At 60.4% G+C, this 809,291-nt stretch carries 814 protein-coding genes, 11 tRNA genes, 1 rRNA gene and 6 pseudogenes; 416 read left to right on the top strand and 416 right to left on the bottom strand.

All coding sequences use genetic code 11. The annotated features are described in order from the left end of the window. The 7 genes from rrf to B2G88_RS12535 form a co-directional block, all read left to right on the top strand. A 5S ribosomal RNA gene (gene rrf / locus B2G88_RS12565) occupies positions 1-113 on the top strand; the annotation flags it as partial. A 125-nt stretch (positions 114-238) separates the two neighbouring features. After that, a tRNA-Cys gene (locus tag B2G88_RS12560) sits at positions 239-314 on the top strand. A 493-nt stretch (positions 315-807) separates the two neighbouring features. Next, on the top strand, positions 808-2,109 hold the full coding sequence (locus B2G88_RS12555) for a sugar phosphate nucleotidyltransferase (RefSeq protein ID WP_087714924.1): 1,302 nt from the start codon (positions 808-810) through the stop codon (positions 2,107-2,109). Then, on the top strand, positions 2,109-3,908 hold the full coding sequence (glmS, locus tag B2G88_RS12550; protein WP_087714923.1) for a glutamine--fructose-6-phosphate transaminase (isomerizing): 1,800 nt from the start codon (positions 2,109-2,111) through the stop codon (positions 3,906-3,908). Before B2G88_RS12555 ends, glmS begins: the two co-directional genes overlap by 1 nt. A 12-nt stretch (positions 3,909-3,920) precedes the next feature. Continuing rightward, positions 3,921-4,202 carry a hypothetical protein gene (locus B2G88_RS12545; protein WP_176393232.1) on the top strand — a complete coding sequence of 94 codons (282 nt, stop codon included), beginning with the start codon at positions 3,921-3,923 and terminating at the stop codon, positions 4,200-4,202. Then, positions 4,199-5,353, top strand: a complete 1,155-nt coding sequence (locus tag B2G88_RS12540; RefSeq protein WP_087714921.1) for a DUF4350 domain-containing protein — start codon at positions 4,199-4,201, stop codon at positions 5,351-5,353. The genes B2G88_RS12545 and B2G88_RS12540 overlap by 4 nt, the downstream gene beginning before the upstream one ends. Further along, a complete protein-coding gene (locus tag B2G88_RS12535; RefSeq protein WP_087714920.1) occupies positions 5,350-6,411 on the top strand; it encodes an AAA family ATPase in 1,062 nt (353 codons plus the stop codon). The genes B2G88_RS12540 and B2G88_RS12535 overlap by 4 nt, the downstream gene beginning before the upstream one ends. 81 nt (positions 6,412-6,492) lie before the next feature. Here the strand turns inward: B2G88_RS12535 and B2G88_RS12530 are convergent, their stop codons facing one another. The 3 genes from B2G88_RS12530 to B2G88_RS12520 are packed head-to-tail and all read right to left on the bottom strand — an operon-like array spanning position 6,493 to position 9,517. After that, positions 6,493-7,452, bottom strand: coding sequence for a hypothetical protein (locus tag B2G88_RS12530; protein ID WP_087714919.1), 960 nt, complete (start codon positions 7,450-7,452; stop codon positions 6,493-6,495). Then, positions 7,449-8,015 (bottom strand): hypothetical protein, encoded by a 567-nt coding sequence (locus B2G88_RS12525; protein ID WP_087714918.1) that lies wholly within the window; start codon positions 8,013-8,015, stop codon positions 7,449-7,451. The genes B2G88_RS12530 and B2G88_RS12525 overlap by 4 nt, the downstream gene beginning before the upstream one ends. After that, entirely contained in the window at positions 8,012-9,517 is a 1,506-nt protein-coding gene (locus B2G88_RS12520; protein ID WP_054863504.1) for a DUF58 domain-containing protein, read from the bottom strand. Before B2G88_RS12520 ends, B2G88_RS12525 begins: the two co-directional genes overlap by 4 nt. A 102-nt stretch (positions 9,518-9,619) precedes the next feature. Between B2G88_RS12520 and B2G88_RS12515 the strand changes: the two genes are divergently transcribed. Then, positions 9,620-11,947 carry a hypothetical protein gene (locus tag B2G88_RS12515; RefSeq protein WP_087714916.1) on the top strand — a complete coding sequence of 776 codons (2,328 nt, stop codon included), beginning with the start codon at positions 9,620-9,622 and terminating at the stop codon, positions 11,945-11,947. A 94-nt stretch (positions 11,948-12,041) separates the two neighbouring features. Continuing rightward, complete coding sequence (locus tag B2G88_RS12510; RefSeq protein WP_087714915.1) at positions 12,042-13,145, top strand: DUF1616 domain-containing protein; 1,104 nt, start codon at positions 12,042-12,044, stop codon at positions 13,143-13,145. On the opposite strand, the gene B2G88_RS12505 is transcribed toward B2G88_RS12510, so the two are convergent. Continuing rightward, positions 13,134-13,637 carry a metal-dependent hydrolase gene (locus tag B2G88_RS12505; protein ID WP_054863499.1) on the bottom strand — a complete coding sequence of 168 codons (504 nt, stop codon included), beginning with the start codon at positions 13,635-13,637 and terminating at the stop codon, positions 13,134-13,136. The genes B2G88_RS12510 and B2G88_RS12505 overlap by 12 nt on opposite strands. Then, a complete protein-coding gene (locus B2G88_RS12500) occupies positions 13,630-14,265 on the bottom strand; it encodes a hypothetical protein (RefSeq protein ID WP_054863498.1) in 636 nt (211 codons plus the stop codon). Before B2G88_RS12500 ends, B2G88_RS12505 begins: the two co-directional genes overlap by 8 nt. Positions 14,266-14,368: 103 nt before the next feature. On the opposite strand from B2G88_RS12500, the gene B2G88_RS12495 reads away from it, so the two are divergent. From B2G88_RS12495 to B2G88_RS19165, 5 genes are all read left to right on the top strand, one after another. After that, the gene (locus B2G88_RS12495) at positions 14,369-14,695 is read left to right on the top strand and encodes a PqqD family peptide modification chaperone (RefSeq protein ID WP_245835371.1); all 327 of its coding nucleotides are present in this window, start codon (positions 14,369-14,371) and stop codon (positions 14,693-14,695) included. 8 nt (positions 14,696-14,703) lie between these two features. Then, entirely contained in the window at positions 14,704-15,219 is a 516-nt protein-coding gene (locus tag B2G88_RS12490) for a lasso peptide biosynthesis B2 protein (RefSeq protein WP_087714914.1), read from the top strand. Beyond that, positions 15,216-17,120, top strand: coding sequence for an asparagine synthase-related protein (locus B2G88_RS12485; protein WP_087714913.1), 1,905 nt, complete (start codon positions 15,216-15,218; stop codon positions 17,118-17,120). Before B2G88_RS12490 ends, B2G88_RS12485 begins: the two co-directional genes overlap by 4 nt. 86 nt (positions 17,121-17,206) lie before the next feature. After that, positions 17,207-17,362: a hypothetical protein gene (locus B2G88_RS19615; protein WP_176393231.1), complete on the top strand. Its 156-nt coding sequence runs from the start codon at positions 17,207-17,209 to the stop codon at positions 17,360-17,362. 72 nt (positions 17,363-17,434) lie between these two features. Then, positions 17,435-17,593, top strand: a complete 159-nt coding sequence (locus B2G88_RS19165) for a lasso RiPP family leader peptide-containing protein (protein ID WP_140408863.1) — start codon at positions 17,435-17,437, stop codon at positions 17,591-17,593. 105 nt (positions 17,594-17,698) lie between these two features. Here B2G88_RS19165 and B2G88_RS12480 read toward each other — a convergent pair whose 3' ends face one another. The 5 genes from B2G88_RS12480 to B2G88_RS19160 all read right to left on the bottom strand — a co-directional run bounded on the left by B2G88_RS12480 (position 17,699) and on the right by B2G88_RS19160 (position 23,146). Then, complete coding sequence (locus B2G88_RS12480; RefSeq protein ID WP_087714912.1) at positions 17,699-18,628, bottom strand: hypothetical protein; 930 nt, start codon at positions 18,626-18,628, stop codon at positions 17,699-17,701. An 88-nt stretch (positions 18,629-18,716) separates the two neighbouring features. After that, complete coding sequence (locus B2G88_RS12475) at positions 18,717-20,630, bottom strand: ABC transporter ATP-binding protein (RefSeq protein WP_087714911.1); 1,914 nt, start codon at positions 20,628-20,630, stop codon at positions 18,717-18,719. A 1-nt stretch (position 20,631) separates the two neighbouring features. After that, the gene (locus B2G88_RS12470; protein WP_087714910.1) at positions 20,632-21,957 is read right to left on the bottom strand and encodes a nucleotidyltransferase domain-containing protein; all 1,326 of its coding nucleotides are present in this window, start codon (positions 21,955-21,957) and stop codon (positions 20,632-20,634) included. Between the two features lie 9 nt (positions 21,958-21,966). After that, on the bottom strand, positions 21,967-22,914 hold the full coding sequence (locus tag B2G88_RS12465; RefSeq protein ID WP_054863487.1) for an SDR family oxidoreductase: 948 nt from the start codon (positions 22,912-22,914) through the stop codon (positions 21,967-21,969). Next, positions 22,901-23,146 (bottom strand): hypothetical protein, encoded by a 246-nt coding sequence (locus tag B2G88_RS19160; RefSeq protein WP_140408862.1) that lies wholly within the window; start codon positions 23,144-23,146, stop codon positions 22,901-22,903. The genes B2G88_RS12465 and B2G88_RS19160 overlap by 14 nt, the downstream gene beginning before the upstream one ends. 145 nt (positions 23,147-23,291) lie before the next feature. On the opposite strand from B2G88_RS19160, the gene B2G88_RS12460 reads away from it, so the two are divergent. From B2G88_RS12460 to B2G88_RS12450, 3 genes are all read left to right on the top strand, one after another. Next, the gene (locus tag B2G88_RS12460; RefSeq protein WP_054863486.1) at positions 23,292-24,230 is read left to right on the top strand and encodes an NAD-dependent epimerase/dehydratase family protein; all 939 of its coding nucleotides are present in this window, start codon (positions 23,292-23,294) and stop codon (positions 24,228-24,230) included. Between the two features lie 268 nt (positions 24,231-24,498). Further along, positions 24,499-25,341 (top strand): hypothetical protein, encoded by an 843-nt coding sequence (locus B2G88_RS12455; RefSeq protein WP_087714909.1) that lies wholly within the window; start codon positions 24,499-24,501, stop codon positions 25,339-25,341. Positions 25,342-25,395: 54 nt separating this feature from the next. Further along, positions 25,396-26,859 (top strand): flippase, encoded by a 1,464-nt coding sequence (locus tag B2G88_RS12450; protein ID WP_087714908.1) that lies wholly within the window; start codon positions 25,396-25,398, stop codon positions 26,857-26,859. A gap of 653 nt (positions 26,860-27,512) precedes the next feature. On the opposite strand, the gene B2G88_RS12440 is transcribed toward B2G88_RS12450, so the two are convergent. Both B2G88_RS12440 and B2G88_RS12435 read right to left on the bottom strand, forming a co-directional pair. Beyond that, positions 27,513-28,505, bottom strand: coding sequence for an FkbM family methyltransferase (locus B2G88_RS12440; protein ID WP_054863483.1), 993 nt, complete (start codon positions 28,503-28,505; stop codon positions 27,513-27,515). Continuing rightward, complete coding sequence (locus B2G88_RS12435) at positions 28,502-30,322, bottom strand: hypothetical protein (protein WP_087714907.1); 1,821 nt, start codon at positions 30,320-30,322, stop codon at positions 28,502-28,504. Before B2G88_RS12435 ends, B2G88_RS12440 begins: the two co-directional genes overlap by 4 nt. 341 nt (positions 30,323-30,663) lie before the next feature. On the opposite strand from B2G88_RS12435, the gene B2G88_RS12430 reads away from it, so the two are divergent. Continuing rightward, positions 30,664-31,932: a glycosyltransferase family 2 protein gene (locus B2G88_RS12430; RefSeq protein WP_217895824.1), complete on the top strand. Its 1,269-nt coding sequence runs from the start codon at positions 30,664-30,666 to the stop codon at positions 31,930-31,932. Here B2G88_RS12430 and B2G88_RS12425 read toward each other — a convergent pair. The 6 genes from B2G88_RS12425 to B2G88_RS19610 all read right to left on the bottom strand — a co-directional run bounded on the left by B2G88_RS12425 (position 31,929) and on the right by B2G88_RS19610 (position 36,759). Next, positions 31,929-32,762: a glycosyltransferase gene (locus B2G88_RS12425; RefSeq protein ID WP_087714906.1), complete on the bottom strand. Its 834-nt coding sequence runs from the start codon at positions 32,760-32,762 to the stop codon at positions 31,929-31,931. The genes B2G88_RS12430 and B2G88_RS12425 overlap by 4 nt on opposite strands. Before the next feature lie 122 nt (positions 32,763-32,884). After that, positions 32,885-33,973, bottom strand: a complete 1,089-nt coding sequence (locus tag B2G88_RS12420) for a glycosyltransferase family 4 protein (RefSeq protein WP_087714905.1) — start codon at positions 33,971-33,973, stop codon at positions 32,885-32,887. Beyond that, entirely contained in the window at positions 33,974-35,164 is a 1,191-nt protein-coding gene (locus B2G88_RS12415) for a glycosyltransferase family 4 protein (protein ID WP_054863475.1), read from the bottom strand. A 500-nt stretch (positions 35,165-35,664) separates the two neighbouring features. Further along, positions 35,665-35,738 (bottom strand) — tRNA-Lys (locus B2G88_RS12410). Between the two features lie 68 nt (positions 35,739-35,806). Next, the gene (locus B2G88_RS12405; protein WP_087714904.1) at positions 35,807-36,520 is read right to left on the bottom strand and encodes a DUF7119 family protein; all 714 of its coding nucleotides are present in this window, start codon (positions 36,518-36,520) and stop codon (positions 35,807-35,809) included. A gap of 83 nt (positions 36,521-36,603) precedes the next feature. Beyond that, on the bottom strand, positions 36,604-36,759 hold the full coding sequence (locus B2G88_RS19610) for a hypothetical protein (protein ID WP_176393230.1): 156 nt from the start codon (positions 36,757-36,759) through the stop codon (positions 36,604-36,606). Between the two features lie 489 nt (positions 36,760-37,248). On the opposite strand from B2G88_RS19610, the gene B2G88_RS12400 reads away from it, so the two are divergent. From B2G88_RS12400 to B2G88_RS12370, 7 genes are all read left to right on the top strand, one after another. Next, positions 37,249-37,542, top strand: a complete 294-nt coding sequence (locus B2G88_RS12400) for a DUF6360 family protein (RefSeq protein WP_054863905.1) — start codon at positions 37,249-37,251, stop codon at positions 37,540-37,542. Between the two features lie 94 nt (positions 37,543-37,636). Continuing rightward, positions 37,637-38,131, top strand: a complete 495-nt coding sequence (locus tag B2G88_RS12395; protein WP_054863903.1) for a DUF892 family protein — start codon at positions 37,637-37,639, stop codon at positions 38,129-38,131. Between the two features lie 109 nt (positions 38,132-38,240). Further along, complete coding sequence (gene rimI, locus B2G88_RS12390) at positions 38,241-38,753, top strand: ribosomal protein S18-alanine N-acetyltransferase (RefSeq protein ID WP_245835379.1); 513 nt, start codon at positions 38,241-38,243, stop codon at positions 38,751-38,753. Between the two features lie 34 nt (positions 38,754-38,787). Next, positions 38,788-39,198 carry a DUF5810 domain-containing protein gene (locus tag B2G88_RS12385; RefSeq protein WP_087714902.1) on the top strand — a complete coding sequence of 137 codons (411 nt, stop codon included), beginning with the start codon at positions 38,788-38,790 and terminating at the stop codon, positions 39,196-39,198. A 25-nt stretch (positions 39,199-39,223) separates the two neighbouring features. Further along, the gene (locus B2G88_RS12380; RefSeq protein WP_087714901.1) at positions 39,224-39,637 is read left to right on the top strand and encodes a DUF5809 family protein; all 414 of its coding nucleotides are present in this window, start codon (positions 39,224-39,226) and stop codon (positions 39,635-39,637) included. 74 nt (positions 39,638-39,711) lie between these two features. Beyond that, positions 39,712-40,317 (top strand): NUDIX hydrolase, encoded by a 606-nt coding sequence (locus tag B2G88_RS12375; RefSeq protein ID WP_054863901.1) that lies wholly within the window; start codon positions 39,712-39,714, stop codon positions 40,315-40,317. 411 nt (positions 40,318-40,728) lie between these two features. Continuing rightward, on the top strand, positions 40,729-41,124 hold the full coding sequence (locus B2G88_RS12370) for a rhodanese-like domain-containing protein (protein WP_087714900.1): 396 nt from the start codon (positions 40,729-40,731) through the stop codon (positions 41,122-41,124). Between the two features lie 209 nt (positions 41,125-41,333). Here the strand turns inward: B2G88_RS12370 and yciH are convergent, their stop codons facing one another. From yciH to B2G88_RS12345, 5 genes are all read right to left on the bottom strand, one after another. Continuing rightward, the gene (yciH, locus tag B2G88_RS12365) at positions 41,334-41,627 is read right to left on the bottom strand and encodes a stress response translation initiation inhibitor YciH (protein WP_004217450.1); all 294 of its coding nucleotides are present in this window, start codon (positions 41,625-41,627) and stop codon (positions 41,334-41,336) included. Between the two features lie 145 nt (positions 41,628-41,772). Continuing rightward, entirely contained in the window at positions 41,773-44,178 is a 2,406-nt protein-coding gene (locus B2G88_RS12360; RefSeq protein ID WP_087714899.1) for a transglutaminaseTgpA domain-containing protein, read from the bottom strand. Further along, positions 44,175-45,251, bottom strand: a complete 1,077-nt coding sequence (locus B2G88_RS12355) for a DUF58 domain-containing protein (protein WP_054863899.1) — start codon at positions 45,249-45,251, stop codon at positions 44,175-44,177. Before B2G88_RS12355 ends, B2G88_RS12360 begins: the two co-directional genes overlap by 4 nt. Before the next feature lie 12 nt (positions 45,252-45,263). After that, entirely contained in the window at positions 45,264-46,292 is a 1,029-nt protein-coding gene (locus B2G88_RS12350; RefSeq protein WP_054863898.1) for an AAA family ATPase, read from the bottom strand. A 241-nt stretch (positions 46,293-46,533) separates the two neighbouring features. Then, positions 46,534-46,728 (bottom strand): cold-shock protein, encoded by a 195-nt coding sequence (locus tag B2G88_RS12345; protein WP_054863897.1) that lies wholly within the window; start codon positions 46,726-46,728, stop codon positions 46,534-46,536. A gap of 130 nt (positions 46,729-46,858) precedes the next feature. Between B2G88_RS12345 and B2G88_RS12340 the strand changes: the two genes are divergently transcribed. Further along, complete coding sequence (locus B2G88_RS12340) at positions 46,859-47,401, top strand: D-lyxose/D-mannose family sugar isomerase (RefSeq protein WP_054863896.1); 543 nt, start codon at positions 46,859-46,861, stop codon at positions 47,399-47,401. Positions 47,402-47,435: 34 nt separating this feature from the next. Here the strand turns inward: B2G88_RS12340 and B2G88_RS12335 are convergent, their stop codons facing one another. Further along, positions 47,436-48,521: a PAS domain-containing sensor histidine kinase gene (locus B2G88_RS12335; protein WP_087714898.1), complete on the bottom strand. Its 1,086-nt coding sequence runs from the start codon at positions 48,519-48,521 to the stop codon at positions 47,436-47,438. A gap of 139 nt (positions 48,522-48,660) precedes the next feature. Here B2G88_RS12335 and B2G88_RS12330 point away from each other — a divergent pair, with 139 nt between their 5' ends. After that, the gene (locus B2G88_RS12330; protein WP_087714897.1) at positions 48,661-49,632 is read left to right on the top strand and encodes a mannonate dehydratase; all 972 of its coding nucleotides are present in this window, start codon (positions 48,661-48,663) and stop codon (positions 49,630-49,632) included. 36 nt (positions 49,633-49,668) lie between these two features. On the opposite strand, the gene B2G88_RS12325 is transcribed toward B2G88_RS12330, so the two are convergent. After that, entirely contained in the window at positions 49,669-49,896 is a 228-nt protein-coding gene (locus B2G88_RS12325; RefSeq protein ID WP_054863904.1) for a DUF7573 domain-containing protein, read from the bottom strand. A 138-nt stretch (positions 49,897-50,034) separates the two neighbouring features. Here B2G88_RS12325 and B2G88_RS12320 point away from each other — a divergent pair, with 138 nt between their 5' ends. Next, positions 50,035-50,229 (top strand): hypothetical protein, encoded by a 195-nt coding sequence (locus B2G88_RS12320; protein ID WP_087714896.1) that lies wholly within the window; start codon positions 50,035-50,037, stop codon positions 50,227-50,229. A 17-nt stretch (positions 50,230-50,246) separates the two neighbouring features. Here the strand turns inward: B2G88_RS12320 and B2G88_RS12315 are convergent, their stop codons facing one another. Together B2G88_RS12315 and B2G88_RS12310 are read right to left on the bottom strand one after the other, a co-directional pair. Continuing rightward, the gene (locus B2G88_RS12315) at positions 50,247-51,263 is read right to left on the bottom strand and encodes a 5,10-methylenetetrahydromethanopterin reductase (protein WP_087714895.1); all 1,017 of its coding nucleotides are present in this window, start codon (positions 51,261-51,263) and stop codon (positions 50,247-50,249) included. Further along, complete coding sequence (locus B2G88_RS12310; protein WP_087714894.1) at positions 51,263-52,045, bottom strand: coenzyme F420-0:L-glutamate ligase; 783 nt, start codon at positions 52,043-52,045, stop codon at positions 51,263-51,265. The genes B2G88_RS12315 and B2G88_RS12310 overlap by 1 nt, the downstream gene beginning before the upstream one ends. Before the next feature lie 383 nt (positions 52,046-52,428). On the opposite strand from B2G88_RS12310, the gene B2G88_RS12305 reads away from it, so the two are divergent. Then, on the top strand, positions 52,429-53,886 hold the full coding sequence (locus tag B2G88_RS12305; RefSeq protein WP_087714893.1) for an ATPase domain-containing protein: 1,458 nt from the start codon (positions 52,429-52,431) through the stop codon (positions 53,884-53,886). Positions 53,887-53,993: 107 nt separating this feature from the next. After that, positions 53,994-54,998 (top strand): sensor histidine kinase, encoded by a 1,005-nt coding sequence (locus B2G88_RS12300; protein ID WP_054863895.1) that lies wholly within the window; start codon positions 53,994-53,996, stop codon positions 54,996-54,998. Between the two features lie 199 nt (positions 54,999-55,197). Here the strand turns inward: B2G88_RS12300 and B2G88_RS12295 are convergent, their stop codons facing one another. Together B2G88_RS12295 and B2G88_RS12290 are read right to left on the bottom strand one after the other, a co-directional pair. After that, on the bottom strand, positions 55,198-56,802 hold the full coding sequence (locus B2G88_RS12295) for a hydantoinase B/oxoprolinase family protein (protein ID WP_087714892.1): 1,605 nt from the start codon (positions 56,800-56,802) through the stop codon (positions 55,198-55,200). Then, on the bottom strand, positions 56,799-58,880 hold the full coding sequence (locus B2G88_RS12290) for a hydantoinase/oxoprolinase family protein (RefSeq protein ID WP_087714972.1): 2,082 nt from the start codon (positions 58,878-58,880) through the stop codon (positions 56,799-56,801). Before B2G88_RS12290 ends, B2G88_RS12295 begins: the two co-directional genes overlap by 4 nt. 194 nt (positions 58,881-59,074) lie before the next feature. Between B2G88_RS12290 and B2G88_RS12285 the strand changes: the two genes are divergently transcribed. Then, a complete protein-coding gene (locus tag B2G88_RS12285) occupies positions 59,075-59,266 on the top strand; it encodes a hypothetical protein (protein WP_087714891.1) in 192 nt (63 codons plus the stop codon). A 125-nt stretch (positions 59,267-59,391) separates the two neighbouring features. Then, on the top strand, positions 59,392-60,801 hold the full coding sequence (locus B2G88_RS12280; RefSeq protein ID WP_087714890.1) for an NUDIX domain-containing protein: 1,410 nt from the start codon (positions 59,392-59,394) through the stop codon (positions 60,799-60,801). 273 nt (positions 60,802-61,074) lie between these two features. Here the strand turns inward: B2G88_RS12280 and B2G88_RS12275 are convergent, their stop codons facing one another. Beyond that, entirely contained in the window at positions 61,075-61,545 is a 471-nt protein-coding gene (locus tag B2G88_RS12275; RefSeq protein WP_087714889.1) for a hypothetical protein, read from the bottom strand. Between the two features lie 240 nt (positions 61,546-61,785). Next, positions 61,786-63,096 carry a polysaccharide deacetylase family protein gene (locus B2G88_RS12270; RefSeq protein ID WP_087714888.1) on the bottom strand — a complete coding sequence of 437 codons (1,311 nt, stop codon included), beginning with the start codon at positions 63,094-63,096 and terminating at the stop codon, positions 61,786-61,788. A 384-nt stretch (positions 63,097-63,480) separates the two neighbouring features. Between B2G88_RS12270 and ddh the strand changes: the two genes are divergently transcribed. The 3 genes from ddh to B2G88_RS12255 all read left to right on the top strand — a co-directional run bounded on the left by ddh (position 63,481) and on the right by B2G88_RS12255 (position 65,475). After that, the gene (gene ddh / locus B2G88_RS12265) at positions 63,481-64,410 is read left to right on the top strand and encodes a D-2-hydroxyacid dehydrogenase (protein ID WP_054862591.1); all 930 of its coding nucleotides are present in this window, start codon (positions 63,481-63,483) and stop codon (positions 64,408-64,410) included. Positions 64,411-64,499: 89 nt separating this feature from the next. Continuing rightward, entirely contained in the window at positions 64,500-64,967 is a 468-nt protein-coding gene (locus tag B2G88_RS12260; RefSeq protein ID WP_054862592.1) for an NUDIX hydrolase, read from the top strand. Positions 64,968-65,058: 91 nt separating this feature from the next. Further along, positions 65,059-65,475: a CopG family transcriptional regulator gene (locus B2G88_RS12255; RefSeq protein WP_054862593.1), complete on the top strand. Its 417-nt coding sequence runs from the start codon at positions 65,059-65,061 to the stop codon at positions 65,473-65,475. Positions 65,476-65,508: 33 nt separating this feature from the next. Here B2G88_RS12255 and B2G88_RS12250 read toward each other — a convergent pair whose 3' ends face one another. Beyond that, entirely contained in the window at positions 65,509-65,964 is a 456-nt protein-coding gene (locus B2G88_RS12250) for a DUF5814 domain-containing protein (RefSeq protein WP_087714887.1), read from the bottom strand. 161 nt (positions 65,965-66,125) lie between these two features. Here B2G88_RS12250 and B2G88_RS12245 point away from each other — a divergent pair. The 3 genes and pseudogenes from B2G88_RS12245 (at position 66,126) to B2G88_RS12240 (ending at position 67,734) form a co-directional block, all read left to right on the top strand. Beyond that, positions 66,126-66,197: transfer RNA gene (locus B2G88_RS12245), tRNA-His, on the top strand. 246 nt (positions 66,198-66,443) lie between these two features. Further along, on the top strand, positions 66,444-66,617 hold the full coding sequence (locus B2G88_RS19605) for a hypothetical protein (protein WP_176393229.1): 174 nt from the start codon (positions 66,444-66,446) through the stop codon (positions 66,615-66,617). A 296-nt stretch (positions 66,618-66,913) separates the two neighbouring features. Then, positions 66,914-67,734 (top strand): annotated as a pseudogene (locus tag B2G88_RS12240) (IS5 family transposase). Between the two features lie 44 nt (positions 67,735-67,778). Here the strand turns inward: B2G88_RS12240 and B2G88_RS12235 are convergent. Next, positions 67,779-68,312: a hypothetical protein gene (locus B2G88_RS12235; RefSeq protein WP_140408861.1), complete on the bottom strand. Its 534-nt coding sequence runs from the start codon at positions 68,310-68,312 to the stop codon at positions 67,779-67,781. A 97-nt stretch (positions 68,313-68,409) separates the two neighbouring features. Between B2G88_RS12235 and B2G88_RS12230 the strand changes: the two genes are divergently transcribed. After that, positions 68,410-69,258 (top strand): hypothetical protein, encoded by an 849-nt coding sequence (locus B2G88_RS12230; protein ID WP_087714886.1) that lies wholly within the window; start codon positions 68,410-68,412, stop codon positions 69,256-69,258. Between the two features lie 10 nt (positions 69,259-69,268). Here the strand turns inward: B2G88_RS12230 and B2G88_RS12225 are convergent, their stop codons facing one another. Continuing rightward, the gene (locus B2G88_RS12225) at positions 69,269-70,114 is read right to left on the bottom strand and encodes an aldo/keto reductase (RefSeq protein ID WP_087714885.1); all 846 of its coding nucleotides are present in this window, start codon (positions 70,112-70,114) and stop codon (positions 69,269-69,271) included. Between the two features lie 210 nt (positions 70,115-70,324). Here B2G88_RS12225 and B2G88_RS12220 point away from each other — a divergent pair, with 210 nt between their 5' ends. Both B2G88_RS12220 and B2G88_RS19600 read left to right on the top strand, forming a co-directional pair. Further along, positions 70,325-71,083, top strand: a complete 759-nt coding sequence (locus tag B2G88_RS12220) for a hypothetical protein (RefSeq protein WP_087714884.1) — start codon at positions 70,325-70,327, stop codon at positions 71,081-71,083. Between the two features lie 32 nt (positions 71,084-71,115). Then, positions 71,116-71,262 (top strand): hypothetical protein, encoded by a 147-nt coding sequence (locus tag B2G88_RS19600; RefSeq protein ID WP_176393228.1) that lies wholly within the window; start codon positions 71,116-71,118, stop codon positions 71,260-71,262. Positions 71,263-71,369: 107 nt separating this feature from the next. Here the strand turns inward: B2G88_RS19600 and B2G88_RS12215 are convergent. Beyond that, positions 71,370-71,443 (bottom strand) — tRNA-Phe (locus B2G88_RS12215). Positions 71,444-71,665: 222 nt separating this feature from the next. Between B2G88_RS12215 and B2G88_RS12210 the strand changes: the two genes are divergently transcribed. From B2G88_RS12210 to B2G88_RS12195, 5 genes are all read left to right on the top strand, one after another. After that, complete coding sequence (locus B2G88_RS12210) at positions 71,666-72,112, top strand: DUF7344 domain-containing protein (protein ID WP_054862598.1); 447 nt, start codon at positions 71,666-71,668, stop codon at positions 72,110-72,112. 637 nt (positions 72,113-72,749) lie between these two features. After that, positions 72,750-73,742 (top strand): tyrosine-type recombinase/integrase, encoded by a 993-nt coding sequence (locus B2G88_RS12205; protein ID WP_054862599.1) that lies wholly within the window; start codon positions 72,750-72,752, stop codon positions 73,740-73,742. Positions 73,743-73,856: 114 nt separating this feature from the next. After that, positions 73,857-74,867 carry a hypothetical protein gene (locus B2G88_RS12200; RefSeq protein WP_054862600.1) on the top strand — a complete coding sequence of 337 codons (1,011 nt, stop codon included), beginning with the start codon at positions 73,857-73,859 and terminating at the stop codon, positions 74,865-74,867. A 79-nt stretch (positions 74,868-74,946) separates the two neighbouring features. Further along, positions 74,947-75,159, top strand: a complete 213-nt coding sequence (locus B2G88_RS19155; protein ID WP_140408860.1) for a hypothetical protein — start codon at positions 74,947-74,949, stop codon at positions 75,157-75,159. A gap of 1,855 nt (positions 75,160-77,014) precedes the next feature. Then, positions 77,015-77,983: a hypothetical protein gene (locus tag B2G88_RS12195; protein ID WP_140408859.1), complete on the top strand. Its 969-nt coding sequence runs from the start codon at positions 77,015-77,017 to the stop codon at positions 77,981-77,983. 149 nt (positions 77,984-78,132) lie between these two features. Here B2G88_RS12195 and B2G88_RS19150 read toward each other — a convergent pair whose 3' ends face one another. From B2G88_RS19150 to B2G88_RS12185, 3 genes are all read right to left on the bottom strand, one after another. Beyond that, on the bottom strand, positions 78,133-78,312 hold the full coding sequence (locus B2G88_RS19150) for a hypothetical protein (RefSeq protein ID WP_140408858.1): 180 nt from the start codon (positions 78,310-78,312) through the stop codon (positions 78,133-78,135). Continuing rightward, positions 78,309-78,749, bottom strand: coding sequence for a hypothetical protein (locus B2G88_RS19145; RefSeq protein ID WP_140408857.1), 441 nt, complete (start codon positions 78,747-78,749; stop codon positions 78,309-78,311). The genes B2G88_RS19150 and B2G88_RS19145 overlap by 4 nt, the downstream gene beginning before the upstream one ends. Before the next feature lie 62 nt (positions 78,750-78,811). Further along, positions 78,812-79,048, bottom strand: coding sequence for a MarR family transcriptional regulator (locus tag B2G88_RS12185; RefSeq protein ID WP_087714882.1), 237 nt, complete (start codon positions 79,046-79,048; stop codon positions 78,812-78,814). 321 nt (positions 79,049-79,369) lie between these two features. Between B2G88_RS12185 and B2G88_RS20080 the strand changes: the two genes are divergently transcribed. The 22 genes from B2G88_RS20080 to B2G88_RS12105 all read left to right on the top strand — a co-directional run bounded on the left by B2G88_RS20080 (position 79,370) and on the right by B2G88_RS12105 (position 94,739). Then, positions 79,370-79,498: a hypothetical protein gene (locus tag B2G88_RS20080; RefSeq protein WP_281253864.1), complete on the top strand. Its 129-nt coding sequence runs from the start codon at positions 79,370-79,372 to the stop codon at positions 79,496-79,498. Beyond that, complete coding sequence (locus B2G88_RS12180) at positions 79,464-79,994, top strand: hypothetical protein (protein WP_054862602.1); 531 nt, start codon at positions 79,464-79,466, stop codon at positions 79,992-79,994. Before B2G88_RS20080 ends, B2G88_RS12180 begins: the two co-directional genes overlap by 35 nt. 360 nt (positions 79,995-80,354) lie before the next feature. Beyond that, positions 80,355-80,705, top strand: a complete 351-nt coding sequence (locus B2G88_RS19140) for a hypothetical protein (protein ID WP_140408855.1) — start codon at positions 80,355-80,357, stop codon at positions 80,703-80,705. Between the two features lie 443 nt (positions 80,706-81,148). Then, on the top strand, positions 81,149-81,343 hold the full coding sequence (locus B2G88_RS19135) for a hypothetical protein (protein ID WP_140408854.1): 195 nt from the start codon (positions 81,149-81,151) through the stop codon (positions 81,341-81,343). Positions 81,344-81,356: 13 nt separating this feature from the next. Further along, positions 81,357-82,922: a hypothetical protein gene (locus tag B2G88_RS12175; RefSeq protein ID WP_087714881.1), complete on the top strand. Its 1,566-nt coding sequence runs from the start codon at positions 81,357-81,359 to the stop codon at positions 82,920-82,922. Between the two features lie 91 nt (positions 82,923-83,013). Continuing rightward, positions 83,014-84,039 carry a carboxypeptidase-like regulatory domain-containing protein gene (locus B2G88_RS12170; RefSeq protein ID WP_176393227.1) on the top strand — a complete coding sequence of 342 codons (1,026 nt, stop codon included), beginning with the start codon at positions 83,014-83,016 and terminating at the stop codon, positions 84,037-84,039. 60 nt (positions 84,040-84,099) lie between these two features. Beyond that, entirely contained in the window at positions 84,100-84,657 is a 558-nt protein-coding gene (locus B2G88_RS12165) for a hypothetical protein (protein WP_140408853.1), read from the top strand. A gap of 1 nt (position 84,658) precedes the next feature. Beyond that, positions 84,659-85,552, top strand: a complete 894-nt coding sequence (locus tag B2G88_RS12160; protein ID WP_087714879.1) for a hypothetical protein — start codon at positions 84,659-84,661, stop codon at positions 85,550-85,552. Next, positions 85,549-86,679, top strand: a complete 1,131-nt coding sequence (locus B2G88_RS12155; RefSeq protein WP_087714878.1) for a hypothetical protein — start codon at positions 85,549-85,551, stop codon at positions 86,677-86,679. The genes B2G88_RS12160 and B2G88_RS12155 overlap by 4 nt, the downstream gene beginning before the upstream one ends. A gap of 256 nt (positions 86,680-86,935) precedes the next feature. Continuing rightward, positions 86,936-87,382, top strand: coding sequence for a hypothetical protein (locus tag B2G88_RS19130; protein WP_140408852.1), 447 nt, complete (start codon positions 86,936-86,938; stop codon positions 87,380-87,382). A gap of 755 nt (positions 87,383-88,137) precedes the next feature. Continuing rightward, positions 88,138-89,001, top strand: coding sequence for a hypothetical protein (locus B2G88_RS19125; RefSeq protein WP_140408851.1), 864 nt, complete (start codon positions 88,138-88,140; stop codon positions 88,999-89,001). Between the two features lie 195 nt (positions 89,002-89,196). Further along, positions 89,197-89,637 carry a hypothetical protein gene (locus tag B2G88_RS19120; protein ID WP_140408850.1) on the top strand — a complete coding sequence of 147 codons (441 nt, stop codon included), beginning with the start codon at positions 89,197-89,199 and terminating at the stop codon, positions 89,635-89,637. A gap of 65 nt (positions 89,638-89,702) precedes the next feature. Next, on the top strand, positions 89,703-89,948 hold the full coding sequence (locus B2G88_RS12140; RefSeq protein ID WP_140408849.1) for a hypothetical protein: 246 nt from the start codon (positions 89,703-89,705) through the stop codon (positions 89,946-89,948). A gap of 2 nt (positions 89,949-89,950) precedes the next feature. Beyond that, the gene (locus tag B2G88_RS12135) at positions 89,951-90,160 is read left to right on the top strand and encodes a helix-turn-helix transcriptional regulator (protein WP_054862612.1); all 210 of its coding nucleotides are present in this window, start codon (positions 89,951-89,953) and stop codon (positions 90,158-90,160) included. A gap of 91 nt (positions 90,161-90,251) precedes the next feature. Next, entirely contained in the window at positions 90,252-90,899 is a 648-nt protein-coding gene (locus B2G88_RS19115; RefSeq protein ID WP_140408848.1) for a hypothetical protein, read from the top strand. 206 nt (positions 90,900-91,105) lie between these two features. Continuing rightward, complete coding sequence (locus B2G88_RS19110; protein ID WP_140408847.1) at positions 91,106-91,414, top strand: hypothetical protein; 309 nt, start codon at positions 91,106-91,108, stop codon at positions 91,412-91,414. Between the two features lie 92 nt (positions 91,415-91,506). Continuing rightward, complete coding sequence (locus B2G88_RS19105) at positions 91,507-91,851, top strand: hypothetical protein (RefSeq protein WP_140408846.1); 345 nt, start codon at positions 91,507-91,509, stop codon at positions 91,849-91,851. 353 nt (positions 91,852-92,204) lie between these two features. After that, positions 92,205-92,600 (top strand): hypothetical protein, encoded by a 396-nt coding sequence (locus B2G88_RS12125; RefSeq protein WP_087714876.1) that lies wholly within the window; start codon positions 92,205-92,207, stop codon positions 92,598-92,600. 115 nt (positions 92,601-92,715) lie between these two features. Then, positions 92,716-92,961 (top strand): hypothetical protein, encoded by a 246-nt coding sequence (locus B2G88_RS12120; protein ID WP_054862616.1) that lies wholly within the window; start codon positions 92,716-92,718, stop codon positions 92,959-92,961. Continuing rightward, a complete protein-coding gene (locus tag B2G88_RS12115) occupies positions 92,954-93,148 on the top strand; it encodes a hypothetical protein (RefSeq protein WP_054862617.1) in 195 nt (64 codons plus the stop codon). The genes B2G88_RS12120 and B2G88_RS12115 overlap by 8 nt, the downstream gene beginning before the upstream one ends. After that, positions 93,141-93,761 (top strand): tyrosine-type recombinase/integrase, encoded by a 621-nt coding sequence (locus tag B2G88_RS20185; RefSeq protein ID WP_054862618.1) that lies wholly within the window; start codon positions 93,141-93,143, stop codon positions 93,759-93,761. Before B2G88_RS12115 ends, B2G88_RS20185 begins: the two co-directional genes overlap by 8 nt. Before the next feature lie 45 nt (positions 93,762-93,806). Continuing rightward, on the top strand, positions 93,807-94,739 hold the full coding sequence (locus B2G88_RS12105) for a restriction endonuclease (RefSeq protein ID WP_087714875.1): 933 nt from the start codon (positions 93,807-93,809) through the stop codon (positions 94,737-94,739). Positions 94,740-94,755: 16 nt separating this feature from the next. On the opposite strand, the gene B2G88_RS12100 is transcribed toward B2G88_RS12105, so the two are convergent. The 3 genes from B2G88_RS12100 to B2G88_RS12085 form a co-directional block, all read right to left on the bottom strand. Then, complete coding sequence (locus tag B2G88_RS12100) at positions 94,756-95,148, bottom strand: hypothetical protein (RefSeq protein WP_054862620.1); 393 nt, start codon at positions 95,146-95,148, stop codon at positions 94,756-94,758. 78 nt (positions 95,149-95,226) lie between these two features. Then, on the bottom strand, positions 95,227-95,682 hold the full coding sequence (locus B2G88_RS12095; protein ID WP_054862621.1) for a hypothetical protein: 456 nt from the start codon (positions 95,680-95,682) through the stop codon (positions 95,227-95,229). 597 nt (positions 95,683-96,279) lie between these two features. Beyond that, a tRNA-Val gene (locus B2G88_RS12085) sits at positions 96,280-96,353 on the bottom strand. A gap of 60 nt (positions 96,354-96,413) precedes the next feature. Here B2G88_RS12085 and B2G88_RS12080 point away from each other — a divergent pair. Then, the gene (locus B2G88_RS12080; protein ID WP_054862623.1) at positions 96,414-96,905 is read left to right on the top strand and encodes a DUF192 domain-containing protein; all 492 of its coding nucleotides are present in this window, start codon (positions 96,414-96,416) and stop codon (positions 96,903-96,905) included. A 65-nt stretch (positions 96,906-96,970) separates the two neighbouring features. After that, positions 96,971-98,929, top strand: a complete 1,959-nt coding sequence (locus B2G88_RS12075) for an ABC transporter ATP-binding protein (RefSeq protein WP_054862624.1) — start codon at positions 96,971-96,973, stop codon at positions 98,927-98,929. A 21-nt stretch (positions 98,930-98,950) separates the two neighbouring features. Here the strand turns inward: B2G88_RS12075 and B2G88_RS12070 are convergent, their stop codons facing one another. Next, positions 98,951-99,295 (bottom strand): DUF5789 family protein, encoded by a 345-nt coding sequence (locus tag B2G88_RS12070; protein WP_087714874.1) that lies wholly within the window; start codon positions 99,293-99,295, stop codon positions 98,951-98,953. Positions 99,296-99,415: 120 nt separating this feature from the next. Here B2G88_RS12070 and B2G88_RS12065 point away from each other — a divergent pair, with 120 nt between their 5' ends. Further along, on the top strand, positions 99,416-100,153 hold the full coding sequence (locus tag B2G88_RS12065) for a creatininase family protein (protein ID WP_054862626.1): 738 nt from the start codon (positions 99,416-99,418) through the stop codon (positions 100,151-100,153). Positions 100,154-100,186: 33 nt separating this feature from the next. Here the strand turns inward: B2G88_RS12065 and B2G88_RS12060 are convergent, their stop codons facing one another. Together B2G88_RS12060 and B2G88_RS12055 are read right to left on the bottom strand one after the other, a co-directional pair. Then, positions 100,187-100,636 (bottom strand): DUF5790 family protein, encoded by a 450-nt coding sequence (locus tag B2G88_RS12060; RefSeq protein WP_054862627.1) that lies wholly within the window; start codon positions 100,634-100,636, stop codon positions 100,187-100,189. Between the two features lie 242 nt (positions 100,637-100,878). Next, complete coding sequence (locus B2G88_RS12055; RefSeq protein WP_054862628.1) at positions 100,879-101,256, bottom strand: dihydroneopterin aldolase family protein; 378 nt, start codon at positions 101,254-101,256, stop codon at positions 100,879-100,881. A gap of 149 nt (positions 101,257-101,405) precedes the next feature. Here B2G88_RS12055 and azf point away from each other — a divergent pair, with 149 nt between their 5' ends. Next, positions 101,406-102,149: an NAD-dependent glucose-6-phosphate dehydrogenase Azf gene (gene azf, locus B2G88_RS12050; RefSeq protein ID WP_054862646.1), complete on the top strand. Its 744-nt coding sequence runs from the start codon at positions 101,406-101,408 to the stop codon at positions 102,147-102,149. Between the two features lie 11 nt (positions 102,150-102,160). Here the strand turns inward: azf and B2G88_RS12045 are convergent, their stop codons facing one another. The 3 genes from B2G88_RS12045 to B2G88_RS12035 form a co-directional block, all read right to left on the bottom strand. Next, a complete protein-coding gene (locus tag B2G88_RS12045; RefSeq protein WP_087714971.1) occupies positions 102,161-102,775 on the bottom strand; it encodes a DUF309 domain-containing protein in 615 nt (204 codons plus the stop codon). Between the two features lie 286 nt (positions 102,776-103,061). Further along, positions 103,062-104,162, bottom strand: coding sequence for an aminopeptidase (locus tag B2G88_RS12040; RefSeq protein ID WP_087714873.1), 1,101 nt, complete (start codon positions 104,160-104,162; stop codon positions 103,062-103,064). A gap of 51 nt (positions 104,163-104,213) precedes the next feature. After that, positions 104,214-104,942, bottom strand: coding sequence for a queuosine precursor transporter (locus tag B2G88_RS12035; RefSeq protein ID WP_087714872.1), 729 nt, complete (start codon positions 104,940-104,942; stop codon positions 104,214-104,216). Positions 104,943-105,257: 315 nt separating this feature from the next. On the opposite strand from B2G88_RS12035, the gene B2G88_RS12030 reads away from it, so the two are divergent. Further along, positions 105,258-105,533, top strand: a complete 276-nt coding sequence (locus B2G88_RS12030) for a PadR family transcriptional regulator (RefSeq protein ID WP_054862629.1) — start codon at positions 105,258-105,260, stop codon at positions 105,531-105,533. Positions 105,534-105,804: 271 nt separating this feature from the next. Here the strand turns inward: B2G88_RS12030 and B2G88_RS12025 are convergent, their stop codons facing one another. Then, the gene (locus tag B2G88_RS12025) at positions 105,805-106,263 is read right to left on the bottom strand and encodes a Tfx family DNA-binding protein (protein WP_087714871.1); all 459 of its coding nucleotides are present in this window, start codon (positions 106,261-106,263) and stop codon (positions 105,805-105,807) included. Between the two features lie 263 nt (positions 106,264-106,526). Here B2G88_RS12025 and B2G88_RS12020 point away from each other — a divergent pair, with 263 nt between their 5' ends. Next, entirely contained in the window at positions 106,527-107,762 is a 1,236-nt protein-coding gene (locus B2G88_RS12020) for an RNA-guided endonuclease TnpB family protein (RefSeq protein WP_054862630.1), read from the top strand. Positions 107,763-108,065: 303 nt separating this feature from the next. On the opposite strand, the gene B2G88_RS12015 is transcribed toward B2G88_RS12020, so the two are convergent. Then, positions 108,066-108,551, bottom strand: a complete 486-nt coding sequence (locus tag B2G88_RS12015) for a TRAM domain-containing protein (RefSeq protein WP_087714870.1) — start codon at positions 108,549-108,551, stop codon at positions 108,066-108,068. 187 nt (positions 108,552-108,738) lie between these two features. Between B2G88_RS12015 and B2G88_RS12010 the strand changes: the two genes are divergently transcribed. The 4 genes from B2G88_RS12010 (at position 108,739) to B2G88_RS11995 (ending at position 114,487) form a co-directional block, all read left to right on the top strand. Next, positions 108,739-109,530 (top strand): electron transfer flavoprotein subunit beta/FixA family protein, encoded by a 792-nt coding sequence (locus B2G88_RS12010; protein WP_087714869.1) that lies wholly within the window; start codon positions 108,739-108,741, stop codon positions 109,528-109,530. After that, entirely contained in the window at positions 109,527-110,480 is a 954-nt protein-coding gene (locus B2G88_RS12005) for an electron transfer flavoprotein subunit alpha/FixB family protein (RefSeq protein WP_054862631.1), read from the top strand. The genes B2G88_RS12010 and B2G88_RS12005 overlap by 4 nt, the downstream gene beginning before the upstream one ends. 344 nt (positions 110,481-110,824) lie before the next feature. Continuing rightward, on the top strand, positions 110,825-113,455 hold the full coding sequence (locus B2G88_RS12000; protein WP_245835368.1) for a methyl-accepting chemotaxis protein: 2,631 nt from the start codon (positions 110,825-110,827) through the stop codon (positions 113,453-113,455). A gap of 189 nt (positions 113,456-113,644) precedes the next feature. After that, positions 113,645-114,487 (top strand): polyprenyl synthetase family protein, encoded by an 843-nt coding sequence (locus B2G88_RS11995; protein ID WP_087714868.1) that lies wholly within the window; start codon positions 113,645-113,647, stop codon positions 114,485-114,487. A 55-nt stretch (positions 114,488-114,542) separates the two neighbouring features. Here B2G88_RS11995 and B2G88_RS11990 read toward each other — a convergent pair whose 3' ends face one another. Together B2G88_RS11990 and B2G88_RS11985 are read right to left on the bottom strand one after the other, a co-directional pair. After that, a complete protein-coding gene (locus B2G88_RS11990) occupies positions 114,543-115,679 on the bottom strand; it encodes a DUF373 family protein (RefSeq protein WP_087714867.1) in 1,137 nt (378 codons plus the stop codon). A gap of 158 nt (positions 115,680-115,837) precedes the next feature. Then, positions 115,838-116,455 carry a hypothetical protein gene (locus B2G88_RS11985; RefSeq protein WP_054862635.1) on the bottom strand — a complete coding sequence of 206 codons (618 nt, stop codon included), beginning with the start codon at positions 116,453-116,455 and terminating at the stop codon, positions 115,838-115,840. Positions 116,456-116,638: 183 nt separating this feature from the next. Here B2G88_RS11985 and B2G88_RS11980 point away from each other — a divergent pair, with 183 nt between their 5' ends. Then, on the top strand, positions 116,639-117,634 hold the full coding sequence (locus B2G88_RS11980) for a radical SAM protein (protein ID WP_087714866.1): 996 nt from the start codon (positions 116,639-116,641) through the stop codon (positions 117,632-117,634). Positions 117,635-117,917: 283 nt separating this feature from the next. Here B2G88_RS11980 and B2G88_RS11975 read toward each other — a convergent pair whose 3' ends face one another. Further along, positions 117,918-119,279 carry a helix-turn-helix transcriptional regulator gene (locus B2G88_RS11975; protein ID WP_087714865.1) on the bottom strand — a complete coding sequence of 454 codons (1,362 nt, stop codon included), beginning with the start codon at positions 119,277-119,279 and terminating at the stop codon, positions 117,918-117,920. Between the two features lie 332 nt (positions 119,280-119,611). Here B2G88_RS11975 and B2G88_RS11970 point away from each other — a divergent pair, with 332 nt between their 5' ends. Together B2G88_RS11970 and B2G88_RS11965 are read left to right on the top strand one after the other, a co-directional pair. Continuing rightward, complete coding sequence (locus B2G88_RS11970; RefSeq protein WP_054862636.1) at positions 119,612-120,850, top strand: DUF7096 domain-containing protein; 1,239 nt, start codon at positions 119,612-119,614, stop codon at positions 120,848-120,850. 80 nt (positions 120,851-120,930) lie between these two features. Beyond that, a complete protein-coding gene (locus B2G88_RS11965) occupies positions 120,931-121,449 on the top strand; it encodes a type IV pilin (RefSeq protein WP_245835366.1) in 519 nt (172 codons plus the stop codon). A 5-nt stretch (positions 121,450-121,454) separates the two neighbouring features. On the opposite strand, the gene B2G88_RS11960 is transcribed toward B2G88_RS11965, so the two are convergent. Beyond that, complete coding sequence (locus B2G88_RS11960; RefSeq protein ID WP_054862637.1) at positions 121,455-122,078, bottom strand: methyltransferase domain-containing protein; 624 nt, start codon at positions 122,076-122,078, stop codon at positions 121,455-121,457. Positions 122,079-122,249: 171 nt separating this feature from the next. On the opposite strand from B2G88_RS11960, the gene ahaH reads away from it, so the two are divergent. From ahaH to B2G88_RS11920, 8 genes are read left to right on the top strand one after another with little or no spacing between them, the layout of a single operon-like run. Then, entirely contained in the window at positions 122,250-122,582 is a 333-nt protein-coding gene (gene ahaH / locus B2G88_RS11955) for an ATP synthase archaeal subunit H (RefSeq protein WP_054862638.1), read from the top strand. Next, on the top strand, positions 122,569-124,809 hold the full coding sequence (locus tag B2G88_RS11950; protein WP_087714864.1) for a V-type ATP synthase subunit I: 2,241 nt from the start codon (positions 122,569-122,571) through the stop codon (positions 124,807-124,809). The genes ahaH and B2G88_RS11950 overlap by 14 nt, the downstream gene beginning before the upstream one ends. Before the next feature lie 2 nt (positions 124,810-124,811). Continuing rightward, positions 124,812-125,072 carry a hypothetical protein gene (locus tag B2G88_RS11945; RefSeq protein ID WP_087714863.1) on the top strand — a complete coding sequence of 87 codons (261 nt, stop codon included), beginning with the start codon at positions 124,812-124,814 and terminating at the stop codon, positions 125,070-125,072. A gap of 23 nt (positions 125,073-125,095) precedes the next feature. Further along, a complete protein-coding gene (locus B2G88_RS11940; protein WP_087714862.1) occupies positions 125,096-125,677 on the top strand; it encodes a V-type ATP synthase subunit E in 582 nt (193 codons plus the stop codon). Then, positions 125,674-126,726: a V-type ATP synthase subunit C gene (locus B2G88_RS11935; RefSeq protein ID WP_087714861.1), complete on the top strand. Its 1,053-nt coding sequence runs from the start codon at positions 125,674-125,676 to the stop codon at positions 126,724-126,726. Before B2G88_RS11940 ends, B2G88_RS11935 begins: the two co-directional genes overlap by 4 nt. Then, on the top strand, positions 126,723-127,058 hold the full coding sequence (locus tag B2G88_RS11930) for a V-type ATP synthase subunit F (protein ID WP_054862639.1): 336 nt from the start codon (positions 126,723-126,725) through the stop codon (positions 127,056-127,058). The genes B2G88_RS11935 and B2G88_RS11930 overlap by 4 nt, the downstream gene beginning before the upstream one ends. A gap of 3 nt (positions 127,059-127,061) precedes the next feature. Then, positions 127,062-128,825: an ATP synthase subunit A gene (locus tag B2G88_RS11925; protein WP_087714860.1), complete on the top strand. Its 1,764-nt coding sequence runs from the start codon at positions 127,062-127,064 to the stop codon at positions 128,823-128,825. Between the two features lie 2 nt (positions 128,826-128,827). Further along, positions 128,828-130,255, top strand: coding sequence for an ATP synthase subunit B (locus tag B2G88_RS11920; RefSeq protein WP_054862640.1), 1,428 nt, complete (start codon positions 128,828-128,830; stop codon positions 130,253-130,255). 58 nt (positions 130,256-130,313) lie between these two features. Here B2G88_RS11920 and B2G88_RS11915 read toward each other — a convergent pair whose 3' ends face one another. Beyond that, on the bottom strand, positions 130,314-130,568 hold the full coding sequence (locus B2G88_RS11915) for a hypothetical protein (protein WP_054862641.1): 255 nt from the start codon (positions 130,566-130,568) through the stop codon (positions 130,314-130,316). Between the two features lie 65 nt (positions 130,569-130,633). Here B2G88_RS11915 and B2G88_RS11910 point away from each other — a divergent pair, with 65 nt between their 5' ends. The 3 genes from B2G88_RS11910 (at position 130,634) to B2G88_RS11900 (ending at position 132,360) form a co-directional block, all read left to right on the top strand. Further along, on the top strand, positions 130,634-130,855 hold the full coding sequence (locus B2G88_RS11910) for a zinc ribbon domain-containing protein (protein WP_054862642.1): 222 nt from the start codon (positions 130,634-130,636) through the stop codon (positions 130,853-130,855). A gap of 323 nt (positions 130,856-131,178) precedes the next feature. Continuing rightward, complete coding sequence (locus B2G88_RS11905; protein ID WP_054862643.1) at positions 131,179-131,895, top strand: V-type ATP synthase subunit D; 717 nt, start codon at positions 131,179-131,181, stop codon at positions 131,893-131,895. A 66-nt stretch (positions 131,896-131,961) separates the two neighbouring features. Beyond that, positions 131,962-132,360: a DUF6276 family protein gene (locus tag B2G88_RS11900; protein WP_054862644.1), complete on the top strand. Its 399-nt coding sequence runs from the start codon at positions 131,962-131,964 to the stop codon at positions 132,358-132,360. 56 nt (positions 132,361-132,416) lie between these two features. Here the strand turns inward: B2G88_RS11900 and B2G88_RS11895 are convergent, their stop codons facing one another. From B2G88_RS11895 to B2G88_RS11875, 5 genes are all read right to left on the bottom strand, one after another. Beyond that, positions 132,417-132,836: a DUF5811 family protein gene (locus tag B2G88_RS11895; protein WP_054862645.1), complete on the bottom strand. Its 420-nt coding sequence runs from the start codon at positions 132,834-132,836 to the stop codon at positions 132,417-132,419. 69 nt (positions 132,837-132,905) lie between these two features. After that, positions 132,906-133,397 (bottom strand): pyruvoyl-dependent arginine decarboxylase, encoded by a 492-nt coding sequence (locus tag B2G88_RS11890; RefSeq protein ID WP_176393226.1) that lies wholly within the window; start codon positions 133,395-133,397, stop codon positions 132,906-132,908. Between the two features lie 56 nt (positions 133,398-133,453). After that, positions 133,454-133,696 (bottom strand): hypothetical protein, encoded by a 243-nt coding sequence (locus B2G88_RS11885; protein WP_087714859.1) that lies wholly within the window; start codon positions 133,694-133,696, stop codon positions 133,454-133,456. Positions 133,697-133,757: 61 nt separating this feature from the next. Continuing rightward, positions 133,758-134,618, bottom strand: a complete 861-nt coding sequence (truA, locus tag B2G88_RS11880) for a tRNA pseudouridine(38-40) synthase TruA (RefSeq protein WP_087714858.1) — start codon at positions 134,616-134,618, stop codon at positions 133,758-133,760. A 19-nt stretch (positions 134,619-134,637) separates the two neighbouring features. Continuing rightward, positions 134,638-135,030 (bottom strand): carboxymuconolactone decarboxylase family protein, encoded by a 393-nt coding sequence (locus B2G88_RS11875; protein ID WP_054864218.1) that lies wholly within the window; start codon positions 135,028-135,030, stop codon positions 134,638-134,640. Positions 135,031-135,143: 113 nt separating this feature from the next. Here B2G88_RS11875 and B2G88_RS11870 point away from each other — a divergent pair, with 113 nt between their 5' ends. Both B2G88_RS11870 and B2G88_RS11865 read left to right on the top strand, forming a co-directional pair. Next, positions 135,144-136,103, top strand: a complete 960-nt coding sequence (locus tag B2G88_RS11870; protein WP_087714857.1) for a nucleoside hydrolase — start codon at positions 135,144-135,146, stop codon at positions 136,101-136,103. A 95-nt stretch (positions 136,104-136,198) separates the two neighbouring features. Next, complete coding sequence (locus B2G88_RS11865) at positions 136,199-136,705, top strand: DedA family protein (RefSeq protein WP_087714856.1); 507 nt, start codon at positions 136,199-136,201, stop codon at positions 136,703-136,705. A gap of 17 nt (positions 136,706-136,722) precedes the next feature. On the opposite strand, the gene B2G88_RS11860 is transcribed toward B2G88_RS11865, so the two are convergent. Further along, a complete protein-coding gene (locus tag B2G88_RS11860) occupies positions 136,723-138,075 on the bottom strand; it encodes a sulfatase family protein (RefSeq protein ID WP_087714855.1) in 1,353 nt (450 codons plus the stop codon). A gap of 162 nt (positions 138,076-138,237) precedes the next feature. Here B2G88_RS11860 and B2G88_RS11855 point away from each other — a divergent pair, with 162 nt between their 5' ends. Further along, positions 138,238-139,728, top strand: a complete 1,491-nt coding sequence (locus B2G88_RS11855) for a sulfatase (RefSeq protein ID WP_087714854.1) — start codon at positions 138,238-138,240, stop codon at positions 139,726-139,728. A gap of 82 nt (positions 139,729-139,810) precedes the next feature. Beyond that, the gene (locus B2G88_RS11850) at positions 139,811-141,421 is read left to right on the top strand and encodes a hypothetical protein (protein WP_087714853.1); all 1,611 of its coding nucleotides are present in this window, start codon (positions 139,811-139,813) and stop codon (positions 141,419-141,421) included. 41 nt (positions 141,422-141,462) lie between these two features. Here the strand turns inward: B2G88_RS11850 and B2G88_RS11845 are convergent, their stop codons facing one another. Continuing rightward, entirely contained in the window at positions 141,463-142,038 is a 576-nt protein-coding gene (locus B2G88_RS11845; RefSeq protein WP_140408845.1) for a hypothetical protein, read from the bottom strand. A gap of 151 nt (positions 142,039-142,189) precedes the next feature. Here B2G88_RS11845 and B2G88_RS11840 point away from each other — a divergent pair, with 151 nt between their 5' ends. After that, complete coding sequence (locus tag B2G88_RS11840; protein WP_087714851.1) at positions 142,190-142,981, top strand: HpcH/HpaI aldolase family protein; 792 nt, start codon at positions 142,190-142,192, stop codon at positions 142,979-142,981. A gap of 128 nt (positions 142,982-143,109) precedes the next feature. Beyond that, positions 143,110-143,424, top strand: coding sequence for a YbjQ family protein (locus B2G88_RS11835; RefSeq protein WP_054862651.1), 315 nt, complete (start codon positions 143,110-143,112; stop codon positions 143,422-143,424). Between the two features lie 57 nt (positions 143,425-143,481). Here B2G88_RS11835 and B2G88_RS11830 read toward each other — a convergent pair whose 3' ends face one another. Then, entirely contained in the window at positions 143,482-143,883 is a 402-nt protein-coding gene (locus B2G88_RS11830; protein ID WP_054862652.1) for a DCC1-like thiol-disulfide oxidoreductase family protein, read from the bottom strand. Positions 143,884-143,982: 99 nt separating this feature from the next. On the opposite strand from B2G88_RS11830, the gene B2G88_RS11825 reads away from it, so the two are divergent. Then, on the top strand, positions 143,983-145,224 hold the full coding sequence (locus tag B2G88_RS11825; protein WP_087714850.1) for a hypothetical protein: 1,242 nt from the start codon (positions 143,983-143,985) through the stop codon (positions 145,222-145,224). A gap of 423 nt (positions 145,225-145,647) precedes the next feature. On the opposite strand, the gene B2G88_RS11820 is transcribed toward B2G88_RS11825, so the two are convergent. From B2G88_RS11820 to B2G88_RS11795, 6 genes are all read right to left on the bottom strand, one after another. Continuing rightward, on the bottom strand, positions 145,648-146,874 hold the full coding sequence (locus B2G88_RS11820) for an orc1/cdc6 family replication initiation protein (protein ID WP_087714849.1): 1,227 nt from the start codon (positions 146,872-146,874) through the stop codon (positions 145,648-145,650). 362 nt (positions 146,875-147,236) lie between these two features. After that, positions 147,237-148,136, bottom strand: a complete 900-nt coding sequence (gnd, locus tag B2G88_RS11815) for a phosphogluconate dehydrogenase (NAD(+)-dependent, decarboxylating) (protein WP_087714848.1) — start codon at positions 148,134-148,136, stop codon at positions 147,237-147,239. Between the two features lie 133 nt (positions 148,137-148,269). Further along, positions 148,270-148,707 (bottom strand): hypothetical protein, encoded by a 438-nt coding sequence (locus B2G88_RS11810; RefSeq protein WP_054862653.1) that lies wholly within the window; start codon positions 148,705-148,707, stop codon positions 148,270-148,272. Between the two features lie 254 nt (positions 148,708-148,961). Next, entirely contained in the window at positions 148,962-149,426 is a 465-nt protein-coding gene (locus B2G88_RS11805) for a hypothetical protein (RefSeq protein WP_054862654.1), read from the bottom strand. Positions 149,427-149,501: 75 nt separating this feature from the next. Further along, positions 149,502-150,062, bottom strand: a complete 561-nt coding sequence (locus B2G88_RS11800) for a hypothetical protein (RefSeq protein WP_087714847.1) — start codon at positions 150,060-150,062, stop codon at positions 149,502-149,504. Positions 150,063-150,141: 79 nt separating this feature from the next. Then, positions 150,142-150,624 carry a deoxyuridine 5'-triphosphate nucleotidohydrolase gene (locus B2G88_RS11795; protein WP_087714968.1) on the bottom strand — a complete coding sequence of 161 codons (483 nt, stop codon included), beginning with the start codon at positions 150,622-150,624 and terminating at the stop codon, positions 150,142-150,144. Here B2G88_RS11795 and B2G88_RS19595 point away from each other — a divergent pair. From B2G88_RS19595 to B2G88_RS11780, 4 genes are all read left to right on the top strand, one after another. Next, positions 150,623-150,781, top strand: a complete 159-nt coding sequence (locus B2G88_RS19595; RefSeq protein ID WP_176393225.1) for a hypothetical protein — start codon at positions 150,623-150,625, stop codon at positions 150,779-150,781. The genes B2G88_RS11795 and B2G88_RS19595 overlap by 2 nt on opposite strands. Positions 150,782-150,909: 128 nt before the next feature. Beyond that, positions 150,910-152,883, top strand: a complete 1,974-nt coding sequence (locus B2G88_RS11790; protein ID WP_087714846.1) for an aconitate hydratase — start codon at positions 150,910-150,912, stop codon at positions 152,881-152,883. A gap of 97 nt (positions 152,884-152,980) precedes the next feature. Further along, entirely contained in the window at positions 152,981-154,042 is a 1,062-nt protein-coding gene (locus B2G88_RS11785) for a M20/M25/M40 family metallo-hydrolase (protein WP_054862655.1), read from the top strand. 74 nt (positions 154,043-154,116) lie between these two features. After that, the gene (locus B2G88_RS11780) at positions 154,117-155,031 is read left to right on the top strand and encodes a TIGR03571 family LLM class oxidoreductase (RefSeq protein ID WP_054862656.1); all 915 of its coding nucleotides are present in this window, start codon (positions 154,117-154,119) and stop codon (positions 155,029-155,031) included. A gap of 158 nt (positions 155,032-155,189) precedes the next feature. Here B2G88_RS11780 and B2G88_RS11775 read toward each other — a convergent pair whose 3' ends face one another. Both B2G88_RS11775 and B2G88_RS11770 read right to left on the bottom strand, forming a co-directional pair. Continuing rightward, positions 155,190-156,323 (bottom strand): hypothetical protein, encoded by a 1,134-nt coding sequence (locus B2G88_RS11775; protein WP_087714845.1) that lies wholly within the window; start codon positions 156,321-156,323, stop codon positions 155,190-155,192. 150 nt (positions 156,324-156,473) lie between these two features. Next, positions 156,474-157,130 (bottom strand): DUF7344 domain-containing protein, encoded by a 657-nt coding sequence (locus tag B2G88_RS11770; RefSeq protein WP_054862658.1) that lies wholly within the window; start codon positions 157,128-157,130, stop codon positions 156,474-156,476. Between the two features lie 413 nt (positions 157,131-157,543). Here B2G88_RS11770 and B2G88_RS11765 point away from each other — a divergent pair, with 413 nt between their 5' ends. From B2G88_RS11765 to B2G88_RS11745, 5 genes are all read left to right on the top strand, one after another. Further along, positions 157,544-158,176 (top strand): DUF1102 domain-containing protein, encoded by a 633-nt coding sequence (locus tag B2G88_RS11765; RefSeq protein ID WP_245835364.1) that lies wholly within the window; start codon positions 157,544-157,546, stop codon positions 158,174-158,176. A 15-nt stretch (positions 158,177-158,191) separates the two neighbouring features. Further along, on the top strand, positions 158,192-158,953 hold the full coding sequence (locus B2G88_RS11760; protein WP_245835362.1) for a hypothetical protein: 762 nt from the start codon (positions 158,192-158,194) through the stop codon (positions 158,951-158,953). 330 nt (positions 158,954-159,283) lie between these two features. Then, the gene (locus B2G88_RS11755; protein WP_087714844.1) at positions 159,284-160,456 is read left to right on the top strand and encodes a signal peptidase I; all 1,173 of its coding nucleotides are present in this window, start codon (positions 159,284-159,286) and stop codon (positions 160,454-160,456) included. Between the two features lies 1 nt (position 160,457). Continuing rightward, the gene (locus B2G88_RS11750) at positions 160,458-162,152 is read left to right on the top strand and encodes a DUF5305 domain-containing protein (RefSeq protein WP_054862659.1); all 1,695 of its coding nucleotides are present in this window, start codon (positions 160,458-160,460) and stop codon (positions 162,150-162,152) included. A gap of 178 nt (positions 162,153-162,330) precedes the next feature. Then, the gene (locus B2G88_RS11745) at positions 162,331-163,272 is read left to right on the top strand and encodes a TIGR03560 family F420-dependent LLM class oxidoreductase (protein WP_087714843.1); all 942 of its coding nucleotides are present in this window, start codon (positions 162,331-162,333) and stop codon (positions 163,270-163,272) included. Between the two features lie 42 nt (positions 163,273-163,314). Here B2G88_RS11745 and solA read toward each other — a convergent pair whose 3' ends face one another. Beyond that, positions 163,315-164,487, bottom strand: a complete 1,173-nt coding sequence (gene solA, locus B2G88_RS11740; protein ID WP_087714842.1) for an N-methyl-L-tryptophan oxidase — start codon at positions 164,485-164,487, stop codon at positions 163,315-163,317. 119 nt (positions 164,488-164,606) lie between these two features. Beyond that, positions 164,607-165,038 (bottom strand): annotated as a pseudogene (locus B2G88_RS11735) (hypothetical protein); the annotation flags it as partial. A 165-nt stretch (positions 165,039-165,203) separates the two neighbouring features. Here B2G88_RS11735 and B2G88_RS11730 point away from each other — a divergent pair. After that, positions 165,204-166,565: a restriction endonuclease gene (locus B2G88_RS11730; RefSeq protein ID WP_054862662.1), complete on the top strand. Its 1,362-nt coding sequence runs from the start codon at positions 165,204-165,206 to the stop codon at positions 166,563-166,565. A 26-nt stretch (positions 166,566-166,591) separates the two neighbouring features. Here B2G88_RS11730 and B2G88_RS11725 read toward each other — a convergent pair whose 3' ends face one another. The 7 genes from B2G88_RS11725 to B2G88_RS11695 all read right to left on the bottom strand — a co-directional run bounded on the left by B2G88_RS11725 (position 166,592) and on the right by B2G88_RS11695 (position 171,448). Next, a complete protein-coding gene (locus B2G88_RS11725) occupies positions 166,592-167,131 on the bottom strand; it encodes a flavodoxin domain-containing protein (protein ID WP_087714841.1) in 540 nt (179 codons plus the stop codon). A 148-nt stretch (positions 167,132-167,279) separates the two neighbouring features. Then, positions 167,280-167,708 (bottom strand): hypothetical protein, encoded by a 429-nt coding sequence (locus tag B2G88_RS19945; RefSeq protein WP_054862663.1) that lies wholly within the window; start codon positions 167,706-167,708, stop codon positions 167,280-167,282. Between the two features lie 50 nt (positions 167,709-167,758). Then, positions 167,759-168,997 carry an MBL fold metallo-hydrolase gene (locus B2G88_RS11715; RefSeq protein WP_087714840.1) on the bottom strand — a complete coding sequence of 413 codons (1,239 nt, stop codon included), beginning with the start codon at positions 168,995-168,997 and terminating at the stop codon, positions 167,759-167,761. Positions 168,998-169,048: 51 nt separating this feature from the next. Then, on the bottom strand, positions 169,049-169,387 hold the full coding sequence (locus B2G88_RS11710) for a hypothetical protein (protein ID WP_054862664.1): 339 nt from the start codon (positions 169,385-169,387) through the stop codon (positions 169,049-169,051). 17 nt (positions 169,388-169,404) lie between these two features. Next, positions 169,405-170,415 carry a hypothetical protein gene (locus B2G88_RS11705; protein ID WP_087714839.1) on the bottom strand — a complete coding sequence of 337 codons (1,011 nt, stop codon included), beginning with the start codon at positions 170,413-170,415 and terminating at the stop codon, positions 169,405-169,407. After that, entirely contained in the window at positions 170,412-171,116 is a 705-nt protein-coding gene (locus tag B2G88_RS11700; RefSeq protein WP_054862666.1) for a TetR/AcrR family transcriptional regulator, read from the bottom strand. The genes B2G88_RS11705 and B2G88_RS11700 overlap by 4 nt, the downstream gene beginning before the upstream one ends. Before the next feature lie 53 nt (positions 171,117-171,169). Beyond that, complete coding sequence (locus tag B2G88_RS11695) at positions 171,170-171,448, bottom strand: hypothetical protein (RefSeq protein WP_087714838.1); 279 nt, start codon at positions 171,446-171,448, stop codon at positions 171,170-171,172. Between the two features lie 95 nt (positions 171,449-171,543). Between B2G88_RS11695 and B2G88_RS11690 the strand changes: the two genes are divergently transcribed. Both B2G88_RS11690 and B2G88_RS11685 read left to right on the top strand, forming a co-directional pair. Next, on the top strand, positions 171,544-171,939 hold the full coding sequence (locus B2G88_RS11690) for a 30S ribosomal protein S6e (protein ID WP_087714837.1): 396 nt from the start codon (positions 171,544-171,546) through the stop codon (positions 171,937-171,939). Between the two features lie 25 nt (positions 171,940-171,964). Continuing rightward, complete coding sequence (locus B2G88_RS11685; RefSeq protein ID WP_054862696.1) at positions 171,965-172,405, top strand: DUF7112 family protein; 441 nt, start codon at positions 171,965-171,967, stop codon at positions 172,403-172,405. 83 nt (positions 172,406-172,488) lie between these two features. Here the strand turns inward: B2G88_RS11685 and B2G88_RS11680 are convergent, their stop codons facing one another. Further along, positions 172,489-172,995 carry a PadR family transcriptional regulator gene (locus B2G88_RS11680; RefSeq protein WP_054862667.1) on the bottom strand — a complete coding sequence of 169 codons (507 nt, stop codon included), beginning with the start codon at positions 172,993-172,995 and terminating at the stop codon, positions 172,489-172,491. 470 nt (positions 172,996-173,465) lie between these two features. Between B2G88_RS11680 and B2G88_RS11675 the strand changes: the two genes are divergently transcribed. Then, a complete protein-coding gene (locus B2G88_RS11675) occupies positions 173,466-173,711 on the top strand; it encodes a DUF7385 family protein (protein ID WP_054862668.1) in 246 nt (81 codons plus the stop codon). Between the two features lie 15 nt (positions 173,712-173,726). Here B2G88_RS11675 and B2G88_RS19590 read toward each other — a convergent pair whose 3' ends face one another. Next, complete coding sequence (locus B2G88_RS19590) at positions 173,727-176,480, bottom strand: COG1361 family protein (RefSeq protein WP_176393224.1); 2,754 nt, start codon at positions 176,478-176,480, stop codon at positions 173,727-173,729. A gap of 136 nt (positions 176,481-176,616) precedes the next feature. On the opposite strand from B2G88_RS19590, the gene B2G88_RS11655 reads away from it, so the two are divergent. The 5 genes from B2G88_RS11655 (at position 176,617) to B2G88_RS19810 (ending at position 180,170) form a co-directional block, all read left to right on the top strand. After that, positions 176,617-177,324, top strand: coding sequence for a hypothetical protein (locus tag B2G88_RS11655; RefSeq protein WP_245835358.1), 708 nt, complete (start codon positions 176,617-176,619; stop codon positions 177,322-177,324). Between the two features lie 79 nt (positions 177,325-177,403). Next, positions 177,404-178,675 carry a HEAT repeat domain-containing protein gene (locus tag B2G88_RS11650; RefSeq protein ID WP_087714836.1) on the top strand — a complete coding sequence of 424 codons (1,272 nt, stop codon included), beginning with the start codon at positions 177,404-177,406 and terminating at the stop codon, positions 178,673-178,675. Further along, positions 178,672-179,535 (top strand): CheF family chemotaxis protein, encoded by an 864-nt coding sequence (locus tag B2G88_RS11645; protein ID WP_054862673.1) that lies wholly within the window; start codon positions 178,672-178,674, stop codon positions 179,533-179,535. Before B2G88_RS11650 ends, B2G88_RS11645 begins: the two co-directional genes overlap by 4 nt. Before the next feature lie 82 nt (positions 179,536-179,617). After that, positions 179,618-179,893: a ribbon-helix-helix domain-containing protein gene (locus tag B2G88_RS11640; RefSeq protein WP_054862674.1), complete on the top strand. Its 276-nt coding sequence runs from the start codon at positions 179,618-179,620 to the stop codon at positions 179,891-179,893. Positions 179,894-179,993: 100 nt separating this feature from the next. Next, positions 179,994-180,170, top strand: a complete 177-nt coding sequence (locus B2G88_RS19810) for a type II toxin-antitoxin system RelE family toxin (RefSeq protein ID WP_217895823.1) — start codon at positions 179,994-179,996, stop codon at positions 180,168-180,170. Positions 180,171-180,258: 88 nt separating this feature from the next. Here B2G88_RS19810 and B2G88_RS11630 read toward each other — a convergent pair whose 3' ends face one another. Continuing rightward, positions 180,259-180,453, bottom strand: a complete 195-nt coding sequence (locus tag B2G88_RS11630) for a hypothetical protein (RefSeq protein ID WP_054862675.1) — start codon at positions 180,451-180,453, stop codon at positions 180,259-180,261. Between the two features lie 332 nt (positions 180,454-180,785). On the opposite strand from B2G88_RS11630, the gene B2G88_RS11625 reads away from it, so the two are divergent. The 9 genes from B2G88_RS11625 (at position 180,786) to flaJ (ending at position 190,279) form a co-directional block, all read left to right on the top strand. Then, positions 180,786-181,712 (top strand): archaellin/type IV pilin N-terminal domain-containing protein, encoded by a 927-nt coding sequence (locus tag B2G88_RS11625; protein ID WP_054862676.1) that lies wholly within the window; start codon positions 180,786-180,788, stop codon positions 181,710-181,712. A 287-nt stretch (positions 181,713-181,999) separates the two neighbouring features. Continuing rightward, positions 182,000-182,938 (top strand): archaellin/type IV pilin N-terminal domain-containing protein, encoded by a 939-nt coding sequence (locus B2G88_RS11620; RefSeq protein WP_054862677.1) that lies wholly within the window; start codon positions 182,000-182,002, stop codon positions 182,936-182,938. A 288-nt stretch (positions 182,939-183,226) separates the two neighbouring features. Then, on the top strand, positions 183,227-184,156 hold the full coding sequence (locus B2G88_RS11615; RefSeq protein ID WP_087714835.1) for an archaellin/type IV pilin N-terminal domain-containing protein: 930 nt from the start codon (positions 183,227-183,229) through the stop codon (positions 184,154-184,156). A gap of 287 nt (positions 184,157-184,443) precedes the next feature. Next, positions 184,444-185,400 (top strand): archaellin/type IV pilin N-terminal domain-containing protein, encoded by a 957-nt coding sequence (locus tag B2G88_RS11610; protein WP_054862679.1) that lies wholly within the window; start codon positions 184,444-184,446, stop codon positions 185,398-185,400. A gap of 110 nt (positions 185,401-185,510) precedes the next feature. Next, positions 185,511-185,996 (top strand): flagellin, encoded by a 486-nt coding sequence (locus B2G88_RS11605; RefSeq protein ID WP_245835356.1) that lies wholly within the window; start codon positions 185,511-185,513, stop codon positions 185,994-185,996. Between the two features lie 261 nt (positions 185,997-186,257). Next, complete coding sequence (locus B2G88_RS11600) at positions 186,258-186,812, top strand: flagellin (protein WP_245835354.1); 555 nt, start codon at positions 186,258-186,260, stop codon at positions 186,810-186,812. Beyond that, the gene (locus tag B2G88_RS11595; RefSeq protein ID WP_054862681.1) at positions 186,813-187,316 is read left to right on the top strand and encodes a flagellin; all 504 of its coding nucleotides are present in this window, start codon (positions 186,813-186,815) and stop codon (positions 187,314-187,316) included. 15 nt (positions 187,317-187,331) lie between these two features. Further along, positions 187,332-188,453, top strand: coding sequence for a FlaD/FlaE family flagellar protein (locus B2G88_RS11590; protein WP_054862682.1), 1,122 nt, complete (start codon positions 187,332-187,334; stop codon positions 188,451-188,453). Between the two features lie 98 nt (positions 188,454-188,551). Further along, positions 188,552-190,279: an archaellar assembly protein FlaJ gene (gene flaJ, locus B2G88_RS11585; RefSeq protein WP_054862683.1), complete on the top strand. Its 1,728-nt coding sequence runs from the start codon at positions 188,552-188,554 to the stop codon at positions 190,277-190,279. Between the two features lie 223 nt (positions 190,280-190,502). Here flaJ and B2G88_RS11580 read toward each other — a convergent pair whose 3' ends face one another. Continuing rightward, positions 190,503-191,294, bottom strand: coding sequence for a DUF7500 family protein (locus tag B2G88_RS11580; protein WP_054862684.1), 792 nt, complete (start codon positions 191,292-191,294; stop codon positions 190,503-190,505). Positions 191,295-191,573: 279 nt separating this feature from the next. Between B2G88_RS11580 and B2G88_RS11575 the strand changes: the two genes are divergently transcribed. The 4 genes from B2G88_RS11575 to B2G88_RS11560 all read left to right on the top strand — a co-directional run bounded on the left by B2G88_RS11575 (position 191,574) and on the right by B2G88_RS11560 (position 197,477). Then, the gene (locus B2G88_RS11575) at positions 191,574-194,021 is read left to right on the top strand and encodes a FlaD/FlaE family flagellar protein (protein ID WP_087714833.1); all 2,448 of its coding nucleotides are present in this window, start codon (positions 191,574-191,576) and stop codon (positions 194,019-194,021) included. Positions 194,022-194,027: 6 nt separating this feature from the next. Further along, positions 194,028-194,786, top strand: coding sequence for an ATPase domain-containing protein (locus tag B2G88_RS11570; RefSeq protein ID WP_087714832.1), 759 nt, complete (start codon positions 194,028-194,030; stop codon positions 194,784-194,786). A 15-nt stretch (positions 194,787-194,801) separates the two neighbouring features. Beyond that, a complete protein-coding gene (locus B2G88_RS11565) occupies positions 194,802-196,475 on the top strand; it encodes a type II/IV secretion system ATPase subunit (protein ID WP_087714831.1) in 1,674 nt (557 codons plus the stop codon). Positions 196,476-196,553: 78 nt separating this feature from the next. Next, a complete protein-coding gene (locus B2G88_RS11560; RefSeq protein ID WP_054862685.1) occupies positions 196,554-197,477 on the top strand; it encodes a CheF family chemotaxis protein in 924 nt (307 codons plus the stop codon). A 159-nt stretch (positions 197,478-197,636) separates the two neighbouring features. Here B2G88_RS11560 and B2G88_RS11555 read toward each other — a convergent pair whose 3' ends face one another. The 7 genes from B2G88_RS11555 to B2G88_RS19580 all read right to left on the bottom strand — a co-directional run bounded on the left by B2G88_RS11555 (position 197,637) and on the right by B2G88_RS19580 (position 203,248). After that, positions 197,637-198,851 carry a chemotaxis protein CheC gene (locus tag B2G88_RS11555; RefSeq protein WP_087714830.1) on the bottom strand — a complete coding sequence of 405 codons (1,215 nt, stop codon included), beginning with the start codon at positions 198,849-198,851 and terminating at the stop codon, positions 197,637-197,639. Between the two features lie 6 nt (positions 198,852-198,857). Further along, positions 198,858-199,214, bottom strand: a complete 357-nt coding sequence (gene cheY, locus B2G88_RS11550) for a chemotaxis protein CheY (protein WP_054862687.1) — start codon at positions 199,212-199,214, stop codon at positions 198,858-198,860. Between the two features lie 166 nt (positions 199,215-199,380). Beyond that, positions 199,381-199,707 (bottom strand): hypothetical protein, encoded by a 327-nt coding sequence (locus tag B2G88_RS11545; protein ID WP_087714829.1) that lies wholly within the window; start codon positions 199,705-199,707, stop codon positions 199,381-199,383. A gap of 172 nt (positions 199,708-199,879) precedes the next feature. Next, positions 199,880-201,871, bottom strand: a complete 1,992-nt coding sequence (gene cheA, locus B2G88_RS11540; RefSeq protein ID WP_176393223.1) for a chemotaxis protein CheA — start codon at positions 201,869-201,871, stop codon at positions 199,880-199,882. Continuing rightward, positions 201,868-202,932 carry a chemotaxis-specific protein-glutamate methyltransferase CheB gene (gene cheB, locus B2G88_RS11535; protein WP_054862697.1) on the bottom strand — a complete coding sequence of 355 codons (1,065 nt, stop codon included), beginning with the start codon at positions 202,930-202,932 and terminating at the stop codon, positions 201,868-201,870. Before cheB ends, cheA begins: the two co-directional genes overlap by 4 nt. After that, positions 202,932-203,087, bottom strand: coding sequence for a hypothetical protein (locus B2G88_RS19585; protein WP_176393222.1), 156 nt, complete (start codon positions 203,085-203,087; stop codon positions 202,932-202,934). The genes cheB and B2G88_RS19585 overlap by 1 nt, the downstream gene beginning before the upstream one ends. Continuing rightward, on the bottom strand, positions 203,084-203,248 hold the full coding sequence (locus B2G88_RS19580) for a hypothetical protein (RefSeq protein ID WP_176393221.1): 165 nt from the start codon (positions 203,246-203,248) through the stop codon (positions 203,084-203,086). The genes B2G88_RS19585 and B2G88_RS19580 overlap by 4 nt, the downstream gene beginning before the upstream one ends. A 187-nt stretch (positions 203,249-203,435) precedes the next feature. Here B2G88_RS19580 and B2G88_RS11530 point away from each other — a divergent pair, with 187 nt between their 5' ends. From B2G88_RS11530 to B2G88_RS11520, 3 genes are all read left to right on the top strand, one after another. Next, on the top strand, positions 203,436-204,230 hold the full coding sequence (locus B2G88_RS11530; protein WP_054862689.1) for a ParA family protein: 795 nt from the start codon (positions 203,436-203,438) through the stop codon (positions 204,228-204,230). Next, positions 204,227-205,357 (top strand): chemotaxis protein CheW, encoded by a 1,131-nt coding sequence (locus B2G88_RS11525; protein WP_054862690.1) that lies wholly within the window; start codon positions 204,227-204,229, stop codon positions 205,355-205,357. The genes B2G88_RS11530 and B2G88_RS11525 overlap by 4 nt, the downstream gene beginning before the upstream one ends. Before the next feature lie 80 nt (positions 205,358-205,437). Continuing rightward, the gene (locus tag B2G88_RS11520) at positions 205,438-207,012 is read left to right on the top strand and encodes a methyl-accepting chemotaxis protein (protein WP_087714827.1); all 1,575 of its coding nucleotides are present in this window, start codon (positions 205,438-205,440) and stop codon (positions 207,010-207,012) included. Positions 207,013-207,036: 24 nt separating this feature from the next. Here the strand turns inward: B2G88_RS11520 and B2G88_RS11515 are convergent, their stop codons facing one another. Continuing rightward, positions 207,037-207,501, bottom strand: a complete 465-nt coding sequence (locus B2G88_RS11515) for a chemotaxis protein CheW (RefSeq protein ID WP_054862691.1) — start codon at positions 207,499-207,501, stop codon at positions 207,037-207,039. Between the two features lie 5 nt (positions 207,502-207,506). Then, positions 207,507-209,180, bottom strand: a complete 1,674-nt coding sequence (locus B2G88_RS11510) for a methyl-accepting chemotaxis protein (RefSeq protein WP_087714826.1) — start codon at positions 209,178-209,180, stop codon at positions 207,507-207,509. Between the two features lie 250 nt (positions 209,181-209,430). On the opposite strand from B2G88_RS11510, the gene B2G88_RS11505 reads away from it, so the two are divergent. Genes B2G88_RS11505 through B2G88_RS11490 form a run of 4 tightly spaced genes read left to right on the top strand, consistent with a single transcriptional unit; the run spans position 209,431 to position 211,483 of the window. After that, on the top strand, positions 209,431-209,898 hold the full coding sequence (locus tag B2G88_RS11505; RefSeq protein ID WP_054862694.1) for a hypothetical protein: 468 nt from the start codon (positions 209,431-209,433) through the stop codon (positions 209,896-209,898). 55 nt (positions 209,899-209,953) lie between these two features. Then, a complete protein-coding gene (locus B2G88_RS11500) occupies positions 209,954-210,409 on the top strand; it encodes a DUF5807 family protein (protein ID WP_087714825.1) in 456 nt (151 codons plus the stop codon). Between the two features lie 47 nt (positions 210,410-210,456). Then, positions 210,457-211,155, top strand: a complete 699-nt coding sequence (locus B2G88_RS11495) for a hypothetical protein (protein WP_054862494.1) — start codon at positions 210,457-210,459, stop codon at positions 211,153-211,155. A 58-nt stretch (positions 211,156-211,213) separates the two neighbouring features. Continuing rightward, positions 211,214-211,483 carry a hypothetical protein gene (locus B2G88_RS11490; protein ID WP_054862493.1) on the top strand — a complete coding sequence of 90 codons (270 nt, stop codon included), beginning with the start codon at positions 211,214-211,216 and terminating at the stop codon, positions 211,481-211,483. A gap of 12 nt (positions 211,484-211,495) precedes the next feature. Here B2G88_RS11490 and B2G88_RS11485 read toward each other — a convergent pair whose 3' ends face one another. Then, the gene (locus B2G88_RS11485) at positions 211,496-212,725 is read right to left on the bottom strand and encodes a DHH family phosphoesterase (RefSeq protein ID WP_087714824.1); all 1,230 of its coding nucleotides are present in this window, start codon (positions 212,723-212,725) and stop codon (positions 211,496-211,498) included. Between the two features lie 193 nt (positions 212,726-212,918). On the opposite strand from B2G88_RS11485, the gene B2G88_RS11480 reads away from it, so the two are divergent. Then, the gene (locus tag B2G88_RS11480; RefSeq protein WP_054862492.1) at positions 212,919-213,914 is read left to right on the top strand and encodes an arsenic resistance protein; all 996 of its coding nucleotides are present in this window, start codon (positions 212,919-212,921) and stop codon (positions 213,912-213,914) included. An 89-nt stretch (positions 213,915-214,003) separates the two neighbouring features. Here B2G88_RS11480 and B2G88_RS11475 read toward each other — a convergent pair whose 3' ends face one another. Then, positions 214,004-214,468 carry a universal stress protein gene (locus B2G88_RS11475; protein WP_054862502.1) on the bottom strand — a complete coding sequence of 155 codons (465 nt, stop codon included), beginning with the start codon at positions 214,466-214,468 and terminating at the stop codon, positions 214,004-214,006. A 114-nt stretch (positions 214,469-214,582) separates the two neighbouring features. Here B2G88_RS11475 and B2G88_RS11470 point away from each other — a divergent pair, with 114 nt between their 5' ends. Continuing rightward, positions 214,583-215,044, top strand: coding sequence for a universal stress protein (locus tag B2G88_RS11470; protein ID WP_087714823.1), 462 nt, complete (start codon positions 214,583-214,585; stop codon positions 215,042-215,044). Between the two features lie 189 nt (positions 215,045-215,233). Here B2G88_RS11470 and B2G88_RS11465 read toward each other — a convergent pair whose 3' ends face one another. From B2G88_RS11465 to B2G88_RS11440, 6 genes are all read right to left on the bottom strand, one after another. After that, complete coding sequence (locus B2G88_RS11465; RefSeq protein ID WP_054862491.1) at positions 215,234-216,145, bottom strand: hypothetical protein; 912 nt, start codon at positions 216,143-216,145, stop codon at positions 215,234-215,236. Positions 216,146-216,147: 2 nt separating this feature from the next. Further along, positions 216,148-216,624 (bottom strand): hypothetical protein, encoded by a 477-nt coding sequence (locus tag B2G88_RS11460; protein WP_176393220.1) that lies wholly within the window; start codon positions 216,622-216,624, stop codon positions 216,148-216,150. 15 nt (positions 216,625-216,639) lie between these two features. Next, positions 216,640-217,554, bottom strand: coding sequence for a hypothetical protein (locus B2G88_RS11455; protein WP_054862489.1), 915 nt, complete (start codon positions 217,552-217,554; stop codon positions 216,640-216,642). A 5-nt stretch (positions 217,555-217,559) separates the two neighbouring features. Further along, positions 217,560-218,759, bottom strand: coding sequence for an eCIS core domain-containing protein (locus B2G88_RS11450; RefSeq protein ID WP_087714822.1), 1,200 nt, complete (start codon positions 218,757-218,759; stop codon positions 217,560-217,562). Positions 218,760-218,914: 155 nt separating this feature from the next. Next, on the bottom strand, positions 218,915-219,478 hold the full coding sequence (locus tag B2G88_RS11445; RefSeq protein ID WP_054862488.1) for a GNAT family N-acetyltransferase: 564 nt from the start codon (positions 219,476-219,478) through the stop codon (positions 218,915-218,917). Positions 219,479-219,480: 2 nt separating this feature from the next. Continuing rightward, the gene (locus B2G88_RS11440) at positions 219,481-219,852 is read right to left on the bottom strand and encodes a universal stress protein (protein ID WP_087714821.1); all 372 of its coding nucleotides are present in this window, start codon (positions 219,850-219,852) and stop codon (positions 219,481-219,483) included. 230 nt (positions 219,853-220,082) lie between these two features. Here B2G88_RS11440 and B2G88_RS11435 point away from each other — a divergent pair, with 230 nt between their 5' ends. Continuing rightward, complete coding sequence (locus B2G88_RS11435) at positions 220,083-221,525, top strand: ATP-binding protein (protein WP_087714820.1); 1,443 nt, start codon at positions 220,083-220,085, stop codon at positions 221,523-221,525. Positions 221,526-221,541: 16 nt separating this feature from the next. Here B2G88_RS11435 and B2G88_RS11430 read toward each other — a convergent pair whose 3' ends face one another. Further along, the gene (locus B2G88_RS11430) at positions 221,542-222,234 is read right to left on the bottom strand and encodes a DUF192 domain-containing protein (RefSeq protein WP_087714819.1); all 693 of its coding nucleotides are present in this window, start codon (positions 222,232-222,234) and stop codon (positions 221,542-221,544) included. Positions 222,235-222,362: 128 nt separating this feature from the next. Between B2G88_RS11430 and B2G88_RS11425 the strand changes: the two genes are divergently transcribed. After that, positions 222,363-222,740: a hypothetical protein gene (locus B2G88_RS11425; RefSeq protein WP_054862487.1), complete on the top strand. Its 378-nt coding sequence runs from the start codon at positions 222,363-222,365 to the stop codon at positions 222,738-222,740. Between the two features lie 81 nt (positions 222,741-222,821). Further along, positions 222,822-223,652, top strand: coding sequence for an MBL fold metallo-hydrolase (locus tag B2G88_RS11420; RefSeq protein WP_054862486.1), 831 nt, complete (start codon positions 222,822-222,824; stop codon positions 223,650-223,652). Between the two features lie 17 nt (positions 223,653-223,669). Here B2G88_RS11420 and B2G88_RS11415 read toward each other — a convergent pair whose 3' ends face one another. After that, on the bottom strand, positions 223,670-224,728 hold the full coding sequence (locus tag B2G88_RS11415; RefSeq protein WP_054862485.1) for a DUF5787 family protein: 1,059 nt from the start codon (positions 224,726-224,728) through the stop codon (positions 223,670-223,672). A gap of 38 nt (positions 224,729-224,766) precedes the next feature. Here B2G88_RS11415 and B2G88_RS11410 point away from each other — a divergent pair, with 38 nt between their 5' ends. The 9 genes from B2G88_RS11410 (at position 224,767) to B2G88_RS11370 (ending at position 232,135) form a co-directional block, all read left to right on the top strand. Then, entirely contained in the window at positions 224,767-225,801 is a 1,035-nt protein-coding gene (locus tag B2G88_RS11410) for a beta propeller repeat protein (protein ID WP_176393219.1), read from the top strand. A gap of 456 nt (positions 225,802-226,257) precedes the next feature. Beyond that, positions 226,258-227,487, top strand: coding sequence for a translation initiation factor IF-2 subunit gamma (locus tag B2G88_RS11405; protein WP_054862483.1), 1,230 nt, complete (start codon positions 226,258-226,260; stop codon positions 227,485-227,487). Between the two features lie 21 nt (positions 227,488-227,508). Further along, positions 227,509-227,910, top strand: a complete 402-nt coding sequence (locus B2G88_RS11400) for a PIN domain-containing protein (RefSeq protein ID WP_054862482.1) — start codon at positions 227,509-227,511, stop codon at positions 227,908-227,910. After that, positions 227,911-228,483 carry a DNA-directed RNA polymerase gene (locus B2G88_RS11395; RefSeq protein ID WP_054862481.1) on the top strand — a complete coding sequence of 191 codons (573 nt, stop codon included), beginning with the start codon at positions 227,911-227,913 and terminating at the stop codon, positions 228,481-228,483. It begins immediately after the preceding gene. Positions 228,484-228,485: 2 nt separating this feature from the next. Next, entirely contained in the window at positions 228,486-228,683 is a 198-nt protein-coding gene (spt4, locus tag B2G88_RS11390) for a transcription elongation factor subunit Spt4 (RefSeq protein ID WP_054862480.1), read from the top strand. A gap of 20 nt (positions 228,684-228,703) precedes the next feature. Further along, on the top strand, positions 228,704-229,330 hold the full coding sequence (locus B2G88_RS11385; RefSeq protein WP_054862479.1) for a GTP-dependent dephospho-CoA kinase family protein: 627 nt from the start codon (positions 228,704-228,706) through the stop codon (positions 229,328-229,330). A 50-nt stretch (positions 229,331-229,380) separates the two neighbouring features. Continuing rightward, positions 229,381-230,145 (top strand): pirin family protein, encoded by a 765-nt coding sequence (locus B2G88_RS11380; RefSeq protein WP_087714818.1) that lies wholly within the window; start codon positions 229,381-229,383, stop codon positions 230,143-230,145. Positions 230,146-230,228: 83 nt separating this feature from the next. Beyond that, entirely contained in the window at positions 230,229-231,320 is a 1,092-nt protein-coding gene (locus B2G88_RS11375) for a geranylgeranyl reductase family protein (protein ID WP_054862499.1), read from the top strand. A 104-nt stretch (positions 231,321-231,424) separates the two neighbouring features. Continuing rightward, positions 231,425-232,135: a PGF-CTERM sorting domain-containing protein gene (locus B2G88_RS11370; protein ID WP_140408844.1), complete on the top strand. Its 711-nt coding sequence runs from the start codon at positions 231,425-231,427 to the stop codon at positions 232,133-232,135. A gap of 76 nt (positions 232,136-232,211) precedes the next feature. Here the strand turns inward: B2G88_RS11370 and B2G88_RS11365 are convergent, their stop codons facing one another. Continuing rightward, the gene (locus tag B2G88_RS11365; protein ID WP_176393218.1) at positions 232,212-232,829 is read right to left on the bottom strand and encodes a hypothetical protein; all 618 of its coding nucleotides are present in this window, start codon (positions 232,827-232,829) and stop codon (positions 232,212-232,214) included. Between the two features lie 106 nt (positions 232,830-232,935). On the opposite strand from B2G88_RS11365, the gene B2G88_RS11360 reads away from it, so the two are divergent. Continuing rightward, positions 232,936-234,381, top strand: coding sequence for an MATE family efflux transporter (locus B2G88_RS11360; RefSeq protein ID WP_087714816.1), 1,446 nt, complete (start codon positions 232,936-232,938; stop codon positions 234,379-234,381). On the opposite strand, the gene B2G88_RS11355 is transcribed toward B2G88_RS11360, so the two are convergent. The 5 genes from B2G88_RS11355 to B2G88_RS11335 form a co-directional block, all read right to left on the bottom strand. Next, positions 234,305-234,664 (bottom strand): hypothetical protein, encoded by a 360-nt coding sequence (locus B2G88_RS11355; RefSeq protein WP_394335712.1) that lies wholly within the window; start codon positions 234,662-234,664, stop codon positions 234,305-234,307. The two genes, B2G88_RS11360 and B2G88_RS11355, sit on opposite strands and share 77 nt — an antisense overlap. 85 nt (positions 234,665-234,749) lie before the next feature. Next, positions 234,750-235,382, bottom strand: a complete 633-nt coding sequence (locus B2G88_RS11350) for an HD domain-containing protein (protein ID WP_087714815.1) — start codon at positions 235,380-235,382, stop codon at positions 234,750-234,752. A gap of 113 nt (positions 235,383-235,495) precedes the next feature. Next, positions 235,496-235,888, bottom strand: coding sequence for a hypothetical protein (locus B2G88_RS11345; RefSeq protein WP_054862476.1), 393 nt, complete (start codon positions 235,886-235,888; stop codon positions 235,496-235,498). A gap of 185 nt (positions 235,889-236,073) precedes the next feature. Then, the gene (locus B2G88_RS11340) at positions 236,074-237,318 is read right to left on the bottom strand and encodes an aminotransferase class V-fold PLP-dependent enzyme (RefSeq protein WP_087714814.1); all 1,245 of its coding nucleotides are present in this window, start codon (positions 237,316-237,318) and stop codon (positions 236,074-236,076) included. Between the two features lie 85 nt (positions 237,319-237,403). Continuing rightward, on the bottom strand, positions 237,404-238,480 hold the full coding sequence (locus tag B2G88_RS11335; RefSeq protein ID WP_087714813.1) for an ICP22 family protein: 1,077 nt from the start codon (positions 238,478-238,480) through the stop codon (positions 237,404-237,406). 150 nt (positions 238,481-238,630) lie between these two features. On the opposite strand from B2G88_RS11335, the gene B2G88_RS11330 reads away from it, so the two are divergent. Then, positions 238,631-239,653 (top strand): ABC transporter ATP-binding protein, encoded by a 1,023-nt coding sequence (locus B2G88_RS11330; RefSeq protein WP_087714812.1) that lies wholly within the window; start codon positions 238,631-238,633, stop codon positions 239,651-239,653. Positions 239,654-239,656: 3 nt separating this feature from the next. Next, on the top strand, positions 239,657-240,532 hold the full coding sequence (locus B2G88_RS11325; RefSeq protein ID WP_087714811.1) for an ABC transporter permease subunit: 876 nt from the start codon (positions 239,657-239,659) through the stop codon (positions 240,530-240,532). A 14-nt stretch (positions 240,533-240,546) separates the two neighbouring features. Here the strand turns inward: B2G88_RS11325 and B2G88_RS11320 are convergent, their stop codons facing one another. The 3 genes from B2G88_RS11320 to B2G88_RS11310 all read right to left on the bottom strand — a co-directional run bounded on the left by B2G88_RS11320 (position 240,547) and on the right by B2G88_RS11310 (position 243,480). After that, positions 240,547-240,840 (bottom strand): DUF424 domain-containing protein, encoded by a 294-nt coding sequence (locus B2G88_RS11320; RefSeq protein WP_054862475.1) that lies wholly within the window; start codon positions 240,838-240,840, stop codon positions 240,547-240,549. A gap of 9 nt (positions 240,841-240,849) precedes the next feature. After that, complete coding sequence (locus B2G88_RS11315) at positions 240,850-241,740, bottom strand: tetratricopeptide repeat protein (RefSeq protein WP_054862474.1); 891 nt, start codon at positions 241,738-241,740, stop codon at positions 240,850-240,852. Between the two features lie 87 nt (positions 241,741-241,827). After that, positions 241,828-243,480: a hydroxysqualene dehydroxylase gene (locus B2G88_RS11310; RefSeq protein ID WP_087714810.1), complete on the bottom strand. Its 1,653-nt coding sequence runs from the start codon at positions 243,478-243,480 to the stop codon at positions 241,828-241,830. 113 nt (positions 243,481-243,593) lie between these two features. Here B2G88_RS11310 and thpR point away from each other — a divergent pair, with 113 nt between their 5' ends. From thpR to B2G88_RS11285, 5 genes are all read left to right on the top strand, one after another. After that, positions 243,594-244,157, top strand: a complete 564-nt coding sequence (thpR, locus tag B2G88_RS11305; protein ID WP_087714809.1) for an RNA 2',3'-cyclic phosphodiesterase — start codon at positions 243,594-243,596, stop codon at positions 244,155-244,157. A gap of 127 nt (positions 244,158-244,284) precedes the next feature. Continuing rightward, on the top strand, positions 244,285-245,280 hold the full coding sequence (locus tag B2G88_RS11300) for a hypothetical protein (RefSeq protein ID WP_176393217.1): 996 nt from the start codon (positions 244,285-244,287) through the stop codon (positions 245,278-245,280). A gap of 88 nt (positions 245,281-245,368) precedes the next feature. Continuing rightward, positions 245,369-245,521, top strand: coding sequence for a 50S ribosomal protein L39e (locus tag B2G88_RS11295; protein ID WP_054862497.1), 153 nt, complete (start codon positions 245,369-245,371; stop codon positions 245,519-245,521). A 2-nt stretch (positions 245,522-245,523) separates the two neighbouring features. Then, on the top strand, positions 245,524-245,802 hold the full coding sequence (locus tag B2G88_RS11290; RefSeq protein ID WP_087714808.1) for a 50S ribosomal protein L31e: 279 nt from the start codon (positions 245,524-245,526) through the stop codon (positions 245,800-245,802). A gap of 2 nt (positions 245,803-245,804) precedes the next feature. Then, positions 245,805-246,470, top strand: coding sequence for a translation initiation factor IF-6 (locus B2G88_RS11285; protein WP_054862473.1), 666 nt, complete (start codon positions 245,805-245,807; stop codon positions 246,468-246,470). 91 nt (positions 246,471-246,561) lie between these two features. Here the strand turns inward: B2G88_RS11285 and B2G88_RS11280 are convergent, their stop codons facing one another. Further along, positions 246,562-246,876, bottom strand: a complete 315-nt coding sequence (locus B2G88_RS11280) for an ASCH domain-containing protein (protein WP_054862472.1) — start codon at positions 246,874-246,876, stop codon at positions 246,562-246,564. Between the two features lie 105 nt (positions 246,877-246,981). On the opposite strand from B2G88_RS11280, the gene rpl18a reads away from it, so the two are divergent. The 5 genes from rpl18a (at position 246,982) to B2G88_RS11255 (ending at position 252,813) form a co-directional block, all read left to right on the top strand. Further along, on the top strand, positions 246,982-247,164 hold the full coding sequence (rpl18a, locus tag B2G88_RS11275; protein WP_054862471.1) for a 50S ribosomal protein L18Ae: 183 nt from the start codon (positions 246,982-246,984) through the stop codon (positions 247,162-247,164). After that, positions 247,164-247,622 carry a prefoldin subunit alpha gene (pfdA, locus tag B2G88_RS11270; RefSeq protein WP_087714807.1) on the top strand — a complete coding sequence of 153 codons (459 nt, stop codon included), beginning with the start codon at positions 247,164-247,166 and terminating at the stop codon, positions 247,620-247,622. The genes rpl18a and pfdA overlap by 1 nt, the downstream gene beginning before the upstream one ends. Before the next feature lie 35 nt (positions 247,623-247,657). Continuing rightward, on the top strand, positions 247,658-249,094 hold the full coding sequence (gene ftsY, locus B2G88_RS11265) for a signal recognition particle-docking protein FtsY (RefSeq protein ID WP_054862470.1): 1,437 nt from the start codon (positions 247,658-247,660) through the stop codon (positions 249,092-249,094). A 415-nt stretch (positions 249,095-249,509) separates the two neighbouring features. Further along, a complete protein-coding gene (locus tag B2G88_RS11260; RefSeq protein WP_087714806.1) occupies positions 249,510-251,228 on the top strand; it encodes a nitrite/sulfite reductase in 1,719 nt (572 codons plus the stop codon). Beyond that, a complete protein-coding gene (locus B2G88_RS11255; RefSeq protein ID WP_054862469.1) occupies positions 251,218-252,813 on the top strand; it encodes a Coenzyme F420 hydrogenase/dehydrogenase, beta subunit C-terminal domain in 1,596 nt (531 codons plus the stop codon). The genes B2G88_RS11260 and B2G88_RS11255 overlap by 11 nt, the downstream gene beginning before the upstream one ends. A gap of 53 nt (positions 252,814-252,866) precedes the next feature. Here B2G88_RS11255 and B2G88_RS11250 read toward each other — a convergent pair whose 3' ends face one another. After that, positions 252,867-253,310 carry a hypothetical protein gene (locus B2G88_RS11250; protein ID WP_087714805.1) on the bottom strand — a complete coding sequence of 148 codons (444 nt, stop codon included), beginning with the start codon at positions 253,308-253,310 and terminating at the stop codon, positions 252,867-252,869. A gap of 132 nt (positions 253,311-253,442) precedes the next feature. Between B2G88_RS11250 and B2G88_RS11245 the strand changes: the two genes are divergently transcribed. Together B2G88_RS11245 and B2G88_RS11240 are read left to right on the top strand one after the other, a co-directional pair. Then, positions 253,443-254,516 carry a phosphatase PAP2 family protein gene (locus B2G88_RS11245; protein WP_087714804.1) on the top strand — a complete coding sequence of 358 codons (1,074 nt, stop codon included), beginning with the start codon at positions 253,443-253,445 and terminating at the stop codon, positions 254,514-254,516. Between the two features lie 102 nt (positions 254,517-254,618). Beyond that, positions 254,619-255,230 (top strand): GNAT family N-acetyltransferase, encoded by a 612-nt coding sequence (locus tag B2G88_RS11240; RefSeq protein ID WP_087714964.1) that lies wholly within the window; start codon positions 254,619-254,621, stop codon positions 255,228-255,230. A 21-nt stretch (positions 255,231-255,251) separates the two neighbouring features. Here the strand turns inward: B2G88_RS11240 and B2G88_RS11235 are convergent, their stop codons facing one another. The 3 genes from B2G88_RS11235 to B2G88_RS11225 are packed head-to-tail and all read right to left on the bottom strand — an operon-like array spanning position 255,252 to position 257,162. Continuing rightward, positions 255,252-255,932: an alpha/beta hydrolase gene (locus B2G88_RS11235; protein WP_087714803.1), complete on the bottom strand. Its 681-nt coding sequence runs from the start codon at positions 255,930-255,932 to the stop codon at positions 255,252-255,254. Further along, positions 255,929-256,549, bottom strand: coding sequence for a VOC family protein (locus tag B2G88_RS11230; protein ID WP_087714802.1), 621 nt, complete (start codon positions 256,547-256,549; stop codon positions 255,929-255,931). Before B2G88_RS11230 ends, B2G88_RS11235 begins: the two co-directional genes overlap by 4 nt. Positions 256,550-256,553: 4 nt before the next feature. Next, positions 256,554-257,162, bottom strand: coding sequence for an NAD(P)/FAD-dependent oxidoreductase (locus tag B2G88_RS11225; RefSeq protein ID WP_054862468.1), 609 nt, complete (start codon positions 257,160-257,162; stop codon positions 256,554-256,556). A 373-nt stretch (positions 257,163-257,535) separates the two neighbouring features. On the opposite strand from B2G88_RS11225, the gene B2G88_RS11220 reads away from it, so the two are divergent. After that, on the top strand, positions 257,536-258,621 hold the full coding sequence (locus B2G88_RS11220) for a glutamate-cysteine ligase family protein (RefSeq protein ID WP_054862467.1): 1,086 nt from the start codon (positions 257,536-257,538) through the stop codon (positions 258,619-258,621). A gap of 6 nt (positions 258,622-258,627) precedes the next feature. On the opposite strand, the gene B2G88_RS11215 is transcribed toward B2G88_RS11220, so the two are convergent. The 3 genes from B2G88_RS11215 to B2G88_RS11205 form a co-directional block, all read right to left on the bottom strand. Beyond that, complete coding sequence (locus B2G88_RS11215) at positions 258,628-259,851, bottom strand: C45 family autoproteolytic acyltransferase/hydolase (protein ID WP_087714801.1); 1,224 nt, start codon at positions 259,849-259,851, stop codon at positions 258,628-258,630. A gap of 81 nt (positions 259,852-259,932) precedes the next feature. Continuing rightward, positions 259,933-261,042 carry a CAF17-like 4Fe-4S cluster assembly/insertion protein YgfZ gene (gene ygfZ, locus B2G88_RS11210; protein WP_087714800.1) on the bottom strand — a complete coding sequence of 370 codons (1,110 nt, stop codon included), beginning with the start codon at positions 261,040-261,042 and terminating at the stop codon, positions 259,933-259,935. A 48-nt stretch (positions 261,043-261,090) separates the two neighbouring features. Next, positions 261,091-261,390, bottom strand: coding sequence for a DUF6432 family protein (locus B2G88_RS11205; protein WP_054862466.1), 300 nt, complete (start codon positions 261,388-261,390; stop codon positions 261,091-261,093). A 261-nt stretch (positions 261,391-261,651) separates the two neighbouring features. Between B2G88_RS11205 and B2G88_RS11200 the strand changes: the two genes are divergently transcribed. The 3 genes from B2G88_RS11200 to B2G88_RS11190 all read left to right on the top strand — a co-directional run bounded on the left by B2G88_RS11200 (position 261,652) and on the right by B2G88_RS11190 (position 263,604). Further along, positions 261,652-262,695, top strand: coding sequence for a DUF7093 family protein (locus B2G88_RS11200; protein WP_087714799.1), 1,044 nt, complete (start codon positions 261,652-261,654; stop codon positions 262,693-262,695). A 181-nt stretch (positions 262,696-262,876) separates the two neighbouring features. Then, positions 262,877-263,266 (top strand): DUF5611 family protein, encoded by a 390-nt coding sequence (locus B2G88_RS11195; RefSeq protein ID WP_087714963.1) that lies wholly within the window; start codon positions 262,877-262,879, stop codon positions 263,264-263,266. A 149-nt stretch (positions 263,267-263,415) separates the two neighbouring features. Then, on the top strand, positions 263,416-263,604 hold the full coding sequence (locus B2G88_RS11190; protein ID WP_054862465.1) for a hypothetical protein: 189 nt from the start codon (positions 263,416-263,418) through the stop codon (positions 263,602-263,604). On the opposite strand, the gene B2G88_RS11185 is transcribed toward B2G88_RS11190, so the two are convergent. Then, complete coding sequence (locus B2G88_RS11185) at positions 263,601-265,127, bottom strand: heme-binding protein (RefSeq protein WP_054862464.1); 1,527 nt, start codon at positions 265,125-265,127, stop codon at positions 263,601-263,603. The genes B2G88_RS11190 and B2G88_RS11185 overlap by 4 nt on opposite strands. 174 nt (positions 265,128-265,301) lie before the next feature. Between B2G88_RS11185 and B2G88_RS11180 the strand changes: the two genes are divergently transcribed. Then, the gene (locus B2G88_RS11180) at positions 265,302-265,826 is read left to right on the top strand and encodes a PadR family transcriptional regulator (RefSeq protein WP_054862463.1); all 525 of its coding nucleotides are present in this window, start codon (positions 265,302-265,304) and stop codon (positions 265,824-265,826) included. On the opposite strand, the gene B2G88_RS11175 is transcribed toward B2G88_RS11180, so the two are convergent. The 4 genes from B2G88_RS11175 to B2G88_RS11160 form a co-directional block, all read right to left on the bottom strand. Continuing rightward, positions 265,823-267,664 (bottom strand): site-2 protease family protein, encoded by a 1,842-nt coding sequence (locus tag B2G88_RS11175; protein WP_087714798.1) that lies wholly within the window; start codon positions 267,662-267,664, stop codon positions 265,823-265,825. The genes B2G88_RS11180 and B2G88_RS11175 overlap by 4 nt on opposite strands. A 91-nt stretch (positions 267,665-267,755) precedes the next feature. Continuing rightward, entirely contained in the window at positions 267,756-269,456 is a 1,701-nt protein-coding gene (lysS, locus tag B2G88_RS11170) for a lysine--tRNA ligase (protein WP_087714797.1), read from the bottom strand. Then, the gene (gene pyrH / locus B2G88_RS11165) at positions 269,453-270,184 is read right to left on the bottom strand and encodes a UMP kinase (RefSeq protein ID WP_087714796.1); all 732 of its coding nucleotides are present in this window, start codon (positions 270,182-270,184) and stop codon (positions 269,453-269,455) included. The genes lysS and pyrH overlap by 4 nt, the downstream gene beginning before the upstream one ends. Before the next feature lie 102 nt (positions 270,185-270,286). Continuing rightward, positions 270,287-271,300, bottom strand: a complete 1,014-nt coding sequence (locus B2G88_RS11160; RefSeq protein WP_087714795.1) for a GDSL-type esterase/lipase family protein — start codon at positions 271,298-271,300, stop codon at positions 270,287-270,289. A gap of 120 nt (positions 271,301-271,420) precedes the next feature. Here B2G88_RS11160 and B2G88_RS11155 point away from each other — a divergent pair, with 120 nt between their 5' ends. The 3 genes from B2G88_RS11155 to B2G88_RS11145 all read left to right on the top strand — a co-directional run bounded on the left by B2G88_RS11155 (position 271,421) and on the right by B2G88_RS11145 (position 274,204). Continuing rightward, positions 271,421-272,254, top strand: coding sequence for a molybdopterin synthase (locus B2G88_RS11155; protein WP_054862462.1), 834 nt, complete (start codon positions 271,421-271,423; stop codon positions 272,252-272,254). A gap of 250 nt (positions 272,255-272,504) precedes the next feature. Continuing rightward, positions 272,505-272,750 carry a DUF7123 family protein gene (locus B2G88_RS11150; RefSeq protein ID WP_054862461.1) on the top strand — a complete coding sequence of 82 codons (246 nt, stop codon included), beginning with the start codon at positions 272,505-272,507 and terminating at the stop codon, positions 272,748-272,750. A gap of 296 nt (positions 272,751-273,046) precedes the next feature. Further along, positions 273,047-274,204 (top strand): site-2 protease family protein, encoded by a 1,158-nt coding sequence (locus B2G88_RS11145; RefSeq protein WP_054862460.1) that lies wholly within the window; start codon positions 273,047-273,049, stop codon positions 274,202-274,204. Between the two features lie 12 nt (positions 274,205-274,216). On the opposite strand, the gene thiL is transcribed toward B2G88_RS11145, so the two are convergent. After that, positions 274,217-275,125 carry a thiamine-phosphate kinase gene (thiL, locus tag B2G88_RS11140; protein WP_087714794.1) on the bottom strand — a complete coding sequence of 303 codons (909 nt, stop codon included), beginning with the start codon at positions 275,123-275,125 and terminating at the stop codon, positions 274,217-274,219. A 101-nt stretch (positions 275,126-275,226) separates the two neighbouring features. Here thiL and B2G88_RS11135 point away from each other — a divergent pair, with 101 nt between their 5' ends. The 4 genes from B2G88_RS11135 to hisS all read left to right on the top strand — a co-directional run bounded on the left by B2G88_RS11135 (position 275,227) and on the right by hisS (position 278,092). Continuing rightward, entirely contained in the window at positions 275,227-275,682 is a 456-nt protein-coding gene (locus tag B2G88_RS11135) for a 30S ribosomal protein S19e (protein ID WP_054862459.1), read from the top strand. Between the two features lie 103 nt (positions 275,683-275,785). Continuing rightward, a complete protein-coding gene (locus B2G88_RS11130) occupies positions 275,786-276,133 on the top strand; it encodes a DNA-binding protein (RefSeq protein ID WP_087714793.1) in 348 nt (115 codons plus the stop codon). Further along, positions 276,133-276,723 carry a DUF7411 family protein gene (locus B2G88_RS11125; protein ID WP_054862458.1) on the top strand — a complete coding sequence of 197 codons (591 nt, stop codon included), beginning with the start codon at positions 276,133-276,135 and terminating at the stop codon, positions 276,721-276,723. The genes B2G88_RS11130 and B2G88_RS11125 overlap by 1 nt, the downstream gene beginning before the upstream one ends. A gap of 70 nt (positions 276,724-276,793) precedes the next feature. Beyond that, complete coding sequence (gene hisS / locus B2G88_RS11120) at positions 276,794-278,092, top strand: histidine--tRNA ligase (RefSeq protein ID WP_087714962.1); 1,299 nt, start codon at positions 276,794-276,796, stop codon at positions 278,090-278,092. A gap of 5 nt (positions 278,093-278,097) precedes the next feature. On the opposite strand, the gene B2G88_RS11115 is transcribed toward hisS, so the two are convergent. Next, positions 278,098-278,454 carry an SHOCT domain-containing protein gene (locus B2G88_RS11115; RefSeq protein ID WP_054862457.1) on the bottom strand — a complete coding sequence of 119 codons (357 nt, stop codon included), beginning with the start codon at positions 278,452-278,454 and terminating at the stop codon, positions 278,098-278,100. Positions 278,455-278,570: 116 nt separating this feature from the next. On the opposite strand from B2G88_RS11115, the gene B2G88_RS11110 reads away from it, so the two are divergent. Both B2G88_RS11110 and B2G88_RS11105 read left to right on the top strand, forming a co-directional pair. Beyond that, positions 278,571-280,052, top strand: a complete 1,482-nt coding sequence (locus B2G88_RS11110; protein WP_087714792.1) for a sulfatase-like hydrolase/transferase — start codon at positions 278,571-278,573, stop codon at positions 280,050-280,052. A gap of 72 nt (positions 280,053-280,124) precedes the next feature. Then, on the top strand, positions 280,125-280,586 hold the full coding sequence (locus B2G88_RS11105) for a hypothetical protein (protein ID WP_054862456.1): 462 nt from the start codon (positions 280,125-280,127) through the stop codon (positions 280,584-280,586). A 33-nt stretch (positions 280,587-280,619) separates the two neighbouring features. On the opposite strand, the gene B2G88_RS11100 is transcribed toward B2G88_RS11105, so the two are convergent. The 3 genes from B2G88_RS11100 to B2G88_RS11090 form a co-directional block, all read right to left on the bottom strand. Further along, positions 280,620-281,078, bottom strand: coding sequence for an SHOCT domain-containing protein (locus B2G88_RS11100; RefSeq protein ID WP_054862496.1), 459 nt, complete (start codon positions 281,076-281,078; stop codon positions 280,620-280,622). A 63-nt stretch (positions 281,079-281,141) separates the two neighbouring features. After that, a complete protein-coding gene (locus B2G88_RS11095) occupies positions 281,142-281,582 on the bottom strand; it encodes a desampylase (RefSeq protein WP_087714961.1) in 441 nt (146 codons plus the stop codon). Between the two features lie 59 nt (positions 281,583-281,641). Beyond that, the gene (locus B2G88_RS11090) at positions 281,642-282,631 is read right to left on the bottom strand and encodes a cobalamin-binding protein (RefSeq protein WP_054862455.1); all 990 of its coding nucleotides are present in this window, start codon (positions 282,629-282,631) and stop codon (positions 281,642-281,644) included. A gap of 108 nt (positions 282,632-282,739) precedes the next feature. On the opposite strand from B2G88_RS11090, the gene B2G88_RS11085 reads away from it, so the two are divergent. Both B2G88_RS11085 and B2G88_RS11080 read left to right on the top strand, forming a co-directional pair. Next, entirely contained in the window at positions 282,740-284,425 is a 1,686-nt protein-coding gene (locus B2G88_RS11085) for a DUF255 domain-containing protein (RefSeq protein WP_054862454.1), read from the top strand. Positions 284,426-284,493: 68 nt separating this feature from the next. Then, complete coding sequence (locus B2G88_RS11080) at positions 284,494-285,297, top strand: TrmB family transcriptional regulator (protein ID WP_087714791.1); 804 nt, start codon at positions 284,494-284,496, stop codon at positions 285,295-285,297. Positions 285,298-285,303: 6 nt separating this feature from the next. Here the strand turns inward: B2G88_RS11080 and mptA are convergent, their stop codons facing one another. From mptA to B2G88_RS11065, 3 genes are all read right to left on the bottom strand, one after another. Beyond that, a complete protein-coding gene (mptA, locus tag B2G88_RS11075; RefSeq protein WP_087714790.1) occupies positions 285,304-286,245 on the bottom strand; it encodes a GTP cyclohydrolase MptA in 942 nt (313 codons plus the stop codon). 720 nt (positions 286,246-286,965) lie between these two features. Next, complete coding sequence (locus B2G88_RS11070; protein WP_054862453.1) at positions 286,966-288,849, bottom strand: ABC transporter ATP-binding protein; 1,884 nt, start codon at positions 288,847-288,849, stop codon at positions 286,966-286,968. Then, positions 288,846-290,807, bottom strand: coding sequence for an ABC transporter ATP-binding protein (locus tag B2G88_RS11065; protein ID WP_054862452.1), 1,962 nt, complete (start codon positions 290,805-290,807; stop codon positions 288,846-288,848). The genes B2G88_RS11070 and B2G88_RS11065 overlap by 4 nt, the downstream gene beginning before the upstream one ends. 393 nt (positions 290,808-291,200) lie before the next feature. Here B2G88_RS11065 and B2G88_RS11060 point away from each other — a divergent pair, with 393 nt between their 5' ends. Further along, the gene (locus B2G88_RS11060; RefSeq protein ID WP_054862451.1) at positions 291,201-292,136 is read left to right on the top strand and encodes a nucleotidyltransferase domain-containing protein; all 936 of its coding nucleotides are present in this window, start codon (positions 291,201-291,203) and stop codon (positions 292,134-292,136) included. Positions 292,137-292,505: 369 nt separating this feature from the next. Here B2G88_RS11060 and B2G88_RS11055 read toward each other — a convergent pair whose 3' ends face one another. Further along, positions 292,506-292,754: a hypothetical protein gene (locus B2G88_RS11055; RefSeq protein WP_087714789.1), complete on the bottom strand. Its 249-nt coding sequence runs from the start codon at positions 292,752-292,754 to the stop codon at positions 292,506-292,508. Between the two features lie 377 nt (positions 292,755-293,131). Between B2G88_RS11055 and B2G88_RS11050 the strand changes: the two genes are divergently transcribed. Beyond that, complete coding sequence (locus B2G88_RS11050) at positions 293,132-293,914, top strand: DNA-directed RNA polymerase subunit epsilon (RefSeq protein ID WP_087714788.1); 783 nt, start codon at positions 293,132-293,134, stop codon at positions 293,912-293,914. 30 nt (positions 293,915-293,944) lie between these two features. On the opposite strand, the gene B2G88_RS11045 is transcribed toward B2G88_RS11050, so the two are convergent. After that, positions 293,945-295,357: a M28 family metallopeptidase gene (locus B2G88_RS11045; protein WP_087714787.1), complete on the bottom strand. Its 1,413-nt coding sequence runs from the start codon at positions 295,355-295,357 to the stop codon at positions 293,945-293,947. Positions 295,358-295,453: 96 nt separating this feature from the next. On the opposite strand from B2G88_RS11045, the gene pepF reads away from it, so the two are divergent. Beyond that, positions 295,454-297,274 (top strand): oligoendopeptidase F, encoded by a 1,821-nt coding sequence (pepF, locus tag B2G88_RS11040; protein WP_087714786.1) that lies wholly within the window; start codon positions 295,454-295,456, stop codon positions 297,272-297,274. Positions 297,275-297,330: 56 nt separating this feature from the next. On the opposite strand, the gene B2G88_RS11035 is transcribed toward pepF, so the two are convergent. Together B2G88_RS11035 and B2G88_RS11030 are read right to left on the bottom strand one after the other, a co-directional pair. Beyond that, on the bottom strand, positions 297,331-298,254 hold the full coding sequence (locus B2G88_RS11035; protein ID WP_087714785.1) for a CPBP family intramembrane glutamic endopeptidase: 924 nt from the start codon (positions 298,252-298,254) through the stop codon (positions 297,331-297,333). Beyond that, complete coding sequence (locus tag B2G88_RS11030; RefSeq protein WP_140408842.1) at positions 298,247-298,510, bottom strand: hypothetical protein; 264 nt, start codon at positions 298,508-298,510, stop codon at positions 298,247-298,249. The genes B2G88_RS11035 and B2G88_RS11030 overlap by 8 nt, the downstream gene beginning before the upstream one ends. A 169-nt stretch (positions 298,511-298,679) precedes the next feature. Here B2G88_RS11030 and pan2 point away from each other — a divergent pair, with 169 nt between their 5' ends. Continuing rightward, on the top strand, positions 298,680-299,912 hold the full coding sequence (gene pan2 / locus B2G88_RS11025) for a proteasome-activating nucleotidase Pan2 (RefSeq protein WP_054862580.1): 1,233 nt from the start codon (positions 298,680-298,682) through the stop codon (positions 299,910-299,912). 107 nt (positions 299,913-300,019) lie between these two features. Here the strand turns inward: pan2 and B2G88_RS11020 are convergent, their stop codons facing one another. Beyond that, on the bottom strand, positions 300,020-300,343 hold the full coding sequence (locus B2G88_RS11020; protein WP_140408841.1) for a hypothetical protein: 324 nt from the start codon (positions 300,341-300,343) through the stop codon (positions 300,020-300,022). A gap of 635 nt (positions 300,344-300,978) precedes the next feature. Here B2G88_RS11020 and B2G88_RS11015 point away from each other — a divergent pair. Continuing rightward, positions 300,979-302,241, top strand: coding sequence for a DUF4397 domain-containing protein (locus tag B2G88_RS11015; RefSeq protein ID WP_087714784.1), 1,263 nt, complete (start codon positions 300,979-300,981; stop codon positions 302,239-302,241). A gap of 647 nt (positions 302,242-302,888) precedes the next feature. On the opposite strand, the gene B2G88_RS11010 is transcribed toward B2G88_RS11015, so the two are convergent. After that, positions 302,889-303,164, bottom strand: a complete 276-nt coding sequence (locus B2G88_RS11010; RefSeq protein ID WP_054862577.1) for a PadR family transcriptional regulator — start codon at positions 303,162-303,164, stop codon at positions 302,889-302,891. A gap of 202 nt (positions 303,165-303,366) precedes the next feature. Here B2G88_RS11010 and B2G88_RS11005 point away from each other — a divergent pair, with 202 nt between their 5' ends. Further along, entirely contained in the window at positions 303,367-303,927 is a 561-nt protein-coding gene (locus tag B2G88_RS11005) for an NUDIX hydrolase (RefSeq protein WP_087714783.1), read from the top strand. 77 nt (positions 303,928-304,004) lie between these two features. Here B2G88_RS11005 and B2G88_RS19575 read toward each other — a convergent pair whose 3' ends face one another. Both B2G88_RS19575 and B2G88_RS19095 read right to left on the bottom strand, forming a co-directional pair. Further along, positions 304,005-305,360 (bottom strand): hypothetical protein, encoded by a 1,356-nt coding sequence (locus tag B2G88_RS19575; RefSeq protein ID WP_054862575.1) that lies wholly within the window; start codon positions 305,358-305,360, stop codon positions 304,005-304,007. Between the two features lie 413 nt (positions 305,361-305,773). Then, positions 305,774-307,183 carry a hypothetical protein gene (locus B2G88_RS19095; RefSeq protein ID WP_140408840.1) on the bottom strand — a complete coding sequence of 470 codons (1,410 nt, stop codon included), beginning with the start codon at positions 307,181-307,183 and terminating at the stop codon, positions 305,774-305,776. Between the two features lie 326 nt (positions 307,184-307,509). Between B2G88_RS19095 and tgtA the strand changes: the two genes are divergently transcribed. Further along, positions 307,510-308,985 (top strand): tRNA guanosine(15) transglycosylase TgtA, encoded by a 1,476-nt coding sequence (gene tgtA, locus B2G88_RS10990; RefSeq protein ID WP_087714782.1) that lies wholly within the window; start codon positions 307,510-307,512, stop codon positions 308,983-308,985. Between the two features lie 50 nt (positions 308,986-309,035). Here the strand turns inward: tgtA and B2G88_RS10985 are convergent, their stop codons facing one another. Further along, positions 309,036-309,362 (bottom strand): HalOD1 output domain-containing protein, encoded by a 327-nt coding sequence (locus B2G88_RS10985; protein WP_054862586.1) that lies wholly within the window; start codon positions 309,360-309,362, stop codon positions 309,036-309,038. A 144-nt stretch (positions 309,363-309,506) separates the two neighbouring features. On the opposite strand from B2G88_RS10985, the gene B2G88_RS10980 reads away from it, so the two are divergent. Together B2G88_RS10980 and arcS are read left to right on the top strand one after the other, a co-directional pair. Continuing rightward, a complete protein-coding gene (locus tag B2G88_RS10980; RefSeq protein WP_054862574.1) occupies positions 309,507-309,869 on the top strand; it encodes a TRAM domain-containing protein in 363 nt (120 codons plus the stop codon). 56 nt (positions 309,870-309,925) lie between these two features. Further along, on the top strand, positions 309,926-311,677 hold the full coding sequence (gene arcS, locus B2G88_RS10975; RefSeq protein WP_054862573.1) for an archaeosine synthase subunit alpha: 1,752 nt from the start codon (positions 309,926-309,928) through the stop codon (positions 311,675-311,677). Positions 311,678-312,069: 392 nt separating this feature from the next. Here the strand turns inward: arcS and B2G88_RS10970 are convergent, their stop codons facing one another. Both B2G88_RS10970 and B2G88_RS10965 read right to left on the bottom strand, forming a co-directional pair. Beyond that, a complete protein-coding gene (locus B2G88_RS10970; RefSeq protein WP_087714781.1) occupies positions 312,070-313,812 on the bottom strand; it encodes a bacterio-opsin activator domain-containing protein in 1,743 nt (580 codons plus the stop codon). Next, a complete protein-coding gene (locus B2G88_RS10965) occupies positions 313,812-314,270 on the bottom strand; it encodes a response regulator (protein WP_054862572.1) in 459 nt (152 codons plus the stop codon). Before B2G88_RS10965 ends, B2G88_RS10970 begins: the two co-directional genes overlap by 1 nt. A gap of 467 nt (positions 314,271-314,737) precedes the next feature. Between B2G88_RS10965 and B2G88_RS10960 the strand changes: the two genes are divergently transcribed. Then, the gene (locus B2G88_RS10960; protein ID WP_054862571.1) at positions 314,738-315,124 is read left to right on the top strand and encodes a hypothetical protein; all 387 of its coding nucleotides are present in this window, start codon (positions 314,738-314,740) and stop codon (positions 315,122-315,124) included. Between the two features lie 184 nt (positions 315,125-315,308). After that, positions 315,309-315,710, top strand: coding sequence for a pyridoxamine 5'-phosphate oxidase family protein (locus tag B2G88_RS10955; protein ID WP_087714780.1), 402 nt, complete (start codon positions 315,309-315,311; stop codon positions 315,708-315,710). A 675-nt stretch (positions 315,711-316,385) separates the two neighbouring features. Here B2G88_RS10955 and B2G88_RS10950 read toward each other — a convergent pair. Beyond that, entirely contained in the window at positions 316,386-317,477 is a 1,092-nt protein-coding gene (locus B2G88_RS10950; protein WP_087714779.1) for a Gfo/Idh/MocA family protein, read from the bottom strand. Positions 317,478-317,586: 109 nt separating this feature from the next. Next, the gene (locus B2G88_RS10945; RefSeq protein WP_087714778.1) at positions 317,587-318,552 is read right to left on the bottom strand and encodes a sugar phosphate isomerase/epimerase family protein; all 966 of its coding nucleotides are present in this window, start codon (positions 318,550-318,552) and stop codon (positions 317,587-317,589) included. A gap of 225 nt (positions 318,553-318,777) precedes the next feature. On the opposite strand from B2G88_RS10945, the gene B2G88_RS10940 reads away from it, so the two are divergent. Both B2G88_RS10940 and B2G88_RS10935 read left to right on the top strand, forming a co-directional pair. Beyond that, a complete protein-coding gene (locus B2G88_RS10940; protein ID WP_054862570.1) occupies positions 318,778-319,983 on the top strand; it encodes an ABC transporter ATP-binding protein in 1,206 nt (401 codons plus the stop codon). A 48-nt stretch (positions 319,984-320,031) separates the two neighbouring features. Further along, on the top strand, positions 320,032-320,715 hold the full coding sequence (locus B2G88_RS10935) for a hypothetical protein (protein WP_054862569.1): 684 nt from the start codon (positions 320,032-320,034) through the stop codon (positions 320,713-320,715). Here the strand turns inward: B2G88_RS10935 and B2G88_RS10930 are convergent. Both B2G88_RS10930 and B2G88_RS10925 read right to left on the bottom strand, forming a co-directional pair. Next, complete coding sequence (locus B2G88_RS10930) at positions 320,696-322,357, bottom strand: TCP-1/cpn60 chaperonin family protein (RefSeq protein WP_087714777.1); 1,662 nt, start codon at positions 322,355-322,357, stop codon at positions 320,696-320,698. The genes B2G88_RS10935 and B2G88_RS10930 overlap by 20 nt on opposite strands. A gap of 47 nt (positions 322,358-322,404) precedes the next feature. Then, positions 322,405-322,596: a hypothetical protein gene (locus B2G88_RS10925; RefSeq protein ID WP_054862568.1), complete on the bottom strand. Its 192-nt coding sequence runs from the start codon at positions 322,594-322,596 to the stop codon at positions 322,405-322,407. Positions 322,597-322,805: 209 nt separating this feature from the next. Between B2G88_RS10925 and B2G88_RS10920 the strand changes: the two genes are divergently transcribed. From B2G88_RS10920 to B2G88_RS10910, 3 genes are read left to right on the top strand one after another with little or no spacing between them, the layout of a single operon-like run. Beyond that, positions 322,806-324,377, top strand: a complete 1,572-nt coding sequence (locus B2G88_RS10920) for an ABC transporter substrate-binding protein (RefSeq protein ID WP_087714776.1) — start codon at positions 322,806-322,808, stop codon at positions 324,375-324,377. A 52-nt stretch (positions 324,378-324,429) separates the two neighbouring features. Further along, positions 324,430-325,359: a carbohydrate ABC transporter permease gene (locus B2G88_RS10915; RefSeq protein ID WP_054862567.1), complete on the top strand. Its 930-nt coding sequence runs from the start codon at positions 324,430-324,432 to the stop codon at positions 325,357-325,359. Positions 325,360-325,361: 2 nt separating this feature from the next. Then, the gene (locus B2G88_RS10910) at positions 325,362-326,267 is read left to right on the top strand and encodes a carbohydrate ABC transporter permease (RefSeq protein ID WP_087714775.1); all 906 of its coding nucleotides are present in this window, start codon (positions 325,362-325,364) and stop codon (positions 326,265-326,267) included. A 744-nt stretch (positions 326,268-327,011) separates the two neighbouring features. Here the strand turns inward: B2G88_RS10910 and B2G88_RS10905 are convergent. Beyond that, positions 327,012-327,084, bottom strand: a tRNA-Pro gene (locus B2G88_RS10905). A 73-nt stretch (positions 327,085-327,157) separates the two neighbouring features. Continuing rightward, positions 327,158-327,760 (bottom strand): tRNA (pseudouridine(54)-N(1))-methyltransferase TrmY, encoded by a 603-nt coding sequence (trmY, locus tag B2G88_RS10900; protein WP_054862585.1) that lies wholly within the window; start codon positions 327,758-327,760, stop codon positions 327,158-327,160. Between the two features lie 247 nt (positions 327,761-328,007). On the opposite strand from trmY, the gene B2G88_RS10895 reads away from it, so the two are divergent. Further along, positions 328,008-328,193 carry an HVO_A0556 family zinc finger protein gene (locus B2G88_RS10895; RefSeq protein ID WP_054862566.1) on the top strand — a complete coding sequence of 62 codons (186 nt, stop codon included), beginning with the start codon at positions 328,008-328,010 and terminating at the stop codon, positions 328,191-328,193. Between the two features lie 30 nt (positions 328,194-328,223). Here the strand turns inward: B2G88_RS10895 and B2G88_RS10890 are convergent, their stop codons facing one another. From B2G88_RS10890 to B2G88_RS10880, 3 genes are all read right to left on the bottom strand, one after another. Continuing rightward, entirely contained in the window at positions 328,224-328,427 is a 204-nt protein-coding gene (locus B2G88_RS10890) for a hypothetical protein (RefSeq protein WP_087714774.1), read from the bottom strand. Positions 328,428-328,431: 4 nt separating this feature from the next. Further along, complete coding sequence (locus B2G88_RS10885) at positions 328,432-328,632, bottom strand: DUF7511 domain-containing protein (RefSeq protein WP_087714773.1); 201 nt, start codon at positions 328,630-328,632, stop codon at positions 328,432-328,434. Positions 328,633-328,863: 231 nt separating this feature from the next. Next, positions 328,864-329,973 (bottom strand): S1C family serine protease, encoded by a 1,110-nt coding sequence (locus B2G88_RS10880; protein ID WP_087714772.1) that lies wholly within the window; start codon positions 329,971-329,973, stop codon positions 328,864-328,866. 140 nt (positions 329,974-330,113) lie between these two features. On the opposite strand from B2G88_RS10880, the gene B2G88_RS10875 reads away from it, so the two are divergent. The 3 genes from B2G88_RS10875 (at position 330,114) to B2G88_RS10865 (ending at position 333,291) form a co-directional block, all read left to right on the top strand. Next, positions 330,114-331,469, top strand: a complete 1,356-nt coding sequence (locus tag B2G88_RS10875) for a tRNA pseudouridine(54/55) synthase Pus10 (RefSeq protein ID WP_087714771.1) — start codon at positions 330,114-330,116, stop codon at positions 331,467-331,469. A 72-nt stretch (positions 331,470-331,541) separates the two neighbouring features. Further along, a complete protein-coding gene (gene rnhB, locus B2G88_RS10870) occupies positions 331,542-332,225 on the top strand; it encodes a ribonuclease HII (protein ID WP_054862562.1) in 684 nt (227 codons plus the stop codon). Between the two features lie 61 nt (positions 332,226-332,286). After that, positions 332,287-333,291, top strand: coding sequence for a sodium:calcium antiporter (locus B2G88_RS10865; protein WP_054862561.1), 1,005 nt, complete (start codon positions 332,287-332,289; stop codon positions 333,289-333,291). Between the two features lie 67 nt (positions 333,292-333,358). On the opposite strand, the gene B2G88_RS10860 is transcribed toward B2G88_RS10865, so the two are convergent. Together B2G88_RS10860 and secF are read right to left on the bottom strand one after the other, a co-directional pair. Then, positions 333,359-334,984, bottom strand: a complete 1,626-nt coding sequence (locus tag B2G88_RS10860; RefSeq protein ID WP_087714770.1) for a preprotein translocase subunit SecD — start codon at positions 334,982-334,984, stop codon at positions 333,359-333,361. Further along, a complete protein-coding gene (gene secF, locus B2G88_RS10855) occupies positions 334,984-335,880 on the bottom strand; it encodes a protein translocase subunit SecF (RefSeq protein WP_087714769.1) in 897 nt (298 codons plus the stop codon). The genes B2G88_RS10860 and secF overlap by 1 nt, the downstream gene beginning before the upstream one ends. Positions 335,881-335,997: 117 nt before the next feature. Between secF and B2G88_RS10850 the strand changes: the two genes are divergently transcribed. After that, a complete protein-coding gene (locus B2G88_RS10850) occupies positions 335,998-336,378 on the top strand; it encodes a hypothetical protein (RefSeq protein WP_054862560.1) in 381 nt (126 codons plus the stop codon). Positions 336,379-336,387: 9 nt separating this feature from the next. On the opposite strand, the gene B2G88_RS10845 is transcribed toward B2G88_RS10850, so the two are convergent. Beyond that, positions 336,388-336,861: a DUF5812 family protein gene (locus B2G88_RS10845; protein WP_054862584.1), complete on the bottom strand. Its 474-nt coding sequence runs from the start codon at positions 336,859-336,861 to the stop codon at positions 336,388-336,390. A gap of 127 nt (positions 336,862-336,988) precedes the next feature. On the opposite strand from B2G88_RS10845, the gene B2G88_RS10840 reads away from it, so the two are divergent. Then, complete coding sequence (locus B2G88_RS10840) at positions 336,989-338,290, top strand: glucose-6-phosphate isomerase (RefSeq protein WP_087714767.1); 1,302 nt, start codon at positions 336,989-336,991, stop codon at positions 338,288-338,290. A 42-nt stretch (positions 338,291-338,332) separates the two neighbouring features. Here B2G88_RS10840 and B2G88_RS10835 read toward each other — a convergent pair whose 3' ends face one another. Continuing rightward, on the bottom strand, positions 338,333-339,004 hold the full coding sequence (locus B2G88_RS10835; protein WP_054862559.1) for a DNA methyltransferase: 672 nt from the start codon (positions 339,002-339,004) through the stop codon (positions 338,333-338,335). 156 nt (positions 339,005-339,160) lie between these two features. On the opposite strand from B2G88_RS10835, the gene B2G88_RS10830 reads away from it, so the two are divergent. Beyond that, complete coding sequence (locus B2G88_RS10830; RefSeq protein ID WP_087714766.1) at positions 339,161-340,282, top strand: CPBP family intramembrane glutamic endopeptidase; 1,122 nt, start codon at positions 339,161-339,163, stop codon at positions 340,280-340,282. A 137-nt stretch (positions 340,283-340,419) separates the two neighbouring features. On the opposite strand, the gene B2G88_RS10825 is transcribed toward B2G88_RS10830, so the two are convergent. Both B2G88_RS10825 and B2G88_RS10820 read right to left on the bottom strand, forming a co-directional pair. Then, positions 340,420-340,878, bottom strand: a complete 459-nt coding sequence (locus tag B2G88_RS10825; protein ID WP_087714765.1) for an NOB1 family endonuclease — start codon at positions 340,876-340,878, stop codon at positions 340,420-340,422. Positions 340,879-340,882: 4 nt separating this feature from the next. Then, positions 340,883-341,128, bottom strand: a complete 246-nt coding sequence (locus B2G88_RS10820) for a PRC-barrel domain-containing protein (RefSeq protein WP_087714764.1) — start codon at positions 341,126-341,128, stop codon at positions 340,883-340,885. A gap of 336 nt (positions 341,129-341,464) precedes the next feature. Between B2G88_RS10820 and infB the strand changes: the two genes are divergently transcribed. After that, positions 341,465-343,288, top strand: coding sequence for a translation initiation factor IF-2 (gene infB / locus B2G88_RS10815; protein WP_054862558.1), 1,824 nt, complete (start codon positions 341,465-341,467; stop codon positions 343,286-343,288). A 74-nt stretch (positions 343,289-343,362) separates the two neighbouring features. Here infB and B2G88_RS10810 read toward each other — a convergent pair whose 3' ends face one another. After that, positions 343,363-344,418, bottom strand: coding sequence for a hypothetical protein (locus B2G88_RS10810; protein WP_054862557.1), 1,056 nt, complete (start codon positions 344,416-344,418; stop codon positions 343,363-343,365). 119 nt (positions 344,419-344,537) lie between these two features. Between B2G88_RS10810 and B2G88_RS10805 the strand changes: the two are divergent. The 4 genes and pseudogenes from B2G88_RS10805 to B2G88_RS10790 all read left to right on the top strand — a co-directional run bounded on the left by B2G88_RS10805 (position 344,538) and on the right by B2G88_RS10790 (position 349,747). Further along, positions 344,538-344,892 (top strand): annotated as a pseudogene (locus B2G88_RS10805) (hypothetical protein). A gap of 132 nt (positions 344,893-345,024) precedes the next feature. Continuing rightward, positions 345,025-346,671: a glutamine hydrolyzing CTP synthase gene (gene pyrG / locus B2G88_RS10800; protein ID WP_087714763.1), complete on the top strand. Its 1,647-nt coding sequence runs from the start codon at positions 345,025-345,027 to the stop codon at positions 346,669-346,671. A 300-nt stretch (positions 346,672-346,971) separates the two neighbouring features. Then, positions 346,972-347,994 (top strand): DUF726 domain-containing protein, encoded by a 1,023-nt coding sequence (locus B2G88_RS10795; protein ID WP_087714762.1) that lies wholly within the window; start codon positions 346,972-346,974, stop codon positions 347,992-347,994. 1 nt (position 347,995) lies between these two features. Further along, on the top strand, positions 347,996-349,747 hold the full coding sequence (locus B2G88_RS10790) for a family 43 glycosylhydrolase (protein WP_087714761.1): 1,752 nt from the start codon (positions 347,996-347,998) through the stop codon (positions 349,745-349,747). Between the two features lie 45 nt (positions 349,748-349,792). On the opposite strand, the gene B2G88_RS10785 is transcribed toward B2G88_RS10790, so the two are convergent. Beyond that, positions 349,793-350,116, bottom strand: coding sequence for a hypothetical protein (locus B2G88_RS10785; RefSeq protein ID WP_087714760.1), 324 nt, complete (start codon positions 350,114-350,116; stop codon positions 349,793-349,795). A gap of 231 nt (positions 350,117-350,347) precedes the next feature. Here B2G88_RS10785 and B2G88_RS10780 point away from each other — a divergent pair, with 231 nt between their 5' ends. Beyond that, positions 350,348-350,617 carry an IclR family transcriptional regulator gene (locus B2G88_RS10780; protein WP_087714759.1) on the top strand — a complete coding sequence of 90 codons (270 nt, stop codon included), beginning with the start codon at positions 350,348-350,350 and terminating at the stop codon, positions 350,615-350,617. A 49-nt stretch (positions 350,618-350,666) separates the two neighbouring features. On the opposite strand, the gene B2G88_RS19090 is transcribed toward B2G88_RS10780, so the two are convergent. Further along, a complete protein-coding gene (locus tag B2G88_RS19090; RefSeq protein ID WP_140408839.1) occupies positions 350,667-350,906 on the bottom strand; it encodes a hypothetical protein in 240 nt (79 codons plus the stop codon). Positions 350,907-351,069: 163 nt separating this feature from the next. Then, the gene (locus B2G88_RS10775; RefSeq protein WP_087714758.1) at positions 351,070-352,425 is read right to left on the bottom strand and encodes a hypothetical protein; all 1,356 of its coding nucleotides are present in this window, start codon (positions 352,423-352,425) and stop codon (positions 351,070-351,072) included. A 298-nt stretch (positions 352,426-352,723) separates the two neighbouring features. Between B2G88_RS10775 and guaA the strand changes: the two genes are divergently transcribed. Together guaA and B2G88_RS10765 are read left to right on the top strand one after the other, a co-directional pair. After that, positions 352,724-353,641 carry a glutamine-hydrolyzing GMP synthase gene (gene guaA, locus B2G88_RS10770; RefSeq protein ID WP_087714757.1) on the top strand — a complete coding sequence of 306 codons (918 nt, stop codon included), beginning with the start codon at positions 352,724-352,726 and terminating at the stop codon, positions 353,639-353,641. Further along, positions 353,641-353,970, top strand: coding sequence for a DUF7126 family protein (locus B2G88_RS10765; protein WP_054862552.1), 330 nt, complete (start codon positions 353,641-353,643; stop codon positions 353,968-353,970). Before guaA ends, B2G88_RS10765 begins: the two co-directional genes overlap by 1 nt. 415 nt (positions 353,971-354,385) lie before the next feature. Here B2G88_RS10765 and B2G88_RS10760 read toward each other — a convergent pair whose 3' ends face one another. Further along, complete coding sequence (locus B2G88_RS10760) at positions 354,386-355,087, bottom strand: 5-formyltetrahydrofolate cyclo-ligase (RefSeq protein WP_087714756.1); 702 nt, start codon at positions 355,085-355,087, stop codon at positions 354,386-354,388. Between the two features lie 56 nt (positions 355,088-355,143). Beyond that, positions 355,144-355,860, bottom strand: coding sequence for a MogA/MoaB family molybdenum cofactor biosynthesis protein (locus B2G88_RS10755; RefSeq protein ID WP_054862551.1), 717 nt, complete (start codon positions 355,858-355,860; stop codon positions 355,144-355,146). 129 nt (positions 355,861-355,989) lie between these two features. Between B2G88_RS10755 and B2G88_RS10750 the strand changes: the two genes are divergently transcribed. Continuing rightward, positions 355,990-357,030: a zinc-binding dehydrogenase gene (locus B2G88_RS10750; RefSeq protein ID WP_054862550.1), complete on the top strand. Its 1,041-nt coding sequence runs from the start codon at positions 355,990-355,992 to the stop codon at positions 357,028-357,030. A 96-nt stretch (positions 357,031-357,126) separates the two neighbouring features. Continuing rightward, positions 357,127-357,441 (top strand): hypothetical protein, encoded by a 315-nt coding sequence (locus B2G88_RS10745; protein ID WP_054862549.1) that lies wholly within the window; start codon positions 357,127-357,129, stop codon positions 357,439-357,441. A gap of 52 nt (positions 357,442-357,493) precedes the next feature. Here B2G88_RS10745 and B2G88_RS10740 read toward each other — a convergent pair whose 3' ends face one another. The 3 genes from B2G88_RS10740 to B2G88_RS10730 form a co-directional block, all read right to left on the bottom strand. Then, the gene (locus B2G88_RS10740) at positions 357,494-357,832 is read right to left on the bottom strand and encodes a DUF7853 family protein (RefSeq protein WP_054862548.1); all 339 of its coding nucleotides are present in this window, start codon (positions 357,830-357,832) and stop codon (positions 357,494-357,496) included. Between the two features lie 151 nt (positions 357,833-357,983). Then, positions 357,984-358,547, bottom strand: a complete 564-nt coding sequence (locus B2G88_RS10735) for an NUDIX hydrolase (RefSeq protein ID WP_087714755.1) — start codon at positions 358,545-358,547, stop codon at positions 357,984-357,986. 44 nt (positions 358,548-358,591) lie between these two features. Continuing rightward, entirely contained in the window at positions 358,592-359,545 is a 954-nt protein-coding gene (locus B2G88_RS10730) for a diacylglycerol/lipid kinase family protein (RefSeq protein ID WP_245835351.1), read from the bottom strand. 78 nt (positions 359,546-359,623) lie between these two features. Here B2G88_RS10730 and B2G88_RS10725 point away from each other — a divergent pair, with 78 nt between their 5' ends. Further along, positions 359,624-360,394, top strand: coding sequence for a PHP domain-containing protein (locus B2G88_RS10725; protein ID WP_087714753.1), 771 nt, complete (start codon positions 359,624-359,626; stop codon positions 360,392-360,394). Positions 360,395-360,455: 61 nt separating this feature from the next. Here the strand turns inward: B2G88_RS10725 and B2G88_RS10720 are convergent, their stop codons facing one another. Continuing rightward, on the bottom strand, positions 360,456-360,869 hold the full coding sequence (locus B2G88_RS10720) for an Lrp/AsnC family transcriptional regulator (protein WP_054862547.1): 414 nt from the start codon (positions 360,867-360,869) through the stop codon (positions 360,456-360,458). Positions 360,870-360,971: 102 nt separating this feature from the next. Here B2G88_RS10720 and carA point away from each other — a divergent pair, with 102 nt between their 5' ends. Then, positions 360,972-362,048, top strand: a complete 1,077-nt coding sequence (gene carA, locus B2G88_RS10715; protein ID WP_087714752.1) for a glutamine-hydrolyzing carbamoyl-phosphate synthase small subunit — start codon at positions 360,972-360,974, stop codon at positions 362,046-362,048. A gap of 54 nt (positions 362,049-362,102) precedes the next feature. On the opposite strand, the gene B2G88_RS10710 is transcribed toward carA, so the two are convergent. Both B2G88_RS10710 and purH read right to left on the bottom strand, forming a co-directional pair. Beyond that, on the bottom strand, positions 362,103-362,861 hold the full coding sequence (locus tag B2G88_RS10710; protein ID WP_054862546.1) for an SIMPL domain-containing protein: 759 nt from the start codon (positions 362,859-362,861) through the stop codon (positions 362,103-362,105). 246 nt (positions 362,862-363,107) lie between these two features. Then, positions 363,108-364,742, bottom strand: coding sequence for a bifunctional phosphoribosylaminoimidazolecarboxamide formyltransferase/IMP cyclohydrolase (gene purH / locus B2G88_RS10705; RefSeq protein WP_087714751.1), 1,635 nt, complete (start codon positions 364,740-364,742; stop codon positions 363,108-363,110). A gap of 177 nt (positions 364,743-364,919) precedes the next feature. Here purH and purB point away from each other — a divergent pair, with 177 nt between their 5' ends. Then, the gene (gene purB, locus B2G88_RS10700) at positions 364,920-366,305 is read left to right on the top strand and encodes an adenylosuccinate lyase (protein ID WP_087714750.1); all 1,386 of its coding nucleotides are present in this window, start codon (positions 364,920-364,922) and stop codon (positions 366,303-366,305) included. A 440-nt stretch (positions 366,306-366,745) separates the two neighbouring features. On the opposite strand, the gene B2G88_RS10695 is transcribed toward purB, so the two are convergent. After that, the gene (locus B2G88_RS10695) at positions 366,746-367,834 is read right to left on the bottom strand and encodes a M20 family metallopeptidase (protein WP_087714749.1); all 1,089 of its coding nucleotides are present in this window, start codon (positions 367,832-367,834) and stop codon (positions 366,746-366,748) included. 165 nt (positions 367,835-367,999) lie between these two features. On the opposite strand from B2G88_RS10695, the gene B2G88_RS10690 reads away from it, so the two are divergent. After that, complete coding sequence (locus B2G88_RS10690; protein ID WP_054862545.1) at positions 368,000-368,536, top strand: GNAT family N-acetyltransferase; 537 nt, start codon at positions 368,000-368,002, stop codon at positions 368,534-368,536. An 11-nt stretch (positions 368,537-368,547) separates the two neighbouring features. Here B2G88_RS10690 and B2G88_RS10685 read toward each other — a convergent pair whose 3' ends face one another. Further along, a complete protein-coding gene (locus B2G88_RS10685) occupies positions 368,548-369,846 on the bottom strand; it encodes a hypothetical protein (RefSeq protein WP_054862544.1) in 1,299 nt (432 codons plus the stop codon). Continuing rightward, positions 369,824-371,059, bottom strand: a complete 1,236-nt coding sequence (gene lysA / locus B2G88_RS10680) for a diaminopimelate decarboxylase (protein WP_087714747.1) — start codon at positions 371,057-371,059, stop codon at positions 369,824-369,826. Before lysA ends, B2G88_RS10685 begins: the two co-directional genes overlap by 23 nt. A gap of 170 nt (positions 371,060-371,229) precedes the next feature. Here lysA and B2G88_RS10675 point away from each other — a divergent pair, with 170 nt between their 5' ends. Together B2G88_RS10675 and B2G88_RS10670 are read left to right on the top strand one after the other, a co-directional pair. After that, entirely contained in the window at positions 371,230-371,535 is a 306-nt protein-coding gene (locus B2G88_RS10675; RefSeq protein WP_054862543.1) for an AbrB/MazE/SpoVT family DNA-binding domain-containing protein, read from the top strand. Continuing rightward, on the top strand, positions 371,532-371,945 hold the full coding sequence (locus B2G88_RS10670; RefSeq protein ID WP_054862542.1) for a type II toxin-antitoxin system VapC family toxin: 414 nt from the start codon (positions 371,532-371,534) through the stop codon (positions 371,943-371,945). Before B2G88_RS10675 ends, B2G88_RS10670 begins: the two co-directional genes overlap by 4 nt. A gap of 55 nt (positions 371,946-372,000) precedes the next feature. Here B2G88_RS10670 and B2G88_RS10665 read toward each other — a convergent pair whose 3' ends face one another. Genes B2G88_RS10665 through dapA form a run of 3 tightly spaced genes read right to left on the bottom strand, consistent with a single transcriptional unit; the run spans position 372,001 to position 374,587 of the window. Continuing rightward, positions 372,001-372,837 carry a 2,3,4,5-tetrahydropyridine-2,6-dicarboxylate N-succinyltransferase gene (locus B2G88_RS10665; protein ID WP_054862541.1) on the bottom strand — a complete coding sequence of 279 codons (837 nt, stop codon included), beginning with the start codon at positions 372,835-372,837 and terminating at the stop codon, positions 372,001-372,003. Positions 372,838-372,890: 53 nt separating this feature from the next. After that, on the bottom strand, positions 372,891-373,658 hold the full coding sequence (gene dapB / locus B2G88_RS10660; protein WP_087714746.1) for a 4-hydroxy-tetrahydrodipicolinate reductase: 768 nt from the start codon (positions 373,656-373,658) through the stop codon (positions 372,891-372,893). Then, positions 373,655-374,587, bottom strand: coding sequence for a 4-hydroxy-tetrahydrodipicolinate synthase (gene dapA / locus B2G88_RS10655; protein WP_087714745.1), 933 nt, complete (start codon positions 374,585-374,587; stop codon positions 373,655-373,657). The genes dapB and dapA overlap by 4 nt, the downstream gene beginning before the upstream one ends. A gap of 399 nt (positions 374,588-374,986) precedes the next feature. On the opposite strand from dapA, the gene B2G88_RS10650 reads away from it, so the two are divergent. The 3 genes from B2G88_RS10650 to B2G88_RS10640 all read left to right on the top strand — a co-directional run bounded on the left by B2G88_RS10650 (position 374,987) and on the right by B2G88_RS10640 (position 376,928). Then, on the top strand, positions 374,987-375,421 hold the full coding sequence (locus B2G88_RS10650) for an ester cyclase (protein ID WP_054862992.1): 435 nt from the start codon (positions 374,987-374,989) through the stop codon (positions 375,419-375,421). Positions 375,422-375,527: 106 nt separating this feature from the next. Next, positions 375,528-376,337 carry a M48 family metallopeptidase gene (locus tag B2G88_RS10645; protein WP_087714744.1) on the top strand — a complete coding sequence of 270 codons (810 nt, stop codon included), beginning with the start codon at positions 375,528-375,530 and terminating at the stop codon, positions 376,335-376,337. Between the two features lie 93 nt (positions 376,338-376,430). Further along, on the top strand, positions 376,431-376,928 hold the full coding sequence (locus B2G88_RS10640) for a LabA-like NYN domain-containing protein (protein ID WP_054862994.1): 498 nt from the start codon (positions 376,431-376,433) through the stop codon (positions 376,926-376,928). A 19-nt stretch (positions 376,929-376,947) separates the two neighbouring features. Here the strand turns inward: B2G88_RS10640 and B2G88_RS10635 are convergent, their stop codons facing one another. Beyond that, positions 376,948-377,130 (bottom strand): hypothetical protein, encoded by a 183-nt coding sequence (locus B2G88_RS10635; RefSeq protein WP_054862991.1) that lies wholly within the window; start codon positions 377,128-377,130, stop codon positions 376,948-376,950. A 117-nt stretch (positions 377,131-377,247) separates the two neighbouring features. Between B2G88_RS10635 and B2G88_RS10630 the strand changes: the two genes are divergently transcribed. Continuing rightward, positions 377,248-377,739 (top strand): PUA domain-containing protein, encoded by a 492-nt coding sequence (locus B2G88_RS10630; RefSeq protein WP_087714743.1) that lies wholly within the window; start codon positions 377,248-377,250, stop codon positions 377,737-377,739. Positions 377,740-377,772: 33 nt separating this feature from the next. Here the strand turns inward: B2G88_RS10630 and B2G88_RS10625 are convergent, their stop codons facing one another. Continuing rightward, a complete protein-coding gene (locus B2G88_RS10625; RefSeq protein ID WP_054862990.1) occupies positions 377,773-378,489 on the bottom strand; it encodes a phosphatase PAP2 family protein in 717 nt (238 codons plus the stop codon). 179 nt (positions 378,490-378,668) lie between these two features. On the opposite strand from B2G88_RS10625, the gene B2G88_RS10620 reads away from it, so the two are divergent. The 3 genes from B2G88_RS10620 (at position 378,669) to B2G88_RS10610 (ending at position 380,452) form a co-directional block, all read left to right on the top strand. Continuing rightward, positions 378,669-379,187, top strand: a complete 519-nt coding sequence (locus B2G88_RS10620) for a DedA family protein (protein ID WP_087714742.1) — start codon at positions 378,669-378,671, stop codon at positions 379,185-379,187. Positions 379,188-379,259: 72 nt separating this feature from the next. Continuing rightward, a complete protein-coding gene (locus B2G88_RS10615) occupies positions 379,260-379,643 on the top strand; it encodes a nascent polypeptide-associated complex protein (protein WP_054862989.1) in 384 nt (127 codons plus the stop codon). Between the two features lie 8 nt (positions 379,644-379,651). Next, positions 379,652-380,452, top strand: coding sequence for a methyltransferase domain-containing protein (locus B2G88_RS10610; protein WP_087714741.1), 801 nt, complete (start codon positions 379,652-379,654; stop codon positions 380,450-380,452). Between the two features lie 218 nt (positions 380,453-380,670). Here B2G88_RS10610 and B2G88_RS10605 read toward each other — a convergent pair whose 3' ends face one another. Then, on the bottom strand, positions 380,671-380,979 hold the full coding sequence (locus B2G88_RS10605; protein WP_054862993.1) for a transcription factor S: 309 nt from the start codon (positions 380,977-380,979) through the stop codon (positions 380,671-380,673). Between the two features lie 87 nt (positions 380,980-381,066). After that, positions 381,067-382,452: a hypothetical protein gene (locus tag B2G88_RS10600; protein WP_054862988.1), complete on the bottom strand. Its 1,386-nt coding sequence runs from the start codon at positions 382,450-382,452 to the stop codon at positions 381,067-381,069. A gap of 144 nt (positions 382,453-382,596) precedes the next feature. Here B2G88_RS10600 and B2G88_RS10595 point away from each other — a divergent pair, with 144 nt between their 5' ends. Continuing rightward, a complete protein-coding gene (locus tag B2G88_RS10595; RefSeq protein WP_054862987.1) occupies positions 382,597-383,490 on the top strand; it encodes a carboxypeptidase-like regulatory domain-containing protein in 894 nt (297 codons plus the stop codon). Positions 383,491-383,766: 276 nt separating this feature from the next. After that, positions 383,767-385,083, top strand: a complete 1,317-nt coding sequence (locus B2G88_RS10590; protein WP_087714740.1) for an outer membrane protein assembly factor BamB family protein — start codon at positions 383,767-383,769, stop codon at positions 385,081-385,083. 129 nt (positions 385,084-385,212) lie between these two features. Here B2G88_RS10590 and B2G88_RS10585 read toward each other — a convergent pair whose 3' ends face one another. Beyond that, the gene (locus B2G88_RS10585) at positions 385,213-385,467 is read right to left on the bottom strand and encodes a DUF5789 family protein (RefSeq protein WP_054862984.1); all 255 of its coding nucleotides are present in this window, start codon (positions 385,465-385,467) and stop codon (positions 385,213-385,215) included. Positions 385,468-385,582: 115 nt separating this feature from the next. Here B2G88_RS10585 and B2G88_RS10580 point away from each other — a divergent pair, with 115 nt between their 5' ends. Together B2G88_RS10580 and B2G88_RS10575 are read left to right on the top strand one after the other, a co-directional pair. Beyond that, complete coding sequence (locus B2G88_RS10580) at positions 385,583-386,920, top strand: MFS transporter (protein WP_087714739.1); 1,338 nt, start codon at positions 385,583-385,585, stop codon at positions 386,918-386,920. A gap of 54 nt (positions 386,921-386,974) precedes the next feature. Then, a complete protein-coding gene (locus tag B2G88_RS10575) occupies positions 386,975-387,478 on the top strand; it encodes a DUF5797 family protein (protein WP_054862983.1) in 504 nt (167 codons plus the stop codon). A 65-nt stretch (positions 387,479-387,543) separates the two neighbouring features. On the opposite strand, the gene B2G88_RS10570 is transcribed toward B2G88_RS10575, so the two are convergent. From B2G88_RS10570 to B2G88_RS10550, 5 genes are all read right to left on the bottom strand, one after another. Further along, complete coding sequence (locus B2G88_RS10570) at positions 387,544-388,515, bottom strand: alpha/beta fold hydrolase (protein ID WP_054862982.1); 972 nt, start codon at positions 388,513-388,515, stop codon at positions 387,544-387,546. A 183-nt stretch (positions 388,516-388,698) separates the two neighbouring features. Next, positions 388,699-389,592, bottom strand: coding sequence for a hypothetical protein (locus tag B2G88_RS10565; protein WP_140408838.1), 894 nt, complete (start codon positions 389,590-389,592; stop codon positions 388,699-388,701). Positions 389,593-389,740: 148 nt separating this feature from the next. Beyond that, positions 389,741-390,904 carry a methylmalonyl Co-A mutase-associated GTPase MeaB gene (meaB, locus tag B2G88_RS10560; RefSeq protein ID WP_087714738.1) on the bottom strand — a complete coding sequence of 388 codons (1,164 nt, stop codon included), beginning with the start codon at positions 390,902-390,904 and terminating at the stop codon, positions 389,741-389,743. Continuing rightward, complete coding sequence (locus B2G88_RS10555) at positions 390,901-391,317, bottom strand: cobalamin B12-binding domain-containing protein (RefSeq protein WP_087714737.1); 417 nt, start codon at positions 391,315-391,317, stop codon at positions 390,901-390,903. Before B2G88_RS10555 ends, meaB begins: the two co-directional genes overlap by 4 nt. 98 nt (positions 391,318-391,415) lie before the next feature. Beyond that, positions 391,416-391,841: a hypothetical protein gene (locus tag B2G88_RS10550; protein WP_140408837.1), complete on the bottom strand. Its 426-nt coding sequence runs from the start codon at positions 391,839-391,841 to the stop codon at positions 391,416-391,418. 200 nt (positions 391,842-392,041) lie between these two features. Between B2G88_RS10550 and B2G88_RS10545 the strand changes: the two genes are divergently transcribed. Further along, positions 392,042-392,617: a DUF7342 family protein gene (locus B2G88_RS10545; protein ID WP_054862979.1), complete on the top strand. Its 576-nt coding sequence runs from the start codon at positions 392,042-392,044 to the stop codon at positions 392,615-392,617. Next, entirely contained in the window at positions 392,614-393,060 is a 447-nt protein-coding gene (locus B2G88_RS10540) for a hypothetical protein (protein ID WP_054862978.1), read from the top strand. The genes B2G88_RS10545 and B2G88_RS10540 overlap by 4 nt, the downstream gene beginning before the upstream one ends. A 6-nt stretch (positions 393,061-393,066) precedes the next feature. Here B2G88_RS10540 and gfo6 (B2G88_RS10535) read toward each other — a convergent pair whose 3' ends face one another. After that, complete coding sequence (gene gfo6 / locus B2G88_RS10535) at positions 393,067-394,131, bottom strand: D-xylose 1-dehydrogenase Gfo6 (protein WP_087714735.1); 1,065 nt, start codon at positions 394,129-394,131, stop codon at positions 393,067-393,069. Positions 394,132-394,305: 174 nt separating this feature from the next. Here gfo6 (B2G88_RS10535) and B2G88_RS10530 point away from each other — a divergent pair, with 174 nt between their 5' ends. Both B2G88_RS10530 and B2G88_RS10525 read left to right on the top strand, forming a co-directional pair. Beyond that, positions 394,306-394,977 carry an RraA family protein gene (locus B2G88_RS10530; RefSeq protein ID WP_087714734.1) on the top strand — a complete coding sequence of 224 codons (672 nt, stop codon included), beginning with the start codon at positions 394,306-394,308 and terminating at the stop codon, positions 394,975-394,977. Between the two features lie 132 nt (positions 394,978-395,109). After that, positions 395,110-396,303: a mandelate racemase/muconate lactonizing enzyme family protein gene (locus B2G88_RS10525; protein ID WP_087714733.1), complete on the top strand. Its 1,194-nt coding sequence runs from the start codon at positions 395,110-395,112 to the stop codon at positions 396,301-396,303. Positions 396,304-396,408: 105 nt separating this feature from the next. Here the strand turns inward: B2G88_RS10525 and B2G88_RS10520 are convergent, their stop codons facing one another. Both B2G88_RS10520 and B2G88_RS10515 read right to left on the bottom strand, forming a co-directional pair. Then, complete coding sequence (locus tag B2G88_RS10520; RefSeq protein WP_054862973.1) at positions 396,409-396,735, bottom strand: hypothetical protein; 327 nt, start codon at positions 396,733-396,735, stop codon at positions 396,409-396,411. 133 nt (positions 396,736-396,868) lie between these two features. Then, on the bottom strand, positions 396,869-397,690 hold the full coding sequence (locus tag B2G88_RS10515; protein ID WP_087714960.1) for an SDR family NAD(P)-dependent oxidoreductase: 822 nt from the start codon (positions 397,688-397,690) through the stop codon (positions 396,869-396,871). A 191-nt stretch (positions 397,691-397,881) separates the two neighbouring features. Here B2G88_RS10515 and B2G88_RS10510 point away from each other — a divergent pair, with 191 nt between their 5' ends. Next, a complete protein-coding gene (locus tag B2G88_RS10510) occupies positions 397,882-398,553 on the top strand; it encodes an HD domain-containing protein (RefSeq protein WP_087714732.1) in 672 nt (223 codons plus the stop codon). Between the two features lie 108 nt (positions 398,554-398,661). On the opposite strand, the gene B2G88_RS10505 is transcribed toward B2G88_RS10510, so the two are convergent. Beyond that, positions 398,662-399,345: a LysE family translocator gene (locus B2G88_RS10505; RefSeq protein ID WP_245835349.1), complete on the bottom strand. Its 684-nt coding sequence runs from the start codon at positions 399,343-399,345 to the stop codon at positions 398,662-398,664. 81 nt (positions 399,346-399,426) lie between these two features. Next, a complete protein-coding gene (locus tag B2G88_RS10500; protein WP_054862970.1) occupies positions 399,427-399,756 on the bottom strand; it encodes a hypothetical protein in 330 nt (109 codons plus the stop codon). A 156-nt stretch (positions 399,757-399,912) separates the two neighbouring features. On the opposite strand from B2G88_RS10500, the gene B2G88_RS10495 reads away from it, so the two are divergent. Further along, a complete protein-coding gene (locus B2G88_RS10495; RefSeq protein ID WP_087714730.1) occupies positions 399,913-400,602 on the top strand; it encodes a TlpA family protein disulfide reductase in 690 nt (229 codons plus the stop codon). A gap of 26 nt (positions 400,603-400,628) precedes the next feature. On the opposite strand, the gene B2G88_RS10490 is transcribed toward B2G88_RS10495, so the two are convergent. Together B2G88_RS10490 and B2G88_RS19570 are read right to left on the bottom strand one after the other, a co-directional pair. Beyond that, positions 400,629-403,112 carry a DNA topoisomerase I gene (locus B2G88_RS10490; RefSeq protein ID WP_087714729.1) on the bottom strand — a complete coding sequence of 828 codons (2,484 nt, stop codon included), beginning with the start codon at positions 403,110-403,112 and terminating at the stop codon, positions 400,629-400,631. Positions 403,113-403,118: 6 nt separating this feature from the next. After that, positions 403,119-403,355 carry a hypothetical protein gene (locus tag B2G88_RS19570; protein WP_176393216.1) on the bottom strand — a complete coding sequence of 79 codons (237 nt, stop codon included), beginning with the start codon at positions 403,353-403,355 and terminating at the stop codon, positions 403,119-403,121. Positions 403,356-403,390: 35 nt separating this feature from the next. On the opposite strand from B2G88_RS19570, the gene B2G88_RS10485 reads away from it, so the two are divergent. Then, positions 403,391-405,268, top strand: coding sequence for a methyl-accepting chemotaxis protein (locus tag B2G88_RS10485; protein ID WP_054862967.1), 1,878 nt, complete (start codon positions 403,391-403,393; stop codon positions 405,266-405,268). 7 nt (positions 405,269-405,275) lie between these two features. Here the strand turns inward: B2G88_RS10485 and B2G88_RS10480 are convergent, their stop codons facing one another. Beyond that, positions 405,276-406,787 carry a flippase gene (locus B2G88_RS10480; RefSeq protein WP_054862966.1) on the bottom strand — a complete coding sequence of 504 codons (1,512 nt, stop codon included), beginning with the start codon at positions 406,785-406,787 and terminating at the stop codon, positions 405,276-405,278. A gap of 111 nt (positions 406,788-406,898) precedes the next feature. After that, positions 406,899-407,297 carry an FxLYD domain-containing protein gene (locus tag B2G88_RS10475; RefSeq protein WP_054862965.1) on the bottom strand — a complete coding sequence of 133 codons (399 nt, stop codon included), beginning with the start codon at positions 407,295-407,297 and terminating at the stop codon, positions 406,899-406,901. A gap of 113 nt (positions 407,298-407,410) precedes the next feature. Between B2G88_RS10475 and B2G88_RS10470 the strand changes: the two genes are divergently transcribed. The 7 genes from B2G88_RS10470 (at position 407,411) to B2G88_RS10440 (ending at position 410,492) form a co-directional block, all read left to right on the top strand. Next, complete coding sequence (locus B2G88_RS10470; protein WP_054862964.1) at positions 407,411-408,166, top strand: DUF2103 domain-containing protein; 756 nt, start codon at positions 407,411-407,413, stop codon at positions 408,164-408,166. Between the two features lie 106 nt (positions 408,167-408,272). Next, the gene (locus B2G88_RS10465; protein ID WP_054862963.1) at positions 408,273-408,473 is read left to right on the top strand and encodes a hypothetical protein; all 201 of its coding nucleotides are present in this window, start codon (positions 408,273-408,275) and stop codon (positions 408,471-408,473) included. 77 nt (positions 408,474-408,550) lie between these two features. After that, positions 408,551-408,811, top strand: coding sequence for an eL43 family ribosomal protein (locus B2G88_RS10460; protein WP_054862962.1), 261 nt, complete (start codon positions 408,551-408,553; stop codon positions 408,809-408,811). A gap of 21 nt (positions 408,812-408,832) precedes the next feature. Continuing rightward, entirely contained in the window at positions 408,833-408,967 is a 135-nt protein-coding gene (locus tag B2G88_RS10455) for a DNA-directed RNA polymerase subunit P (RefSeq protein ID WP_054862961.1), read from the top strand. A gap of 1 nt (position 408,968) precedes the next feature. Continuing rightward, complete coding sequence (locus B2G88_RS10450) at positions 408,969-409,223, top strand: KEOPS complex subunit Pcc1 (protein ID WP_054862960.1); 255 nt, start codon at positions 408,969-408,971, stop codon at positions 409,221-409,223. Positions 409,224-409,331: 108 nt separating this feature from the next. Next, positions 409,332-409,997 (top strand): hypothetical protein, encoded by a 666-nt coding sequence (locus tag B2G88_RS10445; RefSeq protein WP_054862959.1) that lies wholly within the window; start codon positions 409,332-409,334, stop codon positions 409,995-409,997. A 141-nt stretch (positions 409,998-410,138) separates the two neighbouring features. Continuing rightward, entirely contained in the window at positions 410,139-410,492 is a 354-nt protein-coding gene (locus B2G88_RS10440; protein WP_087714727.1) for a DsrE family protein, read from the top strand. Between the two features lie 191 nt (positions 410,493-410,683). Here B2G88_RS10440 and B2G88_RS10435 read toward each other — a convergent pair whose 3' ends face one another. Further along, the gene (locus B2G88_RS10435) at positions 410,684-411,448 is read right to left on the bottom strand and encodes a DUF2797 domain-containing protein (protein ID WP_087714726.1); all 765 of its coding nucleotides are present in this window, start codon (positions 411,446-411,448) and stop codon (positions 410,684-410,686) included. 323 nt (positions 411,449-411,771) lie between these two features. On the opposite strand from B2G88_RS10435, the gene B2G88_RS10430 reads away from it, so the two are divergent. The 3 genes from B2G88_RS10430 (at position 411,772) to B2G88_RS10420 (ending at position 414,367) form a co-directional block, all read left to right on the top strand. Continuing rightward, positions 411,772-412,119 (top strand): BsuPI-related putative proteinase inhibitor, encoded by a 348-nt coding sequence (locus tag B2G88_RS10430; RefSeq protein WP_087714725.1) that lies wholly within the window; start codon positions 411,772-411,774, stop codon positions 412,117-412,119. A gap of 179 nt (positions 412,120-412,298) precedes the next feature. Further along, on the top strand, positions 412,299-413,225 hold the full coding sequence (locus B2G88_RS10425; protein WP_087714724.1) for a CbiX/SirB N-terminal domain-containing protein: 927 nt from the start codon (positions 412,299-412,301) through the stop codon (positions 413,223-413,225). Continuing rightward, positions 413,222-414,367, top strand: a complete 1,146-nt coding sequence (locus B2G88_RS10420) for a DR2241 family protein (protein ID WP_087714723.1) — start codon at positions 413,222-413,224, stop codon at positions 414,365-414,367. Before B2G88_RS10425 ends, B2G88_RS10420 begins: the two co-directional genes overlap by 4 nt. Before the next feature lie 3 nt (positions 414,368-414,370). Here the strand turns inward: B2G88_RS10420 and B2G88_RS10415 are convergent, their stop codons facing one another. The 3 genes from B2G88_RS10415 to B2G88_RS10405 all read right to left on the bottom strand — a co-directional run bounded on the left by B2G88_RS10415 (position 414,371) and on the right by B2G88_RS10405 (position 416,660). Continuing rightward, positions 414,371-414,973 (bottom strand): DUF7524 family protein, encoded by a 603-nt coding sequence (locus tag B2G88_RS10415; RefSeq protein ID WP_054862957.1) that lies wholly within the window; start codon positions 414,971-414,973, stop codon positions 414,371-414,373. A 6-nt stretch (positions 414,974-414,979) separates the two neighbouring features. Continuing rightward, entirely contained in the window at positions 414,980-415,180 is a 201-nt protein-coding gene (locus B2G88_RS10410) for a methytransferase partner Trm112 (RefSeq protein WP_054862956.1), read from the bottom strand. A gap of 100 nt (positions 415,181-415,280) precedes the next feature. Next, positions 415,281-416,660 (bottom strand): adenylosuccinate synthase, encoded by a 1,380-nt coding sequence (locus tag B2G88_RS10405; protein WP_087714722.1) that lies wholly within the window; start codon positions 416,658-416,660, stop codon positions 415,281-415,283. Between the two features lie 330 nt (positions 416,661-416,990). Between B2G88_RS10405 and B2G88_RS10400 the strand changes: the two genes are divergently transcribed. Next, a complete protein-coding gene (locus B2G88_RS10400) occupies positions 416,991-417,296 on the top strand; it encodes a hypothetical protein (protein WP_054862955.1) in 306 nt (101 codons plus the stop codon). Positions 417,297-417,516: 220 nt separating this feature from the next. Here B2G88_RS10400 and B2G88_RS10395 read toward each other — a convergent pair whose 3' ends face one another. The 4 genes from B2G88_RS10395 to B2G88_RS10380 form a co-directional block, all read right to left on the bottom strand. Next, positions 417,517-420,141, bottom strand: a complete 2,625-nt coding sequence (locus B2G88_RS10395) for a DUF7527 domain-containing protein (protein ID WP_054862954.1) — start codon at positions 420,139-420,141, stop codon at positions 417,517-417,519. Between the two features lie 126 nt (positions 420,142-420,267). Next, positions 420,268-420,546: a UPF0058 family protein gene (locus B2G88_RS10390; RefSeq protein WP_087714721.1), complete on the bottom strand. Its 279-nt coding sequence runs from the start codon at positions 420,544-420,546 to the stop codon at positions 420,268-420,270. Between the two features lie 154 nt (positions 420,547-420,700). Then, positions 420,701-421,855 carry an ABC transporter ATP-binding protein gene (locus B2G88_RS10385; protein ID WP_054862953.1) on the bottom strand — a complete coding sequence of 385 codons (1,155 nt, stop codon included), beginning with the start codon at positions 421,853-421,855 and terminating at the stop codon, positions 420,701-420,703. Positions 421,856-421,993: 138 nt separating this feature from the next. After that, a complete protein-coding gene (locus B2G88_RS10380; protein ID WP_087714720.1) occupies positions 421,994-422,470 on the bottom strand; it encodes a DUF5793 family protein in 477 nt (158 codons plus the stop codon). Positions 422,471-422,676: 206 nt separating this feature from the next. Between B2G88_RS10380 and B2G88_RS10375 the strand changes: the two genes are divergently transcribed. The 4 genes from B2G88_RS10375 to B2G88_RS10360 all read left to right on the top strand — a co-directional run bounded on the left by B2G88_RS10375 (position 422,677) and on the right by B2G88_RS10360 (position 427,764). Next, the gene (locus tag B2G88_RS10375; protein ID WP_245835348.1) at positions 422,677-424,752 is read left to right on the top strand and encodes a type II/IV secretion system ATPase subunit; all 2,076 of its coding nucleotides are present in this window, start codon (positions 422,677-422,679) and stop codon (positions 424,750-424,752) included. After that, the gene (locus tag B2G88_RS10370) at positions 424,749-426,851 is read left to right on the top strand and encodes a type II secretion system F family protein (protein ID WP_054862951.1); all 2,103 of its coding nucleotides are present in this window, start codon (positions 424,749-424,751) and stop codon (positions 426,849-426,851) included. Before B2G88_RS10375 ends, B2G88_RS10370 begins: the two co-directional genes overlap by 4 nt. Positions 426,852-426,902: 51 nt before the next feature. After that, positions 426,903-427,625, top strand: a complete 723-nt coding sequence (locus B2G88_RS10365; protein WP_087714719.1) for a class I SAM-dependent methyltransferase — start codon at positions 426,903-426,905, stop codon at positions 427,623-427,625. 68 nt (positions 427,626-427,693) lie between these two features. Next, positions 427,694-427,764 (top strand) — tRNA-Gly (locus tag B2G88_RS10360). Between the two features lie 177 nt (positions 427,765-427,941). Here B2G88_RS10360 and B2G88_RS19085 read toward each other — a convergent pair. The 5 genes from B2G88_RS19085 to B2G88_RS10340 form a co-directional block, all read right to left on the bottom strand. Next, a complete protein-coding gene (locus tag B2G88_RS19085; RefSeq protein ID WP_140408836.1) occupies positions 427,942-428,715 on the bottom strand; it encodes a CPBP family intramembrane metalloprotease in 774 nt (257 codons plus the stop codon). A 124-nt stretch (positions 428,716-428,839) separates the two neighbouring features. Continuing rightward, on the bottom strand, positions 428,840-429,550 hold the full coding sequence (locus B2G88_RS10355) for a TOBE domain-containing protein (RefSeq protein ID WP_087714958.1): 711 nt from the start codon (positions 429,548-429,550) through the stop codon (positions 428,840-428,842). A 54-nt stretch (positions 429,551-429,604) separates the two neighbouring features. Further along, on the bottom strand, positions 429,605-430,372 hold the full coding sequence (locus B2G88_RS10350; RefSeq protein WP_054864211.1) for an amino acid ABC transporter ATP-binding protein: 768 nt from the start codon (positions 430,370-430,372) through the stop codon (positions 429,605-429,607). Then, positions 430,369-431,100, bottom strand: coding sequence for an ABC transporter permease (locus tag B2G88_RS10345; protein ID WP_087714718.1), 732 nt, complete (start codon positions 431,098-431,100; stop codon positions 430,369-430,371). Before B2G88_RS10345 ends, B2G88_RS10350 begins: the two co-directional genes overlap by 4 nt. Before the next feature lie 12 nt (positions 431,101-431,112). Beyond that, on the bottom strand, positions 431,113-432,075 hold the full coding sequence (locus B2G88_RS10340; protein ID WP_087714717.1) for a substrate-binding domain-containing protein: 963 nt from the start codon (positions 432,073-432,075) through the stop codon (positions 431,113-431,115). 214 nt (positions 432,076-432,289) lie between these two features. On the opposite strand from B2G88_RS10340, the gene B2G88_RS19565 reads away from it, so the two are divergent. After that, a complete protein-coding gene (locus B2G88_RS19565; RefSeq protein WP_176393215.1) occupies positions 432,290-432,457 on the top strand; it encodes a hypothetical protein in 168 nt (55 codons plus the stop codon). A gap of 13 nt (positions 432,458-432,470) precedes the next feature. On the opposite strand, the gene B2G88_RS10335 is transcribed toward B2G88_RS19565, so the two are convergent. Further along, positions 432,471-432,779 carry an amphi-Trp domain-containing protein gene (locus tag B2G88_RS10335; protein ID WP_054864209.1) on the bottom strand — a complete coding sequence of 103 codons (309 nt, stop codon included), beginning with the start codon at positions 432,777-432,779 and terminating at the stop codon, positions 432,471-432,473. 115 nt (positions 432,780-432,894) lie between these two features. On the opposite strand from B2G88_RS10335, the gene B2G88_RS10330 reads away from it, so the two are divergent. Continuing rightward, positions 432,895-433,527 carry a GNAT family N-acetyltransferase gene (locus tag B2G88_RS10330; RefSeq protein ID WP_054864210.1) on the top strand — a complete coding sequence of 211 codons (633 nt, stop codon included), beginning with the start codon at positions 432,895-432,897 and terminating at the stop codon, positions 433,525-433,527. A gap of 295 nt (positions 433,528-433,822) precedes the next feature. Beyond that, a complete protein-coding gene (gene fen / locus B2G88_RS10325; protein ID WP_087714716.1) occupies positions 433,823-434,800 on the top strand; it encodes a flap endonuclease-1 in 978 nt (325 codons plus the stop codon). A gap of 308 nt (positions 434,801-435,108) precedes the next feature. On the opposite strand, the gene B2G88_RS10320 is transcribed toward fen, so the two are convergent. Continuing rightward, positions 435,109-436,308: an NAD(P)/FAD-dependent oxidoreductase gene (locus tag B2G88_RS10320; RefSeq protein WP_087714715.1), complete on the bottom strand. Its 1,200-nt coding sequence runs from the start codon at positions 436,306-436,308 to the stop codon at positions 435,109-435,111. A 197-nt stretch (positions 436,309-436,505) separates the two neighbouring features. On the opposite strand from B2G88_RS10320, the gene nrdR reads away from it, so the two are divergent. Genes nrdR through B2G88_RS10305 form a run of 3 tightly spaced genes read left to right on the top strand, consistent with a single transcriptional unit; the run spans position 436,506 to position 440,474 of the window. Beyond that, the gene (gene nrdR, locus B2G88_RS10315) at positions 436,506-437,036 is read left to right on the top strand and encodes a transcriptional regulator NrdR (RefSeq protein ID WP_087714714.1); all 531 of its coding nucleotides are present in this window, start codon (positions 436,506-436,508) and stop codon (positions 437,034-437,036) included. Further along, the gene (locus B2G88_RS10310; RefSeq protein WP_087714713.1) at positions 437,005-439,446 is read left to right on the top strand and encodes a ribonucleoside-diphosphate reductase subunit alpha; all 2,442 of its coding nucleotides are present in this window, start codon (positions 437,005-437,007) and stop codon (positions 439,444-439,446) included. The genes nrdR and B2G88_RS10310 overlap by 32 nt, the downstream gene beginning before the upstream one ends. Before the next feature lie 35 nt (positions 439,447-439,481). Continuing rightward, a complete protein-coding gene (locus tag B2G88_RS10305) occupies positions 439,482-440,474 on the top strand; it encodes a ribonucleotide-diphosphate reductase subunit beta (protein ID WP_087714712.1) in 993 nt (330 codons plus the stop codon). 26 nt (positions 440,475-440,500) lie between these two features. Here B2G88_RS10305 and mvaD read toward each other — a convergent pair whose 3' ends face one another. Continuing rightward, a complete protein-coding gene (mvaD, locus tag B2G88_RS10300; RefSeq protein ID WP_054863768.1) occupies positions 440,501-441,487 on the bottom strand; it encodes a phosphomevalonate decarboxylase MvaD in 987 nt (328 codons plus the stop codon). Positions 441,488-441,620: 133 nt separating this feature from the next. Here mvaD and nth point away from each other — a divergent pair, with 133 nt between their 5' ends. Then, positions 441,621-442,304, top strand: a complete 684-nt coding sequence (nth, locus tag B2G88_RS10295; protein WP_054863767.1) for an endonuclease III — start codon at positions 441,621-441,623, stop codon at positions 442,302-442,304. A gap of 79 nt (positions 442,305-442,383) precedes the next feature. Beyond that, positions 442,384-442,638 (top strand): hypothetical protein, encoded by a 255-nt coding sequence (locus B2G88_RS10290; RefSeq protein WP_054863766.1) that lies wholly within the window; start codon positions 442,384-442,386, stop codon positions 442,636-442,638. 89 nt (positions 442,639-442,727) lie between these two features. Here the strand turns inward: B2G88_RS10290 and B2G88_RS10285 are convergent, their stop codons facing one another. Further along, a complete protein-coding gene (locus B2G88_RS10285; RefSeq protein WP_087714711.1) occupies positions 442,728-443,534 on the bottom strand; it encodes an NAD(+)/NADH kinase in 807 nt (268 codons plus the stop codon). Positions 443,535-443,669: 135 nt separating this feature from the next. Here B2G88_RS10285 and B2G88_RS10280 point away from each other — a divergent pair, with 135 nt between their 5' ends. Further along, positions 443,670-444,734 (top strand): polyprenyl synthetase family protein, encoded by a 1,065-nt coding sequence (locus B2G88_RS10280; RefSeq protein WP_054863771.1) that lies wholly within the window; start codon positions 443,670-443,672, stop codon positions 444,732-444,734. A gap of 9 nt (positions 444,735-444,743) precedes the next feature. Continuing rightward, positions 444,744-445,046, top strand: coding sequence for a hypothetical protein (locus B2G88_RS10275; RefSeq protein WP_054863765.1), 303 nt, complete (start codon positions 444,744-444,746; stop codon positions 445,044-445,046). Positions 445,047-445,061: 15 nt separating this feature from the next. On the opposite strand, the gene acs is transcribed toward B2G88_RS10275, so the two are convergent. The 19 genes from acs to B2G88_RS10180 all read right to left on the bottom strand — a co-directional run bounded on the left by acs (position 445,062) and on the right by B2G88_RS10180 (position 467,031). Continuing rightward, a complete protein-coding gene (gene acs, locus B2G88_RS10270) occupies positions 445,062-447,050 on the bottom strand; it encodes an acetate--CoA ligase (protein ID WP_087714710.1) in 1,989 nt (662 codons plus the stop codon). A 94-nt stretch (positions 447,051-447,144) separates the two neighbouring features. Then, the gene (locus B2G88_RS10265) at positions 447,145-447,900 is read right to left on the bottom strand and encodes an NAD(P)-binding oxidoreductase (protein ID WP_054863764.1); all 756 of its coding nucleotides are present in this window, start codon (positions 447,898-447,900) and stop codon (positions 447,145-447,147) included. A gap of 96 nt (positions 447,901-447,996) precedes the next feature. Next, positions 447,997-448,806 carry a CBS pair associated ParBc domain-containing protein gene (locus B2G88_RS10260; RefSeq protein ID WP_054863763.1) on the bottom strand — a complete coding sequence of 270 codons (810 nt, stop codon included), beginning with the start codon at positions 448,804-448,806 and terminating at the stop codon, positions 447,997-447,999. 76 nt (positions 448,807-448,882) lie between these two features. Continuing rightward, complete coding sequence (locus B2G88_RS10255) at positions 448,883-451,360, bottom strand: PAS domain S-box protein (protein WP_087714709.1); 2,478 nt, start codon at positions 451,358-451,360, stop codon at positions 448,883-448,885. A gap of 163 nt (positions 451,361-451,523) precedes the next feature. Continuing rightward, positions 451,524-453,005, bottom strand: a complete 1,482-nt coding sequence (locus B2G88_RS10250; RefSeq protein ID WP_087714708.1) for a DHH family phosphoesterase — start codon at positions 453,003-453,005, stop codon at positions 451,524-451,526. A gap of 123 nt (positions 453,006-453,128) precedes the next feature. Then, entirely contained in the window at positions 453,129-454,670 is a 1,542-nt protein-coding gene (locus tag B2G88_RS10245; RefSeq protein WP_087714707.1) for an NADH-quinone oxidoreductase subunit N, read from the bottom strand. Further along, a complete protein-coding gene (locus B2G88_RS10240; RefSeq protein ID WP_087714706.1) occupies positions 454,670-456,202 on the bottom strand; it encodes a complex I subunit 4 family protein in 1,533 nt (510 codons plus the stop codon). The genes B2G88_RS10245 and B2G88_RS10240 overlap by 1 nt, the downstream gene beginning before the upstream one ends. Beyond that, positions 456,199-458,250 carry an NADH-quinone oxidoreductase subunit L gene (gene nuoL, locus B2G88_RS10235; RefSeq protein WP_087714705.1) on the bottom strand — a complete coding sequence of 684 codons (2,052 nt, stop codon included), beginning with the start codon at positions 458,248-458,250 and terminating at the stop codon, positions 456,199-456,201. The genes B2G88_RS10240 and nuoL overlap by 4 nt, the downstream gene beginning before the upstream one ends. Before the next feature lies 1 nt (position 458,251). Continuing rightward, entirely contained in the window at positions 458,252-458,557 is a 306-nt protein-coding gene (nuoK, locus tag B2G88_RS10230) for an NADH-quinone oxidoreductase subunit NuoK (RefSeq protein ID WP_054863761.1), read from the bottom strand. Then, positions 458,557-458,931 carry a hypothetical protein gene (locus B2G88_RS10225; protein ID WP_054863760.1) on the bottom strand — a complete coding sequence of 125 codons (375 nt, stop codon included), beginning with the start codon at positions 458,929-458,931 and terminating at the stop codon, positions 458,557-458,559. Before B2G88_RS10225 ends, nuoK begins: the two co-directional genes overlap by 1 nt. After that, a complete protein-coding gene (locus B2G88_RS10220) occupies positions 458,928-459,212 on the bottom strand; it encodes an NADH-quinone oxidoreductase subunit J (RefSeq protein ID WP_054863759.1) in 285 nt (94 codons plus the stop codon). The genes B2G88_RS10225 and B2G88_RS10220 overlap by 4 nt, the downstream gene beginning before the upstream one ends. A 49-nt stretch (positions 459,213-459,261) precedes the next feature. Next, entirely contained in the window at positions 459,262-459,723 is a 462-nt protein-coding gene (locus B2G88_RS10215; RefSeq protein WP_054863758.1) for a NuoI/complex I 23 kDa subunit family protein, read from the bottom strand. Then, positions 459,720-460,826, bottom strand: coding sequence for a complex I subunit 1/NuoH family protein (locus B2G88_RS10210; protein WP_054863757.1), 1,107 nt, complete (start codon positions 460,824-460,826; stop codon positions 459,720-459,722). The genes B2G88_RS10215 and B2G88_RS10210 overlap by 4 nt, the downstream gene beginning before the upstream one ends. After that, positions 460,823-462,475, bottom strand: coding sequence for an NADH-quinone oxidoreductase subunit D (locus B2G88_RS10205; RefSeq protein ID WP_087714704.1), 1,653 nt, complete (start codon positions 462,473-462,475; stop codon positions 460,823-460,825). Before B2G88_RS10205 ends, B2G88_RS10210 begins: the two co-directional genes overlap by 4 nt. Next, positions 462,472-463,179 carry an NADH-quinone oxidoreductase subunit B gene (locus B2G88_RS10200; protein ID WP_087714703.1) on the bottom strand — a complete coding sequence of 236 codons (708 nt, stop codon included), beginning with the start codon at positions 463,177-463,179 and terminating at the stop codon, positions 462,472-462,474. Before B2G88_RS10200 ends, B2G88_RS10205 begins: the two co-directional genes overlap by 4 nt. After that, positions 463,176-463,592 (bottom strand): NADH-quinone oxidoreductase subunit A, encoded by a 417-nt coding sequence (locus B2G88_RS10195; RefSeq protein WP_054863770.1) that lies wholly within the window; start codon positions 463,590-463,592, stop codon positions 463,176-463,178. Before B2G88_RS10195 ends, B2G88_RS10200 begins: the two co-directional genes overlap by 4 nt. A 376-nt stretch (positions 463,593-463,968) precedes the next feature. Next, complete coding sequence (locus B2G88_RS10190) at positions 463,969-464,604, bottom strand: AIR carboxylase family protein (RefSeq protein ID WP_087714702.1); 636 nt, start codon at positions 464,602-464,604, stop codon at positions 463,969-463,971. Between the two features lie 63 nt (positions 464,605-464,667). Next, positions 464,668-465,831, bottom strand: a complete 1,164-nt coding sequence (locus B2G88_RS10185; RefSeq protein ID WP_087714701.1) for a 5-(carboxyamino)imidazole ribonucleotide synthase — start codon at positions 465,829-465,831, stop codon at positions 464,668-464,670. A 78-nt stretch (positions 465,832-465,909) separates the two neighbouring features. Beyond that, complete coding sequence (locus B2G88_RS10180; RefSeq protein WP_087714700.1) at positions 465,910-467,031, bottom strand: guanosine monophosphate reductase; 1,122 nt, start codon at positions 467,029-467,031, stop codon at positions 465,910-465,912. 142 nt (positions 467,032-467,173) lie between these two features. Between B2G88_RS10180 and B2G88_RS10175 the strand changes: the two genes are divergently transcribed. Together B2G88_RS10175 and B2G88_RS10170 are read left to right on the top strand one after the other, a co-directional pair. Beyond that, complete coding sequence (locus tag B2G88_RS10175; RefSeq protein WP_054863946.1) at positions 467,174-467,491, top strand: hypothetical protein; 318 nt, start codon at positions 467,174-467,176, stop codon at positions 467,489-467,491. Next, a complete protein-coding gene (locus tag B2G88_RS10170; RefSeq protein ID WP_054863947.1) occupies positions 467,492-468,004 on the top strand; it encodes a hypothetical protein in 513 nt (170 codons plus the stop codon). Between the two features lie 140 nt (positions 468,005-468,144). Here the strand turns inward: B2G88_RS10170 and B2G88_RS10165 are convergent. The 4 genes from B2G88_RS10165 to ribH all read right to left on the bottom strand — a co-directional run bounded on the left by B2G88_RS10165 (position 468,145) and on the right by ribH (position 470,811). Next, positions 468,145-468,248: transfer RNA gene (locus B2G88_RS10165), tRNA-Gln, on the bottom strand. Positions 468,249-468,357: 109 nt separating this feature from the next. Further along, the gene (locus B2G88_RS10160; protein ID WP_087714699.1) at positions 468,358-469,107 is read right to left on the bottom strand and encodes an HNH endonuclease; all 750 of its coding nucleotides are present in this window, start codon (positions 469,105-469,107) and stop codon (positions 468,358-468,360) included. A gap of 115 nt (positions 469,108-469,222) precedes the next feature. After that, positions 469,223-470,371, bottom strand: a complete 1,149-nt coding sequence (locus B2G88_RS10155; RefSeq protein ID WP_087714698.1) for a pyridoxal phosphate-dependent aminotransferase — start codon at positions 470,369-470,371, stop codon at positions 469,223-469,225. Continuing rightward, positions 470,368-470,811, bottom strand: coding sequence for a 6,7-dimethyl-8-ribityllumazine synthase (ribH, locus tag B2G88_RS10150; protein WP_054863948.1), 444 nt, complete (start codon positions 470,809-470,811; stop codon positions 470,368-470,370). Before ribH ends, B2G88_RS10155 begins: the two co-directional genes overlap by 4 nt. Before the next feature lie 202 nt (positions 470,812-471,013). Between ribH and B2G88_RS10145 the strand changes: the two genes are divergently transcribed. The 10 genes from B2G88_RS10145 (at position 471,014) to B2G88_RS19560 (ending at position 477,478) form a co-directional block, all read left to right on the top strand. After that, positions 471,014-471,658 (top strand): hypothetical protein, encoded by a 645-nt coding sequence (locus tag B2G88_RS10145; RefSeq protein ID WP_176393214.1) that lies wholly within the window; start codon positions 471,014-471,016, stop codon positions 471,656-471,658. Between the two features lie 174 nt (positions 471,659-471,832). Next, positions 471,833-472,198 (top strand): NifU family protein, encoded by a 366-nt coding sequence (locus tag B2G88_RS10140; RefSeq protein WP_054863949.1) that lies wholly within the window; start codon positions 471,833-471,835, stop codon positions 472,196-472,198. 166 nt (positions 472,199-472,364) lie between these two features. Next, complete coding sequence (locus B2G88_RS10135; protein WP_054863950.1) at positions 472,365-472,982, top strand: hypothetical protein; 618 nt, start codon at positions 472,365-472,367, stop codon at positions 472,980-472,982. Further along, positions 472,982-473,929 carry a homoserine dehydrogenase gene (locus B2G88_RS10130; RefSeq protein WP_054863951.1) on the top strand — a complete coding sequence of 316 codons (948 nt, stop codon included), beginning with the start codon at positions 472,982-472,984 and terminating at the stop codon, positions 473,927-473,929. The genes B2G88_RS10135 and B2G88_RS10130 overlap by 1 nt, the downstream gene beginning before the upstream one ends. Positions 473,930-474,185: 256 nt before the next feature. Then, complete coding sequence (tuf, locus tag B2G88_RS10125) at positions 474,186-475,448, top strand: translation elongation factor EF-1 subunit alpha (protein ID WP_054863952.1); 1,263 nt, start codon at positions 474,186-474,188, stop codon at positions 475,446-475,448. Further along, a complete protein-coding gene (rpsJ, locus tag B2G88_RS10120) occupies positions 475,449-475,757 on the top strand; it encodes a 30S ribosomal protein S10 (RefSeq protein ID WP_004215311.1) in 309 nt (102 codons plus the stop codon). 132 nt (positions 475,758-475,889) lie between these two features. Continuing rightward, entirely contained in the window at positions 475,890-476,555 is a 666-nt protein-coding gene (locus B2G88_RS10115) for a rhomboid family intramembrane serine protease (RefSeq protein ID WP_087714696.1), read from the top strand. A gap of 77 nt (positions 476,556-476,632) precedes the next feature. Beyond that, a tRNA-Ala gene (locus B2G88_RS10110) sits at positions 476,633-476,704 on the top strand. Positions 476,705-477,090: 386 nt separating this feature from the next. Further along, complete coding sequence (locus B2G88_RS10105; protein WP_054863953.1) at positions 477,091-477,330, top strand: DUF7563 family protein; 240 nt, start codon at positions 477,091-477,093, stop codon at positions 477,328-477,330. Further along, complete coding sequence (locus tag B2G88_RS19560) at positions 477,323-477,478, top strand: hypothetical protein (RefSeq protein ID WP_176393213.1); 156 nt, start codon at positions 477,323-477,325, stop codon at positions 477,476-477,478. The genes B2G88_RS10105 and B2G88_RS19560 overlap by 8 nt, the downstream gene beginning before the upstream one ends. A gap of 15 nt (positions 477,479-477,493) precedes the next feature. Here B2G88_RS19560 and B2G88_RS10100 read toward each other — a convergent pair whose 3' ends face one another. Together B2G88_RS10100 and B2G88_RS19080 are read right to left on the bottom strand one after the other, a co-directional pair. After that, a complete protein-coding gene (locus tag B2G88_RS10100) occupies positions 477,494-477,676 on the bottom strand; it encodes a hypothetical protein (protein WP_054863954.1) in 183 nt (60 codons plus the stop codon). Between the two features lie 58 nt (positions 477,677-477,734). Then, entirely contained in the window at positions 477,735-478,016 is a 282-nt protein-coding gene (locus B2G88_RS19080) for a hypothetical protein (protein WP_140408835.1), read from the bottom strand. A 59-nt stretch (positions 478,017-478,075) separates the two neighbouring features. Between B2G88_RS19080 and B2G88_RS10090 the strand changes: the two genes are divergently transcribed. Together B2G88_RS10090 and B2G88_RS20240 are read left to right on the top strand one after the other, a co-directional pair. Beyond that, the gene (locus B2G88_RS10090; protein ID WP_054863956.1) at positions 478,076-478,309 is read left to right on the top strand and encodes a hypothetical protein; all 234 of its coding nucleotides are present in this window, start codon (positions 478,076-478,078) and stop codon (positions 478,307-478,309) included. Between the two features lie 275 nt (positions 478,310-478,584). Beyond that, positions 478,585-478,698 (top strand): annotated as a pseudogene (locus tag B2G88_RS20240) (DUF7692 domain-containing protein); the annotation flags it as partial. Positions 478,699-478,888: 190 nt separating this feature from the next. Here the strand turns inward: B2G88_RS20240 and B2G88_RS10080 are convergent. Both B2G88_RS10080 and B2G88_RS10075 read right to left on the bottom strand, forming a co-directional pair. Continuing rightward, positions 478,889-479,272, bottom strand: a complete 384-nt coding sequence (locus B2G88_RS10080) for a hypothetical protein (RefSeq protein ID WP_054863958.1) — start codon at positions 479,270-479,272, stop codon at positions 478,889-478,891. Continuing rightward, positions 479,269-479,535: a hypothetical protein gene (locus B2G88_RS10075; protein ID WP_054863959.1), complete on the bottom strand. Its 267-nt coding sequence runs from the start codon at positions 479,533-479,535 to the stop codon at positions 479,269-479,271. The genes B2G88_RS10080 and B2G88_RS10075 overlap by 4 nt, the downstream gene beginning before the upstream one ends. A gap of 175 nt (positions 479,536-479,710) precedes the next feature. Between B2G88_RS10075 and B2G88_RS10070 the strand changes: the two genes are divergently transcribed. Next, entirely contained in the window at positions 479,711-479,944 is a 234-nt protein-coding gene (locus B2G88_RS10070) for a hypothetical protein (protein ID WP_054863960.1), read from the top strand. On the opposite strand, the gene B2G88_RS10065 is transcribed toward B2G88_RS10070, so the two are convergent. Further along, a complete protein-coding gene (locus B2G88_RS10065) occupies positions 479,918-480,727 on the bottom strand; it encodes a hypothetical protein (RefSeq protein ID WP_087714695.1) in 810 nt (269 codons plus the stop codon). The two genes, B2G88_RS10070 and B2G88_RS10065, sit on opposite strands and share 27 nt — an antisense overlap. Before the next feature lie 322 nt (positions 480,728-481,049). On the opposite strand from B2G88_RS10065, the gene B2G88_RS10060 reads away from it, so the two are divergent. The 3 genes from B2G88_RS10060 to B2G88_RS10050 all read left to right on the top strand — a co-directional run bounded on the left by B2G88_RS10060 (position 481,050) and on the right by B2G88_RS10050 (position 482,861). Further along, positions 481,050-481,496, top strand: a complete 447-nt coding sequence (locus B2G88_RS10060) for a type IV pilin (RefSeq protein ID WP_087714694.1) — start codon at positions 481,050-481,052, stop codon at positions 481,494-481,496. After that, entirely contained in the window at positions 481,493-482,026 is a 534-nt protein-coding gene (locus tag B2G88_RS10055; RefSeq protein WP_087714693.1) for a type IV pilin, read from the top strand. The genes B2G88_RS10060 and B2G88_RS10055 overlap by 4 nt, the downstream gene beginning before the upstream one ends. 172 nt (positions 482,027-482,198) lie before the next feature. Next, positions 482,199-482,861 (top strand): Cdc6/Cdc18 family protein, encoded by a 663-nt coding sequence (locus B2G88_RS10050; protein WP_245835347.1) that lies wholly within the window; start codon positions 482,199-482,201, stop codon positions 482,859-482,861. A 93-nt stretch (positions 482,862-482,954) separates the two neighbouring features. Here B2G88_RS10050 and B2G88_RS10045 read toward each other — a convergent pair whose 3' ends face one another. Then, positions 482,955-483,287: a hypothetical protein gene (locus B2G88_RS10045; protein ID WP_140408834.1), complete on the bottom strand. Its 333-nt coding sequence runs from the start codon at positions 483,285-483,287 to the stop codon at positions 482,955-482,957. A gap of 110 nt (positions 483,288-483,397) precedes the next feature. On the opposite strand from B2G88_RS10045, the gene B2G88_RS10040 reads away from it, so the two are divergent. Then, positions 483,398-483,778 carry a hypothetical protein gene (locus B2G88_RS10040; RefSeq protein WP_054863962.1) on the top strand — a complete coding sequence of 127 codons (381 nt, stop codon included), beginning with the start codon at positions 483,398-483,400 and terminating at the stop codon, positions 483,776-483,778. A gap of 49 nt (positions 483,779-483,827) precedes the next feature. On the opposite strand, the gene B2G88_RS10035 is transcribed toward B2G88_RS10040, so the two are convergent. Then, the gene (locus B2G88_RS10035) at positions 483,828-484,232 is read right to left on the bottom strand and encodes a CBS domain-containing protein (protein WP_054863963.1); all 405 of its coding nucleotides are present in this window, start codon (positions 484,230-484,232) and stop codon (positions 483,828-483,830) included. A gap of 112 nt (positions 484,233-484,344) precedes the next feature. On the opposite strand from B2G88_RS10035, the gene B2G88_RS10030 reads away from it, so the two are divergent. The 7 genes from B2G88_RS10030 to B2G88_RS10000 all read left to right on the top strand — a co-directional run bounded on the left by B2G88_RS10030 (position 484,345) and on the right by B2G88_RS10000 (position 500,692). After that, complete coding sequence (locus tag B2G88_RS10030; protein WP_087714692.1) at positions 484,345-486,636, top strand: hypothetical protein; 2,292 nt, start codon at positions 484,345-484,347, stop codon at positions 486,634-486,636. After that, positions 486,629-487,702 (top strand): PD-(D/E)XK nuclease family protein, encoded by a 1,074-nt coding sequence (locus B2G88_RS10025; protein WP_087714691.1) that lies wholly within the window; start codon positions 486,629-486,631, stop codon positions 487,700-487,702. The genes B2G88_RS10030 and B2G88_RS10025 overlap by 8 nt, the downstream gene beginning before the upstream one ends. Next, positions 487,695-491,405 carry an ATP-dependent DNA helicase gene (locus tag B2G88_RS10020; RefSeq protein ID WP_087714690.1) on the top strand — a complete coding sequence of 1,237 codons (3,711 nt, stop codon included), beginning with the start codon at positions 487,695-487,697 and terminating at the stop codon, positions 491,403-491,405. Before B2G88_RS10025 ends, B2G88_RS10020 begins: the two co-directional genes overlap by 8 nt. Positions 491,406-491,719: 314 nt before the next feature. Continuing rightward, the gene (proS, locus tag B2G88_RS10015) at positions 491,720-493,201 is read left to right on the top strand and encodes a proline--tRNA ligase (RefSeq protein WP_087714956.1); all 1,482 of its coding nucleotides are present in this window, start codon (positions 491,720-491,722) and stop codon (positions 493,199-493,201) included. Positions 493,202-493,710: 509 nt separating this feature from the next. After that, positions 493,711-498,276 carry a glutamate synthase large subunit gene (gene gltB / locus B2G88_RS10010; protein WP_087714689.1) on the top strand — a complete coding sequence of 1,522 codons (4,566 nt, stop codon included), beginning with the start codon at positions 493,711-493,713 and terminating at the stop codon, positions 498,274-498,276. Positions 498,277-498,407: 131 nt separating this feature from the next. Then, positions 498,408-499,397: an NAD-dependent epimerase/dehydratase family protein gene (locus tag B2G88_RS10005; RefSeq protein WP_087714688.1), complete on the top strand. Its 990-nt coding sequence runs from the start codon at positions 498,408-498,410 to the stop codon at positions 499,395-499,397. Positions 499,398-499,819: 422 nt separating this feature from the next. Continuing rightward, positions 499,820-500,692: an SMP-30/gluconolactonase/LRE family protein gene (locus B2G88_RS10000; protein WP_054864068.1), complete on the top strand. Its 873-nt coding sequence runs from the start codon at positions 499,820-499,822 to the stop codon at positions 500,690-500,692. Positions 500,693-500,715: 23 nt separating this feature from the next. Here B2G88_RS10000 and melA read toward each other — a convergent pair whose 3' ends face one another. The 4 genes from melA to B2G88_RS09980 all read right to left on the bottom strand — a co-directional run bounded on the left by melA (position 500,716) and on the right by B2G88_RS09980 (position 506,304). Continuing rightward, the gene (melA, locus tag B2G88_RS09995) at positions 500,716-502,050 is read right to left on the bottom strand and encodes an alpha-galactosidase (protein WP_087714687.1); all 1,335 of its coding nucleotides are present in this window, start codon (positions 502,048-502,050) and stop codon (positions 500,716-500,718) included. 249 nt (positions 502,051-502,299) lie between these two features. Further along, a complete protein-coding gene (locus B2G88_RS09990) occupies positions 502,300-503,061 on the bottom strand; it encodes an IclR family transcriptional regulator (protein ID WP_087714686.1) in 762 nt (253 codons plus the stop codon). 167 nt (positions 503,062-503,228) lie between these two features. Beyond that, positions 503,229-504,101 (bottom strand): fumarylacetoacetate hydrolase family protein, encoded by an 873-nt coding sequence (locus tag B2G88_RS09985; protein ID WP_054862946.1) that lies wholly within the window; start codon positions 504,099-504,101, stop codon positions 503,229-503,231. Positions 504,102-504,513: 412 nt separating this feature from the next. Beyond that, positions 504,514-506,304, bottom strand: a complete 1,791-nt coding sequence (locus B2G88_RS09980; protein WP_087714685.1) for an ABC transporter substrate-binding protein — start codon at positions 506,302-506,304, stop codon at positions 504,514-504,516. 349 nt (positions 506,305-506,653) lie between these two features. Between B2G88_RS09980 and xacF (B2G88_RS09975) the strand changes: the two genes are divergently transcribed. Together xacF (B2G88_RS09975) and B2G88_RS09970 are read left to right on the top strand one after the other, a co-directional pair. Beyond that, on the top strand, positions 506,654-508,090 hold the full coding sequence (gene xacF / locus B2G88_RS09975; protein WP_087714684.1) for a 2,5-dioxovalerate dehydrogenase: 1,437 nt from the start codon (positions 506,654-506,656) through the stop codon (positions 508,088-508,090). Between the two features lie 95 nt (positions 508,091-508,185). Continuing rightward, on the top strand, positions 508,186-508,644 hold the full coding sequence (locus B2G88_RS09970; RefSeq protein ID WP_054862944.1) for a universal stress protein: 459 nt from the start codon (positions 508,186-508,188) through the stop codon (positions 508,642-508,644). Between the two features lie 36 nt (positions 508,645-508,680). On the opposite strand, the gene B2G88_RS09965 is transcribed toward B2G88_RS09970, so the two are convergent. Beyond that, the gene (locus B2G88_RS09965; protein WP_087714683.1) at positions 508,681-510,183 is read right to left on the bottom strand and encodes a glycoside hydrolase family 43 protein; all 1,503 of its coding nucleotides are present in this window, start codon (positions 510,181-510,183) and stop codon (positions 508,681-508,683) included. 167 nt (positions 510,184-510,350) lie between these two features. On the opposite strand from B2G88_RS09965, the gene B2G88_RS09960 reads away from it, so the two are divergent. Further along, the gene (locus B2G88_RS09960; RefSeq protein WP_087714682.1) at positions 510,351-511,817 is read left to right on the top strand and encodes a family 4 glycosyl hydrolase; all 1,467 of its coding nucleotides are present in this window, start codon (positions 510,351-510,353) and stop codon (positions 511,815-511,817) included. Positions 511,818-512,003: 186 nt separating this feature from the next. Here B2G88_RS09960 and B2G88_RS20135 read toward each other — a convergent pair whose 3' ends face one another. After that, positions 512,004-514,064, bottom strand: a complete 2,061-nt coding sequence (locus B2G88_RS20135) for an ABC transporter permease subunit (protein WP_176393212.1) — start codon at positions 514,062-514,064, stop codon at positions 512,004-512,006. 807 nt (positions 514,065-514,871) lie between these two features. Between B2G88_RS20135 and B2G88_RS09950 the strand changes: the two genes are divergently transcribed. The 5 genes from B2G88_RS09950 to B2G88_RS20075 all read left to right on the top strand — a co-directional run bounded on the left by B2G88_RS09950 (position 514,872) and on the right by B2G88_RS20075 (position 525,156). After that, entirely contained in the window at positions 514,872-517,115 is a 2,244-nt protein-coding gene (locus B2G88_RS09950) for a glycoside hydrolase family 3 N-terminal domain-containing protein (protein WP_054862949.1), read from the top strand. 278 nt (positions 517,116-517,393) lie between these two features. Then, positions 517,394-518,620, top strand: a complete 1,227-nt coding sequence (locus tag B2G88_RS09945) for a glycoside hydrolase family 11 protein (protein WP_087714681.1) — start codon at positions 517,394-517,396, stop codon at positions 518,618-518,620. Positions 518,621-519,033: 413 nt separating this feature from the next. Further along, positions 519,034-520,077 (top strand): hypothetical protein, encoded by a 1,044-nt coding sequence (locus B2G88_RS09940; protein ID WP_087714680.1) that lies wholly within the window; start codon positions 519,034-519,036, stop codon positions 520,075-520,077. Positions 520,078-520,315: 238 nt separating this feature from the next. Then, positions 520,316-523,321 carry an endo-1,4-beta-xylanase gene (locus B2G88_RS09935; protein ID WP_176393211.1) on the top strand — a complete coding sequence of 1,002 codons (3,006 nt, stop codon included), beginning with the start codon at positions 520,316-520,318 and terminating at the stop codon, positions 523,319-523,321. Positions 523,322-523,461: 140 nt separating this feature from the next. Then, complete coding sequence (locus tag B2G88_RS20075; protein WP_087714678.1) at positions 523,462-525,156, top strand: endo-1,4-beta-xylanase; 1,695 nt, start codon at positions 523,462-523,464, stop codon at positions 525,154-525,156. Between the two features lie 79 nt (positions 525,157-525,235). Here the strand turns inward: B2G88_RS20075 and B2G88_RS09925 are convergent, their stop codons facing one another. The 4 genes from B2G88_RS09925 to B2G88_RS09910 all read right to left on the bottom strand — a co-directional run bounded on the left by B2G88_RS09925 (position 525,236) and on the right by B2G88_RS09910 (position 529,034). After that, on the bottom strand, positions 525,236-526,162 hold the full coding sequence (locus tag B2G88_RS09925; protein ID WP_087714677.1) for a DUF6807 family protein: 927 nt from the start codon (positions 526,160-526,162) through the stop codon (positions 525,236-525,238). A gap of 2 nt (positions 526,163-526,164) precedes the next feature. Then, positions 526,165-527,271, bottom strand: a complete 1,107-nt coding sequence (locus B2G88_RS09920; RefSeq protein ID WP_054862934.1) for a Gfo/Idh/MocA family protein — start codon at positions 527,269-527,271, stop codon at positions 526,165-526,167. Between the two features lie 77 nt (positions 527,272-527,348). Continuing rightward, positions 527,349-528,713 carry a glucuronate isomerase gene (uxaC, locus tag B2G88_RS09915; RefSeq protein ID WP_087714676.1) on the bottom strand — a complete coding sequence of 455 codons (1,365 nt, stop codon included), beginning with the start codon at positions 528,711-528,713 and terminating at the stop codon, positions 527,349-527,351. Positions 528,714-528,791: 78 nt separating this feature from the next. Continuing rightward, positions 528,792-529,034 carry a hypothetical protein gene (locus B2G88_RS09910; RefSeq protein WP_087714675.1) on the bottom strand — a complete coding sequence of 81 codons (243 nt, stop codon included), beginning with the start codon at positions 529,032-529,034 and terminating at the stop codon, positions 528,792-528,794. A gap of 100 nt (positions 529,035-529,134) precedes the next feature. Here B2G88_RS09910 and B2G88_RS09905 point away from each other — a divergent pair, with 100 nt between their 5' ends. Continuing rightward, the gene (locus tag B2G88_RS09905; RefSeq protein ID WP_087714674.1) at positions 529,135-530,109 is read left to right on the top strand and encodes an endo-1,4-beta-xylanase; all 975 of its coding nucleotides are present in this window, start codon (positions 529,135-529,137) and stop codon (positions 530,107-530,109) included. A 78-nt stretch (positions 530,110-530,187) separates the two neighbouring features. Here B2G88_RS09905 and B2G88_RS09900 read toward each other — a convergent pair whose 3' ends face one another. Together B2G88_RS09900 and B2G88_RS09895 are read right to left on the bottom strand one after the other, a co-directional pair. Continuing rightward, positions 530,188-531,696 (bottom strand): endo-1,4-beta-xylanase, encoded by a 1,509-nt coding sequence (locus tag B2G88_RS09900; protein WP_087714673.1) that lies wholly within the window; start codon positions 531,694-531,696, stop codon positions 530,188-530,190. 62 nt (positions 531,697-531,758) lie between these two features. Beyond that, positions 531,759-533,438 carry an endo-1,4-beta-xylanase gene (locus B2G88_RS09895; protein ID WP_054862931.1) on the bottom strand — a complete coding sequence of 560 codons (1,680 nt, stop codon included), beginning with the start codon at positions 533,436-533,438 and terminating at the stop codon, positions 531,759-531,761. A 186-nt stretch (positions 533,439-533,624) separates the two neighbouring features. Between B2G88_RS09895 and B2G88_RS09890 the strand changes: the two genes are divergently transcribed. Continuing rightward, on the top strand, positions 533,625-535,703 hold the full coding sequence (locus B2G88_RS09890; RefSeq protein WP_087714672.1) for an alpha-glucuronidase family glycosyl hydrolase: 2,079 nt from the start codon (positions 533,625-533,627) through the stop codon (positions 535,701-535,703). Positions 535,704-535,829: 126 nt separating this feature from the next. Here the strand turns inward: B2G88_RS09890 and B2G88_RS09885 are convergent, their stop codons facing one another. Next, on the bottom strand, positions 535,830-536,078 hold the full coding sequence (locus tag B2G88_RS09885; RefSeq protein WP_087714671.1) for a hypothetical protein: 249 nt from the start codon (positions 536,076-536,078) through the stop codon (positions 535,830-535,832). A 163-nt stretch (positions 536,079-536,241) separates the two neighbouring features. On the opposite strand from B2G88_RS09885, the gene B2G88_RS09880 reads away from it, so the two are divergent. After that, positions 536,242-536,463: a hypothetical protein gene (locus tag B2G88_RS09880; RefSeq protein ID WP_054862929.1), complete on the top strand. Its 222-nt coding sequence runs from the start codon at positions 536,242-536,244 to the stop codon at positions 536,461-536,463. Positions 536,464-536,519: 56 nt separating this feature from the next. On the opposite strand, the gene B2G88_RS20130 is transcribed toward B2G88_RS09880, so the two are convergent. Both B2G88_RS20130 and B2G88_RS20125 read right to left on the bottom strand, forming a co-directional pair. After that, positions 536,520-537,692, bottom strand: coding sequence for an ABC transporter ATP-binding protein (locus B2G88_RS20130; RefSeq protein ID WP_054862928.1), 1,173 nt, complete (start codon positions 537,690-537,692; stop codon positions 536,520-536,522). After that, positions 537,685-538,656, bottom strand: a complete 972-nt coding sequence (locus B2G88_RS20125; RefSeq protein ID WP_342744115.1) for an ABC transporter ATP-binding protein — start codon at positions 538,654-538,656, stop codon at positions 537,685-537,687. The genes B2G88_RS20130 and B2G88_RS20125 overlap by 8 nt, the downstream gene beginning before the upstream one ends. 453 nt (positions 538,657-539,109) lie before the next feature. Here B2G88_RS20125 and gfo6 (B2G88_RS09865) point away from each other — a divergent pair, with 453 nt between their 5' ends. Together gfo6 (B2G88_RS09865) and B2G88_RS09860 are read left to right on the top strand one after the other, a co-directional pair. Further along, a complete protein-coding gene (gene gfo6, locus B2G88_RS09865; protein ID WP_176393210.1) occupies positions 539,110-540,189 on the top strand; it encodes a D-xylose 1-dehydrogenase Gfo6 in 1,080 nt (359 codons plus the stop codon). 230 nt (positions 540,190-540,419) lie between these two features. Then, positions 540,420-542,246, top strand: coding sequence for an ABC transporter substrate-binding protein (locus tag B2G88_RS09860; protein WP_087714668.1), 1,827 nt, complete (start codon positions 540,420-540,422; stop codon positions 542,244-542,246). Between the two features lie 622 nt (positions 542,247-542,868). On the opposite strand, the gene B2G88_RS09855 is transcribed toward B2G88_RS09860, so the two are convergent. Further along, complete coding sequence (locus B2G88_RS09855; RefSeq protein WP_087714955.1) at positions 542,869-543,738, bottom strand: fumarylacetoacetate hydrolase family protein; 870 nt, start codon at positions 543,736-543,738, stop codon at positions 542,869-542,871. Positions 543,739-543,897: 159 nt separating this feature from the next. Between B2G88_RS09855 and xacF (B2G88_RS09850) the strand changes: the two genes are divergently transcribed. The 3 genes from xacF (B2G88_RS09850) to gfo6 (B2G88_RS09840) all read left to right on the top strand — a co-directional run bounded on the left by xacF (B2G88_RS09850) (position 543,898) and on the right by gfo6 (B2G88_RS09840) (position 548,587). Then, entirely contained in the window at positions 543,898-545,346 is a 1,449-nt protein-coding gene (xacF, locus tag B2G88_RS09850) for a 2,5-dioxovalerate dehydrogenase (RefSeq protein ID WP_087714954.1), read from the top strand. A 170-nt stretch (positions 545,347-545,516) separates the two neighbouring features. Further along, positions 545,517-546,752, top strand: coding sequence for a mandelate racemase/muconate lactonizing enzyme family protein (locus tag B2G88_RS09845; protein ID WP_087714667.1), 1,236 nt, complete (start codon positions 545,517-545,519; stop codon positions 546,750-546,752). Positions 546,753-547,507: 755 nt separating this feature from the next. Continuing rightward, complete coding sequence (gene gfo6 / locus B2G88_RS09840) at positions 547,508-548,587, top strand: D-xylose 1-dehydrogenase Gfo6 (RefSeq protein ID WP_087714666.1); 1,080 nt, start codon at positions 547,508-547,510, stop codon at positions 548,585-548,587. A 376-nt stretch (positions 548,588-548,963) separates the two neighbouring features. On the opposite strand, the gene B2G88_RS09835 is transcribed toward gfo6 (B2G88_RS09840), so the two are convergent. Next, a complete protein-coding gene (locus B2G88_RS09835; RefSeq protein WP_054862948.1) occupies positions 548,964-549,329 on the bottom strand; it encodes a hypothetical protein in 366 nt (121 codons plus the stop codon). 181 nt (positions 549,330-549,510) lie between these two features. Between B2G88_RS09835 and B2G88_RS09830 the strand changes: the two genes are divergently transcribed. The 3 genes from B2G88_RS09830 (at position 549,511) to B2G88_RS09820 (ending at position 553,581) form a co-directional block, all read left to right on the top strand. Continuing rightward, positions 549,511-550,956, top strand: a complete 1,446-nt coding sequence (locus tag B2G88_RS09830) for an MATE family efflux transporter (RefSeq protein WP_054862947.1) — start codon at positions 549,511-549,513, stop codon at positions 550,954-550,956. 94 nt (positions 550,957-551,050) lie between these two features. Further along, complete coding sequence (locus tag B2G88_RS09825) at positions 551,051-552,463, top strand: SLC13 family permease (RefSeq protein WP_087714665.1); 1,413 nt, start codon at positions 551,051-551,053, stop codon at positions 552,461-552,463. 56 nt (positions 552,464-552,519) lie between these two features. Further along, entirely contained in the window at positions 552,520-553,581 is a 1,062-nt protein-coding gene (locus tag B2G88_RS09820; protein WP_087714953.1) for an NAD(P)-dependent glycerol-1-phosphate dehydrogenase, read from the top strand. Positions 553,582-553,626: 45 nt separating this feature from the next. Here B2G88_RS09820 and B2G88_RS09815 read toward each other — a convergent pair whose 3' ends face one another. Both B2G88_RS09815 and B2G88_RS09810 read right to left on the bottom strand, forming a co-directional pair. After that, the gene (locus B2G88_RS09815; protein ID WP_054862926.1) at positions 553,627-554,706 is read right to left on the bottom strand and encodes a M48 family metallopeptidase; all 1,080 of its coding nucleotides are present in this window, start codon (positions 554,704-554,706) and stop codon (positions 553,627-553,629) included. Positions 554,707-554,813: 107 nt separating this feature from the next. Then, a complete protein-coding gene (locus tag B2G88_RS09810) occupies positions 554,814-556,721 on the bottom strand; it encodes a S9 family peptidase (RefSeq protein WP_087714664.1) in 1,908 nt (635 codons plus the stop codon). Positions 556,722-557,036: 315 nt separating this feature from the next. Here B2G88_RS09810 and B2G88_RS09805 point away from each other — a divergent pair, with 315 nt between their 5' ends. The 4 genes from B2G88_RS09805 (at position 557,037) to B2G88_RS09790 (ending at position 561,619) form a co-directional block, all read left to right on the top strand. After that, a complete protein-coding gene (locus tag B2G88_RS09805) occupies positions 557,037-557,921 on the top strand; it encodes a prolipoprotein diacylglyceryl transferase (RefSeq protein ID WP_054862925.1) in 885 nt (294 codons plus the stop codon). A 465-nt stretch (positions 557,922-558,386) separates the two neighbouring features. Further along, complete coding sequence (locus B2G88_RS09800; RefSeq protein ID WP_140408833.1) at positions 558,387-559,943, top strand: hypothetical protein; 1,557 nt, start codon at positions 558,387-558,389, stop codon at positions 559,941-559,943. A gap of 150 nt (positions 559,944-560,093) precedes the next feature. Continuing rightward, positions 560,094-561,155 carry a glycosyltransferase gene (locus B2G88_RS09795; RefSeq protein WP_087714662.1) on the top strand — a complete coding sequence of 354 codons (1,062 nt, stop codon included), beginning with the start codon at positions 560,094-560,096 and terminating at the stop codon, positions 561,153-561,155. A 113-nt stretch (positions 561,156-561,268) separates the two neighbouring features. Beyond that, positions 561,269-561,619 carry a VOC family protein gene (locus tag B2G88_RS09790; protein ID WP_054863159.1) on the top strand — a complete coding sequence of 117 codons (351 nt, stop codon included), beginning with the start codon at positions 561,269-561,271 and terminating at the stop codon, positions 561,617-561,619. A gap of 74 nt (positions 561,620-561,693) precedes the next feature. Here B2G88_RS09790 and B2G88_RS09785 read toward each other — a convergent pair whose 3' ends face one another. Next, positions 561,694-562,998 (bottom strand): RNA-guided endonuclease TnpB family protein, encoded by a 1,305-nt coding sequence (locus B2G88_RS09785; protein ID WP_087714661.1) that lies wholly within the window; start codon positions 562,996-562,998, stop codon positions 561,694-561,696. Positions 562,999-563,042: 44 nt separating this feature from the next. On the opposite strand from B2G88_RS09785, the gene tnpA reads away from it, so the two are divergent. Beyond that, positions 563,043-563,450, top strand: a complete 408-nt coding sequence (gene tnpA, locus B2G88_RS09780) for an IS200/IS605 family transposase (protein ID WP_054863157.1) — start codon at positions 563,043-563,045, stop codon at positions 563,448-563,450. Between the two features lie 101 nt (positions 563,451-563,551). Here tnpA and trpB (B2G88_RS09775) read toward each other — a convergent pair whose 3' ends face one another. The 16 genes from trpB (B2G88_RS09775) to B2G88_RS09705 all read right to left on the bottom strand — a co-directional run bounded on the left by trpB (B2G88_RS09775) (position 563,552) and on the right by B2G88_RS09705 (position 579,194). Continuing rightward, positions 563,552-564,709, bottom strand: a complete 1,158-nt coding sequence (trpB, locus tag B2G88_RS09775; protein ID WP_087714660.1) for a tryptophan synthase subunit beta — start codon at positions 564,707-564,709, stop codon at positions 563,552-563,554. 144 nt (positions 564,710-564,853) lie between these two features. Then, positions 564,854-565,699, bottom strand: coding sequence for a phosphate ABC transporter ATP-binding protein (locus B2G88_RS09770; RefSeq protein WP_054863156.1), 846 nt, complete (start codon positions 565,697-565,699; stop codon positions 564,854-564,856). Further along, positions 565,696-566,556 carry a PstA family ABC transporter permease gene (locus B2G88_RS09765; protein ID WP_054863155.1) on the bottom strand — a complete coding sequence of 287 codons (861 nt, stop codon included), beginning with the start codon at positions 566,554-566,556 and terminating at the stop codon, positions 565,696-565,698. The genes B2G88_RS09770 and B2G88_RS09765 overlap by 4 nt, the downstream gene beginning before the upstream one ends. Then, the gene (gene pstC, locus B2G88_RS09760) at positions 566,556-567,497 is read right to left on the bottom strand and encodes a phosphate ABC transporter permease subunit PstC (protein WP_054863154.1); all 942 of its coding nucleotides are present in this window, start codon (positions 567,495-567,497) and stop codon (positions 566,556-566,558) included. The genes B2G88_RS09765 and pstC overlap by 1 nt, the downstream gene beginning before the upstream one ends. An 8-nt stretch (positions 567,498-567,505) precedes the next feature. Continuing rightward, positions 567,506-568,486: a PstS family phosphate ABC transporter substrate-binding protein gene (locus B2G88_RS09755; protein ID WP_054863153.1), complete on the bottom strand. Its 981-nt coding sequence runs from the start codon at positions 568,484-568,486 to the stop codon at positions 567,506-567,508. A 569-nt stretch (positions 568,487-569,055) separates the two neighbouring features. Then, entirely contained in the window at positions 569,056-570,039 is a 984-nt protein-coding gene (locus B2G88_RS09750) for a YeiH family protein (RefSeq protein ID WP_087714659.1), read from the bottom strand. Further along, a complete protein-coding gene (locus B2G88_RS19550) occupies positions 570,039-570,179 on the bottom strand; it encodes a hypothetical protein (protein ID WP_176393209.1) in 141 nt (46 codons plus the stop codon). The genes B2G88_RS09750 and B2G88_RS19550 overlap by 1 nt, the downstream gene beginning before the upstream one ends. 70 nt (positions 570,180-570,249) lie before the next feature. Further along, a complete protein-coding gene (locus tag B2G88_RS19910) occupies positions 570,250-570,669 on the bottom strand; it encodes a hypothetical protein (RefSeq protein ID WP_245835345.1) in 420 nt (139 codons plus the stop codon). A gap of 394 nt (positions 570,670-571,063) precedes the next feature. Continuing rightward, positions 571,064-571,822 carry a hypothetical protein gene (locus tag B2G88_RS09740; protein ID WP_087714658.1) on the bottom strand — a complete coding sequence of 253 codons (759 nt, stop codon included), beginning with the start codon at positions 571,820-571,822 and terminating at the stop codon, positions 571,064-571,066. A 223-nt stretch (positions 571,823-572,045) separates the two neighbouring features. After that, entirely contained in the window at positions 572,046-575,222 is a 3,177-nt protein-coding gene (gene carB, locus B2G88_RS09735; RefSeq protein WP_087714657.1) for a carbamoyl-phosphate synthase large subunit, read from the bottom strand. Positions 575,223-575,682: 460 nt separating this feature from the next. Further along, a complete protein-coding gene (locus B2G88_RS09730; RefSeq protein WP_087714656.1) occupies positions 575,683-575,883 on the bottom strand; it encodes a hypothetical protein in 201 nt (66 codons plus the stop codon). Positions 575,884-576,113: 230 nt separating this feature from the next. Further along, positions 576,114-576,653 carry a DUF5815 family protein gene (locus tag B2G88_RS09725; protein WP_087714655.1) on the bottom strand — a complete coding sequence of 180 codons (540 nt, stop codon included), beginning with the start codon at positions 576,651-576,653 and terminating at the stop codon, positions 576,114-576,116. 58 nt (positions 576,654-576,711) lie between these two features. After that, positions 576,712-577,449 (bottom strand): class I SAM-dependent methyltransferase, encoded by a 738-nt coding sequence (locus B2G88_RS09720; RefSeq protein ID WP_087714654.1) that lies wholly within the window; start codon positions 577,447-577,449, stop codon positions 576,712-576,714. Between the two features lie 16 nt (positions 577,450-577,465). Beyond that, positions 577,466-578,362, bottom strand: coding sequence for an aldo/keto reductase (locus B2G88_RS09715; RefSeq protein WP_087714653.1), 897 nt, complete (start codon positions 578,360-578,362; stop codon positions 577,466-577,468). Between the two features lie 113 nt (positions 578,363-578,475). Next, entirely contained in the window at positions 578,476-578,886 is a 411-nt protein-coding gene (locus tag B2G88_RS09710) for a DUF7124 domain-containing protein (RefSeq protein ID WP_054863151.1), read from the bottom strand. Positions 578,887-578,957: 71 nt separating this feature from the next. Beyond that, positions 578,958-579,194, bottom strand: coding sequence for a hypothetical protein (locus tag B2G88_RS09705; RefSeq protein WP_342744114.1), 237 nt, complete (start codon positions 579,192-579,194; stop codon positions 578,958-578,960). Between the two features lie 121 nt (positions 579,195-579,315). Here B2G88_RS09705 and artA point away from each other — a divergent pair, with 121 nt between their 5' ends. Then, complete coding sequence (gene artA / locus B2G88_RS09700) at positions 579,316-580,389, top strand: archaeosortase A (RefSeq protein WP_054863149.1); 1,074 nt, start codon at positions 579,316-579,318, stop codon at positions 580,387-580,389. After that, positions 580,386-581,108 carry a metallophosphoesterase gene (locus B2G88_RS09695; protein WP_087714652.1) on the top strand — a complete coding sequence of 241 codons (723 nt, stop codon included), beginning with the start codon at positions 580,386-580,388 and terminating at the stop codon, positions 581,106-581,108. Before artA ends, B2G88_RS09695 begins: the two co-directional genes overlap by 4 nt. Here B2G88_RS09695 and B2G88_RS09690 read toward each other — a convergent pair. After that, entirely contained in the window at positions 581,105-581,860 is a 756-nt protein-coding gene (locus tag B2G88_RS09690) for a CPBP family intramembrane glutamic endopeptidase (protein WP_087714651.1), read from the bottom strand. The genes B2G88_RS09695 and B2G88_RS09690 overlap by 4 nt on opposite strands. Before the next feature lie 108 nt (positions 581,861-581,968). Here B2G88_RS09690 and B2G88_RS09685 point away from each other — a divergent pair, with 108 nt between their 5' ends. Together B2G88_RS09685 and B2G88_RS09680 are read left to right on the top strand one after the other, a co-directional pair. Beyond that, complete coding sequence (locus tag B2G88_RS09685; RefSeq protein WP_087714650.1) at positions 581,969-582,841, top strand: winged helix-turn-helix domain-containing protein; 873 nt, start codon at positions 581,969-581,971, stop codon at positions 582,839-582,841. A 34-nt stretch (positions 582,842-582,875) separates the two neighbouring features. Continuing rightward, positions 582,876-583,283: a hypothetical protein gene (locus B2G88_RS09680; RefSeq protein WP_087714649.1), complete on the top strand. Its 408-nt coding sequence runs from the start codon at positions 582,876-582,878 to the stop codon at positions 583,281-583,283. A gap of 13 nt (positions 583,284-583,296) precedes the next feature. Here the strand turns inward: B2G88_RS09680 and B2G88_RS09675 are convergent, their stop codons facing one another. Together B2G88_RS09675 and B2G88_RS09670 are read right to left on the bottom strand one after the other, a co-directional pair. Beyond that, positions 583,297-584,598 (bottom strand): NAD(P)/FAD-dependent oxidoreductase, encoded by a 1,302-nt coding sequence (locus B2G88_RS09675; protein WP_087714648.1) that lies wholly within the window; start codon positions 584,596-584,598, stop codon positions 583,297-583,299. Positions 584,599-584,678: 80 nt separating this feature from the next. Next, positions 584,679-584,813 carry a hypothetical protein gene (locus B2G88_RS09670; RefSeq protein WP_054863147.1) on the bottom strand — a complete coding sequence of 45 codons (135 nt, stop codon included), beginning with the start codon at positions 584,811-584,813 and terminating at the stop codon, positions 584,679-584,681. A gap of 112 nt (positions 584,814-584,925) precedes the next feature. Here B2G88_RS09670 and B2G88_RS09665 point away from each other — a divergent pair, with 112 nt between their 5' ends. Then, positions 584,926-585,729, top strand: a complete 804-nt coding sequence (locus B2G88_RS09665) for an N-acyl homoserine lactonase family protein (RefSeq protein ID WP_087714647.1) — start codon at positions 584,926-584,928, stop codon at positions 585,727-585,729. 4 nt (positions 585,730-585,733) lie between these two features. Here the strand turns inward: B2G88_RS09665 and B2G88_RS09660 are convergent, their stop codons facing one another. The 3 genes from B2G88_RS09660 to gatB all read right to left on the bottom strand — a co-directional run bounded on the left by B2G88_RS09660 (position 585,734) and on the right by gatB (position 588,962). After that, positions 585,734-586,756, bottom strand: coding sequence for an MBL fold metallo-hydrolase (locus tag B2G88_RS09660; RefSeq protein ID WP_054863146.1), 1,023 nt, complete (start codon positions 586,754-586,756; stop codon positions 585,734-585,736). A gap of 71 nt (positions 586,757-586,827) precedes the next feature. Then, positions 586,828-587,277: an ester cyclase gene (locus tag B2G88_RS09655; RefSeq protein ID WP_087714951.1), complete on the bottom strand. Its 450-nt coding sequence runs from the start codon at positions 587,275-587,277 to the stop codon at positions 586,828-586,830. Positions 587,278-587,471: 194 nt separating this feature from the next. Further along, positions 587,472-588,962, bottom strand: coding sequence for an Asp-tRNA(Asn)/Glu-tRNA(Gln) amidotransferase subunit GatB (gatB, locus tag B2G88_RS09650; protein ID WP_087714646.1), 1,491 nt, complete (start codon positions 588,960-588,962; stop codon positions 587,472-587,474). Positions 588,963-589,290: 328 nt separating this feature from the next. Here gatB and B2G88_RS09645 point away from each other — a divergent pair, with 328 nt between their 5' ends. The 3 genes from B2G88_RS09645 to B2G88_RS09635 all read left to right on the top strand — a co-directional run bounded on the left by B2G88_RS09645 (position 589,291) and on the right by B2G88_RS09635 (position 592,012). Further along, positions 589,291-590,100: a bacteriorhodopsin gene (locus B2G88_RS09645; protein ID WP_394335711.1), complete on the top strand. Its 810-nt coding sequence runs from the start codon at positions 589,291-589,293 to the stop codon at positions 590,098-590,100. 66 nt (positions 590,101-590,166) lie between these two features. Beyond that, positions 590,167-590,958 (top strand): lycopene cyclase domain-containing protein, encoded by a 792-nt coding sequence (locus B2G88_RS09640; protein WP_087714950.1) that lies wholly within the window; start codon positions 590,167-590,169, stop codon positions 590,956-590,958. Next, on the top strand, positions 590,951-592,012 hold the full coding sequence (locus B2G88_RS09635) for a Brp/Blh family beta-carotene 15,15'-dioxygenase (protein ID WP_054863145.1): 1,062 nt from the start codon (positions 590,951-590,953) through the stop codon (positions 592,010-592,012). Before B2G88_RS09640 ends, B2G88_RS09635 begins: the two co-directional genes overlap by 8 nt. Before the next feature lie 68 nt (positions 592,013-592,080). Here B2G88_RS09635 and B2G88_RS09630 read toward each other — a convergent pair whose 3' ends face one another. After that, a complete protein-coding gene (locus tag B2G88_RS09630; protein WP_087714644.1) occupies positions 592,081-594,195 on the bottom strand; it encodes an AMP-binding protein in 2,115 nt (704 codons plus the stop codon). A 187-nt stretch (positions 594,196-594,382) separates the two neighbouring features. On the opposite strand from B2G88_RS09630, the gene B2G88_RS09625 reads away from it, so the two are divergent. The 3 genes from B2G88_RS09625 (at position 594,383) to B2G88_RS09615 (ending at position 599,613) form a co-directional block, all read left to right on the top strand. Beyond that, positions 594,383-594,709, top strand: coding sequence for a DUF7518 family protein (locus tag B2G88_RS09625; RefSeq protein ID WP_054863144.1), 327 nt, complete (start codon positions 594,383-594,385; stop codon positions 594,707-594,709). A gap of 76 nt (positions 594,710-594,785) precedes the next feature. Continuing rightward, positions 594,786-598,358, top strand: a complete 3,573-nt coding sequence (smc, locus tag B2G88_RS09620; RefSeq protein ID WP_087714643.1) for a chromosome segregation protein SMC — start codon at positions 594,786-594,788, stop codon at positions 598,356-598,358. Then, complete coding sequence (locus tag B2G88_RS09615) at positions 598,351-599,613, top strand: segregation and condensation protein A (RefSeq protein WP_087714642.1); 1,263 nt, start codon at positions 598,351-598,353, stop codon at positions 599,611-599,613. The genes smc and B2G88_RS09615 overlap by 8 nt, the downstream gene beginning before the upstream one ends. Positions 599,614-599,649: 36 nt before the next feature. Here the strand turns inward: B2G88_RS09615 and B2G88_RS09610 are convergent, their stop codons facing one another. Next, complete coding sequence (locus tag B2G88_RS09610; RefSeq protein ID WP_087714641.1) at positions 599,650-600,690, bottom strand: hypothetical protein; 1,041 nt, start codon at positions 600,688-600,690, stop codon at positions 599,650-599,652. Positions 600,691-600,830: 140 nt separating this feature from the next. Here B2G88_RS09610 and B2G88_RS09605 point away from each other — a divergent pair, with 140 nt between their 5' ends. After that, entirely contained in the window at positions 600,831-602,279 is a 1,449-nt protein-coding gene (locus B2G88_RS09605; protein WP_087714640.1) for an MATE family efflux transporter, read from the top strand. Positions 602,280-602,347: 68 nt separating this feature from the next. After that, complete coding sequence (locus B2G88_RS09600) at positions 602,348-604,906, top strand: heavy metal translocating P-type ATPase (RefSeq protein WP_176393208.1); 2,559 nt, start codon at positions 602,348-602,350, stop codon at positions 604,904-604,906. Between the two features lie 31 nt (positions 604,907-604,937). Here the strand turns inward: B2G88_RS09600 and B2G88_RS09595 are convergent, their stop codons facing one another. Beyond that, positions 604,938-605,639 carry a phosphoribosyltransferase gene (locus B2G88_RS09595; protein WP_054863141.1) on the bottom strand — a complete coding sequence of 234 codons (702 nt, stop codon included), beginning with the start codon at positions 605,637-605,639 and terminating at the stop codon, positions 604,938-604,940. Positions 605,640-606,059: 420 nt separating this feature from the next. On the opposite strand from B2G88_RS09595, the gene thiC reads away from it, so the two are divergent. Together thiC and B2G88_RS09585 are read left to right on the top strand one after the other, a co-directional pair. Then, positions 606,060-607,499, top strand: a complete 1,440-nt coding sequence (thiC, locus tag B2G88_RS09590; RefSeq protein ID WP_087714639.1) for a phosphomethylpyrimidine synthase ThiC — start codon at positions 606,060-606,062, stop codon at positions 607,497-607,499. Positions 607,500-607,576: 77 nt separating this feature from the next. Then, on the top strand, positions 607,577-608,356 hold the full coding sequence (locus tag B2G88_RS09585; RefSeq protein ID WP_087714638.1) for a DUF7839 domain-containing protein: 780 nt from the start codon (positions 607,577-607,579) through the stop codon (positions 608,354-608,356). A gap of 6 nt (positions 608,357-608,362) precedes the next feature. On the opposite strand, the gene B2G88_RS09580 is transcribed toward B2G88_RS09585, so the two are convergent. From B2G88_RS09580 to B2G88_RS09555, 7 genes and pseudogenes are all read right to left on the bottom strand, one after another. Continuing rightward, a complete protein-coding gene (locus B2G88_RS09580) occupies positions 608,363-608,908 on the bottom strand; it encodes a hypothetical protein (protein ID WP_054862321.1) in 546 nt (181 codons plus the stop codon). Between the two features lie 85 nt (positions 608,909-608,993). Then, a pseudogene (locus tag B2G88_RS09575) lies at positions 608,994-609,650 on the bottom strand (proteasome assembly chaperone family protein); the annotation flags it as partial. 168 nt (positions 609,651-609,818) lie between these two features. Further along, a pseudogene (locus B2G88_RS20180) lies at positions 609,819-609,938 on the bottom strand (PAC2 family protein); the annotation flags it as partial. Between the two features lie 7 nt (positions 609,939-609,945). Further along, complete coding sequence (locus B2G88_RS09570) at positions 609,946-610,125, bottom strand: RNA-protein complex protein Nop10 (RefSeq protein ID WP_087714637.1); 180 nt, start codon at positions 610,123-610,125, stop codon at positions 609,946-609,948. 8 nt (positions 610,126-610,133) lie between these two features. After that, complete coding sequence (locus B2G88_RS09565; protein ID WP_087714636.1) at positions 610,134-610,934, bottom strand: translation initiation factor IF-2 subunit alpha; 801 nt, start codon at positions 610,932-610,934, stop codon at positions 610,134-610,136. Then, positions 610,931-611,104: a 30S ribosomal protein S27e gene (locus tag B2G88_RS09560; protein WP_054862322.1), complete on the bottom strand. Its 174-nt coding sequence runs from the start codon at positions 611,102-611,104 to the stop codon at positions 610,931-610,933. The genes B2G88_RS09565 and B2G88_RS09560 overlap by 4 nt, the downstream gene beginning before the upstream one ends. 5 nt (positions 611,105-611,109) lie before the next feature. Beyond that, the gene (locus B2G88_RS09555) at positions 611,110-611,391 is read right to left on the bottom strand and encodes a 50S ribosomal protein L44e (RefSeq protein WP_054862323.1); all 282 of its coding nucleotides are present in this window, start codon (positions 611,389-611,391) and stop codon (positions 611,110-611,112) included. Positions 611,392-611,551: 160 nt separating this feature from the next. On the opposite strand from B2G88_RS09555, the gene B2G88_RS09550 reads away from it, so the two are divergent. The 3 genes from B2G88_RS09550 (at position 611,552) to B2G88_RS09540 (ending at position 612,509) form a co-directional block, all read left to right on the top strand. Continuing rightward, positions 611,552-611,818 carry an HAH_0734 family protein gene (locus B2G88_RS09550; RefSeq protein ID WP_054862360.1) on the top strand — a complete coding sequence of 89 codons (267 nt, stop codon included), beginning with the start codon at positions 611,552-611,554 and terminating at the stop codon, positions 611,816-611,818. 115 nt (positions 611,819-611,933) lie between these two features. Further along, positions 611,934-612,368 carry a GtrA family protein gene (locus B2G88_RS09545; protein WP_245835341.1) on the top strand — a complete coding sequence of 145 codons (435 nt, stop codon included), beginning with the start codon at positions 611,934-611,936 and terminating at the stop codon, positions 612,366-612,368. A gap of 66 nt (positions 612,369-612,434) precedes the next feature. Then, a tRNA-Met gene (locus tag B2G88_RS09540) sits at positions 612,435-612,509 on the top strand. Between the two features lie 209 nt (positions 612,510-612,718). Here B2G88_RS09540 and B2G88_RS09535 read toward each other — a convergent pair. From B2G88_RS09535 to B2G88_RS09485, 11 genes are all read right to left on the bottom strand, one after another. Continuing rightward, the gene (locus B2G88_RS09535) at positions 612,719-613,225 is read right to left on the bottom strand and encodes a DUF7529 family protein (protein ID WP_054862324.1); all 507 of its coding nucleotides are present in this window, start codon (positions 613,223-613,225) and stop codon (positions 612,719-612,721) included. A 134-nt stretch (positions 613,226-613,359) separates the two neighbouring features. Further along, positions 613,360-613,785, bottom strand: a complete 426-nt coding sequence (locus B2G88_RS09530) for a DUF7555 family protein (protein ID WP_087714635.1) — start codon at positions 613,783-613,785, stop codon at positions 613,360-613,362. 30 nt (positions 613,786-613,815) lie between these two features. Further along, positions 613,816-615,162 (bottom strand): ABC transporter ATP-binding protein, encoded by a 1,347-nt coding sequence (locus B2G88_RS09525; RefSeq protein ID WP_054862325.1) that lies wholly within the window; start codon positions 615,160-615,162, stop codon positions 613,816-613,818. Continuing rightward, positions 615,159-616,532 carry an ABC transporter ATP-binding protein gene (locus B2G88_RS09520; protein WP_054862326.1) on the bottom strand — a complete coding sequence of 458 codons (1,374 nt, stop codon included), beginning with the start codon at positions 616,530-616,532 and terminating at the stop codon, positions 615,159-615,161. Before B2G88_RS09520 ends, B2G88_RS09525 begins: the two co-directional genes overlap by 4 nt. After that, a complete protein-coding gene (locus tag B2G88_RS09515) occupies positions 616,532-618,277 on the bottom strand; it encodes an ABC transporter permease (RefSeq protein WP_087714634.1) in 1,746 nt (581 codons plus the stop codon). Before B2G88_RS09515 ends, B2G88_RS09520 begins: the two co-directional genes overlap by 1 nt. Beyond that, positions 618,274-619,344 (bottom strand): ABC transporter permease, encoded by a 1,071-nt coding sequence (locus B2G88_RS09510; RefSeq protein WP_054862327.1) that lies wholly within the window; start codon positions 619,342-619,344, stop codon positions 618,274-618,276. The genes B2G88_RS09515 and B2G88_RS09510 overlap by 4 nt, the downstream gene beginning before the upstream one ends. A gap of 159 nt (positions 619,345-619,503) precedes the next feature. After that, positions 619,504-621,297: an ABC transporter substrate-binding protein gene (locus B2G88_RS09505; protein WP_087714946.1), complete on the bottom strand. Its 1,794-nt coding sequence runs from the start codon at positions 621,295-621,297 to the stop codon at positions 619,504-619,506. Between the two features lie 525 nt (positions 621,298-621,822). Continuing rightward, complete coding sequence (gene hpt, locus B2G88_RS09500; protein ID WP_054862328.1) at positions 621,823-622,392, bottom strand: hypoxanthine/guanine phosphoribosyltransferase; 570 nt, start codon at positions 622,390-622,392, stop codon at positions 621,823-621,825. 90 nt (positions 622,393-622,482) lie between these two features. Further along, positions 622,483-623,181 carry a DUF7344 domain-containing protein gene (locus tag B2G88_RS09495; protein ID WP_087714633.1) on the bottom strand — a complete coding sequence of 233 codons (699 nt, stop codon included), beginning with the start codon at positions 623,179-623,181 and terminating at the stop codon, positions 622,483-622,485. 118 nt (positions 623,182-623,299) lie between these two features. Further along, on the bottom strand, positions 623,300-624,466 hold the full coding sequence (gene coaBC, locus B2G88_RS09490) for a bifunctional phosphopantothenoylcysteine decarboxylase/phosphopantothenate--cysteine ligase CoaBC (protein WP_087714632.1): 1,167 nt from the start codon (positions 624,464-624,466) through the stop codon (positions 623,300-623,302). 52 nt (positions 624,467-624,518) lie between these two features. Further along, a complete protein-coding gene (locus tag B2G88_RS09485) occupies positions 624,519-625,298 on the bottom strand; it encodes an NAD(P)/FAD-dependent oxidoreductase (protein ID WP_342744113.1) in 780 nt (259 codons plus the stop codon). A gap of 120 nt (positions 625,299-625,418) precedes the next feature. Here B2G88_RS09485 and B2G88_RS09480 point away from each other — a divergent pair, with 120 nt between their 5' ends. Together B2G88_RS09480 and B2G88_RS09475 are read left to right on the top strand one after the other, a co-directional pair. Then, positions 625,419-626,612, top strand: coding sequence for a M48 family metalloprotease (locus B2G88_RS09480; protein ID WP_054862329.1), 1,194 nt, complete (start codon positions 625,419-625,421; stop codon positions 626,610-626,612). Between the two features lie 63 nt (positions 626,613-626,675). Next, complete coding sequence (locus B2G88_RS09475) at positions 626,676-627,203, top strand: SRPBCC family protein (protein ID WP_087714630.1); 528 nt, start codon at positions 626,676-626,678, stop codon at positions 627,201-627,203. Positions 627,204-627,219: 16 nt separating this feature from the next. On the opposite strand, the gene B2G88_RS09470 is transcribed toward B2G88_RS09475, so the two are convergent. Together B2G88_RS09470 and B2G88_RS09465 are read right to left on the bottom strand one after the other, a co-directional pair. Further along, the gene (locus B2G88_RS09470; protein WP_054862330.1) at positions 627,220-628,422 is read right to left on the bottom strand and encodes a hypothetical protein; all 1,203 of its coding nucleotides are present in this window, start codon (positions 628,420-628,422) and stop codon (positions 627,220-627,222) included. A 54-nt stretch (positions 628,423-628,476) separates the two neighbouring features. Next, positions 628,477-629,550: a M42 family metallopeptidase gene (locus tag B2G88_RS09465; RefSeq protein ID WP_054862331.1), complete on the bottom strand. Its 1,074-nt coding sequence runs from the start codon at positions 629,548-629,550 to the stop codon at positions 628,477-628,479. Between the two features lie 170 nt (positions 629,551-629,720). On the opposite strand from B2G88_RS09465, the gene B2G88_RS09460 reads away from it, so the two are divergent. Together B2G88_RS09460 and B2G88_RS09455 are read left to right on the top strand one after the other, a co-directional pair. After that, on the top strand, positions 629,721-630,887 hold the full coding sequence (locus B2G88_RS09460; RefSeq protein WP_087714629.1) for a thiolase C-terminal domain-containing protein: 1,167 nt from the start codon (positions 629,721-629,723) through the stop codon (positions 630,885-630,887). A 114-nt stretch (positions 630,888-631,001) separates the two neighbouring features. Beyond that, on the top strand, positions 631,002-631,412 hold the full coding sequence (locus B2G88_RS09455) for a Zn-ribbon domain-containing OB-fold protein (protein WP_054862332.1): 411 nt from the start codon (positions 631,002-631,004) through the stop codon (positions 631,410-631,412). 33 nt (positions 631,413-631,445) lie between these two features. On the opposite strand, the gene B2G88_RS09450 is transcribed toward B2G88_RS09455, so the two are convergent. From B2G88_RS09450 to B2G88_RS09440, 3 genes are all read right to left on the bottom strand, one after another. Further along, entirely contained in the window at positions 631,446-632,525 is a 1,080-nt protein-coding gene (locus B2G88_RS09450; RefSeq protein WP_087714628.1) for a DUF5787 family protein, read from the bottom strand. An 83-nt stretch (positions 632,526-632,608) separates the two neighbouring features. Further along, the gene (locus B2G88_RS09445; RefSeq protein WP_087714627.1) at positions 632,609-633,376 is read right to left on the bottom strand and encodes a DUF4013 domain-containing protein; all 768 of its coding nucleotides are present in this window, start codon (positions 633,374-633,376) and stop codon (positions 632,609-632,611) included. A gap of 63 nt (positions 633,377-633,439) precedes the next feature. After that, entirely contained in the window at positions 633,440-633,874 is a 435-nt protein-coding gene (locus tag B2G88_RS09440) for a bis(5'-nucleosyl)-tetraphosphatase (RefSeq protein ID WP_054862333.1), read from the bottom strand. A 171-nt stretch (positions 633,875-634,045) separates the two neighbouring features. Here B2G88_RS09440 and B2G88_RS09435 point away from each other — a divergent pair, with 171 nt between their 5' ends. The 3 genes from B2G88_RS09435 (at position 634,046) to B2G88_RS09425 (ending at position 637,127) form a co-directional block, all read left to right on the top strand. Next, positions 634,046-634,381 carry an uS10/mL48 family ribosomal protein gene (locus tag B2G88_RS09435; protein WP_087714626.1) on the top strand — a complete coding sequence of 112 codons (336 nt, stop codon included), beginning with the start codon at positions 634,046-634,048 and terminating at the stop codon, positions 634,379-634,381. Between the two features lie 67 nt (positions 634,382-634,448). Next, complete coding sequence (locus B2G88_RS09430; protein ID WP_087714625.1) at positions 634,449-635,732, top strand: amidohydrolase; 1,284 nt, start codon at positions 634,449-634,451, stop codon at positions 635,730-635,732. 111 nt (positions 635,733-635,843) lie between these two features. Continuing rightward, the gene (locus B2G88_RS09425; protein ID WP_087714624.1) at positions 635,844-637,127 is read left to right on the top strand and encodes a M48 family metalloprotease; all 1,284 of its coding nucleotides are present in this window, start codon (positions 635,844-635,846) and stop codon (positions 637,125-637,127) included. Between the two features lie 39 nt (positions 637,128-637,166). Here the strand turns inward: B2G88_RS09425 and B2G88_RS09420 are convergent, their stop codons facing one another. Together B2G88_RS09420 and B2G88_RS09415 are read right to left on the bottom strand one after the other, a co-directional pair. Further along, positions 637,167-637,994 (bottom strand): DUF4397 domain-containing protein, encoded by an 828-nt coding sequence (locus tag B2G88_RS09420; protein WP_054862334.1) that lies wholly within the window; start codon positions 637,992-637,994, stop codon positions 637,167-637,169. Positions 637,995-638,495: 501 nt separating this feature from the next. Beyond that, positions 638,496-639,908, bottom strand: coding sequence for a geranylgeranyl reductase family protein (locus B2G88_RS09415; protein WP_087714623.1), 1,413 nt, complete (start codon positions 639,906-639,908; stop codon positions 638,496-638,498). A 149-nt stretch (positions 639,909-640,057) separates the two neighbouring features. Here B2G88_RS09415 and B2G88_RS09410 point away from each other — a divergent pair, with 149 nt between their 5' ends. Beyond that, on the top strand, positions 640,058-640,396 hold the full coding sequence (locus tag B2G88_RS09410; RefSeq protein WP_054862335.1) for a 2Fe-2S iron-sulfur cluster-binding protein: 339 nt from the start codon (positions 640,058-640,060) through the stop codon (positions 640,394-640,396). Between the two features lie 186 nt (positions 640,397-640,582). Here B2G88_RS09410 and ftsZ read toward each other — a convergent pair whose 3' ends face one another. From ftsZ to B2G88_RS09395, 3 genes are all read right to left on the bottom strand, one after another. Next, complete coding sequence (gene ftsZ, locus B2G88_RS09405) at positions 640,583-641,785, bottom strand: cell division protein FtsZ (RefSeq protein WP_087714622.1); 1,203 nt, start codon at positions 641,783-641,785, stop codon at positions 640,583-640,585. A gap of 159 nt (positions 641,786-641,944) precedes the next feature. Then, positions 641,945-643,279 carry a D-aminoacyl-tRNA deacylase gene (locus B2G88_RS09400; protein ID WP_087714621.1) on the bottom strand — a complete coding sequence of 445 codons (1,335 nt, stop codon included), beginning with the start codon at positions 643,277-643,279 and terminating at the stop codon, positions 641,945-641,947. A 51-nt stretch (positions 643,280-643,330) separates the two neighbouring features. Further along, positions 643,331-644,284: a calcium/sodium antiporter gene (locus B2G88_RS09395; RefSeq protein ID WP_087714620.1), complete on the bottom strand. Its 954-nt coding sequence runs from the start codon at positions 644,282-644,284 to the stop codon at positions 643,331-643,333. Between the two features lie 139 nt (positions 644,285-644,423). Between B2G88_RS09395 and B2G88_RS09390 the strand changes: the two genes are divergently transcribed. From B2G88_RS09390 to B2G88_RS09375, 4 genes are all read left to right on the top strand, one after another. After that, positions 644,424-645,227: a shikimate dehydrogenase gene (locus B2G88_RS09390; protein ID WP_087714619.1), complete on the top strand. Its 804-nt coding sequence runs from the start codon at positions 644,424-644,426 to the stop codon at positions 645,225-645,227. 126 nt (positions 645,228-645,353) lie between these two features. After that, positions 645,354-646,130: a DUF4332 domain-containing protein gene (locus tag B2G88_RS09385; RefSeq protein ID WP_087714618.1), complete on the top strand. Its 777-nt coding sequence runs from the start codon at positions 645,354-645,356 to the stop codon at positions 646,128-646,130. Between the two features lie 153 nt (positions 646,131-646,283). Continuing rightward, on the top strand, positions 646,284-647,888 hold the full coding sequence (gene pabB, locus B2G88_RS09380; protein WP_087714617.1) for an aminodeoxychorismate synthase, component I: 1,605 nt from the start codon (positions 646,284-646,286) through the stop codon (positions 647,886-647,888). Next, positions 647,881-648,603, top strand: coding sequence for an anthranilate synthase component II (locus B2G88_RS09375; RefSeq protein WP_087714616.1), 723 nt, complete (start codon positions 647,881-647,883; stop codon positions 648,601-648,603). The genes pabB and B2G88_RS09375 overlap by 8 nt, the downstream gene beginning before the upstream one ends. A 584-nt stretch (positions 648,604-649,187) precedes the next feature. Here the strand turns inward: B2G88_RS09375 and B2G88_RS09365 are convergent. Continuing rightward, the gene (locus B2G88_RS09365; RefSeq protein WP_245835339.1) at positions 649,188-650,015 is read right to left on the bottom strand and encodes a hypothetical protein; all 828 of its coding nucleotides are present in this window, start codon (positions 650,013-650,015) and stop codon (positions 649,188-649,190) included. Between the two features lie 428 nt (positions 650,016-650,443). On the opposite strand from B2G88_RS09365, the gene B2G88_RS09360 reads away from it, so the two are divergent. Further along, entirely contained in the window at positions 650,444-651,337 is an 894-nt protein-coding gene (locus B2G88_RS09360) for an aminotransferase class IV (RefSeq protein ID WP_087714615.1), read from the top strand. A gap of 12 nt (positions 651,338-651,349) precedes the next feature. On the opposite strand, the gene B2G88_RS09355 is transcribed toward B2G88_RS09360, so the two are convergent. Together B2G88_RS09355 and B2G88_RS09350 are read right to left on the bottom strand one after the other, a co-directional pair. Next, positions 651,350-651,820, bottom strand: coding sequence for a response regulator (locus B2G88_RS09355; protein WP_176393207.1), 471 nt, complete (start codon positions 651,818-651,820; stop codon positions 651,350-651,352). Between the two features lie 105 nt (positions 651,821-651,925). Next, a complete protein-coding gene (locus tag B2G88_RS09350; protein WP_054862362.1) occupies positions 651,926-652,411 on the bottom strand; it encodes an Lrp/AsnC family transcriptional regulator in 486 nt (161 codons plus the stop codon). A 102-nt stretch (positions 652,412-652,513) separates the two neighbouring features. Here B2G88_RS09350 and B2G88_RS09345 point away from each other — a divergent pair, with 102 nt between their 5' ends. Further along, the gene (locus B2G88_RS09345) at positions 652,514-653,920 is read left to right on the top strand and encodes an MATE family efflux transporter (protein WP_087714613.1); all 1,407 of its coding nucleotides are present in this window, start codon (positions 652,514-652,516) and stop codon (positions 653,918-653,920) included. A gap of 2 nt (positions 653,921-653,922) precedes the next feature. On the opposite strand, the gene B2G88_RS09340 is transcribed toward B2G88_RS09345, so the two are convergent. The 3 genes from B2G88_RS09340 to B2G88_RS09330 all read right to left on the bottom strand — a co-directional run bounded on the left by B2G88_RS09340 (position 653,923) and on the right by B2G88_RS09330 (position 656,127). Next, positions 653,923-655,122: a saccharopine dehydrogenase family protein gene (locus B2G88_RS09340; RefSeq protein ID WP_054862338.1), complete on the bottom strand. Its 1,200-nt coding sequence runs from the start codon at positions 655,120-655,122 to the stop codon at positions 653,923-653,925. Between the two features lie 113 nt (positions 655,123-655,235). Continuing rightward, positions 655,236-655,592 (bottom strand): DUF7344 domain-containing protein, encoded by a 357-nt coding sequence (locus B2G88_RS09335; protein WP_087714612.1) that lies wholly within the window; start codon positions 655,590-655,592, stop codon positions 655,236-655,238. Positions 655,593-655,830: 238 nt separating this feature from the next. Beyond that, the gene (locus tag B2G88_RS09330) at positions 655,831-656,127 is read right to left on the bottom strand and encodes a transcriptional regulator (RefSeq protein ID WP_054862339.1); all 297 of its coding nucleotides are present in this window, start codon (positions 656,125-656,127) and stop codon (positions 655,831-655,833) included. Between the two features lie 245 nt (positions 656,128-656,372). Here B2G88_RS09330 and B2G88_RS09325 point away from each other — a divergent pair, with 245 nt between their 5' ends. The 5 genes from B2G88_RS09325 to B2G88_RS09305 all read left to right on the top strand — a co-directional run bounded on the left by B2G88_RS09325 (position 656,373) and on the right by B2G88_RS09305 (position 661,567). After that, positions 656,373-657,641 carry an RNA-guided endonuclease InsQ/TnpB family protein gene (locus tag B2G88_RS09325; RefSeq protein ID WP_087714611.1) on the top strand — a complete coding sequence of 423 codons (1,269 nt, stop codon included), beginning with the start codon at positions 656,373-656,375 and terminating at the stop codon, positions 657,639-657,641. Between the two features lie 143 nt (positions 657,642-657,784). After that, positions 657,785-658,759, top strand: a complete 975-nt coding sequence (locus B2G88_RS09320) for a sugar phosphate nucleotidyltransferase (protein ID WP_054862340.1) — start codon at positions 657,785-657,787, stop codon at positions 658,757-658,759. Positions 658,760-658,856: 97 nt separating this feature from the next. Beyond that, a complete protein-coding gene (locus tag B2G88_RS09315; RefSeq protein ID WP_087714610.1) occupies positions 658,857-659,438 on the top strand; it encodes an NfeD family protein in 582 nt (193 codons plus the stop codon). 121 nt (positions 659,439-659,559) lie between these two features. Beyond that, positions 659,560-660,729 (top strand): SPFH domain-containing protein, encoded by a 1,170-nt coding sequence (locus B2G88_RS09310; RefSeq protein WP_054862342.1) that lies wholly within the window; start codon positions 659,560-659,562, stop codon positions 660,727-660,729. A gap of 220 nt (positions 660,730-660,949) precedes the next feature. Further along, positions 660,950-661,567, top strand: a complete 618-nt coding sequence (locus B2G88_RS09305; RefSeq protein ID WP_054862363.1) for a winged helix-turn-helix transcriptional regulator — start codon at positions 660,950-660,952, stop codon at positions 661,565-661,567. A 140-nt stretch (positions 661,568-661,707) separates the two neighbouring features. Here B2G88_RS09305 and B2G88_RS09300 read toward each other — a convergent pair whose 3' ends face one another. Continuing rightward, positions 661,708-661,941, bottom strand: coding sequence for a DUF7123 family protein (locus tag B2G88_RS09300; protein ID WP_054862343.1), 234 nt, complete (start codon positions 661,939-661,941; stop codon positions 661,708-661,710). A gap of 200 nt (positions 661,942-662,141) precedes the next feature. After that, positions 662,142-662,669: a DUF84 family protein gene (locus tag B2G88_RS09295; RefSeq protein WP_087714609.1), complete on the bottom strand. Its 528-nt coding sequence runs from the start codon at positions 662,667-662,669 to the stop codon at positions 662,142-662,144. A 218-nt stretch (positions 662,670-662,887) separates the two neighbouring features. On the opposite strand from B2G88_RS09295, the gene B2G88_RS09290 reads away from it, so the two are divergent. The 4 genes from B2G88_RS09290 to B2G88_RS09275 all read left to right on the top strand — a co-directional run bounded on the left by B2G88_RS09290 (position 662,888) and on the right by B2G88_RS09275 (position 665,986). Next, positions 662,888-663,868, top strand: a complete 981-nt coding sequence (locus B2G88_RS09290) for a transcription initiation factor IIB (protein WP_054862344.1) — start codon at positions 662,888-662,890, stop codon at positions 663,866-663,868. A gap of 62 nt (positions 663,869-663,930) precedes the next feature. Beyond that, positions 663,931-664,614: a type I 3-dehydroquinate dehydratase gene (locus B2G88_RS09285; protein WP_054862345.1), complete on the top strand. Its 684-nt coding sequence runs from the start codon at positions 663,931-663,933 to the stop codon at positions 664,612-664,614. 79 nt (positions 664,615-664,693) lie between these two features. After that, the gene (locus B2G88_RS09280; protein ID WP_054862346.1) at positions 664,694-665,431 is read left to right on the top strand and encodes a hypothetical protein; all 738 of its coding nucleotides are present in this window, start codon (positions 664,694-664,696) and stop codon (positions 665,429-665,431) included. Between the two features lie 84 nt (positions 665,432-665,515). After that, entirely contained in the window at positions 665,516-665,986 is a 471-nt protein-coding gene (locus B2G88_RS09275) for a zinc ribbon domain-containing protein (RefSeq protein ID WP_054862347.1), read from the top strand. Between the two features lie 2 nt (positions 665,987-665,988). Here B2G88_RS09275 and B2G88_RS09270 read toward each other — a convergent pair whose 3' ends face one another. After that, positions 665,989-667,188 carry a 3-dehydroquinate synthase II gene (locus B2G88_RS09270; protein WP_087714945.1) on the bottom strand — a complete coding sequence of 400 codons (1,200 nt, stop codon included), beginning with the start codon at positions 667,186-667,188 and terminating at the stop codon, positions 665,989-665,991. A 110-nt stretch (positions 667,189-667,298) separates the two neighbouring features. Here B2G88_RS09270 and B2G88_RS09265 point away from each other — a divergent pair, with 110 nt between their 5' ends. Then, a complete protein-coding gene (locus B2G88_RS09265) occupies positions 667,299-667,988 on the top strand; it encodes an HAD family hydrolase (protein WP_054862348.1) in 690 nt (229 codons plus the stop codon). A gap of 1 nt (position 667,989) precedes the next feature. Here B2G88_RS09265 and B2G88_RS09260 read toward each other — a convergent pair whose 3' ends face one another. The 6 genes from B2G88_RS09260 to trpC all read right to left on the bottom strand — a co-directional run bounded on the left by B2G88_RS09260 (position 667,990) and on the right by trpC (position 673,089). Beyond that, the gene (locus B2G88_RS09260; protein WP_054862349.1) at positions 667,990-668,526 is read right to left on the bottom strand and encodes a hypothetical protein; all 537 of its coding nucleotides are present in this window, start codon (positions 668,524-668,526) and stop codon (positions 667,990-667,992) included. Positions 668,527-668,595: 69 nt separating this feature from the next. Then, entirely contained in the window at positions 668,596-669,183 is a 588-nt protein-coding gene (locus B2G88_RS09255; RefSeq protein WP_054862350.1) for a SprT-like domain-containing protein, read from the bottom strand. 63 nt (positions 669,184-669,246) lie between these two features. Continuing rightward, positions 669,247-670,041, bottom strand: a complete 795-nt coding sequence (locus B2G88_RS09250) for a 2-amino-3,7-dideoxy-D-threo-hept-6-ulosonate synthase (protein WP_087714608.1) — start codon at positions 670,039-670,041, stop codon at positions 669,247-669,249. Between the two features lie 25 nt (positions 670,042-670,066). Then, positions 670,067-671,002, bottom strand: coding sequence for a tryptophan synthase subunit alpha (gene trpA, locus B2G88_RS09245; RefSeq protein WP_087714607.1), 936 nt, complete (start codon positions 671,000-671,002; stop codon positions 670,067-670,069). Beyond that, a complete protein-coding gene (trpB, locus tag B2G88_RS09240; protein WP_054862351.1) occupies positions 670,999-672,276 on the bottom strand; it encodes a tryptophan synthase subunit beta in 1,278 nt (425 codons plus the stop codon). The genes trpA and trpB (B2G88_RS09240) overlap by 4 nt, the downstream gene beginning before the upstream one ends. A 6-nt stretch (positions 672,277-672,282) precedes the next feature. After that, the gene (trpC, locus tag B2G88_RS09235) at positions 672,283-673,089 is read right to left on the bottom strand and encodes an indole-3-glycerol phosphate synthase (RefSeq protein WP_087714606.1); all 807 of its coding nucleotides are present in this window, start codon (positions 673,087-673,089) and stop codon (positions 672,283-672,285) included. A gap of 108 nt (positions 673,090-673,197) precedes the next feature. Here trpC and B2G88_RS09230 point away from each other — a divergent pair, with 108 nt between their 5' ends. From B2G88_RS09230 to B2G88_RS09220, 3 genes are read left to right on the top strand one after another with little or no spacing between them, the layout of a single operon-like run. Next, positions 673,198-673,668 carry an MGMT family protein gene (locus B2G88_RS09230; protein WP_087714605.1) on the top strand — a complete coding sequence of 157 codons (471 nt, stop codon included), beginning with the start codon at positions 673,198-673,200 and terminating at the stop codon, positions 673,666-673,668. A gap of 3 nt (positions 673,669-673,671) precedes the next feature. Beyond that, on the top strand, positions 673,672-673,965 hold the full coding sequence (locus tag B2G88_RS09225; protein ID WP_054862352.1) for a hypothetical protein: 294 nt from the start codon (positions 673,672-673,674) through the stop codon (positions 673,963-673,965). Positions 673,966-674,014: 49 nt separating this feature from the next. Continuing rightward, complete coding sequence (locus B2G88_RS09220; RefSeq protein ID WP_087714604.1) at positions 674,015-674,389, top strand: hypothetical protein; 375 nt, start codon at positions 674,015-674,017, stop codon at positions 674,387-674,389. Positions 674,390-674,410: 21 nt separating this feature from the next. On the opposite strand, the gene B2G88_RS09215 is transcribed toward B2G88_RS09220, so the two are convergent. Then, entirely contained in the window at positions 674,411-675,244 is an 834-nt protein-coding gene (locus tag B2G88_RS09215) for an amidohydrolase family protein (protein WP_087714603.1), read from the bottom strand. A gap of 223 nt (positions 675,245-675,467) precedes the next feature. On the opposite strand from B2G88_RS09215, the gene thsA reads away from it, so the two are divergent. After that, on the top strand, positions 675,468-677,012 hold the full coding sequence (gene thsA, locus B2G88_RS09210; protein WP_087714602.1) for a thermosome subunit alpha: 1,545 nt from the start codon (positions 675,468-675,470) through the stop codon (positions 677,010-677,012). A gap of 99 nt (positions 677,013-677,111) precedes the next feature. Beyond that, positions 677,112-677,474 carry a HalOD1 output domain-containing protein gene (locus B2G88_RS09205; RefSeq protein WP_054862354.1) on the top strand — a complete coding sequence of 121 codons (363 nt, stop codon included), beginning with the start codon at positions 677,112-677,114 and terminating at the stop codon, positions 677,472-677,474. Between the two features lie 49 nt (positions 677,475-677,523). On the opposite strand, the gene B2G88_RS09200 is transcribed toward B2G88_RS09205, so the two are convergent. Together B2G88_RS09200 and B2G88_RS09195 are read right to left on the bottom strand one after the other, a co-directional pair. After that, positions 677,524-678,372: an SAM hydrolase/SAM-dependent halogenase family protein gene (locus B2G88_RS09200; RefSeq protein ID WP_087714601.1), complete on the bottom strand. Its 849-nt coding sequence runs from the start codon at positions 678,370-678,372 to the stop codon at positions 677,524-677,526. A gap of 94 nt (positions 678,373-678,466) precedes the next feature. Further along, positions 678,467-678,985 carry a nicotinamide-nucleotide adenylyltransferase gene (locus B2G88_RS09195; protein WP_054862355.1) on the bottom strand — a complete coding sequence of 173 codons (519 nt, stop codon included), beginning with the start codon at positions 678,983-678,985 and terminating at the stop codon, positions 678,467-678,469. A 269-nt stretch (positions 678,986-679,254) separates the two neighbouring features. Here B2G88_RS09195 and lonB point away from each other — a divergent pair, with 269 nt between their 5' ends. From lonB to B2G88_RS09180, 3 genes are read left to right on the top strand one after another with little or no spacing between them, the layout of a single operon-like run. Beyond that, positions 679,255-681,495 carry an ATP-dependent protease LonB gene (gene lonB, locus B2G88_RS09190; RefSeq protein WP_087714600.1) on the top strand — a complete coding sequence of 747 codons (2,241 nt, stop codon included), beginning with the start codon at positions 679,255-679,257 and terminating at the stop codon, positions 681,493-681,495. A gap of 4 nt (positions 681,496-681,499) precedes the next feature. Next, positions 681,500-682,417 (top strand): CPBP family intramembrane glutamic endopeptidase, encoded by a 918-nt coding sequence (locus B2G88_RS09185; RefSeq protein WP_087714599.1) that lies wholly within the window; start codon positions 681,500-681,502, stop codon positions 682,415-682,417. Beyond that, on the top strand, positions 682,418-682,798 hold the full coding sequence (locus B2G88_RS09180) for a hypothetical protein (RefSeq protein ID WP_054862356.1): 381 nt from the start codon (positions 682,418-682,420) through the stop codon (positions 682,796-682,798). Here B2G88_RS09180 and B2G88_RS09175 read toward each other — a convergent pair. Together B2G88_RS09175 and B2G88_RS09170 are read right to left on the bottom strand one after the other, a co-directional pair. Further along, positions 682,795-683,739 carry a glycosyltransferase family 2 protein gene (locus B2G88_RS09175; protein WP_087714598.1) on the bottom strand — a complete coding sequence of 315 codons (945 nt, stop codon included), beginning with the start codon at positions 683,737-683,739 and terminating at the stop codon, positions 682,795-682,797. The genes B2G88_RS09180 and B2G88_RS09175 overlap by 4 nt on opposite strands. An 89-nt stretch (positions 683,740-683,828) precedes the next feature. Then, on the bottom strand, positions 683,829-684,536 hold the full coding sequence (locus B2G88_RS09170; protein WP_087714597.1) for a class I SAM-dependent methyltransferase: 708 nt from the start codon (positions 684,534-684,536) through the stop codon (positions 683,829-683,831). Positions 684,537-684,830: 294 nt separating this feature from the next. On the opposite strand from B2G88_RS09170, the gene B2G88_RS09165 reads away from it, so the two are divergent. The 5 genes from B2G88_RS09165 (at position 684,831) to B2G88_RS09145 (ending at position 688,543) form a co-directional block, all read left to right on the top strand. Then, a complete protein-coding gene (locus B2G88_RS09165) occupies positions 684,831-685,112 on the top strand; it encodes a MarR family transcriptional regulator (RefSeq protein ID WP_054862364.1) in 282 nt (93 codons plus the stop codon). An 81-nt stretch (positions 685,113-685,193) separates the two neighbouring features. Beyond that, positions 685,194-685,982, top strand: coding sequence for an MBL fold metallo-hydrolase (locus B2G88_RS09160; RefSeq protein WP_087714596.1), 789 nt, complete (start codon positions 685,194-685,196; stop codon positions 685,980-685,982). A 69-nt stretch (positions 685,983-686,051) separates the two neighbouring features. Continuing rightward, positions 686,052-686,840: a class I SAM-dependent methyltransferase gene (locus B2G88_RS09155; protein WP_054862357.1), complete on the top strand. Its 789-nt coding sequence runs from the start codon at positions 686,052-686,054 to the stop codon at positions 686,838-686,840. 51 nt (positions 686,841-686,891) lie between these two features. Then, entirely contained in the window at positions 686,892-687,641 is a 750-nt protein-coding gene (locus B2G88_RS09150) for a YkgJ family cysteine cluster protein (protein ID WP_087714943.1), read from the top strand. Positions 687,642-687,763: 122 nt separating this feature from the next. Further along, positions 687,764-688,543 (top strand): heptaprenylglyceryl phosphate synthase, encoded by a 780-nt coding sequence (locus B2G88_RS09145; RefSeq protein ID WP_087714942.1) that lies wholly within the window; start codon positions 687,764-687,766, stop codon positions 688,541-688,543. A 263-nt stretch (positions 688,544-688,806) separates the two neighbouring features. On the opposite strand, the gene B2G88_RS09140 is transcribed toward B2G88_RS09145, so the two are convergent. Together B2G88_RS09140 and B2G88_RS09135 are read right to left on the bottom strand one after the other, a co-directional pair. Further along, positions 688,807-689,214 (bottom strand): TRAM domain-containing protein, encoded by a 408-nt coding sequence (locus tag B2G88_RS09140; protein WP_087714595.1) that lies wholly within the window; start codon positions 689,212-689,214, stop codon positions 688,807-688,809. A gap of 126 nt (positions 689,215-689,340) precedes the next feature. Beyond that, positions 689,341-691,071, bottom strand: coding sequence for a radical SAM protein (locus tag B2G88_RS09135; RefSeq protein ID WP_087714594.1), 1,731 nt, complete (start codon positions 691,069-691,071; stop codon positions 689,341-689,343). 135 nt (positions 691,072-691,206) lie between these two features. Between B2G88_RS09135 and B2G88_RS19540 the strand changes: the two genes are divergently transcribed. The 3 genes from B2G88_RS19540 (at position 691,207) to B2G88_RS09120 (ending at position 693,214) form a co-directional block, all read left to right on the top strand. Next, complete coding sequence (locus B2G88_RS19540; protein WP_176393206.1) at positions 691,207-691,365, top strand: DUF7559 family protein; 159 nt, start codon at positions 691,207-691,209, stop codon at positions 691,363-691,365. 175 nt (positions 691,366-691,540) lie between these two features. Then, positions 691,541-692,035: an Hsp20/alpha crystallin family protein gene (locus B2G88_RS09130; protein WP_054862358.1), complete on the top strand. Its 495-nt coding sequence runs from the start codon at positions 691,541-691,543 to the stop codon at positions 692,033-692,035. Between the two features lie 834 nt (positions 692,036-692,869). Then, on the top strand, positions 692,870-693,214 hold the full coding sequence (locus B2G88_RS09120) for a hypothetical protein (RefSeq protein WP_054862359.1): 345 nt from the start codon (positions 692,870-692,872) through the stop codon (positions 693,212-693,214). Positions 693,215-693,218: 4 nt separating this feature from the next. Here the strand turns inward: B2G88_RS09120 and B2G88_RS09115 are convergent, their stop codons facing one another. The 5 genes from B2G88_RS09115 to B2G88_RS09095 all read right to left on the bottom strand — a co-directional run bounded on the left by B2G88_RS09115 (position 693,219) and on the right by B2G88_RS09095 (position 697,881). Beyond that, a complete protein-coding gene (locus B2G88_RS09115; RefSeq protein WP_087714592.1) occupies positions 693,219-694,454 on the bottom strand; it encodes an NAD(P)/FAD-dependent oxidoreductase in 1,236 nt (411 codons plus the stop codon). Positions 694,455-694,582: 128 nt separating this feature from the next. Then, complete coding sequence (locus tag B2G88_RS09110) at positions 694,583-695,362, bottom strand: DUF7388 family protein (protein WP_087714591.1); 780 nt, start codon at positions 695,360-695,362, stop codon at positions 694,583-694,585. A 138-nt stretch (positions 695,363-695,500) separates the two neighbouring features. Continuing rightward, the gene (locus tag B2G88_RS09105; protein WP_054864217.1) at positions 695,501-696,097 is read right to left on the bottom strand and encodes an NUDIX hydrolase; all 597 of its coding nucleotides are present in this window, start codon (positions 696,095-696,097) and stop codon (positions 695,501-695,503) included. Between the two features lie 7 nt (positions 696,098-696,104). Beyond that, complete coding sequence (locus B2G88_RS09100) at positions 696,105-696,578, bottom strand: DUF7109 family protein (protein WP_054864216.1); 474 nt, start codon at positions 696,576-696,578, stop codon at positions 696,105-696,107. A 94-nt stretch (positions 696,579-696,672) separates the two neighbouring features. Next, complete coding sequence (locus tag B2G88_RS09095) at positions 696,673-697,881, bottom strand: glycosyltransferase family protein (RefSeq protein WP_087714590.1); 1,209 nt, start codon at positions 697,879-697,881, stop codon at positions 696,673-696,675. Positions 697,882-698,016: 135 nt separating this feature from the next. Between B2G88_RS09095 and B2G88_RS19535 the strand changes: the two genes are divergently transcribed. After that, positions 698,017-698,187, top strand: a complete 171-nt coding sequence (locus B2G88_RS19535) for an HVO_0758 family zinc finger protein (protein ID WP_176393205.1) — start codon at positions 698,017-698,019, stop codon at positions 698,185-698,187. 148 nt (positions 698,188-698,335) lie between these two features. Here B2G88_RS19535 and B2G88_RS09090 read toward each other — a convergent pair whose 3' ends face one another. From B2G88_RS09090 to B2G88_RS09070, 5 genes are all read right to left on the bottom strand, one after another. Beyond that, positions 698,336-699,529: a DHH family phosphoesterase gene (locus tag B2G88_RS09090; RefSeq protein WP_087714589.1), complete on the bottom strand. Its 1,194-nt coding sequence runs from the start codon at positions 699,527-699,529 to the stop codon at positions 698,336-698,338. Between the two features lie 80 nt (positions 699,530-699,609). Beyond that, positions 699,610-700,500: an SDR family oxidoreductase gene (locus B2G88_RS09085; protein ID WP_087714588.1), complete on the bottom strand. Its 891-nt coding sequence runs from the start codon at positions 700,498-700,500 to the stop codon at positions 699,610-699,612. 244 nt (positions 700,501-700,744) lie between these two features. Continuing rightward, complete coding sequence (locus tag B2G88_RS09080; protein ID WP_054864168.1) at positions 700,745-701,185, bottom strand: DUF5791 family protein; 441 nt, start codon at positions 701,183-701,185, stop codon at positions 700,745-700,747. Between the two features lie 102 nt (positions 701,186-701,287). Then, the gene (locus B2G88_RS09075) at positions 701,288-701,659 is read right to left on the bottom strand and encodes a DUF7344 domain-containing protein (RefSeq protein WP_087714587.1); all 372 of its coding nucleotides are present in this window, start codon (positions 701,657-701,659) and stop codon (positions 701,288-701,290) included. 156 nt (positions 701,660-701,815) lie between these two features. Beyond that, entirely contained in the window at positions 701,816-702,781 is a 966-nt protein-coding gene (locus tag B2G88_RS09070) for a carbohydrate kinase family protein (protein ID WP_087714586.1), read from the bottom strand. Positions 702,782-702,913: 132 nt separating this feature from the next. On the opposite strand from B2G88_RS09070, the gene B2G88_RS09065 reads away from it, so the two are divergent. Then, positions 702,914-703,678, top strand: coding sequence for an SDR family NAD(P)-dependent oxidoreductase (locus B2G88_RS09065; protein ID WP_054864163.1), 765 nt, complete (start codon positions 702,914-702,916; stop codon positions 703,676-703,678). Between the two features lie 35 nt (positions 703,679-703,713). Here B2G88_RS09065 and B2G88_RS09060 read toward each other — a convergent pair whose 3' ends face one another. From B2G88_RS09060 to B2G88_RS09050, 3 genes are all read right to left on the bottom strand, one after another. Then, positions 703,714-704,334: a nitroreductase family protein gene (locus B2G88_RS09060; protein ID WP_054864164.1), complete on the bottom strand. Its 621-nt coding sequence runs from the start codon at positions 704,332-704,334 to the stop codon at positions 703,714-703,716. A 219-nt stretch (positions 704,335-704,553) separates the two neighbouring features. Further along, positions 704,554-705,627 carry a methionine synthase gene (locus tag B2G88_RS09055; protein ID WP_054864165.1) on the bottom strand — a complete coding sequence of 358 codons (1,074 nt, stop codon included), beginning with the start codon at positions 705,625-705,627 and terminating at the stop codon, positions 704,554-704,556. Next, complete coding sequence (locus B2G88_RS09050; RefSeq protein WP_087714585.1) at positions 705,624-706,625, bottom strand: 5-methyltetrahydropteroyltriglutamate--homocysteine methyltransferase; 1,002 nt, start codon at positions 706,623-706,625, stop codon at positions 705,624-705,626. Before B2G88_RS09050 ends, B2G88_RS09055 begins: the two co-directional genes overlap by 4 nt. A gap of 326 nt (positions 706,626-706,951) precedes the next feature. Here B2G88_RS09050 and B2G88_RS09045 point away from each other — a divergent pair, with 326 nt between their 5' ends. Together B2G88_RS09045 and B2G88_RS09040 are read left to right on the top strand one after the other, a co-directional pair. Continuing rightward, positions 706,952-707,296, top strand: a complete 345-nt coding sequence (locus B2G88_RS09045; RefSeq protein ID WP_245835337.1) for a hypothetical protein — start codon at positions 706,952-706,954, stop codon at positions 707,294-707,296. A gap of 87 nt (positions 707,297-707,383) precedes the next feature. Next, positions 707,384-708,487 carry a M48 family metallopeptidase gene (locus B2G88_RS09040; RefSeq protein WP_087714584.1) on the top strand — a complete coding sequence of 368 codons (1,104 nt, stop codon included), beginning with the start codon at positions 707,384-707,386 and terminating at the stop codon, positions 708,485-708,487. 22 nt (positions 708,488-708,509) lie between these two features. On the opposite strand, the gene B2G88_RS09035 is transcribed toward B2G88_RS09040, so the two are convergent. The 10 genes from B2G88_RS09035 to B2G88_RS19075 form a co-directional block, all read right to left on the bottom strand. Beyond that, positions 708,510-709,712 carry an outer membrane protein assembly factor BamB family protein gene (locus B2G88_RS09035; protein ID WP_087714583.1) on the bottom strand — a complete coding sequence of 401 codons (1,203 nt, stop codon included), beginning with the start codon at positions 709,710-709,712 and terminating at the stop codon, positions 708,510-708,512. 46 nt (positions 709,713-709,758) lie between these two features. Next, the gene (locus B2G88_RS09030; protein ID WP_054863507.1) at positions 709,759-710,355 is read right to left on the bottom strand and encodes a HemK2/MTQ2 family protein methyltransferase; all 597 of its coding nucleotides are present in this window, start codon (positions 710,353-710,355) and stop codon (positions 709,759-709,761) included. Beyond that, positions 710,356-711,516 carry a mechanosensitive ion channel family protein gene (locus B2G88_RS09025; protein ID WP_054863508.1) on the bottom strand — a complete coding sequence of 387 codons (1,161 nt, stop codon included), beginning with the start codon at positions 711,514-711,516 and terminating at the stop codon, positions 710,356-710,358. It abuts the gene before it with no gap. A gap of 98 nt (positions 711,517-711,614) precedes the next feature. Further along, positions 711,615-712,451, bottom strand: a complete 837-nt coding sequence (locus B2G88_RS09020; protein ID WP_087714582.1) for a 16S ribosomal RNA methyltransferase A — start codon at positions 712,449-712,451, stop codon at positions 711,615-711,617. An 83-nt stretch (positions 712,452-712,534) separates the two neighbouring features. Next, complete coding sequence (locus B2G88_RS09015) at positions 712,535-713,011, bottom strand: universal stress protein (protein ID WP_087714581.1); 477 nt, start codon at positions 713,009-713,011, stop codon at positions 712,535-712,537. 78 nt (positions 713,012-713,089) lie between these two features. After that, the gene (locus B2G88_RS09010) at positions 713,090-713,674 is read right to left on the bottom strand and encodes a DUF655 domain-containing protein (RefSeq protein WP_054863509.1); all 585 of its coding nucleotides are present in this window, start codon (positions 713,672-713,674) and stop codon (positions 713,090-713,092) included. Between the two features lie 70 nt (positions 713,675-713,744). After that, on the bottom strand, positions 713,745-714,101 hold the full coding sequence (locus B2G88_RS09005) for an RNA polymerase Rpb4 family protein (protein WP_054863510.1): 357 nt from the start codon (positions 714,099-714,101) through the stop codon (positions 713,745-713,747). A gap of 12 nt (positions 714,102-714,113) precedes the next feature. Next, complete coding sequence (locus tag B2G88_RS09000; protein WP_054863511.1) at positions 714,114-714,422, bottom strand: 50S ribosomal protein L21e; 309 nt, start codon at positions 714,420-714,422, stop codon at positions 714,114-714,116. A gap of 66 nt (positions 714,423-714,488) precedes the next feature. After that, positions 714,489-714,863, bottom strand: a complete 375-nt coding sequence (locus B2G88_RS08995) for a hypothetical protein (RefSeq protein WP_054863512.1) — start codon at positions 714,861-714,863, stop codon at positions 714,489-714,491. A gap of 187 nt (positions 714,864-715,050) precedes the next feature. Then, complete coding sequence (locus B2G88_RS19075; RefSeq protein WP_140408832.1) at positions 715,051-715,206, bottom strand: rubrerythrin-like domain-containing protein; 156 nt, start codon at positions 715,204-715,206, stop codon at positions 715,051-715,053. Positions 715,207-715,324: 118 nt separating this feature from the next. On the opposite strand from B2G88_RS19075, the gene B2G88_RS08990 reads away from it, so the two are divergent. Together B2G88_RS08990 and B2G88_RS08985 are read left to right on the top strand one after the other, a co-directional pair. Next, positions 715,325-716,521, top strand: a complete 1,197-nt coding sequence (locus B2G88_RS08990; protein WP_087714580.1) for a cystathionine gamma-synthase — start codon at positions 715,325-715,327, stop codon at positions 716,519-716,521. Between the two features lie 34 nt (positions 716,522-716,555). Then, positions 716,556-717,251 (top strand): MBL fold metallo-hydrolase, encoded by a 696-nt coding sequence (locus tag B2G88_RS08985; RefSeq protein WP_087714579.1) that lies wholly within the window; start codon positions 716,556-716,558, stop codon positions 717,249-717,251. 9 nt (positions 717,252-717,260) lie between these two features. Here B2G88_RS08985 and B2G88_RS08980 read toward each other — a convergent pair whose 3' ends face one another. Both B2G88_RS08980 and B2G88_RS08975 read right to left on the bottom strand, forming a co-directional pair. Next, positions 717,261-717,449, bottom strand: a complete 189-nt coding sequence (locus B2G88_RS08980) for a hypothetical protein (RefSeq protein WP_054863513.1) — start codon at positions 717,447-717,449, stop codon at positions 717,261-717,263. A 54-nt stretch (positions 717,450-717,503) separates the two neighbouring features. After that, complete coding sequence (locus B2G88_RS08975) at positions 717,504-718,805, bottom strand: RNA-guided endonuclease InsQ/TnpB family protein (RefSeq protein WP_087714578.1); 1,302 nt, start codon at positions 718,803-718,805, stop codon at positions 717,504-717,506. Between the two features lie 263 nt (positions 718,806-719,068). Between B2G88_RS08975 and B2G88_RS08970 the strand changes: the two genes are divergently transcribed. Beyond that, complete coding sequence (locus B2G88_RS08970) at positions 719,069-719,512, top strand: hypothetical protein (RefSeq protein WP_054863514.1); 444 nt, start codon at positions 719,069-719,071, stop codon at positions 719,510-719,512. A 23-nt stretch (positions 719,513-719,535) separates the two neighbouring features. Here the strand turns inward: B2G88_RS08970 and B2G88_RS08965 are convergent, their stop codons facing one another. The 3 genes from B2G88_RS08965 to B2G88_RS08955 form a co-directional block, all read right to left on the bottom strand. Beyond that, a complete protein-coding gene (locus tag B2G88_RS08965) occupies positions 719,536-720,840 on the bottom strand; it encodes an MFS transporter (protein ID WP_087714577.1) in 1,305 nt (434 codons plus the stop codon). Positions 720,841-720,968: 128 nt separating this feature from the next. After that, positions 720,969-721,235, bottom strand: coding sequence for an elongation factor 1-beta (locus tag B2G88_RS08960; RefSeq protein ID WP_087714576.1), 267 nt, complete (start codon positions 721,233-721,235; stop codon positions 720,969-720,971). Between the two features lie 5 nt (positions 721,236-721,240). After that, positions 721,241-721,420, bottom strand: coding sequence for an HVO_2753 family zinc finger protein (locus B2G88_RS08955; protein WP_054863515.1), 180 nt, complete (start codon positions 721,418-721,420; stop codon positions 721,241-721,243). A gap of 399 nt (positions 721,421-721,819) precedes the next feature. Here B2G88_RS08955 and nreA point away from each other — a divergent pair, with 399 nt between their 5' ends. Both nreA and B2G88_RS08945 read left to right on the top strand, forming a co-directional pair. Further along, entirely contained in the window at positions 721,820-723,130 is a 1,311-nt protein-coding gene (gene nreA, locus B2G88_RS08950; RefSeq protein ID WP_087714575.1) for a DNA repair protein NreA, read from the top strand. A 38-nt stretch (positions 723,131-723,168) separates the two neighbouring features. Next, positions 723,169-723,498, top strand: a complete 330-nt coding sequence (locus B2G88_RS08945; RefSeq protein ID WP_054863516.1) for a hypothetical protein — start codon at positions 723,169-723,171, stop codon at positions 723,496-723,498. Between the two features lie 11 nt (positions 723,499-723,509). Here the strand turns inward: B2G88_RS08945 and B2G88_RS08940 are convergent, their stop codons facing one another. From B2G88_RS08940 to B2G88_RS08925, 4 genes are all read right to left on the bottom strand, one after another. Beyond that, positions 723,510-723,974, bottom strand: a complete 465-nt coding sequence (locus tag B2G88_RS08940) for a DUF302 domain-containing protein (RefSeq protein ID WP_054863517.1) — start codon at positions 723,972-723,974, stop codon at positions 723,510-723,512. Positions 723,975-724,093: 119 nt separating this feature from the next. Beyond that, positions 724,094-724,468, bottom strand: a complete 375-nt coding sequence (locus B2G88_RS08935) for a DUF7312 domain-containing protein (RefSeq protein ID WP_087714574.1) — start codon at positions 724,466-724,468, stop codon at positions 724,094-724,096. A 59-nt stretch (positions 724,469-724,527) separates the two neighbouring features. After that, entirely contained in the window at positions 724,528-726,300 is a 1,773-nt protein-coding gene (gene pyk, locus B2G88_RS08930; RefSeq protein ID WP_087714573.1) for a pyruvate kinase, read from the bottom strand. A 205-nt stretch (positions 726,301-726,505) separates the two neighbouring features. Continuing rightward, on the bottom strand, positions 726,506-726,739 hold the full coding sequence (locus B2G88_RS08925; RefSeq protein ID WP_054863519.1) for a DUF7351 domain-containing protein: 234 nt from the start codon (positions 726,737-726,739) through the stop codon (positions 726,506-726,508). 135 nt (positions 726,740-726,874) lie between these two features. On the opposite strand from B2G88_RS08925, the gene B2G88_RS08920 reads away from it, so the two are divergent. After that, positions 726,875-727,141 (top strand): HalOD1 output domain-containing protein, encoded by a 267-nt coding sequence (locus B2G88_RS08920; RefSeq protein WP_054863520.1) that lies wholly within the window; start codon positions 726,875-726,877, stop codon positions 727,139-727,141. A 59-nt stretch (positions 727,142-727,200) separates the two neighbouring features. Here B2G88_RS08920 and B2G88_RS08915 read toward each other — a convergent pair whose 3' ends face one another. From B2G88_RS08915 to B2G88_RS08875, 9 genes are all read right to left on the bottom strand, one after another. Continuing rightward, complete coding sequence (locus tag B2G88_RS08915; protein WP_054863521.1) at positions 727,201-727,572, bottom strand: response regulator; 372 nt, start codon at positions 727,570-727,572, stop codon at positions 727,201-727,203. Between the two features lie 148 nt (positions 727,573-727,720). Further along, complete coding sequence (locus tag B2G88_RS08910) at positions 727,721-728,380, bottom strand: helix-turn-helix domain-containing protein (RefSeq protein ID WP_054863522.1); 660 nt, start codon at positions 728,378-728,380, stop codon at positions 727,721-727,723. A gap of 131 nt (positions 728,381-728,511) precedes the next feature. Then, positions 728,512-730,632, bottom strand: a complete 2,121-nt coding sequence (gene metG / locus B2G88_RS08905) for a methionine--tRNA ligase (protein ID WP_087714939.1) — start codon at positions 730,630-730,632, stop codon at positions 728,512-728,514. Between the two features lie 306 nt (positions 730,633-730,938). Continuing rightward, complete coding sequence (locus B2G88_RS08900; protein WP_087714571.1) at positions 730,939-731,268, bottom strand: hypothetical protein; 330 nt, start codon at positions 731,266-731,268, stop codon at positions 730,939-730,941. A gap of 59 nt (positions 731,269-731,327) precedes the next feature. Then, positions 731,328-732,413 carry a tyrosine decarboxylase MfnA gene (gene mfnA, locus B2G88_RS08895; protein WP_087714570.1) on the bottom strand — a complete coding sequence of 362 codons (1,086 nt, stop codon included), beginning with the start codon at positions 732,411-732,413 and terminating at the stop codon, positions 731,328-731,330. A 158-nt stretch (positions 732,414-732,571) separates the two neighbouring features. Then, positions 732,572-733,987, bottom strand: coding sequence for a metal ABC transporter substrate-binding protein (locus tag B2G88_RS08890; protein WP_087714569.1), 1,416 nt, complete (start codon positions 733,985-733,987; stop codon positions 732,572-732,574). A gap of 247 nt (positions 733,988-734,234) precedes the next feature. Next, positions 734,235-736,583: a phosphoenolpyruvate synthase gene (gene ppsA / locus B2G88_RS08885; protein WP_054863524.1), complete on the bottom strand. Its 2,349-nt coding sequence runs from the start codon at positions 736,581-736,583 to the stop codon at positions 734,235-734,237. Between the two features lie 261 nt (positions 736,584-736,844). After that, positions 736,845-737,750, bottom strand: a complete 906-nt coding sequence (locus tag B2G88_RS08880) for a PhzF family phenazine biosynthesis protein (protein ID WP_087714568.1) — start codon at positions 737,748-737,750, stop codon at positions 736,845-736,847. Between the two features lie 90 nt (positions 737,751-737,840). Continuing rightward, the gene (locus B2G88_RS08875) at positions 737,841-739,289 is read right to left on the bottom strand and encodes an MATE family efflux transporter (protein WP_087714567.1); all 1,449 of its coding nucleotides are present in this window, start codon (positions 739,287-739,289) and stop codon (positions 737,841-737,843) included. Between the two features lie 300 nt (positions 739,290-739,589). Between B2G88_RS08875 and B2G88_RS08870 the strand changes: the two genes are divergently transcribed. Beyond that, complete coding sequence (locus tag B2G88_RS08870; protein ID WP_054863527.1) at positions 739,590-740,834, top strand: digeranylgeranylglycerophospholipid reductase; 1,245 nt, start codon at positions 739,590-739,592, stop codon at positions 740,832-740,834. A gap of 13 nt (positions 740,835-740,847) precedes the next feature. On the opposite strand, the gene B2G88_RS08865 is transcribed toward B2G88_RS08870, so the two are convergent. From B2G88_RS08865 to B2G88_RS19070, 3 genes are all read right to left on the bottom strand, one after another. After that, the gene (locus B2G88_RS08865; RefSeq protein ID WP_087714566.1) at positions 740,848-741,426 is read right to left on the bottom strand and encodes a cysteine hydrolase family protein; all 579 of its coding nucleotides are present in this window, start codon (positions 741,424-741,426) and stop codon (positions 740,848-740,850) included. Further along, positions 741,423-742,220: a YqcI/YcgG family protein gene (locus B2G88_RS08860; RefSeq protein ID WP_054863525.1), complete on the bottom strand. Its 798-nt coding sequence runs from the start codon at positions 742,218-742,220 to the stop codon at positions 741,423-741,425. The genes B2G88_RS08865 and B2G88_RS08860 overlap by 4 nt, the downstream gene beginning before the upstream one ends. 153 nt (positions 742,221-742,373) lie before the next feature. Beyond that, positions 742,374-743,150, bottom strand: a complete 777-nt coding sequence (locus B2G88_RS19070; protein ID WP_140408831.1) for a hypothetical protein — start codon at positions 743,148-743,150, stop codon at positions 742,374-742,376. A gap of 174 nt (positions 743,151-743,324) precedes the next feature. Here B2G88_RS19070 and B2G88_RS08850 point away from each other — a divergent pair, with 174 nt between their 5' ends. Beyond that, the gene (locus B2G88_RS08850) at positions 743,325-744,557 is read left to right on the top strand and encodes an FAD-dependent oxidoreductase (protein ID WP_087714564.1); all 1,233 of its coding nucleotides are present in this window, start codon (positions 743,325-743,327) and stop codon (positions 744,555-744,557) included. Between the two features lie 14 nt (positions 744,558-744,571). On the opposite strand, the gene B2G88_RS08845 is transcribed toward B2G88_RS08850, so the two are convergent. After that, positions 744,572-745,339, bottom strand: a complete 768-nt coding sequence (locus B2G88_RS08845) for an SDR family NAD(P)-dependent oxidoreductase (RefSeq protein WP_054863806.1) — start codon at positions 745,337-745,339, stop codon at positions 744,572-744,574. Between the two features lie 92 nt (positions 745,340-745,431). Here B2G88_RS08845 and B2G88_RS08840 point away from each other — a divergent pair, with 92 nt between their 5' ends. Next, positions 745,432-745,890 (top strand): universal stress protein, encoded by a 459-nt coding sequence (locus B2G88_RS08840; RefSeq protein WP_054863805.1) that lies wholly within the window; start codon positions 745,432-745,434, stop codon positions 745,888-745,890. Positions 745,891-745,911: 21 nt separating this feature from the next. Here the strand turns inward: B2G88_RS08840 and B2G88_RS08835 are convergent, their stop codons facing one another. Beyond that, positions 745,912-746,295 carry a VOC family protein gene (locus B2G88_RS08835; protein WP_054863804.1) on the bottom strand — a complete coding sequence of 128 codons (384 nt, stop codon included), beginning with the start codon at positions 746,293-746,295 and terminating at the stop codon, positions 745,912-745,914. A gap of 127 nt (positions 746,296-746,422) precedes the next feature. Between B2G88_RS08835 and B2G88_RS08830 the strand changes: the two genes are divergently transcribed. Continuing rightward, on the top strand, positions 746,423-746,560 hold the full coding sequence (locus B2G88_RS08830; RefSeq protein WP_087714563.1) for a DUF7560 family zinc ribbon protein: 138 nt from the start codon (positions 746,423-746,425) through the stop codon (positions 746,558-746,560). Positions 746,561-746,628: 68 nt separating this feature from the next. After that, positions 746,629-747,246, top strand: a complete 618-nt coding sequence (locus B2G88_RS08825) for a universal stress protein (protein WP_054863803.1) — start codon at positions 746,629-746,631, stop codon at positions 747,244-747,246. 46 nt (positions 747,247-747,292) lie between these two features. On the opposite strand, the gene B2G88_RS08820 is transcribed toward B2G88_RS08825, so the two are convergent. Continuing rightward, on the bottom strand, positions 747,293-748,453 hold the full coding sequence (locus B2G88_RS08820; protein ID WP_087714562.1) for a Gfo/Idh/MocA family protein: 1,161 nt from the start codon (positions 748,451-748,453) through the stop codon (positions 747,293-747,295). A gap of 161 nt (positions 748,454-748,614) precedes the next feature. On the opposite strand from B2G88_RS08820, the gene B2G88_RS08815 reads away from it, so the two are divergent. From B2G88_RS08815 to B2G88_RS08795, 5 genes are all read left to right on the top strand, one after another. Beyond that, a complete protein-coding gene (locus tag B2G88_RS08815; protein WP_054863802.1) occupies positions 748,615-749,694 on the top strand; it encodes a tubulin/FtsZ family protein in 1,080 nt (359 codons plus the stop codon). Positions 749,695-750,079: 385 nt separating this feature from the next. After that, a complete protein-coding gene (locus B2G88_RS08810) occupies positions 750,080-750,961 on the top strand; it encodes a coiled-coil protein (RefSeq protein WP_087714561.1) in 882 nt (293 codons plus the stop codon). 308 nt (positions 750,962-751,269) lie between these two features. Then, entirely contained in the window at positions 751,270-752,265 is a 996-nt protein-coding gene (sppA, locus tag B2G88_RS08805) for a signal peptide peptidase SppA (protein ID WP_087714560.1), read from the top strand. A 102-nt stretch (positions 752,266-752,367) separates the two neighbouring features. Further along, positions 752,368-753,648, top strand: coding sequence for a DUF373 family protein (locus B2G88_RS08800; RefSeq protein WP_054863799.1), 1,281 nt, complete (start codon positions 752,368-752,370; stop codon positions 753,646-753,648). 44 nt (positions 753,649-753,692) lie between these two features. Further along, a complete protein-coding gene (locus B2G88_RS08795) occupies positions 753,693-754,418 on the top strand; it encodes a diphthine--ammonia ligase (protein WP_054863798.1) in 726 nt (241 codons plus the stop codon). A 29-nt stretch (positions 754,419-754,447) separates the two neighbouring features. Here the strand turns inward: B2G88_RS08795 and B2G88_RS08790 are convergent, their stop codons facing one another. Together B2G88_RS08790 and B2G88_RS08785 are read right to left on the bottom strand one after the other, a co-directional pair. After that, positions 754,448-755,146: a CPBP family glutamic-type intramembrane protease gene (locus B2G88_RS08790; protein WP_054863797.1), complete on the bottom strand. Its 699-nt coding sequence runs from the start codon at positions 755,144-755,146 to the stop codon at positions 754,448-754,450. A 3-nt stretch (positions 755,147-755,149) separates the two neighbouring features. After that, a complete protein-coding gene (locus B2G88_RS08785) occupies positions 755,150-755,434 on the bottom strand; it encodes a DUF5789 family protein (RefSeq protein ID WP_054863796.1) in 285 nt (94 codons plus the stop codon). 114 nt (positions 755,435-755,548) lie between these two features. Here B2G88_RS08785 and B2G88_RS08780 point away from each other — a divergent pair, with 114 nt between their 5' ends. Then, on the top strand, positions 755,549-756,613 hold the full coding sequence (locus B2G88_RS08780; RefSeq protein WP_087714559.1) for a DUF7139 domain-containing protein: 1,065 nt from the start codon (positions 755,549-755,551) through the stop codon (positions 756,611-756,613). A gap of 54 nt (positions 756,614-756,667) precedes the next feature. Here B2G88_RS08780 and B2G88_RS08775 read toward each other — a convergent pair whose 3' ends face one another. Continuing rightward, entirely contained in the window at positions 756,668-757,150 is a 483-nt protein-coding gene (locus B2G88_RS08775; protein WP_054863795.1) for a metal-dependent hydrolase, read from the bottom strand. 64 nt (positions 757,151-757,214) lie between these two features. Next, the gene (locus B2G88_RS08770; protein ID WP_087714558.1) at positions 757,215-757,727 is read right to left on the bottom strand and encodes a CinA family protein; all 513 of its coding nucleotides are present in this window, start codon (positions 757,725-757,727) and stop codon (positions 757,215-757,217) included. A 458-nt stretch (positions 757,728-758,185) separates the two neighbouring features. Between B2G88_RS08770 and B2G88_RS08765 the strand changes: the two genes are divergently transcribed. The 4 genes from B2G88_RS08765 (at position 758,186) to B2G88_RS08750 (ending at position 763,100) form a co-directional block, all read left to right on the top strand. After that, entirely contained in the window at positions 758,186-759,697 is a 1,512-nt protein-coding gene (locus B2G88_RS08765) for a phosphoenolpyruvate carboxykinase (ATP) (RefSeq protein WP_087714557.1), read from the top strand. 110 nt (positions 759,698-759,807) lie between these two features. Next, the gene (locus B2G88_RS08760; RefSeq protein ID WP_087714556.1) at positions 759,808-760,644 is read left to right on the top strand and encodes a sensor domain-containing protein; all 837 of its coding nucleotides are present in this window, start codon (positions 759,808-759,810) and stop codon (positions 760,642-760,644) included. A gap of 50 nt (positions 760,645-760,694) precedes the next feature. After that, positions 760,695-761,795 (top strand): pyridoxal phosphate-dependent aminotransferase, encoded by a 1,101-nt coding sequence (locus B2G88_RS08755; protein ID WP_054863794.1) that lies wholly within the window; start codon positions 760,695-760,697, stop codon positions 761,793-761,795. 69 nt (positions 761,796-761,864) lie between these two features. Then, positions 761,865-763,100, top strand: a complete 1,236-nt coding sequence (locus B2G88_RS08750; RefSeq protein ID WP_087714555.1) for an ArsA family ATPase — start codon at positions 761,865-761,867, stop codon at positions 763,098-763,100. A 15-nt stretch (positions 763,101-763,115) separates the two neighbouring features. Here the strand turns inward: B2G88_RS08750 and B2G88_RS08745 are convergent, their stop codons facing one another. From B2G88_RS08745 to B2G88_RS08735, 3 genes are all read right to left on the bottom strand, one after another. After that, positions 763,116-763,583 (bottom strand): universal stress protein, encoded by a 468-nt coding sequence (locus tag B2G88_RS08745; protein ID WP_087714554.1) that lies wholly within the window; start codon positions 763,581-763,583, stop codon positions 763,116-763,118. 70 nt (positions 763,584-763,653) lie between these two features. Then, on the bottom strand, positions 763,654-764,850 hold the full coding sequence (locus B2G88_RS08740) for an MFS transporter (protein WP_087714553.1): 1,197 nt from the start codon (positions 764,848-764,850) through the stop codon (positions 763,654-763,656). 113 nt (positions 764,851-764,963) lie between these two features. Continuing rightward, positions 764,964-765,338 carry a tautomerase family protein gene (locus B2G88_RS08735; RefSeq protein WP_054863793.1) on the bottom strand — a complete coding sequence of 125 codons (375 nt, stop codon included), beginning with the start codon at positions 765,336-765,338 and terminating at the stop codon, positions 764,964-764,966. Between the two features lie 173 nt (positions 765,339-765,511). Between B2G88_RS08735 and B2G88_RS08730 the strand changes: the two genes are divergently transcribed. Next, complete coding sequence (locus B2G88_RS08730) at positions 765,512-767,365, top strand: SLC13 family permease (protein ID WP_054863792.1); 1,854 nt, start codon at positions 765,512-765,514, stop codon at positions 767,363-767,365. A gap of 79 nt (positions 767,366-767,444) precedes the next feature. On the opposite strand, the gene B2G88_RS08725 is transcribed toward B2G88_RS08730, so the two are convergent. The 5 genes from B2G88_RS08725 to B2G88_RS08705 all read right to left on the bottom strand — a co-directional run bounded on the left by B2G88_RS08725 (position 767,445) and on the right by B2G88_RS08705 (position 771,811). Further along, positions 767,445-767,999 carry a hypothetical protein gene (locus B2G88_RS08725; RefSeq protein WP_087714552.1) on the bottom strand — a complete coding sequence of 185 codons (555 nt, stop codon included), beginning with the start codon at positions 767,997-767,999 and terminating at the stop codon, positions 767,445-767,447. 79 nt (positions 768,000-768,078) lie between these two features. Continuing rightward, a complete protein-coding gene (locus tag B2G88_RS08720) occupies positions 768,079-769,215 on the bottom strand; it encodes an SDR family oxidoreductase (RefSeq protein WP_245835335.1) in 1,137 nt (378 codons plus the stop codon). A 90-nt stretch (positions 769,216-769,305) separates the two neighbouring features. Continuing rightward, a complete protein-coding gene (locus tag B2G88_RS08715) occupies positions 769,306-770,103 on the bottom strand; it encodes an endonuclease V (RefSeq protein WP_087714551.1) in 798 nt (265 codons plus the stop codon). A 65-nt stretch (positions 770,104-770,168) separates the two neighbouring features. Then, a complete protein-coding gene (locus tag B2G88_RS08710; RefSeq protein WP_087714550.1) occupies positions 770,169-771,125 on the bottom strand; it encodes a rhomboid family intramembrane serine protease in 957 nt (318 codons plus the stop codon). An 83-nt stretch (positions 771,126-771,208) separates the two neighbouring features. Beyond that, complete coding sequence (locus tag B2G88_RS08705; protein ID WP_054862882.1) at positions 771,209-771,811, bottom strand: hypothetical protein; 603 nt, start codon at positions 771,809-771,811, stop codon at positions 771,209-771,211. A gap of 144 nt (positions 771,812-771,955) precedes the next feature. On the opposite strand from B2G88_RS08705, the gene B2G88_RS08700 reads away from it, so the two are divergent. The 3 genes from B2G88_RS08700 to B2G88_RS08690 are packed head-to-tail and all read left to right on the top strand — an operon-like array spanning position 771,956 to position 774,661. Continuing rightward, positions 771,956-772,396 carry a DUF5788 family protein gene (locus B2G88_RS08700; protein ID WP_054862881.1) on the top strand — a complete coding sequence of 147 codons (441 nt, stop codon included), beginning with the start codon at positions 771,956-771,958 and terminating at the stop codon, positions 772,394-772,396. After that, a complete protein-coding gene (gene polX, locus B2G88_RS08695) occupies positions 772,397-774,148 on the top strand; it encodes a DNA polymerase/3'-5' exonuclease PolX (protein WP_087714549.1) in 1,752 nt (583 codons plus the stop codon). It abuts the gene before it with no gap. Between the two features lie 30 nt (positions 774,149-774,178). Beyond that, positions 774,179-774,661, top strand: coding sequence for a DUF5615 family PIN-like protein (locus B2G88_RS08690; RefSeq protein WP_054862880.1), 483 nt, complete (start codon positions 774,179-774,181; stop codon positions 774,659-774,661). On the opposite strand, the gene B2G88_RS08685 is transcribed toward B2G88_RS08690, so the two are convergent. Beyond that, positions 774,658-775,422, bottom strand: coding sequence for a PHP-associated domain-containing protein (locus tag B2G88_RS08685; protein ID WP_087714548.1), 765 nt, complete (start codon positions 775,420-775,422; stop codon positions 774,658-774,660). The genes B2G88_RS08690 and B2G88_RS08685 overlap by 4 nt on opposite strands. Positions 775,423-775,574: 152 nt before the next feature. Between B2G88_RS08685 and B2G88_RS08680 the strand changes: the two genes are divergently transcribed. Beyond that, positions 775,575-775,862 carry a DUF7565 family protein gene (locus B2G88_RS08680; protein WP_054862879.1) on the top strand — a complete coding sequence of 96 codons (288 nt, stop codon included), beginning with the start codon at positions 775,575-775,577 and terminating at the stop codon, positions 775,860-775,862. A gap of 47 nt (positions 775,863-775,909) precedes the next feature. On the opposite strand, the gene B2G88_RS08675 is transcribed toward B2G88_RS08680, so the two are convergent. The 3 genes from B2G88_RS08675 to B2G88_RS08665 form a co-directional block, all read right to left on the bottom strand. Beyond that, the gene (locus tag B2G88_RS08675) at positions 775,910-777,496 is read right to left on the bottom strand and encodes an HTTM domain-containing protein (protein ID WP_087714547.1); all 1,587 of its coding nucleotides are present in this window, start codon (positions 777,494-777,496) and stop codon (positions 775,910-775,912) included. Positions 777,497-777,948: 452 nt separating this feature from the next. Continuing rightward, positions 777,949-778,386: a transcription elongation factor Spt5 gene (locus B2G88_RS08670; protein WP_054862878.1), complete on the bottom strand. Its 438-nt coding sequence runs from the start codon at positions 778,384-778,386 to the stop codon at positions 777,949-777,951. After that, positions 778,386-778,565 carry a protein translocase SEC61 complex subunit gamma gene (locus B2G88_RS08665; protein WP_087714546.1) on the bottom strand — a complete coding sequence of 60 codons (180 nt, stop codon included), beginning with the start codon at positions 778,563-778,565 and terminating at the stop codon, positions 778,386-778,388. Before B2G88_RS08665 ends, B2G88_RS08670 begins: the two co-directional genes overlap by 1 nt. Positions 778,566-778,750: 185 nt before the next feature. On the opposite strand from B2G88_RS08665, the gene B2G88_RS08660 reads away from it, so the two are divergent. Next, positions 778,751-778,960: a hypothetical protein gene (locus tag B2G88_RS08660; protein WP_054862877.1), complete on the top strand. Its 210-nt coding sequence runs from the start codon at positions 778,751-778,753 to the stop codon at positions 778,958-778,960. 9 nt (positions 778,961-778,969) lie between these two features. On the opposite strand, the gene B2G88_RS08655 is transcribed toward B2G88_RS08660, so the two are convergent. From B2G88_RS08655 to B2G88_RS08635, 5 genes are all read right to left on the bottom strand, one after another. Beyond that, entirely contained in the window at positions 778,970-780,088 is a 1,119-nt protein-coding gene (locus B2G88_RS08655) for a S1C family serine protease (RefSeq protein ID WP_087714545.1), read from the bottom strand. Positions 780,089-780,160: 72 nt separating this feature from the next. Next, the gene (locus tag B2G88_RS08650) at positions 780,161-781,399 is read right to left on the bottom strand and encodes a mandelate racemase/muconate lactonizing enzyme family protein (RefSeq protein ID WP_087714544.1); all 1,239 of its coding nucleotides are present in this window, start codon (positions 781,397-781,399) and stop codon (positions 780,161-780,163) included. Between the two features lie 80 nt (positions 781,400-781,479). Beyond that, a complete protein-coding gene (locus B2G88_RS08645) occupies positions 781,480-782,547 on the bottom strand; it encodes a glucose 1-dehydrogenase (protein WP_087714543.1) in 1,068 nt (355 codons plus the stop codon). A 631-nt stretch (positions 782,548-783,178) separates the two neighbouring features. Further along, entirely contained in the window at positions 783,179-784,111 is a 933-nt protein-coding gene (locus B2G88_RS08640; RefSeq protein ID WP_087714542.1) for an alanyl-tRNA editing protein, read from the bottom strand. 77 nt (positions 784,112-784,188) lie between these two features. Further along, entirely contained in the window at positions 784,189-784,737 is a 549-nt protein-coding gene (locus B2G88_RS08635) for a helix-turn-helix domain-containing protein (protein WP_054862874.1), read from the bottom strand. A 140-nt stretch (positions 784,738-784,877) separates the two neighbouring features. Here B2G88_RS08635 and B2G88_RS08630 point away from each other — a divergent pair. Next, a tRNA-Leu gene (locus B2G88_RS08630) sits at positions 784,878-784,962 on the top strand. Between the two features lie 315 nt (positions 784,963-785,277). Further along, positions 785,278-785,841, top strand: a complete 564-nt coding sequence (locus B2G88_RS08625) for a DUF420 domain-containing protein (protein WP_054862873.1) — start codon at positions 785,278-785,280, stop codon at positions 785,839-785,841. A 103-nt stretch (positions 785,842-785,944) separates the two neighbouring features. On the opposite strand, the gene B2G88_RS19530 is transcribed toward B2G88_RS08625, so the two are convergent. Next, a complete protein-coding gene (locus B2G88_RS19530) occupies positions 785,945-786,088 on the bottom strand; it encodes a hypothetical protein (RefSeq protein WP_176393204.1) in 144 nt (47 codons plus the stop codon). 101 nt (positions 786,089-786,189) lie between these two features. After that, on the bottom strand, positions 786,190-787,662 hold the full coding sequence (gene purF, locus B2G88_RS08620; RefSeq protein ID WP_054862872.1) for an amidophosphoribosyltransferase: 1,473 nt from the start codon (positions 787,660-787,662) through the stop codon (positions 786,190-786,192). Between the two features lie 279 nt (positions 787,663-787,941). Between purF and B2G88_RS20175 the strand changes: the two genes are divergently transcribed. Both B2G88_RS20175 and B2G88_RS08610 read left to right on the top strand, forming a co-directional pair. Further along, on the top strand, positions 787,942-789,198 hold the full coding sequence (locus B2G88_RS20175; RefSeq protein ID WP_087714541.1) for a glycoside hydrolase family 11 protein: 1,257 nt from the start codon (positions 787,942-787,944) through the stop codon (positions 789,196-789,198). Between the two features lie 117 nt (positions 789,199-789,315). Next, positions 789,316-791,097, top strand: a complete 1,782-nt coding sequence (locus B2G88_RS08610; RefSeq protein WP_087714540.1) for a MutS-related protein — start codon at positions 789,316-789,318, stop codon at positions 791,095-791,097. Positions 791,098-791,099: 2 nt separating this feature from the next. Here the strand turns inward: B2G88_RS08610 and B2G88_RS08605 are convergent, their stop codons facing one another. Beyond that, positions 791,100-791,687, bottom strand: coding sequence for a DUF6735 family protein (locus B2G88_RS08605; protein ID WP_054862886.1), 588 nt, complete (start codon positions 791,685-791,687; stop codon positions 791,100-791,102). Positions 791,688-792,010: 323 nt separating this feature from the next. Here B2G88_RS08605 and B2G88_RS08600 point away from each other — a divergent pair, with 323 nt between their 5' ends. Next, complete coding sequence (locus B2G88_RS08600; protein WP_087714539.1) at positions 792,011-792,667, top strand: HAD family hydrolase; 657 nt, start codon at positions 792,011-792,013, stop codon at positions 792,665-792,667. Between the two features lie 49 nt (positions 792,668-792,716). Here the strand turns inward: B2G88_RS08600 and B2G88_RS08595 are convergent, their stop codons facing one another. Next, positions 792,717-793,172, bottom strand: a complete 456-nt coding sequence (locus B2G88_RS08595; RefSeq protein WP_054862885.1) for an SRPBCC domain-containing protein — start codon at positions 793,170-793,172, stop codon at positions 792,717-792,719. 76 nt (positions 793,173-793,248) lie between these two features. Next, positions 793,249-794,376, bottom strand: coding sequence for an AI-2E family transporter (locus B2G88_RS08590; protein ID WP_087714538.1), 1,128 nt, complete (start codon positions 794,374-794,376; stop codon positions 793,249-793,251). Between the two features lie 107 nt (positions 794,377-794,483). Between B2G88_RS08590 and B2G88_RS08585 the strand changes: the two genes are divergently transcribed. After that, positions 794,484-795,497, top strand: coding sequence for an alcohol dehydrogenase catalytic domain-containing protein (locus B2G88_RS08585; RefSeq protein ID WP_087714537.1), 1,014 nt, complete (start codon positions 794,484-794,486; stop codon positions 795,495-795,497). Between the two features lie 71 nt (positions 795,498-795,568). On the opposite strand, the gene B2G88_RS08580 is transcribed toward B2G88_RS08585, so the two are convergent. Continuing rightward, complete coding sequence (locus tag B2G88_RS08580) at positions 795,569-796,321, bottom strand: twin-arginine translocation signal domain-containing protein (RefSeq protein WP_087714536.1); 753 nt, start codon at positions 796,319-796,321, stop codon at positions 795,569-795,571. 150 nt (positions 796,322-796,471) lie between these two features. Between B2G88_RS08580 and B2G88_RS08575 the strand changes: the two genes are divergently transcribed. After that, positions 796,472-797,284 carry an NAD-dependent epimerase/dehydratase family protein gene (locus tag B2G88_RS08575; protein WP_054862869.1) on the top strand — a complete coding sequence of 271 codons (813 nt, stop codon included), beginning with the start codon at positions 796,472-796,474 and terminating at the stop codon, positions 797,282-797,284. A gap of 70 nt (positions 797,285-797,354) precedes the next feature. Then, a complete protein-coding gene (locus B2G88_RS08570; RefSeq protein WP_054862868.1) occupies positions 797,355-797,612 on the top strand; it encodes a DUF7535 family protein in 258 nt (85 codons plus the stop codon). A 46-nt stretch (positions 797,613-797,658) separates the two neighbouring features. On the opposite strand, the gene B2G88_RS08565 is transcribed toward B2G88_RS08570, so the two are convergent. Further along, on the bottom strand, positions 797,659-798,684 hold the full coding sequence (locus B2G88_RS08565) for a glutathione S-transferase family protein (RefSeq protein ID WP_087714535.1): 1,026 nt from the start codon (positions 798,682-798,684) through the stop codon (positions 797,659-797,661). A 170-nt stretch (positions 798,685-798,854) separates the two neighbouring features. On the opposite strand from B2G88_RS08565, the gene B2G88_RS08560 reads away from it, so the two are divergent. Further along, positions 798,855-799,961 carry a DNA methyltransferase gene (locus tag B2G88_RS08560; protein WP_087714534.1) on the top strand — a complete coding sequence of 369 codons (1,107 nt, stop codon included), beginning with the start codon at positions 798,855-798,857 and terminating at the stop codon, positions 799,959-799,961. Positions 799,962-800,319: 358 nt separating this feature from the next. After that, positions 800,320-801,537, top strand: a complete 1,218-nt coding sequence (locus tag B2G88_RS08555; RefSeq protein ID WP_087714533.1) for an RNA-guided endonuclease InsQ/TnpB family protein — start codon at positions 800,320-800,322, stop codon at positions 801,535-801,537. A 61-nt stretch (positions 801,538-801,598) separates the two neighbouring features. On the opposite strand, the gene B2G88_RS08550 is transcribed toward B2G88_RS08555, so the two are convergent. Beyond that, positions 801,599-802,261 (bottom strand): potassium channel family protein, encoded by a 663-nt coding sequence (locus B2G88_RS08550; protein WP_054862867.1) that lies wholly within the window; start codon positions 802,259-802,261, stop codon positions 801,599-801,601. A gap of 194 nt (positions 802,262-802,455) precedes the next feature. On the opposite strand from B2G88_RS08550, the gene B2G88_RS08545 reads away from it, so the two are divergent. Then, positions 802,456-803,913, top strand: a complete 1,458-nt coding sequence (locus B2G88_RS08545) for an NCS2 family permease (protein WP_087714532.1) — start codon at positions 802,456-802,458, stop codon at positions 803,911-803,913. A gap of 76 nt (positions 803,914-803,989) precedes the next feature. Further along, positions 803,990-804,235 (top strand): glutaredoxin family protein, encoded by a 246-nt coding sequence (locus B2G88_RS08540; RefSeq protein ID WP_054862866.1) that lies wholly within the window; start codon positions 803,990-803,992, stop codon positions 804,233-804,235. A 42-nt stretch (positions 804,236-804,277) separates the two neighbouring features. Here the strand turns inward: B2G88_RS08540 and B2G88_RS08535 are convergent, their stop codons facing one another. Then, a complete protein-coding gene (locus tag B2G88_RS08535; protein WP_087714531.1) occupies positions 804,278-805,246 on the bottom strand; it encodes a transcriptional regulator in 969 nt (322 codons plus the stop codon). Between the two features lie 194 nt (positions 805,247-805,440). Here B2G88_RS08535 and B2G88_RS08530 point away from each other — a divergent pair, with 194 nt between their 5' ends. Beyond that, positions 805,441-806,769, top strand: coding sequence for a tRNA(Ile)(2)-agmatinylcytidine synthase (locus tag B2G88_RS08530; protein WP_087714530.1), 1,329 nt, complete (start codon positions 805,441-805,443; stop codon positions 806,767-806,769). 46 nt (positions 806,770-806,815) lie between these two features. Here B2G88_RS08530 and B2G88_RS08525 read toward each other — a convergent pair whose 3' ends face one another. Beyond that, complete coding sequence (locus B2G88_RS08525) at positions 806,816-808,828, bottom strand: hypothetical protein (RefSeq protein ID WP_087714529.1); 2,013 nt, start codon at positions 808,826-808,828, stop codon at positions 806,816-806,818. A gap of 169 nt (positions 808,829-808,997) precedes the next feature. Beyond that, positions 808,998-809,201 (bottom strand): VNG_1110C family protein, encoded by a 204-nt coding sequence (locus B2G88_RS08520; protein ID WP_054862865.1) that lies wholly within the window; start codon positions 809,199-809,201, stop codon positions 808,998-809,000. Positions 809,202-809,291: the final 90 nt, after the last annotated feature.

Here is an 809,291-nt window from a genome sequence, read left to right as displayed (position 1 = left end):
CAGAGCGGCGAGGTGCCTCCCGTACCCATCCCGAACACGGAAGATAAGCTCGCCTGCGTATCGGTTAGTACTGGAGTGGGCGACCCTCTGGGAACGCGGATTCGCCGCCCCATTCATACTTTCATATTGCTTCACAGAGCGACGGCAGTGCTCTGTGGAGCTTTTTGTATTTTGGTCAAAACGTCATTCCGACAGACCGCTACGCTTAAACGAACGCAGTAATTACAAACAGTTGCGCGCCAAGGTGGCAGAGTCCGGCCGAACGCAGCGGCCTGCAGAGCCGCCCACCGCCGGTTCAAATCCGGCCCTTGGCTTTTACACATTTCCTTACAACTCGAGACAACAGGTCTTATATAATTTTTTGAGACCAACCCACTGTCAGGTGGATCGACTCCATCGGCTCGTTGTCAGACTCGCTGTTCATTTCGATGATTTCCATCGCTACGTCTTTCGCATGTTGCTGAGAAATTGGCGTTTATTTGCTTTGAACTGGCTCGAGTTGTTCGATCCGTTCGGTGCACTGCTTATGGGATCGATTGAGAGCACGCATGAATCGCGTCTACTCTGTTAGAGTGTCGTACTCACAGCGACTCTGCCATTCGAACAACATATTCAGTTCATCATTCGTGTCCAAACTTGCGGTTTTCAAGTCAAACTCGTTCGGTGGGAGGCGACACCGTGTTCTATCAAAGATGTCTCTGTCACTGGGTTTGCTCCCCAATTTGATTCATCAACTAGTGTATAACTTACACACTATATTTAGTTGTATATAGAGTTAAGTACTGAGAAAAATATGGTGCAGATATCATGAGTGCGTTCTCTGCAGTAGTCCTCGCAGCAGGTGAAGGAAGCCGCCTTCGTCCGCTTACTCGAAATCGACCGAAACCGATGCTTCCTGCGGCAACAAAGCCGATTCTTGCTCGAGTATTTGATCGTCTTATCGATGCTGGCAGTACCGATATCACGGTTGTCGTTGGCTATCAGCGTGAGCGCGTCCAGTCGTATTTCGGTCCCTCATATCGAAATGTGCCGTTGACGTACGTGAGACAACGGACTCAACTTGGGACTGGACATGCGTTGCTCTGTGCTCGAGATGCGGTTTCTGGGCCGATACTTGTTATCAATGGGGACCAACTCGTCGATCAGCGTAGTATCGAGGCAGTCCAGTCAGCACATAGGCGGACGGATGCAGTAGCGACGCTTGGTGTGTTACGCCGACACGATGTGAGTGAGTATGGTGGGGTTTTGCTTGAGCAAGCGTCTGATCCAAGAGCTGACACTGCTGACGCTGAGTCAACAGTGCCAGTCGCTGAGTTGGTCGAACAGCCACGAGATGAACGAGGGTATCGGCTTAATGCGGGCGTCTATGCACTCGAGCCTGCGATATTCGATGCAATTTCTGCAACGGAACCGCAGGCTGGCGAGCACTCGTTGATCGATGCGATTTCGCGGATAATCGATGCTGGGGCCACGGCGGACAGACCGGTTCAGGCCGTCGAGTCTGAGGGACTGTGGGTCGATGCAACATATCCTTGGGACCTGTTGCGTGTTGGATCGAAGTTACTCGACCGAGGCGTTGCTACTGGTCGAGCATCGGTTGATGACACGCCGAGCGCCGATGGTGGGTCTGGGGTATCCAGGGCTGCGTCTCGAGGCGACGGTGTGGGTCCCGAAGCGTCAATTCACGAAACAGCGGTTATCCGGGAGCCAGTTGTTATTGAACCCTGTTGTGAGATCGGTCCGGGCGCGGTGGTTGGGCCATATGCATGTCTCGGTGAGAACGTGACAGTTGAGGCAGACGCAGTCGTGACACACAGTGTATTGGATACGGATACACGTGTCCGGACGAATGCGACCCTCGTCGAGTGCGTGACGGGACAGGGCGCCGAAATCGGTGTCGGGACGACGGTTACTGGCGGGCCAGGTGATGTTCGTGTCGGTGATCGGGTCTTCGAAGCAGTCTCACTGGGGGCGTTGATCGCTGACCGAACTCAAGACGAGGGTGATGTGACGTATGCGCCGGGGACGATTGTTGGTCCGGATGTCCATGTCCAGGCTGGGGCGACCGTCCGTGGGACTGTTGAGGCAGAAACGGAGGTACGATCCTGATGTGTGGCATTATCGGCTATGTTGGAGGGACCAGTGGTGAGGCGGACGTACTCGACGTGCTCATGGATGGGCTTTCTGGCCTCGAGTATCGTGGCTATGACTCGGCTGGCGTCGCTGTTGCAGAGCCTTCGATTGCCGTTCGCAAACGTGAGGGGAATCTGTCGGCACTCGAGGAGGCACTGACGTCGGACAGTCTCGATGGAAGCGCAGGGATTGGTCATACGCGCTGGAGTACACACGGACCGCCATCCGATGTAAACGCACACCCACACACGGATAGTGAAACGCGAGTTGCGGTGGTTCACAACGGCATCATCGAAAATTATCGTGCGCTCCGTGATACTCTCGAGACACGCGGGTACGTGTTTGAAAGCGACACTGATACTGAGGTTGTCCCAAATCTGATCGTCGACGCGCTCGAGGACGGACTCGATTGTGAGGCGGCATTTCGCCACGCAATCGCCCAACTCGAGGGGAGTTATGCGATTGCAGCGGTATTTGCGGGCAGCGAGACGGTGTATGCGGCCCGTCACGAGTCGCCGCTTGTGTTAGGCGTTGGTGAGGATGGCCACTATCTGGCCAGTGATGTGCCGGCGTTTATCGAGTATACGGATCGGGTAATCTATCTCGATGATGGCGAGTTCGCGACGATCACACCGGAGACAATCACAGTTACCGACAACGATGGCACGGTCGTCGACACGTCGGTTGAGACAATCGAGTGGGATGCGGAGGATGCGGGCAAAAGCGGCTACGACCACTATATGCTCAAAGAGATTCACGAGCAGCCAACGGCTGTTCGGCAGTGTCTTCGCGAGCGCGTCGCGGAACTCGAGCGCTCGATTTCGGTCGAGTCACTCGAGTCGCTTGCAGTCCCAGAGCAGGTCCAGTTCGTTGCCTGTGGGACATCCTATCATGCGGCGTTGTATGGGGCACAAATGCTTCGTCAACGGGGGATTTCTGCGACGGCGTTTCTGGCGAGTGAGTACGACACGGATGCAGTGCCTGTCGATTCGGAGACGCTCGTTATCGGTGTGACACAGAGTGGTGAAACTGCGGATACGATGGGGGCGCTTCGGAGTGCAAACAGCGCTGGATCGACGACGCTTGCCGTGACGAATGTCGTCGGTAGTTCGGCGGCTCGAGAGTGCGATCACGTGATGTACGTCCGTGCGGGCCCGGAGATCGGTGTTGCAGCGACGAAGACGTTCGTCTCTCAGCAGATTGCACTCGTACTGGTCGCAAGTGCGCTCACTGGTGAGTACGATAGTCAGTTAGTCTCAGCACTCAGGGATCTGCCTGGAAAGCTCCAGACGGTTCTCGATGAGTCACAGGCTCGAGAAATCGCTGCGGAGTTTTCTGATGCAGGTGCGTATTTCTTCATTGGGCGCGGGCACAACGCCCCGGTTGCCCTCGAGGGGGCGTTGAAGATGAAAGAGATTACGTACAAACACGCCGAGGGCTTTGCAGCCGGTGAGTTGAAACACGGGCCACTGGCGCTCGTGACTGGGGAGACGCCGGTGTTCGCGCTCGTGACGGCTGGCTCGAAACCGACGAAGACGCTTGGCAACGTCAAAGAGGTCCAGACTCGCGGTGCGCCAGTCGTTGCAGTGACCGACGGCTGTTCGGATGTCGAACAGTACGCGGATCACGTTCTCGAGATTCCAGCGTCCCATCCGGCACTGGCCCCGATTTTGGGCAACGTCCAGTTACAGCTGGTCTCATACTGGGTGGCACACGAACTCGAGCGATCAATCGACAAGCCACGGAATCTTGCAAAGAGCGTGACTGTCGAGTGAGGTGGCCGTACGATGGCAACTGAGCGTCGGATGCAGTTCGTCCACTGGCAACTCGTCTGGATGCTTGGGTCGATCCTCGTGTTGGTGGTGTTCGATGCGCTCTCGCTCGAGTCGGTGTTCATCTGCTCGCTGATTGGACTGTTGATCATCACCGAGCTAACCGCACCGTTTGCGGTTGAGCCGAGTTGGCGAAAGCGATTGCCATGGCTGGTTATTGCAGGGCTGGTCGGGTTTGCCGTCGTTATCGGCCGCTGGCTCCTTGCACTTCTCCCACCGGAGATGGTTGGACTATGAGCGGCCCACCAGACCGCGATCACAACGGATCTGCCACGGATGTGCGTACTGACGCCGAGAACGCCGGTTTGGACCTCACAATCGAACTCGAGTGGTCTCGAGTTATCGTGATTGGGCTGGCACTCGCCGTCGTTGCAACGATTGGCGTCGGTGCATCGACCTCGACAGCGGTGTTCGGTCCGTTCAACACCGACTGGGATGGGACGAGTGAACTGCGAACGACAGTGGCAGCCGATTCGGACACTACGTTCGAACTCGTTCGCCAGCCGAGTGCGTACGACGAGTATTCGACGGAAACCGTTGCACTCGTCGCTGCGCCGGAGCGACCGTACGATGAGGCGAGTAGCGACGCACTCGGGCAGTTCGTCGACCGCGGCGGGACACTCGTTGTCCTCGAGAGTGGTACTGCACACGGTGACTCACTGCTTGAGGATATCGGGGCGACGGCACGTATCGACGGCCAACTGGTGCGTGATGAGTACCAGCATGCGGATGGCCCGATGATGCCGATTGCAACGGCTGCGACCGACCACACTCTCACTGGTGAGGCCGAGCAGATAACGCTCAACCATGCGAGTGTCGTCGATATTGATGGGGACGGCCAACACGAGGGCGACGTAAGGGTTTTGTTCGAGACGAGTTCATTTGCCCGCCTCGAGTCTGACTCGGCTAGCGGTCCTGACTCACAACCGGTTGCGACGGTCGAATCGGTCGGTGATGGTCGGGTTGTTGCTGTTAGTGATCCGAGTCTTGTGAGCAATGCGATGGTCGACCGAACGGATACCAACGCGTTCATTCAGGCACTTTCGGCGGATGCAGACCGAGTGGTGTTCGATGTGTCTCACGGTGAGTCGTTGCCACCGGTTGCGAGTGCGCTTATTACGGTTCGAACATCGCCACTGTTGCAGGTCGCTCTCGGGATCGCCGTAATCCTCACGGTGGGGCTATCGACGAGCCAGGGTGTTCGGCGGACGGGGCAGGCGCTTCGAACTCGAGTTCTCGAAGCACTCGCGTCTGCTCGTTTCGACGGGCAGTCCGAACGCCACCGTCTCGAACGGTCATCGACTCGGATGCAGCGGCCACGCTCTCAGGATACTGCTGAGCGAGCCAGTGGAACGACTCAGAACGACACTTCAGGTGGACATCAATGACAAACAACGACATGATCGATGGCGAACAGTCTGCTAACCGAACTGACGATCCAGCCAAACTCTACGAGACGCTGCAAGCGGAAATCGGCCGCGTTCTCGTCGGGAACGACGATATCGTCGAGCAACTGACCGTTGCGCTGTTGACGGGTGGACACGTCCTCATCGAGGGCGTCCCCGGTGTTGCAAAGACGACCGCTGCAACCCTCCTCGCACAGGCGACCGGCCTCGAGTACAGCCGGATCCAACTGACAGCCGACGTCCTTCCTGCAGATATCACCGGGACGACGATCTACCGCGAGGGACGCGGCGAGTTCGAACGGTTGCAGGGACCAATCTTTGCAAACGTTGTCGTCGCAGACGAGATCAACCGGGCAACGCCGAAAGCCCAGTCGGCCCTGCTCGAGGCGATGGAAGAGAAACAAGTGACAATCGAAGGGCGGACGTACTCGCTGCCGACGCCGTTTCTCGTCGTCGCGACGCAAAACCCACTCGAGATGGATGGTGTGTTCGAACTCCCGGAAGCCCAGCGTGATCGGTTCCAGTTCAAACTCGAGATGGGCCTACCGGATCGAGACACTGAACGCACATTGATCGAGCAGTTCGAGTCGAATCCAAATCTTGGCCCTGAGTCAGTCGATCCAGTCGTTGGGGCTGGCGAGTTGTTGCTTGCACGTCAGTCCGTTCACGAGCGCCATGTCGCCCCCGCGATCAAATCGTACGTTCTCGATCTGGTTGCGGCGACGCGGACGCACCCACAGGTCACTCATGGGGCGTCCCCACGGGCAACACTGGCGTTTATGACCTCAATCAAAGCTGCAGCGGCAATTACCGGTCGAGACTACGTCATCCCGGACGATGTCAAGCGGTTCGTCACTCCGATTCTCGCCCATCGGCTCGTCTTGGCTCCCGATGCTGACCTGGCTGGGGTTACCCGGACGGCCGTTATCGAGGATATACTCGAGTCAGTCGAGCCACCGGGAACTGACACACTCGGGGACGCCACGACGGCGGGCAGCGGCTCGGAGTCGACTGCAATCGAGCACTCTACTCTCGAGTAAGGAGTGTCGGTGTCGGTGTGGACGAATCGATTCCCAGACAGTCTCCGCTCCGATAAAACAGGCCGGCCGACTATGAAAGTCCTACTTGTCGTCAGTCTTATCGTTACGCTCCCAGCGACACGTCAACAACCAGTCTGTGCGATTATCGGCGGCAGCAACCTCGAGTGTGATCGGCCGCTCGAGACCGATTGCGAGGCTGACAGCGAGAAATGAGGCGACAGGGTGGTCGAATCGGTCGCAGTCGCCGAACGTACTGTCGGTGATCGCGAACGTCACTTGTTCGGGGCCGACTGCGGGTTCGGCGCGGGCAGCGAGTTCGAACTGCTCGACCAGCGCGCTGGTGAGTTGCGTTGCTAACGCATCTGGAGTCCTCGCGCGTTCGGTGGTGAGTGCGTCATCGAACTCCTCGAAGAGGCCGAGACCGCTTGGCTCGAGGCGGAGTCCCCGGTGGTCGGCGGCAGTGACGATTGGATCGCTGTCGCCGTCGACAGTTTCGGGTGGGTGGTACTGCTGGGAGCGAGGGACGATCAGTCGACACCCGGGACGGTTGCCCTTGGTTGGGACGTAGTGGCGGTTCTCACTCAGGCCGAGTGCATCCGTGAGTCGCGCCTGGTTGGTCGCGAGTGCAGTGTAGATTCGCTCGCCGATATCGGCGGCGACGAACTGTTCTGGGGCGAGATAATAGGTCAGAACCGCCCCGATCAGCCCCGTTCCACCGAGTGCGAGAAGCACGTCCTGTACGTTTGGAAAGGCAACTGCGCCGCCGATTGCACAGAGTCCAATGGCGGCGAGTCCAAGCGCTCGCTTTCGATATCGTGACTGGCGAACCCGGCCGTATTCTGCACGGAGGTGGTGATTTTCGGCCTCGAGTTGCTCGAGGCGGGCACTGAGTGTTGCTCTCGAGGGGCCATCGGGTGTTGTTGAATCGGCTGTGTTGTGTCCGTTTTCGCGGCCGGTTTCGGCTGGCTCGTCACGGTGTTTGGTCGTCTCTTCGATGCCCCGGTGGGTGGCTGTCTCAGTATCGGTGTGCGTGGGAGTCATGAATGCGCAGCTGTCTCGGCGTCATCGGTGGGGTCGGTACCGTGTTCGACCGCGGATCCGTGTTCGCCTTGGTGGTTTGTGCTCTCGAGGGCTTGCTCGAGGCGGTATCGTTCGTATCGGTGACAGAGCAGTGTGAGTCCGACTGTACAGATCAGTACCGTCAATCCAGCGAGCCACAGACTGGCCGGCCGGAGTGTGTAGACGAGACCAGCGAGTGCAACCAGGCACGCGATACTCGCAAGTGCGAGGAAGCGGTGCCGACGCGATGGGGCTGGGCCGCTGTCGCTGGCGAGCAATAGCGCGTATCCCGAAATCGGGAGCCAGTGGGCTGTCTCGATCATCGTTCCCGTTTCGGTTGGTGCACTGGCTGCGAGACCGATGAAGCCAACCGCGACCGCATACGGCGTTCCTAACGCGAGCCAAGTGAGGATGACTCCGATGCTTACACCAAGCCCGATTGGACCGGCACTCACCCAAAGGCCGATGACGATGAGACACAGGGCGATGAGCGGTCCCGGTCCTCTCAAGGAGGGACCGGATGTCGCGCCGATGAGTGGATTCATCGGTGCTCACCTCGAGTGATTGTCTCGTGTTCTGCCTCTGTCGTCGCTTCCGTGTGTGCGGTCGTGATGGAACGGACGGTGATTCCGTTCTGTCGTGCAAGTTGTCGCCGGAACTGGGCATCCTCGAGTGCGTCGGTGTGTGCAATATCGGTCTCGAGTCCAGCGGGAGATCCTGTTTCGGCTGGGGCATGTCTATCGTCGGCAGGAATCTGTGAGGGGCGAGGCTGTGGTGATGACGACGGCGTCGCGAGGCCGACTGTGACGTCACCATGTGTTCGCGCGAGCGAGACTGCCCTGTGGAGATCAGCAGGGTGAGTGCCAGCCGAGAGCAGCGTCGTTCGCTGAGCAGTCACTGGTCCACTTCGACGGAGACGCAGTGCCTCGGTGAGTGACTCGACCGACCGATAGTTGCCGTCGGTGCCACGGACTTGTTCGTCGTAGAACGGACGAAGCATCGAGACGAACGGGTCATCTTCTCGAGTTGTCGTGTCGGTCGTCGGTGGCGGACCAAGATTCGCGAGATGAGCGCGTGCCCGGTCAGCGGTGAGTCGGCAGTTGGCTGTGTTCGCTGTTGTCTGTGTCTCGGGAGCGGCCTCGAGTTCGTACAGCCGATTCTGGACGGTTCGATAGCCGTTGTCGGTTGCGGTCGGGTCGAGACTAGCGGTGAGTCCATCGTCGCCGAGAATGAGCACTCCGATGGGATCGCGGTTTCGTGATGCACGGGAGACGACTGAGAGCGCGGCTGTCTGAAGGGCAGTCCGCGTGTTCGCATCGGCTCCGCGGTGGTCGACGATGAGGTGTTCGGGCTGGCTCGTCGCTGTCTCGAACTCCCTGATGTAGGTCGTCCCAAGCCGTGCCGTTGCTTTCCAGTCGATTTGCTCGAGTGAATCGCCGGGGACGTACTCCCGTGCGTATGCTGGATGACCACGGGTTCCCAGTCGACTGCGGGAAGTGTCGCTGGCGGCTGCAAACTGCGTTCCTGCCGTCTTCGCTTGCGTGGGCGCTGCTGGGCTCGTCTCGACAGTGATTGAGCAGTCCTGTTCGAGTGAAATCGTTTTTCGAAAGAAACCATCTGTCGCCGTGATCGTCACCCCATCGAAATCGTAGTGACCGGCGACTGGCCACGAAAGTGGCTGTGAGACGCGTGCTGCGGACATCCCTGGCGTGAGCGCAAGCGTTGGTACGTCTCCCTCGAGCGTCGCGGTCGGTGGCACAGTGGCTTCGAGTGTGAGCCGCAGTCGACTCGGTGTCGCAAGCGTTGCGGTGACCGAGTGCTGTACGGTCGCGCCAGCGCGGACGGTCGTTCGCTCGAGTTCCTGCTCGACATGGAGGGACTCGAGGGTCCGCTCGAGTTCAGCAGCGAACGCGAGGGAGCGAGCGAGGAGCCAGCCACAGAGTGCGCTTGCACCGAGTAACACGACGACCGAGTCAAACAGTATTGCCAGTCCGACGAGGGCGAGGGCAAGCGCCCCACACGTACGCAGTCGTGTCTCTAGATGCATTGTTGGCTCCCGTTGGGACCACCGGTCGGCCCCTCCGTTGTCTGTACACATACAGCTGATTCAATTGAATAGCTTTTTGATTTTAGGTACGAATGAGTGTATGTGAACGTCGACTGGGCTCGTCTTTGCGTCCTCGTTGCACTCGTCTGCTGTGTCGGCCTCGCCGTCGCTGCTGGCTCGAGCATCGCCACGAGTTCGACCGTGCCAGCGGCGAACGACAGCGATCCTGTCGTCCACCTCGACCCCGCGGAGTATGATGACGATGGCGACTACGATAGCCTGCAAGCGTGGTTCATCGATGATCTTGAGGACCGATTACAGCGCAGTTCGGCCGCGATTGCGGCTGGAACCATCGATGACGCACGCGTGCCGCTCGATGAGACGTACGTCGAGCGCGTCGACCAGTACGAGACACTCGTCGCCGAAACTGGTGCTGCCGGCGAGTTAGACGAAGCGGACCCACTTTCTGAGGCCCAGGCTGGCGGACCCGAGACACCACTCGAGACGCGGTCAGACGACCTCGAGCCAGCAGACGTCGTCGACGCGTTTGAACAGACTCGAGTCGAGCAGCTAGCTCTGATCGAGGCAGTCGACAGCTACGATGACACTGAAACGGCATACGAACAGGCGATTGACGATGGCAACGAGGCTGGGGCCCTCGAGCATGCTCGTGAACTCGATACCCTGGCTGCCGACGTTGATGTGGCAACCGAACGACTCGCAGAGCATCGGTCGGTGATCGACGCTCTCGCGGCAGTCGATGGGCCAGCACTAGCCGAGTCGCTTGCTGATCGTCCCCAGTCCATTCAGGAACGCCAAGAGACTATTCGGGAGGCACAGTTTGCTCCGACAACGCTTACGGCTACGGCGGATGCCGATTCGGTCGGGCCGACGGAGACGGTGACGATAACTGGAACCCTCGAGACTGCGTCCGAACCAGCCGAGTCGTGGACCGAGATTGACTCACTTCCACTCGAGATCAACGGTGAGTCACAGTCGGTAGCCGTCGATGACGGGACGTTCACTGTCTCGTATCAGCCGGACCCGCTGTCTCCTACTGTCGACGAGATTCCAGTCCAGTATCGGCCAGCGCCCGGAATCCCCCATCAGAAGACGGAAACGACGGTTCCGGTCGCAGTCGACGCCGCGCCAGCCACCCTCTCCCTCGATGCTGACACCGATCATGGCTACCAGCCCTCGTCACTCCCAGACGACGACCTCGAGTCGGGTGTCGCCTATGGCGAGCGGATTGGGCTGTCAGGAACGCTGACAGCCAAGAACCGCTCGGTCGATGGGGCACCAGTCACACTGACAATCGGGGACACCACACTCGGCACCCTCGAGACCGAATCGGGGACACTCGAGGGCGATATCGTGCTTCCAGCGTCGGTCCCAGCAGGCGAGCACGAACTGATTGCAACGGTCGACGGCACTGACCGCGCGATTACGTCGGCGAGTGCGACACACGACCTGACCGTCAGAGAGAGCGAGACGGCACTGTACAGTGAGGCTGTCCGAACTGATGACGGCGACCTCGCAGTTGCGGGGACGCTAACGACGCTCGAGGGGACGCCAGTTCCGGGCCAGCCGGTAGCGGTCACACTCGAGGGCACTCCTGTTGGAACGATCTGGACCGATGCTGGCGGCCAGTTTTCCGAGACACTCTCGCCAGGGTCCGTTGCTGTCGACCAGCAGGTGACCGTCAGCTACGACGGCACCAACACGAATCTGAACGAAATTGCCGTGACGACGTCTGTCACCGATGGGCAGTTACCGACGCTCGTTGCGGGTGTCGACGGGTGGCCGAGACTCGCGGTCGTACTGGCCGGTGCCCTTGCCGTCCTCGGTGCTGCCGGGAGTGGTATTTGGTACAGTAGCTCGAGCGTTCGCCGTCGCTTCCGGTCACGCTTCGGTGTGGGACGCAAGTCGAAAAGCCAGTTTGGCTCGAGCGCTGGCGCGGCGACTCACTCGACTGATGAGGGCCACTCCGGTGAGACATCGCTAGCGCAGTCGACACTCTCATCCACTGTCGAGGCAGCCGAACCCGATTCTGGCTCTGGACCTGCACCCACGTCGTCAACAAAAAGTGATGACCTGCTCGAGCAGGCCGACGACCGCCTCTCGAGTGGACGGACGAACGAGGCTGTTGAACTGGCCTATGCAGCGGTTCGGCTGCAACTCCATACAACAGTGGCTGGCGAGACGGCGCAGTCGCTGACTCACTGGGAGTTTTACGAGCGCTATACTGGCCCGCAAACTGACGACCTCGAGTTGCTCACATCGCTGTACGAACGCGCTGCATTCGGGCCAGCGACAGTCACGGTCGAGACGGCCGAAGAGGCACTGCTCACCGCACAGGCACTGCTCAAACTCACGGACGATAAACCAGTTGACCTCGACGCGCTGGATGGACTCGTGATCGAAACCTGAGGCGGTCTCCTGTCAGTCAGTATCGCCGTACTCAGCGGACGTGTTCCAGCTATAACATCACTTAATTTTTGTACCTGAACAGTGATGTCTGTGTATGTCGAACAGGCAGTTACATCGTGACCACCGCTGGTGGCGTTTGCGGGCCGTGCCAGTCGATCTGGTCGGTATCACCGCCCTCACGATTTGTACCGTTGGTCTGTCCCTGTTTCCCGGTCTCCGTGGGACGGCGCTCCACCTCGTTGCCGGAGTGTTGTTCGTCCTGTTCGCTCCCGGATATGCCTTCGTTGCGGCGTTATTTCCAGCGGCTGGCACTTCGCCGACTGCTCAAGATGCGTCTGTTCCGCCGACGACCACCGAAACCGCGGGCACTGACTCGAGTGTGGCCCACCCTGCGGCTGCAGCCTCGAGACGAGACGGGATTGACGGCCTCGAGCGCCTGATTCTGTCGGCGGCACTCAGCGTTGCACTCGTTCCGGTTGTCGGCGTCGGGTTGCACGTCACGCCTTGGGGGATCCAACCCGAGACGGTCACGGTTGCACTTGGGGGCCTCGTACTCGTTGGAACTGGAGTCGCGGCAATTCGGCGGCTTCGACTTCCACCCGAGGATCGATTTCGCGTTCCGTACCGACGATGGCTCGCGGTCGCTCGAGACGGCGTGGTCCACCCACCGACGCGAGTCGATGGGGTGCTCAACATCATCGTCATCATCGCAGTGGTACTGGCTGTAAGCACGATCACCGTCGCTGTCGTTGCCCCGTCAGCGATTCCTGGGGAGGGTTCCAGTCCGGGTGAGCAGTTCTCCGGCATTGCTTTGCTCACTGAGGATGACGACGGCGACCTCGTTGCCGACGGCTATCCAACGACGCTTGCGCCCGGTGACTCCACAACCCTCGTCGTCGGCCTCGACAATCACGAACACCGCCCTGTCGAGTACTCCGTTGTCGTCCTCGAGCAACAGATCGACCGCCACAGCGAGACGAACGTGACGGTCACAGAGCAGCGCGAACTCGAGCGATTCGAGACGGAATTGGCACACAATGAGACGTGGCATCACCGTCACGACGTTCGTCCGACGATGACGGGCGAGGTCCGACTCGTCTGGGCGCTGTATCTCGACGCAGTACCGGACGATCCCTCGACCGACACTGCAGCAGACGATGTCTCGATCTGGGTGGATGTGACTGACTCAGACGGGTGAGGGACTGTTTTCGCGTCGCAGGCGGTACCGCCAGAGACAGAAGGCGGCGATACCAGTGACAGCGGCCGGCCAGCGATCCCAACTGTAAAACAGTCCACCGGCCGGCGGCTGATACGTCGTTAGCGGCCAGAAAACCGGGTAGGAGAGGCCGGTTCGTGAAAGCAAGATGACGTCGAAAACGTGATGCGAGGCAACGCCGACTGCGAGCAGGCACGCCACTCGCCAGCGTTCTTTTGGCTCGAGCAACAGACTCACGAGCAGGACTGTTACGACTGTGCCACCAAGCGTATGTAACGCGAACCAGTCCCAGGGGACGCCAAAGCGACTGACCATCGTTCGCCAGGAGACGACGAGTTCGATCTTCGCGAGGTCAGGCAGCGCTGCCCCGACCATGACCATCGTCACGTGTGCCGGCCGAATCCACGTAACGCGAATCGAGAGTGCTGTGCCGAGACAGTAGCCGACGAGAACGTGTGTCAGGAGATCAGCCATCTGTGTCTCCCTCGTCGCAACCGTCGCTGGCGGCTGGACTCGCGTTAGTGTTCGTAGTCACGTGCGCGCTCATATTCGTCTCTCGAGTCGATGCTCCGCTCGCGTTCTGGTGTGTCGCTACCTGGGTTCGGGTTTGGGTTCGAGGGACCAAGGCGAACTGGTCGCGGTCGAAGCGCCAGCCACGGCCGAGACGAACGACAATCCAGCAAATCGCGAGTATCGAGACGGCGTACATGTAGGTCGCTTCCCAGGGTTCTCTGGCCTCGCTTCCGACGACAGCAATCGTCGACTCATCGCGGAGGGTGCCCGTGACGAGTTCGTACGACCCCACCTCAGCCGGCGCGGTATACCCCTCGAGGACGACCGTTGTCGACTCATCACCGTACTCGACCTCGAGTCTGACGGGATCTGTGTCGACGATTGTGCCGGTTGCGGCGACCCGCTCACCGATGTACTCGTCAGTTGCTGGCCCAAACTCGGACTCGTCTGGTAACTGGGCGCTCGCCGAATCCGGCGGACCGGTTATACCGTACCACACGAATAGGCCGCTGAGAATCCCACCGAGCAAGAGAATCGCGAGGAGTCGTCTGGCCTGTCTGTCCGTCTCTGCTGTTCTCGTGAAATCCATCGGTGTCTCGTCTCAGTTCTCGAGTGTCTGTGTGTCCGCTGCATGAGTGTTTCGGACTTGAAACAACATATATTTATAGTGTGAAGGATGGAATAAATAAGTGATGACTATGGGGGATACTGAATCGATTCCAGTGACGGCGGCAGTTGTCGCAACCGAGGACCATCTAGCGACAACAATCGACGGTGAAACCGTTCTCCTCGAACTCGAGTCGGGGACGTACTACGGCTTCAACGAGGTTGGCTCACATCTCTGGGAACTCGTCCAGGAGCCACGGACTGTCGAGAGCCTCTGTGAGACGATTCATGCGGCGTACGACGACGTCTCGGCCGAACAGTGCCGACGGGACGTTCGCGACATCCTTCATGAGATGATCGATGCCGGACTCATCGAGGTTGAGGCCGACAACAACCCGGCGACACAGGAGTAACGAAGTACATGGGACGGATAGCCGGCTTCCTCGCGGTCCCGCTCGGGGAGAAGTTCCGACTCCTCGTAGCAGCCACCCTATTAGTGCTGGCTCGAGTCGCGTTCGCACTCCTGCCGTTTGCACCGTTTAGACACGGACTGCTGGTGATCGCGCGCCCGGTCGCTCGCGTTGTCCCCGGTTCCCCGTCGCCCGCACACGTCGCCTGGGCGGTCGACACTGCTGACCGGTCGATTCCAGGCCATCGAACCTGTCTAATGCGATCCGTTACTGCCGAGACGATCCACCGACTCTACGATCACGATATCGTTCATCGAATCGGCGTTGCACCTGCCTGCGGTGAGGACTCCGACGACGAACCAGCGTCTGAAACTGGCAGCGACCACGCCAGTCTCGAGGCTGACACACCAGCGGGCTTCGAAGCCCACAGTTGGATCGAGTACGATGAGTCGGTCTTGCTCGGTCATCTCGAGGACCTCTCACGGTTCGAACCGCTTCCACCACTCAATAGGCGTGAACAGCCATGAGTGCACTCCTCGGACTGCTCGACCGCAACGGAGACCCACTCGAGGCTGGCATACTCGAGCGAATGCACGAGCGACTGGCCCATCGGGGACCGGATGGCGGCGACTGCTGGCAGGCGCGTCGAGTGGGACTGGGCCATCAACTGCTTGCAACGACACCACAGGCCCGCGACGAGCAGCCGTATCGCGATGGTGACCTGGTGATTACCGCGGATGCTCGCCTCGACAATCGCGCGAAGTTACTGGCGGCACTTTCGGGGTCGATGTCGTCGCTCTCGCCAGCGGCCCCCGATAGTCACCTGCTACTTGCAGCCTATCGAAAGTGGGGCACTGCGTGTGTCGAGCACCTGATTGGGGCCTTCGCGTTTGCCATCTGGGACGAGCGAGAGTCACGCCTGTTCTGTGCGCGCGACCACGTCGGCGTCAAACCGTTTTATTACCATCAGACCGATGCCACGTTCGCGTTTGCAACCGAACTCAAGGCATTGCTTCCCCTCTCGAGCGTTCCGGGAACTATCGATGAGCGACGGATCGGTGACTTCCTGACGGGCCGACTCGAGGACGAGACGATTTCGTACTACGAACACGTCCAACGGCTTCCACCAGCACATGCGATGGTCGTCACGCCCACCGACTGCGAGTACTGGCAATACTGGAGCCTCGACCCGTCGAAAACGCTTTCGTGCCCATCGGATGCCGCCTACGAACGTCGCTTTCGGGAAACGTTCGAGGAGGCCGTCCGCTGTCGACTCCGTACTGCGGGGGAAATTGGCTCGGAACTCAGTGGCGGTCTCGACTCCTCGTCGGTCACTGTCGTTGCTCGAGATATCCTCCCCGATGACGAGCCACTCCACACGTTCTCGACGGTCTTCGATGAGGCCGACTCGAGTGACGAACGCGAGTATATCGAGGCTGTCACCGACCAGTCCGGGATTGTCCCGCATTTCGTTCGACCAGATGGGATCGGTGTACTCGAGAACGAAGCAGAGATGCTGACGTACTTCGACCGACCGCCACACAACACGCTCTACTTTTCGGTGTGGGAACTGTCACGTCGGACTGACGAAGTTGGCGTCGATATCGCCTTAAATGGCGTTCTCGGCGACTGTACGTCGAACTACGGCCTCGGACTGTTACCGCAACTGTTCCGGACCGCACGCTGGCGACATCTCAGGCGTGAACTGCAGGCAATGGGCGAGCACTTCGGGACACCGGCGAGCCATCTGTTCGTTCGCCATGTCCTCTTTTCGCTCGTTCCAGATTCAGTTCGACGCACGTATCGAACCCATCGTGGCAAGCCCATTCTCGAGGCGCAGGCGAATCCTGCGTTGAATCCCGTATTCGTCGACCGGATCGGCCTCCGCGAGCGCTACCAGTCGCTTGCTGGATCGCACTCACTCCGTGTCGCGACTACCGACCGACTCCGCCAGTATCGTTCGCTCACCTCCGAACGCCACGCCGCCAATCTCGAGGCAATCGACCTGCGCTATGGGGCGTTCGGCGTCGAACCGCGCTATCCCTTTGCGGATAAACGCTTGCTTGAACTCTCACTGGCAATGCCTCCCTCCCAGCAGTTTCGTGATGGTTGGACGAGAGCAATTGTTCGTCGGTCCCTTTCCGACCTCCTGCCGCAGTCGATCCAGGAACGGCCCTGGAAAACGATGATGGACGAAGCGTTCTGGAACGCACTCACAAACGAAAGGGAGGCACTCACCAACCTGCTCGAGAATCCCGGTTCTCTGGCGCGCTATCTCGATATGGATGAACTGCAGGCCGCATCCGACCGTTTTGAAACGTCACCCTCGAGTCGCGATGCTCGGACACTCTGGCGTGCTCGCTCACTTGCGGCCTGGCTCGAGGCATGGCCACACCAAAAGCAGCCGACCGCACTCGAGCAGTCATAAGCGCCCGCAGTTTACCACTTCTCTCCGTTCAAGACCAATTTATTAGGCACTAAATTTTATTGCTATACAGAATAAACTATACGGCGATGTCCGACAATACATCACGATACGACCGTCCGGAATTGACCGAGTATGGTACAGTCGAAACGCTCACGCAGAACGACAAAGTCGGTGACAGCGAAGATGCAGTGACGGAGGCAGCGGCTGACACCGGTGTGTCCATCACTGGATCCATCTTCTAACACCACGCAACCGATTTTATTTTATACTCAAGACAGTTAATATTATAATGGTTGGGGGCCATGTATTAGTTGATGTCAGATAGCACATCACCACGGTACGAACGGCCAGCACTGACCGCATACGGCACAGTCGAAACACTCACCCAGAACGATAAAATCGGTGACAGCGAAGATTCGGTGACGGAGGCGACTGCCGATGCTGGGATGGTCATCACCGGTTCGATTGTCTAACTGCGCCCATAGACACCACGCTGGCCGGAAGCGATGAATCGCCGAACGAATGCAAAACAGTTCGCAGGCTGGCCGTTCCCCCTCCAGTAAGGGGGTGGGGGATCGTCAGTCAATGCTGTTTTTCTGCGCACTTGGTGCCATGTGGTCGACAACTGCATCGATGACTGCAGGCAACTGTGTGTGGTCCTGTGGGCGAGTGAGCGTTGCGAACGACGACGCCGATGCAATCGCTGTACATAACTCGAAGTTGTCCGCAACGGTGTCCGTCTTGGCGAGCAGTCCGCTAGTATACGTCTGTGCAATCACCTGTAGGACTCGATTCTGTGCGGGGACTGGCTCAAACGCGATTTCGGGTCCCGTCTCGAGGAAATAACATCGTGTAAGCGGTTTCGGTTCCTGAACGGTATCGACGGTTTTGTATCGCTTCTCGGCGTCTCCCTCCTGTTCTGGTTGAGTCGTTCCTTCGAGTGCGAGTCCGTCGATTGCATCCGGTAGCAGCCGTACCTGTGGGATGCCGGGGACGACGACGGGCTGTCCTGACTCGTCGAATCGGATTCCAACGAGGTCATCCTCGAGAACCGGGTATCCCTGCTCGTGAAACGCAACGGCGGTTGTGGATTTCCCGGCCCCTTTCGGACCGAGAAAGATCGCTGCCTCGTCGTTGATGGCGACGGCACTCGCATGGAGGACCAACTCTCCGCGCTGATGGACGAGCATACAGATGAGTTCGTTGGCAAAGAGCCGACGGATGAGTTTGCGCGGACTGTCTCCTTCCTTGAGTTCGGCTGCGGCGTCGAAGACGATTCGATCCCCATCTTCGACGAGAAACGAACCGAGTCCATCGTAGCTGAACCGACAGCGGCCAGGTTCGGCCTCGATCCGTCGGCGACCCACGCTGGGAACTGACTCCGGAACTCGTTCGACAGCTCCCTGGCGAAACACCGCGTCGGCCGGCTGAGTGGTCTCGGACCGTGGAAACTCCGGTAACTGAATCGACGACTGAATCTCGAGTCCGTACGCAGCGTACCGATACATAGTCTGTATTCGAATCCACTGTACTTTGTAGTAACGACTTTGTTATGTGAATACTAGTGGCACCGTCTCGAGTGGCTAGCAGCGATGCCTACAGCGACTGGGCCGGTTCGACCTGTGGCTGATACAGTGTTGCATAGTGTGTCTCACCAGCGATCAGTTCGGCGTGTGTCCCTGATTCGACGATTTTGCCGTCAACAACCGTATAAATTCGGTCTGCATCTCTGACGGTCGACAGCCAGTGGCCGATAACAATCGTCGCGTACTCGCGGTCTGTCGCCTCGAGCCCCTCGAGAATGGCCTCCTCGGTCGGCGAGTCGAGTTCGCTCGTCGCTTCGTCGAGGATCAAGATGTCGGCATCAGTGAGCAGTGCTCTTGCAATCGCAATTCGCTGTCGCTGGCCACCTGAGAGGCGAACACCATCGTCGCCGAGTTGGGTGTTTACTCCCTGTGGTAACGTCTCGAGAAAGGCGTTCACTTGACTAATCTCGCAGGCACGGGCAATGGCGTCGTCACTCGCAGTTGGGTCGGCGATTGCAACGTTGTCACGGACAGTCCCGGTAAACAGAAACGGTTGCTGTGGGACGACGGTCACTCGTTCGTACCACGAGTGCCGGTCGAATTGGCTAATCGACGTCCCGTTCGCCCGAATCGTCCCCGCATCCGGCTCGTACAGTCCAGACAGCAGCGACACAATCGTCGATTTGCCGGCCCCAGAGGGACCAGCCAGTGCAATCGTTTCGCCACGCTCGAGGCGCAGTGAGACGTCGGTCACTGCTGTTCCGGCGGCGTCCTGATCGTACTGGAACGTGACATCGTCCATCTCGAGTGTGGTCGTCGGTGTGGGTGCTGGTTCCGACCCACTGGATTCAGCGTGCTGGTCGAACGCCTCGATGAGTCGCTGTGTGCGGACAAGATGTGGCAACGCGCCATCAATCGAGTACAGCGTGTTGTTGAGGCCACTAATCAGCGGCGAGAGTCGGAACATTGCAAACAGAAAGACTCCAAGTGCGGCAAACGACAGCGCCAGGTGAGCAACCGCGAGATAGACGAGCACAAAGATCACGAAGGCATTGAGGAGTTTCGTGATCGCACTTAACGCAACCTGATTCCGCTCGAGTCTGACGAACGTCTCGATGAGACGGTCGTGTGCGCGGTCGTACTCGGTAGTGAGTGTCGGTTGCATGGTGAACAGTTTCACCTCGTATAGCCCGCGCGTCCCGGCGTTGACGAGCGACTGGATCCGTTCGTTCGCTGTGGCGACTCGGTCGCCGATTTCGTAACCGGGTGCGAGGGCGTACCGACTCACTCCGACGACGGTCCCGAGGACGAGTATCGTAAGGACGGTCAACGTCGGCGAGATCACCAGTGCAACCGTCGCGTAGACGACTGCGAACAGTCCCTTTTCGATGACCGAGAGGATATCGCCGATCAAGCGTGCTGACGTTCGAGCCTCGGTGATAATCGTATTGGTAATCTCGTCACCGTCGGCCTGATCGAGGTAGCCGACTTCTGCAGCCAGCAGTGACTCGTAGGCGTCCCGTCTGAGCGAGGCCATATACTGCTGTGTCAGCGCCGCTTGTATCCAGCCAACGAGAAAACTCACGCTATATCGAAGCGTCATGACTGCAGCGAGGCCGAGCAACAGCGTTTCGAACGTGGCCGTAATCCCAAGCAGTTCGTAGCCGTCGACGAAGTACGCAAGCGGTCCCGTCGCCTCCTCACGAAGCGTCCCACCGTCCTGTGCAACCTCGATGATCGGCAGGAGAAACGTCAGCCCAACGCCCTCGAACACCGCTGCAACCGCTTTGAGGGCCAGAATAACGCCAACTGTTACTGGCCGAAAGACGACGACCGTCCACAACGCCTCGAGTTTCTCGCGAAGCGTTGGTTCGCTCGATTCGATGGTCGTCGTCTCTGCACTGGTGTCATCGTCGGTATTGGGGATGTCGCTGCCATCGTCGCCGTCACCGACACGGCCGGTCGCATTCACGCTGTTGGTCATGTCAGGACCATTGGGTCTCCGTGTCCGGGTGAGTCTCCGTTCGGAATCGGTCGAACACGCCGCTTGCGAGTCGGATCGGTCGGACGAGACGATACAGTGGCGTCAGTGGCCACGGAATCGCGACCGCTTCGACGTCTGAGCGATTCGGGCCGAACAGCCACGACAGCCAGAATGAGGCTTTGTCCCGCCGTCGATCTAGCGTCCGCGCCTGATACTGGCGTTCATCGAGCAACCAGTAGGTCGTCTCATCGAACAACCGCTCGTGGACGTGCGTACACAACGCCTCGAGTCCAGGTTCGTCTGCGATCAGACGGTCGATCCAGTCGGGAAGTCCCACTGCAAAGAGAGAGTCGACGACCGCCAGTCCGACCAACAGTTGCCGCTCGCAGGTGTGCGCTCGAGCGCGTCGGACGATTGCGTCCCAGTCGAGACTCTCATTCTCGAGGCAGCGACTGACGTCACACCACCAGTGGAGTCGCTCCCAGCGGTGGCGCGTGCCATGAACACAACTCAGCAAGAGTCGGTCGGTGGGGGATAGTACCGGCATCGAGGTGCCGGCAACGGTCAGTTCCTCGCGTCGGTCCCACACCGACTCGAGGTCGAACCCGGTTGGAAACCGCCGTGCGAGTACACGCCAGTGAAGTTCGACCTCGATTCCGCTCTCCGTGTGTTTGAACGTGTACTCGCGCCCGAGACGGCGGTAACACCGCTCCTGTGAGACGGTTAATTCGTCAGTTGAGTCGAGCACGTATGCCGGTTCGTACCCGCGCTCGAGCAGGATCGATTTGATGACGGGGATGTCCTCGCGGTCGACGAGCAAGTCTAGGTCACCGAACTCTCGCTGGCCGACATCGCCGTAGCCGAGTTGGGCCATCACCGGCCCACGATAGGGAATCGCGCGGATGCCCGTCGCCTGAAACGTCGCCGACAGCGACGCGAGTTCGTGAAACTGCTGGAGGTTTCGTCTGGCAACGAACGCGCTTCGCTCGCGCAGGCGTTCGGACACATGCGCTGGAACGCTGTCTACGACGGCTGTCGAATCCTCGGTTTGTGGTGCTATCGTCGATTCTGTCTTAGTATCTGTCGACTCGGGTGGCGCTGTCGATGCCTCCTGGGTGCCCACGGAGAGCGCCTGTGCGGCCGTCGTCTCACGGAGCGCCGCCGCAACCTGCGGGCCGACGGAATGGCGTCTCGTCAACTCGAGGACCCGGTCCCACTCGAGTGAATCTGTCTCCGGTCTCTCGTCGGCTGGAACGGCTGTCCCGCGGTGCCACGCCTGAAGACAGCGAACGATGAATGCCCCTTCTTTCGAGTATGTGTCCCCCATGGTACTCTGTTAGACCGTTGGTGTCTGCTGGCCTCGATACCACTCGAGTGTCTGCTCGAGGCCGGCATCGAACGAGACCGTTGGCTCGAATCCCAACGCCGATCTGGCGGCCGAGATATCCGCCCTCGAGTGTTCGATATCGCCCGAACGCGGGTCGACGTGGACGATTTCTGCATCCGTTCCTGTCTGTTCCTGTATCCGCTCGGCGACCGCCCGAATTGTGACCGACTCACCAGTGCCGACGTTGAACGCGCGGCCAACGGCGTCAGTCGTCCCCGCGAGGCAGTTTGCCTGCACGATGTCGTCGATGTAGACGAAATCCCGCGTCTGGCTCCCATCGCCTTCGACCGTAATCGGCTCACCCGCCAGTGCCTGCTCGAGAAAGACGCTAATGACGCCGCTGTAGGGGCCAGCAACCTGTCCCGGCCCGAAAACATTGAAGTAGCGCAGTGCCACGACCTCGAGGCCGTACTGTTCGTGATACTGGCGTGCATACTGATCGACGGTGTGTTTGTCGATGCCGTACGGCGAGGTGGGCCTCTTCGGTGCCGTTTCGTCGATTGGGACCGTCTCCGGATGGCCGTACATCGCTGCACTCGAGGCAAGCACGACTCGTGCGTCGTGGTCTCTGGCTTTCTCGAGCAGCGCCAGCGTTGCGTTGACGTTGATCGCGTGGCTAGTCGTTGGCTCGTCGATAGATCGCGTGACGCTGACGAGTGCGGCTTCGTGAAAGATCAGGTCGACGCCGTCGATTGCTCGCTCGAGTGCTGTCTCATCTCGGATATCTCCTTCGATGAACGTGGCTTCCTCAGGGACATTCGAGCGTGATCCCGTTGTGAGCGCATCGAGAACGCGGACGTCGTTTTCGTCGACGAGCGCTCGTGTCAGATGGCTCCCGATAAACCCTGCACCGCCAGTAACGAGGATTTGCTTCCCCGTGATTTCAGTCGTCGTCATGGACCTCTGTTTCCGTTGTTGACGCCGTGGATGGCCGTGGGTTCGTCTCCGATGATGTGGTGACTGCTGACTGTCGTGAACGCTCTGAGAATTCAGCTCCAGTCCCCCATAGCACGATCTGGGGATCTGCAGTCTCTGTACAGACAACCGCATCGTACCCCTTGTACGTCCCATACGCCAGTTCCGGACACGCCGGGCAGTTGATTTGCTCGAGCGGCACTCGTGTACTCATCTAATTTCATATTCTATAGCACTAATATGAATATTTTGGAACCCTACTATATTAAAAGAAATATCTACAACTACTCTATTTGAGATTAATATTGTACATTCATGACCGAAATATATTTTACCTCGACACTGTTCCGTCTGAACTAATGGAACGCGTTCTCGTTACTGGTGGTGCAGGATTCATTGGCTCACAACTGACCGACCGACTCCTCGAGCGCGGTGATGAGGTCGCCGTCGTCGATAACTGCTCGACCGGTCGCCGCGACTGGGTCCCCGACGAGGCGACCGTTTTCGAGCGTGATCTCACCGATTCGGACGCACTCGAGGGTGTCCTGACTGCGGATATCGACCGGGTGTTTCACCTCGCGGCGTCGAAAGCCGTCGATGCCGATGCGCCACACGAACAGTTCCGGCGAAACACGCGGATGACGGCAACCGTCTTACAAGCCATGAACGAGGCTGACGTGACGGAACTGGCCTATACCTCTTCGTCGACCGTCTACGGCGAAGCACCGCGACCGACACCCGAGGACTACTCACCACTCGAGCCGATCAGTCTGTACGGCGCGAGCAAACTCGCCGACGAAGGGTTGCTCTCGACGTATGCGCACTCACACGATTTTACGGTCTGGAACGTCCGATTCGCGAATATCGTCGGCCCACGACTCCGAGGGGCCGTGATTCCGGATTTCATCGAAAAACTCCGTGACGATCCGTCGACGCTGACGATCCTCGGTAACGGTCGGCAGGAAAAATCCTACATGCACATTACAGACTGTCTCGACGCACTTCTCACCGTCGTCGAGACCACTGACGACCCGATGAACACCTACAATCTCGGGACGCAGACGACGACCTCAGTCACCCAGATCGCCGACATCGTCAGCGACGAACTCGGTCTCGAGCCGACCTACGAGTACACTGGCGGTGACCGCGGCTGGGTTGGCGACGTCCCGAAGATGCGCCTCGGAATCGAGAAACTGTCTGAGCTGGGCTGGGAACCACGCTTCGAGAGCGACGGTGCAGTTCGACGTGCAGCCGCGCAACTGCTCGCAGAGTTCGAGCGCCAGCCACAGCCAGCCTGACTCGAGTCGTGTGAGCGGGTCGGTTGGGACGCTTACCACCAATTGCTTGTCGTCCGCCCGCTACGGTCTCGAGCAAAACCACAATATATTCAACAAAATCAGTACATATATTAGTGAATATAACTGCGATACGAACGAGAGACGATATGCCGTACTGCATCGACGAACGTGGATTCACCCACTTGAGAGAGCCAGAATCGCCGTTCGGGGCCACGAACGTCTCGAGGACCGGGAGGACAATGATCTGGTCGCAGATGAGTGAGAACGAATGGCGGGGCTGATCACAACCGCTGCGGCGGTCAGGCGCGAGGAAGGAACCTGGAGTCTCATCAAGAAAGGCATCCACCGAACGACGTTCAACCACGCCTTGCTTGGAATTTCTCCGGGGCTTGCACTAGGAACGTGGGATCGCTGGCACAGCGTCCGAAACCGCTATCACCAACTCCGACGTCGTCGTGCACCCGAACGCTACACTGACGCCGATCCGAACAAACGATTCACTGTTTCGCCCGACGCGATCACCTATCGCTTTGCATCCGACGAAGACACTGTCGTCGACCGCGACCACTACCGTGGACTGGTCAGTGACGGGTCCTGGGACCGAAATCGCGTTCGCATCACTGACCGAACGTTCTACCGGTCCATCGCCGCCGTCTACGATCAGGGCCACGACTGGGCTGAGACTCCCTGGTATCAGGATGCACTCGAGGCTATCGATTCCGGCGGCCGAAAGTGGGGCTGTGGCTCGCGGGCAGAACTCGGTGAGCAGTGTGCTCACGTTGATCGCCTCTATGCGGCCATGGACGACCACGGCTACATCTCACAGCGTGACCTCGTCGCACAGGGTCTCGATCAGTTCCCGCTTCGAGATCCCGTCCTCAGTATCGGACGTGACGGCGAACTGTTGCACTTCAATGACGGCAATCACCGACTTGCGCTCTCGAAACTCCTCGAGGTGGACGAAATCACCGTTCGGATCGGCATTCGACACGCCGAGTGGCAACGCCTTCGCAATACACTCCGTGAAACCGGCCCCGAATCGCTCGATCCCGCCGAGAGAACCCACCTCGAGCATCCCGACCTCGCTGACCTCCTCGAAGACAGCCGATGATCGCTTTCGCCCCCGTTGTCGTCACTCGAGCGGATTTCCACTGAGATAGCTACCATGAGCCTCCAGACAGACCTCGGAAACCGGTTCAGAATCGAACTCGTCAGTCGGATCGCTGCGATTTGTTCCGGCATGATCCTCACCGTCATGCTCGCCCGATTGCTCGAGCCAGACGGCTACGGGTTGCTCTTTTTCGCCCTCTCGATTCTCGGGACGGCAAAAATGGTCAGCAAACTCGGTCTCGGCAAATCGACCGGCCGGTACGTCGCGAAGTACAACACGTCTGCACGCGGGCAACTCCCACATATCCTCGAGTTTGGTTTGCTCGCGAATCTCGTGACAATCGCGATCACCTGCCTCGGACTGTTCGTGTTTGCAGCCGAAATCGCAGCCCTCGCCGGTGAACCCGACCTCGAGCCGTTGTTGCTCGTCGGTGTGTTGTTCGTCCTCTGTGGGACGTTGAAGACGTTCGTCCGAAAGGTTCTGCAGGGATTCGAGGATATCAAAACCGCAGCCCTCGTCAAAATCATTGATGCGAGTTCGAAACTGTTGTTCGTCGTTGCACTGGTTATCCTCGGCTACGAAGCAATCGGGGCGCTGCTTGGCTACGCGCTGAGCCTGGGACTCGCTGCAGCTGTCGGCGGCATCATCATCTACTGGCGCTACTATCGCTCGTCACCTCGAGCGCCACGCGAGTCGGGTCTTCGGCGTCGGATCGGAGAGTATTCGATTCCGATTACGGCGACGAGTACGGCAAACGTCCTCGACAAGCAGGTTGATACGATTTTGATCGGGTTCTTTCTGACGCCTGCCGCTGTTGGCTTCTACACGGTTGCAAAGCAGGTTATCGAGTCCGTCGAAGCGCCAATGGCCTCGCTTGGCTTTACGCTGTCGCCGACCTACGAGGTGCAAAAAGAACAGGGCAACGCGGATACGGCCGCACGACTTTACGAAGCGGCACTAACGAACGGACTACTGGTCTACGTCCCTGCGGCAGCTGGCCTCGTACTGGTCGCCGAGCCGTTCGTCGAACTGGTCTTCGGGGCGGAGTATCTCGAGGCCGTTCCGGTGTTACAGGTGTTTGCACTGTATGCCGTGTTGCTGGCGATTACGAACATTACGAGCAACGGACTCGACTATCTCGGCCGGGCCAGAGCGCGTGCCGTGGCGAAAGGAATCACCGCCGTCGCTAACGTCGTGTTGAATATCATATTGATCCCTCGACATGGCGTCGTCGGGGCTGCCGTTGCAACGGTCATAACCCACTCAGTGTATACGCTTGCGAACCTCTACATCATCAATCAGGAGTTCGATCTCCGGATTCTGTACATCCTCCGCCAGAGCGGTGGGATCGTCTTCATTACGCTCGTGATGTCCGTCGCGGTTGCAACTGTCGCAGGTTCGATTCAGGGCTGGCTGACTCTGTTTTCCGTCATCACGGTTGGCGTTCTCGTCTGGGCCGTGACGGCTGTCCTGACTGGCTTACTCGACATGCAGGCGGTTCGATCCCATCTCGTATGACAATAATTCCATCAGATATCCGTCGCTGTCGACAGTGGGATACACCGTTGCCTCGATCAACGTCCTGTCCAACGTGTGACTGCGAGCAGGGACAGCTATTGACCAATGACACCAGTGACCCTATACCGAACTGTTCAGCTAAATCCTCTCACTCGAGTGGCGACACTTGGATCTCGGACTGGACTGCTCGAGTCGTTGCGTGGGACGGGATCCTCGGTCGCTGAGACACTCCCCGCAGGTCATCTTACCGAGACACGAGTCGGTCCAGTTCGAACGGAACAGCCACTCGATGGCACGGCGCTGTCTGCAACGCTCGAGTGTGACCCCGAGACGTTTCGGCGGGTCCTCTCGACTGGCTTTGAGTGGTTACGCGACTTTCAGGTGGCCTTTGGCAATGCACACCGACGTGTCCTCCCGATGGAACTCGAGCGTGCATTGACGATTCCCTCACTCGATCTGTCACCACCTGCTGGAGTCGTCTCGCAGCCAGTACAGCTGTTTCGACACCAGTACATGGTGATCTCCATCCGGAGAACATCTATAGTAGTCAGTGAAACTATTTACACACTTATCGCAACGCAGTCGTGCGATTAGGTGTATACACAATTTCAGTTGTTACTATAGGCATTCTGGAGTAATCTTCGTGAGCCGACTTATCGGCGTAAAAACAGCCGGTAGCCGTGATCGATCTCTGCGAGGTCGTCGTACGTCACATCCTGGCGCTCCTCGTACTGCAGAATCGAGATACTGCCTTCGATTGAGACGGAGACGATCTCGAGTCCGGCAGCCGCGAATCGCTCAAGGAGGGCCTCTGTCTGTTCGTCCGACAGTAAGTGCGGATGCATTTCCAGAAAGAGCAACAGCGGCGTCTCTGCTGTCAGAAGGGATTCCATCCCCTCGATGATCTCGACTTCATAGCCTTCGACGTCCATCCGAACGACGCTGATCCGTTCGGGTTCGAGCTCTGTCGCTGCCAGATAGGACTCGAGCGACCACATCGAGACGGTTGTCGTCGACTCAACGTCAGCGTGGTGACCCTCAATCGATGACGTCTGAATCTGATTGAGATTCGAGTGCGTTGCCCGCTCGAGGGTCGCGGACCCCTGTTTTGGGCCAACCGCTGCGCGTTCGAGGGTGACCCGGTCCTGATAGCCGTTTCGTGAAATATTCTCCTCGAGCAACTGAATCGTCTCTCCGTCGGGTTCGAACGCGATCACCGACGTCTCCTCGCTCGTCATGGCTAACTCGGTGAGTGCGAAGTAGCCGATGTTTGCGCCGATATCGACGATCTGCATCGGGCCATCGACGTCGCGTTCGACGCGCTCGAGTTCGCGCCGGTAGATCGCTGTCGTGTGTGTCTCGCGGGTTCGAAACAGGTAGAGATCGCGCGAGATGCCACGGTCGGACAGGTCCAGTTTGAGTTCGCCATCGTCGATGTCTACGACGGCGTACTCGCCGCGATTATCGAGCGTTCGATCAACGTAGCGCTCGAGGAGGTCGTATCCCGTGCCGACTTTGAACGCGAGCAAGAGGGCCGTAAGCACGCGCCACTGTCGTAACAGGAGGACGATTTCAGCGCCTTTTCGTCGGAGGTAGTAGCGTGCGCCGGTTGGGTCGGCGTATACGCGGTATAGTTTTCGGATCATTGGTGTCGTGTCTGCCAGATTCGGACCTCGCCGTTCGAGTAGATTCGATTCGCGGTGTGGTCCTGTGCTAACGCATCATAATCGTCGCCAGTAATGCGGACGAGGTCGTCGTGTCGCCACTCGGGTTCGGCTTCGTGCCAGACGAGGTCCGCGGTTCGGATGACAATGTAGCCGTCTGCGGGAAGCCACGACCGAACCGTTGGACTCTCGTGATACCCCAGATGGGGCGACAGATATGTGTGTGCAGAGACGTGTTCGTCCGAGCGGATCAACGCGTCTGCATCGGCGTAGCCGTACTCGTAGTACGCAAAGACGTCCCGGCTCATGTCCGTATACGTCGGCTCTGTCCGGTCTTTGGTCTCGAGATGCCAGCTATACCCTGTTGTACTCGCGGCTGTCAGGTGTGTGTTCTCCGAATAGGCGGTTGTCGTCGAGTAGATGGTTGCACCGCCCAGGGAGGCAACGAGGAGAGCGAGAACGACTGCGGTGACGACTCGACGACGCTGCCCCTGATGGCGACCATGTGTCTCGATGAGTGACCAGAGGAGAACGCCAACGGCGGGGATGGCAAACAGTATCAGATACTGCGCGGATCTGATGATGCTACTGCCATACAGTTGGATGACCAGAAACGCGACCGTGAGTACCCCACCGAGGGCGACCTGGACGGCAACGTGCCCGTCGAATTCTGTTGCTCGCCGCCGGAGCAACCGGTAGCCAATGAGCATCGTCGCGATGCCAGCGAGTGCGAAGTATAAAAACAAGACGCCCCAGTTCGGGATGACGAACGTAAACAGGAGTTGCTCGAGCGTGTAGTTGACTTCGGCTGCACGGGTTGCGGTCTCAGCGCCGCCACCGGCTTCCATCGTTACGAGCGACACGATTGACGAGCGGACGTTTCCGTCAACGGTTCCGTGATGGACGTGCCACCCGAGGAGGCCGGCAAAGCCGCTGCAGACGAGACCGACGCCACGGAGGTCAGGAACCCAGCCTCGAGTAGCGGATCGGTTCGAGAGCGCGACGACGCCGAGGAGTACAGTCGCTGCAGTAAACGTATAAAACGCCGAGATCGGATGGTAGATGATCAGGGCAACGGCGAGCACACTAAAGGGGTACGCTGTGCGTCGAACCGAATCAGCCGCGAATCGGTGAACGATATACAGTGCAACCGGGAGCAACGTTAATCCGAACAGCCAGGGAGCGAGCGAGAATCGGTTGCTCGTAAAGAAGATAGGCATCGCCGCGACGAACGTGAGAAGTGCAAGCGAGTGGTTCTCTGCGTGGGACCGGACAAAGAGTACGATGCCGGCAATCAGCAACACCTTGAACCAGAAGCCAAGCAGTGCAACGGTCGATTCTGGTTGCATGCCGGCGAGAACCGTCAATGCAACACTGAGGAGATGCGTCGCCGGGTACAGTAAATCCGACAGCACACCCGTCTCGAGAATGTCATCGATGAGCCCGAGATGGACGAGCACATCGTAGCTGAAGCGGCCATAGAGGACGTACTCACGGGCGAGTGGGAGTGCAAAGTAGCCGGCGTAGGCGACAATCAGACAGCCGGCACTTCCCAGCCAGTATCTCGGCTGCACATCGACCATCGCTGCACGGACCAGCACGAGTACACCACAGAGGAGTGCCACAACGAACAGTCCACGTGCGACCGGGTGAACGGCATCGAGGAGCGACACCTCATAGCCCGTCGCTGGCGGCAACAGTGCGACGTAACTGAGCCAGAGACTCGTCATGATGAGACAGAGTTTCGTCCCTCTCGAGGCGAGTACATCCGGTTCAGCGGTCGCAGTTCGGTATGCCATCAGTCGGTGTCAGTCGGCGCTCGTCAGTCGCAGGCAGTCACGGACTCGAGCCTGTTATTCGGACGCTGACCCACATTAGTTTTTCTACCAAGATAGCTCTGTTGAAGTAGTTATTTCTCGATAAGAACGTATACGGGTGGTGTAGGAGGTTTCTATGTGCGAGATGTCCCGTTCCTCCCAACAGCAAATACACACTCGCCTACTCAGATAATTTTATTAGACTTCTATAATAATATTACGACGATACAGGGTGCTGGTACGATAGGATGTCGAAAACAACATACGACGAACGAACACGCGAGCAACGAACGGTATCGACGTCGACACCCGCGGTGGGAGTAGTGGCGACACCAGAAAATAGCGACTCGATTCCAGCGGCCGCACTGCAGGCGAAACGACGCGGATTCGAGCCGATTGTCACCGCTGTCGATGAGACGGTCGCCGGCTACCAACTCGCGGACGAAATCGATGTCCGGACGGTAGACCCACTCGAGAGAGAGCGAGAACACGTCGATCCGTGGGATCGGCTGACTACTGAAGCGCGTGCCATCGGCTTTCCGGGGTTGATCGCCCACCGGAATCCCGACGCTGCGGTCGATTACAGCCGAAGCTACCGGCAGGCGATGGACACTGACCGCTATACGATAGATGCGGTGGCCAGCCCAACCGTCGAGACGACACCGCGCGTGCTGGCTGCGATTCCAGCGTACAACGAGGCAGCGACAATCGAGGACGTCGTTGCTGACGCCCTCGAGTACGCCGATGAGGTCCTCGTCGTCGACGATGGCAGCACCGACGACACCGCGACACTCGCTCGAGAGGCCGGTGCAGCCGTCCTCGAGCACGAGGAAAACAGCGGCTACGGCGGCTCACTGAAAACGATTTTCCGCGAGGCAGATCGCGCACACGCGGATCATCTCGTCATCCTCGATGGGGATGGCCAACACGATCCGGAGGACATCCACACACTCGTCGAGACCCAGCGCGAGACCGACGCAGAACTGGTCATCGGGAGTCGGTTCGAACCGGAATCTGACACCACGTTTCCACTGTATCGTCGCGGTGGCCTATTCGTCGTCAACACCCTCACCAACCTCGGGCTTGGAATCGTCCGCCCGAGTAGCTGGATCGGCGATACGCAGAGTGGCTTCCGTGCATACGACCGGACCGCAATCGAGTCACTCGCGGCCGACGACTCCATTGGCAACGAAATGGGTGCAAGCACGGATATCCTCCATCACGCACACCACCAGTCCTTTGCTATCGACGAAGTCGGAACGACGGTCTCCTACGACGTCGACAACGCCAGCAGCCAGAATCCAATCGCCCATGGCATCCACCTCGTCACCAATATCCTCCGGACGGTCGAAGAAGAACGCCCCATCTCGAGTCTCGGGATTCCCGGCCTGCTGAGTGCGACCTGTGGGATCGGCTTTGCCTATCTCACGATGGCAAACTACATCGACAGCGGCACATTCCCACTCGGGCTGGCGCTCGTCTCGATTTTCTTCACGCTGGCCGGGATTTTCGCGTGCTTTACGTCGATCATCCTGCACTCGCTCAACAAACACTCGCAGCGGGTGGCGGAGACGACCCACGCGAAGTACTAGCTCGGAGTTGGCTGTTGGTCGCGCAGGAGCGTCGAAATAATCCGTCCGCGAACGGCGTTCGGTGCCACTTTTGGTGCTGATCGCACGACGAAGTTGGCTGCCGCCCGCGGGCGTGAGACAAAGCCAGTCGCTGCCAGCCGCCGCTGGAGATCGAACTCGCCATAGACGTGTGTGAATCCACCACGTCGCCGGTACATCTGTGGGCCTGCCCGCACTTTCGCCAGCACCCGCGGACTGTTAACGAACGTATAGCCCGCCGCCAGCAGCCGCGTCCAGAGTTCGTAGTCTTCACCCAGCCGCAGTTGCCGATAGTTGCCAACGTCCAGAATCGGCTGCCGGCGCGCCAGAACTGTCGTGTGATTGATCGGGTTGCGAAGTTTCGCACTCTGGCGGATCGCCGCCGGCTCACACGGCACTGTCCGACGGCTGTGTGGCCGCTCGGGATCGGCCTCGAACTCCTCGATATAGCCACCGACGAGATCGGCACCGGTCGCGCGCAACAACTCGAGTGACCACTCGAGGCGCTGTGGAACGGCCAGATCGTCGGCATCCTGAATCGCGACGAGATCGGAGGTGGCTGCCTCGATACCGGTGCGACAGGCTGCCCCGTTGCCCTGATTCTCAGCGTGGGCAACCCGCTCGATGGGAACCACTGCCTCACGCTCGAGTGTTGCCAGCGTCTCCTCGAGTGGCTCCGTTAGCGGGCCGTCTTCGACGACGACGATTTCGTCCGGCAGCCGCGTCTGGGCGAGCAGACTGTCAATCGACGCCGCAAGCCCGTCGGGGTCGTCACCCTTGTATGTTCGGACGAGTACAGATATTTGATCCATACACTAGAATTAGAATAAAGGGATAAATCGATGTTTATTTCGCTCGCGTCGCGGTGAGACGACTGCGGTCAGGAGCCGATGTGACTCCCCTGGCGTCGGGTGTGACGACCAACCGCCTGTCGTTACCCTGTCCTGATCTGGGCCAGTCCGTCCTGCAGTTCGCTGCCGATGACAGACTGTGCGTTCTCGGTTTCGACGCGCTCTCTGGCATTGTTTCCGAGTCGCACTCGTTCATCGTCGTCCTCGAGCAGTTGGCTCACCGCTCGAGGAAGGTGTCCGTCTGCGGTAGGGTCGACCAACAGCCCAGTTTCGCCGTCGGTGATCTGATCGCGCATTCCAAGGTCGTCGTTCGCGACGACTGGGAGTCCACAGCCCTGTGCCTCGAGGACGACGTTGGGATAGCCGTCGAGATACGAGATGTAGACGAGGACGTCTGCGCTTGCATAGAGGCGGTCGATGTCGTCGACGAACCCAGCAACGGTGATTCGGTCGCGAATGTCGGGGGCACAGTGGCGTTCGATGTGCTCTCGAAGCGGGGCAACGAACTGGCCGCCGCCTGCGATGACGTATCGGGCAGACTGGCGGCGCTCGAGGACGGCCTCAACGCCAGCGAGCGCATCACACATCCCGTCGAATTTGCGTTTGAACGCGAGATTTGTGACCGAGAGAATCAGTTCCTCGTCGGACTCGTCCTGCGGTTCGGGCGCTGTAGCGCCGAATACGTCCGGTCGAAACGGGACGGGCACCACGGCGACCTCGTGACCCTCGAAGTGGCCGCGCTCGCAGTAGCGTTCTTTGAGTTCCTGCGAGACGACGACTGCTCCGTCTGCAGCCCCAATGATGCGTCTGTTCATCAGATCCGTCGCTCGGTGGCTCAGTTGTCCTGCATACGACCCGGCGGTTCGGTTACTCGCGACCTGATCGTCGACCACATCGCCGATTTTGTCACCGACGAGTCTGACGACGAGTGGCGTCCCGGATCGCTTCGCAGCGGCCCAGGCGGCCAGCCCAGGAACGTCGTAGACGTCGATCAGGACGGTGTCGACAGGTGCTGTAGCGATTGTGTCTCGGACGCGTCGATACGTGTCGACGAATCGCCGACCGACACCATCGGATGGATCGACCTGCACTGCCGAAAACGAGACTCCGACCGCCTCGAGTGGCTCGAGCACTTCCCAGGGGCGACGTGCGGTTACGACGAGTGGGTGCATCTATCCGTCCTCGAGTGCGGCGCGATGGAGGGTTTCCATGCGTTCGGCGTGAGCTTCCCAGGTCCACCCCTCCGCGTGCAGTCGCTGATGACCGTTTTCGCCCAGTTCGAGCACTCGCTGGCGATCAGCAAGGAGGCGCTCGAGTGATTCCCGGAGGGCGTCGACATCGCCAGGTGGGATGAGAACCCCTGTTTCGCCGTCGACGACCTGCTCGGGGATGCCACCGACCGTTGTCGACAGAACGGCCGTCTCCGCAGCCATCGCCTCGTAGATGACCGTTGGTCGCCCCTCTGCGTGACTCGGGAGCAACAACAGGTCCGCCATCGCGAAGTACTCTCTGAGCGCGTCGGTCGATAGCCCCTGATGGATCTCGACGCGGTCCTCGAGGCCAGCGTCGGCGACGGCCTCCTCGAGTTCTTCTCGAAGCTCGCCCTGATGGCCGACGAACGCGACCTGGGCCGTCTCGTCCTCGAGCGTCGGGAGCACCGCCATGATCTCCTCGAGGCCTTTGCGCTCGATAAACAGGCCACAGAACAGGACGAACGGTTCGTCCGTTGGAATGTTGTTTTCGCGACGCAGTTCTGTCGCACGATCCGTCGGGAAATTCTCCGGGTCCGCTCCAATCGGAAACAACGTCGTCTCGGCATCGGGAACGATCTCCGTCGCTCGCTCCTCGAGTGCGTTGCTTACACACAGTACCTGCTCGGCGTGGCTGATCGTCTCGCGAATTTTCGCTTGGACGCCGCTGGTGAACTCGTCATACTCGTTGAGAATCGAGCCGTGTGCGACGACGAACAGCGGAATATCGTGGTCGCGCGAGTACTCGAGGAAGCCGTAGCCGTCGATGTAGATGTGGCAGGCGTGGATGACATCTGGGACGCCAAAGGTCTGTTCGGCGTAGGTCGGCACGCGTTTGGCAAACGAGTTCCCCGCAGTTCCGTAGAACAGGCGTTTTGGGATGCCATAGAAGAATCGCGGTCGATGGACGTCGTAGCCGTCGAACGACTCCACGCGCGGAATCTGTCGATAGTCGGAGTACGGCCCAACCGGTGGTGCGAACGGTCGCGGTGAGACGACGTTGAAGCCGACATCCCGCTTGCAAAACGCCTCGAACGACCGGGCGTTCCACAGCCCGGAGTACGGGTTGATCTCCTCGGGATGATGTGTCGCCGTCGCGAGTACCGTATACATTTATCCAATCACTTCGTAAGATCACCAATACGATCTATTGAATTTTTTGCTCGAGTGGCGATGAAATGTAGGTGTCCTCGAGTGATACCGTACCGAGCGGTACCGATGGCTCTGGCAGTTGTGGTCCTCGTGAAATTGTTCGTCGCAAAAGCGGGCCGGGCGCAAGTATGAATGACGTCGAGGCGTTCCTGCTCACTTCATTGTGCGGGCCGGGCGCGATTATGAACTACGCCGAGACGTTCCTGCTCACTTCGTTGCGCGGTCGTCGGCGCAGAGCGCCGACTGCTCGAGGGATCGAAGATCCCTCGCTGGCTGCGACTCGTCTACTTCAAATCGCTTTGGCCGCTTTGCTCCTCACGAAATTGTTCGTCGCAAAAGCGGGCCGGGCGCGATTTGAACACACAGTCGGACGTGCTCACTCCGTTGCGCGCGACCTCCCTGCATTCAAATCCCGCCGGTTCCGTTACCTGTTGCTCACGAATTTGTTCGCGACAGGAAAGCGGGCCGGGCGCGATTTGAACACGCGACCGTCTGGTTAAAAGCCAGACGCTCTGCCAGACTGAGCTACCGGCCCTCGAGTGATACTTTCGGTGAGTGGCGGTTAAACGTTTTCTTTCGCTACGCGCGTTGTGACGGTGTGACTTACTCCTCGAAATACTGCTCGAGGGCGTCGGTGACGATAGCACCGGGATCGATATCCTCAATCGAGGCTTGCTGGCGTAGATCGCGATATGTTGCCGGCGAGAGGGTGACAGTGAACTCGCCGAGGACGACGTCGTGCTCGAGGAGTGCCTGCTCGATTGGCGTACCGTCGTTGACTGCACTGGCGACGCTGCGGACTTCGCGGACGGTGAGGTCGCCGTCGAGTGCAGCCCAGGCGAGCAAGAGTCGTGCCTCGCCGGCGACGCGCGCGATGTGTTTCGCAGCAGTGGGTGCAATTTTGCCGGTCGCGACCTGTTTTCGGACGGATCGCGGTAAGTCGTGAACGCGAGCCCACTTGCGGATGAACGACACGGTGGTTTCGTCTCCGGCTCGTTCGGCGGCGGCCTTGTACGAGCCCTCGCCACGGACAAGCGCTGCGCAGGCGGCTGCGCCACGAAGCATGAACAGATGGTCATCACCGGTATCGCCACCGGCGAATTGGCGAACAGTTGTAGCCGCGTCTGCGAGACTATCGGGGTCGTCGGGATCGAACTGGACCGCTTCGCGCGCGCGCCTGCCGGCGACGGATTCGTCGCCCCGGATAACCGGCGCACCGACGGGGGACTCTCGGTCCGTCGGAATTGATTGGTCGCGATCAGCAGCTGGCCCCGAGTCGTCGCGCTCGCGACGGTCTCCGGACCGATTATCAGCCATGTGTGTCGATATGTGCGTGGGTGTTAAAAACCTCGCTCTGAGAGCGATTGAATCGTCCGCTGTGTCGGCGGTCAAGTGGGTCGTCAGCGGCTCTGTGTCTCCGCACGCTTTTCCGAGAGATGCTCCCAAATTTCCGTGCAGCCAGCTCCCTCCTCGATATCCTCGAGGTGGGCATCGTCACGCTCCGATTCATCGTCGTGTGTCTTCGCCTCCGCGGTCCGTTCGGCCACGTCAGTCATGAAACGGCGTTGGAGCGCTAGTATCTTAAGTACCGCTTCGGCTGCAAACAATACCCGTGCTCGGTTATACCGGGGACATGTGCCTCTATCTCGGATGACTGAAATGAGTGCTGTACGGCACGAAACCGTCTTGTGTGGGTTGGTGATCGGCAACGGACCGACTGGGCAAGCGAGTGGTCCGTCTCGAGACGAGCGTCTGGTCTGTTCGATGGGTTCGAACGGAACCACATCGCCCAGCCGACATCTTTGGAGCAGCGAGACTCTGACTGAACCGGCGCGTGAGAGGGGGTGGCGACGTTGTTTGCCGATACCAACAGTTCGTCCTGTGACGCGTGATCTCTCATAGGTCAGTGCTGACTGTCCTGCAGTGATCCGTGTTCGGTTCTCGAGAAGGAGCAATATTTTCCTAAAGAAGGCACGAACAGCGTCATCTCTTGGCGGCTGCCGCATCCATCTCCGTTATATGTCGCCGTTGTGTACGTCGTGGCGATGTCGAATCGATTCATTTCGGTTACCGCTCGGACGACGCTCGAGTACGTCGAAGCGACCGTCACGGGAGAGTCGTTCGACCGCGAATCGATTGCGGTGGTGAACGCAACGACTGCGACGGATGACCCTGACTGCGTTCGACTACAAACTGAACTTGATACCGTCACTGAAACCCACCTGCCACAGCATCTGGATGAGTTCGAACTGACTCCTGACCAGGCCCGAACACTGGCAACAGCCCTCGAGACACACGCTGATCGCGTCGAGAACGCCACAGACTCTACTGACGAGTGACCTGTTCAATGGACCAATCGAGACGTCGCTGACGCCTGCCGTCGCAGGCTGGCGATTTTTTCACATCACTGGCGAACGGGTTCTCGGAGCACCCATGAGCATGGACACCATTCACGACCTGTTCGAGCACGGTCTCGAAGACATCTATCACGCCGAGCACGAGTTGCTCGAGGCGCTTTCCGATCTCGAGGAGAACACCGGACGCGAGGAAATCGCGAGCGCGTTTGCCGAGCACCGCGAGGAGACCAAACAGCAGATCGACCGCCTCGAGGAGGTCTTCGAGATGGTCGGCGAGCCACCGGAGAAAGAAGAGTGTGAGGGAATCAAGGGATTGATCGAGGAGTACGAGGAGTTCGAATCGATGGAGCCGAACCAGGAGGTGATGGACTATCACAACATGGCCGCGGCGGAGAAGACCGAACACTACGAAATCGCTGCCTACGGAAATCTGATTCCGCTGGCTGACCAACTCGGAATGGACGATGCCGCCGACCTTCTTGAAGAGAACCTGCGGGAGGAACAGGATGCACTCGAAGAACTCACGGAGTTGACCGAGGAGTTCGAGATGGACGCGATTCCGGCTGAGTAACGCCGTTTGTGAGTTACTGGCACTCGACTCACTATGGCAGCCCGGCGTCGGTCACGTTTCGGCCGATGGCTGCCCATTGTTTTTAATGTCTGAACGCCAAGTGACTGCTGTGACCACGTCGTTTCCGGGGAGTGATGCGGATGAAGGCGATGAGGTGAGCGACGCAATCGATCCTGCGATCCGCCCGGCGGAGCGCGCCGACTTGCTCGCCGTCGTCCGTATTGAGGATGAATCGTTTTCTCAGCCGTGGCCATACGACGCGTTCGAACGCTTTCTCGGCGAACCTGGATTTCTCGTGGCGACAGCCTCCGACGCCAATGCCAGTATCGTCGGCTACATCATCGCAGACACCTCGATGACCTACGGCCGGACGCTCGGACACATCAAAGACATCGCCGTCCACCCGGATCGACGCGGTGACGGCGTCGGCTCTGCACTCCTTCGTCGGTCAATTGCCGTCCTCGCCGCACGCGGTTCCGATACCATCAAACTCGAGGTTCGTCGGTCGAACGACGGCGCGAAACGGCTGTATCGGTCGTTCGGCTTCGAGCCGCTACGCCGGGTTCCCGGCTATTACGAGGACGGCGAGGATGCGATTATTATGATCAGAAAACTCGAGTGAGTGGGCTTTTACCGACGCGAGGCCTTGTCTGGGTATGGGATATGCCTGCCCGGTTTGTGCTGCCGAACAGGCGGACGCGAAACACCTTGCGAATCACCTTGCGATCACCGCCTCGCTCGGCCGCGAGGAGCATCGGGAATGGCTCGAGGAACACGCACCCAACTGGGGCGACTGCGGGCCGGACGAACTGGGCGAACTCGTCAGCCAGCACGCCGAGGAAATCGAGACGTCGGCGTTCGACGACACCGAACACAATCATGGCCACGACCCCGGTCGTCCCGGCGGGCTCGAGGATGGCATCGCGCGCCAGAGTCGACAGCCGGGGCGCGGTTCGCTAACGGCCGAAGCGGAGGGCGTCTTGCAGGAAGCCCAGGAGTTAACGCGACAGATGCACTCCGACGAAGCCGAGGTCGACTCTGAGGGCGAGCCAAACGAAAACGCGTAACTGCTCGCCGAGTGTGCGTACAGCTATGCACACGGTGGGGATGTTTACGCCAGACTCGGTCGCAGACGCACGACAGCGCTACGAGAGCGTCGGGACGCCAGCCCAGACGGTCGTCCGCGAAGTCGCCCGCGCGATGGAATTCGACCGCGAGGAGTATTCCGACCGCGTCACCGGCGACGTCGTCGAAACCGCCCGCGATGCGCTCTTTGCGAGTTTACTCGAGGTACATGTTGGAACCCGCGAGGAGTACGACCAGTGGTCTGAGGAGTACGACGGCGAGGTCGTCGAAACCGGCCACGAGCGCGTCGACCACGTCGTCTGGCACGCTGGCCCGGACGGAACCGCGGTTGCAGCGACCTTCCAGAACGAGGAGGATGCCGCCGTTGCAACCCTCCGGAGGCAAGCGTTTGGCCGCATCTATCGCGACCTCGTCGCCTAAGCGAACTGTCTTGTCGAGTCTTGAAAGCCCAGCGCAACCACCACGTATTATCCGCTCGAGCCCGACGTTTTCGTATGGCACTTCCCGACGACTGGACACTTCTCGAGGAAGTACCCGAGTACGAAACGTCCTGGTACGACGGCGGCTACGACCGCCTCGAGCAGCCCGATGGGACCGAGAAACGCTACTACTGGGCATCGTTACCGCCCGCTGTTGTCGTCGTTGCCCGACTCGAGGCTGAACAGATCGCGACGGTCTCCTCAGCCGAGGATGAGAGCGGCGAGGCTAGACCCGACTCGGACGAGGATCACCTGCTGTTCGTCGAACAGTTCCGGCCAGCGATTCGCGAGACACATCTCGAACTCCCAGCTGGCATCGTCGAAGACGGCGAGTCCTACACGCAGGCCGCAGCACGCGAACTCGAGGAAGAGACCGGCTTTCGACCCTCGAGTACGGCGTTGCTTCAGGAGTACGCCGTCGCGACTGGCCTGTTGCGACACGACCGCGGGGTCGTCTACGCGGAGGGCCTCGAACTCGGCGAACGCGACCACGACAATAACGAGTTTCTCGAGGTGCAGACTGTGCCGGTCAGTGAAGCCCTCGAGCGTGCTCGTGCCCAGCCAGCGAACGATTCGACAGTGTCTGCGCTCTTGCTCGCGAAGGAAGATGAATTACTCTGAGTACGTGCCGTGAGGTCGATTCCGGCTGGCGATATCACTGACACTTGTTGGCATCCGTTATTACTCATGCGGCCAACAGGTTTAATCCGGTACGAGTGATAGCAACGACTGGCGAGGGATGGGGGTCCGCTGTCGTTGCCCAATCCCGTTCGACACGCGGCCGTATCCTCGCCACAGCGGTGGACAGCCGCTGATACGCTCGGTTGTAACTGTTTACCGGTGCAACCGCAAAGCGGTTCGCGGTTGCCCCGGAAATGACTTACAACCGACCGTATGACACCACCTGCCAACGCCGATCATCTGTCGGGACGACGCCGGCTTTTTACCGGCGTTTCGACGACCAGACACTGTTGCTCTTGACTCCAGTACAGACCCATGGGCTTATTCGCCCCGCGTTCAAATGCGGTCCTAATGGACGGCGAAATCAGTACTGACGAGGTCAATGCCCTTCTCGAGGACAAATCCGACGAGACTGTTCGTATCGTCGATATCCGTAATAAAGCGAGTTTCGCCCATAGTCGCATTCCTGGTAGCGAGAACGTCCCATTTCAGGAACTCACGAGTCGAATCGACGAGTTCGAGGACGCAGACCGAATCGTGACCGTCTGCCCGCACGGCAAAGCGAGTGTCCAGGCGGCTCAGTTGATTGGGTCCTACGAAGGCAGTGCCGATGCCACCGTCGAGAGCATGGCTGGCGGCCTCGAGGAGTACGGCCTCAAGTACGGCCTTGCCAGGCCGGCGGAAACGGATGCGGACGCCGATGGGGATGCTGACGACGCATCGACTGGTCCGGAATCGCCATTCTAGTTCTTGGCTGTCGGGACTCTCACGCTCGTGTGCCTCTCACCACCACAGTCGCCACTCGAGCGTCGGTCTGTTGTGTCGTGAAAACGGAGTAGTTGGTGAGTCGAGACGCGATCTTGGGTTCGGAAGTCGACGTACACCGCCGACCGGACGTACCCGACCGATTCGGACCCGTCGGGCGGTACGTTCGACGGTATCAGATCATCGCGGGCTCATGCGACATTGAAGCCGCGATCCCGAAGGAACTCTTCGATGCGGCCGGTGTGGTTGCCCTGCAGTTCGATCTGACCGTCTTCGACGGTGCCACCACAGGCGAACTTTGATTTGAGATCCGATGAAAGACTGTCTAGATCGACATCTTTCGGGTCGAATCCTTCAACGATCGTTACCTCTTTACCGTATCTGCGCTCGTCAATGCGGATGTTGAGTTGCTGTTGCCCCTTGGCTACGTCTTCGCAGACGCAGAGTTCCTCAGGCAGCCCGCACGTCGAGCAGACTTCCGACATTACGTTCCATGGTACGAAATGGACATATTAAACACTATCGGGAAGATTACGCTGTCGTGTACTCCGTTTTCGGGCGCTCGTGCTGTCGAAATCACGCAGAACGCGTCCGAACGGCAGATGAGCCAGCCGTCTCCGACGAGCCGGCTCACTCGCTATCGGCGTTCGACCGGCCAGCAAATCCGGGGAGGCGTTCGCGGGCGAGTCCATCGACGGCTTCGATTGCGCCGTCCGCCTCAGCACGGTCGACACCACCGCCGTAGACGGCCCGTTCGTACGTCTCGAGGACGCGTTCCGTGCGCGCATCGTCGACGACGGTCGCGTCAGTGGCGCTCTCAGCGGACGCAGACAGCGCCGCCAGATACTGCCGCGGTGATTCGGCCGGCTGGCGCGGGCGATACTCGCGAGCAAGCATCCCTTCGAGTCGCTCGAACGCCCGCGTCGCGTCACGGTCAGGGTCGGTGCGCCGGCCGTGCCAGTACAGTCCGAGCGTGTTCTGCAATCGCGTCGTCGCATCGATGCGGTGGACGCCTGCGACCAGTCCGAACAGCATGACAGCGAGGAGTGTGCCAGTCTCACGCGTCAGTGGAATTCGCTCCGTCAGGTTGCGTTCCGATGCTGCAGTTGTCTCACCACTTGTTTCGCCGGCTCCAGCAGTGCCGGGATCGGTCACCTCACTCGAGGTATTTTCCTCGCTTGCATCTTCCTCGTCGGGTGGCGTTTCCGGCTCGTCTGTCTCCTCAGCAGCGTCTGTGTCGGGATCCGTCGGATCGGATTCGGACTCGTTTTCTGACTGCTCACCCTGTCCGTTGGGCACGTTCGGCTCCTCGAGGATGTCCTCGTCGTCAGTGATGGGGATGTCCTCGCTTTCGTCGGTGTCGATGTCGTCTTCGCCGGTGTTTCGGGCGTCGACGAGTTCGGCGTCGTGGGCGTCATCGCGGTCACTCGGCGGCGTCGGCTCGAACGCAACCCAGCCGTGGTCGGGGAAGTACACCTCGACCCAGGCGTGGGCGTCCAGCCCGCGGACGACGTACTCGTTGTCATCGACCTGTTGGCCGCTCGTATACCCTGAGACGTATCGTGCGGGCACGTCCTCGCTGCGCAGCATCTGTGTCATCGCAGTCGCAAAGTAGACGCAGTAGCCCTCGTCCATCTCGAGGAGGAACTCGTCTGCGACATCGCCATCAGGACGGTCAACCTCGAGTGAGTAGTCTTTCGACGTTCGCAGGTAGGATTCGATTGCGTCGGCTTTCTCGTAGGGCGTCTCGGCATCGGCAGTGATCTCGGCGGTGTAGGTTTCGAACTCCGTCGAGAGGGTTTCTGGCGTCTGGAGATACTGCTCCGTGATCTCATCCGGGTATGCCGTTCCGCCCTCGTTCAGGACTCCGGGAGTCGTATCAACGACTGCACTCGCGGCGACGTAGCTGTCACCCTCGAGTAGTGTCGTCGTTGGATGTGGCTGGCCGTGTTCGGAGAGGTCGGCGTACTGCGCCGCCTCGGACTCGAGGTCGAGCAGTTCCGGTGCGACTGGCATGACGTCCAGTTCCGTCTCTGCAGTCAGTTGATAGGGAACGACATTCGACGTTCCCGGTGGTGGCTCGAGTTCGTCGAACGTCTGTGTCTGCTGGCCCGACCGAACCCATTCGTCGCCGGTGTAGCGGTCATAGATGCCAGTTCGCCAATAGAACTCTTCGGGCGATTCGACTGTAAAGCGGACTTCGGGCGAGAGTTCGACCGAGCCGCTGATCCCTGACCGTTCCGGCGAGGAGTCAATCGTCCCCTCGAGTGTGGTCGCGCCAGTGCCACCACCGCTGCCACCGACCGCTGCTGGCGTCGTGGCTCCGCCGGGGACGAGCGTCACCGACAGCGAGAGGACGATGATTGCAGCGAACAGGACCGCAAGCAGATCTGCCTGTGCGACTGCACCGCCCCGAGACTCGAGTTCGCCGAAGCCGACGGCCCCGAGTGCGGCGAGCACACCGAGCAACGTCACGCCCGTTTCAGCATCTCCAGTCAAGACGAGAAAGAGCAGTGCAGACCCACCTGCAAGCACGCTCAGCCCGTACCGGCTGCGCATGGCGAGATACCACGAGAGAAAGACCGGTCCGGGCGCAAAGCCAAGCGTCCAGAGGCCCGCCTCGAGCATCCGCATGATCTCGAGGCCGGTCGCGAGCAACACCACGTCGCCGATGAGGTCGCCGGTCGCCTCGGTGAGCACACCGACGCCGACGCCACTGGCCTCGAGATAGTAGCCAAAGCCCAGCCCTGCAGCGATGAGCGCCGTCACAATCGCCGTTCGGGGCCGAATCAGACGCGCGAGAATCGTCGCGACGACGAGCATGGCGGCGACGAGTACGAGCAGTGACTGGGTGCCGCCGACGACGCGAGTGACGTCGCGCAGGACGCTCACGTAGGTCGCCGTCAGGATGAGCACGCACCCAAGTGCAAGCAGCCGGAATGTTTCCGTCTCAATGGCACCTTCTGTTCCAATCGTGACCGAGTGCTCGCGTGTTCCGGATCCGGATGAGCCCGTCGGCCCCGATTCGGTACTCATGCGATCACCCCTGATTCGCTGGAGCGGTCTGTCTGTCCCTCGCTCCAGCCGGGAGCACGCGCACGCTCACGCGGATGAATCAGCCGTGGGAACGGAATCGTCCGCTCGTCGGTCACGACCTGCATTTCTCGCCAGTCTCCCGTGATGACAATATCTGCGGCGTTGCGGTCGCGTTCGGTCAGTTCCTCGCCCGTTGCAACGGCGAGAATGCCAAGCAGTTCGCGGCGATGACTGCGGTCTGACCCCGGCTCGAGGTGGTGTCCATCGACCGTCAGCCCGACGCGTCGGTCGCGCTCGAGCAGGTACGTTGCGATGCTGGCGACGGCGCGAGCGAACTGCTCGCTGTTGTCCTCGCATTCGGCAGCGATTGTCACCGAGCCGGCAGCCCCTTCATCTCGATACTCGGTGACGACCAGTTCGTCACCGGGGCGTTTCGCCGCGGATTTCCAGTGGACGTCTCGCAGCGAGTCGCCACGGTGGTACTCCCGCAGGTGGTCGAACTCCTCGCGCTCGGGCGTTCCCGCGGCGTTTTCGATTGCCTGCAGATCGCCGGCTGACTCACTGTGTAGCTCGGAGACGGACGGGTAGACGAGCACCGTCGTCGTCTCCGTGTAGGTAAACGTCCGCGTCATGAGTCCGAACACGTCTGAGACGGTGATCGTGATCGGGCCAACGACGCGCTCGCCCCGTTCCTCGAGTTCGATATCGTAGGCCAGTCGTGCCTCGCCGTCGATTGTCGTCGAGACGGCGACGTCAGTTTCCTGGCTCGTCTCGCCGTCGGCTGTCGACACGCTAAGTCCGTCGCCGACCGTCTCGAGGATATCCGCAGACACTGTCCCACCACACTCGAGACGGCACTCGACCGTCCGCGTCTCGCCGACTGAGCCATCGGACACTCGCTGGCGATGGACCGTGGGGCGGTCGACGCGGGCAGTGAGAATAACGCCGGTTACAAACACCACCACAAGCGGCGTCACGACGGCGTTCAACGCCCGTGGACCGTGTTGCCAGCTCAGTGCAACGGCACCGACGAGGATGACGAGGACGGTCCAACCGCTGTAAGTCAGTCGCATGGTGGGATGTCGTTACTGCTCTGGGGTCTCGACGGCGACGCGCTCGAGGGCCTCGCTGACGATAGCGTCACCGTCGCGGTCGTGATCGTCGACGCGAATCCGGTGGCTCAGGACGGCTGGGGCTTCAGCCTGGATATCGTCAGGGATGACGTACGCTCGGCCGCTCGTGACAGCGCGTGCCTGTGCGCCGCGCAACAGGGCGATTGTGCCGCGCGGACTGACGCCGATTCGGGCGTGCTCGCGCGTGTAGCCGACGAGTCGTGTCGCATAGTCTCTGATCGGCTGAGCAACGCGTGCGTTGGCGACAGTCTCGCGTGCACGAACAATCGTCTCCCGGTCGGTGATCGACTCGAGCGATTCGATTGGGTGGTCGCCGACGGTTCGGCCGAGCAACTCGGCTTCCTCCTCGGGTGTCGGATAGCCGAGGTGGAGCTTCTTCATGAATCGGTCGAGTTCGGCCAGTGGCAACTCGTAGGTCTGGTTCGGCTCGACGGCGTTCTGTGTCGCGATGACGGTGAAGGGGTCCGGAAGTGTGTGCGTCTCGCCGTCGACGGTGACCTGTTGTTCTTCCATGGCCTCGAGCAGGGCAGATTGGGTTTTCGGTGGCGCGCGATTGATCTCGTCGCCAAGCACGATGTTGCCAAAGACGGGGCCGGACTGGAACTCGAACTCGCGGTCTTTCTGGTTGAAGACGTTGACGCCGGTGACGTCGGTCGGCAGGAGGTCCGGCGTAAACTGGATGCGCCGGAACGTACAGTCGATGGAGGTCGCAATTGCGCGCGCAAGCATCGTCTTGCCGACGCCTGGAACGTCATCCAGCAGGACGTGCCCGCGTGCGAGCAATGCGAGACTGACGTGCTCGATAACCGCCTTGTGGCCGACGATGACCTGCGAGACGTTGTCTTCAATCGCCTCGTGGAGCGTCGCGACATCGTCGACCGGCAACGGCTCGGCCGTGTCGCTGTCGGTCTGCAATCCGGCTGTCGCCGCTCCGTCGGTCTCGGCATGCGCCGGCGCAGGTGTCGGGTCAGGATCAGTCATCGTGGCAGTACCAACTCGAGGCGGGGGTCGGCTGCGGGGACGGGCGTCGCATCGGGTGCACTGGTTGTCTGTCTCCGTTTCAGGGGTTGGTAAATATATGCTTTGTGTCAACGTATGAATGGAAGCGTTGCAACCGCCGACCCGCGGTGCTGACAGATCCTCGAGAACACCACTACAAAACCACGAGTGCTGTTGCTCACCGGTCGTAATAATCAGAGAACGATACCTCGACTGAATCAGCTCACAGTCGTTCGACGTTCGTCGCGCGCGGGCCTTTATCGGCCTGCTCGATGTCGAACTCGACTTCTTGTCCTTCCTCGAGATCGGGACCGCCGACGTCTTCCATGTGGAAGAACACGTCGTCGTCTGACTCCTCGCTCTCGATGAACCCGTAGCCGCCAGTGTCGTTGAAGAATTCGACCGTACCTTTCGCCATTGCAGGTTACTAGAGCCGCGACTGAGATATAAATGTTCGGGGCTCAAACGACGGGTTCGACCCAGCACCGCCGAATATGACCCAGAGCAACCCGCTGGCTTTTTTGGATCGTCCGTGTGAGTTTTACTCGATGACCACCGATTCGACACGAGAAGACGTCACACAACGCGCACTCGAGCTCATCGCAGATGCCGGCATCGTCCTGACTGAGGCGGAACAGGCTGACCTCGAGATTGCCGATTTCGGCTTTGATGACCTCGAGACCATCGGCACGCAGATCCATACCTACGTCAACACGGATCGCTACTGTGCGAAAGAACTCGTCCAGTTGCCGGGCCAGACCTGTCCCGAGCACCGCCATCCGCCCTTCGACGGCACGCCGGGCAAACAGGAGACGTTCCGCTGTCGCGCGGGCACCGTCTCGCTGTTCGTTGAAGGCGAACCGACCGACGAGCCGACGGTCGAGCCGCCAACGCGCGAGGAACACTACACTGCTGAAAAGGAAATCGTCCTCGAGGCCGGCGATCAGTACACGATTCCGCCGGATACGAACCACTGGTTCACAGGCCACGACGAGGGCGCTGTCATCTCGGAGTTCTCCTCGACAAGCGTGGACGAAAAGGACGTCTTCACCGATCCGAAAGTCGACCGTCTTTCGGGAATCGACTACTAAGAAGGTACAGTCGCATCGGTCCTTGAGCGAGCGATCACGTGTCCGCTGCTGGGAGCGTAAACGAAAACGTCGAGCCGTCGCCGGGGGCGGACGAAACCCAGATTTCGCCCCCGTGTCGTTCGACGATCCGCTTACAGAGTGCGAGGCCGATCCCCGTCCCGCTGTACTCCTCGTGGCTGTGGAGCCGCTGGAACACCTCGAACACCCGGTCCGTCTCGTCTGGATCGATCCCGATTCCATCGTCACTGACCGAAATGACCCACTCGTCTCCCTCACGCTGTGCGCCAATCGACACCTGCGGCGTCTCCTCGCCGCTGTACGTGATGGCGTTGTCCAACAGGTTCTGGAAGAGTTGACGGAGTTGGCTGGCATCCCCGTCGACGGTCGGCAACGACTCGGCGGTGATCTCGGCACCGGTTTCGTTGATCTGGATCTCGAGATCGGTCAGCACATCCTCTAGCACCGCTTCGAGCGAAACCGACTCGAAGGACTTGCCCTGCGTTTCGACTCTGGAGTACGCAAGCAGGCCCTCGATCATGGCCTCCATCCGCCTGGCACCGTCGACCGCGAACTCGATGAAGTCTTCGGCGTCCTCGTCGAGTTCGTCGCCGTACCGATTCTCGAGTAGTTGCAGGTAGCTGGTGACCATCCGCAGCGGCTCCTGTAAGTCGTGGGAGGCGACGTATGCGAACTGCTGGAGGCGCTCGTTGGACGCCTCTAATTGCTGCTGGTACTGGTAGCGGTCAGTGATGTCGAAGTGTGCGACAGCGACGAATCGCTGCCCATCCTCGGTGAACTGCGCTGCCCGCATGAGAAACCACCGCTTTGTTTCGGGCGAGTGACAGGGATATTCGAACTCGAAGAGTTCTCTCTCCCCCGTTAGAATCTCGGCTAACCCCGCGGCAGCAGTTTGGGCCGTCTCCGTCTCCGCCTGTCTGGTAATCTCGAGGTAGTTGGTTCCGATTGTATCCGGTTGAGCGTCGATGTCGTTGGCCTTGCCGAATGCTTGCCAGGCGTCGTTCGTGTACAGAATCGTCCCATCGGTATCGAGGATCGCAAAATTGATCGGGAGTGTTTCGACGGCCGCTGGAATGAGCGTTTTTGGCTCCCGGAAGTCCATACCGTGTTCAATTGATTGGCGGAAAAAACGTTGTTCCTTACGTGTCTAGAAACTCACAATATTGCGCTGAGACGGCCCGCTTCGCTCGGTGACTCTCCCGCTTGGTAAGATATATACAATCGGCCCCAAATCGCTCGCTATGGTCACACCATCCCTTATTTTGCCGCGCCAGCCCGACGAACGCTGGCAGCAAGCGAAACAACTCGGCGTTGACAGCGTCGTCGTCCACACCCTCGAGATCGGCGATAATCAGAGCCAGTGGACGTATGACGAACTCCGCGCGATGCAAAACTGGTTCGTCGACGCTGGCCTCACCATCGACGTCATCGAGGGCAGCGTCCCGATTCCGGACCGCGTCCGCCTCGGCGAGGAGGGCCGCGACGCCGACATTGCGGAGTTCAAACAGTTCCTGCGGGACTGTGGCGACGTCGGCATCCCGGTCGTCTGCTACGACTGGATGGCCGGCACCCGCTGGGCGCGCACCGAAGCCCACCTCGAGTCCCGCGGCGGTTCCTACGTCACCGGCTTCGACACCGACAAACTCGGCTCGCCCGACCACCGCGAAGCCGCCGACGTCACCGCCGAGCAACTCTGGGAGGCCCTCGAGTACTTCCTCGAGGAAGTCACGCCCGTAGCGGAGGAAGCCGGCGTCAAACTCGGACTGCACCCCGATGACCCGCCCCGCGAATCGCTCGGCGACATGCCCCGGATCATCAACAGTCCCGAGGCCTACCAGCGCGTAGTCGATAGCTACGACAGCGAGTACAACGGGATCACGTTCTGCCAGGGCAACTTCGCCGCGATGGGTGTCGATATCCCCGAGACGATTGAACGCTTCGGCGAGAAGATCAATTTCATTCATTTCCGCGACGTGGAAGGCGACCGGAACCGCTTCGTCGAAACCTGGCACGACAACGGCCCGACGGACATGTTCGCCGCCATGCGAGCTTACGAGAAACACGTCGACGACGACGTGCCGATGCGTCCCGACCACGTCCCGACGATGGCCGGCGAGGACAACTCGAACCCCGGCTACCACATGCTCGGTCGCCTGTTCGCCATCGGCTACATGCGCGGCCTTCGCGAAGGAAGTCAGGCCCTCGAGAACTGAGCCGGAGCGTTTCGATTCTCCCGATTTCGGCGCTGCCTACCACTCCTTGCAGTCCGGACAGACGAACGCGCCATCGTCTCGCCAGACGCGTTCGCTTTCTGCGTCACAGCGAGTGCAGACGTACTCGCCCCAGGCGTACGTCGCGAGTTCGGTGGCCGCTGTCGCTTCGCTCTCGTCCTCCTCGCTGCCACCCGCTCGTTCGCCGTCGACCTCGTCTGCAACCCCCTCACTGCCAAAATCGGAGAGTCTTGTGTCGTCGCTCATACCCCGTTGTACGGTGTGTCTCTGTTTAGGGCCACCGGCTTCACACGAACGGGTGGTGTCCGTTGCGTTTGATCCGACAGCCGTCAGACTCGAGTCGGGACCGGCACCGCCAAGTACCATCGTTTGCAACCTCCACACATGGACACCACCGTTCCACTCAACGTCATCATCGACAACATCATTGAGATGAACGACCACTTCACCGAAGTCGCAATGGGCGATGGCCTCGCGCCCCTGCTCGTCCTCGCCGGGACACTGCTCATTGTCGCTGCACTCGGCGTCTTCGGCGTCCTGACACTCGGTGCCGTCGGTAGCCTCTTTACCTCGAACTAACGCGACACGCACCGATTTTACTGCGACCTCGCACGCTCGAGCGCTTCGCTTGCGCGGCCAATCGCATCCTCGAGATCTGGGCCGAGCGGCGAGCCGACGACGATACCGTCGACGAACTCGAGGGCGGCCTCGAACTGCTCGGCGACCGTCTCAGTTGTGCCCGCGATACAGAAGGCGTCGATCATTGCAGGCGTGACGCAACCGAATGCCTCGCCGAGTTCGCCCTGCTCGAGAGCGTCGCTAACTGTACTCGCCGCCTCGCGGTCGATATCGTGGCGCTCGAGCACCGGTTCGGCCGCTGCACCCGCAATAAAGGCAACTGGTGGGCGAGCCGCTTCGCGCGCCTCGTCTTCGTCGGCGGCGACGCTGACGGAGGCGAACGCCAGCGCCTCGAAGTCGCCCTTTTCATTCGTTCGTTCCTCGAGTCCCTGCTCGAGTTGGCCTGCAGCCCACTCGAGGTCGCGCGGATGCGCCGCGTTGATCAACACGCCGTCGGCGTGTTTCGCGCTCATCCGTAGCATGTGTGGCCCCTGTGCACCGACATAGACGGGGAGGTTGCACTCCTCGAGGTTGAGTGAGGCGTCTTTTGCGGTGAACGTTCCCTCGTGGGTGACCGTCTCGCCGGCCCACAAATCCCGCGCAACATCGAACGTCTCGAGGACGCGCCGGAGCGGCCGGTCGTGCTCGACGCCGAGATTGGATAAGGCGGAGCGGTCGCCGGCCCCGATGCCGAACACGCCGCGCCCGTCGCTGACCTCGTCAATCGTCGCCGCCTGCGCGGCGAGTCGTACGGGATGGGTCTCGTAGGGGTTGACCACGCCCGGTCCAAGCCGAATCTCGTCGGTCGCACTCGCCATCCACGAGAGCGCGACGAACGGATCGCGATTGAAGTAGTGACTGCTCGAGAGCGCCAGATCGAACCCTTCGTCTTCGGCGAGCGCCGCGAGATCGGCGATCTCCTCGAGTGGATGCTCGGGCGTGAGTTCGATCCCCCAGGTCGGCGCGTCGCCGTCTGCTCCGATATCGGCCGGCATCAGGCACCACCCTTCCAGTCCCACTCACGAAGCGCCTGCCGAACGAGGTCGTCTTCAACTGAGCGGAACAGTTCGTTGCTCCCCTCGAGGTCGCCGAATTCCCAGTCGCTGACGACGACCGCCGGCACGCCGTCTGCGCCCTCGCCCGTGACGAGATTCGCCGCCGAGGCGAGTTCGTCGATCACGGACTGGACCGTGACCTCGAGTTCGTCGCCGTCGCGGTCCATCTCGCCGCGCCAATCCCGGCTTGCAGGCATGCCGGCCCAGCCGATGGCGACGCCGCGCTGGCCGTGACGGAACGGGCGGCCGCAGGTATCGGTGACAATGACGGCGATATCGTCGTAGCCGTGTTCCGCGAGTCCCTCGCGGATTCGCTCGGCGCTTTTCGTCGGTCGCTTCGGCAGGAGTAACAGGTCGTGGCCCGGCACGTTCGACTGATCGATCCCCGCGTTGACGTTGATGTGGCCGAATCGGGTTTCCGTGAGCAGGAAGGGACAGTCGATCAGGAGTTCGGTGCTCTCCTCGAGTACCGCCTGGGCGAATCGTGGATCTTTCTCCTCCTCCGTGAGGTCGCCGATTGTGTCGGCGATCTCCTGTGCGCGGGCGCTGACGGGGTACTCCTCGAGATCAGCGACTCGCCCCTCGGCTTTCGAGACGACCGTGCTCGCGACGGTGAGCACGTCGCCTGACTCGAGGTCGTCGCCGGCCCGTTCTGCGATGAGTTCGGCGAGGTCGTCGCCGGGACGGATTTCGGGCAGGTCCGTCACTGGCGTGAGTTCCATACCGGAGGGTGGGCGAGCGATGTGAAAAGGGCACCGTCACCGGACAATGGAACCATCGAGATGGGGAATGCTCGACGCCACCTCGCTGGTTCGGTTCCGCCCAGAGTCACCCTCGCGCTGCGAGCCAGAGTGCCGTCGTTCCCATCACAACGCCCGGCAGCATCACACTCAGTCCGACGATCCGAAACTCACCGTCGGCGACCTACGAAATAAAACGAGCCGCGATATCGTCGGTCTGCTCGCAAAGTTCGGATACTGTCTCGAGAGCGTTCGCCGACGACTGTTGTCTATCCATTGCCATTCGTGGCCACAGCCGACAGGGCTCCTATCAGCCGTTCTTCGTACAAATTTATTTGTGAGCCGTTCTTCCGAATGGATACTCTATGGGAACCACATTACAAACGATCAAGACCGGGGTTGGTGGACTTGATAAAATTCTCAACGGCGGATTGGTGATCGGCCGACTCTATCTCGTCGTCGGCCGTCCCGGGACTGGCAAGACCTTACTCGGGATGAAATTCCTTGAAACCGGTCTCGAGAACGACGAAACCGTGCTCTTCGTCCACGGTGAAGAGTCCGAAGACGAAATTCTCGCGAACGCCTCGAGTTTGGGTCTTGATCTCTCGAACGCCGAATTTCTCGATCTCGGTCCGGACTCCGATTTTTTCGAATCCGATAGCACTTACGACCTCGTAGACACAAAGGTGGTCGAATCCGAACACTTTATTGCGGAGATCAGGGCTGCAATCGAGGGGATCAACCCCGACCGCGTGTTACTCGATCCAATCTCACAGTTGCAATACATCGAGCCATCGGAGTACCAATTTCGCAAGCGCCTGATTTCGTTTATGCGATTTCTGAAAGGGAGGGAAACGACAGTCATCGCGACGAAGACGGACGAACCGTCACGAGCCGACGACGAAGTCCGGTCGTTGAGTGACGGCATCGTCGAACTCGAGCGCGGCGTCGATGGGCGGCGGATCGCCGTCCCCAAACACCGTGGCATCGGCCAACAGGACGGGAGCCACGGCCTCGAGATTCGCTCGAGCGGGTTCGAGGTGTATCCGAGTCTGGTGCCGGAACACAACTATCGCGAGTTCGATCCCGAACAGACGCCCTCGGGGATCGAGGCACTCGATACACTGCTCGGTGGCGGGCTCGAGCGAGGAACGGCGACGTTTATCACCGGGCCGACTGGCGTCGGGAAGACGACGACCGGAACTCAGTTTCTCTCCGCCGCGGCCGAACGCGGTGCCAACCCGGTGGCGTATCTTTTCGAAGAGTCACCGAAGACCTACATGCACCGATCTGACGCACTGGGCGTGCCAATTTCGGCACAACAGGAACGGGGAGCGCTGTCAATCGAAGCCATCGAACCACTCTCGATGTCGGCCGAAGAGTTCGCACAGCGGGTCATGACCCGAATCGATACCGACGACACCGACCTGATCATGATCGATGGCGTTGACGGCTACAAAGTCTCGATGCAGGGCAAAACGGATGAACTCGGCCAGAAACTCCACGCACTAATCCGGTATCTCAAAAACAGGGACGTGGCCGTCCTGCTTCTCGACGCCACGGATCAGGTAAGTGGCATGCCGAGTGCCTCGAGTGCGAACATCAGCTACATTGCGGACACTATCATCTATCTCAACTACGTCGAGATTGATGGGGAACTCCGCAAGGGGATTGGTGTTCTCAAAAAGCGTGCCGGGAATTTCGAGCGGTCGCTTCGGGAGTTTACGATCACACCGAACGGCATCGACGTCGGCGAGCCACTGACTGGGGTTCGTGGGATTCTCGAGGGGATTCCACAGAAATCGGACTCAACGGGCCGATAGGACAAAGTGCAGTTCACGCCGACTATGAGTGTGATCGGTATTGGGACTCGCTGGATCAACACACCGAACGAACCGCTGGCGGTACTGCCAACCATTTCACTGATCCGATGACGACCGAGACGACGAATACGGTTCAGTTGCTCGTCGCCGACGAGGCCAACAGAAACGCACTGGAGGGACTCCTCGAAGACCAGTTTACGGTCAGTACTGTGATGGACGAACTGATCGGTGATCTGTATCTGGTCGACGACCGGGCGTTCTCACAGTACCACGACCGACTCGAGCGATTGGATAGTGGGGCTGACCCGTCGTTTACTCCAATCGTCCTGATTCGACGGACCGAGACGACCGTCGACGAGTCACTGTTGACAGCCCCCGGGGACGACAGACCGCTTATTGATGATGTTGTCGATGCACCGGTTCAACAGCAGATACTCATCCGTCGACTCTCGAATCTGCTCGCGCACCGCTCCCAGTTCAATCAACTTGTCGCTCAGAACAATCGGCTCGATGAATTCGCGTCCGTTGTTTCGCACGACCTGCGAAATCCATTGAACGTGGCCATCGGCTACCTAGAGTCGATCCAAGATGACTACGATGACTCGCGACTTGCCGAAATCGAACACTCTCACGAGCGGATGGAGGCGCTCATTGATGATCTGCTCACAATCGCACGAGATGGGGGCGCTGTCGACGATATCCAGGCTGTTGACCTTGCAGCGCTTGCCGAAACCTGTTGGCGAACGGTCGACTCACCTGAGGCAACACTACGGACAGAGACAACCAGTCATCTTGCGGCCGATCCCAGCCGGCTCAAACAGTTGCTGGAGAATCTTATGAAGAACGCCGTAACCCATGGTGGAGATACTGTCACGGTTACTATCGGCGATCTTGAAGACGGATTCTATGTATCAGATGACGGTGCAGGTATCCCGCAGTCTGAGCGCGATCAGATATTCGATGCTGGCTACTCAGGTACCAGTGATGGGACCGGCCTTGGACTGAATATCGTCAGTAAGGTGATCAACGGCCATGACTGGGAAGTGACAGTGACTGAAAGCAATAGCGGCGGCGCACGTTTCGAAATTTCCACGGACTATAGTAGCCACTGAAAGTCAGTGCACACCCAATCGAACGACGGCTATGCGATTGGTGTGTAAACAGTTTCAGTTGTTACTATAGGTTCCACCCGAGTGAACGGACAGAACCAAGCACGGTAGGGAACGAGGCTTTTTCAGCGAATCAAAGTGTTCTGCCTAGCCAGAGAGAACCTGTCTGTAGCTACACGAGAAACCACATGATAGCAGCGGCTTATTGTGACTTCTCTGGATCGCCGTGCCCGCCCCCGCCCGGCGTCCGCACCGTGACGGTCGTCCCCGCTTCCACGTCAAGCGTTGTCTTCGCGGGCACAGTCTCCCCGTCGATGAGATTCTCGCCGACTGCACCGTTTTCGCCGCCGTCGACGCCCTTTGGCGCGTGACGGCGGCGCTCGGTCAACAGCGAGACCGTCGCATCCGACTCGAGGGTGACGCTGCGCTCGATGCCCATCCCACCCCGGTGCCGGCCGCGGCCGCCGCTTCCCTCCCGAAGCGCGTAGCGCTCGACCCGGAGCGGGTACTCCGCCTCGAGGGATTCGACGGGCGTGTTCAGGGTGTTGGTCATGCCGACCTGGACGCCGTCCATGCCGTCGCGGTCGGATCGGGCACCGAAGCCGCCGCCGATGGTCTCGTAGTAGGTAAACGAGCCGTCGCGGCCGCCGATTGTGAGGTTATTCATCGTTCCCTGGCCCTGTGCGGGCACGCGGTCGGGTGCGGCCTGTGCGAGCGCTGCAAAGACCACGTCCGTCACGCGCTGGCTGGTCTCGACGTTGCCGCCGACGACCGCTGCGGGCGGCTCCGGATTCAACAAGGAACCCTCGGGCGCGTGTACACTGACGGGGTCGTAACAGCCCTCGTTCGGCGGGATTTCGGGGTCCGTGAGACAGCGCACGACGAAGTAGACTGCACTCTGTGCGACCGACAGCGGCGCGTTACAGTTGCCCGCGAGTTGGTCTGCCGTGCCCGCGAAATCGACCTCGAGCGTCGCGCCGTCGACCGTCACGGTGGCACAGATCTCGATATCTTCGTCGGTGACGCCGTCGCCCTCGAGCACGTCGGTCGCCCGATAGGTGCCGTCTGGCAGCGCCTCAAGTTCCGACTCGATTCGCTCGCGCGAGTAGTCGATGACGGCGGAAAAGCCCTCGAGGACGGTGTCGCGGCCGTGTTCGGCGAACAAGCTCTCGAGGCGCTCCGACGCGCGTTCGTTTGCGGCTTGCTGTGCCCGCAGGTCCGCCCGTCGCTCGCGCGGATTGCGGACGTTCGCGAGGATCAGCGAGCGTACGTCCGCGCGCGTCTCGCCGCCTGCGACGAGCCGTGTGGGCGGTATCCGGAGTCCCTCTTGATAGATTTCTTGCGCGCCAGCAGGCATGCTTCCGGGGGTCATCCCGCCAACGTCTGCGTGGTGGGCGCGGGAGACGGCGTAGCCGACGATTTCTGCGCTGTTCTCGCCGTCCTCGTCGCACTCGTTCGCTCGTCCGGCCGTACCAACGGCGAGCGGCGAGACCATCGTCACGTCCGGCAGATGCGTCCCGCCCGCGAAGGGGTCGTTGAGCACGAACACGTCGCCCGGCTCGGGGTCGCACTCGAGGACCGCGTCGACGGCTGCGGGCATCGCGCCCAGATGCACCGGAATGTGTTCGGCCTGGGCGATCATCCGGCCCTCCGCGTCGAACAGCGCTGTCGAGCAGTCCCGGCGTTCCTTGATGTTCGGCGAGTACGCTCCGCGGATGAGCGTCTGTCCCATCTCCTCAGCGACGCTTTCGAGTTGATTTCGCAGGACCTCGAGCGTCACCGGATCGATTGCGGAGTGCTCAGTCATCGGTCACTCACCTCCATCTCGTCCCGCTCGTCCGCACGCGTCAACACGAGCGTCCCGTTAGCCAGCAGTTCGCCCGCCCACGACGGCGGAACGACGGTCGTGCTCTCGGCCTGCTCGAGGATCGCCGGCCCCTCGAGCGTCGCTCCCGCCTCGAGTCGATCACGGTCGTAGACGGCGGTTTCTCGGGGTTCATCGCCGGTTTCCGGGAAGTACGCCTCGCGCGTTCCGACGCGTGCGTCGCCCGCGCCGTCGTGGTGGATCGCTGGATCCGAGCCCGGGACGGTCGCCGTCGCGCGCAGGTTGACGATCTCGATTGTCTCCTCGAGCGCGTAGCCGTAGGCGCGTTCGTGGGCCGCGTGGAAGCGCTCAGCGACGGTCTCGAGGTCGAGCGACTCGTCGACGTCGACGGACAGTTCGAAGCTCTGGCCCGCATACCGACAGTCCGCGCCGCGTTCGACCCGTGCGGCGTCAGGGTCTGAGGCGTCCGCGAGCACGTCCGCAACGAGGTCGTCGTAGACGACCTCGAGTGCCTCTGACTCTGCATCATCCAGTGTTGAACCAACCGTCCGGACGGCGTCGTAGCTCTCGTCGGCCGCCAGCAAGCCGAACGCCGAGAGCACGCCACCCGGTCGCGGGACGACGACGCGCCCGATCTCGAGGGAATCGGCCAGCGCTGCGGCGTGCATCGGCCCCGCGCCGCCGAAGCCCACCAGCGCGAACTCGCGCGGGTCGTGCCCGCGCTCGACCGTCACCGCGCGGATCGTTCGTGTCATCGTCGCGTTCGCAACCCGGTAGACGCCGCGAGCGGCCTCGAGCGGGCCGTCTAAGTCGGCCTCGGCTGCGAGTCGCTCGAGGGCCTCGCGGGCAGCGTCGATGTCGAGGGTCATCTCACCGCCCAGCGCGGTTTCGGGGCCGATGTAGCCCAGCACGACGTTCGCGTCGGTGACTGTCGGCTCGGTGCCGCCGTTGCCGTAGCAGACCGGCCCCGGATCGGCACCGGCAGAGCGGGGGCCGACCCGGAGCGCGCCGCCGGCGTCGACCCAGGCAATCGAGCCGCCGCCCGCGCCGACGGTGTTCACGTCGACCATCGGCGTTCGGATCGGGAGGCCGTCGATTTCGGCGTCCGTGGCCCGTTCGGCCCGTCCGTCGCGGACGAGGCTCACGTCGCTCGAGGTGCCGCCCATATCGAAGGTGACCAGCCCCTCGAGCGGGCCATCGTCGTCACTCTCCGCACCCCGCTCGTCCGCGTCGACTGTTGCTCCTGCACCCACGACGCCTGCTGCGGGGCCGGAGAGAACTGTCGTCACGGCGTGTTCGCGGACGGTTTCGGGGTCCGCGATGCCGCCGTTTGCCTGCATAATTCGCGGGGCTGGCAGTCCGTCCTCGCGTGCGTGCTCGACCAGCCGGCCGACGTAGTCGTCGATTGCCGGTCGCACGTAGGCGTCGACCGCCGTCGTCGACGTGCGCTCGAACTCGCGAAACTCCGCGAGCACCTCGTGGGAGGCCGACACTGGAACTGAAAGCTCTTCGCGAAGAACCTCGGCGACGGCCTGTTCGTTCGCCGGATCAGCGTAGGAGTGCAGCAGACAGACAGCAACGGACTCGACATCGCGCTCGCGGATAAGTTCGGCGAGGTCGCGGACCGCGTCCGGATCGACCGCGCGCTCGAGGCCGTCGGTCGTCGTCCGCTCGTCGAGTTCGAACCGTCGGTCACGGGCCACGAGCGGTTCGGGTTTCTCGGCCTCGAGATCGTACAGATGCGGCCGGTTCTGCCGGCCGATCTCGAGGACGTCTCGAAATCCCTCGGTCGTGATGAGTGCAGTCTTCGCGCCGTCGCGCTCGAGCAGGGCGTTGACCGAGACGGTCATCGCGTGGGCGAACTCGGCGATGTCGGCAGGATCGATATCGGTCTCGGCGCAGGCTTTATCGATCCCCTCGAGGACGCCGCGGTGCTGGGGATCGGTCGTCGGCACTTTCGCGGTGACGAGTCGGTCGCCAACGGAGAGCGCCACGTCGGTGAACGTGCCGCCAACATCGACGCCGATTCGGGCGTCGTCGGCGGTGGTATCGATGGTCATGGTTCGGTCATCGAACGCGACCCGCGTATAGTTCACGCACTGTCGGCCTCGAGTGGCCGACTCGGGTCTCTCATTTTGTCTGTCGCCGTCCGCTCGAGAAGCGATATGTGTCAGCAGTTCTATTGTTCTTCTATGGGTGCGTAACGCTCGTGTTCGAACTAGGGAGAGTACTGGCAGTGCTGACGCTTTGTTTAGTGCCGATTCTCGTCTCACTTCGCGGCGCATCGATCAGCGTCACGATTGCGTCTGGCGCGGCATCTGTCTCTCTGTTACTTGTTCTGTTCGTCTCCGAGTTTCCCGACGACTGGCAACTCCCTGTTGCGTTCGTGGCGCTCCTCCTCGCGCTCCCGAGTTTTCCCTACTGGATTCGAGCCGAGAACGCGTAGACGACGGCCGGTCTTGAACGCTGATCGACGACTGTCTCGAGGACTGATCGACAAAACAAGCCGAGCACCGCCTGGTGCTGTCGAATCCCGAAAGCGATTCCCCCGCGGGTGCCGTCGGTCGGCGTATGAGCGATGCGCACGATTCAGCGGCCGAGGGCGACGAAACGCACGTCGTCACCGCGTTTTGCCGCCACCGCGGGGAGGTACTGCTCTTGCGTCGCAGCGACGCCGTCGGCACCTATCAGGGGCTGTGGGGCGGCGCCTCAGGCTTCGCCGAAGGCGATCCCGGCGAACAGGTTCGCGTCGAGATCAGCGAGGAGACTGGCCTCGAGGACGACGCACTCTCACTCGTCCGCTCCGGGCGGCCGGTCCAATTCGAAGACGAGACGCTCGAGGAAAGCCGCGAGTGGGTGGTTCATCCGTACCTGTTCGATGTCACTGTCGACGACCCCGAAATCGAACTGAGCGACGAGCACGACGAGTTCGAGTGGGTGTCGCCGACGGCGGCGCTCGAGGGCGTTGACCCCGATATTCCGGTCGTCCCCGAACTCTGGACGGCCTACGAGCGCGTCGCGCCGACCGTGCGCTCGATCACCGCAGATGACGATCACGGTGCGGCTTATCTCTCGATTCGCGCACTCGAGGTGCTGCGCGACCGCGCTGGTTTGCTGGTCGCAGAGCGAGAAGAGAGCGAGACGACGGAGTCGCCTCGGAACGGCGACCGGGGGACTCGTGAGTCCAGCGTTGATTCCGACGGCGAACGCGAAGAACTCGCGGAACTCGCGAGCAGATTGCTCGAGGCCCGGCCCTCGATGGCCGTGCTTCGAAACCGGGTGAATCGGGTGCTGGCCGAGGCGTTGGAAAGCGACGACGAGGATGCTGACGATATCGACGCTGGCGCGCCCGCCGTCCTCGAGGCAGCCCACACCGGAATCGAGCGCGCGCTCGCGGCCGACGACGACGCGGCGGCGACGGCGAGCGAGTTAATCGACGGGTCGGTACTGACGCTCTCGCGCTCGGGCACCGTCTTCGAGGCGTTGCGTCAGGGCGAGCCGTCGCGGGTGTTCGTCGCCGAATCCCGGCCGGCACGGGAGGGCGTCGCCGTCGCGGAGGAACTGGCCGCAGACGAGGGACTCGAGTGTCCGGTTTCGGTTCACACCGACGCAGCCGTGGCTCACGTCCTCGCGACCGAGTCCGTCGACCGCGTCGTGGTCGGCGCGGACACCATCCGCGCGGACGGTGCGGTGGTGAACAAGACGGGGACGCGAGCCGCCGCTATCGCCGCCGCTCGCGAAGGAATTCCGGTGACGGTCGTCGCCGCGACGGACAAGGTCTCGACGCGGGAGGAACTCAACCTCGAGTCCGGCGACCGGTTGGCGGTGTACGACGGCGACGCCGCTATCGACGTGCTGAATCCGACGTTCGACGTGACGCCGGCCGACTGCGTGAGCGCGTTCGCGACCGAACGCGGCGCGCTCGAGGCCGACGAGATCAATTCAATCGTCGAGGAGTTGCGCGGACTCGAGGAGAGTTAGATCAAGTACGGCGGTTTCCCGTCCGTGAGCTTTTTGCGTCCGACACTCGAACCCCTGATCGGTGGCGATGACGAAAGTTACCCCCGCTTAGCCCCTTGTGATGATACGTTTCACTGAGCCACCATCGTTCCGCTATACAGAGAGCCATCTACTCGAGTAATTCACGCAGTGGAGAGTTACATAAACGGGCCTGTTGAAACTCTCTATGACTGATACAAACTGTCTGTCCACTCTTCGTGCGAACAGTATGGTCTGCCTTTGATCACTCACAACCTACGGCTTCGTTGCTTCCCTCTCCCCGTGACTCCCGTACTCGAGGGCCGTCACGGTGTCAGGTACTCCGTCGTCGAAGCTAACGCGTACTTGATATGGAGTGGAGGACTCGGGTATCGAACAGTCTTCGCCTGGTTCCTGGTCACGGATGTAGCCTACCCACACGGAGAGCGAGCCATCTTCCGGGTCGTACTCTGTTCGGTCTGGAGAAATTACGAGTTCGTCACAATTTCCAGAGGGATAAATAATGTACCCTTCGACCACGACTGTCGAGTCACCATCGACTGTGATACGCGGGGGTTCATCTGAGGCTGGCACTGCATCCTGAGCGAGATCGCGAGTCGCTTCCCAGTTCGTGATCTCGGTAGGAACGCTATCGCTCATGCCGATTTCGTCCTGGTCAGAGAGACAGTCTGCAACAGCAGCGACTACGAACGAGCACGCTGTTCCAAGGACGTCTCTGCGCTCCATATCGATGTCTGTTCGAAGAATCGGTAAGTATTTTCTCTATAGTGATCGAGCACCGTCTTCGTCCCATCTCGTATCGCATTCGCGTCCTGTATTCAGCACGACTCCTGGAACGGATCATCTATCAAGGAACTCAACAGACCCGCATAAACAGTCGAATGCGAGAAGAGGGTCACTCCCTTTGACCGTCTCGAGACGAACGTTTTTCGCCAAGTTGCGTTCTCGACGCTTCTCGGGCGTCGTCTACTCACGCTCTCGATAGACGAACCCGTCCGCGATTTCAGCTGGTGTGATCAGTTCGATCTCGCCCGCGTCGACGAGGTCCGAGAGGTGTGCAGCCGTTTCCTCGAGCGCGTCGGCGTCCTCGTCGTCCATCTCGTAGATGGTGATCGTCGTGAGCCCGCCGTGAGTCGCCGTCCAATCGATTGCATCGATCATCTGCTCGGCGGTGAGGTTCCGCCGGTCGACGCCGCCCGAGATGCGCGTGATAGTGAGCGGGCTGGTCGCGTACGCCTGGGCCCGGTGGCGACCCGAGAAGCCGAGGTCGTAGTGGTCGCCGACGATGTCGAGCATCTCCTGGTCGAACTGGCCGCCGGGGAACGCGAAGTATCGCGCGTCGTCGTAGCCGCGCTCGTCGAACCACTCGAGGGGCGAGAGAATGTCCGACTCGAGTCGGTCCGAGTCGACATCGCGCAGGTGCTGATGGCGGGCGCCGACGGTGCCGAGCGACCAGCCGGCGTCGACGAGTTCGGCGAGTTGCGCTTCGGTCAGTCGATCACCCTCGGCCGATTCGGTCGGTCGGATCCTGTCGGTGGCGACGAACGTCGACGCCTCGAGGCCGTACTCCTCGAGAATCGGATACGCGAGCGTGTAGTCCGTCTCGAATCCGCCTTGGAACTGGAGCAGTACGCGGCCCTCAGTGATGCGGGGGACGAAGTGGAGGTCGTCGATCCAGACGTCGCGCCCCTGGTCGCCGCTCCAGTCGGACACGGCGATTTCGGTAATCGCACTCAGGTCCGGATCGCCGCTGATCGCCGTGTGTCCGAAGTTCCGCCTAATGAACGGGTAGTAGTCGCGAACGTGCTGTTTGTACTGGAGGGTGTCCCCACTCTCGTCTCGGAGGTGGATCACCGGATTCGCCATGTCGTCGGCCGCGAGCGCGAGCGCGGGGGCGGCCCCGCGGACGTCGATTGGCTCCGCGAGTTCCCGTCTGATCATGACCTGCTCGTCGTCGTCAGACGACCGGAGACGGGCCGACTGCGTGCCCTCGAACGCGCGCTCGGTGTCCGCCTCGAGTTCGCCGACGACCGCGTCCCACTGTCCGAGATCCTCGAAGTCGTCGAAGGTGCCCAGTATCCCCGGCCCGTCGTCCGCACGCTCGTCGTCATCGGAGTCACCTTCGTCGACGGAATCCTCGCCGCCGTCGGCATCGTCTCGGTCGTCGTCATCGACGGTCGCGTCGTCCTGGCTGCGCTGTGCTGAGTCGCCGCCGGTACAGCCTGCGAACGCGGTTACAGTGATTGCTGACGTCGTGAGATAGGAGCGCCGTTTCATATGACTGTGTACCAGTCCTGAACTCACCCGGCATCCTTGTTATTGAGAGACAAGCAACGGACTCCTCGGAGTAGATGCAGAATGACTCTCATCGCCAAAAGTACAGAACGTCTGTCCAGTGTGGATACTCGGCACGAGGCCGACCGCCGGCGCGAGACGGCCATACGAATGCCTCGGTATCAACGAATTACACGCGCGTCCCAACAGAATCGAGTCTCGGCTGGCTGCGTAGCGAGAGGGGAGTCCGGTAGTACGGGTTCCGTACAGCGAGCGGATCACGGCGCGTAGTGTCACGTTATCGATCCCGAACGAACACGGCTCGGCTGACGGCACCGTGGTGAGGGAACGCAAACGTTCAACCGTGGCTCGGCCGTATCGACGGGCATGCAGTTCGATCTCGAGCGAATCGGTGTTCACGAGTCGGTCGAACAGGTGTTTCCACCTGCGGAGTTGCGCGACGAACTCGCAGACTGTCCGGCGACGGTCGACGTGGTCGGTGACGACGAAATCGCCGCCTGCGACGCCGTCATCACGCTCGAGCACCGGGAAGCGTTTCTCGAGGTCGACTGGGTGCACTCGATTCAAGCTGGCGTCGACCGCTTTCCGCTCGAGGCGTTCGACGAGCACGACGTTGTGCTCACCAATAGCACGGGAATCCACGACCGCTCGGTCGGCGAGACGGTCGCGGGCTACCTGCTCGCGTTTGCGCGTCGGCTCCATACACACGTCGCCGCCCAGCAGGAGTGTCGCGGGGGTCGTCCGGCATGGGACGAGGCGTTTACCCTGCCCGGAACGACCGCCTGCGTCGTCGGCACCGGCACGCTCGGCGGCGGCGTCGCCGAGGTACTCGGCGCGCTCGGCGTTCGAATCACTGGCGTTCGGCGCTCTGCCGACTCGCTTCCCGGCTTCGAGGAAATGTACGCGACCGAGGACGTACTCGACGCCGTCGCCGACGCCGAGTTTGTGATCGTGACGCTGCCACTTACCGACGAAACCAACCACCTGATTGCTGCCGACGTGTTCGACGCGATGGACGAGGACGCCTACTTCGTCAATGTCGGCCGCGGGCAGGTCGTCGACGAACCGGCATTGGTCGACGCCCTCGAGTCCGGAGCCATCGCGGGCGCAGCACTCGACGTGTTCGAGGATGAACCACTTCCCAAGGAGTCGCCGCTGTGGACAATGGACGAGGTGATTGTCACGCCCCACTGTGCCGCGTTTACAGAGGATTACTTCCACGATATCGGAGAACTCGTCCGGGAAAACGTCGGTCGACTCGAGTCCGGCGACGCCTTCCACAATCGGGTGGTGTAAGTCACGTATGAAACTGGACGGAACGCGCAGAGTGATCAGTTTCGCTCCGGATGGCTCGGGTTGAAGGGCAGTCCGCGACGTGTACTCGTATGGAGACGACGCGTCACTTCACGACGACGGTCTACATCGTCAACAACGGCGCAACGGCGCTACACGAACACGAACGATTGGGGATTACGATTCCGCCTGGTGGCCACATCGACCGCGACGAACTCCCTCACGAAGCCGCTCTTCGAGAAGTCAAAGAGGAAACTGGCCTCGAGCCCACGTTGCTTGCTGAACCTGAGGCGGTCGACTCGCCGGCCGGCCGAGCGCTCCCGGAGCCACACCACCACATGTTGTACGACGTCAACGTCCACGACGGACAGGTTGGCCACCAGCACATTGATCTCATCTACTACGCGACCGTCTCGAGCCGTGATCTTGCCCCTGCGGACGGCGAGGCCGGTGTCGATGCGTGGGCGTGGTACTCGCGGGCCGATCTCCGTGACAGTGAGCTTGATAGTGATGTTGTGTCGTTCGGCTGTGAGGCGATTCAAGCTGCGAGCGAGCAGTGATTCTACCGGGGTGTGTGCATCCGTCGTGCGGAACACGTAACACGTCGTGAACGATTAAGTACCAGGACCACGGACCAACAGGGAGAGACGAATGGGCAACAAGAACAAGACGATCTCGTTTCGCGTCAGCGAGGAGGCCTTCGAGTCGCTGCAGGACATCGCCGAGGAGCGCGATATCTCGCTCTCTGCGGTGTTTCGAGACTACGTCGACCTGCTCGTCGACCACGACGGCCAGGTAACCGTCGTTCCCGACGACGAACTCACTGGCGGGACCATCGAACCCGACGGCGAGGGCGAAGAAATCGCGTTTCCGCCATCGGTGGAAGTCCCGAAGAGTTTCATCCGCGAACACGAACGCCTCGAACTCGAGGCCGACCACCTCCGTGAACAGTTAGACGAGTACAAATCCTACGTCACCGAGTTACAGGACCGACTCGAGGACGAACAGGACGAAATCCTGTTGCTCGATGATTTAGACGAAGAAGACGAATCCTACCACCTGCGGTAACGTCGTGGACGTGGCTGGTTGCCTCGAGCGGATTTAGCGTGCGAGATTCTGTTTTGTTTGGCGAATTTCGTCCTGTTTCTCGTCTGCGCCGTCGACACCCGCCAGCCCTTCTGCCGCCTCGAGCGTTCGGACGCCATTGTCGAGAAACGAGAGCACGTCGCCGGGATAGGCATACACCAGGTAATCGTCGGACATCACGTCGACGATTGCGTCGGGACCCATCCCCTGTGCGCGCAACTCGAGGAGATACTGGATGAACTTCCGTTCTGGGCAGCCACAGTAGGGGTTGTTGTCACAGCCACAGTCGAGGAAGTCACTCGAGAAGTCGAGGACTCGCTCCTGGGTTGCATCATCGAGTTTCTCGAGGCCTTCGCCCTGAAAGAGGATATCCAGCGTCGCGCCTTTGAACGCGCCTTTCGGAATCGAGGTCTCGAGTTGGGAACTCAGCTGCTGGTGGTTCTTGATGTAGATCTTATCGGTGATGGCCACGCGTTGGTGTGCCTACGAGCGTGGCAGCGAAAAACGTCCCGGTCTACACGTTGGATACCGCATCGACGCGCTCGAGACGCGTGCGACAGTGAGACACGCGAGGCGCCCTCGAGTCGTAACGTATTTTAGGTCGACCGGACCTACGTAAACACGTAAGCGTGTCCGGGTTGGGGTAGTGGTTATCCTTCAGCCTTGTGGAGGCTGAGACGCGGGTTCGATTCTCGCACCCGGACTTCCTGCGGCGAACAAATTCGTGAGCCGCAGGAGTCGTCAGAGAATCGAACCCTGGAAGTCGCAGCACCGAACGAAGTGAGGTGATCGTCTTCCTTCGGTTCGATTCTCGCACCCGGACAACCAGTAACAGTAGATAGTATCACGATTTCTCTATTCAAAGTTATCTGTGAAACTCACGGTAAGTACGGGTGAAATCCGTGGCATTATACCCAAACACTTATATTTATAAAATTCAAGATGGACATATGTCCAAAGAAGCGGGTGATGATAAGATAGATTCAAGTGGAATGGCGGTGGGGATGGGAGTCTGTCTTGGGATAGGAATTGGCCTTGGAGTCGCGCTGGACAATACCGGAATGGGAATCGCTATCGGGATGGGGGTCTGGATTGCTTTCGTTGTAGCTCGGAGTGATGCGTAGGGAGACACCACACTAATTCACATTTTGGTTCGGTGTAAGGCTCGCATACGTAGTGACCGAACTGCTTCGATTCAGTTTCAAGAAAGAGACTGGAGTAAATAAACCTCAATACCCTCTACTGCTACTGAAACCTCTGAATCTAGAAATGTACTCGACGGGTTGTTTCATAGTAAGAACGTGTGATTAGAAATGACTTGAGTTTTACCCCTATAACTGAATAAAGAAACCGCGCTACTATCTACTGGGCTCTGTTGTAATCCTTAGTGAGTCACAGGTTCAGTCGGTAGTTTGAGTAGATGCAGACCCTCCCAAAGTCTCGGTTGCTCCGATTTGTCGAGGAAGCATTTCAGTTAGCGAAACGTGCCGTAGCTCGACACTCCTCGAAGTTCTCGAAACAACGCTATATGCTCCACCAGCACACCGTTCTCCTCTGTCTCAACGTTCGAAAGGACACAACGTATCGAACACTCCTCGACGAACTCATCGAGATGCCCCATATCCGGAACGCGATCAATCTCACTGAACTGCCAGCCCCATCAACACTGTGCAAAGCGTTCGATAGACTCGATATGGCCGTCTGGCGAGTGCTGCTCAATCTCTCTGTTTCACTGCTCCAGACCAACGGCGTTGCGGGGATCGATGCTTCGGGATTCGACCGCAGTCACGCCTCAAAACACTACACGAAACGAGCCAAACTCACGATTCAGCAACTCAAAGTAACACTGCTGGTCGATTCCAAAGTGAACGCAGTCCTTGATTTACACGTGACGACGACACGAAAACACGATAGCCAGATGCTCCGTCGGTGATCACACGCAACCCCGAGACTATCGACATCCCGCTCGGGGGCAAAGGCTACGACGACCAGAAAATCAGACAGCTTGCCCGTCAACACGAGATTCGTCCACTAATCAAGCATCGTGAGTTCACACCGCTCCACAAGGCATAGAACGCACGTTTAGACGCCGACCTCTACGGCCAACGGAGTCAATCAGAGACAGTCAACTCAACGCTCAAGCGGAAGTACGGCGCGTTCGTCCGTTCACGATGCTGGTGGAAGCAGTTCCGTGAACTCGCTCTTGCGTGTCTCGTCCACAATCTTGACAAAGCAATCTAACGACCAGTTCAGGGCGTTGGAGTATCAGGAAGGTAACCGTGCCCTTAGCTGGGTTCGGGTGCCCAGAGGCGATAATAAAGCAGTTGAGTAATGGGCATCGCCCAGATGAACGCGACTGTAAACTGAAGTAACGCCCCGATATGTTGGTGGGGCAAAATCAACCACACAGCGATGGTGGCCCCACAGATACAAACAAGGGTTACAATTGATGCCGTCACGCTGTTGGCATTCTGAAGGTTGATGTCGGCCAGTCCAATGGCTGCCACAATCCCGAGAGATATACCTACTGTAATAGCCGCTAGCGTTGCCTCAAGCGAAACAATCCGACGGGCAGGCTCGATCATCAGTAATACCGGGGTTAGAGCGAGCGAAAGCAGAAACGACCGAAGAATCCGTGTCCGCTCGTCAGCACCCAGTAATGGGTGTGACCCAGTGGAAGCCTGATTCATAAGAAGTGTCACATACTGTGCGCACATATGTTTTCCTACCGCACTGAACGCACCGTTATATTCGAATGTGTAGTGTGCAGTAGATTCACGTAAATACATCTCTAAAGAATAGGATTTCAACAGAGCCATCTACTGGTAACTTACCTCGAGCACCCCCCAACACAATTAAAGCATGGCGTATTTCAGGCCGATAGTTATCTCACTCTAGTCGTACTATCGGGATGAGATGGGGAACCGTTGCCATGGTGACTCCGACGACACATCCTCCCGGCGAGCGGTCCTCAGTTCGGTCGGTGCCCTCAGCAGCGTCTCTCTGCTCGGAACCACGAGCGGCACGGTCACCGGGTGGATGGACGACGATGGCGATGGCATTCCAACCCGGAAGAAACAGTCCACGTCCTTTCAGCGCCACCTCGAGTCGATATACGGCCCGGAGCAGGTCGACCCACTCGAGACTGGGCGGCGTGACTTACTGATCGACGTTCGATACGTCGGCTCGACGGAACTCTTCTCGACGACGAAGCGACTGGTCATCGACCGATTCCGCGACCATGGCATCCACGCACAGTGGCTCGAGTATCCGCATCGATACGATCTCGAGGCTGTCGACGACCGGTATGGATGCTCAGTTGAGGACCTCTTACTGGGGAGGCGGAGTTTTTACAGCGACGAAATTGAATCCGACATCAAAGACACGGCGCTGCAGTTGGTCGTTATTCCCGGAACGACCATCGACCCCGACCGCCGAAAGCGAATCTATAGCCGCTGGCTCGAGACTCTCGGCGCGGGAATCGACGGCTACGTCAATGGGTTTAGCGCCGGCAATCGCGCCGTCGTTGCCGAGCGCCACGACCGATTCGAGGAAGCGCGCCTCGTCTTGCACGAACTCTCTCATCTTGCGCTGCCACACGATAGCGATCCCGAAAATACGGGTGTGATGGGGTCTGGCGACGAGATCGATCTGCTAGAGCACGAGTGGGCACACCTCCGAGCGAACCTCGCAAACGTCCGAGATACGACCGGCTACGATTTCGTTCTCCGACCCTGTCTCTGGCGCGAACACCTCCTCGAGTAACGCGAGTGAGCTACGACTCGAGAGCAGTCAATCGGCTCACTTCGTCATCCGAAAGCGAGAGCTGTGAGGCAGCGATGTTCGACTCGAGATGGTCTGAATCGGACGTACCCGGAATCGGCAGGATAACGTCCGAGCGTTCGAGCAGCCAGGCGAGACCGACCTGCCGGCGCGTTGCATCGTGCTCATCGGCAATCTCGTCGAGCGTCTCGCCGTGTTCGTCGAGGTCGTCGCCGTTGATCGGTGCCCACGGAATAAAGCCGATGCCGTGGTCTTCACAGACCTCGAGGACGTCCGCACTCGAGCGATCCGCCAGATTGTATCGGTTCTGGACCGTCGCGACATCAACGTGTTCGCGCGCGGTCTCGAGTTGCTCGACGGAGACGTTACTCACGCCGACCTGATCGACGAGGCCGTCATCCTGCAGTTCGGCGAATGTCTGAATGGACTCCTCGTAGGGAACGTCGTCGTCGGGCCGATGGAACTGATACAGATCGATGGTGTCAGTTCGGAGCCGGTCGAGCGATGCTAACACCTGATTGCGGATGTAGTCCGGTTCGCCGTGGGCCAGCCACTCGCCCTCGCGATTGCGGAGCAAGCCTGCCTTGGTCGCGACCAACACATCCTCTCGGTCACCCAGCGTTTCTCCGATGAGTCGCTCGCTGACGCCCGGTCCATACGAATCCGCCGTATCGATGAAGTCGACTCCGGACTCGACCGCCTGCTCGAGCACAGCGTGTGCGGCGTCCTCGTCGTCTGGGGAGCCGATGATCTCCTCACCACAGAGACGCATTGCGCCAAAACCGAGTCGATGAATCGTCGTCTCGCCAATCTCGAATGTGTCACTCTCGTTTTCCATTGTGAACACGGACACCTATGGACGGCAGCCGGATAGCTGTTAACCGTTCGTTTGCACCGCGGGCGTTATGTTGAGCGTGCTGAGACCTGCCCCGCGTGCCGACTCCGAGGTTTCCTGTCGACTCACGCTACGCTAACTCCGAACGGTCGCCGTTGCCTACGTGGCGAACAAGAGCGGAACAATCACTAGTCCTGACTCGTGACTGTCAGTATGAATCGACGCACCCTCCTGGTGCTGGCTGGCACCACCGGTCTCACGCTCGCTGGCTGCCTTGAATCGCAGGCAGGCGAACCTGCTGCGACGACCGATGACACCGACTCGAACACCACAACCACCTCGAACGACTCGAGCAACGCAACCGAGGACGATCCGGCGGACTCGAGTGAGCCTCGCTCACCGACAGCGGTCGTCGACACATTTGTGACTGCCGTGACGAACGACGATGTAGACACAGCACGCGACCAGTTACACCCGGACGCACCCATCGCCGAGGACCTCGACCGTGACGCGATTATCGCGGCCAGCATCACCTCACACGAACTGGACGTTCTCGAGGAGGACGAGGATGAAGTCGTTCTCGAGGCTGTCTGGACGGTTACAGTCGACTCGAGCGGCGAGCGCGAGAACGCGGAGGAAGCGACAGTCGAACTCACCTTTCGACAACACGAACAGGCATGGCGACTGTGGGCTCTCGAGGACGAGCAGGACACGACAGTCGCAATGCCACAGGCCGCCCTCTCTGTCGACATCGATTCGGACGCCCAGACGGCGTCGATTACCCTCGTCGCAGTCGACCGCGCAGACGACTTTGCCGTTACTGGCCCGGACACAACTGAGGCATGTGACGGCTCACTCGAGGCTGTCGGTGATTCCTGTACTGTCGAGGGGCCGGGCGAGTATGCCGTGATCGCCTCGTACGCTACTCCTGACAACGAGGCCGTCATCACGACGTTCGAGATCGACGAGTAACCGTTTGGGTTCGTTCTGGTTGGAGTGGTGATTTGCTCGAGGCCTCACACGATGCCCCGGATTTGAACCACGCGAACGCCTCGCTGACGCTCGGCGTCCTCTCCTTCAAATCCGGTCAGAATGCATACCTGCGGCTCGCGAATTGCCTCGCGGAAAAGTATGCCGCCTCCCGGATTTGAACCGGAGGAAGACATGCTCACTCGCTACACTCGTTGCGCGTGACTTCCAGGGTTCAAACCGGTCGGTTGGATACCTTCTGCTCGACGAATTGCCTCGCGGAAAAGTATGCCGCCTCCCGGATTTGAACCGGGGACAGCTCGATCTTCAGTCGAGTGCTCTCCCAGTCTGAGCTAAGGCGGCTTACCCAAACCTCGGTTGATCGTATAAAAAAGGATTTCGAATCTGACCTGCTGTTCGACTGTGTGTCTTAGAGTAGTGCTATCTCTTCACATACTCTGCTCACGTGTTGCGTAACTATGGTGTACTCTCGTATACGGTCCGATTTCTCGTCGGTAGTATGCGCTTGTCGGATTTTCAGATATTCAAGACACCCTTTTCCGCTCTGGGGAGTAACACCATGTTATGGAAGCCCTTACCTCGAGTCAGACAGACCAGGAACTGTCAGCTGACACGATCCTCGAGTTGCTCGCCAATCGTCGGCGGCGGTACCTCCTCTATGCGCTTCGTGGCCGCGAAGACCCAATCGAACTCTCGTCGCTCGCCGAACGCGTCGCTGGCTGGGAGCATGACGTGGATCCAGATGACGTCGAGAAAAACGAGTACAAGAGCGTCTACGTCTCGTCGGTCCAGTGCCACGTCCCGAAACTGGCCGATGCAGGCGTCGTCGACCACGACGAGGATAACCACACCGTCGTCCTCGCCGACGCGTTCGAACAACTCGAGCCGTACCTCCGGATCGTCATCAAAGACGAACCCGAGAACTCGACGCTGCACGCTGCCCTCATGGCCGACGCCGACGATGGGTTCTTCAGTTCCATCCGTGAGAACGTCGCCCGGCTCAAGCACTAACGACCCACGACGAGACCCACATCGACCCCGATAGCGACTGATTAGAACGAACTCGTGGACTCGAGGCCGACCAATAACGGGCAATCAGATGATTCGTGCCGCATACTGTCGCCGTCATCAGTTGTCGTTTCTTCAACCGACAGTGAGTGCGTTTTGCCGCCGGTAGTGGCGGACTATCGGTACGGCACTCCCTGCGCTATCGATGGCGTGTGTCGCTGACACAGCAGTCCCATCGTAGCTGTGTCTCGAGTCGACGATAGCGCTGGTTTCGCCTGTCGAGTCGCTGTGAGCGGTGGGCTCAGTCTCGAGGTGATGGGGGCTCGAGGGCAGCGATTTTGAACTGGTACTTTTGACTGCTCGAGTGAGTGCTAGGGTGGTGGGATCGAGCGGGTTCGAACCTCGCCCAGACGGTCGGCCTCACTTCGTTCGGCCGCTGCGACTGGTCTGGTTCGACCCGCCCTCGCATCACAGTGCTGGCGCTCACGAATTTGTTCGCGCCAGCAATAGTGGGCTCGGGCGGGTTCGAACCACACCTGAGAACCTGAAACAAAGTTTCAGAACCTCAGTTTACCTCGCAGCCCCTCCGGGCCTGCTCGCCACCGACCTCGGACCCAATTGGCGATTCCGGAGTTTCACAATGAGCCGAAACCCGGACCCAGAAGAATGCCAGAGCATGTATCTCGAATCACGAAAAGGCGAAGTCAGAGAATCAACCCTGAAAACTCACAAATATCGGCTAAACCACTTCGTTCGATGGTGTGGCCAGAATAACATAGAAGACCTCAGTGGACTCAAACCGCTTGACGTAGAGCGATACAAAAATTGGAGGCGGAAAGACGGCGACCTCTCGAAATCTGCCCTGAAAGGGCAGTTAGACACCCTCCGTGTGTTCCTTCGCTATCTTGGACGGCTTGGAATCGTGGATTCAGAGTTATGTGAATCAGTACCGAGCGTGAAGATGAAGCGGTCAGACGAAGTGAATAGCCGAAAAATCTCTGAGGACAACGCCAGAGCGATTCTAGAAACACTGGACCGCTATCACTACGCCACAGTCGAACACGTCTGGTTCCTTCTTGCATGGAGAACAAGCGCCCGTGTGGGTGCCCTCCGTTCCCTAGACGTGGACGACTACGATAGTGACGACCAATTCATCCATTTCCGAGAACGGGACGGAACTAATCTGAAAAACGGACCATCCGGAGAACGACCAGTAGCACTCTCAGACGAGACCTGTGCTATCATAGACGACTACCTTGAACATCATAGAATTACCAACACCGACCAACACGGGAGGGAACCACTCTTCTCCAGTAAGCAAGGGCGGGTTCACAGGAACACAATGCGGCGTTGGTGCTACACTCTCACGTGTCCGAGTTTCAGAGGTGACGAGTGCGAGACCGAAGAGTGCAATAGCCAATCAGACGGCAAAACATCCCACAAGTGCGACGACAGCGTAAGTCCGCACGCCGTCCGTCGTGGTTCCATCACACACTTCTTGCGAAAGGACATGCCAGAGAAAATGGTCTCAGACCGAGCGGACGTGAGCGAAGATGTTCTGGAAAAGCACTACGACCGCCGCTCACAGACTGAAAAGATGGAACAACGGAGAGATTACTTAGATAATATCTGACAGACATATTCTGCTGAGATGCTCTGAGAGAGATAACTTCACTTCTCTATTATATATAGAAGAGATTCATCGACAGCATTGAGTTTATATTCTATCACTTCACGTGTATATACGATGTCCTTCACCGAAAGTGTGCTGAGAAAAGATGAAACCCATATTGCCGAGGTACCGGTGGAACACCAACAACAGTTCAATAAGAAACGAATCGGTAGTATCATTGTTAGCGATAAGAGGTGTATTTTATTACACTTGAATGAGGGTTCGTGGGAGATATTTGATGAGCATAAACTATCATCAGAACCATTTGCCCAGTACCGCAAAAACGAACTATACTCTGTTTTCTTTCCAATGCCTGATGGCGAGCGCATCTCGCAACTAAAATCAGAATATATCTCAAACGTGGAAGATATAACAGGGTCATCTTATTTCATGAATGCTTTTGGGGAAATGAACCAAGAACCAGACATTGAACCAGACGACTGTAGATGCGAGCGTATCTCCTCAAACAAGGTTCTGGTAGAGAGCGAAAACTCTGAACTTAGCGAAAGTTTTGGTGAGCAGGAATTCCGGCTCGTCTCGTGCAAAGACTGCCACAAAATTTACGGACGATACCGAGAAGGCAGAAAAGCATCGTTCAATAAACTCTTCTCCGCAGATTGGCTTCTTGGTGGCGACTCCACTTCAGAGTCAATTGTTGAGATAGGAAAGGATGAGGCATTCGCCATTCATCACCCACCTCACGGCTCAACCCGGGTTCAAGACGCTGTGCTCACCGCTTCACAAATTCCCAGATGGTCAGATGATGTTGTCAGCACGTACAAGCATGAATACCAGCACGCCCTCTGTTATATTCAAGATGAGGAGATGGCAGGATACCTTACGTGGGAAGACCACGACAAAGGGCCAATACTGTCACAACTATACGTACGTAATGAGCACAGGGAAGAAGGTATCGCAGCTACACTTGTCTCAGAATGGTCTGAGAAGGTATGTGAATCAGACCACTACTTCGCTGATGACTTAACCACTGGAGGTCGTGCGGTGCTTGAATCCATTGACCATCTCGATACAAGGTCGGGACCTGCTCAGGAGGTTTATAGTCTTATACCAATGGCATTCGGTTGATAAAGACGATATCTATTATATCTAATAATTCTCTTACAGCCAGTGTTACCTACAAGTGACTGCGGATTCACATTTCGATATGGCAAGAAAAGATGCACAAGATATCGAAGTTGGAGATACAATCAACTACAACGATAATGAATGGAAAGTCACACAAATAATTGAATCTACAGTTAAAGGCGGAGAAGAGCCACGCACCACCATTTCGCTACTCTTAGAGAACACTTCTGACTCTGATGATAATATTTCTATTAGTAAACTTCCTGATGATGATGTTGATGTGGTGGGCTGAATAGTTAACTAAACTCAAATAGAGCCTATGGAAATTTCTTAGCTGATTTTATACTTCAGTGATTCAATTACTTGCTTGATGACTAATCTCTCGTTCGACAACCACATTGAAATCGACAAAGAATCAGCCATTGGATACGAAATTACGTTCGCTGCACTTCTTGCAACCGCCCTACTTTTCGTTCCCAATGTAAGTACTCCACTCTATCCTGTTGCTATCTTTTCGGCATTTCTTCTACTAATTATAACACTCGTTCGTAGAATGGCGTCCCTGAATCCCTATTCAAAAGACCTTCTTCGAAGTACAACGCCTCTATTGGTCATATCAACCGCTTTCGGACTACTCTATTTGGTACTCGTACTTGGAAGTGCTACTCAAGCCCATGTACCAATCGTTAATCCTCGACCATCCACACTGAGTCTCTTATATGCGGTCGTCTTTTGCCTTGGTTTTGTCATTTTATACGAAATGATGTTCCGTGATTTCTTCCTGTTGATTTGCATATACTCTTATAAACAGCATCTGGAACACAGAGGAACGATACTGGGACGAATCACCCTTTACATTTCCAAGACATCTCTATCATCGTCGTTACTTCCAAAATCAGAATGGCCGGAAGAAGTACGTGACATTCCAACAGTTCACCGTCAAACACCTTCCGAAGTCAGTTGGGGAGACCGTGTTCTAAGTTTGATTGGAACCTCTTTTGCCGCATTAGGTCTTCTCACAATATTCTCTTTCAGTTTCGTAGGATTTTATCTCCTATCTTCAAGAGTGACAAACCCCGAGATAACATCTATCATAGTAGAAGGAACACTCCTCGCAATCGCCGTTAACTATCTCATTGTCTCACTCCGGTTTCTGTACGGACGATACGGACAAACTCCATTTACAGACATTGCCTCACCCAAGCTTTACATATACTATTCGCTGATTCTCTACGCTCTTTACTTCATTCATGTTGCTTATGAATACGGTATCCTTTGAAAACCATCTAAATGAGGTTCATATTGTGCTTCGCTTGATGCTCATAGAACTCTTGGCGTGAAGCTCGTGTATCCCCGCAATACACTCTCTTCCCGCACTTTTTGCACTCATATTCGTTCCCATGGTGGTCGATATAGTGCGTGTTCAGTATCTGTTCAACCTTAACCTCAATATCTGCTCTATAAGACATATTATGTAATATGTGCTACAAGAATAATGGTTTAGTGCAACAAAGAATTGGAGAAATATATTCGACAGTATATCCTGTTTCAGATTGTTACCTACACATCATGTGCGAGACCCGGGACTGGAACGAGGTCGAACAAGACTGCTTAGATAGCTACTGCGATGGCGCTATGAAGCCAAAAGCAGGAGAAAACAGCCTGATACACCTAGTCTGTCCAGAGTGCGGACAGCTTGTTAGACTGCATTTCGAACCGCTCTATACGGAACATCACTGATAACCACCAGACGGGGACAGCGTAATCTATTCAAGAACAGATTTAATGCCAAATTGGGGGGTCTAGAACCACCCCACCCCTGAACGAAAAAACAAGGTCTCCGAAAAAGAACATAGAAATATTATTTTTGATAAAGCATAGTTGAAGACTGCTTGTTCACCCCACCCCTGAACGAAAAAATACGCTTCACGAAGAGAGTATAAAGAGTGGAAAAGCTTAGTTAGAATTGACCAATCTAACTACGTAATGCGATTAGTAACTGTTGGAGAAAGGTGAAGTAGTAGTTATAGCAGTAGTTGTAGTTGTTGTAGTAGTTAGTTATAGTTAATAAATTAACAATTATTATATAATTTGCATCAAATTGGAGTAAAATATATAGGGTACTAGTTATATTAGTTATATGTAGTATGAATAAAGATAGTAATGAAGTAAGTAAGGAAAAGAAGGGTAAAGACAGAAAAACGCTAAACATGAAGGCTGAAAGTGCAGAATTTATCGAAGATAAAGCTGAAGAATGGTATGGAAGTAGCTATGACCAAGGTAGGGTAGTAGACCGCTTAATTAGTGATTTCAACCGCCAAGAGTCGATAAAAACAGAGATAAGCGAAATCAAAGAAATGCTGGAAGAAAATGAAGAGGCATCTTCGCAAGCATCTTTTTCTGTTCAAGGGGTGGGTGGTTCTGAAGTTGATGAAGAAGAACTAGAAGAGCTTCTCCAACTAGCTAACGAAGGAGAAGCAATCGACACTGCCGAGTATGATATCAGCCTAATTAAAGGAGTCCAAGGTATCGACCGTGACGAAGTGGTCTACGCAGCACTCCGAGGAGAGTCCCAAAACGCATGGACGAAGAAAGAGGTTCGAAACTACATCATGGATGAAGTAGGGTATGCGAAGGGGAGCGCAAACGATATCGCTAACACCATAATTCGCCGTCATATGATTGATTCACCATTCAACAATCATGGTGAATGGTTGGATGATTTGGTCGAAACCGATATTGAGAATAATTTCGCAAAATTAGATGATACGGCGTCGGATAAGGCATACAGACGCAATTATTCGACTCTAGCAGATTACGCTGATATCGATGATGAGTGGTCTAACACAGTGTATCATGTATCTGATGAACAAGCTGCCGAACACATGCTGATGTTAGCGTTAGACGTGCATAAGACCGTCAGAAATGGAGATAACTTAGAACAGAAGAGAGGGTTGAAGGTCATGGATAAAGTAATTAGTCAGTCTGGAGACCTACTCACCGTAGATGTATACAATGGTGAATACGCTTCGTTTGGAGACCATCTATTAGGATATATTGGGCAGGTTGATGCATATCATAGCCAATTCGAAAACTCAATCGAACGTCAGTTGTAGTAACTCTTCGAGGTTCCTTTCTAATACGTTTTTCAAGTTATTCTGATGGAAACCCTTCACCATTGGGTGAAGGTCTGTATATGGACTGAATAGACACGTCTATGTGTCTATTTTGAAGTTGGAGAACAACTGCGGGCGAAAAAAGAGAGTTATTCAGCAACGTCGGTTCCGGGGACAAACTCCAACTGGTGGTCGGCACTTTCTTCGGGGTCGAATCGACCTTGTGCGTCACGACACCGGGACATGGACATTACTTGGTCTACGATTCGGTCGATTTCAGCATCTGTAAGCCCCATACCACGGTAATCGTTTTTATCGTATGACCTCATTCGTCATCACCTCGCTTGAGTATGATTTCTGTCCCATCGATGTTGTCGAATTCAATTATTCGAGATACTGTGTAGCTTTCAAACGCTTTTTCGACCATTTGCATGTGTCGGATTCGAATTACTATCTTATTTTCATCTTCATGGATGACTTCTACATGGTCGTCATCCATCCCATGAAATCGTGTTTTTTCCTCGTCTACTCCGTTTCCGTCTTGCGATTTCTGGAAGTGTTCATAGCTTTCTTTCCAAGATAACGAACCTGTTTGTTCATCGATGTTTCCTTCACAGGACGGACAGTGTGCGTATTCTAACTTCGACTTTGGGATGGTTTCTGGTGTATGTCCATTGCAGTGTTCATTTGTACAGCGGATTGGTACTCGTGTTTCGATGCTACTTTCTTCGTCTATTCTTTCAGCATAGTTCTGTTTCGAACTCATACATGTCTATAAAATAACTGGTGGTATATAAATGATGTGCTAAGGGGAACACAAAAGGTAGGCTATTCACTCATAAACGCACACACTAATTCTAATCTATCCGAAGGATAGAACGTGTGATGTCGGTTTGTTTCTCTCTCTACGTAGCCCATTGCCTCCATCGATTTCAAGACTCTGTTTGCTGTTTTCGTGCTTATATCTGTCTGTCGTGCGATTTCGGTACTTGTGATAGAACCTTCCTTTGCGATTGTGTATAGTGCTGTGTCCCATGCATCGTCTCTGGGTGTTATTTCTTCCATGTTATTTACTAGTACGTGCACGCATAAAAGTGTTCTCTGAACTCACCCTAATACGGTCGTCTTAGGGGTACACCTTTATTCTAATATATCATTCACTATAACATGGTTAAACAAAACCTGAAACCTGTGGTAGAACGGGCGATAGAACAGAATTCGGGCGACTGGGATTCGATTATGATTCCTGAAAATGATGCTGAGGTGGTCTCTAATGTCTGAGTATCAGTATCATGCACGTCGTAGACGTGCGGTCTTGGATAAAGGCGTCTGGCCGTCTGATTCGGACGATTCTAATGATGATGAGGATAACGAGGGTGAAGAAGAATGAGTGCTTCAGAATCACCAGATTCGGGCATCAAGAACCCGGATGAAGTTATCGACCTTTGGGGCGAAGACCCTGCTGAAGAGATTTTAACTGATGATGAACTGCGAGGTGTTGAAAATGAGAATTAGAGTGCCTATCACAGCTGATTTAGAGAAAGAAGCGAAGGAACGAATGGACAGCCCAGACAGGTCTGGAGAACGGGATGATAATGTGGCTGAAATAGATGCATGGCGTGGTAAAATGGTGGAGATAGCGGCTGAAAGAGAGTTTTTCCCGATTTACGAAGACTACTATGACTGGTCCGAGTATGAGGGCTACGAGTATGATTATGAACTTAAAAATGAGTCTCAGCAGCACAAGATAGAAATCAAGGCACGGGATACAGTTCGTCTGTTCTCGAAGGGACTTCTCCCCGACGAAGCGGACTTACCTGTCCGAATGCGGGATGGAGAACTACACGCAGACCGCTACCTTATGGCGATTATTCACATGGAAGATTGTATCGAGTTCATCGGCTTAGCGACGAGAGAACAAGTAGAACAGGCTGACTGGGCTGACTGGACGGAGTACCCGTCCAAAGAAATTCCTCGGAGAGATTTAAAACGGCTTCCTGCACCAGCGTGATTTTTGAAATACTTTTTAAGGCCCTTATTTTTCGATACACTTTGGAAACACCCTTTCATAGACTTCCGAAGACTTCGAATAACAGACTTCGAGATAGACTTTGAAAGTCTACGACTTCTGGAACGACACCGCATATGGAACCCCGGGCTATCTACAATAACATCTGGGGTTCAGTTCATGCAGTTAGAATACTGGGGGTTCAACTCTGGTAGAGACACGAGTGAATAACAGCTCTAGTTCAGTACTGGGGGTTCAGGGGAGCTATAGCCAGACCGACTTTCCACGAGCGGTGGGCAGCGCACAGCAAGTCTGGGGTCCACGAGGAACAAGCCAATAGGATTTGACAACGTAGTTAGTAGTATGGTTGATAGTTATTCAGATGAGTGGACTTCTGAACAGAAAGAACAGGAAGAAGAGTCCCACGAGCTACAAGAACAAGAAGTGGTCAAACATCAAGTCTACACTGATGTAAAGAGAGATAGGGGAAACACGAGGTGGACTGTGGAGTATGTTGAAAGAGAACGGTTTGTAGCAGTGTCTAAGTCTTGTTCGTGTGGTGGGTATGGGTATTACAGCGGCCATGAGGATGAGAATATGTGTGCCCATCGATACCGTCTTGAATATCTAAAGCTTGCGCAGCATCGGGGTCTTCTTCAGAGTGACAGGTTTCCGAATTTCGGTTCAGATTATGATGTCATGTTGTACAGCTAACCCCGTGTGACATAGCTCTGTAGCCTTCCGTGTCCTAGCTCTCTTACCAACACTTCTCCACGAGATTGACTTTCCCGGGAGGTCTCCACGAGGTGGGGTTCCACCCTGTCTAAGCAGGATTTGATTTTCATATCTTAATCGAAATTGCGGTGCGGTCTGTCGGGCGGTGCGGCCCTGTCGTTCAGATTCCCTGTCGTGACAATCCCTTTAGGGATTGAGTGTCTATTATGGCATGGAGGTGATAAGTTAGATAACATATCATATTCAATCTGTTTCGAACATATTGAGTTCTACTCGGTGGGGGCGTATTATTCACGCTAGCCCGCTTTCACGCACGTTCTTTCCATTCTCGATGTTTCCACGAAGTTTCCATACTCGAGTTGTTTTCCTACCCTAATAGTCAGTAAACATTTATTCTTATAATGCGTAGTATAATACGCATTATGAGTGATAATATACTTGATACGGCTGGAAAAGCCATCGGCGGTGTAGGTAGTGCAGCACTTGGTGTCCAACTAAATTTCGGTGTAGATGTTCTTTCACGAATTCCGGAAGGAACCCCAGAACAAGCTATCGGATTTGCGTTTATCGCAGGTGCTGGTGCTGTGGCGTACAGCGTTTATAATCAATTCGCATAAGGTGTAATTATTCATGTTGCAAATATTTAAAAAGAAAACCCCGAGCCTTGCGACCGTCATGGTCGTGTTAGTGGTATCGATGTTAATTATGACCCAGACTGTAGCTGCTATCGCCCCATTAGTGGCAGGTGCTGCTGTAGTAGGTGGTACTGCTGTAGGTGGTGGTGGTGGATATTTAATAGGGTCCATGGGCGAGGACACGGAAGGCATGGGTGCGGGTGAAGTGGAAGAAGAACTGTTCCGTGACGCTCTTTCCTATCAGGATAATGTAGACGAGTCGATGGTGTGGGTGGAGAACGAAATCACAGATGCTGAACAAGTGGCGATTGGACACGGGCAGTATGCTACGTGTCAGGCGCTTCAGGAAGACGCCCCGGAATCTGTGATGATAGCAGACACTGAAGATGGTGTGGATGACCACTATAGCCTGATTCTCGAGAACCACATCAATTCGTGGAACTCAGAGGTCGAGGAGATACACAGTGCCGCACAAGTGGACTTAGCGACGGAAGGGACGGATAACGAAGTATACCACCTAATACACGGTGATATCGTCGGAAATAGCGACTATGAAAACACCGACGAGCGGATTCTCTGGACAGACGACACCGAAGTTGTATATGAAGAGAAACAACTTCCGAATGGAGATACCGTTGAAATGGCGACAGAAATGCAGAACATGGAATCACCGGGGATAGCCGCACACGATATTAGTGTGGATTTGACTGCCCCAGATAATCCTACGGATGCGTCTGTGAATGCACCAGAGGATGACGCATACGCCGTATTTCAGGCACTAGACCCCGAAGTGGCCGAATATAATGTGGGGGAACCTATCACACTGTCTGATACGGAAGACCAGATGGGTATTATCGACCAGATATATGATGATTCAGAGGATGTAGCCAACGAAATGGCCGTCTATGCGTCTGATATTTACGCCGAATATGATGGTTCAGATGTGGATATGATGGAATGTGCTGACCCATCTGTGATGGCGACTATCGGTGATGATACTGATGGTGTAGATTTCGCTGCTATCGCTGCTGCTGCTGCGGGTTATCAGACGGCTGCTGACGCCCCAGCGACGTTCACTGTGACTGAATCTGATGGAACTGAAGTCGAAACATCTGGACTTCTGACGACTCGTGCCGCACCAGAAACGACGACTGACGATGGTATAATCGCATGGTTAGAAGGCGAAACGTATGCCGCTGATGACTATGATGATGACATTATAATTCAAGCCATAGATTCTGATGGAAACGTCGAACAATGGGTTCTTGAATCCGGCGATGAAATGACTATCGATGAGATTGATGACGGAGATTACATCGAATATGAGGAACGGAATTATTCGGAGTACGATTCGTCTGAATATATCGAAGAATTAAGACTTCAGACCGAGAATATCGAAGAATTACTAGAAGAACGACAGGGTGGTAGCGGATTCTTCGAATCGTTTTGGGATGACCTAGTAGATGACTTCGGCGTGTCATATGCTGTAGCTATCGTAGGTGGGGGTCTCGTAGTGGTGATTATCACCGCACGTGTGGTTATTTCGGTCGCCTTCCCATAGCCGTTCTAAACCTAATCGCCCACAGAAGTTTATTCTTTCAGATACTATATAATAATGTATGTTAAATACACGTAAAATAGCAACGTGTTTCATGGCTATCGCCATGGTCACGTCCGTGATTTTCGCAGGTATAGGCACTGTAGCGGCATATGACTCATATGAAGACGCTGAAATAGCCGGTTTCGAGGATGGTGTAGAGGATGGTCAGATGGATGCAGTCGAAGGATTAGAACATAACCCAGACCCTGAACCAGACCCTGACGCAGATGAGTTTATAGATGAGTACGAGAATGCCTATATCGATGGATATGGTGAAGGATATGATATGATTCCATCGATAGATGTGACGGTCACTGATTTAGATGACGACCCAGTATCTGATTTAGATGTCATATATACAGATGTAGACTCGGGCGATAAATTCACAGAAACGACTGATTCTGAAGGTGAGTACACTATAAACTTACTTACAGGCACATACAATATAAATGCGGAACACCCCGATAAGGATGTTTTCGACATTTCAGATTCAGATGAGTATGAAGTAACAGATACCACATCAGGGCAGAGCCATGTCGTGTCGTTCGATGATGATTCTGAGATACAACCGGTTCCACATGATGTCACTATTACGCTAGATTATGTGGATTCTGAACCGCCTGAAATCGATAACACTGAAATCGATAGTACATACGCAGTAGCTATCGATGTGTGGGAAGATTATGACCCTGATGAAGAGTTTAATAATGTCTATGAATCTGAAGTCCTAAAGCAAGTAGTTCCTGACTCTATGTCTGGCGATGATGATTTAGCGCCGTCAGATATAGATTATGATGGTTCAGTGTCTATGACGGTCGATGAAGGCTATTATGCAGAAGTATATACCATGGATGGTGACACTGAATTTATTTCTGGAGAAGATTCAGAAGTCATAATTATGGACGATGGGCACGGGAACGAAGTAACAGCCAGTATCGACGTAGATGATTCTAATGGCGGCGGTGGTGGTGGAGGTGACGTTGATGACGGTCTCAACGATGAACAAATTATGATTGGTGGTGGGATGGTAGCAATGTTATTCGTATTCTTAGCTATCCTAGCTAAAGCTGCCAATTAGGGCATTTTACACCCGTTTCGTCGTTGCATCTTAGTTCTTAGAAACTCTATTTATTATTGTATGTCTAATGCGAAACGAATAGTTCTGATTATGGGAATAAGCCTTGCGCTGCTGGCGTTGTTCGCAAACGTCGCAGTAGCCGATGAAACACCACCACCGCCTATTGATTCCGACGATGACTCCGAGGTCGAGGACGTAGATGAGGGCGCAGAGTACACACATGCGATGACAGATGATGTTCGTATCGTGGATTACTACGAGACCGAAGAGGGGGCGTTAGAGGTAGTTATTGACGCTGATGACGAAGTGTCTGGAACGTACACAGACGACGGTGTGACGGATTCTGGGCCGCTTCCACCTGTCCAGTCCTTGTATCTTGAAGAGGGTCGTAACACGGTTACTATCGACGTTCGAGAGCATCCAGTAGCGACGATTACTGTCGATGGAGAGCGGTATCAGGCGTCCGATTACGATGGCGCTGATATCCAGACTGAGACAGAAGAAGACCGGTCTCTGGCCGGAATCATGATGACTGGAATTGTTATTTTCACTGTAGCTGGAGCAGGTGCATTGGCTATTCGAAAAATCCGCAAAAACTCCGTAACGAGGATGAAATAATATGATGCTGTACATAACTTTCTTCACGGTTGTCGCCATCGTTCTCGGTGTTTTACAACACCGAGGATACCCTGTCGTATCGGCTATGAAATCGATGGGACTGTGGGCTGTTGGTGTTGGTCCATTTATTACATTAATCGTATTCTGGTTAGCTAGTGGACTACAGATAATCGGCTTTGATGTGTTTGACTGGGGTATTTTCGCATGGTTCGGATTAGATGGTCTCCACCCAGATTATCCATTTATATACTTTGTCGCATTTTCTATATTTGGCCCACCAGCTATCGTCTTGGGTGCATATATAGTCAAATCTGCTGGTGAAAAAATAGAAGGTAAAGACCCCGTGACGGGCGAAACTGGGCTTTGGAAATTAGCTGAAGAAACGTGGGCTGACCTAACTGTAATCCACCACGAGACCGGTGAAGAAATCGGTAAAGATGGTCTCCATAGGGTGCCATGGAAGCGTGGACACGGATGGGAAGCGACTGAATATGACCCTGAGACGAATGTAGCTAAATCCGCTTACTTAGCCGATTATAGCCCGTCTCAGATACGTACGTTCAAATTCGCTGTGACCGACATTATATCGACTTTCGGGGAAGAAGTCGATGCAGCATATGAAGACATCTCCACACGTCACAGACGGGCTCAAGAAGACGCTATGCGAGAGAAGAAGCAGTTGGTCAAGGACGCCGAGTATTCAACTAGAGCTGATGGAGAGATGCCTAACAGCCCCCTAGAAGATTATTTAGAAACAACTGCTGGAGACGACGAGTACGATGGAGATGGGTCTGTCTCCGAGGTCTTCGAACAGCAGAACACTGATTCTGACTCTACTGGAGATGGCTCTGACGGCGGAGACAGCTTACCAACAGATGGAGGTGAAGACCAATGAGCGCCGAACAACACGCTCCTGAAGCCGAATTTAAGGAGTTTATCGACGGAAACCTGCCGAATCAAGAGGACGAACCTGAACTCCATCCGTGGACAGGAAAAATCGCTAATCCGAGGGTTCGAGCCCATCTACACGATATGGCCCGTGATTACGACCCGGATGATTACGACATGGATATGCCCGCACGGTTCGAGGACACTGAATACTGCAAGAACATCGTAGCTAAGTGGTCCACAGAGACAGGGACGGAAGCCCTTTTCTCGGGCAATATTAAGACGCTCAATTTCTTCTCTGGCTTGGTGGGCTATCAGAAGGACGTGAGCGGGATGCAGGTCCTGATGGAGCTTATGAAAATGATAGAGAACACCCCCGTGTTTATCGGCTATATCTACGGGGACATGGGCTCCGGGAAGTCAAACTTCGCTATGCTCTTGTTCGAGGTCTTCGAGTCCATCTACGGCGAGGAGAACATCTACAGAGCGGCGAACATTACGTCTGACACGGTTGATGAAGAGATTGAGGAATACAGTCGCCTTGTCGACCTACTGGAAGACCGCCGTGAACGTGTTCAGGCTGGCGAAGACGTGGATGAGATGTTGATGTTGATTGATGAAGCCGCCCAGATTTTTACTGGAACTGGGTCGGACCAATGGAAAGCTAAGGCTCTTGCGAAGGTTCTCAAACTCGCTCGGAAGGCAAAGGCGAATATGATTCTCATAGGGCAGGATGGAAAGGACATAGACGCTTCTCTGCGGGCGCTGTGTACGACTTTCGTGGAGAAGCAGTCCCAGACGACAGCCGTGTTCTGGGGCGACGTGAAAGACCGTCAGGGGATAGGACGGAAGATGAAACTCTCGAAAGTTCCAGAGACAAGCTTAGACTGGGATACATGGGATGAAGGAGACTTCAAATTTGATGAAGGCGACGATGATGAAGACGACTTACCAACATGGGAAGACCTTGAGGAACTGAAAAACCAGCATGAGAGGGAGATGATGGCGATTCTGGATGTTACCACGGACATGACTCAGACCGAGATAGGGGACGTGTACGGGGTTTCCGACAAGACCGTCAGAAGGGCAAAGAACAAGCATGAGAACAAGCTTCAGAACCTTGGTCTTGCCTGATTTCGGATTTTTGTTTCCCTTGCTTCTATACGCACGTACGTAGCGTGTGCGCCCGTCTTTGGTGGGGCTGGTCGCCGCCTGTCCGGTGTCCACATCACTGCTGTCTATCGATTACTAAACCATGTTCGGACACTATGTTTCGAAGAAATCTACGAAACGGACATGCGTGAATTATACGTGCGTAATCGTGCGACGAGAAGAGAATAACCACAGAGATAAAGGTAGTTTGATATGACACTCATGTGTAGGTCAGACTATGAACAGACGAAAGATGCTGTCTATGGTGGGTGGATTCGGTGTTGTCGGTCTCGCTGGCTGCGCTAGTTCCAGTGATGAAGATTATAATCCGGGTGATGGAGAGTATGTTGGAGAATTCGAAGAAGCAGTTTCAGTTATTGATGAAGCATTAGAAGTCACGTCGGTAACAACGACGGATTCAGATGTGGACTTAGTATATGACGACGGTAATCAAGACGATGCTGCGCTAGCTGCATCATCGATATCGATAATATTTGCATCATTGATTGACGACGGGTGGAATGTCCGTCAGTTAAATTCAGATGCAACTGTAAACGGGGATAATGTGTTAGACTGGTACGTAGAGCGAGACTGGGCAGAAACGTACAATGATGACGGACATGTTGGAAATTATGAAGATAAAATATATGGTACAATGGATGGGTATGATGGACCTCCGATTTGATATAGTGGTCTAAGTAACATTCTAAGACCGAAAACCCCCATCTGTTACAGTTCAGAACCGAGAAACCACGCCTGATTTTTACTTGTACACAGGATAGTGTAATATAATCAGCCGTATAAGGTACCGTAGAAGAATATACATGTGCATGCCTGACGACCGTGACGACCTTCGTGAGCTAGTTGACCCGCCACGAGTGACTGAAAAATCAGTGGACTACATCACATCGATAATCTCCACTAATCCAACATGCACTATAGACCACATAAATGAGGACGAGGGCAAGGTTACACTTCGATTTTCGGCAGACCTTGGTTTTCGTATTTCTGGAGATGAGCATCCGCCAATTATTTGGTTAGACACGACTCAGGACGGCGTTCTACTACGATTTGACTTGACTAAGCAAGTCTAAATATATCTATATCGTGTCCGGGAAAACCCTTTACTAGCGGATTGTGTAGTTATGTATACATGATATTAAAATTACTAAAATGGGTAGCTATAGTACTTCTAATTCCGTTTGTCGGTGGCATCGTCGGCATGGTTTTATCCGGTATAATCGGTGCTACTGGATACCTGCCGTTGGAATACGACCCACTATTCACGACAGAGGCGTACGGACTGTGGTCGATAATAGGTACCATAGTAGTCGTGTGCATAATGATTTTAATTAAATTCGGAATCCTCGACTGATTTTCTTCTCCGGACTGCAAGACCTCAGTAGCCCTTATGATGGTTCAATCAAAATTGAGAGACTAATGGTGATTGGTCCTATTGAACAGGAGCAACTGATAGAATTAGTTCTTGGTTCTCTTCTTCTGCCCGCAATAGTGGCGTTCCTAGTTACATCTTGGCAGATGAACCGCCAATCAAAACGAGAAAAACAAGAATGGTATGACAGTGTAGAAGCAGCAGCATCCAGAATAGAAGGGGCGTGGTATCCAGAAGATGAAGTAACACAAGCAAAACTGGAGGACACAATCAATGTTGTTGACTCTAGTTTAGGAGACCTCAAGGACCTCAAAGGCAGTCCCGAAGCAGGAGGGAAACTTGTAGACTCTATTGATTTTTTGAATCGGCGCTGGTTCCATCATAAAGAGAAAATTAGGAAACATTCTGACAAACGATACGAAAGAATTTCTGACGCCACACAACGAGATTGTAGACAAATCAAATACCTTGTTCAGATGGACAGGCCCAAATCTCATCGAGAACGTCTCAAGACAATATTTGCTAATCTAATTGATTGGCTGAGGTATTGTCGTAAGATGGGGTTCACAACGGAAAGAGGGCATCTTTCGAACGAGACTATTGAAGACCTTGAAATGTATTTTTCCTCAGATGATGTTAAACAAGTGATTAGTGGAGAAAAGGTTATAACAATAACAAAACCATTTCAAACTCGGTTGCTCATAAACACTCGTTCTACTGGCACTTACTTCTCGATGAACGCATTCCCACACATATCAAACGATGGCAATTTTCGTTTTAAAAAATCCTTTAGAATATTCCCTATTCCAGAAGATGCGATTCATAGTGAGCTAAGACTAGCTGAAGAATGGGAACTAGAGGATATAGAGGTAACACGAGAGATTGTTTATGAAGAACTTGGCCTAACTTAGACCTTCTTGCCCGACCGAAGTGAGAGCATTATGAACGAGTGTGCGGGCGAAAGAATACACGCTTCTTTTTACTTTATTCAAAATCAAGCAACAGAGAGACGATTTTGTTTTCTCTGAGAGTACTATATTCTAATACTACCCCCTATCCTAAAGGGGGGAACAGCTTTATTCTACCCACTCTTTTGTTAAAATGCGATGATTCAGAACAAGACAGAAACGGACGATGGACTTGAAGAAGGACAGACTATGGACAAACAAGAAATTGAATTTAACGCTCGAAATCATACAGTTGAAGATGCTGATACGGATTTTGTTGCAATAGCTCACGACCAAATCAATAACAATGCATACAACCGCACACTCGTCACAGACGGAGAAAAATGGGGATATGCGAAAATAGCTGACAACCAGTGGACTGTGTTTGACGTTGGAACCATCGAAGTCGAAGATGTGGAAATGGTCGCAGAAGGTTCTGAAGACTGGGAAGAGTGGTTCGAACACGAACCGGAAGCAGTTGAAGACTTCATTGACAATCTTGTTGGAAACGGTCTCCGTTTGCACAAAGTCGGTAGAGGAGCCATCCAAGTACATCCATCTACTGGTGGGTTAGCTGCAATTCATTATCAAATCGAATAATCAGGAGACAGCGACAGCGTGATGCCGGGAATCAAATTCCCCTGTCTCTCCTTGGGCTAACGCCCGTGAAACTACAAATGAGTGTAATAATCGAAATCAGCGACGATGGTAAAGTAGAGGCGACACACAATAGCGGCGAGACCTTGTGGGCGTATGAATTGCCAGATGAAGACGAATTCGATGAAATCGATGCAGCAGATTATTCGTATTTCATCCGAGGGAAAGTAGCTACGCAACTGAATCATCTTGAAATAATGAGTCTTGTTAAGGATGATACTGACTTTGAAAATAAATACACGAGAGAGGTGTAACCATGGGTGGAGAAAAGAACTGGTCGGAACCGGGTTTAACTGAAAAGCAGAAAGAAGCATGGCGATTATACAAAGGAGAAGACCTCTCCGTAGGTGAAGTGGCCGAAGAGTTGGGCATCAAGGAAACATCTGCGAACGGGCGCTTGGAAGCGTGTTATCGCAAGCGGGCTCGGTCACAGGCGACCTTGGAATGGTTAGCACAGTTCGAATAACACTTCTTGTTTCAACCAGTCTAACTCAAATACGATAAATTACTATCTATTAGTAACAAAATTAATATACTTATGTTTCTTACCTACATGTATGGCAAAAGCATATAATACTGCACAAGCCGCAAGCAAAGCTGACGACATAAGAAACAAAGAAGGATTTGGTGGAGGGTCATTAATCAATAAGCCAATCGATGGACACGGACCGTACTGGTATCTCGTAGCTCCTCCAAGCGAAGGTCGAGAGTGGCATTACATCGGTCCCGTTGCCGACGACGGCGATGACTTGCCCACAGATGATGCAAAAAATGAAAGGAAGAACATAGGCGAAGAATATTCGGGGAATTCTGTTTCGATTGAAAAAGAGATGGATGGCTTCAAGCAAATCTACGAAATCTCATGGGCCGGAGAAACAATAAAAGTCACTCCAAAGGGCATGAAAAGAAATGTGATAATAGGTGAAAATGGAGTCAAGACAGATGTCCAAAAAATAGACGAATCAGATATACGTATCTCGTGGCGTAGTGAAGAAAATAATATGCTGAAAATAGATGTTGACTATGAGGATAGGAATTTAATTAAGGAAACAGACTATTCTAACACTGAGTACGAACTCGACGGCGGTTATTGGTATATCGATGACTCCGAAGAGAGCCTAAATGAGTTCCTTGAAGCCGTGACTGAAGAAGGTAGAAAGGTAACAGTCAATCCAAGTGTTATTGAATCATACGGTGATGAATAAAACAATCGCTTGTGGATTTCCCTAACAGACGAACCCACTAACACTTTCACAAATTAGCTCCTCAAGCATCTTACCGCTCGATATTGACGAAATAGTATTCTTCGGTGAGTGATTTTATCCCTATACTACCCCCCACCCTAGAGGGGGTAACACCTTTGTACCACCCACCCATTTATTCAAGTACAATGATGCGAGAAATAGACAAAATGGACGAAGAACCGCACCGGAAAACAGTAGAAGTAGACGAAGAGAACGTGCGAAGAGTTCTGAAGCTTGCATGGAGCGAATCAACTGGAGTCAGTCACGGTTTCGTGATTAACTACGAAGTCGGATGTCACTTTTTAGGTGGTACAGAAGTACACGGGGTAGACCACCGACCAGATGACTTCATACACGTGAACGACGTTGTTGACGCATCAATAACCCAAGATGGAGAGATTGAATTTCTCGAACTGAGAGATAATGCTGTTACACATGAGGGAGAAGTGGTTGATTTTGTTTGGTCAGATTGGTAGATTTTAGTTTTCATATCGTTATTCAAATCAAGTCAAGGGATTAGCTGTAGCATCACTAACTTTTATAATCGCCACAAATAGTTATCAGAACAATGGGACGATATAAGTTAGCGAGTCGAATCATGATGAAAATTGAATCTTGGAAAAAGAAATTAGGTTTATGGTATTGGACTAAGTTCAACAAATATATTCCAGAACCAGTGTATTGGATATACACTTCTATCGACATAGAAATGATTATTGTCACGTATTTATTCTTAGTCATTGGTATTCCCACATATCTATCTTCAAGCGGTCATATTAGTTTATCAATTTGTGTAGCTCTGATTGGATTGATGATTGCCCATATACTCCGTCATGGAGTATGGAAACGCAGGAAAGAAGATATGAAAAGAGAAGTGAAAGAAGAGTTAGAAGAGGAATTCCCACGTATCTGAGTATAGCACTTGTTGATTCTCCTAACAGAAGCCACAACTGAAGTCCTATTTCACCCAAATAGCCCCCTGATTTCGACCTGAAAATAGGTCTTTTTGCAAACTCCCCAAGTGACACAATACATTAGTACTTTTAGATACATATATTATATGTGGTAAAATGTATAAGAAAATAAAATGCAGAATAGAGAACTATAGCCAAACAATGACATGGGGAATATGTAGCATACTAGCAGGCATCCTGTCTGTGTACACATCTTATCACCACGACTACTCAACAGCAGTAATATTAGCGTTCACAGCAGGACTATCGCTGGGTCTCGTAGCTATACTTTATAAAAAAGAGGTGAGCGACGATGAGTAGTGAGAACGATGACGAAAATGATTTCAAACATATCTCTGGAAATGTTATCCAGACTATCGATGTGGATGAGTTAAACGACTACTCTGTAGGATACCTACGACACTTCCAGAAACCGTTACTGGTCGTGGCAACTGATGAAGACTCAGCGAGATTCGATGCACTCAGAACGCTGTCACCTTTCCACACGCCGTCGTACATCTATAATATCGTTTATGAATGTGGTATAGACGCAAACACAACCCCATACGAAGTTGGAGATAACGTTGAATTGGTTGGTCTCGGGGTCAAAAAACAAACCTACAGAGCTATTCCGAAGTCAAAGTTTGAATTGCTTCAAACCCCGCCGACTAAAGTAGAACTTGGTCTTTCGGAGGTGAGCGAGCGATGATGCCCTGCCCTGAATGCGAGGAGACCCCGAATACACAGAAAGGGTATCCGCTAGTTCAATGCACCAACAACGATTGCTTCGTTCTTGAATACGACGCAAATACGGGTGGGATACTATGAGTGAACAACTAACCCTCCAAGTCGAAGACCAGAGAACCGCCCGTAGAGCAATCAAGCGACTAGAAGTCGAAGAGGACGAAATCTTAGACGCCAATAAAGCCGACCTCGGAGACGCTATCATACGATTAGCTGCCGACAATCCAGACCTCTTGGTCCGCAAGCTCCAACAAGTTCAGAATCAGCGAGAGAAGTACTGGAGCGACAAAGATTACCAACAAGCCCGGGGTGAGTCCGATGAGTGACAAACCCTACGGCAGCATCGAACGCTGGGTGGACCTGCATGGGCATCAGTCGTACAACGTGGCCAATCTCATAGTCCAGAATTCGGACGACGAAGAAGAACTGATAAGCTACGTATACATCCTACTGAATCTGCTCACGGAAGATGAAGTCATTAAAATCGTAAATGAGGTGAACCACAATGAGTGACTCCAAGCAAGTCGTACACCGGCACTTCAGTTTAGAACAAATCGAAGACCTCCGAGACGCCGCACACAGTCGTAACACACGGTATGATTCGTCCCTTCGGGACGAAGTGTTCGTCACTATTTCGGCTGATTTAGGGACTCGGCCACGAGAGACCGTCCGCTTGACCCGGCACATGTTTGACCTCAACGCCGAAGAAGTCACGATTCCAGCAGAAATTCAAAAGGACTACCCAATCGAGAACAAGTCTCCCGGCGCAGCTACACTTCGGTTAGACCATTACGGACACTTCGGGACCGTTCGATTGCTTCGCACATACCTGAAAACGTTAGACGACGAAGACTACCTGTTCCCAAGTCGTCAAGGAGGGAGAATCAACACCAACACCGCTCGGAACATCACTGAGCGGTTAGCGGTTGAAGGCAACGTGTGCCCCAAACGAACCGATGGAAAGCCTTCAGAGCCGTCTGAATCCCACCCACATGCCTTCCGTCACTCGGTCGCCAACTACATGCTAGCCGACCCAGACACCCGTCTCGTGGACGTACGTAATCGACTTCGGCATCGTTCGATACTGACGACCGAGAGAGTCTATGAGCACTTCCAACGCCGATAATCCTATTTATCCACAGTCGAATCATTTGCCAATCAAATAGATTTTATGAATTTAGAGAATATTCGGTGGGAAGAGTTTGAAAAGCTAATAGCTGTGTTGTGGGAGAAATTTGGATACAACACTAGGGTCACATCGCCCGGAAAGGATGGTGGAATAGATGTTATTGCTGAACGAAGCGACCCATACCACGAAAAGATAGTCATTCAAGTGAAAAACTATTCGGTAGATAATAAGATTGGAGTTCAATCCATACGAGAATATAGTTCCCTTCTTCATCGTTCGAATGTAGATGGAGTTGTCATTGTTACATCTGGGTATTATACTAAGCAAGCACGGAATGAAGCCGAAGAGATTGGTGTAAAGTTGGTCAATCGAGACAGTGTTGAGCAACTTATTGACGAGCACTTGTATGAAACACAGACATTCAATCCAACTAAAAAATTAAAGCGGAACAAGAACGAAGGAGACTCTGCTGAGCTTGAAACACCTGCGAAGTCGAGTAGGGAAAGTCACAGGTTACAGGATTCAGAAAGTAGGACGACGACAAGGTGTGATGACGACCTTATCCTTCCTGAAATCACAGACGACGACCAGATACCTGATATTTCAGCTTTATCAGCAATACGTGATGGGATGGAAGAATACTTTTCCAGTAATTCTAAAGAATCCCAACATGTGTCTGTAATTCCAGAAAATGATAATAAGCCTATCTACCAGTATGTCGGAACAATTCATCAGATACCAATTAGTGACCGAGTAGACCGGGAGGCTATAATTAAAATCTGTGACGAATACAATCTCAAGTATATAGACAAATCAGAGCAAAATATCGCCGCAAGATGGGAGAAGTATTGGACAGGCTATAGTCATAAAGCGAATATCGAACATGATTCAATAATCGCTACTAAATTCGTTAGTGAAATTCTGGGAGATACGAGCGATATAGAATTAGAACTGGTAGAGGCTGAGCAGGAATAGTAATACTTCAGCGGCGCTAAGCGATTATCACAGCATAGTATCCCTCCCAACCCTCACCTTTTCCACTACGTGACGCCGAAACTGACCCCTCAAACACATCTTCTTCCGGAATTGCGTCCGAAGTCATGGGAATGTTATCCGTGATTATCGTCCGTTCAAGGCCATAGGTGTACTCTCGAAGGAGTCTACGAGGTTCAGGAGCGTCTGGAACCATCAAGAGCAGTCCTTTCTCCACGTGAACGTGACCAACATCAAATCCTGTGAATGTATGCGTATACACGTCCGCATCGTACTCGCCCGGGTCTAAGTTTTGTTTATAAACACCTTCAATAAACTCGTTACCAACAGTTCCTAACTCCAGACCCAACGTCTCAGCAAGACTAAAATCGTCGTCACCAGTCTCTCCCATGCGTCTATAATGAGTGCCCGGGAGACTTGTAGGCACGAATAAATTTCAAAAGAGAGGTAGTGTAAAACACTACGTCATTTATCGATGATTCTGCGGATTGTGGTCATCGAAGCGGGCATCATCAGGGTGCTTGGGTGGTGTCGGAGGTGTCCACTCATAATCCTCGATATCTACATCCATCTGCTGCCGTCCCACACCTAACACCCTCTCTTCGTCGTTTTCACCATAATCCGTCGCAACGGTCAAACTATACTTTTCCTCTGTGTCACGAGTCACGACCTCTCTTACATCACATTCCCACGGCAAGTCGTTTGGTTCCAAACGGAATGTACCCCTTCCAGTGTTATTTTTACAGACGGCCATGTACTGGTCAGGACCATTGTAATCTTCAAATCTAAAATATAGAGTGACTTGCGCTGAATGTTTGTCCCATAATTTGAATATCCCATCGTCCCACCAAACATCTGCATGTCTTTCGCTCTCAATTAAATCCTCTAAACCGATTTCTTCTACCGAATCAATTATTTCTACCATGCAAATTCCGGTATGGTTTTAGTAGTTAAATGCACTTCGACGGGGGTTGTATGAACACAATACAGTAAACAACAGAATCAAACACTTGTCCGCATAGTCACAGTACAGATAATGCCAATAATGGTTACCAATCTAATATTTTCTGAGGGCCTATTGACGATACACTCCGTCATCATCTTGGCGCAAGGTAATCGCATTTTCTTGGACCGAAACCGAATCTGCTGCCAGCGAACTAAACTGCCGATTAGCTATGTCCATCACATCCCCTGTTTCATCCTGACTAGTTCCCGTGACCGAGACCTCGATACCGGAAGGCGTCTGCTTAATCGTGACCTCAGGCTCGTCATCCGCTCCGAATAGTCCAAACATGACACCACACAATAGAACGCTGAGAAACTTATACGGCTGAAAATATTGAACTGGACCTCTCCCCGGAATATATTCGCATCTTTATGGCGCAGTAACACGTCGTATCCAATGGAATCGCCATACGGGTCGGAGGAGGCACTACGGAGTGTAAGAAATCACTGCGATTCAGGCGTGTAATTCAGCCTGAAATCCATGCCCTCATGCGAATCCAGAGCATGGCTGCGGTAGTGGGCTCGGGCGGGTTCGAACCACCGACCTCGGCCTTGTAAAGGCCGCGTCATAACCAGCTAGACCACGAGCCCGTATCCGAACCAAACTCCTGCGTCCGAATAACCTTTACTTTCTCCCCGCGCAGATCGGATATGGTCCTCGAGCGCGTCTGGAAGGTACTTCTCGCCTGTGTCGCGGTTGTTTTCATCGCATTCGCTCTCATGCAGGCCGGTCTCGTCTCACCACCCTGGAGTGCCGATTCTGGCGAAGTCCGCATCCTCGATGCTACCGGGGAGCCCAAAGCCGTCGTCGACGTCGACGTCGCCGACACGTACAGCGAGCGCTACACCGGGCTGAGCGACCACGACTCGCTCGAGGATGGCGAGGGAATGCTGTTCGTCCACGCGAGCGAGAGCGAGCGAACGTACGTCATGCGCGAGATGGACTTCGACATCGATATCATCTTCATCGACGGCGACCGGGAGATCACGACCATCGAGCACGCTCGCGCACCCGAACCCGGCGAAGATGGCGAGGATCTCGAGCACACCGGTCACGGACAGTACGTCCTTGAGGTGCCCCGCGGCTATGCCAACGAGACAGGCATGTCAGTTGGTGATGAGGTCGAACTGGCGTACGATTAGCGACGAACCGGCGTATTTCGATTCGTAGCAAACCCTTATTGTCAATCGTCACGGATTCGCACCTAATGAGCGGGAGTGATATTGACTGGGAGGATGATGATCCGTTCGAGGAGCAGCGCGAGCAGGCTGAGAGCCCGATGCGTCGGCTGATCTTCGACTACGGTCGTCCCTACTGGTTCCCGATGATTGTCGGATTGTTCTCGAGTATTTTTGCGCGGGCGCTGGATCTCCTTCCCGCACTCTTGCTTGCGGTTGCAATCGACGCGGTCTTTGACGAGGCAGTGTTTCACGAGCAGGTCCCGCTTACTGTCCTGCCGGAGGCGTGGCTCCCGACAAGCGATACCGAGCAGTTCGCGTTCGTCGTCATCGTCATCGCTGGCTCGTTCGTCCTCGGGGCGGTCTTTCACTGGCTTCGTAACTGGGGATTCAACTCCTTCTCGCAGGACGTCCAACACGATGTCCGAACCGCGACCTACGACAAGATGCAGCGCCTCGATATGGAGTTCTTCTCGAACAAACAGACTGGCGAGATGATGTCGGTGCTCTCGAACGACGTCAACCAACTCGAGCGATTCTTAAACGAGGGGATGAACTCCGCGACGCGCCTGATCGTGATGGTCGTCGGCATCACCTTCCTGCTGTTCTGGCTCAACCCACAACTCGCGCTGGTCTCGCTCGCGCCCGTGCCGCTGATCGCCATCTTCACCTATCTCTTCGTCCAGAAAATCCAGCCTAAGTATGCGGCCGTTCGCTCCTCGGTCGGGAAAGTCAACTCACGACTCGAGAACAACCTCGGCGGCATCAACGTCATCAAGTCCTCGAACACCGAGGAGTACGAGTCCGACCGCGTCGAGGACGTCTCACAGAACTACTACGACAAGAACTGGGGCGCAATTTGGCTGCGAATCAAGTTCTTCCCCGGTCTGCAGGTCATCTCGGGGATCGGCTTCGTCCTCACCTTCCTCGTCGGTGGGTACTGGGTGCTCATGGACACCGCGCCTGGGCCGTTCACTGGCACACTCGAGACCGGTGTCTTTGTCGCCTTCATCATGTACACCCAGCAACTCGTCTGGCCGATGGCCCAGTTCGGACAGGTCATCAACATGTATCAGCGCGCCGAGGCCTCGAGCGAGCGGATTTTCGGCCTGATGGACGAGGAAGGGCGAATCGAACGCGAAGTTGATTCCGACGCGCTCGAGGTTCGCGACGGAAGCGTCGAGTACGACCACGTGGAGTTCGGCTACGACGACAGCGAGCGCATCATCGACGACGTGTCGTTCGACGTCGACGGCGGGGAGACGGTCGCACTCGTCGGCCCGACAGGCGCAGGCAAGTCAACCGTCCTGAAACTCCTGCTTCGACTCTACGACGTCGATGACGGGTCGATCAGCATCGACGGACAGGATCTCCGCGACGTGTCCTTGCCGAGTTTGCGCCGGTCGATGGGCTACGTCGGGCAGGACTCGTTCCTGTTCTATGGCACCGTCGAGGAGAACATCACCTACGGAACGTTCGACGCCGACCGTGAGGAGATCATCGCGGCCGCGAAAGCCGCCGAAGCCCACGACTTCATTCAGAATCTGCCCGACGGCTACGATACGATGGTCGGCGAACGCGGCGTCAAACTCTCGGGTGGCCAGCGCCAGCGCATCGCCATCGCTCGTGCCGTGCTCAAAGATCCGGATATCCTCATCCTGGATGAGGCGACGAGCGATGTCGACACCGAGACCGAGATGCTCATCCAGCGCTCCATCGACGACCTCACCGAAAATCGGACCACGTTCGCCATCGCCCACCGGCTCTCGACGATCAAGGACGCAGACATGATCCTCGTCTTAGAGGACGGCCAGATCGTCGAACGCGGCTCCCACGAGCAACTGCTCGCAAACGGGGGTCTCTACTCGCACCTCTGGGGCGTCCAGGCCGGCGAAATCGACGAACTGCCACAGGAGTTCATCGAGCGCGCCCAGCGCCGCCAGGCTCGAACGGAAGTCGACCTCGATATCGACGCGGACGACGACTGAGATCGTCGGTCCCGAATTCGCTTAAAACGACTCCTGTTCTCGCTGTCCCTCTTGTTCCGGTGCGCCCTCATCCTGGCGGTCTTCACCCGCCGCGGGCGGCGTTCGGTCGCTGTAGTTCTTCCGTCCGATTGCGGAGTCGCCGACCATGTTCATGATCGCCTGTTCGACCTCGCCGTAGTCTTCGTACTCGTCTTCGTTCAGCGGCTCGAGCAGTTCCCTAAGCGTCGACGTCTCGTCGCCGGCTCCGATCTCGTTGTCTCCGTACTTTTCGAGCAGCTCGTCCTGACTGATCGGGTACTCTTCACCCTCGAGGTCGTCACTGAGGTGGCCGAGTTCGACGCCGAGTTCGCGATTGTCGTCGCTCATAGTGGACCGTACTCGCACGAGCCCCAAACCGGTTGACCCTGCGTTCGCATACGTTCCACGGTCCCCCGTGTTTTCGAGGTCACCGACGGGTTCATGTCCGTTCGCTCGGTGGTCCCGTGCATGCACCTCTCTGCTGCGACGTGGCCCGACGTTCGCGACTGCGAGGCGGAGCTTGCGGTCGTCCCGGTCGGGAGTACGGAACAACACGGCCCCCACGCGCCGCTCGGAACCGACGTGCTCACCGCCGAGGCGATTGCCGACGCCGGCTGTGAGCGCCTCGAGCGCGAGGTGGTCCGCGCACCCGCGATTCCAATCGGTGTCGCCGAGGAACACCGCCAGTTCCCGGGGACGATGTGGGTGTCTGCGGACACGTTCAGAGATTACGTCCGCGAAGCAGTCGCGAGTCTTGCCACGCACGGCTTCGACCGCGTCGTGCTGGTCAACGGCCACGGCGGCAACGTCGACGCACTCCGAGAGGTCGGCGCGCGACTGAGTCGCGACGGCGACGCCTACGCCGTCCCGTTCACCTGGTTCGACGCTGTCGGCGACCACTCGAGTGAGATGGGCCACGGCGGCCCGCTCGAGACCTCGCTCCTGCAGGCGCTCGAACCCGACCTCGTTCGCGAGGACCGACTCGAGGCAGCCAGCGAGGGCGCTGCCGATGGCTGGGGAGAGTGGGTGAGCCACGTCAATCTGGCCTACGATTCGACCGAGTTCGCGGAAAATGGTGTCGTCGGCGATCCGGCAGCCGGCGACGAAAAACGGGGTGAGGAACTGCTCGAGTTGGCTGGCGACGCGCTGGCGCAGCTACTCGAGGCGGTTGCCGAACGGGACGTATCACGGCCCGACCGGCGCTGACGGACTCGAGTGTTGGAAGCGCTGTGAGGTCGGTTACTCGTCGTCTTCGTCGTCCGCGTCGGCCTCGTTTTCGTTATCGTCAGCATCGCTTGGCCCTGCATCCTCGAGCGTGCCACGAAGCGCTGGAATCGTCGAGGTGAGGTCGCCGACCTGCTCGCCGGCCTCCGAAATCGAGCCGATGGCTTCCTCGAGGTCGCCGATTTCCTCCTCGAGGTCGTCGGCGTCCTCGAAGGCGTCAGCGCGTTGGCCCATCGTGAACCACTTTTTGGCGTCGCGGAGGTGGTCTTCGGCGTCGCCGGAATCGAGTGCGGTTTTGAGGCCGTTGAGCACGCCCAGCACGTTGTCGGCGTCGGTCTCCCAGACATCGTCGGCGTCGGGAAGGGCGTCCCAGCCGTCTGCGAGCGAGGATTCGACGTCCTCGCGCATCTCGTTGGCCGCTTCCCCGAACAGTTCCTCGTCGTCGCCGAAGGTCGCTTGGCTCATGTCATCTCCTTTGCGGGGGCTGCGGTTAAAAGGTTGCCCGAAAGTGAAAGTGAAAACGCGTCCGTCAGCGCCAATATGGCGAACATAGCGAGTCGATTTCGAAAGCCTTCTCGAGGGTGTTCCTATACGTCCGGAGTTGCTCACGGGTCACTGCGTTCCCCGTCTGCTCACGGCGCAACGCGCCGTTTGCATGGTATGCGAGACCGCCGGTCTCGCACTATTCGCTTTTCCGCGGTTCTCACTCACTCCGTTCGTTCCGAACCGCGTTCTTCTCGAACCGAGACAACCTCCATCAGCGGGTAGCCATCTTCCATCGCCATCTCCGTCACGACCGCACAGCCTTCGTACTCGACGACGATTTCGACCTCGAGAAAGCGTCCGGTCAGTTCGGTGTACGTCGCACTCGAGTCGGCGAGGTCGGCCTCGAGCGCATCGTGTTGGACTGCGACGGTCACGTCGGTGCAGTGGGGCTGATTTTGAATTGCCTCTTCCATTGCAGTCTCGATGCTGTCGGCGCTCGCGGGCGAGAGTGGCGTGCCGGCGAACTGGTGATACAGCGTGCCGAACTTGATGCCGGCTTCGAAGCAGGCGGCTTCGGCGTCGGTCGGCGCAGTGTCCATACGCGAGTGCTCGAGGGCGTGCGGGAAGGTGGTTCCGGTCCGAGCGGGCGTGTCTGCGGGGGCAATAGGCTGACTCGACTGTGACACCGACGACCGCACCGGTCCGGAACCGCATGGTTCTTATCGGCGCTTTCCCTCACACCGAACGAATGGCACAGTCCGTCCTGTTGACTGGGGCTGCGGGGCGCGTCGGGGACGCGATCCTTGGCGACCTCGCCGCGGAGTACGAGTGGCGGTTGATGGATCGGGATCCGCCGACGGAGGACTATCCGGGCGAGTTCGTCGTCGCGGACATTACTGACGACGACGCCGTCCGCGAGGCGATGGACGGAATCGACGCCGTCATCCACCTTGCTGGGGACCCCCGGAAGACCGCGCCGTGGGACAGCGTCCTGACGAACAACATCGATGGCACGCAGACGATTTTCGAAGCGGCCGTCGACGCCGGCGTCGAGAAGTTCGCCTTCGCCTCCTCGAACCACGCCGTCGGTCACTACGAAACCGAAGATCGGACGCCCGATATGTACCGCGCGGACGACGACTACCTGCTCGATGGGACGGAACTGCCCCGACCGGGCAACCTCTACGGCGTCTCGAAGGCGGCCGGCGAATCGCTCGGGCGCTACTATCACGACGAGTACGGTATCGCCGTCGTTAACGTTCGAATCGGCAACCTCACGAAGGGTCACCCACCAATCGACTACGAACGCGGGCAGGCCATGTGGCTCTCCTATCGCGACTGCGCGCACCTGTTCGACCGCTGTGTGAAAGCCGACTACGACTACGAAATCGTCTACGGCATCTCCGACAACGACCGCAAGTACTACTCACTCGAGCGCGCGAAAGACGTCCTCGGCTACGAGCCACAGGATAATTCGGCACACCACGACTGAGTGGGCTGTCTTCAGAACAGTCCCTGCACGTCTTCTTCACGCGCCTGTCGCCGGTCGACGTGGCCCGTCAATCGCTGGTAAATAATTCCTCGAGCGTCGTCTTCGCGGACGAAATCGAACAGTAACGAAATGAAGCGACTGTCGTCTGCGCCCGCCTCGAGATCAGTCTGGGCGTACGTACACGCCTGCTCGAGCGGCTCCGGATCGTATCCCCACTCATCAGCGAGAATCGGGGCCGCAATCGCGGTCTGGTCGATGTCGAGATCAGCGAGTTGTGGATGCGATCCGTCGTGCTCGAGTCGAACCGGTGCTCGGCGCTCGAGCACTTCGGGATCCGATGCGAGCGTCTCGAGCATCGCCCGCATTGGGGGCAGGTCAACGCCTCGATAGTCGTCGGGAACTCCCGCGAGGTACGACTGGGCGCTGTCTGCCAGTCCGACGGCACCCTCCCAGTTGTGCTCGTGGACGTGAAACACCGCGGCAGTGGCCTGAATCAGCCCGTGGAGCAGTCGCTCGTCGTCCGTTCCGTCCTCGCACTCGAGCCAGCGCGCTTCCCAGGCGTCGTGGGCCGCGTGGTAGTAGCCGTCGTTGTAGATCGCCGCGCCGGCTCGGAGCTGATCGCGCAGGCACATAGTGGACGATTCGGCTTCGAGACTCGAGAGCGTCACGGTCTGGTCGAACTGTCGTGTGGTAGTGACGCCGCTCTCGAGGAGGAGTAGTACGCGAAACGCCGGATATGTACCGCCTCCGGCGGGGCGGGCAGACAACTGTCGAAACGGGTGGGATGCCACGCATCCCGACCGGTTACGTGCCGCCACCGGCCGAGGCGGTACTCGATCCGAGGACGGAGTTCCCCATTAGTATGAACTTGGTTACGGTAGTTGGACCGCCATACACCGCAGTAAGACCAGCTTACTCCGCCTCGAAGCCGTCTTCCCAGCGAAATCGTCCATTACGCTGGACAACCTTGCCGTCAATCTCGAGGCGTGACTCGTCGCTCATATCCGTGATCATGTCGACGTGAATCGCGGAGTCGTTGCCTGACTCGCCCTCTGGCAGACAGGCGTCGTAGGCCCGTCCGAGCGCCAGATGGACGGTGTCGCCCATTTTCTCGTCGAACAAAATCGTGTCCGTATAGCGGTCGATGCCGCGATTCATGCCAATGCCGAGTTCGCCGAGTCGGTTCGCGCCGGCATCGGTCTCGAGGATGTCGGCGATCACGTCTGCGCCCTGTTCAGCATCGTAGTCGACAACCTCGCCGTCTGCGAACTCGAGGCGGACGTTTCGGACGGGGTCGCCGCGAAGTGTCATCGGCACGTCGAAGGTGACCTCGCCCTCGGTGGCGGTGGGTGCGGTAAAGACCTCGCCGCTTGGGAGGTTGTGCGAGTCGTATTCGACCGAAGCGGCGCTGTTGACTGCGGTTCGACCCTCGATGTGCATGGTGAGGTCGGTTCCACTCGAGACGAGGCGAACTTCCGAGCCGTCGTCAAGCAGGGCTTTCATGTTCGCCATCTCGTCGGCCAGCGACTCCCAGTCGCGTAGAATTGCGTCGTAGGCGAAGTCCTGGTACTCCTCGTAGGCCATGTTCGCCTGTTGAGCAAGCGAGCGAGTTGGATGCAGCGTTGACACCCAGCGCGTCTCATAACGTGCCTCGCGAATGTCCTGGCGGGCGCGGCGGTGAGCCGTGTGGGTGTCTCCCGGCACGTCGGCTGTCGCGCTCATGTTCCGGCCGCCGCCGAGTGAGAGATAGACGTCAGCCTCCTCGTAGAGTGCGAGTTCGTGGGCCGGATTCTCGTCGAACTCATCGTCGTGTGCCTGCAGGTACGCACGCGAGAGTTCGCCGGAACTGTAGGTCGACAGCAGGTTTGCGCCACGTTCGCCGAGTTTCTCGGCGACGGCGACGGCGAGTTCGTGGGCCTCAGGCCCCACCGAGAGTACGACGTTATCTCCCGACTCGACGCGAGCGCTCCAGTCGACCAGTACTGCCGCGTGTTCGCGGATACGTTCGTCCATACCCCTGGATACGGCCTGAGACACAAAACGTCCTCCGTCCTCGAGTCGGGGTCAGGCGGCTGACTCGGCCACCTCATCGTCACTGCGCGAGCGGACGAGGCTGACGACGGCGTAGACAAATGGCGTATCGGCGACTGCGATTGCGAGTTTCAGCAGATACTGACCGATAATCAGGCCGATAACGCCCTCGAACCCGGGATAGAACCCAACCCCAAGGGTCAACGGCGCGATGGCGAACGCAATCGAGACGAAGATCACGGTATCAATCGCCTGGCTACTCGCCGTCGAGGCGATGTTTCGCAACCAGAGCTTTTCGCGCCCGGTCCGGTCTCTGATCCAATGAAAGACGATCACGTCCCAGTTCTGACTGACAATGTACGCGAGAAGACTCCCGAGAACGATGTTCGTCGACGCGCCGAGCACGCTCTCGAACTCGCTTGCGACTGCTGGATCCTGTGCTGGTGCGGCAATCGTCGACCAGACGAGTGCGAGCACGACGAAATTCAGCGCGAAACCGACGTTGACGACGATTTGGGCTGCCCGCCGTCCGTACAGTTCGGTGTAGCAATCACTCGCGAAATAGGTCAGCGCGTACGCGAGCGCTGCACCTGGCAAGATAAGTTCTGCGCCCGTAACCGGCAGCGAAAACGGGATTTCGAAGGCGAGCACTTTCGCAGCCGTCACTTGTGCGGTGACGAGTGCTGCGACGAACAGTCCGATCAGTGCAACGTGTGCAACCGTCGGCGCGGCCGACGGCTGGGATCCATGCTGGTGACTCATACCCATCGCGTCTCGAGTGCATCCATGTAAACGGTGCTATCTCAGTCTCCCTCGAGTCCGTCTCACCGACTCTCTCAAGAGGAAGCTACGAACCTCCAGCGATGTGTTCACGAACACTAATTTTTCTGACTGTCCTTGAGTCGTGAATTTCACCGCAGATAGTAGGAAATACCAGTATGTGTTACTTTGTACGATGTCGCCAACTGATGACAATCACCGCAATACGGTATTAGTCCGCTTGAAACCGTCTCACTGCCTCTGATACGCGATAGATAACAAATAGTCGATCTACTGGTGTAATCATATGGGTGAAACATGGACGATCTGACTGGGTTCCAACGGGACCTGCTGTACGTCATTGCAGGAGCCGATCAACCCTCGGGACAGAACGTCAAAGACGAGATCGAATCGTACTACAGCGCCGACATCAATCATGGACGGTTGTACCCCAATCTCGACACGCTCGTCAACAAAGAGCTCGTCGAGAAAGGACAACTCGACCGGCGAACGAACTACTACGAAATTAGCGACAGTGGCCTCCAGCAGATCGAAGAGCGCCGCGAGTGGGAACGCCAATACATCAACGAGTAACGATCAGTTCGCGTCGGCACTCATCTGGCTGAAATGGTCTCCCCAGCGTGGAGAGACCGTCTCCACAGTGCGTTCGGAGCCATCCACACGATCCACCAGGCTGCACGACGCGCCACGATTTTCTTCCCAAGTGAATCACTCAGTAGTGGATTCGCCGTGAGAGCGGAGTCGACGATGAGACACACGCACTCGAGTCCCCCTCTGTTAGCAGTGACTACGGCCTCGTACGCTGTGCGTATCGGCCCTCACAGCGACGGATGACTCGAGTGAGTCACTCCTGATGGCGCACGCGGACCATTCCGTCGGCGGTGACACCGACGATCAGTGGGGTCGAGACATCGCGACCGGTGACGGCCGATCCGGCGGCGTCGCTGACGACTTTCATCAGATCCGGCGCGGTGTGATCGACTTTGACGCCGGCCTCGTCGCAGGCCTCATACACGAGGTCGGGCACGTCATAGAGGTCCGTTCCCTCCGGAATCCGGACCTGAACTGGTGCGCGGAGTGCTTCTGCGAACGTGACCGTCTCGCGTGCCTTCTCGAGGTTGTCCCGGGCGCTCGATTCAATTGAGGAGACGTTCGCGCGCGAGGTGCCGAGTTCGGCGGCGATGTCGGCCTGAGAAATATCGCGCTCGCGTAGTGCGAGGACCTGTGCCTGTCGGTAGGTCAGGATGCTCGCGTCCGAATCGAAGCCGATCTCTGTGAGCAGGGTTTCGACGTCGTCGATCATTTTGCGGTAGCGAGGAAACCCCGCCCCTTGGGGCGGGGAGGAATCGCGTTCGTTCGTGTCTCAACTCGCCCTACAACGGCCCCTCGGTGTCCAACGATCTCGCCCCCTGGAGCAACATTCCCTTCCAGGTGAGGCCGTGCGCGTCCTTGATTTCGCTTAGACGGTCGTACTCTTCTTGATCTACTTCGATGTTCAGGTTGGGCATCTATACACATGGTTACTTTTTCATTAGCTTTAACTATTACGCTCACGTACTCGTAGTTGTGACGACGACCGCCACGAAAACGCTCGAAGCCACGCTCGTTCCGCCCACTACGGGCAAAGAGCAACGCCTTGAGCGTACCGTGGCGACCTACCGCCGTGCTCTCGAGAACGCCTTCGAGAGTGGCGCGGATACACAGTCGGCGGTCAACGATGTCGTTACGCCGTACACGCTCACGTCCTACGCCAAGGACGCGCTCAAGAACTACGTCCCGCAACTCCGTCGGACGTACAACGCCTCGGAACTCGAGGACGACCACCCGGTTCGGTTCACCAACCGGGGCTTCCGAATTGACCATTCCGACGAGCGAGAGCACGAGTTCTGCTGGCGCGTTCCACAGGCCGGACGTGGCAACGCTTTCTGGATTCCGCTTCGGATCAACCCCAAACAGGAATCGCTCTGGTTCGACCTGTTCGACGAGGACGAAACAGTCGGCGAGTTCCGACTGCAACAGCACCGAACGAACTGGGTGCTTCACGTCACCGTCGAGTACGATGTGGCCGAACCAGAGACACTGGACGACCCGACTCGAATTGGCTTCGATATCGGCGAGTCCAAGCTTCTGACGGGCTGTGCCTGTCAGAACGACACCCCGACCCAACCATACATCTGCGACGGCGGACGTGCGCGAGCACTCCGCAAAGAGATGTTCACGACCCTGAAGCGACTTCAAGAGCGTGACGCCGCCGAGTGGCGGATCGACGAACGCTTCGACCACTACCAGAACGCCCTGACGGATATCGTTGAGAAGGCGTCTCGCGAAGCCGTCGAATACGCCAAGTCCTTTGAGGACCCGGTGATCGTACTCGAGGATCTCTCGTACATCCGCGAGAACCTGGATTACGGGAAGTACATGAACCGACGCTTGCACGCGTGGGCGTTCGCCCGACTTACCAAGCGTATCGAGGACAAGGCCCTCGAAGCCGGTGTCCCGGTCGAGTTCGTGAATCCGCGCTACACAAGCCAGACGTGCCACGAGTGCGGACACATCGGTTCTCGTGGGTCGCAAGCCGAGTTCAAGTGTACAAACGCAGAGTGTTGGGTGACGGAGTATCAGGCAGATATCAACGCGGCCGCGAATATCGCCGGTCGCTTTGATCCGTGGGGAGAGAGCGTTCCCTGGAAACCGGAACGCGATGACTCGCCACGGAATGGGTGCCGTTGTGACACGGCCACAGGACACCGCACGCCGAGTCGGCAATCCCGACAAACGACGCTTGCGGTCTTCGAGTCCTGAAACCTCCCTCGACGCGAGGCTTCCCTTGTAGGAAGCCCCGCCGTTTACGGCGGGCGAGGATGTCACACGAACAGTAGTGACCGGGAGAAAGTCAAAGCTTCCCTGTGGGAGGGTCGGTTCGTGTAGCGCCCGAGGCGTTCGCTCGAGAGAACTCATCCCAAACGGATTACTGTACGTCAGCACCGACACAACCGCGAGCCAGGCGGCGGTTGCGCCGCTCAATCAGTACAGCACTCCGTCTCACGCAACTGCGACTGCTGTGGCCGTGACTGTCCAGATGTAAACGGCCGATTGCGAGGGCCGCTATGAGCCCCAGAAGTTATCGCGACTCCCAAGGCGTTCGCGGTCGGTCGCGGAGGACCGGCCGGTTTCGTCGTCGCTGTCTTCGGCGCTGGCGTTGTCACCGTCATCATCGGTGTCGTCGTCGCCGTCTTCGCCCTCATCAAGGTCCTCGTCCATTGGCACCTTCTCGAGCATCTCTGCGCGGGCGTGGTTGCTGTGGACGCGTTCAATTTTGACGCGAGCGCGGGCTTCCGGGAGGACGCCATCGACCATGACGATGAAGCCGTCTTCAGTGCGGCCAACACCGGCACCGCTTTCGTGCATGTCCACGACGTCGACGACGATCTCCTCGCCGGATTTGACCGGTTGGGTTTTCAGATCGTCGATGGGCTGGTTGTAGTGGTTACACCACTCTTTGCCACCCCTGTCTCCGTAGTGGTTACACCCCATCCCCGAGATCCGTTCGGAGAAACTCGGACAGTCGTCGGCGAGTGGACAGTCTGCCATAGTATGTCGTATCAGCGGCGACGTTAAACCGTTTCCGTCTCGGATACGTCTCCGTAGGAGACTGTCCAGGCCCGTCTAGCGCAACTGTCGACTCGAGCGAGTAATTTGCTCTCACGCCGGATAAATGTGAAACGGGTTCTGAATTGTTCCAAAAACGTTTACGGAGAGGACGTGGGATATAGTACCAATGAAAATTCTCGTACCGGTCACGGAAGTCGCGACCGTCGACGACGAGTTCGAAATCGAGGGGACTGCCATCGCCGAGCAGTACCTCGGGGCAGATCTCAACGAGTGGGATGAGTACGCAATCGAGGAGGCAGTCCAACTCCAAGAGGCAGGGGTCGCCGACGAGGTAATCACGGTGACGATTGGCCCCGAAGAGTGCGAACAGACCATCCGCCAGGCGCTCGCGAAGGGTGCCGACCGCGCGGTCCGAATCTGGGACGACGCCCTCGAGGGAATCGACTTACTCGGTGTCGAGGCGAAGGCGGCGCTGCTCAGTGCTGTCGTCGAGGATGAAGACCCAGATCTCGTCTTAACCGGCGTTCAGGCCGGTGACGGCGCCTTCGGTGCAACCGGCGTCTCGCTCGCGTCCACCGTCGGCTACGAGTGGGCGGCCGTCGTCAACCACCTCGAGCACGACCTCGAGGATGGCGTTGCCTCGGTTCGGCGCGAACTCGAGGGTGGCGTCGAGGAACTGACCGACGTCGAACTCCCGGCAGTCCTGACGATTCAGACGGGGATCAACGAACCACGCTATGCGAGCCTACGGGGGATTCGACAGGCCCAGCGCAAGGAACTCGAGGTGCTGGGGCTGGCTGACCTCGGCGTCGATGAGAGCGCGATTGGCGCGGCGATTTCGCTGACCGATATGTACGAACCAGAAAGCGAGAGCGACGCGACGGTCTGGGAGGGCAGTGCCGAGGAAACCGCCGGGCAACTGGCTGAACTGCTTCGCGAGAAGGGGGTGGCACAATGACTGACGTCCTCGCGGTAGCAGAACACCGCCGCGGCGACCTGCGCGATGTCAGCTACGAACTCGTCACTGCCGGCCGACAACTCGCGAACGAAACCGGCGGCGACCTCCACCTCGCCGTCATCAGCGGCACTGTCGAGGACTTCGCCGAGAAACTCAACCGCGACGGCGTCGATACGATCCACACCGTTACCGACGGCGAGGAGTTCAATCACGGCGTCTATACGCAGACTGTCGCCCAACTCGCCGACTCGCTCGACCCGCAGTACGTTCTCATCCCCAACAGCGTCAACGGCCTCGATTACGCGCCCGCCGTTGCCACCGGCCTCGAGCGCCCACTCGTCACGGACACAATCGACCTCGAGACTGACGGGGAGACGCTGACTGCAACCCGCGAAATGTACGGCGGCAAAGTGGAGACGACGACCGAACTCGAGGGGCCGGCGGTCGTGACGACCCGCGGCGGAGAGTGGCCCAAAGCGGAGGGCACTGGCGACGCTGCAATCGAGTCTTTCGAACCCGAGATCGACGAGGCCGCACTCGGCGCGACGGTAACGGGTTTCGAGGAAGTCGGCAGCGGCGACGTGGACATCAGTGATGCCGAGGTACTCGTCTCGGTCGGTCGGGGCATCGACGAAGAAGAGAACCTCGAGATTATCCACGACCTCGCGGATGCACTCGATGCAACGGTGTCATCCTCACGTCCAATCGTTGACAACGGCTGGCTGCCGAAGAACCGGCAGGTCGGCCAGTCCGGGAAGGTCGTCACGCCCGATGTTTACATCGCGATTGGCATTTCGGGCGCCGTCCAGCACGTTGCGGGGATGAAAGGCTCCGAGACAATCGTCGCGATCAACACCGATCCGAACGCGCCGATCATGGACATTGCGGACTATGCGATCACGGACGACCTCTTCGATGTCGTCCCGTCGCTGACAGAAGCGTTCAGATAAGGGGTATACTGCCTGCACTGTGTGGTTGACCGGGCTGTAGGCGTTTTTGCCCGTTTGTCTCCGAAGTCGTTACTTGTTTTCCCACCCCATAGTCCAAATTGAGTTTCACTCTCGCGCGCGACGTGATCACAACTGCATTCGCCGTGGACCTCTCACAGTCATCGGTGCCTTCCAGTTCTCTGACCACTCGAGCAAAAATTACTTTGAATCACTTATAGGCGTGTCTGTGGGTCTGTAACCCTTTTTCAGTGCATACGACCCATTTTATTTACAACCTGAATTAGTTATTCGGCGCACATTTCCGATCAGGAACATTTATTGATCGGTAATAATCTTTATCGATCATGCACGGACTGCTGCGTAAGGTGGTGCCGAACTTCATCCGCCGAAGTTATGCGATGAAGTTCGCGATTGTATTGCTGATCCTCGGCCTCTCGGTGGGGGCAATCGGGCTTGTCGGGACAGCACAACTACAAGAGGGTGTCCAGTCGAACGTCTATACCGATCACGAGACGCTTGCGCTCCAGCAAGCGGAATCGGTCAATGACTTCCACGAGAATAACGAGTACACGGTTGAAGAGTTCGCCCGGAGTAGCGCGATCGCCGTCGAAACCGCTGGGGATCAACCGGACGCTCAGGAGTATGTCGAAGAAACCATGGATGATCGTGGCGGCGGGGATGTCGGTGAAGCGCACCTCCATCTCCTCGAGACAAATGGCCACGTGATTGCCAGTTCAAAAGTTGAACCACAGACCGGCCAAGAGCTGCAAGGTGAGTGGGTCGACCAGATCGACAACGAGTCAGGGACGTACGTCACGAACGCCTACGAGAGCGGTGACGTCGACGAGAACGAACAGCGAATTGCGTACATCACCGCCAGCCACAACATCCTTGATGGGCAGGTGCTTGTCTACACGATTCCACTAGATGAGTACGAAGTGGTGACAGGCGATGACCGCTACGGGATGGTTGTCGACGGCAACGACAGAATCGCGTTCAGCGAACCGGGCGACGAATCGCGGGCGGCGACAACGAACCCGATGTTCGAACTGTACACCGACGCCGGTGATGATGACCCGCTAGTCGATGCACGCAACCCTGAAACAGGCTCACTCGGAGCCATGGAAGCCGGCCCAGGAACGTCGTTCCTCGAGGAGGACTTCTTTGGCTCACAGGAGTACGTTGTTGGCTACGCAACTGTCGGTGACTCGGATTGGGTCACACTCGTTCATACGCCGACCGATATCGCCTACGGCTTCGTCGAAGACGTCCAGCAGTTCGGCCTGATCGCCACGATTGGTGCCGTGTTGTTGATCGGCTCCGTCGGTGCGGTCTTCGGCTGGAACACCTCGCGCTCGATTGACCGCCTGACGCGGAAGGCCTCGCGCATGGAAGAAGGCGATCTTGAGGTGGATCTCGAGTCCAAGCGAATCGACAGCATTGGCCGGCTCTACGATGGGTTCGGCAGTATGCGCGACTCGCTCAAGACCCAAATCGAGGAGACGACGCAGGCACGCGACGAAGCAGAGACGGCCCGCGCTGAGGCCGAACGGCTCAATGACCATCTCGAGGCGAAAGCCGACGAGTACCGCGAGGTCATGCAGGCGACGGCCGACGGTGACCTCACCGCACGGATGGACGCCGACAGCGAGAACGAGGCGATGGAAGACATCGCGACCGAGTTCAACGAGATGATCGCTGAACTCGAGGAGACGACGGCAACGATCAAAACGTTCGCGACGGAAGTCGCAACGGCCTCCGAGGAAGTGACTGCCTCGAGCGAGGAGGTCCAGTCGGCGTCGACGCAGGTTGCTGGATCCACGCAGGAAATCTCCGAGGGTGCCGACCGACAGAACGACAGTCTCCAGTCGATCAACCAGGAGATGAGCGGGCTGTCGACGACAATCGAACAGATCGCTGCCTCCTCGAATCAGGTCGCAGACCTTGCTGCCCGAACCGCAGAAACCGGCGAAGAAGGTCGGGAAGCAGCCCAAGAGGCAATCGAGGGCATGCGAGAAATCGAGACCGAATCCGATGCAGCGGTCGCCGAAATTGAGAAACTCGAAGCAGAGATGGAGCAGGTCGACGAACTGCTCGAGTTCATCACGGAAGTCGCCGAGCAGACGAACATGCTGGCGCTGAACGCCAACATCGAGGCCTCGCGGTCTGAAAGCTCGAACGAAGGCTTCTCCGCAGTCGCAGGCGAGGTCAAGGAACTATCTGCCGAAACCCGCGAAGCCGCTCGCGACATCGAGAACCGACTCGAGGAGATCAAGTCTCAGACCGAACGCGCGGCCGCAGAGGTCCAACAGACGAGCGATCACGTCTCCGAGCACACTGATTCCGTCGAGCGCGCGGCGAACGCACTCGACGAGATTGCAGATTATGCCGTCGAGACCAACACCGGGATGCAGGAAATCTCGAGTGCGAGCGACGAGCAGGCAGCCTCGACGCAGGAAGTTGTCGCGATGGTCGACGAAGTGGCGACGATTGCCGAGCAAACGAGCACCGAGAGCGAAACTGTCGCGGCAGCAGCCGAAGAGCAGACGACCGCGCTGACGGAAGTCTCGCGCAGTGCCAGTGATCTGGCTCAGCGCGCGACACAGCTCTCTGCAACGCTTGACCACTTCGACACCGACGCAGCAACCGATGATGCACTCGAAGTGAACGACAGTGCAGACGCTGAGGTGAACGATGCGCTCTCGTTCGACGAGACTGACGATGGTTTCGGTGGCGAGGGCGGTGACTCCGCGTCCGACGAAACTGAGTCCGAGGACGCTGAGGCGACGGATCCACTTGCAGCGACGCCTGAGAATGACTCCGATAGCACTGACGTGACCGACGCAGACAACGAGTCCGCTGACGGCTGGGGAGAACATGTCGACGAAGACGCAGACGACACGACTGAGGCGTCTGAGAGCGATGGAACGGATCCGCTCGCGGACTCGTTCCAGTTCGACGACGGCGACCAGTAAGCCGATTCGGTGACGCTCTCTCGAGCGTCTGACTTTGTGGATACGACGGGGCATTGGCCGACTGTTGCGGTGTATCTGGCTGATTTTCGGTTGCACCGACACAGTGGGACAACGGACCGTCTCGAGTCGGTGTAGCGACCGGCAACCCAAACCGTCACCTACTTTTTCACCTGCTTCTAAGGCCCGCCAATGGAACTTCTGGAGCGCCGCCGGGCGCTAATCGAGGAGCGTCTCGTCGAGGTCGTCGATGGGGTCGACCCGGAGACGCTCAGCGAGGAAGTTCGACACGTCGCCCTCTCTGGTGGCAAACGCGTCCGACCGATGGTCACGGTACTGGCTTGCGAGACGGTCGGTGGCACCGCAGAAGACGCCGTCGAATTTGGGGTTGGCATCGAACTGGTACACAACGCCTCGCTCGTTATCGACGATATTATTGATCGATCCGAACTCCGCCGTGGGACCGCAAGCGCCTGGGCCGAATTCGGCTACGGGCCGGCAATTATCACGAGTGATGGACTCCTTGGCGAGGCCTTTGGCCTCTTCTCGACGAATCCCCAAGCAACTCGTACTGTCGCCGAAGCGATGGTCGAACTCGGTATCGGTGAAGCGACCGAACTCTCCGCACAGCCGAGCAATGAAGACGAGTACATGGTCCTTGCGCGGCGCAAGACCGGCGCGCTCTTTCGCGCCGCCGCAGAACTCGGCGCGATTGCAGCCGACTCGGACCCCTTTACCGTCGAAGCCCTCGGCGAGTACGCTGAACGTGTCGGCATCGCCTTCCAGATCCGCGACGACGTCCTCGACGCCGTCGCCGACGCGGACGACCTCGGGAAACCAACGGGCCACGACGCCGCCTTAGAGCGCCCCTCGGTCGTCCAAGTTACAGATCTCACACCCGAGGAAGCCAATGCACGCGCCCGAGCAGAAGCCGACCGCGCACTCGATGCACTCGACCGCATCGATGTCGCCGATCCCGAAGCAGAGGGCTACCTCCTCGAGTTAGCCGAGTTCGTCGTTGAACGAGAGCGGTAACTGTTTTTCTTACGCGAGTCGCAACTGACACCGGTACCGACACCCACCACTCGAGTTACGCCCGATCTGGTTGTGGGTGGCTTTCGGTATCAACGTCATCGTCTGGGTCGTCGTCGGACTCCTCGAGGCGAGATTCGACGACGGCGAACGCGAGCGTACTGACGATACCTAACAGCGTGCCGACCGTCAGCGCCGTCGCGAGGTAGCTAATGCCAACCAAATCGAGGAAGAAGGCACTGACCGCATGGAGGACGATTGCAATCGCGACGACGTAAAACGGCGCGTTCAGATAGCGCCACTTGAGATTTCCAGCGATATACTCGTCGGTGATCTGGCCGAGGCTCGTCGTAACGCCGGCCGCAGCCAGCCACTGAACCGAGCCGTAGACGAGCGCAGCGACCATGACTGGCGCGCCGACTTCACCAGTCGTCGCCTCCTGGACGCCCTCGAGTTCGTTCATCCCGCTGACGCCGCCAAGGACGAACAGTGCCGCGGCGACGACGTAGGCAAGGAGCGTGGTTCGACCGGCGTACAGCGAGCGGCGCGCGCTCTCGACTGCCGTATCGAGTCGGTTGCCAAGGCCGAGTCCCCTCGAGATGAGATACAGTCCGAGCAGCGCCGAGGTGGTCCCGAGGACGAATCCCGGCATCTCGAGGGCGCTGCCGATGAGCGCGAGCGGGTAGATCAACAGGAGGATTCCGAGCGGAATCAGAACGGTCCCGCGCGTCTCGGGGTCGTTTAGCACCTGCTTGATCGTGTAGTACATCGACTCGAGATTCTGGGCCTGGCGGACGACCACGCGGCGGACGCCGTCGATGGGGACGCGCGAGCGGATGACGGGGATGACGGATTCGTCCTGTGCGCCGTCGGTGATGACGAGCGCGGTCACGTCCTCGGCGGTCGAGAGGCTCGCGAGGACCGTATCCACTTCATCGCCGACCTCGCGGTTGGCCGCAACGTCGCCGTCTTCGTTGCCCGTCACGACCGCGACTTCGACGCTCTCGTCGCGGCTGTCCAGATCGTCGTAGACGTGCAGTCCCTGGAAGATGACGTTCACATCGGAGTCTTCAGGATCTTCGGTTGCGAGGGCAACGGCGGCCTCTTCGACGGGGTCGCGGCCGATCACCGGCGTCGAGAAGCCGGTCTTGCGACCGAGGTCGTCGTCGAGGTCGACACAGAGGACCAGCAGCATCGTCCTCGAGTTCGCGGGCGTGGTACTTCCGTTTTCTGGGATGTATGCAGTCGGTTTCAAAAGGAGTCGGTCGAAGACGGATACCCGATCAGTAGGATAACAGTAGCAACATGGGCGCGGTGATTCGCGCTCGTTACAGTGGTGGTTGTCGTTCTTCGTTATCGGCTCTCTTCGTCGTCATCTTCTGGTTCTATGATTTCGAACTCCGTCGCGAGCGCGAGTGGATCGCTGTCGGGTCCGTGGGGAAATCCCCAGAAAACGGCCCGATAGTCGCCCGGCGTTGGCATCGTACAGAACTCGTACGTCCCGAGAACGGGTTCGGATACCGAGACGTCGATTTCCCACGCCGTTTCGTCGCCGGGTTCGTGCGTCGTCGTTCGGTCGCTCCACTCGTGATCGTCCGCGACACCAACAGTTGGTCGCCACTCCCCGTCAACGGCGTGCTGGATCGCGATTCGGTCGTCCGCGTACGTCTCGAGGTCGTGGCCGGAGACATTCGTAAGTGTAACCGTAAAATTCCTATGCGCCGCCACGGGGTTCGGTTCGACCTCGAGATCGAACCCGAGAAACGGATCGTCGGAGTCAGGATAGACGACGCTTCGCTCCTCGAGTTCTGCGTCGAGCACACGATAGTCTTCGACGCACATCCGCTCGTCGGTCTCTTCGTCATTGCTGTCGTTGACTAACTCGAGGCTGTCGGTACAGCCGCTGGCGGCCACGAGACCGCTTGTACCGAGGCCGACGAGTAGGTGCCGTCGTTTCAGTTGCGTTTCCATTCTACGTACCGTTACCACTACGAATTATGCGGATTGGTATATGTTTTGTCATCACCGCCAGCGGCAGCAACGCGCCGCCGGTTGCGATAAACAGACGCACACACGCCACGCCGCAGGACACCCACTCACACACCGTTTCGAACCCGGTTCGCTTATTCCGCTGGAACCGTTCGATACGAGTAGATGATTTCCGAGGGCTGCGAGCAGTGCGCGAAAGGCGGCAAGATGGTCATGTTCGTATACGGCTACTGTGACCAGCGCGACTGCTTTTACTGCCCGCTTGGCGAGAACCGCAAGAACGTCACTGACGTCTATGCGAACGAGCGCCAAGTCGAGACTGACGAGGACGTCCTCGAGGAAGCCCACCGGATGGACGCACTGGGTACCTCGATTACCGGCGGCGAACCCCAGGAGGCCCTCGAGCGAACCTGTCACTACCTCGAGCTTCTCAAAGACGAGTTCGGCGAGGACCACCACACCCACCTCTACACGGGGATTCCGGGCGGGCGCGAGAACATGCGGAAACTCTCCGAGGCCGGCCTCGACGAAATTCGGTTCCACCCGCCCCTCGAGCAGTGGGGCGACCTCCATGGCACCGAGTGGGAGGAGATTCTGTACATCGCTCGCGAGGAAGGCCTGACGCCCGCGTTCGAGATCCCGGGCATCCGCGCCGAAACGGAGTTCCTCGAGTTCTTGGACGAGGGCGCAGCGGAGTTCTGTAACATCAACGAGTTCGAGATGTCCGACGGGAACTACCGCCGGATGCAAGAGCAGGGCTACGAACTCAAGGAAGACCACATGAGCGCCGTCGAGGGCTCCCGCGAGGACATCCTCGAGGTCATGGGCGACCACGAGCGCGTGTACTTCTGTACCTCGGTGTTCAAAGACGCCGCCCAGCACCGCCGCCGACTCAAGCGCATGGCCCGAAACATCCGCCGCGAGTTCGACGACGTGACCGACGACGGCACGCTCGTCTACGGCAAGACCCGCGCCGACCCCGACCGCTTCGAAGCGCTTGGCGTCCCCGAAGAGTTCTACACCGTCAAAGCGGACCACGTCGAGGTCGCCTGGTGGCTCTTAGAAGAGATGATCGAGGATGGTGACCTCGAGGATGGAGAAATCGTAGAACAGTATCCAAGTTACGACGGGCAGGTTGTTGAGCGGACGCCACTCGCGTAGAAGTCCGCGAACGAACGCAGTGAGTGAGCGGGTTTTTGATTTCTCGCCGAACGGAGTGAGGCGACGGTCAGCGAGAGTTTTGCTCTCGTCAGACAGATTTTTGCGCGAGCGGTGAGCGACCGGTAGGAGCGAACTCGAGGGGAAAAGGAGAGTAGATCGTAGAACAATATCCAAGTTACGATGGGCAGGTTGTCGAGCGGACGCCACTCACATAACGTTCAGACCGCGAGTGAGTGGTGTGAACAAGCGACTCTTTGGGACTACGTTCTGGTTCTGATCCTGATCAGTTAATTTCGGTTGGGTCTACTTCGGGGAGTGTGATGAGGTTTTCACGTCCAATTCTGAGTTTCTCTATCTCGCCGTCTTCATCCATCTTTGAGAGTAGTTGTGAGACCTTGGCGTTCGACCAACCGGTCTCTGATACAATCGCGGCTTGTTTCATCCGGCCTCCATTTCGGGCCAGCATTCGATGGATCTGTTCCTCGTCGCTCAACAGTTCCGGATCGATGTCGTCTGTTACTTGCTCACTAAACTCTAGTCTCTCCCCGTCGTCAGCGAAGGCATTGTCCCCCGACTCGAGCGAACGCTCGTCGACTTCGGCGTCACCCTCGACATCCGGGCCGGTGGTTGCTTGCTCGGAATTGGTGTTGCCGTTCCCCTTGGGACCCTGCGTGAGCAACGGGACTGTCTTATCCTGAAAGTACCGATACGCGATAGAGCCAGCGACGGCAAGGACTCCAACGGTACCTAGGAGTGCGACGAGTACGGGGACCGAGATATTGGAGAGCAACCCACTAGACTGGGCCCCGCGTAGGAACACGATATCGAACTCGTCTTCGCTGAATTCGTGGTGCCCGTCCCAGGTGAGCTGGGTCGGGGTTTCGAGGCCATAATTTTCGGGCGACTCGATGACGAGTCGTTGGTCGCTTCGGAGCGTCGACCAGGGGTTACCGTTTGTATCCGTTTGGAGGGCGTCACCGAAGTAGAGTCTGTCGTCGTCGGTGCGCGCGAAGTTCGTCCAAGTGAATGAATACGAGATGACACCAATCGATTCGTCCTCATAGGCTCCATCAGGTTCGTTTTGCGTATCAATATCGTCATCGTACGGTGCGAAGTCGTACCCGTCCCATCCTGCATCGGTAACTGACATCTCTCGACCGGTTTCAGCGCTTGCGTCGGCTGCCTGTTGACGGATTTGCTGGATCGGAATGTCAACTGTATCGTCACGTTCGCCGGCGGTAACCGCTTCGGCGTAGTGTGTGAACGTTTCGACTGTGTCATCGTCTTCGAGAACGAACCGGAACTCGAGCGTCCAATGAGCATCGCCGTCGCTGGTAACGTTGATGCGGGTGAGTTGTGCGGTTTCAGCAGGTGTTCCATACGAAAATTCTGTCTGGTTATTTGTATGTGCGTACCGCGTTTCGCCATCATTGTGGCTATCACTGGCAGCCGCTGTGACGGACTCGGTCGGCGAGAGCGTTGCTGACTCTGTGAGTAATATCGATGAGTGGTCAGTCCCGGAGCCGGAATTGGGACCTGGACCATGGTTACCACCAGCAGCTACCGGTATCGCGATAACCGCACCGAGAGCGGCGGTGGCAAGGAGGGCAACGAGGGAGAGTGTAACGGCGGTGGACAACCGCATACCTATCAACTGGTGGTCTCCGGGGGCAAAAAACGCTTTCCATCGATAATTAACTCAGTGCTAGGATTCGTAACTGCTCTCTTCGGATAGTAGCAAGCTATTATCGGGTATTTCTACAAATTGAAAAGATGTGAAACGTATATACAATGAGATTGTTTTGTAAATACATACCTCGTAAATCGATTATTGTTGGATGATACGGTGTCTCCTATCTCTGGACTCTTTACCGCTGAAACCGTGTTTTTCAGCCGATTAATGTGTTTTCCGTTGTGCTGGTCGATCATCTCGTAAGTGCGACCAGTTTTTGTATCAGGAGGTCATACAGCGGCACAATGAACAGCGCGACTCCTGTCCTCCTCGCGTTGCTTCTCGTTTGTTCAGTACCCGCGATTACGGTCGTCGCGGCTTCTCCTGAACGTGGAGTAGTCCACAGTACCGACGAGCGGCACGCTTTCCAGCAAAACACTGCAGCACAGACGACGCCGGTCGAAATCGAGAACACGACGAACCAACTATCGCTTACAGGTGATATACGTGGGTCACATGCTGAGACAGAGACTGACTTCAGTGCTGTACTTGCCGGTGTCACCACCCAGTTGCAGGTCGATCACGAAACGTACGTTCTCTCCGAGCATACGTTTACGCAGGCGGACGATGAGAGACAGACGGCGATGGTTGAGAGTGCATACGACCGCCTCAAAGACCGAATTAATACTCTCGAGGAGCGCGAACGTGAAGCAGTCCAAGACCATGCAGTCGGAGAGATAAGCGATGCAGAATTGATACAGGTACTATTGCAAAATTATCAGGAAGCAACGACAATCGAGGAGACACTCGATGAACTCGACACTCGGGATGATCTACTCACCGAAAGTGCACTGTCTTCCCAACAGTTGCGTGCTGATCGGACGCTTCTCGATTTCCACACGACATCGATCCGAACCAATCTCGATATGGCGACCGGGATGGAAGAATCTAGTGAATCATACGAGTTCCGTATTCAGACCTCACAGGATGGCTATCGACTATCGCAACTCGATGGGAGAACATATACCACTGAGATCGTTCGGTTTGATAATCGAAATGCCGACGCACCGAATCAATACCAGTCAACGGATCAGGCAATGGACCAAGCAACGGGATACTATCCGTGGGCGAATGAGCATGGGACGTCGGACTTCCACGACCGTAGCCAAGAAACGCTCTACTGGCTCGATATTGCTCACGACGAAGGACAATTAAACGCGTACCTCGATGGCGGAACCGGGGACATTTATCGCGAGATGCAGGATATTTCGGCCAACTCGTTGCCAATAACCGAGACAGAGACGAAATCGTATCCTGGACTTGAGCTTACCCTTAATAAGACTCCCGTAACCGGGCCAAGTGAACTGACCGTTGTCGATACTAATACAGGCGAACCTGTACAATCCACAGTTGAAGTCGACGGCGTCGAACTCGGCGAGACCGATGAAGATGGATCAATATCGTATCTGCCGCCCGCTGAAGAGTACAACTTGACCGTGGACAGTGGGTCGGAAAGCGTTAGCACGTCCATCTCGACCGAATAGATGCTGAGTGTCGTCTCTCTTGTTTTCCCTTTCACCCACTGAGCCAGCAGTTTATATAGGAAGACGCAGCCAATGTTGGTGTGTCGGCACGTGCTACTCTGGTTGGACAACTAATCCGAAAACAGCGGGCATACCGGTCGAGTCGAGCGATTAGTCCGGTCGTCGGAGTCGTTACTCTTCTTGCGATTACGGTCTGTCTTGCTGTAACAGTTGCAATCCTTGTTACTGGTTGGACAGTCCCCAATCCAACACCAACTGCAGCGTTCGAACTTCAAGCTGATGGCGACGCCGGAACGCTCACCATCGAACACGTTGCCGGCGAGTCGGTTGACGTGCGGGACCTCTCACTTACCGTGTTGATCAACGATACACCGCTTTCGTCGCAGCCGTCAGTTCCATTTGCCGGGAAAAAGGGCTACTATGGGTTCCCTGCAGGTCCGTTCAACGAACAGGCCGATCCGAACTGGCACGCGGGCGAGCGCGCCGAACTGACGATTGCGAGTACGAACAACCCGACGCTCGAGTCCGGCGATCTCGTCACAGTCACGCTTGTCGTCGGTGAGACTGTGATTGCAACACTCGAGGCGGAAGCGACTTGACCTCGCTACTCGGGTGCGCGCCCGATTGTCGTGATGGCGACTTCGGGTTCGTAGGACGGTCCCTGAAAGAGGTGTTTAACGTCGTCGAAGCCGGCGCGTTTGAACATCGCATCGGCCTCGTACTCGTCGTAAAACAGCATGATCGAGTCTGCGAGGTGCTGTGCGATGACGTTGTCGGGGTAGTTCGGGCCGACCACGAGGACCTGTCCCCCGGGTTTGAGCACGCGGCGGAACTCTCGCAGTGCGAGGATCGGATTCGGCCAGTACTCGATTGAGCCAGAGGACCAGACGATATCGAACGTATCCGTCGCGAACGGGAGCCGTTCAGCATCGCCACGATGGAAATGAACCGGCGGTGCGTGTGTGCCGAACTTCGCACAGGCCTTCTCGAGTTGGTGTTCGCTCTGGTCGAGTGCGTACACTTCATCGACGTGCTCGAGGAGGCCTTCGGTTGCGAAGCCGGTGCCACAGCCGACATCCAGGACGGTCATATCGTCTTCAATCTCGAGCAGGGAGAGCGCTTCAGTGCGCATTTGCTCGTTCCAGATGAAGGGATTGACCTGGTCGTAAACCTTCGAGAGGTACTTGTAGAACAGCCGAGCCCGGGCTTTGTTCTCGAGGATTCCCATTGGTTGGTCTTTCGATGCAAGCGGGATATGTCTGCTGTTCCGACGCTGGCGCGACAGCGCACTCTCGAGTGGGTATGACTCACACACGCCCTGTCCACGATTCGCCCCATGGCCGGGTGGGTTTCGCAACTACCATATACGCGCTCTATCAAAGGTTCGGTTGCTTAGAGTATGCCGAGGCCAGAGGTTCTCGAACGAATACAGTCGGCGGAGGAGGAAGCCGATGAAATCGTCGCAACGGCGGAACAGGAGCGCGACGAGCGAATAGCCGAGGCCCGGGAACGAGCCGAGGAGATTCGTTCGGATGCGCACCAAGAGGCACAGGAACGCAAAGAGCGCCACCTCGAGGAGGCGCGCGATGAAATCGACCAAGAGTGCGAAGCGGTCCTCGAGGAGGGCGAAAGCGAACGGGAGGCGCTTGCGTCACAGGCGCAAGACCAAATCGACGAGGTGACCGACCACGTCGTCGACCTGTTCCAGGAGGACGTCCATGTTCAGACCTGAACAGATGAGCAAGGTCTCGGTGACCGGTTCCAAGGCAGTCATGCCAACGGTCATCGAGACAATTCACGACCTAAACCTGGTTCATCTCTCCGATTACGACGGCTCCTGGGAGGGGTTCGACAACGGTACCCCAATCGAAGGGGCAGACAACATCTCCGAGAAACTGGTGACGGTGCGTGCACTCGAAAGCACGCTCGACCTCTCGGACGGTGACGTCGAACCGGAGTCCGGCCCACTCGCAGACGACTGGGAGTCCCGACTCGAGGAGATTCGAACGCAGATTAACAGTCTCGACGACCAGCGCAGCGACGTCCGTGAGGACCTGCGCCAGGTCGACGAGCGTATCGACCGCGTCGCGCCCTTCGCGGAACTGGGGATCGAACTCGACTTGCTCTCGGGGTATGAGTCCGTCGAGGTCCTCGTCGGTGAAGGATCGACGAACACCGTCGAAACGGCACTCGCCGCAGACGAGAACGTCCGTGCGTTCGAGACGTTCACCGGCGGCGACGTCGTCGCAATCGTCGCTGCACCGGCCGACGGTGCTGGCGAGGGAATCATTGACGACGCACTCGTCGGCGTCGAATTCCAGCGTCACGAGATTCCCGACACCGACCGCGGGCCACGCGCCTACGTCGGCGAACTCGAGGATCAAAAACGCGACCTCGAGAACAGAATCGACGAGATCGACGCCGAACTCGAACAGCTCAAGTACAACGCTGGGCCGTTCTTGCTTCGCGTCGAAGAAGACCTCTCGATTGAGTCCCAGATCACGGATGCGCCCTTGCAGTTCGCGACGAGCGACCGGGCGTTCATCGCGGAGGGCTGGCTGCCCAGCGATGACTACGAGCGACTCAAGACGGCGCTGCGCGATGCCGTCGGCGAGAGCGTCGAGATCGAAGAACTCGAGCGGGCGAGCTACGACCGACACGGCTCGACCCACACCGAGGACGTCGCACAGGGGACCCAGAAGGCAAAAGCCGACGATGACGAAGGTCCCGATGCAGACGAAGACAACCAACAGCAAAAAGCCGTCACCGACGGCGGCTCTGCGGTCACGATGGGCGACGAACCGCCGACGATCCAGAACAACCCGAAGGGCGCAAAGTCCTTCGAGGCGCTGGTCAACGCGGTTAACCGGCCCAAATACACCGAACTCGATCCGACGATTTTCCTGTTCCTGACGTTCCCACTGTTCTTCGGATTCATGATCAGTGACGTTGGGTACGGGCTGCTGTACGTACTGGTCGGATTCTACATGTTCCAGAGCTTCGAGAGCCCTGGCATCTCGAGTCTCGGTGGCGTCGCGATGTGGTGTGGAGCGTTCACGATCTTCTTCGGCATACTGTTCGGAGAGTTCTTCGGCCTCCACGAACTCGGCTACATGCTCTTTGGCGAGGGCGGCGCGCCAATGGGAGACAAGGGTCTCTCGCCAGCGACGTCTGACTTCGTCTACGCATGGCTGATCATCGCCGTCTTGCTCGGTGTGCTCCACCTGAATATGGGGTGGATCATCGACTTCGCGGAGAACATCCTGCACGGTCACGGCCTCTGGGGAGCGATTACCCACAGCGGCTCGTGGCTCCTGATGCTCAACGGGATCTGGATCTGGGTGTTCTCGGCACAGGGCGCTGGCACCAAGCCTGAGTGGATCTATACGACCTTCGACGGCGAGCCGTTCGCGCTCGGATTTAGCGGTTTCCCGTTGATGGACGTTTTCACCATCCCGGCTGGTATCGGCCTCATCGGCGGACTCGATATTACGATTCCGCTGTTGATGATCGTCGCTGGCCTCATCCTGCTCGGTCTCGGTGACCCTGCAGAACTCGCAGAGTTCGTGATGCCGTTCGCACACGTCGTCTCGTATGCACGAATCACGGCTGTATTGCTCGCCAAGGGTGGGATGGCGTTCGTCGTCAACCTGCTCGCCTTCGGTGCCGTCCAGACCGAAGAGGGCTCACGCCCCTTCATCGCCCCATGGACTGGCTACACACCGGCTGACGGAGAGGTCATGTTCGAAGGCCTCTTCCACATGGGCCCAGCTGCCTTCGTCGCCGGTATCCTCGTCCTGATCGTTGGCCACATTGTAGTCTTGCTACTTGGTATCACAAGTGCCGGATTACAGGGTATCAGGCTCGAGTACGTCGAGTTCTTTGGGAAGTTTTATGAAGGCGGTGGCAAGAACTACGAACCGTTCGGAACCGATCAAACCCACAGTGAGGATCAATAACAATGGAACTTGCACTTGCGGAAATGGTAAACGGCGTACTGCAGAATGGTGAAGTGAACGAAGCACCCTTCCTCGAGGGTGACGCTGCGTCGGCACTGGCAGTCGGTCTGGCCGCACTCGCAGCAGGCTATGCAGAGCGAGGTATCGGTGCAGCCGCAATCGGCGCAATCGCCGAGGACGACGATCTGTTCGTTCCAGGCCTCATCATGACCGTCCTTCCTGAGACGATTGTGATCCTGGCACTGGTCGTTGTCTTCGTCTAGACACACTCCCCTTTCTCTCACCAATGAGTTTGGACACAGTCGTCGAAGACATCAGAGAAGAGGCCCACGCGCGTGCGGAGGACATCCGCGACGACGCCGAGTCTCGCGCCACCGAGATCGAATCGGCTGCCGAGGAGGACGCCGAGGAGATTCTCGCCGACGCCGAGCGTGAGGTCGAGCGCGAGGTCGAGCAGTTGCGCGAACAGCGCCTCTCCAGTGCGAAACTGGAGGCGAAACAAAAACGTCTGGAGGCCCGACGGGACGTCCTCAGTGACGTTCGCGAGCAAGTCGAGTCGGCACTTGTCGACCTCGAGGGAGACTCACGCGAGGAACTAACTCGCGACCTTCTCGAGTCTGCAAGCGTCGAGTTCGACGAGGGTGACGACGTCAGTGTCTACGGTCGTACGGACGACCAGGACCTGCTCGAGTCGATCCTCGCCGACTACGACGGCTACGAGTACGCCGGCGAGTACGACTGCCTCGGCGGCGTCGTCGTCGAGAGTGACCAGTCTCGCGTCCGAGTCAACAACACGTTCGACTCGGTGCTCGAGGACGTCTGGGAAGACAACCTTCAGGAGATCAGTAACAGACTCTTCGAGCAATGAGCCTAGGTGCCTCGAACACGGAATACGTCAATGCTCGCGTTCGGTCACGACGAGCCAAGCTGTTCAGTGACGAAGAGTATCGGAAGTTGGTCCGGATGGGGCCAAGCGGCATCGCCCGGTTCATGGAAGAGTCGGAGTACGAACGCGAGATCAACGAGCTCGGGGCACGCTTTTCGGGAGTCGATCTGATCGAGTACGCGTTGAACCGAAACCTCGCGAAGAACTTCCAGGAGCTACTCGAGTGGTCCGAGGGTCGTATTTACGACCTTATCAGTCGCTATCTGCGGAAGTTCGACGTCTGGAACCTGAAGACGATCATCCGCGGGATCTACACCGACACGCCAGCCGAGGAGATCAGGACGGACCTGATCATGGCCGGCGAACTCGAGGATGCAACAATCGACCGCCTGCTTGAGGTCGATGAGATCGAGGATGCAATCGAAGTTCTTGCAGGCACGATCTACTACGAGCCGCTCTCGGCCGAACTCGAGGCGTTCACCGAAACCGGGACGCTTGTTCCGCTCGAGAACGCCCTCGACCGAGAGTTTTACGAGCACTTGCTCGACGATCTTGGCCGGCCTCGAGAGGGGCCACAGGCGAAGTACGTCGAGTTCCTGCAGGCTGAAATCGACTTCCGGAACGCACGGAACGCCCTGCGACTCGCTCGAAGCGGTGCCGACCTCGATCCGGCGAGTTACTACATCGAGGGCGGCGTGTTGTTCGACGGGTCGGAGCTCAGCCAGCTCGTCACCGATTATGACGACCTCGTCGATCACATCGCCGACAACAAACGCTACGGTGACCGACTCTCGGGAGCGCTCCGCCAACTGCGTGAGGCTGACAGCCTTATCCAGTTCGAGCACGCACTAGACGCTGCGTTGCTCGAGTACGCCGATACGCTCTCGAGTATTTATCCGGTCTCGGTCTCGGCCGTGCTGTCGTACATCCTCGCGAAAGAACGCGAGGTCGAGAACATCCGCGCCATCGCGCGGGGTCGCGAGGTCGGACTCTCCGAAAGCGAGATCGAAGAGGAGCTGGTGATCCTATGAGTCAGGAAATCGCAGTCGTTGGCAGTCCCGAGTTTACGACCGGCTTCCGACTCGCGGGCGTTCGCCGCTCCGAGAACGTGCCGGACGACGAGAAGGAGACGAATCTGGACGACGCCGTTACCGAGGTCTTAGAAGACGACGGCGTCGGCATCGTCGTCATGCACGATGACGACCTCGAGTATCTCTCGCGCGGCGTTCGCCAGAACGTCGAGACGAGCGTCGAGCCGGTCGTCGTCACCATCGGCAGCGGAACGGGTGGCGGCGGACTGCGCGACCAGATCAAGCGAGCGATCGGTATCGACCTTATGGACGAAGACGAGGAAGACAGCTAAACTATGAGCCAGGCAGAACAACCTGAGACCGTCGACAAAGACGGTGTAATCGAAAGCGTGAGTGGTCCGGTTGTGACCGCCACGGACCTCGACGCCCGGATGAACGACGTCGTCTACGTCGGCGACGAAGGGCTGATGGGAGAGGTCATCGAGATCGAAGGGAACCTGACCACGATTCAGGTGTACGAAGAGACCTCCGGCGTCGGCCCGGGCGAACCCGTCCAGAACACGGGCGAACCGCTCAGCGTCGACCTCGGACCGGGCATGATGGACTCCATCTACGACGGCGTCCAGCGCCCACTCGACGTCCTCGAGGACAAGATGGGGACCGCATTCCTCGACCGCGGGGTCGACGCCCCCGGTATCGACCTCGAGAAGGAGTGGGAGTTCGAGCCGGAAGTCTCGGAAGGCGATGTCGTCGAACCCGGTGACGTCGTCGGTGTCGTCGAAGAGACGGTCACTATCGACCACAAAGTGATGGTCCCGCCGGATTACGAGGGCGGCGAAGTCACGTCGGTCGAGAGTGGCGCGTTCAACGTCGAGGAGACGGTTGCCGAACTCGACAACGGCGAAGAGATCCAGATGCACCAGGAGTGGCCGGTCCGTCAGGCCCGACCCGCTGGTGACAAGGAGACGCCGACCGAGCCACTCGTCACTGGACAGCGCGTTCAGGACGGCCTCTTCCCACTCGCAAAGGGTGGGACGGCAGCGATTCCTGGTCCGTTCGGATCTGGGAAGACCGTCACCCAGCAGCAACTCGCGAAGTGGTCCGACGCGGACATCGTTGTCTACATCGGCTGTGGTGAGCGTGGCAACGAGATGACCGAGGTCATCGAGGACTTCCCGGAACTGCCGGACCCACAGACCGGGAACCCGCTGATGGCCCGGACCTGCCTCATCGCAAACACGTCGAACATGCCCGTCGCAGCGCGTGAATCCTGTATCTACACGGGAATCACGATTGCAGAGTACTACCGCGACATGGGCTACGACGTTGCACTCATGGCCGACTCCACTTCCCGGTGGGCAGAGGCCATGCGTGAAATCTCGAGTCGACTCGAGGAGATGCCCGGCGAAGAGGGCTATCCCGCATATCTCGCCGCGTCGCTCTCGGAGTTCTACGAGCGCGCCGGCAAGTTCCAGCTGATCAACGGCGGCGAAGGGTCGATTTCGGTCGTCGGCGCAGTCTCGCCACCGGGCGGGGACTTCTCCGAGCCGGTTACCCAGAACACGCTGCGTATCGTCAAGACCTTCTGGGCACTGGATGCAGACCTCGCCGAGCGTCGACACTTCCCATCGATTAACTGGAACGAATCGTACTCGCTGTACAAGGACCAGCTCGACCCGTGGTGGGAGGACAACGTCGAAGACGACTGGTCCGACGTACGACAGTGGGCCGTCGACGTGCTCGACGAAGAGGACGAACTCCAAGAGATCGTCCAGCTCGTCGGTAAGGACGCGCTGCCAGAAGACCAGCAGCTCACGCTCGAGGTCGCTCGCTATCTGCGTGAGGCCTGGCTTCAGCAGAACGCGCTCCACGACGTCGACACCTACTGTGAACCCGAAAAGACCTACCGGATGCTGACCGCGATCAAGACGTTCAACGACGAAGCCTTTGATGCCCTCGAGGCCGGTGTTCCGGTCGAAGAGATTCAGGCTGTCGATGCGGCACCGCGGCTCAACCGGATGGGGACTGCCGAGGAGTACGACGAGTTCATCGACGAAGTTGAAGACGCTCTCGAAGCACAACTGCGAGCACTGTACTAACGATGAAAGAATACCAAACGATTACGGAAATCAGTGGCCCACTGGTGTTCGCCGAAGTCGACGAGCCCGTCGGATACGACGAAATCGTCGAAATCGAGACGCCACAGGGAGATACCCTGCGTGGGCAGGTACTGGAATCGAGCGACGGACTCGTCTCGATCCAGGTGTTCGAAGGGACAAGCGGCATCGACCGCAACGCCTCCGTTCGCTTCCTGGGCGAGACGATGAAGATGCCCGTCACCGAGGACCTGCTCGGACGTGTTCTCGACGGTTCCGGGAACCCAATCGACGGCGGCCCAGAAATCGTCCCCGACGAACGACAGGACATCGTCGGCGAAGCGATCAACCCCTACTCGCGTGAGTACCCCGAGGAGTTCATCCAGACCGGTGTCTCTGCCATCGACGGCATGAACACGCTGGTTCGCGGCCAGAAGCTCCCGATCTTCTCTGGCTCCGGGCTGCCACACAACGAACTCGCACTCCAGATCGCCCGTCAGGCGACTGTTCCAGAAGAGGAAGAAGGCGACGACGAGGACGGCTCCGAGTTCGCTGTTATCTTCGGTGCGATGGGTATCACTGCGGAAGAGGCAAACGAGTTCATGGACGACTTCGAGCGCACCGGCGCACTCGAGCGCTCCGTTGTCTTCATGAACCTCGCGGACGACCCGGCAGTCGAACGCCAGGTCACGCCGCGACTTGCACTGACGACCGCAGAGTACCTCGCCTTCGAGAAGGGCTATCACGTGCTCGTCATCCTGACGGACATGACCAACTACTGTGAGGCACTCCGAGAGATCGGTGCCGCACGTGAGGAGGTCCCGGGCCGACGTGGCTACCCCGGATACATGTACACTGACCTGGCACAGCTCTACGAGCGTGCCGGTCGAATCGAAGGGCGCGAGGGATCCGTTACCCAGGTGCCGATCCTGACGATGCCTGGCGACGACGACACGCACCCAATCCCTGACCTGACTGGCTACATTACGGAAGGCCAAATCATGATGGATCGGGACCTGAACAGCCAGGGTGTCGAGCCACCGATCAACGTCTCCCCAAGCCTCTCGCGGCTGATGGACGACGGGATCGGCGAGGGCCTCACCCGTGAGGACCACGGCGACGTGGCCGACCAGTTGTTCGCCGCCTACGCAGAGGGGAAAGACCTGCGTGACCTCGTGAACATTGTCGGTCGTGAAGCACTCAGCGAACGGGACAACAAGTTCCTCGACTTCGCAGACCGCTTCGAGGCCGAGTTCGTCCAGCAGGGATACAACACCAACCGAACCATCGACGAAACACTCGAGATCGGCTGGGATCTGCTGTCGGCACTGCCGAAAACGGAACTCAACCGTATCGACGAAGAGCTTATCGAAGAGCACTACCGCGAAGACGTTGGCGAGGGCGCAGCCGCCGAACCCGCCCAGGCCGACTGATCGGACGCGACCGTCGCGCAGTTTTCTTTTGGCTCCTCACCTCGAGTGGATGCGCTGTTCAGCGTTCGTCCCAGTAGGACCCCTCTGATTTTGCCCTCGAGTCGGAGTCGTCCTCACGACGTTCGGCTGGGCGCGCGCTCGATGATGACGCTGCGTGCTCGCGAGTACCGCCGCGTGCTTTCGCGTCCCGTTCGGCGTCAGCCCGGTCGACGACCGTTGGATTCGATGTCTCGGATTCGAGTAGTAGATACAGTCCAAGCGTACACGCGAGGCTAACACAGAGAACAAAGAGGATGAGTATCCCACCGGCCATCTGATCGTCTCCTCGCTACACTGGTTGAACATAAAACACTTACTGACTGACACAGACTGGTACATATGGTCGAACACACCCATTCTGATGGGGCTGACGACGGCTGTCCAAAGTGTGGACACACTGAAACGGAAGTCGATGACATCTCGACGACTGGAACCGGTCTCTCAAAGTTCTTCGATATTCAGAACCGCCGCTTCCGTGTCGTCTCCTGTACGAACTGCGGCTACGCCGAACTATATAAGGGCGGGAAGACGAGCGATATGGTCGATCTATTCCTCGGGTAACGTTTCTGCGCGCCGTTGCTCGCTTGGAAACGTCTACGGCGAGGGTGCGTCGACGTTCCTGCTGTCGGACGCGACTGAAAGCGAGACTCGCCGCCGCTTGCTGTTGCGCGGCGTGGGATACGCGCTCGGTGGCCTCCTCGCCGTCGGTCTCGGGATTCCGATCCTCGCTACCGGCTTGCTGCAACGGGCTGGGATTTCTCGTCCGGTCAGCTTGTCGTCACCACTCTTTTGCCCTCGAGTCTCTCCCGCACGAGGACGACTGTCCACGGGCGTGACTGAAACTGTAAACAGTTATCCGACTGGGAGCGCAACCTCCCCTCAAGATGGCCAAGGACGTCAAGCCCACCCGCAAGAACCTAATGGAGATCGAGGATCGGATCGAACTCTCCGAGCGGGGGCACGGGACACTCGAGAAGAAACGGGACGGGCTGATCATGGAGTTCATGGACATCCTGGACAAGGCCCAGGACGTTCGTGGCGACCTCGCAGACGACTATCAGGACGCCCAGAAGAAAATCAACATGGCACGCGCCATGGAGGGTGACGTCGCCGTTCGCGGGGCTGCCGCAGCACTGCAGGAACACCCCGAGATCACCACCGAATCGAAGAACATTATGGGCGTCGTCGTCCCACAGATCGAGTCCTCGCGCGTTTCCAAGAGTCTCGACGAGCGTGGCTACGGTATCATGGGCACCTCGGCTCGGATCGACGAAGCCGCCGAAGCCTACGAGGACTTACTCGAGAGTATCATCCTCGCCGCGGAAGTCGAGACGGCGATGAAGAAGATGCTTCGCGAGATCGAGACCACGAAACGCCGTGTCAACGCACTCGAGTTCAAGGTCCTGCCGGATCTCTACGAAGGCGAGGAGTACATCGAGCAGAAACTCGAGGAGCAGGAACGCGAGGAGACGTTCCGTCTGAAGAAGATCAAAGAGAAGAAAGAACAGGAAGAGAAAGAAGCGCGTCAGGCGGAGGAAGCAGACGACCTCGAGGATGTCCAGCCGGATACGTCGGCTCAGTCACCGGCAGCGAACCAGTAACGCTGCGCACCGAATTCGGAGGACGCGACGCGTATCTTGTTGTCACTGCCGATCTGTACTACTGCTATGACCAGTTCCTGTGCCAGTTGCGACGCACCGACGATTACGTTTGCGCTGCCCGAGGAGTATCGGAGCCACGTTCCTGATGACGCCGCGAGCATCTGTACGCGATGTCTCACGCTCGAGGCTGTAGCCGAGCGCCACGCCTCGGGTGATCCTGACTTTTCGCGCATCAGCGACGCCTTTCCGACGCGCCTCGAGCGGGCGATTCCACTCGCCCTTGCACTCGGGTTGTGTTCCTCGTTGGCGACGAATCGGGAGGCACTCGAGTCACTTCTGCGGGCGGTCGAGCAAAAAGGAACGGACCCGTTACTGGTAATTGACCGCCTCTGTGCCGACCCGACGGTTGAGCCGGCGATTGATCTCGAGCGCCGACAGCACCAACTCGAGCAGTTGCTGTACTGAGTGACTGGTGAGCGAGTGAAAAGCAACCGGACGCGGTGTGGAGCGTTCCGGAGAGATTAGCGGGCAGTCGGGGTGACGTTGTTGCCGATGGCCTGTTTGACCTGCAGGGCGGCGCTTGCGGCGAGGCCACGGGCGACCTCGTCGCGCTCGTCGGGAGCAATAACGCCGTCGGTGAGGTCCGGTGTATCGCTGTCAGCGTCATCGGCGTCCAGATTCGGGGTGAAGCCAGCACTGACGGCGTGACCGATCGGTGGTCGGACGGCGACGGTCACCTGTGGGCCGGTGGCACCGGTCGAGATTTCGGAGTCAACGATGTACTCGTTCGGGAGGAACTCACGTGTCTGTGCAGCGATGCGGGACACGTCTCGATGGAGGAGTCGCTTTTCGTCCTTCGAGAGGTTCGGAACGTCCGCCGCGGCACGCTTCCCAGCAGCTGTCTCACCTGGTATCCCTGCGTACGGCGTATTTCCGTTCATGAGAAATGTGTACCGCTATCAAAGTGCCGACGGGTCAAAAGCGTTCGCCTTCAGTCAATCACCGCAGCGTTAGAGGATCGGATCGCTATCGCCGTACACCGCCAGTACGAGCGCCGTTGTGTAGGTTCCCGAGTCGGCCCGATTGCTTTCGACGCAGACTCGAGGCTCGGTAAACTCCCAGTCTCGAAGCTCTTGGCCGGCGGCCAGTCCCTCACGAACGCGGCGTTCGACGTCCTCACGGTCCATCTCGCCGGCGGTCTCGTAGAACAGCCCGGGACCGTCATCGACGGACTGTGACCAGGCCAGTGCCGCGCTTGCGCGGCCGGGTCCGGCGGTGGTCGCTCGGGCTTCGACGACAGTGAGTCGCTCGCCTGCCGGGCCGAGGTCCGGCGCTGTGCCAACGGCTTCGACGTCGGTGGCGGCCGGAATCACGGAGGAGACCGACACGAGATTGTAGTTTTCCACGCCGGCGTCGGCGAGTGCGGTGTCGTATGATGACATCGCCGTGGGGCCGGAACCGGTTCCCCAGACGACACGGATCATGTCCGAACTCGAGGTCATAGTCGCTCTCGGAGATGCGCGGCGTAAGGCGTTGCGATTCGGGTGTCGATACCGGCTCAGCCGCGCATCTCGGCGTCGACTGCGGTTCTGACGACGCGAGCAACGCCGAGTACCGTGATGAACGATCCTGCAAGCACGAGCGCGACGAGCAAGAACACCCCGAACGCGGTTGCGCCGACGTTCCCGTAGCCAAACAGCGGCGCGGTCGCGGTCTGCCCGATCATGATGACGAGCAGCCCTGCTGCGACCCGAAACGAGGCCCGCCAGTACGCACCGTACTCTTCCGGCGACAGTTCCATGCTCGCTCGTGTGAAGCCTGCCGTAAAAAACGCTTGTACACGGCCGCCTGCAGCGGGTCGCTCACTTGAGGGCGTCTCCGTCTCGCTCGTTCGCATCGCTGTCGGTCCCCATCTCGATATGGCCGGCCACGCGAGCCGCGGTCTGGTGCTCGAGTCGGCGCGTCTCGAACACCGCTCGAGCGCGCTCGGCGGCCTCCGGATCGACAGTGAACTCGAGAGCAGGGTAGTCGACGGCGGTCAGGACGAGTGGCTCCGGTGGCGCGGGGGAGATCCCCTTGTGACCGGGCAAGGGATCGGGATCAAGCGCGCGCTCGAGTGTCTCGAGCGAGGCGTTGCCAGTGCCGACGTCGTGGGCGAGCGAGACCAGTTGACGGACGAGTTCGCGGGCGAAACCACCCGCGGTGACGGTGACGACGAGATAGTGGCCCTCGCGAGTCGCCTCGAGCGTTGGCGCGCGCTCGGTGTTGTGATCGTCCGGCGTGAGGTTGTGGAAATCGTGCGAACCGGAGAGTGCCTCGCAGGCCGCAGCGAATCGGTCGTCGTCGACGGCGGATTCGGGTGCGTGCAGGTAATAGGTGTACGTCCGGCGGGTCGCGTGATGGGTTGCGTGGAAGTCATCGGGCGCGTCCGCGCTCGCCCACGCGCGAACGTCGGCTGGGAGGGTGCTGTTCAGCGCGCGCGGTGTGAGCCAGTCTGGGACCTCGAGCGTGATCGTCTGGGCGAGCGCCGAGACGCCGGCGTCGGTTCGCCCTGCTGCAGCGTAGCCTGCGGGTTTGGACGCGTCGGCTGCGAGCACCTCGAGATCACGGAGCGCGTCAAAAATGGCGTCTTCGACGGTTGGAACGTCCGGCTGGCGCTGGAAGCCGTAGTAGCCGGTGCCGTCGTAGGCGACCCGGAACGCGCGCAGTGAACTGGACGACATCGGTCAGTCTCTGGGCTGACTACGCGAAACACCGTGTTAGGGGCGTCGAACTCGCCCTCGTGCGAGGCGGAGTCCTATCCTCCTCAGTACTATCCGTGATCCAGCTGAGTGCGGCCATTGCCTGCGGAAAGCCGGCCGTCGGAATCGCGAGGATGGCGACCTGTTTCAGCGTCTCGGGTGGGATATCTTCCTCGAGCCCGCGGCGGGTGTGGGAGTGGACGGCCCCTTCGGACTGGGCGGCAACGGCCATCCCGAGTTTGACGAGTCGTTTCGTCTCGTCCGCAATCGGGCCGGACTCGGCACAGGCCTCGCCGAGGTCGACGTAGGCGTCCCAGACGTCGGGATACTCCTCGGCGAGTTCGCCAGCAGTTGCGGGCAGTTCGTTCGCGGGATCCTCGAGTTCGTCTGCCATAGCGTTTGGCGCATCACCACCAAGGCTGGTAATGGTTTGTTCGAACGCGTCCGGCGAGCGCCGTCACTGCCGCCTCCCGGCGTTTTATGCCCACGGCACACCCATGACACCATATGACGCGCCCGGTGTTGATCGATACGGACCCCGGCTGTGACGACGCCGTCGCGCTGGTGCTGGCACTCGAGCATCCCGACCTCGAGGTGGTCGGACTCACGACCGCCCACGGGAACGCGCCCGTTTCCGAGACGACGGCAAACACTCGGGGCATCCTCGAGTTGGTCGACCGGGCCGACGTCCCGGTTGCCGTCGGCGCTGACCGGCCACAGAACGTCGCGCTCGAGACGGCCGAGCACATCCACGGTGAGGGCGGCATCCGCGGCGAGGTGCCAGCGCCGACGGCAGCGACCGACCCAGTCGACATCCACGCCGCGCAGTTCATCGTCGAGCAGGCCCACGAACACGATGGCGACCTCGTACTGGCGGCGATTGCGCCACTCACGAACGTCGCGCTGGCTCACGCCCTCGAGCCCAATCTCCCGGAACTGCTCGACGAACTCATCATCATGGGCGGGGCGGCGTTTACCCAGGGCAACGTGACGCCGCTCGCGGAGGCGAACTTTCACTCCGACCCCCACGCAGCCCAGCGAGTCGTCCGCGATTGCGAGCCGACCATCGTCGGCCTCGACGTGACAGCACAGGCAACGTTTCCGCCGGAGCGCCTCGAGTCGCTCTCGCGGGACGACCCGCTCGGGCTCTCCGTGTTCGAGTGGCTCACCTACTACGACGAGGCTACGCTCGAGCGCTACGGGATCGAGTCGGCGGCGATCCACGATGCCCTCGTGATCGCGGAACTGATCGACGACGATGTCCTCGAGACGGCGTCCTATCCCCTGACTGTGGGCACCGACGGCGATCTCGCCCGCGGCGCGCTCGTCCCGGATGCCCGCGGGAGTACTGACGCGCCAGTCAACGGCCGCGTCGCACTCGAGGCCGACTACGACCGGTTTCGGGCAATTTTGGGCGACTCGCTCGAGCGACTGCTCGAGTCCGGTGACGCCCAACCGCCTCGATAAAATGATTTATATTTGATTTGTTTTCCGAACCGCGACACTCAAATACTCTGGACGGCAACGATATATACGAATTCGACGTCCTGCTACTGCTAATAATGTTCAGCTCGCTTACTGATATTGGCTTCTCGCTGCTGGTCACGTTCGACTTGCCAGCGTTATTTGTCCTGTTCATCCTGAAGGGAGCAATTATCGGGAAGCCGTTTCCAACGTCGGTCTTTCTCCCCGGCTATATCGCGGTTTCGCCCTCCGGGGAGTCAATCTGGCTCGTCATCCTCGTCGCTTCGGTCGGCTACGTTGGCGGCCAGTTGCTCATTTATTGGCTGGCTGCAACCCGCGGCGTCGACGTGATCCACGCGATTCCGCGCGTCTCGATCAGCGAGGAGAAACTCGAGCAGGCAAATGACGTGTTCAAACGCTACAGCGGGGCGGGCATTTTCGTGACGAATCTCCTCCCCTACGTCGGGAGTTTCGTGATGATTCCGGCTGGCATCGCGCGTTACTCGATTCGACGGGCGACAGTCTATGCGTTTACCTCGACGCTGTTGAACTACGTGGTGGTCGTCTGGATCGTCCTCGAATCAGCAGAGTTTCTGTTGCCGTAGCACATCGGTAGCCGGCCTCACTCTTCGTTTCGCAGCCGAATCTCGTCCCAGTCGCCGGGCAGAACTGGTCCCTCGAGCAGCGGATCGTCCGTCGTCTCCATCCACTCGAGCAACTCGTCTCGAAGTCGGTCGCGCGCAGTCTCGGCTGCCGAATCGTCGAGGTCGCCGTCTGCAAGCAGGTTCTCCTTCTCGAGTGGATCCGCCTCGAGATCGTACAGTTCCTCGTAGGGTCGTTGCTCGCCGTAGCTCGTTTTTCGCACCTCGCTGCCGGCGGCGCTGCAGAAGATGTCTCGCGTGAGATAGACATCGGGCAGGTGCCAGAAGTTGCGGACGTACTTCCAGCGGTCCGTTCGAATCGCCCGCATCGGATTGTATCGGTCGTGCCAGGTCATGCCGGCGAAGATCCGTTCTCGAAAGTCCTCGTCGTCGTCGTCCTCGAGAAGCGGGAGGAAACTCTGACCGGCCAGGTCTGTGTCGGGCTGGGGCGCGCCGGCGACCTCGAGCAGCGTTGTGAACACGTCGACGTTGCTCACGAGGTCGTCGACAACGCCTGGCTCGACGGTTCCGGGACGAGACCAAAGCAAGACGCCGCCGATGCCCTGATCCGAGCAACAGCCCTTCGCCCGCGGCATCGCGAGCCCGTGCTCGGTCGTAAAGACGACCAGCGTGTCTTTGGTCAATCCGGCCGACTCGAGTGCGTCGGTCACGGTGCCGACGCCGTCGTCAATCGCGTCGAGCATGCCGTGTATCTCGGCGATATCGGACCGTATCCCGGGTTCATCGGGCAGGAACTCGAGTGGTTCGACCTCCTCGGGGGCGGGCGCGCCGTAGCGCTCGCCCTCGAAGCCGAAGTCGCCGTTTTCCTCGACGCGGTGGGCTTCGAAGAAGCCGACGGAGGCGAAGAACGGATCATCGTGGTCGCCATCCTCGAGCATCGCGGCGAACTCGTCGGCAACGTCTCGCGCGCGGGCAGACTCGTGGACGGACGGCGGTGCGTCGGCCGTCAGCGGCTCTTCAGAATGACTCTCGTCGTAGCCGAGCCGGTTGGGATACTCGGTGATGTGTTGCAGCCCGAAGAGGTGGGTCTCGTAGCCCGCCTCACGCAGCAGCTCCGGGAGCACCTGCTCCTCGTCGTGGAGTTCCCAGTTGCCGTGTGCGAGTCCTAGCATGCCGTTTTGATGGGGGTGACGCCCCGTCATCAGACTCGAGCGACTCGGCGAACACTGCGGTGCGGTCACGAAGTGGCGGTCGAATCGAACGCCGCTGTCGGCAAGGGCATCGACCTGCGGTGTTTCGACTGCGCTGTCGTAACAGCCCAGATATTTGCCGAGGTCGTGGCAGTGGACCAGGACGATGTTCGGGTTGTCCATGGGGTGTCTTCGCGTGACACTCGAGTAAGCGTTAGGACTGATACGGCAAGTAGAGTATCCAGATGGGAGAAATAAGGGATTCTGTGAATGCAGGCATGTAATATGGCCCCGGCATATTCGGGGCTGATGACCTTCCCTCGGAGCGGCGGAGGTACTGTCGTTATGGCCGAGTCTAACGGACGTGAATCACCCTCACATTCGACTGTTCGGAACGTCGTTCTCGTCGTTCTCGATACTGCGCGGGCGAAAAGTGTCGGGCCGGAAACGACGCCCACGCTCACTTCTCTCGCAACGGCGGGGACCACCTTCGAAAACGCCTTCGCGACCGCGCCGTGGACGCTCCCCTCTCATGCCTCGATGTTTACCGGACTCTATCCGTCCGACCATGGAACCCACGGCGACAGCTTCTCGCTGAACCCCGAGCTTCGAACGCTCCCCGAGGCGTTCGCCGCCAACGGCTACCAGACACTCGGCATTTCGAACAACACCTGGATCACCGAGGAGTTCGGCTTCCACCGCGGCTTTGAGGACCTCCGAAAGGGCTGGCAGTACGTCCAGTCCGACGCCGACATGGGCGCGGTCGTCCGCGGCGAAGACCTCCGTGAGAAACTCGAGGCGACCCGAACACATCTGTTCGACGGCAATCCACTCGTCAACGCGGCCAACATCCTCTACAGCGAACTGTTCCAGCCGGCGGGCGACGATGGCTCGGATCGGGCCACATCCTGGATTGACTCTTGGCTCCAGACTCGAGCCGACGAGCGTCCCTTTTTTCTGTTCTGTAACTTCATCGAACCGCACGTCACGTACGATCCGCCACGCGAGTACGCCGAACAGTTCCTGCCCCAGGACGCGAGCTACGAGGACGCAACGGCGATCAGGCAGGACCCACGCGCCTACGACTGTGCAGATTACGATCTCTCAGAGCAAGAGTTCGCCATGCTTCGTGGGCTCTACCGGGCCGAACTCGCCTACGTCGACGACCAGCTCGCGGCGCTCCGGTCGGCGCTCGAGGAAGCGGGCGAGTGGGAGGACACCCTGTTCGTCGTCTGTGGCGACCACGGCGAACACATCGGCGAACACGGCTTTTTCGGCCACCAGTACAACCTCTATGACACGCTGACCAACGTCCCGCTCGTCCTCCACGGCGGGCCGTTCACTGATGGCGGCCACCGCCGTGACCTCGTGCAACTGCTCGACCTTCCCGCGACGCTGCTCGAGACGGTAGGAATCGACGATCCGGCTTTGGGCACCCAGCAGGTGGGCCAGTCGCTACACCCCGACTCGGACGCCGATCCGCGCGAGGCCGTCTTCTCGGAGTACGTCGCGCCACAGCCCTCTATCGACCGCCTCGAGGCTCGCTTCGGTGAGATTCCGGACCGCGTCCGCGAGTACGACCGGCGGTTGCGCGCCGTTCGCACCCACGAGTACAAGTACGTCTGCGGCGACGATGGGTTCGAGCGCCTGCACCACCTCGAGACCGATCCGATGGAACGGACGGACGTAAGCGAGGCCGAACCGGCACAGGTCCAAGCGATGCGCGACCGACTCGAGGAGCGATTCGAGCCGTTCGGAACGTCCGAAGCAACGACAGCGGAGACGCCAATGCGCGATGGAACGAAAGAGCGGCTGGCGGATCTGGGCTATCTTTAGGCTGGCGTCGCGGTCGCCTGCACCAGCCTTTTGATCGCGTATCCGGTAGCACAGCCGATTCCCGCACACTCGAGAGGTGGCTATGGCTACGAACACCGACCCGGACGACAGCGGCTTCGTGCCGTTTTTCCGCCAGTATACGAAGACGTGGATCCACACCGTCTCGACGGTCGGATTGACCGCGTTCGGGATGTTGACGTTCGTCAACAACTGGTTTGCCCTTCTCGCGCTCGCGACGTACGTCCTCCCGCCGATAGTACTCTACTGGCGGAAATTGCGCCGTCACGAGCGCGACGCCGTCTCATCAGCACCGTCCGAGTCGGCGACACAGGACCCTGCTGTCGCACCCACTGACGCAGATGCTATCGATGTCGGCCCGAAAGACGGTGATACCGCCCCGTCGAGAAGCGACGTCGAAAGCGAATCGGCGTCTCAGCCAGACCCAGGATCCACGCCCGCGCCCGAAGCCGAGTCCCCATCGGAACTCGAGCCAGCAGTCGAATCCGAAGCCGAGGCTGAAACCGACTCCGAAGCGGGACCCACAGACGAAGCCGACGTCGACCCCGCAGCCACTCGAGCGGAGGAGTCTGCCGATCAGAGCGCCCGCAAGACCGCCGCTGGACACGCTGTGAGCACAGGCGGTGAGACGCCTGCCAATCAGAGCGACAGGGCTGCAGATCACGGCGACGGGGAAACTCGAGCACAGCCGCAACCAACCCAGGGGGATCGCGAGCACGACGGCAACGATACTGGTCTGCAAAACGACGACACGGACGACGAGCGCAGCGGCTGGCACGCCGTCGACGTGCCGGATGGGACTGCTGAGTCGACACTGCTCGACGGTGTCGTCGCCGGAGCGCAGGCCAGCTACGCGGTCGGTACTGACGGCCTCGTCCTCGCGGATACCGGCGACGGGTGGACCACTGTTCTCGAGGATGGCCCAGCCGCACAGGCCAACACGCTTCACGGCGTCGACGCGACGAGCGATGGCGACGCCGTCTGGGTCGCCGGCGACAACGGCGCGCTCGGCCGCCTCGAGACTGGGAGCGCCCGTCACACGGATTACACGGCCCTCGCAGGTCAGACCGACAATCTCGCCGACATCGCCGTCGGCGGCCCAGCGGGTGCGGAAACCGTTCTGCTGATCAACGGCTCCGGCGAGGTGCTTCGCGGTCAGTATGACAACGGCGCACTCGAGTGGGACGACCCCGTGACACCGGGCAGCGGCTCGAGTCTGGCGGCTGTGGCAGTCGTCGAGTCTGGAGACGACCTGGTCGGCTACTGCTGTGACACCAACGACGGCGTCTTTGAGACTCTCGACGGCGGCCGGTCATTCGACCGTATCGGGCTCGAGGGAGCCGACGGAACGCTCGCGGCCATCGCGACGGCAGGACAGGGCGATTGTCTCATTGGGGCCGACGATGGCGTCGTCCACCGCTACGACGGCCCGGAGACGTGGACTCCAGAGCGCGTTGGTGAGGCGGGTATCTCGGGACTCGTTCGCCGCAGCGATGGGGGACGAACACTCGTCTGTTCCGCTGCTGGAGACGTCTACGAGCGTAGCGGGGACGCAAGCGACTGGGAGCGTGTCGAGCTCGAGACCTCGCGTTCGCTGCACGCGATTTCACTCGGAAGCGACCGAGCGGTTGCCGTCGGCGAGGAGGGACTCATTCTCGAGTCTCTGTCGCCGTGACCCTGCGGATCGTTTGGTCCCGACGCGGCGGCGTTTCGGTTCTAGTGGAGTGAGTCGGTCTGGCCGCTCGAGTCACTCGAGTCTGCGTTCGTACTGGTCGCTGACGGCGAATGACTGCCTGTTACCGCCGGATCGTCGCCATCGGGCGTTGTCTGCTGGAAGTGCGCAATCGCTGCGCCAGCGAGCGCCCCGATTGTCACGAGGAGAGAAATGGAGACGACCACCGATGCGAGCGGGACGAGTGCAACGACGATTTCGACGCCACTATTGCTGGTCAGTACCGGCCTGATGAGCAGCGCCGAACTGATGAGCAACACACCGACCGAACTGCCGACAGCGACGGCTCCGACGAACGCCCGGTACACTCGTGGGATCTCGAGTCGGTTGCCGGCGAAATAGCCACTCCCGACTGCCACGCCGACGGTAACGAGCGGGGCGACGATCCCGACAACGCCGTTGTAGACGACGAGGCTCTGGCCGGTTGTTCCGACCGATGGAAGCATCCCATCAAATCCGTCTTGTGCCGCGTTCTCGAGGAGCAGCGATGGCCCGTGTTGCAGCCCGAACCCGAGACTCCCGATGAGTGCCGCAATGACGCCGAGACGCTTGCTGTTCATACGTGTCTCCATCACATGATGGCACAAAAACATATGCGCTCGGGACACCGTTCAGAAACAGCCCCCTGCCCAGAACAAGACGGACTCGCGTTCACAGAGACGGTGCATACGCCGCTGGAAGATTTATCACCAGTCGCGATGCCCGTCGTCTATGCCGACACACTCACCGCGGGAAAACGATCTCCGGCACACTCTTGAGTCAGACGACGTTGCACTCGGGATCCTCGAGAACACGTACTCGCCGATGCTCGTCGAGTTCTACGGCGAACTCGGGCTGGACTTCGTCTGGATCGACTTAGAGCACGCCGGTCCGAGCCCGTTCGATGGCGAGCGACTCGAGGCGTTGCTGCGGGCTGCAGACGTTTCCGGAACGGAACTGCTCGTTCGACTGCCCGAACCCGATCCCGGGATGGTTCGGAAGGCGCTGGACGCGGGGGCGCGGAACCTGTTCGTCTCGCGTATCGAGTCGGCTGCGGAGGTTCGGCAGGCCGTTCAGGCATCGCGATTCACCTACGACGGCGAACCGGGGACCCGCGGCTTTGCCAGTCCGCGCGCGAGTCGCTGGGGACTGGCTGAGGAATACGCCGCGAGCGAGGATGAGGAAATCGTCCTCGGGGTGACGATAGAGAATCCGACGGCCGTCTCGAATCTCGAGGAGATTCTCGCGGTTCCCGACCTTGGCTTCGTCTTCGCTGGCCCGCTGGATCTCGCCGTCTCGACGGGCAATCCCGGCGAGCCGACACACGAGGCCGTCGAGTCACACGTCGAGACGATCCGCGAGCGGGCGCTCGAGGCCGACGTGCCACTTGGCGGACTCGGCTTCGGAATGGACGATGTCAACGAGAAGGCCGAGGCGGGCTACGGGATGCTCAATATCGGGAGCACAACCGGCGCGTTACAGGGAACGGTCCAGTCGTGGCTCGAGGAGTACAGCGGACCGTAGTGAGGGGTTGATCGAGGAAACTGGGTCTGTACTCTCGAGCGGCTCGTTGGACCGGCATCCTCGAGCACTGATTTCTCACCCAGAAACTGCGCGGAACGCCTATGCGGGCAGCGCGTGCTGTATTTGCCATGTACATCGCAAACACCGAAACTGTCCCGGACGGCGAAATCGTCGAGGTGCTTGGTATCGCCCGCGGCAACACCGTCGAAGCCAAAAACGTCGGGAAGGACATCACGCAGGGCATTCGAAACGTCTTCGGCGGCGAACTCACGGCCTACTCCGATCTGCTCTCGAAAGCCCGCGACGAAGCTGTGATGCGCATGGAAGAAGACGCCGAGCGACTGGGCGCAGACGCCGTCGTCAACGTCCGCCTCGAGACCTCACAGATCACCGATGGGGGCTCCGAAGTGATGGCCTACGGGACTGCCGTTCGGCTCCGGTAGTATCTGCAACACTGTGTGTCGGTCGTCGGGGCTGACTCGAGCGGGCTGGCAGGGGATTCACCGATCTGATTCGGATTCGGACTCTCGGCGCACGGGCGGGGTCTTCGACATGACCTGGCCCCACTTGTCTCGGTTGTCTGCAACCCAGCGGTAGCCGGTTTCACGCAGTCGTTCGTAGTCTTCGAAGTTTCGGAAGAAGTCGACCGAGTTGCGGATCGGCCCGTGGTCATCGACACGAGCGATAGCCTCCTCGATAGAGCGGCCACAGGAGTAGACCTCGTCGTCGGTCACGAGATGCGAACAGGCCTCGTAGTGTTCCGGCAGGCGCTCGCGCAACTCGGGAGAGAGTTCGGAGAAGCCGACGAGTTGGATCGACGAGCGGGCATCGACGTACTCGGCCCACCACGTACAGAAGCCACAGTCGTCGTCGAAGACGAGTACCGTATCGGTGTCGCTCATAGGTGTCGTACGTGGTCGAGATACAAACGTTTGGTCTCGAGCAGGCTGACTCTCTTGCGTGCCGGAACATTATTGGCCGAGCTCGGCCATTCCAGTTCCATGAGCAGCGCGGCCCGGCCGCTGTCGGAACCACAGGTGTTGGCTCACACCAAGCGACGGCTCTTTCCGGACGACAGCGAGCCGTCGTCGTACGTCGTCGCCGATACGCAGTTCTCACAGGACGAATGGCGTCCCGGCCAGCCAATTGAGCCTGCTGTTCGGGATTGCCTCGCGCCGTTTAACCACGTCGAGATCGGCGGTGGCTTTCCCGACCTCGTCGGCGTCTCACCACTCGAGTCCGAATTACTCGCGGTCGAACGCGTCGGGGACGAGTCACCGCTGGTCGCCATCGAGGCGAAAGGGGTGACGAGCGCTGGCGTTGATACGGAACGGGGGATTGTTCAAGCCTATGACCGACTTCACGAAGCCAACGCAGCCTACGTTGCCGCCCCGTCGGAAGCAATCTCCGAAACCGACCGAACGCTCGCACGCGAACTCAACGTCGGCGTTCTGGGTGTCGATTTGGATGGGGAGGTTGCCGTTCTCGAGCCGGCCCGCGTTGTTGGGAACCGTACTTCGAGCGAGGCGACGGCGCTGCGGTTTCAGGCCGGTGCACAGGGTGTTGCGGACAAATCCTTCGGACTGAACCATCCGAAGAACTATCTGGGCTATCCGCTGGCACACTACGCGGATGGCGACACCGCCGAACTCCTGTCGGCGTACAAGGTCGTCGGCGCGGTCGACGACGCCCGACAGGGAGCGGCGTTTCTTGGCTTGATTGAGGACGGCCCGCGCGTCGAACTCACCTCCCTCGGCGCGGAGGTGGTCCGCTTTGGAAAGAGCCGCTACGGGTCTGTCGAGGCCGCCCTCGAGGCGTTCGAAGACTGGTATCGCTCCCGAAAGCGGTTCATCGATCTCGCGCCCGCGTGGGGACAGCTCGCTCGTCGGGTCGTCTTCGCATACCCGGCGACGGAGTGGCTCGTCACGGAACTCCAGACGATGCACGACGACTGGCAGCCCGAGCCGTCGCTCGTTGATCTCGTGGTGCACCTCCATACAGTCCAACCGACGCTGGCGGTCGAGTTGTTCATCCGCGGGACCGACGATGCTCGCCGTCGAGTCCTTACTGAGAACGGAGAGCTTCGACGTGAAGCGCTCGAGGACGGATCGGTCTATCACTCACCGACCGTCTTCCAGTTGAAGGCAATGTTGTACCATACGGGAATCCTGACCGAGCGCGGGGCGGAGCCACACCGACTCGAGCCGACTGCGGACGTGTGGGCGTTGCGAGACCCGCTCTAGGACTGTGTTCGATTTCGTTTGGTGAGTCTGCCTCGAGTCGGATGCGTTGTGAGACAAAACACCGAATTCGTCCAGACCACACCACCGTTTCATGTGAACTGTTCACGGGACACCACCTCTGCATGTGAAGTTCCCACACCACCATTGCACGTGAATGCACCTGGTCGTCGTCGGTGGAGCTTTGTGTGGTTCTGACGATCACAGGTGCCTGCTCGATACCTGTCCCACACCACTCTTGCAAGTGAATATGGCTGCGAGCGTGGTGGTAACGCTTGTCTGTTCACTCGAAATAGTGGTGTGGTGATACGTGACGGACTGTGAGATGTCTCGAGTGAGAGTACTCGCGTTCTCATACTACTGGACAACAGTCAGTACAGAGTTTCGACCCCCGTTTGGTCGAAACTCTACCACTGTCCGGCAGTATCAAGCCACGCCGTTCATCCGGGCGATTTCTCGGATCGTCTCGATTTCGTCGTCGAGATAGAGCACGTCGGCCATCGCGTCGACCGCACTCGAGAACGGCACGTCGAGTTCGTAGCTGTAGTAGTTCCCGCGAGAGCCGCTGCGATTCTCTTTCGCCGAGAGGATGCCGAGCATCCGGAGATCCGAGAGGTGATTATGAACCGACCGCTGGGCGAGCGAGTCCGTTCCCGAGGATTTACAGAGCGTCTCGTACTCCTGATACAGTTCCCGTGTTCGGCAGGGTGTCGACTCTTTGGCGGCTTTCGAGACGACGGCGAGCAAGGCGAGTCGCCCGTGCGTCGTCAACTCGCGCATGCCCTCTTCGACGCGTTCTTGCTCGAGTTTCGAGCGCGCCTGATCGACGTGTGTCTCCGCGATGACCTCCTCGTCGTTGTTCTCTGCGACCTCGCCGGCGAGCCGCAGCAAGTCGAGGGCCTGTCGCGCACTCCCGCTGTCTCGAGCGGCGAGTGCTGCACAGAGATTCAGGACGCCGCTGTCGTAACTGCCGTCAGCGATTGCGACGGTTGCCCGCGACTCGAGGATGTTCGTGAGTTCGGAGGCTTCGTACGGTGGAAACTGCAGTTCGCGTTCACAGAGCGTATCTTGGACCCGCGGATCGAGTTGTTCGCGGAATTTGAAGTCGTTACTGATTCCGATGAGCCCGACTTTTGCCGACTCGAGGTAGCCGTTCGAGCGAGCGCGGGGGAGTTCGTACAGGAGTGCGTCACGGTCACCGATTGAGTCGATTTCGTCGAGGACGATGACAACCGTTCCGCCCAGGGCCTCGAGTTCGCTGTAGAGTTTTTTGAAAACAGTCTGTTGGGGGTAGCCGGTCGTGCTGATCTCTGCGCCGTCGGGGCGAAGCGTGTTGACGAGTTCGATTGCGACCTGATAGGAGGAGTTCAGGGTTTTGCAGTTGACGCTAAGGACGGAGAGATCGATGTCGTCGTACTCGGTGGCGTCTTCCTGGAGCACATCAAGCAGGTAGTCGGTGACGGCGGTCTTTCCGACACCGGTGTTGCCGTAGAGAAAGACGTTGTTCGGCTCCCAGCCGTCGATGATCGGTTGAAGCGCGTCCATGTACGCCTCGATCTCTTCGTCCCGTTCTTCGATCCGTTCCGGTTGGTACGACTCCCCCAGCGCATCCTTGTTTCGGAAGATATTCTGCTTCCGCTCGAACCGCGGCATATCTCTACCAAGAGAGATATACTATTTAAAACCATGTTTTCATCTGATACAAGTGAACTCAGACACACCACTCTTTCATGTGAACCTGTTTGTGAGAACGGACTAGTGAATAACAGTGCAGAATTTCATCTAAAGCGCTGACAAATCTCTCGAAGGGGCCAAACACACAATCTCTGTCTACAGGCCGTTTGCCGACCCGTTCATCTACTTCCGCAGTTCCTCGATGAATTCCTCAACGCTCTCAGTCCTGACCCCCTCCCCCTCTCCTTGCTGCTTCACTTGCAACAGTGGTGTCTCTCACCCAGTGGTGACACGTACTCGAGGGAGAACAGTGAGCAAAACGAGACAGTGAGACAGTTCGGCTACTCGCGTCGTGGAACTTCGTGGCGACCGAAGCCGTACCGCAGCCGGTTCGCCAGCCGCCGCGAGAACCGTCCGTCGTCCGCTCGAGAGCCGAATCGCTCAGACAACGCCGTGTAGATGAGCGGCAGAGGAACCTCTTGCTCGAGAGCTTCCTGAACCGTCCAGGTGCCGGTCGAGCCGCCTTCGATCCGGTCTGCGACATCGCCCAGATCCGAGCCCTCCTCACGGAACGCTTCCTCGCAGAGTTCGAGGAGCCACGAGCGAATTACCGCACCGTTGTTCCAGACTGAGGCGACGTTCTCGAGGTCGAGATCGTAGCGGCCCTCGTGGAGGAGTTCGAAGCCTTCGCCGTAGGTCTGCATCAGGGCGTACTCGACGCCGTTGTGGATCATCTTCACGTAGTGGCCCGAGCCTGCGGGACCCATACGCTCGTGGCCGTCCGGTCCAGTCGCGACGACGTCGAAGACGGGGACACACTCCTCGTAGGCCCACTCGGGACCGCCGACCATGAGCGAGAAGCCAAACTCCGCACTCGCCGGACCGCCGGACGTGCCACAGTCGAGATACGCCGCGGGGCAGGCCTCCGCTCGTCGCACGGAGTCCTCGAAGTAGGAGTTTCCGCCGTCGATGACCACGTCGTCGCTGTCGAGGTGCGGCTCGAGTTCCTCGAGTGTGACGTCGACTGCCTTGCCTGCGGGGACCATTAGCCAGATGCGCTTTTCGTCGCCGAGGCGCTCGAGGAGGTCCTCGAGTGAGTCTGCGGCCGTCGCGCCGGCATCAGCCGCAGTCGCAACGGCTTCTGCATCGAGGTCGAAGGCAACGACGTCGTGGCCTGCCTCGAGAGTTCGGTCGACGACGATCTGTCCCATCCGTCCGAGTCCGATTACGCCCAGTTGCATACGACCCCCTCTGCGGGGCTGGGAGGTAGTGGTTGTGATTCACCGTGGCGGAGAACGGTTGGCTGTGTGCGGGTGAAAGAGAAGGTTCGTCCGCTCGAGGGCGAGAGCGAAATCGACAGAGCGCGACTGGCAGTTACTGCAGTGGCTCCTGCAGATGCGCCCAGCCAATCGCATCGAGTACGACGACCTGGTCACGATACCGAACATAGACGCCGTTGTACTCCGTCCCACTGCCGTCGTAGTACGGCAGCGAACTGCGAACGGCATCGACGACCGACCAGGCACCCTCGCGCTCGAGGGTGACGTGTTCCCACTCCTCTCGAGCGTCGTTTCTGATCGCACGTTTGAGCGCGCGGCGTGCGCCCGGAATGTCGTCGAGTCGCTGGGAGGAGGCCTCGACGACGGTTGCGCCACTGGGGACGTCGTGTGACTCGATGATTCGTGCGCCGAGGTCTGCTTTCGAGTGCGCGGCGGTCGGCTGTGAGTGCTCGGACCGAAGTACGTAGCCCGCGGCGGCGGCCGTGCCAACTGCGAGCAACGAGAGTGCAACGTCTTTTCCCCTGAGCATCATGGGAGTACGTTACAGTAACCCATTAAGTATCTTTCGCAAGAATGTCCGGTTTCTATGGCTGGGTGACAACTATGTGGAAGATCACTTCGTAACTCGAGAACCTCACTCACGTCAGAGTAGTTGACCTATGAGGCCTGTACCTGCTGGACTGACACGGTGACAGTATGGCTCATGCTCGTTTTCGCTGCCAAAACAACGTAGAACCGACACGAGTACTATTCCAGTCACCTCGAGCGTCGTTCGGGTCGATTCGGCTACACCACTGCCGCGAGATTCGTCGTAATCGCTCCGGCAACGACGAGTAGTGCAATTGCGACGACGGCTGCCAGACGGTACAGTCCCAGCGCGTTCGCCGCCGGTTCGCGCAATTTCTTTCCATTGAGGCCCGACTCGAAGCGCTTGGCTCCGACTTCGACGAGTGCGGCGAGGACGAGCCAGAGAACGACCATCAGGATAACGAGTTGGCCGTTCGTCGTCTCGACGAGCCGTTCAGTCGTGTATCTCGTCCCAGCGAGGTGGCCGCCGGAGAGTAACAACACGAGCGCACTCACGCGCGAAATCATCGTTAGTTTTCCAGATATAACCTCGAGCGGTTTCGTCGAGTTGAACTCGCCGTCACGGGCGAGTGGCAGGACGACAAATGCGACGTAAAAGACGCTGCCGGCCCAGATCGCGGCAAACACCAGGTGTGTTGTCTGCGCGAGGAACGTATCGACCATACGAGTGTCTCGGACACTGATGGTATCAGCGTTCCGACTCGCGTCTGTATGTGTCCCTGCGATTGAGGGGTCCAGCTACTCGAGCCAGTCCCACTCGCCGGTCCAGTCGACGACGCGGCGTCGAACCAGCGCGTAGCCCACGGAGATGGCAACGCCACCGAGGACGAGCGCAGTAAGCCAGCCGTCGAAGACCACCAGTGCGGGAACCGCGAGCGCAACCGCCAGCGCGGCGTCTTCGGGCGCGCCGTCGTAGCGAATCCAGCGCCGGGGGCGAATCCAGCGTCCGTGGACGTGATCGTACACCGCGCGCTCGGTCCGACCGTTCCACGGGTCCATCTCTGGTCCGCCGCCGAGTGCGTCGCTTGCGGCGTGGAGCCAGGCTCCGACAGCGAACGCCGCCACGCCGGCGGTGAGACTCGAGGGTGCAATCGCGGCGACTGCAACGGCCAGCGCGGCGGCTGCGAGACCGAGAATCGGGAAGTGAAAGGTGCGCCGATGCTCGAGTGGCAAGTCGAAGTCGGGCGCGAGTCCGCCAAGGAGCGCGCCGACAGCGAGCGGCGTTGCCAACTCGGGGGCGGCGTAGGCGACCGGCGCGACGACGGCAAGGGCAGCGAAAACGTGTGTCGTCGCCATCATGGCCGATCACCAGTCATACCAGTCCATTCGGGCCGAAGGGCAAAAACTCGAGTGCTCGCCCTTGGGGTCACCGGCCACCTTACTCGAGATTCTCGCCCTGATAGCTGCCGTCGTAGACGTCGTCGTGGCTCGCTTCAGCGAATACGATCTGGGCGATTCGCGCGCCGCGTTCGATCTGGATGTCGTGATGAACCTGGAGGAGGCCCTCGCCGCGGCCCTCGTAGCCGGCGTCCCAGACGGCGGTGTTCAGCATACACGAGTTGCGCATCAGCGACGAGCGCGGGTAGACAAAGCCGACGTGGCCCTCCGGAATCTCGATGCGCTCGCCGTAGCGAGCGACGTAGGCACCTTTCGGGAGGTAGTACGTATCTGGGTCTTTCTTCTCGAGTTCCTCGAGTGGGCGGGCAACGCGCTCACCGATGTCTTTGCCGTCGCGGTCGATGCGCCCTGGCTCGAGTTGTTCGAAGACGATATCAAGGGTCAAATCGACCCCATTGGGTTGGACTTGCTCGTCGCTCGTCGGGGAGATGTGGTCCGCGACGAACGCACCGGAACGGAACATGTCCGTAGCCGACGGGATGGATGCTAAAAAAGCGTGTTCGTTCGTCCCTGTGGTCACGCTCGAGGCGTCCCGCCTGTTGTTTCCCTCGATTCCGACGGCAGCAGCGATCATACATCAATCATACAACTGTCCACTCGAGTCTGTTCTCGAGACATAAAATTGGATGAATGTCCACCTCTGGGGCGCGTAACGCGCAGACAATCCCGCCGCGGACGGGTTTGACACGGTCAATCCTCATAGTAACACGCTGGATTTATCACGCCGGAAAGCGCATTTCTGGGTGCTATGGGACAGACTCTCACCGAAAAGGTACTTGACGACCACCTCGTCGAGGGCGAACTCGAAACTGGCGAGGAAATCGGGATCGAGATCGACCAGGTCCTGACTCAGGACACGACTGGGACGATGGTTTGGCTTCAGTTCGAAGCGATGGGACTGGACGAAGTCCAGACTGAGATCGCAGCCCAGTACTGCGACCACCAGACGTATCAATTCGACTTTAAAAACACCGACGACCACCGTTTCCTGCGTTCTGCAGCCGGTACCTACGGGGCACATTTCTCTCGCCCCGGCAACGGTATCTGTCACAACGTTCACCGCGAAAACTTCGCCGCGCCCGGCAAGACGCTGCTCGGCTCGGACAGTCACACGCCAACCCCCGGCGGAATCGGCGAACTCGCCATCGGCTCCGGCGGCATCGACGTCACCGTCGCCATGGGCGGCGCACCGTACTATATTGAGATGCCAGAGATCGTCAGCGTCCGTCTCGAGGGCGAACTCCCCGAGTGGGCCACCGCGAAGGACGTCATCTTGGAGCTGCTGCGACGCCTGAGCGTCAAGGGCGGCGTCGGCAAGATTCTCGAGTACACCGGCCCCGGCGTCGAGTCGCTCACCGCACCTGAGCGGATGACGATCACCAACATGGGAACCGAACTCGGCGCGACGACGTCGATCTTCCCAACCGACCACCAGACCGAAGATTACCTCGAGCGTGTCGGTCGCGGCGACGAGTACGTCGAGCTCCAGCCCGACGACGACGCCGAGTACGACGACGAGATCGTCGTCGACCTCTCGGACCTCGAGCCACTGATTGCACAGCCGTCGATGCCGGACAAGGTCGTTCCCGTCAGCGAAGTCGAAGGCGAATCCGTCGAGCAGGTCATCGTCGGCTCCTGTACGAACGGCGGCTACGAGGACATCCTCCCCGTTGCCAAGATGCTCGAGGGTCGCGAGACTTCGATGGAGACCGAGACGATTGTTGCGCCCGGTTCCAAGCAGGCCTCCGAGATGCTCGCCCGTGAGGGCTGGGTCGCGGAGATGATGGCCGCTGGCGTCAACTTCTCTGAGGCGACGTGCGGTGCCTGTATCGGCATCGGTCACGTTCCGGCTTCGGACTCCGTTTCGCTGCGAACCTTCAACCGTAACTTCGAGGGTCGATCCGGGATCGAAGACGACAACGTCTACCTCTGCTCGCCAGAGGTCGCCGCCGCGGCGTCGCTCAAGGGCGAAATCATCGATCCACGAAATCTGGCAGACGAAGTCGGCGACCTCGAGGCGCCCGGCGTCGAGCTTCCTGACGAGTACGACGGCTCGAAGACGGACCTCATCACGCCTGAGGAGGCCGTCGACGACGAACTCATCAAGGGGCCGAACATCGGCGACGTACCGCTGAAAGACCAACTTGGCACCGATATCGAGGGCGACGCGCTCCTCAAGATGACGGACAACATCACGACCGACCACATCATCCCTGCGACGCAGGACATCCTGATGTACCGGTCGAACATCGACAAACTCTCCGAGTTCACCCTCTCGCGCGTCGACGACACCTTCGCCGAGCGCGCGGCCAACGCCGACGGCGGCTTCCTCGTCGCTGGCGAGAACTACGGACAGGGCTCCTCTCGAGAGCACGCCGCGATGTGTCCGATGTATCTCGGCATCGAGGGCGTCCTCGCACAGAGTTTCGCTCGGATCCACCGCGCGAACCTCTTTAACTTCGGTATCGTCCCGCTGACGATTGACGAAGACACCTACGACGACATCGATCAGGGCGACGAGATCGAAATCGTCGACGACGTCTACGAGGCCGTCACCTCCGGGCAGGAGGAGTTCACGGTCGAAGTCAACGGTGAGGAGTACACCGCAACCCTCGACGCCTCCGAGCGCGAACGCGACATCCTCGCCGCCGGTGGCAAACTCGCCTGGACGAAAGCACAGGCCGAAGAGAGCGGCTCCGGTGCGGCGCCGGCTGACGACTGATCGGCGCTTCCGAACCGACTCGATTTTTTGCACTGACAGTCAGCTACTGCTGTTTTGAACCGTCACGTATTCGACACGCTGTCCGCAAGGATGGACCATGAACGCTTCGTCACGTGACTTCCTCGTCGAACTGCTCGAGACGCCCTCGCCATCAGGGTACGAAACTCGCGGTCAGCGCGTCTGGCTGGACTACGTCGACCAGTTCGCGGACGACGTGCGGACGGACGCGTACGGGAACGCCATCGCCGTCCACGAGGGCGATCCCGACGCACCCGAGGTCGTCCTGACGGGACATGCCGATGAAATCGGCTTTATCGTCCGCTCTATCGATGACGACGGCTTCGTTCGACCGGGCCGCATCGGCGGCAGCGACCCGTCGGTCTCGCAGGGCCAACACGTCACGATTCACGCCGCAGACGGCCCCGTCGAGGGGGTCGTCGGACAGACCGCGATCCACCTTCGTGACGAGAGCGACGACGACCCAGAGATCTCAGACCTCTGGATCGACATCGGCGCCGAAAGTGAGACTGAAGCGAGCGAGCGCCTCGAGATCGGTGACCCCATCACGTTCTCATCGACGGTTTCGTGGCTCTCGGAGACGCGCTTGGCCGCCCGCGGACTCGACAATCGAGTCGGGACGTGGGCCGCTGCCGAGGGCTTTCGAAATGCGGTCGAGAACGATACCGAGGCGACCGTCTACGCCGTCTCAACCGTTCAGGAGGAGGTCGGCCGCGAGGGTGCGAAGATGGTCGGGTTCGATCTCGAGCCGGATGCCGTCGTGGTCGTCGACGTCGGGCACGCAGTCGACTATCCCTCCGCACCGAGTGAGAAGACGAGTCAGATGGAACTCGGCGGTGGACCGGCGCTCGGCCGCGGCAGTTCGAATCATCCCGTGCTCTTCGAGGCATTGCGTTCGGTCGCCGCCGACCGCGAGATCGATGTGCAACTCGAGGCGCTCGGTCTCGGGACGGGCACGGATGCAGATGGCTTCTTCACTGCAGCGGGTGGGATCCCATCGCAGGTCGTCTCCGTTCCGAACCGGTACATGCACACCCCCGTCGAGGTGATCGACACCGACGACCTCGAGGACGTGGCGACACTGCTTGGCGGGTTCGCGAATCGCGCCAGCGAGTTCGCGCCGTTCGCCGTCGATATCTGAGTGATGTCCGACGACTCATAAACGGCGCGAACCGGTAGCGACATTCGTTGCGAGGCGGTAACTCGAGCGAATCCATGTCTCACGAAAACCCTGGCTACCGGCTACTCTTCGAGACCGAGGAGATGACCTTCGGCGCGAGCTTTCCGCTGACGGGGACGAATCGCTCCACGCCCGATATCAGCGACGAACTCCACCTCGCGAAACACGCCGAGGCGGTCGGCTTCGATGGCCTGTGGGCTCGAGACGTGCCGACCTACTGGCCGAAATTCGGCGATGCGGGCCAGACGTTCGATACGTGGCCGTGGCTCTCTCACGTCGCCGCGCACACGGACGAGATCGCACTCGGTACAGCGAGCATCGTCCTCACGCTCCGGCATCCGATCCACGTCACGAAGTCGGCGGCGACCGTCGACCAACTCTCCGACGGGCGACTCGTCCTCGGCGTGGCCTCGGGCGACCGGGACCCCGAGTTTCCTGCCTTCGGCCTCGAGAAAGCCACTCGCGGCGATGCCTTTCGGGAACGCTTCGAGGCGATTCGAACGCTTTGGCGAGAGGATGCGCCCGCACTCGAGGGCGAGTGGGGCTCGCTAAACGGCGACCTCTCGGTCGTGCCAGAGCCGACGACGGAGACGATTCCGATGCTGCCGACGGGGAACGCTCGCCAGTCCCGCGAGTGGATCGCCGAGCACGGCGACGGCTGGCTCTTCTATCACCTTCCGGAGCGGACGCTCGAGGACTACCTCTTCGAGTGGCGCGAAAAAGCGGGCGCAAAGCCCTACGCGATGGCGGTTCGCGTCGAACTGGACGACGATCCCGAGGCACAGCCGGAACAGCTCCATCTCGGCTATCGCGCCGGCGTGGAGTGGTTCCGAGACTACTTCCGCCGACTCGCAGACTACGGCGTCGATCACGTCATCGTCGGACTCGGCAACGACGATAGCGAAGCGGCGCTCTCGCAGTTCGCAGACGAGATTATCGACTCGGTCTGATACTGTCGGACAAAAGTCAGTAACGATTTTCGACCACCCGTTCGGTCGGAAATCTGTGACTCGTTTTGTCCGGCAGTATGAAAGAACACGGCTCAGTCCGAGCGCGCAACTGCTTCGAGGTCGACTTCAGACGGAAATAGAGTGGGTTGATGGCCTGCTCAACGGGTGCCGACTGCGCCATCGGGGTCGACCGGCACCTCGATCACTTCTACTGACTGTGACTCCGACCTCGAGGAACTATCGGATTCAAGTTCGATACTGAAACCCGGTGACGCGCCAGCCGAAGTGGCTGCAGCCCTGGTGTCTCCGTCTGTCTCGGATACCGCACGTGATCGATTCGCTGCTCGAGAGTGTGATGGCGGCTGGACTGTGTCGTCCGACTGTGAGGCGTGTGCTGGCTTCGACCCAGCGTTTTTGGGTCGTGGCTCCCCGTTCGACCCTGCGGGTGCGTTTGGGCTGTGCGTAACGTCAACTCCGGACGCGGTGTACACCTCGGCATCCTCGAGTAGTGTGCGACTCGCGTTGTCCGACTGGGCCGAAGCGGCGTCGGAGTTGGAATTAGGCTTGCTGTCGACATCGGTCACTGCCGGGAACGAGACGTGGAACGTCGGGAACGGGGTGGTCGAGGTCTGGAAAAGTGTCACCGACTGGCCGTCAGCGCAGTCGATCCACTCGATAGCCAGGGTCGGGTCCGTCTCGCCTGCTCGTTTTCTAACAACAACGAGCCCACCAAGCTGGGGACACAGATCAAGGACCGCACAGACGTCTGAGATGACTGTCAACGACCGCTTCGCATCGATCTGCGTTGTTGCTCCTTCGGCTTGGACTGTCAGTGTGGTCGTGAGCGACTCGAGATCTGTTAACTGCTGCTCCGCTACTCTCTGGTCGACCGCAAGCGAGAGCGTGTCACCGGGTGATACCGCAGATTCTGTAAATTCCGACCCGTAATCGGTGTCGATTGCACCCGCTGCATCCAGGCTCACGAACCTGAGTCGGTCGTCTGTGAGTGTGAGTGTCACGGCGATCTGTTCGGTGACCTGATTGGCGACAGCGAACGAGACGGGTGGATATCGTCCGGTATTGGCGGTGTCCTCGAAGAGCACGCCGTTTGTCTCGATGCCGTCCGCAGTCGCATCGTCGTCGACCAGGCCAAGATACGCGGCTTCATCGCCGGTCACGTCAACCGTGACCTCTCGCTCGAGTTGGCCACTCGAGTAGCCAAGCGTATCGATGGCAAGCAGTCCACTCGATCCCGCAAACAGTGCCAGTGCGGCTCGTCTCGTTTGTTTCATACGTTTCTGTGGGTGGTGGTCGCATTCGTTTCGTCTCGAGCGCAGTCGAACCCGACCCCCTGTTCGAGTTCGACTGTACTCGAGCGGCCGAACGTCCCGGACGGGTATCCGAACCCGACGGCACGGGCGACCTGTGCAGTGTGTCCCATTTTACTGGGTTCGACCGGGGCTGTTCGACTCGTGGTACTCGAGTTCGATGTCGGATGCCGGGGGATCGCCGGCGATGCCGAGTCGGTTGCGACGGGCGTAGTAGCGATGAGCAATCGCGGAGACGCCAAACGTGACGATGAGGAAGACGCCCCAGGCGGACGATGGCAGCGCCGCGAACGGCCCGATGTCAAGCGTCGACGCTGCGACCACGAGGCCGGCGATGGCTGTCAAGCCCAGATAGTAGTCACTCCAGGGAATCTCACGGCCTCGGACAACGTCCATGTAAATCTCGATATTCTCGAGTGCGGGCGTGGGTTCGACCGTCCCGCGATCCTGATCGAAGTCGATGACCCCTGCTTTGTCCATCTTCGGGAGGTGGGACTGGTGAAGCGCGGTGTAGACTCGCTTCCGGTCGCTGCTCGAAACTTCCTGCAGGTCGACTTCGTCTTCGCAGGCGGCAATTTCCTGCGAGAGACTTCCAATATCGAGGCGACAATCCGCTCGCATGAGTTCGTGGAGGATATACCGCCGTCGTCGGTTAGACAGTAGTTCGAAGAGTTCGTCTTCGGTCAACGTCTCGCTCGAGAGTGTGTTACCCTCCTGATTCGGGTCGGGTGTATCAGTGCCCCCAGTTGGCTCTGCATGAGTTGCCCCCATAGAGAATACATTTCAATCCGACACCAAAATAGTTTGTATACAAATACTTACCTGCCGGGAAATAGGTCACGACCGGGGTGGAAAATAGTATTTACTTTTCGAGTAAAAAATACTCGTCCGAGGAGAGAGATCCGAGCACAGTATTGATCGGTTACTACCGGCAATCCATGCTGGTTCTGGCCGGGATTGACGCCAGTCAAGTGGTTCGATACTGGTTTTGGGTGTCGATATCCACTGGTTGACCGCGAGTCAATGCCGGCTGTACCTCTGATTTTCCATCCGCCTGCCAGTTGCTGTCGAGTCAACTGCTCGTGTACTCGTGTCTCGACTCGGTCTGTCTCCTGTTGAGTTTGGGTCAATACTTATTGGAATTAACTCCACGTCTGTATTACAATAACCCATACAACCCACCGATGAACTGTGATCCCCGTCGACGGGATCAGCGACGAGACGACGTGCGAATCGACGTGTCGTCGCTCGCGAAAGACAATACGGAGCATCCAATCATGGAACGACGCAAATTCGTCATCGGACTGGGAGCATTGGCATCTGGAACTGCGGCTGCGGTCGGTACCGGCGCATTCTCGAGCGTGACTGCGACTCGAGATATCGACGTTGAGGTTGCCGACGACTCGAGTGCGTACCTGGGACTCCGAGGTGCCGGTGGGGCGAACTCGGATTACGTTACCGAGGACGGCACTGATGAGACGCTCACGATTGACCTCAGCTCGAGCAATGACGATGTTGCAGGTGGGGGTGAGGGTGTGAACCCGAACGCGGTCACGCAGATCGACGACCTGTTCGAAATCTCGAACCAGGGGGCACAGGAGGTTTCAGTCTCTCTCACCAAAGACGGCGACAACGCCGACCTCGTCTCGTTCTACTCGGCGAACGAAGCCTACGACGGCGATTCGCTCAGCGGTGACGGTGTGACGCTCGGTACTGGGGAGACCACGACGGTCTCGCTCGAGATCGACACGAGAGATGCAGATGTCGGCGACGGCGACGAGTTGCTCGATACGGTAACCTTCAACGCGGACGCGTAACTGGAGTGACTGATAATGGATAGACGCAAATTCGTCCTAAGTGTTGGCGCGCTCGCCGGTGGGGGGAGTCTCGCGCTCGGAACCGGCGCGTTCAGCAGCGTCGAGGCTGAGCGAGACGTCGGTGTGACGGTTGCCGACGACGCCAGTGCGTACCTCGGCATTCAGCCCGGGGACGGGCCTAACGGTGACTACGTCGACACGACGGACAACGACGCGCTCGCGGTCAACCTCACTGGGAGCAACGACAACCTCGTCGGTGAGGGAATCAACACGAACGCGGTGACGACGATTGCCGACGTGTTCCAGATCCGAAATCAGGGGACACAGGAGATCGACGGCGCGGTGTCACCACTCGCGTTCGGCGATATCGACGCCGATCTGTTCCCGCCGAACCTCGATGGGGCACTCGCCGTGTTACTGGTTCCACAGAACGCGGACCGACTCGGCGTCGAGATCGACTGGGGAGTCATCTGGCCTGGCATTCCGTATCCGGAGGATATCTCGCTCATCGGGATCAGGGGTCTGAGCCCGGGCGATTCGCTCCGGTTCGGTCTGGTCGCGGTGGCGCTTCCAAGCAGCGCGGTCGGCAGTGTCGAGGTCAACGACGAGTTTGTCGTGACGGGCGATGCTGATGGATACGACTCTGACTCGGCGTGGAGTGGATCGCTCTCGCTCAGTAGCTACGAAAACATGGCAAACATCGAGTTCGATCTGACTGGCCAAGACCTGACCGAGGACACGATCAATCAGGCACTGCAGGACCTGGGTGACTCGTAACCTCGAGCGAGTCGGTTCACCGCCGAATTTCACTGTCGCTGTCTCCGGTATCGCTGTATAATGTGTGGCCTTGTACATCATCGCTGACACCATAACCCGACTTTTCTGCTACCAACTATGTATCCAATTCAGCGTCGAGCGCTCTGTTGTCGGTGGCTGAACAGGAGAGTGGTGGTGATCGGAACGCGCCAGAGGCCTCGCTGACATGCCGTCTCGAATCGTGCGGGCTGTGCTGTATCCGACAGTCCAGCATACAAATTTCAGTAACGAGTAGATATCCTCTTCCCAAATATACAAATAATTCAATTATAATATGCTAGCTAGGAAAGAATGATTCGTCGGGGGATAGCGTGGGGAGTACAGGGAACTGTCCTTGTCGTACTCGGGGCGTTGATCGTCGGACAGCTTCTCGGACAGCCGGTGTTGCTCGGGTTTGTCGAAACTGGAAGCATGGAACCGACTATCGAAACGGGTGATGGGTTCGTCGCGGTGCCAAGTGACCTGACTGGCGACCCGGAACCGGGTGATGTCGTCGTGTTCGATGCCGAGGAACTCGAGGGCGGGGGGTTGACCACACACCGAATCGTCGAGGAGACCGAGCAGGGGTACGTGACACGCGGTGACGCGAACCCATTTACTGATCAGGATAGCGACGAGCCACCCGTCCAAGACGGCCAAATCGTCGCGAGCGCGTGGCAAGTGAACGATGGTGTCGTGACGATTCCACACCTCGGAACCGCCATCATGACGCTCGGCGAGACGCTCGAGCGTGGACAGACCTGGCTTGCAACCACAGTCGGCGTGCAGGCGTTTCTCGGGTCGACGGGGCTGGCGTATCTCCTCCTCGTCCTTTCGGGTGGTCTGTACGCCCTCGAGACGGTTCGAGAACGCCGGCAGACGACTCGACGGTCGTCGGCTGCGGACGATGGCGATGATGCACTCGATCCGCAACTCCTGGCCGGCGGGTTTGCGTTGCTGGTCGTCGTCGCAGCGACGGCGGCGATGGTGGCTCCCGCGGGCACTCAGTCGTACGATCTCATCAGCGCGGAGTTCGAATCCGAGCAGCCACAGATCATCGAACAGGGGACAACCGATGAGATCGTGCATACGATTCCCAACGGTGGCTACGTCCCCGTCGTCTCCTACGTCGAATCCGGCAGTGAGCCGATACGCGCTGAGTCAGGCCCGACGGCGGTCGACGCACGGGCGACCGAGACTGTCTCACTCTCGGTCACGGCACCGGACGAGACCGGCTACTATCCGATCTACGTCACTGAATATCGCTATCTGCACGTGCTCCCGGTGTCGGTTATCGACGCACTCTACGACGTTCATCCGTGGCTTCCCTGGCTCACGATTCTCTCACTGCTCGGCGGCGGATTCTATGGCGTGAGCCGACTGCTGTTGGGGACGGGCGATCAGCGAGCGAAGCGACAGGCTGTTCGACAGCGCGGTGGCGACGGTTGCGGCCGACTGCGGGCGCTTATTCGGAGGTGGTACTAACGTGAACTCGAGACTCGAGACAGACGGCGATTCGACCGGCAAACGGAGACCCGACGAGCAACAACTGGAGCGACGACTCCGTCTCCGCAAGTTGTTTGTAGCGTATCGGAGACACCTGCTCGTCGCTTTTGTGCTGGTGATCCTCCTCGGTGGCTGGCTGAGTTACACCGCCTACGCTGCTCCGGCGACTGAAACCGATGAACAACTCGAGCACCGCTGGACGGCTACAGGCGGATTCTCTCACGAGGCGACAGTCGCGGAGTCAACATCGCTCTACGATGCTGGGGACGTCCTCGAGGACCAACCGCTGTACTACACGTCGATCACACCGGAACTCGAGGGTGAGTTCGTCGGTGGCTATCACGCGGAGACGGGAGATGACGTTGAAGTAACTCTCGAGGTTGATCTCTACTACCGCTCAGTCGACGCCAGCGAGGAGACAGTCTACTGGAGTGAGCGAGAGTCCCTTGCTGCGACCAGCGAAACGGGCGTCGAACCCGGCGAACTGGTCGCGGCGCCGTTTACGCTCAACGTATCAGCGCTCGATGACCGAATCGACGACATCGAGTCGGAACTTGGGGCGAGTCCCGGCGAGACCAAACGCGGACTCGAGGTAACTCGGGAGGTGACCGGGATGATCGACGGCGAACACCGGACGGCAAGCGACCAGTACCAGATCCCGATCACCGACGCTGGATCGGCGTACGACATCGACGATGCGGAGTCGTACGACGAACCCGACGAGACCACCGAGATGGTCACCGTTCCCGCCTCTGAGGGGGACAATCGCTCCACGCTCGGACTCGTCTTCGTGGCACTCGGACTGCTCGGCGCCGTCGGCACCTGGATTGGCGATTCGCGCGTCCAAAAACCGACACCAGATGAAAACGAGTGGCTTACATACCGCTCAGATCGGGCCGAGTTCGAGGATATGATCACGGCCGCTGAACTGCCGCCGTCAGCGCTCGAGGGTGAGCACGCGTACGTCGAGTCGCTCGCGGCGCTCACAGCGCTTGGAATCGACAGTGGCGAACCAGTCAGGTTCGATCAGCGGTCGGGTCAGTATGTCGTCACCCACGACGGCCTGTGCTACATCTTTGAACCACCGGTGTTGACATCTGACTCGGCAGATGAGCCGCTACGCGGGGACGATCCGACGGACGGAATTGTCATCTATGATTCTCCGTCCACGATGGCCCACGACGAGGATGAAGCCGACGGATTGGACGATTCGACTGATTCGGATGCGTCAGCTGACCGATTCACAATGGACCCAATCGAGTCAGGGTCGGCGTCAGCTGAGTCGAGCGCTGCTGACAGTGCGATGGCCGACTCGAGAGCCTCCACCGACGCCGAGGAAACGGCCGAAACCGAGCACACGGACGCAAACGCAGCGGCCGACGTTGATGCGGTCCTCGAGATTCATACCACCAACCCGTCGATTGCCAATCTCGTTTCGGAGCGCACGAACGCGCTCGACGACCGTCCAGCCGTGCTGACGGCCGAGGAGATCGAATCGATGGAGTCCGGATCCGAGGCGGTCACGAGCCCCACAGCGAGCACCGACTATGCTGCGGAACTCGATGCACTCGCCTTCGACGTTCTCGATGAGGTTCTCGAGGAACCTCACCGGGTGACTGACGATAGCGACGCTGCTGCGGTGGCGTCGGATACAAACGCATCTACTCAGGAGTAACGACTGCGACCGCCACGACTCGAGTGTCAGTCACGCTGTCTCGGACCACCATTGATGCTGTCGGACCACCAGACGTGTATTGCACGTACTCGTCGCGACGTTCGAATTCACGCTGTGTTGCCCGCGACGGTCTTGCCCCCTCCCGACCGTATTACTGTCTCGTGGTGGATGACTAACCATGGAGTTTGGCTACCACCACAGTTCGTTCGCGACGCACGACGACCGCTCCCCCGCAGCGGCGCTCGTCGACAGAGCACAGCGACTCGAGGACGACGGTTTCGAGTGGCTCTCGCTGATGGACCACCTCTGGCAACTCCCCTTTCACGGGCATCGGGACGAGGCGTTCGTGGAGTGCTACTCGGGACTCTCGGCGGTCGCGGCCGTGACGGATGAAATCACGCTGAGCGCGCTCGTGACCTGCGTTCACTACCGGAATCCGGTCTATCTCGCGAAGGTCGTCAGTTCGCTTGACGCACTCTCGGAGGGACGCGCGGTGCTGGGAATCGGTGCGGGCTGGTACGAAGACGAGTACGACGCCATGGATATGGAATTCCCGCCGGCCGACGAGCGGATTCGGCAACTTCGGGACGCGATCCAGCTCTGTGAAACCGTCTGGACCGAAGACTCACCGGCGAGTTATGACGGAGAGTACTACGACGTCGATGATCTCTATCTAAACCCGAAACCCGATGACATCCCCGTGCTGGTCGGTGGTGGCGGCGAACAGCTCACCCTCCGGCTGACCGCGGAGTACGCCGACTGGTGGAACCTCCCGGGCGTCACGCCCGAGGAGTACGACCACAAGCTCTCCGTCCTCCGAGAGCACTGCGAAAACGCCGGCCGCGATTACGACGAAATCGAGACGACGGTCACGATTCCGACCATCATCCGCGACGACACTGACGCCGCACACGAGGTCTATGAGGACCTCCTCGAGGAAACTGACGAAGACACGACGCCTCGAGACGAGTTCCGGGGACTCATCGGGACACCGGCGGAGGTCGCTGCTGGCATTGAGGAGTACCAAGCGCTCGATGTCGACCGCTTCCAGATCGGCGTCCCGAAGAACGACCCCGAGACTATCGACCGCTTCGTCGACGACGTGATGGGCGAGTTCTAACGCTCTCTCGAGCGATTCGACGGCCCGATCAACGTGTCTCACCTACTCCTCGAACCGATCTAGCGCGAACATCGAGATATCGTAGTCGGTCTCGCCCTCGAGTGCCAGATCGGCCAGGATCTCGCCGACGACGCTGGCGAACTTGAAGCCATGGCCCGAAAAGCCCGCGCCGACGGCAACCTGTGGGTGCTCGGGGAGGGTATCGAGGACGAAATCCTCGTCGGGCGTGTTCGTAAAGAGGCAGGTTTCCAGTCCCATCGTCGGCCCGGCACCGGCCGGGAAGTACATCTCTGCGAACTTCCGAAGTAATCGTTCGTCGGCTTGCGTCGGTTCGCGCTCGAAGGCGTCGGGGGCGACCGCCTCCTCGCGGTGATGGTACCGGCCGAATTTGAACCCAGGAACGTCGTGGACGGGAAAGCCGTAGTAACGCCCGTCGGGCACCGCCAGATTCCAGACGGGGAACTGCTCGCGGTCGAACTGGTCGGGCTCGGTCGGCTGCAGTCGCGCCGTCACCTGTCGCTCGGGAACCAGCACGTCCTCGAGTGTGTCGACGAAACGGGCGGTCCACGCGCCCGCTGTAATTACGAGTTTGTCGGCCTCGTAGGCGTCGTGGTCGGTCTCGACGCGAACGCCGCCGGTGTCGTTACTGTCGCCGTCCGCGTCGCCACCGTCTTCCTCGAGCGTCCGCCAGTCGACGACGCGTTCGCGGGCACGAATCGTCGCCCCGGCCTCGTGGGCGCGATTGACGTGGGCGACGGTACACTCCTCGGGCGCGAGAAAGCCACCGTCGGGCTGATAGATCGCTTCGTACTCGTCGGGAAGGTCGTAGCCGGGAGCGCGCTCCGTAAGCTCGGCACTCGAGAGGCGTTCGTACTCGAGGCCGTGTTCCTCACAGGACTGTGCCGAGCCCTCGAGGAGGGCCGAGTCTGGCGGGCCCGCGTCGACCGAGCCGGTTCGATGCAGGAGCTGTCGGTCGTGACTCTCCTCGAGGGTGTCCCACAGTTCCTCGGCGCGCTGGAGGAGCGGGACGTAGGCAGGATTCTCGGCGTAGGCGAGTCGGAAGATGCGCGAGTGCCCGTGAGACGACCCGTAGCTGTGGGGTATATCGCGGCGCTCGAGCCCGAGCACGTCGACGCCACGGGCTGCGAGGTGGGCGACGGTTGCACTGCCCATACCGCCGACCCCGATGACGATGACGTCGTACTGGTCGCTCATGGACGGCGATACAACGAGGGCTGCGAAAATACTTCTCACTCACTGCAGCCGGCGAGGCGGCCCGGTCCTGTGGCTTCACGCGCAAAGCGGTGTCTCCGGCGGTCGGTCACGACTCGTCGCTCGCCCTGCATTCGCTCCCGGAGCCGTCGCTGCTGTTTGCGCTCGCTCACGTGATCGATGCCGTCGGCCAGTTCGTCTCTGACCGTGCTCTCGAAGGCGTCGACGTCCTCGAGAAACTCCGCGGAGAACTCCTCGACGAGTTCGTAGGTCCACTGATCGCTGATCGCGCCCGCAGGAAGGTGCTCGTCGCGCAGGCGATTCGCCCACCGCTCGTGGCCGGCCTCGCGCAGTTCGTCCTCGGCGTTTCCCATCCGATCCATCGCGTGGCCGAGTTGGTGGTGAAACTCGAGTAAGGTGCCGTAGGCGCGGTGGACGTGCTCGATGCCGAGTTGCAGGTCGTGTAAGGCAGCCTCTTCGGCCTCGCTCAACTCGAGGGACTCGAGGTCGGGGTCTGTGCTGTCGCCGGGACCGTTATCTGCATCGGGAGACATAGCGCTCGGACCACGACCGGCTCAAAAGACGTTCCAGGGGCGGCAACGGCTGCCGGTTTTGGTTGGCGGCAGGGATGCTACGTAGCGATACTACTCGAGCCCGTCGCCACTCGTTCGTCTGCCCGAACCATTATTTACGAGTGATTGAAAGGTTCCGGTGAACGAATGGCGCTGCTCGACGAGCTTTCGGGGTACGAATTCGAGGATCTGATGGAGGACGTGTTTCGGCATCTGGGCTACGAGAACGTTCGCCAGTCGGCTCGAGGCGCAGACGAGGGACGGGATATTCTGATGGAGGAAGTCGTCGACGGCCGCCGCCGAGCCGTCGTCGTCGAGTGCAAACACACCGAGACGGTCAGCAGACCGGTCGTCCAGAAACTCCACTCGGCGGTCGCGACCTACGACTACGACGGCCCGAAGCGGGGCATGGTCGTCACGACCGGGCGTTTTACCGCCCCAGCGCGGGAGTACGCAGCCGACCTTGGCGGCACGACAGCGGGCGGCATCGAACTGCTTGACGGCACCGACCTCCGCGAGATCGGCGACGAGATCGGGATGGACCTCTACAACGGCCGGATCGAAATCCTCTGTGACGAATCCCTCCGGCCGACTCACCCCACCGCCGACCGGAACGCACCCGTTTTCGAAGCCGTCCAACCCGTCGAAAACCTCGAGCCGGCGACGATTCCGACGCCCGATACGGCGCTCGTCCTCGAGCCGACTGTCACGGTCTCGGCGGACACGAACGCGACGTTCGAGACCTCCGTGGGCGTGATCCACAGCATAGACGAAACGGACGACCTCGTGTTGCTGGCCGATGGCGACTTGCCTCGAGTTCCCGGCGCGACCGTCCAGTCACTCGTGACCGGTGCCGAGAGCCGGAGCGCACGGATTGCACTTGAGGAGCACGACCTCGAGACCCGGTTCGATCTGTGCGAGCGCAAGCGATTCGGCCAGACCGAGACCGAGTACAAGGAGTGGGCGGTCGAGCGACTCCGGCAGGCACACACGACGACGGTCCACTACACGGGTGGGAACAACGTCGACTACGAGAAGACATGCACACCGAAGGTTTCGGACGTTACTGTTCGAGATATTGACCCCGTCTACGTCCCGCACGTCCGCTCACAGCTCGCACTCGGTGAGTACGACTACGAGTTCGCCTACTACGCCGCCGGCCCCTCGAGAGCGACCACGGCGAACGAGTTCCACGAGTGCGTCCACTGCGCCAGTGACGACGGCAGTTACACCTACTGTGCCAACTGCGGGAGCATCAACTGCGACGACCACATCCGGACGGAACGCCTCGAGAACGAGCCGGTCTGTACGGGCTGTGCGGTCACCGAACGCTTCGCGCTGAAGACGAAGTACTTCTACGACGAAGCGAATCTCGAGCGCTTCCGCGAGGAGTACGAGGATATGGCGATTCACGAGAAAGCCGGCGAGAACGTGGCGCTGGCGGCCGGGAGCGTACTCGTGGCGCTTTTGTTCGCGCTGTTCGTGCTCGGATCGGTCGGCCTTCTGTAGCGCGAGGCGGGTACATCCCCAGTAGGTCACCGTACCAACGCCGAGAACTGCCGCGCGAACATCGCCACGTCGTCCCAGTTGGTGTACTCGTAGTCCCGCGAGGTGTCGGTATCACCGCTCTCTTTGCCCGCGATCCGGCGCATGACGACGCGCTTGAGCAGGCCGTACTGGCTGTACCTGAGCGCGCCCGCGACCGGCAGCGTCACGTCTGGGTCCCACTCTGTTTCCTCGAGAAACTCCTCGAGCAGTTCCCTGGCCGTTGCCTGGCTCTCCGGATCGGCTGATGCCGCGGTGAGGCTCACCGAGTAAAACGCAGTGGGCAGTCGGTTCAGCACCGCCCGGTGCTCGCGGACGAACGCGGTCACGTATCGCTGGTGAGTCCCCGCGTGAATCGACGCGCCGATGATTACCCCGTCGTACGACTCGACGTTGAGGTCGGCTGGTGGATGTTTCAGGTGGACGAGCGTCGGCTCGTGGCCCTCCTCGGCGAGCACGTCGCCGATCCGTTCGGCAATCGTCGTCGTCTGGCCCTCGCTCGAGCCGGAGGCGACGAGGACGCGGCTCATGGCGCACCTCGTACGGAGCGGGCGGTCGGTCGAACGCGTCGGTGGAACGAACGTGATGCGTACTCGAGTGGCGACATACGACCCCTTCTCCGCCGAGGGCTATCAAATCCCACCGGCGCCAGGAGTTGACGTCGCACCAGTGTCGCGATCAGGTGCGTCGTTGGGCCAGCGCGATGCCCGCGAACGCGACGACAGCGAGCTGGATGCCAGTGCCGACCGACCCGCCGACAATCGAGAGGGTCACGTGCCACAGGTTCGTATAGTCAACATCGGCCCACCAATCGAGGAAGACGGTCCCGACGAGTGAGGCGAGGGCTGCGACGGCCCCGGTCAGGAGGACCAACGGTTCGATGTCAACATCCTCGAATCGGGTCCCGACAACGTACGCGAAGCCGAATAAGACGCCGTAGACGAACACAAACGTGACGAACCGCCCGCCGAGTGTCACCTGCGTGATTGTCGTCGTATCCGTCGGCATACTCGAGGAAAATTCCATGAAGACGTTGATTACGCGGCCGTTCACTGCGGCGATCAGCGCGACGATGGCACCAACCGCTGGAAGGGCGTACTGATCCATTGGTATTATTCACACTAATACAGGTTAGATGGTTAAACTTTTTGTGCGGATTATATTTCGAGTCGGTCCCCGAGTTCCGGCGCTCGCGCCTCGAAGCCGTCGGCGCGCAGTTCCTCGGCGAACGCGTCACAGCGGTCGCCGTGATTAACCAGCACTTTGCTGTCCCGGTAGGACTCGAGGAACGCGAGCACCCCCTCGCGGTCGGCGTGGGCGGAGAAGTCGTACTGTTCGACCTGCGCGCTGACGCGCATCATGCGCCCGTCGATTTCGGCGCTGCCGGTCTCGAGGAGGCTGCGCCCAGGTGTGCCCTCGACCTGGTAGCCTGTCATGGCAATTTTGTTCGTCGGATGCGAGCGAATTTCTGGAATGTACGTCATTGCGGGGCCGCCGTGGAGCATGCCGCTGGTGGTGACGATGACGGTGTTCTGGTCTGCAATTCGTTTGCGCTGGCCGTCGCGGCCGTCGACGAACCGGGCATTGCCTTTCGCCCGACGTAACAGGTCGGGATCGCGGAGGTACTCCCGATTCCCCTCGCGCAGGAAAATCTCCGTCACGCGTTTTCCCATCCCGTCGACGTAGCACTCGAGGTCGTGTTCCTCGCACAGACAGAGCATCTCCTGGGTTCGCCCGATTGCGAACGCGGGGACGACGACGGTGCCGCCGCTCCAGATCGTCTGCTCGAGGCTGTCGGCGAACTCGGCTTCGATTGTGTCGCGGGGCCGTCGCGTTGTGTCTGCGTACGTACTCTCGCAGATGACGACGTCGGCGTCGGGGCGGGCGGTCGTCCCCGAGAGGAGTTGTTGGTCTTCGGTGTGGAAGTCGCCGGAGTAGAGCAAGCGCGTCTCGCCGTCCGAGATGAGGACGTGTGCGCTGCCGGGGACGTGGCCGGCCTCGAAGAAGGTGATCTCGTACCCTGCAGCCTCGAAGGACTCGCGGTAGCCGTGTGTTTCAGACACTTGCGTCACGCGGGCCAACTCCGCCTCGGTGAAGGGACAGTCGTAGGTGCCGCCGTGGAGTTTGAGCGTATCGCGCGCGAGCGTCATCGTCAGTTCGTATGTCGGCGGTGTCCAGTGGATCGGCGGTCGCGACTCACCGGAAAGCAGCGAGGGAATCGAGCCGACGTGATCGAGGTGGCCGTGACTGACGATGACCGCCTCGGGGTCGACGTCACCGAGTGGGAACGCCGGCGGATTCCCCGAGTCCATCCCGTAATCGAGCAACAGCGTCTCATCAATCAGGATCGCGCTCCGCCCGATCTCACCCGCCCCACCGAGAAACTCGACCTCCATTCACTCATCGTAGCCACTCGAGGGGTTTGGGTCTTCGCGTTCGGCGCGTGCTTACTCGGCGATGGTGCCGCCGTTGCCGTTGGCCGCGAGTTCGCTCCGCCGTGTCAGCCCAATAAGGTAGATATCGAGCACGCAGACGATCATGACTGCAAGCGGGACGGCAACGTCGACGTACTCGACCGACTCGAACTGAAGGGCAGTGATGACGAACGGCTCGCCCGGCTCGAGTGCGCCCGTGAGCGTCCGTGCGCTCAAGAACGCAAGTGCGATGAGATAGAGGCCGAACCAGCTCCCGCCGCGTTTCCACTGGCCGAGATAGCAGTGGCCGAGCCCGGCGGCGAAGACGGTAAGCAGGTACGCGGGCCAGATCGGGCGAGAACTGTCTGTCATGGCGTAAGTCCCTCGTACTAGGGGTTGGCGTGGAACGGGATACGTGTTGCCCGCTCGAGTCGGTGTAGTGCGTCACACTCTGTCGTCGCCTCAAGACGGTCCTCGAGTGTCTGGCAGGCCTCGCGTGCGCGCTCGAGATGCGTTGTGGTGGTTTCACACGGCTCGCTCTCGACCGCATGGGAGACGTTCGTCTCACCAGCGAGGACGTGAACCGTCGTTTCGCGTGGATCTTCCCCTGTCTCGCCTGTCGAGGCAACAGACAGTGCCCCTGTCAACGAGTGGGCGTAGGTCTCGAGTGTCGTCCGAATTTCTGTCGAGGCACCGACAGCGGTCGCACCGAGTGTGGCGGCAGTACCGGCGAGGACTGCCGTAGGTGGGAGTGAACCGGAGGCAGTCGCGGCGGGTGTGGTTTCGGTGTCGGTGCTCTCGTCGGCCGGTGTCTGTGGCGTTGTTCCTGCATTCGAGTTGGCCGCAGTGACTGCCCGCTCTTTCGCTGGCGCTGCGTGCATGAACTGGACTGCAAGCGCACCGGAGCCGGTTGCGAGAATGCGATACAGTTCAGTCGCACGGTGGTCAGGAATGGGAATGTCCGCAATCGGTTCGTAGGCAGCAGCGTGCAGGAAATCACTTGCCAGCACGGCGGCGTCGCGCTGGTCGGCGTCGTTGTATCGGTCGCCAGTCAGCAACTCCGCGCGGATCCGGACATAGCCCTCGAGCAGCGAGACGGCGTCGATAAGGTGCTCGAGACCCTCAACTTCGGAGTCCTCGAGGAACGGCATTTGATCACGGTCGCTCGAGGAGGTGTCTGTGAGTGGTGTCATACTGAGTTCGATTCCGCTGTCGTGGTGGGTGGCGGTTGCACTCGCAAGCGCACAGAGTGCAACGGGGACCGAGTGCTCACGCGGACCCACTGCGTCGACTGCGATTGCTCGAACCGTTGGTGAGAGGCTAGCAAATGACTTCTCGACTGCTGGTGGGTCGCGGGCGTGTTGAGCGTCGGATACTGCTGTTTGGGGGTAGTCAGTCATGATTCGTCAGTGGATTCATCAGTTGATCGCGTCGTCGCCGGAGAGGAGTCGGCGGTGGCCTCAAGACGGGCCTGACTCAACTCATTCGAGAACGGTTCCGTTGGGAACGAACGGTCGCCTGCCAGCAGGTCGTCGATAACGCGGGTCACGATAGCCGAGCGAACGGCACCGAGGTATTCGTCGCGATCCAGTGTGAGCTGTCGCGTCCGTGCGCCATCGATTGCCGCGATAAGCAACGCAGCCGTCTCCTCCGGGTCGTGGTCGGTAAACTCGCCCGTGTCGATCCCATCCCGGAGGATGGCCTCGAGAATGTCTCGAAGGTCGTCGTCCGTTTTCCGGAGCTCCTGTCGGAACTGGTCGTTGTACGGTGCCTGTGTTCGCAACTCGAGCATGGCCGTGTGAAACGACTGGCGTTCGTCGCCGTCGGTCGAGCCGTAGAGGTACCAGTCGACGAACATGGCGAGTCGATCCGATGGCGGGTGGTCGTCGGTTTCGTCGAATCGCTCTTCGAACAACTCACGCAAGAACACCAGGAAGTCCGCGACCAGGTCTTCCTTGGAGTCGTAGTGATAGAACAGCAGCGACTTGCTCTTGTCCGTCCTGTCGGCGATATCCTGTGCCGTCAGGTCTGTGTAGCCGTGTTCACACAGGGCTTCGTAGGTCGCTGTCATAATCGCGTTGCGAACGTCGGGATCGGTCACTAGCTGACTATTTGGTCAGGGACCCATAAAAGTCGTTTCGTTCGTACAGGTTGTCACCTCTGATACTGTCGGACCCCAAACTGGCTGTAGCCGCCATACGCGATCTCGAGTGCACCGATCCACCAGTTCCACCGATCTGCTGGCGTTCCATCGGGGGCGTCCGCAAGTTCTTCGAGAACGATCTCGGCTGTCAGTGGGGTGCCGACAGTCGTCTCATAGTGGCCGGAATCGGCAAGATCGCTCGCCTGCCGGGCAACGACTCGGGCTTCGCCGTCGCTCCCACCAAAGCGGTGGCACAACTGATCTGTCAGTCGCTCGAGATCGAGAGACACGCCCTATGTGAGGGGTTCACAGCACTTGAGTCTTCGAGTCCGACCAGCGACGTTTTATCGATGTTCTTTTGAGCAGTGACCGTCTTCCGTTTCACATGGCAAGTTTCACTGTCGTCGTTGGCGACCCAGAATCCGGGTCGTCCCACCAGCTCGAGGCAGAAGAACAGGATGCAAACCGGTTCATTGGCAAGTCCATCGGCGAGGAAGTCGACGGCTCCGCGGTCGGTCTCGAGGGCTACACGCTCGAGATCACCGGTGGATCGGACGATGCTGGACGCCCGCTCAACCCAGATGCCGCCGGTGCAAACCTGAGCGAAGTGCTGATGACTGGTCGTCAGACTGGCTACAAGCCATCCCGTGATGGCGAGCGTCGCCGTATCACGGTTCGTGGAAAGGAAGTCTCTGACGCCGTTGCACAGATCAACGCCTCGATTGTCGCCCGTGGCAGCACCGACGTCGACGAACTGCTCGGCGACGGCGACGACGAGTAACGACGCCGATTTCGTCACTTTTCCCATGGCAGACCGAATTGCAAGCGACCATCCATCAGTCCAGACCGTCCGTGCAACGTGTACGGAGACAGCAACCGGTGTCCGCATCGAACTGCCTGCCGAAGACCGTGATGCGTTCCCGACTGACGAGGTCGTCCGCGTCGCAGTTGACCGCGACGAGTGCTTTGCTCGCGTCGAACGCCCGCTCACCGGTGACGGGCTGTCGATTCCTGGCATCTACGAGACGCCCGATACCGCCCGCGACCCAAGCGGCGGCATCGACCTGCTCGCCGACTGGACTGCCGACCACGGCATCACACCGGGTGGCTCGATTCTCGTCGACGTGATCGAACCCGACTTTTATTACGGGCTCCGCGAACCCGGCGAGACGAACTACTACGACGCCTACGAGCCACCGAGCAAGAGCCTGAGCGATATCGCGAAGGGACTCGAGAGCGACGAATAAGTCCGGTCGAGTCATTTGGAGTCAGGTCGGGTCCTCTCTCGAGATATCACTCACTGAGTGAGTGAAAGAGAGCGTCGACCGCCCTAGAGTCGGCCAAGAAATGCATACAGCAAGAGGCCAAACGCCAGGTGCTGTACCATTGTTTGCTCGACCGTGTTTCGGACGTGCGCACCGTCGTTGATCGAGTACTCTTTCGTTCGGACTTTGGTGTGCAGCGCCAGCACGTCGTCTTCGTTCAATGCATGCAGTGCGGGATAGACCGTTCCCGGACTGAGCGTCGCATCGAACAACTGCGAGAGATCTGAAAGCAACTCTTTTCCGTGCGCTTCGCCGCGAAACGCGATGAGCAAGAGCAGAATCTCGTCGAGATTCTCCTTGACCATCGCTTCATCGAACTGCACGTCCTCGGTCGAGAGCGTCCCGTTGACCTGCTCCATCAGGCCCTCGAGTTCCTGTTCGACCGTTTCAGTGGTATTTGTTTGTCCCTCGAGTGAGCCGAGGGCGCTTTCGTACGATTCCGATTGAGCGTCTCCTGCCGCATTCGATAGTTCGTCGAACACGGACGATGTATTAGCTGTCTCCTCACGCATTACCGTTCACCATGGGGGTTGTTCGTAGGCGGGCTCACGTCACATGTCGGCCACACACAGCCGAATTGACTCGAGTGCGCAATCCCGCACGACGACTAAATCGGTTAGACTGACAGATATTAAACCACAGGGAAGAGAACGTCATGATTTCCGATAGTTCAAGCCGTCTGTTCGGACATAATAACTCAATTTCTCGGTGAATGTGCGATAGATGCGTAAAATGAGGCCGAAAATAGAAGACATGTCTTATTTAGTGATGTTTTATAATAGAATCAGTGTCTTTTTCGGACTTCTCTTCTGTGTATAATAAGGTTGTGGCCAGACGGTGGGAAAGACGACATGATTTTGGACTCGGGCGCACAGGCGGATCCAGTCATAGTCACGGTCTTTGCATGAGGTGTCGCTGTGACGTCCCCGCGCTATCGGCTCTCGGCCGATGGCTATGAACCACTTCCGCCGAATACGCGTGTATGGCACGGATCGACCTCACCGATGGCTTTAGTATCCACGATTACCGGTCTCGGATGAAACTCCTCACCGACACCGGTGAGACGCGCACACTCGAGAATCGAAAGGACTTGCGCTGTCCCGCCTGCGATCAGGCGTTCGACCGCCTCTTTGTGACCGAGCGCCAGACGGAATCGTTCGAGACGCCGCCGGACCGGCCCTTCTGTCTCGCCAGAACTGCTGAGAAACTGCTTGTACTGACGCACTAACACACTGATGACTGCCTACAGCGCTTTGATCGTAATCCCTTCCGGCCGAAGGATCACGCCGACCTCGCTCGTGTCGCCACCGAAGCGTTCTTCGTGGGCGGCGATATCGTCGACGCCCGAGCCAACCTCGAACTCGGAGCCGGACGGCAAACACTCGAGGCTTCGGCGTTCCTCGGCGGCGAGTTCGAAATCCTCGAGGAACTGAATCTCGTCGTCCGAGCGGACGCGAATTCGAACCAGTGCTTCGCGTGGAAGGTTGTTCTGGACGACGACGGTTCCAGTCCCATCGCTCGAGACGAGGTTCCGAGCAGCATTTTGTAGGCGCTGTGCTGCAGGCTGCAGTGCTGCCATACGACCCTGAAGCCCGTCAGGCAAGTCGGCTGGATCAGCCCGTTGTTTGATCACCGCGCCACCGACGACGAGCGCGCCAAGCACCGAGAGCGCGAGCAACGGCATGAGGAGCGTATCGAGCGAAATCGCACTCAGGATACCACTCGAGTCGCCGGTATCCGGGCTCACGACGTCGGTCGTCTCGCTGACCGAATCGTCCTCGGTTGTGCTGCCGTAGGCGTACGTCTGCTCCTCCGTCACTTCGACATCAGTCGAAATCGTCTGCTCGTCGTCAGGCTCGAGCGAGACTGTTTCCGTGTGAACCGTTTCACCGTCGAAACTGAGCGCGACGTCCTGTGTGCCCGCAACGCCACCAGTGTTCTCGACAGTTGCGCCGACGGTCAGCAGCGTCGCGTTCTCGTCGCCGCCGTCGGCTTCCGTGACGCTCGTGTCTGTAATCTCGAACTCGGGTTCGTTATCGCGCACCTCGACCGTCGTCGTCTCGGTCGTCGTCCCCGTCGTCGCTTCTAACTCGACCTGCGGCGGTGCGTTGTCGCTCAACTCAAATGTAACATCTCTACTTACAGATTCGCCCGGATTCAACACAGCAGTTGACTCGACCGTTGAATCCGAGTAGACAGCCGATGGATTCAGCGCCGAAATCTTGAGCGTTTCTTGGCCTGGGACTTCGCCAGTGTTCTCGAGCGTGACAGTCGCTGAGAGGGTCTCGTTTCGCGCGGCTGGGTCGGTGACGTTCGAGAACGTGAGATCAGTGGTATGATTAAACGAGATTGTCTCGTTTCCACCTGGTGTCTTGATCGTAGCATTACGTATTGGTGGATCGGTCGCTTCTCGATTATGTGTGAACGTTTCGTTGATCGTTGATGTGTCGTCGAGCGTTATGTTTCGCTGCTCTGAAAGCACCTCATCGACGCTGAAGTTTGCACCTACTTGTGTTTCACCGTCAGGGAGATCGCCATCGTAATCGAATGCAACATCGACCTCCAATTGATCAGTTATATTTCCGAACGCGGCATTCGTAATGGTTGGGTCAATGTTGTCCTCATGCTCTGCCCGTGAAATTACTTGGACAGTGGTTTCACTTGAGTCAGTACGGCTTGAAATTTCGATGTCAACCTCGGGGACGTCGTCACTGTCGGTATCGTAAGTAAATACTTGCGTTGTTGACGAACCAGGCGCAAGGGAGAGTACTTCTGTTTGTTCTTCTGTACCGTCGACAAAGAGGCTAATTGGATAGTTCTGTGTTCCTTCAGGTATATTACCGTAACGGTTGATATCGGCGGTTACGGTCAACGTTGACTCCTCAATTGGGACGTTTGTGTCTGTTATCGTGGCAGCCGCTCCCGCTGCACCAATTGAAACACTTGCTGTATCGGCATCTCCATCAATATAGTCGTCATCTTCAATTTCAACTTTAATTTCATCAGCGAGGTAGTCTCCTGTTTTTGTATCATAAGTGAATGTCTGCTCGGTTGACTCTCCACCATCAATGCTGATACTTTGGCTTGTGGTTTCCCCATCATCAAGAAGCGCTCCATCCTCTAAAACCCGAAGATATGCTTCAACATCCGCATCTGAGGCATGTGCCCATCGGAAATTCTTGATTGTTGCAGAAACACTTAGCGTTTCTCCTTCGTTAGCTTCATCAATATCAATAATTTCTATACCAAAATCAAGCGTGTTATGTTCTGGGTAGACCAAAAGGTCGTCACCGACAACCAAATTCTTATTCCCATTGACTGTCTGTACGACCCCGTTCTCACTATTTCGAACTACTTCTAACTCATCGTCAACTGTCTCGTTCCCGAAGACAACAAGATCGGGATCACCAGTAACTCGATGTACTACTGCCCCGTCCTCAGAATCACCGACTCTGACAGGTTCGCCCGCTGTTGTCTGGACAACTGGAAGGTCAAAGTCGTCGTGTTCATCGATAATGATTTTCTCACCTCCTTCTGTTCTAATATGTGGGTCTGGGGGAAGAGTATCTGGAAAACCATCGATAGCAGCGCCAGTGACAACATGGTCATCCTCAAATCGAACGACAACATCGTCTTCACTGGGTTGAGAGGATTGTGTGTTGATCGGGTCTGTGAACGAAATCTGGGGGCCGGAAATGATTGTTTTTTGATTTATATCATCTATCAGTGCTGTCGGTTCTCGTTCAGTTTCGCCGGCTGTTAGTACGTGGTTCGGTTCTGTAGCTCCGGACACAATATCGCTCCCGATGATACTAAATCCAAGCGCCCCAACCAGAATTACAACCCATACTACTGCCAGCATGTTCCTTAGTGAAACCCAATCGATCTGATGATCAGAAATAGTGGTAGGAAAGCAACCAAGAAGTGGTTCCACTATTTGATCTATGAGGATCGAAATCCTGTTGATCAATGAGCGGACACTTGAATTCGCGTTCATGGACGGCACCAGTCTGTCGGAAAGTTTTGTGCGGGTCTGTAATATACTCTCTGGGCAAATAAGTCACAAATCGTGAGAGGAACCCACAGGGACGGCCGACGCGCTTTTCACTGATTGGTGTGACGATATCGTAACGATGCCAACGGGTCCTGTGAATACGCTGGGCAAACGCGACGGTGCAGGGGATGGCGATGGTTCTGGGAACCGATGTGCGCATGGTGACACGTCGAACACCCAAACCACGAACAACGGTGCTGGCCTGAGTCGCCGACACGCACTCGCCGGCGCGGGAACATTTGCACTCGGGGTGACCGCCGGCTGTCTCGACTCGATTGCGTCGGTGACGGGTGGACAAACAAGTGTCGACCCTGAACCAACCGGTGACGAGCCAACCGGGACCCCCGGTGAGTTCTACACGTATCTCGAGCGAAACGATATCGTCGTCGAGGAACTCTATCACAATCCATCCGAGAACACGCTGAGTCTCTTTTATGAGTCCAGCGCAACTGATGCCGTTGAATCTGACGAGGAAATTGGGCTCATCTTTCAGGTCTACATGAGCGGTCTCCTCGAGGGCGGCTCGGATATCGAGGCGCTGTATACGGAAGTCGTTGACGGCTTCGACGGCCAAGTTGTCGGCTGGGGAATCCAGTCTGAGTGGGTTGAACTGTTCCAGGAAGGTGAAATCACCGACCAACAGCTCTGGAGCACGATTGCCGAGACGAAAGCCTACGACGACGAGGACCACGAGGACGGTGCTGGCGCTGATGGTGAAGATACTGTTGCTGGCGACGACAGCGCCATCGCTGAAACTGATGACGAGGAGCACGATGGCGGTGCGTAACCGGTTGGCGGGCCATCCGCACACGCGTTGCCTGGCGACCGGTGTTCGCCACTCCGGTTTGCGCAGGTGATCTCGCAGCATGACGCTATTCGAACTCGAGCGCAACGCTGATTTCGAGCAACTCCTCACCTATCTCGAGGAGAGTCCAACCGACGATATTCGCCAGCGTGCGGCCGAAATCATTGGCAGCCTCGAGTCCAAAACCAGCGATGGTGAGGACTATGGCTATCCTCGTGGGGATATCATCGACGTCCTCGTCGAGGTCTCACAGGAAGACGAGGCTGATGGGGTCCGTGCGGCCGCCATCGACGCGCTCGATCAGTTCGGTCAGGACGCTCTCGAGCAGTTTATCGGCGAGGTATCCGGACAGGATATCGACAACATCGCCGAATGGAAGAAAGCGAAGTTGCTTGCTCGCGGCCTCGATGCTGACCGTCCCGAACTGCGGATGGCGGCAGCGACCGGTCTCGGGCGAATCGGCGAAGACAACGTTTTGAAGGCCCTCGTCGAGCGCCTCTCCGATCCGGACCCACGGGTTCGAAAACGGGTTGCACGCGCACTCGGGCGAATCGAATCCCCCGAATCCGTGCCCGCACTCTCACAGCGACTCCACGAGGATCAGTACGACGTGCGTATCGAGATTGCATACGCACTCGCGGATATCGGCACGAACAACGCCCTCCGCGAACTGATCGACGTCGCAAACGACGAGGACGAAACGGTTCGACGAATCGCTGTTGACGCCCTCGGTCGACTCGGCAGCGTCCGTGCAGTCGAAATCCTCGCCGAAGCGCTGCGAGACGACTCCGACTCCGTTCGACGAACCGCGATGTTCTCGCTCGTACAGTTGCTCTCCGAAGCGCCGGCATCTGCGAGCCACAAAGTCCGCGAAAAGATCGTCGGCGAACTCGAGCAGGCAAACGCCAGCGAGGCAATCGAGCCGCTGATCGACATTCTTGACCGGAGTACCGAAACCGCACAGCGTCGGAATGCGGCCTGGCTGCTCGGCCGAATTGCAAACGAAGAGTACCGATCTGTCGCACAAGACGCACTGATCGAGACGCTCGCAGACGACGACGAGATGACCTCGAAATTCGCCGCGACCAGCCTCTCGTTGCTCGATGGGGACGACCTCGAGAAGCGACTCCTCGAGTTGATCGAAGACGATCATCGCGCCGAGGAGACGCGCGTCAAGGCGCTGTTCGTGCTGGGGAAAATTGGGGGCGAACAGTCTCGCAACCGAATTTCGTCGTTCGTCGACCGAACTGAGAGTGACCGACTGCGAAAGCGTGGCTTTTCCGCGCTGTCGAAACTGGGCGGTGCAGGCGCGATGAGTGGTGACTTCGCATGAGTAAGTCCGAACAGAAACTCGCAGATGTGACGGGGAAGTTCACGCAGGTACTGCGCGATGGCCGGAAGCTGTCGGATACCAACTGGACGAACGGCCGAATCGTCCTCTCGAACAAGCGACTGGTGATCGCGAGCAACGACGGCAAGCAGACGATTCCGCTCTCGGAGATCCTCTCGATCAAGGGCCGCTACGATGTCAACCAGACCGTTGCGAAAGTCTCTGACTACATCAGCATTAACTCCGGAGCAGACGTCCACCTGATCTCGATGGCCGAGGTCAACGAGTTCGAACTCCAGATTCAGAAGGCCTTACTCGACGGCGAAATCGTCCTGCTCAAACACCCTGCCGTCAAAGGCGGCGTCGTCCAGGACACCGACTGGAGCAAAGCCCGCGTCAAAATCGATACTGGCGTTGCGAACTTCGCCGTCGAAAACGGCTCGTTTGTCCAGATCGAAGTCGACGACGTCGGCACCGTCACCAGCGAGGAACGAACCGTTCTCTCGCAAGAGCGGCCCGTCATCGAAGCCGAACACACCGATGACGGCTCGAGTGTCCAAACGTACATCTCCGGGGGCTCACAGAACTGCGCCGTCATGAAGTCCGTGCTGGATCGGGGGGCCGAGAAAAACGCCTCGCAGATCGATCTCTCTGGTAAGGAAGAGGAGGTGCTGATGGCCATCTATTCGGGTGTCTCGCCGTTCGAAGTCCCCGAGTTTCTGGACATCAATACCGACGAAGTCGAGGAGATCTACGAGCGCCTGATCGAGTTGGACGTCTTAGAGGAAGTGCGGGTTCGACGCGAAGTCGCGTTGAAACCACGCGGGCGGAATATCGCGAGCGAAGCGATGAACAGCAAGTGAGCTGGGTTTGAGACTGCAAAGTGCTCGAGAATCGTTTTGCGTGAGACGAACGTTTATGCACACCACGGTGTAATACATATGTATGTCGAGTACAGATACAAACGGTGGCGATGAACCCGAAAAGACGAACATCAACATCCGTCTCACGGAGGCATTTCTCGAGGATATTGACGCAACGTGGGCGGACGAGGGATACAACAGCCGGAGCGAATTTATTCGTGAGGCACTCCGGGATGCCGTTCGCCATCCGGATCTAACCCGTGAAAGCTGGAAGGAAATCGCAGCCGTCGAGCACGCACGGCGGACCGGTGAACCTGAGTCGTTTTCGCGCGAAGAGATTCTGGCCGACGATGAGTAACGAGGAGTGGACATGGCAGTTTTGAAGCCCAGCAAAGCGAACGTACGATAGTCTCGAGGAGCATGCACAGAGTCGTATTACGGACAAACTCGACGAAATCGTGACTGACCGATGGCGTGATCCCAGCGACTACCTCGAGCCGTTGACTGGTGTCCCGCACTCGCAACTCCGTATCGGACAGTTTCGTCTCGGTGCGAACTGCGATCACGACGCGAAAATTTTGGATATTTACACGATTGAGCGCCGCAGCGGAGCGTACAAACCCGGTGACGATTGAACTTGGTCAGTAGTGTTGGTCACCCTCATAGCATCGTCCGCGACGTGATCGAGCAGTGCGAAAACGGCGTCTCGAGAACTGTCCGTCGTTAATTTTCGATGAGATAGCTCACGTCACGCTCGAGTTCGTACCCCTTCGGAACGCCAACCTTCTTGAGACAGCCATCACACAGTGGCTTTGCATAGGAGCGATTGTTGGCCTTCCCGAGGACGTTTGCATCCTCGAGTGAGATCACGTCTTCACAGCGCCCACATTCTACCTTCTCCCCATCGATAATGTTCATGCTGGAGATATGGTCTGAGGAGTGGGATAAGTGTCTCGGCCACTGGGTCCGCGGCGGCTGGCGATTCTCGTAAGCAATCTGTGGGATTCGTGTCCAAATTCTAATCGGAGAGGAAACTTAGGGCGGGGAGAAACGGCAAGAATACCTAAGTAGGGGGACGGAATATCGGCAAGTAGCTTTATCAGTAATGGGTGGTCGGCAAGTGGACTTATATAGTGTCAGGTTGGCGAACAAGTTTAATAACGGGTAGTTAGAAGCGGAGTGTACGCGCCGGCAACGTCTGTACCACGGTGTGGTGGTCGGAAGGGTGTCGGTCGCAGACAATTACAACAATGTTCGAACGACTTACAGATGACGAGGAACGCGGTCAGGTGGGAATCGGTACCCTCATCGTGTTCATCGCTATGGTGCTCGTCGCAGCGATTGCGGCAGGTGTATTACTCAACACGGCAGGACTTCTGCAGTCCCAGGCAGAGGCAACTGGTCAGGAAAGTACAGCGCAGGTCTCGAATGCGATTCAAGTGGATTCCTCGACTGGAGATGTTGCTCAGTTAGGTCAGGAATATGAAGTCGATATTAATTTCAACGATGCTCAGACCAATGTTGATACAATTTATGCGAGTGTACAAGGTGCACTATACCAGGAAGAGATAAACCTAGATGACACAGAAAGTTCCTTGACTGTGGCAAATGGATCTACAGTTACGATTGAAGTTGTCGAATCTGATTCTGATGACTTAGAGGGGCAAGTAGAAACAGTTGATATCGTGTATACCGATGATAATCCAACGTCGGTTGACATCGGTGTCGGTGATGGTGGTTCTGGTGATGACCTTCAACTAACTGTTACTTCTGATGCTGTTGAGTACAGTGGCGAAAACCTCGCTGGCGACTACATCATCGATGAAGCCTCGCTAATGGTCTCGCTCGGCCCAGGTTCCGACCCAGTTGACCTGAGTTCGGCAACCTTCGAGTACGTCGGCGACCGCACCGAGCGCGGTACTGTCGACCAACTCCACAGCCTCTCGATTACGGAACTCGAGAACGGAGCCTCCTACGAGGAGGATCCGAACTTTGACGCAATCCTCCAGTCTGACAATCAGCTCGAAGTCAACCTCGCACTCGGTCAGGGCGAGTTCACGCATCTCGAGCCTGGTGACTCTGCTCAGTTCACGATCACGACCGCCGATGGCGCACAGACGGTTGAGCTCCTGATGGCTCCATCGACGCTCACTGAAGAATCGTCGGTTACGCTCTAATCGTCGGAGCATAACCCGGCTGTCGTTTTTCGGTTTTTCGTTGTGTTTTAGAACCCATCAGATTTCCAGTTAGTTTCATCGTTTATATTTAGTTTCTATACAGCTAGAAAACACTCGAGAGACGCGTAGCAATTCCGTATTACAATTCTCGAGTTGGCAACAACACTTAAATAGTGTCAAAATGGCGAATAGACTTATTATTGGTGAGTTGCAACAGACTGTACGTTTCAGCGACTCGCTAGTCTCCCGTGTCGGGAGGCCACAGTGCTCGCTGGACACAACCAACCATGTTCAACACAACCAGAACCGACGACGAACGCGGTCAGGTGGGTATCGGGACCCTCATCGTGTTCATCGCAATGGTACTCGTCGCTGCGATTGCGGCAGGGGTACTGATCAATACGGCCGGATTGTTGCAGTCCCAAGCTGAAGCAACTGGCCAAGAGAGTACAGCACAGGTATCGAACATCGTCCAGATCGATTCAGCGACAGGTGATGTCTCTCAAACGGGTCAACTTCATGAGGATGTTACGTTTCAACTAGATGATACTAACAATAATATCGACGAGATGTACTTAACTGTTCAAGACAATATATACAATGAACAAATAAGCTCTGGAGATATTGGCACCTTTAGTGAAGACGGCCTTGAACTCCGGAATGGTTCGACCGTTCTCGTCGAAGTCATTGACGCAGATGGAGCAGATATTGAAGGTACAATCGAAACCGTAGACATCGTTATTGATGGCAATCTCAATGACCCGACAGTTGACATCCAATTGGCAGGCGATGGTACCAATCTTGATCTCAATGTACAGCAGGACGCATCGGAACTAGATGGCCACGATCTGAGCGGAGACCACGCAGTCGAAGACGTCTCGATGATGGTCTCGCTCGGTCCTGGCTCTGATCCAGTTGACCTCAGCGCAGCCACGTTCGAATACGTCGGTGACCGCACCGAGCGCGGTACCGTTGACGAACTGAACAACCTCTCGATCACGGAACTCGAGAACGGTGCAGCCTACGGTGAGGACCCAGACGTTGACGGAATCCTCGACTCTGGCAACCAACTCGAGATCAACCTGGAACTTGGCCAGGGTGAATTCTCGACGATTCACTCCGGTGACACTGCGCAGTTCTTGATCACGACCGCGGATGGATCGCAGACGGTGGAGTTGCTGATGGCCCCATCGACGCTGACCGAAGAATCCGCAGTCACGCTGTAACAGCCGACGCAACTAGTGACCGCTTCGCTTGCGGTCACCCACAATATATCTGAATTCTTAGCGTAAATGAGTGGTCTGAGACTCCTGTCTGAAAACGCTCGATACGTACGCTATTACCGTTCGGCAAGTAGATTTATGTGGGAGGCCAAACGGCAAGTAGAGTTAAGTAGTGTCAGAAATGGCGAATAGATTTAATACACGATGGTGAGACCGGTTTCACACGTTCCGGTCCAGCGAACGCTCATTTGAGCGATTCAGCGTGATCGGACGCAATAACCTACACAAACAATGTTCGAACGCGTAACAGATGATGACGAACGCGGTCAGGTGGGTATCGGGACCCTCATCGTGTTCATCGCAATGGTGCTTGTCGCAGCGATTGCAGCCGGTGTGCTGCTCAACACGGCTGGCTTGCTGCAGTCGCAAGCAGAGGCAACGGGACAGGAAAGTACGGCACAGGTTTCGAATGTCGTCCAGATCGATTCCTCGACTGGTGATGTTGGACAGATGGGGCAGGTGAACGAGGATATTGATGTCACCTTTACCGACGGAGGTACCGACTCTGATTTAGAAGTCTTAGTGAGTATTCAAGATACTCTCTATGAGGAAGATATCGAAATAGGAAATGGTGATCATACATTTAACGATCTCGATGTAGCAAACGGATCTACTGTTGTTGTTGAGGTCCTTGATTCAGGCACTGACAGTGATATCGGAGAAGTTGAAAGAGTTGATGTCGTAACTGACACAGCAGATGGTAATATTAATATCAATGTGAATACCAATTCCTTTAGTCTTGATGCTGATACAGGCGATGGTGAAGAATTAGCGGATCACGACCTCAGCGGCGAACATGTCGTTGACCAAGCTTCCGTCATGGTCTCTCTTGGCCCTGGCTCCGATCCAGTTGACCTCAGCGCAGCGACCTTCGAGTACGTTGGCGACCGTACCCAGCGCGGTACCGTTGACGAACTGAACTTCCTCTCGATCAAAGAACTCGAGAATGGCGAAACCTACGAAACTGACGACGAGTTTGACGCAATTCTCCAGTCGGACACGCAGTTAGAGATCGAACTGGAACTCGGTAACGAGGAGTTCTCGACGATCAAATCGGGCGAGGATGCCCAGTTCATGATCACGACCGCGGATGGCGCACAGACGGTTGAGCTCCTGATGGCTCCATCGACGCTCACTGAAGAATCCGCAGTCACGCTGTAACGGGCTATCCGTTCCAGCTTGTGACTGGCGAATCGCGTATGTATTTCTTTTCTGACACACGTTCTTTTTAGTAGTGGACTGTTGGTAGAAATGCTGCTATTCGCCGCCGAGACACGTTGGCAAGTAGATTTATGTAGTAGTTTGATCGGCAAGTAGATTTAAGTAGTGTCAGAAATGGCGAACAGACTTAAGACACGTTAGTTAGAACGAATGTGTACGCGCCAGTCTATCCAGCGAGAGCACGTGTAAGTGCTGTCGTGGTGCTGGTCGCAACGAAATACACAACTATGTTCGAACGAGTAACAGATGAGGAAGAACGCGGTCAGGTGGGTATCGGGACGCTCATCGTGTTCATCGCGATGGTGCTTGTCGCAGCGATTGCGGCAGGGGTACTGATCAACACCGCTGGACTCCTCCAGTCGCAGGCAGAGGCAACGGGGCAGGAAAGTACGGCACAGGTTTCCAACGTCGTCCAAATTGATTCGGCTACTGGGGATGTAACTGACTGGGTAAACGAAGATGACATCGAAGAGTTCACAGATGTCACTGTTGACTTCACAGATAGTCAGGATGATATTACAGAGGCAGAAGTAACTATTGGGGGTGAAGACTACGGTACTATTAGCGGCCTGGAGACGGGGGATGAAGTAAGTGCAGACTTCACCAATGGCTCTACAGTTGAAGTCACTGTAACGGATACGACTGATGGGGATGGAACGACATATAACCATGACGAAACTGCAACACTCGAGATTGGTGTCACTGACACAGATAACGTAGAGATTCAGATTAGTCCTGATTCTGATGACGATCCAGAACTTGCTGCTTCTGGGACCGGTGTTGAAGAATTCGATGAAGACCACTACACCAGCGAACACGCAGTAACCAGCGCGTCGCTGATGGTCTCGCTCGGACCTGGCTCCGATCCTGTTGACCTGAAAGCTGCAACCTTCGAGTACGTCGGTGACAACACCGAGCGCGGAACGGCTGACGAACTCACCGACCTCGAGATCTACGAACTCGAGAACGGTGCGAGCTACGCCGATGATCCGGAGTTCGACGCCATTCTCGAGTCCGACACGCAACTCGAGATCAGACTCGACCTGGAGGGAGATGACGACTTCTCCGTCCTTCAGTCTGGTGAGAACGCTGAGTTCCTGATCACGACTGCAGACGGCTCCCAGACCGTTGAACTGCTGATGGCTCCCTCGACGCTGACGGAGTCCTCCGCAGTTACACTCTAAATAGGTCATTCGACCTTCTATTTCAGTAATCGATGAGAGTGCCGGACACCGACGAGCCACGTGCGACTCGAGCCCAGGTTGGCATTGGAACGCTGATCATATTCATAGCCATGGTGCTCGTCGCGGCACTCGCAGCAGCCGTGCTGCTCAATACCGCCGGTGCGTTGCAGGCACAGGCCGAAGCGACCGGTGCCGAAAGCACCGCCCAGGTCTCCGACAACCTCGACGTCTACACCGCCGTTGGGACCATCGACGAGAACAACAACATCCCAACCATAGAGATCACCGTCGGCCCCGGGGCCGGCTCGAGCGCAATCGATCTCGAGGAGGCGACGATCAACTACGTCGGCTCCGGCGGGCAGGCGTATCTCGTCCTCGATGACGAGGATATTACCGTCGACGGCGCGGATGGCACTGTCCTCGAGCGCGGCTCCGACCGCGCCACGCTGTCGATCAATCTCGAGGAGGCCGCCGGACCGCTCGAGGCCGATGACGACGCGTCGGTGACGATTATGACCGGCCAGGGCGTCCAGACCACGGCGACGATTACCGTCCCCAGCACGCTCGAGTCAGAGGGCTCGAGTGTGCGTCTCTGACGCCTGGCGTGTCGCCAACTAATGGTGTGTCGTGTCTCTTCCCCCAGCGTCTGCGCCAGTGAGTTGCTCGTTCGAACCGATTCGATGGTGACTCGAGGCAGCTGTCACGGGGGTTCGACGAGTGACCTGACGCGATTGCAGACAGGGAGCGAGACTCGAGTATGGCCACTCGAGAACGCGCCACTGGCGTGGACTGGTCGCCGTCAGTGACTGTCACTCCGGCCAGAGCGTTTTTGCACGTGGCTTGCTTCCCCCGACGTAATGGGGTTCAGTACGAGCGGCGCTGCAGCAATTATGCTCATCGCGTTTCTCGTTGCAGCGAGCGTTATTTTCCCCACTATCTTTACCGCCGGTGCTGACACCGGTGATGCGTTTGCCGCCCAGGCGGAGAACACCCGAACGCTGGCGAACAGCGATGTCGGCATTACGACCGCCGAGCAGGCGTCCCACGAAGTGACGGAGGACGGCGAAGATGAGACATACGGAACGGTCACCGTCACCGTCGAAAACACCGGCACGACAACCCTCGATGTTCGACACACCGACCTCCTCCTCGAGGGAACGTTCATCGCACAGACTGACGACAACGTCACGACGACAGTGATCGTCGACCGGGATGGAGACAACGAGGAACCACGCGACGACACGGATATCTGGCCGCCAGGAACCGCCCTCGAGTTCGACGTCGACGAAGAGCTGATCGACGCGGAGTTCGGTGACGACGAGCCACTCGAGCGCGTCAAGGTGGTCACGGAGACCGGGCTGTCGGATGCAACGGACGAGATCGAGACAACCGACGATGAGGGGGCCGAGTAAATGGCGAGCGTTCCGGCCTCCCACATCATCCTGTTCGTCGCCAGCATGATCGTCGCGGCTGGCATCGCGGGCACGGTCATTCTCGAGGTGGACAACCTCAGCGACGCGGTCGAAACGCGTGGCTCGAACGTTGCCGAGGAGATCGAGACGGATATTGAGATTACGAGCGATCAGGGCTACGCCGAGTCGATCTACGATCCGGATGCTGGCGAGGTGACGCTGCTGGTCAAGAATATCGGCTCCTCGAGTTTGGACGCCAGCGACAGCCAACTAGATATCCTTCTCGATGGGCGCTACGTGACGAGCGATGCGACGACTGTCGAACGGGTCGATGTCGAGGGCAGTTCGTGGCGCTCTGGCGGCGTCGTCGAGGTGACGATTGACCTCGAGCAGACGAACGGCTACACGGTCGAGGGCGATACGCGCGTGACGGTCATCGTCACGGGCAACGAGGATACGATTGCGTTCTACGCTGGAGACAACGGCGAGGAAGAGACGGAGTAAGAAGGTGAGCACACAATGAGCGGACTACTCGACGACGACGGCATCGATGACGAGGACAGCGACGGCGACGACCTCTTGGGCGGCGCTGATGACGGTCTGATGGGCGACGACGCGATGTTCGCCGACGATGGCGACGACGAGGACGACGAGGATGAACTTACCTACCGTCTCGATGAGGTCGAAAAAGAGATCGACTCCCTCTCAGGCAAAGTCGAAACCGTCCGCGGGGAAAACGAGAAGATCAGCGACTCGATTCAAACCGTCGAGCGAAACGTCGACCGCCTCGTCGATATGTACGAAATCGTCACGCAGGGGATCAACCCCTTTGTCGGCGACCAGGAGATCGGTAACGCCTTCGAGACGGCAACCGAAGGCGGCGTCTTCGGCGGCGACAACCCGGAAGACGATATCGACGACGATATCATGAACTCCGAGGCAGAGGACTTCCTCGATGACGACCTCGAGGACGGCGAGAGCGACGACTTTGACGACGAGTTTGCCGAGGACGTCGAGGAAGTTGAGTCAGACGATCCGTTCGGTGAGGACCTCGAGGACGAAGACGAACTCAAGGACGAGCCACTGGATGACGAGTTCGCTGCTGACGATCTCGAGGACGATACCGACGAGACTGTCGATGCCGAGCCCGAACCCGAAGACGACGATTTCGAGGCGGCACTCGCCGACGACGACGGTGGCCCCGAACTCGAGGAGACACTTGAGGAGGAACCGACTGCTACTGAGCCAACTCCAGCGGTCGAACTCGGCGAGAACGGCGAGATCGGTGAGCCACCGTATCTGGTTCGTCACCCATCCCGGCCTGACGCCGAAATCGTGACCCTCGAGTGGGTTCGCTACCTGGTCGATACGGCCGGACTCGAGGGGGCGGCACGGACGATTGCGTACTACCGGTCAGTCGAGTGGCTCTCGGACGGTGTTGAGACCTACCTGCTGTCGTTGCTGCATGGGTTCAGTGACCAGGACGATCTGGAGACTGACGACCTCGAGGCGCGATCTGTGCTCACTCCGGCCGAACACAAACGCAGTCTGCAGTATATCGCGTGGATTGCGACGCCGGAGCGAAAGCCAGGGTTGATCGAGGAGGCCGATGATGGACTGGTTGACGCTGTCACGGAGTAACAGTGGGGCCAGAAGTTTTGTATCGGGTGCATAAGAACGTCGGGCTACGGAGTGGTGACTGTTCGACGAGCAGTCACTCGAGACTGGAGCACCTATAGATGGCTACGAGCACGGCGACAGACAGGGCAGGGATCACCGATTTCAGTCGGTCGATTATCCGCGCGTACGACGAGATGGAGCTGCCGGTACGGCTCTACCTCCTGGCAGTGTTGCTCCCGGCGACGCTGTTTTTCATCGGCACAATCGTCGCAGCGATCCTGATCGATGCGCTGTTGTTCGTCAAGTTGCTCATTCCGGTGTTTGGCCTGTTGGCGCTTGGCTCTGCAATCGGCTATCCGCGACTGGCTGTCGACAGCCGCCGGATCGAGATGGAGAATCGCTTCCACCTGTTCGTCATCCACATGACGGTGCTGTCGACGACGAACATCGACCGCATGGAAGTGATTCGCCATCTCGCGCGCGAGGAGGAATACGGTGAACTCGCAGCTGAAATGCAACGCGTCGTCGACTTAGTCGACGTCTGGCACTTGAGCTTAGACGATGCCTGTCGCCGCCGTGCGAAAGAGGTTCCGAGCGATTCGGTCTCTGACCTCTTAGAGCGGATGGCCTACACCCTCAACGCGGGACAGGGCCTCGATGAGTTCCTGCATCAGGAACAGGAAGTCCTCGTCGAACAGTACTCGACGGTCTACAGACAGTCACTGAGCAATCTGGACGTCCTCAAGGACCTCTATCTCGCGCTGGTTATTTCGATGACGTTCGCGCTCGTGTTCGCGGTCGTCCTGCCGCTGCTGACAGGTACCGATCCAACGCTCACCGTGACGCTCGTGATCGTCCTGTTCGTGTTCGTCCAGCTTGGCTTCCTGTTCGTCGTCCGTGCGGTCGTCCCCGACGACCCACTCTGGTATCTCGAGGAGGGGTATCGGACGCGGACGAAGAAGATCATGCTCGGTTCCGTGCTGGCCGGCGTGAGCCTGAGCAGTTTCTTCGTGCTCATCATGACGCTCGTTTCGTTCAACGTCCTGCCCGGCCAGTCGTACATTCACCGGCTGCCGCTGTTGCTTTACTTGCCGCTTGCGACGAGTCCGCTGTTGATTCCCGGTGTCGTCTTCTGGCACGAAGAGCGCAAGACGTTCAACCGAGACCGGGCGTTTCCGAACTTCATCCGGGCGCTTGGGACGAGCGAGAGTGCCCGCCAGAGTACGACCTCGGAGGTCCTCTCGACGCTGCGCTCGAAAGACTTCGGGCCACTGACCGAGAACGTCGACGACCTCTACTGTCGACTGAATATGCGCCTGAGCACCGAGAAGTCCTGGCGGTACTTCACTGGCGATGCGAGTTCGTTCCTGATCCAGAAGTTCAGTGAGATGTACCTCGTTGGCCGTGAGATGGGTGGCGGTCCGAAACGACTGGGCGAACTCATCAGCAACAACATGAGCGAGATCATCAACCTGCGTGAAGAGCGCCAACAGCAGACAATGACGCTTATTGGCGTCCTCTACGGGATTACGGTCGCCTCGGCGTTTGCGTTCTACATCGGGTTGGAACTCGCCGTCATGCTCTCGAGTTTCGATATCGATACCGGCGGGCAGAACATCGGCGGCGGACTCATTCACACGGAACAGTACGATATCCTCGTGTTGCGGTACCTGCTGGTCCTCGTGTTAATTTTCAACGCACTCATCTCCTCGCTCATGCTTCGTGTGGCTGATGGCGGTCACTTCGGCAACTCCTATATCCACTTCACTGCGTTGCTCTGGCTCGGTGCGGTTACCGGCGCTGCGACTGAACGACTCGTCGATGCGCTCATCACGATTGACCTCTAACCGAGTGTGAGCGGGCCACAAGAGCAAACATCCTCGAGGCAAAATCACCGTCTACGATGTCTGTAACTCGGCCACAATTTATGCGCTCGACTCGAGCGATCAGTTCTGCTCACAGTGCTGCATTGCTGTTTGGCTTTGCAATCTTGCTGTCGCTGTTTATGGCAGTCGTGATCTTCCTCAACGGCGCAGCGGCCTGACTCGGGAGAACAGTAGTCTAACCGACCTACTCGAGGGCCTCGAGTAACTCGCCGAGACTGCTCGATTCCTCAAGTCCGTGGGTTCGCATCGCCTGTTCGACCTGCTGTGTCGAGAGTGCGGGTGTAAAATCAGATTTCTCGAGCAACAGCGACGCTGCGCGGTTCGTTGGAGTCTGCCCGGACACGTGTCGGGCGTACCAGAACAGGAGGCTGTTGAACGTGCCGACGACGTCATCAGAGGCCGTTCGGTGGCGTGCCGTCTCGTCGTCGAAGCGCGAGATAATGTCGATTGCATAGCGCGCCTCGGCGTGCTCGAGTTCGCTGGCGAGCAGTGACCGTGCGGCTTCGGGACTCTGTGAAGTCGCCTGTGTCTCGTGGACGCTCTGGGGCGACTGTGACGGGGCTGGCTCGCGCGTCGGGGTCTGCAGTTCCTCGCTCGAGTCGGCGGCTGCTGGCTGTGACTGTGACGGCTCCTCGGGCGTCTGCTCCGCCGTCTCCGTGCTGTCTCGAGCACGTGGAGTTGCGGCACTCTCAGCGGCTGTCTCGCCGGCAGTCGCGTTTGCGTTCGACTCCTGATGTCCGGACGCGGCGCTTCTGGTTTGCTGGGCAGGCGATCCGCTGGATGGCCGTCGATCCGCAGAGACGACGTATCGGCCGTCGTCGATTTCGTCGACATAGGGACTGTCGGTGAAATCGAGATCATCCGGCGAGAGTGCGCCGCGCGACCGCGAGGTCGAGGACGGTTGTTGTTCGTTCGGCAGGACGGGTGGAACGTCCGCGTTCGCCTTTGGGTCCTCGTCCTCGTTATTCTGTGTCATAGCCAGCCACTACTAGACCCGTTGGAGATACAGGAAAAAGAATGCTTTGTCCGTTGCCATCGGTCGATCACGAGTGTGTTCATCTGAATATGCTGACAGCATAGACTGTTCGGTCAAAGGGGTCAAACAGCCATAATTGCTTAATAGGTTCGTTCATATAGCATTCATCGATGACTACTCGTTGCAGTCCGTATCGGGACGTACCTTTCTCCGGTCGAGCGGGAGCCAGCCCGAGCGGGCTGTACGAGACTGCGCTGTGGCGATGGTGGTGAGTGTACCATGTTACTGTCCATAATCGGTAATTTACTCGGCGACGACGGCAACGGGCGAGATAGTGGCTCCGGGTCCGACTCGAGTGGCGGGGATGATGGCCTCATGGGCGGTGACGGTGGCGATCTCGCCGGGGGGACGGGCGATCAGGGATTGATGCCCGGCGCGAACACTGGCGGCGGATCGGGCGGTGGGGACGACCTCCTCGATGGCGGGGGCGGTGGCGGCGACGATGATTTCCTCGGTGACGGCATGGGCGGGATGGACGAGATGGGGGGGATGGACGACATGGGCGGTCAGATGTCCATGGATGAGATGGGAGACGATGGCGGTGCATCGAGTGAACTCCAGTCCCGCGTCGACGAGATCGAAAACGAGGTCGGCTCACTCTCCTCGACGGTCAACACCGTCCAGAGCGAAAACGAGAAGATCAGCGACTCACTCGGCGAAATCGAAGAGGACATCCGCAAACTACTCGAGGTCTACGAGATGGTCACCCAGGGTGTCAACCCGTTCGTGGAAGGTGACTCACTGAGTGACTCGTTCCAGCACGGCAGCGGCGGTGGTGGCGGCGAAGGCGGTGCGCAAGGGTCAGGAAGTTTCGGCGGTGAGAGTCTCTTCGACAGCGATATCGACGATGACGAAGACGAGGATATCGACGAGGACATCGCCGACGCTGAAGCGGAGGACTTCCTCGATGAGAGTATTGCCGACGGAGACGACGACGAGGACGATGACTTCGCGTTTGACGACATGGACGACGACCTCGAGGATGACGACGACTTCGGTGACCTCGAGGACGATGGCGGTACAGACGACAGCGATGCTGGTGGCACAGATGATGGCGATCTGTCGTTCGACGACCTCAAATCGGAGTTTGATTCGGGTGATGCAGAATGGGGTGACGACGCCGACGAGGCCGCAACCGAGTCCGAGGGAGACGCGGGTGAGGACCTGTTCGACGACGACAGTAGCGACGGAAGCGCGGATGCAGCGATGGACGCGGGTGCGCCCGCGGACGATGACACGCTCGAGTTTGACGAGGCTGATGCAGCCGACGACGAACCGCTGTTTGAGGAGGAGTCAGCGGCGACCGAGACGAGCGCACTCGAGTCCGAGCCTGCGATGGACGCCGAGATTCCGTGGGATGATGGCGGCCGGCCGTACCTCGAGTCGATTCCCTCGGAGTACGAGACGCAGTTTGCGGTCATGGACTGGCTCGATTATCTCGTCGGCGAGGCCGGGCTCAACGGCGCGGCACGGACGATTTCGTTTTACGAGTCGATCCAGTGGGTGAGTTCGCCGGTTGCGGCACACCTCCAGACGACGCTGAACGGCTTTGGCGGCGGGCCGGACATCGACGATCCAGAACCGCGATCCGCACTTGGAGTCGACCACAAACGCAGCCTATGGCGAATCAGCCAGATCAAGACGCCAGAGAAAGATCGGCAGTCCTACGAGGAGTGGCTCGAGACCGAAGGCATCGCTGGGATGGCACTCGGTGAGTCCGACGACGATGCAGTTGCGGAGGAGGAAGACGACGACCCCGACGAACGCGACGCTGACGACGTCGCTGTCGAGTATATTGAAGACGCAGAGGCCGACGACACCGACGATGCGAACGCCGAGGACGATACTGGCAATGTGCACGTTGAGGACGACACTGGCGACGAGGCCGCTATCGACGCACTCGAGGCGGCACTCGAGGACACCGTTGACGACGCTGTTGGAGATGCGGACGACGCTGTCGCCGATGGAGACGAGACGACAGACGACGCGGATGCCGAGGACGTCGTGGCAGCCTCGTCCGACGATGCAGATGTAACTGACACGGCAGATGAAACCAACACTGTAACTGACGCTGCTGTCGTCGACGAGTCACAGGAACTCGAGTACACGGCAGTCGAAACGGTCGAGGACGTAACCGACGACGAGGCAACTCAGGCGTCCGACGCAGCGACGACCCCTGACGTTCCAGCTGAGACGGACGCCGCCTCGAGCGATCCTGTGCCCGAGGACGAGACGCACGACGGGTCGCTGGCAGACGGCGACTCGAGTCCACAGACGATTCAGATCGATGACTCCCGTACAGATTCGGATGTGGCCGCGACAGCGGCGACCGAAGCGGTTGCGGACTCGAGCGAGGACCCGACCTGGACGGACAACACAACCGTCCTTCGCGAACGCGGAGAGACTGACGACGCCACCGAGAACGGCCAGATGATCTGGGTCGACTCGGACGTCGTGCTCTCGGAAGCGGGCCTCGAGCGCTACAATACGCGTGAGTTTACGCGCCGGTCGCGTCGCACTGGCAGCGTCGGGTCGACCACGGTCGATACACAAGACTCACGTGAAGACCATCTCAAGCCATTGTTCATCCCGGATGAAAACGGCGAGGTCACACTCGAGTCCGTGCAGTTGTTGCTCGTACACGATGAGGACACAGACCAGCAGTGACCGACTATGAGTAAAGCAAACAACATCTTCTCTATTGGACTGGACGACCGCGACCGCCTGAATAAGGAACTTGGTGGCGGTATTCCGACTGGAAGTATCGTTTTGATGGAAGGCGACTACGGGGCCGGCAAAAGCGCAATTTCACAGCGCTTTGCCTACGGGCTCTGTGAGACCGGCAAGTCCGTCACCGTCCTCTCGACCGAACTCGAGGTTAAGGGATTTATCAATCAGATGGACTCGCTGAACTACAACGTCGAGGAACACCTGTTGTTCGAGAACATGCTCTTTCTCCATGGCGACCTCGACAGTGGCAGCGTGTTATCGTCCTCGAGTGAGGAAGACAATCGTCAGGACTTGCTGACGGATCTGATGGAAGAGGAGACGCTCTGGTCTGCAGATGTCATCGTCATCGATACCTTCGATGCAATCTTGCGAAACGATCCGAAGTTCGAGGCGCTGGTCCGACAGAACGACGAACGACAGGCTGCCCTCGAGATCATTTCGTTCCTCCGGAACATCATCTCACAGGGAAAAGTCGTCGTGCTCACAGTTGACCCATCGACTGTCGGGGAGGAAGCGATTGGCCCGTTCCGGTCGATTGCTGATGTCTTCATCGAACTCGAGATGATCGAGGTTGGAAACGACATTCGCCGGCAGTTGTTCATCAAACGGTTTGCAGGCATGGGTGAACAGGTCGGTGACCGAGTGGGCTATTCGGTCCGCTCGGGAACTGGAATCGTCATCGAGAACCGCAGTGTTGCCTAAGACGGTGAGTCGCGTATGACCGAAATGGGAACGCCGAAGCCGTCCGACGAACTTCAGGAGATCGCTGCCCGCCGCCCGCATCTCCGGGAGCATCTAAAGAAATTTAGACAGATCACCGGCGAGTTTCCGCAGTTAGTCGACGAGCCGTCCTCGGAACATGAAGTCGCCCATCCGAACGTGCTGTATCCGGTTGGCGGACCGATTTTCAGCCACGTCTACGGCGATGTCGGGACGAAAATGCAGTACTTTGCGGTCGAACCGACGCTCTCGGAGGAAGAACAGTCCGTCTTCGAGAACGTCAAAGACTCACTCCTTCGCCGCAGCGCCTCGAAGAAAGCCCCGGAGAAAGATGCCGAGTACGACGACCGCATCGAAGAACTGCTGCGAGAATCGACCCACATCAAGGGCGAAGAAACGAACAACCTTCTCGAGGAGCTGAAAGTCCGCTATCACCCCGGCATCGAGGAGGTTCCACAGGAGACCTACGAGAATATTCGCTACCGGCTGAATCGGGATATCGTCGGTCTCGGACCGCTCGAGCCGGTAATGCGTGACCCGGAGAACGAGGACATTCACGTGATCGGCCCGAGCGAGTGTTACGTCGATCACGGTGTGTTCGGGATGGTCGAGACCTCGATTGATTTCGGCACTCGCGAGCAGTTCGACCGGTGGCTCTCGAATATGGGTGAGCGAATCGGCAATCCGATGACCGATGCTGAGCCGATTGTCGACTCGACGCTGCCGGATGGCTCGCGTCTGAACGTCATCTACAGCGAGGACGTGAGTGTCAAAGGACCCTCGCTAACGATTCGTCAGGGGACCGAGGTGCCACTGTCTATTGCCCAGATTACGAACTGGGGGACGCTGTCGCCCGAACTCGCGGCGTACCTGTGGCTCTGCCTCGAGAACGAGCAGACGGTGTTCGTCGTCGGCGAGACGGCGTCGGGGAAGACGACGACGCTGAACTCGATCATGTCGTTCATCCCGCGAGATTCGAAGATTTACACGGCAGAGGACACCGCCGAGGTGTTGCCACCGCACGACACCTGGCAACAGCTCCTGACCCGTGAGAGCCAGAGCGAAGACAGCGTTGACGTGGACATGTTCAAACTGGTCGAGGCGGCGCTGCGTTCTCGCCCCGAGTACATCGTCGTGGGTGAGGTTCGTGGTGAGGAGGGCCGGATGGCGTTCCAGGCGGCCCAGACCGGCCACCCCGTCATGCTGACGTTCCACGCGAGCGATATCGTCTCGATGATCCAGCGATTCACCGGCGACCCGATTAACGTTCCCGAGACGTTCATGGACAACGCCGACGTGGCGCTGTTCCAGAATCGGGTCAAACAGGGCGACGACGTCCTGCGCCGCGTCACGTCGGTCCAGGAGATCGAAGGCTACTCCGAGCAGATGGACGGCGTCGTCACCCGGCAGGTGTTCTACTGGGACCCCGTCGAGGACGAAATCGTCTTCCAGGGGATGAACAACTCCTACGTCCTCGAGGACCAGATCGCAACGCTGCTGGGCTACGCCGAAACGCGGGACATCTACGACGACCTGCGATTCCGCGCCGACATCATGGAGCGCATGATTCAGGAGAACATCCTCGAGTACCACGAGGTCAACGCGGCGATTGAGGGCTTCCAGCGCGACGGCGTCGAAGGGCTGCCGTTCCACATCACTCGCCCGGACTAATGACCCACCGATGCATGTACCAGTCATCTCGCGGACGGATACCTAACGGCTAAGAGACTTCACTCGAGTACCACACATATGACCGAGGATGTCGTCGCCGATTTCACCGGCCGCTTTTTCTTCACGCGGGGAAGTGACGGCGATGGAACGCCACTTACTGGCCGGGTTATCGCGACGAAAAAACGTCTCGTCCTTGTCGCAGAGGACGCCAAAGAGACCGTTCCACTCTCACGGGTCATCGACATTAACGTCGGCACCGTCCCAACCCACGTCAAGCAGTTCTTCGACGATACACTGACGATTGGGTACAAAACCGACGAGGGAACGCAAAGCGCCGTCATCGAAAGCCGTGGCGAGACCGTCGACGGCTTCGTCGCAATCTTGTTTCGGTGTCTGCTCAACGGGCAAAAAGTCGCCGTCAAACACCCCGCTCGAGTCGGTGGCCGCGTCAAAGACTCGCCGGTCGTTCCGGGCAAGATCCGCCTTGATGACCACCGGATCGAGGTCCGCTCGAAAGGCGGCACATTCGGATTCGACGTCGAAACCGTCATGCAGATCGACCGAACGAACAAAATCGGCAGCAACGACCGCGTGACGCTCGTCGTCAAACACGCCGACCCCGACACGGGCAAGACGACCACCTCGCTGATCGCACCCGCGAAAAGCCAGTACGTCAACCTCCTCGCCAGATTCCTCCGTCTCGAGTACGATGCACTGCGCGAGGAAACCGAAGATATCGAACTTTCCAATCCCGAAAAGCGCGTCCTCGTCGGCGTCCACGCAACCGGCGGCGACATCGACTTTACGAACATGCTCGACGGCGACCCGGCCTACGTGACGAACGTCCTGAACTCCGTCAAGAACAAGGGCCTGATCGTCGAGAACGGCTCGGGCATCTCGCTGACGGCCACCGGCCGGATCATCGTCAGCCAACGCATCGAAGACGTCAACGCCGGCGGCACACTCGAGGCGTTAGAGGAGACTCGAGCGAACAATCGGTAGCCAGCACGGACGAGCCCAGCGTACGCCGTGATGGAGGGGTGGGCGGGTTCGACCCTCCGCTTGGATACAGACCGCTTTTGCTGTACACACTCGAGCGGACTGCCTACGCTGGGGCACCAAATCGCCGTCCAAACGACTGCGAACAGAAGCAGAGCGTGGTTACCGGTCGAACAGTTCTTTCGGATCGACGCGCGTATTCTGTGAGTTCTCGACCAGCAGGTCTTTGAGCGCGTCCTCGAGTTCGTCTCGTCGCGGGAGCGCAAGCATCTGGCAGGTGAACACCTGATCGCTGTTGGTCTGAATGCTCGAGTCGAGCATGAACGCGTGATCGTCGCTTTCGGCGATCTTTGCGGTGATCGGGCTCAGAATCGATTCGCCAGTGTCGGCGACGAACTCCGGTGGCTTGTGCTTGATCTCGGCATCGAGGACGTTCGCCCAGCCGTCGATGAAGCCACTCGTCATGATGTTGCCGAGTTCCTTGAGTGCGCCCTGTTCCGTGCTGCCCCACTCGCCGTCGGTTTCCATCGGGACCAGCGAGTCGACGACGGCCCGGCCCGAGGGCTGATCGAACAGAATCACGAGGTGGCCACTGAGTTTCCCCTCGAACTCCATGACGTTGCCGACGTAGCGTTTGTTGCCGACCTCGCGTGGAATGTCTTCGATCGGCAACAGCGTCATCCGGCTGATGTTGACGTTCGTCTCGATGCCGGTCATCGACGAAATGTTCGTCGCCGCCTTCTCTGCACCCTCTTTGGTCATATCCGTAAAGACCTCGAGTTTCTCGAAGGAGACGCCGCCCTCGGTCCGTGGCTCGAGTGTCTGGCCGAGTGAATCCGCTTCGGGGACGAGCAGAATGCGGAAGTCGACGGGTTCGTTGACATCGCCTTGGGCGGCTTCGACGCGGCTGCGGAAGACGAACAGGTGGGTATCATCTTCGGTCGCCGACGTCGGAAGCACGTCCGTCCCGGTGCCTTCGATGTACGTCGGCGGCGAGTTCTTGATCTTCGCGTTGAGGTAGTTCGCCCAGCCGTCGACGAAGCCACTCGACATGATGTTGCCGACTTCCTCGATGCTGCTGCGTTTCTTTTCGGGGTCATCAGCCGGAACGAGTTCGTCGGTGATCGCGCGTCGGCCCTGCTCGTCGAACGCGAGGACGACCTCACCTTCGATTTCCCCTGAGAGGTCGATGTTGACGCCGGCGAACTCGTCGCCGATAAATTCATACTGCAGATCCGATGAGGACATCAACGAGACGTTCGTCACCTGGACGTTCGTGCTGATTCCCGTTAGCTGTGACAGCGAGTCCGCAGCCGCCTGTGCGCCGTCGTGTGCGAGTTCCTGGTAGGTCTCGAGTTCCCGAATATCGATTTCCATGGCGGATTACCCAGCGACGATGCTGTTGAGTTCCTCGAGCACGCTCTCCTTCTGGAACGGCTTCGTGATATACCCCTCGGCACCGGCTTTGATCGAGTCTTTCATCTGCTCGGCCTGCTCGACACTGGTACACATCACGACTTTCGCGTTCGGGTCCAGATCCGTGATCTCGTCAGTTGCCTCGATGCCGTCTTTGATCGGCATCACGATGTCCATAAAGACAATATCCGGCGATGCTTCCTGATACAGTTCGACCGCTTCAACACCGTTTTCGGCTTCACCAACGATTGTATGATCCTCTTCGAGGATTTCGCGGAGGAGATCCCGCATAAACCCAGAATCATCCGTAATCAGTACGTCCATGAACGGTTCAATACACCCAGATAACTTAACAATGTTGCCCGATTGGCAGTTTTTATTCTGTGAATTTAGACTTCGAAATTACTTCCCGTCAGCACCTGTGTGTGAACCGGACTCGAGTAGCCGACGAACAGTCACTTGTGCGACCGGTTTGAACGGAACTGCGGACTCACTCGCTCGAGGCAACCGGATTGACGACCGCCTCGATTGGGCTAAATTGGCCCGAGTACGCTGTCAATGCCAGTGCCAACTGCTGTGGAATCGGCTCTGTCGCCGGAATTGCCTCGCTCGTCACGCTCTCGGGTGTCGATTTGTCGTAGCTGTCACGACAGACGACGTGTGCGATGCCATCGTCTGAGAGGTCGACCGCCCACTCGATGACTTCCGCTTCGGAGACGACCCATGCCAGCAAGACCGGATCATCGAGGCGATGGCGGGGTTCTCGAGCTTCGATGTCGATATCTGCGGGTGCAAGTTGTTTCGGCACGTCGACCATTAGCACCCTCCTGGATACCGGCGTCCTCGTCGCTCACTCTCACACAGCGGGTGACTACGTCGCATCGCCTCGAACATATACTGCTATCATGCGTGAACCGGTCAAATAGCGGTTGCGCTCAACTCAGATGGTGAGTCGACGCTGTCGGTCGATTTCGTGAAAACGGGTTGATCTATAGCGTTTCGACGTCGAGGATCATCACGACCTCTCCCTCGCCGAGCACTGACGCGCCGCTGATGCCGGGTGCGCCACTCAGGATGCCCTCGAACGGCTTGATGACGACCTCTTCCTGACCGACGACATCGGAACAGCGCAGACAGACCTGTCTGACTGAATCCTTGATTCGGATGACCATGTCATCCTCGCCGGGGTTCATTTCGGGCACATCGAGATGCTCGCCGAGTGAGAGCAGCGGGAAGACGTTGCCGTCGTGGGTGATCGTTGGTCGCCCCTCGACTGATTCGACCGAGACGTCCGAAAACTCCGAAATTTCGTCGATGTTCTTGATCGGAACGCCGTAGGTTTCGTTGCCCACTGTAACGAACAGGACGCGGACAATAGCGACGCTAACCGGTAGCATCAGCGTGATACTCGTCCCCTCGCCGGGCTCGCTCTCGACGTTAATCGAGCCGTCGACGCCGCGGACGACCTGATTCACGACGTCCATGCCGACGCCGCGTCCACTGACCTCAGTCACCTCCTCGGTCGTCGAGAATCCGGGGTGGAAAATGAGGTCATAGACTTCCGAGTCGTCGAGCACGGCGGCTTCCTCTTCCGTTTTGACGCCTTGCTCGACTGCCTTCTCTCGGATCTCTTCGACCTCGAGGCCCTTGCCATCGTCTTCGACGGTGATCGAGACGCGGTCGCGTTCGCGCTCACCGATGAGTTTGATCGTTCCTTCGCGTGACTTGCCGTTTGCCTCACGCTCGTCGGGCGATTCGATCCCGTGATCGACCGCATTCCGAATGAGGTGCATCAGCGGATCGCTCAGTTCGTTCAGGATCGAGCGATCCATCTCGATGTCGACGCCGTCCATCTGGAAGTCGATCTCCTTGCCCTGATCGCGCGAGATATCGCGGACGACTCGAGGGAAGTTGCCGACGATCTTCTTCAGGGGAACCAGGCGAATCTCGAGGACGGTATCCTGGAGACTCGCGGTGATCTTGCCGTGTTCCTCGAGTTCGTCTTCGGCTTCGACGAGGTCGTGTTCCTCGATGATCTTGCGGAGTTTGATCCGGCTGGTAACCATCTCTTCGACCTGGTTGTAGAGTTGATCGACCTGGTCGACGTCGACGCGGATGGATTCGACTTCCTGGGAGCCCTGTGAGGCGGCGGAACTGCTACTGGCGGAACTGTCGTCGTCCGCGTCTTGCTCGTCCGCGTCGTCGCTCTCGTCGGCCGGCCCCTCGAGGACGTCGTCCGTGACGGACTCGACGCTAACGTCGCCGACGTAGCGACTTTCCTCGTAAAAGCCCTCGATATCGCCCGCGGTGACGACCGAATCGGTCAGCAGGTACGCATCGAAGACGCCGCCGAACTCGTCGGACTCGAGGGTGTCGTCCCCGGGGACCGTCCGGACGAGGTCGTACTCGTCGTTAGTCGCGTCGAGGACGAACATCGCGTCAACGTGTGGCGCATCTTCGTTGTCGATGTCGATGACCGCGCGGTACAGTTGCGCCTCGTCCTCGAGGTCGACCTCGTCGGCGAGGGTCTCGAGTGGGACCTCGTGTCCGTCGGCTCCCGATTCGGCCTCATCGTCGGCTTCGGCAACAGCCTCGTCGCCGTCGTCGCCCGCCTCAATCGAGGCACGAATTTCCGAGATCGCCTCTTTGGGGTTCGTCTGGGTCTCGCCGTCCGCCGAAATCTCGTTGACCATCGCCTCGAGATTGTCGACGCCGCGGAAAATGAGGTCCATCCGCTCGCCGGTGACAGCGAGTTCGCCATCTCGGATGCAGTCGAGTAAGTCCTCGATTGCGTGGGCCTGATTGCTCGCTTCCGTATAGCCCATCACGCCGAAGTTGCCCTTCAGGTTGTGTGCAACCCGGAACACCGTCTCGATGGCGTCCGAACTCGAGGGGTCGTCCTCGAGGTCGAGCAAGGCGTTGTTGAGTTTGCGGATATCCTCCTGACTTTCCTGGACGAACGTACTCATGGCGTCGCTCATGCGGACCACCCCCGGAAGGCGTTGACGACGCCCTCGGCGAGACGACTTTTGGGCAGGGTCATATCCACGTCGACGCGCTCGGCGGCGACTTTTGGCATGCCGTAGACACGAGAGGTGGCCTCGTCCTGGACGATGGCCTTGCCGCCGGCGGCTTTGATATCAGCCAACCCGTCGGCACCGTCTGCGCCCATGCCGGTCATGATGACGCCTGCGAGATTGCCGCGGACGGTGTCAGCGGCCGTCTCCATCGTCACGTCGATTGCCGGCTTGACGTTGTGTCGCTGGGGTCCGTCGTCGTGGACCACCGTCAGTTCGCCCCGGGACCAGTCAGTGACGGCCATGTGTGTGCCGCCTTTCGCTAGGAGCGCCTCGCCCGGACCGACTGTCTCGGTCTCGCGGGCCTCTCGGATGTCGTAGGTCGTTCGTTCGTTCAGTCGCTTCGCAAACCGTTCCGTATAATGATCAGCCATATGTTGAACTACCAGAATTCGTAACCCTGCTCGCGCGGGAAGTTCGGACAGCACTTGCTCGACGACCCGCGGGCCGCCGGTCGATGCACCGATGACCAGCGTCGGATCGTTCGGGAACTCGTCCGTGACAGCAATCGTTGTCGACTCGGGACGCTGGGTCTCGTTTTGCGGCTTCGATTGTCGCTCGACCGTCCCGACATCTGCCTGTGCGACCGCTCGCACCTGATCGACGATCTCGTCCTGTTTCGACCAGATATCGACCGAATTGTCCCCAGACGGCTTCGCGATAAAGTCGACCGCGCCCGCCTCGAGCGCGTCGAACGTCGCATCCGCGTTTTTCGTCGTCTGTGAACTGATAACCAGCATCGGCGTCGGCTTCCGGGCCATCACCTGTTCGATCACCTCGTGGCCCGTCAGCCCCGGCATCTGGATGTCGATTGTGGCAACGTCAGGCTCGAGATCGGTGATGAGCGTGACGGCCTCGGTGCCGTTTTTCGCCCGACCGACGACGTCCAGTCCGCCCGCCTCGAGAATCTTCCCGAGCGTTTCGCGCATGACTGCAGAATCGTCAGCGATGACGGCCCGGACCATCAGTGCTGGCCTGTCCAGTGGCGCTCGGTCGCCTCGGTAGCGGACGCCGGGTGTGTAGTTGCCGTCCCGCGCGTGCCGACAGCGGTGCTGTCGGGCGTGGCGACGGGGGTCGGGCGATGCTGTCGTGAGGTGGTGGTGACGACGAGACGTATCATACTGGTCCTCGGTCGATTCCGATCTGGCAGTTGTGTCGATGCCGTCGACGGATCCGGGCGATGCCGGTGCGACCGATTGCACTCGCCAGCGACTGTCGCTGGAAGTGACGCCTGCGCGCGGTCGTCTCGTTTGTGTCGACGGTCGATCCGTTCACTGCCATGGAACTGCGTTGTGATGTTCGCCGCATAAAGAATTCGGCCGACTCGGTTTATTTCTCCGATTTATTTCAGGAATGCAGGAGTCCTCAGATCGCGCACACACGATTTCCCGTATCCGGCAGAAATCCCGCCCGTTCGGCCCAGTTGGCCGTGTGAGTTATGTAGGCAGAGTTGAAACGACCCAAGCGAATGGCGGGATCTGCTCGGCTGTGTGTGACAAATCAGAAAGGAGGTGTCGGCAAGACGACCGTGGCGATCAACCTCGCCGGTGCGTTGAACGAACGCGGACAGGACGTGCTGTTCGTCGACCTGGATCCGCAGGGCAACGCAACCGAGGGACTCGGCTTGCTCGAGGCCTACGACGCCGAGCCACCGACGATCCTCGACGCCCTCGTCGATCCGGGCGCTGTCGACCACGACGACCTCGTCTACGACCATCCCGAGATGGATGTGATCGCGAGTAACGTCGATATGAACGCCGCTCACTCTGCGCTCGTCCCACTGGACGACGCCGAGATGCAACTCGACGCGCTTCTCAGTTCGCTCGAGCAGAGCCGTGGCTACGATACTATCATCGTCGACTGCCCACCACAGCTCGGGCTGATCACGGACAACGCACTCTGTGCGACCGAAAACCTCGTGATCCCCGCACTGGCTGAATCGACGAGCAAGCGCTCGCTCGAGTTGCTGTTCGATTACGTCGGCTCGCTCGAGATGGACCACGACGTACAGATCGAGCCGGTTGCACTCGTCGCGAACCGCGTCGAACACACGAATCAGGCGACAGCGATGCTCGAGTGGTTCGACCAGGCCCTGCCGGACGTGCCACTGTTCGAGATCCGCAAGCGGGTTGCACTGCAGCGGGCGTTCGAGGCCGGCTCGTCGGTGTTTGCGGTCGAAGAAGACGTCGATATGCAAGCGGAGTTCAAAACAATGGCTGATACGATTGAAACACGCGTTCAGAGACACGAGGTGCCGGCATGAGTGACGACAGAGCAGAACGGATTCGAAACATTCGGAATCGAACGAGCGGCGCGGACGATGCTGACGACACGGCCGATGACATCGATGAGGACGGACAGTCCGACACACCGGCCGAATCGGATGTTGACACCGCAGCCGACTCGAGCGGCGACGCTGCGGAACCGGATCGCGAGCCAGCCGCCACTGAGACGACCGACGACGCGGACGCCGTCGCCTCGAGCGAGGATGAGGCCATTGCGGCGGACGCTGACGAGACCGCACAGGACGGTGTCGACGATGGTGACGGCGATGCTAACGCTACTGGCGGCGACAGCGACGATTTGACGGCCGCGGACGAGGCGACCACCGAGTCCGATTCCGCTGCCGACAGCGAGGGCGAGACGGTTTCGTACGACGAACGCAACCTCGAGTCCGCGACAACCACGCAGGAGGCAGACGGTGCCGCAGTCGCGTCACTCGAGGGCGCAATCGCGGGGATGTCCGATACGGTCACCATCGACGAACGGGTTGGTGAGGCGACTGTCGATGCGACGGCAATCGGCCAGGGAGCAAACACCTACGGCGAAGCAGCAGCCGAAGACGAGCAGGTGTTCGACCGTGAGTCTTCGTTAATCGCGTCAGCACACAATGGTGAGGAGACGCTTCAGATGCTCGAGTTTTATCTGAACGAAAACCGCTACGCCATCGAAATCGACCGGATCAGCGCGATTGTCGAGATGAAAGAAATCACGCGCTTCCCGCGCGGGCCGGACGCCATCGACGGCGTGACCGACCTTCGCGGCGAGATTACGGGCGTCCTCGATCCGACGGCGATGCTCGATGTCGAGCGCAACGAGCCATCCGACGATCACTACATCGTCGTCTTAGAGCGTGATGACGACACGCAGAAACTCGGCATTCGCGTCACGGACGTCTCACAGGCTGTGACCTACCGCGAGTCCCAGATCGATGAAACGGGTTCGGTCATGGACGGCGGTACCAGCCACCACGAGTTCGTTGACGGCATCATCAAAAAGGAAGTCGACGGCGAAACGACACTCGTCGCGTGGCTCGCTGTGGACAAACTTATCGAGAATACGAACATGGACCACGGCGTCGGCGAGATCGGTCACGAACAACGCGCGTAGACTGGATTCGTCTGTTTGTCACGCTGTCACGTTGCCATCAGCTTTACTTTGCTCTCCCCGAGTCATGATATTGACTCACAATGTCACAACACCGGGGACGTGATCGGGCTGACGACTCGAGTCATGCGTCTCGAGTGGCAGATTCTGGGGAATCGACAGGCGATGGTGACGGGGACACACAGCCACAGGCGGACAGCGCTTCTGACGCGACTGCACAACCTGAGACGATCCGGCGCGCCGGCTATCAACAACTGTTCGATGGGACCGGCGTCCCAACGTTTATTCTGGACGCTGACGGCGTCATCATCGAGTGGAACAATGCACTCGCCGATCTGACTGGCGTCTCACGCGAGGACGCACTCGGCCACGAACACGCCTCCGAGCACTTCTACCCGGATGGCCGCCGCGCCGACACGCTCGCCGATAAGGTGTTACAGGAACCCGAGCGCGCCCACCTCGAGTTCGGCGTCGAACAGCGTGATCCGTCCTGCAACCGATACGGCGATACCAGCACGATGGTCGACCGCCACGGCGACGAGAAACACATCGACTTTTCGGCGACGCCGCTATACGACGGCGACGAACTGATCGGCGTCATCGAAGTCGTCGTCGACCAGACCGAGATCGTCACCGAGCGCGACAGGACGGCCGACCTCGTCACGGAGATTACGGCAACCGCAGACGAAATCAGCGGCGGCGACCTCACCGCTCGCGCACACCACGATGACGCGTTCGCCGTCCTCGATGACGATCTGCTGGCCGTCATCGACGCCGTCAACGACATGGCCAACAGCCTCGAGACGCTGACCGGCCGCGTCACCGCCCAGACGAGCGAGATGCAAGCGAGCGTCGACGAGACGAGCGCGGCGGCCGACGAAATCGCCGGCAACGTCGCCGAGCAACACGACTTACTTGAGGACGCCGTCGGAGAGATGCAATCGTTTGCGGCCGGGATGGAAGAAGTCGCGGCCCAGGCCGACGAGGTCGACACGGCAGCGAGTGCCGCCCAGACGGCCGTTTCCGAGGGACTCGAGGCGGGTGACGACGCGCGCGAGGCGACCGCCGACGTCGTCGCAATCGGTGATGACCTGCTCGAGCACGTCGAGGCGCTGGGATCGAAGATGGACGAAATCGAGCAGGTCGTCGACGTCATCGCGGATGTCGCCGACGAGACGAACTTGCTTGCGCTCAATGCGAACATCGAAGCCGCACGCGCCGGCGAGAGCGGCGATGGCTTCGCGGTCGTCGCGAACCACGTCAAGGATCTGGCCGACGAAACACAGTCTCACACCGACGACATCACGGCCAGTCTCGAGGCACTGCACGCCCAGTCTGAAACGACGACGGCGACGGTCGAACGCTCACACGAGCGGATCGAACAGGCGGATGCCCGACTCGAGGATGTCCACGGCTCACTCGCCGTGATCGACGACTCCGTCGATGAGGCTGCGTCCGGCATTTCGGAAGTTGCACGCGTCATCGATGATCAGTCCGCGAGCGTCGAAGAACTCACGGCGACTATCGAAACCGTTCGCGACCGCTCGGAAGAGAGCGAGGCTGCTGCCGACCGGATCGTTGGCGCGACCGACCAGCAAGAACAGACCATCGACGGCCTCGTGGCGCGTGTCGAGGAGTTACAGACCGATACTGAATAGAACAGTCACCCGCCGACTCGAGACCTAAACGCGAACGCTTGTCGGATCGATCCAGAAGACGAACTCGTCTTCGCGGCGGATGACGCCGGCGATTCCCTCCCCATCGACCGACGTATCGACGGCGTCCGTTCTGACTTCCTGTACCTGATACACTTCGTCGGCCAGCCAGCCGATTCGCTCGTTCGAGCCGCGTTTTCGCTTGAAGACGATGATGCGACTACCGAGTTCGGCGTCGTCGTCGCTCTCGCCGAAAATCGTTCGCAAGTTGACGATCTTCGTCGTCTCGCCGCGCAGATCCATGACGCCTTCGACGTGATCTGCCGTATTTGGCACTGCCGTCAACTGGTCCGTGTTGACGATCTCCGCGACGTAGCCGATGTCGACGCAGTAGCGGTTCTCGCCTAGCGTAAACTCGAGGACGTGTGCACTCTGTGGGTGTTCGGCTCCCTCAGCCTGCTCCGGGTTGCTTGCGTGTGTTGATGTTGCCATTGGTCTCAGTTTGACGTTGATTCAACCTGCTCGAGGCGGTCGAGTTCGTCGTCAGCGTCTTCGAGGAGGCTACTCAGTTGGTCGGTCGTCTGGACAATGGTATCGGCTTCATCAGCGATTTGCTGTGACCGTTCCATCGCCGTGTCAGTCATGCTGGCGACTTCCTCCGTGCTTGCGGCCTGATCGTCCGTCGCGACGGCCACTTCCTGAATACCCGTACTGGCCTCGCCAATCGACTCTTCGATCCGGCCGAGATTGTTGACTGTCTCCTCGACCAGGTCGACACCGTCATCGATCTCCTCGTTTGCCGCCTCGAGGCTGTCGACGGTCTCTTCGGTGTCGTCCTGAATGCGATCAACCATCCGCTCGATGTTCGCGGCTTCCTCCTGGGACTCCTCGGCGAGGCTCTTGACCTCGTCTGCGACGACAGCGAAGCCGTCACCCGCCTCGCCGGCCGTTGCAGCCTCAATCGATGCGTTGAGCGCCAGTAGATTCGTCTGGTCCGCGATGTTGTTGATGACTTCGACGATCTCGTCGATCCGCTGGACGCCTTCGCGGAGTTCCTCGACATCGTCGGTCACTTCGCCGGCGGCCTCCTGGACGCCCTCCATCTTGTCGATTGCCTCCTCGGCGGTCGCGGTCGTCGTCCCAGCAATCTCTTCGGCCTGCTCACTTGTCGCGCTGACCTCTTCTGCGTTCGAGGCAATCTCCTCGACCGTCGCCGACAGTCCCGACACTTCGCGTGCGACTTCGCTCATCGACTCCGACTGCTCGCTCGAGATCGAATCGACCGTCTGCGCGCCAGAATTGACGCGGTCAGTCGACTCACTGATCGACTCGAGAGTCCGCTGGATGTTCCCGCGAGCGTCCGTGATGTCCGCCCGAACGTCTTCCCGTTCCTCGAGGTCGGCCTCGTAGCTCTCGATTGTCTCTTCGTACTCTTCGAGTTGGGATTCGTACTCCTCGATAGTCGCTTCCTTCTCGGCGAGTTCGGCTTCGTAGGCCTCGAGTTGCTCCTCGCGGGCCTCGTCGTAGGCCTGGAGGCCGACCTGCTGGTCGACCAGCGTCGCCCGCAGTGTCGAAAGCGTTCGACCAGCGACGTCTTCGACTGCCGTTTCGATGGCAGTCCCGTCGCTCGAGGACGCCGCGACACCGCCGTCGGTCAGGCGCTTGAGTCTCGAGCCGGCTCCGGAGCTGTCAGTCTCGGTTGTTGCGTCGTGTTCTGCAATTACGTCCGCGGCGATTGCCTCGAGAAGGTGTTCGTAGAGGACGCCGAACGAGCCAACGTAGGCGTCCGGGCCAGCCTCGAACAGCGCCGGTACAGCGCTCTCCTGGGCCTGCAGTCGTGATTCGACGGCACCGGAATCGATCTCGCCACGCTCGAGGGCGTCGAGATACGCACGGCAGTCTCCCGCAAGGGCCTGGTCGGTCGTCCCGGTTCGCTCGAGTGTCTCAGCGATGGCTGGCTGTGCGCGAAGGGCGTCCGCATACGCTTCGGGGGCGTCCTCGCGAACGGTTTCGACGGCGGTTGCGAGCGACTCGAGTCGCTGCTCGTCGGCAGGGCGCACGCCGGCAAGGTCACTCGCGCGCTCGACGGTATTGCGGTCGACGGCGAGGTTCGCGACGGCAGCACCGTAATCAGCATCCTGGTGAGACGGGTTCCTGTCGGTTCCGGACATAGTCATGAAAGCGAAGGTAACACAGATAACCGTTATGGCAGATTTGGTCGCCACTGCGTCTGAGACGGGCCATTGTCAGTCAGTTGCAGCCACTCGTCGGCTAGCGCCTGCGATACTAGTGTCTGCAGGGTGACTAAACGTCTCATCGGCGTTCCTCACGCGGAGGATTCGACACTCGAGCCAATGTGGATGCTGTTCGACGCCATCAAGCGGCCTGATTTATTTACCCGGAACGTGTCTACGCGAGTATATGATTTCCCGCCGAACGCGTGCGCGCCTCGACTTCGTGGGGAACCTCGCGGTGCTTGCACTCGTCATCGTGCTTCGACACACATCGCTCAGCCAGGATTACGAGCAGCGAGACGATGGCTGTACGGACTGCTCGAGTCCGACAGCGCAGTCTGACTCCGCGATGCAGTCTGGTGGCGCTCCAGCCAACACGCTCGAGTCAGCGCAAACTCCGTCCCTTCGCGGCGACTGGGTGCTCATCGGCGTCGTGAGTGGTGTCTGCTACCGACTGTGTTCCGACCGAGATATCGCTGGCATTCGTCGTTCCCGCACTCGTCGCTGGACACTGGTCCTCGGCATCTGGCTCGGCCAGGCAGTACTCGCACTCGACGATCAAGACACATCCCACAGTTTCGGTCTCGGTTCGTCGGTCGGCGCTGTCTGCTACCGAACGAAATACGGACTCCTGTCTTCGCTTCCCGACCGCTAACGTCCCATCTCCCTGGTTCGCGGCTTTTATCCCCCTCGAGCGTCGATTTCGCTGTATGACTGACCAGCGCGCGGAGTTCTGTGCGGGCGAGCGACCCGACGACGTCGCGCTCTTTCTCGCCGACTCGTACGTCTCCGACGACCGCCTCGAACGCTTTGGCGAGCACGTCGACGGTGGCACACTGATCGTCGTCGACGGCGAGCGCGGCCGCGGCGCGTTTCAGGCCGCGACCGGCACCGGCGCGATGGAGTTTGCGAAATCCGCGATGGATCTCGAGGGACTCATCGACGCCGATCTGACCGATGGGACCTGCCCGGAGGCCGCAGACAGCGACGCGGATGACCACGACCCGCAGTACATCTTCGCCTTCGCGGAGGAACAGAACGAGGACGTCGGCGGCCTCTACGCCGAGGGCGACGTCATCCACGCCTACGCCCAATGTACCTGCGGGACGGCGTACTCGGATCGCTGGAATCCGGCATCCGGCGATGATCTCGAGGGCGACGAATAACGTCCGACAAGGACCATTCTTTTGCGATTCCGACGGGTAGGTCGTGTATGAGTTCGTTCGATACCTCTCACGAGACACAGCGATTCACACTGACTGGGCGCGAAGGGCGCGTCGTCGGCGGTGCAAGCGTTCTGATGGCGATCAACGTGGCGTTGATGTACGCGTTCATCGCGACGCCGCTCGCGGCCGTCAATGACTACCTGTTTGGAATTGCACCGATTGTCGGCCTTATCGTCTACGGGCTGGCGATCATGGGCGGTGAACTGATCGCCGAGCGTGGTGTCAAAGCCGGTGACATGGGCACCGCGTTCGCTGGGATGGTTATTCTCCAGTTCGCTTTCGGCGTCTTTGGTGCGGGCGTTCTCAGGTTCGCTCCGGCAGACACACAGCTGACAATCCTTGGTCTCACGGCAGTCATCACCGCGCTCATGACGGCGCTAATTACAGGCTACGTCTACGCGCGCTCACAGACGTTTGAGCACTGGGGTCGATTCGCCAATTTCGCGTTTCTTGGCGGTGCTGGCGTTGTCCTCGTCGGCTCGTTCGTTCTCCCTGCGCTGTTGTTCGTCGGCTTCGCGCTGATCTTTTTGGGCTTTCTGCTCCGACTTGGCTACGAAGTCTGGCAGGTCCGGGACAATCGTGACGCGTCGACCGCACTGCAGACCATCGGCGTCTACATCGCCGTCGCTGGTGTCTTCGTCCACGTCCTGCAACTCGTGATGCGGTACGTTGCCTCGCAGGAGTAAGGTGATTCGTACAGGACACAACGAAACGCCCAACTCCGTCCTCCACCCCGTCTCTGCTATGGACCGAATACGTCTCTATCACGCCGCGGTGATCCTCGCCGGCACTCTCGTCGGCGTGAATGGCCTCGCGACGGTGCTCGCGGACGGTCTCGGACTCACCGCCGGACTGCTGGCAGTTGGCGGGTTCGGAATGGCCGGCAGTTCCGGCTACCTACTGTTTGTCGCTGACGACCCTGCCGAAACCGTTCCCGACGGCTGGCGGTGGTGGGGTGTCGTTCTCGGCGCAACGCTAGTGATCGTCAGCGCTGTCGCCCAGTTACTGCGATAATCAGTTCGCTGGTTACTCGTCGTCTTCGTTGTCGTCCCCAGCGTCGGCGTCCTCACTCTCGACAACGTCGCGGAAGGCCTCGAGAATAACGCGTTTCGTCACCGCGCCGCGTGAGGTCCAGTGGGTCGCGTAATCGAGCATGTCGTCGTAGATGTCGGGTTTACAGCCAGCGGCTTTCGGGTGGCCGCCGCCGTTGACCTGCCCTGCGACCTCGTGACAGCGGTCGAACTCGTCGGTGCCGCGGATCGAAGCGGAGCCAGCGGGCTTGACGATCACCGAGGCGTCGGCACCGGCTTCACGCATCGCTTCGGCGACCTCGTTTTGCGAACAGCGGCCGTAGGTGACGCCGACGGTGTAGTCGCCGACCTCGCGGTACTCTGCGCGTCCGATTGCCTGCTCGATCAGCGCCTCCTTCTCGACGCGGCGTTCCTCTAAGAAGTCCTGGGCCCACTCGGGGAGGTCGACGCCGTACTCGCGGACGATTTCGACGTACTCGGCGGGGTCGGTCCAGTAGGCGTAATCCGCCAGATCGTCGCTGCGTGGGTCCTCGCGAAGCCAGAGGTCGTGATCGCGCGTGACCGCGGCCAGTTCCTCGTACATCGGCGAGAACTCGTACTCGAGCGAGCGATAGACCACGTCGGCCGAACACTCCTCCTCGGAATCACCAACCTCGAGTTTGGCGCCGGCCTCGCGGACCGACTCGGCGACGTCGTCGCCCCACTGGTGATGGTCGTACCACTCGACGCTCGAGGCGGTCTCGAGTGCGGCCTCGAGTTCCTCGTCGACGTACTCGTATCTGTCCGGACAGAGGTCACAGACGTAGAGATCGATGCCCTCTGTGCCGTACTCGGCGACGCGTTCCAGTGCATCCTCGACATTGTGCGGACTCGCAGGCACGAGCGCGACGTTGTGGGGCGTGGGTTCGGGTTCCTCGAGCGGGGCGTCCGCGTCGCCCTCGAGGTCGGCGGGGACGTCGGTGTCGTCATCGTCATCCCCGTCGCCATCGTCAGGTTTGGGAACGTTCTGGATGTCGCCGTAGGCCTCTCGAATGAGGGCGACGCACGCGAGCCCGTCGGCGTCTGGATCGGCGATGACGGCGACCTCACTCCCCTCGAGTGCGGCTTCCGTCTGCTCGTCTTCGAGGTCCTCCTCGAGCGTATCGGGGAGGAAAAAACCGGTGCCCGGCAGGACCGATTTGCGGGCCAGCGGCAGGTCACCGCTATCGATGAGTTCGTCGTACATACCCTCTCTTGTGGGGTCTGTGCGGAAGTGACTTCCCATTCAGGTAGTCGGACTCGAGGCGAAGCTGTCGTCTGCGCTGGACAGCACACGGTGAGCGCTCTGACCGTCGGCGTCTCGACAAGCGGAACCGCGTCCCAGAGAGTGATTTTGGAAGACACTGTCCATAAGCCGCCAGAGGCGCAACTGTCAGCAGATGGAGTTCGTCGAACGATACCAGACGGTGTTTGTCCTCGTCGCCATCGTTGGCGGGTTGGCGCTCGGACAGGTTGCTGGTATCCCTGCCGTTGCAGATCACCTGATTCTGCCGTTTTTGATGGTTATGCTGTTCGCGGCGTTTGCTGGCATCCCACTCTCTCGGCTTCGGTCGGCGTTCAGAAACCGGCGTGTCGTCGGCTCGAGTCTGCTGATTAACTTCATTTGGAGCCCGTTGCTGGCCGTTGGTCTCGGCGCGATTTTTCTTCGCGACCAGCCGGCACTCTGGGTTGGCCTCATCATGCTGCTGGTCACGCCGTGTACGGACTGGTATCTCATCTTCACCGATATCGCTGATGGAGACGTTCCGCTCGCGACCTCGATTCTGCCGTACAATCTCGTCCTCCAGTTGGTTCTGCTGCCGGTCTATCTGTACGTCTTTGCGGGAGAACTGGTTGCGTTACCGCTGACTGTCTTACTGGAAAGCATCGTCCTCGTCCTCGTCGTCCCGCTCATTTTCGGTGGAATCGCCCGCGTTGGGTTGGTTCGGTCGAAGGGACGGCAGTGGTTCACACAGCGGTTTCTGCCGACGCTGAGTCCGATTCAGATCGTCTTCTTGAGTCTCGCTATCGGGGCGATGTTTGCCTCACAAGGTGAAGTCATCCTCGAGAATCCCGAATTGCTCGCATTGCTTGCCGTCCCCGTGATCGCCTTCTATGCGATTAACCTCGCCATTGGCTTCGGCGTGGGCCGCCTGCTATCGTTCTCCTACGAAGAGATGGTCTGTTTCAACAATACGATTCTCTCACGGAACTCCCCGACAGCGCTTGCGATTGCCGTTGTTGCGTTTCCCCATGAACCGCTCATTCCGCTGGCACTGGTCATTGGCCCGCTGTTAGAACTCCCGCTGTTAGGAATCATTGCCCAGATTCACGTCGCAATCAACAACCGAGATTGGTGGCCGTTTACGCTCGCTGCCCTGTTCCGGAGCGAGTGAGGTCGTCTCTCTCTCTGTTGTCGCCGAAAAACGTCTCGACACAGCGTACAGCGTCCCAGCACGGAATTACTATACGCTGTTACAGCCCACTACGCGTGCTCGGGTGCCGCTCCTCCCTCTGAGTCCCCTGTTGGCTCGAGTTGTCGCACTGTCAGTACCGGCACCGGCGAGGTGCGGACGACGCGCTCGGCGACGCTGCCGAGCAACAGGCGATTCTCGCCGTGTCGGCCGCGGGTGCCGGTCGCGATCAGATCCGCATCGATTTCGCGGACGTACTCACAGATTTTGGCCGCCGGTCGACCCTCGCGGACGACCGTCGTCAGTTCCCGGTCAGTCCGCTCCTCGACCGTTCCGAGGGCAGCATCTGCATGCGTCTCGAGGGCGGTTCGAAGTTCCGAGCGCAGTTGCTCGGGTGAGGCATCGACTTCGCTGGCGTCGACGACCGACAGCGCGTGGACGTCAGCATCGAAGCGCTCAGACACATCGAGCGCGACGTCGATAGCCCGCTTGACGCTCTCGGAGCCGTCTGTCGCAACGACGACGGTATCGAACATGGCCATTAGTTCGCGCTCCGGTGGCTTAAACGTCCCCGCTTCCGTGACACTCGCGGCTCCACTCGAGTGGCATTCGGGGGAGGTTTTTTGCGTGCCCCGAACACACTGGCGCGTATGGACGACAGCACGTCGTTTTCCGTCGATACTGTGCTCGCACCGGTCGACGGCAGCGCCGAATCCGTGACCGCCGTCGAGTACGCCGTTGCCGTTGCTGACCGCTACGATGCGTCCGTTCACGCGCTGTTCGTGCTCGGGCACGGCGTCGTCCGCGGGATGGACGCCGGCACTGTCGAGGAAGCCGCAGTCGCCGAAGACACACAGGGCTTTCTCGAGGATGTCGCTCGAGTTGCCGAGGATGCCGACGTGTCACTGTCGACCTCGGTCGACGACGGCTTTTCGAAGACGCGCAAAACACTGCATCCTGGCAACGTCGTCCTCGATACGGCCGACGACATTGACGCGGACTTCATCGTTCTACCGCGCGAGCCGGTGACTGATGCAGCCTCCGCAGAAGTTCTCGAAAAGGCAGCCGAATACGTGCTGTCGTACGCGAGCCAGCCGGTTCTGTCGGTGTAACCGAACGCGCCGGACCAGTACTCCCAAAAAATGGCGGTCCGATCGCTATCGGACGGTGCAACTATAGATAGCGGTTAGAATCATCATTTGCTGTCAATCGAATCGGCCGCTTTCGCGCTCGTATGGCTACCACGCTCGAGAAGCCAGCACCCACGTGGTCCCTGTAGGCACACCGAAGCGGGCAGACATCTATCGGGTGAAGAGGGTGTTTTTGATTTGGTCGTAGAGTGATCCGGATTGATTCGGGCTAGTCATCCCGCGCAACTCCGCCCAAGTGATCGGGAGGTCAGGTCGGAACTCGTGGGAGTAGCCTGGGATATCGGCCTGGAAATCGTGATACGGTGGGTACAGATCGAAGTTTTCGTACTTACCAGTAAAGCGGTACTGGCCGTGACCAAGCACCCGGTACTGTTCAGGTGGTTCCATGCCTCGCATGAGATAACAGTCCCGAATCTGACAGCGGAGGTTATAGTCGAGATAGTCTCGGAAGGAGACAGGGTCGATGAGCGGTGCTGGGACGACATCGACGGCGGCGTCAGGTTCTCTGTCAGGACTGTCTCCGTGCCAGGTTGTGGTCCGGTCACCTCTGGCGACGTAGTACTCGATTCCGATCCCAGAGACGGCCTCAATCGCGCCAGTGTCGTCGAGATAGAGTTCCTGTTTGTATCGGACTGCGTTATCAGAACCGATCATCTCGGCAGGTAGTTCGTGTGGGCGAGTCGTCTCACCGACATCGACATCTGGGTCGTCCCAATAGTGACTCAGACTCTGCTCGAGGACGTCCCCGAAAAAGTGGTCGATCTCGTCGGTCGAAAGCGCTTGGAGTGCTTGTCGAACGTCCGCAAAGCGGTCGGCGTGGATGTCCCACGGGATGGTGTCGTAGTCAGTTTCCTGAGCAACGTAATACTGTGCATACTTTCGGGCATGGCCGACGTGTTCGCCTTCACTATGTGTTCGTTCGGCTGCCTTGTCGGGGTAGCCGTCTTGTTGGTGGGCCATGATCTTGCCCGACTCGTTCATTTCGATGAGATGTTCGACATCGTTATTATCGATAACACTGAGACCGATTCGTTCAGATTGTCCCGTGATAATTGCATCCATACTTATTCCCTCCTGCTCTGGGCATCACCGATCAAGTCACCGCCAGTATCGTCTTCGAGGTCGAACTCCTGATCGGTCTCGAGACCAAGTTGATCTCGCAGAATCTCTTGTACTTTGCCGGCGACTTGTTCGCCGAATGCCGTACTGAGGATTGCTCCAAGGGGAGCGCCAACGAGACCACCAGCGACTGCCCCGGTCGGGCCAGCCATTGCTCCAGCCATCGTCCCAATTGTCCACCCTCTGCTTGCCCCTTTGACCATACTACTTGTGGAATCCTGCACTCGACTTGCAACATCGACATCGTGGTGCTCAATCCACTGGGCCACCCCTTTCGAGGTCTCGACAGAGTCGACCAAGTCCATTAATTCTTCCTTGCTGAGACGATAGGTTTTGCTCGTGGCATCGTCGACCGTCTCTTCGCCGGTCTCGAGCACTCCGCCAACTTTTTCGACGACAGCTTCCCCGGGACGTCGTTGCACATGCACCTCCGTTTCCTATCTACTGAAGAGTGCACCTTTGATTTGGGAGTAAATTGACTGGCTGTGTTCTGGATCGACAAGTCCGCCCAGTTCCGATTTCGAAATCGGGAGCTCAGGGACGAAATCGTGGTGATAGCCGGGAATATCTGCGTCGTAGTTGTAGTATTTCGGATAGCAGTCGAAATGCTGGTACTTGCCAGTAAATCGGTACTGTCCGGGGCCGAGTACCTTGTATTTCTCAGGTGGTTCTAACCCCATGCCGACGTAACAATCGCGGATCTGACATCGCAAATTGTAGACGAGGAAATCCCGAAACGGTTCCGGCGCGACCAATGGTGCGGGTGAGACCTCAACGCAGGCATCCGGATCGCGCTCGGGAGCATCGCCGTGGCGGACCGTCGTACGCTCGCCTTTCGCGACGTAGTAGGTGAGCAACACACCCGAGACCGCCTCTATTTGATCGGTCTCATCGAGATAGATCTCCTGCTTGTACAGCACCGCGTCCTCCGGACCAATTTTGTCTGCTGGCAGTTCGTGAGGTCGGGAAATATCACCGATATCGACATTGGGTTCATCGTGATAGTGACTTAGGCTCTGAGCCAGCAAGTCGCCGAACAATTCCTCTATCTCCTCACTCGAGAGTGCTGCCAGTGCCTGTCGAACCGTCTCGAACCGATCTGGATTCAGATCCCACGGGAGGGTTTCGTGCGCCGTTTCTTGAGCTACATGGTACTTCGTATATCGACGAGTTTGCGTGAATCGTTCGTTTTCTACGGTAGTTCGATCTGAGGGATCACTCTGATATCCATCGGTAGCGTGATAATCGATTTCTCCGTTAGGGTGCATTTCGATACGATGTTCAATCCCTTGATTATCCGTAGTCCGAACCGCAATCCCTTCTGTACTATCCAGTTCAATAGATGCATCCATAATTATCAGAATACCCCCAAGAACCCACTATCGTCATTGGAGTCGCTTTCGTCTTTCTGTTCAAATTCCTGTTCGGTATTAAGATCCAGGAGACTCCGAATTCGTTCTTGGATCTGGTCAGCAGTCTCATCACCAAAGTATTTCGCGAAGACGTAGCCCACGGGCATCGCCGCGAGTCCACCTGCGACAGTTCCTGTTGGACCGGCAAACGACCCGACCGCTGATCCGACTTGCCAACCGGTCGTTGCTCCCTTGAATTCACTTCCCATCGTATCCTGAAGGCGACTCGAGACACCAACATCGTTTTCGTCGATATAGGCTGGCAGTTGTTCGGGTGTGTCAACTGCTTCGACGAGGTCTACTAACTCTGTTTGGGTCAACCGATAGGTTTTGGTTGTCAGTTCGTCGACTGACCCTTCGACGACTCCCGGACCCTCTCCGGTCGGCAACCGTTCTGCGTTCGATGGGCCGTGGTTCCAATCCTTTCGCTGAATATGGATGTCTGTCCCCATCCGACTCACAACCAGTGGTTCCTCACCAGACAGCGCCTGCTTCGCCGTCTCGTCGGCTTCCCGCTCGAGTCGTGGATCTGGATCGATTTCCAAATCCGCATCCTCCTGAGGCATCATGCTGATCGCTGCCCCAGTTTGTTGTTTGACGTGTGCTAACTCGTGTGCGAGCAGAAACTGACCCTTACCAGACTCCGGATCGTACTCGCCTGAATTGAACACAATATCATTGCCACAGGTGAACGCCTTCGCGTCAATTGCATCCGCGGCTTCGGCGGCTTTCGCGCCCGTGTGAATCCGCACGTTTGAGAAGTCCGCGTCCATGCGTTCCTCGAGCGCGCGCTGAATCGGCTGGTTCAACGACTGACCACCGTCGCCAAGCACGTCAAGCACCGTATCAGGAACCTCGTCCTGACTCGTGTCGGTGCCCGCGAGGGCGCGCTGGATGTTGTGCTCGCTGGGAGAGGGTGCGAGTCCAGGGTGACCGAACTCGTAGGACGGTGTCGGGTCGCCAACGCGGTTCGGGTTCGTCCCGTGGACTGCCGTCTCAGCCGTCGTGCCGAGTCCTTGCGACCCCATCTCGCTGCTTGAGTGGGACGCCGATTCCTGTGTTGATCGCTGGATGGACGACGAGTCTTTCGCTTCGTCCTGCTCTGCCGACTGTTGCTCGCGTGTCCGCGATTTCTTTGGTCCCATCTATTGCCCCTCCGTTCCGGTCAGGTCTGGGGCTAGTTGAGACATGGGCGTCCAGACGTTCATTTTTCTACGATTCTAATAGCACCATCATAATACTTTCTCTTATGCTGACTCTTTATGGGCGGAATCAAGTCGCGAGCAACTGATGTCTATCGCTACTCGAGCAGGATTGCCATCTCCTGTTCGAAGCTCTCGGTCCCAGTCGCCTCGAAGCCGACGCGCTCGTAGAGGGCGATTGCTGGCTTGTTCCAGCGCTCGACGGTGAGCCAGACGCGGTCGATGCCGACGTCGCTGGCGTGGCCCAGCAGATGCTTGAGCAGTTGGGTCCCGATTCCCGCGCGCTGGTACTCCTGGAGGACGAAGATCGCGAGTTCCCACTCAATTTCGCCGCGGGAGTCGATTGCTGAGACGTCGTCGGTATCGGGCACGAGGACGGCATGGCCAATCACCTTGCCGTCGTGGCAGGCGACCACGTTGACGCTGTAGTCTGCAATGGTCTCGAGCCAGTTGCGGATGCGCTGCTCGCCGGTTGGCGGGATCCCCTGGGCTCGGTCTGAGGGGTCGAAGGCGTCGTACATCGTGACGACGTCCTCGAGAACGTCTTCGAACGTGTCGGGTGCCTGAATGTCGATCTGTCGGTTATCGCCGTCTTCGAAGGTAGCAGACGGCGCTGGAAACGGACCGACAGGGTCGTCCGGGTACGGTCGCGTTCCGTGCATCGTTATCGCACCAGTTTGACGGTTGTCGGCGCGTTCAGGAGCACAAACTCCGTGATCGGCCCGAGCTGAATTTTCCCCATCGGCGAGAGCGTCCCGCCGCCGATGACAACCTGGTCGAACTCGCCCTGTTCTGCGTAGTTGACCAGCGAACTTCCCGGATCGCCCTCGAGTTGGATGATCTCAGCGTCGACACCTGCGTCCTCGAGATGCGCTTCGGCGTCGGCTTGCATCTCCGCTTGCGAACGCTTCGACTCGGGTTTCTCGAGGATTGCGACGGTGAGTTCGTCGTCATCCACCTCGAGTGTCCGGTCGATAGTTCGCCGGAGGGCTTTCATCGATTCGTCGCTCCCTCCGAGCCCCAGTAAGATGTTCATATACGTGCTTGTGGCCGCATACACGAAAACCGTTATGGGATGAACAGGTGTACTCGCTCGTCGACGGAGCGGATGTCAGTCGAAGACTGGCAGTTTCGGTGGCACTGACAGTCAGTGTCTGTGTTTGGCAGTTACTGGTGTTGTATCCTCAAGACTCGAGTGCTGGGACTGTCTGACACACGTTTCGCGTGACGACGCTGTTAAGGCCGTGTAGCAAGTACGATGACGGAATGAGTGACGCGGCGCTCGATGTCGTAGAGTTCCTGCTCACGACGAGCGTGTATTCGGATGACAGGACGCTTGATGAGAACGATCTGCCACCATCGTATCGCCGAGTCTTCTGGACCGGCGGAACGGGCAGCAACGAGAGCGAGGACGACAGTGAGGACGAGTCAGACACGTCGGCTGATCGCCGTCAAGGCATCACTCGCCCGCTCTCGGCAACCACCGGCACTGCTCGAGAGGCAACCGGCGTCGACCAGCCCTGGAACGCCGTCTCAGAGCTGATGTTTACCGAGCGAGACGAGTTCTCCGGAAGCATCACTCTCACCCAGACGGAACTCGCCGACCGCTGGTTCGCCGACCGCGTCGACGACGAGCGACTGCTCGAAAACCCGACGCTTGCAAAACACTTCGAAGCGCACGACGACTTCGATGTCACCCACGAGGCTGCCCGCGAGCAAAACCGTCCGATCCACGCGGATCGTGTCTGGATCGATGGCTTGCTCGAGGAGTACTTCAACGAGGACGACGACGAGGAGATGCTGGATCTCGTCGACGTGCGCGCCCCCGAGGAGGTCGATATGTCGCTCGACGACCTCGTGCTCACTGACGATCAGGAGAACGAACTCGATAAGATTTCGAAAGCTATCGAGCACCGTGACTATCTCTCCGCGATTGGCCTGCGCGAGATCGGCAAGTTGCTGTTCGTCGGCCCGCCAGGCACCGGAAAAACGTCAACAGCACAGGCGCTGGCTCAGGATATGGACCTCCCCTTCGTCGAGGTCAAACTCTCGATGATCACGAGCCAGTATCTCGGCGAGACGGCCAAAAACGTCGATAAGACGTTCGAGGTCGCAAAGCGACTCTCGCCGTGTATCCTCTTTATCGACGAGTTCGACTTCGTCGCCAAGACACGTCGCAGCGACGAACACGCCGCGCTCAAACGTGCGGTCAACACCCTGCTCAAAGCCGTCGATAACATTTCGCTTATCGACGACGAGGTGTTGCTAATCGGTGCGACGAACCACCCCGATCAGTTAGACGACGCTGCCTGGCGACGCTTCGACGAGATCATCAACTTCCCGAAGCCGGATTCGGGCATGCGGGCGGATATCCTCTCTGTCATCACCCGCCAGATGCAAATCGAGGAGTTCGATCCGCACCTCATCGCCGACGTCACCTCCGGACTGACCGGCAGTGATCTCCGAATGGTCCTCCGAGAGGCCGTCCTCGAGGCACTGACCGAGGATCGGACCACACTCACCCAGAAGGACCTCCTCAACGCCGTCGAGGAGTTCGAAGAACGTGATAGCCTGAAGAACATGGATATGATCGAGGGCGACCACGACGCGCTCGTCGCCGGCGGCGATATCGGCGGGGCGGCAAGCGATGGTGGCGAACCAGACAGTGGCGGGCACGATCACGACCACAGTCACGACCACGATCACTGACGACCGCGACTCGCTCTTACTCTGACGCCTCGAGATCGAACTCGAGAACATCCCCTTCGCGTACGCCGCGTTCGACCGTCCACTCGAGGCCGACCTCGAGGACGTACTGGCCGCGGCCGGGATAGCGCTGTGTTTCGCCGTCTTCGTCCGGTTCGGGTGCGGGCGCGTGATGAATGTCCGTAATCGTCCCCTCGGCGTCGGCGTAGATGATGTCGATGCCGAAGTCCATGTCACGCATGACGAACGTGCGGTCAGCCACGGAGTCGTAGACGAACAGCATGCCGCGGTCCGTCGGCAGGTCGTCGGTGTCGCTGAGACCGAGATATCGAAGCGCCGGTGTATCGGCGAGTGCGGCGGTCACAGAGCCACGCTCGGTGCCGTTCGGCCCAACGACTTGAATCTCGGTCGTCTCATAGTCGGCGTGAACGGACGTCTCGGTATCCTCGTCCTCGGCAGTGTCGGTGTCATCATCGGCCGTATCGCCGCCGCCGTTTGCGGTGTCTTCTGTTCGCTCGGTGTCTTGCTCGTTGTCGTCGTTTCGTTTGTCGTCTCCGTCGCCCGCAGTCGTCACCGTGGTATCGGCTTCGTCAGTCGCACTCGAGTCGGTGTTGGTTGGCTCGTCATCTCCCGTCTGACAGCCAGCGAGAGCGACCGCGCTGCTCGTCCCGAATACCCCAAGCAGGTCCCGACGCGTCCGCTCGAGCGACATAGTTTCTCGAACGTGGGTGGACAAAGTAAGTATTGTGCCGGTCTCCAACGGAGAAGACAGCGACACAGTCGTCACCGACCTGACAGCGATCAGCATACCCTTTATGCGACGGGTTCTAACAGCCACCAATGAGAGAGAGTTCGCTTCGTGAGGACACGACTCGCGTCGATACTGGCGGCGACTCCAATGGCGATGTTGCCGCTGCCTTTGCCAGTCGCGCCCAGAGTGACCACGACGACGTCATCGACCGACTCGTCGCGTTCGGCGATGCGACCCGTGATGACCGCGGCGTTCATGCCGCCCTTGAATTGCTCGTTGTCCTCGAGACGGAGACAGACGAGACACTCGAGGAACGCGAACGGCAACTCGAGGCGCTCGCAGAGACGGTCGGGATCGAACACGACACCGTCATCGAACTCTACGTCCTCCCGGCCGACCGGGTCGACGAGCAGTCAGATCACCCGTTCATCAGAGAGGCACTCGAGGGCGGCGAAGTGTATGTCTAATCGACTCGCGCGTGTTGCTCGAGGCTGCCACGCACCGAGCGTTTCTCCGGCCGTGGGGACGATCCGTGGAGGGGGACACTGATGCGTGTCACTTTACTCGGCACTGGCGATACCACCGGCACGCCGACTGTTGGCTGTGACTGTGAGACGTGTGTGGCTGCCCGTGAACGTGGCCTCGAGCGCACGCGATTTTCCGTCCACGTCGAGAATGACCGCACCGGCGAGTCACTCTTGGTCGATTTCAGTCCCGATTTTCGATACCAGTTCCTGCGCGATGACGTGGCGCTTCCTGACGCCGGCATCATCACCCACATCCACTTCGATCACCTCGATGGGCTGGGCAACGTCTTTCGTGTTTTCGACTCGCTCGATGTCTACGCCGCCGACGAGACGGACCCCAAAACTGGCTTGAGCGTCGCCGAAACCGTCGCCAGCGACTACGACTATCTCGACACCGTAACGGTCCAGCCGACAACACCGCTCGAGCCGGTTCGAATCTGTGGCTTTGACGTAACGCTCGTGCCGGTCGAGCATCCACCGCTGCTGTGTTACGGACTCGCCATTGAAGACCCAGAGACGGGCGCAAAACTTTCGCTCTCGGGCGATACGAGCTACGGCATTCCGGACCGATCTCGCGAGATTCTCGCCAACCCCGATCTCCTGCTGGCCGATGCCATCGTCCCGGCCCGATTCTGCGACCATCACCCCGTTGGCGGCCGTCACAAGGGACCCGATGGCATCCCGCGGACGTTTGGCACGAAACATATGACTCGAGAAGGTGCGCTCGCACTCGCGTCGGATCTCGAGGCTGAGCAGACTCGACTCGTCCATTTGGCACACTACTACCCACTCGAGGAGGCGTTCGCTGAGCCCCTCGCTGTCGACGGTGAGCAGTATCTCCTTCCTGAGTGAGACGGACTGTCCAGAACTCACTCGAACTGATCTAATCCTGACTGACGTCGTTGGCGACCTGCTGGATTAGCTCGCCAGGGAGTCTGTGTTGTCCGCTCTGCCTCGAGATCGACCGGTTCTCCGTCAGCGTCGTCGTAACCTGGACACGATGGCCCACATCTCGAGCCGGCATCGACGATCTCGCCGGCCCACTGGCAGTACGGAAGTGTCGCCCCAGTCTCGTTCGGATCAGTCGGTGAACAGGCACCACAGGCTGGCAGATCGTACGTTCGCCAGCCCTTGCCGTAGGCTCGCTCGGCGAGTCGACGACGCGCGCGTGCTTTGGCCCCTGCATCGACGACGGCGATCTCAGTTCGGCCGGGATGGGACTCGAGCGGCTCGATACCCGGCTCATCAGTCGGGAGCGGCGTCGGCTCACGAATCACGTCAATGTCGACCTCGAGTGGCTGTGGCGAGTCCGACTCGCCGCGGTGGACACGCCAGACACCGACTTCGTCGGGGATGCGGTTCAGATGCGCACGCGTGACGTAACTTTCCGTCGCGAGGATAACCTCGTCGACCAGCGCGAGACTGACGTCCGTTCGTAGTTGCGCCTCGAGGTCGCCCGGTCGGCCGAGGTCGGGCTTGTTTTCGATGCCGACCAGCCGCCCGTACCAGTCGGGGTAGCGGGCAACCTGACGGACGTACGTTCGGCCGTTGCGTCGTTCGCGTTCGAAAAAGCCAATCTCGCAGGCGCGTTCCATTGCCCGGCGCGCCTGTTTTGGATGGCACTCGTCGGGGAACGCGCGCTTCCAGTACCGAGCGCGGCCGGGACCGACGTTGGACGCGATAGCCGCGTCCGGAATCGTCTCGCTCGTCAGCGCGAGTCGCTTCTCAAATGCCGGGCCGGGGTCGACACAGATCACGTCGAGAATCCGACCGCCGGGATCGGCGACGCTCGCGCCGAGCTGGCGGGCGATGAGTCCCGGTCTGTCGGCCTCGAGATGGGCACACACCTCGAGTTCGAACGCGAATTCCGACACGGTCACAGTCAGGGGCGCACTCGAGAAAAGTTGTTGGATCTGGCGTTCGGTCATAGCGAACTATTTTCACGATTTGGTTATTTGTGAGATATATGCTATTAGTTGGGAGCGACGACGGTGTGTATCGAATTTCCGGAGACAGCGACGGTGATGGCGGTGACGCCCGTGACAATACCGAATTAACGCCGGATAACGCGATGAAGGTCCTTGAGTCCGGACGCGTCATGCGCCTTCGTCGATTCGACGGCATCGACGGTATATTCGCGGCGACGAAGACGGGACTGTATCGCTCGCGGGACGGAACCGGGACCCAGTGGACATTACTAGGCACTCCCCAAGAGAAGGTGTATACGGTCGCCGCAACGCCGTCCGGAAACCGGCTCTTCGTCGGAACGCGGCCGGCACACGTCTACACTGCAACCATCAACGGTGACGAATCGAAGGGCGGGCTCGAGTGGACCGAGTGTGAAGGGCTCCAAACTCTCCCTTCACGCGAGGAGTGGCGGCTCCCCCGTCACGAAGATCTTGCGCAGGTCCGCGACGTTCACGTCGATACTGGAGCGTCGGATCCTGCTCAGATACGAGTGGTCGCTGGGATCGAAGTTGGCGGCGTACACGTCAGCAATGACGGCGGAAAGAAGTGGACGGAGCGGTCCGACAGCGTTCACGACGATATCCACGAGCTCCACGTTGTCGCGTCCGGAGAGTACGTCGCAGCTACTGGCAACGGCCTCTACAGGTCGGCCGATGCTGGTCAGACTTGGAACCGATTAGACCACGACCTTGAGCAGTCGTACTTCCGGTGTGCGTTCTCCATCGACGAGACCATCTATGCGTCCGCAGCACGTTCGAATTCCTCGACATGGGACGATGAGAAGGCTGCTCCCGCTCTTGTCGCGTACTGCGAGTCTACGCTCGAGACGGTCGATCTTCCGCGCGAGGACGAAATAATCACCGGAATGACCGCCGTGGACGGCAATCTTGTCGTCGTGACCCATCGCGGGTCGCTGTTTGTGCGCCGAGCGGACCGCTGGGAGCAAGTGGGGACGGTTTCGGTTCCGGGACCGCTCACGGGTCGGTACACGCCGGTTACGTGGATCGATAGCGGGACGGCACCGAGTAATTGAGATAACAGACCAGAACGTAATTCCCCACGCGGTCGCTGCTCAATTCGTCGGAACTTCGGTGATGTACCTATCACCTTGAACGGTCTTTGGCCTCGTCTGAGCGTTTTCCCACTAGAGCAGGCCAATTTACTGAGATTCTTCCCAATCCTGAAACGCTGTTTTAAGGTTCAATGGCGACTCTATAGTCACAACTGCAACGATTCATACTGATCGCCGATCTGCCGTGTGCGATGACTTGCAGCGGCTACGTGAACCGGGTTCAGCGCTGTCTGGACAGCTACTGGTCTGTTCCGTCCAGTTCGGGCGGTAACGCCTCGAGTGTGTGGTGACGACACTGCTCACGAACCGTAGTTTCGAACCCAACTCTCACCGCGTGGCTGGGACAATTCGGCGGGATAGCTCGCAACCTTTATCAAGCGCACGACGGAAGCCATAGCTAAGATTACTCACCGTCTTATGGCAGGAAATCAACAACCGGAGGTGAACATCGGGCTCGTCGGTCACGTCGACCACGGCAAGACCACGCTGGTTCAGGCCCTGAGCGGCTCGTGGACCGACCAGCACTCAGAGGAGATGAAACGCGGTATCTCCATCAGGCTTGGCTATGCGGACGCGACGTTCCGCTACTGCGACGGCCTTGAGGAACCCGACTGTTACACCGTTTCAGAGGAGTGTCCGGACGGCTCGGAAAGCGAGCCACTTCGGACCGTGTCGTTCGTCGACGCCCCAGGTCACGAGACCTTGATGGCGACGATGCTCTCCGGAGCATCGCTGATGGACGGAGCCGTGTTGGTCGTCAGCGCCAACGAGCCCGTCCCACAGCCCCAGACCGAAGAGCACCTGATGGCGCTCGATATCATCGGCATCGATAACATCGTCATCGCCCAGAACAAGGTCGACCTCGTCAGCACGGACCAAGCCCAGCGCAACTACGAGGAGATCCAGGAGTTCGTCTCCGGAACCGTCGCCGAAGACGCACCGGTCGTTCCCGTCTCTGCTGGCCAGGAAGTCAACATTGACCTCCTCATTCAGGCTATCGAAGACGAGATTCCGACGCCCGAGCGCGACCCCGATGCCGATCCGCGCATGCACGTCGCCCGGAGCTTCGACATCAACAAACCAGGCACCACCGCTTCCGACCTCTCCGGCGGTGTCCTCGGCGGCAGCCTCGTCCAGGGCGAACTCGAGGTCGACGACGAGATCGAGATCAAACCCGGCCGCGAAGTCGAAGAAGGCGGCCAGACCGAGTACGTCCCAATCGAGACGACGATCCGCTCGCTGCAAGCTGGCGGCGAGGGAGTCGACACCGCAACACCCGGCGGCCTGCTGGGTGTCGGGACTGGACTCGATCCATCGTTGACGAAAGGTGACGCCCTCGCTGGCCGACTGGCCGGGCCACGCGGCTCGCTTCCGCCAACCTGGCAGGCGTTCACGATGGATGTTGACCTCCTCGAGCGTGTCGTCGGGACTGACGGCGGCGAAGTCGAGGAGATCAGCACGGGCGAGCCGCTGATGATGACCGTCGGGACGGCAACGACCGTCGGCGCGGTCACTAGCGCACGTGAAGGCGAGTGTGAGGTTAACCTCAAACGGCCCGTCGCGGCCGAACCCGGCGCGAAAATCGCGATCAATCGCCGTATCGGTGCTCGCTGGCGACTGATCGGACTCGGGACGCTCAAGGAGTAACATTACGGGCACTGACGACGAATGAGTACGGGCACAGGACCGGCACAAGTCGCACTGGATACGAGCGCGCTCATGATGCCAGTCGAACTCGACGTGCGATTGTTCGACGAACTCGAGCGCGTCCTCGATGGCTACGAGCCGACTGCGCCACAGGCCGTCATCGAAGAACTTCGTCGCCTCTCTGAGAAGGGTGGGACGGAGGGGACGGCAGCGAACGTCGGCCACGACCTGGCGACTGAACGCTGTCTCATCGTCGACACGGAGGCATCGTACGCCGACGACGCGCTGGTCGAACTCGCCCGTCGGGGCACCGTCGACTACGTCGTCACGAACGACCGCCCATTGGGCGACCGGGTGCTCGAGGCGAGCGTACCGGTAATTGCATTACGCGGGAGAAACAAGTTAGCGATAACTCAACCATAGATGTACAAACGGGTCAGATTGAAAGATACGGTGGAGGTACCGCCTGAGGCACTCGGTGACGTTTCGCCGAACCTCGTGAAGCGACTGCTACAGGACAAACTCGAAGGCCGAATGGACGAAGAAGTCGGCAGCATCGTCTCGGTGACGAACGTCCACGATATCGGCGAGGGGACAGTGCTCCCGAACGAACCTGGCGTCTACTACGAAGCCGATTTCGATGCCCTCACGTTCGATCCACAGATGCAGGAAGTCGTCGACGGGACGGTCGTCGAAGTCGTCGAGTTCGGTGCGTTCGTCGGGATCGGCCCCGTTGACGGCCTGCTCCACGTCTCCCAGATTTCCGATGAGTATCTCGCCTTCGACGGCGAGAACCAGCAACTGGCGTCGAACGATTCCAACCGAACGCTGGGCGTCGAAGACGCCGTCCGCGCACGAATTGTCACCAAGAGCATCGACGAGCGCAACCCACGTGACTCGAAGATCGGGCTCACCGCGAAACAGCCCGGCCTCGGCAAACACGGGTGGCTCAAAGAAGAACACGAGCGCCAGGAAGCCCCTGCAGAGGGTGAATAACCATGGCTTCAGACCGTCTCGTCTGTCGTGAGTGTCATCGGGTCAACGACCCGGACAACGAGACCTGCGACGCCTGTAACTCCTCGTCGCTGACCGAGGACTGGGCTGGCTACGTCGTCATCGCCCATCCCGAGGAGAGCCAGATCGCAACCGAGATGCAGGTCACCGAATCCGGCGCATACGCGCTGAAGGTCCGGTAACCGTTTCTATCTCTGTATCCGTGACTTCTGATGAATCCGACCCAACTCGAGACGGATCGCCAGCGTCTGCGCCCGATAAAGCGGGCGACGGCGACCACAACGATGGCCAGTCCAACGACCAGTTACTCGTCCTCCCCGATGCTCTCCGTGCTGAACTCAAAGAGCCAATCGGGCCAATCGAGACCGATGCCAGCGTACTTCTCGCCGATGTCGATGGGCCACTGATCGCTGTCGGCGACGTCGTCACCTACCACCTTCTCGAGGCCGGCCGGACGCCCGACGTTGCACTCGTCGACGAACGAACCGAACGTGAAGCGGTCGGCGACGAGATTCAGGCGGCTGTCACTGATGACATCCACCTCGAGGCCGTCAATCCGCCCGCCGAAATTTCGGTGGATGTTATCCGTGCGTTACGCGAGGGCCTGGCCCGCGAGGAGCCGACGACGATTCTGGTCGAGGGCGAAGAGGACCTCGTTGCCCTCCCCGCAATCGCTGTCGCTCCCGAGGGCGCACACGTCGTCTACGGCCAGCCCGGCGAGGGAATGGTCCACGTCGACGTGACCGACGACCATCGCCGTGAGATGCGCGACCTGCTCGAGCGCTTCGAAGGCGACACCGAGCGACTGTGGACGCTGCTCGAGGAGTGAGCACTCTCGCCAGCCGGGTTGCTTATCTGGACAGCGACCCGAACCCGACTATGAACCCGGACGCATCCGACGCCTCGAGCGAGCCGATTGCGGGCGAGACGGTTCGCCACGGCACCGGCGTCAATTCGACGCGCGCGTTCCCGACGAACGCCTTTCCCACACATCTTGATCCGTTCGTCCTCTTCGAGCGCTTCTACATCGAGCCCGACGACGGCTTTCCGATGCACCCACATCGCGGCTTCGAGATCGTCTCGTACATGCTCGAGGGCGGGATGGACCACGAGGATTCGCTGGGCGTTTCTCACACGGCGACGCCTGGCGAGGCCATGCATATTACGGCTGGCCAGGGAATTCGCCACTCGGAACTGCCCGCAAACGGCGCGGGCTGTAGCGGCCTCCAGCTGTGGATCAACCTCCCGCGCGAGGAGAAAGACAGCGACCCCAACTACGCGGACGCGGCGGCCGACGACCTGTCGACAGTCGAGGAAGACGGGGCGACGATCACGACCGTCGTCGGTGAGGGATCACCGCTCGAGCCAACGACCGAACTCACCTACCACGACGTGCGTGTGACAGACACCTGGACGTGGACAGTACCGGACGGCTGGACCGGCTTTCTGTACGGTGTTTCCGGTGAGGGGACTGTCGCGGGACACGAGTTCGAGGAGGGTGACGTGTTCCCACTCACAGAATCTCGGTCGGTCGCCCTCGAGAGCAAGGGCAAAAACGAGACCGAAAGCGAACTCCGCGTCGTCGCCGTCGCCGGCCGTCCACACGGCGAGGTGATCCAACAGCAGGGACCGTTCGTGTTGTAGCACACGGGGCGACGCTGACACGACTGCCACTCGAGGTGCAGCCTTCGACAGAATATTTATTCGCCGACGTGAACGTACTGACCATGTATGATTTCGTCGTCGTGGGCGTCGGCCCGGCCGGGGCGCGGTTCTCGCGACGAGCCGCCGAAAAGGGCTACGACGTACTCGCCTTAGAGCAGGGGACCGTTGGGACGCCGCTTGCCTGCTCGGGTCACGTCAGCACCGACATCTGGGAGTACACCGGTCAGGGCGCTCGAGACGACCTCTTTCAGAACGAGATTTACGGCGCGCGATTCCACGTCGGCGGCCCACACAGTGACTCGTATCCGTTCTACAAAGACGAGGTCGCCTCAAACGTCATCGACCGCGTCGGTCTCGACCAACACCTCGCCGACCTCGCTCGAGAGGCTGGCGCAGACGTTCGCGAGCACCACACCGTCACCGAGGTCGACGAACACGCAGACCACGTGACGGTGACCGCCAGCGGTCCCGACGGCGTCGTCACCCACGAGGCCCGCATGGTCGCCGGCTGCGACGGCCCGCGCTCGAGAGTGCGCGAGGAGTGTGACCTTCCACAGCCCGACGAGTTGCTCCACGGCGTGCTGGCCTTTTCGGACGAGGATGACCACGAGAACTTCGTCGACGTCCACCTCACCGCGCCAACCTTCTTCGCCTGGCGCATCCCTCGTGGCGAGGCCGGCGTCGAGTACGGACTGGCTACCCCACCGGGCGTGCACGTGAACAAGCACTTCGAGGAACTGATCGATGGCTACGAAATCGACGTCTCACACCGCTGTTCCGGCGCGATTCCTGTCGGTCCAGCAGATCGCGTCACCTCCCGGCGCGTCTTTCTCATCGGCGATGCGGCCGCCCAGACCAAGCCCTTCACCGGCGGCGGCATCCTCTACGGCATGACCTGTGCCGACCACGCCGCCCGCGAAATCGACCCCCAGCGACCGACGACGCTCGCGGCCTACGAACACGCCTGGCGCGATGATCTGGCTCGAGAACAGCAACTGGCCCACTGGATTCGCCGCGCCTACTCGCTACCAGAGCCGGTCCAGCGAGTCGGTCTCGGCGCGCTCTCGGGCGAAATCGGCGTCCACATGGACCGACCGACCTCGCTGCTATCGCTGGATCATCTGCGCGTGATGCTCTCGAGGCTTCGTGGCTAACCCCCTCGAATGACACGTAACTCGGTCAGACAGAGCACGCTAGCGGTGCAAAATCTGTTTTAGCTTTCCGCTGCTTTATGTGAGATGGAAACAATGATTGGCGTATGAACCGACGGCACATGCTCGCAACGCTCGGCTGTCTCTCTGTGAGCGCGGTCCCGGCGGCCGCAAGCGCACGCACTGACGAAGCGGACTGTGAACTGACTGAGATTGCGACAGCCATGTCGGGTGATGAGGTCATTGCAACTGAAGAGGTTCCCAAAGCGTGGTGGGACCAGGTCGAACGCTCGCGTGATGTCGCGGACGAATTGTCCGCGGAATTGGCGGACAAACCCTGGTTCGAGAGGACCGGGCGCTCACTCGGTGAGGACGAAATCTGCGACCGCAACGCCTTCGTCGTCACGGTATACACCTCGGACGAAGAGGCGGCCCGTTCGGAACTCGAGGACTCTCGAGACGGAGTCCCAATCGACATCGACGAGGTGAGCGACGACGAGGGACCGGAACCACTGGGCGGATCCATGGACGGCGCGGGCGACGAGGACGACGACAACGAGTCTACGGACGACGATAGGCCGGCTGAAAATGAGACTGACGCGTCGGACGACGACCTCAATGGCGAAAGCGACTCCTTGAACGAAACGACGAGTGGCGACGACGGTGCCAACTCGAGCGACGCCAATGCCGTAGACAACGAAACCGACACGGCTGGCGACAGCGATTCGATACCTGGATTCGGCGTCCTCGGCACGCTCGCTGGACTCGGCGGAGTCGGATACGTTCTGGCGAACCGCGACCGCGACGACCACGCCTGATACGCCTGCTGTCGGTCGCTCTGAGTGATCGGCGCTCTCTCGAGGCTTCGTGAGCACCGCCAACTGGCGAGACAATCTACTCGAGGTCTAGTTCTACGCTCGAGTTGATAGAAACGTCTTCTATCTGGATGGATTCTCCTGACTCACAGATCGGATTCGGGCAAAGTACCACCGTCGACTGTGCAACTGCGTCGAACTGGTCGTCGGCCTCGAGTGCAACGCGCGTTGAGGTGATGTTACAATCGAAGACACGGCAGGGGATTCGCAACACCTGCTGCGTGTCGGTGGCTGGAACGACCAGCTCGAGAAGGTACACTGCTGGAGCCCAAACCGTGAACGAATAGATCGAATCGGCCGGTACAGTCTCGGTTTCGTCGAAGACAACCTCGCGTTCCCACATGTCGATAAGCCGAATATCGATATCGCGTTCCGTGATCCTATTCCAGAGGTAGATGTCGTGCGGTTCGAACGAGTCCTCGAGGGCCGCTTCGCTTCCGATTGCTATCGTCTGAGCAGGTTCGCGTTCGTCGAAACGTCTTGGATTCATATCGCGAAAATCGGCTGTGGCGATTGGAAACTCGGCCGCCGAACGCGGGATGTACGACCGATCACGCGAGTCAGACTGGGGTACCGTACAGCCGCCAAGCACCGCACCAGATCCGCACACGCTGGCGAGAAGCGTTCGTCGTCTCATACACCCCGCTCGAAGGCTACGGTAAAGTGTTTTTGTACTCACTCCATCTTCGGGAACGCGGGCGCTCAACGACAGACCGAAGAGGAGCCTCCCGAAAGCACGGGTAATGACAGGACGCGGGAGCGAGCGGGGACGACTCGAGGCCGTCGTTGATCGCCTCGCTCGCACCCTCGAGCGACTCGGGATTATCGACGCCGAACGATTTCGGCCGACGATGGACCTGGCCTGGCCGCGGATCGTCACGGGCTTTGCGATTATGTCCAAGCAGACGGCGGATCTGGCGATGGTCGGCGTCGCAGTTGGTGTCTCGGGGACCGCAGGGCTCGCGTTCGCGCTTGCGTACTGGGAAATCGTCGCGATGCTGGGGCTCGGCCTCGCCGGCGGGACGGTCTCGCTGGTCTCGCAGAATTATGGCGGCGACGAGTCCGAACGCGCGTCGCTGGCGGTTACCCAGAGTATCCTACTGGTCGTCGCCCTCGCGGTACCGATCATGGCCATTTTTCTCCTGTTTTCCGAGAGGCTGATCGGACTCTTTGGAGCCGAGGGTGAGACGCTCGCCCACGGGAGCACGTATCTCGTCTACGTCGCGCCCGCGGCACTGTTCGAGATGCTGAACTTGATCGCCAGTCGCACCTACACGGGCGTCGGCGATACGTTCACTGAGATGGTCGCCCGTGCGGGCGGCGCGGTGCTCAACATCCTTCTCAGCGGCCTCTTTATCTTCGGGTTCGACATGGGCGTCGCCGGCGCAGCCATCGGCACGACGCTCTCGACGGGATTCGTCACGCTCGTGCTGGGCTGGGGGATGACCGGCCGATCCTACGGCCGCCTCGGGATGGAGCCAAGTCCGGTCCCCGTCACCCGCTCAGGGACGTGGATCGATCTCCCACTCGCCCGCCAACTGGTCGAAATCTCTGCCCCCGAGATCGGTCGCCGACTCGCGCAGGGCCTTATCGTCTTCCCGCTGCTGTGGATCGCCGCAACCTTCGGCCCCGCTGTCGTCACCGCCGTCGAAGTCGCCCGCCGCGTCCGCAGCCAGATCAACAGCGTCAACTGGGGACTCGGCCTGGCCTCGAGTTCGCTCGTCGGCCAGCACCTTGGCGCAAACGAAGAAGACGAGGCCGCAGCCTACGGCGCTGCGATCATCCGCATCGCAATCGTGACGTATCTCGTCATGGCTGTCGTCGTCATCGCGCTCGCAGAACCCCTCGCCACGCTGTTCGTCGAGGACGACAATATCGGCCAGACAGCCATTTTCATCGCGGTCAGCGGAGTCAGCGCAATCGGCCTCGGCATCGACGGCACGGCAAGCGGTGCCTTACTCGGCGCTGGCGATACTCGAAAACCGTTCGTCGCCTCGCTGATCGGCCGCTACGTGTTCGCGCTGCCGGCCGCTGCGCTCGGGCTGGTGACGCCACTCGGCGTTGCGGGGCTCTATCTCGCGTTCTTGCTCGAGACGTTCGTTCCCGGCGGGATCACCTACTGGCTGTTCCGTCGCGGCGGCTGGCGTGCCGTGAGCCGGCGCTATCGGCCCTCGTCGGATGCGAGTTGAGCAGTGAGTTCGCGAGAAAACGGTTGCTGTCGATGCTGCGACCGTATCCCTGCTCAAGTGGAGGATTCCGGTAGCAGGCCTCGATGATGACGAGTACGCCAACGAGTGCTGCGCCAGCCAACATCTGAATCTGTGGGACACTCGTCACGGCCGCAGCGATCAGTGCAACCGCGAATGCAACCGGCACGATTGCGAGCAGGAAATCGTACCAGTTGGCCGCGGCAAGAACGCTACTGACCGTCTCGAGCGGCGTCCAATCGATGTGATCGGCACAAACGAACATCAGTTCTCACCTCGGTAGCCCCGTTGTCTGTCCCGCTCTCTGAAAAGTTCTCGGCGCGCTGTGTACTAGGGGTCGTTCTTGACCGCTATCGCTCGCCGTGGATCTCATGGTCGAACTGCTCGAGATACTCGCGGACGAACTGGACGCGCGTCTCGGCGAGTTCTGCACCAGCGTCGGTGTACATCCGCTCTGGCAACTCGAGGATTTTCCTGTGGATGTGGTTGTACTGGGTCTTGCCCGCGGTCGTCTCATCCGCAGCAAGCGGCGTCTCCGGATCGAACATTGCAGAGCCATGTGCACCACCGTGGGCGAACACACGCGCGATACCGACCGCCCCGAGCGCGTCAAGATTGTCCGCATCCGAGACGAGTTTTGCCTCGAGCGTTTCCGGTTCGAGTGCGTTCGAGTATCGATGGGTTCGGATACAGTGGCTGACAGCCTCGATTGTGTCCGCGTCAACTCCGACGTCCTCGAGAATGGGTTCGGCTTCTCGAGCGCCCCACTGGGCGTGATCTGCGATCTCACCACGATCCTCACGCTCCCGACCGATATCGTGGAGTAGGACCGCGAGTTGAACAATTCGTTCGTCGACTGGATCCGGGTGGCGGTCGATGAGCGTCTTTGCGAGTGTTTCGACTCGCTCGACGTGGTGCCAGTCGTGTGCCGGTGGCGCGTCTTCGAAGTACGGCCGCGCGCGGGTTCGAACTGCCTCGAGCATACGGCCGGCTTGGGCGGTCGCGATATAGTCGGTACTGATTCGATCCCGCCGTAATGGACTCCAATCCCCCACTTGTTCGCTCGTCGATCTCGAGTCGCCGACTGCAGCGTCGATTACTGTCCTTGCGTGGAACGCTGTCTGAACAGCTGTGTGTCCCTACATAATCGGTCGGGAATCGCCGATGCGTTCGCGGCGACGCCATCGACGACGGCACGGATTTCGTCGAATCGCGGGCCACGCGACACGCACAGCGGCTCTGGCTGCCAGTTGATGTAGCCTCCTGACTCGAGCAACGGGAGGTGGTGATGGCGCAACTCGAGATCGACTGTTGCTGGATCGACCGTCGTCTCCGGGGCCATCGCAGCCCCTGGAAGCGAAAGTGGCGTCTCAGACTCGTCGATAAGTGCGACCAAGAGCCGTCGTCGCGGCTCTGCAGCCAGTGCGACGAAGACGTGATTCCAGCCACTGCTCGTCTCGACCGGTCCGCCGTGGGGGTGATCGGACATATGTGCGTCTCACGAACCCCATATATAAATTTCAACCGGTGAATTATTGTGAAAAATACTGTCTTTCGGTCTCCCGTCGTTACGCGAACAACTGTCGCGTCTGGCGAGAACGAGTTCTCGCTGACCGTGTCTCGCGTCACTCGACACGAGACGAAAAAAGACCGCGAACGAAGTGAACGGTCAAACTACGCAAACAACTGTCGCGCGTCGTCCAATGCTGCAACCAGCTTGTCGACTTCCTCGCGCGTGTTGTAGACGTAAAAGGACGCTCGAGTCGAGGCCGGAACGCCCAGTTTGTCGTGTAGCGGCTGGGTACAGTGATCGCCCGCTCGCACTGCGACCGTGTGGTCGTTCATAATCGAGGCCAGATCGTGGGCGTGGACGCCCTCGACGTTGAAACTGACGAGGCCGCCGCGGTCGGGGCCGGGTTCGGGGCCGTAGATCTCCACGTCGCCTTCCGCCTCGAGTTGCTCGTAGGCGTAGCGGGCGATCTCCTCCTCGTGGGCCTGAATGCGCTCCATCCCGATCTCCTCGAGCCAGTCAATGGCGGCGACGAGACCGACGGCTTCGGCGATTGGCGGCGTCCCAGGTTCGAACTTCCAGGGGAGGTCCCCCCACGTTGAGTCCTCGAAGGTGACCTTGCGGATCATGCCGCCGCCGTAGAGATAGGGCTGCATCTCCTCGAGCAGCTCCTGTTTGCCGTAGAGGACGCCGATTCCGGTGGGGCCAGCCATCTTGTGGCCCGAAAAGGCGTAGAAGTCGGCGTCGATCTCGGCGACGTCGACGGGGCGGTTCGGGACGGCCTGTGCGCCGTCGATAAACGAGAGTGCACCGTGTTCGTGCGCGAGGTCGGTCAGTTCGGAGACCGGGTTGACCGTACCGAGCGTGTTCGAGACGTGGACCGCCGAGACGAGCGCGGCGTCGTCGTCGATCAGTTCGCGGGCGTGGTCCATATCGAGTCGCCCCTCCTCGTCGACGCGGATATACTCCACGTCGGCACCCGTCTGCTTGGCGACCTGTTGCCACGTTACGAGTGAGGCGTGGTGTTCCATCTCCGTCAGCACGACGCGGTCGCCGGCCTCGAGTTCGTTCAGACCCCACGAGTATGCGACCAGATTCTCGCTTTCGGTCGTGTTCTTCGTGAAGATTACCTCCTCGCGGCCGTCGGCGTTGATAAAGTCGGCGACGCGGTCGTGGGCCTTCTCGTAGGCAATTGAGGCCTCTTGGCTCAGATGGTGGATGCCCCGGTGGACGTTCGAGTTGTACCGGCGGTAGTACTCGCTCATCGCGTCGACGACCGGATCCGGCGTCTGGGTCGTCGCCGCATTATCGAGGTAGACGACCTGCTGGCCGTCGAACTCCCGCTCGAGGATGGGAAACTCCTCGCGGATGGCCTCGACGTCGAGCGACTCGAGATTCTGCTGACTCATTGGCGTCTAGGAGGGAGTCCAGACAAAACACTCCTTCGGTCCCTGCGCCAGTGTGCCCGTCGATTCGGTACAGACTCGCTCGAGACTATTGCGAAACCTCGAGAATCCGTACGTCGCAGTCGTTACAGGTAATCGCGTACACCTGTCGGGACCGACAGCAGGATTCGACGGTCTCTTCGTCCAGCGAGATGTCGCTCTCGCAGGTCGGACACGTCTCGATAAACGCTCGTAGACCGTTTGCAAGCTGGCTGCACTGTTGAATCGTCAGCCGGTCCCACTCGGGCAGGCGCTCGGCGAGGACGCGCTTGGCGGCGATGTCTGCGAGCACCGCGGCCTCGGATTCCCAGCGTGCCGCGAGTCGTCCGTTGACCCGTGCGACCGCGTAGCGGCTGGTCTCGAGTTCGACGGCCTCGGGATCAGTCTCGAGGAACTCCGCGAGTTGTACCTCGCGGTCGCCATCGCGGAGGGCGTCGATTTCGGCCTGCCACGCCGTCTCGATGTCGGATGTGAGACAGAGGTCCGCTTCCTCGTCCAGTTCGTCGGGGTCGCCGACTGCATCGTTTTCGTCTCCGTCCGCGCCACCTCCCTCGGCTGGCCCAACACAGGGAACGAGAATCTCGTGCTCGAGAAACAGCTGTTCCGGATCGACGTGTTCGGGTGGCTCTGGTTCCGTGGCAGTGTCCGTTTCACCGGCCGTCTCGGACGTGACCTGTTCGGCATCTGTCTCCGACGCTGACGCTGTCGCTGTCTCAGCGGGAGTCGTTTCGGCGGCGGTGTCGGACTCGTCGTCCTCGAGCGTGGCTGTCCCCTCATTGTCGAGTGCAGCACCGCCCTCATCTCCGAGCACAGCGTTTTCTTCCCGCTCGAGTGCAGCGGCCTCCTCGAACGTGAGCGGCTCTTTGTCGAACTTTGCGAGCAGCCAGTCGGGGAAGTACCGTTTCGTCAGCGTCGGCGTGCCGGGGACGAGATAGCCCCGGAGATAGATCGTCGCGAGTGACAGTCCGAAAACGACCGCGCCGGCGGGAACGAACGCGACGCCGACGGCGAGTGCGATCACAACGGCGATGATGAGGTTCACTGCGGTACAGGGGACACACCGATTTTCGCCGGTATATTCGTCCTGCCGGAGTTGCTCGACCGGTCCTGGAAGCTCGAGTGGCATATTCATACAGTCGAAGTAGCCCCTCAAAAATCTTCACCTGCTGTGGTCCGGGCAGCGAGCGTCTTTGCACACCTGTTCAATCACGGTACTGCTTTCCCGGAGTGAAACCGCCCCTCCGGCTTATATGCCCCATCGTGGTAGGTCACCGTAATGACAGCAATCGAAACGACCGCCCTGACGAAACAGTACGGCGACGTCACCGCCGTCGACGGCCTCGAGTTGACGGTCCGAGAGGGTGAGGTGTTCGGCTTTCTGGGCCCGAACGGGGCCGGCAAGTCGACGACGATCAACATGCTGCTCGATTTCGTCCGCCCGACGAGTGGCTCCGCGACAGTTCTCGGCTACGACGCCCAGACGGAGGCCGACCAGATCAGCGAGCGGGTCGGCATTCTCCCCGAAGGGTTCGATATCTACCCGCGGCTTACCGGCCGCCGACACGTCGAGTTCGCTATCGAGACGAAACACGCCGACGACGACCCCGAGGAACTCCTCGAGCGGGCTGGCCTCGACCCCGACGCGTGGGACCGCGTCGCTGGCGGGTACTCGACTGGTATGCGCCAGCGACTTGCGATGGCGATGGCGCTGGTCGGCGACCCTGACCTGCTGATTATGGACGAGCCCTCCTCCGGACTCGACCCCCACGGCATCCGCGAACTGCAAGACCTCGTCCGCGCGGAAGCCGACCGCGGCACGACCGTCTTCTTCTCGAGTCACATCTTAGAGCACGTCGACGCGGTCTGTGACCGAATCGGTGTCCTGACGAACGGCACCCTCGTTGCCGTCGATACCATCGACGGCCTCCGAGACTCACTCGGCGGTGATGCGACAGTGACACTGACGCTCGCTGGCGCTCCGGATACCTACCTCGAGACCGCCCAGTCGGTTGCGGGAATCACCGAGGTGACACCAACGGCACGGACCCTCGAGTGTGCCGTCGCGGAGCCAGCGGCGAAAGCGCCGCTGATCACCGCACTCGACCAGGCTGGCGCGACCATCGAGGACGTCCAGATTTCGGACGTCTCGCTCGAGTCGCTGTTCACGCAGTTGACTGACGAGACTGCTGGGACAGAGAGTGAGAAGGCTGACGCGGACGCCGACAATGAGAGCGACGAGCAGACGCCAGCGGAGTCAGACGCCCAGACGGAACCGGTGCAAGCGGAGGCGAGCGAGTAATCGATGGTCTCACACATCGCTACCGTCGCCCGCAAGGACTTCGACGATGCCAGTCGCTCGAAACTCCTCTGGGCGCTGATCGGCTTGCTCGTTGGGATGGTCGTCATCGGCTACGCGGCCATCTGGTACGTCGTCGACGATGCGAGCGCGTCCGAGGTGCTTGGCTTCCTCGGCTTTCCGCTCCAGACGCTCGTCCCGATTGCCGCGCTCATTACGGGCTACATGGCCGTCGTCGGCGAACGACGGTCGGGCAGCATCAAACTCCTGCTCGGGCTGCCGCCGAATCGAGCCGATGTCGTCTTCGGCAAACTCCTCGGTCGAGCGACCGTCATCGGGACAGCAATCGCACTCGCGTTCGTCACCGCGCTCGTGTTGAGTTCGATCTTCTTCGGCGCGGTTCCGCTGTTCGCGCTGGTCGAGTTCGGCCTCCTGACGCTGCTGTTCGGCGTCGCCTTCGTCGGCTTCGCCGTTGGCGTTTCCGCGGCCGTTGCGACTCGAGGCAAGTCCATGGCCATCGTCGTCGGCAGCTACATGCTGTTCGTCGCCCTCTGGGAACTCGTCACCGCCGGCCCCTATCGCCTGCTCTACGGTGAGGGTCCCGGAACGGAGCCGGCGACGTGGTATCTCGTCCTCGAGCAACTGAACCCGCTGACGGCCTACACGACGCTTGCAACCGAGATCGTCGAGGGCACAATCCCGCCGTTTACCTTCCAGTACGGCCTCGAGAGCTTCGAAGCCTCCCAGATGACACCTGCCGAACGCTACGCTGGCGAGGCACCGTTTTACTTACAAGAATGGTTCGGCATCGTCGTCCTGCTCGGCTGGTTGCTCGTGCCCGCGCTGATTGGCTACTATCGGTTCAGCAGAGCAGATCTGTAATTGACAACTGACTGTCAGTACAGCCGCAACAACTGCGCGTGCAGGGTCTCGCCGACCTCGAGGACGTTCGCTTCGTCGACGAAGCCTTCCTCGATGGCGAGTTCGACCGCGCGGGTGCCGACGATGTTGGCCACGTCGGCCCGCGCTAAGCTCTCGACGACCGCCGTCTCGTCGACCTCGTCGCCGCCGTAGAACTCCTCGGTGACGGTCAGCGAGAGGTCGTCGGCTTCGTACGTCTCGCCGACGACGTCGCTATCACAGACCGCGACGAGCAGCCCCTCCTGAGTTTCTCGTTCGTTGACGATCATCGAACAGCCCTACTCGAGTTCCCACTCGCGGTCGTCGTCTTTCGGTGCGGGACCCGGATCGGTCACGTCGACGCTTGGATCCTCTGGGGTGTGTCGCGGCTGGGTGTTGGACTGTTGGTCCTGCTGTGTGCCCGCCCCGCCGACGTTCTGGCCCTGCATTTCTTGGCGCTCTTCCATGACACGCTGTTCGGCGCGTTCACGCATTTCGTTTGCCTCGTCGGCAATCTCTTCGGCCTCGTCGTACTCGCCCAGCTCCTCGAGAATTTCTGCTTTCTCCTCGAGCACTTTGGCGTTTCGAAGCCCCAGCCGAACCGCGTTATCAATGCAGTGCAGCGCCTCCTCGGAGAGGCCGCGCTCCGAGAGGAAGAAGGCCCGATTGAACCAGCCTTCGGCGAAGCGCTCGTCGATCTCGACGGCGCGTTCGGCGTGCTCTAAGGCCTCGGATGTCTCGCCGAACTCCCAGAGCGCGTACGCGAGGTTCGTCTCTGCCGTCGCGGCGTGGTCGCTGTCGCCGTCGATCCGGAGCGCCTCGCGGTAGGCTCCGATTGCCGCGTCGTACTCCTCGAGTTCGGCGTGAGCAACGCCTTTGTTGACCCACGCCTCCTGTTCGAGGCGGTCGTCCTCGGCGAACTGGGCGGTTCGGTCGAAGGCGTCAGTGGCTTGCTCGTAGCGGTTGATCTGCATGTAGTTCAGCCCGACGTCGAGCAGTTCCGTGGCGTCGACTTCGTCGCTCCCGATGTTCTCTGCGTCGAGCGTATCGGAGACGACGCGGGAGTCGACAGGGTCGACCTTTCCGGGATCGACGCCCAGTTCGGGTGGGTCGAGATCGAACTCGTCGTAGAGTTCGTCAAACCCGTCCCCTTCGGAGAACTCGTGGCTATCGTCCTCGCGGTCAGTCATGAACCGATTTTGGCGGCGAGGACTGTTAAGACCTGCGACCCGGCTATCGCGCGGCCTCGCGACTCCCTGCGGACGACTCTTTCGCGCTCACCGCCCTCGAGGCCCCGCGGTGAGTCCTCTTGTCATTGTCCGAAGCGACTGCGTCACCGATGCGGGATGTGGCAACCCGAGTCGGTAGCGAATCCGATCTTGGCGCTTGAACGGTTCGAACACTGCTGGCTCCTCGAGTTCCCAGACCGATGCAAGAGCGCCGCGATACCCTTGTCGCTTGAGGATGGCGTTCGCCGCGCGGCGACCGGCTTCGTTCGCTGACTCCATCGACGCCAGATCGGAGTTCGTCCGCACGTAGTCGCTCGCGAGCGTGAGATTTCGCACACCAACGTCTGCAGGCGGGCGATTCTGGAGCGCGCCGACGGTGTTGATCAACAGGGGTGAACGATTTGTGACGCCGTCGTCGGTTTCGACGATAGCCGGGTCGAGAAACCAGTCGACGAGCATGTCGTCGGTGAGTCTCGCCGCGCTTGCAGAGTCACTGTGGCTGTTTAGGTGCTGTTTCAACTGCGCCCAGATCTCCGTCGCGATCTCCTCCCGCGTACACGATCTTGCCGGCTTTTCGACGACGGTCCCCGGCGTTTCCCAATCCGAGGCGATCACCGAGAGGACGCCCTCGACAGCCTCGGGGCCGCGGCTCTCGAGATCGTAGCCGCTCCAGAACTGACGCTGGGAAATCGAGGTGAGCGCCCACGGCGAGTCGGTGTAGACTTGATGGCCGCGAGACAGCGCGACATCGTCGGTCAGGTAGAACTGAATCCCGTTCATCCAGGCTGTCTCGAGGCGGTCGATTCGGCCGAGTTCGGGCGCGATCCGGGTGAGAGACGGCTCGACGAACTCGGGAGCAACCTCGACCGGCACTGCGAGAACGTACTCGTCGGCCGTGACGCGTTCGCCGGTTTCCAACACGAGCCCAGAGACATCTCTCCCATCCGCCTCGAGTCGCGCGACCGGCGTATCCGGCCGAAGAGCGACGCCGAGGGTCTCGAGGGCGGTGAGCCAGGGGTCGATCCAGGCCTCGTTTGTCGGCGCGTTCAACACCTGTTCGGTCGGCTGCGTCAGATCGAGTCGGCCAAACAGCAACTGCAGGTAGATCGTTCCAATTGTCCGGGCGCTACCGACCTGTGGGCGAAGTGCAACGAGCGCCTGCGTGGCGTATGCGAGTCGGTCCCGAAACGCCTGCGAGCGGTGCTCGGCGTCGATAAATTCCCACCAGGAGATGTCGTCGAGTTCGTTTTCGCGGCGCTCCTCACAGGCGGTCAACAGGTAGAGCAATCGCTCGAGTAGAAAGCGCACGTCCTCGGGCGGCAGGTCCTCGGCAAAGGCCGGCCGGAGTGCCTCGAGCCAGCCCTGGATCGAGGTTGGAGTGGACGTCTCGGCGACTGTCTCGGACTCCGTTGCGCTCGCGATCAGCGTCGCTTCGGTTTCGACGAGATTGTCCGCGACGGTGCCCTCGGTGTCCGGAATGCGGGCCATCGTATCGATGACGTGACGGTAGAACGCTGGAAAGAAGCGAAAACCGTGTTCGCCGTGCAGTGGGGAGGGTCCGTCCGCAACGGGCATCGAGCGTGCTTTCCCGCCGAAGCGGTCGTTGGCCTCGAAGACGGTCACGTCGATCCCGCGCTCAGCGAGTTCATGGGCCGCGGTGAGGCCGCCGATTCCGCCGCCGATGACGGCAACGTCAGTCATGGGTCTTCGTCCGGGTCCGACGGGAATAATCTTCGACCCTAACGACCGAGGCTCCCACTGCGAAGCCACCGCAAGCGCAATTTTCAATGACGGCTGCCGTCGTAGAACGCCGTATGAGCGATCGACTGTTCGTCAGCGTCGACCTGCCGGACGACCTCGCCGACCCAGTTGCCGACTTGCAAGCCGAGTTCGCGAATGCGGGCGGCCTCACGTTCACCGACCCCGAACAGGCCCACCTCACGCTGAAATTCCTCGGCGATGTGGACGAAACCCAACTCCCCGACCTCACACGCGAACTTGCCGCCGCGGTCGCTGACGCCGACATCTCCCCCTTCGAGGCCCGATTCGGCGGCCTGGGCGTCTTTCCAAGCCTCGAGTACATCAGCGTGCTCTGGCTCGGCACCGAAACCGGCGGTGAGGAACTGACGCGGCTTCACGAGGCACTCGAGGAGAGAACGATGGCGATGGGGTTCGAGCCTGAAACCCACGAGTTCACGCCACACGTCACCCTCGCGCGAATGGAACACGCTGGCGGCAAGGAACTGGTCCAAGAACTTGTCACCGAACGCGACCCGACCGTCGGCGAGATGCGCGTCGACGAAATTCGCCTAACCGAGAGCACCCTGACCAACGAAGGACCTGCATACGCGACGGTCGAACGGTTCTCGCTCGAGTAGCCGTCCGATTATCCAACACTCAGGACAGTTGATCGGTCACAGCGGCCAACTATCACGAACGCGCGTTTGTCCGTCTGAGGACGAAAGGGTATGATGCCCGTGATTGGTGTAGGATTCCAGCGTCGCTATGGCTGGCCCCGACCGCGACGGCGATAGGAGTCGACGGCCTCGAGTCGTCAGTCGACGCGAACTGCTGACCGCAGTCGGTGGCGCAGCCGCAGCGTCGACGGTCGTTCCTACGACGACCACTGCAACCGCGAGCGAGTCGCCCGTGACCGTACGCATCTATCCCGGCCCCGTCCCGCTCCACGGCTGGCTTCACGCCGGGGTCACCGGCATGCGCAGCGACTGGCCGGAACCCTACCGCGACGCAATGGCCGCAGTCGAGGAGTCGCTGGATCGCGTCCTCGAATATGCGAACGCGGAGTCGAGACTCGAGGGCCTCGAGATCTCCCTCGAGCGAGGTGCTCCAGTTCGGTTTCCACTCTCGGACGCGCCGCTGTCGTCGGAGGCCGTTGTGCCGTCGCTGTCGACGGTGCTTGCAAACTTTCGCGAGCAGGTGCGCGAGCGCAACGCCCTTTCTGCCCGAACCTCACATGTCCTGTTTTGCTGGTCGCCGCTGAACTTCCGGGTCGGCTACGGCGGAACGCTGACGCCGAACGCGGAACTGGGCTCGAGGGCCGGCGACGGCGACAACGAGGATAACTCCGCCGACAGAGACGAACACGTCGATGGCGCGCTAACGGTCGCGAACCTCGGTGCGACTGAGATTTGGGATTCGCGGCCGATCACGCGAAATATGGCGATCCACGAGACGCTGCATACGTTTCTCTCACCAGAAGTTGCCGACGAAGTCGGTGGCTCTCCCTGTGATCACGATCTGGGCACTGCGGTGCGGACCGGCGAGGACGGCCGCACGATGGAAGTCACGCCCATGGCCACCGCCTACGCCGGCCCGGACGAACTCGGCGGCGGCACTCGTTTCCACGGTCGGGGCTGTCACGACCACGGCGAGTTTCATCGCCACGACGGCCTCGAGAACGTCGATGAGTGGACCTACACCACCGAACCGAGCCAGGCCACACTCGAGGCGGTAACGCGCTATCTCGAGCGAACGGTGTGACGAATCGGGTGGGGGCGCTTAACGGGGCTCACACTCTCGGTCTCCAATGGACAAGATTTTAAGCCACCGTGGGCTACGTTCGGCTACTATGGGTAAGAAATCGAAGGGCAAGAAGAAGCGACTTGCCAAACTCGAGAACCAGAACAGCCGCGTTCCGGCCTGGGTCATGATGAAGACTGACATGGAAGTCCAGCGGAACCCGAAACGACGCAACTGGCGACGTAGCAGCACTGACGAGTAACGATGAGTGCAAGTGATTTCGAGGAACGCGTCGTTACCGTTCCGCTGCGAGACGTCAAGAAGGGAGCAAATCACGAGGCCGCGGATCTCGCCATGCGACTCATCCGCGAGCACCTCGCGCAACACTTCTCCGTCGACGAAGACGCCATCCGCCTCGATCCCTCGATCAACGAGGCAATCTGGTCGAAGGGGCGTGCGAACCCGCCGCGTAAGCTTCGGGTCCGTGCCGCTCGCTTCGACGAGGAAGGCGAGGCCGTCGTCGAGGCCGAGGTCGCCGACTAAACTTGCAACGACTCGCCTTCGCCGGGTCGGCCTACGTCGGTGTCTTCGCTCGCGCGACCGACTCGTGCGTGCTCGTCCGACAGGACCTCGATGACGACCTCGTTGCCGATCTGGAAGACGAACTCGAGGTGCCCGCCATCCAGACGACCGTCGGCGGTTCCTCGACGGTCGGCGCGTTAGCGACGGGCAACGAAAACGGCCTGCTCGTGAGCTCGCGCGTCCTCGAGTACGAACGCGAACGACTTGAGGACGAACTCGGCGTACCCGTCGCGGAACTACCGGGTAACGTCAACGCTGCCGGGAACGTCGTTCTCGCGAACGACTACGGCGCGTACGCCCACCCCGACCTGACGCGAGAGGCGATCCAGATCATCAAAGACACTCTCGAGGTTCCCGTCGAACGCGGCGACCTCGCCGGTGTTCGAACCGTCGGGACGGCCGCCGTCGCGACGAATTCCGGGGTGCTCTGCCATCCGAAGGCAACCGACGAGGAACTCGATTTCCTCGAGGATGCCCTCGACGTGCGAGCCGATGTCGGCACCGTCAACTACGGCGCGCCACTCGTCGGCTCCGGACTGCTCGCGAACGAATCCGGCTATGTCGTCGGCGAAGACACGACTGGACCGGAACTCGGCCGGATCGAAGACGCGCTCGGCTATCTCGAGTAACTCGTTTCTACTCGATGCGACCGCGTCGACACTCTGCGATATCCTCGAGTCACCGACTCAGTCGTTGATCTCTCGAGAAGGTATCCTCTTGCTATTCCTGCGGTTCGAACTCGTGAAGAACGACCTCGCTGTCGTCGTCCCACTCGAAGTTATCGTGGGCGCGCTCGAGCAGGTTCCGATAGGCCTCGAGGTCGTCCATGCCTTCGGCCTGTGCGTCTTCGTCGGTCAGATCGCCGAGCGTGCGCTCGCTCACGGTGGTCACCTCGAACGTTGTCTCCTCGATGGTGAACGTATCACCCTCCTCGGCGTACTGATGGCCGCGATGGATCTGGGTAACCGCGCCCTTGAGGGCCTGTTCTTGCATTCGGTCGCTGGGCAGCAACTCGCTGGGTTCGATTTCGCTCATCACTCACTGGTGGGGTCGCGACAGGCAAATCGTTTGGCCGTACCGTGGCGCGCCAGCCAGGGATAGAAGGGAAGACTCTTCCGACTGCCCGCCGCACGTGTAGCCATGAGTCAGTTCACAGTCACCGGTCAGTTTGAGACCCGCGACGGGTCCTCGAAGTTCGAAACGACAATCGACGCCGAAAACGAAAACCTCGCTCGCGAACACACCTACTCCCAGCTTGGGAGCCAGCACGGACTCAAACGCACGCAGATCGACCTCGAAAGCCTCGAAGAGGGTGACAACTAATGGGTCAGCAGCAACTTCAGCAGCTCTCTCAGGAACTGCAGGAACTCGAAGAGCAGATCAACGCCCTCGAGGGCGAAGTCGAGTCGCTGCGCCAGGAGAAAACCGAAATCGACGAGGCCACCGAGGCGCTCGAGACGCTCGAGTCGGGTTCGACCGTGCAGGTCCCACTCGGCGGTGGCGCGTACCTTCGCGCGACGGTTGAGGATATCGACGAAGCAATCGTCGAACTCGGCGCGAACTACGCAGCGGAGTTCGAACAGGATGGCGCTGTCGACGCCCTCGAGAACAAGAAAGAACTCGTCGACGAGCAGATTTCCGACCTGAACGACGAGGTCACTGAACTCGAAGCCGAGAGCCAGCAACTCGAACAGCAGGCCCAGCAGATGCAACAGCAGGCGATGCAACAGCAGATGCAGCAGATGGGTCAGGGACAGGGCCAGCCTGACGCTGACGAATAACCCCGCGAATCGCTAGATTCGCACCCGCAGATACCATGTTCGATAACCTGAAAGATAAACTCGGGAGCTTCCGGAAAGACGCCGAAGAGGCGGCTGAAGAGAACGTCGAAGAGGTCGAGGACGAAGACGACCTCGAGGAGATAGACGAGACGCAGGTCGAAGCCGACGCCGACCTCGAGGAGATAGACGAGACGCAGGTCGAAGCCGACGCCGACCTCGAGGCGGATGCCGCCGAACCCCCTGCTGAGAGCGACGCGGCGCAATCAGCCGAGCCGGACGCTTCGGAGACCACTGCAGTCGACGATGGCGTTGCCGACCAACAGGGGAGGCCAGCCGAGTCGGCAGCGGCAGGTGAGACGGTTGACCCCGGTACTGAACCGGACTCGGAGCCGGAATCCGAACTCGACGCTGAAAGCGACTCCAGTCTCGACCTCGAGGGACTGATCGAGGACGACGAGGACGTCGCCGACGCTGCAACCGACGAGTCCGCCGCAGCCGACTCGTCCGGCGGCCCCGACATCATCGCCGATCCGGCGTTCAGTGGCGCTGATGACGATGACGAGGAAAACGAGTCTACCGGCTTCGGTCGGAAGGCTAAATCCCTCGTCAAAGGCAAGTTCGTCATCGAAGAAGAAGATCTCGAGGGACCGTTACAGGAACTCGAGTTGGCGCTGCTTGCGGGTGACGTGGAGATGGGCGTCGTCGACGAAATTCTCGACAACCTGCGCGACGAGCTCATCGGCGAGACGCGTGCCTTCACGACGTCGACTGGCGACGTGATCGAGGAAGCGCTTCGCGACGCCATCTACGACGTGATCAGTGTCGGCCAATTCGATTTCGACGAGCGCATTGCCATCGAAGACAAGCCAGTCACCATCGTCTTCACCGGCGTCAACGGCGTCGGCAAGACGACCTCGATTGCGAAGATGAGCCGCTATCTCGAGGAACGGGGCTACTCTTCGGTGATGGCAAACGGCGACACCTACCGGGCCGGTGCGAACGAGCAGATTCAGGAACACGCCGACGCACTCGAGACGAAGTGCATCAGCCACGAACAGGGCGGCGACCCCGCCGCGGTGTTGTACGACGCCGTCGAATACGCTGAGGCCAACGACATCGACGTGGTCCTCGGCGATACGGCAGGCCGACTCCACACCGACGAGGGGTTGATGGACCAACTCGAGAAGATCGACCGCGTCGTCGACCCCGATATGACGCTGTTCGTCGACGAAGCCGTCGCCGGGCAGGACGCAGTCAACCGCGCTCGAGAGTTCAACAACGCTGCTGAAACCGACGGCGCAATCCTGACGAAAGCCGACGCCGACTCCAACGGTGGCGCGGCGATCTCGGTGGCTCACGTCACCGGAAAGCCGATTCTGTTCCTCGGCGTCGGTCAGGGCTACGACCATCTCGAGCGGTTCGATCCCGACGACATGGTGGACCGACTGCTCGAGGACGAGGACGACGGATAGAGACCCGGCGCCGACATGGCACATCGGTCGGTACCCACTTTTGCGGCGCAGTTCGACCGATTGGGCTACCTCGAGTTACCTCGAGTGTGAGTGGCTTCCGCGTTATATGGTGTCAAGGGTTCTGAAACACCAACTCTCGAGTCTGCGACGTACCGGAGTATATTTCCGCTATTGGTGACGGTTTCGTTGGCTTGGTAATCACGGCAGGGTCGTACTGACCTGTGGGTGTGATTTCTGGAAACAGCCGTATTCGGAGTCGGAACGATGAGGCAATATTTACTCGTTCGACTGACCCACGACATGATTCGCCTTGTTGCGGGAGGGTATACGTATCTGGTTCTAGTACCCGTTAAACGATGGTTGTTGAAGGTAGCGTCTGCGATTCACTGGCTCCTATCACTTCTCGGTGGTTCGCATGAATACAGTCGAACAGCACAAACAGGAAAAACATCCCCTTGACGTTATTGAGGATGTCTACGACTACGCGGAGGGCGAACTCACTGACGAGGAAATCGAGGAACGCGCCGGTGGCGGCGAGTGGGAGCGTCTGAAGTGGGCGGGCATGTACTCCCAGAAGCAGGACGACTACTTCATGATCCGGACCAAGGTCCCGGGTGGCTATCTCACCCCCGACCAGGCTGAGGTCATCGGTGAGGTCACGGATGACCTCGCCGTCGCCCCCGAGGAGTACGGAGGCGAGGAACAGAACGAACTGTGGGGCGACGCCTACCTCGACATCACCACCCGACAGGACATCCAGAAACACTGGATCCGCGTCGAGGACGTCCCCGAGATGTGGGAGCGCTACGACGAGGTCGGCCTGACGACGATTCAGGGCTGTGGTGACTCCGCACGGAACGTGCTTGGCTGCCCCGCAGCCGGGCTCGACGACCACGAGTGTTTCAACGCCCAGCCGGTCATCGACGCCGTCTCGGACTACTTCACCGAGAACCGCGAGTACGCCAACCTGCCCCGGAAGTTCAAGATCACGATCACGGGCTGCAAACACGATTGTGCCCAGTCCCAGATCAACGATCTCGGGCTCGTCCCGGCACAGAAAGAGATCGGCGGCGAGCACTACTACGGCTTCCACGCCCGCGTCGGTGGCGGCCTCTCGGATGGTCCCCGCATGGGCTCGGAACTCGATGTCTTCATCCAGCCCGAACATGCCGTCGAGTTCTGTCGCTCTGTCGCCCAGACGTTCAAGGAACTCGGCGACCGGCACAACCGCGGGGTCTGCCGCATGCGCTATCTCGTCGAGCAGATGGGTCCCGAGAAGTTCGAGGAAGCCATCCGCGACCGCTGTACCGTCGATCTGCCCGAACGCGGCGAGGGTCTGACGGAAGGCTACAAGGGCGACCACGTCGGCGTCCACGACCAGAAACAGGACGGCCTGAAATACGTCGGCTTCAACGTCATCGCCGGCCGCATGGGTGGCGACGAGTTCGCCGAGGCCGCCCGTGCCGCGAAGAAGTACGGCACCGAGGACGCCTCCGTGCGCCTCGCAACCGATCAGAACTTCCTCATTAGCCACATCCCCGAGGAAAACGTCGAGGATCTGCTGGCCGAACCGTTCGCCCAGGAGTACCAGCCCGATCCCGGTCCGTTCTCCCGCGGTGCAGTCGGCTGTACGGGCAACGAGTTCTGTAACTACGCGATCATCGAGACCAAGAAACGAACCAAGCGCTGGGCTCGAGAACTCGACAAGCGAATCGACACGCCCGACGATCTCGAGGTCGTCCGGATGCACATGTCCGGCTGTTCCGCGTCGTGTGCACAGCCACAGATCGCGGATATCGGCTTCCGTGGCGAGACAGTCAAACTCGACGCAGACGAGGCCCCGGACGATATTCAGGCACCCAACGAGGAGGGCGACAATCTCGTCGAAGGGATGGACTTCGGTCTCGGCGGCGCGCTCGGAACGGACAACGAGTTCCTCGATTGGGTCCAGACCGCTGTGCCTGCCCACGCCGTTATTCCGGCTCTCGAGAAGCTGTTCGACGCCTATTCCGACGACCGGAACGACGACGAGCGCTTCTACGCGTGGTGTCGTCGGGTCGACAACGAGCGACTGCGGACGATCATGCAAGGAGCTGAGGCCCCGGTTGCTGGAGGTGTTGCGCATGGAGACTAACGGAACCGACGATGAAAAGCGTCCGTTCCCCGGCGTCCCAGAGTCTGAGGACGAGGACGAAGCCGTTATTGTCTCTGATGCAGGATCCACCCCACGCTCTCGAGCAGAATCCGACAACGCTCGAGAAGGCACAGTGCAGGCGTCTGAGGGCGAGAGTTGCTCGCCGGATACCTGTACCTGCGGCGAGCAGACGGCCGACGCCGCCGACACCAGCGACCAGCGCGTCGCTACCGACGGAGCCGGCGTCGCAAACGTCGACGAGAACGGCGAACTCGGCGACCTCGAGTTCACCGAGCCCGCGACGGACGTGAGCCAGGACGTCTACGACGACGCGCCGGACACCCGCGTTGGGATTCCGGACGGCGTCGACCTTGAGACGCCGGAGTACTCGATTCGCTCGCAGATGAACGACATCGAGACGCCGGACGAGAAGACCTGGTTCATGGAACTCGACGAGGCGGTCATCGACGAAGGCCGCTGTATCCAGTGTGGGACGTGTGTCGCCGCCTGTCCGTCTGACTCGATTGGAATCGACGACGACGGACTGCCGGAACTCGTCAAGATGTGTACCGGCTGTTCGCTCTGTTGGGACTTCTGTCCGCGGGGCGGGCTCCGGTACGAGCGCCAGTGGAAGATCACCGGCGGCGAGGACAACGTCAAGGGCGCTGGCGACCCGATCACGGAGTTCTCCGCGAAGGTCGACGACGACTGGACCGACAACGCCCAGGACGGCGGCGTCGTCACCGGGATGCTCGCGACCTTACTCGAGGAAGGAGAGATCGACGGGGCACTCATCGCGACCGAAAGCGAGGAGGACGCCTGGAAAGCAGAAAGCTTCCTTGCGACGACGAAAGAGGAACTCATCGAAAACGCCGGCACCGTCTACAACCAGACGATGGCACTCGGCAACCTCAATCTCGAGCAGTGGGAGGACAAACTCCCCGACAAGGACTGGGAGGACCTCTCGCTGGCCCTCGTCGGCACGCCGTGTGAGATCGAAGGCATCCGCGCCCTGCAGGACTTCGAGTGGGACTACCAGAAACAGGACGAAGGCGTCCGCGCCATCGACTACACCATCGCCCTGATGTGTACGAAGAACTTCAACTACCAGAGTCTCATGGGCGAGATGGTCCAGGAACAGCGCGGCATCGACCCCGAAGACATCGGCAAGATGGACGTCCTCCACGGCAAGATGATGATCTACGGCCACGACGGCGAGATGATCTTAGAGGAGGACATCAAGAACTTCCACGACGCCGCGCTCAAAGGCTGTGACGAGTGTGCTGACTTCACCGGCTTCTGTGCCGACGTGACAGTTGGTTCTGTTGGCTCCTCAGATGAGTACTCGAGCGTCATCCTCCGAACTGAACAGGGTGTCAAGGCATGGGACCTCACCGAGCCGAACCTCGAGTACCACGATCTCGAGGACAAATCTGCCGTCGGGAAACTCCAGGGCTGGGACAAGAAGAAGGCCTTCGAGAGCCTCGAGCGGCCGTTCGATCCCGATGCACCGCGATTCATCGACTACACGGACCACGCCGAGAACTACGGCACGGCGCTGAACCCACACGACCAGGGTCACTAATCGGCCGTAACTGCGTTTTTGTCGTCTACTCGAATGCTGTAGCCACGCGTGTCTTACGCGTCGATCATGTACGACGTCACGTCGTTCGTCTCGGTGACCGTGACCGCAACCTCGAGTGCGTCGCCCTCGGGCTGGTATAGCTCTCGGACTGCTGTTTCCGGCTTCGGTGCGGTTTCAGTTGGGAACAGCAACTCGAGGTCGCCATCGACGGCCTCGCCGCGGCGTTCGCCGGTCACCTGGACGACCGTTTCATCGTCGAAATGGACGGTAATGCCACGCGCGGGTTTGCCGGTCGCGTCTGGGTCTGCCTCGAAGGTCACGGCGCGAACGCCATCGCCGCGTTCGAACGCCCGCGGTTCGTCCGTCGGGACGGTCTCGCCGTACTGCTCGTCAAAATACGACTCGAGGCGGGTGAGTGCTGGGGCCTCGAGCGCCTGCGCGGCGAGCGACTCCACTGCAGGTGCGTCCAGTTCCGTTACTCGCTGGGTGGCGTCCATGTCCGTCGCCACATCGATTGGGCCGAAAAGCGTTGGCGTCGCTCTCGGCTGGTGCGAGTTTATATCGTAGCTGGTTCGAGTGTCAGGTGGTCGACCGGTACCGGTTAATAATTGGTCAGTGTACTGGATAGTATGTCACGTGGTATCGGCGAATTCGGCCCGATTCAAGAAGTCATTCCTGAGTGGGCTGCAGTGCTCGTGGCTCTCCTCACACAACTTGGCGACGTGTGGTTTCTCGCCATGCTCGTCGGCGTGGTCTACTGGTTTCACGCAACCAAACGTGAGGACGCAATCGTCATCGTCGGTCTCACGCTCGGCGGGTTGGCGCTGATCACCTCGCTGAAACACGTCTTTGCACTTCCGCGGCCGGGCCAGCCACTCGTTTCCCTCGAGTCGCTGCCGTGGCTGGTGCAGCCGCTGTACGAAGCGACGGCGATGGCCAGCGGCTACGGCTTCCCGAGCGGTCACGCGTTGATGACGACCGTCGTCTACGTGAGTCTGGCCAGACGGCTCTCGGTCGGGACGGCGCGACAGCGATTCGCCGTCGCAGCAGCGGTTATCGGACTCGTCGGGGTGTCACGAATCGCACTCGGCGTCCACTATCTCGTCGATATCGTCGCTGGGATCGCTGTCGGCCTCGTGTTTCTGGCCGGTACCGAGCGACTGCTCGAGCGCTACTCAAGTGAACAGGGCACTGTTGCACTCGCGCTTGCAATCGTCCTGAGTGCGCTCTGTCTCGGCGCTAGTAGCGTCGATCCTGATTCCGTCTTGCTTTTGGGTGCCGCTCTCGGTGTCTTTGCTGGCTGGCAACTCGTTCGACTCGGCACCGAACTTGCCACACTCGAGCGGCCGTCCCGCGCAGTGCGTCCGATTGCCTTCCGTGGTGGACTCGCTGTAGCTGCGCTTGCGCCACTGGGTGTTGCGCTCGAGTACTTTGCGCTCCTCTCACTTCCGGCGGCAGGCGGCGCGCTCGGACTCGCACTCGCAGTCGTCGTTACGATCCCAGTGCTCCACCATTCCGAGCGGGCGAGTCGCGTCTGGACGGCGACCGTCTTCTGGGCGACAATGGCTTTGCTCGGGCTGAAACACCTCTGTCGGCCATCGACGTGGCGTCGCGGAGTCAGCCGCTGCCGGGCCGGGGTCTCCACCGCTCGAGGATACGTTCGAGACTACCGACGGACAGGTGACGATCACCAGCGGTCCTGACAGGAGCAGTCCATGCGAGCGACCATCGGGTGCATTCGAGACACGCGACTCGAGCGGGCGCGATCAGCGACCTTTTCTCTGCTCATGAGTTCAACACTACCAATGTCAACGGACTCGGGGACTGCAACCATTCGCGTCGCAACGCCGGCCGACGCGGAGCCGGTGCAGGCGATTTATGCACCGTTCTGTGACTCGTCGGCGGTTACGTTCGAGGAATCCGCACCAGCCGTCTCCGACATGGCGGACCGGATCGACTCGACACTCGAGGACTACCCGTGGCTCGTTTGCGAACACGACGGCGAGGTGGTCGGCTACGCCTACGCGAGCCAACTGCGCAAGCGCCGCGCCTACCAGTGGACCGTCGAACTCTCGGTCTACGTGGCCGAGGACGCCCGCGCTGGCGGTGTCGGGCGCGGCCTCTACGAGTCGCTGTTTGCCGTGCTCGAGCGCCAGGGTGTCTGTGACGCGTACGCGGTGACAACGATGCCGAACCCCGAAACAGAAGCGTTTCACGAGCGACTGGGGTTCGAGCGGCTTGTCGACTTTCCGGCGATGGGGTACTCGAACGGCGAGTGGCGCGACGTGGCCTGGTGGCGACGGTCGCTGTCGGTGAAGCCGGCCGAGCCGGAGCCAATTACGCCGTTCGACGAGTTGCGTGAGAACGCGGCGGTCGAGGAGTTACTTGCTGTCGGCGAGGAGACGCTCCACCGGTAATTGCTGGGAACCGCTGCGGGGTTACGCCTCGAGTAGCTCCCCAACCATTCCCGAGACGTACTCGAGTTCGTCCTCGTTGACGCCGTGGCCCATTCCCTCGTAGATGCGCGTCTCGACGTCGGCGCCGAGGGCCTCAAGCACGTCGGCGGTGTCGTGGACGCGCTCTTCGGGAATGTGCGGGTCGACGTCGCTACAGCCGAGGAAGGCGGGCGTGCCCTCGAGAGCACCCTCGACTGCGGTGTACGCTTCGTGGTCGATATCCTGACCGATCAGCCCGCCACTGAAGGCGACGAGACCGCCGTATCGGTCCGGGTTGCGCGCGACGAACTCACTCGAGAGACAGGCCCCCTGCGAGAACCCAAGGATCATAATGCGCTCGAGCGGGATATCCGCGTCAGTCGCCTCGGCGATGGCGTCCTCAATGGCCTGCAGGCCGGAGGTTCGGCCGGGCTCGTTCGACTCGACAGGTTGGAGAAACGAGTTTGGATACCACGTTCGCTGGGCGGCCTGCGGGGCGAACAAGGCGACACCCTCGCGGTGGAGTTCGCTCCCCATCTGGAGGATGCTCTGGGCGGTTGCGCCCCGGCCGTGGACGAGGATGATCGCGGCCTCGGCGTCTGCGAGGTCGGTCCCGGCCGTCGCCAGGTCCTGGCCCTGATGTGGGCTCTCGCCCTCGTGTCCGCCGGGTCCGCGTCGGCTCATTCGACACCACCGACGCCCGCACTGGCGTCGGGCAGATCGTTCTTGACGACCTCGAGGCCGAGTTCCTCGATTGCGCCACGGAGGTGCTCGTCTTTGGCGTACTCCGCGCCGTCAGCCTCGCGCAGTTCCTGTGCTTTCGCGAGGATCTCGCCGTAGCGGTCGTCGGGCATCTCGTACTTGTCGGCGCTCAGTTCGATGACGAGGCCGTTGTTATCTCGCGTGTAGATCGAGTGGAAGATGCCGCGGTCGAAGACGTTGTAGCCGTGGCCGGCCTCCTCTAAGGCGTCCATGATGTCTTCGTACTCGTCGGGGTCGACGCTGAAACAGAGGTGGTGGACGGCCCCGACGCCGGCGCGCTGGCCGCGAGCGGAGGGGCGGTCGTCGCTGACGAAAAAGGTCAGGATGCGCCCGTCGCCGGTGTCGAAGAACAGATGCGTTTGGGAGGGATCGTCGAGATTCGGCTGGCGGAGAACGAGTGGCATCCCAAGCAGGTCCTGATAGAACGCCACCGTGTCCTCCTCGTTGCTTCCCCAGACCGTGATGTGGTCGGTTCCGGTCGTGTGGAAGGCGCTATCCGGCAACTCGGGCGTGACTGGGGTCTCGTGAGTGTCGGTCATAGGCTTACTCCGCGACTTCCTCACCGAAGACGCGCGCTGCGTCTGCGGGGACATCGAAGTCGTGGTAGTGTTCACCACGTACCTTCGAGAGGATGTTAAGTGCAGCGGCAGCACCGTCACCGACCGAAATCGCTGCTTGCCACTCTTCTTTGCGTCCCATCGCCCCCGTCGCGTAGACGTCGTCGACGCTCGTCTCCATCTCGACGCCGACGTCGACGACATCGTCGTCAGTGAACGCACAGCCGAGTTCTTCCGCGAGGTCGCGGTTTGCACCTGTCGCCAGCACGAGATAGTCGGCCTCGTACTCGCCCTCGTCGGTTTCGGCGACGAATCCATCGCCGGACTCGCTCACGCTCGTCACTTCCTCGCCCTGCTTGCGGTCCGCGCCGAAGTCGTCGACCTGCTGGCGCGCAGTGGCCATGAACTCGCTGCCGCCCACCGAACCGATCCCGAGGTAGTTGAACAAGTGGGCCTTGTGCATCCACGTCTCGTCGGTGTCGAACACCGTCGTCTCGAGGCCGTTCTTCTGGGCAAACAGTGCTGCGCTCAGGCCAGCAGGACCGCCACCAACAACAAGTACCGATTCGGCTGCATCGTCAGTCGTCTCAGTCATATACAGTTACATTATGTTACTGCACACGTATGAAGCCACTAGAGACATCATCGCAATCACGTAACACTCGTGTTAGTGGCACTCTCCGTTCTCGAGGGTAAGGGTGTCATACACACGCACAACGGTGTGGTGCTTCCCGACCTGATCGATCTGTACACAGTCTTCTCGGCCAGTGTATGTCGCCGTTACCAGTGTATTGGTTCCCTGCGCTCGCAGGCTCAATCGTTTCGCCCCGAAGCCGTCTACAGTTCATTCCATACCCAGTCCAGACATGTGAGACAGGTCCAAACTCGCGATGCCGTTGGTCTTGTCTCGATAGGTTCCCCGCGTTCGCGTCGGGGTCACTGCACATATCACTTCCACGGATCCATCCATGAAATCCAGTCTCGAGGTAGAGTATTGGGTCGTCGACGAGAGCGGCGATCTGGTTTCATCTGACACACTGCTTGACGTCTCGGCGCAGGTCGATCCCGAGTTCGTCGAGCCGATGATCGAGCTGAAAACGACACCCTGCGAGTCGATGCGAGAACTGCAAAACGAATTTCTTGACCTGCTCGAGCACGTCGTCGCTGCGGCGCGCGAGCAGGGCAAACGACTCGTCCCGCTTGCGACGCCGCTGTCGTCGTCGCCGGCAGAGATTCCGTTCCGCGAGAAACGCGGCACGAATCTCCAGCGCCAGATCGTCGGTCCGACGTTCGACGACGCCCGTGTCTGTGCGGGAACGCACATCCACTTCGAGCAATCGAACGTCGTCGACCAGTTGAATACGCTGACCGCTATCGATCCGGCGTTTGCACTCGTCAACAGTTCCTCACACTACCGCGGCGAGTCGATTGTCTCGTGTGCGCGGCCCTATCTGTATCGACGCTCGTGTTACAACGCCTGCCCCGAGCAGGGTCAGCTCTGGCCCTACGTCAACAGCGTTGAGGAGTGGGAACAGCGGCTTGAATCGGCCTACGAGACGTTTCGGGACCGCGCACTCGAGCACGGCATCGACCCGGCGGCCTTCGATGACGAGTTCGAACCGTACGATGCGGTCTGGACGCCAGTTCGACTCCGGCAGGCGATGCCGACCGTCGAGTGGCGCTCGCCGGACGCAGCGTTACCAAGCCAGGTCTTTCAACTCGCAGAAGAAGTCGGCTCGCTTGTCGCCTATGCAGACGCCCACGGCGCGGTCGTGTCGCCGGATACGATGCTCGACGATACCACCGACGAGCCGCTCTCGCTTCCGGCGTTCGAGACCGTCGAGAACGTCGTCGATGCTGCGATCCACAACGGACTCGCGGATCCGAGCGTCCAGCAGTATCTCACGCAACTCGGCTTCACTCCCTCGTCGTACACGCCGTTTGCCGACCGGCTGCCCGACAGGCGACTCACCGACCGCGAGGCCGCAACGATTCGACTCGAGGCCGCAGCCGAACTCGAGGGTGAACTCACTCAGTCCCGCGCACAGGCCTGAGATCTCCTACGAGCCACTGACTGCGTCAGCTGGCGGTGCTGACTCGTTTTTACGTCGCCACTCGAACCACTGTTGCCCAGTTCGAAGTGCGCCTGGAATTTCCTCGCCGAACGCACAGCGTGTTGGCTCGCCATCACAGGGCGTCCCCAGGGTGACCTCGAGTTTCGGCGATCCGCCCTCGAACAGCGCTGCACTCGCCGTCGTCAGTTGACCGAACGAATGCTTGGTGAGGCCGGGTTCTGGATGGCGACAAATCGAGTCATCGCCAGGCCCATTTTCGTGATCCCGAGCGAGTGCCCAGAGGTCGTCTCGCTCGAGTCGGCCACGACCTGTGAGTAGGCCCTGTGCTCGCTTTCGGCGCATCGTCGAACTCGCTGTCTCCGTCGAGTCTGCGTGTACAAAATGATTTGTCCGCGTACTGATCGGCCCCTCATCGACCGTCATCTGTTCGGTAACCGGATCGATCTCGAGCACGCACGCATCTGTCTCGTCGGCAAGAAACAGCGTCTGGCCCATCAACTGGCGCGTCGGATAGGACTCGAGGAGTGTCCGTGCCTCGGCGACGGTGGCTGTTTCCTCTAATAGCATGCGGATGATTGTTCCGTTTCGCAGTTGGTTCTCAGGATCTATGTCGTCTCGCTCGCTGTCGATGTAGGTGTTTGCCGCGACGAGTCCCTGATCGTTGACGCCCTTGAAGATCGAAATCGTGCCGCAGGTATCGACCGTCAGAAAGCCGTAGTAGCCGTCAATCGGCGGCTGCTCGACGATTGCCTTCGGACGAACGCCACGACCGGCAATGTCTCGATTCTTGAGCACCAGCGGACCGCTTGCACTCTCGAGATCGACGGTCGAGCGCGCGACTAGCGCGTTCGTACAGCCACGAGGGCTTTTCTCCGAACAGCCGTTGTCTGCCAGTTCCTCACAGAGTTCCGAGAACGCGAACACGTAGGCCTCGTAGACCGACGGATCGACGTCGAAGACGTCTGCCATCGCTTCGTACGCGCGGTCGTGTCGGTCGGGGAGACTCTGACGACTGCGCCGAGCGTACTCGAGCAGTGGGTCGAGGTCAACGCCGCGCTCGTCGATCAGGGACTCGAGTTCGTCGATTGCCCACTCGACGACATCGCGCTCGAGCGTGGCACGACAGCGTGCCTGATCAGTGAATCCAGGGTCATCGGCGACCAACTCATCGAGTGCAACCGGGTCAGAATCGACGGCTAACTCGTCCATACGTAGCGGTTGCGCTCGAGACCCGTGTTTTGCTGGCTTGAAATATCTGTGTCAGTGTCAGTACGGTCTGCCTTCCTCCGGCTACAGATACGCCGGCAGTCGATCCGACTGGTCCGACCCCTCATAGAAGGGCAGTTCACTGCATGTTGCGGGCACTTCTTCGCCGTCGACACGAACCGTCAGCGCGTCGCTCTCGAGGCTGTAGTCGACGACCGCCAGTGCGACTCGCTGCTCGAGCAGCGGGCTCTCGCCCGCGCGAGTAACCTCGCCGACTGAGGCATCGCCGTCGAAGACGGCTGCGCCTGACTCAGGGATTGTTCGATCCTTGGAGTCCCCGTCCGACTCGAGGCGGAGTCCAACCAGTCGCCGACTCGGCTGGCCGCGGTTCTCGACGCGGGAGACAACTTCCTGGCCGACGTAACAGCCTTTCTCGAAGTCCAGCGCGTTCCGGAGGCCGAGGACGTTCGGAACCGTCCCCTCGAGTTCGGTTCCAAAGAGGGGTGAGCCGGCCTCGAGCGTGAGTGTGTCCCAGGTCTGGTAGCCAAAGGGGGCGGCGTTGATGCCGTGATTGAGCAGCGTGTCGTAGACGCCGTCGGCGTCGGCGGCGGCACAGATCACCTCGTAGCTTTCCTCGCCGGTGAGTGCGTCCGTTCGAATGACGGTGACGCCCTCGTCGCCCATCGACCCGCGGACGAACGAGTAGCGCTCGTCGGGCGAGCCAGCGCCGGTGAGCACGCTTGCGACTTTCTCGGTTGCCTTCGGACCGTGTATCCCGAAGACGGCGTACTCGTCGGTCGCGACGCTGATCTCGACGTCCTGGATGAACACCTTCTCGGCCCACTCCTCAGCCAGCGGGTCCGCGTTCGTCGGGGGCGTAAAGAGCAGCAGTCGCTCGCCGGCGTTGTAGATGTAGAGGTCCGTCTCGATCCCACCCTGTGGATCGAGCACCAGTGCGTAACAGCCCTGTCCGTCCTCGTTCGGCACGCGATTCGAGACGACGTTATCGACGTACTCGAGGCGGTCCTCGCCTTCGACGACAATAACGCCGTAGGCCATCTCGAGGAGGCCAACACCGTTTCGAACCGCGCGATGCGTTCGCTCTGGACGGCCGAAATGCTCGACGACGGTTCGGTCGTCACGCTTCCCGAACGTCGCACCGTGGGCTTCGTGGACGGACTCGATGACGCTCATGGCTGTCTTCTGGGGATTGACGGGCACAGGCGTTTCGATTACAGATGCTTACAGCCCGAATCGGTCACGAAGACGTTCGACGAGTGACTCGTCTGTCTCCTCGTCGACTGGATCATCCGGGACGACGCGGTCGTTCGGTTTGATTACCGTCTGCTGGCCGTCCTGTTCGACATCGATCAGGCCATCGGATTTGAGCCTCGAGAGCGCCTCCTCCAGCCCGTCGATGTCCGTCTCGACGGCGGCCCGAATCTCGAGGACGGTCATGCCGTCGTCGGCACGGTCGACGAGTTCGTCGAGTACCGCAACCTCCGTTCCGTCTCGATTTCGGAACTCCCGCTTGGCTCTCATTCATCTTCTCCTTCGAGGACCGGGGATTTGACGTTTGTCGTTGCCCAACAATTCTGCAGGGGGATGTCACTGTTTGTGTCATACGGATTGCTGTAACGATTTACCGGTGCAACCGCCGGCCGGGTCGCGGTTGCACCGGAAATGACTTACAGTAAACCGTATCAGTGCTGGCTCCACCGCAAGTTGATGGTCTCGAGATGACAGCCCGGGGAACGGTTCAGGCGGTACGTTTTTTATGGCCTGAGTTGGAACGGTGGAGCAATGGTCCTGCGATGTTCGCTGCTCGGTCACGATTATGGTGACCCCGACATTGAACGCGAACGCGAAGAACGAGGCAGCGAGGTAGTCGTTACTGTCCAGGAGTACGAAGAGTGTACTCGCTGCGGTGATCGTAACGTCATCAGTGAGAACACCGAAGTCACGAGTCTCTCGATGGCTGACGACTCCCTCGAGTCGCCCTCCACAGCCGACCAACCGGCTGAACCCGCGAACGCACGAACCGATTCATCCATCGATTCGACGCCCGACGAGGGTACGGATGCAGTATTTATTGACAACGACGCAGCCGCGCCCGACGACGAAACCAATGGCGGCGAGGCTGGCGAGTCCGACACCTCGGCGGAGACAGCCGAGACGCCAGCAGCCGATGCTGAGGGTGCCGACACGGACGGGGACTACCCAACCGACGAAAACGGTGAGCCGATCACCGACGACGGGGAAATCCTCGAGGATACGCCCGATGACGAGCCCGACTCTCCCCGCGAGCGCAACCGTGAGCGCGGCGAGTGGCCTGACACTGACGACGTCGGCCCGCCAGTCGGTGCTGAAAACGATTCGACTGCCTGGCCGGACTCCGACAACGAGCCAGTCGACGACGATGCCGTTGTCCTTGAGAACGACTCCTCGACGCTCGAGGACGCCGATGCCAGTGAGGCTGACATGGACACGGACGCCGACCCAGCGTCTGCGACTGAGACGGCCACCGACACGGCTGCCGATGACGAGTCGGTGTCAATTAGTGATCTTGCCGCAGGGCGCAAGAGCGCTGCAGTCGCTGGTGGAGACTCAGAGTCCCCAGCACAGTCGGCTCAGTCCGACACAGCGCCCGTGACGGATGTCGGGATCGAACGCGCCACCGACGCGCCTGTTCCTGCTGAAGATACTGGTCCCTCGAGTGACGAGCCGATGGAGTACTACTGTCCGCGATGTGAGTTTGTCGCCGCCGAAACACGGGCGTCCCTGCGTGCGGGCGATATCTGTCCCGACTGTCGTAAGGGCTACCTCGGGGAACGCCCGCATCGGTAGCACACGCTTGTCTTCCGTTTGAGGCCCATCTCGATATGGATTCTAACCGCTTGTCACCTGCGAGGGTGCAGGGAGAGCGCGCTCTTTGTGACCGACAGCTACGGCCGTCTCGTCACTCTGTCGGATCTCCGAAACGTCGGGTATGAAAAGAGGTAAACAGTCCCCCGTGTATCTCAAAGCCATGAAGGAGTACAAGATGCGCCGCGGTGAGTACCTCGAGGAGCGAATCCCTGATATGGAGGCAACTGTTGAGGACTATTTCGGACCGATTACGGAAACACAGGAGTTCAAAGGCAGTGACCTCTTCGTCATTGGCGAACCCGACAACCCCGTCTTCGAGAAAATCGTCGCAGGCACCGTCGAATACTCCGGCAAGAAGGACAAACTCGGCGTCGAGTTCCACGAACGCGATCCAACCGAACTCGGACCCGACGAACTCGAGGCCGCTGGTGAGGCCGTCGACGCGAAAAACGACTTTTTACTCGAGGCGACCGGTCGAGACGCCAAAGCGCGCCGTGACTCGCTGAAGCGATCCGTCGAGGACGACCCGGATCACGACGTCGACGCGTAACTGCGTAGACTGCTTTCTCCTGCGTTTGCACTGCCCACAGCGGTGGGCCTGGAAGTCAGAGCACGGCGTCTGCAGTCGAACACTGTCAGCCAACAGCCCAGCACTCGGGTTCGAAATGGCTATTTGCGCGCCGTTGTATCCTCCCTACAATGGATATTGCAGCGTTCCTGCTCGCGACTGCCGTTGCCCACATCGGCTTTGCGATCTTCGTCGCCGGTCATGCACGATTGACAGATGAGAACGCCGGCAACTGGCCCTACATTACGCTTGCACTCGGCCTCGCAGGCATTGCTGGGTACTTCTTCTACGACGAATCGGACTCGAGGACCCGCTCTTAGTCCTGCCCGCTCGAGAGGAAGACGTGTCGGGGTCGGTCTGCGAGGACGTCACGGCCCCACTCGACGGTTTCGGCGAATTCATCACTGCGGAAGAACTGCATGGCGTCTTCGCGCGAGTCCCAGCGGCTGGCGATGAACATGTCGTTTTCGTCCTCGCGGTTGGCGAGGAGGTCGGTCTTTCGATGGCCGTCCATCTCCGCGAGCAGTTTGCCAGCCTCTTCAAACGTGCCGAGGAAGTCGCCGCGATGTTCGGGTTTGACGGTGTAGAACATCCCCATCGTCCCCCACGAATCGTCCTCGTCGTCGCCGGCCTGGCGGACGACGTCGGGCAGGTCAGCGAGGAAACCCGCTGCGGTGTTGGCCGCGCGTTCGGTCTCCCAGAGACTGACGATCCCGGTTTCGGCATCCTCGCCGTCGCCGGTCGACTCGTAGATCGCCGTTTTCACGTGCGTATCGTAGTGATCGAAGTTGCTTCGCAATCCCTCGATTTCGTCGTACAACTCGTCTGGATCCGCGGCTGAGTACAACACAACGGCGTGGATATCCTCGCCGTGTGGCTGGCCCGCATAGACGCCGAGATCCTCGAGTTCGGTGCGGACGCTGTCGTCGTCGCCGCTCTCATCGTCCCCGCCGTGATGGTGGCCGCTGTCGCCGTCGCTTCCGCCGTGGTGGTGCCCACCCGACTCGCTGTCGCCGTGGTGATGGTCGCCGTGGCCGTGGGCACTCGAGGACCCCTCCTGTGGAACAGGCTCGCCGGCGAGGAACGCGCCGAGGTTTTCGGGTGGGAACCGTCGGGCGGAGATGAACTGGCCGAATTCGGCGTAGCGCGAGGTCGACGGATCGAATCGCATCTCATAGAGGAGGTCTTTGACATCCGTGGGGTCGTTGCCAAAGAGCGTCACGCCCCACTCGTAGTCGTCGAGTCCGATGCTGCCGGAGATGATCTGGGTGACTCGACCCGCGTACTGCTTGCCGATTTCGCCGTGACTCGAGAGGTGCTCGGCGCGCTCGTCGAAGGGCAGATCGTACCAGTTGTCCTCGGCGGTGCGGCGTTTGTCCATCGGGTAGAAACTCATGAACTCGCTGTCCGGAATCGAGGGCTTGATTCGGGTTTCGATATAGCGTTTCATCCCGGTGTCTTCGACCTCCTCGCCCTCCTCGAAGTACTCCTGGGACATGTAGCCCGACACTTCGGTCACCGAGAGATACGAGTCCTCGCGCTCGGTGAACGCGGCAAGCGCCGTGTGCTCGAAACTACGCTCGAGGGCGTCGATATCGGCGAGTGTCGGCCGCAGGTGGAGAACGAGCAGGTCGGCTTTGTGTCCGAGGACGGAGAACGTCGCGGAGTCGCCTTCCTCGGCGTCGTCGACGCGCTCGGCGGCTGTGAGGTAGTCGATTCCCTCGTCAATCGCCTGCGAGCGCCGGTGGTCCGGTGCGTCGCGCCAGGCGTCCCAGTCAATCGACCGGAAGTCGTGCAGGACGTACCAACCCTCTTCAGTCTGTGGTGGCTGCCGTCGTTCCATGGCCGCCAGTAGTGGCGGCGACGCTAAGAAGGACCGGGTTTCGGCCGCGGCGTGCTGGCTGGCACATCTCGAGCGCCCGTCTCCACTCCAGAGCACCTGTTACAGCGGGTTTTTGTCGTCGAAAACTGTACCGACCGAAACCCTTTACGTTCGTCCGTTTAAATACCATCTCGTATGCGGAAAAGTGGGCCGCCGAAAGGACTTATCGCCTATCTCGTCCTCGAGTTGCTCGAGGAAAAGCCACGATACGGCTACGAGATACTCAAGGAAATCCGCGAGATCAGTGGGGGACACTGGGAGCCATCCTACGGGTCGGTGTACCCGATTCTCTACAAGTTCGAGGACAACGGATGGGCAGCACGGATCGACCGCGAAGACGAACCGGATCGGAAATACTTCGAACTGACCGACGACGGCTACGAGGAACTCGAGGAGCGACGCGAACGGGGCACGGAGAAAGCCAAGGACTTCGCCGACGTCATTCTCGGCTTTTTCCACGTCTACGCGGCGTTTTCGACCGACGAACGTTTCGAGATCCCGGAGACAGACGACGAGTGGCGCTTCGACGAGACGTTCAGTCAGTGGATTGTCGAACAGGTCGTTCGCCACCACGAACACTACTTCGAGACCGATTTCGAGCGCATCGAGTCGACGCCCGAGGAGTTTTACGAACGGTACGGCATCGACGAGGACGACTAGCCTGCGAGCAGTCCCGGCGCGAACAGCATCGCCAGGAAGCTAATGAGCATCGTCAGGCCGACGGTCGTCGTGACGATGCGGACCATTCCGCGCGTCGCCTCGAGTGGCAGTCTGGACATGATCGCTTCCGTACTTGTCCGGAGGATGTGCCCGCCATCGAGTGGGAACGCTGGAATGCAGTTAAAGAAGCCGAGTTGGACGTTGATCCAGCCGGTCCAGAACAGCATGTTCGCGATAGCAAACACCGGCCAGTCGCCGAGTGCCGACAGCGGCCCCTGTGTCTCGTAGAAGTTCTCGACGCCGCCGGTAAAGCCCGCGAAGTTGTACGGCAAGACCTCGAGCAGACTGGCGATTGGCAAGAAGAGCGCGACACCGATCTTCCCGAGGAACGAGTCAGTGATCGTGCCGAAGCCTTCGTCGGTGTCGCCGCCGAGGACGCCGAGGTACATCTCAGCAGGGTACAACTCGAGGCCAAGCGTCTCCGCCGAAATCCCGGAGATGCCTGGCACGCCGTAGAACCCGGCCGTGCCGCCGCCGGTTGACTGGCTGCGCTCGCCGAGCGTGACATCGTATTCGACCGCCTCGCCGTTGAGGGTGCCACCGAACGTCACCTCGTCACCGGGGTCGGTCTCGCCGAGCAGGTCCGTCAACTCAGCGTGTGATTGGACCTGCTCGCCGCCGAATTCAGTGACGATCATGTATTCGTCGACCGGCGCACCTGCAGCCTCGAGTGGCCCATCTTCGGCGACCTGAACGAGCGCACCGATTGGGACCTCACGCTCGTCAGTCTCCCCGTCACCATCGACCGGGGAAACCTCGAGCGTTGCCCGCTCGTCGTCGCCGACGGCCGCGAGGAACTCGTCTTCGGTTGCGACTTCCTGGCCGTTGACGGAGACGATGACGTCACCGATCTCGAGGCCGGTCATCTCGGTCTCGATTGCGGCGGTGACGAGCAAGGAGCGATCAACGTCGACGGTCCGTTCCTCGTTGAGTTCGACAGTGACCTGATCGCCCTCGGCCGTTTCGATCATGCCTGCGAGCGCGTCGTTGTCGTCGACTGCGTCGCCGTTGATCGCGGTGATCCGGTCGTTTGGTTCGATACCGGCGTCCGCAGCGGGTGAGTCGGGAGCGACACCGCCGATGGCGGCTCCGGGCGCGACCGCAATCGCGCCGGCAATGGGACCAAACAGCAAGGCGAACACGAGTATCGTGATCGCGAAGTTGTTCGTGACGCCGGCGGCGAACATCCGGGTCTGTCCGCCTCGAGAGGCGTCTTTACTGCTTTCCTGGTCAGGTTCGACGAACGCGCCAATCGGAAGGACCGCGAGCATGACGACGCCCATCGAGTTGATGTCGATGTCTTCGACACGACAGAGCAGGCCGTGGCCGCCCTCGTGGACGACGAGACCGACGAGGAGTCCGAAGACGATGCCGGGCGTCGCAGAGAGCGGCAGAAAGTCGTTGACGCCGGGGATGACGAGGACGTTCCGTGGCTGCTGGACGGTCGTCGGCTGCGGAGAGGTCAGTGCGCCGACGGCGGCAAGCAGGAGGAAACCGAACATTGCGACCATCACGATGACAGCGATGCCGATACCGAGATTCGCCCAGGCTCGCCAGAACCGTTTCGGGCCAGCGGCCCAGTCGAGAAAGTCCCGCCCACGTTTCGTGTGGAACGTCAGAATCGGCCCCTGCGTCCCGACGAATGAGGGGAGAAGATCCGCCTGTCTGAGCGCAATAACCCCGAGCCAGTAGAGTGCCAGTCCGATGACGGCCCAGGTAAGTAACTCGGAGCCGAACAGTTCAGGCACCGAGACGAACGTAAACACGCCGTATTCCATCTATCTTCTCTCAGGGGTGGCGGTCTCAAATGGCTTTTGTCTGTCTCCGACCGGCCCCGCGAGTCGAAACAGTGCGCCTCGAGTCGCCAGTCTACTGTTCGCGCCGAAGCCGTCCGACGACGAACGACTGGTCGACTTTCGCGAGGAACGGGCCGAGTTTCGGCCCTTGCTCTTCGTCGAAAAAGAGCCGGTAGCCGGCGCTGAAGAAATCGCCGACGTCGACGTCGTGACGTCTGGCTGCCTCGTAGATCTCGCCTTGAATCTCCTCGGCGTCGTTGCCAGCCTCGATGAAGTCCGCGAGGTCTGCGAGTGCGGCTTCGGTTGCCTCGTCGAAGTCGTGATCCGGAATCTCGGAGCGCTTGAGTTCGTAGTCGAACTCGTTTTCGGTCCGACGAGCCCAGTTTCTGGCCTGTTCGACCCGCTCGAGCGCACCTTCAACCGCCCATTCGGGGGCGCCCTCAGGAATGTGACCCTCGCGCCGGGCGATTTCTTCGCGCAGATCCGGGTCGTCGGTCATGCCCAGCACGGCGGCAAAGGTGTAGGGGAGTCGAATCCGCTCTGCACGCGGTTCATCCACCACGAATGGGTAGACACGCTCCGCGAACGCCTGTTCGTCCTCACTGCCCTCGATCTCGTCGAAGTAGATCGACTCGAGGCGGTCGAACTCGTCGACCAGTTGATCGAGGCGTTCGATGCTGAAATCCCGTGCCTTCGAGGGGTCTTTCGCGAAGAAGTATCGCAGAACCTCGGGCTCTAACAACTCGAGGACGTCCGAGACGAGGATGACGTTGCCGGCCGACGAGGAGAAGGGCTCGCCATCGAGGGTGAACCACTCGTAGACCATCGGGACGGGTGGCTCGTTCTCGAAGACGTTGCGGGCGATGTCTTGCCCGCTCGGCCAGGAGCCTTCGGCGTGGTCCTTGCCGAAGGGCTCGAAGTCGACGCCGAGTTCCTGCCACTGGGCGGGCCACTCGAAGCGCCACGGAAGTTTTCCCTCGCGTAGCGTCGCGGTGCCCTCGTGGCCACAGCCGCTGATCGTCTGGTCGCCGGCGTCCATGTCAGTACACTCGTAGTCGACCGTCGCGGGTTCGCTCTCGAGGTCGACGCTCGTGACCGTCTCCGTAACCTTCCCACACTCCTCGCAGATCGGGTTGAACGGCACGTACTCGCCGTCAGCGTCGACGGTGTCCTGATACTTCGAGAGGACTTCGCGTGCGCGCTTGCGATTCTCGAGGACGGATCGGGTAACCTCCTCGAGGGCGCACGATTCGTACAGTTCCGTGTTCGAGAGCAGTTCGATTGGCACGTCGACAGCGTCGGCACTGTCCGCGATGATCGTCGAGAAGTGGTCGCCGTAGGAGTCACAGCAGCCGAAGGGATCCGGAATGTCGGTGTACGGCGAGCCGAGGTTGCGCCCGAGCGCGCCCGCATCGACATCGCCCAGATCGACGAGATTGCCCTCGAGATCACAGAGAGTGCGGGGCAGTCCGCGCAGCGGGTCGCGGTCGTCGGCGGTAAAGACCTGGCGGACCTCGTGGCCGCGCTCGCGAAGCACTTCGGCGACAAAGTAGCCGCGCATGATCTCGTTGACGTTGCCCAAGTGGGGAACGCCGGACGGGGAGATGCCGCCTTTGACGACGATTGGCTCGTCGGGGTCGCGCGCTTCGATCTGATCTGCGACCGTATCCGCCCAGAAGGCGTGTTGTTCGTCGCCGTCGTCGTGTTGGAGCGTATACGGGCTGTATTCGTCCGGCACCTCGGGGACCTCGGTGTCTGGCTCGTCCGCGCTCATTGGTCGTCTTCGTGGCTCGCCCAGTAGGTCGGTTCTTCGCCGACGCCGTCCGGAATCACGTCCGTGCCGTCGTGGTCGCCGTAGCGAACCGCTCGAGCGATTCGGTCGGGGTCAGTGCCGTCGAGGACGATTGTACGCATTCCCGAGCGCTCGATGATTTTGGCGGCCAGCAAGTCGACGGGGGCGGAGGCTCCCGCGTTCATCTCGAGGCCGGCAATCACGTCGACGAGGTCGTTCGCCGCGAGGCGGTCGTACTTCGTCGCGTCGTCAGTTTCGTTGGGATCGTCGCTGTAGACGCCGGGAACGCTCGTCGCGTAGACGAGCAAGTCGGCGTCGACGTACTCTGCGAGTGCGGCACCGACGGCGTCGGTCGTCTGGGCCGGCGCGACACCGCCCATGACCGAAATATCGCTTCGGCGGAGTGCTTCACCGGCCTCGTCGTAGGTCGTCGCCGGCGCGGTGACGGCGTCCTCGCCGAGGGCGGCGATGAGCAGTCGGGCGTTCAGTCGCGTCACGTCGATGCCCAACTGGTCGAGTTCGATCTCGTTCGCGCCGAGATCGCGTGCGGCGCTGATGTACTCGCGTGCGACGCCGCCGCCCCCAACGACGGCACCGACGCGACAGCCATCCGCGACCAGTTCCTCGATAACGTCAGCGTGTTCGGCCACCCGCGCGCCACTCGGCTCGGGCACGAGCACGCTGCCACCGATAGAGACGACCACTTTCATACTACCCCGGAGTAACCGGGTTGCTATCTTAAGGGTTGCCAACTGGCGAGCGAGCGCGACTGGCCCACAGGGTGCACGCACCCGCGCATTCGTCTCGAGCCTTCACTCGAGAATCCCATCCAGTTCGCCTGCAAGGGCACGCCCGATGTCGATGAGTCCCTCATCGCCCGGGTGCAACAGATCGGTCGTCAGCCCCGTCGGCTCGAGGAGGTCCGGCCCCTCGAGCAAGACCAGCTCGTCGTGGTCGGTTTCGGCGACGATATCGCGGAGATGCTGGCGAAACGCCGCTGCGCGGTCGCGGTCGTCACCGCGGACGTGGTCTGCGTGGTACGGAAATAGAGTGATGCAGGCGATTGGCGTTTCTGGGTGAGCGTTGGCGACGGTTTCGACCAGATTGTCGGCGCGCTCGCGGAACTGTTCTTGTGTGAAGCCGCGATTGGCCATGTTTACCGACAGCGAGAGCGTGGCAACGTCCCAGTCCTCGCGCGCGGCGAGGTAGTCGGCTATCGCGGGCTCGCAAAACGCGGCCCCCGCCAGCCCGAGATTGATCGGGTCGAGTGCGAGGTGGCGTGCGGCCTGTGCGACGTAGGAGCAGTGTGGCTGTGAGCCGTAACCCGCCGTAATCGAGGTTCCGTAGGCGAGATAGCGCCGGGCGGGCAACTCGCCCGCACGCGGCGGGCGACAGTCGCCAGTCACCGCGTGGATCGCTATCGGCGATTCGGGATCGAACCGCAGCCGACACACCCGCGGATCGAACGCACTCGAGATCGACTCGGTCTCGAGGCGGCGAACCCGGTCGGGAACCGCGAACGTGGCGGTCGTCGGCTCCGGGCCGACCGGAATCGACTCGGTTGACTGGAACGGCCCCCAGTACGGCAGCACTCGTGTTCCGGTCGCCGCTGATAGCGTGACCGTAATCGAACACTCGTCTCGAGACGGGACGAATCGAAGTTCACAGCCAGCTGGATGGCGCGCTCGAGTGCGCGCAGAGACGTTCAGTTGCTCGCGGACGTTACTCGGCAGCCTAAGGAGTTGCTGTCCGTCGTCAGCCCATGGGGCAGTCTCGAGTGCGGCGACGTTGTGGAGTGAGACAGACGGATAGCGCGAAGAGTGCATAATGGGGCCGTTTTTCCCGACTCGAGATATAGCTGTACATCGCTTCGTGTCTTCGCCACCAAAACTGCAAAACGGCTCCTCGCCGACAGCTACAAACCCCAACACACCCATATTCAGACTATGCACGTACTCGGAATCTGTAGCCGTGGGGCACGCGAGGACACACTCGAGCAGGTTGTCGACCGCGTTGTCGACGTTCTCGCGCAGTCGGGCCGCGTCGGCGTTATCAGATACGATGCGACGATTGCCGATGGCACAGCGGTCCACGAGGCCGGTCCCATCGGCGGCGACGTTACGTACGACCTCGGCGCTGATGGGGACTGGACAGCGACCGGGACCGGCCTTTCGGTACAGGACGCCCTCGATAATCTAGCACCGGACTGTGAGTACGCACTCGTCGTCGGACTCTCGAATCTGCGCTATCCGTCGATTCTCGTCGGTGACGCCGCGGAAACCGCCGACGCAGACGGGGCAGTACTCGCCCGCGTCGACGGGCCTGTCGACGTTGACGACGACCTCGTCGCTGCCCTCGAGGCCACCGATCCCTATCACACGCTCGAGTCACTCGTTGCCCGCGTTAAACGCTCCCCGCGAGCGGCGCGCTCGGGCGCAATTGCGACTTTCACCGGCCGCGTCCGGGCGAAAGACAGCGACGACGACGCGCGCACGGAGTACCTCGAGTTCGAGAAGTACGACGGCGTCGCCGACGAGCGCATGCAGACGATTGAAACCGAACTCGAGGCCCGCGAGGGCGTCCTCGAGGTTGAACTCGCGCATCGAACGGGCGTCATCAAAGACGGCGAGGACATCGTTTTCGTCGTCGTGCTCGCTGGCCACCGCGAGGAGGCGTTTCGGGCGGTCGAAGACGGCATCAATCGGCTCAAAGACGAGGTGCCGCTGTTCAAAAAAGAGGTGACGGTTGACGATGAGTTCTGGGTTCATGACCGGCCATAGCAGAAAATATTTAGCCACAGGTTTCAAGCAATGAATGAACGTCTCTATTTCACGATACATTATCCCTCGAGAGTGACTGACCGGAGATAATACGTTAGAACCGGCTTTAAAAATTCTCGAGCAATCTGAAGCCGTTATAAAATGAATTGTAACTGAAGATAAAACGTCTATTACCGGCTGGATTTCTGAAGGCAATCGAAATTTCCCGAAGTAACCTTCCTTTATAACATATTGTCCCGACAAGCAGGAGATGTCGATGAGCACCACAGCACAACCCTCCACGGAAACCAAGGAACGCCGCCTCAAACAGTACCTTCGCGACCGCGCTGAAGAAGGCGAACTGTACTTCAAAGGCAAGTTCATCGCGGACGAAGTCGGTATGTCCCCGAAAGAAATCGGTGCGCTCATGGTCAAACTCTCCGAGTCGGCCACCGAACTCGAGATCGAGAAGTGGTCGTACACGAGCGCAACCACCTGGCGTGTTGAGCCAGCCTAACAGTTCGTGGTTGTTCGCTCCCCCGCACAAACCACTCCCTAAATTGACCCCCTGACCCCCGCTGACGGTCACACGCACACACGACACACACCAACCGTTGTGCACTCACACACTGCACAACACACGACACTGCGCCATCGCAGACACACACGCACACCGTGCCGACGCGTTACAGACGCCATCCGGCACACCCGCCCTGTTCGTGATCGCGCCATCGATCACGGTCCCCTCTTGCTGTCTTCGTCTGTGGAACTGACCACAGGCGATTTATACGTCCCAATAGTGAACCACGGGTAATGGATGACGGCGAGCCGTCCGAATTCGCACCACCGCGTCCCGGCACTCGAGACCTCGAGGTCGGGCCGCCACTCGAGCGCATCGAGTCGGTGTTTGCCGTCTACGAGACGCGAATCGAGGATGAGCGACTCTGTTACTACGGCGAGCCGTTACAACAACCGGAACAGGCCATCCGCGAGCTCTGGCCGGTGTTTCACAAAGAAGGGTACGATCTCGAGTTGACGACGCGCGAGGGGTCGTTCGTCCTCGTCGCGGAACCGACGAACGTTGGGATCGACGGGATTCCATGGACGAATCTCCTGTTGTTTGGGCTGACAGTCCTCTCGACGCTGTTTGCTGGCTCGATGTGGTACCATATCGACCCGATTGCGAATCCCGAAGAAATGTGGCGTGCGTGGCCGTTTACGGTCGCCATTTTGGGCGTTCTCGGGGTTCACGAGATGGGTCACTACGTGCTGAGTCGTTATCACGACGTCGACGCCTCATTGCCTTATTTCATCCCGGTGCCGACGCTGATCGGGACGATGGGCGCGGTCATCAAAATGAACGGTCGAATGCCAAGCCGAAAGGCGCTGTTCGATATCGGTGTCGCTGGGCCACTCGCGGGCCTCATCGCGACGGTTGGAGTGACAATCGTCGGCCTTCATCTGCCGCCAGTGACCGCACCTGACTCGGTCATCCAGGACCCCGGTGCGATACAGATTCAACTCGGTTATCCACCGTTGCTCGAGGGGCTTGCAGCGGCGTTCGACCAGCCGTTGTATCGCGACGATCCCACGATGGCGGTGAACCCGGTCGTTATCGGCGGCTGGGTTGGGATGTTCATCACATTCTTGAATCTGATCCCGGTCGGTCAGCTCGACGGTGGACACATTTTGCGAGCGATGGCTGGCCGCTCTCAGCAACTGATCGCCGCCCTTGTCCCGGGCGCGCTCTTCGGTCTGGGTGCGTACCTCTACTACGTTGGTGGCCACAGCGTAGACTCAGTGTTCATCTGGGGTCTCTGGGGCATCTTCACCGCCGTCCTCGCCTCTGTCGGCCCGGCACAGCCCGTTCAAGATGAGCGACTCGGCGCTGGCCGATTCCTCCTCGGACTCGTAACCTTCGTCCTCGGCGTGCTCTGCTTTATGCCAGTCCCAATCGAGATTATTCAGTAACGCGTTTCTCGATCAGTGCGTAAAGCCGCGATCCTCGAGTGCGTTTCCGTCCATTTTCACGCCCGATTCGGCGGCCGTCACTGAGCCGAGTGGCGTCACAGGGACGTCGACTGCCGCCTGTACTTCCTCGAGTGCGTCTTCAGGAAGCGTCGCGACCAGTTCGAAGTCCTCGCCGAAGGTCGTCGCGCGCTCGAGGGCGTCGGCGTCGTCCGCGGCGAGTTCGACGAGGGCGTCGTCGACCGGCACCGTCGCCGAGTCGATCTCGAACCCGCAGTTGCTGGCCTCCGAAAGCTGGTGGAGCGAGCGGGCGAGGCCATCGCTCGAGTCCATCATTGCGGTCGCCTCGGTCGCAAGCGTGCGCCCGGCGTCGACTCGTGGCTCGAATCGAAAAAGGTCGTTCGCGCGCTCGCGGAGTCGGGCCGCTGCCTGTTCGTCGGCTTCGTCGCTCGCGCGCTCGAATAACTCGAGGCCGGCGGCACTTCGCCCGAGCGTACCCGTCACGCAGACAATTTCGCCGGCGCTCGCGCCGCTGCGCGGGACCGGGTTGTCCGTCCGGCCGATAGCCGTCGTCGAGACGGTAAACTCCTCGTGGCCGTCGAGGTCGCCGCCGACGTACTCCGCGCCGACAGCCTCGCAGACGTCGCTTGCACCGCGCACGAACGCAAGCAGTTCCTCGCGGTCGAATTCGGGGACGGCGTAGGCTGCAACCGCCGCCTGCGCGTCGGCTCCCATTGCAGCTACGTCCGACAGCGACGCGCCGACAGCCCGCCAGCCCGCGGTGTAGCGAGTCGTTCCAGGTGGAAAATCCGTCCGCTCGTGGAGCATATCCGTCGTTATCACGAGATTGTCGACCACGGCTGCATCGTCACCAACAGGCTCGAGTTCGTCCGCAAGCAGCGCCAGTGCCCCGCGTTCGTCCATACGCCACGTTCTGACTCGAGGACGAAAAGCGGTCCGGGACGGCCGTCGCTGACGCAGGCGATACGATGGCCTTAAATGCGGCCGACGGAAACCAAACCCCAATGGCTACGATGTACGACGTTCCGGCGGATGCGCTTATCGAAGCGCTCGCCGAGGACCTCGAGGAACGACTCGATGAACCCGACTGGGCGCAGTTTGCAAAGGCTGGCGTCGACCGCGAACTGCCACCAGAACAGGAAGACTTCTGGGCAGTTCGTGCGGCAAGTCTTCTGCGCAAGGTCGCCGACCGCGGCCCTGTCGGTGTCAAACGACTCGCAACCGAGTACGGCGGCGGCAAGCCGGGTTCGAACCGCTACCGCGTCGCCCCCGACAAACGTGTCGACGGCTCGCGCAACCTGATCCGAACGATCCTCCAGCAACTCGAAGAAGAAGACCTCGTCGAAACCGCCGAGGGTGAAGGCCGACGCATTACCGCTGACGGCCGCAGTCTGCTTGATGACACTGCCGGCTCTGTTCTCGAGGATCTCGACCGTCCGGAACTCGAGCGCTACGCGTAAGCCTTACGCGCAGCTCTCTGTTTATCTCACCAGGAGCGACTGCCCTTCCCCGTAACGGGCATCGTCCGTAATCATTTTCCTTACTGCACCAGAAGTGATACCCATGAGTGAACGCCAAGACGACGAGCGACTCGAGGAACTTCGCGAGCAGAAGATGGAGGAACTGCAGGACCGCACCGAGGGCCAAAGCGGCGAGGCACAGGAGGCTGCCCAGCAGCAGGCCGAAGCCCAGAAAAATGCCGTTCTGCGCCAGCACCTGACCGACGAGGCGCGCAAACGTCTCAACACGGTCAAAATGAGCAAGCCCCAGTTCGGCGAGCAGGTCGAACGCCAGGTCGTGACACTCGCCCGCAGCGGCCGTCTGCAGGGCAAAATTGACGACGAGAAGATGAAACAGCTGCTCCAAGAGCTGAAGCCCGATTCCAAGAGCTTCGATATCCAGCGCCGGTAATGGAGCTCGGACTGCTCTACAGTGCCGGTAAGGACTCCACGCTCGCCGCGTTGCTTCTCGAGGAGTTTTACGACGTGACGCTGGTCACGGCTACCTTCGAGATCACCGACGACTGGGAACACGCCGAGCAAACGGCCGACGCGCTCGAGTTCCCGTTCGAACAGCTGGAGCTCGATTCCGATGTCGCCCACGAGGCTGTCGCCCGTATCCGCGAGGATGGCTTCCCGCGAAACGGCGTCCAACACGTCCACGAGCACGCCCTCGAGCAACTCGCCGCGTCAGGGTTCGACGCAATTGCCGACGGCACGCGCCGGGACGACCGCGTGCCGACTGTCTCGCGCGCACAGGCCCAGAGTCTCGAGGATCGCCACGGGATCGACTACATCTCGCCGCTGTCGGGCTTTGGCCGCGGCGCGGTCGACCGACTCGTCGACGCCCAACTCGAGGTCACTGTCGGACCCAGCGAGGAGATCAACCGCGCCGATTACGAGGGGGAGTTGCGAGCGATTATAGCCGCTGAAGACGGCCACGAGGCGATTCGGGACTACTTTCCGGATCACGAGCAGACGTACGTCACCGACGTGCAGTAGCGTTTGTTGAGACCTTCGCTCGAGCGGCGAAACGAAAGGATAGAAGTTCGGCGTTCTCGAACGGATGGTCATGTACGACCGGATCAAGGGCTTTCGTGACTTCTACCCCGGCGAGATGACCGCGCGTCGGGACACCATCGACACGCTCGAGGACACCGCTCAGCGGTATGGCTTTCGCGAGATAGGCACGCCGGCGCTTGAGCGCGCGGAGCTGTGGACGGACAAGAGCGGCGACGATATCGTCGACGAACTGTACTCTTTCGAGGATCAGGGTGGCCGCCACGTCACGCTGACGCCCGAACTCACGCCGACCGTCGCGCGGATGGTTGTCGCCAAACAACAGGAGCTCTCGAAGCCGATCAAGTGGGTCTCGACGCGACCGTTCTGGCGCTACGAGCAGGTCCAGCAGGGCCGACAGCGCGAGTTTTACCAGACGAACGTCGACATCTTCGGCTCGAGCGACCCCGAAGCCGACGCCGAGATTCTGGCGTGGGCTGGCGACGCACTGACGAACCTCGGACTCACCGACGAGCACTTCGAGTTCCGTATCTCCCACCGCGACATTCTGGGCGGCGTCCTCGAGAGCTACGACGCCGACCTCGAGATCGACGAGGCGATCCGCGCGGTCGACAAATCTGACAAACTCTCGACGCCGGAGTATCACGACGCACTCGTCGAGGCCGGGCTGACCTACGATCAGGCCGCCGAGTTTGACGATCTCATCGCAGGCGGTGACTTGGAGGACGTCGCTGCATTTGCGGACTCCGAACGGGTCGACGACGCCGTTTCGAACCTCCAGAACGTCCTCGAGGCAGCCGAAGACTTCGGCGCGCGCGAGCACTGTACGATCTCGCTCGAGACGGCCCGCGGGCTGGATTACTACACGGGCGTCGTCTTCGAGTGCTTCGATTCGACTGGCGAGGTCTCGCGGTCGATCTTCGGCGGCGGCCGCTACGACGACCTCATCGAGAGCTTCGGCGGCCAGCCGACACCCGCGGTCGGCGTTGCACCCGGCCACGCGACGCTGTCGCTACTCTGTCAGCGCGCCGGCGTCTGGCCCGAGGAAGAAGTCTCGACGGACTACTACGTGCTTCAGATCGGTGATACTCGTCCCGAGGCGGCACGGATCTCACGCGACCTCCGTGAGCGCGGCCACGTCGTCGAAACCGACGTTGCCGGCCGATCTTTCGGTGCGCAACTCAACTACGCCGACTCGATCAACGCCGAGACTGTCGTCATCGCCGGCGAGCAGGATCTGGAAAATGACGAGGTAACGATCAAAAACATGGAATCCGGTGACCAGACGCAGGTTCCGGTTGAGGAATTCCCCGGCGACCTCGAGCGCCCGACGATTTCGGACTTCGAGTAGGCTGTCTACCGTTCTCGATTGAGGTTCGGATTGTGAGCGTGACGCTCTGGGGCTTCGTCCTCGAGGTCGACGAGTCGTTGGAGTTTGTGCTCGAATTCGGACTCAGTGAGTCGACCGGCTGCGTACTCGTGTTTGAGTGTTTCGAGCGGGTCAGCGTGGTCAGTGTCCGATTTCGTTTCGGATTGATCGCTGGATTCGCCGACAACAGTGGGGTACAGAAAGTAAAACAGCGGTGCGCCGACGAACAGCCCGAAGAACATGAGGCTGATACTGAGATTCTCGACGAACGGGTGCAACGCAAACCCGAGCCCGAACGACGAGATCGCAACGATGAGAGTGCCAGTTGCCCGCCTGGATGCCATGTTCCAACTGATAGCGCTCGATCACTTGTAGCTATTGGGTCGAGTACACTTTCCGTCTCGTCGCCGATTCAGCCTCCGGGCCCAGCGTTAATTACGCAGGCGGTGTACGACGGCCGATGGCTGACGACACCCGACCGAACGTCCTGTTCGTCCTCACGGATCAGGAGCGCTACGACTGCACCGCGTCCGATGGGCCACCCGTCGAGACCGAGACGATGGATCGCCTCTCGAGTGAGGGGATGCGTTTCGACCACGCCGTCACGCCGATCAGTATCTGTACGAGCGCGCGTGCCTCGCTCATGACCGGCCGGTATCCCCACGGACACGGGATGCTCAACAACAGCCACGAGGCGGATGCGATTCAGCCGAATCTGCCGGCTGACTTGGAGACGTTCTCCGAACTACTGGCTGATGTTGGCTACGAACTCAGCTACACGGGCAAGTGGCACGTGGGCCGCGATCAGACGCCCGAAGACTTTGGCTTCTCGTACCTCGGCGGCAGCGACGTCCACCACGACGATATCGACGATGCGTTTCGCGAGTACCGCCGGGAGCGCGGTGTCCCAGTCGGCGACGTCGACCTCGAGGACGAACTGTACACCGGTGATGACCCTCGAGACGGCAGCGAGGGGACGTTCGTCGCCGCGACGACGCCGGTCGACGTCGAGGAGACGCGAGCCTGGTTCCTCGCCGAGCGGACTATCGACGCAATCGAGGCCCACGCGGCGGGCGACCAAACCGACCCCTTCTTCCACCGCGCGGATTTCTACGGCCCGCACCACCCCTACGTCGTCCCCGAGCCCTACGCCTCGATGTACGACCCAGACGAGATCGACCCGCCCGCGAGCTACGCCGAAACCTACGCGGGCAAACCGCAGGTCCACGAGAATTATCTGTACTACCGGGGCGCAGACGGCCTCGAGTGGGACCACTGGGCCGACGCGACCGCGAAGTACTGGGGGTTTGTGACGCTGATCGACGACCAATTCGAGCGGGTTCTCGACGCACTCGAGGCGCACGGTCTCGACGAGGAGACGGCCGTCGTCCACGCGTCGGACCACGGCGATTTCGTGGGAAACCACCGCCAGTTCAACAAGGGGCCGTTGATGTACGACGACACGTACCGCATCCCGCTGCAGGTTCGCTGGCCCGGCGTCACCGAGCCGGGTTCGGTCTGCACGGCACCGGTTCACTTGCACGACCTCGCAGCTACCTTCCTCGAGATTGGCGATGTTCCAGTGCCGGACGCGTTCGATGCTCGGAGCCTTGTCCCGTTGCTCGAGGGTGGTGGTGCCGTTCCCGAAGCGTGGCCCGACTCGACGTTCTCCGAGTATCACGGCGACGAGTTCGGCCTCTACACGCAGCGAATGGTTCGGACGGACCGGTACAAGTACGTCTACAACGGCCCCGATATCGACGAATTGTACGACCTCGAGCGCGACCCCGCGGAACTCACCAACCTGATCGACCACCCTGAGTACGGCGACGTTCGCGCCGAGATACGCGAGCGACTCGTCGACTGGATGGCCGAGACGGACGACCCGAATCAGGGGTGGGTGCCTGCCGTCCTCGAGCGGGCCTCGCGCGCGGACGACTGACAACCCCGTCTCCCCACAACCCACCGACGCGGAAGCGTACGTTTACGGTCCTAAAGCGGCTACCGTCACGACATGACCCCACAGCCGGATTCCGGCGGCGATCCAGACCCCGATCCCGCCGACCTGCGTGCGGAGGCCGCCGAATACGAGGAAACCGTCGACGCACTCGAGGAGCTGGTCGTCGAACTTCGCGATGAGTCAGTTCGAGAGTCACGACTCGAGGGGCTGTTCGACGAGGCGACGACAAGCAACCCGAACATCTGGAACATCGTGACGGCATTTATCGATATCGAGGACGGCGAGGCGGTCGTCACCGACGAGTCGAAACTTGCCCAGGGCAAGTGGGCGCCCGAAATCGTCGACGACTGCGACGTGATGGTCACAATCGACGTACAGCGCGGGCTGATGCCAGACGATTTCAAATATCTCGTCGGGAAGAAACTGCAAGACGAGATGGACGAGTTCCGCGAGCGGGCCGCGAAGGCACGCCAGCGCGCGGCCGACCTCGAGTCCGCTGCAGACGACGCCCAATAGAATCGACTCCGAGTGGTGCGCTCGAGCGGACTGCTACTCGAACTCTCGGTCCCGCTCTCGCTCGCGCCGTTGTCTGTCGTCTCTCGGTTCCGTCCGGTTGTTCCGGCTCGTCCTCGACCGGTCTGGCCGCGTCCCGTCCTCGAACGCATCGTCGGCCTCGAGCAGACGGTCCAGTCGGTGTTCGAACTCGGCTTCGCTGATCGTCCCGCTGGCGTACTGGTGTTTGAGTTCCTCGAATGCATCGCGGTCGTGGTCACGGTCTCCGTCTGTCGCTTTTGTGCCAATGGCCGTGTCCTCATCAAACATGAGCGCAGCGGCTTCCTCGCCCCAGAAGAGGAAAATCGGGACCAGGAGGAACCAGCCGATGATCGCGAGTACTCCCGCAAGCATCTCGAGGCCGACGACGCCGGCGAGACTGATCAACACGAACGTTACGAGTCCGATCAGTAGCCACAGATCCTCCGCAACGAACTCCCGCAGATCGACCCCCATATTGTGTTTACCTTTCTCGCCCGACATAATTATACTCACGATGCGGTGGCGCTCTTCTGGGAGTCACTCGAGGACGACCTGCTCGCGTTCAAACTGACCGCCGGTGGACGCCGGCGACTCGTCGCGTCCGTCTCCGGCTCGCCACCGCCACGACCTCACCGCAGGTGGCTCGAGCGAGATGATTAGATACGAGCGGTCGGGCCAGGTCGCCTGTCGGGCGTCCGTCTCGCTCGGCCGATCCGGACCACGAGGATGGGTGTGATAGAAGCCGACGATCTGCTCGCCGCGACCCTCGAGTCGCTCGAACACCTCGAGTTGCTCCTCGGGGTCGATTCGATAACGCGTTCGCGGGCTGTCGGCGACGTTTTCGGCGGGATACTGTGAGCAAACGCGACTCTCGTCGGGAGTGAACTCGCCGCCCAGAATCCCGCAGATTTCGGCGGGGGAGCCGTCTCGAGCGCGCTCGAGGATTGCCTCTCGAACATCGGTTGGGATGACGAGCACTGGCTGTTCGTCCACAGGTGCAGTCGCGTCCGCTCGCGTGCTATCGTCCGGCGCTGGCGTCACGGCCTAGTCTCTACTCGAGTCTCCCCGTCGCCCGAGGCGTGCGTCTCGAGGTCGCTGAATGGAACGGCCATTCGGCCCTCACTCGCGGGCGTCACCGACTGGTCGAACAGGTCCGGTTGGATGATCGGGGCCAGCGTCTCGAGGGTGTCGACCAGCCGTGGGCCGGGTCGGTTCAAGTAGTGATTGCCGTCCATCGCCCAGACGCGGCCCTCCTGGACCGCCGTCAGGTCCGCCCAGCCGTCGCGGCCGGTCAGGTCTGAACGGTTCGCTGCAGTCTGTCCGAGGTCGAACCCGCAGGGGCCGACGACGATGCATTCAGGGTCGTACTCGAGAATCTCGTCCCACTCGCGCGGGCGCGACCGTTCGCCGCGTGCGCCCAGGCCGTACTCGCCGCCGGCCCACTCGACGAGTTCGTTCGTCCAGTGGCCCGCGAGCATGACGGGGTCGGTCCAGTCGAAAACTGTGACTCGCGGGCGGTCCGCACTCGAGAGGTCCGCGGCCCGTGTTCGCTCTCGAATCCGGTCAATGCGCGCCTCGAGGTCAGCCCGGAGTTCACGGGCGCGGTCCTCACGGTCTGCTGCCCGGCCGATGCGCTCGATGTCGTCGAGGACGTCCGCCATGCTGTGTGGGTCCGTCGTCAGCACGTCGGGGTCCGCGTCTATCTCGTCGACCGCGTCCGCGACGATCACCTCGTCGACCGCACAGACGTCACACATCCCCTGCGTGACGATCAGGTCCGGCTCGAGCGCCTCGAGCGTGGCCGTATCGATGTCGTAGACGCCGGTGTCGTCGCTTTCAGCCGTCGTCTCGAGGACTTGGTCGTCGATCTCGCCGCTCGAGGCGTCGGCGTCGATTCGCGAGTGCGTGATCGACGGGATCGACGTGGCTCTGGGCGGGAAGTCACAGCCGTGAGAGACGCCGACCGGATCGCACCCGAGCGCGGCGACGATCTCGGTCGCCGAAGGAAGCGTCGTGACGATTTGCATGGGACGATGTACGAACCAGACTACCAAAAACACCAGCGTCGCATCCTCGAGTCGGCTGGCCTCGTCCGCGAGCGAAGGGCTTACGCCCGCGACTGCCCTCGCTCCGGTATGGTACGAGACGATGGGACGCGCGTCGAGTGGCGCGAGTGGGGAGAAGACGCCTTCGCGGAGGCTGCGGAGGCTGAGATCCCCGTGTTGCTCTCGCTGACGGCGACGTGGTGTGATCACTGTCACGAAATGGATGCAGAAACCTACGCCGAGCCCCGGATCGCGGCGAATATCAACGATAGCTTCGTCCCGGTTCGCGTCGACGTCGACCGCCACCCGCGCGTGCGTGATCGGTACAACATGGGCGGCTTTCCGTCGACGGTGTTTCTCGCGCCCGACGGGACCGTTCTGACGGGTGCGGGCTATCTCGGCGAAGATGGGATGCGCCAGGTGCTCGAGAGCGTCCGGACGATGTGGGAGACGAAAGGCGACGACGCGGCCAGCGTGCCACGGCCGCTGCGCGAAGACAACCCGCCCGCGGGCGAACTCACGTCCGATATCGAGGCCGCCATGCTCGGCCAATTGACCGAAACCTACGACGAGACTGCCGGTGGCTGGGGCACCGAGCCGAAGTTTCCGCTGCCGGACGCCCTCGAGTTCGCGCTGAAACGCGACCGCGAGATGGCGCTGCGCTCGTTCGACGCGGTCGGTGCGAACCTGCTGGATGCCTACGACGGCGGCTTCTATCGCTTCGCCGGCGAGCGAGACTGGTCGAATGTCCAACACGAAAAACTGCTCGATTCGAACGCGGCACTTGTCCGAGCGTTCGCCAACGCCTACCTCCATACGGGCAGCGACGAGTACCGCGAGCCAGCCGAGCGGACAATCGACTATCTGACGACAACGCTCTGGAACGACGAGATCGATGCCTTCGCGAACAGTCAGGCACCCGGCCAGCCTGCTGCCCACAGCATCGACGCAACCGAGCGCGCGGCCGTCGACGACCCGCCGGTCGATGCGGGCGTCTTCGCCGGGCCGAACGCGCTCGCAATCGAGGGCCTGCTCACGTACTCCGCCTACACCGACGACGAACGCGCTCGTCGCTACGCCGAACGCGCACTCGCCGTCCTCCGCGAGGACCTGCTCGCGGACGGCGTTGTGGCTCACCAGTACGAGACTGCGACCGACGACAGCGAGCCGACGCCGCTGCTGATCACGCAGGCCCGCACGCTCGCCGCGCTCACGACGGCCGGAAGCGTCCTCGAGCCAAGCGTTCTCGAGGATGCCGTCGCAGTCGCCGAGGCGACACTCGAGCGACTCCACGACGGCGACTCGTTCGTCGACGGTCCTCGCACCGGCGCAGGCTTGCTCGAGCGCCCACTTCGGCCGCTCGATGCGAACGTCGCGTTCGCGGACGCGCTGATCGATCTCGCGGCACTCGCGGACGCGGACGTTGGCGGTGTCGACATCGACGCCGAGCGATACCGCAATTACGCCCGCGAGACGCTTTCCGCGTTCGCTGGTGCAAGCGACCGTTTCGGCGTCCAGATCGCCCACTACGCGACGGCTGTCTCGAGGCTCCTCGAGGGACCGCTCACGATTGCTGTCGCCGACCAGCCTGGTTCGGACCTCCACCGCGCGGCGCTTCGGATGGCCGATCACGAGAAAGTCGTCGTCCCGAACGCGAGCGCGCTCGAGGCCGGTACGGCCCGCGTCGAACGCGGCGACGACCAGTCCGCCCTCGCTGAAACTCCAGCTGAGTTGAGCGAACGCGTCCAGGCTGTGCTCGAGCGCACACAGGCCTGAACGACGCCGATTGCGTTTTCGGGCAAACCACCACAGCGTTTATGTTTCTCCAGTCGGTTGCTTGGACTATGGCGAGTCTTAGGGACCTCGGGCTCTCGGAGTACGAGGCTCGAGCGTATCGTGCACTGTTGAGTACGGGGCCAACAACGGCCAAGGAGTTGTCGCGAGCGAGCGACGTGCCGATGGGTCGGATCTACGACGTGCTCAACAGCATCGAACAGTACAATCTCGTGCGGAGTCAGACCGCGAGCCGTCCGAAAAAGTACGTCGCGGTTGAGCCATCGACCGCGCTGGATCGGCTGCTCGAGGACAAGAAACGCGAACTCGACGAAAAGGCCGACCAGTACGAGTCAATCGTCGACGACCTCTCGGACGAACTCGACGCGGCCGATCCCGTCGAGGACCAGTTCTGGACCGCCGCCGTCGGCCCCGAGGAGACGACCGATCTCTTGCTCGAGCGACTGGCAGCCGCGGACAACCACATCGTGATGGTCGCTGCCGATCCGGTCCCCGAACGGGACATGCAGGCCGTCAGCGAAGAGGTACTGGCACAACTCGAGGACGCACTCGACCGCGGCGTGTCCGTTGACGTGTTGATGACGCGCGAGATGGTTGCCTCGCTCTCGGAGAAGGTGGGGCGGCGATATCGCGAGACGCTGCAGGCGCGGGACGATTTCGACGTGCGGACGAACGACGACGTAACGGGCTCGTTCAACATCCTCGACGATCTCGAGATCTGTATTCAGGTACCGAATCCGCTTTCTTCGGGCGAGGCCTTCGGCATGATCGACCTGAAAGATCCGGAGTTCGCCGCGAGCGTCAATCAGGAGTTCGTCCCGCGGTGGGAAGAGGCTGAGCCGTTGCAGTTTTGAGCGCCGTTACTCGCCGTCGTTGCCGCCGTTGACTTCCTCGCGCAGCGTCTCCATCTCGACGATACGCTCTGCGTGGGCATTGTGCTGGTGGATCGACTCGTCGTTGGACTGTTTCATCGTAATGACCGCATCATCTGCGAGGTGGTCGAACTCATCGACGACGCCGTCAGCCAGTGCGCGGACACAGTCCTCGACGAACTTCGCGTCCGAGTGCGCATCGAAGGTCATGTGATCCTCGTCCGGGCGCTTTGCGAGGTTGTAAATCCGCGCGCTCATCGAATCCCGCGCGATGTCGATGACGTCGTTCAGATCGACCTCGGGATCACCGCTTGCTTCGACCGTCAGCGTCGCGTGCCCGCGCTGGGAGTGACCCGGCTGTGGGACTTCGTCTAAGAACTCGGTGATCGTCTCCTCCTCGACGCCCAGATCCTCGAGCGTCTGTTTCGCGCGCGCAGCTGACATTCCCTGCGAGCACGGACAGACGGTCATCCCCGTCACTTCCGCGCCAATCTCCTCGCGCGTGCCTTCGTCGGTCGCTGTCGCGGAGGCGATGATATCGACGGTGTGCTGGGTCTCGCGGTCGCTCGCGGGCGTTTTCTCGCGGCGCATGAACTCTGCCTCCATCGAGACCTTCGCCGTGGAAGTGTAGTCGTGTTTCTCGAGGAGCCGTTCGGCGGCGTCGCCACAGACGTCCTCGACGCGGTAGGCTTCCTCGCGGGTCGCATCCTCGAGGATTTCGTCGATGACCTCCATGTTGCGGCTCATGTCCGCGCCTTTGCGCCACGCGGGGAGGTCGACGAAGACCTCGAATTCGGCAGTGAGGACGATTGGGCGGTCGTCCTCGCGGGCGATCTTGACGAGCTTTTCGACGCCGGTCACGCCGACCTGACTCAGGCCAACGGTCACGTCGGGCGACGTTGCCTGCACGTCCGGAAGCTGATGACTCATTGGCGATACTCAGGACAGCGTCCGATTAGGCCTTTCGGAACACACAATTTCGCCCGTGGTCACTGCGGGTTGGGGTCTCGCCTCGAGCGATACGCCCGTCGTTGTCCACTAGTCGAGACGAGTCGCTCCGCACTCGAGGACTGTTCAATCTCTCGTCGTTGTTTAAGTGCCTCTGGTCACAAGGTGAAGCTGTGACGGGAAAACGCCGGTTCTACTGCGTCTCTCTTTCCGAGTAGCGACTGTGTTGGCGACCTCGCTCGCTGTCGTTCGTTGCACTCCCGACCTTCCTTTAAGTGTCTCTGGTCACAAGGTGAAGATATAACAGGAAGACGGATTCTACGGCATTTTTGCTCAGAGCGAGAGCATTGTGGTGCGTTTCAGTCGTCTCTATAATACCAACTGCGACTATTCACACACTGATCGTCGACTCGTCTGCGATCAGGTGGCCATTGACCTGCAGTGGCTACTATCCCTTCCCTGCGTACTCCCTTTAAGTACCTCTCGTCACAAGGAGTAGATACGACGGACATTCTCCGCGACCTGCACTCGACAGCGCTGCGTTTGCGCCCCCACTCGAGAGCGTGACTCCGTTCCTCGAGGGCGGATTCCGCTCATCATTTAAGTGCTTCTGGTCACAAGGTAGAGATATAGTAGGAAGACCGGTTCTATTACGTCTTCACTTTTCTCGAGCGACTGCGCTATTCGTCCGAGTGCTCGCCGTCAGTCGGCCTCGAGTTCGCCAACCTGTACCTTCCAGAGGTCGGCGTAGGTTCCATCGCGCTCGAGCAGTTCGTCGTGCGTGCCGCGTTCGCCGATCTCGCCGTCGTCGAGAACGAGAATCCGATCTGCGTTTCGCACCGTCGAGAGCCGGTGGGCGACGACGAACGTCGTCTTCTCGGCCGTGAGTCGGTCGAGACTCCGCTGAATCAGGACTTCGGTCCGGTTGTCGACGTGGCTGGTCGCCTCGTCGAAGACGAACATCGCGGGGTCAGTCAGCAACACGCGGGCCAGGGCGATGCGCTGGCGCTGGCCGCCCGAGAGTCGAGTGCCACGCTGGCCGACCTCGGTGTCGTAGCCGTCGTCCAGTTCCGTGATGAACGCGTGGGCACCTGCCTCTCGAGCGGCGGCCACGATTTCGTCGTCGGTGACCGTGCTGTCGCCGTCTGCGGGATCATCCAGCCCGTAGGCGATGTTCTCCCGCACCGTCCCCGAAAACAGGAACGGGTCCTGTCGCACGTACCCAATCGACTGGCGTAAGGACGACCGCGAAACGTCCTGCAGGTCGTGACCGTCGACCGTAATTCGCCCTTCGTCAGGCTCGTAGTACGCCAGCAAGAGCTTCAGCAGCGTCGATTTGCCTGCGCCCGTGTGGCCGACCAGCCCGACCGTCTCGCCGGGTTCGACATCGACGGACACGTCTCGGATGACCGGGTCGGTGTCCTCGTCGGCGTCGTACCCGAACGTGACGTCGTCGAATTCGACCGCACCACGCGGATTCTCGAGGACGTGGTCGCCGTCCTCGCGCGGCGGGGAGAGTCGCCGAAGCCCGAGGACGCGCTTTGCGGCGGCCTTTCCGGCCTTGTAGAGGCCGGTCACCCAGGCGAGAAACCGCATCGGCTGCGCGAGTTGCTGCGTGTAGTAGAGAAACGGAATGAGTTCGCCGGCCGTGATCGTGCCGGCGAAGAGCCAGAACCGCTCGTCGAGGACCCACTCGGTGCCGACGAACAGGGTGAGGACGAACGCCGCGCCGGCGAGCAGCCGCATCGACGGCTGGTGGAGGACGCCGACCACGTGGGCGTACCAGGAGGCCTCTCGCTGGGCGTCGGAAGCGTCTCTGACGCGGCCGGTCTCGTATCGCTCCCCACCGAAGGCTTTGACCGTCGAGACGCCGCTGACGTTCGTCTCCAGCAGGGCGTTGACGACGCCGGTCTCCTCGCGGACCTCGTCGTTGCGCTGCTCGTGTTGCCGACTAAACCACCAGTTGACGACGGCGATGATCGGGACGAACCCCAGCGAGAGCAGCGCTAACTGCCAGTTCAGGATCAGCATGTACAGCAGTGAACTGACGACGGTCGTCGTCGCGAAGACCGCGAGGTTCGGCCCCTGCGTCAGCGACTCTTCTAGCGAGTTGACGTCGTTGTTGAGCACGCTCATCACCTCGCCAGTCCGCTGGTCGTCGAAGAAGCCGGCGTCCAGGCGCTGGACGTCATCGTAGACGGCGACTCGGATGCGGTGGATGGTTCGCTGGCCGAACAGGAACAGCGCCCACAGCGAGAAGATGGCCAGGCCCATGTCAATCACCTTTATTCCTGCCAGCAGCGCGACCGTAAACAGGAGCTGTCCGGCCGGGTCGGCCGGAATCCAGGCGTCGGGCACCAGGAACAGCGCGTAGGGCTCGTCGTTGAACATCGCGTCGAACGCCAGCCCGATGATCAGCATGTCGATGTTCGAGAGAAACTGTGAGCCGGCAGAGGTGGCGCTGCCGAGGCCGAGCCACTTCAGGTCGCCCCGACCGTGTTCGCGCAACAGGGCGACCAGCGGCCACCGTTCGTCGGCGGCGGCCGCGATTTCGCCTTCACCCTCGCGGCCGGGGTCGTCGCTCATCGCGACACCTCCTCAGTCGTCTCGATTTCCTCTGTGACACGCCGCTGCGCAGACTCACCAAAGCGGGCACGGGCACGCTCGAGGAACGCCTCTGAGACGGCCTCGAGGTCGCCAACCTGTACCCGCCAGAGATCGGCGTAGAGGCCGTCCTGTTCGACGAGTTCGTCGTGGGTGCCGCGCTCGACGATCTCGCCGTCGTCGACGACGAGGATCTGGTCGGCGTTGCGAACCGTCGACAGTCGATGGGCAATCGCGATTGTCGTCTGTTCGCCCGCCGTCGCGTCGATACTTCGCTGGATCTGGCGTTCGGTCTCGTTGTCGACGTGACTCGTCGCCTCGTCCAGCACGAGGACGTCGGGGTCTTTCAGCAGCGCCCGCGCGATGGCGATTCGCTGGCGCTGGCCGCCCGAGAGGCTTGCACCGCGCTCGCCGACCTGGGTGTCGTACCCATCCTCGAGGTCGGTGATGAACTCGTGGGCACCCGCGAGTTTCGCGGCGGCGACGACGTCTGCGTGGTCGATCTCTGGTGCGTCAGCCCGAGTGTCGAACTCACGGACTCCGTAAACGATGTTCTCCCGCACCGTCCCGTAGAAGAGGAACGGGTCCTGCGAGACGTAGCCGAGGTGCTCGCGCAAGCTCCGGCGGGAGACATCGCTGATGTCGGTGCCGTCGATTCGGATCGCGCCACGGTCCGGCTCGTAGAACCGGAAGAGCAGCTTCGTCAGCGTCGACTTTCCCGCACCCGTCGGACCGACGACGCCGACGAGCGATCCCGGCTCGGCCGCGAAACTCACGTCGGTTAGCGTCTCCTCGTCGGCCCCCTCGTAGGTGAAAGAGACGTCCTCGTACTCGAGGCGACCCTCGAGGACCGTCAGTTCCCGGCCCTCGTTCCGGTCGGGGTGGTCGCCTTCCAGTACCGAGGTGATTCGCTTGCTCGAGGCCAGCGCATCCTCGTAGCTGTCCAGCACGTCGAGCATCAGCTGGCGGATCGGCGCGTAGAACGACTGGCTGTACATCAGGAACGTCAACAGCGCGCCGGCGGTCAGCGAGCCGCCGAACCACGCTGGCGTCCCCTCGAGGACGAGATACGCGCCGAGGGAGAACAGGCCGATGAACGCGCCCGAGACGATCACCCAGCTCGCGAGACTGAAGACAAGCCGCAGCCGGATCACCGACCAGTTGCGATCGAGGTACGACCGCGAGGCGGATTCGAGCCGATCCCGTTCCGCGTCCTCGCGCGCGAAGGCTTTGACCGTCGCGATGCCCTCGATACTGTCCTCGAGTCGCGAGTTCACCCGGCCGACGCTCTCGCGGACTCGCTCGTAGCGGGGCCCGACGCGGGTCGTGTACCACTGACAGAGCCCGATCAGCAGCAGCGGCATGAGCGCCAGTAGCGCGGCCAGCGGGACGTGGATCGTGAGCATGAACGCGAAGGCGACGAGGATCTGCGCCGAGAGCCTGATTCCCTCGTAGGCGTTGCTCCCGAAGCGGTTCATGTTCGAGACGTCGTTGTTCAGGACGCTCATGACGTCGCCAGTCTGGTGGCGGTCGAAGAACGACCGTTCGTGGCCCACGACCGCATCGAAGGCGTCGACTCGAATCTCGTGGAGCGTCTGCAGCCGCGCCGTCCCCTCGAGTCGGCCGGCGAGCCAGGTCATCGTCCCGTCGAGGACGTAGGCCGCGACGAGCAACCCGATAGTGAACTGGACCTGACCGGTCGTTGTCTCGGGAATCCAGCCGTCGGGAAGCAACGGGAGCGCGTACGGCGTGTCCTGCAGGAGGATCGCATCCAGCGCGACGCCGATGACGAGCGCCGGCAGCCGCTGGGGGATCTGGGCGATCAGCGTTCCGATTGCCGCGAGGACGTACCGGAGCGCGTGGGGCCGGGCGTACCGGCGGACCAGCAGCCACAGCGAGTTGTCGACGTGGTCGGGTGGCTCGAACTGGCTCTCCGTCACGTCTCACCCACTCCAAACGGTGTGCGAAATGCTGCGAGCGACCCGGAGGGTGGAACCCCTGTGTCGCTGCCATCGAGACGACCGCGCCGTGAATCGACCCACCGAAGAGAACATACGATTGTGTGGTCTCGAGTCATCAATTAATATACCGGTCGTGTGGTTCGCTGTCCCACAGGCCAGCCGAGATCGGCGTTCGTTTAAGTGCTTCTGGTCACAAGGTGAAGATATAGCAGGAAGACGGGTTCTACCGATATCGCATTCGTGACAGCGGCCGCTGTCTCCAAACTGTTCGCGTGAGTCGACTCGAGGCCCGCCGTTCTTTAAGTCACTCTCGTCACAAGGAGTAGATACGACAGGATTTTCTCGCTGACCGTTTCACTTCGAGCCATCGCCATGCCATCCGTTTCGACTGCCGTTCGGGAACGTATCGACGCCACACTCGCGGATCTCGAGGCGGCACACGAAATCGCAATCCCGCTCGCCGTCGCCCGCGGCAGCCGCGCCTGGAACGGCTCGAGTCCTGACAGCGACTACGACGTTGGGTTCGTCTTCGTCCCCGACGACCTTCGGCAGTACGCCCATCTCGGCGGCACCACCGAGACCATCGACGACAGCCGCGGCGAGATCGAACTACAGGGGCTGAGCGTCCGGACCTTCGCCTCTCTGCTCGCCGACTCGAACGAGAGCGCACTCGATCTCCTTCGCAGCCCCGTCCAGTATCGAACGCAGTTCGATCCGACCGACCTCGAGGCGTACATGACGCGCGCGTACAATCCAATCGACCTGTATCACGACTGGCGCGCCATCGCATCGACCAACTACCGGAAGTACCTCTCGGACCACTTGGTCCGCAGCGACGACGAGATCTTTCCCATCCTCGAGCGCACGGCAGACGGCTATCTCGTCGCCTGCGATGACGACGGAACCGGCGAGGAGACCATGACCATCGCCGCTGACGACGAGCGGTTTTCGGAAACGCAGACGAAGCCAACGGTCAAGCGCAACCTCACGATCACCCGCGCGGCGATGTCCGCGTACTATCTCACGGCAACGGGCGACGATGGCGCACACGAGTTGCCGGTGATCGACTTCGAGATGTTTCTGGACGAACAGGCCCCGGCGGTCTTCGAGGCCGACCGGATCGACCGCGCCCGCGACCTCCTCGAGCGAAAGCGTCGCGGTGAGGGGAGCGCAGTCGCCGGCGATCAGGTCGGCCGCGAGTTCGCACACCCGCCGAAACGGATCGATCCGGCGGTTCACGCACTCGAGGGCCCCGACCCGGAGCGGTTGAACGCGTTCGTCGACGACCTGATCGCTGCTGTGCAGTGACAGCCGGTGGCTATCTTCCTTTAAGTGTCTCTGGTCACAAGGTGAAGATATAGCAGGAAGGCGGGTTCTACTGGATTCACGTTCCCCAGTGGGAACGCTGCACTCGTTTTGGTCTCGAAGCGGTTTTCCTTTAAGTGCCTCTGGTCACAAGGAGTATAGTAGCCACTGCAAGTCAATGCACACCTGATCGCCAGACGGATGCGCGGTTCGGAGTGAACGAAGTGAGCGAGAACCGCGGAAAAGCGAGCGGCGAACGCAGTGAACCGCGAGCAGGATCGGCGATCAGTGTGAAAATAGTTGCAGTTGTTACTATAGATACGACGGGATATTCTCCGGGTAGTGTGCGTGACCAGTCGATACGTTCTCGAGTTACTGCTCTGTCAGTGAGTCGTCGTCGGACTCGAGGTTCTGTGTCGCGGATGAGGGCGCTCCAGTTGTAGAGCCTGATTCGTGTTCGGCCAGTCGCCGGTGGTACTCTGCGCGCAGCACGTGAATCGTCACGAGCACTGGAACGGCCAGCAGCGGCCACGCCCACGGGATCAGGATGATGAACAGGGTGAACTGGATGGCAACGAGCATCGACAGCAGATCTCGCTGGCGTTCCGTCTCGGTCGTCATGTACCTCTCATTCGTGACGCATGAGATACACGTGTTGGTTGTGTGGGCTACATCCCGCAGTTCTTTACGTACCTCTGGTCACAAGATAAAGTTATGACGGGAAATTCTCCGAGAATCCGCGTTCGATAGTCACGACGTTCGCGATTCTGCCCGCTGTTTTCGAGGGTGTCGACTCGAGGTACGGCCGACCGCCAGCGGACTCCTGCCTGACGTTCTTTAAGTGCTTCTGGTCACAAGATGAAGCTACGAAGGGCTTTTTGCGGGTCACCTTACCGTCGAGCGACTGCGCTCATCGACTTCGATTTGCAACACGTCTGACAGATGCCGACAGAAACGAGCGAGCCTTTTTCCGTCTCCCTGTCTGAGCGAGTACCAAGATGCACGACGACGGTCCCGAACCCGGTCCGCGCGGTCCGGGCCGCGAGCACAATCGCGAGCAGCCTCCACGCGGCGAGTACGACGACGGGCGCGAGCGCCGCCTCGAGACCCGGCCCGGCTCCGGGTCGCTCTCCCGGGCGGACGTCCAGCGCGACTCGACGGTCCGCCAGTGGGGGATCGTCACGCCGAGTGCGACCGTCATCGGCCGCGCGGAGTCGCCCGACGCGGACCTCTCCGAGAGCGTCCGCCGCCTCCACGACGAACAGCACGCGGCGACGCCCGGCTACAGCGAGCGCGCCCACCACCTCGACCGACTCCGGACGACGCAAGCACTGTGTAACGCACTCGAGGTGACGCCGTGGCAGCGCGACCTCGCACTCGGCGTCATGGACGAGATCGATCTGACGGAGTTTGGCAGCCAGCGCGCCATCGAGAAGGTCGCGCTCGTCGCGATTCGCCACGTGGTCGATGTCGACCGCCGAGCCTATTTCGGGCTGGACGATATCGACGCGCAGGCGCTGTCTGCCGACCGGATGGAAGACCTCTTCGCGCAGTACCGTGCCCACGACATCACCGACGAGTCACGGTTCAAGCAACTCGCCGCAACGTACGGGCTCGATACGACGAGTCTCAACCGGCTTCGGCGGGTCCTGAAGGAGCAACTCGAGGACGACCTGCCTGCCTATGGTCGGAACCCGTACCGCGATCCGAACCTGCCGAGCGTGACCGAGACCGCCGACGCACAGGACGGAGCGGACGGAGCCGGAAGCGAGCCGGCATAACGTCCGCGGTAGGCACACTGAAACCCGATCTCAGTCCCACCCTGGCGGCCAGATATCGGCTGCCCGCATGCCGGGTTCGTACTCCTGTTCTCGCAACTGGTCGCGCAGCTCGTCCGCATCGGTCCGCGGAATCTCGGCCCGCGTCAGTGCCCGCACTAGCAGCGCCGTCAGCATTGCGTGCTCGCGCAGGTTCCGCGGGTCGACTTTGTCACGCGTGTCGGCTGTAGTGTGGCCCCAGCCACGCCCGCGTTCGCGGCCCTCGGGTGGTTCGCTGTGCAGTTGTAGCGACGGCACCCCGGCCCGAAGGAACGGCCAGTGGTCGCTGAACGGATGTGGATCCGGATCGTGTCCGAGCGGCTGGCCAGCATCGCTCGCCACGTCGGCCGCGAGGTCGGCCAGCGACTCGGAGCCGTGTGACAGCGCCCGGAGATTGCGAAAGCGGCCTGCGCCATCGACGTTGACCACGGCTCGAACCGACTCGAGGTCGGCTCCCTCGGCCAGGGCTTCGGCACCCAACAGACCGATCTCCTCGCAGCCGACGCCGGCGATCCGGACCTGACACGCGAGGTCGTCCGCAATCGACTCGAGGATCGCGCTCGCGGCGACGGCGGTCGCGATGCCACAGCCGTTGTCCAGCGCGGCTTCGGAGATGTCGTGGCCGTCGTAGTGGGCGACGACGAGGACTTCCTCGTCGGTGTCCGGGCCGACAGTTCCGTGGACGTTCTGACTCGAGCCTGCGGTCGTCTCGGCGTCGACCCGAACTCGTGTGCGCGTCCCGCGCTCGGCGTACTCCGTGAGCCAGTCGTGCGTTTCCGCGCTGACGCCGACACCGGGTGCGGCGGCTTCGGTGTTGAACGTCAGCGCGCCCGTCGGCGGTAACTGACCGGGAACGTGGTTGGCGAAGATGAACGCGGTGGAACCGGCCTCGAGGGCGTGACCGAACGTCTCCATGCGGTGGACGAAGCGCTGTTCCGGCGGCGTCGTCGTACTCGCGACGGCGATTGCATCCTGCAGATCGGCCGCAGCAATCTCCTTGGGGGTGCCGTAGCCGACGTCGACGAGCGGTCCCTCGACGCTGGCGGCGGGCGAGTACGGGAGCGCGAGGGCGTCGAATTCGCGCTCGAGGCGGGCCGTGTCCGTTCCGTCCGCTGTCGAGGTGGTGCTGTCAGATCCGTCGCCGCCCAGAACAGTGAGCGTCGTCGACCCGCGCTCCCAGCACTGCATCGGAAACTCGTCAACCTGCACGTCCGCGAGTCCGGCGTCCTCGAGGGCTGCCCGGACGGATTCAGCCGCGCGGCGCTCGCCAGCCGAGCCGCCCATTCGATGCGGGAGTTCGGTCAGGTTCGTCAGCAGGTTCCAGGCACGGTCGTCCGTCCACGCGCGGCCGAGGGCGCGCTCGAGTGTGTCTTCGTTCGCCTGCCCGCCGTTTCCGTGGTCTGCCATACGCGTTCAACGACAGCCGCCGGCAAAAATCGCAGGCTCGGCCACAATGTGTGGGGCTTCGACACGCTTTACCACCTACGTTCCGAAACCGTGTGTATGAGTTCCGTACCCGACCGCTCCGAGATCGACGAGGACTATACCTGGGATCTCGAGAGCATCTACGCGAGCGATGAGGACTGGGAAGCCGCCTACGACGCCGTCGCGGAGCGCGTCGACGAACTCGCCGGCTATGAGGGCCAGGTCACCGACGACGCCGAAACGCTCCTCGAGGTCCTCGAGTTGCGAAACGACATCATGCGCGAAGTCTCGACCGTGGCCGCCTACGCGCGGATGCGCCGCGACGAGGATACGACGAATCAGCAGTATCAGGCGCTGACCGCGCGTGCGCAGTCGCTCGGATCCGATGCCCAGTCCGCGGCGTCGTTCATCGAACCCGAACTACAGGAGTTAACGCGCGAGGAGTTCGACGAGATGGTCGCATCGGAATCCACCCTCGAGACCTACGAGCACTACGTCGACGACGTGTTGCGGATGAAACCGCACACGCGCTCGTCCGAAGTCGAGGAGTTGCTCGCGGATTTGGGCGAGGTCATGGGCGGGACCGGCGAGGTCTACACCATGCTCTCGAACGCGGATATGGAATTTCCGACGGTCGACGCACCCGCAGACGACGAGGAAGACGCAATCGAAATTACCCAGAGCAACTTCACGAACCTCCTGAAACGACCCGACCGAGACTTTCGCCAGCGCGTCTACGAGGGCTACTTCGACGAGTGGTCGGACATGCGAAACACCGTCGCCGCGGCCTACAAGAACAGCGTCAAAGCCGACGTGAAGACGGCGCAGGCGCGCAACTACGACACCGCGCGCGAAGCCGCACTGGATGGCCCGAACGTCCCCGTCTCCGTCTACGACACCCTGGTCGAGACGGTCCACGACAACCTCGACAAACTCCACCACCACGCCGACCTCAAACGCCAGGCGCTCGAGGTCGACGACCTTCAGATGTGGGACCTCTACATGCCACTGACGGGCGATGAGGGTCCCGACGTGGAGTACGACCAAGCGACCGAGTACATCGTCGACGCCCTCGAGCCACTCGGCGAGGAGTACCAATCGCGCGTTGCGGAGGGCCTCGAGTCCCAGTGGGTCGACGTCTACGAAAATCAGGGTAAGCAGTCCGGGGCCTATTCGGGCGGCACCTACGACACGCAGCCGTTTATCCTGATGAACTATCAGGACGACATCTCCTCGATGTACACGCTGGCCCACGAACTGGGCCACTCGATGCACTCCGAACTGACGAAGGAGGAACAGCCCTACGTCTACTCGGGGTACGAGATTTTCGTGGCCGAAGTCGCCAGCACGGTCAACGAGGCCCTGCTGACGAATCACCTGCTCGACACCGTGGAAGATCCCGAGTTCAAAAAACACGTGCTCAACGAGTTCTTAGAGCGCGTGCGCTCGACGCTGTACCGCCAGACCCTCTTTGCGGAGTTCGAGCACAAGGCACACGAACTCGAGGAGGAAGGCGAACCCCTCACCGCTGACCGACTGGACGAACTCTACGGCGACCTCAAGGAGCAGTACTACGAACCGGCCGTCGTCGACGACCGCATTGCCCGCGAGTGGATGCGTATCCCGCACTTCTACCGGGCGTTCTACGTCTACCAGTACTCGACCGGCATCTCGGCTGCACTCGCCATCGTCGACGGCATCCTCCCCGATGGCCCCGGAAGCGACCCCGAGCGTGACGCCGCCGAGGACTACCTCGAGTTCCTCCGGCAGGGCTCGCGGGACTATCCCCTCGAACTCCTGCGGGTCGCCGGCGTCGACATGAGCACGTCCGAGCCAATCGACCGCGCGCTCGCGACCTACGGAGATCGGTTAGACGAACTCGAGGCACTGCTCGAGTAATATCCTCCCCACTGTCGTGAACGCGTACTCGACAATGCGGTGTCCTCGAGGCGGTGTTACGCGTCGGTATCAGTCGGTGGCGTCGTCCGGTTCTGACTGGATCGTGGGGAGTGTGCAAACTCGCGGGTGAGTTCCGGCGGGCCGCAGATTGCGATGATGGTGACGGCTCCGCCGAACGTCACGAGTCCGGCGACGCCGACCGGCTGGAGGATAGTTCCCAACACGAGCTGGTCTGTATAGACGACGGCACCGAACAGCGATGTGGTCGCGTTGAAGACACCGTGAAAGAGCGCTGCAGCCAGCACTGACTTCGCCCGAACGACGACGTACGTATACACTGGTGAGAACACGATACCCGTGAGGAGCCAGGCGAGCAGCGGCCACCCGTCGATCACACCCATTCCCCACGTCGTGAACGCAACCGGTGCGTGCCACAGTCCCCAGACAGTACCAATGACGACCGACGCTCGCCAGAATCCAAGCGGGGCGAGTTCCCACAAGAGATACCCTCGCCAGCCGAATTCCTCACCGAACCCAAATACCGCATGGATGGTAACGCCAGTGACCACGACGATTCCAACAGCAGTACCGACTGTCAGAAGGTCCGGTGGGATCTCTGGCAGCAGAGACGGAAACGGCAACTCATAGTAATAGATCGTCGACTGGAATTCGATTCCCGGGACGGCAACCGCCACCGGAATCATGAGTACGACGAGCGAGAAGGCCACTCCAACAGCGATCCCGAGCCAACGTACACGACCGAGTCGAAGACCGACCGTCGAGAGCGAGATCCCGCTGGCGAAACAGACTACGAGCGCGGCGACCATCGGCGTGAACATATGAATACGTCCAAAAAACGCTGGATGCAGTGTTTCGTCCCACTGATCGATCAGCAGTGGCGTTCCGACGAACCATCCCGCCATGAGGACGGTTACCGTCCCGATGAACAATCCAAGCCGACCACGATCAATGTCACTCATGAGTATCGTGACAGTCGTCACTGCGAGTGATCAACTCGAGCCGAGCGAGTCCGGCTTCAGTCGGCACGACCAGTGACTCTGCCGTTGCACACGGCGGACCGACGAGTTCGGCCGTCGATTGTCTGACCTCGAGATTGCTTGCGTCGTTGGCGACTGCGACAGTTGCGCCGTGTTCTGATCCGCCCAGACAGCCACCGAGACCAACGGTGCAGACTGCCGCCAGAATCATGCGACGAGAGAATGGAGGACAATCCATTTGATATATTGTATTAGAACCGAGATAAAAACATATTCCTACAGTGTCACCTGTTGGAATGGTCTCGTTTAAATGAACGTATACCGGGACAATACTGAGTTTTGGGGTGGAAATCCATCCGGGACCCAAAGGCACATTTATGATCCGGGACTTACCCGTGTACGACAAGATGTCTCGAAGCCCGTCTCTCCCTGACCGACCACATCGCGATATCGACCCCGAGCTTCCCGACGACGAGCGGCTCGAGGCGCTTCGGGGCCACTTCGAAGATATCGTCGACGTCAACGACCAACTGGAAGATCAACTCGACGATGCCGAAGAGCGCCGCAAGCGCCTTCGCGAGAAAGTCGACCGTGTCGAACGCGAGAACGAGTCGCTGAAAAGTTCCTCGCTGTACATCGCGACGGTCGAAGACATCATGGACAACGACGAGGTCGTCGTCAAACAACACGGCAACAACCAGGAGGTGCTCACGGATGTCTCGCCGCGAATCGCCGAGGAAGTCGAACCCGGTGACCGCGTCGCGGTCAACGACTCCTTTGCGATTCAGACCATCCTGAACGCCGAGACCGACGCGCGCGCCCAGTCGATGGAGATCACCGAAAAGCCGGCAGTCGGCTACGAAGACATCGGTGGCATCGACGAGCAGGTCCGCGAGGTCCGCGAAGCCGTCGAACAGCCACTGACCGACCCCGAAATCTTCGACGAGGTTGGGATCGAACCGCCGAGTGGCGTCCTGCTGTACGGCCCACCCGGAACCGGGAAGACGATGCTCGCGAAAGCCGTCGCGAACAAGACCGACGCCACCTTCATCAAGATGGCCGGCTCGGAACTCGTCCGCAAGTTCATCGGCGAGGGCTCGAGACTCGTTCGCGACCTCTTCGAGATGGCCCGCGAGCGCGAACCAGCTATTATCTTCATCGACGAGATCGACGCCATCGCGACCACCCGCTCGGAGTCGAAGACCTCCGGCGACGCCGAGGTCCAGCGGACGATGATGCAACTCCTCTCGGAGATGGACGGCTTCGAGGCCCGCGGCGAAATCCGCATCATCGCCGCCACGAACCGCTTCGACATGCTCGACCGCGCAATCTTGCGCCCCGGTCGCTTCGACCGCCTCATCGAGGTCCCCGAACCCGACCGCGACGGCCGCGAGCAGATCCTCGAGATCCACACGCGCGGGATGAACGTCAACGACGCGGTGGACTTTGCGGATCTGGCCGACGATACGACGGGCTACTCCGGCGCTGAAATCGAGAGCCTGGCGACCGAAGCCGGCATGTTCGCGATCCGCAACGAACGCGAGGAGATCACCCATCAGGACTTCGTCGACGCCATCGAGAAAATCGAGGATGACGACTCGAGCGAAGTGGTCGCGTCGGCGGGCTACTTCTACCAGTAGCGACGTCCAGTCTCTTCTCTTGGACGGAACGGTCGATGGGGAGTCGACGTGAGTGCGGCAGCTGTAGTCTCAGCCCGGAATCAACAACTCTGAGCTAAAAATCCGCCTTACTCGGTTCGTGTAGCCACATAGCCGACAGCGAACGGAACTCCGAGAAGCACGGTGAGAACGGAACTCTCGAGTGCGGACGGAACGGCAGCTGTCCAAGCAATGTCGAACCCGAGGATTGCGGCTGGCACGAGTGCACTTTTGGCGGCACGACGCCAGCCCCGTTGGGCTGCGATTGCACCGATGACGACCATCGAACTAGCAGTAAGCGAGGCAAAATGAGCGGCTCCGAGGTCCATCTGAACGATCATGTGCATCGGCCAGTCGACTGTTCGACTGGCATCTGATCCCCCCGGCTGTGCCTCGACTACCTCGAACGGCATATCGGTCGTCCACTCATACGTGAATCGACCGATTCCGGCAACGAGTCCGAGAACGCTCAGACCCGGTGCAATAAGCGCTCGACGTGGAGTCAATGGGCGGCTTGCTTGGTACCGATATGTGAGTATCCCCCATGTGAGAACCATCGGGCCACCGATCCCGCTGCAATACACAACGAATGGAACAGCCGGTTGAACACCGCCCGGTGGATTTGGCTGGCTACCTGGAACGATTTCAGCAGGTGCAAACGCGTATACGAGCAGTAATCCTGCGCCTAGCACCATTGCGACGAGTCCGAGACCGTCCAGCACGGTTGGTTTGGTCCGTCGTTTCCCAGAATATATGCTTCCCATAGTGGATGGTAATAATCTGTGCTGTACTAAATCTGAGCTGTGTTCGCTCTCAGCTCGTTCTTGTCGCAGTGTCTCCACTCCAGCGGAGTTGGTCTGTAGGAGCTTTCAGTCGTCTCTCGCTCGAGGCAGATTCTGCTGGCGTTCGGTGCCACTACGGGCCTGTAGGATGCTCTTTCGATTTAGTATGGCAACTCTACGCTCTGTCGGACTGAGTAACCAGAGCGACACTCACTGAAACTGACTACCCGGTTTTTCCGGGTAACGGTCTCTCTTCTGAGTGCTGCATGACTCTCTCACGACGCTCAACAATCAAGACAATCGGTATCGTCGGCGCAGGCTCTGCCCTGTCCGGCACAGTACTCGGTGTTAACGAACACGAAGACGATGAACGTGACGCCGAGACGGTCCCCGAAGATGAGGAGACGGGCGCACTTCGCGTGGCCCACTTCTCGCCTGACGCACCGAACGTCGACGTATACGTCAACGATCAGCGTGTCCTCGCTGACGTCGCGTACGATGACGTGTCCCCCTACCTCGAGATTGCGCCCGGGACGTACTCACTGACGATCACGGCGGCTGGTGACCCAGACGCAGTCGTCATCCAGCAGCAGTTCGCTGTCGAGGATGGCTTCTATACAGCCGCTGCAATCGGCGAACTCGGTGCCGTCGAGGAAGACGATGACTACGACGACGCGGCTGCGGACGACGACTACGAGGAGGACACCGACGAGCCCGAACACGAGAACGAAGACGATTACAACGGCGAAGACGACTACGACGACGAAGATGAGGACGAGGGCCTCGAGACGGGGACCTTCGAGATCCTCCTGCTGGCTGACCGAACGCCGGAAGAGGTCGAAGAAGCGGTCGATGGTGAGGATGCAGGACAGATCCGAGTTGTCCACGCCTCACCGGACGCGCCGGCTGTCGACATCGTTGACAGCGACTCGTTGATGCCCATCTTCGACGATCTCGAGTTCACCATCCCATCGGGCTACGCAGCCGCGATGGCCGGACCGGTCACGCTCGATATCTACCCTGCTGGCGAGGCCCCCGAACCACAGGAGGGAACAGATCTCGATCCGGAAGGTGAAGCTGGTGACGACGACATGATCGAACCGGGCGAAGACGATGACAACGACTACGATGACGACGAGGCCGAGCCGGTCGCCTCCGTCGAAGTCGATGTCGAGGCCTGGCAGGCGTACTCCGTCTACGCGATTGGCTACCTCGAGCCGCCGGAAACTGATGTCGACGGCGATGGCGATGTCGACGAGGCCGACGACCGCTCGTTCGACGTTGTCACGCTCCTCGATGGTGTGACCGACGAAGACGACGAACACGAAGACGACGGCGAGTACGATGCGGAAGACGAAGTCGACGAGGAGCCCGTTGAGGATGACCCCGTCGACGATACTGACGACGACTACGATGCAGACGACGACTACGACGAACCCGACGATGACGAGTACGATGATGACTATGACGACAACGGCGATGACTACGATGACGACGACTACGACGATGACGACCACGACGACTACTGATCGGTAAGATCGTCTCAAGTACACGCCGTTGTCCCGTTTCGGTGACCAACCGCTTTTTTTGCGATGTGGGTGTCTCGCTTGCCGTGGGTGTCTCTATGTGGCGCGATACTTGATCGCATAGCACTGTTATCGGCCTCGGTACTGCTTGTGAGAGTGTCTCCCGTCCGAAAAGTGGCTGCCTACAGCGGGCCGTCCCTGATGGTAGGGGCAGACTTCTGTGCTGTTGGCTCTCCTTACAGCGCTCCCGAAACGGTGTGTCTCTGCGTCCTGTCGTAACTTCCACTACCTCTCTCATATCATTGGACCTGCCCAGGATCCTCTGAGTGCTCACTCGTTGTCCGCTGGCCCGAACTCTGACATCGAGGGCACAGCACGGTACGGTTACCGTGTCGGCTCGACGCACAGGACATGCGATTACACTCCTCGACTGGAACAGACCAGCATTTCCCTCAGCTCATCTGCAGGTGGGTCGTCACAGCGGGACAACGCGGACACCGTCACTCGCTGCTCGAGCCAATCGCTGTCTGAGTGCTGCACTGTGAGAAGTGAACTGCCTCGAGTCGGCAGTGGCTTGAGACTGCGATATGACGCACTATGGAGTCTGTGAGTCCGAGATAATTGGTCGGAACTAGCGCCCAGGAGCGACGTTAGACGTCGACGTACTGGTCAACCCACTCCTGGCGCTGCTCGAGAACGCGTCGGCCCTTTGGCGTCAGCGCGTAGTAATTCGTTCGACGGTCGAGTTGTCCTTTTTCGACAAGTTCTGTCTCGACGAGTGTGTCGAGATTCGGATACAGTCGCCCATGTGTAACGGGTTGGTCGATGTACCGATTGATGTCGTCGAGTATTTCCTGTCCGGACGGCCGTTCTTTTCCGGCGATGACGTACAGCAAGTCACGCTGGAATCCAGTTAGTTGATCCATGGATCACCCTCTGAGAACTAACGTTCATCGATTCGTGGCTTTGTTATAGAGCTGGTACGAAAACCCCCAAAATCGGAACGCACCACGTATGGCGACGACAGGCCCTCATATCCACAGTGAGGCACTCGATACCCACCCGGGTTTGCGGTCTTCGACGCCACGTGTCGCGGTATTTTTTAAAAACCCGCCCGTAGGGGCCGCTATGCCAACGGATCCGCTCGCCTGGGAAACGCGAGATCGAGACGTAGCCTACTCCTGTCCCGGCTTCGATGTTATTAACGAGTCCGTTCGACTCCCCGACGGTACCGAGACTGACTTCGATTACGTCTCCGAACCCGCAAGTGTCTGCATCCTCCCGTTTACGCCCGACGGCGACGTCGTCTGCATCGACGAATGGCGTCAGGCCGTTTCTCGAGTCAACCGCGGTCTCCCTGTTGGCGGCACCGAACCCGATGACGACGACCTCGAGGCCGCGGCTCGACGCGAACTCGCCGAAGAGACCGGCCACGAAGCCGACCACCTCGAGGCGCTGGTCACTGTTGAACCGGCAAACGGATTCGCCGACTCCGTGATGCACTTTTTCGTCGCCCATGGCTGTCGCCCGACTGCCGAGCAGGAACTCGATCACAACGAAAGTATCCGCTCACAGACGGTCGGTTTTGACGAGTTGCTCGAGGCACTCAGGGAGGGTGCGATTCGTGATGGACGAACCGTGCTCGCGCTGTCGTACTACCAGTTGTTTGCCGCCGACGCTGGCGAGTGATCTCTGGGGTTGAGTTCGGCTACCCAGTGGCCGTCGAAAAAGGACCGACTCGAGCAGTGAGTGCTCGCTCGTCGTGATTAGCTCAGGATGGCAATCGACTGCTGGTCGTCGTCGTTGTTCGTGTCGTCCATGTCGTCATCGTCCGCATCAGTGTCGTCCTCGTCTTCGTCATCAGTATCGTCGTCAGCGAGATCCTCGAGGTCGCTCGTGTCGCCGAGGGTCACTGTGTCAGCGTTCGCGTCGTCAATCGTGATCGACGTTGCGGAGGCCTGCGAGACGGTCTCGGTCTCGCCGGTGTCTTCCTCGTCGTTCTCGTCAACGCCGTTGTCATCGTTTTCGTCGTCCATCTCATCGTTGTCATCAACACCGGCGTCATCCTCGTCGTCGTTCATCTCATCATCGTTCGCATCGTTCTCGTCAGCGTCGTCGTTGTCGTCGTCCTCGTCAGCTTCCTCGAGTGACTCGATGGTCATCGCGTTGATCGTCACCGTTTCAACGTCGAACTGCTCGATGGTCAGTTCCTCGAGTTCCTGCGTTTCGCCGTTGTCTTCGTCATCGGCGTCTGTGTCATCGTTGTCGTCGTCAGCGACATCGTTGTCGTTGTCGTCAGCGTCGTTCGCATCGTCGTTGTCGTTCGTGTCGTCGTCCTCGTCACCGTTGAACAGGCCATCGAAGAAGTCGCCGATCTGATCGACGATGCCGTCATCGTCTTCGATCTCGAGGTCATCGATGGTCATCTCCTCAACGTCCATCGTCTCGATGGTGAGGTCCTGAACGGTGAGTTCACCAGTGTCTTCCTCTATCAGGTCCTGTCCGGCTGCGTCGTTTTCATCATCGAGGCCGTTGTCCTCGTCGTCAGCCTCGTCACCGTCGTTGTCTTCATCGGTGGCGTCTGCCTCGTCGTTGTCGTCGTCGGCCTCGTCATCGTCCATCTCGTCCTCATTCATCTCCTCGTCGTCCATTTCGTCCTCGTCGAGTTCGAGGTCGTCGATCATCACGTCCTCGAGTTCGAGGTGGTCGACTTCGATATCGGAGATCGACACCTGCTCGCCGTTTGCGTCGACACCGTTGTCGTTGTCATCGACGCCGTTGTCGTTGTCATCGACGCCGTTGTCGTTCTCGTCGGCGTCAGTGTCGTCTGCCGCATCGTTTTCATCGTTGTCGTTGGCGTCGTCGTCATCCGCTTCCTCGAGTTCCTCCTCGAGTTCTTCGTCGTCAACGTCGAAGTTCTCGACGTTCAACTCCTCAATTGTCGCGTTTTCGACCGTGACGTGGTCGAGTTCGAGTGTGTCGACCTGTACGTTCTCGAGTGCTGCGTTCGTGCTCGTGTCTCCGTCGTCTGCTGGCACTGTTGCACCGGCGAGCGCGGGGCTCGAGAGCGCAACCAGCAGTGCAACGAAGACGACGCCGAGTTGCTGGGATCGTGAAACCATGCGCTCAGAGCTACTGCGCTGTTCCGGCTAAAATGAGTAGACTGTTACAGAATTATCACGAGACAAAGTGCAGTTGGCGCGCCAGCACAGTTCGCTAATCAGTGGTTCATTCGCGCCTGAACGCCCCTTGTCTGAGCGTCGATTGTCAGGCTCTTTTCGAGTAGAATCTACGTGTTGCCTGCGAGTGCTACGCAGTTATTGCTCCTCTCAGAGAACATGAGATTACTGTCTGTTGCACCCACAGCGGCCGCAGCGGCTGTCCGTGTCCAGTCGCTGGAGTCCGTGGGACACCAACACGGTCGCTGCTCGAGCATGACGAAAAAGAAACCGAATCGGAACTGGCCCGTTCTCACGTGACCACACGGGGTGAGTGCGGGCTGGTAGTCGAGTGCTGGTGGTGTGGCTACTGGTCGTTAGCCCAGGATGCCGATGGAGAGGATGCCGTTGTCGTCATCGTCCTCATCCTCATCCTCATCGTTGTCGTCATCCATGTCATCATCGTCGTCGTCCATCTCATCGTCATCGTCAGCATCTGCATCGTCGTCAGCGTCGTAGTCCTCGAGGTCGGAGAGGTCGTCAACGCTGATCGATTCTGCGGTTGCGTCAGTGACGGTGATCGACGAGGCGGAGAGTTCGCTGACGGTCTCGCCGTCAGTCATCTCGTCATCGTCCATTTCGTCGTCCTCGTCGTTCATGTCGTTTTCATCGTCGTCGACGCCGTTGTCGTCAGCCTCGTCATCGTCGTCGAGGCCGTTGTCGTCATCGTCAGCAGCGGCATCATCTTCGTCGTCAGCCATCTCGTCGTCGTCGTCAGCCTCCTCGAGTGATTCGATGGTCATCGATTCGACGGTGAGTTCCTCAACATCGAACTGCTCGATGGTGAGTTCGTCGATCTGCTCACCGTCTGCGTCGTCGTGCTCGTCATCGTCGGCGTCGTCAACGCCGTTGTCCTCGTCGTCAGCGTCTGCGTCGTCATCGAGGCCGTTGTCGTCAGCCTCGTCGTCATCGTCGTCGGCCTCGTCAACGTCGTTATCGTCGTCGTCAGCCTCGTCCTCATCGTCGAGGCCGTTGTCGTCATCAGCCTCGTCGTCCTCGACAGTCAGTTCCTCAAGAGTCAGGTGATCGACGTCCATCGTTTCGATGGTGAGCTCTTCGATGGTGAGCTCGTCAGCGTCCTCGTCAATCAGATCGAATTCGTCGTCAGCCTCGTCGTTATCGTCGACGCCGTTATCGTCAGCGTCGTTGTCTTCGTCGTCAGCGTCGTCCTCGTCATCGTCGGCCTCGTCAACGCCGTTGTCTTCGTCAGCGTCGTCCTCGTCATCGAGGCCGTTATCATCATCGTCGGCCTCATCGACGTCGTCACCGTTTACTTCGAGGTCCTCGAGGGAGACATCCTCGAGTTCGAGGTGTTCGATCTCGATGTCCGAGATGGTCACCTCGTCGGCGTCATCTGTATCTTCGACGCCGTTGTCGTCAGCCTCGTCGTCATCGTCGAGGCCATTATCATCGTCGTCAGCCTCGTCGACATCGTTGTCTTCGTCGTCAGCGTCTTCATCGTCGGCGTCATCAGCGCCGTTGTGTGCTTCGAGCGCGTCATCGAGTTCATCCTGGTCGACGTCAAGTTCGTCGACGTTCAGTTCCTCAATGGTCGCGTCTTCGACTGTTACATTCTCGAGTTCGAGCGTCTCTACCTCCGTGTCTTGAAGCGTTGCGCTTGGTCCGTCGGCTGCTGTTTGTGAGGTTGCACCTGCGAGCGCGGGGCTCGAGAGTGCAACGAACAATGCGACAAATACGACACCGAGTTGCTGCGGTCGTGAAGCCATGCGACTTGAGCTATCGCCTGATCCGGACTAAAACGAGCAGACTGTTACGGCGTTACCTCAGAAACAAGCACAGTTAGAACTTCTGGAACGGTCGCTAATCAGTGTTTCATCCCCTTGGATCCCGAGAGTGTCTCGGTGCTCGCATGAGAAACCGCTCCTCGAGTGGGGGTGGCCGTTGTGCTTGCGTTGGCCGCCACGTATTCATGTACCGATAAATCGAGCCATTATTCCGCGCGCTACATCGCAGTCGTGTTGCCACAGCGACGATTCTGGGGCGAAATCACGAATCTTCACTGACTTACGTTCGTGGGCGCAACCACCACCCAATGCGCGAGTGCTTCGAAATTCGGGATCTCGATGCTGGCGGGCGGATCGGCGAGTTGACCGTTCCGCGCGCCGGCGTCACCGTCGAGACGCCCGCTCTCCTGCCGGTGATCAATCCAAATCTGGATACCCTCAGTCCCCGCCGAATGGCCGAGGAGTTCGGTGCTGAAATCCTCATCACGAACTCCTACATCATCCACAGTACCGACGACATCCGCGAACGCGCCCTCGAGAACGGCCTCCACGAGGTCCTCGATTTCCCCGGCGCGATCATGACCGACTCCGGCTCGTTCCAACTCTCCGAGTACGGCGAAATCGACGTCACAAGCGAGGAAATCCTCGAGTTCCAGCACGCAATCGGCTCCGATATCGGGACGCCCGTCGACATTCCGACGCCGCCCGATGTCCACCGCGAGCGCGCCGAAGACGAACTGGCGACGACCCAGGACCGACTCGAGCGCGCCCAAGGCGTCGAGACGGGCGAGATGCTGGTCAACGCGCCGGTACAGGGTTCGACCTACCCCGACCTCCGCGAGGAGGCGGGCCGTCACGCGAACGCGACGGCCCTCGACGTCTTCCCCGTTGGCGCGGTCGTCCCGCTGATGAACGACTATCGCTACGACGACATGGTCGACGCCGTCGCCGGCGCAAAACGCGGACTCGGTGCCGATGCGCCCGTCCACCTCTTCGGTGCCGGCCACCCCATGATGTTCGCGCTGGGCGTCGCGATGGGCTGTGACCTCTTTGATTCCGCCGCCTACGCGCTCTACGCGCGCGATGACCGCTACCTGACCGTTCGCGGCACGCGCCATCTCGAGGACCTCGACTACCTGCCCTGTTCGTGTCCCGTCTGTACCGAGCACTCGCCCGACGACCTGCGCGCGCTGGACGACGACGCGCGGGAAACGGAACTCGCCGCTCACAACCTCCACGTCACGTTCGAGGAAATTCGCCGCATCAAGCAGGCGATTCGCGCCGGCAACCTCCTCGAGTTGGTTGAACAGCGCGCCCGCGCACACCCCACCATGCTCGACGGCTACCGCGCCCTGCTCGACCATGCCGCCCAACTCGAGCAGTCCGATCCCGTCTCGAAGGGTGCCTTCTTCTATACCTCACAGGAGAGCGCCCGCCGACCCGAAGTGGTGCGCCATCAGCAGCGTCTCGAGCGCCTCTCGGTGCCGGAGTCGCTGTTCCTCACGGAGGGCCAACCCACCAGTAGCGACGAGTTCGACGACTCCTGGCGCGTCGAACCACCGTTTGGCCCGTTCCCGCGCGCGCTCTCGAAAAGCTATCCGCTCACTGCTGAAGTGCCCGACAGAACCGACCGAGCTGCACTCGAGGCCGCAGCCGAGGGGGTCGCCCGACTTGTCGAGGCCAACCCCGACACCGACATGACGCTCGGGCATCGTGGCTGGCCCGCAAGTGTGCTCGAGTGTGTTCCTGCTAGTGTGGCGCTGATAGACCTCACTGCAGAGTAAGCGCCTGCACAAACGAATATACCGTCTCACGCCCAGACTGACGCCTATTCTCAGAAGCCGGCCGGCGAATCCGACCCAATCGTTGCCTGTGTTCCACCGACGACGGTCCCGTCGATGATGAGTTGTGTCTGCTCATCGGAGTCGATGACGACTTCGTGACCATCGTATGTAAACGAGAGTCGGCCCTGTCGCGCGCCATCCGCGCGTGTCGAGTCGAAGACTGCATCGAGTGCATCCGGATCGATTGCATCGTACAGTGGTGGTAAGTCGCTCGGATCACATCCCTGACGGTTCGCAACTGCGGTGATAACCGCAACACTGAGTTTTGGTTCGGCAGTTCCCGTGATGGACTCGAGTCCGGTGGCTGTCTGGTTCATGGTCATCACACCCTTCGAGTACATAAAAGGCCATTGGCGATAGTCACCATTTCAGACGTGTTTACTGCGGTATTCGTCCCGCAAGCGCCGTCACGTCGGCGGACCAGAACAGCAAAGACGGCCGCGGCACCTGATTCAAGTCATATGCTCGGGACCACCTCACTTGTACTTGGTACAATCGTGGGCGTCATATTCCTCACGTGGCTGGTTCGACGTTTCCGTGGCGGGGGGACCAGCGCCGCCAAGCGCGAGTCTCAAGCCCGCCACCAGGAAGCCCAACAACGCGATCCGCCCGTGGATATCGGCGACACTCATACCGTTGCCGTCCACGAGTTCACCGAACACCACACCGGCGAGCAACAGGCCGTCTGCAAGATCGAAGGCTTCGTTGTTTTTGTCGAAGACATCCCTGCCGACCTCGAGGCTGGAGACACCCTCGAGGCAAAGATTCTCTCGTTTAACCGTGGCCATACGTCCGCGACCGCGGCGTTTCAGGGTCGTGCCTAAGAGTCGGGCGACCGGCGACCGACAGCCTCTTTCACGCGCCCGCACCCAGTTTTGGTATGACCGACTACTTCGAAGTTCACGAGCGCGACGGGGCCGCGCGCATCGGTGAGTTGCGACTCGCCGACGCCCGGACAACCCCTGCGCTCGTCGACGACATACTCGAGGATGCGGGCTCGCTGTGGGCCACCGACCGCGACGTTCCCGAGGGCGACGAGTCAACGCTTACCGTCCTCCCCCACCGCGGATTCCCCGGTGGTACGGCCGAGGAAGTCCAAGCGTCGTTCGCTGTCGAGCACCCGGACGTCGAGTTCCCGAGTGTCGCCGTCATCTCGAGCGAGACGGCCGAGGACCACGGCACCGATGCGTATGCGGTCTCTGACGTGCAGTCTGCGATGGGCCACGGCGCGGCGCTGGTCGAAACCGTCGTAAACGTCCGCGAATCGATTCCCGCCGACACCGCGCTCTATTTCTCCGGTGTTGCCACCCCGCGAAACGTTGCGTTGCTCGCCTACGCTGGCGTCGACCTGTTCGATGAGACCGCCGCCGTCATCAAGGGCACCGAGGGCCGCTATCTCACCACCGACGAGGCGTACTTCCTCGAGGATCTCGAGGAACTGCCCTGCTCGTGTCCGGCCTGCCAGCAGTCCCGCGAGGAGTTCACTCGCGAGGACTGCGCCGAGCACAACCGAAACGCCCTCCAGGCGGAACTCGGTATCGTCCGCCGGCGCATCCGCGACGGCCGACTCCGAGACTATCTCGAGGGACAGGCCCGCCAGGATCAGTGGCTCACCGCCGCGATGCGCGAACTGGATTCGCAGTGGGGTTATCTCGAGGAGCGAACGCCGATCCTCCGTGATTCGCAGATTTCGGCCGCGACCGAAGACACGCTCCGGCGCGTTGAGATCCAGCGCTACGCCGACCGCGTGACGAGTCGGTACCGAAATCGATTCGATAACCCGCTCGTGCTCGTCCCCTGCTCGGCCGCCAAACCCTACAGCGAGTCCCAGAGCCACCGCCAGTTCCACGATGTTATCCAGTGGCGCGCCCACCTCGTCTCGATGACGAGTCCCATCGGCGTCGTTCCACAGGAACTCGAGACGACCTACCCGGCCCAACACTACGACACCGTCGTCACCGGTCGCTGGTCCGAAGACGAAAAACAGTTCGTGAGTTCGGTGCTTGAGCGCTACCTCGAGCGCAACGAGTACTCGAAGATTATCGCACACGTTCCCGGAGAGGGCTACCGCGACATCGTGGGCCGCGTCGAGGAGTCACTCGACCTCGATATCACCTACACCGTTGCCGAGCATCCGACCGACGACGAGTCACTCGCGAACCTCGGCGAGGCGCTGTCGGGCGAACTCAAATACTCCAAACGCGAGCGCGAGCACAACACCGTCCGCGCCATCGCGGACTACCTGCTCGGCGACGGCGCTGGCGACGACCTCTTTGCAGACATCCAGACCACGAGTCGCTACCCCAAGATTCAGGTCCGCGACCGCGAGGACACCCAACTCGCGACGATGGTTCCCCAGTACGGCACCCTCTCGTTTACGCTCGAGGGCGCAAAACGCTGGCTCGAGAGCGACGCTCCCACGAAGCGCGTCGAAATCGACGGCTTCGTCCCCCACGGCAGCGTGCTCGCGCCGGGTGTCGTCGACGCCGACGAGGACATTCGTGTCGGCGACGAAGTGATCGTCGAAGGGCCGAAGGCGTTCGCCATCGGCCGCGCAGAGATGTTCGGCCGCGAAATGACCGAGAGTACGCGCGGTATCGCCTGCGAGATCCGCCACGTCGAAGAGACGTAATCTGTTTTAGCGCCGCGAGTCACGTTCCCGGACACGCTGTGAGCAGGTGAGTCGGTCGGAGACATCCGTCACACGGTGTATCATCTCCCTACTCGAGTGTATGGTCTCTCTACTGCAGACTCAGAGTGTGGCTTCGGCCTCGAGTTCGCGCTCTATCGCTCGCCGAGATCTATTTCATATAGCACCATACACTTTATTTCTACTGAGTCGTCGAACGGGTGTTCCTCACGTCTTCCCCGTAAACAAGCAACAGAACAGCACAGTCCGTGCCAAACCTGGCAGCAGTTGGCAGCGTCGCAGAGCTATCCCTCGTCCCGCTGTACGCCGCTGCTCTTCGACCGATACCACTGAAAAGTCACTACACACGGTAAATCTGCGATACCCAACAGCGACTACTCGTCGAGCGTCGCGTCGAAAAACTTTCGCTCGGCAGTCCGCAGATGCTGGTTGAACGTTGCAGGCGCAATCCCGAGGCGCTCAGCGATTTCTTCACCGGTACTCTCGCGCGGCCAGTCAAAGTATCCCGCAAAGTACGCCGTCTCGAGGGCTGCTCGTTGCTTTTCGGTGAGTTCGTCCTCGAGGACGCTCGTGGAGTTGCCGTTCGTCGAGTCGCTTCGTTCGGCCGTCCGCTGGGCGAGGTAGGTAACGCCCGAGTGGTCCTCTTTGAGGAGTTCGATCATCTGCCGGGTGTCTCGACCGCGCGGGAGTTCGACGACGAAGCGGAACTCGCCGTCGCTGATCGTTGCGGAGTCGACACGGCCGCCGTGCGTTGCGATTGTTTCGAATAGGGAGACAGCTGCGGGTGCAACGAGTTCGAACTCGAATGCCTCGCGTTTGGCTGCGAGGAATCGAACGTCATCGATGCCGTTGGTGTCTTCGACTGCCTCCGCGAATGCCTCCTGTGAGACGTCCGTCGCCGACCCGTAGGCAAGCAGTGTCTCGTCGCCCCGGACGAGTTGCTCGAGTTTTATCGTACACGATTCGGTTGCCGACAGTGAAACGAGTTCCTCGGCCATCGCCTCGACTCGAAACTCGAGTTCGATGACGGCATCACTGACCAGTGCATCGCGGCGCTCGATTGCCGTGATGGCGTGTGCGATGGTGTCCCCAATTCTGGAGAGAATCGTCGTTTCGGGTCCGTTAAATGCGTCTGCATCCACTGCATAGATGTTTAACGCCCCGTAGACGAGATCTTCGTGTGCAACTGGAATTGAGACTGAGGAGTTATATCCGCGTTCGATTGCCGCCCCACGCCAGGGTTCGTACGCAGGATCGGTCTGGATGTTGTTCGCAACCTGTACGTCACCGGTTCGAATCGCGGTGCCGGTTGGCCCTTGCCCGCTTGGTTCGTCCTCCGAGACGCTGATATCGACTGTCTCGAGATACCCATCTTCGACGCCAGCGGCCGCTTTCGGTACGATCTGGTCGCTTCCGGGATTGACGCCACCGATCCAGGCAAAGCGGTAGGCGTCCGATTCGGCGAGTCGGTCACAGACGCGCTGTTCGAGTTCCGCTCGCGTTTCCGTTGTAATTACCGCCTGCGTAATGTCGTGACCAACCCGATTCAGGCGATTGAGCGACTCGAGTTGCTCGCGCTGGCGTCGTCGCTCGCGTTCCTGGCGAGCGCGCTCGATTGCGTGATGGATCGTCCTCACGAGCAACTCACTCGTCACTTCGTCTTTGACGAGGAAGTCTTGGGCTCCGCGCTGAATCGCCTCCACACCGACCTGTTGGTCTCTTAACCCAGTCAACACGACAATCGGCGTCTCGTCACTCTCGCCATGAACTGATTCGAGTGTCTCGAGGCCACTGCTGTCGGGCAAGTTCAAATCGAGCAAGACGATGTCGATTGCGGTATCTGTGAGGACAGCAAGCCCCTCCTCGAGACGCGACTTGTGTGTCAGCGTTGGGGTTCCACTTGCAGCGTCGTCACCGCGTACTCGCTGGGCAAGCTCTTCGGTATCTTTGAGCATCTCCTCGATGAGTCGCGCATCGCCGGGATTGTCCTCGATCAGGAGGATTCGAAGCGTCTCGCTGGTCTCCGTGGTGTCGTCGGGCTCGAGGTCACTTGTTTCGTTCTCACCGTCTGTACTCTTCTCATCTGCTGAGTGAGAGTCTGTGTCTGTTTTGCTCATTACTTTTCGACCTCTGGGGGTAACCGGACGACAGAAAACCAGAACTCCTCGAACGCACGAACGGTTTCGATGAACTCGTCCGGATCGACCGGTTTCGTGAGGTATGCATTCGCGTGTAGTTCATACGACCGTGCGATGTCCTCTTCGGCACGCGAACTCGTGAGTACGATGACCGGAATCGACCGCAACTCTGGATCTGCCTTTAACTCGAGGAGTACCTCTTCGCCGTCAGTTCGCGGGAGATTGAGATCGAGCAGGATCAGATCCGGCCGTGGGGCATCGCTGTATTCGTGTTCCTGTGTGAGAAATTCGAGCGCCTCAGTCCCATCAGAGACGACATAGAGATCATTTTCGATGCGTCCCTGTTTGAACGCCTCTTTCGTGAGCCGAACATCACCCGGGTTATCCTCAACGAGCAAAATCTGTGCTCCCTCTGCCGTCCCGGATTCTGCATTCATAGTCGTATTAGTCGTCTCCCATCAGTTGGGTATGCTGCCTGCCAGTCACGTTACTCGCTGTTCCCAGTCGACTTGTGGCTCGAGTACGGTGTGGAGCTACCTCGACCGCTCGAGTCCAGTTTACGGGTCTCCCTGTTGGACTCGAGTGCCTGCGCCACGACTGGTTGGTCCCCGCTGGGACTGAGTGGTGACCGCAGTAGACACCTCGAGTCGGACGTAATCGAGGTTGTCCTCCCGGAGCAGCCGTAGCCATGTTCACTGCTATGGACAACTTGATTGTCGGGTATAAATGTGGTGCTCTATACGCTGTCGTTCGGGTTTTCTGTATTTCCGGACTCTCACATATGCTGTCTTATGCTGGTTGCTACTCTGTTCGTCCCCTGTCCAAATAAACTCTATATTGCGATATAAAATTGGATACTCACGGAGCCAGCAGGTTTCTTATCAGTGGCTCCGATACGTGAGGTATGGACGAACTCTCACTTGGTGTTCCAGAACCACTCCTCGAGCGCTTGCCAGACGATGAACCGGGGACGGCAGCGGATATGCAGACTGCTGTTGCTGATTGGGAACGAAAATTGAATCAGGCCGTGGCTGCGGCCGATGACGACCGCGAGGCAGCCAGTCGCGTTCTCGAGGCAATCGACCGTTTCGAGGACCGATACGAGACGTACGACCAACTCGTCCCCGAACTCCGTGCATGGGGACAATCGCCGGTCTATGCCCTGACGTGGCGGACGCTGTACGCCGATATCATCGCCCAGTTGTACGAACACGACGACTTGGCTCCCCATCTCGAGCGGGAGCGAAACGCCCGACTTGTTCAGGATGGGATTCGGTTGCGTGATCTGTGACCACGTGCGCGCGATTTGGGAGACGCGGTTCGGAACGAGTACGCGGTTCGGAGCGAACGTAGTGAGTGAGAACCGCGGAAAAGCGAACGGGCACTCGTGCCCGTGAGCAGACGGTAAACGAAGTGAGCCGTGAGTGAACGCGGTCTCCCCTAGACAAAAGACGACATAGCGCAATGGCTGTAGTATGTCATCGATTCCCGACTCCCTCCACGAGTTGTTCGAGAAAGAAACGTTCGCCCACTTTGGGACGGTAACCCCAAGTGGAGCACCCCATGTGACGCCAGTCTGGATCGACTACGACCCGGAGGCAGATCGACTATTGGTCAACACAGAACGCGGTCGACAGAAAGAGCAAAACGTCCGTTCGACCCCTGCAGTCGGACTGAGTATGGTCGATCCCGAAAACCCCTACGAGTATCTCTCTGTTATCGGTGAAGTAACCGAGATTACGACCGACGGTGCCCGTGATCATATCGACGAACTCGCGAGACGATACACGGGGTCGGCCTACGAGATGCCGATTGAAACCGAGCGAGTGATTCTGCGTATCCGACCAGACAACGTCATTGCACCCCGTACCGACTAACAGACAACGCTCTCGAGACTCCGTTCTGGCACTATCGTACCAACTGAACCGATTTACATACTAATCGCCAATCCGTCTGGCGATCAGATGTGCACTGACTTTCAGTGGCCACTATCACTTGCAGTGGCTCCTATCGTTCCAGTAGCATGTCCTTACTGAGTCGTTGCTTCTCGAGGCGACTCTCAGTGTGCGCTCTTCGTCGAATGGCTTTTTTACCGCAGTGAGCCATCCAGACGGTCTGTGTCGAGCGTTCCCATCACTGTTCTCTCTCGAACCAACTGTGTTCAGTTGTGGATGCGTCCTCTGTGTTGGATCTGACTTACTCGAGAGGGGGTGCTTTTTAACAGAGACATACCTAGTGCATATATTCTATGGACAATGAGACCAAATCACAGATTTCAACAAACGATTGCGAAAAAACAGTACAGTTTTAGTCACTGCATTTACGGAAGTATGCCCGTAATTGTCGAGAACGTGCCTCTCGCCCACCAAAATTGTTGAGTACAATAGTAGTTGCTGATTACATAGTGTACATCCACTATTATTGCCTGAATATTCACAACAATTGTTGTTTTCTTTCAGTCCTGTATCGTCCCTGGCAGCCCTCTTGTACTGTTCTGTCGTCTATAATAAAATCGGCACAAAAAACCGTCTAACACCGGTAGCACCCTCGAATTACTCGAGTGAAACGCGTCGGGTCGTCTCCTCGAGTAGTTCCTGCACGGCCACGGGCTCGCCGGTGGTACTGCTCTGGATTGCGGCCTCGATGAGTGCCATTGACTGCAAATTGTCTTGGACGTTCGTCGCCATCGGCTCGCCACCGTCGAGCCAGTCGACGAACTGCTCGATGAGCCACGTGTTAGCCCATGGCCCATCAGTCGAGAGCGCAATTGAATCGGCTGCACTGTCGTCGGCGCCGTCAGTCAACTGTGGTTCAGCGGCCGGATCGTATTCGTACTGCTCGAGGTCACGTTCGTCGAGGACGAGCGTGGAGTCACGGCATTCGGCGCGGATGTATTCGTTCCCCCAGCCGTTGAGTGCGACGGCGTTCGTCTTTGCGCCTTCGTACACTGCTCGTGTCCCGTTTTCGAACGTCATATTGACGAGCGCCTGTGCGTCGCCAGCGTACTCGCCCCACTCGGGGAGCCATGTCTGGGCGTAGATCGTCTCACAACGTGCGTCTGCGAGGTCGGCAAGAATATCGAGGTGGTGGACACCACCTTCGATCAGGAGCGTATCCTCGATATCGTGCCGGAACGCGCCCCAACTCCCGTACGAGCGGCAATTACACGTAAACCGAAGCATCAGATAGTCAAGTGGACCGTGGTTGCCTGTCCGAAGTTCCCGCCGTAATGTTGTCTTATCGCGGTCGAACCGATGGCTCATCGTCACGCCCATTTTCTTGCCTGCGCGCTCGACCTTTTTTGCGATTCGGACGGCCGCCTCAAGCGTGTCCGCGATGGGTTTCTCCGAGAGAATGTGCAGGTCGTGTGCGAGTGCGGCATCAACGATGTCTTCGTGGAACTGGGGTGGGACGACGATTGCACAGCAGTCGGCATCCTGTTCCTGAAAGGCAGTCTCGGCATCGGTATAACACTGATCGTCGCTCAATCCAAGCCCCGATTTGGCGTTTGCCAGCGCCGATTCGTCCGTATCGACTGCGGCGACGACGTTGAGACGCCCGTTCTCGACGTTCGGCGGGAGATACTCGGTACACCAGCGTCCGCCCTGTCCGCCGGTTCCGACCTGGATAATGTCGTATGTCATCGATTGTCTATGTGGCGATTGCCACACTGCAAATAGATTCCGACTCGTGACTCGAGTCACGAGAATAGAGTGCCGGACTCGAGGCCGGAACGAGGTGGCGTAGACGTCCCTACTCGGCCCAGTAGGCGTCGCCGGGTTCCGTCTCGAAAACGGCTCGAGAGAGCACGTCGACTGCTTTCTCGAGACCTTCGCGGCCGCTGGTCAGCGAGTCTTCGTGTTCGATTGAGAGTGCGCCGTCGTAGCCGACCATTCGGAGCGTGGAAACAACGTCTTTCCAGTGTTCTTCGCCGTGTCCGTAGCCGATAGAGCGGAACAGCCACGAGCGGTCGGCTTCCTCGGTGTACGGTGCGGTGTCGAGAACGCCTTTCGTGCGGGCGTTGGCGTCGTAGACCTTGGTGTCTTTGGCGTGGAAGTGATGAATTGCGTCTTCCTCGCCGAGCATCCGAATTGCCTCGGTCACGTCGATGCCCTGCCAGTACAGGTGTGAGGGATCGAAGTTTGCCCCGATTCGGTCGCCTGCTTCCCGGCGAAGTTTGAGCATTCCGTCAGGCTCGTACACGAGCATGTTTGGATGCATCTCGATCCCGATATCGACGTCGTGTTCCTCGGCGAGATCGTTGATCTCGCTCCAGTAGTCGATACCGACCTCCCACTGATACTCGAGTGCCTCGAGATGCTCGGGCGGCCAGGGGGCGGTGATCCAGTTCGGCGTCTCGTCGTTCGGACTCCCGCCGGGCAGTCCGGAGAAACAGGTGACTGCATCGACATCGAGTTGGCCAGCGAGTGCAATAGCGTCTCGAAGTTGCTGGTCATCTTCGGCAGCTTTCTCGTCGTCGGGGTGAATCGGGTTGTTGTGCGTCGCCAGTGCGCTAATCTCCATGTCGTACTGGTCGACGGCCTCGAGTAGTTCGGCCTGGGTCTCTTCGTCGTCCAGAGCGTCCGTGCTCAGGTGTTCGTCGCCGACGAAGCCACCACAGCCGAGTTCGATGGCGTCGACGCCGATGCTGTCTAAATATTCGATTGCTTCTTCGACTGACTGGTCATACAGGGGCGCCGTAAGTACACCAACGTTCATCGGTACTGTGTGGTGCGGTGTCCTGACACATAAGTGTATACAACAACTGTGACTGACTGTGAGGTCGACGGCGCTTGCTAGCGAAGAAGTGATGCTGTACTGATGAATATGGGATTTCGTCGGTTCTCGGGTTCCAGTCGTTGATCACTGTCGATTTACTCGAGTCAATTACCATCGGAACCCACCCCAAAGAATATTATCTTTTGCTTTCGAACGTGTGTACCAATGAGTTCGATCAATTTCGAGAACGTGACGAAGGTGTACGATGGTGATATTGTCGCTGTCGAGGACTTCAACCTGACAATTCAAAGTGGTGAGTTTCTCACACTGGTCGGACCGAGTGGGTCCGGGAAATCGACGCTCCTTCGGATGGTCGCGGGACTCGAGGACATTTCGGGGGGGACAATTGCAATCGGTGATGAGGTCGTCAACATGCTCCCGCCTCGCCATCGCGACATCGCGATGGTGTTCCAGAGTTACGCGCTGTATCCGCACCTCAGCGTTCGCGAGAACATGGCGTTCGGGCTGAAGCGGTCGACTGACCTGCCCGATGAGGCGATTTACGACCGTGTCGAGGACGCCGCCGAACTGATGGGAATTCCAGAACTGCTCGATGATCGGCCGAAACAGCTCTCGGGCGGCCAACAACAGCGTGTTGCGACCGGTCGGGCAATCGTTCGTGAACCCGCAGTGTTCCTCTTTGACGAGCCACTGTCGAATCTCGACGCCAAACTCCGCAAGCACATGCGGACGGAACTCCAGCGCATCCAGAAGGAACTCGATACGACGACGATCTACGTGACCCACGATCAGGAGGAAGCGATGACGATGTCCGACCGGATCGCGATTCTCAATCACGGTGAACTACAGCAGGTCGGTACACCGCGTGAAGTCTACAACGACCCACACAACCTGTTCGTCGCGCAGTTCATCGGGAGTCCATCGATGAACATCTTCGACGTCACGTACGAAGCGACCGACAACGGCGGTCGACTGACAGGTGACATCAACATTCCAATCGATGCCGAGCGTGCCCAACAGATCGAAGCCGTTGGCGCAACGGATCTCAAACTCGGCATCCGCCCTGAGCACGTCAACGTCAGTCGAACGAGCGGCGAGGACCACGTCAACGCATACATTGACATCATCGAACCGCTTGGCGCACGTGACCTTCTGTACTTCACACTCGAGAGCGAGACAGACGACGACAGCCTCGTCTCGGGTGATGCTGCTGCACTCGAGGACGAGGCCTCGCCGGAGGGTGAAGTCGCCGAACGAAAGGCGTTCATCGATCCCGAGTCGATTTCGGCCGACGCCCACGAAGTGTATCTAGACCTCAGCCTCGAGCAGGCGGACCTCTTCGATGCGAACACTGGCGCAAATATCGAACACGTCGTCAGAGAGGAACAGGAGGAACCGCCGACAGCCTAACTCGCCACTAAACGCCATCTTTTTTGCCGATAGGGCGCAGGTGCGAGTATGAGCCAGCGCGCGAGTTCCAGCACGTCGGACTGGACGATACTTCAGCCATGGCGCGAACTGCTGGGTGCAGACACTATTTCGGCGATGATCGATGTTGTCCGACAGTATGGGTGGCTTCCAGCGCTGTTTGGCGTTGCGTTGCACTCGCTTGCGCGAGGCGTTTTCGAGTACATGAGTGATCCATTTGTCATCACAGAGGGATACTTTTTCACCTGGTGGCCGGCCGCACTCGCGGTGAGTCTGTTCTTTGGGACGTTTATCGTCATTTTCTCGTGGTTCGTCTACTTCGGACTGATCGGCGTCATTGCCGGGTTCTTCTCCTCGAAACACGATTTAGCGTTTGACACGTTCAAGTTCGGGGGCTATCTGACCGCGATTTTCGCTCCGATCTTCCTTCTTGGGTCTGTTATTATTCTGACCGTCACTGCCCCGGCTGAAGGGGCACAGGTGGCTGTCGAAAACGGCGATGACTTCAGCGAGTTCGCGACGACTGCCTACTCGTTCGTCCACGACACACCACAGATGCACGTCGTCCAGATTCTGAAGGCTGCCGGGTGGATCATCACCGGCTTCCTCATGTTGCCAATCGTTCAGCACCTGTACGAAATCGACGAAAAACGAAGTGTTGCGAGCGTGTTGCCTGTCACGCTCGCCGGCGTACTTATCGCATTCCTCGTCTAGGCGTCGGCAGATCTTCAGGATCGAACGGCGGGGCGGTGTTGAAAATGGCTCCATCAATCGTCAACAGTGAGTTCGCAAACTCGATGCTGCGTGTCAGACTACTCGTTCGAACGAGTTGGGCATCGAGTGCATCGCTTTCGGCCACAACGTCGTCAACGAGTCGGCCGTTCGCGTCGATCCCCGCTCGCACGTGCCCAGCGTCGTGACGTGCGCGTAGGTCAGTCAGTGCATCGATTGGGTCATGCGCTGCGTTTCGCGCGAGCGTCCGCGGCAATGACTCGAGAATTTCGGCAAACCGTTCAATGGCGAGTTGCTCGCGGCCATCGAATTTCGGTGCGAGTTCGGAGACCGCACGGGCCGCCTCGAGTTCGGCTGCGCCACCGCCGGGGAGTGCAACCGGCCGCTTAATCGCAGCGCGAACCGCGTTGAGGCCGACTTTGATCCGCCGCCGTGTCTCGGCGGCTGCGCTTTCGGTGCCGCCGCGAACGACCAGCCCGACGCTTCGTGGCTCGGATTCTGGGGGCGCAGTCACCTCGAGCCAGGTTTTGTCGCCTTCGGCGTCGCGGAGTCGGATATTTCCGCGGCCACAGTCGTCGATGGATGCGGGGGCCGTCGGCGTGACAGGACCACGGATCGTTGCGCCAGTCACCCGCGAGAGTCGCTCGAGATCCGACTCCTTGACGTTTCGGAAGCAGACGATTCCGCGGGCGGCGAGTTCAGTCGCGATTGCGTCAGTCACATCATCGGCGACGAAGACGGCGCTGGCGTTCGACTGGGCAAGTGCGTCTGCGATTGCGCTGGCGTCGTCGCCGAGGCCGCCGAGTGAGTTGCTGTAGTCGCCGCTGATCGAGACATTGGCCCGGATCGACCGTGGCTTGAGTGAGCCTTCGATGACGAGGATGCCCCCGTCGACTGGGAGGTGTTGCTCGCCGGCCATTGGCTCGTAGGGGTGGAGCGTGCCAGGGATCAACTCCGAGGCACCGGCATCTCCGCCGGGAATTGCCTCGATTGAGACGTAGCCAAGATGGACCGTTCCGCGCTGTGGCTCCCACGCGCGAAGCACTGCCTCGACGACGTCGCTCGACAGTTCCTCGAGGTGCCATTCGCCAGTCCGTCCGTTGGTCATCCCGCAGTGGGCGATCTGCTCGAGTCGGGATTCATCGAAGGAACTGCGGGTCATCGGCTGATCGGTATCTGCAAGCGGGATGCCAATCTCGTTCCAGACCTCGAGGGTTCGCTGGGCACCGATTGAGAACCCGTCGACGACGGCTGCAGGTGGAACGCCCTCTTCGATGAGGTCGACACCTGCGGTCACGAGTTCGCTTGCGAGCAGGGTCATCGTGGTGGTCCCATCGCCCAGTTCGTCTTCGTGGGCTTCTGCGAGATGGATAAACTGGTTTGCGATTGGGTGGTCAGTCTCGCCTTCGAACTCCTCTAAAATCGCGACCCCATCGTTCGTGACGAACGTGCGCAGTCGGTCGTCGTCCATTCGGCGGACAACCATCTTGTCGACACCGACTGGGCCAAGCGTGCTCCGAACGAGTCCGCCCATCTCCGCGGCGGCTGTTTGGATCCCCTGTCTCGTCTCCTCGGGAGTGAGTCGCTCCCAACTGCCAATCGACGTCGCGTTATGCTCCGGCATCTCTCTGGTGGTGAGTAATGAGTCTCATAAGTCCTTTCGTCTGGCGGCTATCGAATAAATAGTTGGTCAGCGATGATCAAAAAGACAATCAGCAATCCCAGGATGTACGCAAGCTCAAAGACGAGCCCCCAGGCCTGTTCGTAAATGTACCAGATACCAATCGCTGCAAGGGCGACGAACGCGACGAGTAGCCCCCCAGCTATACCCGTTTTCTGTGACGAAAGGTTTTGCACCGCCATGATCGTTCGATAGATTCGGCCGAACCATAATAAAAGATTGCCCTCGACACAGACTTGGCCGGTCAAATCCCGCCTGCTTTCTCGCGGTATTCTTCATCATACCACTGCCAAATCCAGCCGACTTACCCATATAACGGGCCACCTGAGCAAATGAAGGTTATAAATCACAAAGATATTTATACCGTCCTCGGTATCTTGTGAGTAGAACTATGTCAGGAACGAACATGCCCAACGAGAGTGAGACAGATGACTCGGTTGCCCAGTCATCGCCGTCTCAATCCGACGCGGACGCCGAGGACTACTCGAGGCGTGGATTCATGGAGACGGCCGGTGCAATGGGGGCTGCGGGTGCCACTGCAGGACTTGCTGGCTGTCTCGATGGGTTCGGAAGCGACGACACCGAAGGAACTGGTGAAGGTGACTTCCTCTGGTGGACGATGCGAGGGTACATCCCAGAGGAAACGGCTGCAATCGAAGACACCGCAGATGGGTTCGAGGACTACTCCGACGAGGAAGTCAATCTCACGACGAACGTCATTACGTGGGACCAGGTCTTCGAGCAGTGGACGTCCTCAATTCAGGGCCAGAACACGCCAAACGTCAGTGAGATGGCCAACGAGCACGCCGTCGACTACGGTGCAAGCGGCGTCGTGCAACCGAACACCGAACTGTACGAAGACCACGACGACTGGTACGACACGCCATCCTACTGGGGACTGTACGACGACGAGAAGTGGGGCTTCCCGTGGTTCATCGAAGTGCGAAACTTCTATGCGAACATGGACCTCCTCGAGGAGGCTGGCCACGACAGCATCCCCGAGACGTGGGAGGAGATGATCAATTCGGCTATCGACGTCACAGACGAAACCGACGAAAACGGTCTCGTCTCCGGTGCCGCACAGGACACCGGAACCGGGCAAATTCTCTACGGTGCAACCGTTCAGTCCGGCGGCGAGTTCTTCGACCACGACGGCGACGAGTGGTCGGTCGAACTCGACTCGCCAACGTCGCTGTTTAGCCATCTCTGGATGGCAAGCTTCCAGGAAGAGTGGGACATCGCACCCGGCGGCTGGGCTGGCATGGACGGCACTGACGCCGAACAGCTCTACCGCGAAGGAAACGTCGCAATGATGCTAAACGGCGGTGACGCCGCAAACGAGATGGTCAGCCAGGGCGAGGACATCGCCGAGGTGACCGAACTCGCACCGATTCCAGAAGGCCCGATGGGGACAAACACTGCCTTCATGGGCGGCAGTTGTCTCTCGGCGTTCGAATCGGATTACACGCAGTACGACGTCGACGACGAACTCTCCATGGAGTTCATCCAGTACATGACGCTTCCGGACACCATGGAAGGCTACTTCCCCGAAGCCGCACCGAACTTCCTTCCCGTCCGAGAGGCCCAAGAGGAGATCCAACCGTTCACCGAGAACAACACGGAGATCCCCGACGAGTGGATCGACGCCCGCCTCGACCAGGCCGAAGACACCGCCCGCTATGGGATTACCGGCCCTCAACTGAGTGCGCCATTCCTCGGCGACCTCGAGGGCGAGATGGATGCTTATTCCGTTGCTATCTCCGGAATCCTCGGCGCGGACAGCGACCCACAGGAAGCGGTTGTCGATCAGGCAAACCACGTCCGCGATACGATCAGTGGCGAAGTCGACTACGACCTCCCACAGAACGACGAGATGCCTGAACTCGAGGACGCACCGGACGAACTCACCGACTGGATCGAAGGCAACGGCGACACGCCACAGATCTGGAACCCATACGACTAACTCGCTATCTCCGCCCCGTCTTCGGGACCCTCCATAGTCACAGTCACCATACATGGCAACTACGACAGACAAACTCCGAAATTTCGAACTCCCGCGGGAGTACTATCATTGGTTTTCGAAAGAGAGCGTTTGGGGATGGCTATTCTTACTCCCATCGCTGCTTGCGCTTGGGCTGGTAAGTGTCTACCCCCTCTTTCGAGGTATCTACCTCAGCTTCTTCGAGTACGATGGCATCGCTGACCCAGAATTTGTCGGCCTTGAGCATTACGTAACGATTCTCGGCTGGACCGAGTTCTGGGTGGTCATGCGGAACACACTGGTTTGGGCGTTCGCCGCAGTCGTTGTTATGGCCCTGATTGGGCTTGGCTTTGCGGTCTTGCTCAACCGTGATTTCCGCGGCCGGTCAGTTGCGACGACGTTGCTGTTGCTTCCGTGGGCAGTGCCGTTCATTTCGATTGCACTGAACTGGCGCTTGATGTATAACTTCGAGTTGGGGCCGCTGAATGGCTTCCTCAGAATGACCGGAATTACCGAAGGGCTTCCGTGGATCGCGAGCTCACGCTATGCGCTGTTCTCGATCATGCTTGCATGGGTCTGGCGGAACTTCCCGTTCTTCATGCTGACGTTCCTGGCTGGCATGAAGGGGATTCCCGGCGACCTGTATGAAGCCGCACGCGTCGATGGCTCGACGAAACTCGATCAGTTCCGTCACATCACGATGCCGTTCTTGCAGCCGATTGCGGTCGTGATGACGCTGCTGATGAGTCTCTGGACACTCAATCACTTCACGTTGATTTACGTGATGACCGGCGGTGGCCCCGGCAACACCTCGATGGTGTTACCAGTGTACATCTACGAACGAGCGTTCCACCTGAGTGAGATGGGACTGGCCAGCGCAATCGCCGTCGTCATGCTCATCGTCATGATGACGTACGGGCTGATCTACCTACGACTATACCGCGAAGATGTTGGAGGGAAGTAACCATGGCAACAGATACACAGCCCGATTCCATTCCGGACGAGCGAACCAAAGACGGCTTCCTCGCACTGGACTACGAGCAAACACAGCGCGTAAAGGGGATTGGCTTCCACGCACTGTTGTGGTCGCTAATCGCTATCGTGTTGTTCCCAGTGTTCTGGATGCTCGTCGTCTCGCTCAATCAAACCGGCTTCGAGTCGTTCATTGGTGATCCAGTCGGGTGGGTTGCCGGTGTCGATCTCTCCGGGTACAGACAGGTGTGGTACCAGTCTGACTTCCGGTACTGGTTCCGGAACAGTCTGATCGTCAGCGTCGGTGCAACGATCCTGAGCGTTGGCGTCTGTACGTTCGGTGCATACAGCATCGGTCGCCTGCGCTACCGCGGTCGCACAGCCGTCGCAACGTTCTTGCTGATCACGCAGATGTTCCCCGCCATCCTGCTTGCAATCCCGCTGTTCCTGGTCTTCCGGGACTTCGGGCTGTTCAACACGTTGACGGGCCTCGTGATCGCCTACGTCGCGTTCACCCTGCCGTTTGCAATCTGGATGCTCCGTGGGTTCTATGAAAACCTCCCCGAGTCGCTCGAGGAAGCAGCGATGATCGACGGGAGTACTAGGTTCGGTGCTGTCGTTCGGGTCGTGCTTCCGCTGTCGGCACCGGCAATCGCGACGACAGCGATTTTCACGTGGGTGCTCGCGTGGAACGAGTTCGTCTTCGCACTGGTCCTGATCAATGACTCCTCACGCAAGACGCTGCCGCCGGGAATGGCCGAGTGGATCGGCCAGTACGCGCTCAACTGGGATATGCTCATGGCGGGCGCACTCGGCGCGACGATCCCAATGTTGATCGTCTTCTTCTTGCTCCAGAGTTACATCGTCAAGGGGCTTGCAGAAGGCGTCGGGAAGTCATAATCCCATCGGCAGTTTCGTGTGCCGGTGGCCGTTCGATTGGAGACGTATGATAAACGATCTTATTGTTTATTTGCCCTGAAATTCCTAATTTATAGTAATTTGACTGGTCATGCTGTGTGCCACGTCCTCACGTTTCTGAAACGTTGTTAAATCCGATGAAATCTGTTATTGATGGTTGGTATTCGATTTCCCAACAGTAGACGGATGGTGCGCTTCTCATACAACAACTTCTACATAGTACTACGATTCCACCGCTCTTATTGGTCGTAAAACGCAGCCCTACCTCGAACTAACTGATATATTCTGGTTATAGTACTCTATTTTCTCCGATCTGCAAAACTCTCCCTAACTACCAGAGCCATCTTGGATTTCACAACTTACTATACGTTGATTAACTCCCACCCTCGCCTCTAACTCGAGTGGTGATGGCGAGTCCTCGAGTCAGTTGCTGGCCGACAGTCGGGGCGAAACCGTCACGCAAACTACCCCGCAAAGCAGCCACGAACTGTCGGAGAACACTGGACGCGATATTCGTGTCCAATAGCCGGCGTAGATTACGAACCACGCCCAGACGTGCTCGTGGTTCGAGAGAGCGTCGCTCTCTCGTCATCACGGAAGACGCTTCGTGTCTTCCGAACGACTTCGCTGCGCGCGTCTGGTCTACTTCGAATCTGCTTGGATCCATTTCTGCCCGCTCACGAACGCGACTCGCTTCGCTCGTCGGTTAGAATTCGCGGGCAGAAATGGGCCGGCGCAGATTCGAACTGCGGTTACGGCCACCCGAAGGCCGAAGGATACCAAGCTACCCCACCGGCCCGCAACCGAACCAAGAACGTCAATTCGCTTAACGTTTGTGGGGCTGGAACTGAGAACAGACACGCTTTGGGAGCTTAGAGCTGCTCGTAGCCACCAGTATCCAGATAGTGGTGGGCAACGGTGATCGCCTGATCTGCATGTAGCAGTTCGGGACCGAGTCGAAGTCGCTGATCGACGACATCGGCCAGCAGTTGCTCCTCACTCTCGGTGAAATCGTGGTGATCCGACAGAACGAAAATCGAGTCCACGAGCGCATCGGCCTCGAGGTCGACCATCGCAGCGCCGTCTTCGTGGAGTTGGACAATCGGCCCGTCACCCTCGAGTGCCTCGAGGGTGGCCTCGAAGTCGCGCCGATAGAGTTCGACGCCGGGGCTTGGCTCGGCTGGCAGGGAGCCGATGGCTTCCTCGCGGTGTGCGAGTGCGTTCCGGACCAGTGCAGCGGTGGAGCGTTCATCCGGGTTGAGTCGGCGGAGGTCACGGCCGTCGAAGGTGATCGTGAGCGTATCCTGGACGACGAGATGGACGCGGACGTCCTCGCGGATCCCGTGAGAGGTGACGAACGCGGCTGTAATCGAGCGGCAAAGTGCATCGAGTCGGCCGGCACCGCCGGCGAGGTCATCGAGTGCAAAGTCGGCGTTGAGGGGCACGTCGTGTCCGAGTAGAACGAACTGGCGCATACTCGAGCGTTGACGATCACAGGGATAGTCGCCACGGTTTCGTGCGGATGTGCCGACGGTCGGTGAGTCGGTTCTCGGTACACCGCCGACTTCGATGGTCCACACAGATGCGCCGCACTGGGTCGCGACGCGCCGGTCTCGAGGTCAGGGACTGCGTCATCGAGCACCGTCAGCGCGGATATGTTCCCTCGGAATCATTGCATACCCAGGGTCAAGCGTTTCGGGTGAGCCAGTATGCTGTCCCTGTATGGCGAAATCGCAGTCAACAACGGACCAGACAGACAGTCAGCTACTGGCGATACTCGAGGGCAGGACGTGTCCGAGCGGGTCGTGTGATGGCGACCTCGAGCGAGGAACGTACAAGGACAATCAGGCGGTCGTCTGCGAAGACTGTGGCACGCCGCAGGCACAGGTCTGGACGCCGTCGTCGTGACAGCCGACTCGAGACTGTGAGTCGGGCCACTCACACCCGGTTCTGGGTGCGGTCGCAGTCGGGAGAGTAGTCTTGGCCGACTGCGAGTGCGAGGACGTTGACCGTAACGAGGCCGAACAGTAGTCCCAGCCGGGTCAGTGAGTCGATGCCACTGATGAAGACGGGGAGATAAGCGACTGGCAGGAGGGTTCCGAGCCAGAAGCCGACGCCGGTGAGAGTGCTCCCCAGGTGCATTGGCTTAGCGCATCGACTCGAGGGCAACGAACGAGTCGCTCTGCGCGCTGATCCAGTTGGTCATTAGTTCGTCCTCGCTTGCGTCGTCGGGAAAGATCGCACACTCGTCGGGTGCATCGTCGTTTTCGACGGTGACACTCACCAGGTCAGGTGTGGCCGACTCGAGTGTGGTCGATCCATCCGTGGCGTCGGTGTTCGGTGACATAGCAGACAGGCGGGGGTTCGCCATCTGAGTCGATGGCCTAGAGGAGCATAGTTATCGAGATGCTAACCCCTGCTCGCAGCGATTATCATGATTCGTTGCTCTAATTCGGTTCGCATTATTCAGTCAAAAAGAACTCAATCAATACTGACCTGTATCGGCCCGATACGGCCGTTGACTGCTCCGAAGGCGGTGACTAGAGCCCGGTAGGCGCTGCGTGAGTGAGGGATTCGATCAGTTGACCGTTCGCGCATCGAGTGTCAGCGATTCCGTCGTCTCGGTCCCGTCCCGCCAGAGTCGGATGTCGATAGTCTCGCCGGGACTGGTCTCGAGTGCGAGGTGTGTGGCGAGTGCGTGACGGTCCGGAATCGGCTCACCGTCGATTTCGAAGATCACGTCGCCACCGACGGGAATCGGTTCGCCGCGGCGTTCGACAGTGCCCGTTGCACCCTGCAAGACGCCATCCGCTGGCCCGCCCGAGACGATATCGGTCACGGCGATCCCGGTTGCAGCCTCGAGATCGTTTTCTTCGGCGACGATCCGGTCGACCGAGAGGAGGCCGATTCCCAGATAGGAGTGTTTGTACTCGCCGTCTGCGATCAGCCCGGGGATGACACGGTCAGCCAGCGCAGCCGAGATGGCAAAGCCGATGTTGTTGCCGCCGCCCGCGTGGACGACACCGATGACGTTGCCATCGAGGTCGACGAGCGGACCGCCGCTGTTGCCCGGGTTGACCGCGGCATCGGTCTGGACGACATCGGGGAAGGAAAACCGTCGATCCGGCGCGTTGACCGAGCGTTCGATGCCGCTGACGATTCCCTGTGACATCGACCCCTCGAGGCCGTAGGGATTGCCGATGGCGAGCACTTCCTGGCCGACGACGGGGCGCTCGTTGGACAGTGAGAGCGGTGTCGCCGCGTCGGGCACGTGATCGACCTCGAGGACGGCGAGGTCGCTGAAGTGGTCCGTCCCAACGAGTCGGGTGCCGGTCCAATCGCCGTTGATGTACTGGAGGTCGACTTCCTCGCCGCCGGCGACGACGTGGTCGTTCGTGACGATGTGGTTCTCGTCGTAGAGAAAGCCCGATCCCTGGCCGCGGCCCTCAGCATCGGTCAGTGGGTTGCTGATGCCGAAGACGCGGACCTGTGTGACGGAGTCGATAATCGAGTCGTAGACGTCAGTAAATGTCGAGCCATCCGCGAGATTGTCGCGATCAATCTCTCGCGTCGATCCGCCTTCAATCGAACTGGATTCTCGTGGGGCAGAACAGCCCGCAACAGCACTCAGCAGGCCAGCACCGCTGACAGCGAGGAGCCGACGACGGTGCACTCGAGCGTCGTTCATAGCCGACTGGTAGGACCCCACCCATTTGAACACCGGGGAGACCCTGCTGCTCGAGACAGCCTGATGAAAGCTCACACACCGCGGGCGTTGTGGCCGGTGAAGGGAAAACGTGTTACCCCCAGCACCCTGATGCTCGAGGTATGACTACGGACGACGCCCGCGCGCTGCTTGCGACCGGGTCGATCTGTGACTCCTGTCTCGGCCGCCCCTTCGCCGAGCGGAGTTTCGGACTGACGAACGCCGAGCGCGGCCGGGCGCTACGAACGACGATTGCACTCGAGGACGACACCGACTTCGACCCCACGCCACCCGCGGAGTGTTGGGTCTGTGATGGCTACTGTGACACCTACGACGCCATCGCCGACACCATCGTCGATGCTCTCGAGGGCGTCGACTTTGCGACCTACCAGGTCGGGACGCGCGTCCCGCCGCTGGCCGAGGAGAACGAACGCCTCCTGCGCGAGGATGCCGACCTCGAACCCGACGTCGGCGAGTCGTTCAAGCGCGAATTCAACCGTGAGGTCGGCCGCCGCGTCGGCGCAAAGACAGGCACTGACGTCGACTTCGACCGCCCGGACGTCCTCGTCATCATCGATCTCGAGGCGTTCGACCCGCTCGAGGCCGTCGACGACGACTCGGTGACGAGCCACGCGGTCGACGTCCAGATCAATCCGGCGTTCGTCTACGGGCGCTACCGGAAACTCGAGCGCGATATTCCACAGACGGAGTGGCCGTGCCGGGAGTGTGGCGGCAGCGGCGTCCAGTTGGCAGACACCGGTGAAGAGCCCTGTGACTACTGCGGCGGCTCGGGCTACCTATACGACACCAGCGTCGAGCAGGTCGTCCGCCCGCACGTCGTCGAGGCGATGGACGGCGACGAAGGCAAATTCCACGGCGCGGGCCGCGAGGACGTCGACGCCCGCATGCTCGAGACCGGCCGCCCGTTCGTCCTCGAGGTCAAACGCCCAAAGCGACGCGATCCGGACCCCGAAACGCTCGAGGAGGAGATCAACGAGGCCGCCGCTGGGTCGGTCGAAGTCGACGGCCTCCGACTGGCGACCTACGACATGGTCGAACGCGTCAAAGAACACGACGCGAGCAAGCAATACCGCGCCGATGTCGAGTTCGCCGAGCCACTCGACGAGGAGACCTTCGAGGCAGCGCTTTCGGAACTCGAGGGAACAACCGTCGAGCAGGACACCCCACAGCGCGTCGACCACCGGCGGGCGAGTCTCACCCGCACGCGGACGGTCTACGATATCGGTGGTGAATTGCTCGAGCCAACGACAGCCGAGGTTTACGTCCACGGCGAGGGCGGTCTCTACATCAAGGAACTCATCAGCAGCGACGAGGGCCGCACGGAGCCGAGTCTCGCCGGGCTGGTCGAGACCGACGCCGAGGTGACCGCACTCGACGTCACCCGTGTCGAAGGCGAGGACGAACCGTTCGAACTCGAGGCGTACTTCCTCGACGAGCCTCGCGACGGCGACGAGTAAGCCGCCAGCAGTTTCGTTTTCCGCTCGCTCGAGAGTCACAATCGTTATCCCGCCATCCCACAACCTCGAAGTATGCCATTCGGCGTCGACGAAGCCGGAAAGGGGCCAGTCTTCGGGTCGATGTTTGCCGCTGCCGTCTCAGTCGACGAGCCCGCCCAGCTGCCCGAGGGAATCGCGGATTCGAAACGACTCACACCCGCCAGACGCGAGGCACTCGCGGCGGCGATCCGGAAAGACGAGCGCATCCGCGTCGGTGTCACCGAAATCACGCCCGCGCGGATCGACGACCCCGAGACGGACATGAACTCGCTGTCAGTCGCCGCCCACGCGGAAGCAATCGCCGATGTGGTCGCCGGACTCGAGGGAGACACACTCGAGACGCCAGTATCCGGTCTCTGTGACGCCTGCGACACCGACGCCGAGCGATTCGCCCGGCGGGTGAGCGAGGCCTACGACCGAACGCTCGAGGGAGCGTTCGCGGTCGACATCGACGCCCGCCACGGCGCAGACGACGACTCGCCGGTCGTCGGCGCGGCGAGCATCATCGCGAAAGTCGAACGCGACGCCCACGTCGCGGCCATCGCCGAGGAGTACGGCGATGTGGGCAGCGGCTATCCGAGCGACTCGGCCACGCGCGAGTTTCTCGAGCGCTACGTCGACGAGCACGGCTCGTTGCCGCCGTTTGCCCGCACGTCGTGGTCGACCTGCGAAGACGTGCTCGCGACGGCCGAACAGACTGGCCTCGAGCAGTTCTGAGTCGTCTTACTCTTCTGTTGCTCGGCCCGGTTTTATACGCGCTCACGGTGGACTGTGAGCCGTGCTCGAGGTCCTGACGCTGCTCGTCGTCGCCACCGTCGCAACCGGAGTCGTCTGGAAAGGGAGCACCTGGCTCGAGGCTGCAGCCAACGATCTCGCGGCGGGCTACGGCGTCCCGGCGGTGGTCCAGGGCGCGGTCATCGCCGCCGTCGGCTCGAGCATGCCGGAACTGGCGAGTGTCATCATCGCGACGCTGCGCTACGGCGAGTTCGAACTGGGCATTGGTGCCATCGTCGGCTCGGCGGTGTTTAACCTCCTTGTCATCCCCGCTGTGTCGGTCCTCGTCGGCGGCCGCATGGACACGAACCGCGACTTGGTGTACAAGGAGGCGCTGTTCTACATGCTCGCCGTCGCCGTCCTCCTGTTGACGTTCTCGCTCGCCGTTATCTACTATCCGCTCGAGGGCGACCTGCTTGAAGGAGAAATCACCCGCCCACTCGCACTCGTGCCGCTCGGATTGTACGCCCTGTACCTGTTCGTTCAGTATCTCGATGTTAGCGACCACGACGGCGCACGGACCGACATTCCGCTGGCTCGAACCTGGGGTTGGTTCGCGGTCGGACTCGTCGTCATCATCGTCGGCGTCGAGGGGCTGGTCCAAGCGGCGATTGGCCTCGGCGACGCCTTCGGCACGCCGGCGTTCCTCTGGGGGCTGACCGTCGTGGCTGCCGGCTCGAGCGTCCCCGACGCGTTCGTCAGCATCGCCGCTGCCCGCGACGGCAGAGCGAGCGTGAGCCTCGCGAACGTCCTCGGAAGCAATATTTTCGACCTGCTGGTTGCGATCCCCGCGGGGGTCCTCGTCGCCGGTTCGCTCACGATTGCGTTCCCCCACGTCGTCCCGATGATGGCGTTTCTAATCTTCGCGACGGTCGTCTTTTTCGCCATCGCTCGGACAGATATGCTCCTCTCGCGGACTGAAGCCTGGACCTTGCTGGGTCTCTATGGCCTGTTCGTCGTCTGGCTTGCCCTCGAGAGTGTCGGGCTGGTGAGTATTATTCCGCCGTAGCGATGCCGTGGCTGTGTTGGTCCGATCAAACGCAGTGTCGCAGCGAAAAGAGTCTGAACGCTACGAATTACCGATCCGTCAGCAGGCGCTGGAGGATGTCCCCGTACGCCGGACGAGTGATGAGGACGCCGATCAGCACGCCGAGGATCGTGATGATGGCAAAGCCGCGCAGGTCGCCCAGACTGAGGACGGCAAGCGGCGAGAGCGCGATGATCGTCGTCGCCGCCGCCGCGCCGATGATCCAGAACGCCTTCCGGAAGCGGGATTCGAACACCCGCTGGGAACTCACCTCGCCTTCGTCCATCACCTCGTCGGCAATGATGATGAGGTCATCCACCCCCGTCCCGACGACGGCGATAAACCCGGCGACGTGTGAGAGATCTAGCGGCATGCGTATCAGTGCCGCAAAGCCAAGCAGGATCACCACCTCCGCTGAAGCCGTGAGAATCATCGGCACGGCCACCTTCGGGTCCCGGTAGCGCAGGAAGACCATGCCACTGACTGCGAGCACGGAGAGCCCGCCGATCAGCAGCGAGTAGAGCTTGAACTGATCCGCCAGTGCCGGCTGGACCGAGAGGGTCTGTTCCTGACTGAAGTCAAGCGGCGCGGGCAACGAGCCAGCACGGAGGTTCACCGAGAGCAACTGGGCCTGATCGAGTTCCGGCGCACCCATGAAGAAGCTCGGGTCGTTCTCCCAGGTGCCGCTGTACATGTTATCGGCCAGTCGCGGCCCCATGCTGTGGGCGTCGATAGCCTCTCCGTCGACGACGGTGATCAGACAAAACTGCGGGCGGTCGTATTCGCCCTGGAAGTTGACTTCGCCACCAAGCCCACTCAGGTCACACTGTCCCTGCCCGTGGCTGGTAAAACCGAGTTCGTTCAGCCGATTTTGATACCCGGGCGCTGCGCTTCCGTCGACCTCAATGGGCACCTCGTAGCCGCGAGTTTCATCGCTCGAGCGCGGCGCGTCTACGGTATCGATCTCCTCGCCGGTCAGGACTGGTTCCCTCGTGTAGGATCCATCATCTTCCTGATAGTACGCCTGCAGCTCGACGATTCCGCGCTCTTGAAGGAGTTCTCGCAGTTCCTCGGGGTCCATGTCGGGCACTTCGGTGACGATATAGTAGCCCTCGCCGAGCGTGTCTTCCTCGTAGGCGGTGCCGCCGGTTAGTCCGGCTTCGTTGACGCGCTCCTGAATTGTATCGATCATCTGTGCGCGCGTCTGTGCGGAGACGCCGCTTCGAATGTCATCTTCGTCAACGTCGACGCCCTGCGCTTGTAACATCGCGGCGAAGTCCTCCTCACTCACCTCGTCGGTGTAAATCTCGGCCGAAACCGTGCCGTCACTGGCAACGATGACGCTTGCGTTGCCAGGCTCGAGACCCAGTTCCTCGTAGATGGCACCCTCGAGGGCGCTACTTCGGTCGTGATCCACCGACCCGTCTTCGTCAACGATGCCGGCGTCGATATCTTCTGCGACGAGGCCGGTGATGGGCGCGCTAATTCGGGTTCCGCCGTCTAAGTCGATCCCGTACTCGAGGTTGGTCATGGTTTCCTCGATGGCATCGTCTTCGACGACAGCGTCGTCGGCCATGAGCCCACCGGGGTAAAACAGTGCGATGGCTGCAGCAGTGATGAAGACGATGAGCAAGAGGAGCCGCCAGTACTCTTTGATGAACGCTTTTGCTCCCATTATGATCGCACCCCCTCGAATTTGTACCAGCGAAGCAGGCTCAGGTTCAACATGTAGGTGTTCATCAGGTCAGCCGCGAGGCCGACAAAGAGGATGATACCGACCGAAGCCAGGAGTTCAACCCCGAACAGCGTTGCAGCGATGCCCATCACGAGCATTGCTGCCATCGACGTGACGGTCATCGTGACACCCGTTCGGGTCGCCCGGTGGGTACTTTCATAGAAGTCCCCCTGCCGGCGCAGGATGTGGTTGTTCAAGAGGATATCAGAGTCCACTGAGTATCCGATCAGCATTAACAATGCGGCGACCGTCCCCAGCGAGAGCGAAATGTTCGCCAGCGACATGAACGCGAGCGGAATCACGAGATCCGAAAACGCGGAGAGGACGATTGCAATCGACGGCACGAACGTCCGGAACAGCAAGAACGCGATGACGCTCATGCCCAGAAACGCGACGGCAATCCCGAGTAGCGCCGTCTGCTGTGTTTGTTCGGCGAAGGTTGGCGAAACCGTCGACTGCGATTGGACGACCGCTGTGTCACCATCTTGTGCGAGATTCGTCGCCGCCTGGTTGCTCAACGACTGAATCACGTTGTTATCCTCGATACCAGCGAACTGAACGCTGTACTGGTTCTCGACGCCGGGTGCCTGGACAGACTGGATCGAATCAGGCTCGATATCGAACGCGCCCTGAATCTCAGACTCCGAGGACGTCGTCTGAACCGTCAACTCTGCGCCGCCGGCAAAATCCATGCCGAGTGGAACCGGCGTCCCAGTGAGTAAAAACGTCCCACTCAGAACGAGCAACGCGACTGCGAGGACCGCGAGTGGTACCGCCGCGAGCTGGCGGTTGGTGTACCGGGTATAATCAATCTCCGGTACGTCGAAATACCCCATATACCCCACCACAGGGAGTCGGCCGAAGTAAGCCTTCTCAATTCTACCAGCATATTTTCGACTGAATCCTACCCCATCGACCGCAGGTTAAAGCCACTCGAGTTCCTCTCATACCGTATGACGAACGGCTCAGACCAGCACACCGACCCGCGTTCGGCTGCGCCCGATAGTGGCTCGGACGGCACGGACCACGCCGACCGCGTTGTCGTCTCCTATCCCGAAGACCTCTCGGAGTGGGGCCTGTTCCAACTCGAGAAGTCCTCGTTCCGAACCTATCTCCTGAAAGTACACGACGACGTGGCCGTCGGCGACGTCTGGGAGGAGTTCCTCGATGTCGGCTGCTGTGGCAGCGCGATGGACGTCTCGCTGCGAGTCGAACGCCTCGAGGGTGGGACCTGGATCGATCAGGAGACAACGCTCGAGTACGAATCGAGGGACAGCGTCGAGATGGACGGCAGTTGGCAGGCCCAGAGCGAGGGCGGCCCGAAACGCGCCTAAGACGGTCGATCAGTCCGGCAGGTAGCGTACACTCAATACGCCATCGTCGGCCGAGCGCCGAACCTCGACGCGGACGGCCTCGAGTCGTGCGGCACGTGCGACGGTTTCCTCATCCTCGAGCACATCAGTAGCGGCGTCCTCGATGTCATCTCCGGGCACACGGAAAATGTGGATCTCGCCGGTGCCGGCGCGTTCTTCCTGAATCAGGTCGCCGACCTCGGCGTCGGCCGCGAGTTCCTTTTCGTGCGTGGTCGGCTCGAGATCGCTGTCGATCACCTCAACCGTGCGTCGTTCCTCGACGTCGACGACCTCCCAGGTAACCTCGAGTGGCGGCTCCGGTGCGACGGTCGCCTCGAGGACGTCGTGTAACTCGAGGCCAGGGTTCGACGCGAGGGTGTGGACCTGTGCGGTGTCGACATCGCGGACAACAGCCGAGTCGGGTTCGGCGTGGGTGACGAGGAAGGTGCCCGTTGTTTCGCTCATATGCGTTCGTAGGCCAGGCTCGGGTTTTGGGGTTTCGACTTCGACCTGTCGCGACTCCCGTCTCTCGCAGCCGAACCGGCCAGCGGATGACGGAACGCCTTTACTCCGGGCGGTTGCGCACTCTGGCATGAACGTCGATATCGGCAATGCGCTTGCCACCGTTGCGTCGCCGGGCATCTCGAGAGAGCGCCTCGAGCGACTGGACGCACAGGTCGCCGACGCACACGAACGCATCGAAGCGGGAATGGAACACGCAGAACACGGCTACGAGGCGCTGAATCTGCCAGAGAACGTCGATCCAGCCGATATTCGACAGGCGGTCGGGCCAGTCACGGACGCCGACGCGCTCATCACGGTCGGCATCGGCGGCAGCGCACTCGGCGCGGCGACGATCACGGACGCGCTCGCAGACGAGAGCGACACCGAGGCCATCTATCTCGACAACGTCGACCCCGACTGGGTCACAGGCCACCTCGAGCGGATCGATCTCGAGAACGCGGCGATCAACGTCGTCTCGCGCTCTGGAACCACCGCGGAGACGCTCGCGAACTTCCTCGTCGTCCGCGAGGCGTTCGAGGACGCCGGCGTCGACTGGACTGAGCGCACAATCGTCACGACCGGCGAGTCGGGTCCCCTTCGGGACCTCTCGGATCGCCACGACCTGCCGTCGCTGAAGGTCCCCGACGGCGTTCCCGGCCGCTTCTCGGCGCTCTCTGCCGTGGGACTGGTCGCCGCCGAAGTCTGTGGCCACGACATCGACACGCTGCTCGAGGGCGCAGCGGCCGAGCGCAAGACGCTTACGGGCTCGCTGTTCGACTGTCCGGCCTACGCCTACGGCGCGACGAGTTACGCGCTCGACCAGCGCGGCGCAGCGATCAATGCGATGATGCCCTACGCGGAGTCGCTCGAGACCTCCGCGGAGTGGTTCGCCCAGCTGTGGGCCGAGAGCCTCGGCAAGGACGACCTCGGACAGACGCCCGCTCGAGCGCTCGGCGTGACCGACCAGCACTCCCAACTCCAACTCTATCGCGCGGGGCCGCGCGACAAACTCGTCACCTTCGTCGTGCCCCAGGAACAGTCGGATCGAGCGATTCCCGACACCGAGGTCGATGATCTCGCCTATCTCGGCGATTCGACACTCGGCGAACTCCTCGCCGCGGAGTTCGAGGCGACCGAGGCGAGCCTCGCCGCTGCGGGCCGACCGAACGTCCGCATCGAACTCGAGCGCGTCGACGAGTACGAACTCGGCGGCTTTCTGTACGGGATGGAAGCGGCCTGCGTGCTCGCGGGCGAACTGTACGGCGTCAACACGTTCGAGCAGCCGGCCGTCGAGTGGGCGAAGAAGGCGACTCGAGGGTTACTCGGCGGCGGGGACTTCGAAGAGGCCGACGCGGTCGCTGAGAAGACGGAACTGCGTATCGAGCGGTAGGGCCGCTCGTTCGCACTCGAGGCGGTACTTGGCGGGGATACGTTACTCGGCGGCGTTTCGAAAGACCAGACAGTAGGAGTGATCGTAGCCGTAGCCGAAGGTACCGTCGCGGTCGTTGTCGCCGTCATCGTCCCACGTGACGACTGTCTCGCCTTCGAAGTGAAACATGTTCGCCACGCGGTCTGCGATATCCCACGCCAGCGTCGTCACTTCGCCCTCGTGTTTCATGTTTGAAACGTCGATGATAACTGCGCTGTCCGGGTGTAACACCGATTCTAATCGAGTGAACGCCGTTTCAATATCCACGAGATACGCCTCGTACGTGCTCTCGCCGCCGTAGTTTTCGAACGGGTTTCGGTCGTCGGCTTTCCACATGAACGGCGGCGAGGTGAAACAACAGTCACAGGCGGGCATCCACGACGCCTCGAGGTCGAGGACATCGCCGTGACGAACGGCATCTGCGGTCTCGAGTTGGTCCTCAATGTACGCGACGCGGTCGGATTCGTACTCGATTCCGCAGGGCTCTCGATCCAGCCGTTCGGCGACTCGCAGTGTTGTTCCGTACCCCGCGAACGGATCGATGACTCGATCACCGGGTTCGGAATACTCCCGCAGGAAGTGCTCGACGAGCGTCGCCGGCGTTCGCACCTCGTTTGCGTGTCCGGGTGGTAACTTGTCCGGATGCGCGTACTCGAGCGACAGATATGTCTGCATAGCATACTGTTCTGATCTACAATAATTTCGGTTTTCGGCTCCGGTTTCGGTTTCCAGGACGACGACTGTTACCTCGAGGGAAATCGAACCATGCCCCGGTCTGATCGACTCTACCGATTGCGGTGCGCCTATGACGTCCCAGCCGAAAGGCAACGTATGACCGAGACTGCACGGGTCGACGACGCGACCCCGTTCGGACACAGCGCCGTCCCCGGCATCGGGGCCGTACTCTCGGCGGTCACCCTCGCCGCGATGGCCGTCCCGATCCAGCGCGGCCTCGAGGACCCCGTCGTCTGGGGAGCCGCCGCCTTCGCCGTCATCGCCGTTCTCGCCTTTCTTGGCAGTCGCTACAGCGTTCTCGAGCGACGGCTCGCCGCACTGGCCGCACTCGCCTCGAGCGTCGGCGTCGTCCTCCTCTCGGGTTATGCGATGAATCAAGGAGTCGCCGCCTCAGTGACGGTTCCCGGCCTCGAGACGTCGATCTCGCTCGTCTTTGCGGGCTTCGTCACGGCCGGGCTGACCGCCGGCGTGAGTATGGCGACGTTCTACGGACTGACGCCTAGGGCGTTGAAAGAGCGCAGTCTCGAGACGGCGACGCTATCGATTGTGGGGTTTGGTGGGCTGCTGGCTGCACAGGTTGCCACACTGCTGATCGCCCAGCCAGTTTTCATTGTCACTGACTCGCTTTCCCGGTTCGAACTCGTCCTCATCAGTCAGATCGGGATGGCCCTCGGCATGGGTGGGCTCGCGATTGCATACATCGCAGTCATGGACTATGACTGGTCGTTTATCGACCTCAAGGTGCCGACAGCGCGCGACGTTGCCTGGACTGTCGGCGGCCTGTTCGTCCTCTTTGGCGCACTGTTTGCGATTTCGATGCTCTTTCAGACGACGGGCGTCGAGAGCGCAGACCACGGTACGACCCAGCAGGCCCAGGAGAACCCCGAAATCCTGCTCGTGTTGATTCCCGCGGCCATCCTGATCATCGGCCCGTTCGAGGAACTGCTGTACCGTAACGTCATCCAGAAAGCACTGTACGGCACGTTCTCGCGCTACGGTGCCGTCGTCGTCGGGAGCGTCATCTTCTCGATTGTCCACACACAGGCGTACTGGACCGCCGGGCCGGGGCAGGTCGTCGCCAGTCTCGGAACGATTTTCGGCCTCTCAATCGTGCTCGGGACGATCTACGAACGAACGGATAATCTGGTCGTCCCCGCGCTGGTCCACGGCGTCTACAACGCGATTCTCTTCGCGAACCTCTACTTCCTCTACGGATAACCCGACGAGTTCAGTCGGCGCTTGCGTTCACTTGCATCACTTGCATTCGAGGGGTGTGCCTCGAGCGGCGTTGACGCAAGGCTCGAGATGGGGAGTGTCAGTTCGTCAGCGGCGAGAATGTGGCCTGTGAGGATCAGTTACGAGGGATTCTTGCGTGCGAGATCCGAGCCACAGATCGGACAGCGATCCTTCTCTTCGTCGAACTCGCGACCACAGCCCTGACACTGGTAGTGCCACTGGCGCTGTTCTTCGATGCCGTCGCGGGCGATGACTTCGACGTCGACGTGTAGTTTTTCGGAGACGTTTTGCATCGCGTAGTCGTCGGTGACGAGCGTGGCGTCGAGTTCGAAACTCGCGGCGATGAGCCGAATGTCTGTATCCGAGAGCACGCCAAGGTCGCCGGACTCTTTCGCGGCGCGGCGGACCTTCTCGGTCGTGTCATCGTTGGGAATGTGGATGTGCATTCCCGATCCCTCCATCGCATCGTAGCGATAGGCGCTCTCGTCCTCGAGTTCCTCGCGGACGAGTGGGATTGTTGCAGTCTGTTCTGTCGTGTGAAAGTCGTGGATAAAAGCCGAGGAGTCGAGAACGTACATACCGTTAGCGCTGGACGACAATGTAGTCTTTAACCGCCTGAACGCGGCTCACTGGGACGAGAAACCGACCGGCGTCGTTGATATCGAAATCGACGGCGCGGGTCGAAATTGCTTCGTCCGGCTCGATGATGAGATCGTGCAGTTCGCCGGATTTGAGATCCATCGTGATGTTGTAGAGCAGTCCAAGCTCGGTTCCGTCCGAACCCATGACGGACTTCCCCGAGAGGTTTTCAGCGAGTATATCGCTCATGCATACCCGTATTTACTAATCGGTATTAAATACCATGGGGTCACAAACGTGACTGAGACGGTCGATTATGATACAGTCTCTGTGAAACTACACGCCCGCTTGCGATTGGATTGCCACCGACTTCCAGCGGTCCAGTGTAGCGAGTTCCACCACTGCGTGTTCGATGAGTACTGACTCGAGTCGGCGACCGGACCACTGTTATGACTCGAGTCGTGCCTGCGTCGTATCAATTCGAGTAGCGTGAGCGGTTCGATATCGCTTACCAGACATGCGTGACGATGGGTTTAACTACTGCCCTGCGGAGGATCTAGGCAAGACCTTCTCGGGTGGTTCACCATGTCGGATACGGACACTGATACTGATACGGAGTCGAATTCACGGGATCCTACATCCCTGCGAACGCCAATCGTTGCCGTCCTCGGACACGTCGATCACGGAAAGACGAGTCTGCTCGATAAGATCCGCGGCTCGGCCGTCATCGAGGGCGAAGCAGGCGCGATTACCCAGCATATCGGGGCGACAGCCGTCCCGCTCGATATTATCTCTACCATTGCGGGCGACCTCGTCGATCCCGACGATTTCGACCTCCCTGGACTGCTCTTTATCGATACGCCGGGCCACCACTCCTTTACGACGCTTCGCTCGCGCGGCGGCGCGCTTGCGGACATCGCCATCCTCGTCGTCGACGTCAACGACGGCTTCCAGCCACAGACGCTCGAGGCACTGGACATCCTCAAACGCTCCCAGACCCCATTCATCGTCGCGGCGAACAAGATCGACACAGTGCCGGGCTGGAACGTCAACGAGGATATGCCGATCAACGCGACCTACGACGCCCAGTCGGATCGCGTGAGTTCGCGCCTCGATGAGAGTCTCTACAAGATTATCGGGAATCTCTCGGATGAGGGCTTCTCCGCTGACCTCTACTGGCGGGTCCAGAACTTCCAGCGCAACGTCGGTGTCGTCCCCGTTTCTGCGATGACCGGCGAGGGCGTTCCGGACCTGCTCGCGGTCATGATGGGACTCTCCCAGCGCTACATGAAAGAAGAGATGGAAATCGACGTCACCGGCCCGGGCGTCGGCACCGTCCTCGAGGTCAAAGAGGAGAAAGGGTTCGGGAAGACGGTCGATATCGTCCTCTACGACGGGACGATCCGCGCGGATGATACCGTCGTTGTCGGCGGGCAGAACGATCCAATCGTCACCGAAGTCCGCGCCCTGCTCCAGCCTCGCCCGCTCGCTGAAATTCGAACCGAGAGCCGATTCGAAAAAGTTGACGAAGTCGGCGCAGCGGCCGGGATCAAGGTTGCAGCACCTGACCTCGGCGACGCGATGGCCGGCGCACCGGTTCGCGTCGTCCGCAATCGCAGCCTCGACGAAGTCGTCCACGAAGTACGCGCCGAACTCGCAGATATCGCCGTCGACACTGCCGACGAAGGTGTCGTCGTCAAAGCCGACACGCTTGGCAGTCTCGAGGCGATGGCCGACGCGCTCGATGAAGCTGAGGTCCCAATTGTCCGTGCAGAAGTCGGTGATGTCGCACCGCGGGATATTTCTGTGGCCTCAACCGCTGAAGACTCCAAACAGCAGGCGATTCTCGGCTTCAACGTCGACACGCTCTCGGATGCCGAGCGCCGCGCCGAAAGCGACGACGTCAAAATCTTCACCGACCAGGTCATCTATCAGCTCATCGAGGAGTACGAAGAGTACGTCGAAGACCTCGAGAAAGCCCAGCAGGATACGATTCTCGATAATATCGTCCGACCGGCCCGGTTCCGGATTCTGCCCGATCACACCTTCCGACAGAACGACCCCGCAGTCGTCGGCGTCGAGGTGAATTCGGGCACTATTCAGAACAACGCGAACGTCGTCAAATTCGACTCGAACGAGCCAGAACGCGTCGGCCAGATCAAGGGGATTCAAGAACAGGGTGAGGACGTCGACGAAGCCCGCGTGGGCAATCGCGTCTCGGTCGCAATCGACGGCCCGACTGTCGGCCGCCAGATCGAAGAAGACGACGAACTCTGGACCGAAATCCCCGAGAAACACGCGAAGATCTTAGAGCAGGAACTGACCGACGAAATCCCCGCCGACGAACTCGAGGCGCTGAATATGTTCCTCGACAAGCAGCGCAGTCGCGACCCCTTCTGGGGCAAGTAAGACGCGGCTGAAAACTCTCAACAGTGCTCGAGCAGCGCTCGTGGATATACCGGGTATTGGTGTACGGAACTATTTTAGGCGCGTTCGGACGTTCGCTCGCGCGTTGAATCTGTGTCGAATGTCGAGTCAGAGCCAGCCTGCGATGCTGGGTCTGCGCCGTGATCGGACACGTCTCGCTCGCCAGTCCCCGACGTGTCCGCGGGTGACTGGCCCTGTCCATTTCGAGCCTGCTCAATGGCCTCGAGCACCGCGTCGGGGTCGTCGATTGCGTCTCGATGGCAGCGAATGTCGCGGGCGAATCTCTCGCGCTCGATCACGAGTTCCTCGTCGGTCAGGCGGACGTCTGAAATTGCGTCCCACTCGAGGAGTGTTCGATTTTTCAGGACGAGACCGGCGTCGTAGACGGCAATTTCTGGAGGATTCCAGCGTTCGCTCGGATCGGCCCACGACGCTGACTCGTACTGACTCGAGAGTGCGAGAAAGCCGCCATACCCTGCCCAGAACAGCCCAAAGAGGCTTCCGTTCGCCGCGATGGCAAGGCCAGAGATGAGTAAGAATAGCCCGGCAAACATCGAGATGGTGTCACTCGAGTACATTCCTGCTCGTACCCAGTCCCAGCTGGCAATTGGCTCGTCGTCGGTTCGAGAATCGACGTAGCGCGTCCGACTCAGGCGGTTCAACCCGTAGGCGGTGGCAGCAAGGACGAGTCCGGACGTGGCTGTAACGGCCCCGAGACGGGGGGTCGCCTCGAGACCGAACGGGGCAGTCGACGTGAGCGAAAGCCCGCTCGGAACGGCGACCAGGGCCGCCACTGGCAGGTACGACGCCACTCGCCGGGGGAGACTGCCGCCGATTCGTTCAGGGAGGCCGCGGGTACGCCGTGCGATGAAATGGCCGATGATGGTGACGATCAACAGCGTACTGGGGACCAGACCGAACAGCGCGCCAGTCGTGACGTTGGCAAGTATGCCAGCAACCATGACGCCAGCAGTGACGACAAGCCCGAGATAGAAGCCGAAACCGGCCTGAAACGCGATATCGGGCTCTCCGGGAATGCTCTCGCGATTGCCGTTGCTATCGTCATCGCCGATATCAGTATCGTCGACAAGGGCGCCGTCGCGGGAGACCACAGTGGTGGTGTTTCACTCTCGACACGTAATATATTCACGGGGTGAGCGGCGCATACATCTCCATACCCCCTGGCTCCTGCCAGTGGAAGCAGTAACACGCTGCTCGAGGTGGATTGCATATGCTCGTCCATTGTCGACAGTACAAACACGAGGAGGTTCAGTTCGACGACAACCGGACGACCGGCGAGTCCCAGACCGAGGATGCGGTCGACCCAGAGCCGGAGGAATACTTCGGGAAAAGCATTGATGAATTCGACCTCGAGACGTGGGAGACCGTCGAGTACGAAGGCGATCCGATCCAACGGCGCGAGGTGACGATCGATGGCGCGACCGCTGTGTCGGTACAGGAGTCGGGCGAGCCAGACGATCCGGGGCTGCCGGGGCGAACGATACAGGCGACTCTCGGGCGGGATGGAGCAACTCGAGCACGCTGAACTCGTCGAAGTGCAGGATACGGAACCACAGGCCGAATAGGCTCTGTGTGAACGGATACCGACTCGAGGCAAAAAAGGGGCCCAAGAAACGTATCACGAACCCGAATGACAGGGTGTGTCGGACGCGGCGGAGTCCCGAAATCGTTTTCAATTGGTCGCGCGCACACTCGGTATGCCGACGGAATCGGACACTGATTATGACCCCACACTGGGGAACAAGTTTATCTTCGTCACCGGTGGCGTAATGTCGGGATTGGGCAAGGGGATTACGGCCGCGAGTACCGGTCGATTGCTCAAAAACGCTGGCTTCGATGTCACCGCAGTGAAGATCGACCCGTACCTGAATGTCGACGCGGGGACGATGAATCCGTACCAGCACGGTGAAGTCTACGTCCTCAAAGACGGCGGTGAGGTCGACCTCGACCTCGGGAACTACGAACGGTTCCTCGACGTCGATATGACCTCGGACCACAACATCACGACGGGGAAAACGTACCAACACGTCATCGAGAAAGAGCGCGCGGGTGACTACCTCGGGAAGACCGTCCAGATCATCCCACACATCACCAACGACATCAAACGCCGCATCCGCGAGGCCGCCGAGGGAACCGACGTCTGTATCGTCGAAGTCGGCGGCACTGTCGGTGACATCGAAGGGATGCCCTACCTCGAGGCGCTGCGTCAGTTCGCCCACGAGGAAGACGACGAGGACATTCTCTTTACGCACGTCACGCTCGTGCCGTACTCGAAAAACGGCGAGCAAAAGACGAAACCGACCCAACACAGCGTCAAGGAGGTCCGCTCCATTGGACTCCAGCCCGACGTGATCGTCGGCCGTTGCGAGGACAAACTCGAACCCGAGACCAAAGAGAAGATCGCGCTGTTCTGTGACATTCCGACTGACGCGGTGTTCTCGAACCCGGACGTCGAGGACGTCTATCACGTCCCGCTGATGGTCGAAGAGGAAGGTCTCGACCAGTACGTCTTAGAGCGGTTCGGGATGGCCGAGGATGCCCTGCCGGAAGGCGAGCGCACGAACGGCTGGCGCGAGATCGTCACCACCGAGAAAGACGGCGCAATCGACATCGCACTCGTCGGGAAGTACGATCTCGAGGACGCCTACATGTCGATCCACGAGTCGCTGAAACACGCCGGCTTCGAGGTCGGCGTCGACGTGAACGTCCACTGGGTGTCAGCCGACGAGATGGCTGACGGTCACGACGGCCAACTCGAGGGGATGGACGGAATTATCGTTCCCGGCGGCTTCGGGATGCGCGGCACGGAAGGCAAGATCGAGGCAGTTCGATACGCCCGCGAGAACGACGTGCCCTTCCTGGGACTCTGTCTTGGCTTCCAGATGGCCGTCGTCGAGTACGCCCGCAACGTGTTGGGCTACGAGGACGCCCACTCCGCGGAGATGGAAGCAGACACGCCCCATCCGGTCATCGACATCCTGCCCGAGCAGTACGAAGTCGAGAACATGGGCGGCACGATGCGCCTTGGCGAGCACACGACCGTAATCGAACCCGAGACGCTGGCGTACGACCTCTACGAGGACACCTCGTGTACGGAACGTCACCGTCACCGCTACGAAGTCAACCCCGAGTACTTCGAAGACTTCGAGGACGAACCGCTGGTCTTCTCGGGCACCGCCGGAAATCGGATGGAGATTCTCGAACTCGAGGATCATCCGTACTTCTTCGGCACGCAGTACCACCCCGAGTACACGTCCCGACCCGGACAGCCGAGTCCGCCGTTCCTGGGCCTCGTCGAAGCGGTGCTGTCGACGCAAGCCCCTGTGGCCGACGCCGACGACTGAGACTGTCGGACACACCGAGTCACAGCGTTTCGACCGAACGGGGGCCGAGAATTGTTATCGACTGCTGTCCGATAGTATGAGACAGAACGCTGTCAGTCAGTGACAGCGGAAATTCGTGTTTTTGGCGGTACTGTACACAGTTTGGGCCTCGGCTAGATTCACCACGCACCACGGGGCCCGGACAAGTCGCCGTCGATATTGGTGTGACTCGCTCGCGGACCCGCCAACACTCGATGAGCGCTGTGCCTGTCACATGATTTGATCCCAACGTTAATATTCACTATCGTAATTATTGGAATTATGGCGCACAATGAGACGGCGTTACAGACATCCGCTCGGCGCCGAACAGTCCTCCGTGGCCTCGGTGCAAGCATCCTCGCCGCCACCGGTGCCGGAACGGCCAGTTCGGTCGCTGCACAGTCAAACGACATCACTGTCCGTGACATCCGCGAGTCGCCGGATGCGACGCTGCCCGTCGTCGACGAACTGCTCGTCTTCGTACACGGGTGGATGAGCAGCAATGCCGGACCCGATCAGGCCGCAGCCCTCGCTGACGTCCTCGCCGCTGGTGACTACGAGCCCGACGAAACCGTCGCCTTCGTGTACGACGCCAGCACCCCCGACCCCGTCGCAGTACTGGAAGACGCAGCGGACGCCGGCGCTGCACTCGCCGACCTCGTCCAGACTGCCGTCGATGAGGGCGTCGAGTCGATTCGGCTCGTCGGCCACTCACTTGGCGGCCGCGTCGTCCTCGAGGCCCTCGCCACCCTCGAGGAGGGCTACGTCGTCGATACCGTCGCGCCGCTTGGCATCGCTGCGGACGGCTCGATGGTGACCGAGGGCGGCCACTGGTACGACGGCATCGCGAATCGGGCCGACGAGGTCCGGAACTACCACTCCGAGAACGACGACGTCATCGGGCCGGACTTTGGCGGCGCGGACGATACCGCGCTCGGAGCGGAGGGCGCACCGGACTCGGCAGCAACGCCGAACACGTACATGGACGTCGACGTCACCGATGCCGTCGAAAACCATGGCGCATACATGAGTAGTTCGGCGTTGGGCCAGGACCTCGCCGCGGCGATCACCGACGACGAGGGGCCGCCACCGATTGGGGACAGCGCGTCCGCACCGACGGATCCGAACGGCGACGGGCTGTACACCGACATCACCGGCGACGGCGAGACCACCCACGACGATGTCGAGACGCTACTTGCGAATCTCGACGACGACGCCGTCGAGACCAACGCCGAGTACTTCGATTTCGCCGACAACGGCACCGTCGGTTTCAGGGACGTGATCGCTCTCATGAGGGCGATCTAACATGACGGGGCCGACTGGAATCGACGCGCTCGAGCGACGACGGCTGCTGCAAGCAATCGGTGCTGGAACACTCGGTGCGGTCGGCCTGGCCGGCACGAGTGGGTCCGCGTTGGCGACGAGTGACGACGAACTGTCCTACGAGAACCCGTTGTACGGTCCGGACTTTGCGGACCCGGCCGTCCACCGCGACGACGACGGGACGTGGTGGGCGTACGCCTCGAACATGAGCTATACCGACAATGCCGACGAGCGATTGGTCCCGATCCTTTCCTCGACGGACCTCGTCGACTGGACGTACGAGGGCGAGGCGTTCGACTCTCGGCCCGGCTGGCTGTACGGCTCGGTCTGGGCACCGGATATCCACTACCACGACGGCGAGTGGGTGCTGTTCTACGCGCTCTGGCCGCGAGACGATGACGACGAGGAGGTCCCCGGCATCGGCGTTGCCACGTCCGACACGCCCGACGGCCCCTTCACGGACCACGGGGAGATTCTCTCCAACCCGGATCACCCCTATCCCGGCAACACTATCGACCCCTACTTCGTCGAGTACGAGGGACAGCCGTCCCTCTTCTGGGCTAACTTCAGGGGCATCTACGCCGTGGAACTCACCGACGACCTCCGGGACTTCCGGGCCGAGACGTTCCAGCAGGTCGCCGGGGACGCCTACGAGGGGCCGAACATCTTCTACCGAGAGGGCTACTGGTACCTGTTCGCCGCGACCGGGGACTGCTGTGACGGATTCGACAGCACGTACGAGGTCGAGGTTGGACGGGCAGAGAATCCCTTCGGCCCGTACTACGACCGCGAAGGGACGCCACTGCTCGAGCGCGACGAGTGGAACGCGGGCTCGACACACCTCGGAGACAACGAGCGTTTCATTGCACCGGGCCACGGCGACGTGACGGTCGACGACGACGGCACCCACTGGTTCTGCTATCACGCCTACGACACCGAGGGGCCGGAGATCGCGGATGTGTACGGGTGGCCGCCCGCCAGACAGCTGTTCCTGGACCGTATCTACTGGACCGCAGACGATTGGCCGATCATCGGCGGGGACGAAACGCCGAGCCTGTCGGCTCCGGTGCCGAATCTGGGCCAGCAATCTGTACCCGTGGCAGATGGGACCTATCGCATCGTAAGCGCCGACGGGGGGACCCTCGCAGTCGACGGACCCGACGACGGAGCGAGTGCGGTCGTCACGACGACCGGCGACGACTCCGCGGCCGAGTGGCACGTCTCACGCCTGTCTGGCGGCGAGTACCTGCTGGAAAACGCCGCGAGTGAACAGGCACTCGAGGTCGAAACCGCCGATACGGACGAGGGAGCAAACGTCCAGCAGTGGCCGTGGCACCGCCACCCAACCCAGCGCTGGTATCTCCACGTGAACGACGATGGGACGTACCGTCTCGAGAATGCCTGTAGTGGGCACATCGCCGCCCTCGAGGGAGCGAGTGCGAACGTGATCCAGTCGTCCTGGACCGGCGATGACGACCAGCGCTGGACGTTCGAGGCCGTCGATACCGACGGTCCCGAACCGATTGGGAACAGCGCGTCCGCACCGACGGATCCGAACGGTGACGGGCTGTATACCGATATCACCGGTGATGGCGAGACCACCCACGACGACGTGGCCACCCTCTTCGAGCATCTGCAGGACGAGACGGTGCAGGACAACCCCGAGTACTTCGATTTCGCCGGAAACGAGGAGGTCGGTTTTAGTGACGTGACCGAGTTGCTCCGGCAGGTGTAGCCTCGAGTCGTCTGGAATCGCCGTATCGGCGGGGCGGATCACGCGCTACGGGCCGGCGTAGTAGTCGCCCGATCCGCCGGCGTGGTTCTGCAGGTGGACCGCAAGCCTCGAGATGGGTTGGCGACTAGTTTCTCGCCACTTGCTGTCGTCTCGCTCGTGGGTGATCCGCCGCGCGTCGTCCGCGTCCGTGGCTGGAACGTAGGTAACGCGCTGGCGACGGCCATCCATCGTCGTGTACTCGAGGGTGAGTGTGAACGCGGGCGTGGCGGGTGGGTTCTGGCCGCCGTCAGTTCGGAGCGTTGGGAGTGTGTGCGGGCGATACGACTCTCGAGCGGAGGCTTTATTCTCCGCAGTATCGTGCGATTGCATGCGTCCGTAGCCTGAGTACGGAAGCCACGCGGGCCGGTGTTGCAGCACCGGGTCCGCAGTTTTGACGAACACGTAACCCAGACAAGTGGGTCTCTTTGGCTTCCGTTACTCTCACTCACGAACGCATGGAACATAAATTTGATCCCATACAGTATCAGAGCTGATGCCAAGTGATATTGAGTCCGGCTATGCCACCCGTAGTTATGATGGCGAAGTGTGAGACTCTGGCCAATGCGCCCGCTGGTATCGTGGATGACTAAATCAGATCCCGCCATCCTCGAGTTCTTCGAGGAAACAGGGATCGCAATGCCTCCAGCGGTAGTCTCGTACAATATACACGGTGTCTCTCACCCGACTGTGAAACGACGGCTTCCCGTTTTGGTCGAACACGATCTTCTCGAGAAAGTTGATGAAGACCGTGGGTACTATCGGATCACTAACCGCGGGCATGCCTATCTCGACGGAGAACTTGAAGCCGACAAATTAGAGCCTGAAAAATAGAAATTAGATTTTGGACTGGCTCTCACATCACCAAGAATTGGTGCGACAGTTAGAACGATTGTACTTCTGACCATGTCCATGCGAGTATGGCGATTAGGCTAACCAAACCCAATAGTCCGAAAGCCATCATCGCTCCTTCAACAGTTGAAGCCATTAACTCATAAAACGGATCACCGGGCTCCGGAGCCGCACTGGAATTCCATAGATGGGTCATTATTATGATTGTGAACAGACCGCTCACAGAGACTACAATCATATTCCATATTATTCCTATTAGTTGATCACTCATACAATTCATTACGACAGACCCATATATAATATTTGCTCAAAATTGGACGATTGTCCCATTAATAGAGAAGTGAGACAACAGTTCATTATGAAAGAATAGAAGAACGTTCCTCACTTATGAAGACGTATAGAGACAGTCCCTATATAAACGTCAAAAGCCTCGCTTAGTCGTCGATCTCTGTAACGACCGCCATCACATCCGGAATCGCCGTCGCCAACTCTTCAATCTCGAGATACCGAAGCCGAGTCTGTTCGAGTTGGCGAGCCCAGTCGCTCGCCGACTCCTCGTTGATCGCCTCGAGATGGCGCTCGAGTCGCCGGTCTTGTCGCTCGAACCGATCCACAAGCATCGCACACAGGTGCTGAACGAGCTGATCGTCCCCGTCCGCACGAATCCGATCCTCGAGCGCACTCGAGGCACGCGCTTTGGCATCGCGAACGGCGTCACCTGTCGTGTCGAACTCGACGGTCACGTCAGGTTCACTCGTGGACGGGATGTCCTCAAACGCTGGGAGGGAGAGTGCGTACGCGTGGCGTTCGACCGCTCGACGCACTGCGAGTGCGGGCAAGCCCTTCTCGAACGCATCCGTGGGTCCGTCGTGACGCTCGAGGAGGTGGGAAATATAAATACGGTATGCGTGGGCATCGATCTCGTCCCCACCGTCCTCGGTCTCAAACTCGACGTTTTCGATGACCGTCTCCGTTCGCTCTTCGAGTCGTTCGGAGGCGTCCTCGAGGTCCGATTCAAGCGAACCCGCAGACGCCTCCTCCCGTGCGCTCGCTTCCAATGAGTCCTGAAATCGGACGGCATCATCGAGCCGAGCGCGTGCGCTGGCCGCTCGAGCAGCCGAATACTGCGGTTCGACGGTGTCGAGGTTGCCCTCTCCGTGAACGTATCGCTCGGCCATCCGGATCGAACCGCGGGCGGTGTCCAGCCACTCGTCCAACTCACCGTACGCGGTGGCGGCCCACGAGAGGTTGGGTGCCACGTACGACAGGCCCTCGAGGACGGCCTCGTACTCCTCGCGCAGCGCCTCGAGGTCGGCACTGATGTCGTCTCTATCGCGCTCGCCGCGCTGCAGCGCCGCCAGGGTAATTGCCTGCTCCGCCCCACCCAGTGCACCCCGAAGGTCGCCGAGAACGTCGAGCCGTTCCGCCGCCGAGAACTCTCCAAACGAGCCGCGTTGGGCCTCGTACTCCTCGAGCGTCGCGTCCGCCCGTTCGAATTGCCGTCCGGAGTGGGCCATCAGTTCGTCCTCGTCGGCCTCGATCTCCCCGTCCGGCCACCGCTCTCGAGCCGCCTCGACGCGCTCGGCGAGTTCCTCGAGGGCATCGATGAGATGGGATTCCGTCGGACGGAGGGACGTGGCGTCCGAGACGGTGGGATGCTCGATCTCCTGGGCCCCGTGCAATGCGTTGCGGTCGGACCACCGTCCTATGCGGCGGCGCTGGTGGTATCCTCCGAGTCCAACCGCGGCCGTTCCAGCCCCGAGCCACCCGAGAGCGGTCCGCCGATTCATTATCAGAGACGGTCGAAGGTACGTCTCATAATTGTTGGGAAATCGATGCAAACCGCGATCACATCGAGGCCGTCGGGGTTGCTGACAACGGTCGTGTCGGCTTTAGCGACGGTCTCGAGTCAACTGCGACGGGCTCGATTCGGGACGCCATCACGTCACTCGAACGCACCTCGAGACACAGCCGACTACCAATTCAAAATCGTTTTGTCCGTCCCGTTCCGAAAGTCGGCATGGCGAGTACGCTCGATAGCACTATTTTGGACGCAGTTGCGCCGAGACGACAGGAGAGTGACCCCCAATGGTAGAGACAGACACGTTCGTCCCGGAGGCAGTCGCAGAGATCGAAGACGAAATCGGCGATTCGAACGCCGTCATCGCCCTCTCGGGCGGCGTCGACTCGAGTGTGGCCGCCGCACTCGCATACGAGTCCATCGGCGACCAACTCACGCCGGTCTACGTCGACACCGGCCTGATGCGCAAAGGCGAAACCGACCAGATCGCGGAGACGTTCGACTACATGGAGTCGCTGCGCATCGTCGACGCGAAAGATCGCTTCCTCGAGGCGCTCGAGGGCGTCACGGACCCCGAGGAAAAGCGCAAGATCATCGGCGAGCAGTTCATCCGTGAGTTCGAACGCGAAGCCACAGACGCCGACGCGGACTACCTCGTGCAAGGGACGATCTACCCCGACCGCATCGAGAGCGAAGGCGGGATCAAGTCCCACCACAACGTCGGCGGCCTCCCCGATGTCGTCGACTTCGACGGCATCGTCGAACCCGTTCGCGACCTCTACAAGGACGAAGTGCGGGAAGTCGCACGCCACCTCGGTCTCGACGAACTCGTCGCCGAACGGATGCCGTTCCCCGGCCCCGGACTCGCCGTGCGCGTCATCGGCGAAGTCACCGACGAGAAACTCGAGGTCGCCCGCGACGCCTGTCACGTCGTCGAGGAGGAACTCGAGGAGTACGAGCCGTGGCAAGCCCTCGCCGCCGTCATCGGCAAGGCGACGGGTGTCAAAGGCGACAACCGCGTCCACGGCTGGGTCGTCTCCGTGCGCTCGGTTGAATCGCGTGACGGGATGACCGCCCGCGCCCAGGAGATCGACTGGGAGACCCTCCAGCGCATCCAGTCCCGAATCACCGGCCAGAACGACAACGTCGCCCGCGTCGTCTACGACGTGACGCACAAACCGCCAGCAACAATCGAGTACGAATAATGGCGGTCACGAACGCAGTCGTTGCCGGCGCTGACGACAACGGCATCACCGACGCACTCGAGGCCGAAGGCGTCGAGGTCGCTCGACTCGAGGGCGTTATCTCGCGGCCGCAGTTAGAGGAGGCTGGCATCGTCGAGGCGCAGTTGTACGTCCTGACGGACGTCTCTCAGGCGACGACGATTCCAATCGTCTGTGATCTCAGCGACGACATCCGAACCGTTGTCTACTCGAGAGAGTCGAGTCCGGAGTTCGTGAAAGCACAACTCGATTTTGCGGTCGATCCGAAACTGCTCGATCCGGCACTCGTTGCTGAGGAACTGCTCGGCTAAGTAGTCGCGTTCGAACTGTCTGGGAAACAACCACTTTTATTTCCGACGGTAGTTTGTAATGGCTGTATTGGGTTTGTGAACCGTCTCGCTCGCGATATCAGCCAATTAAATCCGAGTTAAATTCGGCAGAATTCGGCGTAAGACCGGTATACCGTCTCCCCTGTTCAAGTGGGTCCCCCGAATAGGGATGGATGGAGGTCGACGGGCAACCGCCACACCGTGGCATATTGCCTGTTCCCGTGACTTCCAGCAATCCCACCACAGCACCCTTCCCCCCACATTGCCATACCGTTCCGACGCGGGCTGCTGCACCGGCCTGCGTCGTTCCTTGCGGTTCTGGCATCCGGGACGTGTTTGCGTCCCGGGCTGTTTTACACTCGAGAGCGAGAGCGTCGCCTACTGATCCGTCTTAGACTCACTCGAGCGTCTCTAAAATCGGAATCTCCGCACGCTGGTCATCGCCCAGTTCGTCCCAGTCGATTCCCGCTGGCCGATCCGCGTCCGGGGTCGTCTCGAGGACGCGCTCGGGCGTGACGATCAGGTCCATGAAGACGTCGTGCGGGGAAAACGAAAGCGTCGCGTCGGTGACTTGCATCTCGTGAACTGTCGTGACCGTCACCGTCTCATCATCGACGAGGTCGAACTCGCTGAGAATCGCATACTCGAGGTCGCTGTAGCCTTCGCCCTTCCCGATGCGGCCACCGGCCGGCGTGACGACAACGCTGCCAGCGACGATCAGGTCGATAGGATCGACTGCGTCTGGATGAACTGGAACACCAACCTCAGCCGAGCCACCGACCGTCGTTGCGTGGTCGATATCGTCGATTTCGGCGGGATCGAGCCGTAGAAAACATTGTTCGTCACGGAGCCGGGGGACTGCCATGTAGACCGTCTTTCCAGCCCGCAGCGCTGCGCGTCGAACCGGCAGCTGTGGGGCATCGGGATTCGCCTTGATGACGTCGGCGCGTTCCCAGGCCGTCGTTTCCGCGAGTCGCTCTGCAGCCGCATCCGCCCCCGCGAAGTTCGGAATGCGACCATGCGGTGGAAACGGAAATCGTGCCTCACCGCTGTCCTCGAGGTCGTCCCAGAGTTGCTCTCGGAGGTGCTGTTTGTCCATATGCGCGCTTGGAACTGGATCCACTAAGCGATGGCTGGTCGCTTTTCGGCCTCGCGCTACGAACTGGTGTCAGTCTCGTCTGCGTCCTCGCTAGTGGTGTCTTCGCTGTCATCGTCGTCCGAGAGCGCTGGCTCGGCAGCCGACTCGGTTTCAGCGTCGTCCGCTCGAGCGAGGTCGATCAAGTGTGTGGCTTCGGGGAGGATGACCTTCTCGGTCGCCAGTTCGGTGGCGTCTGGGTTTCCGGGCAGACAGAAGACCGGTTTTCCGTCGGCAACACCGGCGAGCGTTCGCATTGCAACGACGCGGGTCCCAATTCGGTCGGCAGCGTACATGGTGAACAACTCGCGAAAGGCCGTTAGTTCCTTATCGAGCAGCGGGTCGACGGCTTCGATGACGACGTCGTCGGGTTCGATACTGGTTGCACCGGCAGTGATGACGAGGTCAACATCGTCTCGCTCGATCAGTCGCAAGACAATAGACTGAACCCGGTCGTGCTCGGCGGCGACGTGCTCTCGCGTCGTGAGATTGTGGCCGGCCTCCTCGAGAGCCGTTTCGATTGCCGTCCCCGCGTCGTCGGAGGCGAGCGAGCGATTCGCTGCGATGGTGATGACGCCAACCTCGAGTGACGCTGACTCCGAGTTGCTGTCTGCGTCTGTTTCCGTGTCCGTCTCAGTCGCCGTCGTCTCAGCAGCCTCGGACGCGTCCTCTGTTGCTGTCGGTGACGCAGTCTCGGCGTCCGAGTCACCCTCGTTCGGCGTCTCGTCTCCGGTCATACCTCGCCTTTGACTGCCGAGCGGAAAACAGTGCCCACCTCGGAGACAGCACGAGAGCGGCGCAAAACCGGTCGCGGTGGTTCGCCGAGAGCCCAACTGTTATGGCTCGAGTGACCATCAGTCTCGCCTATGCAGGCAGTCAAGATCACCGAACACGGTGACACCGACGTGATCGAGTACGGCGAGTATCCCGACCCAACCGTCGGCCCCAACGACGTGCTCGTCGACGTCAAAGCCGGCGCGCTCAATCACCTCGATATCTGGGTCCGCCGTGGACTGCCGACGCTCGACCTCGAGATGCCCCATGTTCCCGGGAGTGACGCAGCGGGGATCGTCGAGGCAGTCGGCGACGACGTGACGCAGTTCGAACCCGGTGATCGGGTTGCTGTAACCGCAGGCGTTAGTTGCGGCCACTGTGAGTTCTGTCGCGACGGCGATCCGACGCTCTGTGTCAACTTCCACCTGCTCGGCGAGCACGTCACCGGCGTTCACTCGGAGTACACCGCCGTCCCAGAAGACAACCTGATACCGGTTCCTGACGGTGTTGACTGGGTCACTGCCGGCTCAACGTCGCTCGTCTTCCAGACCGCCTGGCGGCTGTTGATCGACCGCGCCGATATCGAACCCGGCGAGAAGGTCCTCGTCCTCGGCGCGAGTGGCGGTGTCGGCCACGCTGCCGTCCAGATCGCAGACTACGCTGGCGCAGAGGTCTATGCAACCGGCAGCACCGAGGCAAAACTCGAGTACGCCCGCGATCACGGGGCAGACCACGTCGTGAACTACGAGCAACAGAACTTCGCGGAATGGGTCCGCAGCGAGACCGGTGGTCGCGGCGTCGATGTCGTCGTCGACTACATCGGGGCCGGCACGTGGCGCGATTCGATCAAGAGCCTCGCGAAGAACGGCCGACTCGTCACCTGTGGCGGGACCGCAGGCGGCAATCCCGAGACGGATATCCCACGTATTTTCTGGAACCAACTCCAGATCATCGGCTCCACGATGGGCTCCCCCGGACAGGTCGATGACGTGATGGAACTGGTCTGGGACGGCACCTTCGAGCCGTCGATTCGCGAGGTGGTGCCGATGAGCGACACTGCACGCGCACACGATATCGTCGAACAGCGCGAGGGCTTCGGCAAAGTCGTTGTCCGCCCGGATAGCGAACTCTAATCGCCAGCAGACGGGCTGGTTCACCGACCGGACGCAGTCACCCGCCGTCGCAGGCTGAACCGTGAGTGCTATCACCACGGACTCGAAAGTGCAACTGTGACTTCGAACTCGAGTGATGACGGCGGATACGTCCACGATCCGTCAGCGTTCGACGATGACGGAAGCCCTCGAGACGATGATCGTGATAGGGACTCACCAGACGACGGGCCGGTCCATCCCGCTGCCGTCAACCGTGAGTTCGATTGGCGCGGCTGGACGCTGATCGGCGTTATCGTCTTTGCGTTCATTGTTGCGCCGGTGACCATCCTCTTGCTCCCACCCGCAGACTACCTCTTTGCACTGATTATTCTCCCGCTCGCACCGGCTGTGTTGCTCGCGGTGACTGCTGTCTGGGCGACGACGCGGCCCTGAAAACAACTGGGAAGCACTGTCTACGGACGATTTTCCGCGAAAATTGGAGTCGTTACTGCTCGGCCTCGAGGTCGGCACACTCCTCGAGATCGAGGCGGTCTGTCAGCGTCTCGATGACAGCCGATCCATGTGCGGCGTCGTCAGCCGGTGTTCCCTCGCGCTCGATGTAGTCGCTCAGGACGGTCTCGAGTTGGCGTGCCTGATAGCTGGTAAACGTATTTTCCTCATCAAATTCGACGGTCTCGAGGGCTGCAAGCACCCACGAGGATGGTGTGTCGCCGTCATCGATCTGGTCATCGGCGTAGCTGACGAGGGCGTGATGAACGATCCACTGTTCGTCTCGCGAGAGGTCGATGTCGTACGTCTCGGCTTCCGGTGGTTGGGAACTCATTTCGTCACACGGACCGGTTCTGTCGGTCCTCACCCGACGCTACGGATGGGGGTACCATAAGCCTTGTTCCTCGGTAACTGTTGTCATACGAGTTTGTGGACTCGAGCCCGCCCTCAACTGGTATGGAACCGAAACAGACGCGGCAGAACGGCTACTGCTGAACGTCACGTCGCATTGCGATTTCGAACCACGGGCAGAGCCGCAGTTGGCGATACCACTCCGGATTCTCGTGCAGGCGTTCGTACGGTACCCACATGAGACCAGCGACCTCCTCGGGGTCCGGCTCGAGGCTGCGATCCGTCAGCGTCAGTTTCAGGACCGCACAGACTTCGTGTTCGACACCGGCGTTCTCGAAGTAGCGCTTGTACTCGAAGCGATCAGTCAGGCGCACGTCGTCGTACTGATCCGGCGTAATTCCCAGTTCCTCCTCGAGTCGCTGGCGCGTCGCTTCCTCCTGGCTCTGGCCCTCGACGGGGTGGGAGGCAACGGTGCCGTCCCAGTAGCTCCCCCAGAGGCGTTTCTCGGGTGCGCGCTGGGCGAGCAAGATGTTACCCTCGCCGTCGAACACGAGCGAGGTGAACGCCCGATGTCGAATGCCATCGCCCGTATGGGCTTCGAGTCGATTGACGAGTCTCTGTTCGGTGTCGTCGGCATCGACGGCGATGACATCCTGTTTCGCGTTTTCGTGCTCGAGGTCGTCCGGTGGTACGCTCATACCTGCATACTCGGAGAGGGGCCTGAAACCAGTATCGCCTCGGCTCACTGCAGCGGCCACACGGACCCATCGGGAGTCGGCTGATAGCTATCGCCGACAGCGACCGTGAGTGCATTCGGCCGCGTCTCGAGCGACAGCGTCTCTGCCTCGAGCAGTTCACCATCGAGGCTGTACTCGAGGGCACCGTGTCGACTCTCGAGGGTGAGAAACGGCGTCTGGTATCGGACAATCGACGACTGCGGTCGACCGAGCAATTCCTCGAGAGCGACGTTTCCGAGCAGTTCACTCATGGATGCGTCTTCGATGATCGTGACTTCGAACTGCCCGTCTTCGACGTTCGCCTGTGCGGTTCGCCGGCCACCGAATCGCCGACAGTTGCCGACGAGGACGAACATCGCGGTACCCGCCCACGCTGCAGTCCCCTCGTCTGTCTCATCTGTCCGTACCCGAAGCGGGAGTCCGTCGAACGAGCCGAGCGTATCGAGTGTCTCTTTCACGTAGGCGAGGACTCCCAACCTGGCTTTGCTCTCCGAGGACGTCTTCTCACTCGCCTGTGCAGTCACACCACCGACACAGGAGTTGACGAACACACGGTCGTTTGCAACCCCGAGGTCGATCCGACGGCGTCGTCCGTCTTCGATCACCGAAAACGCGTGTTCGAGCCCCTCGAGACCGATGTTCGACGCGAAATTGTTCCCAGTCCCGCTCGGAACGACGGCGAGCGTCGTCGACTCGAGGGCGTCAGCGGCGACGATACCGTTGACGACCTCGTTGACGGTGCCATCACCGCCTGCCGCCGCGATGAGCGCCTCGGATGACGAGTCTGCTGCCTCTCGAGCGAGGCGCATGGCATCGCCTTCGTGCGCAGTGTGGCGAACCGTAAAGCCGTGCTCGGCTGCGCGTCTGGAGATCGTCTCAGCGTGGTCACCGGACCCGCTAACGGGGTTGGAGATGAGAATGCGAGACCGATCAATCGACTGCTCGTCGCCCGCAGACATAGCGAGGCAGACGGCTGGGAAGCAAAAAAGGACGACCCCGGCGTATGCTTCACAACGTGGGGTCACCAAAGGGCTAGTATGTACGCTGTGGATCTGCACGCACACACCCGATTCTTCCACGGGCATCGGCGGTTGGGCGACCGATTCGATCCCATCGGTGCTCGGCTGCTCGCGGCCGCAGCCAGCTATCGCGGCCTCGACGGTGTCGCCACCACGAATCACGACTACTACACGCCGGCGTCGTCTACCGCGGTCTCGGTCATTCCCGGCATCGAAATCTCGACGACACACGGCCACGTCCTCGTGGTCGGTCCCGATCCGCCGACCGAGACCGTCCCGCTCGAGCATACGCCGATGGAAGTCGTCGAGATGGCACACGACCGCGGCTGTGCGGCGATCATCGCGCATCCGTATCGCAACAGCGAGGTGGCAGCGACTCGGTTCGCGGAGCTGCCGTTCGACGCAATCGAAATCAACGGCAAACATCCCCGCACGCAACCCCTGGTCGAACGGATTGCTGAGGCGGCCGGTCTTCCCATTGTTGGCGGCAGTGATGCACACTTCCCGTTCGAAGTTGGACGAGCCTATACCCTGATCGACGCCGACGACTGCACGCCCGAGTCAGTCGTCGATGCGATTCGAGATGGCCGCGTCGAACCACGAGTCGAAACCGGACCAGTTGATGAACTCCTCCGGCGTGGCTACCGTCGCATTCACGGCCGAAAACATCCTGACTCCCCTCTTTCGTGTTCACCGACAGAACTGACACAGATTGCTGCTCGAGAGGACTCCTGGCTCCCGCCACTCAGTGCAGAGCTCATCGAGCGCCTGCGACGTGACGAATTGTGAATATCGAAACGGCGTGTGAGGTGGCGGTGGCGACTCGCGACCCCTGTTCCATCGAGAACCCTCACCCGAGCTGTTTCTCGAGGATCAGCCGCGTTTTCGTGCTGACGACCTCCTCCTGATCGCGGGCTTTCGTAATGAGATCATTTACCCCGCGCGTGTCCGCGGCGTCGACGACGAGGACGATATCCTGTTCGCCCGAGACCATCCAGACGCGGTCGACTTCTTCCCACTCGGCCATTCGCTCGGAGACAGCCTTGGTGTCTACATCGACCGCAACGCCGATCTCGAGCATGGCCTGAACGTTGCCCGTCCGGGTCGAGATGGTAAAGCGTTCGATCACGTTATCGTCCATCATACGTTCGACGCGGTTGCGGACGGTTCCCTCGCTCGTTTCGACTTCGTCTGCGATCTCGGTGTAGGGCGTCCGGGCGTCTCGCCGGAGGATATCGAGGATCTGTCGGTCCAGCTCGTCCATGGAGATGCGACGATACGGAGAGCGGGCACTTACCGATTACGAATTTCGTAATTGAGCTTCGAAGACAACACTTATGTTGGTGGGATCAATACGTAGTTCGTAATGACAGAAGCGTACGTTGCACTGGAAGGCGGCCACGTCATCGAGGGTCGTGGACGTGCTCCGGGCACCGCTCGCGGGGAACTGGTTTTCACCACAGCATATACCGGCTACGAAGAGAGTCTCACCGACCCATCCTACGAGGAGCAGATTCTGACCTTCTCGTACCCGTTGATCGGCAACTACGGCGTCCGAGAAGAACGATTCGAGGACGACCGCATCCACCCACGCGCTGTCCTCGCAAAGGAACTCACCGAAGACGTCGCCGAGTGGCTCGAGGCAGAAGGTGTCCCAGCCGTCGACCACCTCGACACCCGCGAAGTCGTCACTGACATCCGCGACGAGGGGGCGATGAAATGCGGCATCGCCGTCGGCGATGACGTCACCGAAGACGACGCACTCGAGCAACTCGAGCAGTGCAAGGGGATGAGCGAACACACCGACATCGGCGCACAGGTCAGCGTCGACGAACCCGAAGTCTACGGCGCTGACAACGACGGCGAAACCGTCGCCCTCGTCGACTGTGGCGCGAAAGGCTCGATTGTCGACTCGCTGGTCGCCCGCAACGCCGAGGTCCACGTCCTGCCGTACGACGCAAGCGTTGCCGACGTCGAGGCCGTCTCTCCCGACATTCTCTTTATCTCGAACGGCCCCGGCGACCCAACGAACTACCAGCAGGCAATTAGCCTCGTCGAGGAATTCGTCGCGGACACGCCCGTCGCCGGCATCTGTCTCGGCCAGCAGATCGTCGCCGAAGCCCTCGGCGGCACCACCGAGAAGATGACCTTTGGCCACCGCGGCGTCAACCAGCCAGTGCTCGACCTCGAGTCCGGAAAGGTCGTCATGACCACGCAGAACCACGGCTACACCGTCGCCGATCCCGGCGAACACCTCGAGATTACCCAGATCAACGTCAACGACGACACGCCCGAAGGGATCGACGGCGTCGACTACGACGTCATCACCCGCCAGTACCACCCCGAAGCCAACCCCGGCCCAGAGGACACCCTCGACTTCTTTGATGACGTCCTCGCAATGGGCGATACGCGAGCAACGACGGCCGTTCCCGCCGACGACTGAGACCGCACCCGTCCCAATTTTTGTTTCGTTCGTTTTCGAGAGCTGAACCCGGAGTTAGGCGTCCGTAAAGCCGTAACTGACGCTGACGCTCGCAGTCACGCTCACCGGATCGGCGTCGATTTCCGTCCCTGTTGCGGCGGCGTCGTCTGCAGCGAGCATGTCCTGACCGGCATCGTATCGGACGGAGTGAACGCGAACGTCGCTCGTCGTGACGGAGTTCGTGCCCGTTAGTTCGACGCCACGGTTCGTTGCAACGTGTTCGGCTTCGTTGTCTGCACGCTCGAGGGCGGCGTCGATTGCGTCGGTTCGCAAGTCGTCGCGCGTTTCCTCGGCCAACGTGAAGTTGACGCGGCCGATATTGTCAGCGCCCGCTTCGACCGCGGCGTCGATGACCTCGCCGACCCGGTTGGTGTCCTCGAGCGTCACGTCGAAAGAGCGGACGCCGCGGAACTCCTCGACGTCGTCGTCACGGTTGTGTACCGGGGTGACGCGGTACTGGCCCTCCTCGACGTTGTCCTCCGGAATCTCGAGGTCCTCGAGTGCGTCGCGCAGTTGCTCGGCATCGGCGGCGAGTTCGTCAGTCGCCGCTTGGGAACTGTCGCCGCGTGATTCGACGCCGATGGAGAGTTCGGCCTCATCGGGGTCCGTCTCGACGTCGCCCTCCGCGCTGACGGTAATCTCTCGGTCTGTCACGCTGCCGGTTTCAGCACCCGACCCCGGTTCGTCATCCGTGCTGAGTACGTTCCCGGTACAACCCGCTGTCGTCGCTGCGACGCCAACGCCTGCCGCTGCGAGAAACTGTCGTCGGTCCATACAGTACCCTTGGATCGACACACCAAAATCACCTCGGGTAGGTGAAATGAGTCTTTTACTCTCGAGTCGCGTCGCTCGTCTCTCAAGTTTCAAAACGACTTCGCGTTCGCTCAGTCGTGTCTGAACGACCGCTGTCCCGTAAACGCCATCGCTGATCCACCTTTTTCCGCTCGGGTTCACTTCGTTCACCCTCACGCAAAAATCTGGGCCAAAAAGCTGCTCACTCACTTCATTCGTTCGCAGATGCTAATCGTGACGGAACGACCGCTGTCCCGTAAACGCCATCGCGATGTCGTGTTCGTTCGCGGCTTCGATCACGTCGTCGTCGTTGACCGAGCCACCGGGCTGGACGACCGCCTCGATGCCCGCCTCGGCGGCCTCCTCGAGACCATCTGGGAACGGGAAGAAGGCATCTGAAGCCATCACTGCGCCCTCGGCGTCCTTGCCCTCGGCGTGTTCGTCGGCCTTCATCGCCGCGAGGCGGACCGCGTCGACTCGAGAGACCTGTCCCATGCCGATGCCGACCGTCTCCGTCCCGTCTGCAAAGAGGATGCCGTTCGATTTGACGTGTTTGAGCGTCTGCCACGCGAAGGTCATCGACTCGAGTTCCTCCTCGGTGGGTTCGCGGTCGGTAACGACCTCGAGGTCGTCGACCGAAATCGACTGCAGGTCGCGCTCCTGAACGAGTCGACCGCCGACCAGCGGCTTCTCGGTGAACCGTTCGGTGCGCTCGCCCAGTTCACCAACGTCGAGTACACGCAGGTTATCCTTCTCGAAGAGGACCTCGAGGGCGTCCTCGCTGTAGCCAGGGGCGACGACGACCTCTTTGAAGGAGTCGATGATCTGCTCGGCGGTCGCGGCGTCACACTCGCGGTTGAGCGCGACGATGCCGCCGAAGGCGCTCATCGGGTCCGTCGAGAGCGCCTTCTCGTAGGCCTCGGCGAGCGAATCCGCTGTCGCGCAGCCTGCGGGATTGGTGTGTTTGATGACTGCCGCCGCGGGCTCGTCGAACTCTTTGATGAGGTTGAGCGCGCCGTCGGCGTCGTTGTAGTTGTTGTACGAGAGTGCCTTCGCGCCCTCGTTCAGCTGATCGGCGTGGATAACGCTCGCCTCGTCACAGGTGTAGTCGGCGTAGACCGCCGCGTCCTGATGCGGGTTCTCCCCGTAGCGGAGCGTGTCGAGTCGGTCGCTCGAGACGAGTCGACGGGACGGAAGCCCATCATGGTCGTCATCTCCCACGGTAGCGACATCGCTATCGACCGAGACCTCGCCCGCCTCGAGATCCACGTCGACTGCGCCCTCCGCGAACCACTTCACCGCCCGCGGGTACGCGCGGAACTCGCCCTCGTAGAGGACGCGCTCTTTCAGGCTCTCGGCGTCGTCGCCCTCGTAGACCGGAATCGGCTCCTGCGTGACGATTGGGCCGCCGTCAACTTCGTTCTCGAGGACCTCGCCATCCTCGTCAGTCGCGTCCGTCACGACGTGGACTGTACAGCCCGTGACCGAGACATCCGCCTCGAGTGCATCGCCCCAGGCGTCCATGCCGGGGAACGCGGGCAGCAAGGAGGGGTGCACGTTCAGCGTCGTCGGCGCGTCGTCGAGGAACGTCTCCGAGAGAATACGCATGTAGCCGTCCAGACAGACCAGGTCAAACTCGTAGTCCGACAGGGCCTCGAGCACAGCTTCCTCGTGCTCGCTGCGGCTCATGTTGCCCTGTGGGACGACTTCGGTCGGAATCCCGCGGTCGGCTGCGGCCTCGAGTACTGGCGCGTCCTCACTGTTCGTCAGTACGACGGCGAGGTCGGCTCCGCCCGGTTGTCGGTCGGCGATGTTCAACAGATTACGCCCTCGGTTGCCGGCCATCCCGGCGATTCGCGTCATACTAGCATGGCCAGCCGCGAACGGGAAAGCCGTTGCGGTCTTTCGGCCCGAAGTATTCACGTTCGTGTATTACACACTCGAGAATAGTCCACAGGATGCTCGAGATGTGCACGCTCGTGGCCCTTTCGGGAACCGGCTTTCGACACGCTTTTGGACCGCGCTGGAAAGGGTCGCACAATGACCGAAACTGACGCACTGTACGCCGTCTCGCCGCTGGACGGGCGCTACAGTGGCCGGACCGCACCGCTGTCGCCGTACGCGAGCGAAGCCGCGCTTATGCGCGCTCGCGTCCGCGTCGAAGTCGAATATCTGATCGCACTCGCAGACCTCGAGGCCACGCCGCTAGAAATCGGCCTCGAGGAGCGCAAACACCTGCGCGGACTGTACAAACACTTCGCCGAAGAGGACGCCCAATTAGTCAAAAAACTCGAGACGGAGGGCCACGCTGAGTTCGATGCGACAAATCACGACGTGAAGGCAGTCGAGTACTTCATTCGGCACCATCTCGACGAGGATAGCAACGCCTCGGCCTGGATCCACTTCGGGCTGACCAGCGAGGACGTGAACAACCTCGCCCACCGGCTGCTCGTCAGTGACGCCGTCTCGGAGGTGCTCCTGCCGGAACTGTACGACCTGCAGGACACCCTCGCCGAGATGGCCCGCGAGCACCGCGATCTGCCGATGCTCGCGCGAACGCACGGCCAGCCCGCGACACCGACTACCTTCGGCAAAGAGATGGCCGTCTACGCCTCCCGACTTGGGCGTGCAACGGGGCGCATCACGGCAGCAGCCGACGACCTGCGCGGCAAACTCGGCGGCGCATCCGGCACCTACGCCGCCCACGTCGCGGCCTACCCCGATGTCGACTGGCAGGCGTTCGCAAACGAATTCGTCACCGAGGGACTCGGCCTCGAGTTCGAGCCACTCACGACGCAGGTCAACCCGTGTGACGACCTCGCGGCCGTCTTCGACGCCTTCCGCGGCGCGAACGACGTGCTGCTCGACCTCGATCTGGATATGTGGCTCTACGTCTCGGATCGCTACCTCGGTCAGGAAGCCGTCGAAGGCGAAACCGGCTCCTCGACGATGCCTCACAAGGTCAACCCAATCGACTTCGAGAACAGCGAAGGGAACCTCTCGAAGGCCAACTCGGATCTCACGTTCCTCGCCGATTACGTCACCACCTCGAGACTACAGCGTGACCTCTCCGATTCGACCGTCAAACGCAACATCGGCTCGGCCTTCGCTCACTGCCTGATCGGCTACACCAAGGCCGCTGCCGGCCTCTCGAAGGTCGTCCCCAACGAACACGTCATGCGCGACGACCTCGAGTCGACCCCCGAAATCATCGGCGAGGCCGTCCAGACGATCCTCCGCCGTGAGGGGCAGGAAGACGCCTACGAGCAAGTCAAAGCCCTCACGCGCGGGAAATCGGTGACGCTCGAGGACTTCCGAGAGCTGTTCGACGACCTCGAGGTAGACGAGTCGGTTCGCGAGGAACTGCGCGCGCTGACGCCGACCGGCTACACGGGCGTCGCGGACGAACTGGTCGACGACGTATAGAGAAGTTAATACTCTCTATCTCAGATTTTGAGTGCCCCCGAGTGTCGACTCAAGGCTTCAGTGAGTTGGTTGGGAAGGGTGCCGGCTTGATCGCACAGCCACAGTCGCTTCATAACGTGTCCTCCAGTGTCCTTCGTCGGTAGCCGGAGGCAGAGCCAAAAGAACGGTTCGGGGATCACACTGCACGACGAGACGAGCTACCCAGACGCCTCGCAACCCATACTATCATATATTCAACCATCGTCGTATACCAAGACAATGGTTGAAAGGATGTTTCTGCTTCTCTTTTTCGCTGTAGCGCTCATACCGGCGCTAGCTGGACTCTACGGACTGCATGTGTGGAACGCGGATGCTGAAGAAAACGAGGATCAAGAATCGCAGTAGCGTCAGTGTGCGATTGTGAGTGTTCCAGTCGTCCCGACCGAGACGAGCACTCGAGGCTACGATACCAACTCGTCGATGGCGTCTGTGAGGACATTCGCGGCCGTCTCGATATCCGAGAGCCGAACGTACTCTCGCTCGGCGTGGGCAACGCCACCCTCCGCGTCCGAGAGCACGCCCGGGCCGAAGACGACAGTCGGCGCGTGGGTCGCAAAAAAGCCAGCCTCGGTGGCCGCGCCGAACGGGCGGACTTCGCCGCCGCTTTCGTCCGCCAGCGTTCGAACCAGCGGGTCGTCCGAGTCCGTCACGAATGCCTTCGGGAACGGCGTATCGGGGCGAATGAGGTCGATTGACACCTCGAGCGCATCCGGAACGCGCTCTTCGAGAGAGTCCTCGAGATCCACTCGGAACGACTCGCTCGTCTCCGGTGGGACGCTGCGCCGGTCGAACGTGAGCGTCGCAGCGTCGGGCACGCGATTCGGCGCGTCGCCGCCCTCGAGCATCGTCGCCGTCAGTTTCGGTTCGCCGAGCACGTCGTCCGCGCCCGGTCCGGCCGCCTCGTCGTAGCTCCGGAGGGCTTCGAGCACGCTCGAGAGGCCGAAAACGGCGTTTCGGTCGGCAGGCACCTTCGCGGCGTGGCCGCTCTCGCCCTCGATAGTGATCGTCCCCTCGCACTGGCCGCGGGCGGCGATACAGACGTCGAGATCGGTTGGCTCGCCGACGATGAAGCCGTCGGCTGCGGGGGCCAGCGTCTCCTCGAGTTCCGCCGCACCGGTCATCAGCGTCTCTTCGTCGGTGGTGATCGCGAGGGTCAGTGTCCCGGCCTCGGGTTCGATGCGCAAAAACGCGGCGAGAAGGGCGGCAAGCGGTCCCTTCGCGTCGCAGGCCCCGCGCCCGCGGACGATGTCGCCCTCGCGCTCGTAGGGGACGTGCGGAGCGACGGTGTCGATATGGGTGTTCAGGACGATATGCGGACCCGTCGCGTCTGCAGCACCGCGACGCGCGAGGACGTTTCCGAGATCATCGACCTCGGACTCGAGGCCGGCGTCCTCGAGCGTGTCGACCAGTAGCTCGCGCATTTCGGTCACGTCCTCGTGTGAGGGCGTCGAGACGGCGTCGGCGTGGAACTGGGCGATATCGAGCGTCATCTGAATTGGATTAGATGTGTAGTCAACTGCTGACGGACCACACGGGTTGTGTAGTGGTTATAGATGCTATCGATTTAAGCGTCCGCTTTCGTCTCACTGTGGACGGAAGAGTGGATGTGGTTGTCCATCGTATCGATTATAGCCGTCGACTGGCTAGACCAAGCAATGGTCTCGATCAGGTTTGTGGACGCATCAGCACGCGAGCGCGAGCAAGCAGCGATCCGACAGCTACTGGTCGATGCTGATGAGTCGTTCGTCCCGCCGCTGACGGGTGCCAACCGAGCGACTGTCTCTCGCTCAGATGACGAAGGCGGTTCCACCGATATTGACGGCTATGTCGACCGATGTGTCTCTCGACCACTGCTTGGTGCGTTCGACGGCGACGATCTGGTCGGATTCAGTTCGTTTCACGAACTCACGACTGCTGATGCACTCGAGGGATATACTCCTGCGACACACGTCGAAATTCTCATTGTGGACGAGGGGTTTCGAAACCGCGGCATCGCAACGCGACTCTATCGGGCACTCCTCGAGGAGAACGTTCCTGCCAGCCACAGACACCCATACGTCGCAACAAAAACCTGGAGCACGAATCACGCACACATCGCGATTCTCGAGGAGTTATCCTTCGAGTGTGTCGAGCGGCTTCCAGATGATCGGAAACCGGGCGTCGACACGGTCTATTACGCACGTCACGTGTAATGGTTGATTCGTCACTGACAGCGCTGTCGCTCCGGCCAGAGGACAACCCAGATCGACGCAATACTGAGAAGGAGAACAAATCCGATTGCGTGTGGATACCAGGCTGGCGAGACCGTCAAATTGATCGCTTGGAGTCCGCCAACGAAGACACCCAAGAATCCGAACATCGACGGGACAATCTGACGCACGGCGACATGTCTGGTGTTTCGCCGGACCCGAACGACATCATCACAGAGCGCCCCTGCCGCTTCGCGTTCGGTCGCTGGCAACAGAATAACACGATCTTGAACGTCGGTTGGGTCGATATCCTCGTCAGTCTTGATGAGGTGACTTTCCGCTGAGAGTTCATAACACCGCACTGACCGTGTCTCTCCATCGACAATAAGGTCGACCCGATCACCATCGTCGATGCCAAGACTTCGCATCGTCTCACGGTTGACGCGAGCACTGTTGCGCCCTTCATCGGCGTTCAAGCCGAGCATTACGCGCAGTTGAATCTCGTGAAAACCAACTGCAGCGTCGAACACTCGGTGAACACCGTTCCGAAACCGGTTCCGAAGCCCAGAGAAGCGTCCGTGTTCATCATCGGTCGGACCGGTTTCAGTCGGTAAGCGAAGGTGTATCGTTCGAGAGACAGCACCTGTCGCTCGTGATTCGATTTCAGCACGCAGTAACTTCCGTGATCGGGTGCTGAGTGATATCTCTGTCGGATCGAGTTCTGGCTCGGCACGAACAGTCGTTCGTAATCGACCACCGGTTACTGGAGTGTACAGCTCCACATCGTCGCCATCAGTTGCGCCGATTCGCTCGAGGGCAGTTGGATGAACCCGACATTCGCCGTCACGGGTGCTTTCGGTTCGAGTCGAGAAGCGAACAACCGTTAGCGGCCCAGAATCAGGATTTTCGACCGGTTCGAGTTCGAGGACAGAGCCGTCGGCATCCGGGAGCCGATCAATCCGTTCTCGAACGTTGCGGCGCAGATACGCATCCGGAACCTCGGAACTCGTAGTAACCGGGTCGTAGGTGTCGGAAAATGATAACGCGTACAGCGGTACAGCTAACTCGCTCTCAGGTGCTGACACGCGAACGTATCCAGATGTAGCATCCGCTGGGAAGAGTTGGGCGGCCGTGGCTGGCGGGAGGACAAGTACGTCCTTGAACTTGTCCTGACTCAACTCGAAGTCAGCAGGTGTAAATCGGCGTCGTGACCAAACCCGAACGCGGTGTTCTCCCTCATTGCTGTCGGTACCCGCGGTCTCGACGCTAACAGCAGCGCCATTGCGACCGCTACTGCTCGAGTCGCGTGACATCCTCGAGTGTCTCCCGTCGCCGGCCGATGCGAGCCTCGCCGTCCTCGAGGACGACCTCGGCCGGCTTTGGCTGCGAGTGGAACTGATTCGCGAGTTCGTAGCCGTAGGAGCCGGCGTTGCCGATTGCGAGGATATCGTTGCGTTCCGGTCGTGCAATCGGTCGGTCGTGGGCGAAGACATCCGCGCTGGTACAGACCGGACCGCCGACGGTGACCTCGAGCGGCTCGCGGTCGGGCGCACTGACGTTCAGCATCGGGTGGTAAGACCCGAACATCGCCGGCCGGATCAGTGTCGAGAGACTGGCGTCGACGCCGACGACGGTCGTATCGGGGGCTTCCTTGATCGTGTTGACCTCCGTGAGGATCAGCCCCGCGTCGGCGACGATGTAGCGGCCGGGTTCGAGTTTCAGTTGGGCCTCAAGGTCGCCCACTGCGTCGCGGACCATGTCCGAGGTTTTCGCGAGGTCCAGCGGCGCCTCGTCCTCACGATACGGGACGCCGTAGCCGCCGCCGATGTCGACGAATTCCAGTTCGTCGTCGCCGACGCGGCGAGCCATGTCGCCGACGCGCTCGATTGCGCGGCAGTGGTCCTCGAGGTCGTCGGTCAGAACGCCACTCCCGGCGTGGGCGTGGATGCCGACCAACTCGAAGTCTTCGCGCACGCGGTCTGCGACCTCGGGGACGCGCTCGTAGGGGATGCCGAACTTCGCGTCCGCGCCGGTCGCGACCTTCTCGTGGTGGCCCGTCCCGATACCCGGATTGATTCGGATCGCGATGCGGCCGTCGTAGCCGCGCTCGTTGAGGCGCTCGAGTGTGTCGAGTGCACCGATTGTAATCGTGAGTTCCGGATTCTCTGCGCCCAACTCTGTGGCGTAATCGAGGTCGTGCGCCGGCGGGTTCACGGCGGTGTACTGCAGTTCGTTCGGGTCCGCGCCTGCTTCAATCGAGCGCTGGAGTTCCCCCCAGGCCGCACACTCGATGGTACCGCCGGCCTCGAGAACAGCCTCGAGCACCGCCTTCCCGGTGTGGGCCTTCGCGGCGTACATGACGTGTGCGTCCGGAAACGCGTTCGAAAAGCGGGTATAGTTCGCTTTCACCCGGTCGCAGTCCATCACGTACAGTGGCGTCTCGTACTCGGTCGCGAGAGACTCGAGTCGCTCGAGGTCCCAGTCGTCGAGCCGGCGGACAGCCGGTGACTCGGCGTTGTCGGTCATTACCCGCTTCAAGTGACCGCGAGGATTCAAGCGTTTGGGTTCGACGTTGTGTGTCCGCCGTCGCAGAGTGTGTGGAGATGATGTCGTCACCAGTGTCCTCGAGTTTGTCGACATCGCCCGGTTAGCGAACCAGAAACAGAATTAAGTAATTCGGAATAGAAGTATTACTTATGTCGAGTAATACCAATGGCGAAGAGCGCATCGTCTCTGTCACCGAAAAAGGACAGGCGACGATTCCGAAGCAACTCCGGGAGAAACACGGAATTCCTGCACCAGGACGAGTCAAATTCGTTGAGAACGAAGACGGGGAAATCGTCGTTCACCCAGTGGGTTCGATGCGCGAGTTCCGCGGTCTCGAGCGCGATGGCGACGAGGACCGGCCTGCAACAGCAGTTCTTCGCGAGGAACGCGACCGTGATAAACAGCGAGCGGATGATTTCGTCGAGCGCTTTTCCAGCGAGTCGGAGGACCCATGACTGAGACGATTGTCTTCGATACGGAGCCGCTCATCGCCTACTTGGACGACGAACCAGGCAGTGATACTGTCGAAGCGTGGATCGACCGTGTTGCGTCCGGCGAGGTCGAGGGATACGTCAGTCCGGTGACGAAAACGGAGGTCCTCTACGTCGGTTCTCGCGTTGGATTCCGTCCTGGGGCTGTCCGAGCAAGCCTCGAGCGTCTCGAAGAGTTGGGTGTCACAGTCTCCGATCCGCGAGCGTGTTGGGACAGTGCAGCTGCCCTCAAAGAAGCGTACACGATGGCACTCGGCGATGCATATGCGCTTGCAACAGCTGACGCTGTAGGTGGGACACTTCTCGTCGGTGCCGACGACGATTTCGACGAGGTAGACGCCGACATCGTACGGTTCCGCGACGAGCCAGCGTAACGACTCGTCGACTCACCAGCACGGAATATATTGGACCGAAACAAACGTGCGGTCGTTACTCCCGCAGCGCGTCTTCTCGCTCAGTCGCCTCGAGCGTCTCTTCTTCGACATCGGTCGCGACGACGGCGGGCTTGAACGCGCCGCCCTCGAAGAGGTCGTGATCGCTGACGGAGGATTCGACGAAGCGCGTGAACGCACGGCGGTTTGCGGGCAGTTCGCCGTAGATGACCTTTTCCTCGACGAGGTCGTAGACTGGAATTCGAGGCGTCAGCAGGGTGTTCTCGCCGACGATGCTGTTCTCGCCGACGACGAATCCAGAGGTGACGCGACAGCCGGCACCGAGGGAGACGTTGTCTTCAACGATGACCGGCGCGGACTCGACAGGCTCGAGCACGCCGCCGATGAGCGTGTTCGCGCCGAGTTTGACGTTCTCGCCGATCTGGGCGCACGAACCGACCGTGTCACAGGAGTCGACGAGCGTGCCGTCGCCGACGTACGCGCCGATGTTGACGAAGCTCGGGCTCATCATGATGCAATCAGACCCGAGGTACGCGCCGCGGCGGACGGCCGTCCCGTTCGGCGTGTTTCGGGTGCCCCGTTCGCCCAGGTCCTCGGTCTCTCGGAGCGGGAGCACGTCGTAGTGCTCGACGCCGCCGTACTCGAAGGCCCGATTCTCGCGCAGGCCGAAGTTCAGCAAAATGCCCTGCTTGACCCACTCGTTGGCTTCCCACTCGCCACCGCGCTTTTCGGCCGCGCGGATATCGCCGTCCTCGAGCGCGGACAGGAACGCCTCGAGCGTGGCGTGTTCGTCCTCGCCGGCGGACTGGGCGTCGACCTCGCCGTTCTGTTTGCGCTCCCACAGCGTCTCGATGTCGGTCTCGAGCGTACTCATAGCTGTCCGAGGATGGCGGGTGCAGGGCTAAAATTCCATCCATTCGCGCCGACTTATTCGGCGAGGACGTCCGCAAAGTCGTAGCTGCCGGGTTCGCAGTCAGCGAGCCAGACCGCGGCGTCGACCGCGCCGGCGGCGAAGACCCCGCGATCCTCGGCGCGGTGGGTCAGCCGGACCTCCTCGTGGTTGTCCGCGATGACGATTTCGTGCTCGCCGGTGACGTTCCCCGCTCGGAGGACGTGGACGCCGATTTCGTCTTCCTCGCGCGGATCGAAGCCTTCGCGGCCGTGTTTTCGGTCACTAAAGTCTCCGTTGGCTTCGATCTCCTCGAGCAAGCGGTTTGCCGTTCCGCTCGGCGCATCGCGTTTCTGGTTGTGATGGGTCTCGACGAGTTCCACGTCGTAGCCCGCCAGATCTTGGACGGCGTCGCCGACGACGTTGACGAGCGCCTGGACGCCACGGGCGAAGTTCGGCGCGTGAAGGAGCGGGGCGGCTTCGCTCGTCGCCTCGAGTCGCTCGCGCTGGTCGTCGTCGAAGCCGGTCGTGCCGGTGACGAAAGGGACGCTCGCGTTGGCACAGGCCTGGGCGTACTCGAGGGCGGACTCGGGGCCAGTGAAATCGATCACGGCCGTTGGCTCGTATTCGTGGACGAGGTCCGCGAACTCGTCGGCGGGTTCGACGGCGATGCCATCGACCGTCGCGCCGTCGGGGTCGCGATTGACCGCGAACGCGACCTCGCAGTCGTCGTGCGCGGCGACGGCGGCGATCACTTCCTGGCCCATCCGGCCCGTCGCGCCGGTGACGCCGATCCGAATCGTCATCGGTCGTCCTCCGCCGCGTCCACGTCCGCAACCGCAGCCGACGAATTCTCGAGATCCGCGAGCACGGCCTCGAGGTCGTCACGATACGCTTCGGACAGACGGGACAGCGGTTGGCGCATGCGGGCCGGGCCGTAGCCGCGGATCTGCATGGCTTCCTTGACCGGGATCGGGTTGGTCTCGACGAACAGTTCGCGGAACAGTGGGCCGAGTTCGTGGTGCAAATTCTGTGCGCGCGCGTAGTCGCCATCCAGTGCCGCGCCGACCATCGCGCAGGTTCGTTCGGGTTCGATGTTCGCCGCGACGCTGATCGCGCCGGTCGCGCCGACCGAGATCATCGGCAGCGTGAGCGCGTCGTCGCCCGACAGCACTGCAAAGTCCTCGTCGGTCGTCCGCTCGGCAATCTCGCCGATCTGACCGAGGTCGCCGCTTGCGGCCTTGTAGCCCGCGATGTTCTCGTGGCTCGCAAGTTCGACGGCCGTATCGGGTTCGATATTCCGGCCCGTTCTCGAGGGCACGTTGTAGACAATTTGTGGCACGTCGACGGCATCTGCAATCGTTCGGAAGTGCTCGAGCAGGCCGCGCTGTTCGGGCTTGTTGTAGTACGGCGAAATGAGGAGCAAGCCGTCAGCGCCTGCGTCAGCCGCGCGTTCGGACAACTCGAGCGCTTCGCGGGTGTTGTTCGAGCCGGTGCCCGCGATGACGGGCACGTCCTCGACGGCCTCGATGACGGCCTCGACGACGCGGACGTGTTCGTCATGGGTCAGCGTGGCCGATTCGCCGGTCGAGCCGACGGGAACGAGGCCGTCGACGCCGGCGGCCTCGAGTCGCTGGGCATCCGTCTGCAGTGTTTCGAAGTCGATTCGTTCGTCCTCGTCGAAGGGCGTACACATCGCCGGAAAGACGCCCTCGAAGTCGATTGGTGAACTCATGATGGTTGTGGTGGGTGTCGGTGGCCGCCGACCGTTCGTGGGTGGTGTGTCGGTTAGCAGCCTGTAGTAGTTGTTGATCGGTCCTCGCGCCGAATCGCGCCCGGAACGGGGTGCCACGCCCGCACTGAGCACATCAGTTGCTGCGTTTCAGGCGTTTCGAAACGGCGGAAAAACGAGCGGCGTCGCTTACGATGGGGTCGACACGTGGGGAAGCGACGCGACGCATACTCGAGCAACGAACGGCCGGAAACTTAGCCGTTATGACTTGGCGCAGTTGGTGCAAGCGAAACGAGGGGGTGAACTGGGCAACTCGCCTGTCAGTCGCGCTTTCCAGTCGCTCAGAGTATTCGTGAACAACCATTATCTTCTGAGCACGCCTGTAGGACAGCGGTGAGTGAGATGTTGCAAGTAGATCCCAGAGACATTGTTCAGCACGAAATCGAGGCGGTCTGGAACGACGAGGATCTCGAGGAAATCGACGAACTCGTCGCCGAGGAGTTCGTCTATCACAACCCGATGGTCGCCGAGGAGGTGCGCGGACCCGAGGAGTACCGCCAACTCGTCGAGAACTTCCGCGGTGCAGTGTCGGAGTTTCGTATGGAAATCGACGCACAGATCGCAGACGATGACAGCGAACTGGTTGCGACGCGGTTTCGAACGACCGGAATCCACGACCGCGAACTGATGGGCGTCGACCCGACCGGAAACGAGATCGATGTGACCGGCATGCTGTTCGACCGCATCGAAGACGGGATGCTCGTTGAACGGTACGTCAACGACGACGCGTACGGCTTCATGCGCCAGCTCGGGTTGATCGATCAGCACCCGTTCTGACCGCTCCAATCGCCATTTTCTCCACACGTTGGGCGTGTTACTAAGACACACACCGTGTCCGCTTCCCACGAGCTTTATAGGTTTGAATACGAATTACCCACCGCACATGAATAATACCGGCCTTAAGCTTCGGATGGCAGTCGTCGGAACCATCCTTTTTGCGCTGTACTTTGGCGCAGCGCTCGTCTTCAGTGAGATGTTCCAGGTTAGCCTCCTGCCAATACTGGCGATCAGCCTCGTTCTTCTCCCTGCAGCCCAGTACAAAATCGGCAAGTGGATGGCCCTTCGTGGCACCGAAGAGATGCCAGACGAAGGCCAGTATCGCCAGATCCACCAGATGACCGAATCTCTCGCTCGAGACATGGGTATGGACAAGCCCAAACTCGTCGTCCAAGATATGGGCGTTCCGAACGCCTTCGCGACTGGCCGCCGCGGTGCCGGCGTCGTCTGCGTCTCGAACGAACTCATTGGACTCTTAGACCGCGACGAACTCGAGGGTGTCATCGCCCACGAACTCGCCCATCTGGATAACCGTGATACGATCACGATGATTATCGGCCAATCCATCGGGATGATCGTGAGCTACGCGGTCTTCTTCCTGCTTCGCGACGACAACAACTTCCTCGTCGCCTACGCAGGTTCGGTCGTCGCCCAGATGCTGACGATGATCTTCGTGATGGCTATCTCGCGATACCGCGAGTACGTCGCCGACGACGACGCACGCCAGTACATCGGCAGCGGCGAACCACTCGCCCGCGCACTCGAGAAGATTTCCCGTGGCTCCGAAGGCCGCGAGTCCCGCATCGACGACAACGTCAGCGCGCTGTGCATTCTGAACGTTGACCGGAGCTTCCTCCAGCAGATCTTCTCGACGCACCCACCGACCGAAAAGCGCATCGAGAAACTCCGCAGCTAATCGACGCCGCAGATTTTTCACTCGAGTCTGGTGTCGACGAGCGCGTCGACTGAACGATACCCATTTTTACTGCTGGACACACCACATGTGGCTATGACCGAGATTCATTCCGACCAGCGTGTCGCCATGCTCGTGGACGCGCAAAATCTCTATCACACGGCACAGAGCCTCCACAGCCGAAATATCGACTATTCGTCGCTCCTCGAGAAAGGCGTTCAGGATCGAAAACTCACGCGCGCGATTGCCTACGTTATCCGCGCGGACTCGCCCGAAGAGGAGAGTTTCTTCGATGCGCTGGTGGATATCGGCTTCGAGACGAAGATCAAGGACATCAAAACGTTCGCTGACGGCTCGAAAAAGGCGGACTGGGACGTTGGGATGAGTTTAGACGCCGTAACGCTTGCAAACCACATCGATACGCTCGTCCTCTGTACGGGCGACGGTGACTTCTCTCGACTGTGTTCGCACCTGCGCCACGAAGGCGTCCGCGTCGAAGTAATGGCGTTTGAATCCTCGACTGCAGACGAACTCATCGAAGCCGCGGACTCGTTTCTCGATCTAGGTGAGCGTCACGAGACGTTCTTACTGTAGGCTGGTCCCACCCCTGTCGTTACTCTCCTCGAGACCGACACGCGTCTCGAGCCGTCACAGTCAATACGGCACCCGTTCCAACGAGCAGTGCTGCCCCAGTGAGACCGGCAATAAGAGACGGATCGAGCGTCGACGATCCAAGAAACGCCAACCCGCTGATCGCCAGGAGGCCAACTCCGAGGGCGATCTGTGTCAGATCCATTTCATACTCACGTATCCAGTCTGAGTATATAAAGTTCATGATATTTGATTGAACGCGTAAACGGCGTCGCTCGAGCAGGTCGAAGGGCTTTCGACGCCCCATCCCAAAGCGAGACTAATGACTGACGACACCAACGGCAACGCGGGTCTGCCGGCGCTGCGGACCATTGCAGACTATCAGTTTGGCGCAGGTGCAGGTGCCGCACTCTTTCCTCAGGCGGAAACCGACTCGCTTACGGTCAAACGCACCTCTTCAGGCCGACCACGACAAGTTCACGCCGAAGCGGGTCGACTCGTCTCTTTCGGCACTGACGGCCGGTTTACCCTCGGTCTCGAGGGCGGTCGACGCCTCGACGACGCCCTCGAGTATCCTGCCTACCGAGTCGTTATCGACGACGAAAGCGAACCGTTCGTCCGCGACGAGAAGAACGTCTTTTCGAAGTTCGTCCTCGAGGCCGGAAGCGAGATTCGGCCGGGCGATGAGGTGCTCGTTGTCCACGAGCGCGGCGAGTTGATCGCAGTCGGCCGGGCGGAACTGGATGCCGCCGCAATCGGCGAGTTCGAGACCGGCGTGGCAGTCTTCGTTCGCGAAGGCGCACCAGCACAGTAGTGTGGCGACGGGGAACTCGCAGTGTGAGCGCAGTTACGATGAGATCGCGCTGGGAGAGTGCTTCCTCGAGACCGGATAGTACCGCGCGACGAGTCCGGCAGCAACTGCGGCCCCACAGAGGACGAGCGCGTCCTGTGGACGGCCAGTGAGTACGCCACCGAGTGCGAGCGCACTTCCCAGCGCCAGCAGCGTTGGGACCGGTCTCGACACGCGCGTACGGATTACGAGCGTGCCAGCCAGATAGACGCCCCCGAGGGCGATCCCAGCCAGCACGTCACCGGGGTAGTGAACACCAAGTGCGACCCTCGAGAGGCCCACGAGGGCGATAACGCCCAGACAGCCGGCTACTCGCTGTCGGCGGGACCCAATTGAGGAGTCAACCGCGACGAGTCCCCAGAACACGGTCACAGCGATAGCGTGTCCACTCGGAAAACTCGAGGAGGTGAATCCAAGGCCGAGGTCGTACAGTACGGACAGTCCGGCGGGCAACAGTTCGGGACTGAACGGCGGCGTAACGGCGGGTCGAGGAACCGAAAACAACGGTTTGAGCGTCACGAAGAGGCCGTAGCCACCGATGATGATCCCTGGCCAGGTCATCGTTCGTGTCCGATTTCCGAACAGCGAGGCGGCGATAAGTCCTGGAATAATGACGTAGACGCTTCCGAGAAACGAGACAACGAGTAACGCAACCGCTAGCCAGACGGGAATCGCGTTCACGAGCGACTCGACAAGTGCCCCATCGAACAGCATTAGATTCACAAAACGGATCGCCAGCTAAAAGATTTGGAGTGGACTTTCCACCGTGGAAACTTCGCTCGGCGATTTATAAGCCCGCCTGTGATAGTGTCGACTGTATCCCGCCCCGACTGCCCCGCATCTCCGGCCGCGCCGTTCCCACCACGGTGAGCGTCCAGACCACGTAGCCAGCAATGTCGACAGCCACCGCCTTCCTCGAGTCCGCTCTCGCCGTTGTCCACGTCGTCGGATTGCCGGCGCTGTTCGTCGTCTTTGTCCTGAAGGGCGCACTCATCGGGAAGGTGTTTCCGACGAGTGTCTTTCTCTCGGGGTACGTCGCCGTGATGACGCCGACCTACTGGCGGGCTGCGCTTATCGTCGTGCTGGTGACGACGGCCCACGTACTCGGGCAAGGCGTTATCTACGCGGGAAGCAGACGCTACGGCGAAGACATCCTGTCGATGCTGCCGCTCTTGCCGTTCGATCCGGAATCGGAGACGTTCCAGCGGGTCGAACAGTGGTTCCATCAGTACGGTGGCATCGCCGTCTTTACGACGAATGTCATCCCCTGGAGTCGCGGGCTGATTGCGATCCCTGCGGGAGTGAGTGCGTATCCGAGCGGGCGCTACTTCGTCCACGTCGGGACCTCGACGCTCCTGTATCACGCCGTCTACGTCGCCGTCCCGCTTATCGGGATTGCCGTCCTGTTCTGACTGTCTCAACACCCCGAACTGTCTGCGAGCCAGACCGCAGGGTAAAAGGTTGCCGACCCCGACGTGTCGCGTATGTTCGGAGGAGGCGGCGGCGGACTCAACCCGCGCAAGATGGAACAGATGATGGAACAGATGGGCATCGACGTCGAGGATATCGACGCCGAAGAGGTCATCATCCGCACCGACGAGTACGACCTCGTCTTCGATGATGCCGAAGTCACGAAAATGGACGCCCGTGGCCAGGAAACCTACCAGGTTATCGGCTCGCCAGCAGAAGTCGAATCCGGCTCCGCCGGCGGCGCTACAGACAGCGCAGCCGACGACGCTGGCTCCTCGATCCCTGATGAGGATGTCGACCTCGTCGCGACCCGCGCCGGCGTCAACGAGGACGACGCCCGCGCCGCACTCGAGGACAACGACGGCGACCTCGCCGCGGCGGTCGAGGACCTCGAGTAATCCCGCACGTGACGGGACGCGATACTGACGGCGACGACAGCGCTGCTGCGGACCTCGAGAGCGAGAGCGAAAGCGACCGCGTGCCCGTCTTGCTCGTCCGCGGCGACCGCGAGTTTCTCGTCCAACCCGGCGAGGAGATGGGCACCGACCTCGGTGTCCTCGAGGTACCAGAAGACGTCCAGCCCGGCCAAACACTCGAGACGCACCTCGAGGAGGAGTTCCAGGTCCGACGACTCCGCGGCCCGGACCTCTTTCATCACTTCGAGCGCACGGGCGCGCCGATGGTCCCGCGCGATATCGGGCTGGTGATCGGCGAGACCGGCATCGCCCGCGGCGACCGCGTACTCGACGCTGGCACCGGAACTGGCGTCCTCGCGGCCATGATGGCGCGTGCCGGTGCCGAAGTCACCACCTACGAGCGAAAGGGTGACTTCGCGGATGTCGCTCGCGAGAACATGGACCTCGGCGGTGTTTCTGACACTGTCGACGTGCGAACCGGCGACCTCCTCGAGAATGTCGAGGCGCTCGAGTCGTCGTCGTTCGACGTGCTGACGCTCGATACGGGCGACGCCGACGAGGCAATCGCCCACGCACCGGATCTACTGGTCGAGGGCGGCTTCGTCGCGGTCTACAGCCCATTCATCGAGTCGACTCGCGCCGTCGTCGAGACAGCCCGCGAGGTCGGCCTCTCGAATATCCGCACCCGAGAGACCATCCAGCGCGAGATGCAGTTCGATGACCGTGGCTCGAGACCATCGACCGCGCCCGTGGGTCATACGGGCTATCTGACGCTCGCGCGCAACGAGTAGCGATTTACTGTTTTCGTATCGGCCGGGAGCGGACGCCGAGTATCACGAGGCGTCCGCAACTCGGGGAAGGGCAGGCCGTCACACCGTTATCGACCGCGAGCAGCCGCGAGGCTGCTTGCGGGCCGACGACTGACCCGAAGGGGAAGGAGGAGTGCTTTTCATCGAAGTTTTTCCGAGTGTGGTCGCGAAGCGACCGCACGCAGAGAAAAAGTTCGGTTCTAGTTATCGTCTTCGCGCCATTTGTGCTCGCACTCGGTGCAGATAAAGAAGCGCGTCTCGGATTCGTCGGCCGAGCGGATCTGTTGCATGTACCAGTGTGCGCGGTCGTTCCCACACTCAGGACAGAGCGCATCCGTTTCGGGCAGCGACGTTTCACCGGAGGACTCGATGACCTCGCTGGCTTCCTGATCGTCCGTGACGGTGTACTGCTCGGTGTTGCCTTTCGGTTTCGTGTAGCCGCAACTGCCACACTCCCAGGTGCCGTCGTCGGCTTTCATCATCGAACCGCACTCATCGCAAAATTCCATTAGTATCCGGCCTACGTCGGCCGACGGACTTAAGCGACCCGTTTGGTGGCTCCCAGCGAGCCTCGAGTCGCTGCCGTCGCAGCGCCGTCACTCGCTCTCAATCGCCTCGAGAACGGCCGGCAGTTCCGTCACGAACGCCTCGACCTCGAGATAGCCGAGTCGGAGTCGCTCGAGTGCAATCGCCCACTCCTCGTCGCTGTCCTCGTTGATGTCATCGAGGGTGCGCTCGAGTCGCCTGTCGGTCCAGTCGCGATCCTCGACAACGACGGTACAGAGGTGATGAACGAGCGGGTGGTCGCCGTCAGCAGCGAGACTGTTCTCGAGTGCGTCGTCAGCGCGACGGGCAGCCTCGAGGACGTCCTCCCCAGTCGTCTCGAACGAGGAGTACAGCGGGTCGTCAGTGTCGAGGTGACGTGGGGATGGGGTGTCCGCGAATGTCTCGAGCGTGCGTGCGACTGCGTACCGTTCAGCGATGAGGCGGACTGCGAGGGCAAGTCGACCGCGGCGGCGCTCGTCCGAGCCGTCCGATCTGTCAAATTCAAACGGCGTCCACATGTCGCGTGCGTAGGCTGCGTGCCCGTCGCCATAGCTGAAATCAACCTCCTCAGTGAGCGTCTCGATCTCATCCTCGAGTGCCTCGTATCTCGCCTCGAGCGCATCGGCCGCGTCGGTCGTGGTATCGGCGTCATCGTGGAGTTGTGCTTCGAAGCGTTCGATATCCTCACACATGGCGTCGGCGGCGAAGACACGCGAGGACGCCCGTGCCAGACCTTGTAGCCTGCGCCACTCGGACTCTTCGTCGGGATCAGTGTTCGGTCGTTGATTGAGGTGGTTTTGCTCGAGTTCGCGCTGACCCGAACCGATTGCGCGGCGGACGTCCTCGAGTCGCTCGTCGAGTTCGCCATAGGCGGCGACGGCCCATGAAAGGTCGTCCGCGTAGTAGTCGATTGCCCCAGCGACGGCTTCGTACTCGGCTTCGGCGGCCTCGAGTTCGTCGACGACGTCGTCGACGTCTCGCTCACCGCGCTCGAGCTGGGTCAACGCCAGCGCCTGACCTGCACTCCGCAATCCGTTTCGAAACTCATCGAGTAACTGGAGTCGCTCGGGCGGCGTGAGATCGTCACTGTCTGTAAGGCGGTCGTCGGCGTCGGCGAGGTCGTCTTCAGCGGACTCGAGTTGCGACTGTGCTCGCTGAACCTCGCGTGGGAGGGCGTCCAGTTGGTCATCGAAGTCGGGCCACGCGTCTCGAACGTCCTCAACGAGATCCGAAAGATCCGCACGGGCAGCCTCGAGATGGTCGTCGCTAACAGTGAGCGTTGTTGCGGGATCGAGGGTAGGCCGGTCACGGTCGCGAGCAGTCCGGAGGGCGTCCCGGTCGTCCCAGCGGCGGAGGCGACGCCGCTGGTGGTAGCCACCGAGACCGAGGAGACCGCCAACACTGCCGGCGGAAAGCAGGAGGGAACGTCGATCCATTGCCCCAACTGATCAGTAGAACGTCATAAGTTTTGTTGATACTCAGGGTAATCCGTTAATCTCCCGATAACGAGAGTAACACGCTCCGAAACGACTGTTTTCAGAAAGGATATACCGGGGTAGGCAGATGCTTTGACAGCTATCATGCACGCAAATCGTCGCACGTTCATTCGACGTTCAACGGCCGCGACCGCAGGGCTGTTCGCTGTTGCAGGCGCGACAGCAACCGCGACCGCGGACGAGCCAGCCGACGGCATGGCGCTCGTCGAGGGTCGCCTCCGGTACGGCGATATCCCGGCCAGAGACGTCACCCTCGCGTTCGATGAGGAGACGTCGACCGAGACGGCGAGCAACGGGCGCTACGAACAGGAACTCGAGCCCGGCACCTACACCGTCACGGTCGACGAAGGCGGCTACGTCGCCGACAGCGAGGAGATCGAACTCGAGGCGGGCGACACGACCAGCGTCAATTTCGACCTCGAGCGCGAGTGGGGACCCGAGGAGGGCGAAATCGAGGTCGCCATCGTCGAACCCGGCGGGGGCTCGACGCTCGAGTCGCGGGTGACGCTCTTTGGGAACGGTGAAACGCATAGTGCCATTGCACCCGATGGATGGGTTCCGGATGGTGATTACTGGACGCGGGGGTTTGTCGTTCCCGAAGGGTGGTGGGAGGTTCACGCAGAGGGCGTCGATGGGTTCGGAGATGGCTATGAAGAGGTATACGTCGAACCAAATAAGACTGTTCGAGCGGTTGTAGAACTAGGGAGCGAACCGCGGCCGATTTCAAAAAACAGCCTCATTACAGGGACGATCACAGACGAAGATGATGAGCCAATCTCGGACGCGATGGTTCGACTCCGTGATGACACCTCAACGATGATCGAAAGGGTGGATACTGACGGGCAGTTTGAACTGGAACATGATCCCGGCCAGTACACCCTCGAGGTCTTTGCAGACGGCTACGACCGCGCCGAGACGGACGTTGTCGCCCGATTTGGCCGCATGGTCGAGCCGGAGATCACGCTCGAGGCGGATTAACGACGTCTCGAGTCGGGAGGGAAGAGACGGTTCGGGCTTAGAGAATTTCTTTTCGAGGGCGTAGAGCGAAGGGGAGGAGGAGTTCGCAGAGATGGCTGACACAACAGAAGCATGAGTAGTTAGATCGCTGTCGAGAGCGCCGGAGACGACCAGTTAGACTGTTTTAGTGTATAATTATCCAAGTCAAAAGCGGACGATTTTGAATAATTCGGATCAGAATGTGAATGTTGCAGATTTTTGCAAAGCTGTTAAGGTGATACGTGATAAACGGTCTGTATGGTTAGTAACCCGACACGGTCCCCGGGCGAGACCACGACCACGGTTAGTCGACGAACTGCCCTGCAACTAACCGGTGGGCTCGTCGCCCTCTCCCTTGCCGGGTGTCTCGGTTCCGCAGAAACCGAGACGTTCGACCACGAGGATTGGCTCTCACTCGGCCACAACAACGGCAACACCGGCAAAACGAGCGTTCAGGGTCCAAGCGATCCCGATGAACGCTGGAGCGTCGATACCGAGCCGATCACGACCGCACCAGTCGTCGCCGACGATGTCGTCTACGCCGGCTCGGCTGACGGCACGCTGTACGCTCTCGATCTCGAGACCGGCGACGAACTGTGGACGTACTCCGTCGGCGAGGACATCTACTACACGCCGACAATCGCCGAGGACACGATCTACGTCGCCGACACCGACACGGTTCACGCGGTGACGACCGACGGCGACGAGGAATGGACTGCCGACGCCGACGGGCGGATTCACTCCGCCTGTACCGTCAGCGACGGCCGCCTCCACGTCTCGACCGACGTTCGCACCTCGATTCTGACGCTCGAGGCCGATTCCGGTGACGAGCTGTGGCGCGAACCGGGTGCCGGGCTGGGGAGTACGCCCGCTGTCGTAGATGAGACGGTGTACTCGGTGGGACAGATCATCGAATTCGACGAGGACGGCGAGCCGGAAGATAGCTTTCAGGGGGCCGTTGCCCTCGAGGCCGAATCCGGCGAGCGCCAGTGGGTGTACGACGAGTGGGACAGCGATGGCGGCTTGCCGATGAGTTCCCCCGCAGTCGACGACGAGCGCCTCTACGTCGGTACGGGATCGGGGGAACGACCGCTACTCGCGCTCGGTCGGGACTCAGGCGAGGAACAGTGGCGCTTTGACGCTCCCGAACTCGAGGCGGCACACGTGTCGAACGCACCGCCCGTCGTCGACGGCGATACCGTCTACGTCAGCGTTAGCGCTGAAACGAGTTCGGATACCCTCGAGCTTGTCGACGACGAGCAGGATCCAAGCAGTATCGTCGCGCTCGAGGCCGAAACGGGCGAGTCGCGGTGGGTCAGCGGGACTGACGAACTCGGGCCTGCGGTCGCGATGGGAGTTGACGTGCTCTACCGGCACACCTTCGGACAGGTGACGGCGCTTGACCCCGACAACGGGGAACCTATCTGGACCCACGATAGCGAGTTCGGACTCCCGTGGGAGGAGGTCGACGGTGTCGACTCCGTTGAACTGACGAGTGGCACGCAGCCGGCTGTCGTCGACGAAACGGTGATCGCGACGACCCAGTCGGGTGGTGTCTACGCCATCGGCGAGTAGGAAAATCGTCTGGGGAACCAATTTTCCGGCGTTCCCGTCGGACAGACACTGGTCCGTCCCAGTTGGTTCGAGTATGAAGTTGATTCGATCCGGCAATTGCTCATCCTGTCACTCGAATCTGGATCGCCACTAGCCCTCGCCTTCCGACTGGTACGGCTCGCCGACCGCCTCGCGCGGTAAGACGTTATGTAACGCAGTCTTGAGGTCGTCTGTCGACTCGAACTGGTTGGCCTCGCTGCGTTCGACGAGCGTGCCGAGGTTTCGTTCGCCGTCGGCGAGCAACAGGGTTGTATCCGAAAACTCGCTGGCAACTTCGTCGTTCGTTGCGGGGTACTCGAGGTCGGCGAGGACGGTTTCGATGCGGCTCAGTTTGATTTCGGACATGGACGGAGCTACGACAGCGGATGGCTTGTAACTCGTTGACGATGGGAGCGACAGTCCACCAGAGCGACGTTTCGGTTCGAAAGTATAAACGGGTGCGACGATGCAGTAGGGATGGATGCGACGACTGCTCGAGTGGTTCCGAACACCGGTTGGCTGGGCGAGTCGGCTGTTCCGAGTGGCCATCGCGCAGTTTGCTGTCGACCGGCGAGTGCTCGCGCTGGCGTTTGCACGGATGGCCGATGGCATCGGGAACTCGTTTCTGATTATCGTGATCCCGCTGTACGTGACGAGCGGGATCGTCGGCGGGGAAACGTTCGGCCTCTCGGAGTCGATGATCATCGGGATCATCCTTTCGCTGTTTGGATTTCTCAACAGCAGCTTTCAGCCGTTGACGGGCCGACTCTCGGATCGAACAGGGCGGCGAAAACTGTTTATTTTGATCGGGCTGGGCGGGCTGGCAGTGACGAACCTTGCGTACGTCTTCGCCGGAAGCTACCTCTCGCTGGTCGTTATCCGCGGCTTGCAGGGGATCAGCGTCTCGTTTATCATCCCCGCGTCGGTCGCGCTGGTGAACGAACTCGCGACGACGGGCGACCGCGGCGGCAATATGGGCGTCTACAACACGTTCCGGCTGGTCGGCTTCGGGGCCGGCCCGGTCGCCGCCGGCGCAGTGGTCAATCTCGGCCCCTACACGCTTCCCGGCGGATTGGCCATCAGCGGCTTCGACGCCGCCTTCTACATCGCCGTAATCACTGCCAGTCTAAGCTACCTGCTCGTGACCGTCCTCATCACGGACCCCGACACGACGAACGCAACCGCGGGCGCAGACCTCTCGATTGACGTCTGGGACCGCTCAGGGTCGAAGGTCTTCGATCCCATCTTCACGCTCGGACTCGCCTCGCTGTGTATGGCCGCCTCGATTGCCCTGTTTGCGACGATACAGCCACAGGTCAACGAACGTCTTGGGCAGGGGGCGACCTGGTTTGGCCTGCAGTTTGCGGCGTTTATCGTCGCCCAGATCGTCTTACAGACCCCAATCGGACGAGCCTGCGACCGGTTTGGACGCCGGCCGTTCATCGTCACCGGGATGGTCATCTTGGTCCCCTCGACGCTGGTTCAAGGCTTCATCCTGACTCCTGAGTCGATGTTTGTCGCACGGCTTGCTCAGGGGATCGCGGGCGCGATGGTGTTCGCCCCGGCACTCGCGCTTGCCGGCGATCTCGCGCCCGAGGGCGAATCCGGCTCGAAACTCTCCGTGTTGACGATGGCCTTTGGCTTTGGCATCGCCATTGGGCCGTTCTCCTCCGGCGCACTGATCGAGTACGGCTTCCACGTACCGTTTATCTTCGGCACCGTCCTCGCAGCGATGGGGGCCATCCTCGTCTACACGCAGGTCGAAGAGAGCCTCGAGTCGACGGAGCCGATTCCGTTGCCGTTCGTCGGGAGTGACTAATCGGCGACACGCGGGACGCAACGCAAAAGTACCGGATCCACATACGATGCGACGATGACGCTTTCGGAGGAGGCCAAAGGGCGCCTGGCAGACGTGGTGGAGCTACAGCCGACGAAAAATTCCGAGCTACAGGACCGATGGGGGGTCGAAAGCGGCAGTGAGGTCCACCAGTATCTCGAGAACGAACTCGGCGACTACTACTTTCGCGACGACAACAGCCTGATTCGCGCAACCGCGGAGGCCAACGATCTCGTCGATGTCGAACCGGGAATCGAAAGCGATCCAGACTCGGACGGCGCGCCCTCGCGCATTCGCGTCCCCGAACTGCAGGCACAGATCGTCGACGTACTCGCCGGTCCCGAGGAGGAATCGGAGAGCGTCGTCTCCGTGCTCCACAGCCTCCGCGAGGCCTACGATGTCGATCCGTCGGCTGAAGACGTCCGCTCGGGCCTCCAGAGTCTCCGCCGGAAAGACGTCGTCGAGGTCGAGTACCGAACCGTCCCCACGTTCCGACTGGCCGTCGACCGCGACGACCTCGAGGTTGCCGTCGCTGACTGATCGTACTACCGAATCGCGCTGGCTCCGAGCGATGACCGCAAGCGGTGCCTATGCGCAGGAGACGGTTACTCGTCCGAACTCGTGTCCGCACCCGCTGGGCCTGCCTCGAGGAGTTCTGCCGTCAGATACTCGACGAACCGGTCGGGGTGTTCGGCGTGTGGCAACTGCGTCGCGTAGTCGATGACGACCAGGTCGAGATCCGCAGCCGTGGCCAGGTCCCGCCCGTCTCGAAGCGGAACGAGTTCCGAATCACGTCCCCAGACGAGCGTCGTGTCCGTCTCGAGGGCGGCCAGTTCCGTCGCGAGGTCGAACTCGGGGTCGAGCGTGCCGGCGGCAAAGGATGCGGGAGCGTACCGAGCGCCCGGTTGGTGGGCGCTATCCCAGGCGTAGGCGATTTCTTCGGCGTCGATGCGGTCACTCTCGTAGTAGCCATCTCGGTCGTAGAAATAGCGCAGTGACGGTTTGCTCGCGAACAGATTGAACAGCGTCGTGCCGAGAATCGGCGTGCGAACGAGCGTGCGCAGCCACGGGCGTTCATCGCCGGTGTCGCCGGTCGGACAGATCAGGACGAGGTGAGCAAACTCGGACTCGAGTTCGGCGTCGCCTGCAGCGTCGACGGCGAACGCGCCGGTCAGTGAGGAGGCGACGACGAGTGGTGACTCGGTGACGTCGCCCGCGAAGTCACGGATGAACTCCGCATACAGCGTCGGCGAGTAGACAAGCGGCGGGCGATTCGAGCGACCAAACCCGGGTAGGTCGACGGCGAACACGTGATAGTCTTCGGCCAATCGCTCGAACACAGGGCTGAATTCGTTGCTGCTCGCTCCCGCGTGGACGCCATGAAGCAAGAGCATATCCGGATCGTTCGGATCGCCAGCAACGGTGTATCGTGTCTCCATCCCGCGCCAGCGATACGTTCGTTCGACGCCCTCGAGCGGGTTCTCGAGGTCGCCCGCCCGCTTTGTGAGCAGGCGATTGCCGACGACGGCTGCACCAACGCTTCCGAGCGCTGCACCGAGGACTGTTCGGGCGTTCATACGAGTTAGTATGGCCGCGATGGCCTTAGAACTGCGGTCAGTATACACCTCGTGAGCCGTACCGAAAAGTCGATCGTCGAAGGCTGTAGATCGTTCCTCCAGCGTGGAGTGTAGCCGAGGCGGCATCGACTCGTGGTCCGCGTTCTGGTAACCGGGGTTGGATACGTACCAGCGTACCCGCGTTCACTCGAACGGAGCCTCGCCTACGTGGAACATCGTGCCATCAAGCGCGGTACGGTCGGTGTCGACTGTCCCCTCCAGCCATCGGACCGGCCCGTCTTCATCGACGGTCACCGACGAGAGTGCGTCACTGTCGTCGCCGAGCTCTCGGAGTTGGTCAAGAGACATCTCCCCGTTCAGGTGGGCAAACCGCACGGCGGTCGTTTCGCCATCGACCGTATACCCAACACCGGACCCGGTAAACTCGAGGTCGTCCCCAGTCTGGACGTTCAACGAGGCGGTTGTTCCGAACCCGATACAGTCAATGAGCTGTTCGACGCCCTCGGCACGGTCCAACGGCGACTCCGCTCGCTCGGCTACGAGATCACGAACCACGTCTTCAGAAGCGAAACCGACGTTGACCGCTTCACCGTCTTTATAGAGGCCGTATCGGTCCTCGTCGTATGCGACTAGTTCATACCCGTTAACGGACCCGAGCGACTCGGCGTCGTCAACGGAACCCCCGTGGGTTGCCGTCGTTTCTCTGGCAGTGCTCGCATCGAATGAGCCACCGTACGCCTGAACAGACGGCGCGTTTACTAATTGGTCGGCATAAAACATCGCCCACTCGACAGTGGCCATGTCGGGCCCTCTGTTCAGCCACCCATTCACGTACTCCCCTCGCACGCGGTCGTGGAGGTATTCCTCGGCGGCCACCAGTTCTGTCGGCGATTCGAACCACATTTCAGACCGCATCTCCTCATCGATATAGTCGCTGGGGTCGTACAGCCAGTTACGGTAGGCTGCCCCTTCTTCATCGCCACTCCTCGAAGGCATATTGCAGCCAGCGATTGCCCCCAGTGCGAGCGTTGAGAGAGTGCCGAGGACCGTCCGGCGGGACGAGGGAGGGATGGACATGGTATGACGTGTCCGTAGTTGAAGAAAAAACATTCCGGTCAACTTCACAGTCCGCAGGCCTCACTGACTGGCTGTTTCATTCGATGTGTGTCTGAACATGAGTTTCAACGGCGTCACCTCGTGACAGTCCGCGAGTCAGCGTCCTCCCTCACTGCGAGGGGTCGTCACGTCCGAGCGTTGAATTACTGATATCTCTCTCGCTCCCGCCCCCGCCCTCAGTCTCACTACTGCGCTCGAGATTAAGGTCGACCTCCGCCAGACACGCCTCGAGTGGCTCGAGTACGGCATCGGCAATCGAGTACGGGTCGGTCTCGCCCGTTCGAACGGCGTCCGCGAGGGCATCAATCCCACCCGTGCGCTCGAGTTCGGCCTCGAGAAGGCTGTTGACGTCCGCCCGGAGAAGCGTCCGGATCTCCTCGGCGTGGCGCTTGCGTGCCAGTTCCGTGCGGGTCCCCGTCGACTCGAGGAACCCCCGATGGGCCGCGAGTTCCTCGAGAAACGCCTCGATGCCCTCACCGGTCGTCGCAACGGTTTCGACGATTGGCGGTGACCAGTTCCCAGTGTCGGCCGCGTCGGTCGTGGTCTCAGCCGCGGCCATTCCGTCGACGCCGTGATGTCCGGTCCCGCCAGTGCTCGTGCCCTCGCCGAGATGGATCATCTCCTCGAGTTCCTGGACCGTTCGGTCGGCCCCGTCGCGGTCGGCCTTGTTGACCACGAACACGTCCGCGATCTCGAGGATCCCGGCTTTGAGCGTCTGGATGTCGTCGCCCGACCCCGGCGGGACGAGGACGGCGACGGTGTCTGCGGTGCGGACGATATCGATCTCGTTCTGTCCAGCACCGACAGTTTCGATGATTACCTTGTCCTTGCCGAAAGCATCCATCGCCTTGACCGCGTCCGCGGTGGCAGTCGAGAGGCCGCCAAGCGTCCCGCGGGCGCTCATCGACCGCACGAAGACGTCCATATCGCCCACAGTCGAGGCCATTCGAATCCGGTCGCCGAGCACCGCACCGCCAGTAAACGGTGAAGAGGGGTCAATCGCGATGATGCCGACCGTTTCGCCCCGGTCGCGATAGGTTTCTGCGAGTTTGTCCACCAGCGTCGACTTCCCGGCACCGGGGCTGCCCGTGATCCCGATTACGTCCGCCCCGCCCGTGTGCGCGTAGAGGTCGGAAACGAGGTCCCGGTAGCCCGGCGCGCGATCCTCGATCTTCGATATGACGCGGGCCAGTGCGCGGTGTTCGCCCGCAAGCAGGTCCTCGAGTAACTCCTCGTGGCCACCCGCTCCGGCAGCGTCGCTAGCGCCGCTCATCGCTCGGGTGCGTTCTCCCGGACGAACGAAATGGTTTCTTCAATCGACGTTCCGGGGCCGAAAATCTGGGCGACGCCCGCCGACTCGAGCGCCGGACGATCCTCCTCGGGGATGACGCCGCCGACGAGCACGAGCGTGTCCTCCTTTGCGCCGTACTCCGCTAAGCCGTCCATGATCTTCGGGACGAGCGTGTCGTGTGCGCCGGAGAGGATCGAAATGCCGAGCACGTCGACGTCCTCTTGGACCGCGGCCTGGACGATCTCCTCGGGCGCGTTGTGCAGTCCCGAGTAGATGACCTCGAAGCCGGCGTCTCGAAACGCCCTCGAGATGACGTGTGCGCCCCGGTCGTGACCGTCGAGTCCGACTTTGGCGACGAGACACCGGATCGACGCCTCCTCCTGTTCGGTACTCATAGGCCCCTGTTCACCGCCCGACCGTTTCACGTTAACGGACGGCAGTATCTGGGATGATAACTGACCAGTCGTCGCAACGAAACCGATGAGGAACGCGGTTACAGGTCGATAGACTCGGCGTACTCGTCGTCTCGGTTCAAGACCTCAACCTCAGCGTACCGCGACGGATCGAATTCGATCACCGCGGTGTAGGAAACGCTGCCCGCACAGTCGACGCCGTCTTCGGCCCGTTCCCTTGTCTCGATTACACAGAGCAGTGGTCCCTCGTTTGGCTCGTCCTCCTGCGGAGTCAACAGGATCGACCGAAGACCTTCCCCGGCCGCCAGGTTCGTGACGACGCCGTCGGCAACGACCTTGCCCTCGGACTCCCGATGTAGCTCCGTACGGGTTTCGGTCTCGTCACAGAGCGCGTCGGTGATTTCGACCGCCGCATCCAGCGGCGATGGTTCGTCCTCGGACGACGTACAGCCTGCCAGACCGACCGCACCTGCAGTCAGCCCGAGCAGCAATCCGCGTCGTTTCACATTTTCAACTCGATAGTCATCGATAAAACTGTCACTCATTACGACGGCTCGGTATCTCGCAGCCGACGGCTACCGCGGCCGCAACGAAGAAGAGAGGAGAGGAGGCAGGAGGGAGTCACCGGCCCTTTCCGGAGTCTACAGATTCGTACGGAATATTCCATTGGCTAAAGATTTATTCCGTCGCAAGACGACAGCCGACTATGGAAGAACCGGACCCGGAACTGCAAGCGGACGCCGACGAGCGCGAGTCGGCGCCTGATTTCGACGCGCTGACGGACCCACAAAATCTCGTCCGCGGAGAGCGAACGCGCGACGACTTCTTCGACGCCGTCCTCGGACTAGACAGCCCGGCGACGGTCGGTGATATTGCCGACCTCGCCGGTCACGGCGTCGATGCGGCGCGGGAGTACCTGGACTGGTTCGAGCGGATGGGAATCGTGACGCAGGTCACCGAATCGCCGGCGACGTACGAACGAAACGACGGCTATCTTCGCTGGCGTCGCGTCCAGCAACTCCAGACCCAGTACACGGTCGATGAACTCCTGTCTGCGCTCGAAACCGAACGAGCGGCTGACGAAGAGTTCGCCGTAACGTTCGGGGTCGACTCACCGAGCGACATCTCGATTACCGAATACGCCTCAGCGACTGACCAGCCAGTTGCGGATGCCTGGGAAGAACTTTCATCGTGGCAGACGACCCGCCGCCGAATCGATCTCCTCGAGCGCGCGCTCATGGCTGATTCCGGAACATCGACCGACGAACGAACAGCCGTATGACCGAGCGCAGCGACGACACGTGGGGTCGCGACGATAGCGGCGCACCGGTCGATTTCGACCGATTAGAGACGATTGCAGATCGACTCGAGACAAACGAGCGGTTTGAACGCGTCGACAGTCACCCCGCGTTCGCGCCGAATCGTGTGGTCTGTGTCTACGAATCGGCGTTCTACCCGCCCACCGTCGAGACGGCTCGAGTCGAATACATCTGGTTCAAAAACGGCGATTTCACGATCCAGTATCACGAAGAACACACTGCAGGAACGTTCGATCATCGGTGGGATCGCCACCCATCAGACCACAACGCTCGTGAGCACATCCACCCGGGACCCGACGCACCGACCCCGGGGATCGATACGTCCCATCCCGAAGATTGGCGCGATGTCCTTACAGCGGTCCTGCAAGAGATCGAGGAGCGACAGCGAGCGTTCTGGACCGAGTGATCGAACCTACAACTCGACTCGAGTCCCCTCCTCGGCCGACTCGTACACCGCCTCAGCGATCTGGACGTCAGTGAGCCCGTGTCGACCGTCGGGTGCGAGACCCATCTCCGTCAGCACCGCGGTCGCGAAGTAATCGAACTCCTCGCTGACCTCGTGGGGAGCAGCCACGGTGCCCTCGAGGTGGCTCCCATCGACATCAATCGTCAGGTGGCAGGCGTCGTCGACGCCGAAGACGGATTCGACGACGATCCGGCCCTCGGTGCCCGTGATAGCGAATCGACTCGCAACCGATGCGCCGAAACTCGCGGTACACGAGGCCGTGACGGCATCGGGAAACTCGAGTTGCGCGGCGACGTGCTCGTCAACGCCCTCGAAGGCTGGGTCGGGGTTGTGCGTCGTGCCGCGGGCGGCGACGGGGTCGGCGTCGAGCACGTATCGGGCGGTGTTGATCGGATAGATGCCGATATCCATCAGGGCGGCCCCGCCCGAGAGGTCGGGGTCGATCCGCCACTGATTCGGGTCGCCGCCGTTTGCGAGCAGCGGATACGAGAACTCCCCGTGGATCTGTACGGGGTCGCCGATGAGGCCGTCCGCGACCTGCCGGCGAATCCAGCGGATCGAGCGGGCGGCCTGCATCCGGTAGGCAGTCATCAGCGGGACGCCCGCATCTTCACAGACCTCCACCAGGCGCTCGGCGCGGTCGGCATCCGCCTCGAGTGGCTTCTCACAGAGGACGGCCTTCTCGAGGTCGGCGGCAGTCTCGACGTGTGGGAGGTGAAGTGCGTTCGGCGTGACGACGTAGACCGCGTCGTAGTCCTCGCTGCCGACGCCGTCGGCGTACTCCTCGTAGGTGAGCGCGTGCTCGGCGTCGAACTCGCTCGCGACCTCGGCGGCCTTTTCGGGCGAGCCGCTGACGACCGCGGTTGTCTCGCAGTAGTCCGACTCCTCGATACAGGGGAGTGCGGTGTTGCGCGCGAAGCCACCGAGACCGATGACGGCAAATCGCAGCGGGGCGTCCGAAACAGGCCGATCCCAGTCTCGCTCGAATCGCGTCGGGAGCTCGAGTGTCATGGTAGCCACGTCAGCACGCGGCATATAGTAGCCACCGAATGCGGCCGTGTCGGCCGAAACTGTCTGGCTGGAAACTTACTCACATCGTACTCACTCTCGAAGCGAAACCGGCAGAGGTCGGTGCCGGTAGCCGATATTTTATACCCCGCGCACAAGGTGCCACCGAGCACGACAATGGTAACCAGTGAACAGCGTGAAACCTTGACGAATTTCCACAGCGCCCTGCTAAACGATGTCACCGACGAAATGGGGATCAAAGACAACGTGATTCCCTGTACGCGCCTCGAGTCCCTGTGGTCGCGCGAGCCCACAGTCGGCACTGCCCATCCCGCCCAGCGCGTTGAAATTGGCTACGAGAAAGAGGGCGATGACGATGAAGACGAAGGCTCTGAGTTCTTCGACTATCTCGAGGCGACCGATCCCGGCGATTTCATCGTGATGGCCGCGCCCAAAGACACGGAGGTCGGCCTCTGGGGCGAACTCCTGAGTTCGATTGTGCAAGAAAACGGCGCGGAAGGTGCGCTCATCGACGGCCCAACGCGGGATTCGCGACTGATCGAAGAACACGAGTTTCCCGTCTGGGCGGAAGGCCACAGCGCCATCGAGTCGTTCGGTCGCGTCGCCTTCCAGGAGTACGGCGTCCCCGTCGAGGTCCACGACGTAACGATCAACCCCGGCGACGTCGTCTTCGCCGACTACGAATCCATCGTCGTCATCGACCCAGACGACCTCGAGCACGTCATCGACGAGGCTGAAGACGAACTCGAGACGGAGAACAAGGTTCGCTCGGACATCCGCGACGGCGACAGCGTCTACGAGGTCTGGGATCGGTACGGGACGCTCTGATCGGCCTCGAGCGGTAGCCGACAACCCCAGTTCGCATCGGTTCGTGAGCCGTAGGACTGTTCTGTCCCGGAGAAAACGGCGACAGGTGCGGGTATGTGACGATTTATATGTTGGAACCCGACAGAGGGTGACATGGAACACGAGAGTGCGCCCCGCGACGTCGCGATTACAGATATCCAGACGACGACAATCGGCGAGACCTTCGAGTGGACGCTCGTCCGCATCTACACGGACGCAGGCGTCACCGGCACCGGTGAGATGGTCCTCGGCCCGCGGGCGGACGCCTACCTCCACGAGGTCAAACCCATCATCATCGGGAAGAATCCCGTCGATATCGACGCGCGCTGTACGGAACTGTTCGACTACCTCTCTTACCGCGGCGGCATCAACGGTATCGGCGTCACCGCGATTTCGGGGATCGACCTCGCGCTGCACGATCTGGCCGGCAAACTGCTCGAGGTGCCCGCCCATCAACTGCTCGGCGGGAAACACCGCGAAGACGTTCGCGTCTACTGCGACGTCCATGCGGGCGACCACCTCCACGACGCGATGGACGACGAGTCTGACGAGGATCCGTACGATCCCGAAGCCTACGCTGGGGCGGCCGAAGCAGTCGTCGACGAAGGCTGGGACGCGATCAAGTTCGATCTCGACAGTCCTGACAAGCACGTTCAGGACCCGAAAAACAAGCACCTGAACGCTCGAGCAATCGACTTCCGCGCTTCCATCGTCGAGGCCGTCACCGAACGCGTCGGCGACCGCGCGGACATCGCCTTTGACTGTCACTGGAGCTGGACCGGCGACACTGTCCGCCGACTCGCCTCGGCCGTCGAAGACTACGACGTCTGGTGGCTCGAGGACACCGTCCCGCCGGAAAATCACGACGTCCAGGAGTACGTCACCCACAACACGGACACCACCATCGCCGCGGGCGAGAACATCTACCGGGTCGAGGGCGCGCGCCAGTTAGTCGAGAATCAAGGCCTCGATATCATCCACCCCGACGTGCCCAAAAACGGCGGCATGCTCGAGACGAAAAAGATCGCAAACCTCGCGAAAGCCTACTACATCCCGCTCGCGTTGCACAACGTCGCCTCGCCCGTTGGCACGATGGCCAGCGCCCACGTCGGAGCCTCGGCCTCGAACTTCCTCGCGCTCGAGTACCACGCCCGCGACGTGGACTGGTGGAACGACGTGGTCGAGGAGGACATTCTCGAGCCGGGTCGGATCGACGTGCCGGACGAACCCGGCCTCGGCGTGGAAGTTGACCTCGACGTGGTCGCAGCGCATATGAAAGACGGTGAGGAGTTGCTTGACGAGGCGTAAGCCGACGTCAAGCTCACGGAGCTTCGCTCCGGGTTGTTTGACGAAGCTTGACTGGTAGTGGGATGCGCTGGTCAGAACGATGGCTATTGGAAAGCGATTCTGCAACTAAGACGTAAAGAACGAATCGAGCCCCACACCCTCTTCTTTCGGTGGTTCGATACGTACTGGGACCCCATCAATTTCGTCGGGAATCTCTGCTGCAAGATCATCCTCAACGTGAACCACCGGTTGAAAAACGGTGTATCCAGCAATAGCTTGGTCGCCCGTTTCTAGTCCAGACCCAGTAAATCCCGGCTTGTCACCGAATTGATCGCGTAACGTCTGAAGAGCGTGTTTGGCTCGTTGATTGTATTCGTCCCACGCTTTTGGAACGCGCTTGGTGGCACCTCCGTTTGGTCCGTCCTCAGTCGTCACTTCGATCCATTCGGTCATAGACGAATATTGTCACCAATCACACAATAATTTTGCGCTGGACCAGTCTGAAATCGATTTTGAAGGAAATAGAGACCATCTGTACTGCGCGCAGGCTTCTCGGGTGCGCTAGATTACCGACCGTGTACTAGTTCTATGTTTCAGCGTCCCCAAAATTCTCCTCCCACTCGAGGCCCGTTCCAACCGCCGTCGCACCGCCGTCGACAAGGAGGTTCTCGCCGGTAATGAACGACGCCTCGTCGGAAGCCAGAAAGAGAATCGCATCGGCGATTTCTCGAGGTTCGGCCGCGCGTTTCAGTATCCCCGGCCCGTCCGGATTCGGGGTTGTCTCCTCCTCGAGCATGGCCTCGGCCTCCTCGGCGTCGTCAGGGAGGTGATAGTCAGTGACGACCCAGCCCGGCGAGACGGCGTTGACGCGGATACCGTCGCTCGCATGATCGCAGGCCATATCCTTTGTTATCGCGACGATGGCTCCCTTGGTCGAGTCGTACTGCGCCCAGTCGGGCCGAGCGAGCCCCGCGCCGACTGAGGCGATGTTGACGACCGCGCCGCCGTCGTCCATGAGCGGGAGCAGATGCTTGGAGCAAAATGCGACGCCTTTCTGGTTCACCGCGAGGATGCGGTCCCAGCTGTCCTCGTCCGCCTCGGTAACCGGTTTTGGATCGACGCGGATGGCCGCGTTGTTCACGAGGATGTCAACGCGGCCGAACGCCGAGTCAACTGCGTCGGCCATCGATTCGACCGCCGACTCGGAGCCGACGTCAGCCTCGAGTCCCAGTGCTGTCTGGCCTGTCGCGTCGGTAATCTCGTCGGCTACTGTCTGTGCTTCGTCGCCGTCTCGGTCGACGACGACAACCGTTGCGCCTTCCTCGGCGAGGCGGTGACAGGTCGCTTCGCCGATGCCGCGTGCGCCGCCCGTGACGACCGCAACCGACTGTGAGACACGATCCGTCATACCCGTCGGGTTGCGCCCCAGAACCGTCATCCTTGGGGCACCGGCTGATACTGATCGGGCTCTCGAGAGGCCAATTGTTTGATAAGCCGCCACGATCCGTGAGAGAAAGTTCCCTGAACCAAAGGCTAAAGAGCGAAACGACCGAACATTCTCCCAATGACTATCGTTCGTCTATTGCGGAGGGATCTTTCGTGGGCGTTGAGATAAAAGAAACCAGGGTCACCGACGCCGAATACGAGGCGATGAAGCAGTTCGTCTTCGAGTATCTCGCGGCTAGCGTCGAGAAGGAAGAAGAAGGCGGGCGCATGCGCTGGTATCCGTGGCACTCCGCGGAGTACCGGCACAACCACATCCTCAACGTGGTCGAACTCTCTGAGGAGATCGCCCGCGAGGAAGGCGCAGACGTCGACGTCACCCGCGTCGCCGCCCTCTTTCACGACGTCGCAAAACTCGAGACCGACCAAGAACTGCACGCCGAAGCCGGCGCGCGCGTCGCTCGCGAGTACCTTGACTCCCGCGTCGAGTACCCTGAATCGTTCATCACCCAAGTGTGTCGTGCGATTGAACACCACTCCTATCAGGGCGACTTAAACGACGTCGCACTCGAGACGCAGTGTCTCATCGAGGCCGACATGCTCGATAAAGTCGGTGCGAACGGCACCGCGCTCATGCTGTTGCGGATGGGCTATGAAGCCCGGACGCACATGGATTGCAACGAGATGGTCGAGCGCGTCCTCGAACGTGGCTACGACGCCGCCTCGCGCGTCCAGAGTGACACTGCTGAGGGAATCGCCCACCAGCGACTCAAACGCGTCAAGTGGTTCAGCGAGTGGCTCGAGGACGAGATTGCGGGGATGGGCTGAGACGGCCCCGGAGAGTCGTTCTCACACAGCACCCATCCACACAGCGTCGTATTTTTCATCGGACTCGTGAGTAGATATGCAGCAACTAGCCCCAGGAACGTCCGTGCGTTAGAGCAATGAGAGTGCCCCAATGCCAAGAAACACTGCGCCAAAGCCGGCGAGGACGACGGCACTGAGCGCAGCGATCACCGGCGCGAGCGCATCGACGCGGCGGCCGGCAGCGGCCAGTGCAGCCGGGTAGGCGACGATCCAGACCACGATGCCGCCGAAAAAGCCGGCGATCAGCGCGGGTGAGCCCGTCTCGACGACCAGCGTGCCGCTGAGCGAGTCGCCGACCGTGGGAACGTGTGCAAAGACATCGAGCGTCCCCGACTCGAGCAAGCCGACGCCGACGGTGAGCCAGAAACCGATCTGGTAGGGGTTGGTCAGCGAGAGCGCGAACGTTTTGCGAAAGCCCTTCGAGGAGCCGTTGTTCTCGCCGATGAACGAGGAGGCAGACCGCGCATCGTTGATTGCTCCGATAGCGAAATAGAGCATGAGCACACCGCCGACGAGATAGAGCAGCGGGCGAATAACCGGCACGTGATCGATCACGGTGACGACGCCGGCGAGCACCAGGACGAAAAAGAGCACGTCCGCGAGCATCGCGCCGGCACCGGCCCAGAAGCCTGCCAGCCAGCCGCGGATGACGCTCTCCTCGGCGATAATGGCGTTCATCGGCCCTGGTGGAGCCGCGATTGCGAGTCCGAAGACGACCCCCGCAAGGGCTGTTGCGATGAGAGAGGCAGACACGGTTCTCAGCCTCGAGTCCGCACTCAGTGGGCAAAAGGACAGCGACCGCGCGGTCGCGCTCGTCAGCGACAGCGATCCGTCTCAGTTTTCGACCTCGAGATCTGGCTCGAGCTCGAGTCGCCGTCGCTGAGCGCCACGCCACTGCCTGTATCCGTAGTAGCTGATCGAACAGACGATGCCGACGCCGACGACGACCGATAGACACAGGACGGCAACGAGCGGGTCGGCGAGCGCCGCCATCGGCTCCTGTGGGAACCTATCAGCAGCCCGTTGCTGTGCGGGCGAGAGGCCAGTGACGAACACGCGATAGGAAAGATACAGCACGCTTGCGAGCCAGAGGAGGAAGACGCCCTGTGCGAGGAGCCAGCCCACTCGGTGGGTCGGCGGCGTCGGATTCTCGACTTCGGTCATCGACTCACCGTTCGGATCATGTCTCGCGGATGCTCGTCACGACCGGACCGTATGCTTTGTGGATTGCCCGGGGACTCTTTTCGCTGGACGGTGTAGGAGTCGTATGAGCGCGGCCATCCCGTTCCAGAATCACTGTCTGCCTTCGGAGGTGGCGTCGTGAACCGCCGCGAATTGCTCGCTGGCGTCGCAAGCGTCGGCGTCCTCGGCGGGAGCGCCGCCGTGCTCTGGCGCGGACTGTCGTTCGGTGAGGGAGCCGACAGTCCATCCGAGTCAGCGACAGACTCCGCTGAGAACGACAGCGACGGCGACACCACCGACTCGAGCGGCCCGTTCGAACTCGAGACGCTCGAGGCACCCGGAAGCGAGGCGGAGACGCTGACGGTTCCGAACGACGGGCTGACGCTCGCGATGTTCTTTTCGCCCGTCTGTTCGCGCTGTCAGTCGCTCATGCCAAACATGGCCGACGCACAGACACGGCTCAGCGACCAGTACGGCGACGAACTCACCGTCGTCTCGGTCACGGGCCAGCAGTCTCCCGAGCAACTGCGGGAGTGGTGGGTCGACCACGACGGCGACTGGACGCTCGCCTACGATGACGGCCGCGTACTCACGGACCGGTACGACGTTGTCACCCACCCGGTCCTCATGGTTATCGATAGCACCGGCGCCGTCCAGTGGGAATCAGAGGGCGTTCTCGAGGCCGACCGGATCGTCAGCAGCGTCGAGCGCCTGCTCGAGGATGATTCGGCTGCTGACGCTGACGAAGACGCAATCCCGGATGGTAACGACGATGCCGAAGAAACTGACTCAGTGCCCGACGAAAACGAAGACGAGCACGAGCACTGACGACGCCTACAAAAAAGCAGTCCGTCTCAGGCTTCGGCCTGCCAGTTGCGAATCCGGTCCGCGCTGACGCCGTCGACACTCTCGGCGACGGCGTCGGGATCCGCGTCGCTCAGGTCGTTCAGACTCTCGATGCCGGCCGCGACGAGCTTTTCGACAGTTTTCGCGCCGACGCCCTCGAGCGCCTCGAGATCCGAGCCGGAGTCGCTTTCGCGGGCCTGGAACTCCTGGTAGTTACAGATCGGACAGCCAAGTTCCCAGGGCTCGTCGCCGCTGTGGACCAGCAGTTCGGGCAGGTCGTGTTCCTCACACCGGTCGTCGGTGACTTCGATGTCGCCGCGTCGGGGAAGCGGCAGGGAGTACTCGCAGTCGGGATAGCGCGTACAGCCGACGAGTCGGGAGCCGCTCTGGAGCGTTTTGACGGCGAGTTCGCCGTCGTGTTCCTCGCCGCAGTCGGGACAGGAACCCAGAACCGGGCCTTCGCCGGCATCTTCGGCCTTACAGAGCGGACAGCCGTGGACGAACGTCTGGCGGCCCGCGAGCATCTTCACCTCGTTCAGGCCGTGGTCTTCGCACTCGCTCTCGAGAATGAGCGGCTTGCCCGTCGAGGGAAGCGGCAGGGTGTTCTCACAGTCGGGATAGCCATCACAGCCGATGAAGTACGAGCCGTGGCGGCTGTTCCGGACAAGCAGGTCCTCGCCACATTCAGGGCAGGGACCGAGCCGTTTGTCGTCCTTGAGCGACTTGCGGAGGTGGTCGCCGATCTCATCGCGAGAGTCCGCGAGGTTCGCAAAGATTTCTTCTAACATCTCGCGGGACTCGTCGGTCACGTCCTCGAGTCCGGCCTCCCCGCTGGCGATGGCGTCCATGTCGGCCTCGAGTTGGGCCGTCATCCCCTCGCTGACGACGCGGTCCGCGTAGTTCTCGGCGGCGTCGACGACGGCCATCGCGAGCTTGGTCGGCCGCGGCGGATCGCTCTCGATGTAGCCCCGGTCGTACAGTTTCTCGAGGGTGTTGTGTCGCGTCGATTTCGTCCCGATCCCCATGTCCTCCATGGTCTCGATAAGCCGCGACTGGCCGTAGCGCCGCGGCGGCTGGGTCTCTTTGGCCTCGAGTTCGACATCGGTCAACTCAAGTTGCTCACCCTCGTCGACGTCGGGCACGTAGTTCTCGCTGGTGTTGAAGTACGGGTAGACGTCGTGGTAGCCGGCCTCGACGAGGCGCTTGCCGTTTGCCTTGAGCCGGCAGTCCCCGACTTCGGAGACGACTTTGAGGTGTTCCCAGATTGCCGGATCGGCGACAGTCGCGTAGAACCGGCGCACGACCAGTTCGTAGACTTCCCACTCGTCGTCGCTCACGTCGCCGCCGCGTGCGGGGATTTCGCCGGTCGGGTGGATTGGCGGGTGGTCGGTCGTCTCCTCGTCGCCTTCGGTTGGCTCGATTTCCTCGGCCTCGAGGAGGTCCTCGGCTGACTCGCCGAGCGTTGGATGGCCGACGAAGTCGTCGAGCAGTTCCTCGGGGTCGAGATCATCGGGGTAGACGGTGTTGTCGGTTCGCGGGTAGGTGATATAGCCGGCGGTGTAGAGGTCCTCGGCAATCGACATCGCGCGCTGGGCGGAGTAGCCGAGTGAGCTTGCGGCGCGGATGAACTGCGTGGTGTTAAACGGCGTCGGTGGGTCGTCGGTCCGCGTGCGGCGGTTGACGTCGACGACGGTCGCGCAATCGCGCTCGGAGAGCGTCTCGTAGACCGCTTCGGCGGTGGCTTCCTCCCAGACGCGCTCGGCTTCGTTGTCGTCCTCGTCGCGGTAGAAGTACTGGGATTCGAAGCTGGTTTCCTCTTTGTGCAGGTCCGCAAACAGCTCCCAGTAGGATTCGGGATCGAACGCCTGAATCTCGCGCTCGCGGTCGACGATCAGTTTGAGCGTCGGCGACTGCACCCGACCAACGGAGATGAAGTCGTTGCCGAGTTGGCCGGCAGAAAGCGAGAGGAATCGGGTGAGCGCAGCGCCCCAGACGAGGTCGATAATCTGGCGGGCTTCGCCCGCAGCCGCGAGGTCGAAGTCCAGTTCATCGGGATTGTTGAAGGCATCCTGCACCTCGTTTTCCGTGATCGAGGAGAACCGAACTCGGTAGATCGGAACCTCGTCGTTGACCTCGCGGACGATCTCGTAGGCCTCCTTGCCGATGAGTTCGCCCTCGCGGTCGTAGTCTGTCGCAATCGTCGCCGACGTCGCCTTGCGCGCGAGAATCCGCAACGTCGCGACGATGTTCTCTTTGGTCGCTTTTTTCTCGACGCTGGCGTCGATCAGTTCGACCGGTTCGACGTCGCGCCAGTCCGAATACTCGGAGGGGAAATCGACGCCGACGACGTGGCCCGACAGCCCGACGCAGCGCGTGCCACCCCACTCGTAGATGTTGACGCCGTTCTCGCGACTCGAGTCGTACGTCCCACCCGAAAGGATGTCTGCGATCCGTCGTGCGGCGTTTTCCTTCTCGGTGATAATCAGTTCCACGGCGACTCACCCCTGGGAGGGCAGGCCTCCGTCGTCGGTGCTGGCACAGCCGGGACAACCCGACGAGTCAGCGAACGCTTGATTCTCATTGTCGCCGGCTACGGCTGAAATGCTGATAATCCTTTCGCCGAGAAACCGCCCGACAGCGCGGGTGTGCGTGCGCTCGAGCGCGATTGCCCGTCGCGTGCGTCGCGCGATGGTGGCCGCGAATGCGCGATGGTGGCCGCGAATGGCCGAAGTCACAATCACTATACCGACCGGGTAGCGAGGTAGTGCCAATGCCGCCATCCGGCCCGACCCAGTCGCGTCTCGGCCTCCGCCGAGACGTCGACGAGGACGCCTTACTCGAGGGGATCGATCTCGACGCGGACGACATCGCGTGGCGAAAGCAGTTCATCGGCTTCGATGCGGACGACGAAGCCCGACTCGCCGCGCTGACGCCGCTGTTCGACCGCGTCGCCGACGACTTTGCTGGCGAGTTTTACGACCATCTGACTGCGCACGAGGAAACGCAAACTGTCCTCGGCCGCTCTGATCGAACGCTCGTTCAACTCGAGCGCACGCAGGCCGAGTACCTTCGCAGTCTGGGCGAGTACGCCTACGACGAGGGATCAGACCCCGGCTACGGAGTCGACTACGTTCGCCAGCGAGCGGTCATCGGCAAACTCCACAGCATGCTCGACATGCCGGCAAAGCAGTATATCGGCTCGTACATGCAGTATCACGAGCGGCTGCTGTCGGAACTCTTTGCGCAATTTCTCGCGGACATCGAAGACGACCTCGAGCCGGAGACACACGACCGAATCGCAGCGCGGGCCGACGAGACGCTCGAGGATGCCCTGTCCGTGCTTCGCGTGACGAATCTCGATATGCAGGTCGCGATGGATACCTACCTCGAGAGCGAGGCCGAAGCTGTCTGGACGAACGCCTTAGAGGAGATACTCTCGCCCGTCATCGCCATCGATGCGGATGGCGAGATCGTGGTGTTCAACGATGCAATGGCAGAGCTGACTGGCGTCACAGCAGCCGAAGCGACCGAAATGGAACTGTGGGAACTGTTCCGAACCGATGAGAGCCACGGCACGCGAGAAACCGCAATCGAGCGCGCGTTCGCCACTGAAGAACCGATTCGAGAACTCGAACTCGAGGTGCTGACACACGACGGGGAGACCCGGGAAGTGATCTGCTCGAACGCGCCGATGTACGACGATGAGGGAGACCTCATGGGCGCGATTTCGGTCATGCGCGATGTGACCGACCTGCGCCAGACTGAGCGAGAACTTGCTGCCGCCAGACAACAGATATCGACCGAAATCGGCACGCTCGCAACCGAACAGGAGACGACCGCACGGGACATTGCCGAGACGATGGACGACCTCGAGTCGCGAGCGGCGACACAGGTCGAGATGGCAACCGAGATGCAGACAGAACTGCAGGAGTACGGCGCGACGATGGAGGAAGTCGCCGCCAGCGCCGAGGAGGTTGCAAGCGCCGCCGACGAGTCAAAGGAGGTCGCGACGGCAGGCCTCGAGACCAGTGCCGACACCCAGGAGGGCATGGAGGAGGTCGTCAAAACGGTCGACGAACTGATGGAGACCGCGACGACGCTTCGCAACCGGATGAAAGAGATCGACGACATTGTCGACGTGATCAGGGACGTGGCCGATCAGACGAACCTGCTCGCGCTGAACGCGAACATCGAGGCGGCCCACGCGGGCGAGGCGGGCGATGGGTTCGCCGTCGTCGCGAACGAAGTCCAGTCGCTGGCCGAAGAGACCAAAGAACACACCAGCGAGATTACGACTCGAATCGACACGATCCAGAACCAGACCGCACGAACCGTTGCCGCCGCTCAGGAGACCAACGAGCGCGTCAGACGGGCGAATTCGGACATCGAGGACGCCGTCGAGTCCTTCGAAGAGATCGCGTCTGTTGTCGACGAAGCCGCGACAGGCATCGAAGAAATCGCGACGGCGAACGACGAGCAAGTCGACAGCGTCGACGAAATGATCGCCCTCGCCGCGGAGTACGCCGCCCACTCCGAAGCCGCCCTCGAGTCCGCTGAAGAAACGGCGGCTATCGTCGACGACCAACTCGAGACGGCAGCACAGATTCGGGATCGGATCGAGGAGTTCGAGGCGGACCGCGAGCACTAGCGAGCAGTCAGGACCCAATCGGTAACCACTTCTCGAGTGTTGGGCTGAACTCGGCGGCCATGCGTGCGTCATCCTCGGTGAACGCATCCATCGCGATCAGTGAGAGCACGTAGACGCCGATGACGACCACCGGGAGCGCGGCCACGACAAGGAGGTCCGACTCGAGGAGGTAGACGACTGGTGCGCCAGCAACGGTTGCGGGGACGCCACTGACGACGATTTTGGCGAAATCGCGGGTAAAGGGATGGATGCCGTCGAGATAGTATATTTCGGCGAGCGTGAGCAGCCCAACGAGGACGAGTGCGACCGCGGAGCCGATGGCTGCGCCTTCCATGCCGAAGATCGGCACGAGCGTGATCGAGACGATGAAGTTCGCACCGAAGAGGACAATGGTGTTGGCGAAGACAAAGCGGGAGTAGCCCATGCCCTGCAAGAGCGAGCCGTCGGGGCCGCCGAAGGTGACGTTGAACAAGAATGCGCCACACAGGAGGACGACGACGAGGTTGGCTGCGGCGTACTGGGGCGTATAGAGGACGGCGAGGTAGGAACTCGCGCCCAGCGAGAGGATGATGGTAATCGGCAAGGTGATGCCCGCGATCCAGCGGGCCATGATCCGAAACCGCTGTTCGACCAGATCGATATCGTCTCTCGTCTCCGCAATGAGGGGCTTGAACACCGGTGACAGCGAGTTGAAGATGATCATCAACCCGGAGCCGAGCATGTAGCCGACGCGGTAGATGCCCACGTCGTCCGAATCGAGGAAGTACCCGAGCACGAAGTAATCAACATTGCCCATCAGAACGAAGACGACGCTCGTCATCGCCAGCGGCACTGAGTAGGTCACGAGCGGCTTCGGTGCGACCAACTCGAGGTCGGCCGTCAGGAGGGTCCAGGCTTTCGAGACGAAGATGGCTGTGCCGATGGTGATCGCGACGAACAGGCCGATGACGTAGCCGCCGATGAGTCCGAGCAGGCCAAAGCCGGCGAGCAAGAATCCAGCAGTGACGGCGAATCGGACGCTCGGTCGAACCAGATCGCGCATGATGACGCGGTACTGGAGCTTTTTGATGCTGTAGTAAGAGGTGAGCAAGACGTTGTAAATCGCGAGCATCGGAATCGTGACCGACAGCAACAAGAGCGCGATCTGCATCGCGGGCTCCTGAAAGAGATTGCCGATGAAGCCGGAGCCCGCTGCGATGGCGAACGCGACCAGCGAGGACGTCACGAGCACCGTCGCCGTCACCTGGACGATGACGCCCTTTGCCTTCCCGTGTTCGCCCTCGTCGAGGTACTGCGGGACGAAATAGTCGATTGCGAGCGGGAGGCCAAGGTTCGCAAACACTTGCATGAACAGAATAACCGAGGTTGCGAGGACGAACAGCCCGTAGACGGAGGGGCTGACGAACCGCGTCATCAACATGACGATGGCAAAGCCGAAGACGCCGTTGACCACGTTTCCGATAAACGTGATACTGCCCTGGCGTGCAAGCGTCGTCACACCCTCGTCGTGGTCTGTCATGGCCGGATCGTCGTGGTTTCGCCTGTCTCCAGCGACACACGCGTCGTCTCCGTTCGCATCCGCACGTCCCAGCCCACTCGAGTCGGACTACAGAGCCACCACCAGAGCTCGTTAGACACCCGTTGCCGGCTCGAGTTCGTACGTTTCGACCTCGGCCGCTCGCTCACCAAAGTGTGGAAACTCGACTTCGAATGCCCACTCTTCACCCGTCGAGACGTCGTCGTCGACGTTCTCGATGACGCTCTCGAGTTCCTCACCCTCCGCATCGTAGAAGGTCGCCCGGATTTCGACGTAGTACAGCGTTCGCTCGCCGATATTTCTGACGACGCCCCAGACTGTCACTCGCTCGTCGTCGGTTCCGGGATCGTCGCGAACGAGGTCGTCCCAGACGATGTCGACATCACCAGGTTCCGTAATATCCTCGCCGTTATCGTTTGTGACGTACTCGAGACAGCCAGCGCTCGAGACGAGACCCGCTGGCACGAGCGCGAGGAGTCGACGCCGATGCATCGACCATCCGTACGACGGGGCGAGTCTTGAGGGTTCTGGACGACTATGCCGACGGCGGTCACGGCGAGCACCAAAAGCGGGTTTGTTTTACACGCGCGACGAAAACCCCCGCTATGAAGTGTCGCCACTGTGCCTCGCCACTCGAGAAACCCGGAGACTTCTGTCTGGTCTGTCGGGAACGCAACACTGAGGCGGTGGTGCTCGAGGCGGGACGCGACCGGGCGACGCTAACGATGCTTGCAGGTGAGGACGACGAGAACGATCACGGACCACGAGCCGATGCGGACCCTGTCCTCGGTGAGACGACGATCACGACGATGCCGGAAGATGGCGACAACGAGGTTGTCGAACTGCGGAACTTCGCGGGGTTGATCGGCGACGAAATCCGACGCAAGCGACCCGAGGAAGTGTATGCAGGCGGCGAACGAGCAATCATCCGGGCGGTACGAGACGACATTCACCACTCGTTCTATCGCGTCGACGACGAGGAGCCAGTCCAGGCAGTTCTCGAGCGTCGAAGCACGCGCGCACTCGATGTCGTCGAGACGCCACCCGCAGAGAAAATCGGCGGCAGCCACACGACGCTGATCGGGGGGCGCACTGGCATGCGTGCCATCCGTGCCGTCGCTGGCCATCCACACGTCAAGAAGGTTATCCCCGGCCCGATTGACGCGGGCGGGAAGGGTTCACAGTCCGGGATGCGCGCGAAAGTCACCCGCGCAGACAATGGCGGCAACGTTCGCATGCTTTTGCGAGACGGCTCGAGCGTGCAGGAAAATCGCGTCGTGACGACCGCACGCGACCGCGAGATGGGCGAACGCATCCGCGACGATCTCAACGACGTGCTCTCTGAGTCGGACTTTCAGTAGTTCGCTGACGGTGCCGACGCAAGAATTGTCACGAGCCGATGGAAGAGACACTGTCTGCTGGTTGTCCCGCCCTTAGGAGGCTGGCTGTAATGAGATATAATTAGCTATGCTCGAGCGACCAGACGCCGTCCTGGCCGTGATTCCGTTGCTTGCGATCAGTGGAGTCCTCGTTCGCGCAGCCATCACGACGACGGGCATCGCAACGGGACTACTCGCTGCGCCACTTGCGCCAGTTGGCTATCTCGCTGCACTCGCGTTCGTCTTCCGAGAGTTACTGACTGGTCCGGTTGCCAAACAGGCAGCCTAAGCGCCGCTGAGATGGAGCCAGCACCACAGCGACGACTCAACAGGTTTAAGAATCCGCTGACGGTAGATAGCGCTACTATGTCCCAGAAAGGAACTGTTGGGAGCGCAGGCCGCTTTGGCGCACGCTACGGCCGCGTCGCCCGACGCCGTGTCAGCGAGATCGAAGCCGACATGCAGAGCGCAGAAGTCGACGGCGATAGCGTCACACGCGTCGGCACCGGCATCTGGAAGAACGAAGAGACCGGCGAAGTCTTCACCGGCGGTGCCTACCGCCCAGAGACCCCTGCCGGCCGAACCGTCAAGCGCTCGATTCGCGCCGCACTCGGCGAAGACGACTAATTCACGACGCTCTCACTACGCATGAGTTACAAATGCTCCCGCTGTAAACGCGATGTTCAGCTCGATGAGTACGGCGGCGTCCGCTGTCCGTACTGCGGAAACCGCGTCCTCCTGAAAGAACGCAGCCGTGACGTCAAGGAAGTCGGCGTCCAGTAAGGTGTCTTCTCACGACGCGACGCTCGAGTTCGAGTACGAGACTCCTGCTCGCGCCCACCTCGTCGCCGATAGCATCGCCCGCGAAATCGGCGAAATCGACGACGAACGCTCACAGACTACCCTCGAGCGTGCCGACTCGACGATTTGCATTCAGATTACTGCAACTGACGTTATCGCCTTGCGCGCCGCGATGAACACTTGGTCGACCCTGCTCGAGGTCGCAGAGCAGACGGCTGCTATCGGCGAAGCGGTCTGACGCGCCTGTCTTTGCGTCGCGCCAACTCGCTCACTCCTTCTTCCGTAATCGACCCCGGAACACTCAGGCCGAACCCTTCTTTCGAGAGACGCCGGACTGGAACCCGACATGGCTCGAGACGTGACCAGACGCGAGACACTTGCCGGGATCGGCAGCGCCGTCGCAGTTGGTGCCAGCGCTCGCCCCGCGCGCGCTGAAACCGTGACCGAGGCTGACGCGAGTGACATCGTCGAACGCGACCTCGAGACAGAGTATCCGACGTGTGTCTACAAGCGCAACGACGACGGCGAGTGGCGCGTCTCGATGCCGATCAACGTCCACGTTCGCGTGCCCGGGAGCCAGCCGGCGATAGCCGCAATCGAAGCCGAATTTACAGGTCTCACAAATCTCGAGTGGACGCAACTGCTCCCGGATAGTCCAGCGCGAGCGTGGGACGACCGCCGTGAGGAATTGATCGAGCCAGCGCTCTCGGTTCGGCGGCCACGCCTCGGCGACGGCTGGGCACACGTCCACGTCTGGCCCGTCGATGCCGAGCGAGCGGCGATTCATGCCCATCTCGACGTGTTCGACCCCAGTTCGTCGTACCTCCACCGCGGCGACGACTACGACGAGGCCGCTCGAGCGGTGAGCAGGCAGTTCACAGACGAGGCGAGAGCGAGTCTGCAGCCGTCGAATTGGGACCTGCAAACGCCGTACAGTATCGATTATGGTGTCGAGGATGAGCGACTCGAGCAGTGGGGTGAGACGGGTGATCGAAAACTCGAACTCGGCTAACGGTCGTTGGGACTACCCACAGATCGCATATTCAGTACCCCAGTATCGATTGTCAACGGTATTGAGATTCTGTGAACACGTTACCAACGGGACTGTCAATAGGCAACAGACTTATTTAGTATTGGGGCAACTATACAATACATGTCCGACTCAGTAGGCGGTGACGACGTAGAAAAGTTAGGAATCGTACTCGAAACCAGCGACCCCGAACGTGCGTGGAACGCTTTGCGTCTCGGAATCACTGCAGTGGAAGACGGGAAGGATGTCTCTGTGTTTTTGCTTGGTGACGGCGTCGAAGCCGAGGAGATTACGGATGACCAGTTTGATGTGCGAGAGCGAATGGAAGCATTCGCTGAGTCAGGCGGTGAATTGCTGGCGTGTGGAACCTGCTTAGAAATCCGGAATAGTGACGAGAGTGAGATCTGTCCAATCTCAACTATGACTGATCTTCTTGACGTTGTTACGACCGCTGATCAAGTGTTGACTATTGGGTAGAATAGCTACCTGGTCCATCACTACTCATCACAGACCGTCTCTCCCTCCGTCCCACACTTGCACGCTGTATTCCGCGGGGCACTTTCGACATATTTCAGATGCGTATCTGGCGGATTCAGTAACTGCTTCCCCAGCATAAATGCAGTATTTGTACAATATTCTGTCGGATAACAGCATGCTACTCTCCACTGCTACCCGAACGAGCCAAGCGACGACTGCAAACTGCGGTCTGTTGCTCCGTCTGCCAGTTCGTAGCCCACGAGGTCGCGCATATCGACGGCGTAGGTCGTCCCGGCGCGCTCGAGCACAAGCACTCGGCCCTTGACGCCGACGACGGTGCCCGACGCGAGCGTCTCCGCGACCGGCTGTGTCTCGAGGTCGAGTCCATATTCAAATGAGAATCGTTCGAGAACGTCGGTCTCGAGTGACTCGAGCGTTCGCTCCCAGGCCTCGAGATCGACTGGGCTTGCGAGCGAGGCGATTTTCGGGCCGGTTCGCACGCGATCCGTGAGTCGGGTAGCGAGTTCGGCCTCGAGTTCGCGGGCGATACGGCCGTTCGAAACTGTGTGGATGTGGGCCGCGCGGTCGGCTCCCTGCTCGCGGAGACGGGTCTCGAGTCGCCACAGTTTGGTGACGCCGACTTTGAACGTATCGGGGCCGAACGCGGCGATATAGACGGCGTGGTCCTCGTAACAGTCCATCTCGTCTTTCAGGCAAGTGCCGGTACAGCGGGCACAGACCCAAGTACTCGTATGGAATTCACAGTAGGGCGCTGACGGTCTGTCACAGGCGATGTGTTCCTCACCGTCGATGACGCCCGCACAGTGGCGCTCTCCGAGCGTATAGGACAGGCTGGTCCCCGCCTCGAGTGTCTGGCGCTCGAAGCCGTCGTCGTCAGCGGTAGTGAGAACCAGCGCCGACCCGCGACCGCTCGGCTCGTAGCCAACGCATTGCACAGCCGATGTTCGGTCCAGACCGGGATATCGCTACCGGGATACAGTGACGGGTGTAAAAGCGAGCCACGCAAGAATGTGCTCGGCTCCGCCCCGTAGAAATCCATCCAGCGGAGGCGTGGCTCGTCCCTCGAGTGGTTACACGCGATGCGTTGCCCAGCCGTTCACCAGCCTTGCTATCGTCCGGTGACGATTCAGTCTCGGTCAGCTATCTACATAAAATATGTGCATGATAATCTCAGGCATAGATGGCGCGTCTCGAGTACCCGACACACCCGACTGAGCCGCCCCGGAACTGACTTACCGCGGTCCGTTGGACGGATGGTATGACACTCGAGGGAGCACTCGAGACGAGGCGTACGGAAGATGATGGGGCACCCGTCGAGTTTGTGTTCACCATCACGAACACTGGCTCAGAGCCGCTCGAGGTGCAGTTTGCAGATGCCGCGTCGGCCGAGTTTATCGTCTACGATGGGGGGCAGGAGGTCTGGCGTTTTACGGAGGGCCAGGCGTTCATGCAACTGCTCAGTTCGGATCGACTCGAACCCGGAGAATCAGCGACCTACGACGGCGAGTGGCCGGATCCACAGCCAGGCGCATACACTGCCGTTGCACAACTGCGAGCACAAGAAGCCACCTGTGAGGCTCGCGCCGAATTCAGCGTCGAGCACTGACGAAGACGATGAAAACCGTGTCCACGTCTGAACCCGAACCCCAATTTCACTTAGTCTGCAGGCTCAGCAGCCGGCGTTGGCTCGGACTCGAGTGACGGAGGCTCCCCGCTGGTCGCCTCGAGGGCGTCAGATTTGGCGGCGTCAGTGGGTATAAACCGACTGCGTCCGAACGGGGTCGTATGCAGGCGCTGGTCATCGCGGCGCACGGATCGCACCTGAATCCGGATGCTTCGGACCCGACCTATGCTCACGCAGATACCGTCCGCGAGACGGGCGCGTTCGACGAGGTTCGCGAAACGTTCTGGAAGGAAGAACCACACTTTCGCGAGGTCATCCGAACCCTCGAGTCCGAAGAAATCTTTGTCGTCCCGCTGTTTATCAGCGAGGGCTACTTCACCGAGCAGGTGATTCCTCGAGAACTGCGACTCGAGGGCTGGAACCCCGAAAAATGGGATTCAGACGGGACGAGCGCAACGGAGGTAACGCTCGAGGTCGGCGACGCCGAGAAGACGGTCCACTACTGTGGGCCGGTCGGCACCCACGATTCGATGACGGACGTAATCGTCCAGCGCGCTGAGACGGTGACGGGTGATCACGACGTCGGCGAGGGGGTTGGCCTCGCGGTCGTCGGTCACGGGACCGACCGGAACGAAAACTCCGCGAAGGCAATCGAGTACCACACCGAGCGCATCCGCGAGCGCGACCGATTCGACGCGGTCCAGGCACTGTTCATGGACGAGGAGCCCGAGGTCGACGACGTGACGGAGTACTTCGAAACCGACGATATCGTCGTCGTCCCGCTCTTTATCGCCGACGGCTACCATACTCAGGAGGACATTCCCGAAGACATGGGCCTCACTGACGATTACCGACTCGGCTGGGACGTCCCAAGTACGGTCGACGGCCACCGCATCTGGTACGCTGGCGCGGTCGGCACCGAACCCCTCCTCGCGGACGTCCTCCTCGAGCGTGCCTCCGACGCGGGCGCAACGCTTGGTGATGCACTCGAGCGCATTCGGCGGGACACAACGCACAACGACGCCGGAGCGCCCGAGTCCGACTCGAGTCACGCGCGGACAAACGGAAAGCCGGTGACTGACTCATGACTGCCCTCGAAACTGCTGTCGACACACTCCTCGAGCACGCAGACGATGGCCCAGTCGCGTTCGATGGCATTCGACTCGAGTCCGATGGTGAGGAGACCTACACGCTCTCAACGCCGACTATCGAACGCGACGGACTCGAGGCCGCCGTTCTCCGTGACGTACTGACTGGTCTTGACGACCTCGAGCCATACGTTCGCAACTGGTATCACTGGCAGGTACGCACCGGCGGCGAGGGAACTGCTCGCCGTGCGTTCTTGCGGTGGTGTGAGCACGCGCCGCGTTCCACTGATGAGACGCAGGGAGCCGAACCGGGCGATGAGTCGCTCACTCCCCCAGAGCGAGACGCCGCTCTCGAGACTGGCATCGACCGCGAGTGGGGGCAACTGGCGATCACTGCCCGCTTTCTTGACAATGACGACCCGAACGGCGAGCGCGTTTATGACTGCTGGCACGTCGACGACGCCGACACGGCGCTCGAGGAACTCGAGGTGCTCGATGAGCCACGAGACGCGCGCAAGATTGCGACGACCGACGAAGACGGCCGCTATCGCCCGCTCAAGACCGCGCCGACGCTTCGCTCAGGGTGGGCATTCACCGGCCTCTCGGGACAGGAACTGGTCGACACCGTCGGGTTCATCTACCCGGCGACGATTGCCAACTGGCACCGCGAGCAGCGTGGGAATCTGGACGTCGACCACTGGGTCGATACCGCCGCGCGCCAGACCGGCATCTACGACGTGATCGATGAGTTGCCACGCGAGGCACTCAACTGGCTGGCCGAAGCCTGCTGTGTCGACTCACAGTGTCTGCGCCGACGCGAATGGGAGTACGACGCAGGCGACGATCTCGAGCCTGCAGGCGGCGACGGCCCGTTCCCGTGTCGAGAGCCCTGCTCGCTTGTCGTCGCTGCCGCCCGTAAATGGGCGATCCTCGAGTCTGAAACCGAGAAAACGTACGAACTCGAGTTGACGACGAGCGAGTGGAACCAGCTCGCGGATCTCATCGATGCGGTCGCCGACGGCCGGGTTGATGACATCCGCGAAGCCGACGTAAATGACGGCGCAAATCGGTATCGCGCGCGATACCTGCGAGCGAAGCGCTTTGATGACGGCGAACTTGACGCTCGAGAGCGCTCCGAGTAACTCTTAGCTGAGAACCAGTGCCAGCGCCGTGGTCACGCCACCGACGACGACCAGCAAGGCGATCATTGCTGCCGGGCCGCCAATCGTTGCCGCCGTCGAGACGCCGATACCGAGTGCGAGCACACCCAGTGCAGCGAGTGCGAGTGTGCCTGGCTCGAGGCCAACTGCGCTGGCGCGCTCGAGTGCCTGCTCGAGGGGCGACTGCTCAGTCGTTGTCTCGGCTCGCGGCTTCGAAAACGATTCATCGATGTCGACGGTGGCCGGTTTCGGTTTGACGGTCACGTCGATTGTTACTGACTCGGATCCGTAGCCTGTCAGCACCTCGAGTTCGCCCTCGAGTGAGCCGTCGATATCGGTCGCGGCGACCGAGATAGGAACGGTAATCATATCATTGGCCTCGACGTAGTAGTTCGGCCCGTCAATCGAGACGATCTGGGAAAAGCGTCTGTCGCCGTTGAGCCGACAGTGGACGTGTGCAGGGGTGTCATGTCCCTGCAGATGAAGTGCAAACGACCCGCGAGCCTCGAGCGCAGGCATGTCTGTCTCGAGCGTATCGGTGGCCTCGCGGTTGACGTGAACGGTGACCTCGGTCCGAGAGACGGGCACGGTCGATCAGGCCGGGGTTTCCTCGCGCATGTCAGGTGGGAGCAGGTTCGGGATGCCATCCTCGATTGGGTAGCGCTCGCCGCATTCGGTACAGACGAGCGTTCCCGAGACGATTTCCTCATCGTCATCGCCATACTCTGCGTCTTCGAGTTCCAACTCGTGTTTGTCCAGCGGGCAGCGGAGGATCTCCAGCAACGACTCCTTCATACTACGTAGGCTGGCCGCATCCAGCAAAAGGTTTCGGGAACGCGCCGCGTGACGAGTGTGGCGGGCGGCCCGCATGCGGTACTCGGTCGTACTCTTCGCGTTACTCGTATGGATTCTCGACGACGACGGTTTCCTCGCGCCCAGGTCCGACGCCAACCGCATAGATTGGTGCGTCGAGTTCGTCACTGAGGTACTCGAGATACGCGCGTGCGTTCTCGGGGATGGCGTCGTAGCCCTCCGCCGCGACGGCGGCCCAGTCGACTGCCTCCCAGCCGTCGAACGTCCGGAGGTTCGCCTCACAGCGACCCCACTCCTCGGTCGTTGGGGGCATCGCCTCGAGTTCCTCGCCATCGAGGTCGTAGCTGTGGCCGACTTTCACTTCGTCCAGCCCGGCAAGCACGTCGATGTGGTTGACCGCGAGCCCAGTGAAGCCGTTGACGCGCGCGGAGTGGCGCAACATTGGCATGTCGAGCCAGCCGACGCGGCGTGGGCGGCCGGTAACAGTCCCGTACTCGCCGCCTTCCTCGCGGATGTACGTTGCGAGTTCTTCGTTCTCGCCGTCGCCTTGCTCGTCGTAGCCTGGCGTGTCGCCTTCGACGCCGCCGAGTTCGGTCGGGAGCGGGCCGCTGCCGACGCGCGTGAGGTAGGCTTTGACGATACCGATGATTTCGCCATCAGCAATGACGTTCGGGCTCAGGCCCGTGCCGACCGCTGCGCCGCCCGCGGTCGGGTTCGAGGACGTGACGTAGGGATAGTTCCCGTGGTCGATATCGATGATCGTCCCCTGTGCGCCCTCGAACATGACGGTCTTGCCCTCGGCCATCGCCTCCGTGAGGAACGCGCTGGCGTTGACGGTCATGTCCTGCTCGGCGAGACGCTCGCCAATTTCGGCAAACTCCTCGAAGAGTGCATCGACGTCAAACGCCTCCGGATTCTCGAGGTCCGAGACGTCTGCGCCGTAGACATCCTCGATGAGCGCCCGTTTCTGGGGCACGACATACTCGAGACGCTCGCGGAGGACCTCGGGATCGAGCAGGTCGCCCACGCGGACGCCGCGGCGGCCCGCTTTGTCCTCGTAGGTCGGCCCGATGCCCCGCCCAGTCGTCCCGACTTCCTGGTCGTCCTCGCTTTTGACATCCTCCTCGATGCCATCGAGAACGCGGTGGAACGGCAGGATGACGTGGGCGCGTTCGGCGACCCGCACGTCGGGAGAGAGTCCCTTCTCCTCGAGCGTCGAAATTTCGTCGAACAGCGTCCGTGGGTTGATTACACAGCCGTTGCCAAGGACACCGATCTTCCCCCGAACGGCACCCGATGGCACGAGCGAGAGTTTGTACTTTTCGCCATCGTGGACGACGGTATGTCCAGCGTTGTCGCCGCCCTGATAGCGGGCAACGACATCGGCAGCGTCGCCGTAGAGATCGACGACCCCACCCTTACCTTCGTCGCCGAGTTGCGACCCGACGATTGTGACGGTCATAACAGCGGCGGATTCTTGCCGTGTCGATAAACAGATTACGGTATCCCGGCCACTGCAGACATCACCAACACCCACGTAGAGACGGTACACGGTAGCACCACACACTGCAGAGAGACACTCAGTACCGCCCAGATCACACAGTTCTCCCTCGAGCGCGAGTCGATCATCACACAACCCACTCCGAATCGCATGAGGGTACGCCAGTCGTCGGTGCGACCCTCCTCGAACGGAATCGTTAACTACTCGCACAAACGAGCATCATGTTGTTCGTTGATTAGTCCGTTCTCGAGAGTAACCTTTAAAAGGTGGAAAGACAAGTTAACAAATGCCATGATAGACCGACTTGAGAAGGAAGTCGATATGCTGGAACGACATCTGCAGGTCCTGAAGATGGTTATCGAAAACGAACCGATTGGGATCGTCAAGATGTCCAACGAAACAGGCTACCCACACCACAAGGTACGCTACTCACTTCGCGTCCTCGAGGAAGAAAACCTCATCGAGCCCTCGAGCCAGGGTGCGATCAAGACCGAGCGCACCGTCGAATTCGTCGACGAACTCGACGGCAAACTCGACGACATCGTCGACAAACTCGACGGCATGAAGATCGAAGACGTCGCCGAAATCGAAGGCTAATCGCTCGAGAGACACGCGATATTCGCTCATCGCCGCAGTCCGCTGTGAACTCGAGTCGCTCGCGTTCGCCGCGACAGCGGGACAGTAACTTCTCTTTTCGCTTTTTGCTACCGCGGTGAGCGCGCTGACTGGCACTCACGAGCCGACGCCGTCCAGTCGCCACTCTTGGAACACGCAGAAATGAAGCAAAGAATCCATCGACAGCGGGTGTCGCGAGGAGCTACAGCTCGGGCACGTTCATGTGGAACCCTTCCGAGCGCGATTCGACGAGACAGAGGTGGTAGCCGCTCTTCCGAGAGAGGTTGACGTAGCTCAGTTTCGAGCCACGGCTGAGGAATCCACTGCTTGTTGCCTGCTCTGTGACCTCGAGTGCGCCGGGTTCGAAGTAACTCGAGGTGATGGCCATCGAGGCGGCGAGGTCGGGATAATTCGCCTTGACTGCAGAGGCCGCTTCCTCGAGTTCGACGAGCGTGTCCTCGGTGACTGGCTCGCGTGAGTCATTCAGTGTGGCGAGGACGAGCGGGTTGCCCATCTTGTCGAATGCGACGACGTCGAACGTGAGTTCGTCCGGTACGTCGTCGGTCTCGTCATCGGCGAGCGAAATCGTCGCGTTCAGTTCGGCGCGGTCGATTCGGGGGATCGCATCGTAGAGGTCACCGAGACCGCCCGCGTTGCCAGTGTCACGGATTTCGTACAGCGCCATCTCGGTGAGCCAGTCGACGAACTGATAGGCCATCGTCGAAGCGAGGAACTCCTCGTACGGCGTGCCATCGACAGCAACACTGTCGGCCTCGAACTCCGTGTGTTGCTCGAGGCGGAGATTCGTCGCGACCTCGTCGCGGTCGGCCTCGCCGTCGTGAGCCATCTCGAGTGTGGGCTGGCTCTTCGAGGCGTAGCGCACGAAGAGATTCGTGCCAGCGAGTGCCTGGGCTGGCGAGAGAGCGGTTGCGGCGCTGACAGCGTCGTCTCCACTGGCAGCACTCGATTCGAGGTCGTCGATTCGGGCCTCGAGTCGGTTGACCGTGTCTGACAGTTCCTGATTCTGTGTGCGCAGGCGGTTGCGCTCGGAGACGAGTTCCTTGTTCTTCGACTCGAGGGCTTCTCGTTGTTCCTCGAGGCGTTCAATTCGGTCGGTGAGGCGCTCGAGACGGGTGTTTCGCTCGGCTGTGGGCGTCTGTGACGCTGCCGTATCGGTTGCCTCGCTCGTAGTCGTCCGGTCGGAGTCGGTGCTCCTCGAGCGCTGGCCCGTGTTGGAAGTCGTCTCCGTGCGTGTACGCGAGGGCGTCGAGTCTGTCTGGTGTGACTCAGCTGTGTCTGTCTGTGATGACTGGCGGGAGGAGCCAGCCGCATCAGCGCTCGGACTGGAATCGGACTGGGACGCTGACTGACTCGAGTTCGAGTCTGCGCGTCGCGCGCGACGATTTCGGGCGCGGGTCTTCGCTGTCGATTCCGTCGTCACCGAGTTATCCGGATCAATTGACGGGATCTGGCGTGTCTCGCGCCACTGTTCTTCTTCCTCGAAGCGCTCCTCGAGTTGTGAGTCGTCTTCGTCGCCCTCGGCAGTGTCATCGTCTGCGTCGTCGTCCGTGTCGGCCGCGTCAGTCGTCACAGCGGCCCCAGTCGCGTCCGCAGCGTCAGCGGCGGATTGAGACGAAGCGACCGTACTCGAGTCTGCATCGGGTTCGTCCACATCGCCGACGTCTGTCGATGGCTCGGCAGACTCGCTTGTGGCGGGTTCGGCGGCCGTCTCCACGCTGTCATCATCTCCGCTCTTGTCGTCAGTCCAGGAGATATCGTTTTGTTCGAGTTGCTCGGCTGCGGCTTCGACGTCTGCAGGATCAGGGCCAGAGCCGGATTGGGCCTCCGAGTCGGCTTCGGCAGCGCTCGACTCTGACGCCTGCGTGGCGTCTTTTCCTGTCTCGTCGCCAGGAACGTCCGCACCAGCGTTGCCAGCGTCAGAACCGGTCTCGACATCGACGTCGACGTCGGTGATCCCTGATGCGGACTCCGTCGTCGCCGTCTCGTCGTAGGCCGTTGTAATCCCGGCTGCGTCGTCGGCGTCGTTGGACGCGCCATCGGCTGACTCCTCACCCGTTGCGGTGAGGTCCTCGAGTCCCGTTGCATCCGTTTCGACCGATACAGCGTCACCGCTCGAGACGTCGATTGGGTCGACGGCACTCTCGGTCGGGTCGACACTTGGCTCCGGTTCGGGGTCGGTCTCGAGGCCGGCTACACTCGAGGTGGCGTCGCGGTCAGTGCCAGTGGGAGACGGCTCCGAGTCGGGTTCGGTCGCTGTATCCGGGTCGCTCCCGGGGACATCAGTGACGGTGATTTCAACGTCGATTACTTCGTAGATGCCGACTTCGTCGTTGGCCTTTTCGAACGCCTCATCACCGGTCACCAACCGTTCGGCGTTCCCGATATAGGCCGCAGCCATCCGTCGGCCGCCGTAGTAGACGGCGTAGTAGTCGCCACTGAGGACGTTTTCGCTCAGTTCGATATAGCCAGTAAAGGAGCCATCCTGCAGCGTCTGATCCACCTCTGCAAGCGACGTTTCGTTCGTATAGTACTGTGCCCGCGTCTCGCCACCCTGTTCGTCCATCGCATACAGTAGCGGCAGCGATGGATGCGGTGCCTGATACGTTGTCCCGGAGGCGGCCTCGAAGTCGTCGATTGCACCGTCGACGACGCCCACGATACGGCCATTAAGCATAAACAACCACGTGCTTGCTGCCGTAACGGCCCCGGAGAATCCACTATCAGCGAGATCCGAAAGTCCATCGTAACCGCCACTGAACGGGCGAGAATCCCATTGTTCGACGCGCTCCTGCGTGCGCGATTCCATAGTTCAACAAGCGGTAACTGAAACAAATACGTTTCGCCTAGTGTCGATACACCGTGAATGAAAGACAGATCGTCGATATCGGCCTCGAGACCAACGCTACGACGCCCTCGAGAACGAGACAGCCCCTTAAATCTTCGACTCGGCGTCGTCGGCGAGTTCTTTCATCCGCTTGCCGATTCGACCGGCACTCGAGAACTCGTCTTCGCTCATTCCCTTTGCGAGGGCATTACCGAGGACGAACACGGCGTGTTTGTGCTCACTTTTCGATTTGTGGACGTGTGACGGGTCAACGTCGAGCTGGCGATACGGCTCGAACAACTCCGCATCCACCTCCTCGCGGTCAGCGAAATACTCCATGATGATGACGAGTTCTTCGTGGAGCTCGAGGAGTTCGTCTTTATGCATGTCCACGTGTACGAACGGTCGCGGCTTAAGGATTGTGTGCGCATCCATCGCAAATCCGCGGTGTATTGCCAGTCAACGTGTTAGCAGAGGGAATGGACTCGAGTGAGGAACAGTCGCGGCGGTCGATCAGTCGGTAGTCGGGGTCGAGAGCGGATCAGTCAGCAGTCGAAACAGTGCGGTCGCGTTGGCCGGCCGGGAACCACGCCAAATTATGGTCGGCAGTGACGCGGACGGTGACGCGTTCGTCGAGGTCGATCTGATCCGAGTGGTTGTGCATACACTCGATTGTCTCGCCGGAATCGAGTTCGACGCGATAGAGGACGGTCGGGCCGAGATAGCGCCGATAGACGACGCGGCCGTTCGATTCGACATCTGTCGCGGGGACGGCAGTCACGTCGTCCGGACGGACGAGAAGGTCGATATCGGTGCCGTCATACTCGGTGACGAGGCCGTTGACATCATCCCGAAGCACGCGGCCGACAGCGGTTTCGACGTCGTCGCCACGAACGTCACCCGAGAGGAAACTGGCGTGACCAAGGAAACCTGCGACAAAACGGGATTTTGGCTGCTGGAAGACGTGTTCGGGCGTACCGATCTGTTCGATATCGCCGTCGTTCATGACGGCGACGCGATCCGAGATCGAGAGTGCTTCTTCCTGATCGTGCGTGACCGAAATCGCGGTGACACCCGCTTCCTTGATAATTCGACGCACTTCCTCGCGCATCTCAACGCGCAAGTCGACATCCAGATTCGAAAACGGCTCATCGAGCAACAGCATCTCCGGTTCGGGCGCGAGCGACCGCGCGAGCGCCACACGCTGTTGTTGTCCACCAGAGAGTTCCTCGGGGTGGCTGTCGCCCTGATTCTCGAGGCCGACGAGGTCGAGTAACTCCGTCACGCGAGCGTCCTGTTCTGCCTTGGACCACTCTTGCAGCCCAAAAGCGATGTTTTCGCGGGCCGTGAGATGCGGGAACAGTGCAAATTCTTGAAAGACAACGCCGACACCGCGGCGTTCCGGCGGAACGAAACGACCCTCGCCGGCGACCGCCTCGTTATCGAGTCGGACACAGCCACCATTTGGCTGCTCGAGGCCAGCAATCAGTCGTAACGTTGTGGTCTTGCCACAGCCGGATGGGCCAAGGAGTGTCAGAATTTCGCCGTCGTGAACCGACAGCGAGAGATCGGGAATAACCTCCTCGGATCCGTACTGTTTCGAAATGTCCTCGAGTTCGAGGACAGTCTCAGTTGGTGTGGGACGCTCCGGCGTCTGTGCTTCGGCCGTAGGCGATAGTAGTTGTCCGTTCGACATGATCGACCGCCGGCAGCCACCGTACCGGCTTGTATTACTTTAGGCCGTCCTAAAACACTTATAGTTGCCGGTCCGTTCCCGGACGCTGGGAGCATCGGGACGATCAGAAACAGCGTCGGTTGACAGCGAGACAGACAGTCACAGTTCAACGCCGCTTGGAATCAGACTGTGCTGGCGGAGTAGACTGCCTTCATCATCGTAGACGAGAAACGTCCGCTTGTCGTAGGAGACGAACGGCTCGGATTCGTCCTCGAGCGTAATTTCGACGTCGTAGCGGCCGTCGTCTTCGGTTGCGTCCTCACCGTACCCTCGAGCGGCGCGGATGAACGTCAGGACGTCCTCGGCGTCTTCGTTGAGTTCGAGAATAAACTCACCTGTGACTCGGTTCGTGACGCTGACGACGCCTGCAGTCTCGGTTCCGAGTGGCTCTTGGAGTCGGAGTGCAACGTCCGTCTCGTTGGCCTCGAGAACGGTGCCATCGGGGTCAGTAAGACGCTCGCGGAGCAGCGACGACGGGCCGGTAAATTCGATTGTTACGGCGGGTTTGCGTGGCTCCCCATCTGTTTCGACCCAGTCGACATTTTCGACATCTAGCGTGAAGTGCTCGCGCCTCATTCCGTATGCAGCGATTAGCGCTCACACCGTATGAACGTAACGCACAACCACTCAGATGTGATATATGTCCGGGTCCGAACTCCGTCGACAGTTGAGCGGTGTGGCGATGTATCAGCTAAGCAGACATCATCAACCGTCTGATTTAAGATGATTCAGTAAGGATATGCCACGAACATACTGTCGCCTGTTCGCCGACGTTCTTTACGATGGCACACCACACTGACTCAGGCGCGGACGAGCCACATGACGAGACTGGCGACGCTGAAACCGGTGCAGAGAGTTCGTCAGCCGCCGACGGTGAACGCGAGTACACGCGTGACACTGAGACTGAGTCTGCGTCATCGACGGAGACAACAGCAACTGGCGCTGCCCGAGACGAGGCCGAACATCATGAAGGGAACACTGGCGACGACTCAGCCACGACGACCACAACAGCGACCACAGCCACCGACACACCGCCATCCGACCCTTCTCCCCCCAACACCGGCCCACACGCTGACACAGGCAACTCGAGCGAATCCACACTCGAGACTGCCAAACGAACGATCAGACGCGTTCTCGAGACGCTCCGTGGGTCAGCAATCGATGTGTCCGACTACGACCCGAGCGTTCACGAGCCACTGATTGAGTTCGACGGTATCGACGGCCTCGAGGAAGTCGAGCGCTACTGGGTCGATGCGCCGTTTTCGTTCGTCACAATCGGCTACGACCCCGAGCGCAACCACCATCGCTATCACGTCGTCGAACCGCAACTGACTGAGACCGAGCGAGTGCTGCTCGAGACGCTGTTCGAGGACGTTCGCGACCCCCTGTTGTACCGAGACCACGACGACAGGGCCGACGTTGAGGGAATCTTACAGGAGACGGTCCAGGAGTACCTCGAGCGCTATGGTGCGGATATCGAGATGGAAACGTTCTACCGGCTGTTTTACTACATTCATCGGGATTTCCGCGGCTACGGCCGGTTGGATCCGATCATGCACGATCCACGCGTGGAGGATATTTCGTGTGATGGCTACAAGTTGCCGATTTTCGTCTATCACGAGGGGTATACGGACATCGAGACGAACGTTTCCTTCGAGGCTGAAGAACTCGATCAGTTCGTCGTTCGACTCGCCCAGCACTCGGGGCGACACATCTCGATTGGCGATCCGATGGTCGAGACGACACTTCCGGATGGTTCGCGTGCCGAGTTGGCTCTCGGCAGAGAGGTGACGCCACGTGGCTCTGCGTTTACGATCCGAAAGTACGCCGATGAGCCGTTCACGCCGGTCGATCTCATCGAGTACGGGACGTTCAGCGTCGAGCAAATGGCCTACCTCTGGCTCGCCATCGAACACAACAAGAGCCTGCTCTTTGCGGGCGGCACCGCATCGGGGAAGACAACGAGTATGAACGCCATCTCGATGTTCATCCCGCCCCGGTCGAAGGTGTTGACCATCGAGGACACCCGCGAACTGCAACTGTATCACGACAACTGGCTCTCATCCGTCACGCGCGAACGGATTCACGAAGGCACGGACGTGACGATGTACGACCTGCTCCGGTCGGCGCTTCGTCACCGCCCGGAATACATCGTCGTTGGCGAGGTCCGCGGCGAGGAAGCCATCACCCTCTTTCAGGCGATGAACACCGGCCACACGACCTACTCGACGATGCACGCCGACTCCGTCCAGACGGTGATCAATCGCTTAGAGAACGAGCCAATCAACGTTCCACGGCCAATGGTCCAGAGCCTCGACATCCTCTCAGTACAGACGCTCACCCGCCTCAATGACGGCCGAGTCCGGCGAAACAAGGTTCTCGCCGAAATCGAGGGCATCGACCAGCGAACCGGCGAACTCGACTACTCGACGGCATACACCTGGGACAGCGACACCGACGAGTTCCGCTCGAGTGGGAGCCATGTCCTCGAGACGATCCGCGAAGAACGCGGCTGGTCGCGAGCAGAACTCCTGACCGAACTTCAGCGCCGTGAGCGCTTCCTTGAGTATCTCTGTGCGAACGACATCTCGGACTACCGGCGCTTTACCGCGCTGGTCAATGAGTACTACGTCGACCGTGAGAGTGTCCTCGAGACGATTGACACGGCGGACGACGTGGCAGGGAGTAGCGGGACGACGGACGAGGAGGGCCAGAATGAGAGTGGGGCTGAGAGTGAGGGGACGGGTGGGGACGACAGCACCGCAGACGATGACAGCGGCCTCGAGAGCGAGAGTGAACGAGACGTAACTGCTGATGGCGGCATTGACGCTGACGAGGGCGAGTCACTGTATCGATGACACTCGTCAGTGCCGTTCCGCTGGTCGTTGCGCTCTGTTGTCTGTCACTGATCGCTGGCGCGAAACTCCACACGGGCGTTGATCGGGTGCTGACTCGCGTCTCGATTCAGTTGTTTGGAGACACCGTCACTGAGTTCAAACACGAACATCCGGACCGCCAGGCAGCCCTCCATGCTGCACACACTCCGACAACGTACCGTGAGTACGGCGCAACGACGATTCTGTACGCCCTGTTGGTCGCACTCGCTGGCTCGATCCTCGGTATTTACGTAATCTGGGGCCTGTTGCTCGTCCTTGCAATCGACCCCGAAACCATGCGCGAGGCTCTTCCCAGCGCACTCGGGTTCCTCGCAAATCTTGGCGGCGTTCCCACGCTCTCCGTTGGTGAACTGGCCGCCCTGTTGGTCGTCTCCTGTCTTACCATCGGTGCCCTCGTCGGCGCTGGGACCTACTGGCTCCGCTGGTGGTACCCCACCTACGTCGCCGACGGCCGTGCCCGGCGAATCGACACCGCACTCCCCTCGACAGTCGCGTTCATGTACGCCCTCTCGAGAAGCGGCATGGAGTTTCCCAAAATCGTCCGCATTGTCTCCCAGCAGGAAGCGACCTACGGCGAGGCCGCAACCGAGTTCGACGTTGCCGTCCGGAACATGGACGCGTTCGGCATGGACGCCATCACTGCCCTCCAGACCATGGGCCGGCGCTCCGCAAGCTCGAAATTCCAGGAGTTCACCGAGAACCTGGTGAGCGTCCTCCAGAGCGGCCACAGTCTCTCTGAGTTTCTCGAGGGAAAGTATCACGACTTTCAGGAAGAATCCGAATCCCAGCAAGAACAGACTCTGGAGATGCTTGGAACGCTCGCCGAAGCTTACGTGACCGTCCTGGTCGCTGGTCCACTGTTTCTCATCACGATTTTGGTCGTCATCGGTATCAGCGTTGGCGACACGCTCGAGCCACTGCAGGCGTTGATCTACGTGATCCTGCCGTTCGGAAATCTTGCGTTTGTCGTCTACCTGAGTATGGTCACCGATTCGATCACGCCGGGGACGGCCAGTCCCACGGAATCGACGACGAGTGCGTCAGGCGTCGGCATCGACTCGCCGACAGCGGGCATCACCACACAGCCCCGTCCACGGCCGGACGGCGGGATGGCCCACGCTCACGACGGCCAGGCAAACATCGAGCGCGTACAGTACTACCAGCGGTTCAAACACATTCGCAAGCGACTCACCAGCCCAATTTCGACGCTGCTCGAGCGGCCAACGCTGTCGCTCGTCGTCACCATCCCGATTGCACTCGGTGTCATCGCCTGGCGACTCCCGGCGGCGTTTACTGAGAGCGGCTTCGACGTCACCGTCATCGACGACGTCATCGCCATCGCCGCGTTGTTCGTCCTGACCGTCTTTGCGATCTTCTACGAACTTCATCGACGGCGACTCGAGGCCATCGAGGCGGCGGTGCCAGATCTGCTTGATCGCCTCGCAAGCGTCAACGACGCCGGAATGTCAATCGTCTCGTCGATTGATCACGTCCGTGGCTCGGATTTGGGGCCGCTGGACGAGGAACTCGACCGCATCTGGGCCGACGTGCAGTGGGGTGCCGACCTCCAGTCTGCGCTCGGGCGCTTCGAGCGACGCGTTCGAACGCGTGCAACGTCACGGGTCGTGACGCTTCTGACGGAAGCGATGAACGCAAGTGACAATCTCGCGACCGTGTTACGAATTGCCGCCCGACAGGCTGCGGCCGACCGTCGGCTTAAACGCGAGCGCAAGCAGTCGATGGTCGAGTACATGATCGTCGTCTACATCTCGTTTCTCGTCTTCCTGTTTATCATCGCCGTGCTGGCGGCGTATCTGCTCCCGAACCTGCCGACGGATCTCGACATGGGGGACGCTGCCGCTGGCGTCGGCGGACTCGAGGGACTGGGTGGCGAGGGTCTCGACACGTTCACGACGGTGTTCTATCACGCGACGCTCGTCCAAGGCCTGCTGTCCGGGCTCATCGCCGGACAGTTGAGTTCCGGCGACCTGCGAGCCGGTGCGAAACACGCCGCGACGATGATCGGCCTCTCGGTCCTGCTATTTGCCGTTCTCGTCTGAGAGCGACTCGAGGACGAACGCTTTTTGCAGTCAGCCACTCGAGTATCGCTAATGCCCGAGGGCGAGGATGCGAGTGCGAACGAGCGAGCGACAGAGCGAGACGACGCCGCGGCGCTGCCCCGTGACAGCGTCCGCGAGACCTACGACCGAATCGCGACCCACTTCGCATCGACCCGCGAGTACGCCTGGCCCGAAGTCGACGCGTTCGTCGAGGAGTGGCAAGCACAGGCCGAACCGACCGCTGTCGGTCTCGACCTCGGCTGTGGCAACTGCCGCCACGCCGAACTGCTCGCACCCGACTGTGCGACCGTCATCGGCCTCGATGTGAGCCGCGGCCTCCTCGAGACAGCCCGCGAACGATCTGCCGAGCGCGAGTTCCCGGTTGCACTCTGTCAGGGCGACGCCGCCTCGCTCCCGCTCGCGTCGAACACCGTCGACGTCGCCGTCTACGTCGCGACGCTTCACCACCTGCCGACGCGGGCAGCGCGTCGGGCCAGTCTCGACGATCTCGCCCGTGTGCTCGCCCCCGATGGCCGCGCACTCGTCAGTGCGTGGTCGACCGCCCACGACCGCTTCGATGCCGAGGACGGGTTCGACACCACCGTCGAGTGGACGCTCCCCGGCGGCGAGCCAGTCGACCGATTCTACCACATCTACGCGCCCGAGGAGTTCGAGGCCGATCTCGAGGCGAGCGATCTTGAGATTCTTGAGTGGGAGGTCTCGAGTGGGAACTGCTATGCGACGGTTTCTGGCGCTCAGTCGCCGCCAAAATGATAGGTCCTCGAGAAGATCCGACTCGAAAAAGGAAGACCCTTAAACACCGAGCGAAAACGGGAGAGTGCGCGCGGATGGTCTAGTGGTAGGACCTGAGCCTTCCAAGCTCATGGCCCGGGTTCAAATCCCGGTCCGCGCATTCCTGTCGCGAACAACCTCGTGAGCGACAGGAATCGGACGAGGGATTTGAATCAGACCGAGGTTCTGCGAACGCAGTGAGCAGGTTCTCGGGCGTGGTTCATAATCCCGGTCCGCGCTTTCTTATCAAGAACAAACCCCTGAGCCACAGAAATCGTAGTAGTTGATAGCCCGGCACTCATGTCTGAAGGTTACCATTATTTGTGGACGTAGTTTTCGCAGTAGCATAGAGTGCGACACCGGCTATGAGTAGAATACCGACGTACGCAGATGCCTCTTCCCAACCGAACACAACTGAATCAATCGTTCCCTGTGATGAACCAACTGCCCACAATATCGGCCAGAGTACCAAGAGATTCCGATTACATGCGCAAAATAGTATTGCGTGAAAAAGGCCAATTAGTCCCAACATCACAAGCCCAGCCGGTGCAACTGCGCCAATGTGAAACAGTACGAACCCTCCACTTGCAAAGACAATTCCAAGAACGGGACCGAACGCCCGCTCAAACCGAATCTGAAGAAACCCATGGACGAAAAGCGGTTCCCAGAGCATCAATCCAACCGTGAGTATGTGAGGGACTAGTACGACAGCTGACTCATCCACAAACAGCAACCCTGGTGCCAGTACAAGCGCGCCAACGGTTGATACGACGACTGCTCGTTTCCACCCCTCTTTTGTGATTCCAACTTCCGAGAGGGGTTCATTTCGAACATAGCACACGTAGTACAGTGGAAACAGTATCGTCAATGCGAGGTTTCCAACCAGCAAAAACAGAACAATAGATTCGACTGATTCACTTGTTGACTGGAAATAATAAATACCCCACAGGCAAACTACGGACAAAATCGCTACAAATGTATCAGAATCAGGCTCAAACCGAACATCTTGGACAGTAGATAGACCATCACCAATATTGTCACGTATCTCCCGCCAGAAGAGCCTGATTGACATATCAATGAGTGTTCACGCACTCTTTATAAAAATCCGCTATCCATTTCCTACTCAGAAACGCAGAGACCGATCACTTCGCACGTGTCGTGAAACACCATGTAACCGCCTCGAGAGCACCAACACCTCACTCAGAACCCGTTTCACCACCCTCGAGCGCAATTGCCCTCGCTGCGGTCGCTTTAAATGACACTGCAATCTCGCGCCCGGCCTCGAGGCCGAGTCGGTCCACGCTCGCGTTCGTCACCAGAGCCTGAATCGCGGCATTGTCAGCGAGCCGAACGGTAACGCTGGTGATCGACTCGCCAGCTTCGAGGCCGGAAACGGTGCCCGAAAACTGGTTCCGAAGGCTCGTCCCGTCGGCTCGAGGGGCGTCCGCCGGGTCGGTCAAGACGACGGCATCGGAGCGAACGGTAACTTGCACGTCGGTTGCGCTGTCAGGAACGAGCGCAAGGATCGGCCCGATATCGGTGTCGACCGTCGCGAGTTCGCCCTGTCGGTCGCGGACGGGTCCGGTGAAGACGGATTCGGTGACGTGGGCGACGCCGTCGAGTTCGACGGCGTGGCGCTCGAAGCGCCGGCGCAGGTCGTGCGCCGTCTCGGTGAGATCAGTCCCGCCGCCACCGCTGCCGCCGCGACGGCGTTCGGTGATCGAGCCGACGGCGGACTCGATTTCGACGATCCGGTTTTGCAGTCGGGCGTACGACCGCCCGAGTTCGTCGGCGGCTTTGTGCATCGAGCCGAACTCGTCGATTGCGGCGAGCATGTCGATATCGCGTTGCTCGATGGTGACGCTCCCGATGACGAGTCGCGTCGCATACTCCCGTTCGACCTGCACGTTCGCGTTCATTGGAGCTCTGCTCGAGGGGCTGTCGCCCCGCTCGAGTAATACTCAGTATACCAGTTCGCCATCGATAAATTTCCGGGTTCGATCATCAGTTGGATCGTCGAAGACGATCTCTGTGGAGCCAATTTCGATGAGTTCGTTGTCGAGGAGGACGGCGACGCGGTCTGCAATTCGCTCGGCCTGGTGCATGTCGTGAGTTGCGATAGCGACGCCGATACCCCGATTTCGGGCCTGCTGAATGGCGTCTTCGATGACCGCCGTATTCCGCGGGTCGAGATCCGACGTGGGTTCATCGAGCAGGAGAACGTCCGGCTCGTAGGCCAGCGCGCGGGCAAACGCGACGCGTTGCTTTTCGCCGCCGGAGAGCGACGCGGCGTCTTGGTCGGCGTTGTCGGCCAGTCCGACAGTTCGAAGCGCCTCGAGGGCGGCGCTCGTTCCGTTCGGCCGGCTGACGAGGCGTGCCAGTTCATGACGAAGGCGGTCACCCCACGACTGTCGCACGCGAAGGCCGTAGGTGGCGTTTCGGCGAACGCTCGCATCGAACAGACTCGCCTCCTGAAAGACCATCCCGATTCGCCGACGGTACTCGAGTCGGCGCTGTTTCGGAAGTTGCCAGACGGAGTCGCCATCGTACGTGATCGTCCCCTCGTCGGGACGGTCAAACAGCGCGAGCAGTCGAAGCAGGGTCGACTTGCCGACGCCCGAGGGACCAATAATCGCGACGACTTCACCGGGAGAAACCGACAGCGAGAGACTCTCAAAAACGTCCTCACCGCCGTACCCGTGTCCAAGGGAGTGTGCCTCGAGCGTCATCCGTAGCGGCCACCTCCGTTTCCGTTGCCGAGTCGCCCGACGATGGCGTTGACGACCAGCACGAGCACGAGCAGGATGCCACCGAGGATCATCGCCGTCTCGAACCGTCCCTGGCGCGCCTCGAGTTGGATCGCGGTCGTGAGCGTTCGCGTCACCGAGGTTCCGTCAGGACTGGCAATGTTGCCGCCGACGATGAGGACGCCGCCGACCTCGCTGATCGCCCGGCCGAAGCCCGCGAGAACGGCGGTTGCGATTCCGTAGCGCGCCTCTTTGATCGTCACGAGGGCAACGTCCGTACGCGTCCCACCCATCGCGTAGGCTGCATCGCGGACCGACTGTTCGACGCTGCTGACGGCGGCGAGGCTGACGCCGGTGATGACTGGGGTCGCGAGGATGAACTGCGAGATGATCATCGCCTCGGTGGTAAAGACGAGGTCGAACGAGCCGAGTGGTCCCTGATTCGAGACCGCAACGAGGACGACGAGGCCGACGACGACGCTCGGAAAGCCCATCCCCGTGTTGATAATCGCCGTGATCAACGCCTTGCCGGGGAAGTCTTTGAATCCCACGAGGAGCGCGACCGGCAGGCTGAACAGCGTGCTCAATCCGACGGCGACGAGGCTGACGTACAGCGAGACGACGATGATACTCCGAATGTAGTGGCCCTCGTAGGGAAACTCGAGAAACAGCGGCGTCAGCATCGATAGGATCGTCGGTTCACAGAACATCGTTATCTGGCGTTAGTCTCTGTGTGAGCCGCCCCACTCCTCGGGAACGTACTGCTGGAAGTTCGGGTCCTCGGAGAGTGCATCGGCGAAAAAGAGCCGTTCGCCGTTGGACGTGTACTCGTCGATGATGGCCTGTCCCTCGGGACTCGTCAGAAAGCCGATGTAGGCCATCGCGAGGTCGTACGCGACGTGGTCGTGAACGGCCGGGTTGACCGCGACGAGGCCGTAGGGATTTACGAGTTCCTCGGGCCCGTCCTCGACCGGGCCTTCGACGTGGATCTCGAGGTCGAGTTCGGACCGCATATCGAGGAACGTGGCGCGGTCGGCCAGCGTGTAGCCGCCCTGCAGGTTCGTCTGGCTGAGAATTTCGCCCATGCCGCCGCCGCCGTCGACGTACCACTCGCCGAACTCCTCGACGGTCAGTCCCGCCTGCTCCCAGAGGTCGCGCTCTTTCGTGTGCGTGCCGGAGTTGTCGCCACGGGAGACGAACGTCGATTCCGTCTCGGCGAGTGCAGACAGTGCGGCCTCAGTGTCGTCCGCGCCAGCGATATCGGCCGGGTCGTCCGACTCGCCGACGATCACGAAATCGTTGAACATGAGATCACGGCGATTGACGCCGTAGCCGTCCTCCATGAACTCGTCTTCGAGGTCGCGCGCGTGGACCATCACCACGTCCGAATCGCCGTTGCGGGCGTGCTCGAGAGCGGCCCCGGTTCCCTCGGAGACGGTTAACACGGCCACGCCGTAGCGCTCCTCGAAGGCGGCGTTGAGTTCGTCGAGCAGCCCCGTATCGTAGGTGCTGGTCGTCGTCGTCAGCGTGAGTTCCTCGCCGACGATTGCCGGGCTATTCGCCCCGTCGCTCCCGCCGGCGTCGTCGCTGCCAGCACCGTCGTCATCGCCAGCAACGCATCCAGCGAGTCCGGCCGCAAGCCCGCCCGCGGTCGACGCGAGGACTCGGCGGCGTTGTATCGGCATAGATACTACGATAGCTGGCACGACAAAATAGCTTGGGGTGTCGGATAATGGGTTTCAGTTACGACGGCGGGTTTTCGAGTACCTGACGAACCGTCCATAACCAGATCTGGTTTCGGGAGCCGACACTGAAACCAACTGTGGCTACTCCCTCGAGAGAGACAGACTTGCGAGTCATGGGAGCGACACTACCGGCTCTGTGCTCATACGGCCCAGTATGAGCGACACCAGATACGACGAGGGCGAGGTCGTCGCCACGCCGGACGGCCGCGGCGTCGTCGCGGCGGTCCTGACCGACGGCCTCGGCGAGGGCCGCGCGAACGCCCACTGGTCGGCGATGAAAGACGAAATGGTGCGTACCGAGCGGTGGCGAAACCGATTCTGAGCGGGCGCTCGAGCTAGTCGTCCGCGTCGACGCTGTCGGGATCGAGCCACTCGAGTTCGATCTCCAGTTCGAGTTCGTCGCCGTCATCGGACGGTTCGCGCTCGAGTTCGACCTCGAACTCGAGTTCCTCGTCCGGGAGCGAGACGGTCACTGACTCGTCGTCATCGTAGACTGTGAGTTCGCCGCCAGCCTCGAGCGTCTCGGCGAGTTCGCGAAGCCACGTCGCCGCCTGCGCGGGCGAGCCGTCGAACTCTCGCTCGAGGAGTTCGATTTCGTCGTCGGGTTCTGTCTCATCGTCGGCGGTGTCGGAATCGTCGGACATCGCCACTGTCTACGACGAACTGGTGGAAAAAAGCCGACCCGGCACTCCACAGTGTGAAGATCGAAGCGGTGACACCGACCGCCGCGATTATGAGCGTCGACGGCCATCTGCGACCGTGGAGTACGACGTACTCGGCTGGCCACCCGACGGCCCAAAACTGCGACTCGACTACAGGCGTTTTAGCTACGCCGGCAAGTTCGTCATGACGAACACGGGGAAAGCCGTCGCTCGAGAGAAAGCGGCTGCGAGCGATTCGGAACACGACCAGCACACCGGCGAGGCGTACGCGGACGACGTCGTCGCCGCGGTCGCGTTCAACGAGGACCGGACCGACGACAACACGCTGTGGCTGCGGTATGTAACTGTCGCGCGTGATCGCCGTGGCGACGGAATCGGCCCCAAACTCTGCGGACTGGTCCGTGATCGCGCGATAGAGCGCGGCTACGACCGCCTCAAAATCGCGGTCAACAATCCCTTCGCCTACGAGGCGCTGTACCGAACCGGATTTACCTATACCGGCGAGACGACGGGCATCGCCGAACTGGTGCTCGCGTATCCGCCCGAGACGCTCGAGGGCGGCGAAAACGACCCACAGGAACGGTACCAAGCAGGGCTCGAGGAGTTCCGTGAGCGTGAGTTATCGGCGGAGGAAGTGGACTTTCTCGAATCGCGCCAGAACGCCCATCCACCGAAACCAATCTCGAGCGCATACGACGACCCACCTAGCGAGCGACGGAATTCCAACTGACGGCGCGCACGGTCGCGGCGAGCACGCGCGAGTCGCGAGCGGACTCGCGAGGGATGAGCGAGTGTCGTGACACGAGCGAATCGGCTGGGGAGGATGTGGATTCCATTGTGTCCACGGGTTGTGGCTTAGAGTTGTACTGGTGAACGCTCGAGTCGCCGTTAAAACACTGTCTCACAACTCCGAGTCGCGTCTGAATCACTCGAGCGCAACGCGAACTCGAGTGAGCCCTGTACACTGACCGATCCAACCGCGACAAAGCCAATCATAAAATCCCAGCCCTCCCAAGAAGTTTGTAATGGGAAACGCAGCACTTCGCGATATCGCCGTCATCGAAGACGTCCCCTTCGCCGATATCGAGGGCGTCGTCGCCGTCGACGCGCACAACTGGCTCTATCGCTACCTGACAACCACTGTCAAATGGACCTCGAGCGAGAAGTACACCACCGCCGATGGCACCGAGGTCGCAAACCTCATCGGCATCGTCCAGGGATTGCCGAAGTTCTTCGAAAACGACGTGACGCCCGTGATGGTCTTCGACGGCGGCCCCTCCGAACTCAAGGCAGATGAGATCGAATCCCGCCGGGAACAACGTCAAACGTACGAAGACCAACTCGAGGAGGCTCGCGAAGAAGGCGATCAGGTCGCCATCGCCCAACTCGAGTCGCGAACCCAGCGCCTGACGCCGACGATTCAGGAGACCAGCCGCGAACTGCTTCGCTTGCTCGACGTGCCAATCGTCGAAGCGCCCGCGGAAGGGGAAGCCCAAGCGGCCCACATCGTCCGCCGCGGCGACGCCGACTACGTCGGGTCGGAGGACTACGATGCCTTGCTCTTCGGTGCACCCCGAACCCTGCGCCAACTGACGAGCAAGGGCGATCCGGAACTGATGGATCTCGAGGCGACGCTCGCCCATCACGACCTCACGCTCGAGCAACTCATCGACGCCGCCATCCTGATCGGGACGGACTTCAACGAGGGCGTCAGGGGAATCGGCCCGAAGACGGCCATTACGGAGATCACGGAACACGGCGACCTCTGGAGCGTTCTCGAGGCCCGCGGCGACAGCGTGGAGTACGGTGACCGCGTCCGCCAGCTGTTTCGCGACCCGAACGTGACCGACGAGTACGAGTTCGACACGACGCTCGATCCAGACCTTGAAGCCGCCCGCGAGTTCGTCACCGACGAGTGGGCCGTCGACGCTGGCGAAGTCGAACGCGGTTTCGAACGGATCGAGGAAAGCATCACGCAGGTCGGACTGGACCGCTGGACGTGAGTCAGGGTGAGACACAGGCCTTGCACTCGAGTGGCGAGACACCCCATCCCGATACACAGTAGTCCGCCCATACCGGAGAGTGTCTGGAACGTGGGGACAGAGGTGTCTCGAGGTCGAGTCGACAAGTGTGCTGTAAGCGCCGGATAGCAAAACCCGTTGGCGACGGAGTGGTAATACGGTCTGATGTCCCGATTTGCCGGTACAACCGCAGACGGTACATCGGACCGTCTCACTGCCCCGCTGGATCACCCACGTCACCCATCGATTTTCACCCTCAAATTCATTCCACCCACCTCGCAGCGACGCCGTCAGCGCTCGCTCCACTCTCGAACGCGATCCGCGATAAACTCGCGATACGCTCGGCCAGTCGCGTTCTCGAGGCCGCCAATCGCGGAGAGATAGCCCAGTCCGACGGTCGTTTTCAACGCCTTCGCCGTCCGGCCTGTGACGACCGCGGGGCCGAGTTGTGCAACCGCATCGTCGCCGACGCTGACCAACCAGCCGGGCGAGTCGAACGCAAACGACTCGGGCGGGTCTGTCTGCTCCTCGCCATCGTCAGTCACGTGTTCCTCACTGTCGGTCGCAGTCGCCTCCTCGAGTTCGTCTCTCACAACGCGCGCAATCGCTGTCGCAGCCGTTCGCGCCTCGCGGACCGCCGCCTGCGCGCTCGCCGGCACCGGCTCGTCGTCGGCGTCCGTCACGGCGGCCGCATCGCCGAGGGCGAACGTCCGGTCGTCGAGTCGAAGGTCGCTCTCGACTGCGGGTCGCTCGCCCGCGAGCGCGTCCGAGCCGCGGATGCCGCCCGTCCAGACGAACTGTGCTGCCGGAAGGCGCTCGCCCGACTCGAGGACGACTGATTCGGCATCGGCCCGGAGCACGGCAGCCCCCGTTCGAACGTCGATTCCCTGGTCCTCGAGCGCATCCCGAACGGCCCGCTGGAAGTTGTCGGGAAACGCCGGCGCGACGGACTCGAGGGCCTCGAGCAGCGTGATCGTCACGTCTGCGCGCTCCTCGCGGGCGAGTGCGGCCAGTTCACCCGCGGTCTGGACGCCGGAGAGCCCGGCACCGCCAATAACGATGTGGCCGTCCGGCTGGGTGAACACCTCGAGTGCGCGCTGGCGAATCGCCATTGCATCCGCGAGCGATTTGAGCGGGGTGGCGTGTTCGCGGACGCCCTCGAGTCCGTAGTAGGCCGTCTGTGCGCCCAGACAGATCGCGGCCACGTCATATGAGAGTGTGCCACTTGAGAGCGAGACCGTCCGGGCTTCGCGGTCAATTTCGTCGACGTGGGAGACGCGAACCGTGGCGCGCTCGAGGACCGAGGGCAGCGAGACGGTGATCGCGGAAGCGAGTTCCGGCCGGCGAACCACGCGATGGAGTTCGTGCTGGACGAGGTGGTCGGGTTCGTCGTTGACCAGCGTGAGTTCGGCCGTGTCGGGGAGTGTCTCCTCGAGCAAGCGCGTCAGCGTCAGGCCCGCATAGCCCGCGCCGAGGACGACGACGTGCATATTTGACATAGGGACTCGAGCAGTATAGCGGTTCATGTCGCTGAAACGAATAGTCTCTATCAGCCAGCTAATCAAGCTCACTTGTTCTATTACAATTTTATTGGTAACGCTTAAGGAGTGACACCGCACAGTTGGGGGTGAACAGCATCACCCCGATATATGGGGTTGAACGCCTGTGGGCACGAACAGAGACATCTATGGACTGTCCAGATTGCAGCCACGACCGGACACGCGTCGTCGATACGGGCACGACCGACTCGATGACCGTTCGACGCCGACGCGAGTGCCAACGCTGTTCGTTCAGATTCACCACCTACGAGCGACCGGAGTGGGAAACCCTGCAGGTAAAGAAACGAGACGGACGCATCGAATCCTTCACCCAGTCTAAACTCCGGGCCGGCATCGAACGCGCAGTCGAAAAGCGCCCGGTCGACGACGACACCGTCACCGATCTTGTCGACCGAATCGAGACGCGCCTCCGAGACCGAGACACGCGGATCATCTCGGCGACGGCCATCGGCGATCTCACGTCACAGGAACTCCGATCCGTCGATAAAGTCGCCTACATCCGATTCGTCTCGGTCTACCGGGCCTTTTCCGACCCCGAGGAGTTCCTGCGCGAACTCGATGCCGTCCTCGAGGCCGAACACGACGATGCGTCCGGCAGCCAGGAGTCGGACACTACTCGACTAACACATGAGTCACACCGCACAGACGACGCTCAGTAACACGATTCGAACCGTACTGAATCGCGCACGCACCGACCACGAATCGACCCTCGACGACGACACCGTCGACGACCTCGTCACTGAAGCCGAACGCAGCCTCTACGAGGGCGCTGACGACGACGAAATCTACGAGGGAATCCTCCACGTCCTGACCGCCCGCATCGAACGCTACCCCGAATACAAACAGGTCGCCGCCAACGTCTTCCGCCAACAGTACTACCGCGAAGTCATCGGTGAGGACCTCGAGGGCTTCGACCTCGACCGCGCCTATCGCGACACCTTCCGCGAGAACATCGCCCGCGGCGTCGACCTCGGACTCCTCGATGACCGAATGGGCGACCTGTTCGACCTCGAGGAGCTTGCATCCTATCTCGAACCTGAGCGCGACGAGCACTTCGAATACATGGCGCTCGATACGCTGTATCAGCGCTACTTCCTCAAGACGGCCGACGGCGAGCGACTGGAACTCCCACAGGCCATGTGGATGCGCGTCGCGATGGGGCTTGCACTCGAGGAAGACGACCCACAGGCACGCACGAAGGAGTTCTACGACGTCCTCTCCCGCCTCGAGTTTACGCCGTCCTCGCCGACGCTCTTTCACAGCGGCACGGCCCACGCCCAGCTTTCCTCGTGTTATCTGACGACGATTCCGGACGATCTCGAGGGCATTTTCGACGCCTATCAGTCCCACGCCCAGCTCTCGAAGTGGAGCGGCGGCCTCGGCAACGACTGGACGAACGTCCGCGCGTCGGGCTCGCTCATCAGTTCGACCGGCGTCGAATCGACCGGCACGGTGCCGTTCCTTCGAATTTCGAACGATGTCACCGCGGCGATCAACCGCTCGGGCAAGCGCCGCGGGGCCGCCTGTGGCTACCTCGAGTGCTGGCACCTCGATTTCCCGTCGTTTATCGATCTGAAGCGAAACACAGGCGACGAGCGCCGCCGCACGCCGGATATGAACACGGCCGCCTGGATTCCGGACCTATTCATGAAGCGGGTTCGCGAGGGCGGCGAGTGGACGCTGTTCTCGCCCGACGAGGTGCCCGAACTCCACGAAACCTACGGCGCGGCGTTCGCCGAGACCTACCGCGAGTACGAGCAACTGGCCGACGAGGGCGAGTTGCGCCAGTACGAACGCGTCGATGCCCAAGATCTCTGGCGCAAGACGCTCACCCGCCTGTTCGAAACCGGCCACCCCTGGGTCACATTCAAAGACCCGTGTAACGTCCGCTCGCCACAGGACCACGAAGGCGTCGTCCACTCCTCAAATCTCTGTACCGAGATCACGCTCAACACGAGCCAGGACGAACACGCCGTCTGTAACTTAGGCAGCGTCAACCTCGAGACACATATCGACGATGGCCGCCTCGAGCGCGAGTACCTCGCCGACACCATCGAGACGGCGATGCGGATGCTCGACAACGTCATCGACCTCTGTTTCTACCCAACCGAGGAAGCCGCCGCGTCGAACGAACGCCACCGCCCGATAGGACTCGGCGTCCTCGGCTTCCACGAGGCGCTCATGGCCACGGACACGCCGATGGCAAGCGAGGACGCCCTCGAGCGTGCGAACCGCTGGCAGGAGTTCGTCTCCTATCACGCCCTGCTCAACTCCTCGAGACTCGCGAAAGAGCGCGGCGCGTACCCCTCCTACGAGGGCTCGAAGTGGGATCGCGGCCTGCTCCCACAGGACACCGTCGACGTCCTCGAGGAGGAACGCGGCCTCGAGATTCCGACCGACCGAGAGGAAACTCTCGACTGGTACGTTGTCCGCGAGCACATCGAGGAACACGGCATGCGCAATTCGAATACGATGGCGATTGCGCCGACGGCGACGATTTCGACGATCAACGGGACGACGCCCTCTATCGAGCCCCAGTACTCGAATCTCTACGTCAAATCGAACATGAGCGGCGACTTTACCGTGATCAACGACCGCCTCGTCGAAGACCTGCGCGAGCGCGACCGCTGGGACGACGAGATGGTCGACCGCATCAAGTTCCACGACGGCTCGATTCAGGAGATCGACGCCATCCCAGATGATGTTCAGGAACTGTACCGCTCTGCGTTCGAGATCGACCCGCGTCACCAGTTGCACCTGACCGCCGTTCGCCAGACGTGGATCGACCAGTCGATCTCGCACAACGTCTTCTTCCCCAGCACCGACGGCTCGCTGCTCGACGACATCTACCAGACGGCCTGGGAACTCGGCCTCAAAACCACCTACTACCTCCGGACGCTCGGGGCCTCCCAGATCGAGAAATCTACCCTCGACCTTGACGAGTACGGGAAAACGCAGCACCGCTCGAGCGAGGACGAGGTGGAGACGGACGACGCAGTCAAGACTGACGGCGGCGACGACAGCGAACTCTGTCGCGTCGAAGATCCGACCTGCGACGCCTGCCAGTAGCATCACCTGCACACAAACACGCTCTAATCACAGCTATGCCAGTCATCAACAACGACGACCAGCACGACCCGAACAAGATCCTCCCAATCGACTACGACTGGGCACGCGAGTACTACGAAGCCGGCGTTGCGAACAATTGGGTGCCCGAGGAGATTCCGATGCAAGACGACGTTCGCCAGTGGGAAGGCGACGCGCTCACCGCCGACGAGCGCCGCCTCGTCGAGTGGAACCTCGGCTTTTTCTCGACGGCCGAATCCCTGACCGCGAACAACATCGTCCTTGCACTCTACGAGTACGTCACCGCTCCCGAATGCCGACAGTACCTCCTGCGGCAAGCCTACGAGGAGGCGATTCACACAGATACGTTCATCTACTGCTGTGACTCGCTCGGCTTCGACCCCGACTACATGTACGGCATGTACGACCGCATCCCCTCAATCGAAGCGAAAGACGACTACGTCGTCGACCTCACCCGCGTCATCACTGAACCAGACTTTACACTCGAGACCGAGGCAGATCTCCGCGAGTTCCTGCGCGACGTGATCGGCTTCTACGTCATCATGGAGGGCATCTTCTTCTATGCCGGCTTCGCCATGATGCTCGGGCTGAAACGCCAGAACAAGATGGTCGGCATCGGCCAGCAGTTCGAGTACATCCTGCGCGATGAATCGCTCCACGTGGGCTTCGGTGTCGACCTCGTTGAGCAGATCCGCACCGAAAACCCCGACGTCTGGACCGACGAGTTCGGCGAAGACATGGTCGACCTCATCACCGAGGCTGTCGAACTCGAGAAGCGCTACGCCACCGAAGCCTGCCCGGACGAGATGCTCGGGATGGGACCAGCGCAGTTCGCAGAGTACGTCGAACACATCGCGGATCGACGACTCGAGCAACTCGACTTGCCCACACAGTACGAGACGGAGAATCCGTTCCCGTGGATGTCCGAGCAGGTCGACCTGAACAAAGAGAAGAACTTCTTCGAGACACAGGTCACGGAGTACCAGAGCGGCGGATCGCTGGACTGGTAACGAGCAGAAAAACGACCGACTGTCGATTAGAACAGGTGGTCGTCTTCGTCCTCGAGCAGGCGTGCGGGGCCGCCGACGTCCCAGATCGTCGTCGAGACGCCACAGTCCGAAATCTCTTCTTCGACGCGCTCGGCGTGTTCCTCGGTGGTGTTGACGTAGACGCTCGCGCCGGTGTCCGTCGAGAAGTAGACCGGAATGTCCTCTTCTTCGCGCAGTTCGCGCACGCGATTGAAGATGGCAAGCGTCGCTGGCTGCCAGTAGACCCAGCCTTCGGGGCCGGTCATCGTTGTCGCGGCGAGCGAGAGCGAGTCGTGTTCGGCGAGTTCGAACACCGAATCAAATTCGTCGTTCCGAAGCGCATCGCGCATCTTCGCGATCTGGCCGTGGATGTGGGCGTTTCGCGCCTGGAACATGTGGCTGTCGGCGGCCTCGTCGTGGGCATCCTCGGTCTCTTTGTGGTACGGCACGAGCCCGACGATGATCTTCATGTCTTCGTGGAGATTACTCGGCACTCGCCGGGAAACGCAGTCGTCGTCGTTCATCCCCGTATGCAACTGCGAGAACGCACCCGTGACGGAACGGGCCGCAGACGCCGAGCCGACGCGCGCAATCGTCGAAATCTCCTGTTTCGAGGCATCGAGTTCCGCTGCCTCCGCGAGCGCCATCGCCGCGGCCGCAAAGCCCGACGACGACGAGCCAAGCCCGACGTTCGTCGGGAAACTGTTCTCGCTCTCGAGACGCACCGGATACACCGTGTGGGCGGCGTCGGATTTCGAGCGCGCTTTCTCGACGACGGCCTCGACCCGTTCGGCCGCGCGGCCCTCGAGTTCCTCGCCGTCGACGACGAAGGTGTCCTCGTCGTAGTCCATCGAGAACTCGACGGTCGTCCGCGTGTGACTCGGTGCCGTACAGACACTGATGCTGTCGTGGTATGGCAGTCGTTCGATATCGTCGCGCATCCCGTGGTATTTTACGAGACCCTGAATCGGGTGGGCCATCGCCGTCGCTTTCATACCGTGACACGGGTGTGATGATTGTATAAAGCTCACGGCATCTGTTCAGTAACGCGATACTGTACAGCATCTTGACACAAAGAAGAGAGCGTGAATCCGAACGCTGAAACGCCGACCATCCAATGATCCACCTATGGGAACCCCACGCGAGACGCGCGAGGAACAAGCCGAAACGGTCATTGACCGCCTCGAAGAGGCCTATCCCGACTCGACAATTTCGCTTCGCTATTCGAATCGCCTCGAGTTGCTGATCGCGGTGATCCTCTCGGCACAGTGTACCGACGAACGGGTGAACAAAGAGACGGAACACCTCTTCGAGAAGTACGACGGCGCGGAGGACTACGCGAACGCACCGCAGGAGGAACTCGCTGAGGACCTGAGTTCGATCACGTACTACAACAGCAAAGCGGAGTACATCCGCACCTCCTGTGAGTTGATTCTCGAGGAGCACGACGGGGAGGTCCCCGACACGATGGACGAACTGACGGAACTGTCGGGCGTCGGCCGGAAGACGGCCAACGTGGTGCTTCAGCACGGCCACGACGTCGTCGAGGGAATCGTCGTTGACACGCACGTCCAACGCCTCTCGCGTCGACTCGGCCTCACCGAGGAACAGTATCCAGAACAGATCGAACAGGATCTGATGACAATCGTTCCTGAAGGCTACTGGCAGCAGTTTACGCACCTCTGTATCGACCACGGCCGGGCAACCTGCAGCGCGCAAAATCCCGACTGTAGTGATTGCGTGCTCGCCGATATCTGTCCCTCCGAGAAAGGCGATTCGGAGATCGACCTCGCATCCGGCGACGCCTGGTAAAAGCGGTGATACTCGAGTGCCGACCCTCGCAAGCCCAACCCCTTTTGAGCGATCACTGGTACCTCCAGATGGGATCACTATGTCTAACAACACTGATGAGACTGGCAAGGACGAACACGGGCGAGACGTCGAACTCGAGCACGAGAAAACCGACAAGGACGACGACGAGGACGACAACGAGGAACTCACCGAGGAGGAACAAGAAGCACGCGAAGAGCACCAGGAAGAACAGCGCCGACAGGATATCGAACACAAATCCGACGAGCGCGAGAACGACGCCCTCGAGAATACGAACCCGAACCACCACCGGGACGAAGAGCCGTATAACAGCTAACGCCAGAACGTCGGCTGGTCCGTGCGGTGGCCTGTCGTCACGCTGCGCCCATCGCTTTTTGTCAATCGGTTCGAGAGGCACCCACTCACTTATGCGTCCGACTCGAGGGCGTCCTCCGGAACGGCAAGCGTCGAGAGCGCGTCCGTCGCAGAAACGGTAACAGCCCCATCGACAGCAATCGTCGTGCATTCTTGCTCGTCGGCGACGACCTGAATCGGCCCCTCGTCGCGTTCGACGGTAAGCCGGACGCCGTCGTCGGGGAGCACCCACCGACTGGTTTTGGTAACGAAGGGAGCAATCGGTGTCACAGCGACGGCGTCGATAGCCGCAGACAGCTGTGGAGCCTCGAGTGTGCTGGCGTAGCCGTGGCTGCCGGCAGGTGTCGAGACGACGACGCCGTCGGCGCGAAATGAGGCGACGGTATCGCCCCGGCTTCGGACAGCGAACTCCGAGATGCGTGCGGGTTCATCAGTCACGAGCGTCACGTCGAACAGTGCCTGTTCGATTCCGAGAGCGGTCCCATCTCCGTCAACGATTTCAGCCGAAAGCACGGGGTGAGTGACTTCGCGTGCGCCACCGTCAAAAACGACTGGAAGCACGGCGGGGACGTACTCGCGAGCGACGGTTTCGATGCCGGAGACGTCGCCAACTGGCAGGACGGGGCGGGAAAGCGGAGAACGTGCAACCGCCGACAGCGCGCCCTCGCCCTCGGCGATCAGCAGGTCGAGGTCGGCATCCTGCAGGGTCTCGAGGTTCCCACGGATACACTCGAGTCCCTGCGGACAGTCGGTACCGGAAACGAGGGTTGCAACCGCGCTGGCGTGGTCGCTCTCGGGTGCGTCGCAATCGACGACACCGACGGCGAACTCGTCGCGCCCACTCCACGCGGCATCCATAGCCGGTCTTTCACACGGCCCGCTCAAAAGCATACGGTTGTGCGCCGATGCGCACTGGCGACTCGCCGAACATGGCAGGCAAGAATCGACACGACAAACTGAATCTTTTTTACCCCGGTCGCTCTCGGAGGATGTATGCGGGAGACGCTTGCCGAATGGCGGCCGGCCGTCGACGAGGCGATTGCAGACCTCGTCCCACGGGAGATCGACGACGAACACCTCGAGACGTTCTTCGGCGAGCCAACGTACGAGTACGACTCAGCAGGGATACAGCGGGCGCTTTCTGACCCGCTCTGGGAACTGCTCGACCGGGGCGGGAAACGCTGGCGTGCCGTGCTCTTTTTGGTCTTCGTCGAGGGCTTCGGCGAAGATCCCGAAGAGTACCTGCACTACGCCTGTATCCCCGAGGTTTTGCACAACGGAACGATCATCGTCGACGACGTCGAAGACGAGGCGACCAAACGCCGGGGCGAACCAGCATTGCATCACATCTACGATCAGGACGTTGCCTTAAACGCCGGCAACGCGATGTACTTCCTGCCGCTCAAGTTGCTCACCCAGACGCAAGCCGACCTCCCCGCCGAGCAACGCCTCGCCGCCTACGAGATGCTCATGGACGAACTCAACCGCACCCACCTCGGCCAGGGGATGGACATCTACTGGCACAACGAACACGAGGTCGACATTACGACCGACCAGTACCTCGAGATGTGTGCGTGCAAAACCGGCTGTCTCGGCCGGATCGTCGCCCGACTCGCAGCTATCCTGACGGATCAGCCTGCCGATGTCGAGCAGGCACTGGCCACCTACGCCGAACTGACCGCCGTCGCGTTCCAGATCGGCGACGACATCTTAGACGTCGAAAACTCACTTGGCCGCGCCGGCGACTTCGGCAAGGAGTTCGGCAACGACGTTCGCGAGGGCAAAAAGACGCTGCTGGTCATCCACGCGCTGTCCGAAAGCAACCCTGAAACTGCAGACCGGCTTCGGGACATCCTGTCGGCCGACACCAACACCGAGGACGACATTCTCGAGGCACTGGCGATTCTCGAGGAGACTGACAGCGTCGAGTACGCCCGCGAGCGCGCCCTCGATATCGCCGCGACTGCGTGTGCAGAACTCGATACCCTTCCACTTGATGACGAGACGGATCGCAAACTTCGGGAGTTTACCGAGTTCGTGATCGACCGCGACGTCTGAGACAGTCCAATGACTCCCGGAACGTCCACAACGACCGACTCCGATCCCACCTCGAGCGACCAGCGTCGACTGCTTGGGTACGGTCTCGCTGCAATCATCGCCGTCACTGCACTGAGTGCGGGCGCTGGCTACGCGGTGCAGGCGTGGACCGGCCTCGAGGAAACAACGATTCTCGCGATGCCGGTCGCGATCTCACCAGGGTCGTTCGCGCTCTATGGCGCGGTCGTCAGCGCGACCTTTCTTGTCACGCTCGCGCTCGTCTTTTATACCGTCTCAATGCTCGAGCGTTCGGACGAGTTCGAACTCGAGTAAGCCCAAGACGCGAGGTTACTCGTCGTCGACGTGGCCTGCGATTTCGTCGACGACCTCGGGATTGCGAAGCGTCGACGTGTCGCCCAGATCGTTGCCGCTTGCGATATCCTCGAGGAGGCGGCGCATAATCTTACCCGAGCGGGTTTTGGGTAGTTCGGGCGTGAAGACCACGCTCTCGGGGCGAGCAATCGGGCCGATGCCGTCTTCGACTGATTCGACGATTCGCTCGCGCATGGACTCGGTTGCCTCTTGGCCGTCCTCTAAGATGACGTAGGTGTAGACGGCTTCGCCTTTGACGTCGTGGTCGCCGCCGACGACGGCGGCTTCGGCGACGCCGGAGACGCCGACGACGGCCGATTCGATCTCCATGGTTCCGAGGCGGTGCCCGGAGACGTTGATCACGTCGTCGACGCGGCCCAAGATCGTAATGTAGCCGTCGTCGTCGATCTTCGCACCGTCTTCGGGGAAGTAGACCCACTCGTCGCTATCGGGGTCGGAGTACTCCTGCCAGTACTCCTCGAGGAATCGGTCGTCATTGTTGTACAGCGTTCGGAGCATGCCCGGCCACGGCTTATTGACTGTGACGTAGCCCGCTTTGCCGGCCTCGACTTCCTGGCCTGCTGCGTCGACGACCTGTGCGTCGATGCCCGGTAGCGGCGGCCCTGCAGTGCCGGGTTTCATCGTGGTGAGCGCCGGCAGCGTCGTGATCATCATGCCGCCGGTTTCGGTCTGCCACCAGGTGTCGACGATGGGGCACTCCTCGTTGCCGATGTGCGTGTAGTACCACTTCCATGCGCGCGGATTGATTGGCTCGCCGACGGTGCCAAGGAGGCGCAGCGAGGACAGGTCGTGTTCGGCGGGGAACTGCTCGCCCCACTTCATGAACGAGCGGATTGCGGTTGGAGCGGTGTAGAAGATATCGACGCGATTGCGCTCGATGATCTCCCAGAGACGGTCGCGCTCGGGGTAATCCGGCGTGCCCTCGTACATCATCGTCGTTGTTCCCAGCGCGAGCGGCCCGTAGACGATGTAGGAATGGCCAGTGATCCAGCCGATATCGGCCGCACACCAGTAGGTGTCTTCGGGTTTGATGTCGAGAACAGCGTGGCTCGTCCAGGCCGCATAGGAGAGGTACCCGCCCGTGGTGTGTTTGACGCCTTTCGGCTCGCCTGTCGTCCCCGACGTGTACATCAGGAACAGCATGTCTTCTGCGTCACGAGAGACTGGCTCAACAGATGCGCCCGCGTGCTCCTCGACGAGGTCGCCGTAGTCGTGGGCGTTACTGCCGAGGAAGTGCGTGAGTTCGTCGCCAAGCCGGTCGACGACAACGCTCGTCACGTCGTGGTCGACCCCACGCAGACCCTTGTCTGCCTTTTCTTTGTGGTTCAGGGCATCGCCGCGGCGATAGTAGCCGTCGCAGGTAACGAGATACTCACTCTCGGCGGCGTTCATCCGCGTCGCGAGTGCATCCGCGGAGAAGCCCGCAAAGACGACGCTGTGTGGCGCGCCAATTCGCGCACACGCGAGCATCGCAATCGGCAACTCGGGGATCATCGGCATGTACAGCGTCACAACGTCGTCTTCTTCGACGCCAAGGTCCCGAAGACTTGCTGCGAAGGCTTCGACTTCGTTCAGTAACTCGCCGTAGGTGTACGTGCGCGTCTCGCCCAGTTCACCCTCCCACTGGATCGCCGCACGATTTTTCGCGCCATCCTCGACGTGACGATCCAAACAGTTCGCGGACGCATTCAACTCTCCGCCCGTAAACCACTCGTAGAACGGCTCGTCGTCATCCTCGAGGACGGTGTCATACTCACTGTCCCACGACAGCAGGTCGGCTGCCTGTTCCCAGCACTCGGGCCACTCCTCTTCGAACGTCTCGTAGATTTCCTCGTCCCTGACGTTCGCCTGTTCGACGAACGACTCGGGCGGATCGAACGCGTCCTGTTCCTCGAGTCGTGCCTCGAGTTCTCCGTCGGCGTCACTGTCGGGGTCGTCACTCATAACAACTGAAATTATCGACCATTATCGGGATAAACGTTCCCCCGAGAAATTGGAATCGCCTCGAGTACGGCGATTTTCGGACGGGGATGTCGAGTTAGGTGCGTGGGTGCTCGAGGTCGACGTCGACTTTGTCGAATGCCCAGTCGATATCGGCGAGGTTGCGCGGCGTTTCCGAGAGGCCAGCACGGCTGACGGCCTCGAGTGTGCGATTGTGTGCGGCGGGGGTAAACGGCGCAGCGGCCATGATCCGTGCGACGTCGGCCCGTGGGATCGATCCGGCGACGGAGTCGCCGCCCTCGCCGACGACGAGGTCGCCCCGCGGGGGTGCGTCGGTGAGTGTGCCCGGCCGGACGATTGTATACGACAGGCCGGATCGCCGGAGCGCGCTCTCAGCATCCTGTTTCGCTCGCAGTGAGCCCCGGATGAGGAGGCGGGCCGGAAGCGAAAGGCCGCGTTTCGAGCTGCCGACGCCGATTGCGCTCTCGAAGACGAAATGCGAGACGTCGGATGCCAGCGCAGCCGTCACGAGGTTGATGACACCGGTTCGGTCGACCAGTTTGCTGCCGGTAACGTGTCGATAGCTTGGCGGCGTCCCAACTGTACAGTAGACGATATCGCAGTCCTCGACAGCAGTCACGGCATCGCGCGGTTCGAAAAAGTCAGCGACGACCACCTCGTCTGCGCCGTGGCGCTCGAGGGTTTCGACGGTCGCATACGAGCGGGTGGTCCCGCGGACAGTCAGGTCGGTCGGTCGCAAGACAGAGAGGAGTTCGATGCCCGTTCGGCCGCTTGCGCCCGCGAGAAGGACGCGTTTCGACTCCGCAGATGGTCCAGCGCCAGTTTCAGTCATCGAACCGGCTACTTCATCGCGACGGATAACTGTACAGCCAGCACTCTCGGATGCTGGATACGCACCGCCAGACTGCCAGTCGTGGCGGTCTCGAGATTACTCCGGTGATTGCAGTCGCTTCGTCGTCTGGACGAGCGGATGCCGTGCGTAATCGACAACGTCGATATCTGCAATCGACTCGAGACCTTCCTTTTTCGCCGTTCTGGCCATTCCAAGGTCGACCGGCGAGTCGATGACGATCACGTAGGCGTCCATCTCGTCGATTTTGAGGCGATCCGCTGCGAGGACGCGATGGTGGCCATCTGCCAACAGCAACGAGCCAGCGTTGTCGATGACGACGAGCGGTTCGGCCAGTCCACGCTCGAGTTCGTACTGTCTCCCTTCGAGTTCGTCGGCGTAGACGCGCCCCTGTGTCGGCGTCAGTTCAGGCAGTGGCACCGTCCGACGGGACTGCTCGAGTGAAATATCGTGAATCTGCTCGAGCGTGCGCATGAGTTTGCCCACCTTTTCGGGCGTGGCGCGTTCGATCTGGCTGCGGATCACGTCGGCGTTCGAGATGATGCCGACGAGGTTGCCCGCGTCGTCGACGACAGGGAGTTTCTGGATGCCAGACCGGAGAATAACACGTGCTGCTTCGGTCACTTTCATCTCGGGATGGGCAACGAGTAAATCGGTCGTCATCACCCTGAAAATCGGGTCGTTGTCGTCGGCTAACAGGAGATCGCGGGCGCTGACAAAGCCCTCGACGCGGCGGCGCTCACAGACTGGAAAGCCGCTGTGTTTGTCACTCTCGGCGATTCTGGCCGCGACGTCGCCGACGGTCGCATCGGGCGAGACCGTCACCACGTCGCGCGTCATGTACTCTTCTACTCGTGGTTTTCGCCCATCTGATACGACCTCTTCCATACACACCCTAACAGGCCCGGGCGCAAAAGTACTGGTATCGGAGCCACAGACAGTTAGTGGCGACTATCGAGTGAATTCACGGAGTGTCATCGCGTGCAGCGGGGAGCGTAAACGAGAACGTCGACCCCTCGCCCGGTTCGGACTCGACCCAGATATCGCCGCCGACAGACTCGCTTCGCGAGCCTGCCGAGCTCGAGTTCGCTTCGCTCGCTCGACCGCCGTGACGCTCGACAATGCGCTTACAGAGCGCGAGGCCGATCCCCGTCCCCGAGTGTTCGTCTTGGGCGTGTAGGCTCTGGAATAGTTCGAAGACACGGTCTCTGTTATCTGGGTCGATGCCGATTCCATTGTCGGAGACCGAGACGAGTACCTCGGATCCGTTCTGCACACCCGAAATCGCTACCCGTGGCTGGCCGTCGTCGCTGTACTCGATTGCGTTCGACAGCAGGTTCTGGAATACCTGACGCAACTGCCCTGGATCGCCTTCAACACGAGGGAGCGACTCGGCCGTGATTGTGGCATCGCTCTCGTCGATTTTCATCTCGAGGTCCCGGCGAACATCCGCGAGAACGGCGTCCAGATCGACCGGCTCGAAGGGATCACCATGCGTTTCGACCCGCGAATACACGAGCAGTCCTTCGATCATGTTGCGCATCCGGTCGGCACCGTCGATGGCAAACTCGAGGAATTCCTCGCCGTCCTCGTCAAACTCGTCCGCGTAGCGGCGCTCGATCAACTTGAGATAGCTCGTCACCATCCGCAACGGCTCTTGTAAGTCATGTGAGGCGGCGTAGGCGAACTGTTCGAGGCGCTTGTTGGATTCTGCAAGTTGTCGCTCGAAGCGCTTGCGCTCGGTGATATCAGCCAGTGCACCGGGGAACGTGACTGGATTTCCGTCGTCGTCACATTCGACGTGACCGCGCGCGACGACCCACCGAAGTTCGCCGTCAGCGTCCCACACCCGGTACTCTGCTTCGTACTCCTCGCCAGAGTCGATGGCGTCCTCGATCTGCTGTCTGACTCGCTCGCGGTCCTCATCGTGGATAGCCGAGATGAACTCCTCCAGTGAGACTCCCTCGGCAGCCGCGTCGGGATCGATTCCGAACTTCGTGGCGAACGACGCACTCGTGACCATTCGATCATCGGGAATATGCCACTCCCAGGTTCCAACAGCGCCGGCTTCGGCCGCCGCCTCCAGTCGCTCTTTGGCATCCTCGAGATAGCGCTCGCGTTCGACCCGCTCGGTGACGTCGTTCGCCGCACCCAACCATCCAGTGAGTTCGCCATCGGAATCCACGAGCGGTGTGGCACGCAAGACGATCCAGGCGACGGTGCCGTCTTCACGAACGACTCGGTGTTCTAGCTCGAGGCTGCGTTTCGTGCGAATGGCTTCGTCAATGACATCTTGAACCTGTGGCTGGTCTTCGGGTGGAACGTACTGTTCAACCCATGACGGCTCTTGCTCGTCGGTGTCAGCGAGGAAATCCGACCCCTCCAAACTGTGCATCTCGCTCCAATCCGCGTTCGTACTGAATACCACGTCAGACGTGGTGGTAACCAGTGCGCGAAAGCGTTCTTCGCTCTGGCGCAGTTGTTCGTACGCCTCTTGCTTTGCCTCTTGGAGCAACTCCTGGCCACGCAGTACGATGTCAGATGCGAGCCGCGAATCCGCCGTGTCTGGATCCTGTAGCAGTTCCTGCTCGCCCTCCGCCTGGAGCTCTTGGACGATTGGAGTGATGTCCTCAACGCTGTGTACGATATAATCGAGTTCACCAGTCGTATCAAACACCGGCGAATTGATCGGAGTCCACCACCGCTCCTCGAACTCGTTGCTTCCGGACTCGCGGTCAGGGATCGGATAGTGCGTCACCGACATGGTGTCCGCTTCCCCAGTCTCTGCGACCCTATCGAGAGACTCGCGCAGGTTTCCAGTACCCTCGGCCGGATCGTCGGGGTTGTTCGGGAAGATTTCGAACAGGGTCTTCCCTATCATCTCCGCTCGCTCGGTCATCGTCGCGTCCAGATACGCATCGCTTACGGCGACGATTTCGTAGTCGTCAGGTTGGACGATGAGATAGTTGCCGGGCACGTTCTCGAACAGTCGACGAAAGGTCGCTTCAGTGGCGTCCGTTTTCGCCTGTTCGCGGTCATCAACTTCGCGAACGAGTCCGACTGTTTCCTGTGTGGTCTCACCCGTCTCGAGTACGTTCACCCGAACGTCACAACGAATCCGTTCCCCCTCGGCGGTCTCGATGGTGACCTCAAGGACCGTGCTGTCGGCGGCGGCGGTCGCTCGCAGACGGTCGATTTCCTGGCTGATCGTCGCACTGTTGTCTCCGAAAAGCACGGATACGTGCTCTCCGAGCAGTTCCGTACGTGTGTACCCGGTTGTCTCGAGGAGGGTGTCGTTGACCGAGACGAGGCAATTCTCAGCGTCGAGTCGATACATGCCGTCGTCAATCGTATTGATGAGGCTGCGATAGTGCTTGCGGGCCTCGATATCGTCCGTCTCTCCCCAGAAGGACCGTTCAGAAGCCCCGTCCCGTTCACACATATACACGTTGAAGCCTTCTGCCCGGATAAGTACCGTGCTTAGACACTTTCTGTCGTGATCAAAGAGATGAAATTGAGCAACCGATAGTCGCTGTTGAAAGTCACTGCACACCTGATCGCAGGATCGGTTACGATCAGTGTGGAAATCGTTTCAGTTGGTACGATCAGTCCTCGAGCGTGAACAACCACTCGCTGGTCTGGCTATAGGTCCCAACCGGCGTGCCCGGGTGCGTCCGGATTGCCTCGAAAAAGCGGTTCGTGATGACTTCCTCGACGACGCTGACAATCGATTCAACCTCGTCCTCGTCATCAGCACTGGCGAGAATGCCAATCTCGAGTTGTGCGCCGGCCATATCGGCGTGGCCGCCTGCGCTTCCGATTCGGTCGAACGCATCGCGAAGCGTCTCGCCGAGGTCGATATCGGTCGCCCGCGAGCGCGCCGAGCAAAACGCCATCTCGTCGCGAAAGCCAAAGACGAGCGTCGTATCGACGCCGTCCATCGCGAGTAACTGGTCTGCCGCCTGTGGAAGAGCATCCCGGCTACTGAGTTGCCCAACGCTTGCGACAGCAACCGCCCCTCGCTGTTCGCGGTTCTTGATTGCTCGCGCAATCGTCTCGAGTGTGTCGCCTTCGATTGTCGGCTGTTCGATCTGATCGAGCAACGATGTATCCGCATAGGGCCACAGCACCGATGCCGCACGGAAATCCGCCGGGGCGACTTCCCGCGTGAAATCGCTCGTATCGATCCGAATGCCGTACAACAGGGCCGTCGCTGTCGCCCGGTCGAACGGTAGATCGAACTGCTCGAGGTACTCCGTCAAAATCGTACTCGTTGCCCCGACTTGCTCGCGGAGTTCGACGAACGTCCCCGGAACCGGCCCTCTCGGCGGGTGGTGGTCAATGACGACATCCACCTCGAGGTCGGTCGGCAACCCGTCGTTGATCCCCGGCCGCGAGTGGTCAATCAATGCAAACGAGCCATACGCCTCGAGTGAGTCCGCCGGGGACAGGTTACGAAGGGAGAGGTCGAGCAAGTTGACCATCGCCCGGTTCTCCTGATGGGAAATTTCCCCGAAGTAACAGGCCTCGGCCTCGAGACCCATGGATTCGGCAATATCTACGAGTGCAACGGCACTCGCAATCGCATCAGGATCCGGATTGTCGTGCATGACGACCGCGAGCGGGCCGTCAATTGTGCGCAGATGATAGCGAAGTCCGATGGCGGTGTTGGCCTGTGGACTCGCCGTTTCGGCCAGTACCTGTTCGACGAGTGCACCCTCAGCATCGACGACTGCATCAGCATACTCGTCGAACGCCCGCCGGTCGTGACTCGCTGAATTGCCACCCGCGTAGGCGACGATAGACGCCCCCGGGAACGTCGCGCGGGCACGCTCGAGGATCACCCGATTCGTGTCGGTTCGATCACCGCCGACGAAGAGCACATCCGGCGACTCGAGTGCGTCGAGGACGTCGCTCGCGGTGGGATCACCAGACCGTGCGGGAATACTCTCATCGCGAAGCGCCTCAACGACGCTCTCGTCGGTCGTAATGACCAGCAGCCGATCATCACTGTCTGCTGCGGCCTCGAGCCGTTCGACGACCTGGCGACCGACAGTCCCGCACCCGAGTACGAGCCGGAAAACCATGTACCGCCGCTTGCAACGCCGTCGGGTAAAAACTACCGGGTTGCGCTTTCTCGATGCGATGGCTCAGGTGCGAACGCAGAGACACAAAATCAGCAGTGCGAACGAACAACAGGCGACTGGCGATCAGATGATCGCTGCAGCCGCGTCGATTGCGACGTCAACGACCGGTCCGAAGCCGGGCAACAACAAGACCGTCATGACGGCCGCGAAGATGATGGCGGCGTACAGCCCCGTTGGCTGTCCCAGCGAATCACGGTCGACGACTGGGTCTTCGATCCAGACCGCCTTGACCAGCCGCGAGTAGTAGTACAGCGAGAGTGCGCTGTTGACCACCAGTGCGGCGGCGACGACGAGCAATCCTGCCTCGAGTGCGCCGGTAAAGAGGAAGTACTTGCTCCAGAAGCCGCCAAACGGCGGGATTCCGGCCAGACTGAACATGAACACGGCCAGTGCCACACAGGCGAGTGGTGCCTGTCGTGCGAGGCCGTTGTAGTCCTCGAACGTGCGCCCGACGCCCCAGTACTCCGCGAGGGCGACGAACAGGAATGCACCGGTGTTCATGAAGCCATAGACCAGCAGGTGCATCATTGCCGCACCCATGACGAGTTCGCCCCCGTCGGCCGTCAGTCCGGCGAGGCCGATCAGGGCGTAGCCGGCGTGGCCAATCGAGGAGTACGCGAGCATCCGCTTGACGTTTTGCTGGGTTGCCGCAGCGAAGTTCCCGACTGTCATCGTCACAATCGCGAGCACGATAAAGGCGAGCGTCCAGTCGACACCGATGACGTCACCCGTGATCTCGAGTGGGAACGCGGTCGTGAACACGCGGAACGCGATCACGAAGCCGGCTGCCTTCGAGGCCGAGGAGAGGAACGCCGAAATCGGTGCCGGCGCGCCCTCGTAGGCCTCGGGTGCCCAGAAGTGGAACGGAACGCTCGCGGTCTTGAACGCGAAGCCACCGATCAGCATCAGGATACCAAGTCCCAGCAGGCCGCCGTACGGATCAACGTCGCCGCCGGCGAGTTCGTCGGCAATCAAGTCGAGTTGCATGACGCCGGTTGCGCCGTAGACCAGCGAAATTCCGTAGAGGAAAATCGCCGAGGACACCGCGCCGATCAGGAAGTACTTCAAACCACCTTCGACGCTGCCGCGATTGTCCTTCAGAATCGAGACGAGCGCGTACGACGGCAGGCTCGCCAACTCGAGTGCGATGAAGATCGTCACGAGGCTGTTGGCGGCCGCCATCAGCGACATCCCGGTCGCCGCAAGCACCAGCAGTGAGTAGTACTCTGCCTGGTGAGCGTGGCCGTCCATGTAGTCGTAGCTCGCGACGGCCACCAGCGCGGTGACGACCGCGACGATGATCATGAAGAACAGCGCGAGCTGGTCGACGACGAACAGGCCGTCGCCGACGAAGGCGTTCCCGCCGTCGAACAGCGTGATAACGCCGTGTCCGTTCTCCATGCCGGGCGCGCCGACGCCGGCGACGGTAAACCAGACGGCAACGCCGAGCGACGCGAGCGCGCCGGCGGTCGCCGTTCCCGCGAGTATCTCGCGGCTCATCGACCGCCGCGAGAGACTGTCGAGGAGGAACAGGAATATCGCCGTCCCTGCGAGGATCAGTGCCGGTGCGAGGCCGGCCCACGCGGGCAGGTCGAACACCGCCATTACAGTTCACCTCCGGTTGCGCTCTCGAGGAGCGGATCGACTGCGTCGGTAATCATCTCGAAGATCAGATCAGGCGCGACACCCAGGGCGATGATGAGCCCGAGCAAGACGAACATCGGGGCGACATCGTGCAGTGGGGCGCGACTGACTTCGTAGTCGGTTTCTAGGTGATACGGGCCGAAGACGGCGCGCTGGAGTGCAAACAGCAGGTAGCCAGCGACGATGACGATGCCGAACATCGCCAGTGCCGTAAAGATCGGCGCGTAGGTGAGCAGGTCCGAGCCGAACGCGCCGAAGAAGATGAAGTACTCGGCGGCGAACCCGCTCATCAGCGGCAGTCCCATGTAACCGAAGGCGCCGGCGATGAGGATGCCGACGGCGACCGGCATGCGGTCTGCCATCCCGGACATATCGGTGACCATCCGGGTGTGGGTGGCGTTGTAGATCACGCCGACGGCCATGAACATCAGCCCCGAAATGAGGCCGTGTGAGACCATCTGGAACGTTGCGCCGCCGACGCCGAACTGCGTGAACGCGATCAGGCCGAGGATGACGTAGCCCATCGACGACACGGAGGAGTAGGCGACGATCCGTTTGAGGTCCGTCTGTGCGAGTGCGAGCATCGCGCCGTAGATGACGCTGATGACCGCGATTGTGGCAATCGGGATCACGAACGGTTCGATGATCTCCGTTGGGAACATCGTGAAGTTGAATCGGAGCAGTGCGTAGGTCCCCATCTTCAGCAACACACCGGCAAGCAGCACCGACGCGGGCGTCGGTGCCTCGACGTGAGCGTCAGGCAGCCAGGTGTGGAACGGCACGATTGGCACCTTCACGGCGAATCCGAGGAACATCGCGACGAAGACGACCGACGCGAGCGTCGTACCATCAACGCCGAGGAAGCCATCGGGACCGCCGTTGAGCATCGCATCCGTGATCTCCGGCAGCGCAAAGCTCGAGACGTCGAGTCCGAACACGAGCGCGATGAACGCACCGAACATCACGAGCGAGGCGACGTTCGTGTAGACGAAGAACTTGATCGCCGCGTACTTCCGGCGCGGGCCGCCCCAGATCCCGATCAGCAGATACATCGGGATCAGGACTGCCTCCCAGAAGATGAACCAGACGAAGAAGTCAAGCGCCGTGAAGACGCCGATCAGATTCGCCTCGATAAAGAGCACGAGCCCGTAGAACTGGGATTCGCGCTCGTCAATCGGCGTCCACGAACTCATGATCGCAAGCGACGTCAGCACCGTCGTCAGCACGACCAGCGGCAGGCTAATGCCGTCCAGCCCGACGAACCACGAAATCGAGTAGTCCGCGAGTTGGATCCACTCTAACTGGGACTCGAAGGCGAGTTCGCCATCGAGCAAGGCGTTGCCGCTGCCGTCGAACGCCGTGAACATCCACAGGCTGAGTGCAGCAGGCACCAGGCTGATCGCAAACGCTAGTTTCCCCGCGATACGATTCGGCGCGAGGAACGTCACGAGCGCGCCGAGTAGTGCCACTCCAATCAGTGCTTCAATCATCATAGGAACCACCCCCCACTAATGCCGAGGAGAAGCAGTAAGCCGATAAAGCCGGCTACGAGCAGGGCCGCGTAGTTCGTCACGAGTCCGGTCTGCAACCGAGTCATCCGTTCGCTCCCCAGCAGGCTCGCCGTCGACGTCCCGTTGACGACGCCGTCAATTGCCGTCTGGTCGAACCGATCCGCCGCTCGAGCGAGCGGCAACGTCAGGCCCTCTGCGAGCCAGACCTGGTACTCGTCCTGGTAGTAGTTCGACTCGAGCGTTTCGCGAACGCTGCCGAGTCGCTCTTTGTGGCGGACGGGCTCTGGAACGTTGTAGAGTTTCCAGGCCACGCCAGCGCCGGAGAAGGCAAGCAGCAAGGAGAGCCCAGCCGCGACCAGGACCGTGGTCTCTTCCGTGCCGATGTAGTCGGTGTTGTAGACCGGATCGTCACCGCTGAAGAGTGTCTCCGAGTAGGCGGCGTACGTCGCGTCGCCGACGCCACCTTCCAGCCAACTCTGGAGGAACGTAATGTCGACGTTGGCGAGTTTAGCGACCGGCGCGAGGTTTGCCGCACCCGCGACGAGCGCGAGGACGCCAAGTACGATCAGCGGTGCTTTGATCGACCAGCCGACGGGATGTGGGTTCTCGGCCGTCTCGGATCGCGGCTCACCGTGGAAGGTCAAGAAGACCATCCGGAAGGTGTAGAAGCCGGTAAAGAAGACGGCGACGAGACCCATCGCGTAGGCGGCCATAATCACGGGTTCTTCGAGGCCGACGATCAGGGCGTCGTACAGGATTTCGTCCTTGGACCAGAAGCCCGAGAACGGGATGATGCCCGCGAGTGCGAGTGCGCCCGCGAGGAACGTGTAGTAGGTGACGGGCGCTTTGTCCTTGAGCCCGCCCATCTTCCACATGTCCTGTTCGTGGTGCATGATGACGATGACGGCACCGGCACCCAGGAACAGCAAGGCCTTGAAGAAGGCGTGGTTCATGAGGTGGAAGACCCCGGCGACGTAGCCGCCGACGCCGAGACCGAGCATCATGAACCCGTACTGGGAAATCGTCGAGTACGCCAGTACCTGTTTGATGTCGTCTTTGACGACGCCCATCGTGGCGGCGAACAGTGCTGTGAAGCCACCGATGAACGCGATAATCGCGAGGGTTGTCGGGCTGAGTGCGTAGTAGCCGAACATCCGCGCGACGAGGTAGACACCGGCTGCGACCATCGTCGCCGCGTGAATCAGTGCGGAAACGGTGGTTGGACCTTCCATTGCGTCGGGCAGCCAGGTGTGCAGTGGGAACTGAGCGGATTTACCCATCACACCACCCAGTACGAGCAATCCGGTGATCGTCACCCACGTCTGGGCGTCGAAGCCGAACAGTTCATCGCCGCCGTCGATAGCTGTCTGGGCGGCCACGACGAACGAGTCGTCGCCGGCGAACTGGAGCGTGCCGAACGTGGCTGCGATGGCGACGACCCCAACCAGGAAGAAGTAGTCACCGAAGCGGGTGACCAGAAACGCCTTCTTCGCGGCCGACGGGGCCGAGCGCGTGCGGAACCAGAAGCCGATCAGCAGGAACGAACACAGGCCCACGAGTTCGAAGAACATGAAGGCCATCAGCAGGTTGTCCGCGTAGACGAACGCGAGCATGCTGAACGTAAAGAGGCCGAGCCCGGCGTAGTATCGCGGCAGGCCAGTTTCGCCCTCGTCGTTCATGTAGCCGAGGCTGAAGACGTGCACGAGGAACGCAACGAGCGAGACGATGACGAGCATCAACGCCGCCAGCGGGTCGATCAGGATGCCAAAGGTGAACGAAATCCCCTCGGCACCGACCTGACTCGCCGCCTCACCTGCGGTCCACTCGTAGAGCGTTTCGTGATAGTACCCCTCTTCACCAATCGCGACGGCCGCAAGCATCAACACCGACAGTACGAGCGAGCCTGCCGTCGCGATGATGCCCGCCAGCGCGCCCTTCTTTGGCATATGCTTGCCAAAGGCCAGCGCGACGACGAACGCCACGAGCGGGAACAGTGCAATCGCCGGAGCGAAATCAAATACACCTTCCATCTTACCACCTCATCGTCGTCGGAACCGTGACGTCGACGTCACGGAAGTTGCGATACAACACCAGGATGATGCCGAGTCCAACCGCAACCTCCGCGGCAGCAAGCGCCATCGCAAACAGCGCAAACACCTGCCCCGACAGATTGCCGTGATAGAACGCAAAGGCGACCAGATTGATGTTCGCCGCGTTCAGCATGAGCTCGACTGACATCAGGAACAACAGTGCGTTCCGGCGTGTTAGGACGCCAAAGAGGCCAATCGAGAACAGCGCCATCGACAGGAGCACGTAGTACTCGATCCCGACCGTCATCAGTCTGCACCTCCGTCCGTGGCGTCACCTGCGTCGGAGCCACGACTTGCAAGGGCGGCAACCGGCTCGCCCGATTCCTCACGTTTTGCGAGGACGAGCGAGGCATCGAGTGCCGCATCGAGCGTGAGCGCGATCAACAAGAACGCAGCGAGGAACGGCTCGGTGCCGGAGACGCCGTCCGTTTCCTGCAGCGGCCCGAGATCGAACAGCGCGTAGCCGATTGCGGCGGTGATTGAGTCGACCTCGAACGCTGCATCGGGCATCGTACCGAATGGTGTGTTCAAAACGATCAGCGCCATCAGCGCGAACAGTCCCACTGCGAGGATGCCCGGTGCAAGTGTCGAGCCGAGTCGAAGCTTCGGTCGCCGCGTCATGTCTGTACCACCTCATCGGAATCCACGCCGTCGTCCGTCTCATCGCGCTGGGTGAGCATCACGGCGAACGTGATGAGGATGAGAACCCCGCCAACGTAGACGAGAATCTGCATCATGGCGACGAACTCCGCCGCCAGCATCACGAAATGAACCGCGATGCTCATCAGCGCAACGCCGAGCATGAGCGCCGAGTGCCATGGATCCTGTAACAGGACCACACCCAGCGCGCTGGCGAGCGTGACGGACGCAAACAGCGCGAACGCGAGTAGCTCATATGTCATTGTTGACGTGTGCAAAGATGCCCGTTTGACCGTGGGAACGAGCGTCCCATCACTGATAATCGACCTCCCCTTCTCCGTCGCCGATCCACGCTCCCCGGTCAGGTTCGCGTGACTCGAGTGGGTCGATATCTTTGTACCATGGAACCGTCTTCAGTTGCTCTTTGTTGTAGACGAGGTCCTGTTTGGTGTCGCCGGTGAACTCGAAGTTCTGGGTGAGCAGGATGGCATCGGTCGGACAGACTTCCTCACAGAGCCGACAGTAAATGCACTGTCCAATGTGGAGGTTGTACTGTTCGCCGTTTCGCTTGTCGTCCATCACGATCTGAATCGTGTCGTTCGGACAGACGTTCTCACACTGACGACACCAGATGCACCGTTCCTGACTCCACTTGTGGACGCCGCGAAAGCGCGGCGAAACGTCCGGTGCGGTGTCTGGATACTCCACCGTGAAGGTAGAGCCATCCAGTGCGTGTTTCATCGTCGTCGCCATCGATTTGAGGAGTCCAATCATGCAATCACCCCGACGATAGCTGCCGTCAGGAACAGATTCGCGAAGGAAAGAACGAGCAGTCCCTTCCAGCCGATTTCGATCAGGTGGTCGATACGGACGCGGGGAATCGCCGAGCGCATCCACTGGGTCAGGAAGAAGACCGCCCAGATTTTGAGGATGAACCAGACGATTCCAAGCGCCTCAGGACCCGGGCCAGCCGGGCCGCCGAGGAAGATCGTCGTAATGATCGCCCCACCGAGGAAGATATGCAGGAACTCGCCGAGATAGACGAGCACGAAGTACACAGATGAGTACTCCGTCTGATACCCTGCAATGAGTTCCGCCGGTGCTTCGGGCATGTCGAACGGATTCCGGCCGACTTCCGCGAAGTTTGCGATCAGGAACAGCACGAACGCGAACGGATTGACGAGGGCGAACCACGCTGGCACCGCCCACTCGAGGCCGGGAATCGTAAACAGAACCGTCTCGTTCTGGACGGCGACGATCTCGCTCATACGCAGCGAGCCTGCAAAGAGCACGACCGAGAGGCCGGTGACGACCAGCGGAATCTCGTAGGCGATGTTTTGTGCGACCGCGCGCAGGCCACCGAGCATCGAGTACTTGTTCCCGGATGCGTAGCCAGCCATCGCCAGGCCGATTGAGGCGATGCCAGCGACCGCGAAGACAAACGCGAGTCCAACTTCGGGGTCCGCAAGATGAACGCCGCTTCCCATCGGAATCACGGCAAAGCCGAGCAGCGCCGACCCCGCGATGACGATTGGGGCGAGGTCGTAGGCTGGCCGATCTGCATCTTCCGGGATAATGATCTCCTTCGAGAGGAGCCGAACAGCGTCTGCAACGATGATGAAGATCCCGGCCGGACCAAGGTGGTCAACCGCAATTCGGTCCGTAAAGGCGGCCGTAATCTTCCGTTTTGCCCACGGCCCGGCGACGCCGGTCATCGCGAGCATGATATTGCCAACGAGAAAGGCAGCGAGGAACGCTGCAACCAACTCGCCGGCGACGCCGAACTCCGAGAGACCGGTGAGATCACCGAGGCGTTCAGGCAGCAACACCGTGTCGTTTTGCAGTGGAACGACCGGCAGCGCTGTCGCCGCGTTCATCGATCCACCTCTCCGAGCACGATATCCAGGCTGCCGAGCGAGGCGATCAGGTCTGGAATGTACTCTCCAGTCGACATCTCCGCCAGCGACTGGAGGTTCGAGAAGCACGGACTCCGGATCTTGAATCGGCCGGGCTTGTCCGTCCCGTCCGAGCGCATATAGATCCCGAGTTCACCCTTTGCACCCTCGACTGCACGATAGACTTCGGTATCAGCGTCTGGCTTGAGGGTGCGCGGCACGTTCGCCTGCACGTCACGCTCGTCTTCAGGCCACTCCTCGAGCAAGTCGAGACACTGCTCGATGATTTTGGCCGACTCTTCGACCTCTTCCATGCGACAGAGGACGCGAGCGTAGTTGTCACAGCCATCGCGGGTGATAACGTCCCACTCGAGTTCCTCGTAGTAGCCGTAGGGGTCGTCACGGCGGAGGTCGTAGTCGACGCCGGAGCCGCGAGCGACCGGGCCGGTACAGCCGTAGTTTTTGGCGACCTCGGGTTCCAGCACGCCGGTGTCGATACACCGGGTCTGGAAGATCTCGTTCGAGGTGACCATGTCGTTGTACTCCGCGACCTTCGCGGGGAGTTCGTCGAGGAAGTCACGCGTCTTCTCGAAGAACTCCTCGCGGGGTTCTGGCAGGTCCCAGGCGACCCCACCGACGCGGAAGTAGTTGAACATCATCCGCTGGCCGGTGAGATCCTCGAGAATATCCTGGACGACCTCCCGGTCGCGGAACGTGTACTGGAAGACAGCGGTGAACTCGCCGTAGACGTCCAGTGCGAACGTCCCGAGCGCGAGCATGTGCGAGGCGATCCGACACAGTTCAGCACTCAGGGTACGGATGATCTGTGCGTATTCGGGGACCTCGACGTCTGCGAGATCCTCGACCGCGCGTGCGTAGGCCCACTCGTTCAGGATGCCGGCCGAGACGTAGTCCCAGCGGTCCGGGTACGGCATGATCTGGTGACGGTAGGTCCCCTGCTGGCACATCTGCTCCTCACAGCGATGGAGGTAGCCGATGTCCGGCTCGATGTGGGCGATTGTCTCGCCGTCGAGGACGGTTTTGACGTGGAGCACGCCGTGGGTCGCCGGGTGGTGCGGCCCGATGTTCAGGAACATCGTATCCGACTCCTGATCGTGGTGGTCAGCCGCAATCGGGTTCTCGTGTTCCGAGAGCGTAACGACCTGTGGCTTCGTCTGGTCGTAATCGTCAGAAAGCGGGTGTCCCTGCCAGGTTTCAGGCAAGAGGATGCGGCGCAGATCCGGATGGTCGTCGTACTCGATGCCGACCAGATCGTACGCTTCGCGTTCGTGCCAGTCGGCCGTCCGGAACACCGGTTCGGCACTTTGGCTGATCGGATCTGTCTTCGTCGTCGGGACGACGATGCTGACCTCGTCGGTCGGATCGGCGTACTTCTTCAGATGATAGATCGACTCGTACCGATCAGCGTAGTCCTGTGCCGTGACACACGAGAGGTGGTCGTAGCCAGCCTGCTCTTTGAGATCCGAGAGCACGCTCTGGACCTGATCCGGGTTGATGACGAACGCCGGCGCGTTCAGATGGTCGTCACGCCCAATCGCTCGCTCGCCGATCAGCGCCTCGAGTGCGTCTTCGTCGACTGGTCCGGTCTGGCGTTCGATGCCGGTACTCATGGTGAATCAGCCCAGTTGTAGCGCATGACGAGGTCATCCTCGTCGATCTCGCTTGCGAGTTTCTGTATGAGTTCGTCCTCCGGCAAGTCGCCGAACTCCTCGAGTTCGTAGGGTTTGACGACGACGGGGGACGCTTCGCCGTTCTGGATTCGTTCTTGCAGTTTGAGGATGCCGTAGACGAGTGCCTCCGGGCGAGGCGGACAGCCTGGGACGTGGATGTCGATTGGGATGATCTCCTCGGCGCCCTTGACGACGTTGTAGCCTTCCTGGAAGGGGCCACCAGAGATCGTACAGGATCCCATCCCGACGACGAATTTCGGTTCGGGCATCTGGTCGTAGACGCGCTTCATGCGCGGCCCGAACTTCGAGACGATTGTGCCGGGGACGATCATGACGTCGGCCTGTCGCGGCGAGGCGCGAGGGACACCGGCCCCGTAGCGGTCGACGTCGTGTTTGATCGCGTACGTGTGAATCATTTCGATGCTACAGCAGGCGATCCCGAACTGTAGCATGAACATTGAGTTCCCGCGAACCCAGTTCATGAACTCGTCGAACTTGGTGAGGATAAACGGCGACGCGCCGAAGGCCTCCCGAAGTTTCGAGTTGAATCGGTCGTCGACACCCTCGCCGATCCGGGCGTCGCGGGTGTCCGTCGACGGTGCAGTGCTGCCGTGAATTGTTTGCCGTGGTTCGTCGCTATTCATGATCGATTACGTTCGGCGGCGTCCACCTGCTGTTGTGTCTGTGCCCACTGTACTGCGCCGTTGCGCCACGCCCACGCGAGTCCAACGAACAAGATGGCGACGAATCCGACCATCGGCCCGAGGATCTCGAACAGCGAAATGGCATCCGATTCGACTGCATCCAGATACACGACCGCCCACGGGAACAGCAGGACGGTCTCGATATCGAAAACGAGGAACAAAAGCGCAACCATGTAGTACTGGATGTTAACTCGGACACGGGTTCCGCCGGTCGGAACTTCGCCACTCTCGTAGGTGGCACGTTTACTCGTTTCGGGAACACTCGGCCGCAGGAGGTACGATACCGCCATCATTCCAAGCGGTATCAACAGTCCCACAAACGCCAGCGCCCCGATAGCTATCCAGTCGTTCATCTCCGTAACGTTCGGAGGTTCAAACCGCACGCACATAAGGGTTGATTGTTCGATTTCCGGGGTACGACGGGCCACACCGAGGATTCAGCACACACAGAACCTTGTGAATAATCATCCTAATATCATGCATAGGTCTTCAAATACTGGAAAAACAGGTAATTTCGGTTTACTCGAGTCGAAACAATCAGATGAACACGTCTGAGTGGCCTGTGTGGACTGCTCTCGTGCTCGAGAACGTATCGCATACGTCGTCAGCCACGAGCGAAACTGCGACTTTCTCAGAAGCGTCTCAATTTGTTGTAGGGAAGAATATGGCATCGTAACTGGCCATCCAAAAACGCCCCAGACGAGACGTGCTGCTCGAGCAGCGACGAACCTAGTTCTCGTCTCGATACGCCGGTGTTCCGCCGTCGTGAAGTGCTCGAGATACGACACCAACGTCCTCGCGAAGCGCCTCGTGGTAGTCGACCAGTCGTTCCCGAACGGGTTCGTGCTGGCGAGCGAGAATCTGGGCCGCGGATAATGCCGCATTAAAGGATTTGCCAGCGTCGACGGCGACCATCGGCGCGCCCGTTGGCATCCCAATCACGCTATCGACTGACTTCTCCTGAACTGGGACGCCAATTACTGGCAGCGGGTACGCAATCGACGCCGTCATGTTCGGCAGATCTGCGGACTTCCCGCCCGCGCCCGCGATGATAACCTCGAGGCCGCGGTCTTCGGCCGTCTCCGCGTACGCGGTCATCAGATCCGGCGTGCGGTGTGCGGAGGTGACGTAGGTTTCGAACGTAAAGCGCTCTGCGGGCGCGTCCTCGTAGTCGGTCTGCTCAGCAAACCCAAGTTCGTCGACGAACGCGTCGTATGCACCGCGGCGTTTCCCGCCGGTCATCATCGTCTCGAGGTCCGAATCGCTGCCCATCACGATGCCAACATCGGGTGTGTCCGCGTCGGGACGCTCGAGGGCTGCTTCGCGGTGCAGGCGGTCGATCAGATCGCTAATGGTGTCGCTCATACCGAACGCTGTGCGGGCGACAGACTTCAAAGGGTCGTAACAGCCCGAGAACGGAGCAGTCGATCAGGACTGGAAGGTAACGCGCTCCTCGAGGTTGCGCGCGGTCTCGAGTAACTCCTCGACAGTCGTCTCGTCATCACGCGCGCAAACGGTGACGTGACCCATCTTCCGCAGCGGCCGGGCCTCGCGCTTGCCGTACCAGTGCAGGTGTGCGGCGGGCGTCTCGTGAATCTGTTCGACACCGTGGAGTGCCGCGCCCTGTGGCTCGTTGACGTCGCCCAGCAGGTTCACCGAGACGGTCGGATTCCGCAATTGGGTCGCCGCCAGCGGCCAGCCCAGAACGGCGCGGACGTGCTGTTCGAACTGCGAACTGTGAGCCCCCTCGATGGTCCAGTGGCCCGAATTGTGCGGGCGCGGGGCGATCTCGTTCAACAGCATCTCGCCGTCTGTCGTTTCGAACAACTCGATGCCGTACACGCCACGGCCATCCATGACCTCGAGGACGTCCGCCGCGACTTCGCGGGCGCGTTCAGCCGCGGCGTCGCTCGAGCGTGCGGGGACAACTGTCTCCCGCAGAATCTCGTCGACGTGGATGTTCTCCCCAATTGGGAACGACGCGATCTCGTCGTAGCCTTTCACGGCGATCACCGACACCTCGCGCTCGAACTCGACGAACGCCTCGACCATCGCGGGACCGGCAACCGACTCGAGGGCCTCCTCGGCTGCTGCTTTCGACTCGACAGGGACGTTCCCGCGCCCGTCGTAGCCGCCCGTGCGAGCCTTGAGCATCACCGGCGCGCCATAGTCCTCGATGGCATCGCGGATATCGTCGGCGTCATCGACTCCCCGAAACGGCGGCACCGGAACGCCTGCGGCCTCGAGTTCGCGCTTCTGGACGAGTTTGTCGTGGATCGTCTCGAGTGTCGCAGGTTTCGGATGGACCGGTGTCCCCGAGTCCTCGCTGACGCGCTCGAGGACATCCTGATCCGCGAGTTCGATTTCGAACGTGAGTGCATCGGCTCGCTGTGCGAGTTCACGAATCCCCGCTTCGTCGTCGAACTCGGCGACGATCTGGTCTCGTGCAACCGGGGCCGCCGGGCAGTCCGGCGTCGGATCGAGCACGACGACTTCGACGCCGAGCGGCGCGGCCGCCTCGGCGAGCATCCGCCCGAGCTGTCCCCCGCCAACGACGCCCAACGTCGGTCCTGGCGTCTGTAGCGTTGTCATTGCGCGTCCGTTCTCGGCGTCTCTGTTTAAGCATTCCCAATCGGACAGCGAGACTCCAAACCGCCGGACGCCTCGCGTTCAGTCGTCGCCCTCGAGTGCGGCGTCGGCGTCTGTTCCCGCCGATTCGACGTCGACCGACACCGCCTCGCTGTCGACGCTGACGCCCTCCCAGTCCTGGTCGGCGTGATACCCTTCGCGCGCTTTCGCGCTTGGGGCGACGCGGATGAATTCGGCTTTTTGCCGGGCGGCTGGAATCGTGTGCCCGCCGCAGTACGAGAGGCCCGACTGAATCCCGGCACAGAATTCTCCGACCACGTCTGCGACCGGTCCCTTGTACGGCGTCAGCGCCTCGACGCCCTCGTCGGCGCGGACATCCGCCTCCTTGTCGTCTCGCTTTTTCGCCGCCGTCGTCGTCGCCATCCCCCTCGAGCGTTTGTACCGCGTCCCCTCGACCTCGACGACTGCGCCCGGAGCCTCTTCCGTCCCGGCGAAGAGACTGCCGAGCATGACAGTGTCCGCGCCCGCCATCAACGCCTTGACCGCGTCGCCGGAGGTTCGAATGCCGCCGTCGGCACAGATCGTGACCTCGAGGCCCTCGGCCGCGTCCGCACAGTCGTCGACGGCCGTCAACTGCGGCACGCCCGACCCCGCCACCTTCCGCGTCGTGCAGTGCGAACCGGGGCCGATACCGACCTTCACGCAGTCTGCACCCGCCGCCGCGAGATCCTCGACCCCCGCGGGCGTCGCGACGTTGCCCGCGATCAGGTCGGTGTCCGGAAACGCCCCAGCGAGAGTTTCGACGGCCTCGAGCGTCCGCTCTAAGTGCCCGTGTGCTACGTCGATAACGAGCGCGTCTACGCCAGCCTCGACGACGGCCTCGCTGCGAGCCACGTAGTCTTCGTTAATTCCGACCGCAGCAGCCACCTGCTCGCCCGCCGCGCGGACCTGCCCAACTTGCTCGGCTTGCTCCGCAGGCGTGAGAAACCGATGTAACACACCAATCCCGCCCGCCCTCGAGAGTTCGAGTGCAAGTTCAGCTTCGGTCACCGTATCCATCGCCGCCGACACCAGCGGCGTCTCGAGCGAAATCGATGGCGTCAACTGCGTCTCGAGGTCGACATCGCTCCGACTGTCGACCGGCGAGCGATTCGGAACCAGCAACACGTCCCCATAACTCAATCCCGTGCGTAAATCGTTCATACCCCCTTGTACTCCGGTGGCTGGCCGGATAAGTTTCCCGCTCTTTGTTGTCGTTGAACTTCTGTGCGCTCGAGTTCTCTTACGTGACCGACAGGGTAAGCACGTAGAAAGAGTTAACCAACGACACTCACAATGTACACATATGAGTTCCGAAGGCAAAAAGCGGGTTCAGTTCCGTGCTCCCCAGGGGTTAGTCGACCGGGCAGATGCACTCGCAACCGTCCTCGAGACTGACCGCACAGACATCCTTACCAACGCATTGCGTGAGTACCTCCGGGATGCATCTCACGATGACGACAGTAAGCAAGAGATTGCGGAGGCATACTATGGTGACGACATCACGTTTCAAGAAGTAAAAGAACTCGTCGGACACGAAGAAGCTGCAAACTTTCGCGTCCTAAAGAACCAATTACGTGACGAGTTCGTCGACGAGACTGCAGAGGAGTTGGCGAACTCATAGATGGCGCTACTCGTCGCAGACACCTCCGCTCTTGTGAGTCTTGGAACCGTTGAAGCGCATGCACAGACGCCTCTCAGTATTCTTCTTGACACCCACCAGATTTGTATCCCCGAACAGGTGGTCACAGAATTAGAAGAAACTGCAGCGTACGATGACCCTTCGGGAAACGCTTCGCAGGCCGTTCTTGACCGTCTGTCGGCGTTCAACGTACGACCCGTAACGCTCGATGAGGACTTTCCGCTTGACGATGGCGAGAACGCCGCGGTTTCACTGGCCAATAACCTCGAGGCGAGGCAATTTCTCTGTGACGAATTCAACAAACTCGCTCTTATTCACGCCTCTTTAGCAGATACTCGACTCGTAACAACACCGACGCTCTTGACCGCATTAGTTCGCAACGAACACCTTGCTCCAGCAGACGCAACCGCCCTGTTATCGACGATGAGCGACGCCCGAAGTTGGAAAACGAACACGTACGTCGCGCAGGCACGGAGAACTCTTAAACGACAGTAGAGACCTCGTATTCTCTCTCATCTCGAGCAGGTTCGAACTTTACAGACTCGAGTTTACTTGTGTACTGGGGTCGGCTTGTCGAGGACAGTTGCTGCTCGAGGGGAGATCTATCTAGTTCAGAAAATATAAAATATTTTACATAGTCCCGGGCGGATTCGAACCGCCGTCATGGGCTGTCTTCCGTAAACGGCCGAAACCGATTACGTCCAAAGGCCCATATGATTGGCCACTACACCACGGGACTTCTCACTCCGTTTGAAGCCCCGTGTAGTTCGTAAATCCATCGGATTTACTCACCGCCACGGGACTCCGTCGGGCGTCATCGATAGATAGCGCATCCCCGCACAATAGTGTTACTTTTCGTCTCGAGGCGAAACCGCTATCGACCCCGCCTCAGCATGGCGATGACAGCGCCGACAGAGCGTGATGACGTTATCCATCGTGTGCGCATCCGCGGGTTGGTCGAACGACCGAACGGGCTCGAGATGATGCACATCCGGATTCTGCCCCAACTCGTCCGCACCGACGCCACACTGCTGGCACTCGTAGCCGTCGCGCTCGAGTGCCTGTCGCCGGATTCGCCACCAGCGCTGGCCGTAGTCGATGGCGCCGCCTTCCCACTGGTGATGATCGGGACCGACGACGTTCTCCGAGAGCCACTCGCCGTAGCACTCGAGCGTACAGAAACAACCGCGCTCTCGCTGCTCGAGTTTTGCGGGACGAACCTCGAGTTCCGACCCGCAGTGCCCGCACTCGACGGTAACTCGCTCACCTCTCTCCGATGGATTCTCCGGAAGTAACCCGAGTGCCGCCTCGACACAGTCCGAACAGTACACGCCATCCTTGTCCGACGGATAGTACTCGAAATCCGATCCACAGCGGTTGCACGCCGCTGATTCTTTTGCATCCGACCAGTTTCCGTTGTGCTCGCCCGCGTTCGGGTTACAGTCGTCACAGAACTCGAGGCGCGCTTTCGGATCGTAGAACGCCGTCCCACAACCACTACAGGTCCGGTTTGGAAGCGACTCGTCGTGAACTTTCGTATGGTGCTGGCGCATTCCCTGTTCGGTACTGAGTGATTTCCCGCAGGTCGGGCAGTCCATGCGGGCGTTGGCCGCGCTATCGGCTATAAACTCGAGGATGCGAAACTCGAACGCGAACGAATCCGAGATGCATCGCTGAGCGGGTTCGGAACAGAACGAAAACAGCGGAAATGGATTACAGGTAGCCTTCGTCGGCCAGTCGCTCGATGCCTTCCTCGAGTCGCTCTTCGCTTGCAGCATACGAGATTCGCGCGTAGCCGGGCGTTCCGAACGCACTACCCGGGACGGTCGCGACGTGGGCGTCTTCGATTGCGCCTTCACACCAGGCCTGATCGTCGTCGTCGACAGGGAGCATCATGTAGAACGCACCCTCGGGGACGGCAACGTCGACGTCGTGCTCGGCGAGCAGGTCGACGACGAGTTCGCGTCGCTGTGCGAAGGCTTCGGTCATTTCCTCGACGGCGTCGTCGGTGTTCTCGAGGGCTTCGATTCCGGCGTGCTGGACGAAGTTCACTGCAGAGGAGACCGAGTGGCTGTGGAGTTTGCCGGCTTGGTCGATCAGTTCTTCGGGGCCGGCGAAGTAGCCGAGCCGCCAGCCGGTCATCGAGTAGGCTTTCGAGAAGCCGTTGACGGTGATCGTGCGGTCGGCCATGCCGTCGAAGGTGCCGAGGCTGGTCGGCTCGACGCCGTAGGTAATCTCCTTGTAAATCTCGTCGGAGATGACGGTGATGTCGTGTTCGACAGCCAGATCGCGCACGCCCTCGAGTGCGGCGTCGGAGTAGACCGCGCCAGTCGGGTTCGATGGCGAGTTGACGATCAGCAGTTCGGTGTCGTCCGATACTGCGTCGGCGAGGTCGTCGAGTGCGGGCTCGAGCTGGAACTCGTGTTCGGAGAGGTCGACACGAGTGAGGTCGCCGCCGGCCATTTTGACCATCGCCTCGTAGGAGACCCACGCGGGGTCGAGGAGGGCGACCTCGTCGCCGTCGCTGATTAGGGCTTGGATGATCTCATAGAGCGCCTGTTTCGCGCCGGGCGTGACGATGATTTCGTCAGGACCGTGCTCGAGGCCGTCGTCGGCCAGTTTCTCGGAAATCGCTTCGCGCAGGTCGATGATCCCCGCGGAGGTGGTGTAGCCGGTATGGCCGGCGTCCATGGCGTCCTGACCGGCGTCGATGATGTTCTGTGGCGTCGGGAAGTCGGGTTCGCCGACCGAGAGGTCGACGACGTCCGCGCCGTCGTTCTCGAGTTCGGTTGCGAGCGCAGAAATTGCGAGGGTTGCAGACGGTTCAACTCGGGTCAGGCGGTCGGTGAATTCCATCGTCATTGCTGATCTGGATCTGACTCCGTTTCCGGAGTGGAAGCCGGTAGTTCGGTTACAAGGTCAATCGCGCCGGTAACGGCTTTCGCTGCGTTCTCGACGCGTTCACGCGCTTCGGCGGCGGACATACCGGGACCCGTCACGCCGAGCGTGACGGGGGTGTCACGCTCGAGACTGACATCGGAGAGTCGCTGTGCAGCCGCATCGGTGATCACCTGATCGTGGTCAGTGTCGCCGGTGATGACCGTCCCGATGACGACCACCGCGTCGACGCCATCGCGGCGTGCGAGTCGGTCAGCAGCCAGGGGCGCATCGTACGCGCCTGGGACGTGCACCACCTCATACACCTCGACATCGGCGTCGCTGGCAGCCTCGAGGGCAGCCTGCTCCATCTGCTCGGTGATCGGCCGGTTGAATTCAGCGACCACCAGTCCGAGCGTGGTCATACTCCCAGCGTGGAGAGGGGCCCTCAAAGAGCTACCGTTCTGTCTGGACTCGCGACTCCGCAGTGGGGTGATCTCCGCGCAGGCTGTGTGCTGGTCGGCGTTTATACTGCAGATAAGTTCCTAAAACGTCGAAAAACGAAACAAACAGAGTTGAAGGACAGTTGACTTATATGATGGGGGAGGCCCCAGTGGCGAGTACACCATGTCTGCCAATCGATTCACGTTCCCCGATGCGGTCGATACCGATACCGTCCAGTCAGTCGGAAAGCTCGTCCTCGCGACGGTGGCGCTGGTCTGGTTGCTGTGGCTCGTCTCGATGCTTCCCGGTGTTGGTCGGTTCATCCCCGGGACACCGGTGACGTTCGCCGCCCTTGTTGGCGCAATCGCGACTGTACTGGTCGTTGGTCTTCTGTTGTATCTCGCGCCTGCGCTCGCGGGACTCGTTCGCTCGACGGTTGACGGCCCGGAAAACGTCGTCGACGACGTTGCATCGATTACACACCTGTTCATCGTGCTGGTCGCCGTCCTCGTTGCCCACCGCGGACTCGCACAGCTACTCGTCCCGCTACTCGAGAATCCGCTCGGCCTTGGAAACGCTGGCTGGACGTACGATATTGTGTTCCTCGCGCTTGCGCTGCCGCCGCTTGCGATCCTTGCTGCACGGATCTACGTCTCACTGGATCCGATGTCCGAACTCCTCGCAAAGAAGTTGACGAAGGCGGACGACAGCAGCGATGAGTTTCCAACGGCTGACAGTAAGACAAACGCTGACGATGTACCGCTCGAGGCAGACAGCGACACGGATACTGACGGCACCGACCGGACACAGGGCGCGCGTAAGAACTAATATCGAAAGGCAGTGACCTCCTTCGGCCTGTCGTAGCGGTACGTCACGCCCGTTCTGTCCCACACCCAACTCGTTTTCCGTAGGCGTCCACGGTGGGGCGCGTCGGACGATTAATCATCGGAGACGCGAGCGCAGGACCAAACCTATTCGGCGCTCGAGTCCCTAGGCCAGACAATGACTGATTCCGATGACGATGCGTCGCTGCGCGAGCGTGTCGAGGCCTGGCTCAGCCGTGAGATGCCAATCATCCAGATGCACGGCGGGACGAGCGCGGTTCGAGAGGCCGACCCCGAAAGCGGAGAGGTCATCATCGAACTCGGCGGGGGTTGTTCAGGCTGCTCAGTCGGCGACGTCACGACGGGAAATATCGAGTCGGCACTGATTCAGTGGCCCGAAATCGACGAGGTCACTGTCAGGATACCGGACGCTCGAGACAGCCTCGGTGGCCCGGACCAGCCTGAATCGATCATGGGTGTTGACCGAACTGAAGGTGGCCGCGGTGACTGGGGATCCTCAAATCCGGGGAAAGACCACCTCTAGTGTGGGTACAGCCGATTTTGGCGTTGTGTCGAATGACTCGAGAGCCACCGGGTTGCCTGTTGTGAGTCACGTTGACAGGGCCGGTTAGTTTTGGGAACGCCTATATGCTTTTACGCGTCAATTACGGAGTTAGTGACAATGAGGACGTGGAAACACCCACAAGCCGATGCTGGGGGTGACAGTTGTGGTCGATGAGCCAGTCGTCGACGGTGACGCCGAAACTGACGGCGACGCCACCGCAGACGGCGACGCAGAAGCCGAAACCGACGGCGGCGTTCGAACGTACACCGTCCGCCTCGAGTTAGTTGACGAACCCGGCGAGTTACTCCGCGCGCTCTCGCCAATCGCTGACAACGGCGGCAATCTACTGAGTATTCACCACGAGCGTGGTAATATGACCCCGCGCGGGCACATCCCCGTCGAGGTCGACCTCGAGTGCCCACCGGATCGCTTCGAGGGAATCGTCGAGGCGCTTCGTGATGCCGGCGTAAACATCATCCAGGCCGGCGCGAACCGCTACGGTGAAGAGATCAGCGTCGTGCTGGTTGGTCACCTCATCGACACGGATCTTTCGAATACGCTCAATCGCATTCAGGAGGACGCAAGCGCTGCCGTTCTCGATCTCTCGCTGTCCGCGCCGGAAGGCACTGAACCAGTTTCGAGCGCCCGCGTGCGACTCGCCATCGACTCTGCCGACATCGATGATACGCTCGCAACGATTCGCTCGATTGGTGCCGACAAGGACTTTACCGTCGTCGAGCCACTCCCCGGAGGTGAGGCCTAATGCGACTCGCAATCCTCGGCGCTGGCGATGTCGGCCGCTCGGTCGCGGACCTCGCCAGCGAGTACGGTCACGAGGTCGTCGCGCTCGCAGACTCGAGCAGTGCCACGGTCGATTCGTCGGGTATCGACGTCGACAGCGCGCTCGAGGCGAAACTCAGTGGCGGGCAGGTCGGCGAAGACGACCCGGAGACCGTCTTCGACACCGACTACGACGTGCTCGTCGAGGCGACGCCAACCACGCTCGACGACGCCGAACCCGGGTTTTCACACGTCAAGCGCGCACTCGAGGCCGACCGCCACGTCGTCCTCGCGAACAAGGGTCCCGTCGCCGAACGCTACGAAGAACTGCGCGCGCTCGAGGCTGACAGCGCCGGTTCGATCCGCTTCGAAGCGACCGTTGGCGGCGCAATTCCCGTGCTTTCGACGATTGAGGACTCGACGCCACAGGCAGTTACCGCAGTTCGCGGCGTCTTGAACGGCACCGCGAACTTCATTCTCACCCGGATGGCCGCTGAAGGGCTGGATTACGAACACGTCCTCGCGGAGGCCCAGGATCTCGGCGTCGCGGAAGCCGATCCGACCTTCGACGTCGACGGCACCGACGCCGCACTCAAGTTCGTTATCCTCGCGAACGTTCTTTCGGAGGGCGGTTTCGCACTCGAGGATGCCACGGTCGACGGCATCCAGAACGTCCCCGGCAGCGCACTCGACCTCGCGGCCGAAGACGGTCAGACAATCCGACTCATCGGCGAGGCAACCCGCGAGGGCGTCCGCGTCGGGCCGCGTCTGGTTCCAGAAAATAGTGCCCTCGCTGTGACTGGCACGCGAAACATCGTCCAGATCGAGACCAAAAACGCCGGCTCGCTCCACTCGAGCGGGCGTGGTGCTGGCGGTCCTGAGACGGCGACGGCGGTGCTGTCAGACGTCGGTCGGCTGCCCGAGTTGTAGCAATCGACGACTGTTTTCGTTTCGTGTATTTCCCGCCGATGATTCTCGACAACGGCTTTGTCTCTCGAGTCGTTCGTCACGGTACGGTGATCCCATTCGTCTCGAACGACAGCAGGTGGACGTGCGTTCGAAAACCGTGTGGATGTTACACAAACCGCAAGCAAGCGTCGGGATCATCTGAATACGCTTTCGAAATGGTTTTAACCGCAACGGGCGAACAAGACCGATATAAGCGCCTTGCGCGTGAGCTACAACAATGAGCGAACAACACCAGAATCTGGCCGTTATCGGTCACGTTGACCACGGCAAAAGTACGCTCGTGGGCCGACTCCTCTACGAGACGGGGAGCGTTCCCGAGCACGTTATCGAACAGCACCGCGAAGAAGCAGAAGAGAAGGGCAAGGGCGGATTCGAATTCGCCTACGTGATGGACAACCTCGCCGAAGAGCGAGAGCGTGGTGTCACCATCGACATCGCCCACCAGGAGTTCTCGACCGACGAGTACGAGTTTACCATCGTCGACTGTCCTGGTCACCGCGACTTCGTCAAGAACATGATCACGGGCGCATCCCAGGCGGACAACGCCGTCCTCGTCGTCGCTGCTGACGACGGTGTCGCGCCCCAGACCCAGGAGCACGTGTTCCTGGCTCGGACCCTCGGTATCGACGAACTCATCGTTGGCGTCAACAAGATGGACATCGTCGACTACAAAGAGTCGACCTACGATGACGTCGTCGAAGAGGTTACCCAACTGCTCAAACAGGTTCAGTTCAACACCGAGGACGCCTCGTTCATCCCGATCTCGGCGTTCGAAGGCGACAACATCGCCGAAGCCTCCGACGAGACGCCGTGGTACGACGGCGAAACGCTGCTCGAGGCACTCAACAGCCTGCCAGCCCCAGAGCCACCAACGGACGCACCACTCCGACTCCCAATTCAGGACGTCTACACGATCTCCGGTATCGGTACCGTCCCAGTCGGACGTATCGAAACTGGTGTCATGAACATCGGCGACAACGTCTCCTTCCAGCCAAGCGACGTTGGCGGCGAGGTCAAGACAATCGAAATGCACCACGAAGAGGTGCCAAAGGCAGAACCCGGTGACAACGTTGGATTCAACGTCCGTGGCATCGGTAAGGACGACATCCGCCGCGGTGACGTCTGTGGCCCAGCCGACGACCCACCAAGCGTCGCCGAGACGTTCCAGGCACAGGTCGTCGTCATGCAGCACCCATCCGTGATCACGGCCGGCTACACCCCGGTCTTCCACGCACACACCTCGCAGGTCGCCTGTACGATTGAGTCCATCGACAAGAAAATGGACCCAGCAAGCGGCGAAGTCGCCGAGGAGAACCCAGACTTCATCCAGTCTGGTGACGCTGCAGTGGTCACCATCCGACCACAAAAGCCTCTCAGCATCGAGCCATCCAGCGAAATTCCAGAACTCGGGAGCTTCGCAATCCGTGACATGGGTCAGACCATCGCGGCCGGGAAGGTTCTCGAGGTCAACGAGAAATAGATGCAGCAGGCACGCGTTCGACTCGCTGGTACGAGTCCAGACGACCTTGACGACATCTGTGACGACGTCCGCGAGATTGCGAACAACACCGGCGTCAACCTCAGCGGTCCGATTCCGCTCCCGACCAAGACCCTCGAGGTGCCGACCCGGAAGTCGCCTGACGGCGAAGGCACCGCGACGTGGGAGCACTGGGAGATGCGCGTCCACAAGCGCCTGATCGATCTGGACGCCGACGAACGCGCACTCCGCCAGCTCATGCGCATTCAGGTGCCAAACGACGTCTCAATCGAGATCGTTCTCGAGGACTAAGTCCTCACCCCGATTTCGATTCGTTTCGAGAAACACGCCTTTTTGAACCGATCCAAGTCAGTCATACTCGAGTGGCGACACTCACTCCGGTAGTACACTTTTGTAGCTCGTCACCATAGCTAGCGCTATCCTATGTCGGAGCGTGCTCCCAGCCCGGTCTTCGAATTACTGCTCATTTTTGTCGTTGTCTTTATCAGCCAGTGGATTGCCGAAGCTGTCGGGCTCATGGGAACGTTGTTCGTCCTCTCGCCACCGATTGCAGACCGTCCCTGGACGGTCGTGACGAGCGTCTACGCCCATGGCAATGTCGGCCACCTCCTCTCGAACAGTATCGCACTCGTCATCTTCGGCTGGCCCATCGCTCGAGCGACGACGCGTATTCGATTTCACGTGTTTTTCCTCGTCATGGGCGCACTCGCTGGCATCTCCGAAATCGTAGTGTCAGCACTGCTCGCGGTCGTTTCATCCGTCGTTGCAGCGCTGCTACCGGTCGTTGCCATCCCGACGTTTCCGGCAACTGGTGGCGTCCTCGGTGCGAGTGGTGCCGTGTTCGCACTCATGGGCTATCTGCTCGCTGGCAACCGCTTCTCCTCAGGCATCGCCTCCGTAATACAGCTCCCGCAGTGGCTCGCCTGGGTCGTCTTTCTCGGCTTTGCAATCGCAATCACCCTCGCAACTGCAGCACCCGGTGTCGCACTCATCGCACACTTCACTGGCTTCCTGCTCGGACTCCTCGCTGGCCGCGCTCGAGTACTCAACGATGGCACGCAATCTGCACCCAGCCAGCCAACACCCTGAGCCGACGCGAAGCGATTCTCACGCTGTGCTGGCGAAACACAAGCTACAAATAGATACCGCCGGTTAGAATCAGCTGCGGGCTCGTAGATCAGTGGTAGATCGCTTCCTTCGCAAGGAAGAGGCCCTGGGTTCAAATCCCAGCGAGTCCACTATTTTGCGCCGCGAGCACGTTCTCGAGCGGTGCAAATAGTCGTCGAAGTTGGGTTTTGAAGCCCTGGAAGTCGCAGTGCGAGCGAAGCGAGCAACCGTCTTCCCTTGGGTTCAAATCCCAGCGAGTCCACTTCTCTCGGTTCGTTTTGCTCACCTCGATCAGTGAACTCGCCGAACATCGCAAACCCTTCGGGTTTACTCAATCCCAGCGAGTCCATTCGACTTTTGACACGTCTCGAAGTGTCCAGTTAGTCGCGTCTGTCGCGACTGACACTGAATTATGCACCGAACAGACGCGCGTACAAACCCCCTTTGAAAATCGAAGGACAAACGGCTTCGAATCCGGGTGTACGCCGTCCGGCGATTATTTCGAAGGAAAACGGGGGTGGTCGGCGTGAGTACCACCTTCGGTGTGTCACTCACTCTGTCGACGTGTCAGAACTGCGGGAATCACGTCAGCGACCAATTCAGCCGTGTCTACGGTGACAATCAGAACCGGGTTCACCGCTGCCCTGACTGCGATTCCTACCGCCGACTGACTCGAGGATCTGCAGCTGGGAAAGCGCTCGAGATTCCAGACCCAGAGACGGCCAACGGCCACCAAGGGGGTGAGTCCGATGTCTGAGTTCGTCCGGGCCAGTCGCCTGTATCACGTCTGGAGTCGAACGCCCATCGCCCATCCAGCCCACCAAGCGAGCGACGTCGACGTTCGTCGTGCGCTCGAGGAACGGGAAGTTCGGGCAGACGGTGGCCACGCTACAGTACGGTACTGAGCGATCCCTTTTCGATTATTCTGCTGAAAGGCCAATCACAGAAACGAATAGGCCGATTGGAATCAGTATCGACAATTCCGATACCGCGATTCCTATTATTGATAGCTGGAGTCCAAAGAGTAGAAGTTTCACTCCAGTAAGCGGCTCTGGCAATTCTATCGACATTTCGATCTCGTCTTCTGGTGAGGTTGCAGCCATCTTTTGTTACAATCGTTTTTCCCATAGTGATTTCTCTTGTGAAATATATATCCGCTCACTACAGCTGGATACTGATCACGGTTCCGACGACGATAGCGAGATTCGAACCGACGGTGGCACCGACTCGAGCGAGCAGCACGTTCCAGTTCGAATCGATGGTGCTCGAGTCCCTGCGTTCCAGATTGATCGGATCGACGACGATGTGATCGTGCACGTTGAGGTTGCGGCTGCGGTCAGCGAGGGATTCGATTTCACTGGCATCTGGCGGTGCAAGCGTGTGACCGTCGAGACACCTGGGATACAGTTCACAGCGACGATCACCGCGTGTAGTGTCGAGCACGGTATTGCGGCGATTCGGTTGGCCGACCGCGAAACAGTCAAATCGGACGGTGATTCCCGATGAGTCGCAACGGTCGGGACCGAACGGAATCGCCGTGGTACTGCCCACAGTGCGTGATCTGGGTCGGCTGGAAACACGACGAGTGTCTTGAGGGGCACGACTGCCCGCGACTGCCGCTCCGATACGATGATATTGAGACCGATAATTCCTGGCAGGTGACTCGGCGGGACCGTCTTCGCGGAACGTGGCGCTCACTCGCTGATCGGCTTTCCCGAGGTGACGGTGACCGATGACAGTCGCCGAGAACCGCGAACGCGGTCACTTCGTTGAGACAGCCGCCTGCGACCGATGGCCGCTCGAGCGCGTCGACGACGACCGTGCCGAATGGCACGATCTCGAGTTTGTTCAGGACGTGATCGGCGAGCAGGTCGGCGTGATCGCGACGGCTGGCGAGGTCGCCGAAGCCAAATCCTGCTACGAAACGTACGACCGCCGCGCCGGTCGGTGGTGGATTCGGCGCGAGAACCACGAGCGCCTGGTCGACGCGAATGGCTGGTACGTTCTCGTCGTCCTCGAGCGCGACGACCTCACGCACGAGCAGCGCCAGGAGATGGCCGAGACGCTCAGTACTCGAGTGACGAGTTTCGAGGTCGACCAGACGGTGACGGTCGACCGGGAGTAGATCGACGCGAAGGCACCGGACTATGGAACCGTTCAAAACGCAATTGCTGTTCTAATCAAGAACATTTAAAACCACTAATAGAATATGGGTGACAAGATGGGGATTGATGAAGCCACTCCAGAAGACGTCGAGGAAGCAATTTCTGAACTCGAGGAGGATAGCGACGACGAAGACGGCGAAGACGACTGACTCAGAAGACGTCGCCGATTGCGATTTTCGCCTGCTCGGTGTCGCGGTGATCGCCGCCCCCGTGCCACCGGAGCAGCGGGAGATCGCACGCTCGAACCATTTTGTCTTTGACGACAGTCAACCCCGAGCGGCCGTGTGGCCGGTAGACGACGAAACAGTACCAGCCGTCGTTTCGCCGTAGCTTGTCGTGATAGGCCCGATAGACCTTGAAATTCCCCGGCTGACCGTTGCTGTGCTCGAGCATGGTGCTCTTAATCTCGACGGGTGTGCCGTTCTGGAACGTCGCATCGTGCCAGCTGCAGCGGGCGAGTTTGAACCGACGTTTCCGCGCCATGCGCTTCTCGCAGATCGTCCCGAAGTGATTCGCTCGCTTGCTCCGATTCATGGGTCTGGGTGGTGGGCTCGCCAGCGCCGATCTGCTCGAGCGACTGTGTAGGTCATCCAGGCTGCGAGCCCGACCGACACAATCGTCAGCCCAACTGCGCCGGTATAGAGCAAGATCGGGCCACCGGCGAGAAGGCAGCCGACCATCGTGACCGTCTGCCTCGAGAAGACACCGCGCTCGTAATCGCGGCGAAGTTCGTAGGCTACCCTGACGAGACCGAATCGACCGACTCCTGAGAGATAGCGGAGTTGGTCAGCGAGCACGCCGACTCACCCCGAGTGCGTACGCGCCTCGCGCGCCGTTATATCTGGTTGATATTCCCGAACATGTAGTCTCTCGTTGCCATTTGCAACGAGGAAGCGGTCAATCCGCCCCATCTAATATCTCAGCTATTTGGATAGTCGTTAACTACAATAGGTAGTAGGTTGCCCGCCGAATATGGCCATTCGAAAACTGCAACACGTCGGCGGTGGATCGACCGGAGTTACCCTTCCAAAAGACGATCTTCAACTCGAGGAACTCCTGGACGACGACGGGACGCTCGAGGGCGAACATCACGCCCATGTCAAATACGAAGGTGATGGAACGTGGACGCTGAAATTGCTCGATATGTGGCGGCGGGCGAAGAGTCCGGCCCGACGGTGGTCAGTTCCGTGGTCGGATTCCGAGTGACCTGGCGGCATCGGCCGAGATCGTCACCATGCGCTCGCCCGACGTAACTCGTTCTCCGGCGACATCTTGGATAAGTGCCGCTAACTCGTCGCGGTAGGACTGGGGCTGCTCTTCTTGAATTTGGACGGTTCGCTTGGTTGGCTGGTGCAAGGTTCGATTTGCGACGTACGCGAGTACGAACATCTTGCGGGTTTCGTGCGGTGCATCCTCGAGATACCACGGCAGCGAGAAGTCATCGACGTGAGCCTTTGGGCCGACTGGCGCACCGAGAACTGTGAGCACCCGACCGAGAACGGGGTCGTCTTCGGAGGGGCGAACCTCAGTTGCGCGGCCGTCGTCATCACGATGGGCGAGCTGGTAGTCGAGATCGGCGGCGTCCAGGACGTCGATCACGTGCGAGTCTTCGCCGTTGATGTTCAGTGCGAACGACGGCTGGTAGTTCTCGGTAGTGATCGATCCGCCGGAAAAGACGTTCGCGGCGAGCGTATTGAGAACGACGAACTCCGTATCACCGTAGGTGGCCTCGAGCCAGCCGTATTTCTCTGCGGCCTCGAGCGCCCGGACTGCGTCTGGTCGGCTGTCCCCGTCGATCCACGGCCGGATTCGGCTGCGAGGAATTTCCAACGCACTCGAGACGGCGTAGGAGCCTTTGGTTGGGTGTTCGCTGGCGTAGCGCATCACCGCCTGGTAGTCGAGCACGGCGGCCCACCCGTCCTCGTATGCCCCACCGTCGTAGGTGCGCGCCAGCGCGCGCCGATCCACCAGCCCATCCTGGTCGTTCATATCAAATTCTTTTTTCGAAGGGCAATAATAATTTCTCCAGAGACGCCAAACTATGAAATCGCAAGACTGCGCTGCTTCAAGCGGGTGCTGTAGGTGTTCTACCCACGCCTGATTATCATTGGTGAAAGCGTTTTCAGATATCCAGACAGACACGATCCCTTATCTATAAGTATTCCCGGTTGTCTGGTACGTATCAGCACCAAAGGAAACGGAAAGGAAGAGGACGCACAGGGGCTGCGGTTTCAATCCCCCACTGGCGTCACTCTCGGGTTTCAGACCTCGAGAAATAACTCTTCCGACCGTTCAGGGGTGCGTGCATACAATGGATATCGAAAAATACGGTAAGAAACTCATCGGCAACGATGAGGAACGGGCAGTATCGCCAGTTATCGGCGTGATCTTGATGGTCGCGATAACCGTCATTCTCGCGGCTGTGATTGCGGCGTTCGTGCTGGATCTTGGTGGATCTATAGGTGAAGAAGCACAGGCTGGTGTATCGATTGAGGTAGATGAGTCTGATCATAAGATTCAAATCCAGGTCACTTCAATGGGAAACTCCGATGAAATCGACGTACGAGGAGAAAACGTCGATTATAGTGGCGACCATCTAATAGAAGCGGGTGAAACTCTCACATTAGAACCTGATGATGGTCTTGAGAATGAAGCCGATGTTTCTGGTACTGTAACTGCTGTTGCCATTATCACAGATGACGGTACTGAAACGCAGGTTGGAAGTGCCGACTTCGATTTTGAAGGCTATTCGCCATGAACATTGGAAAATATAAGAACATCTTGGTAGGTAGTGAGGAGGAGCGTGCTGTTTCACCGGTGATTGGGGTAATCCTCATGGTCGCGATAACAGTCATTCTCGCGGCCGTGATCGCGGCGTTCGTGTTAGATCTTGGTGGTTCCGTAGGTGAAGAAGCACAAGCGGGTGTCTCGCTTGAAGTTGACGAGACTGAGCATAATGTAGTGGCGTCAGTTACTTCTATGGGCAACGCCGATAGGATTGAGATCAGGAGTGATGTCCCCGGCGATGAGCAGGGAGATGTTCATGAAATTGATGAAGTCGGGAGCTTAATTGAATTCGACTATTCAGAACAGGATGGTGTCAGTAACAGTGATAACGATTTCGTCGCTGGAACCGACGATCCTGATGACAGTGAATTTGTTGACAGTGATGCTGTCTTCAATGGAACAGTAACTGCTGTTGCCATCATTGATGATGATGATACTGAAACTACGGTGACTTCTGAGGACTTCGACTTCTACGACGACTTTGTCGAGATGGCGCCCTAACTCTCTCAACCTCTCTGCCAAATAATTCTATTATTTCCCAAATTTGAGCGTGTCATAGAAAACGTCTCATGCTCTCTTCCTTCTGATTATACAGATAGATTTGTGCATACCAGCCCACAGAACCTTTCTTGACCATCTAGTTTTATTACCTGAGTGTTACTGCAGGCTATGTATGATCACGGACGCTCGAGCCCTCGAGACGACCTATTTACCCCAGGATCTCGAGCACCGAGACGGGCAAATCAGCCAAATCGCTGCAGTGTTGGACCCGATTACGAACGGACATAGCAGCGACCACACGCTGATTTTCGGACCCTCGGGCTCAGGAAAGACCACGCTCGCGAAGTACGTCGTGCGGAAGCTACGACAGGAATCGTTCGGTGTGCGGCGTGCGTACTGGAACTGCATGTCGGGCTCGGCGAAGACTGACGTCTTGCACGGCCTCGCCCAAGACTCGGGGATCGGGAACCACCTCTCGAGAGACGGCACCGGCGCAGGGCGGTTTATCGACGAGTTTCGGAATACCGACGACCACATCGTCGCGATTCTCGACGAGGTCGACGTCCTCGAGGACGAAACCCTGCTGCTCGGGCTGGGTGACCTGCCGAACGTGACGATCATTGCGATTACGATTGACGAAGACGACTTTTTCGCGAATCACCAGCTAAACGGCCGCGTGAAATCTCGCTTCTCGAGTGCGGAGACGCTTCGCTTGTTGAAGTACACGCACGACGAACTCATCGACATCCTCCTGGCACGAATCAGCGCCGGACTCCGACCCGGCGTGATCGCCCTGGACGTCGTCGAATACATCGCCGATCTCGAGTTCGTGTAGAAACTCGAGGATGGAGTTATCAACTTCGTCGCGTCGAGTTCGCTGTGTACAGCCGGTTGCTCCTCGAATTCACTCGAGTACACAAATAGCCACTTATCGGAGCTGCGAGCGAACCCAGCCCTCGAGTCGATTCGCAATGCCGGTCGCAATCGCCTCACTAATCTGTTCAGGCGAGTCAGCGAGGTCCCAGACGTAGTCGCCGGTGTCCGTAATCGCGATCCACTCGACGTAGCCGGCGCGGTCGAGTTCGACTAACACTGTCTCGAGCGTATCGGAGCCGAGCGAGACGGAGAGGTGGGACTCGAGTGCGGCCTCGAGTTGGGTTGTCGTCACGAGCACCTGCTCGTCAGTGTCGGTCGTGGGTTCGCTCGGCATCGCGGGCGACGGTCCGGAGGGGGAGGGCGGGGACGGCGGCTGGTTACTCATAGACTGGCGAGTGCTGGCGACCGAATCGGCATAAGCTTCCTGATGGCCGAGCGCTCATCTTGGGCTAGTGATACGAACAGCCAAGTGAGTGGCTAGCTAGCAGAGAGCATATGGCTGACGATACTGATCAACTCGAGGAGCGGGATCGAGGAGATGGATCACATCTCGAGGGCGTTTCTGATGCCGATGACGACCCGACGGATTCGTTCGACCTCGAGTGGGCGGAGCGAGTTCGGATCGGGGTCAGTCGCGGCGAGGAGGACCTCGAGATCGGCCCGCCCCGAGAGTATCCGAATCGAGCGGATATTGCGGTCAGACCGGTGTCGGCGGACAGTACGCGGATCGGCCTGAGTATCGATGTGATGGCGAGTGACTACGGGGCGGGACACGCCGATGTCGAACTGACGCCGGCCGAGGCGCGGACGCTTCGGGATCGACTGGACGAGACCGTTCGCTGGATGACCGATACCGAGGGCGACGAGATGGAGTGACGCGAGAAGAGCCGTTTGAACGCAACGCTATCGTCCCAGTTGGGCTTCGTTACTCGGGGCTTGGCGACTGAATGCGCGAGACGTACGACGCCAGATCGGTCGTCGTAATCATGCCGATGACTCCCTCGTCCTCGTCGACGACCGGCAGGTGCTTGAAGCCGTGTTCGACCATCAGATCGGCCGCATCACGGATGCTATCCTGTGCCGAAACCGTGACAACGTCTTCGGTCATGTAGCGTTCGACTGTCGTCTCGGCTTTCGGATGACTCTGTGCGACGATATCGACGAAGTCCGTCGTCGTCAGGATTCCCTCGAGTTCGTTGTCTTCGGCGATGACGACGACGGAGCCGATGTCTTTCTCGAGCATTACCTGGCCGGCATCCTCGACGAGGGTGTCGGACGTGACGGTCTCGAGCGAGGCGGACATAACTCGTGCAACGAAGATGTCTTCCATACGTTCACATGGCGCGTAGGAGTACTAAGAATTGGCGAAGATGGCACGGCGGGCCGGTTTCGTCGTGCGGCGCACATTTATGTACGAACTGGCCTAGAAGAGAGTCATACTGATGTCGCCTCCGACTGGCGGTCTCGATGGGACCTGTACCCTCCTCACTGAACCCGTTCCGGGACCAACGCTCCTCGCGGCAGTCGCTCGCCGATACGCGCGACTGGCCGGTGAGTACGGCCCGCGAAATGTCCTGGTGCTCAAGCGCCATCCGTCGGGTCTCGAGTCCCTTCGAGAGGCGCTTGCAGCCGTCGAACTGACCGACGGCACGCCCCAGTCGCCACGTCTCGAGTCGCTGCCCGAACACGCCTCGAAGACGCTCGAGGCGTACGACCCGACGCTCGACCGCCTCGAGTACGAAGAGCGAATCGAACTGATTTCGCTGGTGATCGACGGCGCGAGCCGTGACGTGCCCGCCTATCTCGAGCGGGCGTCGGCCCACGAGAGTTTCGCCCGCGACGTGGGGCAACTGCTGCTCGAGGCGACGCGCCAGCGGCGTCGACTCGCCGGGTTCGAGGACGGTGCGGAGACGGCCCCGCAGACTCCCAGTGAGCCACGCGAGTGTCTCGAGTTTCTGTACGCGATGAACGACCGGTTTCACGCGGAACTCGAAGACCGCGGCTACGTCGAGCGGGCCGACGTGATTCCCCGGGCAGTCGAGTTACTCGAGGACAACGCCGACGGACTCCGGGATCGAGTTACGTCGTCCTACGATGCGGTGCTTGCAGTCGAGTTCGAGGAGTACCGACAGCTCGACCGCTGGTATCTCGCGGCGATTTCCGGTGACGCAGAACTCGTCTGTTTCGGCGAGCACCACGCGAGCGTCGAGCGAACGCGCGTCGAGCCGGGGCGGATCGACGACCACGTCGGTCCCGGACTCGAGGTCGAGGCGCTCGAGCCGGCCGCACTCGAGGACGCCGAGATGAGTGCCGAGCCACCCCATCGCGCGATTACGCGGGTTCTTGCGACGGGGGAGACGCCACCGGCCGATTCGGTGGACGACTCACCGGACTCCGAGCCGGTCGCTCGAGCGCGTCGCATTCGAGCGGGCACGTCCCGCGAACAGGTTCGGGCGGTCGCAACGGAGATCCAGTCGCTCGCGGGTCGCCACGACTGGGGGTTCGACGCGTTCGCGGTTGCAGTCCCCGGAATCGAGCGCGTGCCCGAGACGCGACGCCGGCTTCGCGACGCTGGCGTGCCGACGGCGACGATTGGGACGCCCTCGCTCGCGGAGGATCCGGCAGTGAACGAACTTTACGCGTTCGTCACCGTCCAGCGCGAGCGCGCTCGTGGCGGTCCCGAACCCGCAGAGAGCGAGCAGCGACACGACCACTCGAGTCAGCGCTACACCACCTCGCTCGAGCGCCTTCGCGCTCGCGTGCCCGAGTTTTCACCGACGCTGCTCGAGGACTGTACCGACGCGAGCGTCTCCCAGTCGCTGGCCGAGTGGATCGTCCGCACCGATCTGAAAGGGCGTATCGCCGCAGACGAGGACTGGGTCGACGCCCGCGAGCAGTACGCCAGTGTGCGTCGCGTCCTCGAGATTGCGGCGTTCGTCGAGGAGACCGACCTCGTCGGCCCGGACTGGGATGGGTTGAATCGGATGCTGCGCCGGACGATCCAGTACGACGCGCCCTACGTCCACGCTGTCGAGACACAGCCGCCGACCGGCGGAGTGACGGTCTGTCCAGTCGACGACCTCAAATACGACACCTACGAGACGGTCTTCCTGCTGGATCTGATCGACAACACGTATCCAGGCGAGCAGTTCCTCACACAGCTGTTTCCGAGCGCGTGGCTCCGCGAACTGGAGGCGTACCCGGCGGTCACCGCACCCGATTCGGCGACCATCGAGTCCACGTTCGGCCCGCTCGAGGACGGCCAGCCGACGCCGGTCGCGGACCGAATCGCTGGCGACCCCTTCGAGACGTATCACGCCCAGCGAGCGCGGCGACGACTCGCGCTCGGAACCCGCGCGGCGACGAGCCACCTGTACTGCTGTTCGTACGAACGCGGGGCCGGCGGCCTGCGTCGAACCTACGACGACTCGCGCTATCTCAAACTGCTCGAGTCGGTTCCGAGCCTCGTTCTCGAGGCCGTCGACGCACACACGGGCGCGGCGATTCACGGGAAGACGAACGCCCTCGAGACGCTGCTCGACCAGCCCCGTGCCGAACTCGAGCGCGTCCTTCGGGAGGCGAGTACGGGTGGAAACGCCGATCTGGCCGAAACGGAAGAACTGTTCGAGGAGATCGCCGTCGTCCTCGAGACGGGCGATATCGACGACGACCTCGCGGATGCCGTCCGCTCGCAGTTCGAGTTCGCGGCCGGGGAGGTGGTTCGGAATGACTGAGAACGCAGATTCGGACGAAGACGGAACCACGCCGGCAACGCTGTCGGCCGACGGCCTTCGCACGTATCTCCACTGTCCCCGCCGGTACGAGTTCGCCCACGTCCACGGCTTCGACGACAGCGACGACGACGGCCCCGACGAGCGCGTCGCCCTCCTCCGGCGCGCACTCTGTACGACGCTCGAGCAGACTGCCCAACAAACGGGCGAGATCGACCGGGAGACGCTCGCCGACCGCGCGCTCGAGGCACTCGCCACGCGCTGGGAGCGCCACGACGAGCGATTTCACTCGCGCGCACAGCGTCGCCACGAACGGCAGGTGCTCGAGGCCACGGTCGAGGCCTACGTCGAGGCGGTCGGCCCCACCCACGCCGCCGGCCTGCGTCAGCTGCTCGCCGCGACTGACAAGGAGGCCGACCCGCTCGCGGATCTCGTCGGCCCGGATCTCACGCTCTCGAGTTCGGTCTCTTTCGGCGAGCAATTACAGGAGACGGCCACGCTCGAGGCGACTGTCGATTACGTTTACGGCGACGGCTCGTCGGTCGTCGGCGTCCGGTTCGTGCCCTCGGTTCGGCCGCTTGGCTTCCTGCGGTATCGCGACGACTGGGAGCGCGTCGCCGAATCGTTCGTCGATCACTTCGATCCCGAGATGGAGACGTTCGACCCCGATCCAATCGGCGCGCTGTTCGAAACCAGCGTCGTCCTCGCCGGCCTCCGCTCGCTGTGTGACCGACTCGGCCTCGAGGATCGAACCTGTCGCTACGTCCAGATTCCACTCGCCGACCGCGAACACACGTCGGTCAACTGGGTGCGAGAAACGGTCGAGACGAGCCTCGAGCCGGTCGACCTCACCGACGCCTACGTCGATCATCACACCTTCGGCATGACACTCGAACACCGAAACACAACCGTCGATAGCCGCCTCGAATCGCTCGCGTCCCGGCTCGTCTCGGGCGCGTTCGACCCGTCCGACCGCTGGGATCGCATCGCGAGTGAGTCCTGTCCGGACTGTGCCTACACCGCCTGCTGTCAGGAGTACATCGCCGAGGAGGTACGATTCGATGGGTGAACCGGATGAAACCGGAGGTGGGCGTCTCGAGGACGCCAAGATCCGCGACGACCTCGAGCCGAAAGGAAACCAGCCGGCGGTCATCGAGAGCAACGCGGCCTGTATCTCGGTCGACGCAGGGGCAGGGACCGGCAAAACGACGACGATGCTGTTGCGCATCGAGCACGCCATCGAGTCCGGCGCGGTCGACCCGGATGACATCCTCGTGTTGACGTTCGCGAACGAGGCCGCAGGGAGCATCCGCGACGCCGTCGCCGAGCGACTCGACCCCGAGACCGCGGCGGCTATCGATGTCTACACCTACCACTCGTTCTGCCATCGCCTCGTTCGTGAGTACGCCTACTACCTCGGCTACTCGCCGGAGTTCGACGTCGTCACCGAGCGCAAACGCCGCCGAATCGTCGGCCGACTCCTCGCGACGAACGACTACGACTTCGCGGCCGCAACGGCCCACGACGGCTCGAGGACGGATCTCACGAGCGCCGTCGACGACTTCATCCGGCGGATGAGCCAGGAGGACGTGACGCCGGCCCATCTCGAGGCGGGCCTGCCCGACGTTCGAACAATCGAACTCTGTACCGAGTTCGTCCTCTGGCTCGAGCAGCGGGCCGGCGACCTCTCCTTCGACAACGAAGCGCTCCGATTCTTCTCACAAGAGAGTCACCTCGAGTCGGCCCAGGAGGCACTCGTCGGCTACGGCAAACTCCTCGAGTACTGCCGCGAGAAGGTCGCGGAGTCGCCCGAAGCGTTCCGCGAGGACGCGGTCGTTGACGACGTCGCCCAGTATCTGCGGGTGCTCCAGCAGTGTGTGACGAACACCATCGAGGCGCTCTCGCTCGAGGACCCCACCACGAAACAGCTCCCGCGGGCGCTGTTTGGCAACGAAATCTGGCGACAGCAGACGAATCGCCTCGAGCAGAGCCCGTTCGGGCGGCTGAAACACTACGTCGAGTTCCTTCGGCTCGCTCGCCATTACGCGGCGGTGTATGCGGATTACCACGACGCCCTCGAGGAACAGCGGGCGCTCGATTTCGACGAACTGGTCCGGACGGCGACGACCCTCCTCGAGGACGAGGCGATTGCCGACGAGATCACCGGCCAGTGGACGCAGGTCTACTGCGACGAGTTTCAGGACACCGACGAGACGCAGTTCTCGTTGATCACCGAACTGACGAGCGGCCCGGACCGGCCGAACCTGCTCGCCATCGGTGACAAAGATCAGGCGATCTACGGCTGGCGCGGTACCGACCGCGAGGGACTGGACCGCCTCGAGACGCAGTACGACGATCACGAGGCGATTGCACTCGAACTCAACTTCCGGTCGCGCCAAGAGATTCTCGACTTGACGAATCACTGCGAGTACGGTCCCCAATCCTCGAAGACGCTGCGCGAGGTCGGGCGCGAGACTGGCGAGTACGCAGCCGACGAGACGCTCTCCGACCGCGTCGTCAAAATCGAGAGCGACGAGATTCCGGAATCGACGGCCAGCCAGGTCGGGACGACCGTCTCGAGGCTGCTCAACGGCGCTGCCGAGAACGTCCCACAGCGCAGCCTCGAGGATCTCGCGGTGATCGTCCGCACGAATCGCCACGCACAGGCCATCGCCGAGGAGTTGCGCGAGCGCCAGATCCCCTACGAAATTTCGGGGTCGCCCCGCGGTGAGATTTCGCCCGGGATCCAGACGCTGCTGTCGTATTTGCGCGTGCTCGTCGACCGCGACGCCGACGCCCACCTTCGACGGGTGTTGCTCTATCGCTACCGACTGGGCGAGACCGACCTCCAGACGCTCCAGCGCCGGGACGGATCGCTCTACGATGCGGTCTTCGATGTCGACCCGGAGACCCTCGAGAACCCAGCCCAACTCGAGCAGGCGCGCGAACACCTCGCATCCCTCGAGCGTCTGCGCAACGTCTACCCGCTGTCGGGGTTCATCCGCCGATTCCGCGAACTGACTCGCCTCGAGTGGTTCCTCACGAGTGACGAGCGCGCCCAACTCGACCGGCTCGACCGATTCGTCGAGGCCTACGACCCCGAATCCGTCGTCAGTACGCTCACGGCGGCGTTCGTCGACGCCCTCGAGGGAGCGCTCCGTGGCGGCGGCAGCGAGCGGACCCGCGGCACCCACTCGACCGACTCGGTGGACGTGATGACCGTCCACCAGGCGAAGGGCCTCGAGTTCGATACCGTGCTCGTTCCCTATCTCTCGGACGAGGAGTGGTGTGTCGACGGCGACTACGCCAGACGGGCTCGAGAACGGCTGCTCGCCGCGACGCTCGCGGACGACATCGAGTCGCCGCTGTGTGCCGACCTCGCGAGCGAGACGGTCGCGGAGGAGTGGCGCGTGCTCCACGTCGCGCTGACGCGGGCGGAGAATCACCTGTTCGTCTTCGGCTCGGACTACGAGTACGACGGCGACGAGACGGAACTGGGCGTCTCGAGGGCGGACGCCTGTCTCGCGGACGACATCGAGTGGTCGACCGCCGGCCAACGCATGGACCTGTGGGCGTCGCTGTGCGAGAGCTTCGAGCGAGTTCGAGCGACCTATCCCGAGACCGTCGTCGACCGGACGGACGACCTCGCACACGCCGCCGACGTGACGCCGGGTTCGATCACCTACTACGCCGACTACGACGACCGAACAGTCGAGCCGCTTGAGACCCGTGACGCAATCAATACCGTCCACGAACTCGGGCGACTCCTGCGCTCTGGAACCCTACTCCCGGCGGCCGATGCGGCCAGCTACGGCGACGAACCCGCTCTCGAGAATGCGCTGCCCTATGGCCGCCGAGCCGGCGCGTTGTCGCCTGACACCGTCCGATTCCCGGTCGAGGCGCTCTCGAGTGCGACCGAACTCCCCGTCGCGATGCGCCACAGCTACAGCGCGATGGACACCTACGAGAGCTGCCCGCGAAAGCACTATCTCGACCACGTCGTGCGGGCGCTCGACGACCCGCAGGCGCGTTCGCTGTCCAGTGTCCAGGACTCAGTGACCCACTCGAGCGGCGACTCCAGACTCGTTGGCACCGTCTTCCACGATGTCGCCGAGGAGGCGTTCTATCGCGACTATCACACGCAGTCGGCGTGGACCGACGCCGCAACTCGCCACCTCACCGCACGGGACCTGCTCGAGCATCGCGAGGCCGTCCACGCGTGTATCGAGCGCTACTTCGAGGCGGACGCACCCGGCTTCGAACAGCCGGTCGCGGACTGGGACCACCTCGCGGCGGAGGTGCCGTTCTCGCTGTCGGCGGTCGACGGCGTCGACGGCGACGTCATCGGCTACATCGACTCAATTCGCCGGCTGCCATCCGAGGCGGGCGCGACTGGCGAGCAGGCCACGCAGTGGGCGGGCGGGCTCGCCGTGCTCGATTACAAGGCGACGGCCGACCGAATCGACCCCGCAGACGCGGTCCAGCTCTCGCTGTACGCTCGAGCCTGCGAGCAGCGCTTCGACGAGCCGGTTGCCGCAGTTGGCTACGTCTACGTCGGCGAGACGGACGGGCCGCGCGTGGTGCTGTTCGACCCCGACGAACTGCCCACGTGGACGACCGTCCGCGAGACGCTCACCGCCGTCGACGATCCGAGCCTCGAGACAAATCCTGGCCCACACTGCCAGCACTGCCCGCATCGCTCGCTCGGCTGTGCACCCGACGAGTACGGCGATGTCTCCGGCCTCGAGTCACGAGCGTTGGAGGAGGACTGACGGGGTTGTAGGGGGCACCACCCGGATACTCCACAAACGATAGCGCACCGAACGCTGGCTCTTATTGTCGTCCACTCGAATCACCATACCAGATCGAGGCGACGCTCTGTTTTCCGCTGCGCTCGAGCCCCGATGCTGCTGCCGACTCGGCGGACCCCGACAGCAGAGCCGATGAGGCCCTGTTGATCGAGAAACGCCGCGAGAGTGTGCCGTCCGGGAAGCGCGAGGAAGTCGGCCTTGAGATCGAGCCGGCTGACCTCGAGGCGCGTCGGCCCTTCGTATCGTTTAAGCCCGCGGTGGCAGTGAGTCGATGTATGAGCGACGAGAGTCAGGAACTCGGGATCACCGAGTCGAAATCGCACAAACCCGGCGACTGGTACGCCGAAGTCGTCCAGAAGGCCGACATCGCCGATTACGCGCCAATGGGCGGCTTTATCGTCACGAAGCCGCGCGGCTATGCACTCTGGGAACGCATTCAGGACGCCCTCGACGGCTGGTTCAAGGAAACCGGCGTCGACAACGTCTACTTCCCGATGTTCATCCCCGAGTCCTTCCTCGAGCGCGAGAAGGACATCGTCGAAGGCTTCGATCCCGAAGTCGCCTGGGTGACCCAGGGCGGCCACGACGAACTCGAGGAGCGACTCGCCGTCCGGCCGACGAGTGAGTCGATCATCGCGCCGTTTATGGCCGACTGGACGCGCAGCCACCGCGACCTGCCGCTGCGGCTGAACCAGTGGTGTTCGGTGGTTCGGTGGGAGGCCACCGAGACCAAGCCCTTCTTCCGAACGAAGGAATTCATGTGGCAGGAAGGCCACACTGCCCACGCGAGCGACGAGGGCGCGTGGTCGGAGGTCTGGACCCGTCTCGGCCAGTACGAGAAGGTCTACGAGGAGGTGCTCGCGATCCCGGTCCTGCGCGGCAAGAAGCCAGACCACGACAAGTTCCCCGGCGCGGACACGACGACGACCGTCGAGGCGCTCATGCCTGACGGCAAGTCCGTCCAGGGCGGCACCAGCCACCACCTCGGCCAGAGCTTCGCCGAGGCGTTCGACATCACCTTCGTCGACGAGGACGAGGAGGAGCAGACGGCCTACACTACCTCGTGGGGCCTCTCCTGGCGCGCACTCGGCGCACTCATCATGACCCACTCGGACGATCAGGGACTCGTGCTCCCGCCAACCATCGCGCCCACGCAGGTCGTCATCGTCCCCATCTGGCAGGAAGATACGAAGGAGGACGTCCTCGAGTACTCCCAGTCCATCGCCGACGACCTCGAGGAGGCTGGCTTCCGCGTCGAACTCGACGACCGCGACGAGCGCAACCCCGGCTTCAAGTTCAACGAACACGAGTTGAACGGCGTCCCGTTGCGCCTCGAAATCGGTCCCTACGAGGTCGAAGACGAGGAAGTCACGCTCGTCCACCGGCCTGACAACGACGAATCCGTCGAGGACCGCGACGAAATCGTCGACGCCGTCGACGACCATCTCGCAGAAATCTTCGACAAACTGTACGAGACGGCCGAGACAAATCTCGAGGAGAACATTCGCGAAGCCCACAGCCCCGAGGAGATTCTCGGGACGATTGGCCAGCACGGCGGCTACGTGAAAACGCCGTGGTGCGGTGACGAGGCCTGCGAGGAAGTCATCAAAGAGAAGATTGCCGCCGAAATCGTCATGCAACCACTCGAGGACGAAGGCGGCGAATCATCGGGCGAGGTTCCTGAACCCGACCACGACGAGTGTGGTGTCTGTGGCGATCCAGCAGACGAAATCGCGTACTTCGCGAAAAGTTACTGATCGGACTCTCGGTTCGATTGCAGACAGCGAGTCGGCGGTTCCATTTTGCTATCGCCCGACGCTGTCACCTGATTGAGTGGTTGTCCCACGAGCACGTATGGGCGTCTGAGACCGAAACGGAACGTAGAACCCTCGAGAACCAAGTACCCGTTATCACCAGCGGTCGTGTCGATTGGTGTGACCTAACTCTTTAGCCCGAGATTCCTTACCAATGGAGATGAATGTATAGCTGTGGTGTTCACTTTGGTGGGTGAACACTACGTGCCTCTGACAATACCTTTTCTGAGCGGTAAACGCAGTCGAGTCGCCGAGTTTTGTAGACGTTCGTAGCGACGCCACTCGAGATTGCCCTGTCGTATCCAAGAATGCGCTCGAGTGGTACGCCACTGTAAACGTAATCATCCATGAATATAAATTGTCTGCATATGCATTATATACGTTAATATGTGTCTATAATACACTTAGTCATTATGGGGTAGCCTCATATAGGTGTTCTCGCAAGTGATGGTATGTCACAGCCACACGGAGCGTCATCCACCGAGCGTTCCCCGGGGCTTGCCGACCCCGAGGACGAACGGTCGAACTGCGGCGTCGGCGTCGTCATGGATCTCGATGGGGGATCTGGACACAGCGTCGTCGCTGACGGTCTCGATCTACTCAAGAATCTCGAACACCGCGGAACCACAGGCGCGGAGAAAAACACCGGCGACGGAGCCGGAATCATGCTGCAGACGCCACACGCGTTCTTCGCAGATGTTCTCGAGACGTCCCTGCCGGATACCTACGCCGTCGGATCGCTCTTTTTGCCACAAGACGAGACGGCCCGCACAGAACTCGTCGATCTTGCTGAATCGACCCTCGAGACGTACGATCTCGAAGTCCTCGAGTGGCGAGACGTCCCCACGGAAAACGAGGATCTCGGCGCGACGGCGGTCGACTCCGAACCGGACGTTCGACAGCTTGTCGTCGCACCGGCGGACGGCGACGACCTCTCCGAGGACGATTTCGACCGACGACTGTACGTCGCTCGACGCGCACTCGAGAACGCCGTCGAAGGTGCCGACATCGACAACAAAGAACGGTTCTACGTCGTCTCGCTCGACTCGAAGACGCTCGTCTACAAGGGCCTGCTCAAGGGGGAACAGGTTCCGTCCTACTACCCTGATCTGACCGATGAACGCGTCGAATCGAACTTCGTCATGGTTCACGAGCGCTTCTCGACGAACACGCTCGGAGCCTGGCACCTCGCCCACCCATACCGGAACATCATCCACAACGGCGAGTTCAACACGATTCAGGGCAACATCAACTGGATGCGCGCCCGCGAGACTGACATCGAGAGCGAGGTGCTCTCCGACCTCGAGGCCGTCAAGCCGATCATCGACGATCCGGAGCAATCCGATACCGCAAGCGTCGACAACGCCCTCGAACTCTTGATGCAGGACGGACGGGACCTCGAACACGCGCTGCGAATGCTCGTCCCCGAAGCCTGGCGCGGCAACGATGCGATGGACCCAGACCGAAAGGACTGGTACGACTTTCACGCCTCGCTCGTCGAGCCGTGGGACGGCCCCGCACTCGTCGCGGCAACCGACGGCGAACGCGTCGGTGCTGTTCTCGACCGCAACGGCCTGCGCCCGTGTCGGTACGACGTGACGACCGACAACAAACTCATCATGGCAAGCGAGGCCGGCGCGCTCGAGCCAGATCCAGAAGATATCGAAGAGCGCGGTCGACTCCAGCCCGGTCAACTGTTCCTCGCCGACCCCGAGGAAGGGCGCGTGATTCCGGACGACGAGGTCTTCGACGACCTCACCGACGACCGCTACGGCGAGTGGGTCGCCGAAGAACAGGTCTCACTCGAGGACGTACGGACGACCGACTCGAGTGCCCCCCAGCAGTCGGTTGAGAATCTGCGTGACCAGCAGACGGCGTTTGGCTACACGCACGACGAACTCGAGAACATGATCGAGCCGATGACGACGAAGGGGAAAGACCCCGTCGGCTCGATGGGCGATGACACGCCGCTGTCGGTGCTGACGGAGTTTAACCGACCCCTGTTCTCGTACTTTAGACAGCTGTTCGCGCAGGTGACGAACCCGCCGCTCGACTACATCCGCGAGGAACTCGTCACGTCGATGGAGTCTCGACTCGGCTTCCAGCGCAACCTGCTCACCGAATCGCCCGAGCATGCCCGCCAACTCGTCCTTGACTCACCCATCCTGACCGACGGTGAACTCGAGTCCATTCGGGAGTGCGATGCAAACGGCATCACCGCCGCGACCATCGATATCACCTACGAGCCAACCAGCGAGGAACTCGGCTCGGATCTCGAGGCCGCACTCGAGCGCGTCCGCGAGGACGTCGTCGAGGCTATCGAAGACGGCGGCCATGACGTGATCGTCCTCTCTGACCGCGGCGTCGACGAGGATCGCGCAGCGATCCCGAGTCTGCTCGCGACGGGTGGTATCCATCATCACCTCGTCCGAAACGGCCTGCGAAATCACGTCGGACTGGTCGTCGAATCCGCAGACCCGCGCACGGTCCATCATTTCGCGACCCTCGTTGGCTACGGCGCGGGCGCAGTCAACCCGTACCTGGCGTACCAGACAATCGACGACATCACCGCCGGTCCCGACGGGGCCGAAACCGAGGTCGCTATCGACGCCTATGTCGGCGCTGTCGAAGACGGCCTGTTGAAGATCATGGCCAAGATGGGGATTTCGACCGTCGAGAGCTACCAGGGTGCCCAGATCTTCGAAGCTGTCGGGCTTGACTCGGGTCTCGTCGCAGAATACTTCGAGGGAACCGAGAACCGCACGGAGGGAATCGGCCTCGCTGAGATCGAAGAAGACGTTCGCGAACGTCACCAGCAGGCGTTCGTCGATACCGAAGAGAAACCGACGCTCGACCGCCACGGCGAGTTCGAACACCGCTCTGATGGGATTCACCACCAGTGGAACCCGGACACCGTCGGCACGCTCCAGCAGGCCGTCCGTGCGAACGACTACGAGCGCTATCAGGAGTTCGCCGAACTGATCAACGATCAGCAACAGAATCTCCAGACCCTTCGTGGCCTCCTCGAGTTCGATTCGGACCGCGAGTCGATCCCAGTCGACGATGTCGAGCCGATCAAAGACATCGTCGAGCGCTTCTCGACGGCCGCGATGAGTCTCGGCTCGCTCTCCCCGGAAGCACACGAAAACAACTCGATTGCGATGAACCGCATCGGCGGCAAATCCAACTCGGGCGAGGGTGGCGAGCCACCGGAACGCTTTGGCACCGAAAAGGAGTGTAACGTCAAACAGGTGGCCTCGGGCCGCTTCGGCGTCACGAGTACCTACCTCTCGAGTGCGGACGAACTCCAGATCAAGATGGCCCAAGGAAGCAAGCCCGGCGAAGGTGGCCATCTTCCCGGTGAGAAGGTAAACGAGATGATTGCTCACGTCCGCAAATCGACGCCGGGCGTCGGCCTCATCTCGCCACCGCCACTGCACGACATCTACTCCATCGAGGACCTCAAACAGCTGATCTTCGACCTGAAGGCGGCGAACGAGGAGGCAGACATCAACGTCAAACTCGTCTCCGAGGCCGGCATCGGTACGGTTGCCGCCGGCGTCGCGAAAGCAAACGCCGACGTGGTCCACATTTCGGGTCACTCCGGCGGGACGGGTGCCTCACCCCGAACCTCGATCAAGAGCGCCGGCCTCCCCTGGGAACTCGGCCTCGCCGAAGCGAACCAGATGCTCTGTCAGACCGGGCTTCGCGACCGTATCCGTGTCTCCGCAGACGGTGGCATGAAGACCGGCCGCGACGTCGCCGTCGCCGCACTGCTGGGTGCCGAGGAGTACATCTTCGGGACTGCCTCGCTCGTCACATCGGGTTGTGTGATGGCCCGGCAGTGTCACAAAAACACCTGCCCAGTTGGTGTCGCGACCCAGCGCGAGGACCTCCGGAAACGGTTCCCCGGCGAACCCGAACACGTCATCAACTACATGACGTTTATCGCACAGGAACTGCGCGAGATCATGGCCGAACTCGGCTTCGAAACTATTGACGAGATGATCGGCCACGTCGAAGTGCTGGACCAGCGCGACGATATCGAGCATCCGAAAGCGCGCACGGTCGACCTCTCTGCCGTCATCGCCGACCCCGGCGGTGACGTCCGGCGCAAGATCCGAGACCAGGATCACGAACTCGAGGACCAACTCGACCGCGACCTGATCGAGGCTGCAGCAGACGCCATCGAGACCGAGGAACCGGTCACCCTCGAGACCGAGGTGTCGAACGTTGACCGGACCGTCGGCGCGATGCTCTCGAACCGTATCACCAGCCGCTACGGCGAACCCGGCCTCCCCGAGGACACCATTACGGTCGACCTCGAGGGAACCGCAGGACAGAGCTTTGGCGCGTTCCTCGCAAGCGGTGTCTCGATGCACCTCGAGGGCAGCGCGAACGACTACGTCGGAAAAGGCCTCTCGGGTGGCAAACTCGCGATCCGAACGCCTGAGGCGGCCGCCTACGATCCGACCGAAAACGTCGCCATCGGCAACGTGGCGCTCTACGGCGCGACTGACGGCCAACTGTACGTCAACGGCGTCGCGGGCGAGCGATTCGCCGTTCGGAACTCCGGTGCGAAAGCCGTCATCGAGGGCGTCGGCGACCACGGTTGTGAGTACATGACTGGCGGTGTCGTCGCCGTCCTCGGCGAGACGGGCACGAACTTTGCCGCGGGGATGTCCGGCGGCGTCGCCTACGTCTACGACCCCGAGAACGAACTCGAGGCGAAGGCGAACACGGGAATGGTCTCGCTGCACGACGAACTCGAGGACGCAGACGAAGCAATGCTGCGCCGACTCGTCGAGAACCACGTCGCCTACACGGACTCCGACCGCGGGCAGGAACTGCTCGCAAACTGGGAGCAGGCACTCGAGGCGTTCGTGAAGGTCATGCCGGAAGCGTACTACGAAGCGATCACCGAGCAGGGAAGCGACGACGTTCGCGAGGAACTGCCCGGTGTCCCAGAATCCGTCGTCGAGGCTGACTCGACCAGTTACGCGGCGAGCGACGACTAAGCCACGACAGTCACACGCTCACGCGCTTTTTTGAGTGATCTGAGGTACCTACGAGGAGACTGTTGATTGCGTTCGATCTATTGTGGCAGTGCCATCGTCATCGTTTTCCCCCACAGCGACGACGAGCGAGTATGGACAGCGCACTCGTTATCGGCGGCACGCGCTTTATTGGTCGCCATCTCGTCTCCGAATTACTCGAGGCCGACTACGACGTAACGATCTTCAATCGCGGGAACCACGACAATCCGTTCGCGGACGACGACCGCGTCGGCCATATCGAAGGCGACCGGACGAACGACTCCGCACTCGAGGCCGCGGCGATGACCGCTGACCCGGATGCTGTCTTCGACTGTGTCGCCTACTACCCGCGAGATGTTCGCGCGGCGACGACGATTTTCGCCGACTGCGAGGCCTATGTCTACATCTCGAGCGGCGCGGCCTACGGGCGCGAGGAGATCCCAAAACGCGAAGACGAGACGCCACTCGAGTCCTGTACGACCGAGGAAGCGACCGACGACTCACAGGCGACCTACGGCAAGCGCAAAGCCGAGGGAGACCGCGCAATCGCCGCCGCAGCAGGTGAGGGGGTCAACGCGATGGCCGTTCGCCCGCCAATCGTCTACGGGCCACACGACTACTCCGAACGGCTGGATTTCTGGATCGACCGCGTTAATCGCTTCGACCGCGTTGTCATCCCGGGCGACGGCACGAACGTCTGGCACCGTGTCTACGTCGAGGACGTTGCGAGCGCGCTGCGAATCATTGCCGAACGCGGCGACCCCGGCGAGGTGTACAACACCGGCGACCAGCGACTCGTTACGCTTGAGGAGATGCTCGAACTGATCGCTGCCCAGTTAGACACGAGCGTCGACGTCGTCCACGCTGGCCCACGCGAACTCGAGGCTGGCGGGATCTCGCCCGACGACTACGTTCTCTATCGGGACTACCCGCACATCCTGTCGACAGCCAAACTCGAGGCCCTCGGCTGGGAATCGACTCCGCTCGAGGAGGCGATGGCACGCACCGTCGAGGATCACCTCGAGAGTGATCGTGACGGCCTCGAGAATGGGCCGGATCGAGATGCCGAAGAGCGCGTGCTTGGGATTTTGGACACGCTGTAGTCCCGTCGTCGACGATCACTGACTCGCTCTTTTTGTTCGATAGCTCTCCAGTGATCGTCTCTGTCTAAATAAGAGATTGTGTAGCTATACTTCGAATAGGTAGGAGATAAACTATGATGTTTGACAGAACAGTTGGTGGTTGACATTCGGAGAGAAAAGAATTGGTAAAGGGCGTAATTGCCCCTATTACCCCACTAATTCAAATATATCTACTATATACTCCTATTTGTTTGTATCTGGGTGTCTGGAAGAAGAGACGTTCCCTCTCGAGTTCGTCCTTGAAGACCCAACTATATCACTGAACAAAATACCTGTGAACTCGAGAGGTTACGGATTGATTCCTCCTCGAGTTGTAACAGGGAGTGTCCGCTCGAGACGACAGGAAAACTAGATTCAAGTACGGACGCGCGGAACGATTAGCTATGACACGCTACGAACGCGTCGCGGACACGACCGCTCACACCGGCGAAGGGCCGCTGTGGCATCCCGAGGAAGAACTGGTGTACTGGGTCGACATCCCCAACGGCAAGCTCTTTGCGTACGATCCCGAGACCGACGAGTACGACCTCGTCTACGAAACTGCTGGGGCGCCTCTCGGCGGCTACACCATCGAAGAAGACGGCGCGCTCTTGTTGTTCACCCACGGCACCGTCAGCCGCCTCGAGCCCGGCGCGGACGAGGCCGAACCGGTCGCCGAAGTCGACGACGCCGACACCCGCTTTAACGACGTCATCGCCGACCCCGAAGGCCGCGTTTTCTGCGGGACGATGCCCGGCGAGGACGAACTCGGCGACCTCTATCGCCTCGACCCCGACGGCAGCGTGACGCTCGTCGTCGAAGACGTCGACATCCCCAACGGCATGGGCTTTACCGACGACCTCGAGACGTTCTACTTCACCGAATCCGAGGAACACGTCATCTACGCGTTCGATTACGACCGCGAGACCGGCGAACTGTCGAACCAGCGGTCGTTCGTCGACGTGCCGACCGACGACGGCATTCCGGATGGAATGACCGTCGACGAAACCGGCGATATCTGGTCGGCCCGCTGGGACGGCGGCCGCGTCGTCCGCTACAGCCCCGACGGCGAGGTGCTCGAGGAGATCGATCTCCCAGCACGGAAAGTATCCTCGGCGACCTTCGGCGGACCGGCGTACGAAGACCTGTACCTGACGACTGCACTCACTGACAACGACCGCGAGGCGGAAGGCGACGGCGCAGGTGCTCTGTTCCGCGTCCCTGATGTCGGCCCCAGTGGCGTCCCCGAGTTCCGCTCGCGTATCAGCCTCGAGTAATAGTCGAACTCGATTTTTCGCGTTCACTCAAACGCTGGCAGGTACTCGGCGTTCGCCTCGAGTAGGTCGTCGACCAGGTCGTCGGTTTCCTCGAGCGTACAGACAGCGCTGGTCAGCGGATCGAGTTTGACCGCACGCCGCAGCGCGTCCTCGTCAGCCCCAACAGCGGCGTCGACGGCCAGCGATTGTACGTTGACGTTCGTGCGATTGAGCGCGGCCAACTGCGGCGGGAGATTACCGACGCTGCAGGGGCGAACCCCGGTTCCATCGACGAGACATGGCACCTCGACGAGCGCATCGTCGGGCAGGTTCGTGATCAGTCGGCCGTCGTTCGGCACGTTGAGATTCATCCGGCGCACTTCGTCCGTCTCAATGGAGTGGATAATTCGGGCGGCGTACTCGCCCGAGCGCTCGAGCGAGAGATCGATCTCGTCGAGGTCGAATGCGTCGGCTGGATCCCGTGCGCGCCAGTGCTCGAGGTACTCGCCGGTCGGCATCCAACACACGGGCGAGTATTCGAACTCGGTTTCGTCGGGATCGTAGGCACTCCGCTCGACGAGATGGTCGATCTCGTCCTGTGTATGTCGGAAGTACGGCAAGTACTCGCTCAGGTGGTGACTCGACTCGGTGATGAACGCGCCGAAGTGATCCATCACGTCGAAGCGAACGACGTCTTCGGCGTAGATTTCGTCGTCGTCCATCGCCTCGTAGAGGTCGGGATAGAGGTCTTCTCCCTCGTATTCGAGGTTGAGGAACCAGGCCATGTGGTTGATACCGGCGACCCAGTACTCGAGGTCCTCGACGGGGACGTCGACGTAGTTCGCAATGTCGTGTGCCGTCCCGCGAACACTGTGACAGATTCCGTAGACGTCAATTTCCGTTTCGCGCTCGAGCGCCCAACAGACCATCGCCATCGGGTTGGTGTGCTGTAAGAGCGGTGCGTCGGGGCACAGCTCTTCCATGTCGCGGGCAATCTCGAGCATCGTCGGAATTGTCCGCTGTGCCCGGAAAACGCCGCCGGGGCCGAGCGTGTCGCCGACGGACTGGTTGATGCCGTAGCGCTGTGGGATTTCGACTTCGTGTTCGACCGGTTTGACGCCACCGACCTGAATCGTCGTGATGACGTAGTCTGCATCGGTTAGTGCCTCACGTCGGTCAGTCGTTGCCTCAACCGTTGCAGGGAGGTCATGTTCATCGATCAGCGCGTTCGTCGCAGCCTCGATTCGTTCGAGGCGCTCAGCGTCGATATCCATCAATGCGACCGTCGTTTCCTGTAACTCGGCAAACGAGAGGATATCCCGAACGAGCGTTTGCGTGAATGTGAGACTACCAGCGCCGATAAACGCGACGTTCACCATAGATGCGTGTTATCAACACACACTATAATTGTTCCTTTCATGGAGTGTCTGTCCGGATCTCACTCATAGACTGGCTGGCACCCGACAGGAGAGAACCCGTCTCGAGAGTGATGTACTCGCCCGCCCTCGGTCGAGTATTGCTGTGATCGCGTTCTCGAGTACCGCCTGTCTGGCAAGCAAAATTGAATCGTGTTCCACACCGTCCCCTCACTGGCCAAACTGCCTGCCCACTGAAAACCAGCACTCCGATCAGGAGTAGTTGTGCTCGAGTTCGATGACGTTCGCGGTCCCGAGGACTGCCTCTGGCAGGTCGTCGTAGAACCGTTCGTCACCGACGCGGTGGACGGGACAGGAGACGCTGACGGCAGCGATACTCTCGTCGTTGTCGTCCGTGATCGGTGCCGCGATACATCGCAGTCCGTTGAGTCGTTCCTCGCGGTCGACAGCGTAACGCTGTTGGTGGACCTCCTCAAGTTCGGCGAAGAACTCCTCTCGGTCCGTAATCGTCTTGTTCGTCACCGGTGGCAGTCCGTACTCCTCGACGATTTGCTCGACCTGTTCGTCCGGTCGGAAGCCAAGAATTGCCTTCCCGAGTCCCGTACAGTGAAGCGGGACGCGCTTGCCTTCGTGGGTGTCAAGTTCGACCGCGTTCTCTCCTTTCGCCTGGTAGAGATAGATGCCACGACCGTTTTTCTCGACGAGTAAATTGACGAGTTCGCCGGTTTCATCGGCCAGTTTATCGACTTCCTTCTGGGCCGTATCGTAGATTGGCGTGCGGTTGCGTGCGTACGCGCCAAGCCCCAGAAACGAGAGACCAATGTGGTACTCGTCGCCGTCTTTGTCGACGTACTCGCGATTGGCGAGCGTCGTCAGGTGGTTGTGGACTGCGCTCTTGCCGATATCGACCTGTTCGGCGATCTCGGAGATTCCGGCTCCATCGAGTTCTTGGATAATTTCAAGAATCTCGAAGGTTCTGTCGACCGTCCGGACGGGATGTTTCGGTTCTGGCATACGCGTATGCATGGTTTGAACACACATATAGATTGTTCTGTGCTGGCGAATTGCGTTTCCTTTACAACCACTACGTGGAGATAGCGCAGAACAAGACTACTCGTAGACGAAATTCAGTTGTAGGTCTCGGCGACTGTGTCCTCCCTCAGAGTCCAACAGTGCGTCGCTCAGACCTCAACAACGGTGTTCGAGAGCGTCCCGATATCCTCGAGCCCGATTTCGATTTCGTCGCCTTCCTCGAGTGTAAAGTCCTCGTCGGGAACGAGCGAGGTGCCGGTCAGCAGGACGGAGACATCTGGAACGGCGTTGTGTGCCGTATAGCAGTCAACGAGTTCCTCGACGGATCGGACCATCTTGCCGGTGTTCGTCGAGTCGTCGTACAGCACCTCGCCGTCGCGGCTGATCGTCATCCACATCTCGAGGTCGTGTGGGTCCTCGATAGAGTCAGCCGAACGAATGCCAGGGCCGATTGCACAGCACTTGTCGTAGACTTTCGCCTGTGGGAGATACAGTGGGTTTTCCCCTTCTATCGAGCGACTACTCATGTCGTTCCCGACAGTGTAGCCGACGATGTCTTCGCCAGCAAGCACGACACCGAGTTCCGGCTCTGGGACGTCCCATTCGGAGTCAGCGCGAATCCCGACTGGCGCTTTCGGTCCAACGGTTCGCTCCGGCGTTGCTTTGAAAAAGACTTCCGGGCGGTCGCTCTCGTAGACGTCGATGTACATATCCGGTGTCTCGCTCTCAGCCTGGCGGGCTTCTTCGCTGATTCGATAGGTGACACCCGCAGCCCAAATCTCGCCTGAGGAAATCGGCGCTGTGACGGCTCCGTTCTCGAGGACGTCCATCGAACGAACCGCTGCGTCCTCGAGCAATCCCTCGGTGAGCGTCTCGATGGCGTCATCCGTGATCGCCGCAGTCTCGAGAAGTCCCTCAAATGTCTGGAGTTGTGGTCGCGCAGCTGTGAGATCGTATAGTGTCTCGTCAGTTTCAACAGCGAGATGTGGTGTTCCCTCCTCGCGAAGCTGGTAGTAGCGCATGTTCTGATAGCCTTCTTCTCGATCAATGACCTTAGTTTTATAGTAACATCTGAAGCGGTTTACACATCAATCGCACAGCTCACGGCTCGCTTCGCTCTCCGTCTGCTCACGGCGCGAAGCGCCGTTCGCATGGTATGCGAGACCGCTGGTCTCGCACTATTCGTGTTTCCGCGATTCTCGCGCACTTTGTTCGCTCCGAACCGCGCTCCCGCCGTGTGAATGGGTGTGCACTGACTTTGGTTGGCTACTATAACTGACAGTGAAAATGGAACGCTCGCTTCTCAGCGAGCAGAGAGTGATCCTACCGAACAACAGTCAGTACAGATTTTCGACCAGCCGTTCGGTCGAAAATCTGTCGCTCGTTTTGTCCGGCAGTATGAGACAGCGCTCAGACGACCCAGCCAGTGTGAGATCAGACTCGCTCGAGTCCGTTCTGGAGCAGGTAGTGGGTGAGGCGATTCGAGGTCAGCCAGTCGTCGCTCTCGACGTCGAAGTCCCAGTCTTCGGTGTTGACCCAGTAGTGTCCGCCGCCCCAGGGGAAGCAGACGGCGGCTGGCAGCAACTGATTGTGAACCCAGGCGAGGTTCGTCGCATGCGAGATGACTTCCTCCTCGGAATCGGCCGTCGACATTGCTTCGAGTTCCTCGGGAATGTCGAACGTGACCATGTCGCCGTCGGGGTTTCCAACTTCAGGCACTTCGACTTCCTCCTCGATCATGCCAGTTCGCTCGGTGAACAGACCCATGTTGTTGTCGTTGAACACCGCATCGAAGTCGGCGTATGGGTGGTAGTCACGGGCCATCCCGTAGTTGAGGTGGACGGTCATGTCGTAGTCGTGGTTCTGTTGGGTTTCTGCCTGCCACGTTGGGAATTCCTCGACGTAGAAGTCCATGTCGATGCCGAACTCGGAGAGGTTGTTGGAGATCATCTCCGAGTGAGTATCGAACCAATCACCGACTGGGAAGTTGAGCGTCCACGTGTCGCCGTCAGGAGTCAGCCACTCGTCGCCGTCGTGTTCAAAACCAACATCCTCGAGCAGTTCCGCGGCTCTGTCGGTATCTTCTGGCCCGTAGTTCGACATTGCCTCGAGGGCGTCCGTTTCGACGTAGTCCTCGACGTAGAGGGAGTCGATTCCGGTGGAGTACTCGTCGTACCCTGTCCCTTCCGTGGCGGCGGTCTCAGTGAGGAATGGAATGTCGATGGCATGGGCGATAGCCTGGCGCACTTCGGGATAGTCGCGGATGTACTCGTCTTCGGTCCCGAAGATCAGTGCAAACGACTGTCCGTCGTACGGCAACGGTCCTTCGCCGTACATACTGGGGACGTCGTCGAGGTCCGGACTGTCGTCTCCCCAGTCGACTTCACCGGATTGGATTCCCTCTTCGTCCACGTAGATGCCAATCCGCTGGAAAAACTCCCAGTCTTGTGCGATTGGGTGTTCTGGATTCGGAATCTGATCGGCGAACTCCTCGTTCGCCTCGACGAAGATCCAGGGGCCAGAATACAGGACTTCGTCCCAACTGACGTCGTACTCCAGCAGACTCTGTTGAACGCTTTCGATCTCCTCATCGGTCGTTGCGTCTTCGAACTCCTCGACGAAGTGGCCGTACTGGGCCTCGGAGACCTGCAGGATCATCTCGGCCCATTCGCCGACCCACAACTCCTCTTCCATGTCAGTATACTCGTCTCGAGGTTCAATGACGAGCGTATAGTCGTCCTCGGCATAGACTCCGGTCTCGATATCGACGAAGTTCTCCATTCCGAGACCCATGTATCCATCTATCTTGTACCCCGTGACGAAGTCATGTGCGGTGATGGATTCGCCTGTCGACCAGCCGTAGTCCTCCGAGAGGGTGACTTCGGTTCGGAGCGTGTCAGGGTCAATTGACCAGTCCTCGGCGATTCGTGGCACGTACTCGCCGCGTTCGGTGTGATACACCGCGAGGTATTCGAAACCGAACTCCTGTCCGAGGTCGCCGGCGTTCCACCGCGGATGGTACGGATTGAAAATATAGTCATCATCGACCGGGTTGAGATCTGCCGATGGATACAGGACTTCGAACTCGTCCTCGTAGTCCTCGTTGTAATCGACATCGTCGAGAACCGGTTCCAGACCAGTGCCCTCGAGCAGGTCTTCATCGCTGTCGCCACCCATACAGCCAGCTAATGCAGCGGCACCCACAGCCCCTTGTGCGGCCAGCATTTGTCGCCGCGACATAAACTGAGTGTACTTGTTCTTATCCGTTCCATTCCGAGACGACAGAGTCCGGATTCGATTGTCACTCTTTGACATTCGTCTGTGGAGAAACAATCATGGGTGATAAATTATTCGGATCCCTCGAGTGTGTGTCTCGAAACCGACAGGCGACGGAGGGAACACTACCCTATTACCGCATACGACCGGCCAACAGTCAGCGACGCGTTTCGACCGGACAGGGAGTCGACACGCTGACTGTCGGGCAGCATCAGCCAACTCGCTGCCGTCCGTGGCTGTCGGAACGATATTGGTCCTAATCACAAGAATCGTATACCTACACGCCGATAGTTCAGCTATGGCCGCGGAGTACTACAACTACATTGACGGAGAGTGGACCGAGAGCGACGAAACCTTCGAGACGGCGAATCCGGCAGCACCGTCCGAAACGGTCGCAACGTATCATGAAGCGGATGTCGACGATGCAACTGCCGCCGTCGAGGCCGCTTCGGCCGCCGAAGACGAGTGGGCAAACACGCCAGCGCCACAGCGTGGGGCCATCCTGCGCGAGGCAGCAACGATTCTTGCGGATCGAAAAGACGAGATTACCGACCTGTTGATCGCCGAGGAGGGCAAAACCCAGGCCGAAGCCGGCGGCGAGGTCCAGCGTGCGATTGATATCTTCTACTACTACGCCGAGAAAACCCGCGATATGGGTGGCTCGGTCAAAAGCGCAAGCGGCCCACGAACGAATCTCTACACGAAAAACGAACCAGTCGGTGTCGCCGCACTGATCACGCCGTGGAACTACCCAATCGCGATTCCGGCCTGGAAAGTCGCACCTGCACTTGCGACGGGGAACACGCTCGTCCTCAAGCCCGCAAAGGTCGCACCCGGCGTCGCCCTCGAGATCTTCAAAGCGCTCGACGAGGCCGGCCTCCCTGACGGCGTCGCAAACGTCGTCGTCGGCCCCGGTAGCACGGTCGGGAACGAACTCGTCGTCCACGACGACGTCGATGCCGTGTCCTTTACTGGCTCTGGGCAGGTTGGCCACATGATCTACGACAAAGCGACGGACGACGGCAAGCGCGTCCAGACCGAACTCGGCGGGAAGAACCCAACGGTCGTCAGCGACACCGCAGACGTCGAGGAGGCTGCCGGAATCATCGCCAACGGCGCGTTCGGAACCACCGGCCAGTCCTGTACCGCAACCTCGCGCGCAGTCGTCCATACCGATGTCTACGACGAGTTCGTCGACGCCATCGTCGCAGAAGCCGAATCCATCGAGATCGGCCCCGGCGAGGACTCCGACATGGGCCCACAGGTCAACGAGAGGGAACTCGAGGGCACACTCGACTATATCGAAGTCGCTGAAAACGAAGGCGCAACGCTCGCAACCGGCGGCGGCCAACCCGACGAATTCGACGAGGGCCACTTCGTCGAGCCAACCGTGTTTACTGACGTCGATAACGACTATCGTATCGCCCAAGAGGAAGTCTTCGGGCCAGTGCTCGCCGTCATCGAAGTCGAGGACTTCGAGGAGGCCCTCGAGACGGCAAACGACGTCGATTACGGGCTGTCCTCGAGTATCGTAACGAACGACCACACGGAAGCCGAGCGCTTCGTCGACGAGATCGAAGCCGGTGTCGCGAAGATCAACGACAAGACGACCGGCCTCGAACTCCACGTCCCATTCGGTGGCTTCAAACAGTCCTCGAGTGAGACCTGGCGCGAGCAAGGCGACGCAGGCATCGACTTCTACACCATCGAAAAGACCGTCTACGACAGCTTCTAAGGCACACCCACCGTTTCGGCTGTATCGCAGCAGTTGACGCAACAATCGGTAAGACGCGGGACAATGTTTATTTTGAGTGAGTGAGAGGGTGAGGTATGGATCGCGCACTCGTTGTAGTCGACTCAGCGGATGGTGCCAGACGATTAGTTCGAGAAGCGGGTGAGCTCGCAGCCGGCGTCGACGGCTCGCTCGTCTTGCTCGTGACGATGGATAAAGACGAGTACGAGGCTGACCTCGAGACGATGTCGACGATTGCCGACGTCGAAGGCACGTCGTATCCCGCGATGGATATCAACGAAAGCGGCCGGCAGTTCGCTCGAGATATCGCCAAAGAGGAACTCGATGGACTCGAGGTCGAGTACGAGCCGATCTGTGTCGTTCTCGATGGCGAACCGGAAGCCCAGCGGATCGTCGCTGCAGCAACCGAGTACGACTGTGATCACATCTTCATCGCCGGTCGACAGCGCTCGCCGACCGGGAAGGCGATTTTCGGGGATACCGCACAGGGTGTTATCCTCAACTTCGATGGGATCGTCTCGGTTGTCACCGACTGAAACGCCGGTTTCCGCTATGTGGCTTTTCGTGGCTCGTTATTCCAGTGAGCGATACGCAAACGAGTCGAACCGAGCGCCCCGCTTACATGCAGATCCGTTGCCTGTCGCATACAGTCCGAAATAGACCCCAGTAAAGCCGCCCGCGACCTCTGTCGCGAGGTACTTCGGAACGGTCGTCGCAAGGTGTTCGGTTCCGGACGGCGTCTCGACGGTCCAGCGATACTCGTCCTGTGTGGCCTCGAGGCGGAGGGTCACTGTCCCCTCTGGGACGCGAACGGAACCGAGTTGTTCACTTATGTCACCAACCGTTGCCCGGCAGACAACGACACGCTCGCCATCTCGGCGCGTCAGGCCGATCTCGTGGTGATGGGATTCGTCGTACATCGCTGTGAGGCCGGCTTCGTCGTCTGCGTCCGGGTCAAACACGAGTTCGGTTTCGACCTGACAGTCGAAGTGTTGCTGGCGGCGGCCGACAAACGTCGATTCGCGGTCATCGAGCGATGCGGGACCGCCATGGAGCGTGAGCGATCCGTCTTCGAGGACGTACCGGTCAGTTTCGGGTGCGTAGCGATAGTTCCAGAGCGGGCCGAGTTCGTCGCCGTCGAACGGCGCTGTTGTCTCCCAGGACTGGGTCTCGCCCGTCTCGAGGGCCGTGTCGGGAACGGACATCTCGGCCTCGAGTGGCTCGCCGTCGTTGACGACTGGCCAGCCGTCCTCCCAGGTGACGGGGGCGAGGAACGTTTCGCGCCCGAGGTGGTGCCAGCCGGGGTGGCCGCTGTGTTTGCGGATGCCGAGACAGACGAGCCACCACGAGCCGTCGTGGGCTTCGACGAGGTCGGCGTGGCCGATTGCTTGGATTGGGTTGTACGCACCGCTGACGCTGCGGTGGCTCAGAATCGGATTGTCGGGGCAGGGTTCGAACGGTCCTGTTGGATCGTCAGCGCGGGCCGCACAGACCATGTGCCGGGTGTGGGTGCCACCTTCCGCGACGATCAGGTAGTAGGTGCCATCGACTTCGTAGAGGTGTGGCGCTTCGGTGTAGTCCGAGACGAGACGCCGACAGAGCTGTGTGGACTCGCCGAGTTCGCCCGTCTCGAGGTCGATTTCGGCCTGTTCGATGCCGTCGGGGCCGCTGCGGTACGTGAAGTAGGCGGTGCCGTCGTCGTCCCAGAACAGGTCCGGATCGATTCCCGGCGCATCGATCCAGAGCGGATCGGCCCACTCGCCGGTTGGCTCATCCGCACTGATGACGAAGTGTCCGCCCGCCGAAACGTTCGTCGTCACCACGTAGAAAGTACCCTCGTGATGGCGAATCGTCGGCGCGAAGATACCTTTCGAGGGCGCTGCATCCTCGAGGTCGAGTTGCTCGGCAGTGAGACAGTGACCGATTGGATCCCAGTCGACCAGATTCTCACTGTGATACAGCGGGATGCCGGGTGTGTACTCGAACGAACTCGTCGCGAGGTAGTAGTCAGAGCCAACGCGGCAGATACTCGGGTCTGGGTGAAACCCAGGGAGTACTGGATTCTCGTACTGCATGCGTGACCCTCACAGTCAGTATTCCATAAGCGTACTGATCCACTGCATCCTCGAGTTTCAGATTCCAGATTCGACAAAACAGCAAGAAAACACTCGCTCGCGGGAGTATGGGGCGATGTTACTCGTACCCCGGTATTTATCAGCATGGCTCACGCTCCCTCCGTACGATGTCACAACAAGTGCACGCAGTCACAGCGGAAACGGCAATCGACCCCGACGACATTACGATTGCCTATCTCGGTGGCGGCAGCCGCCAGTGGGCACCGAATCTGATCCGCGACCTCGCGCAGTCCGACCTCAACGGACAGGTCCGACTGTATGACGAATACTACGAAAGCGCACAGCGAAACGCCGAATTCGGCAACTGGGTCCACAGCGATGCCGATGTCGAGCCAACTTCGGAGTGGTCCTACGAGGCCGTCGAGTCACTCGAGGCGGCGCTGACCGGCGCCGATGTTGTAATTCTCTCGACGCAGTACAATCCGGCAGAGACGTTCGTCCACGACCTCGATATTCCCGAGGACTACGGCATCTACGGTGCCGTTGCGGCGACAATCGGTCCCGGCGGCATCTTCCGGGCAATGCGGACGGTCCCACTGTATCGAAAGTTCGCCGCTGCAATCCGCGAGCACTGCCCCGATGCGTGGGTGTTCAACTACACGAACCCAGTTCACTTCGTCACGCGCGCGCTGTACGATGAGTTCCCAGAGATCAACGCGCTCGGTCTCTGTCACGAGGTGCTTGGCACCCGCCATCGTCTCGCGCGCTACGCCCGTGAGGAACTCGATATGGACGCCGAGCGCTCGGATATCTCGGTCAACGTCAAGGGGATCAACCACTTCACCTGGGTCGACGAAGCCCGCTGTAAGGGCGTCGACCTCTGGCCCGTCCTCGAGGACCTGGTTGACGGCGACGAAGGTCACCAGGAGTTTACCTGGGACGATCTCGAGGATGAAAGCGTCTTCGTCGACAACTGGCAGGTAACCTGGGAACTGTTCCGTCGGTTCGACGTCCTCCCCGCCGCGGGAGACCGCCACCTCGTTGAATATGCAACCTCGTTCATCCAGAACGGCCAGGAGGGACTCAACCGCTGGGGCGTCAAACGCACCGGTAGCGACTACCGCGCGAAACACTGGACGCCCGCTGAATCCGACCAGACGACCGACGTCGAAGCCTGGCTCGAGGGCGACAAGGAGTTCGAACTCGAGGAATCCAACGAGGTATTCGTCGATATTCTCCGCGCACTCGTCGGCAGAGACACCTACGTGACGAACATCAACCTCCCGAACGTCGGGCAGGTGTCCGACCTCGAGGAAAACGCCGTCGTCGAGACGAACGCCACGGTGCGAGCGAACGAGGTCAAACCGATGGCCGCTGGCGGCTTCCCCCGGCCCGTACGCGCGCTGATTCAGGGCCACGTCGATACGATTGAGACCATCATTGAAGCCTCCCGCGAGGGCGATATCGACGCCGCATTCGAAGGCTTCCTCATCGACCAACAGATCCGCACGCTCCAGACCGAAGCAGCGCGAGAACTGTTCGCCGAACTCGTCGCTGTGCAGGAAGGATATCTCGAGGACTGGGACCTCTCAGACTCGGCCGTCCTCGAGGAGTCTGAGGCTTATCAGGGCTAAGCGTCGATACTCTCTCGAGAAATCGGCCCGTCGGTTCTTTTTTCGCGGTGAGAACTCACAGGCACGGAGATCGTGGTCTCGAGCAGAGCGTCTTAGAGGAAGTGTTGCTACTGGTTGGAAGACTGTGAGTCTGTAACGAGACCGTCAAAAAATGAATCGAACCGAAGTCGAGAACGCCGTCAGCCGTTATTTGGGTTCGTCGTCGTCGACGGACTTGGCGTGACGGGCGCGGATCCGTGGGTTGCTGATGCGGTCAAGTGCCTGTGCGATGAGGATCAGCCCCATCGAGAACAGGATGATGACGAACATCGGCGCCAGGATGTAGTGGACCTGGCCCAGGGAGTACAGCGCGTTAGACGATTCTGCCTGATCGAGCAGGACACCCCAGTTCTGGGTGCTGCGTGGCAGGAAGCCCAGGTAGTACAGGGCGACGGACGAGAAGATGATGTTCCGTCCGTGGTTGGCGAGGTTGATCAGGATGTATGGCCAGATGTTTGGCAGGATATCCTTGATCACGATTGCAACGGTCCCGACACCCATTGCGCGGGACGCCTCGACGTATTCCTGACTGCGAACTTTCAGCACTTCGGAGCGGATCGCCCGTCCGAGGCCACCCCAGGCGGCAACGGAGAGGACGACACCAATCATTGCTGGATGACGCGGCTCAATGATCGCCGCGATGACAATGATCAGTGGGAGACCTGGGATCGAGACGACGATGTCACAAATCGTCATGAGCGCGCGGTCGAGTGCGCCCCCACGGAATCCGGCTGCCGTCCCGACGGCGACACCGAGTGTCACAGTAACAACTGCACCGACTGCAACCATGATGAGCACTGGCGTCGTTCCGTTGACGATGAGCGAGAGGATGTCAATCCCGGTGTTACTCGTTCCGAGTGGGTGTGCGAGGTTGCCATCCAGTGGTGAAACCCACGAGTCGAAGGTAGCAGTCGGGCTGTGGGTGAACCGCGGCCCGAAGACACCCATGAAGATGAACGACATCGTCAGGATCGTGCCGACGAGTCCACGCCAGTCACTCAGGACGATTTTCACTGGTGCGTACACCGAGCGGTCGAACTTCCGGTACATGACCTCCTTGCGACTCACTTGATCGACCGTATCATCACCGAAGAGCGCGTGGGGGGCCGTGCCACCGTCTGCTCGAGGCTCGTTGCTGCTGTTGGTCAACCGTTTGATGTAGCGTTTGAGCTGGGTCCGAAGTGGGACACCGGCCGAGCTACCGTACACTTCCATGTTGTCCCCGCTGGCTTTCGCACGCGGGTCAATTTTGCTGTACGTGAGGTCAGCGATGAACATCATGATGACGACGGTGAAACAGATGACCATGAACCCGCCGACCATCAGTGGGTAGTCACGGTTGTTGACCCCCTCGAACATATACCACCCCATTCCACGGTAATTGAAGATTTCCTCGAGGACAATCGAACCACCGATCATGAATCCCACGAGCAGGAGAAGCCCCGTGTACAGCGGGAGCAAGGCGTTGCGCATGACGTATCGGAGTGCGATGCGCATTGGTGGGAGTCCGCGCAGGCGGGCAACCCGGATGTGATCGGATCCGAGGACACTGATCGAGTTCCCCCGCATCTCAAGTGAGGCAGCAGCCCCTGTAACGACCATTGATAAGATCGGTAACGTTGCGTGATAGAACGCACCGAGAATGAACTCGGAGTTGAGACCGATAGTAGCTCCACCAGGGTATCGGGCGCTGGTTGGGAACCAGCCAAGCTGGTACGAGAAGCCGAACAACAACAACAGTGCAACGACGTAGTACGGCGTCGAACTTTCGACGACCGCCACGACGGTCATTGCAGTGTCGAACTTCGTGCCCTCGTAGTAGGCCATAATCGCGCCGATACAGATACTCATCACGAACGTGATGGCCATCGCCACGGACATGTAGAAAATCGTCCACGGGACTGCCTCGGCGAGAACCTGATTCACCGAGGTGTTCTCAGCCATCGAGTACCCGAGGTCGCCCTGGAAGAGGGCGCTCATGTAGTCGATGTACTGTATGTACAGTGGGTCTTGCGGGTTGATACTTACATATAGTTCGACGAGCTGGCGTGCTTGTTCCGGATTGTCTGGGTTATCCGCCATCATCTGCGTAAACATCGCCTGTACAGGGTCCGACGGCATAAGCCGAACCAAGACGAATGTCAGATGGAACACCACGACAACCGTCAAGATGCTCTGCCCGATTCGCTTGAGGAGCCAATTACTCATGGTCTATTGATACTGTTGAACTGCTTGCCTACCCTAATAAAATTACTGTTTCGGTGAGTCTGGCAGAACACTGTCGCTGTTGAACCGCAAGCAGCCTTCGGAGTCCCGTCTCTGAGAGTGATTGTCAGTCTATCGCAATTATAATGGGATAGATTCAATCAGATCAACGCTGGATACTAGTTCTGGAAAATGAAATTACAGTCGTCATCACCTACCGAAACATACACACTGCATATATAATTATAATTAGTTGTGTTTCCAATTCGAAATTACTGGGTTTCCTCGAGCCTTCGGTGTTAATCCAGTTGTTTCGCGTGTGCTGTGTGTCTGTCATCCATGTGACGTGGAACCAATGTACGGGTGCGTTCTTTGATGGAGAATAGTTTTCTCCCTATGTTTATCATCGTACTCTGTATATCTTCGATCAATTAGTGATACTATTCCACGTTAATCGGTCCTTCTCGAGAGTTTACCACACCCTCTTTACACAGGTACTCTTGTAATAAAATGGCGTTCTTAGGAGGTCAGTATTACTGTCTAAATCTGAATCTAATTCTCTTATAGAGAACGTAATTGTCCGATATGGAACTCTGTTTACGCCTGGAAGATTGGCGTCTGCATAACAGAACTTGCTTGCTGCCGTGGGTACTCCAGTGAGCAGTGTCCGATCAGTTCCGCGAATCCACTGTCAGAAGTACTAAGATGATCGATCACTTCGGATAGCATGTGACAGACGAACAGCCTACCGCGACGTATCGGGATGAAACAGCGTCCGTTTCGGCTCGAGTCGAGGACCTCCTCGAGCAAATGACGGTCGAAGAGAAAGCCGCACAGTTGGGATCGGTCAACGCAGAGCGTATTCTGACCGACGATGACGAACTCGACGAGGACGCCGTCGAGGAGTGGCTCGGCGACGGGATCGGCCATCTTACGCGGATCGGTGGCGAGGGCGGTCTCGCACCGGCGGATGCCGCACGCATCACGAACGAACTGCAAGAGTACCTCGAGACTGAGACGCGTCTTGGTGTTCCGGCAATTCCTCACGAAGAGTGTCTCAGCGGCTACATGGGGCCAGAAGCGACGACCTTCCCGCAGATGCTCGGGATGGCAAGCACCTGGAACCCGGCACTGCTCCAGACCGTCACCGAGACGATCCGTGGCGAACTCGAGGGGATCGGGACGGTGCATGCGCTGTCGCCGGTGCTCGACGTTGCTCGAGACCTTCGATGGGGTCGCGTCGAGGAAACCTTCGGTGAGGATCCGTACATGGTCGCCGAGATGGCACGCGCGTACGTGGATGGATTGCAGGGCGACGGTCGTGCGGACGGCATCTCTGCGACGCTCAAACACTTCGTCGGCCACGGCGCGACTGACGGTGGGAAGAACCGCTCCTCGTTCAACGTCGGCATGCGGGAACTCCGTGAGACGCACCTGTTCCCCTACGAGGCCGTCATCAGCGAGGCGAACGCCGAGTCGGTGATGAACGCCTACCACGACATCGACGGCATTCCGTGTGTGACCAATGAGTGGCTCCTGACCGACCTGCTGCGTGGTGAGTTCGGCTTCGACGGCACGGTTGTTTCGGACTACTACAGCGTTCGTCACTTGGAGACCGAACACGGCACCATCAACACGAAACAGGAAGGTGCCGTCGCCTCGATTGAGGCCGGTCTCGACGTCGAACTGCCTTACACCGAGTACTACGGCGAACACCTCGTCAGCGCCGTCGAAGACGGTGACCTTTCGGAATCGACGCTCAACGAGGCAGTCCGTCGTGTCCTCCGCGAGAAGTTCCGCAAAGGTGTCTTCGACGACGAGCGAGTCGACCCCGACGCGGCCCCGGACGCATTCCACACCGACGAGGCCCGCGACGTGACTCGAGAAGCAGCCCGTCAGTCCATGACGCTGCTCAAAAACGACGAGGAATTGCTGCCACTCGATGTCGATTCCGTCGCCGTTGTCGGCCCCAAGGCAGACGATCCGAAAGAGCTCATGGGTGACTACGCCTACGCGGCTCACTACCCCGAAGAGGAGTACGAAGCCGACGCCATCACGCCACTTTCCGCACTCGAGGACCGAGACGGGCTTGACGTGACCTACGAGCAGGGCTGTACGATCTCCGGGCCATCGACGGACGAGATCAGTGCCGCAACCGACGCAGCCGAAGATGCTGATGTCGCGCTGGCGTTCGTCGGCGCTCGCTCCGCGGTCGACTTCTCGGACGTCGATGCCGACAAAGAAGAGAAACCAAGCGTCCCAACCAGCGGCGAAGGCTGTGACATGACCCATCTCGGGCTTCCTGGCGTTCAGGAGGATCTCGTTACCGAATTGCTCGAGACGGACACGCCGGTCGTCGTCGTCGTTGTCAGTGGGAGACCACACGCAATCGAGGACATCGCTGAGGACGCCCCGGCGATTCTCTACGCCTGGCTGCCGGGCGACGAGGGTGGACCAGCAATTGCCGAGACGCTGTTCGGCGAGTACAACCCTGCAGGAAAACTGCCTGTCTCGCTGCCGAAATCGGTCGGCCAGCTCCCGGTCTACTACAACCGGAAGGCAAACACGGCGAACAAAGACTACGTCTACACCGACAGCAACCCGGTGTATCCGTTCGGCCACGGGCTGAGCTACACCGAGTTCGAGTACGGCGACCTGTCGCTGTCGGCAGACAGCACTACCCCACTCGAGTCGGTTACTGCGAGCGTCACGGTCACGAACACCGGCGACCGCGCCGGGACCGAGATCGTCCAACTCTACACGCACGCGGCGAACCCGAGTCAGGCCCGTCCGGTGCAGGAACTGCTCGGCTTCGAACGCGTCGATCTCGAGGCTGGCGAATCCAAACGCGTCACCTTCGAGTTCAACACGACCCAACTCGCGTTCCACGATCTCGATATGAACCTCACTGTTGAGGAAGGCCCATACGAGATTCGCGTCGGAAGCTCCGCGACAGATATCGAGGCGACCGAGGACCTCGAGGTCACGGACACGAAGACCGTGCCAAAGACTGCCCGAACGTACTATACGGACTCGGCAGTCGACGCAGAGTAACGCAGCCAACTGCGGTTTGTTTTTTCGACTGGGCGTCTCGAGTGTTCTGATAGCACGTTAGCGTGGGTTGCCAGTCGACTACCCCGATTCTCGTCTCACCGTCCCTAGTTGATGTTATGACAAAACATGTATTATAATTATAGTAAGTAACGTTCAGAAAAGTTTATCATTAATTGCCGTTGGTCATTCTAGTGCGGTGGTTACCCATACCAATCGGTTGGGAGTGCCACCCATGCTGTACCGAATTGAACGAACACGGCGACACGACCACGAGAACAATGACAAACGACGAGACAGACAGCACGACTGCACCGACAGATGAACTGATCGACCGGCGTGAGTATATGAAAGCGGCGGGCGCAACCGCGGTGACTGGTCTCGGAATTGGGGCCATGGCGACCTCAGCTGCCGCTCAGGAAACGCTCACCGAGAACCAACAGACCAGCTACGACGGCTCGTTCGTCTCATTCTGGACCGACACCGACGATACGGTCTCGATGACCCTCGAGGACGGCGGCAGTTACAGCGTTGACTGGCAAAACACCGGCAACTTCGTCGTCGGGATGGGCTGGGATCCCGGTGCAAGCCGGACAATCGAATACGACGCGACGCACAATCCGTCCGAAAACTCCTATCTCTGCATCTACGGGTGGACGACGGATCCGCTCGTGGAGTACTACATCATCGAAAACTACGGGACCTATCGACCCGGCGACGAGGAACATGGTACCCACCAGAGCGACGGCGGCACGTACGACATCGCGACGTCCGAACGCATCGAGGAGCCCTCTATCGAAGGCACGGCGACGTTCACCCAGTACTGGAGCATCCGCCAGAACTCCCGCACCAGCGGCACCGTCAACATTGGCAACCACTTCGATGCCTGGGAAAGCCACGGCCTCGAGTTGGGCAATCACGACTACCAGATTATGGCTGTCGAAGCCTGGGACTACCAGGGGTCCAACAGTGCCTCTGTTTCGTTCAGCGAAACCAGCGGCGGCGGTGGCGGTGGTGGCGGTGGTGGCGGCGATGATGGCGGATCAGGCGGCGATGACGGTGGCTCCGGCGGTTCCTCTGGAGACCTCGCCGATGGCACCTACAGCATCCAGAACGCAAACAGCGGCAAGGGCCTCGACGTCTCCGGACAGTCCACCGACAACGGCGCGAACATCCAGCAGTATGAGTACTGGGGCGGCGACAATCAGCAGTGGCACGTCGAGGACACCGGCGGCGGTGCGTATCGCATCGAGAACGTCAACAGCGGCAACGTCCTCGATGTTGGCGGCGAGTCAGACGGCGCAAACGTCCAGCAGTACGCAGACCACGGTGGCGACAACCAGCGCTTCTACCTGAACGATCAGGGCAGCGGCCAGTACCACATCCAGCCGGTTCACACCGAGAAGGCCCTCGAGGTCGAAAGTTCCTCGACCGATGACGGCGCGAACGTTCAGCAGTACGAGTGGCACGGCGACAATAACCAACTCTGGACGTTCGACAGCGTCTAAGCAGGACTCGAGCAGGGAGCATCGCTCTCGACGTCACTATAGTAACAACTGAAACTGTTTACACACCAATCGCATAGCCGTCATGCGATTGGGTGTGCACTGACTGTCAGTGGCTACTATACGCACCTGATCGCAGGATCATATCGCGATCAGTGCATGATTTGTTTCTGTCGTCCCTATCGCAACTGGATCGTTGCGGGTCCTCGCTGTCGAACCCCGCCTCGAGATGGCTGTGAACGACGTGCTGGCGAACTGTCCGACGGCGAACAGTGACAGACCTATTTAACATTATTAATTTCTTGGTCTCGAGACGAGTGTAGTTTGGTACCAGTTACCTAGTAGAGGCGTAGTCGCGGCCGAATTCGGCAGGCCTGGCCGGAACTGTTTTAGTATCAGAAGATGATGATATTCATATGGTTGAAAAACAGGTGGACGGTGGCAGTGGGGAAACAGGTGCTGTGACGATTCATCGCCGCTCGGTACTGCAGACAGTCGGTGTGGCTGGACTGACGACAGCAGCTATCGGCCACGTGAGTGCCGAAGAGGAGGATGCAGAAGAAACGGACGAAGAGAACGCGGAAGAACCAGCGTCCGAACCCGGCGATGCGTACTACGAGGGGCTTGTCGAGGACCTCTCTGAGATGGGACTCCCATCGGCGGAGTTCGTCTTCGACAACACCGAATCTGGGACGAACGACGAGTTCTGGGGCGAGGCTGGAGACTACGGATCGTTCGAGAGCCTCGACGTAAGCGACGACGACGTTGCGTTCTCGAACGCGAATCGATTCGAGGTCACTATTGATCCCCCGAGCAACTGGGACGTCCAGTATCGAACGGCTGAGTGGGCCAGCGAACCGTACCGCTCGGTTGACGCTGGCGATGTCGCGCTTGGTGTTGCATACCTTCGTGCACCCGAGGGCCAGGGCGAGGTTCAGTTCGTCGTCGAGAACACGGAGTCCGGCCAGTGGAACTCGGTTGTCAGTGACGATCTGCAGACGGTCACTGACGAGTGGGGACGGTACTATTTCCCAATCGAGTTCGAAGAAGCGGCCGACGGCGACGCATACGAGTGGTCGGCACAGTTCCACTTCGGCTTTGACGTCCAGACCATCGACGTCGGTGGGATTGCCCTGTTGCATTTCGGCCAGGACGTCGACACCGACGAGTTGCCATCGGGTCCCGTCAATGATATTGCGGGAGACAGTGAGGACGGCACGGACGACGATGGAGAGAGTACGGATGAGTCTGTGGACCAGGACGAGGAGGACGACCAGTCCGACGCAGACGATCAGGACGACGAGACTGACCAATCCGAAGCGGACGGACAGGACGATGATTCGTCCGGAAGTGACAGTGTTCCCGGCTTTGGTATCGGCGCGACGATAGTTGGCCTCGGTGCTGTTGCCGGTCGCTTGCTGACGAAGTCAACTCGCGGAACCGACGACGCTTCGAAGTAACAGTAGCGCCGGAGTCAGCGGATCGATATACGGACAGCGATTTTTACCATCGGTAGAAGCCTGAGACGCCATCGTACCACTCAGACCGCAGTCTGTGAGCACGAGTTCGTTTCGCTTCTATGTGGCCATATTCACTATTGGAAATACATCAGAAATTTACTCGTGAATGGAATAGATAATGGGATCATATTTTCGTACGATAGAAAATCTTTTACCCATAGTTGTTTTGGGTGCGAGTATGCGTCGTACTATCACGAACGACGATGGAAGTAGGGAATCAGAATCCGACGGCTCGATTCGTCGGCGTCCGCTCCTGGGCACAATTGGAGCGTTCGGGGTAACGGCTGGGCTGGCTGGCCGCGTTGGTGCCGATGATGAGTCAGAATGGCCCGAACCCGGCGATGAGTACTATCAGTTACTCGTCGAGGACCTGTCGGCAATGGGGTTGCCGCCAGCTGAGTTCGTTTTCGGGAACAGCGAATCGGCAACTGCCGACCAGTTCTGGGCCGGAACTGAAGGCTTCGGATCCGCTGACCCCCTCACTGTCACCGGTGACGGAGTCCCATTCTCGGACGCGACTCGGTTCGAGATCACCGAGGAACCCGATGAGAACTGGGACGTCCAGTTGCGAACAGCCGACTGGGCCAGCGATCCGTACCGTTCGGTCGAGGCAGGCGACGTTATGCTCGGTGTTGCGTACCTTCGAGCGCCCGACGGCGACGCCACGGCGCAGTACGTCGCGTCTAACGACCAGTCCGATGCGTGGAATTCGGTCGTCAGTGACGATCATCAGGAGCCACCAGCCCAGTGGCAGCGATACTTCTTCCCCATCGAGTTCGACGCTGCAGCCGAGGGCAGCGACTTCGAGTGGACAATCGAGGTTCACCTCGGCTTCGACGTTCAGACGGTCGACGTCGGTGGTCTCGCACTGTTCGACTTCGGACAAGATATCGATGTGAGCGAACTGCCAAGCGGCGCAATCGGCGACGACTACGACGGCGGCGACGAAGACGAGGGCGAGGAAGTCGTCTACGACGAGTGGCCTGACCCAGATGACGAATACTACGCCGGACTGGTCGATGAACTCTCGGAACTCGAGATCGCCCCTGGACACTTCGTCTATGCAGAAAACGAAGCCGAGACGTTCAGTGCCTACGATCTCGCCGGGGCAAATGAAGAACTCGGCGAACGCGAATCTCTCGCAGTAGCGGACGAGGACGTGCCGTTTTCCGAAGCGACCCGCGTTTCGGTCGGCGAACTCGAGGACGGGTCGCTGGATCCGTGGGGAATCAACTTTCAGGCGACCGTCGAGGACCGTGGTGTCTCAGCCGGCGATACGTTACTCGGCGTCGCATACATCCGCAACCCAGGAACAGGTGGCTCGACCGCAGATATCACGTATAAATCGACCGACGCAGACAATGAATCGGCTAATTACGTCTTGAACGGCGGCATTTCGGCCGGCCAGGAGTGGGAGCGGTATTTCTTCCCAATCGGCTTCCAGAGTGGCGGGGATGCAGGCGAGTGGTGGACCGAGTTCTGGCTTGGTGTCGAAGGCCAGACAGTCGATATCGGCGGTCTTGCACTGCTTGACTTCGCGAACGGCGCAGACCCGAACGAACTTCCATCGTGGGACGAAGAGATCGACCTCGAGGACGGCTGGGAAGACGACGCAGACGCGCGGATTCAGGAGCACCGAACTGCGGATCTCACTGTCTCGGTCACCGACACAAATGGGGACGCTGTCGACGCCGCCGTCGACCTCGAGATGCAAGACCACGAGTTCACGTTCGGGACTGCCGTCGACGCAAATCGGCTCCAGACCGATGACGCCGACGGCGAGCAGTACCGGGAGGTCATTCCGGATCTGTTCAACACGACCGTCCTCGAGAACCACCACAAGTGGCGTTTCTTCGAGGAGAATCAGGAGACCGCAGATGCGGCGACTGAGTGGGTCCTCGAGCAGGACCTCGATATTCGCGGTCACGCCTGTCTGTGGGCCAATCGCGACGCCTACGCGATCCCGGAAGACGTCGAAGACGCGATGGACGAGGGCGACGCCGCCCACGTCGAACAGCGCACGCTCGAGCACATCGAGACGATCATCGAGCACTACGGCGACGATATGGAACACTGGGACGTGGTCAACGAGGCCATCCACGAACCCGAGATGAAAGAACTCATCGACGGCGAGGACGTCGACCCCGTCGAAGCGCCGATACTCGAGGAGTGGTACGAGACGGCAACCGACGTTGCGCCCGAGGGAGTTGCACTCGACGTCAACGACTACAACGTACTCGCTGGTCCCTACGAGGGGACGCGCGACGACTACGAGCGCCAGATCGAGTTCCTCGCAGACGCTGACGGCGTCGACCTCGGCGGGATCGGCCTGCAGAGTCACTTCAGCCGCAGCGAGCAACTCACGCCCGGTGAGATCATGGAGACGCTCGACCGCTACGCCGAGGCCGGCGACGGGGCGGCTCTGCGGATCACCGAGTTCGATATGGCAGATCCGAACTGGCTCGAGGAGGACAAAGCCGACTTCTTCCACTGGTTCCTCAAGACGGTCTACAGCCATCCGGACATGGAGGATTTCGTCATGTGGGGTCTCTGGGACGACGAACACTGGGAGGACGACGCGCCGCTGTTCGACGCCGACTGGAATCCAAAGCCGACCCACGACGTCTACACCGGCCTCGTCTTCGAGGAGTGGTGGACCGACGAAACGGGCGAAACGGACGCCGACGGCGCGTTCGACGTGACCGCGTTCCTCGGCGAGTACGATCTGACCGTCGATGTCGGCGACAACGAAATCGCAACGTCGCTCTCGCTCGAGGAGCCAACCGATGAATCCCTCGAGATTATCCTCGTCGATATCGACGTTCGCGGCTCGGGACAGGGCAACGGACGTGTGCCGGTCCATCTCCATGGCGGCGACGAATTCGACCCTGCCGATGTTGACTACGAGACGGTTCGCTTTGGCGATCCAGACCTGGTCGCCGCAGGCGACGGCAGCGATGTCGTGCATCTGCCAGGTGGTGGCGGCAATGGACGTGGAAACGGCAATGGGCGCGGAAACGGCAACGGACGCGGAAACGGTAACGGACCCGGAAACAGCAACGGACGCGGCAACCGCTCACAGATGGTTCACTTCGACGGTTCTGACAGCGGACTCGAGGACAGTGCACTGCTGACCGGGCGAACCGAGGACGGCAATCTTATCGTCGGTACCGACCGACTGTAGCGCCGTCTCCCGCGTTCTTGATTGCTTTCGGCGATAAATACCGGGACTGTTTTCGGAAAATATTATTCAACAAGATAGCATAATCTGACCTAAATAACATTTATTATAATTGACGATGCGTGTGGTGGTGGGGCATACCAATGACCGATGACGATACCAATCGGCGAGGCGACTCGAGCGACAATCAATCCACTGCGGACAGTATCGGGCGACTCGAACGACGAGACTACCTGCGGTCGGTCGGTATTGCGGGACTGCTCGGTGGGTTAGGCGTCGGTGCCGGCGTCCCCGGGACAGTGGGCGCACAGCAGGCGAACTGGGAAGACGAAGCCGACGACCGAATCGAGGAGTATCGAGCGGGCGATCTCGAGGTTGATGTCGTCAATCCGGACGGTTCGCCGGTCGATGGGGCGACTGTCGAGGTCACACAGCAAGCCCACGAGTACAGTTTCGGGACGATGATCCACGCGGAGTTCCTCATCGATCAGGCCGAGTGGGGCGAGGAAATGCATACGCCCGAGGACCAAGTTGAGTACGAAGAGACCGTCGAGGACTTGTTCAACATGGTCGTCCTCGAGAACCTCCACAAGTGGAACCTCTGGGAGGACAACATCGATATCGCCGACGCGGCGGTCGACTGGGCGGTTGAGCGCGATATGGATGTCCGTGGCCACGTCGCACTGTGGGGCAATATCGACGGCCACGCCGTCCCGCCTCGAGTCGTCGAGGCGATGGGCGATCCGTGGGCCAGCGACTGGGACGAGGCTGGTGAACCGGACTACGATCCGGAGTACGTCGTCTCCGAAGCGATGGATCACATCGAGGAGATCATCAGCCACTACGGCGACGACGTAGCCGAGTGGGAAGTCAAAAACGAAGTTATCCATGAGACGGCGATGATTGAAGCCGTCGAGGGCGAAAACGCAGATCCCGTCGAGGCCGAGATTCTTGGCGACTGGTACGAACATGCTGAAGACGTCGCCAATCAGTACGGCGTCGATATCGCGGTCAACGACTTCAACACGCTCGTCGGTCCGTACCAGGACACGCGAGACGACTACGAACGCCAGATCGACTATCTGGTCAACGACCGCGGGATCGACCTGGACGGCATCGGCTTCCAGTGTCACTTTGCCGCCAACGAAACCCTCGAGCCGGACGCGATTCTGGACGGCCTCGAGCAGTTCGAAGGCTACGGCGCAGGCTTCCGTGCAAGCGAGTTTGACACGTTCCAAGGCAACTGGTCCTCACCCGATGAGCAGGGCGAGTACCTCTATGACTTCATGAAGACGTGGTTCAGCCACCCCAACACGGACGCGTTCCTCGTATGGGGCCACTGGGATGGCGTCCACTGGGGGCCGGAGTACGACGGCTCGGACGCCGACGCACCGTTGTTCGACGAAGACTGGAACGAAAAGCCCGGCTACGATGCCTACACCGACCTCGTCTTCGACGAGTGGTGGACCGACGAGTCCGGAACGAGCGACGACGGCGTCTACGAGACGACGGCGTTCCTCGGCGAGCACGAAATCACGGTTTCGACCGACGCAGAGTCGACAACGGAGACGGTTTCGGTCACCGACGCTGACGGGACGAGGACGGTCGAAATTACCGTCGAGGGCGACGGGAACGGCGACGAAGACCCTGGGAACGGTGATAATGGCGACAACGGCGACGACGACAACGGCGACGGAGACTACCCCGAGTGGGACGCAGACGAGGTCTACACCGAAGGCGACCGCGTAAGCTGGGACGGCACCAACTGGGAAGCACAGTGGTGGACCCAGAATCAAGAACCCGGCACGAACCAGTGGGGGCCCTGGGAAGAAGTGTAGCGCAGTTCGCTGACTGTTGGCATCACGGTACCGCTTTTTTGTCGTGTGCTCGAGCGAGTTACGAGCCGGATTTGAACTGCTACTCGAGAGCCAAAAACCGCTGATACTGCTCGTCGATCTGTGACTCTCCCGGCGTTCCCGCGTGGACCCACAGTCCCCAGCGCCAGGTTCGTGTCTCATCGGCCTCGAGCACCTCGACGCGTTTCCACGTCGGATTCGCGGCGACGAAGCCGAACGGTTCGGTCATGATGAACCACCGCGGCGGGTGGGGCTCGTTGTCTGGATGGTCGAACGTCGTGATCCCGGCTGTCCAGGGCGAACCCGGCCCGCGTTTGCCATCGAGCGGCCCTGAGTAGTCACACCAGTGGCCAGACGGTCCGCTCACGTCTCGTGGCGGTGTCGTCGTTCCCGGGTCGGTCCCGCCGGGCAGAAGCACGCGTCCGTCAGTGAGGCTGCGTGCGAATCGCGTGCTCAGGCCGCTGTAGTGGCCATGAATCGTCTCGCTCGAGAGGTGTCGCGTCTCCTCGAGTGCGGTCAGCGACTGCTCCCAGGTGAGGAGATAGCCTGCATGTTCGGCGGTGGCGTCAGCTGGCGCGTGGACTGTGATTTCGCGGTCGTCCGCGAGCAGTTCCTTACCGGTGGAACTGGTCCAGGTGGCGGTCTGGTCGATGGTGACACGGTCGTCGTCCTCGCGAACACGTGCGTGTTCGTGTGCAGCGTAGCCGTAGAGTTGGTCGCCGGACCCGCCGGCTATTGCTTCAGACTCCCAGCAGTTGATCCCATCAACCAATTTCTGACAGAAGAAGGTCCCCAGATGCCAGGAGTGATCATGCGGGGCCGAGACGATGAGGTTCTGTCCACCCGCGCCGTCGACGCCGGGTGGGACTGCGAGGACGTCGAATCCCGGCTTGCTCGCGTCCGTATCCGCGTTGTAACGCGCGAGCACGTCGTCCTCGAGGCGGATCGAAACGGTTCCATCGACCTGTTCAGCGGTGAGGTCCGGCATGGTCACCACCTCGCCTCCGAGTTAGAGTCAGTGTCTGGGGTAGGCACAGCCAGTACGTCTTCTGTCCGAACCGCTTCGCCGTCCCGTTGTGCGCTGCGGTAGATCGCCGCAACCGTCGCAATAGTCCCGAGGTTATCCCGCCCGCTCGAGATCGGTTCTTCGCCCGCCTCGATGCAGTCGGCGAAGTGTAGTATCTCGTTGGTGAACGCGTTCCCAGTCGGTAAGTCGACCTCGTCCGGATCGATATCCTGGAACTGCTTTCGCAATCCATCGCCGGCGTCGACGCTCTGTTTCGGCGGTGGCGTGCCGACGTAGCCTTCCTCTTGGCCGCCCTCGAGCGGGAGCGAGTGAACGGTACCGGACGCGCCGTAGAGCCAGAGCATCTCGTTGTACGGCGTCGCGGCCGCCGAGGTGGTCGTGAAGAAGTCGGCGACTGTCCCTTCCTCGAACGAAAGGAGGCCAACCGAGAAATCCTCCGCGTCGTCGTAGCGGTCGTCGACTGTTTGCTGCCAGGAAATCGCCCGGTCGATATCCCCCAGCAGGTATCGAAGCAAGTCGAGTTTGTGGATCGCGTAGCCGATGACGGCCCCGCCGCCCGCTTTCTTCCCGTCGTATAGCCAGTGCGACGGGCCGTACATATCGCCTTGATTCGCGACGGCGTCAACCCGCGCGTGGTGAATTTGGCCGAGGTCGCCGTCCTCGAGTCGGTGTTTCAGTTCGCGATAGGCGGGGTGAAACCGCTGCATCTGGCCGACCATCAGCGTCAGTTGCCGGTCCGCTGCGAGCGAGACCAATTCGCGGGCGTCGGCGACCGAGGTCGTAAACGGCTTCTCGACCAGGACGTGTTTTCCGGCCTCGAGTGCGGCCTTCGCGGCGGGATAGTGGAGGTGATGCGGCAGTGTGATATCGACCGCGTCGATGTCGGCTTCGGCGACCATGCTCTCGAAATCCGTCCAGATATCGACGTCGAACTCCTCTGCGACCTCGTTCGCTCGCGTCTCGTCGGCGTCACAGACTGCAGCCAGTTCGATTCGGTCGGAATAGGCACGATACGCCGGCAGGTGCATACTCAATATTCCGCCTGCGCCAATGAGTCCAACTCTCGTCATGCGAGGTATCTTGCCGGGGAGAACGAAAGCACTACCGGCGACGCATCATCCCTATAACAGTACGTCGCAGTGGGTATCTAGAATCCGTACAGTTCGTTGGGTCGGTCGTAGGCCAGTCGTTCAACCAGATCTTGTGCGACGTCCATCGGCACCTGTCCGCGCTCGACCTGTTTCCCGACGACGTTTGCAAGCGTTCGGCGGAACATCTCGAATCGCGAGCCATAGGAGAGGAGTTTCCGCGAGTCGCTGACCATCCCGGCGTGCTGGGAGAGCAATTCGACCGTGCCGACGTACTCGAGTTGCTGTTCCATGCCGAACGGGCTGTCGTTGAACCACCAGGCGGGGCCGATGGTGACGTTCGGGAACACCCGCGCCATGGTTGCCATCGACGGGTAGTGCGTTGGGTCGATGGTATAGAGGATGATGTCCATCTCGTCGTCGAAGCGATTGACGAAGTGCTCGAGCGGTTTGACGATATCGACGTCCTGCGTCGAGATGTCGCCACCGGCCGCGGGGCCGAGTTGTTCGAACAGCGAGTCGCGATAGTTTCTGACGGGGCCGATGTGCAACTGGGTGACCCAGCCTTTCTCGGCGTTTAGCTCGCCGACGAACGCCGTAATATAGGCCATGAAGTCGCCGACTTCGCGTTCGGAGAGCGAGCCGCCCGCCAGTGCTTGCTGATAGACTTCGCGTGCGCGTTCGTCGCTGACGGGGCGCGAAACGGGCTGTTCGAGGCCCAGATCACAGGCCCGACAGCCACGGGCGTCGAAGTAATCGTGGGAGGCCTCGAGTGCGGCCAGAAAGCCATCGAAGTCGTCGGTGCTGATCTCGGTTGCGTCCTCGAGTTCGGCGACGAAGTCGGTCCATTCGGGCTGGTCGATTTTGACGGCGCGGTCGGCGCGCCAGGTCGGGACGAGGTCGATGCCCTCGAGTTCATCGGCGGCGCGTTCGTGGTACGCGAGGTCGTCCGTCGGATCGTCGGTGCTGCCGACGACCTCGACGTCCATCTTCGCAAGGAGTTCCTGGGGACGCATGTCGTCGGTCTCGAGTTGGGCTTTCGTCTCTGTCCAGATGTCGTCGGCCGTCTCGGCGGAGATCTGTTCGTCGATGCCGAATCGGCGCTTCAGATCGAGGTGAACCCACTCGTAGGTCGGGTTGCCCGCAAACTGCGGGAAGACCTCGGCGAGTGCATCCCACTTTTCACGATTCGAGGCGTCGCCGGTGATCAGTTCCTCGTCGATGCCGCAGTTGCGCATCAGCGCCCAGACGTAGTGGTCCGTAGCGGCTTCGACCTCCCAGATGTCGTCCCAGCCGTCGTTGTCGACGATTTCGGCGACGTCGGCATGGGTGTGTGGGTCGACAATAGGTCGGTCTTCGATTGTAGCGTACAACTCGCGTGCGGCATCGGTCTCGAGGAGATAGTCGTCGTCGAGGAAACTCATACGCCATCGGTTCGCCGGGAAGCGACTATAATCCTGCGGATCGGCGTGTTCGAGGGGTGACGATGGCGCGTTGGCCACTCACCGTCGGCGCTCTCGCTCCTCGAAGGGGTCTCTCCCGTTCCCGCCTATCTCAGCCTGCTCGAGGTCGCGAATGCGTCGTTTGTACTCCCAGTAGCCGACCCCACCGAACAACATGCCGACGACGAGGCCGGTTATCATCTCGCCGCGCGTGGTGAAATACATAAATCCGGCAATGCCGATAATCACCGAAATTAGCATTGCCCCGCGAGCGAGTTTTTTCTGTGTTGTTGTCGTGCTCATGGCTCGTCATTTGAAAAGCAGCTATACAACCCTTGTGCCTGTTGGGTGGCCCCTGCCGGGATCCCTACGTTTTATGTGCTCCGTTCCCTCTGTGCGCACAATGTCAGAGCAGGCAACGCTTCGTGACGCTGCTGATGCACAGGAGTTCACCATCGGTGCGGCGCTCGACCCCAACGCGCTCCGCGTCGACCCGAGTTACTGGAAGACCGTCGCAGAGAATTTCAACGCCGTAACGCCCGAAAATGCCCTGAAGATGACGCGACTGCGCCCGTCGCGACATACCTACGACTTCAAGAACGCCGACGCAATCGTCAATTTCGGTGTCGAGAACGACATGTACGTCCGCGGGCACACGCTCGTCTGGCACAACCAGAAACCCGAGTGGTTCCAGGCGTGGGACTACACCGACGAACAGCTTCGAACGTTCCTTCGCGATCACATCCATACCGTCGCCGGGCGTTACCGCGCGAAAATCGACGCCTGGGATGTCGTCAACGAGGCCGTCGACGATGACGGCTCGATGCGTCGCACTGTCTGGTCTGACGGCCTCGGCGAGGACTACATCGCCGACGCGTTCCGCTGGGCAGACGAGGTTACCGATGCAGACCTCTTCTACAACGACTACGGCGCAGACGAGATCAACGAGAAATCCGACGCAATCTACGACCTCGTCGAGGGACTGCTCGAGGATGACGTCCCAATCGACGGTGTTGGTCTCCAACTCCACGCACTGGGCGACTGGCCCGATCCAGAATCCATCGCGGAGAACATCCAGCGCTTCCAGGATCTCGGTCTCGAGGTTCACATCACCGAGATGGACGTTGCCTTCCACGACGGCGAGGAACCCGAAAACCCACTCGAGGAACAAGCCGAATACTACCGCGACGTCGTCGAGACCTGTCTCGACGTTGGCTGTGACAATCTCGTCACGTGGGGTGTCCACGACGGCAGTTCATGGATCCGTGGCTTCAAGGACTTCGGCCAGCGCTACACTGGCGACCCACTGCTGTTCGATGGTCGCTACGGCGAGAAGCCAGCCTACGATGCCGTGAAAGAGGGACTCGAGGAGTACTAACGCCGCCGGTAACAGCCGGTTTGCGGAGTGGAGCGCTGTGTCGAAACCAAAAAGTGAGTCAGCAGTTCGGTATGCTGCTTACGCTGTTTCTGCGTCGCCATCACGAAGCCACGCGTAGCCTGCAAGCCCAGCGAGGCCGGCGAGTGCGGCACTGACGCCGAAGCCGGGAATGCTGTCTTCGCCCGCTTCGTTATCTAACTCGAGTTCGATGGTGTCATCGTCGGTGATTGTGGCGGTCGTCGATGCGTCTTCTCCTTCGTAACTCGCGGTGAGTTCGTACTCGCCGTGGAACGCCTGGGTTTCGTAGACACCGCTGTCGGTCTGGCCGTCTTCGTCGGTCCACCATTCGTCGAAGACGAGATTCGTGTAGTACTCGTAGCCGGGTTTTGGCTCCCAGTCCTCGTAGAACAGGGGCGCGTCGTCGTACCAGTGGCGGCCATCCCAGAAGCCCCACATGACGAAGTCGGTCGTCGCGGGGTGGCTGAAGACGGTTTTGAGGAACATATGGAGATACTCGCCTTTCTCCTCGTCGTCCCACGAGCCGCCTTCGGTGTCGAACTCCGTAATTCGGATGTCCGCATCGTAGTCAGCGTACAGATCGAGGCCGTCCATCACCTGGTCCGGCTCGAGCGTGTTTCCGCGGCTGAAGTGACATTGCAGGCCGACCCCATCGAGGTCGACATCCTCCTCGAGCAGGAACTCGATCTGGTCCTGATAGAACTGGCGCGTGCCGGTGTTGGGGCCGACAAGGACGTTGTAGTCGTTGACGTCGATCCCAACACCGTGTTCGGAGCCGATGTCGTCGGCGAGTTGGTACCACTCTGCGAGCGTCGGCCCTTCGAACCCTCTGGTGACGTCATCAATCGTCCGGATGAATCCCGGTTCGTTGACGGCTTCGTTGACCACGTCCCACTCGGTGATGTCGTCGCCATAGTGTTCCATGATCGTCTCGATGTGCTCGGTCGCCCGCTCTAAGACGTGCTCTGGATCCTCCTCAGGATCAGTCACACCGCCGTCGTCCCACTCGCGGCCCATTGCCGAGACCACGTCTTCCGGCACCGCGGCCGAGTCGACGCTCGCCCACAGACAGGCGTGTCCGCGTAGTTCGAGATCCTGGTCGAGGACCCACTCGGTTGCCTCGTCGGCCAGATCAGGGTCGTCCTCAAAAAACCGCCACTTGTGCTGGTTTTCCATGACGGCCTTGTTGAACAACTCGGGGATATGCTCGCGGTACTCATCGCCCGGTTCGCTCTCTTCGATGAGCGTCCCCGCGTTGACGGCGGTCCCGAAGCCGTAGTCGTGTTCGGTCATCGTGACGTCGACGTCTGCCCCATCGATTGGGTCGCCGTTCCGGTCGACAACTCGTACCTCGAGGTCGGCGGTTCGGTGTTCTTCGATGCGCTCGTCAGCCGCGGCTTCCCAGTCCGTTTCCTCGTCGTCCTGTGTTGCGCGCACGGAGTCGACACTCGAGAGTCCAAGTGCGCTGGCGATACCGAGCCCGCTACACGCCCCAACTGCGCTGAGAAACGGCCGACGGAGCATGGTGCCTCGCCGGGAAGAATCGCCCGCTGTAGTTTCGTCACCCATACTACTGGGTCGTCTCGGTTCTGTCCCCTATAACGTTTCTATCTGTTTATGATAGTTTGACGTTAGGACTCGTCGTCAGCGCTACGGGATAGTGCGTAGCCAGCGAGTCCGGACAGCGCAGCCAGCGAGGAGACGACACCCAGTCCGGGAATGCCGTCGCCGTCGTCATCCGCGTCGCTCGCACCCGTGTCGTCGTCACTGTCGCCCGGTTCGTCGACCGAGTCGTCAGCCGGCTCCGAGCCGTCGCCGTCTGCATCGATCTCGAGTTCAACTGTGTCGCCGCCATCCGACAGCGTCGCGGTCGTCGTCGCTTCCGCGCCGTCGTAACTCGCGGTAATCTCGTACTCGCCTTTGAACCCGGTTGTTGCATACGTTCCGCCGTCGGTTTCGCCGACTTCCTCGGTCCACCAGTCATCGAAGACGAGGTCAGTGTAGTAGTCGTAGGCTGGCTTGGGGTTCCAGTCGTGGTCGAACAGCACGCCGTCTGGATCGAAGCCCATGTCCGGGCCCCAGTGAACACCGTCCCAGTGCCCCCAGATGAGGAACGAGTCGGTGTTTGGATGGCTGAACCACGTCTTCAGGAACGTGTGGAGGTACTCGCCCTGCTCTTCGGGTCCCTCCCACTCTTCGTCCCACTCCTGGAACGTGTCGAACTCCGTCGCACGGAAGCCTGCACCGTAGTCTTCGAACTGCTCGAGGTTGTCTATAATCTCGTCTGGCTCGAGCGTCTCGCCGGCGGCGAAGTGGGTCTGGAAGCCGATGCCGTCGAGATCAATGTCGCGCTCGTTGACCAGATAGTCGATCTGGCGCTCGTACTCGTCCTGTTCGTCCTGATAGCCCCCCTCGAGCGTGTTGTAGTCGTTGACCGCAATATCGACGTCGTACTCGTCGGCAACTTCCTGGCCTTTCTCGTACCAGTCACCGAGAATCTCGGCCTCGAGGTGATCGACGGACTCGTCGTCAACGCCATCGCCTTCGACAGCCCGAATCATCTCTGGTTCGTGGAGGACCTCGTTTTTGATTTCCCACTCCGTGATGTCGTCGCCGTAATGGGAGATGATGTCCTCGATGTGGTCCATCGAGCGCTCGACGATGTACTCGGGATCGTGCTCGGGGTTTTCCGCGCCGCCGGCCTCCCACTCGACGCCCATCGCTTCGACGACATCCGCTGGGATCGCGTGCGCATCGATATTTCCCCATAAGCCAACGTGGCCGCGAATGTCCATCTCCCGGTCGACCGCCCAGTCGACGGCGTTGTCCGCAATTTCCTGGTTATCCTCCCACTGGCCCCACTTGTGGAGGTTCTCGAGGACGACCATGTTGAACAGGTCCTCGACGGTCTCGGCGTACTGCTCCTGATCGTCCTCGCCGTACTCGCTGCCGTCGGGAGCCGTCATCGGCCCACCCCACTCGGTGCCCTCGGTCAGGAACTCCGCGTGGATCATCGTCCCGAAGTCGTACGCGTGCTCTTGCATTTCTACGTTGACTTCGGCACCGTCCAGTTCGGCCCCATCGGCGTCTGTCACCGTCACCTCGAGGTCGGCTGTGCGGTGTTCCTCGATCCGTTCCTCGGCTGCGGCTTCCCAGTCGCCGTCCTGTGTTGCTGCGAGAACGTTCCCCGTCCCAACACTCAGTCCGAGTGCACTGGCAACCCCTGCGGCACCAACTGACCCTAATACAGGTCGTCGTCGAATCTCGAGTGGTCCGTCGGCGTCGCTCTCATCTGCCTCATTAGTGGGCATGCTACTTGCAACCTAGTGACTACCGCAATATAATAATTATCATCTATGTAATTCCCCCCGGTAGTAATCAATCGTACTTCAGTTCCGTGTCACTCTCGAGGGTAGCCGGCAGACATATCATCAAATCGGTAGCTTATCCCGGAACAAGGAACGTTTTTACCGCACTCACACTTCATGTCGAGACGAATGTTCGACACCACATACGACGACTGCTGGCTCCAGTACGAGCCCGTCGACGACGCAGATCTGGCTGCGTATCGCGAGCGACTGTCACACGCCTACGTCTCCGAAGGCGCACCCGAACTCGGTGCCGTTCGCGCCGAACTCCAACTCGGTCTCGAGGGCATGCTCGGCGACGAGCCTCACTTCTGGCAGCATCCCCCACGATCAGTCGAGAACTTCCTCGTTATCGGCCATCCCGAGGAGATGCGCCCGATTCACCAGACTATCGACCCGGACGAAGTCTGGGCGCTCGAGGATGACAGCTACGTCATCCGGACCGTCGAGTGGGAGGGACAGGAGTGTACCGTCATTACGGCCCCGAACGATGCGGGTCTCGTCTACGGGACCTTCGACCTGCTGCGACGCGTTGCACTCGGTGAGCCAATCGACGACCTCGATATCGTCTCCGAACCGGCGAACAACTCCCGGATCATCAACCACTGGGACAATCCGTTCCGTCGCTCCGTCGAACGCGGCTACGCCGGCCAATCGATTTTCGACTGGGAGCGCCTGCCCGACACCCGCCAGCGCTACTTCGACTACGCGCGCCTGCTCTCCTCCGTCGGCATCAACGGCGTCGTCCCGAACAACGTCAACACCGGCATTCCTGACCGCCCAACCGCCAACGACGCCGTCGCCGAACGCGCCGGCTGGCAGCTCTTAGAACGGGAGAACCTCGAGAAACTCGAGTCCCTTGCCTCCGTCTTCCGGCGCTACGGTATCCAGATCTACCTTTCGGTCAACTACGCCGCGCCGATCCGACTGGGCGACCTCGAGACGGCCGACCCGCACGACCCCGAGGTGCAGCAGTGGTGGCAGGACAAAGTCGACGAGATCTACGAGATTATCCCCGATTTCGGCGGCTTCCTCGTCAAAGCTGACTCTGAAGGCCAGCCCGGCCCCTACGATTACGACCGCTCGCACGCGGAAGGCGCGAACGTTCTCGGCGAGGCCTTCGAAGGCCACAGCGGCCGCGTCTGGTGGCGCGCGTTCGTCTACTCCGAACACGACGACCGCGCCGTCCAGGCCTACGAAGCCTTCGAACATATTGACGGCGAGTTCCACGAGAAGGTCACCGTCCAGATCAAAAACGGTCCCATCGACTTCCAGCAGCGCGAGCCCGTCTCGACGCTGTTCGGTGCGATGCCCGAGACCGATCTGGGCTGTGAACTCCAGATCACCGGCGAGTACACCGGCCAGGGCGTCCACCCAACCTACCACGTTCCGATGTGGAAAGAAGCCCTCGAGTTCGATACCTACGCCGACGGGGAAGGAACGCCAGTCAAGGACGTCCTCGCGGAGCGAGACGGTCAGGGCATCGCCGGCGTCGGTATCGTCGGCGAAGATCCAAGTTGGACTGGCAACTACCTGCTGCAGTCGAATCTCTATGGCTTTGGCCGACTCTGCTGGAACCCCGACCTCGAGACCGAGGACATCACTGACGAGTGGGTCCGCCAGACGTTCGGTCACGACGACGGCGTCGTCGACGCCGTCAGCGAAATCCTGCATGACTCCTGGCAGGCCTGCATCGACTACCACACCGGCGGCATCGGCCTGATGCACATGATGTACAACGGCGAGGAAGCCCTCGAGAACCACTATGACCCCGCGCCGTGGGAGTGGCCGGAGTACATCGGTGCGACCGAAGATGGCATCGGCGTCGACCGCACTTCTGAGGGCAGCGGCTACGCCGCCCAGTACCGCGATCCGATCACGGAACGCTACGACGACGTAGAGAGCTGTCCAAAAGAACTCCTCCTGTTCTTCCACCATCTCGAGTGGGACCACGAACTCGAGGATGGCCGGACCGTCGTCCAGACACTGTACGACAACTGCCATGCTGGTGTCAACGCTGTCCGCGAGATGCGAGCGACATGGGAATCTCTCGAGGGCATCGTCGATGATCGACGGTACCGTCACGTCGCCCAGCGCTTTGACGAACACGTTTTCCAGGCAGAACGCTGGTGTGAGACGCTGTGTGTGTACTTCTACGAAAAATCTGAGATTCCGGACGCACACGGGCGCGTGCCGACGTCGGAGTGAAAAGGCACGCCGCTGCAGTCACTCGTTTTTATGGTGCGAGCGCAGGGAGATGAGCGACGGGTGCGGTACTCGAGGACAGTCGTAACTGCTCGAGTGATGGTGTGCGTCGAAAAAGTTGAGAGTGCGTTACTCGAAGTCAGACCGCTGGATCCGCCATCGACGGAGGTACTTCGTGCTGAACGAAAATAGCGCGATTGTCCCATAGCCAAGCGCACACAGGACCAACATGACTGAGGCGTACAAACTCAGGAAGCCAGCGACGAAGTCTGTTCCAATCGCAGTGGCTCCAACTGCTGCGGCGAAAAAGACGCCTGCAGCTGGAATGAGTGCGAACAAGTACGGATGCTCGAACCGCTCCATGTAAACGTCTATCATACTTATACTAGAGGATACCACACCATATCAATCATGCGGTCTTCCACGGCTGGAAACTGGTCGGCCGTCTGGAAGTCGCTGTCGTCGTGCATTCTGCCACGTTCATGGCTGTTGAGCCACTCCCAGATGTTTATTTATGTCGAGCGAGTAGTCATCGCTACGAATGCCGAATCCTTCAGCAAACCAACCCTCCAGTTTCGGACAACAGATCTGGATCTGGATGTTTACACTCTCGGCCACGATGTTGCTGGTGCTTGGCTGGGCATTTCTCCACCTCGAGCCCGGCACGGCATCGTACGTTATCAGTCAGGTGACTGCAATTATTCTTGTGTTTACGCTCATCTCAACGGCAATTGTGCTGTATTCCGGCTGGAAACCGTTCTAAGTGACAGTCAAGCGCACGGAGTACGACCGCAACAAAAACTCTGTCTTCGAATCGGATTACGACGACGCTTCGTCAGTCTGGTCTGATGCCGGCGTATCGTCGATTCCGTCGTCCGTGAGTTCCTCGCTTTGCCAGTACTCGTGGTCGTCGATTTCGCGGAAACACTTCGTCTGGTGGTGCTGGTCGCCGCCGCTCTCGTAGAGATCGGGGGTTTCCTGTTTGCACGCTTCACGTGCTTCGGGACAGCGCGTGTGGAAGCGGCAGCCAGACGGTGGGTTGGTCGCGTCCGGAATGTCGATTTTGCGAACCGGTGGTGATTCACGCATGGACTCTTCGGCCCGTTCCGGATCGAGTTCCGGCGTTGCCCACTGGAGAACCTTGGTGTAGGGGTGTTGCGGGTTCTGGATAATCTCCTCTGCGGTGCCAATCTCGACGAGTTCGCCGAGATACATCACACCAATCTTTCCGCCCGACTTGCCCGCGAGATAGCGTGCGTTCGCGAGGTCGTGGCTGATGAAGATAAACGAGGTGTCGAACAGATCCTGCATCTCGAGGAAGAGATCCATGACACCGATTCGCAGCGAGACGTCGAGTGCGGAGACGGCCTCGTCTGCGAGGATGACTTCCGGTTCGACGAGCAGTGATCGAATCAGTGCGACCCGCTGTTGTTCGCCACCGGATAGCTGGTGAACGTAGCGGTTCGAGTAGTCTTCTGGCGGGCTGATCCCTGTTCGCTCGAGCATCTGGTGGATACGGCCTCGACGCTCTGCGAAGTTGAGGTCGGGATGCCAGCGCTTGAGTGGGACCTCGAGGTTCTCGAGGACGGATCGGTACGGGTTGAGTGCAGCACCGGGGTCCTGATGGATAATCTGCAGCGAGCGACGAATCTCTTCGAAGGTGGTGCCGTCGTCGTCACCGTCGCGGACCTCCCAGATATCGTGGCCGCGGTATTTGACGCTGCCGTGGGATGGGCGGGTCAGCCCAACCATCGCTTTGCCGAGCGTGGTTTTCCCACTGCCACTTTCGCCGACCAGTGCGAGTACGTCGTTTTCGCCGAGGTCGAGGTTGATGTCGTCGACAGCCCGAACGGTTGGGTCTTTCTCGAGGCCGAGTTTGTCGCTGACCCACTCGGGGGCCATCGCGTTGAGCATCGACGTATCTTCGAAGTGAACTTTCAGGTCGCGAACCGAGACGACAGGGTCGTTGCTGTTGGTGTTACTGTTACTCATCTGAATCACCGCCAAATGCGAGTGGGACCGCTTCGTCCGCTCGCTCCCAGTAGTGACAGCGAACGTCGTGTTTGTCGTTGACTGGGCGGAACTCCGGATCGTCGACTTCACAGCGTTCGTCACCGAGCGGACAGCGTGGGTGGTACGAACAGCCTTCCGGATGACTGACCGGGTCAGGACTTTCTCCCTCGATTGGCTGCATCTCATCGAGGGGGATCTCGAGGTTCGGCGTGGATTTCAGCAGTGCCCGTGTGTAAGGGTGTGCTGCGTTCCCGAGGATATCGTTTGCTTCCCCGATTTCGACGAACTCGAACGCATAGAGGACAGCCAGTCGGTCGGCGAAGCCGGAGACAATCGGCAGATCGTGACTGATGAACACGAGCGTGAGATCGTACTTGTCCTTGATGTCATAGAGCAGATTGAGAATCGACCGCTGCATCAACAGATCGAGTGCGGCCGTTGGCTCGTCCATCACGAGGACTTCTGGTTCGAGAATCAGACTCAGCGCGATCAGACAGCGCTGTTTCTGCCCACCCGAGAGTTCGTGTGGGAACGACGAAAGCATGCGCTCGGGTTCGAGGTGCAGGTCTTCGAAGAGTTCTTTTGCACGCTCGAGGCCGGGTTCGATCTCCCAGCCGTGGGCCTCGAGGGTTTCTTCGAAGTGCTCGCCGATGGACATCGTCGGGTTGAACGCGCTCATTGCGCCCTGGAACACCATCGAGATGTCTTCCCAGCGGACCTCACGCAGTTCCCAGGGGGCAAGGTTGAGCAGGTCGATTGGTTCCCGGTTTTCCGGGTGGTAAATGATTTCGCCGGTCAGGATACCGGGATCGACGACGGCATCGAGCAAGGCGTCGGCGAACATGGATTTGCCGGAGCCACTTTCTCCGACGACACCAAGCGTCTCGCCGCGCTGGATGTCCATGTTGACGTCGTTGAGGACTCTCGATGTCCCCTTGTCCATGTCGAATCGGACATTGGCTTCTCGAACCGTAATTACTGGGTCCCCCGCTCCTCGCGCTCCCGAGTCTATCGCTTCAAGTCGTTCACTTGACATTGGTCACGTCACCTCCGTCTGAAATAGTCACTCTGTCGTCATACATGGTAAGATACCACGCAGTACTGGCACATGTCATTGGGTATCACGTTCGGGCTTTTCTCATATATATCATTCCATCCCCTGATAGGGGCTATTGGACCGGTGTACCGGTGCCCCCACAGATCGGTCGTGGCTGGGCCGAAACTGGCGGATAACAGCCCGTTGAGCAGGGACGACTGGACGGTGCATTCCAAACCGATCTCATCGCGCCGCGCGTGTGCGGGCGAACGTCTGCGTTTGCGGCACGCATTATCGGGTGAGGGTGTGGGACGCACATAACCGCACCGATTTATTATTCCATATTGTAAACCAAGACGCATGGAGCCGAACGCGTTCCAGACGTATCTAGACTCGTTTACAGATAGAGAGTGGCAGGTATCGGACGACGAGGACGGCCCCGTCCGATTTGCACTGATCGGTCTTGGGTGGTGGACGGCCGATAAGGCGATTCCAGCCATCAACAACTCGACGTTCTGCAAAGCAACCGTCGCTGCAAGCAGTTCGAAAGAGAAGGCTGAGCAATTCGTCGACGACCACGACACACTCGAGCACGGACTCACGTACGACGAACTCCAAGACGGTGTCGCAACCGACGCGTACGACGCTGTCTACATTTGTACGCCCAACGCGCGCCATCAGACGTTCGTCGAAAGCGCCGTTGCCCACGAGAAGGCAATCCTCTGTGAGAAACCGATGGAGGCCACGCTCGAGGCTGCCGAATCAATTGTCGAGGACTGTGCTGACCTCGAAGCCCCCGCGATGATCGCCTACCGAATGCACACTGAACCCGTCGTCCAGCGCGCGCGCGAACTCGTTCGTGAGGGCGCAATCGGCGAGCCAGTCCATGTCCACGGGAACATGTCCCAATCAATCGTCGGCTGGGGCGAAAACCAGTGGCGACTGGACCCGGAGATGGCCGGCCGTGGCACCAGCGTCACCGATCTCGGCATCTACCCGCTCAACACGACCCGCTTTATCCTCGAGCGCGAGCCGGTCGCCGTCCAGGCGATGATGGACTCGAGTCACGAATACTTCGAGGATGTCCCCGACGAGGTCGCTGCGTTCACCATCACACTCGAGGGTGGGGTCTGTGTCAGTTGTACGGCGAGCCAGCACTCCCAACTCGATAGCTTTCTGCGGATTGTCGGCACGGAAGGGAGGATTACTATCGAGCCAGCGTTCCACTCCGAGAGTAGCCTGCAGTTGACGCGTGCGAACACGACGGTCGACATCGATACCCCGCAAGTCGATCAGATGGAAGAGGAGTTCGATTACTTCGCTGATTGTGTTCTCGATGGGCGGGAGCCTGCGGCAACGCCGGAACACGGCTACGTCGACATGCAAGTGATCGAAGCGGTCTACGACGCCGCCGAGCGTGGGGAGACGATTACGCTCTAACCAGTGGTGCGTTCCACCAACAGATGAACAGACAACTGCCCTGAAGGTGTTACAGAATTGATTGACAGCAGACCGTATAAACCGAAAAAGATATACCCTTCAGGTTAGTACCATGTTGTCGTGACACATGATATGCTGCATAGCGCGTCCGATGGCTCGAGTTCCGTCTTGGCTGCCGGTCGAATCGATTCCCGGAACATTTATAATGCATAATACTACATATTAGTCCGATGCCAGCAAACAATCACCGCAAGGAATCTCTGTCCCGCAGAAAACTGTTAGCCCTCTCGGGTGCCACTGGTGCCGCAGCCCTCGCAGGCTGTTTCGGTGGCGACGACGATAGCGCGAGCGACCTCATCGAGGAACACGACCTCGACACCGTTGAGGTCGACTACAACGAAAACTACGAAGACGAGTACGATCAGGCTGTCCCCGCGGGCGACGTTAACCCGTACAACGACGACTACCTGTTCAACCCGTACACTCCCGCATGGGACTCGGGCGACGGTGGTCAGGAGTTCACCAACGAGTACCTCGCCGTCTACAACACGTCAATTGGCGAGTTCGTTCCCCGCGTGGCCGACGACTGGGAGATCGACGACGATCTGACCACAACGATCTACATTAGCGAGGACTACGGCTGGTCTGACGGCAGCGACATCACGGCACACGACTTCGAGACCGAGATGCGTCTCGCCGCCTACATGGGCATGGGAATGCAGAACTTCGTCGACCCCGACGAAGGCATCTACGCCGAGGACGACTACACGCTCGTCATCGAACCTGAAGACGAGTACAGTGACCTCGAGGACGAGCTGTGGATGAACAACTGGGCAGAGACGATCCTGCAGGTTAGCGATGCCCAATTCGGCCAGTACATCGAAGCGTTCGAAGACGCCGAGGACGAAGACGAGATGCAGAGCGTCCGCCAGGACGTGCTCGGCTTCGAGCCAAGCTGGGACGAGAAACTGTACTCGGGGCCGTTCGTGTTCGTCGAGGCCAACGAACAGTACGCCGACCAGGTTCCAAACCCAGAGCACCCAATCGCACAGGATTGGGAGTTCTACTGCCGCTACGGTGTCTACACCGACGAGGAAGGGGCACAGGCTGGGGAGGTCGACTGGGTCCACAACGACCCAACCATCGAAGACCTGCCTGACATCTACGACGAGCCGCCGGTGTCGTTCTCCGGTCAGTCGTTCGCGATCATTTTCGGCGTCGAAGACGAGTACATCCGTGAGTACCCCGAAGTGCGTCAGGCAATCACCTACGCCATCGACTTGGAGAACGTCGTCGAGGTCGCCGCACCCGGTACCCCAGTCGACGAGTACTCGACCGGTATCGACTACGGCTACGTCGAGAACTTCGTCCACGGGGACGTCCTCGACGCAATGCCAAACTACGCGCCAGAAGACACCGACAGAGCCGCAGAACTGCTCGAAGAGGTCGGCTTCGAGCAGGACGATGGTGAGTGGTTGACCCCCGACGGTGACACGTGGACACTTAACTTCCCAGTTGGCGACTGGTTCGAAACCCACTCGGAGATTATGTCCAACAACCTCGCCGAGTTCGGTATCGACATGGACTACTACGTTGAGGAATTCGCAACGTGGGAAGCCGAAACCGACGCCAACCTCGACTACGACCTGACCGTCCACCTGAACTACGGGATGGCACGTGACTACCACCCATACTCCGACCTCGAAGAGGAGTTCCACAACCCAGACCGTGGGCTGTTCACTGAGCGAACAGGTATCGTCGACGAGCAAGTCGAAGTGCCTGAAGTCGGTGACCCTGAGGGTGACATGGTCACGTTCGATATCGAAGAGGAACTCGAGGCCATGGCAACCGCACAGAGCGAGGAGGAACTCATGGATCACTCGACGAACCTCGCATGGGTCCACAACCAGCTCCTTCCCGGTGCGACGGTCTTCCCATGGAGTGAACACTACTTCGTCAACGCTGCCGAATGGGACTTCGACCTCGAGACCGACGACTGGCTGACCTCGAACCGTATCGCTCACTACCTGCTCCAGAACGGACTGCAGGCAGAGTAATCGCGCCGACGCGATCATAGGTAACTCAGTGGCGGCCGAATCCGACCCATTTTTCGTGTCGCCCTGTTTTTCATGACCAACCAGCCACAGCATCGCCCGTAGCCGTGGACGGACAGCTATAGTAACAACTGAAACGATTCACACACTGATCGCCGATCTGCTCACGGGCACGGATGCCCGTTCGCTTCGCCGCGGCTCTCACTTCGCTCCGAGCCGCGCACCCTCTGGCGATCAGGTGTGCACTGACTTTCAGTGGCTACCATATTATGCGTCAATATCACTGGCAAATGATACCGCAACGGTGCCATTAATGAGTTGGGGGCCGCTCGGCTCAAATGGGTCGTCTCAGTCGTCAACCATAGAGAGTCTATCCCACATCAGACCACGTCGGAGACGCTGTTTGCTGGGAGACTAGCCCGACGACCCCACAACGGAGGGGCCTCTGCGTCGGTTTCCGACGCTGCAGTAGCGACCTCGATCTGCTCATTCCTTCCGTTTCCCGCTTCGACAGTCCTCACTGGTGAGACGAGTCACTCGAGTCGACAACCGGTCGCATAGTGACCGCTTTCAAAACAGGAGACAGTCAGCGTACGTAAACGACCCACCCACACTCAGTCGTTCGTTATACTTCGACGACGGTGTTTGAGAGCGTCCCAATTCCCTCGAGTCCGATTTCGATTTCGTCGCCTTCCTCGAGTGTAAATGACTCGTCGGGGACGAGTGAGGTCCCGGTGAGCAGGACGGCGACGTCGGGAACGGCGTTGTGTGCCGTATAGCAGTCGACGAGTTCCTCGACGGATCGGACCATCTTGCCCGTGTTTGTCGCGTCGTCGTACAGGACCTCGCCGTCGCGACTGATTGTCATCCACATCTCGAGGTCGTGTGGATCCTCGATGGAATCGGCCGAACGGACACACGGTCCAATCGAACAACACTTGTCGTAGACTTTCGCCTGTGGGAGATACAGTGGATTTTCTCCTTCAATCGAGCGGCTACTCATGTCGTTCCCGACGGTGTAGCCGACGATGTCGCCATCCGAGAGGACGACGCCAAGTTCCGGCTCTGGAACGTCCCATTCGGAATCGGCTCGAATACCGACCGGCTCCTCGGGGTCGACGGTTCGCTCCGGCGTGGCTTTGAAGAAGACTTCCGGACGATCACTTTCGTAGACATCAATGTACATGTCCGGCGTATCGCTTTCGGCCTGACGGGCTTCTTCACTAATGCGGTAGGTGACGCCAGCCGCCCAGATCTCACTCGAGACGGGTGCAGCCAGCGCGTCGCCGTCGGCTACCTCAGCGTCGAGTGGCACTGCATCCTCGAGGAGGTCATCAGTAACGTCATCGATTGATCGGTCAGTGATGTCGGCTGCACAGAAGAGATCCTCGAGCGTCTGGAGACGATCCTTTGCGGCGGTCAGATCAAACAATCCATCAGCAGTCTGCACTGCGAGGCGAGGCGTCCCATCCTCACGTAACTGGTAATAACGCATGTCGGTACTACTATTCTGCTCGTTCATATTAGCTCTGGTGCTCGTCAGTAGTGTACCAGCAAACCGGCGACGCTGTACCGAACGGATGTGAGAGTTTCGATGCTCGAGCCAGCGAACAAGACCACAAGAATCGTATATCTGGATAGCGATGCTACACATGTGACAGAACGCTACCAAAACTACATCGACGGCAGTTGGACGGACGCAGAAACAGGCGACACGCTCGAGACGACGGACCCAGCAGCACCGTCCGAGACGGTTGCCGAATATCAGGAATCTGGTGTCGAGGACGCAAACGCCGCCGTTGAGGCGGCCGCAGCGGCCGAAGACGAGTGGGCAGAAACGCCAGCCCCACAGCGCGGTGCCATCCTGCGCGAGACGGCAACGATCCTCGCCGACCGCAAGGAGGAACTCACGGACCTGCTGACGCGTGAAGAGGGGAAGACTCACGCTGAAGCCGGTGGCGAGGTCCAGCGTGCAATCGATATTTTCTACTACTACGCCGAGAAGACGCGTGATCTCGGTGGCTCGGTCAAAAGCGCAAGCGGCCCGCGCACGAACCTCTATATCAAAGATGAGCCAGTCGGCGTTGCCGCACTGATTACGCCGTGGAACTACCCAATCGCAATCCCTGCCTGGAAGATCGCACCCGCACTCGCGACGGGTAACACGCTCGTCCTCAACCCGGCATCGGTCGCACCCGGTGTCGCCCTCGAGATCTTCGATGCGCTCGACGAAGCCGGTCTCCCAGACGGCGTCGCAAACGTCGTCACCGGTCCCGGCAGCACCGTCGGTGACGCAATCATCAACCACGAGGACGTCGACGCTGTCTCCTTTACCGGCTCCGGCGAAGTCGGTCACATGGTCTACGATCAGGCCACCAACGACGGCAAGCGCGTCCAGACCGAACTCGGTGGCAAGAACCCAACGGTCGTCACCGACAGCGCGGATGTCGAGGAAGCCGCAGAAATTGTCGCCAACGGCGCATTCGGCGTCACCGGCCAGGCCTGTACCGCTTGCTCACGCGCAATCGTCCACACCGATGTCTACGACGAGTTTGTCGACGCTGTCGTCGCACAGGCCGAATCCATCGAGATTGGCCCCGGCGACGAGTACGACATGGGTCCACAGGTCACCGAGAGCGAACTCGAGGGCACCCTCGATTACATCGAGGTTGCTGAAAACGAAGGCGCAACGCTCGCAACCGGCGGCAACGAGCCAGAAGGCGACCGATTCGGTGAGGGCTACTACGTCGAGCCGACTGTCTTCAGCGATGTCGATAACGACTTCCGCATCGCCCAGGAGGAAGTCTTCGGTCCGGTCCTCGCAGTTATCGAAGTCGAGGACTTCGAGAGCGGTCTCGAGGCGGCCAACGACATCGATTACGGCCTGTCGGCAAGTATCGTGACCGACGACCACACGGAAGCAGAGCGCTTCGTTGACGAAGTCGAATCCGGCGTTGCGAAGGTCAACGACAAGACGACCGGCCTCGAACTCCACGTCCCATTCGGTGGCTTCAAACAGTCCTCGAGTGAGACCTGGCGCGAGCAGGGCGACGCAGGCATCGACTTCTACACCATCGAAAAGACCGTCTACGACAGCTTCTAAGGCGTTCTCGGCGTTTCGATCTCGCTGTTCGCATTTTTTAACTCGAGTGGTGTTCCGGTTGGCTGTCGAATTGAACGTATCGCACAGTGGCGCTAACGTATTATACTGGTGACACCTGTCCGGCGTACATGCCAAACGTGATATACCCTGACGGACATTGCATGTACCGTATGCCGAACTATCGGAAACTTCACGATCCGAACGCAGAGTATACGATGCGGGACCTCTCCGGGGAGTCGATGGACCTCACCGCCGACCGAGGGCCACGCGACGTCAAAATCACGGATGTCCAGACGACGATGGTCGACGGGAACTACCCGTGGATCCTCGTGCGCGTCTACACCGACGCCGGTATCGTCGGCAACGGTGAGTGTTACTGGGGCGGCGGTGACGACGCAATCATGCAGCGGATGGCGCCATTCATCATTGGCGAAAACCCACTTGACATCGACCGGCTCTACGAGCACATGATCCAGAAGATGTCCGGTGAAGGCTCCATTTCGGGCAAGACGATCTCCGCAATTTCGGGCATCGAGATTGCGCTTCACGACATCGCCGGAAAGATCCTCGACGTGCCTGCCTACCAGCTCCTTGGTGGCAAGTACCGCGACGAGGCCCGGATCTACTGTGACCTGCACACCGAAGACGAAGCCAACCCAACCGCCTGTGCCGACGAAGGTGAACGCGTCGTCGAAGACCTCGGCTACGACGCCATCAAGTTCGACCTCGACGTCCCATCGGGCCACGAGAAAGACCGCGCAAACCGCCACCTCCGCGGCCCCGAGATCGACCACAAGGTCCAGATCGTCAAGGAAGTCACGGAACGTGTCGGCGACCGCGCCGACGTCGCATTTGACTGCCACTGGGCCTTCAGCTCCGGCAGCGCCCACCGCCTTGCCGACGCACTCGAAGAGTACGACGTCTGGTGGCTCGAGGACCCTGTCCCGCCAGAGAACCACGACGTCCAGCAGGAGGTTACCCAGCACACCACGACGCCGATTGCAACCGGTGAGAACGTCTACCGAACCCACGGTCAGCGCCGCCTGCTCGAGAACCAGGCCGTTGACATCATCGCGCCCGACCTGCCCCGCGTCGGTGGGATGCGCGAGACCGTCAAGATCGCGAACCTCGCAGATCTGTACTACATCCCGGTCGCGATGCACAACGTTTCCTCGCCAATCGGCACCATGGCCTCCGCACAGGCCGCTGTTTCAATTCCGAACTCGCTCGCTGTTGAGTACCACAGCTACCAGCTGGGCTGGTGGGAAGACCTCGTCGAGGAGGACAACCTCATCGAGAACGGTGGCATGGAAGTGCCCGAAGAACCAGGTCTCGGCCTGACGCTCGACTTCGACGCTGTCGAAGAGCACATGGTTGAAGGCGAGACGTTGTTCGACGAGGCGTAACGTAGTGAAGTCTCGTCGGACTCGCGAATCGAAGATTCGCGGTGTTTGACGAGGCGTAAGCCGACGTCAAACTCACGGAGCTTTGCTCCGTGTTGTTCGACGAAGCTCCACGTTGTTACGCTTCGTCGGATTCGAACATCAGCGATTTGCGTTATTTACCGGCGCTAACCGTATCGAACCTCTCTTATTGCGGTTTTCTGGTCACTACTCGAGAACACGTCCACTGTTCGTCTGCGAGACAGCAGTTCGTATGATAGAGAGTCCGTGAGTAAGCGAACGGAAATACGTACCAAATCCACTTCTACTTTCCAGAATTTTGTTCTCTGATAGAGAATTGCAGTCTGTATCACAAACTACGAACGGAGTACTGCTACATCTCTCGCTGTTCGTTTTGTTGACCGTTCTCGAAAGTCGTTCTATCACACGTATTGATCCTCAAAATGTGGTGTCTCGAGTGTCTAACGGGTACATTCTACACAGACCTGTGAAAGTAATCGAATCGTTCACCTGAATCGCCACACGATGTTTTACACGCGTACAACTGTCTTCGCCGAACGGCCCCCTCGCGCCGGTACTCCTCGCTTTGGCGGACATTCGATTCTTATCTAAACTAGCCCTTTTCTCTATGACAAAATTGGGTTCTGCACTGGACAGTGTCCAGTGGTTGCAAACGGACACCGCGTTTCGAGCAGTCTCCGAGACAGTCGTCGACGGTGACCGAACAATTTTATTTACGTCCCTCAGTAATCATTCGTATGGACACTCGCCCGCTGATATCGCGGTTTACAGAACGTGACTGGGAGACAGACGAAACCGATGGCACTGTTCGCTTCGCGCTGGTTGGACTTGGCTGGTGGACGATGGACGTCGTCGTTCCTGCAATCGAGCAATCAGACTACTGTGAGACGACAGTACTGGTCAGTTCCTCGACTGAAAAAGCCGAACGACTTGCCGACGAGAACAACGTCGAATCTGGAATTACCTACGACGAGTTCCACGACGGTGCGGCCGTTGAGGAGTACGATGCCGTCTACATCGGCACGCCAAACGCCTACCATCTCGACTACGTCGAGACAGCCGCCGACCTCGAGAAGGCGGTCCTCTGTGAGAAGCCACTCGAGGCGACTGTCGAACGCGCCGAGCAGTTAGTCGAGGCGGCCGAAGACGCCGACATTCCACTGATGACGGCCTACCGGATGCACACCGAACCCGCCGTCCGGCGCGCAAAGGAACTCATCGAGGACGGCTTCATCGGCGAGCCAACCCACGTCTACGGCAACAACACCCAGCCGATTCTTGAGATGATCCCTGATCCTGACCAGTGGCGTCTCGATAGCGATGTGACCGGCTACGGGACCTCCGTGATGGATCTGGGTATCTACCCGATCAACACGGCTCGCTTCCTCCTCGAGCGCGACCCAATCGCCGCGGAAGCGCGAATGTCCTCGCCGGACGAGGCGTTCGATGACGTGCCGGACCAGTACGCGACGGTGACGCTCACGCTCGAGGGTGACCTGCCACTCGTCTGTACGACGAGCCAGCACGCCCAGAAAGATACCCAACTCAAGATCATCGGTACCGAGGGAACTATCGAACTCTCGCCGGCGTTCCACGGTGAGGCGACGTTGTCCCTCTCGAGTGGTAGTCTCCGTACTACGATTGAAGACGTCGAGTACACTGCAGTCGAGGAGATGCGCGAAGAGTTCGACTACTTTGCAGACCGCGTGCTGAACGATGGGGAAATCCTCCCCGACGGCCGCCACGGCCTTGCAGACCTGCGAACGATCAAGGGGATTCACGAGGCAGCCGACCGCGACGAACGCGTCGACCTCTAGGCACGTCTTACTGTAGCGTTATAGCACAGATATTCAACAGAGAGTACTCGAGTATCTGATTGAATTCCTCCCAAGAACTGAGTTTGTTGAATAAGATGACCAATAATTGTTCGCAGGCTCTTTTCTCTGCCGAGGATCCAAATTCGAAATTGAGTCTATTACTTCACTGACCTGTATTGAAACGGGCTCGTCCAGAGATCACTTTTTGTTCTGGTATTTTCTTCTCAGAAGAGAACAGGCTGAATGACAGTCGTCACTCTCGGTTGACGTCTCGAGATGTACGTCTCGAGTCAGGTGTTTTACAGCACTGGACAAACGAGTGACAGGGTTTCGATAAGTAGGGCGTAGAAACCAGTAGAGACCACCGGTCAGTCGTTCAGGCCTCGAGATTGCCTTTCGAGTCCCAGATTGAGGTGACCATATCTGCAAACACTTCGGTTCGAATTGGGTGGCCGCTATCGCCGGTTTGCTCGAGTGAGGTGTCCGTAATGTTTTGAATCAGGTCTTCGGTGTAGACCCAGTCGACTAATTCTTCGCGGACATCGAGGGTGATCGTGTTGTCGTCGTCCGTCGACAGCCAGGCGGCCGCACTTTGTTTCTCGTCGTACTCGAGGGTGTAGGTTTCCCCGCCGATAAGGTCGACAACAGCATCCATCTGTCCGATTTCGATCTGGTGGTTGTCCTCGACGAGATAGAGCGTTCCGTTGTCGACAACTCCCTCGTAGCGTGTTGGGTCGGTCATCTGTGCTGGCATATGGCTGGCAGACAAATATATCTAGTACTCCTGAATGAGACACTCGTGGTCGTGACAGATGTTCACGTTCGTCCAGCGAATACGAGCACTGTTTCGAAACGTAACGGAATTCCTTGCCGGGTAACGAACACCCATAGTTGTCGCATCGAAAGTGCCCGCGTACTTCGACGTGTCTCGGTATCCAAACCCCCTTCGACTGACAATACTCTGGATCGGACTCCTACTCGCACGGGTCGGTCTCATCGACCGCGACCGTGCAATCGAGACCACGGACCTCGCGTGGCCCCGCATCGTGACCGGCATCGCACGAATGTCGAAAAACGCCGTCGACGTCGCGATGGTTGGCGTCGCCGTCGGCTCATCGGCAATCGCGGGCGTCGGTCTCGCTGGCCCCTACTGGGGGCTCGCGTTCGCCCTTGGCGGCGGCGTCGCTGGCGGGACAATCGCCCTCGTCTCACAGCGCTTCGGTGCCGGCGCTCACGAGGAACTCGGCCGAGCCGTTCGCTCGAGCACGCTGTTCGCTATTGCCCTCACACTGCCGGTGACGGCCGTTTTCTGGGTGTACTCCGTTGAACTCATCTCGTTACTTACCAACGAGACGCAGGTGATCAACCATGGCGCGACGTACCTGCAGGTCGTTTCACTCGGCATTCCGTTCGCGGCGCTGAATCTCGTCGGGAGCCGAACGCTCGTCGGTGCTGACGACGCCTACACGGCGATGCAGGTACGTGCCGGCGGTGCCGTGATGAACATCGGACTCAACGCTGTGTTCATCTTCGGCCTCAACCTGGATGTCGCTGGCGCGGCGCTCGGCACTGTCCTCTCGAACCTCGCCGTCGCATCCGTGTTCGCCCTCGGAATCGTCCGTGGCCGGGTTGTCGGAATCGGCGAATTTCCGGTCCAGATCGATCCGTTCGGCACGTACGTCGATTCCGACATGATCGCCGACATCGTGAGCATCGGTACTCCAATCGGCGCGCGAAACCTGGTTTGGACCGTTGCCGAGTTCCCGATGCTCTGGGTCGTTGGCTCCTTCGGCGAGACGACACTCGCCGCGTTCATCATTGCCCGGCGCATCTGGGGACTGATGAACACGCCCGGCTGGGGCTTCGGACTCGCCTCCTCGAGTCTGGTCGGTCAGTCACTTGGGCAGAACAACGAGGGTGTCGCAGAGGCCTACGGTCGCGATATCATCCGCTTCGCCGTTGCAACGTACGCTGTCTCTGCGGTTCTCATCGCCATCTTCGCCGAACAGATCGTCGTGCTGTTCGCCGAAGATCCAACGGGGCCGGTGATCCCAATCGCTGTAAGCCTCGTCTATGCCGCCTGTTTCGCGACGCTGTTCCAGGGCGTCTCCGGCGCTGCTGCAGGGCCGTTAGACGCCAGTGGCGATACGCGGATTCCGTTCATCAGTCAGGTGATCGGGATGTTCTTCGTGGCGATCCCGCTTGCGTTCCTCGGCGCGACGACGAGTCTTGGCTACTGGGGGCTGTACCTCGCGTTCGTCGCTGAAACGTCCGTTCCAGCGATCATCAACTACTGGCGATTCCGAACGAACAAGTGGAAGAAGATCAGTCAGGGCTACCGCCCGGACGCTGCGAGCACCTCGGACTGACCAGACCCGGTTTCCGTCGCGCATACCCGTTTTGCCACATCACTGTGGTCGGAGTCGGGACCGATTTACCCATCCACTCGAGAGTGACACACGAATGGGATACCGACGACACCTCGAGCGTATTCAAGCTCCAGTCGTCGCGTTTCCTCTCTCGGTGGTGACTGCGCTCGTAACCGGCCTCGCCCTCGAGTCGGCGACCGGCTCGCTCGAGACGGCATCGATGCTCGCGATCACGGTGTTCTGTATCGGACTCTGGATTCTGACGCCGATTCCGCCGGCCTACACCGGCGTCCTCGGCATCGGGCTGCTCGCAATCGTGTTCTCGCCGGCAGCTGCACTAACCGGCTTTCAGCAGCCGGCGACGTGGCTCATCGGCTTCGGCCTGTTGATGGGTGAGGCCACGCGACGAAGCGGGCTGGCGATCTGGGCGGGCCACCGACTCGCAGCCGCGACGCTCTCGAGTGCGTCCAAGCCGTCGCCGCTGCAGGCGTATCGCCGACTCCTCCTCGGGCTTGCCCTCGGCGCGCACGCACTCGCGCTGTTTATCCCGTCGTCGCTCGTTCGCGTGCTGATTCTCGCCCCCGTGTTGCTCGAGATCGGATCCCGATTCGACTCGCGAGAGGCCCGTGTCGGTATCTTTCTCGGTCCGCTCTTTGCCTCGTTCTACGGTTCGTCCGGAATTTTGACGGCTGATCTGCCGAACATCATCATCGCGGAGTTCGGCCAGTCACTCGGGAACCATCGAATCGGCTGGGCTGAGTGGGCGTTGCAACTGTATCCGATCATGGGCCTGACGCGGGTCCTGCTCGTCGTTGGCATCGTTTATTTGCTGTTTCGGCCGCCGAGCGACGCGGCTGGAGATTCCGTCGCGTTCGACGGAAGAACACACACTGCCGGCAGCGCCGAGCGCCGAATGGGCGCGTTCTTGCTCGTTGGCGCACTCGTCTGGGCGACCGATTTCGTCCACGGGTTCCATCCAGTCGTCGGCGCGGTTGCCGTCGTCGCGCTCGCGTTCCTCCCGGGCATCGGCGTCGTCGACTTCGAAACTGTCGGCACCGAGACGGACTTCTCGATCCTGTTTTTCATCGCGGCCGTGTTCGCAATCGGCGACGGACTCGCGGCGACCGGATTCACGGACACTGCAGCCGAGTCGCTGCTGGCGCTCGCGCCGATGGACGCACCGCTTCCCATCGTGCTTGCGTTCGTCTTTGTCTGTACCGTCCTGCTTGCCTTTTCGATGGAAGGACTCGCCGTCGCCAGCGTCTTTACGCCCATCCTGATCTCCTACGCCGAGGCCGCCGGACTCCCACTCGAGCCCGTGTTGCTGACCGAGGCCATCGCGTTGACCACGTTCTTCTTCCCGTATCAGTCGGCGGTGCTCGTCGTCATCCTCGCACAGGGCGTCGTCGACGCCGGCGAACTGATCAAAGCCCTTGTTCTGTGCTCGCTCGCGACAATCGTGCTCTTGCTCCCGCTGCAACTGGCGCTGTTTGGCCTGGTGTACTGACTCGCTCCCCTACGCGAGGAACAACACGTATGGTCGATGCCTGTGACTGGGTAGATATGTTCGAGAAGTCGACGTGGATTCGACTCCCACGAAATGTTATCGTCGGCCACGGCGTCCGCTCGTCGGTCGTCGAGGTCGTCGACGATCTTCATCTCCAGGGGCGGCCGCTGTTCGTCACCAGTCCGACGCCAAAACGCGTCGCTGCCGATCCAATCGCCGCCGATTTTGAGGCAACCGGCATCGAACCGGCTATCGTTTCGGTCGACACCGCGAGTTTCGACGCCGTCGAAGAGGTCATCGAAACCGCCGAGGCTGCAGACGCCTCGTATCTGGTCGGTATCGGCGGCGGCAAAGCTATCGACATCGCCAAAATGGCTAGCGACCATCTCGAGATGGGGTTTCTCTCGGTGCCGACGGCGGCCAGCCACGACGGCATCGTGAGCAATCGCGGCTCGGTACCCGACGGCGATACCCGCCACAGCGTCGCCGCGGAACCGCCGCTTGCGGTCGTCGCTGATACCGGCATCCTCGCCGAAGCGCCATGGGAGCTGACCACTGCGGGCTGTGCCGACATCATCTCGAACTACACCGCGGTGATGGACTGGCGACTCGCGAAGCGACTCAAAGACGTCGAGTACTCCGAGTACGCGGCCGCGCTCGCGGAGATGACTGCCGAAATCCTCGTCGATAACGCCGATCTCATTCGGCCCGGCTTAGAGGAGTCGGCCTGGGTCGTCACCAAGGCGCTCATGTCCTCCGGTGTCGCGATGAGCATCGCTGACTCCTCGCGTCCGGCCAGCGGAGCCGAACACCTCTTTTCGCACCAACTCGACCGGCTTGCACCCGACGCGGCGCTGCACGGCCACCAGGTCGGCGTCGGCTCGATCATGACAGCGTACCTCCACGGCGGCGACCACGGATTCTGGACGAACATTCGTGACGCCCTCTCGAGTATCGACGCGCCGACGACGGCCGACGAACTCGGCATCGACGACGAGACCGTCATCGAGGCGTTGACGACCTGCCACGAGATTCGCGACCGCTATACGATTCTCGGCGACGGCATGAACGAACGGGCGGCTCGAGACGTGGCAAAAAGAACTGGCGTCATCTCCTGAACCGCGACCGTTATCGAGCTCTCCAAGCGAACGTCACGCGAAGCGCTACGCGTTCTCGAGGCGGCGGACTCGCCGGGCAGTCGACGGATGGCTCGTGAGAAAATCGTACTCTCTGCTCGTCTCTCGCGGTCGTCCCTCGAGTTCCGTAATCCGTTCGAGCCCGCGTGTGACTGCGTCGGGACTCGTGAGATCCACAGCGACTGCATCAGCCTCGTATTCGTGTTGGACGAGCCGTTTTCTGTAGAACAGGTATCCAATGATGGCACCCACGAGGACGTAGAAGGTCGCTTCGGGAAGTGGCGAGAACAGGCTCACGATTCCTGCGACGATACCGGTCCACAGAATCGTCGAACCGAGCACTCTTTTCTCGAGATGTCGGTTGCGAACGTGACCGAGTTCGTGGCCAACGACCGTCTCGAGTTCGTCGTCTGGGACCTTCTGAGTGAGAGTTTCGGTCACGTAGATCAGTCGTCGACCGGGAACGATGCCGACCGCTGCGGCGGCCGCCGAGCCACTCCCAGTAACGATTCGAAACGTAATATCGTCGCAGCCGGCATCGACTGCGAGTCGCTGCCATCGCTGCTCGAGGTGTTGTGGAACCGGCTTCGCTGTTGCGCGCTGTTCGATCAACCACGGCCCGAGCGCGTAGTGCGTCGGTATGCCGACGGCGACGAGCCCGAGTATGGCGATCGGAGCGGTGACCAGTATCGCGGCGACTACTGCCATCCCGCCGTATGTTCCGGCCCCGGAGAGGATAATCGCTCTCACCCCGTCTCGCGGCCGCTCGATCCACGTGTACTCGAGTATTCCGTGAGCGGAGAGGGCGACGAGGTTGGCCGAGGAAAGGACTGTCCCTGCGACGGCGAAACCGCCAACGAACGCTGCGGCGTGTCCGAGTCCGTCCGGAAGCGAGAGTGAAACGTACCCAGCGAACGCCGCTCCCGCGAACAGACACCCAGTCGATACGGTCTCTGAGATGCTGCGGATACGTCCACTGATGACCGCCTTATCGGATTCCGAGACGACGAGCCATCGGTAAACGCTCCACAGGAAGACGACGAGGATCAGCCACCCGATCACCGTCGCGACTGCGATACTAGCCAGCGGATGTGTTAGATCGATCATAGTGGTAGTACGGACTCGAACCGATCCACCGAGGCGAATATTTGCCGTCCGTCTATATTCTCTGTTGAGCCACTCGCCGAGTATGTTTACAATAGATTTGAGTTATATTAAACGTGTTCGTCTAGGAAATCGACAATCTCCGAGTAGGCCTCGATACGGTTCTCGAGTTTCGAGAAGCCGTGGCCCTCGTCCTCGAAGATGAGTTTGCGGACCGGAACGCCCTGCTGTTCGGCCTTTTCGGCGATCTGTTCGGCCTCGCCGACCGGAACCCGCGGGTCGTTCTCGCCATGGAGGACAAACAGCGGGGCCTCGATGTGCTCGATGTTGTTCGTCGGCGAAATCTCTTCTAAGAACTCGCGGTCCTCGGCGAGGCTGCCGTACTCGGCTTCTCGTAGCTCCCGTCGCCAGTCGCCCGTGTTCTCGAGGAAGGTCACGAAGTTCGCGATGCCGACGATGTCGATGCCGGCCGCCCAGCGGTCGGGGTACTCGGTCAGTGCAGCGAGGACCATGAAGCCGCCGTAGGAGCCGCCCTTGGCGATGATCCGGTCGGGGTCGATTTCGGGGTGGTCCTGTAGCCACTCGACGCAGGCGTCGATATCCGAAACCGAGTCCATCCGCTTTTCGATGTCGTCGAGTGCGGCGTAGCCCGCGCCGTAGCCCGCCGAGCCGCGGACGTTCGGCTCGAAGTAGGCGTAGCCCCGGTCGAGGAAGTACTGTTTGACGCTCGAGAAGGAAGGTCGGCGCTGGCTTTCTGGGCCGCCGTGGATGTCGACGATGACGGGTGCGCCGTCGTTGCTCGCCGGTTCGCTCATCTCGTCCTCGCTCGGGAGGGAGAGGAAACCGGGCACCGCCAACTCATCGAAACTCTCGACGTGGACGAGGTCGGACTCGTCGAACGTCTCCCGCGGAATGCCCGCTGTGGGCGCGCTCGTCCACCGTTCGCTCTCCCCGGTTTCGACATCGACGACGAAGACGTTCGTGTTGACCGTATCGCCGCTCGTCGAGAGTGCGAACCGTTCTGCGTCCGGGTCGAAACTGACGCCGCCGGCGATACCGCCCGGCAGATCCGGTTCGGGGAACGTTTCGAACGCAGTCGGATCGTCCGCGTCGAACTCGCCGACCGTCAGATCGGTGTAGCCCTCGACGTTACGCGAGTAGACGAACCGGCCAGTCTCGTCGTCCAGCGCGATGCCGTCGACGTTCCAACTTCCGTCGGACTTCGGAGAAGCCCGACGACGTCGAGAATCGTCCGATTCGCGACCGTCTCCATCAACGACGGTCTCGAGGTCGGTCGTCTCGCGGTTCGATTCGTCCTCAAGATCGAGATACGCCAGATACAACGTATCCGCCGCACCCTCGTCGGTCACGAGGTAGATCCCCTCGCCGTCGGGTGCCCAACTCGCGCTCTGATAGCGCACGTCGCCCTCGTGGGGCGTGAGATGCTTGAGGTCTGGCTCGTCGGCCTCGAGGTCGAGGACGGAGAGATCCTGATCGAAGTTGGAGTACGCTTGCGAGACGAGCAGTCGGGAATCGTCGGGACTCCAGCCCGACAGCGAGAGCCAGCCGTCGCCCTCGTAGACGAGTTCGGCCTCGTCTCCCGTCTCGTCTCGGTTCTGGACGTAGATGTCGAAGACGGACTCGTCGCGCCGGTTCGAAGCGAACGCGAACCGGTCGCCGTCGTGGCTCCAGCCACCCCAGCGGTGTTTCGCGTCTGGCATCGCCGTCAAATTCTCGATCTCGCCAGTTTCAGCGTCGAGTCGGTACAGTTGCGCCCGCTCGTTTCCGCCCTCATCCATCCCGAAAATCAGCTCCGGTCGCTCCGGCGACCACGAGGCGAACGTGACTCGCTCCTCGTAGAACGTTCGCTGTTCGGGCCAGGACTGTGGCTCCCTAAGCGTCCAGACCTGTCCCGTGCCGGTCGTATCCATCAGAAACGACAGCCGCTCGCCCTCGGGACCGAACGACGCGCCGTAGGCGCTTCGGATGTTGAGATAGCGTTCGATGTCATAGCTCATACGGGATCTGTCTCGACTCGAGGCGGTAGTCGTTTGGGTTCCGGTGAGATCCTCGAGCCAGTCGGCGGCAGGTCCCAGATATGAGTGTCTCGATTGTTTCACCCATAAATCCTCCTCCAAACCGGTGATTTCCCCTGTCTGGACCCACCTCGCACCAACACCACTGCTGTGTGTCATTTTCGGCACTAGGCCGACCGTACAGCTCGAAATAGCCAGCACGAGCGGAACCATGATCACTGCCACGAAAGCGGACTACTGGGCTGAATGGACCAATTGCTGCGCTTAACAAAGCGTGACCGGTCGGTACCACCGTATATGAGTGGGACAACCGACGGCAACAGCGATCCGGTTGGTATTCTTCTCGTGACGATTCTGATTGTTCTCGTTGCGTTTGGAACAACCGTCGCCGTCGTCGGCTCTGAATTCGTCGCCGACGAACCATCTCCAGATAGTGACGCTGACGCCGACAGTGGTAACTCGGTCGGGACGCTCGAGAACGATACCGTCCTCGAGTCGGGTCCGGATAACGCAAGCGAGACCGACGATACCGTGACTGACAGTGATAACGAAAGTGTAGATGAGAGCGAAAACGAGAGCATCGACGACCTCGCGGACAACGAAACCGTTCTCGAAAACGAGTCTGTCGCTGCCAACGCCTCGAACGAATCGGTCGCAGTGAACGAGTCGCTGCTCGAAAACGAATCACTCGAGGATAACGCCTCGAGTGAACTGAACGAATCGAACTTGTCCGCCTCAGCAAACAGCTCTGCATCCGAGGCCGCGAACGAGAGCGCTGTGGCAAACGAGACACTGGACGCGAACGAAACGGCCGCAGTGAACGAGAGTGCATCAGCGTCGAACGAAACCGACGAGAACGCATCATCACTCGAGGCTGAGACTGAGTCATCGGAGACAGATACTGAAACGGCAGTGAGTGACGATGACGAAGAGACAACAACTGATGAGACGGCAAATAGTTCTGAAAGCGCTGAAGCCGACAGTGACGCGACTGACAGTGCTGAGACAGTTGCAACCGACGACAGCGACGAGATCAACGGTGAAACAACAGACGAGCAAGATCCAGCCGAAACAACCGCTGACGACAGCGAAGACGGGGATGACAACGATGGTGGTTTCTTCGATCCTGTCGGGGCGTTCTTCGATGAGATATTCAGTTTTAATGACGAAAGCGACGATTGACTCTGGTTGGAGACTGGCGGGCCAGTCGAGTTCGGTATTGTCGCGATGACTCCGATTCCTGTGTTATTCCGTCCGTGATACTGATTGAGTAATGAACAATATCGATTGTTGCAGTCTCCGATCACCGGGATCCAGTACCGGGCGGGCAGTATCTCATAGCATATCAGCGCGCATTCCGACCGCAGTCGTGCACTTTTCCAGCCACTCGTGGGACGAAGTAACTGTTTCAGATTGGACAATCTCAGCTTGCAACTGTCATTTGTTCGACTCTGTTCTCGAGTGTATGCAACTCTCTCTGAAATTGTGAAAAACCCGCTTTCAGGCGTTGTGTCTGGCACCCATAACAAAGACGTGGCTTCGCCTTACGACTGGTCGCGGTTACTATCCATGAGAGACCTGGGAATACACACGTCGACGCGGGGTACCGATGCTGTACCGTTAGCGAAAACGGGATTGATACTTGCCGTGGCGGTTGCGGTCGCCATTGGGATGACAGTCGCGGTTGCCGGGGGCGCAGCAGTTGCTGCCGGACCGGACCACGACGCTGCAAATGAACACGAACACGAGGAACTCCTCGTCTCTACTGTCTGCGATGACGAGGTGAACAACCTCACTGTCGAGAATCCAAATGACGAACCAGTCTTCGTCGCGCTCAACTGGACCGACGAACTCGAGCAGTCGTCGATCCAGATCACCACACTCGGAGACGATGACGCCGATACTCAGACACAACAGACGCAGTTCTCGACTGCAACCGCACTCGAGACGACTGCAGACGGGGATACTGAGACCGTCACCACGCTCTCGACATCGATTGAAGCGACCGAGACAATCTCACTGCTCGGACTTGCAGACGGGACGTACACCCTCTCAGCCACTGATGAGTACGACTACGACGTCCCACTCAACGAAAGCGAGGTAACGCTCGAGTGCGAGGACGACGCTGCCAAGGGTGATGTGGCTGATGATGACCACAAGCCAGCAGTCTCTGACACAGACACTGAGAAAGCGGATGACACCGTCGCAGTTGCTGCAGAGGAAAAGACTGAGCCACTCGAGACTGACGAGAAAGCGCAGAAAGACGATGCCGAACCGACGGTCACCGACGAGAAGGCTGACGCAGACGTCAACGCCACTGCGCCAACGGAGACAGTTGACGACCTCGAGAAAGATGACGAGTACACCGACACAAAAGACGACACGGTAGATGACAAGGTCAGTGACACGGATGACAAATACGACGACACGAAAGACGATAATGACACTGACAAGAACGATACATACGATGATGAAAAGGATGACGAGGTAGAGGAGAAGGTCAGCGAGAAGGACGATGAATACGACGATACAAAGGACGACAAGGTCACTGACGAGGACGACAAATACGACGACAAGGTAGATGACAACGTCAGCGAGAAGGACGACGACAAATACGATGACACAAAAGGCGACAAGGTAGATGACAACGTCAGCGAGAAGGACGACAAATACGACGACACAAAAGACGATAAAGTAGACGACAACGTCAGCGAGAAGGACGGCAAATACGACGACACAAAAGACGATAAAGTAGATGACAATGTCAGCGAGAAGGACGACAAATACGATGACACAAAAGACGATAAAGTAGACGACAACGTCAGCGAGAAGGACGACAAATACGACGACACAAAAGACGATAAAGTAGACGACAACGTCAGTGACGAGGATAACAAATACGATGACGCGAAGGACGACACGGTAGCTGACAACGTCAGTGACGAGGACGACAAATACGACGACAAAAAGGACGACAAAGTAGACGACAACGTCAGCGAGAAGGACGATAAAGACGCTGATACAAAGGACGACAAGGTCACTGACGAGGACGAGAAACACGACGACACAACGGACGAGGAAGGAGACGACAACGCCACAGAGTTAGGCGAGAAAGACGGCGACACGAAAGACAGCGACGATGAAGCGGACAAGACCGACACGAAGTCCGAAACAACCGAGACAGACGACAAATCCGAGTCCTAATCCACCATCACTCGAGTAAGTACGCTGCGAGAGGGCAGGAATCCGGCCGTGAATTCCTCGAGGCCGTGATTCCCGGGTTGTCGCTGTGCGGGCGTTTGCCAGTTGCGTGAAAGAAGTGATTTTTTATCCTCGTCCTGCGTGGCGCGGTATATGCACATTGCGTTCGTCTCGCTCGAAACGGTCCATCACCGTGATACCGAGACGAACCGCCGGCTGCGAACGATCTGTGAACTCCTTCGCGATGCCGGCCACGACGTCCACGTCTTCTGTGCGCCCCACTGGGGTGGCGACCATCCGCAGTTCGAACAAGACGGGATTACGTACCATGCCATCGCCGAAAGCACCGACGCGCGATCCGGCGTCGCGTTCCGACTACCGATTGCACTCGCTCGAGCAAAGCCAGACGTTATCCACGTTACCGCCACCCCTCCGGGGCAGGTCGCTCCCGCGGCAGTCGGTGCGATGCTCGCTCGCACACCGCTGGTCCTCGAGTGGTACGGCGATGGCGGCGTTTTCCCGCATCGCTGGCGACGCTGGGCGGCGGGACGCGCTGACCGTCTTCACGTTCCCTCGGAACTCGTCGCGACCTGGATCCGAGAACAGGGACTCAGCGGTGACTCGATTGAGACTGTCCCGAACCCCATCGATCTCGAGCGGATTCGGTCGGTTGACCCCGGCGAGGAGGTCGACGTCGTCTACGCCCGCCGGCTCGATGAGGGCGCAAACCTCGAGAGCCTGTTTCTCGGCCTCGCAGAACTGCGTCGAAAAGACTGGACCGCGACGGTGATCGGTGATGGTCCCGAACGCGAGGCCTACGAACAACTCGCGAGTGACCTCCGGATTCGGGATCGCATCACCTTCCGCGGCGAGTGCTCGCGCGAGGAGCGCATCGCGGTCTACCGCGGTGCCCACGTCTTTGCACAGACAGCCGAACACTGCGTGTTCCCGACCGAGATGTGCTGGGCGCTGGCCTCAGGCTGTGTCGGTATCGTCGAGTATCACGTCGACTCGAGCGCGCACGAACTCGTCGAGGGCTTGGATCGCGGCTTTCGAACGACGAGCGAGGCAGAACTCGCGGATGCAATCGTCGAGGCCGGTGACCTCGAGCGACTGGACTACGATGAGACGTTTGCGGAGTACGACCGCTCGGAGATTCTGGACCGATATCTGGTGCAGTATCGAACGTTGCAAGACGAGCAAGGGCTGTTGTAGTGGCGTTCGGCGTTTGGCACACTCTATAGATCAGTTTCACTCGACGGCGAATGTTCATTTTCCTCCCGGGGAACACAGAGAGTGATGACCAGACGACACGAGGTGCGTTCCGAATGGAGTTGAGTTCGGTGTACGTCACCGTCGAAGACATGGACCGTGCCCTCGAGTTCTATCGGGAACTGTTCGACTCCGAACCGGTGCAGGAAGAAGAGCGATTTTCGATGTTCGAGTTCGACGGCACCGATTTCGGCCTCTACAACCCGGCATACGATGGTGAAGACGCCGAGTACGGAACCAACTGCGTGCCGAACTTCGAGGTCGACGACGTCGACGCTGCCTACGAGCGGACCGAGGCGCTCGCACAGAACGTGGGTCACGACATCCTCGAGGTTGGCGACTATCGCATGTTCCAGTTCGTCGATTCCGAGGGGAACACGATTGAGGTCTTTAGCGTCGACGACTGAGCACGACCTTGCGGTCGATTCGGCCGGCGTGTAAACAACCTCGGGCGCGGTGGCCCGAGGCTTTTCTAATTCCCTCAGCCGTGCGCTAGCACTCCCTGCTCGGCAAGCGAGCGGGATGAGATTGGGCGGCTTACACGCCCCGACCCGGACAGACGCACCAACCGAACCTGCGGCTGGGTTTTGTGAGTCCGGTAATTCGTAGTATTACCGTCAAGTTTCGCCTTCTCGCGCCACGCGATGTTCACCGACGCATTCCGGTCGGCGTGGTCTTGCGCTACGTCACACTCGTCGTTCGTACACTGGAGCCGCCGTCCCTGCCGACTTCCGCGCTCACCACAGCACGAACACGTCTTCGAGTTGTAGTACGCATCCACCGTGTCCGTGGGAATCTCCCGCCACGTCGCCTTGTACGAGACGAACTTCTCGAACTTGTGGAACGGCAGTTTGTGCAATCGACGGTTCATATACGTCCCGTACTTGATTTCGTCGCGGATACCGCTCATATCCTCGAACACGATAACCGGGTTCGAGAACCGTGCTGCGAACTCTACGACAGCACGGGAAAGTCGATGTAACACCCACTCGGTAAACTGTTCTTCCTTATCGCCGAGTTTCTGGTGAATGCTCGTCTTGCCGTGTTCTTGACAGCGAGTGGTGATGGTGTGGTAGCGTTGACGTTCCTGCTTCACTCGTCCGTAGTCGAGGACGAGTGTGCCCTTCGTCCGCATCGTCTCGCGGTCGAGGGCGGTGAGAGCGACGTTGCGCTCGTTGATGTCCACGCCAACCAACGTGTCGGCGGTGTCGGGTTCGGGCACGTCGAACTCGCGTGTGACCGTGACGTGTAGGTAGTACACGCCATCGCGGTACAGGAGTTCGGCCTGCCCCACATCCACCTCGTCCGACGTGAGGGCGTCTCGAAGTTCGTCCATCGCGTCCGGTTCACCGCGCAGATGGCCCTTCACCTTTTTGTAGGGTTTGGGACTGATGCGGACTTGGACGCGGTTCGTGTCGTCGTCTACGGTGAGGCGATAGCCTTCCGTGTGCGCCATCACGAGCGGATACGCACCAGTTTTGTCCGAACTCGGCGGCGTCGGCTTGCCGCCATCAGGGTCATCTTGATTCTCCCACCACTCTTTGAGCGATTGGTAGGAGTCCCACGTTTGGAGGGCTTTGCCGACGACCGCACACTTGTTGTTCCGCAAGAAGTCGTCGCGGTCAACCTCCTTCTGTATCTCGGTTCGGGTGTACCCTTGTTGTTTTAGGCGGATGGTGTCGTTGAATATCTCGCGTGAGGCGAGTCGGGCGTCGTGAAGCCACGACCGCTCACCAGACGCTATGTGAAGGCGCGTCTGAATCGTCTTCGTGGCTTCTTCACCCATGTTTTGACAATCGTTCTAACTCATCATAAATGTAGGGATTAGGGATGGAGGAGTACCGCAGTCACGCGCATTCGGTTAGTTCCTGCAAGTATCACTTCGTATGGTGTCCCAAGTACCGCCACCCGGTTCTTGATGTAGTGGAAGACGATGTGCGAGAGTTGTTTGGTAAGAATGCTGACCACTTCGGTCACGATATTCTGGCGTTGGAGATTGCAGACGACCACGTTCACCTGTTCGTCCAGTGTGACCCGAAGCACAGTCCGGCTGACATCGCTCGGCAGTTCAAGTCGTATTCAGGGAAGCACTTGCTGGAGCGGTATCCCGAGATTCGGGAGTCGTATTTCTGGGGCGGCGGATTCTGGAAGGTCGGATACTACGTGGGAACGACGGGAGCAGTGTCGGAGGAAGTGGTTGAGCGGTATATCGAAGAGACGGAACACGCGACAGAGTGACGCGCTTCACCCCCGCCCACGGTGTTGACGCAAATCGAAGATTTGCGAAAGCCGAAAACCTGCGGTTTTCGGAAGGGCGGGGAACTCGCGCTGCCTTTCGTTTAGAGATCGAACTTCCCGGCGGCGGTTTCCATGTCTTTGTCGCCACGCCCGGAGAGATTCACGAGGATGGTGTCGTGTTCGCCGTCTTCGGCGAGTTGAATCGCCCGCGCGACGGCGTGGCTCGACTCGAGTGCGGGAATGATCCCCTCCGTTTCGCTCAACTCGCGGAACGCGGCCAGCGCTTCCTCGTCGGTGACGCCGGTGTACTCACAGCGACCGACGGCGCGGAACATGGCGTGTTCGGGGCCGACGCCGGGGTAGTCGAGTCCGGCGGAGACGGAGTGGACGTCGACGTCCTCGTCGATGACGCGCGTTTTCATGCCGTGGAGCACGTCGTCAGTTCCCTTGGCGAGCGGGGCAGCGTGCTTGCTCGAGTCCGCGCCTTCGCCGCCGCCCTCCGCGCCGTAGAAGGCAACGTCATCGTCGCGGAAGGCGTGAAAGAGGCCGATGGCGTTCGAGCCGCCGCCGACGCAGGCGACTGCGGCGTCGGGGAGACCGCCCGTTCGGGCCTGGAACTGCTCGCGGGCTTCCTCGCCGATAACGGACTGGAAGTCACGGACCATCCGCGGGAACGGGTCCGGGCCGACGACGCTGCCGACCAGATAATGGGTGTCTTCGACGTTCTGTGCGAAGTCCTCCAAGGCGGCGTCGACGGCGTCGGCGAGCCCCTCGTTGCCCCGCGTCACCTCGTTAACCTCGGCACCCATGAGTCGCATGCGGAAGGCGTTCATCTCCTGGCGCTCGACGTCTTTACGACCCATGTAGATCTCGGTCTCGAGGCCGAGCAGTGCGCCGACCATCGCGGTTGCGGTGCCGTGCTGGCCGGCACCGGTTTCGGCGATCAGCCGCTCGCGGCCGGCGCGTTTGGCGAGCAGCGCCTGTCCGAGTGCGTTGTTAATCTTGTGTGCGCCGCCGTGGAGCAGGTCCTCGCGCTTGAAGTAGATGTCTGCGCCGTAGCGCTCGCTCAGGTTGCCCGCGTAATACAGCGGTGTCTGTCGGCCGGCGAACTCTGCCAGCAGGTCGCGAAACTCGTCCTGAAAGGCCTCGGTCGTCGCCACCTCGTCGTAGGCGGTCGCGAGTTCCTCGAGTGCGTCCTCGAGCGGTTCAGGAACGTAGCGGCCACCGTAGCCCTCAAAGTCGCCGTTGCTGTCGGACATACGTCTGTGCTGGTACCCGACCACCGTAAAAGATACTATAGCCAGGGTCCGCTGTCGTCGGCGGTCTCGTCGTCTTCCCTGAATTGAGGCGCTAAGGGTCTCCCTCAAGCGCGAGCCGTCAGGCGAGCGGTGGGATGGGGGAGTTCACTCGGCTGGAATCGTCTCGGTCCCCGAGTCAGTGTCGGTATCGTCGCCCTCGTTCGAGTCGGTGTATTCGACCGCCGTGTGTCCCTTGACGAACTCTCGTGTGCGGTCGTTTTCGGGGTTCTCGAAGAACGACCGCGTGTCGTTGGCTTCGATGAGTTCGCCGAGATAGAGGAAGACGACCTCGTCGGCGAGTCGCTTCGCCTGATCCATGCTGTGGGTGACCATGATGATCGTGTACTCCGCTTTGAGATCCTCGAGGGTTTCCTCGACTTGCTCGGCGGAGATGGGGTCAAGCGCTGACGTCACCTCGTCACACAGCAGGACCTCGGGTTCGACGGCCAGCGAGCGGGCCAGACAGAGCCGCTGGATCTGCCCAGTCGAGAGTTCCGCGCCGGGCATTTCGAGTCGATCCTGCACCTCGTCCCAGAGGTTGACCTTCCGCAGGTAGGTCTCGACAAGGTCGTCGAGGTCGTCTTTGTCGTCGTAGTCGCCGTGGATCTTCACGCCGTAGGCGACGTTTTCGTAGATCGACAGCGGCAATGCGGTCGGGGTCTGTGGGACGTAGCCGATCCGTCGGCGAATCTCCGGTGCCGGATCGTCGGTGTTGTAGATCGACTCGCCCTGCAGGGAGACGCTGCCGGTAATCTCGACGTTGGGCTGGATCTCGTGAAGGCGGTTCAACGATTTCAACAGCGTCGATTTGCCACAGCCCGAGGGGCCGATAATGGTAGTCAGCTGGTTCTCCGGAAAGTCGACTGAGACGCCTTTCAGCGCCTCGACTTCGCGATTCCCGGTGTACGTTACGGCGAGTTCGGTCGTGCTGAGTGCGGTGGACTGGGTCATGAGTTACGTCCTCCTGGCGCAAAGCGTGCGTAGCGTCCGGACAGTACCTTCGAGACGACGATCAGTCCCAAGACGGCGACGATGAGGAGGAACGACGCCGCGTACGCCTGGGCCCGAAGTTCATCGTTGAACGACATCGCGTTATCGAAGATCAGCACCGGCAACGTCGTCGAGCCGTCGAAGGGGCCGCCGGGCATCGTGTTACTTCGGCCGGCGGTAAACAACACCGTCGCGGCGTCGCCGATCCCGCGAGCGAAGCCCATGATGATGCCAGCGATGACGCCCGGCAGGGCCGCCCGCACAGTGATCAGTGCGGTCTCGAGTCGCGTCGATCCGAGACCGTAGCTGGCCTCTTTGACGGCGTCGGGTGCAGATCGCAACGCCTCGTCGGTGTACCGCGTCATGATCGGATACTGGAAGATCGCAATGGCGATGATGCCAAAGAACATGCTCGTTCGGGCACCGATTGCGATAATGATCGTCAGGACGAACACACCGTAGACAATCGGCGGTGTCGCCCAGAGGACGTTGAGGAACATGTTCACGGCGTCCGAGAACCGTTCGCTCGAGTAGTCGCTCTGGAGGTAGATTGCTGTCGAGACGGCCAGTACCATCGAGACGACCGTTGCTGGGCCGACGATGAAGAGACTCCCCACGACTGCATGAAGGAAGCCACCATCGGCCTCGAGCTGGTAGCGCGAGCCCGGTGGCGTGATCGCGACGGCTGGATCGGTTAACAGGACGCGCCCGCCTCTGAACAGCGTCACGCCGATGACCAGCACCATGACGGCGACGACGAGTGCGGCCGCACCGCGGGCGAGCAACTCGAACAGCCGCTGTTTGGCGTATCGATCCATCAGTACTGCCACCTCCGCTGGAGTCGGCGACGAACGAGCATCGCACTGAAGTTGAAGATCCAGACGACGACGACCAGCATGAGGCCAACGAAGATCAGCGCCGACTGCGTGATCGGCACCGACATGAGTTCGCCGAAGTCGTTCACGATGAGCGTCGGCAGGGTCTGTCCCGTCGAGAACAGCGAGTCCGGCAGTCGGGTCTGGCCCCCAATGAGCATCGCGGGGACGATTGTCGCGCCGAAGACGCGGCCGAACCCGAGCAAAATCGCCGAGAAGATGCCGGGACCTGCAGCCCGCAACAGGACCAACCGGATCGTCTCCCACTTCGTCGCGCCGACGCCAAGCGAGGACTCGCGCAACTCATCGGGCAGTGCCTCGAGGGACTCGACCGACAGCGAGATCATAAACGGCGTGACGATGATCCCCATCACGAGACTGACCGTGAAAATCCCAGTCCCGGTTCCACTCGAGCCAAACACCGGCGCGAGGTAGTTTCCCACGAACGGAACGACGACGATCAGCGCGACGAGCCCGAAGATGACACTCGGGATCGCCGCGAGGACGTCGATGAACGACGAGACGAGTCGTTTCGTCCGCCCTTCTGCATACTCAGCGATGTAGATCGCCGTGAGGATCGCGATTGGCGTTCCGATGAGCATCGTCAGGATCGTCACGTAGATTGTCCCGACAATCGCCGGCAGGAAGCCGAACTCGTTCCGGGCAGGGTCCCAGTTCGAGGACGTAAGCACCTGGACGAGAGAGTACTCCGACAGCAGCGGCAGTGACTGGTAGATCAGCGTCAGCACAATCAGCGCGAACAGTGCAATGGCAAAGTAGCCGGCACCGGTGAACCAGTAGCTACTGAGTCGCTCTCGCCGCAGGCGCTGTGACAGCCGGCCTCGATTATCGTCCGACTCTGCTGATTCCGTCGCCCCCTCCATCGTTCAGGTTAGGGCCCCGTTTCGAGGTCTTGTTGGGCCTCCTCGAGCGTCTCCTCCTCGAGGGGGACGTAGCCGTTCTCTCGGACGTGTTGCTGTCCCTCAGTCAGGACCCACTCGACGAAGTCCTGTGCCACCTCATCGAACTGGCCGTCCGAAGCGAGGTACATCTCACGGGCTGGCGGCATCGGGTAGCGCCCGTCCTCAACGGCCGCGAGAATGCCATCGCGCGTCTCGTAGAAGTCTTCGTCCTCGGAGAGTCCGGTGCCGTCTCTGTCGAGCGGAATCGGGCGAATGTCGCCCTCGATTTCACCGGTCTCGAGGTCGTAGACGTAGTTGATGTTGTTCATCGCAATGGCGTTCTCGGATCGTCCGAGGGCGTTAGCGACGCCCTGGTCACCGTTCTCGTTACCGTCCGAGTAGCTCTCGAGGTCGCTTTGGGTGTAGTAGTCGTCTTCGCCGCCGAGGAAGTCTCCCCACTGTTTGTACGCTGCGGAGGCATCAGAGCGACCGTAGACGATGATATCCTCGTCGATGTCTGTCTCGACGACCTCGCCCCAGTTCGTGACCTCGCCGGTGAAGATGGCCTCCATATCCTCGCGAGTCAGACCGTTTTCCTGCAGGTCCTCAAGCGCGGGGTTGTCGGCGTTGACCGTCCCGACGACGGTATCGATGAGCATCGGGACGGCGAACAGGCCTTGATCGATTTCGTCCGGTTCTGGGTCGCGTCCCATCATCGCGATGTCGACCTGGTCGTTGCGGACATCCGAGACGCCGACACCGGTTCCGCCGCCGGAGATGTCGAACGAGACGTCGTCGTGTGCTTCTTCATACATATCTGCCCAGACTTCCACCATCGGCAGCGGGCCGACGCCACCGGAGATTCGGACTGAGTCTCCGCCATCGAGCATACTCGCACAGCCAGCAAGCGAGGCTGCCGCCCCAGTACCGAGAAGTTGCAACGCAGATCGTCGCGAATAGGTTCGTTCCATAGTTGTTCCCCCGTAGTAACGGAGCCTATGTATCCCCTCGTCACCCAGCAAGTCTTCGGCACACACCCTGAAACCAGCAAAACTCTCAACAGTATGCATGGGACCCTCAGGCAGTATCTGTCTGCCGGCGATCACACGGAAACGATACTAGAAAACCCGTGAAATATGAGGGTTTCAGGACGCTCCCGCAGGAACCGACCTGTGCGTGGATTCACCACCAGTCGATGTGCGAGTACGGTCTCCCGTGAACTCTCACCGAGAACTGCGATTTCCGGGTGGACACCCCATCACGGTCTCGGTGGCAAATATTGCTCTGTCCTTCGACGGAAGTTTTGGCACGGGAAACACGAACAACAAACCAGTCAGAACACCTCTCGGATGAAAGAGGTTGTCAGAAGTATATTCTGGCGTGTGAGACTCCCGCAAGGGCTTCCGTAATCTGGTCTCGAGGCGCGGGACTCAGTCACTTTAACTCGGAGACGCAGACGGGCTCATGTTGATATCCATCGGGTCGGGCTGAGTGCAGGATCGCTCGTAGCCGGACTCACAACTCGACTCAACAGATCATCTCAGAACAGTACGAGCAACAGTGCAAGTGCGAGGGCGCTACTGAGCAACAGCGAACAGAGGACGACGATAGCGGGCGTGAGTCCAGTTTGTCTGAGATTCTCGAGCCGAATTTCGGTCCCCAGTCCCACAAACGCGAGGACGAACAGCCAGTTGTAGGCGTTTTCGATTGAGGAGAGCTGTGCCGACGAGAGAACACCCGCACTCGCGACGACAGCGAGTGCGAGAAAGCCGAGCACGAACTTCGGAAACTCGTCCCAGAGTGTCCTGACGGATGGCCGACCCTCGCCAGTACCGCGCGCGTAATAACTCGCATACACGAGGACAACAGCGCCAATGAGTGCATTTCTCGAGAGTTTTGTCATCGTTGCCCACTGGCCAGCGACGTCGGAGTGAGCAAAGCCGACAGCGACGACCGGTCCCGTCGAGAACATGCTCACTCCAGCCCAGGTGCCAAACACCATTCCGGACAGTCCGAGCAGGTCACCGACGAGCGGATAGACCACTATCGTGATCGCATCAAACAACAACACCGTCGCGGCTGCGTACGCGATCTGTTCCTCTCGAGCACGGATCGCTCCGGCAACGGCGACGACTGCCGAGACGCCACAGATACTCGCACCGGATGCAAGCAACGACCCCATTCGGTTTGCTAACCCGAAGACGTTGCGTGCGAGGAATTCGACGATTAGCAGCGTCGTTGCAGTCACCGCGACCACTACCAAGAGTACGTACCCACCGGCCTCGAGGACGCTCTCGAGTGAAATTGACGCCCCCATGAGAACGATCCCCGCTCCGAGCCACAGTTTGTGGGTTGCAATTCCGGCCTCGAGTCGGGCCGGAATCCCGACGGTGTTCGTCGCGAGAAAGCCGAGTGCGATGGCGAGCAAGAGATGATTGAAGCCGAGTGACAGCGCCAAGCCTCGAGCGAGGAGTGCGCCAAGACAGAGGACCACAATGCCCGGTAGCAGCCGACGAGCACCCATTACCACGGAATCGGAAGTTCGAGTGCACTGACCAGCACAACAATCGTCGCACTGATCAGGACGCTTTGCCAGTCTCGCTCAAGCGTTCGCCAGCAATCCGTCACGGTGGCGACGGGCGAGTGCCAGCTATCGAGTGCCATTATTACGTGTTCAGCGAAGGCGGCAGTTAACTGTTGTCGATTCTGTCGAAGATAGCAGAGATTTTTGCTACTACCTACGACTATAATACTCCGTCCACAGTGCGGCCGCGACGGTGAAGTTTCCTGCACTGGCGTAGCCACGTGTGATGTATGGCTCTCCCGCCAGCGTATAGCACTCGAGAACGGTGCCATACCGACCCAAAACGTGTTCGACGCGCTCGAGGCTGGCGAGTGCGTCGATGATTGAGGCAGCGCGGTCATCGTTGACGAGGCCGAAGTACAGCGCCACGACGTTCGCGTCGCAGGCGAGCGTTCCGGATGCGCGATGTTCGTCGAAGTACTGGCCATTCCAGAGTGAGTCAAGTGCGTCCCGAATCGTCGCTCTCTCGCCCGTAAACGCCGTCTCGACCCCTGCTACCTCGAGTCGTTCGACTGCCGCAAGGAACATCGCGGTGTTGTACGTTTCCGCGCTCGAGCGGCCGAATCCCACCAACTACTGCCGGAACCAGTGACCAGGCCGGTTCGTTCGTCGACGACTCGCTCGCGGTGGCGTTCCGCAAGGGTATCCCGCCGCGATGATGCCGCGTGCGCCAAAACAGAGATCGCGCGGCCAGACGCCGTCGAAGTGCCCGCCCGCCTCGAAGCCGTGTGCTGCCCGCTCGGAGAGAATCGTCGCCGCTGCCCGCTCGAGCGAGCCGTGCTTGTCGTAGCCGTGGCGTCAACATCGACGTCGTGAGCGAGTCGACGGAAGAGTTCTCGAGCGTAGTATCGGCTGGTGGTGACTGGGTCCATGCTCGTGTTGGTTGGAACGTTGCTCGCCGTTTGGCTGCCTGAAAAGGGAGTCGTTCGCCAGTGGATCGGTGAGAGGGACGATGAGCAGGACGTTACGTTTCGTCGTCTTCGTCCGCGTCCTCGTCGTCCGAGGCGTCAGCACTCGAGTCGTCCTCAGGGTCGATCTTTTTGTGAGAGGCGTCCTCCGCGGGCGTTTCCTCCGGTTCGATACTGTCGGTCTGGGAGGGCTGGGCCTGTTCTGGGTCCGGCCCCGCGGCTTCGGCGTTCTCCTCGGCGATTGCTGCGTCGGAGACGTCGATTTCGACTGCCTCATCGTCCTCGGACTCCTCAGCCGTGTTTCGGCGCGGATCAGCCTCATCAGCGTCCGTTTCCGGTTTCGTCCGTGGTTCGTCGACGTCGTCGGTGAACTCGATATCCGCACTCGAGTCATCGTCCTTGGAGTCGACAGTGTCGTCATCAAGAGACTTCCGACTGGCCTCCGGCTGATTCGCCGCATGGGCCGCATCTGTCGTTTCCTTGTCGTCCGACCCACCCTCGACGCCCTCGATAGACGTTGGCTCGAACGTTGTCTCCTCCTCACTCGAGTCGGTGCGACGCCGACCCAGACCGAATTTCAGTAGGGCTGCGCCAGCGATTGCTTTCGGAATTGCTCGCAGCTGGCCCCGGAGCACCGACCGGAGCGCAGAGACAAGCAAGAGCCCGCCGCCTGCAAGCGGGACCGTGCCACTCGGAATGTCGCCTGGCTCGAGCGATTGGATCGCCTCGAGTGGGGACTGGGCACTTCGTTCATCAGGGGCGATCTCGTCGCCCGGCAGTTCCGTCGTCAGCTCGTGATCATGTTCCTCAGTCATTGAATGGGCCTCCGCGCACGTGCGCTGACTCCTGCTATGCGGTCCGGACGGTTGAAAGTTGGACTGGCAATCGAATACTGTCGGCTCTCAGTGTGCGTTGACGGGAAATCACCGGCCGCTGTCAGCACTCTTCGACAGTTCGACAAAATCGCAGCAAAACACACGACTGAACCAGAACACCCGTCGACTCAGCGACTCACTCGAGGACCCCTCCGTCTGTGACTTACTCGAGTTCGCCGCCGCCCCACTGGGCCTCGCGACGTGGGCGGGAACTGACGGAGGCGACCTCGAGGTCGCCATTGAACTCGTCGAGCGCTTCGACGTAGGCCGTGGCGCTGGCTTCCGTCGAGAGGTACGGAATCTCCTCTTCGACGGCCATCTCGAGGGTGTCACGGTCGCGGCTGACGACGAAGTCGACCTCGCCCTCGCGGATCGCCTGTGGCACGTCGTCGAACTCGGCGATCTCGAAGTGATTCTCGAAGCCGTCGATGTCGAAATCGACGACGGCGGTGCCCTCGCTGACATCGTTGTAGGCCGCTTGCTGGGCCTTCCAGTAGGCCGTGCCAAAGTCGCTTGCGGTGCCCATCACTTCGCCCGTCGATTTCATCTCTGGGCCGAGACGTGGGTCCGATCCTGGCAGGCGGTCGAACGGCAGGACGACCTCCTTGATCGAGGTATGGTCTGGAATCTGCTCGCTCGCCTCGAGACTTGCGAGCGTCTCGCCAGCCATGACCTTCGCCGCGAGTTTGGCGATTGGGACGCCCGTTGCCTTCGAGACGAACGGAACGGTACGCGAGGAACGCGGGTTGGCCTCTAAGACGTACACTTCGCCATCGCGGACGGCGAGTTGGACGTTCAGCAGACCCTTCGTCTTCAGCGCCTTGGCGATGTCTTCGGTGACTTCGCGGACGCGTGCGAGGGTGTCCGCATCGAGCGAGCGCGGCGGGATCATACACGCCGAGTCGCCGGAGTGGACACCAGCCGTTTCGACGTGTTCCATAATGCCGCCGATGAGGATGGTGCGGCCGTCCGTGACTGCGTCCACATCGAGTTCGACTGCATCCTCGAGGAAGTCGTCGACGAGAATCGGCTTCTCGGGACTCACACGGACTGCTTCCTCGATGTAGGTCTCGAGTTCATCGTCGTTGTAGACGACATCCATCGCGCGGCCGCCGAGGACGTAGGACGGACGGACGAGCACGGGGTAGCCGATGTCGTGGGCGAGCTCGAGTGCTTCTTCCTTCGAGAAGGCGGTGCCACCTTCCGGCTGGGCGATGCCCATCTCGTCCATCAGCGCGTTGAAGCGGTCGCGGTCCTCTGCGAGGTCCATCGCTTCGACGCTCGTTCCCATGACCTCACACTCGAGGCCGCGGCGCTCGAGTTCGTCTTGCAGTGGTTCGCCGATGTTGACCGAGGTCTGGCCGCCGAACTGGACCATGACGCCGTCCGCGCCGGTCGCTTCGGCGACGTCTGCGACCTCTTCGGCCGTGATCGGCTCGAAGAAGAGGCCGTCGGAGGTGTCGTAGTCCGTCGAGACCGTCTCGGGGTTGTTGTTGACGACGTGGGCGTCGATGCCGAGCTCTCTGAGTGCGCGGACTGCGTGGACCGAACAGTAGTCGAACTCGACACCCTGGCCGATGCGGATCGGGCCGCCGCCGACGACGATCACGCTCTCGAGATCGCGCTCGACCTCGAGTTCGCCGGCTGCGGCGTCGCCCAGCAGCGGGCCGGATTCGAACTCGTTCTTGCGCGAGGAGTAGTAGTACGGTGTCTCGGCTTCGAACTCGCCCGCGCAGGTGTCGACCTGTTTGTACGTGCGGCCGGGTACCTCGCTCTCGACGGTGTCGACCTCCGCGCCTGCCGCGGAGGCGATAGTTGCGTTCGTGTGGCCCGCAATTGCGGCTTCGGTGAAGTCGCCCTCCTGTGCGGCAAGCGTCGAGTCGGCGATGCGCTTGTAGCGTTCGGTGTACCACTCGAAGATGCCTGTCAGCTCGACGACTTCCTCAGTGGTGTAGCCGCGCTCGAAGGCCTCGAACATCGCGTACGGACGATCCGGCGATGGGCGCTCGAGGTAGTGTTCCTCGAGTTCCGCATCAGAGACCTCGTCCCAGACGACATCGGGTTCGTACTCCGACGAACGGAGGGCTTTGAGCAGCGATTCCTCGAACGAGCGCCCGATGGCCATCGCCTCGCCGGTCGACTTCATCGCGGTCGTGAGTTCGAAGTCGACGTCGTCGAACTTGTCTTTGGGCCACCTCGGAACCTTGGTAACCACGTAGTCGATTGCGGGCTCGAACGCCGCGGTCGTCTCGCCCGTAATTTCGTTCTCGATTTCGTGGAGGCGCTTGCCGAGTGCGACCTTCGCGGTCACGCGGGCGATTGGATACCCTGTCGCCTTCGAAGCGAGCGCCGAGGAACGCGAGACACGCGGGTTGACCTCGACAACGCGGTACTCGCCGCCGGGCGTGCCGTCGTCGTGCCAGGCGAACTGGATGTTACACCCACCCTGAATGCCGAGTTCGCGGATCACGTCGAGTGCGGCGGTGCGCATCTCCTGGTGGCCCTCGTCGGGGACAATCTGGGAAGGCGTAACGACCGTCGACTCCCCGGTGTGGATCCCCATCGGGTCGATGTTCTCCATGTTACAGATGATGATACAGGAGTCATCGGCGTCGCGCATGACCTCGTACTCGTACTCCACCCAGCCAGCGATGGATTCCGTAATCAAGACTTCACTGTTGCGCGAGAGGCGAAGGCCCTTGCGAACGCGGGCGAGCAGTTCGTCCATCTCGTGGACGACACCAGACCCGGAGCCACCGAGCGTGTAGGTCGTGCGGGCGATGACCGGGAGGCCACCGACCTCATCGACTGCTGCTTCGACGCGCTCACGAACGTCCTCGTCGCTCAGTTCGGTCACCGACTCGCCGTCCTCGAGCGAGATGGTTGTCGAGCGGGGCACCGGCTGGCCGATCTTTTCCATGCGCTGGCGGAACAGATCGCGGTCTTCCGTCGCGTAGATGGTGTCAAGCGGCGTGCCCATGATCTCGACGTCGTACTTCTCGAGAACGCCCTCCTCGGCGAGTTCGGCGGTGACGTTCAGGCCAGTCTGGCCGCCGAGGCCGGCAATGACGCCGTCAGGTCGTTCCTTGCGGATGATTTCGGCGATGGCATCGGTCGTGATCGGCTCGATATAGACTTCGTCTGCCATCTCCGGGTCGGTCATGATCGTCGCCGGATTCGAGTTGACGAGGACGACCTCCGCCCCCTCCTCCTGCAGCGCGCGGCAGGCCTGTGCGCCCGAGTAGTCGAACTCGGCTGCCTGTCCAATCTGAATCGGGCCACTCCCGATCAGGAGGATTTTGCGTCCGTCCCCTGCGTCGCCGTTGTTGTCCGTACTCATTGGTCTTGTACGTCCGAAGTTCGCACATCGTAATAAGCCCCACGATACAGTACGAATCTCGAAATGGCTTTTCGAAATTCGAACTGTCCGTGCTGACAGGGAGCCATCGTCGTGGACTTCTTATCATTCTCCACTCCCAGGACAAAGCACTCGACATTTTCGTGGGAATTAGCACAGTGACCGACGATTCGGTTGAATCATAGCGTGTGGCATGGGAGCAACCGTCAGTCGAAACGGACACGCAGGGTTCAGTATTCGTCGCTCGAGGTCTAGTCACCGGAAAGTCCACTACTCCGGCGTCGTACCCGCTGACGACCCGGCATGCGAGTTCGGATCCCAGTGCAGACGGAGCATCCCACAGTGTCGGCGTTTCGAAATTCGAACCGTCATGCATGGTGGCGAAAACTGAGCGGCGAACAATGGGGACTCGAGTGCTCGAGTTTCTCGTCGCAGTTAGCGACTATCGCATTGATTCGGGCGAGTAGACTGTATCGGACATGATCCATGCCGTTTCGCTGTCCGGTTCGCCGAGATAGATCGCAAAGAACGACTCACGGCCATCGTCGACCGAGATTCGGTAGCCGCGACTCGTCAATTCAGTTGATGTGTCAGAAGGAGATAGTTTGGGATCGGTCTCTGGTGGGCGGTCGGGAGCGGTCACACTCCGTCTCAGGACCACTGACGGATAACGGCCTCGGTTCACGCCTGGGCTCGAGAAATCGGACTCGAGAGCGACTGTATGAAGAGTTTGACTCTCATCGATTTGTGGGTGGTGACGAGTACTGTCTGCGATTGAACCAAGTAATTTTGCAAGAGGGCTGCTAGGTGTCGAGTTGTCGTATCTGTTTTGTGTCTATTATCGCTCGGCGAGAGTCTCGGTTCCCAGGAGCGCTACATCGGCTGGTCGTGTTCACTCTCGAAGTTCCGCTGGGCGCGGTACTGGTCGACGAACTCGCCAATATCGAACTCGAGCATCTGGGTTTCGAACTCCGAGATGGCGCTGTCGTCCTCGGCGTGGCTGATCGCGTGTTCCATGAGTTCGACGACGAGTTCGACGATGATCTCGTGGAGTCGTCGGGAGTCGAAATCGGTGACCCACAGCATGGCGTAGCCGACCGCGCCGTCGTCGCTGGCGTCGTAAGTGACGACTTTTTCGGGGAACTCCTCTAAGACGACGCCCATGAGGTGGGGCGTGCCAAAGCGGTCGAAGTCGTCGTCGGTGTCGATTGTTTCCTCGAGGATCGCAACCAGCGACTCGGGGAAGAAACGCGACGCAGGATGTGCGTCGGTGACGACAGCGTGGGGTTCGCCACAGGGACAACTCGAGTATTCGTACATCCCGAGGTCGACGCTGTGGGGGTCGAGGGTCTCCCCGCAGGGTAACTCGAGGTGCCGTTCGGTGCCGGAACCCGGAACACGGGGCTCTGCCATTGGACGCTCTTGGACCGGACTGGGCATAAGGGCGACGACTCGGTGAGCACGCTCGAGACTACGCGGGCCATCGGAACGCGAGGCTGTACATCTCGCCGACCGATTCGGACCCGATTGTCTCGACGAGGGCGTCCGCTTGCTCGCACAGTCGTTCCCCGAGCGCATTGTCCAGTCGATTCGCCCGCGAGTGGACTACCTCGGCGTGGGCCTCGAGATGGGTCTCGGTCCACGGCACCGGCTCGAGCAGTGTCCGCGTCCGGTCGAACTCCCAGCCGGCGCCGACGAACAACCGCTGCAACGTCGCCGCGGCGTAAAACGAGAGCATCGGACGGCCGTCAGCGAGTTCGGCAGCCGCGTTCTCGAGTGCGAACAGGTCGGCAACGGCGGCGTCGTCGGGCAGCGGCTCGTAGTCGTCGACGACGAGGTGACAGCCCGGTGCGGCGACGCGGGTCAGTTCCGTGATGATGGGTGCGAGATCCGCCGGTGGGACGACGTTGAACAGTCCGTGGGCGGTGATGACTTCGACGGAGTCGGCCGGCAGCGGGATGTCGCGGAGATCTGCCTCGAGGATGGCGACTCGCCCCGGCGAATCAGTCCTCAAGTCGGCGTTCGCCCGCACGCGCTCGAGAGTGGATTTCGCGTGCTTTCGCTCGTTGGTGACGGCATAGACGCGACTCGCACCGCCTGCGAGCAGTCCGGCGGTTGTGTTGCCGACGCCCGCACCGGCCTCGAGACAGACGGCACCCGCAACTGGGCGATCCGCGAGTGCGGTCGTGACGGTTCGTGGAATTGCCATCGAAACCGCGAGTTCGTTAGTGATGTAACTGCTCCGGCACCGGACTCTCGTCGTGGCGCGCCGCCTCGAGCAGCGACCGCTGTGTCTCCTCGGCCATACCGTCGTATCGACTGGCGGCATCGAGGACCATCGCGACGAGTTTCGGGTCGCCTGGCGAGACGACACTTGTCAGCCCCTGCGAGGCGGCAAAGTCGAAGCGCTCGCGGATCTCGTCGGGCCGATCAACAGGCTGATACCAGTTGCAGTATGGTCGGTCGGCTTCCGGCAGTTCGTCGGTCGAGGGCCAGGACCCCTTCGCGAAGGCTTTGATCCCGAGCGTGCCGATTCCCTCCTCGTTTGCTCGCTCGAGGACGGCCTCGTAGTCGTATTCGCTGTCGCCGTCGCCATCGCTTTTCGCCATCACGACGGGATTCAGCGGAAACATCACTGTCGCCAGATCATCGATTTGCTCGATAGCATCCAGAATCAGTCCCGGATCACCATGGCTCGTCAGGCCAATGTCGCCGATCAGTCCCTCATCCTGGGCGTCCCGAATCGCCGCCAGCGCGCCGTCGTCGCCCGTGATCTCCTCGAGTTCGGACTCATACTCGAGGCCGTGGATCTGGTAGAGATCGATGTGGTCGACGCCGAGGCGATCCAGCGAGCGCTCGAGTTTGTCGCGCGCGCCCTCGTAGTCGCGTTCTTGGGTCTTGCAGCCGAGATAGATCTCCTCGCGGTGCTGGCGGAGCTTCGGGCCGAGTTTGAGTTCGGCGTCGCCGTAGGTCGGGGCCACGTCGAAGTGGTTGACGCCGCGCTCGAGGGCGAGTTCGACGAGTTGATCCGCGCCTTCCTGCTCGAGCCAGTTGAGAGCAATCGCGCCAAAGGTTGCGACGGTACTCTCGTGGCCAGTCTGCCCCAGGTCACGTGTTTCCATACCTGTCACTTGGTGAGTAGCCACATAAATTCCAGTCTCGAGTCGTGTCAGCTGACGAGGTTGAGACTGCTATCGTTGTGTCTCAAGCCGCAAAACAATACAACGATCCGTCTTCAGGGCCAGTCGTCACGAACCGGTTCGGCGTCGTCTTCACCGTCATCAACACTTGCAGCCAGAATCCAGTCTGCTGCCTCCGCTGCGTCTTCGACGTCCAGATACTCCCAGTCGACCTGTTCGGCTAACTGTTCGTCCTCGTCGGTGACACCGACGTAGACGTAGCGGTCGGTCTGGAACTGGTCTTTGACACCCTCGAGACTCTCTGCTTTGCCCCGCGGGCCGGAGAAGAAATCCTGTCGGATGCGGTTTTTCCGCGTGAAATTCGTTACGACGTAGGTCGGTTTCTCTGAGACGACACCGATGTATTCGGTCCAGCCTCTGGCGTCTTCGAAGACGTTCTCGGGCGAGGCAACCTCTTTCAGTGCCTCGAGTTCGAACGCGAGGGTCATGTCACTACCGCCGTTCATGTCCGTAGGAACGAACGCACTGGGGAAAACGGCTTCGATACTGCCGGTTGGCTGGAACTGTCAGCGCCGCCTCAGCGTGCTTCGACCCGGAAGTAGTCGGTGAAGACTATGATTTCGCCTGGCTCGAGGCCACTCTCACCCGCTTGTAGTGGCACGTCCGCTGTGACCAACTCATAGAACGCTTCGAACGTCTCGGGGTTGAGCTCGTCGACGTGACGGATTGGGGCCGCTGTCGGTGCTGTATCGACGCGCTCGACGGTCAGCGAGCGACCTAGCGGTGTACCGGCGGACAGTTCACTGGAAGCCATGTTCATTGTTATCATAGCCCACAATCAACTTAACTGTTTCGCAGCGGTCCCCCACATCGTCGGTCTGTCGTCGCCAAGGCGTCAAGTTGATAGCCGACGCGTTCATGGGTTTTGCTTGAGTATGCCGTCTCCACTTTCGATGGCCGGGAGCCGCCCGGGCATCGGCCTCGAGCATGCCGGGCAGGTGGCGTTCGTGTCGGATCTCGGTATTGGATTCACGGACGCGCTTGCGTGGCTTGCGATTGGGTCGTTCCTGCTCGCGCTCGTGTTGCAGTGGCGAGACGAACGCGATCTGGCCCGCGGGACCGGCGCATTGGCATGGGTTCTGTTCGGCGTGTTTTGGCTGACGATGGTGCCGTACTACTACGGTGAGATACAGAGTCCCTTGCAGACGATTCTGGCGACGGTTGCGCTGCCGCTGTGTGCCTACGTCGGCTATCTGCTCTTTCAGGGTCGGGCCTCGCTGTTCGTGCTGACGAAAGCCGTTGCGCTCATGGGTGTGATCTACCTCCCCGTCGAGACGATTCCGATGGTCCGAACGTGGCTGATCGAGACGACGGCCGTCCAGACCCATTACGGCATGGAACTGTTCGGCCACAGCCCCGGCATCAACGAGGGCGCAAACGGCTATCAGAGCCGCTTTGACTTCGATCCCGACGAGACGGTCACCGGTCGCACGACCTACATTATCCTTGCCTGTACTGGCATCGGCAGCATGGCAATTTTCGGCGGACTCGTCGCCTCCGTCTCGGCACCGCTGAAGCGTAAACTGACCGCGTTTGCGCTCGCAATCGGCGTCATCTGGTTCCTCAACCTCGTCCGGAACGTCTTCATCGGCCTTGCCTCTCCCTGGGGCTGGTTCCAGCAGGACTGGCTTGTCTCCCTGATGACGACCTACATGGGCGCAGATCCCAACCGCGTCTCCTATCTGGTCGCCCACAACTACATCGCCCAGTCACTCTCCGTCGTCGCCCTCGTCGGCATCACCTACCTCGTCGTCAAAATCGTTCCCGAGGTGCTCGCCCCGCTCGAGGAAGTGCTCTACGTCCTGACCGGGACCGAGTACGACCTCTTTGACGCACTCGATAAGTCCGAGTTCCGTCCCGACGGCTACGGAACGGGAGCCGCCGGCGCAGAGACGGCCGCCGATGCGGACGCCAGCTCTGAGGACCCCGCCGACCCGCCGAAACAGTGACTCCCGCCGTCGATGTCGAGGTACCGTTTTCCCCGCTCGAGCGCGCTGCATACGTCCCGGCCGCCGACACCCTGCTTCTCGCCGACCTGCACCTCGGCCGCGCCGAGACCTCGCGCGTCGAGGCACCTATCGACGACGGTAGCGACGCACAGAACCGTCTCGCCTCGCTGCTCGCACAGACCGAACCGGACACGGTCGTCGTCGCCGGCGACCTGTTGCACGCGTTCGACCGCGTCCCGCTCAGGGTCGCCCGGGATCTCGAGGCCCTCGAGTCGACCATTGCTGAGGCCGGCGCGTCGCTGGTCGTCACGCCAGGTAATCACGATACGATGCTCGAGTCAGTGTTCGACGGCGAAACGAGTCCTGAATACCGACTCCCAGACGGCGAGACGGTCGTCTGTCACGGCCACGAAGAACCCACAATTTACGATGACGTCGAGCGTTACGTCATCGGCCACGACCATCCCGCACTCGCAATCGACGGCCGAAAGCGACCCTGCGTTCTCTACGGTCCCGGCGTCTACGACGGCGCGGACGTGCTCGTACTCCCCGCGTTCACGCGACTCGCCGGCGGCGCGACGGTCAACCGGATGCGCGCTCGAGACTTCCAGTCGCCGCTGGTGACCGACGCGGACGCGTTCTACCCGGCGGTCTGGGATGACGGGCAGGAAGCGCCGCTGTGGTTTCCGCCGCTGGGTGAGTGCCGTCGCTTTCTCTAGGCGAATGGAACTGCGCTGAGAAAGAGGACAGCGTTGAACGCGCCGTGGACCAGCGCTGGAACGACGAGTGTCCCCGTTCGTTCGTAGGTCACGCCGAAAATCGCGCCCATTACTGTGTAGTAGACGAGCATGTGGGCGATGACCGCGGCGGGGACCTCAAGCAGGAGGATCAGATAGAAGTGAAAGAATGCAAAGACGAAACTCGCGAGGCCAATGGCCGCGACCGGCCCGAACACCGCGCGTAGTCGACCCTGGATTACACCGCGAAAGAGAAACTCTTCGACGGGGCCGATGACTAGCAGCGACAACACTGCTCCGACGAGCACCATGGTCACTGATGAGGCGTTGTATCCCGAATATGCCGAGAAATGGGGCCACAACTCGAGGGAGGGAACCACTACGTCGCTGCTAACAAACGAGAGTGACACGGCGACAAGTCCGGCTACGAGCCCGGCAAAGGCAACGGCCAGTTCGTCTCGAGTTGGCCACCGAACTGACACGGTAATCGCCGGCCGGAACCATAGGTAGCCGACGCCAACGACGAGAAATGACAACTGCACCGCGAGCAGATTGAGTGCGAACGTCAGTCCATCACCGCCAATGAACTGCAACTGCACCGCAAGGAAACTGGCAGCGGTGTTCGCACCCACTGCTGCGACACTGAGCCCCGCGACGATAGCCAGCGCTCGAGTGCGCCCGGATCGGTCAGTTTGAGCGTCGATACCTCCACGCTGTTGGGTCGTTTCACCCATGGTCGAGCCGTTGGGAGCCGACTCAATAACTGTTACCTGTATGACATTTAAGTTGGGTGTTTGACAGGTTCCCAACGATTATTCGGACCGGGTGCGAGACGACAAGACGTGACTTCGGAATATTCCGTCCCCGACGACGCCTACGCGGCCCTGGGTGACGAAACGCGACTCGAGATCCTGTTCGAACTGGCCGACCATTACGACGAGGCGTGGGCGACCGGTTGGCTTTCGTTTTCCGCCCTCTACGACCTGGTCGACATCGATGATACGAGCCGGTTCAGCTACCACCTCGGAAAGCTTCAGGAGGAGTTCGTCGTCAAGGAACGCGAACAGTACCGCCCGACCATCGCCGCGCTCGAGGTCGTCACTGCGATCCGATCCGGGATCTACGCCGATGCGACGACTCGCGAGACGACTATCGACGCGTCTTGTCCCCACTGCGAAGCGTCGCTCCTCGCTCGCCATCACGAACACCTGCTGACGCTGTCCTGTCCCGACCACGGCGTCTCGATGGGGTATCCCGTCCCGCCAATCGCTGCATCTCACCAGTCCCTCGAGACGCTTGTCGACCTCGTGCTTCGACGACATGCGGCTCACGTCGACTCACTTCGTCGCGGCGTCTGTCCCTATTGTTGGGGACCAGCCACGTTCTCCTTTCCACACGAGTCGGTCCCCGAATTCACGCTCCAGTACGACACCGTCTACGCGAGAGCCGCCTGCGAGGCCTGCTGGATGTCGTACCCGATTCCGATTCCCGACTTACTCGTCTCCCATCCCGCTGTCCGCCACCTGTACGCCGCCCACGACCTCGAGCCGCCGGCGACCCAGCTCGGCTCGCTGTCGCTAGTCCAACTGAGCGATGTCGAACTTCTCGAGGATGGCAAAGCTAGGGTCACCATCTCGCTTAAGGAGACGACGCTTGTCGTCGATCTCGAGGAGAGTGGGGCAGTCGATATTTGTCAGCGTATCAGCCAATCATAAACTGTATTAGTGTTAACAGAAGAAAATTCCACGTATGCGTCTGTTGACCCCACCCTCGACGCTCTCCCAGCAGCATCGAACCGGCTGGGTGCTGGTCGCAACCGGTGTTGTCCTCGCGGTCGGGTTCACGGCCCTCAACATCACTGACGGGCACGCGTGGACGCGGCTACTCCCCGTCTTCCTCGTTGCAGGACTCATGGCTACTGCCGGCGCGTGGCAGGTCGTCGCCGCCCGCCGCGGACAGCTTCGATTCGACGAGCAGCGCCGTCACCGTCACTACCGGGCCGGCTACCGCGCGTTCGTCCTCATCGCGCTCGCTCTCATCGTGACCGCGGCGCTCGAGCCAGTCCCAGAGCCCGACCCCGCGAGCTACCTCCTCTTTGGGATGGGCGTCTTCGTTGTCCCCTCGCTGTCGACAGGCACCGTAGCTGACAGGCACTGACCACCCGTCCTCGCTATCCGGACAGATCCTCGAGCACTGCCTGCGCCGCCTGCCGGCCGCTTTCCATCGCGCCCTGGATCGACGACCAGCGGGTGTAGTCGCCAGCCAGATACACCGGCCCGTCGGGGTCACGCACGTCGGGCAACTGCTCGTAGATCCCCGGCGGCTGAGAAAACTGTGCGAAGTCGATCCGGTCGGTATGCAGGCGCTCGAGGCCATCGAACACACGCTCAGGGTACCACGAGGCGAGCGTCTCGCGAGTGAGATCCTCGAGTTCTTCGTCGCTTTCCTCACGTTCGCCGAGGTAGGTCGCACTGAGCAGCGTCTCGTCGTCGGGCGCGTACTCGGGGGCAACGGCGCTGTGTGGAACGACGTGGTTCGGCCCCTCCGCAGTCGCGTTCAACAGGAGGCGACGGTCGTTCTCGAACTCAGTCAGCCCGGGCAGGCGGTAGTACTGGGTCACGCAAGCCTGACTGTCGGTTGGGATTCCCGTCACATCTGTGAGTGCTGCTGCCGTCGGCGGATCGGTCGCGACGACGACCGCGTCGGCCTCGTACTCGGTTGCGTCGCCGTCAGTTACGCCCGTTACGACAGCCCCGCCATCCTCGCTCTCGACCGATTCGACCTCGAGGCCGGTCTCGAGCGTTGCGCCCTCCGTCCGCGCGTGGTCGGCGAGTTGGGTTGGAATCGCTTCCATTCCCGCCGCGGGGACGGCTATCGACCCCGACGCGAGCGCGCCGAACGTGTACTCGAAGACGCGACTCGAGGTTCCGAGCGTCCGGTCGAGGGTAATCCCGCCGTAGAACGGGCCAATAAAATTCTCGAGGAACTGCTCGGAAAAGCCCCGCTCGCGAAGGAACTGTGCAATCGTGGTGTCCGCGTCGTCGCGGTCGCCGGCGAACACCGCGGCTGGGTCGCGCCCGCGGAGGTCTCGCCACAGTGAGAGGACGCGATGTTTGTCCCCGAGCGTAATATCTGGGTTGAACAGCGTATCGAGTGCGGTTCGTGGCTCACGCAGCGGATCCGAAAGCGTCGAGCGATGGTTCGGCTTTGCGATTGTTGCCCCCGGAGAAAAGGGTCGGAGGTCGAGCGCCTCGAGGTCGAGTTCTCGCCTGACTGCTGGGTAGGCGGTAAACAGCACCTGAAAGCCCCGGTCGAAGCGATAGCCGTCGCGCTCGGTCGTCCGAACGCGGCCGCCAACCGTCTCGCGGGCCTCGAGAAGGGTCACGTCAACGCCGCCGCCAGCGAGATGCCGCGCTGTGACGAGTCCGGCCAGTCCTCCACCAACGATGACAACTTGGGGCGTCGACTCCATACGTGGCCTTCGTGGACCAGTCCTAAAAGCCGTCAACCTAACGGCTGTCTGAGAAGCACCGACTCGACCCTGCCTGATCGTTACAGATCGAACAGGAACCGAAGCGCGATTCCAGCGAGTATCGTGAGGATACCAGCTATCGTTGCAATCGGCGGGATCGGAATGAACAGGAAGACGACACCAACGAGGATGACGCCACTCGAGAGTCTGACCATACGGACACGTCACCGAGCTGTGGAATAGTGCTATGGCCGGCATTGCCAACTGCTCGAGAGCGAGGCCGGCCGAGACCGCCACTGACTATACAATCGTTGTCGAGTGTTCGCTATGGTCGATGCGAGTCTGACGCCGATTGAGCGCGGAACGATCACTGCCGACGTGAACAACCTCCGTGAGGGAGCGAGCCTCGCGACTGCGAGTGAACCGAACCCGGACGCCGAGGTAGAGACCGCGCCGGTGTACAACGTGGTGATCGACCACCCCGACGGAACGATCCTGTGGGACACCGGCTCCCATCCCGACGCGGCCGACGGTCACTGGCCCGCATCGCTGTACGACGCCTTCGAACACACCGGCCTGCGGCCGCTCGAGGACGACCTCGCCGACGCCGGCTACGCTATCTCTGAGATCGATTACGTCATCCAGTCTCACCTGCATCTCGATCACGCCGGCGGCCTCGAGACCTTCGCTGGGACTGAGACGCCGATTTACGTCCACGAACGCGAACTCAAATACGCCTACTACAGCGCGAAAACCGACGCCGCGGACGCCGATATCGCCTACCTCGCTGCGGACTTCGATCATGATCTCGAGTGGGAAATCGTCCACGGCGAGCGCGCACACGGGTTCGACGGCCTCGAGTTCGTCCGTCTCCCCGGGCACACACCCGGCTTGCTCGGCGTCGTCCTCGAACTCGAGGACGCGGGCGCAGGAACCGTGATTCTCGCTGGCGATCAGGCCTACACGCGGGCGAACTACGACGACGAACGGCCGATGGGCGGTGGCCTGCTCTGGAGCAAGCGCGACTGGTTTGAGAGCCTGCAACGAGTGCAGGATCTCGAGCGCCGACGGGACGCGACCGTCATCTGCGGACACGACGCGGACGACCTCGAGCGCCTACGCTCGCTTTAGGCGCTCACGTCGAATCGGTGATCGACGGCAACACCGCATCGAGGTCGACGCGCTCGAGGTCGACCGTCAGCCGGTACTCACCGCCCTCGAGGTCGAGAACTCCTTCCTGAGAGAGATGATCCAGGTGGGCGTACGCCTCGCCCGGTCCGTGGAAAATGTGGATTCCCTCGAGATCGCCAAAGAGGTGGGCGCTGACCGTCCACGGATCCGCCGGCCCGTGATCGGCGAGCACCTCGAGGACGTTTTCGGTCCGCTCGCGGTGGTGGGCGGCGATCGTTCGCGCGCGCTCGCTCGGCTCCTCGATCGGGTCGCGATGGCCGGGCCAGACGCGGTCGTAGTCGCGTACGACGAGTCGCTCGAGCGTGTCGAGATACTGCTCGAGCGGGCGCTCGACCCGAACATCTGCGCCGCCGACGTTCGGCGTGTAGACCGGCAGGATGGTGTCGCCGACGAACGCCTCGGTGGCGTCGCTTTCAGCGCCGTCCGAAATCTCGAACCAGCACAGTCCCGCTGCGTGACCCGGCGCATGCACCGTCTCGAGTCGGTGCCCGCCGACCTCGAGCACGTCGCCGTCTTCGATCGGCGTCACGTCTGCGGGCTCGCCCTGGATTCCATCTGCGGCCTCGAGAAAGGCGAGTAGTTCCGCTTTTGGGGCAGCGGGAAGGCCCCACTGCTCGAGGGCGTCGCGGCGGCGCTGGTCGAAGGCCGCTGTGGCGTCTGTGTCCTGTGCGACGAGGGGCGCGTCGGCCGCGTGGACGTACACTGTCGCATCGCTTTCGGCTTGAATCTCGCCGGCCAGTCCGCTGTGGTCGGGATGAAAGTGAGTGAGCACGATGGCATCAATATCCGCAAACTCGTAGCCGCGTTCGGCCAGTCCCTCGCGGAGGTCGGCCCGACAGTCTGGCGTTGCAATGCCGGTGTCGACGAGCGCGAGCGAACCGCCATCGCCGTCTGCGCTGTCGCCGGCGAGGACGTAGGTGTTGTTGTTCCCCTCGAACTCCTCGTTACCCAGCGTGATCCGGTCCATATCGGACCCCCACTCGTCACTCGCCCATAATTCGCGGGGTCATTCGATCGGAGTTTCCGCTACCGGATAGATTACGCTGGATCGGCGCTCTCGCCGAGATCCTCAAGCGGAGGGACGACACCGAGTTCCTGAAACAGCCCCAGCGCGTCGTAACTCGTCCACATTTCGGCGATTTGTTCGTCTTCGATTCGATACATTTCCATGCCCGAAACGGAGACCTGGTCACCGGTTGGTTCCAGGCCCATGAACTCGCCGTCGTGAGTGCCGTGTGCGGTGTATCGCAGTGCGACGGTATCGTCCTCGGCAAGTACGTGTTCGACCTCGTATTCCACGTCCGGGAACGCCTCCCGATAGGCTTCGACGTACGCTCTGTACTCGTCTCGCCCCTTCGAGTCGTCAGCCGAAGACGGATCGTGCAGGACGAAATCCGCCGCGAAGATCTCGTCTATCGTCTCGAGGTTGCCCTCCGTCCATACCTCCTCCGGATCTCGTCGAACGAGTGCTATCTTATCTGTCGCCATTGTGATCACCATCGGTCACCGTTCGGGTCGCCGACTCGGACTCACCCGCGTTGCCTCCATCGGCCCTCCAGAACGGCGCGCATTCTACCACGAATACACCCTAAAAGTAACACGCTGCCTGTGCCGCTGCGAATGTCTCTGTGAAGAAAACCGAAACCCACCTCTCTCGTTGGTTCGGACGGCGTCGCTTGGTTCTACTCCTCGAGTTCGGCGCGCAATAACTGGTTCACGTCACCGGGATCTGCGCTCCCGCCGGTCTTTTGCATGACCTGGCCGACGAGGAAGTTGATCGCGCCGTCGTCGCCGGATTCGTAGTCGTCGACAGCGTCTGGGTTCTCGTCGATTGCGTCGACAACGGCCTGCTGGACCTCGCCTTCGTCGGTCTTGCCCAGATCCTCGGCCTCAACGATGTCGTCCGGTTCCGCGTCGTCATCAAGCATCCCGCGAAGCACCGTTTCGCGGGCGTTTTTCGCCGTAATCTCGTCCGTCGCGACGAGTTCGACAAGGCGGGTAACCTCCTCGAGTCGACCCTCGAGGTCCGTAATTTCCATGTCGCGGTAGTTGAGTTCCCCGAGCAGGTTGTCCGCGACCCACGTCGCGGCGAGGTCGGGGTCGAACTCGCTGGCGATGTCCTCGTAGAAGTCTGCGACCTGCTTCGTCGAGGTGAGTTTCGAGGCGGCTTCCTCGCTCAGGTCGTACTCGTCCTGGAAGCGCTCGCGTCGCGCGGAGGGCAGTTCCGGAATGTCGATCTTGTCTTTCCAGCCCGAAACGCGAAGCGGCGGGAGATCAGCCTCCTCGAAGTAGCGATAGTCTTTTTCCTCCTCTTTCGAGCGCATCGAGACTGTGATCCCACGACTCTCGTCCCAGTGGCGGGTCTCCTGTTCGACTGCACGGCCGCGCTGGATGGCGTTTTTCTGGCGGGTTTCCTCGTACGCCAGCGCTTTTTCCGCTCCTTTGTGACTCGAGATGTTCTTGACTTCCGTTCGGTTGGCGGCCGCGAGCGCGTCCGCGCCGATCTCGTCGACGTCGTTGCTCTCGATTTCGTCTTCCGGAATTATCGAGAGGTTGGCGTCGATCCGCAGGCTGCCGTCGCGCTCGGCGTTGAACACGCTCAGGTACTCGAGCACTTCCTCGAGTTCGTCGAGGAACGCACGGACTTCGTCGGGACTGCGGAAGTCGGGTGCGGTGACGATTTCCATCAGCGGCGTCCCCGCGCGGTTGTAGTCGACCAAGGTGTAGTCGGCAGTGTCGATTCCGCCGCCGACGTGTTGGAGGCTTCCCGGGTCCTCCTCGAGATGGGCGCGCTCGACGGTAATCGTTCGGCGCTCGCCCTCGACCGAGACCTCGAGTTCTCCTTCCTGACAGATCGGCTCGTCGTATTGGGTAATCTGGAAGTTCTTGGGCAGGTCGGGGTAGTAGTAATTCTTCCGATGGAAGCGGGTCTCTTCGGGGATGTCGGCGTCGATGGCCTTGCCGATTTTGACGGCGGCCTCGACGGCCCCTTCGTTCAGGACGGGCAACGCGCCGGGCAATCCGAGACAGACCGGACAGACGTTCTCGTTTGGCTCGTCGGTCTGGTCAGTCGAGCAGCCACAGAAGATTTTCGTGTCAGTCTCCAGTTGGACGTGGACCTCGAGGCCGATGACGGTCACGAGGTCGCCCTGCTGGACGGTCTGGGCAGTCATTGCACCACGATTCGGGCTGGTGGGGGTAAAACGTAACGGGACGAGCGCGAGACTTGCAACTCAGTTTGGCCCTCATGACTGCATCCGCTCAGCCTGCTGTTGTGCAGCCCTTTCCTCATGTTCCCAGGTGAAAGAAGCGATGGTGCGGGGACGGCTGATGCCCCTGTCTCCCCCCATTCGAGTCCACATATCTGATCGCGATCCCTGTATTCGCTGGTGACGATACCTTACCAGTATGGAACGTTGTTCTGGTCGGTTGGGTCCCCAATCTGACAACGAACTCATGAATACGATCAGTTTACTGGCAGCGACCGGACAGGACAGTTTGATGCAGACACCCGAAACCCAGCGAGAGATCTTCGAGTTCGTGCTTGACGATACGCTACTCACGCTCTCGTTTGTGTCGAATATCGCCCTTGCGGGCCTGACGATTCTTTTTATTGTCGCGATGGCCCGGGGGGTTACTGACCCACGCGCGAAACTGATTATCGTTGCAACGATGCTGATCTCGGTGGTCTCGATCTCGAGTTACACGGGCCTCATGTCGGGGCTGACGTTGAGTTTCGTCGAGATGCCCACCGGGCATCCTCTCGCGGGCGATGAAGTACTCACGATGTGGGGTCGGTACCTCACTTGGGCGTTCTCGACGCCGTTCATCCTGATTGTCCTCGGAATGATCGCTGGCTCGAATTTGACGAAGATCACGACGACGGTCGCGATGACAATCGCGATGTGTGTCACCGGCCTCGCTGCGGCACTGACCACGTCCTCGTACCTCATGCGCTGGTGGTGGTTCGTGCTCAGTACGAGTTTCTTCCTGGTGATCGTCTACGTCATCATGGTTGACTGGAGCCGCGAATCTGAACGGACCGGGACCGCGGACCTGTTTAACACGCTGAAGATACTCACCGTCGTCGGCTGGTTCGGCTACCCAGTCCTCTGGGCGCTCGGCGTCGAGGGCTTTGCCCTACTCGAGGTCTGGATGACCTCCTGGGGCTACAGCGTGTTGGACATCATCACGAAGTACATCGTCACCGTGCTGATCGTGCTGTACGCCGTCAACGAACCCGACACGATCACCGCCGACGCCGACTACGGCTCCACGCTGAGGGGCGTTGGTGTCCCCGCCGATGACTGATAGGGACTGTGACCTTGTACTCGTGTGGGAGTGTTCTGTTACCAGTTCTACCATCAGTTTCCGACGATGACGCCCCTGTTGACGTACCTGCAGTTTCACCTCGTGTTCACCATACCGCCGATCCTCGTCCTCGGCTGGCTAGCAATTCGGCGCAACCGGGCGCGGTGGGACCGCGGGGCAGCCTCCGGGCTTGTTATTCTCGTCTTCCTTGCAGTCGCCTACACCACCCCCTGGACGAACGCCATGGTCCCCGAAGGCGTCTGGTGGTACGGCGAGGGGGCCGTTCTCGCGACGATCTGGCACACGCCGCTCGAGGAGTACCTCTTTTTCATCCTCCAGACAACGCTGACGGCGTGCTGGCTGTTCCAGTTTCTGGAGGTCTCCGATATGTCACTTCGGCTTCCCGCGAGCCATCGGATCGCCGGCGTGCTGGCCGGGCTAGGGATCTGCGCCGCCGGGTGGGTGCTGCTGGGAACGACGGCGACGTTCTACCTCGGCTCAATCCTCTTCTGGGCTGGCCCGATTCTCGCGATTCAGTGGGGGTTTGGTCTCACCTATCTCCTCCGGGAGCGCCGGCAGGTACTGCTCGCGGTTGGCATCCCGACTCTCTACCTGTGGGTCGCCGACTGGATCGCCATCTCGCTCGGAATCTGGATGATCTCTGACGCGCACACAATCGGGATCGGACTCGCCGGCCTCCCGCTCGAGGAAGCGCTGTTTTTCCTCGTGGCGAACGTGTTCGTCGTGCAAGGGCTCGTCCTGTATGTTTGGGTGCTCGACCGACGTGGCGAACTCGCTGCAGTGCCGACGGTGCGTCGTCTCCTAAACCGATTCATCGCTCACTCAACTGATGGCTGACGAGTCGACTGGCGTTCGATCCGGCACTCCGACCGAGCCAACTGGCTCGCAAGCGCTCGCAGCGAGGATTACCGTTGTCGGTGGAGCGCTCGCCATCGGCGGTGGCGTAGCTGTCACCGCCCTCACCGGATCCCTGCCGCGATCACTCCAGTTGCTCCCGCTGGCAGCGAGCATCCTCATTCTCGGAGTCCCCCACGGTGCCGTCGACCACCTCGTCCTCCCCCGCGCCCGGGGCGAGCGGGTTACCCGCGGTGACCTGGCGTTCGTTGGCGTTCTCTACCTCGTCGTCGGATCGTTGTACGCCGCGGTTTGGTTTCTCGCTCCGGCCGTCGCGTTCACGATCTTCATCGGTATCACGCTCGCTCACTGGGGACAGGGTGATGTCTACACGTTAGTCGAACTCGCGAGTGCTTCCCACCTCGAGACGCGATCCATGCGCATCCTGACCGCACTCGTCCGGGGTGGTCTCCCAATGTTGGTCCCACTAATCGCGTTTCCCGCGGAGTACGCGTTCGTTGCCAGCGCGCTGATTGACTTGTTCGATCCCGCAGCCGCGGCGGCACTGGACCCGATTTTTGCGACGACGACGCGTCTCGCCGTCGCCGTCGGATTTGGTACTTTGGTTGTCTTTACGCTCGCGAACGGGTTTCTCGTCGCAGACGACCGCGGCCCGTGGGTGATCGACGCGGTCGAGACGCTCGCCCTGCTCGCGTATTTCGCCGTCGTGCCACCGCTTCTCGCAATCGGTTGCTACTTCGCGCTGTGGCACTCGCTCAGGCATGTGGTCCGGGCGATGCTGCTTGACGACCACGCACGGGGAGCGGTAGCACGGCGGGATCTGCCGGTCGCGTTTGGCCGGTTCGCGAGGGATGCTGCGCCGTTAACCGCTGGCGCAGTGCTCGTCTTCGTCGCGCTCGGATTCTCGATTCCGGCGACGCCAGCGACGCTCGCGGACGTGATGGGGATCTACCTCGTCGGCATCGCGGTCCTGACGCTCCCGCACGTGATCGTCGTAACGCTCCTCGATCTCGAGGTGGGCCTCTGGTCGCCATGAGAGCGGCGATCCATCGCTGCGTTCGGCGTCATCTCGCATCCAGACTCTCGAGCAGAGACACGAGTGTCTTATCGCGCGTCCTCGAGTTTGTCGAGCACGTCCGGATTTTCGATACTGCTCACATCGCCGAGGGCCTCGCCCGTGTACGTGGCCTCGAGTGCGCGACGGACTATCTTCCCGGACTGTGTTTTCGGGAACGCATCGACGAACAGGATCTCGCGTGGGCGGAACGGCTTGCCTAACTCTGCGCCGACCTGCTCGCGCAATTCGGCTCGCAAGTCGTCGGATTCCGCGCGCTCGTCCTCGAGAATGACGTATGCGACGACTGCGGTACCGGTCGTCTCGTCCGGTGCGCCGATGGCAGCGGCCTGATTGACCGCGTCGTGGTCGATGAGTGCCCCTTCGACCTCTGCGGGGCCGACTTTGCGTCCGGCGACGTTCAGCGCGTCGTCGGCGCGGCCGTGGAGGAACCAGAAGCCATCCTCGTCTTTCTGCGCCCAGTCACCGTGGTCCCACAGCCCGTCCCAGGTCGACCAGTACTCCTCGAGATAGCGCTCGTCGCCCGACCACAGGCTCTTGGTCATCGAGGGGCAGGAATCTCGAGCGACCAGAAAGCCGCGCTCGTGGTCGTCTTCGACGGACTCCCCCGCGGCGTCGACGATGTCGATGTCCATGCCGAGTCCCGGCCCGCCGAGCGTACAGGGTTTCAGTGACTGAATGGGCATCGGCATCAGAAAACAGCCACAGATCTCCGTGCCGCCGGAGATGTTGATGATCGGGCACTCGCCGCCGCCGACGTGCTCGTAGAACCAGCACCAGGATTCGGGGTCCCAGGGCTCGCCGGTCGAGCCGAGGATGCGGAGTGAGCTGAGGTCGTGACCCTCGAGCCACTGATCTTCTCCGACTCCGTCGGAGCCGGATGGCTCGTCAGACGTCGTTTGACGCTCGCCGTGCTTTCTGAGCGCCCGAATCGCGGTTGGGGAGATGCCGAACTGCGTGAGTTTGTGCCGGTCGATCATCGCCCAGAGGCGGTCCGGTTCTGGGTAGTCCGGCGCGCCCTCGTACATGAAGACGGTGCCGCCGACGGTGTGCGTCCCGATCAGCATCCACGGCCCCATCATCCAGCCGATATCAGAAAGCCAGAAGAACCGATCCGCGGGTTTGAGATCCATCCCAAAATAGACCTCCTTCGCACACTGGACCTGCACGCCAGCGTGCGTGTGGACGATTCCTTTCGGTTTGCCCGTGGTGCCCGACGAATAGAGCAGCATGGACTCCTGACTCGAGGGGAGCGATTTCGTCTCGTAGTCGATGTCGGCGGTTTCGACGGCGTCGGCCCACCACTCGTCGCGGCCGTCGCTCCAGGGGATTTCGTGTTCGCTGTGCTCACGGGTCGTTCCTCCCCGTTCGCGATCCGAGGCACGTCGTGCCTCGCTACCAAGTCGGTCGAAGACAACCGTGTGCTCGACGTCCCCTGCCTGCGCGATTGCCTCGTCCGCTGTCGACTTGAGAAAGACGGGATCGCCACGCCGGTAGAAGCCATCACCTGTAAAGAGAACCGAGCACTCGGCGTCTGCAAGTCGCGTCGCGACCGCGTCGACGCCAAACCCTGAGAAGATCGGCACCGCAATTGCGCCGACTTTGAAACAGCCGTAGAGAATCGAGACGACTTCCGGCACCATTGGCATGTAGAGGCCAACGGTGTCGCCCGTCTCGATCCCTCGCTCCTCGAGTGCGTTCGCGACCTGATTCGCCTGCCGGTGGAGGTCGTGATAGGTCATCTCTCGAACGTCGCCGTCTTCGCCCTCCCAGATGGTCGCGACCGCGTTCCGGCGTTCCGACTCGAGGGCAGCGTGGCGGTCGCAGACGTTATGTGCGACGTTGAGTTCGCCGCCGGGATACCAGTCCGTAAACTGCGGGCCGTCACTGTCGTCCCGGGCCTCGTCGTACGCCTCGTAAAAGTCAATCTCGAGATAGTCGACGACGGCGTCCCAGAACCAGTCGACACCCGACGCCTCGAGGCCGTCCACCTCGCCCGTCGTTCGCTCGATTAACTCGTCGTAGTCGTCGATGTCGTATTTTTGCATGAAGTCGGCGACGTTCGCCGACTCGACGAACTCGCGGTCGGGTTCGTGGACGACCTCGTCGACAGCCTCGAGGCCGGTGTCGCTGTGGGCTGGCATGGTCTTCCGTGTGTTCCTCATCCACAACCATCAAACGACAGGTCGACTGTGTGCGGACGAGAACAGGGCCGACAGCGCTCGCTTGTCTCTTCGGCCAATTGTTCGCGGCTGTACCCACTCTCCGAATGACAGGAACAATACCATTGTCTGACGTACGTTTATGGTTCCGGATACTGGGCTAGCGTGTATGTCGAACAATCGCGTCGAGCAGCTCGAATCGACGGTCGCGGAACTCGAGTCGACGGTAGAGGGTCTCACTGACGAGCTTATCGAGGCAAAAGAGCGCATCCGCGTTCTCGAGGCAGAACTGGATGCCGAGACGCCTACTCGAGTGCCCGAGCGCCGTCGCCAAGAGGAGACGGTCGACGCTGGTGAGCAGGCAGACGAAGAGGCCACTGCGGAGACGCCGGAAGCCGCGCCCGACGACGTAGCCAAAGCAGCCGCCGACGCTGAGGAGGACGCAACTGGTGACGAAGCGGAAGACTCAGGTAGCGACGACATCATTGTCGCATAACTGCGCGGCTGGACCACTGCGGGGTATCGATCTCTCTCCCCCAGCCCGGCCGTAGAACGGAGGTCTCGAGAAGAGAATGTATATTAAGGCAGTCGTTCTGGACAATTTCAAGAGCTTCGGTCGGAAGACAAAGATCCCGTTCTACGAGGATTTCACGGTCGTTACCGGCCCGAACGGTTCTGGAAAGTCCAACATTATCGATTCGATTCTCTTCGCGCTTGGACTCGCTCGAACTCGCGGGATTCGCGCGGAGAAGCTGACAGATCTTATCTACAACCCGGGTCACGAGGACGACAGCGATTCCGGCGGTCCACGTGAAGCAATCGTCGAGGTCATCCTCGACAACAGCGATGGCACCCTCGACAGGTCTCAGGTGATCAACGCCGCGGGTAGCGAGGACGTCGGCGACGTCGACGAAATTCGTATCCGCCGTCGCGTCAAACAGACTGAAGACAACTACTACTCCTACTACTATCTGAACGACCGCTCGGTCAACCTCTCCGATATTCAGGACTTACTCGCACAGGCCGGCGTCACGCCGGAAGGTTACAACGTCGTCATGCAGGGCGACGTGACCGAAATCATCAACATGACGCCGTATGCGCGTCGTGAAATTATCGACGAAATCGCAGGCGTCGCCGAGTTCGATGCGAAAAAAGAAGACGCATTCGGCGAACTCGAGATCGTCGAAGAACGGATCGACGAGGCCACACTCCGCATTGAGGAGAAACGCGACCGACTCGGTCAACTCGAGGACGAGCGCCAAACTGCACTGCGCTATCGCCGTCTGCGCGACGAAAAAGAGGAATACGAGGGCTACAAGAAAGCCAGCGAACTCGAGGAAAAACGCGAGGAACTCGCTGCGGCCGAAGACGCCGTTTCCGACCTCGAGACCGACCTCGAGGACCTCCAGCGCGAACTCGACGAACGCCAGGGAACACTCGTGCGGTTACAGGAGGACCTCGAGGACCTAAACGCCGAAATCGAGCGCAAAGGCGAGGACGAACAGCTACGCATCAAAAGCGAAATTGAGGAGATCAAAGGCGATATCTCCCGTCTCGAGGACAAAATCGAAGCCAGCGAGGACGCAATCGACGAGGCCGAATCCAAGCGCCGCGAGGCGTTCGTCCAGATCGACCGCAAACAGGAGACGATTGACGAGCTCGCAGACGAGATGCGCGAGCACAAACTCGAGAAGGCCTCAATCAAATCTGAGATTCAAGAACGCGAGGCCGAAAAAGCGGATCTCGAGGCCGAAATCGACGCCGTCGACACTGAGTTCGATGAACTCAAAGCGGACCTTTCGGATCGGAAAGACGACTTAGAGGAGGCCAAAACAGCAAAGAACGACCTCCAGCGCGAGCAGGATCGACTACTCGATGAGGCTCGGCGGCGTTCAAATGAGATCAGCGAGAAAGAGTCGACCATCGAACAGCGCCGCGAGGAGATTCCCGACCTCGAGAACCACAAGAGCGACCTCGAGCGCGAACTCGAGAAGGCTCAAAAGAACCAAGCGAGCATCGCGGATGTCGTCGACGACCTCAAAAGCGAGAAGCGCCGGCTCCAGTCGGATGTCGACGAGTTAGATGACGAAATTCAGGCAAAACAACAGGAGTACGCCGAACTCGAGGCGAACGCAGGCGAGAGCGGCGATTCCTCCTTTGGCCGGGCGGTGACGACGATTCTCAATTCAGGAATCGACGGCGTTCACGGCGCAGTCGCCCAACTCGGGACGGTTCCGGGCGAGTACGCCGTTGCCTGTGAGACGGCAGCGGGTGGCCGGCTCGCGAACGTGGTCGTCTCCGACGACGTGATCGGACAACAGTGTATCGACCACCTTAAATCGCGCAACGCGGGCCGGGCGACGTTCCTGCCGATGACGGACATGCACAAGCGTCGGCTCCCGAATGCGCCGACCGATCCGGGCGTCGTCGACTTCGCGTACAATCTGGTCGATTTTGACAGCCAGTACGACGAGGTCTTCTCGTACGTGCTCGGCGACACGCTCGTCGTCGAAGACATCGAGACCGCCCGCTCGTACATGGGCGACTACCGGATGGTCACCCTCGATGGCGACCTCGTCGAAAAGAGCGGGGCGATGACCGGCGGCTCCGGTGGCGGCTCGCGTTATTCCTTTACCGGCGGCGGCGAGGGCCAACTCGAGCGCGTCGCGAAACAGATCACCGAGTTACAGGACGAACGCGCGTCGCTGCGCGATGACCTGCGCGATGTCGAGGGCCGACTCGACGACGCTCGAGACCGCAAAACGGACGCCGCCGACGAGGTGCGCTCCATCGAAAGCGAGATCGAGAGCCTCGAGACCAAGCGCGACTCCATCGAGGACGAAATCGAGACACTCGAGGACGAACTCGAGGAGTTAGAGGACGACCGCGAATCCGTCGACGACCGGATGAACACGATTTCGAGCGAGATCAACGAGAAAACCGCCGTCATCGAGGAGATCGAAGCCGATATCGACGACCTTGAGTCCGAACTCGCGGATTCGAAGATTCCGGAATTGACGGCACAGATCGAGGACCTTCAGCACGAGATTGACGAGCGCGACAACAAAATCGATGACCTCGACGGCACACTCAACGAACTCGAACTCGAGAAGGAGTACGCCGAGGACGCGGTCGACAGCCTCCACGACGATATCGAGGACGCCCAGAACAAGACGGCCGAACATGAAGACCGCATCGAGGAATGTGAGGCGGCTATCGAGGACAAAGAAGCCGATCTTGAGGACAAACGCGAAGCCGTCGCAGAACTCGAGGACGAACTCACCGAACTCAAAGCGGACCGGAGTGAGCTTCGTGAGGAACTCGAGGACGCACGGACGAAACGCGACCAGCAACAGGAACGGGTCAACGCCGTCGAGAGTAAACTCGAGACCAAACGCGAGCGAGCGCAGGACTTAGAGTGGGAGATCGAGGGTCTCGAATCTGAAGTCGGCGACTACGACCCCGAAGACGTCCCGGATCACGAGACCGTCCTCGAGATGATCGACCTGCTCACTGCGGATATGGAGGCGATGGAGCCGGTCAACATGCTCGCAATCGATGAGTACGACGAGGTTCGCGAGGATCTCGAGGAGTTAGAGGAGGGCAAGGCGACACTCGTCGAGGAAGCCGAGGGGATCCGCGACCGGATCGAACAGTACGAAACCCAGAAGAAACAGACGTTTATGGACGCCTACGAGGAGATTTCGTCGCACTTCACCGAGATCTTCGAGAAGCTGTCGGAGGGGACCGGGACGTTGCACTTGGAAAACGAGGACGATCCATTTGACGGCGGGCTGACGATGAAGGCCCAACCAGGCGATAAGCCGATTCAGCGCCTCGATGCGATGTCCGGCGGGGAGAAGTCACTGACCGCGCTGGCGTTCATTTTCGGGATTCAGCGCCACAACCCAGCGCCGTTTTACGCACTGGATGAGGTCGATGCGTTCCTCGATGCGGTCAACGCCGAGCGAATCGGTGAGATGGTCGAAGAACTCGCAGGGCAGGCCCAGTTCGTCGTGGTGTCACACCGTTCAGCGATGCTTGATCGCTCCCAGCGCGCTATCGGTGTCACGATGCAACAGGACAACGTGAGCGCGGTCACCGGGATCGATTTGAGTAGTGAAGAGGTGCCTGCTGATGACTAGCGAGGAGGCCGCGGAGTCGAAGACGACAGCGGCCTCCTCGACAAAAGCGAGCGGCGAAGCCGCGAGCAACGAGGGATCCGAGGAGCCGAAGGCGACGACGGATTCCTCGGAAACGCGAACGGGGAGCGATGTGAACGGAGAGCGTGAGCGATCCGTGAGCGAAGTAACCCGTGAGCAACGGGAGCCGCTACGCGACTCCAAACGCTCGAGCGAAGCGCACCACCACACGCGACGGAACGACTCGAGAGCGCGCAAGACCCAGAACCGAGCCGACTTCTATCGCACTGTCCGAACTGACGGCGGTGACGACATTCCGCTGAATATCGCTGGCCACGAGGACCGAGAGCCGCCGGGATCGGACTCGAGTTCGGCTGGCTCCAGCGGGGATACTGGGACCGTCCTCGAGTTCTCGGAATCAGAGTCGGAGTCCGACACGGACGACGATGACGACGAAGTCGAACCCGTTGAACTCCTCGTGCAACTCGCCGAAGAGGGCGAGATTGATCCCTGGGATATCGACATTGTCCAGGTGACGGATCGATTTCTCGAGGCGTTAGACGATGCTGATCTCCGAACCTCGGGCCGGGCGCTGTTTTACGCGAGCGTCCTCTTGCGGATGAAAAGCGACGAACTGTTCGCGACGGACGAACCCGAAGAGGAGGAACTGCCGCCGTGGGAAGCCCCCTTCGCGGACGACCCCGTCGAGCCGATGGACGGCGACGACGGTGGGCCACCGGGATTCGACCCCGTCGAGAGCCTCGAGGCGGAGATGGACCGTCGCCTCGAGCGCAAGCAGGCCCGCGGGAAGCCCGAGACGCTGGATGAACTGGTTCGGGATCTTCGCAGCGCCGAACGCGGCTCGTGGTGGAAGGAATCGCGCAGTTACGATACGAGTAACTCGCCGAGTGGCTACGACCGGGGGATGCAGGAACTGAGCTATCACGCCGAGGATCAGTTCCGCGTCGACGACGAACCGACGAGCGACGACGTAACGCATACGACTCACTCAGAGGATATCGAGACCGTCATCGACGACGTCGACGCGGTGCTCGAGGAACACTACGAGAACGGCCGCGACGAGGTTCTGTACGCCGAAATCGACGAGGTTGGTGGGACGCGCGTGATGACGTATCTCGGCTTACTTTTTCTTGCCCATCGCGGCCGACTCGAACTCGAGCAGGACGAACTATTTGGGGACCTCTGGATTCAGCGGGTCACACTCGAGTCGGAGCCGGACGAAGCGATTGCCGACTGAGGCTGGGGTGTGCCGGTCTGCGGTGATGTGTTGTGATTACGCGTCGGTGTCGTCGTCCGGAAGATAGTGTTCTCGATGGACGAGCGTTTCCTCGCCGTCGGTGATGGCAAACACCTCGATCTGATCGCCCTCGGGGTGGTGCGAGATGTTTACCCAAGAGTTCGACCATGCGCCGGGGTCGTCGCCGTACACTTCTGATTCGCCATCGCCTATCGTCGCCTCGACTCGAACGCGGTCGGCCTCGATACCGGGGTCGTCGGTGAACTCGACTTGCACCCACTCGACATCGTCGAAGAAGTCGTTGTCGTCGTTCTGGTCTTGATCGTAGTCCCAGTCGATTGTTTCGACGACATCGTTGTCCTCGTCGATGACCTCATCTTCGAACACCTCCTCGAGATTTTCGGGTGGGTCGTCGACTTCGGCCTGGAAGAAGAGTCGCCACTCGTCGTCTTCAGTGACGAGTGCCCAGATCGAGTCGTTTTCGGTCGGATCGTCGACGGACAGTTGGACCAATGCGATCTCTTCGTCGCCGATTTCGTCCTCGAGATCGACCTCGGCGAACCAGAGCTCTGCACCCTCGAGTTCGAGGATGTCCTCGATTGTGCCGTCGTCAGTGACGACCTCCGTATCGAACAGTTCGTCGTCGAACTCCTCGCCGTCGCCGCCCTGGAACTCCCAGCCTGCTTCGACCCATACGGCTGGGTTGAACGGGTTCAGGCTGTGGCTGATTTCGTCGAGCGTGTCCATGTCGCCCTCGGCTGCGGCCTCGAGAAAGGTGTTGATGACGGCGATGAGTTCGTCCTCGCGCTCGTCGGCCGCGTCGTCGGTGGATTCGTCGTCACCGTTGTCGGCCGAGTCGGCTGTCGACTCGTCGGTATCGTCGGCCGAATCGGCTGGGTCGGTGTCGCTCTCGGTAGCATCGCCGTCATCGCTCGAGTCGTCGGCGCCGGTGTTGTCGTCGGAAAGACAACCGGCGACTCCAACGAGTGCAGTCGCGACGCCAGCGTGGACGAATCGCCGTCGGTGAAAAGAGGGCCGGTCGCTGTCGGTCGGGTGTGGGGAACCGTCTGTCGGCATACAGGTCGATTTGGCGGGCAGGGTATTCAATCGTTTGTTGGAATTTCTGTCCGCGAAACACGGCGCTGTTTCTCGGCTTTGGTGTGTAACGATACCACATCTCACGAGGTGTCAAGTACCCCGCGCCTCAGGATAGAGGTATGTCTGGCGGTTCATCACCGGACGAGAGCAATCTCACAGAGGGCTCGCTCGTCCGGCCGATGTTTCAGTTGGCGTGGCCCCTCGTCGTTATCCAGGTCTTACAGGTTGCATACAACGTTGGAGATACGTTCTGGCTCGGTGCGTTCTCGACTGACGCCGTGGGAGCGATCAGCCTCGCGTTTCCGCTGTTGTTCTTGCTGATCGCCCTCGGCGGCGGGTTCACGACTGCGGGTGCGATTTTGATCGCTCAACATACTGGTGCTGAAAGCGGTGAGGGTGGCCTCATCGCTGGACAGACGCTGTCGTTTATCTCGCTCGTTGCAGTCGGCCTCGGAATTGTTGGTTACTTCATGACCGATCCGATGCTCGCCGTACTCCCAGCAGATCCAGCGACCGAAGAGGCGATTATCCCGCTTGCAGCCGACTATCTGCGGATTTTCTTCCTCGGATTGCCGTTCGTCTTCGGCTTTTTCGTCTTCGTCGCGCTCATGCGCGGCTACGGCGACACCCGCGCGCCGATGCGCGTCATGTTCATCAGCGTCATCATCAACCTCGTTCTCGACCCAATCCTCATCTTCGGCGTCGGCCCCGTTCCACAACTTGGCATCAGCGGCGCAGCGATTGCAACCGTCTTCTCGAGAGCTGTCGCGACGGCGATTGGCTTTTATCTCCTCTACTACACGGCTGTCGGTCCCGAGATACGACCCGAACACCTCAAACCGCGTCTCGAGTTCGTCGAGAAGATTACGCGACTTGGCATCCCAACCTCGCTCGAGCAGTCGATGACGGCGATGGCACTGGTTGCGATGACGGCGATTGTCGTCACGTTCCCGCCGGAAGTCGTCACGGCCTACGGGCTGGGGAACCGGCTGATCTCGCTTGCGTTCTTGCCGGCGATGGGTATCGGGCAGGCGATGGATTCGATTGTCGGGCAGAACCTCGGCGCTGGCAAACCTGAGCGTGCTGAACGCGCGACGTGGCTCGGAGCGGCGTTCGTCGGAGCGTTCATGGCCGTGGCAGGAACTCTTGCGTTCTTGTTCCCGGAGCCGTTCGTCGCCGTGTTTCTCACCACGGAAGAGGCTGGGCGTGAGGCAGCGATTGCCCACGGCGTGACGTTCCTCCAGTTCGCCGCCTTTGCGTTCGTCTTCATGGGCGTCATGCAGGTGATTCAGGGCGCGTTCCGCGGTGCCGGGAACACGAAGACTGCACTCGTCTTCGCTGTGCTCGGACTCTGGCTCGCGCGATTGCCAGTCGCTTACATCTTGATCTTCGTCTTCGACTGGGGCACGATTGGTATCTGGACGGCTGTCGTCGTCGGCGACGTTGTCGGCGCAATTGGTGCTGTCGCGTGGTTCACGCGCGGCACGTGGAAGGACGCTATCGTCGACGATGACGATGAACCAGACGATCTTGAGGGCACGCCTGAAACCGAACCGATGGCTGAGTAGGGGTCACGCTCACGCTCGCTGATGGGTGGCGTCTACCGTTATTGCACTCGAGCGCGCACACATTCGGTGTGGACCAGCCATCGGGGGACGCATCGTGCTCGCTCTGTGGGCAGTCATGTACTGACGGAGCTGAAGCCAGGGGAACTGGCAGTGCGTTCGACGCTGCTGCAGCGTCCGACCGCCAGTACTGTTCGCATGGCTGTCAGGAAATCGCAACGACACTCGAGGGGCCTGCAAACTTCGGGGAGTCTGAGACACCCCACACACCCCGTGGCGAGCGATCCGATCCGTCCACCCAGACCAGCCATGACACCCACGCGGACGACGACCTCGAGCAGACGTTCGTTCGCATCGATGGCATGCACTCGGCGACGTGTGAGCAGTTTCTCGAGACTGTCGCGACGAACCGGCCGGGTATCGTCGACGCGCAAGCGAGTTACGTGACGGAGACGGTCAAAGTCACCTACGATCCCGATACCCAGTCGAAACAGGGACTCGAGGAGGCACTGAGCGGGGTGGGCTACACCGCGTATCTTCGTGAGGGGGCGTCCGGTGAGGGAACGGAAACGGACACAAACCGTCAACACACACCCGCCGATGCAACCGGCGGGACCCGCCGCGACCGCGAGATATCGGGCATTCGAAAGCGCCGCAGTGACGATATGCTCGAGGTGCGTTACATCGCCGGCATCGTCTTCGGGACCTTTCTGCTGGTTCCCTACGTCGCCGTGTTGTACCCGGTCTACCTCTCGGCGTTCTCGGACTGGTGGCTCCTGGCGCTCTACGGCGACGCGTTCGCGAGTTTCGACGGCGTCCTCATGCTGCCGATGTTCTTCGTCCTCACGGGAATCGTCCTCTATCTGACCGGACTACCACTCCTGCGAGGGGCGTACATCAGCCTGGTGCTTCGCCGACCGAACACACAGCTTCTCGCCGCACTGACGATTGTCAGCGCCTACGCGTACGGCACGCTTGCCTTCGTCCAGGGCCGGATCGACATCTACTACGATCTGACGATCATCGTCGCTGCACTCGTCATGGCCGCCCTCTTCGCCGAGGCGATTGCCAAACGCCGCGCGCTCGAGTGCCTCACAGACCTCACGATTTCCCAGGTCGATTCGGCGCGGCGGCTTGACGACGGAGAGACAGAAACCGTGCCAATCGCCGCTCTCGAGGCCGGCGACCGCCTGCTCGTCCGCGCAGGCGAACGTATTCCGGTCGATGGCGCCCTCGAGTGTGCGTGTACGGTCGACGAGGCGGTTGTCACCGGTGAATCGCTGCCGGTGACGAAAACGGCGGGCGAGTCGGTCGTCGGTGGAGCGGCCGTCACCGACGGCGCAGCAGTCGTTGCGGTCGGCGACGAGACGGCAAGTCACATCGACCACCTCACGGAGCACGTCTGGAATCTCCAGAGTGCCGATCACGGGGTGACACGACGCGCTGATGCACTCGCCGGGCGACTCGCACCGCTCGTCCTCGCGACTGTCGCCGTCGTCGCCATCGGGCAGTATGCACTCGGCGCACCCCCGGTGAGCATCGCGATGGCGGCCCTCCTGACCGTCATCGTCACGAGCCCGTGGGCACTCGGCTTCGCGACGCCAGTCGGTGTCGCTGCCACCATTCGGGATGCGATGGCGAACGGCATTGTCGTCTTCGACGAGACCATCTTCGAACGACTCCGCGCGGTCGACACCGTCGTCTTCGATAAAACCGGCACGCTCACGACCGGCGAGATGAGCGTTCTCGAGGCCGATGCCCCCGACGACCTGCTTCGCGCCGTTGCCGCTCTCGAGCAGCGAGCAGCCCATCCCGCGGCCGCAGCCATCGTGGCCGAATTCGGCGACGAGTCTGCAGCAACCGAGACGGCGACCCGCACAGATGGCGGCCTCGAGCAGCCGATTCGGGAGTTCGATAGTCACGGAATCGGTGTCTCCGGTGTCGTTGGCGATGAGCACCTGCTCGTCGGCCATCCCGCGCTCTTTCGGGAGCGAAATTGGACGCTCGAGGACGGCCTCGAGGCGCGCGTTCGCCAGGCTCGAGACGCCGGCCGACTGCCCGTCGTCGTCGGTCGCAACGGAGCCGCGGCGGGGCTGATCGTCGTCGGGGACGAACCTAGAGCAGGCTGGAAAACAACTGTGGAGGGACTTGCCGCACAGGATATCGACATTGTGGTCCTGACTGGAGACGAACGCGGCACAACTGCGTTCTTCGCCGACCATCCCGACATTAAGCACGTTTTCGCGGGCATCTCACCGGGAGGCAAGACTGCGGCGATCCGGCGGCTCAAAGCGACGGGAACGGTCGCGATGGTCGGCGACGGAACAAACGATGCGCCGGCACTCGCCGAAGCAGATTTGGGACTGTCGCTTGGCAGTGGGACTGCACTGGCAACTGATGCCGCTGACCTCGCGATTCTCGAGGATGATCTCGCAGGGGTCACCCGGGCGTTCCAATTGGCGGGTGCAGCACGCCGCCGACTCCGTCAGAATTTGCGAGTGGCACTCGTCTATAATGCGATTGTCATTCCGATTGCCGTTGTGGGATTGTTGAGTCCGCTGATTACGACCGCAGCGGTCGCTATCTGTGCGGGAACAATTGTGGCTAACGCGTGGCGGCCGCTCATTTAGGTAGTGCTGTAATTGAGGGACGGAGGCTGGGTCAGTTGTCGTCGGGCAGTCGCCACTGGCCGGGACCGCTGCGCTCGAGGACGTCACGACGGTCCATCTCCGAGAGAATCTCCGGCAGTCGGTTCGGCTGGGCGATTTCCATCTCGATGCGCTCGATGCTGTGGAACTCTCCGAGGAAGTGTCGAATCTCTTCCTGCGAGAACGTCTCTTGGTCTGCTTGCTCCATGACGCTCTCGGTGAGGTCGATCATATCCTCGATGAAATTCCACGGGTAGACGACCCAGGTCCACTCCTCGAGTTGCTCGCCAACGTAGTCCGGCTCGAACTCGCTGGTCTGGAGCAGTTGGAGCGTGGCGGTTCGAACCTCGCCCGCATCCCGGTCGTCGACATACTCGTAGGCGCGCTTGATCGAGCCGCCGGTGTCTGCGATATCGTCGATGATTAGCACGTCTTTGCCCTCGACACTCCCTTCCGGCATTGGGTATCGGACCTGTGGTTCGTCGGCCTTCTCGGCCGTCCCGACGTAGTGTTCCATCTTTAGGCTCGTCAGGTCGTCCAGTCCGAGGAAATCACAGAGACACCGCCCCGCGAACCAGCCCCCGCGAGCCAGCGCGACGATGACGTCCGGCTCGAACTCGTCGCGACGAACGTCGTCGCTGACGTCCCGGCACAGGCTGTAGATGTAGTCCCAGTTCGTGATCGTACAGTCGAAGTCCTCCGGTAGATCGGACATCTGATGGCCACCTACTCGAGTAGCGGAGTGGCACGCCCATAAGTGGGCTGAATACGGTTCGTGCGAACCGTTGTCTCATGAGCCGTCGAAGCTCAGTTTGTCAACGTTCTGTAGACTGGCTCCACGGAATTGCTGCGTAGGATTCAGACCCGTCGTCTTCGCGGCGGATCCGCGTATCTTGTTGATAAGTCAAGTTGCTGTCTAATTCAGACAGCGCCAGTTGAACGGGTGTCTCGCCTGTAGTCAGTACGACTCGTGTCGTGTGAATCGATTGCTTCCGTATCGAGCGTTCCAACAGGGACTGCCTCGAGACTCGTCAACGTACGTTGGCCCGCCCGTCGACTGGTCACAGTTTTCTCGACGAGGTGCTCGAGCCAACCAGATAACTATTTATAACTCGATAGTACAATCTAGTTATCGATGGCGAACACTCAGATTGCTGCCGCCCGCGAGGGAACGGTCACCGAGGAGATGGAACGCGTCGCCAAACGCGAGAACCGTGACCCCGAGTTTGTCCGCGAGCAGGTCGCCGAGGGCCAGGCCGTCATTCCAGCGAACACGAATCACGACGCGCTCGACGCGATGATCATCGGCCGCGACTTTTCGACGAAAGTCAACGCCAACATCGGCAACAGCGAGACGACGAGCGACCTCGAGACCGAACTCGAGAAACTCCACAGCGCGGTTCACTACGGCGCGGACACGGTGATGGACCTTGGGACGGGAAGCGATTTAGACGAGATTCGAGAGACACACCTCGAGCACTCGCCGGTTCCGATTGGGACGGTCCCGCTGTACGAAGCCGTCAAGCAGGCCGACAGTCCCGCAGAGATTACGACGGATTTGCTGCTCGAGATCATCGAGAAGCAGGCCGAACAAGGCGTCGACTACATGACGATTCACGCGGGGATTCTCGCCGAGCACCTGCCGTTGACCGATGGCCGCAAGACGGGCATCGTCTCTCGAGGCGGGTCAATTATGGCCTCGTGGATGGAAGAAAACGGCGAGCAGAATCCCCTCTTTCAGGTGTACGACGAGATCTGCGAGATTTTCGCCGAACACGACGTGACGTTCAGCCTCGGGGACAGTCTCCGGCCCGGCTGTCTGGCCGACGCCTGCGACGAGGCCCAGTACGCCGAACTCGACACTTTGGGAGAGTTGACCCGTCGCGCCTGGGAGCACGACGTGCAGGTGATGGTCGAAGGGCCGGGCCACGTCCCGATGCACAAAGTCGCCGAGAACGTCGAGCGCCAGCAGGAGGTCTGTGACGGCGCCCCCTTCTACGTTCTCGGCCCGCTCGTGACCGATATCGCCCCCGGCTACGACCACATCACGAGCGCAATCGGCGCGGCGATGGCCGCCCAGGCCGGTGCCGCGATGCTCTGTTACGTGACGCCCAAAGAACACCTCGGACTCCCCGACGAAGAAGACGTTCGCGACGGCCTCGCCGCCTACCGGATCGCTGCCCACGCCGGCGACGTTGGTGCCGAACGCCCCGGCGCACGTGACTGGGACGACGCTCTCTCGGAAGCCCGCTACGCCTTCGACTGGCGCGAGCAGTTCCGCCTCGCGCTTGACCCCGACCGCGCCCGCGATTCCCACGACCAGACCTTGCCCGGTGACAACTACAAGGAGGCTCGCTTCTGCTCGATGTGTGGCGTCGAGTTCTGCTCGATGCGGATCGACCAGGACGCACGCGAGGGCGACGGTGACGGGATGGAACGCCTCACTGAGGAAACCAACCTCGAGAACTCGCCGGCTGCCGAAGTCAACCTGCCGCCGGTTGGCACACACGAGGGCGCAGACATTCCGGGAAGCGAGCACGACCAAGCGCCTGCAGAACCGGCAAGCGACGACTGATCGCACAGTCACCGTCGACACCCACTCGAGCGCCACCGATCACGCACTTTTTTGCCCTACTCGAGAAACAGACACGTATGGTCGACGTCCTCGATAACAAGCGGGCCGCGACGCGATTCCGGATTCTCGTCCAGATCGCCGAGCGCCAGCCCGCGGTCAGCCAGGGTGAAATCGCCGAGGAAGTCGGCGTCACGAGTCAAGCTGTCAGCGAATACATCCGCGAACTGGTCGACGACGGCCTCGTCGAGAAGGAGGGGCGCTCGCGCTATCGCGTCACTCGAGAGGGCGTCGACTGGCTCTTTCGGGCCGCCGACGACGTCCGCCGGTTCGCAGACCACGTCACGGGTGATGTTCTCGGCGCGATGAGCGAGGACGCTGCACTCGCGACTGACGATATCGCGGAAGGCGATACCGTCTCGCTCTTTTTAGATGATGGCCTGCTCCATGCCGAACCGGGCGATGCGGGACCAGCAACTGGCATCGCGACCACCGACGCAACCGCCGGCACCGACGTCGGCGTGACGAGCTTCGAGGGCGTCATGGAACTCGAGCCCGGTTCAGTGACTGTCGTCCAAGTTCCGAGCGTCCGAACCGGCGGAAGCCGAGCGCTCGACGAGGAGACCGTCACCGACGCCTGTGACGCTGCCGACCGCGTCGTCGCGACAGGCATCGAAGCCATTGTCGCCTGCCGGCACGCCGACGTCGAGCCGGCAGTGACATTCGCCGTCGGCGAAGTCGCCGCCGACGCTGCCGAACACGGACTCGAGATCACTGTCGTCGCGACCACCGACGCCGTTGGCCGTGTGACGGACGCGCTGCGAGACGCTGACGTTTCGTACGAAGTGCTCGAGGGCTAATCACGCTCAGGCTGGTGCGCCGACGTGTTCGTAGATGTAGCCACCGAGACAGCCGATAGGGACCGTGAACCACGCAGTGTAGAGAAACCCGATGTACGTGAAGCCGCCGGCGAAGCGGAACGACTCGTGGACCGGGCCATAGTATGCGGAGCCGATGCCTGTGAGTATCGCGGCGAGGCTGAACCCGAACAGTCCGGCGAAGGCAAGAAGATACGTCAGGTGGACGGCAAGGAGACCACCAATCAGACCGGGCTGTGGAATTGCTGTCGAAACGAACCGCCAAGCCACAGCGGTTGCGACGAACGCAGTCGGCACGACGAGCGGGAGCGAAACGAGTGCCGCACCACCCAGAAGCGGACCACTACCCGCCGGACCGAGCGGCCTCCCATCGATCAGGAGCATCAACCCGGCGAACGTGACTGCGCTGAACAGTGCCGCCGTTGCACCGGCATAGCCCGCACCAACTGCTGGATCGTCCGCTCGAGGCAGTCGACCGGGTCCGTACCGGTGACAAACGCCATCGATGCCATCGATTACACGTGCTGTTGCCATACTGAGGTGTACAACCAGTTGACAAAAATACGTTTGGATTGCTGCAGTGGCCGGTGTCGATACGAGTGAAGAAAAGTTGGCCGCGTTAGCCGATATAGCGCAGATCGTCGTCCGTCGGCACGTCCATCTGCTGTTGCTGTTGTTGCTGTTCCATCTCCTGGATCTTGCCGATGACGTCTTCCATCTCGTCGGCACGGTCGTCCAGTCGCTCATAACCCAGTTCGATCTCGAGGACCGTCTCGAGTACCTCGAGCACCGCGCGAGCACTTTTTGGATCGACGAGATAGCCGCTGGTCTCGCCCATCAGGCAGGCTGCCTCGAAGCCACGACGTTTGCCGAGGCCAAGGAGGAGTCCGGAGACGCCGACAATGCCGCCGGCCGGTTCGTCCTCGCGGAACTCGACGCCCGCGGCCTCGAGTGGCTCGAGCATCGACTCGTGGGTGGCCGCGCCGATAACGGCGTACTCGTCGATGAGTTCCCCGGTCGGAACGCCACCAAGGGCGTACAGCTCCGATGCGCCGAACTCCTCGGCGATGTCGAGGAAGGCATCGGTCAAGAGGTAATGGCCCTCGTTCGTCTGGGCCTGATGATCGCCAGTCAACAAGAGCAGGTCCCGACCCTCGGGGATCGAAACGGCATAGATTTCGGTGCAGGTCAGGTCCGCGACGCCACCCTCGACGCTGACTTGCGGCGGGAACTCCTGTGAGTAGACTCGACGAACGAGCGTGGCCTCGCCCTCGAGGCTGCTCGTGATTGTCTCGTCGCTGTCGGACTCACTGTCGGTGTCTGTGTCAGTAGTGTCGTCCGACTCACTCTCGGTGTCGGCGTCGGTTTCACCGTCATCCGCAGCCTCGGAGTCGGCGTCCGACGTCTCCGCAGCCTCAGCGTCTGCCTCATCGTCAGCGTTCAGTTCCTCGAGTAGGTGATCAACGGCGAGTTTGCCAACGTGGCCAACACCCGGCAACCCCTCGACGAGAACGGGGTCGTCCAGTTCAACCTCGGCGACCGCCTCGATCTCGAGTTCGTCCATACCCGTATCAGCGATTGCGACGCTTAAGAGACCGTCGGTACTCGCCGTGTGGGTCGGATGGATTAAACGGCGCAGGGGCAGTGTTTTCGGCCACTGCACCGCAGTCCGGACAGGAGTCAGAAAGGGTATACACCGGGCTGTCGTGGGTCTCGCGCCACGCCGAACACACCCGAATGTCGGATTTCATCGGTTGGATTACTCGTCGTCAGTGCGGCGCTCGCGGTGATACTCACCGTCGCCATCGTGTCCTTCGATAGCGGTAACTGCGCGCTGAGCACTTTCCTCGAGTTGGGATTCGGCCGTCTTGTAGTTCGGTGCCTGCACCGTGATGCGGTACTCGGGTGCACCGACGTAGCTCACTTCGAGGTCGACCTCGTCGGGCACCTCTCCGTTGCCTTCGGCAGCCTCGAGTGCCTCGCGGATGCCGTCGACGCCACTTGGTGATGGATTCTCGAGGTCGACGTAGCCGGTGACGTTGACGTACGGCACCGAAACGTTCTCGCGAGCGGTATCGACGAGCGAATCGATCTCCTCATCGGTGAGGTTCGTGCTCTCGAGGGCTTCGTGGCCGTGAATTGCAGCTTGCTTGAAGCCGTCGTAGAGACTGCCCTGTGCGTTGATCAGTTCGTTCGCGATTGCCGTGTAGTCCTCGTCGTCGATGTCCTCCTCGAGGGCGAGGTCCATCCAGTTGTCTGCTTTTTGCTCGTTTTTCCACTGCTGGATCTTCTCCGAGCGCTGGTGGTCGTTGACGTCTTTGAGCGAGAGGTCGATCTGCTCGTGCCCCTCGTCGACGTCCAAGACCTTGCAGACGACGATCTGGCCCTCGCGGACGTGATCGCGGACGTTTTTGATCCAGCCGCTGGCGACTTCCGAGATGTGGATGAGTCCGCGTTTGTCCTTGTACTCCTCGAGATCGACGAAGACACCGAAGTCCTCGATTTCGTCGATCTTGCCGACGACGAGTTCGCCGGTGTCGGGCCAGCCGCTATATTTCATCGTGACTCGACAGTTTCGATGATCTCGTGTTCGATCTCGGCTTTGCCGCCGGTTGGTCGCGCAAGCGTGGTGCCACAGACGGCACAGGCGACCTCCGTGGAGGCTTTGCCGAAGACGGTCTGTTCGTTCTCACAATCGCCACAGCGGACTGAATAGAAATTTCCTGCCATTGTAATCACTCCTGGAACTCAAGTCGGCCGGCACGCCATCCTTGGCGGAGGTGGGCTTTGCCACACTCGCCACAGCGGTACGTAAGGTCGGTTTTCTTGGTTGGCTTCTCGCCGGCTGGCACTTTCGAGAAGCGCCCGGAGTTACCAATGCTCGAGGAGTTGCGCTTGGTTCGGCGCGCGTCCCATTTCATGCCGCTGGAACGGCCGTTTCGAGTTTTCTCGACTTCGTGTTCGTGGTGTTCGTTACAATGCGGGCAGTACGTATTGAATCGGCGTGGCATCTGCATGGTTATCTCACTTGCTGTGGCCTATGGTAGGCCAGTTTAAAACCCGTTTGGTTCGTCCTCGAGTGTGTGGGAGGAAGCCCCACTATCTGGACGCAATCGGGCGGAATCGACCGTGGCCGTGTTCGAAGCGTTTAATCGTCTCTCCTGTGAACTGCGAGGTATGAAGCGGCTCATCATCCACGGCGACCCCGGCATCCGAAAGGGAGCCATTATCGAACACGACGGGGACGAACTGGTCTGCTTCGGGATCAATCGCAACGGTGAGTGGCACGGCCCCGAAACGGTCCAGTTGTGGTGTACCGTCGGCACAGACGCCGAATACGAAGACTTCGCGAAGCGAAACTTCATTCCGCACTTCCTCGATGTCGACCGCGCCGACGCCGAGGATGTCACCGTTATCGAGCCACGCGGCGAACTCGCGCTGTAATCATCTCACACTCTCGTTTCCGCTTCCAGTACGCTTTTCGTGTGTTCTCTCACGTGTTAGATACTACCTTGAGGTCAGCACACACGACTCCACTGCTGACAGCGGTGATGCAGGAATGATCGAGGCCTTACAGATGCGCCTTCGGGCACTGCGTTCGCGGAGTCGTTTCACCCAGTTTGCAGGCGTTGGGTTCGCTGGCGCAACCGTTGATATCGTCGTGTTGTTCGCACTGGTCGAACTCACAGTGCTTGGGCCAGTGGTCGCGAAAATGATCTCGTGGGAACTGTCGATCATCGTTATTTTTGCCATCAACGAGCGCTGGACGTTCTCGAGTTACGGCGAGATGGGTGTTCGCCCGCTCGGACGGCGATTCCTGCGCTCAAATGCAGTTCGATTCGCTGGCTTTCTTGTCACGCTCTCCGTGCTGGCGGTCCTCTATCACCAGTTCGGCGTCTGGTACATGGCGGCAAACGTCATCGGGATTGGCGTTGGCTTTTTTGTCAACTACACCTGTGAGTCCCTCTACACGTGGAAGGTCCACCAGGGGTAGCGGTAGAAACCCGCACACGGCGTCCGAATCACAACCCTTAATTAGTTCACTCGGGTATGATGTGATAGCGGGATGGGATAGCCAGGAGATTCCGGCGGGCTCATAACCCGCAGATCGGTAGTTCAAATCTACCTCCCGCTATGTTTTGGCGCGAACAAATTCGTGAGCGCCATCCATAGCATGTGGTAGTTTGAACCAGACAGCGCTCGAGCAAAGCGAGAGTGCTGGCGTGGTTCAAATCTACCTCCCACCTTGTGACACCCAACTCCTCGAGCAACAGCGATAATACGGCCGTCACTCGAGACAGTACCTAATACATCACTGCGAAAAGCCACACTCGAGCGAGCCGATCAGGAGTCAGGAAGCAGCGGGTCGTATTCCTCGTGTTCGAACGTGCCGAGGATCGTGCCGTCGATTGTTTTGACGTGGGTATAGAGGACGTCTTCGTCACGCGCGGCTGTAATCATGCCTTGGGCTCGAGCGAGGGTATATCGCCCAGCGATGAGAATCGAGCGCTCGTTGTCGGGGTCGATGAGTTCGGTGATGAGGTACTTGTGGCCGCCGATGATCGATCCGTATGCCAGATACTCGGTGTACGCATCGCTGTCGTAGGTCTCGGAGAACGGCTCGGCGTGGTTGTTCGGAAGGACGTGGAACAGGCCAAACGAGTCGGTCGAGCCGGTGTCACGTCCCAGCGTGTCCGTCTGGGCAGCTTTGACCGTGAGTACGTCCCAACCGTCATCGCGCCGTTCCTCGGCAATCGTCTCGAGGTCCTCGAGCGTTCGTTTCCAGGCGTTCGATGCGACGTTGGGGCCGCGACGCTGGGCGTCTGCAGACGTATCGGTCTCGTCGGTCATAGGATAGATGGAGGAACGAAGTGGAGAGGGATAACCCTTTTTTGACCGCTCGAGCAGCGATGTGGGTTAGCGGTGGCCGAGTCGGCGGTGGGCGGGTTCGGAGTCGGCCGTTTGCCGCCCGGAGTCTGACCGATTCAGGTGACGCCGAAGACGGTCTCGAGGAGAAACGAGACCAGCAGGATGAGGACGCTCGCGAGGAGCACCTTCCCAGCCGTCGTCATGCGTCGCTCGGGTCGGGGGAGTCGAACCCAACGGTTGGGTGGCAGTGCGCGCACGAGTCGCTGAAATCGGGTCGTCGGCTGGGAGTCTGCAAGCGAGTCACCGGTTCGGTCTTCCTCGAGGTCCTCCGGCGAGGTTGGCCAGAGTTTGATCGTTGCGTACGCGAGGAGTATCCAGCCGGTGACAAAGAGTAATTCCTTCGCGCGGACGCTCCCGCCACCGGTCGCAATTGCGAGCACGCCGCTTGCGACTCCCGCAAGGATGGTCAGGGTACACGCGTACGTCAGGGCGTCAGCCCAGATGCGGACGCGGCGTCGAATCCACAGGCGGGAGTCAGACATTGGAAACTGAATCGAATATGAGCGGAGTCGTTAGCGGTGTCGGTCGTCGAGGACCGGCCCCGGCTCGCGGTAGTCATCGTCGTGTCGATGACAGTAGCTGCGGTGCTCGTCTGCGTCATCGCCGACGGTGTAGTACGACGGCTCCTCGCGCTCACAGACGCTGCCGAACTCCTCGTGGAACAGGTCGATTGCCTCGCTTTCCTCGTGGTTTTCGGCATGTGTCGCAATCCGGTCCAGGACGGATTCGATGCTCGAGGGAACCTTGACGTCGCTGAACAGTTCGTCGTAGGTTTCGTCGATTGTGCCAAAGCGGGTGTCTTTCCCAACTGCGGCACGCACGCGCTCACGAATCGAGCGCTCGGCACGCTTGCGCTCGGCGAGCGTGCTCTTGAGTGCGTTGAGACGCATCCAGAGTTCGTCGTCGAGGTCCTGATGGTTCGGCGGCCGAATACGGGCCGGACAGCGCGTGCTGAACGGACAGCCAGCCGGAGGATACCGCGGATTCGGCGGTGTGCCCTGAAGTGTGATCCGATCTCGATCAACTGTCGGATCCGGTTCGGGAATCGCCGACAGCAGCGAGTGTGTGTACGGATTCGACGGGTTCGAGAACAGTTCCTCGGTGGGTCCGATCTCCATGATGTTTCCGAGGTACATCACGGCAACCCGATCACAGATGTGCCTGACGACCGAGAGGTCGTGTGCGATAAACAGGTACGTGAGTCCGAACTCCTCCTGAAGGTCCTCGAGCAGGTTGATGATCTCGGCCTGGACGGAGACGTCGAGTGCGGAGACTGGCTCGTCGAGGACGACGAAGTCAGGCTCGAGTGCGAGCGTCCGGGCGATGCTGATGCGCTGGCGCTGGCCGCCGGAGAACTGGTGAGGGTATCGGTAGTAGTGTTCGCGCTGGAGACCAACCGTCGAGAGGAGTTCTTTAACGCGCTGGTTTCGCTCGCGTGGAGTCTTCCAGTCGTGGACATCGAGCGGTTCGCGGATGATTTCGCCAATCGTCATCCGGTCGTTGAGACTCGACTGCGGGTCCTGAAACACCATCTGGGCGTTTCGTCGCCACGTCTGGAGTTCGTCGCTACCGAGTGTCGTGATGTCGGTGCCGTCGAAGCGAATGTCGCCGTCCGTGGCTTCCTCGAGTTGGAGCAGTGTTCGTCCGAGCGTCGTCTTCCCGCAGCCGGATTCGCCGACGAGCCCGAGCGTTTCGCCGGGGCGGATGTCGAAGGAGACGCCGTCGACGGCTTTGACTGGCGTCGAGTTGAACAGGCCGCTGTTGTCGTAGTAGGTTTTCAGGTCGCGGACTTTGACCATCGCCTCGTCGTGTGCGCCCATCGATGATTCGGCTGCTGACTCAATCGTTTCCTGGCTCATTCGCTCTCACCTGTTGGATCAGTTTCAGTAGCTTGTGCTGCCGTTCGTTGTTGATGGATCGCAAGCGCCTCGTCGCTCGAGCGGTCTTCGGGGTAGAGCAGACAGGCTGCAGTGTGGTCGTCTTCGCCCTCAGTGACGGGCACTGATTCGGGATGCATCGCGGTACACTCGTTGAAGGCTTTCGGACAGCGCGGCGCGAACCGACAGTACGTTGCCGGCTCGTTCGGCGTTGGCACGTTCCCTTCGATTGTCTGCAGTCGGTCGCCCTCCTGTCGTCCCGGAATTGATTGGAGCAGCCCGCGCGTGTAGGGGTGTTTTGGCTCGGCGAACAGCGTCTCGACGTTGGCCGATTCGATCACTTCGCCCGCGTACATCACGTTCACGCGATGGCTGATTTCGGCAATGACGCCCATGTCGTGGGTGATGAACATCATCGCGAGGTCGCGTTCCTCTTGCAGTTCGGCGAGCAAGTCGAGAATCTGGGCCTGAATCGTCACGTCGAGTGCCGTCGTCGGCTCGTCACAGATCAACAGCTCCGGCTCACACGCAAGCGCCATTGCAATTACCGCTCGCTGGCGCATCCCACCGGAGAACTGGTGGGGATACTCGTTGACCCGTCGCCGCGCATCCGGAATCCCAACATCCTCGAGCAACTGGGCTGCCTCTCGAGTCGCTTCCTCGCCGCGCAGTCCCTGATGGAGTCGCAGCGCTTCTTTGATCTGATTCCCGACCGTATAGACGGGGTTCAGACTCGTCAGCGGATCCTGAAAGACCATCGCGATTCGGCCGCCACGCATCTGTCGCTGTGGCTCGCCACTGAGTCGCGAGAGTTCGACGAAGCCGTCTGTAATCGACTCCGGCGAGCCGGGATCGCCACCCGTCACGAAGACACAGTCGTCGTCGCTGACATCGAGACCGAGTTCGGACCCGTATCCAGCGGCAACCACGTCCGCAAGCGGGACGTCGGCTGCTCGTTCGTAGCCGAGATCGCCTGGCGTCACGGAGACGCCGGGCTGGTTGAACGCGGACGGATCGTACTCCTCTTCGAGTCGGTTGAGATCGACCGTTTTCCCGGGGAACGAGGAGGCGTACTCTTGGACCGTCTCGAGGTGGGTGAATCGGGCGCTACTGCCCTCGAGGATGCGGCCGGGGGAGTCGACGAGTCCCATAATCGAGCGGGCGGTCACACTCTTTCCGGAGCCACTCTCGCCGACGATGCCGACCGTTTCGCCGGGTTCGATGTCGAAGGAGACGCCGTCGACGGCGCGAATCGTCTCCTTGTCCGTAAAGAAGGCTGTCTGGAGGTTCTGTACCTCGAGGATCGGCTGTGTATCGCTGGTTGTGTTCTCGATTTGAGATTCCATAGACATTATCCACCACCTCCGGCTGCTGCGGCACCGGTGTCGTCGGCGGCACTTCCCTCGTCGCCGGTGTCGGCCTCGGGGTCGATGGCGTCGCGGAGGCCATCGCCGAGTGCGTTAAACGCCGTGACGACGAGGACGATCATCAGCCCGGGGATGGTCGCGACGTGCCACGAGGCAGTCGAGACGTACGGTTCGCCGTCACTGATCAGTCGGCCCCACTCGGGCGTCGGTGCGTTGATCCCGAGACCGAGGAACGAGAGTGCGGCGGTGAAGATGATGATGCCACCGAGCAGCAGGGAGCCGTAGATCATCAGATAGCCCGCGATGTAGGGGGCCATGTGTTTTCGCATCGTGTTCACCGGTGTTTGCCCGTAGCTCTTTGCGGCGTCGACCCACTCCTCTTCGGCGACCTGGAGGGATGGACCACGGATCGAGCGCCACATCCCTGGCCAGTAGACGAACGCGAAGATGAGACCGAGAAGCACGCCACCGTTGAGTGGCTCCGCGAGCATGTGATCACCCTGATCGAAGATCACGGAGAGCATCATCACGAGCAAGAACGCCGGAATCGAGATGATCGTATCGCTGGCGATCACCGTCACGACGTCGACAGCGCCCTTGTAGTAGGCAGTCAGCAGCGACATGATTACAGCGACGGCACCGCCGAGGCCGATTGCGAGCAGGCCGATGACGAGCGACGTTTGCGCGCCATAGGCAATGTGCGTCAGTAAGTCTTGCCCGCTCGCCGTTGTCCCAAGCGGTGCCCAGCGGTCATAGTTGTCGTAACTCAGCGGCCCAATCGTGTTCTGGCCGTCGGACTGACTGTCGAGATTCGCGCTGCCGTGGGTGATCGTACTGATCTCGCCCTCGTCGTCGAGGTACTCTATCTCGTAGGAGTACGGCGAGTAGATGTCCTGTTCGGCGGTGGTAGGACTCACTGCGGGTGCCCACATCGCCGTCACGATGAACAGGATGACGACGATCAGCCCGAACAGCCCCCAGTAGTGAGTGCGGAGTCGGCGGAACGTATCGTCGCGCGGCGTCCAATCGGCCTGGCGGTAGTGCTCACGGAAGACGTTGTAGCCACGCCAGAGCCACGCGATCATCACGAGCGCGTAGCCGTAGACGAGGAGCATTCGAATCCCCCACGCAACGGCCGGTGAGAGACCAAGGAACGTTCCTTCCCAGCCACCGTCAGGCGTCCGATGGCCTTCGTTCGAAACGAGTTGATCGCTGGTCAGCGACGGGAGCGTCGAGACCAGATCAACGGGTGCAACGACGGCAGTCCGGACGAGACCGCCTGCTGGCGTGAACGCCAGTACGGCCGCGACAGCCGCAAGAACGAGCGTCAGTGCGACGCGTTCGACCTGCACTGCGGTCTCGCGACTCATCCGGCCAGTCAGTCGGTCGACGGCCGACCACGGAAGCAGTTTCAACACGACGATGGAAACGCCAAACAGCAATACGAGCGTCAGTGCGTCACTGACGAGATAGCCGACGAGTGAGATCGTCGCATCGCCGACGTTACCGCCGATCCACGCCGGCAGCGTTGCAACCGCGTCGAAGACGAACTCGAGTGCGGTTCCCACCGTGGTCAACCAGCCCGCGATTCGTCCAAGCTCGAGCAAGAGTAAGACAGCGAGAACGCCAGCCCAGCGAAGTGCAGGCTGGGGGTTGGCTCGGACGCGCTCGCGAAGCAGTGTCTCGTCGGGTACCGATTCGGCCGTCTCGTCGGAGGTGTTCGTACTCATCGTTCGTACCCCACTCGTGGATCGATGATCGTGTAGAGGAAGTCCTGAAGGATGTTCAGGAAGATGATGATCAGTGTGAAGATAAACAGGAGTGCGCCTGCAAGCGGCAGGTCACCCTGCGTGATGGCCAGGAAGAAGATCCGGCCGAGTCCGTTGATGTTGAAGATCGACTCGACAATCACGGAGCCACCGATCAGCAAGAACGCTTCGTTGGTGATGACCGGCACCAGCGGGATCAACGCGTTCCGGAAGACGTGCTTCCAGACGATTGCGCGTTCTTTGAGGCCTTTCGCTCGAGCCGTTTCAACGTAGTTCGAGTTGATCGTCTCGAGGATTGCGGTGCGGCCGATACGTAACTCTGCGGCCATCGACGCCGAACCGAGAACGATTGCCGGCGGCAGGATGAGCTTGATATCGACTGCAAGCGCACCCCAGTCAATCCCAGTGAGAAGTGGAACCGAGACGGCACCGAAGGCGTCGATCCAACTCACCGAGAAGAACGCCAGATCCGGCGTTCCTGTGATACTGCGGATCTCTGGACCGAAGGTGTACCAGTCGAATCCGAGCCAGCCGCCGCCCTGGGTCTGTCGCAAGAGGGCGAGCAGGAGGATACAGAGCCAGAAGTTCGGCATTGCCTGCCAGAGGATACCACTGACGGAGGCTGTGTAGTCGCCCCAGCTGTTGGGACGGAGTCCGGCGTAGAAGCCGAGCGGGATCCCAATAAAGAGTGGGAGGAGGATTGCCCAGAAGCCGAGCCAGAGCGTTGGCGGCCCGGCAGTCATGACAATCGAGGTAACTTCCCAATCTCCGTAGACGACCCAGGACTGGCCCAGATCGAATGTCAAGAAGTTCGTTACAAAATCCAGGTACTGTTCCCAGAGCGGATCGTTCAGTCCAAGCCGCTCACGCATTCGTTCTGCTTCAGCACCGGTCGCTTCTGGGCCAAGTCTGGCCGCAACGGGATTGACCGGTCCCATCCGCAACAGCACGAACATAAAGGTAAGGACGAGAAACAGCACCGGAATCGAGAGGAGGAGACGTTTAAAGAAGTATCTCCATCTACTCATGGAATATCACGTACAATTCTGCACACGTTCTGGAGACGATGTTGCATACGTAACTAATATGTTAGTTTTTCTGGTCGCGTCTAAATATTTCGTTTCGAAACGCCTGCCGGAGACAAGCGCCCCGACGAACGAGTGACGATTCAGTCGGTTGCGTGTCTGTTAGTCGAGATTCACTTGCCAGTCGAGGTAGTAGCCGGTTGCATCGCCGGGCATCCGGGACGTATCGGTGTTTTCCGGCTCGAAACTGAAGTGACCGTACGAAACGTCCTCCCAACTCCAGACCCAGCCAAGCGAGTACATCTCGAGGTCGCCGTCTTCACCACGGTCTTGCAGCGTCGAGAACTGCGTGGAGTTGTTCGTCACCGAGATTGGCAGATCGCCGAGTTTCTGGCGGATGAGTTCGGCCATCTCGGCGTACTCGGGTGCGGTTTCGTAGGTTGCAGCCTCGATCTCGATTGGGTCGTCCTCGGTGATGCCGGCCTCCTCGAGAACCTCCGCTGCGCCCTCGATGTCGGTCTCGTTGGGGCTGTATGGCCACTCGTCGACCCACTGGTTGTAGCCGTCTTCACCCGTTGGCCAGATTGCTGGCGGGGTGAAACCGAACGCTTCGAAGCCACGTTCCTCGAGGACGTCCTCGATGAGTTCCTCGTGGTCGACGACGTAGGCGATGGCCTGTCGGGCCGGACGAGGGACGTTCGAGACGTTGAACGCGAAGTAGAACGTGCCCAGTTCGGGGACAGCGAGGTAGTTGGTTTCCTCGTCGTTTTCGAACGGACCGTAGGTACCGATTTCGCTGCCGTCGTCGCGTTCTTCGGCGTCGATTAAGCTTGGGTCGTACTGCGAGGTTGGGATGTCGAAGACGTCCGCGTTTTGCTCCATCGCGTAGGTAAAGCGCGATTCGGGGTCCTCGTTGATCTCCCAGTGGACGGACTCGATGGTGGGTTCGCCGTCGTGGTAGTTGTCATTACGGACGATGCGCATCTCCTCACCGATGCTAAAGTCGTCGTACTCGAATGGACCAGTCCCGTTGGCCATCTCGGTCTGGAACTCGCTGTGATCGACCTCGCCGTCGTAGCCGTCGATATCACCAACGATTCCTTCCGGAACGATGGAGAATCCATCGTAGGTAAGAATGTCGAGGAGTGCTGGCTGTGGTTCTTGGATGGTTATTTCAACGGTGTAGTCGTCAACGACTTCGACGGCGATTGAGTCAGGCTCGACGTCGCCGTCGTCGGTCTCGTCGTATTCGACGCCGATCCCAGAGGCGGTGCCGAGGATGAAGTTCGACCGTTCACTGTACTCCGACTCGGCCAGTCGACGGAACGAGTAGCGAACGTCGTCTGCGGTCAGCTCTTCGCCGCCGTGGAACTCGACGCCCTCTTTGAGCGTAAACGTCCACGTCAGGTCGTCGTCGGAGACTTCGAACTCCTCGATGAGTTTGTTCTCGACTTCGGCGACGCCGTTCGGGTAGTGCGTCAGCGTCTCGTACACCTGATTAATGACGATCCCCGATGCGGTGTCCGTCGACATGATCGGGTCAAGCTCGTCGAACGTACTGTTCAGCAGGTTCAGTTCGTCGTCGCCATCAACTTCAACGTCGGTGAACTGCTGGTGGTGAATACCGAGGGCACCAACTTCTGGAATGTCGACGTAATCGTACCAGAAGCGCTCTCCCTTGCTGTGATACAGCGGGAGCAAGACCATGTCGTCACGAACGGCTTCCTCGATCTCGAGGTAGGCCTCGTTTCGTGTGTCTTCGTCTTCGGGTGCAGGGTGATCGACAACGCGTTCCCACGCGGCCTGTGCTTTGTTCGCGTGGTCACTGACCTCGTAGTTGGTGTCGTCATCGCTGCCGTTCCCGTTTCCATTCCCGTTCCCGTCATCATCATCGCCAAGGAGGGCAGAACAACCAGCCAGTCCTACGGTTGCACTTCCCCCCAGAAGAGCGAGCATCGTTCGTCGTGAATGATTTCCGCGTTGCCGTTCCGAACTGTCGGGCATAGAAATGGCTTACCAAAACACACAATATAAACCTGTCGACAGAGGACGTGAATATATGTGTTCAATAGTGCATGTCTCTGTTGAACAATGACTTTTAAACTAGTATTTTTATTGGAGAAATAATTCCATAGTGGAATGTTTATCAGCGAAATATAGCGATATAGCGGCCACAAACTGAACCACTTGATTCGACCCCGATCACCGTACTATCATGCGTTTTGGTACCAATTGACTTTCTGAACACGCGTTGTCAACGACAGAACGACTCTCGCGCGCGAACTGCTCCGGCCCGAAATAATCCGCACTAATCAGTAGATAATACGTACAATCACGAATGATAGTAGACCGTCGCGATGGAGTGGCCAAGAAACCACGATTGAGACGGCGTAGTGACTCCTCCAAGAGTACGCTACACACGACGACCTTCCGTTAGGTGTCTCTGGACACGTCTGCTGATTGAAAAATCGTAGTCTCCGCTCAGTCGTCGCCGTCTTCGTCGATAATCACAACTTCGCCGTCAATCACGTCGACGTTGATCAGCGTCTTGACGTTGTAGCCTGCGTCGTCGACTTTGTTCTCGCCGCCGACTTTCTTGATGACCGCGACCGTATCGATCACTTCAGCACCGATATTGTCGAGCGCCTCGAGCACGGATGCGAGCGTGCCACCGGTCGAGAGCACGTCGTCGAGCACGAGCACGCGCTCGCCCTCGCGCACGTCGTTGATGTACATCTCGTTCTCCGAGTAGCCTGTTTTCTGGGAGATGGCAACCTCGTCGTCGAGGCCGTACTGGCGCTTGCGGATCACGGTCAGCGGGATGTCCGTCATCAGCGAGACGGCCGTCGAGATATGGATGCCCATCGCCGCGGGGGTGACGATCCGGTCGACTTCCTCGAGTTGTGCCTTGCGGATGATTCGGATGACGATCTCGCGAAGGAGCGTTGGATCGAGTTTTGGAACGCCGTCACTGATCGGGTGGACGAAGTAGTGATAGCCGTCTTTCTCGATGATCGGGGCCTCGAGAAGCGACCGCTTGAGTTGATCCATGTCGTGGGTGTGTTGGTAGCGGAGTAAAAGTTGACGATACGAGCGAGCCCAGTTGGTCGTTGGCAGACAGCAAGTTTCGGGTGCCAGCCGTCACTCCTCAGCGCGATAACTCAACTCTGGGGGCTGCTCGCCCGTGCCCAGACGCATGTTCTGCTCGTAGTAGCCGTGGATCGCTGCCGTCACCGTCACCGTGACTGCGATGAGCCCTGCCCACGCCAGATTCGACAGCAGCGTCAGCGGATAGATCTCGAGCCACAGCGCAGCCACCAGCGCACAGCTAATGGCTCCAAGCGAGAGATACAGTTCACGCCAGGCGAACTCGTGGCCGGGGACGATCTCGAGGTAGATACTGATATCTCCCGTTCGATCCGTTGCCTCAATGACGCCCTGATCGGAGTCGAACACGAGAATGCCCGCTTCGTCCATCTTCGGCAGGTGCGTCTGCTGGAGCGTCGTATAGACGCGCTTTCGCTGGGCAGGTGTAACGCCCTCGAGTGTCGTCTCGTACTCCCAGGCGGCGATCTGTTGGGCGAGATCACCGAGTTCGACGGGCCGGCCGTCCTGTTTGAGAAAGTGCAAGACGTATCGCCGTCGCTGGTTTCGAAGCACCTCGAAGATTTCACCCTTCGAAAGGGTTGGCAGGGCTGGCTCGTCACTGGCGCTCGAGGACTGTTCGTCCGGTTCGGTACTGGCGTCGGACCCTGTACTCGAGGCGCTCGTCCCATCGTCCTCGGCAGCAGCGTTGGGTCCGTCCCCAGCTGCGGTGTCGTGTCGTTGTGTCTGGACCACCGAAACTCACCTTGCTCGCCTCACTGCGTTTTGGTCCCCATGCCCCCGCAGTGATACGGTTATTTCGTGGGAGGGACCCCACCTTTATAATTCTCATGACCGCTCGAAACAACACCGCTTACTCGCCGTGATCGCCCAGAACAACCGCAATCGAGGATGCAATCTCTGCGCCGAGGCCGGCTTTCGATCCCTCGTACTCGGCGGCGTTCGAGGCATGGACCAACAACGCCCGCGTATCCGTCTCGCCCATCACGCTCGCATCGTTGGCGACGACGAACGCGAGGTCCGCCCGCTCGAGTGTCTGTCGTGCTTGCTCGATCATGGCCCCGTCGTCGCCTGAGGTCTCCGCTTTGAAGCCGACAATCGGTAACTCCGGGCGTGCCTCCCGAACCTCATCGATCAGTTTCGGTGCTGGCTCGAGCTCGAGTGTGAGGTCCTGGCCCGAACGGATCTTCTCGTCGCTTGGCTCGACAGTGTAGTCGCCGATAGCCGCGGCTGAAACCAGTGTGTCTGCGTGCTGGCAAGCGTCCTGGGTTGCCTCGAGCATCTCGGCTGCGTGTTCGACCTGTCGGACGTCGGCATAGGGGACGTCCGCGCCGTGTTGGACGAGCGTGACGTCTGCGCCGCGAACGTAGCAGGCTTTCGCGACGGCACGGCCCATGGTTCCCGACGAGCGGTTCGTCAAGACGCGCACGGGATCGATTGACTCGCTGGTCGCCCCCGCCGTAACGACGATATGCTCCCCTGCGAGTGGCTGGTCGCCCGCAGCGCGGGCAACGTCACAGACGATTGCCTCCTCGCTCGCGATCTTGGCTTTTCCCTCCTCGAGTCGCGGATCGACGAAGGAAACGCCCCATTCCTCGACGGTGTCGAGTGCTTCTATCACGCCGGGATGGTCGTACATCGGCTCGTGCATTGCAGGCGCGATCACGACGGGCGTCTCCGCGCCGAGGGCTGTCGTTGCACAGGTGGTGACCGGCGTGTCGTCGACGGCACCCGCGATCTTGCCGACCGTATTCGCCGTTGCGGGTGCGACAAGAAAGACGTCTGCCCAGCCGTCGTACCCACAGAGGTCGACGTGTTCGACGCGGCCCGTAATCTCCGTGACGACGTCGTTGTCCGTCGCGAACTCGAGCGCCCAGGGGTGGATGATGCCCTGTGCACTCCCTGTCATTACGGCGCGGACCTCGGCTCCCTGGCGTCGCAATTCGTGAGCCAATTCAACTGTCTTTACGGCCGCAATCGATCCCGTGACCCCGAGTGCGACGGTGACTCCCTCGAGCATTCGGTGGATGTTACCACTACGATGGCTTGAAGGTTAACGTCGGCCGGGAGCCTCACGTGTCGTCCGTGACGCTCGGGTGCATCGTCGGTCGGTCGTCAAACGGCTCCGCGAACGCCTCGAGCATCGTTTTTCGGGCCTGTTCGTCTCTTGCCCGTCGCTCTTTGTCGTCGATCTCTTTACAACCCGGCGGAACCTCACGGTTGCGGTCCGTAAAGTAGCCCTCAGGAGCGACCCAGTCGTGATAGAAGTTGGCGTCCGAATCGTGGACGACCGCGAGGCCGACTTTCGACCCGTGGCCGGCGGCGACGATTGCCTGATGCGGTTCCTTGGCAAGGCGGCCCGCGGCGTAGACGCCGTCGACGGCCGTGCGACCGCCCTGGTCGACGTCGACAAAGTGCTTGCTGCCGCGCTTGAGTCGACCGACGTCGAGGGGCACGAGGTACTCACTGTCAGACCACGACGCTGCGATGACCCGTCGCGCCTCGAGCGGTTCGCCGCCGTCTGTTTCGAGGACGAACCCATCCTCGAGATCCGTCTCGTCGACGGGTTCGGCACGCGTCACCCGCCCAAGTTCGAACGTGGCACCCGCGTTTCGGGCCTGTTCGCGGACCAGGTGCAAATACCGGCGGGCGTCGACGCCGTCGGGAAAGCCGGGGTAGTTCTCGAGGCTGGCATTTCGGGCGAGGATGGACTCTCCTCCGTCGATGACGAGGGTGTCCAGCCCCGCACGGGCGGTAAAGATCGACGCGGCGAGGCCGGAGACGCCCCCGCCAACGATACACACGTCTCGCATGTCCTCACGTTGCCGATAGTGGCTATAGAAGGTTCGCACTTGGAAGCGCCTCGAGATGTCGGTGAGTTCTCGCTTCGGAGCGACTCACCTGCCACGACCCCGTTCTAAAACCTTAACTCAACAACACCTTTTTAGACCAGTTCCTCGCACAGGGTAGTAATGTACATACTCGCTGGCGCTGTCCTCCTGTTCGGACTGGTCCCCTTTCTCGCGGTTCGACTGTACGCCACGCGCGTCGCCCGCGCGAACGAGTCAGTTCCGGACCGTCTCCACCGCCTCGAGCGACTCCAGCAGGTGACCAGTTTCTCGTTGCCGATCCTCTCTATTCTCGCCGTGTTTCAGTTCGGACTCATCGAGCGGATAACCGCTGGACTCGAGTCGATTGCACCTGGCATTTCGACGCTTCCCGGCGCGGATAGTGTGCTCTCCGTGGCCGTCATCTTCGCGATGGCAACGCTCCCGATTATTGGGGTCGTCCTCGGACTGTATCCGACAACGCGGTCGCTGCGAGACACGTCCGCGTCTCCGTTCCGGGTTGTCAGAAATACAGTTGCTGGCATCGCGATGACGGCTGTCGTAATTGGGCTCGCAGTCGGCGGCATCCTCGCGATTACCTCGGTCGTCGGCTCGTCGCTCCCCGTCCTCATCGGGGGCGTCTGCCTCGTTATCTTCGCCGTCTTCGGCCTGACACCGTATCTGATCGTGCTCTTTCAGGACCGCGTCCCACTCGAGGGTGCCCGCCGAGACCGAATCGAGCGCCTCTGTGGTGACCTTGGGTACGAGCCACGCGGCTTGTACCTGCTCGAGGGCGAATCAACCAAGACGGCAAACGCGATGGTCGCCGGAACGGTGCCGGGGCTGCGTTACGTCTTCCTCACGGACTACCTGCTCGAGGAGTGTTCCGACGACGAACTGCGGGCGATTCTGGCCCACGAGTTCGGCCACGTCGCCGGCCGTCACCTCTGGCAGCGCGGTCTCCTCACCGTCGGCGTGATCGTCGCCGCAGTCGTCGCCGCCGAACCGCTCGGGATCACCGCACTCGAGGCACAGTTCGGTTTCGCCGGCTTCTTCGTGCCAGTGATGGCCGGCTACATCGTCTACCACGTGTTCCTGCTGGGTGGACTCGCCTACTGGCAGGAGTATCGTGCGGACGCCTACGCGGCTCGGCACGCCGGTCCCGACGCCACCGCCAACGCACTCAAGGTGCTCGCGACGGCGAACGACAGCACGCGCGAGGCCGGATTGCTCTACAGTCTGGCGACGCATCACCCGCCGATTGCGGCTCGAGTCGAAGCCGTCCAGCGGAGTGCGGACGATCTCGAGGCCGATTCCGGGTCAGCAACCGGCGGGTGAAACCGACTCGCAGCGACTGGACCCGATAGCAATCCTTACTTTCGGTTCACTCATACACAGCCTGTGGACAGAATTCTCCTCAGTACTGTCGCGTATCGTCCCCCCGAGGAGGTCTTTCCGTACGTGCAGTCGTTTACCGACTATCCGCGCTACACGGATCACCTGAAATCAGTCAGCGTTCACGGCGACGGCGGCGTCGATTCCATCTACGACCTCCATCTGGCCTGGTGGAAACTCACCTATACGGCTCGTTCGAGAGTGACAAATATCGACGCGCCTCAGTCGCTCGAGTGGCAGCTCACGAACGATATCGACGCTCGCGGGGAGTGGCGGGTCGAACCCGAACCCGACGCGGCACCGCCGGAGGCCGAAACGGCGAGTCGCATCTACTTCGATGCGGTGTACGATCCCTACTCGGCGGACAAAAATGCGATTTCACTTCCCCGGTTCGTCTCGCTAGACTGGGTGGTCACAAAAGTCCAGCCGCGACTCCTGAGTGAAGCCGAAACCGTCGTCCAGCGACTCGTGACGGATATCGAGGATCGAACCACGCCACGCGATGTCGAGTTGACGATTCACGAGATGCCCTAAACGTGTCCTGCGAGGCTCAGTCGTCGAAATCGAACTCGTCGACAACGTCGATCTCACCGCGCATCGTCATCTCGTGTGGTGCACAGACGTACGCCGCCAGTTCCTCGGTCGCGGTTACGGACAACTCCTGTCGAACATCGGTCTCCTCGGTCAGTTCGGTCGCGTAGTCGTCGACGAGTTCGTCATTTTCGTCCCACAACCGCAAATCGTGAACAAGACCGTCGCCGTCCTCACGTGCAATCGTATACTCTCGACCTGCTTCGAGGACCAGTTCGGGATTTTCAACGCCCTCGATGTGAGCCGGTTCGACACCAACCCAGCCGGCGGTCTGTGCCTCGAGCGTGATTTCGGTCACGTCCGCCCACGCTGCGGGATCGGTCAGCGTGACCGTGGTGATGACCGCCGCGTGGTCCTCGTCGTCCGCGTAGCGAGCAACCACGGAAAACTGGCCGCTGCCGACCTCGCTCGCCTCGAGTGTGAGGGAGTCGCCGACGGCATCGAACTGGTACTCTGCTGGCTCGTCGATGTCGCCGCCGCGAACGCCGACGATAACGTCGTTCGGCTTCGAGGTGAGCGTTAACGTCGCCGTCGTGTCGTCGGGTTGGTCGATACTAATCCCAGCCTGCGGGGTCGGCCGCTGCGTACTAAACTGTCGGGGCCAGCCGTACCACTCGCCGTTGATCTCGAGGACGTTCGCCCTCGCCGGGCGGTCGATTCGTTCCCCGTCGACCTCGACGTCGGCCTCGTACTCGAGGACGTACGCTGCCGTCGCCGTGCCATCGAACTCGTCGTCGGCTTCGAGGTCTGCGACGAACTCGTCGTCGGGCGTTGCGCTCTCGAACGTTATCGAGTGAACTGCCTCGGGTGGGGTCGATTGCTCAACCATCTTCCGCCACTCTGCGTCGTCCACCGCGTCGAAATAGGCTGTGGGAAGGTACTCGAGTGCGGTTTCAGTGTCGCCGGTGAGGCTCGCCTCGAGTACCGTCTCACCAGTTTCGCGCGCTTCGAGGGGGACTTCGTGTTCGTCGTCGCTTGCAGGCTCGTCATCGTCCGTCGCGTCGTCGGCGTCGGCCGCCGTTTCGTTCTCGTCTTCGGTGTCGTTCGTCGCGCTATCGTCAGATTCCGGCGACGTTCCGGTCGAATGCGTCTCGAGGGTGTCGACACAGCCGGCGAGTGCGAGGAGGGCACTGCTGCCGAGCAGGAGTCGGCGTCGATTCATAGCCCATTGTTCGCGGCTGTTCTGTTAAAACCAGTGATGTGTTCGCCCGAATTTTTAGAGCGTGTAATCGTGCTCGCCGTCTTCGCTCTCGAGGAACGCCTCGAGCAGATCAATCGTCGCCGCGACGTCGTCGACGTGGGCCGTCTCCGTGACGGTGTGGAGATACCGCGTCGGAATCGAGATCGCGCCGACCGGTTTCGCACCCGCGACGTTCTGGAAGCCGGCCGTGTCGGTGCCGCCAGCCGGAAGAATCTCGAGTTGGTAGTCGATTTCCTCGTCCTCGGCGACCGATTTCAGTCGGCGGTGGACCTTCGGACTCGTGATGACGCTCGAATCTTTGAGTTTGATGGCGGTTCCCTCGCCCAGATCGGTGACGTGCTCGCCGGCTTTGAATCCGGGCACGTCGTTGGCGACGGTCACGTCCAGTGCGATTGCGAGATCGGGATCGACATCGACGCCCAGCGCCTGTGCGCCGCGCAGGCCGACTTCCTCCTGGACCGTCGCACAGAAATGGACGGTGACATCGGGCTCTTCGAGTCGCTCCGCCGCCTCGAGCATGGCGAACAGACAGACCCGGTCGTCGAGTGCCTTCCCGGTGACCGTCTCGCCCATCAGTTCGGTCGTCTGTTCCATCGTGACGAGGTCACCCGGCGAGACGCGCTCCTCGAGGACGTCGTAGGGGAGGCCGGGGTCGACGAACGCGTCCTCGACCTCGGGTGTCTTGCTCCGCTCGTCTTCATCGAGCGTGTGGGGCGGCGGCGAGCCGATGACGCCCGGCAGATCGCCCTCCGTGGTGTGAATCGTCACTCGCTGGGCTTTGAGCACCCGTGCGTCCCAGCCGCCGAGCGCGTCGAGTTCGAGGAAGCCAGGGCCGTCTTCCTCCCCGCGGACGTGTCGAACCATGAAACCGATTTCGTCCATGTGCGCCGCGACGGCCACCGAGTAGTCCGAGTCGTCCGCCCCCTCGAGCGTGCCGACAACGTTGCCCATCGCGTCGGTCCGCACGCGGTCGACGCTGCCCTCGAGGCGGTCGATAACGCGGGCGCGGATGCGGTCTTCGTAGCCCGGAACGCCACTCGTCTCGGTCAGCTCGGTAAGAACATCGAAATCGAACGGAACACTGTCCATAAGCAAATGTTCGAAAGCGGACGTATAAATGGCCGGGAACAGGAAGCCAGTGCTGTCCCAATTATGTTTGTAAAACGGGTATTGTGCTGTCCAGATGTGTGGGGTGACGTCAGGATCGTCCCGTGATACCAACCACCGAACTTTAGCCTGTCGACGAGCTAGGTGTGTGTATGAGTAGCGTACGCGTTGCCGGAACCGGGCTCACGTCGTTCGGCGAGTACCCCGAACGGACGAGTCGGGACCTGTTTGCTGAGGCAAGTGCCACCGCGCTGGCAGACAGCGACGTTCCTCGCGACGATGTTGACGCCGTCCTCTACGGCAACTTCATGGGCGAACTGTCCGAGCATCAGGGCCATCAAGGCCCGTTGATGGCCGAAGCCGCCGGCGTCACCGCACCCGCGACTCGGTACGAGGCCGCCTGCGCCTCGAGCGGGATGGCGCTTCGCGACGCCGTGATCCGACTGCGAAACGGCGAGTGTGACGTGGTGCTCGTCGGCGGCGCAGAGCGGATGACCAACCTCGGCACCGCGGGCGCGACCGAGGCGCTCGCAATCGCGGCGGACGACCTCTGGGAAGTGCGGGCCGGGATGACCTTCCCCGGTGCGTACGCGCTGATGGCTACCGCCTACTTTGAGACCTACGGCGGCGACCGCGAAGACCTCGCACACATCGCCGCAAAGAACCACGAGAACGCACTCACCAACGAGAAAGCGCAGTACCAGCGTGCCCTCTCCGTCGAGGACGTGCTCGAGGCACCCACGGTCTCGAGTCCGCTCGGGTTGTACGACTCCTGTCCGCTCTCCGATGGCGCGGCCGCGGTTGTCCTCGTGAGCGAGGCGTATGCCGACGAACACGACCTCGATGCACCCGTGGCGATCACCGGCACCGGTCAGGGCGGGGATCGGATGGCGCTCCACGACCGCGAGTACCTCGCGCGCTCGCCCGCCGCACGCGAGGCGGGCGAACAGGCCTACGCCGACGCCGAAATCGGCCCAGAGGACGTCGACCTCGCGGAGGTTCACGACTGTTTCACCATCGCCGAAGTGCTCGCCCTCGAGGCGCTCGACCTCGAGCAGGTCGGCGAGGGCATTTCGGCTGCTCGAGACGGACGCACGACGCCCGACGGCGATACGCCGATCAACCTCTCGGGCGGGTTGAAAGCCAAGGGCCACCCAGTCGGCGCAACTGGTGTTTCGCAGGTCGCCGAGGTGGCGACGCTGCTCGCGGGTGACCATCCAAACAGCGAGTACGTCGAGGGAGCAACGACCGGCGTCGCGCACAACGCGGGCGGGACGGTCGCGAGTGCAGTGGTCCACGTTCTGGAGGTGGTTGCATGAGCGAACACTGTGAGCGAGTGCAACGACGCCAGCGCTTTGCTCTGGAGGTGGTTGCATGAGCGAACACTGTGAGCGAGTGCAACGACGCCAGCGCTTTGCTCTGGAGGTGGTTGCATGAGCGAGAACACCGAATCCGACGGCGAGCGCACTCGAGACGCCGGCTTCGACGACTGGCTCGATGCAGCACGAGCAAACGAAGCGTACTCTCTCGTCTGCGAGGCGGGCCACCACTCGCTGCCCCCGCGGCGGGTCTGTCCCGAGTGTGGCTCGACAGATCTCACCGAGGAACCGCTGCCCGAAACGGGCGAGGTCGAGACCGTGACGGTGACACACGTCGCGACGCCGTCGTTCGAAGCCGACGCGCCGTATGCAACCGCCATCGCGGACTTCGGGCCGGTTCGGCTGACGGGCCAGGTGGTCGAGGTCGACCCGGAGACGGTCGAACCCGGATTGGCTGTCGAAATCGCCGTGACAACGTCCGAAACGTCCGGCAAACGGATTGTCGGGTTCCGACCGGTGCAGTAGTGGCTGCTCGAGGCGTGGTGTGACTCGAGGCAGTCACTGCCCCGCGCCGGTGTCAGTCCTCGGCCGTTGCCGCCTGCGCCGGTCGGCGAGCAAGGCTTTGAGTCGTTTTCCGGGACCACCCTCGAGTGGCCACCCCTTGGTCCGCCAGATGGGCGGTTCCGGCTGAAAGTCTGGACAGGAGCCAGAACACTGCGCAGCGGTCTGGCAGTCGCCTGTGGCTCCACAGCGAGGGAGCAACTGTGCACCCTCGGCGGCTTGCAGTTCGAAATAGCGACAGTCGGGGCGCATCGTGTCGACGAACGAGCGCCAGCCGCGCTCGTAGGCGCGTTCGGCGATTGCGAGCCGTTTGTCGGCCTTTTGTTGGGGATCGACGTACTCGAAACGCGCCGCCGAACTCCCGCGAGTGCCATCGTCCGGCCGCTCGAGGATGCGCGTCCCCGACTCGTCGGCGGCAAGGCTGCGGGGGTACCAGCCCACGTCTGCCTCGAGCGTGTCCGGATCGAGCGCCAGCACGCCTGCTTCGACGGGCAGGTCCTCGAGCAAGACGGGTTCGACGCGTTCGCCGGTTTGCCGGGTGGCGACCCAGACCTCGTCGGCCAGCGCCACCGCCACGTCGTACTCGAGTTGTGAGCCAAGCGCGCGGGCAGCGCTTGCATCCAGATCGGGTTTGTTCTCGATGGCGACAATGCGCTCGCACCAGTCGGGGTAGGGCCACTTGCGCCGGATTTCGATGCGATTGCCCTGCTTTCGGGCCTCAAGAATCCCGCGGTCGTCGGCCTCGTGGATTGCTTCGCGGACGTAGCGCCACGGGTAGCCGGGATGGGGCAGCGCGTCGCGGTAGTACGTCCACTCGGCGGGCGCGTTCCGGACGATGTGCAAGTGGTCGCTCTCGAGGCGCTTCGGCCCGAAATTCGCGCGTTGGGCGAGGGCGCCGGGGTCGCACTCGAGGACGATGGTGTCCCAGCGGCGGCGTTTGGTCCCGAGTTGGCGGGCGACGATGTGGGTGGTGTCGGCGTCGCTGTCGCCGTCCGGGGGCCACTCGCGTTCGGCCCACCGGCAGGTTCGCAGTTCGAAGGCGAACTCGGAGTCGGCGTCGACGGTGTCTGGGACCACGTTTTGCCGTCCTTGGAACCGGGAGACGAAAGGCTACTCGGTTGTGCGGATGGTATCCGTGATTTCTGGTGCCGGAAGCGACGTTACTCGGCCACGTGTGCAGCAGACTGCGTATATGCGGCCCTACTCGAGGCGGCGTCCGTGTCTCTCGCGCTGACGGCAGCGCCAAGGACGCGACTGGCGACCAGCGCTGCGTAAAACGGAATCGCTGGAAGTGCCACAATGCCGACCACAGAGAGCAGACAGCCAAGTACGGCGATGGGGATGGCTATTGGTATGAGCTGCAGGATACCCATTCCAACGGCATACTCGAGACTCGAGACGATGGGCCAGAGCGCCGAGCGGTCGAACGCGGTGCGGACCGTTCCGGTGTGAGCGTAGACCGCGAGTGCTGCTGGCAGCACGTAGTAGATCGCGAGAATCGAACCGATGAGTGCGAGCGCGAGGAGTGCGGCGAACAGAGCGGCCAGCAGGCTGAGTCCCCAGATCAGCGTTTCGTGGCCGCCGACCAGTGGCGCGAGGACAAGAAGGCCGTAGTAACCGGCGGCTGTGGCCCCCAGTGCGACCCCAGCGCCGACCGCGAGCGGGACGAACAGATACGTGGCCGCGACCGCAGTAGCCTCGAGTCCGGTTCGCGAAAGCGTTCGCCACTCGCTCCAGTCGCGTCCCTCGAGCGCCGGCGGCTCGTCGTGTCCGGCGAGCGTCGACTCAAGGATGCGAATGCAGTAGCCCGCGAGCACGAGCGCGGGGATGACGAAGACGGAGCCGAGAACGAGCAGGCTGCCGATGAGCATGCGCTCGAGACCGGGGCCTCGAGTGGGATACGAGAGGACGGCAGTGGCCGATTGCATTGCTGTAGCTGACCCCTCGCAAGCGGGTCACATAATGCTCGTGGCAGTGCTCGAGTCGACTGCCTACTCCTCGTCTTCGTCCCAGTCGTCGAGGAACGAGTGTGCTTGCTCTAAGATTTCGCGAGGACCGTCCTGCGTGACGGTGTTTACGGCCTGTTCGTAGTCGCGCCACTGGAGGTCGCGATGTTCGTTCGAAAGTTCGGCGCTCGCTTCGAATGACTTTGCGATAAAGAGATGAACGGTCTTGTGGATCGTTTTGCCGTTCGCCTCAAAGACGTAGTCGTAGTCTTCTCGAAAGCCATCGAGTAGTCGGAACTCTTCGATACCTGCCTCTTCCTTTATTTCGCGGATCGCCGTCTGTTGTAGCTCTTCATCTCCTTCGACACCGCCCTTCGGAAACTCCCAGTCGCCCGGGCGGCTCTTGAGTAGAAGATACTCGCGCCGGCCCCGCGTATCGCGGAAGAGGATTGCGCCTGCGCTCGTAGCTTCGACTGCCATTACCCGAACTAATAGATGCGACGTTAAGAGAATATCGGACTGTTCGTCCTACGGACACTGTTTGGTGTGATGAGTTACACGAACACGCCAGTGTGTCGGAAATCTGTCCACACTTCACGGGTGAATCTCAGCAGGCTTTTACGCCCCCGCCGTTGACGATGTGCTAACTCAATGACCTTCGTTACCCGTCTTACACTCCAGAGCGGAGATCGAGACGCGCTCGATGGGACCGTCGACGACATCAAAACAACCGCCGAGCGCAAGGGCGCAGCGCTGAAAGGTCCCCACTCTCATCCTCCAGAAAAGTTCTCCGTGCCACAGCATCAACGGCTCCACGCCGACGACGAACGCCAGTTTTCCTCGTGGACCTACACCGTCTTCACCCGCGAACTCGAGATTCACGGTCACGACGGCATCGCGCGAAACCTCACCGAACGGGAGTTCCCCGACTCGATTCACGTTGAAGTCGAAGTCGAGCAACGCCGCGGAACGGGTCGAACCAACTGAGAACGAAGTTTACTCTCACTCTGCCGACACCGGTACTGCTTTTCGCGCGGCCAGCCAACCCCTCGATATGACCGCGGACGACCTCGTCTCCCTGCGCCGAGACTTACACACACGCCCGGAACCCGCCTGGCGAGAATTCTACACGACCGCACGCATCGTCTCCGAACTCGAGTCGCGACTCGGTGACGACCTCACCGAACTCTACGTTGGCCCTGACGCCCTCGCGACCGACCAGCGCATGGCCGTCCCGAGTGATGCCGAACTGACCCATGCCTACGAACGAGCGCGTGGTACTGGTGTCGATGAGAGCGTCCTCGAGGCGCTCGAGGGTGGCTATACCGGCGCAGTCGCCGTCATAGAGCGCGGCGAGGGGCCAACCGTCGGCCTGCGCGTCGACATCGACGGCCTCCCGCGAGAGGAGTCCGATGACCCAAACCACGCCCCTGCCGCGGCGGGCTTCCGCTCGGAACACGAGGGCGCAATGCACGCCTGCGGCCACGACGCCCACGCGACAATCGGTGTTGGAGTTCTCGAGCGCATCGCCGAGAGCGACGAGTTTTCGGGGACGCTCAAGGTCTTCTTCCAGCCCGCCGAGGAGGTCATCGGCGGCGCGAAATCGATGGCCGAAAGCGAGCACATCGAGGACGTCGACTCCCTGCTCGCGATGCACATCGGGCTCGATCATCCGACCGGCGAAATCGTCGCCGGAATCGACGGCTTCCTCGCGGTTCGTCACCTCGAGGCCGAGTTCACGGGCGAGTCGGCCCACGCGGGCGGCCACCCAGAGCAGGGCCGCAACGCCGTGCAGGCGATGGCAGCGGCCGTCCAGAATCTCTACGCGATCCCGCGGCACAACGACGGGAAGACCCGTGTCAATGCGGGCCGCGTCGAGGGCGGCAGCGCGTCGAACGTGATCCCCGAGTCGGCCCGCGTCGTCGGCGAGGTTCGCGGCGAGACGACCGAACTCATGGAGTACATGAGCGAGGAGTGCGAGCGCGTCCTCGAGGCAGCCGCCACGATGTACGACTGCGAGGTCGAGATCGAAACCGGGGCGGAAGCACCGAGTGCGACCAGCGATCAGGCACTCGTCGACCTCGTCGCCGACGTGGTGGGTGACGTCTCAGGTGTGGAGAACGTCCTCGAGCGCGACGACCTCGGCGGGAGCGAGGACGCAACCTTCCTCATGCAGGCGGTTCAGGACAACGGCGGAAACGCGTGTTATGTCGGAATCGGGACTGATCACCCCGGCGGGCATCACACCGCGACGTTCGACGTGGACGAGGCCAGTATCGGTCACGGCATCGACGTGCTCGCGGGCGCAATCGAACGGATCGCTCGCACGCAGTCCTAATCAGCACGACTCGAGTCTGCGTATCGAACGCACTGCCGAGACAACCGAACGTTTTTCTATCGAATCTGTGTACGTCGAAACAACTCGAGGGTGCACTCCGCGTGAGAGGCGATGGGGACTGAATTACTGCAGACGTTCCGAGAACGAGTGGGACTCTGGACTCGAATGGCGGTCGCCGGCGTAATCGCCGTCATCGGGTTCGTGCTGTTGTTCGTCATCGAAATCGCGGCGATAGCGGTGATGTCGATGTTCATGCTCGTACTGGCCGCACCCGCGGTCGCCGTGTTGCTACTGTTCATCGGCTTCTGGCTGGCTATCGCGGGCATCTATCGACGACTAATACCCGCACCGCTTATCGTCGGTCGGATTTCGAACAAGTGGTTGCAGGGACTCGAGCAGTTCGCCCGCGAATTCTCCAATCCCAAGGAGGCTCTCGTGTTGCGCTCGCTCGCGCCCATGCTCGGTGCACTCATCGCCTGGAGTATCGGATTCGTGATCGTCGAATCCACCCCGCTGATTTCGCGACTCGAGGCCGTCCTCGCAGTCGGTCTGCTCTGTGGCGTCATCGGTGCAACCTACTACACCGGCCGGACGATTGCCGATGAACTCGGCAGCGGAGGAACCGTCGAAGAACAACTCGCAGAAGATATCGACGTCATCGAGACTGACGGCGACGCCGATGAGGTACTTGCTGAGACGGCAACCAGCAGCCTCGTGGAGCTACAGGCGCGTGTCGACCGCCTCGCAGCCCAGGCAGGCGTGCCAGCACCGACCGTTCGACTCGGCCGCGAGCGCCGGCCGTTCGCGGCGACGGCTGGATTTCGACCGACCACGTCCACGATCATCGTCTCAGTCGGACTCTGTGACAGGCTCTCGACGCAGGAACTTGAGGCGGTCCTCGCGCACGAACTCGCTCACGTCGTCAACCGCGATGCGGCGATTCTGACCGCGCTGGCACTGCCGAACGCAAAGTTCGATACGCTGCTTGACAATGCTCTCGCTGATCCACACGACGACTCGGCGTCCCCATTCCAGGTACATCCAATGGTGCTGCTCGCTGCACTCCCGGTCATTGGCCTCACGCGAGCGTCGGTGATTCTCGTCACCAGATACCGCGAGTACGTTGCCGACCGTGGCGCGGTTGCACTCACCGGCGATCCGGCCGCTCTCGCAAGCGCCCTCGAGACGCTGGATCAGGGACTCACCCGCCGGCCCTCGAGCGATCTGCGTACCAATCGGTCGACGGCAGTGTTTTCCATCGTGCCGCCGCCGTGGGAGGAACACCGGTTTTTCGACCGCACGCGGCGGTTCATCGCACGGACGCTGCTCGGGACGCATCCGGCAACCGAAAAACGGATCGAGCGGCTTCGAAAGGCAGCCGCTGATGCCAGGTAGGAGTCTCGAGCACCAGCAAAAACCGAAAATCGAACGGCGTCAGTAGTCGTTCGATTCGTCGTCCATCTCCGATGCAGCGTCGAGTACGACCTCGAGATCGAACGGTTCGTCGGCCGGGGCGGCCTCAGGCTCGAGGTAGCCAACGGCGAACGCGGAGTAGACGTTACCCGCTTCGGGAGCGACATCGAATGTTGCGACGACATCGCCGTCGTTGTCTTCGGTTGCCGGTCGGATCTCGAGGGTGTAATCGCCGGGGTCGACGTAGGCCGCACCGGCCTCGCCGAAGGCGACGTCGTCAAAGAGGACAACCTCGCCGTCTGCGGCCGTAATGTCGACGGCCGGCGCGTCGGGTGCGGCGTGCACGGCACGAATGCGTGCTTGGTCTCCAGGATCGCTCAGGTCATCCTCGAGGACAGCCGGCGCGAAGGGCTCGTTCTCCTCGGCGAGTTCGCCGAGTGCCGCGACCGTGTAATCGCCGTCGCCAACCTCGAGTTCGTCGTCAAAGACGACGGTGTCCGGATCGCCTGCGGCGGTAATCATCACTTCTGCTGTGCCAACCGGTAGCTCGAGGTACTCACTCACTGCTCGGTAGGGCACGTCCTCGAGGGCGGGTTCGCCGTCAACCCAGACGTCGACGTTCGGCGCGTCTGGTGAGAGATGGGCGACTCGGACGGCACCGGTTTCGTCCATCTCGTCGTGGTCGTCGGACTCATCTGCAGTATCGTCAGTGTGGTCGTCCGCGTCATCCCCGTTCCCGTTTCCAGCAGTCTCCTCGTCGTCGGCACCGCCGAGACAGCCCGCAACCAGTGTTACACCCGTTGCACCCACAATCGATAGCGCACCACGCCTGGTCTGTTTTGGAACCATTACTAGCCTGCTTGTCGTGTGCAAAGATGGCACACATCCCTAACAGCGTAGGCTATCACGAGCTGCTGAGAGTCACCATACTATGACTGTTTCACGCTCTGTGATGAGTTGTCCCCTCGAGCGATTTGCGTACCAATCAGTCGACAATGGCGTTTTCCGTCGTGTTGCCACTGTGGGAGGAACACTGGTTCATCGCGCCCACGATGCTTGGGGCCATTCCTCAATGGAAACCCGAATCGAATGCCTGCGCGCTCGAGTGTGAGTTCATCGGTTTGCAAAGCGCGGTGGCCGGGAGCGGGCTTCGAACAGCGTGAGAAGTCCGTGACTCGGGGAAGGGCAGGTGATAACCCAGTTACCGACCGCGAGCGACCGACGGGAGCGAGCGGGCCGACGACCGATGTGGAGAGCGCGACGCGCTCGGAATGGAGGGAGGAGTGCTTTTCATCGAAGTTTTTCCGAGTGCGGTCGCTTGCGACCGCACACAGAGAAAAAGTTCGTTCCTTAGTACTTCGGCTCAGCGCCCGTCGTCTCATAGACGGCGTCCATCAACTCGTCGCGGCGCGCTTGCCAGTGCTCGAGCGCGGCCGGATGATTGGGGTAGGCTTCGTACAGCTCGAGCAGGTCGTCAGCGCGGCGTTTGGTCTTATAGAGATTGAGAATGGTTCCCCAGTGGCCATAGCTCTTGTAGAGACTCTCGAGGGCGAGTTTTGGGCCGATACTCGTACTCCCGGAGTAGAGGGCTTCAGCGAGCTTTTCCCCGGGCATGACGGCGAGCAGTCCCATCAGGTCGTCGACGTCGACGGCCGTCGAGAGGATGTTGTAGACGTCCAGTGCGGCGTATCGCGCGCCGAAGTGGTCCATCACATGCTCGTTGTACTCCCAGAGGGCCTTCTCGCTCAGATCGCCGTCTTCGATACCGTCGACGATGGCTTCGGCGGCGTACTTGCCGGCGTAGGCCGCGCCGGCGATGCCGCCGCCCGTGGTTGGGTTGACGTGACCTGCTGCGTCGCCGATTGCGACGTAGCCCGGGTGAACTGCAGAGTCGTAGGGCCGCCGGGTGGGGAGTGCAGCACCGAGTTTGTCGTCGACCTCGGCGTTCTGGAACTCCGGTCGGGCCTCGAGGTCGCGTTTGAGGTCGTCGACGAGTTGCATGGGTTCCTCGGTCATCTGGAAGCCGAGTCCGGCGTTGATCTCGGTGTCGGTGCGCGGGAAGTACCAGAGGTAGCCCGCCGCGCGCTCGGTGGGCTTGAAGACGAGGGCGTCGTCCCACGGCACGGGTTCCTCGACGGTGACGATCTCGCGGTAGGCCGAACAGAAGTGCGAGTAGTCGACGTTCGTATCGAACGTCGAGTTCGAGAAGTCGACCTTGTCCTGGAGGACGGAAAGCGACCCAGCGGCGTCGATGACAACCTCGGCCTCGTAGGTCTGGCGCTCGCCCTTATTGGTTGCCTCGACACCCGTGACGGTCCCCTTCTCGTCGTCGGCTTGCGTGACGTCCTGAACGACGGTATCGTAGTGGATCTCCGCGCCCGCGTCCTGTGCGCCTTCGATGATCCGCTTGCCGTAGTCCCAGCGGTCGATGACTGCCAACTCGCCTGGCACCGGAATCTCGAGGACGGTGTCTTCCTGTGGAATTTCGAACCGGCCGTGGTCGACGCCGGTGTTGGTGAACGCAGGTTCGATCTGCTCGCGGGGAATCGCCTCGGGGAACGCCGACGCGCCCTTCAAGGCGTCACCGCAGGCGATGTGGCCCGCCTCGTCCTCGGATTTGCGCTCGAGGATAACGACCTCGTAGTCCGCGCGTGCGATGGTCGCGGCGGCGTAACAGCCTGCGGTCCCGGCACCGACGACGACGACGTCTGGCGAGTGGGTGTCGGCTGCCGCCGTGGCCCCCGACTGCTCCTGGGTACTCATACCAGTAGTGTGGACACTGCGGTATGAAAACGTTTTATGGTCGGTGCGCCATCGCGATGGACCGAATAGCGTCGGACACACCGGACGTCCTCGAGTAATGGACACGTCCGGAATAAAGAGTTTTAGTCGGGTCGTTCGTAGCGGACGGTATGACTGAGTACACTATCGAGTTCGTCGGGACGGACGAGACGATTACCTGTTCGGATACCGAGACGATTCTCAGCCGGTGTCTCGAGGAGGGAATCGCCCAGGAGTACTCCTGTCGGGTTGGCATGTGTCTAGCCTGTTCCGCCGAAATTCTCGAGGGTGAGGTGACCCAGCCTGCCGCTCGCGGGTTCACCGACGAGGAAGCCGAGAACTACGCGCTGACCTGTATGGCGCGCCCGCAGTCGGATCTGAAACTCGAGCGCGGAAAGTATCCGCCGAGCATCGAGAGCGACGCGGCCCTCGAGACTGACGGCGACGCGTCGGCGACGGCAGACGACTGAGACGGACTGCTGTCCCTGTGTCCCGCAGTGGCGCGTGGGATCAGCGCCACAGGTTGTTCACTCCCGACGACCGATTTACGGACGGGTTTTCAGGCTTGAGTAGTCAGCACTCGATTGACGAACGGAGCGGAGAGTCGAAAAGAGAGATGAGCCGCGGCCGCAACCGACGCGTGCGTCGCGTGTCGATCAGTCGACGAAGTCGATATCGTCGTCGCCCTGTGGCTGTTCCTGCCCTTGAGCCTGTCCCTGGCCACCCATCTTGGGCTGGACGGAATCGCCGTCCGGTCGGCCGTAGATCTGTGGCGATTCGACGCCCGTGACGACGATCATCGTGCGCATGCTGCCCTCGAGCGATTCGTCGATTGAGGTCCCCCAGATGATGCGTGCGTCGGGGTCGATCCGGTCGTAGATCTCTTCGACGACGCCTTCGGCTTCCTCGATGGCCATGTCGTTGCCACCGGTGACGTTGACCAGTGCAGAACTCGCTCCGGAGATGTCGACATCGAGCAGTGGGGAGCGAAGCGCAGTCTTGACGGAATCTTCGGCTTTCGCCTCCGAGTCCGATTCGCCGAGACCGATCATCGCGACGCCGCCACGTTCCATGACGGTCCGAACGTCGGCAAAGTCCAGATTGACGAGGCCGGGTTTCGTGATGAGTTCTGTAATGCCCTTGACCGAGCGCATCAGCACTTCGTCGCTCACCTTGAACGCCTGCCGGACGGGGAGTTTGCCGACCGAATCGAGCAGTCGGTCGTTCGGAACAACGATGACGGTGTCAGACACGTCACGCAGGCGCTCGAGTCCTGCCTCGGCGTTGGTTCGTCGGACCTCGCCCTCTGCGGTAAAGGGTGTCGTCACAATCGAAATCGTTAGCGCGCCAGCCTCGCGGGCGGCTTTCGCGACGACTGGGGCAGAACCGGTTCCGGTGCCGCCACCGAGTCCGGCGGTGACGAAGACCATGTCCGAGCCGTCGATAGCGTCGTAGATATCTTGCTGGCTCTCGAGGGCGGCTTCCTCGCCGACCTGTGGGAGCGAGCCGGCACCGCGGCCGCCGGTTTTCTCCTCGCCCATCAGGATTTTCGTGTCAGCACCGATTTCGACGAGGTGCTGGACGTCGGTGTTGGCGGCGACGAGTTTTGCGCCGTGGATGCCTTCCTCGTGCATTCGGTTGACGGTGTTGCCGCCGGCACCGCCACAGCCGACGACCGTGATGTCGGTCTGGAGGTCCTGGAGGACGTCCTCGAGTTCCTCGTCGGTCATCGTGCCGGACTGGCGGCCGTCGGTGTCCGCAGTGGAGGGCTGGCTGTCCTGTGATGTCTCAGCCGCGGGGGACTCGGCCGGGTCCCCGTTTTCGGCCTCGTCGATGGCGTCGTCGATGAGTGAGTCCATTCTTGGACCCATCTAAACAATGGAGCATAATTACCTTTCCCCTACACGTCAGCCACCTGTCTGACACGTTACGGTGTGATTACCTGTTTCGTTACTGGGGGAGAGAACAGTGAGTGCAGGCACCTGGTAGTTGCGTACTTCTCTCATATCTCTGATTACTCACAGGTCGAAGCGATCCGTCTGTTCGGTCTGGAACCGCTCAGGAGTAATTGTCTCGCCGTCAACCGTAATCGACTCTCCAGCGGCCAATGCACCGAACTTTGGCCCCTCTGGAATCCCGGCGATTGCGGCGCGTTCGGGGTCGAACGCGGTCTCCGTCGCGATGACTGCGTCGTCCGTGATCCGGACGGTGTCGTATTTCTCTTTCAATACTGCAACGAGGGCCTCGAGCAGCGCGCGTTTCGTCTCGAGTGGGTCGTCTGCGGGCACGGCGAACTGTGAGCCGACGCGGCTGCCGCCGTTGTCGGTCGTGAACGCGATTGTCCGGGCCTCGACGGCGTCGCGAACGCGCTCGTGATCGATTCCCTCTGCCGTGTCGATGAGATCGCCCGGAATCGAGATGACGTCGACGGTGTCGTCGTGGTGCTCACCGAACCGAAGCCCCTCGTCAACGCTCTCGAGGGCGTCCTCGAGTTGGTCCACGTGCTCGAGCGGCCGATTACCAACCTCGCGCAGCCACGTCTCGCTGACGAGTTGGTAGTCGAGGTCCGTAAGGGTCTCCTCGAGCACCGGCCAGTCGCCATCGATGACGGCGATATTGGTGTTGCTCGCCTCGAAGACGGCCTCGAGGAGGTCGCGATGTGCGCTTGGGTGACCCAGCTCCTCGAGGCCCCAGTCGGCGGCGATGTGGCCCACCGCCCAGGGCGTCTCGCGGACGATACGTTCGAACCGCGGCGCGTAGTGGTTGCCGCCGAAGCCGACCACTTGTTGGGTGCTGTGGGGAGCCACGTCTCGCAACTCGAGAATCCCGCGGGCGACGGCCTCGGCCCCGGCGGGGTCGTCCCACTGCTCGTCGCCACTGCCGAGTTCGGCGAACAGTGAGGGACAGCCGACGTCGGTCGGGCCGTGGTGGGTACACTCCATGCCGACGTCGTATTCCTCGGGCGCGTACTCATCGAAGGCCTCGAGCAATCGGGCGAGCGCGTTCGGACAGGCCTCGGCGACAGCGTGGTCTTCCCCGCCGAACTCCGCAGGGCCGAAATTGCCCGTGAAGTGCCCTGTCAACAACGCGTCGGTGTCGCCCGCGTGCCTCGAGGCGAAGACGAGCAGGTCGGGGTCACAGTCGAAGACGTCGACCGGGTGCTCGAGCTCGAGGTGAAACTCCTCGAACGTCCGCAGTTCGATGCCGTCAGTCTGGTAGTACGTGGCGCCACCGTCGGCGTCGGCTCGGCTGTTGTCGGTCCGTTCCGTCCAATCGCCCACCTCGCGCAAGTGGTCACAGATATGGACCGAGGCGCGGTCGGCGCGGCTCTCGACGATTGCGAGATCAGTCATATCCGTCCTCCGCGTTCGGCGGTCGTTAACTCGGCGGTTCGGCCTGAACGGTCACCACAGCACGAGCGCGGCGAGAAAGACGCCGTACCCCGCAACCAGAACCGCTCCATCGAGACGTGAGAGCCGGCGACCGTGGGCCATCAGCCCGACCAGCAAGACGGTAAAGGCGACCATGACGGGCAACTCGAATCGCAGCGTGCTCGAGGCGATGTCGATTGGCGTGATGAGGGCGACGATTCCGAGGACAGCGAGGATGTTGTAGATGTTCGAGCCGACAACGTTCCCAATCGCGAAGGCGGTTTCCCCGCGGAGTGCACCGACGACGGAGGCGGCCAGTTCCGGCAGTGAGGTCCCGAGTGCAAGCACTGTCAGCCCGATAACGAGGTCCGAAACGCCAAGTGCTGAGAGCAGGTCGGTCCCGCCGGCGACGAGCCAGCGCGAGCCAATGAGGAGTGCAACCAACCCACCAGCCACGAGCGCAACATCTCGCAGTTCGATTCCGCGACTACCGCCGGGGGCGTCCGCCATCGGTGCCGGATCGGCGTTGACTGCGTAGGCCAGATACGCCGTGAATCCGGCCAGCGCGAGCAACAAGAGCGCACCCTCGAGGCGGCCAATCGTTCCGTCGAGTCCAGCGAGGACGAGCGCGAACGCGGCGAACACCATGAACGGGACGTGACGACGCATGACAGTGTCACTGACCGATAGCGGCGTGATGAGTGCGGCAACGCCAAGGACCAATCCGATGTTCGCGATGTTCGAGCCGACGATTGCGCCGAGACCGATATCAGTCGAGACGTCGAGTGCGCCAATCGTCGCGACGAACAGTTCGGGTGCGGTCGTCGCGAACGCGATAATCGTCACACCGACGGTCGCCGCTCGGAGCCCGATTCCGAGTGCGAGCCGTCCCGCACCGGCGACGAGCAACTCGGCACCGGCATACAGCGCCACGATACCGGCCGCAAGCAATAGCACGGAGACGACGGTCCCGGAAACGGGAAGCATACGCGAGCGAGTACTCGAGAGCAGTGTATAAGGGTCGCGGAACTGCCCGGGACAGTCGCTGACGGCCTCGCGTTCGTGCTGTCAGCAGCCGAGACCCGGACCCATTATAGGGTCGCCGTCCGCACTCGCGTGTATAGCAATGGACGTATTTGGACTGCTCGGCAATCCAGTTGGGCACTCGCTGTCACCACCGATGCACGAGGCGGCGTACGAGGAACTCGAGTACGACGCGCGCTACGTGACGTTCGAACCTGATCCGGACGATCTCGAGGCGGCTATCGAGGGTGCCGAGGCGCTCGGCATTACGGGACTGAACGTGACGATTCCGTTCAAACAGGACGCACTCGCGGTCGTCGACGCCGACGACCTGGCGACGCGAATCGGCGCGGTCAACACGATTGATTTCACGGGCGAGGGCGGCCCAACGGGGCACAACACGGATGCCGGCGGTGCGATGCGTGCGCTCCGAGACCACGACGTCACAATCGACGGTGCGCGCGCAGTCGTCGTCGGTGCGGGCGGCGCTGGCCGGGCGATTGCGTTCGGCCTCGCAGATGCTGGCGCGAGCGTCGCCATCGCGAACCGAACCGTCTCGAGCGCACACGACCTCGCCGAGGAAGTCCCTCGGGCGACCAGCCACGGCCTCGAATCCCTCGAGTCGCTCCTTGCTGATGCGGACGTGCTGGTTAACGCGACCAGTGTCGGGATGGAAGAGGATGCAACGCCAGTCCCTGCGGATGCCCTTCACGGCGATCTGGCAGTCATGGACGCCGTCTACCAGCCACTCGAGACACGACTCTTGCAGGATGCAGCCGCTGCCGGCGCGACAACAGTCGATGGTGCGTGGATGTTGCTCTATCAGGGCGTCGAAGCGCTCGAGTTGTGGACGGGCCGGGACGCCCCCGTCGAGTCGATGAACGAAGCGCTTCGAGAGCGGCTGTAAAGGCCGAAAGTCGGCATTCGGAGAGCTGTGTTTCGAGCACCGACGGACCGGAACGGGCTGGACAATTGGGGCAGTTCTGTATTGTATCAGGCGAATTTAAGTGAAAGAGACGACTATATCGGGATAATGGCAATCCTCGAAAAGTTGAAGTCGTTGTTGGGCCTCGGCGGGTCGGGCTCTGAGTCTCCTCCCTCTCGAGAGGTCGGGGTAACGGTCGAACGTGAAGGATCGCAGTCACCACAGGCAGACGAGTCCGCTGCTGCTGACACGAGTGCAGCGGGGTCGACTGGCTCGATGGTCGACCCGAACGACGACCCAGAGCAGGCGGCTGAACCCGCCGAAGCAACTGGTCCGTCGACAGAAACGATTACGGACACCAACACCGGGAGCGATTCGGATTCGACGCCCGAGGCAGAGTCCGTCGAAACGGTCGATCCGACCGAGAACGAGACGGATGTCGTCATCGAGGATGCAGAGGCAGACACTCCACCAGCGACAGAGCCGGAGACGGACACAGAAACGGGTTCCGACTCGAGTGAGGCCGTGGACGATTCTGATGAGGCCGAGACGGATACCGACGAACCGGATATCGACGAAACGACAGCGGAAGAGTCGGACACCGACGCAGAGTCGGACGCCGACACTCCGGATGCCGACACTGTGGACGCGGCCGCCGATACCGAGGACGACGCCGATGCAGCCGACACGACCGACGACGACACCGCGAGCGAATCCGTCGATGTCATCAAGGGCATCGGCCCGGCCTACGCCGACCGACTCGAGGACGCGGGCGTTGACTCCGTCGCCGACCTTGCTGATGCGGACGCCGCGTCGCTGTCCGACCAGACTGATATTTCTGAAAAACGCATTCAGGGCTGGATCGACAAGGCGCAGGTTCGATAACGCGACTTCCGACCGTCTTCGTCCCTGATTTTCGACTCTCGAGTGCTGCGGTCGCTGCGTGAGTGTTCCAACACACCGCTTGGTGTGTCCGTCGCAGTGTCTGTATCCGCCGGGACCGAAAGAAGATTAGTTGCGCACCCGCTCTCGAGTGATATGAGCGATCCGCGCGTCGTGACAACGCTCGAGGCGTTTCGAGCCGCCGCGTCCGCGAGTGTCGAGATGGACGACTCCGACGGCGCGACGGACGAGCGCAGCGTTCGCGTGCCGGTCGAGGTGCAATTCGAGGTTTCGGATCCGTTTGAGGCATACTGTCGTGCGCGCGACGGCGACGGCGGAAGTGTCCTCGAGACGACGGGCGGCCAGCCTGGGTGGGGCTATTTCGGCGTTGACCCAGTCGAGCGCCTGACCTGTTCGGCCGACGCAGTCGCGCTCGCCGAGGACTGCGACGCCGACAGTGGACCGGCCGATACCGCCCCCACGCTCGCCGCACTCGAGGGACTCCTTGACGGCGAGTCCTTGCTTCGCGGGGAGTGTTCCGTGCCCTACCCCTGTGGCGCAATCGGCTGGCTCTCGTATGACGTTGTGCGCGAACTCGAGGATCTCCCCGAGTCGGCTATCGACGACCGCAGTCTGCCCCAACTCGAGGTGGGCGTCTACGACCGGTTGGCATCATGGGAGGGACCAACCGAGCCTGGAGAGCCGGTGACGCTTCGGATAACGGCCTGTCCGCGTCTCGAGTCAGACTCCGAGGATGCCGTCGAGCGTGCCTATGAACGAGGCAGGGAACGCGCACTCGAGTTGGCTCGCGCCGTCCGCGACGGTGAGCCGACAGTTGGCGAACCGCCAGTATCAGCGACGGAAGCAACCTTTGAGAGCGACTGCGGTCGAGAGGCGTTCGCCGACCGCGTTCGACAGGTCAAAAGCTACGTCCACGATGGCGATACGTTTCAGGCGAACATCTCTCAGCGACTCGTTGCCCCCGCCGCTGTCCACCCCGTTGCAGCCTACGACGCCCTTCGGCGGGTAAATCCCGCGCCCTATTCGTGCTTGCTCGAGTTCCGCGCCGCCGATCTAGTAAGTGCAAGTCCCGAGTTGCTTCTCGAGCGAGTTGATGAATTCGTCCGAACGGAGCCGATTGCCGGCACTCGCCCGCGCGGTGACACCCCCGTGGAAGACGACGCACTCGAGGCAGACCTCCTCGAGGACGAGAAAGAACGCGCCGAACACGCGATGCTAGTCGACCTCGAGCGCAACGACCTCGGCAAAGTGTGTGCCTACGGCTCCGTCACAGTCGAGGAGTACCGCCGCATCGACCGCTACTCGGAAGTGATGCATCTCGTCTCGGACGTAACCGGCCGATTGCGCGAGGGACAGTCGCTGTCCGATGCAATCGCCGCCGTCTTCCCCGGCGGGACGATCACTGGCGCGCCCAAACCCCGAACGATGGAGATCATCGACGAACTCGAGGCGACTCAACGCGGCCCCTACACTGGCAGTGTCGGCATCTTCGGCTTCGACGGCCGGGCGACGCTAAACATCACGATTCGGACGCTGGTTCGCCATGCCGAGGAGTATCACCTCCGGGTTGGTGCCGGAATCGTTCACGATTCGGAGCCGTATCGTGAGTACGACGAAACCCTCGATAAGGCCCGCGCACTCATTACAGCCGTCGACGAGGCGCTCGGCCAGCGCGCGGATATGGCACTCGAGGAGTCGCCCGCTGACTCGAGTGATACTGGCGGTGGTGTGGATGACTGAGCCGCCAGCGGTCGACGGTGTGGCCGAAGACGAGGCACAGACGCGAACGCGGATCCTTGTCGTGGACAACTACGATTCGTTCGCGTACAACCTCGTCCAGTACGTTGCCGAAGCAGTCGCTTCGGCAGGCCCTGCGGCGGCGGACGTCGGTGAAGTTGCAGACACGGTCATCGTCCGGCGAAATGACGAAATCGACCTCGAGGATGTTCGCGATCTCGATCCGACGGGAATCGTGGTGTCGCCCGGACCGGGCACACCACAGGACGCCGGCATCTCAATGCCGCTGTTTGCCAAAACCGAGTATCCCATTCTGGGCGTTTGTCTCGGCCATCAGGCACTATGTGCCGCAAACGGCGCGCCAGTCGTCCACGCACCGCACGTCGTCCACGGCAAGCCATCCGCGGTAAGCCACAACGGCGAGGGCCTCTTTGCCGGCCTTCCCGAAGGGTTTCAGGTCGGGCGCTATCACTCGCTGGCCGTCGAACGTGAGAATCTTCCGGACACACTCGAGGAGACGGCTCGAACGGCCGACGAGCGCGGGGTGTTGATGGCTGTTCGCCACCGTGAGAAACCTCATCTCGGGGTGCAGTTCCATCCGGAAAGTATCCTGACGCGCGAGCGTGGCGACGACACAGGCGACGACGGGATTTCCCTGCGGGTCGGCAAACAGATGATCGCGAACTTCTGTCGCTTCGCCGCACAACTCGAGGAGTGAACACCGTCCAAAGCTGTGAACGCTCGGCGGTGCTGCGCGGTAAGTCGACACTGCTCTCACTCGAGGACCGACACGCCGTCGGGGTCGATCACGACTCGGTAGCCGGCGTACTCGAAGCGGACGGAGCGGCCCGGATTCGACTCGAGCACGGCGGTCAGTGTGTTGGGTCGATGTCCTTGGACAGCGCCGGCAGGACCGTCGGGTGGCAGTTCTCACGGCCTGCGATACGATTGGGTGCCGTACAGAGTGCTGGGTGCATGGATGTGGGTCTGGGGAGGGGAGCACGCTACACTCGCGAAAGATTGTGCCGGCAGCTATTGGATTCCACAACGGAATCCAACACTGATCTATCGGACGGGACCTCAACAACCGCGAGTGTCCAATATGCCTACAAGGCGCTTTGAAACTTCCAATTGATGATAAAAGTAGTCTGCTGACTGCAGATGATGCGTTCCGCACAGAGGCGTCGTTTGTCTCACGGTAACGACGACAAACCAACTACTGTCTCATGGTAACGACGACAAACCAACTACTCGGTAGACCGACTTTCTGTGCACAGTCACTATCGACATCCCGGGAGTTTCTTATCTTGAGAGAGTCTGACGGATACGTTCTACTATTGTTTCCTCATCAGTCGTTTCGACCGGTTCTTTCCCGCCGTCACCCATCTTTTCTCTCGTGTCTCCATCGTCGTCTTCCCCTTCTTCGAACATGTCGCCCAGTTCTTCACTACCCTCTTCGAACATGTCATCCACTTCTTCACCACCCTCTTCGATCATTTCACCAGTCTCTTCACTGCCGTCTCTGACCGTCCCGCCTACTTCGTCGCCACCCCCTTCAACCGTCTCAGCTGTTTCCTCACCACTTTCTTCGACCATCTCACCGGCCTCTTCACCACTCTCTTCGATCATCTCGCCGGTCTCCTCGCTCCCTTCTTCAAGCATCTCGCCCGCCTCTTCACCACTCTCTTCGACTATCTCACCGATCTGTTTGCTTCCCTGTTCGATCTGATCGCCGACCCCCTCACTGGACTCTCTAATTCGATTGGCGACGTTCTCCGTTGTTTCCTCCGTCTTTTCCGCTACTTTTTGACCACCTTTCTGGACTTGATCAGCCGCGCCGTGGGTCATCCCCCACGTACGACTTTTGACCGTGTCAGTGACTCCATAGCCCTGCTTCGGGGAACCGTCGCTCTCAGAACCGACCTTTTCCCGTACTGGACCAAGCCAATCTCGGAGCACGTACCCAAGGCCGATGAGAGTCACGATATCAATTAGACGGGGACGGGATTGTCCCTCCTCAGTAGTCGTCGTCTCCTCATCGCTGATTTCTATCTCTCCCTCGCTCGTCGCTCTCTCTTCGTGTCTAGTCGTCCCCGCGTATGCAGTTGGCATGTCTCTCTTGTCTGACATCACGTCTTATTAGGAGTCCTACAGGCAGTATTCTTCGGCCAGCAACAGCAAGTCAAAAAATGGCAGACAGATCGTCATTCTCCAAACAGTATGTGACGGGTAATAGACGATGGATTGAAAATACTACTATATAGACACGTAGGTTCACTTCTGGTAGAAGGCCGTCCGGTCTGAACAGGGGATCAACGTACTGCTGGCTAGCCAGTTAGTGAGCAATACACGCTATGCACTGAGCATTCGCTCTTCTACAGTCATTACCTCTCCGCTCAAGTCACAGTTGCGCTGTCTGTGCAACACGACTCCTGAACCCTATCCGTGACTGAGGATTTCGACAGGGCAGCCTCCGGCATTTTGTCAGCGAAGATGAGACTGGATAGTGGGGTTGATAGTACTCCGAGTACCACGACGAGACGACCCAAGAACAGCCGATGACCGATGACCCAATCTACCACGTCGACGGCGACCTCGTTCCCGCGAGCGAGGCGACCGTCAGCGTTGACGACCGTGGCTTTCGCTACGGTGACGCCGCCTTCGAGACCATGCGCGCCTACGGCGGCACGATTTTCGCATGGGATCGCCACCGCGAACGACTCGAGCGCACCTGTAAAGCCCTCTCGCTTTCCCACGGGCTCTCGGACAACGACCTCCGCGCGCGGATCGACGAGACGCTCGCGGCGAACGACCTCGCGGACGCCTACGTGCGGCTGTCGATTACCCGTGGCGTTCAGCCGGGCAAACTCACGCCACAGCCCGCGGTCGATCCAACCGTCGTCATCTACGTCACACCGCTCCCGCGTGGTGGCCTCGAGGGGGAACCCGTCTGGGACGAGCCAGCAACGGTGCAATCAGTTGAGACGCGACGCGTTCCCGCGGCGTCGGTGCCAGCGACGGCGAAGACGCACAATTACCTGAACGGCATTCTCGCACGCACGGAACTCCAGGCGAGTGATGAGCCGGCGGACGAGGCGCTTATGTTGGATTGTTCGGGCTCCGTTGCCGAAGGCGCGACGAGCAACCTGTTTTTCGTCGCGGATGGCGTGGTACACACGCCGACGCTCGAGGCCGACGTGTTGCCAGGAATCACCCGCGAGTTGGTTCTCGAGGGCGCTAGGACAGTCGGACTCGAGACTCGAGCGGGTGAATACGACCTCACAGACGTCCGCAGTGCTGATGAGGCGTTTTTGACTAATCGGACGTGGGAACTACGCCCGATTGCGACGCTCGATGGACACTCGATTGGTGGTGGCCCGATCACGGAGCAACTCGCGCGGCACTATGATGAACGCGTCGAGAAGCGGTGTTACAGCGAGGCTGACGAATAAGTCGGTGGCGTGTCAGCCGTGTGTCGGCGGCAACTGTGCCTGTTTGATCCAGAACCGTTCGATGGCGTTGATGATCGACGTAAATCCGTCAGCATCGGATGGTTTTGTCACGTAGGCGTTTGCTGCGGTGGCATAACTGCGCTCGATGTCCGCAGTTTCATCCGAGTTCGTGAGCACGATCACCGGGAGGTGGCGCAGTTTCGATTCGGTCGCTATCGTCTCGAGAATATCGTCGCCATTCATATCGGGAAGGCTGAGATCGAGGAGGATAAAATCGGGAAGCGTTTGCGGCCGTGCCTTGAGGAGTGCGTCTAGTGCCTCATTACCGGTCGTGTAGACCTCGATCACGTACTCGAACTCCATCTCGGCGAATCCGGCACGTATCCGACGAACATCGTCTGGGTCATCTTCGATAAGAACGACCTGTACAGGCTCATCAGCAGGCCTGTGTGGTGACTGTGACCCAGTTGCGGGACGGCCCATCATCAGATTACTCCCACCGAGTGTAAATAAACCCTCGCCTTCAGTTGTCCATGGACCGAATGATTTGCCAGACAATTACTAATTTCGAAGCGTTATTGTGGGGAATTATCTATTGTCCTGTGGACCCTCTTTGCCGACGTGAGTAAACGGCTGCTGGTGTTGTTCGTCGATCACATCAGCACGGACAACCTCGAGACCGCAGTCGCGAACCGCGGTTGCAATGGTATCGATCTCGTCGGTATCCGAGCCAACAACGGTCACATGGTAGTTCTCCTCGCCAGCCAGTAGTTTCCGAACCGAGACAACGCCGTGAATCTCGAGCAGTTCTCGCGTCAGAAAGTTCGTCGGTTCGCTCGCTGTACACGTAAACAGCATGACGAGCTGGTAGCCCGCTGCTTCGTAATCGATGGTCGGTATGTAGCCACGGATAACCCCTGACTCCTCGAGTTTTTCCAGTCGGTTTCTGACCGTTCCCGCGGAGACGCCGACAGATTCCCCAATCTCTCGTGTCGTGTTGTTCCGCGCATCGTGCTGTAATTGCTGTAAAATCCCCTGATCGATATCGTCGAGTGCAATCCCATCCTCACCCATACACTCATCTTCGCCCATTCGCAAATATACGTTCTGCTCCGGTGGGAACCATCGAATGCCGGCTTCAACAGCTTCAAGCACCGGAAGCGGCGAGTGTCGTGCGTGCTTTCCGGAGGACGCGACCGGCTCTACGCCGTCTGGCGACGGGTGTTCGATCTCTCGTGGCCAGTGATGGTCGAGCAGTTCCTCCGAACGCTGATGCGGACGACCGATATCGCAGTGACCGGCCTCTTTTCACCGGCAGCGGTCGCAGCGGTCGGCCTCGCGGACCTCTACGCTCGACTCCCGCTTCGGATCGGACTCGGACTGGGGAGTGGCGTCATCGCCCTCTCGAGTCAGGATACTGGCAGTGGGGCGACGGCGAATCGAGACGAGGCAATTACACAGGCACTCGTCCTTGGGGCGGTTGCCGGCGTTCCATTTGTCTTCTTTGGCTTTCTGCTCGGTGAGTGGGCAATTGCGCTGCTGGGCGCAGAATCGGAGGTTGCCAGACAGGGTGGTATCTATCTTGCAATCATCTTCGCAACAACACCTGCCCGCCACGTTGCACTCGTCGCTGCACGGTCGATACAGGGCGCTGGCGACACGCGCACGCCGATGTACATCAACGGTGTCTCGAACGCGCTCAACATCGTCGGCACGCTCACGCTCGGCTTGGGACTCGGGATGGCACCCGAACTCAACATTATCGGGGTCGGTATCGCGACCGCGTTCGGGAACGTCTTCTCTGCGCTCGCGTTGCTCGCAGCAATCGCCAGTCCCTGGACGCCTGCTGGTTTCATCCGCCCGCGTCAGTGGACCGTCACCAAGCAGTTGCTCACAATCAGCGCCCCGCGAATCGTCGAGGGGCTCGGCTCGACCGTGATCGCGTTCCCGTTCAACGCCATCCTGTTGCTGTTTGGGACGGAAGTCAACGCCGCCTACCAGATTGGCCAGCGCGTCTACCAGCAGATCACCGCGCCGCTCTCTCGAGGGTATCGCACGGGGACGAGCATTATTGTCGGCCAGACGCTCGGCGAGGGTGACCCAGCGGGCGCACGGTACAATGGCTGGGCGGCGGCGCTGCTTGGACTCGTGACGGTGGGCAGCCTCGGCGTCGTGTTGTTCATCGGTGCCGAGTGGTTCGTCGGCTTCTTCACCGACGATCCGGAAACGCGGTTCTACGCGGCCAACTTCGCTGCGGCGTACGCGCTTGCCGCGCCTCTGACCGTACTCTACACGGTGCTTGCAGGCGCGCTGACGAGCGGCAGTGACACCAAGACGCCGTTTATCGCCCGCATCACTGGGATGCTCTTTGGGATGCTCGGGATTTCGTACGTCTTCGGCGTCGTCCTCGAGTTCGGCGTGCCAGCCATCTACGCCTCGATCATCATCTACTACCTGTGGGCGACGATCTACGTCGCCGTCGGCTTTTACCGCGGCGCATGGGTCGACCGCACACAGGCCATGATGGACGAACGCGGCAGTACACCGGGTGAAGCGTCAGGGACGGACGACTCGGCGAAGTAAAATCAGTCGTCACTCTCGAGAAGGCGTCTCGTCTCGTTTCCCACCGCCTCGTCGTCTGCCAGGTCGTCAGCGCCGGTGGTGTCGTCACCGTCACTGGATGCAGTGGACGCGGGCACTGCGAGTAGCTCGTAGTCGACGCCCTCGAACTCGAGGACGAACTCGCTGCCAAAGGCTGTTGCCGGCGTCTGGAAGCCGGGTTGAATGGCGCGCTCGTCGCCGCCGTCCGACTCGCAGCCGAGTACGCGTTCGGCAGCCGACACTGCAGACTGTGCCGTCAGTGCGTAGGGATTTGGCGTCTCGAGTCTAGCCGTTGCCCGCTGTCCGTCCTCGTCGGTCAATTCGCCCCAGATGACGGCCCGGTCAGTCGCCAGCGTCTGCTCGTCAGGGCCGTCGATGACTGTCTCGAGGCTGCGCTCGAGGACGCGCTCGACTGGTCCACAGGTGAGGACGCAACTGACCGACTCGAGTGCAGCGAGTGCGTGGCCCGCCCACGAGGGCGCACTGGCGTAGACCTCGACCGAGTCGACACCGGCGCTGTACGGTGCGGTAACGACGTCACCCCAGGGGACTGAGACCGCATCTGTCGGGCCATTGCCAAAGTCAAGTTTGCGCGTTCGAAAGCCGGCTGGGACCTTGATGAGCCGACCGTTGTGTCGGACGATCCCACCGTCAGCGAGCAGGTCGAGAACCGTTCGCGCCGTCCCACTCGAGGGCGGGCCGCTCGCCTCGACGCCGAGTGTGAGGCTGTCTGCAGTTGGCAGGCACTCGGCGAGCATCGCAGCCAGACAATCCGAGGGAACGACCTCGAAGCCGACACCGGGGACCATCGTCACGCCGGCGTCTCGTGCCTCCCGATCACGCTGGCGCAGTCGCTCGAACACAGCGACCTCGCCGGTCACATCGAGATAGTCGGTCCCAGTCTCGAGGCAGGCCTCGGTCATCGGATCGACCGTCTCGGTAAACGGTCCCGCGCAGTTCAAGACGGCGTCAAACTCCTCGAGGACGGCTGTGAGATCGTCCTCGAGTGCGAGTTGTCGCCCCTCGACGCCGAGGTGTGTTGCCTGTTCGCTGACCGCCTGGCCGTCGCGACCAGCAAGTGTCGGCGTACCCGATTCATCTTCCTCCCCTCCTCGTGTAACTGCTTCGTGCGCGACCAGACGCCCCGTATAGCCATACGACCCATAGATGAGAAGGGAGTCCATAGACCTCGTTACGTTGTGGACGTGTTAAAGCTCCGTCAGACATTCGGTAACACGTTGACACGTCTCTGGCGGTCGTGTTCGTGTTGTTCGACGCCGTCCACGCGCGATAGCCCCTAAAAAGTCGGCCAAACCAGGTCGCGCTCCTGGTCGTACTCGAGCAAGCCGGCATCGATCAGACGCGGCAAGTGGTCGTGATAGAGTGAGAGATAGACGTTTGCAACCCGGTCAGCCGACAGTTCCTGGACTGTACTGCCGGATTCCCGAACGGCAACCTCTTCGGCTGCATCCGGCAGGGTGATCTCCTCGTCGTAGGTCCGCATGACTTCGAGGAAGCGTCGCCGTCGGCTGTTCGACAAAACCCCGAGGGCTTCATCAACCGCCTCAGGTGACACCTCGCACTGCTCGAGCCACTCGAGGATCGACACGACTGTCTCGGTGCAGTCGACCGTTGAATCTGGCGTAGCTGTCATGCATATCCTCCGGCCCCTCGAGGACCATCCCCGGTGACGAGAACGTGCCAGCCGAATTCGTTCGGGAACGCGGCATTCGTGGCGCTTGCTCGAGGGTTCGTACCGGGTTCTCGCCACGGCGCTAAATATGCGTGTCGAATTAGAGACGAACAGCGGCGTGCTGCTATCCGCTACTAACGGGCATCTGCGGCCCTGATACGGCGACAGTCACAGTTCTATGCTCGACAACTCGAGAAATCTAGTCAATCGTGAACGCTGGTTCTGCGATTGATTCGCTCTTGCAGGACGGACAACGCGAGGGGAGATTCAACAACTCGTCGTAGTCGTCAAAGCCACAGTCGCGACACGTTGGTGGCGCAACGAGAAACTGCTCGTCAGCGTCGTTGCCGTCGACCGACTGGGAGACATGCTCGAGGTGGCCAACAATAGCGTGCGGTGTCAGATCGAGTTCGACGGCCAGTTCACTCGGCGTCGCCGGTTCGACTCGCAACAACTCGCGGAGTTGCTGTCGCGTCGTTTCATCAGCCTCTCGCATAGCAACAGCCACGTCGGTTGGCGGTTTATACTGATGGGATGAACAGGCGCAAAACCTCGCCGTTTACGGCGTTGACGAGACGCTTCGCGTCTCGTTCGCACACCAGAAATCAAAGATTTCTGGGGACGGGGATACGCGCCGTCACTGGATGACGCAAACCACCGATTACTGCACGGCTGGATATTCCACGCTCAATCACTATCTTTAATACGGAACATCCCATAAGTGCTTATGAACACAGTAAGATGCTGGAAACAACTCGCACCTATCGAGCAAAAATCGTCAACCACTCCCAAGTGAGCGACGACCTCGATGACTGCGGACACTCGGCATCGAAACTGTGGAACGTCGCCCGCTACCACATCCAACAAGAGTGGGACGGAACCGGCGAGATTCCGTCCGACGCCGACCTCAAGCGCGAACTAAAAGACCACGAACGATACAGTGACTTACATTCTCAGTCAAGTCAGCGAGTTCTAGAAGAGCTTGCTGAGTCGTTCAACGGTTGGTTCAAAAAGCGCAAGAACGGCGACAGAGACGCGAATCCACCCGGCTACAGAAAGCGAGGCGACAACCATCCACGCTCTACTGTCACGTGGAAGCAGAACGGCATCAAACACGATTCCAAACACAACCAAATCCGCCTGAGCAAGGGATTCAACCTCAAACAGCACCGCTCGGACTTCCTCCTCGTCGAATACGAGACGCGACCGGACGTGACCGTGGAGAACATCCAGCAAGTTCGCGCCGTGTGGAACGGCGACCGCTGGGAACTCCACCTCGTCTGCAAAGTCGAAATTCCCGTCGGGGACGCACCCGGCGACAACACGGCTGGAATCGACCTCGGTATCAGCAACTACCTCGCCATCGCCTACGACGACGGTGACGCCGAGTTGTATCCGGGGAACGTCTTGAAGCAGGACAAGCACTACTTCACCCGCGACGAGTACGACACGGAGGGCGATAACGGGCCATCGAAGCGTGCGCTCCGCGCCCGACAGAGACTCTCGTGTCGAAAAGACCACTTCCTACACGCCCTCGCCAAACACATCGTTGAGCAGTGCATCGACCACGAAGTCGGTCGCATCGCTATCGGTGACTTAAGCCAGATTCGTGAGGACGAGAACGGTGACTCGCGGAACTGGGGGAAGCGCGGGAACAAGAAACTCCACGGATGGGAGTTTGACCGATTCACCACGTTGCTCGAATACAAGGCGGAGGAATACGGTATCCTTGTTGACTGTAAAAGTGAACGAAATACGAGCAAGACGTGTTCGTGCTGTGGCCGGAAGCGTGACGCGAATCGTGTGGAGCGTGGATTGTACATCTGTGAGTCGTGTGGTGCGACAATGAACGCAGACGTGAATGGAGCGGTGAATATTCGAAGAAAGATAACTCAGAATCCTCCTACGGGGGATATGAGTAACGGTCGTTTGGCACGGCCAGTAGCCTACTTGTTCAATCAGACCTCGGGGCGTTTCGCACCGGGCGAACAAGCAGGTTGCAAACCGTAATATCCCAACACTCGGGAATCCTCGCGCTTCAGCGCGGGGAGGATGTCAAACTGATCGCTCCCGGATACTGTACGAAGAAGATAGTGTGGAAAAAAGACGCTGAAAGGGTAAGTGACTTACAGTTGCCTGCCGAAATCGCGAGCATGAAAGCCGTCGTCCTTGCTGGCGGATACGCGACCCGGCTGTGGCCGATCACCAAGCATCGGCCCAAAATGTTCCTCCCAATCGGCGAGTCGACCGTCATCGACCGTATCTTCGTCGAACTCGAGGCAGACGACCGAGTTGACGAGGTCTTCGTGAGCACGAACGAACGCTTTGCGGCTGAGTTCGAGGCCCACCTGGCAGAGAGTGAGTTCGAGAAACCAACGCTGTCAATCGAGGATACTGCCGACGAAGACGAAAAATTCGGCGTCGTCGGCGCGCTCGCACAGTTAATCGAGCGAGAAAACGTCGATGATGACCTGCTCATTATCGCCGGTGACAACCTGATTAGCTTCGACACCACTGAATTTCTCGACTACTTCCAGGAGAAAGACGCGCCGACGCTTGCCGCCTACGACGTTGGCTCGCGCGAAAAGGCAAAATCCTACGGTCTCGTCGACCTCGAGGACGACCGCGTCGTTGACTTTCAGGAAAAACCAGACGAGCCGAACTCGACACTCGTCTCGATTGCCTGCTATGCGTTCCCGAAGGAATCGCTCGACTTGCTTCCAACCTATCTCGAGGAGGGGAACAACCCCGACGAACCCGGCTGGTTCGTCCAGTGGCTGCAAAACCGCGAGGCGACCTACGCCTACACGTTCGAAGGCGCGTGGTTCGACATCGGCACACCCGAGAGCTACCTCGACGCCGTCGCCTGGCACCTCGATGGCAACTCGCTGGTCGCCGACTCCGCGACGCTCGAGGATGCGACCATCGGCGACAACGTCCACATCATGGGCGACGTCACGCTCGAGGAGACGACTGTCGACCACGCAGTCATCTTCCCGGATGCGACGGTCCGGAACAGTGAGATTCGGCGTTCGATTATCGACGAGAACACACACCTCGAGGATATCGCACTCGCGGGCGCGCTCATCGGTGCGCATACGACGATAACGAACGGCTCGTCACAGTAATACTACTGTTTATCGTAGTGACGCCTCTCGATTTCGGAGTTACACGGCGAGTGAATCGCAGTAAACATTTAATCGGGGTGAGCCCTTAGACCCAGGTATGCTCGAGGCCCTCATGGGGAACATGCCGCTTTTGTTGCTGTCGGTCGGGCTCATACTGATGGCGCTCGAGGCGCTGTCTCCCGGCGCACATCTGATCGTCATCGGCGTTGCGCTGGCCGGGGCCGGTCTGCTTGGACTGTTGCTTCCCATCCCGGCAAATCTGATCGTGCTGGCGGCGTTAACGCTCGGTATCGGCGCTATCGCGGCGTACATCTACAACGAGTTCGACTTCTACGGTGGGAAGGGCACCGCCCAGACATCCGACTCGGACTCGCTGGCTGGAACGACGGGCTACGTCACCGAAACGATCACCAACCGCAGCGGCGAAGTGAAACTCAACGAAGGCGGCTTTGCACCCTACTACAGCGCCCGAACGACCAGCGGGACAATCGAAGAGGGTGAAGAGATCATCGTCCTTGACCCCGGCGGTGGCAACGTCCTCACCGTCGAATCACTCGGTGCAATCGGCGAAGACGAAATCGACCGCGCGCTCGCAGAAGAAGCCGCTCGCAGTCGCGAGCAGGAGTCGGCGACCGATGCCGACACACAGCCCGAACGAGAAACCGAACGCTCGAGTTAACGCCACTCGAGCGGTTTTAGCCATTGTTGTCTCCGATTCTCTGTATAAAAACGCCGCTGTGCAGTTAACATGTTGTGAAAACAAGGGAACGCTTTTTACGTCACCGACATAATCCCGCACCATGGTCGTAGACATAATTCCACTCCAAGCCGCCGAAGGAGCATTGCTTTTTATCGGTGCACTCGTCCTCGTGGTCGTTCTCGCCGCACTCCTCAGTGCGATTGAGATCGTCGACGCATACGAGAAACGTGCCCTGACCGTCTTCGGAGAGTACCGCAAACTCCTCCAGCCGGGTATCAACTTCGTCCCACCGTTCGTCTCGAACACCTACCGGTTCGACATGCGAACGCAAACACTCGACGTGCCCCGACAGGAAGCAATCACGCGCGACAACTCGCCCGTCACCGCCGACGCCGTCGTCTACATCAAGGTGATGGACGCGAAGAAAGCCTTCCTCGAGGTCGACAACTACAAGAAGGCCGTCTCCAACCTCGCCCAGACCACCCTCCGTGCCGTCCTGGGTGACATGGAACTCGACGACACGCTCAACAAACGCCAGGAAATCAACGCGCGCATCCGCCAGGAACTCGACGAACCCACCGACGAGTGGGGTATCCGTGTCGAGTCCGTCGAGGTCCGTGAGGTCAACCCATCGAAGGACGTCCAGCGCGCAATGGAGCAACAGACTTCCGCAGAGCGCAAACGCCGTGCCATGATTCTCGAGGCACAGGGTGAACGCCGCAGTGCCGTCGAGAAGGCAGAAGGTGACAAGCAGTCCGAAATCATCCGCGCACAGGGTGAAAAACAGAGCCAGATCCTCGAAGCGCAGGGTGACTCGATTTCGACCGTCCTGCGAGCGAAATCCGCCGAATCGATGGGCGAACGCGCCATCATCGACCAGGGAATGGAGACGCTCGCCGAAATCGGCCAGAGCGACTCGACGACGTTCGTCATGCCCCAGGAACTCACCTCGATGGTCGGCCGGTACGGTAAACACCTCTCGGGCAGTGACGTCAAAGACGACGGCGACTCACTCGAGAGCCGTGACTTCGACGAGGAGACTCGCGAACTGATCGGCCTCGACGACATCGCCGAGATCATCGGTGAGATCGACGAGGAAGCCGAGATGGATCTCGAGGCGATGGAACAGGAAGCCCAGGCGATTAAAGAGGGCAAAGACGCCGGAACCATCACCGATCCCGACGAAGTCATCGAAGAGATGGATCAGGATTTCCAGGGACAGACTGACGGCGGAACCGACGTGGACGCCGAACCGAACTCGAGCAACTAAGACTCGAGTCGCTGCAGTTCGACTCGAATAGGCGCTGTAACGACCGTTCTCTTTCTCTTGGAGTCGTCGTAAGAAGTGATTACTCCGTTGGCCCACAGCCGACAGAACCTAATCAACGACTACAGAACCTGATACGTTAAAATGCATGAAATTCGAGTGGCAATGAACGAATTGGAGCGAAACCTGTTTTAGGTCCCAGCCCATGATGGACCGTAGAGACATGACATCGCCCGATGGGGTCGACGACAATAAACGCTCGACCCTGCGCCGGTTTGCTGCCCTCGGTGCCGCCGCACCGGTTGCTGGTTTTTCGGAACCGGCAGCGGCGGATACAGGTGAAAGCGACGCACGCGATGCGATTGCTGGCTATCTCTCGACCACTCCCGGAGCCCACTTCTCGAAGATTCGCGATGATCTCCAACTCGGCACCGGCGAAACCCAACACCACCTCCGTCGCCTCGAGGAACTCGAGGTACTCGAGCAGTTCAGCGACGGCGATTACAAACGCTTTGTCCCTGCGGATCGCTTCGATGAGTTCGAGAAACGGACGCTTGGCTACCTTCGCCGAGATACCCCACGCGGGATGATTATTGAACTCCTTTTGGACCCGGATGCGACTGCCGGTGATCTGGCCGACTCGCTTGACGTGTCCCCGCCGACGGTCAGCAAATACGCCGGCAAACTCGAGGAAGCGGGGCTCCTCTCTCGAGACGACGGCTACGCGGTTGAACGCCCGGCAACGGTGATGATGCTCGTCGTTCGCCACGCCGATTCCTTCGGTGAGCGAGCGGGCGAGCTTGCCCAGAACGCGGATCAGTTCCTCGAGTACGAGGGCTAACTCGTTCGACAGCGATAGTGGGTCCGCACGTCCAACAGCGTGCGCTGTCAGCTGTGACGGAGAGCCTCGAGGTCACTCGAGAGACGAACGGTCGGGTTCAAAACGAAACGGAAACCGCACTCGCGCGATCGGACTGCAACTTAGATGTTGACTTTCCAGGTCGTACTCGAGGAGTAGCCCCATTTCTCGATATCGACGTCGTAGTCGCCGTTTTGGATCGCGGTGATGTTCGAGCCGACCTCTTTGGCAGTCATGCCCAGCTCCTTGCCGATAAGCCGCGATTTGAAGTAGGTCTTCGTCGCGGCGTTCTCTCGCAGGTAGCGGAGAATCTGCTGCTGTTTGCTCGTGAGGTCGGGTGCCATTGCGGTGCTCATACACCAACGCATGATGGACACACTCTTAGGGGGTTTGGTACGCGCGGTTAACCCGCCGCAGTCATGCGATTTTCGACCCAAGTAATCACGTAATAATCGGTGGGAAACACTGTGTTGGTACAGCCGGTTAATTCATCCCATTTCGTGACCGTCGCACACAGCGACCGTTTCAACGCGCCAATACAGGGTTTCGGAGCGCGCTACTCGAGTTGGTAGGCGTAGTGGTCAACCTGAAAGGGGCCAAACGCGCACGCGAGTGCATCACCAAGTGCGCCGGCCCGGTCGAGCAAGTCAGCAGAGAGAACACCCGCTGCGCCGGTGGTCTCTGCAATGGCGTTCGTGTTACAGACATCGTCCATCACTGGTCCGAGTTCCTGCCCATCCTCGAGTCGGTTGGCAATGTGGTCGGGCAGCCGAATCGACGGCCCGCCACCACGCTCGAGTCGCTCGCCATCGGTGACGGCGGCCCACATGATCAGGTATAGCCCTGGAGTCTCCTCGAAGCGCGCGACGCCACCCTCGAGACCAACGCCGTAGTCTGCTGGGTCCGCTGTGAGTGCCCGCCGAGCGCGGTTTTCGGCTCCGGTGATCGTCTCTGCAACCGACCAGGGCTGTTCCGGAATGCCGGAGTCGACTGCGACCGCGGTCACAGTCGGGTCGAATCGCTCGAGGGTTTCTTCGACGGCCTCGAGTTTCACTGGGTTCGTGCTGCCGACGGCGACGTGCATGGCGTTTCGTTGCGAGCGTCGGTAGTTGGGTGTGACGATCCGTCGTGTTTCGATATATCAATGTTATGTTTTCTCATACCTTTTTGGCCGAATTACCGGTTTTCATGGAGTATCGGACTTCAATTTCGAAAGCATTATACGCGGAGTCTTTGAATCCAGTAGGTAACGACTTCGTCCGGACTTTTGCTACAGACTGTCCGGGCAGCACTCGCCATCGCATGACCAACGCACAATCGAACACAAGAGTCCGGCGTACCGAACGAGAATCGACTGACGAAGAGACAGAAACTGAATCGAACGATCTTGCCTGCCCGGAATGTGCGGGTAACCTCGTCGTTGACGACGAACACGGCGAAACCGTCTGTGAAGACTGTGGCCTCGTCGTCGAAGAGGATTCCGTCGACCGCGGCCCCGAATGGCGCGCATTCGACGCCGCCGAGAAGAACGAAAAGTCCCGTGTCGGTGCACCGACGACGAACACGATGCACGACAAGGGTCTCTCGACGAACATCGACTGGCGCAACAAAGACGCCTACGGCAACTCGCTTGGCTCGCGCCAGCGTGAGAAGATGCAGCGCCTGCGCAAGTGGAACGAGCGCTTCCGTACCCGCGACTCCAAAGAGCGCAACCTGAAACAGGCACTCGGCGAAATCGACCGCATGGCGAGCGCACTCGGACTCCCGAACAACGTCCGCGAAACCGCTTCTGTCATCTACCGCCGCGCACTCGACGAGGACCTCCTGCCCGGCCGCTCCATCGAAGGTGTCTCGACCTCGTGTGTCTACGCCGCCGCGCGTCAGGCTGGCGTCCCTCGGAGTCTCGACGAAATCGCCGACGTCTCCCGTGTCGAGAAAAACGAGATTGCTCGCACCTACCGCTATGTCGTCCGCGAACTCGGCCTCGAGGTCCAGCCCGCTGACCCAGAGAGCTACGTCCCACGCTTCGCGTCGGGTCTCGACCTCTCGGATGAAGCAGAACACCGCGCTCGCAGCCTGCTCCAGAACGCCAAAGAAAAGGGCGTCCACTCGGGCAAGTCGCCGGTTGGTCTCGCGGCTGCTGCCGTCTACGCCGCAGCCCTGCTGACCAACGAAAAGACCACGCAGGCTGCCGTCTCCGACGTTGCGGATATCTCCGAAGTCACCATCCGCAACCGGTATCACGAACTGCTCGAGGCCGAGGAAACGCTCGGTGTGGCCTGAACGACCTCGCTGAACCCGACAATCGAACCGCTTTTCTCGCCGCCCACCACACCCGATAGCAAATGGGCTTGCAATTCGATTCGTTCGTCCTGACTGCCGCAACTGCTGATCTCGCCGACGAGCCGGCCGCTCGAGACCACGCCGATGCTGTTGAGTTTCGGATGGACTTAGCCGAGACAGACCCGCTCGAGGCGCTTCGCGAGTACGACGGCGAGTTGCCGATTCTTGCGACCAACCGCGCTGCCTGGGAGGGCGGCGAGTGGGAGGGTGACGATGACGAGCGGCTTGCAGAACTCGCCGCAGCCGCCCGACTCGAGGGCGTTGAGGCCATCGATATCGAACTCGAGTCGTGTCGGTCGGGGGCGGCAGAGACAGTTCTCGAGGCGGCAGCAGACAACGACGTCTCAGTCGTCGCTTCGGCCCACGATTTCGAGGGGACGCCCTCGGAGTCCGAAATGGTCGAGACGCTCACTGCGGCCTGTGAGTACGCCGACGTTGGGAAACTCGCGGTGACGGCCCACGAGCAGGGTGATGCACTCGCCGTTCTCTCGGCGACCCACCAGCTGACGACGGCGGGCGAGACGGTCGCGACGATGGCGATGGGCGAGGCGGGAAGTCACACGCGCGCTGTTGCCCCGCTGTACGGCTCGCGGATCGGCTATGCGCCGGTCGATCCCGCCGACGCGACCGCGCCGGGACAGTACGACCTCGAGACGCTGTCGACGCTGATCGAGGCGCTCGAGTGATCGAGTAACCGGGTGGCAGCGCCTTCTTCGCGCCGTAAACGACGCCATACCAATAGGTGTCCTCGAGGTCTGCCGTCGTATGGAATCGACGGAGACGGCGACGCTCGAGTCACTCGAGAGTCACGAGAGGACGCACAGTGTCGAGCGCGACGCGGCGTCGGCGAGAAGGCTCAACAGTGGACTTAGCGCTCCCGCTGGTGCTGGCAACGACGACGCTCTCGCGTCACTATTGTGTGCCACCGTCGCCGTCGACCGAACCGAATCGGGGCAGTTACGCCTCGAGCCATCGTTTCGAGCCGCCTGGACCGACCGCCTGCTCGCAATTCGAGAGCGAGGGACTCGCCTCGAGGCGCTGGCAGCCTCCCTCGAGACAGATGCTCGGCGGCTGGAGCTGTCGGTCGAACCGGACGGCTTCGTCGCGACCTGTGGTCGCGACCGAGTGGGCTGTTGGCCATCGAATGCGGCGTTGCTCGCCGATCTCGCAGCCGCGTCGGTGCTTGAGACGCGCGGCGAGACCTGGCACGGGTTCGACGAGGACGAACGCGGGAGGATCCTGACGGCGCTTCGAGTCTTTCTCGAGCGGTGTCCGAACTGTGACGGCGAGATTCTCGAGACGGAGCCGCCGACTGGCTCGCTGGCGGGTGAAAATCGACCGCCAGCGAATCGAGAGGAGACATCACAGGGATTGCTGCCGGACTCGAGTCAGCCACCATCGCCACCATCATCCGACAGTCTCGAGTCACGTGATGACAGTCTCACCCTCACGTGTGGCTCCTGTGGCGTCATGCTCGTTCGAACGCCGTATCCAACCGGGTGACTCGTTGGCGGCGCTCGAGGAACTGATTTCGACCGGCGAGCCAGAACCGGAATGTTAACCAGTCGGCTCTTCTAGTGTCTGACTATGTCATGGTTTCGTGCACTCCTCGCCGGGGGTCTTTCGGTTATCTTACCCGGCGCAGGGCACGCAGTGTTGCGTGACTGGGTTCGGGCGCTGATCTTTGCGGGTCTATACCTCTCCGCAATCGCGCTCTTTTTCCCCGTCGAACAGATTGCCAGTGCCGGTTCGATCACTGAGGGTGCTGAACTGGCCCAGGAAACGGAGACGATGGGACAGTTCGTCCTCTCGTTTATCGTCCTCTTTGCGGCAATTGACGCGACCTTCCGCTCACTTGGATTCCCGCCGAACTCCTCGTCTGCGGATGTCGAGGGCCCGACCTGCCCCGAATGCGGAAAAGAACTTGACGATGACCTCGAGTTCTGTCACTGGTGTACGACCCGCCTCGAGCCACGCGGCGAGGAAGTAGATGAAGACGACGACGCCGAAGCTGAAACCGATCCAGACCGAACCGAAGCCGAACCAAAAGAAGCCTAGCGCTACTTTTCGATAATACTCTCTTCGACGGCCTCGCCGAAGTGCCGCGCCGTATCCTCGTAGTACAGCAACATCTCGTCGCCGGCCTCGAGGTCGGTCACTGCCTTTCGCCCCTCGCTGGTCGAGACTTTGATCGTCTCGGCGTTCTGTAGCAGGGTTTCGACGCGGTCGCCCGACTGGGCCTCGAGTGCGACGCGGAACATTGGTCGTTGCTCGATTTTGACCCGGCCGACGATGGCTTCGCGGGTGTTGCCGTCGGTGTCGAGGATCTGGACCTCGTCGCCGCTCTGGAGTTCCGAGAGGTACTTCGTGCCGCCGTCTGGCGTCCGGACGTAGGCGTGGACCGCGCTCGCGTTGACCCGGAAGGGCCGCGAGGCGACGTACGGCGATTCGGCGGTTTCGGCGTGGACGAAGACGAGTCCGCGCGCCATCGAGCCGACGAGCATCCCCTCGTCGTGCTCGAGCAGGCTGCCGGTGTCGATACAGACCCGGTCGGCGCTGCCAGCGCGTTCGATCTCGAGGACCTCGGCGTACTCCAGATCGAGCGTCTCGCGTTCGGCCTCGTCGCGAACCTCGACGGTCTTGCGGATCTCGTCGGGATCGCTCGAGTCGAGCAGGACCGAGTCGGAGCCGATCTCGAGGGTTTCGAACGCCGTCTTCGCTTCGTCGGCGCTCGTGACGCCAGCGACGAGGTCGGTCTCGTCACCGATGCGGGCGATCAGATTCTCGAGGGGGATGATCGTCCAGTCCTCGCCGATGATGATCGTATGGTCGGCTTCCTTGGCGGCCGTTTCGGCGAACGCTTCGTACTCTTTGTCGAGGATGCGGACGTATGCGCCGCGTTCGACATCGACGTCACGGCGCAGTGTCGAGAGGTCGGCAGAGCCAGAGAAGTCCTCCGGCATGTCGATTGTTGCGTCGCCTTCGCCGTCTTTGCCGACGACGATAGCGTCGGGTTCGGCGTCATCGCTCGCTCCGATGTGTTCGATTTCGTCGTCTTCGGCGTCATCGACGAGCGTCACGTCGCCGTTGGTTCGGAACGCGGCGACGTTGATATCACCGAGATTTCGAACGCGTTCGACGTCTGCTTCATCGACGAGCACCCAGTCGACACCCGCCTCGAGTGCGGTGGTGATCCGCTCGCGGCGTTCGTCCCAGTCACCGACGCTGTTGTCGGCTTTAATCCAGACTGATCGTGTCATAGTTCGACGGTCGAAGGGAACTGGCTTGAACGTGGCGAATGCCACAGACGGGTTCGACATATCGCGCCCCGTCGAAACGTTAAGGGTCGTCTCGCGCGTATTTCGGGCAGATGGCTGCCTACGACGCGATCTGTTTCGATCTTGATCGGACGCTTTGTGAGCCGACACAGGATCCTGCAGCGCTTCTCGAGACGACCTTCGACCGAGCCGGCTGTGATCCCTTCTGTAGCCCTGCGGATCTGCGGGCCGCGATCCCAGCGCTTCCGACCGCCGAAACGGACAGGGAGTTTTACGAGAATCTCTTTGCAGAAGTCACACAGCGTTCTGAGACGACTATCGACGCCGCACAGGTGCCGACACTCGCCGATGCCTATCTCGAGTGTACAGATCCAACGGCCGTCGAGTTCCGGCCGGGCGCGGCCGCCGCCCTCGAGTATGCACGCGAGCGCGCACAGGTTGCACTCATCACGAACGGCGGACGCAAGACGCAGACCCAAAAGCTCCAGACGCTCGATATTGCAGACGCATTCGACGTTCGCGTCTTCACCGAACCGAGCGCCGGTATCTACCCGAAACCCGACGCCGCCCCCTTCGAGTACGCACTCGGTGAACTCGAGGCCACACCCGACCGCGCGCTTCATATCGGCGACTCGGTCCACGCGGATATCGCGGGCGCAAACGCGATGGGTCTCGATTCGGCGCTGGTCGCGACGGACGGCGGCACTGACGTCACTGACGGGAACGGGCACCGGCCGACCTACGAACTCGAGTCGCTCGAGGCGTTCGAGTCGATCATCTAGCTCAGCTCTCCGCCAGCAGATCAGTGTGGACAACAGCCCGGTACTGACTGTCAGTTGCCGTGTTGAGCCGCGTGAGCAAGGCGGTGACTGCGCCGAACTCTGCGGGCAACTCGAACTCGTCGGATGGATCGTCGGCTCGTTGCTTTGCGAGTTTGACGGCTGAGAGCAGCGTCGAGTGCGTTCCCGGCCGCGCATAGACCACGCCCATCTCTGCATCGTCTGGCAGTTGCTCAAGCCAGTGGTCGATCACCGAGTCGGCGTTGGCCCGAGCCTGTTTCCTCGTTGCTGCCAGTTCCGACGCGTCGATCTCGAGATCGCCGAGAACGTCGTCGAGAACGGCCTGAACATCCTCCGTGTTGTCCTCGAGTGAGGGAGCGTTTGCTTCCGCCTCGAGCGTCGTAGCGAAGGCCTCGAGTTCCGTTCGGCGAACGGCAACGGGGTAGACGAACTCGTGGGTGTCCTGCGGGAGTGTGTACGTTTGTCCCTCACGGTTGGGAGAGCCGCCGCCCCGGCCAAGCATTAGATCGAGTATTCCCATAGACGACTCTGGTCACGGTGCGTGGATAAGTGTTCTGTGGCGACGCTCGAGCAGTCCTGCGACTCGCGGTTACCACTCCTCACCGAGTGCGGCTTTCGCCCCGCCGAACTCGTGTGCGGTGGTCCACGTGCGCCCGCTCTCTCTATGTGTCACTGCATACGAACTACCACAGTCCCCACAGCGATACTGATCCGGTGATTTCACCGGCTGGGAGGCGCGATGGCGCTCTGCCTGCCAGTCGCAGTTCTCGGCGAGACAAGAGAGACGATACCGGGGGTCGGAAAACGACCGGCAGTGCCGCGGAGCCTCAACTCGCGTCGCCTGCTCGCGAAATCGCGGTCCGTGACCCGACTCGCCAAAGCATTGGTACTCCCAGGCATGGACGAGTTCGTGACGCACGACGGCGGCAAACTCCGGCCAGTCGTAGCGCTCGTAGGCACGCCGGGCGAGAATAATCGTCGCAACCTCGCGCGTTCGATCCCAACGACACAACCCCGCTCGCCGCCGCGCACGCGCAGAGACGTCCCACTCGAGGGCGTCGAAGTCCATGTCGAGGTCGTATTCGCCAACCTCGCCACAGACCTCGCGAGCGTGAATGCGGGCTCGAGCGACGATCTCGTCGTCGACAGTGAGCCGATTGCCGTCAGTCTCGGTCACGACTCGAGGAAAGACGTGAAAAGATGAGTGTGTTGTGGTCGCGACCACTCGGCTGCGAGCAGCTTAAGCCTCGAGTGCGAGTCCAGCTTCGCGAAGCGCCTCATCGACGGAGAGGTCGTCGTGGACGACGCCGGAGACGGCTGTCGAAATCGCCTCGGGGTCTTCGTGCTGGAAGATCGACCGGCCCATCGAGATGCCCGAACCGCCGGCGTCCATCGCGCCGCGAACCATCTCAATCGTCTCGCGGTCGGTGCCGCGAGCGCCGCCGGCGATGACGACTGGCAGTCGGGTGGAGTCGACGACGTGCTGGAAACTGTCTGCGTCGCCGCTGTAGCCGGTCTTGACGATATCTGCGCCGAGTTCTTCGGCGAGTCGAACGGCGTGGCCGAGTGCCTCGGGGTCTTCGGAGTCGATGCCTGGACCGCGCGCGTAGGCCATCGCGAGGACGGGAATACCGAAGCGGTCGGCCGTCGAGGTGACCTCTGCGAGCTGGGAGAGCTGGTCTGGCTCGTGGTCCGAGCCGACGTTGATGTGGAACGAGACGGCGTCTGCGCCGACTCGAATGGCGTCTTCGACGGTGCCGGTCGGTCGCTTGTCGTTCTCGTCGGGGCCAATAGACGTCGACCCGTTCAGGTGAACGATGTAGCCCTTGCCGTTTTTGTTCTCGTGAACGCGCGGCGCAATTCCCTTCTGCGTGAGGACGGCGTCTGCACCGCCGCGCGTGATTCCGTCTATCGTCGATTCGATGTCTTTGAGCCCCTGTACGGCACCGATTGTGATACCGTGGTCCATGGGGACAATGACGTAGTTTCCGTCTGTCCCGATGCGGTCAAGTCGTGCGTCAGTTCCTGTCGTCATTTGCGGGTGTGTAGCAAGCTTGCGGTTATGGCTGTTCTGGTTCCGGTACGTCTTCGGCGTCGACTGCCTCACCGGCCCCGCGGCGTGCACCGCGTTTGAGTTCGGCCGCTTTGGCCTCGAGGCGGTCGACTCCCTCTGTAGTCTCCTCGCTGTCTGCAATGATGTCAACGAGTGCGCTGCCGACGATCACGCCGTCTGCGCCGGCTTCGATGATCTCGGCCGCGTGGTCGCCCTCGCTGACGCCGAAGCCGACGGCCTTTGGCACGTCGTACTCGGAGAGGCGCGTGAGGCTGTCGTGAGTCGCGCCGGAGACGTTCGCTCGAGCGCCCGTCGTCCCCAGTCGGGCCTGCACATAGGCGAATCCAGAGACCTGTGACATGATGGTCTCGAGGCGTTCGCCTTCGGTCGTCGGCGCGACGATGAAGACGAGATCGAGGCCGTGCTCGTCACAGGCCTCGCGAAGCGGGTCGGCTTCCTCGGCTGGAAGGTCAGGGATAATTAGTCCCGAGAGACCTGCTTCTGCGGCGCGTTCGACGAAGGGCCGAACGTCCGCCTCATCACCATATTGTAAGATCATATTGTAGTACGTCATCACCAGCAGCGGGGCTTCGGTCTCGAGGTCGTCAACAAGATCGAAAAAGCCCTCGGGAGTCGTCCCTGCATCCAGCGCGCGGTTGATTGCGGCCTGAATCGTCGGCCCCTCGGCAATCGGCTCCGAGAAGGGCAGTCCGAGTTCGATCAGATCCGAGCCGCCGCGGTCTAAGGCCTCGACGTACTCCTTCGTGTCCTCGAGCGATGGATCGCCGGCGGTGATGTAGGTGATTAGCGCCGGCTCGTTCTCGCGGATGGCGGTTTCGATGTCGCTGTCTGTCTCGATTTCGTCACTCACGGGTCGCTCCTGGCCATCGCTCCCCGTTCGCGTCTTCCGAGACTCTCGCTCCGCTCGACTCTCGTCACTCATTGCTCGAACACCTCCACGTCCGGTGCCGCCTCGAGATCACGCTTCTCGGTTTCCTCGAGTACGGTCTCTAGGTCCTTGTCACCACGTCCGGAGACGTTGACGACGACGAGGTCGCCGAGGTCGTCGGTGTATTTCTCTACATATCCAATTGCGTGACTCGACTCGAGTGCCGGAATAATGCCCTCGAGATTCGAGAGCCGATGGAACCCGTTGAGCGCGGCGTCGTCATCGACGCTGACTGGCGTGACGCGGTCGGTCGCGACGAGATGCGAGAGTTCCGGACCGACGCCGGCGTAGTCGAGTCCCGCACTCACGCTGTGGGATTCGACGATCTGGCCGTCGCCGCTCTGGAGGAGCTTCGTCATCGCGCCGTGGAGCACGCCGTCGGTGCCCGTCGAAAGCGTCGCCGAGTTGGGTGCGAGGTTTGCTTCCTCGTCGATCTCGAGACTCGAGCCGCCGGCTTCGACGGCTACCAGATCCACGTCCTCGTCAGGCACGAACTCGTGGAACGTCCCCATCGTGTTCGAGCCGCCGCCCGCACAGGCGACGACGGTATCGGGCAAGCGGCCGGCTTGGTCCTGAATTTGCTCGCGGGCTTCCTGACTGATGACGGCCTGGAAGTCCCGGACCATTTTCGGGAACGGGTGCGGGCCGACGACGCTGCCGATGACATAGTGAGTCGTTTCTACTGTGGTCGCCCAGTCGCGCATCGTCTCGTTGATCGCTTCCTTGAGCGTCCCGCTGCCGGCAGTGACCGGGTTGACCGCCGCGCCGTTCATCCGCATCCGGTAGACGTTCGGGCGCTGGCGGTTGATGTCCGTCCGACCCATGTAGATCTCACAGGGCATGTCGAGATGTGCGGCGGCCATCGCGGTCGCGGTGCCGTGTTGACCCGCGCCGGTCTCGGCGATGATCCGCTCTTTGCCCATGTACTTCGCGAGCAGGACCTGTCCGAGCGCGTTGTTCAGTTTGTGCGCGCCGCCGTGGACGAGGTCCTCGCGTTTGAGGTAGATCTCGCGGTCGTAGCGCTCGCTGAGTCGATCCGCGCGCTGCAAGGGCGTCGGTCGGCCGCCGAAATCACGCATTCGCTCGCGGAACTCGTCCATGAAGCCGTCTTCGTTGTTTAAAACGTAGCGCTCGTAGGCGTCCTCGAGTTCCTGCAAGGCGGGCATCAATGCCTCGGGGACGTACTGGCCGCCGTAGTCGCCGAACGTCGCCTCGCTGTCGCGCTCACGGTTGCGGTCGCGGTCGTGGTCTGGTGTGGTCTTGCTCATATCAAATCAGTCTTCGCTGTCGCCGTCGGCGGCTGTCGGGGCGGACTCCGTCTGCGTCAGTCGCCGCGTGTTCTCCGTTACGTCGCTGTCGGCCGCGCCGTGGTCCATGATGGCGCTGCCGACCAGGAGGGCGTCAGCGCCCGCCTCGCGCATCCGGCGCACGTCCGCGGGCGAAGAAATGCCGCTTTCGGCGATCAGGGTCACGTCTTCGGGGGCTTCGGGCGCAACGGACTCGAAGGTTTCGAGGTCCACCTCGAGTTTCGCCAGATCCCGGTTGTTGACGCCGATAATCTCCGCGCCTGCCTCGAGTGCGGTCTCGAGTTCCGCGCGGTCGTGAACCTCCACGAGGGGCTGGAAGCCGCGCTCGCGGGCGGCCTCGATGAGCGTCTCGAGGTCGTCCACGAACCGGACGATCAGGAGGAGGAGGTCGGCGTCGACGACGTCCAACTGGGCCTCGCGAACGACGAAGTCCTTGCGGAGGACCGGCACGTCGACGGCCTCGCGAACGCGCTCGAGTGCCTCGGGCGAGCCGCCGAAGTGGCTGGGTTCAGTGAGGACGGAAATTGCCGTCGCGCCGCCGTCGACCATCGCTTCGGCCAGTTCAACGGGGTCGTCCTCGCGCGTTCCGTCTGCGGTCGGACTCGTCGGTTTTACTTCCGCGATCACGGGGACGCGGCCGTCCGCCTCGGCCCGCTCAAGTGCGTCGGGGAGCGACTGCGCGTCGACGTCGAGTGCCTCGTCACCGCCCGCTCGCGTGCGAGCCGCCTCGAGGATCGACGCCACCGCGGGCGCCAGGTCCGTCTCGGAGTTCATTGTTGTACATCGACGTACTCATGTGTACAAAAGCTTTGCGCCATCCGTTTCCATCATCGCCCAGCAGCGACCGGCGCCTATTCAAAGCCCGACGCGCTACCCACTGGCATGGACGAGGTCACGGACGCCGGTATCTACGCGGACGAATCGCCGTATCTCGACCGCTACGTGCAGGTCGGGATCGCAAGCGGGCGCGTACTCCGAGTCACATTCCCCGAGACACCCGAGGGAGACAGCGAGGACGAGCATCCGGTTCTCGAGCAGATCTTCGACTATCTCGAGGGTGTCGAGGAGGTTTCCTTCGATGACGTACAGATCGCATTGACCATGCCAACGGACCAGCGCGCGGTGTTAGAGCAGGTTCGCCAGATCCCCTACGGTGATCAGGTCGGCGTCGAGACGCTCGCCCGAATGACGTCAGGCATCGACCATCAGGACGACGACGACCTGATTCTGGTCCGGACGGCACTCGACGAAAACCCTGCGCCAATCTTGATTCCTGATCACCGCGTCCGCGACGGCCCAAGCGCCGCCCCACCGGCGGTCGAACAGAAGTTGCGCTCGCTCGAGGGATTGTAACCGGTGTCGTCCGACAGCTGCAGTCCTGGGTCGGGTGACGACGGCGACGACGGCGACGATGGCGATGGTAGCGATGACAGCGACGATGGCGACTGCGGGGCACGAAAGTTGCACGGCTGGTACCGGACCCAGCTCTATCAGAGTCTGCTTGGACTCATTGTGCTCGCTGGAATCCTCCTGCTGTTTCTGCCGACAGTAATGGTCGCTATCCTCATCAGCGTCCCAGTCGCGTTGGTCCTGTGTGGACTCGGATTGCTCGTCCTCGAGCGCCCACGCGAGATCACACAGTCGAAGTAACAGCGTCTCGAGGAGACGTTTTATCCGATTTCTCGCCTAATCAATCGCTATGGAACTACGAACGTGGCAGTTCACCAATTTTGCAGGGTTACAGACGCCACCGAGCATTCTCGCCCAGAGCGTCTCCGTCGACGTACAGTGGCTCAGCAATTCGAATCAGGTACTGATAGACGGGGTCTTCCCGACGGGGGACGAGAGCTATCAGATCGTCCCAAAAAATATCCGCTGGAAAGAAGAGTCGATAGTTGTTATCGTCGGCGTCAGTCGAATAGAGACCGATCTCGTTATGGATGTCGGGCGGAACGTCCCGTACCAGATCCAGCTGGAATTTCTCTCCGGACTGCCGGACGAAATCGAAGTATTCCACGAGAACGAACGCGACGAGGTTGTCCACTCCGAGGTTGTAACGCGAGCCGCTGACTGATCGGCCGTCGAAACAAGCCGACTACCTCCTGAGCGCAGCATCCGGCCCGAGTGCATCGATAATGCGACAGACGTTCTTCGAAAAGACGCGCCGCAGCATGTCCTCGGAGACGTCCAAGGTGAGAATCTCCATGACAGCGACGTTTGGATGGCAGGCTGGCGCACCGCTGCCGAAGAAAACGCGATCCGGATGCTCGAGCACGGCGCGCTCGAGCAGGTGGCGATAGCGGACGAAACTCGTCTCGAGATAGCACTCGTCGTACTCATCGAGGAGGTCGATCATTTCGTTCATCAGTTCGCGGTCGAGTGGGTGGCCACCGAACTGGGCGACGATGACGGGAAAGTCGTGACCGAGGAGAGTCTCCGCGAGTTCTGCCGGTGGTGCATCAACACCGGCACGGACGAGCAACGGGAGCCCAACGTCCTCGAGAACCGCGAGGACGTCCTCGTCGGGGTAGTCATCGACGGTCGGGTCGAAGATAAAGCCGTGAAAGCGGTCGTCGTAAGCGTATTTCTCGATGTCTTCGGGCGTTGTATGGTACGGTTTCGGGCGACTGATAGCATTTCGTAGTCGGCCAGTTGGGGTTCCGTCGGGCCGTTTCGTGCCGTTGATCCGTGCGAACGCAATAAACGGTCGGTCGACGCTGTGTCGGGCGACGCCGTTGTTCGCGGCCAGATACTCGGTTTCGCCTCGAGACGGTGGAAAAACGACCGATTTGGTAATTCCCGCCTGATGCATTTCCCGTTCTAACTGATCGGGCGTCCTCGTCTGTGCTCGCGCTCGGCCGGTTACCCCATCCGGCGTCAGTCGCGTGTACACGTCGACGACCCGAAACCCGTGTTCCAACTCCAGCATCCCAGGTGGCCCTTTGGAAGCGACCCATATTGTGCTACCGACTTTCCCACGCGCCGCTTGCTCGCCTCTAGGGCCTCGCTTACGGCCACTTGTGTGTCGACGGTTCACACCCCAATCGCAAGACGTAGCGGTGTCGCTTGGGAAAGATTTATATAGAAGTGCTGACGACATAGGTAGTGAGGATTCAACCATGGCACAACAGGGACGCATGGGCGGACAGCCTATGTTCATCATGAGCGAGGACAGTCAGCGAACCCAGGGGCGGGATGCCCAGTCGTCCAACATCATGGCCGGCAAGGCCGTTGCCGAGTCGGTCCGGACGACACTCGGCCCCCGCGGAATGGATAAAATGCTCGTCGACTCGAGCGGTGAAGTCGTCATCACCAACGACGGCGCAACCATCCTCGAGGAGATGGATATCGAGCATCCTGCGGCCCAGATGATCGTCGAAGTCGCCGACTCCCAGGAAGAGGAAGTCGGTGACGGCACGACGACGGCCGCTGTCATCGCTGGCAACCTTCTCGGCGAGGCCGAGGACCTGATCGAACAGGACGTCCACGCGACGACGATTGTCGAAGGCTATCACGAAGCCTCCGAGATCGCCCTCGAGGCCATCGCCGAGCAGGTACAGGAAGCCGAAGTCGACGACGACGTACTCAAGCAGGTCGCCGAATCCAGCATGACCGGCAAGGGCACCGGCGGACTCACCGCCGAGTCCCTCGCCGAGACGGTTGTCGAGGCCGTTCGCCACGTCGAAAGCGACGACGGCGTCGCCCGCGACAACATCACTGTTCATACGCAGATCGGCGCGTCATCGAACGCGACTGAACTCGTCCCTGGCATCATCGTCGACGAGGATCCCGCTCACGACGCGATGCCAAGCGATGTCGAAGACGCCTCGATTGCCGTCCTCGACGTCGAACTCGGTGTTCGTACCGGCGACGTCGACGCCGAGTACGCCATCGACTCGATTGACCAGCTCAACGCAGCTATCGACGCCGAAGAGAGCGAGGTCCGCGGCTACGCCGAAACCATCGCCGAAAGCGGCGCTGACGTCGTCTTTACGTCCGACGATGTTGATGACCGTATCTCCTCGTTCCTCGCAAACGAGGGCATCCTCGTCTTGGAGAACCTCTCGAACAGCGATGCCGGCAAGATCGCATCCGCAACGGGTGCCCGCCGCGTCGGCGCACTCGACGACCTCGAGGAAGACGACTTCGGCGCTGCCGACCGCGTCGGTGCCGAAAACTACGGCGACGACGACCTCGCATTCATCGAGGGCGGCGCAGCCGCAGACGCCGTCACCGTCTTCGTCCGCGGCGGCACCGAACACGTCGTCGACGAACTCGAGCGTGCCATCGGTGACGCACTCGACGTCGCCGCAACGGCACTCGAGTCCGGCGAAGTCGTCCCCGGCGCTGGCGCGACCGAGATCGCGATTGCAGACCAGATTCGACAGGAAGCCGCCGGTATTGAAGGGCGCAAACAGCTCGCTGTCACTGCCTTTGCGGACGCGCTCGATGTCGTCCCACGAACGCTTGCCGCGAACACGGGCAAGGACCCAATCGACGCACTTGTTGACCTGCGTTCGGCTCACGAGTCCGAGGGTCGTGCTGGCCTCATCACGAGCGGTGAGGAGGTCACCATCGACGATCCGTTTGAGTACGGCGTCGTCGACCCTGCCGATGTCAAGCGCGAGGCTATCGAGAGTGCCACTGAAGCCGCGACGATGATCGTCCGCATCGACGACGTCATCGCTGCCGAGTAAACCACACCACCGCCCGTTTTTGCTTTTCGAGACTGTTACTACAGCAGGTAGTATCAATTGGCCGATACTGTTATGTGTTAACAACCATTATACTCTGATATGCCCGACATAACGTCACGGAAAACTGACCGGTTGGTAGTGATCGACACCGACATCGGGCACTCACTCTACTACGATCCGGGTCGTGGGACCTACCATAGCTGGTACGATAGCGAGGCTTACGAGCCGATTACAACCAGATTGCTGGTCGGCGTCGCAACCGCCCTCGAGACAGAGATTGCCGACCTTGAGGCGCTCGGCGACCACATCAATCCGGATGCGTTGAACGCACTCTGTACGCACTGGGGAGCAGAGAGCCGCACAGTCTCCGGGTCAGTTTCGTTCAGATACGAACGCTGTCAGATAACCGTCGACGCAGACGGAGAGATTATCATCGATCCCCGCGACGAAGTCCCGTTGTGAGACGTGGCCGGTCGCGGTACCGCTACCGTCGTCCTCGAGGCGACACTCACTACAGCTCCGCCGTCTCGAGGATAATTCGATCTCCGGCCTCGAGTCCGAACGCCTCGTCGCCCCGTCCCTGATTGACATCGAGTTCGACGTAGCCATGGCTCCCAACAGTTGCGAGGCGCTCTCCGACAGCGACTGCGGCGAACGTCTCACCGGCGGAAACTGTCTCGCCGTTCGCGACGACGTGCTGGCAATCTCCAAGGAACTCGCCCGGGACGTTCGTAATGACGTTCCCGAAGTCGTCGACGACCAGTACCTCGCCGGTCGCCCGCGTCCCGTCCGCCTCGAGTGTCGCCGCGGGTAGCTCACAGTCGACACACGTCCCGATGGTACCCTGCTCGAGAAAGGCACACTCCTCGAGCGCCTCGAGTGGCGTGTCGTGGACGGCCGCAGCGGCGGGGGCGAACACGTCCCGGCCGTGAAACGTGTTACTCGCCGGTCCCGCGTTGTCTCGACTCGAGGCCATTGCATGGGCCTGAGCCGACTCGACAGTGGGTTCGACTCGCTCGAGCCGAGACTCGTCGATGACGTACGCCTCGAGTGGGCCATCGCCCACGAGTCGTCTGGCGACGGGCCTGAGAACGCCGTTGTCGGGACCGACCAGTGTGTGCTCACCCGCACGGAGTACCAGCGCGTTGCGGTCGGTGCCGACGCCGGGGTCGACGACCACGAGGTGAGTCGCCGGCGGGAAGTACGGCAGCGTTTCCCGGAGCCAGAACGCAGCGGCGCGAACGTCCTGTCGGGGGAAATCGTGCGCAATATCGACCAGACGGGCGTCCGTTCGCTGACACAGCACGCCCTTCATCGCTGCCGGATAGGGCGTCCCGAAGTCAGAGGTGAGGGTGATCATACTCGAGGTGAAGAGAGCGAGGGAGAAAGTTGGCGGGGACTCGAAAGCGGTGGTTCCCACACACTGTTGGCCAGCAACTCAATTTGTGGCCGTATTACGTGCCGTTCGAATCCGTATCGCTGATCATCTGAATACGCTCGATGCCGCCGATTTCGTCGACAACTTCGACGACGGCGTCCGGAACCAGCGACTGCCAGTCGCCGCCGGTGATCATCCGCTCGCGAACTTCACTGCCCTCGAGGACCTCGCGGTTGAACATCGGCGACTGGCGGATTTCGATGTCGGCCTCGCGAAAGAGTTGGATCACGAGCGGGTTGTTCGAGTACGCAACGTCGAAATCCGGGCTCATGCTCTGGACGTGGCTCACCCACACCGAGTTGCGCTCTAAGTCCTCGATTGGGACGGCGTAGGTCACGAGATCGTACTCAACGAGCGCTTTGGTGATCATCATGATGCGCTCGCCGGCAGTAAACGGGTTCCGTACGGTGTGGGAGTCATCGGCACTCCCGATGCCGAGGATCAGTTCGTCGACTTCGTCTGCGATTTGCTCGACCATACTCCGGTGGCCGTTGTGAAACGGCTGGAAGCGCCCGATGTAGAACCCCCGAGTCATTGGCGAAACGTGTTCGGCCGCGGCGCTTAAGCGTGGCGAGTTTCAGTGCAAGATTGTCTCGACTCGGTGACAGTTGCTTTGAGACGGTCTAATCAGTGATCCAGACCGTCTCTGTTTCCCACAGGATATAAACTCGAGTCCATGTCGTCCCAATCGTAAACCTGCGTTTCGGACGCTGTATCAGGCTGTTTCTACCACTGACACCATCCTCCGCATGGAGAAAGTATATCAGTCGCAATCCCTTCGAATCACGTACTGAACAGAGTTCTATGAGCAACGATACGAACGTTGACGACCCTCCCGAAGACGCTCCGGGATCTGCTTCCGATGACACCCAGCGGGAGCACCACGAGGATGCAGATCCAGAGCGTCAGGGATCCCGGTCACCACTCGAGGAGGAGGGTGAGCGGCGCGATACCACCGACGAATCGGTCGGTGGGGTAGTTCAGGATCAGAATCAGGAGTCAGATCCAGACGCAGACCCTGACCCAGAGTCGGGTATCGACCCGTCTGAGACAGTCGAGGACGACGAGGACGAGATCGAGACAGTCAACGATCTCGGCAGCACTGTCGATGTCGATCCAGGCGTCGAAATCGACGAGGAGAACGCCGAGGACGACCTCCTTGGCGGACTGATGGTCGACTCGACCGAAGATATCGAGGTTCCCGACCGACTCGTCGATCAGGTCATCGGACAGGACGAGGCTCGAGACATCATCATCAAGGCGGCAAAACAGCGCCGGCACGTGATGATGATCGGCTCTCCCGGGACCGGGAAGTCGATGCTGGCGAAAGCGATGAGCCAACTCCTTCCACAGGAGGATCTGCAGGACGTTCTGGTCTATCACAACCCCGACGACGGCAACGCACCGAAGGTTCGGACGGTGCCGGCGGGGAAGGGCGAACAGATCATCGACGCCCACAAGGAAGAAGCCCGCAAGCGAAACCAGATGCGTTCGATCCTGATGTGGATCATCATCGCCATCGTCATCGGCTACGCGCTCTTGACGGTCAACATCCTGCTTGGCATCCTTGCTGCAGGTATTATCTGGTTGATCTTCCGCTACACCTCACGTGGAACGGATGCGATGGTGCCGAACATGATCGTCGACAACGGCGATCAGCGCCAGGCCCCATTCGAGGACGCAACCGGTGCCCACGCCGGTGCACTGCTCGGTGACGTTCGCCACGACCCGTTCCAGTCCGGTGGCATGGAGACGCCGTCTCACGACCGCGTCGAACCGGGTTCGATCCACAAATCTAACAAAGGTGTGCTGTTCGTCGACGAGATCAACACGCTCGACGTGCGCACCCAGCAGAAGCTCATGACGGCGATTCAGGAAGGCGAGTTCTCGATCACCGGCCAGTCCGAGCGCTCCTCGGGCGCGATGGTCCAGACCGAACCCGTCCCCTGTGACTTCGTCATGATCGCTGCCGGGAACCTCGATGCGATGGAAAACATGCACCCCGCACTCCGGAACCGTGTCAAAGGGTACGGGTACGAGGTCTACATGGAGGACACCATCGAGTCCACCCCCGAAATGCGCCGAAAGTACGCACGCTTCGTCGCCCAGGAGGTCGAACGCGACGGCCGACTCCCCCACTTCGAGCGCGAGGCCGTCGAGGAACTCATCCTCGAGGCCAAGCGTCGCTCGGGTCGGAAGAACCACCTGACGCTGCACTTCCGGAGCCTCGGTGGACTGGTCCGCGTCGCAGGTGACATCGCCCGTGCAGAGGACCGCGACCTCACCACGCGCGATGACGTCCTGCAGGCCAAACAGCGCTCGCGCTCCATCGAGCAACAGCTCGCTGATGACTACATCGAACGCCGCAAGGACTACGAATTGCAGGTCACCAACGACGGCGTCGAGGGCCGCGTCAACGGCCTCGCAGTCATGGGCGAAGACTCCGGTATCATGCTGCCTGTTATGGCCGAAATCGCGCCCGCACAGGGTGGCGGACAGGTAATCGCTACCGGGAAGCTTCAGGAGATGGCCGAGGAATCCGTCCAGAACGTCTCGGCGATCATCAAGAAGTTCTCCGACGTCGATCTCTCGGAGAAAGACATCCACATCCAGTTCGTCCAGGCCGGCCAGCAGGGCGTCGACGGCGACTCCGCCTCCATTACGGTGGCAACAGCCGTCATTAGCGCACTCGAGGACATTCCGGTCGATCAGTCGGTCGCGATGACTGGCTCGCTCTCCGTGCGCGGAGATGTCCTGCCTGTCGGTGGGGTCACCCACAAGATCGAAGCCGCTGCAAAAGCCGGCTGTTCGAAGGTCATCATTCCGAAGGCCAACGAACAGGACGTGATGATCGAAGATGAGTACGAGGAGATGGTCGAGATCATTCCGTGTGCGAACATCAGCGAAGTGCTCGACGTCGCCCTGATGGGCGAACCGAAGAAAGACTCGCTGGTCGACCGACTCAAAGCGATCACGGAGTCGGCGTTCGACCAGAGCCAGAGTACTGTCGGCTCCGCAAGCGGGTCGAACCCAAGCCCACAGTAACTGTATGACCCAGTGGGCGACGTTCGTCGGCATTACGGGCGTCGTCCTCGTGTTGCTGCTCGTTTTATCACATCTCACGCAGTCATCGTTCGATAGCGCCGGGGCTGCTTCCGACCAGCATCACGAGGCCCAGACTGGTCCCGCGCCAGCAGATGCGTCGACTGAAGGGCCGACCGAAGACTCGACGGCAGTAAGCGAATCAGCGCCGCTCGAGGACTCGCTTCCTGAAAACGAGACATCCAGTCACAACGACGCTCGAGGCGACGACATTGATCCATCTGACCTCTCGAGTGGGATGGTGCTCGCGAATGTCGCACTCTCACAGGGGCTGTTCGCGTTCGTCCTGATCGGGGCTGCGGTCTACACCGCGATTCCAGCAAGTGCGCTCGGAATCGAGTTTTCGCGATCCTACCTCGTGATGGGGTTGCTCGTTGGCGCGCTGGCTGGGCTCGTCCTCTACGTCGCAAACGAGATTGGCGCGGCCGTCGCGACCCGGGTTGGGTTTACACACGACGAGCAGTTGCGCGAACTGCTTGCCCCGGAATCGGCTCGCGGGTGGATCATCCTGTTGGTCGGTGTGCTTCCCATTATCGCCGTCTTCGAGGAACTGCTCTTTCGTGCGGCACTGATCGGCGTCATCTCAACACACTATGGGGTTGACCCCTGGCTCCTCGCACTCCTCTCGTCGCTCGCGTTCGCACTCGGCCACGGCATCCAGGGCTCGGTCGGCATCATCGTCACCGGCACACTGGGCTTTGCACTCGCCGTACTTTTCATCGTCAGCGGAAGTTTCCTCGTCGTCGTCGTCGCACACTACCTCATCAACGCCCTCGAGTTCATCGTCCACGAAGGGTTCGACCGCGACTGGGCGAGCGGACTCGAGGGGGAAACGAATGCCCACAAAAGAGACAGTCACAGCTAAGTGAGCGGCGTTCGCCTCTCTGAGTACGATATGAGCGGCGTCAACGAACTTCCGGCACGAGTCAATCGTGGGGTGTTTGCTGCCCTGCTTGTCTACTTCATGCTGATCGGCTACGCTGCCGTCGCGAATCAACCGCTTGCACTGCTTGCAGCGGAGATTATGTTCGGCTTGATCGCGATTGGTGTCGGTTTTGTCCTCTACCAGCAGGCTCCGGCACGCGAGAGTACCTCACCACTCGTCATCGCGGCTGGCTGTCTCATCGCTGGTGGGGTCTTGCAGTTTGGGTATTTGCTTACCGCACTCGGCGTCCTCAACGACATCTCGTCGTATGCCGTCTTTATCGGCGTTGGACTCTACATCTACGCCATGTTCGTCGATTAGTCGTCGGCCGACTCACGCTGATCGTACAACTGCACCGCGCGGTCGTGGCGCGCTGAGACGCCGTTCGGATTGCGCTGTTGTGACCGATCACTGTAGCGGGCGCGCAATCCGTCGACGAAGCCGCCCGCAGCGTTGGTGACAACCTCGAGCCCGTTCGAAAACCAGCCAGTCGGGGTCGACTCCCCGGAGAAAATACCGCACACGTTCGAGACACCATCCCGCAGACCACTGCCGACTGTTCTGGCGAGTACTGTCGGGCGCGGTCCGTAGTTTTTTGCGAGTCGATAGGTCAGCCCGCGATACGTTTCCCCCCACTTGGGGTCGGCTGTGCCCCCGTCAGTGCCGATTTCTCGCCGGACGGCCATCTCCATCGACCAGTCGACGTCGAATCCTAATCCGGCGACGCGGTGTGCACAGTCCCGAGCACCGCCAGTCTCGAGGTACTCGTCGAAGCCATCTAGTGCGTCGAGGACGGTCCGGTCGAACGCGACGTTGTCGCCATCGAACAGCGCAATCTCGCGTCTGGCGACCGTCTGTGGCGTTCGGGGATCGACCCTATCGAAGCGATTCTCACCAGTGACGGGGCCGGAGACGACATCGGCTGTGGGTTGGTCGGCGCCATCATCTGTGCCCTCGAGTGTGCGCTTGATAGCGCTGTACCAGCCGCGTTCGACTGCGTACTCGCCGTTTAGGAACGCAACGACGTCACCCGTCGCAGCCTCGAGGCCGGCGTTTCGGGAGACGTTGGGGTTCCGTTCGGAAATTTCGACGAGCACGTCGATATCAGACCGTTGGCGAACCATGCCGGTCGTCCCATCCGAAGATGGGCCGTTGACGACGATAAGTTCGGTCGAATCGGGGGTTCGATTGCTGACTGCATCAAGACACGACAGCAGTTGCTCTCGGTCGTTGAGCGTCGAGATGACTACCGAGAGCTCCATACATCTCGGTAGCACTCCTCGATAGTAAAAGTACGTGGGTTCCGCTTCACTGGCCGACACTCGACTCACGCCCACCCTCGAGACTCGAGTTAGCGGATGCGTGTGTTCCAGTACGAGACCGAGGCGAAGTGGTCGGGGATCGAATGGCCGCCAATCGTCGTATCGAGCGTTCGAATCGGCGAGGCCAGGGCGTTTGGAATCGCCCGGTAAAGCCCGTATGGCGCGAGGAAATCGTCCTCGACATCGACGAGCGTCAGGTTCGTCTTGGCGAGCAACTCACTGACCTCGCTTTTCGAGTAGAGGCGCGACCCCATCGGCAGTGCCCAGTTGTAGACGCTCCGGGCGCTAAAGCGATTGAACGTATCGAAGACGATCTGGTCGTTCGAAACACGGTGCATCTCTTGCAAGAACGCCTCCGGATCGTCCGCAAGATGGAAGAATCGCATCGCGATGACGGTATCGAAGTGATCATCCGGAAACGGCAATCGCCCAGCGTCGCCCCGCAAGAACTCGAGGGTGCCCTCGAGGTCGGCGTGCTGTGCTTTCGTCCGTCCTTGCTGTAGCATCGCTGCTGAGATATCGAGTCCAACGACGTCTGCGCCTTGATCGGCGAGCATCACCGTGAATCGCCCGGTACCACAGGCGATCTCGAGGATGTTCCGGTCCTCGACGGGCATGATTGCCTCGAGGACCGCTTCTTTCTCCCGGCGGTCGATCAGCTGACCGCCCTTTGAGAAGCGTTTGTCGTCGTACTCCTCAGCAACGTCGTCGGCCTGGTACCACTCCTGTCCTTTCACACTGGGCGCAACTACTGACGCCGGAGGATAAAACGATACTGGAGTCTATCCAGCGGGACCAGTCTGTCGTCACCGACGGACTCGAGACTGACACTGTTGTGTGGAACTGTAACGGGTGCCGTTGATTCCCCGCAGACTGACTGACTGAACAGTATATCGCCTCTACCAGCCCCTAACGACGTACGTAAAATATTAAAACAGTGATTATATGCCATATATACTCTTTATACAAACTACATTCTTCGTATCCACATATAGGGAAGCTTTACCAGTGCGCTCTCCGCTGAGATGAGTATGAGCATGAGTACCACCGAGGATCACAGCCTGACCGGCGAAGAAACGCTGTCTGAAGACGAATACCGCGACCGTCTCCGTGATCTGCCACCTAGCGCGAAACTCGTCGCCAAAGTCCTCGAGACCGATTCCCCGCTTTCGCAGGGGCAACTTGCCGAGGAGTCACTGCTTCCCGACCGTACCGTTCGATACGCACTCAACCGCCTCGAGGACGTCGACCTCATCGGGTCGCGCTACAGTTTCCGCGATGCGCGCAAGCAGGTCTACTACCTGAAACACTGACCGACGACCTCGAGTTTTCAACTGAGCCTCACAGTCGCTGGCATCGCCACTCATTTTGACGGCGATGTCCGATCTCTGTACATGGATATCCGGCGCTGTCCCGTCGAGACCACAACGCGTGCGCCCGACGGCGAGACGAACGCCTACATTCTCGGCACCGATCCGGTGGTGCTCGTTGACCCCGCAGACGAGTCAGCCGCGCTTGAGCGACTGCTTGCCGACCGGTCGGTCGCCCACATTCTGGTCACGCATATGCATCCGGATCACGTCGGTGGCGTGGCTGAATATGCCAACCGAACGGGAGCAACCGTCTGGGCGAGATGCGGCCGCGTCGACCGCTTTCAGGCTGCAACAGGCGTGTCTCCCGACCGAACATTCCTGCCGGGGACAACACTCGAGGTCGACGGTGAGCGCATCCGGATCCTCGATGCACCCGGCCACGCCCCCGATCATATCGCACTCGAGGCAGGCCGGGGCGGCCCGATCTGCTGTGGCGACTGTGCTGTCCGCGAGGGCAGCGTCGTCATCGGCGCGCCGGAGGGAGATATGCGCGCGTATATGACCACGCTTCGACGACTCTGGGCACTCGCCCCGCCCGCGCTCTACCCCGGTCACGGCCCCGTCATCGACGACCCACGGGCTGTCCTCGAGCGATTGCTTGCCCATCGCAAACACCGCGAAACCAGAATCAACATGGCTGTCGAAAACGGTGCGTCGACGCTCGAGGAACTCCTTGAGTCAGCCTACGAGAAGGATCTAACTGGCGTCCGTGACCTCGCACGGGCAACTGTGGTCGCGCATCTCGAGAAACTCGCCGTCGAGGGGCGACTCGAGTGGCACGGCGAGTGCGCACGGCCAGTTACGTCCTGACCAGTTCGCGTCAGTGCCAGTATTTGTGACTGTCAGATCACTCTTTTGTACTGTCGATAACAGGTTCGTATGGACGACGACCTGCGCGCAATCGAACGCCACTACGACGAACTCGCGGCGAGTTGGACGGAGATCACCCGTGGGCCGACGAAAGAGGATATTCTCTTTCCCGCGATAGACTCTCTCCTTCCTGATGTGAACGGAAAGCGCGTCCTCGATGCTGGCTGTGGCGACGGTCACTACGCAGCCACACTCGCCGAACGCGGTGGCGACGTGCTCGGTGTCGACGCGAGCGCGGAGATGGTCCGGGTCGCCCGCGAACGCTACGGCGACGAGGCCAACTTTCGTCGCGCCGACCTCACCGAGTCACTCTCGTCGATTGACGACAACGCGATGGACGTCGTGCTCTGCCAGCACGTCATGTCGCATCTCCCATCGCTCGAGACGCCGCTGTCGGAGTTCGCCCGCGTCCTCCGGCCGGGCGGCTCGCTCGTGGTATCGACACACCATCCGTTTCATGACTTCCTGATCGTGCGCGACCGCGAGTATCCCAACACGACCGAGGCACTCGAGATGGATCTCGAGCCGCATGTCGTCCCCGCTCGCGAGGGCGCCCCTCAGTACCACGAGACCGAACGCTTCGAGATTCACTGGGGCGGCCCCGACAGCGACAATCCAGGGACGTACTTCCGGCGACCGTTGTCTGCGCTCCTCGAGCCACTGCTCTCGGCCGGTTTTTCGCTGTCCGACCTCATCGAACCCGAACCGACCGCGGCGTTTCGCGAGGCGTATCCTGATCTCGCGGACGAACTCGAGCATCGTCCCTCGAGAGCGGTCTGTCTACACGCCGTTCGGTAACCCGCCGGCGAGAGCAACGCTCTTGTGACCCTCGAGACGTACGGACTAGCCGTGCAATCACTCGAGGCGGAACTGACTGCTGCTCGTGATCTCTCGATTGCGGATCTCGCAGATGCAATCGAGTCGATTGGCTTCGAGTGTACCCGCTGTGGAGACTGTTGTACCAGCCACGGCGACGAGGCCCACACCGCGACGGTGTTTCCGGACGAAATTCGCGATCTCGAGACGGCCGAGCGCGGCGTCGACGCTGCCGTGCGCTCCGGCAAAACCAACCTGGTCCCACCTCCCGAGGACCGCGAGTGGCGCGACGTTGCCCGTCCGATGCCCTACGGCCTCACAGAGGGTGCAGACGGCCTCGAGGGCGAGACCTTCGAGTGGGCGCTCCAGACTGACGGCTGTGGCGACTGCGCGTTCTATACCGAAATCGACGGAACTGGTGCCTGTACGGCCCACGACGACCGGCCGCTGATCTGTCGAACCTATCCCTTTAGCGTCGGTCTCGACGGGACGAGTCAGCCGATGGGCGAGGCCGTCGACAGCGTTTCGCTTCCCGGTCACGAGGGTGACGACGAGGCGGGAAGCGTTCACGCCCACGAATGTGAGGGCCTCGGGCGCGACATCTCCCGTGCGGACGCCGAAGCCCTCGCAGCGACACTGAAAGAACGAGCCATCCGCGAACTCGAGGAGGCAATCGGCGTTCGAGACAGCTACGAACCTGTCACCCCCAACGCTGGCGAGGTCGTCGTCCACGACTCCGAAGGCGCGAAACGACTCGACGGAACGCCTCTCGAGGGCGACTAACGGCGACTGTCCTCAGAAACAGGTTTTGCTGCGGGTCGAGGCCGCTGCTTGGACTCGAGTAGCAGGCGATGAGTATGATCAATATCGACAAGAAATTGAAGACCCGATTCGAAGGTGTCGATATGACATCCGATTGGGAGTGGGATTGGGATTCGATTACGCACGTGACGAAAGTCGACCCCGAGAAATCGCTCCCCGCGGACCTCTCGGTGCTCGAGGGAACCGATCTGGTGATGATTGGCGGCTCTGACGGCGTAACCGCCCAGAACACGCTCGAGGCAATCGAAGCGATTCAGGATTCAGCCCTCGACATCCCTGTCTGGCAGGAACCCTACCGTTCGGATCACGTTTCGACGGACACAATGGAAGCCGTCGACGGTCTCTCCGTCCCGGCGGTCTACAACGGCGACTGGGACCACTTCGTCGGCAAGCACATCGATCTCTTTACCACAGTCGGACGCAAGCCTGCAGAGACGCTGGCCTCGAGCGTCCCGCTCGTCGGCGGCCTCGTCGAATCGAAAGGCATCGAAAAAGTCGCTGAACTCACCGACTCGCTGTTCGGCGAGGGCTACGTCGTCCAGCACCTCGAGTCTGCGGCGGCCGACCGCGCAGGCGTCGAAACGACCTACACACCCGAGGAAGTTGCCGGCGCTGCCCTGGCAACCGAATCGTTCTACGGCTTTCCGGTCTTTTACATCGAATACTCTGGTACCTACGGCGGTCCCGAAGACGTCGAGGCAGCCGCGGACTATCTCGAGGAGACGACGCTGTTCTACGGCGGCGGCATCGACAGCGCCGCAAAAGCCGAGGCAATCCTCGAGGCTGGCGCGGACGCAATCGTCGTCGGCGACTGTTTCCACGACGATCCGGAGCAGTTCCGCGAGACAATTCCCGATAGATAAGACTCGGTAAGGAAGAGTACGACGCGCTGTGCGCGTCGTTTCACGCGAGACACGTCGTGCCTCGCTGGCTCTCGTTCGCGTGGTGCGCTTACGAGAACCCCGAGCGCGCCGGTAGCGCGCTCGGTCTTTTTTCATCGACGGCCGCAAGAGCGACGCTCTTGCTGCGCCCATCAGAAATCTTCGATTTCTGAGGAAGCTTTTTGCCGGAGGTTGAGCGACCGGCCCGCGGCCGGTCGCGAGGCCTCCGGTAAAAAAGTTCGTCTTTAGAACGTCTCTTCGATGATTTCGCCGACTGCGAAATTCGATTTGACTTCGGTGACTTCGATTTTGACGCGGTCGCCGACGTCGGCCCCTGGGACGATGATAACGTAGCCCCGTTCGACGCGTGCGATCCCGTCGCCTTGCTTGCCGATGTCTTCGATCTCGACATAGCGGGTTTCGCTCACATCGACTGGTGGCTGTGGTTCGGATGGCGCACTCTGGGGTTGTGCGACCGTTTCCCCATCGGACTCGAGATCCTCATCGCGCGAGATGAGTGCAACGCGATAGACATCCTCCGGGTCGATATCGCCGGTTTCAACTTCTTGACGCGGTACCTCGATGACATATCGATCCTCCTCTGCTGATACCTCGCTACTGAACAGACACAGGAGCTTTTCAGATATTTCCACAGGTAGACCCTCATTATCGACTCTACGGCCCATGCATAATAGATCTACCGACCAACAGTCGTAATTATCGGTGTCGAACCCGCTCGAGCGTCGGTTGTGCCGAGCTGGGAGGATCGTCCCAGCACGTTACTCCACGGTGGGAACCGAGATCGTCGCAAACCGCGAGAGATCGAGTTCGGCGTTCGCTGCAGTCTGGGCGTCACTGATGGAGTCGTAGGGACGATTAACGACGAGATCGCCTGCCGTTCGGTCGCCGATCCCCGGAATCGCGGTGAGTTCGTCCATCGACGCGGCGTTAAGATCGAGCGGGTGTGGAACACCAGTCACCGACCGATAACCGTGGTCGACGACGGCGACGTCGATTATCTGGCCGAGGTCGCGTTCGCCGGGAATCCCGACAAGCAGCGGGTACGTGCCGAGTTGGCGACCGAACGTCTTTCCATCCTGATGGTACTCGAGGTGGACATCGGGAAGGACGGTTCCCGGCGGGGCGACACGCTCGAGCATCGGCTGGTCGATCTCCTCACGGATTTCCTGTTTGTAGCGTTTGAACAGTTGCTTGTGTTCGTTTGCGATTTCAGCGCCGGTATCGGACATATCGGTACCAGCGAAGGCCATCACCTGCCGGATGTTGATCCGCCGGAGCATGTAGCCCTCATCGTAGACGCGCTCTAGGAATTCGCGATTGTGCTCGTACGTCTCCTCGCGTTCGGCTTTGAGCCCGTGTAAGAGATTGATGCCAGGCAGCAGTTTCGGCAGGCGGTTCGGCGCGTCGTCGCCGAAATTCGGTGCCGTCTCTCTGTCGCCGCCGGGACGCCACCCTCCCTCTTCGTTGACGATTCGAACGGCTTCGAAACACTCCTCGGCGCTGACGTTCAGGTTGTTTTCCTCCTGTACCAGCGGATCAGCCGACTCGAGGCCGAACGCGGCCGTGTCGCCGGGCGTGTTGTGTTCGGCGATGATCCGGATCCCCTCCCGAGACTTTTCGGGCCAGTTGACGATGGTGATGGGGTTCATATTGTCCAGATGCAGCGTCTCGAGGTCGGGCGCGACTTCGCGGATGCCGCTGTAGAGTTGGCGCAAGGCGTCGGGATTCGGCGCTTCACCGTCGCCGCCGTAGGCGAGGATGTCTGCCTGACGGCCGATTCGGAAGTTGCGGACGCCGTGGTTCGACAGTGCATCGACCTCGCCGACAACCGTCGGCGGCGGCCGGAACTCGGGATTGCCATAGAGTGGCTCCGTACAGAACGAACAGCGATAGGCACAGCCGCGAGAAGTCTCGAGTTCGGCGATAAGATGATCCGGATGGTTGGGATGTTGCTCGACGATGAACGCGCCGTCCTGAGCCCAGCGCGAGACGTCGTCGATGTCTCGCATCCGGTTATTAAAGCCCTCGAGACCGCTGTCGACGAGGTCGTAGACGGCAGCCTCGACGTCACCTTTAGCGACGAAATCGAAGTCCAGATCCTGGCGTTCGGTTTCGGTGGCGCCGGCGTTTTCGTCGCCGACGCCGAACTTGACGGGGCCGCCCATCAGGCTCGTTCCGCTTGCGGTCCAGGCGAGTTTTCGGACTTCGTCGGGTTCGGCCGGTGTGCCGCCGACGTACTTTCCGGGGACGGTCATCCCGCCCAGATAGATCATGAGATCGGCGTCATCGACGTCGCGCCAGCGGCTGGTCTCCTCGCGCAGGCCATCGATGGTATGGTAGGTGATCTGCTCGCGGGGGACCCCCGCGTCGACGAGCGCGCCCGCTGTGTAGCGGGGATACGTCGAAATGTACGGCGGCACCCCGAAGTGTGCGGGTTCGTCGACGTAGCCGTCGACAATCGTCACGGACAGCGTCTCGGGGTCGGTCATAGACTGCGATAGCGCCTCGAGTGGTAAAACGGTGACTACACGGGTCGACGGACGGTCCTCGACGACGACACTCGAGTGCAGTGATATCGTGCCGCAACCCGGACGTTGATAGGGAGGCTGGCACTATATGAGGGTATGCCACCGACGGAAGAGGTCGTCTGTACCGACGATGATTGTTTCCTCGATTTATTCGAGAACCACTACACCTACGATGTGCCCGACGAGTTCGACGTCTCATCGCTGTCTTGTCCAGTCTGCGGTGGGACGGACTGTCTGGAATCGGTGGAACTCTAATCGGTTCTCAGTTCGAGACACCGTCAGACGTTTATTTATTCACCGACAAAATCAATAAGAACGTGGTTCACGTACGTCTTGATCCGGAGATGTCCCCCGCAAATCGGTTTGTCCCCAGTCGCGTTTCAATCGAGTCCACGGCGTGCACTCGACACGCTGTGAGAGGTGAATACAGGTGACGCTCAGAGAGTTCGGTCGATCAATCAGTAACAACGTCTATCGACAGGTTGGACGGACAAACAGCTACCTGCAGTCCAATCGGTCGCTCCCGGTCGATGTCCTCGAGAGCGAGTCCGCATATCTCGTTGTCTTCGATGCGCCGGGAACCGAACCTGAGGATATCGAGGTGCGTTATCTCAGCGGCAGCGTCAAGATCCGTCTCGAGCGCTATCGCGAGTTCCGTGATCGATACGATGTGCGGTTCCCGGGCCGCGGACTGGAACTCGATGGCGACGTTGCTCTCCCCGGCGATGCAGTTGTCAATCCCGACGCGGGTACGGCACGACTCACCGAGCACGGGACGCTTCGGATCGAAATTCCGAAAGATGAGAGCCTCGCCGAGGAGACTGACGCCGACGGTGACGGTGAAGACGAGCACGCGGTTGCCGACCACGACCACACCGAACACGCCGACAGTATCGAACCCGGTGAGGTCACTGTCAACGACTGATAGCCCCTCGGCTTTTCTCGAGCGATCCGTCTCGAGTCCTATTCGGTACAACTCGAGCGCGTAACGGCTACGCAGGTCGAATTGAACGGCGCTGTTGAAATCCTTAGTCGGTGATACGTTTTAGGAGTCGTGCTGAATAGAGAGCGCGAATGTCGCACAGGATGTAGTTCGATTTGCGAAGATAGTGATCGTTCAGTAGAGAGCGTGATTGAACGGTGAATAGAGAAAGGCGAGCGCGGGGTCAATGTAGGCGCGACGAAAACAGTCCAAGAACTGTGATACTCCAGAAAAGGAGTCCAAACCCATAGAAGAGGAGACGCGCCCGAACTGGAATGTCGGAGGATACTCCTGGCCAGAATTCCATATGCTCGGTCATCTTTCTCACCTCACTACCCTCATCGTGCCCGATCCTACCCATAGGAGCTACTCCAGAAGTACCACCATGTCCAGTAGTGCCACCACCCAGAGCCATACAGAAGATGCCAAGGCCAGCCAGTCCTAAGATTACTACCCCCGAATGGGTGAGACCGTACGCAAGACCGACGGTTCCGCCACCTATCACGCCAGTATCCCTCGCCAGGGGTTTCAATAACTGTGTCAAATCCATATCCAGTAAGAGCAGACAATCAACTGAAGGGTATCAACTTTTGGCATCCTATTGATTGATTCGCACCTGTAGTGGGCGGTGGTTTACCGATTTCGGAGTGGTACAAACAGAGTCGTCGTGCTACACTCATGCTCTGTATTCAGCACCCGAATTCTATCAGCCATTGAAGATTCCGACAGAGCCAATCGACCACAAAAGCTCTTACTGGTACTGTCGAAGTGGTCCGTATGACCGACGATTTCTCGTTCGATGGCCGCACACTGACAGCCGTTTCGAACGAGGGCGATGGTGAGGTGGGCGCAGAGACGGTATTTCACTTCGAACAGGACGGCGACCGGATATACGCGAGCTACAGCGGTGGTGACGTTGTCGACGGCCATCTGGTCGGCACCGTCGATGGCACCCAGTGGGATATCCGCTACGTACAACTCAATACGGCCGGTGAAACGGCGACCGGCCACTCCATCGGCGATATCGAGGTGCTCGAGGATGGCCGGCTCAGCGTCGAAGACGAGTGGGAGTGGGAGTCAAAACCCGGTTCTGGGACGTCAGTCCACGAAGAAATCCGGTAGGCCGCTATGAGGACTCCTCGTCCCAATCAACCGTCATCCCTTCACTGATCGAAAACGCTTCGTCGCCGTCGAAACGCGTCGGATCGAAGGCATCGATGCCATCGCCGCCGAGAATCTCTCCAGCGATTCGCTCGCCAATCGCTGGCGCGCGCATGAACCCGTGTCCCTGGAAGCCGGTCGCGACGTAGACGCCATCCTCGAGATGTCCCACGAGGGGGTCGCGGTCAGGGGTCGCCGTACAGAGGCCTGCCCAGGCGCGCTCGAGGGAGAACTCCGTCTCCGGATACCGGTGAGATACACGCTCGAGGAGGTCCGCGGCGAACTCGTCGTTCGCGTCGCGGTCGTACTCATCCGGGTCGGCCTCGACTTCTTCGGTGCCGTCGCCTGCGAGGAGACCGTCGGGGTGTGGGCGAACGTAGAACTCGTCCGTCGCGTCGTAACAGATAGGTTCCGTGAGTTCGCCTGCGACGCTCGCGACGAGTGCCTGGACGCGGTAGGGCTTCATTGCAATCGGGAGCCCCGCATCCGCGAGGAGCCGTTTGCTGTGTGCGCCGGCAGCGACGAGGACGGCGTCGACTGGGTGCTCGCTTCCGTCCTCGAGGACGACGCGTGTCGGATCGGTTTGAACCTCGACCGGCGTCTCGGCCTCGAGTGTCGCGCCTGCGCCGGTCGCAGCGGCGACGAGACAGGCGGTGTAGCTTGCAGGCTCGGTATAGCCCGCTGCGCCAGCGATACCAGCGACGGCAACGTCGTCCGCTCGCAGCGCGTCGAAGCGATCCGCCAGGGAATCGGCGTCCATCTCGAGGGCGACGACGCCGTGGTCTTGCATTCGACTCACCTGCTCGCGAATGGCATCTGCGCGCTCGTCGTCGCCTTCGCGAACCAGCCAGATGTAGGGGCACTCGACGAACGGGAACGTCTCGTCGCCCGAGAGTGCGCGAAAGCGTTCGATTGCATCGCCTGCAATCTCGGCGTCCAGCGGGTCAGCAAAGGCATCGTAACAGATGCCGGCTGCACGCCCGCTCGAGCCACTTGCGACCTGTCCGCGGTCGTACAGCGTCACGTCGGCCCCCTCGCGCGCGAGGTCATAGGCCGCCGTTGCGCCGACGGCACCCGCGCCGACGACGGCGACCTCGAGATCAGTGCCGCGGTCGACGAAGGCGTCTGCGCCGACGGCGAGGTCGGGGTCTGCATCGGCGGTGACGTCGCCGCCAACCGATCCGCGTTGGTCGTCACTCATCGTCCCTCACCTGCCAGTGCGTGCTTCTGGCGGACAGTGTGCCTGCGTCGGACTCGTTTCATTGTGTCTGTCTGGCTGCCGGAGTCCCTTATACGCTCGCCTGATCAGGGTCGAAAAAACAGCGCAGGTTACTCCACGAACGGCTCGAGCGACCGCGCCGGATGGCCGACGATAGTCGTCGCGCCCGCCTCACGAAGTGCATCCGTCTGGTGGCGAATCTCCTCGGCGGACCCGACGAGTGCGTAGTCGCTGACTGCATCCAGAAGCACCTCGCGGACGCGACCGGTTGCCCGCGAATCCGTCGGCGCGTCTGCGGGCAACGCCTCGGCGACAGGGCGACGCCGGGAAACGTACGCACCCACCGCGTCGAGACGTGCATCCTCATCCGCCGTAAGCACTGTCGGCGCGTACATCACGATATCGCCGGCAAATCCGGCCGTTCGCAACGCGCGCAGTTCACTGTGGGTCCGACCAGTGAGCAGATCGAACTGCGTTGCCCCTGTTGCCATCGCAATCCGTTCGACGCTTTCGGTGCCGACCCACGCGCCTGGCTCGGCCTCGAGGGCAGCGCTGAGCCGCGGTGCAACGGCACGACGGCGCTCCTCGTCGGTTAGGTAGGCTGGGTGGCCAGCGACAAGCACGCGGTTGACCTCGTCGGGCAGCGCCTCGAGTCTCGAGTTATCGCCGAGCGGGTCGAAGCCGTCCGCGCGGACGGGCGTCGTCAGTCGAACCTCGGCGTCGGCGACAAGCGCCTCGAGCGTGTCCGTGTCAGGGAGATGCTCGCGGCCTTCGTAGTCGATGGTGATCGTCTCAGCGGGGATGTCGAGCGCCCGCGAGACGGGACATTCGGCTGGTTTGAGTGCGATTGCGTCCAGTCCGGTCCGTGCGACGGTACTCGTCGTTAACATTGTGAGTCACCTCGCGCGATGCGAGCGAAAGTGGCGTCGGCGACAGGTCGATAACGGCGGGCGCGAAACGCGCCCTCACGTCCGTGCGACATAGCTCTGCTGTGAGTGGGACGCGCAAAAGGCTGCCGTTCCCACTCCTTATTGCGTTCGATCAATCCGTTCTGGGGCTTCGAACTTGGTCGCCAACTCGAGCAGTTGGACCAGAATCCGGCCGGTTGCGCCCCAGACGGTGTAGCCGTCGACGTGGAAGTAGTGGATGACGATATCACCGTAGTGGGGGTGCTCACGGCGTTCGTACTCGTAGTTGGCCGGGTCGAGCAGTCCTGACAGCGGGAGTAAAACGATTTCTGCGACTTCGTCGCCGTCGCGCTCGTACGCCCGGTCGGGAACGCGAGCAACGAACGGCGTGACGGCGTACTCAGTCACCGTCCGAATATCGTCGAGTTGGCCGACTATCTCGGCTTCGTCCGGCCCGAGACCGATTTCTTCGTTCGACTCTCGAAGTGCAGTCTCGAGAATCGAGTCGTCGATTGGTTCGGCCCCGCCGCCGGGAAAGCTCATCTGTCCGGGATGTTTCCCGAGGTGGTCGGCTCGGCGGGTAAACAGCAGGTAATCGCCATCTTCGCGCTCGATAATCGGTGCGAGGACGGCCGCATTCTCGGGCTGGTCGTCAATCTCTCGGGGTTCGTGGGCGGCAATCGGCTCGAGCGTGAGTGTGTGGTGGGCGGGAGACATAGTGGCCTCACTCGATGGCGGCTTCCAGTCGGTCGCGTTCGTCAGCAAGGTCGACCGGAGCCCAGGCTTCGATATCGTAGCTGATGTCGAGGAGGTCGTGGAGACGGGTCGTGTCCTCGCTCGCAGCGACGGCGTCGTCGACAGCATCCTGAAACTCCACGCGTGCCTGCTCACCGAGGGCGTCGCGGTCGAGACGCCGGCGCTCGACATCGAGGATGTGTGGCACGTCCTCGGCGTGAGCGGGGACGGTCGGAAACGCCGTTGGTCCGGCAACCAGCAGGGGGTCGCCGTCCGCTCGGTCGTACTCGAGTAGGGCAAACGAACTGCGTGCCTCCTCGAGAGCAACCTCGAGTGCGTCCCCATCGACTGACTGGCCGTCGGCGCGGTAGGCAGCTTCGGACAGTGCGCGCTCGAGTTCGGCGCGCGTCAGGCCGCCAAAGAGGTCGACGACGCCCGCCAGTTCGTCGGCCGTTGCATCCATACGCGGGTACACGGGGGGTTCCCGGATTAGTCTTTAGCTTCGTGCCGTCGTGACCGGCGGGCGCTGCAGTTCCAGCGGCCGCCAGCACTCGCGGTCACTTCCGGACGCGCGAGTCGACGCGGGGCACGTCTGTCGGCTCAGCCCCATCAGTCCAGGGCTGGGCCGCCTCGACGACTGCTGCTGGCTCGAGCGAGGCGTCCGCCCAGCGCGGCAGTCGCCGGTCCGCCCCGGGCGGAGAAATCGCGCCTGCATAGCGCTCGAGTTGGTCGTGTTCGCCTGCGGGGTCGTACTCAAGGCCGTTGAACGCCGCGTCGGCTTGGTACTGGTCAATTAGCTCAGAACCCGCGGCTCGATAGCGCTCTGGCAGTGTCTCGTAGTCTGGCTCGAGACCGCCAGCCTCGAGTACGCGAAACAGAGTTGCGCCGACCTCGCGGCTCATTCCCTCGAGGCCGGTCTCACCGGCGACCGCGCGGTGATCGTGGACGTGTCGGCCGAGGTCGACCTGTGCAGTGCCCGCAAAGCCGGCGTGCTCGAAGGCATCACCGAGTGTCCCGACCTCGAGTCCCCAGGTTCGAGGCGTTTGCAATTGTGTGGCGAGATCCGCGGTCATCGCGAACTCGCCGGCCAGCGCGTATCGGAACGACTGCAGATACTCGAGGATTTGCGCGTCGTGCTCGCTCGCAATCGCCCGAAGCAGGGGTGCATAGAACAGTCGAAAGAGTCGCCCGTAGAGGCGGTCGTCTTCGATTCGGGCGTAGTACCCCTTCGCGAACTCGAAGCCGGCGTCCATCGCAAGCGGCGCGAGGAGGCGATGAACGTGGTCGACGGTGTAACTTCGCGCATCCGCATCGTGAACGACGACGTACTCACCGGCCGCCGCCGCTGGCCCGAGTGCAAGCCAGACGTCGCGGCCCTTCCCGAAGTCCCCGTCGAGACCGGCGCGTGCAAACAGCGCGTCCACTGTGGGCGCGTTACACCAGAGGACGCGAATCGGGAGCGAAAACGACGTGAGCCACTCGCGAAACGGCTCGATTTCGTCAGGATCGGCGCGAACGGGGACGTACACGGCTGCCGGCGCAGGCTCGAGCGACTCGAGTTCTGAGAGGACGCGCGCAGCGGCGGGGTTGCGGTGTTCGCGCGCGGTCATCGGAACAATAACGGCGGTGTCGGCGATGGGACTCGAATGAGCCGCACCGCCGCTGGCGTCGGCGGTATTGGCCGTATCCAGGTCAGTGGCCCCCGATTCCGTCCCCAGCCCGCCGAAATCGTGGAGCGTCGCGATTCGCTCCTGTACGTACTCCATCGGTGGTGTGTTCGGCTGAACCGGTAAAACGGCCACGACTCCGGCGAGCAGTGTACACCATTCGTCAAACGCCTGCCAGACGGCACTGGTGAAAGCCCCCGGTCTTTTTCTCCCCTACCTTCCTACAGGGTGAACATGAGATCTGTCCGGAAGGCACTCCGCGAAGGCGAACTCGATAAGGACACCTACGACCGACTTGTCTGTGGTGACTGCGACCAACCACTGAAGACCGAAAACGACCCTGACTCGATCAAAACGGTCCGGATCTGTCCGGACTGTGACGCCGAGTGGAAAGAGATCCGATAACACACGCAACTCGAGGCTGAGACCGAGACCGGCCGCCCACGGGGCAGGGCGAATCGAACTATACTGCAGTCTCGAGCACTGCATCATTTTGCGTCGCTGTACCTGATATCGTCCAACCCGTACGCGAACGTCCCGCCGAGGAACCCGATCAGCGCTCGCCAGACAGCGACGAAAAGAGCCGGTCTTCGAACTCGGCTTTGTCGATCCCATCGGAGGGACCGATCCCGCGCATGTGTTCGATAGAGACCTGTCCGCCACCCATTCGGGCGTGGCCACCGGCATTTGCCATCGGAATGTCACTGACAGCGTGGCGAAGCGTCTCACCCATATGGACTCTATCATCTCGAGAGCGCCCAGAGAGGTGTAGCGTGCCGTCGTTCGAGCCGTAGACGACGACTGCCGTCACGCCCTCCAGATGCATGAGTTCGTCCGCCGCCTGGGGAATCGCGTCCGTGTTTGAGACGGGACCGACATCACAGATCGCAAAGGGACCTTCGACGCGCTTTTCCGTGATCGCTGTTGCTTTGATCTGGAGCACGTCGTCACTGACCTGCGGGTTGGCGATCCGATCAAGGAGGTCCTCGTCGATCCACTCATAGAGGGCTGCACACGCGTCGAATTCCGCCCTCGAGCAGCCGTTCGTGAGCTGATTCGTATCCGACTGTACGCCGTAGAGCAGGCCGGTTGCGAGTTCTGGAGAGATGGCGTTGTCGTCGGCCATCGAACCGATATCACTCAGGTACTCGACGAAAATCGTTGCCGCTGCGCCGTACTCCGTGCGCACGTCGGTAAACTCCGTTCCCGTCCCGTTTCCTGGGTGGTGGTCGATGACAGCAATCGGTTCGACAGTCTGGGCACCCGTAAAGCCGCGTGGGGTGTTGTGGTCGACCAGGACGGTCGCCTCGGCCGCGAGTTCCGAACTCGACTCGATCTGTTCCATCTCGAGGTCGAGGACGGTTCGAAACGCGCGATTTTCCTGATGGCGGATCTCGCCAGCGTACTGGAGCGTCGTCTCGGTACCGACGTCGGCGGCGATTGCGTCGACGGCCATCGCACACGACATTGCATCCGGATCCGGACTCGGATGCATCAACACCGTCACCTCGTCGTAGTCTGCGAGGACGCGTCGAAAGTGTACACCGGCTGGTCTGCGAAACCAGCGAACGAACCACCAGAGCCCCAATACGAGGCCAACAGCGCCAAGCACCAGCAGCGATAACACCAGCGGGTCGAGTGACTGCAGCGTCTCGGTGAGATCGTCGACCGCTGTGACAGGACCCGTCCACGCCCCCGCTTCGCCCCCGGTGAACGCACTGCTCCTCGTCACGTCCCCGTCGCTCATACCAGACACTCAAAGTGAATACCCAAGAAGGTTCCCCCGTTTTACCCGAACTGGAGCGGTCTCGTTCCGATTGCGATTGCTTACCCGTCGCAGTATTCCTCGAGTGCGTCGCGATACCCCTCGCGATACGTCGGGTAGGCAAACTCGTAGCCGAGATCCCGGAGGTACTCGTTCGAACAGCGCTTGCTCGTCAGAATCCGTCGACGCGCCGCCTCGGAGAGTTCACCCGCCTCGAGTCGCTCAGATTTGGTCTGCTTTGGCGGCTCTGGCAGGTCACACTCGCTTGCGAGCCAGTCTGCAAACGCCCACTTCGAGACCGGTTCGTCATCGACGACCTGAACGACCTCGCCGCGGGCGAGATTCTCTGTGAGCAGGTACCGGACGGAGCCAGCGGCGTCGTCGCGGTGCACCATGTTCAGATAGCCCTCCGTGACTGGCCCCTCGAGATAGCGCTCGAGGCGGTATCGTTCGGGTCCGTAGAGTCCTGAAAAACGGGCAACCGTGCCTTCGAAATCGTATTCAGCTGGGCGCTCGAGGGCCACGCGTTCGGCTTCAGCGAGGACCTCGGTTTTCGCCGTTGTCGGCTCGAGTGGCGTTTCCTCGTCGACCCAGTCGCCGTCGTGGTCGCCGTAGACGCCGGTCGAAGACGTATAGATGAGACGCTCGGGAGTCGTCTCGCGCTCGCCAAACGCGTCGATTGCCGTTTTCAATCCGTCAACGTAGATCTCGCGGGCGGCCTCGGCGTCCCGTCCACCGCTGCTTGCAGCGAAGACGAGCGCGTCAGCGTCGGGGACTGCCTCGAGGTCGGCGCGGTCGGTTATATCGGCTTGTACAGCCTCAAATCCGGCGTCCTCGATCCGCTCGAGACCGTCCGCCGAGCGTCGAACCCCAATCGGTCGGTGTCCGCGTGCAGCAAGTTGACGACCCAACTCACAGCCGACGTGCCCACAGCCAAGAATTGCAATGTCCATGCCTCGAGTCACGGCGGCGGACAAATAGCGTCACCGCTCGAGGCAGTACTGCGAGTGATACGGATTGCTGTAACGATGTACCGGCGGTGAGTCGAACCGTGTGAGACGAGTCTCGGTGGAGGAGTACAGCGAGTCCACCGTTGCAACCGCCGGCCGGGTCGCGGTTGCACCGGAAATGACTTACAGTAAACCGTATGCGTCGGCGACAGCGAAGAGTGGAGACGAACGGAACCGGCTGGGACAGCTACGGCGTGTTAGCCACGATTGCGTGCTGGATGTGGACGTACTCGTCGAACGACATCGGCGCGCGCTGTTCGATCTTCTGTTGAATCTCCTTTGCATCCATCTCGATGGCGAGTTCACTCTCGAGGGCGTCGACATCGAGGACTGCCGTCGTCATTCCCAACAGGAGATGTTCGCAGGCAATCGTCACGAGTGTCTCGGCATCAGGCGCACCGTCTGCCAGGGCCTGAATCTGGGCTGCCTCCTCGAGTGAGAGTTCGGGTTCATCGCCCGCGAGCACGGCGTCGAGACGCTCGCGCTCGAGATCGGTGGCCGCCGCAGCGTCGCTGGCATCGGTGTCGCTGGCACCGGCGTCCTCGAGCGCGCGCTCGAAATCATCCTGATACTCCGCGCGTAGCTCCGCAGGCGTTTCCGGCACGGTTAGTCGCTGTTCGTGGAACATATCGAAGAGTGACAGCGCTCGGCCACAAGTGGATTGCCATCCGGCGATTCGAGCGCTCGGCAGCGTCAGCCAGCGGTGTCACTCGAGGTCAGCGGGTGCAACTCAACTAGTCAGTTCGCCGGAGGACGCCTGTGTCGAGGTACTGCCTCCCAGTTCGACTGCTCGAGCACGGTCGACGAACGAGCAAACCTCATCGAAACGAGAGCCTGGTGCGACCGCCTCGCGGTCGGCGTCGTACTCGATTGCGCCGTGGTCTGCAAGTCGTGGGAGATGAGTGTGGACCAGCGTTGCTTTCACCTGTTTCGTCTCGGATTCGGTGACTGCTGGGGCTGGCGTCTCTTGCTCCCAGGCAGTCAGGCGACGGGCGAGCGTGTCGACGGTCCACTGTTCCGATTCCAAAAGCAGGTACAGCAACTGTCGACGGCAAGCGTTGGAGAGGAGTTTATACGTCCGGTCAATGGTCTCTGGATGCATCTGAGCCGACGTCATGCTATATTCGTTCCATCACGAAAGTGGATAGAAATCTTCTCCCAACATAATTTGGAAGTCACGAGTGTTGATAGCTCTCTGCCCCTTTTGTACGAGTTTGTGCATTTTGGAATATATCCTGAGTCGCCTCGAGCCGTCGATTCACATCACATCGCCATCACGAATCGAGCTAACAGTTTCTCGATCCGGCAGCGCCGTCATTGCGCCGGGAGCCGTCGTCGCTGCCGCGCCGACCGCGTTAGCGAACGCGATAGCCTCCTCGAGACCGCGTCCCTCGTGGAGGGCAACAATCGCGCCCCCGACGAAGGCATCGCCCGCGCCGGTCGTATCGACCACGTCGGCGTCGTAGCCCGGATGAGTCGCGGTTCGTGGCCCTGACCACGGAGCAGCCTCGCCCGTGACAGCGAGTGCGCCCGCACTCCCGCGGGTTGCAAGCACCGTGTGCGGGCCGGCCTCGAGCGCCCCGCGAGCGCGCTCTGCGACAGTTTCGCCCGCAAAGCCGAGCGCCTCGAGTTCGCCGCCGGTCGCTTTCAGTACGTCGGCGTGTGCGAGCGCGTCGCGACAGACCGACCGGAACGTCGCCTCGTCGGGCCACAGTTCCGGGCGCGCGTTCGGGTCGAACGAGGTCGTCACCCCCGCTGCTGTGGCACGCTCGAGGAGGTCGAGCGTCGCCGCCCGCGAGCGGCCACTCGAGAGGGCGACGCCGCCCGCGTGGACCCACTCACAGTCCTCGAGCACGCTATCGGCGATTTGCCCCGGCTCGAGGCGCGTGTCGGCGGTATCCTCACGGTAGAACGAAAAGCTCCGGTCGCCGGTGTCATCGTGGGTGACGAACGCGAGCGTCGTCTTCGCTGCCGGGTCGAGTTCGACGAATCGGTCGGAAAGTCCGCGCTCCGCGAGCGTGTCCCGGAGGTAGCGTCCGAACGGGTCATCACCAACACGCGTCCAGAACAGCGGGGTGCACTCGAGGCGAGCGAGCGCGACGGCGACGTTCGCGGGCGCGCCGCCGGCGCGTCGTTCGAATCCCGAAACGTCGGTAATCGGGCCGGGTCGCTCGGGGAGGAAATCGACGAGTGTCTCCCCGGCGACGAGGATGTCGGCGTTCATGGCAGGTCTTTCTCAGGCGGCCGATAAGACGTTGTGGACTGGGAGCGTCGTCGGCACTCGTCTCGAGGGTCGTGAGTGTCACCCACTCGAGCAGACACGAGACTATTTTGCACTCACTGGTGTCGAAGGCGTATGGTCTCGTTTACCACAGGTACTGCTGTCGTCACTGGCGGCGGCTCGGGAATCGGCCGAACGACTGCACAGACGTTCGCAGATCGCGGCGCAAACGTTGTCATCGCTGATCTCGACGCCGAAGACGGCGAGGAAGTCGTCGCAGAGATCATCGACGCGGGCGGCGACGCGATGTTCGTCGAGACGGACGTCACCGATCCGGACGCGGCCGCTGCGATGGTTGACACCGCCGTCGACGAGTACGGCAGCCTCGACTTTGCGTTCAACAACGCCGGCATCGGCGGCGCACAGGCACCGGTCAGCGAGTACGACCCCGAGGACTGGCGCGCCGTGATCGACGTCAACCTCGTGGGCGTATTCAACTGCATGCACGCCGAACTCGAGCAGATGCAGTCCCAGGACGACGGCGGCGTTATCGTCAACAACTCCTCGGTCCTCGGAAAAGTGGGCTTCGCAACCTCCTCAGGTTACTCGGCGGCAAAACACGGCGTGCTCGGCCTGACGAAATCGGCCGCCCTCGAGAACGGCGAAACCGGCGTTCGAATCAACGCCGTCTGTCCCGGCTTTATCGAGACGCCACTGCTCGAGGAAGGCGGGATTACGAGTGACCCCGAGATGCGTGAACTGATCGAGAGCCGCCATGCGATGAACCGACTTGGGACGACAGACGAGGTCGCAGCCGCCGTCGTCTGGCTGTGTAACGACGAGGCATCGTTCGTCACTGGGGAAGCGCTCGGCGTCGAAGGTGGCTACCTCAGCCAGTAAGCAGTCGCGTCTCGAGCAGCAAAAAGAGACCGCGCTTACGCGTCGAAACCGCCGCGGTGGACAATCGTCTCGAGGTCCTTGCGGCCGCTTGGCTGTTCACGCTCCTGCAGATCGTCTGGCAGCGACTCGGGTGGCGCGCGCTCGCCAATCGCGACCATTGCCTCGACGGCGTACTCCTCGGGCACCTCGAGTTCCGCAGCGGCGCGCTCGTAATCGAAGCCGGCCATGCCGTGGACGGCCAGATCGCGGCGTGCGCCCTCGAGTGCGAGGTTCTGCCAGGCGGAACCAGTGTCGAACGAGTGTGTTGGCGCGGGTTCGCCGTTGTGGTCGAACGTCGTCTTCGAGACGATGACGGCGAGGACGCCGGCATCGGTCGCCCAGTCCTCGTTCCCGCCGAGCAGCAGGTCGGTGAAGGTGTCCCACTCGTCGTCCTCGCGCGTCGCGTAGATGAACCGCCAGTGCTGGTTATTGAACGCCGAGGGTGCCCAGCGGGCGGCCTCGAACAGCGGCAGGAACTCCGACTCCTCGAGCGGTTCGCCGGTCATCGCGCGTGGCGACCAACGATTCACGAAGAGCGAATCGATGTCGTAGTCGGTCTCACGGTGGTCGGTCGCAGCCGTCTCGAGATCCAGGCGCTTCGAAATAGTCTCTTGCATTATCCCCTAATTCGAGCGCGACACACATATAATATTCTGGACACGAGTGTTACCGGGTTACACCGATGTCGTCGACTCGTGTGTGCATTCGGCATGCGTAGTGGCGACAAATAGAACTGGCATAAACTCGATAAGATGGCGATTTGCTGACCGCTCACGCGTCGAGCAGTTGCTCGAGATCGAGCACACGAAATAGTAGGAAGGAACGAGTCGGAGCCGTTAGTCGTCAGCCGGCGTGGCCGCACCGCGTTCGACGTCGATTTCGCCAGCGTCGAGTTTCGCTTCGACGTTGCGGGCCGCTTCGACCATGTTCGCCATCTTGCCGTAGGCGACATCGCGAGGCAGGAGCTTCACACCGCAGTCAGGTGAGAGGACGAGCTGTTCCGGCGGCACGACCTCGAGGCCCTTCAGGATGTTCTCCTCGATCTGTTCGACGGATTCGGCCTCGGCGACGTGGACGTCGGTGACGCCGAGTGCGAGGTCCGCGGTGAACTCGGGGTCTTTGAACACGTCGAGCTGGTCGTAGTCGCCGTTTGCGAGCTCGAGGTCGAACTCGTCGACGGGGAAGTCGAGGATTTCGGGGTAGATCCGGGAGTAGTCGCCGTAACAGACGTGCAGGCCGATGCGGACTTCCTCGGGGATGTCCTCGACGATGTGCTCGAGTGCCTCGCCGACGATGGCGTGGTCATCCGGGGTGGTCGCGAGTGCGGGCTCGTCGATCTGGATGTAGCGTGCGCCGGCCTCAACGAGCTTTTCGATCTCCTCGTTGACGAGGTCGGCGAGTGCGTAGGACAGTTCGGCGTCGTCCTCGTAGGCCTCGTTGAACGCCCAGCTTGCGAGCGTGTAGGGACCCGTAATCGGGACCTTGACGGGGCGGTCGGTTGCGTCGGCGATGAACTTGTACTCGTCGACGAGCCAGCTTTCGTCGTACTCGACTTCCGTGACGACCGACGGCTTATCGAAGTAGTTGTGTCCCCAGACTTTGACGGGGCCGTTGAACTCGTAGCCCTCGATGCGGTGGGCGAAGAACTCGACCATCTCGTTGCGCCGCATTTCGCCGTCAACGACGACATCGAGGCCAGCGCGTTCGTGTTCCTGCGTGATCAGGCGCGCAGCGTCGTCTTCGGCCTCCTGAAAGTCGTCTTCGTCGAAGCTGTGATCGGGGTCTTCGTAGAGTTCTTTCGCGCGGTTGAGCCACTTGGGCTTCGGATAGCTGCCGACGACGGTCGTCAGCAGGAAGTGATCGTTGTCGTGGTCCTCCGGTCGGAATTGGTCTTTGTTTTCGTTGCTCATGCTGCTTTCACCTCCGCGAGTTCCGCGGCTTCGGCGAGGACGGCGAGTTTGTCCTTGAACTTGTTGTACGGCAGGTAGAACGTCTCCGTGTTCGTCGTCAGATAGACCGTCTCGAACTCGGCGGTTGGAAGCTGGTCGTAGACCCAGTCGACGCGGTCGCGGATCGCTTCCGCGTCCTCGACGAGCGTGCTCTGCCCGTCCGCCAGTCCGAGCGAGATGTCGTCGGTCGCGCCGTACTCCTGAATGTTGTAGAGATTCTCGTCCTGGTTCTCGACGAAGTCGAAGCCGACTGCGTCGATATCCGCATCGAGCAGGTGTGCGTACATCTTCTCCTCGAGTGCGCCCCAGTAGGGCTGGACGACGACATCGGCGTCCGTTGCACTCGCGACCTGATCGATTGCCTCGCTCGCGCGTTCGTCCGCGCCGTCTTCTGGTGCGGACTCGACGAGCGATGGCTCGAGCAGGAACAGGGTCTCGTGCTCAGGGAAGGCCTCGAGTTCGCCCTCGAGGAAGTCAGCGATTGCGCCGAGGAACTCGGCGTCGTCGCCGTAGTGGTCGTCGGTCGCGAGGTCGGCGAGCGAGTACGGGCCGGGAAGGACGGCCTGCAGGTCGCCGTCGGTGAGTTCCGCGGCCGACTCGAGTTCGGATGCGACGTCGCCCGAGAAGTCGAGGTCGCCCTGGACGACGGGGTCGCGATAGAAGTTGTTGTTGTCGTAGTAGCGGACGATCCCCTGAGTGTCGACGGCGTCGTGGACCGCAAGCGGGTGGGCGAGCATGTCGTCCCAGCGCAGTTGGCCCTCGCTGATACGGTCGAGACCGGCGGCCTCCTGTGCGCCGATCACTTCTTCGCGGCCCTCCGCGTAGGCCGCGGTAATCTCGTCGCCCTCATCGCCGCTGATGAGGTCGTGTTTCTGGTGGCCCTTCAGATCCGAAAGGTCGTCTTTCGCCCAGTCCGGGAGCGGAAAGAGTCCCGGCGTGGTCGAGACGTACTCAGTCATTGTAGTAGCGGCTAGGCTATACCGACGCTTAATATTTTCCATCCTCGTTAATGCGTTACAGTAATTGTTAGAGCCTGGCACGGACCCGGTATTATCAGTGGCCGTTTTGGTAGAGTATTGTCGTATCGCAACTGTCTAAGCCCTATAGAGTTTTGTCGTTGTTCATTCTTCTGGATATTTTCCCAGAGCTATTTTAGTTAAAGATGGAAATGCCTTGTATGCCCTATAGACGAGCAGTTCTCGGAACCACAAGTACCGCCGCTCTGATAACCACTACCGGATGCCTGGGATCGATTCGCGAACGCTTTTCATCTGACTCGCCAGTCATGCTTGGCCAGGTCATCTTTGCAAACACATCTGATTCAGACCAAACCGGAGATTTAGTCGTGGTTCAAGACAATGAAATTAGTCATTGGCGTTCATTCTCCGTTGACGGAATGGATGAAGAAACATTTAATCAGATTCGAATTCCAGAAGCAGAACTTGGTGGACCTATTGCGGAATACCAGATTGGAATTTCCGTTGAAAACATCGAAACAGAGTGGTTCAATCTTTCGGATACGGTGCCCGAAGGAACGATTGAAAGGTGTCAACGAGAACAAGAATCATTACTATTTGAGATGAATATTAGGTCTGATGAGTGGATTGGAGTGACTGCTGCTTGTGAATAATTGTATGACAAACGAGTCCCGGCGAGACGGTTTCACAGACGGATTCTCGAGCAGATACTTTTTCTACACGACCGACAATACAGGTGTATGAACGGACGCTCGCTCCACTCACTTCGCGTCCGACTCGCGGTAACGCTTGCGCTGCTCGTCGCGCTCGCGGTCGGGGTGGTCGCCGCCGTCGCGTGGGCGACCTACACGCTCGTCGGCGCAGTTGACCGCACTCGAGTCACCGCAGTTTCGGACGCCGGCCCGCTTCTTGTCGGCCTCCTCGTGCTCGCGGCGTGTGCAATGGTCGTCGCCCACAGCCGCTACGGCTACCGGCGCGTCCTCGAGTCCGTCGACGCCAGCCCGCTCGAGGCCGACGATCCCGATACACACGGTCTCCGGCCCCACGTCCAGCGATTCGCACAGGCTGCAGATGTCGAAGTGCCCGCAGTCGCGGTCGCCACCGAGCGCGAGCCGACGAGTTTCACGGTCGGCAACGGCACCGATGCAACCCTCGTCGTCACGGAGGGACTGCTCGAGGTCCTTTCCGAGGACGAACTCGAGGCGGTCCTCGCCCACGAAGTCGCGCACCTCGCAAACCGGGATGCAACTGTTGCAACCGTCGCAGCGACGGTTGGTTCGATCTCAGAGGGACTGTTCGCACGCGAGCGACGCATCGGGACGTGGCTCCAGTTTCTGCTCACGATTGGCTCAGTAACGGTCGTGCTCGTACTCGTCGCCATTCCAATCCTCGTTCTCTCGGTCGCCTATTTGGTCGTCAGCGTCCTCGCCAGGGTCGTCCTTGCAGCCGGGGCGATCACCGTCGGTGTCCACGCCCAGACCAGAGAGTACGCCGCCGACCGGGCGGGAGCAGAACTCGCCGGTGATCCCGCCGCGCTGGCAAGCGCCCTCGAGACGCTCGCCGCGGCCGGGCCGCCCGAAACCGACGCTCGGACGCAGTTTCACGCCAGTTCGACGCTCGGAATCGTCCCGTACGCGCTTACGGATACCGACGAACCGGGCGTGCCCTCGAGTCTCGCCCGCTGGGTCCCCGATGCGGACAGCGAACTGGACCGCGCGGCCTGGGTGCGGGGGCTCTCGAGCGCGTCGGGGCGAGTCGGCCGCGCGCTCGAGTGGCGGCCGTCGACGCACCCGCCGGTTGCCGAGCGAGTCGAGCGGTTACGTCGGCAGGCTCGAGAGTCGTAACAAGTACGGTGAGTTTGTATACTCACTCGAGGGCGAGCAGTGCGTACTCTTCTGTCTCGACTTCGGCGACGACGTAGAGTGTGCCGTCGTCGAGAACTGGACCAGGACCGACGCGCCCCGCAAACTCCCGTTCGAATCGCACGGCGGGGCCGCGGTCTGGACTGCCACCGGGCGTCGGGTCGAGCGCGTGGAGGCGATCACCGCCGACGAAGACGGTGTCGCGCCCATACACCGGCGCGGTGTGTCGCCAGTCGCCAATCTCGTGGCTCCAGTACTGGTCGCCCGAATCACGATTGAGAGCTTGCAACTGACCCCCAGCGGCGAGAAGAACGAGTCCGTCGGCAAAACCGATGCCGCGTTCGGTCCAGCTGGCATCGGCCGTCCATATCGGATCTACCTCTTCGTCAGCCAGTGCGTACGTCACCCCGTCATTGCAGGAAACATACAGTGCGTCGCGACCACCCGTTGGCGGACACATCGGTCTCGTCGGGAGTTGCCACTGCCACATGCCGTGTCCGGTCTCCGTGAGTAGATAGACCATCCCGGCATCGGTCACGACGACGACGCCGTACGGACCAAACGTGGCAGCATGATCGAGCACCCCACCGAAAACCTCCCGTCGCCACTGTATCGACCCGTTGTCGGGCTCGAGGGCGACAATTTCCTCGCCGACGCCACAGAGGAGTTCCCGCCGGGTGCGAAGTGCCGCCGTGACCCTTCCGGACACATCGAACTCGTGTTCCCACAGTACGTCGCCGCTTGCAGGCTCGAGGGCGTACACCGTGTTGCTCACCGCAGTGTAGACCGCGCCATCCCGGACGATTGGTACCGTGCTGGCGTCCTCGAATGTCCAGAGTTCCGCCCCGTCAGTTGCATCCAGTGCGCGGAGGTTTCGCTGTGACTCGACCACGTAGACAACGCCATCGGCGACCACAGGTTCCTGATAGGTGGTTTGGGTGGTCTCCACTCGCCAGCGTTCGGTCACGTCTTCGACGGGGGCTTTGCCATCACCAACTGCGCGCGTATTGGACGCGTTACAGCCGAAACTCGACCAACTTCCGTTCGCGCCGAAAACGTGGCTGTCGGGATCTGGCAACTCGTCAACGCCGGACGGCGGCGGCTCATCCGGTGAGGGCGACGATATCGGCAAGCGGGCCGTACACCCCGCGAGCGCGGCGCTTCCGGCGAGCGCACTCGCAAGTAGAGCGCGACGTCTGGAGGGCATCGCTCGAGGTATTCTCAACCCGTTGAAAAGTAAGTTCGGATTCAGGTTACCGGAACAACTCGAGGACAGTCAACGTCTCAAACGGAAACGACTCGTCGGCGACCGCGACGGCGCTAAAGCCGTTCTCTCCGGCGCGTTCGACGACCTCGTCGACGCCGGTCAAACTGCTCACGAGCAGGTAGACGACGCCGTCGGGAGCGAGTACCCGGCTAACTGCCTCGAGGAACGGATTGATGACCGCGCGGCCGTCCTCGCCGCCCGAGAGCGCATGCTCCATCCAGTCGTCCCATTCGTTTTCGGGATCGGTCGGGAGGTAGGGCGGGTTGAACAGAACAGCGTCAAACGCGCCGTCTGCGAACGGCGAGACGAGATCAGCCTGCACGGACTCGAGTCCCTTGTCGCGGGCCTCTCGAGTGGCGTGCGGGTTCAGATCCGCGGCGATCACGCGTGCGCTCGTTTCTTCGCTCACGTGGGCTGCGACGTAGCCCGAGCCGGTGCCGACCTCGAGAGCGAGCGGCTGCTCTTGTTCGTCGCTGCCAGCCCTCGCCTGCAGGCGCTCGGACGCCGCCTCGGCGAGCAGATAGGAGTCCTCGGCCGGCTGGTAGACGTCGCCGCCAATATCGCGATGTTCCTTGAGCCCCATCTACTCTCCCTCCGGCGATGTCATGCGGTGTTCGTGGCCGTCCGTCGACTCGTCGGCTGGCGGTTCCGCGCCCTGGGTTGCGACCTGAAAGCCGTTCGTTTCGGCTCGGCCAGTGAGTTCGCGCTGTGGGTAGGGAATCTTGATTCCCTCTTTGTCGAATGCCTCTTTGATCGCGTTGATCGCCGTCGTTCGGGCAGTGGTGTACCGGCGTGCGGTCGGGTTGTCGATCCAGAATCGAACGCCGAGGACGACCGCTGAATCCCCGAACTCCTTGGTCACGACTTGCACTTCCGGTGCCGGCAGTGACTCCTCGAGGTCGGACACGGTTGACTGTGCGAGTTCAGCCGCGTGGTCGACATCGCTGCTGTAGTCGACACCGACGTCGACCTCGACACGCAATCGGCCACATCTCGAGCGGTTCGTGACAATCTCTGAGGAGATCAGATCGTTCGGGACCATGATGTACTCGCCGTCGAAGGATCGAATGCGGGTGTTGACAATCGAGATGTCGGTGACGATTCCTTGCTGGTCTTCGACTTCGATCCAGTCACCGATTTCAAATGGTCTGGCAAACATGAGAACGAATCCGGAAAGGATGGTTCCGAGCACCTGCTGGGCGGCCATCCCGACGACGATTCCGAGGAAGCCAGCACCGACGAGGAGGCCGCCGAGGTCCTCGACCCAGACGCTGAGAACGATGACGGTTGCGGCCGACCAGATGATGACCTGCGAGATACGCTGGGTGATCTCGCGCTGGTGGTCGGTCACGGCCGACGCGCTATCGAAAACCTCGTTGATCATCCGCTTGATAAACCGCGTGACGATCAACGCGCCGACTGCCAGAATAAAGGTTACAATCGCCTGTGCGATGACCTCGCCGCCGATATCGTGTTCCGTAGATAGATCCTGTGCCTCTCCTACCCAGTCCCAGACACCGACGACAATCGAAAACGACACCAGACAGGTCCCGATGAGCACGACCGTCGAGACGATATCGCCGTACAGCGGGCGCGTTCGCTCACTCACCCACGACTGCAACCGACGGTAGGTCAGCAAGACGAGCAGTAAGAGACCGGCGGCTGCAAGCGTCACGGCGACCTTCTGTTCGGTCGACTCCGTCACCCCGGCGAGCCAGTTGAAATCGAATACTCCGAGATCCATAGTGAGTCTCCGTCTCTCGCATCTCTCGTTTCCGGGGGCTTGAGTATCCGTCGATCAACGCGATCTGTGTCTAGCAGCCTGAACGGTCACAATGTCGATTATGTCGTCGGCTCGCCCACCTCGAGTGCCACCTGTGCAAGCGCGGCAAACTCCGCAGGAGCCATCGCGTCAGCCCGCTTCTGAAGTATGTCGTCGTCAGCCGCCTCGACGACCGCCTCGGGGGCCTCGAGCCTCGAGATGTGGGCCGTGTTTCGGATCGCGTTCCGGATCGTCTTCCGGCGCTGGGTGAACAGTGCCTTGACGAATCGCAGGAAGAATTCCTCGTTGTCGACCTCGTAGTCGGGGTCTCGCGGCTCGGCGCGGATGACCGCACTTTGGACGGCGGGTGCCGGCGAAAACGCTTCTTTCGGGATCGACTCGACGAGTTCGACGTCCGCGTAGTGTTGCGTCGAGACGGACAGCCGACCGTACTCCGACGTTCCCGACTCGGCGACCATCCGCTCGGCGAACTCCTGCTGGAACATCAACACGAGCGGCCGCCCTTCCGGGAGCAGTCGGAATGTAACCTCACTCGAGACGCCGTAGGGAAGGTTCGAGACTGACGCCGTGAAATCCGGGAGGTCGACCTCGAGTGCGTCCCCCTCGATCACAGTCAGTCGACCAGCGTCGATCTCCGCTCGAAACTCCTCCTCGAGAAACGCGGCGAGTGTTCGGTCGCGCTCGATGACGGTCACCTCGTCGGCAATCGCGAGCAGTCGGTCGGTGAGCGCGCCTGTTCCGCCACCGATCTCAAGCAGATGGCTCGTGTCGACCTCGAGGTCCTCGAGGTAGGTTGGCAGTCGGTCCAGAACGCGGTCGTCGACGAGAAAGTGCTGGTCGCGGTCCGGATCGCCACGGACGCCCGCCCGGGCGATCAGTGCATCGGGATCTCTCATTGCCGGCGTTTTGAGGTGGGGCAGTGTAAGCCCAGCGTCTCGCCGACGAACCGATATCGAGGAAAACGAGTAGTGCGGTCGCGTTAGATCGTCTCGCTGCGGACGTACGTCACCGGACACGGCGCGGTGAGCAACACGCGCTGTGCCGTGCTGCCGAAGACGGCCTTGCCGGTCGGGGAGCGCTTGCGGCCGCCGACGATGATGTTGTCCGCATCGACTGTCTCTGCGAGTTCGACGATCTCTTCAGCCCGGTCACCGACGCCAGCGCGGATATCGACGTCGATCCCTGCCTCATCCAGTCGATCCGTAATTTCGCCGATTGGCTCGGTTTCCTTTGCCAGCGTCTCCGGCGAGAGATCCCGGTTCTCGAGGTCGATACCCATCTGGTCGATGGCATCGTGGTAGTTGTGGACCTCGTTTTCGTACTCGTCGGATTCGATGATGTGTGCCAGGACAACGGTGGCATCCGTTGGCTCGGCAACGGCAATCGTCTGATTGACAAGTGCATCGACGCGGTCGCTATCGCCCGGTCCAATCGCAAGGAGAATCGTCTCAAGCATAATACTTCTTTCAGTTCCTAGCTTCTTAAACGTACTGGATCCGCCACAAAACAAGAGTTTTGTGGGGTTTCGAACGCTCTACTGGTCTTGTTGTCCAACGAACGTCTGGTACTTCAGGTCGTCATCTTGTAACTCCTCGAGGATACGTTCGACGAGCACCGAATCGGGATCGTGAAGCCCTGAGACGCGCTCGGAGAGTTCGTCGAAGCTCTCGAATGGCTTGCGTTTGCGCTCGTCTAAGATGCCGTTGCGGAGTTTCTTCCCGATTCCCGGCAGGAGGTTCAACTGATGGAGACGGAGCGTGATCGGCTGGGCGTCGTTGTAGAAGTCAACGAAGCGCTGTTCGTTCTCTTCGACCAGATCCTGGACGACGTACTCGAGTTCGGACTGTGCACCAGAGGAGAGATCATCGTACTCGACTCGTTGGCACTTCGTGACGATTGATCGCTCGGCTGGTGGCTCGACGACGACGTCACTGCCGATTGTGAGGCGTTCGTCTTCGTCGAAGGCGACCTGATAGAGTTGGAAGTCCTCGATACCGAGTGCATACCCTGCGGGGGACTTCTCGTACTGCGGTCGTCCGTCGTCCGACAGACCATGTGCGAGGTAATCCAACACGACCGCGCGTCGAACGTCCGTCTCGTCGCTGTCGGCTTCGCTCATTGCCTACGGATACGTGTACGTCGTACTTAAAGAGTCGGCCCGGGCGCCCGATCTGCAACCGAAAGCGTATTCAGGCGTACTTCGCGACGACGTTGAGAATGTCATCGAGTTCGTCACCCGAGAGCGTGTAGCGTTGCTGGGCGTACACGGATCGGAGTTCGTCTCGATTTCGTGGCAGGAGGTTGACAATCTTGTACGCTGTCGCCTCGTCGACTTTCTCGAGGTCCTGTAGGTCCGCAACGAGTTGCTGGGCCTCCTCGGGCTCGAGGACGGTAAAGCGGTTTGCGTGTTCGATTGCTCGCGCGAGTTCGTACGGCAGCTCGCGCTCTTCGTCCAGTGCGCGTTCGGCTTCGATGTCGGCGAGTAGCTCCTTCGTTTCCGAGACGGTAAGGAACTCCTCGTCGACGATCTCTTTGAAGATCGTCATCGTGTGAGCCGTTTAGACCCGATCTTCGGCGCGGTCCTGTGCGCGCATGTGAGCGGCGGTGACGATCAGCGTCTTGTCTTTACCGCCGTCGGTGATATCGACTTTGAACGCGTCGCCTTGTTTGCCGGCGACTTCGCCGGTGAGGCCGTCGAATCGTGGGTGGAATCGACCATCGTGAACGCTTGGGTCGATCTTGAGGTGGACCTTCTCTCCTTCTTCGTACTCCTGAATCGCGCGCTGTGGTGGCGAGGAACCGCGGTCTCGAGGGGAATTTGACAGCTTTCGTCGGGTTCCTTGGCGTGGGCCATTAGAGTTCGGCATAGTCGTACGACCCTCTTACTTGGTGATCGTTATAAAACGCACGTTCCGGCTTCGTCAGCGCGGCGGTTACTCGGTCCCACCCGGACGGGGACGAACGACACCGAACCAGAACCGATAGGCGAGCGTCCCGAGCCCGTTGCCGACAGCCACGCTGTAGGTCGTCGAGCTATCGTTCGGCTGCAGTCGGTACAAGAGCGCGCTCCAGATGACAGTAGCGACACCGCGTCGAAGCCGGCTTCGACGGAGTCCACAGAAATCGACGTCCGAAGCATACCCCCAGCCACTACTCGAGAGTGCGCCAACGAGCGCCCAGCGCGGGCGAAGTGTGATCCCCTCGGGATCCGGTGAGGCCTCCTCGAGGTGACGCAGTTGCTGTGCAGCGAGCAGTGCGGTGAGTCCGACGACGACATCAAGCGCGATTCGTTTCCATGGTCGCCCCATATGGATAGTCCGTTGACAGGCAGTATGAAGGTGTGGGGGGACTCGGTGTCACCACAGAACGGCGTGAGTGCATCGAGATAGCGGGCACCAGACCAGACCAGACCAGACTATCGGTCACTCTCGCTCGCCGTCGCTCTGGGCTCGCACTCGAGCGTTGAACGCGGGACAGCCCAGCCTGCTCGAGCAGTTATTCGACTGATTTCGCCCGGTTCTGGAAGTCTCCGCCACACTCTTCGCACTCGCCAGGATTCGTCCGGGCGGTGACGATTTTGCCACATTGCATGCATTCGTAGGCGGACGAAATCTCCGAGGTGTCGCCTTCGATATCTTGATCGTGCGGCATGGCAAAACGATTCGTCCCGGAAACGTATATAACTATCATGTAGTTGTAAGTCGTGGGAGCAGTCTCGAGGGTGCGCTGCGGGACAAACGTAACGTGCAGTGGCGGCGTTGGTGTGCGTATGGACGACGAGCCTGCCAGCCCAGACGGGGACGCTCGAGGCGACGACTATCGGTTTGAAACCCGCTCGATTCACGCTGGACAGGAACCAGACCCGGATACGGGCGCGCTGATGACGCCGATTCACGCGAACTCGACGTATGAACAGGACGCGCCGGGCGAACACCGCGGCTATGAGTACTCCCGGACTGGAAACCCCACGCGGACCGACCTCGAGACCAATCTCGCCGCCCTCGAGAACGCCGACTACGGTCGCGCGTTCGCGTCGGGCATGGCCTCGATAAACACCGTGCTCAACCTGCTCGAGTCAGGCGATCACGTCGTCACCGGCAACGACGTCTACGGCGGCACCCATCGCCTGTTCACGCAGGTGTACGAGGAGTACGACCTCGAGTTTTCGTTCGTGGATATGACCGACCTCGAGGCCATCGAGTCGGCCTTCCAGGAGAATACCGAACTGCTCTGGCTCGAGACGCCGACGAATCCGCTGCTGTCGATTGTGGATATCGAGGGCGCAGCCGAGATCGCCCACGCACACGACGCGCTGTGTGCGATTGATAACACGTTCGCGACGCCATATCTTCAGCAACCGCTCGAGTTGGGCGCGGATATCGTCTCGCACTCACTGACGAAGTACCTCGGTGGCCACTCCGACGTAGTCGGTGGCGCACTGCTGACGAACGACGAGGATCTCGACGAGCAGTTTGGCTTCTACCAGAACGCCGTGGGCGCGACGCCCGGCCCCTTCGAAAGCTTTCTCGTTCTCCGCGGGACGAAGACGCTCCCTGTGCGGATGGACCGCCACTGTGAGAACGCGAACCAGATCGCAGCGTGGCTCGAGGATCATCCCCATGTCGACCGGGTGTACTATCCCGGCCTCGAGAGCCACCCCGGCCACGACATCGCCGCCAAGCAGATGCACGACTTCGGTGGCATGCTCAGTTTCGAACTTGACGCGAGTCTCGAGGAAGCAAGCGAGGTCGTCTCCGCAACTGAGGTGTTCACGCTCGCGGAGAGCCTCGGCGGCGTCGAGAGCCTAATCGAACAGCCCGCGCCGATGACCCACGCCGCGATTCCCCGCGAGGAGCGACTCGAGGCCGGCCTCTCCGATAGCCTGATCCGCGTCTCGGTGGGAATTGAGCACGTCGACGACCTGATTGAGGATTTAGCACAGGCGTTCGAGGCCGTACTCGAGTAGCCAAGAATTTCTGTCTCATGATCGAACGAGGAGTATGTCACAGCACGACGACGGACCCGGACTGCATACGCTTCCGTTCACGGTCGACCACGGCGGCCACGAACTCACGGTGACGCCGACGCTTGTCGAGAGCGAACGCGGCCTCGTCTTGATCGACGTCGGACCCGAGGGCGCGGTCGACTCCCTCCGGATGCATGTGCGAAGTCTCGGCTACGAACTCACAGACATCTGGCTCGTTGTTCTCACCCACCACGACGCCGACCACGCGGGCGGCCTTGCCGAACTGCTCGCACAGACTGACGCGGCCGTCGCGACCCATCCCGCTGAAGCGCCGTACGTTACCGGCGAGCGCGATCCGATCAAGGGCGGCGACGGAGAGCGGTATCCGCCCGTCGACGTCGATCTCGAGCTGACGGACGGGAGTCGGATTCCGACGCTCGCGGGGCCGATGGAGATTCTCGAGACGCCGGGTCACTCGCCCGGTCACGTCTCACTGTACTTCCCCGAGAGCGCTCTGCTCCTCGCTGGTGATGCACTGGTTGCAGACAGGGACGACGAGTCGCTTTCAGGTCCAAAGCCCGAGTTCACGCCCGATATGGACCGCGCACTCGAGTCCGTCGCCGAACTTGCGAATCTCGAGATCGACCACGTCGTCTGCTATCACGGCGGCTACGTCGAGTCGGGGTCTGTCCGGATCAAGGAGATTGCCGAACACTCGAGAGAGGAGTAATCGAGGGAGTTACGAGGAGGTGACCGATGGCGGCACTTCGACGGCGATGACGTCGTGGTTGGTCTCTCGATGATGGCCGTTTCCGATTGTGGCGGCTTCGTCGCGCCCGTCAGCGGACTGTTCGAACGAGCAGCCATCGCATTTCACCAGGTACTGTCGCGGCGTTGTCTGTTCGGTGGGGTCCCCATCTGTGAACATAGCTTGCTGTTCGACACCAGTTCGCTTGAGCCGTTTTCCAAAAGGATTTGGATGTCAGTAACCCACGACTGAAGTCGTGGGCTTGTCAGTGGACTCCCCTTCTGCCGTCGAATTGACGGAGGCGGTGTAATCGCCGTTCAGGTTCAGCGTCCCTGATGTTAGCGCACACTGACAGGGTGCGCCTCCACTCGAAGACTTCTGCCTCGAGTGGAGTTTCTTGAGAAGTTTGCGAGCAATGTTTTTGCTCGCATTATAATCTGCGTTCAGTTCGTACTCGCACTTCTGACACACGAACTGGTGTTTTGACTGCCGATTAGACTCGTGGGTAAACCCGCACGACGAACACCGCTGACTCGTGTACGCCGGACTCACCTGTTCGACCCCGATCCCGAACATCTCGGCTTTGTATTCGACGTAGTGGTACAAGCGCCGGAACGTCCATGCATGGAAGCGTTTTGCACTCGCCATCCGGTCACGAATCCCGGTCAGGTTCTCGAACGCAATGTGCGTACAACCGTGGTCACGGGCTTCTTCGAGAATCTGGTTCGAAGCGCGATGGAGTTCGTCTTGCATCCAGCGGTGTTCGCGGTCTTTCATCGATTGAATCGACAGGTGTGCCGACCGCGTCCCAGTCTGTTGCATTGACCCACGAGTCTTCTCGAACGCTCGGCGCCGATGATTCATCTCGTCAGCGTTTCCGATGAACACGCCTGTCGAAGTCACGGCGAGCGAACCGTCCACGTTTAGGTCAACGCCAAGGACTGTTCTGTGCTTGGTATCAGAAGAAGCCGTGGACTTCTCTCGTTCGTCACGTTCGAGTCGGCGCATCCGTGCATGGAGATAAAATGACTCTGAGGAACGGTCGTACTGCAATGTGGACATACGGAACTCGTAGTCCTCGTTCAGCAGATACTCACCAATTGGTGTTCCCTCTGGTTCGGTGGGAATCACGTAGTCGCACTCGACACGGCCATTCACTGTGGACAGAGAGACGTGATCGCGGTGGAACGTCGCGCTTCGTTTGTCGTAGACAACACTCCACGTGTCGAAGTGTGGTTGACTCGTCTTGTCGCCGTCCTTGAGGCGAGCGACACCGCTTTTTGTGGCCTCTATAGCGCGTCGAATCCCTTTCTGCACGAGATTCGCGGTCAACTCCGTCTCACTACGAAGTCTGTCGTAGAGGGCTTTCTCAGCACTCTGTTTCGAGGTTATACAGTAGTCGTGCGGGTATCTCCACGCCCAGTCTGCCGTCGTATTGGCACAGTGGAGGAACTGGTCTTTGGTCTGATGGAGGTCGTCGCACCGCTCTGTAGGGACATCGAGTTTGACTTTGACGGTGCGAATCACGTCCTCCATCCGTATTTCACATATTGAACCAATTCTTTATAAATTCTATGACCCCACGTTGGGGAGTCCGACTGCTATCGCTCGTGGATTGATTCGAACCTTGTCGGATTCCTCCCACGACTGAAGTCGTGGGCTTCCTCCTTGCATTTCTGTGAGTGATTGTGCTGGCGTTTCTATTGGTCGATTTCACGGCTCTCCAGCGGTGTCGCTGGCGTGTACTGGTGTCGGCGAAAGCGGAATTCTCATCGGCCTCGAGCGAGAATGGATGGTCAATGCGAATCGAACTCCGCGTCTGCCAGCACTGTCTCGACGGCGAGCACGGCGGCGGCCACCACAAGTCGGAGCTGTTGCAAGATATGGTCAACTGCGCCGAGCGGATCAAAGAGCACAAGGACGTTCTCGACCTCGACGCGGTCCATATTCGTCGCGTTCGTGACGACGAGCAAGGGAAACCCGAGGCGCTGCCGGTCGTTGCGGCGACGATTCAGAGCAACCAGATCGTCCTCAATGACACCCAACTCGTCGCCGAAGGACAGGACGGGAACATGCTATTGTATGCCCACCCTGACGACATCCTGACCGTTCTCGCGGGCAACGTCGACGAAATCAGCAAAGCGGTCTCTGGCGACGTGACGGTCGACCTCTCAGAACCCGGCGCACAGATCGTCTCGAACGCCGATCTCGGTGCCGATCCCGACCGCCAGCCCGATCCGTAACCGACCCGCTACTCGAGTATCCATTACCGGACGCTGTCGTTCTGTTTTGACGGATTCCGTCGCCGCCGGTCCCGAACGAGCAGCCACAGCGAGCACAGGAACGCGACAAAGAGTGTGGCCGCGAGCACGCCAAAGGCGATTCGGTAGCCAAACTGCGTGTACGCAATCGTTCCGTCGACCGTCTCCTCTGTCTGGTACGCATCGAGAGCGACGCCCATCGCCGCCGGCAACACCGTTCCGCCGACGAAGCCGAAGGTGTTGACCGTTGCCGTTGCGACGCCGCTTGCTGCAGGCGGGTAGCGCTCTTTGATGACCGACAGCGAGAGCATGATCGAACCGAGCAGGAAGCCACACGCGAAGTACGACATCGCGATGGCCCACAGCGGCGGTCGGCCGAACACAGGGACAGTGCTGAGCGCGATTGTAAACAGCGCCACGCCGGCTGACAGCGGCACTAAGCGTCGCTCGAGTCGATCCGAGAGCCACCCGATAGCTGGTGAACCGACAAGCATCCCGACAGAGCCGAGCATCGTGAAGTACGACGCGGTCGTCACGTCGAGTTCGTAGACGACGACCAGATAGGGAATCCCCCACAGGCCGATAAGGGTCAACACGGCCCCGTTCCCGGCGAAAAAGATGACGGAGAGCAGCCACTGGTCGACGTCTTTCGCGAGCGTTCGAAGATTTGCGCTCACGTCCGACAGCGAGAGCGACGGCTGTTCAGGGACGCCGTCGATTGGCTCGAGGCCGGCGTCAGCGGGTGAGTTTCGCGCCAGAACGAAGATCGCACTCGCGGCGATGACGCCGATGACGGCCAGTCCGATAACTGACGAGCGCCAGCCAACCGAGTCGACAGTGACCGCAAGCGGGGTCGTCGCGAGGATTGCCCCTAACCCGGCGACGCCGGCGGTTAACCCGGTCATCGTCGCGAACTCGTTGGGCCGGTACCAGTTCGCACAGAATCGGAGGATCGAGACGAAGATGACGCCGCTACCGAGTCCGATGAGCGCTCTCGAGAGAAATGCCGCGAAAAAACTGTTACTGACAGCAAACCCAATCGCACCGAGGCTCAACACGAGGCCGCCAGCCGAACCGACGTACCGAGGGCCGATTCGGTCGGCGAGCACGCCGGTTGGGATCTGAACGATTGCGTAGATGAGAAAGAACGAGGCGTGAAGCGTCCCGAGCTGGGCCGCCGTCGTCCCGAAGTCCGTTGTCAACCGCTCGGAGAGGACGCCCGTCGAGAGGCGGTGCAGATTGACGAGCAAGAACACCGTCGCTAACGCACCCCAGGCGAGCCAGCGACGCCTCCGTGGGTCCGATAACACACCGGGAGGTCAAGCCACCGTACGGTAAGGATTGTGATCGAACCGGCACACTGAGGCGGACTACGTGAAAGAAACGGCTACCCGCGTGGCTCTCGAGTGCGGAAAAACGGTGAAAACTGCTCGGCTGCTTAGATGCGGCCGACGTTCTCGACGCCGACGCTTTCGACGCCTTCGACGTCCGTGAAGTTCTCTTCGACGGTCTCCGTGCCGCCCGCGCCGTCAGGGACGATCACGGTCGGGTAGAGTGCGGTCAGACCAAAGGCGACTTCCTCGCGTTCGACGCCGTTGATCTTTGCACCCTCGGGGAGTGCGCTCTCGAGTCGCTCCTGGAGCGCGTCGAGGTCGATATCGGGACTGTTCGGCATGACTTTGACTTTGGCAGCTACTTTTCCCATGGGTATTATGGTCCGGTGAACCCGCAGTCGGGGCACTCGTAGAGGTTGCTCTGTTTGCGGCACTTGGCACAGCGGTAGATCTGGACTCCGCAGTCGGGACACTTGAACGCAGCGGCGTTCGTCCCAGCAATGTTAATCCCGCAGGAGACGCAGGATCGGGACTCGTGGTCGTCCGTCGTACTCATACCCGTCCTTTCCCGCCCGCCGTTTTTAACCGTTGTCTTTCTCGAGTAGGCCGTGTGACTCACTCTCGAGGAGGACGAGAGGGCGTATAAAGCGGTTGTACTACCGAATAAACGGATTGATTAAAACGCGAGAATAAGGCGCGCTCACGACGATGAGCGCGTTTTCCGACTCAGAAAACACCCTGCTGGGTCTTTTTACCCACATGGGAAACTATGGGTGCGGCCGACGGTCGGTGAACTGCCCGAACACCGGTTTGGCCGTGCCTCTGACATCGCGGCCGGATTCGTAGTCGCCGGTGTACGCCACCGCACGCTGGATCGCACATGGTGTGGTTGCGTGCGCATCCGTACACTCGGCACTACAAACATTCAAACCGGCCGCATCCCTACTTTCGGTGAATGCGCCTCGACGACTACATCGAGGACTTAGAGCCAGACGAAGAAGCCGAGCGACGGCGTCTCGCCAAAGAAAAGTCCTACGCGATTACGGACCATCTCGAGGAGTTCGAACGCCAGTTCGACGACGCGCTGAGTGGCGACACGCTCGTCGGCTCGACCTCGCCGTCGATTTTCGTCGGTCGGTCGAACTATCCCGACATTCCCGTCGGATTGCTCTCGCCGGTCGGCAACGAAGACGACGCCCAGGAGTACGTCACCGACAGCGAGTGGTACCGCGACGACTACGCGATTCCCGACGTGCTCCAGCGCCGCACTGGGCTGTTGAACTCGAACAAACGTGCGAACGTCGACTCGCCGAGTATCGCGAGCCGACTGACGCCGAACGTTCACGACTCCTGGGATGGCTTCGTCGGCGTCCAGCGCGAGGTCGCGATTTCGGGTCGGCCAGTCGATCTCGAGATCGGCCTCGACGACAAACCGGATCTCGGACTCGACGCGGGCACGGACGTGGCCACGCCCCGTGGCCCCAGAGCCACCGCTCGCAACGCCGAACTCCGGGAGAATCCATACGTGCCGAAACCGGTCAAGAAGACCTTAGAGGACGACGACTGGCAGGCTCAGGGCGCGATGACCTACCTCTATCGGCGCGGGTTCGACGTCTACGAGATCAACTCGATCCTTTCGGCGGGCGCGCTCGGCGAGGCAAAACAGCGCCGACTCGTCCCGACCCGTTGGTCGATCACGGCGGTCGACGACACCGTCGGCAAGTACCTGCGCGGGCGCATCCGCAACGAACCCAGCATTAACGAGGTGCAGGTCTGGGCCAACGAGTACATGGGCAACCGCTACTGGGTCGTCCTCGCACCGGGCAACTGGGAATTCGAACTCGTCGAGATGAAAGCCCCCGGCAGCATCTGGAACCCTGATCCGACAGGCGACACCTGGATGGCAAGCGCCTCGGAGGGCTTCGAGGGCCGCTCGAGTTACGTCGAAGAAACCGCGGGGGCGTACTACGCGGCTCGATTGGGCGCGCTGGAACACCTCGAGTCCATCGGCAGACAGGCAAAGTGTCTCGTGCTTCGCGAGGTGAGCGATGATTACTGGGCACCAGTCGGCGTCTGGCAGGTTCGCGAAAGCGTTCGCAACGCCTTCGACGGGCAGTATGGCGAGGCCGAGACGTTCCACAGCGCGCTCGCCGAACTTTCGACGCAGTTACCGATCTCACACCAGCGTCTTCGGCGAAAATCCGAACTCGCCGCGGGGTTGCAGTCGAATCTGAGTGCCTTCGGTGCTCGAGGCCCGTCTGAGTAAGGAGAACACCTTTGTTCGCGCGGCCCCGACCGGCGCACATGTTCCCGGCATCGATCCCCAGCGATCCGCTCACCCTGCTCGCTGCGCTCTTTACGCTGTTCGGACTGCCGCTGCTTATTTTCGGGTTCGTGCTCTTCTATGCGGGCTATATCCGGCACGACGCCGATCAGACACTCGCGGAACTCGAGGATGCAGACGAATCGCCCGAGACTGAACTGTCCGACCCGGCTGCTGAGGGGACCGATACGGAGACAGCGTCCTCGCCACCATCCGGCACAGATGAACCGAACGGGACGGCCGAGACGGCGACGCCGAACTCGGATCGCAAGGACGCGGCAACACTCGAGACAGATCTAGACGACCAGTAACGTCGACCGGTTCAGTCAGCACCGTCCGTCTCACCCGAGTCGAAGCGCTCGAACGCCTCCGAAGTGAGTTCGCCGGTCGTCTCGAGAATGTCGTCCCACGCGTCGTTGTCCGGGGCCGTCCCGAGCAGGCGGGCGATCTTCATGATCGAGACGTGATAGACGCGCTGGCGACCCGGTTCCTCCTCCCAGACGATCATGTTGCAGGGAAAGAGCCCGCCGATGCGCTTTGTCTCGTCTAAGGCCTGATCCGCGATTTCGGGATTGCAGGCCCCCAGTACGTAGTAGGGATCACGGTCTGCGTCGACCTTCTCGTTCAGCAGTTCTGAGGGCGAGAACTCGACGGGGATACCGAAGCCGACGGCCTCGCAGACCTCGCGGACGTGCTCGATGGCTTCCTCGTGGTCCATCTCGAGGACGGCCTGTTTCTCGCCGAAATCATCGGGATCGAGCGCCGCTGGATCGATTGGGAGACTCATACCCGATGGTTCGAGCGCCCGAGCCTTAATTCCATGTTGCTTCCCAAATAGGGTGTAAACGCGATCACATCGAACAGAAACTCGAGGAGTGATTTCGGCCGGCGCGTAGTCGTCGGCGACTATAGCGGTAGCGAGACAAGTCGGGCGATCACGAGCAACATCGCGACCGCGCCGAGGACGACGAACACCGCGTTCTCGAGGTCGGGGTCGCCAGCGACGACCGGCGTTGAACTGGGCTCTGGTGCGTGTGGGTCGTCGTCCTCGTCGGCGTCACTGGACTCGTCGTCTGCATCAGGCGAGAGATCAAGCGGGATACGGTCCTGTTCGGGTGCAGCGTCACGTTGGACAGTGGTGTCGGCAGTGCTCTGGCGCTCATCATCGGCGTGAGTGCCGAACTCCCACGCGCTCGTCTCATCCCACTGCGCGTCGTCCGAGACAGATGACTCTCGAGGTCCCGCGTTCGAATCGCCCTCATCGGGCGCATCGTCAGCCATATCGACTCGTAGTGGGTCCGGCATCAAAAAGCCGCGGTCCCAAACTGCGCTGGGCGTGATTACTCGAGATCTGCTCGAGACTCGATTGTTCGCTCACCAATGTCGCCGCCGTAGACGACTCCGCGCTCAGCGTCGATTGTCACCGTATCGTCGGCCCCGATATCATCGACATCGGCACCGCTGATCATCGGAATGTCCATCTCTCGAGCAACGAGCGCCGGATAGCCAGTCATCCCGCGCTGGGCGGAGACGATGCCGCCGATACGCGACAGGTCGCCTGAAAACTCCTCGTCGAACTCCGACGACAGCGTGATGAGTGCGCCCTCAGGGACATCCGAAAGATCCCCGTCCGTCGTCCGGACGACTGGGCCTGTTGCACGACCTTCGACGACGACGCGGCCGGTCGTGAGCGCCTCTGCAGCGACGTGGACTTTCAGCATATTCGTTGTGTTCGCTCCCTCGAGTTCGGTCATCATGCCACAGAGGACAACGACAGTGTCCCCGCTTTCGGCGATCCCGGCGTTCAGTGCTGCCTGAACAGCCTTTTCGACGACCGCGTCGGCTCCCTGATCGGAGACGCGAGCATACAGCGGCGTCACACCCCACGAGAGCGCGAGGCGGCGACGAACCTCGTGGCTCGGCGTCGAAGCGACGACAGGGACACCGGGTCGGTACTTGGCTGTCTTCAGCGCCGTATAGCCGGATTCGGTCGCGGCGACGACGGCATCCGCACCGATGTCTCGAGCCAGGAATCGCGCGGAGCGTGCGAGCGCGTCGGTTCGAGCCTCACCGGCCGAGGGGACCCGCTGCTCTAACGTTTCGGCGTACTCCTCGGAGCCTTCGACTTCGTGGATGATGCTTCCCATCGCCTCGACGACCTCGGCAGGGTGGTCGCCGATAGCAGTCTCCGCAGAGAGCATGACGGCGTCGGTGCCGTCGAGGACGGCGTTTGCCACGTCCGAGGCTTCGGCGCGGGTTGGCCGTCGCGCAGTCACCATCGAGTCGAGCATTTCGGTCGCCGTGATGACCGGCAGCCCCTCGTTGCGACACTTCCGGATGATTCGCTTCTGAATCATCGGGACGTCCTCCATCGGACACTCGACGCCCAGATCGCCGCGGGCAACCATGATGCCGTAGGAGGCGTCGATAATCTCATCTAGGTTCTCGACCGCGCCGACGCGTTCAATCTTCGAGATGAGGGGAATCTCTGCGCCCAAGTCCTCGAGAACTTCGCTGACCTCGTAGACGTCTTCGGCGTCCCGAACGAAACTCGCCGCGACGAAGTCGACCTCTTTCTCGGCCGCTAACTCGAGGTCCTTGCGGTCGCTCTCGGTGACGATATCCAGATCGAGGTCGACGCCGGGGACGTTGACGCCCTTGCGCCCACCCAGTTCGCCGCCGGTCTCGACGTGTGCGCGGACGACATCGCCGTCGCGCTCGAGGACGGTCGTCTCGATGAGGCCGTCATCAAGGAGGATGCGGTCGCCTTCGGAGACGGCGTCGACCGGCAGTGAGAGACCGACCGTTTCGGGTGTGACGTCGTCGCCTTCGACGAACTGGATTTCGGAGTCGGTCTCGAGGGAGACGGTTTCGCCCTCCGGAAGCGGTGCAGTTCGGATCTCGGGGCCTTGCATGTCGAGCATGACCGCGACTGGTTCGTCGCGTTCGCCATCGACGTCGCGGACGCGGTCGATGAGGTCCGCTCGATCCTCGCGGCTGCCGTGGCTTGCGTTCAAGCGCGCGACAGACATGCCAGCATCGGCGAGATTCCGGATAGACCGACGGTCGCTCGAGGCAGGCCCGAGCGTGCAGACGATTTTCGCGTTTCTCATGGCCGCAGTTAGCGGGGGGATGGCAAAAAAGGCACGTGCTTTACTCGCTTCCGAGTTTGATTTGTATGCCCTCCTGTGTCACGGCAACCGGTTTCTGACGAATTGTCGTGACAAAGACAACGGATGCCAACACATGTCTCGCTCATCTCGCTCGAGAATCGAGAGGGAGAACGCACCGAAACTCGTCCACGAGATTTGAGTTCGATCACTCGAGGCGCTCGGTGTCGACGACGCGAGCCGAGTCGTCGACGATCACTGCGAGTCGATCACCGTTGCACTCGACGTCGATCCGGAGTTGCGTGGGGTCTTCACCGACGACGCTCACCGCCTCGTCGGTGACGAACGGCACGTTCCAGACCTGCCGGTCGGCAAGATCGATGCTGTCTGTACCGTCGTTGCCTCCCGCGAGGGGTACTGGGGTCGGCTCTCGAGGATTCACTACGCGCTGGTGACGGCCAGTCTCGTTGGATTCTGCTGGCTGCTTTTGTCTTGGAACTTCCTGCGCGTGCCGCTGTAACTCCCAGTTACATGTTCAAACTCGGGGTTTATCCGATCACAACCACTGTACTCAATAATGGTGCCCGAACGTCCGGAACAGCAGGTACTGATAGAATACGAGATTCCCGAGGCTGAATCTGTCAGTACGGCTGCGATCAATGCTGTCAGTTCACTCAACGACTGTGAACCGTGGGAGTTGCGCCCACTGTATGCGACGATAGATCCAGAACTATTGGACGAACTGTGTGAGTCACAGCAGACTGGCACAGTCAAATTCGTCTACAGCGACTTTCACATTACTGTTGAGAATGGCGAGTACCTTCTCCTTCGACCAGCAGATTGAGAGCTTCTGTCATGCATATTGAGAGCCGCTGGAAACGATAGATGTGTCGCGTGTCGGGTTCATTGACTGGGTGCTATCGAACGGATGATTGTGATGTATCCGTCGGGGTCAGTCGGTTTTTCCGTCACCAGATCGGCTTTCGCCGAGGGCACATGGTCGGCCTCTAGCTTCGCTTTCGAGCCAGTGAGTATCACGAGCGGGATATGAGCGAACTCAGCCTCGAGAGCCATCACTACGTCTTCCCCAGTGGTTTGCCGGAGATTCCAGTCGAGAAACACGAGGTCCGGCTCAGGTACATCTCGGAACTCTCCTCGCTGGTGAACGAAATCCACACCTGCAGCACTTGTCGAGACACTATGGACTGTTACCTCGAGTGAGGAATTGCTGATCGTCTCTTCGACGAAGCGAATGTCTGCCGGGTTATCCTCCACTAGTAGGAGGTCGTTCACTTCGCTCGGATAGTCAGTATACTTTGATGTTTTCACGGTTTGCTTTCAGAGAACACGTCTGAATGTAGCAGTTCTTGGACGGCTATGACCGTCAGCGCTACGTTTGGGTATACAATACCATTTAAGTGTACTACTGATTCGAATCCTCCGTGGCAGGGAGAGTACTGCCGAGAATGTGTTTCGTCCCACGACGGAGGCGAGAGCCAACGGCTTGTTGAGAGATGCCGAGTTCGTCGCCGAGTTCTTCCATCGTCACCTCACGCGGGGATTCGAAGTACCCACGCTCGTAGGCGAGTACCAGTGCGTTTTGTTGTGTCTCAGTGAGTGCCGCCTCGGTTTCGGTTTCAACCGGCGTCAGTGCGTGCAGTTCTGTCAGCGTGACCGGAATCCCCACTTCTCGACAGCGAGAGTGAAAGGTTGCAAGATCGCTTCGGGAGTCCCCACGGATGTCGAACGTCCACTGCTGGTTCGTACCGGTCGCCTTGATGAGCGGGATGTCTGTCTCGATCAGCACGCTCAACACGTCGTCGTATTCGAGCGACCACTCGACGCGCAGGAGATACTCGTCATCGACGGAATCGACGAGTTGGATCTGCCTCACGCCCGGATGGGCAGAAAACGCGCTTTCAATATCGTCAACAGCTGTTCCTCGAACCCAGAAGTACGGAATCACCACGTCACGCGACGGAATCAGTCGCTCGAGTTCGACCGTTACGTCCGGGAGTTGTGTGAAGATCGTGCCGAGAGGGAACTGATCGGAGGGAACGGTGAAGGTTGCCTCAGTAGCCATTACTCGAACGGTGTCGCACTGACTGTAAAAACCTCCTCCAGAGCACGCTGGTGAGTTCTCCTCATCGGTATCGAATCATCGACTCGGGTTCAGGACTCTCCTGAAAAAGCAGACAGCGAGTCGATCCGCTCTTACCGAATCTTCTCGCCGATCTCGGCGTCGCCATGAGTCGTCAGCAGATCCGCCTCCTCGCCCGCCGCGAGGATCATCCCGTTGGACTCGACGCCGAACAGCTCCGCTTTCTCCATGTTCGCGAGCATGACGCACTTCTCGCCGGGCAGCTCCTCGAGGTCGTGGAGTTGCTTGATGCCGGCGACGATCTGGCGGGTCTCGAAGCCGATATCGACCTCGAGTTTCGCGAGGTCGTCCGCGCCGTCGATTCCCTCGGCGGACTCGATGCGGCCGACGCGGATATCGAGTTCCTGGAAGTCGTCGAAACTGATGCGGTCGTCTGCGAGCGGCTCGAGGCCGTCAATATCGCTCATATTGTCGGCTTCGGCTGCGTCGGTGTCGTCGCTTTCGGTTTCCGTCGATTCTTCGGACTCGTCATCGTCCGTCGCCGCCGCAGCGATGCGGTCGGCGAGTTTGACGTTGAGTTCCTCAACGCGGTCGTCCTCGATTTTCTCGAAGAGTTCACCGGGTTCGTCGAAGGTCCGTGGCGGGGCCTCGAGTGCGTTCTCGAGGTGCGTCTCAGATACGTCGCCCTCCTCGCCGAGTTGCTCCCAGAGGGCCTGGGACTTGTCGGGCGTGATCGGCTCGAGCAGGACGCCGACGGCCTTGGCGATCTGGACGCAGTCGCGGATGACCTGTGCGGCTTCGTCGGGGCTCTCGTCGGTGAGCTTCCAGGGTTCGTGGCGCTGGATGTACTCGTTGCCGAACTGAGCGAGTTCCGTTGCCGCTCGGCCGACACCGCGCAGGTCGTAGTCGTTGACGCTCGAGCGAGTCGCCGCGATGGCGTCCTGAATGCGCTCGTGGACCTCGGTCGAGACCTCGGCGTCGGGCGTGCCCTCGTAGTTGCGGTAGGCAAACAGCAGCGAGCGGTACCAGAAGTTGCCGACCGTGCCCACGAGTTCGCCGTTGACTTTCTCCTGGAAGGCGTCCCACGAGAAGTCGACGTCCTGCTGGAGGCCGCCAGTCGTCGTCAGGTAGTATCGCAGCAGGTCGGGGTGGAACCCTTCCTCGAGGTACTCTTTCGCCCAGATCGCACGATTCCGACTCGTCGAGAGGCCCTTGCCGTTGATCGTGATGAAGCCGGTCGCGGCGATCCCGCGGGGCTTGTTGTAGCCGGCACCCTCGAGCATGGCCGGCCAGAAGATCGCGTGGTGCTGGATGATGTCCCGACCGATAACGTGCATGATCTCGCCGTCGCCCTTCCAGACCTGCTCCCAGTCGAATGTGTCGGTGCCGACGCGCTCGGAGTACTGCTTCGAACTCGCGATGTACTCGATTGGGGCGTCGACCCAGACGTAGAGGACGAGGTCGTCGCCCTCGGCGTCGTCTCTGTTGGGATAGTCAATTCCCCAGTCCATATCTCGCGTGATACACCAGTCCTGCAGGCCGTCTTCGATCCATTGGCGCGGCTGGTTGCGCGCGTTCGAGGTGCCCTCTAACTCGTCGAGGAACTCCGTCAGGAACTCCGAAAACTCGGAGACTTCAAAGAACTTGTGCGGGCGCTCGCGGTACTCCGCGGGGTTGCCGGTAATCGTGCTCGTCGGATCTTCGACCTCGCCGGGCTCTAAGTGGCGCTGACAGCCCTCGTCGCACTCGTCGCCGCGGGCTTTCTCGCCGCAGTAGGGACAGGTGCCCTCGACGTACCGGTCGGGCAGGTACTGGTCCGCGTCGGGGTCGTAGGCCACCTGAATCTCCTTCTCGTAGATGTAGCCTTCCTCGTCCAGCGTGCGGACGATCTCCTGCGTGAGTTCGGTGTTCGTCTCGTCGTGGGTGTGTCCGTAGTTGTCGAACTCGACGTTGAACTTGGGGAACGTCTCCTCGTACTGCTCGTGCCACTCGAGGGCAAAGTCCTCGGGGTCGACACCCTCTTGCTCGGCGTTGACGGCAACTGGGGTGCCGTGCATGTCCGAGCCACAGACGTAGGCCGTCTGCTGGCCGAGCGTCTGCAGTGCGCGATTGAAGGCGTCTGCGCCGATGTACCCGCGTAAGTGACCGATGTGGAGATCCCCGTTTGCGTAGGGGAGCCCACAGGTCACGACGGCGGGGCTATCCGTCGGGAAGTCGTCGTTGCGTGTGCTCATATTCGTTCTCTGTCGGTGGCGGGCGTAAAACCCGCCGGTTTTCGGTCGTGCTCTCAGTGCAGTTCGCGTCGTCTCGAGAGAGTCGAAACGACGACTCGAGCGCACGGGTTTCGACGCCGCGATTGGGGCCGTATGACCGGCCTCGCGGCGCGTTCCCCGCGGTGGCGCTGTGGTTACGAACGCATACGCATGCGCGTCGGCATGCAAGTGCAAGAACAGGCAACAGTGATGACAGCGCCAGTTCGCATACCACCAGCTACCCGCTCGCGCGTGATAACTGTTGGTGAGTTCGCGAGTATCCGCTGGCTACGCGTCGCTCGAGTCGACGCTCCAGACGTCTCGCAGGTAGCCGAATCGGCCGCCGATCAGGAGGAAGACGCCGACGAGGCCGAAGCCGAGAAACAGCGTGAGAAACGCGCCGCCGCCGATATCGAGGACGAGCGTGCCGGCCGCGCCGACCCAGGCGAGCCAGCCAAGTGCCTCCCAGGGGCGGCCGCCGTACAGCCGCCAGACCGCAAGCGAGAGCGCAAAGCCGCCGAAGGCAGCCGCGACGACGATTCCCTCGAGCGTGAACGCCGCGGCTGCGAGGGCGAGCGCGCCGACGACGGCCATGCCATCGATCCAGTCGAAGGCCATGCTACGTGTGAGTCGTCACGCACGGGTAAAACGCGTATCGATCCTCGAGCCGGCGCCGATCAGTCGTCGCTGACGACCGGCACGCTTGCACGCACCTCGAGTTGGTCCAGATCGCCGATGAAGGAAGCGAGCATCTCGCGGGTGACGTGGGGCATACAGACGATGCGGAGTTCGCCGGTCGCGGTGCGAGAGATTCGCCAGCCCTTCGCCCGGAGCGCGTCGAACGTCGACCGTGGGAGAGTGGCCGCAACCAGCGGGAGCGTGGGATCGACGACGCTGTAGCCGCGTTTCTCTAAGGCGTCGGCGAGCCACTCGGCGTTGTTCTGCGAGCGAGCATACTGACTGCGATAGCCACCCGGCCACAACTCCTCCATCGCGGCGACAGCGCTTGCGACGCCCGCACCCGAGCGGGTGCCGGTGAGCGTCGCCTGTGAGGTCGACTCGAGGTAGGGCGTGTCGACGGCGAGTTCATCGAGTAAGGACTCATCGCGCACGAGCAAGCCGCCTGCAGGGACCGCCGCCTGCCCCATCTTGTGCGGGTCGATTGCCATCGAATCGATATCGGCGTGGCCGAAGTGCCAGTCGTAGTCGGTAAATGGCAAGACGAATCCGCCCCAAGCGGCGTCAACGTGACACATTGCGTCCGCTGAGTGGGCGATTTCAGCGAGCGCAGGGATGGGGTCGACACGGCCGTACTCGGTCGTCCCGGCAACGCCGACCACGAGTGCGGTGTCCGAATCGACCGACGCGCGGACGGCCTCGAGATCGGCGCGATACTGCTCGTCGACGGGAACGATTCGAAGGTCGACGCCGAGAACGTCCGCGGCTTTCTGGAAACTGAAGTGCGCCGATTCGGGCATGACGACGTTCGGCCGTTTCGCCTCGGCGCGCTCGCGGGCGATGCGGACCGCCTGGATGTTCGCTTCCGTCCCGCCGCTGGCGACGTAGCCGGCCGGGTCCTCGAGGCCGGCAATCTCGCCGAGTATCGCGATTGCATCGTCCTCTAAGGCGGCGACGGTCGGGTAGGTGCCGGGGTCGCCGGGATTCGTCGCGAGAAACCGTTCGGCCGCCTCGCGCGCTACCGGGTGAGGCTCGGTGCACATCGAGGAAAGCACCCGGTCGAACGCCTGCGGCTCGCGCTGCATATCACGTATGTAGACGGTTTTGGGTTTATGCATTGCGTTTGGTTGCCATTGCGGCAATGACAACAGCAGCGACAATCGAAGCGAAGTTGAGCCCGCTCAGATGGACTGTCTCCGCTCAATCTCGAGACACCTGTTCGGTGGCCACGTAGACAGTCCACTCACTCTGCGCCGAGTGCCGCCCGTAGCGACGGAATATTGATTGCTTCCATCTGTTCGACCCACCCCCACTCCTGTTCGGTCCACTCCGCGGTCGTCCCCTCTGCAGGGGTGAGCGGCTCGTAGTTTTCCGCGCCGGTGTTTTCGAGGAGCACCTCGACCATCTGCGGGACGTCCTCGTCGGGGTTTGGCGTCTCGAACGGATCGTAGAGGACCGTCTCGATGTCGTGTTCCTCGACGATGTCGATGGCCTCAGCGATGTCTGACTGAGATTCGGCCGCGTCGGGCGAGATACCGACCGGTGTGTGGATTTCGAAGTCATACCGGTGCTCGAGATACTGGAACGCGTCGTGGCCGGCAAGGACGGCAACGTCGCGCTCGGCCTCGGCCGCGAGTTCCTCGAACTGCCGGTCGACGTCCTCGAGGCGCTCGATGTAGGCGGCAGCGTTGTCCGCGTAGGCGTCGGCGTTGTCCGGATCGATCTCAGCGAGGCCGTCCGCAATCGTCTCGACAACGTCCTGTGCGAGGACGGGATCGATCCAGACGTGTGGGTCGTAGAACTCTGGGACGTCGCTTTCATCGAGTTCGTCGACGACGTCTGCCGTCATGCTATCCTCGCTCGTGTCCCAGATCACCTCGCCGTCGGCGACGAGTTCGAAGGCGATTCGAGTCCGGCCAGCCTCGAGGCCGTGGAACTCGATGTGGTCACCCTGCGATTCGATTTCCAGGACATCGTCGTCCGCTCCCTCGAGAACGCGTGCATCGAACTCGAACGGAGAGTCATCACCGAGTGGGAGGACGCGTCCTTCGTCGTCTTCGAAGACGCCTTCGACGGCCGCGTAGCCCTCGACCGGAACTTCGGGCAGACCGCCGTGCCAGTGATCAGTATGCCAGTAGGCGATTTCCTCGCCCGACTGGCGGTTGTACACTTCGAATCCGCCGACAGTCATCGAGTCGGGGTCGTACTCGTGGTCTGTCTCGGGAGTGCGGTCGGTCGCTGCGTCTCGATCAATTGGTAACAGCGACGACTCGAGGCCATCCATCACGTCAATTACGGAAATATCGTCGTAGTCTGCCTCAAGACCGGCGGCAATGTCTTGGGCCCACGCAAACTCGGCGGTGTCCAGATAGATGAACGCGTCCGTGTCGGCAATGTCGCGCTGGATGTCCACTGGGGGCTCCCAGCCGTGGCCCATCTCGCCAGTGGCGACGGGGTTCGTGAACGTCATGTGGTCGCCGGCGACGTGTTCGGCCCAATCCCAGAGCGTAAAGAAGGCCGCGTAGCCGCTGTGTTCGGCCTCGGTTTCTGTGCCGTCGCTGTCGGTGCCGTTTCCGCTCGGTTCGTTCATGCAACCGGCGAGCGCGCCGAGTGCGAGTGCTCCACCGCCTGTCAGCGTTGCACGTCGTGAGAGGTCCATACATCCTCATGTGGAGTTCCAAACAAGTACTTTGTTATCTTGGTGGATGGAGTTATTAACAAATCCTATTCTATGTGGAGTAGTTACTAACTTCGTCTGGCCAGTCTCACTGGGAGACCACTGCTTGCGTGTTGATAGCAGAAAGAGACAGGCTGGCCACACGGACTCCCCCGCTCGAGTCGCCAGACGAGCGACTCAGGGAGTGTCGAAACGGACCTGCAAAAACCGGCCCGGCGACTCGAGAGGTCTAGCGAACCGACTCGAGCAACAACTTCTGTTCGACGCGCTTGACTTCGTGTTGGACGTCGCGGACGGCGTCGATGTTTGCCGAGATGGAGCTAATACCTTCGTTGACGAGATACTGGACCATCTCCGGCTTGGAACCGGCTTGCCCGCAGATGCTCGTATCGACATCGTGTTCGCGGCAGGTGGCGATCACGTCCCCGATCAGGCGAAGGACAGCAGGGTGCAGTTCGTCGAAGCGGTCTGCGACGTGCTCGTTGTTTCGGTCGACAGCAAGCGTGTACTGCGTGAGATCGTTCGTGCCGAAGGAGGCGAAGTCGATGCCGGCCTCGGCTAACTCCTCGACGGCGAGGGCGGATGCTGGCGTCTCGATCATCACGCCCCACTTGCGCTTGTCCGGGTCGATGCCGGCCTCGCGCATGCATTTCGTTGCCTGGTAGACGTCTTCGGCGTCGTTGACCAGTGGCAACATGATCTCGACGTTGTCGTAGCCCATCTCGTACAGGCGGCGAAACGCCTCGAGTTCGTGCGCGAAGACGTCGGTGCGATCAAGCGAGCGTCGAATGCCCCGATAGCCAAGCATCGGATTGTGCTCGACCGGTTCGTCCTCGCCGCCCTCGAGTTGGCGGAACTCGTCGGTCGGGGCGTCGAGCGTGCGCACGCGGACGGGCCGCGGGTAGAACTCATCTGCGACGCTACGAATGCCCTGGACGAGTTGCTTCGTGTACTCGTCGGTGCCGTTTTCCTCGATGAACTTCTCGGGCGTCTGGTTCAGCGAGAGGATCATGTGCTCGGTCCGTAGGAGACCAACGCCGTCAGCACCCGTTGCAGCCGCGCGTTCGGCGGCTTCGGGAATCGAGACGTTGACCTTGACCTCCGTCGCGGTCATCGGCTTGACCGGCGACTTTGGACGGACCTCCTCGACTGGTTCGGCTTCCTCGTCGGGTTCGACTGTCTCGCCCTCGAGGACGGTGCCCTTGTCGCCATCTATGGTGACGACCTGCCCATCCTGCAGGACAGTCGTCGCGTTGGTCGTGCCCACGACGGCGGGGACGCCGAGTTCCCGAGAGACGATGGCGGCGTGGCTGGTCATGCCGCCCTCGTCAGTGATGATCCCCGAGGCGCGTTTCATCGCTGGCACCATATCAGGCATGGTCATCTCGGTGACGATGATATCGCCCTCCGCGACTTTCGCCAGATCGTCGAGTTTGGTGACGATTTTCGCGGGGCCGCTGACGGTGCCCGGACTCGAGCCAAGGCCGTCGATAATGACCTCGCCAGTGTCGTCACTGGGTGTGCCTGCTGCATCACTCCCGGCGCCAGCGGTCTGCGTGCCGCTGCCGTCGGTGACGCCTTCAGTGGTCGCAACGGCGTCCTCGACTGGCGTTGCCGCCTCGCTGCGTGCGCCGTCATCGATTGTCGTAATCGGGCGCGACTGGAGCATGTAGATGTCGCCGTCGACGATTGCCCATTCGACGTCCTGTGGGGTGTCGTAATGGTCTTCGACGCGTTCGCCGAGGTCGACCAGCGCCTCGATTTCGCCGTCGCTGACGACGCGTTCGGTCTGGCGCTCGTCCGACACCGGCCGTTCGACGGTCTCTCCCGTCTCCTCGTCTTTGATGTGCATCACCTTCTTTTCGGCGACGGTGACATCGATTGAACGGTCACTACGCGAGACGACGTAGTTGTCCGGCGACACTGCCCCGGAGACGACCGCTTCGCCAAGCCCCCAGGCGGCCTCGATAATCATCGTCGGATCACCCGTCGAGGGGTGACTGGTGAACATAACGCCGGATTTCTCGGCATCGACCATCTGCTGGACGACGACCGCGATGTTCACACTCGAGTGGTCAAAGCCCTGTTCCTGGCGGTAGTAGATCGCTCGCTGGGTAAACAGGGACGCCCAGCACTCGCGGACGCGGTCGAGCAGGGCGTCTTCGGTGATGTTTAAGAACGTCTCTTGCTGGCCGGCAAAGGAGGCATCGGGCAGGTCCTCTGCAGTTGCCGACGAGCGGACGGCGACGAACGCCTCCTCATCGCCGCCGATTTCGCGATAGGAGGCGACGATCTCCTCGCGCAGGTCGTCGGGAAACGGCGTCTCGATGATGAGTTCCTGTGCGCGGTCGGCCGCGTTCGCGAGCGCGCTCGAGTCGTCGGCGTCAACGTCGACGGCCTCGAAGAGTTCCTCGTCGATTTCCGCCTCCTCGATGAATGAGCGGTAGGTCCCGGCAGTGACAACGAAGCCGGGTGGGACGGGCAATCCCGCACCCGTCAGTTCCCCCAGAGAGGCACCTTTGCCGCCGACCCGCTCGATGTCGCCGGCACTGATCTCGTCCAGCCAGAGTACAGCCATCTGTATCTGGGTGGTCACTGGAGCGAATAAAGAATGTTGCGAACGTTTGTGCCTGACTACAACTCGAAATCGGATTAGTTCCTGAAAGAGAATAGTGAGTTAGCGAGGCGAAATCGGGGTCTGGTGCCAGATTTCGCCGCTTGTGGCCTTGCGACCGACAACTGCTCGGACACGCGTGGCGAGAATCACCAGTACTGACTGATTGCTGAATTGTTCGTTCCTCGAGAGGTTTGAACGCGTGGCCTGTTGGAAGTTCGTCAGTTAGGCCTCGAGAATTTCGTCGTCTGTCTCCGCGGGGACGGCGAGCGAGCCATCGAGGACGGTCACACCCCGTCCGCCAACGCGAACGTCGCCCTCGAGGCGGACGCGGACGATGCCCGGCCGGTCGACGTAGTGGCCTTGCTCGAGGCGTACCTCCTCGGGAAAATCGTCATCGAAGGCACCGAAGTGATCGAGATATGCCGAGACAGCGCCGCTTGCGGTGCCCGTCACGGGGTCTTCCGGAATGCCTGCGCCGGGGGCGAATAGCCGCCCGTGCAGCGTCGACTCGCGCTCGAGCGCATCGAACGTGAACAGGTAGACCCCGAGCGCGCCGAGTTCGTCGGTCAGTGCCTCGATTGCGGCCATATCCGGCTCCGCACTGCCGAGATCCGAGAGATACGTAATTGGGACGACCAGATACGGCACACCCGTCGACGCCATCGCAAGCGGAATATCGTCACTCGCGCCCTCGAGTGCCGCCTGTTCGACGCCCAGCGCGTCCGCAACGCGGCCGTACTCAAGGTCGACCGCGCGGATCTGTGGCGCGTCCTGTGTCATCCAGACCGTTCCATCCGCCTCGAGTTCGATCTCGAGGACGCCGACGTTCGTCTCGAGGGCCGTCGTGCCCGGCTCTACGCCCTCGTCGTGGAGGTGCGCGAAGGTGGCGATGGTGGCGTGGCCACAGAGGTCGACTTCCTGTGTGGGCGTAAAGTAGCGAATGCGCCGGTCTGCGTTCGGGTCGTCGCTCGCGGAGACGAACGCAGTCTCGCTGACGGCCATCTCGGCGGCGATTGCTTGCATCTGGTCGGCTGTGAGTCCGTCCGCGTCCGGAACGAGGCCGGCGGGGTTGCCCGCCAGTGGCTCGTCAGTGAAGGCGTCGATCTGCAGAATACGTGTCGTGTCCATACCCGGTTGTACGGGGACTCCCCCTTCGCTCTTTTCACTGCCGGCGAGTTGGGGTCGCAGACTCGAGCAGGATCGACGCGCGACAGTTAATCAGTCGTCACTCGGCGCGCCAGCGTCGAGCGGTGAGTCCGAGTCGGCTCCGGAACCGCCCCCACCGCCGGTGATGTCGTTCGCGCGCCACGTTCCACGGCGGAACCAGAGGGCAGTCCCCAGTGCGCCGACGAGATGCGCAATCGCAAACGACGCCCAGATACCTGGCGGCCCGAACGCGCTCGAGGCGACCCACGCGACGGGGATCTGGACGACCATGAACGCAAGCAAGACGAAGCCGGCGGCCGTTCCCGTCATCCCTGCGCCGCGGAAGCCGCCGATGTAGGTGTACATCGCGCCAAAGAGGCCGAATGTCGGTGCAACGTAGTAGAGGAAGGTCGCCCCGGCGTCGACGACGTCTGGATCGTTCGTAAAGAGCGCGACGAGTGGCTCGGCAAACAGCGTCGAGAGCAGTCCAACGACGGTCAGACTGACGAAAATCACTGCCGCGGTGATGTGATTCGCTTTCGCTGCTCGATCCGGCTTGCCAGCGCCGACATTCTGTCCGGTCATCGTCTCGACGCCCTGCGAAAGCGCCATCGCCGGCAGGACGATCACCGAGAGGATGCGCGTGCCGATTCCGTAGGCCGCGACGACTGGTGTCGCGAACAGTGCGACAACAAAGAGCAACAGCGAAATCGAGAGTGCGCGACTGGCTCCCTCGAACGACGCTGGCAGCCCAATTCGGATGAGTTTGACCCCGTAGCTGGGGTTGGGAATCATCTCCTCGAGTCGGATGCGGACGCCGCGGTAGCCCCGGAACATGAGCCAGAGGCCGATTGCGAGCGTCACGCCGCGCGCGAAGATGGTCGCGTAGGCGGCCCCGGCGATGCCCAGTTCGGGGAACGGCCCGACACCGAAGATGAGCAGCGGATCGAGGACGATGTTGATGACGACCGAGACGAACATGACCAGCATTGGCGTCACGGTGTCGCCGTACCCGCGCATGAGCGCGGTGAACATCAGAAAGCCGAAGACGAAGACCAGCCCGACCGCGTAGATCTGCATATAACTCGTCGCGGCCGCGACCACTGCCGGTTCGGCGTCGAAAAGCATGAGCACGTCCTCGACGACGAAATAGCCCAGGCCGCCGAGAATAAGCGAACTGAGGATCGAGAACGCGACAGTCTGGGAGGCCGCATACTCCGCATCACTCTCTCGGTCTGCACCGATATACTGGGCAACGAGTACACTCCCCGCGACAGAAAAGCCGATTGCGAACGAGATCAACAGGAAAATGATTGGGAACGCAAAGCTAATCGCTGCGACCTCGACGGTTCCGTAGCGACCCAACCAGAACGTATCCGCGACGTTGTACGCCGTCTGCAGAACGTTCGTGATGATGAGTGGAATCGACAGATAGAGCAGCGGCTTGACGATCCCGCCGTCAGTCAGATCAACCTCCTCGCGCGCCAAAAACGTCCGCTCGAGATGGTCGCGGATTGTCATACTTGCACCCTCCGTCGCATCCCTCGCAGTTCCGGTCCGTCTCGCGTCGTCACTGAACTAACTAACCAGTCAGTCAGGTAAGAGCGTTCCGGTCGGCGAAGATGGCTGTCACCAACATAGACACACCGAAGCGGCGACAGACCCCCAAGCACGACGTATCTGGGGATATACAGTGTGAAATACGATGTGTACGTGGACCCAGTGTGTCGCATTCCGACCGCTCGAGAAAGGACATATAAGAAATCAGAGGTTGCGATACGACTGAATAAACTCATTAGGATCCGAGAGAATCGCATGGACATGAATAATCGCTACGACGTGGTGATTGCCGGTGCCGGTCCCGCCGGAGCCCAGTGTGCTCGCGACCTCGCAGCAAGGGACTACGACGTCGTCGTCTTGGAGACTGAAGTGGAAGACGAGTTCCCGCGCCAGAGTAACAAATCGACCGCCGGAACCTTCCCGTCGATGATGGCTGCCTTCGGCATCCCCGACGATGTCGTCATGCAGTACACCGACAAGGTCGTCCTCGAGTCGCCACACGACCATTACGTCCAGAACCAGACCGGCGCAGTCCTCGAGTTCGCGGACTTCAAGCGCTACCTCGTAAAGGATAGCCGTGACGACGGCGCGGAGTATCGCTTCGATTCGCGCGTCACCGCGCCGATCATGGAGAACGGCGAAATCGTCGGCGTCACGGTCAACGGCGACGAGGAAGTCTACGGCGAGATTATCATCGACGCGACGGGGCCGTCCGCACCGCTCGCGAAGAAACTCGGCGTCAGCGACCTCTCGCACGAGAATCACGCAATTGGGATCGAGTACGAGTTCGAGGGCATCGACATCGACCGCCCCGGCTTTGCTGATCTCCACGACGCGATGATGCTGCGTCTCGACCACGAACTCGCACCCGGCGGCTACTCGTGGATCTTCCACACTGGCGAAGACACCGCCAAGGTCGGCCTCTGTTACATCCGTAACGAGAAGTACCACCGGTACGGCAAGGACGACTTCACCGTCGACGACTACCTCGAGCACTGGCTCGATACCGATCCGCGCCTGCAGAACGCGAGCCGACTCGAGGGGAAGATGCACCGCGGCTCGGCACACATCCAGATGCCCGGCCAGATGCACACCGACCGGTTCATGGCGATTGGCGACACCGTGCCGACGGTCGACCCGCTCTGGGGTGAAGGCATTCACAAGTGTATGAAATCCGGCCGCGCGGCCGCCGCAACGGTCGACAGCTGTCTCAAACACGGCAACCTCGAGCCGACCGCTGAAAATCTCGAAGTCTACGAGACACTCTGGCATCGCGACGTTGCACCGAACATGCGTGCGCGACTCCTGATGACGAAACTGCTCTATCTCGCCTCGGACGAGCGCTACGACCAGTTCATGGCAGACCTCCAGCGACTCGACGACGATACGCTGGCGAAGGCGAACAAAGGAAACCCGTTTGCAATCACCAAACTGCTACACGCCGACGACCTGCCGCTTCTCAAACGCTTCGCTCGAGAAGAACTGCAACTCTCGGACTTCTTGTAACGCTGCGCGACGGTTAGACCGACTCGAGGAGAGTTTCGGTTCGAACAATCGCTGCGAACTCATCCTCGAGTTGTGCGAGCGCGGTTCGATGCATCGTTTCTGCGTCAAAGTGCTCGCCGTCAAACGTTCGGTCGAACGTTGCGGTCGCATCCGCGACAACAATCGGCGAAAAGCCGAGATTCTCCGCCAGTCGCGTACTCGTCGAGACGCAGTGGTCCGTCGTCAGCCCCGCAATGACGAGCGTTTCGTACCCTCGTTCTCGAAGCCAGTCCTCGAGACCGGTGTCAACGAACGCGGCGTTGACTGACTTGACGAACGTCGCCTCGCCATCCATTGGCGCTGTTTCTGGTTTGAACACAAATCCCGGCTGGTCGCCCCGCAGCGGCGAGTCGGCCTCGCTCGAGTCGTGGCGAATGTGGACGACGGGCCGGTCAGTGTCGCGCCAGCGCGAGAGCAGCAATTCGGCCCGCACTTCGGCGTCGGGGTTGTTTCGCGTCCCCCAGACGGGATCGTCAAAGCCCTCCTGGAGATCGATCAGGACGAGGACGGCGTTGTCCGGCAGCGACTCGAACGGTTCCGATCCACCCGTCATGACAATCGCGCCGCCGGCTTGGGATGCTCGCGCGTGACCGTGATCGGACACGTTTCGGGGGCCTGCGTCTCGTCCGCCGAAAGCATGTACTGAATCCACTCGCGGTCGCCCTCGACGCCCCAGTCACCCAGATCGGCGTGGGGACAGACGCCATCGTACTCCGTGAGGCGGTCCTGAATCACGTCGCGTGCGTGCTGGCCTGCCTCTGTGTCGGCCGTCACCGACAGCGACTCGAACAGCGTCCGCGGCTGGAACGTGATCTCGAGGCCGATGGGACAGTAGCGACTCTTTCGGTCGTCGTAAAACGGCGCGCGACAGGTCGGAAACATAGGCTCGCCGCCGAGGCAGAACTCCCAGCGTGAATCATCGGGGTTGGTTGGAATGTCCGCCGGCCAGGGTTCGGTGTCGTGGACATGCAGCGTCTGGAGGATGTGCCACAGCGCATCGTGATACGCCTGCTCCGAAAGGGGCTCCTCGGGCGGTTTGAAGAACGTGACCAAGGACGCACGCTCGGCGTGGTCACAATAGACCTCGAGATACTCGAGGATGGTGTCGCGAAGCGAGACGAGCGCGTCGGCGTCGCTCATCGACGGGACGGCGGTATAGAGCGGCTCGCCCTGGTGGACAGACTCAGCGCCGAAAAAGCAGGGAAACGGCGTCTCGTTTCGCTGGCCGAGCAAGCCGTCCTGAAAGGAGTGCCAGTGGGCAGCGACCCACGAGGGCATCTCGCCGGCGCGGACACGGTCGTCGAGCGTTTCCTGGTCCATCAGCGACTGGATGCCAGGCTCGTTCATACGAAATCGTTCGCGGCCGAACAGATGTATGTATCGAGAGTTCCGTGAACTCGTCCTGATGTGTGTCGGATCCACCATGAAGTGTGCTGAGAAGTAGGTGAACACACACAGACACACGTATCGCGATTCACGACGACCAAATTGAGGTGATACTCACAGCATCCACGAGACGACCTCAGTGAAAGCGATCAACAGAATTCCGATCACGAACTGCTGGCCTGCCAGGAGTTTCAATTCTCGTAACTTCTCATCCAGCGTTGAGTCGATAATTGTCAGTTGGTTTTCATCGGAATGCTGTAGCAGTGGATCTCCCGATGTTTCTATCAGTTCACCACCGTGAATCGTGATTTCATCACCGTGATTGATTGATGTTTCCTCATAGCGAGTCGGTTCCCCTGCGCGCCGTACGCTGAGTGGAAGGGTTTGCCATCCGAGTAGCCCATCTTCCCCGAGAATCCCAAGTCGGGTGAGGAATCGATCAAGTGATGTCGGATCAGTGAGTCGGACGCTTCGCTCTGGAGACCCTACCACGTGGGAGGAGTTGAATGGATCAAAGACACCTGAGGAATCAGCAACCAATTGGTTGCTCGTCACTCGTACGTATCTCCCATTGTCCTGAATCGTGAACGATCCAGTTGCAATTCCGCCATCAACAGTACTCAGTCCCCCGGAGTTGCTGGGACGTTGTGTGCGCCATACGATAACCGCCGGTTCTCGAGAGGAATCCAGCGCTGGTAGTTCGCTCGAGAGTGACGCTGGCGTGGTTACATCGACACGCCCCGAGACAACATCATTGGACTCCAGCGTCGCCTTCCGTTCCGATTTGATGGTTGTCATATCTCTGTAGTTGGAGACTGTTCTGAAAGAAGCGATGAGGAACACGGCCGAAGCGCCAAGCAAAATAATCCCTATTGTGGAGGAATCAATCACACGTTTTATTTGAAACAGAACTACTATAACTCTCTCGTACTGTCACTACCCGATGTAGGACGGTAATTCACCAGAGTCTGCAGGTTCGATTCTCTCACGGAGGCAACCCCGGTCGCCAGCTGTCAGTTTTACGTTTGGGGACAGACGTTTTCCGCTCGAGGCCCTGGCTCCCGTATGGTGATTCAGACGGATGTCCTCGTTATCGGCGGCGGGGCGACGGGTGCCGGAACCGCACGTGACCTCGCGCTGCGCGGCCTCGACGTAACCCTCGTCGACCGCGGCGGACTCGCCGCGGGCACCTCGAGTCGTTCCCACGGCCTCTGCCACAGCGGCGCGCGGTATGCCGAAAGCGACCGGCACGGTGCCGAGGAGTGTCTTCGCGAACGCCGGATTCTCGGCGACATCGCCGGCGCGTGCGTTCGCGACACCGGCGGCCTGTTCGTCGAACTCGAGGGGGACGACCCAGACTACTTCGACACCAAACGCGACGCCTGCGAGGAGATCGGAATCCCGACGACGGAACTGACGGGCGAGGAAGCCCGCGAGCGAGTGCCGGATCTCTCGCCGGCAGTGAGACGCGCACTCGAGGTGCCGGACGGCGTCGTCTACCCGTCGCGACTCGTCGCCGCGAACGCTGCGGACGCGCAGGATCACGGCGCGCGAGTGCTCACGCACGCGCCGGTCGAAGACATGCATCTCGAGGATGGCCAAATCGCTGCGGTCGACCTCGGCGGGGACGTGGCCGAGCGCGTCGAACCGCAGTTCGTCGTCAACGCCGCCGGCGCGTGGGCTGGCCGCGTTGCCGCGATGGCGGGCGCGGACGTCGCAATGCAGCCAAATCGCGGCGTGATGGTCTCCGTCGCGTACGACGGCCTCGAGCCGGTTCTCAACCGGTGTCGCGACCCCGACGACGGCGATATTGTCCTCCCGCACACGGACGAAGTCGTCCTCGGCACGACGAGCGTCGACGTGGACGACCCCGACGAGTACGATACGGCCGAGTGGGAACTCGAGCGCGTCCGCGAGGAGTGTGCCGAAATGCTGCCGCCGGTCGCCGACGCCGAACAGCTCCGAACGTGGTGGGGTGTCCGCCCACTGTACGCGCCCGACGAGGCTACTCGCCAGTCACGCGGGATCTCGCGCGGATTCTTCCTGCTCGAGCACGACGGCGACGGCGTCGCGAACATGGCCTCGATTGTCGGCGGCAAACTGACAACCTACCGCGCGATGGCCGAGGCGACGGCGGATTTGGTCAGTGACCGACTCGGCGTCGAGGAACCCTGTCGCACGGCCGAGCGCACACTGCCGGGTGCGGACGACCCCGATCAACTCGACGCGTACGTCGCCGAATTCGACGGGAGCGGGCCGGCGGACGCCGATGTCGTCTCGCTCGAGCGCACTTACTGATAGCGGTTGTTCACCTACACTGTCTCGGGCAGCCAGCCGCCGTCGACTTCGATATTTTCGCCGCTAATGTACCTCGCCTCGGGATCGAGGAAGAAATACAGCGGCTGGATCAGATCCTCGAAACTCGCAGGACGGTCTCGAGGCAGTTCCTCCGGGAATTCGTCGGAGTTCTCGACGACGTACGGCGAGATGGCGTTGACGGTGATTCCGTCATCCTGCGTATCCGCGGCGAGCATCCGTGTAAACATCAAGACGCCCGCTTTCGCGACGAAGTAGGGGAAGTTTGTCGGGCTGACGAGGCCCTTCTCGCTCGAGGCGTAGCCGATGTTGACGATTCGGGCGTAGTCGTCTCCGTTCGCGTCGCCGTTCTCGTCGCGCTGGCGCATGTTCTGCAGCGCTCGCTTCGAGCAGAGATAGGTGCCGTTGAGATTCGTCTCGAGGACACGATTCCACGTCTCAAACTCGAGGTCTTCCCAGTGGGCGGGCGCGAAGTCGCCGACGTTGTTCACGAGTACGTCGACAGTACCGAGTTCGGACTCGACAGCGGCAAAGAGGCCGTCGACGCTTTCGGGGTCGGTGATATCGGCCTGCACCGTCATCGAGTCGTTTGCACCGCGCTCGAGTGTGTCGTCGGCAACCTCGCGGGCCGCATCGGCACTCGAGTGGTAGTGGACGGCCGTGTTCGCGCCGCAGTCGGCCATCGCGAGCAGGAGTTCGCGACCGACGCCGCCGGCGCTTCCCGTGACGAGCACTGTTCGGTCCGAGAGATCAGGTCCGTTCATACCGACTAGTTGTTGACGAGGTGGAAAAAGCATCTGCAAACGGTGTGACTGAGACACATGGATTTACGTCGGTACACGAGAAACGCACAGCCATGACACTGGAAACCGTCTTGTTGGCCGTTGGACCGGGAGATGCTGACCGAATCGACGACCTCGCTGAAGCCGTCGTCGAAGTCGCTGCGCCAGCCGATGCAACCGTCGTCCTCGCACACGTCTTCACCGACGACGAGTACGACGAGGTGATCGACCGCCTCGAGTTCGACACCGAACTCGACGAAATCGATCCCGACGAAGTCGCAGCGCGACACTCGACGATTCGTGACTTGAAGGCGTCACTCGATGAATACGACGTCGACTACGAGACCCGTGGTGCCGTCGGCGAACATGGCTCGACAATCGTCGATCTGGCGGGCGAGACCGACACCGACCGCGTCGTCGTCGGTGGCCGCAAGCGCTCGCCGACTGGCAAGGCCGTCTTCGGCTCGACAGCACAGGAAGTGCTGCTGTCCTCGCCGTGTCCCGTGACGTTCGTCCGGAGCAGCGAGGAGTAACGACCGCAGGGCGACAACCTGTTATTCCTCGAGGTGGGCGAAAATCTCGACTTCGTAGCCGTCCGGATCTTCGACAAAGACCGCGCGAGCGTTGACCGCGTCGACCGTGATCGGACCACGCAGCACCTCACAATCGGTTCGCTCGGTGAGTGTCTCGAGCGTCTCCGAGACGTCGTCGACGAGGAGCGCGAGGTGAACGATGCCGTCGGGCTCGATCTCGTCGTCACTGTCCGGATCGTAGGCGAACTGAATCTCCGTCTCGAGATCGTCGCCGGTGACGTAGTAGTTGCGAACGCCGTCGCCGGTGGTGAATTCCTTCGAGAACTCGAGGCCGAGACCGTCCTCGTAGAACGCTTTCGTTGCCTCGAGATCCGAGACGCGCACTGCCGTGTGGTGAACCTCCATACTTGCGGGTCAGACGCGACCTGTATAAATCGTTCCGTCTCCGGAGCGTCCATTGCGGGTGGTATGTAAACAGCCCTGATATCGTGGTTACAGGGCTATGCCCGAGTGAGGACTACTAGTAGCTGTTATGAGCCCCTACCACTTCCGCTGCCCGGAGTGCGTCCAGCAACTCACCCTCGAGCGCCCGGAGCGTGTCGCCACCCTCGAGAGTGGGTGCCCGTTCTGTGGCACGCCAATTTCGCCAGCCGATTTCGCGACAGCGTAAGGATATCAGCCCGCAGGCGTCCGATTCTGGCTGCGAGTTTATGATGCTCGAGTCCGAAGTATGGGTACATGTATCAGGACGTGCTGATCCCGACGGACGGAAGCGATGGAACGCGGCGCTCAATCGAACACGGACTGGCCATCGCCGATCAGTTCGGTGCCACTGTCCACGCGCTCTCGATTGTCCCTGAAGGCCCACTCGGCACGCTCGAGGCCGAAGAGGCCACGCCCGCCGCCCACCGGGCCGTCGAACGCGTCCAACTCGAGGCCGAAGCCGCGGGCGTCGACGTTGTCACAGCCGTCGAGCACGGCGTTCCACACGAGGAAATTCTCGACTATACTGACGCCCACGACATCGATATGGTCATCATGGGAACGCAGGGCCGGACCGGCCTCGACCGCGTGCTGATGGGCAGCGTCACCGAACGCGTCGTCCGCATGTCCGACACGCCGGTCGTCACCGTTCGGCTGACCGAAGACCTCCGCATCGAGGACGCCGACGAGGCCGAACGACTCGCCCGCGACGCACTTGAGGCGGAGGGCTACGACCGCGAGGCACCGCTCACAGAGCAACCTCATCGGACCAGCGCCTCCTGGATCGTCCCGGTCGAACTCGCGGACGAACGCGTTCACGTCCACGTCGATGCCGTCTCGCGCGAGACGCGCGTCGCGCGGCCGCCGCAATAACTGACTCAGTCAAGAACCAAAAACCGACTCGCAACGACGCAGTTGATTACTCGAGCGTGACCCACTCGCCGCGCTCGTCGCTGTCCCCGATGGCGCTGAGCACGCGCTGGACGGCCAGGCCGTCCTCGAAGCTCGGGTTGAACTCGTCGCCGTTCTCAACGGCGGAGAGGAACTCGTAATTCTCGTGGACGAACGTGTGCTCCCAGCCGATGACGTGGCCCGGTGGCCACCAGTGCTCGACGTAGGGGTCGTCCTCGTCCGTGACCAGAATCGTCTCGTAGCCGCGACTGTCCTCGCGCAGCACCTCGAGTTCGTTCAGGCGCTCGAGCGAGAACTTCAGGCTGCCCTTCGAGCCGTGAATTTCGATGGAGTGGTCGTTCTTGTGCCCGTTCGCGAAGCGCGAGGCCTCGAGAACACCCATTGCGCCGTTTTCGAACTCGAGTTGGGCGGAGTAGGCGTCGTCGACGGTGACGGGTTTCGTTTCGGTGCTGTCACCGCCAGCGCTGTCGAGTGCGCCGCCGTCCGCGCCGGGAACGGGGCGTTCGTCGACGAACGTCTGGAGGTGCCCGCTGAGTCGGTCGATGTCGCCCGCGAGGTCGTCGTCGCCGACGAGGAACCGAATCAGGTCGATGGTGTGTGCGCCGAGGTCGCCGAGCGAACCCGAGCCAGCCATCTCCTCGTCGTTGCGCCACGACCAGGGCGCTTCGGGATCGATCAGCCAATCCTGTAAGTACTGGCCGCGTACATGGTGAATCTCGCCGAGTTCGCCCGCCTCGAGCAGCCCCTTGGCGTACTGGATGGCGGGAACGAACCGATAGTTAAAGGCACAGCCCGCAGGCACGTCCGAGCCGGCGTTTTGGGCCGCCTCGGCCATCTCCTCGGCCGCCTCGAGCGTCGGCGCGAGTGGCTTTTCACAGAAAACGGGTGTGCCGGCCTCGAGGGCGGCGATGGACGGCTCGGCGTGGACGAAGTTCGGGCCGAGGTTGTAGAAGACGTCGACGTCATCGACAACGTCCTCCCAATCGGTCGCGGTGCGGTCGAACCCGAGTTGGTCTGCGGCATCGCTCAGTGCGTCTTCGTCGCGGCCGATCAGTACGCTGCGTTCGATCTCGGGTGCGTCCGGGAAGAACATTGGCAGTCGCGCCATGGCGTTTGCGTGTGCCTTTCCCATGAATCGATAGCCGAGAACACCGACTTCGAGTGACATAGGTTCGTGTTCACAATAGATACAGTTAGACGTTTCCGTCGCGGAGATTGGGGTCGCTCGAGACGTGCTCAGGTTGCGGACAGACTCATTTCGGTTGTGACGTGTAACTGTGAAACACATTCATCGGAACGTTCAACTGGGTTCGTTTCGAGGAGACGTGTATGAAGGTAGCCCTGATCGGAGTCGGTCAGGCCGGTGGGAAGGTAACCGAGCGGCTGGCCCAGTTCGACGCGAACATGGGTTATGGAGCCGTCCAAGGTGCCCTGGCCGTCAACTCCGCGAAACCCGACCTCCAATCGCTCGAGTTCGTCGATACCCAACTGATCGGTGCAGACCGTGTCAACGGACACGGCGTCGGTGGGGACAACGAACTCGGTGCAGAGGTCATGCAATCGGATATCCAGGAGGTCCTCGGCGGACTCGATGGACGAATCACCTCGAGTGCTGACGCGATTGTCGTCGTCGCCGGTCTCGGCGGTGGGACGGGAAGCGGCGGCGCGCCGGTGCTGGTGCACAACTTACAGCAAATTCATGACATTCCAGTCTACGCACTGGGCGTCTTGCCCGGACAGAACGAAGGCGCGCTGTATCAGGCTAACGCGGGTCGCTCGTTGAAGACGTTAGCACGCGAAGCCGACTCGACGCTGCTGATCGACAACGACGCCTGGCACGAACAGGGCGAGAGCATGGACGGCGCGTTCGACCGCATTAACGGCAAGATCGCCCAACGCGTTGGCTTGCTGTTTGCCTCCGGCGAGGCCGTCGACGGCGTGGGCGAAAGCGTCGTCGACTCGAGCGAGGTCATCAACACCCTGCGCTCGGGCGGGATTTCGGTGCTTGGCTATGCAAGCGAAGTCGCCGCCGAAGACGCAAGCGACAACCTGCGAACGACGATGACAGTCTCCCGTCAGGCACTCTTGACTGGAACGAGTCTCCCCGACGCGACCCAGGCCGATTCCGCGCTACTCGTTATCGCCGGCAGACCCGAGGCGATCCCGCGCAAAGGCGTCGAGAAATCCCGACGCTGGCTCGAGGAGGAAACAGACAGCATGCAGGTCCGTGGTGGGGACTTTCCGCTCGACAGCGACCGACTCGGCGCGCTCGTCTTGCTCGGCGGGGCCGAACGCTCGGACCGCCTCGAGCAATTCATGGAGCGCGCACGCGAGGCACAAAACGCTGAGGAAACCGAAACGGACCGCGCCGAAGCGCTGACGGACGACCGCCTCGAGAATCTCTTTTGAGGCGGCAGCTGGCGGGTAGTTTCGTGATAAGTGACCCCTTTCGTGGCTGGATTCGTTCGGACGATTCAGGCTACAGTATCGCTTAGACTGGACTCGTTTGAGCAGCTGAGTTTATATATGGTGTTTCGGACCATGTGAGTGTCCAACAGGCTCAAACAGGGTCCCTGCTAACGGTTTTCACGGTTTGAAGGACCGGTACATTTAAATTATAGGCGACAGTAGCTATCGGTACCAGAACGCCATCGGGGCGCGTATCGCTCGACGATCAATGACAGGAAATCTTATTCACCAGGTTTCGCAAATCGTGAGCGGTCGCTCTCTCCACGGAGCCACGACGGCACCCTGTCACCCCGGTGCGGGTATGGCACAGAGGATTGACTAACACATGGTAGACGAATCGAAAAACATCGAACTGACAGAGGACGACCTAGCAAACAAATCGAAAGGCGAGCTTATCAAAATGGCAGGCCAACTGCGAGATCGGCGAAATGATCTCAACCAGATGGCCTCCGAGCGCGCCTCCAGCCGCGACGACCTGAACGCCAAAACGCGCGAGAAGGTCGACGAAGCTCAAGAACACCGTGAGCAGCGCGACGAGCTCAACGAGCAGGTTCAAGAGCACAAAGAGAGCCGTAACGAACTCAACGCCGAGGCCAACAAGCTCTTCGACAAAGTCGAAAAGCTCAAATCCGACATGGAACTCGACGAGGGCCAGGACCTCGACAAACTCGAGGAAGAAATCGAGCAACTCGAGTTCAAACAGCAGACCGAAGTTCTCTCGAGTGAGGAAGAGCAGGAACTCATCGAGAAGATCGAGTCCAAGCGCGAGGAGTACGAAGAGCGCAAGGGAAAACTCGACCAGAACGAGGATCTCGAAGGGCTCGTCGAGGAAGCTGAGGAAGTTCGCTCGGAAGCCTCCCAGCACCACCAGAAGGTGACGGAGCTTGCGGACAAGGCCCAGGAACATCACAACCAGATGATCGAGGCCTATCGCGAGGCTGACGACATCCGTGATGAAGCCGACGAGATGCACGAGTCCTTCGTTGAGGCCCAGGAGGCCGCCGACCAGCACCACGAAGACTTCGTGCGCGTCCAGAAGCGCCTGCGCGAACTGGACAAGGAAGAAGAAGAAGAGCGCAAGTCCGCTCGCGACCAGAAGAAAGAAGCGGCCAAAGAGGAGGCCGAGGAGATTTATCAGAAGTTCAAGGAAGGCGAAACTCTCGACACCGAGGACCTGATGAAGCTCCAGAAGACTGGCCTGCTCTAAGGGTCGTCTCTCGGACTGTTCGATTCGTCCCACGTTCTCTTTCGGCGGACGTGTTTCCGTCCGACGACAACTCACGACTCGAGAGCTGTCGTTTCGCCGAGTGCTGAGGATGGAGTGGACAACTGCACAAGACCGTTGGTCGCGACGTGAAACGACGTACTGCAGTGATCGGTGACTGCTGTTTTCGACGAACTGCGATGAGACGCACCGAGTAGCGACACTGGCTTGAGCCGCGGCGTCGCCGACGGTAACGGTTAACCGGGCGGCAGACACAGACTCGAGCATGAATCGAGGTGCCAGCGAAAGCGATGGTCAGTAAGAACGGACTTGGATCACTCGCGGTCGTCTTACTCGCGGTCGTCGTGTTTGCTGCGGCCGGAATTGGACTGTTCGTCTACTATCCGACGACGCTGACAGATCTGTTTGGCATCCTGTTTGCCCTCGGTGCCGTCTTGGTCGGGCTCAAAATCGGCGGCAACGTCGCTGGGTCGCTGTTTCCCGGCTACAACGTCGCCGAGGTTGCCGTCGATGGCCCAATCACGCGCGATGGGGGCGGCGGCCCGCTCCCCTCGAGTCCGGGTTCGACACCGGCCGACGACATCGTCGAGCAGATCGACCGCGCGGATGACGACGAGAACGTCGACGCACTGTTGTTGAAACTCAATACGCCTGGCGGCGAGGTCGTCCCGAGCGACGACATTCGACTCGCAGCCGAGCGATTCGACGGCCCAACCGTGGCGTACACGACGGATGTCTGTGCCAGTGGTGGCTACTGGATCGCAAGCGGCTGTGACGAACTCTGGGCGCGCGAGGGCTCCATCGTCGGCTCGATTGGTGTGATCGGGTCGCGCGTCAACGCAAGCGACCTCGCGGAGAAGGCTGGGCTCTCTTACGAGCGCTTTGCGGCTGGCGAGTACAAAGACGCCGGCACACCGCTCAAAGAACTCGAGGAGAAAGAACGTGAGTACCTGCAGGGCGTGATCGATGACTACTACGAAACCTTCGTCAAGCGCGTCAGCGAGGGCCGCGAGATGGACGCCGAGTTCATCCGCGACACCGAAGCGCGCATCTACCTCGGCGAGTCGGCACACGACCTCGGACTGGTCGACGAACTCGGCACCCGCCGCGACATCGAAGCCGAACTCGAGACCCGCCTCGAGGCCGACGCGATTGACATCGAGGAGTTCGAACCGGAGCGGCCGCTGATGGCGCGGGTTGGTGCGGGCGCACAGCAGGTTGCATACGCGTTCGGGGCTGGCCTGACCGGATTCGCCGAGAATCGGGAGTTCCGATTGCGAACCTGATCGCACCCGTTACTGCCGACGGGGAAGTCGGGAAGCGATTCCCAGCGGTGCAACGGTCGAAGAGTAAGTGGTTTTATCGTTCCACAGCATGGAACGACACTCGTGACAACGCTGGTCGTCTGCCTCGACCGGACTGACGATGTGGGCCGTAAGACTGGGCTTCGCTCACCAATCGTCGGCTGGGAGGCAGTTCGCGCGCTCGTGACCGATATCGGGCTCGCAGATCCCGAGGATTCGGGCGTCAACTCCCTGCTCGAGACGCTTCGAGTTGCCCAGGACCTGCGCGACGAGAACGAAGACGTCGTCGTCGCGGTCGTCTCGGGGGACCGTGAGTCGATGGTCTCGGCTGACCGAGCAGTGGCACGTCAGGTGGACGACCTGATCGCGGACTACGATCCGGACTCGGCGGTCGTCGTGATCGACAGCGCTGAAGACGAGCGACTGGTGCCCATCGTCGAGAGTCGCGTTCGCGTCGATTCAGTTGACCGCGTCGTCGTGCGCCAGGCTCGAGACATTGAATCGACGTACTACCTCCTGAAGCAGTTTCTCGCAGACGAGGAACTGCGCCAGACGGTGCTGGTACCGCTTGGACTGACGCTGCTCGTCTTCCCGGTGCTTGCGATGCAGATTGGGACCGCACAGGGTGCAGCCGCGATCACGACCGTGATCGGCCTCTTCTTGCTCTATAAGGGATTCAACATCGACGAAATCCTCACCGGGTTCTCCCATCAGGTGCGGGAGGCGCTGTACTCCGGGCAGGTCTCGGTGGTCACCTATGTCGTCGCGATAGGGTTGACGTTCGTGGGACTGTTCATCGGCGCACTCGGCGTCTCGAATCTCGAGGACCCCTCCGGCGTGCTCGTGCCGGCGACGCAGTTTCTGTTCGATAGCGTTCCCTGGCTCGCGATGGCAGCACTGACCGCAAGCGCGGGTCGCCTGCTCGATGAGGCGATCAGCGAGGAACCCGTCCGGCGATCCTTCCGGAATCTGCCGTTTATCGTCGTCGCCGTTGGACTCGTGATTCGCGGGTTTTCGGCGTACTTCCTCGAGCAACAGGGCGTGATCGGACCCGTCGTCTTCGCGGGGATCGAACAGGGAGCGCTCACGCTCGATAGCTTCCAGATCGGCGGCGGCGAGCGGTTGACGATCTACGTCGCCACTGCACTCGTCGTGAGTCTGATCGGGGCACGAGTCGCTGCCTCTGTAAGCGACGACGAATCCGGAAGCGGTGGCGACGGACCGGACGATCCAGACTCTCCGCCAGCCTCCAATGCGAATCCCACTCCGACGCCCGAGTCGGGCCGCACCGATGGCGGACCGACACCCTCCGAGTCGGACTCTGACTCTCCGACTGACGAGGGCGCGGACTCGAGTGACCAGTAACGCAAACTCGCCATCCCTTTACTCTCCGACACCAACTGGCCGGTATGAGCGACGCAGATGGCGCGTGGATTGGGCTCTTTTCCGGCGGGAAAGATTCGTCGTGGGCCGTCTACCAGGCACTCGAGGCCGGACTGTCCGTCGAGCGACTCGTGACCGTTCACCCATCCGAGGATTCCTACATGTATCATGTTCCGGCGACAGACCTCGCTTCGCTGGCCGCCGAGAGCATGGGTATCGAACTGATCGACGTCGATCCCGGTGATCTCGAGGCCGACTCCGTGCCGGACTCGAGCGTGCAGGGAGATGACGAACTCGAGCCACTCGAGGCGGCACTCGTGGATCTTGACGCCGAACTCGAGGGCGGCATCGCCGGCGTCACCGCAGGCGCTGTCGAAAGCGAGTACCAGACGAACCGCATTCAAGGGATGTGTGACCGCCTCGACTGTGAGCTATTCGCGCCGCTGTGGCAGGAAGACCCTCGGGAACTCGTCGACGCGATGCTCGAGGCCGGCTTCGAAATAAAGATCATCCAGGTTGCTGCGCAGGGACTCGACGAATCCTGGCTCGGGCGCACACTGGACCACGAGGCGATTGCCGACCTCAAGGCGCTCAACGACGAATACGGCGTCCACATTTTGGGTGAAGGCGGCGAGTTTGAGACGCTCGTCGTCGATGGCCCACATATGGACCAACGACTCGGTCTCGAGTACGAGCGCGAGTGGGAGGGGACACGCGGGCGGGTGCGGATTACGGACGCGCGACTCGAATGATTCTCACGCGAGAGATCACCGACGTGAGTTCACAGCGGCACTGGCAGCCACTCGAGATACTGCAAGGCGGGCGTCGGATCGAACAGCGGGTCGTGTAGGACGAGCCAGTCGAGGAGGACGAGACCGGCCCCGTGGGCGATCACGGACGGCAGGATGGAGTTTGATTTGTAGTCTACCGCACCGAAGAGCACGTCAGTCGGCCCCGAGAGCAGGAATTCGATGGGGGGCTTCGAGGCGTGGTGAATCATGTAGACGATAGGGCTGATGAACACTGCCTTGAACCCGATGTCTTTGACGCCGACACAGAGCAGTCCGCGATAGTAGGTCTCAGTCGCCAGCGCAATCGCGAACAGTTTGATCGCGTGGGGAATGAACTCGCCAGGTGCAGCCGAGGTTTCCCACATCGGGTAGAACTGACGAATCGTGGGGAGTGTTGATCCGATGAGATAAAACGGCAAGACGAACATCGAGAGCAATACAGCGTTTCGAATCGCGACGCGGTTGATATTCCAACCAATGTGGCGGCCGTGAATGAGTCCCAGTGCGAGCGGGCCACCGACCAGAAGCAACAGGTCGACGACGACCCGTGCCCCGAGATCTCCGGGGACGTAGCGCATCCACAGCAGCGTCAGAACTGCACCCACCAGTATCGACTTTTGAAACCACGAGAGGCGATTGAATTGGTCGCGAAGCCAGCCAACGGTTCGGTGGGTGCCGTCGGTCGCCACGTATTACTCGTCTGCAGTCGGAATCGGGCCAGTTCCAATAACGGATCGGATGTGGGTTTCGAACTCCTGGTGGCGCTGGAAGTACGTCTCGTCGACGTCCTCGAGGATGGCAGCCAGTTCCTGTGGTCCCTCGGGCGTTCGGATCACGCTGTCGCCCTCGAGGCGGGCGACTTCGCTTTTCTCTTTGGGCCAGGTGAGTCGGGAACTGACGCGGGCCAGTGGGGCACCCTCGACGGGCGTGTGCTCACCGAGTGACACTGCCGGGTCGTCGTCCTCGTCGTCGCTCATATGAAAGCGTTTGCAAGCCCAGCGATTCAAGGTTTCGCTTTGGCGGGTGATACTCTCGGATTCTCGAGATGTGTCTGACGTAGGGTTTTGTGGAGGGAGAGAGAAAGGCTGTCCATGACAAGCCTGACGGAGGTCTACGACGGGAATGCCCGGGGTGTGAGCCTCCAGCGGCTCTACGCAGGGATGGGGCTGGTACTCTGTGGCGCGATTCTTGCCGTCGTTGCCGTCCTCGTGGCGACGACCAATCTGTTCGCCGGGTTCGTCGTAAGCGTTGCCGACTGGGGGATGAGCGACCACTTTGCAGTCGTTCGCGTCGCTGGCGTCCTCGCCGGCATCGGCGTTCCCGCGACACTCGTCGGTCTCTTTATCGTCCTGCCCGCGAGCCGTCGCGTCCGCGCCGCTGCTGCGATCAGCGCCAGCCTGTGCCTGCTTGGCGTCGTCCTCTTCTGGTATGCCTACCCCGAAAACTGGCGCTACGGTAGCGACCAACTCACACTCGAGGTCTCTGCAGTCTACCTTCTCGGACTCGTAACTGCCATCTGGTGTCTGTTTAGCGCCGTCGTCAACTTCAAGACGCGCAACGACCCCGGCGGGATGCTCGAGATGAACGTCACACGGCGCAATCAGACCATCGTCGAGGTTGAGGAGTCAGAAGCCCCCTCGAGTGGGTTCGGCGGAATTGGCTTTTTCGGTGGGACGCCTGATGGCGAAGTCGAGACCCAGACGAACGCTGAGGGCGACGGGACGACGCTCTCGTTCGATGGGAGCGAGACGACGCACTCGAGCAACTCGGGCCGCCCAACCGCTGGCGCAGCAACCAGTGATGGTGGGACGGAGGTCTCGGACATTTCTTCGCCGCTCGATACCGACGAGCCCGCAGCCGCCACAGCCGGCACGCACTCTGCAGAGCCCGCTACACGCACTGAGTCAGCAGCCGCAGGCGGCGCGTCGGCAGCAACTGGCGGCACCGATGCCGAAATTATGGGGTCCGCCTCGAGTGACGCCGCTGATCGGACAGAATCAGGTTCGGACGTACCGAGCGACCGATACTGCGGGAACTGCCAGCACTTTGAGTACGTTCGGTCGTCCTCCTCGGGCATGGTGCCGTACTGTGGCCGCCACGAGACGGCGATGAACGATATGGACGCCTGCGAGGAGTGGGAGCCGAACAACCGCTGAGGTCTTCTCGAGAACGCTTTGTTTCGTGTGCCGATCTTCGTCACCGCTGTGCGCTCAGAGACCGATGAACTGCTGGCCCGCCTCGAGCCACTCCGGTCCCTGATACAGAATAATGGCGGCAATCGCCAGTTCTGCGACGGTGACGATAACCATCATGAGGTCTGCGCGCTTGCTGCTGACGGCGACACCAACCGGTAGCCCGAACTCCTTTCTCCAGAGTGGATAGAAGAGCGCGATGCCACGTTTGCTTCCCGCAATGTCGAGAACGTAGTGAGTCAACACGCCGAGCCAGACCCACTCGAGATTCCCGAAGAAAGCGGGAAAGACCGCGAACCCGACGAGCAGCGGCAGGTTGTGCAACGTCTTGCGATGCTTACCGAACGCGGTGTCGATATCGGGAACCATCGCCCCGAGTGTGATCGGGACGCCGATTGCGATGATTGTCTCGAACGTCTCCAAATTCCCCGCCGGCTCGAGCAAATAGCCCAATCCGATACTCAACAACACGGCGTTGAGCACGTGGCCCTTCTTATTCATTAGGCGGTACTCGAGAGTCGAGCGCTGAATAGCTTTCTCTCGAGACTGTCACCGAGGGTGACGGCTATGGTCGGTCCTCGAGTGCTGCGAGCAGGTCGTCGAGCGCCTGTGCGACGGTTTTGGCGCGGACCGCGGCTCGGTCGCCGTCGAACTCGTAGCGCGAGGCAGTCGCGAACGACGAGTCGGTGCCCCAGGGACCGGCGTAGGCGACGCCGATGTAGACCGTGCCAACGGGCGTTTCCTCGGAGCCGCCGGAGGGACCAGCAACACCGGTCGTCGAAACACCCCAGGTCACGTCACAGGTATCCCGAACGCCGCGAGCCATCTCAAGGGCAACAGGCTCCGAGACCGCGCCGTGTTCGTCGAGCGATTCGCGGCTAACGCCGAGTTCGCGACGCTTGGCCCCGTAGGCGTAGGTCGTCGCTCCGGACTCGAAGTAGTCGCTCGAGCCCGGAATTGCTGTCAGTGTCGCGCCGATGAGTCCGCCCGTACAGGACTCGGCGACGGCCACTGTCTCATCGGTTTCAGCCAGTGCGTCGGCGACGGCCCGCGAGCGCTCGCGGTCGATGGGGTCCATAGACGGTCCTACGAAGCGACTCGTTGTTAATGGGCGGGACGAGAGCGTTAGGAAACGAGTATGTCGCGACACGTGCTTGTGACTGTCCCAGGACTGGTTGACTATCCACTGTTTCTATCTACTAGTTCTCTATGAGTACACACGAGGCAATACGTAGTCAGTGGCGATGAGTCCCGGACTCGAGCGGGGACACTGCGTTCTATCCGACGGGAGACTCTCTGGGCGCAGAAGGGCAGGTTTCGCAGCAAGCGCGGAAACGGCCCGTTTTGACCACTAAATCAGACCGTTACTGGCGACGTTACGTACAGTCGTAGTAATTGTCCAGAGACTGGTTGGTGTTCTCTATAAACTCGATTACGTACAATGTGTAAGTCAGTGTCATGGGGCACGAGAGAGCCTTTCACGCAGAGATTCGGAACCTCAATCTTTATCTGTGACGATGGTAACTCTCCTATCACATGTCCGAAACCGGGACGAAGCGCCCGCCGGTCAGACGGGACCTTCCAGATCCGAACACCGCGTCGAACGTCCGTTACAATCCGTCGCTCGAGGAACTTCGCGACCTCGCGGCACATGCGGAGACGACGACGGAGTTTGGATCGCCGTCCTACGTCAGCGAGTTTCGCTCGCGCAGTTCCGATAAGACGAAAAATGCGGTTGACCACGAGTTCGGCACGGACGACTACGCGCTCCTCACCGATGCTGTCGAGCGCGCGGCCGAACGCGAAATGATCTGTATCGACCGCCAGATGGGGCGTCACCCCGACGCCTCGTTTTGCTGCCGTCTCTTTGTGCCGGTCGAGCACGCCCGTATCGCACTTGCATGGGCCACCCTCTTCGAGTCGACTGACCAGTCCGAACCCGACCTCGTCACTGTTCACGACCCCGACTACGACCAAACCGCGATTCGCGTCCTTCCCGAAGAAGGCTTTACCGCCGCACTCGGGAGCGACTATCTCGGTGAGGCGAAAAAGTCGTTCCTGCGACTGTTCATGTTCCGCGTGAAACAGCGCGACGGACTCGGACTCCACGCCGGCAGCAAGCGCGTCCGCGTCCGCAACGACGACGGCGACCTCGAGACTGTCGGTCAGGTCTTCATGGGTCTGTCCGCGACCGGCAAGTCGACACTAACCTCTCACGGCTGCTGGCTCGAGGGCGAGGAAGAGGCCGTCATGCTCCAGGATGACGTCTGTGGCCTCCTGCCGGACGGCTCCGTCGCCGGCAGCGAAGGCGAGGGACTGTTCATCAAGACCATCGGCCTCGATGAAGACGAACAGCCGGAACTCTACGACGCTGCAACCGCCGAATCCGCCGTCCTCGAGAATGTCGCCGTCGACGACGACGGTACCGTCGACTTCGATGCGGATCGCTACACCTCGAACTCACGCGCGGTCGTCCGCCGCGACGAACTCGAGAGCGCAGACGACGACATCGACTTGGAGCGGATGGATCAGGTCTTCTTTATCACCCGGAATCCGCTCATGCCGCCGGTCGCGAAACTCGACGAAGACGAAGCCGCCGTCGCGTTCATGCTTGGCGAGTCCATCGAGACCAGCGCAGGCGACCCATCCCGGGCCGGCGAATCGATCCGCGTCGTCGGGACGAACCCGTTCATCATCGGCTCCGAGGGCGAGGAAGGCAACCTGTTCCGCGATCTGATCGCCGAACTCGACGTCGACTGTTACATCATCAACACGGGCTATCTCGGCGACAAGTCGGCCGATATCGGCGTCACCGAATCGGTGACGATCCTGACCGAACTCGCCCGCGGCACGGTTGAGTGGTCCGACGACGACCAGACTGGCCTGACGATTCCCGAGGCTGTTCCGGGCATCGACATCGAGGAGTTCTACGTCCCCGATCACGTTGAGGACTACGAGGATGCCGCCGCCGAACTCCGTGCCGACCGACTCGAGTATCTCTCCCAGTTCGAGGATCTGGACGAGACGATCATCGACGCGACGTACTGAGGACGGACAGCGGCCTCGAGCCGACCCAGTTTGCTCGATTTTCTCGGCTGTTTCTCGCTCCCAAACTGAACCCAACCGCTTTCATACCGGCTTGTGAACTGTCAGCTACAATGGGATCGTCAGAACACGCGACTCGAGACAGTCGCTGGCGCGGCAGTTCGCTACTCGGCGTCGTCACTGCTAAACAGACGTACGCAAATCTGGTGTACCTGTTTCTGGCGATCCCGCTTGCGTTTGCGTACTCGGCAGTCTTCATGTTCGGGCTCGTCTTCGGGACGTTTCTCATACTTCTCGTTGTCGGGATTCCGATTGTCCTGGGGACGATTCTCAGTAGCCGACTCCTTGCAGCGTTCGAGCGCGCGCTCGCGAACGCCTTGCTCACCGTCGATCTCGAGGCACCCGAGGACGTTCAACGGGGCGATGGTGATGGATTCGTCTCGAGTCTTCGGCGCTATCTTGTCGCGGGGTCGACCTGGCGCGGACTTGGTTTTTTGTTCCTCAAAACCGGCCTGGGGTTCGTGTCGTTTATCGGCCTGTTCCTGTTCGCGACGGCCCTGTCGCTGGTGCAGTCACCGGTGCACTACCCCACCGAGACGGAGTTCCTGACGGTCAACGACCAGCCGATTACGTGGGTCATCGATACCGCTCCAGAACTCGCACTCGCCGTCGTCCTCGGTGTCGTCTTGCTGCTCGTCTGTTTCCATCTGGCAAACGCCCTCGCCGCAATCGCCGGACGAGTCGCCGTTGCCTTGCTCGATGGCCCCACCGAACCTGCCCGCGCCGACTCCAGTGACAAACCGGCCCCAGCTGTGCCGCCCGCTCCCGACGAGTCTGCGACTGACTCGAGTGGCCCACCTGCGAGCACCGACAACGACGATACTGAGAGAGGCGTCGGCGGCGAGAGCGAGCGCTCGAGAGACGACACCGGCAGCGACAGCTCACGCTGAGTCGAGTCTCGAGAGTAAAACCCACGGTCGGGGGCGACCATACATCCCGTATGGAGTACGAGACGCCGCTTTTCTTCCGGGTCATGCAGTACGCCTCGCAAGCGGATCGGGACGTGATCGACATGGTCAGCGGGAATCCCGACTGGGAGCCGCCGGAGGCGCTTCGCGAGGGATTACGCGAGTACGCCGACCTCGAGTCCGCGGCATTTCAGTATCCGCCGAGCGCGGGGCTCCGTGAGTTACGCGAGGAAATCGCTGCCCGCCGCGGCGTCGACGTAGACCAGGTCGTCGTCACCAACGGCGCGGGCGAGGCGAACTACCTCGCGATGGCCCGCGCGCTCGAACGCGGCCGCGGCGACGAGGTCATCCTGACGGACCCGGTCTATCCTTACTATCCGGGCAAGACGACGATGCTCGGTGGGACACAGCGGTTCGTCCCGACGGACGATGCGGGCCAGATCGACCCGGACGCCGTCCGCGAGGCCGCGAGCGAACAGACGGGCGCAATCGTCGTCAACACGCCGAACAACCCGACGGGCGCGGTGTACCCCGAGGAAACGATGCGCGAACTCGTCGCCATCGCCGAAAAATACGACGCGGTCCTCGTCAGCGACGAGGTGTACGACCACTATGATCTCTCAGGGAAGTTTGCGAGTGCACTCGCAGTCGACTCCGACAATCGCATCGTGACGAACGCGTTCTCGAAATCGCTCTCGATTACTGGTTTTCGCGTCGGCTACGCCGTCTTCCCGCCCGAACTGGTCGAGGCCGCCAAGAGTCGGCACATGCTGGTCAACGTCGCCGGCAGCCGGCCCGCCCAGTACGCCGTCTTGCAGGCGCTCCAAGAGACCGATCCCGCCTACTACGAGGCGAACCGCGAACTCCTGGGCGAGCGCGTCGACACCTTTACTGACGCCCTCGAGGATACAGGCGCGGAGTACACCCGACCGGATGGCGCGTTCTACGTCATGGCGCGCTTCGAGGGCTATCCGGGTACGCTCGAGAACGTGTTTCGGCTGATCGACGAGGCAGGCGTCGCGGGGATGCCCGGCGAAGCCTTCGGTGACTCGCGAACCGAGTGGTTACGATTTGCGCTGGTTACGCCTCGAGTCGCCGAGGCCGCTGATCGGTTGGCAGAGTACTTCGGCTGACAGCTGGGTCTGATTGACGACCCGAAACAGACCGACGAATACTCGTGTCCGCCCGGGGAACTGCGAGACATGAGCGGAATCGACGTCGAACCGGTCGAAGAAGACGAGCAGGAGCACGAACGGGCGACAGGCGACGGCGATAACACAATCGAGGTCACGCCGACGGACTCCGTTTCGGAGCCGGATACCGGCCGTGAGACCATCGACGTCGAGCCCTCCGACGAGCCAATCGACAGCCCCGACTACGTCCTCTACGGTGGGAAAGGTGGCGTCGGCAAGACAACGATGGCGGCCGCGACGGCACTGGATAGCGCCCGTGCGGGGACGAGTACGCTCGTCGTCTCAACGGACCCTGCCCACTCGCTGTCGGATACGTTCGAGACAGCGATTCCGGCCGAACCCGGCCGAATCCGTGACGACATCCCACTCTATGCGGCCGAGATCGACCCCGAAGCCGCGATGGAGCGTGGACAGGCGTTCCTCGGCGGATCGGCTGCTGGCGACGGTCCGAATGCGGGACCTGACGCCGACGCTGCGGGCGGATTCGGAATGGGCGCTGACGGAGCCACTGAGGGACCGATGGGCGACCTCGGCGGTCTCGGCGAAATGCTCGGCGGCGACTCTCCGATGGACGCCATCTTCGGCGGCTCGATGCCCGGCGCGGACGAAGCCGCCGCAATGCAACTCCTCCTCGAGTATCTCGATGATCCTCGCTTCGAGCGCGTCGTCGTCGATACCGCGCCGACGGGCCACACCCTTCGGCTGCTCGAGTTGCCGGAACTGATGGATTCGATGATGGGGAAGATCATCAAATTCCGCAAGCGCCTCAGCGGCATGTTCGAGGGCATGAAGGGCATGTTCGGCGGTCAGGAGCCGCCGGAGCCGGACGACCTCGAGGATCTCGATGAACTACAGGAACGCATCGAACGCTTGCGAGCGGCACTTCGCGATCCGACCCAGACGGACTTTCGGATCGTCATGGTGCCTGAGGAGATGAGCGTCTTCGAGTCAAAGCGCCTGCGGGCACAGCTCGACGAGTTCGGTATTCCGGTCGGAACGGTCGTCGTCAATCGCGTCATGGAGCCGCTATCGGACGTCACCGGCGACGTGCAGGGAACCGAGCAGTTCCTCGAGCCGAACTTAGACGACTGCGAGTTCTGCCAGCGCCGGTGGGACGTCCAGCAGTCCGCGCTCACGGAGGCACAGGACCTGTTCCGCGGAACTGACGTGCGGCGCGTGCCGCTGTTTGCCGACGAGGTTCGTGGGGAGGAGATGCTCGAAGTCGTCGCGGCCTGTCTCCGATAACTCGACTGAACCGGATTAGTCGACGTCTACAGGGACGGTCATCACCGGACGGTCACTATCGAGAATCACTGCTTGTACGACGCTGCCGAACAACACCTTCCCGACTGGAGAGCGACTGCCGACGCCGAGAACGATGGCGTCCGCGTCGAGTTCGTCCGCGAGTTCGAGAATTGCCTCGGCCGGCCCCCCGCTTCGTTCGTGAACCGCGTACTCGAGGTCGCTCGACTCGAGGCGCTCAACTGCGACTTCGACCGCCGATGGAATTCGGTCGGCGTTGCGGACGTGGTCGGCCATTTCTTCGGCGTAGGTTTCGGCGAAGCTGCCGCCGGCGGCCCACTCCGCGTCCGGCGTCGATACCTCGTCGTGGACGTGCACGACATCAACAGCGAGGTCGCCCGGAGCGGCCGGCATCTCGAGGACTGCGTCGGCCTGTGTGCGCGCTCGTGACTCGCTTCGATCGACCGGCAGTAAGATGCGGTACATACGCCTCAATTGGGGTCCGGCGCATAAAGCAATTCTCTGTATTCTACGGATAACGGGGTGACATGGCCGCTTACTCCTGCATTGCCGGCTCATCTACGGGCGGCTCGAGGCGGATCGCATAAACCAAGAGCGCGGCAGCGACGAGGGTGCCGACGGCGAGTAGCCACCACGAACTTCGGTAGCCGACGGTGTCTGCGAGGTAGCCAAAGGCGGGCGGAGCGACAACTGAGCCGACGACGAGCGCGAGTTGGCCGGCGGCGGTCGCGCCGCCCATCTCGTCGGCAGTGACGAGCGTCGCCATGTAGGAGTAGTAGACGCCGGTGTTTCCGAGGACGAAAAAGCCAAGCGCCGAGAAGGCGACGACGGCACTCCAGGGGCTGTCGGTCGCCGCGACGACAACGAACATCCCAGCGCCGACGACGGCCTGGACGATCAGAATCGCACCGATTCGGGTGTCCGGCTCGCCGGGGAGGATGTCGCTCAGCCACCCCGTGAGAATCCGGCCGAAGCTACCGAACAGTTGGACGAGCGCGAGGACGACACCCGCGAAGACGACCGAGGTACCGATCTCTTCTTCGACGTAGAGGACGGTGTATCCGGTCGTGGTAAACAGCGCTGCGCCGAGAAAAAACCCTGCGGCGACGAGCACCCGGTACGGCCGGTTGTGCGAGAGTGCCCTGAAATCGGGGTACTCCGCGGTTCCACCGTCACTGGTGCCGCTGTAGAGGACTGCGAAGATGACGGCGACGACGAGGCCGACGCCAGTAGCGATCAGGAAGCCGGCCTGCCAGAAGAGGACGCCCGCGAGACCGGTTACGAGCAGCGAACTGATGCCGCTGCCGGCGGTGACGCCGACCTGCTTGATCCCCATCGCGAAGTTCTGGCGTCCCGCGGCGATGTTGTCGTAGACCGCCTTGTTCGTCCCCGGGATCGCCGTCGCGTACATCGATCCGAGAAAGAATGCTGCCGCGAGCAAGAGCGCATAGGTTGGCGCACCGGCGACCATCGCAGCACCGGCTGAGAGTCCGACCAGGCCGATCACGAGTGTACGCCTCTCCCCAAAGCGGTCGATCAGCGCGCCAACAGGCAGCAACCAGACCGCATAACCCAGTGTCAACGCCGTCACGACGAAGCCAACCGACAGTCGCGAGAGACCGAACTCATCGCGGAAAAAGGGCGTCGCCGCAAAGACGGTGTAGTAACAAATGCTCGCCGACACCTGCCACAGCGTGACGAGCGAGACCGTCCGCCGATACGACCGATCCATCGACTTCGGGGTTCCACGAGCGGGCGCTTTACAGTCCCGAAGGCGGAGACACGTTCCGGGACGACAGCTTCGTCACCCGGCAGCGAGCCACCGCGTCGGTCTGGACCGTCGACTCACTCGCTATCCCACTCACCGCCGACGCGGTCGACACCCATCATCGACTCGCCGGGATGTTCGGTGAACACGACCTTCATATTCTCGTCGGGCACGTCGAACGTCTCGCCAAGGTACGCGAACGTCTCGAGGGCGAACGCGCGCTTGCGGTTGACCGACCGGCCGCGTCGAATCTCGGCGTCGAGGAAGACAAGCGGACCATCGACCGCACGCCCGAGATGGAGGTCGGCCGGGTCGCGCTCGCGGATGGTCACTGCGACGTGGCCCGCCGTTGTTGCCATCTCAGCCGTGTAGGAGTCGGTTACCCGGTCTGCGAGTGCTGTTTTTTCCTCGGCCGACAGCGACAGCGTCGTGTCGAACTGTAGCAGTGGCATACCTCAAGGGACGCCGCGATGAGTGTAAACACATCCGCTCTCGAACGACTGCCAGAGATAGAACTAATGTTATGTTTATCACCGACTATGCTGGCTCGAGAACTATGTAGCGTCTCCTTTCGGAAGGCTACGATCGCTACTATTTATACGTTCTGTCGGGCATGAGAGGAATAATGGTGGATGCCCCTCGGGAAACAGATCAACCGTTTATTCAACGGCTCTGGAACTATCTGTGGCGACTCAACGCCCAGACGAAAGCGTATCTCCGCCTCGATGGGCCGGCGATTGTCCGAGACATGGACGGCGTGACCGACGAGGAAAAACGACTTGCGGAGAAGGCGTTCGCCGACGGCGGCCGAAATCCGGGAGATGGAAACGGACCGGGCGCGGACCCTGGCAGCGGCGGCGACCGGGACGACGATGACGGAAATCCGTTCGACGTCGGCGGCGGCTCGTACGGACTTCGACAGAAAATCGGCTTCGTGCTCGGTCCACTACTGTTTGCACTGATCTACCTGTCACCGACGCCGGAGGGACTCACGCCAGAAGGACAGGCGGTCGCCGCGGTCACCGCCTGGGTCGCCGTTTGGTGGATGTCCGAGGCAATTCCGATCCCTGCAACGTCGTTGCTGCCGATTCCGTTATTTCCACTGACCGGCGCGCTGCCGGCCGAGGACACGACGCCGTCGTACGCCGATCCGCTGATCTTCCTCTTTATGGGCGGTTTCTTCCTCGCGATGGCAATGCAGCGATGGGGACTGCACCGACGGATCGCCTTGCGAACGATCAAAGCCGTCGGCACAGAACCCTCGAGGCTCATTCTCGGGTTCATGATCGCGACGGCGTTTCTCTCGATGTGGGTCTCGAACAGCGCAACCGTGATGATGATGGTGCCTATCGCGCTGGCGGTCATCTACCAGACTGCCGACCTGATCGATGAGACTGGACTCGATATCGACACCAGTCAGGGCAACTTCTCGTTCGGCGTGGCGCTGATGCTGTGTATCGCCTACGGTGCCTCCGTCGGCGGCGTCGCAACGCTGATCGGGACGCCGCCGAACATCCTCTTTGCGGGCCAGGCCAGCGAGTTGTTCGGCGAGTCGATCTCCTTCGCGCAGTGGATGCTCTATGGTGTCCCGATCTCACTCGTCGGTCTCGCGACGGTGTACCTGTACGTCACACGTCTCGCGATGTCGCCTCAGTTCGACGAGTTGCCGATTGGTGCCGATACGATCGATCGGCAACTCTCTGACCTCGGCGTGATGGGCAAGCAGGAGAAACTGGTCCTCGTCGTCTTCATCGGCATGGCCGTCACCTGGATCGGCGCCAGCCTGATTGGCCAGTTCGATTCTTCGCCAGCGATTGTTCCTGGCGCAATCGCGCTGGTACTGGATCCCATTTTCGGGGTCCCCGTCCCCGAAGACGCCGACACCGTCGTCGCTATCGGCGGTGCAATGATCCTCTTTACGCTGCCGACGACCACTGAGAGCGGCGACCACACGTTCTTACTCGACTGGGAGAACGCCGTCGACATCCCATGGGGCGTTATCCTCCTGTTCGGTGGCGGACTCGCCATCGCTGCCGGCTTCGGCGATACCGGTCTCGCGGCGTGGATCGGCGAGCAACTGCAGGCACTCGCTGGCGTCCCCATGGTGCTCATCCTTCTATCCGTGGTTGTCATGACGATCTTCCTGACCGAAGTGACATCGAACACGGCGACGACGGCGATGTTGATGCCGATTCTCGCCGGTGTTGCAGTCGGAATCGGCGTCCACCCCTTCGGACTGATGATCGCGGCTGCGACCGCAGCCTCGTTCGCGTTCATGCTCCCGGTCGCGACGCCGCCGAACGCGATTGTCTTCGGCAGTGGCTACATTACGCTCCCGCAGATGGCCAAAGTCGGGGTTGGACTCAACATAATCGGGATCATCCTGATTACCGCCGTTGCGCTCGTGTGGCTGCCGATCGCCTGGGGAATCGACATCGGAACGCTCCCGACCGAGTTCGTCGAGGCCTGGGATTCATAGAGCGCGTCAGATCACTCTCGAGGCGCTCGTCGCGATACCGTCGACCCGACAGCACAACGAGTAGTTCGATTTTCGCCGCTTACTGCCGGTCAAAGAGTCGTTCGTCTTCGGAACGACGGCTGTGGTGGTCGTCCGAACCATCCACATCGGTCGTCGACTCACCCAGCAGTTCGCTCGAGGCACACTCGAGACAGTAGTGATTGTACCCCTCCGAGTGCGTGTAGAGCGGGACGCCCGCGATGGCGAACTCCTCGCGATAGCGGCGAACAAGGCCCTTCTCGAGGCGGCGCTGACAGGAGACACACTGCTCGCGGCAGTTCTCTGCTGGTTTGACGGTACGCTGGTCAACGCTGCGGACGCGCCCGAACTGCGCGAGGCCGTGACGACGCTCGAGGCGGCGACGGAATCGCGGGTTGACGAACACGCCGAATACGATGAGTAAAAACGCGAACCCGAACACGAACAGTGACGGAAGCAATGAGGACGCGACCAGTCCCGCATCGGCGAGGTTCGCGATGCCGGTGACGGTCGCGAGCAACCCAACTGCGATCAGGAGCCAGCCACAGACGGCATACAGCAACTCGGAAACGGTATCGGCGAGCGAGACGATGCCGGAGGGCGAGTCGGCGGACATGGATTGTGTCTCTGTCTGACTCGAGAAAAAGATTCTGCCGCCGTCCAATCCCGACTCGGCGGACGCGACAGTGTCGCGTTCAGGTCAACTTCCGGAGCAACCCGTAGCCGGCATCACGGAGCCAATCCGGCAGATAGCGGGCGTAAACGCCATACTGGGCGAACGGGCCGACGGGATATCGCGCCGGCGGCTCGGAGGTCGTCGCGGACTCGAGAATTGCGCGGGCGACGTCTTCGGGTTCGGAGGCGAATGGGCCCCCACCGCCGATCAGTTGCATGTCGTCGTAGAGTTCGTACAGCGCCTCGTAGGCCGGCGTGCGCTGGTCTTCGGGCAGTTCCTCGTCGACACGATCCGTGAAGTTCGTCTCGACCGGACCGGGTTCGACGATGACGACCTCGATGCCGAACTCCTCGGCTTCCGCACGGAGCGCGTCGCTCATCGCCTCGAGTGCGTGTTTCGAGCCGGCGTAGGCACCGGAGCCAGGAATCGAAATGCGCCCAATGACGCTCGAGACGTTGATGATCCGACCCTCGCCCTGGGCGCGCATGTGTGGTAACGCGGCGCGGGTGAGCCGGTGCGGGCCGTAGACGTTCACGTCGAACTGGCGGTGGAGATCCGCCGTGGACACGTCCTCGAGCGGCCCCATCTGGGCGTAGCCGGCGTTGTTGACGAGACAGTCGATTGCGCCGCCGATCTCGACGGTTTCTTCGACCGCGCGGGCGACCTGCTCGGGGTCGGTCACGTCGAGTGCGAGTGTCGTACAGCCCGCCTCCTCGAGGTCCGTGATATCGTCGGTGTTGCGCGCGGTGGCGACGACCTGCCAGTTTGCCTGCAAGAACGCGAGGGCGGTCGCGCGGCCGATGCCGGAGGAACAGCCGGTGATCAGGACGCACTTTTTGCGCGTATAGCGGCCGTCGGATGCGTCAGCCGTCGTTTCCGTGGTCGTCCCAGCATCGGTTGCGGCGCTGTCAGTGCCTGTCGCGGTCGTTTCGGTAGTGGCCGTCCCAGCGTCCGCGTCGGCTCCAGCCGTCGGCTCGCTTTCGGCGGCTGGTTCAGCTGCTGGTTCGCCGGTCGCAGGCTCGTCCGTCTCGAGGTCGGCGTCACCGTCGTTCTCGGGTGTCGTCTCGTCGGTTGGTTCCGAATCGGCGTCATCGGCCGTCTCCGCCGACTCGTCGCCGGTGTCGTCCGTCCCCGCGTCGTCCTCAGCGGTGGTCATACGGTCCGGTACGTGAGTCGATACCTAAGTATCGACGGTTTGTCTCGCCAAGCGGACTGTCAGGTTGGCTGTCGACTTGGGACGACACGGTTAGTCCTCACCGCCCGGTTTCGCCGCCGTTGCTTCGCTATCGGCGAGTCGAACGGGCTCTGGCAGTTTGTACGACGCGGCCAGCGCGAGCGCGATGTCGGCTGCCGTCTCCGCGCCGACACGGTGGCCGGGGCTGACGTACAGCGGGTTGATGTAGCGATTCGGCGAGTCGTACTGGCGGGTCTGGACGGCGTAGCCGAGGACAGTCCCTGCAGGTGCGTCGACGGAGTCGTCCGCCTCGATGGCGATGCGTGTCCCTTCCGAGCGATCCGCCGTGTCCTCGCGTGGCTCGCCACAGAGCAGACTCTTTGCGATCCCAATAGCTGGCACGTCCAGTACGACGCCCATGTGCGTCGCGATGCCTGCCTGCCGGAAGTGAATGCGTCCGCTGCCGTCGAACAGCAGGAGATCGGGGTCGACGGAGAGCTTCTCGAGCGCCGCCAGAATCGGCCGTCCCTCGCGAAAGGAGAGCAAGCCCGGAATGTAGGGACTCTCGAGTGGCGTAATCGCGTGGACTCGCTCGAGCACCTCCCCGCCTTGCATGGCGACGACGGCACTGAGCGCGCGGTCTTGCTCGCCCTCGTCGTTCGTCAAAAACGACTGATCGACGCCGGCGACGATTGGCTGGTCGCCGTCCGCACCGCCCGCGGCCGCAGCCAGCGGATTCGACAGCAGCGTCGGATCGAACGCGAGGTCGTCGTCGAACACCGCGGCTGCCGCAATGTCGCGCTGGAGTGACTCCATCTCGGCTCTCGAGAGGGAGGCGTCGGGCTCGAGGTCAGGGCGAGGGCTGGTCATCGATGGGGACGTTGTGACCGGGAGAAAATCAGTTGTTGGGTTGCAAACAGGGTGTGCTCGAGCGCTTAGAAGCGACGGCGGCCGGGGCCGCCCGGACCGCCTGGGCCGCCGGGACCTCCGGGACCGCCACCGCCGAGTTGCAACTGGCTTGGGGTTCGGATGTTTTTCGTTCGCTTGATGTACTCACCGTAGGCAAGCCCGATGAGCAGTCCGATAAGGTGGGCTGCGTGTGCGATATTTCCACCACCACCTGTTCCGACGAAGAAGATGCTGATGAACGCGATACCGGCGGTGAGGGCCCACAGTGGCATCGGGATAATCATCATGAGGTAGACCCGGAGGTTCGGGTTGAGAACAGTGATAACGCCCATGATCGCGAGTGCAGCACCGCTGGCTCCAACAACGCCGCCGAAGGGAGTCTCCGCAAGGCCTTGGGAAATCTGAATCGCAACCTGTCCGAGACCGGCAAGCGCACCGCTGATGACGAACAGAATTGCAAACTTCTTCGAGCCGACGTAGCGCTCGACGAGCGGTCCGAAGAAGAATATCACAATACTGTTGAAGACGATGTGGAAAATTCTAGGCGGCAGCGCGTGTGAAAAGGTCGACGTGACCCATGTCCAAACGAACTCCGGATTCTGGGGCGTCAGCACGAACACCGACCGGTAAAGATTCGAGCCACCAAGGGAGGCCACAAGCATCTGCGCAGCCCACGTGATCCAGATCAGCAGGAGAATTGTATAGGTTGCATTGCCCCGGAAGTACGCCAACGGGCCGCCGGGACCGGTATCGATTGGAACAGCATCGAGCACCTTCTGTGACGTCGATTTTGACGCACTCGAGCCAGCTTGCACGCTGTCGTCGAACCCGCTATCGAAGACGCCTTTCGGGTCGTTCCAGTTCTCGAGGCCGGTACAGTTGTGATTTTCCGGTAATCGGTGGTCACCGCAGTAGGTGCCGCCGCAGTGGCGACAGTTGTACGGCATATTTTCATCCTCCCCACACACGTCGCACTTGGCCATTGCCCGGGGGTATGTGTGGCACCGCTAAGGGATTTGGGGTTCGTGTTGCACACTGTGAGAGCGACCGAGCGGTGACGAACAATTCACAGCGATTCGTCGGTGACTGTTCCGTTGGAGTAGTGAGTCGGCTGGTCCTCGTAGAAGACGCCACACCCTGTCTCCGGTCCACTGCTCGAACTCCCGCACCCACGGAGATCGCCGTCGACATACCGTTCGGTCCGCATCGCGTCTGCAGCATCAGGGTACGGCGTATCGTACTCGACTCGGTAGATGATACGGCCGAGACACTCGTCGTCCTCAACCGACGTGTTGTGCGTCTCGAGGTCGACGCGGTACGTGGCGACTGTCGCATCGTCCGGAGACGGCCGCCGAATCTGGGCGGAGACCTCTGTCTGTGTCGACGTTTCGTTGATCACCCCGACCCAGACGCCGCTACTGCTTGATTTCGAGTACGGAGTCACGTCCTCGTAACACCCGGAATCGACGATTTCGACGGATTCGATCTCGGGGTCTGGTGGTGTCCCATCCAGAATCGACAGGCCACCGGCAGCGACCGCGCCGATGGCGAAACCGATGAGGAGCGCGCCTCCGACGAACACCTTCATATCAAACGCGTCGAATCCGTGGCTTGGTCCCGCATGCGCGCTATCGACGATATCGTCCCTGCGTTCCCCGGAATCAGCCATTAATTTTTGTTGCTCGATGAACACTAAAGGTGTTCTGTCTTTCATCTCCCGACGATTGATTTCCGGAGTCGCACCACGATATGTCGAGTCGGCCAGTCGGCCACGGACTGTACACTTTTGGCTCCCCGGACCCCATATCGGGACGTGCAAGCATACGAGCGCAAGCAACTGCTCGAGCGCGTCGAGCGCGACGGTGCGACCGTCGGTGCGGACATCCCGGAGACCATCGAGGTTCAGGGTGAGGAACTCGACCTCCGGACGTTCGTCTTCGAGATCAAGCGCCGCGAGACGGTGCCGGCCGGCGAACGCGACCGCGTCGAGCAAGCAAAACAGAACCTGCGGCGTGAACGCAACGAGCGCCTCGAGCTAATCGAGGAAGGAGATATCTCCCGCGAAGAGGGCGAGGAACTCGCCGGGAGCATCATCGGCATCGACCGCGCGTTGAACGCCTTAGAGAGTCTCGGCCCGACGAACCTCGAGCGCGAGCAGAAAGTCCAGCAAGCGGCTGACACGAAGCGCTGGATGTCCTTCCTCAAGAAGGCGCTGGGACAGGACGACGACGCGGGCACACGGAGGGGGCGCTAGATGGCGACAAACGCCGAAATCGCCGGCCGCTTCGAGGAATTTGCGGACCTACTCGAGGCCGACGACGTGGAGTACAAACCACGTGCCTACCGCCGTGCGGCGGAGAACATCCGCGCCCACCCAGTTCCCATTGCTGACCGGATCGAAGCCGGCGACGAAGAAGTTCTCGAGGAAATTGACGGCGTCGGCGATGCGATTTCGTCGAAGATCGTCGAGTACGTCGACACAGGGGCAATCGAGGAACTCGAGGACCTCCATGCCGAGTTGCCAATCGATATCGCAGACATCACCCGCATCGAGGGTGTCGGCCCGAAGACGGCCGGAAAATTGTACCGGGAACTCGGCATCGAAACGCTCGACGATCTCGAGGACGCCGCCGAAGCCGGCGAAATTCAGGAAATCAAGGGATTCGGCCCGAAGACTGAGGAAAATATCCGCGAGAACCTCGAGTTCGCCCGCGAGGTCGGCCAGCGCCACCTACTCGGTGAGGGCCGTCCGCTCGCCGACGACGTGCTCGGCTTTCTGGAGGGACTCGAGGCCGTCGAGCGGTGTGAGGTCGCGGGCTCGATCCGGCGCTGGCGGGAGACAATCGGCGACGTGGACGTCCTCGTCGGCACGAATGCTGGCGAGGACGTAATCGACGCGTTCACCGATTGGGATTCCGTCGACAGCGAGATTGAGTCAGGTCCCGAAAAGGCGAGCGTCCGCGTCGGCGAGGTTCGCGTCGACCTGCGCGTCGTCGTCCCCGAGGAGTTCGGCTCCGCCCTGCAGTACTTTACGGGGAGCAAGGACCACAACGTCACCCTTCGAAACTACGCAATCGACCGCGGGATGAAATTAAACGAGTACGGGGCCTTCGACGTCTCTGGCGTCGACGACGCAGACGGAGGGCAACGCATCGGCGACCGCGTCGCAGGCGAGACCGAGGAAGGCATGTACGAATCGCTCGGCTTGCCGTGGATCCCGCCCGAACTGCGCGAGGACCGCGGGGAAATCGAGGCCGCGGCAAACGACGCCCTCCCCGACCTCATCACGCGCGAGGACATCCACGGCGATCTCCACACCCACACCGAGTGGTCCGACGGCAACACGTCCATCGAGGCGATGGTCGAGGCCGCTGCCGACTTGGGCTACGAGTTCTACGGCGTCGCCGACCACGCCGAAGGCCCCGGTATCGTCGGCGGAATGGGCCTCTCCGACACCGAAATTCTCGAGCAAGTCGAGCAGATTCGTGAAGTCGCCGCCGCAGTCGATATCGAGGTCCTCGCCGGAATTGAGGCCAACGTCGACGCTGCGGGCGAGATCGGCCTCACTGAGGAGGTGATCGACGCCCTCGACGTGATCGTCGCTTCGCCCCACAGCGCGCTCGATCAGGACGCCGAAACCGCAACCGACCGGCTCGTCACCGCCGTCGAAAACCGCGCGGTCGACGTGCTCGGCCACCCCAGCGGCCGCATGCTCAACGAGCGCTCAGGTCTCGAGTTCGATGGCACCGCGCTCGGACGGGCAGCCGCGGAACACGACACGGCCCTCGAGGTCAACGCCAATCCTCGCCGGCTGGATCTGTGGGGCAGCGCCGTTCAGGCGGCCCTCGAGGAGGGAGCACCAATCTCGATCAATACGGACGCTCACCAGCCCTCGACGCTCGAGTACATGCGCTGGGGCGTCCACACCGCCCGACGCGGGTGGGCCGAACCTGCGGACGTGATCAACACTTGGGACCTCGAGAAACTGCGCGAGTTCCTGCACTAACGGCCGTTTCGGCGTCTCTTCCCACCAGTCATGCGAGTACTCCTCGACGTCATGTGCGGCGGTCTCGTTGCGTACCTTCGAATGTGCAACCACGACACCGTCTACGCCGGCGAGCGCGGCCTCGAGTCTGACGACGCCCTCCTGGCACTCGCACGCGAAGAGGATCGAACGGTCGTCACGCGAGATGTCGACCTCGCGGCCCGCGCTGTGGAGTCGCCTGGCTCAATTTTGCTCGAGGCACGCGATGTCGAAGCTCAACTCGAAAAACTCGCTGCAGCCGGCGTTGAACTCGAACTCGCAGACGAGCCGCAGTTTTGCGGGCGGTGCAACGGGGCGCTCGAGGTGGTCACCCGGACGGCGACAACGCCTGAGTACGCCCCGGATCCCGACGAAATAGACGTATGGCGCTGCCATGACTGCGACCAGCACTTCTGGCGCGGCAGTCACTGGGTCCGAGTTGCAGAAACACTTTCGCGGGTGACTGCGAGCGGCACAGACGACTCACTCACTTAGTAGACAGACACGTCGTCGAACCGGCCCTCATAGGCGATATGGTTCGGGTGCGTTGGTTCCGTCCCCGACAAAAAGAGTCGATCTACCTTCTTCCAGGTGTTCTCGTAGCCAAGATGGGCCAGTTCGCTGGCCGTCGTTTCCCAGCGCTCGAGGCCGGTTTCGTGGGCGATCCGGCGTGGCGCGGGGTCGTGGAGGGCCTCGAGAAGGTCCGTCTCAGTGTCGATTGCGGTCTCGAAGACGGTGTAGGCTGTGCCGACTGTCCGCGAGAGGTGGGCGTACGAGGAGGTAAACGGCGCAAGATCGTACTCGCGTGCAAGCGCTCGGGCGCGACGATTGTGAAACGGCAAATGCTTCGGGTTGAACGTCTCGAGAGCGTCGATCATCTCGGCGTACTGTGCGATGTCTGTTTCCGAGAGACACACGGTGGCAAATGTCGGATGTGGCACGAGCACCGCCGCATCTTGTCGGTCGAATTCGGCCATCGCTGCCTCGAGCGAGATAAAGTCCGGAACGGGGTCGGAGAGACCGATTGCGAGGACGTGTTTGCGGTTGCGCCACGAGCCAGTAAAGACCTCGCGTGCGGGGACGACAAGGAGGTCGTCGTCCGAATAGGCCGACGCTTGGTCACGAATTTCGGGCAGGCGTGTAAAATGAGGTGCATAGACGAGTACGTCGAGGCCGGCCTGCTTCGCTCGCTCAACGACAGCCTCATTGAGAATTTTCACGTGGCAATCGACCGTCGCCTTCACTCCGTCGCTCACGCCCCTTCTTTTCGAGACCGGTGAGTTATGGGTTCTGATTCCCCGTTACGTCCAGTACACCACTGACAGCGATTCTGCTCGCTGAAACGTGTTATATCAGACAGGATTACTGCGAAAAGACCATTAGGCCGGCACCGAGATGTGTCGAACGAATGGCCTGGGAATGCGGAATCAACGGCTGTGGGTCGGTGTTCGAGGACGCCGAGTCGGCGATTATCCATCAGGCAACCGAACACGAACGCCCAGAGTGCAAAGTCTGTGGGACTGTTGTCCCTGACGGCTACATCGCAATCCGACACGCGTTCACCGAACACAGCCGCGCCGAATACGTCCGCGCCTACGGTGCGGACTCTGCCGACGTCCGAGAACGGGAAGCACTTCTCGAGGAGATCGAAGACGTCGCTGATCTGGAAGCGATTGCGACCGAACTGAAGCGGTGAGTCATCACTCGCCAGCCCGTGTTCGGTCCGCGTAGTCACTTCGCGCCTTATTCATCGAGCGGTTCCGACGCGGTGCAGTCCCACTCAATCACCGTCAGCGGGCGCGGGTCCTCGTATTCGCCGTCGACCGGACTGGACTGGATCATCCGGTAGACCGTCACTGTCTCGACAGCCTCGCCGTGGGTGTCTACAGCGCGGACGCACGCGTGGTCCGCGTAGTTTCGCGCGATGAGCCCGTTTGTTTCGCCTCGCCCGGAGCTACGAACGTCCTCGAGGTACTTTCGTTCCCGGAACGAGTCGTACTCCGCAGCGGCATCCGGTGGTCGGTCAGCGGCAATATCGCCGCCCTCGAAAGCCTCGACTGTCGACTCGTTTTCGAACCCGGCTTCAACCGTGAACCAGCCGTAGGATTCCGACGGATCCGGCGTGTATAGCCCCCAGCGCTGCTCATCGAGATGCGGTGAGTCAATCTCGGCTGGCACCTCGTAGTCGCTGGCGTGGGTCCCAGCGAACAGGAGCATCCAGACGAGGACGAGCACGCTGGCGATAGTCAGCAACGAGCGGCCGTACGAAATCGCAAACGAGGCCGCCGAGTCATAGCCCCGCTCTCGAAGCGAAGCGAGGACACGCCGTTCGACCGGCGCTCGAGCCAGCGGTCCCAGCGTCGCTGCGCGCGGACGCCAGTTGGCTCTGCTCGAGGGAACCAACCGAGCAAGCGTGTTCCAGAACGGCGTGGACAAAAACGGGACGACCGAGGCCGCAAGGACAAACGGGAACAGGCCGACGGACATCGAGACGAGCATTCCGGCGAACGCGCTCAGATAGATGCCCACGAAACACACCCGCAGCCAGCCGGTCGTCAGCCACAGGCAGAGAATTGAGCCACTCAGCAGGAACACCCAGCCCCAGGTGAGCGCCTCGAGCAACGTTCCGTACTCCTGGAGAGCGTTTCCGAGCAGGATCGTCATCTCGTCGTTTGCGAGTGCAATCCCGACTGCCTCGCCGCTGTACCAGGTGTCACCCTCGTGTTTGAGGATCGCATTCTGGGTGAACACGACCAGTGGTTGGAGCAACAGGGCGGCCGTCGCGAAGCCAACTACTTTTGAGCGCGCGCGGCCCCGTCGGAGCGCATCGAGTGACCACCGTTCGCCGAGTGGAGCAAGGAGAGCGACAAACAACAACACGCGCAGCAGTCGGTCGCCGCCGTTGAGCACCGCTGGATTGCGCGCGTGCAACGAGATCAACAGGACGAGTGAGATGACACCGACGAGTCGCGTTCGATAACCGACGATGAACGCCACCGCAACGATACCGGCGACGACGAACAACAGTTGCTGGAACCACAAATCGCCCGAAAGTGCGTGAAGGGAGAGTCCAGTATATCGGCTGTACGACGACTCGTACAGCGAGACTGGGTGCACACCGGCATTAGTATAATACACCTCGAGGCTGCCTGCGCGGTGGATCAGGTCGGCAAGTAGAATCAGCCCGAGCGAGATCCGGAGGACAGCGAGCGCTCGCGTATCAATTTCGAACCGTGTCCGAACGCCGCGACGAATCGGGAGACACAGCTCCCAGTATCGCATCGCGTACTTGGTGACTGTCTGGTGGGGGACCGGGCGCTCGACGCTCATTGCGAGGGCTGGTCAGCCGACGTGAACTCGAGCACGCGCAGGTGGGACTGTGCGCGCTCAGTGGAGGGTGACGTTCAGGTCGGGCGACACGAATGAGCGTGAGAATCGCGCTCATATATATCTTGTGAAGAACAGACTACTGGTGAAAAATAGTGAAAAACGTCTTCGGTTCTCGGTGTTCGCTCGCCGCTCCTTGCAAAATGTAGTACAAAACGTCCTCGGCGCTCTCCTAACGGATCGCGCCGAGCGAACCGACTCACTACCGCTCGTCGGAATATTCAGCGCGGTGTCACCGCGCTGACTCCTTGACAAGCGCGTTAGCGCTCGTCGCTGTCGAGCACCCGAATCTGGTCGCCCCGAACCGTCACGTGGCTAAATTTTACTGCGTCGGGTTCCATCGCTCCGCTCTGGAACCACTCCTTGCAAAATTTAGTATAAAACTTTCCGACTCGCTATCGCTCGTCGCTGTCGAGCACCCGAATCTGGTCGCCCCGAACCGTTACTGGAATCGGAACCGTCGCCTCGTACAGTTCGACGGTCACCTGGTCTTTGCCTTCGTCGATGCGCTGGACCTGCGCTTTCTCACCTTTGAACGGCCCGGCGATGAGTTCCACGATGTCGCCTTCTGCGATTCCCTCGACGTCTGGTTTCGGCGAGAGGAAATGCTCTACTTCCGAAATGTCGGACTCCCCGGGGACAATAGTCCGGGCGTGGGGAATATCCTCGAGCACGCGATTCAAGGCGGAGTTACCCTCAGCTTCGACCATCACGTACGACGTGAGCGAGTCGGGCGCGAGCGCGGCGTGAATCTCCGGCTCCTCGCGGTTGATAATCATGTCCGCGACAGTGCGTTCTTGGCTCGCGGTCGTCTTGACGGCGAAAATACCCATTAGAGCCCACCACCCGCTGGAAGGACCAGCATGAGCGTGCCAATGATGAAGCCGATGAATCCAACGAATAGGATCCCTGCACCGGCGATTTTCGCTACCTGCGTGAATTCCTCGGTGGTGGGTGTCGTCGCCATTTTTAACACCCGCACGTACGAGGTGAGATCGTACGGAACGTCCATATATGTCTATTCACAGCGGGGCGTCTTTTATCTGTCTTTCGTGTCCGCTGGGTAATTGGATCGAATCACTGCTCGAGACGACCATCTCAGACTGACCGCTCGAGAAGCAGTTGACGGCCAACGAGGCATATCGACGTTGCATACGACGGCCTGCGGCCCAAACCGCCGGCGACCCGATTGGACAGATGGCTGACGACGACCAAGACCGTCAAAACGAACGCGACGCAGAACGCACCGCCGAAATCGAAGACGAACTCGAGCGAATCGACCGCGATCCGGACGAGGCCGACGACGGCGACGACGATCTCGGTACACAGAACGCCCCACGAAACGAGGATCTCGAGGATCTCGAGGACGCAGAAACCGGCGACGAAGCGGACGAAGCAGACGAGTAACGCACAGCGTCAGGGGCCATCAACGGCCGGGCGCTCCTCGAGTTCTAGGTCGACCGTTTCGCGTTCGCCATCGCGGATAACCTCGAGATCGATACTGTCGCCCGGCGAGGTCTCGAGGGCGAGAGACGCTGAGAGTGCGTCTTGATTGGGTATCGGTTCGTCTTCAATGGCGACGATGACGTCGCCCCCAGTTGGAATCACGGTGTCGCCAGTGACGGTTCCCCCGTCCGCTGCCTCGAGGACGCCATCGGCGGGCCCGCCCGGGACGATTTCGGTGACTAAGACGCCGCGGGCCTCCTCGAGGTCGTTGGCGTCGGCGAGAACAGGATCGACTGGCAGGACGCCAACACCCATGTAGGGGTGGGTGTACTCGCCAGTCTCAATCAGTTCGGGAACGACACGGTCGGCCAGTTGCGCCGAAATTGCAAACCCAATCGTCTGGCTCGCACCCGCAAAGACGATGCCGACGACCTCACCCTCGAGGGTGACAAGTGGGCCGCCGCTGTTGCCGGGGTTGAGCGAGGCGTCGGTCTGGATCGCTGCCGGGATCGAAAAGCCGGTTGGACTCGGCAGCGACCGGTCGACACCGCTGACGATGCCCTGGGTGATCGAGGCGTCAAAGCCAAGCGGGTTCCCGAGAGCGAGGACCTCCTGTCCAATCGTCGGCGTTTCCTCGACGAACGAGAGTCCGTCGACCGCGTCAGGAACCTCTTCAGGGTCCAGAACCGCAATATCGCTGTGGGCGTCCGTGCCGACGACTTCAGCTGTTGTCCACTGTTCGTCTCTAAACTGCAGTTCGACCTCGGATGCGTCGCCGACGACGTGGTTGTTGGTGACGACGTAATCGTCCTCGAGGACGAAGCCCGAACCCATTCCTTCAGGGCCCTCGTCTTCCGGGCCGCCGACAGTGACGAGGACAACGTCGTCGATGACCTCTTCGTAGATGTCTGCGTAGCGACCGGCTGTGTCTGCATCTCCGTTCAGGCCGTCAGTGTCATCGGTTCCATCCTGGCGCGTTCGCACCGTCGCTGCTGTGGCTGATGTTCCGAACGCACTCGCCACAACGGTGGCACCAAGGCCACAGAGAACTCGGCGGCGGGAACGGTGTGCCTGCTGGTGGTCCGACATTAGAGCGTTTGACACCGACGAGACGTATAAAACAACGGCCGGAAACGGCTACTCGAGACCGAAATCTGCGTTCTACGCTTCGTCGAAGAGGTCTTCGCCCTCGACCATGTGGTCTGCGACGACATCCATGTCGAGCGTCACGCCGAGACCCGGTTTTTCGGGGATTTCGATGTAGCCGTCCTCGATGACGTCTTCTTCGACTAAGTCCTCCCACCAGCCGAGTTCGTAGGAGTGGTACTCGACAGCGAGCGAGTTCGGAATCGCCGCGCCGACGTGGGCGCTGCCCATCGTCGACACCGGCGAGGCGACGTTGTGCATCGCGACCGGCATGTAGTACATGTCCGCGAGGTTGGCGATTTTGACCGTCTCGCGCATGCCGCCGACTTTCGGCATGTCCGGCGCGATGATGTCGAGGGCCTGCTCTTCGATCAGTCGGCGCTGGCCGTGTTTGCGGTAGACGTTCTCGCCGACCGTAATCGGCGTCGTCGTCGACTGCGTGACCTCCCGTTGTACGTCGTGGTTCTCCGGCGGGACGGGGTCCTCGAGCCACCAGATGTCGTACTCCTCGAGTCGCTCGGCGAGTCGCTTCGCGCTGCCGCCGGAGAACGTCCAGTGACAGTCGAAGGCGACGTCGGCACGCGAGCCGACGCGTTCGGTGACGGCCTCGACAATGCTCGCTTTGTGCTCGATTTCCGGGCCGCGCAGGTGGCGGTTCGCGCGATCTTTCTCGTGGCCCGAGGGCACGTCGAGGTCGAACTTCAGCGCGTCGTAGCCGAGTTCGTCGACGACGCGTTCGGCCTCGTCGGCGCAGGCGATTGGGTCGGCCTCTTCTTCGGTGTGGCAGTCACAGTAGACGCGCATCTCGTCGCGGTACTTGCCACCAAGGAGTTGGTAGGCCGGCACGTCCAGAATCTTGCCCGCGAGGTCGTGCAGGGCGACTTCGATGCCGGAGATGGCGGTGATGGTGACGCCGGCAATCGAGCCCTCGCCGGACATCTTCTGGACGAGGTGCTCGGTGAGTCGGTCGATATCGAGTGGGTTCTCGCCGACGAGGAACGGCTTCATCCGCTCGGTGAGTTCGGGGACGCCAGCGCCCCAGTAGGCTTCGCCGGTGCCAACGACGCCCGCATCGGTGTAGATGCGCACGAGCGTCCACGGGAAGTTTCCGTCGACCATTGTCGTCTGGATGTCGGTAATTTCGACGTCACGGCCGCCCCCGCGCTCGCGCGTGACGTTCATGTTTTCGGCGGACAGCTCCCGCATCGTATACTCCGCGTTCGGATCGTGCAGACTCGAATAATCGACTCCCATAGCCCAAACACTTACTCCAAAGGTAGTAATTGTTTCTATCCTGCCGACTGACTGTCTCGAAGGAGACCCAAGCGGCTCCCCTAGCGACTCGAGAACTCGATGGCCGTCTTGATCACGTCGTCGCCGGTCTCGAAGGCGTGATCAAACTCCTCGAGGCCGTAGACGCCGGTGACGAGGTCGTCGGTGAACCACTCGGGCAACTGCGCGAGGGTGTCGACGGCAGCCTCGAAGTGGCCGCGATGGGAGTTGACGGTCCCGAGTAGCGCCTTGTTGTGAAGCACGAGTTCCTGGTGGAGTCGGCCGCCGTCGACCTCAAAGTCCCAGTCGTCGGGCACGCCGAGGAGGACGCCGACGCCGTTTGGCGCGAGCGCGTCGACCGTCTCGAAGGCGTGTTTCGCGTAGCCCGTGGCCTCGTAGACGAGGTCCATGCCCTCGTACTCGGCGGCGACCTCGGAGACCGGCGTCTCGCGCGAGTCGATGTACGTCCCGCCTAGTTCCTCGATCATCTCGATTGTCGGATCGGGCCGGTCGCGTCGGCCGAGACAGTAGGTGCGCTCGATCTCGCTCGCCTCGAGCATCGCGAGCGTGATCAGGCCGAGCGAGCCGTTGCCGAGGACGAGGCCCGTATCCAGGTGCCAGTCGAACGCCGCCCGTGAGGCGAGTGCGTGCTCGAGTGCCTTCTCGGAGATACTGATCGGTTCGACGAGAAAGCCAAGCGAGGCGTACTCGTCGGGGACGGGCACGAGCGCGTCAGCGGGACTCGTGAAGTACTCCGCCATAAAGCCGTCTGCGCCGACGATCCCGCGTTCGACATACTTGCCTGCTGGTGCCATGTCGGGTTCGCCACGCGCGAAGTACTCGTTGTCGACACCGTTTGGCCGCCGGCGCACGGTTGCCGCGACGATCTGGCCAGCCTCGAGAGCAGTGCCGTTCGGGTCCTCGACGACGCCGACGGCTTCGTGACCGAGCACGAGCCGATCCGCACCATCCGGGAGGTTGCCGTGATGACCTGCGATCACTTCGTGATCGGTGCCGTCGACACCCACGCGGAGGGTTCGAACGAGTGCCTCGCCGGGTTCTGGGTCGGGACGGGGCCGCTCGATGAGCTCTGGTTCGCCAGCCCCCGGTTCCACTGCGATAGCTTTCATAGCGCTACTGAGAACGCCAGCGGTTAAAATATTTACCCAGTTAATAGTAAATAGTTTCCTCGGAGATGTGCGGACTGTTCGCGACCAGATGACGGTACAATTATAGTAGCCACTGCAAGTCACTGCACACCTGATCACCAGACGTGTCGGCGATCAGTGTGTACATAGTTGCAGTTGTTACTATACCACTCCCGTCCAGTCGTCGCCGCCGCTGGGTGACAAATTGAAAAGAGTGGGATAGAAATTACGCGCCACCCGGCGCACAACAGACGTGAGCGCCAGTTACCTCCCAGCGCGACGAATCGTCGACCGAGTTGGCCTCGAAATCCTTGAGATCGGTGTCCGTTGTCCGGTGCAGGGCAAGTTGAAGGACGGCGTGGCGAAGGCCCCTGTAGGTAGCCGGGAGGTCTGCAGCGGCCGTGACGTACTGCTCTTCGGCGACGGGCCAATAGTTCGCCGGGAACGACCCGGCGAGGACGGCAACGAATCATGGGGGATCAGGATGGGACGACCCGTCACCGCTTTCGAACTCACTGCGGTCTCTACGCTCTCTGTCTCTGCGGGTCGACCAATCATATTCGAGCCCTCGCGCGCTACGCTACAATGTGTAGTGTGATACTACGTCAGGATTTCAGTCGTCGGTGTACGACTCCGGACCAGTGGGGTCGCGGTCGTACGCTCGCTCGAGTGCGGACGGGACGGCATCGACGCTGGCCTCGAGCGTCCGTGTGGCGGTGAGTGCGGCCCGCTTTTCGGCCGTACGCTGTTCGATTGCGCGCTGGCCGACCGCGAGGTCGATCTCGAGTGCGCCAGCCGCGGTCGGTACCCGACCAAGAATCGTGACGGGGCCGATCTCGCGCGTATTTCTAACGTGGGTGCCACCGCACGCCGCAACATCCCAGGGCTCACCGCCGTTTCCAACCGTAAAGCCACCGCTGAGTCGACTCGTTCCAGACCCATTCCCGTTCTCGTCGGCGCTGCCGATTGTCACGACTCGTACGCGGCCGTTCTCTTGAGCGCTCTCCTCGGTCGCGTCAGTGAACACAACGTCGTCGCGCTCGCGTGCCTCCGCGAGCGAGATTGTGTCCCACGACACTGGGCGGGACTCCCAGACGACGCGATTGAGTCGCTCGTTCAACGCGAGCAGCGTCTCGTCGTCGACCGCTGTGGTCGTCTCGAGTGTCACCCGAACCGCGTCCTCGCCGTCGAACTCGAGGCCGCCATGTTCGAGGTCCTCGAGCAATTCTCTGGCGGCACCGTAGAGCGCGTGGCTCGCAGTGTGTGCACGCATGCAGTACATTCGAAACGCCCAATCAATCGAACACAGCACGCGCTGGCCGGTTCGAAGCGTAGGTTCCTCTGCTAGAACGTGAACCTGTGTGCCGTCGACGTACTCGACGTCGACAACCTCGGTATCTGCGATGCGACCCTGATCGGCGGGCTGGCCGCCGATTGCCCCGTAGAAATAGCTGCGCTCGAGCCAGACCCGTCGCCCGTCGACTGCCGTGACTCCAGTCTCGAACCGCGTGGTGTAGGGCTCCGCTGCCGCCCGTTGCCCGGTCATCGGTTTGACTGCGTGGGCCGGTACTAAAAGTCTGCTCGCCGAGTGGCGAGCGTCATCGCTCGTCCTGCCGGTCGCGATTACTCCGCGAGTTCGATGTCGAGGCGCTCCTCGAGTGCGTCGATCAGTCCGCCACCGATTCCAGCCTGGGTTGCGCGACCCTGTTCGACGGCGAGGAGGTCTTTCTCGCGTGCGCCGAGTTCCTCGGCGAGTTCCTCACGCTTGAGACCCGCATCCTGTCGGGCCTCGATGAGGCTCTCGCCGTAGTCCGTGACAAGGTACGGCAGCGGGTCGTCGTTGTAGTTCGTCCCCTCTTTTTCCCAGTGCTCGGAGTCGCCATCCCAGACAGGGTTCGCCTTTGCGACGTTCTGGGCCGCCTTCTTCTTGCGATTTTGTTCCTCACTCTGCCCGGACGAGCCAGCCCCAGCGCCGGAACCGGAGCCAGCACCTGAGCCGGACCCGCGCGAACCGCTCTGCTTCTGGTTGTCGTCATGGGGCGCACAATCTGGACAGACCTCGAGTTCGGCACCGGCGACCGAGGCCAGACGGAGCGAGTTGCTTTCGGCACCACAGAGTTCACAGTTCGTTCCACCGCCACTGGAAGACGAACCGGTCGAGTATTTAGCCATGGTAGCTGTTGGCAACTGATGCATTTGAAATCACCGCTCCGTTGAGTCCCCTGTGACCTCACCGCAGGCCCGGAGACAAAGGAAAGGGCTTTTATAATCACACTGGATACGAATGAGTGCGGAAAAGAAAGACACAGCGAGCGTGGGTAGCCAAGCCAGGCCAACGGCGCAGCGTTGAGGGCGCTGTCCCGTAGGGGTCCGCCGGTTCGAATCCGGTCCCACGCATCGCATGGGTGGACGTAGTCCACCAACAGCGAGGCGAGCGCGGAACCGAAGGTTCCGCGAGTTGTTGAACGGGTGCTTTGCACCCGTGAAACACGGTGTAACCGCCGAGCACAACGATGCAGGTGATTTCCCTTCGAGGACATCACCCACGCATAATCCTTTAGGAAACTACACTGGACAGCCGCCGTGCTGTCCGGCTGATTTTCCGTCAATTACGAGTACGAGAGTGACTGCCTCGAGGCTGTACCAAGCGTCACTCCGCCATTGCGTGGCGAGGACAGTAACCGCTTTCCTCCCACAGGCGAATCCTGACACATGGAGTACGTGCCTCGAGAGCGGGTTCGCCCGCTCACGGCGATTCTCAGCGTCGTCTCGCTCGCAGTCGTCTTTGCGGCTGCAGGCGGGCGCATTCCGCCGTCGCTCGTACCGGCCGCGCCCGAGTGGGTCCTCGAGTCGATTCCACACGCCAACGTTGCGATCAGTGCGAGTGCAATCGTGACGATTATGCTGGGTTGGCGAGCGATTCGCCGCGGGAACATTGAGCGCCACCGACTCGCGATGGTCGCCTCGTTCGGCCTGTTCGCGGCGTTTCTAGTGCTGTATCTGTACCGCCTGGTTGCGATGGGTGGCCCACAGTCGTTCCCTGGTCCAGAAACGGTGTATCAGTTCGTCTATCTCCCGCTACTTGCCGTTCATATCTTTCTCGCGGTTGTCTGCATCCCGCTCGTGTACTATGCGCTGTTGCTAGCGAGTGCGTATCCGACCGCAGAATTGCGACGGACCAGTCACGCCCGTGTTGGGCGGTACGCGGCGACGCTCTGGCTCGTCTCGTTTTCGCTTGGAATTGCCGTCTACGTGCTGTTACACGTTGTCTACTGAGAGGGATTCTCGTAGCCAACCGGCTGTTTCTATCAGGGCGTGACGTGGCCGTGAATCGGTTTCAGTAGGCGAATCTATGAATGTCTACGAGCATTCCTATTACCTACGTGACCAGATTCTGGAAGAAGTCACTGAACGTGATCAGGAACAACGCAGCGATGACAATCAGGATCAAAAAGCCAAAGAAGATCAACATCGCCTGTCGTCCGGTCAGCGATTCGCCCTCGAGAAACTCGTCTATCGTCATAGCGGATAGTCGAGTGTTCACCCCTTAAATATTGATACGTTTTGAGCGAATCTGAACGCGCGGAATCTGAACGTGCGACTCGAGTGAAACGCAGGCGCAGGTTAATCGTCGGCGTACATCGGTTGTCCACCGAGTTCCGGCCGATTCACGTCGCGGTCGGTTTCCTCGCCCTCGATATCGTAGGGGTACTCGCCGGTGACACAGCCAAGACAGAGGTCATCGCGGTCGTTCTCGAGCACCTCGGCGACGGAATCGGTCGAGAGGTACGCGAGGCTGTCAGCGCTGATCTCGTCGCGGATATCGGCGGTGGACTTGCCGGCGGCGATGAGTTCCTCGCGGGTGGCCATGTCGATGCCCATGTAGCAGGGAGCAACGATGGCGGGGGCTCCGATACGGACGTGGACCTCCTCTGCGCCACAGTCTTTGAGCAACTGAACGAGTTGTGTGGAGGTGGTTCCGCGGACAATCGAGTCGTCGATGACGGTGACGGTTTTGCCCTCGATTGTGGATTTGATCGGGTTGAGTTTCAGGCGGACGGCGCGTTCACGTTCGTCCTGCGTGGGCATGATGAACGTCCGGCCGACGTAGCGGTTTTTCATCAGGCCTTCGGCGAACTCGACACCGTTGTCGTTTTCGTCGCGAGGGTCGCCATCGGCGGTCGTCTCGCTTGCGGCGTCTGCATAGCCCGAGGCGAACGCGCGTCCGGAGTCAGGAACCGGCATGACGACATCGGTCTCGACGCCGCTTTCCTCCCAGAGTTTGCGGCCGAGATTTCGACGCGCTTCGTAGACGAGCGTCTCGTCGATGACGCTGTCCGGGCGCGCAAAGTAGACGTGCTCGAAGAAGCAGTGGGCTGTGTTCTCCTGTTCGACGAGCTGGTAGGAGTCAAAGCCCTGGCCATCTTCTTGCAAGACGATCAGTTCGCCCGGCTTGACATCGCGAACGAGGTCTCCATCGAGCGTGTCGATAGCCGACGATTCTGAGGCGAGAATGTAGCCGTCCTCGAGTTCGCCGATACAGAGCGGTCGATTGCCCTGTGGGTCGCGAACGCCAAGAATCGTATCGTCGTGGCTGATCGTCAGCGAGTACGACCCGTGGATGCGATTCATTGTCCGTTTGACCGCGCGCACGAGGTCCTCCTCGAGGAGGTTGCGCGCTAAGTCGTGGGCGATGACCTCGGTGTCGCCGTCGCTGGTAAAGGCGTGGCCAACAGCGGCGAGTTCGTCGCGGATCTCGTCGGCGTTGACGAGGTTACCGTTATGTGAGAGGCCGAGTGAGCCGCTTTTGAACGAGACCGAAAACGGTTGTGCACAGCACGAATCGACGGAGCCTGCGGTTGGATAGCGGACGTGGCCAATCCCTGCAGACCCATTCAGTACGTCGAGGTCGTCTTCGTCGAAGACGTCGCCGACGAGGCCCATCTCGACGTGGCTGTGTTGCTGGAAGCCGTCGTGCGTGACAATCCCCGCGGACTCCTGGCCGCGATGCTGGAGTGCATAGAGTGCATAATACAACGGTCGTGCCGCCGCTCGACCGTCAAGTGAGACGCCGACGACGCCGCACTTCTCGGTCATTCCTGTTCGCCGGGGAGTTTCGCCCCGCCCATCAGTCATGGGAGAGTGTAGGGCGCTCGGCAGATAAAAATCCCCGTGTTTGTGCGGCCACCGACGGTCCTCTCGAGAGAATATATCCACGTTTGTGTACACATCTAAGAGTTGCGTTGACCGACGTGTTCGGTGGTCTCCGTCTAGAAAGCGTTACTCTCGATGCGTCAGCAGCCATGTCCGTCACTGTACCTCACTATTTTTCTAGAATAATTTTATACGATATAGTGTGAAATAATCTGCTGCAGTATGCCAAACAACGACTGTGAGACCGACGATTCGGCGGAGAACCGACCCAGCCTCACCGATATGGCACGGAGTGTGACCGACTTCATGCCGGGTGAGAATCGAGCGAGCGAATCCACAACGGGCAACCAGCACGCACTCGGTCGGCGAGGGTACCTGCAGGCCGTCGGGGCTGCTGCGGCGACCGGTCTCGGTGCCGGAGCCATGGCGACCCCAGTTGCTGCCCAGGAAACACTCACCGAGAACCAGCAGACCGAATACGACGGGCACTTCGTCTCGTTCTGGACCGACACCGAAGACTCAGTCTCGATGACGCTCGAGGAGGCCGGCAGTTACAGCGTCGACTGGCAAGACACTGGCAATTTCGTCGTCGGGATGGGGTGGAACCCCGGCGGGCGACGGACAATCGAGTACGACGCCACGCACAATCCGACGGATAACTCCTACCTGTGTCTCTACGGCTGGACGACAGATCCGCTCGTCGAGTACTACATTATCGAAAACTACGGGACGTACCGGCCCGGCGACGAGGAACACGGCAGTCACGAGAGCGACGGTGGCACGTACGATATCGCCACGTCCGAGCGCATCGAACAGCCCTCCATCGAGGGGACGGCGACGTTCACGCAGTACTGGAGTATCCGCCAGAACTCACGTACCAGCGGGACGATCAACATCGGCAACCACTTCGACGCCTGGGAGAGCGCCGGCCTCGAGTTGGGGAGTCACGACTACCAGATCATGGCCGTCGAAGCCTACGGCTATCAGGGCGCAAACAGTGCCTCCGTCTCGTTCAGTGAAACCGACGGCAGTGGCGGTGACCCGGGTGGCGACCCTGGCGGCGACCCAGGTGAGGATCCCGGAGACGACCCTGGCGATGATCCAAGCGATGGCGACACCTGGGATCCGAATCAGACGTACACCGAGGGCGATCAGGTCACGTGGGACGGCACCGTCTGGGAGGCCCAGTGGTGGACCCAGAACCAGGAACCCGGCACCGACCAGTGGGGTCCCTGGGAAGAAGTCGGCGACGCAGACGGGTCCAACGGCGACTCCGGAAACGGAGATACCGGCGGAAACGACGGCAACGGCGGCAACGATGACGGCTCAGGGACAGGTGACGCTGGCGCGTGGGACCCTGACCAGATCTATACCGACGGCGACCGCGTCACACACAACGGCACGACCTGGGAAGCCCAGTGGTGGACCCAAGATCAGGAACCGGGAGCCAGTCAATGGGGCCCCTGGGAAGCAGTCTAACGCACCGTCGGAAAGCCACTGCGAACCGCTAAACTGCCGGTTGTCATTTGCCACCGGCCTCTCAATCGCGCTATCCGGCAGTATCAAGACAGTTCCCTCGAACACCTCGAGTAGACTATGCGACTCGAGGAGTACTGGGGCGTCGGCCCGAAGACCCGGGAGACGTTGCTCGAGGAGTTAGGACAGGAACGGGCGACACAGGCAATCGAGAGCGGAGACGTGCGCGCGCTTGCGGACGCCGGGTTAGCCCGCGGTCGTGCCACGCGAATTTTGCGGCGGGCAACAGGCGGAGACGGTATCGACGTACTGGCGACGAGTGATTCGCGCTCGGCGTACAAGGACCTCCTCGATCTGGCCGCCGAGTACGCCGTGACACAGCGTGCGGCCGACCGTATCCGCGTGTTGACGCCACTCTCCAGCCGCGAAGCGATGACCGACCGTCTCGAGGACGTCCTCGCCGCGCGGGACGCCTGGGCCGACCTCGAAGACGACGACCGCGAGACTGTGCTGACGGCATATGCACACTATGACGAGCGCAACGAGAGCGAACACGCGGCCGTCGAGGCTGCCCTCGCATTGCTCGAGGCGGGCGTCGACTCCGGTCCGTTCGCGGCGATTGCCGACCTCGAGCGCGAGACGCTTACAGATGCGGCGGACGCACTGGGGGCACTCGAGGGAGCCCGCGGTCGGGTTGCACGCGGTGCGGACGACGAACTGGATCGACTCCGGGATGCGCTGGGCGCGGTCGAGGATATGGACGCCAACGCGCTGGATCTGATCGAGGAGTTGCGCTCGGACGCCGTTCGCACTGTCGACCAGTTTCAGGAGGCGTTCGAGGATCACCTGCGGACGGAGACGAACGTGACCGTCGACCGGATCCGCGAGGCGATGCCGACCGACGCGACCGACGCGACTGATTTCGTCGGCACAACGTTGCGAACACTGCGAAGCGATCTCACCGCAGCCATCGACGAGCGCGAGCAGTCAGTCGCAAGCGAGTTCGAAGCGACGCTCGCCGAGGCCGACGACGCCGTCTCGCAGGCCGTCTCCGCGGTCGACGACATTGCATTGCACCTGTCGCTGGCGCGCTTTGCACTCGCCTACGACTGTACGCGGCCGACGTTTCGCGAGGGATCCGATGCCGCCGTCTCCGTCCACAACGCCCGCAATCTCTCCATCGCAGCGACCGACGAGGAGGCAGTCCAGCCCGTGACGTACGCGCTTGGCGAGCACGAACTCACGGAGGCAGATCTCGAGAAAGCCCCCGACGAGGAACGCGTAACCGTCCTCACCGGCGCGAACAGCGGTGGGAAGACGACGCTGCTCGAGACACTGTGTCAGGTCGTCCTGCTCGCGATGATGGGCTTGCCCGTCCCCGCCGACCGTGCCGAAGTAACGCCCGTCGACTCGCTTGTGTTCCATCGCCGCCATGCGAGTTTCAACGCGGGCGTCCTCGAGTCAACCCTGCGCTCGATTGTGCCGCCGTTGTCCTCTGGCGGGCGCACGCTGATGCTGGTCGACGAGTTTGAGGCGATCACCGAACCCGGCAGCGCGGCGGATCTGCTGCACGGACTCGTCCGTCTGACCGTCGAGCGCGACGCGCTGGGGGTGTTCGTCACCCACCTCGCGGACGATTTAGAGCCACTGCCGCCGGAGGCTCGCGTTGACGGTATCTTTGCGGAAGGGCTGAATCCTGACCTCGAGTTGCTGGTCGACTACCAACCCCGCTTCGATACGGTCGGGCGTTCGACGCCGGAGTTCATCGTCTCTCGACTGGTCGCAAACGCCGACGACCGCAGCGAGCGGGCGGGCTTCGAGACGCTCGGCGAGGCCGTCGGCAACGATGTCGTCCAGCGGACGCTCGCGGATGCGCGCTGGAGCGACAGCCAGGCGGAATAACGTTAGTGAGGGCCAACACCGCCGAGTCCGTCGTCTGCGTCCCAGGCATCGTCTGCCAGCAATCGGTCCCGTCGCGGCTCGTAAGCATCTGGCTCATCGAGCGAACGTCCATGTGTGTAGATCGTGCCGTCGTAGTCCTCACAGACGCGAGCCTCGAGATAGGTGCGAGCAGCCCGTCTCGAGAGCGCGCCCATCTCGATGCTATCGCCGAGGACCGTTTTGGTTGCGCGAAACCACGTCCGGACGCGGTGGACATCGTCATCGGGCTCGAGTGAGATGAGCGCGCCACGACCGGCGTCGCGGCCGTCGCCCCACTCGAGCCAGCAGACGACCGAGGCCGTGACCGTGTAGTCGGCTTCGGGTGAGACGACGTACAGCAGTTCGTGAACGCAGGGGTCGAGATGCTCGGCGAGGATGCGGTCTCGAGTAATCGAATCAGCGAGCAGCGAGCCGTCGACTGCGCCATCTGCAAGTGGTGCGTCGGCGGTGATCTCGTCTCTGAGCGAGTCGTCTTGTCCGCCCCAGTGGCTGTAGCGCAGATCGTACAGGTGATCGGGGCGCTCGTAGGCGACGAGTGCGCGATGACCCATCATCGCCTCGCCTCCGGTCGGCTGTGGGTGCTCGAGGTGACGGAGGTCTGCGTGACCGCGACAGTGGCCTTGGTCGCGTAACTTGGGGATTTCAGCAGTCGTCGGGTAGAAGCGCATGTCAGTCCAAGCGGTTTGACTCGAGTCCGAGGCGGCCGCCGCGTGCCAGCAACACAACCCGGGTCGCACGGGTGAGTGGACGATAGTGTGGAACCCATCACCAGCTTTGGCCGCGCCACCCTATTTCAAAGATGGCATCCACCGAGCAAGAACTGACGCGACTCGAGCGCAACGCCAAAACGGCTCCGTCCCCTCTCTCGAGGTGAATGGGAGCGAACACGTACGATGCGGTCATCTTCGATAACGACGGCGTCCTGACGACGCCGACGGAGTACGACGTGCTGGTCCAGGCGATGCAGACGGCACTCGAGAACGTAAGCGAGCGCGAGCCGACAGACGAGCACCTCGAGGAACTCATCAGCCCGAGCGTTGCCTCGCTGCGACAGGTTGCTGAGACGCACGCGGTCGAGCCCGAAACGCTCTGGCACGCTCGCGAACAGGCGGCGATTGCGGCCCAACGCGCCGAAATCACTGCTGGCCGAAAGCGCCTCTACGACGATGTCGCCGCCCTCGAGCGACTCGCTGTGCCACAGGCGATTGTAAGCAACAACCAACACGAGACGATCAGGAACATTCTCGAGCACCTCGCACTGGACGGGTTCGAGGTCTGGTACGGGCGAGAGCCAACGATACAGGGAATCCAGCGCAAGAAACCCAACGCGTACTATCTCGAGTCGGCAATCGACGAGTTGGGCGTTTCGAATCCGCTGTACGTCGGCGATAGCCGGGTCGACGTGACCGCAGCCGAGAAGGCAGGAATCGACGCGGCGTTTATCCGCCGAGAGCACCGCCACGAGTACGAGCTACCGACGACGCCAGCACACGAAATCCACTCGCTCGAGGGGCTCGTCGACCTGTTCTGACGTTCTCGGTTGATCGGGTCCACCAGCAAGAGCGGCCAGTAGACGCCGGTCACGCTGTTGCAGCGACGCGGGCTTCCGCCCGGTCTTTGATTGCCGTATTCATTGCCTCGAAGCCACGCTCGAGGCGGTCGCGGTCGAACAGCAGTGGGACGAGCGCGCCGCGGAACGTTTCGCGGTGAAGCAGTCGCGTTCGTTCGGCCGCTCCATCGTCGTCGAGTGGCTCGAGGTGGAACTCGTGGTAGCCATCGAAGACAAACGGGACGATCAGTCGGCCAGCCCAGGCGAGGCGACGCTTGTCGTCGACGGCGATGACGGTGGGTTTGAACGTCATCCCACGAGAATCCGGTGGTTCGATCCGAACCTCGAGTTGTTCGCCTGTGGCAGGAACGCCTTCGATTGCCCGAACGAACGGGTTCCACTCCGGGTAGCTGTCGAACTCGAGGAGGACGTTCCAGACGACCTCCGGTGGCGCGTCGATTTCTTCGAATAACTCGATCTGTTCCATGTGGTATAGTACCGCACACATGGCAATACCCGTGTTGGTGGCAGCTGACGGGATCGCGAGCCAGCCCTCGAGCACGTTACCGTATCGGGCGAGACTGCTCATCGGTTGCATCGAGTGGAGTTGCGGACTCACTCGAGTCGCCGTGCTGGGGTGTGGATTCAGTGACAGTGTTCGACTGCTGGCGCTGTCCGTCGCGATACTCCGTTCGGTAGGTTTCGATGATCGCGACGAGGACGCCGATCAGGATTGGGCCGACGAACAGGCCGACAAAGCCGAGCGTGTAGACGCCGCCGAAAACGCCGACAAGAATCGCTGCGGGATTGATTCGGGCTCGCTTGTCGATGACGATTGGCCGAACGTAGTAATCGATGAAACTCACGACGATGAGACCGTAGGCGGCCAGAAACACGGCGGCAGTCGGTTCGTCGATGAGATAGAGATAGACCGCAGCCGGTGCCCAGACGATGAACACGCCGATCAGCGGCAAGAACGCCAGAATAACCATCACAATCGTCCAGAACACTACGTTCGAGATGCCCACCAGATAGAAGCCGACGCCGGCGACGAGGGCCTGGACGACGGCAGCAAAGGCGTGGCCGACGACCGCACCCCACGTCGTCCGGTCGATCTGGTCGGTCAACGTCTGGCTAACCGATGGCGAGAGCGGACTCGCCTGGGTAAGCCACGCGACCAGTGCAGGCCCGTCGATGAGCAAATAAAAGACCAGAAAGAGCAACAGCGCAATCCCGAGCGAGGCGTGAAGCATCGAGGCAAACAGCCCCGACACGTCGCCGAAGAAGACGGCGAACATCCACTCGGTGACGAGCGTAATCCCCTCCTCGAGGTTGATTTCAGCTCCTGCGTACTCCGCGATTTTCGATTCTATCAGAGCAGTTTCGATGTTCGATTCGCCCCGGTAGATCACCTGCAAGTCGCCGAGGAACGCAAGGAATACGTACAGCAGCGGAAGGATAATCGCAACGAGACTGGCCAGTATCAGTCCGAGAGCGGAGAGCGGTTCAGCGAATCGAGCGGTCGGGAGACGGGTGCTGAGGACGTCAACTAGCCGAACGTGAATCGGAAAAAGCACGTACGCGAGGAGCAGTCCAAGGAGGACATATTCCAGAAACGGCCGAACGATGCCGACGACGAGGACGACGACAATCGCCAGCAGGAGGAGCAAAAATCCTTTGCCGCGGTTCATGTGCACAGATCTCATTCATCGTAGATGAACGTTTGCATGAGCGATGACGGTGTATATAACTCGAGGCCGGCCCTAGAACCTTTGCTCTCGCGGTCGACTCGAGACCAATGCGTGCCGCAGCCTTTACCGATCTGATCGGCCCGGACGGAGTGAGTGTGATCGACCGCGAGCGGCTCCACCCTAGCCCCGGCGAGGCCGTCGTCGACGTCGCCGCCTGTGCGATCAATCGCCACGATCTCTGGATTCTCGAGGGGGATTCCGCGATGGTCGACACCGATGACCTGCCGTTCGTGACGGGTCTCGACGTGGCCGGAACGGTCCGAGACGTTGGCGAGGGCGTCTCGAGCGTCGAACCCGGCGACCGGGTTGTTCTTTGCCCGAACAAAACCTGCGGGAGCTGTCGGTTCTGCCGCGAGGGGCCCGAAAACCTGTGCGAGAACTTCTCGCTGTATCACGGCGGGCTCGCGGAGGTCGCCTGCGTTGCGGCCGACCGGCTGCTCGCGCTGCCCGACGACGTGTCCATGACAACTGCGGCCGCGATTCCAACGGCGTACATGACTGCCTTCCGCATGCTCCGGCGCGCCGATGTTGGGCCTGGTGATCTCGTGTTCGTCCCGGGTGCGACCGGCGGCGTCGGCGTTGCAACGGTGCAACTCGCGGCCGTGTTGGGCGCGTCGACCATCGGCACCTCCTCGAGCGCCGCGAAACTCGAGTGCGTCCAAGAACTCGGCCTCGAGCACGGGATTCACTCGACCGACATCGACGACATCCGGGAGGCGGTGTCGGAAATCGGCGCGCCGGATGCTGTTATCAACCACCTCGGCGGGGAGTACACTGCACTCGGCCAGCAGGTCATGCGCCGCGGTGGTACGATGGTCATCTGTGGCCGCACCGCAGGCAGCGACTCGACGATTGACGTGCCGGATCTGTTCCTCGAGCACAAGCGTATTGTCGGCTCAACGATGGGGACGCAGGATGACTTACGACGGCTCGTCGGCCTCGTCGCAGCCGGCGATCTCGAGCCCGCGATCAGTGAGACGTATCCACTCGAGGCGACCGGCGAGGCGTTCGCCGCGATGGCAGCGCGCGAGCGCGTCGGAAAGTTCGTCGTCAAACCATAGTCATACTCCCGGGCAAAAACCAGACGAGTTTCAACCGAACGGGGCCGAAACGCTGAGACTGTCCGACAGTATCAGTCCGTCTCGAGTGAGAATCGGCCAGTGGGGAACTCACCGATACCCAGCGCGTCGTTTCTGATGAGAGTCGACACGTACACAACGGCGTCACCCGGAACTGAATCGCCGATGATATACGATTCAGTGAGCGAGTCACCGGGCTCAATCGTCGCCGTTCGCTCTCGAGGTGGGTGTGGTGGCTGTCTGGTGATGGGGTAGATCTCGATGGTGTCGTTTTCGACGTATCGGTCGTGAGCCAGCAGTGTGACTGTCTCGCCGACTGCCACACCAACCCCAAAGTACGGTCGGCCGGTGTGAAACACCTCGAGCGGGGCGGAATGACTGTTGGTCATCGAGCACTCGAGTTCGGTGCCGGTGGCGGTCGCATCGAACGTGACAAAATCGAGTGTGTCGGGATTCTGGCCGTATCCGATCCCATCACTGATGCCATAGCTGACGGTGAACGTCTGGTCGCGATAGTCGACACTCGAGACGTCATCCGCAGAAATCGCTGGCGACTCGGCAAGCAGGTACTCACCTCGGTGAATCGCGTTTGCAACCTCGAGTCGCTGTTCACGGGACAGCGACTCGAACGAAACCGACGATTCCTGCGACTCGTCCGTCAGTTCGCTTCGCAACTGGTAGACGGCACCAGCCGCAGACGGATACGATGTCTCGGCGGACGTCACGGTCACGCCCGCAGAGAGACAGCCGGCGAGCATCCCAGCCGCCCCGACGGCTGCCGATCCGAGAAATGAACGTCGGTCCATACTTTCGTCTCGAGCGGAGGTGTCAAAAAGTATTCGTTTATTGGGATAGGCGTCAACGCACCGGACAACCACACCCAGCACGCGGTGAGTGGAGATTTGGCCGGACACCGCTGGCCCGACCTACTTTGCCGTGCCCGGTGTCGACTCACTATGCCGAACATTGCAATCACTGGTGCGTCAGGTACTGTCGGCCGTGAGGCCATCGACGCATTCTCTGGAAGCGACACGGATGCGTCGCTTACGCTCTTCTCACACAGCGACACCGAAGACCTCGAGACCGAGACGCTCGAGATCACCGACCACGACGCGTTCGTCGACGCACTCGAGGGCCAGGACGTGCTCGTCCACCTCGCGGCGAACCCCGACCCGAGCGCCGAGTGGGAGAGCGTTCGCGGGCCGAACATCGATGGCGTCTACAACGCCTACGAGGCCGCCCTCCAGAACGATCTCGAGCGCGTAGTCTTCGCGAGTTCAAATCACGCGGTCAATATGACGAACGTCGTCTCGGCCGTGCGCCCGGAGTCGACGGTTGGCGAGCCAGACGTCATCCGCCCAGAAGATCCTCCAGCACCAGATACGTACTACGGCGTCACGAAAGTCTTCGGCGAGGCGTTGGGATCGTATTACGCCAAACGCCACGGCCTCGACGTGGTCACCCTGCGAATTGGCTGGGTGCTCACGCGCGAGGAACTTCGTCAAAAACTGAGCGAGTACGACGGCGCAGGCGAGCGGTTTGCTCGTGCAATGTGGCTCAGTCCCGAAGACTGCCAGCGACTCATCCACGCCGCCGCGACGCGCCCGCTCGAGCAGTCACCGACGACGGCCCACGGCATCTCGAATAATTCGGCGCGCTTCCTCTCACTCGCCGAAACGATGCTCGAACTCGGCTATCGACCGCAGGACGACGCCGAGGTCGTGCTATCGGACGACTCGGCAGATCGCGACGGCCTCGAGATAGAATAACGGTCGCTGTCTCCACTCCTCGAGTTTCAGTATCGAAAGACCAAATATCGGACCCCGTCTACACGTCGGTATGGCGATCAAGGTCTCTCAGTCGACGGGCTATGTCCCGAATCTTCAGATGTCGGCGTTCGGGTACGTGATGGGCGCGGTATTGCTCATCATCATGCTTCCCGCGCTGCCGATTCTGATTCCTGTATATGTGGTCTGGCGGGTGTTCTTCGCCGACGAGCCAACAGAGCCCACGTTTGAATCCTGGCGAACCGACGCGGATCGCTACCGGCCGCAGGCACCCCAGCCTGACGAACCCGAAGACGAAGACGACGACTGAACTGTTTCTCGAGAATCAGTCTCTCGCGTAGGTGCGTCTCGCTGTGCTACTGTTCGGTACTCGAGAGTGTGTCTGGTGGGCTACCCGGTAGCTCGTTCCGGTTGTGGGGTGCCTCGAGGTCGAGGTCCGGTCCGCGGGCGATGATCCCGTGTGGAGTCACATCAGGGTGGGTTGTGTAGTAGTGTTCTTTAATGTGGTCCATGTCGACGGTGTCTGCGACTCCGTAGCCGTCCCGCTGGTCACCGACGCTCGTCTGGTATAGGTCGCGCAGGTACGGCCACAGATTGTCGTACTCACGGATCTGACGGACGTTGCACATGAAGTGCGTGTGATAGACATTGTCGAACCGAATGAGCGTCGTGAACATCGCGATATCGGCTTCCGTGAGCTGGTCGCCTGCGAGATATCGCTGGTCGGCGAGGACATCGTCCCAGTGATCGAGCGCGTCGAACAGATCGGAAACAGCCTCGTCGTAGGGTCCCTGTTCCGTCGCGAAGCCGGCCCGATAGACGCCGTTATTAATCGGCTCGTAAATTTCCTCCATAACCCGATCAACCTCGTCCTGCAGGCCCTCGGGATAGAGATCAACGTCCCGGGTTGCAACATCGTCGAACTCAGTATCGAGCATCCGCATCACTTCCTTGGACTCGTTGTTGACGATGGTTTCTTCTTCCGTGTCCCATAGCACGGGGACCGTTACGCGCCCGGTCATCTCCGGATCTGCCTCGACGTACAACTCTCGCAGGTAGTCTGCGCCGTGAATATGATCGCGCGTACAGCCCTCCTTTTCGGGGGTGAACTGCCAGCCATCCTCGCCACGATAGGGATCGACGACGGACACCGAGATAGCGTCCTCGAGGCCCTTCAGCGCGCGCGTGACGAGCGTTCGGTGTGCCCACGGGCAGGCATACGAGACGTACAGGTGATATCGGCCCGCTTCAGGCTGGAATCGGGCATCTGGATCGTCCTGAATCCAGTCGCGAAACGACGTCTCTTGCCGGTCAAACGAGCCGTCCTCGCCGGTTGTCTCGTACGCATCGGTTCGCCACTCGCCATCGACGAGCATGTTCATACCGCACACAAGGTGCTCGAGCCTGAAAGGGACTCGCTAACCCCAGTGTCACCGGCTTGAAAGCGCCAGTGAGTGCATGACACTCTCGCCCCGGTTCCACTCGAGCGTGCGGTGCGTCAGTCCCACTCGAGTCACAGGTGTTTATACACGCAGCGTGAGCACTCGAGGCTATGACGGACAACGGGGACGAACCGGATCGCCACCGCCAGAGCCGGCTGTTCACGGACGATGAGGGCGAATTCGATGCCGACCGCGCACGGGAAGAGTCCCTGCCGGTCGAAGATGGCGAGGTGATCGACACCGACGACCTCGCGGACCATCAACAGTACGTCGAGGGGCGCGGAATCTACGACGAGCGCAATCGAGTCAACGATCTCACGGGCAAAGAGTGGAAGTACGCCACAAAATCGGTGATACCAGAGGGGTATCCGCCGGCCGTCCAACACGACCTGCGAAGCGACCACGGCGGGCAGAAACCGCCCCGCCTCTGTGCGGACCTCATCGGCCGATTCAGCAAGGCCGGTGACACCGTTCTCGACCCGTTTGCTGGCGTGGGGGGCACACTACTGGGCGCGAGTTTCTGCGAACACGAGGGAACCGGGCTTCGCGAGGCTATTGGCTTCGAGCAAAACCAGCGCTGGATCGACATCTATGAGAGCGTTCTCGTCCGGGAAAACGACGAGCGCCGAGAACGCGGCGACCCGCCACTCGAGGCCCAGGATATTCGACACGGCGACTGTGCGGACCTCATCGACGCCGTCCCAGACGACTCCGTCGATCTGCTGCTGACCGACGTTCCCTACTGGCACATGGACGAACTCGAGCAGACGCGCAACGAGCGAGCGACGCGTGAGAGCAAACTGGGTTCGTTTGACGACGATGGCAACGGTAGCGATGAGAACAGCGAGAGTGCCGGGAATACACTCGAGGGGACTGATGACGCCACACTCGAGGACGAGACGGACGGGCAGGCTCACACCCAGTCCAAAGACGAATGGCTCACTGACATGGCTTCGAAGTTCGACCTGTTCGTCGACGCTGTCGACCCTGCGGGCCATGTCGTTGTCTTCATCGGCGATATGTACCGCGAGCAGTCCTACGAGTTCCTTTCAGCGGATCTCGCCCGCGCGCTCGAGGAGCACACGTCACTGTCGCTTGCGGCGAATCTCGTCTGGTACGATCCGACGAAGGACCTCCACGTCTATGGCTATCCGTTCTCGTTCGTCCCGTCGATGGTCCATCAAAACGTACTGGTCTTTCGAATCGACGCGTCGTAGGTCGCGCCACGGTGTGCCAGCCCGGTCTGACCTCCGTCAGTCAGCTGTCTGACGGAATTTTATAGACCCGTACTCCCTCGGTATAGGTGGCGCGCGTTGTGCGGTATCACCCCCATCCCTCATACGGACCGTTGTCCGTCAGTTCCGGTGTGACCGCGACCACTGTGTGGCCACAGCGGGACCTCGGGACAACAACCGTTTCAATCCCCATCCAACGCTACCTCACCAACGCGCCCCATACTTCTGTTTCAAACAGGTATCAAGGCGGATTCCCCGGGCCACCGTGCCCGGGGTTGAAGCCGACACTCGCTGCCACTGACCACAACCTATTAACTACCTCTATCATCTATTGAAGCCTGTGGCAGACGGCTACTTGAGACGCACCGCAATCACCCGCCCCATCCTCACTGACGAGCAACAGGACTTGCTCGATGCCACCATCGATGAGTGGAAAGCTGCCTGCAACATCAGCAGTCGAATAGGATGGAGAGTTGGTGAAACGCGGAAAACCTCCCTCCAAGACCTTGCCTACGACGAGGTGTTAGGGGAAACACGTCTCGGAAGTCAACACGCAATTCTCGCCACTCATCAGGCCGCAGCCGCGCTTGATGGTGTCGAAGCAATCGAAGACCTTGATGAACACTACAAAACGTCTCGACCGGAATTTATCAGTAACACGGTGAAATACGACACTCGGACGATGACGCTGTTCGATGACGGGTCTGTTTCGCTCTCCACGGTCGATGGTCGGATTCAGTGTGATCTGAACCTCCCTGACGAAGAAGACGGGTGTCAACACGAATACCTTAACCACGACGAGTGGGAAGTAACGGAGTCTACGCTGTCGAAGCGTGATGGCGAATACTACCTCCACCTTGGTTTTCGCAAAGACAAGCCCAAGAAACAGGTCGAAAAACAGAATGACGACGAGGACAGGACAGTTCTCGGCGTTGACCTCGGCATCGTCAACATCGCCACCACTAGCACGGCGTACTTCGCGTCGGGGAGGGAACTTCGACACCAGCATCGAGAGTTCGAGCGGATTCGCGGCAACATTCAGCAGACCGGTACACAATCTGCCCATCGAACGATTCAGCAGATGAGCGGAAGGGAGTCACGGTATCTTCGTGACGAACTTCACCAAGTCGCTAACCAGATTCTCGAAGAAGCACGGACACACGACTGCGAGTACATCGCGTTCGAGAATCTAAAACACATTCGAGAACGTGCGCCGCCCGTCAAGGAGTTCCACCAGTGGGCACACCGACAACTCGTTGACCTCGTGGAGTACAAGGCCGAAGCCGAAGGAATAAGCGTCGAGTTTGTCAGCCCGAAGAATACGAGTCGGCGATGCCCGGAGTGTGGGCACACAAGTAAGGGGAACCGGGTGCGACAGGCGGAGTTCGAGTGTGAGTCGTGCGAAGCGACTCAGAATGCGGATTACGTAGGTGCGAAGAATGTTGGGTGGCGGTACGTCCGTCGCGGCCTACAGTCGTCGCAGCGGACGGGCGATAGTCAACTCGCCCTGAAGTCAGGAGCGGTGACGCCAAATCGGGGATTTGTCCCGTCCGACTAACCGTCGGCAGAGGCCGAGTTCACTGACAAGCCCCGCGCCACCGTGCGCGGGGCAGTTGACCTCAGCCAGTTGCCGGTAACAGCGCCGAGTGCAGGTCGTCAACGCGATCTGTTTCAGTAATGAGTGCCACCTCATCACCGACCTCGAGTTCGGTCCCCGGCAGCGGAATCGTCAGCGACTCACGTTCGCGGCCATGCGCGTAGAGCCGCGCAGACGACGGCAACTCGAGGTCGCTGACACGCTTTCCAATGGCAGGCGAGCCGTCCTGAATTTCGATGACGGTCAGTTGCAAGTTCGTCGCGAGGTCGGCAACGACGTTGAAGTCCCCGCCGAGCATCGCCGTTTTTGCCCCCGCTGCGCCCAGTCGCTCGGGGTAGATGATTTCGTCGACCTCGTCGGCGTACTTTCGGTAAATGTCCTCGCGGTAGTCCTCGTCGATCCGAAGCGCGGTCCGACAGTCGTGATGATTGCCGACCATGCAGGCCGCGAAGTTCGTGTTGAGATCCGGCGTGAACGCGCCGACCGCATCAGCGCTCTCGATACCCGCCTCGAGCAGCGTTGCTTCGTCAGCGCCGTTTCCGTGTACTGTCTCGAACCCGTCGTCTGTCGCCCGGTCGATGCGGTCTGTGTCGTTGTCGACGACGACGACCTCGTGGCCCTCCTCGACAAGAATCCGCGCCGTTCTCGAGCCGACCCGGCCGTATCCCACGATGACAAGTCGCATGGTAATATGAGACGTGCTCCGAGGTAAAATACGTTGGTCCCGTCGATCAGTGAGCAGATCGTGTATATATTACTGACAGTAAGAGTGTTCAGACGTGATAAATCAACATCACATATCCATATATATGTATACTTCTACGCGGTCGCAGACGAGAACCTTTAACTAATCGCTGTATCTATGCCTGACCATCCAACATGGGGGCAGCTGAGAGACTCGCTGACTACTTCAACTTCAGCGACCACGACACTGACTACCGTACCGAAACGCTTGCGGGGGTTACGACGTTTCTCGCAATGGCGTACATCATCGTCGTCAACCCGGCGATTCTGAGTGATGCAATCGTTATCGAGGGCTACGACCAGACCGAGGTCTTCCAGATGCTCGCGGTCGTCACGATTCTTTCCTCAATCGTCGCGACCGCCGTGATGGCGTTTTACGCCAAACGTCCGTTCGGACTCGCACCGGGGATGGGGCTGAACGCATTCTTCACGTACACCGTGGTGATCGTCCTGGGCGTCCCGTGGGAACTCGCACTCGCGGCAGTATTCGTTGAAGGGATCATTTTCATGGCTCTTACCGCAGTGGGTGCGCGTAAGTACATTATCGAACTGTTTCCCGAACCCGTGAAGTTCGCGGTCGGGGCCGGTATCGGTATTTTCCTGCTCTTTCTCGGCCTGCAGGAGTTAGACCTCGTCGTCCCGTACGTTGACGCCGATGGTCTTCCCTCTGGAACGCTTATTGAACTCGGAAACGCCATCCAAAGCCCGGTCGCCGCGCTTTCCGTGATCGGACTCGGATTGACCTTTTTCCTGTATGCCCGCGGCATCAAAGGGTCGATCATCATCGGTATCGTGACGACCGCGATTGCGGGCTGGGCAATCACGCTGCTTGGGATCGTCCAACCCGATGTGCTCACGCCAGAGGGAGCCTACGATGATATCACGAACGACGGGATCGTTTCGATGCTCACATCGGTGCAGTACGACTTCACACCGCTGTTTTGGGGCTTTGTTGACGGCCTCAGCATGATCCCAGAAGAGCCACTCGTGTTCGTTCTGGTCGTGTTTACGTTCTTCTTCGTCGACTTCTTCGACACTGCCGGAACGCTGATCGGTGTCTCACAGTTTGGCGGCTTCCTCGACGAAGACGGGAACCTTCCCGAAATCGAGAAACCGCTCATGGCCGATGCAGTCGGGACGACGTTCGGATCGATGATTGGAACGTCGACAGTCACGACCTATATCGAATCTTCGACTGGGATCGAAGAGGGCGGCCGAACCGGCTTTACCGCACTCGTCGTCGGTGCCTTCTTCCTCCTCGCGTTGTTCACGGTCCCGCTGATGACTGCGATTCCGCAGTATGCGACCTACCTCGCGCTGGTTGTCGTCGGAATCATCATGCTGCAAGGCGTCGCTGACATCGACTGGAACGACCCCGTCTGGCTCATCTCGAGTGGGCTGACGATCACCATTATGCCGCTGACGGCCTCTATCGCGAACGGAATCGCAGCCGGGATTATCAGCTACCCGCTGATTAAGACAGCCGTTGGCGACGCTCGCGACGTCTCGCTTGGACAGTGGACGCTGGCAATCGCGTTCATCGCGTACTTCGCCGTGTACTTTGCGATTGAAGCAGGCACCATCACGTTCTGAGACTGCTGAACAATATTTTGTGGCAACCGGGTAGCCGACCGGTGACCTCTTCCCACACAATCCCGTACGGAGACGCATGGCCGACATCACGATGTACGAACTGCCCGGCTGTCCGTACTGCGCAAAAGTCCGCTCGAAACTCGACGACCTCGAGCTCGAGTACGACGTGATCGAGGTGCCACGCTCTCACGGCGACCGAACCGAAGTCGAGCGCGTCAGCGGTCAGACCGGCGTCCCCGTCATCATCGACGAGGCACACGATGTCGACGGCATGCACGAAAGCGACGATATCGTGGCCTATCTCGAGGAGACGTACGCCTGATCGGTTCTGAAAACAGCAGACACAGTGAGCACGAAACCGCGATCAGGCGGCTTCTTCGTGCTCGGCGCGTTCGCGAATCACTTTTCGGAGTTCCGCAGCGTCGTGGAGTTCGTCCAGTTCACCGCGTTCGACAAGTGCGGTGCCGTCGACGGACTCCTGTTTGGCCTGATCGACGACGTAGACCGAGCGCGTATGCGTGACGTGGCCAATCGAACTCATGATTCGGGCGCGTTTTTCGGCGGCTTTGGTGAACTTCGAGTGGCCAGTCAGAACGACGTCTTCGTCGTCGTCTTCCTCGCGACTCACGGCTTTGAACGGTGAGCGAGCAGTCGGATGGACCTTGTAGCCGGCGCGCGTAAGGACCGCGACGACGCGTTCGTCGTCGGGATCTGCCTCGGGGTCCTCGGGCATCGCGTCGGTTTCGTGGACTTCCTCTGCGCCATCGAGGACATCGACTGGACTGGTCAGTGGCGCGTCGAACAGTTCCTGCAGCGCCATCGCAATCTCGACGGAAGCGTTCATGCCATCCTCGTACTTCGAGACCGTCCGGCGGGAGACGCCGAGTTCGTTCGCGAGTTGGCCGAGACTCCAGTCGCGACCCTCGCGTTCGTCGGCGAGCAAGTCGCCGTCGATGTTAACGTAAAGCCCGCCAGGTGCCGCATAGATCAAGGGCGGCACGTCCTCGATAAAGAGGTTGTACGCCGTATCTGGACTGAAGACCGGGACACCGTGGCGGAAGTACACGACATCCGGTTTCAGATCCTCATCACGACTGCGCAGGCCGATCACCAGCGGCGTCGCCTCAAGGTAGGTCCCAAGGCGGCGCATCTCGTGGCCGGTCGCTTGGTTGAAGGCGTCGATGTTACCCAGAATCTTCACGAGGACCAGGTCTTGGCCGCGACGGGCGGCGATATCGAAGCTCTTCGGTCGAATCGCACACCGGTCGCTGACCACAAATCCCGCGTCCTCGAGCATCGCGGTGACGTTGCCGACCAGTGCGGAACGAGACATAGAGGGGAATAAGCTATTCCTGCTATAAAAGAGTTTTCCCGAGACCTCCCTGCCGTGACGCGGTTCGAATGCGTACTGGCAGTATAGTTATATAGGGTCTGCTCTTGCTATGGCAGTAGATCACGCATATGCCTGCTCTGTCTGTTGGCTGGCGTCCCGAAAGGCGTTACTCCGTGCTCGCCTAATCGGCGATAATGACCGTCGTCGGACTCGACGATACCGATTCCCGCGAGCGCGGGATGTGTACGACCTACGTCGCCGCCACCATCGCTCGAGCGTTACAACGTGAGGGTGCTTCCGTCTCGCGACTGCTTCTCGTTCGGCTCAATCCCGCTGTCGAGTACAAGACACGGGGGAACGCCGCGCTGGCGATTCACACCGATGCCTCGCCCGCAGTCGCGTTCAACCTCGCGCGCGAGCACCTCAGCGACCTCGCCGAAACTGCCGACGAGCGTACCCATCCCGGACTCGTTGTCACCGGCGACGACCCCGACGCCGTCCCCGATGAAATCGCCGCGTTCACCACCGACGCGATCCGTGACCACCTCGAGATCGCGGACGCCCGCGAGTTGTGTACACGCCACGACTACCAAACGTGGCACGTTGGTGACGGCCGTGGGCGAATCGGTGCACTGGCTGCCATCGGTGCGTGGAACGCACGTTCTGAGTGGACCTATGAACACATCTCCTATCGCGAACCCGAGCGCTGGGGGACACCTCGTGAGGTCGACACCGAGAGCGTCTTCACCGCAGCCGAGTCGGCGTATCCAACCGTCTGGGATACGGTCGACCGCAGCGAGTACGATCCCGTCTGCGTGCCACACACACCCGGTCCAATCCTCCACGGCATCCGCGGTGACGACGCCGAGGCCGTCCGGACCGTCGCCGAGCACATCGAGAGCGAACCCGTCGCCTCGAGCCAGCTATTCGTGACCAATCAGGGAACAGACGCCCACCTTCGGGACGCTCGAGACGAGTCTCTTGACACAGCACAGGACGGGTACGCGTACCGACTCGAGGGTCGCGTCGCCACCGAACCAGAGACGCGACGCGGTGGACACGTCTTCGTCACGCTCGAGGATGTTGTCGACGGCGAGGATACTGCTACTACTGCTGGGGCCGACACCGGAGATGACCGTTCCCGCCTCGAGTGTGCCGCGTTCGAGCCGACCAAGCGCTTTCGTGACCACGTCCGCGCGCTGCGCGTCGGCGACCGCCTCACCGCCTGTGGCGAAGTGTCGACGGGAACGCTCAAACTCGAGAAGTTTGCCGTTCGCGACCTCATCGACACTGAACGCGTGACGCCGTTGTGTCCGGACTGCGAGCGCACGATGAAAAGCGCCGGCCGAAATCAGGGGTATCGCTGTCGTGACTGTGGGACGACTGCGCCAGGCAAACGCGAGGTCCCACTCGAGCGCACCCTCGACGTGGGCTGGTACGAGGTCCCGCCGTGTGCGCGACGTCACATCGCTAAACCGCTGGTTCGTGGCGGGTTTGACGGGCCGACACATCCGGAGCGATAGCTCACGACGGTGGGGTGCGCAAAAATAATCGGCAGGAGTTAGTGACTCAGTTGCGGCGGCTGAGGAACAACACGAGCGCTGCGCCCATGCCAGCAAAGACGACAACAGGGCCGAATCCGGGGATGCTGTCGCCATCGAGGTCAACACCGAGGTAGGCTGCGGCCGCGTCGGTGTCCATCTCGGCGAACTCGCGGTCACCCTCGCCGGGGTCGTAGACGGTTGTCTCGTCGTCGACGAGTCCGTGCTCGCTGAGGTCGTCCGCCAAGAGCTCTTCGCCCTCAGTGTTCTGGAGGTAGACGTAGGTTGCAACGCCGTCATCCTCTTCGGTTCCGGCGATCTGTGTCAAGACGATATCGTCACCGAACAGGCCACTCTCGACGAGTGACTCCGTGCTGTCGAACTTCGCTCCCGCTTCGAACGTGACGGTTTCGCTGTCGAAGTCCGCATCGACCTTTGCGATCTCGAGATCTGCGTTCTCGAGCGTCGAGGCGAAACTACCCAGTTCATCGGATTCGTGCTGGAACTCCTGGGCAATCGAGGTCAGGACGGTCTCTGCGAGGTCGTCCATGCCGACTTCGACCTCACCGTCGATCTCGATCTCGCCGTCATTGGTTGTCGCGGTGAACTCGAAGATCACTTCTTCGTCACCGACATCAACGCCGCGGTCGGCGAGTTCGTCCGTGTACGCTTCGTAGTTCTCCGTGTCGCTTTCGGCTTCGAAGATGATCTCGATCTGGTCCTCGTCGGTGAACGCGACTTCGCCGTCCCACTCGAACGTGGTTCGGAGGTCTGCGGCCTGCTGAGCCTCAAGCATGGTGTCGAACTCCTCGAGTTCCTCATCGAAGAGGTCCTCATCGTCGACGGTTGCCTCGCTGAGTTCGACGAACGCCTCGAAGACGCTCGCGTACTCACTGATCTCGACGTCCCAGGTGGCTTCGATCTCCTCGGCACTCGAGGTCATGTTGAACGCGATTGTCTCGATCTCGAGTTCGGTGATCTGGGCGGCGATCTCTTCGGCGTCTTCCTGTGAGATGTCTGCGGCAGGATCGTCTGCGAGTTCCTCGGCGAATGTGGTCTCGAGGCCCTCGTCGATGCCTTCGTAGGTGATCGTGTACTCGAGTTCCTTCCAGTCGGTGAAGTCGTCGATCTCCTCGAAGTCGTGGTGGTGGATCTCAACAGTTGCCTCGCCGCCGAGTTCGTCTGCGAGGCCAGCGTATTCGGCCTCGAGTGCGGCCTTGGCGTCTGCTTCAGTCTTCCAGTCGTCGGGGTTCGTCGAGAATGTGTCTGTGACGGTCTCCTCTTCGGTAACGGAGAGTTCGTAGCCGTCTGCGGTATCGCTGAGTTCGAACGCAAACGTCTCTTCTGGCGTGTCGTCGAACATAGCCTCGCCGAAGTCGACGACGACGTTACCGGAGGTTGTGAACGTGTCTGCGGTTACGTCTACTTCACCGGACGTACTCGCGGATTCGAACAGCGATGGAGCCTGTTGCTGTGCGTTCGGCTCGAACGATGCCTGTTCGATGTCGTTTGCGTCGTCGCCATCACCGATCAGCGCGTAGATATCCGCGCTGAACTCGTTCGTGTCTGCAGTCTGCTCACCGACGATTTCAACGTCGAGGTCCTCGAGTTCCGGTGGCTGTTCCATTGCGAGTGCGCCACCGGCCGTGAAGAGGTCGTCCTCGAGTGCGGCGCTGAACTCGCCTTCGATGTCCTCGTCGCCTTCGGCATCGCCGGCGATGAGGACGTGTGCGAGGCCCTCGCTCACGTCTGCACCGAGTTGGAACTCGGAGATGTCGTCATTATCGTCCTCGTAGACGAGGACGCCGCTTCCGTTGTCTTGCAGATAGACTTCGTCTGCGGCACCGAAGATCGAGGCGTCCTCGAGGTCGTCGTATGCCTGGACGTCTGTATCTGTCTGTGTCTGTTGGTCTGCTGCGACGATTCCTCCTGTGGCGGCCATCGCAACCATCGACAGTGCAACAAGCGCAGCGAGTGCGATTGCTGTCACTGAACGGTTGCGGGTAGCCGGCGAACGGCTGCGTCCCTTCCCTGTTGACATGTACTCTCCTGTTCACAGCCATGACTTATAAACGTTCAAATGAGATTTCCGAGTCAGAAAGTCCGTGATGGTATCCCGTATCACGGGAGAGGAAGCTGTGGGATCGAGCGGTCAGTTCGCTCAGTAAATTTTATACGAATTCTGATAGACGTGCTCGCCCGGCCTGTACTCACGACACACTGACGCCACGGCGAACGAGAAAATCGCTCGCCGCTTTGATCTCGATGGGGCTTCCGATAATCCGGCAGTAGTCGTCTGCTTCGTCGAAAATCGAGACCGTAAACTCGTCGTCGAGTTGGGACTCGAGGCCGGAAAGGGCGTCTCGAGCGATCACGATCTGTGTGCTATCGCGCAATTGTGCCGAATCGGGCATCGTACGGCCCGAGTTTTACCCGCCCCGCGTTTATGCGTGTCGAAGTATATTTGGATTGGTAATGTTCGTCTGTGGGCGCTCGAGAGCAGG

The organism is Natronolimnobius baerhuensis (assembly GCF_002177135.1).
GTDB lineage: Archaea > Halobacteriota > Halobacteria > Halobacteriales > Natrialbaceae > Natronolimnobius > Natronolimnobius baerhuensis.
Note: the sequence above shows the minus strand (reverse complement) of the source record. Positions and strands in the feature narration are given on the sequence as shown.

What these genes read in the sequence shown, in the direction of transcription:
- B2G88_RS19550 (WP_176393209.1), bottom strand. Translation starts at nt 570,179, where the DNA reads ATGGCACTCGATAGCTGGCACTCGCCCGTCGCCACCGTGACGGATTGC.
- B2G88_RS11405 (WP_054862483.1), top strand. Translation starts at nt 226,258, where the DNA reads ATGGCAGGAAATCAACAACCGGAGGTGAACATCGGGCTCGTCGGTCAC.
- B2G88_RS09960 (WP_087714682.1), top strand. Translation starts at nt 510,351, where the DNA reads ATGTCACAACAAGTGCACGCAGTCACAGCGGAAACGGCAATCGACCCC.
- B2G88_RS12015 (WP_087714870.1), bottom strand. Translation starts at nt 108,551, where the DNA reads ATGGCAGACTGTCCACTCGCCGACGACTGTCCGAGTTTCTCCGAACGG.
- B2G88_RS12435 (WP_087714907.1), bottom strand. Translation starts at nt 30,322, where the DNA reads ATGGCATACCGAACTGCGACCGCTGAACCGGATGTACTCGCCTCGAGA.
- purF (WP_054862872.1), bottom strand. Translation starts at nt 787,662, where the DNA reads ATGACCGAGAAGTGCGGCGTCGTCGGCGTCTCACTTGACGGTCGAGCG.
- B2G88_RS19165 (WP_140408863.1), top strand. Translation starts at nt 17,435, where the DNA reads ATGTCAGATAGCACATCACCACGGTACGAACGGCCAGCACTGACCGCA.
- B2G88_RS20075 (WP_087714678.1), top strand. Translation starts at nt 523,462, where the DNA reads ATGACCGATGACGATACCAATCGGCGAGGCGACTCGAGCGACAATCAA.
- B2G88_RS19085 (WP_140408836.1), bottom strand. Translation starts at nt 428,715, where the DNA reads ATGTCAATCAGGCTCTTCTGGCGGGAGATACGTGACAATATTGGTGAT.
- B2G88_RS19160 (WP_140408862.1), bottom strand. Translation starts at nt 23,146, where the DNA reads ATGAGTACACGAGTGCCGCTCGAGCAAATCAACTGCCCGGCGTGTCCG.
- B2G88_RS09360 (WP_087714615.1), top strand. Translation starts at nt 650,444, where the DNA reads ATGACCGATGACCCAATCTACCACGTCGACGGCGACCTCGTTCCCGCG.
- B2G88_RS11755 (WP_087714844.1), top strand. Translation starts at nt 159,284, where the DNA reads ATGATTCGTCGGGGGATAGCGTGGGGAGTACAGGGAACTGTCCTTGTC.
- uxaC (WP_087714676.1), bottom strand. Translation starts at nt 528,713, where the DNA reads ATGAGTTTCCTCGACGACGACTATCTCCTCGAGACCGATGCCGCACGC.
- B2G88_RS11940 (WP_087714862.1), top strand. Translation starts at nt 125,096, where the DNA reads ATGAGTTTGGACACAGTCGTCGAAGACATCAGAGAAGAGGCCCACGCG.
- B2G88_RS09980 (WP_087714685.1), bottom strand. Translation starts at nt 506,304, where the DNA reads ATGCTGGCCGCACAAGGGGCTGTGGGTGCCGCTGCATTAGCTGGCTGT.
- B2G88_RS10750 (WP_054862550.1), top strand. Translation starts at nt 355,990, where the DNA reads ATGCAGGCAGTCAAGATCACCGAACACGGTGACACCGACGTGATCGAG.
- B2G88_RS09885 (WP_087714671.1), bottom strand. Translation starts at nt 536,078, where the DNA reads ATGATAGACGTTTACATGGAGCGGTTCGAGCATCCGTACTTGTTCGCA.
- gfo6 (WP_087714666.1), top strand. Translation starts at nt 547,508, where the DNA reads ATGGACACTCGCCCGCTGATATCGCGGTTTACAGAACGTGACTGGGAG.
- B2G88_RS11555 (WP_087714830.1), bottom strand. Translation starts at nt 198,851, where the DNA reads ATGGAAATCGATATTCGGGAACTCGAGACCTACCAGGAACTCGCACAC.
- B2G88_RS11945 (WP_087714863.1), top strand. Translation starts at nt 124,812, where the DNA reads ATGGAACTTGCACTTGCGGAAATGGTAAACGGCGTACTGCAGAATGGT.
- B2G88_RS11125 (WP_054862458.1), top strand. Translation starts at nt 276,133, where the DNA reads ATGGAGCTCGGACTGCTCTACAGTGCCGGTAAGGACTCCACGCTCGCC.
- B2G88_RS10965 (WP_054862572.1), bottom strand. Translation starts at nt 314,270, where the DNA reads ATGAATGCAGAATCCGGGACGGCAGAGGGAGCACAGATTTTGCTCGTT.
- B2G88_RS10390 (WP_087714721.1), bottom strand. Translation starts at nt 420,546, where the DNA reads ATGCATAAAGACGAACTCCTCGAGCTCCACGAAGAACTCGTCATCATC.
- B2G88_RS09220 (WP_087714604.1), top strand. Translation starts at nt 674,015, where the DNA reads ATGGAACTACGAACGTGGCAGTTCACCAATTTTGCAGGGTTACAGACG.
- B2G88_RS12065 (WP_054862626.1), top strand. Translation starts at nt 99,416, where the DNA reads ATGCACCTCTCTGCTGCGACGTGGCCCGACGTTCGCGACTGCGAGGCG.
- B2G88_RS12330 (WP_087714897.1), top strand. Translation starts at nt 48,661, where the DNA reads ATGGTCACACCATCCCTTATTTTGCCGCGCCAGCCCGACGAACGCTGG.
- B2G88_RS12000 (WP_245835368.1), top strand. Translation starts at nt 110,825, where the DNA reads ATGCACGGACTGCTGCGTAAGGTGGTGCCGAACTTCATCCGCCGAAGT.
- B2G88_RS10480 (WP_054862966.1), bottom strand. Translation starts at nt 406,787, where the DNA reads ATGACAGACCACGACGAGGGTGTGACGACGCTTGCACGCCAGGGCAGT.
- B2G88_RS12070 (WP_087714874.1), bottom strand. Translation starts at nt 99,295, where the DNA reads ATGAGCGACGACAATCGCGAACTCGGCGTCGAACTCGGCCACCTCAGT.
- B2G88_RS11375 (WP_054862499.1), top strand. Translation starts at nt 230,229, where the DNA reads ATGTATGATTTCGTCGTCGTGGGCGTCGGCCCGGCCGGGGCGCGGTTC.
- B2G88_RS11510 (WP_087714826.1), bottom strand. Translation starts at nt 209,180, where the DNA reads ATGTCCGGAACCGACAGGAACCCGTCTCACCAGGATGCTGATTACGGT.
- ftsY (WP_054862470.1), top strand. Translation starts at nt 247,658, where the DNA reads ATGTTCGATAACCTGAAAGATAAACTCGGGAGCTTCCGGAAAGACGCC.
- B2G88_RS10590 (WP_087714740.1), top strand. Translation starts at nt 383,767, where the DNA reads ATGGTTAGTAACCCGACACGGTCCCCGGGCGAGACCACGACCACGGTT.
- tuf (WP_054863952.1), top strand. Translation starts at nt 474,186, where the DNA reads ATGAGCGAACAACACCAGAATCTGGCCGTTATCGGTCACGTTGACCAC.
- B2G88_RS12400 (WP_054863905.1), top strand. Translation starts at nt 37,249, where the DNA reads ATGTCGAATCGATTCATTTCGGTTACCGCTCGGACGACGCTCGAGTAC.
- yciH (WP_004217450.1), bottom strand. Translation starts at nt 41,627, where the DNA reads ATGTCGGAAGTCTGCTCGACGTGCGGGCTGCCTGAGGAACTCTGCGTC.
- B2G88_RS11520 (WP_087714827.1), top strand. Translation starts at nt 205,438, where the DNA reads ATGTCACAACACCGGGGACGTGATCGGGCTGACGACTCGAGTCATGCG.
- B2G88_RS11420 (WP_054862486.1), top strand. Translation starts at nt 222,822, where the DNA reads ATGCGTGTCACTTTACTCGGCACTGGCGATACCACCGGCACGCCGACT.
- B2G88_RS20175 (WP_087714541.1), top strand. Translation starts at nt 787,942, where the DNA reads ATGCCAAACAACGACTGTGAGACCGACGATTCGGCGGAGAACCGACCC.
- B2G88_RS11090 (WP_054862455.1), bottom strand. Translation starts at nt 282,631, where the DNA reads ATGCAAATCGTCACGACGCTTCCTTCGGCGACCGAGATCGTCGCCGCG.
- B2G88_RS11565 (WP_087714831.1), top strand. Translation starts at nt 194,802, where the DNA reads ATGACCGAAATGGGAACGCCGAAGCCGTCCGACGAACTTCAGGAGATC.
- B2G88_RS11055 (WP_087714789.1), bottom strand. Translation starts at nt 292,754, where the DNA reads ATGACGACCGAGACGGAACGCCAGCGAGATCTGCTGTCGATGCTCGTT.
- B2G88_RS09165 (WP_054862364.1), top strand. Translation starts at nt 684,831, where the DNA reads ATGAGCATGAGTACCACCGAGGATCACAGCCTGACCGGCGAAGAAACG.
- B2G88_RS09080 (WP_054864168.1), bottom strand. Translation starts at nt 701,185, where the DNA reads ATGTTCCACGAACAGCGACTAACCGTGCCGGAAACGCCTGCGGAGCTA.
- B2G88_RS09000 (WP_054863511.1), bottom strand. Translation starts at nt 714,422, where the DNA reads ATGCCGAACTCTAATGGCCCACGCCAAGGAACCCGACGAAAGCTGTCA.
- B2G88_RS11280 (WP_054862472.1), bottom strand. Translation starts at nt 246,876, where the DNA reads ATGAGCGAAATCGAACCCAGCGAGTTGCTGCCCAGCGACCGAATGCAA.
- B2G88_RS11570 (WP_087714832.1), top strand. Translation starts at nt 194,028, where the DNA reads ATGAGTAAAGCAAACAACATCTTCTCTATTGGACTGGACGACCGCGAC.
- B2G88_RS10880 (WP_087714772.1), bottom strand. Translation starts at nt 329,973, where the DNA reads ATGAACGACGCTCGAGTGCACCGTCGTCGGCTCCTCGCTGTCAGCGGT.
- B2G88_RS11050 (WP_087714788.1), top strand. Translation starts at nt 293,132, where the DNA reads ATGCACGACGACGGTCCCGAACCCGGTCCGCGCGGTCCGGGCCGCGAG.
- B2G88_RS09565 (WP_087714636.1), bottom strand. Translation starts at nt 610,934, where the DNA reads ATGAAATATAGCGGCTGGCCCGACACCGGCGAACTCGTCGTCGGCAAG.
- B2G88_RS12115 (WP_054862617.1), top strand. Translation starts at nt 92,954, where the DNA reads ATGAGTGACAAACCCTACGGCAGCATCGAACGCTGGGTGGACCTGCAT.
- B2G88_RS09215 (WP_087714603.1), bottom strand. Translation starts at nt 675,244, where the DNA reads ATGCTGGAGTTGGAACACGGGTTTCGGGTCGTCGACGTGTACACGCGA.
- B2G88_RS09615 (WP_087714642.1), top strand. Translation starts at nt 598,351, where the DNA reads ATGACTAGCGAGGAGGCCGCGGAGTCGAAGACGACAGCGGCCTCCTCG.
- B2G88_RS09230 (WP_087714605.1), top strand. Translation starts at nt 673,198, where the DNA reads ATGGACGAGGTCACGGACGCCGGTATCTACGCGGACGAATCGCCGTAT.
- B2G88_RS10065 (WP_087714695.1), bottom strand. Translation starts at nt 480,727, where the DNA reads ATGAACGACCAGGATGGGCTGGTGGATCGGCGCGCGCTGGCGCGCACC.
- B2G88_RS09280 (WP_054862346.1), top strand. Translation starts at nt 664,694, where the DNA reads ATGGAATCGACGGAGACGGCGACGCTCGAGTCACTCGAGAGTCACGAG.
- B2G88_RS11840 (WP_087714851.1), top strand. Translation starts at nt 142,190, where the DNA reads ATGCCGACACACTCACCGCGGGAAAACGATCTCCGGCACACTCTTGAG.
- B2G88_RS11300 (WP_176393217.1), top strand. Translation starts at nt 244,285, where the DNA reads ATGGCTGGCCCCGACCGCGACGGCGATAGGAGTCGACGGCCTCGAGTC.
- B2G88_RS12555 (WP_087714924.1), top strand. Translation starts at nt 808, where the DNA reads ATGAGTGCGTTCTCTGCAGTAGTCCTCGCAGCAGGTGAAGGAAGCCGC.
- B2G88_RS11515 (WP_054862691.1), bottom strand. Translation starts at nt 207,501, where the DNA reads ATGGCAACATCAACACACGCAAGCAACCCGGAGCAGGCTGAGGGAGCC.
- B2G88_RS09625 (WP_054863144.1), top strand. Translation starts at nt 594,383, where the DNA reads ATGTCGAACAATCGCGTCGAGCAGCTCGAATCGACGGTCGCGGAACTC.
- B2G88_RS11310 (WP_087714810.1), bottom strand. Translation starts at nt 243,480, where the DNA reads ATGACTGACGTTGCCGTCATCGGCGGCGGAATCGGCGGCCTCACCGCG.
- flaJ (WP_054862683.1), top strand. Translation starts at nt 188,552, where the DNA reads ATGGCTACGAGCACGGCGACAGACAGGGCAGGGATCACCGATTTCAGT.
- B2G88_RS08645 (WP_087714543.1), bottom strand. Translation starts at nt 782,547, where the DNA reads ATGAAAGCTATCGCAGTGGAACCGGGGGCTGGCGAACCAGAGCTCATC.
- B2G88_RS09765 (WP_054863155.1), bottom strand. Translation starts at nt 566,556, where the DNA reads ATGGATCGATACGCCAAACAGCGGCTGTTCGAGTTGCTCGCCCGCGGT.
- B2G88_RS08715 (WP_087714551.1), bottom strand. Translation starts at nt 770,103, where the DNA reads ATGACCAGCCCTCGCCCTGACCTCGAGCCCGACGCCTCCCTCTCGAGA.
- nuoL (WP_087714705.1), bottom strand. Translation starts at nt 458,250, where the DNA reads ATGGAAGGTGTATTTGATTTCGCTCCGGCGATTGCACTGTTCCCGCTC.
- B2G88_RS09050 (WP_087714585.1), bottom strand. Translation starts at nt 706,625, where the DNA reads ATGACTGAGTACGTCTCGACCACGCCGGGACTCTTTCCGCTCCCGGAC.
- B2G88_RS10730 (WP_245835351.1), bottom strand. Translation starts at nt 359,545, where the DNA reads ATGTCTGCGGGCGACGAGCAGTCGATTGATCGGTCTCGCATTCTCATC.
- B2G88_RS08875 (WP_087714567.1), bottom strand. Translation starts at nt 739,289, where the DNA reads ATGACAATCCGCGACCATCTCGAGCGGACGTTTTTGGCGCGCGAGGAG.
- B2G88_RS10630 (WP_087714743.1), top strand. Translation starts at nt 377,248, where the DNA reads ATGACTGACGACACCAACGGCAACGCGGGTCTGCCGGCGCTGCGGACC.
- B2G88_RS10780 (WP_087714759.1), top strand. Translation starts at nt 350,348, where the DNA reads ATGCGCCCGCTGGTATCGTGGATGACTAAATCAGATCCCGCCATCCTC.
- B2G88_RS11035 (WP_087714785.1), bottom strand. Translation starts at nt 298,254, where the DNA reads ATGAGTGACATTGATCGTGGTCGGCTTGGATTGTTCATCGGGACGGTA.
- B2G88_RS12405 (WP_087714904.1), bottom strand. Translation starts at nt 36,520, where the DNA reads ATGGCTGATAATCGGTCCGGAGACCGTCGCGAGCGCGACGACTCGGGG.
- B2G88_RS09595 (WP_054863141.1), bottom strand. Translation starts at nt 605,639, where the DNA reads ATGTCCGATCTACCGGAGGACTTCGACTGTACGATCACGAACTGGGAC.
- B2G88_RS12120 (WP_054862616.1), top strand. Translation starts at nt 92,716, where the DNA reads ATGAGTGAACAACTAACCCTCCAAGTCGAAGACCAGAGAACCGCCCGT.
- trpA (WP_087714607.1), bottom strand. Translation starts at nt 671,002, where the DNA reads ATGAGTGACGAGAGTCGAGCGGAGCGAGAGTCTCGGAAGACGCGAACG.
- B2G88_RS10140 (WP_054863949.1), top strand. Translation starts at nt 471,833, where the DNA reads ATGACTGATTCCGATGACGATGCGTCGCTGCGCGAGCGTGTCGAGGCC.
- B2G88_RS10405 (WP_087714722.1), bottom strand. Translation starts at nt 416,660, where the DNA reads ATGACCGTCACAATCGTCGGGTCGCAACTCGGCGACGAAGGTAAGGGT.
- B2G88_RS09315 (WP_087714610.1), top strand. Translation starts at nt 658,857, where the DNA reads ATGCTCGAGGCCCTCATGGGGAACATGCCGCTTTTGTTGCTGTCGGTC.
- B2G88_RS09385 (WP_087714618.1), top strand. Translation starts at nt 645,354, where the DNA reads ATGGCAATCCTCGAAAAGTTGAAGTCGTTGTTGGGCCTCGGCGGGTCG.
- B2G88_RS11450 (WP_087714822.1), bottom strand. Translation starts at nt 218,759, where the DNA reads ATGGGACCAAAGAAATCGCGGACACGCGAGCAACAGTCGGCAGAGCAG.
- B2G88_RS11630 (WP_054862675.1), bottom strand. Translation starts at nt 180,453, where the DNA reads ATGAACATTATCGATGGGGAGAAGGTAGAATGTGGGCGCTGTGAAGAC.
- B2G88_RS11110 (WP_087714792.1), top strand. Translation starts at nt 278,571, where the DNA reads ATGGCTGACGACACCCGACCGAACGTCCTGTTCGTCCTCACGGATCAG.
- B2G88_RS10410 (WP_054862956.1), bottom strand. Translation starts at nt 415,180, where the DNA reads ATGAAGGAGTCGTTGCTGGAGATCCTCCGCTGCCCGCTGGACAAACAC.
- B2G88_RS10280 (WP_054863771.1), top strand. Translation starts at nt 443,670, where the DNA reads ATGCGGGAGACGCTTGCCGAATGGCGGCCGGCCGTCGACGAGGCGATT.
- B2G88_RS10650 (WP_054862992.1), top strand. Translation starts at nt 374,987, where the DNA reads ATGTTGCAAGTAGATCCCAGAGACATTGTTCAGCACGAAATCGAGGCG.
- B2G88_RS11875 (WP_054864218.1), bottom strand. Translation starts at nt 135,030, where the DNA reads ATGGCAGACGAACTCGAGGATCCCGCGAACGAACTGCCCGCAACTGCT.
- B2G88_RS10735 (WP_087714755.1), bottom strand. Translation starts at nt 358,547, where the DNA reads ATGAGCGTACCACCGGACGACCTCGAGCACGAAAACGCGAAACAGGAT.
- B2G88_RS09900 (WP_087714673.1), bottom strand. Translation starts at nt 531,696, where the DNA reads ATGGGTGACGAAACTACAGCGGGCGATTCTTCCCGGCGAGGCACCATG.
- B2G88_RS19535 (WP_176393205.1), top strand. Translation starts at nt 698,017, where the DNA reads ATGAGATCTGTCCGGAAGGCACTCCGCGAAGGCGAACTCGATAAGGAC.
- B2G88_RS10740 (WP_054862548.1), bottom strand. Translation starts at nt 357,832, where the DNA reads ATGAGTTCCCAACCACCGGAAGCCGAGACGTACGACATCGACCTCTCG.
- infB (WP_054862558.1), top strand. Translation starts at nt 341,465, where the DNA reads ATGTCGGATACGGACACTGATACTGATACGGAGTCGAATTCACGGGAT.
- B2G88_RS11980 (WP_087714866.1), top strand. Translation starts at nt 116,639, where the DNA reads ATGATTTCCGAGGGCTGCGAGCAGTGCGCGAAAGGCGGCAAGATGGTC.
- B2G88_RS11060 (WP_054862451.1), top strand. Translation starts at nt 291,201, where the DNA reads ATGCCATCCGTTTCGACTGCCGTTCGGGAACGTATCGACGCCACACTC.
- B2G88_RS12535 (WP_087714920.1), top strand. Translation starts at nt 5,350, where the DNA reads ATGACAAACAACGACATGATCGATGGCGAACAGTCTGCTAACCGAACT.
- B2G88_RS11850 (WP_087714853.1), top strand. Translation starts at nt 139,811, where the DNA reads ATGGCTACGAACACCGACCCGGACGACAGCGGCTTCGTGCCGTTTTTC.
- B2G88_RS08550 (WP_054862867.1), bottom strand. Translation starts at nt 802,261, where the DNA reads ATGCGACTTGTCATCGTGGGATACGGCCGGGTCGGCTCGAGAACGGCG.
- B2G88_RS09025 (WP_054863508.1), bottom strand. Translation starts at nt 711,516, where the DNA reads ATGGATCTCGGAGTATTCGATTTCAACTGGCTCGCCGGGGTGACGGAG.
- B2G88_RS12465 (WP_054863487.1), bottom strand. Translation starts at nt 22,914, where the DNA reads ATGACGACGACTGAAATCACGGGGAAGCAAATCCTCGTTACTGGCGGT.
- B2G88_RS09895 (WP_054862931.1), bottom strand. Translation starts at nt 533,438, where the DNA reads ATGCCCACTAATGAGGCAGATGAGAGCGACGCCGACGGACCACTCGAG.
- thpR (WP_087714809.1), top strand. Translation starts at nt 243,594, where the DNA reads ATGAGCGATCGACTGTTCGTCAGCGTCGACCTGCCGGACGACCTCGCC.
- B2G88_RS09535 (WP_054862324.1), bottom strand. Translation starts at nt 613,225, where the DNA reads ATGACCGACGAGACCGATACGTCTGCAGACGCCCAGCGTCGCGGCCCC.
- B2G88_RS10195 (WP_054863770.1), bottom strand. Translation starts at nt 463,592, where the DNA reads ATGAACGACTGGATAGCTATCGGGGCGCTGGCGTTTGTGGGACTGTTG.
- B2G88_RS10055 (WP_087714693.1), top strand. Translation starts at nt 481,493, where the DNA reads ATGAACATTGGAAAATATAAGAACATCTTGGTAGGTAGTGAGGAGGAG.
- B2G88_RS10135 (WP_054863950.1), top strand. Translation starts at nt 472,365, where the DNA reads ATGCTGGGGGTGACAGTTGTGGTCGATGAGCCAGTCGTCGACGGTGAC.
- B2G88_RS10385 (WP_054862953.1), bottom strand. Translation starts at nt 421,855, where the DNA reads ATGTCGAACGGACAACTACTATCGCCTACGGCCGAAGCACAGACGCCG.
- rnhB (WP_054862562.1), top strand. Translation starts at nt 331,542, where the DNA reads ATGCCATTCGGCGTCGACGAAGCCGGAAAGGGGCCAGTCTTCGGGTCG.
- B2G88_RS11895 (WP_054862645.1), bottom strand. Translation starts at nt 132,836, where the DNA reads ATGAACGGAAATACGCCGTACGCAGGGATACCAGGTGAGACAGCTGCT.
- B2G88_RS19125 (WP_140408851.1), top strand. Translation starts at nt 88,138, where the DNA reads ATGGTGATTGGTCCTATTGAACAGGAGCAACTGATAGAATTAGTTCTT.
- B2G88_RS09940 (WP_087714680.1), top strand. Translation starts at nt 519,034, where the DNA reads ATGGTTGAAAAACAGGTGGACGGTGGCAGTGGGGAAACAGGTGCTGTG.
- B2G88_RS12260 (WP_054862592.1), top strand. Translation starts at nt 64,500, where the DNA reads ATGGAGACGACGCGTCACTTCACGACGACGGTCTACATCGTCAACAAC.
- B2G88_RS11335 (WP_087714813.1), bottom strand. Translation starts at nt 238,480, where the DNA reads ATGCCACTCGAGCTTCCAGGACCGGTCGAGCAACTCCGGCAGGACGAA.
- B2G88_RS12295 (WP_087714892.1), bottom strand. Translation starts at nt 56,802, where the DNA reads ATGACTGAGCACTCCGCAATCGATCCGGTGACGCTCGAGGTCCTGCGA.
- B2G88_RS08815 (WP_054863802.1), top strand. Translation starts at nt 748,615, where the DNA reads ATGAAGGTAGCCCTGATCGGAGTCGGTCAGGCCGGTGGGAAGGTAACC.
- B2G88_RS11920 (WP_054862640.1), top strand. Translation starts at nt 128,828, where the DNA reads ATGAAAGAATACCAAACGATTACGGAAATCAGTGGCCCACTGGTGTTC.
- B2G88_RS09015 (WP_087714581.1), bottom strand. Translation starts at nt 713,011, where the DNA reads ATGCTTGAGACGATTCTCCTTGCGATTGGACCGGGCGATAGCGACCGC.
- B2G88_RS11340 (WP_087714814.1), bottom strand. Translation starts at nt 237,318, where the DNA reads ATGAGTCAGCAGAATCTCGAGTCGCTCGACGTCGAGGCCATCCGCGAG.
- B2G88_RS12475 (WP_087714911.1), bottom strand. Translation starts at nt 20,630, where the DNA reads ATGACCAACAGCGTGAATGCGACCGGCCGTGTCGGTGACGGCGACGAT.
- B2G88_RS11760 (WP_245835362.1), top strand. Translation starts at nt 158,192, where the DNA reads ATGGATAGACGCAAATTCGTCCTAAGTGTTGGCGCGCTCGCCGGTGGG.
- B2G88_RS08605 (WP_054862886.1), bottom strand. Translation starts at nt 791,687, where the DNA reads ATGGGTCATCGCGCACTCGTCGCCTACGAGCGCCCCGATCACCTGTAC.
- B2G88_RS09550 (WP_054862360.1), top strand. Translation starts at nt 611,552, where the DNA reads ATGAAGCGGCTCATCATCCACGGCGACCCCGGCATCCGAAAGGGAGCC.
- B2G88_RS12350 (WP_054863898.1), bottom strand. Translation starts at nt 46,292, where the DNA reads ATGACTGATCCTGACCCGACACCTGCGCCGGCGCATGCCGAGACCGAC.
- B2G88_RS08635 (WP_054862874.1), bottom strand. Translation starts at nt 784,737, where the DNA reads ATGGCTAAATACTCGACCGGTTCGTCTTCCAGTGGCGGTGGAACGAAC.
- B2G88_RS11765 (WP_245835364.1), top strand. Translation starts at nt 157,544, where the DNA reads ATGAACTGTGATCCCCGTCGACGGGATCAGCGACGAGACGACGTGCGA.
- glmS (WP_087714923.1), top strand. Translation starts at nt 2,109, where the DNA reads ATGTGTGGCATTATCGGCTATGTTGGAGGGACCAGTGGTGAGGCGGAC.
- B2G88_RS10310 (WP_087714713.1), top strand. Translation starts at nt 437,005, where the DNA reads ATGAGTCACACCGCACAGACGACGCTCAGTAACACGATTCGAACCGTA.
- B2G88_RS12010 (WP_087714869.1), top strand. Translation starts at nt 108,739, where the DNA reads ATGAAAATTCTCGTACCGGTCACGGAAGTCGCGACCGTCGACGACGAG.
- B2G88_RS12300 (WP_054863895.1), top strand. Translation starts at nt 53,994, where the DNA reads ATGACGACCGAGACGACGAATACGGTTCAGTTGCTCGTCGCCGACGAG.
- carA (WP_087714752.1), top strand. Translation starts at nt 360,972, where the DNA reads ATGACAGAAGCGTACGTTGCACTGGAAGGCGGCCACGTCATCGAGGGT.
- B2G88_RS11130 (WP_087714793.1), top strand. Translation starts at nt 275,786, where the DNA reads ATGAGTGAACGCCAAGACGACGAGCGACTCGAGGAACTTCGCGAGCAG.
- B2G88_RS12520 (WP_054863504.1), bottom strand. Translation starts at nt 9,517, where the DNA reads ATGCATCTAGAGACACGACTGCGTACGTGTGGGGCGCTTGCCCTCGCC.
- B2G88_RS11330 (WP_087714812.1), top strand. Translation starts at nt 238,631, where the DNA reads ATGACAGCAATCGAAACGACCGCCCTGACGAAACAGTACGGCGACGTC.
- B2G88_RS11890 (WP_176393226.1), bottom strand. Translation starts at nt 133,397, where the DNA reads ATGACCTCGAGTTCGGACATGATCCGTGTCGTCTGGGGAACCGGTTCC.
- B2G88_RS08850 (WP_087714564.1), top strand. Translation starts at nt 743,325, where the DNA reads ATGGTGATTCAGACGGATGTCCTCGTTATCGGCGGCGGGGCGACGGGT.
- B2G88_RS10640 (WP_054862994.1), top strand. Translation starts at nt 376,431, where the DNA reads ATGACCGAGATTCATTCCGACCAGCGTGTCGCCATGCTCGTGGACGCG.
- B2G88_RS11930 (WP_054862639.1), top strand. Translation starts at nt 126,723, where the DNA reads ATGAGTCAGGAAATCGCAGTCGTTGGCAGTCCCGAGTTTACGACCGGC.
- B2G88_RS08880 (WP_087714568.1), bottom strand. Translation starts at nt 737,750, where the DNA reads ATGGACACGACACGTATTCTGCAGATCGACGCCTTCACTGACGAGCCA.
- B2G88_RS19090 (WP_140408839.1), bottom strand. Translation starts at nt 350,906, where the DNA reads ATGAGTGATCAACTAATAGGAATAATATGGAATATGATTGTAGTCTCT.
- B2G88_RS11115 (WP_054862457.1), bottom strand. Translation starts at nt 278,454, where the DNA reads ATGGCATCCAGGCGGGCAACTGGCACTCTCATCGTTGCGATCTCGTCG.
- B2G88_RS10980 (WP_054862574.1), top strand. Translation starts at nt 309,507, where the DNA reads ATGCTCGGGACCACCTCACTTGTACTTGGTACAATCGTGGGCGTCATA.
- B2G88_RS20080 (WP_281253864.1), top strand. Translation starts at nt 79,370, where the DNA reads ATGAGTGCTTCAGAATCACCAGATTCGGGCATCAAGAACCCGGATGAA.
- B2G88_RS09105 (WP_054864217.1), bottom strand. Translation starts at nt 696,097, where the DNA reads ATGTCTCCCGCCCACCACACACTCACGCTCGAGCCGATTGCCGCCCAC.
- B2G88_RS09335 (WP_087714612.1), bottom strand. Translation starts at nt 655,592, where the DNA reads ATGACAGCTACGCCAGATTCAACGGTCGACTGCACCGAGACAGTCGTG.
- B2G88_RS08725 (WP_087714552.1), bottom strand. Translation starts at nt 767,999, where the DNA reads ATGTCCGCCGACTCGCCCTCCGGCATCGTCTCGCTCGCCGATACCGTT.
- B2G88_RS09270 (WP_087714945.1), bottom strand. Translation starts at nt 667,188, where the DNA reads ATGACACGATCAGTCTGGATTAAAGCCGACAACAGCGTCGGTGACTGG.
- B2G88_RS11215 (WP_087714801.1), bottom strand. Translation starts at nt 259,851, where the DNA reads ATGGACGAGTTAGCCGTCGATTCTGACCCGGTTGCACTCGATGAGTTG.
- cheA (WP_176393223.1), bottom strand. Translation starts at nt 201,871, where the DNA reads ATGAGCGACGCCATGAGTACGTTCGTCCAGGAAAGTCAGGAGGATATC.
- B2G88_RS08765 (WP_087714557.1), top strand. Translation starts at nt 758,186, where the DNA reads ATGTCCGAAACCGGGACGAAGCGCCCGCCGGTCAGACGGGACCTTCCA.
- pstC (WP_054863154.1), bottom strand. Translation starts at nt 567,497, where the DNA reads ATGGAGGGGGCGACGGAATCAGCAGAGTCGGACGATAATCGAGGCCGG.
- B2G88_RS08960 (WP_087714576.1), bottom strand. Translation starts at nt 721,235, where the DNA reads ATGGGAAAAGTAGCTGCCAAAGTCAAAGTCATGCCGAACAGTCCCGAT.
- B2G88_RS11290 (WP_087714808.1), top strand. Translation starts at nt 245,524, where the DNA reads ATGAGTGCAAGTGATTTCGAGGAACGCGTCGTTACCGTTCCGCTGCGA.
- hpt (WP_054862328.1), bottom strand. Translation starts at nt 622,392, where the DNA reads ATGGATCAACTCAAGCGGTCGCTTCTCGAGGCCCCGATCATCGAGAAA.
- B2G88_RS09205 (WP_054862354.1), top strand. Translation starts at nt 677,112, where the DNA reads ATGCCCGACATAACGTCACGGAAAACTGACCGGTTGGTAGTGATCGAC.
- B2G88_RS19150 (WP_140408858.1), bottom strand. Translation starts at nt 78,312, where the DNA reads ATGAGGTCATACGATAAAAACGATTACCGTGGTATGGGGCTTACAGAT.
- B2G88_RS10025 (WP_087714691.1), top strand. Translation starts at nt 486,629, where the DNA reads ATGACTGAGAACGCAGATTCGGACGAAGACGGAACCACGCCGGCAACG.
- B2G88_RS12540 (WP_087714921.1), top strand. Translation starts at nt 4,199, where the DNA reads ATGAGCGGCCCACCAGACCGCGATCACAACGGATCTGCCACGGATGTG.
- B2G88_RS10960 (WP_054862571.1), top strand. Translation starts at nt 314,738, where the DNA reads ATGGACGAACTCTCACTTGGTGTTCCAGAACCACTCCTCGAGCGCTTG.
- B2G88_RS08570 (WP_054862868.1), top strand. Translation starts at nt 797,355, where the DNA reads ATGGCGATCAAGGTCTCTCAGTCGACGGGCTATGTCCCGAATCTTCAG.
- B2G88_RS09260 (WP_054862349.1), bottom strand. Translation starts at nt 668,526, where the DNA reads ATGGGAATACTCGATCTAATGCTTGGCCGGGGCGGCGGCTCTCCCAAC.
- B2G88_RS08640 (WP_087714542.1), bottom strand. Translation starts at nt 784,111, where the DNA reads ATGACCGGGCAACGGGCGGCAGCGGAGCCCTACACCACGCGGTTCGAG.
- B2G88_RS09425 (WP_087714624.1), top strand. Translation starts at nt 635,844, where the DNA reads ATGGGGACTGAATTACTGCAGACGTTCCGAGAACGAGTGGGACTCTGG.
- B2G88_RS11610 (WP_054862679.1), top strand. Translation starts at nt 184,444, where the DNA reads ATGTTCGAACGAGTAACAGATGAGGAAGAACGCGGTCAGGTGGGTATC.
- B2G88_RS11465 (WP_054862491.1), bottom strand. Translation starts at nt 216,145, where the DNA reads ATGGATGCAATTATCACGGGACAATCTGAACGAATCGGTCTCAGTGTT.
- B2G88_RS11480 (WP_054862492.1), top strand. Translation starts at nt 212,919, where the DNA reads ATGGAGTTCGTCGAACGATACCAGACGGTGTTTGTCCTCGTCGCCATC.
- solA (WP_087714842.1), bottom strand. Translation starts at nt 164,487, where the DNA reads ATGAGCGACCAGTACGACGTCATCGTCATCGGGGTCGGCGGTATGGGC.
- B2G88_RS12200 (WP_054862600.1), top strand. Translation starts at nt 73,857, where the DNA reads ATGTCCTTCACCGAAAGTGTGCTGAGAAAAGATGAAACCCATATTGCC.
- B2G88_RS19565 (WP_176393215.1), top strand. Translation starts at nt 432,290, where the DNA reads ATGAGCGACACCAGATACGACGAGGGCGAGGTCGTCGCCACGCCGGAC.
- B2G88_RS11350 (WP_087714815.1), bottom strand. Translation starts at nt 235,382, where the DNA reads ATGCTCGAGGCAGTTCGAACCCGCGCGCGGCCGTACTTCGAAGACGCG.
- B2G88_RS12160 (WP_087714879.1), top strand. Translation starts at nt 84,659, where the DNA reads ATGATGCTGTACATAACTTTCTTCACGGTTGTCGCCATCGTTCTCGGT.
- B2G88_RS12210 (WP_054862598.1), top strand. Translation starts at nt 71,666, where the DNA reads ATGGAAGCCCTTACCTCGAGTCAGACAGACCAGGAACTGTCAGCTGAC.
- B2G88_RS10445 (WP_054862959.1), top strand. Translation starts at nt 409,332, where the DNA reads ATGGCTCGAGACGTGACCAGACGCGAGACACTTGCCGGGATCGGCAGC.
- B2G88_RS09905 (WP_087714674.1), top strand. Translation starts at nt 529,135, where the DNA reads ATGTCAGAGCAGGCAACGCTTCGTGACGCTGCTGATGCACAGGAGTTC.
- B2G88_RS11975 (WP_087714865.1), bottom strand. Translation starts at nt 119,279, where the DNA reads ATGCGGTTGTCCACCGCCGTTACACTCTCCCTCGTTGCCCTCCTTGCC.
- B2G88_RS09440 (WP_054862333.1), bottom strand. Translation starts at nt 633,874, where the DNA reads ATGGCAGTCGAAGCTACGAGCGCAGGCGCAATCCTCTTCCGCGATACG.
- B2G88_RS09195 (WP_054862355.1), bottom strand. Translation starts at nt 678,985, where the DNA reads ATGACTCGGGGGTTCTACATCGGGCGCTTCCAGCCGTTTCACAACGGC.
- B2G88_RS09785 (WP_087714661.1), bottom strand. Translation starts at nt 562,998, where the DNA reads ATGGGTGAAGAAGCCACGAAGACGATTCAGACGCGCCTTCACATAGCG.
- B2G88_RS11240 (WP_087714964.1), top strand. Translation starts at nt 254,619, where the DNA reads ATGTCAACGGACTCGGGGACTGCAACCATTCGCGTCGCAACGCCGGCC.
- B2G88_RS10875 (WP_087714771.1), top strand. Translation starts at nt 330,114, where the DNA reads ATGACTACGGACGACGCCCGCGCGCTGCTTGCGACCGGGTCGATCTGT.
- B2G88_RS10835 (WP_054862559.1), bottom strand. Translation starts at nt 339,004, where the DNA reads ATGCAGACATATCTGTCGCTCGAGTACGCGCATCCGGACAAGTTACCA.
- B2G88_RS20185 (WP_054862618.1), top strand. Translation starts at nt 93,141, where the DNA reads ATGAGTGACTCCAAGCAAGTCGTACACCGGCACTTCAGTTTAGAACAA.
- B2G88_RS11395 (WP_054862481.1), top strand. Translation starts at nt 227,911, where the DNA reads ATGTACAAACGGGTCAGATTGAAAGATACGGTGGAGGTACCGCCTGAG.
- B2G88_RS12325 (WP_054863904.1), bottom strand. Translation starts at nt 49,896, where the DNA reads ATGAGCGACGACACAAGACTCTCCGATTTTGGCAGTGAGGGGGTTGCA.
- B2G88_RS12530 (WP_087714919.1), bottom strand. Translation starts at nt 7,452, where the DNA reads ATGACTCCCACGCACACCGATACTGAGACAGCCACCCACCGGGGCATC.
- B2G88_RS11605 (WP_245835356.1), top strand. Translation starts at nt 185,511, where the DNA reads ATGGTGCTCGTCGCGGCACTCGCAGCAGCCGTGCTGCTCAATACCGCC.
- B2G88_RS09530 (WP_087714635.1), bottom strand. Translation starts at nt 613,785, where the DNA reads ATGTCTGACTCCCGCCTGTGGATTCGACGCCGCGTCCGCATCTGGGCT.
- B2G88_RS19095 (WP_140408840.1), bottom strand. Translation starts at nt 307,183, where the DNA reads ATGGCTTCACGACCGCAGCAACTCGGTGTCGTATTTGTCGCATTGTTC.
- B2G88_RS11905 (WP_054862643.1), top strand. Translation starts at nt 131,179, where the DNA reads ATGGCCAAGGACGTCAAGCCCACCCGCAAGAACCTAATGGAGATCGAG.
- B2G88_RS09480 (WP_054862329.1), top strand. Translation starts at nt 625,419, where the DNA reads ATGTACATACTCGCTGGCGCTGTCCTCCTGTTCGGACTGGTCCCCTTT.
- B2G88_RS09350 (WP_054862362.1), bottom strand. Translation starts at nt 652,411, where the DNA reads ATGGGTGAGGATGGGATTGCACTCGACGATATCGATCAGGGGATTTTA.
- B2G88_RS10795 (WP_087714762.1), top strand. Translation starts at nt 346,972, where the DNA reads ATGGCGCACAATGAGACGGCGTTACAGACATCCGCTCGGCGCCGAACA.
- B2G88_RS12055 (WP_054862628.1), bottom strand. Translation starts at nt 101,256, where the DNA reads ATGGACACTGCGCCGACCGACGCCGAAGCCGCCTGCTTCGAAGCCGGC.
- B2G88_RS12415 (WP_054863475.1), bottom strand. Translation starts at nt 35,164, where the DNA reads ATGTATACGGTACTCGCGACGGCGACACATCATCCCGAGGAGATCAAC.
- B2G88_RS08575 (WP_054862869.1), top strand. Translation starts at nt 796,472, where the DNA reads ATGCCGAACATTGCAATCACTGGTGCGTCAGGTACTGTCGGCCGTGAG.
- B2G88_RS11615 (WP_087714835.1), top strand. Translation starts at nt 183,227, where the DNA reads ATGTTCGAACGCGTAACAGATGATGACGAACGCGGTCAGGTGGGTATC.
- B2G88_RS09750 (WP_087714659.1), bottom strand. Translation starts at nt 570,039, where the DNA reads ATGGGTGCTCGTCGGCTGCTACCGGGCATTGTGGTCCTCTGTCTTGGC.
- B2G88_RS10925 (WP_054862568.1), bottom strand. Translation starts at nt 322,596, where the DNA reads ATGGCGGTGCAAAACCTTTCGTCACAGAAAACGGGTATAGCTGGGGGG.
- B2G88_RS09455 (WP_054862332.1), top strand. Translation starts at nt 631,002, where the DNA reads ATGAGCGAGAACACCGAATCCGACGGCGAGCGCACTCGAGACGCCGGC.
- B2G88_RS12170 (WP_176393227.1), top strand. Translation starts at nt 83,014, where the DNA reads ATGGCTATCGCCATGGTCACGTCCGTGATTTTCGCAGGTATAGGCACT.
- B2G88_RS09375 (WP_087714616.1), top strand. Translation starts at nt 647,881, where the DNA reads ATGACTGAGCCGCCAGCGGTCGACGGTGTGGCCGAAGACGAGGCACAG.
- B2G88_RS09110 (WP_087714591.1), bottom strand. Translation starts at nt 695,362, where the DNA reads ATGTTAACGACGAGTACCGTCGCACGGACCGGACTGGACGCAATCGCA.
- nrdR (WP_087714714.1), top strand. Translation starts at nt 436,506, where the DNA reads ATGGACTGTCCAGATTGCAGCCACGACCGGACACGCGTCGTCGATACG.
- B2G88_RS08705 (WP_054862882.1), bottom strand. Translation starts at nt 771,811, where the DNA reads ATGGCTGATTCCGGGGAACGCAGGGACGATATCGTCGATAGCGCGCAT.
- B2G88_RS09035 (WP_087714583.1), bottom strand. Translation starts at nt 709,712, where the DNA reads ATGCCCTCCAGACGTCGCGCTCTACTTGCGAGTGCGCTCGCCGGAAGC.
- B2G88_RS11475 (WP_054862502.1), bottom strand. Translation starts at nt 214,468, where the DNA reads ATGTTCGATACCGTCGTCGTTGCGACAGACGGCTCCGAGAGCGTCAAG.
- B2G88_RS09545 (WP_245835341.1), top strand. Translation starts at nt 611,934, where the DNA reads ATGATCGAGGCCTTACAGATGCGCCTTCGGGCACTGCGTTCGCGGAGT.
- B2G88_RS10485 (WP_054862967.1), top strand. Translation starts at nt 403,391, where the DNA reads ATGCCGCCATCCGGCCCGACCCAGTCGCGTCTCGGCCTCCGCCGAGAC.
- B2G88_RS10040 (WP_054863962.1), top strand. Translation starts at nt 483,398, where the DNA reads ATGGCTGACGATACTGATCAACTCGAGGAGCGGGATCGAGGAGATGGA.
- B2G88_RS12485 (WP_087714913.1), top strand. Translation starts at nt 15,216, where the DNA reads ATGAGTGCACTCCTCGGACTGCTCGACCGCAACGGAGACCCACTCGAG.
- B2G88_RS09725 (WP_087714655.1), bottom strand. Translation starts at nt 576,653, where the DNA reads ATGGCAGAGCCCCGTGTTCCGGGTTCCGGCACCGAACGGCACCTCGAG.
- B2G88_RS08520 (WP_054862865.1), bottom strand. Translation starts at nt 809,201, where the DNA reads ATGCCCGATTCGGCACAATTGCGCGATAGCACACAGATCGTGATCGCT.
- B2G88_RS11435 (WP_087714820.1), top strand. Translation starts at nt 220,083, where the DNA reads ATGAGTGACGCGGCGCTCGATGTCGTAGAGTTCCTGCTCACGACGAGC.
- arcS (WP_054862573.1), top strand. Translation starts at nt 309,926, where the DNA reads ATGACCGACTACTTCGAAGTTCACGAGCGCGACGGGGCCGCGCGCATC.
- purB (WP_087714750.1), top strand. Translation starts at nt 364,920, where the DNA reads ATGACCGAAACTGACGCACTGTACGCCGTCTCGCCGCTGGACGGGCGC.
- B2G88_RS09040 (WP_087714584.1), top strand. Translation starts at nt 707,384, where the DNA reads ATGAACGGACGCTCGCTCCACTCACTTCGCGTCCGACTCGCGGTAACG.
- B2G88_RS09555 (WP_054862323.1), bottom strand. Translation starts at nt 611,391, where the DNA reads ATGCAGATGCCACGCCGATTCAATACGTACTGCCCGCATTGTAACGAA.
- B2G88_RS11045 (WP_087714787.1), bottom strand. Translation starts at nt 295,357, where the DNA reads ATGGCAGACCACGGAAACGGCGGGCAGGCGAACGAAGACACACTCGAG.
- B2G88_RS10370 (WP_054862951.1), top strand. Translation starts at nt 424,749, where the DNA reads ATGACACTCGTCAGTGCCGTTCCGCTGGTCGTTGCGCTCTGTTGTCTG.
- B2G88_RS12125 (WP_087714876.1), top strand. Translation starts at nt 92,205, where the DNA reads ATGAGTAGTGAGAACGATGACGAAAATGATTTCAAACATATCTCTGGA.
- B2G88_RS08970 (WP_054863514.1), top strand. Translation starts at nt 719,069, where the DNA reads ATGCGAATCGAACTCCGCGTCTGCCAGCACTGTCTCGACGGCGAGCAC.
- lysA (WP_087714747.1), bottom strand. Translation starts at nt 371,059, where the DNA reads ATGACCGACAACGCCGAGTCACCGGCTGTCCGCCGGCTCGACGACTGG.
- B2G88_RS09020 (WP_087714582.1), bottom strand. Translation starts at nt 712,451, where the DNA reads ATGAGAGATCCCGATGCACTGATCGCCCGGGCGGGCGTCCGTGGCGAT.
- B2G88_RS11175 (WP_087714798.1), bottom strand. Translation starts at nt 267,664, where the DNA reads ATGGAATACGGCGTGTTTACGTTCGTCTCGGTGCCTGAACTGTTCGGC.
- B2G88_RS09445 (WP_087714627.1), bottom strand. Translation starts at nt 633,376, where the DNA reads ATGCAATCGGCCACTGCCGTCCTCTCGTATCCCACTCGAGGCCCCGGT.
- B2G88_RS11100 (WP_054862496.1), bottom strand. Translation starts at nt 281,078, where the DNA reads ATGGGGGTCGATCTGCGGGAGTTCGTTGCGGAGGATCTGTGGCTACTG.
- B2G88_RS11190 (WP_054862465.1), top strand. Translation starts at nt 263,416, where the DNA reads ATGGATATTGCAGCGTTCCTGCTCGCGACTGCCGTTGCCCACATCGGC.
- B2G88_RS10245 (WP_087714707.1), bottom strand. Translation starts at nt 454,670, where the DNA reads ATGGCGGTGTTCGACCTGCCCGCGTGGGCCGGCCTCGCACCGGCACTG.
- B2G88_RS10920 (WP_087714776.1), top strand. Translation starts at nt 322,806, where the DNA reads ATGTCAGGAACGAACATGCCCAACGAGAGTGAGACAGATGACTCGGTT.
- B2G88_RS09715 (WP_087714653.1), bottom strand. Translation starts at nt 578,362, where the DNA reads ATGGAAACACGTGACCTGGGGCAGACTGGCCACGAGAGTACCGTCGCA.
- B2G88_RS10945 (WP_087714778.1), bottom strand. Translation starts at nt 318,552, where the DNA reads ATGAACGTTGGTGTACTTACGGCGCCCCTGTATGACCAGTCAGTCGAA.
- acs (WP_087714710.1), bottom strand. Translation starts at nt 447,050, where the DNA reads ATGAGTGACGACCCCGACAGTGACGCCGACGGAGAACTCGAGGCACGA.
- B2G88_RS09505 (WP_087714946.1), bottom strand. Translation starts at nt 621,297, where the DNA reads ATGCTCGCTCTTCTGGGGGGAAGTGCAACCGTAGGACTGGCTGGTTGT.
- B2G88_RS12455 (WP_087714909.1), top strand. Translation starts at nt 24,499, where the DNA reads ATGGCGGGGCTGATCACAACCGCTGCGGCGGTCAGGCGCGAGGAAGGA.
- B2G88_RS09395 (WP_087714620.1), bottom strand. Translation starts at nt 644,284, where the DNA reads ATGCTTCCCGTTTCCGGGACCGTCGTCTCCGTGCTATTGCTTGCGGCC.
- B2G88_RS11865 (WP_087714856.1), top strand. Translation starts at nt 136,199, where the DNA reads ATGTTCAGCTCGCTTACTGATATTGGCTTCTCGCTGCTGGTCACGTTC.
- B2G88_RS12195 (WP_140408859.1), top strand. Translation starts at nt 77,015, where the DNA reads ATGAATAAAGATAGTAATGAAGTAAGTAAGGAAAAGAAGGGTAAAGAC.
- B2G88_RS09275 (WP_054862347.1), top strand. Translation starts at nt 665,516, where the DNA reads ATGTCATGGTTTCGTGCACTCCTCGCCGGGGGTCTTTCGGTTATCTTA.
- B2G88_RS10130 (WP_054863951.1), top strand. Translation starts at nt 472,982, where the DNA reads ATGCGACTCGCAATCCTCGGCGCTGGCGATGTCGGCCGCTCGGTCGCG.
- B2G88_RS11080 (WP_087714791.1), top strand. Translation starts at nt 284,494, where the DNA reads ATGGCGAGTCTTAGGGACCTCGGGCTCTCGGAGTACGAGGCTCGAGCG.
- B2G88_RS08710 (WP_087714550.1), bottom strand. Translation starts at nt 771,125, where the DNA reads ATGGCCAAGTGCGACGTGTGTGGGGAGGATGAAAATATGCCGTACAAC.
- hisS (WP_087714962.1), top strand. Translation starts at nt 276,794, where the DNA reads ATGTACGACCGGATCAAGGGCTTTCGTGACTTCTACCCCGGCGAGATG.
- B2G88_RS10425 (WP_087714724.1), top strand. Translation starts at nt 412,299, where the DNA reads ATGCAGGCGCTGGTCATCGCGGCGCACGGATCGCACCTGAATCCGGAT.
- B2G88_RS11705 (WP_087714839.1), bottom strand. Translation starts at nt 170,415, where the DNA reads ATGACTGACTACCCCCAAACAGCAGTATCCGACGCTCAACACGCCCGC.
- B2G88_RS09310 (WP_054862342.1), top strand. Translation starts at nt 659,560, where the DNA reads ATGGTCGTAGACATAATTCCACTCCAAGCCGCCGAAGGAGCATTGCTT.
- cheB (WP_054862697.1), bottom strand. Translation starts at nt 202,932, where the DNA reads ATGGTCCGGGCCGTCATCGCTGACGATTCTGCAGTCATGCGCGAAACG.
- B2G88_RS19530 (WP_176393204.1), bottom strand. Translation starts at nt 786,088, where the DNA reads ATGACGATAGACGAGTTTCTCGAGGGCGAATCGCTGACCGGACGACAG.
- B2G88_RS10340 (WP_087714717.1), bottom strand. Translation starts at nt 432,075, where the DNA reads ATGCCGATACAACGCCGCCGAGTCCTCGCGTCGACCGCGGGCGGGCTT.
- B2G88_RS09135 (WP_087714594.1), bottom strand. Translation starts at nt 691,071, where the DNA reads ATGACCGACCCCGAGACGCTGTCCGTGACGATTGTCGACGGCTACGTC.
- B2G88_RS09470 (WP_054862330.1), bottom strand. Translation starts at nt 628,422, where the DNA reads ATGAATCGACGCCGACTCCTGCTCGGCAGCAGTGCCCTCCTCGCACTC.
- B2G88_RS12505 (WP_054863499.1), bottom strand. Translation starts at nt 13,637, where the DNA reads ATGGCTGATCTCCTGACACACGTTCTCGTCGGCTACTGTCTCGGCACA.
- B2G88_RS12480 (WP_087714912.1), bottom strand. Translation starts at nt 18,628, where the DNA reads ATGTATCGGTACGCTGCGTACGGACTCGAGATTCAGTCGTCGATTCAG.
- rpsJ (WP_004215311.1), top strand. Translation starts at nt 475,449, where the DNA reads ATGCAGCAGGCACGCGTTCGACTCGCTGGTACGAGTCCAGACGACCTT.
- B2G88_RS12510 (WP_087714915.1), top strand. Translation starts at nt 12,042, where the DNA reads ATGTCGAACAGGCAGTTACATCGTGACCACCGCTGGTGGCGTTTGCGG.
- B2G88_RS10850 (WP_054862560.1), top strand. Translation starts at nt 335,998, where the DNA reads ATGACGAACGGCTCAGACCAGCACACCGACCCGCGTTCGGCTGCGCCC.
- B2G88_RS08535 (WP_087714531.1), bottom strand. Translation starts at nt 805,246, where the DNA reads ATGTCTCGTTCCGCACTGGTCGGCAACGTCACCGCGATGCTCGAGGAC.
- B2G88_RS12220 (WP_087714884.1), top strand. Translation starts at nt 70,325, where the DNA reads ATGAATCGACGCACCCTCCTGGTGCTGGCTGGCACCACCGGTCTCACG.
- B2G88_RS09990 (WP_087714686.1), bottom strand. Translation starts at nt 503,061, where the DNA reads ATGCCAGAACCGAAACATCCCGTCCGGACGGTCGACAGAACCTTCGAG.
- B2G88_RS09860 (WP_087714668.1), top strand. Translation starts at nt 540,420, where the DNA reads ATGCCAGCAAACAATCACCGCAAGGAATCTCTGTCCCGCAGAAAACTG.
- B2G88_RS09185 (WP_087714599.1), top strand. Translation starts at nt 681,500, where the DNA reads ATGACCCAGTGGGCGACGTTCGTCGGCATTACGGGCGTCGTCCTCGTG.
- B2G88_RS08585 (WP_087714537.1), top strand. Translation starts at nt 794,484, where the DNA reads ATGCGTGCCGCAGCCTTTACCGATCTGATCGGCCCGGACGGAGTGAGT.
- B2G88_RS12075 (WP_054862624.1), top strand. Translation starts at nt 96,971, where the DNA reads ATGAGCGGGAGTGATATTGACTGGGAGGATGATGATCCGTTCGAGGAG.
- B2G88_RS19140 (WP_140408855.1), top strand. Translation starts at nt 80,355, where the DNA reads ATGGTTGATAGTTATTCAGATGAGTGGACTTCTGAACAGAAAGAACAG.
- azf (WP_054862646.1), top strand. Translation starts at nt 101,406, where the DNA reads ATGGCACAGTCCGTCCTGTTGACTGGGGCTGCGGGGCGCGTCGGGGAC.
- B2G88_RS11425 (WP_054862487.1), top strand. Translation starts at nt 222,363, where the DNA reads ATGAGAGAGAGTTCGCTTCGTGAGGACACGACTCGCGTCGATACTGGC.
- B2G88_RS09420 (WP_054862334.1), bottom strand. Translation starts at nt 637,994, where the DNA reads ATGGTTCCAAAACAGACCAGGCGTGGTGCGCTATCGATTGTGGGTGCA.
- B2G88_RS09365 (WP_245835339.1), bottom strand. Translation starts at nt 650,015, where the DNA reads ATGTCAGACAAGAGAGACATGCCAACTGCATACGCGGGGACGACTAGA.
- B2G88_RS08945 (WP_054863516.1), top strand. Translation starts at nt 723,169, where the DNA reads ATGTTCCCGGCATCGATCCCCAGCGATCCGCTCACCCTGCTCGCTGCG.
- B2G88_RS10940 (WP_054862570.1), top strand. Translation starts at nt 318,778, where the DNA reads ATGAGTTCGATCAATTTCGAGAACGTGACGAAGGTGTACGATGGTGAT.
- B2G88_RS09465 (WP_054862331.1), bottom strand. Translation starts at nt 629,550, where the DNA reads ATGGACAGTGTTCCGTTCGATTTCGATGTTCTTACCGAGCTGACCGAG.
- thiL (WP_087714794.1), bottom strand. Translation starts at nt 275,125, where the DNA reads ATGGACGAACGCGGGGCACTGGCGCTGCTTGCGGACGAACTCGAGCCT.
- B2G88_RS10695 (WP_087714749.1), bottom strand. Translation starts at nt 367,834, where the DNA reads ATGACGCTCGATATCGCCCAGTTCCACGCCGACGCCGTCTCGACGCCC.
- B2G88_RS12230 (WP_087714886.1), top strand. Translation starts at nt 68,410, where the DNA reads ATGGGGAACCGTTGCCATGGTGACTCCGACGACACATCCTCCCGGCGA.
- B2G88_RS09300 (WP_054862343.1), bottom strand. Translation starts at nt 661,941, where the DNA reads ATGAGCACCGCAATGGCACCCGACCTCACGAGCAAACAGCAGCAGATT.
- B2G88_RS10400 (WP_054862955.1), top strand. Translation starts at nt 416,991, where the DNA reads ATGATAGACCGACTTGAGAAGGAAGTCGATATGCTGGAACGACATCTG.
- B2G88_RS09065 (WP_054864163.1), top strand. Translation starts at nt 702,914, where the DNA reads ATGGTCTCGTTTACCACAGGTACTGCTGTCGTCACTGGCGGCGGCTCG.
- B2G88_RS10030 (WP_087714692.1), top strand. Translation starts at nt 484,345, where the DNA reads ATGTCGCCTCCGACTGGCGGTCTCGATGGGACCTGTACCCTCCTCACT.
- B2G88_RS10000 (WP_054864068.1), top strand. Translation starts at nt 499,820, where the DNA reads ATGACACGCTACGAACGCGTCGCGGACACGACCGCTCACACCGGCGAA.
- B2G88_RS10220 (WP_054863759.1), bottom strand. Translation starts at nt 459,212, where the DNA reads ATGACATATGAGCTACTCGCGTTCGCGCTGTTTGCGTCCGTCACGCTC.
- B2G88_RS10600 (WP_054862988.1), bottom strand. Translation starts at nt 382,452, where the DNA reads ATGGATCGACGTTCCCTCCTGCTTTCCGCCGGCAGTGTTGGCGGTCTC.
- B2G88_RS08820 (WP_087714562.1), bottom strand. Translation starts at nt 748,453, where the DNA reads ATGTCACTCGAAGTCGGTGTTCTCGGCTATCGATTCATGGGAAAGGCA.
- B2G88_RS11325 (WP_087714811.1), top strand. Translation starts at nt 239,657, where the DNA reads ATGGTCTCACACATCGCTACCGTCGCCCGCAAGGACTTCGACGATGCC.
- B2G88_RS08720 (WP_245835335.1), bottom strand. Translation starts at nt 769,215, where the DNA reads ATGACCACCGCTGAGGACGACGCGGGGACGGACGACACCGGCGACGAG.
- B2G88_RS10625 (WP_054862990.1), bottom strand. Translation starts at nt 378,489, where the DNA reads ATGCTGTTCGATGGGGCACTTGTCGAGTCGCTCGTGAACGCGATTCCC.
- metG (WP_087714939.1), bottom strand. Translation starts at nt 730,632, where the DNA reads ATGAGCACACGCAACGACGACTTCCCGACGGATAGCCCCGCCGTCGTG.
- B2G88_RS09585 (WP_087714638.1), top strand. Translation starts at nt 607,577, where the DNA reads ATGGTCGACGTCCTCGATAACAAGCGGGCCGCGACGCGATTCCGGATT.
- B2G88_RS10765 (WP_054862552.1), top strand. Translation starts at nt 353,641, where the DNA reads ATGGCGGTCACGAACGCAGTCGTTGCCGGCGCTGACGACAACGGCATC.
- B2G88_RS10080 (WP_054863958.1), bottom strand. Translation starts at nt 479,272, where the DNA reads ATGAATCGGAGCAAGCGAGCGAATCACTTCGGGACGATCTGCGAGAAG.
- B2G88_RS12100 (WP_054862620.1), bottom strand. Translation starts at nt 95,148, where the DNA reads ATGGGAGAGACTGGTGACGACGATTTTAGTCTTGCTGAGACGTTGGGT.
- B2G88_RS09740 (WP_087714658.1), bottom strand. Translation starts at nt 571,822, where the DNA reads ATGACTGAGGAACATGATCACGAGCTGACGACGGAACTGCCGGGCGAC.
- B2G88_RS09400 (WP_087714621.1), bottom strand. Translation starts at nt 643,279, where the DNA reads ATGACTGATCTCGCAATCGTCGAGAGCCGCGCCGACCGCGCCTCGGTC.
- B2G88_RS10830 (WP_087714766.1), top strand. Translation starts at nt 339,161, where the DNA reads ATGACCGAGACTGCACGGGTCGACGACGCGACCCCGTTCGGACACAGC.
- B2G88_RS11225 (WP_054862468.1), bottom strand. Translation starts at nt 257,162, where the DNA reads ATGACTGAGACGACTGACGATGCAGCCGAATCGGTACTTGTTGTTGGT.
- B2G88_RS12420 (WP_087714905.1), bottom strand. Translation starts at nt 33,973, where the DNA reads ATGCACCCACTCGTCGTAACCGCACGTCGCCCCTGGGAAGTGCTCGAG.
- B2G88_RS19590 (WP_176393224.1), bottom strand. Translation starts at nt 176,480, where the DNA reads ATGAACGCGAATTCAAGTGTCCGCTCATTGATCAACAGGATTTCGATC.
- B2G88_RS09635 (WP_054863145.1), top strand. Translation starts at nt 590,951, where the DNA reads ATGGCTGACGAGTCGACTGGCGTTCGATCCGGCACTCCGACCGAGCCA.
- B2G88_RS10320 (WP_087714715.1), bottom strand. Translation starts at nt 436,308, where the DNA reads ATGCACGTCGTCGTCCTCGGCGCGGGCTATGCGGGCCTGACGCTGACG.
- rpl18a (WP_054862471.1), top strand. Translation starts at nt 246,982, where the DNA reads ATGAGTCAGTTCACAGTCACCGGTCAGTTTGAGACCCGCGACGGGTCC.
- B2G88_RS08530 (WP_087714530.1), top strand. Translation starts at nt 805,441, where the DNA reads ATGACCGTCGTCGGACTCGACGATACCGATTCCCGCGAGCGCGGGATG.
- B2G88_RS08870 (WP_054863527.1), top strand. Translation starts at nt 739,590, where the DNA reads ATGAATAATCGCTACGACGTGGTGATTGCCGGTGCCGGTCCCGCCGGA.
- B2G88_RS10225 (WP_054863760.1), bottom strand. Translation starts at nt 458,931, where the DNA reads ATGACGCGGCGACCGAAGCTTCGACTCGGCTCGACACTTGCACCGGGC.
- B2G88_RS09095 (WP_087714590.1), bottom strand. Translation starts at nt 697,881, where the DNA reads ATGGAGTACGTACAGGAGCGAATCGCGACGCTCCACGATTTCGGCGGG.
- nth (WP_054863767.1), top strand. Translation starts at nt 441,621, where the DNA reads ATGGGAACCCCACGCGAGACGCGCGAGGAACAAGCCGAAACGGTCATT.
- B2G88_RS12340 (WP_054863896.1), top strand. Translation starts at nt 46,859, where the DNA reads ATGACCACCGATTCGACACGAGAAGACGTCACACAACGCGCACTCGAG.
- B2G88_RS11650 (WP_087714836.1), top strand. Translation starts at nt 177,404, where the DNA reads ATGACGCTATTCGAACTCGAGCGCAACGCTGATTTCGAGCAACTCCTC.
- B2G88_RS11185 (WP_054862464.1), bottom strand. Translation starts at nt 265,127, where the DNA reads ATGGAACGACGGCAGCCACCACAGACTGAAGAGGGTTGGTACGTCCTG.
- B2G88_RS19075 (WP_140408832.1), bottom strand. Translation starts at nt 715,206, where the DNA reads ATGCCGCACGATCAAGATATCGAAGGCGACACCTCGGAGATTTCGTCC.
- B2G88_RS09670 (WP_054863147.1), bottom strand. Translation starts at nt 584,813, where the DNA reads ATGGTCAGACTCTCGAGTGGCGTCATCCTCGTTGGTGTCGTCTTCCTG.
- carB (WP_087714657.1), bottom strand. Translation starts at nt 575,222, where the DNA reads ATGAGTACGGACAACAACGGCGACGCAGGGGACGGACGCAAAATCCTC.
- B2G88_RS11625 (WP_054862676.1), top strand. Translation starts at nt 180,786, where the DNA reads ATGTTCGAACGACTTACAGATGACGAGGAACGCGGTCAGGTGGGAATC.
- B2G88_RS10970 (WP_087714781.1), bottom strand. Translation starts at nt 313,812, where the DNA reads ATGAGCAAAACAGACACAGACTCTCACTCAGCAGATGAGAAGAGTACA.
- gfo6 (WP_176393210.1), top strand. Translation starts at nt 539,110, where the DNA reads ATGGAGCCGAACGCGTTCCAGACGTATCTAGACTCGTTTACAGATAGA.
- B2G88_RS09925 (WP_087714677.1), bottom strand. Translation starts at nt 526,162, where the DNA reads ATGCCGGACCTCACCGCTGAACAGGTCGATGGAACCGTTTCGATCCGC.
- B2G88_RS09325 (WP_087714611.1), top strand. Translation starts at nt 656,373, where the DNA reads ATGCTGGAAACAACTCGCACCTATCGAGCAAAAATCGTCAACCACTCC.
- B2G88_RS12495 (WP_245835371.1), top strand. Translation starts at nt 14,369, where the DNA reads ATGACTATGGGGGATACTGAATCGATTCCAGTGACGGCGGCAGTTGTC.
- B2G88_RS20125 (WP_342744115.1), bottom strand. Translation starts at nt 538,656, where the DNA reads ATGGACAAGGGGACATCGAGAGTCCTCAACGACGTCAACATGGACATC.
- B2G88_RS09835 (WP_054862948.1), bottom strand. Translation starts at nt 549,329, where the DNA reads ATGACCGACCCAACACGCTACGAGGGAGTTGTCGACAACGGAACGCTC.
- B2G88_RS09355 (WP_176393207.1), bottom strand. Translation starts at nt 651,820, where the DNA reads ATGGGCCGTCCCGCAACTGGGTCACAGTCACCACACAGGCCTGCTGAT.
- B2G88_RS10605 (WP_054862993.1), bottom strand. Translation starts at nt 380,979, where the DNA reads ATGGAATTTTGCGATGAGTGCGGTTCGATGATGAAAGCCGACGACGGC.
- B2G88_RS10170 (WP_054863947.1), top strand. Translation starts at nt 467,492, where the DNA reads ATGGCGCTACTCGTCGCAGACACCTCCGCTCTTGTGAGTCTTGGAACC.
- B2G88_RS11590 (WP_054862682.1), top strand. Translation starts at nt 187,332, where the DNA reads ATGAGCGGACTACTCGACGACGACGGCATCGATGACGAGGACAGCGAC.
- B2G88_RS11105 (WP_054862456.1), top strand. Translation starts at nt 280,125, where the DNA reads ATGACCCCACAGCCGGATTCCGGCGGCGATCCAGACCCCGATCCCGCC.
- B2G88_RS10690 (WP_054862545.1), top strand. Translation starts at nt 368,000, where the DNA reads ATGGTCTCGATCAGGTTTGTGGACGCATCAGCACGCGAGCGCGAGCAA.
- B2G88_RS09060 (WP_054864164.1), bottom strand. Translation starts at nt 704,334, where the DNA reads ATGCAAGAGACTATTTCGAAGCGCCTGGATCTCGAGACGGCTGCGACC.
- B2G88_RS09330 (WP_054862339.1), bottom strand. Translation starts at nt 656,127, where the DNA reads ATGCGAGAGGCTGATGAAACGACGCGACAGCAACTCCGCGAGTTGTTG.
- B2G88_RS09410 (WP_054862335.1), top strand. Translation starts at nt 640,058, where the DNA reads ATGACTGAGTACACTATCGAGTTCGTCGGGACGGACGAGACGATTACC.
- B2G88_RS09950 (WP_054862949.1), top strand. Translation starts at nt 514,872, where the DNA reads ATGACGGTCGAAGAGAAAGCCGCACAGTTGGGATCGGTCAACGCAGAG.
- polX (WP_087714549.1), top strand. Translation starts at nt 772,397, where the DNA reads ATGGCGACAAACGCCGAAATCGCCGGCCGCTTCGAGGAATTTGCGGAC.
- B2G88_RS09570 (WP_087714637.1), bottom strand. Translation starts at nt 610,125, where the DNA reads ATGAAATCCGACATTCGGGTGTGTTCGGCGTGGCGCGAGACCCACGAC.
- B2G88_RS12060 (WP_054862627.1), bottom strand. Translation starts at nt 100,636, where the DNA reads ATGAGCCAAGCGACCTTCGGCGACGACGAGGAACTGTTCGGGGAAGCG.
- B2G88_RS09855 (WP_087714955.1), bottom strand. Translation starts at nt 543,738, where the DNA reads ATGCGTTATTACCAGTTACGTGAGGATGGGACGCCTCGCCTCGCAGTG.
- B2G88_RS10585 (WP_054862984.1), bottom strand. Translation starts at nt 385,467, where the DNA reads ATGTCCGAAATCAAACTGAGCCGCATCGAAACCGTCCTCGCCGACCTC.
- B2G88_RS19110 (WP_140408847.1), top strand. Translation starts at nt 91,106, where the DNA reads ATGGACGAAGAACCGCACCGGAAAACAGTAGAAGTAGACGAAGAGAAC.
- B2G88_RS12525 (WP_087714918.1), bottom strand. Translation starts at nt 8,015, where the DNA reads ATGAATCCACTCATCGGCGCGACATCCGGTCCCTCCTTGAGAGGACCG.
- B2G88_RS09285 (WP_054862345.1), top strand. Translation starts at nt 663,931, where the DNA reads ATGGGCTTGCAATTCGATTCGTTCGTCCTGACTGCCGCAACTGCTGAT.
- B2G88_RS09175 (WP_087714598.1), bottom strand. Translation starts at nt 683,739, where the DNA reads ATGGAGCTCTCGGTAGTCATCTCGACGCTCAACGACCGAGAGCAACTG.
- B2G88_RS11560 (WP_054862685.1), top strand. Translation starts at nt 196,554, where the DNA reads ATGACCGAGGATGTCGTCGCCGATTTCACCGGCCGCTTTTTCTTCACG.
- B2G88_RS10595 (WP_054862987.1), top strand. Translation starts at nt 382,597, where the DNA reads ATGCACGCAAATCGTCGCACGTTCATTCGACGTTCAACGGCCGCGACC.
- coaBC (WP_087714632.1), bottom strand. Translation starts at nt 624,466, where the DNA reads ATGCTCGAGGGAGTCACCGTCGCACTCGGGGTCACGGGATCGATTGCG.
- B2G88_RS10515 (WP_087714960.1), bottom strand. Translation starts at nt 397,690, where the DNA reads ATGACGGATCGTGTCTCACAGTCGGTTGCGGTCGTCACGGGCGGCGCA.
- truA (WP_087714858.1), bottom strand. Translation starts at nt 134,618, where the DNA reads ATGTCGTCCAGTTCACTGCGCGCGTTCCGGGTCGCCTACGACGGCACC.
- B2G88_RS08655 (WP_087714545.1), bottom strand. Translation starts at nt 780,088, where the DNA reads ATGTCGGACCACCAGCAGGCACACCGTTCCCGCCGCCGAGTTCTCTGT.
- B2G88_RS11400 (WP_054862482.1), top strand. Translation starts at nt 227,509, where the DNA reads ATGAGTACGGGCACAGGACCGGCACAAGTCGCACTGGATACGAGCGCG.
- B2G88_RS10290 (WP_054863766.1), top strand. Translation starts at nt 442,384, where the DNA reads ATGTCTAACAACACTGATGAGACTGGCAAGGACGAACACGGGCGAGAC.
- sppA (WP_087714560.1), top strand. Translation starts at nt 751,270, where the DNA reads ATGGTCAGTAAGAACGGACTTGGATCACTCGCGGTCGTCTTACTCGCG.
- B2G88_RS10930 (WP_087714777.1), bottom strand. Translation starts at nt 322,357, where the DNA reads ATGCCGGAGCATAACGCGACGTCGATTGGCAGTTGGGAGCGACTCACT.
- B2G88_RS10465 (WP_054862963.1), top strand. Translation starts at nt 408,273, where the DNA reads ATGCTCGAGCGACCAGACGCCGTCCTGGCCGTGATTCCGTTGCTTGCG.
- nuoK (WP_054863761.1), bottom strand. Translation starts at nt 458,557, where the DNA reads ATGACGGTCGGGATCGAGTACTACGTGCTCCTGTCGATGGCGCTGTTC.
- B2G88_RS08795 (WP_054863798.1), top strand. Translation starts at nt 753,693, where the DNA reads ATGAGCGACGCAGATGGCGCGTGGATTGGGCTCTTTTCCGGCGGGAAA.
- B2G88_RS12185 (WP_087714882.1), bottom strand. Translation starts at nt 79,048, where the DNA reads ATGGAAGAAATAACACCCAGAGACGATGCATGGGACACAGCACTATAC.
- B2G88_RS11030 (WP_140408842.1), bottom strand. Translation starts at nt 298,510, where the DNA reads ATGGATTGTCCTCCATTCTCTCGTCGCATGATTCTGGCGGCAGTCTGC.
- B2G88_RS10210 (WP_054863757.1), bottom strand. Translation starts at nt 460,826, where the DNA reads ATGAACGCGGCGACAGCGCTGCCGGTCGTTCCACTGCAAAACGACACG.
- B2G88_RS09155 (WP_054862357.1), top strand. Translation starts at nt 686,052, where the DNA reads ATGGACGACGACCTGCGCGCAATCGAACGCCACTACGACGAACTCGCG.
- pfdA (WP_087714807.1), top strand. Translation starts at nt 247,164, where the DNA reads ATGGGTCAGCAGCAACTTCAGCAGCTCTCTCAGGAACTGCAGGAACTC.
- thsA (WP_087714602.1), top strand. Translation starts at nt 675,468, where the DNA reads ATGTTCATCATGAGCGAGGACAGTCAGCGAACCCAGGGGCGGGATGCC.
- B2G88_RS12360 (WP_087714899.1), bottom strand. Translation starts at nt 44,178, where the DNA reads ATGAGTACCGAATCGGGGCCGACGGGCTCATCCGGATCCGGAACACGC.
- B2G88_RS10470 (WP_054862964.1), top strand. Translation starts at nt 407,411, where the DNA reads ATGAAGTGTCGCCACTGTGCCTCGCCACTCGAGAAACCCGGAGACTTC.
- B2G88_RS12180 (WP_054862602.1), top strand. Translation starts at nt 79,464, where the DNA reads ATGATGAACTGCGAGGTGTTGAAAATGAGAATTAGAGTGCCTATCACA.
- B2G88_RS11545 (WP_087714829.1), bottom strand. Translation starts at nt 199,707, where the DNA reads ATGGTCGACGTGCCGAAACAACTTGCACCCGCAGATATCGACATCGAA.
- B2G88_RS10570 (WP_054862982.1), bottom strand. Translation starts at nt 388,515, where the DNA reads ATGAACGCCCGAACAGTCCTCGGTGCAGCGCTCGGAAGCGTTGGTGCA.
- B2G88_RS11495 (WP_054862494.1), top strand. Translation starts at nt 210,457, where the DNA reads ATGAGTTCGTTCGATACCTCTCACGAGACACAGCGATTCACACTGACT.
- B2G88_RS09145 (WP_087714942.1), top strand. Translation starts at nt 687,764, where the DNA reads ATGACATCCGATTGGGAGTGGGATTGGGATTCGATTACGCACGTGACG.
- B2G88_RS08920 (WP_054863520.1), top strand. Translation starts at nt 726,875, where the DNA reads ATGGTGCCCGAACGTCCGGAACAGCAGGTACTGATAGAATACGAGATT.
- B2G88_RS19560 (WP_176393213.1), top strand. Translation starts at nt 477,323, where the DNA reads ATGTCTGAGTTCGTCCGGGCCAGTCGCCTGTATCACGTCTGGAGTCGA.
- B2G88_RS08680 (WP_054862879.1), top strand. Translation starts at nt 775,575, where the DNA reads ATGGCCTGGGAATGCGGAATCAACGGCTGTGGGTCGGTGTTCGAGGAC.
- B2G88_RS11530 (WP_054862689.1), top strand. Translation starts at nt 203,436, where the DNA reads ATGGCGGGATCTGCTCGGCTGTGTGTGACAAATCAGAAAGGAGGTGTC.
- guaA (WP_087714757.1), top strand. Translation starts at nt 352,724, where the DNA reads ATGGTAGAGACAGACACGTTCGTCCCGGAGGCAGTCGCAGAGATCGAA.
- B2G88_RS10665 (WP_054862541.1), bottom strand. Translation starts at nt 372,837, where the DNA reads ATGAGTACGCTCGAGACCGACATCGAGACGCTGTGGGAGCGCAAACAG.
- B2G88_RS10645 (WP_087714744.1), top strand. Translation starts at nt 375,528, where the DNA reads ATGAATAATACCGGCCTTAAGCTTCGGATGGCAGTCGTCGGAACCATC.
- B2G88_RS08785 (WP_054863796.1), bottom strand. Translation starts at nt 755,434, where the DNA reads ATGAGCGACGACGAGGACGACGACCCGGCAGTGTCACTCGGTGAGCAC.
- B2G88_RS10580 (WP_087714739.1), top strand. Translation starts at nt 385,583, where the DNA reads ATGCGACGACTGCTCGAGTGGTTCCGAACACCGGTTGGCTGGGCGAGT.
- B2G88_RS10725 (WP_087714753.1), top strand. Translation starts at nt 359,624, where the DNA reads ATGTACGCTGTGGATCTGCACGCACACACCCGATTCTTCCACGGGCAT.
- B2G88_RS12490 (WP_087714914.1), top strand. Translation starts at nt 14,704, where the DNA reads ATGGGACGGATAGCCGGCTTCCTCGCGGTCCCGCTCGGGGAGAAGTTC.
- tgtA (WP_087714782.1), top strand. Translation starts at nt 307,510, where the DNA reads ATGCGCGAGTGCTTCGAAATTCGGGATCTCGATGCTGGCGGGCGGATC.
- B2G88_RS19585 (WP_176393222.1), bottom strand. Translation starts at nt 203,087, where the DNA reads ATGATACGTCTCGTCGTCACCACCACCTCACGACAGCATCGCCCGACC.
- thiC (WP_087714639.1), top strand. Translation starts at nt 606,060, where the DNA reads ATGGCGAACACTCAGATTGCTGCCGCCCGCGAGGGAACGGTCACCGAG.
- gltB (WP_087714689.1), top strand. Translation starts at nt 493,711, where the DNA reads ATGTCACAGCCACACGGAGCGTCATCCACCGAGCGTTCCCCGGGGCTT.
- B2G88_RS10115 (WP_087714696.1), top strand. Translation starts at nt 475,890, where the DNA reads ATGTCGGAGCGTGCTCCCAGCCCGGTCTTCGAATTACTGCTCATTTTT.
- B2G88_RS11925 (WP_087714860.1), top strand. Translation starts at nt 127,062, where the DNA reads ATGAGCCAGGCAGAACAACCTGAGACCGTCGACAAAGACGGTGTAATC.
- B2G88_RS11255 (WP_054862469.1), top strand. Translation starts at nt 251,218, where the DNA reads ATGGAGACTAACGGAACCGACGATGAAAAGCGTCCGTTCCCCGGCGTC.
- B2G88_RS08845 (WP_054863806.1), bottom strand. Translation starts at nt 745,339, where the DNA reads ATGAACGGACCTGATCTCTCGGACCGAACAGTGCTCGTCACGGGAAGC.
- B2G88_RS10090 (WP_054863956.1), top strand. Translation starts at nt 478,076, where the DNA reads ATGAGTCGCAACGGTCGGGACCGAACGGAATCGCCGTGGTACTGCCCA.
- B2G88_RS12205 (WP_054862599.1), top strand. Translation starts at nt 72,750, where the DNA reads ATGAGCCGAAACCCGGACCCAGAAGAATGCCAGAGCATGTATCTCGAA.
- B2G88_RS11370 (WP_140408844.1), top strand. Translation starts at nt 231,425, where the DNA reads ATGAACCGACGGCACATGCTCGCAACGCTCGGCTGTCTCTCTGTGAGC.
- B2G88_RS08995 (WP_054863512.1), bottom strand. Translation starts at nt 714,863, where the DNA reads ATGGGGCGACCATGGAAACGAATCGCGCTTGATGTCGTCGTCGGACTC.
- pabB (WP_087714617.1), top strand. Translation starts at nt 646,284, where the DNA reads ATGAGCGATCCGCGCGTCGTGACAACGCTCGAGGCGTTTCGAGCCGCC.
- B2G88_RS11230 (WP_087714802.1), bottom strand. Translation starts at nt 256,549, where the DNA reads ATGACCGACACTCACGAGACCCCAGTCACGCCCGAGTTGCCGGATAGC.
- B2G88_RS11935 (WP_087714861.1), top strand. Translation starts at nt 125,674, where the DNA reads ATGAGCCTAGGTGCCTCGAACACGGAATACGTCAATGCTCGCGTTCGG.
- B2G88_RS11245 (WP_087714804.1), top strand. Translation starts at nt 253,443, where the DNA reads ATGTCACGTGGTATCGGCGAATTCGGCCCGATTCAAGAAGTCATTCCT.
- B2G88_RS11900 (WP_054862644.1), top strand. Translation starts at nt 131,962, where the DNA reads ATGACCAGTTCCTGTGCCAGTTGCGACGCACCGACGATTACGTTTGCG.
- B2G88_RS08990 (WP_087714580.1), top strand. Translation starts at nt 715,325, where the DNA reads ATGGACGACGAGCCTGCCAGCCCAGACGGGGACGCTCGAGGCGACGAC.
- B2G88_RS10720 (WP_054862547.1), bottom strand. Translation starts at nt 360,869, where the DNA reads ATGGACGAGCTGGACCGACAGATCCTCGATATCCTCCGGCGAGACGCC.
- B2G88_RS12030 (WP_054862629.1), top strand. Translation starts at nt 105,258, where the DNA reads ATGGACGATCTGACTGGGTTCCAACGGGACCTGCTGTACGTCATTGCA.
- B2G88_RS09665 (WP_087714647.1), top strand. Translation starts at nt 584,926, where the DNA reads ATGGTCGATGCGAGTCTGACGCCGATTGAGCGCGGAACGATCACTGCC.
- B2G88_RS10890 (WP_087714774.1), bottom strand. Translation starts at nt 328,427, where the DNA reads ATGCACCTGGGGAGCACTCTCACCGGCGTCGGCTTCTGGCTCGGAACC.
- B2G88_RS12040 (WP_087714873.1), bottom strand. Translation starts at nt 104,162, where the DNA reads ATGGACGAACGTATCCGCGAACACGCGGCAGTACTGGTCGACTGGAGC.
- B2G88_RS10430 (WP_087714725.1), top strand. Translation starts at nt 411,772, where the DNA reads ATGACACTCGAGGGAGCACTCGAGACGAGGCGTACGGAAGATGATGGG.
- B2G88_RS11260 (WP_087714806.1), top strand. Translation starts at nt 249,510, where the DNA reads ATGAATACAGTCGAACAGCACAAACAGGAAAAACATCCCCTTGACGTT.
- B2G88_RS09560 (WP_054862322.1), bottom strand. Translation starts at nt 611,104, where the DNA reads ATGGCAGGAAATTTCTATTCAGTCCGCTGTGGCGATTGTGAGAACGAA.
- B2G88_RS11745 (WP_087714843.1), top strand. Translation starts at nt 162,331, where the DNA reads ATGGAGTTTGGCTACCACCACAGTTCGTTCGCGACGCACGACGACCGC.
- B2G88_RS11995 (WP_087714868.1), top strand. Translation starts at nt 113,645, where the DNA reads ATGGAACTTCTGGAGCGCCGCCGGGCGCTAATCGAGGAGCGTCTCGTC.
- B2G88_RS11430 (WP_087714819.1), bottom strand. Translation starts at nt 222,234, where the DNA reads ATGTCGCTCGAGCGGACGCGTCGGGACCTGCTTGGGGTATTCGGGACG.
- B2G88_RS12005 (WP_054862631.1), top strand. Translation starts at nt 109,527, where the DNA reads ATGACTGACGTCCTCGCGGTAGCAGAACACCGCCGCGGCGACCTGCGC.
- B2G88_RS10265 (WP_054863764.1), bottom strand. Translation starts at nt 447,900, where the DNA reads ATGACTGAAACTGGCGCTGGACCATCTGCGGAGTCGAAACGCGTCCTT.
- B2G88_RS10200 (WP_087714703.1), bottom strand. Translation starts at nt 463,179, where the DNA reads ATGAATAGCGACGAACCACGGCAAACAATTCACGGCAGCACTGCACCG.
- B2G88_RS12425 (WP_087714906.1), bottom strand. Translation starts at nt 32,762, where the DNA reads ATGGATCAAATATCTGTACTCGTCCGAACATACAAGGGTGACGACCCC.
- B2G88_RS12310 (WP_087714894.1), bottom strand. Translation starts at nt 52,045, where the DNA reads ATGGAACTCACGCCAGTGACGGACCTGCCCGAAATCCGTCCCGGCGAC.
- B2G88_RS11685 (WP_054862696.1), top strand. Translation starts at nt 171,965, where the DNA reads ATGGCAGACCGAATTGCAAGCGACCATCCATCAGTCCAGACCGTCCGT.
- B2G88_RS09790 (WP_054863159.1), top strand. Translation starts at nt 561,269, where the DNA reads ATGGAGTTGAGTTCGGTGTACGTCACCGTCGAAGACATGGACCGTGCC.
- B2G88_RS11910 (WP_054862642.1), top strand. Translation starts at nt 130,634, where the DNA reads ATGGTCGAACACACCCATTCTGATGGGGCTGACGACGGCTGTCCAAAG.
- B2G88_RS08650 (WP_087714544.1), bottom strand. Translation starts at nt 781,399, where the DNA reads ATGGGAGTCGATTATTCGAGTCTGCACGATCCGAACGCGGAGTATACG.
- B2G88_RS11250 (WP_087714805.1), bottom strand. Translation starts at nt 253,310, where the DNA reads ATGGACGCCACCCAGCGAGTAACGGAACTGGACGCACCTGCAGTGGAG.
- B2G88_RS10205 (WP_087714704.1), bottom strand. Translation starts at nt 462,475, where the DNA reads ATGAGTACCGGCATCGAACGCCAGACCGGACCAGTCGACGAAGACGCA.
- B2G88_RS10755 (WP_054862551.1), bottom strand. Translation starts at nt 355,860, where the DNA reads ATGACCGGAGACGAGACGCCGAACGAGGGTGACTCGGACGCCGAGACT.
- ahaH (WP_054862638.1), top strand. Translation starts at nt 122,250, where the DNA reads ATGCCGAGGCCAGAGGTTCTCGAACGAATACAGTCGGCGGAGGAGGAA.
- B2G88_RS11355 (WP_394335712.1), bottom strand. Translation starts at nt 234,664, where the DNA reads ATGTTCGTTTGTGCCGATCACATCGATTGGACGCCGCTCGAGACGGTC.
- melA (WP_087714687.1), bottom strand. Translation starts at nt 502,050, where the DNA reads ATGGTGAACGTCGCGTTTATCGGCGCTGGTAGTCTCACATTCACGCAA.
- B2G88_RS10475 (WP_054862965.1), bottom strand. Translation starts at nt 407,297, where the DNA reads ATGCATCGGCGTCGACTCCTCGCGCTCGTGCCAGCGGGTCTCGTCTCG.
- B2G88_RS09435 (WP_087714626.1), top strand. Translation starts at nt 634,046, where the DNA reads ATGACCTTCGTTACCCGTCTTACACTCCAGAGCGGAGATCGAGACGCG.
- B2G88_RS11015 (WP_087714784.1), top strand. Translation starts at nt 300,979, where the DNA reads ATGACTCTCTCACGACGCTCAACAATCAAGACAATCGGTATCGTCGGC.
- B2G88_RS09115 (WP_087714592.1), bottom strand. Translation starts at nt 694,454, where the DNA reads ATGAGTGACGACCAACGCGGATCGGTTGGCGGCGACGTCACCGCCGAT.
- B2G88_RS10670 (WP_054862542.1), top strand. Translation starts at nt 371,532, where the DNA reads ATGACTGAGACGATTGTCTTCGATACGGAGCCGCTCATCGCCTACTTG.
- B2G88_RS09295 (WP_087714609.1), bottom strand. Translation starts at nt 662,669, where the DNA reads ATGCACGTCGCCGTCGGCAGCACGAACCCAGTGAAACTCGAGGCCGTC.
- B2G88_RS11235 (WP_087714803.1), bottom strand. Translation starts at nt 255,932, where the DNA reads ATGAGCCGACGCGGACCCGGCGGACACGAGGGCGAGAGCCCACATCAG.
- B2G88_RS09820 (WP_087714953.1), top strand. Translation starts at nt 552,520, where the DNA reads ATGTTCGAGAAGTCGACGTGGATTCGACTCCCACGAAATGTTATCGTC.
- B2G88_RS11600 (WP_245835354.1), top strand. Translation starts at nt 186,258, where the DNA reads ATGGGGTTCAGTACGAGCGGCGCTGCAGCAATTATGCTCATCGCGTTT.
- B2G88_RS10885 (WP_087714773.1), bottom strand. Translation starts at nt 328,632, where the DNA reads ATGTCACCGAACACCGACGCCACGGATGGATCGACCACACTCGAGTCG.
- B2G88_RS11295 (WP_054862497.1), top strand. Translation starts at nt 245,369, where the DNA reads ATGGGTAAGAAATCGAAGGGCAAGAAGAAGCGACTTGCCAAACTCGAG.
- B2G88_RS09660 (WP_054863146.1), bottom strand. Translation starts at nt 586,756, where the DNA reads ATGGACCGGATCACGCTGGGTAACGAGGAGTTCGAGGGGAACAACAAC.
- B2G88_RS12370 (WP_087714900.1), top strand. Translation starts at nt 40,729, where the DNA reads ATGGACGGCGAAATCAGTACTGACGAGGTCAATGCCCTTCTCGAGGAC.
- lysS (WP_087714797.1), bottom strand. Translation starts at nt 269,456, where the DNA reads ATGAGCGCGGACGAGCCAGACACCGAGGTCCCCGAGGTGCCGGACGAA.
- B2G88_RS09815 (WP_054862926.1), bottom strand. Translation starts at nt 554,706, where the DNA reads ATGATCGATCTAACACATCCGCTGGCTAGTATCGCAGTCGCGACGGTG.
- B2G88_RS08560 (WP_087714534.1), top strand. Translation starts at nt 798,855, where the DNA reads ATGACGGACAACGGGGACGAACCGGATCGCCACCGCCAGAGCCGGCTG.
- B2G88_RS11320 (WP_054862475.1), bottom strand. Translation starts at nt 240,840, where the DNA reads ATGATCGTCAACGAACGAGAAACTCAGGAGGGGCTGCTCGTCGCGGTC.
- B2G88_RS11155 (WP_054862462.1), top strand. Translation starts at nt 271,421, where the DNA reads ATGCACGTACTCGGAATCTGTAGCCGTGGGGCACGCGAGGACACACTC.
- B2G88_RS10045 (WP_140408834.1), bottom strand. Translation starts at nt 483,287, where the DNA reads ATGAGTAACCAGCCGCCGTCCCCGCCCTCCCCCTCCGGACCGTCGCCC.
- B2G88_RS09090 (WP_087714589.1), bottom strand. Translation starts at nt 699,529, where the DNA reads ATGAGCGACGGGGACGTGACGAGGAGCAGTGCGTTCACCGGGGGCGAA.
- B2G88_RS10455 (WP_054862961.1), top strand. Translation starts at nt 408,833, where the DNA reads ATGAGTTACAAATGCTCCCGCTGTAAACGCGATGTTCAGCTCGATGAG.
- pyrG (WP_087714763.1), top strand. Translation starts at nt 345,025, where the DNA reads ATGCCGACGGAATCGGACACTGATTATGACCCCACACTGGGGAACAAG.
- B2G88_RS09675 (WP_087714648.1), bottom strand. Translation starts at nt 584,598, where the DNA reads ATGGAGTCGACGCCCCAAGTTGTCATCGTTGGTGGAGGACTGGCCGGA.
- pyrH (WP_087714796.1), bottom strand. Translation starts at nt 270,184, where the DNA reads ATGAAAGTGGTCGTCTCTATCGGTGGCAGCGTGCTCGTGCCCGAGCCG.
- B2G88_RS12280 (WP_087714890.1), top strand. Translation starts at nt 59,392, where the DNA reads ATGAGCGATGCGCACGATTCAGCGGCCGAGGGCGACGAAACGCACGTC.
- B2G88_RS12025 (WP_087714871.1), bottom strand. Translation starts at nt 106,263, where the DNA reads ATGATCGACGACGTCGAAACCCTGCTCACAGAGATCGGCTTCGATTCG.
- B2G88_RS09200 (WP_087714601.1), bottom strand. Translation starts at nt 678,372, where the DNA reads ATGATCACCCTCACCTCTGACTTCGGGACGCCCTATCCGGCAGCGATG.
- B2G88_RS11485 (WP_087714824.1), bottom strand. Translation starts at nt 212,725, where the DNA reads ATGTACGACGAACTCATCGATAGCGGTGACCTGCCGCTGGCCCGCAAA.
- B2G88_RS08775 (WP_054863795.1), bottom strand. Translation starts at nt 757,150, where the DNA reads ATGAATAAGAAGGGCCACGTGCTCAACGCCGTGTTGTTGAGTATCGGA.
- B2G88_RS08835 (WP_054863804.1), bottom strand. Translation starts at nt 746,295, where the DNA reads ATGGAGGTTCACCACACGGCAGTGCGCGTCTCGGATCTCGAGGCAACG.
- B2G88_RS10305 (WP_087714712.1), top strand. Translation starts at nt 439,482, where the DNA reads ATGCCAGTCATCAACAACGACGACCAGCACGACCCGAACAAGATCCTC.
- B2G88_RS09970 (WP_054862944.1), top strand. Translation starts at nt 508,186, where the DNA reads ATGGATCGCGCACTCGTTGTAGTCGACTCAGCGGATGGTGCCAGACGA.
- B2G88_RS10190 (WP_087714702.1), bottom strand. Translation starts at nt 464,604, where the DNA reads ATGAGCGACACCATTAGCGATCTGATCGACCGCCTGCACCGCGAAGCA.
- B2G88_RS10840 (WP_087714767.1), top strand. Translation starts at nt 336,989, where the DNA reads ATGAACGTCGATATCGGCAATGCGCTTGCCACCGTTGCGTCGCCGGGC.
- B2G88_RS19575 (WP_054862575.1), bottom strand. Translation starts at nt 305,360, where the DNA reads ATGGTTTCACGATCCCAGCAACTCGGCGTCGTCTTCGTTGCACTGCTG.
- B2G88_RS08545 (WP_087714532.1), top strand. Translation starts at nt 802,456, where the DNA reads ATGGGGGCAGCTGAGAGACTCGCTGACTACTTCAACTTCAGCGACCAC.
- B2G88_RS10240 (WP_087714706.1), bottom strand. Translation starts at nt 456,202, where the DNA reads ATGATGATTGAAGCACTGATTGGAGTGGCACTACTCGGCGCGCTCGTG.
- B2G88_RS12375 (WP_054863901.1), top strand. Translation starts at nt 39,712, where the DNA reads ATGGCACTTCCCGACGACTGGACACTTCTCGAGGAAGTACCCGAGTAC.
- B2G88_RS10285 (WP_087714711.1), bottom strand. Translation starts at nt 443,534, where the DNA reads ATGGATGCCGCGTGGAGTGGGCGCGACGAGTTCGCCGTCGGTGTCGTC.
- B2G88_RS12290 (WP_087714972.1), bottom strand. Translation starts at nt 58,880, where the DNA reads ATGACCATCGATACCACCGCCGACGACGCCCGAATCGGCGTCGATGTT.
- B2G88_RS11800 (WP_087714847.1), bottom strand. Translation starts at nt 150,062, where the DNA reads ATGATGGCGACGACACACGTTTTCGCTGCCCTTGCCGTCGTCGCGCCG.
- B2G88_RS10260 (WP_054863763.1), bottom strand. Translation starts at nt 448,806, where the DNA reads ATGGAAGAGGTCGTATCAGATGGGCGAAAACCACGAGTAGAAGAGTAC.
- B2G88_RS09265 (WP_054862348.1), top strand. Translation starts at nt 667,299, where the DNA reads ATGGCTGCCTACGACGCGATCTGTTTCGATCTTGATCGGACGCTTTGT.
- B2G88_RS09890 (WP_087714672.1), top strand. Translation starts at nt 533,625, where the DNA reads ATGTTCGACACCACATACGACGACTGCTGGCTCCAGTACGAGCCCGTC.
- B2G88_RS11620 (WP_054862677.1), top strand. Translation starts at nt 182,000, where the DNA reads ATGTTCAACACAACCAGAACCGACGACGAACGCGGTCAGGTGGGTATC.
- B2G88_RS08955 (WP_054863515.1), bottom strand. Translation starts at nt 721,420, where the DNA reads ATGAGTACGACGGACGACCACGAGTCCCGATCCTGCGTCTCCTGCGGG.
- B2G88_RS12135 (WP_054862612.1), top strand. Translation starts at nt 89,951, where the DNA reads ATGGGTGGAGAAAAGAACTGGTCGGAACCGGGTTTAACTGAAAAGCAG.
- B2G88_RS11915 (WP_054862641.1), bottom strand. Translation starts at nt 130,568, where the DNA reads ATGGCCGGTGGGATACTCATCCTCTTTGTTCTCTGTGTTAGCCTCGCG.
- B2G88_RS12105 (WP_087714875.1), top strand. Translation starts at nt 93,807, where the DNA reads ATGAATTTAGAGAATATTCGGTGGGAAGAGTTTGAAAAGCTAATAGCT.
- B2G88_RS08660 (WP_054862877.1), top strand. Translation starts at nt 778,751, where the DNA reads ATGGCTGACGACGACCAAGACCGTCAAAACGAACGCGACGCAGAACGC.
- B2G88_RS11470 (WP_087714823.1), top strand. Translation starts at nt 214,583, where the DNA reads ATGGACGACAGCACGTCGTTTTCCGTCGATACTGTGCTCGCACCGGTC.
- B2G88_RS10365 (WP_087714719.1), top strand. Translation starts at nt 426,903, where the DNA reads ATGCCCGAGGGCGAGGATGCGAGTGCGAACGAGCGAGCGACAGAGCGA.
- B2G88_RS10910 (WP_087714775.1), top strand. Translation starts at nt 325,362, where the DNA reads ATGGCAACAGATACACAGCCCGATTCCATTCCGGACGAGCGAACCAAA.
- B2G88_RS10950 (WP_087714779.1), bottom strand. Translation starts at nt 317,477, where the DNA reads ATGACATACGACATTATCCAGGTCGGAACCGGCGGACAGGGCGGACGC.
- B2G88_RS08625 (WP_054862873.1), top strand. Translation starts at nt 785,278, where the DNA reads ATGGAGTACGTGCCTCGAGAGCGGGTTCGCCCGCTCACGGCGATTCTC.
- B2G88_RS10145 (WP_176393214.1), top strand. Translation starts at nt 471,014, where the DNA reads ATGTCTGCCAATCGATTCACGTTCCCCGATGCGGTCGATACCGATACC.
- B2G88_RS11775 (WP_087714845.1), bottom strand. Translation starts at nt 156,323, where the DNA reads ATGAAACAAACGAGACGAGCCGCACTGGCACTGTTTGCGGGATCGAGT.
- B2G88_RS10020 (WP_087714690.1), top strand. Translation starts at nt 487,695, where the DNA reads ATGGGTGAACCGGATGAAACCGGAGGTGGGCGTCTCGAGGACGCCAAG.
- B2G88_RS11675 (WP_054862668.1), top strand. Translation starts at nt 173,466, where the DNA reads ATGGCACGGATCGACCTCACCGATGGCTTTAGTATCCACGATTACCGG.
- B2G88_RS10180 (WP_087714700.1), bottom strand. Translation starts at nt 467,031, where the DNA reads ATGAACGATTTACGCACGGGATTGAGTTATGGGGACGTGTTGCTGGTT.
- trpB (WP_054862351.1), bottom strand. Translation starts at nt 672,276, where the DNA reads ATGAGCAAGACCACACCAGACCACGACCGCGACCGCAACCGTGAGCGC.
- B2G88_RS11825 (WP_087714850.1), top strand. Translation starts at nt 143,983, where the DNA reads ATGAGCAGCGCGGCCCGGCCGCTGTCGGAACCACAGGTGTTGGCTCAC.
- B2G88_RS11885 (WP_087714859.1), bottom strand. Translation starts at nt 133,696, where the DNA reads ATGGAACTGTCGCCGGAAGAGTACGGTGCGTACTGGCGGGCCTCGTTT.
- B2G88_RS10635 (WP_054862991.1), bottom strand. Translation starts at nt 377,130, where the DNA reads ATGGATCTGACACAGATCGCCCTCGGAGTTGGCCTCCTGGCGATCAGC.
- fen (WP_087714716.1), top strand. Translation starts at nt 433,823, where the DNA reads ATGGGAAACGCAGCACTTCGCGATATCGCCGTCATCGAAGACGTCCCC.
- B2G88_RS12155 (WP_087714878.1), top strand. Translation starts at nt 85,549, where the DNA reads ATGAGCGCCGAACAACACGCTCCTGAAGCCGAATTTAAGGAGTTTATC.
- B2G88_RS11180 (WP_054862463.1), top strand. Translation starts at nt 265,302, where the DNA reads ATGCGGAAAAGTGGGCCGCCGAAAGGACTTATCGCCTATCTCGTCCTC.
- B2G88_RS08980 (WP_054863513.1), bottom strand. Translation starts at nt 717,449, where the DNA reads ATGTTCACAGATGGGGACCCCACCGAACAGACAACGCCGCGACAGTAC.
- B2G88_RS12345 (WP_054863897.1), bottom strand. Translation starts at nt 46,728, where the DNA reads ATGGCGAAAGGTACGGTCGAATTCTTCAACGACACTGGCGGCTACGGG.
- B2G88_RS11680 (WP_054862667.1), bottom strand. Translation starts at nt 172,995, where the DNA reads ATGCGTGAGGAGACAGCTAATACATCGTCCGTGTTCGACGAACTATCG.
- B2G88_RS19145 (WP_140408857.1), bottom strand. Translation starts at nt 78,749, where the DNA reads ATGAGTTCGAAACAGAACTATGCTGAAAGAATAGACGAAGAAAGTAGC.
- B2G88_RS12035 (WP_087714872.1), bottom strand. Translation starts at nt 104,942, where the DNA reads ATGAGTCACCAGCATGGATCCCAGCCGTCGGCCGCGCCGACGGTTGCA.
- B2G88_RS09630 (WP_087714644.1), bottom strand. Translation starts at nt 594,195, where the DNA reads ATGCCAGCCCACAGCGACACCGGCCTCGAGGCTGTCGACGAGGTCGTC.
- B2G88_RS12395 (WP_054863903.1), top strand. Translation starts at nt 37,637, where the DNA reads ATGAGCATGGACACCATTCACGACCTGTTCGAGCACGGTCTCGAAGAC.
- ddh (WP_054862591.1), top strand. Translation starts at nt 63,481, where the DNA reads ATGCAGTTCGATCTCGAGCGAATCGGTGTTCACGAGTCGGTCGAACAG.
- gnd (WP_087714848.1), bottom strand. Translation starts at nt 148,136, where the DNA reads ATGCAACTGGGCGTAATCGGACTCGGACGGATGGGACAGATCGTCGTC.
- B2G88_RS10155 (WP_087714698.1), bottom strand. Translation starts at nt 470,371, where the DNA reads ATGACGATGGAATTCACCGACCGCCTGACCCGAGTTGAACCGTCTGCA.
- B2G88_RS11990 (WP_087714867.1), bottom strand. Translation starts at nt 115,679, where the DNA reads ATGCTGCTGGTCCTCTGTGTCGACCTCGACGACGACCTCGGTCGCAAG.
- B2G88_RS11195 (WP_087714963.1), top strand. Translation starts at nt 262,877, where the DNA reads ATGAAGGAGTACAAGATGCGCCGCGGTGAGTACCTCGAGGAGCGAATC.
- B2G88_RS09460 (WP_087714629.1), top strand. Translation starts at nt 629,721, where the DNA reads ATGAGTAGCGTACGCGTTGCCGGAACCGGGCTCACGTCGTTCGGCGAG.
- B2G88_RS11845 (WP_140408845.1), bottom strand. Translation starts at nt 142,038, where the DNA reads ATGAACAGCAAGCGTCTCGGCGTCATTGCGGCACTCATCGGGAGTCTC.
- B2G88_RS09770 (WP_054863156.1), bottom strand. Translation starts at nt 565,699, where the DNA reads ATGACCCAGTCCACCGCACTCAGCACGACCGAACTCGCCGTAACGTAC.
- B2G88_RS09045 (WP_245835337.1), top strand. Translation starts at nt 706,952, where the DNA reads ATGCTTGGCCAGGTCATCTTTGCAAACACATCTGATTCAGACCAAACC.
- B2G88_RS09965 (WP_087714683.1), bottom strand. Translation starts at nt 510,183, where the DNA reads ATGCAGTACGAGAATCCAGTACTCCCTGGGTTTCACCCAGACCCGAGT.
- B2G88_RS08830 (WP_087714563.1), top strand. Translation starts at nt 746,423, where the DNA reads ATGAGCCCCTACCACTTCCGCTGCCCGGAGTGCGTCCAGCAACTCACC.
- B2G88_RS10790 (WP_087714761.1), top strand. Translation starts at nt 347,996, where the DNA reads ATGACGGGGCCGACTGGAATCGACGCGCTCGAGCGACGACGGCTGCTG.
- B2G88_RS09340 (WP_054862338.1), bottom strand. Translation starts at nt 655,122, where the DNA reads ATGGACTCCCTTCTCATCTATGGGTCGTATGGCTATACGGGGCGTCTG.
- B2G88_RS12225 (WP_087714885.1), bottom strand. Translation starts at nt 70,114, where the DNA reads ATGGAAAACGAGAGTGACACATTCGAGATTGGCGAGACGACGATTCAT.
- spt4 (WP_054862480.1), top strand. Translation starts at nt 228,486, where the DNA reads ATGGCTTCAGACCGTCTCGTCTGTCGTGAGTGTCATCGGGTCAACGAC.
- B2G88_RS08740 (WP_087714553.1), bottom strand. Translation starts at nt 764,850, where the DNA reads ATGGATCGGTCGTATCGGCGGACGGTCTCGCTCGTCACGCTGTGGCAG.
- B2G88_RS11085 (WP_054862454.1), top strand. Translation starts at nt 282,740, where the DNA reads ATGGTACGAGACGATGGGACGCGCGTCGAGTGGCGCGAGTGGGGAGAA.
- B2G88_RS11445 (WP_054862488.1), bottom strand. Translation starts at nt 219,478, where the DNA reads ATGCACGGAACGCGACCGTACCCGGACGACCCTGTCGGTCCGTTTCCA.
- B2G88_RS19605 (WP_176393229.1), top strand. Translation starts at nt 66,444, where the DNA reads ATGTCCAAAGAAGCGGGTGATGATAAGATAGATTCAAGTGGAATGGCG.
- B2G88_RS19540 (WP_176393206.1), top strand. Translation starts at nt 691,207, where the DNA reads ATGCCACCGACGGAAGAGGTCGTCTGTACCGACGATGATTGTTTCCTC.
- B2G88_RS10255 (WP_087714709.1), bottom strand. Translation starts at nt 451,360, where the DNA reads ATGTGTGAACGGGACGGGGCTTCTGAACGGTCCTTCTGGGGAGAGACG.
- B2G88_RS09390 (WP_087714619.1), top strand. Translation starts at nt 644,424, where the DNA reads ATGGACGTATTTGGACTGCTCGGCAATCCAGTTGGGCACTCGCTGTCA.
- B2G88_RS19105 (WP_140408846.1), top strand. Translation starts at nt 91,507, where the DNA reads ATGGGACGATATAAGTTAGCGAGTCGAATCATGATGAAAATTGAATCT.
- B2G88_RS12440 (WP_054863483.1), bottom strand. Translation starts at nt 28,505, where the DNA reads ATGATCCGAAAACTATACCGCGTATACGCCGACCCAACCGGCGCACGC.
- B2G88_RS09515 (WP_087714634.1), bottom strand. Translation starts at nt 618,277, where the DNA reads ATGAGTACGAACACCTCCGACGAGACGGCCGAATCGGTACCCGACGAG.
- B2G88_RS12275 (WP_087714889.1), bottom strand. Translation starts at nt 61,545, where the DNA reads ATGGAGCGCAGAGACGTCCTTGGAACAGCGTGCTCGTTCGTAGTCGCT.
- B2G88_RS11575 (WP_087714833.1), top strand. Translation starts at nt 191,574, where the DNA reads ATGTTACTGTCCATAATCGGTAATTTACTCGGCGACGACGGCAACGGG.
- B2G88_RS09805 (WP_054862925.1), top strand. Translation starts at nt 557,037, where the DNA reads ATGAGTGGGACAACCGACGGCAACAGCGATCCGGTTGGTATTCTTCTC.
- B2G88_RS12305 (WP_087714893.1), top strand. Translation starts at nt 52,429, where the DNA reads ATGGGAACCACATTACAAACGATCAAGACCGGGGTTGGTGGACTTGAT.
- B2G88_RS08985 (WP_087714579.1), top strand. Translation starts at nt 716,556, where the DNA reads ATGTCACAGCACGACGACGGACCCGGACTGCATACGCTTCCGTTCACG.
- B2G88_RS10845 (WP_054862584.1), bottom strand. Translation starts at nt 336,861, where the DNA reads ATGAGCGAAACAACGGGCACCTTCCTCGTCACCCACGCCGAACCCGAC.
- B2G88_RS08690 (WP_054862880.1), top strand. Translation starts at nt 774,179, where the DNA reads ATGCGAGTACTCCTCGACGTCATGTGCGGCGGTCTCGTTGCGTACCTT.
- purH (WP_087714751.1), bottom strand. Translation starts at nt 364,742, where the DNA reads ATGACGCGAATCGCCGGGATGGCCGGCAACCGAGGGCGTAATCTGTTG.
- dapA (WP_087714745.1), bottom strand. Translation starts at nt 374,587, where the DNA reads ATGAGTTCACCAATCGACTTCGAGGGCGTCTTTCCGGCGATGTGTACG.
- B2G88_RS08860 (WP_054863525.1), bottom strand. Translation starts at nt 742,220, where the DNA reads ATGAACGAGCCTGGCATCCAGTCGCTGATGGACCAGGAAACGCTCGAC.
- B2G88_RS09645 (WP_394335711.1), top strand. Translation starts at nt 589,291, where the DNA reads ATGCAGACACCCGAAACCCAGCGAGAGATCTTCGAGTTCGTGCTTGAC.
- B2G88_RS12470 (WP_087714910.1), bottom strand. Translation starts at nt 21,957, where the DNA reads ATGGGGGACACATACTCGAAAGAAGGGGCATTCATCGTTCGCTGTCTT.
- B2G88_RS08825 (WP_054863803.1), top strand. Translation starts at nt 746,629, where the DNA reads ATGTATCAGGACGTGCTGATCCCGACGGACGGAAGCGATGGAACGCGG.
- B2G88_RS10525 (WP_087714733.1), top strand. Translation starts at nt 395,110, where the DNA reads ATGGAACACGAGAGTGCGCCCCGCGACGTCGCGATTACAGATATCCAG.
- B2G88_RS08910 (WP_054863522.1), bottom strand. Translation starts at nt 728,380, where the DNA reads ATGGCTACTGAGGCAACCTTCACCGTTCCCTCCGATCAGTTCCCTCTC.
- B2G88_RS10275 (WP_054863765.1), top strand. Translation starts at nt 444,744, where the DNA reads ATGACTCCCGGAACGTCCACAACGACCGACTCCGATCCCACCTCGAGC.
- B2G88_RS11070 (WP_054862453.1), bottom strand. Translation starts at nt 288,849, where the DNA reads ATGAGCGACGACCCCGGCCGCGAGGGTGAAGGCGAAATCGCGGCCGCC.
- B2G88_RS11020 (WP_140408841.1), bottom strand. Translation starts at nt 300,343, where the DNA reads ATGCCGTTCGAGGTAGTCGAGGCACAGCCGGGGGGATCAGATGCCAGT.
- mvaD (WP_054863768.1), bottom strand. Translation starts at nt 441,487, where the DNA reads ATGAAAGCGACGGCGATGGCCCACCCGATTCAGGGTCTCGTAAAATAC.
- pepF (WP_087714786.1), top strand. Translation starts at nt 295,454, where the DNA reads ATGAGTTCCGTACCCGACCGCTCCGAGATCGACGAGGACTATACCTGG.
- B2G88_RS09935 (WP_176393211.1), top strand. Translation starts at nt 520,316, where the DNA reads ATGCGTCGTACTATCACGAACGACGATGGAAGTAGGGAATCAGAATCC.
- B2G88_RS09910 (WP_087714675.1), bottom strand. Translation starts at nt 529,034, where the DNA reads ATGAGCACGACAACAACACAGAAAAAACTCGCTCGCGGGGCAATGCTA.
- B2G88_RS10860 (WP_087714770.1), bottom strand. Translation starts at nt 334,984, where the DNA reads ATGGGAGCAAAAGCGTTCATCAAAGAGTACTGGCGGCTCCTCTTGCTC.
- B2G88_RS11145 (WP_054862460.1), top strand. Translation starts at nt 273,047, where the DNA reads ATGGATGACGGCGAGCCGTCCGAATTCGCACCACCGCGTCCCGGCACT.
- B2G88_RS11795 (WP_087714968.1), bottom strand. Translation starts at nt 150,624, where the DNA reads ATGTTCCGTTCCGGTGCGTTCGTCGCGGACCACATCTCCCCGACGAGC.
- trpC (WP_087714606.1), bottom strand. Translation starts at nt 673,089, where the DNA reads ATGAACTCCGAGACGGACCTGGCGCCCGCGGTGGCGTCGATCCTCGAG.
- B2G88_RS10250 (WP_087714708.1), bottom strand. Translation starts at nt 453,005, where the DNA reads ATGGTTTTCCGGCTCGTACTCGGGTGCGGGACTGTCGGTCGCCAGGTC.
- mfnA (WP_087714570.1), bottom strand. Translation starts at nt 732,413, where the DNA reads ATGCAGCGCGAGCCGCAGGCGTTCGACCGGGTGCTTTCCTCGATGTGC.
- B2G88_RS09055 (WP_054864165.1), bottom strand. Translation starts at nt 705,627, where the DNA reads ATGAGCAACGAAAACAAAGACCAATTCCGACCGGAGGACCACGACAAC.
- B2G88_RS08735 (WP_054863793.1), bottom strand. Translation starts at nt 765,338, where the DNA reads ATGCCACTGCTACAGTTCGACACGACGCTGTCGCTGTCGGCCGAGGAA.
- B2G88_RS10895 (WP_054862566.1), top strand. Translation starts at nt 328,008, where the DNA reads ATGGCGAAATCGCAGTCAACAACGGACCAGACAGACAGTCAGCTACTG.
- B2G88_RS09120 (WP_054862359.1), top strand. Translation starts at nt 692,870, where the DNA reads ATGACCGACGATTTCTCGTTCGATGGCCGCACACTGACAGCCGTTTCG.
- B2G88_RS19115 (WP_140408848.1), top strand. Translation starts at nt 90,252, where the DNA reads ATGGCAAAAGCATATAATACTGCACAAGCCGCAAGCAAAGCTGACGAC.
- B2G88_RS11345 (WP_054862476.1), bottom strand. Translation starts at nt 235,888, where the DNA reads ATGTCCGATCACCCCCACGGCGGACCGGTCGAGACGAGCAGTGGCTGG.
- ribH (WP_054863948.1), bottom strand. Translation starts at nt 470,811, where the DNA reads ATGACCACGCTCGGACTGGTGGTCGCTGAATTCAACCGGCCGATCACC.
- B2G88_RS12255 (WP_054862593.1), top strand. Translation starts at nt 65,059, where the DNA reads ATGGGCAACAAGAACAAGACGATCTCGTTTCGCGTCAGCGAGGAGGCC.
- B2G88_RS12175 (WP_087714881.1), top strand. Translation starts at nt 81,357, where the DNA reads ATGTTGCAAATATTTAAAAAGAAAACCCCGAGCCTTGCGACCGTCATG.
- lonB (WP_087714600.1), top strand. Translation starts at nt 679,255, where the DNA reads ATGAGCAACGATACGAACGTTGACGACCCTCCCGAAGACGCTCCGGGA.
- B2G88_RS09825 (WP_087714665.1), top strand. Translation starts at nt 551,051, where the DNA reads ATGGGATACCGACGACACCTCGAGCGTATTCAAGCTCCAGTCGTCGCG.
- tnpA (WP_054863157.1), top strand. Translation starts at nt 563,043, where the DNA reads ATGGAGGAGTACCGCAGTCACGCGCATTCGGTTAGTTCCTGCAAGTAT.
- B2G88_RS09160 (WP_087714596.1), top strand. Translation starts at nt 685,194, where the DNA reads ATGGATATCCGGCGCTGTCCCGTCGAGACCACAACGCGTGCGCCCGAC.
- proS (WP_087714956.1), top strand. Translation starts at nt 491,720, where the DNA reads ATGAGCGACGAGAGTCAGGAACTCGGGATCACCGAGTCGAAATCGCAC.
- B2G88_RS10035 (WP_054863963.1), bottom strand. Translation starts at nt 484,232, where the DNA reads ATGGAAGACATCTTCGTTGCACGAGTTATGTCCGCCTCGCTCGAGACC.
- B2G88_RS11860 (WP_087714855.1), bottom strand. Translation starts at nt 138,075, where the DNA reads ATGGACAACCCGAACATCGTCCTGGTCCACTGCCACGACCTCGGCAAA.
- B2G88_RS11415 (WP_054862485.1), bottom strand. Translation starts at nt 224,728, where the DNA reads ATGACCGAACGCCAGATCCAACAACTTTTCTCGAGTGCGCCCCTGACT.
- B2G88_RS09005 (WP_054863510.1), bottom strand. Translation starts at nt 714,101, where the DNA reads ATGACGATCTTCAAAGAGATCGTCGACGAGGAGTTCCTTACCGTCTCG.
- B2G88_RS19120 (WP_140408850.1), top strand. Translation starts at nt 89,197, where the DNA reads ATGATTCAGAACAAGACAGAAACGGACGATGGACTTGAAGAAGGACAG.
- B2G88_RS08840 (WP_054863805.1), top strand. Translation starts at nt 745,432, where the DNA reads ATGACACTGGAAACCGTCTTGTTGGCCGTTGGACCGGGAGATGCTGAC.
- B2G88_RS11525 (WP_054862690.1), top strand. Translation starts at nt 204,227, where the DNA reads ATGAGTGACGACAGAGCAGAACGGATTCGAAACATTCGGAATCGAACG.
- B2G88_RS10160 (WP_087714699.1), bottom strand. Translation starts at nt 469,107, where the DNA reads ATGGACTGCCCGACCTGCGGGAAATCACTCAGTACCGAACAGGGAATG.
- B2G88_RS12235 (WP_140408861.1), bottom strand. Translation starts at nt 68,312, where the DNA reads ATGGCTCTGTTGAAATCCTATTCTTTAGAGATGTATTTACGTGAATCT.
- gatB (WP_087714646.1), bottom strand. Translation starts at nt 588,962, where the DNA reads ATGACTGCCCAGACCGTCCAGCAGGGCGACCTCGTGACCGTCATCGGC.
- B2G88_RS11715 (WP_087714840.1), bottom strand. Translation starts at nt 168,997, where the DNA reads ATGGAGGTCGAGTTTCTCGGTGGGGCGGGTGAGATCGGGCGGAGCGCG.
- B2G88_RS11655 (WP_245835358.1), top strand. Translation starts at nt 176,617, where the DNA reads ATGCCAACGGGTCCTGTGAATACGCTGGGCAAACGCGACGGTGCAGGG.
- B2G88_RS08525 (WP_087714529.1), bottom strand. Translation starts at nt 808,828, where the DNA reads ATGTCAACAGGGAAGGGACGCAGCCGTTCGCCGGCTACCCGCAACCGT.
- B2G88_RS10685 (WP_054862544.1), bottom strand. Translation starts at nt 369,846, where the DNA reads ATGTCACGCGACTCGAGCAGTAGCGGTCGCAATGGCGCTGCTGTTAGC.
- B2G88_RS11220 (WP_054862467.1), top strand. Translation starts at nt 257,536, where the DNA reads ATGAAATCCAGTCTCGAGGTAGAGTATTGGGTCGTCGACGAGAGCGGC.
- B2G88_RS09985 (WP_054862946.1), bottom strand. Translation starts at nt 504,101, where the DNA reads ATGCGCTACTACCAGCTTCGCGAGGAGGGAACACCACATCTCGCTGTT.
- gfo6 (WP_087714735.1), bottom strand. Translation starts at nt 394,131, where the DNA reads ATGACACTCGAGCTCCCGACGCGATTCGAGCGAGACTGGGATCGGCCT.
- B2G88_RS10710 (WP_054862546.1), bottom strand. Translation starts at nt 362,861, where the DNA reads ATGGACCGACGACAGTTTCTCGCAGCGGCAGGCGTTGGCGTCGCAGCG.
- B2G88_RS10185 (WP_087714701.1), bottom strand. Translation starts at nt 465,831, where the DNA reads ATGACAACGCTACAGACGCCAGGACCGACGTTGGGCGTCGTTGGCGGG.
- B2G88_RS08890 (WP_087714569.1), bottom strand. Translation starts at nt 733,987, where the DNA reads ATGGACCTCTCACGACGTGCAACGCTGACAGGCGGTGGAGCACTCGCA.
- B2G88_RS10500 (WP_054862970.1), bottom strand. Translation starts at nt 399,756, where the DNA reads ATGACCGAAGTCGAGAATCCGACGCCGCCGACCCACCGAGTGGGCTGG.
- B2G88_RS08600 (WP_087714539.1), top strand. Translation starts at nt 792,011, where the DNA reads ATGGGAGCGAACACGTACGATGCGGTCATCTTCGATAACGACGGCGTC.
- B2G88_RS10675 (WP_054862543.1), top strand. Translation starts at nt 371,230, where the DNA reads ATGTCGAGTAATACCAATGGCGAAGAGCGCATCGTCTCTGTCACCGAA.
- B2G88_RS10420 (WP_087714723.1), top strand. Translation starts at nt 413,222, where the DNA reads ATGACTGCCCTCGAAACTGCTGTCGACACACTCCTCGAGCACGCAGAC.
- B2G88_RS19615 (WP_176393231.1), top strand. Translation starts at nt 17,207, where the DNA reads ATGTCCGACAATACATCACGATACGACCGTCCGGAATTGACCGAGTAT.
- B2G88_RS19595 (WP_176393225.1), top strand. Translation starts at nt 150,623, where the DNA reads ATGTCCGTAGCCGACGGGATGGATGCTAAAAAAGCGTGTTCGTTCGTC.
- B2G88_RS09705 (WP_342744114.1), bottom strand. Translation starts at nt 579,194, where the DNA reads ATGGCTTCCAGTGAACTGTCCGCCGGTACACCGCTAGGTCGCTCGCTG.
- dapB (WP_087714746.1), bottom strand. Translation starts at nt 373,658, where the DNA reads ATGACGATTCGGATCGGCGTCACCGGCGCGACGGGCCGGATGGGCCAG.
- smc (WP_087714643.1), top strand. Translation starts at nt 594,786, where the DNA reads ATGTATATTAAGGCAGTCGTTCTGGACAATTTCAAGAGCTTCGGTCGG.
- B2G88_RS11770 (WP_054862658.1), bottom strand. Translation starts at nt 157,130, where the DNA reads ATGGGGGCAACTCATGCAGAGCCAACTGGGGGCACTGATACACCCGAC.
- B2G88_RS09755 (WP_054863153.1), bottom strand. Translation starts at nt 568,486, where the DNA reads ATGGAACGAACCTATTCGCGACGATCTGCGTTGCAACTTCTCGGTACT.
- B2G88_RS10380 (WP_087714720.1), bottom strand. Translation starts at nt 422,470, where the DNA reads ATGAGGCGCGAGCACTTCACGCTAGATGTCGAAAATGTCGACTGGGTC.
- B2G88_RS10955 (WP_087714780.1), top strand. Translation starts at nt 315,309, where the DNA reads ATGTCATCGATTCCCGACTCCCTCCACGAGTTGTTCGAGAAAGAAACG.
- B2G88_RS09290 (WP_054862344.1), top strand. Translation starts at nt 662,888, where the DNA reads ATGACCAACGCACAATCGAACACAAGAGTCCGGCGTACCGAACGAGAA.
- B2G88_RS10070 (WP_054863960.1), top strand. Translation starts at nt 479,711, where the DNA reads ATGGCCATTCGAAAACTGCAACACGTCGGCGGTGGATCGACCGGAGTT.
- pyk (WP_087714573.1), bottom strand. Translation starts at nt 726,300, where the DNA reads ATGAGAAACGCGAAAATCGTCTGCACGCTCGGGCCTGCCTCGAGCGAC.
- B2G88_RS10820 (WP_087714764.1), bottom strand. Translation starts at nt 341,128, where the DNA reads ATGAGCGATATACTCGCTGAAAACCTCTCGGGGAAGTCCGTCATGGGT.
- B2G88_RS08865 (WP_087714566.1), bottom strand. Translation starts at nt 741,426, where the DNA reads ATGACGGGTGGATCGGAACCGTTCGAGTCGCTGCCGGACAACGCCGTC.
- B2G88_RS12315 (WP_087714895.1), bottom strand. Translation starts at nt 51,263, where the DNA reads ATGCCGGCCGATATCGGAGCAGACGGCGACGCGCCGACCTGGGGGATC.
- B2G88_RS12270 (WP_087714888.1), bottom strand. Translation starts at nt 63,096, where the DNA reads ATGAAACGGCGCTCCTATCTCACGACGTCAGCAATCACTGTAACCGCG.
- B2G88_RS11200 (WP_087714799.1), top strand. Translation starts at nt 261,652, where the DNA reads ATGGTCCTGCGATGTTCGCTGCTCGGTCACGATTATGGTGACCCCGAC.
- B2G88_RS08770 (WP_087714558.1), bottom strand. Translation starts at nt 757,727, where the DNA reads ATGGACCCCATCGACCGCGAGCGCTCGCGGGCCGTCGCCGACGCACTG.
- mptA (WP_087714790.1), bottom strand. Translation starts at nt 286,245, where the DNA reads ATGAGTCATCAGCTTCCGGACGTGCAGGCAACGTCGCCCGACGTGACC.
- B2G88_RS11725 (WP_087714841.1), bottom strand. Translation starts at nt 167,131, where the DNA reads ATGAGCCGCGTCCTCGTCGCCTCCGGCTCGAGCGAGGGCCAGACGACG.
- B2G88_RS08590 (WP_087714538.1), bottom strand. Translation starts at nt 794,376, where the DNA reads ATGAACCGCGGCAAAGGATTTTTGCTCCTCCTGCTGGCGATTGTCGTC.
- B2G88_RS11005 (WP_087714783.1), top strand. Translation starts at nt 303,367, where the DNA reads ATGCCAACGGATCCGCTCGCCTGGGAAACGCGAGATCGAGACGTAGCC.
- B2G88_RS08610 (WP_087714540.1), top strand. Translation starts at nt 789,316, where the DNA reads ATGCGACTCGAGGAGTACTGGGGCGTCGGCCCGAAGACCCGGGAGACG.
- B2G88_RS12335 (WP_087714898.1), bottom strand. Translation starts at nt 48,521, where the DNA reads ATGGACTTCCGGGAGCCAAAAACGCTCATTCCAGCGGCCGTCGAAACA.
- B2G88_RS08935 (WP_087714574.1), bottom strand. Translation starts at nt 724,468, where the DNA reads ATGGCTGACGATGCGCCCGATGAGGGCGATTCGAACGCGGGACCTCGA.
- B2G88_RS10985 (WP_054862586.1), bottom strand. Translation starts at nt 309,362, where the DNA reads ATGAACCAGACAGCCACCGGACTCGAGTCCATCACGGGAACTGCCGAA.
- B2G88_RS08670 (WP_054862878.1), bottom strand. Translation starts at nt 778,386, where the DNA reads ATGGGTATTTTCGCCGTCAAGACGACCGCGAGCCAAGAACGCACTGTC.
- B2G88_RS09810 (WP_087714664.1), bottom strand. Translation starts at nt 556,721, where the DNA reads ATGAGCTATGACATCGAACGCTATCTCAACATCCGAAGCGCCTACGGC.
- B2G88_RS09920 (WP_054862934.1), bottom strand. Translation starts at nt 527,271, where the DNA reads ATGACGAGAGTTGGACTCATTGGCGCAGGCGGAATATTGAGTATGCAC.
- B2G88_RS12380 (WP_087714901.1), top strand. Translation starts at nt 39,224, where the DNA reads ATGCACACGGTGGGGATGTTTACGCCAGACTCGGTCGCAGACGCACGA.
- B2G88_RS10545 (WP_054862979.1), top strand. Translation starts at nt 392,042, where the DNA reads ATGGAAGAACCGGACCCGGAACTGCAAGCGGACGCCGACGAGCGCGAG.
- B2G88_RS09010 (WP_054863509.1), bottom strand. Translation starts at nt 713,674, where the DNA reads ATGAGCGAAGCCGACAGCGACGAGACGGACGTTCGACGCGCGGTCGTG.
- ppsA (WP_054863524.1), bottom strand. Translation starts at nt 736,583, where the DNA reads ATGGCTGTACTCTGGCTGGACGAGATCAGTGCCGGCGACATCGAGCGG.
- B2G88_RS10530 (WP_087714734.1), top strand. Translation starts at nt 394,306, where the DNA reads ATGGTAACCAGTGAACAGCGTGAAACCTTGACGAATTTCCACAGCGCC.
- B2G88_RS11365 (WP_176393218.1), bottom strand. Translation starts at nt 232,829, where the DNA reads ATGAGACGACGAACGCTTCTCGCCAGCGTGTGCGGATCTGGTGCGGTG.
- B2G88_RS20130 (WP_054862928.1), bottom strand. Translation starts at nt 537,692, where the DNA reads ATGAGTAACAGTAACACCAACAGCAACGACCCTGTCGTCTCGGTTCGC.
- B2G88_RS08810 (WP_087714561.1), top strand. Translation starts at nt 750,080, where the DNA reads ATGGTAGACGAATCGAAAAACATCGAACTGACAGAGGACGACCTAGCA.
- B2G88_RS10575 (WP_054862983.1), top strand. Translation starts at nt 386,975, where the DNA reads ATGACGCTTTCGGAGGAGGCCAAAGGGCGCCTGGCAGACGTGGTGGAG.
- B2G88_RS09655 (WP_087714951.1), bottom strand. Translation starts at nt 587,277, where the DNA reads ATGGCGACAGATAAGATAGCACTCGTTCGACGAGATCCGGAGGAGGTA.
- secF (WP_087714769.1), bottom strand. Translation starts at nt 335,880, where the DNA reads ATGGGGTATTTCGACGTACCGGAGATTGATTATACCCGGTACACCAAC.
- B2G88_RS10345 (WP_087714718.1), bottom strand. Translation starts at nt 431,100, where the DNA reads ATGTTCTGTGAACCGACGATCCTATCGATGCTGACGCCGCTGTTTCTC.
- B2G88_RS10565 (WP_140408838.1), bottom strand. Translation starts at nt 389,592, where the DNA reads ATGTCCATCCCTCCCTCGTCCCGCCGGACGGTCCTCGGCACTCTCTCA.
- B2G88_RS09640 (WP_087714950.1), top strand. Translation starts at nt 590,167, where the DNA reads ATGACGCCCCTGTTGACGTACCTGCAGTTTCACCTCGTGTTCACCATA.
- B2G88_RS11360 (WP_087714816.1), top strand. Translation starts at nt 232,936, where the DNA reads ATGACAGGACGCGGGAGCGAGCGGGGACGACTCGAGGCCGTCGTTGAT.
- B2G88_RS09845 (WP_087714667.1), top strand. Translation starts at nt 545,517, where the DNA reads ATGCCGAACTATCGGAAACTTCACGATCCGAACGCAGAGTATACGATG.
- cheY (WP_054862687.1), bottom strand. Translation starts at nt 199,214, where the DNA reads ATGGACGTACTGATTACGGATGATTCTGGGTTTATGCGGGATCTCCTC.
- B2G88_RS20135 (WP_176393212.1), bottom strand. Translation starts at nt 514,064, where the DNA reads ATGAGTAATTGGCTCCTCAAGCGAATCGGGCAGAGCATCTTGACGGTT.
- B2G88_RS11855 (WP_087714854.1), top strand. Translation starts at nt 138,238, where the DNA reads ATGGCCGAGTCTAACGGACGTGAATCACCCTCACATTCGACTGTTCGG.
- artA (WP_054863149.1), top strand. Translation starts at nt 579,316, where the DNA reads ATGCCGTCTCCACTTTCGATGGCCGGGAGCCGCCCGGGCATCGGCCTC.
- B2G88_RS08565 (WP_087714535.1), bottom strand. Translation starts at nt 798,684, where the DNA reads ATGAACATGCTCGTCGATGGCGAGTGGCGAACCGATGCGTACGAGACA.
- trpB (WP_087714660.1), bottom strand. Translation starts at nt 564,709, where the DNA reads ATGTCCGACAGCAACGGCGACTTTGAGGGCTACGGTGGCCGCTACGTT.
- B2G88_RS11410 (WP_176393219.1), top strand. Translation starts at nt 224,767, where the DNA reads ATGCTATTAGTTGGGAGCGACGACGGTGTGTATCGAATTTCCGGAGAC.
- B2G88_RS12450 (WP_087714908.1), top strand. Translation starts at nt 25,396, where the DNA reads ATGAGCCTCCAGACAGACCTCGGAAACCGGTTCAGAATCGAACTCGTC.
- B2G88_RS10785 (WP_087714760.1), bottom strand. Translation starts at nt 350,116, where the DNA reads ATGCAATCGCACGATACTGCGGAGAATAAAGCCTCCGCTCGAGAGTCG.
- B2G88_RS10215 (WP_054863758.1), bottom strand. Translation starts at nt 459,723, where the DNA reads ATGATTGGACTCCTCAAATCGATGGCGACGACGATGAAACACGCACTG.
- B2G88_RS11160 (WP_087714795.1), bottom strand. Translation starts at nt 271,300, where the DNA reads ATGCACTCTTCGCGCTATCCGTCTGTCTCACTCCACAACGTCGCCGCA.
- B2G88_RS10775 (WP_087714758.1), bottom strand. Translation starts at nt 352,425, where the DNA reads ATGAATCGGCGGACCGCTCTCGGGTGGCTCGGGGCTGGAACGGCCGCG.
- B2G88_RS11505 (WP_054862694.1), top strand. Translation starts at nt 209,431, where the DNA reads ATGATTTCCCGCCGAACGCGTGCGCGCCTCGACTTCGTGGGGAACCTC.
- B2G88_RS11960 (WP_054862637.1), bottom strand. Translation starts at nt 122,078, where the DNA reads ATGGGAATCCTCGAGAACAAAGCCCGGGCTCGGCTGTTCTACAAGTAC.
- B2G88_RS10760 (WP_087714756.1), bottom strand. Translation starts at nt 355,087, where the DNA reads ATGGACAAACAGCACCTCCGAGAGCAACTCTGGGACGACCTCGAGGAC.
- B2G88_RS12320 (WP_087714896.1), top strand. Translation starts at nt 50,035, where the DNA reads ATGGACACCACCGTTCCACTCAACGTCATCATCGACAACATCATTGAG.
- B2G88_RS10915 (WP_054862567.1), top strand. Translation starts at nt 324,430, where the DNA reads ATGGCAACTACGACAGACAAACTCCGAAATTTCGAACTCCCGCGGGAG.
- B2G88_RS11985 (WP_054862635.1), bottom strand. Translation starts at nt 116,455, where the DNA reads ATGGAAACGCAACTGAAACGACGGCACCTACTCGTCGGCCTCGGTACA.
- B2G88_RS11870 (WP_087714857.1), top strand. Translation starts at nt 135,144, where the DNA reads ATGACGCGCCCGGTGTTGATCGATACGGACCCCGGCTGTGACGACGCC.
- B2G88_RS11645 (WP_054862673.1), top strand. Translation starts at nt 178,672, where the DNA reads ATGAGTAAGTCCGAACAGAAACTCGCAGATGTGACGGGGAAGTTCACG.
- B2G88_RS09070 (WP_087714586.1), bottom strand. Translation starts at nt 702,781, where the DNA reads ATGAACGCCGACATCCTCGTCGCCGGGGAGACACTCGTCGATTTCCTC.
- B2G88_RS12355 (WP_054863899.1), bottom strand. Translation starts at nt 45,251, where the DNA reads ATGCGACTGACTTACAGCGGTTGGACCGTCCTCGTCATCCTCGTCGGT.
- B2G88_RS11500 (WP_087714825.1), top strand. Translation starts at nt 209,954, where the DNA reads ATGACTGACCAGCGCGCGGAGTTCTGTGCGGGCGAGCGACCCGACGAC.
- B2G88_RS11150 (WP_054862461.1), top strand. Translation starts at nt 272,505, where the DNA reads ATGTCGATGAGCACCACAGCACAACCCTCCACGGAAACCAAGGAACGC.
- B2G88_RS12500 (WP_054863498.1), bottom strand. Translation starts at nt 14,265, where the DNA reads ATGGATTTCACGAGAACAGCAGAGACGGACAGACAGGCCAGACGACTC.
- B2G88_RS11805 (WP_054862654.1), bottom strand. Translation starts at nt 149,426, where the DNA reads ATGGTCGATACGTTCCTCGCGCAGACAACACACCTGGTGTTTGCCGCG.
- B2G88_RS10440 (WP_087714727.1), top strand. Translation starts at nt 410,139, where the DNA reads ATGTCCGACTCAGTAGGCGGTGACGACGTAGAAAAGTTAGGAATCGTA.
- B2G88_RS08940 (WP_054863517.1), bottom strand. Translation starts at nt 723,974, where the DNA reads ATGAGTCTCCCAATCGATCCAGCGGCGCTCGATCCCGATGATTTCGGC.
- B2G88_RS08580 (WP_087714536.1), bottom strand. Translation starts at nt 796,321, where the DNA reads ATGGACCGACGTTCATTTCTCGGATCGGCAGCCGTCGGGGCGGCTGGG.
- B2G88_RS12095 (WP_054862621.1), bottom strand. Translation starts at nt 95,682, where the DNA reads ATGGTAGAAATAATTGATTCGGTAGAAGAAATCGGTTTAGAGGATTTA.
- B2G88_RS10825 (WP_087714765.1), bottom strand. Translation starts at nt 340,878, where the DNA reads ATGTACGTTCTCGACTCCTCGGCTTTTATCCACGACTTTCACACGACA.
- B2G88_RS09680 (WP_087714649.1), top strand. Translation starts at nt 582,876, where the DNA reads ATGCGTCTGTTGACCCCACCCTCGACGCTCTCCCAGCAGCATCGAACC.
- trmY (WP_054862585.1), bottom strand. Translation starts at nt 327,760, where the DNA reads ATGCGCCAGTTCGTTCTACTCGGACACGACGTGCCCCTCAACGCCGAC.
- nreA (WP_087714575.1), top strand. Translation starts at nt 721,820, where the DNA reads ATGCGCCTCGACGACTACATCGAGGACTTAGAGCCAGACGAAGAAGCC.
- B2G88_RS11820 (WP_087714849.1), bottom strand. Translation starts at nt 146,874, where the DNA reads ATGCCGCGGTTCGAGCGGAAGCAGAATATCTTCCGAAACAAGGATGCG.
- B2G88_RS10555 (WP_087714737.1), bottom strand. Translation starts at nt 391,317, where the DNA reads ATGAGTACCGAACAGGAGGAGGCGTCGATCCGGTGTCTCGTCGCCAAA.
- B2G88_RS08665 (WP_087714546.1), bottom strand. Translation starts at nt 778,565, where the DNA reads ATGGACGTTCCGTACGATCTCACCTCGTACGTGCGGGTGTTAAAAATG.
- B2G88_RS09610 (WP_087714641.1), bottom strand. Translation starts at nt 600,690, where the DNA reads ATGCCGACAGACGGTTCCCCACACCCGACCGACAGCGACCGGCCCTCT.
- B2G88_RS10100 (WP_054863954.1), bottom strand. Translation starts at nt 477,676, where the DNA reads ATGGCTGCAACCTCACCAGAAGACGAGATCGAAATGTCGATAGAATTG.
- B2G88_RS09605 (WP_087714640.1), top strand. Translation starts at nt 600,831, where the DNA reads ATGTCTGGCGGTTCATCACCGGACGAGAGCAATCTCACAGAGGGCTCG.
- B2G88_RS09430 (WP_087714625.1), top strand. Translation starts at nt 634,449, where the DNA reads ATGACCGCGGACGACCTCGTCTCCCTGCGCCGAGACTTACACACACGC.
- B2G88_RS11830 (WP_054862652.1), bottom strand. Translation starts at nt 143,883, where the DNA reads ATGAGCGACACCGATACGGTACTCGTCTTCGACGACGACTGTGGCTTC.
- B2G88_RS12385 (WP_087714902.1), top strand. Translation starts at nt 38,788, where the DNA reads ATGGGATATGCCTGCCCGGTTTGTGCTGCCGAACAGGCGGACGCGAAA.
- B2G88_RS11315 (WP_054862474.1), bottom strand. Translation starts at nt 241,740, where the DNA reads ATGACTGACCGCGAGGACGATAGCCACGAGTTCTCCGAAGGGGACGGG.
- B2G88_RS11835 (WP_054862651.1), top strand. Translation starts at nt 143,110, where the DNA reads ATGTACATCGCAAACACCGAAACTGTCCCGGACGGCGAAATCGTCGAG.
- B2G88_RS11640 (WP_054862674.1), top strand. Translation starts at nt 179,618, where the DNA reads ATGTCGAGTACAGATACAAACGGTGGCGATGAACCCGAAAAGACGAAC.
- B2G88_RS08760 (WP_087714556.1), top strand. Translation starts at nt 759,808, where the DNA reads ATGGGATCGTCAGAACACGCGACTCGAGACAGTCGCTGGCGCGGCAGT.
- B2G88_RS08750 (WP_087714555.1), top strand. Translation starts at nt 761,865, where the DNA reads ATGAGCGGAATCGACGTCGAACCGGTCGAAGAAGACGAGCAGGAGCAC.
- B2G88_RS10460 (WP_054862962.1), top strand. Translation starts at nt 408,551, where the DNA reads ATGTCCCAGAAAGGAACTGTTGGGAGCGCAGGCCGCTTTGGCGCACGC.
- B2G88_RS08675 (WP_087714547.1), bottom strand. Translation starts at nt 777,496, where the DNA reads ATGAGCGTCGAGCGCCCGGTCCCCCACCAGACAGTCACCAAGTACGCG.
- B2G88_RS09690 (WP_087714651.1), bottom strand. Translation starts at nt 581,860, where the DNA reads ATGGGTGAAACGACCCAACAGCGTGGAGGTATCGACGCTCAAACTGAC.
- B2G88_RS11950 (WP_087714864.1), top strand. Translation starts at nt 122,569, where the DNA reads ATGTTCAGACCTGAACAGATGAGCAAGGTCTCGGTGACCGGTTCCAAG.
- B2G88_RS11455 (WP_054862489.1), bottom strand. Translation starts at nt 217,554, where the DNA reads ATGGATGCATCTATTGAACTGGATAGTACAGAAGGGATTGCGGTTCGG.
- B2G88_RS19135 (WP_140408854.1), top strand. Translation starts at nt 81,149, where the DNA reads ATGAGTGATAATATACTTGATACGGCTGGAAAAGCCATCGGCGGTGTA.
- B2G88_RS11785 (WP_054862655.1), top strand. Translation starts at nt 152,981, where the DNA reads ATGAACGCTTCGTCACGTGACTTCCTCGTCGAACTGCTCGAGACGCCC.
- B2G88_RS08900 (WP_087714571.1), bottom strand. Translation starts at nt 731,268, where the DNA reads ATGGCCTTCGACTGGATCGATGGCATGGCCGTCGTCGGCGCGCTCGCC.
- B2G88_RS10050 (WP_245835347.1), top strand. Translation starts at nt 482,199, where the DNA reads ATGATCACGGACGCTCGAGCCCTCGAGACGACCTATTTACCCCAGGAT.
- B2G88_RS09510 (WP_054862327.1), bottom strand. Translation starts at nt 619,344, where the DNA reads ATGAGTAGATGGAGATACTTCTTTAAACGTCTCCTCCTCTCGATTCCG.
- B2G88_RS09250 (WP_087714608.1), bottom strand. Translation starts at nt 670,041, where the DNA reads ATGACGACAGGAACTGACGCACGACTTGACCGCATCGGGACAGACGGA.
- B2G88_RS10335 (WP_054864209.1), bottom strand. Translation starts at nt 432,779, where the DNA reads ATGTCCGACGATTCCGACACCGCCGACGATGAGACAGAACCCGACGAC.
- B2G88_RS08780 (WP_087714559.1), top strand. Translation starts at nt 755,549, where the DNA reads ATGACAAGCCTGACGGAGGTCTACGACGGGAATGCCCGGGGTGTGAGC.
- B2G88_RS09030 (WP_054863507.1), bottom strand. Translation starts at nt 710,355, where the DNA reads ATGGGGCTCAAGGAACATCGCGATATTGGCGGCGACGTCTACCAGCCG.
- B2G88_RS08745 (WP_087714554.1), bottom strand. Translation starts at nt 763,583, where the DNA reads ATGTACCGCATCTTACTGCCGGTCGATCGAAGCGAGTCACGAGCGCGC.
- B2G88_RS09945 (WP_087714681.1), top strand. Translation starts at nt 517,394, where the DNA reads ATGACAAACGACGAGACAGACAGCACGACTGCACCGACAGATGAACTG.
- B2G88_RS09415 (WP_087714623.1), bottom strand. Translation starts at nt 639,908, where the DNA reads ATGAGTACCCAGGAGCAGTCGGGGGCCACGGCGGCAGCCGACACCCAC.
- B2G88_RS10520 (WP_054862973.1), bottom strand. Translation starts at nt 396,735, where the DNA reads ATGACCGAATGGATCGAAGTGACGACTGAGGACGGACCAAACGGAGGT.
- B2G88_RS09085 (WP_087714588.1), bottom strand. Translation starts at nt 700,500, where the DNA reads ATGGACATTGCAATTCTTGGCTGTGGGCACGTCGGCTGTGAGTTGGGT.
- B2G88_RS12165 (WP_140408853.1), top strand. Translation starts at nt 84,100, where the DNA reads ATGTCTAATGCGAAACGAATAGTTCTGATTATGGGAATAAGCCTTGCG.
- B2G88_RS09075 (WP_087714587.1), bottom strand. Translation starts at nt 701,659, where the DNA reads ATGCATCCAGAGACCATTGACCGGACGTATAAACTCCTCTCCAACGCT.
- ftsZ (WP_087714622.1), bottom strand. Translation starts at nt 641,785, where the DNA reads ATGGACTCACTCATCGACGACGCCATCGACGAGGCCGAAAACGGGGAC.
- B2G88_RS11730 (WP_054862662.1), top strand. Translation starts at nt 165,204, where the DNA reads ATGGCGCTGCTCGACGAGCTTTCGGGGTACGAATTCGAGGATCTGATG.
- B2G88_RS09880 (WP_054862929.1), top strand. Translation starts at nt 536,242, where the DNA reads ATGCCGAATCCTTCAGCAAACCAACCCTCCAGTTTCGGACAACAGATC.
- B2G88_RS11690 (WP_087714837.1), top strand. Translation starts at nt 171,544, where the DNA reads ATGGCAAGTTTCACTGTCGTCGTTGGCGACCCAGAATCCGGGTCGTCC.
- B2G88_RS10620 (WP_087714742.1), top strand. Translation starts at nt 378,669, where the DNA reads ATGTCGACAGCCACCGCCTTCCTCGAGTCCGCTCTCGCCGTTGTCCAC.
- B2G88_RS19130 (WP_140408852.1), top strand. Translation starts at nt 86,936, where the DNA reads ATGAACAGACGAAAGATGCTGTCTATGGTGGGTGGATTCGGTGTTGTC.
- B2G88_RS12545 (WP_176393232.1), top strand. Translation starts at nt 3,921, where the DNA reads ATGGCAACTGAGCGTCGGATGCAGTTCGTCCACTGGCAACTCGTCTGG.
- B2G88_RS10350 (WP_054864211.1), bottom strand. Translation starts at nt 430,372, where the DNA reads ATGACGCTCGAGGCACACTCCCTTGGACACGGGTACGGCGGTGAGGAC.
- B2G88_RS19155 (WP_140408860.1), top strand. Translation starts at nt 74,947, where the DNA reads ATGGCAAGAAAAGATGCACAAGATATCGAAGTTGGAGATACAATCAAC.
- B2G88_RS11205 (WP_054862466.1), bottom strand. Translation starts at nt 261,390, where the DNA reads ATGAGAGCCAAGCGGGAGTTCCGAAATCGAGACGGAACGGAGGTTGCG.
- B2G88_RS09520 (WP_054862326.1), bottom strand. Translation starts at nt 616,532, where the DNA reads ATGTCTATGGAATCTCAAATCGAGAACACAACCAGCGATACACAGCCG.
- B2G88_RS11580 (WP_054862684.1), bottom strand. Translation starts at nt 191,294, where the DNA reads ATGACACAGAATAACGAGGACGAGGACCCAAAGGCGAACGCGGACGTT.
- B2G88_RS11380 (WP_087714818.1), top strand. Translation starts at nt 229,381, where the DNA reads ATGAACCCGGACGCATCCGACGCCTCGAGCGAGCCGATTGCGGGCGAG.
- B2G88_RS08975 (WP_087714578.1), bottom strand. Translation starts at nt 718,805, where the DNA reads ATGGAGGACGTGATTCGCACCGTCAAAGTCAAACTCGATGTCCCTACA.
- B2G88_RS11135 (WP_054862459.1), top strand. Translation starts at nt 275,227, where the DNA reads ATGGCTACGATGTACGACGTTCCGGCGGATGCGCTTATCGAAGCGCTC.
- B2G88_RS09320 (WP_054862340.1), top strand. Translation starts at nt 657,785, where the DNA reads ATGAAAGCCGTCGTCCTTGCTGGCGGATACGCGACCCGGCTGTGGCCG.
- B2G88_RS11780 (WP_054862656.1), top strand. Translation starts at nt 154,117, where the DNA reads ATGTCTCACGAAAACCCTGGCTACCGGCTACTCTTCGAGACCGAGGAG.
- B2G88_RS09305 (WP_054862363.1), top strand. Translation starts at nt 660,950, where the DNA reads ATGACATCGCCCGATGGGGTCGACGACAATAAACGCTCGACCCTGCGC.
- B2G88_RS10395 (WP_054862954.1), bottom strand. Translation starts at nt 420,141, where the DNA reads ATGGAATCGCGCACGCAGGAGCGCGTCGAACAATGGGATTCTCGCCCG.
- B2G88_RS10175 (WP_054863946.1), top strand. Translation starts at nt 467,174, where the DNA reads ATGAGTTCCGAAGGCAAAAAGCGGGTTCAGTTCCGTGCTCCCCAGGGG.
- B2G88_RS08730 (WP_054863792.1), top strand. Translation starts at nt 765,512, where the DNA reads ATGGTGGATGCCCCTCGGGAAACAGATCAACCGTTTATTCAACGGCTC.
- xacF (WP_087714684.1), top strand. Translation starts at nt 506,654, where the DNA reads ATGGCCGCGGAGTACTACAACTACATTGACGGAGAGTGGACCGAGAGC.
- B2G88_RS11710 (WP_054862664.1), bottom strand. Translation starts at nt 169,387, where the DNA reads ATGACAGACAGTTCTCGCCCGATCTGGCCCGCGTACCTGCTTACCGTC.
- B2G88_RS12080 (WP_054862623.1), top strand. Translation starts at nt 96,414, where the DNA reads ATGGTCCTCGAGCGCGTCTGGAAGGTACTTCTCGCCTGTGTCGCGGTT.
- B2G88_RS11440 (WP_087714821.1), bottom strand. Translation starts at nt 219,852, where the DNA reads ATGAACATCTTACTGGGGCTCGGAGGGAGCGACGAATCGATGAAAGCC.
- meaB (WP_087714738.1), bottom strand. Translation starts at nt 390,904, where the DNA reads ATGAGCGGCGCTAGCGACGCTGCCGGAGCGGGTGGCCACGAGGAGTTA.
- B2G88_RS09580 (WP_054862321.1), bottom strand. Translation starts at nt 608,908, where the DNA reads ATGGCAACAGCACGTGTAATCGATGGCATCGATGGCGTTTGTCACCGG.
- B2G88_RS09710 (WP_054863151.1), bottom strand. Translation starts at nt 578,886, where the DNA reads ATGAACGGCGGTAGTGACATGACCCTCGCGTTCGAACTCGAGGCACTG.
- B2G88_RS19945 (WP_054862663.1), bottom strand. Translation starts at nt 167,708, where the DNA reads ATGGATCAGTACGCCCTTCCAGCGGTTGGTGCCATCGTCGCGCTGATC.
- B2G88_RS10540 (WP_054862978.1), top strand. Translation starts at nt 392,614, where the DNA reads ATGACCGAGCGCAGCGACGACACGTGGGGTCGCGACGATAGCGGCGCA.
- B2G88_RS11970 (WP_054862636.1), top strand. Translation starts at nt 119,612, where the DNA reads ATGAACAGCGCGACTCCTGTCCTCCTCGCGTTGCTTCTCGTTTGTTCA.
- B2G88_RS09795 (WP_087714662.1), top strand. Translation starts at nt 560,094, where the DNA reads ATGCACATTGCGTTCGTCTCGCTCGAAACGGTCCATCACCGTGATACC.
- ygfZ (WP_087714800.1), bottom strand. Translation starts at nt 261,042, where the DNA reads ATGAGCGTCATCGAGTCCGTCCACGAAGCCCACGGTGCGACGTTCGGG.
- B2G88_RS08755 (WP_054863794.1), top strand. Translation starts at nt 760,695, where the DNA reads ATGGAGTACGAGACGCCGCTTTTCTTCCGGGTCATGCAGTACGCCTCG.
- B2G88_RS10935 (WP_054862569.1), top strand. Translation starts at nt 320,032, where the DNA reads ATGAGCCAGCGCGCGAGTTCCAGCACGTCGGACTGGACGATACTTCAG.
- B2G88_RS11490 (WP_054862493.1), top strand. Translation starts at nt 211,214, where the DNA reads ATGGACCGAATACGTCTCTATCACGCCGCGGTGATCCTCGCCGGCACT.
- B2G88_RS09100 (WP_054864216.1), bottom strand. Translation starts at nt 696,578, where the DNA reads ATGGATGCAACGGCCGACGAACTGGCGGGCGTCGTCGACCTCTTTGGC.
- B2G88_RS09525 (WP_054862325.1), bottom strand. Translation starts at nt 615,162, where the DNA reads ATGAGCCAGGAAACGATTGAGTCAGCAGCCGAATCATCGATGGGCGCA.
- B2G88_RS11790 (WP_087714846.1), top strand. Translation starts at nt 150,910, where the DNA reads ATGGGACAGACTCTCACCGAAAAGGTACTTGACGACCACCTCGTCGAG.
- B2G88_RS08595 (WP_054862885.1), bottom strand. Translation starts at nt 793,172, where the DNA reads ATGGAACAGATCGAGTTATTCGAAGAAATCGACGCGCCACCGGAGGTC.
- B2G88_RS10005 (WP_087714688.1), top strand. Translation starts at nt 498,408, where the DNA reads ATGGACAGCGCACTCGTTATCGGCGGCACGCGCTTTATTGGTCGCCAT.
- B2G88_RS12460 (WP_054863486.1), top strand. Translation starts at nt 23,292, where the DNA reads ATGGAACGCGTTCTCGTTACTGGTGGTGCAGGATTCATTGGCTCACAA.
- B2G88_RS11595 (WP_054862681.1), top strand. Translation starts at nt 186,813, where the DNA reads ATGGCGAGCGTTCCGGCCTCCCACATCATCCTGTTCGTCGCCAGCATG.
- B2G88_RS19610 (WP_176393230.1), bottom strand. Translation starts at nt 36,759, where the DNA reads ATGACTGACGTGGCCGAACGGACCGCGGAGGCGAAGACACACGACGAT.
- pan2 (WP_054862580.1), top strand. Translation starts at nt 298,680, where the DNA reads ATGTCTCGAAGCCCGTCTCTCCCTGACCGACCACATCGCGATATCGAC.
- B2G88_RS10060 (WP_087714694.1), top strand. Translation starts at nt 481,050, where the DNA reads ATGGATATCGAAAAATACGGTAAGAAACTCATCGGCAACGATGAGGAA.
- B2G88_RS10375 (WP_245835348.1), top strand. Translation starts at nt 422,677, where the DNA reads ATGGCACACCACACTGACTCAGGCGCGGACGAGCCACATGACGAGACT.
- B2G88_RS10615 (WP_054862989.1), top strand. Translation starts at nt 379,260, where the DNA reads ATGTTCGGAGGAGGCGGCGGCGGACTCAACCCGCGCAAGATGGAACAG.
- B2G88_RS08540 (WP_054862866.1), top strand. Translation starts at nt 803,990, where the DNA reads ATGGCCGACATCACGATGTACGAACTGCCCGGCTGTCCGTACTGCGCA.
- B2G88_RS19580 (WP_176393221.1), bottom strand. Translation starts at nt 203,248, where the DNA reads ATGGCAGTGAACGGATCGACCGTCGACACAAACGAGACGACCGCGCGC.
- B2G88_RS11010 (WP_054862577.1), bottom strand. Translation starts at nt 303,164, where the DNA reads ATGGATCAACTAACTGGATTCCAGCGTGACTTGCTGTACGTCATCGCC.
- B2G88_RS09720 (WP_087714654.1), bottom strand. Translation starts at nt 577,449, where the DNA reads ATGGCAATTCCACGAACCGTCACGACCGCACTCGCGGATCGCCCAGTT.
- B2G88_RS11810 (WP_054862653.1), bottom strand. Translation starts at nt 148,707, where the DNA reads ATGATGCTCAGGGGAAAAGACGTTGCACTCTCGTTGCTCGCAGTTGGC.